Source organism: Streptomyces sp. MMCC 100, from assembly GCF_041538145.2.
Taxonomy (GTDB): domain Bacteria; phylum Actinomycetota; class Actinomycetes; order Streptomycetales; family Streptomycetaceae; genus Streptomyces.
Genome location: NZ_JBGORK020000001.1, coordinates 5,655,830 through 6,578,575, shown reverse-complemented (window position 1 = coordinate 6,578,575; position 922,746 = coordinate 5,655,830). Strand labels below are relative to the sequence as shown.

Annotated in this window: 775 protein-coding genes, 7 tRNA genes, 1 rRNA gene, 21 pseudogenes and 5 riboswitches (2 of these 809 only partly in view); of the genes and pseudogenes, 497 read left to right on the top strand and 307 right to left on the bottom strand. The window is 71.8% G+C overall.

Annotated features, from left to right (window positions below):
* The 5 genes from ABS735_RS30270 to fxsT form a co-directional block, all read left to right on the top strand.
* On the top strand, positions 1–949 hold the 3' portion of the coding sequence (locus ABS735_RS30270) for a MoxR family ATPase (RefSeq protein ID WP_373902455.1). 50 nt of this gene lie to the left of the window's left edge; only the last 949 of its 999 coding nucleotides appear in the window; the start codon falls outside the window, past its left edge; its stop codon occupies positions 947–949.
* 3 nt (positions 950–952) lie between these two features.
* Positions 953–4,333, top strand: a complete 3,381-nt coding sequence (locus tag ABS735_RS30265) for an SAV_2336 N-terminal domain-related protein (RefSeq protein WP_373902454.1) — start codon at positions 953–955, stop codon at positions 4,331–4,333.
* Positions 4,330–4,482, top strand: a complete 153-nt coding sequence (locus tag ABS735_RS30260) for a hypothetical protein (protein WP_373902453.1) — start codon at positions 4,330–4,332, stop codon at positions 4,480–4,482. Before ABS735_RS30265 ends, ABS735_RS30260 begins: the two co-directional genes overlap by 4 nt.
* 80 nt (positions 4,483–4,562) lie before the next feature.
* Positions 4,563–5,699 carry an FxsB family cyclophane-forming radical SAM/SPASM peptide maturase gene (locus ABS735_RS30255; RefSeq protein WP_373902764.1) on the top strand — a complete coding sequence of 379 codons (1,137 nt, stop codon included), beginning with the start codon at positions 4,563–4,565 and terminating at the stop codon, positions 5,697–5,699.
* A 61-nt stretch (positions 5,700–5,760) separates the two neighbouring features.
* A complete protein-coding gene (gene fxsT / locus ABS735_RS30250) occupies positions 5,761–8,763 on the top strand; it encodes an FxSxx-COOH system tetratricopeptide repeat protein (protein ID WP_373902452.1) in 3,003 nt (1,000 codons plus the stop codon).
* A 92-nt stretch (positions 8,764–8,855) separates the two neighbouring features.
* Here fxsT and ABS735_RS30245 read toward each other — a convergent pair whose 3' ends face one another.
* The 4 genes from ABS735_RS30245 to ABS735_RS30230 all read right to left on the bottom strand — a co-directional run bounded on the left by ABS735_RS30245 (position 8,856) and on the right by ABS735_RS30230 (position 15,623).
* The gene (locus tag ABS735_RS30245; protein WP_373902451.1) at positions 8,856–12,674 is read right to left on the bottom strand and encodes a multifunctional oxoglutarate decarboxylase/oxoglutarate dehydrogenase thiamine pyrophosphate-binding subunit/dihydrolipoyllysine-residue succinyltransferase subunit; all 3,819 of its coding nucleotides are present in this window, start codon (positions 12,672–12,674) and stop codon (positions 8,856–8,858) included.
* A 281-nt stretch (positions 12,675–12,955) separates the two neighbouring features.
* Positions 12,956–14,080, bottom strand: a complete 1,125-nt coding sequence (locus ABS735_RS30240) for a sensor histidine kinase (protein WP_373902450.1) — start codon at positions 14,078–14,080, stop codon at positions 12,956–12,958.
* Positions 14,077–14,811 (bottom strand): response regulator transcription factor, encoded by a 735-nt coding sequence (locus ABS735_RS30235; protein WP_328562646.1) that lies wholly within the window; start codon positions 14,809–14,811, stop codon positions 14,077–14,079. The genes ABS735_RS30240 and ABS735_RS30235 overlap by 4 nt, the downstream gene beginning before the upstream one ends.
* Positions 14,812–14,924: 113 nt before the next feature.
* Positions 14,925–15,623, bottom strand: coding sequence for a spermidine synthase family protein (locus ABS735_RS30230; protein WP_373902449.1), 699 nt, complete (start codon positions 15,621–15,623; stop codon positions 14,925–14,927).
* A gap of 168 nt (positions 15,624–15,791) precedes the next feature.
* Between ABS735_RS30230 and lon the strand changes: the two genes are divergently transcribed.
* Complete coding sequence (lon, locus tag ABS735_RS30225) at positions 15,792–18,215, top strand: endopeptidase La (RefSeq protein WP_373902448.1); 2,424 nt, start codon at positions 15,792–15,794, stop codon at positions 18,213–18,215.
* A gap of 75 nt (positions 18,216–18,290) precedes the next feature.
* Here the strand turns inward: lon and ABS735_RS30220 are convergent, their stop codons facing one another.
* A complete protein-coding gene (locus ABS735_RS30220) occupies positions 18,291–19,118 on the bottom strand; it encodes a lysozyme (RefSeq protein WP_373902447.1) in 828 nt (275 codons plus the stop codon).
* A gap of 248 nt (positions 19,119–19,366) precedes the next feature.
* Between ABS735_RS30220 and ABS735_RS30215 the strand changes: the two genes are divergently transcribed.
* Entirely contained in the window at positions 19,367–19,861 is a 495-nt protein-coding gene (locus ABS735_RS30215; protein ID WP_373902446.1) for a MarR family winged helix-turn-helix transcriptional regulator, read from the top strand.
* 30 nt (positions 19,862–19,891) lie between these two features.
* On the opposite strand, the gene ABS735_RS30210 is transcribed toward ABS735_RS30215, so the two are convergent.
* On the bottom strand, positions 19,892–20,683 hold the full coding sequence (locus tag ABS735_RS30210; RefSeq protein ID WP_373902445.1) for a protein phosphatase 2C domain-containing protein: 792 nt from the start codon (positions 20,681–20,683) through the stop codon (positions 19,892–19,894).
* Positions 20,684–21,136: 453 nt separating this feature from the next.
* On the opposite strand from ABS735_RS30210, the gene ABS735_RS30205 reads away from it, so the two are divergent.
* The 5 genes from ABS735_RS30205 to ABS735_RS30185 are packed head-to-tail and all read left to right on the top strand — an operon-like array spanning position 21,137 to position 27,108.
* Positions 21,137–24,235 (top strand): sensor histidine kinase, encoded by a 3,099-nt coding sequence (locus ABS735_RS30205; RefSeq protein WP_373902444.1) that lies wholly within the window; start codon positions 21,137–21,139, stop codon positions 24,233–24,235.
* Positions 24,232–24,744 carry a roadblock/LC7 domain-containing protein gene (locus ABS735_RS30200; RefSeq protein ID WP_373902443.1) on the top strand — a complete coding sequence of 171 codons (513 nt, stop codon included), beginning with the start codon at positions 24,232–24,234 and terminating at the stop codon, positions 24,742–24,744. The genes ABS735_RS30205 and ABS735_RS30200 overlap by 4 nt, the downstream gene beginning before the upstream one ends.
* Positions 24,741–25,193: a DUF742 domain-containing protein gene (locus ABS735_RS30195; protein WP_373902442.1), complete on the top strand. Its 453-nt coding sequence runs from the start codon at positions 24,741–24,743 to the stop codon at positions 25,191–25,193. The genes ABS735_RS30200 and ABS735_RS30195 overlap by 4 nt, the downstream gene beginning before the upstream one ends.
* The gene (locus ABS735_RS30190) at positions 25,174–25,815 is read left to right on the top strand and encodes a GTP-binding protein (protein WP_003973677.1); all 642 of its coding nucleotides are present in this window, start codon (positions 25,174–25,176) and stop codon (positions 25,813–25,815) included. The genes ABS735_RS30195 and ABS735_RS30190 overlap by 20 nt, the downstream gene beginning before the upstream one ends.
* A 30-nt stretch (positions 25,816–25,845) precedes the next feature.
* A complete protein-coding gene (locus ABS735_RS30185) occupies positions 25,846–27,108 on the top strand; it encodes a styrene monooxygenase/indole monooxygenase family protein (RefSeq protein ID WP_373902441.1) in 1,263 nt (420 codons plus the stop codon).
* A 207-nt stretch (positions 27,109–27,315) separates the two neighbouring features.
* Here ABS735_RS30185 and ABS735_RS30180 read toward each other — a convergent pair whose 3' ends face one another.
* The 11 genes from ABS735_RS30180 to ABS735_RS30130 form a co-directional block, all read right to left on the bottom strand.
* A complete protein-coding gene (locus tag ABS735_RS30180; protein ID WP_373902439.1) occupies positions 27,316–28,452 on the bottom strand; it encodes a C40 family peptidase in 1,137 nt (378 codons plus the stop codon).
* Positions 28,453–28,555: 103 nt separating this feature from the next.
* The gene (locus ABS735_RS30175) at positions 28,556–28,879 is read right to left on the bottom strand and encodes a hypothetical protein (protein WP_373902438.1); all 324 of its coding nucleotides are present in this window, start codon (positions 28,877–28,879) and stop codon (positions 28,556–28,558) included.
* 71 nt (positions 28,880–28,950) lie between these two features.
* Positions 28,951–29,604, bottom strand: a complete 654-nt coding sequence (locus tag ABS735_RS30170; RefSeq protein ID WP_373902437.1) for a TetR/AcrR family transcriptional regulator — start codon at positions 29,602–29,604, stop codon at positions 28,951–28,953.
* Between the two features lie 62 nt (positions 29,605–29,666).
* A complete protein-coding gene (locus ABS735_RS30165; protein WP_373902436.1) occupies positions 29,667–30,605 on the bottom strand; it encodes an AurF N-oxygenase family protein in 939 nt (312 codons plus the stop codon).
* Positions 30,606–30,752: 147 nt separating this feature from the next.
* On the bottom strand, positions 30,753–31,256 hold the full coding sequence (locus ABS735_RS30160) for a DUF3291 domain-containing protein (RefSeq protein WP_373902435.1): 504 nt from the start codon (positions 31,254–31,256) through the stop codon (positions 30,753–30,755).
* A gap of 45 nt (positions 31,257–31,301) precedes the next feature.
* Positions 31,302–32,759, bottom strand: coding sequence for a penicillin-binding transpeptidase domain-containing protein (locus ABS735_RS30155; protein WP_373902434.1), 1,458 nt, complete (start codon positions 32,757–32,759; stop codon positions 31,302–31,304).
* A gap of 16 nt (positions 32,760–32,775) precedes the next feature.
* On the bottom strand, positions 32,776–34,149 hold the full coding sequence (locus ABS735_RS30150) for an FtsW/RodA/SpoVE family cell cycle protein (protein ID WP_373902433.1): 1,374 nt from the start codon (positions 34,147–34,149) through the stop codon (positions 32,776–32,778).
* A 43-nt stretch (positions 34,150–34,192) separates the two neighbouring features.
* Positions 34,193–34,663: an SH3 domain-containing protein gene (locus ABS735_RS30145; RefSeq protein ID WP_373902432.1), complete on the bottom strand. Its 471-nt coding sequence runs from the start codon at positions 34,661–34,663 to the stop codon at positions 34,193–34,195.
* 147 nt (positions 34,664–34,810) lie between these two features.
* The gene (locus tag ABS735_RS30140) at positions 34,811–36,055 is read right to left on the bottom strand and encodes an ATP-binding protein (RefSeq protein WP_373902431.1); all 1,245 of its coding nucleotides are present in this window, start codon (positions 36,053–36,055) and stop codon (positions 34,811–34,813) included.
* Positions 36,052–36,873, bottom strand: coding sequence for a hypothetical protein (locus tag ABS735_RS30135; protein WP_373902430.1), 822 nt, complete (start codon positions 36,871–36,873; stop codon positions 36,052–36,054). The genes ABS735_RS30140 and ABS735_RS30135 overlap by 4 nt, the downstream gene beginning before the upstream one ends.
* 148 nt (positions 36,874–37,021) lie before the next feature.
* On the bottom strand, positions 37,022–37,528 hold the full coding sequence (locus tag ABS735_RS30130) for a protein-tyrosine phosphatase family protein (protein WP_373902429.1): 507 nt from the start codon (positions 37,526–37,528) through the stop codon (positions 37,022–37,024).
* A 106-nt stretch (positions 37,529–37,634) separates the two neighbouring features.
* Here ABS735_RS30130 and ABS735_RS30125 point away from each other — a divergent pair, with 106 nt between their 5' ends.
* Positions 37,635–38,438, top strand: a complete 804-nt coding sequence (locus ABS735_RS30125) for a nuclease-related domain-containing protein (protein ID WP_373902428.1) — start codon at positions 37,635–37,637, stop codon at positions 38,436–38,438.
* A 13-nt stretch (positions 38,439–38,451) separates the two neighbouring features.
* On the opposite strand, the gene ligD is transcribed toward ABS735_RS30125, so the two are convergent.
* Entirely contained in the window at positions 38,452–39,333 is an 882-nt protein-coding gene (ligD, locus tag ABS735_RS30120) for a non-homologous end-joining DNA ligase (RefSeq protein WP_373902427.1), read from the bottom strand.
* A gap of 88 nt (positions 39,334–39,421) precedes the next feature.
* Here ligD and ku point away from each other — a divergent pair, with 88 nt between their 5' ends.
* A complete protein-coding gene (gene ku / locus ABS735_RS30115; RefSeq protein ID WP_373902426.1) occupies positions 39,422–40,513 on the top strand; it encodes a non-homologous end joining protein Ku in 1,092 nt (363 codons plus the stop codon).
* 75 nt (positions 40,514–40,588) lie between these two features.
* Here the strand turns inward: ku and ABS735_RS30110 are convergent, their stop codons facing one another.
* The 11 genes from ABS735_RS30110 to ABS735_RS30060 form a co-directional block, all read right to left on the bottom strand.
* The gene (locus ABS735_RS30110) at positions 40,589–41,161 is read right to left on the bottom strand and encodes a hypothetical protein (protein ID WP_373902425.1); all 573 of its coding nucleotides are present in this window, start codon (positions 41,159–41,161) and stop codon (positions 40,589–40,591) included.
* A gap of 208 nt (positions 41,162–41,369) precedes the next feature.
* The gene (locus tag ABS735_RS30105; protein WP_373902423.1) at positions 41,370–42,116 is read right to left on the bottom strand and encodes a DUF4142 domain-containing protein; all 747 of its coding nucleotides are present in this window, start codon (positions 42,114–42,116) and stop codon (positions 41,370–41,372) included.
* A 146-nt stretch (positions 42,117–42,262) separates the two neighbouring features.
* On the bottom strand, positions 42,263–42,697 hold the full coding sequence (locus ABS735_RS30100) for a PPOX class F420-dependent oxidoreductase (protein ID WP_373902422.1): 435 nt from the start codon (positions 42,695–42,697) through the stop codon (positions 42,263–42,265).
* A gap of 70 nt (positions 42,698–42,767) precedes the next feature.
* Complete coding sequence (locus tag ABS735_RS30095) at positions 42,768–43,673, bottom strand: DUF3152 domain-containing protein (protein WP_373902421.1); 906 nt, start codon at positions 43,671–43,673, stop codon at positions 42,768–42,770.
* Positions 43,674–43,904: 231 nt separating this feature from the next.
* A complete protein-coding gene (locus ABS735_RS30090; RefSeq protein WP_011030169.1) occupies positions 43,905–44,240 on the bottom strand; it encodes a TcmI family type II polyketide cyclase in 336 nt (111 codons plus the stop codon).
* A 91-nt stretch (positions 44,241–44,331) separates the two neighbouring features.
* Positions 44,332–44,811 carry an SRPBCC family protein gene (locus tag ABS735_RS30085; protein WP_373902419.1) on the bottom strand — a complete coding sequence of 160 codons (480 nt, stop codon included), beginning with the start codon at positions 44,809–44,811 and terminating at the stop codon, positions 44,332–44,334.
* Between the two features lies 1 nt (position 44,812).
* A complete protein-coding gene (locus ABS735_RS30080) occupies positions 44,813–45,082 on the bottom strand; it encodes an acyl carrier protein (RefSeq protein WP_019326889.1) in 270 nt (89 codons plus the stop codon).
* Between the two features lie 89 nt (positions 45,083–45,171).
* A complete protein-coding gene (locus ABS735_RS30075) occupies positions 45,172–46,440 on the bottom strand; it encodes a ketosynthase chain-length factor (RefSeq protein ID WP_373902417.1) in 1,269 nt (422 codons plus the stop codon).
* Positions 46,437–47,708: a beta-ketoacyl-[acyl-carrier-protein] synthase family protein gene (locus ABS735_RS30070; protein ID WP_373902416.1), complete on the bottom strand. Its 1,272-nt coding sequence runs from the start codon at positions 47,706–47,708 to the stop codon at positions 46,437–46,439. The genes ABS735_RS30075 and ABS735_RS30070 overlap by 4 nt, the downstream gene beginning before the upstream one ends.
* Positions 47,705–48,181, bottom strand: a complete 477-nt coding sequence (locus ABS735_RS30065; protein WP_373902415.1) for a cupin domain-containing protein — start codon at positions 48,179–48,181, stop codon at positions 47,705–47,707. The genes ABS735_RS30070 and ABS735_RS30065 overlap by 4 nt, the downstream gene beginning before the upstream one ends.
* 121 nt (positions 48,182–48,302) lie before the next feature.
* Positions 48,303–49,505 (bottom strand): SchA/CurD-like domain-containing protein, encoded by a 1,203-nt coding sequence (locus ABS735_RS30060; RefSeq protein ID WP_373902414.1) that lies wholly within the window; start codon positions 49,503–49,505, stop codon positions 48,303–48,305.
* Between the two features lie 276 nt (positions 49,506–49,781).
* On the opposite strand from ABS735_RS30060, the gene ABS735_RS30055 reads away from it, so the two are divergent.
* Complete coding sequence (locus ABS735_RS30055) at positions 49,782–51,593, top strand: FAD-dependent oxidoreductase (protein WP_373902413.1); 1,812 nt, start codon at positions 49,782–49,784, stop codon at positions 51,591–51,593.
* A gap of 80 nt (positions 51,594–51,673) precedes the next feature.
* Here the strand turns inward: ABS735_RS30055 and ABS735_RS30050 are convergent, their stop codons facing one another.
* Both ABS735_RS30050 and ABS735_RS30045 read right to left on the bottom strand, forming a co-directional pair.
* Entirely contained in the window at positions 51,674–53,587 is a 1,914-nt protein-coding gene (locus ABS735_RS30050; protein WP_373902412.1) for an SMI1/KNR4 family protein, read from the bottom strand.
* 42 nt (positions 53,588–53,629) lie between these two features.
* Entirely contained in the window at positions 53,630–54,121 is a 492-nt protein-coding gene (locus ABS735_RS30045; protein WP_373902411.1) for an Lrp/AsnC family transcriptional regulator, read from the bottom strand.
* A gap of 137 nt (positions 54,122–54,258) precedes the next feature.
* Between ABS735_RS30045 and ABS735_RS30040 the strand changes: the two genes are divergently transcribed.
* Both ABS735_RS30040 and ABS735_RS30035 read left to right on the top strand, forming a co-directional pair.
* Positions 54,259–54,945: a nitroreductase family protein gene (locus ABS735_RS30040; protein WP_373902410.1), complete on the top strand. Its 687-nt coding sequence runs from the start codon at positions 54,259–54,261 to the stop codon at positions 54,943–54,945.
* Between the two features lie 227 nt (positions 54,946–55,172).
* Positions 55,173–55,952 (top strand): hypothetical protein, encoded by a 780-nt coding sequence (locus ABS735_RS30035; protein WP_373902408.1) that lies wholly within the window; start codon positions 55,173–55,175, stop codon positions 55,950–55,952.
* A gap of 242 nt (positions 55,953–56,194) precedes the next feature.
* Here ABS735_RS30035 and ABS735_RS30030 read toward each other — a convergent pair.
* Positions 56,195–56,266: transfer RNA gene (locus ABS735_RS30030), tRNA-Arg, on the bottom strand.
* Between the two features lie 179 nt (positions 56,267–56,445).
* Between ABS735_RS30030 and ABS735_RS30025 the strand changes: the two genes are divergently transcribed.
* The 25 genes from ABS735_RS30025 (at position 56,446) to ABS735_RS29905 (ending at position 82,748) form a co-directional block, all read left to right on the top strand.
* On the top strand, positions 56,446–56,922 hold the full coding sequence (locus ABS735_RS30025) for a response regulator (RefSeq protein WP_373902407.1): 477 nt from the start codon (positions 56,446–56,448) through the stop codon (positions 56,920–56,922).
* A 105-nt stretch (positions 56,923–57,027) separates the two neighbouring features.
* A complete protein-coding gene (gene nrtL, locus ABS735_RS30020) occupies positions 57,028–58,095 on the top strand; it encodes an ArgS-related anticodon-binding protein NrtL (protein WP_373902406.1) in 1,068 nt (355 codons plus the stop codon).
* Between the two features lie 18 nt (positions 58,096–58,113).
* Positions 58,114–59,505 (top strand): diaminopimelate decarboxylase, encoded by a 1,392-nt coding sequence (lysA, locus tag ABS735_RS30015; protein WP_373902405.1) that lies wholly within the window; start codon positions 58,114–58,116, stop codon positions 59,503–59,505.
* 170 nt (positions 59,506–59,675) lie between these two features.
* On the top strand, positions 59,676–60,968 hold the full coding sequence (locus ABS735_RS30010) for a homoserine dehydrogenase (protein WP_373902404.1): 1,293 nt from the start codon (positions 59,676–59,678) through the stop codon (positions 60,966–60,968).
* Between the two features lie 6 nt (positions 60,969–60,974).
* Entirely contained in the window at positions 60,975–62,033 is a 1,059-nt protein-coding gene (gene thrC / locus ABS735_RS30005) for a threonine synthase (RefSeq protein WP_373902403.1), read from the top strand.
* A gap of 385 nt (positions 62,034–62,418) precedes the next feature.
* Complete coding sequence (thrB, locus tag ABS735_RS30000; protein ID WP_373902402.1) at positions 62,419–63,348, top strand: homoserine kinase; 930 nt, start codon at positions 62,419–62,421, stop codon at positions 63,346–63,348.
* 431 nt (positions 63,349–63,779) lie between these two features.
* On the top strand, positions 63,780–65,909 hold the full coding sequence (gene rho / locus ABS735_RS29995; protein ID WP_373902401.1) for a transcription termination factor Rho: 2,130 nt from the start codon (positions 63,780–63,782) through the stop codon (positions 65,907–65,909).
* 352 nt (positions 65,910–66,261) lie between these two features.
* Positions 66,262–67,410 carry an LCP family protein gene (locus ABS735_RS29990; protein WP_373902400.1) on the top strand — a complete coding sequence of 383 codons (1,149 nt, stop codon included), beginning with the start codon at positions 66,262–66,264 and terminating at the stop codon, positions 67,408–67,410.
* A gap of 124 nt (positions 67,411–67,534) precedes the next feature.
* Positions 67,535–67,759, top strand: a complete 225-nt coding sequence (gene rpmE, locus ABS735_RS29985) for a 50S ribosomal protein L31 (RefSeq protein WP_007387665.1) — start codon at positions 67,535–67,537, stop codon at positions 67,757–67,759.
* Between the two features lie 108 nt (positions 67,760–67,867).
* Complete coding sequence (gene prfA, locus ABS735_RS29980) at positions 67,868–68,944, top strand: peptide chain release factor 1 (RefSeq protein WP_373902399.1); 1,077 nt, start codon at positions 67,868–67,870, stop codon at positions 68,942–68,944.
* A 90-nt stretch (positions 68,945–69,034) separates the two neighbouring features.
* Positions 69,035–69,880, top strand: a complete 846-nt coding sequence (gene prmC / locus ABS735_RS29975; RefSeq protein WP_373902398.1) for a peptide chain release factor N(5)-glutamine methyltransferase — start codon at positions 69,035–69,037, stop codon at positions 69,878–69,880.
* 56 nt (positions 69,881–69,936) lie between these two features.
* Positions 69,937–70,584: an L-threonylcarbamoyladenylate synthase gene (locus ABS735_RS29970; RefSeq protein ID WP_125628833.1), complete on the top strand. Its 648-nt coding sequence runs from the start codon at positions 69,937–69,939 to the stop codon at positions 70,582–70,584.
* Positions 70,581–71,261 (top strand): arsenate reductase/protein-tyrosine-phosphatase family protein, encoded by a 681-nt coding sequence (locus ABS735_RS29965; protein ID WP_373902397.1) that lies wholly within the window; start codon positions 70,581–70,583, stop codon positions 71,259–71,261. Before ABS735_RS29970 ends, ABS735_RS29965 begins: the two co-directional genes overlap by 4 nt.
* 89 nt (positions 71,262–71,350) lie before the next feature.
* Positions 71,351–72,607, top strand: coding sequence for a serine hydroxymethyltransferase (locus ABS735_RS29960; protein WP_373902396.1), 1,257 nt, complete (start codon positions 71,351–71,353; stop codon positions 72,605–72,607).
* Between the two features lie 142 nt (positions 72,608–72,749).
* Positions 72,750–74,054: an MraY family glycosyltransferase gene (locus ABS735_RS29955; protein ID WP_373902395.1), complete on the top strand. Its 1,305-nt coding sequence runs from the start codon at positions 72,750–72,752 to the stop codon at positions 74,052–74,054.
* A 262-nt stretch (positions 74,055–74,316) separates the two neighbouring features.
* Entirely contained in the window at positions 74,317–74,751 is a 435-nt protein-coding gene (locus ABS735_RS29950) for a Cg1360 family ATP-synthase-associated protein (RefSeq protein ID WP_007387658.1), read from the top strand.
* A 225-nt stretch (positions 74,752–74,976) separates the two neighbouring features.
* A complete protein-coding gene (atpB, locus tag ABS735_RS29945) occupies positions 74,977–75,798 on the top strand; it encodes a F0F1 ATP synthase subunit A (RefSeq protein ID WP_373902394.1) in 822 nt (273 codons plus the stop codon).
* 73 nt (positions 75,799–75,871) lie between these two features.
* Entirely contained in the window at positions 75,872–76,102 is a 231-nt protein-coding gene (atpE, locus tag ABS735_RS29940; RefSeq protein ID WP_024884520.1) for an ATP synthase F0 subunit C, read from the top strand.
* A gap of 41 nt (positions 76,103–76,143) precedes the next feature.
* A complete protein-coding gene (locus tag ABS735_RS29935) occupies positions 76,144–76,698 on the top strand; it encodes a F0F1 ATP synthase subunit B (protein WP_373902393.1) in 555 nt (184 codons plus the stop codon).
* 5 nt (positions 76,699–76,703) lie between these two features.
* Positions 76,704–77,519: a F0F1 ATP synthase subunit delta gene (locus ABS735_RS29930; RefSeq protein WP_373902392.1), complete on the top strand. Its 816-nt coding sequence runs from the start codon at positions 76,704–76,706 to the stop codon at positions 77,517–77,519.
* A gap of 169 nt (positions 77,520–77,688) precedes the next feature.
* Entirely contained in the window at positions 77,689–79,278 is a 1,590-nt protein-coding gene (gene atpA / locus ABS735_RS29925) for a F0F1 ATP synthase subunit alpha (protein ID WP_373902391.1), read from the top strand.
* A 21-nt stretch (positions 79,279–79,299) separates the two neighbouring features.
* Positions 79,300–80,217 (top strand): F0F1 ATP synthase subunit gamma, encoded by a 918-nt coding sequence (locus tag ABS735_RS29920; protein ID WP_373902390.1) that lies wholly within the window; start codon positions 79,300–79,302, stop codon positions 80,215–80,217.
* A complete protein-coding gene (atpD, locus tag ABS735_RS29915; protein WP_373902389.1) occupies positions 80,217–81,653 on the top strand; it encodes a F0F1 ATP synthase subunit beta in 1,437 nt (478 codons plus the stop codon). The genes ABS735_RS29920 and atpD overlap by 1 nt, the downstream gene beginning before the upstream one ends.
* A gap of 131 nt (positions 81,654–81,784) precedes the next feature.
* A complete protein-coding gene (locus tag ABS735_RS29910) occupies positions 81,785–82,159 on the top strand; it encodes a F0F1 ATP synthase subunit epsilon (protein WP_007387650.1) in 375 nt (124 codons plus the stop codon).
* A gap of 142 nt (positions 82,160–82,301) precedes the next feature.
* Complete coding sequence (locus ABS735_RS29905; protein ID WP_007387649.1) at positions 82,302–82,748, top strand: DUF2550 domain-containing protein; 447 nt, start codon at positions 82,302–82,304, stop codon at positions 82,746–82,748.
* A 106-nt stretch (positions 82,749–82,854) separates the two neighbouring features.
* On the opposite strand, the gene ABS735_RS29900 is transcribed toward ABS735_RS29905, so the two are convergent.
* The 3 genes from ABS735_RS29900 to ABS735_RS29890 form a co-directional block, all read right to left on the bottom strand.
* Positions 82,855–84,690, bottom strand: a complete 1,836-nt coding sequence (locus ABS735_RS29900) for a glycosyl hydrolase family 18 protein (RefSeq protein WP_373902388.1) — start codon at positions 84,688–84,690, stop codon at positions 82,855–82,857.
* A 134-nt stretch (positions 84,691–84,824) separates the two neighbouring features.
* On the bottom strand, positions 84,825–85,466 hold the full coding sequence (locus ABS735_RS29895) for a response regulator (protein WP_373902387.1): 642 nt from the start codon (positions 85,464–85,466) through the stop codon (positions 84,825–84,827).
* Positions 85,463–86,659, bottom strand: a complete 1,197-nt coding sequence (locus ABS735_RS29890; RefSeq protein ID WP_373902386.1) for a sensor histidine kinase — start codon at positions 86,657–86,659, stop codon at positions 85,463–85,465. The genes ABS735_RS29895 and ABS735_RS29890 overlap by 4 nt, the downstream gene beginning before the upstream one ends.
* Before the next feature lie 152 nt (positions 86,660–86,811).
* Between ABS735_RS29890 and ABS735_RS29885 the strand changes: the two genes are divergently transcribed.
* Positions 86,812–87,399 (top strand): hypothetical protein, encoded by a 588-nt coding sequence (locus ABS735_RS29885; protein WP_373902385.1) that lies wholly within the window; start codon positions 86,812–86,814, stop codon positions 87,397–87,399.
* A gap of 88 nt (positions 87,400–87,487) precedes the next feature.
* Here the strand turns inward: ABS735_RS29885 and ABS735_RS29880 are convergent, their stop codons facing one another.
* The 3 genes from ABS735_RS29880 to ABS735_RS29870 are packed head-to-tail and all read right to left on the bottom strand — an operon-like array spanning position 87,488 to position 89,624.
* Positions 87,488–88,060 (bottom strand): cob(I)yrinic acid a,c-diamide adenosyltransferase, encoded by a 573-nt coding sequence (locus ABS735_RS29880; RefSeq protein WP_373902384.1) that lies wholly within the window; start codon positions 88,058–88,060, stop codon positions 87,488–87,490.
* Positions 88,061–88,073: 13 nt separating this feature from the next.
* Positions 88,074–88,823, bottom strand: a complete 750-nt coding sequence (locus ABS735_RS29875) for an ABC transporter permease (RefSeq protein ID WP_373902383.1) — start codon at positions 88,821–88,823, stop codon at positions 88,074–88,076.
* Between the two features lie 18 nt (positions 88,824–88,841).
* A complete protein-coding gene (locus ABS735_RS29870) occupies positions 88,842–89,624 on the bottom strand; it encodes an ABC transporter ATP-binding protein (RefSeq protein ID WP_373902382.1) in 783 nt (260 codons plus the stop codon).
* Between the two features lie 80 nt (positions 89,625–89,704).
* On the opposite strand from ABS735_RS29870, the gene ABS735_RS29865 reads away from it, so the two are divergent.
* The 4 genes from ABS735_RS29865 (at position 89,705) to ABS735_RS29850 (ending at position 94,845) form a co-directional block, all read left to right on the top strand.
* Positions 89,705–90,346, top strand: a complete 642-nt coding sequence (locus tag ABS735_RS29865) for a TetR/AcrR family transcriptional regulator (RefSeq protein ID WP_373902381.1) — start codon at positions 89,705–89,707, stop codon at positions 90,344–90,346.
* A gap of 136 nt (positions 90,347–90,482) precedes the next feature.
* Entirely contained in the window at positions 90,483–91,331 is an 849-nt protein-coding gene (locus ABS735_RS29860; RefSeq protein ID WP_052840654.1) for a 3-hydroxyacyl-CoA dehydrogenase family protein, read from the top strand.
* A gap of 183 nt (positions 91,332–91,514) precedes the next feature.
* A complete protein-coding gene (locus tag ABS735_RS29855) occupies positions 91,515–91,838 on the top strand; it encodes an STAS domain-containing protein (RefSeq protein WP_003973611.1) in 324 nt (107 codons plus the stop codon).
* A gap of 358 nt (positions 91,839–92,196) precedes the next feature.
* Positions 92,197–94,845 carry an ATP-binding protein gene (locus tag ABS735_RS29850; RefSeq protein WP_373902380.1) on the top strand — a complete coding sequence of 883 codons (2,649 nt, stop codon included), beginning with the start codon at positions 92,197–92,199 and terminating at the stop codon, positions 94,843–94,845.
* An 85-nt stretch (positions 94,846–94,930) separates the two neighbouring features.
* On the opposite strand, the gene nucS is transcribed toward ABS735_RS29850, so the two are convergent.
* Positions 94,931–95,602, bottom strand: a complete 672-nt coding sequence (nucS, locus tag ABS735_RS29845) for an endonuclease NucS (protein ID WP_373902379.1) — start codon at positions 95,600–95,602, stop codon at positions 94,931–94,933.
* Positions 95,603–95,892: 290 nt separating this feature from the next.
* Here nucS and ABS735_RS29840 point away from each other — a divergent pair, with 290 nt between their 5' ends.
* On the top strand, positions 95,893–96,285 hold the full coding sequence (locus ABS735_RS29840) for an SCO5389 family protein (RefSeq protein WP_003973607.1): 393 nt from the start codon (positions 95,893–95,895) through the stop codon (positions 96,283–96,285).
* 82 nt (positions 96,286–96,367) lie between these two features.
* On the opposite strand, the gene ABS735_RS29835 is transcribed toward ABS735_RS29840, so the two are convergent.
* Positions 96,368–97,396 carry an LLM class flavin-dependent oxidoreductase gene (locus tag ABS735_RS29835; RefSeq protein ID WP_373902378.1) on the bottom strand — a complete coding sequence of 343 codons (1,029 nt, stop codon included), beginning with the start codon at positions 97,394–97,396 and terminating at the stop codon, positions 96,368–96,370.
* Between the two features lie 255 nt (positions 97,397–97,651).
* On the opposite strand from ABS735_RS29835, the gene ABS735_RS29830 reads away from it, so the two are divergent.
* The gene (locus ABS735_RS29830; RefSeq protein ID WP_373902377.1) at positions 97,652–97,984 is read left to right on the top strand and encodes an ATP/GTP-binding protein; all 333 of its coding nucleotides are present in this window, start codon (positions 97,652–97,654) and stop codon (positions 97,982–97,984) included.
* Between the two features lie 8 nt (positions 97,985–97,992).
* Here ABS735_RS29830 and ABS735_RS29825 read toward each other — a convergent pair whose 3' ends face one another.
* The 7 genes from ABS735_RS29825 to mce form a co-directional block, all read right to left on the bottom strand.
* A complete protein-coding gene (locus tag ABS735_RS29825; RefSeq protein WP_373902376.1) occupies positions 97,993–98,862 on the bottom strand; it encodes an ABC transporter permease in 870 nt (289 codons plus the stop codon).
* A complete protein-coding gene (locus tag ABS735_RS29820; RefSeq protein WP_373902375.1) occupies positions 98,859–100,148 on the bottom strand; it encodes an ABC transporter ATP-binding protein in 1,290 nt (429 codons plus the stop codon). Before ABS735_RS29820 ends, ABS735_RS29825 begins: the two co-directional genes overlap by 4 nt.
* A gap of 134 nt (positions 100,149–100,282) precedes the next feature.
* Positions 100,283–101,053, bottom strand: a complete 771-nt coding sequence (locus ABS735_RS29815; RefSeq protein WP_373902374.1) for an ABC transporter permease — start codon at positions 101,051–101,053, stop codon at positions 100,283–100,285.
* 2 nt (positions 101,054–101,055) lie between these two features.
* Positions 101,056–102,045 carry an ABC transporter ATP-binding protein gene (locus ABS735_RS29810; RefSeq protein ID WP_373902373.1) on the bottom strand — a complete coding sequence of 330 codons (990 nt, stop codon included), beginning with the start codon at positions 102,043–102,045 and terminating at the stop codon, positions 101,056–101,058.
* 123 nt (positions 102,046–102,168) lie between these two features.
* Positions 102,169–103,101 carry a coiled-coil domain-containing protein gene (locus ABS735_RS29805; protein WP_373902372.1) on the bottom strand — a complete coding sequence of 311 codons (933 nt, stop codon included), beginning with the start codon at positions 103,099–103,101 and terminating at the stop codon, positions 102,169–102,171.
* Positions 103,102–103,308: 207 nt separating this feature from the next.
* Positions 103,309–107,289 carry a polarized growth protein Scy gene (scy, locus tag ABS735_RS29800; RefSeq protein ID WP_373902371.1) on the bottom strand — a complete coding sequence of 1,327 codons (3,981 nt, stop codon included), beginning with the start codon at positions 107,287–107,289 and terminating at the stop codon, positions 103,309–103,311.
* Positions 107,290–107,522: 233 nt separating this feature from the next.
* Positions 107,523–107,963: a methylmalonyl-CoA epimerase gene (mce, locus tag ABS735_RS29795; protein ID WP_102932132.1), complete on the bottom strand. Its 441-nt coding sequence runs from the start codon at positions 107,961–107,963 to the stop codon at positions 107,523–107,525.
* A gap of 149 nt (positions 107,964–108,112) precedes the next feature.
* Here mce and ABS735_RS29790 point away from each other — a divergent pair, with 149 nt between their 5' ends.
* From ABS735_RS29790 to ABS735_RS29780, 3 genes are all read left to right on the top strand, one after another.
* Entirely contained in the window at positions 108,113–109,327 is a 1,215-nt protein-coding gene (locus tag ABS735_RS29790; RefSeq protein WP_373902370.1) for an acetyl-CoA C-acetyltransferase, read from the top strand.
* 46 nt (positions 109,328–109,373) lie between these two features.
* On the top strand, positions 109,374–110,330 hold the full coding sequence (gene meaB / locus ABS735_RS29785; RefSeq protein WP_373902369.1) for a methylmalonyl Co-A mutase-associated GTPase MeaB: 957 nt from the start codon (positions 109,374–109,376) through the stop codon (positions 110,328–110,330).
* A gap of 172 nt (positions 110,331–110,502) precedes the next feature.
* Complete coding sequence (locus ABS735_RS29780; RefSeq protein ID WP_373902368.1) at positions 110,503–111,804, top strand: MFS transporter; 1,302 nt, start codon at positions 110,503–110,505, stop codon at positions 111,802–111,804.
* Here the strand turns inward: ABS735_RS29780 and ABS735_RS29775 are convergent.
* Positions 111,731–112,453 carry a PepSY domain-containing protein gene (locus ABS735_RS29775; RefSeq protein ID WP_373902367.1) on the bottom strand — a complete coding sequence of 241 codons (723 nt, stop codon included), beginning with the start codon at positions 112,451–112,453 and terminating at the stop codon, positions 111,731–111,733. The two genes, ABS735_RS29780 and ABS735_RS29775, sit on opposite strands and share 74 nt — an antisense overlap.
* Positions 112,454–112,578: 125 nt before the next feature.
* On the opposite strand from ABS735_RS29775, the gene ABS735_RS29770 reads away from it, so the two are divergent.
* The gene (locus ABS735_RS29770; RefSeq protein ID WP_373902366.1) at positions 112,579–113,247 is read left to right on the top strand and encodes a response regulator transcription factor; all 669 of its coding nucleotides are present in this window, start codon (positions 112,579–112,581) and stop codon (positions 113,245–113,247) included.
* Entirely contained in the window at positions 113,244–114,668 is a 1,425-nt protein-coding gene (locus tag ABS735_RS29765; RefSeq protein ID WP_373902365.1) for a sensor histidine kinase, read from the top strand. Before ABS735_RS29770 ends, ABS735_RS29765 begins: the two co-directional genes overlap by 4 nt.
* A 31-nt stretch (positions 114,669–114,699) precedes the next feature.
* Here the strand turns inward: ABS735_RS29765 and ABS735_RS29760 are convergent, their stop codons facing one another.
* From ABS735_RS29760 to ABS735_RS29745, 4 genes are all read right to left on the bottom strand, one after another.
* A complete protein-coding gene (locus tag ABS735_RS29760) occupies positions 114,700–115,176 on the bottom strand; it encodes a MarR family winged helix-turn-helix transcriptional regulator (protein WP_109033473.1) in 477 nt (158 codons plus the stop codon).
* A 101-nt stretch (positions 115,177–115,277) separates the two neighbouring features.
* Complete coding sequence (locus ABS735_RS29755) at positions 115,278–116,054, bottom strand: AIM24 family protein (RefSeq protein ID WP_373902364.1); 777 nt, start codon at positions 116,052–116,054, stop codon at positions 115,278–115,280.
* The gene (locus tag ABS735_RS29750; protein WP_373902763.1) at positions 116,051–116,701 is read right to left on the bottom strand and encodes an AIM24 family protein; all 651 of its coding nucleotides are present in this window, start codon (positions 116,699–116,701) and stop codon (positions 116,051–116,053) included. The genes ABS735_RS29755 and ABS735_RS29750 overlap by 4 nt, the downstream gene beginning before the upstream one ends.
* A gap of 1 nt (position 116,702) precedes the next feature.
* Positions 116,703–117,335, bottom strand: coding sequence for an AIM24 family protein (locus ABS735_RS29745; protein ID WP_373902363.1), 633 nt, complete (start codon positions 117,333–117,335; stop codon positions 116,703–116,705).
* A gap of 194 nt (positions 117,336–117,529) precedes the next feature.
* On the opposite strand from ABS735_RS29745, the gene ABS735_RS29740 reads away from it, so the two are divergent.
* The 4 genes from ABS735_RS29740 (at position 117,530) to ABS735_RS29725 (ending at position 119,397) form a co-directional block, all read left to right on the top strand.
* Positions 117,530–117,874, top strand: a complete 345-nt coding sequence (locus ABS735_RS29740) for a DUF3817 domain-containing protein (RefSeq protein ID WP_003973588.1) — start codon at positions 117,530–117,532, stop codon at positions 117,872–117,874.
* The gene (locus tag ABS735_RS29735) at positions 117,871–118,164 is read left to right on the top strand and encodes an MTH1187 family thiamine-binding protein (protein WP_043383196.1); all 294 of its coding nucleotides are present in this window, start codon (positions 117,871–117,873) and stop codon (positions 118,162–118,164) included. Before ABS735_RS29740 ends, ABS735_RS29735 begins: the two co-directional genes overlap by 4 nt.
* Before the next feature lie 88 nt (positions 118,165–118,252).
* Positions 118,253–118,762: a MarR family winged helix-turn-helix transcriptional regulator gene (locus tag ABS735_RS29730; RefSeq protein ID WP_373902362.1), complete on the top strand. Its 510-nt coding sequence runs from the start codon at positions 118,253–118,255 to the stop codon at positions 118,760–118,762.
* 158 nt (positions 118,763–118,920) lie between these two features.
* Entirely contained in the window at positions 118,921–119,397 is a 477-nt protein-coding gene (locus tag ABS735_RS29725) for a hypothetical protein (protein WP_373902361.1), read from the top strand.
* 30 nt (positions 119,398–119,427) lie between these two features.
* Here the strand turns inward: ABS735_RS29725 and ABS735_RS29720 are convergent, their stop codons facing one another.
* Positions 119,428–119,775, bottom strand: coding sequence for a DUF3817 domain-containing protein (locus ABS735_RS29720; protein WP_373902360.1), 348 nt, complete (start codon positions 119,773–119,775; stop codon positions 119,428–119,430).
* 95 nt (positions 119,776–119,870) lie between these two features.
* Between ABS735_RS29720 and ABS735_RS29715 the strand changes: the two genes are divergently transcribed.
* Positions 119,871–121,571, top strand: coding sequence for an acyl-CoA mutase large subunit family protein (locus tag ABS735_RS29715; protein ID WP_373902359.1), 1,701 nt, complete (start codon positions 119,871–119,873; stop codon positions 121,569–121,571).
* Positions 121,572–121,629: 58 nt separating this feature from the next.
* Here the strand turns inward: ABS735_RS29715 and ABS735_RS29710 are convergent, their stop codons facing one another.
* Positions 121,630–122,271, bottom strand: coding sequence for a TetR/AcrR family transcriptional regulator (locus ABS735_RS29710; protein WP_373902358.1), 642 nt, complete (start codon positions 122,269–122,271; stop codon positions 121,630–121,632).
* A gap of 253 nt (positions 122,272–122,524) precedes the next feature.
* Between ABS735_RS29710 and ABS735_RS29705 the strand changes: the two genes are divergently transcribed.
* The 4 genes from ABS735_RS29705 (at position 122,525) to ABS735_RS29690 (ending at position 126,923) form a co-directional block, all read left to right on the top strand.
* Positions 122,525–123,502 (top strand): tetratricopeptide repeat protein, encoded by a 978-nt coding sequence (locus tag ABS735_RS29705; RefSeq protein WP_373902357.1) that lies wholly within the window; start codon positions 122,525–122,527, stop codon positions 123,500–123,502.
* Between the two features lie 627 nt (positions 123,503–124,129).
* A complete protein-coding gene (locus ABS735_RS29700) occupies positions 124,130–124,762 on the top strand; it encodes a DUF6230 family protein (protein ID WP_123626280.1) in 633 nt (210 codons plus the stop codon).
* 117 nt (positions 124,763–124,879) lie between these two features.
* Complete coding sequence (locus ABS735_RS29695; RefSeq protein WP_373902356.1) at positions 124,880–125,533, top strand: DUF6114 domain-containing protein; 654 nt, start codon at positions 124,880–124,882, stop codon at positions 125,531–125,533.
* Positions 125,523–126,923 (top strand): hypothetical protein, encoded by a 1,401-nt coding sequence (locus tag ABS735_RS29690; RefSeq protein ID WP_373902355.1) that lies wholly within the window; start codon positions 125,523–125,525, stop codon positions 126,921–126,923. The genes ABS735_RS29695 and ABS735_RS29690 overlap by 11 nt, the downstream gene beginning before the upstream one ends.
* Before the next feature lie 108 nt (positions 126,924–127,031).
* Here the strand turns inward: ABS735_RS29690 and pyk are convergent, their stop codons facing one another.
* From pyk to pta, 3 genes are all read right to left on the bottom strand, one after another.
* Positions 127,032–128,462, bottom strand: a complete 1,431-nt coding sequence (pyk, locus tag ABS735_RS29685; RefSeq protein ID WP_373902354.1) for a pyruvate kinase — start codon at positions 128,460–128,462, stop codon at positions 127,032–127,034.
* A gap of 73 nt (positions 128,463–128,535) precedes the next feature.
* Positions 128,536–129,756 (bottom strand): acetate kinase, encoded by a 1,221-nt coding sequence (locus ABS735_RS29680; protein ID WP_373902353.1) that lies wholly within the window; start codon positions 129,754–129,756, stop codon positions 128,536–128,538.
* Positions 129,753–131,846, bottom strand: a complete 2,094-nt coding sequence (pta, locus tag ABS735_RS29675) for a phosphate acetyltransferase (protein WP_373902352.1) — start codon at positions 131,844–131,846, stop codon at positions 129,753–129,755. The genes ABS735_RS29680 and pta overlap by 4 nt, the downstream gene beginning before the upstream one ends.
* 165 nt (positions 131,847–132,011) lie before the next feature.
* Between pta and ABS735_RS29670 the strand changes: the two genes are divergently transcribed.
* Positions 132,012–133,037, top strand: coding sequence for an ATP-dependent 6-phosphofructokinase (locus ABS735_RS29670; RefSeq protein WP_373902351.1), 1,026 nt, complete (start codon positions 132,012–132,014; stop codon positions 133,035–133,037).
* A gap of 24 nt (positions 133,038–133,061) precedes the next feature.
* Here the strand turns inward: ABS735_RS29670 and ABS735_RS29665 are convergent, their stop codons facing one another.
* The 5 genes from ABS735_RS29665 to ABS735_RS29645 all read right to left on the bottom strand — a co-directional run bounded on the left by ABS735_RS29665 (position 133,062) and on the right by ABS735_RS29645 (position 137,432).
* Positions 133,062–133,775 (bottom strand): helix-turn-helix domain-containing protein, encoded by a 714-nt coding sequence (locus ABS735_RS29665; RefSeq protein ID WP_373902350.1) that lies wholly within the window; start codon positions 133,773–133,775, stop codon positions 133,062–133,064.
* A gap of 126 nt (positions 133,776–133,901) precedes the next feature.
* The gene (locus ABS735_RS29660; protein WP_373902349.1) at positions 133,902–134,741 is read right to left on the bottom strand and encodes a carbohydrate ABC transporter permease; all 840 of its coding nucleotides are present in this window, start codon (positions 134,739–134,741) and stop codon (positions 133,902–133,904) included.
* A gap of 1 nt (position 134,742) precedes the next feature.
* Complete coding sequence (locus tag ABS735_RS29655; protein WP_373902348.1) at positions 134,743–135,687, bottom strand: carbohydrate ABC transporter permease; 945 nt, start codon at positions 135,685–135,687, stop codon at positions 134,743–134,745.
* Complete coding sequence (locus ABS735_RS29650) at positions 135,684–137,060, bottom strand: extracellular solute-binding protein (RefSeq protein ID WP_373902347.1); 1,377 nt, start codon at positions 137,058–137,060, stop codon at positions 135,684–135,686. Before ABS735_RS29650 ends, ABS735_RS29655 begins: the two co-directional genes overlap by 4 nt.
* Before the next feature lie 6 nt (positions 137,061–137,066).
* Positions 137,067–137,432, bottom strand: a complete 366-nt coding sequence (locus ABS735_RS29645; protein ID WP_373902346.1) for a Scr1 family TA system antitoxin-like transcriptional regulator — start codon at positions 137,430–137,432, stop codon at positions 137,067–137,069.
* Between the two features lie 33 nt (positions 137,433–137,465).
* Between ABS735_RS29645 and ABS735_RS29640 the strand changes: the two genes are divergently transcribed.
* Positions 137,466–138,005 carry a hypothetical protein gene (locus ABS735_RS29640; RefSeq protein WP_373902345.1) on the top strand — a complete coding sequence of 180 codons (540 nt, stop codon included), beginning with the start codon at positions 137,466–137,468 and terminating at the stop codon, positions 138,003–138,005.
* 16 nt (positions 138,006–138,021) lie between these two features.
* Here ABS735_RS29640 and ABS735_RS29635 read toward each other — a convergent pair whose 3' ends face one another.
* Together ABS735_RS29635 and ABS735_RS29630 are read right to left on the bottom strand one after the other, a co-directional pair.
* On the bottom strand, positions 138,022–138,711 hold the full coding sequence (locus tag ABS735_RS29635; RefSeq protein ID WP_373902344.1) for a response regulator: 690 nt from the start codon (positions 138,709–138,711) through the stop codon (positions 138,022–138,024).
* The gene (locus ABS735_RS29630) at positions 138,708–140,381 is read right to left on the bottom strand and encodes a sensor histidine kinase (RefSeq protein ID WP_373902343.1); all 1,674 of its coding nucleotides are present in this window, start codon (positions 140,379–140,381) and stop codon (positions 138,708–138,710) included. The genes ABS735_RS29635 and ABS735_RS29630 overlap by 4 nt, the downstream gene beginning before the upstream one ends.
* A 153-nt stretch (positions 140,382–140,534) precedes the next feature.
* Here ABS735_RS29630 and ABS735_RS29625 point away from each other — a divergent pair, with 153 nt between their 5' ends.
* The 4 genes from ABS735_RS29625 (at position 140,535) to ABS735_RS29610 (ending at position 145,183) form a co-directional block, all read left to right on the top strand.
* On the top strand, positions 140,535–141,929 hold the full coding sequence (locus ABS735_RS29625) for a cation:dicarboxylate symporter family transporter (protein WP_373902342.1): 1,395 nt from the start codon (positions 140,535–140,537) through the stop codon (positions 141,927–141,929).
* Positions 141,930–142,070: 141 nt separating this feature from the next.
* On the top strand, positions 142,071–142,469 hold the full coding sequence (locus ABS735_RS29620; RefSeq protein ID WP_373902341.1) for a MerR family transcriptional regulator: 399 nt from the start codon (positions 142,071–142,073) through the stop codon (positions 142,467–142,469).
* Between the two features lie 11 nt (positions 142,470–142,480).
* Positions 142,481–142,795 carry a thioredoxin gene (locus ABS735_RS29615; RefSeq protein WP_373902762.1) on the top strand — a complete coding sequence of 105 codons (315 nt, stop codon included), beginning with the start codon at positions 142,481–142,483 and terminating at the stop codon, positions 142,793–142,795.
* 120 nt (positions 142,796–142,915) lie between these two features.
* The gene (locus ABS735_RS29610; protein WP_373902340.1) at positions 142,916–145,183 is read left to right on the top strand and encodes a HelD family protein; all 2,268 of its coding nucleotides are present in this window, start codon (positions 142,916–142,918) and stop codon (positions 145,181–145,183) included.
* 3 nt (positions 145,184–145,186) lie between these two features.
* On the opposite strand, the gene glgB is transcribed toward ABS735_RS29610, so the two are convergent.
* The 4 genes from glgB to ABS735_RS29590 form a co-directional block, all read right to left on the bottom strand.
* Positions 145,187–147,589 (bottom strand): 1,4-alpha-glucan branching enzyme, encoded by a 2,403-nt coding sequence (gene glgB / locus ABS735_RS29605; protein ID WP_373902339.1) that lies wholly within the window; start codon positions 147,587–147,589, stop codon positions 145,187–145,189.
* Between the two features lie 40 nt (positions 147,590–147,629).
* Complete coding sequence (locus ABS735_RS29600) at positions 147,630–149,078, bottom strand: maltokinase N-terminal cap-like domain-containing protein (RefSeq protein ID WP_373902338.1); 1,449 nt, start codon at positions 149,076–149,078, stop codon at positions 147,630–147,632.
* 94 nt (positions 149,079–149,172) lie between these two features.
* Positions 149,173–150,873, bottom strand: a complete 1,701-nt coding sequence (gene treS, locus ABS735_RS29595; RefSeq protein WP_373902337.1) for a maltose alpha-D-glucosyltransferase — start codon at positions 150,871–150,873, stop codon at positions 149,173–149,175.
* Complete coding sequence (locus ABS735_RS29590; protein ID WP_476755856.1) at positions 150,870–152,096, bottom strand: maltotransferase domain-containing protein; 1,227 nt, start codon at positions 152,094–152,096, stop codon at positions 150,870–150,872. Before ABS735_RS29590 ends, treS begins: the two co-directional genes overlap by 4 nt.
* A 371-nt stretch (positions 152,097–152,467) precedes the next feature.
* Between ABS735_RS29590 and ABS735_RS29585 the strand changes: the two genes are divergently transcribed.
* The gene (locus ABS735_RS29585) at positions 152,468–155,086 is read left to right on the top strand and encodes a glycosyltransferase family 1 protein (protein ID WP_373904505.1); all 2,619 of its coding nucleotides are present in this window, start codon (positions 152,468–152,470) and stop codon (positions 155,084–155,086) included.
* Positions 155,087–155,114: 28 nt separating this feature from the next.
* On the opposite strand, the gene ABS735_RS29580 is transcribed toward ABS735_RS29585, so the two are convergent.
* A complete protein-coding gene (locus ABS735_RS29580; RefSeq protein ID WP_373904504.1) occupies positions 155,115–155,624 on the bottom strand; it encodes a DUF1990 family protein in 510 nt (169 codons plus the stop codon).
* Between the two features lie 136 nt (positions 155,625–155,760).
* On the opposite strand from ABS735_RS29580, the pseudogene ABS735_RS29575 reads away from it, so the two are divergent.
* A pseudogene (locus tag ABS735_RS29575) lies at positions 155,761–155,865 on the top strand (HAD family acid phosphatase); the annotation flags it as partial.
* A gap of 60 nt (positions 155,866–155,925) precedes the next feature.
* Here the strand turns inward: ABS735_RS29575 and ABS735_RS29570 are convergent.
* The 6 genes from ABS735_RS29570 to ABS735_RS29545 all read right to left on the bottom strand — a co-directional run bounded on the left by ABS735_RS29570 (position 155,926) and on the right by ABS735_RS29545 (position 167,609).
* The gene (locus ABS735_RS29570) at positions 155,926–157,575 is read right to left on the bottom strand and encodes a M4 family metallopeptidase (protein ID WP_373904503.1); all 1,650 of its coding nucleotides are present in this window, start codon (positions 157,573–157,575) and stop codon (positions 155,926–155,928) included.
* A gap of 335 nt (positions 157,576–157,910) precedes the next feature.
* Positions 157,911–159,968, bottom strand: a complete 2,058-nt coding sequence (locus ABS735_RS29565; protein WP_373904502.1) for a M4 family metallopeptidase — start codon at positions 159,966–159,968, stop codon at positions 157,911–157,913.
* 294 nt (positions 159,969–160,262) lie between these two features.
* The gene (locus ABS735_RS29560; RefSeq protein ID WP_373904501.1) at positions 160,263–162,020 is read right to left on the bottom strand and encodes an ABC transporter ATP-binding protein; all 1,758 of its coding nucleotides are present in this window, start codon (positions 162,018–162,020) and stop codon (positions 160,263–160,265) included.
* Positions 162,017–163,837 carry an ABC transporter transmembrane domain-containing protein gene (locus tag ABS735_RS29555; protein ID WP_373904500.1) on the bottom strand — a complete coding sequence of 607 codons (1,821 nt, stop codon included), beginning with the start codon at positions 163,835–163,837 and terminating at the stop codon, positions 162,017–162,019. The genes ABS735_RS29560 and ABS735_RS29555 overlap by 4 nt, the downstream gene beginning before the upstream one ends.
* Positions 163,834–165,717 carry an ABC transporter ATP-binding protein gene (locus tag ABS735_RS29550; RefSeq protein ID WP_373904499.1) on the bottom strand — a complete coding sequence of 628 codons (1,884 nt, stop codon included), beginning with the start codon at positions 165,715–165,717 and terminating at the stop codon, positions 163,834–163,836. The genes ABS735_RS29555 and ABS735_RS29550 overlap by 4 nt, the downstream gene beginning before the upstream one ends.
* Positions 165,714–167,609 carry an ABC transporter ATP-binding protein gene (locus ABS735_RS29545; protein ID WP_373904498.1) on the bottom strand — a complete coding sequence of 632 codons (1,896 nt, stop codon included), beginning with the start codon at positions 167,607–167,609 and terminating at the stop codon, positions 165,714–165,716. The genes ABS735_RS29550 and ABS735_RS29545 overlap by 4 nt, the downstream gene beginning before the upstream one ends.
* Before the next feature lie 171 nt (positions 167,610–167,780).
* On the opposite strand from ABS735_RS29545, the gene ABS735_RS29540 reads away from it, so the two are divergent.
* Genes ABS735_RS29540 through ABS735_RS29525 form a run of 4 tightly spaced genes read left to right on the top strand, consistent with a single transcriptional unit; the run spans position 167,781 to position 171,411 of the window.
* The gene (locus ABS735_RS29540; RefSeq protein WP_373904497.1) at positions 167,781–168,683 is read left to right on the top strand and encodes an ABC transporter ATP-binding protein; all 903 of its coding nucleotides are present in this window, start codon (positions 167,781–167,783) and stop codon (positions 168,681–168,683) included.
* On the top strand, positions 168,680–169,429 hold the full coding sequence (locus ABS735_RS29535) for an ABC transporter permease (protein WP_373904496.1): 750 nt from the start codon (positions 168,680–168,682) through the stop codon (positions 169,427–169,429). The genes ABS735_RS29540 and ABS735_RS29535 overlap by 4 nt, the downstream gene beginning before the upstream one ends.
* Before the next feature lie 50 nt (positions 169,430–169,479).
* Positions 169,480–170,733 (top strand): sensor histidine kinase, encoded by a 1,254-nt coding sequence (locus ABS735_RS29530; protein WP_373904495.1) that lies wholly within the window; start codon positions 169,480–169,482, stop codon positions 170,731–170,733.
* Between the two features lie 18 nt (positions 170,734–170,751).
* Positions 170,752–171,411 (top strand): response regulator, encoded by a 660-nt coding sequence (locus ABS735_RS29525; protein ID WP_373904494.1) that lies wholly within the window; start codon positions 170,752–170,754, stop codon positions 171,409–171,411.
* A 90-nt stretch (positions 171,412–171,501) separates the two neighbouring features.
* Here the strand turns inward: ABS735_RS29525 and glgX (ABS735_RS29520) are convergent, their stop codons facing one another.
* Entirely contained in the window at positions 171,502–173,811 is a 2,310-nt protein-coding gene (glgX, locus tag ABS735_RS29520; RefSeq protein WP_373904493.1) for a glycogen debranching protein GlgX, read from the bottom strand.
* Between the two features lie 155 nt (positions 173,812–173,966).
* On the opposite strand from glgX (ABS735_RS29520), the gene ABS735_RS29515 reads away from it, so the two are divergent.
* The 5 genes from ABS735_RS29515 to ABS735_RS29495 all read left to right on the top strand — a co-directional run bounded on the left by ABS735_RS29515 (position 173,967) and on the right by ABS735_RS29495 (position 179,004).
* Complete coding sequence (locus ABS735_RS29515; RefSeq protein ID WP_373904492.1) at positions 173,967–175,217, top strand: L,D-transpeptidase; 1,251 nt, start codon at positions 173,967–173,969, stop codon at positions 175,215–175,217.
* A 155-nt stretch (positions 175,218–175,372) separates the two neighbouring features.
* Entirely contained in the window at positions 175,373–176,575 is a 1,203-nt protein-coding gene (locus ABS735_RS29510) for a L,D-transpeptidase (RefSeq protein ID WP_373904491.1), read from the top strand.
* 131 nt (positions 176,576–176,706) lie between these two features.
* On the top strand, positions 176,707–177,474 hold the full coding sequence (locus ABS735_RS29505; RefSeq protein WP_133889582.1) for an enoyl-CoA hydratase/isomerase family protein: 768 nt from the start codon (positions 176,707–176,709) through the stop codon (positions 177,472–177,474).
* Between the two features lie 314 nt (positions 177,475–177,788).
* Positions 177,789–178,292 carry an ATP-binding protein gene (locus ABS735_RS29500; RefSeq protein ID WP_373904490.1) on the top strand — a complete coding sequence of 168 codons (504 nt, stop codon included), beginning with the start codon at positions 177,789–177,791 and terminating at the stop codon, positions 178,290–178,292.
* 97 nt (positions 178,293–178,389) lie between these two features.
* Entirely contained in the window at positions 178,390–179,004 is a 615-nt protein-coding gene (locus tag ABS735_RS29495) for an ADP-ribosyltransferase (protein WP_373904489.1), read from the top strand.
* A 129-nt stretch (positions 179,005–179,133) separates the two neighbouring features.
* Here ABS735_RS29495 and ABS735_RS29490 read toward each other — a convergent pair whose 3' ends face one another.
* The gene (locus ABS735_RS29490; RefSeq protein WP_373904488.1) at positions 179,134–179,772 is read right to left on the bottom strand and encodes a GNAT family N-acetyltransferase; all 639 of its coding nucleotides are present in this window, start codon (positions 179,770–179,772) and stop codon (positions 179,134–179,136) included.
* Between the two features lie 293 nt (positions 179,773–180,065).
* Here ABS735_RS29490 and ABS735_RS29485 point away from each other — a divergent pair, with 293 nt between their 5' ends.
* Positions 180,066–180,281 carry an EF-hand domain-containing protein gene (locus ABS735_RS29485; protein WP_373904518.1) on the top strand — a complete coding sequence of 72 codons (216 nt, stop codon included), beginning with the start codon at positions 180,066–180,068 and terminating at the stop codon, positions 180,279–180,281.
* Positions 180,282–180,326: 45 nt separating this feature from the next.
* On the opposite strand, the gene ABS735_RS29480 is transcribed toward ABS735_RS29485, so the two are convergent.
* Positions 180,327–180,881, bottom strand: a complete 555-nt coding sequence (locus ABS735_RS29480; RefSeq protein ID WP_373904487.1) for a glycoside hydrolase family 25 protein — start codon at positions 180,879–180,881, stop codon at positions 180,327–180,329.
* Positions 180,882–181,060: 179 nt separating this feature from the next.
* Between ABS735_RS29480 and ABS735_RS29475 the strand changes: the two genes are divergently transcribed.
* Entirely contained in the window at positions 181,061–181,795 is a 735-nt protein-coding gene (locus ABS735_RS29475; protein ID WP_373904486.1) for a D-Ala-D-Ala carboxypeptidase family metallohydrolase, read from the top strand.
* 68 nt (positions 181,796–181,863) lie between these two features.
* Here ABS735_RS29475 and ABS735_RS29470 read toward each other — a convergent pair whose 3' ends face one another.
* The 4 genes from ABS735_RS29470 to gcvT all read right to left on the bottom strand — a co-directional run bounded on the left by ABS735_RS29470 (position 181,864) and on the right by gcvT (position 186,227).
* Complete coding sequence (locus ABS735_RS29470) at positions 181,864–183,231, bottom strand: L-serine ammonia-lyase (RefSeq protein ID WP_373904485.1); 1,368 nt, start codon at positions 183,229–183,231, stop codon at positions 181,864–181,866.
* 99 nt (positions 183,232–183,330) lie between these two features.
* On the bottom strand, positions 183,331–184,593 hold the full coding sequence (gene glyA / locus ABS735_RS29465) for a serine hydroxymethyltransferase (protein WP_054102037.1): 1,263 nt from the start codon (positions 184,591–184,593) through the stop codon (positions 183,331–183,333).
* 14 nt (positions 184,594–184,607) lie between these two features.
* On the bottom strand, positions 184,608–184,985 hold the full coding sequence (gene gcvH / locus ABS735_RS29460) for a glycine cleavage system protein GcvH (RefSeq protein ID WP_104633323.1): 378 nt from the start codon (positions 184,983–184,985) through the stop codon (positions 184,608–184,610).
* Positions 184,986–185,108: 123 nt separating this feature from the next.
* Positions 185,109–186,227, bottom strand: a complete 1,119-nt coding sequence (gene gcvT, locus ABS735_RS29455) for a glycine cleavage system aminomethyltransferase GcvT (protein WP_373904484.1) — start codon at positions 186,225–186,227, stop codon at positions 185,109–185,111.
* A 39-nt stretch (positions 186,228–186,266) separates the two neighbouring features.
* A riboswitch (glycine riboswitch) is annotated at positions 186,267–186,382 on the bottom strand.
* Positions 186,383–186,476: riboswitch (glycine riboswitch) on the bottom strand.
* Between the two features lie 177 nt (positions 186,477–186,653).
* On the opposite strand from gcvT, the gene ABS735_RS29450 reads away from it, so the two are divergent.
* The 9 genes from ABS735_RS29450 (at position 186,654) to ABS735_RS29410 (ending at position 196,662) form a co-directional block, all read left to right on the top strand.
* Positions 186,654–187,322, top strand: a complete 669-nt coding sequence (locus ABS735_RS29450) for an AAA family ATPase (RefSeq protein ID WP_373904483.1) — start codon at positions 186,654–186,656, stop codon at positions 187,320–187,322.
* Between the two features lie 79 nt (positions 187,323–187,401).
* Positions 187,402–188,169, top strand: a complete 768-nt coding sequence (locus ABS735_RS29445) for an enhanced serine sensitivity protein SseB (protein WP_373904482.1) — start codon at positions 187,402–187,404, stop codon at positions 188,167–188,169.
* 168 nt (positions 188,170–188,337) lie between these two features.
* On the top strand, positions 188,338–189,135 hold the full coding sequence (locus ABS735_RS29440; protein ID WP_373904481.1) for an enhanced serine sensitivity protein SseB C-terminal domain-containing protein: 798 nt from the start codon (positions 188,338–188,340) through the stop codon (positions 189,133–189,135).
* A gap of 359 nt (positions 189,136–189,494) precedes the next feature.
* Positions 189,495–190,502, top strand: a complete 1,008-nt coding sequence (locus ABS735_RS29435) for an ABC transporter permease (protein ID WP_373904480.1) — start codon at positions 189,495–189,497, stop codon at positions 190,500–190,502.
* Positions 190,503–190,572: 70 nt separating this feature from the next.
* Positions 190,573–192,375: an ABC transporter substrate-binding protein gene (locus tag ABS735_RS29430; protein WP_373904479.1), complete on the top strand. Its 1,803-nt coding sequence runs from the start codon at positions 190,573–190,575 to the stop codon at positions 192,373–192,375.
* Between the two features lie 108 nt (positions 192,376–192,483).
* Positions 192,484–193,482: an ABC transporter permease gene (locus ABS735_RS29425; RefSeq protein ID WP_373904478.1), complete on the top strand. Its 999-nt coding sequence runs from the start codon at positions 192,484–192,486 to the stop codon at positions 193,480–193,482.
* Positions 193,479–194,576 carry an ABC transporter ATP-binding protein gene (locus ABS735_RS29420; protein ID WP_373904477.1) on the top strand — a complete coding sequence of 366 codons (1,098 nt, stop codon included), beginning with the start codon at positions 193,479–193,481 and terminating at the stop codon, positions 194,574–194,576. The genes ABS735_RS29425 and ABS735_RS29420 overlap by 4 nt, the downstream gene beginning before the upstream one ends.
* Complete coding sequence (locus ABS735_RS29415) at positions 194,573–195,922, top strand: ABC transporter ATP-binding protein (protein WP_476755855.1); 1,350 nt, start codon at positions 194,573–194,575, stop codon at positions 195,920–195,922. The genes ABS735_RS29420 and ABS735_RS29415 overlap by 4 nt, the downstream gene beginning before the upstream one ends.
* 80 nt (positions 195,923–196,002) lie before the next feature.
* On the top strand, positions 196,003–196,662 hold the full coding sequence (locus ABS735_RS29410; RefSeq protein ID WP_373904476.1) for a trimeric intracellular cation channel family protein: 660 nt from the start codon (positions 196,003–196,005) through the stop codon (positions 196,660–196,662).
* A gap of 9 nt (positions 196,663–196,671) precedes the next feature.
* On the opposite strand, the gene ABS735_RS29405 is transcribed toward ABS735_RS29410, so the two are convergent.
* The gene (locus ABS735_RS29405) at positions 196,672–197,874 is read right to left on the bottom strand and encodes an erythromycin esterase family protein (protein ID WP_373904475.1); all 1,203 of its coding nucleotides are present in this window, start codon (positions 197,872–197,874) and stop codon (positions 196,672–196,674) included.
* A gap of 58 nt (positions 197,875–197,932) precedes the next feature.
* Between ABS735_RS29405 and ABS735_RS29400 the strand changes: the two genes are divergently transcribed.
* Both ABS735_RS29400 and ABS735_RS29395 read left to right on the top strand, forming a co-directional pair.
* Positions 197,933–198,676, top strand: coding sequence for a TioE family transcriptional regulator (locus ABS735_RS29400; RefSeq protein ID WP_373904474.1), 744 nt, complete (start codon positions 197,933–197,935; stop codon positions 198,674–198,676).
* Positions 198,677–198,701: 25 nt separating this feature from the next.
* The gene (locus tag ABS735_RS29395; protein ID WP_373904473.1) at positions 198,702–199,562 is read left to right on the top strand and encodes a thioesterase family protein; all 861 of its coding nucleotides are present in this window, start codon (positions 198,702–198,704) and stop codon (positions 199,560–199,562) included.
* A 61-nt stretch (positions 199,563–199,623) separates the two neighbouring features.
* Here ABS735_RS29395 and ABS735_RS29390 read toward each other — a convergent pair whose 3' ends face one another.
* The gene (locus ABS735_RS29390; protein WP_373904472.1) at positions 199,624–200,250 is read right to left on the bottom strand and encodes a TetR family transcriptional regulator; all 627 of its coding nucleotides are present in this window, start codon (positions 200,248–200,250) and stop codon (positions 199,624–199,626) included.
* A gap of 126 nt (positions 200,251–200,376) precedes the next feature.
* Here ABS735_RS29390 and ABS735_RS29385 point away from each other — a divergent pair, with 126 nt between their 5' ends.
* The 3 genes from ABS735_RS29385 (at position 200,377) to ABS735_RS29375 (ending at position 202,171) form a co-directional block, all read left to right on the top strand.
* Positions 200,377–200,544: a hypothetical protein gene (locus tag ABS735_RS29385; RefSeq protein WP_373904471.1), complete on the top strand. Its 168-nt coding sequence runs from the start codon at positions 200,377–200,379 to the stop codon at positions 200,542–200,544.
* 63 nt (positions 200,545–200,607) lie between these two features.
* The gene (locus ABS735_RS29380) at positions 200,608–200,910 is read left to right on the top strand and encodes a DUF4190 domain-containing protein (protein WP_373904470.1); all 303 of its coding nucleotides are present in this window, start codon (positions 200,608–200,610) and stop codon (positions 200,908–200,910) included.
* A 91-nt stretch (positions 200,911–201,001) separates the two neighbouring features.
* Positions 201,002–202,171 (top strand): cysteine desulfurase family protein, encoded by a 1,170-nt coding sequence (locus ABS735_RS29375; RefSeq protein WP_373904469.1) that lies wholly within the window; start codon positions 201,002–201,004, stop codon positions 202,169–202,171.
* A gap of 3 nt (positions 202,172–202,174) precedes the next feature.
* Here the strand turns inward: ABS735_RS29375 and ABS735_RS29370 are convergent, their stop codons facing one another.
* The gene (locus tag ABS735_RS29370; RefSeq protein ID WP_373904468.1) at positions 202,175–202,888 is read right to left on the bottom strand and encodes an N-acetylmuramoyl-L-alanine amidase; all 714 of its coding nucleotides are present in this window, start codon (positions 202,886–202,888) and stop codon (positions 202,175–202,177) included.
* Positions 202,889–202,948: 60 nt separating this feature from the next.
* Between ABS735_RS29370 and mnmA the strand changes: the two genes are divergently transcribed.
* Entirely contained in the window at positions 202,949–204,079 is a 1,131-nt protein-coding gene (mnmA, locus tag ABS735_RS29365) for a tRNA 2-thiouridine(34) synthase MnmA (protein ID WP_373904467.1), read from the top strand.
* A gap of 43 nt (positions 204,080–204,122) precedes the next feature.
* Here the strand turns inward: mnmA and ABS735_RS29360 are convergent, their stop codons facing one another.
* Both ABS735_RS29360 and ABS735_RS29355 read right to left on the bottom strand, forming a co-directional pair.
* Positions 204,123–204,902, bottom strand: coding sequence for an alpha/beta fold hydrolase (locus tag ABS735_RS29360; RefSeq protein ID WP_373904466.1), 780 nt, complete (start codon positions 204,900–204,902; stop codon positions 204,123–204,125).
* Between the two features lie 37 nt (positions 204,903–204,939).
* Complete coding sequence (locus tag ABS735_RS29355; RefSeq protein WP_373904516.1) at positions 204,940–205,245, bottom strand: DUF427 domain-containing protein; 306 nt, start codon at positions 205,243–205,245, stop codon at positions 204,940–204,942.
* Between the two features lie 184 nt (positions 205,246–205,429).
* Here ABS735_RS29355 and ABS735_RS29350 point away from each other — a divergent pair, with 184 nt between their 5' ends.
* From ABS735_RS29350 to ABS735_RS29280, 15 genes are all read left to right on the top strand, one after another.
* A complete protein-coding gene (locus ABS735_RS29350) occupies positions 205,430–205,969 on the top strand; it encodes an LOG family protein (RefSeq protein ID WP_373904465.1) in 540 nt (179 codons plus the stop codon).
* A gap of 27 nt (positions 205,970–205,996) precedes the next feature.
* Positions 205,997–206,686, top strand: coding sequence for an SDR family oxidoreductase (locus tag ABS735_RS29345; protein ID WP_373904464.1), 690 nt, complete (start codon positions 205,997–205,999; stop codon positions 206,684–206,686).
* Positions 206,687–206,786: 100 nt separating this feature from the next.
* Positions 206,787–207,782, top strand: coding sequence for a methionine synthase (locus ABS735_RS29340; RefSeq protein WP_373904463.1), 996 nt, complete (start codon positions 206,787–206,789; stop codon positions 207,780–207,782).
* Positions 207,783–207,797: 15 nt separating this feature from the next.
* On the top strand, positions 207,798–210,005 hold the full coding sequence (gene ligA / locus ABS735_RS29335) for an NAD-dependent DNA ligase LigA (RefSeq protein WP_373904462.1): 2,208 nt from the start codon (positions 207,798–207,800) through the stop codon (positions 210,003–210,005).
* Between the two features lie 256 nt (positions 210,006–210,261).
* Positions 210,262–212,490, top strand: a complete 2,229-nt coding sequence (rmdB, locus tag ABS735_RS29330; RefSeq protein WP_373904461.1) for a cyclic Di-GMP phosphodiesterase RmdB — start codon at positions 210,262–210,264, stop codon at positions 212,488–212,490.
* Between the two features lie 270 nt (positions 212,491–212,760).
* Positions 212,761–213,057 carry an Asp-tRNA(Asn)/Glu-tRNA(Gln) amidotransferase subunit GatC gene (gatC, locus tag ABS735_RS29325; protein WP_003973500.1) on the top strand — a complete coding sequence of 99 codons (297 nt, stop codon included), beginning with the start codon at positions 212,761–212,763 and terminating at the stop codon, positions 213,055–213,057.
* A 5-nt stretch (positions 213,058–213,062) separates the two neighbouring features.
* Positions 213,063–214,556, top strand: a complete 1,494-nt coding sequence (gene gatA / locus ABS735_RS29320; protein ID WP_373904460.1) for an Asp-tRNA(Asn)/Glu-tRNA(Gln) amidotransferase subunit GatA — start codon at positions 213,063–213,065, stop codon at positions 214,554–214,556.
* Positions 214,553–214,792, top strand: coding sequence for a hypothetical protein (locus ABS735_RS29315; RefSeq protein WP_166002421.1), 240 nt, complete (start codon positions 214,553–214,555; stop codon positions 214,790–214,792). Before gatA ends, ABS735_RS29315 begins: the two co-directional genes overlap by 4 nt.
* Before the next feature lie 15 nt (positions 214,793–214,807).
* Positions 214,808–216,322, top strand: a complete 1,515-nt coding sequence (gene gatB, locus ABS735_RS29310) for an Asp-tRNA(Asn)/Glu-tRNA(Gln) amidotransferase subunit GatB (RefSeq protein ID WP_373904459.1) — start codon at positions 214,808–214,810, stop codon at positions 216,320–216,322.
* Between the two features lie 240 nt (positions 216,323–216,562).
* On the top strand, positions 216,563–218,809 hold the full coding sequence (locus tag ABS735_RS29305; protein WP_373904458.1) for an MMPL family transporter: 2,247 nt from the start codon (positions 216,563–216,565) through the stop codon (positions 218,807–218,809).
* Positions 218,787–219,371 (top strand): GNAT family N-acetyltransferase, encoded by a 585-nt coding sequence (locus tag ABS735_RS29300; RefSeq protein WP_373904457.1) that lies wholly within the window; start codon positions 218,787–218,789, stop codon positions 219,369–219,371. Before ABS735_RS29305 ends, ABS735_RS29300 begins: the two co-directional genes overlap by 23 nt.
* Before the next feature lie 35 nt (positions 219,372–219,406).
* A complete protein-coding gene (locus ABS735_RS29295) occupies positions 219,407–220,009 on the top strand; it encodes a hypothetical protein (RefSeq protein ID WP_373904456.1) in 603 nt (200 codons plus the stop codon).
* 244 nt (positions 220,010–220,253) lie between these two features.
* Positions 220,254–220,439, top strand: coding sequence for a hypothetical protein (locus ABS735_RS29290; RefSeq protein WP_373904455.1), 186 nt, complete (start codon positions 220,254–220,256; stop codon positions 220,437–220,439).
* A gap of 104 nt (positions 220,440–220,543) precedes the next feature.
* On the top strand, positions 220,544–223,702 hold the full coding sequence (locus tag ABS735_RS29285; RefSeq protein WP_373904454.1) for a helix-turn-helix transcriptional regulator: 3,159 nt from the start codon (positions 220,544–220,546) through the stop codon (positions 223,700–223,702).
* Positions 223,703–223,740: 38 nt separating this feature from the next.
* Complete coding sequence (locus ABS735_RS29280) at positions 223,741–223,956, top strand: DUF6191 domain-containing protein (RefSeq protein WP_373904453.1); 216 nt, start codon at positions 223,741–223,743, stop codon at positions 223,954–223,956.
* Positions 223,957–223,963: 7 nt separating this feature from the next.
* Here ABS735_RS29280 and ABS735_RS29275 read toward each other — a convergent pair whose 3' ends face one another.
* Complete coding sequence (locus ABS735_RS29275; protein WP_373904452.1) at positions 223,964–225,172, bottom strand: PQQ-dependent sugar dehydrogenase; 1,209 nt, start codon at positions 225,170–225,172, stop codon at positions 223,964–223,966.
* 79 nt (positions 225,173–225,251) lie between these two features.
* Positions 225,252–226,250 (bottom strand): aldo/keto reductase, encoded by a 999-nt coding sequence (locus ABS735_RS29270; RefSeq protein ID WP_373904451.1) that lies wholly within the window; start codon positions 226,248–226,250, stop codon positions 225,252–225,254.
* Between the two features lie 74 nt (positions 226,251–226,324).
* Between ABS735_RS29270 and ABS735_RS29265 the strand changes: the two genes are divergently transcribed.
* From ABS735_RS29265 to serA, 6 genes are all read left to right on the top strand, one after another.
* The gene (locus tag ABS735_RS29265) at positions 226,325–227,269 is read left to right on the top strand and encodes a 2-hydroxyacid dehydrogenase (protein WP_373904450.1); all 945 of its coding nucleotides are present in this window, start codon (positions 226,325–226,327) and stop codon (positions 227,267–227,269) included.
* Positions 227,270–227,673: 404 nt separating this feature from the next.
* The gene (locus ABS735_RS29260; protein ID WP_373904449.1) at positions 227,674–230,769 is read left to right on the top strand and encodes a putative bifunctional diguanylate cyclase/phosphodiesterase; all 3,096 of its coding nucleotides are present in this window, start codon (positions 227,674–227,676) and stop codon (positions 230,767–230,769) included.
* Positions 230,770–231,009: 240 nt separating this feature from the next.
* Positions 231,010–232,866, top strand: coding sequence for an acetolactate synthase large subunit (locus ABS735_RS29255; protein ID WP_373904448.1), 1,857 nt, complete (start codon positions 231,010–231,012; stop codon positions 232,864–232,866).
* Positions 232,867–232,887: 21 nt separating this feature from the next.
* Entirely contained in the window at positions 232,888–233,412 is a 525-nt protein-coding gene (ilvN, locus tag ABS735_RS29250) for an acetolactate synthase small subunit (RefSeq protein ID WP_373904447.1), read from the top strand.
* Positions 233,413–233,530: 118 nt separating this feature from the next.
* A complete protein-coding gene (gene ilvC / locus ABS735_RS29245; protein WP_373904446.1) occupies positions 233,531–234,529 on the top strand; it encodes a ketol-acid reductoisomerase in 999 nt (332 codons plus the stop codon).
* Positions 234,530–234,744: 215 nt separating this feature from the next.
* Complete coding sequence (serA, locus tag ABS735_RS29240) at positions 234,745–236,334, top strand: phosphoglycerate dehydrogenase (RefSeq protein ID WP_373904445.1); 1,590 nt, start codon at positions 234,745–234,747, stop codon at positions 236,332–236,334.
* A gap of 54 nt (positions 236,335–236,388) precedes the next feature.
* Here serA and ABS735_RS29235 read toward each other — a convergent pair whose 3' ends face one another.
* On the bottom strand, positions 236,389–237,954 hold the full coding sequence (locus ABS735_RS29235; RefSeq protein WP_373904444.1) for an MFS transporter: 1,566 nt from the start codon (positions 237,952–237,954) through the stop codon (positions 236,389–236,391).
* A 66-nt stretch (positions 237,955–238,020) separates the two neighbouring features.
* On the opposite strand from ABS735_RS29235, the gene ABS735_RS29230 reads away from it, so the two are divergent.
* On the top strand, positions 238,021–238,611 hold the full coding sequence (locus ABS735_RS29230) for a TetR/AcrR family transcriptional regulator (RefSeq protein WP_373904443.1): 591 nt from the start codon (positions 238,021–238,023) through the stop codon (positions 238,609–238,611).
* On the opposite strand, the gene ABS735_RS29225 is transcribed toward ABS735_RS29230, so the two are convergent.
* Positions 238,592–239,839 carry a PucR family transcriptional regulator gene (locus ABS735_RS29225; RefSeq protein ID WP_373904442.1) on the bottom strand — a complete coding sequence of 416 codons (1,248 nt, stop codon included), beginning with the start codon at positions 239,837–239,839 and terminating at the stop codon, positions 238,592–238,594. The two genes, ABS735_RS29230 and ABS735_RS29225, sit on opposite strands and share 20 nt — an antisense overlap.
* 166 nt (positions 239,840–240,005) lie before the next feature.
* Here ABS735_RS29225 and ABS735_RS29220 point away from each other — a divergent pair, with 166 nt between their 5' ends.
* From ABS735_RS29220 to ABS735_RS29200, 5 genes are all read left to right on the top strand, one after another.
* Positions 240,006–240,932, top strand: a complete 927-nt coding sequence (locus ABS735_RS29220; protein ID WP_373904441.1) for a proline dehydrogenase family protein — start codon at positions 240,006–240,008, stop codon at positions 240,930–240,932.
* Positions 240,933–240,978: 46 nt separating this feature from the next.
* Complete coding sequence (pruA, locus tag ABS735_RS29215; RefSeq protein WP_373904440.1) at positions 240,979–242,619, top strand: L-glutamate gamma-semialdehyde dehydrogenase; 1,641 nt, start codon at positions 240,979–240,981, stop codon at positions 242,617–242,619.
* A gap of 306 nt (positions 242,620–242,925) precedes the next feature.
* A complete protein-coding gene (locus ABS735_RS29210) occupies positions 242,926–243,057 on the top strand; it encodes a hypothetical protein (RefSeq protein WP_007444772.1) in 132 nt (43 codons plus the stop codon).
* Between the two features lie 76 nt (positions 243,058–243,133).
* Entirely contained in the window at positions 243,134–244,186 is a 1,053-nt protein-coding gene (locus ABS735_RS29205) for a 3-isopropylmalate dehydrogenase (protein ID WP_373904439.1), read from the top strand.
* Between the two features lie 289 nt (positions 244,187–244,475).
* Positions 244,476–245,564, top strand: coding sequence for a branched-chain amino acid aminotransferase (locus tag ABS735_RS29200; RefSeq protein WP_373904438.1), 1,089 nt, complete (start codon positions 244,476–244,478; stop codon positions 245,562–245,564).
* 57 nt (positions 245,565–245,621) lie between these two features.
* Here the strand turns inward: ABS735_RS29200 and ABS735_RS29195 are convergent, their stop codons facing one another.
* Positions 245,622–247,070, bottom strand: a complete 1,449-nt coding sequence (locus ABS735_RS29195; protein WP_373904437.1) for a cytosine permease — start codon at positions 247,068–247,070, stop codon at positions 245,622–245,624.
* Positions 247,071–247,233: 163 nt separating this feature from the next.
* Between ABS735_RS29195 and ureA the strand changes: the two genes are divergently transcribed.
* The 6 genes from ureA to ABS735_RS29165 all read left to right on the top strand — a co-directional run bounded on the left by ureA (position 247,234) and on the right by ABS735_RS29165 (position 254,632).
* Positions 247,234–247,917 carry an urease subunit gamma gene (gene ureA, locus ABS735_RS29190; RefSeq protein ID WP_373904436.1) on the top strand — a complete coding sequence of 228 codons (684 nt, stop codon included), beginning with the start codon at positions 247,234–247,236 and terminating at the stop codon, positions 247,915–247,917.
* Positions 247,914–249,593, top strand: a complete 1,680-nt coding sequence (locus ABS735_RS29185) for an urease subunit alpha (protein ID WP_373904435.1) — start codon at positions 247,914–247,916, stop codon at positions 249,591–249,593. Before ureA ends, ABS735_RS29185 begins: the two co-directional genes overlap by 4 nt.
* 28 nt (positions 249,594–249,621) lie before the next feature.
* The gene (locus tag ABS735_RS29180; protein WP_373904434.1) at positions 249,622–250,641 is read left to right on the top strand and encodes an agmatine deiminase family protein; all 1,020 of its coding nucleotides are present in this window, start codon (positions 249,622–249,624) and stop codon (positions 250,639–250,641) included.
* Between the two features lie 12 nt (positions 250,642–250,653).
* Positions 250,654–251,262 (top strand): TetR/AcrR family transcriptional regulator, encoded by a 609-nt coding sequence (locus tag ABS735_RS29175; protein ID WP_373904433.1) that lies wholly within the window; start codon positions 250,654–250,656, stop codon positions 251,260–251,262.
* A 355-nt stretch (positions 251,263–251,617) separates the two neighbouring features.
* The gene (cimA, locus tag ABS735_RS29170) at positions 251,618–253,222 is read left to right on the top strand and encodes a citramalate synthase (protein ID WP_373904432.1); all 1,605 of its coding nucleotides are present in this window, start codon (positions 251,618–251,620) and stop codon (positions 253,220–253,222) included.
* A 48-nt stretch (positions 253,223–253,270) separates the two neighbouring features.
* Positions 253,271–254,632: a hypothetical protein gene (locus tag ABS735_RS29165; RefSeq protein ID WP_373904431.1), complete on the top strand. Its 1,362-nt coding sequence runs from the start codon at positions 253,271–253,273 to the stop codon at positions 254,630–254,632.
* A 15-nt stretch (positions 254,633–254,647) separates the two neighbouring features.
* Here ABS735_RS29165 and ABS735_RS29160 read toward each other — a convergent pair whose 3' ends face one another.
* Complete coding sequence (locus ABS735_RS29160; protein WP_373904430.1) at positions 254,648–255,589, bottom strand: DMT family transporter; 942 nt, start codon at positions 255,587–255,589, stop codon at positions 254,648–254,650.
* 76 nt (positions 255,590–255,665) lie between these two features.
* Between ABS735_RS29160 and ABS735_RS29155 the strand changes: the two genes are divergently transcribed.
* Positions 255,666–256,250 carry a TetR/AcrR family transcriptional regulator gene (locus tag ABS735_RS29155; protein ID WP_373904429.1) on the top strand — a complete coding sequence of 195 codons (585 nt, stop codon included), beginning with the start codon at positions 255,666–255,668 and terminating at the stop codon, positions 256,248–256,250.
* 42 nt (positions 256,251–256,292) lie between these two features.
* Positions 256,293–256,868 (top strand): cysteine hydrolase family protein, encoded by a 576-nt coding sequence (locus tag ABS735_RS29150; RefSeq protein ID WP_373904428.1) that lies wholly within the window; start codon positions 256,293–256,295, stop codon positions 256,866–256,868.
* On the opposite strand, the gene ABS735_RS29145 is transcribed toward ABS735_RS29150, so the two are convergent.
* On the bottom strand, positions 256,855–257,412 hold the full coding sequence (locus tag ABS735_RS29145; RefSeq protein ID WP_373904427.1) for a YceI family protein: 558 nt from the start codon (positions 257,410–257,412) through the stop codon (positions 256,855–256,857). The genes ABS735_RS29150 and ABS735_RS29145 overlap by 14 nt on opposite strands.
* A 151-nt stretch (positions 257,413–257,563) precedes the next feature.
* On the opposite strand from ABS735_RS29145, the gene ABS735_RS29140 reads away from it, so the two are divergent.
* The 19 genes and pseudogenes from ABS735_RS29140 (at position 257,564) to ABS735_RS29050 (ending at position 276,650) form a co-directional block, all read left to right on the top strand.
* Positions 257,564–259,930: a polysaccharide lyase 8 family protein gene (locus ABS735_RS29140; protein WP_373904515.1), complete on the top strand. Its 2,367-nt coding sequence runs from the start codon at positions 257,564–257,566 to the stop codon at positions 259,928–259,930.
* Positions 259,931–260,084: 154 nt separating this feature from the next.
* Positions 260,085–260,648: pseudogene (locus tag ABS735_RS29135) on the top strand (carboxyl transferase domain-containing protein); the annotation flags it as partial.
* Positions 260,649–260,845: 197 nt separating this feature from the next.
* Entirely contained in the window at positions 260,846–262,138 is a 1,293-nt protein-coding gene (locus ABS735_RS29130) for a nucleotide disphospho-sugar-binding domain-containing protein (RefSeq protein WP_373906604.1), read from the top strand.
* Between the two features lie 23 nt (positions 262,139–262,161).
* Positions 262,162–263,376 carry a nucleotide disphospho-sugar-binding domain-containing protein gene (locus tag ABS735_RS29125; protein ID WP_373906603.1) on the top strand — a complete coding sequence of 405 codons (1,215 nt, stop codon included), beginning with the start codon at positions 262,162–262,164 and terminating at the stop codon, positions 263,374–263,376.
* Complete coding sequence (locus ABS735_RS29120; RefSeq protein ID WP_373906602.1) at positions 263,358–263,939, top strand: dTDP-4-dehydrorhamnose 3,5-epimerase family protein; 582 nt, start codon at positions 263,358–263,360, stop codon at positions 263,937–263,939. The genes ABS735_RS29125 and ABS735_RS29120 overlap by 19 nt, the downstream gene beginning before the upstream one ends.
* A 2-nt stretch (positions 263,940–263,941) precedes the next feature.
* Entirely contained in the window at positions 263,942–265,072 is a 1,131-nt protein-coding gene (locus ABS735_RS29115) for a nucleotide disphospho-sugar-binding domain-containing protein (RefSeq protein WP_373906605.1), read from the top strand.
* 25 nt (positions 265,073–265,097) lie between these two features.
* Complete coding sequence (locus ABS735_RS29110) at positions 265,098–266,165, top strand: glucose-1-phosphate thymidylyltransferase (RefSeq protein WP_373906601.1); 1,068 nt, start codon at positions 265,098–265,100, stop codon at positions 266,163–266,165.
* The gene (rfbB, locus tag ABS735_RS29105; RefSeq protein ID WP_373906600.1) at positions 266,162–267,145 is read left to right on the top strand and encodes a dTDP-glucose 4,6-dehydratase; all 984 of its coding nucleotides are present in this window, start codon (positions 266,162–266,164) and stop codon (positions 267,143–267,145) included. Before ABS735_RS29110 ends, rfbB begins: the two co-directional genes overlap by 4 nt.
* Positions 267,135–268,301, top strand: a complete 1,167-nt coding sequence (locus tag ABS735_RS29100) for an NAD-dependent epimerase/dehydratase family protein (RefSeq protein ID WP_373906599.1) — start codon at positions 267,135–267,137, stop codon at positions 268,299–268,301. The genes rfbB and ABS735_RS29100 overlap by 11 nt, the downstream gene beginning before the upstream one ends.
* Positions 268,298–269,602 (top strand): lipopolysaccharide biosynthesis protein RfbH, encoded by a 1,305-nt coding sequence (gene rfbH / locus ABS735_RS29095; protein ID WP_373906598.1) that lies wholly within the window; start codon positions 268,298–268,300, stop codon positions 269,600–269,602. Before ABS735_RS29100 ends, rfbH begins: the two co-directional genes overlap by 4 nt.
* Positions 269,603–269,657: 55 nt before the next feature.
* Positions 269,658–270,422, top strand: coding sequence for an NAD-dependent epimerase/dehydratase family protein (locus tag ABS735_RS29090; RefSeq protein ID WP_373906597.1), 765 nt, complete (start codon positions 269,658–269,660; stop codon positions 270,420–270,422).
* A gap of 27 nt (positions 270,423–270,449) precedes the next feature.
* A complete protein-coding gene (locus tag ABS735_RS29085) occupies positions 270,450–271,394 on the top strand; it encodes a hypothetical protein (RefSeq protein WP_373906596.1) in 945 nt (314 codons plus the stop codon).
* A gap of 64 nt (positions 271,395–271,458) precedes the next feature.
* Positions 271,459–272,859 (top strand): NDP-hexose 2,3-dehydratase family protein, encoded by a 1,401-nt coding sequence (locus tag ABS735_RS29080; RefSeq protein WP_373906595.1) that lies wholly within the window; start codon positions 271,459–271,461, stop codon positions 272,857–272,859.
* Positions 272,856–273,812: a Gfo/Idh/MocA family protein gene (locus ABS735_RS29075; RefSeq protein WP_373906594.1), complete on the top strand. Its 957-nt coding sequence runs from the start codon at positions 272,856–272,858 to the stop codon at positions 273,810–273,812. Before ABS735_RS29080 ends, ABS735_RS29075 begins: the two co-directional genes overlap by 4 nt.
* A 334-nt stretch (positions 273,813–274,146) precedes the next feature.
* Positions 274,147–274,575: a 4'-phosphopantetheinyl transferase family protein gene (locus ABS735_RS29070; RefSeq protein ID WP_373906593.1), complete on the top strand. Its 429-nt coding sequence runs from the start codon at positions 274,147–274,149 to the stop codon at positions 274,573–274,575.
* A 31-nt stretch (positions 274,576–274,606) separates the two neighbouring features.
* Positions 274,607–275,110, top strand: a pseudogene (locus ABS735_RS29065) (carboxyl transferase domain-containing protein); the annotation flags it as partial.
* A gap of 13 nt (positions 275,111–275,123) precedes the next feature.
* Positions 275,124–275,918 (top strand): annotated as a pseudogene (locus ABS735_RS29060) (acyl-CoA carboxylase subunit beta); the annotation flags it as partial.
* 112 nt (positions 275,919–276,030) lie between these two features.
* A pseudogene (locus ABS735_RS29055) lies at positions 276,031–276,435 on the top strand (carboxyl transferase domain-containing protein); the annotation flags it as partial.
* Positions 276,436–276,452: 17 nt separating this feature from the next.
* The gene (locus ABS735_RS29050) at positions 276,453–276,650 is read left to right on the top strand and encodes an acyl-CoA carboxylase epsilon subunit (RefSeq protein WP_007387733.1); all 198 of its coding nucleotides are present in this window, start codon (positions 276,453–276,455) and stop codon (positions 276,648–276,650) included.
* Positions 276,651–276,961: 311 nt separating this feature from the next.
* Here ABS735_RS29050 and ABS735_RS29045 read toward each other — a convergent pair whose 3' ends face one another.
* From ABS735_RS29045 to ABS735_RS29010, 8 genes are all read right to left on the bottom strand, one after another.
* Positions 276,962–277,543, bottom strand: a complete 582-nt coding sequence (locus ABS735_RS29045; RefSeq protein WP_009314218.1) for a GTP-binding protein — start codon at positions 277,541–277,543, stop codon at positions 276,962–276,964.
* A complete protein-coding gene (locus ABS735_RS29040; RefSeq protein ID WP_076976478.1) occupies positions 277,524–278,096 on the bottom strand; it encodes a DUF742 domain-containing protein in 573 nt (190 codons plus the stop codon). The genes ABS735_RS29045 and ABS735_RS29040 overlap by 20 nt, the downstream gene beginning before the upstream one ends.
* Before the next feature lie 94 nt (positions 278,097–278,190).
* Positions 278,191–278,604, bottom strand: coding sequence for a roadblock/LC7 domain-containing protein (locus ABS735_RS29035; RefSeq protein WP_004983065.1), 414 nt, complete (start codon positions 278,602–278,604; stop codon positions 278,191–278,193).
* A 10-nt stretch (positions 278,605–278,614) separates the two neighbouring features.
* Positions 278,615–281,851: a sensor histidine kinase gene (locus ABS735_RS29030; RefSeq protein WP_373904424.1), complete on the bottom strand. Its 3,237-nt coding sequence runs from the start codon at positions 281,849–281,851 to the stop codon at positions 278,615–278,617.
* A gap of 406 nt (positions 281,852–282,257) precedes the next feature.
* Complete coding sequence (locus tag ABS735_RS29025; RefSeq protein WP_003973455.1) at positions 282,258–282,833, bottom strand: GTP-binding protein; 576 nt, start codon at positions 282,831–282,833, stop codon at positions 282,258–282,260.
* Positions 282,814–283,212, bottom strand: coding sequence for a DUF742 domain-containing protein (locus ABS735_RS29020; RefSeq protein WP_007387727.1), 399 nt, complete (start codon positions 283,210–283,212; stop codon positions 282,814–282,816). The genes ABS735_RS29025 and ABS735_RS29020 overlap by 20 nt, the downstream gene beginning before the upstream one ends.
* A 111-nt stretch (positions 283,213–283,323) precedes the next feature.
* Complete coding sequence (locus ABS735_RS29015; protein WP_003973453.1) at positions 283,324–283,737, bottom strand: roadblock/LC7 domain-containing protein; 414 nt, start codon at positions 283,735–283,737, stop codon at positions 283,324–283,326.
* Between the two features lie 9 nt (positions 283,738–283,746).
* On the bottom strand, positions 283,747–287,733 hold the full coding sequence (locus tag ABS735_RS29010) for a sensor histidine kinase (protein WP_373904423.1): 3,987 nt from the start codon (positions 287,731–287,733) through the stop codon (positions 283,747–283,749).
* 602 nt (positions 287,734–288,335) lie between these two features.
* Here ABS735_RS29010 and ABS735_RS29005 point away from each other — a divergent pair.
* From ABS735_RS29005 to ABS735_RS28960, 10 genes are all read left to right on the top strand, one after another.
* Positions 288,336–288,524 (top strand): hypothetical protein, encoded by a 189-nt coding sequence (locus ABS735_RS29005; RefSeq protein ID WP_164712657.1) that lies wholly within the window; start codon positions 288,336–288,338, stop codon positions 288,522–288,524.
* Positions 288,525–288,652: 128 nt separating this feature from the next.
* Positions 288,653–289,429, top strand: a complete 777-nt coding sequence (locus ABS735_RS29000; RefSeq protein WP_102929128.1) for a fumarylacetoacetate hydrolase family protein — start codon at positions 288,653–288,655, stop codon at positions 289,427–289,429.
* The gene (gene gltX, locus ABS735_RS28995) at positions 289,422–290,906 is read left to right on the top strand and encodes a glutamate--tRNA ligase (RefSeq protein WP_373904422.1); all 1,485 of its coding nucleotides are present in this window, start codon (positions 289,422–289,424) and stop codon (positions 290,904–290,906) included. Before ABS735_RS29000 ends, gltX begins: the two co-directional genes overlap by 8 nt.
* Before the next feature lie 108 nt (positions 290,907–291,014).
* Entirely contained in the window at positions 291,015–291,410 is a 396-nt protein-coding gene (locus tag ABS735_RS28990; RefSeq protein WP_373904421.1) for a RidA family protein, read from the top strand.
* A 98-nt stretch (positions 291,411–291,508) separates the two neighbouring features.
* Positions 291,509–292,243: an HAD family hydrolase gene (locus tag ABS735_RS28985; protein WP_373904420.1), complete on the top strand. Its 735-nt coding sequence runs from the start codon at positions 291,509–291,511 to the stop codon at positions 292,241–292,243.
* Positions 292,244–292,334: 91 nt separating this feature from the next.
* Positions 292,335–292,406, top strand: a tRNA-Gln gene (locus ABS735_RS28980).
* A gap of 39 nt (positions 292,407–292,445) precedes the next feature.
* A tRNA-Glu gene (locus ABS735_RS28975) sits at positions 292,446–292,518 on the top strand.
* 62 nt (positions 292,519–292,580) lie between these two features.
* Positions 292,581–292,653: transfer RNA gene (locus tag ABS735_RS28970), tRNA-Glu, on the top strand.
* Between the two features lie 20 nt (positions 292,654–292,673).
* A tRNA-Gln gene (locus ABS735_RS28965) sits at positions 292,674–292,745 on the top strand.
* 44 nt (positions 292,746–292,789) lie between these two features.
* A tRNA-Glu gene (locus ABS735_RS28960) sits at positions 292,790–292,862 on the top strand.
* A gap of 48 nt (positions 292,863–292,910) precedes the next feature.
* Here ABS735_RS28960 and ABS735_RS28955 read toward each other — a convergent pair.
* Entirely contained in the window at positions 292,911–293,555 is a 645-nt protein-coding gene (locus ABS735_RS28955; protein WP_373904419.1) for a MerR family transcriptional regulator, read from the bottom strand.
* Between the two features lie 81 nt (positions 293,556–293,636).
* Here ABS735_RS28955 and ABS735_RS28950 point away from each other — a divergent pair, with 81 nt between their 5' ends.
* Positions 293,637–294,200, top strand: a complete 564-nt coding sequence (locus ABS735_RS28950) for a DUF4188 domain-containing protein (protein WP_373904418.1) — start codon at positions 293,637–293,639, stop codon at positions 294,198–294,200.
* 66 nt (positions 294,201–294,266) lie between these two features.
* On the opposite strand, the gene ndgR is transcribed toward ABS735_RS28950, so the two are convergent.
* On the bottom strand, positions 294,267–294,983 hold the full coding sequence (ndgR, locus tag ABS735_RS28945) for an IclR family transcriptional regulator NdgR (protein WP_373904417.1): 717 nt from the start codon (positions 294,981–294,983) through the stop codon (positions 294,267–294,269).
* A gap of 198 nt (positions 294,984–295,181) precedes the next feature.
* Here ndgR and leuC point away from each other — a divergent pair, with 198 nt between their 5' ends.
* The 4 genes from leuC to ABS735_RS28925 all read left to right on the top strand — a co-directional run bounded on the left by leuC (position 295,182) and on the right by ABS735_RS28925 (position 298,520).
* Positions 295,182–296,612, top strand: coding sequence for a 3-isopropylmalate dehydratase large subunit (gene leuC, locus ABS735_RS28940; protein ID WP_373904416.1), 1,431 nt, complete (start codon positions 295,182–295,184; stop codon positions 296,610–296,612).
* 5 nt (positions 296,613–296,617) lie between these two features.
* A complete protein-coding gene (gene leuD, locus ABS735_RS28935) occupies positions 296,618–297,211 on the top strand; it encodes a 3-isopropylmalate dehydratase small subunit (RefSeq protein ID WP_373904415.1) in 594 nt (197 codons plus the stop codon).
* 285 nt (positions 297,212–297,496) lie between these two features.
* On the top strand, positions 297,497–297,727 hold the full coding sequence (locus ABS735_RS28930; RefSeq protein WP_102929121.1) for an SCO5555 family protein: 231 nt from the start codon (positions 297,497–297,499) through the stop codon (positions 297,725–297,727).
* Positions 297,728–297,863: 136 nt separating this feature from the next.
* A complete protein-coding gene (locus ABS735_RS28925) occupies positions 297,864–298,520 on the top strand; it encodes an HU family DNA-binding protein (protein WP_373904414.1) in 657 nt (218 codons plus the stop codon).
* A 123-nt stretch (positions 298,521–298,643) separates the two neighbouring features.
* Here the strand turns inward: ABS735_RS28925 and ABS735_RS28920 are convergent, their stop codons facing one another.
* Positions 298,644–298,859 (bottom strand): hypothetical protein, encoded by a 216-nt coding sequence (locus tag ABS735_RS28920; RefSeq protein WP_373904413.1) that lies wholly within the window; start codon positions 298,857–298,859, stop codon positions 298,644–298,646.
* Positions 298,860–298,868: 9 nt separating this feature from the next.
* Complete coding sequence (gene cofC / locus ABS735_RS28915) at positions 298,869–299,507, bottom strand: 2-phospho-L-lactate guanylyltransferase (RefSeq protein ID WP_373904412.1); 639 nt, start codon at positions 299,505–299,507, stop codon at positions 298,869–298,871.
* A 143-nt stretch (positions 299,508–299,650) separates the two neighbouring features.
* Here cofC and ABS735_RS28910 point away from each other — a divergent pair, with 143 nt between their 5' ends.
* The 3 genes from ABS735_RS28910 (at position 299,651) to ABS735_RS28900 (ending at position 302,785) form a co-directional block, all read left to right on the top strand.
* Positions 299,651–300,493: a lysophospholipid acyltransferase family protein gene (locus tag ABS735_RS28910; RefSeq protein ID WP_373904411.1), complete on the top strand. Its 843-nt coding sequence runs from the start codon at positions 299,651–299,653 to the stop codon at positions 300,491–300,493.
* A complete protein-coding gene (locus ABS735_RS28905) occupies positions 300,490–301,500 on the top strand; it encodes an NAD(P)H-dependent glycerol-3-phosphate dehydrogenase (RefSeq protein ID WP_373904410.1) in 1,011 nt (336 codons plus the stop codon). Before ABS735_RS28910 ends, ABS735_RS28905 begins: the two co-directional genes overlap by 4 nt.
* A 115-nt stretch (positions 301,501–301,615) precedes the next feature.
* The gene (locus ABS735_RS28900) at positions 301,616–302,785 is read left to right on the top strand and encodes a D-alanine--D-alanine ligase family protein (RefSeq protein WP_373904409.1); all 1,170 of its coding nucleotides are present in this window, start codon (positions 301,616–301,618) and stop codon (positions 302,783–302,785) included.
* Between the two features lie 209 nt (positions 302,786–302,994).
* Here the strand turns inward: ABS735_RS28900 and ABS735_RS28895 are convergent, their stop codons facing one another.
* Positions 302,995–303,228: an Lrp/AsnC family transcriptional regulator gene (locus ABS735_RS28895; RefSeq protein WP_003973433.1), complete on the bottom strand. Its 234-nt coding sequence runs from the start codon at positions 303,226–303,228 to the stop codon at positions 302,995–302,997.
* A gap of 245 nt (positions 303,229–303,473) precedes the next feature.
* Here ABS735_RS28895 and ABS735_RS28890 point away from each other — a divergent pair, with 245 nt between their 5' ends.
* Both ABS735_RS28890 and thiD read left to right on the top strand, forming a co-directional pair.
* Positions 303,474–304,442 carry a thiamine-phosphate kinase gene (locus ABS735_RS28890; RefSeq protein WP_373904408.1) on the top strand — a complete coding sequence of 323 codons (969 nt, stop codon included), beginning with the start codon at positions 303,474–303,476 and terminating at the stop codon, positions 304,440–304,442.
* Complete coding sequence (gene thiD, locus ABS735_RS28885; RefSeq protein ID WP_373904407.1) at positions 304,439–305,236, top strand: bifunctional hydroxymethylpyrimidine kinase/phosphomethylpyrimidine kinase; 798 nt, start codon at positions 304,439–304,441, stop codon at positions 305,234–305,236. Before ABS735_RS28890 ends, thiD begins: the two co-directional genes overlap by 4 nt.
* Here the strand turns inward: thiD and ABS735_RS28880 are convergent.
* From ABS735_RS28880 to rpmB, 3 genes are all read right to left on the bottom strand, one after another.
* Positions 305,217–306,419 carry an FAD-dependent monooxygenase gene (locus ABS735_RS28880; protein WP_373904406.1) on the bottom strand — a complete coding sequence of 401 codons (1,203 nt, stop codon included), beginning with the start codon at positions 306,417–306,419 and terminating at the stop codon, positions 305,217–305,219. The two genes, thiD and ABS735_RS28880, sit on opposite strands and share 20 nt — an antisense overlap.
* Positions 306,420–306,873: 454 nt before the next feature.
* A complete protein-coding gene (locus tag ABS735_RS28875; RefSeq protein WP_373904405.1) occupies positions 306,874–309,906 on the bottom strand; it encodes an ATP-binding protein in 3,033 nt (1,010 codons plus the stop codon).
* A gap of 112 nt (positions 309,907–310,018) precedes the next feature.
* Positions 310,019–310,204, bottom strand: coding sequence for a 50S ribosomal protein L28 (gene rpmB / locus ABS735_RS28870; RefSeq protein ID WP_003973430.1), 186 nt, complete (start codon positions 310,202–310,204; stop codon positions 310,019–310,021).
* Positions 310,205–310,470: 266 nt separating this feature from the next.
* Here rpmB and ABS735_RS28865 point away from each other — a divergent pair, with 266 nt between their 5' ends.
* The 9 genes from ABS735_RS28865 to mutM all read left to right on the top strand — a co-directional run bounded on the left by ABS735_RS28865 (position 310,471) and on the right by mutM (position 319,829).
* Positions 310,471–312,291, top strand: a complete 1,821-nt coding sequence (locus ABS735_RS28865) for a DAK2 domain-containing protein (RefSeq protein WP_476755854.1) — start codon at positions 310,471–310,473, stop codon at positions 312,289–312,291.
* A gap of 61 nt (positions 312,292–312,352) precedes the next feature.
* Positions 312,353–314,641, top strand: coding sequence for an ATP-dependent DNA helicase RecG (gene recG / locus ABS735_RS28860; RefSeq protein WP_373904403.1), 2,289 nt, complete (start codon positions 312,353–312,355; stop codon positions 314,639–314,641).
* A 55-nt stretch (positions 314,642–314,696) separates the two neighbouring features.
* Positions 314,697–315,284 (top strand): 16S rRNA (guanine(966)-N(2))-methyltransferase RsmD, encoded by a 588-nt coding sequence (gene rsmD, locus ABS735_RS28855; RefSeq protein WP_373904402.1) that lies wholly within the window; start codon positions 314,697–314,699, stop codon positions 315,282–315,284.
* A gap of 26 nt (positions 315,285–315,310) precedes the next feature.
* Positions 315,311–315,790: a pantetheine-phosphate adenylyltransferase gene (gene coaD, locus ABS735_RS28850; protein WP_042825260.1), complete on the top strand. Its 480-nt coding sequence runs from the start codon at positions 315,311–315,313 to the stop codon at positions 315,788–315,790.
* Positions 315,791–315,911: 121 nt separating this feature from the next.
* The gene (locus ABS735_RS28845) at positions 315,912–317,027 is read left to right on the top strand and encodes a cell division initiation protein (protein ID WP_373904401.1); all 1,116 of its coding nucleotides are present in this window, start codon (positions 315,912–315,914) and stop codon (positions 317,025–317,027) included.
* 144 nt (positions 317,028–317,171) lie between these two features.
* The gene (locus tag ABS735_RS28840; protein ID WP_373904400.1) at positions 317,172–317,825 is read left to right on the top strand and encodes a YceD family protein; all 654 of its coding nucleotides are present in this window, start codon (positions 317,172–317,174) and stop codon (positions 317,823–317,825) included.
* 2 nt (positions 317,826–317,827) lie between these two features.
* Positions 317,828–318,001 (top strand): 50S ribosomal protein L32, encoded by a 174-nt coding sequence (gene rpmF, locus ABS735_RS28835; protein ID WP_006139588.1) that lies wholly within the window; start codon positions 317,828–317,830, stop codon positions 317,999–318,001.
* Between the two features lie 7 nt (positions 318,002–318,008).
* Positions 318,009–318,839, top strand: a complete 831-nt coding sequence (gene rnc, locus ABS735_RS28830) for a ribonuclease III (RefSeq protein ID WP_373904399.1) — start codon at positions 318,009–318,011, stop codon at positions 318,837–318,839.
* A gap of 129 nt (positions 318,840–318,968) precedes the next feature.
* Positions 318,969–319,829, top strand: a complete 861-nt coding sequence (mutM, locus tag ABS735_RS28825) for a bifunctional DNA-formamidopyrimidine glycosylase/DNA-(apurinic or apyrimidinic site) lyase (protein ID WP_373904398.1) — start codon at positions 318,969–318,971, stop codon at positions 319,827–319,829.
* Here the strand turns inward: mutM and ABS735_RS28820 are convergent.
* A complete protein-coding gene (locus ABS735_RS28820) occupies positions 319,819–320,223 on the bottom strand; it encodes a winged helix-turn-helix transcriptional regulator (protein WP_373904397.1) in 405 nt (134 codons plus the stop codon). The genes mutM and ABS735_RS28820 overlap by 11 nt on opposite strands.
* Positions 320,224–320,306: 83 nt before the next feature.
* Complete coding sequence (locus tag ABS735_RS28815) at positions 320,307–321,515, bottom strand: CAP domain-containing protein (protein WP_373904396.1); 1,209 nt, start codon at positions 321,513–321,515, stop codon at positions 320,307–320,309.
* A 183-nt stretch (positions 321,516–321,698) separates the two neighbouring features.
* Here ABS735_RS28815 and ABS735_RS28810 point away from each other — a divergent pair, with 183 nt between their 5' ends.
* The 4 genes from ABS735_RS28810 to ABS735_RS28795 all read left to right on the top strand — a co-directional run bounded on the left by ABS735_RS28810 (position 321,699) and on the right by ABS735_RS28795 (position 328,043).
* Positions 321,699–321,980: an acylphosphatase gene (locus ABS735_RS28810; RefSeq protein WP_373904395.1), complete on the top strand. Its 282-nt coding sequence runs from the start codon at positions 321,699–321,701 to the stop codon at positions 321,978–321,980.
* A gap of 378 nt (positions 321,981–322,358) precedes the next feature.
* A complete protein-coding gene (locus ABS735_RS28805) occupies positions 322,359–322,571 on the top strand; it encodes a hypothetical protein (RefSeq protein WP_003973418.1) in 213 nt (70 codons plus the stop codon).
* 247 nt (positions 322,572–322,818) lie between these two features.
* The gene (gene smc, locus ABS735_RS28800) at positions 322,819–326,421 is read left to right on the top strand and encodes a chromosome segregation protein SMC (RefSeq protein ID WP_373904394.1); all 3,603 of its coding nucleotides are present in this window, start codon (positions 322,819–322,821) and stop codon (positions 326,419–326,421) included.
* 203 nt (positions 326,422–326,624) lie between these two features.
* Positions 326,625–328,043, top strand: coding sequence for a sugar porter family MFS transporter (locus ABS735_RS28795; RefSeq protein WP_373904393.1), 1,419 nt, complete (start codon positions 326,625–326,627; stop codon positions 328,041–328,043).
* A 299-nt stretch (positions 328,044–328,342) separates the two neighbouring features.
* Here ABS735_RS28795 and ABS735_RS28790 read toward each other — a convergent pair whose 3' ends face one another.
* Complete coding sequence (locus ABS735_RS28790; RefSeq protein WP_373904392.1) at positions 328,343–329,794, bottom strand: cytosine permease; 1,452 nt, start codon at positions 329,792–329,794, stop codon at positions 328,343–328,345.
* A 183-nt stretch (positions 329,795–329,977) separates the two neighbouring features.
* On the opposite strand from ABS735_RS28790, the gene ftsY reads away from it, so the two are divergent.
* Entirely contained in the window at positions 329,978–331,186 is a 1,209-nt protein-coding gene (gene ftsY / locus ABS735_RS28785; protein ID WP_373904391.1) for a signal recognition particle-docking protein FtsY, read from the top strand.
* A 170-nt stretch (positions 331,187–331,356) separates the two neighbouring features.
* On the opposite strand, the gene ABS735_RS28780 is transcribed toward ftsY, so the two are convergent.
* Positions 331,357–332,028 carry a bifunctional DNA primase/polymerase gene (locus ABS735_RS28780; protein ID WP_373904390.1) on the bottom strand — a complete coding sequence of 224 codons (672 nt, stop codon included), beginning with the start codon at positions 332,026–332,028 and terminating at the stop codon, positions 331,357–331,359.
* Positions 332,029–332,473: 445 nt separating this feature from the next.
* On the opposite strand from ABS735_RS28780, the gene nsdA reads away from it, so the two are divergent.
* The 5 genes from nsdA to ffh all read left to right on the top strand — a co-directional run bounded on the left by nsdA (position 332,474) and on the right by ffh (position 340,236).
* Positions 332,474–333,973, top strand: coding sequence for a transcriptional repressor NsdA (nsdA, locus tag ABS735_RS28775; protein WP_373904389.1), 1,500 nt, complete (start codon positions 332,474–332,476; stop codon positions 333,971–333,973).
* A 391-nt stretch (positions 333,974–334,364) separates the two neighbouring features.
* Positions 334,365–335,711, top strand: coding sequence for an ammonium transporter (locus tag ABS735_RS28770; protein ID WP_373904388.1), 1,347 nt, complete (start codon positions 334,365–334,367; stop codon positions 335,709–335,711).
* Positions 335,708–336,046 (top strand): P-II family nitrogen regulator, encoded by a 339-nt coding sequence (locus tag ABS735_RS28765; protein WP_030402312.1) that lies wholly within the window; start codon positions 335,708–335,710, stop codon positions 336,044–336,046. The genes ABS735_RS28770 and ABS735_RS28765 overlap by 4 nt, the downstream gene beginning before the upstream one ends.
* Positions 336,047–336,072: 26 nt before the next feature.
* The gene (locus ABS735_RS28760; RefSeq protein ID WP_373904387.1) at positions 336,073–338,571 is read left to right on the top strand and encodes a [protein-PII] uridylyltransferase; all 2,499 of its coding nucleotides are present in this window, start codon (positions 336,073–336,075) and stop codon (positions 338,569–338,571) included.
* A 114-nt stretch (positions 338,572–338,685) separates the two neighbouring features.
* Positions 338,686–340,236: a signal recognition particle protein gene (gene ffh, locus ABS735_RS28755; RefSeq protein ID WP_164414400.1), complete on the top strand. Its 1,551-nt coding sequence runs from the start codon at positions 338,686–338,688 to the stop codon at positions 340,234–340,236.
* A gap of 75 nt (positions 340,237–340,311) precedes the next feature.
* On the opposite strand, the gene ABS735_RS28750 is transcribed toward ffh, so the two are convergent.
* Both ABS735_RS28750 and ABS735_RS28745 read right to left on the bottom strand, forming a co-directional pair.
* A complete protein-coding gene (locus ABS735_RS28750; RefSeq protein ID WP_373904386.1) occupies positions 340,312–340,917 on the bottom strand; it encodes a hypothetical protein in 606 nt (201 codons plus the stop codon).
* 182 nt (positions 340,918–341,099) lie between these two features.
* Positions 341,100–341,996 carry an SAM-dependent methyltransferase gene (locus ABS735_RS28745; protein ID WP_373904385.1) on the bottom strand — a complete coding sequence of 299 codons (897 nt, stop codon included), beginning with the start codon at positions 341,994–341,996 and terminating at the stop codon, positions 341,100–341,102.
* Positions 341,997–342,668: 672 nt separating this feature from the next.
* Here ABS735_RS28745 and ABS735_RS28740 point away from each other — a divergent pair.
* The 17 genes and pseudogenes from ABS735_RS28740 (at position 342,669) to ABS735_RS28660 (ending at position 356,203) form a co-directional block, all read left to right on the top strand.
* Entirely contained in the window at positions 342,669–343,265 is a 597-nt protein-coding gene (locus tag ABS735_RS28740) for a hypothetical protein (protein ID WP_030188620.1), read from the top strand.
* Positions 343,266–343,517: 252 nt separating this feature from the next.
* A complete protein-coding gene (gene rpsP, locus ABS735_RS28735; protein ID WP_373904384.1) occupies positions 343,518–343,937 on the top strand; it encodes a 30S ribosomal protein S16 in 420 nt (139 codons plus the stop codon).
* 2 nt (positions 343,938–343,939) lie between these two features.
* A complete protein-coding gene (locus tag ABS735_RS28730; protein ID WP_003973401.1) occupies positions 343,940–344,179 on the top strand; it encodes an RNA-binding protein in 240 nt (79 codons plus the stop codon).
* Positions 344,180–344,306: 127 nt separating this feature from the next.
* The gene (gene rimM, locus ABS735_RS28725) at positions 344,307–344,891 is read left to right on the top strand and encodes a ribosome maturation factor RimM (RefSeq protein ID WP_373904383.1); all 585 of its coding nucleotides are present in this window, start codon (positions 344,307–344,309) and stop codon (positions 344,889–344,891) included.
* Positions 344,891–345,724 (top strand): tRNA (guanosine(37)-N1)-methyltransferase TrmD, encoded by an 834-nt coding sequence (gene trmD / locus ABS735_RS28720; RefSeq protein WP_373904382.1) that lies wholly within the window; start codon positions 344,891–344,893, stop codon positions 345,722–345,724. Before rimM ends, trmD begins: the two co-directional genes overlap by 1 nt.
* Before the next feature lie 136 nt (positions 345,725–345,860).
* A complete protein-coding gene (gene rplS, locus ABS735_RS28715; RefSeq protein ID WP_016432403.1) occupies positions 345,861–346,211 on the top strand; it encodes a 50S ribosomal protein L19 in 351 nt (116 codons plus the stop codon).
* Between the two features lie 45 nt (positions 346,212–346,256).
* Positions 346,257–347,021 (top strand): signal peptidase I, encoded by a 765-nt coding sequence (gene lepB, locus ABS735_RS28710; RefSeq protein ID WP_373904381.1) that lies wholly within the window; start codon positions 346,257–346,259, stop codon positions 347,019–347,021.
* Positions 347,014–348,096, top strand: a pseudogene (lepB, locus tag ABS735_RS28705) (signal peptidase I); the annotation flags it as partial. The gene lepB (ABS735_RS28710) and the pseudogene lepB (ABS735_RS28705), both read left to right, overlap by 8 nt.
* Positions 347,987–348,988: a signal peptidase I gene (gene lepB / locus ABS735_RS28700; RefSeq protein ID WP_373904380.1), complete on the top strand. Its 1,002-nt coding sequence runs from the start codon at positions 347,987–347,989 to the stop codon at positions 348,986–348,988. The pseudogene lepB (ABS735_RS28705) and the gene lepB (ABS735_RS28700), both read left to right, overlap by 110 nt.
* A gap of 162 nt (positions 348,989–349,150) precedes the next feature.
* A complete protein-coding gene (gene lepB / locus ABS735_RS28695) occupies positions 349,151–349,927 on the top strand; it encodes a signal peptidase I (protein WP_373904379.1) in 777 nt (258 codons plus the stop codon).
* The gene (locus ABS735_RS28690) at positions 349,917–350,441 is read left to right on the top strand and encodes an NUDIX hydrolase (RefSeq protein WP_373904378.1); all 525 of its coding nucleotides are present in this window, start codon (positions 349,917–349,919) and stop codon (positions 350,439–350,441) included. The genes lepB (ABS735_RS28695) and ABS735_RS28690 overlap by 11 nt, the downstream gene beginning before the upstream one ends.
* 56 nt (positions 350,442–350,497) lie before the next feature.
* On the top strand, positions 350,498–350,806 hold the full coding sequence (locus ABS735_RS28685; RefSeq protein WP_003965949.1) for a DUF2469 domain-containing protein: 309 nt from the start codon (positions 350,498–350,500) through the stop codon (positions 350,804–350,806).
* 128 nt (positions 350,807–350,934) lie between these two features.
* Positions 350,935–351,297, top strand: a complete 363-nt coding sequence (locus tag ABS735_RS28680) for a YraN family protein (RefSeq protein ID WP_373904377.1) — start codon at positions 350,935–350,937, stop codon at positions 351,295–351,297.
* A complete protein-coding gene (locus tag ABS735_RS28675) occupies positions 351,297–352,922 on the top strand; it encodes a YifB family Mg chelatase-like AAA ATPase (protein WP_373904376.1) in 1,626 nt (541 codons plus the stop codon). The genes ABS735_RS28680 and ABS735_RS28675 overlap by 1 nt, the downstream gene beginning before the upstream one ends.
* A gap of 149 nt (positions 352,923–353,071) precedes the next feature.
* Entirely contained in the window at positions 353,072–354,394 is a 1,323-nt protein-coding gene (gene dprA / locus ABS735_RS28670; RefSeq protein WP_373904512.1) for a DNA-processing protein DprA, read from the top strand.
* A 281-nt stretch (positions 354,395–354,675) separates the two neighbouring features.
* Positions 354,676–355,518, top strand: coding sequence for an RNA polymerase sigma factor WhiG (gene whiG, locus ABS735_RS28665; protein WP_052838372.1), 843 nt, complete (start codon positions 354,676–354,678; stop codon positions 355,516–355,518).
* Positions 355,519–355,645: 127 nt separating this feature from the next.
* Positions 355,646–356,203, top strand: coding sequence for a TetR/AcrR family transcriptional regulator (locus ABS735_RS28660; protein WP_373904511.1), 558 nt, complete (start codon positions 355,646–355,648; stop codon positions 356,201–356,203).
* On the opposite strand, the gene ABS735_RS28655 is transcribed toward ABS735_RS28660, so the two are convergent.
* The gene (locus ABS735_RS28655; protein WP_373904375.1) at positions 356,157–356,855 is read right to left on the bottom strand and encodes a murein hydrolase activator EnvC family protein; all 699 of its coding nucleotides are present in this window, start codon (positions 356,853–356,855) and stop codon (positions 356,157–356,159) included. The two genes, ABS735_RS28660 and ABS735_RS28655, sit on opposite strands and share 47 nt — an antisense overlap.
* Positions 356,856–357,125: 270 nt before the next feature.
* On the opposite strand from ABS735_RS28655, the gene rpsB reads away from it, so the two are divergent.
* The 10 genes from rpsB (at position 357,126) to ABS735_RS28605 (ending at position 368,035) form a co-directional block, all read left to right on the top strand.
* A complete protein-coding gene (gene rpsB / locus ABS735_RS28650; protein ID WP_373904374.1) occupies positions 357,126–358,049 on the top strand; it encodes a 30S ribosomal protein S2 in 924 nt (307 codons plus the stop codon).
* 94 nt (positions 358,050–358,143) lie between these two features.
* Positions 358,144–358,980 (top strand): translation elongation factor Ts, encoded by an 837-nt coding sequence (tsf, locus tag ABS735_RS28645; protein ID WP_373904373.1) that lies wholly within the window; start codon positions 358,144–358,146, stop codon positions 358,978–358,980.
* A gap of 206 nt (positions 358,981–359,186) precedes the next feature.
* The gene (gene pyrH / locus ABS735_RS28640; protein ID WP_373904372.1) at positions 359,187–359,945 is read left to right on the top strand and encodes a UMP kinase; all 759 of its coding nucleotides are present in this window, start codon (positions 359,187–359,189) and stop codon (positions 359,943–359,945) included.
* Positions 359,946–360,125: 180 nt separating this feature from the next.
* On the top strand, positions 360,126–360,683 hold the full coding sequence (gene frr / locus ABS735_RS28635; RefSeq protein WP_373904371.1) for a ribosome recycling factor: 558 nt from the start codon (positions 360,126–360,128) through the stop codon (positions 360,681–360,683).
* Positions 360,683–361,858 (top strand): phosphatidate cytidylyltransferase, encoded by a 1,176-nt coding sequence (locus ABS735_RS28630; RefSeq protein WP_373904370.1) that lies wholly within the window; start codon positions 360,683–360,685, stop codon positions 361,856–361,858. Before frr ends, ABS735_RS28630 begins: the two co-directional genes overlap by 1 nt.
* A 173-nt stretch (positions 361,859–362,031) precedes the next feature.
* Positions 362,032–363,144, top strand: coding sequence for a dual-specificity RNA methyltransferase RlmN (gene rlmN / locus ABS735_RS28625; RefSeq protein WP_373904369.1), 1,113 nt, complete (start codon positions 362,032–362,034; stop codon positions 363,142–363,144).
* 38 nt (positions 363,145–363,182) lie between these two features.
* A riboswitch (TPP riboswitch) is annotated at positions 363,183–363,288 on the top strand.
* Between the two features lie 79 nt (positions 363,289–363,367).
* On the top strand, positions 363,368–364,459 hold the full coding sequence (locus ABS735_RS28620) for a thiamine ABC transporter substrate-binding protein (protein WP_373904368.1): 1,092 nt from the start codon (positions 363,368–363,370) through the stop codon (positions 364,457–364,459).
* Positions 364,435–366,153 carry an ABC transporter permease gene (locus ABS735_RS28615; protein ID WP_373904367.1) on the top strand — a complete coding sequence of 573 codons (1,719 nt, stop codon included), beginning with the start codon at positions 364,435–364,437 and terminating at the stop codon, positions 366,151–366,153. Before ABS735_RS28620 ends, ABS735_RS28615 begins: the two co-directional genes overlap by 25 nt.
* A gap of 28 nt (positions 366,154–366,181) precedes the next feature.
* Positions 366,182–367,210, top strand: a complete 1,029-nt coding sequence (locus ABS735_RS28610; RefSeq protein ID WP_373904366.1) for an ABC transporter ATP-binding protein — start codon at positions 366,182–366,184, stop codon at positions 367,208–367,210.
* A gap of 24 nt (positions 367,211–367,234) precedes the next feature.
* Positions 367,235–368,035: a maleylpyruvate isomerase family mycothiol-dependent enzyme gene (locus ABS735_RS28605; protein ID WP_373904365.1), complete on the top strand. Its 801-nt coding sequence runs from the start codon at positions 367,235–367,237 to the stop codon at positions 368,033–368,035.
* A 63-nt stretch (positions 368,036–368,098) separates the two neighbouring features.
* Here ABS735_RS28605 and ABS735_RS28600 read toward each other — a convergent pair whose 3' ends face one another.
* The 7 genes from ABS735_RS28600 to ABS735_RS28570 form a co-directional block, all read right to left on the bottom strand.
* The gene (locus ABS735_RS28600; RefSeq protein WP_373904364.1) at positions 368,099–368,809 is read right to left on the bottom strand and encodes an LAETG motif-containing sortase-dependent surface protein; all 711 of its coding nucleotides are present in this window, start codon (positions 368,807–368,809) and stop codon (positions 368,099–368,101) included.
* 156 nt (positions 368,810–368,965) lie between these two features.
* Complete coding sequence (locus ABS735_RS28595) at positions 368,966–370,084, bottom strand: LOG family protein (protein ID WP_373904510.1); 1,119 nt, start codon at positions 370,082–370,084, stop codon at positions 368,966–368,968.
* An 80-nt stretch (positions 370,085–370,164) separates the two neighbouring features.
* The gene (locus tag ABS735_RS28590; protein WP_373904363.1) at positions 370,165–370,572 is read right to left on the bottom strand and encodes a VOC family protein; all 408 of its coding nucleotides are present in this window, start codon (positions 370,570–370,572) and stop codon (positions 370,165–370,167) included.
* 110 nt (positions 370,573–370,682) lie between these two features.
* A complete protein-coding gene (locus ABS735_RS28585; protein ID WP_373904362.1) occupies positions 370,683–372,128 on the bottom strand; it encodes a hypothetical protein in 1,446 nt (481 codons plus the stop codon).
* The gene (locus ABS735_RS28580; RefSeq protein ID WP_373904361.1) at positions 372,110–372,886 is read right to left on the bottom strand and encodes an ABC transporter ATP-binding protein; all 777 of its coding nucleotides are present in this window, start codon (positions 372,884–372,886) and stop codon (positions 372,110–372,112) included. Before ABS735_RS28580 ends, ABS735_RS28585 begins: the two co-directional genes overlap by 19 nt.
* A gap of 205 nt (positions 372,887–373,091) precedes the next feature.
* Positions 373,092–374,465 (bottom strand): aspartate aminotransferase family protein, encoded by a 1,374-nt coding sequence (locus tag ABS735_RS28575; protein WP_373904360.1) that lies wholly within the window; start codon positions 374,463–374,465, stop codon positions 373,092–373,094.
* Positions 374,466–374,467: 2 nt separating this feature from the next.
* Positions 374,468–374,983 carry an Lrp/AsnC family transcriptional regulator gene (locus ABS735_RS28570; protein ID WP_373904359.1) on the bottom strand — a complete coding sequence of 172 codons (516 nt, stop codon included), beginning with the start codon at positions 374,981–374,983 and terminating at the stop codon, positions 374,468–374,470.
* A 165-nt stretch (positions 374,984–375,148) separates the two neighbouring features.
* Between ABS735_RS28570 and ABS735_RS28565 the strand changes: the two genes are divergently transcribed.
* The 3 genes from ABS735_RS28565 to ABS735_RS28555 all read left to right on the top strand — a co-directional run bounded on the left by ABS735_RS28565 (position 375,149) and on the right by ABS735_RS28555 (position 378,523).
* Entirely contained in the window at positions 375,149–376,588 is a 1,440-nt protein-coding gene (locus ABS735_RS28565) for a gamma-aminobutyraldehyde dehydrogenase (RefSeq protein ID WP_373904358.1), read from the top strand.
* A 183-nt stretch (positions 376,589–376,771) separates the two neighbouring features.
* Positions 376,772–377,971, top strand: coding sequence for a polyamine ABC transporter substrate-binding protein (locus tag ABS735_RS28560; RefSeq protein ID WP_373904357.1), 1,200 nt, complete (start codon positions 376,772–376,774; stop codon positions 377,969–377,971).
* Positions 377,972–377,983: 12 nt separating this feature from the next.
* Positions 377,984–378,523, top strand: a complete 540-nt coding sequence (locus ABS735_RS28555) for an HXXEE domain-containing protein (protein WP_373904356.1) — start codon at positions 377,984–377,986, stop codon at positions 378,521–378,523.
* Positions 378,524–378,536: 13 nt separating this feature from the next.
* Here the strand turns inward: ABS735_RS28555 and ABS735_RS28550 are convergent, their stop codons facing one another.
* The 3 genes from ABS735_RS28550 to ABS735_RS28540 all read right to left on the bottom strand — a co-directional run bounded on the left by ABS735_RS28550 (position 378,537) and on the right by ABS735_RS28540 (position 381,741).
* Positions 378,537–379,694, bottom strand: a complete 1,158-nt coding sequence (locus ABS735_RS28550; protein ID WP_373904509.1) for a serine hydrolase domain-containing protein — start codon at positions 379,692–379,694, stop codon at positions 378,537–378,539.
* Between the two features lie 128 nt (positions 379,695–379,822).
* Positions 379,823–380,563, bottom strand: a complete 741-nt coding sequence (locus ABS735_RS28545) for a glycerophosphodiester phosphodiesterase (protein WP_373904355.1) — start codon at positions 380,561–380,563, stop codon at positions 379,823–379,825.
* A gap of 14 nt (positions 380,564–380,577) precedes the next feature.
* Positions 380,578–381,741, bottom strand: a complete 1,164-nt coding sequence (locus ABS735_RS28540; protein ID WP_373904354.1) for an adenosine deaminase — start codon at positions 381,739–381,741, stop codon at positions 380,578–380,580.
* A gap of 57 nt (positions 381,742–381,798) precedes the next feature.
* On the opposite strand from ABS735_RS28540, the gene ABS735_RS28535 reads away from it, so the two are divergent.
* Both ABS735_RS28535 and ABS735_RS28530 read left to right on the top strand, forming a co-directional pair.
* Positions 381,799–382,464, top strand: coding sequence for a DUF4190 domain-containing protein (locus ABS735_RS28535; protein WP_373904353.1), 666 nt, complete (start codon positions 381,799–381,801; stop codon positions 382,462–382,464).
* Between the two features lie 58 nt (positions 382,465–382,522).
* Positions 382,523–382,969, top strand: coding sequence for a DUF4190 domain-containing protein (locus ABS735_RS28530; RefSeq protein ID WP_373904352.1), 447 nt, complete (start codon positions 382,523–382,525; stop codon positions 382,967–382,969).
* A 139-nt stretch (positions 382,970–383,108) separates the two neighbouring features.
* Here ABS735_RS28530 and ABS735_RS28525 read toward each other — a convergent pair whose 3' ends face one another.
* A complete protein-coding gene (locus ABS735_RS28525) occupies positions 383,109–383,732 on the bottom strand; it encodes an NADAR family protein (RefSeq protein WP_373904351.1) in 624 nt (207 codons plus the stop codon).
* A 202-nt stretch (positions 383,733–383,934) separates the two neighbouring features.
* On the opposite strand from ABS735_RS28525, the gene ABS735_RS28520 reads away from it, so the two are divergent.
* The 8 genes from ABS735_RS28520 (at position 383,935) to ABS735_RS28485 (ending at position 393,689) form a co-directional block, all read left to right on the top strand.
* Positions 383,935–385,470: a gamma-aminobutyraldehyde dehydrogenase gene (locus ABS735_RS28520; protein WP_373904350.1), complete on the top strand. Its 1,536-nt coding sequence runs from the start codon at positions 383,935–383,937 to the stop codon at positions 385,468–385,470.
* Between the two features lie 73 nt (positions 385,471–385,543).
* Positions 385,544–386,791 carry an ABC transporter substrate-binding protein gene (locus ABS735_RS28515; protein ID WP_373904349.1) on the top strand — a complete coding sequence of 416 codons (1,248 nt, stop codon included), beginning with the start codon at positions 385,544–385,546 and terminating at the stop codon, positions 386,789–386,791.
* Positions 386,792–386,796: 5 nt separating this feature from the next.
* Positions 386,797–387,972 (top strand): ABC transporter ATP-binding protein, encoded by a 1,176-nt coding sequence (locus ABS735_RS28510; RefSeq protein WP_373904348.1) that lies wholly within the window; start codon positions 386,797–386,799, stop codon positions 387,970–387,972.
* The gene (locus ABS735_RS28505; protein WP_373904347.1) at positions 387,972–388,901 is read left to right on the top strand and encodes an ABC transporter permease; all 930 of its coding nucleotides are present in this window, start codon (positions 387,972–387,974) and stop codon (positions 388,899–388,901) included. Before ABS735_RS28510 ends, ABS735_RS28505 begins: the two co-directional genes overlap by 1 nt.
* Complete coding sequence (locus ABS735_RS28500; RefSeq protein ID WP_373904346.1) at positions 388,902–389,714, top strand: ABC transporter permease; 813 nt, start codon at positions 388,902–388,904, stop codon at positions 389,712–389,714.
* Positions 389,715–389,748: 34 nt separating this feature from the next.
* Positions 389,749–391,176, top strand: a complete 1,428-nt coding sequence (locus ABS735_RS28495) for an NAD(P)/FAD-dependent oxidoreductase (RefSeq protein WP_373904345.1) — start codon at positions 389,749–389,751, stop codon at positions 391,174–391,176.
* 128 nt (positions 391,177–391,304) lie between these two features.
* The gene (locus tag ABS735_RS28490) at positions 391,305–391,763 is read left to right on the top strand and encodes a hypothetical protein (protein ID WP_373904344.1); all 459 of its coding nucleotides are present in this window, start codon (positions 391,305–391,307) and stop codon (positions 391,761–391,763) included.
* A 108-nt stretch (positions 391,764–391,871) separates the two neighbouring features.
* On the top strand, positions 391,872–393,689 hold the full coding sequence (locus ABS735_RS28485; protein WP_373904343.1) for a chitinase: 1,818 nt from the start codon (positions 391,872–391,874) through the stop codon (positions 393,687–393,689).
* Here ABS735_RS28485 and ABS735_RS28480 read toward each other — a convergent pair.
* Positions 393,628–394,320 carry a phosphatase PAP2 family protein gene (locus tag ABS735_RS28480; RefSeq protein WP_373904342.1) on the bottom strand — a complete coding sequence of 231 codons (693 nt, stop codon included), beginning with the start codon at positions 394,318–394,320 and terminating at the stop codon, positions 393,628–393,630. The two genes, ABS735_RS28485 and ABS735_RS28480, sit on opposite strands and share 62 nt — an antisense overlap.
* Positions 394,321–394,364: 44 nt before the next feature.
* On the opposite strand from ABS735_RS28480, the gene ABS735_RS28475 reads away from it, so the two are divergent.
* Positions 394,365–395,198 (top strand): tetratricopeptide repeat protein, encoded by an 834-nt coding sequence (locus ABS735_RS28475; protein WP_373904341.1) that lies wholly within the window; start codon positions 394,365–394,367, stop codon positions 395,196–395,198.
* A 419-nt stretch (positions 395,199–395,617) separates the two neighbouring features.
* On the opposite strand, the gene gabT is transcribed toward ABS735_RS28475, so the two are convergent.
* Positions 395,618–396,952 carry a 4-aminobutyrate--2-oxoglutarate transaminase gene (gene gabT, locus ABS735_RS28470; protein WP_373904340.1) on the bottom strand — a complete coding sequence of 445 codons (1,335 nt, stop codon included), beginning with the start codon at positions 396,950–396,952 and terminating at the stop codon, positions 395,618–395,620.
* Positions 396,953–397,247: 295 nt separating this feature from the next.
* Between gabT and ABS735_RS28465 the strand changes: the two genes are divergently transcribed.
* The 4 genes and pseudogenes from ABS735_RS28465 to ABS735_RS28450 form a co-directional block, all read left to right on the top strand.
* Complete coding sequence (locus ABS735_RS28465; RefSeq protein WP_373904339.1) at positions 397,248–399,362, top strand: ATP-binding protein; 2,115 nt, start codon at positions 397,248–397,250, stop codon at positions 399,360–399,362.
* Positions 399,363–399,515: 153 nt separating this feature from the next.
* On the top strand, positions 399,516–401,165 hold the full coding sequence (locus ABS735_RS28460) for a PucR family transcriptional regulator (protein ID WP_373904338.1): 1,650 nt from the start codon (positions 399,516–399,518) through the stop codon (positions 401,163–401,165).
* Positions 401,166–401,470: 305 nt separating this feature from the next.
* Complete coding sequence (locus ABS735_RS28455) at positions 401,471–402,916, top strand: aldehyde dehydrogenase family protein (protein WP_373904337.1); 1,446 nt, start codon at positions 401,471–401,473, stop codon at positions 402,914–402,916.
* Between the two features lie 122 nt (positions 402,917–403,038).
* Positions 403,039–403,164, top strand: a pseudogene (locus ABS735_RS28450) (DNA-binding response regulator); the annotation flags it as partial.
* Between the two features lie 96 nt (positions 403,165–403,260).
* On the opposite strand, the gene ABS735_RS28445 reads toward ABS735_RS28450, so the two are convergent.
* Positions 403,261–406,116 carry a glycoside hydrolase family 3 C-terminal domain-containing protein gene (locus ABS735_RS28445; RefSeq protein ID WP_373904336.1) on the bottom strand — a complete coding sequence of 952 codons (2,856 nt, stop codon included), beginning with the start codon at positions 406,114–406,116 and terminating at the stop codon, positions 403,261–403,263.
* A 332-nt stretch (positions 406,117–406,448) separates the two neighbouring features.
* On the opposite strand from ABS735_RS28445, the gene ABS735_RS28440 reads away from it, so the two are divergent.
* From ABS735_RS28440 to ABS735_RS28415, 6 genes are read left to right on the top strand one after another with little or no spacing between them, the layout of a single operon-like run.
* Positions 406,449–408,134: an extracellular solute-binding protein gene (locus tag ABS735_RS28440; RefSeq protein WP_373904335.1), complete on the top strand. Its 1,686-nt coding sequence runs from the start codon at positions 406,449–406,451 to the stop codon at positions 408,132–408,134.
* A 26-nt stretch (positions 408,135–408,160) separates the two neighbouring features.
* Positions 408,161–409,195, top strand: a complete 1,035-nt coding sequence (locus ABS735_RS28435; RefSeq protein WP_373904334.1) for an ABC transporter permease — start codon at positions 408,161–408,163, stop codon at positions 409,193–409,195.
* Positions 409,196–409,236: 41 nt separating this feature from the next.
* The gene (locus ABS735_RS28430; RefSeq protein WP_373904508.1) at positions 409,237–410,163 is read left to right on the top strand and encodes a carbohydrate ABC transporter permease; all 927 of its coding nucleotides are present in this window, start codon (positions 409,237–409,239) and stop codon (positions 410,161–410,163) included.
* A complete protein-coding gene (locus ABS735_RS28425) occupies positions 410,163–412,133 on the top strand; it encodes a beta-galactosidase (RefSeq protein ID WP_373904333.1) in 1,971 nt (656 codons plus the stop codon). The genes ABS735_RS28430 and ABS735_RS28425 overlap by 1 nt, the downstream gene beginning before the upstream one ends.
* The gene (locus tag ABS735_RS28420) at positions 412,130–414,349 is read left to right on the top strand and encodes a glycosyl hydrolase family 95 catalytic domain-containing protein (protein WP_373904332.1); all 2,220 of its coding nucleotides are present in this window, start codon (positions 412,130–412,132) and stop codon (positions 414,347–414,349) included. Before ABS735_RS28425 ends, ABS735_RS28420 begins: the two co-directional genes overlap by 4 nt.
* Before the next feature lie 38 nt (positions 414,350–414,387).
* A complete protein-coding gene (locus ABS735_RS28415) occupies positions 414,388–415,110 on the top strand; it encodes a glycoside hydrolase family 12 protein (protein WP_373904331.1) in 723 nt (240 codons plus the stop codon).
* 103 nt (positions 415,111–415,213) lie between these two features.
* Here ABS735_RS28415 and ABS735_RS28410 read toward each other — a convergent pair whose 3' ends face one another.
* Complete coding sequence (locus ABS735_RS28410; protein ID WP_373904330.1) at positions 415,214–416,227, bottom strand: LacI family DNA-binding transcriptional regulator; 1,014 nt, start codon at positions 416,225–416,227, stop codon at positions 415,214–415,216.
* A 291-nt stretch (positions 416,228–416,518) separates the two neighbouring features.
* On the opposite strand from ABS735_RS28410, the gene ABS735_RS28405 reads away from it, so the two are divergent.
* The 7 genes from ABS735_RS28405 (at position 416,519) to ABS735_RS28375 (ending at position 425,966) form a co-directional block, all read left to right on the top strand.
* Positions 416,519–418,471, top strand: coding sequence for an acyl-CoA dehydrogenase family protein (locus ABS735_RS28405; RefSeq protein ID WP_373904329.1), 1,953 nt, complete (start codon positions 416,519–416,521; stop codon positions 418,469–418,471).
* 184 nt (positions 418,472–418,655) lie between these two features.
* Positions 418,656–419,912: a 1-deoxy-D-xylulose-5-phosphate reductoisomerase gene (dxr, locus tag ABS735_RS28400; RefSeq protein WP_373904328.1), complete on the top strand. Its 1,257-nt coding sequence runs from the start codon at positions 418,656–418,658 to the stop codon at positions 419,910–419,912.
* Between the two features lie 8 nt (positions 419,913–419,920).
* On the top strand, positions 419,921–421,213 hold the full coding sequence (locus ABS735_RS28395; RefSeq protein ID WP_373904507.1) for a M50 family metallopeptidase: 1,293 nt from the start codon (positions 419,921–419,923) through the stop codon (positions 421,211–421,213).
* 256 nt (positions 421,214–421,469) lie between these two features.
* The gene (gene ispG, locus ABS735_RS28390) at positions 421,470–422,627 is read left to right on the top strand and encodes a flavodoxin-dependent (E)-4-hydroxy-3-methylbut-2-enyl-diphosphate synthase (RefSeq protein WP_164366844.1); all 1,158 of its coding nucleotides are present in this window, start codon (positions 421,470–421,472) and stop codon (positions 422,625–422,627) included.
* A gap of 97 nt (positions 422,628–422,724) precedes the next feature.
* The gene (locus tag ABS735_RS28385) at positions 422,725–423,573 is read left to right on the top strand and encodes a GNAT family N-acetyltransferase (RefSeq protein ID WP_373904327.1); all 849 of its coding nucleotides are present in this window, start codon (positions 422,725–422,727) and stop codon (positions 423,571–423,573) included.
* Between the two features lie 70 nt (positions 423,574–423,643).
* Entirely contained in the window at positions 423,644–424,189 is a 546-nt protein-coding gene (locus ABS735_RS28380; protein WP_373904326.1) for a GNAT family N-acetyltransferase, read from the top strand.
* Positions 424,190–424,262: 73 nt separating this feature from the next.
* Complete coding sequence (locus ABS735_RS28375) at positions 424,263–425,966, top strand: proline--tRNA ligase (protein WP_373904325.1); 1,704 nt, start codon at positions 424,263–424,265, stop codon at positions 425,964–425,966.
* Between the two features lie 412 nt (positions 425,967–426,378).
* On the opposite strand, the gene ABS735_RS28370 is transcribed toward ABS735_RS28375, so the two are convergent.
* From ABS735_RS28370 to ABS735_RS28360, 3 genes are read right to left on the bottom strand one after another with little or no spacing between them, the layout of a single operon-like run.
* The gene (locus ABS735_RS28370) at positions 426,379–427,290 is read right to left on the bottom strand and encodes an aminoglycoside phosphotransferase family protein (protein WP_373901961.1); all 912 of its coding nucleotides are present in this window, start codon (positions 427,288–427,290) and stop codon (positions 426,379–426,381) included.
* Positions 427,291–427,329: 39 nt separating this feature from the next.
* Positions 427,330–427,839 (bottom strand): ferritin-like domain-containing protein, encoded by a 510-nt coding sequence (locus tag ABS735_RS28365; protein WP_373901960.1) that lies wholly within the window; start codon positions 427,837–427,839, stop codon positions 427,330–427,332.
* A complete protein-coding gene (locus tag ABS735_RS28360) occupies positions 427,836–428,396 on the bottom strand; it encodes a hypothetical protein (protein ID WP_373901959.1) in 561 nt (186 codons plus the stop codon). The genes ABS735_RS28365 and ABS735_RS28360 overlap by 4 nt, the downstream gene beginning before the upstream one ends.
* A gap of 472 nt (positions 428,397–428,868) precedes the next feature.
* On the opposite strand from ABS735_RS28360, the gene rimP reads away from it, so the two are divergent.
* From rimP to ABS735_RS28315, 9 genes are all read left to right on the top strand, one after another.
* Complete coding sequence (gene rimP / locus ABS735_RS28355) at positions 428,869–429,414, top strand: ribosome maturation factor RimP (protein ID WP_373901958.1); 546 nt, start codon at positions 428,869–428,871, stop codon at positions 429,412–429,414.
* Between the two features lie 2 nt (positions 429,415–429,416).
* Positions 429,417–430,415 carry a transcription termination factor NusA gene (gene nusA / locus ABS735_RS28350; RefSeq protein ID WP_373901957.1) on the top strand — a complete coding sequence of 333 codons (999 nt, stop codon included), beginning with the start codon at positions 429,417–429,419 and terminating at the stop codon, positions 430,413–430,415.
* A gap of 113 nt (positions 430,416–430,528) precedes the next feature.
* Positions 430,529–430,834 carry a YlxR family protein gene (locus tag ABS735_RS28345; protein WP_373901956.1) on the top strand — a complete coding sequence of 102 codons (306 nt, stop codon included), beginning with the start codon at positions 430,529–430,531 and terminating at the stop codon, positions 430,832–430,834.
* A 161-nt stretch (positions 430,835–430,995) separates the two neighbouring features.
* Positions 430,996–434,073 (top strand): translation initiation factor IF-2, encoded by a 3,078-nt coding sequence (gene infB / locus ABS735_RS28340; RefSeq protein ID WP_373901955.1) that lies wholly within the window; start codon positions 430,996–430,998, stop codon positions 434,071–434,073.
* Positions 434,074–434,225: 152 nt separating this feature from the next.
* A complete protein-coding gene (locus ABS735_RS28335; RefSeq protein WP_061442259.1) occupies positions 434,226–434,519 on the top strand; it encodes a DUF503 domain-containing protein in 294 nt (97 codons plus the stop codon).
* Positions 434,520–434,575: 56 nt separating this feature from the next.
* On the top strand, positions 434,576–435,040 hold the full coding sequence (rbfA, locus tag ABS735_RS28330; protein ID WP_373901954.1) for a 30S ribosome-binding factor RbfA: 465 nt from the start codon (positions 434,576–434,578) through the stop codon (positions 435,038–435,040).
* A complete protein-coding gene (gene truB, locus ABS735_RS28325; protein WP_373901953.1) occupies positions 435,037–435,942 on the top strand; it encodes a tRNA pseudouridine(55) synthase TruB in 906 nt (301 codons plus the stop codon). Before rbfA ends, truB begins: the two co-directional genes overlap by 4 nt.
* A gap of 255 nt (positions 435,943–436,197) precedes the next feature.
* Positions 436,198–439,962 (top strand): trypsin-like peptidase domain-containing protein, encoded by a 3,765-nt coding sequence (locus ABS735_RS28320; RefSeq protein WP_373901952.1) that lies wholly within the window; start codon positions 436,198–436,200, stop codon positions 439,960–439,962.
* A gap of 293 nt (positions 439,963–440,255) precedes the next feature.
* Positions 440,256–441,215: a bifunctional riboflavin kinase/FAD synthetase gene (locus ABS735_RS28315; protein ID WP_373901951.1), complete on the top strand. Its 960-nt coding sequence runs from the start codon at positions 440,256–440,258 to the stop codon at positions 441,213–441,215.
* 89 nt (positions 441,216–441,304) lie between these two features.
* Here the strand turns inward: ABS735_RS28315 and ABS735_RS28310 are convergent, their stop codons facing one another.
* From ABS735_RS28310 to ABS735_RS28285, 6 genes are all read right to left on the bottom strand, one after another.
* Complete coding sequence (locus ABS735_RS28310; RefSeq protein ID WP_373901950.1) at positions 441,305–442,336, bottom strand: ABC transporter ATP-binding protein; 1,032 nt, start codon at positions 442,334–442,336, stop codon at positions 441,305–441,307.
* Positions 442,333–443,391: an ABC transporter ATP-binding protein gene (locus tag ABS735_RS28305; RefSeq protein ID WP_373901949.1), complete on the bottom strand. Its 1,059-nt coding sequence runs from the start codon at positions 443,389–443,391 to the stop codon at positions 442,333–442,335. The genes ABS735_RS28310 and ABS735_RS28305 overlap by 4 nt, the downstream gene beginning before the upstream one ends.
* Positions 443,388–444,341 carry an ABC transporter permease gene (locus ABS735_RS28300; RefSeq protein WP_373901948.1) on the bottom strand — a complete coding sequence of 318 codons (954 nt, stop codon included), beginning with the start codon at positions 444,339–444,341 and terminating at the stop codon, positions 443,388–443,390. Before ABS735_RS28300 ends, ABS735_RS28305 begins: the two co-directional genes overlap by 4 nt.
* Entirely contained in the window at positions 444,338–445,390 is a 1,053-nt protein-coding gene (locus ABS735_RS28295; protein WP_373901947.1) for an ABC transporter permease, read from the bottom strand. The genes ABS735_RS28300 and ABS735_RS28295 overlap by 4 nt, the downstream gene beginning before the upstream one ends.
* Positions 445,383–447,248 carry an ABC transporter substrate-binding protein gene (locus ABS735_RS28290; RefSeq protein WP_373901946.1) on the bottom strand — a complete coding sequence of 622 codons (1,866 nt, stop codon included), beginning with the start codon at positions 447,246–447,248 and terminating at the stop codon, positions 445,383–445,385. Before ABS735_RS28290 ends, ABS735_RS28295 begins: the two co-directional genes overlap by 8 nt.
* A gap of 302 nt (positions 447,249–447,550) precedes the next feature.
* The gene (locus ABS735_RS28285) at positions 447,551–450,820 is read right to left on the bottom strand and encodes an SCO5717 family growth-regulating ATPase (protein WP_373901945.1); all 3,270 of its coding nucleotides are present in this window, start codon (positions 450,818–450,820) and stop codon (positions 447,551–447,553) included.
* A 399-nt stretch (positions 450,821–451,219) separates the two neighbouring features.
* On the opposite strand from ABS735_RS28285, the gene ABS735_RS28280 reads away from it, so the two are divergent.
* Positions 451,220–452,797 carry an outer membrane protein assembly factor BamB family protein gene (locus ABS735_RS28280; RefSeq protein WP_373901944.1) on the top strand — a complete coding sequence of 526 codons (1,578 nt, stop codon included), beginning with the start codon at positions 451,220–451,222 and terminating at the stop codon, positions 452,795–452,797.
* A 17-nt stretch (positions 452,798–452,814) separates the two neighbouring features.
* Here the strand turns inward: ABS735_RS28280 and ABS735_RS28275 are convergent, their stop codons facing one another.
* Entirely contained in the window at positions 452,815–453,111 is a 297-nt protein-coding gene (locus ABS735_RS28275; protein WP_373901943.1) for a DUF397 domain-containing protein, read from the bottom strand.
* A 175-nt stretch (positions 453,112–453,286) separates the two neighbouring features.
* On the opposite strand from ABS735_RS28275, the gene ABS735_RS28270 reads away from it, so the two are divergent.
* The 6 genes from ABS735_RS28270 to ABS735_RS28245 all read left to right on the top strand — a co-directional run bounded on the left by ABS735_RS28270 (position 453,287) and on the right by ABS735_RS28245 (position 460,452).
* The gene (locus ABS735_RS28270) at positions 453,287–454,795 is read left to right on the top strand and encodes an outer membrane protein assembly factor BamB family protein (protein ID WP_373901942.1); all 1,509 of its coding nucleotides are present in this window, start codon (positions 453,287–453,289) and stop codon (positions 454,793–454,795) included.
* 173 nt (positions 454,796–454,968) lie between these two features.
* Complete coding sequence (gene rpsO / locus ABS735_RS28265; RefSeq protein ID WP_362107532.1) at positions 454,969–455,256, top strand: 30S ribosomal protein S15; 288 nt, start codon at positions 454,969–454,971, stop codon at positions 455,254–455,256.
* Between the two features lie 340 nt (positions 455,257–455,596).
* Entirely contained in the window at positions 455,597–457,819 is a 2,223-nt protein-coding gene (locus ABS735_RS28260) for a polyribonucleotide nucleotidyltransferase (RefSeq protein WP_373901941.1), read from the top strand.
* Positions 457,816–459,195, top strand: a complete 1,380-nt coding sequence (locus tag ABS735_RS28255; RefSeq protein ID WP_373901940.1) for a M16 family metallopeptidase — start codon at positions 457,816–457,818, stop codon at positions 459,193–459,195. The genes ABS735_RS28260 and ABS735_RS28255 overlap by 4 nt, the downstream gene beginning before the upstream one ends.
* A 35-nt stretch (positions 459,196–459,230) precedes the next feature.
* Positions 459,231–459,983: a 4-hydroxy-tetrahydrodipicolinate reductase gene (dapB, locus tag ABS735_RS28250; protein ID WP_373901939.1), complete on the top strand. Its 753-nt coding sequence runs from the start codon at positions 459,231–459,233 to the stop codon at positions 459,981–459,983.
* Positions 459,984–459,996: 13 nt separating this feature from the next.
* Positions 459,997–460,452 (top strand): tetratricopeptide repeat protein, encoded by a 456-nt coding sequence (locus ABS735_RS28245; RefSeq protein ID WP_373901938.1) that lies wholly within the window; start codon positions 459,997–459,999, stop codon positions 460,450–460,452.
* Positions 460,453–460,528: 76 nt separating this feature from the next.
* Here the strand turns inward: ABS735_RS28245 and ABS735_RS28240 are convergent, their stop codons facing one another.
* Positions 460,529–461,083, bottom strand: a complete 555-nt coding sequence (locus ABS735_RS28240) for a hypothetical protein (RefSeq protein ID WP_373901937.1) — start codon at positions 461,081–461,083, stop codon at positions 460,529–460,531.
* A gap of 117 nt (positions 461,084–461,200) precedes the next feature.
* Positions 461,201–461,440 carry a hypothetical protein gene (locus tag ABS735_RS28235; protein WP_159330385.1) on the bottom strand — a complete coding sequence of 80 codons (240 nt, stop codon included), beginning with the start codon at positions 461,438–461,440 and terminating at the stop codon, positions 461,201–461,203.
* 205 nt (positions 461,441–461,645) lie between these two features.
* On the opposite strand from ABS735_RS28235, the pseudogene ABS735_RS28230 reads away from it, so the two are divergent.
* The 8 genes and pseudogenes from ABS735_RS28230 to ABS735_RS28195 all read left to right on the top strand — a co-directional run.
* Positions 461,646–461,936, top strand: a pseudogene (locus ABS735_RS28230) (FAD-dependent thymidylate synthase); the annotation flags it as partial.
* Positions 461,916–462,842 (top strand): annotated as a pseudogene (locus ABS735_RS28225) (HNH endonuclease); the annotation flags it as partial. The pseudogenes ABS735_RS28230 and ABS735_RS28225, both read left to right, overlap by 21 nt.
* Before the next feature lie 3 nt (positions 462,843–462,845).
* A pseudogene (gene thyX, locus ABS735_RS28220) lies at positions 462,846–463,295 on the top strand (FAD-dependent thymidylate synthase); the annotation flags it as partial.
* Between the two features lie 219 nt (positions 463,296–463,514).
* Positions 463,515–464,414 (top strand): 4-hydroxy-tetrahydrodipicolinate synthase, encoded by a 900-nt coding sequence (gene dapA / locus ABS735_RS28215; RefSeq protein ID WP_373901936.1) that lies wholly within the window; start codon positions 463,515–463,517, stop codon positions 464,412–464,414.
* Between the two features lie 153 nt (positions 464,415–464,567).
* The gene (locus ABS735_RS28210) at positions 464,568–466,253 is read left to right on the top strand and encodes a ribonuclease J (protein WP_373901935.1); all 1,686 of its coding nucleotides are present in this window, start codon (positions 464,568–464,570) and stop codon (positions 466,251–466,253) included.
* Between the two features lie 344 nt (positions 466,254–466,597).
* Positions 466,598–466,714: ribosomal RNA gene (gene rrf, locus ABS735_RS28205) — 5S ribosomal RNA — on the top strand.
* 113 nt (positions 466,715–466,827) lie between these two features.
* Positions 466,828–467,490: a DegT/DnrJ/EryC1/StrS family aminotransferase gene (locus tag ABS735_RS28200; RefSeq protein ID WP_373903949.1), complete on the top strand. Its 663-nt coding sequence runs from the start codon at positions 466,828–466,830 to the stop codon at positions 467,488–467,490.
* A gap of 81 nt (positions 467,491–467,571) precedes the next feature.
* Positions 467,572–467,647 (top strand) — tRNA-Thr (locus tag ABS735_RS28195).
* A gap of 80 nt (positions 467,648–467,727) precedes the next feature.
* Here the strand turns inward: ABS735_RS28195 and ABS735_RS28190 are convergent.
* Positions 467,728–470,478 (bottom strand): SpoIIE family protein phosphatase, encoded by a 2,751-nt coding sequence (locus tag ABS735_RS28190; protein ID WP_373903441.1) that lies wholly within the window; start codon positions 470,476–470,478, stop codon positions 467,728–467,730.
* Between the two features lie 392 nt (positions 470,479–470,870).
* On the opposite strand from ABS735_RS28190, the gene ABS735_RS28185 reads away from it, so the two are divergent.
* The 11 genes from ABS735_RS28185 to ABS735_RS28135 all read left to right on the top strand — a co-directional run bounded on the left by ABS735_RS28185 (position 470,871) and on the right by ABS735_RS28135 (position 486,539).
* Positions 470,871–476,357 carry a HAMP domain-containing protein gene (locus ABS735_RS28185; protein ID WP_373903442.1) on the top strand — a complete coding sequence of 1,829 codons (5,487 nt, stop codon included), beginning with the start codon at positions 470,871–470,873 and terminating at the stop codon, positions 476,355–476,357.
* 427 nt (positions 476,358–476,784) lie between these two features.
* A complete protein-coding gene (locus tag ABS735_RS28180; RefSeq protein ID WP_373903443.1) occupies positions 476,785–477,459 on the top strand; it encodes a response regulator in 675 nt (224 codons plus the stop codon).
* Positions 477,460–477,651: 192 nt separating this feature from the next.
* Complete coding sequence (locus ABS735_RS28175) at positions 477,652–480,405, top strand: DNA translocase FtsK (RefSeq protein ID WP_373903444.1); 2,754 nt, start codon at positions 477,652–477,654, stop codon at positions 480,403–480,405.
* A gap of 261 nt (positions 480,406–480,666) precedes the next feature.
* The gene (locus ABS735_RS28170) at positions 480,667–481,530 is read left to right on the top strand and encodes a helix-turn-helix domain-containing protein (protein ID WP_373903445.1); all 864 of its coding nucleotides are present in this window, start codon (positions 480,667–480,669) and stop codon (positions 481,528–481,530) included.
* A gap of 91 nt (positions 481,531–481,621) precedes the next feature.
* The gene (gene rimO, locus ABS735_RS28165) at positions 481,622–483,103 is read left to right on the top strand and encodes a 30S ribosomal protein S12 methylthiotransferase RimO (RefSeq protein ID WP_373903446.1); all 1,482 of its coding nucleotides are present in this window, start codon (positions 481,622–481,624) and stop codon (positions 483,101–483,103) included.
* Positions 483,100–483,918 (top strand): CDP-diacylglycerol--glycerol-3-phosphate 3-phosphatidyltransferase, encoded by an 819-nt coding sequence (gene pgsA / locus ABS735_RS28160; RefSeq protein WP_373903447.1) that lies wholly within the window; start codon positions 483,100–483,102, stop codon positions 483,916–483,918. Before rimO ends, pgsA begins: the two co-directional genes overlap by 4 nt.
* Positions 483,915–484,460 carry a CinA family protein gene (locus tag ABS735_RS28155; protein WP_373903448.1) on the top strand — a complete coding sequence of 182 codons (546 nt, stop codon included), beginning with the start codon at positions 483,915–483,917 and terminating at the stop codon, positions 484,458–484,460. Before pgsA ends, ABS735_RS28155 begins: the two co-directional genes overlap by 4 nt.
* 109 nt (positions 484,461–484,569) lie before the next feature.
* A complete protein-coding gene (locus ABS735_RS28150) occupies positions 484,570–484,950 on the top strand; it encodes a helix-turn-helix domain-containing protein (RefSeq protein WP_007387871.1) in 381 nt (126 codons plus the stop codon).
* Positions 484,951–485,202: 252 nt separating this feature from the next.
* Positions 485,203–485,673, top strand: coding sequence for a Dps family protein (locus tag ABS735_RS28145; protein ID WP_373903450.1), 471 nt, complete (start codon positions 485,203–485,205; stop codon positions 485,671–485,673).
* A gap of 6 nt (positions 485,674–485,679) precedes the next feature.
* Positions 485,680–485,967 carry a hypothetical protein gene (locus ABS735_RS28140; RefSeq protein WP_373903451.1) on the top strand — a complete coding sequence of 96 codons (288 nt, stop codon included), beginning with the start codon at positions 485,680–485,682 and terminating at the stop codon, positions 485,965–485,967.
* Between the two features lie 83 nt (positions 485,968–486,050).
* Complete coding sequence (locus ABS735_RS28135) at positions 486,051–486,539, top strand: SRPBCC family protein (protein WP_373903452.1); 489 nt, start codon at positions 486,051–486,053, stop codon at positions 486,537–486,539.
* A 59-nt stretch (positions 486,540–486,598) separates the two neighbouring features.
* Here the strand turns inward: ABS735_RS28135 and ABS735_RS28130 are convergent, their stop codons facing one another.
* The gene (locus tag ABS735_RS28130; protein WP_373903453.1) at positions 486,599–487,429 is read right to left on the bottom strand and encodes an Fpg/Nei family DNA glycosylase; all 831 of its coding nucleotides are present in this window, start codon (positions 487,427–487,429) and stop codon (positions 486,599–486,601) included.
* A gap of 18 nt (positions 487,430–487,447) precedes the next feature.
* The gene (locus ABS735_RS28125) at positions 487,448–492,505 is read right to left on the bottom strand and encodes an ATP-dependent helicase (RefSeq protein WP_373903454.1); all 5,058 of its coding nucleotides are present in this window, start codon (positions 492,503–492,505) and stop codon (positions 487,448–487,450) included.
* 502 nt (positions 492,506–493,007) lie between these two features.
* Between ABS735_RS28125 and ABS735_RS28120 the strand changes: the two genes are divergently transcribed.
* Genes ABS735_RS28120 through ABS735_RS28110 form a run of 3 tightly spaced genes read left to right on the top strand, consistent with a single transcriptional unit; the run spans position 493,008 to position 494,955 of the window.
* A complete protein-coding gene (locus ABS735_RS28120; RefSeq protein WP_373903455.1) occupies positions 493,008–493,874 on the top strand; it encodes an AraC family transcriptional regulator in 867 nt (288 codons plus the stop codon).
* The gene (locus ABS735_RS28115) at positions 493,871–494,650 is read left to right on the top strand and encodes an AzlC family ABC transporter permease (RefSeq protein ID WP_373903456.1); all 780 of its coding nucleotides are present in this window, start codon (positions 493,871–493,873) and stop codon (positions 494,648–494,650) included. The genes ABS735_RS28120 and ABS735_RS28115 overlap by 4 nt, the downstream gene beginning before the upstream one ends.
* Positions 494,647–494,955 (top strand): AzlD domain-containing protein, encoded by a 309-nt coding sequence (locus ABS735_RS28110; protein WP_007445008.1) that lies wholly within the window; start codon positions 494,647–494,649, stop codon positions 494,953–494,955. The genes ABS735_RS28115 and ABS735_RS28110 overlap by 4 nt, the downstream gene beginning before the upstream one ends.
* A gap of 25 nt (positions 494,956–494,980) precedes the next feature.
* On the opposite strand, the gene ABS735_RS28105 is transcribed toward ABS735_RS28110, so the two are convergent.
* A complete protein-coding gene (locus ABS735_RS28105) occupies positions 494,981–495,964 on the bottom strand; it encodes a hypothetical protein (RefSeq protein WP_373903457.1) in 984 nt (327 codons plus the stop codon).
* A gap of 80 nt (positions 495,965–496,044) precedes the next feature.
* Between ABS735_RS28105 and ABS735_RS28100 the strand changes: the two genes are divergently transcribed.
* Positions 496,045–496,239, top strand: coding sequence for a DUF3046 domain-containing protein (locus ABS735_RS28100; RefSeq protein ID WP_031037914.1), 195 nt, complete (start codon positions 496,045–496,047; stop codon positions 496,237–496,239).
* A 60-nt stretch (positions 496,240–496,299) separates the two neighbouring features.
* On the top strand, positions 496,300–497,583 hold the full coding sequence (locus ABS735_RS28095) for an AI-2E family transporter (protein WP_373903458.1): 1,284 nt from the start codon (positions 496,300–496,302) through the stop codon (positions 497,581–497,583).
* Positions 497,584–497,613: 30 nt separating this feature from the next.
* Here the strand turns inward: ABS735_RS28095 and ABS735_RS28090 are convergent, their stop codons facing one another.
* Together ABS735_RS28090 and ABS735_RS28085 are read right to left on the bottom strand one after the other, a co-directional pair.
* Positions 497,614–498,423, bottom strand: a complete 810-nt coding sequence (locus tag ABS735_RS28090) for a hypothetical protein (RefSeq protein ID WP_373903459.1) — start codon at positions 498,421–498,423, stop codon at positions 497,614–497,616.
* Between the two features lie 79 nt (positions 498,424–498,502).
* On the bottom strand, positions 498,503–498,703 hold the full coding sequence (locus ABS735_RS28085; protein ID WP_373903460.1) for a type II toxin-antitoxin system VapB family antitoxin: 201 nt from the start codon (positions 498,701–498,703) through the stop codon (positions 498,503–498,505).
* A gap of 279 nt (positions 498,704–498,982) precedes the next feature.
* On the opposite strand from ABS735_RS28085, the gene recA reads away from it, so the two are divergent.
* The 3 genes from recA (at position 498,983) to ABS735_RS28070 (ending at position 502,112) form a co-directional block, all read left to right on the top strand.
* Positions 498,983–500,107, top strand: a complete 1,125-nt coding sequence (gene recA / locus ABS735_RS28080) for a recombinase RecA (RefSeq protein WP_373903461.1) — start codon at positions 498,983–498,985, stop codon at positions 500,105–500,107.
* A gap of 3 nt (positions 500,108–500,110) precedes the next feature.
* Positions 500,111–500,914, top strand: a complete 804-nt coding sequence (gene recX, locus ABS735_RS28075; RefSeq protein ID WP_373903462.1) for a recombination regulator RecX — start codon at positions 500,111–500,113, stop codon at positions 500,912–500,914.
* 235 nt (positions 500,915–501,149) lie between these two features.
* Positions 501,150–502,112 carry a sugar ABC transporter substrate-binding protein gene (locus ABS735_RS28070; RefSeq protein ID WP_373903463.1) on the top strand — a complete coding sequence of 321 codons (963 nt, stop codon included), beginning with the start codon at positions 501,150–501,152 and terminating at the stop codon, positions 502,110–502,112.
* On the opposite strand, the gene ABS735_RS28065 is transcribed toward ABS735_RS28070, so the two are convergent.
* The 8 genes from ABS735_RS28065 to ABS735_RS28030 all read right to left on the bottom strand — a co-directional run bounded on the left by ABS735_RS28065 (position 502,106) and on the right by ABS735_RS28030 (position 508,531).
* A complete protein-coding gene (locus ABS735_RS28065) occupies positions 502,106–502,504 on the bottom strand; it encodes a rhodanese-like domain-containing protein (protein WP_373903464.1) in 399 nt (132 codons plus the stop codon). The genes ABS735_RS28070 and ABS735_RS28065 overlap by 7 nt on opposite strands.
* A complete protein-coding gene (locus ABS735_RS28060; RefSeq protein ID WP_373903465.1) occupies positions 502,501–503,034 on the bottom strand; it encodes a cupin domain-containing protein in 534 nt (177 codons plus the stop codon). The genes ABS735_RS28065 and ABS735_RS28060 overlap by 4 nt, the downstream gene beginning before the upstream one ends.
* Positions 503,035–503,116: 82 nt before the next feature.
* Entirely contained in the window at positions 503,117–503,188 is a 72-nt protein-coding gene (locus ABS735_RS28055; RefSeq protein WP_309544753.1) for a putative leader peptide, read from the bottom strand.
* Between the two features lie 148 nt (positions 503,189–503,336).
* Positions 503,337–504,959: an FAD-dependent monooxygenase gene (locus ABS735_RS28050; RefSeq protein ID WP_373903466.1), complete on the bottom strand. Its 1,623-nt coding sequence runs from the start codon at positions 504,957–504,959 to the stop codon at positions 503,337–503,339.
* A gap of 185 nt (positions 504,960–505,144) precedes the next feature.
* The gene (locus tag ABS735_RS28045; protein ID WP_373903467.1) at positions 505,145–506,032 is read right to left on the bottom strand and encodes an amino acid ABC transporter permease; all 888 of its coding nucleotides are present in this window, start codon (positions 506,030–506,032) and stop codon (positions 505,145–505,147) included.
* Complete coding sequence (locus tag ABS735_RS28040; RefSeq protein WP_373903468.1) at positions 506,029–506,697, bottom strand: amino acid ABC transporter permease; 669 nt, start codon at positions 506,695–506,697, stop codon at positions 506,029–506,031. The genes ABS735_RS28045 and ABS735_RS28040 overlap by 4 nt, the downstream gene beginning before the upstream one ends.
* Positions 506,698–506,781: 84 nt before the next feature.
* Entirely contained in the window at positions 506,782–507,618 is an 837-nt protein-coding gene (locus ABS735_RS28035; protein ID WP_373903469.1) for a glutamate ABC transporter substrate-binding protein, read from the bottom strand.
* Between the two features lie 136 nt (positions 507,619–507,754).
* A complete protein-coding gene (locus ABS735_RS28030; RefSeq protein ID WP_373903470.1) occupies positions 507,755–508,531 on the bottom strand; it encodes an amino acid ABC transporter ATP-binding protein in 777 nt (258 codons plus the stop codon).
* A gap of 334 nt (positions 508,532–508,865) precedes the next feature.
* Between ABS735_RS28030 and ABS735_RS28025 the strand changes: the two genes are divergently transcribed.
* Positions 508,866–509,564, top strand: coding sequence for a response regulator transcription factor (locus tag ABS735_RS28025; RefSeq protein WP_373903471.1), 699 nt, complete (start codon positions 508,866–508,868; stop codon positions 509,562–509,564).
* Complete coding sequence (locus tag ABS735_RS28020; protein ID WP_373903472.1) at positions 509,561–510,991, top strand: HAMP domain-containing sensor histidine kinase; 1,431 nt, start codon at positions 509,561–509,563, stop codon at positions 510,989–510,991. The genes ABS735_RS28025 and ABS735_RS28020 overlap by 4 nt, the downstream gene beginning before the upstream one ends.
* Before the next feature lie 15 nt (positions 510,992–511,006).
* Here the strand turns inward: ABS735_RS28020 and ABS735_RS28015 are convergent, their stop codons facing one another.
* The 3 genes from ABS735_RS28015 to ABS735_RS28005 all read right to left on the bottom strand — a co-directional run bounded on the left by ABS735_RS28015 (position 511,007) and on the right by ABS735_RS28005 (position 513,952).
* Entirely contained in the window at positions 511,007–512,002 is a 996-nt protein-coding gene (locus ABS735_RS28015) for a TAXI family TRAP transporter solute-binding subunit (protein ID WP_373903473.1), read from the bottom strand.
* Between the two features lie 221 nt (positions 512,003–512,223).
* Complete coding sequence (locus ABS735_RS28010; protein WP_373903474.1) at positions 512,224–513,462, bottom strand: cation:proton antiporter; 1,239 nt, start codon at positions 513,460–513,462, stop codon at positions 512,224–512,226.
* Positions 513,463–513,466: 4 nt separating this feature from the next.
* A complete protein-coding gene (locus ABS735_RS28005) occupies positions 513,467–513,952 on the bottom strand; it encodes a cation:proton antiporter regulatory subunit (protein WP_373903475.1) in 486 nt (161 codons plus the stop codon).
* A 114-nt stretch (positions 513,953–514,066) separates the two neighbouring features.
* On the opposite strand from ABS735_RS28005, the gene ABS735_RS28000 reads away from it, so the two are divergent.
* From ABS735_RS28000 to ABS735_RS27985, 4 genes are all read left to right on the top strand, one after another.
* A complete protein-coding gene (locus ABS735_RS28000; RefSeq protein WP_373903476.1) occupies positions 514,067–515,149 on the top strand; it encodes a HAMP domain-containing sensor histidine kinase in 1,083 nt (360 codons plus the stop codon).
* Entirely contained in the window at positions 515,149–515,808 is a 660-nt protein-coding gene (locus tag ABS735_RS27995; protein WP_373903477.1) for a response regulator, read from the top strand. Before ABS735_RS28000 ends, ABS735_RS27995 begins: the two co-directional genes overlap by 1 nt.
* A gap of 147 nt (positions 515,809–515,955) precedes the next feature.
* Positions 515,956–517,473, top strand: coding sequence for a tRNA (N6-isopentenyl adenosine(37)-C2)-methylthiotransferase MiaB (gene miaB / locus ABS735_RS27990; protein ID WP_373903478.1), 1,518 nt, complete (start codon positions 515,956–515,958; stop codon positions 517,471–517,473).
* Positions 517,474–517,522: 49 nt separating this feature from the next.
* A complete protein-coding gene (locus tag ABS735_RS27985) occupies positions 517,523–518,236 on the top strand; it encodes a class III extradiol dioxygenase subunit B-like domain-containing protein (RefSeq protein WP_373903479.1) in 714 nt (237 codons plus the stop codon).
* A 123-nt stretch (positions 518,237–518,359) separates the two neighbouring features.
* On the opposite strand, the gene ABS735_RS27980 is transcribed toward ABS735_RS27985, so the two are convergent.
* Together ABS735_RS27980 and ABS735_RS27975 are read right to left on the bottom strand one after the other, a co-directional pair.
* Positions 518,360–518,647, bottom strand: a complete 288-nt coding sequence (locus tag ABS735_RS27980; protein WP_373903480.1) for an antitoxin — start codon at positions 518,645–518,647, stop codon at positions 518,360–518,362.
* 24 nt (positions 518,648–518,671) lie between these two features.
* Entirely contained in the window at positions 518,672–518,938 is a 267-nt protein-coding gene (locus ABS735_RS27975) for a hypothetical protein (RefSeq protein ID WP_373903481.1), read from the bottom strand.
* A 182-nt stretch (positions 518,939–519,120) separates the two neighbouring features.
* Between ABS735_RS27975 and miaA the strand changes: the two genes are divergently transcribed.
* The 6 genes from miaA (at position 519,121) to hflX (ending at position 527,321) form a co-directional block, all read left to right on the top strand.
* The gene (gene miaA, locus ABS735_RS27970; RefSeq protein WP_373903482.1) at positions 519,121–520,059 is read left to right on the top strand and encodes a tRNA (adenosine(37)-N6)-dimethylallyltransferase MiaA; all 939 of its coding nucleotides are present in this window, start codon (positions 519,121–519,123) and stop codon (positions 520,057–520,059) included.
* 107 nt (positions 520,060–520,166) lie between these two features.
* Positions 520,167–520,667, top strand: a complete 501-nt coding sequence (locus tag ABS735_RS27965) for a hypothetical protein (RefSeq protein WP_373903950.1) — start codon at positions 520,167–520,169, stop codon at positions 520,665–520,667.
* 83 nt (positions 520,668–520,750) lie between these two features.
* The gene (gene dapF / locus ABS735_RS27960; RefSeq protein ID WP_373903483.1) at positions 520,751–521,644 is read left to right on the top strand and encodes a diaminopimelate epimerase; all 894 of its coding nucleotides are present in this window, start codon (positions 520,751–520,753) and stop codon (positions 521,642–521,644) included.
* 246 nt (positions 521,645–521,890) lie between these two features.
* Complete coding sequence (locus ABS735_RS27955) at positions 521,891–524,068, top strand: RelA/SpoT family protein (RefSeq protein WP_373903484.1); 2,178 nt, start codon at positions 521,891–521,893, stop codon at positions 524,066–524,068.
* 85 nt (positions 524,069–524,153) lie between these two features.
* The gene (locus ABS735_RS27950; RefSeq protein WP_373903485.1) at positions 524,154–525,680 is read left to right on the top strand and encodes a M1 family metallopeptidase; all 1,527 of its coding nucleotides are present in this window, start codon (positions 524,154–524,156) and stop codon (positions 525,678–525,680) included.
* A 147-nt stretch (positions 525,681–525,827) separates the two neighbouring features.
* Positions 525,828–527,321, top strand: coding sequence for a GTPase HflX (gene hflX / locus ABS735_RS27945; protein WP_373903486.1), 1,494 nt, complete (start codon positions 525,828–525,830; stop codon positions 527,319–527,321).
* A gap of 82 nt (positions 527,322–527,403) precedes the next feature.
* On the opposite strand, the gene ABS735_RS27940 is transcribed toward hflX, so the two are convergent.
* Positions 527,404–528,621 carry a trypsin-like serine peptidase gene (locus ABS735_RS27940; protein WP_373903487.1) on the bottom strand — a complete coding sequence of 406 codons (1,218 nt, stop codon included), beginning with the start codon at positions 528,619–528,621 and terminating at the stop codon, positions 527,404–527,406.
* A 129-nt stretch (positions 528,622–528,750) separates the two neighbouring features.
* Positions 528,751–529,983, bottom strand: a complete 1,233-nt coding sequence (locus ABS735_RS27935) for a trypsin-like serine peptidase (RefSeq protein ID WP_373903488.1) — start codon at positions 529,981–529,983, stop codon at positions 528,751–528,753.
* A gap of 490 nt (positions 529,984–530,473) precedes the next feature.
* Here ABS735_RS27935 and ABS735_RS27930 point away from each other — a divergent pair, with 490 nt between their 5' ends.
* The 4 genes from ABS735_RS27930 (at position 530,474) to ABS735_RS27915 (ending at position 536,976) form a co-directional block, all read left to right on the top strand.
* Complete coding sequence (locus ABS735_RS27930; protein ID WP_373903490.1) at positions 530,474–531,814, top strand: aminotransferase class III-fold pyridoxal phosphate-dependent enzyme; 1,341 nt, start codon at positions 530,474–530,476, stop codon at positions 531,812–531,814.
* 237 nt (positions 531,815–532,051) lie between these two features.
* Positions 532,052–533,905 (top strand): IucA/IucC family protein, encoded by a 1,854-nt coding sequence (locus tag ABS735_RS27925; protein WP_373903491.1) that lies wholly within the window; start codon positions 532,052–532,054, stop codon positions 533,903–533,905.
* A 30-nt stretch (positions 533,906–533,935) separates the two neighbouring features.
* Positions 533,936–534,628, top strand: coding sequence for a GNAT family N-acetyltransferase (locus tag ABS735_RS27920; protein ID WP_373903492.1), 693 nt, complete (start codon positions 533,936–533,938; stop codon positions 534,626–534,628).
* 299 nt (positions 534,629–534,927) lie between these two features.
* On the top strand, positions 534,928–536,976 hold the full coding sequence (locus ABS735_RS27915) for an ATP-dependent DNA helicase (protein WP_373903493.1): 2,049 nt from the start codon (positions 534,928–534,930) through the stop codon (positions 536,974–536,976).
* A gap of 124 nt (positions 536,977–537,100) precedes the next feature.
* Here ABS735_RS27915 and lexA read toward each other — a convergent pair whose 3' ends face one another.
* The gene (gene lexA / locus ABS735_RS27910) at positions 537,101–537,880 is read right to left on the bottom strand and encodes a transcriptional repressor LexA (RefSeq protein WP_003973219.1); all 780 of its coding nucleotides are present in this window, start codon (positions 537,878–537,880) and stop codon (positions 537,101–537,103) included.
* A 614-nt stretch (positions 537,881–538,494) separates the two neighbouring features.
* Between lexA and nrdR the strand changes: the two genes are divergently transcribed.
* The gene (gene nrdR, locus ABS735_RS27905) at positions 538,495–539,043 is read left to right on the top strand and encodes a transcriptional regulator NrdR (RefSeq protein ID WP_373903494.1); all 549 of its coding nucleotides are present in this window, start codon (positions 538,495–538,497) and stop codon (positions 539,041–539,043) included.
* A 165-nt stretch (positions 539,044–539,208) separates the two neighbouring features.
* On the top strand, positions 539,209–542,112 hold the full coding sequence (locus ABS735_RS27900) for a vitamin B12-dependent ribonucleotide reductase (protein WP_373903495.1): 2,904 nt from the start codon (positions 539,209–539,211) through the stop codon (positions 542,110–542,112).
* 120 nt (positions 542,113–542,232) lie between these two features.
* On the opposite strand, the gene ABS735_RS27895 is transcribed toward ABS735_RS27900, so the two are convergent.
* Positions 542,233–542,766, bottom strand: coding sequence for a TerD family protein (locus ABS735_RS27895; RefSeq protein ID WP_373903496.1), 534 nt, complete (start codon positions 542,764–542,766; stop codon positions 542,233–542,235).
* A 158-nt stretch (positions 542,767–542,924) separates the two neighbouring features.
* Between ABS735_RS27895 and ABS735_RS27890 the strand changes: the two genes are divergently transcribed.
* The 3 genes from ABS735_RS27890 to ABS735_RS27880 all read left to right on the top strand — a co-directional run bounded on the left by ABS735_RS27890 (position 542,925) and on the right by ABS735_RS27880 (position 545,222).
* Complete coding sequence (locus ABS735_RS27890; protein ID WP_373903497.1) at positions 542,925–543,539, top strand: YdbC family protein; 615 nt, start codon at positions 542,925–542,927, stop codon at positions 543,537–543,539.
* Between the two features lie 105 nt (positions 543,540–543,644).
* Positions 543,645–544,304: a histidine phosphatase family protein gene (locus ABS735_RS27885; protein WP_373903498.1), complete on the top strand. Its 660-nt coding sequence runs from the start codon at positions 543,645–543,647 to the stop codon at positions 544,302–544,304.
* Positions 544,305–544,316: 12 nt separating this feature from the next.
* On the top strand, positions 544,317–545,222 hold the full coding sequence (locus ABS735_RS27880) for an ADP-ribosylglycohydrolase family protein (RefSeq protein ID WP_373903499.1): 906 nt from the start codon (positions 544,317–544,319) through the stop codon (positions 545,220–545,222).
* Positions 545,223–545,509: 287 nt separating this feature from the next.
* Here the strand turns inward: ABS735_RS27880 and ABS735_RS27875 are convergent, their stop codons facing one another.
* The gene (locus ABS735_RS27875) at positions 545,510–547,057 is read right to left on the bottom strand and encodes an MFS transporter (protein WP_373903500.1); all 1,548 of its coding nucleotides are present in this window, start codon (positions 547,055–547,057) and stop codon (positions 545,510–545,512) included.
* Positions 547,058–547,244: 187 nt separating this feature from the next.
* Here ABS735_RS27875 and ABS735_RS27870 point away from each other — a divergent pair, with 187 nt between their 5' ends.
* The 3 genes from ABS735_RS27870 (at position 547,245) to ABS735_RS27860 (ending at position 549,349) form a co-directional block, all read left to right on the top strand.
* The gene (locus ABS735_RS27870; RefSeq protein WP_373903501.1) at positions 547,245–547,865 is read left to right on the top strand and encodes a TetR/AcrR family transcriptional regulator; all 621 of its coding nucleotides are present in this window, start codon (positions 547,245–547,247) and stop codon (positions 547,863–547,865) included.
* 81 nt (positions 547,866–547,946) lie between these two features.
* Positions 547,947–548,648, top strand: coding sequence for a ribonuclease HII (locus ABS735_RS27865; protein WP_373903502.1), 702 nt, complete (start codon positions 547,947–547,949; stop codon positions 548,646–548,648).
* Between the two features lie 68 nt (positions 548,649–548,716).
* Positions 548,717–549,349 (top strand): hypothetical protein, encoded by a 633-nt coding sequence (locus ABS735_RS27860; protein ID WP_373903503.1) that lies wholly within the window; start codon positions 548,717–548,719, stop codon positions 549,347–549,349.
* 305 nt (positions 549,350–549,654) lie between these two features.
* Here the strand turns inward: ABS735_RS27860 and ABS735_RS27855 are convergent, their stop codons facing one another.
* Positions 549,655–550,269: a hypothetical protein gene (locus ABS735_RS27855; protein ID WP_061442161.1), complete on the bottom strand. Its 615-nt coding sequence runs from the start codon at positions 550,267–550,269 to the stop codon at positions 549,655–549,657.
* Positions 550,270–550,557: 288 nt separating this feature from the next.
* On the opposite strand from ABS735_RS27855, the gene ABS735_RS27850 reads away from it, so the two are divergent.
* From ABS735_RS27850 to ABS735_RS27815, 8 genes are all read left to right on the top strand, one after another.
* Positions 550,558–552,717: a RecQ family ATP-dependent DNA helicase gene (locus ABS735_RS27850; protein ID WP_373903504.1), complete on the top strand. Its 2,160-nt coding sequence runs from the start codon at positions 550,558–550,560 to the stop codon at positions 552,715–552,717.
* A gap of 297 nt (positions 552,718–553,014) precedes the next feature.
* Positions 553,015–553,467, top strand: coding sequence for a hypothetical protein (locus ABS735_RS27845; protein ID WP_373903505.1), 453 nt, complete (start codon positions 553,015–553,017; stop codon positions 553,465–553,467).
* A 113-nt stretch (positions 553,468–553,580) separates the two neighbouring features.
* Positions 553,581–555,146: a DUF4192 domain-containing protein gene (locus ABS735_RS27840; protein WP_373903506.1), complete on the top strand. Its 1,566-nt coding sequence runs from the start codon at positions 553,581–553,583 to the stop codon at positions 555,144–555,146.
* 260 nt (positions 555,147–555,406) lie between these two features.
* Complete coding sequence (locus ABS735_RS27835; protein WP_373903507.1) at positions 555,407–556,165, top strand: NUDIX hydrolase; 759 nt, start codon at positions 555,407–555,409, stop codon at positions 556,163–556,165.
* 55 nt (positions 556,166–556,220) lie between these two features.
* Complete coding sequence (locus ABS735_RS27830) at positions 556,221–558,311, top strand: ATP-binding cassette domain-containing protein (protein WP_373903508.1); 2,091 nt, start codon at positions 556,221–556,223, stop codon at positions 558,309–558,311.
* 161 nt (positions 558,312–558,472) lie between these two features.
* Positions 558,473–559,360 carry a sporulation transcriptional regulator WhiH gene (whiH, locus tag ABS735_RS27825; protein ID WP_373903509.1) on the top strand — a complete coding sequence of 296 codons (888 nt, stop codon included), beginning with the start codon at positions 558,473–558,475 and terminating at the stop codon, positions 559,358–559,360.
* A 427-nt stretch (positions 559,361–559,787) separates the two neighbouring features.
* Positions 559,788–561,320: an RNA polymerase sigma factor gene (locus ABS735_RS27820; RefSeq protein ID WP_373903510.1), complete on the top strand. Its 1,533-nt coding sequence runs from the start codon at positions 559,788–559,790 to the stop codon at positions 561,318–561,320.
* Positions 561,321–561,473: 153 nt separating this feature from the next.
* Positions 561,474–562,331 (top strand): S1 family peptidase, encoded by an 858-nt coding sequence (locus ABS735_RS27815; protein ID WP_373903511.1) that lies wholly within the window; start codon positions 561,474–561,476, stop codon positions 562,329–562,331.
* 306 nt (positions 562,332–562,637) lie between these two features.
* On the opposite strand, the gene ABS735_RS27810 is transcribed toward ABS735_RS27815, so the two are convergent.
* Positions 562,638–562,868 carry a DUF7455 domain-containing protein gene (locus tag ABS735_RS27810; protein WP_373903512.1) on the bottom strand — a complete coding sequence of 77 codons (231 nt, stop codon included), beginning with the start codon at positions 562,866–562,868 and terminating at the stop codon, positions 562,638–562,640.
* 441 nt (positions 562,869–563,309) lie between these two features.
* Between ABS735_RS27810 and ABS735_RS27805 the strand changes: the two genes are divergently transcribed.
* From ABS735_RS27805 to ABS735_RS27780, 6 genes are all read left to right on the top strand, one after another.
* The gene (locus tag ABS735_RS27805) at positions 563,310–565,433 is read left to right on the top strand and encodes a DNA gyrase/topoisomerase IV subunit B (RefSeq protein ID WP_373903513.1); all 2,124 of its coding nucleotides are present in this window, start codon (positions 563,310–563,312) and stop codon (positions 565,431–565,433) included.
* Between the two features lie 242 nt (positions 565,434–565,675).
* Positions 565,676–566,200 carry a DUF1453 domain-containing protein gene (locus ABS735_RS27800; RefSeq protein ID WP_373903514.1) on the top strand — a complete coding sequence of 175 codons (525 nt, stop codon included), beginning with the start codon at positions 565,676–565,678 and terminating at the stop codon, positions 566,198–566,200.
* A complete protein-coding gene (locus ABS735_RS27795) occupies positions 566,197–567,351 on the top strand; it encodes a sensor histidine kinase (RefSeq protein WP_373903515.1) in 1,155 nt (384 codons plus the stop codon). Before ABS735_RS27800 ends, ABS735_RS27795 begins: the two co-directional genes overlap by 4 nt.
* Positions 567,348–568,031: a response regulator transcription factor gene (locus tag ABS735_RS27790; RefSeq protein WP_373903516.1), complete on the top strand. Its 684-nt coding sequence runs from the start codon at positions 567,348–567,350 to the stop codon at positions 568,029–568,031. The genes ABS735_RS27795 and ABS735_RS27790 overlap by 4 nt, the downstream gene beginning before the upstream one ends.
* Positions 568,032–568,100: 69 nt before the next feature.
* Entirely contained in the window at positions 568,101–568,664 is a 564-nt protein-coding gene (locus tag ABS735_RS27785) for a DUF485 domain-containing protein (RefSeq protein ID WP_373903517.1), read from the top strand.
* On the top strand, positions 568,661–570,253 hold the full coding sequence (locus ABS735_RS27780) for a solute symporter family protein (RefSeq protein ID WP_373903518.1): 1,593 nt from the start codon (positions 568,661–568,663) through the stop codon (positions 570,251–570,253). Before ABS735_RS27785 ends, ABS735_RS27780 begins: the two co-directional genes overlap by 4 nt.
* 36 nt (positions 570,254–570,289) lie before the next feature.
* On the opposite strand, the gene ABS735_RS27775 is transcribed toward ABS735_RS27780, so the two are convergent.
* From ABS735_RS27775 to ABS735_RS27760, 4 genes are all read right to left on the bottom strand, one after another.
* Positions 570,290–570,970, bottom strand: a complete 681-nt coding sequence (locus tag ABS735_RS27775) for a response regulator (RefSeq protein WP_373903519.1) — start codon at positions 570,968–570,970, stop codon at positions 570,290–570,292.
* Positions 570,967–572,667, bottom strand: coding sequence for an ATP-binding protein (locus ABS735_RS27770; protein ID WP_373903520.1), 1,701 nt, complete (start codon positions 572,665–572,667; stop codon positions 570,967–570,969). Before ABS735_RS27770 ends, ABS735_RS27775 begins: the two co-directional genes overlap by 4 nt.
* Before the next feature lie 131 nt (positions 572,668–572,798).
* Entirely contained in the window at positions 572,799–573,746 is a 948-nt protein-coding gene (locus ABS735_RS27765; protein WP_373903521.1) for a sucrase ferredoxin, read from the bottom strand.
* A gap of 54 nt (positions 573,747–573,800) precedes the next feature.
* The gene (locus ABS735_RS27760; RefSeq protein WP_373903522.1) at positions 573,801–575,066 is read right to left on the bottom strand and encodes a citrate/2-methylcitrate synthase; all 1,266 of its coding nucleotides are present in this window, start codon (positions 575,064–575,066) and stop codon (positions 573,801–573,803) included.
* Between the two features lie 122 nt (positions 575,067–575,188).
* Here ABS735_RS27760 and ABS735_RS27755 point away from each other — a divergent pair, with 122 nt between their 5' ends.
* The gene (locus ABS735_RS27755; RefSeq protein ID WP_373903523.1) at positions 575,189–576,361 is read left to right on the top strand and encodes a citrate synthase/methylcitrate synthase; all 1,173 of its coding nucleotides are present in this window, start codon (positions 575,189–575,191) and stop codon (positions 576,359–576,361) included.
* Between the two features lie 139 nt (positions 576,362–576,500).
* Here ABS735_RS27755 and ABS735_RS27750 read toward each other — a convergent pair whose 3' ends face one another.
* The gene (locus ABS735_RS27750; RefSeq protein ID WP_373903524.1) at positions 576,501–576,737 is read right to left on the bottom strand and encodes a hypothetical protein; all 237 of its coding nucleotides are present in this window, start codon (positions 576,735–576,737) and stop codon (positions 576,501–576,503) included.
* A gap of 151 nt (positions 576,738–576,888) precedes the next feature.
* The gene (locus ABS735_RS27745; protein ID WP_373903525.1) at positions 576,889–577,419 is read right to left on the bottom strand and encodes a DUF6082 family protein; all 531 of its coding nucleotides are present in this window, start codon (positions 577,417–577,419) and stop codon (positions 576,889–576,891) included.
* Between the two features lie 318 nt (positions 577,420–577,737).
* Between ABS735_RS27745 and ABS735_RS27740 the strand changes: the two genes are divergently transcribed.
* Positions 577,738–578,844 (top strand): CobW family GTP-binding protein, encoded by a 1,107-nt coding sequence (locus tag ABS735_RS27740; protein ID WP_373903526.1) that lies wholly within the window; start codon positions 577,738–577,740, stop codon positions 578,842–578,844.
* On the opposite strand, the gene ABS735_RS27735 is transcribed toward ABS735_RS27740, so the two are convergent.
* Positions 578,841–581,297: a DNA gyrase/topoisomerase IV subunit A gene (locus ABS735_RS27735; protein WP_373903527.1), complete on the bottom strand. Its 2,457-nt coding sequence runs from the start codon at positions 581,295–581,297 to the stop codon at positions 578,841–578,843. The two genes, ABS735_RS27740 and ABS735_RS27735, sit on opposite strands and share 4 nt — an antisense overlap.
* Before the next feature lie 336 nt (positions 581,298–581,633).
* On the opposite strand from ABS735_RS27735, the gene ABS735_RS27730 reads away from it, so the two are divergent.
* The 4 genes from ABS735_RS27730 (at position 581,634) to ABS735_RS27715 (ending at position 586,356) form a co-directional block, all read left to right on the top strand.
* Entirely contained in the window at positions 581,634–583,016 is a 1,383-nt protein-coding gene (locus ABS735_RS27730; protein ID WP_373903528.1) for a M16 family metallopeptidase, read from the top strand.
* On the top strand, positions 583,013–584,401 hold the full coding sequence (locus ABS735_RS27725; protein WP_373903529.1) for a M16 family metallopeptidase: 1,389 nt from the start codon (positions 583,013–583,015) through the stop codon (positions 584,399–584,401). The genes ABS735_RS27730 and ABS735_RS27725 overlap by 4 nt, the downstream gene beginning before the upstream one ends.
* Before the next feature lie 191 nt (positions 584,402–584,592).
* Positions 584,593–584,757: riboswitch (cyclic di-AMP (ydaO/yuaA leader) on the top strand.
* A 12-nt stretch (positions 584,758–584,769) separates the two neighbouring features.
* Positions 584,770–585,534, top strand: coding sequence for a M23 family metallopeptidase (locus ABS735_RS27720; RefSeq protein WP_373903530.1), 765 nt, complete (start codon positions 584,770–584,772; stop codon positions 585,532–585,534).
* Between the two features lie 126 nt (positions 585,535–585,660).
* Positions 585,661–586,356 carry a GntR family transcriptional regulator gene (locus tag ABS735_RS27715; protein ID WP_373903531.1) on the top strand — a complete coding sequence of 232 codons (696 nt, stop codon included), beginning with the start codon at positions 585,661–585,663 and terminating at the stop codon, positions 586,354–586,356.
* A gap of 150 nt (positions 586,357–586,506) precedes the next feature.
* Here the strand turns inward: ABS735_RS27715 and ABS735_RS27710 are convergent, their stop codons facing one another.
* Positions 586,507–586,788, bottom strand: coding sequence for an HPr family phosphocarrier protein (locus ABS735_RS27710; protein ID WP_007445064.1), 282 nt, complete (start codon positions 586,786–586,788; stop codon positions 586,507–586,509).
* Between the two features lie 202 nt (positions 586,789–586,990).
* On the opposite strand from ABS735_RS27710, the gene ABS735_RS27705 reads away from it, so the two are divergent.
* The 9 genes and pseudogenes from ABS735_RS27705 (at position 586,991) to ABS735_RS27665 (ending at position 596,850) form a co-directional block, all read left to right on the top strand.
* Positions 586,991–590,086 (top strand): bifunctional acetate--CoA ligase family protein/GNAT family N-acetyltransferase, encoded by a 3,096-nt coding sequence (locus ABS735_RS27705; RefSeq protein ID WP_373903532.1) that lies wholly within the window; start codon positions 586,991–586,993, stop codon positions 590,084–590,086.
* A 73-nt stretch (positions 590,087–590,159) separates the two neighbouring features.
* Positions 590,160–590,756, top strand: a complete 597-nt coding sequence (locus ABS735_RS27700; RefSeq protein ID WP_193776724.1) for a DUF5998 family protein — start codon at positions 590,160–590,162, stop codon at positions 590,754–590,756.
* On the top strand, positions 590,756–591,949 hold the full coding sequence (locus tag ABS735_RS27695; protein WP_373903533.1) for an alkaline phosphatase family protein: 1,194 nt from the start codon (positions 590,756–590,758) through the stop codon (positions 591,947–591,949). The genes ABS735_RS27700 and ABS735_RS27695 overlap by 1 nt, the downstream gene beginning before the upstream one ends.
* 46 nt (positions 591,950–591,995) lie before the next feature.
* On the top strand, positions 591,996–592,646 hold the full coding sequence (locus ABS735_RS27690; protein WP_373903534.1) for a thymidine kinase: 651 nt from the start codon (positions 591,996–591,998) through the stop codon (positions 592,644–592,646).
* Between the two features lie 283 nt (positions 592,647–592,929).
* Positions 592,930–593,304: pseudogene (locus ABS735_RS27685) on the top strand (ATP-binding cassette domain-containing protein); the annotation flags it as partial.
* Positions 593,299–594,387: a sugar ABC transporter ATP-binding protein gene (locus tag ABS735_RS27680; RefSeq protein ID WP_476755889.1), complete on the top strand. Its 1,089-nt coding sequence runs from the start codon at positions 593,299–593,301 to the stop codon at positions 594,385–594,387. The pseudogene ABS735_RS27685 and the gene ABS735_RS27680, both read left to right, overlap by 6 nt.
* Before the next feature lie 94 nt (positions 594,388–594,481).
* Entirely contained in the window at positions 594,482–595,501 is a 1,020-nt protein-coding gene (locus ABS735_RS27675; protein WP_373903536.1) for an ABC transporter permease, read from the top strand.
* A 43-nt stretch (positions 595,502–595,544) separates the two neighbouring features.
* Positions 595,545–596,528, top strand: coding sequence for an ABC transporter substrate-binding protein (locus ABS735_RS27670; protein ID WP_373903537.1), 984 nt, complete (start codon positions 595,545–595,547; stop codon positions 596,526–596,528).
* Between the two features lie 118 nt (positions 596,529–596,646).
* Positions 596,647–596,850, top strand: a complete 204-nt coding sequence (locus ABS735_RS27665; protein WP_373903538.1) for a hypothetical protein — start codon at positions 596,647–596,649, stop codon at positions 596,848–596,850.
* Positions 596,851–596,875: 25 nt separating this feature from the next.
* On the opposite strand, the gene ABS735_RS27660 is transcribed toward ABS735_RS27665, so the two are convergent.
* The gene (locus ABS735_RS27660; RefSeq protein WP_373903539.1) at positions 596,876–597,679 is read right to left on the bottom strand and encodes a VOC family protein; all 804 of its coding nucleotides are present in this window, start codon (positions 597,677–597,679) and stop codon (positions 596,876–596,878) included.
* A gap of 241 nt (positions 597,680–597,920) precedes the next feature.
* Between ABS735_RS27660 and ABS735_RS27655 the strand changes: the two genes are divergently transcribed.
* Complete coding sequence (locus ABS735_RS27655; protein ID WP_373903540.1) at positions 597,921–598,772, top strand: sulfurtransferase; 852 nt, start codon at positions 597,921–597,923, stop codon at positions 598,770–598,772.
* A gap of 292 nt (positions 598,773–599,064) precedes the next feature.
* Here ABS735_RS27655 and sepH read toward each other — a convergent pair whose 3' ends face one another.
* Positions 599,065–600,123, bottom strand: coding sequence for a septation protein SepH (gene sepH, locus ABS735_RS27650; RefSeq protein WP_153177574.1), 1,059 nt, complete (start codon positions 600,121–600,123; stop codon positions 599,065–599,067).
* Between the two features lie 472 nt (positions 600,124–600,595).
* Between sepH and ABS735_RS27645 the strand changes: the two genes are divergently transcribed.
* The gene (locus tag ABS735_RS27645) at positions 600,596–601,528 is read left to right on the top strand and encodes an ICP22 family protein (protein ID WP_373903541.1); all 933 of its coding nucleotides are present in this window, start codon (positions 600,596–600,598) and stop codon (positions 601,526–601,528) included.
* Here ABS735_RS27645 and ABS735_RS27640 read toward each other — a convergent pair.
* Both ABS735_RS27640 and ABS735_RS27635 read right to left on the bottom strand, forming a co-directional pair.
* Positions 601,452–602,789 (bottom strand): D-arabinono-1,4-lactone oxidase, encoded by a 1,338-nt coding sequence (locus ABS735_RS27640; RefSeq protein WP_373903542.1) that lies wholly within the window; start codon positions 602,787–602,789, stop codon positions 601,452–601,454. The genes ABS735_RS27645 and ABS735_RS27640 overlap by 77 nt on opposite strands.
* Positions 602,731–603,987 (bottom strand): MFS transporter, encoded by a 1,257-nt coding sequence (locus tag ABS735_RS27635; RefSeq protein ID WP_373903543.1) that lies wholly within the window; start codon positions 603,985–603,987, stop codon positions 602,731–602,733. The genes ABS735_RS27640 and ABS735_RS27635 overlap by 59 nt, the downstream gene beginning before the upstream one ends.
* A gap of 174 nt (positions 603,988–604,161) precedes the next feature.
* Between ABS735_RS27635 and ABS735_RS27630 the strand changes: the two genes are divergently transcribed.
* Positions 604,162–605,289 (top strand): ferrochelatase, encoded by a 1,128-nt coding sequence (locus tag ABS735_RS27630; protein ID WP_373903544.1) that lies wholly within the window; start codon positions 604,162–604,164, stop codon positions 605,287–605,289.
* A gap of 8 nt (positions 605,290–605,297) precedes the next feature.
* Complete coding sequence (locus ABS735_RS27625; RefSeq protein ID WP_373903545.1) at positions 605,298–606,116, top strand: inositol monophosphatase family protein; 819 nt, start codon at positions 605,298–605,300, stop codon at positions 606,114–606,116.
* Positions 606,117–606,460: 344 nt separating this feature from the next.
* Here ABS735_RS27625 and ABS735_RS27620 read toward each other — a convergent pair whose 3' ends face one another.
* Positions 606,461–606,634, bottom strand: a complete 174-nt coding sequence (locus ABS735_RS27620; RefSeq protein ID WP_007387792.1) for a hypothetical protein — start codon at positions 606,632–606,634, stop codon at positions 606,461–606,463.
* Between the two features lie 427 nt (positions 606,635–607,061).
* Here ABS735_RS27620 and ABS735_RS27615 point away from each other — a divergent pair, with 427 nt between their 5' ends.
* From ABS735_RS27615 to ABS735_RS27600, 4 genes are all read left to right on the top strand, one after another.
* Positions 607,062–607,715, top strand: coding sequence for a response regulator transcription factor (locus ABS735_RS27615; protein WP_007387794.1), 654 nt, complete (start codon positions 607,062–607,064; stop codon positions 607,713–607,715).
* Between the two features lie 6 nt (positions 607,716–607,721).
* Positions 607,722–608,966: a sensor histidine kinase gene (locus ABS735_RS27610; protein WP_373903546.1), complete on the top strand. Its 1,245-nt coding sequence runs from the start codon at positions 607,722–607,724 to the stop codon at positions 608,964–608,966.
* Between the two features lie 405 nt (positions 608,967–609,371).
* A complete protein-coding gene (locus ABS735_RS27605) occupies positions 609,372–609,668 on the top strand; it encodes a DUF4193 domain-containing protein (protein ID WP_003993510.1) in 297 nt (98 codons plus the stop codon).
* Positions 609,669–609,681: 13 nt separating this feature from the next.
* Complete coding sequence (locus ABS735_RS27600; protein WP_373903547.1) at positions 609,682–610,653, top strand: hypothetical protein; 972 nt, start codon at positions 609,682–609,684, stop codon at positions 610,651–610,653.
* A 50-nt stretch (positions 610,654–610,703) separates the two neighbouring features.
* Here ABS735_RS27600 and ABS735_RS27595 read toward each other — a convergent pair whose 3' ends face one another.
* Positions 610,704–611,168, bottom strand: a complete 465-nt coding sequence (locus ABS735_RS27595) for a DUF3093 domain-containing protein (protein WP_373903548.1) — start codon at positions 611,166–611,168, stop codon at positions 610,704–610,706.
* Positions 611,169–611,225: 57 nt separating this feature from the next.
* Between ABS735_RS27595 and ABS735_RS27590 the strand changes: the two genes are divergently transcribed.
* The 8 genes from ABS735_RS27590 to ABS735_RS27555 all read left to right on the top strand — a co-directional run bounded on the left by ABS735_RS27590 (position 611,226) and on the right by ABS735_RS27555 (position 618,625).
* Positions 611,226–611,810 (top strand): PaaI family thioesterase, encoded by a 585-nt coding sequence (locus ABS735_RS27590; RefSeq protein ID WP_373903549.1) that lies wholly within the window; start codon positions 611,226–611,228, stop codon positions 611,808–611,810.
* A complete protein-coding gene (dut, locus tag ABS735_RS27585) occupies positions 611,807–612,358 on the top strand; it encodes a dUTP diphosphatase (protein ID WP_373903550.1) in 552 nt (183 codons plus the stop codon). The genes ABS735_RS27590 and dut overlap by 4 nt, the downstream gene beginning before the upstream one ends.
* Position 612,359: 1 nt before the next feature.
* The gene (locus tag ABS735_RS27580; protein WP_052840057.1) at positions 612,360–613,112 is read left to right on the top strand and encodes a DUF3710 domain-containing protein; all 753 of its coding nucleotides are present in this window, start codon (positions 612,360–612,362) and stop codon (positions 613,110–613,112) included.
* A gap of 186 nt (positions 613,113–613,298) precedes the next feature.
* A complete protein-coding gene (locus ABS735_RS27575) occupies positions 613,299–613,991 on the top strand; it encodes an ABC transporter ATP-binding protein (RefSeq protein WP_373903551.1) in 693 nt (230 codons plus the stop codon).
* Between the two features lie 121 nt (positions 613,992–614,112).
* The gene (locus tag ABS735_RS27570) at positions 614,113–616,668 is read left to right on the top strand and encodes an ATP-binding protein (protein ID WP_373903552.1); all 2,556 of its coding nucleotides are present in this window, start codon (positions 614,113–614,115) and stop codon (positions 616,666–616,668) included.
* Positions 616,665–617,348, top strand: coding sequence for a response regulator (locus ABS735_RS27565; protein WP_373903553.1), 684 nt, complete (start codon positions 616,665–616,667; stop codon positions 617,346–617,348). Before ABS735_RS27570 ends, ABS735_RS27565 begins: the two co-directional genes overlap by 4 nt.
* Before the next feature lie 62 nt (positions 617,349–617,410).
* Positions 617,411–617,809, top strand: coding sequence for an OB-fold nucleic acid binding domain-containing protein (locus ABS735_RS27560; RefSeq protein ID WP_078606511.1), 399 nt, complete (start codon positions 617,411–617,413; stop codon positions 617,807–617,809).
* 3 nt (positions 617,810–617,812) lie between these two features.
* Positions 617,813–618,625 (top strand): DUF3159 domain-containing protein, encoded by an 813-nt coding sequence (locus ABS735_RS27555; protein ID WP_373903554.1) that lies wholly within the window; start codon positions 617,813–617,815, stop codon positions 618,623–618,625.
* Positions 618,626–618,707: 82 nt separating this feature from the next.
* Here ABS735_RS27555 and ABS735_RS27550 read toward each other — a convergent pair whose 3' ends face one another.
* Positions 618,708–619,388, bottom strand: a complete 681-nt coding sequence (locus ABS735_RS27550; protein WP_373903555.1) for a potassium channel family protein — start codon at positions 619,386–619,388, stop codon at positions 618,708–618,710.
* Positions 619,388–620,059, bottom strand: a complete 672-nt coding sequence (locus ABS735_RS27545; protein ID WP_061442112.1) for a potassium channel family protein — start codon at positions 620,057–620,059, stop codon at positions 619,388–619,390. The genes ABS735_RS27550 and ABS735_RS27545 overlap by 1 nt, the downstream gene beginning before the upstream one ends.
* A 533-nt stretch (positions 620,060–620,592) precedes the next feature.
* Here ABS735_RS27545 and ABS735_RS27540 point away from each other — a divergent pair.
* From ABS735_RS27540 to ABS735_RS27525, 4 genes are all read left to right on the top strand, one after another.
* Positions 620,593–621,399, top strand: a complete 807-nt coding sequence (locus ABS735_RS27540; protein WP_373903556.1) for an AfsR/SARP family transcriptional regulator — start codon at positions 620,593–620,595, stop codon at positions 621,397–621,399.
* Positions 621,400–621,539: 140 nt separating this feature from the next.
* The gene (locus tag ABS735_RS27535; protein WP_373903557.1) at positions 621,540–624,353 is read left to right on the top strand and encodes a polyketide synthase; all 2,814 of its coding nucleotides are present in this window, start codon (positions 621,540–621,542) and stop codon (positions 624,351–624,353) included.
* Entirely contained in the window at positions 624,350–625,525 is a 1,176-nt protein-coding gene (gene redW, locus ABS735_RS27530; protein WP_373903558.1) for an L-prolyl-[peptidyl-carrier protein] dehydrogenase, read from the top strand. The genes ABS735_RS27535 and redW overlap by 4 nt, the downstream gene beginning before the upstream one ends.
* A 25-nt stretch (positions 625,526–625,550) precedes the next feature.
* Positions 625,551–625,871, top strand: a complete 321-nt coding sequence (locus ABS735_RS27525) for a RedY protein (protein ID WP_373903559.1) — start codon at positions 625,551–625,553, stop codon at positions 625,869–625,871.
* A gap of 74 nt (positions 625,872–625,945) precedes the next feature.
* On the opposite strand, the gene ABS735_RS27520 is transcribed toward ABS735_RS27525, so the two are convergent.
* From ABS735_RS27520 to ABS735_RS27490, 7 genes are all read right to left on the bottom strand, one after another.
* A complete protein-coding gene (locus ABS735_RS27520) occupies positions 625,946–626,599 on the bottom strand; it encodes a LuxR C-terminal-related transcriptional regulator (protein ID WP_373903560.1) in 654 nt (217 codons plus the stop codon).
* A gap of 253 nt (positions 626,600–626,852) precedes the next feature.
* A complete protein-coding gene (locus ABS735_RS27515; protein ID WP_373903561.1) occupies positions 626,853–628,163 on the bottom strand; it encodes a nitroreductase family protein in 1,311 nt (436 codons plus the stop codon).
* Positions 628,164–628,188: 25 nt separating this feature from the next.
* The gene (locus ABS735_RS27510) at positions 628,189–628,986 is read right to left on the bottom strand and encodes a 4'-phosphopantetheinyl transferase family protein (RefSeq protein WP_373903562.1); all 798 of its coding nucleotides are present in this window, start codon (positions 628,984–628,986) and stop codon (positions 628,189–628,191) included.
* Positions 628,973–629,863 carry a DUF6206 family protein gene (locus ABS735_RS27505; RefSeq protein WP_373903563.1) on the bottom strand — a complete coding sequence of 297 codons (891 nt, stop codon included), beginning with the start codon at positions 629,861–629,863 and terminating at the stop codon, positions 628,973–628,975. Before ABS735_RS27505 ends, ABS735_RS27510 begins: the two co-directional genes overlap by 14 nt.
* 7 nt (positions 629,864–629,870) lie before the next feature.
* Complete coding sequence (locus ABS735_RS27500; protein WP_373903564.1) at positions 629,871–630,311, bottom strand: DUF6041 domain-containing protein; 441 nt, start codon at positions 630,309–630,311, stop codon at positions 629,871–629,873.
* 92 nt (positions 630,312–630,403) lie between these two features.
* Complete coding sequence (locus ABS735_RS27495; RefSeq protein ID WP_373903565.1) at positions 630,404–631,627, bottom strand: beta-ketoacyl-[acyl-carrier-protein] synthase family protein; 1,224 nt, start codon at positions 631,625–631,627, stop codon at positions 630,404–630,406.
* Complete coding sequence (locus ABS735_RS27490; RefSeq protein ID WP_373903566.1) at positions 631,624–631,869, bottom strand: acyl carrier protein; 246 nt, start codon at positions 631,867–631,869, stop codon at positions 631,624–631,626. Before ABS735_RS27490 ends, ABS735_RS27495 begins: the two co-directional genes overlap by 4 nt.
* Before the next feature lie 372 nt (positions 631,870–632,241).
* Between ABS735_RS27490 and ABS735_RS27485 the strand changes: the two genes are divergently transcribed.
* The 16 genes from ABS735_RS27485 to ABS735_RS27410 all read left to right on the top strand — a co-directional run bounded on the left by ABS735_RS27485 (position 632,242) and on the right by ABS735_RS27410 (position 657,722).
* Positions 632,242–633,249, top strand: coding sequence for a beta-ketoacyl-ACP synthase III (locus ABS735_RS27485; protein ID WP_373903567.1), 1,008 nt, complete (start codon positions 632,242–632,244; stop codon positions 633,247–633,249).
* 71 nt (positions 633,250–633,320) lie between these two features.
* Positions 633,321–633,584 carry an acyl carrier protein gene (locus ABS735_RS27480; RefSeq protein WP_373903568.1) on the top strand — a complete coding sequence of 88 codons (264 nt, stop codon included), beginning with the start codon at positions 633,321–633,323 and terminating at the stop codon, positions 633,582–633,584.
* Entirely contained in the window at positions 633,581–635,497 is a 1,917-nt protein-coding gene (locus ABS735_RS27475; RefSeq protein ID WP_373903569.1) for an aminotransferase class I/II-fold pyridoxal phosphate-dependent enzyme, read from the top strand. Before ABS735_RS27480 ends, ABS735_RS27475 begins: the two co-directional genes overlap by 4 nt.
* A 113-nt stretch (positions 635,498–635,610) precedes the next feature.
* Positions 635,611–637,209: an L-proline--[L-prolyl-carrier protein] ligase RedM gene (gene redM / locus ABS735_RS27470; protein WP_373903570.1), complete on the top strand. Its 1,599-nt coding sequence runs from the start codon at positions 635,611–635,613 to the stop codon at positions 637,207–637,209.
* 27 nt (positions 637,210–637,236) lie between these two features.
* Entirely contained in the window at positions 637,237–644,178 is a 6,942-nt protein-coding gene (locus tag ABS735_RS27465) for an aminotransferase class I/II-fold pyridoxal phosphate-dependent enzyme (RefSeq protein ID WP_373903571.1), read from the top strand.
* Between the two features lie 3 nt (positions 644,179–644,181).
* Positions 644,182–645,225, top strand: coding sequence for an NAD-dependent epimerase/dehydratase family protein (locus ABS735_RS27460; RefSeq protein ID WP_373903572.1), 1,044 nt, complete (start codon positions 644,182–644,184; stop codon positions 645,223–645,225).
* On the top strand, positions 645,212–646,054 hold the full coding sequence (locus tag ABS735_RS27455; RefSeq protein ID WP_373903573.1) for a thioesterase II family protein: 843 nt from the start codon (positions 645,212–645,214) through the stop codon (positions 646,052–646,054). The genes ABS735_RS27460 and ABS735_RS27455 overlap by 14 nt, the downstream gene beginning before the upstream one ends.
* Positions 646,042–647,130, top strand: a complete 1,089-nt coding sequence (locus ABS735_RS27450; protein WP_373903574.1) for an SAM-dependent methyltransferase — start codon at positions 646,042–646,044, stop codon at positions 647,128–647,130. Before ABS735_RS27455 ends, ABS735_RS27450 begins: the two co-directional genes overlap by 13 nt.
* A 22-nt stretch (positions 647,131–647,152) precedes the next feature.
* Positions 647,153–649,957, top strand: a complete 2,805-nt coding sequence (gene redH / locus ABS735_RS27445; RefSeq protein WP_373903575.1) for an undecylprodigiosin ligase RedH — start codon at positions 647,153–647,155, stop codon at positions 649,955–649,957.
* A gap of 76 nt (positions 649,958–650,033) precedes the next feature.
* Positions 650,034–651,254, top strand: a complete 1,221-nt coding sequence (locus ABS735_RS27440) for a Rieske 2Fe-2S domain-containing protein (RefSeq protein WP_373903576.1) — start codon at positions 650,034–650,036, stop codon at positions 651,252–651,254.
* Between the two features lie 43 nt (positions 651,255–651,297).
* Positions 651,298–651,978, top strand: coding sequence for a DUF1295 domain-containing protein (locus tag ABS735_RS27435; RefSeq protein WP_373903577.1), 681 nt, complete (start codon positions 651,298–651,300; stop codon positions 651,976–651,978).
* Positions 651,979–652,084: 106 nt separating this feature from the next.
* Complete coding sequence (locus ABS735_RS27430; protein WP_373903578.1) at positions 652,085–652,972, top strand: lysophospholipid acyltransferase family protein; 888 nt, start codon at positions 652,085–652,087, stop codon at positions 652,970–652,972.
* 349 nt (positions 652,973–653,321) lie between these two features.
* On the top strand, positions 653,322–655,394 hold the full coding sequence (locus ABS735_RS27425; protein ID WP_373903579.1) for an APC family permease: 2,073 nt from the start codon (positions 653,322–653,324) through the stop codon (positions 655,392–655,394).
* Between the two features lie 51 nt (positions 655,395–655,445).
* Positions 655,446–656,834, top strand: a complete 1,389-nt coding sequence (locus ABS735_RS27420; protein WP_373903580.1) for a class I SAM-dependent RNA methyltransferase — start codon at positions 655,446–655,448, stop codon at positions 656,832–656,834.
* Positions 656,835–657,138: 304 nt separating this feature from the next.
* The gene (locus tag ABS735_RS27415; protein ID WP_373903582.1) at positions 657,139–657,333 is read left to right on the top strand and encodes a ribbon-helix-helix protein, CopG family; all 195 of its coding nucleotides are present in this window, start codon (positions 657,139–657,141) and stop codon (positions 657,331–657,333) included.
* Entirely contained in the window at positions 657,330–657,722 is a 393-nt protein-coding gene (locus ABS735_RS27410) for a type II toxin-antitoxin system death-on-curing family toxin (RefSeq protein WP_373903583.1), read from the top strand. Before ABS735_RS27415 ends, ABS735_RS27410 begins: the two co-directional genes overlap by 4 nt.
* A gap of 517 nt (positions 657,723–658,239) precedes the next feature.
* Here ABS735_RS27410 and ABS735_RS27405 read toward each other — a convergent pair.
* From ABS735_RS27405 to qcrB, 7 genes and pseudogenes are all read right to left on the bottom strand, one after another.
* A complete protein-coding gene (locus tag ABS735_RS27405; protein WP_373903584.1) occupies positions 658,240–659,685 on the bottom strand; it encodes an aldehyde dehydrogenase family protein in 1,446 nt (481 codons plus the stop codon).
* Between the two features lie 37 nt (positions 659,686–659,722).
* Positions 659,723–661,249 carry a carotenoid oxygenase family protein gene (locus ABS735_RS27400; protein ID WP_373903585.1) on the bottom strand — a complete coding sequence of 509 codons (1,527 nt, stop codon included), beginning with the start codon at positions 661,247–661,249 and terminating at the stop codon, positions 659,723–659,725.
* Between the two features lie 101 nt (positions 661,250–661,350).
* Positions 661,351–662,904: an FAD-binding oxidoreductase gene (locus ABS735_RS27395; RefSeq protein ID WP_373903586.1), complete on the bottom strand. Its 1,554-nt coding sequence runs from the start codon at positions 662,902–662,904 to the stop codon at positions 661,351–661,353.
* Positions 662,905–663,133: 229 nt separating this feature from the next.
* On the bottom strand, positions 663,134–664,399 hold the full coding sequence (locus ABS735_RS27390) for a helix-turn-helix domain-containing protein (protein WP_373903587.1): 1,266 nt from the start codon (positions 664,397–664,399) through the stop codon (positions 663,134–663,136).
* Positions 664,400–665,999: 1,600 nt separating this feature from the next.
* A pseudogene (gene fdh, locus ABS735_RS27385) lies at positions 666,000–668,507 on the bottom strand (formate dehydrogenase); the annotation flags it as partial.
* Positions 668,508–668,795, bottom strand: a pseudogene (locus ABS735_RS27380) (hypothetical protein); the annotation flags it as partial.
* 16 nt (positions 668,796–668,811) lie between these two features.
* Complete coding sequence (qcrB, locus tag ABS735_RS27375) at positions 668,812–670,398, bottom strand: cytochrome bc1 complex cytochrome b subunit (protein WP_373903591.1); 1,587 nt, start codon at positions 670,396–670,398, stop codon at positions 668,812–668,814.
* Positions 670,399–670,665: 267 nt separating this feature from the next.
* Between qcrB and ABS735_RS27370 the strand changes: the two genes are divergently transcribed.
* Entirely contained in the window at positions 670,666–672,447 is a 1,782-nt protein-coding gene (locus ABS735_RS27370) for a thiamine pyrophosphate-binding protein (protein ID WP_373903592.1), read from the top strand.
* Positions 672,448–672,584: 137 nt separating this feature from the next.
* Here ABS735_RS27370 and ABS735_RS27365 read toward each other — a convergent pair.
* Together ABS735_RS27365 and ABS735_RS27360 are read right to left on the bottom strand one after the other, a co-directional pair.
* Positions 672,585–672,871 (bottom strand): annotated as a pseudogene (locus ABS735_RS27365) (IS3 family transposase); the annotation flags it as partial.
* 412 nt (positions 672,872–673,283) lie between these two features.
* On the bottom strand, positions 673,284–674,072 hold the full coding sequence (locus ABS735_RS27360) for an OBAP family protein (protein WP_373903593.1): 789 nt from the start codon (positions 674,070–674,072) through the stop codon (positions 673,284–673,286).
* A 311-nt stretch (positions 674,073–674,383) separates the two neighbouring features.
* Here ABS735_RS27360 and ABS735_RS27355 point away from each other — a divergent pair, with 311 nt between their 5' ends.
* From ABS735_RS27355 to ABS735_RS27320, 8 genes are all read left to right on the top strand, one after another.
* Positions 674,384–675,532: a hypothetical protein gene (locus ABS735_RS27355; protein ID WP_373903594.1), complete on the top strand. Its 1,149-nt coding sequence runs from the start codon at positions 674,384–674,386 to the stop codon at positions 675,530–675,532.
* A gap of 77 nt (positions 675,533–675,609) precedes the next feature.
* Positions 675,610–676,113, top strand: coding sequence for a CU044_2847 family protein (locus tag ABS735_RS27350; protein ID WP_373903595.1), 504 nt, complete (start codon positions 675,610–675,612; stop codon positions 676,111–676,113).
* Between the two features lie 288 nt (positions 676,114–676,401).
* Positions 676,402–677,799 (top strand): MFS transporter, encoded by a 1,398-nt coding sequence (locus ABS735_RS27345; protein ID WP_373903596.1) that lies wholly within the window; start codon positions 676,402–676,404, stop codon positions 677,797–677,799.
* A complete protein-coding gene (locus tag ABS735_RS27340) occupies positions 677,796–678,929 on the top strand; it encodes an FAD-dependent monooxygenase (protein WP_373903597.1) in 1,134 nt (377 codons plus the stop codon). The genes ABS735_RS27345 and ABS735_RS27340 overlap by 4 nt, the downstream gene beginning before the upstream one ends.
* Before the next feature lie 377 nt (positions 678,930–679,306).
* The gene (locus ABS735_RS27335; protein WP_373903598.1) at positions 679,307–680,194 is read left to right on the top strand and encodes a polyphosphate polymerase domain-containing protein; all 888 of its coding nucleotides are present in this window, start codon (positions 679,307–679,309) and stop codon (positions 680,192–680,194) included.
* Complete coding sequence (locus ABS735_RS27330; RefSeq protein ID WP_373903599.1) at positions 680,191–680,868, top strand: DUF4956 domain-containing protein; 678 nt, start codon at positions 680,191–680,193, stop codon at positions 680,866–680,868. Before ABS735_RS27335 ends, ABS735_RS27330 begins: the two co-directional genes overlap by 4 nt.
* A complete protein-coding gene (locus ABS735_RS27325; RefSeq protein ID WP_373903600.1) occupies positions 680,868–682,613 on the top strand; it encodes a CotH kinase family protein in 1,746 nt (581 codons plus the stop codon). Before ABS735_RS27330 ends, ABS735_RS27325 begins: the two co-directional genes overlap by 1 nt.
* 54 nt (positions 682,614–682,667) lie before the next feature.
* Complete coding sequence (locus ABS735_RS27320; protein WP_373903601.1) at positions 682,668–684,014, top strand: APC family permease; 1,347 nt, start codon at positions 682,668–682,670, stop codon at positions 684,012–684,014.
* 30 nt (positions 684,015–684,044) lie between these two features.
* On the opposite strand, the gene ABS735_RS27315 is transcribed toward ABS735_RS27320, so the two are convergent.
* Positions 684,045–684,479: a hypothetical protein gene (locus ABS735_RS27315; protein ID WP_373903602.1), complete on the bottom strand. Its 435-nt coding sequence runs from the start codon at positions 684,477–684,479 to the stop codon at positions 684,045–684,047.
* Positions 684,480–684,594: 115 nt separating this feature from the next.
* Here ABS735_RS27315 and ABS735_RS27310 point away from each other — a divergent pair, with 115 nt between their 5' ends.
* Together ABS735_RS27310 and ABS735_RS27305 are read left to right on the top strand one after the other, a co-directional pair.
* Entirely contained in the window at positions 684,595–685,242 is a 648-nt protein-coding gene (locus ABS735_RS27310; RefSeq protein ID WP_373903603.1) for a TetR/AcrR family transcriptional regulator, read from the top strand.
* A gap of 197 nt (positions 685,243–685,439) precedes the next feature.
* Entirely contained in the window at positions 685,440–687,062 is a 1,623-nt protein-coding gene (locus ABS735_RS27305) for an MFS transporter (protein WP_373903604.1), read from the top strand.
* 19 nt (positions 687,063–687,081) lie between these two features.
* Here the strand turns inward: ABS735_RS27305 and ABS735_RS27300 are convergent, their stop codons facing one another.
* From ABS735_RS27300 to ABS735_RS27265, 8 genes are all read right to left on the bottom strand, one after another.
* Entirely contained in the window at positions 687,082–687,930 is an 849-nt protein-coding gene (locus ABS735_RS27300) for an ATP-binding cassette domain-containing protein (RefSeq protein ID WP_373903605.1), read from the bottom strand.
* Positions 687,927–688,676 carry a cobalt ECF transporter T component CbiQ gene (gene cbiQ, locus ABS735_RS27295; protein ID WP_373903606.1) on the bottom strand — a complete coding sequence of 250 codons (750 nt, stop codon included), beginning with the start codon at positions 688,674–688,676 and terminating at the stop codon, positions 687,927–687,929. The genes ABS735_RS27300 and cbiQ overlap by 4 nt, the downstream gene beginning before the upstream one ends.
* Positions 688,677–689,024, bottom strand: a complete 348-nt coding sequence (locus ABS735_RS27290) for an energy-coupling factor ABC transporter substrate-binding protein (protein ID WP_373903607.1) — start codon at positions 689,022–689,024, stop codon at positions 688,677–688,679.
* On the bottom strand, positions 689,021–689,740 hold the full coding sequence (locus ABS735_RS27285) for an energy-coupling factor ABC transporter permease (protein ID WP_373903608.1): 720 nt from the start codon (positions 689,738–689,740) through the stop codon (positions 689,021–689,023). The genes ABS735_RS27290 and ABS735_RS27285 overlap by 4 nt, the downstream gene beginning before the upstream one ends.
* Before the next feature lie 30 nt (positions 689,741–689,770).
* A riboswitch (cobalamin riboswitch) is annotated at positions 689,771–689,956 on the bottom strand.
* Positions 689,957–690,026: 70 nt separating this feature from the next.
* A complete protein-coding gene (locus tag ABS735_RS27280; protein WP_373903609.1) occupies positions 690,027–690,662 on the bottom strand; it encodes a MerR family transcriptional regulator in 636 nt (211 codons plus the stop codon).
* A gap of 53 nt (positions 690,663–690,715) precedes the next feature.
* The gene (locus ABS735_RS27275; RefSeq protein WP_373903610.1) at positions 690,716–691,282 is read right to left on the bottom strand and encodes a potassium channel family protein; all 567 of its coding nucleotides are present in this window, start codon (positions 691,280–691,282) and stop codon (positions 690,716–690,718) included.
* On the bottom strand, positions 691,279–692,637 hold the full coding sequence (locus tag ABS735_RS27270) for a chloride channel protein (protein WP_373903611.1): 1,359 nt from the start codon (positions 692,635–692,637) through the stop codon (positions 691,279–691,281). The genes ABS735_RS27275 and ABS735_RS27270 overlap by 4 nt, the downstream gene beginning before the upstream one ends.
* The gene (locus ABS735_RS27265; RefSeq protein ID WP_373903612.1) at positions 692,634–693,233 is read right to left on the bottom strand and encodes a hypothetical protein; all 600 of its coding nucleotides are present in this window, start codon (positions 693,231–693,233) and stop codon (positions 692,634–692,636) included. The genes ABS735_RS27270 and ABS735_RS27265 overlap by 4 nt, the downstream gene beginning before the upstream one ends.
* 232 nt (positions 693,234–693,465) lie before the next feature.
* On the opposite strand from ABS735_RS27265, the gene ABS735_RS27260 reads away from it, so the two are divergent.
* Entirely contained in the window at positions 693,466–693,930 is a 465-nt protein-coding gene (locus ABS735_RS27260) for a DUF7144 family membrane protein (RefSeq protein ID WP_373903613.1), read from the top strand.
* 79 nt (positions 693,931–694,009) lie between these two features.
* On the opposite strand, the gene ABS735_RS27255 is transcribed toward ABS735_RS27260, so the two are convergent.
* Positions 694,010–697,150, bottom strand: a complete 3,141-nt coding sequence (locus tag ABS735_RS27255) for an FAD-binding and (Fe-S)-binding domain-containing protein (RefSeq protein WP_373903614.1) — start codon at positions 697,148–697,150, stop codon at positions 694,010–694,012.
* Positions 697,151–697,357: 207 nt separating this feature from the next.
* Between ABS735_RS27255 and ABS735_RS27250 the strand changes: the two genes are divergently transcribed.
* The 7 genes from ABS735_RS27250 (at position 697,358) to ABS735_RS27220 (ending at position 705,312) form a co-directional block, all read left to right on the top strand.
* Positions 697,358–697,750, top strand: a complete 393-nt coding sequence (locus ABS735_RS27250; protein WP_373903615.1) for a cell division protein SepF — start codon at positions 697,358–697,360, stop codon at positions 697,748–697,750.
* 118 nt (positions 697,751–697,868) lie between these two features.
* A complete protein-coding gene (locus ABS735_RS27245; RefSeq protein WP_373903616.1) occupies positions 697,869–699,104 on the top strand; it encodes an AAA family ATPase in 1,236 nt (411 codons plus the stop codon).
* Complete coding sequence (locus tag ABS735_RS27240) at positions 699,101–699,445, top strand: nucleotide pyrophosphohydrolase (protein WP_373903617.1); 345 nt, start codon at positions 699,101–699,103, stop codon at positions 699,443–699,445. The genes ABS735_RS27245 and ABS735_RS27240 overlap by 4 nt, the downstream gene beginning before the upstream one ends.
* Positions 699,446–699,641: 196 nt before the next feature.
* Entirely contained in the window at positions 699,642–700,112 is a 471-nt protein-coding gene (locus tag ABS735_RS27235; protein WP_373903618.1) for a DUF6099 family protein, read from the top strand.
* An 83-nt stretch (positions 700,113–700,195) separates the two neighbouring features.
* Positions 700,196–701,119: an LLM class F420-dependent oxidoreductase gene (locus ABS735_RS27230; RefSeq protein ID WP_373903619.1), complete on the top strand. Its 924-nt coding sequence runs from the start codon at positions 700,196–700,198 to the stop codon at positions 701,117–701,119.
* Positions 701,120–701,275: 156 nt separating this feature from the next.
* On the top strand, positions 701,276–702,757 hold the full coding sequence (locus ABS735_RS27225; RefSeq protein WP_373903620.1) for a 3' terminal RNA ribose 2'-O-methyltransferase Hen1: 1,482 nt from the start codon (positions 701,276–701,278) through the stop codon (positions 702,755–702,757).
* Positions 702,754–705,312, top strand: coding sequence for a polynucleotide kinase-phosphatase (locus tag ABS735_RS27220; protein WP_373903621.1), 2,559 nt, complete (start codon positions 702,754–702,756; stop codon positions 705,310–705,312). The genes ABS735_RS27225 and ABS735_RS27220 overlap by 4 nt, the downstream gene beginning before the upstream one ends.
* Positions 705,313–705,363: 51 nt before the next feature.
* On the opposite strand, the gene ABS735_RS27215 is transcribed toward ABS735_RS27220, so the two are convergent.
* Positions 705,364–705,585, bottom strand: a complete 222-nt coding sequence (locus ABS735_RS27215; protein ID WP_373903622.1) for a hypothetical protein — start codon at positions 705,583–705,585, stop codon at positions 705,364–705,366.
* Positions 705,586–705,659: 74 nt separating this feature from the next.
* Between ABS735_RS27215 and ABS735_RS27210 the strand changes: the two genes are divergently transcribed.
* The 3 genes from ABS735_RS27210 to ABS735_RS27200 all read left to right on the top strand — a co-directional run bounded on the left by ABS735_RS27210 (position 705,660) and on the right by ABS735_RS27200 (position 709,547).
* Positions 705,660–706,883: an arginine deiminase gene (locus tag ABS735_RS27210; protein ID WP_373903623.1), complete on the top strand. Its 1,224-nt coding sequence runs from the start codon at positions 705,660–705,662 to the stop codon at positions 706,881–706,883.
* 90 nt (positions 706,884–706,973) lie between these two features.
* The gene (gene argF, locus ABS735_RS27205) at positions 706,974–707,981 is read left to right on the top strand and encodes an ornithine carbamoyltransferase (protein ID WP_373903624.1); all 1,008 of its coding nucleotides are present in this window, start codon (positions 706,974–706,976) and stop codon (positions 707,979–707,981) included.
* Between the two features lie 126 nt (positions 707,982–708,107).
* Positions 708,108–709,547: an amino acid permease gene (locus tag ABS735_RS27200; RefSeq protein ID WP_373903625.1), complete on the top strand. Its 1,440-nt coding sequence runs from the start codon at positions 708,108–708,110 to the stop codon at positions 709,545–709,547.
* Here the strand turns inward: ABS735_RS27200 and ABS735_RS27195 are convergent.
* Entirely contained in the window at positions 709,507–709,947 is a 441-nt protein-coding gene (locus ABS735_RS27195) for an ATP-binding protein (RefSeq protein ID WP_373903626.1), read from the bottom strand. The genes ABS735_RS27200 and ABS735_RS27195 overlap by 41 nt on opposite strands.
* A 175-nt stretch (positions 709,948–710,122) precedes the next feature.
* On the opposite strand from ABS735_RS27195, the gene ABS735_RS27190 reads away from it, so the two are divergent.
* Together ABS735_RS27190 and ABS735_RS27185 are read left to right on the top strand one after the other, a co-directional pair.
* Positions 710,123–710,950 carry an enoyl-CoA hydratase family protein gene (locus ABS735_RS27190; RefSeq protein ID WP_373903627.1) on the top strand — a complete coding sequence of 276 codons (828 nt, stop codon included), beginning with the start codon at positions 710,123–710,125 and terminating at the stop codon, positions 710,948–710,950.
* A gap of 4 nt (positions 710,951–710,954) precedes the next feature.
* Positions 710,955–713,360 (top strand): bifunctional salicylyl-CoA 5-hydroxylase/oxidoreductase, encoded by a 2,406-nt coding sequence (locus ABS735_RS27185; protein WP_373903628.1) that lies wholly within the window; start codon positions 710,955–710,957, stop codon positions 713,358–713,360.
* Here the strand turns inward: ABS735_RS27185 and ABS735_RS27180 are convergent.
* The 3 genes from ABS735_RS27180 to ABS735_RS27170 form a co-directional block, all read right to left on the bottom strand.
* Positions 713,348–714,259, bottom strand: coding sequence for a sulfotransferase family protein (locus tag ABS735_RS27180; protein WP_373903629.1), 912 nt, complete (start codon positions 714,257–714,259; stop codon positions 713,348–713,350). The two genes, ABS735_RS27185 and ABS735_RS27180, sit on opposite strands and share 13 nt — an antisense overlap.
* A gap of 83 nt (positions 714,260–714,342) precedes the next feature.
* Positions 714,343–715,200, bottom strand: a complete 858-nt coding sequence (locus tag ABS735_RS27175) for a PaaX family transcriptional regulator (RefSeq protein ID WP_373903630.1) — start codon at positions 715,198–715,200, stop codon at positions 714,343–714,345.
* A 15-nt stretch (positions 715,201–715,215) separates the two neighbouring features.
* On the bottom strand, positions 715,216–716,892 hold the full coding sequence (locus tag ABS735_RS27170) for an AMP-binding protein (protein ID WP_373903631.1): 1,677 nt from the start codon (positions 716,890–716,892) through the stop codon (positions 715,216–715,218).
* 139 nt (positions 716,893–717,031) lie between these two features.
* On the opposite strand from ABS735_RS27170, the gene ABS735_RS27165 reads away from it, so the two are divergent.
* The 3 genes from ABS735_RS27165 to ABS735_RS27155 are packed head-to-tail and all read left to right on the top strand — an operon-like array spanning position 717,032 to position 719,586.
* Positions 717,032–718,336, top strand: coding sequence for an acyl-CoA dehydrogenase family protein (locus ABS735_RS27165; protein WP_373903632.1), 1,305 nt, complete (start codon positions 717,032–717,034; stop codon positions 718,334–718,336).
* Positions 718,333–718,731, top strand: a complete 399-nt coding sequence (locus tag ABS735_RS27160; RefSeq protein WP_373903633.1) for a RidA family protein — start codon at positions 718,333–718,335, stop codon at positions 718,729–718,731. The genes ABS735_RS27165 and ABS735_RS27160 overlap by 4 nt, the downstream gene beginning before the upstream one ends.
* 27 nt (positions 718,732–718,758) lie before the next feature.
* Positions 718,759–719,586, top strand: coding sequence for an alpha/beta fold hydrolase (locus ABS735_RS27155; RefSeq protein WP_373903634.1), 828 nt, complete (start codon positions 718,759–718,761; stop codon positions 719,584–719,586).
* 39 nt (positions 719,587–719,625) lie between these two features.
* On the opposite strand, the gene ABS735_RS27150 is transcribed toward ABS735_RS27155, so the two are convergent.
* Entirely contained in the window at positions 719,626–719,817 is a 192-nt protein-coding gene (locus ABS735_RS27150; protein ID WP_373903635.1) for a DUF5999 family protein, read from the bottom strand.
* 243 nt (positions 719,818–720,060) lie between these two features.
* On the opposite strand from ABS735_RS27150, the gene ABS735_RS27145 reads away from it, so the two are divergent.
* Positions 720,061–720,504: a DUF6299 family protein gene (locus ABS735_RS27145; RefSeq protein WP_373903636.1), complete on the top strand. Its 444-nt coding sequence runs from the start codon at positions 720,061–720,063 to the stop codon at positions 720,502–720,504.
* A gap of 119 nt (positions 720,505–720,623) precedes the next feature.
* Here the strand turns inward: ABS735_RS27145 and ABS735_RS27140 are convergent, their stop codons facing one another.
* Entirely contained in the window at positions 720,624–721,475 is an 852-nt protein-coding gene (locus ABS735_RS27140) for a hypothetical protein (protein WP_373903637.1), read from the bottom strand.
* 517 nt (positions 721,476–721,992) lie between these two features.
* Entirely contained in the window at positions 721,993–723,519 is a 1,527-nt protein-coding gene (locus ABS735_RS27135; protein WP_373903638.1) for a sodium:solute symporter family protein, read from the bottom strand.
* A 528-nt stretch (positions 723,520–724,047) separates the two neighbouring features.
* On the opposite strand from ABS735_RS27135, the gene ABS735_RS27130 reads away from it, so the two are divergent.
* Positions 724,048–724,476 (top strand): DUF5980 family protein, encoded by a 429-nt coding sequence (locus ABS735_RS27130; RefSeq protein WP_373903639.1) that lies wholly within the window; start codon positions 724,048–724,050, stop codon positions 724,474–724,476.
* Between the two features lie 243 nt (positions 724,477–724,719).
* Here ABS735_RS27130 and ABS735_RS27125 read toward each other — a convergent pair.
* Positions 724,720–724,983, bottom strand: a pseudogene (locus tag ABS735_RS27125) (L,D-transpeptidase family protein); the annotation flags it as partial.
* Between ABS735_RS27125 and ABS735_RS27120 the strand changes: the two are divergent.
* The 4 genes and pseudogenes from ABS735_RS27120 to ABS735_RS27105 form a co-directional block, all read left to right on the top strand.
* Positions 724,983–726,044, top strand: a pseudogene (locus ABS735_RS27120) (RHS repeat-associated core domain-containing protein); the annotation flags it as partial. The pseudogenes ABS735_RS27125 and ABS735_RS27120 sit on opposite strands and share 1 nt — an antisense overlap.
* An 872-nt stretch (positions 726,045–726,916) precedes the next feature.
* Complete coding sequence (locus ABS735_RS27115) at positions 726,917–727,282, top strand: hypothetical protein (RefSeq protein ID WP_373903640.1); 366 nt, start codon at positions 726,917–726,919, stop codon at positions 727,280–727,282.
* 565 nt (positions 727,283–727,847) lie between these two features.
* Entirely contained in the window at positions 727,848–728,018 is a 171-nt protein-coding gene (locus tag ABS735_RS27110; RefSeq protein ID WP_373903641.1) for a hypothetical protein, read from the top strand.
* A gap of 167 nt (positions 728,019–728,185) precedes the next feature.
* A pseudogene (locus ABS735_RS27105) lies at positions 728,186–728,342 on the top strand (IS5/IS1182 family transposase); the annotation flags it as partial.
* 112 nt (positions 728,343–728,454) lie between these two features.
* Here ABS735_RS27105 and ABS735_RS27100 read toward each other — a convergent pair.
* The 3 genes and pseudogenes from ABS735_RS27100 to ABS735_RS27090 form a co-directional block, all read right to left on the bottom strand.
* Positions 728,455–728,646 (bottom strand): DUF397 domain-containing protein, encoded by a 192-nt coding sequence (locus ABS735_RS27100; protein ID WP_373903642.1) that lies wholly within the window; start codon positions 728,644–728,646, stop codon positions 728,455–728,457.
* Positions 728,643–729,530 (bottom strand): helix-turn-helix domain-containing protein, encoded by an 888-nt coding sequence (locus ABS735_RS27095; RefSeq protein WP_373903643.1) that lies wholly within the window; start codon positions 729,528–729,530, stop codon positions 728,643–728,645. Before ABS735_RS27095 ends, ABS735_RS27100 begins: the two co-directional genes overlap by 4 nt.
* 46 nt (positions 729,531–729,576) lie before the next feature.
* Positions 729,577–730,437: pseudogene (locus ABS735_RS27090) on the bottom strand (AAA domain-containing protein); the annotation flags it as partial.
* Positions 730,438–730,939: 502 nt separating this feature from the next.
* On the opposite strand from ABS735_RS27090, the gene ABS735_RS27085 reads away from it, so the two are divergent.
* Together ABS735_RS27085 and ABS735_RS27080 are read left to right on the top strand one after the other, a co-directional pair.
* Positions 730,940–731,527, top strand: coding sequence for a hypothetical protein (locus ABS735_RS27085; protein WP_476755853.1), 588 nt, complete (start codon positions 730,940–730,942; stop codon positions 731,525–731,527).
* A gap of 879 nt (positions 731,528–732,406) precedes the next feature.
* Positions 732,407–732,925 carry a transglycosylase SLT domain-containing protein gene (locus ABS735_RS27080; RefSeq protein ID WP_373903645.1) on the top strand — a complete coding sequence of 173 codons (519 nt, stop codon included), beginning with the start codon at positions 732,407–732,409 and terminating at the stop codon, positions 732,923–732,925.
* Positions 732,926–733,108: 183 nt separating this feature from the next.
* Here ABS735_RS27080 and ABS735_RS27075 read toward each other — a convergent pair whose 3' ends face one another.
* The gene (locus ABS735_RS27075) at positions 733,109–734,638 is read right to left on the bottom strand and encodes a helix-turn-helix domain-containing protein (RefSeq protein WP_373903646.1); all 1,530 of its coding nucleotides are present in this window, start codon (positions 734,636–734,638) and stop codon (positions 733,109–733,111) included.
* Between the two features lie 86 nt (positions 734,639–734,724).
* On the bottom strand, positions 734,725–734,922 hold the full coding sequence (locus tag ABS735_RS27070) for a DUF4236 domain-containing protein (protein ID WP_373903647.1): 198 nt from the start codon (positions 734,920–734,922) through the stop codon (positions 734,725–734,727).
* Positions 734,923–735,257: 335 nt separating this feature from the next.
* Here ABS735_RS27070 and acnA point away from each other — a divergent pair, with 335 nt between their 5' ends.
* Positions 735,258–737,972 (top strand): aconitate hydratase AcnA, encoded by a 2,715-nt coding sequence (gene acnA, locus ABS735_RS27065; RefSeq protein ID WP_373903648.1) that lies wholly within the window; start codon positions 735,258–735,260, stop codon positions 737,970–737,972.
* 61 nt (positions 737,973–738,033) lie between these two features.
* Here acnA and ABS735_RS27060 read toward each other — a convergent pair whose 3' ends face one another.
* Positions 738,034–739,029: an acetylxylan esterase gene (locus ABS735_RS27060; RefSeq protein WP_373903649.1), complete on the bottom strand. Its 996-nt coding sequence runs from the start codon at positions 739,027–739,029 to the stop codon at positions 738,034–738,036.
* A 278-nt stretch (positions 739,030–739,307) separates the two neighbouring features.
* On the opposite strand from ABS735_RS27060, the gene ABS735_RS27055 reads away from it, so the two are divergent.
* The 6 genes from ABS735_RS27055 to ABS735_RS27030 are packed head-to-tail and all read left to right on the top strand — an operon-like array spanning position 739,308 to position 747,000.
* Entirely contained in the window at positions 739,308–740,228 is a 921-nt protein-coding gene (locus tag ABS735_RS27055; protein ID WP_373903650.1) for an ABC transporter permease, read from the top strand.
* A complete protein-coding gene (locus tag ABS735_RS27050) occupies positions 740,222–741,103 on the top strand; it encodes a carbohydrate ABC transporter permease (protein WP_373903651.1) in 882 nt (293 codons plus the stop codon). Before ABS735_RS27055 ends, ABS735_RS27050 begins: the two co-directional genes overlap by 7 nt.
* Before the next feature lie 26 nt (positions 741,104–741,129).
* Positions 741,130–742,779 (top strand): ABC transporter substrate-binding protein, encoded by a 1,650-nt coding sequence (locus ABS735_RS27045; protein WP_373903652.1) that lies wholly within the window; start codon positions 741,130–741,132, stop codon positions 742,777–742,779.
* Entirely contained in the window at positions 742,776–744,305 is a 1,530-nt protein-coding gene (locus tag ABS735_RS27040; RefSeq protein WP_373903653.1) for a GH39 family glycosyl hydrolase, read from the top strand. The genes ABS735_RS27045 and ABS735_RS27040 overlap by 4 nt, the downstream gene beginning before the upstream one ends.
* Positions 744,302–744,985 (top strand): hypothetical protein, encoded by a 684-nt coding sequence (locus ABS735_RS27035; RefSeq protein ID WP_373903654.1) that lies wholly within the window; start codon positions 744,302–744,304, stop codon positions 744,983–744,985. The genes ABS735_RS27040 and ABS735_RS27035 overlap by 4 nt, the downstream gene beginning before the upstream one ends.
* The gene (locus ABS735_RS27030; RefSeq protein ID WP_373903655.1) at positions 744,982–747,000 is read left to right on the top strand and encodes a beta-galactosidase; all 2,019 of its coding nucleotides are present in this window, start codon (positions 744,982–744,984) and stop codon (positions 746,998–747,000) included. The genes ABS735_RS27035 and ABS735_RS27030 overlap by 4 nt, the downstream gene beginning before the upstream one ends.
* On the opposite strand, the gene ABS735_RS27025 is transcribed toward ABS735_RS27030, so the two are convergent.
* The gene (locus tag ABS735_RS27025) at positions 746,994–748,994 is read right to left on the bottom strand and encodes an alpha-glucuronidase (RefSeq protein ID WP_373903656.1); all 2,001 of its coding nucleotides are present in this window, start codon (positions 748,992–748,994) and stop codon (positions 746,994–746,996) included. The genes ABS735_RS27030 and ABS735_RS27025 overlap by 7 nt on opposite strands.
* A gap of 167 nt (positions 748,995–749,161) precedes the next feature.
* Positions 749,162–752,968: a GH92 family glycosyl hydrolase gene (locus ABS735_RS27020; protein ID WP_373903657.1), complete on the bottom strand. Its 3,807-nt coding sequence runs from the start codon at positions 752,966–752,968 to the stop codon at positions 749,162–749,164.
* Positions 752,969–753,426: 458 nt separating this feature from the next.
* Here ABS735_RS27020 and ngcE point away from each other — a divergent pair, with 458 nt between their 5' ends.
* The 7 genes from ngcE to ABS735_RS26985 all read left to right on the top strand — a co-directional run bounded on the left by ngcE (position 753,427) and on the right by ABS735_RS26985 (position 761,718).
* Complete coding sequence (gene ngcE / locus ABS735_RS27015) at positions 753,427–754,875, top strand: N-acetylglucosamine/diacetylchitobiose ABC transporter substrate-binding protein (protein ID WP_373903658.1); 1,449 nt, start codon at positions 753,427–753,429, stop codon at positions 754,873–754,875.
* Positions 754,876–754,960: 85 nt separating this feature from the next.
* The gene (locus ABS735_RS27010; protein WP_373903659.1) at positions 754,961–755,887 is read left to right on the top strand and encodes a carbohydrate ABC transporter permease; all 927 of its coding nucleotides are present in this window, start codon (positions 754,961–754,963) and stop codon (positions 755,885–755,887) included.
* Between the two features lie 3 nt (positions 755,888–755,890).
* Positions 755,891–756,814, top strand: a complete 924-nt coding sequence (locus tag ABS735_RS27005) for a carbohydrate ABC transporter permease (RefSeq protein ID WP_373903660.1) — start codon at positions 755,891–755,893, stop codon at positions 756,812–756,814.
* A gap of 210 nt (positions 756,815–757,024) precedes the next feature.
* Positions 757,025–758,236: an ROK family transcriptional regulator gene (locus ABS735_RS27000; protein WP_133886351.1), complete on the top strand. Its 1,212-nt coding sequence runs from the start codon at positions 757,025–757,027 to the stop codon at positions 758,234–758,236.
* Positions 758,237–758,369: 133 nt separating this feature from the next.
* Positions 758,370–759,476, top strand: a complete 1,107-nt coding sequence (locus ABS735_RS26995) for an ABC transporter substrate-binding protein (RefSeq protein ID WP_373903951.1) — start codon at positions 758,370–758,372, stop codon at positions 759,474–759,476.
* A gap of 161 nt (positions 759,477–759,637) precedes the next feature.
* Positions 759,638–760,429: an ATP-binding cassette domain-containing protein gene (locus ABS735_RS26990; protein ID WP_373903661.1), complete on the top strand. Its 792-nt coding sequence runs from the start codon at positions 759,638–759,640 to the stop codon at positions 760,427–760,429.
* Positions 760,426–761,718, top strand: coding sequence for a sugar ABC transporter permease (locus ABS735_RS26985; RefSeq protein ID WP_373903662.1), 1,293 nt, complete (start codon positions 760,426–760,428; stop codon positions 761,716–761,718). The genes ABS735_RS26990 and ABS735_RS26985 overlap by 4 nt, the downstream gene beginning before the upstream one ends.
* Positions 761,719–761,819: 101 nt before the next feature.
* Here ABS735_RS26985 and ABS735_RS26980 read toward each other — a convergent pair whose 3' ends face one another.
* The gene (locus tag ABS735_RS26980; protein ID WP_373903663.1) at positions 761,820–763,331 is read right to left on the bottom strand and encodes a glycosyl hydrolase family 18 protein; all 1,512 of its coding nucleotides are present in this window, start codon (positions 763,329–763,331) and stop codon (positions 761,820–761,822) included.
* A 453-nt stretch (positions 763,332–763,784) separates the two neighbouring features.
* Between ABS735_RS26980 and dxs the strand changes: the two genes are divergently transcribed.
* On the top strand, positions 763,785–765,713 hold the full coding sequence (gene dxs / locus ABS735_RS26975; RefSeq protein ID WP_373903664.1) for a 1-deoxy-D-xylulose-5-phosphate synthase: 1,929 nt from the start codon (positions 763,785–763,787) through the stop codon (positions 765,711–765,713).
* A gap of 175 nt (positions 765,714–765,888) precedes the next feature.
* Positions 765,889–767,391 (top strand): amino acid permease, encoded by a 1,503-nt coding sequence (locus ABS735_RS26970; protein ID WP_373903665.1) that lies wholly within the window; start codon positions 765,889–765,891, stop codon positions 767,389–767,391.
* Between the two features lie 73 nt (positions 767,392–767,464).
* Here ABS735_RS26970 and ABS735_RS26965 read toward each other — a convergent pair whose 3' ends face one another.
* Positions 767,465–767,842, bottom strand: a complete 378-nt coding sequence (locus tag ABS735_RS26965) for a PIN domain-containing protein (RefSeq protein WP_373903666.1) — start codon at positions 767,840–767,842, stop codon at positions 767,465–767,467.
* A 91-nt stretch (positions 767,843–767,933) separates the two neighbouring features.
* Between ABS735_RS26965 and ABS735_RS26960 the strand changes: the two genes are divergently transcribed.
* On the top strand, positions 767,934–768,959 hold the full coding sequence (locus ABS735_RS26960) for a DUF8189 domain-containing protein (protein ID WP_373903667.1): 1,026 nt from the start codon (positions 767,934–767,936) through the stop codon (positions 768,957–768,959).
* Between the two features lie 61 nt (positions 768,960–769,020).
* Here ABS735_RS26960 and ABS735_RS26955 read toward each other — a convergent pair whose 3' ends face one another.
* Positions 769,021–770,112, bottom strand: a complete 1,092-nt coding sequence (locus ABS735_RS26955; protein WP_373903668.1) for an LCP family protein — start codon at positions 770,110–770,112, stop codon at positions 769,021–769,023.
* A gap of 526 nt (positions 770,113–770,638) precedes the next feature.
* On the opposite strand from ABS735_RS26955, the gene ABS735_RS26950 reads away from it, so the two are divergent.
* The 6 genes from ABS735_RS26950 (at position 770,639) to ABS735_RS26925 (ending at position 778,175) form a co-directional block, all read left to right on the top strand.
* Complete coding sequence (locus ABS735_RS26950; RefSeq protein ID WP_373903669.1) at positions 770,639–771,775, top strand: glycosyltransferase family 2 protein; 1,137 nt, start codon at positions 770,639–770,641, stop codon at positions 771,773–771,775.
* Positions 771,775–773,535, top strand: coding sequence for a polysialyltransferase family glycosyltransferase (locus ABS735_RS26945; RefSeq protein ID WP_373903670.1), 1,761 nt, complete (start codon positions 771,775–771,777; stop codon positions 773,533–773,535). The genes ABS735_RS26950 and ABS735_RS26945 overlap by 1 nt, the downstream gene beginning before the upstream one ends.
* 92 nt (positions 773,536–773,627) lie before the next feature.
* Positions 773,628–774,914, top strand: coding sequence for a DUF6716 putative glycosyltransferase (locus ABS735_RS26940; RefSeq protein WP_373903671.1), 1,287 nt, complete (start codon positions 773,628–773,630; stop codon positions 774,912–774,914).
* Positions 774,915–774,996: 82 nt separating this feature from the next.
* Positions 774,997–776,199, top strand: coding sequence for a cytidylyltransferase domain-containing protein (locus tag ABS735_RS26935; RefSeq protein ID WP_373903672.1), 1,203 nt, complete (start codon positions 774,997–774,999; stop codon positions 776,197–776,199).
* 3 nt (positions 776,200–776,202) lie between these two features.
* Positions 776,203–777,117: an N-acetylneuraminate synthase family protein gene (locus tag ABS735_RS26930; protein WP_373903673.1), complete on the top strand. Its 915-nt coding sequence runs from the start codon at positions 776,203–776,205 to the stop codon at positions 777,115–777,117.
* Complete coding sequence (locus tag ABS735_RS26925) at positions 777,117–778,175, top strand: hypothetical protein (protein WP_373903674.1); 1,059 nt, start codon at positions 777,117–777,119, stop codon at positions 778,173–778,175. The genes ABS735_RS26930 and ABS735_RS26925 overlap by 1 nt, the downstream gene beginning before the upstream one ends.
* Here ABS735_RS26925 and ABS735_RS26920 read toward each other — a convergent pair.
* The 6 genes from ABS735_RS26920 to ABS735_RS26895 form a co-directional block, all read right to left on the bottom strand.
* Positions 778,147–779,028 carry a DUF8189 domain-containing protein gene (locus ABS735_RS26920; protein ID WP_373903675.1) on the bottom strand — a complete coding sequence of 294 codons (882 nt, stop codon included), beginning with the start codon at positions 779,026–779,028 and terminating at the stop codon, positions 778,147–778,149. The genes ABS735_RS26925 and ABS735_RS26920 overlap by 29 nt on opposite strands.
* Positions 779,029–779,488: 460 nt before the next feature.
* Positions 779,489–781,618, bottom strand: coding sequence for a 3-hydroxyacyl-CoA dehydrogenase NAD-binding domain-containing protein (locus ABS735_RS26915; protein WP_373903676.1), 2,130 nt, complete (start codon positions 781,616–781,618; stop codon positions 779,489–779,491).
* The gene (locus tag ABS735_RS26910; protein WP_373903677.1) at positions 781,615–782,832 is read right to left on the bottom strand and encodes a thiolase family protein; all 1,218 of its coding nucleotides are present in this window, start codon (positions 782,830–782,832) and stop codon (positions 781,615–781,617) included. The genes ABS735_RS26915 and ABS735_RS26910 overlap by 4 nt, the downstream gene beginning before the upstream one ends.
* A gap of 161 nt (positions 782,833–782,993) precedes the next feature.
* Positions 782,994–784,280 (bottom strand): HRDC domain-containing protein, encoded by a 1,287-nt coding sequence (locus ABS735_RS26905; protein WP_373903678.1) that lies wholly within the window; start codon positions 784,278–784,280, stop codon positions 782,994–782,996.
* A gap of 324 nt (positions 784,281–784,604) precedes the next feature.
* The gene (locus ABS735_RS26900; RefSeq protein WP_003972894.1) at positions 784,605–785,267 is read right to left on the bottom strand and encodes a response regulator transcription factor; all 663 of its coding nucleotides are present in this window, start codon (positions 785,265–785,267) and stop codon (positions 784,605–784,607) included.
* A gap of 293 nt (positions 785,268–785,560) precedes the next feature.
* Positions 785,561–786,259 carry a DUF3000 domain-containing protein gene (locus ABS735_RS26895; protein WP_373903679.1) on the bottom strand — a complete coding sequence of 233 codons (699 nt, stop codon included), beginning with the start codon at positions 786,257–786,259 and terminating at the stop codon, positions 785,561–785,563.
* 283 nt (positions 786,260–786,542) lie between these two features.
* On the opposite strand from ABS735_RS26895, the gene hemE reads away from it, so the two are divergent.
* Entirely contained in the window at positions 786,543–787,610 is a 1,068-nt protein-coding gene (gene hemE / locus ABS735_RS26890; RefSeq protein ID WP_373903681.1) for a uroporphyrinogen decarboxylase, read from the top strand.
* Between the two features lie 120 nt (positions 787,611–787,730).
* Here hemE and ABS735_RS26885 read toward each other — a convergent pair whose 3' ends face one another.
* On the bottom strand, positions 787,731–789,251 hold the full coding sequence (locus ABS735_RS26885) for a glycoside hydrolase family 3 protein (RefSeq protein ID WP_373903682.1): 1,521 nt from the start codon (positions 789,249–789,251) through the stop codon (positions 787,731–787,733).
* A 494-nt stretch (positions 789,252–789,745) separates the two neighbouring features.
* Here ABS735_RS26885 and ABS735_RS26880 point away from each other — a divergent pair, with 494 nt between their 5' ends.
* Genes ABS735_RS26880 through ABS735_RS26860 form a run of 5 tightly spaced genes read left to right on the top strand, consistent with a single transcriptional unit; the run spans position 789,746 to position 795,165 of the window.
* The gene (locus ABS735_RS26880; protein ID WP_373903683.1) at positions 789,746–790,840 is read left to right on the top strand and encodes a phytanoyl-CoA dioxygenase family protein; all 1,095 of its coding nucleotides are present in this window, start codon (positions 789,746–789,748) and stop codon (positions 790,838–790,840) included.
* Positions 790,822–792,147 (top strand): DUF6271 family protein, encoded by a 1,326-nt coding sequence (locus tag ABS735_RS26875; RefSeq protein WP_373903684.1) that lies wholly within the window; start codon positions 790,822–790,824, stop codon positions 792,145–792,147. Before ABS735_RS26880 ends, ABS735_RS26875 begins: the two co-directional genes overlap by 19 nt.
* The gene (locus ABS735_RS26870; protein WP_373903685.1) at positions 792,144–793,352 is read left to right on the top strand and encodes a type III PLP-dependent enzyme domain-containing protein; all 1,209 of its coding nucleotides are present in this window, start codon (positions 792,144–792,146) and stop codon (positions 793,350–793,352) included. The genes ABS735_RS26875 and ABS735_RS26870 overlap by 4 nt, the downstream gene beginning before the upstream one ends.
* Positions 793,345–793,914 (top strand): GNAT family N-acetyltransferase, encoded by a 570-nt coding sequence (locus ABS735_RS26865; protein ID WP_373903686.1) that lies wholly within the window; start codon positions 793,345–793,347, stop codon positions 793,912–793,914. The genes ABS735_RS26870 and ABS735_RS26865 overlap by 8 nt, the downstream gene beginning before the upstream one ends.
* Positions 793,915–793,920: 6 nt before the next feature.
* Entirely contained in the window at positions 793,921–795,165 is a 1,245-nt protein-coding gene (locus tag ABS735_RS26860) for an MFS transporter (RefSeq protein ID WP_373903687.1), read from the top strand.
* Positions 795,166–795,189: 24 nt separating this feature from the next.
* On the opposite strand, the gene ABS735_RS26855 is transcribed toward ABS735_RS26860, so the two are convergent.
* Positions 795,190–796,008 (bottom strand): rhomboid family intramembrane serine protease, encoded by an 819-nt coding sequence (locus ABS735_RS26855; RefSeq protein WP_373903688.1) that lies wholly within the window; start codon positions 796,006–796,008, stop codon positions 795,190–795,192.
* Positions 796,009–796,142: 134 nt separating this feature from the next.
* Between ABS735_RS26855 and ABS735_RS26850 the strand changes: the two genes are divergently transcribed.
* Positions 796,143–796,487 carry a hypothetical protein gene (locus ABS735_RS26850; protein WP_373903689.1) on the top strand — a complete coding sequence of 115 codons (345 nt, stop codon included), beginning with the start codon at positions 796,143–796,145 and terminating at the stop codon, positions 796,485–796,487.
* Between the two features lie 18 nt (positions 796,488–796,505).
* Here ABS735_RS26850 and ABS735_RS26845 read toward each other — a convergent pair whose 3' ends face one another.
* Together ABS735_RS26845 and ABS735_RS26840 are read right to left on the bottom strand one after the other, a co-directional pair.
* A complete protein-coding gene (locus ABS735_RS26845; RefSeq protein ID WP_373903952.1) occupies positions 796,506–797,903 on the bottom strand; it encodes an FAD-dependent oxidoreductase in 1,398 nt (465 codons plus the stop codon).
* 33 nt (positions 797,904–797,936) lie between these two features.
* Positions 797,937–798,989 carry a DUF4349 domain-containing protein gene (locus ABS735_RS26840; RefSeq protein ID WP_373903690.1) on the bottom strand — a complete coding sequence of 351 codons (1,053 nt, stop codon included), beginning with the start codon at positions 798,987–798,989 and terminating at the stop codon, positions 797,937–797,939.
* A gap of 174 nt (positions 798,990–799,163) precedes the next feature.
* On the opposite strand from ABS735_RS26840, the gene hemG reads away from it, so the two are divergent.
* Together hemG and hemQ are read left to right on the top strand one after the other, a co-directional pair.
* Positions 799,164–800,648, top strand: coding sequence for a protoporphyrinogen oxidase (gene hemG / locus ABS735_RS26835; RefSeq protein ID WP_373903691.1), 1,485 nt, complete (start codon positions 799,164–799,166; stop codon positions 800,646–800,648).
* 4 nt (positions 800,649–800,652) lie between these two features.
* Positions 800,653–801,384: a hydrogen peroxide-dependent heme synthase gene (gene hemQ, locus ABS735_RS26830; RefSeq protein ID WP_003972879.1), complete on the top strand. Its 732-nt coding sequence runs from the start codon at positions 800,653–800,655 to the stop codon at positions 801,382–801,384.
* Here the strand turns inward: hemQ and ABS735_RS26825 are convergent, their stop codons facing one another.
* The 4 genes from ABS735_RS26825 to ABS735_RS26810 form a co-directional block, all read right to left on the bottom strand.
* Positions 801,385–802,968 (bottom strand): alpha/beta hydrolase, encoded by a 1,584-nt coding sequence (locus ABS735_RS26825; protein ID WP_373903692.1) that lies wholly within the window; start codon positions 802,966–802,968, stop codon positions 801,385–801,387.
* Between the two features lie 116 nt (positions 802,969–803,084).
* Complete coding sequence (locus ABS735_RS26820) at positions 803,085–803,882, bottom strand: TIGR04222 domain-containing membrane protein (protein ID WP_373903693.1); 798 nt, start codon at positions 803,880–803,882, stop codon at positions 803,085–803,087.
* A 118-nt stretch (positions 803,883–804,000) separates the two neighbouring features.
* The gene (locus tag ABS735_RS26815; protein ID WP_373903694.1) at positions 804,001–805,314 is read right to left on the bottom strand and encodes an MbnB/TglH/ChrH family RiPP precursor modification enzyme; all 1,314 of its coding nucleotides are present in this window, start codon (positions 805,312–805,314) and stop codon (positions 804,001–804,003) included.
* Between the two features lie 137 nt (positions 805,315–805,451).
* Complete coding sequence (locus tag ABS735_RS26810; protein WP_373903695.1) at positions 805,452–806,192, bottom strand: aminoacyl-tRNA hydrolase; 741 nt, start codon at positions 806,190–806,192, stop codon at positions 805,452–805,454.
* A gap of 44 nt (positions 806,193–806,236) precedes the next feature.
* Between ABS735_RS26810 and ABS735_RS26805 the strand changes: the two genes are divergently transcribed.
* Complete coding sequence (locus ABS735_RS26805; RefSeq protein ID WP_373903696.1) at positions 806,237–807,091, top strand: ABC transporter ATP-binding protein; 855 nt, start codon at positions 806,237–806,239, stop codon at positions 807,089–807,091.
* On the top strand, positions 807,088–807,762 hold the full coding sequence (locus tag ABS735_RS26800) for an ABC transporter (RefSeq protein WP_373903697.1): 675 nt from the start codon (positions 807,088–807,090) through the stop codon (positions 807,760–807,762). The genes ABS735_RS26805 and ABS735_RS26800 overlap by 4 nt, the downstream gene beginning before the upstream one ends.
* On the opposite strand, the gene ABS735_RS26795 is transcribed toward ABS735_RS26800, so the two are convergent.
* The 6 genes from ABS735_RS26795 to zapE form a co-directional block, all read right to left on the bottom strand.
* Entirely contained in the window at positions 807,754–807,972 is a 219-nt protein-coding gene (locus ABS735_RS26795) for a hypothetical protein (protein ID WP_373903698.1), read from the bottom strand. The two genes, ABS735_RS26800 and ABS735_RS26795, sit on opposite strands and share 9 nt — an antisense overlap.
* Before the next feature lie 18 nt (positions 807,973–807,990).
* Positions 807,991–808,857, bottom strand: coding sequence for a polysaccharide deacetylase family protein (locus ABS735_RS26790; RefSeq protein WP_373903699.1), 867 nt, complete (start codon positions 808,855–808,857; stop codon positions 807,991–807,993).
* 89 nt (positions 808,858–808,946) lie between these two features.
* Entirely contained in the window at positions 808,947–810,470 is a 1,524-nt protein-coding gene (locus ABS735_RS26785) for an FAD-dependent oxidoreductase (protein ID WP_373903700.1), read from the bottom strand.
* A gap of 65 nt (positions 810,471–810,535) precedes the next feature.
* On the bottom strand, positions 810,536–811,903 hold the full coding sequence (locus ABS735_RS26780; RefSeq protein WP_373903701.1) for a PhoX family protein: 1,368 nt from the start codon (positions 811,901–811,903) through the stop codon (positions 810,536–810,538).
* 90 nt (positions 811,904–811,993) lie between these two features.
* Positions 811,994–812,770 carry a slipin family protein gene (locus ABS735_RS26775; RefSeq protein WP_373903702.1) on the bottom strand — a complete coding sequence of 259 codons (777 nt, stop codon included), beginning with the start codon at positions 812,768–812,770 and terminating at the stop codon, positions 811,994–811,996.
* 91 nt (positions 812,771–812,861) lie between these two features.
* On the bottom strand, positions 812,862–813,974 hold the full coding sequence (gene zapE, locus ABS735_RS26770; RefSeq protein ID WP_373903703.1) for a cell division protein ZapE: 1,113 nt from the start codon (positions 813,972–813,974) through the stop codon (positions 812,862–812,864).
* An 884-nt stretch (positions 813,975–814,858) separates the two neighbouring features.
* Here zapE and ABS735_RS26765 point away from each other — a divergent pair.
* The 4 genes from ABS735_RS26765 (at position 814,859) to msrB (ending at position 818,237) form a co-directional block, all read left to right on the top strand.
* Complete coding sequence (locus ABS735_RS26765) at positions 814,859–815,653, top strand: pyrimidine reductase family protein (RefSeq protein WP_373903704.1); 795 nt, start codon at positions 814,859–814,861, stop codon at positions 815,651–815,653.
* A 217-nt stretch (positions 815,654–815,870) separates the two neighbouring features.
* Positions 815,871–816,344 carry an indole-3-glycerol phosphate synthase gene (locus tag ABS735_RS26760; protein WP_373903705.1) on the top strand — a complete coding sequence of 158 codons (474 nt, stop codon included), beginning with the start codon at positions 815,871–815,873 and terminating at the stop codon, positions 816,342–816,344.
* Positions 816,345–816,418: 74 nt separating this feature from the next.
* Positions 816,419–817,807 (top strand): UDP-N-acetylmuramate--L-alanine ligase, encoded by a 1,389-nt coding sequence (gene murC, locus ABS735_RS26755; RefSeq protein ID WP_373903706.1) that lies wholly within the window; start codon positions 816,419–816,421, stop codon positions 817,805–817,807.
* 13 nt (positions 817,808–817,820) lie between these two features.
* Complete coding sequence (msrB, locus tag ABS735_RS26750; RefSeq protein ID WP_373903707.1) at positions 817,821–818,237, top strand: peptide-methionine (R)-S-oxide reductase MsrB; 417 nt, start codon at positions 817,821–817,823, stop codon at positions 818,235–818,237.
* A 29-nt stretch (positions 818,238–818,266) separates the two neighbouring features.
* Here the strand turns inward: msrB and ABS735_RS26745 are convergent, their stop codons facing one another.
* Together ABS735_RS26745 and ABS735_RS26740 are read right to left on the bottom strand one after the other, a co-directional pair.
* A complete protein-coding gene (locus tag ABS735_RS26745; RefSeq protein WP_373903708.1) occupies positions 818,267–819,697 on the bottom strand; it encodes a sensor histidine kinase in 1,431 nt (476 codons plus the stop codon).
* Entirely contained in the window at positions 819,694–820,419 is a 726-nt protein-coding gene (locus tag ABS735_RS26740) for a response regulator transcription factor (RefSeq protein ID WP_373903709.1), read from the bottom strand. The genes ABS735_RS26745 and ABS735_RS26740 overlap by 4 nt, the downstream gene beginning before the upstream one ends.
* Before the next feature lie 250 nt (positions 820,420–820,669).
* Between ABS735_RS26740 and ABS735_RS26735 the strand changes: the two genes are divergently transcribed.
* From ABS735_RS26735 to ABS735_RS26720, 4 genes are all read left to right on the top strand, one after another.
* A complete protein-coding gene (locus ABS735_RS26735) occupies positions 820,670–821,824 on the top strand; it encodes an ABC transporter ATP-binding protein (protein ID WP_373903710.1) in 1,155 nt (384 codons plus the stop codon).
* Positions 821,821–822,525: an ABC transporter permease gene (locus tag ABS735_RS26730; RefSeq protein ID WP_373903711.1), complete on the top strand. Its 705-nt coding sequence runs from the start codon at positions 821,821–821,823 to the stop codon at positions 822,523–822,525. Before ABS735_RS26735 ends, ABS735_RS26730 begins: the two co-directional genes overlap by 4 nt.
* Positions 822,522–823,187, top strand: a complete 666-nt coding sequence (locus ABS735_RS26725; protein WP_373903712.1) for an ABC transporter permease — start codon at positions 822,522–822,524, stop codon at positions 823,185–823,187. Before ABS735_RS26730 ends, ABS735_RS26725 begins: the two co-directional genes overlap by 4 nt.
* 76 nt (positions 823,188–823,263) lie before the next feature.
* Complete coding sequence (locus ABS735_RS26720; protein WP_373903713.1) at positions 823,264–824,226, top strand: ABC transporter substrate-binding protein; 963 nt, start codon at positions 823,264–823,266, stop codon at positions 824,224–824,226.
* Between the two features lie 12 nt (positions 824,227–824,238).
* Here the strand turns inward: ABS735_RS26720 and ABS735_RS26715 are convergent, their stop codons facing one another.
* The 5 genes from ABS735_RS26715 to ABS735_RS26695 form a co-directional block, all read right to left on the bottom strand.
* Positions 824,239–824,784 (bottom strand): GTP-binding protein, encoded by a 546-nt coding sequence (locus ABS735_RS26715; protein WP_373903953.1) that lies wholly within the window; start codon positions 824,782–824,784, stop codon positions 824,239–824,241.
* Between the two features lie 88 nt (positions 824,785–824,872).
* Positions 824,873–825,232, bottom strand: a complete 360-nt coding sequence (locus ABS735_RS26710; protein WP_102931124.1) for a DUF742 domain-containing protein — start codon at positions 825,230–825,232, stop codon at positions 824,873–824,875.
* A 1-nt stretch (position 825,233) separates the two neighbouring features.
* Complete coding sequence (locus ABS735_RS26705; RefSeq protein ID WP_007445343.1) at positions 825,234–825,653, bottom strand: roadblock/LC7 domain-containing protein; 420 nt, start codon at positions 825,651–825,653, stop codon at positions 825,234–825,236.
* Entirely contained in the window at positions 825,650–828,190 is a 2,541-nt protein-coding gene (locus ABS735_RS26700) for a sensor histidine kinase (protein WP_373903714.1), read from the bottom strand. Before ABS735_RS26700 ends, ABS735_RS26705 begins: the two co-directional genes overlap by 4 nt.
* A 71-nt stretch (positions 828,191–828,261) precedes the next feature.
* Positions 828,262–829,275 (bottom strand): substrate-binding domain-containing protein, encoded by a 1,014-nt coding sequence (locus tag ABS735_RS26695; protein ID WP_373903715.1) that lies wholly within the window; start codon positions 829,273–829,275, stop codon positions 828,262–828,264.
* Positions 829,276–829,654: 379 nt separating this feature from the next.
* On the opposite strand from ABS735_RS26695, the gene ABS735_RS26690 reads away from it, so the two are divergent.
* The 4 genes from ABS735_RS26690 (at position 829,655) to ABS735_RS26675 (ending at position 834,532) form a co-directional block, all read left to right on the top strand.
* Positions 829,655–830,302 (top strand): ScbR family autoregulator-binding transcription factor, encoded by a 648-nt coding sequence (locus ABS735_RS26690; RefSeq protein WP_373903716.1) that lies wholly within the window; start codon positions 829,655–829,657, stop codon positions 830,300–830,302.
* Between the two features lie 17 nt (positions 830,303–830,319).
* Entirely contained in the window at positions 830,320–831,537 is a 1,218-nt protein-coding gene (locus ABS735_RS26685; RefSeq protein ID WP_373903717.1) for a damage-control phosphatase ARMT1 family protein, read from the top strand.
* A gap of 106 nt (positions 831,538–831,643) precedes the next feature.
* On the top strand, positions 831,644–833,842 hold the full coding sequence (gene cyc2 / locus ABS735_RS26680) for a germacradienol/geosmin synthase Cyc2 (RefSeq protein WP_373903718.1): 2,199 nt from the start codon (positions 831,644–831,646) through the stop codon (positions 833,840–833,842).
* A 75-nt stretch (positions 833,843–833,917) separates the two neighbouring features.
* Positions 833,918–834,532: a PDZ domain-containing protein gene (locus tag ABS735_RS26675; RefSeq protein WP_373903719.1), complete on the top strand. Its 615-nt coding sequence runs from the start codon at positions 833,918–833,920 to the stop codon at positions 834,530–834,532.
* Here ABS735_RS26675 and ABS735_RS26670 read toward each other — a convergent pair.
* Positions 834,525–835,280, bottom strand: coding sequence for a metallophosphoesterase (locus tag ABS735_RS26670; protein WP_373903720.1), 756 nt, complete (start codon positions 835,278–835,280; stop codon positions 834,525–834,527). The two genes, ABS735_RS26675 and ABS735_RS26670, sit on opposite strands and share 8 nt — an antisense overlap.
* Before the next feature lie 172 nt (positions 835,281–835,452).
* Here ABS735_RS26670 and ABS735_RS26665 point away from each other — a divergent pair, with 172 nt between their 5' ends.
* Together ABS735_RS26665 and ABS735_RS26660 are read left to right on the top strand one after the other, a co-directional pair.
* A complete protein-coding gene (locus ABS735_RS26665) occupies positions 835,453–836,583 on the top strand; it encodes an aminopeptidase P family protein (RefSeq protein WP_373903721.1) in 1,131 nt (376 codons plus the stop codon).
* A 55-nt stretch (positions 836,584–836,638) separates the two neighbouring features.
* Positions 836,639–837,577 (top strand): aminoglycoside phosphotransferase family protein, encoded by a 939-nt coding sequence (locus ABS735_RS26660; RefSeq protein WP_373903722.1) that lies wholly within the window; start codon positions 836,639–836,641, stop codon positions 837,575–837,577.
* 96 nt (positions 837,578–837,673) lie between these two features.
* Here ABS735_RS26660 and treZ read toward each other — a convergent pair whose 3' ends face one another.
* A complete protein-coding gene (treZ, locus tag ABS735_RS26655) occupies positions 837,674–839,419 on the bottom strand; it encodes a malto-oligosyltrehalose trehalohydrolase (RefSeq protein ID WP_373903723.1) in 1,746 nt (581 codons plus the stop codon).
* Positions 839,420–839,784: 365 nt separating this feature from the next.
* Between treZ and ABS735_RS26650 the strand changes: the two genes are divergently transcribed.
* Together ABS735_RS26650 and ABS735_RS26645 are read left to right on the top strand one after the other, a co-directional pair.
* Positions 839,785–840,336 carry an FHA domain-containing protein gene (locus ABS735_RS26650; RefSeq protein ID WP_373903724.1) on the top strand — a complete coding sequence of 184 codons (552 nt, stop codon included), beginning with the start codon at positions 839,785–839,787 and terminating at the stop codon, positions 840,334–840,336.
* 142 nt (positions 840,337–840,478) lie between these two features.
* Positions 840,479–841,804: a M14 family zinc carboxypeptidase gene (locus ABS735_RS26645; RefSeq protein WP_373903725.1), complete on the top strand. Its 1,326-nt coding sequence runs from the start codon at positions 840,479–840,481 to the stop codon at positions 841,802–841,804.
* Between the two features lie 15 nt (positions 841,805–841,819).
* Here ABS735_RS26645 and treY read toward each other — a convergent pair whose 3' ends face one another.
* Entirely contained in the window at positions 841,820–844,264 is a 2,445-nt protein-coding gene (gene treY, locus ABS735_RS26640) for a malto-oligosyltrehalose synthase (RefSeq protein ID WP_373903726.1), read from the bottom strand.
* 81 nt (positions 844,265–844,345) lie between these two features.
* Positions 844,346–846,454: a glycogen debranching protein GlgX gene (gene glgX, locus ABS735_RS26635; RefSeq protein ID WP_373903727.1), complete on the bottom strand. Its 2,109-nt coding sequence runs from the start codon at positions 846,452–846,454 to the stop codon at positions 844,346–844,348.
* Between the two features lie 365 nt (positions 846,455–846,819).
* Between glgX (ABS735_RS26635) and ABS735_RS26630 the strand changes: the two genes are divergently transcribed.
* From ABS735_RS26630 to ABS735_RS26620, 3 genes and pseudogenes are all read left to right on the top strand, one after another.
* A complete protein-coding gene (locus ABS735_RS26630) occupies positions 846,820–848,067 on the top strand; it encodes an SAV2148 family HEPN domain-containing protein (RefSeq protein WP_373903728.1) in 1,248 nt (415 codons plus the stop codon).
* A 148-nt stretch (positions 848,068–848,215) separates the two neighbouring features.
* Positions 848,216–848,521 (top strand): annotated as a pseudogene (locus ABS735_RS26625) (exonuclease domain-containing protein); the annotation flags it as partial.
* A gap of 86 nt (positions 848,522–848,607) precedes the next feature.
* Positions 848,608–849,321, top strand: a complete 714-nt coding sequence (locus ABS735_RS26620) for an exonuclease domain-containing protein (RefSeq protein WP_373903729.1) — start codon at positions 848,608–848,610, stop codon at positions 849,319–849,321.
* 11 nt (positions 849,322–849,332) lie between these two features.
* On the opposite strand, the gene ABS735_RS26615 is transcribed toward ABS735_RS26620, so the two are convergent.
* Positions 849,333–850,832: a S1 RNA-binding domain-containing protein gene (locus ABS735_RS26615; protein ID WP_373903730.1), complete on the bottom strand. Its 1,500-nt coding sequence runs from the start codon at positions 850,830–850,832 to the stop codon at positions 849,333–849,335.
* 92 nt (positions 850,833–850,924) lie between these two features.
* On the opposite strand from ABS735_RS26615, the gene ABS735_RS26610 reads away from it, so the two are divergent.
* Entirely contained in the window at positions 850,925–851,098 is a 174-nt protein-coding gene (locus tag ABS735_RS26610) for a hypothetical protein (RefSeq protein WP_476755852.1), read from the top strand.
* A gap of 277 nt (positions 851,099–851,375) precedes the next feature.
* Here ABS735_RS26610 and ABS735_RS26605 read toward each other — a convergent pair whose 3' ends face one another.
* The 3 genes from ABS735_RS26605 to ABS735_RS26595 all read right to left on the bottom strand — a co-directional run bounded on the left by ABS735_RS26605 (position 851,376) and on the right by ABS735_RS26595 (position 856,694).
* Positions 851,376–852,407: a hypothetical protein gene (locus ABS735_RS26605; RefSeq protein WP_373903731.1), complete on the bottom strand. Its 1,032-nt coding sequence runs from the start codon at positions 852,405–852,407 to the stop codon at positions 851,376–851,378.
* Between the two features lie 1,000 nt (positions 852,408–853,407).
* Positions 853,408–855,180: a hypothetical protein gene (locus tag ABS735_RS26600; protein WP_373903732.1), complete on the bottom strand. Its 1,773-nt coding sequence runs from the start codon at positions 855,178–855,180 to the stop codon at positions 853,408–853,410.
* 35 nt (positions 855,181–855,215) lie between these two features.
* Complete coding sequence (locus ABS735_RS26595; protein WP_373903733.1) at positions 855,216–856,694, bottom strand: tyrosine-type recombinase/integrase; 1,479 nt, start codon at positions 856,692–856,694, stop codon at positions 855,216–855,218.
* Between the two features lie 65 nt (positions 856,695–856,759).
* Between ABS735_RS26595 and ABS735_RS26590 the strand changes: the two are divergent.
* Positions 856,760–857,194, top strand: a pseudogene (locus ABS735_RS26590) (3'-5' exonuclease family protein); the annotation flags it as partial.
* A gap of 29 nt (positions 857,195–857,223) precedes the next feature.
* On the opposite strand, the gene ABS735_RS26585 reads toward ABS735_RS26590, so the two are convergent.
* Entirely contained in the window at positions 857,224–858,090 is an 867-nt protein-coding gene (locus tag ABS735_RS26585) for a phosphotransferase (RefSeq protein WP_373903734.1), read from the bottom strand.
* Positions 858,091–858,242: 152 nt separating this feature from the next.
* Between ABS735_RS26585 and ABS735_RS26580 the strand changes: the two genes are divergently transcribed.
* From ABS735_RS26580 to ABS735_RS26560, 5 genes are all read left to right on the top strand, one after another.
* Positions 858,243–859,190, top strand: a complete 948-nt coding sequence (locus tag ABS735_RS26580; RefSeq protein WP_373903735.1) for a carbohydrate ABC transporter permease — start codon at positions 858,243–858,245, stop codon at positions 859,188–859,190.
* Positions 859,187–860,020, top strand: coding sequence for a carbohydrate ABC transporter permease (locus ABS735_RS26575; RefSeq protein ID WP_373903736.1), 834 nt, complete (start codon positions 859,187–859,189; stop codon positions 860,018–860,020). The genes ABS735_RS26580 and ABS735_RS26575 overlap by 4 nt, the downstream gene beginning before the upstream one ends.
* Positions 860,020–861,309, top strand: a complete 1,290-nt coding sequence (locus ABS735_RS26570; RefSeq protein WP_373903737.1) for an ABC transporter substrate-binding protein — start codon at positions 860,020–860,022, stop codon at positions 861,307–861,309. The genes ABS735_RS26575 and ABS735_RS26570 overlap by 1 nt, the downstream gene beginning before the upstream one ends.
* Before the next feature lie 385 nt (positions 861,310–861,694).
* Entirely contained in the window at positions 861,695–862,474 is a 780-nt protein-coding gene (gene erm(O), locus ABS735_RS26565; RefSeq protein WP_373903738.1) for a 23S rRNA (adenine(2058)-N(6))-methyltransferase Erm(O), read from the top strand.
* Complete coding sequence (locus ABS735_RS26560) at positions 862,471–863,724, top strand: glycosyltransferase (RefSeq protein ID WP_373903739.1); 1,254 nt, start codon at positions 862,471–862,473, stop codon at positions 863,722–863,724. The genes erm(O) and ABS735_RS26560 overlap by 4 nt, the downstream gene beginning before the upstream one ends.
* Before the next feature lie 74 nt (positions 863,725–863,798).
* On the opposite strand, the gene ABS735_RS26555 is transcribed toward ABS735_RS26560, so the two are convergent.
* Positions 863,799–866,069: an MMPL family transporter gene (locus ABS735_RS26555; protein WP_373903740.1), complete on the bottom strand. Its 2,271-nt coding sequence runs from the start codon at positions 866,067–866,069 to the stop codon at positions 863,799–863,801.
* 409 nt (positions 866,070–866,478) lie between these two features.
* On the opposite strand from ABS735_RS26555, the gene ABS735_RS26550 reads away from it, so the two are divergent.
* Positions 866,479–867,027: a DUF1697 domain-containing protein gene (locus ABS735_RS26550; RefSeq protein ID WP_373903741.1), complete on the top strand. Its 549-nt coding sequence runs from the start codon at positions 866,479–866,481 to the stop codon at positions 867,025–867,027.
* A 73-nt stretch (positions 867,028–867,100) separates the two neighbouring features.
* Here the strand turns inward: ABS735_RS26550 and ABS735_RS26545 are convergent, their stop codons facing one another.
* The 15 genes from ABS735_RS26545 to ABS735_RS26475 all read right to left on the bottom strand — a co-directional run bounded on the left by ABS735_RS26545 (position 867,101) and on the right by ABS735_RS26475 (position 882,532).
* On the bottom strand, positions 867,101–867,847 hold the full coding sequence (locus ABS735_RS26545) for a sirohydrochlorin chelatase (protein WP_373903742.1): 747 nt from the start codon (positions 867,845–867,847) through the stop codon (positions 867,101–867,103).
* An 8-nt stretch (positions 867,848–867,855) separates the two neighbouring features.
* Positions 867,856–868,767 carry an ABC transporter permease gene (locus tag ABS735_RS26540; RefSeq protein WP_373903743.1) on the bottom strand — a complete coding sequence of 304 codons (912 nt, stop codon included), beginning with the start codon at positions 868,765–868,767 and terminating at the stop codon, positions 867,856–867,858.
* Positions 868,754–869,548 (bottom strand): ABC transporter ATP-binding protein, encoded by a 795-nt coding sequence (locus ABS735_RS26535; protein WP_373903744.1) that lies wholly within the window; start codon positions 869,546–869,548, stop codon positions 868,754–868,756. The genes ABS735_RS26540 and ABS735_RS26535 overlap by 14 nt, the downstream gene beginning before the upstream one ends.
* 33 nt (positions 869,549–869,581) lie before the next feature.
* Positions 869,582–870,685, bottom strand: a complete 1,104-nt coding sequence (locus tag ABS735_RS26530) for an aliphatic sulfonate ABC transporter substrate-binding protein (RefSeq protein WP_373903745.1) — start codon at positions 870,683–870,685, stop codon at positions 869,582–869,584.
* A gap of 239 nt (positions 870,686–870,924) precedes the next feature.
* A complete protein-coding gene (locus ABS735_RS26525; protein WP_373903746.1) occupies positions 870,925–872,280 on the bottom strand; it encodes a sulfate adenylyltransferase subunit 1 in 1,356 nt (451 codons plus the stop codon).
* Positions 872,281–872,282: 2 nt separating this feature from the next.
* Positions 872,283–873,221 carry a sulfate adenylyltransferase subunit CysD gene (gene cysD / locus ABS735_RS26520; RefSeq protein ID WP_373903747.1) on the bottom strand — a complete coding sequence of 313 codons (939 nt, stop codon included), beginning with the start codon at positions 873,219–873,221 and terminating at the stop codon, positions 872,283–872,285.
* Positions 873,218–873,841 (bottom strand): adenylyl-sulfate kinase, encoded by a 624-nt coding sequence (gene cysC / locus ABS735_RS26515; RefSeq protein ID WP_373903748.1) that lies wholly within the window; start codon positions 873,839–873,841, stop codon positions 873,218–873,220. The genes cysD and cysC overlap by 4 nt, the downstream gene beginning before the upstream one ends.
* A 1-nt stretch (position 873,842) precedes the next feature.
* Entirely contained in the window at positions 873,843–874,553 is a 711-nt protein-coding gene (locus tag ABS735_RS26510) for a phosphoadenylyl-sulfate reductase (protein ID WP_373903749.1), read from the bottom strand.
* Complete coding sequence (locus ABS735_RS26505) at positions 874,550–874,729, bottom strand: hypothetical protein (protein WP_061441935.1); 180 nt, start codon at positions 874,727–874,729, stop codon at positions 874,550–874,552. The genes ABS735_RS26510 and ABS735_RS26505 overlap by 4 nt, the downstream gene beginning before the upstream one ends.
* Complete coding sequence (gene sirA, locus ABS735_RS26500; RefSeq protein WP_373903750.1) at positions 874,726–876,423, bottom strand: sulfite reductase SirA; 1,698 nt, start codon at positions 876,421–876,423, stop codon at positions 874,726–874,728. Before sirA ends, ABS735_RS26505 begins: the two co-directional genes overlap by 4 nt.
* A 151-nt stretch (positions 876,424–876,574) precedes the next feature.
* Positions 876,575–876,658, bottom strand: a complete 84-nt coding sequence (locus ABS735_RS26495; protein ID WP_309475039.1) for a putative leader peptide — start codon at positions 876,656–876,658, stop codon at positions 876,575–876,577.
* 149 nt (positions 876,659–876,807) lie between these two features.
* Entirely contained in the window at positions 876,808–877,380 is a 573-nt protein-coding gene (locus ABS735_RS26490; protein ID WP_373903751.1) for a GNAT family N-acetyltransferase, read from the bottom strand.
* Positions 877,381–877,459: 79 nt separating this feature from the next.
* Complete coding sequence (locus ABS735_RS26485) at positions 877,460–878,773, bottom strand: hypothetical protein (RefSeq protein ID WP_373903752.1); 1,314 nt, start codon at positions 878,771–878,773, stop codon at positions 877,460–877,462.
* Positions 878,774–879,356: 583 nt separating this feature from the next.
* Complete coding sequence (locus tag ABS735_RS26480) at positions 879,357–880,646, bottom strand: GAF domain-containing protein (protein WP_373903753.1); 1,290 nt, start codon at positions 880,644–880,646, stop codon at positions 879,357–879,359.
* Between the two features lie 242 nt (positions 880,647–880,888).
* On the bottom strand, positions 880,889–882,532 hold the full coding sequence (locus ABS735_RS26475) for an acyl-CoA dehydrogenase family protein (protein ID WP_373903754.1): 1,644 nt from the start codon (positions 882,530–882,532) through the stop codon (positions 880,889–880,891).
* Positions 882,533–882,633: 101 nt separating this feature from the next.
* Between ABS735_RS26475 and ABS735_RS26470 the strand changes: the two genes are divergently transcribed.
* Positions 882,634–883,806 (top strand): YihY/virulence factor BrkB family protein, encoded by a 1,173-nt coding sequence (locus ABS735_RS26470; RefSeq protein ID WP_373903755.1) that lies wholly within the window; start codon positions 882,634–882,636, stop codon positions 883,804–883,806.
* Between the two features lie 19 nt (positions 883,807–883,825).
* On the opposite strand, the pseudogene ABS735_RS26465 reads toward ABS735_RS26470, so the two are convergent.
* Positions 883,826–884,215: pseudogene (locus ABS735_RS26465) on the bottom strand (ROK family protein); the annotation flags it as partial.
* 72 nt (positions 884,216–884,287) lie between these two features.
* Here ABS735_RS26465 and ABS735_RS26460 point away from each other — a divergent pair.
* The 3 genes from ABS735_RS26460 (at position 884,288) to ABS735_RS26450 (ending at position 886,617) form a co-directional block, all read left to right on the top strand.
* Positions 884,288–885,079: a copper homeostasis protein CutC gene (locus ABS735_RS26460; RefSeq protein ID WP_373903756.1), complete on the top strand. Its 792-nt coding sequence runs from the start codon at positions 884,288–884,290 to the stop codon at positions 885,077–885,079.
* Positions 885,080–885,112: 33 nt separating this feature from the next.
* Positions 885,113–886,051, top strand: coding sequence for an AraC family transcriptional regulator (locus ABS735_RS26455; RefSeq protein ID WP_373903757.1), 939 nt, complete (start codon positions 885,113–885,115; stop codon positions 886,049–886,051).
* A 236-nt stretch (positions 886,052–886,287) separates the two neighbouring features.
* A complete protein-coding gene (locus ABS735_RS26450; RefSeq protein WP_373903758.1) occupies positions 886,288–886,617 on the top strand; it encodes a hypothetical protein in 330 nt (109 codons plus the stop codon).
* On the opposite strand, the gene ABS735_RS26445 is transcribed toward ABS735_RS26450, so the two are convergent.
* Entirely contained in the window at positions 886,614–887,198 is a 585-nt protein-coding gene (locus ABS735_RS26445; protein WP_373903759.1) for a GNAT family N-acetyltransferase, read from the bottom strand. The genes ABS735_RS26450 and ABS735_RS26445 overlap by 4 nt on opposite strands.
* A 65-nt stretch (positions 887,199–887,263) precedes the next feature.
* On the opposite strand from ABS735_RS26445, the gene ABS735_RS26440 reads away from it, so the two are divergent.
* Together ABS735_RS26440 and ABS735_RS26435 are read left to right on the top strand one after the other, a co-directional pair.
* A complete protein-coding gene (locus ABS735_RS26440; RefSeq protein WP_373903760.1) occupies positions 887,264–887,929 on the top strand; it encodes a hypothetical protein in 666 nt (221 codons plus the stop codon).
* Between the two features lie 23 nt (positions 887,930–887,952).
* Positions 887,953–888,600: a ThuA domain-containing protein gene (locus tag ABS735_RS26435; RefSeq protein ID WP_373903761.1), complete on the top strand. Its 648-nt coding sequence runs from the start codon at positions 887,953–887,955 to the stop codon at positions 888,598–888,600.
* Between the two features lie 37 nt (positions 888,601–888,637).
* Here ABS735_RS26435 and ABS735_RS26430 read toward each other — a convergent pair whose 3' ends face one another.
* Entirely contained in the window at positions 888,638–888,955 is a 318-nt protein-coding gene (locus ABS735_RS26430; protein ID WP_373903762.1) for an STAS domain-containing protein, read from the bottom strand.
* A gap of 145 nt (positions 888,956–889,100) precedes the next feature.
* Here ABS735_RS26430 and ABS735_RS26425 point away from each other — a divergent pair, with 145 nt between their 5' ends.
* On the top strand, positions 889,101–890,609 hold the full coding sequence (locus tag ABS735_RS26425) for a carboxylesterase/lipase family protein (RefSeq protein WP_373903763.1): 1,509 nt from the start codon (positions 889,101–889,103) through the stop codon (positions 890,607–890,609).
* Here ABS735_RS26425 and ABS735_RS26420 read toward each other — a convergent pair.
* The gene (locus ABS735_RS26420) at positions 890,563–890,796 is read right to left on the bottom strand and encodes a DUF397 domain-containing protein (protein WP_373903764.1); all 234 of its coding nucleotides are present in this window, start codon (positions 890,794–890,796) and stop codon (positions 890,563–890,565) included. The genes ABS735_RS26425 and ABS735_RS26420 overlap by 47 nt on opposite strands.
* Positions 890,793–891,611, bottom strand: a complete 819-nt coding sequence (locus tag ABS735_RS26415; RefSeq protein WP_373903765.1) for a helix-turn-helix domain-containing protein — start codon at positions 891,609–891,611, stop codon at positions 890,793–890,795. Before ABS735_RS26415 ends, ABS735_RS26420 begins: the two co-directional genes overlap by 4 nt.
* Positions 891,612–891,696: 85 nt before the next feature.
* On the opposite strand from ABS735_RS26415, the gene ABS735_RS26410 reads away from it, so the two are divergent.
* Positions 891,697–892,140: an ATP-binding protein gene (locus ABS735_RS26410; RefSeq protein ID WP_373903766.1), complete on the top strand. Its 444-nt coding sequence runs from the start codon at positions 891,697–891,699 to the stop codon at positions 892,138–892,140.
* Positions 892,141–892,205: 65 nt separating this feature from the next.
* Here the strand turns inward: ABS735_RS26410 and dacB are convergent, their stop codons facing one another.
* From dacB to ABS735_RS26375, 7 genes are all read right to left on the bottom strand, one after another.
* Positions 892,206–893,561: a D-alanyl-D-alanine carboxypeptidase/D-alanyl-D-alanine endopeptidase gene (dacB, locus tag ABS735_RS26405; RefSeq protein ID WP_373903767.1), complete on the bottom strand. Its 1,356-nt coding sequence runs from the start codon at positions 893,559–893,561 to the stop codon at positions 892,206–892,208.
* 120 nt (positions 893,562–893,681) lie between these two features.
* Entirely contained in the window at positions 893,682–894,350 is a 669-nt protein-coding gene (locus ABS735_RS26400) for a hypothetical protein (RefSeq protein WP_373903768.1), read from the bottom strand.
* A complete protein-coding gene (locus ABS735_RS26395) occupies positions 894,347–895,711 on the bottom strand; it encodes a DUF58 domain-containing protein (RefSeq protein WP_373903769.1) in 1,365 nt (454 codons plus the stop codon). The genes ABS735_RS26400 and ABS735_RS26395 overlap by 4 nt, the downstream gene beginning before the upstream one ends.
* Positions 895,708–896,706: an AAA family ATPase gene (locus ABS735_RS26390; RefSeq protein ID WP_373903770.1), complete on the bottom strand. Its 999-nt coding sequence runs from the start codon at positions 896,704–896,706 to the stop codon at positions 895,708–895,710. Before ABS735_RS26390 ends, ABS735_RS26395 begins: the two co-directional genes overlap by 4 nt.
* Positions 896,703–897,272 (bottom strand): hypothetical protein, encoded by a 570-nt coding sequence (locus tag ABS735_RS26385; RefSeq protein ID WP_373903771.1) that lies wholly within the window; start codon positions 897,270–897,272, stop codon positions 896,703–896,705. The genes ABS735_RS26390 and ABS735_RS26385 overlap by 4 nt, the downstream gene beginning before the upstream one ends.
* Positions 897,273–897,304: 32 nt before the next feature.
* Positions 897,305–898,270 (bottom strand): DUF4129 domain-containing protein, encoded by a 966-nt coding sequence (locus ABS735_RS26380; protein ID WP_373903772.1) that lies wholly within the window; start codon positions 898,268–898,270, stop codon positions 897,305–897,307.
* 135 nt (positions 898,271–898,405) lie between these two features.
* Entirely contained in the window at positions 898,406–899,623 is a 1,218-nt protein-coding gene (locus ABS735_RS26375; RefSeq protein WP_373903773.1) for an MFS transporter, read from the bottom strand.
* A gap of 161 nt (positions 899,624–899,784) precedes the next feature.
* On the opposite strand from ABS735_RS26375, the gene ABS735_RS26370 reads away from it, so the two are divergent.
* Positions 899,785–900,612, top strand: a complete 828-nt coding sequence (locus ABS735_RS26370; RefSeq protein WP_373903774.1) for a helix-turn-helix domain-containing protein — start codon at positions 899,785–899,787, stop codon at positions 900,610–900,612.
* 58 nt (positions 900,613–900,670) lie between these two features.
* Here the strand turns inward: ABS735_RS26370 and ABS735_RS26365 are convergent, their stop codons facing one another.
* The 10 genes from ABS735_RS26365 to ABS735_RS26320 form a co-directional block, all read right to left on the bottom strand.
* The gene (locus tag ABS735_RS26365) at positions 900,671–901,795 is read right to left on the bottom strand and encodes a zinc-binding dehydrogenase (protein WP_373903775.1); all 1,125 of its coding nucleotides are present in this window, start codon (positions 901,793–901,795) and stop codon (positions 900,671–900,673) included.
* Entirely contained in the window at positions 901,792–902,604 is an 813-nt protein-coding gene (locus ABS735_RS26360; protein WP_373903776.1) for a phytanoyl-CoA dioxygenase family protein, read from the bottom strand. Before ABS735_RS26360 ends, ABS735_RS26365 begins: the two co-directional genes overlap by 4 nt.
* A gap of 43 nt (positions 902,605–902,647) precedes the next feature.
* Positions 902,648–903,382, bottom strand: coding sequence for an SDR family NAD(P)-dependent oxidoreductase (locus tag ABS735_RS26355; protein WP_373903777.1), 735 nt, complete (start codon positions 903,380–903,382; stop codon positions 902,648–902,650).
* Positions 903,379–903,801, bottom strand: a complete 423-nt coding sequence (gene panD, locus ABS735_RS26350; RefSeq protein WP_373903778.1) for an aspartate 1-decarboxylase — start codon at positions 903,799–903,801, stop codon at positions 903,379–903,381. The genes ABS735_RS26355 and panD overlap by 4 nt, the downstream gene beginning before the upstream one ends.
* Positions 903,802–903,861: 60 nt before the next feature.
* Positions 903,862–904,386, bottom strand: a complete 525-nt coding sequence (locus ABS735_RS26345; protein WP_373903779.1) for a flavin reductase family protein — start codon at positions 904,384–904,386, stop codon at positions 903,862–903,864.
* 23 nt (positions 904,387–904,409) lie between these two features.
* Complete coding sequence (locus tag ABS735_RS26340) at positions 904,410–905,597, bottom strand: acyl-CoA dehydrogenase family protein (RefSeq protein ID WP_373903780.1); 1,188 nt, start codon at positions 905,595–905,597, stop codon at positions 904,410–904,412.
* 119 nt (positions 905,598–905,716) lie between these two features.
* The gene (locus ABS735_RS26335) at positions 905,717–906,877 is read right to left on the bottom strand and encodes an acyl-CoA dehydrogenase family protein (protein ID WP_373903781.1); all 1,161 of its coding nucleotides are present in this window, start codon (positions 906,875–906,877) and stop codon (positions 905,717–905,719) included.
* On the bottom strand, positions 906,874–907,137 hold the full coding sequence (locus ABS735_RS26330) for an acyl carrier protein (protein WP_373903782.1): 264 nt from the start codon (positions 907,135–907,137) through the stop codon (positions 906,874–906,876). Before ABS735_RS26330 ends, ABS735_RS26335 begins: the two co-directional genes overlap by 4 nt.
* Positions 907,134–908,705, bottom strand: a complete 1,572-nt coding sequence (locus ABS735_RS26325; RefSeq protein ID WP_373903783.1) for an amino acid adenylation domain-containing protein — start codon at positions 908,703–908,705, stop codon at positions 907,134–907,136. Before ABS735_RS26325 ends, ABS735_RS26330 begins: the two co-directional genes overlap by 4 nt.
* Positions 908,702–909,493 carry an alpha/beta fold hydrolase gene (locus ABS735_RS26320; protein WP_373903784.1) on the bottom strand — a complete coding sequence of 264 codons (792 nt, stop codon included), beginning with the start codon at positions 909,491–909,493 and terminating at the stop codon, positions 908,702–908,704. Before ABS735_RS26320 ends, ABS735_RS26325 begins: the two co-directional genes overlap by 4 nt.
* Before the next feature lie 338 nt (positions 909,494–909,831).
* Between ABS735_RS26320 and ABS735_RS26315 the strand changes: the two genes are divergently transcribed.
* The 9 genes from ABS735_RS26315 (at position 909,832) to ABS735_RS26275 (ending at position 919,464) form a co-directional block, all read left to right on the top strand.
* Entirely contained in the window at positions 909,832–910,722 is an 891-nt protein-coding gene (locus ABS735_RS26315; RefSeq protein ID WP_476755851.1) for a LysR family transcriptional regulator, read from the top strand.
* Positions 910,723–910,921: 199 nt separating this feature from the next.
* On the top strand, positions 910,922–911,119 hold the full coding sequence (locus tag ABS735_RS26310) for a tautomerase family protein (RefSeq protein WP_153177306.1): 198 nt from the start codon (positions 910,922–910,924) through the stop codon (positions 911,117–911,119).
* 82 nt (positions 911,120–911,201) lie between these two features.
* Positions 911,202–912,515: a multidrug effflux MFS transporter gene (locus ABS735_RS26305; RefSeq protein ID WP_373903786.1), complete on the top strand. Its 1,314-nt coding sequence runs from the start codon at positions 911,202–911,204 to the stop codon at positions 912,513–912,515.
* A 212-nt stretch (positions 912,516–912,727) separates the two neighbouring features.
* The gene (locus ABS735_RS26300) at positions 912,728–913,639 is read left to right on the top strand and encodes a LysR family transcriptional regulator (protein ID WP_373903787.1); all 912 of its coding nucleotides are present in this window, start codon (positions 912,728–912,730) and stop codon (positions 913,637–913,639) included.
* Between the two features lie 250 nt (positions 913,640–913,889).
* Positions 913,890–914,822, top strand: coding sequence for a beta/alpha barrel domain-containing protein (locus tag ABS735_RS26295; protein ID WP_373903788.1), 933 nt, complete (start codon positions 913,890–913,892; stop codon positions 914,820–914,822).
* Positions 914,819–915,694: an alpha/beta fold hydrolase gene (locus ABS735_RS26290; RefSeq protein WP_373903789.1), complete on the top strand. Its 876-nt coding sequence runs from the start codon at positions 914,819–914,821 to the stop codon at positions 915,692–915,694. The genes ABS735_RS26295 and ABS735_RS26290 overlap by 4 nt, the downstream gene beginning before the upstream one ends.
* Positions 915,691–917,904, top strand: a complete 2,214-nt coding sequence (locus tag ABS735_RS26285; RefSeq protein WP_373903790.1) for an isocitrate/isopropylmalate family dehydrogenase — start codon at positions 915,691–915,693, stop codon at positions 917,902–917,904. The genes ABS735_RS26290 and ABS735_RS26285 overlap by 4 nt, the downstream gene beginning before the upstream one ends.
* Positions 917,901–918,608: an RraA family protein gene (locus tag ABS735_RS26280; protein ID WP_373903791.1), complete on the top strand. Its 708-nt coding sequence runs from the start codon at positions 917,901–917,903 to the stop codon at positions 918,606–918,608. Before ABS735_RS26285 ends, ABS735_RS26280 begins: the two co-directional genes overlap by 4 nt.
* On the top strand, positions 918,595–919,464 hold the full coding sequence (locus ABS735_RS26275; protein ID WP_373903792.1) for a DUF6282 family protein: 870 nt from the start codon (positions 918,595–918,597) through the stop codon (positions 919,462–919,464). Before ABS735_RS26280 ends, ABS735_RS26275 begins: the two co-directional genes overlap by 14 nt.
* Positions 919,465–919,509: 45 nt before the next feature.
* On the opposite strand, the gene mmuM is transcribed toward ABS735_RS26275, so the two are convergent.
* Complete coding sequence (gene mmuM / locus ABS735_RS26270; protein WP_373903793.1) at positions 919,510–920,490, bottom strand: homocysteine S-methyltransferase; 981 nt, start codon at positions 920,488–920,490, stop codon at positions 919,510–919,512.
* 161 nt (positions 920,491–920,651) lie between these two features.
* Here mmuM and ABS735_RS26265 point away from each other — a divergent pair, with 161 nt between their 5' ends.
* The 3 genes in view from ABS735_RS26265 to ABS735_RS26255 are tightly spaced (each overlapping or abutting the next) and all read left to right on the top strand, a layout consistent with a single transcriptional unit that may run on beyond the window.
* Positions 920,652–921,494 carry a CPBP family intramembrane glutamic endopeptidase gene (locus tag ABS735_RS26265; RefSeq protein WP_373903794.1) on the top strand — a complete coding sequence of 281 codons (843 nt, stop codon included), beginning with the start codon at positions 920,652–920,654 and terminating at the stop codon, positions 921,492–921,494.
* Positions 921,491–922,657 (top strand): sensor histidine kinase, encoded by a 1,167-nt coding sequence (locus ABS735_RS26260; protein WP_373903795.1) that lies wholly within the window; start codon positions 921,491–921,493, stop codon positions 922,655–922,657. Before ABS735_RS26265 ends, ABS735_RS26260 begins: the two co-directional genes overlap by 4 nt.
* A protein-coding gene (locus tag ABS735_RS26255; RefSeq protein ID WP_373903796.1) for a response regulator crosses the window boundary here: on the top strand, positions 922,654–922,746 show its beginning. It continues 567 nt past the right edge of the window; 93 of the gene's 660 nt are visible here — the first part of the coding sequence; the start codon lies at positions 922,654–922,656; the stop codon falls past the right edge of the window. Before ABS735_RS26260 ends, ABS735_RS26255 begins: the two co-directional genes overlap by 4 nt.

Below are 922,746 nucleotides of genomic sequence, written 5' to 3'. Positions count from 1 at the left end.
GATCAGGCAGCTGCCCGCCCCGCCCCCCTGGCGGGCCTTCGACACCCCGGTCGTGGACTACGACGTGCCGGACCTCGGGTCCTCCACCCGGCGCAGGCTCGGCGCGCGCACCGTCCCGCTGCCCATCCAGGACCCCGGCACCCTCGAACTGGTCAACGCGGCCCTCTATCTGCGCCGCCCGCTGCTCGTCACCGGCGAACCGGGCGTCGGCAAGTCGACGCTGGCCCACTCCATCGCCCACGAACTCGGCCTCGGCCGGGTCCTGGAGTGGCCGGTCGTCAGCCGCAGCGAACTGCGGGACGGGCTCTACACGTACGACGCCATCGGCCGCCTCCAGGACGCCCAGCTGCCCGACGGACAGGGCTCCCCGGACATCGGCCGGTACATCAAGCTCGGCCCGCTCGGCACCGCGCTGCTCGCGGCCGACCGGCCCCGCGTCCTGCTCATCGACGAGCTGGACAAGAGCGACATCGACCTGCCCAACGACCTGCTGAACGTGCTGGAGGAAGGCGCGTTCGCCCTCCCCGAACTGGAGCGGATCGCCGACCGCACCCCGGTCGTCGAGGTCCTCACCGACGACGGCAGGCGGGTCGCGGTGACGGACGGCCGGGTGCAGTGCCGGGCCTTTCCGTTCGTCGTCATGACCAGCAACCGCGAGCGCGAGTTCCCCGCCCCGCTGCTGCGCCGCTGCATCCCGCTCGACCTGAGGGCCCCGCGCGAGGAACGCCTCGCCGCCCTGGTGCAGGCCCATTTCGGCCCGGGGGCCTACGACGACAACCGTGACATCGTGGACCAGTTCGCCCGCGCCGAGACGGACGGGGCGCTGCGGCCCACCGACCAGTTGCTCAACGCGATCTTCCTCGCCCAGTACGCCGCCCGCGACGCCGCGCACCGGCGCGAGGAGATCTCGGACCTCCTCATGCAGCCCCTGGACCGCGGGCCGCGGTAGCCGATGGCCGCCCAGGAATCCCCGACCCCCGCCGACGCCGCGGCGCCCGTGCTCGCCACGCTGGTCGCACGCATGCGGGACGCGGGGATCGGGCCGGGCGTCGAGGAACTCGCGGACGCGCTGTGGCTGGCCCGCTGGCTGCCCGCCCCCGCCGCCGCGGCGACCGGGGACGGCTCCGGCACCGGAGGCACCACCGGGGCGCCGCCCGGCGGTCCCCCCGCCACGTCCCCGCGGGCCCCGGCGGACAGGCAGTCCGCGGACCGGGGCGAGACCCCGCCCTCGGAGGGCGCCTGGTTGTTCGCCCCCGGCGGCGACGGCCCCGCGAGCGTCGAGGGCGGTACCGGCGACGGGCCGGCACCCGTGCGGGTCCCGGCCGCACCCGTCCTGCCGGAACCCCTCGCCCTGCAACGCGGCCTGCGCCCGCTGCAGCGCTACCGCGCCCCCGTACGCCCGGTCCCGCGCACCCTGGACGAACGGGCCACCGCCGAACGGGCCGCGGAGTCCGGGCTCGTGCTGCCCGTGCTGCGCACCGACCGGCGTCGCGAGGCCCGGTTGCTGCTCCTGATGGACGTGTCGACCTCCACCGTGGTCTGGCAGCAGGCCCTGGACGAACTGCGTCAGGTCTGCGCCCGGGCCGGCGCGTTCCGCGAGCTGCAGGTGCAGTACCTGCACGAAGGCCCCGGCGGCCGGCCCGGCTGTTCCTCCCGCCCCCGGACGGGCGGCCCGCTGCACGCGCCCGAGCAGCTCAGCGACCCGACCGGGCGCCGCGTGACCCTGGTGCTCAGCGACTGCGCCGGACCGATGTGGCGCAGCGGCCGCATGCAGCGTCTGCTGCACCGCTGGGCGGCGACCGCCCCCGTCGCGGTCGCCCAGCCGCTGCCGCAGCGGATGTGGGCCCGCACCCATCTGCCGGCCCGGCGCGGGATGCTGCACCGGCGCGAGGGTCCGGCCGGGGCGCTGGAGTTCCGCCCCGACCGGGGCGCGGCCGAGCGCGGCGCGCTGCCGGTGCCCGTGCTGGCGCTGCGCCGCCCCTCGGTGGAGGGCTGGGCGCGGCTCGTGTCCGGTGCCACCGGTCAGTCCCTGGCAGCCGCCGCGGGCTGGGTGCGCGCCGACCAGCCCGCCTCCTCGGCGCCCGTGCGTGCGGCCGAGGACGTCGACGGAGCCGAGCGGGTCCGGGCCTTCCTGCGCCCCGCCTCCCCGGAGGCGCGCCGTCTCGCCGTGTACCTGTCGGCGGTGCCGCTCCAGCTGCCGGTGATGCAGCTGGTCCAGCACGCCATGCTCGCCGGGAGCGGGCCCGACGTCCTGTCCGAGGTGCTCCTCGGCGGGCTGCTGCGCCGTGAGCAGGACACCGACGACCCGCAGGCCGTGCGGTACCGCTTCCTGCCGGGCGTCGCCACGGAGCTGCGGTCCCGGCTGACCGTCGAGGACGTCGAGCTGCTGCTCAAGCACTGCTCCGAGTACGTGGAGCGCCGCTACGGCCGCAGTGTGCGCAACTTCCCCGCCCTGGCCGGGGCGTTCCTGCGCGGCGCGGTCACCCCGGGCGAGCGACTCGTCCCCGTGACCGGACCCGTGACCGGCTCCGCGACCGGCCCCGGCACGGCCGAACCACCCGGTCTGCGTGCCTTCGCCGAAGTGTCGGCGGACGTGCTGCGGGAGCTGGGCGCCCGGACGCCGAGGACGGTCGTCGGACCCGCGGCCGGCGCGCAGGAGCTGCTGGAGCGGGGCCGCGAGGCGTACGCCCGCTTCCAGACGGAGGGGCTGACCCGCGAACTCGACGCGGCCGTCGAAAGTCTGCGCCGGGCGCTCGCGGTGGCCCGCGCGGGCGAGCGGCGCGCGGCGGCCGCGGAGCTGCTGGCGGAGTGCCTGCTGGACCGGTGGCACGTGGGCGCGGACGGCGAGGACCTGCGGGAGGCGTGGGAGGCCGTGGCGGACGCCCGGGGGCTCACCGGGCAGGGGAGGTTCGTCCGCGGGATGGTCTGCTCGGCCCAGGCGACCGCGGTGCGCGAGGAGGGCATCGGTTTCCCCGGGGTGACCGACGACCTGCGGTCATGGGCGGCCGACGCCGCCGCGCACGGCGAGCACGATCCCGCGGAGTTCGCCCGGGCGGTCCTGCTGTACCTGGCCGACCAGGACTTCGCCGCCGTTCTGGACGCGGAGGACGAGAGCGACTCCCAGCGTCACTACGCCGGCCTCGCCCTGTCGAACCTGCGCGGCCTCATCGCGCTCGTGGGCGCGGACGGGCATGGGCCCGGCGGTCCCTACACCGCGGCCGCCGACCCGCAGGAGTGGTACGTCGCCCACCTGCACCACGCCCTCGACGCCGCGACCACCGCGGTCGAGCTGTCCGTCTCCGCCGACGCCCGCACCGAGCGGGCCCGGCTCTGGCTGGAACTGGCCCGGCAGTTCGCCGGGCAGGGCCTGTTCCCCTTCTCCGCCGACGACACGGACCGGGCGCGTGACGCGGCCACCTCGGCCACCGAGGACTTCATGGCGGTGCTGAGCGAGGGTCACGACCTGCCGGACACCGAACGCTGCCGGGTCTGGCTGGACGTGGCGTCCGCCGTGGACCTCGCCGGGACCGGCACCGAGGGCGGCGGCGACCTCGACCTGCTGGTCCACGCGCTGGAGCGGGCCCAGGAGGCCGCCGGGGACGACGAGGAACTGCGCGTCGAGTGCCGCACCCGCGCCGCGAGCGCCCACCGGGAGAGCCACGAACGCACCGGTGACCCGGCCTCGCTGGACCTCGCCGTCGACACCTGGGAGTCGGTCGTACGGCTGCTGCGCGAGGACGACCCCCGGCTGCCGGCCGTCCTGACCGACTGGGGCGAGGCCCTGAGCAAGCGCGCCGGCCACCACGACTCGGCCCGGGACACCCACCGGGCCGTAGACCTGCTGCGGCGGGCCGTCGACGGGACCCTCCCCGACGACCCCGAACTGCCCTACCGCCGGTCCCTGCTCGCCGACGCGCACATCGGACGCTTCCAGCGCGAACACGTGCTGTCCGACCTGTACGAGGCCGACTGGCTGCTGGGCGAGGCGGTCCGCGGCTCCGCCGAGCAGCCGCGGTTCCAGGCGCTGTACCTGCTGCGGCGCGGCACCGTGGCCGTGCAGCTGTACGCACGACTGGGCACCGCCGACCACGCCGACAAGGCCGTGGAGTACTACACGCGAGGCTTGGAATACGCCCGTGAGGCCGGACCGGGTGCCAGGGCGGTCGTACCTCTCGCCCTGCGCGGCCGGGCCGACATCCGGGAACGAGCCGGCCGCCACCGCACCGCCCTCGCCGACTACCGCGAGGCCCTGCGTCTCACCACCGACGCCGGGCTCGCCGAGCGGCTCCGCGCGGACATCGCCCGCCTCACCTCCGGAACGGCCGACGCGTGACCCACCCCACCGACGAGACGGAGACACCCCTGCCCGAACTCCACCGCCCCGCCCGCTCCGACCACCCGGTGCTCGCCGCGGTCCTCGCCGAACTCCACGCCCGCGACGGCGAGACCACCGTCGTCGCCTACTACGAGGACGCCCCGTGACGGCCCGCCCCCGGCCGTCCTCGCGCCCCGGCCGGCCCCGCGCCCGGCCCGATGACCCGGACCACCACGCCCCCACACCGCTGCGGCAGTTCGTCCTCAAGGTCCACGGCCGCTGCAACCTCGACTGCACCTACTGCTACCTCTACCGCGGCCAGGACGACGGCTGGCGGGACCGCCCGGCCCGCGTCGGCGCCCGCGTCATGGAGCACACCGCGGCCCGCGTCGCCGAGCACGTCACCGCCCACGGCCTCGACCACATCCGCGTCGAACTGCACGGCGGTGAACCCCTCCTCGCCGGCCCCGCACCGGTGAGGGACTACGTCCGTACCGTCCGCCGGGCCGTGCCCGACGACTGCCGGATCACCGCCACCGTGCAGACCAACGGCACCCGGCTCACCGACCGCGGCCTGGAGCAGCTCGGCGAGGACGGCATCCGGGTCGGCCTCAGCCTCGACGGCGGCCGCGCGGCCCACAACGCACGCCGGACCGACCACGCGGGCCGGCCCGCCTGGCCCGCCGCCCTCGCGGCCGCCCGCAGGCTCGCCGCGCACCCGCAGGCGTACGCCGGAATCCTGTGCACCGTGGACCTCGCCGCCGATCCGCTGGACGTCTACCACTCGCTGCTGGAGCTGGTCCCGCCCCGCCTGGACCTCCTCCTGCCGCACGCCAACTGGGGAAACCCACCGCCGGGTCTGCGCGGCGGGCCGCCCGGCCGGCACCGGCCCGGGGCCACGCCCTACGGGGACTGGCTGGCCACGGTCTTCGACGCCTGGTGGGACGCGGGCCGGCTGCGCACCCGAGTACGGCTTTTCCAGGAGATCGTCGCCCTGCTGCTGGGGGCGCCCAGCCGGGCCGAGGCCGTGGGCCTGTCGCCGGTGGCCGCCGTCGTCGTCGAGACGGACGGCGCGATCGAGCAGGTCGACTCGCTCAGAACCGCCTACCGGGGCGCCGCCGAGACCGGGCTCGACGTGTTCCGGAACTCCTTCGACACGGCCCTGCGCCACCCGGGCATAGCGGCACGCCAGTCGGGCGAGCGGGCCCTGGGCGAGGAGTGCCGTGCCTGCCCGGTCGGCCGGGTCTGCGGGGGCGGCAACTACGTGCACCGGTACGCGCCCGGCTCCGGATTCCGCCACCCGAGTGTGTACTGCGCCGATCTGGAGCGGCTGGTCCGGCACGTCGCGCACCGGCTGGAACACACCGTCCGTATCGCCACGTGAGCCGAACGTCACGCCCAACTCCGCGCGAACCAGGTCGCTTTGACGCACAATTGACTAACCTGTGCTCAGTCGTGACCAGGTCGGCCGAGGGGACAGCGAGATGGTGACGGAGCCGGTACACGTCACGGTGGTCTTCGCCGGGCAGAGCGAATCCTGGGCCAAGTGGATCGACCACCAGGTCCGCGCCGCCGGCCGCACCACCACCCTGGTGCGGTGGAACCCGCTGCGCCGGCCGCCGGCCGCGCACGCCCTGACCGATCTGCTCGGCGCGCCGGGCCGCATCCTGCTCGTCATCGACGACTGGTACGAGCGGCTGGGAGCCGAACGGTTCGAGGCCTGGGCGGCGGTGCTGCGCGAGGTGCTGCCCTCCTTCCGCGAACGCATCGCCGCCGTGAGCGTCACCGCGCAGCCGATGCCCGCGGAGGTCGCCCCGCTCGCGCCGGTCGAACTGCGCGGCCTGCGCCCCGAGGTGGCCCGCACCCGCGTACTGGAGTGCGCGGCGATCCCGGCCCCCGGCGTCCTGGTCGACCTGCGCCGCGGCCCGCGCTTCCCGGACGATCCGCCGGAGGTCTGGCGCGTCCCCCGCCGCAACCGCCGCTTCATCGGCCGCACCGAGCTCCTGGAGCAGATGTACGGGGCTCTCGCCGGCGCCGGGCCCGAGGGAGCCACCCTGGCCCTGCGGGGACCCGGAGGCGTGGGAAAGACACAGCTGGCGCTGGAGTACGCCCACCGCTTCGCCGGCGAGTACGACGTCGTCTGGTGGATCACCGCAGCGCAGCGCGTCACCGCCCGCCAGCAGTTCGCCGATCTGGCGCCCGAACTGGGCCTCAGGGACGGCGGGGACCTGGCGGCCACCATCAAGGCCGTACGCCGGGAGCTCGGCCGCACGGTCCGTCCCTGGCTGCTGGTCCTGGACGGCGCGGGCGACCCGGACAAGGTGATCGACCTCATCCCCGACGAGGGGCGCGGGCACGTCCTGGTCACCACGCACCGCGGCGAATGGGCGGCGCAGGGGGAGACCCTCCCGGTCGCGGGCTTCGAACGCCGGGAGAGCGTCGCGTTCGTGGGCCGGCGCACCGAGCGGCTGGACGCCGGCCAGGCCGACCGGCTCGCCGACGCCGTCGAGGACATGCCGCTGCTGCTCGACCAGACGGCCGCGTGGCTCGACACCAATCCGGCCATGTCCGTCGACGAGTACGTGCGGGACATCCGCGACGGCCGTCCCGACCGCTTCGGCGTGATGCCGTCCCGGGACTATCCGGAGTCCTTCCAGGTCGCCTGGGCCAAGCTCCTCAACACCCTGCGCGAGGGCTTCGAGCCCGCCTGGCACCTGCTCAACCTGCTGGTCTGCTTCTCGCCCGAGGTGGTCCCGGTACGGCTGCTGCAGACCGCCCGGCACACCGACCTGCCGCCGGAGCTGGCGGACCTGGCCGCCGAGCCCAGCAGCTGGAACTCCGCGCTGCGCAAGCTCTCCGAGGTCACCTCGATGCGCATCGAGTACGAACAGGGGCCGCGGCTGGACACCCAGACCGTCGGCACGCTGCGCATGCACCGGCTCTTCCACCGCTTCGTGCGCTACGTCCAGTCGCCCGAGGACGCCGAACGTCACTTCGCCGCCGCCCGCCGGCTCCTGGTCTCCGCCGACCCCCGCGACTCCTCCACGCCGGGCAACTGGGCCCGCTACGCCGCGCTCATCCCGCACCTGGAGCCCTCCGGCGCCCTCGACTCGGACGACGAGGACGTCCGGGACCTCGTCCTGAACTGCATCGAGTACCTGCGGATGCGCGGCGAGTACGACGAGGGCCGGCGGCTGAGCCGGCGCGCCGTGGACCGCTGGCGCCAGACCACCGCGGACACCGACCGGGCCGTCCTGGTCGCCGTCCACCAGCTCGCCAACATGCAGCGCAGGCTGGGCCGGTACACCGAGGCGGAGGCGACCGGACGGGAGACGGTCCGGCGGCTGAGGGCCGCGGGCAGCGTGCGGCCCATCGAGATGATCCGCGCCAAGGACGGGCTGGGCGGCACGCTGATGGCCCTCGGCCGGTACGCGGAGGCCCGCGCCCTGTTCGAGGAGGCGGCCGAGACCGCGGCCGTCGAGCTGGGCGGCGAACAGGTCCCGCGCACCCTCACCGTCCGCAGCAACCTGGCCATGGCCCTCGGCCTCCAGGGCCACTACGCCGAGTCGCTCGCCCTGCACCGCAGGATCTTCGAGGCCCGGGTGGAACTCCTCGGCGGCAAGGACGCGCTGACACTCAACTCGGCACTGCGCACCGCCTGGATGCTGCGGCTGCTCGGCAACTACCGCGAGGCGCTGGAGATCCAGGGCCACAACTCCCGGCTGCACAGCCAGGTCCTCGACCGCAACCACAGCCAGACCCTGCACGCGGAACACAATCTCGCCCTGTGCTCCCGCCGGGTGGGCGACCTGCAGTTCGCCCACGCCATGATGCGCGGCGTGCGGCGCAAGCTGCTGCGCCGCCGCGGCACCCTGCACCCCGAGACGCTCCTGGTCTCCTGCGACTACGCGATGCTGCTGCGCCAGCTGGGGGAGACGGAGGAGGCCCGGGGCCTGGCCGAGGCCACCGCCGCGCACTACGCGGCGCAGCTCGGCGAGGACCACCCGTACACCGTGGGCGCCCGGGACAACGTGGCGGTGATCATGCGTGAGACGGGCGACGCGCGCGGCGCTCTTGAGCTGTCCCGGCAGTGCACGGCGCAGATGGAGAAGGCGGTGGGCCGGGACCATCCGTGGTCCGTCGGCTCCGCCAAGAACGAGGTGGCCGCGCTGGCCGGCGCCGGGGAGAAGGAGGCCGCGGCCGCCCTGGGCCGGGACGCCTGTGCCCGCTCCGCCCGCGCCCTGGGCGAGAACCACATCCTCACCGTCAGCCTCCGTGCCGGACTGGCGCTCGACCTCGCCGACATGGGGGAGCGCGAGGAGGCCGAGGCCCTGCGGCGGGACGTGGGCACCCGGCTCGCCGCGCTGCTCGGCGCGGGCCACCCGCAGATCCGGGAGATCCAGGAGCGGCGGCACCCCTACTGGGACTTCGAACCCCAGCCGATCTGACCCGCGGAACCCCGAAGGGGCCGGTCCCCGTTGCCGGGACCGGCCCCTTCGGTCAGGTGGTCAGGCCTGTGCGGTCAGGCTCGTGCGAAGCCTCAGGCCTCGAACACCTCGCGCACCAGCTGCTCCTGCTCGGCCTGGTGCCGCTTGGCGGAACCGACGGCCGGGGACGAGCCGTGCGGCCGCGAGATGCGGCGCAGGCGCTCGCCGTGCGGGACGTCGGCGCCGACCGCCAGGTCCAGGTGGTCGATCAGGTTGAGCGCGATGAACGGCCAGGCACCCTGGTTCGCCGGCTCCTCCTGGGCCCACAGGTACTTCTCGGCGTTCGGGTACTTGGCGATCTCCGCCTGGAGCTCGGCACCCGGCAGCGGGTACAGGCGCTCGATGCGGATGATCGCCGTGTCCGTCAGGCCGCGCTTCTTCCGCTCGGCGTCCAGGTCGTAGTAGACCTTGCCGGCGGTGAAGACGACCTTCTTGACGGCGGCCGGGTCGACCGAGTCGTCGCCGATGACCGGGCGGAACTGGCCCGTCGTGAACTCCTCCGCCTTCGAGGCCGCGGCCTTCAGGCGCAGCATCGACTTCGGGGTGAAGACCACCAGCGGCTTGTGGTGCGGGTTGTGCACCTGCCACCGCAGGAGGTGGAAGTAGTTCGACGGCAGGGTCGGCATCGCGACCGTCATGTTGTTCTGCGCGCACAGCTGCAGGAAGCGCTCCGGGCGGGCCGAGGAGTGGTCCGGGCCCTGGCCCTCGTAGCCGTGCGGCAGCAGCAGGGTGACGCCTGAGGTCTGGTTCCACTTCTGCTCGGCCGACGAGATGAACTCGTCCACGACCGTCTGCGCGCCGTTGACGAAGTCGCCGAACTGCGCCTCCCACATCACCAGCGCGTCCGGGCGGGCCAGCGAGTAGCCGTACTCGAAGCCCATCACCGCGTACTCGGAGAGCAGGGAGTTGTAGACGTTGTACCGGGCCTGGTCCTCGGACAGGTACAGCAGCGGCGTGAACTCGTCGCCCGTCTCACGGTCGATGACGACCGCGTGGCGCTGGCCGAAGGTGCCGCGCTGGGAGTCCTGGCCCGTCAGACGGACCGGCACACCCTCCAGCAGGAGGGAGCCGACGGCGAGGGTCTCGCCCATGCCCCAGTCGATCGTGCCGTCCTCGACCATCGCCGCGCGGCGCTGCAGCTGCGGCAGCAGACGCGGGTGGATGGTGACGTGGTCCGGGATGTTGACCTGGGACTCGGCGATCCGCTTGACGGTCTCGGCGCTGACCGCGGTGTTCACGGCGACCGGGAACTCGGCCTGCGGGTCCGAGGGCTCCGCGGCCGACGGCTGCGAGACGGCCTCGCGGACCTCGGTGAAGACCTTCTCCAGCTGACCCTGGTAGTCCTGGAGCGCCTGCTCGGCCTCTTCCAGGGTGATGTCGCCGCGACCGATGAGGGACTCGGTGTAGAGCTTGCGCACCGAGCGCTTCTTGTCGATCAGGTCGTACATCAGCGGCTGGGTGAAGGCCGGGTTGTCCGACTCGTTGTGACCGCGGCGGCGGTAGCAGATGAGGTCGATCACCACGTCCTTGTTGAACGCCTGGCGGAACTCGAAGGCGAGCCGCGCGACGCGGACCACGGCCTCCGGGTCGTCGCCGTTCACGTGGAAGATCGGGGCCTCGATCATGCGGGCCACGTCGGTGGCGTACATCGAGGAGCGCGAGGACTCCGGGGCGGCGGTGAAGCCGACCTGGTTGTTGATGACGACGTGGACCGTGCCGCCGGTGCGGTAGCCGCGCAGCTGCGACATGTTCAGGGTCTCGGCCACCACGCCCTGGCCCGCGAAGGCCGCGTCGCCGTGGATCGCCACCGGCAGGACGGTGAAGTCCGTGCCGCCCTTGTTGATGATGTCCTGCTTGGCGCGCGAGACGCCCTCCAGGACCGGGTCCACCGCCTCCAGGTGCGAGGGGTTGGCGACCAGCGAGACCGCGATCTGCTCGCCGTCCAGGCCGGTGAAGGTGCCCTCGGCGCCCAGGTGGTACTTCACGTCGCCGGAGCCGTGCATCGACTTCGGGTCGAGATTGCCCTCGAACTCGCGGAAGATCTGCGCGTACGACTTGCCGACCACGTTGGCCAGCACGTTCAGCCGGCCGCGGTGGGCCATGCCGATGACGACCTCGTCCAGGCGGGACTCGGCCGCCGAGTCGATGACCGCGTCGAGCAGCGGGATGACGGACTCGCCGCCCTCCAGGGAGAACCGCTTCTGGCCGACGTACTTGGTCTGCAGGAAGGTCTCGAAGGCCTCCGCCGCGTTCAGCCGGCGCAGGATGCGCAGCTGCTCCTCGCGCTCCGGCTTGGTGTGCGAGCGCTCGATGCGGTCCTGGATCCACTTGCGCTGCTTCGGGTCCTGGATGTGCATGAACTCGACGCCGGTGGTGCGGCAGTACGAGTCGCGCAGCACACCGAGGATGTCGCGCAGCTTCATCAGGGACTTGCCGGCGAAGCCGCCGACCGCGAACTCGCGCTCCAGGTCCCACAGGGTGAGCCCGTGCTCGGTGATGTCCAGGTCGGGGTGCTTGCGCTGCTGGTACTCCAGCGGGTCGGTGTCGGCCATGACGTGGCCGCGGACCCGGTAGGAGTGGATCAGCTCGAAGACGCGCGCGGCCTTGGTGACGTCGTCGTCGTGCGAGGCGTCGATGTCCTTGAGCCAGCGGACCGGCTCGTAGGGGATGCGCAGCGCCTTGAAGATCTCGTCGTAGAAGCCGTTCTCGCCCAGGAGCAGGTTGGCGACCTGGCGCAGGAACTCGCCGGAGGCGGCGCCCTGGATGACCCGGTGGTCGTAGGTCGACGTGAGCGTCATGACCTTCGAGATGCCGAGCTTGTTCAGGGTGTCCTGGCTGGTGCCCTGGAACTCCGCCGGGTAGTCCATGGAGCCGACGCCCAGGATGACCGACTGTCCGGGCATCAGGCGCGGCACGGAGTGGACGGTGCCGAGGCCGCCGGGGTTGGTCAGGGAGACGGTGACGCCGGTGAAGTCGTCCATCGTCAGCTTGTTGTCGCGGGCGCGACGGACGATGTCCTCGTAGGCCTGCCAGAACTCGAAGAAGTTCAGCGTCTCGGCCTTCTTGATCGCCGCGACGACCAGCTGGCGGTCGCCGTTGGGCTTGACCAGGTCGATGGCGAGGCCGAGGTTGATGTGGGCCGGCTTGACCAGGGTCGGCTTGCCGTCCTTCTCGCCGAACGAGTGGTTCATCGCCGGCATGGCCTTGATGGCCTGCACCATCGCGTAGCCGATCAGGTGCGTGAAGGAGATCTTCCCGCCCCGGGCGCGCTTGAGGTGGTTGTTGATGACGATGCGGTTGTCGAACAGCAGCTTCACCGGGACCGCGCGCACGGACGTGGCCGTGGGCAGCTCCAGCGAGGCGTTCATGTTCTTCGCGACCGCGGCGGCCGGGCCGCGCAGGGTCACCATCTCCGGGCCCTCGGGCGCGGCGGCGTCCTTGGCGGGCGCGGCCTTCGCCTGCGGCTTGGCGGCGGGCTTGGCCGGCGCGGCGGCGGGCTTCGCGGCCGGAGCGGCGGGCGCGGCAGCGGCGGGCTGCGCGGCCGGCTTCGCGGGAGCGGGCGCCGGGGCGGCCGCCTTCGGCTGGGCGGGAGCGGAGGGCTGCGCCTGCGGGGCGGGGGCGGCCTGCGGCGTGCTGCCGGAGTCCGTGGTCACCGCGCCGGAGGCGGGTTGGGCCGCCGCTCCGGGCTTGTAGTCGGCGAAGAAGTCCCACCAGGCTCGGTCCACGGAGTTCGGATCCTGGAGGTACTGCTGATAGATCTCGTCGACGAGCCACTCATTGGCACCGAACGCGGCCGCGGGGTTCTTTCCCGCGGTGCCCGCTTGGTCGGTGTCGGTCGAGATGCTCGAGTTACTGGGGGACTGTGGCGACACGGCGAGAACCGCCCTCTTCCGCTTCACAAGATGGTGGACAGCGGGAATCAAGGCTACGCCTTGACGACCCCGAAGGTCAGACCGGGCCCGTTCATCGTCGTGTAAGTCACATCGCAGACCGCGTTTCGGCGCTGGAAATGGCGGGAAACAAGCGAGGTTCTGCTGCGTGAGGGATCGGGAGACCGCGACCCGGCGCCTGAAAAAACGCGGGCCTGTGCCTGATCACACGTGTCCGCCAGGGCGGATGCAGTGGATCTTGACGCTCCGCTTCGAACCCTACGTCAACCGGACGTCGACGGCAGGCCCGGAAGAGTGATGAGGATCCGGCAGCCCCGCTCGGATTCGGCCACCCCGATCCGGCCGCCGTGCAGATCCACCGCCCAGCGCGCGATCGCGAGGCCCAGACCGGTGCCGCCGTCGCTGCCCGGACCGTGAGGCCGCGACACCGAACCCCGGTTGAACCGCTCGAACACCCGGCGCCACTCCGAGCGCGGAATGCCGGGCCCTTCGTCGAGAACCTCCAGCTCAAGGGATTCCGGCAGCTCGCCGCGGCGCGCCCTGACCGTCACCCGGCCGTGCGGCGGGCTGTGCTTGACGGCGTTGTCGATGAGGTTGGCGACGACCTGGTGGATGCGCTCGGGGTCGGCGTGCGCGGTCAGCTCCGGCGGGAAGACGTCCAGGGCCAGGTGCACGTCGGTGCGGGTGTGGCTGCCGGAACCGGAAGCAATGCCTGCGCGGGCCGACGCGACCATGTTGGCCTCCTTCAGCACGCCCGACAGGTACGGCCACACCTCGAAGCGCCGCTTGCGCAGCGGTATGACGCCGTTGTCCAGGCGGGAGAGGTCCAGCAGCGTCTCCACCAGCCGGCCGAGCCGCTCGGTCTGCCCGAGCGCCGTGCGCATGGTCTCGGGGTCGGCCTCGGTGACCCCGTCGACGATGTTCTCCAGCACCGCGCGCAGGCCCGCGATCGGGGTGCGCAGCTCGTGCGAGACGTTCGCCACCAGCTCCTTGCGCTGGAGGTCCTGGGCCTCCAGGTCGTCGGCCATGCGGTTGATGGTGACGGCCAGGTCGCCCAGCTCGTCGCGGCGGTTCTCACTCACCCGGCGGGTGTAGTCGCCGTGGGAGATGGACCGGGCGACGGCGTTCATCTCGTCCAGCGGCGCGGTCAGCGAGTGCGCCACGAACTGCGTGATCAGCAGCGTGGCGATCATCGAGAACACCGTGATGAAGCGCAGCTCCGTCTTGGTGTGCACCGCTATCACCGAGAGGCCGGTGGTGATCAGCACCGATGTGACGACCAGCGCGCCCAGCTTGGTCTTGATCGAGAACGGGCGTACGCCACCCCAGGGATCCCCGGTGCTCCGAGGGCCGGGGTTCCTCCGTGCGGCTTCCCGTCCTCGGCTCATGGCGTCGGCGTCTCCAACGCGTAGCCCACGCCGTGCACGGTACGGATGCGCTCGGCGCCGATCTTCCGGCGCAGCGCCTTGATGTGGCTGTCCACGGTCCGGGTGCCCGAGGCGTCCGCCCAGTCCCACACCTCGGCGAGCAGCTGCTCGCGGGAGAGCACCGCGCGCGGGGTGTTCGCCAGGCAGACCAGCAGGTCGAACTCGGTCGGCGTGAGGTGGACATCCTCGCTGCGCACCCGCACCCGGCGCTGCGCGTGGTCGATCTCCAGCTCGCCCAGGCGCAGGATGCCGCTGCGCGGCGTCGAGGCGGCCACCACGGCCCGCTCGACCCGCCGCAGCAGCACGTGCACGCGGGCGGCCAGCTCGCGCATCGAGAAGGGCTTGGTCATGTAGTCGTCGGCGCCCACGCCGAGGCCGACCAGCATGTCCGTCTCGTCGTCGCGCGCGGTGAGCATCAGCACCGGCACCGGCCGCTGGGCCTGCACACGGCGGCAGACCTCCAGGCCGTCGAAGCCGGGCAGCATGATGTCGAGGATCAGCAGGTCGGGCTGCCATGCCTCGGCCGTGTCGACGGCGGACGGTCCGTCGCCCGCCGTTTGCACCAGGAATCCCTCGGCGCGCAGGCGGGTCGCGATGGCGTCCACGATCGTCTGATCGTCCTCGACCACCAGCACCCGGCGCTGGGCGCCCTGGGTGGCCGTGTTGTTGTGGGAGGTCTGTGTCTGCTCCATCGCCCGCCCCTGAGGTGTGCTTTCCGGAATCCGTGGGGTGATCCCATGACTGCGCTTGACGCTTGAATGATCCGCGTCAGGGCAGCAGCGTACGGGGAGTCACCGCGCCTTTGCTATCCAGGCCCGATGCCGATGTGAACGACGTCCGGAACGCCCCGGGCAACGGGGATCTCTTCGGTACGCACCTGCTGGAAACCGGCATTACGCAAGGTTTCTTCGAATTCCGGAGAGGGCTGCGCGGACCATACGGCAAGCACCCCGCCGGGCCTCAACAGCCGTGCGCAGCCCGCCAGTCCGGACGGCGCGTACAGCCCGTCGTTGCCCTCGGTGACGGTCCAGCCGGGGCCGTTGTCGATGTCCAGGCACAGGGCGTCGTACGTGTCGGATGTCTCATTGACGTACTCGACCAGGTCCGCCTCGACGATCTCCGCGCGCGGATCGGCCAGCGCGTCGGTGGAGAGCGCGGCCAGCGGCCCGGCGCGGTGCCAGTCGATGATGGCGCCCTCGCGTTCGACGACCGCGATCCTGCCCCAGCGGTCATCGGCGGCCGCGTGCGCGAGGGAGAAGCCGACGCCGAGCCCGCCGATGAGCAGGTGCGGCGCGGTCCGCCCGCCGGAGGCGGCCAGCGCGTCGGCCGCCGCGTCGATCAGGCGCCGCTCCGAACGCCCGTCGGAGGTGTCCATCAGGAAGCAGCCGTTCGCGATGATCTGCAGCAGCGTCCCGTGCCGACGCAGGACCACCTCGCCGTACGGACCCTCGCGGCGGTCCAGCACCTCGGGGGCGTCGGGGGAGTCGTGGGTAGTGAGGGGCATCGGCCCATCCTGGCAAAGGAATGCCGACCGGTACGACGGTGCTGTCCCCAGAGGCGGGAAGTGCCCCCGCGGCGCTTGATCGCTCAGAGCGAACACGCCCTGGGGAACAATCAAGGACTCGCTTTCATTGAGTCGATGTAACTCAACTTGACTGCCGAAGGGGAGATCATGGCTGCTGAGTCCGCCGCCTTCACACCGCTCACCCTGCCCGTGCTGCCGCTCGACGACGAAGTGGTCCTGCCCGGAATGGTCGTCCCCCTGGACCTGAGCGACGCCGAGGTACGGGCCGCGGTGGAGGCCGCCCAGGCCGCCGCCAGGTCCGAGCCCGGCAAGCCCCGCGTCCTCCTCGTCCCCCGCATCGACGGCACCCACGCCGCCACCGGCGTGCTCGGCACGGTCGAGCAGGTCGGCCGCCTGGCCGACGGCGACCCCGGCGCCCTGATCCGCGGCCGGGGCCGGGTGCGCATCGGCGCCGGCACCACCGGCCCGGGTGCCGCGCTCTGGGTCGAGGGCACCCGGGTCGACGAGACCGTCCCCGAGCCGCTGCCCGGCCAGGTCACCGAGCTGGTGACGGAGTACAAGGCACTCGCCACCGCATGGCTGCGCAAGCGCGGCGCCTGGCAGGTCGTCGACCGGGTCCAGGCCATCGACGACGTGTCCGCGCTCGCCGACAACTCCGGCTACTCGCCGTTCCTGACCACCGAGCAGAAGGTCGAGCTGCTGGAGACCACCGACCCGGTCGCCCGCCTCAAGCTCGCCACCCAGCAGCTGCGCGACCACCTCGCCGAGCAGGACGTCGCCGAGACCATCGCCAAGGACGTCCAGGAGGGCGTCGACAAGCAGCAGCGGGAGTTCCTGCTGCGCCGCCAGCTCGAAGCCGTACGCAAGGAGCTGCGCGAGATCAACGGCGAGCAGGACGGCGAGGAGTCCGACGACTACCGCGCCCGCGTCGAGGCCGCCGACCTGCCCGAGAAGGTCCGCGAGGCCGCGCTCAAGGAGGTCGACAAGCTGGAGCGGTCCTCCGACCAGTCGCCCGAGGGCTCCTGGATCCGCACCTGGCTCGACACGGTCCTGGAGATGCCGTGGAGCGAGCGCACCGAGGACGCCTACGACATCCGGGGCGCCCAGGCGGTGCTCGACGCCGAGCACGCGGGCCTGGAGGACGTGAAGGAGCGCATCACCGAGTACCTGGCCGTGCGCAAGCGGCGCGGCGACCGGGGCCTCGGCGTCGTCGGCGGCAGGCGTGGCGGTGCCGTGCTGGCCCTGGTCGGCCCGCCCGGCGTCGGCAAGACCTCGCTCGGCGAGTCCGTCGCCCACGCGATGGGCCGCAAGTTCGTCCGCGTCGCCCTCGGCGGTGTCCGCGACGAGGCCGAGATCCGCGGCCACCGGCGTACGTACGTCGGCGCGCTGCCCGGCCGGATCGTGCGGGCGATCAAGGAGGCGGGGTCGATGAACCCGGTCGTCCTGCTCGACGAGATCGACAAGGTGGGCTCCGACTTCCGGGGCGACCCGGCCGCGGCCCTGCTCGAAGTCCTCGACCCGGCCCAGAACCACACCTTCCGGGACCACTACCTGGAGGTCGAGCTGGACCTGTCCGACGTGGTCTTCCTGGCCACCGCCAACGTCCTGGAGGCCATCCCGGAGGCCCTGCTCGACCGCATGGAGCTGGTCCGCCTCGACGGCTACACCGAGGACGAGAAGGTCGTCATCGCCCGTGACCACCTGCTCCCGCGCCAGCTGGAGCGGGCGGGACTGGACGCCGACGAGGTCACCGTCGACGAGGGCGCGCTGCGCAAGCTGGCGGGCGAGTACACCCGCGAGGCGGGCGTGCGCACCCTGGAGCGGTCCATCGCGCGGCTGCTGCGCAAGGTGGCGGCCCAGCACGAACTGGGCGAGCGGGAGCTGCCGTTCACCGTCACCGACGCCGACCTGCGCGGTCTGATCGGCCGGCCGCACCACGTGCCCGAGTCCGCGCAGGACCCGGCGGAGCGGCGCACCTCGGTGCCGGGCGTGGCCACCGGCCTCGCGGTCACCGGCGCGGGCGGCGACGTCCTCTACGTCGAGGCGTCGCTGGCCGACCCGGAGACCGGCGCGGCGGGGCTGACCCTGACCGGTCAGCTGGGCGACGTGATGAAGGAGTCGGCGCAGATCGCGCTGAGCTTCCTGCGCAGCCACGGCGCCGAGCTGGAGCTGCCGGTGGGCGACCTGAAGGACCGGGGAGCGCACATCCACTTCCCGGCGGGCGCGGTCCCCAAGGACGGCCCGAGCGCCGGCGTCACCATGACCACGGCCCTCGCCTCGCTGCTCTCGGGCCGGCTGGTCCGCACCGACGTGGCGATGACCGGCGAGGTCTCGCTGACCGGGCGGGTGCTGCCGATCGGCGGGGTCAAGCAGAAGCTGCTCGCCGCGCACCGGGCGGGGATCACCACGGTGATCATCCCCAAGCGCAACGAGCCCGACCTGGACGACGTCCCGGCCCAGGTGCTGGACAAGCTCGACGTCCACGCCGTCACCGACGTCCGCCAGGTCCTGGAACTGGCGCTCGCCCCCGCCGCCAACGGGGCGCAGCGGGAGGTTCCGGTCGCGGCGTGACGGCGTGACCGGACGGGAAAAGGGGAAGGCCCGGACTCCGCCGAGTCCGGGCCTTCGTCTGTCCGCGCGGGCCCGTCAGCCGTTGGCGAGGGCCTGGACGCGGTCCAGCGCGCCGTTGAACTTGTTGTGGTCGCCGACCGTCGGACCGGACGACGTGTACTGCCACATCGTGTAGAAGCCCCAGCCGGCCGGCAGCGTGCCCACCGTCGAGGCGTACCGGGCGATCCACAGCGGGTTGTTCGCGGCGAAGCCGCCGTAGTTGCCGGTGCACTGGGTCCACCAGCTGGTGGCCGTGTAGATCACGGCGTCCCGGCCGGTGCGGGCCTTGTAGGTGTTCAGGAAGTCGCGGATCCAGGTCACCATCCCGCTCTGCGACTTGCCGTAGCAGGTGGCGCCGTACGGGTTCCACTCGATGTCGAGCGCGCCCGGCAGCGTCTTGCCGTCCCTGGACCAGCCGCCGCCGTGGTCGACGAAGTAGTTGGCCTGGGTGGCGCCGCTCGTCGTGTCCGGGGTGGCGAAGTGGTACGCGCCCCGGATCATGCCGACGTTGTAGGAGCCGTTGTACTGCTGGGCGAAGTAGGGGTTGGTGTAGTACGTCCCCTCGGTGGCCTTGGCGTAGGCCCACTTGACCCCGCTGTTCCACAGGGTCGACCAGGCAACGTTGCCCTGGTGGCTGGAGACGTCGACGCCCTCGGTCTGGGCCGCGCGGCCCGGGACGGGGGTGCCGTGTTCGCCGTCGTGGGCCGCGACGCCCATGCCCATGTGGGCGGAGCCGCGCGGCGGGACGTCGGCGGACGACGACGCGTCGGCCGGAAGGGTGAACACGAGGGAGAACGCGGCGAGCAGGACCCCGGTGACGGCGAAGCGCCGTCCGCGGGCCGATCCGGGTCTGTGCACGAGCATGACGTGCCTCCGATGGCTCGGTGGTGCTCGGTGGGGGATGCGCGAGTGGGGAGACCCCCTGGATGGCACTGGATGGCGTGCGCATGCCATCCGGAGGTCCGGTGAAGACTCTACGCACGTAGAAACGGCGGGTGGAAGAGGCACCGGAAGCCGCCGTTGGTCTAAGCCTGCGAAATACTTGGCGAGCTGCGGTGATGGCGGCCCGTGGCGGAAACTTTCAGGACCGGAAAATCGAGGCAGGGGCTGACGTGCACGAAGACGGGAACGGCGGCGGTCGCGGAGTTGGATCCCACCTGTCCGGCAGTGGTGTGAACCAACCCGAGTTCCTGGCCCTGGAGCGGGAGATGACGGTCCTGCTGCGGCGGGCCCGGGCCAACCAGGGCGAGATGGCCCGGGAGGTCCACCCCGACCTGGAGTCGTCGGCGTACGGCCTGCTGGTCCGGCTCGGCGAGTGCGGGGGCCAGCGCGCCACCGACCTCGCCGCCTTCATCGGCGTGGGCAAGGCGACGATGTCCCGCCAGCTGCGCGCCCTGGAGGAGCTCGGGCTCGTCGCCCGCGAGCCCGACCCCGCCGACGGCCGGGCCTGGCTCGTCACCCTGACCCCGGAGGGCCAGGAACGCGTCGGCCGGGTCCGGGAGGCCCGCCGCGCCCGGTACGCCCGCCGGCTCGCCGGCTGGGACCCGCGCGAGGTGTCGGAACTGGCCCGCCTGCTGCACGAACTCAATCACGGGATGGAGAAGTAGCCCCGGGCCCCGGCGGTTCCGCCGCCCCTCTCACAGCTCGGCGTAGACCACCGTCGCGTCGTCATGCGTCTTGCTGCGCCCGAGGAACACCCGGTCGCCCGCCGCGTCCGCGCGTTCCAGCTCCCGCACCCGGTCCACCAGGGCCTGCGCGCCCTGCTTGCGCACCAGCGCCAGGCACTCCGTCCAGTCGCCCTCCCCGAACTTCTCCACCCACCGCGCGGCCCCGTCCGTCAGCGCCGCCACCGTTCGCACCGATGCGCGCGGCAGCGCCCCCGTCACGGCGCGAGCGGCCACCCCGGGGTCGGCCGCGGCCGTGAAGAAGCCGCCCTCCTTGTTGCGCAGGTCGGCGTCGACCATCGCGTCGGTCGCGAGGGCCGAGCGGGGCAGCCGGGACAACCGGTCGTCCAGGACGGGCGTGAGGGTGCCGTCGGGGGCCTCCAGGAGCAGGGCCGAATCGGACAGGACCAGGTACTCGACCGCGGCCGGGGACCAGCGGGCGAGAACCACGGTTGCCTGAGGCGTACGCGGGTGAGAAAGGTCACAGGTTTCCGCGTGCGCCGCCGCGGTACGAGCGATGGCGCGGGACAGGGCCTCGGCGAGGGGAAGATCCGGGAGTGAAACGGTCAGTTCGGTCAGCGCTCCACCCAGGCGCGCCGTGAACCAGGGCACGGAATGCAGACAGCCCGTCGCGGTCCGTGGCGGTGTCACACCGTCCAGCACGACGAGTGCGCCGCCCTCTCCCGAGGCCGGTAGTCCGACGCTCGCGAAGTCCTCGTTGGGCTGGTCGGCGAGGCCTGGTTCCGAGACGAGTTCCGTACGCATCCGGCCAGTCTGCACGACCCCTTCACGGCGTTCACAAAGGGCTGACACCTTCCTCGGGTTCTCCCGGGATCGACGCCGCGACGCAGGTCAGGCGCCGGATTTGGGGTGGAATTCCATGCTCCGGCGGCGCGTGGCGGCACATAGTGCCACCGCCCGTCGCAGACGTCCAACCGGCTCGCCGGACAACCGTGCGGCACGAGCCGGGGGAACTTGCTCCTCAACTCCCCTCCGGGGTTCACTCCTTCGGGTGGCGGGTCGGATGATGCGCGCTCACCGACCACCGGCACTGGGAGGGTCGGGAACCGGTGGGGGGCCTGCCCCGCTCACGCGGTCTCCCCGCCCGACGCGCTGCCGGCGGCCGGGGGACGGCCCAGCGTCCGGTGAAGGGTGCACGCACCCCCGACCGGCCAGTTGACGGAGCGCCACCCGGGCCCACGGGTACACGAGTCAGGAATGCGAGCACCGGTGCAGAAGACGCGGCCTCGTCGCACAGGCAAGCAGACGGCCCCCGCGGGGAGCGCGGAGCACACCCCCGGCACCCCCGGAAACTCCACCCCTCCGCCGCCGGAGACGCCCGTCGGCAAGGGCCGTCCCACCCACGTACGCAACCGCCTGATCGTCGCCGTGGCGGTCGTGGCAGCCGCCGTCGCCGGGGCCGGAGCGCCGTCGGTCGTGGCCGCCTCCGGTCAACTGAACGACTCCCAGCAACTGGTGACGCTCGCCGAGCAGACCCAGGGCGCCCTGACCCTCGCCCACTCCCTCGCCGACGAGCGCGACGAGGTCACCCCGTACATCGCGGCCGGCCGCCCCAAGTCCAAGGCGCCCTCCGAGCAGCGCAGCGCCCGCGTCGACCGGCAGGTCGAGGAACTGCGCGCCGACCCCGACACGCCCGCCTCCCTGCGCGAGGACCTCGACGCCGTCTCCGCGCTGCGCCGGGCCGCGCTCACCGGCAAGAGCACCGCGCTGGAAGCCCACGAGGCGTACTCAGAGGCGATCACCGAACTCCACGCCCTGGCCGAGAAGCTGGGCGAGGAGATGCCGCCCCGCGCGGGCTCCGGCGCGTACGCCCTCGCCGAGCTGGACACCGCCGTCCAGCAGGCCGCCGCCACCCGCGGTCTGCTGCTCGCGGCCCTGAACGTGCCCAGCACCACCCAGACCGTCATCGACCCGGTCACCGGCCTGCCGACCGAGACGACCACCTCCTCGGACGCCGACGCCGAGCAGCGCGACGCGCTCTCCGCCGCCGCCCAGCAGGCCCGGGTCCGCTCCGACGCCGCTCTCGCCGACTTCCGCGAGGGTGCCCCCAAGGAGGCGCGGAGCAGCTTCGACGCCACGGTCGCCGGGCCCGAGGTCAACTCGGCCGAGAAGTACCTCGCCGGCCTCACCGACGAGCCGACGCTCTCCGACGGCGACCTGCGCACCAGCACCAAGCGGCTGGATGCCGCCCTCTCCGCCCGCGTCGACGCGATGCGCGGCGCCGAGTCCGCCCTGTACGAGAAGCGCGTCAAGGCCCTGGAGCAGCTGCGCGACGACGACGTCACCGCGCTGGAGATCCGGATCGCCGTCCTCGGCGCCCTGATCCTGCTGGCCGTCGGCATCGCCACCGCCCTGGCCCGCACCCTCACCCGCCCGCTGTCGGTGCTGCGCCGCGGCTCGGCCCGGCTGGCCCAGGCGGAGGACCCGACGGCCCAGGAGCCGGTCGCCTTCACCGGCCGCAACGACGAGTTCGCGCAGGTCGTCCGCTCCGTCAACGCCCTGCACACGCAGGCCGCCACGCTCGCCGGGCGGGTCGCCACGCTGGAGTCCGACCGCAAGCACCTGGTCGGCCAGCGGCAGAAGATGGCCGACGCCCGCGAGGAACTGCGCGCCGAACTCGCCGCGTCCGCCGCCCAGCTGGAGGTGGTGCGCAAGAGCATCGGCTCCACCTTCGTCAACCTCGCGTTGCGCACCCTCGGCCTGGTCGAGCGGCAACTCGCCGTCATCGAGAGCCTGGAGGAGCGCGAGCAGGACCCGGACCGCCTCGCCACCCTGTTCAAGCTCGACCACTTCGCCACGGTCATGCGCCGGCACAGCGAGAACCTCCTCGTCCTCGCCGGCACCGAGCACGTCCAGCACAGCGCCTCTCCGGTTCCGCTGGTCGACGTGGTCCGGGCCGCGGTCAGCGAGATCGAGCGGTACGAGCGGGTGCGCATCGCCGCGCTGCCGCCGCACGCGCACGTGGCCGGGTTCGCCGCCGACGACCTCTCCCACCTGCTGGCCGAGCTGATGGAGAACGCCACCTCCTTCTCGCCGCCGGACCTGCCCGTCGAGGTCTCCGGCTGGCTGCTGGAGAACGGCGAGGTGATGCTCTCCGTCCAGGACGAGGGCATCGGCATGGCCACCGAACGCCTCCAGCGGCTCAACGCCCGCCTCACCGACTTCGACCCGGAAGCGCCGTACGACCAGGAGGGCGAGGACGGCCTCGGGCTCGGCCTCTACGTCGTCGCCCGGCTCGCCCACCGGCACGGGGCGCGGGTGCGGCTGCGGGAGCAGAAGCAGGGCGGGGTGGCGGCCGTCGTCGTGCTCCCGGCCCCGCTGCTCGCGGCGGCTCCGCCGGCGGCGCTGGCCCCGACCGTGCCGGTGTCCGACGGCACCGGCTCCTTCTCCCTGCCCGGCGCCGACGCGGAGGCCAACTCCAACGTCCTGCACGGGCGGGCGGAGAAGGCGGTGCAGGCGGAACAGGGCGCCGAGGAGGCCGGCCCGGATCCGGAGCCCGGCACCGACCCGCTGGTGGCCTCGGCGGAGGAAGCCGTACGCCGTGCCGAGGCGGACGCGGACGCGTCCCGCGCGGACTCGGACGCGACCGAGGCCACGGAACCGGAGCCCGCCCGCTCGGAGACACCGGACCCCGGGACCCTGGATGCCGGCCGACCGGACGGCCCCGGGCCCGGCGCCCAGGACCCCGCTCCGGACGAGGCCGGTACCGCGGCCGACGCGTCCGCCCCGGAGCAGCCCGGCCAGGACGCGGCAGCCCCCGCGGACCGAGCCGCCCCCGGCAGCGACCTCCCCGACGACGCCACGATGACCCTCTTCCTTCCGGCCGTCGCCGAACCGGAGGCCCGGCCGGAGCCCGCCGCCGACCCGTACGCCATCGGACCCGACGCCCACGACCGCACGCCGGACGAGGGCGCGGCCCGGACGCCGGACACCCCCGGTGCGGCGGACGCCCTGGACGCTGCGGACACCCCGGACGCAGCGGACACCCCGGACGCGACCGGCGCCGGTGCCGAAGCGCACCGAGCCGAACCGCACGATCCCGTCACCGACAAGGGCCTGCCCAAGCGGACCCCGAAGCTCACCACCCCCGCCGCGGTGCCCCGCCCACGCACGTCGGGTTCCGTCGACGCCGACGCCCTCCGCCGGCGCCTGGGCGGATTCCGCCGGGGGGCGGAGGCCGGCCGCCGGGACGTCGAGGCGGAGATCGCCGAGCGCACCGGACCGCACCAGGTGCCGGCCGACGCAGACACAACCGAAGAAGCCACGGGGGGCACCGTCGAGGAGGCAAGCAGTTGACCGCGCCCAGTACCTTCGGACTGAGCAGTGAAGCCCGCAATCTCCACTGGCTGCTGACCAACCTCGTCGAGGAGGTGCCCGGCATCAAGTCGGTCGCCGTGGTCTCCTCCGACGGGCTCCTGCTCCTGTCCTCGGACCCCGGCCGCAACGAGGAGGCCCGGCAGGCCCGGGAGACGACCCGGGCGGGTCCGCGCGGCTCCGCCGCCGACCTCGCCACCGTCGTCTCCGGCGTGGGCAGCCTGACCGTCGGCGCCGCCCGGCTGATGGACTTCGGCTCCGTGAAGCACACGATGGTCGCCATGGACGAGGGCAGCCTGTTCGTCATGTCGATCAGCGACGGCTCGCTGCTCGGCGTGCACGGCTCCGCGGAGTGCGACATGAGCGTCGTGGCGTACCACATGGCGCTCTTCGTCGGCCGTGCCGGCCACGTCCTGACCCCCGAACTCCGCAGCGAACTGCGCAAGTCCCTGGAGTCCGAGTCGTCCCAGCCGACGGGGAGTGCCCGATGAGCAGCAGTCCCGGAAAACCCGGAAAGAACGGCCGGGGGCACCTCCCCGTGCGCGGCGCCGACCGCAAACCCGCCCGCGTACGCCCCTACTCGCTCACCGGCGGCCGGACCCGCTTCGGTCACGTCCTGCTCGTCGAGACGTTCGTCGGCGCCACGGCCGGAACCGCCGCGCTCGAAGCCGCCGAGGAGCGCCGGGAACTGACGAACGGCGGCCTCACCTCCCGCGTGATGCCGGAGATGCGGGCCATCGTCGAACTGTGCCGCCGTATGCGTACGGTGGCCGAGATCGCCGCGCTGCTGAAGATGCCGCTCGGCGTGGTCCGCGTGCTCCTCAGCGACCTCGCGGACCAGGGAAAGATCCGTGTGTACGGCACCGGGACCGGCCACGGCACGGGCCGCCCGGACCGCGCTCTGCTCGAAAGGGTGCTCAGTGGACTCCGTCGTCTCTGACGCCGCCGCGTTCGGCGTCCCCCCGCTCGTCGACACCGACGGGCCCGTGCAGCCCTGGCAGACGGATCCCACCCGCGCGCCGGTCGCCACGAAGATCGTCGTCGCGGGAGGGTTCGGCGTCGGCAAGACCACGCTGGTCACCGCCGTCTCGGAGATCACGCCCCTGCAGACCGAGGCGCTGATGACCGAGGCGAGCGAGGAGACCGACGACCTCACCGCCACCCCGGGCAAGCTCACCACCACCGTGGCCATGGACTTCGGCCGCATCACGCTCGACGACGACCTGGTGCTCTACCTGTTCGGCACACCGGGCCAGCAGCGGTTCTGGTTCATGTGGGACGACCTGGTGCGCGGCGCGATCGGCGCCGTCGTGCTGGCCGACACCCGGCGCCTGAAGGACTGCTGGCCGGCGCTGGACTACTTCGAGAGCTGCGGACTGCCGTACGTCGTCGCGGTCAACCACTTCGACGGCAGTGAGCTGTTCGAGGCGGAGGACGTGCGGGAGGCGTTGACGATCCCGGCGCACATACCTGTCATGATCATGGATGCGCGCCGTCGGATCTCGGCCATCGAGACCCTCTTGTCCCTCGTGGGCCACGCGCTCGACGAAACACCCGAGTAGACGAACCCCGAGTAGGAGACGGAAAACCGCATGCGGAAGATACTCGTCGTCGGAGCCGGCCAGTCCGGTCTCCAGCTCGCCCTCGGCCTGCAGTCGCACGGCTACGAGGTCACCCTGATGTCCAACCGGACCGCGGACGAGATCCGCACCGGCCGGGTCATGTCGACGCAGTGCATGTTCCACACGGCACTCCAGCACGAGCGCGATCTCCAGCTGAACTTCTGGGAGTCCCAGGCCCCGAAGATCGAGGGGCTCGGCGTCTCGGTGGCGGCCCCCGGTTCCTTCGACCCGGGCCCCTCGCAGCGGGCGATCGACTGGCTGGGCCACCTCGACGGCTTCGCGCAGTCGGTCGACCAGCGGGTGAAGATGGCCGGCTGGATGGAGACCTTCGCGCAGCGCGGCGGCCAGCTGGTCATCCACGGCGCCGCCGTCGGCGACCTGGACTACTTCTCCCGCGCCTACGACCTCGTCCTGGTCTCGGCGGGCAAGGGCGAGCTGGTCCAGATGTTCGGCCGCGACGCCTCCCGCTCCCCGTACGCCGAGCCGCAGCGCGCCCTCGCCGTCGCCTACGTGCACGGGATGGGCCCGCGCCCCGAGCACCCCGAGACGGAGGCCGTGCGCTGCAACCTGGTGCCCGGCGTCGGCGAGATGTTCATCATGCCGACGTTCACCACCTCGGGACGCGCCGACATCCTGTTCTGGGAGGGCATACCCGGCGGCCCGCTCGACGCCTTCAAGGACGTCAAGGACCCGGCGGAGCACCTCTCCCTGACCCTGGAACTCATGGAGAAGTTCCTCCCCTGGGAGTACGCGCGGGCCACCAAGGTCGAACTGACCGACGCCGGCGGCACCCTGGCCGGCCGCTACGCCCCCACCGTCCGCAACCCGATCGGCCGCCTCCCCGGCGGCGGACTCGTCCTCGGCGTGGCCGACGTGGTCGTCGCCAACGACCCGATCACCGGCCAGGGCTCCAACTCCGCCTCCAAGTGCGCCGCCTCCTACCTCGCCTCGATCCTGGAGCAGGGCGAGAAGGAGTTCGACGAGGCCTGGATGCAGCAGACCTTCGACCGCTACTGGCAGACGGCCCAGCACGTCACCAAGTGGACCAACGCCATGCTGGCCCCGCCGCCGGAGCACGTCCTGAACCTGATCGGCGCCGCCGGACAGCTCCAGCCGGTCGCCGACCGCTTCGCCAACGGCTTCAACGACCCGGCCGACTTCGAAAACTTCTTCTACGACCCCGCGAAGACCGAGGGCTACCTGATGGAGGTCTCCGGCGCCGCGGGCGCGTAGGGCCTCCGGCGGTCACGCGGGGCACCCCACCGGCGGATACGCCTCGCGTCCGTCGGGGACCCCGGTCCCGCCGGACGGGCGGGGCGGACGACGTGCGGCGCGGCGAGACCGGCGCGAGCGTCCGACGTCTCCCGCGGCCCCGGACACACCCGCGGAACCCCCCGGCGCACGGCCGTTGCGGCGCGTGCCGTGCACGGGGCCCGGAACTCACCGGACCGGTCCCGCGGCCGCGTACCCCTCGTCCGACCCGTCCGTCGCCGCCGCGGGGAGCCTCGGTGGCGTGTAGCGCGGTACGGGCTCCCCACCGGGGTCGGGACGTACGGCGCCCAGCACCGGGTTGGCGGCGATCGGCGACACCTTGACGTCGGCGCCGGGGCGGGGCGCCTGGACGACCATGCCGTCCCCGAGGTACATCGCCACGTGGGTGGCCTCGGGGAAGTACACGACCAGGTCGCCGGGGCGCAGCTCGTCCAGCGCCACGTGGTCGAGGCGCGCCCACTGCTCCTGGCTGGTCCGCGGGATCGGCGTCCCGGCCCGCTCCCAGGCGACGGAGGTCAGCCCGGAGCAGTCGTACGACGCCGGGCCCTCGGCGCCCCACTCGTACGGCTTGCCGAGCTGCTCCACCGCGAAGCGCACCGCCCGGTCGCCCTCGGCGGACGGCTTGGCGTCGTCGCCGAGCGCGCCGGACGCCAGGAACCGCTCCTGCTCCTCGGCGACCCCGCTGCTCTCCAGCTCCGCCAGCGCGGCCAGTTGCTCGGGGGTGAGGGAGGCGAGCATCTTCTCCACGGCGCCCAGGCGTTCGCGTACGTCGTCCCGATCCTTCTCCTGGGTCTCGGCGAGGGCGGTCTGCCGGGCCAGGGCCTCGCGCGAGCGCCGGGCCAGTCCCTCGGCCTTCTTCTCGGCACCGCTCAGGCGGCCCACGGTCTCGACCCGTTCCCGGGCCAGCCGGCCGATCACATGACCCTGGTCGATCGCGTGCTGCGGGTCGCGGGCCAGCAGCAGTCGCAGGTAGGGGGAGAGGCCGCTGCTGCTCTGGTACTGCTGCCGGGCCAGCCGTCCGGCCGCCCCACGGCTGTCGTGCAGGGACAGCCGGGCCCGCGCCAGCTCGGCGTCCAGCCGCCGCACCTCGGCGCGCTGCTTCTTCAGGCGCTCCTCGGTGCCGTTGTAGGTCTCGGTGGCCTTCTCCGCCTCCCGGTACAGCCGCTGAAGGTCCGTCAGCAGATCGGCCACCGTGCGGTCGCCGGTCGCATCGGGTGCGGGTTCGGCCGCGGCGGGCACGGGCGCGAGGACGATCCCGGCCGCGAGCGCCGCCGTACACACCAGACGCAGAAGCCTTCCTGGCACACCATCACCTCCGGTGCGGGGCGGCGGGTCCGCTCCGCACGGTGAGCATGGGGCGCCTTTTGAGCCTTCGCGCGCCGAGTGTGCGCGGTTCGGCGCAACCGGGTCACCCGTCCGCGTCGTCCGGCTTGCCACCCGGCGTGGCGTCTGGATCGGCGGCCGCCGAGCGGTCCGGTTTCGACCAGGGCCACTTCCGGTCGGATCCCTTCCTGCCCGAGGGGTCGTACGTGTACTTCCACCGGGCGAACCGCAGCCCGCCCCGGGAGTCCCGGGGCACGCGCCGGTACACGAGCACGGTGGGCGGGCCGCCGTCAGGGTCCGGTACGGGGATGCGGTACGTCTTCGGCGGGTGCCCGGTCATCCCGACCAGGACGGGCAGCACGCGTCCGTCCATGGGGCCGCCCTCGAAGGGGGTGTCTTCGCTCTTCACGGCACCAGTGTCGGTGATCGGCGCACCGGTGTCAGAGGGCGGCGCCCGGTGTCAGAGGCCGGCGCCCGGTGTCAGAGGTCCGCCGCCAGCGCCTCGACCAGCGTCGCGGTCTGCGGGTCGCGGCGGGCGGTGACCGTCAGCACGGCGAGGAACTGCTCCACCAGCCAGTCCCGCAGCTCGTCGACGGGCGGCTGCTTGTCCTCGTCCAGCCAGATCAGCGAGGCCGCCTCGACCGCCGTGATCCACATCCGGACGGTCATCCGCAGCCGGGGGCCGGGCCCGGTGACGTCCAGGTGGCTCATGATGTGGTCGGCGGCGGCCCGGCGTACGCCGTCCACGATGCCCGAGGTCTGCGAGGTCTCGACCACGCTGCCGCCGCGCAGCAGGGCGCTGAAGCCGGTGTCGTGCTCGTCGACGAAGGTGAGGTAGCGGTCCAGAGCGCGGGAGAGCCGGGCCAGCAGCGGACCCTGGCGGGGTTCGTCGAAACACTGGCGCAACTCGGCGGCGGCGGAGCCGAGCGCGGCCTCGTACAGCTGCTGCTTGCCGCCGGGGAAGTACCGGTACACCAGCGGCCGTGAGACCCCGGCCTGCTCGGCCACGTCGTCCAGGGAGACCTCCTCCGGCGGCCGGTGCGCGAAGAGGGCGAGCGCCGCCTCCAGCAACTGGACGCGGCGCTCCTCGACGTTGAGGCGGCGGTAGGCGGGGGTGGGAGCCTGCGGGGTCATGAACCGCAGCGTAACCCGCACGACCGGGCGCCCACCCACGTCAGCGGACCGGACCGGCCGGTCTACGCCAGCAGCCCCGAAGACCGCCACAGCTTCCGGCCGACGCCGCGCAGGACGCCGATGTCGTCCAGGAAGTCGGTCAGGCGCTTCGCGCCGGTCTGCATGATCTCCTTGCGGTGGCCGCTGGCCTTGACCTGGGCCAGGGCCTCGCGCTTGTCGAGGCCGACGTTCGTGTACACCTCCGGGTTGATGAAGGCGATGGAGAAGACGCGGGCGAACTCGCCGGAGGTGACCCGGGTGAACTCCTGCGACCACTTCGGGGCCGTCACCATCTGCCGGCGCAGCTCCTCACGGGCGTACCGCACGTGCCGGGCCTCCTCCACGACGTGGATGCGCGTGACGCCCCGGATCAGCGGCTGGACCCGCTCGTCGGGGAAGGTCAGCCGCTGCATCCAGTCCAGGACCTCCTCGCCGAGCAGCGTGGCGGTGAAGGAGCCGGGCGTGGTGGAGATCGTCTTGAACAGGCGCCCCAGGTGCTGGTGGACGGGGCTCACCGGGTACCAGGGGGTCTCGCCGCGCGATATCAGCCGGGCGAACATCTTCGAGTGCCGGCACTCGTCCTCGATCTCGGTCAGCGCGTAGCGCACGTGGGCGCTCGTCGCCGCCTTGTCGTAGATGTGCCGGACCAGGAGCTGCATCAGGATCAGTTCGAACCAGATGCCGAGCGAGGCGAGCGCGGCGGCCTCGTGCTGGGAGAGGACGATGCGCTGCTCCTCGCTCATCCGCTGCCACATCGGCGTGTCGTACAGCGACACCAGCTCCGGCGGCCAGAACCACTTGCCGTCCTCGAACGGCGCGTCCCAGTCCAGCTCCTTGTCCGGGTCGAAGGAGTGCTTGGCGGACGAGTCGAGCAGCCGTTCGGCCACCTGCTCCCGGTCCTTGAGCAGGCCGAGGGCGTCGCGCAGGCCCTCGAGCGCGTCGGCTTCCGTCAGGGTCGTCATGGCTGTGTCCCACCTCGTCGAACGGATCGTGTTACCCGCGGTCACTCCAGCGTGCTGCGTCTTATGAGACTGCGTGTCAGCAAGCTCGTCAATCCCCTGCGCGGAACTTGTTGACTGCGAGTAAAGAAGTGAGAGGTGTTCAGGTTCCTAGACCGAGCAGCCCAGCCCCTCCGGCACCTCGCCGGGCACGGGCACCGACGCCCCGGCCGGGTAGGACGTCCGCAGGGTGAAGGCGTACGGCGTGGGGCCGTGGGCGCGCAGGTGGAGCAGGCGGGACTCCGCCTCCGCGACCGTGGGGCGGTGGCCCGCCGGCACCCACCACAGGGTGGTGACGGCCTCGGCGAGCCGCTCGAACCACTCGCGTCGCCGCGCCAGCATCTCCCGGTGCTGTCCCTGGTACATGAACGCCGTCAGCGCGTTCGCGTCCCGCCACACCGTCAGGTTGACGATCAGCCAGGAGTCGCCGAAGACCGGGATGTCGGTCGCGTCCCCGCCGTCGCTCTGCAGTCGCCACACGAAGCCGTCCGCCGCGTCGGCGGACGCGTTCACCGGATCGAGCGCGTCCACGAAGTCCTTCAACTGCGGTGAGTCCAGGGGGGCCTTGAGGCGGGCGATGTTGACCTGGGCGAGTTCGTACGCTGCGTCAGTCATGTACCGAACGTTAGGTCGGGGGCCGCGGGTCGCGGTACCCCCGTCTCACCCCGCGAGCACCGCCTCCATCACCCCCCGCGCGATCGGCGCCGCCAGCCCGCCCCCGCTGATGCCCTCCCGGTCCGCCGCCGAACCCTCGACCACCACCGCGACCGCGACCTTCGGCTCCACGTCCCCGTCGCCCCGCGCCCAGGAGATGAACCACGCGTACGGCGTGCCCGAGTTGCCCACGCCGTGCTGGGCGGTGCCGGTCTTGCCGCCGACGGTGGCACCCGGGATCGCGGCCTTCGCGCCGGTGCCCTTGTCCACCACACCGGTCATCAGCTCCTTGAGCAGCGCCGCCGTCGAGGGCCGCATCACCTCCCGGGAGGGACGTGAGCCGGCCGCCGCCACCAGGCTGCCGCCCGCCCGCAGCGTCCGCTCCACCAGGTAGGGCGAGCGCACCTGGCCGCCGCCCGCCACCGCCGCCGCCACCGTCGCCATCTGCAGCGGCGTCGCCCGGGTGTTGTACTGCCCGATCGACGACAGGCCGAGCTGGGCGCGGTCCACCGAGGCGTCGAAGGTGCTCCGTGCGACGGGGAAGGGGACCCGCAGCCCGTCGTCGTTGAAGCCGAAGGCCTCCGCCATCGCCGTCATGCCGTTCACGCCCACGTCGACGCCGAGCTTGGCGAACACCGTGTTGCAGGACCACTCGAACGCCTCCCGCAGCGAGGCGTCGAGGCATCCGTCGGCCTCGTTCGTGAGCTTCGTCCGCGTCCCGGGCAGGGTGTACGGGTCGGGGGAGCGGGTCGGCGCGTCCAGGTCGCGGATCACGCCCGCGTCCAGCGCCGCCGCCGCGGTGACCACCTTGAAGGTCGAACCCGGCGGATAGGTCCGGCTCACCGCCCGGTTGAGCATCGGCTTGTCCGGGTCGGCGTTGAGCCGGTTCCAGGTGCGGGTGGCGGCCGCGCTGTTCCCGGACAGCAGCTGGGGGTCGTAGGAGGGGCTGGAGACCAGGGCCAGGACGCGGCCCGTGGCCGGTTCGATCGCGGCCACCGCCCCCTTGCGCCCGCGGAGCCCCTCGAACGCCGCTCGCTGCGCGGCCCCGTCGATCGTCGTCACCACGTCGCCGCCCGGGTTGTGGGCCCCCGTGACGTCGTTCCACAGCGGCAGCGGCGCGAGCATCGGGTCGGCGCCGGACAGCAGTCCGTCCTCGGCGTGCTCCAGCAGCGTCGTCCCGTACGCCTGGGAGGCGAAGCCGGTGATCGGCGCGTACATCGGCCCGTTCGCGTAGGTCCGCTCGAAGCGCAGGTGCTCGCCCGTGTCCCGGGACCCGGTGACCGCCTTGCCGCCGACCAGGATGTCGCCGCGCGGCTGCTGGTAGCGGGCGATGTCGGGGCGGCGGTTGGCCGGGTTGTCGTCGTACTCCGGCTTCTGGGCGATCTGCACCCGGGCCGCGTTGACCACGAGGGCGACCAGCAGCAGGGCGCAGAAGACGGCCGCGTGCCGGATGTTCCGGGTCACCTCGGCCGCTCCCCGCTCACGGCTCCGCCCGCCCGCCGGTCTGGCTGCGGGCCGCGTGGCTCACCCGGATCAGCAGCGCCACGATCGCCCAGTTGGTGACGACCGAGGACCCGCCCTGCGCCAGGAACGGCATCGCCATGCCGGTCAGCGGGATCAGCCCGGTCACCCCGCCCGCGATGACGAACACCTGGAGCGCCACGATCGAGGAGAGGCCGACCGCGAGCAGCCGGCCGAAGGGGTCGCGGGCGCCGAGGCCCGCCCGGTAGCCGCGCTCCACCAGCAGCCCGTACAGCAGGAAGACGGCACTCAGGCCGAGGAAGCCCAGCTCCTCCCCGGCCGTCGCCAGGATGAAGTCCGACTTGACGGCGAAACCGATCAGGACGGAGTGGCCGAGGCCGAGACCCGTGCCGGTCACCCCGCCCGCCGCGAAGGCGAACAGGGACTGGGCCAGCTGGCCCGGGCCGTCGCCCGCCTCGATGGACGCGAAGGGGTGCAGCCAGTCCTCCACCCTGCTGTGCACGTGCGGCTCCAGCCAGCCCACCGCGACCGCGCCCAGCGAGGCCAGCAGCAGGCCGACGGCGATCCAGCCGGTGCGGCCGGTGGCGACGTAGAGGAGGACCACGAACAGGCCGAAGAAGAGGAGCGAGGTGCCCAGGTCCCGCTCCAGGACCAGGACGCCGACGCTGACCAGCCACACCGCCACGATCGGGCCGAGGACGCGCCCGGTGGGCAGCTGCAGCCGCCACACCCGGCGGCCCGCGTACGCCAGCGCGCTGCGGTTGGCGGCCAGGTACGCGGCGAAGAACACCGCGAGCAGCACCTTCGCGAACTCGCCGGGCTGGATGGAGAAGTCCTCGATCCGGATCCAGATGCGCGCGCCGTTCACCGCGGGGAAGAAGATCGGCACGGTGAGCAGAGCGAGCGCGGCGGCGACGCAGACGTAGGCGTAGCGCTGCAGGACGCGGTGGTCGCGCAGAAGCAGGACGACCACGATGAACAGGGCGACACCCAGCGTCGACCACACCAGCTGGGTCGGGGCCGCCCGGTCGCCCGGCGTCTCCAGGTCGAGCCGGTAGATCAGCACCAGTCCGAGGCCGTTGAGCAGCACGCCGATGGGCAGCAGCAGCGGGTCCGCGTACGGGGCGCGCAGCCGCACCGCCAGATGGGCGAGGAGCGCGAGCACACCGAGCCCGGCGCCGTAACCGGCGGCGCCGGGCGGGAGGGCGTCGTGCTGCGCGAGGCCTACGTTGCAGTAGCCGAACACCGACAGCAGGACGGCCATCAGGATCAGCGCGAGTTCGATGCCCCGGCGCCGGGGGAGTCGGGCGACGGGAGCGGGTGTGTCCGCCTGTGCCACGGTGAGTCCGGTTCCGGTTCCGGCCTTGGTCATGTCCGGAACTTACCCAAATGATGCGGTCTGCGCGTCGGCCGGCTCAGCACCAGCGCGGCGCGGGGCCGATGTTGTCGATGTAACGGGCCGCACCCCAGGCCCAGGTGCCGTCCGTGAGGAGGTACCAGAGGGGGTTGCCCTGCACCTTGGGGCCGGGCGTCTTGCAGTAGATGGAGACGACCTCGCCCCGGCGGGCGTACCGGATGACGTCCGAACCGCGGCTCGGCGAGGTGCGCAGGGCGAGCCGGTCGGCCGTCACGACGCCCCGGTAGCGGCCCTGCTCCTGGCGGCCGTCGCTCCCGCCCCACTCGTCGCCGCCGTTTCCGCCGTTTCCGTTTCCGCCGCCGTTTCCGCTGCCGGTGACGGTGGGCGTGGAGGTCGTGTCGCCGCCCCAGCCGTCGTGCGCGACGGCCGGCGTGACGGCGACGGCGGTGGCGAGCGCGCCGGCCGCGAGGGCGGTGGCGAGAGCGCGGACGAGAGGGGAGCGCGAGGCCGGTGCGGACAGTAGCGACATGGGAGTACCTCCCGGGAGCGAACGGGTCTTCGGGTTTCTTGGTGTCCTCAGGTGACTAACCGCCACATTAGGAGCGCCTCCCGCGCACCGCCCGCCGCACTGAGCCATCGGGGCAGGCGCCGTGGTCAGGGCACGGTCGGGGCCGGGTCAGGGCTGCTGAGGCAGCGTCAGCCGGGCCAGCGCCCCGCCGTCCGGCGGGTTGGTGAACTCCAGCCGCGCCCCGAGCACCTCGGCCTGCCCCAGCGCGATGGTCAGCCCCAGGCCGTGCCCCTTGGTCCCGCCCTCGGTGCGAAAGCGCTGCGGCCCGTGCGCGAGGAGGTACTCCGGATAGCCGTCCCCGTGGTCCCGTACGGTGATCACCGCACCGTCCACGGTCAGCACCACCGGCGCCCGCCCGTGCCGGTGCGCGTTCCCGACCAGGTTGCCCAGCACCCGCTCCAGGCGCCGCCGGTCGGTCTCCACCCGCGCGTCCCGTACGACGTCCACGTGCGTGCCGGTGCCCGAGCCCCGCACCACCCGCCGGGCCAGCGCGCCCAGCTCCTCCGGCTCCGTCTCCATCCTCTCCCGCCCGCTCTCCAGCCGGGAGATCTCCAGCAGGTCCTCGGTGAGGGTGCGCAGCGCCGCCACCCGGTCCCGCACCAGCTCGGTGGGACGGCCCGGCGGCAGCAGCTCGGCCGCCGCGTGCAGGCCGGTGAGCGGGGTGCGCAGCTCGTGCGCCACGTCCGCGGTGAACCGCTGCTCGGCGAGCAGCTTGCCCTGCAGCGACGACGCCATGGAGTCCAGCGCGGCGGCGACCGAGGCCACCTCGTCCTGCGGGCGCGTCGGATCCTGCGCGCGCGGATCGCCGACCCGTGCGTCGAGGTCGCCGGCGCTGATCCGCCGTGCCACCCGCGCCGTGGTGTGCAGCCGCCGCGTCACCCGCGTCACCGCGAACGCGCCGACCAGCAGCGTCGCCCCGATCGCCAGGGCCGACGCCCACACGAGCGTGCCGTCCAGGCTGTCGATGGTGGCCTGGCCCTGGGAGTGGTCGACCCGCACCGCCAGCGCCCGGCCGCCGTCGGCGGGGCCCGCCGCCCACATCGTGGGGCGCCCGGCGTACTCGGCGACCATCGTGCCGCGCCGGCCCGACACGGCCAGCTCACGCAGCTGCCGCGGCAGCCCCGGCGGATCGACGCCGGCCCCGCGCCGCAGCGGGTCTCCCGCCTCGTAGGACTCCGTCGCCTCCCGGAGCCGGGCCAGGGCGACGTCACGCGCCTCGCCGACGGTCCGGTTGGTCACCGAGACGTGCACCAGGACGCCGAGCAGCGCGGCGAGCCCGCAGCACATCACGGTGATGAAGACGGCCGCCTTCACCGCCAGCGGTCCGGCCCACCGGGGGAGGGCGAGCCTCACCGGGCGCTCGCCGGCGACGACGGAGAGGAGGACGGCGAGGAGGACGGAGGGGTGGACGGCGAGACGGACGGAGCCGGGGACGGGGACGTGGACGGACGCTTCGTGTGCCGTCCGCCGTCGTCGGTGCGCAGCATCTCGTCGCTGGTCAGCAGCATGGCCCGCTGATCGGCGTCCCAGGTCCACCGGAGGCGGTACTCGTAGCCGGCCACCTCCGAGGGCGAGCGGACGATCACCGTCCGCCCGGCCAGCTCGACCGCGCTCACGGCGTCCTCGTAGGACATGACCCGCACGAGCCGGTCCTTCTCGACGGTGTAGACGCGTACGGCGGTCAGCTTCTGCGGCAGCAGCCGGAAGCCCAGCGTCATCTCGGGGCGCCCGTCGCCGGTCAGGTCGCGGTAGTACGGCCGCAGCACCGGGCAGCCGGCGGCCTCGTCCCCGGCCCCGTCCGTGCCGCAGTCCGCCATCCGCACGGACGTCTCGTGGTACGGCGCCTTCGCGCCCGCGTAGTCGTCCGGGTGCGCGGCGATCTCGGCCCGCACCGCGGCCACCGGGTCCGCCCTGCGGATGTCCCCGCCGGGCACGGCGACGCCCTCGACCACCGCGTGCTCCACCTCGCCGATGTCGTACGCCGGTCGGGACGCCGGTGTCAGGCCGGGCCAGAGCCGCGCCGGATCACGCGCGGCGGGCGTCGCCCCGGCACCGCGCAGCCCGCCGGTGTCTCCGCAGGCGGCCAGCGCACCGGCCGCGGCCGCGGTCGCCAGGAGCAGCGCGAGGGCGGCGGGAACGCGGGCTGGGCGCCCGGGGCGGCTCGGGAGCACTGCACTCCTGGGGTCTGGGGATCGGTGATCGGCGTCGGCGGTCCCGCACGGCGGGTGGGCGCCACCCTGGAACCCGGCACCCCGGAGCCGGGGCGCCGTACGCGCCTTCGTACGGAAGGCCATTTTGCGTGCGCACGGGCCCGCCGGGCTACTCGGCCAGCTCCTCCAGCAGCCGCACGGTGGCCAGACCCGCCCGCAGGTACGCCACGAACAGGTCGTTGTGCAGTGCCCACGGCGAGCGCCGGGCCCGGATCAGCCGGATCGCGTCCTCGGCGCTGCTGCCCCGGCGCATCAGCGTGTGCGCGACGACCAGGCCGGAGCGGTTGTACCCGTGACAGCAGCGCACGAGGACCTTCCGGCCCCCGTCCAGCGCCTCGCCCGCCGCCTGGGCCAGGCGGATCACCCCGGCGAGCTGAGTGCCGTCCAGGGGGCCGTCGGGGATGGGCCACACATGGTGCTCGACACCGTCGTCCGGGCCGTGTCCGGGCAGCCGCAGCAGGGTCTGCACGAGGTCGAACTCGTCCCGCACCACGGCGAACTCCAGCCGCCCGGCCGCCCGCCGGAACTCGTGCCCGCCCATCCAGAGACCCGGCACGATCTCGTCCCACGGCCGGTCCGGGGCCGGCACGTCCGGACCTCTCCCACGGGTACGCAAAGGCACCTCCCGAGTTCCGCCCAGGGTCTGCCCAACTCCTCCCAAAGGTAACCGGGTTCTTGCCCCGGCAGCACCCCGCCTGGTCCCATGGACGGGGGTGATGGGCATGGACGGACTGCGCGTCGTGCCGACCCGGCGCCACGGCCGGGAACGGCTCTACGTCTGCCTTCCGGACGGCGGGAACGTCGCCTGGTACGACCGTGAGGCGGCCCGCGTCAACCTGCTGAGCGACGACCGCAGGGACGAGGTCCTGCGGGCCCTGGCCCCCTTCCTCACCGGACCGGTGGCCGTCGGCCCGCCCCCGGTCCCGACCCCGGCCGAGCTGGCCCGGCTCACCCTCCACCCGGACGACGACCTCGCCCCCAACCGGCCCGGCGAGGCGCTCCTGGTCGCCCTGGAGCGCGAACCCGGACCGGCGCACCGGCTGCGCCCCGATCCGCGCCGCCGGGCGCTCGCCGCCGAGCAGGCGACGGGGACGGCCCTCGACCGCCTCGACGGCGCCGGCTGGCACACCCTGCACTCGCTCCCGCTGCCCGGCGGCGACCGCGTCCACCACCTGCTGATCGGGCCGGGCGGTCTCTTCGCCCTCCACGTACTGCCCGCCCGCAGGCAGCGGGTGCGGGTCACCGACCCCCTGGTGGCGCTGGGCCGCCGCGCACCGCACCCCCTGCTGCGCCGGGTCCGCGCGGACGCCGACCGGGCCTCGTACGCCCTGACGGCGGAGGTGCGCCCCGTCCTCGTCCTCGTCGAGCCGGCGCACGTGAGCGTCACCGCCCCGCCCCGCTCCGTGCGCGTCCTCACGGACGCGGAGCTGCCGGACCTGGCCCGGACCGGCGGGATGCTGAAACCGGCGGACGTGGAGGCCCTGCACGCCATGGCCCGGGACCGCGCCACCTGGACCCGCCTCTGAGCGGCGCCGGACGTCAGGGCAGTGCCGCCGCCCGCCGCCGGTCGAACAGCGGCGCCAGCAGGTCGCCGTAGTCCTCCACCCGGGGCCCGACGTCCCCGGCCCGGAAGACGAACTGCTCCGCCCGTCCGCACCCCGCGACCTCGTCCCACGTCACCGGGGTGGAGACCGCCGGCACGTCGCGGGCCCGCACGGTGTAGGGAGCGGCCGTGGTCTTGCGGGCGGCGTTCTGGCTCCAGTCCACGAACACCTTGCCCGGCCGCAGGCTGCGCGTCATCCGGTGCACCACCAGCTTCGGCAGCGCCCGCTCCGCCTCCACCGCCAGCGCCTTCGCGTACTCCGACACCCGCTCCGAGGACGACCCCCGCACCCCCGCCAGCAGATGCAGCCCCTTGGCCCCCGACGTCTTGGCGTACGCCTCGATCCCGTCCGCCGCCAGCCGCTCCCGCAGCCACAGGGCGACCTCGCAGCACTGCACCACGGTGGCGGGCGGCCCGGGGTCCAGGTCGAACACCAGCCGGTCGGCCTCGCCGGGATCGTCCGCGGTCCACTGGTGGGTGTGGAACTCGGTCACCAGGTTCGCCGCCCACATCAGGCTCGCCAGGTCCTGCACCAGCACCATCCGGGCCGGTCCCTCCGAACGGGGCACCTCGGCCGTGGTGACCCAGTCGGGCGTACCCGGCGGCACGTTCTTGGTGAAGAACACCTGGCCGTCCGGGCCGTCGGGGTACCGCAGGAAGGAGACCGGACGGTCCCGCAGGTGCGGCAGCAGCACCTGAGCGGTCGTCGCGTAGTAGTGCAGCAGCTCGCCCTTGGTGAGGCCGGCCGCGGGATACAGCACCTTGTCCAGGTTGCTGAGGGCCACCCGCCGCCCCTCCACTTCCGTGATAGGCGCCATACCATGAGAATCTCACGGAATACGGACAAACCGCCCGACGGTCACCGGTAGCCGCCCGACGGGGAAACCGACAGGAAAGGTGCTGCACGTGCGATCCATCTGGAACGGCGCCATCTCCTTCGGCCTGGTCAGCATCCCGATCAAACTGGTGAACGCGACCGAGAGCCACGCGGTCTCCTTCCGCCAGATCCACACGGAGGACGGCGGCCGGATCCGCTACCGCAAGGTCTGCGAACTGGAGGACCGCGAGGTCACCCAGGCGGAGATCGGCAAGGCCTACGAGGACGCCGACGGTTCGATGATCCCGATCACCGACGAGGACCTGTCCCAGCTGCCGATCCCGACGGCCCGCACGATCGAGATCGTGGCCTTCGTGCCCGAGGACCGCATCGACCCGCTCCAGATGGGCTCGGCCTACTACCTCGCGGCGAGCGGCGCCCCCGCAGCCAAGCCGTACACGCTGCTGCGCGAGGCACTCAAGCGCAGCAACCGGGTCGCGATCGCCAAGTTCGCGCTGCGCGGCCGGGAGCGCCTCGGCATGCTCCGGGTCGTCGGCGAGGCCATCGCTATGCACGGCCTGCTGTGGCCGGACGAGGTGCGGGCACCCGAGGGCGTCGCCCCGGAGGGCGGTGTCACCGTGCGCGACCAGGAACTGGACCTCGCGGACGCCCTCATGGACACCCTCGGCGAGATCGACCTGGACGACCTGCACGACGAGTACCGGGAGGCCGTCGAGGAGGTCGTCGCGGCCAAGGCCGCCGGTGAGCGACCCCCTCAGGCCCGCGAGGAGGCGGCGCCCGGCAAGGTGCTCGACCTGATGGCCGCGCTGGAGAGCAGTGTGCGGGCGGCCCGGGAGTCCCGGGACGGCGAGGAGGCCGGGCCGGCCGAGGAGGCCGAGGTCAGATCGCTGCCGCAGCGCAAGACCTCCTCCCGGCGGACTCCCAAGGAGACCGGCGGCAAGAAGTCCACGTCGACGGCCGCGAAGAAGACGGCGGCGAAGAAGGCGGAGCCCAAGAAGTCGACGGCGAAGTTCGCGGGACCCGCGAAGAAGACGGCGGCCAAGGGCACCGCCAAGAAGGCCGCGGCCAAGAGCACCGCCAGGAGCGGCGACAAGGGCGCGGCCAAGAGCACCGCCAAGAGCACCCCCAAGAAGACGGCGCCCCGCAGGCGCAGCGCCTGACGAGCGCGAGCCGCTCACCGCCGCCGGCGGGTGCGCTCCGGGACGGAACGCCGGTACGGCCCGTTGAACGGACGGTCAGCCGAATGTCCAGGGAGAGGTGGACGCCCGGGGTGTCGCGGACGGGACGGGCTCGAAGACGGCGGGACTCGCGGCGCCGGACTCCGTCGGCGCGAGGGGGTCCGTGGGGGAGGCCGCGCGGGAGGCCGCCGTGGGCAGGGCGGGGCTCTCCTCCAGGCGCTGCCCGATCGTCTCGGCAGGTCCGCCGCCCGGGGCGACCGGGCCGGTGGACAGCTGCGACCAAGCGGTCAGGGCGAGGGCGACCCCGGCGGCCGTGCCGAGCACCCGGCCGATCCGCCGCACCCGGGCCCGGCCGTCCAGCTCGCGCCAGGCCGGCCCCGCCCACGTGTCCTCCCGGCGCCACGCCTCGCCGACCGTCTCGGAGGGGCGGACGCGGTGGCCGGGCCGGCCGGCGGGGAGCTCCGGCCGCCAGCCGGGGAGCCGGTCCCGTGCGGAGGGTTCCCTGGGGGCGGAGGCACGGATGGCGCGTTCGTCGTCCTCCAGGAACAGCCGCCACACGTACTCGGGCACCGACGGCGTACCGTCCGGCTCGCCCGGGATGTCGCCGCTGCCCGGCCCGGAAGCGGTCATGGTCCCGCTCTTCCTGTCGTCGGCCCCGGGTGGGCGAGGGCGGGAGGAAGGGGACGGCCCGCCCACCACCGGCCCCGGCGCCGGATGGTCATGGTCCGGCGGACTCCGTCGGCCGCCAACCCCTAAGAACGCGCGGGGTCCAGGGCCCGTTCCCCGCGCCACCGGTCGTGACTCGGTCGTAATGGTGCCTGCGCCGTGGCACCCGGACTCAGGGGGCCGCCGGGGACGCAGTGGGCGTCGGGGAGGCGGTGTTCACGTTCAGGTCGGGGCGCGGCTTGAGCACCAGCACCCGCTCGTCCGGCTGCGGCGGGGGCGGGGTGACCTTCTCCCGGGGCAGCTTCGCCGGGCCGGTCTGGTTGAAGGTGACCTGGTCGTAATCGACCAGCCCCGTCTTCTCCAGCACCGTGATGTGGTCCAGGACGGTGTCGTTGGCCAGGTCCGCCAGCTGCCGCACGAGCGTGTTCTTGGTGCCGGCCCGGATGTTGGCGATGGCCGGGAAGATCTGGCCGTGGGTCACCCGCATGATGTTGACCGCCGACGAGTCGAAGTCCTTGCCGCTCTTGGCTTCCACCGTCGCCACGAAGCCCTCCTGCTGCGGGGAGGCCCGGTTGGGCAGGGTGATGCCGAGCTCGGGGGCGATCTCGCGGCACATCGCGTCGAGACCGGCGTGCCCGACGACCAGGTGCTCACCGGCCGTCTTCATCGCCTTCGTCGTACCGCGCTCCATCACCATCTCGCCCAGCGGGTACTCCCACAGCCCGGCGGCGCGGACCTTGACCACGAAGTCGCGGTCCGCCTCGGTGAGCGGGCCGAACTTCGTACTGGCCACCACCCGGCTCTGGTTGCCGTCGGCCTTGTCCAGACCGAGCACGGCCGGGAAGGCCAGCGCGGTGAGGGTCAGGGTCATCACACCGAACAGGACGACGACTCCGATCCTGCTGCGGGGCAGGCGCATGGTGCCTCCAGGGGCGACGCGAGGGACGCGCACACGCACGTGTGCTCGTACCGGTACGCCAGGAGGTACGGAAACGGCGGGCGGATCCGTCACCGCTCCGGCACAAATCTTGCGGGACTTGCGAGGGACCCGCCGACCACGCCGGTTCAGCCGATGTCGGCGCCGTACACGCGCTCGACGGTGATGGTGAGCAGCACCCGGCGGTCGGACACCATCGTCGCCCGGTACTCGTCCCAGTCCGGGTGCTCCCCGGCCACGGCGCGGTAGTACTCCACCAGCGCCTCGACTTCCGGTCCGTGCGGGTCGGTGCCCGGCCCGGTGAGGGTGGCGACGCCCTCGGCGGTGGCCCAGGACCTGCCGTCCGGGGCGGTCACCTCCAGTGTGGCCCGCGGATCCCGGCGCAGGTTCGCGGTCTTGGCGAGCCCCTCCCGCGTCGACACGCGGATGACGCCGGCCTCCGGGTCGTAGGCGGGCATCACGGGGGAGAGCTGAGGGCGGCCGTCCGACTTGATCGTCGCCAGGACGCCGAGCCGGCTCTCGGCCAGCAGGGTGCGGGGGTCGAAGCGCGGTGTGGTGGTCATGGACCGATCATCACCCCGCGCCCCGCGGCCTGTCCCGCGAACCGTCCGCCGAACAGGCTCCGCCGGTGACTCAGGGCACCGAGGGGCCGCCCAGGTAGTCGCCGTCCTCGTCGTAGGGCCAGGCGTTGGCCACGCACCCCTTGAGGCCCTTGATCTGCTGCATCATCGCCGGAGCGGGCCGGCCGGCGCCGGGGCACGTCTCGTGGCCGTGGCCGATGCGGTGGCCGACCTCGTGGTTGACGATCAGCGCCCGGTACTCGTGGATCGGGCCGTCGAACTCCGGGGAACCCAGCACCCAGCGCTTGAGGTTCACCACAACGTCCGTGCCGACGCTGCAGTTGACCTCGCCCCGGGTGAGCAGGCCCGCGGCGCCGCAGATCCGGTCGACGGTGCCCGGCGTGGCGATCTTCACCACGAAGTCGTAGGAACCACTGCTGACCAGCCGGAAGGAGTTGGCCCCGTCCCGGGTCCAGCCGCGGGTGTCGGCGAGCACGTCGGATATCTCGGCGGCGGCGGCGCTCGGCCGGACGTCGATGCCGTCCTCGACCAGGACCTTGTAGCGGCGTACGCGGCTGCCGGTGCCCACGGTCGTGCCGTCGGCCTGGGCGGTGACGAAGGTGCCGGGTCCGGTCGCCGGAATGGCGATGGTGGAGGCGGAAGGGGAGGGCGAGGCCGAGGGCGACGGGGAGGCCTTCAGGGACGGGGACGGTGCGGGGGAGGCGGAAGGGGAAGGCCTTCCGGTCGAGGCCTCCAGCGCGTCGGTGACGTCGGCCACCTGGTCGTCCGTCACCGGTGGCCGGGTCTCCCGCCAGTACGCGACGGCGGCGCCCGCGGTGAGCAGGACGGCGCCGAGGGCGACACAGGCCAGGACCGCGCGGGCGGGGCCGCGGCGTCTGCGTCTGCGGGAGCGGGATCTGTGCCCGGAACCGTCCGGCCCGGTTCTTCGGCTGCTTCGGCGGGCGGTGGATCGGCCCACGGCGTGCGTCCTCTCTGCTGGTCGTCGGGGCACGCACGGCGAACTCCGCTGTGCTGTTCTACCCCGAAGATCCAAGCGGACGGACGTGCGAAAACATCACCGTTTCCGACGTGTCCCTTCTCACGCGGACATTCGGTTCCTGAGTGCAACCGACCGGCCTCCGGAAACGTCTTCGTCGGGGCCGCCCGGCGGGAACCGGGCGACCCCGACGAGCGCGGGGACGCGGTGCCGTCAGCCGGCGGGGGTCCGCTCCCAGCGGTAGAAGCAGCGCGCCATCGCGTCCTTCGGACCGCGCCACGTCGCCGGGTCGTACGCCGAGACGTACGGCTCGAGCCGCTCGCTGACCTGGCGGAACTCCGGGTGCCCGGTCAGCCTGCCGATGGTGGGGGCCGGGTCCTCGTCACTCTCGATGAGGTGCAGGTACACGCCGTCACCGAATTCGAAGAGGCTGCGCCGGTTGACGCCCACCAGGTGCGGCAGTTCGCCGCTGTCGGACTCCGCGAACACCTTCGCGATGTCCGGTGCCGCGCCGGGTGCCATCCGGGCGACGATCAGTGTGTGGTGCATGGGGGTGCTGCCCTTCGCCGGTGTCGGTCGGTGTCGGTCGGGGCCGTTCGGGGCCGTTCGGGGTGCCGTTCGGGGTGCCGTTCGGCCGGTGTCAGTCGGCGAGCACCGGTGCGGCACGCCGCTCGCCCGCCGCCTGCTCGATCCGGTCCCGGATCAGCGCCATCTGGGTACGGGAGTTGCGGTTGATGTTGTCCGTCATCCAGGCGTCGTCCACGGGCGCGTCCGGCTTCATCGCGAAGTCCTGCGTCCAGCGCATGACGGTGCCCTCGGCGGTCTCCGCGTACTCCCAGACGATGTTCATGTACTGGAAGGGGCCGGTCTCGACCCGCTGGGCGCGGACGGTGCGGGTGACGGGGTCGGCGACCCGCTCGGAGACCCAGCTCCACACCTTGCCGTCGGCGTCCGGGTGCATGGTGAGCCGGAACGTGACGCGGTCCTCGTCGCGGTCGAGCACCTCGACGGAGGCGTACTCGCTGAACAGCCGGGGCCAGTTCTCGATGTCGTTGGTCATGTTCCAGACCAGCTCCATCGGGGCGGCGATGGTGATCTCGTTGTCGGTGTGTCCTGCCATGTCACACTCCCGTCTTCAGGGCGCCGTTGACCAGCGCGAGGAAATCCGCGGGCGTCTTGCAGCGCTCGGCCTGCTCGGGCAGGCCGAGGCCGTACCGCTTCTCCAGCTCGGCCACGATGCCCAGCAGGCCGAGGGAGTCCAGGCCGAAGGTGTCGAAACCGTCGTCGGCCTGCTGCCGGAGGGTGACCGGGTCGACGTGCACGCCGGCGGTGCGCTTCATCAGCGCCGACAGCTCCTCGACGGTCACCTGGTAGTCCAGTTGGTCGGTCATGGTGTCCTCCTTGACTCGGGTTGGCCGGTCACGGATGTCCTCCGCGGCCGTCGGTGGTCGGTGGTCGGTGGTCGGTGGTCGGTCGTCGGTCAGCGGCCCGCGGGCGGCACGGCGCCACGTCGCAGGACGAGCGCCGAGTTGGACCCCATGAGGCCGCGCGCGAGGACCAGGGCCGTTCGCGGCTCGGCGGGGCGGGCCCGGCCGGTCACCACGTCCAGGTCGTGGCACACGTCGACCACGTGCGGGGTCGGCGGGATCAGCCCGTGCTCCATCGCGAGCACCGCCGTCGCCACGTCCAGCACCGGAGCCGCGCAGTACGCCCGTCCGGTCCCGGTCTTGGGCGCGGTGACCGGCACTCGCCCGGCGTGCGGGCCCAGCGCGTCGGCCAGGGCCAGCGCCTCGGCCCGGTCGGCCTCCGGGACCCCGAGGGCGTCCGCGAAGACCACGTCGACGTCCTCGGGCCGGCAGCCCGCCTCGGCCAGGGCGCCCTCGATCGCGCGGGCCAGCCCCTCCCGGGACTCGGCCCAGCGGCCGGGTCCGGTGAAGGTCGCCGCGTGCCCGGCCACCGTCGCCCGCACGTCCGCGCCGCGCTCCCGGGCCGCCGTCTCCTCCTCCACGAGGAGCACGGCCCCGCCCTCGGCCGGCGCGAACCCGCAGGCCGCGTCGGTGAACGGGCGGTAGGCACGGTCGGGTTCGGCGGACCGGCTCAGCTCGGGGTAGCCCAGCTGGCAGACGATCGAGTACGGGGCCAGCGGCGCCTCCGTCGCGCCGCACACCACCGTGTCGGTGCCACCGCGCACGGCCAGTGCCGCGTGCGCCAGGGCGTCCAGGCCGCCCGCCTCGTCGGCGGCCACGACCCCGCAGGGGCCCTTGAAGTCGTTGCGTATGGAGACCTGGCCGGTGCTGGCCGCGTAGAACCAGGCGATCGACTGGTACGGGCCGACGTGGCGCGAGCCATGGCCCCACAGGTTCTGCAGCTCCCGCTGCCCGAACTCGCCGCCGCCCGAACCCGCCGCGGTGACCACGCCGACCGAGTACGGCGAGTCGACGTCGGCCCGGCCGAACCGGGCGTCGGCCAGGGCGTGCTGGGTGGCGGCCAGCGCGAAGTGCGTGAACCGGTCGGTCTGGACGAGGAAGCGGTCCTCGACCGTCTCGGCCGCGTCGAAGCCGTGCACCTCGCCCGCGACCCGCAGCGGCAGGTGGTCGCAGCCCTCCCGGGTGACGGGCCCCAGACTGCTGGCGCCGTCGGCGACCGCCTTCCAGTGCGCCTCGACGCCGGTGCCGTGCGGGGACACCACGCCGAGACCGGTGACGACCGCGCGCCGGGTCCCGCCGTCACTCTGTCCTGGTCCGCTCATCGCAGCCCTCCTTCACTGCCGCTCAGCACGACCGCGGACTGGAAGCCGCCGAAGCCGCTGCCCACCGACAGCACGTGCCGCAGCGTCCGCTCCCGTGCCTCGCGCGGCACGTAGTCCAGGTCGCACTCGGGGTCGGGGGTCGTGTAGTTGGCCGTGGGCGGCACCACCTGGTGGGCCATCGCCAGCACGCACGCGGCCAGTTCTATGGAGCCGATCGCGCCGAGCGAGTGGCCCACCATCGACTTGATGGAGCTCATCGGCGTCGCGTAGGCGTGCTCGCCCAGCGAGCGCTTGACCGCCGCGGTCTCGTGCCGGTCGTTCTGCTGGGTGCCGGAGCCGTGCGCGTTGACGTAGTCGATCGCGGACCCGTCGAGGCGGGCCATGTCCAGCGCCGTGTCGATGGCCCGCGCCATCTCCAGGCCCTCCTTGGTCAGCCCGGTCATGTGGTACGCGTTGCCGAACGTGGCGTAGCCGGAGATCTCGCAGTACACGTCCGCGCCCCGGGCCCGGGCGTGCTCCAGGTCCTCCAGGACCAGCACCGCCGCGCCCTCGCCCATGACGAAGCCGTTGCGGTCGGCGTCGAAGGGACGGGAGGCGTGCGCGGGGTCGTCGTTGTTCGGCGAGGTCGCCTTGATGGCGTCGAAGCAGGCCATGGTGATCGGCGATATCGGCGAGTCCGCCGCTCCCGCCAGGCACACGTCGACGCGCCCCTCGGCGACCGCGTGATAGGCGTACCCGACCGCGTCGAGGCCGGACGTGCACCCCGTGGAGACGGTCTGCACCGGCCCCCGCACCCCGAACTCCTCGGCGACCGCGGAGGAGAGGGTGGCCGGGGTGAACGCGCGCTCCAGGTGCGGCTCGGCCCGCCGGTCGTCCACGTCCCAGCGGGAGCCGCGCTCGCTCACCAAGACGTAGTCGTGCTCCAGCCGGGTGGTGCCGCCGACCGCCGTGCCCAGCGTGGCGCCCGCCCGCCAGGGGTCCTCACGGGCCATGTCGAGATTCGCGTCCCGCACCGCCTCCGAAGCGGCGACGAGCGCGAACTGCACATACCGGTCGCAGCGCTGGGCGGTGGCGAGGCCGAGCCCGTGGTCGGACGGTTCGAAGTCGCACTCGGCGGCGATCTGCGAACGCAGCCCGGCCGGGTCGAACAGGGAGATCCGGCGCGTCGCCGTACGGCCTTCGGACAGCAGCCCCCAGAACTGGGGCACACCGATCCCGCCCGGGGCGACGACGCCTATGCCCGTGACGGCGACCCGTCGCCGGGTCATGACACCACCTCGGCCGCGGCGGCGGGTCGCTCGTGCCCGGCGCGGCCCGCCTGCGCGTGCGCCCCGTCGCACGGGAGCGCGTTGCCATCGGCGTCTTCCGTGTCGACGTGGCCCAGTTCCGGCCGCGGGGCCAGCGGCCCCAAGTGGAACACGAGCCGCGCCTCGACGTCCCCCGTGTTGCGGAAGCGGTGGCGCATCTCCTGCGGGATCAGCAGCCCCTGCCCGGTGGCGAGCGAGTGCGGCACCCCGTCCAGGTCCACCTCCAGGGCGCCCTCCGTGACATACACGAACTCCTCGGAGTACGGGTGGTAGTGCTCCGCGATGCGGTCGCCGGGCTGCACGATGGCCACGCCCATGAAGCCGCTGGTGGACCCGGCGGTGGTGGGCGTGAGAAGGGCGCGGAGGTCTCCGCCGCGGCGGCGGTTCGGCGCGATGTCGCCGAGGGAGACGATGCGTACCTGCTGGTCTGTCATGTCGTTCACTCCGGGGTGACGGGAGGAAGGTGGGAGAAGCGGGGGCGAAGCGGGGGAAGGTCCGCGCGGACCTGCGGGCACGCCGTCGGGCCCGGCCGGCCGCGCGGTCGGGGCGCGTGGCTCAGGAGCCGGCCGAACGCCGGTCGGTCAGGGGCGTCATACGGACCCGGGTCAGCAGCCGGGACAGCGTGGCCGCTTCGGCCGGCGACCCGTCGACGCCGACCGCGGCGGTGTCCAGCAGCCGCTCGGCAGCCGCGGCACCCTCGGCCCCGTGCAGGCCCAGGACCGCGGCGGGCGCGTCCTCGGGGTCGCCGTCCACGTCGACGAGCCGTACGACCAGGTCGTCGCGGTGGAAGACGGTGGCCGCCAGCACCGGGCCCGCCGGGTCCTGCGCGGCGGACGCGTCCTGACGGGCCAGCAGCCGGGCCAGCTCCCCACCGGCGCCGGCGCGCACCGGGTAGAGCAGCGCGAGCCGCTCGGTGCGCGCACCGGCCCGGCCGCCGGACGTCGCGTGGTGGACGGCCGGCATCGCGGCCCGGGTGAAGAAGCGCCGGGCGGACTGCGGGTCGGCGAGGTCCCGGTCCTGCTCCAGATACGGGTCGAGGGCCTCCTCGACGGCCCGCACCCCGGGCTGCCGGGCGACGTGGCGCAGCGCGGTCTGCAGGTCCCCGCGCACCTCCACGGCCCGCACGATCCGGTTGCCGGACATGAAGAGCGAGGTGCGCAGCAGCCGCGTGGAACCGTCCACGTGCGCGTCGGGCGACACGTACTCGGACAGCAGCCGGGCGGTCTCGGCCTCGCTGCCGGGCCGCACGGTGAAGGTCAGGGCGTGCCGTACGACGTTGCCCCCGATCCGGGGCGCGGAGCGCGGCTCACCGGGCGCCGGGCGCCCGCCGTCGGTCTCCCGCAGGACGCTGTAGCGCAGCGAGTGGGTGTCACGGACGCACGTCTGCAGCGGCTCGACGGTGTCCAGGTGCTCGTCGCTGTTGACCCAGGCCAGGAAGGGCGCGGCGCTCTCCCACTCGCTGGTCAGCAGCCACTGGGTCGGGTTCTCCAGGGACTGGCACAGCTGGTCGCTGACGTGTCCCGGAACGGCGGCGACCCGGTCGCGGATGCGCTCGTAGGCGTCCAGGAACTCCTGCTGCATGCCGTCGTGGACGTCCAGCATCAGGACGACCCGTACACGGGAACCGTCGAACGCGGATATCGACACGCCGCCCGCTTCCGCCGCCGCTGCGGCCGACGTCGCCGTGGCCGACGTCGCTTCGGCATCCGTCGCGTCCGTGGTCGGGGCATCCGTCGCTACGACGGGAGAGACCGTCATCCGGCCCACCTCTTCTCGGGGTCTTCCTCGTGGACTGGGGCGATCGTCGCCGGTGCCCGCCGGGCCGGCGGGGTGCGACGGTCGCACAAGCACGATCGTGGGCCGTGCCCGCGGGGTCCGCGAACCAGGCGGGTTAAGCGGGTGAAGCCTGCGCCGCCGCGGGCCTCGACGGACCGTACGGGGCATGCATGAAGACCCCGGCGCACCCCTGTCGGACCCCTCTCGCACGTCTGTCGCACGTCTGTCGCACACCTGTCGCACAACGGAGGACGAACCATGAACGAAAGAGCCGACCGGCCCGGCGGCGCCACCCCTGGGGCCGGCCGGACCCACCGCGTCCCGGTCCTCGTCGTCGGCGGGTCCCTGGTGGGCCTGTCGACCTCGGTGTTCCTGGGTCGGCTGGGCGTCCGGCACACCCTGGTGGAGCGCCACGCCGGCACCTCCATCCACCCCCGGGGGCGCGGCAACAACGTCCGCACGATGGAGATCTTCCGGGTGGCCGGCACCGAGCCGGACATCCGCCGGGCCGCCGCCACCCTGGCCGACAACCACGGCATCCTGCAGACGCCCACCCTGGCCGGCGACGCGGGGGAGTGGCTGTTCAAGCAGATCGACCCGGGAGGCGGACTGGCCCGCTTCAGCCCCAGCTCCTGGTGCCTGTGCAGCCAGAACGACCTGGAACCCGAACTCCTCACCCACGCCACCGCCCTCGGCGGCGACCTCCGCTTCGGCACCGAGCTGCTCTCCTTCGAGACGGACGCCGAGGGCGTGACGGCGATCGTGAAGAGCCGGGAGACCGGCGAGCACACCACCATCCGCGCGGACTACCTGGTCGCCGCCGATGGCCCCCGCAGCCCCGTCCGCGAGCAGCTCGGCATCGGCCAGAGCGGGCCCGGCGACCTCTTCCACAACGTCAGCATCACCTTCCGCTCCCGCCGCCTCGCCGACGTTGTGGGAGACCGCCGCTTCATCGTCTGCTACCTGACTGACCAGAACGCCGACGGCGCCCTCCTGCCCGTCGACAACCGCGAGAACTGGGTCTTCCACGCCCCCTGGCACCCCGAACAGGGCGAAACGGTGGAGGACTTCACCGACGAGCGCTGCGCCGCCCACATCCGCCGCGCCATCGGCGACCCCGACCTCGACGTCGAGATCACCGGCAAGGCCCCCTGGCACGCCGCCCAGCGCGTCGCCCGCAGCTACCGCTCCGGCCGCGTCCTGCTGGCCGGCGACTCGGCCCACGAGATGTCCCCCACCGGCGCCTTCGGCTCCAACACCGGCATCCAGGACGCCCACAACCTCGCCTGGAAGCTGGCCGCGGTACTGGAGGGCTGGGCGGGCGAGGGCCTGCTGGACACCTACGACACGGAACGGCGCCCGGTCGCGGAGGCCACCAGCGCCCGTGCCGCCGCCCGCTCGGTGGAACACAGCCACCCGGGCTTCGCGCCGCCGCCGGTCATGGGGGGCGGGGGGCCCGGCGGCGCTTCAGGTGGTGCTCCTGGCGGTCCTGGTGGGCCCGGCGGTCCTGGCAGCCCCGGTGGTCCCGGCGGTGCGCCTCGTGGCGGTCCGGGCGGTGCACCCGGGGGCGGCGGCCCCGGCGGCGGCCCGCAGCGCGGCATCCTCAACGTCGCCCTCGGCTACCGCTACCCCCAGGGCGCGGTGGTCGGCGCCGACCCGGCGACCCCGGTGGTCCCCGAGGGCCTCGACCTCACCGGCGCCCCCGGCAGCAGGGCCCCCCACCTCTGGCTCCGCCGGGGCGAGGAGCGCCTGTCCACCCTGGACCTGTACGAGGACTCCCTCGTCCTGCTCAGCGACGCGGCCCAGCCCACCGGCTGGCACGAGGCGGCGACCGAGGTGGCCGCGGCGCTGCGCGTCCCGCTGAAGCCGTACCGCGTGGGCGGCACCCCCGGAGCCGACCTGGTCCCGGACGACGAGGAGACCGACTGGGCACGGGCCCACGGAGTGACCCGGGGCGGCGCGGTCCTGATCCGCCCCGACGGCTTCGTGGCCTGGCGCTCCCCGGGGCCCGCCCCCGACCCGGAGGCGATGCTGCGCCAGGTGGTGGGGACGGTACTGGCCCGCGCCTGAGGCCCGCACCGCTCGGACCGGCGACGGTCGGCCGGCCGACGATTTTCAGTCGGCCGGCGTCTCCACGGCGCTCCGCACCGTCACCGCCGCGTCCGGTGGAAGGCGAGGTACGCGAACCCCTCGCCCTCGCGGGGCGCCCGCGTCCAGGACCGGGTGGTGAAGGTGGGAAGCTTGCCTCTGGTGAGCGCGAAGCGGGGCAGCGAGAGCCCGAGTTCGCCGTGCAGGGCGTCGAGCGCCCGCAGTTGCCCTTCCTTCCCGGAATCCCCCGGGCGGAACAGCCGGTCCGGATCCAGGGCCTCGGGTATCGCACCGGACCGCTCGACCTCCGAGCCCCGCAGGGTGAACGCGTACAGCTCCTCGCCCCCTTCGGCCACCGACAGGTGGAACGCGTCCGGGCGGTCTCCCCGAGCCGCGTTCCCCTGCTCGCACCACACCACCACGGCCCGCCCGGCCGAGGAGGCGTCCGCGACCGGCGACCGGAACAGATGACTCATGCGGTGGGTGCCGTACCCGTCGAAGGCGAAGGCCCACGCCCCCTCCGCACGCCCGACGGCGACCACGGCCCGGTCCTCCCACAGCTCGACGCCCTCGTCCTCCCGCTCATGCGGCCTGCGCGCCAGCCGGGCCGCGTCGTACGGCCGCAGGGGACCGCTCAACACCGCACCCTCCTCCCCGATCAGTTCGGGCAGTCGCTCGGGCCCGACCCCCTCGACCCACACGCAGCGGTACCCACCACCGAACGACCCACGGAACCCGCCGGGCTCCGCCAGCCACGCGAGCCCCGGCGGATCAAGATCGGGCACCGGCTCGGGAGCGGGCCCCGGCTGCCCGGCCCGAGGCGTCGCCAGAACCTCCCGCCCCCGCTCCGGGGTGACCAGCGGCCCCAGCACCGGATCGGCGAGCAGCCCGAGCGGAACGATCAGCAGCGGCCCGGGCTGCTCCCACAGCGGCAGCGCGCCCCGCAGCACCCGCCACGCAGCGTCCCCCGCACCCCAACGGGCAGCCTCCCGGGCCTCGCCGACGGCCCGCCCCCAGGCACCGGCGGGCGCATAGCGGCAGGTTCCGTCCCGCACCGCGCCCAACACCGACTCGGCCGCCTCCCGATCGGCACCGCGGGCGGCCATCATCCCCAGCCAGTGGTCGTCACCGCCCACCCGCCCCCGCTCCTGGGCCGGGCCCAAGGCCTCCACGGGCAGCACCTCCGGCAGGTAGCGCCGGTCGGCCACCAGACCGCCGTAGCTCCGGGAGTGGCCCGGAGCCAGGAAGTGCCGTATCTGGCTCAACAGGACGGCACTGTGCGGCCGCCCGAACTCGGACGCCTCCTCCAGCAGCGGTACGGCCTCCTCGTACCGCCCCCGCAGGGCCAGCAGCCGCGCCCGCTCCACCCGGCCGTCCTGCTCACGCGTGGTCGCGTTCACGAAGTCGGACCGCTCGGCGCGGGTGGCGTGGAAGTGGCGGTACATGGCCTCCATATACGCCCGGAACGACGGGTACCGGTCCGGGAACTCACCGCCCCAGCCCTTGTACACGTAGAGCGCCCACTCACCGTCCTCGTCCCGGTCCCCCGGGTCGAGCAGCGCGTACGACGCGTCGGAGTCCGTATCCAGCCGCAGCGCCCGCCGCCACATCCCGGCCAGCAGGACCGCCTCCCGCGACGGGTCGTCGTCCAGGAACCCCTCGTACACGGACGTCATGTCGTACGGATCCCCGAACCAGTCGATCTCCGCGACACCGCCGAGCTGGTAGATGCCGGCCATCTGGTCCACGTACCACCCGTCGCTCACGGCCAGGAACTCCCGGTACGAAGGCGGCAACCGCCGCCCCAGCCGCTTCTCCGCCGCGAGGATCGCCGCCTCACCGGCCCCGCCCCGCCCCAGGACGACGGACCTGGCCCCGCCGTCCTCCTCCTGGTCGAGCCGGGGCATCCACTCCTCCTGCCAACGCCCGAGAAAGTCACGCCAGTTGAAGGACCCGTTGGAAGAACCACCACTCATGCCCACATGCTGTCACCCGGCACCGACAACGGCGCCGTGGCGTCATCCCCGGGGTTCCGACAGACCGGACACCTCGTCGACGAGAGGCTGGACGCGATACGGGACGACGGCACTCAACACGACGACCGTCGTACTGCGCCGCACACCCGGCACCGCGAGCACATGGTCGATCACCTCCTGGACGTGCTGGTTGCTGGTCCCCGCGATACGGCACCAGATATCACCGGGCCCCGTCACGATGTGGGCCTCAACGATCTGCGGAACGGCCCGCAGCCGCGCCGCGATGGCCGCACGGGCCGGCTGGTCCACCTCGAACGTCGTGAACGCCTGCACCCCGTGCCCGAGCGCGGCGACGTCCACGTCCGGCCCGTACCCGGTCACCACACCGGCGCCGGCCAGCCGATCGAGCCGCGCCTGCAACGTACCGCGGGCGACCCCGAGTTGCCGGGCGATCTCCAGCAGCCCGTCCCGCGGACGCTCCCGGAGCAGCCGCAACATCCGACCGTCGAGCCGATCAAGCCCGCGCCGTGCCACCGTACGACCTGCCGATCTGCCACCAAAGGGCCACTCAGGAAATAGTTTCCTTGCCAAATAGGCACTGGACCCGAGCACCTGTTGCCTATCCGGCACCCGCTGTCTCACCCTAAGTGCTCCCGTCCACGAGGAGACCCGTGAGGCAGCACACGCATCCGTTCATCCCCTACCGGCCGAAGCGCTACGGCGAAGCCGAAATGCTCCGCCGGGGAAGGGACTTCGTGTCCTTCGTCGACCGCCGGCGCAGCGTGCGTTTCTTCAGCGACGAGCCGGTCCCGCGCGAGTGCGTCGACCTCGCGGTCGCCGCGGCGAACACCGCACCCTCCGGCGCCCACTTCCAACCGTGGAAGTTCGCCGTGATCGGCGACGCCGAGACCAAGCACCGCATCAGGGTCGCCGCGGAGGCGGAGGAGCGGGTGAACTACGAGGGCGGCCGCATCCCGCCCGAGTGGCGCGCCGCGCTCGCCCGCCTCGAAACGGACTCCGACAAGAGCTTCCTCGACGTCGTGCCGTGGATCGTGGTCTGCTTCGCCGAGAAGAGCACCGCGATGCCGGACGGCTCACTGCGCAAGAACTACTACGTGAACGAGAGCGTGGGCATCGCCTGCGGCCTCTTCACCACGGCCCTGCACGCGATGGGCCTGAGCACTTTGACCCACACCCCCAACCCGATGGGCTTCCTCACCAGGATCTGCGAACGTCCCGGCAACGAACGCCCCTACATCCTCTTCCCCGTGGGCTACGCGGCCCCCGACTGCGAGGTCCCGGCCCTGACCCGAAAGCCCCTGACGGAGGCGATCACCGAGCCCCCGCGCAGCCGCTGACGTCTCGCGCAGCCGCTGGCGCCCCGCGCGAAGCGGACGCCGCGAGCCGAGGTGCGCCGCGGGGAACCGGACGTGCACCTCGGGGCCACTTCCTCGGCCCGGCCGTCGGGATGTGCCCGTCAGGCCCTTGACCGGGTGCCGTTCCGACGGAGGATGGGGGAAGAGAGCGGGTCTGCGTGGCGAAGTGTGGGCTCTGACAACTCCGACAGCAGGGAGCGTTTCTTCCGATGCCCGCACAGCCCGCACGCCCTGAGCGCAGCGGTACCGAGACCGCATCGGTCATGGATGCTGCGCCGTTCAAGCCTTCTCTCGTCAAAGCGGTGTTCAGGGACGTGACCCCGATGCAGGTCTCTCGGTCGGCCGCGTGGGCCGCCGCGTCCGTGACGCGGACAGTGCTGACGGAGATCATCGACGGCGCGAGGAGAGCGGCGGCGGAGGAGGCCCGGAAGAAGCTGTTTCCCAGGGACCTTCTCTCGGCGATCGACCGCAACGTCGAGCTCGAGGTGGGGGACAAGTGGTACGACCACAGCCCGACGTTCCGGGGCCTGACCGGTGTCCTGTACGACGCCGAGGGTGTCGTCGTGCCTTCTCGTAAGCGCAGCAGGTCGCGCAAACCGAGTGCTGTGGTCGGCGCCCACAGGTTCGAGGCCGGGGTCAAGAAGCTGCTGCGGAACCAGGGGGCGACGGCTGTCCCGGCGATGGTCCGCGACCTGGACGGAATCGCGAGCGTGTTCCTGACGGACCTCGCCCGGGACGCGGCCATGGTCGTCCGCGAGGGCGGGGCCAAAGGTTTCGGTACGGTCACCCTGGTGACGTCGGACGAACCGTCCCCACCCCCGGTCCTCAAGGCCTCCCACCGGGCCCTGCCTACCCGCAGCGGGGACGGCCGGACCATCGGCAGGGATGACATCCTGGCCGCCACCAGGATTCAGTTGTCCGGCGGCAACCTCAGACAGCGAGCCCTCACCGAAGCACGCGAGGCGACACGGAACACGTCAGCCGGCTGAGCGGGTGCGATCAACGCATGGACTCGTACGGGCCCGCAGCAGCATGATTCGGCGGCCGCGTTCCGGCAGGCCCGGGAAGAGGAGCCGGCGCGGGACAACCACGGCTGTGCTTGATGGGGGCCCGCTCATCAACCACTCGACCGCCCCTCGGGCAACTCGAGCGGCATACATCTGTACATACGCGAAGACCCCGCTCTCAGCGTTTCCGCTGGTGACGGGGTCTTTGGGCACCTCATGCTGGGTGCCCCCGGCAGGATTCGAACCTGCGCACACGGCTCCGGAGGCCGTTGCTCTATCCCCTGAGCTACGGGGGCGTGTCCGTCGCGGTCGGTGTTGCTCGCGGCGACGGGTAGAACACTACCAGCTCGCCCGGGGTGGTCATGAACGGGTTTTCGCGGGTCGTGGGGCGTCGTGTGCGGGGCGTTGTCCCCCGCACGGGGTTGAAGTGGGGAAAACCCGGACGCGGTGGCCGGTGTCGACCTACTCTCGAGTTGTGCCTAGGGCGTCCGGCCGGATTCTTGTTGTGGACGACAACAAGGTCATCCGGCAGCTGATCAGGGTCAACCTCGAGCTGGAGGGCTTCGAGGTCGTGACCGCGGGCGATGGTGCCGAATGTCTGGAAGTCGTCCATCAGGTGCGGCCCGACGTCGTCACGCTGGACGTGGTGATGCCTCGGCTGGACGGGCTCAGGACGGCTGCCCGGCTGCGTGCCGATCCGCGTACCCGGCACCTCCCGATCGCGATCGTCAGCGCCTGTACGCAGTACGAGGTCGACGCCGGGTTCGCCGCGGGGGTCGACGCCTTCCTGTCCAAGCCGTTCGAGCCCGCCGAGCTCATCGGCGTCGTACGGCAGTTGGTCGAGCGGGAGGTCGGTGGGGCCGTCGGCGATGTGTCGGGGGCGGGTTCGCCGGCCTCCTTGCCGCGGGTCCGTGGGCGTGCCGGGGAGAGCGAGACGCCCGCCCAGGCGTGAACCGGAGCGCCGAGCGCGTCCGGGCTGCCCCGGCGTCCGTCCACATCCCGGGACCGTCGGGAAACGGTTCGCCTGCCGACCCCCCTCCTCCCATACGCTTGTCCCGTGACCCCCGTAGAGCTCTCCCGCACCGTGCTGCACGCGGTGCGTCGCGCCGTCGACGCGGGGGAGCTGAGCGTGGCCGTGCCGACGCGTGCCGTGGTCGCGCCGCCGGGGCCCGGAGGCTGCGGGGACTACGCCACCAGCATCGCCCTCCAGCTGGCCCGCCCGGCCGGGCAGACGCCGCTCCGGGTCGCCGAGGTGCTGCGGCCCTACCTCGTCGGGGTCGACGGGATCACGGACGTCGTCCTCACCGGGCCGGGGTTTCTCAACATCAGTCTTGACCGCGCCGCCTCCGTCGTCGGGCTCGTCGGCGACATCCTTCGCCGCGGAGACCGGTACGGGTTCGCCGACCGGCCGGACGGCCGTACGGTGCAGCTCCACTGCCCGCACGACCTGCGTGCCGTCGTCGTCGCGGAGGTCGCCGCGCGGCTCCTGCGCTCCCAAGGGGCACTGGTGCGGGTGACCGCCGAGGGGTTCGAGTCCGAGTGGACCTCCGTTCTCGGGGTGCGGGTCGACGCCGTCGGGCGCGCTCCCGCCGAGCTGCCCGTCAACGTCCGGCCCGTTCCCCTTTCCGTGCCCGGCTCCGCCGAGCTCCTCGCCCTCGGACCCGACGCCGGGCGCTGGGCCCTGCTCCACCCCGCGGCCCACGACCGGCCCCGGACCGGCGACGAGCACCTCGTCCAGCGTGAGAGCAACCCCCTCTTCCGGGTGCGGTACGCCCACGCCCGCGCCCGTGCCGCCGCTCGCAACGCCGCCGACCTCGGGTTCACCGCCGCCCCCGGCCCCGTCGACGGCACGGCCAACGGCACCGAGCAGGACCTCCTCGCCGCCCTCGCCGACCACCCCCGCGTCCTCGCCGCCGCCGCGGACCACCGCGCCCCCGACCGGCTCGCCCGGCACCTCGTCACCGTCGCCGACGCCGCGCTGCCCTTCCTGCTCACCGTGCTGCCGCGCGGCGGGGAGAAACCCTCGGCCGCCCACCGTGCCCGGCTGGCACTCGCCGAAGCCGTCGGGGCGGTGCTGGCCGGCGGCCTGTCCCTCCTCGGCATCGACGCACCCGACCACCTCTGAGAGAGCGCTGAAGACGCCATGAGCCGTTCCGCACACCCCGCCGGGCCCCGTCACGCCGACGTCCTTCCCGAGGGGCACTACACCGCTCCGGCGGACGATCTGAACGCCCTCGATCCCAAGGTCTGGGCCCACACCGTCGGACGGGACGCGGACGGTGTCGTCACCGTCGGCGGGATCGCCGTCACACAGCTCGCCGAGGAGTACGGCACCCCCGCCTACGTCCTCGACGAGGCCGACTTCCGGGACCGGGCGCGGGCCTGGCGCACCGCCTTCGGGAACGACGCCGACGTCTTCTACGCCGGGAAGGCCTTCCTGTCGCGCGCCGTGGTGCGGTGGCTGGACGAGGAGGGGCTCAACCTCGACGTGTGTTCCGGGGGCGAGCTGGCCACCGCGCTCTCCGCCGGGATGCCCGCCGAGCGGATCGCCTTCCACGGCAACAACAAGTCGCCGGAGGAGATCGAGCGCGCCGTCCGCGCCGGGGTCGGGCGGATCGTGCTCGACTCCTTCCAGGAGATCGTGCGCGTCGCCCACATCGCCCAGTCGCTGGGCAAGCGGCAGCGGGTGCAGATCCGTATCACCGTCGGCGTCGAGGCGCACACGCACGAGTTCATCGCCACCGCCCACGAGGACCAGAAGTTCGGGATTCCGCTGGCCGGCGGGCAGGCCGCGGAGGCCGTGCGGCGGGCGCTGCAGCTCGACGGGCTCGAGCTCATCGGGATCCACTCGCACATCGGGTCGCAGATCTTCGACATGTCGGGGTTCGAGGTCGCCGCGCACCGGGTGGTCGGGCTGCTCAAGGACATCCGGGACGAGCACGGGGTCGAGCTGCCCGAGATCGATCTCGGGGGCGGGCTCGGGATCGCGTACACCAGTGACGACGATCCCCGCGAGCCGCACGAGATCGCCAAGGCGCTGACCGAGATCGTGACGCGGGAGTGCGAGGGCGCCCGGCTGCGTACGCCGCGCATCTCCGTCGAGCCCGGGCGGGCCATCGTGGGACCGACCGCGTTCACGCTCTACGAGGTGGGCACCGTCAAGCCCCTCGACGGGCTGCGGACCTACGTCTCCGTCGACGGCGGGATGTCGGACAATATCCGTACCGCGCTGTACGACGCCGAGTACAGCGTCGCCCTCGCCTCCCGCACCTCCGACGCCGAGCCGATGCTCGTGCGCGTCGTCGGCAAGCACTGCGAGAGCGGGGACATCGTGGTCAAGGACGCCTTCCTGCCGGGGGACCTGGCACCCGGTGACCTCATCGCCGTACCGGCGACGGGGGCCTACTGCCGCTCCATGGCCAGCAACTACAACCACGTGCTGCGTCCGCCGGTCGTCGCCGTGCGGGACGGCGCGGCGCGGGTCATCGTGCGGCGGGAGACCGAGGAGGACCTGCTGCGTCTCGACGTCGGGTGACGCCCCGCGGCGGAGGAGCCCCCGTCGGAGGAGGGGGCGGGCGAAGATCTTCCGGCGCGCGGCCCCTCCGAAAATGAAATAAACGTCTCACGATCCGGACGAAAGGCAGGAAATCCCGTCCGGTGCGTGAGACTGGTCCAACCGTAGACGGTATGAGGAAACGAGGTCGGATGATGCGTACGCGTCCGCTGAAGGTGGCGCTGCTGGGCTGTGGAGTGGTCGGCTCAGAGGTGGCGCGCATCATGACGACGCACGCCGCCGACCTCGCCTCCCGGATCGGGGCCCCGGTGGAGCTCGCGGGTGTCGCCGTACGGCGGCCCGACAAGGTGCGGGAGGGGATCGACCCCGCCCTCGTGACCACCGACGCCACCGCCCTCGTCAAGCGGGGGGACATCGACGTCGTGGTGGAGGTGATCGGGGGGATCGAGCCCGCGCGGACGCTCATCACCGCCGCCTTCGAGCACGGTGCCTCCGTGGTCTCCGCCAACAAGGCGCTCATCGCCCAGGACGGCGCCGCCCTGCACGCCGCCGCCGACGAGCACGGCAAGGACCTCTACTACGAGGCCGCCGTCGCCGGTGCCATCCCGCTGATCCGGCCGCTGCGCGAGTCCCTCGCCGGCGACAAGGTCAACCGGGTGCTCGGCATCGTCAACGGGACGACCAACTTCATCCTCGACGCCATGGACACCACCGGCGCCGGGTACCAGGAAGCGCTCGACGAGGCCACCGCCCTCGGGTACGCCGAGGCCGACCCGACCGCCGACGTCGAGGGCTTCGACGCCGCCGCCAAGGCCGCCATCCTCGCCGGGATCGCCTTCCACACCCGCGTGCGCCTCGACGACGTCTACCGCGAGGGCATGACCGAGGTCACCGCCGCCGACTTCGGCTCCGCCAAGGAGATGGGCTGCACCATCAAGCTGCTCGCCATCTGCGAGCGGGCGGCGGACGGCGGATCGGTCACCGCGCGCGTGCACCCCGCCATGATCCCGCTCAGCCATCCGCTGGCCAATGTGCGCGAGGCGTACAACGCCGTCTTCGTCGAGTCCGACGCCGCCGGGCAGCTCATGTTCTACGGGCCCGGCGCCGGCGGTTCGCCGACCGCGTCCGCCGTGCTCGGCGACCTGGTGGCCGTGTGCCGCAACCGGCTGGGCGGAGCGACCGGACCCGGTGAGTCCGCGTACGCCGCCCTGCCCGTGTCGCCGATGGGCGACGTCGTCACGCGCTACCACATCAGCCTCGACGTGGCCGACAAACCGGGCGTGCTCGCCCAGGTGGCGACCGTGTTCGCGGAGCACGGTGTCTCCATCGACACCGTGCGGCAGTCCGGCAAGGACGGCGAGGCATCCCTCGTCGTCGTCACCCACCGCGCGTCCGACGCCGCCCTCGGCGGTACGGTCGAGGCGCTGCGCAAGCTCGACACCGTGCGGGGTGTCGCCAGCATCATGCGGGTTGAAGGAGAGTAACCAGCAATGACCCACCAGTGGCGCGGAATCATCGAGGAGTACCGGGACCGGCTGCCCGTCTCCGACAGCACGCCCGTCGTGACGCTCCGCGAGGGCGGCACCCCGCTCGTGCCCGCGCAGGTGCTCTCCGAGCGCACGGGCTGCGAGGTCCACCTCAAGGTCGAGGGGGCGAACCCGACCGGGTCCTTCAAGGACCGCGGCATGACCATGGCCATCAGCAAGGCGAAGGAGGAGGGCGCGCAGGCCGTCATCTGCGCGTCCACCGGCAACACCTCCGCCTCCGCCGCCGCCTACGGCGTGCGCGCGGGCATGGTCTCCGCCGTGCTCGTGCCGCAGGGCAAGATCGCGCTCGGCAAGATGGGCCAGGCCCTCGTGCACGGCGCGAAGATCCTCCAGGTCGACGGCAACTTCGACGACTGCCTCACGCTGGCCCGTGCGCTCAGCGACAACTACCCGGTGGCACTGGTCAATTCGGTCAACCCGGTGCGTATCGAGGGCCAGAAGACGGCCGCCTTCGAGATCGTGGACATGCTCGGCGACGCGCCCGACATACACGTCCTCCCGGTGGGCAACGCGGGCAACATCACCGCGTACTGGAAGGGCTACAAGGAGTACGCCGCCGACGGGATCAGCACGAAGACGCCCCGCATGTGGGGGTTCCAGGCCTCCGGCAGCGCCCCGATCGTGCGCGGCGAGGTGGTCAAGGACCCGTCGACCATCGCCACCGCCATCCGGATCGGCAACCCCGCCTCGTGGGACTTCGCGCTCGCCGCGCGGGACGAGTCGGGCGGCGCCATCGACGAGGTGACGGACCGTGAGATCCTGCGCGCCTACCGGCTGTTGGCTTCTCAGGAGGGCGTCTTCGTGGAGCCCGCGTCCGCCGCGTCGGTGGCCGGTCTGCTGAAGGCCGCCGAGCAGGGCAAGGTCGACCCGGGACAGCGCATCGTGTGCACGGTCACCGGCAACGGGCTCAAGGACCCGGACTGGGCCGTCGCGGGTGCCCCGCAGCCGGTCACCGTCCCGGTCGACGCGGCGACGGCGGCCGAGCGGCTCGGTCTGGTCTGACCCGTCCGAGTGGCGCACCCGTGAAACGCGACCGGCGTAAGAGGGCGTAAGCGACGTCCGGCCGGGAAAGCCGCATACGGGGGGTGCACAGGGGGCTTACGACACGCATCGTGCGCCTCCTGTGCGCCCTATGTCGCCACAGAACCTTCCTTCGATAGGCTGTACCTAATCCGCCTGCCGCATATGCCGCGGTGCCGCGCCGTCTCCGCGGTCGCAAGGCGGCCGCAAGCGCGGTCGGCAGCCGTCGGTACCGGCCGGCAGCGGTCCGTCGTTGGGCAGGCAGCGGCGAATTCGCGCTTTGTTGTACGTCATCGAATGTCATTCGACGGTCTCGACAGTTTCGACAGTTTCGACAGTCACGCAGCTCAAGGAGAGTCATCTAGCGATGGCCGGTCCAGCGTTCCGCGCCGCCGCCGTCAGGGTGCGCGTCCCCGCCACCAGCGCCAATCTCGGTCCGGGCTTCGACGCCCTCGGCCTGGCGCTGGGTCTTTACGACGACGTGGTCGTCCGGGTGGCCGACTCCGGGCTGCACATCGACATCGCGGGCGAGGGCAGCGAGACCCTCCCGCGCGACGAGAAGCACCTCCTCGTCCGCTCCCTGCGCACCGCCTTCGACCTGCTCGGCGGACAGCCGCGCGGCCTGGAGATCGTCTGCGCCAACCGCATCCCGCACGGCCGTGGCCTCGGCTCCTCCTCCGCCGCCATCTGCGCCGGCATAGTCGCCGCGCGCGCGGTGACCATAGGCGGCGAGGCCCGCCTCGACGACGCCGCACTGCTCGACCTCGCCACGGAGATCGAGGGCCACCCCGACAACGTGGCGGCCTGTCTGCTGGGCGGTTTCACCCTGTCCTGGATGGAGTCCGGCGCCGCCCGGGCGATCAGGATGGAGCCCTCCGATTCCATCGTTCCGGTGGTTTTCGTGCCCGGAAAGCCGGTACTGACCCAGACCGCGCGGGGACTGCTCCCGCGCAGCGTCCCGCACGTCGACGCCGCCGCGAACGCCGGCCGCGCCGCGCTGCTCGTCGAGGCCCTCACCAGGCGCCCCGAGCTGCTGCTGCCGGCCACCGAGGACCGCCTGCACCAGGAGTACCGCGCACCGGCCATGCCGGAGAGCGCGGCGCTGGTGGAACGGCTGCGCGGCGACGGCATCCCCGCGGTGATCTCGGGTGCCGGACCCACGGTGATGGCACTGGCCGACGCCGACACGGCCGACAAGGTCGAGGCGCTGGCCGGAACGGACTGGGCGGCCAATCGGCTCAGCCTGGACGGGCAGGGCGCGAGCGTCCTGCCGCTGGCGACGTCCGCTGACATTTAGACGCGTAAGCGGTTGCCGGATTTCGAGAGGGGGAATGTTTGTTGGATCCGGTAGTGTTAACCTCAAGTCTGCACCCGACCCCACCATGGCGAGGTGCCTCGTGTCCCCGTCCGGGACAGACATTCTTCCGGGAGCCCCCCAAGCCGCATCGTGCAGTGGATGTCGTACGTGATCAGTACGGCCGACACCGGCATTGAGCGGCCCGCCGGTGGGGTCACCCCCTCTGGGGGAGTTTCGGAACCGGTGCGACCACGCCGCATGACACAGACACCGGGTGCCACGGCTAGGGGAAGCGCCATCACCAGATATCTCTTCCGCCGTTCAGGCGGACCACCGCCCCGGCACGGTTCGCACAGCAAGAACCGAAGCCGGACAGCACAACCGGTCGCCGAGCCAGACAGGCCGACGTCCGCTCCAGGGAAGGACCCTTCGTGAGCGACACCACCGATCTGATGGGCGCACGTGTCGAGGAGACCGCTGCCGCGCCCGCCACGGACGCCTCCGCGCCTGCCACCGGTGCCGGCTCCCGGCGGCGCCGCGGTACCGGCCTCGAGGGCATGGTGCTGGCCGAGCTGCAGCAGGTCGCATCCGGCCTCGGCATCAGGGGCACCGCGCGTATGCGCAAGAGCCAGCTGATCGAGGTCATCAAGGAGGCGCAGGCCGCGGGGGGAGCCCCCGCCAAGGCCGCGCCCGCCGCCGCGGACACGGCCGGCGAGACCAAGCCGAAGCGCCGCAGCACCTCCCGGACCCGTACGGGCGACGAGGCACCCGCCGAGAAGGCGGACGAGAAGGCGGAGAAGGCCGGCAAGGCCGACAAGAAGGCGGACAAGGCGGCCGCCGACAAGGCCGCCGCCCAGCAGCAGATCGAGATCCCCGGTCAGCCGTCCCCCAAGGTCAACGCCTCGGCCGAGCAGGCCGCCCCCGCTGACGACGCCCCCTCCGAGCGCCGTCGTCGCCGGGCCACCGCCGACGCGGGCAGCCCGTCCGGCGGCACCGAGACGGTGGCCGTCGAGACCCGCGGCGAGACGAAGGCCGACGCGTCGGCCCAGCAGCAGTCGCAGCAGCAGGGCCAGGGCCACCAGCAGGGCCAGGGCGACGCCCGTTCCGACGGCGAGGGCGGCGAGGGCCGCCGACGCGACCGCCGTGACCGGGGCGACCGCGGTGACCGGGGCGACCGGGGCGACCGCGGTGACCGGGGCGACCGTGGCGGCCGCGACCGGCGCAACAAGGGCGACGACCAGCAGCAGGGCGGCGGTCGCCAGGACCGTCAGCAGCAGGGCGGCGGACGTCAGGACCGTCAGCAGCACGACGACGGCTACGACGACGACGGCGGCGGCCGCCGCGGCCGCCGGGGCCGCTACCGGGACCGCCGGGGCCGTCGCGGACGCGACGAGATCCAGGAGCCGCAGATCAACGAGGACGACGTCCTCATCCCGGTCGCCGGCATCCTCGACATCCTCGACAACTACGCGTTCATCCGGACCTCCGGCTACCTGCCCGGCCCCAACGACGTGTACGTCTCCCTCGCCCAGGTCCGCAAGAACGGCCTGCGCAAGGGCGACCACATCACCGGTGCCGTGCGCCAGCCCAAGGACGGCGAGCGTCGCGAGAAGTTCAACGCGCTGGTCCGCCTGGACTCGCAGAACGGCATGGCACCCGAATCCGGGCGCGGGCGACCGGAGTTCAACAAGCTGACGCCGCTGTACCCGCAGGACCGCCTCCGTCTGGAGACGGACCCCGGCGTCCTCACCACCCGCATCATCGACCTCGTCGCGCCGATCGGTAAGGGCCAGCGCGGTCTGATCGTGGCCCCGCCGAAGACCGGCAAGACCATGATCATGCAGGCGATCGCCAACGCGATCACGCACAACAACCCCGAGTGCCACCTGATGGTCGTCCTGGTCGACGAGCGTCCGGAAGAGGTCACCGACATGCAGCGGTCGGTCAAGGGCGAGGTCATCTCCTCGACCTTCGACCGCCCGGCCGAGGACCACACCACGGTCGCCGAGCTCGCCATCGAGCGCGCCAAGCGCCTGGTGGAGCTGGGTCACGACGTCGTCGTACTGCTCGACTCGATCACGCGTCTGGGCCGTGCGTACAACCTCGCCGCCCCGGCCTCCGGCCGCATCCTGTCCGGTGGTGTCGACTCGACCGCCCTGTACCCGCCGAAGCGCTTCTTCGGTGCGGCCCGCAACATCGAGGACGGCGGCTCGCTGACCATCCTCGCCACCGCCCTGGTGGACACCGGGTCCCGCATGGACGAGGTCATCTTCGAGGAGTTCAAGGGCACCGGCAACGCCGAGCTCAAGCTCGACCGGAAGCTCGCCGACAAGCGCATCTTCCCCGCGGTGGATGTCGACGCGTCCGGCACCCGCAAGGAGGAGATCCTGCTCGGCAGCGACGAGCTCGCCATCACCTGGAAGCTGCGCCGGGTGCTGCACGCGCTCGACCAGCAGCAGGCGATCGAGCTGCTGCTCGACAAGATGAAGCAGACGAAGTCGAACGCCGAGTTCCTGATGCAGATCCAGAAGACGACCCCGACGCCCGGCAACGGCGACTGAGCCACCGCCGCTCACCTCAGGGGCCGCCTCCACCTCGGGGGCGGCCCCTTCGCCGTTTCACCGGGCCCGCGGCTGCGACCTTCGCCACACGCACCGGCCCGGCGCACGTCCCGGCAGGTCCGGACCGCTGCCCGCGGATGCCCAGGTCAGGCAGGCGACCCACGGGCCGCCGAACACGCTCCGTCACCGTTTCCCCACCGGGTCGCCACAGTCCGTTGTGCAACCCTGTCCCGAGTTCCGCCGTCTGAGCTACGGAGGGACCATGGTGAGGTACCGGCGGCGAACCCGCCGGAGCCGACCGACCCGACCCTGAGCGCAGGGGGTAACCGACCGGACGAACACCGAGGAGCCCATGTCCGCCGAGAGCACGCCGGATCCCGCGATACCCGGCCCCGGTCAGTCCCGCACCACCGGACCCGGCCACCGGGGCAAGGGCCGCCGCCGCAAGCCCAGAACGGGCCGGCGCAAGGCCCTGCTCGTCGCGGCCTGGAGCGCCGCGGGCATCGTGGTCCTGGGCGGCACCGGAGCCGGAGTCCTGTACTTCAAGCTCAACGGCAACCTCGCGAGCGTCGACATCGACCAGGCGCTCGGCGCCGACCGCCCCGAGAAGGCCGACAACGGCTCCGAGAACATCCTGGTCCTCGGCTCCGACACCCGCTCCGGCGGCAACAAGAAGCTCGGCGGCGGCGCCGACGACGGCACCGCCCGCTCGGACACGGCGATGATCGTGCACGTCTACAAGGGCCACAAGAAGGCCAGTGTGGTCTCCATCCCGCGCGACACCCTCATCGACCGCCCCGACTGCACCGACACCGACGGCAACGACCATGCCGCGGCCGACGGCGTGATGTTCAACTCCGCCTACTCCACCGGCGGCGCCGCCTGCGCCGTGAAGACCGTCGAGTCGATCAGCGGCCTGCGCATGGACCACTATCTGGAGGTCGACTTCAGCGGCTTCCAGAACCTCATCGACGACCTCGGCGGCGTCCAGGTCTCCACCACCGAGGACATCAAGGACCCCGACAGCCACCTCGACCTCACGGCCGGCACCCACCGGCTCGACGGCGAGCAGGCGCTCGGCCTGGTCCGCACCCGGCACGGCGTAGGCGACGGCTCCGACCTCGGCCGCATCCAGCTCCAGCAGGCCTTCGTCAAGGCCCTGGTCGACCAGGTCAAGGACGTCGGCCTGCTCGGCAACCCCAAGAAGCTGTACGACGTCGCCGACACCGCCACCAAGACCGTGACCACCGACTCCGACCTGGGCTCGGTGAACTCCCTGATGTCCTTCGCGAGCGGCCTGCAGGGCATCGGCGCGGACAAGATGCACATGGTCACCATGCCGGTGATCTACGACCCCGCCGACGCCAACCGCGTCCTGGTCGAGAAGGACAAGGCCGAGCAGGTCTGGACGGCCCTGAAGAACGACCGCCCGATCCCGAAGTCGGCCACGGAGGGCACGGCGACCGGTGAGGCCAAGGGCGTCGTCAACGCCGGGGAATAGATCACGCCGCCCCCCGGTTTTGGGGGATGGCCCCAGTCCTGGCAGACTGGTACGTCGGCTCCGGTTCACGCTCCCGCATCCCGCGGCTGCGACCCGGCGCCCTCCCGGAACAGTAGGAGACACCTTGAAGCGCGACATCCACCCCGAGTACGTCGAGACGCAGGTCAGCTGCACCTGTGGCGCGTCGTTCACCACCCGCAGCACCATTCAGTCCGGCACCATCCGGGCCGAGGTCTGCTCCGAGTGCCACCCGTTCTACACGGGCAAGCAGAAGATCCTCGACACCGGTGGCCGCGTGGCCCGCTTCGAGGCCCGCTTCGGCAAGGCTTCCGCCGGCTCCAAGAAGTAGCGAGCCTCCAACCGCCGGTCCACGGCCGCATCCCCTGCCCGGGGAGCGCCGGGACCGGCGTTTTTGGTCGCCCGCCTTCCCTTTCCCACGCAGTAGCAGGAGCCCAAGATGTTCGAGGCCGTCGAGGAACTCGTCGCCGAGCACGCCGACCTGGAGAAGAAGCTCGCCGACCCGTCGGTCCACTCCGACCAGGCGAACGCGCGCAAGCTGAACAAGCGGTACGCCGAGCTGACCCCGATCGTCGCCACGTTCCGCTCCTGGAAGCAGACCGGCGACGACATGGAGACCGCGCGCGAGCTGGCCGCCGACGACCCCGACTTCGCCGCCGAGGTCAAGGAGCTGGACAAGCAGCGCGACGAGCTCACCGAGAAGCTGCGCCTGCTCCTCGTCCCGCGCGACCCCAGCGACGACAAGGACGTCATCCTCGAGATCAAGGCCGGCGCCGGCGGCGACGAGTCGGCGCTCTTCGCCGGCGACCTGCTGCGCATGTACCTGCGCTACGCCGAGCGGATCGGCTGGAAGACCGAGATCATCGACTCCACCGAGTCCGAGCTGGGCGGCTACAAGGACGTCCAGGTCGCCGTGAAGACCAAGGGCGGCCAGGGCGCCACCGAGCCCGGCCAGGGCGTCTGGGCGCGGCTGAAGTACGAGGGCGGCGTGCACCGCGTGCAGCGGGTGCCCGCGACCGAGTCCCAGGGCCGGATCCACACCTCCGCGGCCGGCGTGCTGGTCACGCCCGAGGCCGAGGAGATCGACGTCGAGATCAACCCCAACGATCTCCGCATCGACGTCTACCGGTCCTCCGGCCCCGGCGGCCAGTCCGTCAACACCACCGACTCCGCCGTGCGCATCACGCACATCCCGACCGGAGTCGTCGCCTCCTGCCAGAACGAGAAGAGCCAGCTGCAGAACAAGGAGCAGGCGATGCGTATCCTGCGCTCCAGGCTGCTCGCCGCGGCGCAGGAGGAGGCGGAGAAGGAGGCCGCGGACGCCCGGCGCAGCCAGGTCCGCACAGTCGACCGCTCCGAGAAGATCCGCACGTACAACTTCCCGGAGAACCGCATCTCGGACCACCGTGTCGGCTTCAAGGCGTACAACCTGGACCAGGTCCTGGACGGCGACCTCGACTCGGTGATCCAGGCCTGCGTCGACGCGGACTCGGCGGCCAAGCTCGCCGCCGCGTAGTCCCCGTAGCCGCACCGCCCGCACCGCCCGCACCGCCATCCGTACCCGCACCCCCGTACCGGACGACCAGCTCAGCCCCGGAGGACCAGCGTGAACCTGCTGCTCGCGGAGGTGGCCCAGGCCACCCAGCGGCTGGCCGACGCCGGCGTGCCCTCGCCGCGCACCGACGCGGAGGAACTCGCCGCGTACCTGCACGGCGTCAAGCGGGGCGAGCTGCACACCGTGCCGGACGCGGACTTCGACGCCCGGTACTGGGAGGTCGTCGCCCGCCGGGAGGCGCGGGAGCCGCTCCAGCACATCACCGGCCGCGCCTACTTCCGCTACCTGGAGCTCCAGGTCGGACCCGGCGTCTTCGTGCCCCGCCCCGAGACCGAGTCGGTCGTCGGCTGGGCCATAGACGCGGTACGGGCCATGGACGTCGTCGAGCCCTCCATCGTCGACCTGTGCACCGGCTCGGGCGCCATCGCGCTCGCGCTCGCCCAGGAGGTGCCGCGCTCGCGCGTGTACGCCGTGGAGCTGTCTGAGGACGCCCTCAAGTGGACGCGCAAGAACATGGAGGGGTCCAGGGTCGAACTGCGCCAGGGCGACGCCCTGACCGCCTTCCCGGACCTCGACGGCCAGGTCGACCTGGTCGTCTCCAACCCGCCGTACATCCCGCTCACCGAGTGGGAGTACGTCGCCCCCGAGGCCCGCGACCACGATCCCGAGCTGGCCCTGTTCTCCGGCGAGGACGGCCTCGACCTGATCCGCGGCCTGGAACGCACCGCGCACCGCCTGCTGCGCCCCGGCGGCGTGGTCGTCGTCGAGCACGCCGACACCCAGGGCGGCCAGGTGCCGTGGATCTTCACCGAGGAGCGGGGCTGGGCCGACGCGGCCGACCACCCCGACCTCAACAACCGGCCCAGGTTCGCGACCGCCCGCAAGGCACTGCCGTGAGCGACCGCACCCCGCTGACTTCGATCCCGCAGTACGTGTACGAGGAGGCCCGCTAAATGGCACGGCGTTACGACACCAACGACGCGACCGACCGAGTGACCGGTCTGCGCGAGGCCGCGTCCGCCGTCCGCCGTGGCGAGCTCGTGGTGCTGCCGACGGACACCGTGTACGGCATCGGCGCCGACGCCTTCACCGCGGAGGCCGTCGGCGACCTGCTGGAGGCCAAGGGACGCGGCCGCAACATGCCCTCCCCGGTCCTCATCGGCTCGCCCAACACCCTGCACGGCCTCGTCACGGACTTCTCCGAGATGGCCTGGGAACTGGTCGACGCGTTCTGGCCCGGCGCGCTGACGCTGGTCGCCAAGCACCAGCCGTCCCTGCAGTGGGACCTCGGCGAGACCCGCGGCACGGTCGCCGTCCGGATGCCGCTGCACCCCGTCGCCATCGAGCTGCTCACCGAGGTCGGCCCCATGGCCGTCTCCTCCGCCAACCTGACCGGCCACCCGGCCCCCGAGGACTGCGACGCCGCCCAGCAGATGCTCGGCGACTCCGTCTCCGTCTACCTCGACGGCGGCCCCACCCCAGGCAACGTCCCGTCGTCCATCGTCGACGTCACCCGCGAGGTGCCGGTCCTGCTGCGCGCGGGCGCGCTGTCGGCGGAGGAGCTGCGCAAGGTGGTACCCGACCTCGAGGTGGCGAATTGACGGCCCCTGAGACGGGGCGTGGCATAGGCAACGGGGAACGCGCCGCGGAGATCACGACCACGTTCGTCGGACTTCCGCGCGACAGCTTCCGCATCCTCCACGTCAGCACCGGAAACGTCTGCCGCTCGCCCATCACCGAGCGGCTGACCCGGCACGCGGTGCAGGAGCGGCTCGGCGTGCTGGGCGGCGGCCTGATCGTGGAGAGCGCCGGCACCTGGGGCCACGAAGGCGCCCCCATGGAGGCGAACGCCGAGACGGTCCTCACGGACTTCGGCGCCGACCCGGCCGGCTTCACCGGCCGCGAGCTGCTCGACGAGCACGTGATCCGCGCCGACCTGGTGCTCACCGCGACCCGGGACCACCGGGCCCAGGTCATCTCCATGGGCCACTCGGCGGGCCTGCGCACCTTCACCCTCAAGGAGTTCACCCGCTTGGTGAACGCCATCGACCCGGCCACCCTGCCGCCCCTGGAGGACGGCGTGGTCACCCGCGCACGCGCCCTGGTCCGCGCGGCCGCCGCTCTACGCGGGTGGCTCCTCGCGCCCACGGTCGAGGCCGACGAGGTGTACGACCCCTACGGGGCGCCGCTGACGTTCTTCCGCTCGGTCGGTGACGAGATACACCAGGCGCTGGACCCGGTCGTGACCGCGTTGACGGGGGTCCCCGCGCGGATGTAGGGAGGCCCCGCCCGCGCACGCCGGGCGTCTCGGTCGTGCCGGGCCTACATTGGTCGTACGTCACCGTCGACGCACGCCCGGAGCGCACCATGTCGGTCACCCACGACATCATCGAGGCCGATGACAGCTCGCTCGGAGTCCTGCCGCGCCAGGATCCCGAGCTGGCCGAGATCCTGTTCGCCGAAGGCCGCCGGCAGGCGACGACCCTGCAGCTGATCGCCGCCGAGAACTTCACGTCCCCCGCCGTGCTGGCCGCCCTCGGCTCCCCGCTGGCCAACAAGTACGCCGAGGGTTACCCGGGCGCCCGCCACCACGGCGGCTGCGAGATCGCCGACGTCGCCGAGCGGCTGGCCGTCGAGCGCGCTCAGGGCCTCTTCGGCGCCGAACACGCCAACGTGCAGTCCCACTCCGGCTCCTCCGCCGTGCTGGCCGCCTACGCCGCCCTGCTGCGCCCCGGCGACACCGTCCTCGCCCTCGGTCTGCCGTACGGCGGCCACCTCACCCACGGCTCGCCCGCCAACTTCTCCGGCCGCTGGTTCGACTTCGTCGGCTACGGCGTGGACGCGGAGACCGGGCTGATCGACCACGACCAGGTGCGCACCCTGGCCCGCGCCCGCCGCCCCAAGGCGATCGTCTGCGGCTCCATCGCCTACCCCCGCCACCTCGACTACGCCGCCTTCCGCGACATCGCCGACGAGGTGGGCGCCTACCTCATCGCGGACGCCGCCCACCCGATCGGGCTGGTCGCCGGGGGAGCGGCGCCCAACCCGGTGCCGTACGCCGACATCGTGTGCGCCACCACGCACAAGGTGCTGCGCGGACCCCGCGGCGGCATGATCCTGTGCGGAAGCGAACTGGCCGAGCGGGTCGACCGGGCCGTCTTCCCGTTCACGCAGGGCGGTGCGCAGATGCACACCATCGCCGCCAAGGCCGTCGCCTTCGGTGAGGCGGCGACCCCCGCGTACGCCGCCTACGCCCACCAGGTGGTCGCCAACGCCCGGGCGCTCGCGGCCCACCTGGCCGCCGAGGGCCTGGTCGTCACCACCGGCGGCACCGACACCCACCTGCTCACCGCCGACCCCGGCCCGCTCGGCGTCGACGGGAAGACCGCACGCGGGCGGCTCGCGGCGGCCGGCATCGTCCTGGACTGCTGCGCGCTGCCGCACGGCGACGCCCGCGGGCTGCGCCTGGGCACGGCGGCGGTGACCACGCAGGGCATGGGGGAGCGGGAGATGCGGGCGGTGGCCACGCTGCTCGCCGGGGTGCTGCGCGGGACGACGGACCCGGCCGCGGCACGGGCGGACGTACGCGATCTGACCGCGGAATTCCCCCCGTACCCGGACTGAGGACGGGTAGGCGTACAGGCGTACACAGCCACACGTGCAACCATCGTCGCTACCCGGAAGTCCTCAACCGTATGCGTGCACCGCCAGGCGCATCGCTAGGGTGTGAGGTCGAGGATGGCCAGCGAGACCTGTGGGGAAGCCCGTGCGTGAATACCTCCTGACGCTCTGCATCACGGCCGCGGTGACGTATCTGCTGACAGGGCCGGTACGGAAGTTCGCGATCGTGGCGGGGGCGATGCCGGAGATCCGGGCACGTGACGTGCACCGGGAACCCACTCCGCGGCTCGGCGGGATCGCGATGTTCTTCGGGTTGTGCGCCGGCCTGCTGGTCGCCGACCACCTCACCAACCTCAGCGAGGTCTTCGAGAAGTCCAACGAGCCGCGCGCCCTGCTCTCCGGGGCGGCCCTGATCTGGCTGATCGGTGTCCTGGACGACAAGTTCGAGATCGACGCCCTGATCAAGCTGGGCGGCCAGATGATCGCCGCCGGCGTGATGGTGGTGCAGGGTCTGACCATCCTGTGGATCCCGCTGCCGGGCATCGGCACGGTGGCGCTCACCCAGTGGCAGGGCACCCTGCTGACGGTGGCCCTCGTCGTCATCACCATCAACGCGGTCAACTTCGTGGACGGCCTGGACGGTCTCGCGGCGGGCATGGTGTGCATCGCGGCGGCGGCGTTCTTCATGTACGCCTACCGGATCTGGTACTCGTACGGCATCGAGGCGGCGGCGCCCGCCTCGCTGTTCGCGGCCATCCTGATGGGCATGTGCCTGGGCTTCCTCCCGCACAACATGCACCCCGCCCGGATCTTCATGGGCGACTCCGGCTCCATGCTGATCGGGCTCGTGCTGGCGGCCGGCGCGATCTCGGTCACCGGGCAGGTCGACCCGGACGTGATGAAGCTGTTCTCCGGTTCCGAACGCAACGCCGTGCACCAGATGGTGCCCGTGTACATCCCGCTGCTGATGCCGCTGACCATCATCGCCATCCCGGCCGCCGACCTGATCCTGGCGATCGTGCGCCGCACCTGGCGCGGTCAGTCGCCGTTCGCCGCGGACCGGGGGCACCTGCACCACCGGCTGCTGGAGATCGGCCACTCGCACAGCCGCGCGGTGCTGATCATGTACTTCTTCTCGGCGCTGATCGCGTTCGGCGCGCTCGCCTACTCCGTGAACGCGGCATCGATGTGGATCGTGCTGAGCGTCGTCTTCCTCAGCGCGATCGGCCTGGTCCTGCTCCTGCTGCCGCGCTTCACCCCGCGCGCGCCCCGCTGGGCCGAGAGCTTCGTCCCGCCGCGCTACCGGCGCCGCAGGGCGGCCGCCGCCACCGCGAGCGAGGGCGGAGCCGCGGCGGTCGCGGACGAGGGCGAGGAGCGGGTTCCCGTCACCGTGGGTGTCTCGGGCGTCAACGGGGCGACCGCCGTCGGACCCCGTACGCGCGCCAGGTGAGAGTGACGAAATGCCGCATTACCAGACAAGTTGGCGCCGTAATGACACAAACGCGCACGGTCACTCTCACGTGTGACAGCAAGCACACCCAGAGGTAAAGACCTCATCAAATAGTTTGTGATACGGTTCACGAGTATCCCCCGGGTAGAGCCCAAGGACCGTAGTGCGACGGTCTCTTGTAAGTGAGGACCTCGTCCGGCTCGGGGCTACGCTCGTCCATGACGACACCTGCCCCCTGTGTGTTGAAAGCGGAGTTGCCGCCATGCCGTCCAATGACGTCCGGATCCTGCTTCAGGCTGCCGTGCCCACGGCTGCCGTCGGCGCTGTCGCCGCCGTCGTCAGCGCCGTGGTCGCCGGCGGCAAGGGCGCGGTCGGAGCCGTCGTCGCGACCGTGGTGGCGATGCTCTTCATGGGAATCGGGCTCTACGTCCTGCAGCGCACCGCCAAGTCGCTTCCGCACCTTTTCCAGGCGATGGGCCTGATGCTCTACGCGGCACAGATCCTGCTGCTGTTCGTCTTCCTCGCCGCGTTCAAGAACACGACGCTGTTCAACCCCCGGTCCTTCGCGATCACTTTGGTCGCCGTCACGCTCGCGTGGATCGCCGCGCAGACGCGGGCGCACATGAAGGCCAAGATCCTCTACGTCGAGCCCGAGTCGTCGAGCGAGAAGCCCGAGAAGACGGGCCACTCGTCGTGAGGGGTAGGGCCGGGATAAAGAGGCATGTGAAGTCCTGCTATCGTCCGGTGCCAACTGCGGCATCGCGGGCGCGGGCATCCGAGCTGACGCCTGCTGAATCGCGAGGCGAGATGCCCCACAGCCGCCCCCACACCCGAAACACCAGTCCCGTGCCGAACAGCGGCCCCGCGCCGCGCCGACACAACGAGGTTGCCGTATCCATGCGCCACGCTGAAGGAGCCCGCGGTGAGTGCTGACCCGACGCAGGTGCTCGCCTTCGAGACCGACTGCCACATCTTCGACGGCTGTGGCTTCCCGGCTCCCGGCCTGCACTCGTTCCTGTTCGAGCCCCTCTGGGGCGACGCGGACAGCAACCTGTACTTCAACAAGCCGATGCTGCTGGCCCTGCTCGGTTCCATCGTCATCGTCGGCTTCTTCTGGGCGGCCTTCCGCAAGCCGAAGGTCGTGCCGGGCAAGCTGCAGATGGTCGCCGAGACCGGGTACGACTTCATCCGTCGAGGCGTTGTCTACGAGACCATCGGCAAGAAGGAAGGTGAGAAGTACGTCCCGCTGGTCGTCTCGCTCTTCTTCTTCATCTGGATGATGAACCTCTGGTCGATCGTTCCGGTCGCCCAGTTCCCGGTGACGTCGATCATCGCCTACCCGGCGGTGCTGGCCATCGTCGTCTACGTCCTCTGGGTCTCACTGACGTTCAAGCGGCACGGCTTCGTCGGCTTCTTCAAGAACGTCACTGGCTACGACAAGTCCCTGGGCGCTGTTCTGCCGTTGGCCATGCTCATCGAGTTCTTCTCGAACCTGTTGGTGCGGCCCTTCACGCACGCCGTCCGGCTCTTCGCGAACATGTTCGCAGGCCACACGCTGCTGCTGCTCTTCACGATCGCCAGCTGGTACCTGCTGAACGGCATCGGCTTCGCCTACGCGGGCGTCAGTTTCATCATGACGATCGTCATGACGGCCTTCGAGCTCTTCATCCAGGCACTTCAGGCGTACGTCTTCGTGCTCCTCACGTGCACGTACATCCAGGGCGCGCTCGCCGAGCACCACTGAGCGCCCCGCACCACACCCCCTGATCGTCCGGTGGCCAACCCCCACCGGTCCGTAAAGAAAAGGAAGAACTGGCATGTCCCAGACCCTTGCCGCTGTTTCCGGCTCGCTCGGCTCCATCGGTTACGGCCTCGCTGCCATCGGCCCCGGCGTCGGCGTCGGCATCATCTTCGGTAACGGCACCCAGGCCCTCGCCCGTCAGCCCGAGGCGGCCGGCCTGATCCGCGCCAACCAGATCCTCGGCTTCGCCTTCTGTGAGGCGCTCGCCCTGATCGGTCTGGTCATGCCGTTCGTCTACGGCAAGTAATCGCGGATCAACTTCCCGCCGACTAGACGAAAGGCAAACCCATGAGCCCGATGCTCCAGATCGCGGCCGAGGAGATGGAGAATCCCCTCGTCCCGCCGATCCCCGAGCTCGTCATCGGCCTGATCGCCTTCGTCATCGTCTTCGGCTTCCTCGCCTGGAAGCTCCTCCCGAACATCAACAAGGTTCTGGAAGAGCGTCGCGAGGCCATCGAGGGCGGTATCGAGAAGGCCGAGGCCGCGCAGACCGAGGCCCAGAGCGTCCTCGAGCAGTACAAGGCCCAGCTCGCCGAGGCCCGGCACGAGGCCGCGCGACTGCGTCAGGAGGCGCAGGAGCAGGGCGCCACGCTCATCGCCGAGATGCGCGCGGAAGGCCAGCGGCAGCGTGAGGAGATCATCGCCGCCGGTCACGCCCAGATCCAGGCCGACCGCAAGGCCGCCGCGTCCGCGCTGCGCCAGGACGTCGGACAGCTGGCCACTCAGCTGGCCGGCAAGCTCGTCGGGGAGTCCCTCGAGGACCACGCCCGCCAGAGCCGTGTGATCGACCGCTTCCTGGACGAGCTGGACGACAAGGCGACGACGGCAGAGGCAACCCGATGAGTGGGATGCACGGAGCGAGCCGCGAGGCTCTTGCCGCCGCACGTGAGCGTCTCGACGTGCTGACGGACTCCACGTCCGTGGACGCCGGCTCGCTCGCCGACGAGCTGGCCGCCGTCACCGCGCTGCTCCACCGCGAGGTGTCGCTGCGTCGGGTCCTCACCGACCCGGCGCAGTCGGGCGAGGCCAAGGCCGAGCTCGCCCAGCGTCTCCTCGGCTCCCAGGTCAGCGGCCAGGCCGTCGACCTGGTGGCCGGCATGGTGCGCTCCCGCTGGTCGCAGTCCCGCGACCTGGTGGACGCGCTGGAGGAGCTGGCGAGCACCGCCGACCTCACCGCCGCCCAGAAGCGGAGCCGGCTCGACAACGTGGAGGACGAGCTGTTCCGGTTCGGCCGGATCGTCTCCTCCAACACCGAGCTGCGCGCCGCGCTCACCAGCCGGTCGGCCACCACCGCGGCCAAGGGCGAGCTGCTGCGCAGCCTGCTCGGCGGCCGGGCGGAGCCGACCACCGAGCGTCTGGTGACGCGCCTTGTCACCGCGCCGCGGGGACGTAGCCTGGAGTCGGGACTCGAGTCCCTGGCCAAGCTCGCCGCCGACCGGCGGGACCGGATGGTCGCCGTGGTCACCTCGGCGGTGCCGCTGAGCGACACGCAGAAGCAGCGCCTCGGCGCGGCCCTCGCGAAGGTCTACGGCCGTCCGATGCACCTGAACCTCGACGTGGACCCCGAGGTCCTCGGCGGAATCCGGGTGCAGGTCGGTGACGAGGTCATCAACGGCTCCATCGCGGACCGTCTGGAGGACGCCGGCCGCCGGCTGGCGAGCTGACGCCCACGCGTGACAACAGCAAAAGCAGTAACAGAGCAGTAGCAGTACGTACTTACGACGGCCCTGGTTGGGCCGTGCAGAGGATTCACCTCTCGTTGGGGGGAGTCCCGACTCGTGGAATACCCCCCAAGTGAAACTTCGGGCCCAACAAGGAGAGCAGGGAACTCAGATGGCGGAGCTCACGATCCGGCCGGAGGAGATCCGGGACGCACTGGAGAACTTCGTCCAGTCGTACAAGCCGGACGCGGCCTCGCGCGAGGAGGTCGGTACGGTCACCCTTGCCGGCGACGGCATCGCGAAGGTCGAGGGCCTGCCCTCGGCCATGGCCAACGAACTGCTGAAGTTCGAGGACGGCACCCTCGGCCTCGCCCTCAACCTCGAGGAGCGCGAGATCGGTTGCGTCGTCCTCGGTGAGTTCAGCGGCATCGAGGAGGGGCAGCCGGTCTCGCGTACCGGTGAGGTCCTCTCCGTGGCCGTCGGCGAGGGCTACCTCGGCCGCGTCGTCGACCCCCTCGGCAACCCGATCGACGGCCTCGGCGAGATCGAGACCAGCGGTCGCCGCGCCCTGGAGCTGCAGGCCCCCACGGTCATGCAGCGCAAGTCGGTGCACGAGCCGATGGAGACCGGCTACAAGGCCGTCGACGCCATGACCCCGATCGGCCGCGGTCAGCGTCAGCTGATCATCGGCGACCGCCAGACCGGCAAGACCGCCCTGGCCGTCGACACGATCATCAACCAGCGCGACAACTGGCGCACCGGCGACCCGAGCAAGCAGGTCCGCTGCATCTACGTCGCCATCGGCCAGAAGGGCTCCACCATCGCGGGCGTGCGCGGCGCGCTGGAGGAGAACGGCGCGCTGGAGTACACGACCATCGTGGCCGCCCCGGCGTCCGACCCGGCCGGCTTCAAGTACCTGGCGCCGTACACCGGCTCGGCCATCGGCCAGCAGTGGATGTACGAGGGCAAGCACGTCCTGATCATCTTCGACGACCTGTCGAAGCAGGCCGACGCCTACCGCGCCGTGTCGCTGCTGCTGCGCCGCCCGCCGGGCCGCGAGGCCTACCCCGGTGACGTCTTCTACCTGCACTCCCGTCTGCTGGAGCGCTGCGCGAAGCTCTCCGACGCCGAGGGCGCCGGCTCGATGACCGGTCTGCCGATCGTCGAGACCAAGGCCAACGACGTGTCGGCGTTCATCCCGACCAACGTCATCTCCATCACCGACGGCCAGTGCTTCCTGGAGTCCGACCTGTTCAACGCCGGTCAGCGTCCGGCCCTGAACGTCGGTATCTCGGTCTCCCGCGTCGGTGGCTCCGCCCAGCACAAGGCGATGCGCCAGGTCTCCGGCCGACTGCGCGTGGACCTCGCCCAGTTCCGCGAGCTGGAGGCGTTCGCCGCCTTCGGTTCCGACCTGGACGCGGCCTCGAAGTCCCAGCTCGAGCGCGGCCAGCGCATGGTCGAACTGCTCAAGCAGAACCAGTACGAGCCGATGGCCACCGAGGACCAGGTCGTCTCCGTCTGGGCCGGTACCAACGGCAAGATGGACGAGGTGCCGGTCGCCGACATCCGCCGCTTCGAGAAGGAGCTGCTGGAGTACCTGCACCGCCAGGAGCAGGGCCTGATGACCTCCATCAAGGAGGGCGCCAAGATGTCGAACGACACGATCCAGGCCATCGACGACGCCGTCGCCGCGTTCAAGAAGCAGTTCGAGACCTCGGACGGCAAGCTGCTCGGCGAGGACGCCCCGTCCGTCGCCAAGTGACGTAAGGAAGGGACCTGACTCATGGGAGCCCAGCTCCGGGTCTACAAGCGTCGCATCCGATCCGTCACCGCGACCAAGAAGATCACCAAGGCGATGGAGATGATCGCCGCCTCGCGCGTCGTCAAGGCGCAGCGCAAGGTGGCGGCCTCCACGCCGTACGCGCAGGAGCTCACCCGCGCGGTCACGGCGGTCGGTACCGGGTCGAACACGAAGCACCCGCTCACCACGGAGGCGGAGAACCCGGCCCGCGCCGCGGTCCTGCTCCTCACGAGCGACCGCGGTCTGGCCGGTGCCTTCAACTCCAACGCCATCAAGGCGGCGGAGCAGCTGACCGAGCGCCTCGAGCGTGAGGGCCGGCAGGTCGACACGTACATCGTCGGCCGGCGCGGTCTGGCCCACTACAACTTCCGCGAGCGCAAGGTCGCGGAGTCGTTCACGGGCTTCACCGACGAGCCGGCGTACGCGGACGCCAAGAAGGTCGCGGCGCCGCTGATCGAGGCCATCGAGAAGGACACGGCCGAGGGCGGCGTGGACGAGCTCCACATCGTCTACACCGAGTTCGTCTCGATGATGACGCAGACGGCGGTCGACTCCCGGCTGCTGCCGCTGAGCCTCGACGAGGTGGCGAAGGAGTCGGGCGCGAAGGACGAGATCCTTCCGCTGTACGACTTCGAGCCGTCGGCGGAGGACGTCCTCGACGCCCTGCTGCCGCGCTACGTCGAAAGCCGCATCTACAACGCGCTGCTGCAGTCGGCTGCCTCCAAGCACGCCGCCACCCGGCGCGCGATGAAGTCGGCCACCGACAACGCGGGCGAGCTGATCAACACGCTCTCCCGTCTTGCCAACGCGGCCCGCCAGGCCGAAATCACCCAGGAAATCAGCGAGATCGTCGGTGGCGCCAGTGCCCTGGCCGACGCGAACGCGGGGAGTGACAACTAATGACCACCACTGTTGAGACCGCGACGGCCACGGGCCGCGTCGCCCGGGTCATCGGCCCGGTCGTCGACGTGGAGTTCCCCGTCGACGCGATGCCGGACATCTACAACGCGCTGCACGTCGAGGTCGCCGACCCGGCCAAGGAGGGTGAGCTCAAGACGCTGACCCTCGAGGTCGCCCAGCACCTCGGTGACGGCCTGGTCCGCACCATCTCCATGCAGCCCACCGACGGCCTGGTCCGCCAGGCCCCGGTGACCGACACGGGCGCGGCCATCTCCGTCCCCGTCGGCGACTTCACCAAGGGCAAGGTGTTCAACACCCTCGGCGAGGTGCTGAACGTCGACGAGCAGTACGACGGCGAGCGCTGGCCGATCCACCGCAAGGCGCCGAACTTCGACGAGCTCGAGTCGAAGACCGAGATGTTCGAGACCGGCGTCAAGGTCATCGACCTGCTGACCCCGTACGTCAAGGGCGGCAAGATCGGTCTGTTCGGCGGCGCCGGCGTCGGCAAGACGGTGCTCATCCAGGAGATGATCTACCGCGTCGCCAACAACCACGACGGTGTCTCCGTGTTCGCCGGTGTCGGTGAGCGCACCCGTGAGGGCAACGACCTCATCGACGAGATGAGCGAGTCGGGCGTCATCGACAAGACCGCCCTTGTCTTCGGTCAGATGGACGAGCCGCCGGGCACCCGTCTGCGCGTCGCGCTGGCCGGCCTGACCATGGCCGAGTACTTCCGTGACGTCCAGAAGCAGGACGTGCTGTTCTTCATCGACAACATCTTCCGCTTCACCCAGGCGGGTTCCGAGGTGTCGACCCTGCTCGGCCGTATGCCCTCCGCGGTGGGCTACCAGCCGAACCTGGCCGACGAGATGGGTCTCCTCCAGGAGCGCATCACCTCGACCCGTGGTCACTCGATCACCTCGATGCAGGCGATCTACGTCCCCGCGGACGACCTGACCGACCCGGCCCCGGCCACCACCTTCGCCCACCTCGACGCGACGACGGTTCTGTCCCGTCCGATCTCCGAGAAGGGCATCTACCCGGCCGTGGACCCGCTGGACTCGACGTCCCGCATCCTCGACCCGCGGTACATCGCGGCGGACCACTACAACGCCGCGATGCGCGTGAAGAACATCCTGCAGAAGTACAAGGACCTGCAGGACATCATCGCGATCCTCGGTATCGACGAGCTGGGCGAAGAGGACAAGCTCGTCGTCCACCGTGCCCGTCGCGTGGAGCGCTTCCTGTCCCAGAACACCCACGTCGCCAAGCAGTTCACCGGCGTCGACGGGTCGGACGTCCCGCTGGAGGAGTCGATCGCGGCCTTCAACGCGATCTGCGACGGCGAGTACGACCACTTCCCGGAGCAGGCGTTCTTCATGTGCGGTGGCATCGAGGACCTGAAGAACAACGCCAAGGAGCTGGGCGTCTCCTGAGCCTCGGCTCACGGTGAGCCGTACGGCACACCACCCGGAGGGGGCGGGCGCGTCCCGTCCCCTCCGGCACGCCCCTTAGACTTGTAACCAACACCCGGCTCTCCCGCCGGGTGGTGACCCGAGGAGCCACCTTGGCTGCTGAGCTGCACGTCGCGCTGGTCGCGGCCGACCGAGAGGTCTGGTCCGGCGAGGCCACCCTGGTCGTCGCGCGCACCACGTCCGGCGACATCGGCGTCATGCCCGGTCACCAGCCGCTGCTCGGTGTGCTGGAGTCGGGCCCGGTGACCATCCGTACGAGTGACGGCGGGACGGTCGTCGCCGCGGTGCACGGCGGTTTCATCTCGTTCGCCGACAACAAGCTGTCGCTGCTGGCCGAGACGGCCGAGCTGGCGGACGAGATCGACGTCCACCGTGCCGAGCGGGAGCTCGAGCGCGCGAAGACGGAGGGCGACGCCCACGCCGAGCGCCGCGCGGACGTCCGACTGCGCGCTGCGGCGGGACGCTGATCCACAGCACTGTGCGATAGCGTCGTGCCATGACGTCACTCAGCCGCGGCTGGGACCGGAGTCATCCGGACCCGGCCGCGGCTGAGGCAGATCCGGGTGTTTTTTCCGTTCCGTTACCTAGGAGACGAGGAGGTCGGTGTCGATGGCCCTCGCTCTGACTGTGTGCGGAATCGTTGTCGCCCTGGTGGTGATCGGGCTCTTCGTCTTCGGTCTGCGCCGCCGGCTGATCCAGCGCTCGGGCGGCACCTTCGACTGCTCCCTGCGTTGGGACGCCCCCAAGGAGGGCGACACCGGCGGCAAGGGCTGGGCCTACGGTGTGGCCCGCTACAACGGCGACCGGGTCGAGTGGTACCGCGTCTTCTCGTACTCCCCCCGCCCGCGCCGTGTGCTCGAACGCTCCGCGATCGAGGTGGCCGGCCGCCGGGTGCCGGACGGCGAGGAGGAACTGGCGTTGCTCTCCGACGCCGTGGTCCTGGCCTGTCTGCACCGGGGCACACGGCTGGAACTGGCGATGAGCGAAGACGCGCTGACCGGATTCCTCGCGTGGCTGGAAGCAGCCCCGCCCGGACAGCGGGTGAACGTGGCGTAGCCGCGTTCACCCGCTGGGTGGGGGTCCCCCCGGACGAAGTCTGGGGGAGCGTCAATGTTGCTTAGGCCTTAGGCCTTAGGCCCTTGGGCTCTAGGCCCCTTGAGGATTACTTCAGGCCGCTGTCGATGGCGCTCACCAGTTCACCGTTCGTGGTGTCGCCGCTGAACTCCCAGAAGAAGGCGCCGCCGAGGCCCTGCTGCTCCGCCCAGTCCATCTTGGACTTGATGGTGGCGGGGGTGTCGTAGGACCACCAGTTGGAGCCGCAGTGGGCGTACGCGGTGCCGGCGATGGTGCCGGTGGCCGGGCAGCTGTTCTTGAGGACCTTGTAGTCCTCGATGCCCGCCTCGTACGTGCCGGTCGCCGGGCCGGTGGCGGTGCCGCCGGGCGCGGACTGCGTGACGCCGGTCCAGCCGCGGCCGTAGAAGCCGATGCCGATCAGCAGCTTGTCGGCCGGGACGCCCTTGGACTTGAACTTCGCCATCGCGTCGGCGGTGTTGAAGCCCTGCTGCGGGATGCCGTCGTACGCGTTCAGCGGCGAGTGCGGGGCGGTCGGACCGTTCTTCTCCCAGGCGCCGAAGAAGTCGTACGTCATCACGTTGTACCAGTCGATGTACTTCGAGGCCTCGCCGTAGTCGGCGGCGTCGATCTTGCCGCCGTCCGAGCCGTCGGCGGTGACGGCCGCGGTGATCAGGTAGTCCTGGCCGAACTCGGCGCGCATGGCCTTCATCATGCTGCTGAAGGCGTTCGGGGCACTGGTCTCGTCACAGCTGAGACCACAGGCGTTCGGGTACTCCCAGTCCAGGTCGATGCCGTCGAAGACGTCGGCCCAGCGCGGGTCCTCGATCAGGTCGTGACAGGACTTCGCGAACGCGGCCGGGTTCTTCACGGCGTCGGGGAAGCCGCCGGACCAGGTCCAGCCGCCGAAGGAGTAGAGGATCTTGATGTTCGGGTACTTGGCCTTCAGCTTGCGCAGCTGGTTGAAGTTGCCGCGCAGCGGCTGGTCCCAGGTGTCGGCGACGCCGTCGACGGACTGGTCGGCGGTGTACGCCTTGTCGTAGTCGGCGTACGAGTCGCCGATGGTGCACTTGCCGCCCTGGACGTTGCCGAAGGCGTAGTTGATGTGCGTGATCTTGTCGGCGGAGCCGGAGGTGACCAGGTTCTTCACGTGGTAGTTGCGCCCGTAGACGCCCCAGTTGGTGAAGTAGCCCATCTTGACTTCGTCGCCGGTGCCCGGGTTGCCGCCGTCGTCACCACCGCCGCCGGTGGTCGTGACCTTCACGGAGCCGCTGACCGGGCCGGTCTGGTCAGCGGTGTCGCGGGCCTTGACGGTGTACGAGTAGTCGGTGCCCTTGGTGAGGCCGTTGTCCGTGTAGGTGGTGCCGGTGACGGTGGCGACCGTCGCGCCGTCCCGCAGGACGTCGTAGTTCTTGACGCCCTTGTCGTCGGTGGCCGCCGACCAGGACAGCTTCACCGAGGTGTCGGTGATGTTCGAGGCGGTGGGCGTGCCGGGCGCGGAGGGGGCCTCATCGCCGGGAACGGAGGTGCCGTCGCAGCTGCCGCCGTTGAGCTTGCAGTTGGACGGGGAGCCGGGGCCGCTGCCGTTGAAGCCGAAGGAGACCGAGGCGCCGGGGGCGAGCGTCCCGTTCCAGCCGACGTTCTTGGCGGTCCAGTGGTCGCCGGAGTTGGTGACGGTGGCGTCCCAGGCGGAGGTGACCTTGGTGCCGGAGGGGAAGTCCCACTCGACGGTCCAGGAGCTGAGGGAGGTGGTGCCGGTGTTCTTCACCGTCCAGCTGCCGCCGAAGCCCGTGCCCCAGTCCGAGGTCTTGGCGAAGGTGGCCGTCGCGCTGGTGGCCGCCTGGGCCGGGCTCGCGAGGCCGACCAGGCCGGCGAGGGGAAGCGCCAGGGTCGCGGCGAGTGCCGCGGCTTTGTGTCTGAAGCGCATGTGCGCCTCCTTATATGGGGATGTTGTTGTGGGCATGACTGAGCCTCATGCCCGCAGTGCCGCGAGAATAGAAAGGTCTGGACCATAGGTCAATAGGTCTGGACCAATGTGACGGGCTGTGGTTGAGGGTGAAACTAGATCCCCAACTCCTGCGCCAGCACCGCCGCTTGCACCCGGCTGCGCAGCCCCAGCTTCCCCAGCAGACGGCTGACGTGCGTCTTCACCGTCGCCTCGGCCATGTCCAGCCGCTCGGCGACCGCCGCGTTGGACAGCCCCTCGCCGAGACAGGACAGCACCTCGCGCTCACGCCGGGTCAGGTCCCGCAGCACCGCCGGGTCCGCGGCCGGCTCCCGAACCGGCTTCGCGGCGAACTCGGCGATCAGCCGCCGGGTGACGGCCGGGGCCACGATGCCCTCGCCGCCCGCCACCGTGCGCACGGCCGCGATCAGGTCCTTGGCGTCGGTGTTCTTCAGCAGGAACCCGGCGGCTCCCGCCCGCAGCGCCCCGAAGACGTACTCGTCCAGGTCGAAGGTGGTCAGCACCAGGACGTCGGCGAGGCCTTCCCCGACCACGATCCGGGTCGCCGACACACCGTCCAGGCGCGGCATCTGCACGTCCATCAGCACCAGGTCGGGACGCAGCTCGCGGGCCAGTGCCACCGCCTGCTCGCCGTCGGCGGCTTCTCCCACCACCTCGATGTCCGGTGCGCTGCCCAGGATCAGCACCAGCCCCGCGCGGACGGCGGACTGGTCCTCGGCGACGAGGACGCGGATCACGCGAGGTCTCCTTCGGTCAGCGGCAGGGTGGCGTGTACGGCCCAGATCTTGGCGCCCGCCGAGTCGGGGTCCGCCACCGCCCCCGCCTCGAAGGTGCCGTGCAGCAGTGCGGCCCGCTCCCGCATCCCGACCAGACCGGCGCCGGAGCCCGGGGCGCGCGGGGTGTCCCGGTCGCCGTACGGGCTGGTCACCCGGATACGCAGGGCGGTGCCGTCCCGGTCGAGCCGGACCCGGACCGTGCCCGGCGAGGCGTGCTTGAGCGCGTTGGTGAGCGACTCCTGCACGATCCGGTAGGCGGCCAGCTCGACCGGCGCGGGCAGGTTGTCGCCGGGGTCCGCGTCGAGGGCGACGTCGAGGCCGTTGGCGCGGGCGCCGTCGACCAGCGCGCCGAGCCCTTCGAGGGTGGGGGCGGGGGCCGGTTCGGTGTCCCCGCCGCTGTCCCGCAGGATGCCGATCAGGCGTCGCATCTCGGCCAGTCCCGCCACGCTGTTCTCGCGGATCACGCCGAGCGCCTGCTGTGTGGTCGCCGCGTCGTCCAGGGAGAGCGCGGCCGTGGAGTGGATGGCGATCGCGGAGAGGCGGCCCGCGACCATGTCGTGCAGCTCGCGGGCCATCCGGGAGCGTTCCGCCGTCACCGCCTGGACCCGGTCCATCTCGGCGAGCAGCGCGGTCTGCTCGGCGCGCAGCAGGGCGGCGTCGGCGGCCTCGCGGTGGTTGCGCACGATCAGGCCCGTGGAGGCGGGCGCGAAGGACACGATGCCGACGGCGACACCGATGAGCAGCGCCTCGGGTACCCGCCACAGCGCGAACGGCACGACGGTGCCGGCCACGGTGAGCAGCCCGGTGATCCACGGGATGCGGCGGGCCGAGGCGGGCGGGCCGTACAGCACGGCGGCGTACATCAGGTCGGTGTACATGATCACCGTGACCAGGCTGCCCCGCGTGAGGGTGTCCGCGATGAGCGCGGCGGTGCCGATCAGCAGCCCGGTGCGCGGCGCGGCCCGGCGCAGCAGCTCGCAGCCCGCCATGACGGCGAGCGGCACCAGCAGCGGCCAGCGGCCGTCGAACAGCACGACCGGCTCGTCGGCCGGCCTTACGCCCAGGCCGATGCCCCACAGGAGCAGCCCGCCGAGCAGCCCGGCCGACGCGGCGTACACGTCGAAGCGGCGCGGGCGGGGGAGTCGTACGGCCATGCCACCATCCAACACGGCCCGCGGCCCGCCCGCCTGATCCCCGGGAAGGGTCCCGCACTGCATCTTTCGATGTACCGGAGGTTCGTCACCGCCGACGACGAACGCGGCGCATTCCCACGGGAGCCTGGAAGGGTGAACGAAGGGAGTACGTCGTGGTCATCGCGTTGATCATCGCCTGCGAGGTCGGCTTCTGGGTCCTGCTGGCCCTCGGCCTGGGCGCCCGCTACCTGCTGAAGCGGCGGCGCACCAGTGTGGTCCTGCTGCTGTGCGAGCCCGTGCTGGAACTGGTGCTGTTCGCGGTGACGGCCTGGGACCTGAAGAACGGCGCCGAGCCGGGCTGGGAGCACGGCCTGGCCGCCCTGTACATCGGCTACACCGTCGCCTACGGCCACTACACGATCCGCTGGCTCGACGCTCACGCCGCCCACCGCCTGGCCGGCGGCCCGCCGCCGGTCAAGCCCCCGCGCCACGGCATGCCCCGGGCGCGGCACGAGGGCCGGCTGTGGCTGCGGACGGTGCTGGGCGCCGCGGTGGCCTGCGCGCTGCTCCAGGGCGCGGTCTGGTACGTCGGCCACGAGGGCGACGTCTCGTCGCTGCGGTCCTTCCAGTGGACTGCCCTGCGCGTCGCCGGCATCCACGGCCTGATCGCCCTCACGTACCTGATCTGGCCGAAGAAGGCCCCGGCGGGTACGTCGTCGACCGAGGCCGACGAGAGCGGCCCCGAAGGGGCGCGGGGCTGAGTCGACATGGGCCCCGCCGCCTGGGCGCGATCAGCCCCAACGAGGCGGTGGACGACCGACGGCCGTCACGCCCCTGCCCGCGGAGCGCTCAGCGCTCCCCGCCCGGCACCCACAGCACGTCGCCGACCTCCTTGTTGGCCACGCGGGCCAGGATGAAGAGCAGGTCGGAGAGGCGGTTCAGGTAGGTCGCGGTGAGCGGGTTCATCGTCTCGCCGTGGGCCTCCAGCGCCGCCCACGTGGAGCGCTCGGCCCGGCGCACCACCGTGCACGCCTGGTGGAGCAGGGCCGCGCCGGGGGTGCCGCCGGGGAGGATGAAGGAGCGGAGCTTCTCCACCTCGGTCAGGAAGCGGTCGCAGTCCGCCTCCAGTTTGTCGACGTAGAACTGCTCGGCCCGCAGCGGCGGGTACTCCGGGTTCTCCACCACCGGCGTGGACAGGTCCGCGCCCACGTCGAACAGGTCGTTCTGGACGCGGACGAGGACCTTGACGATCTCCTCGTGCAGGCCGCCCAGCGCGATCGCGGTGCCGATCACCGCGTTCGCCTCGTTGGCGTCGGCGTACGCCGAGATCCTGAGGTCGGTCTTGGGGACCCGGCTCATGTCGCCGAGGGCGGTGGTGCCCTTGTCGCCGGTCCGGGTGTAGATGCGCGTCAGGTTGACCATGAGGCCAGCGTAGTTACGCCCCGGCGGTACGGAACACGCGTGTGCCCACCGTCACGGCCAGCGCGGTGAAGGCGAGGGCGACCAGCGTGCCGTACAGCATGTGCGCCGTCGCGTAGGAGCCGACGTACGCGTCCCGCACGGCGTCCACCAGATAGCGGAACGGCATCAGGTGCGAGAGCACGTCCAGCCACCCCGGCCCCAGCGTCATCGGGAGCATCAGGCCGGACAGCAGCATCGACGGCATGGTGAGGGCGTTGATCGTGGGCCCGAACTCCTGCGGCGTACGGACCTTCATCGCCAGCGCGTACGACAGCGAGGCCAGCGAGACCGTGAGCAGGGCGACGAACGCGAAGCCGATCAGCACGCCGGGCAGCGGCGCGCGCAGGCCCATCAGCAGCGCCGCCAGGACCAGCAGTACCGCCTGGAAGGCGAAGACGGTGGCGTCCCGCAGTACCCGCCCCAGCAGCAGCGCCAGGCGGCTGACGGGCGTGACGCGCATGCGCTCGACCACGCCCTGGCCGTTCTCGATGATGATCGAGAAGCCCGCGAAGGAGGCCCCGAACAGGCCGAGTTGCAGCAGCAGACCGGGGACCAGCACCTGCCAGGAGCTGCCCTGCCCGCCGAGCGGCAGGTCGGTCAGCAGCGGACCGAAGAAGAGCAGGTACAGCAGCGGCATCAGCACCCCGAACAGCAGCGCGAAGCGGGAGCGCAGGGACTGGCGCAGATAGCGGCCGTAGACGAGGCCGGTGTCGTGGAGCAGCATCGGGTTTCCCAGGGGGTGCTAGACGGCTACGGGGGTGGCGTCGGCCGGAGCGGCGCTGCGGCCGGTGACGGCCAGGAAGGTGTCCTGCAAGGAGGCGTCCGGCGAGCCGCCGTACTCGAGCTTCAGGGCGGCGGGAGTGCCCTCGGCGACCACCACACCGCCGTCCACGACCACCAGGCGGTCGGAGAGGGCGTCGGCCTCGTCCAGGTAGTGGGTGGTCAGGAAGACCGTGGTGCCGTGCTCGTCGCGCAGCCGCCGGACCAGGTCCCACAGGTCGGCGCGGCTGCCCGGGTCCAGGCCGGTCGTCGGCTCGTCCAGGAAGAGCACCTTCGGGCGGTGCGTGAGCGCCATCGCGATGTCCAGCCGCCGACGCTGCCCGCCGGAGAGCGCACCGCACTTGCGGTCGAGCAGCTCGGTGAGGCCCAGGTCGCCGGCCAGCTCGTCGGCGCGCTCGGCGGCCCGCGCCCTGGTCAGCCGGTACAGGCGGCCCTGGGTGACCAGCTCCTCCCGCGCCGTGATCTGCGGGTCCACCCCGCCCGACTGCGCCACGTACCCGCACACCGCGCGCACCCCGGCCGGGTCCGTCGCCAGGTCGTGCCCGGCGACGGTGGCCGCGCCGCCGGTGGGGGCGAGCAGGGTCGTGAGCATCCGCAGGGTGGTGGTCTTGCCGGCGCCGTTGGGGCCCAGGAAACCCAGGATCTCGCCCTCGCGGACGGTGAGGTCGATACCGCGCACCGCCTCGACCGGACCGCGCTTGGTCGTGAAGGTACGGGCCAGCCCGGCCGTACTGATGATTGCCATGCGTTCCAGAAAAACAGAGTCACTTAAATTTTGCAACGGCCCCAAGTTTCCAGCAGCCCCAGCGAAGCTAGGATGCGGACATGGCCGAGGGACTCAGGGAACGGAAGAAGCGGCAGACCCGGCAGTACATCTCGGATGTCGCCACGGGGCTGTTCCTGGAGCGCGGCTTCGAGGCCGTGACGGTGGCGGAGGTCGCGGACGCCGCGAACGTCTCCGTCAACACCGTCTACAACTACTTCCCGGCCAAGGAGGACCTGTTCCTCGACCGCTCCAAGGGTGTGATCGACCGGCTGTCGCGCTGGGTGCGCGGGCGGCGCGACGGGGAGTCCGCCGCGGGCGCCGTTCTGCGGGAGCTGCGCGACGAGGTCGAGTCGGTCTCGCCGCGCGTCGGCCTGATGGACGGATATGCCGGGTTCATGAAGGTCGTGCACGAGTCCCCGGCCCTGCGGTCCCGGATGTGGGCCATCGGCCAGGAGGTCCTCGTCAACCTGGAGCGGACCCTCAGGGAGGAGACCGGCGCCCCGGCCGAGGACCCGCTGCCCGGCCTGATGGCCGGTCAGATCAACTGGCTGCACGGCACCGTGATGGTGGAGATCGGCCACCGCATGGTCGCCGGCGGAAAGCCCGCCGAGGTCTCCCGCGACGTGCTCCTGCTGCTGGACGAGATGGAGGACCTGTTGAGCGAGAAGGTGCTCAACTACGCCGTACGAGGCGATCGGTGACACCCGAATGACGCCCCTCGGTGTGACGTCCGTCATTTGAGACGTGACGCGCGTTACTAACCGGTCACACAGCGCCTCACGCCCGCTAATCTCCGGCCGAGAGACGAGAATCAGCGCGTATCAGGGGAGTCGCACAGTGGCACGGAAGCTCGCCGTCATCGGAGCCGGTCTCATGGGATCCGGCATCGCCCAGGTCTCCGCGCAGGCGGGCTGGGACGTCGTCCTGCGCGACGTCACCGACGAGGCGCTGCGGCGCGGCACCGACGGCATCAGGGCCTCCTACGACAAGTTCGTCGCCAAGGGGAAGCTCACCGCCGACGACGCCGAGGCCGCGCTCGGGCGCATCACCGCGACCACCGACCTGGACGCCGCCGCCGACGCGGATGTCGTCGTCGAGGCCGTCTTCGAGAAGTTGGAAGTCAAGCACGAGATCTTCCGTACCCTGGACAAGCTGGTGAAGGACGGGGCGATCCTCGCGTCCAACACCTCCGCCATCCCGATCACCAAGATCGCGGCCGTGACGGAGCGCCCCGAGCGGGTCGTCGGCACCCACTTCTTCTCGCCGGTCCCGATGATGCAGCTGTGCGAGCTGGTGCGCGGCTACAAGACCAGCGACGAAACCCTCGCCACCGCGCGGGAGTTCGCCGAGTCCACCGGCAAGACCTGCATCGTCGTCAACCGCGACGTCGCGGGCTTCGTGACGACCCGTCTCATCTCCGCCCTCGTCGTCGAGGCCGCGAAGCTGTACGAGTCGGGCGTCGCCACCGCCGAGGACATCGACCTCGCCTGCAAGCTCGGCTTCGGTCACGCCATGGGACCGCTGGCCACCGCCGACCTGACGGGCGTCGACATCCTGCTGCACGCCACGGGCAACATCTACACCGAGTCGCAGGACGAGAAGTTCGCCCCGCCGGAGCTGATGCGCCGGATGGTGGACGCCGGTGACATCGGCCGCAAGAGCGGGCAGGGCTTCTACAAGCACTGAGGTCACATCAGCCCCGGCAAACGTCACACGCCGGGGTGAATTCGGTATCGGTTCGCTTACAGGCGGCAACCTCCGGTCGTTCCGGCCAGTCAGAGGGTGCAACACCTGATATCGCCGAGAGATCACCACGCACAGACGACTACGCACGGACGACGAAGAGAAGACGCACGCCGGGGAGCGCATATGCACATCAGGGGCGACCACGTCGAGCTGGTCGTCGGGGGCCGCCTCGACGTCCGCAGCGCGGCGGACGCCCGTACGGTCCTGCACTCGGCCGTCGACGACGGAGTCGGCGACCTGGTGCTCGACCTGTCAGAGCTGGACTCCTGGGACGCCACCGGACTCGGCGTGATCATGGGAGCCCACCGGCGGGCCGGCCGCTGCGGCCGGCGCCTGGTGCTGCGCGGCGTGCCGCCGCAGATGCAGCGCCTGCTGGTGGCCACCCGGCTGCACCGGATCCTCGCCATCGAGGGCGGCATCGGCGTGGAGACCCTCCCCCGGGTGTGAGGCGACCGACCGGTGCCGAGCGGCGTGGCCCGGTGCGTTCCGGTGCGGTCCGGTGTCCGGTGAGGTCCGAGCGAGGTGCCGGGGTTCCGGGCGCCGAGCGGTGAAACCTTCCGGCAGACATCCACCACACACCCGCCACACGCCCGACACACGCAATCCTCACGAGACCGTGACCTCTCGGACGGTCCGGCACCCCGGACTGTCGGAGATACTGAGCGAAGGTTTAGGGTCTGGCTGCCCGCCCAACTGCGACCCACCGGCGGGCCCGGACCAGAAGCGACAGCGCGGTGTGCGGCAAGGCCGGGAGGGTGGTCCCGACCGGGGCCCTGCACACGACGCTTTTGGGGGGCTTGAACCAATGGACCCGAACAACCGGGGCCCTGAGGAGTACGGCCAAGACGGCGACCACCAGGCGCCGCGCCCGCGCCCGCCCAGGGATCCCCTCACCTCCGACTTCGGGCAGCACGCGCCCGCGCTCGCCCGCACCGTGCGGGTGGTGTCCGGCGACTTCCTGCTCACCGTCAACCCCGTCGACGGCAGCGAGATCGAGGTCTGCCCGCCCACGGACCGGCCCGCCCGGCCCGAGAAGCGCACCGCGGCCGAACGCGCCGAGGCGGAGCGCGCCGCCCGGCCGCCCGTCCCACCGGGACCGGTCCGCACGGTCCTGGGCCTGCTGGCCCGCGAGGACGAACGCGAACGCCTGGTGCGGCTGCTGGCCCGCGGCCGTTCCGTCCGCCTCACCGGCCCCGCCGGCTCCGGCCGCACCAGCCTCCTCGACGTCGTGGCCGAGGACTGCGCGGGCCTCGCGCCCGACGGCGTCGTCCGGCTCAGCGGCCACCACCGCACCGCCGACGACCTGCTCCACGACCTCTTCCACGCCGTCCACCGCGCGCCCCTGCACCGCCCGGACCGGACGGAACTCCTCGCCCACCTCCGCGAGGTGGGCGCGGTCGTCGTCCTGGACGACGTCGAGTTCGGCGGCACCGCCCTCGACGAACTCCTCGACGCCACCCCCGAGTGCGCCTTCCTGATCGGCGCCACCCCGGACGTGCCCGCACCCTCCGCCGACTCGGCCGTCGAGGAGGTCTTCCTCACCGGCCTGGACCGCTCGGACGGCGTGGAACTGCTGGAGCGCGCCGCCGGGCGTTCCCTCACCGAGGAGGAGGCCAACTGGGCCGGCGACCTCTGGTTCGAGTCCGAGGGCCTGCCGCTGCGCTTCGTCCAGGCTGGAGCCCTGCTGCGCCGCCGGGACCGGGAACGGGCCGGCGCCGACGCCGTCGACGAGTTCGGCGTCTTCGCCGACACCCGCCCGGCCGACGACACCCCCTACGACGCCACCGAGGCCGACGACGTACCCCTGCCGTCCCTCGGCGAGGCCGCCGCGCCCGCGCCGCTGCTCGCCTCCCGGCTGAGCGCCTCCGCCCGCGCCACCCTGGAGTTCGCCGTCGCGCTCGGCGGCGAGGTGCCGCACCAGGCGCACCTGCCCGCCCTGGTCGGCGACACCCACGCGGACGCCGCCCTCGGCGAGCTGACCGACTGCGGACTGGTCTCCCCGGTCGGCTCCCGCTACCGGCTGGCCGCCGGGGTGCTCACCCAGCTGGAGAGCGCCGGGTACACCGACGACATGCGGGAGAGGGCGCGGGCCGCCGCCCAGCACTACGCCTGGTGGGCCGGGCACCCCTCGGTCACCCCGGAACGGGTCTGCGCGGAGGCCGACGCCGTACTGGCCGCCCTCGCCGTCCTGGTGCCCGCGACGACACCGACCGCCGAGGACGAGGACAGCCCGGCCGTCCAGCTGGCCCGCACCGCGGCGCCCGCGTTCGCCGCCGGACTGCACTGGAGCGCCTGGCAACGGGCGCTGCGCTCCGGCACCGAGGCCTCCCGGCTCGCCGGGGACGTCGCCGAACAGGCCTACTTCCACCACGAGCTCGGCGTCCTCGCGCTGTGCGAGGACCAGCTGGACCGGGCGCGCGCCGAGCTGGAGGCCTCCATCGGGCTGCGCGGCGCGCTCTCCGACAAGCGCGGCGCCGTGGCGGGCCGCCGCGCCCTCGCGCTGGTCGCCGACCGCACCGGGGACACCCCGGGCATGGGCAGCGGCGCGGGCGCGTTCGGCGTACCGGGTGCCGCCGCCGGATTCGGCGTCGTCGGCGCCGGGCTCGGCCCGACCGTGGGGGAGGAGGTGCCCGACGCCCGCAACGAGGAGTCGGCGTCGCCGTCCGCGGGCGTCCCCGCGCCCTTCCCGCCGCTCCAGCCGCCTCCGCAGTCCCCGACCCTCGTCACCCGCCGCCAGCCCGACGAGGAGCCGTCCCGCACCGTCGCCGGCGGCATCAAGGGCTTCGCCCGGCGCAACCTGGTGGCCGCCGGAGCGGGCGCACTGCTCGTCGCCGTGCTCGGCACGGTGGTGACCCTCGGGGCCACCTCCGAGAACGACGCGGGCGATCCCTCCAACGAGGTCGGCGGCACCCCGTCGGCGAGCCAGGGCATCGACGACGGCAGCCTGGACGCGGACCGGCCCTCCGACGACGGCCAGGGCCAGGAGACGCCCGGCGGCCCGGCCGACTCGGGCCCGGACGGCACCCCCGGCACCTCGGACGACCCGACACCGACGGAGTCGGGCGAGCCTTCGCAGGAGCCGAGCAGTACGGGCAGCAGCGACCCCGGTGACGGCGACGAGAGCCCGGACGACCCCGGCTCGCCGGACGACCCGTCCTCGTCCTCGAAGCCGCCCACCTCGAACAAGCCGTCCGACCCGCCGTCTTCACCTTCGCCGACCGGCTCCGGAACGGAGACCGACCCCGGCACCGAGGAGCCCACGGATCCCGGCACCTCTCCGAGCGACCCGGAGACGCCGACCACGCCTCCGCCCGTCTCCAACAGTGCCGGCGACACCGCCAGTCCCACCGCCGCGAGCTCTCCGGTGGACCCACCCACCGCCTCGCAGAGCAGCACCGGCACCGGTACCGGCACGCCCAACGACTCGGACCCGACGACCGGTCAGATCATCTGACCCCGCCGGGTGGGTAACGACGTACGGAGGAGGGCCGGGTCCACGTGTCGGACCCGGCCCTCCCCACGTCGTAAGTGACGCTCCCTCAGAACAGCCGCAGCTTGTCGTCCTCGATGCCCCGCAGGGCGTCGTAGTCCAGCACCTGGCAGCCGATGCCGCGGTCCGTGGCCAGCACGCGGGCCTGCGGCTTGATCTCCTGGGCGGCGAAGACGCCGCGCACCGGGGCGAGGTGCGGATCGCGGTTCAGCAGCTCCAGGTAGCGCGTGAGCTGCTCCACGCCGTCGATCTCGCCGCGTCGCTTGATCTCGACCGCGACGGTCCCGCCCTGGGCGTCCCGGCACAGGATGTCGACGGGGCCGATGGCGGTCATGTACTCGCGGCGGATGAGGGTGTAACCCTCGCCCAGGGTGTCGATGCGGTCGGCGAGCAGCTCCTGAAGGTGTGCTTCCACGCCGTCCTTGATCAGGCCGGGATCGACGCCCAGTTCGTGCGAGGAGTCGTGGAGAACCTCCTCCATCGTGATGATGAGCTTCTCGCCCGCCTTGTTGACGACGGTCCAGACGCCCTCCTCCTCGCCCGTGCCCTCCTTCAGCGTGCAGGGCGGCGACATCCAGTTGAGGGGCTTGTAGGCCCGGTCGTCGGCGTGGATCGAGACGCTGCCGTCCGCCTTGACCAGGATCAGCCGGGGGGCCGAGGGCAGGTGGGCGGTGAGCCGTCCGGCGTAGTCGACGGAGCAGCGGGCAATGACGAGACGCATGGTCGGCAACGCTACTCGACGCGCCCGGCCCGACGCGATTCGCCCGTGCCCGAGCATCTCGCGGCACCCCCGCACGCTGTCCCACTTCTCCCATTGGCCCCGTCTTGCGCACTGGCCGATTGTCGGCCTACCGGATGGTGTCCATCTGGGCATTCTCCTGGTGCGGTCACGATCGGTTGCTTACGGTATTGAACGGGAGGTCGCGAACTGTGTACGCAGCGTGTTCGGAATCGCGCACTCCCTTAACTGTCCGGCAACCCCTGCTGGTCGGGGGTGCGAGAGGAGAACCCATGTCGCTCGACGTCTCACCGGCCCTACTCGAACAGGCCGAGCGAGGCGAGGTCGACGAAGCAGACTTCGTCGACTGCGTCCGGACCTCCCTGCCCTACGCATGGGAGATGGTCAGCTCCCTGGTGGCACAGCTGAAGGTCGACGGCGGAGCCTTCGCCGACAACCAGACGCCCCCGCCGGACGAGCAGGCGCGCGGTCAGCTCCTGCGTGCGCTCGCGAGTGACGCCATACGCGGTGCACTGCAGCGGCACTTCGGGGTGCGGCTGGCCTTCCAGAACTGCCACCGGGTGGCAGTGTTCCCGTTGGACTCCTCCGTCGACGAGACACTGACCAAGTTCACCTCGGTGCGCAGCCAGTTGCTGAACCAGTCGCCCGAACTGCGCGACTGCTGACGGCCTCTAGAGCGCCCGCTTGCCGCTCCGTACGCGGGAGGTGCAGTGATGTACCGGAGCGGCAAGCTCCCCGCCCGCCGGCTCAGCGGAGCTGGGGGAGTACCTCGGCCCCGAGCCGCCGTACGTTCTCCTCGGTCGCCGCCAGGTCTCCCGAGCCCTCGACGAGCAGGGCGAAGCGGGAGATGCCGGTCCGCTCGCCGGTCGCCGCGAGCCGGTCCGCGCACAGCCGGGGTGTGCCCACCGGGTGCAGCCCGCAGAGCAGTTCGGTGTACGCGTGCGGGTCGCGCATCCGCCGCTCCCTGCCGTCCACCGTGACATGGGCGCCAAGACCCTGCCGCAGCCAGCCCGGCATCGCCTTGAGCAGGGTCTCCGTCGCGTCCGTGCGCCGGTCCGCGATCTGGCAGACGCCGGCCGAGACATGAGCCGCGCCGTGGATCTCCGCGGCCGTCCGCCCGGCGGCGCGGGCGTGGCGGCGCCACAACGCCACCATCTCGGCCTTCTCCTCGTCGCCGACGTGCATCCCGAGGAGCATCGGCAGCCCCCGCTCGGCCGCCATGCGCACGCTCGACGGCGACGTGCAGGCCACGACGACCTCCGGGCCCGGCTCCTCCGAGAGGGACTCCGAGGGCCGCGGCACGACGGGCACCTCGCGGAACCGGAAGCGGTCCCCAAAGGCGCCGACGGACGGTTCGCGCAGCCAGCGCAGCAGCAGATCGAGCGACTCCGGAAAACCCTTCTCGTACGCCTCCAGACCCGCGCCGAACACCTCCAGGTCCACCCACGGTCCGCCGCGGCCCACGCCCAGCGAGAAACGGCCGCCGCTCGTGACGTGCAGCAGCGCGGCCTGCTCGCCGAGCGCCACGGGGTGGACGGTGGGCAGCACACTGACCGCGGTGCCGACCCTCAGGCGCCGGGTGCGGCCCAGCAGCAGCGCGGCCAGGGTCACGGCCGACGGACACGTGCCGTACGGCACGAAGTGGTGTTCGGCCAGCCAGACCGTGTCGAGCCCGGCCTCCTCGGCGACCTCGGCCGAGCGGACCGCGCGGTGCAGCGCTTCACCCTGGCCCTGGCCCGGGAACTGGGCCCCCAACACGAAACTTCCTACGCGCATTGCCTTTTCCTGCTTCCTCGGCCCCGACACGGAGCTCCCCCACAGGGCATAACCGCCTGACACGTGCCGAGGACACGGCCGGACGGAGGGATTTGCGGATTGTCTGCAGAATCGGCCGTTGTGGGACGTCGGCTCGGGCCCGGACGGAACCCCGCGCGGAGGAGTTGCGGCGCTCGACGGGCGTACGCGTACCCGTGTCCGTGCCGCGTAGGCTGGACGCCGCCCTGCTTCCTGTATAGCTCCGTGAGGTGTCCTGTGTCCCCGCGTCGCAACCGACCCAAGGGAGCCGGTTCGTCCGGCCGGAGCGCCGAGGAGGACGGCTCCGGCCGTTACGGCGGCTGGCAGTCCTCGGAGAGCTGGCACGGCGAGGAGTGGAGCGTACGGCACGTGGCGGGCGCGAGCGCGCAGGGGAAGTCGTACCGCTGCCCGGGGTGCGACCAGCTCATTCCGGACGGTGTGCCGCACGTGGTGGCCTGGCCGGCGCACTCGGGCGTCGACGACCGCCGGCACTGGCACAAGGCGTGCTGGAACGCGAAGGACCGCCGCACCACGCGGGTGCAGCGGTCCCGTAACGCGCCGAGGTTCTGAAGACCGGTTTACACGTCCCGCTTCTCCAGCAGGGCGAAGGCGGCGGCGAACGCGGCCGCCGTCACGCCGAGCACGATCCACAGCGGGTCCCAGCCCGAGGGCCCCGACTCGGAGAGCGAGTTGGCGTAGAAGATGCTCATCTGGTTCGGGATCGAGTACTCGAACAGCGCCTGCTGCAGGTCCTTGAGCGAGTCCGAGAACATGAACAGCGCGATCACCAGCGGCGCGAGCAGGACGCCGATCATGATGGTGATGGCGCCCGCCGAGTGACGGATGATCGAGCCCACGGCCAGCGAGAGCAGCCCGAGCAGCGCGATATAGAGCGAGACGCCGACGGTGCCCTTCAGCCACTCCGCGCCGGTGGGGTCCTTGGCGCCGTTGCCCTCCAGCATGGCCACGTGGGCCAGCCCGATCAGCGTCGCGGACACCAGGGTCACCACGAAGGCGACCAGGAAGAACACGATCGCCTTCGCCGCCAGCACCCGGCCGCGGCTGGGGCAGGCGGTCATCGTCGTGCGGATCATGCCCGTGCCGTACTCGGACGCAGTGGTCAGCACGCCGAGCGTGATCACGCACATGCTGCCGAGCAGCAGGCCGAAGAAGCCGAGGCTCAGCGCGCTCTCACCGGCCAGGTCCGAGGACGAGTTCGCCACGATCGCGCCGGTCAGCAGCCCGATGCCGACGACCAGCAGGACGAACACGCCCAGCGTCCACATCGTCGAGCGCACCGACTTGATCTTCGTCCACTCGGAGGCCACCGCGTGCACGAGCGTGGTCCGCACCACCGGGATCGGCGACGTGTAGGTCGGGTACGGCGAACCGGGCGCCGCGTGCCAGTCGGGCGCGGCCTGCTGCGTCGGGGGCTGGGGGGTGCTCATCGGGCGTCCTCGGGCTTGGTCGGGTCGGTGACGGGCGCGGAGGCGGGCGCCGGGGCGGCAGCGGGGGGTGCGGGGGCCGCGGCGGGCGGCTGGGGCGTCTGCGGGGCCGGCGGGGTCCGGGGTGCCTGCGGCACCTGCTGTGCCGCGTACGGGTTGGCCGGCTGACCGCCCGGCACCGCGCCGGGCGCCGCCGGGGTGCCGTACGGGCCCGCCGGGGCCTGGCCCGGTGCGCCCTGCGGCGGGGCGAAGGGCTGACCGCCCTGCTGGGGCGGCGGCGGGGCGTACCACCCGGGCTGGCCCTGTCCCGGCACCGGCATCGGCGGCTGCGCGCCGGGCGGCAGGGGCTGCTGGAGGCCGGCCTTCTGGTCGGCGGTCGACCGGTAGTCCACAGCGCCCTGCGTCATCCGCATGTACGCCTCCTCCAGCGAGGCCTGGTGCGGCGAGAGCTCCCACAGCCGTACGTCGCCCTCGTGCGCGATGTCGCTGATCCGGGGGAGGGCGAGGCCGGTCACGCGCAGCGCGCCGTCCTGCTCGGGCAGCACGTGGCCGCCCGCCTCGGTCAGCGCCGAGGTCAGCTTCTCGCGCAGCTGCGGCTCGGTGTCCGGCGTCCGCACGCGCGCGAAGTCGGCGGAGTTGGCCGAGATGAAGTCCGTCACGCTCATGTCGGCGAGCAGCTGGCCGCGCCCGATGACGATCAGGTGATCGGCGGTCAGCGCCATCTCGCTCATCAGGTGCGAGGAGACGAAGACGGTGCGGCCCTCCGCCGCGAGCGCCTTCATCAGGTTGCGCACCCAGTGGATGCCCTCCGGGTCGAGGCCGTTGACCGGCTCGTCGAAGAGCAGCACCTGGGGGTCGCCGAGCAGCGCGGCGGCGATGCCGAGCCGCTGGCCCATGCCGAGGGAGAAGCCCTTGGAGCGCCGCTTGGCCACGTCCTGGAGGCCCACCACGCCGAGCACCTCGTCCACCCGCCGGGCCGGGATGCCGGACAGCTGGGCGAGGCTCAGCAGGTGGTTGCGGGCGGCCCGGCCGCCGTGCACCGCCTTGGCGTCCAGCAGCGCCCCGACGTGGCGCGCGGCGTTCGGCAGCTTGCGGTACGGGTGGCCGCCGATCGTCACGTGCCCCGCCGTGGGGTTGTCCAGACCCAGGATCATCCGCATCGTCGTCGACTTGCCCGAGCCGTTGGGCCCGAGGAAGCCGGTGACGGCACCGGGCCGCACCTGGAAGGAGAGGTTGTACACAGCGGTCTTGTCGCCGTATCGCTTGGTCAGGCCGACAGCCTCGATCATGCTCCGCACCCATCGGAAGGTTCAGGGACAGCAGGGCACACGCCCCCGTAAGGGTTAGGAGGATATCCACGCGCTGACGGTTCCGTTCAAGCCCGGGCAAAATCCGACGCCGTACGAAGGCCGGACGGAGGGGGTCAGGCGTCCCGCTTCTTCAGCACCGCGTACCCGCCGACGAGCGCCGCGATCACCCACAGTGCCATGATCCCGAGGCCTCCCCACGGCCCGTACGGGACGTCGTCGTCGATCGGCGTGACCACCTGCATGATCTTGCTGCCGGCCTGGTCGGGCAGGAACCGGCCGACCTTCTCCGTCGCCGGGACGTTGCCCAGGATGTTGGAGATCAGGAAGAAGAACGGCATCAGGATGCCCAGCGAAAGCATCGGCGAGCGCAGCATCGCGGCGACGCCCATCGAGAACATCGCGATGAGGGTCATGTAGAGGCCGCCGCCGAACACGGCACGCAGCACGCCCGGGTCGCCGATCGACGCCTTGAGGTCGCCGAGCATCGCCTGACCGAGGAAGAACGTGGCGAAACTGGTGACCATGGCCACGACCAGCGCGAGGGCGGTGGCCACTGCGATCTTGCTGAACAGGAAGGCGCCGCGCTTGGGCACGGCGGCCAGCGAGGTGCGGATCATGCCGGTGCTGTACTCGTTGGCCACGACCAGCACCCCGAACACGATCATCGCCAGCTGGCCGAGGCTCGTGCCGGCGAAGCTGATGAAGGTCGGATCGAAGGAGAGCTGGTCCTGCCGGCTCATGTCGCCGAACTCGTTCTTCGACAGCGCCGAGATCAGCATGCCGAGGGCGATGGTGACGACCACGGCGAGGCCCAGCGTCCACACCGTGGACGCGACCGACCGGATCTTGGTCCACTCGGACCGGACGACCTGTGTCGCCGCCATGCTCAACCCCTCTTCCAGTCGCTGCCCCACGGCTGCTGCGGAGGCTGCCCCGGTGGCTGTTGCTGCGGCACCGCGCCGGGCGGCTGCCCGTCGTGCGCGTGGTACTCCACGGATTCCGCGGTCAGCTGCATGAACGCCTCCTCCAGCGAGGCGCGCTGCGGGCTCAGCTCGTGCAGCACGATCCGGTGCCGCGCCGCCAGCTCGCCGACGGCCTCGGACTTGTCGCCGTCCACCTCCAGGACCCCGTCGCCCGCCTCGACGACCGTGGCCCCGGAGCCGTGCAGCGCGTCGAGCAGCTGCTCGCGCTGCGGGGTGCGGATCCGGACGTAACTGCGCGAGTTCTCCGCGATGAACTGGGCCATCGAGGTGTCCGCCAGCAGCCTGCCCTGTCCGATGACCACCAGGTGGTCGGCGGTCAGCGCCATCTCGCTCATCAGATGGGAGGAGACGAAGACCGTACGGCCCTGGGAGGCCAGCGTCTTCATCAGATTGCGGATCCAGTGGATGCCCTCGGAGTCGAGCCCGTTGACCGGCTCGTCGAACATCAGGATCCGAGGGTCGCCGAGGAGCGCGCCGGCGATGCCGAGCCGCTGCCCCATGCCGAGGGAGAAGCCCTTGGTCTTCTTCTTGGCGACCGCCGACAGCCCGACCGTGTCCAGGACCTCGCGCACCCGGCTCGCCGGGATGCCGTTGCTCTGCGCGAGGCACAGCAGGTGGTTGTAGGCGCTGCGCCCACCGTGCCAGGCCTTGGCCTCCAGGAGCGCGCCGATGTACGTCAGCGGGTCCTTCAGCTGCTCGTAGTGCTTGCCGTCGATCCGCACGTCCCCGGCGGTCGGCCGGTCAAGTCCCAACACCATCCGCATGGTCGTCGACTTGCCCGCGCCGTTGGGGCCGAGGAAGCCCGTGATGATGCCGGGTCTGACGGTGAAGGAGAGATTGTTGACCGCCACCTTCTCGCCGTACCGCTTGGTCAGCCCCTCGAGCTCGATCATGGCGCCCACGCTAGAACGGGACGAGGCCCGCTGCCACCCCAGTGGCAGAAGGCCTCGTCCTTGTCCGTACGTATTCAGCAGGCGTACGCCCCCGCGTCGGCCGAACGAGCCGGCCGGAGCGTGTCAGCGGGACTGCTGGGCCGGCACCCCGCGGGAGACCGACTCGTCCTCGACCGCCGGAGCGGCGGCCACCGCGGCGCCCGTGAGGGACGCCAGCATCTCGCGCACGTTGGTCAGCTGCGCGTTGATGGAGTCGCGGCGGTTGGTGAGGGCCGCCAGCTCGCGCTCCGACTCCGAACGGATCCGGTCCGCCTTCGCGTTGGCGTCGGCCACGATGTCCTCGGACTGGCGCTGCGCCGTCTCCACGGTCTGGCGGGCCCGGCGCTCGGCGTCCGTGCGCAGCTTCTCCGCCTCCAGGCGCAGCTGCTCCGCGCGGTGCTCGATCTCCGCGAGCCGCTTCTCGGCCTTGGCCTGACGGGAGGCCAGGTCCCGCTCGGACTGCTCGCGGCGCTTGGCGAGGTTCGTCTCGAAGTCGGCGGCGGCCTGCGCGGCCTTGGCGCGGGTCTCCTCGAACAGGGCGTCGGCCTCGTCGCGCTTGGACTGCGCGTCCTTCTGCGCCTCGGAGCGCAGCTGGGAGGCGTCGCCCTTGGCCTTCTCGACGATCCGGACGCCCTCGTCCTCGGCCTTGGCCTTGCGCTCCGCGGCGTACGACTCCGCGTCGTTGCGCACCTGCTGGGCCGCCGACTCGGCCAGCTCGCGGTGCTGCTCGGCCGCGCGCCGGGCCTCCTCGCGCAGGTCCTTCGCCTCTTCCTCGGCGAGCCGCAGGATCTTCTCGACCCGGGCACCGAGACCGGCGTACGACGGCTCGGCGTCGTTGACCTGGGCCTGGGCGTTCTGGGTCTCGAGGTGGAGCTCCTCGATGCGCTTTTCCAGAGCGGTGATGCGGGACAGAGCGCTGTCACGGTCGGAGACGAGCTTGGAGATACGTTCGTCCACCTGAGCGCGGTCGTACCCACGCCGCACAAGCTCGAAGCCGTAGGGGGAAGTGTCGCTCATGGGGTTCCTGTCGAAAGAGACCGGGTGAGGTGATAGAGGGAATCCTAGGCGCCAATGCGGTGTGTCATCGAGCGGATGCACGTTTGATACGGAGAATGACACCTCTTTTGAGTGGCTGACCCGCGGATGGCTTGCCAAAGTTCTGGTCAAGGCTTCCGTCGGGACTCGGCCAAAGATGTCCAGCAGACACCGAATCCGCCCCGGATGCTAGCCGTCTGACGACTTGCCACCCGAACGTGGGGCGCCCACCGTCGCTCCGGCCTTCACCCCGTTGTCCTTCGCGCCCCCGGGCGCCTCGAACGACTCCAGCGCCTCCAGCACGTCCTGCACCCGGGAGATCTCCGCGTTGATGTCCTCGCGGCGCCGGACCAGCACCTCCAGCTCGCGCTTGCCCTCGTCGACCGTGCGCCGCGCCTCCTGGACGGCCTCGGCCTTCAGCTCCTCGGCCTCACGGACCAGGGTGGCCTTCTTCTGCTCGGCCTCCTTGAGCAGCCCCTCGGCCTTCTTGACGGCGGCGATGCGCACCTTGCCGGCCTCGGAGTTGGCCTCCGACACCAGCTCCTTGGCCTTCGCCTCCGCCTTGGCGAGCTGCTCCTCGGCGGCCTTGATGAGCGCGTCGCAGCGGTCGCCGGCCGACTTCATCGTCTCGGCGGCCTCGCGGCGGGCCCGCTCGTGCAGTTCCTCGATCTCGGAGGTGAGCCGCTCGCGCAGCTCCTCCGCGCGCTCCCTTATGGCGGTCGCGTCCCGGCGGGCGCCGACCAGCAGCTCGTCCGCGTCCGTGCGGGCCTTCTCCACCCGGGTGTTGCCCTCGACGGTCGCCTCCGAGACGATCCGGTCGGCCTCCGTGCGGGCCGCGCCGACCATCGTGTCGGCCTGCGACTCGGCGTCCGCGGTGGTCTTCTGGGCCTGCTTCTGCGCCTCGGAGAGCAGCTTGTCGGCCTCCGCCGTGGTCTCCGTGATGAGCGTGTCGACCTGCTCGGCCGCCTCCGAGCGCCGCTTGTTGGCGGCCTTGCGGGCCTCGTCGAGGGTGCGCTCGGCCTCCTCGCGGGCGGCCGTGGTGACCCGCTCCGCCTCCGCCGCCGCCTCGGTCCGCACCCGCTCGGCCTCGGTGCGGATCCGCTCCGCGTGCTGCTGGGCGGAGCCGACCGTGTCGGCGGCCTCGGCGCGCAGCCGCTCCGCCTCCCCGGTGGCGTCCGAGACCAGCTGCTCGGCCCGGGCGCCCGCCTCGGCGCGGACCCGCTCGGCCTCGGCGGTCGTCTCGGCGCGCAGCCGCTCCGCCTCGGCGGCCGCCTCGGTCCGTACCCGCTCGGCCTCGCTCGCCGCCTCCGTGGTGACGCGCTCCGCCTCGGCGAGGGTCTCCGTCCGGAGCCGGTCGGTCTCGGCCGCCGTCTCGGTGGTGAGCCGCTCCGCCTCGGAACGCGCCTCGGTGATCAAGGTGTCCGCCTGCGTCGCCGCGTCGGACCGGATGCGGTTGGCGTCCTCGCGGGCGTCCGCCCGGGTGCGCGACGCCGACTGCTCGGCCTCGGCGATGGCGTCGGAGGCCTCCGTGCGCACCCGCTGGGCGTGCTCGGAGACGTCCGCGCGGATCCGTTCGGCCTCCGTGATGGCCTCGGACACGGTCCGCTCGGCCAGCGTCTTGGCGGCTTCCGTCTCCTCCTGCGCCTCGCGCCGCAGGCGCCCGGCGTCCTCGCTCGCCCGCTCCCGCTCCGCGTAGGCGTCGGCGCGGACCCGGTCCGCCTCCTCCTCGGCCTCGTGCCGGGTGCGCTCGGCGGCGTGCTCCGCGGCGCTGCGCAGCCCGGCGATCTCCTCCTGGGCCTGCTCGTGCAGCCCGGCGACCGACTCCCGTACCTGCGCGGCGTGCTGCTCGGCGGCCGACACCATCTCGGTGGCGCGCCGGTCGGCCTCCTCGACCAGCCGGACCGCCTCGGCCTGGGCCTCCTCCACCCGGTTGCGTGCCGAGGCCAGCAGCTCCTCGCTCTGCTCGCGGGCCTGCTTGCGCTCCTGGTCGGCCTCCTGCCGGGCGGAACCGAGCAGCTCCTCCGCCTCGCGGCGGCGCCGTGCGGCCTCCTCCTGGGCGGCGGCCAGCGCCTCCGACGCCTCCGCGGCGATGCGCTCGGCGGCACTCTGCGCCTCCGCCCGCACCCGGTCGGCGCTCTCCTGCGCCTCCGACTTCAGCCGCTCCGCCTCGTTCGACGCCTCCGAGCGCAGCCGTACGGCGACGGCCTCGCCCTCCGCGCGGGAGGCGGACGCGTCCGCGGCGGCCTCGGTGCGCAGCCGCTCCGCCTCCGTCTCGGCCTGCTGCTGGAGCGTACGGATCCGCTCGGCGGCCTCCGTGCGCAGCCGCTCGCTCTCCTCCGCGGCCTCGCGGCGGATCCGCTCGCCCTCCTCGCGGGCCTCGGACAGCGCCTCCTCGGCGGCGGTGCGGCGCTCCTCGGCCTCGGTGTGCAGCCGCGTCAGTTCCTCGGCGGCCTCCGCCTGCCGGGCCTCGACGGCGCGCTCGGTCTCCTCGCGCAGCTCACGGGCGGCCCGCTCGGCCTCCGCCTGGAGCTCCTCCACGCGCTCGGCGGCCTCCGCACGGTGCCGCTCGGCCTCCGCGCGGGTGCGCTCCAGGGTCTCCTCGGCCTGCCGGCGCAGGGTCGTCGCCCGCTCGATGGCCTCGGTGCGGACCTTCTCGCTGTCCGCGGTCGCCGTCTGCCGCAGCTCGTCCGCGTCCGCCTTGGCCTTGGCGAGCAGCTCCTCGGCGGTCTTCGCCGCCTCCTCGATCTGCGCCACGGCCTCCTTGCGGGCCTCGGCACGGATCTTCTCGCCCTCTTCGACCGCGTCGGCCCGCAGCTGCTCGGCCTCGCCGCGCAGCCGGCGCGCCTCCTCCTGCAGCTCGACCGTCTTGGCGCGGTACTCCTTGGTGTCGTCCTTCGCCGCGCCCTTGAGCTCCTCGGCGATGTCGTGCGCCTCGCCGCGCAGCCGGTCCGCCTCGGCCTCGGCCTCGGTGCGGATCCGCTCGGCCTCCTCGGTGGCGGCCTTCGTGGTGCGCTTGGCGTCCTCCGACGCCTTGTTCAGCACGTCCTCGGCCGTCTTGGCCGCCTTGGACAGCTGGGTGGCCGACTCCTCGGCCGTGATCGTGCGGGCCTTCTCGGCGGCCTCGGCGACGATCCGCTCGGCCTCGGCGCGGGCGTCCGCGACCACCTGCTCGGCCTCGGACCTGGTGTTCTCGGCGTCCTTGGTGGCCTCGCCGACCAGCCGGGCGACCTGCTCCTTGGCGGTACGCGTGCGCTGCTCGTTGGTCGCCTCGGCGCTCGACAGTGCCTTGGCCGCGGCCTCCTCGGCCTCGGTGACGACCTTCTCGGCCTGGGCCTGCGCCTTGCGCAGCGCCTCCTCGGCCTCGGACATGCGCTGCTCGGCGGCCCGGCTCAGCTCCTGGGCCTCGCGGCGGGCGGACTCCGACTCGGTGGCGGTGGAGCTGCGCAGCTGCTCGGCGTGGTCGGTGGCCTCCTGCGCCTGCGTGGAGGCGGCGTTCAGCAGCCGCTCGGCGTCGGTACGGGCCCGGCGCAGGATCTGCTCGGCCTCGGCGCGCGCGCTCTCCGCGTCGCTCCGCAGCCGCTGGCGGGCCTCGGCGGTCAGCCGCTCCGCCTCCGCGCGGGCCGCGCTCATGGCCTGTTCGGCCTCCGCGCGGGACTCGTCGAGCAGCCGGCGGGCCTGCTGCTCGGTGCGGGCGCGCAGCTGCTCCGCCCAGGCCACGTTCTCGTTGACGTGCGACTCGACGGTCTGCCGGCGCTCGGCCAGCTCCTGGTCGAGCTGCTGGCGGCGGGTCACCGCCTCCTGGTGCAGCTCCGCCTGGAGCCGGGCGGCCTGCTCGGCGTGCTCCTGGAGGATGCGCTGGGTCTGCGCCCGCGCCTGGCTCAGCTCCCGCTCCGCGTCGGCGCGCAGCTGGTCGGCCTGCGTCTGCGCGTTGCGCAGCAGCTGCTCGGCCTGGTACCCGATGTCGCCGCCGTCGAAGGCGGGCCGGGACATGATGGTGCGCCGCGCCTCGTGCAGCTTGGCGCGCAGCACCTCGACCTGGTAGCCGAGGTCCTCGGCGTGCTGGATCGCCTTTTCCCGCTCGGTCTTCAGCCGCTTCATCTCGGCCTCGAACCGAGAGAGGTGGTCGACGTCAGCCGCCGGCTCTCGCTCCTGGCTCTCGTAGCCCCGCACTGCGCGGTCCCATCCGTCCCCTGGTCGCAAATCTTCCCGAACGAGCTCCGTCCGTCCGCCGGACGGTGCCCCCGGGGAATGGTGTCAGATCAACGACGGAGCATGTTCTGCTGCCCCGTCGCCGACCCCCCGAAACACGACCCCGGCGGTCCCGTCGTCGCCGACGACAGGACCGGGTCACCCTGGACTGAGCGGCGACCGCACCCAACCCTACCGGCCCCTATGTACGAGGGTCAGTGCTCAGGTGACTCAACGGCCGCCGAAGTGACCAGTTCTGTCAGTACGCCATGGCAGTCCTTGGGGTGCAGGAAGGTGATCCGCGATCCCATCGAACCGCGCCGGGGCTCGTCGTACAGAACGCGTACGCCCTTCCCTCGGATGTCCGCGGCGTCCGCGTCCACGTCCGCCGTGCCGAACGCGATGTGGTGGACGCCCTCGCCGTTCTTCGCCAGCCACTTGCCGACCGCGGAGTCCTCGCGGGTCGGTTCGAGGAGCTGGAGGTACGAGGCACCGCCGTCCGAGGTCTCGTTGATCTTGAGCATGGCCTCCCGGACACCCTGCTCCTCGTTGACCTCGGTGTGGAACACCTCGAAGCCGTAAGTGGCACGGTAGAACTCGACGGTCGTGTCGAGGTCGTGGCAGGCGATTCCGATGTGGTCGATTCGCGTCAGCATGGATTCAGTGCAGCGCTCCGGAGGTGGTTACGCAACGTGCGCGCGATCACACCGACCGCCGGGTGACGAGCGGCATACCGCTCAGTACATTCGAGTAAACCCTCGTTCACTCCGCGGCCTGTGCGGGCCGGAAAAGGGGATCGCAGCCCATGACTTCTGCAGCTTCTGGTACGAACGGCACGACGTCCGTCATCGTCGCGGGTGCGCGCACCCCGATGGGGCGGCTGCTCGGCTCCCTGAAGTCCTTCTCCGGGGCCGACCTCGGCGGCTTCGCGATCAAGGCCGCCCTCGACCGCGCGGGGATCGGCGGCGACCAGGTCCAGTACGTGATCATGGGGCAGGTGCTCCAGGCCGGCGCGGGGCAGATTCCGGCCCGCCAGGCCGCCGTCAAGGCCGGCATCCCGATGAACGTCCCGGCGCTCACGATCAACAAGGTCTGCCTCTCCGGCCTCGACGCCGTCGCACTCGCCGACCAGCTCATTCGCGCGGGTGAATTCGACGTGGTCGTCGCCGGCGGCCAGGAGTCCATGACCAACGCCCCGCACCTGCTGCCCAAGTCCCGCGAGGGCTACAAGTACGGCGCGATCGAGATGATCGACGCCATGGCGTACGACGGTCTGACCGACTCCTTCGAGAACGTCGCCATGGGCGAGTCCACGGAGAAGCACAACACCCGGCTCGGCATCGCCCGCCCCGCGCAGGACGAGATCGCCGCCCTGTCCCACCAGCGCGCCGCGGCCGCCCAGAAGAACGGCATCTTCGACGCCGAGATCACCCCGGTCGAGATCCCGCAGCGCAAGGGCGACCCGGTGCTGTTCAGCAAGGACGAGGGCATCCGCGGCGACACCACCACCGAGTCGCTGGCCAAACTGCGCCCGGCCTTCGCCAAGGACGGCACGATCACCGCGGGCTCCTCCTCGCAGATCTCCGACGGCGCGGCGGCCGTGGTCGTCATGAGCAGGGCGAAGGCCGAGGAGCTGGGCCTGGAGTGGATCGCGGAGATCGGCGCGCACGGCAACGTCGCAGGTCCGGACAACTCTTTGCAGTCGCAGCCGTCGAACGCCATCCAGCACGCCCTGAAGAAGGAGGGCCTGGAGGTCGGCGACCTCGATCTCATCGAGATCAACGAGGCGTTCGCGGCGGTCGCCGTCCAGTCAATGAAGGACCTCGGCGTATCCACCGAAAAGGTGAACGTCAACGGCGGCGCCATCGCCCTGGGTCACCCGATCGGCATGTCCGGCGCCCGGCTGGTGCTGCACCTGGCGCTGGAACTGAAGCGGCGCGGCGGCGGGGTCGGCGCGGCGGCACTGTGCGGCGGCGGCGGCCAGGGCGACGCGCTGATCGTGCGGGTACCCGGGGCCTGACCCCAGAGTTACGACATCTCACCGAGCGGAGCTGAACGGAGCTGTGATGCAGGACGTCTCCTCACTGGTGGCCCAGGCCAGAGAAGGCCGGCCGCGGGCCGTGGCCCGGCTGATCTCCCTGGTGGAGGGGGCGTCCCCGCAGCTCAGGGAGGTCATGGAGGCGCTCGCGCCGCTGACCGGCGGGGCCTATGTGGTGGGTCTGACCGGCTCACCGGGCGTCGGCAAGTCGACGTCCACCTCGGCGCTGGTGACGGCGTACCGCAAGCAGGGCAAGCGGGTCGGCGTCCTCGCCGTCGACCCGTCCTCCCCCTTCTCCGGCGGCGCGCTGCTCGGCGACCGCGTGCGGATGTCGGAGCACGCCTCCGACCCGGGCGTCTACATCCGCTCGATGGCGACCCGCGGCCACCTCGGCGGTCTCGCCTGGGCCGCTCCGCAGGCGATCCGCGTCCTGGACGCGGCCGGCTGCGACGTGATCCTCGTCGAGACGGTGGGCGTCGGGCAGTCGGAGGTCGAGATCGCCTCCCAGGCCGACACCTCCGTCGTCCTCCTCGCCCCCGGCATGGGCGACGGCATCCAGGCCGCCAAGGCCGGAATCCTGGAGATCGGCGACGTCTACGTCGTCAACAAGGCCGACCGCGACGGAGCCGACGCCACCGCCCGCGAGCTGAACCACATGCTGGGCCTCGGCGAGGCCCGCGCCGCCGGCGACTGGCGCCCGCCCATCGTCAAGACGGTCGCCGCGCGCGGCGAGGGCGTCGACGAGGTCGTCGAAGCGCTGGAGAAGCACCGCGCGTGGATGGAGGAACGGGACGTCCTCACCGAACGCCGCCGCGCCCGCGCCGCCCGCGAGGTCGAGACCATCGCCGTCACCACCCTGCGCGAACGCATCGGCGACCTCCACGGCGACCGCCGCCTCGGCGCCCTGGCGGAACGCATCGTCGCCGGCGAACTGGACCCCTACCGCGCGGCGGACGAGCTGGTGGCGGGGCTGACGACCGGCTGACGCCGGCCCGCCCGGCCGGGCCGGAAAAACCCGGCGCGGCCGCAGGGCCGCGCTGGTAGCTTGACCCGTATGTTCCTCCTCTTGGCATAGGGCCCGCCCCGCACGCGACCGCCGCATCCGGCCGTCGCGCGCTTCGGCGTCCCCTTGTCGCCTTCCGCTGAGGAACTTTCGCGTGTCCACGCCATCTCCACGGCCCTCGTATGCCGCCGTGCTCCGCGTCCCCCATGCCCGCCGCACGTTCGCGGCCGCCCTCGTCGGGCGGCTGTCGTACGGCACGGTCTCCCTCGCCCTGATGCTCTCCCTGACCCGGTCCACCGGGTCGTACGCCGTGGCCGGCCTGGTCATGGCGCTCTTCGGCGCGACGAGCGTCTTCCTGTCCCCCTACCGCGCCTCCCTCGTCGACCGGCACGGTCCGCGCCAGGCCCTGCTGCCCATGGCCCTGCTGTACGCCGCCCTGCTCTGCGTGCTGGCGGCGGCCTGCCGGCGTCCGGGCACGCCCGAGGCCGTCCTCGCGGTGACCGCCGCGTTCGCGGGCACCTGCACGCCCCCGCTCGGCCCCACGATGCGCGCGGTGTGGGCCGAACTGCTCCCGGACCGACAGCTGTTGCAGCGCGCCTACAGCCTGGACGGCGTCGCCGAGGAACTGCTCTTCGTCTCCGGCCCGCTCCTGGTCGGCGGCGTCGTCGCCGTCGCCCCACCCGCCGTCGGCGTCCTGCTCAGCGCGGTGCTGGTGGCGGTCGGCACCCTCGCCTTCGTCACGTCCCCGACGGCCGCCGCGCTGCGTCCGGCGGGGCGGGAGAAGAAGGCCGGCCCCGCACCCGGGGGCGGCACCGGCGGACAGGTCCGGGCCCTGCTGCAGCCCGTCGTCGTCGCGGCGGGCGTCGGCGTCTCGGTGAGCGCCGTCGACCTCCTCGTCGTCGCCTACGCGGGGGAACGCGACCTCGGGGACGGCGCCGTCGCCTGGGCGCTCGCGGCGCTGTCGGTGGGCAGCGCGGTCGGCGGTCTCGTCAACGGCGCCGTCGCCTGGAGCTCGCCCACCCGCGCCAGGCTCCCGTTCTTCGCGGCCGGTCTCGGTCTCTGCCTCGTCGCCGCGGGCCTCACGCCCGGCCTCGGCACGCTGATCCCGGCCGTCATGTGCGCCGGCCTGTTCGTGGCCCCGGCCCTGACCACGGCGTACCTGATCGCCGACGAGAGCGCGGCGCCCGGCTTCCGGGTCCGGGCGGGCACCTGGTGCAACACCGCCGTGAACGCGGGGAGTTCCGCCGGGGCCGCCGCCGTGGGACTGCTGGTGGAACGGCTGCCCCTGCCGGTGTGCTTCGCGGTGTCCGGCGCGGTCGCCGCGGCGGCGGCACTGGTGCCGGGGTACCGCCGCGGTGGTGCCGCCCGGCGGGCGGGGCTGATCAGTCGTCGTCGGAGTCGTCCGAGTCGCGAGAGTCGTGCGAGTCGTGCGAGTCGTGCGAGCGGTCGGCCGTGACCTTGCCGGTCCTCGGGTCGACCCGCCAGTCCTGCTCGCCCTTGCCGGAGGCGCGCGTCTCGACCTCCCAGGCGGGCTTGCCGTCGCCGTAGTGGCCGTCCTCGTCCAGCTCGACCGAGGTGACGGTCCCATGGCCGGCCGCCGCCTTCGCGGCCTCGGTGGCGTCGACCGAGGTGCCCTTCAAGGCCGCCCGCACTTCGGCGGTGTCGTCCTCGTCGTCGTCCCTCTCCGAGCCGATGACCTTGCCGGTGGCCGGGTCGACCCGGACGGTGTGCCAGGTGCCCTCGCCGGAGAGGACGTCGACCTCCCAGGCCGTACGCTCGCGGCGGTCGTCCGCGTCGTCGTCCGCGTCGTCGTCCTCGTCGTCCAGTTCGGCGGAGACGGCGGTGCCCGGGGTGTCCGCGAGCGCGGAGGCGATGGCGTCGGCCGCCGTCACCTTCGCGGAGGCGGCGCGGGCCGCGTCCTCGTCGCGGTCGTCGGCGTCGTCCCGTGCGCCGCCGTCGTCCGGGACGGTGACCTCCGACGCGCTCACGTCCGCGCGGGGCGCGGCGCCCCGGTCGTCGTTCCCCGTCGTCGCCAGAGCCGTCGCCGTACCGCCTCCGGCCAGTGCGGCGGCGGTGACGGCGGCGATCACGATGTTGCGCTTCATGTAGGTTTCCTCCGAGTCGTCCAGAGTCCAGCGTTTTTCGGTGACTTCACTGTCGCGGACCGACGCTGAGGCCAAGCTGAAGCAGCCTGAAGCGATCTTCAGCTCGCCTTTGCCACTCTTTACCCATGCGCCTGTTGATCGTGGAGGACGAGAAGCGTCTCGCGGTGTCGCTCGCCAAGGGCCTCACCGCGGAGGGATACGCCGTGGACGTCGTCCACGACGGCCTGGAGGGACTGCACCGGGCGGGCGAGGGCGTGTACGACCTCGTCATCCTCGACATCATGCTGCCCGGCCTCAACGGCTACCGGGTCTGCGCCGCCCTGCGCGCCGCCGGGCACGACGTACCGATCCTGATGCTCACCGCCAAGGACGGCGAGTACGACGAGGCCGAGGGCCTGGACACGGGCGCGGACGACTACCTCACCAAGCCCTTCTCGTACGTCGTCCTCGTCGCCCGCGTGAAGGCCCTGCTGCGGCGGCGGGCGCAGGGTCCCGGTGCCTCGCCCGTGCACGTCCACGGCGACCTCAGGGTCGACACCGCCGCCCGCCGGGTGTTCCTCGGCGAGGACGAGGTCACCCTCACCACCAAGGAGTTCGCCGTCCTGGAGCAGCTCGTGGTGCGGGCCGGACAGGTCGTGTCCAAGGCGGAGATCCTGGAACACGTCTGGGACTTCGCCTACGACGGCGACCCCAACATCGTCGAGGTGTACGTCAGCGCGCTCAGGCGCAAGCTGCGCGCCGGGCTCATCCGGACCGTGCGCGGCGCCGGCTACCGGCTGGAGACCGGGCGATGAGCCGCCTCTTCGGCTCGGTGCGGGCCCGCGCCACGCTCGCCGCCACCCTCGTGGTCGCCGTCGCCCTCGTCGCGGCCGGTACCGCCGTCCTGCTGTCCCTGCGCTCCAACCTGCTCGGCGAGGCGGGCACCCAGGCGGAGCGCTCCGCCCGCGACGTGGCGACCGAGCTGGCCGTCGGGACGCGGTACACCGAGCTCAACCTGGACGTGGACGACCGCCCGGTGCAGATCGTGGACGAGGAGGGCGTGCTCGTCGCCGCCAGTGAGGACCTGGAGCGGATCACCGGCACCGGCGTCGACGCGGTGAAGCCGCAGCCGACCGCCTCCCCGAGCGGGGAGGACGCCGCCGATGACGATGCCGACGACGATGACGACTCCGGCGAGGCGCTCGAAGCCGGCGAGATCGGCGAGCGGACCACCGTCAGCGACGGCACGGCGACGATCGACGGTGACACGGAGGACTACCGCTTCGCCGCCGTCCCCGTGGAGACCCGGCGCGGAGACCACCTCACCGTCTACGCCGGTGCGCCGCTCTCCGCCGAACACGGCGCCGTGAACACCGCGCTGACCGTCATGCTGATCGGCTTCCCGCTGCTGCTCGCGGTCGTCGCGTGGGTGACCTGGCTGGTCACCCGGCGTGCGCTGCGCCCGGTGGAGGGCATCCGGCGCGAGATGGCCGCGATCACCGCCAGCGAGGACCTGGCCCGCCGCGTCCCGGTGCCGGGCACCCACGACGAGGTGGCCAGGCTCGCCTCGACCACCAACGAGACGCTGGCCGCGCTGGAGTCCTCGGTGGAGCGGCAGCGCCGGTTCGTCGCCGACGCCTCGCACGAGCTGCGCAGCCCGATCGCCTCGCTGCGCACCCAGCTGGAGGTGGCCGCCGCCCACCCGGAGCTGCTGGATCTCGACGGCGCCGTGGAGGACACCGTACGGCTCCAGCGGCTCGCCGCCGACCTGCTGCTGCTGGCCAGGCTGGACGCGGGGGAGCGGCCCGCCGACGCCCGGGTCGACCTCGCGGCGCTCGCGCGGGAGGCGGCCGAGGGCCGGAGGGGGGTGAGCGTGCGGGGCGACGCCGCGGTGAATGTGGCCGGATCGCGCGGGCAGCTGGGGCGGGTGCTGGCCAATCTGCTGGACAACGCCCAGCGGCACGCCCGCTCGGCGGTGGAGGTGTCCGTGCGGCGGGACGGGGAGGCGGCGGTGGTCGCCGTGGCCGACGACGGCGAGGGCGTGCCGGCGGCCGACCGGGAGCGGATCTTCGAGCGGTTCGTACGGCTCGACGACGCCCGCAGCCGCGACGACGGCGGGGCCGGTCTCGGCCTGGCCATCGCCCGCGACGTCGCCGTACGGCACGGCGGCACGCTCACGGTGCACGACGCACCGGCAGGCGGCGCCCTGTTCGAGCTCCGCCTGCCGGGTGCCTAGGCCTGTGCGGCCCTGGCCCTGGGGTACGTGATCAGGGACGTCCCCGCTGCCCGCGCAGGTGTTCCGCGATGGGCTTGAGCGCCTTGTCCAGCTCCGTCAGGTCCTCCGGGGCCAGCAGGTCGATGAAGTGCCTGCGGACGGAGGCCACGTGGTGCGGTGCGACCTTCCGCATCGTCTCCATGCCGTGCTCGGTGAGGACGGCGAAGAGCCCCCGGCGGTCGGACTCGCAGTTCTCCCGCCGGACCAGGTTCGCGCTCTCCATGCGGGTGATCTGGTGGGAGAGGCGGCTCTTGGACTGCATCGTGGCGGTGGCCAGGTCGCTCATCCGCATTCTGTCGCCCTCCGACTCGGAGAGGTTCACCAGAATCTCGTAGTCGTTCATTGTCAGGCCGAACGGCTGCAGGTCCTTCTCGAGCTGGTGCGTCAACAGCCTGTTGACCTCCAGGTGGGTGCGCCAAGCACACTGCTCCGTATCGGTCAGCCAGCGAGTGGCCGTCTCGGTCTCCATGAATGAAGTCTACCTAAAAGGTTGAAAGGCGAACTAGTGAGGGGTTTTCCGTGACGGTGACGGTGCGCACGCGTTCGATGTCACACTCCGCAGATTACCGCTCACAGCCCGAAGCGGCGCTGGAGGTCCCCCAGCTGTCCGGGAAGTCCCGATACCCCCGAGCGGCCTCCCGGCGCCCCCGAGGGCCCGCCGCCGGGCACCCCCGCCTGCTGCGGAGGAGTCCCCACGGCCTGCTCCGCCATCAGCGCCTCGCTCGACTGGAGCAGCACCGTGCCGGCCCCCACGAACTCGAACTGGTGCTCCTCCCCGGAGGCCCCGCCGAGCCCCGTCATCGCACGTAGACCGCCCAGTAGGCCGGTCATGTACCCGTGGTCGTAGTGGTGGCACGGAGACGGGCAGTCGGCCCAGCCGACCAGGGCCTGCGGGTCGACCCGGATCGGCGGTTCCATGAACACCACCGGACCGTTGGACGCGGCCACGAACTTTCCGGTTCCGATCAGCGTCAGAAAGCCCGGCACGATCGACTGCTTGAGCGCGAGGCTTGGCTGAAAAGCGAGCAAGTTGCCCGAGCGAATGGTCAGATTGCCGTCCTCCAGGTCGTACGAATTCACGTCGAAGGCCCGGTCGGCGAGGAGCATCTTGCCCGAGCCCTCCGCCACGACCCAGTCACTGGCGTGCAGAGGCGAATGGAACGAAGTCCGCACCAGACGGTCCAGCCGGCCGTGCCCGATCCCGTTGAAGTCGATCGTCCCGTAGTAGGCGATCATCTTCCCCTTCTGCAGGAACCACTGGCTCCCCTTGAGCTCCACGCAGAAGGTGTACGCGTTGACGTTGTCGTCGGCCGGCAGCGTCGCCGGGTCGTGGTGGACCGTGCTCAAAGCTTCTCCTCGGACGCCTGGACGAACACCGTGCCGCTGCCGCTCAGCTCCAGCTGGAACGCCTCGCCGGAGCCGCGTCCCACCATGTCCCGCCAGCCCAGGGCCGTGGACAGCTTGTTGCGCACGTCGCCGTGGTGGGCGACGTAGGCCTGCGGGTCCACGCGCACCGGCCGCTGCGGGGTGACGGGCACCTCGAAGACGCCCCCGTGGGCCATCACCGCCACCGAGCCGTGTCCCTTGAGGGACGTGGTGAACAGCCCCTGCCCGCTCACCTGGCCCCGCACCATGCCCATGACCCCGCCCTGCGAGCCGAGGAACACGGTGCTCTGCTCCAGGGTGCCCTCGAAGGCGAGGAGGCGGTCCGCCTCCACGTACAGGGTGTCGCCCGAGAGGTTGATCACCTGGACGTGGTGGCCGCCGTGCCCGAAGAACACGGTGCCGCTGCCCTCCACGGTCATCAGCGGCGTGTCCTCGTTCGCCACCCGGCGCCCGATCATCGACATGACCCCGCCCTGACCGCCCCGGAGGTTGGGGGTGAAGGACACCTCGCCCTGGTAGGCGAGCATGGCCCCGCGCTGACTGAACAGCCGCTGCCCGGGCGCGACGGTCGCCCGGACCATCTTGGAATTGATCTCCTCGAAGGCCATCTCAGACATCCCCCGCGATCGTGTTCCGCTCGCTCGGCTGCACGTACACCAGTCCGTCGCCCTCGAAGCGGATCTGGAAGGCCTCCCCGCCGCCCTCCCCGAACAGCGTGCGGAAGGTCGCGCCCGACTGGAAGGACTGCCGCAGGTTCCCCTGGTGCGCGACGTACGCCCCCGGGTCGACGGTCAGCGGGTACTGCGCGCTGACCCGCAGCACCACCGCGGGACCGTCGGACATGATCGCCGCCTGGCCGTGCCCCTCGATCGTCGTGGTGAACAGCCCGTTGCCCTGGGAGGCGCCGCGCGTGCCCGTGAAGCTCGTGCCGGTCCGCAGCCCGGCGTCGGCCGCCAGGAAGTTGCTCGACTCGACGTACAGCTTGTCGCCCTGGAGGGCCACGAGGTTGATCTCCGAGGCCCGGTCCGCGAACCAGCAGGTGCCCTGCCCCTTCACCTCCATCACCGTCATCTGCTCGCCGGTGATCCGCCGGGTCACCATCCCCCGGATGCCCTCACCGCCGCCGCTCAGCTTCTTGAAGGCCATCTCCCCGTCGTACGCGACCATCGAGCCGTTCTTCGCCTTCACGGCGTCTCCGGTCATGTCGACGGCGAGGACCTTGCTGCCTTGAAGTCGGAACATCGCCACGGTGCGAAAGTAGCCCCGCCACGGGTGGACAGAACAGGGCCCACGGGTGGAGAACGACCCTGAGTCCATCCCTTGGGGCATTGTTTGCCACAATGGGCGAACGATTGTGCTTCCGTTCACAAGGCGGAGCGCACGCCACCTGCGCCGTCAGCGACTCCCTCCCACTCTCTCCCTCCCGAAGGTGACCCGTGGACCTCAAGACCGCCACTGCCCTCCGCCGCCTCCGCCTGGTCTCGGCCCCCGAGGCGATCTCGTTCCTCCTCCTGCTCGTCTGCTCCGTGCTGAAGCGGACCACCGACTTCAACGCGGTGCCGGCGATGGGCATGATCCACGGTGTCCTCTTCGTGCTGTACGTGATCTTCTGGGCGGACGCCTGGAACCGCGCCAAGTGGCCGCTGAAGACCGCCGCCCTCTACTTCGTCCTCTCGGTCCTGCCGACCGGCGGCTTCTTCGCCGAGCGCAAGCTCAAGCGCGAGGCCGAGAGCGCGGTCATCGCCTCCCGCGCCCGCCAGGAAGGGATCGTCAACGCATGATCGTCGCCTTCTCCGTGACACCGCTCGGCGTCGGCGAGGACGTGGGGGAGTACGTCGCCGACGCCGTCCGGGTGGTCCGCGAGTCCGGGCTGCCGAACCGCACCGACGCGATGTTCACGTCCGTCGAGGGCGAGTGGGACGAGGTCATGGACGTCGTCCGGCGGGCCGTCGCCGCCGTCGAGGCACGCGCGCCGCGGGTCTCCCTGGTCCTCAAGGCCGACATCCGCCCCGGCGTGACGGACGGCCTCACGTCGAAGGTCGAGACGGTCGAGCGCCACCTCGCCGAATGAGCGCACGGTGAGCGCCCGGCGCGGGCGGTGGTATCGAAAGGCGAGACGGGGCTGACCGGCATGTGACCTGCCGGTAAGGTCTGTGGGCGTGCCGAAGCCCCTCAGTCTCTCCTTCGATCCCATCGCCCGAGCCGACGAACTCTGGGCGCAGCGCTGGGGCGGTGTGCCGTCCATGGCCGCGATCACCTCCATCATGCGGGCCCAGCAGATCCTGCTGGCAGAGGTCGACGCCGTGGTCAAGCCGTACGGGCTGACGTTCGCGCGGTACGAGGCGCTGGTGCTGCTCACCTTCTCCAAGTCGGGTGAGCTGCCGATGTCCAAGATCGGCGAACGCCTGATGGTGCACCCCACCTCCGTGACGAACACCGTCGACCGGCTGGTGCGGTCCGGCCTGGTGGCCAAGCGCCCCAACCCCAACGACGGCCGCGGCACGCTGGCCACCATCACCGACAAGGGCCGCGAGGTCGTCGAGGCGGCCACCCGCGACCTGATGGCGATGGACTTCGGCCTGGGCGCGTACGACGCCGAGGAGTGCGGCGAGATCTTCGCGATGCTCAGGCCGCTGCGGGTCGCCGCGGGGGACTTCAAGGAGGACTGAGCGCGTCAGCGCATCGGGCGATGCTCCCTCGTAGTGGTGAGAAAGTCGCCGCTGAGCTGCAGAAACGCTTACCCGTGCCGTCGTCGCTGCGATCCTTGCAGCGGTCGCCGATCGGGTCGACCACTCTTCCGGGGCCGTTCGCGATGGGAAGTCTGCCGATGAGTGTTCGAAAGTTCGTGCGTGGCATGGTGACGGCCGGGACGGCCGCCGTGGCGGGCGTCGCCCTCGTGTTCGGCGCGTCGGGCCCGGTGCACGCCAGTGCCACGGGGAGCACGGCCCTCGGCACCTTCGACTACGACCTGCGTGGTGCGGGCATCAGGGTCCCCGTCGGTTGCTTTCTGACCCACACCATCGAGGGGTCGGGAAAGCGGATCACGTCACAGTTCGCGGGCGTCGACTGTGCCGGTCTCGCGGCCACCTTCTCCAAGTTCTGCAACTGGAGGATCGACTTCTCCTACGCGGACACGGACAACAGGACCTACCGGACCTCGCGTGGGGCGACGCATACGGAGTGCAAGGGGAACCCGATGCGTCACGTGGCTCCGCAGACGCTGCCCACGTACGGCAAGGCGTGCGCGAAGTTCCATGTCAACGGCAAGTTGCGTGCCGTGCAGTGTCACTACATCACCAAGTGACCGTGAACCACCCGGCTCGCGGTCACGGGGTCATGAGCTCGCGGCGGCAGGGCTGGGCTGCCGGTCGGCCGTGATGAGCGGCTGCACCTCGCGGGTCACGCGGCGCTCGACGAAGAAGGCGGCTGTCGGGATGGTGCCGGCCAGGAGCACCCACAGAAGGCGCATCACCGGCATCTTCGCCTTGTTGCCCAGGTCGAAGGCGAAGACCAGGTAGAGCACGTACAGCCAGCCGTGTGCGATGCCGACCACCGTGACCAGGCTGTCGAACCCGTCCAGGTCCAGCAGGCGCTTGCCGATGACGCCCACGGTCAGGACGACCAGCAGCACGGCCGTGACGTAGGCCATCACCCGGTAGCGGGTCAAAACGCTCTTCTTCATGGCTGTCAGCGTAGCTGGTGCGCTGCCGCCCCTGACGCGCACGTCCTGACCAGCCCCACTGTCATTTACTAGGGCGTCCTAGTAAATTCGAGAGCATGGACGCTGACGCCATTCAAGAGGGCCGTCTTCGCTGGCAGGCCCGGTACGACGCGGCGCGCAAGCGCGACGCGGACTTCACCACGCTCTCCGGCGACCCCGTGGAGCCGGTGTACGGGCCCCGGCCCGGGGACGAGTACGAGGGCTTCGAGCGGATCGGCTGGCCGGGTGAGTACCCCTTCACCCGCGGCCTGTATCCGACCGGGTACCGGGGGCGTACGTGGACCATCCGGCAGTTCGCCGGGTTCGGCAACGCCGAGCAGACCAACGAGCGCTACAAGATGATCCTCCGGAACGGGGGAGGCGGCCTGTCCGTCGCGTTCGACATGCCGACGCTGATGGGCCGCGACTCCGACGACCCGCGCTCGCTCGGCGAGGTCGGGCACTGCGGGGTGGCCATCGACTCGGCCGCCGACATGGAGGTGCTGTTCAAGGACATCCCGCTCGGGGACGTGACGACCTCCATGACGATCAGCGGGCCCGCCGTGCCCGTGTTCTGCATGTACCTGGTCGCAGCCGAACGCCAGGGTGTCGACGCGTCCGTGCTCAACGGCACGCTGCAGACCGACATCTTCAAGGAGTACATCGCCCAGAAGGAGTGGCTCTTCCAGCCCGAGCCCCACCTGCGGCTCATCGGCGACCTCATGGAGTACTGCGCGGCCGGCATCCCCGCCTACAAGCCGCTCTCCGTCTCCGGGTACCACATCCGCGAGGCCGGGGCGACGGCCGCACAGGAGCTGGCGTACACCCTGGCGGACGGCTTCGGGTACGTGGAGCTGGGGCTGTCCCGCGGTCTGGACGTCGACGTCTTCGCGCCCGGCCTCTCCTTCTTCTTCGACGCGCACCTCGACTTCTTCGAGGAGATCGCCAAGTTCCGCGCGGCGCGCAGGATCTGGGCCCGCTGGATGCGCGACGTGTACGGGGCGCAGACCGACAGGGCGCAGTGGCTGCGGTTCCACACCCAGACGGCCGGTGTCTCGCTGACCGCGCAGCAGCCGTACAACAACGTGGTCCGTACGGCGGTGGAGGCGCTCGCGGCGGTGCTCGGCGGGACCAACTCCCTGCACACCAACGCGCTCGACGAGACCCTCGCGCTGCCCAGCGAACAGGCCGCCGAGATCGCCCTGCGCACCCAGCAGGTGCTGATGGAGGAGACCGGTGTCGCCAACGTCGCCGACCCGCTGGGCGGTTCCTGGTTCGTCGAGCAGCTGACCGACCGGATCGAGGCCGATGCCGAGAAGATCTTCGAGCAGATCAAGGAGCGGGGGCTGCGGGCCCATCCCGACGGGCAGCACCCCGTCGGGCCGATCACCTCCGGTCTCCTGCGCGGCATCGAGGACGGCTGGTTCACCGGGGAGATCGCCGAGTCGGCCTTCCGCTACCAGCAGGCTCTGGAGAAGGACGACAAGAAGGTGGTCGGCGTCAACGTCCACACCGGCTCCGTCACCGGCGACCTGGAGATCCTGCGGGTCAGCCACGAGGTCGAGCGCGAGCAGGTGCGGGTCCTGGGCGAGCGCAAGGCCGCCCGCGACGACGCGGCGGTGCGCGGTGCCCTGGACGCCATGCTGGCCGCGGCCCGCTCCGGCGGCAACATGATCGAGCCGATGCTGGACGCGGTGCGCGCGGAGGCGACGCTGGGCGAGATCTGCGGAGTGCTTCGCGACGAGTGGGGGGTGTACACGGAGCCTGCGGGGTTTTAGGCGCAGCGTGTCCTGGTGGGCGTCTCCAGGGGGCTCCGCCCCCCCTGGACCCCCGGGCCTATGCCCACCCACCACCCGACTCGGTCGGCTGCGAAGCCAAGCCCCACAGCAGTACCTGCGTCAGACCGCGTACCCACTCCTCGTTCGCGGCCTCCGCGCTGACCAGCGTGCGGTGCACCACCGCTCCCGCGACCATGTCGAAGATCAGGTCCGCGGTGCGGGCCGCCTCCGCGGCGTCCGGCTCCGGCGGCAGCTCCCCCCGGGCCTGGGCCCGCGCCCTGCCCTCCAGGACCAGGCGCTTCTGCCGCTCGACGATCGACGTGCGGATGCGCTCGCGCAGCGCCTCGTCCCGGGTGGACTCCGCGACCACCGCCATCAGGCCGCTCCTGGCCTCCGGACGGGCCAGGATCGCCGCGAACTGGAGCACCACGCCCTCGATGTCGGCGGCGAGGGAGCCGCGGTCGGGCAGTTCGAGCTCGTCGAAGAGCTCCGCCACCGCGTCCACGACCAGTTCGTTCTTGCCCGCCCAGCGGCGGTAGAGCGTCGTCTTGGCAACCCCGGCCCGCGTGGCGACGTCTCCCAGGGTGAGCTTCGACCAGCCGAGGTCCACCAGGGCGGCCCGCGTCGCGGCCAGGATCGCGGTGTCCGCCGCGGCACTGCGCGGGCGTCCGGCACGGCCGGCGGGGCTGCTGCTCTGCATCCCCCGACCTTAACCGGCGGGTAACACACGCTCCGTCGTGAGACAGATCACCGGGGCGGGGTGTTGCGACCGGCCCTCCTGGCATTACGCTACGACGCGTAGCGAAAGCGCGGGTCCGCCCGCGCCCCAGCGACGACCACGGGCGTGGGGTGGGGACCCGGCGCCGAGCAGTGCACACGCCGAACAGCACACATCCGGGCGGGCTTTCGACCCGCTTTTCACACGCGCGCGCCGTACGGGGGAGGATAGACCCATGCAGCCACGGAACATGTCCATGAGCGGGGTCGTCGACCTCGCCGCGGTGAAGCAGGCCCAGGAGGCCAAGGCGAAGGCGGAGCAGGCGCGCGCCGAGGCGGCCCGCCAGGGCGGGACGGGTGCCGTCTCCCCTGCCGACCTCGTGATCGACGTCGACGAGGCCGGCTTCGAGAGCGATGTCCTGCAGCGGTCCACCGAGGTCCCGGTCGTCATCGACTTCTGGGCCGAGTGGTGCGAGCCCTGCAAGCAGTTGAGCCCGGTTCTGGAGCGGCTCGCCGTCGAGTACAACGGACGCTTCCTCCTCGCCAAGATCGACGTCGACGCCAACCAGATGCTGATGCAGCAGTTCGGCGTCCAGGGGATCCCGGCCGTGTTCGCGGTCGTCGCCGGACAGGCGCTGCCGCTCTTCCAGGGGGCCGCCGGTGAGGCGCAGATCCGCCAGACCCTGGACCAGCTGGTGCAGGTCGGCGAGGAGCGCTTCGGCCTGACCGGTCTCGTCGTCGATCCCGAGGCGGAGCCGGGCGCCGAGCGGCCCGCCGCCCCCGAGCGCCCGGCGGGGCCGCACGACGCGGCGCTGGAGGCCGCCGTGCGGGCGCTGGACGCGGGCGACCTGGGCGGTGCCGTCCAGGCGTACAAGAACGTGCTGGCCGAGGAGCCGGGCAACACGGAGGCCAAACTGGGCCTGGCCCAGGCCGAGTTGCTCCAGCGGGTGCAGAACGCCGATCCGCAGAAGGTCCGTCAGGACGCGGCCGACAAGCCGGGCGACGCCCAGGCGCAGATCGCCGCCGCCGACCTGGACCTGGTGGGCGGTCACGTGGAGGACGCCTTCGGGCGCCTCATCGACACGGTGCGCGTCACGGCGGGCGACGACCGGGACGCCGTACGGCTGCGGCTGCTCGAGCTGTTCGAGGTGGTCGGTGCCGACGACCCGCGGGTGACCGCGGCGCGCCGGGCGCTCGCCCGCGCCCTGTTCTAGTCGGCGTTTTAAACGCCGTCGACGTGTTGCGCGTGTGAAGGAGCTGTCGAAGTGGCGTCACTGCGGCCGCGCTTTACCAAAACTTGGTAATCGCGGCCGCTGTTACTGCCAGTAAGTCGGCAGCGTCGATCTGTCGGACTCTGTCCATCGATCAATAGTTTTGTTCCGTCCTGATGGCACACCCAGCGTCGCCGTTCGGGGCCGGTGTGTCGTCCCGCGGTCACACGCCCGCTACTAGCCAGTAACGAACCCCCTTGTGTCGACGGCGAGAATGCACCACGATCGGCGACGCTCGGTCCATTCCCGTACCCCGACAGCCGGTCGGGTGGCGGGGGTTCCTGGGTCCCCACCGAGCAGGGCCGGCGGCAGTGATGCCGGCCCTTGGGCAGGGGGGTCTTCGCTCATCCGGCGAAGCCTGTCCAGCAGGGTTGTGCGTGATGCGTGTCAGGCGCGACCAGTGGTTGTCGCTCGGGGGTGATCGCCGGTTATTCGGGCGCGTTGTACGTGCCGCCGAGTGCGGGCGCTCTCCTTCCCGAGGACGTAGCACTTCTCCCATCCCTGCCAGACCGTGCCCCCGAACCGGAGGCCGGCCGAGGCCAGGAGATGTACGTCCGAGAAGGAGGAAATATGGAGTCCCAGGTGCGTGGCGGGACCAGATGGAAGCGGTTCGCTGTGGTGATGGTGCCCAGCGTCGCCGCCACGGCTGCGATAGGCGTCGCGCTCGCGCAGGGCGCTCTCGCCGCGTCGTTCAGCGTGTCGGGTCAGTCGTTCAAGGTGACGGCGGACCGGCTCGACGGCACGGGCTTTATGCAGTACGGCGCGATCGACTCGGGCTACACGCTGAAGGGCGAGAAGACGGCTCACCCCGTCGCGGTCTCGGCGTTCAAGTCCGCGCAGATCAAGAACATGTGCCAGTCCGTGGTCACCCCGGACATCCCGCTGATCGGTTCGGTCAGCCTCATGCTGAAGGCCGGCGGTGGCGACACCCCGGTCAAGGCGGAGAACCTGTACATCGACGTCGAGGACCTCGAGGCCGATGCCACGTTCCGCGGCATCGACATCGGTGTGGCCGCCAAGGACGCCAACAAGGGTCCCGGCATCAAGAAGGGCGACACCACGAACCCGTACGGGTTCGCGCAGCAGGCCGACTCGGCCACGCTGACCGGTGTGAAGCAGACGGCGTGGGCGACCACCGCCGGAACCTTCAAGCTCAGCGGTCTGAAGATGTCGCTGTCCAAGGGTGTCAAGGAGTGCTACTAAGCACTCGCTGACGGGCGGGGGAGCCGGTGGCGCCCCCGCCCGTCCACTCTCCGGCCGCGCCTTCACGCGCGGACCACATCTCCACCACAGCAAAGCCGTACCAGGGAGCTGTTTTCCATGAGCGCCGAGACTCCTGCCGCAGCCGGCCAGTTCACCCGCCGGAAGCTGCAGTTCCGTGCCTGGCGAGGCGCGCGGCCGTTCTGGGCCGGACTGTTCGTCGCGCTCGGCGGACTCCCCATCGCCTACTTCCCGTACGCGAACCTCCAGATCGGTCACCTGACGCTGGCGATGTCCACCACCGCGGGCGCCGGGTCCCTGATCATCGGCGTGCTGCTGGTCGTCCTGGGCGTCAGCCTGTGGTTCCAGAAGCACGTCCGGGTCTTCGCGGGCGTCGCGGCGATCCTGCTGGCGCTGGTGTCCATCCCCGTGTCCAACCTCGGCGGCTTCCTCATCGGCTTCCTGCTCGCGCTGATCGGCGGGGCCATGGCCGTGTCGTGGGTGCCGGGCGAGCCGCCGCGGGCCGAGCCGCCGCTGGAGGGCAAGGGTACGAACGGCGCGCCCGAGGGCGTGGTCCCCGGCAGCGCGGCCGACGACACCGCGTTCCCCGGCTTCCCGGAGCCCGGGACCCGGGCGACCGACCCCACGGTGCCGGGGCCGCGGGGCGGGATGGACGACGGGGAGCCCTCCCAGGCCTTCATGGCACCGGGGGCGCACGATCTGTCAGGAACGAGCCCGGCCAACGGGGCGAACGGGAGGCACAGTGCCGGCTGACGAGGTGACCCGCGGGACTGACGTGGAGTCGTCCCGTGTGAGAACCGGGCCGCGCCACGCGGCACCCAAGAAGCCGTTGTTCACCAGGTTCCAGATGCCGGCCGGCAAGGCGATAGCCATCGCGGCGATGCCTACGGCGGTGCTCATGGGGATGGGGTTCACGCCGACGCTCGCCATCGCCGACGGCAACGACGCGGCGCCGCCCTCCAACAGCCTGACGGCCGACGAGTACAAGGACTGCGTGGCGGCCCTCGAGGACGCCGAGAAGGACCCGTCCGAGTCGCCCACGCCCTCGCCCTCGGCGACCGACGGGGCCGACGAGGGCAAGGACGACACCAAGGAGCCCGACCCCTCGGCCACCACCGGGGAGTCCGGCAAGGACACGGGCGCGGACGCCGGCACGGACAAGGGCGACTCCTCTTCGTCGGATTCAGGTTCCGACGACGAGGGCGCCAAGGACGAGCAGGCCGCCCCCGACCCGAGCCCCTCCGCGTCGCAGAGCGAGGAGGCGTCCGGCTCGACCGCCGCGCCGTCCCCCTCCGAGTCAGAGACCGAGGGCGGTCTGCTGGAGGGCCTCGGCGACACCCTCGAGGGCATCTTCACCGGCGGCAAGAAGGCCGAGGAGAGCCCGAGTCCCACGCCGACCCCCTCGGCGTCCGAGAGCGCGTCCGGCGCGTCCGGCGCGTTGCAGGACACGACCGAGAAGGTCACCGACGCCGCGAAGGACACCGTCGAGGGCGTGACCGACACGGCGTCGAAGGCGGTCGAGGACACCGGGAAGTCGGTGGACAAGGCGGCCGAGGCGGCCAAGGAGGCGGCCGAGAAGGCGAAGGAGGACGCGGCGAAGGCGACGGAGGACGCCGCCACCGCCACGCCCACCCCCAGCGCCTCCGCGAGCGCCGGCACGGACGTGGACGACTGCCCGGCCGCCACCGACGAGGAGGGCGGCGTCGACAACAAGGTGCCGCTGCCCGACGACCCGTGGTACCTCAACGCCAGCTCGCTGCTGCTGAAGGGCGCCTCCTACAAGGGCGTCGTCGAGGTGAAGACGGCCAACGGCACCACCAAGAAGGTGCTGAAGTACGTCATCTCCGACGGCACCGACATCGGCGACCTGCACCAGACGGTGAAGGACGAGCAGGCCGGCAAGACCTACCACGTGCAGGCGGCCGAGGGCTCCACGTCCACGATCCGCGACGGCGACACGGTGATGTACACCGAGAGCATCTCGGGCAACCTGCTCGGGCTGATCCCGATCACCTTCGACCCGGAGAACCCGCCGCCGCTGGACATCCCGCTCATCTACTTCACCAAGGTGACGGTCGTCCAGGCCGGCCAGTTCGGCGGCACGCTCCACATCCCGGGACTGCACCAGTACACGACCGACTGAGCGCGCCCGCGCACCCCGTCGGGAGCCGCACAACGCCTGAGGGCGCCCCCTGGTCGCAGGGGGCGCCCTCAGCGCCGTACGGGAGCCCTACAGGGGCCGCGGGCGCCGTCAGCCGCGCCGCGTCTCGCCCAGGTGGTGCACCCGGACCATGTTGGTGGTGCCGGGCACGCCGGGGGGCGAACCGGCGGTGATCACGACGATGTCGCCGTCGTTGAACCGGCCCAGGCGCATCGTCTCCTGGTCCACCAGGTCGACCATCTCGTCGGTGCTGTTCACGAACGGCACCACGTGCGGCTCCACGCCCCAGCTGAGCGCCAGCTGGTTGCGGGTGGACTCGTCGGTGGTGAAGGCCAGGACCGGCTGGCAGGCGCGGTAGCGGGAGAGCCGGCGGGCCGTGTCACCGGACTGGGTGAAGGCCACCAGGCCCTTGCCGCCCAGGAAGTCGGCGATCTCGGCGGCGGCACGGGCCACCGAACCGCCCTGCGTGCGCGGCTTCTTGCCCGGCACCAGCGGCTGGAGGCCCTTGGAGAGCAGCTCCTGCTCGGCGGCGGTGACGATCTTCGACATCGTCTTGACGGTCTCGATCGGGTACGCGCCCACGCTGGACTCGGCGGAGAGCATGACCGCGTCCGCGCCGTCCAGGATCGCGTTGGCCACGTCGGAGGCCTCGGCACGGGTCGGACGGGAGTTGGTGATCATCGACTCCATCATCTGGGTCGCCACGATCACCGGCTTGGCGTTGCGCCGGCACAGCTCGATCAGGCGCTTCTGCACCATGGGGACCTTCTCGAGCGGGTACTCGACGGCCAGGTCGCCACGGGCGACCATCACACCGTCGAACGCCAGCACGACGTCCTCCATGTTGTCGACCGCCTGCGGCTTCTCCACCTTGGCGATCACCGGGACGCGGCGGCCCTCCTCGTCCATGACGCGGTGCACGTCGGCCACGTCCTTGGCGTCCCGGACGAAGGAGAGGGCGACCAGGTCGCAGCCCATGCGCAGCGCGAACCGCAGGTCCTCGACGTCCTTCTCGGACAGCGCGGGGACGTTCACCGCGGTGCCGGGCAGGTTGATGCCCTTGTGGTCGGAGATGACGCCGCCCTCGATGACGATCGTCTTCACCCGGGGGCCCTCGACCTCGGTGACCTTCAGCTCGACGTTGCCGTCGTTGATGAGCACCTGGTCGCCCTTGGTGACGTCACCGGGCAGGCCCTTGTACGTCGTGCCGCAGATCGTCCTGTCGCCCGGGACGTCCTCGGTGGTGATGGTGAACTCGTCACCGCGCACCAGCTCGACGGGACCCTCCGCGAAGGTCTCCAGGCGGATCTTCGGGCCCTGCAGGTCGGCGAGGACACCGATGGCCCTGCCGGTCTCCTTGGCGGCGGCCCGCACCCGGTCGTAACGCCCCTGGTGCTCGGCGTGGGTGCCGTGGCTGAAGTTGAAGCGGGCCACGTTCATGCCGGCTTCGATCAGCGTGACGAGCTGCTCGTGGGAGTCGACCGCGGGGCCGAGAGTACAGACGATTTTCGAACGGCGCATGGGGCGATCCTATCGGTTTGTTTCGCTGCGGAATATTCCGTCTGGCGGAAAGTACAAAAGGGCGGGATGCCGCTCAGGTGAGATTGAGATTCCCCGAATCATTTACCAGCGCGTAGGTCTGTGCAGCGATCTCCATTTCCTCGTCCGTCGGTACCACCGCCACCGCCACCCGCGCCCCCGCGGGCGAGATCAGCCGGGCCCCCTCGCCGCGTACGGCGTTCAGCTCGCCGTCGACCGCCAGGCCCAGCCCTTCCAGCCCCGCCACCGCCGCCTCGCGCACCGGCGCCGAGTTCTCCCCGACCCCGGCCGTGAACGCCACGGCGTCCACGCGTCCGAGAACGGCGCAATAGGCGCCGATGTACTTCTTGAGCCGGTGAATGTAGATGTCGAAGGCCAGCCGTGCCCGCTCGTCGCCGGCGTCGACACGGCGGCGGATCTCCCGCATGTCGTTGTCGCCGCACAGTCCGATCAGACCGCTCCTGTTGTTGAGAAGAGTGTCGATCTCGTCGGCGGACATTTCCCCAACACGCATCAAATGGAAGATGACGGCCGGGTCCATGTCTCCCGAGCGCGTACCCATCACGAGCCCCTCCAAAGGCGTCAGCCCCATGGAGGTGTCCACGCACCGCCCGCCCCGCACGGCGGAGGCGGACGCCCCGTTGCCCAGGTGCAGCACGATCACGTTCACGTCCTCGGGCGCCCGGCCCAGCAGCCGCGCCGTCTCGCGGGAGACGTACGCGTGCGAGGTGCCGTGGAAGCCGTAGCGCCTGATGCGGTGCGCGTCGGCGGTCTCGACGTCGATCGCGTAGCGGGCCGCGGACTCGGGCATCGTCGTGTGGAAGGCGGTGTCGAACACGGCGACCTGCGGCAGGTCGGGGCGGAGCGTCTGCGCGGTGCGGATGCCGGTGAGGTTGGCCGGGTTGTGCAGCGGGGCGACCGGGATGAGCCGCTCGATCTCGGCGAGCACGGCGTCGTCGATCACGGTCGGCTCGGTGAAGCGCAGACCGCCGTGGACCACCCGGTGCCCGATCGCGGCCAGCTCGGGGGAGTCGAGGCCCAGGCCGTCCCGGTCCAGCTCGGTCGCCATGGCCTTCAGGGCGGCGTCGTGGCCGGGTACCGACCCGTTCCACTCACGGCTCTCCCCGCCCGCCGGGGTGTGCTTGACGCGGGAGCCGCCCTCGCCGATCCGCTCGACCAGGCCCACGGCGAGGCGCTCGCCGCCGCGCATGTCGATCAGCTGGTACTTCACCGACGAGGAGCCGGAGTTGAGGACGAGGACACGGGAGCCGCTCACAGGTCGGACGCCTTCTCACTGGGGGACTGCTGGGCCTGGATCGCCGTGATGGCGACGGTGTTGACGATGTCCTGCACGAGCGCGCCCCGGGACAGGTCGTTGACCGGCTTGCGCAGGCCCTGGAGCACCGGGCCGACGGCGATGGCGCCGGCCGAGCGCTGCACCGCCTTGTACGTGTTGTTGCCGGTGTTCAGGTCGGGGAAGATCAGCACGCTGGCCTGTCCGGCGACCGTGGAGCCGGGCAGCTTGGTCGCGGCCACCGACGGCTCGACCGCGGCGTCGTACTGGATCGGCCCCTCGATGCTGAGGTCCGGGCGGCGCGAGCGGACCAGCTCGGTGGCCTCGCGCACCTTGTCGACGTCCGCGCCGGAACCGGACGTGCCCGTCGAGTACGACAGCATCGCGATCCGCGGCTCCACCCCGAACTGCGCCGCCGTCGACGCCGACTGGGCGGCGATGTCGGCGAGCTGCTCCGCGTCCGGGTCCGGGTTGACCGCGCAGTCGCCGTAGACCAGGACCTTGTCGGCCAGGCACATGAAGAAGACGGAGGAGACGATGGCCGCGTCGGGCTTCGTCTTGATGATCTCGAAGGCGGGGCGGATGGTCGCCGCCGTCGAGTGCACCGACCCGGACACCATGCCGTCGGCGAAGCCCTCCTGCACCATCAGCGTGCCGAAGTAGTTCACGTCCGAGACCACGTCGTACGCCAGCTCCACCGTCACGCCCTTGTGGGCGCGCAGGGCGGCGTACTTCTCGGCGAAGGAGTCGCGCAGCTCGCTGGCGGTCGGGTCGATCAGCTCGGCGCCTGCCAGGTCGATGCCGAGATCGGCGGCCTTCTTGCGGATCTGCTCGGCCGGGCCGAGCAGCGTCAGCTCGCACACCCCCCGGCGCAGCAGCACCTCCGCCGCGTGCAGCACCCGCTCCTCGGTGCCTTCGGGCAGGACGACCCGGCGCAGGTCGGAGCGGGCCTGCTCCAGCAGCTTGTGCTCGAACATCATCGGCGTGACGCGGTCGCTGCTGGGCGCGGAGACCCGCTTGTTCAGCTCGGCGGTGTCGACGTACCGCTCGAAGAGGCCGAGGGCGGTCTCCGCCTTGCGCGGGGTGGCCGCGCCCAGCTTGCCCTCCAGGGAGAACAGCCGCTCGGCGGTGGGGAAGCTGTTGCCGGTCACCGAGAGCACCGGTGTGCCCGGGGCCAGCCGGTCGGCGAGGGTGAGGATGCCCTCGCCGGGCACCTCGTTCAGGGTCAGCAGCACGCCGGCTATCGGCGGGGTGCCGGCGCTGTGCGCGGCCAGCGTGCCGATCACCAGGTCGGCGCGGTCGCCCGGCGTGATCACCAGGCAGCCCGGGGTCAGCGCGGCCAGCAGGTTGGGGAGCATGGCCCCGCCGAAGACGAAGTCCAGCGCGTCGCGGGCGAGCCCGGAGTCGTCGCCGAGGACCACCTGGGCGCTCAGGGCGTGCGCGATCTGCGAGACCGTCGGCGCGGACAGGGCGGGCTCGTCCGGCACCACCCAGCACGGTACCGGCAGCCGGTGCGCGAGCCGCTCGGCGATCTCGTCCCGGTCCTCGCGCGTGACCCGGTTGGTCACCATGGCCAGGACGTCGCAGCCCAGCCCGTCGTAGGCGCGGAAGGCGTTGTGGGTCTCCGCGAGCACCGACTCGGCGGTCTGCTTGCGGCCCCCGACGACGGGAAGGACCGAGGCGCCGAACTCGTTGGCGAGCCGCGCGTTCAGCGACAGCTCGTCCGGGAACTGGGTGTCGGCGTAGTCGGTGCCGAGGACGAGGACGACGTCGTAGTCCCGCGCGACCAGGTGGAAGCGGTCGACCAGCGCGGACACCAGCTCGTCCACGCCCTGTTCGGCCTGGAGGAGGGAGGCCTCCTGGTAGTCCATGCCGTAGACCGTGGCCGGGTCCTGCGAGAGCCGGTAGCGGGCGCGCAGCAGCTCGAAGAGCCGGTCGGGCCCGTCGTGCACCAGGGGACGGAACACACCGACCCGGTCGACCTGCCGGGTCAGGAGTTCCATGACCCCCAGCTCGACGACCTGGCGGCCGTCACCGCGGTCGATACCGGTCACGTACACGCTGCGCGTCACGCGTGCTCTCCGTTTCTTCGGGGTGAGCGTTTCGTAGGGGTGCGGAACCCTCTTGACAGTACCTCCGGCGATGGTTAAGGCGCCCGTCAGCGTCCACCGCCGTCCGGGCCGTGGAACAATTGGATCGGCTCACCGGTGTCAACAGCGAGCAGGAGACACAGCACGATGCGTATCGGAGTTCTCACCGCAGGCGGCGACTGCCCCGGCCTGAACGCAGTGATCCGGTCGGTCGTGCACCGAGCGGTCGACAACTACGGCGACGAGGTCATCGGCTTCGAGGACGGCTACGCGGGGCTGCTGGACGGCCGTTACCGCACCCTCGACCTCAACGCGGTCAGCGGCATCCTCGCCCGCGGCGGCACCATCCTCGGCTCCTCCCGCCTGGAGCGCGACCGGCTCCGCGAGGCCTGCGAGAACGCCGGCGACATGATCCAGAACTTCGGCATCGACGCCCTGATCCCGATCGGCGGCGAGGGCACGCTCACCGCGGCCCGGATGCTGTCCGACGCCGGCCTCCCGGTCGTCGGCGTGCCGAAGACCATCGACAACGACATCTCCTCCACCGACCGCACCTTCGGCTTCGACACGGCGGTCGGCGTCGCGACCGAGGCGATGGACCGCCTCAAGACCACCGCCGAGTCCCACCAGCGCGTGATGGTCGTCGAGGTCATGGGCCGGCACGCCGGCTGGATCGCCCTGGAGTCCGGCATGGCCGCCGGCGCCCACGGCATCTGCCTGCCCGAGCGCCCCTTCGACCCCGCCGACCTGGTCAAGATGGTCGAGGAGCGCTTCTCCCGCGGCAAGAAGTTCGCCGTTGTCTGCGTCGCCGAGGGCGCCCATCCCGCCGAGGGCTCCATGGACTACGGCAAGGGCGCCATCGACAAGTTCGGCCACGAGCGCTTCCAGGGCATCGGCACCGCGCTCGCCTTCGAGCTGGAGCGCAGGCTCGGCAAGGAGGCCAAGCCGGTCATCCTCGGCCACGTCCAGCGCGGCGGCGTACCGACCGCGTACGACCGCGTCCTCGCCACCCGCTTCGGCTGGCACGCGGTGGAGGCCGCGCACCGGGGCGACTTCGGCCGGATGACGGCGCTGCGCGGCACGGACGTCGTGATGGTGCCGCTGGCGGAGGCGGTCACCGAGCTGAAGACGGTGCCGAAGGACCGGATGGACGAGGCGGAGTCGGTCTTCTAGACCCTGGCTGCCCACGGGCGGTGGCTAGGGGTGCTTCTCGACCGCCGTCCAGAAGTGCTCCACGATCCGGTCGAGGAAGTCCCGGCCCCCGGCGCTCGAGTCGGGGGCGCCGCCGCCCCAGCTGAGGGTGGCGGTCATCCGCCCCTGGTAGTCCTGGTGCAGCACCTGCAGGACGTTCTCCAGGACGCGCCGGTCCAGCGGGGCCAGCTTGGCGATCGGGCGGACACAGCCCTGCCAGCGCGTGGTCACCGCGCTCGTCAGCAGGTCGGCCAGCTTCTCCTCGCGCCCGGTGACGGTCACGAAGTCGGGCAGCGAGAGGCCGAGCACGTCGGCGAGCTGGGCCGACTGCCGGTCGGTGCCGCGCCAGTCGTCCGCCTCCTCCATCCGCACGTAGGCCGAGAGCCCGAGCCCGACCGCACGCGCCACGTCCTCCGGCGCCAGACCGCGGGCGACGCGGTGCTCGCGCAGGGACTGCGGCCGCCCGATCAGCTCGCCGGGCGAGCACCACAGCACCCCCGCGAGCGCGGTCAGCTCCGGCCCCTCGGGGGAGGCCGTCCCCCGCTCCCAGGCGATGACGAGGTCAGGGGTGACGTACGGCAGGCCGTACGAGACCCGTATGCCGTGGGCGACGTGCTCGGGCCCCATGCTGAGGGCGGCACGCAACCGGCGGGCGGCGAGGGCGTTGAACGGGGGGCCCGACTGGCTCGGGCCGGGTGAGGGTCGGCGCACGCGCCACACCGTAGGGGTCCGGGGCGGTGCTGACTACGGGCTGTTCGGCCAGCGATACGGGTTGTAGGAACGTACGGGGGATGTGCGCGGAACCTACGGGCGCGCGCGGACTGTTTCGCGCTCCCCCGGGAGCGCTCACCCTTTGACCGCCCCGCCCAGCGCGAACCCGCCGCCCAGCCGCCGGGAGATCAGCACGTACAGCAGGACGACCGGCGTGGAGTAGACGATCGAGAACGCCGCGAGCTGCCCGTACGCGACCATGCCCCGGTTGCCGAAGAAGTCGTTGATGCTGACCGAGGCGGGCATCTGGTCCGGGGAGAGCAGCAGCATGAAGGGGACGAAGAAGTTCCCCCACATCATCACGAACGAGAACACCGTCACCACCGCCACCCCGGGCCCCATCAGCGGCAGCACGATCCGCAGCAGCGACTGGAACGACGACGCCCCGTCCGTCCACGCCGCCTCCTCCAGCTCCTTCGGCACCCCGTCCATGAAGTTCTTCATCAGCCAGATCGCGAAGGGCAACTGCGAGGCGGCGAAGAAGAAGATCGTCCCCTGCATGGTGTCGATCATGTTCACCCGCACGAACAGGGCGTAGACCGGCACCATGATCGCCGTGATCGGCAGGCTGGTCGCGAAGAGGATGGTGAGCAGGAACGGCCGGTTCAGCCGCGACCGGAAGCGGGAGAGCGGATACGCCGCGAGCGCCGCGCTCACCACCGTGAGCAGGGTGGCCCCGCCGCACAGGATCAGGCTGTTGAGCAGCGGAGTGAAGGTGATCTCCGGGGTGAGGATCGCGTCGAAGTTCTCCAGCGTGACCCCGTCGGGGACCTTGACCCTGAGACTCGCGTGCGGGTCGAGGGCCGACAGCACCACCCAGGCCAGTGGCAGCACGAAGGCCGCGGCCACCACCAGCAGCCCGGCGTCGGCGGCGGTGCGGCGCCGGTTGCGCCGGGATGCGTGGGTGTGGGCCATCTCAGACCTCCGTCCGCAGCAGGCGCAGGTACACGACCGAGAACAGCGAGCCGATCAGCAACAGCAGCAGCGCCACCGCCGTGCCGTACCCGATCAGGCTGTTCTGGAAGGCCTGCTCGTACATGAACAGCGGCAGCGTCTGGCTCTTGCCGCTCGGCCCGCCCCGCGTCATCACCCAGATCAGCCCGAAGACCGACAGGGTCTGCAGCGTGTTGAGCATGAGGTTGGTGCCGATGGAGCGCCGGATCATCGGCAGCGTGATGTGCCACATCCGCCGCCAGCCGCTCGCGCCGTCGACCTCGGCGGCCTCGGTGACCTCCTTGGGGATCTCGTTCAGCGCGGCCGAGTACACCAGCATCGAGAACGCCGTGCCCCGCCACACGTTGGCGAAGGACACCGCCAGGATCGGCAGCGTGAACAGCCAGTTCTGGGAGGGCAGATGGAGCCAGTCCAGGATGGCGTTGAGGGTGCCCTCGCGCCGGAAGAAGGCGTAGAGCAGGAAGCCCGCCACCACCTCCGGCAGCACCCAGGCCGTGACAACGATGCCACCGGTGAGCGTACGGACCGGCTTCGAGGCCCGCTGCATCAGTGAAGCCAGCGCCAGCCCCAGGGTGTTCTGCCCGATCAGCGAGGACAGCACGGTGAACACCAGGGTCAGCCATACGGCGTTGAGGAACGCCTCGTCCTTGAAAGCGCGGGTGAAGTTGTCGAAGCCGACGAAGGACTCCTGAGCCTGCCCGGTGAGCTGGAGGTCGGTGAAGGCGATGACGACGCAGTAGACGATCGGGCCGGCGAGGAAGAGCAGAAGCAGGACGAGGGCGGGGGAGACGGGCAAAGCGCGGAAGAGGGACCGGCGGACGGAACCGGTCCCCGCGCCGGAGGGGGCCGGGGAGACCGGGGTCTTACGGACCTCCGGCCCCGCGTGCTGCGGCGCGGCCGCCGTCACTTGCTCACCACCTGGTTGTCGGTCGCCTCCTTGAGCGCCTCGTCGTAGCCGCGCGCCGCCTCCTCGACCGACTTGTCGCCGGTCGTCACGCCCTCCATCGCCTCCTGGATGGCGACGGACACCTTCGGGTACGCCGGGTAGGCGGGCCGGTAGTGGGTGTCGGCGACGAGGTCGGTGAAGAACTTGATGCCGGGCTGGGCGTCGACGTACGAGGGGTCCTTCGCGACGTCCTCGCGGACGGAGATGCCGGAGTTGGCGACGTACCACTTCTGGGCGTTCGCCTTCGTCTGCATCGTCTTGATGAACTCGAAGGCGAGGTCGGGGTTGCCCGCCTTGGCCGGGATGGACCAGGTCCAGCCGCCGGACATGCTCACCCTGCCGGGAGCCTGGCCGTTCTGCGTGGGCATGGCGGCGAGACCCAGCTCCTTCGACCACTCGGGCCACTCGTGCCCGCTGCCCTCCAGCCAGTCCTGCGGCAGCCAGGAGCCGTCGAGAGCGATCCCGAGCTTGCCCTGCGGCAGCAGCTCACCGCGGATCTTCGTGGAGAAGTTGGGGTCGAGCGCGTCGGAGACCTCCGGACCGAGCTTCTCCTTGTACACGGTCTCGACGAAGCCGAGGGAGTCCTCGAACCCCTGCCCCGCCGTGATCCACTTCTTGCTCCCCTTGTCGTACAGCGGGTCGGCGCCACCGTCCCCCGTGCCGTACAGCTGCATCTCGAAGCCCTGCATGGTGGCCATCTCACCGGCGGGCTTGCCCGTGTAGACGTTGAGCGGTGTGATGCCGGGGACCTTCGCCTTGATGGTGCGGGCGGCGTCGAGGACCTCGTCCCAGGTCTTCGGCTGCCAGTCGGCGGGCAGCCCCGCCTTGGCGAAGACGTCCTTGCTGAACCACAGCCCGCGCGTGTCGGTGCCGTCCGGGACGCCGTACGTCTTCCCGTCCTCGCCCTTGGCCGCGGCCTTCGCCGTGTCGATGAACTGGTCCCAGTCCTTCCACTCGGCCAGGTACTCGTCGAGTGGCTTCAAATACCCGCTGGTGATGTCGGAGTTGATGAGGAACGTGTCCTCGTAGACCAGGTCGGGCGCGGTCTTGGGGGAGCGGAGCATCTGCTGGAGCTTGGTGTAGTACTCCGAGTCCGGCGCCTTGATCGGCACCAGCTCGACCTTCTTGCCGGGGTTGGCCTTCTCGAACTGCTTCTTGATGTCGCCGAGGTAGGTGTCCATCACCTTGACGGAGTTGTCCGTCGACTGCTTGAAGGAGACCTTCACCGTGTCCGGATCACTGCCGGAGCCGCTTCCGCAGGCGGCTAGCGAGGTGGAGGCGAGCGCGGTGAGGGCGAACAGGGCGGTGAACCGGACGGTGGGGCGCACGGGCATGACCTCCTACGGGCACACGACGCTGTGGCCTGGACGGCTGCGTGGCGAACGTAAGAGGAGTGGTCTAGTCAGGTCAATGAGTGTGCGCCGGTTTGGTTTCCGGAGGTGGCGATCGCGGCGCCCGCAGAGGTGGTGCGACTGCTCGCGCGTGACGCGACGCCCGCCGAACTGCATCCGCAGGGCCCACTCGTGCACGTACGCCACGTACGCGACGGGACTGTCGCGGTCCAGAACCTGCTGACGCCGCAGGCGCTGTACGACGCGCAGTTCGAGTCCCGAGCCGGGCAGGGGCGGAAGCGCTGCGGCGAAGAACGCGCGGGCGTACTCGCCGGGTTCGGCCAGGGCCCGAACGGCGGGCCGGATGTCCGGCATAGTCATGAGCTACCGCCGGGGTAAGGGGATCACGTGCCGGAACAGGACGTCACGGTAGGCCAGTTGCTGCTCGCCGAGTACGAGAGGGTGAAGGACGAGCAGAAGGCGAGGATCGGGTTCCGGGACAACCTCCTCTACGTGACGCTGGCCGTCGTGGCCGCCGTCATTGCCGCCACGGCCCAGGCGAAGCTGCCCTCGATGCTCCTGGCGCTGCCGCTGGTGTGCGTCGTCCTCGGCTGGACCTACCTCGTCAACGACGAGAAGATCTCGGCGATCGGGCTCTACGTCCGCGACGATCTGGGCCCCCGGCTGGCCGGACGCGCAGGACGCAGTGACGGTTTCACGACCTTCGGATGGGAGGCGTACCACCGGAGCGACAGGCGGCGCCGGTCCCGTAAGGCGGTTCAGACCGTCATCGACCTGACGGCGTTCTGTGCGGTACCGCTGGCGGCGCTGATCGTCTTCTGGTCGAACGGGGATGCCGGCGGGCTGCTCGGCGCGCTGTCGGTACTGGAGGCGCTCGCCGTGGCGGGGCTCGCCTCGCAGTTCGTGTGGTACGCGAAGGCCGCATGAGCGACCTCGACGGGGCTCACCGGCCCCGCACCCACCGGTACACCAACTCCGGCCGCCCCACCTGCCCGTACTGCGGGCTCCGCCCCGCCCGCCCCGCGTCCACCAGGTGCTCCAGGTAACGCCGGGCCGTGATGCGGGAGATGCCCACCGCCTCGGCGACCCCGGCCGCCGTGAGGCCCTCCTCCGCGCCGCGCAGGACGCCCGTGACACGCTCCAGGGTCGGGCCGCTGAGGCCCTTGGGCAGGGCCGCCGGGCCGGGGGCGCGCAGCGTGGCCAGCGCACGGTCCACCTCGTCCTGGCCGCTGGCCTCTCCCGCGGTGCCCCGGAACTCCGCGTACCGCACCAGCCGGTCGCGCAGGGTGGCGAAGGTGAACGGCTTCAGCACGTACTGCACGACGCCCAGCGACACCCCTTCCCGTACGACCGTCAGGTCCCGCGCCGACGTCACCGCTATCACGTCGGTGTGATGCCCCGCCGCCCGCAGCGAACGGGCCAGCTGGAGTCCGTGCACATCCGGCAGGTGCAGGTCGAGCAGGAGCAGGTCCACCGGGGTACGGTCCAGCATCCGCCGCGCCTCCGCCCCCGTGTGCGCCTTGCCGACCGCGACGAACCCCGGCACCCGGCCGACGTACATCACGTGGGCGTCCGCGGCGACCGGGTCGTCCTCGACGACCAGGACCCGGATGGGCTCCCCGGCGGTGCTCATACGGCGCCCCCGGAGTCCGGTCTGCTGCCCGTCACCGCTGCCGGGGTCGACCCGCCGCCCCCGGCATCACCCAACGGCAGCCGTGCCTCGAAGCGGGCGCCGCCGCCCTCCGCCTCCGTCACGGTCAGGGTGCCGCCGTGCCGCCGCACCGCCTGCTGTACCAGCGCGAGGCCCAGACCGCGTCCGCCCTCACCGGCCGGCTTGGTCGAGTAGCCCCGCTGGAAGACCAGGTCGGCATGGGCGGGATCGACCCCGGCACCGGTGTCCGACACCCGCAGCACCAGCTCGGAGCCGACAGCCCCGGAACCCTCCGTGTACGCCGCCACCGTCACCCGCGACGGCACCGCGCCCTGCGCCGCGTCCACCGCGTTGTCCACCAGGTTGCCCAGGATCGTCACCAGGTCCCGGGCGGGCAGCGACGGCGGCAGCAGTCCGTCGTCCAGTCGGCTGTCCTGCGACACCACCAGCTCCACTCCCCGCTCGTTGGCCTGCGCCGTCTTGCCCAGCAGCAGCGCCGCGAGCACCGGCTCGCTCACCGCCGCCACCACCTGGTCGGTGAGCGCCTGCGCCAGCTCCAGCTCCGCCGTAGCGAACTCCACGGCCTCCTCCGCCCGCCCCAGTTCGATCAGCGAGACGACGGTGTGCAGCCGGTTCGCCGCCTCGTGCGCCTGCGAGCGCAGCGCCTGCGTGAAACCGCGCTCCGAGTTCAGCTCGCCCGTCAGCGACTGCAGCTCGGTCACGTCCCGCAGCGTCACCACCGTGCCCCGGCGCTCACCGCCGGAGACCGGCGAGGTGTTCACCACCAGCACCCGCTCCGCCGCCAGGTGCACCTCGTCCACCCGCGGCTCCGACGCCAGCAGCGCCCCCGTCAGCTGCGACGGCAGCCCGAGGTCCGCCACCGAGGCGCCGACCACGTCACCGTGCACGCCGAGCAGCTCCCGTCCGCCGTCGTTGATCAGCGCGACACGGTACTGCCCGTCCAGCATCAGCAGCCCCTCCCGCACCGCGTGCAGCGCCGCCTGATGGTAGTCGTGCATCCGGCTCAGCTCGTCCGCGTTCATTCCGTGCGTGTGCCGGCGCAGCCGCGCGTTGATCACGTACGTACCGACCGCGCCGAGCAGCAGCGCCCCGGCCGCCACCCCCGACAGGGCCGTGAGCTGCTCCTGCGCCCGCTTGCTGATCTCCTCGACCTTGATCCCGGCGGAGACGAGACCGACGATCCGGCCGTCGTCCACGATGGGCGTGACCGCCCGTACCGAGGGGCCGAGCGTGCCCGTGTAGGTCTCGGTGAAGGTCCCGCCCCGCTGCGCGCGCTCGATGTGGCCCTGGAAGGGATGGCCGATTTGCTTCGGTTCCGGGTGGGTCCAGCGGATGCCCTCGGGATCCATGATCGTCACGAAGTCCACGTCCGTGTCCTGCATGACCCGCACCGCGTACGGCTGGAGGCGTGCCGTCGGGTCCGGGGTGCGGATCGCCTCCGCCACGGACGGCGAGTCGGCGATCGCCAGCGACACCGACCTGGCCTGCCGCCCGGCGGCGTCCTGCGCCTGCCCCCGGTCGCTGATGTAGGTGAACAGCGCGTACCCGACCACGACGACCGCTATGAGCACGGCCTGCATGGCGAAGAGCTGCCCCGCCAGGCTGCGGGGTCTCGGGACGCGGAGGTGCATGCCGCCAGTCTCTCTCGTGGCTGGATTGTGAACTAAATGAACGCAAGGGTGACCGCGCTCACACGGTGGGAGATAGTCACCCCGTCCCCGATACAAACCCCGGACGTGAGCCGCACGCCGGTGATGCCGACGACGTCGTCAAGGAGGGCCGCCGTGACCAGCAAAGCCGCTACGGCACCTGCCGCACCCAAAGCCAAGCGCGACCGCACGCACTATCTCTACATCGCCGTGATCATCGCGGTCGCCCTCGGTATCGCCGTCGGTCTGGCCGCCCCCGACTTCGCGACCGAGCTGAAGCCGCTCGGTACCGGCTTCGTGAACCTGATCAAGATGATGATCTCTCCGATCATCTTCTGCACGATCGTGCTGGGCATCGGCTCGGTCCGCAAGGCCGCCAAGGTGGGCGCCGTCGGCGGTATCGCCCTGGTCTACTTCTTCGTGATGTCCCTGGTGGCGCTCGCCATCGGCCTGATCGTCGGCAACATCCTGGACCCGGGCACGGGCCTCGCGGTCACCGACGCCGTCAAGGAGACCGGCCAGGCGCAGGTCGACGCGGAAGCCAAGGGCACCACCGAGTTCCTGCTCGGCATCATCCCGACCACGATCGTCTCCGCGTTCACCGCGGGCGAGGTGCTCCAGACCCTCCTCATCGCCCTGCTCTGCGGCTTCGCCCTCCAGGCCATGGGCAACGCCGGTCAGCCCGTCCTGCGCGGCATCGAGCACATCCAGCGGCTGGTCTTCCGCGTCCTGGCGATGATCATGTGGGCCGCCCCGATCGGCGCCTTCGGTGCCATCGCGGCCGTCACCGGCTCCGCCGGCGTCGACGCCCTCAAGAGCCTGGCCGTGCTGATGCTCGGCTTCTACGCGACGTGCGTCATCTTCCTCTTCCTGGTCCTCGGCACGGTGCTGCGTGTCGTCTCCGGGGTCAACGTCCTCTCGCTCTTCAAGTACCTGGGCCGTGAGTTCCTGCTGATCCTTTCCACCTCCTCCTCGGAGTCGGCGCTGCCGCGCCTCATCGCGAAGATGGAGCACCTGGGCGTCAGCAAGCCGGTGGTCGGCATCACCGTCCCGACCGGCTACTCGTTCAACCTCGACGGCACCATGATCTACATGACCATGGCCTCGCTGTTCATCTCCGACGCCATGGGTACGCCGATGTCGATCGGTGAGCAGATCCCGCTGCTGCTCTTCCTGCTGGTGGCCTCCAAGGGCGCCGCCGGTGTCTCCGGCGCCGGTCTCGCCACGCTGGCCGGTGGCCTCCAGTCGCACAAGCCCGCCCTGGTGGACGGCATCGGCCTGATCGTCGGCATCGACCGCTTCATGAGCGAGGCCCGCGCACTGACCAACTTCGGCGGCAACGCCGTCGCCACCGTCCTGATCGGCACCTGGACCAAGGAGATCGACAAGGACCGGGTGAACGAGGTGCTCGCCGGCCGCGTCCCGTTCGACGAGAAGACCCTCCTCGACGACGGCCACGGTGCCGCCGACGGCGACGGCACGCCGGACCTGCCCGAGCAGGGCGGCGAGAAGGAGCTGGCGAGGGCCTGACGCCCGCACGACGCCCGCACACGCCGGGCGGCTGAGGTGCTCCCCCCGTTGCTCAGCCGTCCGGTCCCACCGAAGAAGCCCCGCGCCCTCCGCGCGGGGCTTCTTGCCTTGACGTCCGGGTCAAGGCTTACGTTCGTCGGCATGCGAATCGGCGAGCTGGCCGCACGGGCCGGGACCACCACGCGGACGCTGCGGTACTACGAGTCGCGGGGCCTGCTGTCCGCGCGGCGGGGCGACAACGGTTACCGGACGTACGACGAGGAGGACCTGAAGCTGCTGCGGCAGATCAGGACCCTCCAGGACTTCGGGTTCGACCTGGAGGAGACCCGCCCCTTCGTGGAGTGCCTGCGCGCCGGGCACCCCGAGGGCGACTCCTGCCCGGCGTCCCTGGTGGTCTACCGGCGCAAGCTGGCGGAGCTGGACACGCTGATCGAGCAGCTCACGTCGGTGCGCGGGCAGGTCGCCGCGCAGCTGGCGCGGGCCGAGGCGGCGGTTCCGGGGGGTCCGGAGCCCAAGTGCGAACTGGGAGGACACGCATGAAGAGCAACGGGGTGCCCGAGGTGACGGACGCGGACTTCGCGGCGGAGGTGATCGGGTCGGAACTGCCCGTGCTGGTGGAGTTCACCGCCGACTGGTGCCCGCCGTGCCGGCAGATGGCGCCGGTGCTCAGCGCCCTGGCCGAGGAGGAGGGCGACCGGCTGAGGGTGGTGCAGCTGAACGTCGACCAGAACCCGGCGACCACGAACGCGTACAAGGTGCTGTCGATGCCGACGTTCATGGTGTTCAGCGGGGGTGAGCCGGTGAAGTCGATGGTCGGCTCCCGGCCCAAGCGGCGGCTCCTGGAGGAACTGGCCGACGTCGTCTGACCTGGCCCGGCACACGGAAAATCCCCCGAGCAATTGCGCTCGGGGGATTTCTCTGCGTATATTCGATGATTCGTGACTTCACAGAAATGAGGTCGCGAAGAAGTTCAGTAGGCACAGTATATGCGGCCGGGAGTGGAATTGTCAAACACCGAATTTCCGGACGATGAATTGCTGCACGAGCAGGAATTCATCGACGGACTGTACGCGCGCGTGGACGCGCTGCGCGGCGACACCGAGGCCTCGGTGACGGACGCGCTCGCGCAGGGCAACACCCCCCAGCAGGCCCGCCTGGAGCGGGACATCCTGGTCGCCGAGCGCTCCGGGCTGCTCGCCGCGCTCAACGCGGTGGACGGCTCCCTCTGCTTCGGCCGGATCGACCTCGCCTCCGGGGAGGGCCACCACATCGGCCGTATCGGGCTCCGCGCCGACGACGCCGAACGCACCCCCGTGCTCATCGACTGGCGGGCCGGTGTCGCCCGCCCCTTCTACCTCGCCACCGGCCACACCCCGATGGGGCTGCGCCGCCGCCGGCACATCACCAGCGAGGGCCGCACGGTCACCGCGCTGCACGACGAGATCCTCGACCTCGGCGACGAGACCCGCACCGGCCACGAGGACCCCTCCGGCGACGCCGTGCTGCTCGCCGCGCTGAACTCCGCGCGCACCGGCCGCATGGGCGACATCGTGCAGACCATCCAGGCCGACCAGGACCGCATCATCCGCGCCCCGCACCGCGGCGTCCTGGTCGTCGAGGGCGGCCCCGGCACCGGCAAGACCGCCGTCGCGCTGCACCGCGCCGCCTACCTCCTCTACGAGCACCGTGAACTGCTCGCCAAGCGCGCCGTCCTCATCGTCGGCCCCAACCCGGCCTTCCTCGGCTACATCGGCGAGGTGCTGCCCTCGCTCGGCGAGACCGGCGTGCTCCTCGCCACCGTCGGCGAGCTGTTCCCCGGCGTGAAGGCCACGGCGACGGACACGCCCGAGGCGGCGGCCGTGAAGGGGCGGGCCGACATGGCCGACGTGCTCGCCGAGGTGGTCCGCGACCGGCAGGCGCTGCCCGACCCGGTCATCGCCATCGAGCACGACCGGGACGTCCTCATGCTGGACGACGACCTCGTCAACGTCGCCCGCGAACGCACCCGCGCCGCGAAACTGCCGCACAACGCGGCCCGCGAGCACTTCGAGGGCCACATCCTCAACACCCTGACCGACATGGTCGCCGAGCGCATCGGGACCGACCCCTACGACGGCACCAACCTCCTCGACCCCAGCGACATCACCCAGATCCGCGACGAACTCGCCGAGAACCCCGAGGTCTGGTCCGCCATCGACCAGCTGTGGCCCCGGATCACCCCGCACCGCCTGGTCGCCGACTTCCTCGCCGCCCCCGAGGCCTTCCTCCCCGCCGAGGACGCCGCCGCCGTCCGCCGCCCGGTCACCCGGCGCTGGACCGTCGCCGACGTGCCGCTGCTGGACGAGGCCGCCGAACTGCTCGGCGTGGACGACCGGGTGGCCCGCTCCCGGGCCGAACGCGAGCGGGAGGAGCAGATCGCCTACGCGCAGGGCGTGCTGGACGTGTCGTACGCGTCCCGGACCTACGAGTTCGAGGACAAGGACGTGGAGGACGCCGAGGTCCTGTCCGCGCACGACATCATCGACGCCGAGCGCTTCGCCGAGCGCCAGGAGGAGGACGACCACCGCAGCGCCGCCGAACGCGCGGCGGCCGACCGCACCTGGGCGTTCGGGCACATCATCGTGGACGAGGCGCAGGAGCTGTCCCCGATGGCGTGGCGGCTGCTGATGCGGCGCTGCCCCACCCGCTCGATGACCCTGGTCGGCGACCCGGCGCAGACCGCGGAGGCGGCCGGCGTCGGCTCCTGGTCGAAGATCCTCACGCCGTACGTCGAGGACCGCTGGGAGCACACCCGCCTGGGCGTCAACTACCGCACCCCGGCCGAGATCATGGACCTGGCGGCGGCCGTCGTCCGCGCCGGCGACCCGGAGTTCACGCCGCCGAGTTCGGTGCGCTCGACGGGCGTGCGCCCCTGGATCCGCGCCACCGGCGACCTTCCGGCCGCCGTCGCCGAGGCGGTCCGGGAGCTGACCCCCGAGGAGGGCCGTCTCGCCGTCATCGCCCCGCGCGAGCTGCACCGGGTCCTCGCGGCCCGGCTCGACGGCGTGACGGCGGGCGCCGAGCCGGACCTGACACGGAAGACCGTCCTCCTGGACCCGCGCCAGTCCAAGGGCCTGGAGTTCGACTCCGTCCTGGTAGTCGAGCCCGGCCGCTACGGCACCAGCGACCTGTACGTCGCCCTCACCCGCGCCACCCAGCGGCTCGCCGTCCTGCACAGCGAGCCGCTGCCGAAGGGGCTCGTCGACGCGGGCTGACGGTCAGGCCGGACGCAGCCACACCGTCGCCAGGGGCGGCAGGGTCAGCCGGATGCTCGCTGGCCGGCCGTGCCACCCCTGCGCCTCCGGCTTGACCGGGTGCGGGTTGCCCACGTCGCCGCCGCCGTACCGCGCCGCGTCGGTGTTGAGCACCTCGTGCCAGGCCGGGACGTCGTCGGGGACGCCGAGGCGGTAGTCGGAGCGGACCACCGGGGCGAAGTTCGACACCGCGAGGAGCGGGGTGCCGTCGGCGTCCAGGCGCAGGAACGCCAGTACGTCGTCCGCGGCGGCGTCCCCGACCACCCACGCGAACCCGGAGGGGTGGGTGTCGCGCCGCCACAGCGCGGGCGTGGCCCGGTAGACGGTGTTCAGGTCCCGCACCAGGTCGCGCACGCCCCGGTGGTCCGCCGACGCGCCGTACTCCGGGTCGAGCAGCCACCAGTCGGGGCCGTGCGCCTCCGACCACTCCGCGCCCTGCGCGAACTCCTGGCCCATGAAGAGCAGCTGCTTGCCGGGGTGGGCCCACATGTAACCCAGGTACGCCCGCTCGTTCGCGCGCTGCTGCCACCAGTCGCCGGGCATCTTCGACACCAGGGACCTCTTGCCGTGCACCACCTCGTCGTGGGATATCGGCAGCACGTAGTTCTCGCTGTACGCGTACACCATGGAGAAGGTCAGCTCCCCGTGGTGGTACTTGCGGTGCACCGGCTCACGGCTCATGTACTCGAGCGAGTCGTGCATCCAGCCCATGTTCCACTTCAGCCCGAAACCCAGCCCGCCGAAGCCGCTCGGGCCCTTGTGGTGCGTGGCCCGCGTGACCCCGTCCCAGGCCGTCGACTCCTCCGCCACGGTCACGACGCCGGGCACCCGCCGGTAGACCGTCGCGTTCATCTCCTGCAGGAACGCCACCGCGTCCAGGTTCTCCCGGCCGCCGTGCTCGTTCGGCGTCCACTGGCCCGGCTCGCGCGAGTAGTCCAGGTACAGCATCGAGGCGACCGCGTCGACCCTGAGGCCGTCGATGTGGAACTCCTCGCACCAGTACACGGCGTTGGCCACCAGGAAGTTGCGCACCTCCCGGCGCCCGAAGTCGAACTCCAGCGTCCCCCAGTCCGGATGCGCGGCCCGCAGCGGATCGGAGTGCTCGTACAGCGGGCGCCCGTCGAACTCGGCCAGCGCCCAGTCGTCGCGCGGGAAGTGCGCCGGCACCCAGTCCATGAGTACGCCGATGCCGGCCTGGTGCAGCCGGTCCACCAGGTACTTGAAGTCGTCGGGGTCGCCGAGCCGGGCCGTGGGCGCGTAGAAGCCGGTGACCTGGTAGCCCCACGAGCCGCCGAAGGGGTGCTCGGCGACCGGCATCAGCTCGACGTGGGTGAAGCCCAGGTCGGCGACGTAGGCCGGGAGTTGCTCCGCCAACTGGCGGTAGGTGAGTCCGGGGCGCCAGGACGGCAGGTGGACCTCGTACACCGACAGGGGCGCCTCGTGCGCGGGTGCGTCCGCGCGGTGGGCCAGCCACTCCTCGTCGCCCCACGTGTAGTCGGAGGCGTGCACGACGGAGGACGTGGCAGGAGGCACCTCCGTACGGCGGGCCAGCGGGTCGGCGCGGAAGGTCCGCGAACCGTCGGGCCGGGTGATCTCGAACTTGTACAGCTCGCCCGCACCGACGCCGGGCAGGAACAGCTCCCACACCCCGGTCGAGCCCAGGGAGCGCATCGGGTGACCGGTGCCGTCCCAGAAGTTGAAGCCGCCGGCCACCCGGACCCCGCGCGCGTTCGGCGCCCACACCGCGAACCGGGTGCCCGCCACCCCGTCGTGGGTCGTCGGGTGCGCGCCGAGCGCCTGCCACAGCTGCTCGTGCCGTCCCTCGCCGATCAGGTGCAGGTCCAGCTCGCCCACGGTGGGCAGGAAGCGGTACGGGTCCTCGACCTCCTGGACCGTCCCCTCGTACGCCACGAGGAGCCGGTGGACCGGGACCTCTTTCAGCGGCACGAGGCCGGAGAAGAACCCGTCACCGTCGTCGTGCAACTCGACCCGCAGCTCCCCGGACAGCACGGTCACCGCGAGCGCGTACGGCCGGAACGCCCGGAACGCGACCCCGCCGGGCACCCGGTGGGCGCCGAGCACCGAGTGCGGATCGTGGTGCGTTCCGGCGAGCAGCCGCTCCCGGTCGCCGACGGCCGGCGCGGGGGAGACGGCGGCCTTTTCCCGGACCCGGGCCTCGGGCCCCGGGGAGGCGACGGCGGCCTTCTGGGACACGGTCTTCTTCGCGACGGCCTTCTCCGGGCCGTCCTTCGTGACGGCCTTCTTCGTAACCTTCTTCTTCGTGACGGCCTTCTTCGCGGCCTTGGCCGTCTTCTTGCCGGTCGTCTTCTTCGGGTCGGGGCCGCTGGACGAAGGGCGGGGGGTCACGGGCGGAGCCTCCTGGGCGAGAGGGGAGCGAGCGGGGGCGTCATGCCGGTTCGGGCACGGACAGGCGGCGCACCGCGGCCAGGGGCACCTCGAGCCAGTCGGGACGGTGCCGGGCCTCGTACAGGACCTCGTAGACCGCCTTGTCCGTCTCGTAGGCGCGCAGCAGCACCGGGTCGGTGCGCGGGTCGTGGCCACCGGCCTCCGCGTACCCGGTGCAGTACGCGGCCCGGCAGGACTCTGCCCAGCCCGGCACGCGTACGTCGGCCGAGTGCGCGGCGTAGTCGAAGGAGCGCAGCATCCCCGCGACGTCCCGCACCGCGGGCTGCGGCAGCCGGCGCTCGGCCAGGGGCTTCGCGGGCTCACCCTCGAAGTCGATCAGCGACCACTCCCCGTCGGGCGAGCGCAGGCACTGGCCGAGATGCAGGTCGCCGTGGACGCGCTGCGCGGTCCAGGCGCGGCCCTCGCCGGCCAGGTCCGCCAGCGCCGTGAACGCCGTCCGCAGCGCGGGGGCGTACGACCGGAGCAGGGGCACGGCCCGCGCGGCCTCCTCCAGCCGCTCGATCATGCCCTCGGCGAGCTGCCGCGCCTGGGCGTGGCCGAGGGTGACGGTCGGCAGCGCGCGGGCCAGCGCGGTGTGCACCTCGGCGGTGGCCCGCCCGAGCGCCCGGGCCTCGGCGACGAAGTCCTCGCCCTTGGCCAGCTCGCGCAGCGCCAGCTCCCAGCCGTCCGTGGCGCCCTGCAGATAGGGCTGGAGCACGCCCAGCACCCAGGACCGGCCGGCCAGGTCCGCCATCATCCACCCCGCGGGCGCGGGCACCCGTGGGCAGCCCTCGCGGGCCAGGGCGAGCGGCAGCTCCAAGTCGGGGTTGATGCCGGGCACGATCCGCCGCAGCAACTTGAGAATGAACGTATCTCCGTACACGACCGACGAGTTCGACTGCTCGGCGGTCATCAGCCGCGGCACCAGCCCCGTGCGTATCTCCTGGTCCGTACCCGTACCCGTACCCGTACCTGTATCCGTCCCCGGCCCGGTCTCCGTCCCGCCGCCCCGCTCGAAGCGCAGCCCGCCGATGCGGGCCCGCGTGCGCAGCGCCTCGAGCAGCACCTCGGCGGGGCGGGTGTCGTACAGGGCGTCGTAGGCGGTGCGTCCGGCCGCCGGGCCCTCGGTCACATGGCCGATCAGCGCGGGGGCGAGCCGGGGCGGCAGCGCCTCGCGCGTGCCTATCAGGAGCTGGTAGCAGTCGCCGGGCTCCTGAGCCGCACCCCCGGCCGGTGCGTACTGCTGGTGGGCGCGGACCAGGACGTGGTGGAGGCCGAGGCGGGAGTCGGCGGGGAGCAGTTCGGTGGCGGCGACCAGCGAGAAGCCGGTGACCGGGCGCCCCTTGCCGGCGAACCAGCGCTGCCGCGGAAGCCACTCCCGCAGCAGTGGGTCAAGTGACGCCAAGAGACCCGGCGGGCTCGTGACGGTGCGTATGACGGCTTCCGACATGGCGTCGCGTCCTTTCCCCGGATCGTCGGGGTGGTTACTGATGCGTGCCCCGGGCGGAACGGTGGAAACCGCCCCGCCCGGGAACGGGCGGTATCTAGACGGCGTCCTTGCGGAGCCGGAACCAGTAGAAGCCGTGCCCCCCGAGGGTCAGCAGGTACGGCAGGTCGCCGATGGCCGGGAAGCGGACCCCGCCGAACAGCTCGACCGGGTGGCGTCCGCCGAAGGCACTGAGGTCGAGCTCCGTGGGCTGTGCGAACCGGGAGAAGTTGTGGACGCACAGGACCAGGTCGTCCCCGTACTCGCGCAGGAAGGCCAGGACCGCCGGGTTGGAGGAGGGCAGCTCGGTGTAGGTGCCGAGGCCGAAGGCCACGTTCTGCTTGCGGATCTCGATCATGCGGCGGGTCCAGTGCAGCAGTGACGAGGGCGAGGCCATGGACGCCTCGACGTTCGTCACCTGGAAGCCGTAGACCGGGTCCATGATCGTGGGCAGGAACAGGCGCCCCGGGTCGGACGACGAGAAGCCCGCGTTGCGGTCGGGCGTCCACTGCATCGGGGTGCGTACGGCGTCGCGGTCGCCGAGCCAGATGTTGTCGCCCATGCCGATCTCGTCGCCGTAGTAGAGGATCGGCGAGCCGGGCAGGGACAGCAGCAGGGCCGTGAACAGCTCGATCTGGTTGCGGTCGTTGTCGAGGAGCGGGGCCAGCCGGCGGCGGATGCCGATGTTGGCGCGCATGCGCGGGTCCTTGGCGTACTCCGCGTACATGTAGTCGCGTTCCTCGTCGGTGACCATTTCCAGGGTCAGCTCGTCGTGGTTGCGCAGGAAGATGCCCCACTGGCAGCCGGAGGGGATGGCCGGGGTCTTGGCGAGGATCTCGGAGACCGGGTAGCGCGACTCCCTTCTGACCGCCATGAAGATCCGCGGCATGACCGGGAAGTGGAAGGCCATGTGGCACTCGTCGCCGCCCGCGGCGTAGTCGCCGAAGTAGTCGACCACGTCCTCCGGCCACTGGTTGGCCTCCGCCAGCACCACCGTGTCCGGGTACTGCGCGTCGATCTCCTTGCGCACCCGCTTCAGGAAGGCGTGCGTGGCCGGGAGGTTCTCGCAGTTGGTGCCCTCCTCCTGGTACAGGTACGGCACCGCGTCCAGCCGGAACCCGTCGATGCCCAGGTCCAGCCAGAATTTCAGCGCGGAGATCATCTCCTCCTGCACGGCCGGGTTCTCGTAGTTGAGGTCCGGCTGGTGGGAGAAGAACCGGTGCCAGTAGTACTGCTTGCGTACCGGGTCGTAGGTCCAGTTCGACGCCTCGGTGTCGACGAAGATGATCCGCGCGTCCTGGAACTGCTTGTCGTCGTCGGCCCAGACGTAGTAGTCGCCGTACGGGCCGTCCGGGTTCCTGCGGGACTCCTGGAACCACGGGTGCTGGTCGCTGGTGTGGTTCATGACGAAGTCGATGATCACGCGCATGCCGCGCTGGTGCGCCGCGTCCACGAACTCCACGAAGTCGGCGAGGTCGCCGAACTCGGGCAGCACGGCGGTGTAGTCGGAGACGTCGTAACCGCCGTCGCGCAGCGGTGACTTGAAGAAGGGCGGGAGCCACAGGCAGTCCACGCCCAGCCATTGCAGGTAGTCCAGCTTGGCGGTCAGGCCCTTCAGGTCGCCGACGCCGTCGCCGTTGCTGTCCTGGAAGGAGCGGACGAGGACCTCGTAGAAGACGGCTCGCTTGAACCAGTCCGGGTCCCGGTCCTTGGCGGGGGTGTCCTCGAAGGTGTCCGGCACGGGCTCGTTGACGATCATGTGGTGGGTGACCCTCCGATCTGCGGGTGGGACGGTCGCAGAACCGTGCAGACGTGCGCGGGCGAACGGCCCGGCTCCAGGCGCACATAGTTGGCCCTGCCCCAGTGGTAGGTCTCGCCGGTCAGCTCGTCGCGCACCGGCACCGACTCGTGCCAGTCCAGGCCGAGTTGCGGCATGTCCAACGAGACCGTCGCCTCCTGGGTGTGGCGGGGATCGAGGTTCACGACCACCAGAACCGTGTTCGACCCCTGTCGCTTCGAGTAGGCGATCACCTCCTCCTTGTCCGTGGGGTGGAAGTGCAGATCGCGCAGTTGGCGCAGAGCCGGGTTCTCGCGCCGGATGGTGTTGAGGCGGGTGATGAGGGGGGTGATGGTGGTGCCCTCGCGTTCGGCGCGGGTCCAGTCGCGGGGTTTGAGCTGGTACTTCTCCGAGTCGAGGTATTCCTCGCTGCCTTCGCGCAGGGGGGTGTTCTCGCAGAGTTCGTAGCCGCTGTAGATGCCCCAGGCGGGGGAGAGGGTGGCGGCGAGGACGGCGCGGACCTCGAAGGCGGGGCGGTGGTCGGAGCGGGGGAAGAACTCGTACCAGGCGCCGTACAGGGCGCGTTCCCGCTCGACCAGCAGGGGCAGCGGCTCGGAGGAGGTGACCAGGTCCCGCAGGGGGTGGCGGGCCAGGACCGCGTCCACCTGCGGCGTCAACGCCGCCGCCAAACGGGACGCGGCCGGCCTGCTCTCGTCCCGCAGCGCGTCGACGGCGGCCAGCAGTTCACGCCGGTCCGCGCTCCCGGGCACGTCCGCGGCGGCCCGCTCGTACAGCCGGGCGCCCTCCTCCAGGACCAGGTCCGTGTCCATCCCCGCCGGGATCTTGATCCGCGCGTGGCGCCGCCAGGTGGTGACCGGATCGCCCCACGCCTCCACGGTGTACGACCACAGTCCGGGCTCGCCCGCGGTGACGGTGGCGCCCCAGCGGTCGGTGCCCGGGGCCAGTTCCCGCATCGGCGTCCAGGGCCCGGGCCGGCCCCGCGGATCTCTCAGGACGACGTTGGCGGCGACCGCGTCGTGCCCCTCGCGGAACACGGTGGCGGAGACCTCGAACGACTCGCCGGTGACGGCCTTGGCCGGCCTGCGCCCGCGCTGGACGGCCGGACGGACGTCCAGGACGGGGATGCGCCCGACGGCGGTGATGCTCTCCGCGGAGGTGGCTGACGAGTGGTGCGTGGCGGGCATGACCGCTCCTGTCCGCGTCAACGTGGGGTGGGCGGATGACTCTGGGGAGGTGGGTCCTGCGAGGTGCGTGCGGGGCGTACCGCAGGAGCCTTCCCACACTCTTCCGGTGAGCAATCCGGCACTTTGTTAACTACTCGCGCGTATGTCGACAACGCGGCACACACGGCGATCTGACCGTCGCTTTCCCGGATGCCGCTCCCGCAATCAGCGTTCGTCGCGACATGTGCAGCTTTCCGTGCGGGCCGAAGCGCCACAAGAAGGCCGACGGGGAAAGATCCGGCCATATCGACACGCCGTGCCCGTCGCGACCTGTCCGGCGGATCAGGTCGAAGGCCCCAACAAGGGACACATCGCGCGGTAACGTCGTCAGGGTGAAGGCGATCCGTCGACTGACCGTCCGTCCCGTTCTCCCCGACCCCCTCCGGCCGCTCAGTGATCTGGCCCGCAATCTGCGCTGGTCCTGGCACCCGGAGACCCGCGACCTCTTCCAGTCCGTCGACCCCGAGTGCTGGACCGCGTCCGGCCGCGACCCGGTACGGCTGCTCGGCACCGTCCGGCCCGCACGTCTCGCGGAGCTGGCCGAGGACCGGCGCTTCCTGCGCCGGCTGACCGCGGTGGCCGACGACCTCGACCACTACATGACCGGCGACCGCTGGTACCAGGCCCAGCCGGGCCGACTCCCCGCCGCCGTGGCCTACTTCTCGCCCGAGTTCGGCATCACCGCCGCGCTGCCGCAGTACTCCGGCGGCCTCGGCATCCTGGCCGGTGATCACCTCAAGGCGGCCAGCGACCTGGGCGTGCCGCTGGTCGGAGTGGGCCTGCTCTACCGCCACGGCTACTTCCGCCAGTCCCTCTCCCGGGACGGCTGGCAGCAGGAGCACTACCCCGTCCTCGACCCCCACGAGCTGCCCCTCGCGCCCCTCAAGGAGAGCGACGGCACCCCCGCGCACGTCGCCCTCGCGCTGCCCGGCGGCCGGGAGCTGCGGGCCCGCATCTGGCTCGCCCAGGTCGGCCGGGTGCCGCTGCTGCTGCTCGACTCCGACGTCGAGGAGAACGACCCCGGCGACCGCGGCGTCACCGACCGGCTCTACGGCGGCGGCAGCGAGCACCGGCTCCTCCAGGAGATGCTGCTCGGCATAGGAGGTGTCCGGGCGGTGCGCACGTACTGCCGGCTCACCGGCCACGCCGCGCCGGAGGTGTTCCACACCAACGAGGGCCACGCCGGCTTCCTCGGTCTGGAACGCATCGCCGAACTGTGCGACGAGGGGCTGGAGTTCGGCTCCGCCCTTGAGGCGGTGCGGGCCGGCACCGTCTTCACCACCCACACCCCCGTCCCGGCCGGCATCGACCGCTTCGACCGCGAGCTGGTCGCCCGACACTTCGGCCCCGACTCCGAACTCCCGCGCATCGACGTCGAACGCGTCCTCAGGCTCGGCATGGAGACCTATCCCGGCGGTGAGCCGAACCTGTTCAACATGGCCGTGATGGGCCTCAGGCTCGCCCAGCGCGCCAACGGCGTCTCCCTGCTGCACGGCGGGGTCAGCCGCGGGATGTTCGCCGGACTGTGGCCCGGTTTCGACGCCGACGAGGTGCCCATCACCTCCGTCACCAACGGCGTGCACGCCCCGACCTGGGTGGCCCCCGAGGTGTTCCGGCTCGGCGCCCGGCAGATCGGCGCGCAGCGGGCCGAGGACGCGCTGGCCGTCGGCGGCTCGGACCGCTGGGACTCGGTCGCCGACATCCCCGACCAGGACATCTGGGAGCTGCGCCGTACCCTGCGCGCCCAGCTCGTCGAGGAGGTGCGCGAGCGGCTGCGCGCCTCCTGGCGGCAGCGCGGCGCCGGGACGGCCGAACTGGGCTGGATCGACGACGCCCTCGACCCGGACGTGCTCACCATCGGCTTCGCGCGGCGCGTCCCGTCGTACAAGCGCCTCACGCTGATGCTGCGCGACCGGGACCGGCTGATGGACCTGCTGCTGCATCCCGAGCGGCCGATCCAGATCGTCGTCGCGGGCAAGGCGCACCCGGCGGACGACGGCGGCAAGCGGCTGGTGCAGGAGCTGGTGCGGTTCGCGGACGACCCGCGGGTGCGGCACCGCATCGTGTTCCTGCCGGACTACGGCATGGCGATGGCGCAGAAGCTGTACCCGGGCTGCGACATCTGGCTGAACAACCCGCTGCGGCCGCTGGAGGCCTGCGGCACCTCCGGCATGAAGGCGGCGCTCAACGGCTGCCTCAACCTGTCGGTGCTGGACGGCTGGTGGGACGAGTGGTACCAGCCCGACTTCGGCTGGGCGATCCCCACCGCCGACGGCGCGGGCACCGACCCCGACCGGCGCGACGCCATAGAGGCCAACGCCCTCTACGACCTGCTGGAGCAGCGGATCACCCCGCGCTTCTACGAGCGGGGCGCGAGCGGGCTGCCCGACCGGTGGTTGGAGATGGTCCGCAGGACCCTCAGCCTGCTCGGCCCGAAGGTGCTGGCCGGCCGCATGGTCCGCGAGTACGTCGAGCGGCTCTACGCCCCCGCCGCCGAGGCGCACCGCGCGATGGACCCGGACTCCGCGCGCGGGCTCGCCGAGTGGAAGACGCGGGTGCGGGCGGCCTGGCCCGGCGTCAGCGTCGACCACGTGGAGACGTCCGCCGCCACCGCCAGCGCCGAACTCGGCACCACGCTCGCACTGCGGGTGCGGGTGAAGCTCGGTGACCTCGCGCCGGAGGACGTGGAGGTGCAGGCGGTCTCCGGCCGGGTGGACTCCGAGGACCGGATCACCGACGCGGCGAAGGTGCCGCTGAAACCGGTGGGCGGGCCCGACCTGGAGGGCCGCTGGGTCTACGAGGGGCCGCTCGCCCTGGACCGCACCGGCCCCTTCGGCTACACGGTCCGCGTCCTGCCCGCGCACCGGCTGCTGGCCTCCGGTGTGGAGACCGGCCTGGTCGCGGTGCCCTCGGGTGACCTGGTGGAGGCGGCGGGCCTGCTGATGCGGTGAGCACCGGGGCGGTGGCGACGAGGAGGGCTCAGTCCTCCTCGTCGCCACCGCTCAGCCGCCGCAGTACGGTTCCGCAGCGGCGGGCGTAGGCGTGCTGGAAGGCGCGGGCGGCCGGTCCCCCGGCCTTCGCGTACCACTTGGCCGGGCGGCTGAAGGCGTGCACGGTCAGCCAGACCGTCCCGTCGCCCGTGCGGTCCACCACGAAGGCCTCCTCGCCGGACTCCGGGTGGCCGGGCAGCGTGCCGTAGGCCCAGCCGGCCCGGCGCGGCTCCTCCAGGGTCCACACCACCCGGCAGGGCGCCTTGATCATTCCGGCGAGCGTGACGGTGACGTCGACGCCGGGCGCGGCACGCTCCGCGCTCGCGTCGATGCCGACGCCCATCTCCCGGTGCATCTCCCAGGTGAGCACGGCCTCGACCGCCCGCCGGAACACCGGTTCGCCCTCCCCGAGGCGGGTGCGTACGTGCATGGGGCGGAAGCCGGGCGGGCAGGCGCCCTGCTCGCGGGTGGCGCCGACGTCGTCGTACGTGAAGGACATGGTCACCAAGAGTAGGGCGGCACCCGGGAACCGCTGGTTCCGGGTGCTCGGTGGAGGCGCTGGCACCGGCCTCCAGCTGATCGAGACGATGAAGGCGACGGGCGGCGAGGACGGCTACTTCCGCAAGTGGGCCGGCCAGAAGAAGAACAACTACGGCTACGACGGCGCCACCTGGGCCGCCTACGTCGACCGCGCCGACCGCCCGGCCGTCCCCGGCAGCCCCCAGCTCGCCCGGTACGCACCCGGGAACCGCTGGTTCCGGGTGCCGCCCGCCGTGTTGTGCCGGTGTCGCCGCTTCCGGTCAGTTCACGTTGATCGCGGTCCAGGCCGCGCCCACCGTCTTGTACTCGGTGCTGTCGGCGCCGTACAGGTCGGACGCCGCGCTCAGGGTCGCCGCGCGGGCGTCGGCGTAGTCGGTCGTCGACGTCATGTACTCGGTCAGCGCCTTGTACCAGATCTGCAGTGCCTTGTCCCGGCCGATGCCGGTGACGGTGGAGCCGTCGGAGGTCGGGGAGTCGTAGTCGACCCCGTCGACCGTCCGCGCCCCGCTGCCCTCGGACAGCAGGAAGAAGAAGTGGTTGGCCGGACCGGACGAGTAGTGCACGTCGACGCCGCCGAGGCCGGAGTCCCAGTAGTCCTTGGACGCGCCGTCCTTGCTGGGCTTGTCCATGTAGCGCAGCGGGGTGCCGTCGCCGTTGATGTCGATCTGCTCGCCGATGAGGTAGTCGCCCTTGTCGGCGGAGCTGCCCGCGAAGTACTCCACGCCGGTGCCGAAGATGTCGCTGGTCGCCTCGTTGAGGCCGCCGGACTCGCCGCTGTAGTTGAGGCCCGCGGTGTTGGAGGTGACGCCGTGGCTCATCTCGTGCCCGGCCACGTCCAGCGAGGTCAGCGGGTTGGTGTTGCCCGTGCCGTCGCCGTAGGTCATGCAGAAGCAGCTGTCCGACCAGAAGGCGTTGACGTAGTTGCTGCCGTAGTGGACGCGGGAGTAGGCCGCCTTGCCGTCGTTCTTGATGCCGTTGCGGCCGAAGCTCTCCTTGTAGAAGTCCCAGGTGACCTGGGCGCCGTAGGCGGCGTCGACGGCGGCGGTCTGGTCCTGGGGGTCGCTGGAGGCGGCGCCGGTGCCCCAGGCGTCGTCGGCGTCGGTGAACAGGGTTCCGGTGCCGGAGGTCCTGCGGGCCAGGTTGTACGTCTTGTGGCCGCCGCGCCCGGTGTCGTACAGCTGGTACGACGAGCCCGACTTGGTGGTGCCGAGTTCGACCGTGCCCGAGTACAGGCTCTTGCCGGAGCCGGTCTCGATGCCCTGGTACTCGTACAGCTTGGCGCCGGTGGCGGCGTCGGTGATGACGTGCAGTTCGTTCGGGGTGCCGTCGTCCTGGAGGCCGCCGACGACGGTCTCGTAGGCGAGGACGGGCTTGCCCTCGGCGGCCCAGATCACCTTGCGGGGCGCGGAGTCGGCCGCGGTCTTCGACGACCCGGCGTCCTGGGCGGCGGACAGCGCCTGCTGCTCGGCCTTGGCCGCCTTGACCTTCGGCGTGACGGTGGCGACCTCGACGGCGGCTCTGGTCGCCTTGGTGACGCTCTCGGTGGCGCCGGACCGCGACCGGTGCACGACGAGGTCGCCGCCGAGGACGGGCAGGCCGTCGTAGGTGCGCTCGTAGCGGGTGTGCACGCTGCCGTCGCGGTCCTTGACCACGTCCTTGACGACCAGCTTCTCCTTGGCGCCGAGGCCTATCTCTCGGGCGGCGCCGGCCGCGCCGGCCTGCTGCTCCTGGATGAGCGCGCTGCGGGCGGTGTCCGACAGCAGGACGGGGGCGCCCGGGAGCGCCGACGGCGCGCTGCTGTCGGCGGCGGCGTTGCCCGCGGTCAGACCGGTGGTGAGCATCGCCCCGGCTGCGACCGCGGTGGCGAGGGCCAGCGTGGTGCGCTTGTGGCGCGCGAAGAGGGTGGACACACAAGCTCCTTCGGTGGGGGGATCCGGTCGGCGTGGGGTGTCCGGCCGGTTACTGCGAAGTTGTGCGGCGGGTGACGGAAGACTGACACCGAAGGCGCGTACATGTCAGGAGGGCGTGATGATGTTGGCCGAAAACCGATGCCTGGACATGTGTCGCGGAAATGTGAAGGGCGCGTGACCTCGGTCAAGTGGCAACAAGGCGGGCGTAAGTGCTTGGCAAAAAACGGGCGGGAGGCGAAGGTTCGGGCGGACATGGAGAGGGCGCCGCCCCGGAGGATTCGAACCTCCGGAGCGGCGTCCTGACTCGGGGTGGTGCACCCGGGGGGCCGGCCGGCCTACGGGAAGGTGAGCCGCCAGGCGTCGATGTAACCGGTGTCCGCCGGACCCTGGTCCTGGACGCGCAGCTTCCAGGTGCCGTTGGCCGTCTCGGAGGAGGCGTTGACCGTGTAGGTCTCGTGCACGTCCTCAGCCGGGTCGTAGCCGCTGTTCTTCAGGCGGTACGTCGACCCGTCGGGCGCGACCAGGTCGATCTGGAGGTCACCGCGCCAGCTGTGCACGATGTCCACCCCCACCTGGAGGTTGCTCGGCGCCTTGCCGGTGCGCCCGGAGACCGTGAGGGACGAGGTCACCGCCGACCCGTAGTCGGGGATGTTCACGTTCGTGGTGCTCTCGAACGTGGTGCCGTCACCGGGGTCGCCGCCACCGGGCCGCGCGCCGACGTTGATGCCCGCCCACGCGTTCGCCACCGCGGTGTACTCGGCGCTGTCGGTGCCGTACAGCTCACCGGCCGCCGCGAGGGTGCCGGTGCGGGCGCCCGCGTAGTTGGTGGTCGACGTGAACTTGGTGGTCAGCGCGCGGAACCAGATCTTCTCCGCCTTGGCGCGGCCGATGCCGGTGACCGGGAGGCCGTCCGAGGTGGGCGAGTTGTAGGTGACACCGTTGATCGTCTTGGTGCCGCTGCCCTCGCTCAGCAGGTAGAAGAAGTGGTTGGCCGGACCGGACGAGTAGTGGACGTCCACCCCGCCGATCCCCGAGTACCAGTAGTCCTTGGACGCGCCGTCCTTGCTGGGCTCGTCCATGTAGCGCAGCGGGGTGCCGTCGCCGTTGATGTCGATCTCCTCGCCGATGAGGTAGTCACCGATGTCCGAGGAGTTGTTGGCGTAGAACTCGACCGCGGTACCGAAGATGTCGGACGTGGCCTCGTTCAGGCCGCCGGACTCGCCGCTGTAGTTGAGGCCCGCGGTGTTGGACGTGACGCCGTGGGTCATCTCGTGCCCGGCCACGTCGACGGCGGTGAGCGGGTTTGAGTTGTTGTACCCGTCGCCGTACGTCATGCAGAAGCAGCTGTCCGACCAGAACGCGTTGACGTAGTTGTTGCCGTAGTGGACCCGGCTGTACGCGGCCGCACCGTCGCCGCGGATGCCCGAACGGCCGTGCACGTTCTTGTAGTAGTCCCAGGTCAGCGCGGCGCCGTAGTGCGCGTCGGCGCCGGCGGTCCCCGGGTCGGAGGAGCTGCCGTTGCCCCACACGTCGTCGGAGTCGGTGAACAGCGAACCGGTGCCGGACGTGCCGCGGTTCAGGTTGTACGTCTTGTGGTTGCCGCGCGCGGTGTCGGTCAGGGTGTACGACGACCCGGACTGCGCGGTGCCGAGCGTCACGGTGCCGCTGTACGTGGTGTGGCCGGTGCCGTTCTCGATGGCCTGGTACTCGTACAGCTTGGCGCCGGTGGCGGCGTCGGTGACGACGTGCAGCTCGTTCGGGGTGCCGTCCTCCTGGAGGCCGCCCACGACCGTCTCGTACGCCAGGACGGGCGTGCCGTTCGCCGCCCAGATCACCTTGCGCGGGGCGCGGTCGGCGTCCGGCTGCTCCGCGCCGGCGGCCTTCGCGGCGGACACCGCCTGCGACTCGGCCTTCGCGGCGGAGATCTTCGGCGTGACGGTGGCCGGCTTGATCGCCTTCGCCGTGGCCTTGACGACCTGCTCCGTCTTCCCCGCGTCACTGGCCACCACGAGGTCGCCGCCGAGGACGGGCAGACCGTCGTAGGTGCGCTCGTAGCGGGTGTGCAGGGTGCCGTCCCGGTCCTTGAGCACGTCCCGGACGACGAGCTTCTCCTTGGCGCCCAGGCCCAGTTCGGCTGCGGTCTCGGCCCTGGTGGCGTTGGCGTCGTGGATCAGTTCCGCGCGCTGGGACGGGGTGAGCCGGACCAGCTCGGCGCCCTTCGCGGGGGACGGGCCGGCGGGGGCCGCGGTGGCGGCGCCGGACTGGACCGCCGTGGCGATCAGCGCGGCGACACCGGCCAGCGCGACGGCCGCGGCACGCCGGTGCGTGACGCGGCGGAAGGAGGCGGGGGAGGTGGTGTGGGAGGTGCGTCTGTGGGGAGTACTGCTGCTCAACACTGACTCCTTCTGCGTGGCCGCGGGTCGCGCGGCCAGGGGAGACCGGTCGGCGGGTGGCCGGCCGGGCGGAACTGTGCGGTACGCAGAAACCACGTGCTAGGAGCTGGCCGCGGCACAGCGCTCGTGGGGAAGCTGTGGGGGCACTGTGAAGGGGCCGACGGAAGAGTGGCAGGAGAAAGCGCTACTTGTCAGGAGCGCGTCACTAAGTTGGCTGGAAATGGTTCGTTGACCGGGCGTTCACGTTCGATAAACGGAATCGTCGCCGTCCCGGTCCGGCTGCTGTCCGGTCGGTCAGTAACCGGCGGACGGCTGCCCGTGCCAGGAACCCCACAGGGCCGCGTACGCCCCGCCCGACGCCACCAGTTCGTCGTGGGTGCCCAGCTCGGTCAGCAGGCCGTCCTCCATCACCGCCACCCGGTCGGCGTCGTGCGCGGTGTGCAGACGGTGCGCGATGGCGATGACCGTACGGCCCTTCAGCACGGCGGCCAGCGCCTGCTCCGTGTGGCGGGCCGTCGTCGGGTCCAGCAGGGCGGTGGCCTCGTCCAGGATCAGCGTGTGCGGGTCGGCCAGCACCACCCGGGCCAGGGCGAGCTGCTGGGCCTGCGAGCCGTCCGTGGAGTGCGCGTGCTCCTTCGCCCCCAGCTCGGTGCCGAGGCCGTCGGGAAGTTCCCGCACCCACTCCTCGGCGCCCACCGCGGCGAGCGCCGCCCACAACTGCGCGTCGGTGGCCGCGGGTTCGGCGATGAGGAGATTGTCGCGGACCGTGCCCAGGAACACGTGGTGCTCCTGGGTGACCAGCACCACCTGACGGCGCAGCCGTTCCGGACCCAGGGCGACCACGGGCACCCCGCCCACCGTCACCGAGCCCTCCGTCGGCGCGTCGACGCCGGCCAGCAGCCGGCTGAGCGTGGTCTTGCCCGCCCCCGACGGCCCGACGACCGCCAGCCGCTCGCCCGGCCGCACGGTCAGGTCCACCCCGCGCAGCACCTGGCCGCCCCGGTCGTAGGCGTACCGCACCCCGGACACGTCGATACGGTCGTCCGCCGGGACCGCCGACTCGTCCGCCGTCGCCCGCGGCGCGCCCGCCAGCCCCTCCACCCGGGCGAAGGAGGCCGCACCGGCCTGCAGTTGCTCGGTCCGCATCAGCACCTCGTCGAGCGGTCCGGACAGCTGCTGGAGGTACACGGCACAGGACACCACCGCGCCGAGGCTCGCCGACCCGTGCGCGTGCAGGACCCCGCCGAGCAGCAGCACGCCCGCCACGGGGAGGACGTAGGAGACGTCCACCGCCGGGAAGAACACACTGCGCAGGAACAGCGTGCGGAACCGGGTGCGCCGCGAGACCTCCAGCGCCTCATGGTTCGTCGTGACGCGCCGCTCGGCCAGCCCGAACGCCTCGACCGTGCGGGCCCCCGACACCGTGGCCGCCAGGCTCTCCGCGACGTCCGAGCCGGCCGCGCCCTCGGCGAGATAGGCCGCCCGTGCCCGGCGCAGGTACCAGCGCAGCGCGAGCCAGGCCGGCGTCAGACCCAGCACCCCGACCAGGCCGAGCAGCGGGTCGAGTACGAACACCGCGCCGGTGAGGAACAGCGCCTGCACCGCGTTGACCAGCAGCTCGGGGCCGGCGTCGCGCAGCGTCGTGCCGACGGTGGTCACGTCGGCGGTGCCGCGCGTCGTCAGGTCCCCGGTCCCCGCCCGCTCCACCACCGACGCGGGCAGCGCCAGCGCCCGGTCCACGTACCGCTCGCGCACCCGGGCGAGCGTCCGTTCCCCGAACCGGTGTCCCACGTACCGCGCCCAGCGGGCCAGCAGCAACTGCGCCAGCGAGCAGAGCAGGATGGCGAGGGCCATCCGGTCCACGGCGTCGACCCCGCCCCCGTCGCGCACCTCGTCGACGATGCGGCCCAGCAGCCACGGCCCCGCGAGCCCGGCCAGCGCGGCCAGCGCGTTGAGGCCCAGGACGACGGCGAAGGACCTCCGGTCGGCGCGTACGAGGCCGGCTGCCGCGCGGCGGACGTCGGTGCGCTCGGCCACGGGCAGCTGTGTCATCGGGCCGGCTCCCCTTCTTCGGCGCCCTCGGAGTCCCGCGCGACCAGGGCGCGGTATCCCGGCTCCGCGTCCAGGAGTTCGCGATGTGTGCCGGTTGCCGCGACCTTGCCGTCGACCAGGTGGTGTACGACGTCCGCGCGGTCGAGCAGGAGCGGCGAGGTGGCGGCCAGCACGGTGGTACGGCCCTTGCGGGCGCGTCTGAGCCGGTCGGCCACGGTGGCTTCGGTGTGGGCGTCCAGGGCGGAGGTGGGTTCCGCGGCGAGGAGGACTTCGGGGTCGGTCAGCAGGGCCCTTGCCAGGCGGATGCGCTGGCGTTGGCCGCCGGACAGGTCGTGGGCCTGGGCCGCGACCTGGGTGTTGAGCCCGTCGGGCAGGCCCCGGACGATGTCCTCGGCGGCGGCCGTGTGGATGGCGTGCGTGAGGTGCGCCAATTCGTCTGCCGCGGCCGGTTGTTCGGCTTCTGCGGGTGTGTCGTGGCTGGTCGCGCCCACGCGGCGGGGCAGCAGATCGACACTGCCCGCGCCCCTCGGGCCAGTATCCGGAACGCCTATTACAGCGCCCAGGGTGCCCGCGAAGAGGTCTGCCTCCGCGTCCGCCACCAGGATGCGGGAGCGGATCTGGGGGAGGGGGATCTCGGTCAGGGGGACGTCTCCCCAGGTCGCGTCCGACGGTGTGTAGCGGCCCAGGCGGTCCAGTACGTCGCCGGCGTCGGACGGGCGGGACGTGACCAGGGCGGTCAGGCGGCCGGGGGCGATCCGTACGCCCGAGGCGGGATCGTGGAGCACCGAGGGTTCCGCGGGGGCGTCCCGGGTGCCCTCGTCCGGTTCCGGCTCCAGGCGCAGGAAGGCGACGACCCGGCGGGCGGCCACCACGCCGCGGCTGAGCTGGTGGCCCATCTCGATGAGGAACGCCACCGGCCAGCCCAGCGCCACGACATAGCCGTACACCGACACCAGTTCGCCCACGCTGATGTGCCCCTGCGCGGCCAGCCGGGCGCCCAGCCAGGTCACCAGGGCCAGGAACAGCATCGGCAGCCCCACCCCGAGGGCCTGGATCCAGCTGGTCACCGCGCCGACCCGGTAGCCCTGCTCGCGCAGCCGGCCCGAGTCCCTGCGGAAGGCGTCCGCGACCAGGCCCTTGCCGCCCAGCCCGTTCAGCACCCGCAGCCCGCCCGCGAGGTCGCCGATCCGCGCGGTCAGTACGGACTGCCGCTCCCGGTACTCGGTCTCCCTGCCCTGCAGGCGTCCCATCAGCGGGCCGAGCACCACCCCGAGCAGCGGCACCCCGAGCAGCACCACCAGGGCGAGCCGGGTCGACACCGACAGCATCAGTCCGCCGACCGCCGCGTAGGCGACCACCGCCCCGACGCCCGGCCCCACGGCCGTCAGGGACGTGCTGATGGTCTGCACGTCGCCCACCCCGATGGTGACGACCTCGCCGGTCCCCACCTGACCGCGCAGCGCCGCTCCCAGCCGCGTCGCGTGGCCGACGACCACCTTGACGGTGCGGAAGTTGGCGTCCATCCGCACCTTCGTCATCGTGCGGTGCCGCATCATGCCCAGCCACGCGTTGACCCCGCCGACGGCGACCATGGCGCCCGTCCAGACCGCCAGCGCGCCCAGGTCACCGGGCTCCAGGCCGTGGTCGACCGCCCGGGCCGTCAGATACGGCGTCGCGGCCAGCAGCACCATCCAGACGCTCGACATCACCGCCCCCGCCAGACACCGCGGCCACTGCCGCGCGACCAGCCACCCCAGGTACCGCCAGCCGCCCCGGCGGTCCGGCGTACCCGGATCCTCGTACGCGTCGATCCTCATGCCAGGCTGTCCCGCCACGCCCGGTGCAGGTCCGCGAACCGGCCCGTGCCGGCGATCAGTTCGTCCGGGGCGCCGTCCTCGACGATCCGGCCGTGCTCCATCACCAGCACCCGGTCGGCGATCTCCACGGTGGACAGCCGGTGAGCGATCACCACCGCCGTACGGCCCTTCAGCACCGTCGTCATCGCCCGCTGCACCGCCCGCTCCCCGGGGATGTCCAGCGAACTGGTCGCCTCGTCCAGGATCAGCACCGCCGGGTCCGCGAGCAGCGCCCGCGCGAACGCCACGAGCTGCCGCTGACCGGCGGAGATACGGCCGCCCCGCTTACGGACGTCGGTGTCGTAGCCGTCGGGCAGCGCGGCGATGAAGTCATGGGCGCCGATCGCCTTCGCGGCCCGCTCGATCTCCTCCCGCGTCGCCTCCGGACGGCCGATGGCGATGTTGTCCGCGACCGTGCCGGAGAACAGGAACGCCTCCTGCGTCACCATCACCACCCCGCGCCGCAGTTCCGGCACGGCCAGGTCGCGCAGGTCGGTGCCGTCCAGCAGGACCCGCCCGCCCGAGGGGTCGTAGAACCGGGCGAGCAGTTTGGCCAGCGTCGACTTGCCCGCGCCGGTCGAGCCCACGACGGCGACCGTCTGCCCGGCCGGGAGCGTCAGCTCGAAGCACGGCAGCACCTCGCCGCCGGTGCGGTAGCCGAAGCTCACCGACTCGAAGACGACCTCGCGGCCGGGGTGCTCCGACTCCAGCCGCGGCAGCTCCTTCGGCGCGGTCGGCTCGGGCACCGACGGCGTCCGGGCCAGCAGCCCGGCGATCTTCTCCAGCGAGGCCGCCGCCGACTGGTAGGAGTTCAGGAACATGCCGAGCCGGTCGATCGGGTCGTACAGCCGGCGCAGGTACAGCACCGCCGCCGCCAGCACACCGAGCGCCAGTGTGCCGTCGGCGACCCGGTAGGCGCCCCACAGCACGATCCCCGCGACGGCCGTGTTGGCGACCAGCCGGGAACCGACGACATAACGGGCCATCTCCAGCAGCGCGTCGCCGTTGGTCCGCTCGTGACGGTGGTTCAGGACCGCGAAGTCGGCGTCGTTGGCGGCCTCCCGGCGGAAGGCGCGCACCGGCCGGATGCCGTTCATCGTCTCCACGAACTTCACGATCACCGCCGCGATCGCCGTGGACCGCTGCCGGTACACCCGCCCCGCGCGCCGCTGGTAGAGCCGCACCAGTGCGTACAGCGGCACGAACGACGCCACCGCGACGGAGCCGAGGCCGAGGTCCAGCCAGAGCAGCAGCGCGGCGATGTAGACGAAGGAGAGGATGACCGTCACCAGCTCCTGCAGGCCCTCGTCGAGCAGTTCGCGCAGGGATTCCACGTCCGTGGTGGAGCGGGAGATGAGACGGCCCGAGGTGTAGCGCTCGTGGAAGTCGACGCTCAGCGCCTGCGCGTGCCGGAAGATGCGGCCGCGCAGGTCGAGCAGCACGTCCTGGCTGACGCGGGCCGCGGCGGCGATGAAGGCGTACTGGAGCGAGCCCGCTGCCAGCGAGCACAGCAGATAGCCGGCGCCCACCGCGATCAGCGGACCGTGGTCGTCGTCCCGCAGGGCCGGCACGGCGTGGTCGATGGCGTACGCCACCAGCAGCGGGCCCGCCTGCACGGCCGCCTGCTGGAGCAGCAGGAGGAGGACGGTGAGGGCGACGCGTGCCTTCATCGGCGACAGCAGGGAGCGCAGCAGGGCGCGGGTCGCGCCCGGCGGGCTGGGCAGGACGTCCTGGTCGAACGACTCGTCGTCGGCGGTGCGGGTCGCAGCCTCGGCCGGGTCCCCGTGCCCGGGGTCCTCCGGCTGGTCCCTCTCCGGCGCCGTGGCCGTGGGCGCGGTCATCTGCCGTCCCCTTCCTGGGATCCCTCGTCGTTCTCGTGCCCGTCGAGCCCGGACATCAGATGGGCGTACTCGGGGCTGGTGCGCAGCAGTTCGTGATGGGTGCCGACGGCGGTGATCCGGCCCTCGGAGAGCAGGGCGACGCGGTCGGCGAGCAGGACGGTGGAGGGGCGGTGGGCCACGATCAGCGCGGTGGTGTCCGCGAGGACCTGCCGCAGGGCGGCCTCCACGGCGGCCTCCGTGTGCACGTCCAGCGCGGACAGCGGGTCGTCCAGGACGAGGAACCTCGGTCTGCCCACCACCGCCCGCGCGAGCGCGAGGCGCTGACGTTGGCCGCCGGAGAGGCTGAGGCCCTGCTCGCCGACCTGGGTGCCGGTGCCCTGGGGGAGCGCGTGCGCGAAGTCGGCCTGCGCGACGGCGAGCGCACGGTCCAGCTCCTCCTCGCCGGCGCCCTCGCCGGTCCCCATCAGCACGTTCTCACCGACGGTGGCCGAGAAAAGGGTGGGCTCCTCGAAGGCCACGGCGACCATCGAGCGCAGCTCCTCGCGGGACAGGGCGGTGATGTCCTCGCCGTCCAGCGTGATCCGGCCCTCGGTCACCTCGTGCAGGCGGGGGACGAGCGCGGTCAGCGTCGTCTTGCCACTGCCGGTGGCGCCGACCAGGGCCATGGACTCACCGGAGCGGATGTGCAGGTTGACGTCCGTCAGAAGGGGCGGCGAGTCGGGGGCTGCGTCGGGGTACCGGAACCGGACGTTCTCGAACCGTAGTCCGCCCGCCGCAGCGGCACCCCGCTCCGCCGGGCTGCGCTCGCCACCTCCCCGCACCAGCGCACGTTCGCCGGCGACACCCTGCGTTTCGACCTCCGCGTCCATCACCTCGAAGTACCGGTCCGTGGCCGTCGCCGCCTCCTGGCTCATCGCCAGCAGGAAGCCGATGGACTCCACCGGCCACCGCAGCGCCAGCGCCGTGGACAGGAACGCCACCAGCGTCCCCGCCGACAGCGACCCGTCCGCCACCTGCACCGCCCCGACCACCAGCGCGGCACCGATCGCCACCTCGGGCAGCGTCACGATGACCGCCCAGATGGCCGCCAGCAGCCGCGCCTTGCGCAGCTCCGTGCCCCGCAGCGTGTGCGACAGCTCGTGGAAGGCACGGGCCTGGCTGCGGTGCCTGCCGAAGCCCTTGATGATCCGGATGCCGAGCACGCTCTCCTCGACCACGGTCGTCAGATCCCCGACCTGGTCCTGCGCGCGCCGCGCCACCGCGGAGTACTTCTTCTCGAAGATCCCGCAGGTGATCATCACCGGGATGGCGGGCCCGAGGATGACCAGCCCCAGCGTCCAGTCCTGGACCAGCATGATGCCCACGCCGACCAGGATCGTGACGCCGTTGACCAGCAGGAACGTCAGCGGGAAGGCGAGGAACATGCGGAGCAGCATCAGGTCGGTCGTCCCGCGCGACAGCAACTGCCCCGAGGCCCAGCGGTCGTGGAAGGCCACCGGCAGCCGTTGCAGATGCCGGTACAGGTCCGCGCGCATCCCCGCCTCGACCCCCGCCAGCGGCCGGGCCACCAGCCACCGCCGCAGCCCGAACAGCAGCGCCTCCGCCAGCCCGAGGAGCAGCAGGTACAGCGCCCCGAGCCACACGCCCGCCGGGTCGCCGTCGGCGATCGGCCCGTCCACCATCCACTTCAGGACGAGCGGGATCACCAGCCCCACGCAGGAGGCGAGGATCGCTGTCACCGCGGCCGTCCCCAACCGTGCGCGCACCGGCCGTACATAGGGCCACAGCCGCAGCAGGGCACGTACGGTGGAACGCTTCTCGGCAGCGTCCGGGACGGGTTCCGGAGCGGATTCGGGGGCGAGATCCGGGGCGGGGGCAGGTGTCGTGGGCATCAGCAGCGAGCCTACGGTTCGCCACTGACACTGCCCACCGAGTTTTCGAGCCCGCCCGGGGTCGTACGGAAGCCCCGCAGGGGTCGTACGGGGGCATCGACCGTTCGGCTGATGCGCCTTCGAGCGCGTCGGCCGATGTGCCGGCCCCCCGGCCGCCGGGAGGCTGGTGCCATGCCCGTCATCCAAGTCACCGACCTGCGCAAGTCCTACGGCGGCCGACCCGTCGTCGACGGTGTGTCCTTCGCCGTCGAGGAAGGCGAGATCTTCGGCGTCCTCGGCCCCAACGGAGCCGGCAAGACCACCACCGTCGAGTGCGTCGAGGGACTGCGCGTCCCCGACGCCGGCCGGGTCCGCGTCGCCGGGCTCGACCCCGTCGCCGACCACCAGCGGGTCGCCGAGGTCCTCGGCGCCCAGCTCCAGCAGAGCGAACTCCAGCCCAAGCTCACCGTCCGCGAGGCCCTGGAGCTGTACGCCGCCTTCTACCCGAAGCCGGCCGACTGGCGCCCGCTCGCCGAGCGGCTCGACCTCGCCCCGATGCTGGACACCCGGTTCGGCAAGCTCTCCGGCGGTCAGAAGCAGCGCCTGTTCATCGCGCTCGCGCTGGTCGGCGACCCCCGTGTCGTCGTGCTGGACGAGCTGACCACCGGCCTGGACCCGCGCGCCCGCCGGGAGACCTGGCGGCTCATCGAGGACATCCGCTCGGGCGGGGTCACCGTCCTGCTGGTCACCCACTTCATGGAGGAGGCCCAGCGGCTGTGCGACCGGATCGCGGTGATCGACCGGGGCCGGGTCGTCGCCCTGGACACCCCGGCCGGGCTGATCCGGCGCTCGGCGGGCGCCACCGTCATCAGCTTCACCCCGTCCGTGCCCCTGGACGAGGCGGACCTGCGCGCACTGCCCGAGCTCGTCTCCGTGGAGTTCAAGGACGGCCGCGTCACCCTGTCCGGCACGGACGAGACGGTCAACGCCGTCGTCACCCTGCTCGCCCGCACCCGCGTCACCGCCCACCAGCTCCGGGTCACCGACACCACGCTGGACGACGCCTTCCTGGACCTCACGGAGGCCACCGCATGACCACCGACGTCTTCGACACCGCCGTACTGAAGACCGAGCTGCGGCTGTTCAGCCGCGAACCGGGCGCCCTGTTCTGGATGCTGGCGTTCCCGACCCTGCTGCTGGTGATCCTCGGTTCCATCCCGTCCTTCCGCGAGGCCGACGCTTCCTTCGGCGGGCTGCGCCCGGTCGACGCCTATGTGCCGGTGGCCGTGCTCCTGGGCCTGACCGTCGGCGGGCTGCAGGGCATGCCCCAGGTCCTCACCGGCTACCGGGAGCGCGGCATCCTGCGCCGGATGTCCGCCACGCCGGTGCGTCCGGCGGCGCTGCTGTCCGCCCAGATGGTGGTGTGCGGCGCGGCTGCCCTGGTCTCGGCGCTTCTCGCGCTCGCGGTCGGCCGGCTCGCCTTCGACGTGAGCCTGCCCGCCCAGCCCCTCGGCTACCTCCTGGCACTGCTGCTGGCCGTGCTCGCCGCGCTCTCCCTGGGCGCCGTGCTCTCCGCGCTGTCCCGCACCACGAAGATCGCCGGCGCGATCGGGTCGGCCGCGCTGTTCCCGGCGATGTTCTGCGCGGGCGTGTGGCTGCCGGTGCAGGCCATGCCGGACCTGCTGGCCCGCATCGTCGGCTGGACCCCGTTCGGCGCCGCCGCGCAGGCCCTCAACGAGGCGGCGGCGGGCGACTGGCCGGGCTGGTCCCACCTGGCGGTGCCGGCGGCCTGGACGGTGCTGCTCACGGCGGCGGCCTCGCGCTGGTTCCGCTGGGAGTGACCGGAAGCGAGAGGGAGTGGGGAGACGGCGGCGTGTCCGACAATGACGCCATGACGGAGACGACGGCGGTCGACGAGCGGTGGGCGGCGTTCCACCGCTGGGGACCGTACGCCCTGCTGGCCGTCGGGACCCTGGTCGCCTGGTCGGCCGCCGACGCCATCGGCATGACGACCGGCGAACGCCGGGCGAGCGGCGCCCTGATCGGCGCGGCCGTCGTGCTGCAGCTGTGGTGGAACCGGGCCGCGCGCACCCGCCCCGAACCGTCCCCGGCCGGCACCTGCTACTACGTCGTCCGCTGGGCCCTCGGCTTCGCCCTCACCTGGCTGAACCCGCTGTTCGCCTTCTACGCGGTCGTCGGTTACTTCGGCGCCCAGCACCTGCTGCCGCGCCGGCTGTGCCGGGCCGGGCTGTTCGCCACCGCCGTCACCCTCGCGGGTTCGCAGTCCGGCGGGCTGCCGCCGAACGGGGTCATGGGGTGGGTGCTGTTCGGCGCGATCCTCACCGTCAACAGCATGCTGGTGGCCCTCTTCGCGCACTTCGCCGCGCTGGAGGAGGCCCGCAGCCGCGCCCGCGTCGAGACCATCACCGAACTGGAGCGCACCAACACCGCCCTGCAGCAGGCCCTCGACGAGAACGCCGCGCTCCACGCCCAGCTCCTCGTCCAGGCACGGGAGGCCGGGGTCGCCGACGAGCGCAGGCGGCTGGCCGCCGAGATCCACGACACCCTCGCCCAGGGCCTGACCGGCATCATCGCCCAGCTCCAGGTCGTGGCGGCCACCCCGGACCCGGCGCTCGGCCGCGAGCACCTGGACCGGGCCCTCGCCCTGGCCCGGCACAGCCTCGGCGAGGCCCGCCGCTCCGTGCACAACCTCTCGCCGGTCGCGCTGGCCGACGACGGACTGCCGGACGCGCTGAAGAAGACGGTCACCGAGTGGGGCGGGCGCACCGGCGTCCAGGCCCGGTTCACCGTCACCGGCACCGCCGAACACCTCCACGACGAGGTCGCCGCCACGCTCCTGCGCATCGCCCAGGAGGCCCTGTCCAACACGGCCCGGCACGCCGCCGCCGACCGGGTCGGCGTCACCCTCTCCTACATGGGCGACGAGGTCACCCTCGACATCCGCGACGACGGCCGGGGCTTCGACCCGCTGACCGCGCGGGAGCGCACTCCCGCCGGCGGCTTCGGCCTCGACGGCATGCGGGCCCGCGCCGAGCGCATCGCCGGTTCGCTCGCCGTGGAGGCGGAACCGGGGTACGGCACGGCCGTCTCCGCTCGCGTACCGTTGGTCCGCCATGACCGATGACGCCATGACCGATGAGCCATGACCGATGACGCCGCGACCGATGACGCCGCGATCTCCCTCCTCGTCGTCGACGACCACCCCGTGGTCCGCGACGGCCTGCGCGGCATGTTCGAGTCCGCGCCGGGCTTCCGGGTCCTCGGCGAGGCGGCGAGCGGCGTCGAGGCGCTGGAACGGGCCGCCGCGCTCGACCCCGACGTGATCCTCATGGACCTGCGGATGCCGGGTGGTTCGGGTGTGGATGCCATCCGGGAGCTGACCCGGCGCGGCGCCCGCGCGAGGGTGCTCGTGCTCACCACGTACGACACCGACTCCGACACCCTGCCCGCGATCGAGGCGGGCGCGACCGGCTACCTCCTCAAGGACGCGCCCCGCGAGGACCTGTTCACCGCGGTCCGCGCGGCGGCCGAGGGGCACACGGTCCTCTCCCCGGCGGTCGCCTCCAGGCTGGTCTCCGCCGTCCGCGCCTCCAAGACCCCCGGCGGCGAGCCCCTCTCCGCCCGCGAGCGCGAGGTGCTCGCCCTGGTGGCGCGCGGCACCTCCAACAAGGAGATCGCCCGGGAGCTGTTCATCAGCGAGGCGACCGTCAAGACCCACCTCACCCACCTGTACGCCAAACTCGGCGTGAGCGACCGGGCGGCGGCCGTCGCGACGGCCTACGACCGGGGCATCCTCGGCTGAACCGGCCGCCACCCGACGCGGCTTCGGACCCGTGCCGCCCGACGCGGTTTCGGACCCGGGCGCCGTCCGCGGCTTCGGACCCGCCCGCGTTCACCCCGCCCGCAGCAGCAGCACCGTTCGCCCCGGTACCGTGATCTCCGCCCCCGCCGGATGCGTGACACCCGGTGCCCCGCCCTGCTCCTCCCGGCCGGTGTCCACGACCACCTCGTACCGCTCCGCCCACGGGGGACCGGGCAGGACGAAGCCGGCCGGCTCCCCGCCCGCGTGGAGGACGGCCAGGAAGCTGTCGTCGACGATCGGGTCGCCGTGCTCGTCGCGGCCCGGGATGTCCCGCCCGGACAGATACATGCCGAGGGTGGCGGCGGGGGCGTACCAGTCCCGCTCCGTCATCTCCGTACCGCCCGCGGTGAACCAGGCCAGGTCGCGCAGGCCGTCCGCGGAGTAGGCGCGGCCGGAGAAGAAGGCCCGGCGGCGCAGGACCGGGTGCCGGTGGCGCAGGGCGATCAGCCGGGAGGCCAGCTCGAACAGCGGGCGCCACTCCGGGTCGTCCAGCAGGCTCCAGTCCACCCAGCCGATCTCGTTGTCCTGGCAGTAGGCGTTGTTGCTCCCGCGCTGGGTGCGGCCCATCTCGTCGCCCGCGACGAGCATCGGCACCCCGGTCGACAGCAGCAGCGTGGTCAGCAGGTTGCGGAGCTGGCGGCGGCGCAGCGCACGCACCTCCGCGTCGTCCGTCTCGCCCTCCGCGCCGCAGTTCCAGGACCGGTTGTCGTCCGTGCCGTCCCGGTTGCCCTCGCCGTTGGCCTCGTTGTGCTTGCGCTCGTACGACACCAGGTCGCGGAGCGTGAAGCCGTCGTGCGCGGTGACGAAGTTGACCGAGGCGTACGGCCGCCGTCCGCCCCACGCGTACAGGTCGCTGGAGCCCGACAGGCGGTACCCCATCTCCCGCACGTCCGGCAGCCCGTGCCGCCAGAAGTCCCGCACGGCGTCCCGGTACCGGTCGTTCCACTCGGTCCACAGCGGCGGGAAGGCGCCCACCTGGTAGCCGCCCGAGCCGACGTCCCACGGCTCGGCGATCAGCTTCACCCGGCGCAGCACCGGATCCTGGGCGATCACCGCGAGGAACGGGGAGAGCATGTCGACGTCGTGCATCGAGCGGGCCAGCGCCGCCGCCAGGTCGAAGCGGAAGCCGTCCACGCCCATCTCGGTGACCCAGTACCGCAGCGAGTCGGTGATCAGGCGCAGCACGTGCGGCTGGACGACGTGCAGGGTGTTGCCGCAGCCGGTGTAGTCGGCGTACCGGCGCGCGTCGGGCTGGAGGCGGTAGTAACCGCGGTTGTCGATGCCCTTCAGGGAGAGCGTCGGGCCCAGCTCGCCGGCCTCGGCGGTGTGGTTGTAGACCACGTCGAGGATCACCTCGATGCCGGCCGCGTGCAGCGCGCGCACCATCCGCTTGAACTCGCCGACCTGCTCACCGGTGGTACCGGAGGCGGCGTAGGCGGCGTGCGGGGCGAAGTAGCCGACCGAGTTGTAGCCCCAGTAGTTGCGCAGGCCGCGCTCCAGCAGGTGGCTCTCGTGCGCGAACTGGTGCACCGGCAGCAGCTCCACCGCCGTCACGCCCAGCCGCGTCAGGTGCCCGATCGCCGCCGGGTGCGCGAGGCCCGCGTACGTGCCGCGCAGCTCGGGCGGGATGTCCGGGTGGAGCTTGGTGAAGCCGCGCACGTGCAGCTCGTAGATGACCGAGTCCGCCCACGGTGTCTTGGGCCGGCGGTCGTCCGACCAGTCGTCGTCGTCGTGGACCACGACGCCCTTCGGGACGTACGGCGCCGAGTCCCGGTCGTCGCGCACGGTGTCCGCCACCCGCTGCTCCGGCCAGTCGCGGACGTGCCCGTACACCTCGGGCGGCAGCGCGCTGTAATCATTCCCTTTGGCGCCGTCCACGGCGCGGGCGTACGGGTCGAGGAGCAGCTTCGCCGGGTTCCAGCGGGCGCCGGTCCACGGGTCCCAGGGGCCGTGCACCCGGTAGCCGTAGCGCTGCCCGGGCCGGACGCCCGGCACGAAGCCGTGCCAGATCTCGTGCGTCAGCTCGGTCAGCCGCACCCGGCTCTCCCTGGCGCCGGGACCCGGCCCGTCGAACAGGCACAGCTCCACCGCCTCAGCCCCGCCCGCCCACAGCGCGAAGTTGGTTCCCGCCACCTGGTCCGGGCCGGTCCGGAACCGGGCGCCCAGCGGCACCGGGGTGCCCGGCCGGGCCGGCACGGCGGGTGGCGGAGCGGCGCGCCGCGCGCCGTTCACCACGACGGCGGGGCGCCCGTCCGCGGTGGCCCGCCCGTCCGCGGTGACCTGCCCGTCCGCGGCGGCCCGCTTCCCGGCCGCCGCCTCCTGCTCGGCTGCGCTGGACACCTGTCAGCCTCCCACGGCTCGTGGAACGACGTCCGGCAGGAGGGCGCGCGGCGTCCCGGCCGCTGCTCCCCGTCGCGTCGTCCTCCCCACAGTTCTGCCCACCGGGTGGCTCGCACTCACGTTTCCCCAGGGCCCACCGGTCGTTACGGGTGGATGTGAGGCACGTACACGGGCGCGCACGGCGCGCGGGCGCCGCTCTGGCCGCCCTACTGACATGGGCAGGACTGCTGGCCGGGGCCGCCGGATGCACCTCGGACGGCGGCGGCGTCGGGTCCGGCATCGGCTCGGGCATCGGCGAGATGTTCGGCAAACAACCCGCCGCCGAGGACGTCATCCGCATCACCCCCGACGACGGGAGCAAGGCCGTCCGGCCGGACGGGAAGCTGTCGGTGAGGGTGCCCGACGGGCGCCTGGAGTCGGTGAAGGTGGTCAGGTCGCAGGACGCGCAGGAGACCCCGGTGCCCGGCCGGATCTCCGAGGACGGCCTGAGCTGGCGGCCCGACGACGACCGGCTGGCCCTCGCCGCCAAGTACACGGTCGACGCCGTCGCCCTGGACGGCGGCGGACACCGCTCGGCCCGGCACACCACGTTCACCACCCGGGTCCCGGAGGAACGCTTCATCGCCTACGTCGCCCCCGAGAACCGCTCGGTCGTCGGCACCGGCATGATCGTCTCGCTGGAGTTCAACCGCGAGATCACCCACCGCGCCGCCGTCGAACGCGCCGTCACGGTCACCGCGAAGCCCGCCACCGAGATCCGCCCCCACTGGTTCGGCAAGGACCGCCTCGACTTCCGGCCGAAGGAGTACTGGAAGCCCGGCACCGAGGTCACCGTCGACCTGAAGCTGCGGGACGTCGAGGGCGCGAGGGGGGTGTACGGACTCCAGCACAAGACGTTCTCCTTCACCGTCGGCCGCAGCCAGGTCTCCCGCGTCGACGCCCTCGAACGGACGATGGAGGTGCGCCGCGACGGCACGCTGCTGGCCACCGTGCCGATCACCGCGGGGGCGCCGACGACGCCCACCTACAACGGCCGGATGGTGATCACCGAGATGCTGGAGGTCACCCGCATGAACAGCCGCACGGTCGGCTTCGGCGGCGAGTACGACATCCCCGACGTCCCGCACGCCATCCGCCTCACCAGCTCGGGCACCTTCCTGCACGGCAACTACTGGGCCCCCGCCGACACCTTCGGCCGGGCCAACGTCAGCCACGGCTGCGTCGGGCTGCGCGACGACAAGGGCGGCGGTTCGGACACCCCGGCGGGCTGGTTCTTCGACCGCAGCCTCATCGGCGACGTCGTCGAGGTGGTCCACAGCAAGGACAAGACGGTCGCCCCCGACAACGGGCTGAGTGGCTGGAACATGAAGTGGAAGGAGTGGAAGGCGGGCAGCGCGGTGAAGTGACGCCGAAGCAACTCCCGCCGCCCGGCCGCCAACTCGGTACGGAACGGTGACAATTCACCTGTCCCTCAACCCCCTGGCCTGCGGTTACGATGCGCCGGTGCGCGCGCGGGCGCACTGGGGCGCGGGCCCGACCAGGCCCGGCGAGGGGAGACAAGGTGAACGTGCGTCCGATGGCGGGGGCGGTACTCGGGCTGCTGATGCTGACCGTCACCGCATGCGGTGGCAGCGGCTCGGGCTCGGGGGCCGGGGACGGCAAGGGGGAGAAGGCCAAGGACTCCACCGCGGCACAGAGCAAGCAGTCCGAGGCAGTCGTCACGATCGCCCCGGAGAACGGGGCCAAGGCGGTCGACACCAGCGGCGCCCTGAAGGTCGGCGCCGCGAAGGGCAGGCTGACCGAGGTCGTGGTCAAGGACGGCAAGGGCGCGAAGGTCGACGGGAAGATAACCGGGGACGGCGCCGCCTGGACGCCGTCCACCCACCTGGCCGCCGCCACCACGTACACCGTGCACGCGGTCGCCAAGGACTCCGAGGGCCGCACGGCCGCCGAGGACTCCCGCTTCACCACCCTGACGCCGAAGAACACCTTCGTCGGCACCTTCACGCCGGAGGACGGCTCGAAGGTCGGCGTCGGCATGCCGTTCTCGATCCGCTTCACCCGGGGCATCACCAACCCGGAGGACGTCGAGAAGGCCATCACCGTCAAGACCGAGCCGGCCGTCGAGGTCGAGGGCCACTGGTTCGGCAACGACCGCCTCGACTTCCGGCCCGAGAAGTACTGGAAGGCCGGCACCAAGGTCACCGTCGACCTGAAGCTCGACGGTGTCCAGGGCCGCGAGGGCGTCTACGGCGAGCAGACCAAGACCGTGTCCTTCACCGTCGGGCGCAGCCAGGTCTCCGTCGTGGACGCCAAGAAGCACACGATGAAGGTCGTGCGGGACGGCAAGACCGTCAGGACCGTCCCCGTCACCACCGGCGCGCCCGGCTACGAGACCTGGAACGGCCAGATGGTCATCACCGAGCGGCTCGCGGTGACCCGGATGAACAGCGAGACGGTCGGCTACGGCTCCGAATACGACATCAAGGACGTCCCGCACGCCATGCGGCTGTCCACCTCGGGCACCTTCATCCACGGCAACTACTGGGGCGGCGACGCCTTCGGCAACCGCAACTCCAGCCACGGCTGCATCGGTCTGCGCGACGTGCGCGGGGGCTGGGACGAGAAGGCGCCGGCCGCCTGGTTCTTCGAGAACTCGATCGTCGGCGACGTGGTCGTGGTCAAGAACTCCGAGGACGCGACCATCGCCCCGGACAACGGCCTCAACGGCTGGAACATGTCCTGGGAGAAGTGGAAGGCGTAAGCCGCGTAGGGGGCGCGGGGCCGTATCGATCTGCGGCTCCGCCGCGTGGGCGCGAGCAACCCACCGCGGCCGTGAGCCGACAACGCACCCGCGAACCCCACGGCACGTGAACGCCCGCTAACCTGCGGAGCATGACCGTAATCCTCGAAGTCGCGGACGGCGTCGGCACGCTGCGCCTGGACCGCCCGCCCATGAACGCGCTGGACGTCGCCACCCAGGACCGGCTGAAGGAGCTGGCCGAGGAGGTCACCCGGCGCGACGACGTACGCGCCGTGGTGATCCACGGCGGCGAGAAGGTGTTCGCGGCGGGCGCGGACATCAAGGAGATGCAGGTGATGGACCACGCGGCGATGATCGCGCGGTCCCGCGCCCTCCAGGACTCCTTCACCGCGGTGGCCCGCATCCCCAAGCCGGTGGTCGCGGCCGTCACCGGCTACGCGCTGGGCGGCGGCTGCGAGCTCGCCCTCTGCGCCGACTTCCGGATCGCCGGGGAGAACGCCAAGCTGGGCCAGCCCGAGATCCTGCTCGGCCTGATCCCGGGCGCCGGCGGTACCCAGCGGCTGTCCCGGCTGGTCGGTCCCTCCAAGGCCAAGGACCTGATCTTCACCGGCCGCCAGGTGAAGGCCGACGAGGCGCTGGCCATCGGACTGGTGGACCGCGTCGTGCCGGCCGCCGAGGTCTACGAGCAGGCGCACGCCTGGGCCGCACGGCTCGCGAAGGGTCCCGCCATCGCGCTGCGCGCGGCGAAGGAGGCGATCGACACGGGTCTGGAGACGGACATCGAGACCGGCCTCGCCGTCGAGCGGAACTGGTTCGCGGGCCTGTTCGCCACGGAGGACCGCGAGCGCGGGATGCGCAGCTTCGTGGAAGAGGGCCCCGGCAAGGCGAAGTTCCTCTGACGCCTCCGTGCCTCCCGCGGGGAGACGCCCGTCTCACCCGAAGTCGCTCCGTACCTCTTGCAATTGACGCGATGTCTGGTCCGGGTCCCTCGATGGGGCGGTTTATGGCAGCCTTAACGCACCATTAAGCGCGCCTTGTCGAGGGAGTCCGTCGCTTGTCTCCGGCCGAGCCGTTCCCGCAGGTCAGTGGGCCTGTTTCCGGTCCCGAAGTGCCTGTGGCATATGCCGATCGACCGTCGTCCCACCGGGTCCCCGCAGGGGCGTATTCTCCGGGAACGGCCCCGGAGCCCCACGAAGGCGGCCATGATGGGGGCATGGCGGGGCTGGATGGTACGGAACAGCCGCGGGGAGCCGGACGTGCGACCGCGGCGCGCTGGTCGCCGGCGGTAGAGGACGAGCGCGCGCTCAAGGCGCTGGAACTGTTCGGCAACCCGACGGAGCACGAAGTTCCGTTACCCTCCCGCCCCGAGTCCGCCGCCACCGCCCGCCGGCTGGCCCAGGTCGTCGCCCTGCGCCAGTGGCAGCTCGGCCCCAAGGTCACGGAGGACGCCGTCCTGCTCGTCTCCGAGCTGGTCGGCAACGCCGTACGCCACACCGGCGCCCGCGTCTTCGGCCTCCGGATGCGCCGCCGCCCCGGCTGGATCCGGGTCGAGGTCCGCGACCCCTCCCGGGGGCTGCCCTGCCTGATGCCGGTGCAGGAGACGGACATCAGCGGGCGCGGCCTCTTCCTCGTCGACAAGCTGTCCGACCGGTGGGGCGTGGATCTGCTGCCGCGCGGCAAGACCACCTGGTTCGAGATGCGGGTCGTGGACCGCTGAGAGTCCATCTGCCGCTGAATGCAACTCCGTTCGCCGGACACGCCACCTACGGGTGAGAATCCGGAACGTGCCGCTCCGCAGCCGGGATCGTATCCGCATGATCACCACTCGTCTGCGCCGCCGGACCGCTGCCGCCGTCCTGTCGCTCTCCGCCGTCCTCGCCACCTCCGCCGCCACCGTCCCCGGTGCCGCCACGGCCCCGGCGACGGCCACCGCCAAGGCCGCCCCGGCCTGCCCCCAGTTCGACGACAGGACCAAGGCCGCCGCCGACCGCGGCGTCGACGTCGACCGCATCACCCCCGAGCCGGTCTGGCGCACCACCTGCGGCACCCTCTACCGCAGCGACAGCCGCGGCCCGCAGGTCGTCTTCGAAGAGGGCTTCCACGCCAAGGACGTGGAGAACGGCCAGTACGACGTCGAGAAGTACGTCCTGGTCAACCAGCCCTCGCCGTTCGTCTCGACGAGCTACGACCACGACCTCTACAAGACCTGGTACAAGTCCGGCTACAACTACTACATCGACGCCCCCGGCGGCATCGACGTCAACAAGACCATCGGCGACACCCACAAGTGGGCGGACCAGGTCGAGGTCGCCTTCCCCGGCGGCATTCAGCGGAAGTACATCATCGGCGTCTGCCCGGTCGACCGGCAGACCAAGACCGAGATCATGAGCGAGTGCGAGAGCAACCCGCACTACCAGCCCTGGCACTGACACCGGCCGCTCGGGGCACGCCCCGGCTCAGGGGCCGCCCCGGCTCAGGGGCCGCCCCGGCTCAGGGCCTGCCCCGGCTCGGGGCCTGCCCCGGCTCGGGGCCTGCCCCGGCCCACTGTTCGCCCGGACTCAGGGCCGCAGGAACAACGCCTCCGAGCCCACCGGCCGGTAACCCGCCGCCTGGAACGCCCGCAGACTGCGGGCGTTCCCCGCCGACACCTGCGCCCACACCACCTCGCCCGCGGCCAGCTGCCGCGCCGCCGTCACCAGCCGCCGCCCCAGCCCCCGGTGCCGGGCCCCCTCCGCCACCTCCACGGCCACCTCCAGCCGCCCGGCCACCCCGCGGCCCAGCACCAGGACCCCGCCGTCCGCCGCCCACACCCGCACCCCGTCGCGCCGCCGCCGGGCCGCGACCACGCGGGGATGCCCCGGATCGGCGACCTCCGTCAGCGCGACCTCCGGGCGCCCCGGAAGCGGCGCACCGGTCAGCAGCACGTCGATGGTGTCCGTCGTACGTCCCGTACGCTCCGCGAAGGCCGCCAGGAACCGGGCGTTCATCGTCGCGGCCAGCGGGTCGCAGCCCAGCGACGCCAGCGTCTTGCGCACCCACCCCTCGTCCTCGTCGGTGAAGACGACCGAGTGCGCCGTGAAGGCGATGACCCCCGCGTCCCGGCCGCCGTGCCGGCGTACGACGCTCGTCCCGCCGTCCGCCGGCGGGAACACGCCCCGCGCCGCCGCGTCCAGAATGTCCCGCAGGCTCTCCGCCACACCGCGCTCCTTGAGTCTCCACCCACTGCAAGGCACAGACTCCCAGACATGGCCGACGACGGCACCGACCTGGTCTTCGAGGGCATCGACACCGCGGACCCCGACATCCGCACCCGCCTGCGCTTCGCCGCGACCGACCTGCCCGAGGGGCCGTCGCGATCGTGAACGGCCTGGAGCCCGCCTTCTCCCGCGAGGAGCAGTTCAGGTGGGTGGTCGCCGTACTGGGCGCACGGACGGGCGGTTAATCTGACCTGCGTCAGATGGACCCTATGCACGAAACGAGGGGCGGACCGGTGGCGGACATCGAGGAAGCACGCAAGCAGTTCGAGCGGATCGACACGGACGGTGACGGCCTCATCACCGCGGCCGAGTTCAAGACCGCGCTCGCCCAGGGCGGCGACTGGAACGTCACCGAGTCGGTGGCCGAGGCGATCATCGCCGGCCGCGACCTCGACGGCGACAAGCAGCTGTCGTTCGACGAGTTCTGGGCCCACCTGAACAAGCAGTGACGACGTGCTGAGGGGGCGCCCGTCGGTCACCCGGCGGGCGCCCGCTCAGGACTGGGCCCACTCCTTGAGCGCTGCCTTGCTGCCGAAGTCCGCCACGTTGGTGTCGACCGGATCGTCGGTGTACTGGTGGAAGCGCCACTTCGCCTGGATGCGCGGCTTGCCCGCCGAGACGTAGTCGGCGATCCAGAGGCCGTCACCGGCGTACGAGGTGTCGTCGACGTTCAACCAGAAGTTCCGGTTGCAGTAGAGCACGACCCTGTTGTCCGGCCGCAGCGACTTCAGCTTCTTGATGAAGCTGTCCTTCTCCGCGTTGCTCGGGTGGGTGCCCTCGCCGTTCGTCTCCCAGTCGACGGCGAGGATGTCGCCCTTGCGGTCCGGGGCCTTGGAGAGGAAGTACTCGGCCTGGGCGGTGAGGTTGCCCGGCCACAGGAAGTGGTAGAAGCCGACGACGAGTCCGGCGTCCCGGGCCCGCTTCGTCTGGGCCGCGAGCTTGGGGTTGACGTACGAACGGCCCTCCGTCGCCTTCACGAAGACGAAGGAGAGGCCGTCGGTGCCGTAGCTGGAGGACTGGTAGGCGCTGACATCGATGCCACGCAGCATGGGGCCTCCCTGAGGAGCTGTGGGGGGACGGGAGTTGGTTATTCCCCACGATGGCACGGGTGATCCCCGTCGGAGGCGGAAACGTCGACTTCGGTTCCCCCGGGCGCCATTGACGCGCGTAGCGCGGTGCCGCACGCTGGGCTCCGGTTCACGGACGACTCGACGGTCGGGAGGCCGGGATGTTCAGACGCGTGTCACGTCTCCTTCTCTCATTTGTCATGCTCATGGCTGGAGCGGTGGTCGGGGTGGGCGCCACCGCCGGCACCGCGCACGCCGACTCCTGCTACACCTGGAACCGCACTCTCTCCCAGGGCTCCTCCGGCAGCGACGTGACGCAGCTGCAGATCCGCGTCGCCGGCTGGGTCACCTCCGGCGAACGGCTCTCCTACGACGGCCAGTACGGCGCCCGGACCGCCGCCGCCGTCAAGAAGTTCCAGGCCGCCTACGGACTGGGCGCGGACGGCGTCGCCGGCCCCGCGACCTTCAGCAAGATCTACGCGCTCCAGGACGCGGACTGCACGCCCGTCCACTTCACCTACGCGGAGCTCAACAAGTGCAACTCGGACTGGTCGGGCGGCGCGGTCTCCGCCGCCACCGCCAAGTCGAACGCGCTGAAGACCATGTGGAAGCTGGAGGCGATGCGGCACGCCCTCGGCGACGTGCCGATCACCATCTCCAGCGGCTTCCGCTCCCGCGCCTGCAACAGCGCCGTCGGCGGCTCGTCCACCAGCCGCCACCTCTACGGCGACGCCGCCGACCTCACCGGCTCGCCCAGCTTCTGCCGGCTCGCCCAGCAGGCCAGGACCCACGGCTTCTCGGAGATCCTCGGCCCGGGCTACCCCGGCCACAACGACCACACCCACGTGGCCTTCGACCCGTCGCCGTACTGGTCGGCGCCGAACTGCGGCATCTGACCCGGCACCCACCCGTGTCCTGACCGACGCGGGGCGGACTCGACGGCCCGCCCGTCCGGGTCATCCGCTCAGCACTCGATGATGTTCACCGCGAGCCCGCCCCGCGCCGTCTCCTTGTACTTGACCGACATGTCGGCGCCGGTGTCCTTCATGGTCTTGATGACCTTGTCCAGCGAGACCTTGTGGGACCCGTCGCCGCGCATCGCCATCCGGGCCGCCGTGACCGCCTTGACCGCGGCCATGCCGTTGCGCTCGATGCAGGGGATCTGGACGAGGCCGCCGACCGGGTCGCAGGTGAGGCCGAGGTTGTGCTCCATGCCGATCTCGGCGGCGTTCTCCACCTGCTCCGGGGAGCCGCCGAGCACCTCGGCGAGGGCGCCGGCCGCCATCGAGCAGGCGGAGCCGACCTCGCCCTGGCAGCCGACCTCGGCGCCGGAGATGGAGGCGTTCTCCTTGAAGAGCATGCCGATCGCGCCGGCGGCGAGGAGGAAGCGGACCACGCCGTCCTCGTCGGCACCGGGGACGAAGTTCATGTAGTAGTGCAGGACCGCGGGGATGATGCCGGCCGCGCCGTTGGTCGGGGCGGTGACGACCCGGCCGCCGGCCGCGTTCTCCTCGTTCACGGCCATCGCGTAGAGCGTGATCCACTCCATGGCCAGGGCCTGCGGGTCGCCCTCGGAGCGCAGCTTGCGCGCGGTGTTCGCGGCGCGGCGGCGGACCTTCAGGCCGCCCGGCAGGATGCCCTCGCGGGTCATGCCGCGCTCCACGCACGCCTGCATCACGCGCCAGATCTCCAGCAGGCCCGCGCGGATCTCGTCCTCGTCGCGCCAGGCGCGCTCGTTCTCCAGCATCAGGGCGGAGATGGACAGGCCCGTCTCGCGGGCCAGGCGCAGCAGTTCGTCGCCGGTGCGGAAGGGGTACTTCAGGACGGTGTCGTCCAGGACTATGCGGTCCGCGCCCACCGCGTCCTCGTCGACGACGAAGCCGCCGCCGACCGAGTAGTAGGTCTTGGTCAGCACCTCGGCGCCCTGCGCGTCGTACGCCCACAGCGTCATGCCGTTGGCGTGGTACGGCAGGGCCTTGCGGCGGTGCAGGACCATGTCGTCGTCGTAGGAGAAGGCGATCTCGCGCTCGCCGAGGAGGCGGATGCGGCCGGAGGATTTGATCGTCTCGACGCGGTCGTCGGCACTCTCCACGTCCACCGTGCGCGGTGAGTCGCCCTCCAGGCCGAGCAGCACCGCCTTGGGGGTGCCGTGGCCGTGGCCGGTGGCGCCGAGCGAGCCGTACAGCTCGGCGCGGACCGAGGCGACGGAGTCCAGCAGCTCCTCGTTGCGCAGGCGGCGGGCGAACATGCGGGCCGCGCGCATCGGGCCGACCGTGTGCGAGCTCGACGGGCCGATGCCGATCGAGAACAGGTCGAAGACCGAGATGGCCACGGGGACTCCTCAGAACGGGGGTGGTGCGGAGGGTGGTGCTCCGGGTGGGCGCCGGACCTGCTTGTGGCGGACGCGGCGCCGCACCCGAAGGCGTGGTGTCTACTTGTTCAGACCCGGGTACAGCGGGTGCTTGTCGGCCAGGGCCTTCACCCGGGCCTTGAGGGCCTCCGCGTCGTAGGACGGCTTCAGCGCCTCGGCGATCACGTCCGCGACCTCGGCGAAGTCCTCGGCGGTGAAGCCGCGGGTCGCCAGGGCCGGCGTACCGATGCGCAGACCGGAGGTCACCATCGGCGGACGCGGGTCGTTCGGGACGGCGTTGCGGTTGACCGTGATGCCGACCTCGTGGAGGCGGTCCTCGGCCTGCTGTCCGTCCAGCTCGGAGTCACGCAGGTCCACCAGGACCAGGTGGACGTCCGTGCCGCCGGTCAGGACGGAGACGCCCGCCGCCTTGGCGTCGTCCCGCACCAGGCGCTCGGCCAGGATGCGGGCACCCTCCAGCGTACGGCCCTGGCGCTCCTTGAAGTCCTCGCTCGCGGCGACCTTGAAGGCGACGGCCTTGGCGGCCACCACGTGCTCCAGCGGGCCACCCTGCTGACCGGGGAAGACGGCGGAGTTGATCTTCTTGGCCAGCTCGGCCGTGGAGAGGATCACACCGCCGCGGGGGCCGCCCAGCGTCTTGTGCGTGGTCGTGGTGACCACGTGGGCGTGCGGGACCGGGTTCGGGTGCAGGCCCGCCGCGACCAGACCGGCGAAGTGCGCCATGTCGACCATCAGGTAGGCGCCGACCTCGTCCGCGACCTTGCGGAACGCGGCGAAGTCCAGCTGACGCGGGTACGCCGACCAGCCGGCCACGATCAGCTTCGGCTTCGTCTCCTTGGCGAGGCGCTCGACCTCGGCCATGTCGACCTGGCCGTCGTCGCCGACGTGGTAGGGCACGACGTTGTAGAGCTTGCCGGAGAAGTTGATCTTCATGCCGTGGGTCAGGTGCCCGCCGTGGGCGAGGTTCAGACCCATGATCGTGTCGCCGGGCTTGAGCAGCGCGAACATCGCGGCCGCGTTGGCCTGGGCGCCCGAGTGCGGCTGCACGTTGGCGTGCTCGGCGCCGAAGAGCGCCTTGACCCGGTCGATGGCGATCTGCTCGACCACGTCGACGTGCTCGCAGCCGCCGTAGTAGCGGCGGCCGGGGTAGCCCTCGGCGTACTTGTTGGTGAGGACCGAGCCCTGGGCCTCCATGACCGCGACCGGGGCGAAGTTCTCCGAGGCGATCATCTCGAGGGTGGACTGCTGGCGGTCCAGCTCGGCGTCGACGGCGGCGGCGACGTCGGGGTCCAGCTCGTGCAGGGGTGTGTTCAGAAGCGACATGCGGTCGGGACTCCTCAGCCGGCGGTGAAGGCGGTGTACTCGTCGGCGGAGAGCAGGTCGGCCGGCTCGTCCGTGATCCGCACCTTGAACAGCCAGCCGCCCTCGAAGGGGGCGCTGTTCACCAGCGACGGGTCGTTGACGACGTCCTCGTTGACCTCGGTGACCTCACCGGAGACGGGGGAGTACAGGTCGGAGACGGACTTGGTCGACTCCAGTTCGCCGCAGGTCTCGCCCGCGGTGACCGAGTCGCCGACCTCGGGGAGCTGAACGAAGACGACGTCACCGAGTGCGTTGGCCGCGTGCTCCGTGATGCCGACCGTCGAGGCGCCGTCCTCGGCGCCCGACAGCCACTCGTGCTCCTTGCTGTAGCGCAGCTGCTGGGGGTTGCTCATGGCCTGAATTCTCCTGTACGCGAGGAAGTGGCTGGTGAAGGGGGTGGCGGGGCGGAGTGGGACGACGAAAGAGCCGCCGGGAAGGCCGCCGGGAAGGCTGCCGAAGAGGGCTGTCGCCCAGTGTTACTTCTGGCGCTTGTAGAACGGCAGCGCCACGACCTCGTACGGCTCGTGACTGCCCCGGATGTCCACACCGACGCCCTCCGTGCCCGGAGCCGCGTGCGCGGCGTCGACGTACGCCATGGCGATCGGCTTGCCCAGCGTCGGGGACGGGGCACCGGAGGTGACCTCGCCGATCACCTCGCCGCCGGCGACCACCTGGTACCCGGCGCGCGGGACCCGGCGGCCCTCGGCGACCAGGCCGACCAGGACGCGGGGCGGCTCGGAAGCGGCGCGCTCGGCGGCCTCGGTCAGCGCGGCGCGCCCGACGAAGTCGCCCTCCTTCTCGAACTTCACCACCCGGCCGAGACCGGCGTCGAACGGCGTCAGCGCGGTCGTCAGCTCGTTCCCGTACAGCGGCATGCCCGCCTCCAGGCGCAGCGTGTCCCGGCAGGACAGGCCGCACGGGACCAGTCCGGCGCCCTCGCCCGCCTTGGTCAGCGCCTGCCACAGCTCGACGGCGTGCTCCGGCTTCACGAACAGCTCGAAGCCGTCCTCGCCGGTGTAACCGGTGCGCGCGATGAGCGCGGGAACGCCCGCGACCGTGCCGGGCAGACCGGCGTAGTACTTGAGGCCGTCCAGGTCGGCGTCGGTGAGCGACGCGAGGATGCCCGGGGACTCGGGGCCCTGCACCGCCAGCAGCGCGTAGGCGTCGCGGTCGTCGCGCACCTCGGCGTCGAAGCCGGCCGCGCGCTCGGTCAGCGCGTCCAGGACGACCTGGGCGTTGGAGGCGTTGGCGACGACCATGTACTCGGTGTCGTCCAGGCGGTAGACGATCAGGTCGTCCAGGATGCCGCCGTCCTCGCGGCAGATCATGGTGTAGCGGGCGCGGCCCGGCTTCACGCTGCCGATGTTGCCGACCAGCGCGAAGTTCAGCAGCTCGGCCGCCTGCGGCCCGGTGACGGTGATCTCACCCATGTGCGAGAGGTCGAAGAGACCGGCACGGGTGCGCACCGCGACGTGCTCCTCGCGCTCGGAGCCGTAGCGCAGGGGCATGTCCCAGCCGGCGAAGTCGGTCATCGTCGCGCCCAGCGCGCGATGCGTGGCATCGAGCGCGGTACGGCGCAGTTCGGTACTGCTCATCGGTCGGTCGTCTCCCAGGACAGGACGTGGCGAGGTCGGTCCTCCCCATCTGTCATCGGAACCTGAGAGGTTCGCCACGGCCACCGGAGTACGGCGATCAGGGCTTGCACCTTGGGTGGGACAGCCGTCGGGGGCGGTCCGCTTTTCAGATGTGCCTCGCCCGCGCGGTAACGGTGCCTGAGAGATTCAAGGGAGGGACTTGCTCCTTCGGCGCCCCGGCGCGGCCGGGGACTCTCCCGCGCGGATTCAAACGGCCGGTATGCAGTTGGCGTCGCCATCATTGCACGCCGGGTCGATCCATGGCAGACCGTGATCTGTAACCGGCTTGTGGCAGTAAGCGAACGAAAACGCGAGACCTGCGCATTACCTTCTCTTTACACTCGACGGGGAGGGACTCGTGAACCGCCCCAGGGGAGGACGATCACGGTGAACAGGACCACGGCGTACGCCACGACCTCGGGACTCGCGCTGCCCAAGCAGCCGGCCGCTCCGGCGACCGAGGCGTGCGCCCCTTCGCCCACGCCCGTCGTCCGTGACCTCAGGGACCGCGACGGCCGCAGCCCGCACGCTCTGCTCTTCGGCCCCCGGGACCTGGTGGTGATCACCGGCCTGCCCGGCAGCGGCAAGTCCACGCTGATGCGGCGCACCGTGCGCGGCGGGCGCGTCGACTCCCAGGACACCCGCGACCGCTGGGACCGCCGCATGCCGCGCCTGCTGCCGTACGCGCTCTACCGCCCCCTCGTCCGCCTCGCCCACTACGCCGGACTGCGCCGCGCGCTGCGCTCCGGCGAGGGCGTCGTCGTGCACGACTGCGGCACGCAGGCCTGGGTGCGCGGCTGGCTGGCCCGCGAGGCCCGCCGCCGGGGCGGCACCCTGCACCTGCTGCTGCTCGACGTCGGCGCCGACGAGGCCCTGGCCGGCCAGCGCGAACGCGGCCGGGGCGTGTCGCAGTACGCGTTCCTGCGGCACCGCGCGGCCAACTCCCGCCTGCTGCGCGCGGTGACCGAGGGCGCGCTGCCCGCCGGCTGCGCCTCGGCGGTCGTCCTCGACCGGGCGGCGGCGGACACCCTGCACCGGATCGCCTTCACGGGGTGACGCACGGTAGGGCGCCGGGGCCGAACGGGTTAGCCTTTCAGCCACGAACAGCGGTACCAGGCAGGCGGTAGGTAGGCAGATGGACTTCCCGGCACAGGCGCACCCCCATCCGCACGGCGGGTGGCCCGGCAACGAGCTGGAGGAGGTGCTGTCCGCCTCCCTCGGCGTCCCGACGGCCGGCGGCCGGATCGTGGAGGTCCTCGGCCGCAGCTTCCTGTGGATACCCCTGCCCAACGGCGGCGGCCCGCACAGCGGCCCCCTCGACCTGCCCTCGCTGGAGATCGACGGCCAGGCCTACGTGCCGGCGTTCAGCTCCGAGGAGCAGTTCCGGCAGGTCGCCGGGGCGCAGATGGCGTACACCGTCGCCCCCGCCGCGGAGTTCGCCCGCGGTCTGCCCCCGCAGGTCGGCATCGTGGTGAACCCGGAGGGCGTGGTGGGCATCCCGCTGCCGCCGCCCGCCGTGGCCGAGCTGTGCCGGGCCGGACGCTCCCCGCTGGACGGGCCCGCGTCCGGCGGCCGGGTCCGCCTCTTCGAGCCGGACTGGCAGGACGACCCGGTGGACTTCCTGGCCGCCGCCTCCGCCGAGTTCGCCGCCACCGGCGTCGTACGCAGCGCGCGCCGCTGCCTGGCCGCCGTCGAGACCGCCGACCCGGTCCTGTACGTCGGCGTCGAACTCGCCCACTGGGAGGGCGACGCCCGCGCCCTCCCCCTGGAGGCCCTGGGCCGCGCCCTGACCAAGTCCCCCCTGAAGTGGCAGGTCAACCTGGTCCTCCTGGAGGCGGCCCAGGACCCGGTCTGCGACTGGATGCGGGACAAGGTCCGCCCGTTCTACGACCGTGACTTGTAATCACCGCCTGGGGCAACGTACCCAAAGGGCGCGGGGAACTGCGCGATCAACCACGGCGGAACCCGCACCCGCAGGACGACAGCACACCCCGAGCTCAAAGGCCCCCGCACCCGGCGGAGCCTTAAGCTGGTTCCAACACCGGGGGAACTTCTCGAAGGGGCGATACACGTGAGCGCCAGCGGCACCACGACCGGGCAGGTCGAGCACATGCTGCGCCAGGTGACGCCCGGGCGTTACGACGCCTACGAGGCCCTGCTGCGCGCCCTCGCCACCCCCACCTCCGGCCAGGTCTGGATGCTGCTGTGGCACGGACAGGCCGGCTCCCCGGACGCCCAGTACGGGAACATGGAGGTCGAGGGCTACGGCTACGCGCCCTGCGTCACCTCCGCCCAGGAGCTCTCCGCCAGTGGCTGGAACCGGTCGTACGAGGTGGTCGACGGCCTGGAGGTCGCCCGCGCCCTCTACCCGGACCACTACGGCCTGTGGCTCAACCCGCACGCCCCCGGCGGCGGCGTCGGCGTCCCCTGGCTCGACCTGCGCCGTATCGCCTCCGGACTGGACCGCCAGCCCGCCGGGCCCCTGCGCCTGTCCGAACCGGCCATCGAGATCCCCCAGTTCTACGCCCTGCTCGCGCAGAACGCCCACCGCACCCCGGCGGTCCGCGCGCTGCGCCGCGCCTGGGTGCAGCCGACGCTGGGAGCGCCGTATCTCGCCATCGGCCTGGACGTGTACGACACCTCCCCGCCGGCCGTCGACGCGGTGCGCGCGATGATGCAGCAGTCCGTCGGCGCGGTGCCCGACGGGCTGCCGGTGTCGACGGTGGCGATGACCGACACCCACGACCCGGTCGCCCTGTGGCTGCGCGCCAACGCCCGCCCGTTCTACGACCGCGAGGCCCACGCGCCCGCCCCCGCCCAGGCGCCGGCGGGTGGCTACGGATACCCTCCGGCCGGTAGCCGGTACTGACGGCCGGAGACAGGACGGAGGCGGCGGCGACCGCCTGCCCGGCGGTCGGGCGGGGCCACCGGACCGGGACATCAGGGATCATCTTCGCGCGTAGATGACGGCACAAAGCACCATCATGTCCCCGATGTCCCAACTCGCCCGCGTCCGGCCCCCGTTACCCGCTGTCCGGATAACGGAACACCTCAAACAGCATCACGGTTGCGCATCCATTCCCCGTCAGCTCTGGCTACAGATCGCCAAAGCGTTGAAGACTCCCGCAACAAGGGGTGGTTGCTCGCCTCTTTGTACGACGGACTGATCACGCCGCTACAGCGGCAAGTGCGGGCCGGCTACCGCCGGTTGAGAGGGGTCCCTGCCAGATGACGGCACCATTGCACGAGCCGACCGCGGAAGCGGCCCCGAGTGCGGCAGAGGAAGCGGCGGTCGCCGGCGCCGAGGCCAAGTCGGTACAAGGGCGCTCCCTGGGCCGGATCGCCTGGGAGCGCCTGAAGAGGGACAGGCTGGCCCTCGCGGGCGGCGTCGTGGTGCTGGTTCTCATCGTGATCGCCGTGCTCGCGCCCCTGATCACCTCCCTCTACGGGCAGGAGCCCAACGCGTACAACGAGGACATGATCGACCCGCTGTTCGGCACCCCCACGGGTTCCCTGGGCGGCATCAGCGGCGACCACTGGCTCGGCGTGGAGCCGGTCAACGGCCGTGACATCTTCGCCCGCATCGTCCACGGAGCCCGGATCTCGCTGCTCGTCGGCTTCCTGTCCGCGATGGTCGCCGTGGTCATCGGCACCGTCCTCGGTGTCCTGGCCGGCTTCTTCGGCGGCTGGGTCGACTCCCTCATCAGCCGGATCATGGACGGTCTGCTGGCCTTCCCGCAGCTCCTGTTCATCATCGCGCTGGTCTCCGTGCTGCCGGACTCCATGCTGGGGCTGAGCGGCACGGGCGTGCGCCTGCTCATGATGATCGTGGTCATCGGCTTCTTCGGCTGGCCCTACATCGGTCGCGTGGTCCGCGGCCAGACCCTCTCGATGCGCGAACGGGAGTACGTCGAGGCGGCCCGGTCGCTGGGGGCCGGACGGTTCTACATCCTGTTCAAGGAACTGCTGCCCAACCTGGTGGCGCCGATCATCGTCTACACGACGATGATGATCCCCACCAACATCCTCACCGAGGCGGCGCTCAGCTTCCTGGGCGTGGGCGTCAAGCCGCCCACGTCGTCCTGGGGGCAGATGCTCTCGAGCGCGATCGACTACTACAAGTCGGACCCCATGTACATGGTGGTCCCCGGTGTGGCGATCTTCATCACCGTTCTTGCCTTCAACCTCTTCGGTGACGGCGTGCGCGACGCGTTGGACCCGAAGGGCTCCCGCTGACCTGCCGTACCGCAAAGCGACCCGTGGCACCTGCACGGGGTCTCTCATCTAATCCGGAGGATCCGAGATCGTGACTACCCAACGCACCTCAGGGCGGCGCAAGCAGGCTTTGGCCGCTGCCGCAGTGGTCGCCGCGCTGCTGACCACGGCGGCGTGCGGCGGCGGCGGCGATGACGACGGCGGCAGCGGTTCGAAGAACGGCGCGGCCGGCTTCGACGCCGCCAACAACAAGGTCGCCCAGGCCTCCGAGGCCAAGAAGGGCGGCACGCTGAAGTTCGCCAGCTCGCAGGACGCCGACTCGTGGGACACCACGCGTGGCTACTACGGCTTCATGTGGAACTTCTCCCGCTACTACAGCCGCCAGCTCGTCACGAACAAGACGGAGCCGGGCAAGACGGGCGCCGAGGTCACCCCCGACCTCGCGACCGACGTCGCCAAGGTCTCGGAGGACGGCAAGACCTACACGTACACCCTGCGTGACGGCATCACCTGGGAGGACGGCAAGCCGATCACCTCCAAGGACGTCAAGTACGGCATCGAGCGCGTGTGGGCGCAGGACGTGCTGTCCGGCGGTCCGACGTACCTCAAGGAGGTGCTCGACCCCAAGGACGAGTACAAGGGCCCGTACAAGGACAAGTCCAAGGACAAGCTGGGTCTGAAGGCGATCGAGACGCCGGACGACAAGACGATCGTCTTCCACCTGCCGCAGGCCAACTCGGACTTCGAGGAGATGCTCGCGCTGACCTCGGCGTCCCCGGTCCGCCAGGACAAGGACACCAAGTCCAAGTACGGCCTGCACCCGTTCTCCTCGGGCCCGTACAAGTTCGAGTCGTACAACCCGGGCAAGGACCTGACCCTGGTCCGCAACACCGAGTGGAAGCAGAGCTCGGACCCGATCCGCAAGGCGTACCCGGACAAGATCACGATCAAGTTCTTCACCAACGCCAACGACCTGGACGCCCGCCTGATCGCCGGCGACTACGACATCGACCTGGCCCAGACCGGTCTGTCGCCCCAGGGCCGCACCACGGCGCTGAAGGAGCACAAGGAGAACCTGGACAACCCGGTCTCGGGTTACATCCGGTACGCCGCGTTCCCGCAGAACGTGGCGCCGTTCAACAACATCCACTGCCGCAAGGCCGTGCTCTACGGGGCCGACCACGTCTCCCTGCAGACCGCGCGCGGCGGCCCGGTCGCCGGCGGTGACATCGGCACCAACATGCTGCCGCCCGCCGTCCCGGGCTCCGAGGGCCAGAAGTACGACCCGTACGAGATGGCCGGTGCCAACAAGAAGGGCAACGTCGAGAAGGCCAAGGAAGAGCTGAAGGCCTGCGGCCAGCCGAACGGCTTCAAGACCACCATCGCGGTCCGCAACAACAAGCCGGTCGAGGTCGCCACCGCCGAGTCCCTCCAGGCCTCGCTGAAGAAGGTCGGCATCAACGTCGAGATCGACCAGTACGACGGCTCGCAGTACGCCAGCGTCATCGGTAGCCCCACGAACGTGAAGAAGAAGGGCTACGGCATCATCATCATGGGCTGGGGCCCGGACTTCCCGTCCGTGCAGGGCTACGGTCTGCCGCTGTGGCACAGCGACTACATCCTCGACAGCGCGAACAACAACTTCGCGATGATCGACGACCCGAAGATCGACGGTCTCTTCGCCGACTACCTGACCGCGAAGGACGACGCGGGCAAGGAGAAGATCGCCACGGAGATCAACCACAAGGTGATGGAGGGCGGCTACTACCTGCCCTTCGTCTTCGAGAAGTTCATCAACTGGCGTTCCAGCAACATCGCGAACGTGTACACCACCGACGCCTACAGCGGTATGTACGACTTCGTGAACATCGGCCTGAAGAACCCCAAGAAGTAACCGGTACACCCGCCGTACGGCACGAAAGGCAGGTGAAGGCCGGCGCGGCGTGACCGCGGGCCGTCGGACGACCTCCGGCGGCCCGCGGGACGCAGCGGGCCGCAACCCGTGCTCGCTTACCTCATCAGGCGGCTGTTCGCCGCCGCAGTGATGCTCGTGGTCATCATCCTGGTGGTCTTCTGCATCTTCTTCCTCGTCCCCAAGTGGGCCGGGGTCGACATCGCCCTGAACTTCGTCGGCAAGCAGGCGGACCCCGCCGCCGTCGAGGGTGTGCGGGAGAAGCTGGGTCTGGGCGACCCGGTGCTCGTGCAGGCCTGGGAGTTCTTCAAGGGAATCTTCGCGGGCCGTACCTACGCGGCCGGCGGCGACGTGACCCACTGCGCCGCGCCCTGCTTCGGTTACTCCTTCAAGACCGAGCAGTCCGTGTGGCCGGTGCTGACCGAGCGTTTCCCGGTGACCCTGGCTCTCGCGCTCGGTGCCGCCGTGCTGTGGCTGATCTTCGGCGTGGCCGCCGGTGTGCTCTCCGCCCTCAAGCGCGGCACCCTGTGGGACCGCAGCGCGATGGTCGTCGCCCTGGCGGGTGTCTCCCTCCCCATCTACTTCACCGGTCTGCTCAGCCTGGCGATCTTCTCCTACGGACTGGGCTGGATCGACGGTGAGTTCGTACCGCTCGAGGAGAGCTTCAGCGGATGGTTCGGCGGCATGATCCTGCCCTGGATCACGCTGGCCTTCCTGTACGCCGCGATGTACGCCCGGATCACCCGCGCCACCATGCTGGAGATCCTCGGCGAGGACTACATCCGCACCGCGCGGGCCAAGGGCCTCAAGGAACAGGTCGTCATCAGCAAGCACGCGATGCGGTCGACCCTGACCCCCCTGCTCACCATGCTCGGCATGGACCTCGGCGCCCTGATGGGCGGCGCGGTCCTGACCGAGACCACGTTCAGCCTCCCCGGCCTCGGCCAGAAGGTGCTGGACGCGATCAAGAACCACGACCTGCCCTTCATCCTGGGCGTCGTCCTGATCACTTCTCTCGCGGTGCTGATCGCCAACCTCGTGGTGGACATCCTGTACGCCGTGATCGACCCCCGAGTGAGGCTCGCATGACCGAACTGAGCAAGAGCGGGGCAGCGGTGGGCGAGCCCACCGGCGCCTCGCCCGCGCCGACCGCCTTCCTGGAAGTACGCGACCTCAAGGTCCACTTCCCGACCGACGACGGTCTGGTCAAGTCCGTCGACGGGCTCTCCTTCCAGCTGGAGAAGGGCAAGACCCTCGGCATCGTGGGCGAGTCCGGCTCCGGCAAGTCGGTGACCTCGCTCGGCATCATGGGCCTGCACACCGCCGGCCAGTACGGCAAGCGCAAGGCGCGGATATCCGGCGAGATCTGGCTGGACGGCACCGAGCTGCTGTCCGCCGACCCCGACCACGTGCGCAAGCTGCGCGGCCGCGAGATGGCGATGATCTTCCAGGATCCGCTGTCCGCGCTGCACCCGTACTACACGATCGGCCAGCAGATCGTGGAGGCGTACCGCATCCACCACAAGGTGGACAAGAAGACCGCCAAGCGCCGCGCGGTGGAGATGCTCGACCGGGTCGGCATCCCGCAGCCGGACAAGCGGGTGGACAGCTACCCGCACGAGTTCTCCGGAGGTATGCGCCAGCGCGCGATGATCGCGATGTCGCTGGTCAACAACCCCGAGCTGCTCATCGCGGACGAGCCGACCACCGCCCTGGACGTCACCGTCCAGGCGCAGATCCTCGACCTCATCCGGGACCTGCAGAAGGAGTTCGGCTCCGCGGTCATCGTCATCACCCACGACCTGGGCGTCGTCGCCGAGCTGGCCGACGACCTCCTGGTGATGTACGGCGGCCGGTGCGTCGAGCGCGGTCCGGCGGAGAAGGTGTTCTACGAACCCCGCCACCCCTACACCTGGGGCCTGCTCGGCTCGATGCCGCGGCTCGACCGCGACCAGCAGGAACGCCTCATCCCGGTCAAGGGCTCGCCGCCCTCCCTCATCAACCTCCCGTCCGGCTGCGCCTTCAACCCGCGCTGCCCGTACGCCGACGTGCCCAAGGACGACGTCACCCGCACGGTCCGCCCCGAGCTGACCGAGGTCGGCAGCAAGCACTGGGCCGCCTGCCACATGTCGCAGGAGCAGCGGGAGCGTATCTGGACCGAAGAGATTGCGCCGAAGCTGTGAGTGACGAAGCCAAGGACGAAGCGGTGGGCATCCCCGCGCAGAGCGACGGCACCGAGGGCAAGTCCGCCGGGACCGCCACCCTCACCAAGGGTGCCGCCCCCGGCGAGACCCTGCTGAAGGTCACCGGGCTGCAGAAGCACTTCCCGATCAAGAAGGGCCTGCTGCAGCGCCAGGTCGGCGCGGTCCGCGCCGTCGACGGCATCGACTTCGAGGTCAGGTCCGGCGAAACGCTGGGCGTCGTGGGCGAGTCCGGCTGCGGCAAGTCGACCATGGGCCGGCTGATCACCCGGCTCCTGGAGCCGACCGCGGGCAAGGTCGAGTTCCAGGGCAAGGACATCACCCACCTCGGGGTCGGCGGCATGCGTCCGCTGCGCCGCGACGTGCAGATGATCTTCCAGGACCCGTACTCCTCGCTGAACCCGCGCCACACCATCGGCACGATCGTCAGCGCCCCCTTCAAGCTCCAGGGCGTCCAGCCCGAGGGCGGGGTCAAGAAGGAGGTCCAGCGGCTGCTGTCGGTGGTCGGTCTCAACCCCGAGCACTACAACCGCTATCCGCACGAGTTCTCCGGCGGCCAGCGCCAGCGCATCGGCATCGCCCGCGCGCTCGCGCTCAACCCGAAGCTGGTCGTGGCCGACGAGCCGGTCTCCGCGCTCGACGTGTCGATCCAGGCCCAGGTCGTCAACCTGCTCGACGACCTCCAGCAGGAGCTGGGCCTGACGTACGTGATCATCGCGCACGACCTGTCCGTCGTCCGGCACGTCTCGGACCGCATCGCGGTGATGTACCTCGGCAAGATCATGGAGCTGGCCGACCGCGACCTGCTCTACAAGTCGCCGATGCACCCGTACACCAAGGCGCTGATGTCGGCCGTCCCGATCCCGGACCCGGCCCGCAAGTCGGCCAAGAGCGAGCGCATCCTGCTCAAGGGCGACGTGCCCTCGCCGATCGCCCCGCCGACCGGCTGCCGCTTCCACACCCGGTGCTGGAAGGCGACGCAGATCTGCACCACCACCGAGCCGCCGCTCAAGGAGCTGCGGCCGGGCCAGCAGGTGGCCTGCCACCATCCGGAGAACTTCGAGGACCAGGCACCGCAGGACGTCGTCCTGCTCACCGCGGCCAAGGAGGCGGCGGAGCTGGTGTCGGAGGAGGCGCTGGCCGAGTCGGCGGCGACCTCGGCGGCGGTGGCCGCGGAGGTCGAGGCGTCGGAGAGCACCGAGGGTGCGGAGACCACCGAGGGTGCCGAGACCGTCGAGGGTGCGGAGAGCGCCGAGGGCGCGGAGACCGTCGAGGGTGCGGAGAGCGCCGAGAGCGGCGACGAGGAGCCTCCCGCCAAGGAGAAGTGACCTCACTCACCCGCGCCCTACCAGTGAGCCCCTGCCTTCGTTTGTAAGGCAGGGGCTCACTGGCAGGTAAGAATGGAAGGGTGTACGAGCAACTCTTCAGCCCCACCGTCCAGCACACGCTCGACCTGGTCGGCATCTTCGTCTTCGCCATCTCCGGCGCGCTGCTGGCCGTACGCAAGAACTTCGACGTCTTCGGCATCGCCGTCCTCGCCGAGGTCACCGCGCTGGGCGGCGGACTGTTCCGGGACCTGGTGATCGGCGCGGTGCCGCCCGCCGCCTTCACCGACCTCGGATACTTCCTCACCCCGCTGCTCGCGACGCTGCTGGTCTTCTTCCTCCACCCCCACGTGGAGCGCCTCCAGACCGGCGTGAACATCTTCGACGCGGCGGGCCTCGGCCTGTTCTGCGTCGCCGGCACCACCAAGGCGTACGACTACGGTCTCGGCCTGACCGCCTCGGCGTGCCTCGGCCTGACCACCGCCGTGGGTGGCGGCGTCCTGCGCGACGTGCTCGCCAACGAGGTGCCCTCGCTGCTGCGCTGGGACCGCGACCTGTACGCCGTACCGGCGATCGTCGGCTCCACGATGGTCGCCCTGTGCATCCGCTACGAGACGCTCACCCCCTTCACCAGCGGACTCGCGGTCGTCACGGCCTTCGTCCTGCGGCTGCTCGCCCTGCGCTACCACTGGCGGGCGCCGCGCGCCTGGAACCGCAGGTCGACGGTGGTCGAGGGGGACTGAGCCGAACGGCTACGGGCGCGGCATGTCCTTGACGAAGACGACGCCGTCGACGGTGTCCAGGTGGCCGGGGTCGAGCGGGGCGTAGCCGAACCAGGGGGAGACCCGGGGCGCCGGCCGCGGGTCGCCGAGGGCGTCGGCCAGGAGCGCGGGGTCGACGACGCAGGGGTTCTCGGGCAGCGCGTAGAGGAGCCCCTCGACGGTGCCCGGCGGCGGGGTGTCCACCCCCTGATGCCGGATCGTGCCGAGAGCCGTCGCCACGAAGGCGTACTCCCTGCCGAGCCGGGCGCTGACGAGGGCACCGGCGCTCCACCACTCCAGTCGCCCCTGCCACATCCGCATCGAGCTCTGCTCGCGCTGGAGGTGGGAGTTGTGGGCGTGGACGAGCGTCGGCCCCCGGTCGGCGAGCGCGAGGAGGTTGTCCGCCATCATCCGGTCCCGCACGCCCAGCATCCGGGTCATGCGGGCCGGGGAGGCCTCGGCCATCCAGTAGTGGTACGTCAGCAGTCCGGTGGCGGTACGCCCGTGCAGGCGCGCCCGCTCCCAGTCGTCCCGTGAGGAGGAGGCGAGCAGGTGCGGCGTCTGCTCGGCCAGCAGGGACACCAGGTCGGCGGCGAGCGTCCGCAGCTCCCCGGCCTCGGCCGACCGCCCCACGGACCGCGCCGGGTCCGTCATCGCCTCGGGCTCGGTCCACCGGTCGTCGGCGCCGAGCAGGCGGTCCAGTGTCTTCGGGGTGCAGGGGAGCAGGGCCGGGTCCACCGCGGCCGACAGGTAGTCGTGGAGCGCGGTGAGGGCCTGCCGGGGGCTCGCGGCGCCGGTGATCTCCAGCGGGCCGTCGAAACCGGCGAAGCGGATCCGCTCGTGCGCGGGCCGGTCCTCGTTGTACGCGCGCATCCAGCGGACCAGCTCCCGGTTGGGCGCGCTGGGGCCCCAGGGATGGCTGAACCCGCCCTCCACGACCTCGTCGAGACTGCCGGTGCCCCGTGTGACGTAGTCGTCCACGACCAACCCCCTCAGGCAGTCGCTCTCGATCGCGATCGTCCGGTAGCCGTGCTGCTGGACGAGTTGCCGCAAGACGGCGTTGCGCACGTCGAGGAGAGCGTCCTCACCGTGGGTGGGCTCGCCCAGGGCGAGCAGCCGGGGCCGGGTCGGCAGCAGCCGCATCACCGCGGCGGCGTCCAGGGGGCGGGCGATGTTCTGGATGCGTTCAGCCATGGCTTCAACGGTATCGTTGAACCATCGGTTGAAACTTTGCTGCGGAGACATGGGGTTCATGGCCGGCAAGCTTCAAAGTCACGGAAAGCTCAGGCCGGTCGACCTGGCCCGCGCGCACGGTCTGTCGGCGCAGGCGGTCAGGAACTACGAGGCGGCCGGCATCCTCCCGGCCGCCGCCCGGACGGCCAGTGGGTACCGCGCTTACACCACGCTGCACGCCCAGGCCCTGGACGCCTTCCTCGCCCTGGTGGCGGGCCACGGGCACGGGACGGCGGCCGCGGTGCTGCGGGGCGTGAACGAGGGGGCGGTGGACGAGGCGCTCCGGCTGATCGACGAGAGTCACGCGCAGTTGCTCGACGACCGGCGGACGCTGCAGGCGGTGGAGGACGCGCTGCGGGATCTGGCCCCCGAGGCCGCGGGGGAGGTGCCGGGGACGGCGGGCGGGTTCATCGGAGCGCTCGCCGGGGAGCTGGGCATCCGGCCCGCGACCCTGCGCAAGTGGGAGCGCGCAGGCCTGGTGCGCCCACGTCGCGACCCGGTGACCGGATACCGCCGCTACGACGAGGCGGACGTACGGGATGCCCGCCTCGCGCACCAGCTCAGGAGAGGCGGCTATCCGCTGGAGCGGATCGCGTCCGTCATCGCCCAGGTGCGGTCGGCCGGGGGACTGGAGTCGCTGGAGCCCGCCCTGCGCGAGTGGCGCGACCGTGTGTCCGCCCGTGGCCGGGCGATGGTGACCGGGGCGGCGGAGCTGGAGACGTATCTGCGCGCTCGGGAGCGGAAACAGAAAGCTACCGCTTAGTAGTTTCCTGTTGTACCGTGCAGTCATGCCAGAAGCAGCCTCCGCAGCGGCCACACGGGCCACCATCGGCGACAGCGAGTTCGACCGCGACACCGCCGTCACCCGACGCGCCCCCGGCGTCTACGACATCGACCTGTCGGCCGGCTGGACGATCATCAACGCCGTCAACGGCGGCTACCTGCTGGCCGTCCTCGGCCGGGCCCTCGGCGACGCGCTCCCGCACCCCGACCCTTTCACCGTCTCGGCGCACTACCTCACCGCCTCCCGGCCCGGTCCGGCGGTCGTGCGCACCGAGACCGTCCGTACGGGCCGCACCCTCTCCACCGGCCAGGCCTCCCTCTTCCAGTACGACGACGAGGGCGACGAGGTCGAGCGCATCCGCGTCCTCGCCTCCTACGGCGACCTCGACACGCTGCCCGACGACGTCCGCACCTCGGCGAAGCCGCCCGCGATCCCGCCGGCGGAGCAGTGCTTCGGCCCGGAGGACGGCCCCGCCCCCGTCGACGGCAGCTCGGCCATCGCCGACCGGCTGATGCTCAAGCTGGACCCCGCCACCCTGGGCTGGGCGCTGGGGCAGCCCTCGGGACGGGGCGAGATGCGGGCCTGGTTCGGCCTCGCCGACGGCCGCGACGCCGACCCGCTCTCGCTGCTCCTCGCGGTGGACGCGCTGCCGCCGACCGCCTTCGAGCTGGGGCTCAAGGGCTGGGTGCCGACGGTCGAGCTGACCGCGCACGTGCGCTGCCGTCCGGCACCGGGCCCGCTGCGGGTCTCCATCACCACCCGCAACCTCGCCGGCGGCTTCCTGGAGGAGGACGCCGAGGTCTGGGACAGCGCCGACCGGCTGGTCGCCCAGTCCCGTCAACTGGCCCGGGTCCGGCTCGGCTGAACCGGCCGTACGTCCTTCCGGCCGCCGGTGCGGAGCCCTGCCCGCCCGGCGTCCGCTGTCGTCAGTCCATCCAGTGCCTGCGGCCGATGCTGATCAGCCGCAGTTGCCGGGCCGCCGTCTCCGCGGCCGCCCGGCGCTCCTCCTCGGGGGCCTCCAGCGTCTCCAGGAACAGGGAGGCCGTGATCAGCATCTGGTCGACGTAGAGGCCCGCGAGCATCCGCAGGTCGGCGTCGCTCCAGCCCGCCGCCGACGCGTCCTGGGCCAGTCCCGCCTTCACCTCCTCGGCGAACCGCGCCAGTTGCTCCCGTATGGCCTGACGCACCGGCTGTACGCCGCCGTGCCGCTCCCGCGCGATGAAGCGGACGTGGGCCGGGTGCGCGGCCACATGACCGGCGATCAACTCGACCGCGCGGGCGATGCGTTCGTCGTCGTCCTCGGCCGGTGACATCGTGGTCCGGATCATCGGGTGCAGGCTGCCCAGCGCCTCCTCGACCAGTGCCACGCCGAGATCCGCCGTGGAGCGGAAGTGCCGGTAGAAGGCGGTCGGGGCGACGCCCACGGCGCGGGTGACCTCGCGCAGCCCCAGGCTGCTCAGACTCTGCTCCTCCAGCAGGCCGAGCGCCGCGTCCAGGAGCGCCTGCCGGGTCTTCTGCTTCTGTGCCTGCCGAACGCCGGAGGTGTGACTCATGCCATGCAGTTAACAACTGTTCTCTGGAATTGAAAAGTCGTACGGCGCGCTAGACTGGAAGTCAGTGAACAACTGTAACCACAACCGTTCACCGAAGTGTCCGCGCAAGATTGGGGGATCCGCTCCATGCTGTTTCTCGTCGTCGCACTTCTGCTCCTCGGTGTGGTCCTGGGCGCCGTCGTCCACGCACCGCTCACCTTCTCCGTCGCGGCCGGCCTGGTCATCGCCGTCTGGCTCGGCGTCTTCGCGCTCCGCGAGCGGCACGGCCGCCGACGGAGCACCTCCGCCCACTGACGCACGTCCACCGACGCACGTCCACCGACGCACGGTCCACCGACGCACGGCAGGGAGAACGCCATGCAGCTCACCGCACCGGCCAACCGCACCACCGACGCCGACCGCACCACCCGAGCCACCCGTCGTACGGGCATCCACGACACCGACGGCATGGCCGTCGCCTCCTTCGTCCTCGGCCTGCTCGGGCTGCTCGTCCTCAACGTCTTCCTGGGCCCGATCGCCATCGCCCTCGCGAGCGTCGCCCTGTGGCGCGGCACCGCCCGTCGCGGCCGGGCCCTCCTCGGTCTCGGCCTGGGCGTCGCCGACCTGCTGGTCCTGGTGGCGTTCATGTCCGCGGACAACACGATGTCGTGGAGCCTGTGAGCCCACCGCACCGTCTCGTCCGGGCCGCCGCGCGACGAGGCCAGCCTTGGTCCGAGGCCGGGCGGAACCGCCCCGTAGAATCGGCCGCACCATGGCTTACCTCGACCACGCCGCGACGACCCCGATGCTTCCCGAGGCAGTCGAGGCACTCACCGCGCACCTGAGCGTCACCGGCAACGCCTCTTCCCTCCACGCGTCCGGCCGCCGGGCGCGGCGCACCGTCGAGGAGGCCCGCGAGGCCCTCGCCGAGTCGCTCGGCGCCCGCCCCAGCGAAGTGGTCCTCACCTCCGGCGGCACCGAGGCCGACAACCTCGCCGTCAAGGGCCTGTACTGGGCCCGCCGCGACGCCGACCCGGCCCGCACCCGGGTCCTGGCCAGTCCCGTCGAGCACCACGCGGTCCTCGACGCCGTGCACTGGCTCGGCGAGCACGAGGGCGCCACCGTGGAGTACCTGCCGGTGGACGCCCACGGCCGGGTCCACCCCGAGACACTGCGCGAGGCCATCGCCCGCGAACCCGGCGACGTCGCCCTCGCCACCGTCATGTGGGCCAACAACGAGATCGGCACGATCATGCCGGTGAGGGAACTCGCCGACGTGGCCGCCGAGTTCGACGTGCCGCTGCACGCCGACGCGGTCCAGGCCTTCGGTCAGCTCCCGGTCGACTTCGCCGCCTCCGGGCTCGCCGCCATGACCGTTTCCGGCCACAAGATCGGCGGCCCCTACGGCATCGGCGCACTGCTGCTGGGCCGGGAGTACACCCCGGTACCCGTCCTGCACGGCGGCGGACAGGAACGCCACGTGCGCTCCGGCACCCTCGACGTCCCCGCCGTCGCCTCCTTCGCGGTCGCCGGCCGTCTCGCCGCCGAGCAGCGCGAGTGGTTCGCCCGTGAGGTCGGCGCCCTGCGCGACGACCTGGTCGACGCCGTCCGCGCGGCGGTCCCGGACGCGATCCTCGGCGGCGATCCGGCACCTCAGGGGCGCCTTCCCGCCAACGCCCACTTCACCTTCCCGGGATGCGAGGGCGACTCCCTCCTCCTCCTGCTCGACGCCCAGGGCATCGAGTGCTCCACCGGCTCCGCCTGCACCGCGGGCGTCGCCCAGCCCAGCCACGTCCTGCTGGCCACCGGAACCGACCCCGACCTGGCCCGCGGCACCCTGCGCTTCTCCCTCGGCCACACCTCGACCGCGGCCGACGTGGAGGCGCTCGCCAAGGCGATCGGCCCCGCGGTGGAACGCGCCAGGGCGGCCGGACTGTCGTAGGGCTCAGGCCTTGGTCGGCGGCTTCGACGGGCCGCTCGTCGCCGCCCGCCGCACCAGCTTCAGATACCGGTCCCAGTCCCAGTGCGGCCCCGGATCGGTGTGGTCGGTGCCCGGCACCTCCACGTGGCCGAGGATGTGCTTGCGGTCCACGGGTATGTCGTACCGCGCGCAGATCCCCGCCGTCAGCCGCGCGGAGGCGGCGTACATCGCGTCGGTGAAGTCCTGCGGGCGGTCCACGAAGCCCTCGTGCTCGATGCCGACACTGCGTTCGTTGTAGTCGCGGTTGCCCGCGTGGTAGGCCACGTCCAGCTCGCGGATCATCTGGGTGACCCGCCCGTCCTGCCCCACGATGTAGTGCGCGGCCGCCTTGTGCCCCGGGTCCTGGAAGGCCCGCACCGCGCTGTCGAAACTGCCCTGGGTGACATGGACGATCACCATGTCGATGCCGAAGTCGTCCGGCCGGTCCGCCCGCCGCCAGTTCGCGTCCGACGCCGCCACCCAGCGCGCGCCCGCGTAGTCGACCACGCCCTCCTCGCGGGGCCGCTCGACGCCCGGCATCCGCCACCACAGCCGGGACAGCTCGTCGCGGGCCAGCACACCGGTGCCCACGGCCGCCGCCGCACCGCCGACGATCAGCGCCCGCCGGCCGATGCGCCGGTCGCCGTCGGCGGACCCGCCGCTCGTGGACCCGCCCGTGGAACCCTGCTTCGCCCCCATACGATCTTCAACGCATACTCGCGCGCTCCGGTTCCCGCCTCCCCGTACTCTGGAGGGGTTATGACTGAGACCCCGCAGCGCACCCGTCCCCTCCGCGTCCTCGCCGCCATGTCGGGCGGAGTCGACTCCGCCGTCGCCGCCGCCCGCGCGGCCGAGGCGGGGCACGACGTGACCGGCGTCCACCTGGCGCTCTCCGCCAACCCGCAGTCCTTCCGCACGGGCGCCCGGGGCTGTTGCACCATCGAGGACTCACGGGACGCCCGCCGCGCCGCCGACGTCATCGGCATCCCGTTCTACGTGTGGGACCTCGCCGACCGCTTCCGGGAGGACGTGGTCGAGGACTTCGTCGCCGAGTACGAGGCCGGCCGCACCCCGAACCCGTGCCTGCGCTGCAACGAGAAGATCAAGTTCGCGGCGCTCCTCGACAAGGCCCTCGCGCTGGGCTTCGACGCCGTCTGCACCGGCCACTACGCCCAGGTGATCCTGCGCGAGGACGGCACCCGAGAGCTGCACCGCGCCTCCGACATGGCCAAGGACCAGAGTTACGTCCTCGGTGTGCTCGACGACCGGCAGCTCGCCCACGCGATGTTCCCGCTCGGCGACACGGTCACGACCAAGGACGAGATCCGCGCGGAGGCCGAGCGCAGGGGCCTGGCGGTGGCCAAGAAGCCCGACTCGCACGACATCTGCTTCATCGCCGACGGCGACACCCAGGGCTTCCTCGCCGACCGGCTCGGCAAGGCCGAGGGCGACATCGTCGACGAGGCCGGCAACCGGCTCGGCACCCACGAGGGCGCCTACGGCTACACCATCGGCCAGCGCAAGGGCCTCAGGATCGGCACCCCGGCCCCCGACGGCAAGCCGCGCTACGTCCTGGACATCTCCCCGGTGAACAACACCGTGACGGTCGGCCCGGCCGAGGCACTCGACGTCGACGCCCTGTGCGCGATCAAGCCCCGCTGGTGCGGCGCCGCCCCCACCGGCCCCGGCACCTACACCGCCCAGCTGCGCGCCCACGGCGGCGAGACCGAGGTACGGGCCGAACTGGTCGACGGCACCCTGGAGGTGACCTTCACCGAGCCGGTCCGCGGCGTCGCCCCCGGCCAGGCGATCGTGCTGTACGACGGCACCCGCGTGGTGGGCTCGGCGACCATCGCGTCCACCTCGCGCGCGACGGCCGGCGCGGCCTGATCCGTCCGCCGGGCAGCCCGGCGGCGCCCTCGTGGTCGCCGGCTCACCCGGCGAGGAACTCCGCCAGCACCGGCGCCAGGACGCCCGGCTCCACCATGTGGGTCTGCCCGTCCACGGTGCCGTACCTGCCGTCGGGGGCCGCCTGAGCGACCGCGCGGGCGGCCTCGTGCCACCACGCGTCGCTCGCGCCGCCCGCGAGGACCAGGAGGGGAGCGGTGATCGAGGCGATCGCGGACGTGGGCACCCGGCCGTCGCCCATCACGGTGTCGTCGTACGCCAGACTCGGCGCCACCGACTCCATCCCGGCCCACATGGGGGACTGCCGGGCGCCCCGGATCATGTCCTCGCCCAGCCCGGTGCGGCGCAGGAACAGCTCCACGGCGTCCCCGCGCCGGTCCTGCCCGAGTGCCTCGGCCAGCCGCTCGGTGTACTCGGCCGCGGCCCGCGTGGCGGCGTCGTCCATGGCGTACGGCACCTCGTACACGGCGGCCCGGCGCACCGGCAGACCGCTCGCCGCCGCCCGGAGCACCAGCGCGCCGCCCGACGACATGCCGTACAGCGAGGCCTCGCCGCCCACCACCTCGACCAGTGCCGCCAGGTCATCGATCTCGCGTTCCACCGCGTAGGGCGCCGTGTCGCCGCTCTCGCCGCGCCCCCGGCGGTCGTACACGGTGACGTCGAAACGGCCCGACAGCTCGGCGGCCAGCGGCGCCATCGTGGCGCCGGTCGACATCGCGCCGCTGACGAGCACGACCGCCGGACCCTGCCCGGAGCGTTCGTAGGCGATGGGCGTGCCGTCACGCGAAACAGTCTTCTTCTCCATGCCTGTGCAGACTGCCCTACAGCACGCGAATCATCGCTCAGGACACCTCGACCTCGTAGAAGCAGAAGTGGTCCTTGATCTCCGCGACCTCCGGCTTCGGATCCGGGTACGCCCAGACCAGGTCCGCCGCGCCGGGCAGCGACCAGTAGGACGCGTCCCCCTTGAAGGGGCAGTGCGTGTGGGTGTCGGACGGGGCCAGGAGGTCGAGGCGTACGTCCCGGGGCGGGATGTAGTAGCGCTCGGGCAGGCCCGTCTCCCGCAGCACCAGCGCCTCGTCGCTCTCCGCCAGCACCTGCTCGCCGTGCACCACGCGCACGTGGCGGCCGCTCGGCTCGACGGTGATGCGGTGTCCCTTGAGTCCCTTGAGTCCCTTGAGTCCCTTGAGTCCCGTTAGTCCCTTGAGTCTGTTGAGTGCCTTGAGTCCTTTGGTCACGATCGTCCTCCTGGGCTCGGTGGCCGGCTCTCCTGGGGACAGCACGACCGGAAGCCCGGTTCTTCCCGCCCGCGCGGGAACGTACCGTTGATCCATGAACATCTGCGTCTTCCTCTCCGCCGCCGACCTCGACGAGCGCTACACGGGCCCCGCCAAGGAGTTCGCCGAACTGCTCGGCAAGGGCGGTCACACCCTCGTCTGGGGCGGCTCGGACGTCGGCCTGATGAAGGTGGTCGCCGACGGCGTGCAGGAGTCGGGAGGACGGCTGCTCGGGGTCTCGGTGGACTTCCTGGCGGCCAAGGCGCGCGAGGGCGCCGACGAGATGGTGATCGCCCCGGACCTGGCCGAGCGCAAGCGGCTGCTGCTGGAGAAGGCCGACGCCGTGGTCATCATGGTGGGCGGCACCGGCACGCTCGACGAGGCCACCGAGATCCTGGAGCTGAAGAAGCACGGGCACACCGACAAGCCGGTCGTCCTGCTCAACACCGCGGGCTTCTACGACGGCCTCAGGGAGCAGTTCCGCCGCATGGAGGACGAGGGCTTCCTGCCCCGACCCCTCACCGAGCTGGTCTTCTTCGCCGAGGAGCCGGTCGGCGCGCTCGCCTACCTGGAGGAGAGCCAGGGCATCGAGTGAGGTGCCGGTGGTGCGAGCATGGCGGGCATGGCTACACATGTGATCACCGGAGCGGGCTCCGGCATCGGCGCGGCCGTCGCCCGCCGCCTGCACGAACGCGGCGACGAGATCGTGCTGCACGCGCGCGACGCGGGCCGCGCGAAGGAACTCGCCGCCGCGCTCCCCGGCGCGAAGACGCTGGTCGGCGACCTTTCCGACCCGGGCAAGCTGTCCTGGGCCCTCTCCCACCAGACGCTGCCCGACCGGGTGGACTCGCTGCTGCACATCGCCGGGGTCGTCGACCTCGGTCCGGTCGGTGACCTCACCCCGAAGACCTGGATCAACCAGCTGAACGTCAACCTGGTCGCCCCGGCCGAGCTGACCCGCCTCCTGCTGCCCCAGCTCCGCGTCGCCCAGGGACAGGTGCTCTTCGTCAACTCCGGTTCCGGACTGAACGCCCACGCCGGCTGGGCCGCGTACGGCGCCTCCAAGCACGGCCTGAAGGCCCTCGCCGACGCCCTGCGCCAGGAGGAGCACGCGAACGGCGTCCGCGTCACCTCGGTCTACCCCGGCCGCACCGCCAGCCCGATGCAGGCCAAGGTCCACCAGCAGGAGGGCAAGGAGTACGACCCGGCGAAGTGGATCGACCCCGAGTCCGTCGCCACCACGATCCTGATGGCCCTGGACCTCCCGAGGGACGCGGAGGTCAACGACCTGACGGTGCGCCCGGGACGGTGAGCGCCTTCTTGAGGGTCTGGGGGCGCGACCCCCAGGGACGAGGACGGGAAGGGGCGGCGGGGGCGAAATCCAGCCCCGCGTCCCTGCGTACGCTTGCCCCGTGAACGACAACTTCGCCCCCGCCACCGGCATCGGCAGCCTCCCGGGCCAGGACGCCCGAGAGGCCGCCAAAACCGCCACCGGCACCTTCGAGGACTTCCCCTTCCTCCCCGAGCTGCCCGCCCGCGGCCCCGGCGCCGACATGATCGGCCGCACCGCCGGCATGCTCGTCGAGCTGTACGCGCGCGTGGAGCCCAGCGGCTGGCGGCTCGGCGACCGGCCGGGGCGGGACACCAAGCGGGCCCGGGCCTGGCTCGGGGAGGACCTCGATGCGCTGGAGGAGTTCACCCAGGGCTACGAGGGCCCGCTCAAGGTCCAGGCCGTCGGCCCCTGGACCCTCGCCGCCGCCCTGGAACTGCGAGGCGGCGAGGCGGTCCTCTCCGACCCCGGCGCCTGCCGCGATCTCGCCGCCTCGCTCGCCGAGGGCCTGCGCCTGCACCTGGCCGAAGTACAGCGCCGCGTGCCGGGCGCCCGCATCGTCCTCCAGCTCGACGAACCGTCCCTCACCGCCGTCCTGCGCGGCCAGGTGCGCAGCGCCAGCGGCTACCGCACCCACCGCGCCGTCGACCGCCAAGTCGTGGAGGCCACCCTCCGCGAGGTCGCCGGGGTGCACGACGGCGGCCCCGTCGTGGTCCACTCCTGCGCACCGGACGTGCCGTTCGCCCTGCTGCGCCGGGCGGGTGTCGCGGGCGTCTCCTTCGACTTCGCACTTCTCACCGAGCGTGACGACGACGCGATCGGCGAGGCCGTCGAGGGCGGCACCCGGCTGTTCGCCGGTGTCGTGCCGGGCACGGACACCGCATTGTCAGACCCTGCCGGTAGCGTCATGGGTGTCAGAACGCTGTGGCGCAGGCTGGGGCTGCGCCCGGAGCTGCTCGCGGAGGCGGTCACCGTCACTCCCGCGTGCGGACTCGCGGGCGCCTCCCCGGAGTACGCCCGGCGCGCGCTCGCCCACTGCGTCCGGGCGGCAAGATCCCTCGCGGACAACCCAGAGTAACGGGAGGACCATACGGTGGCCGGCGACAAGCAGGGCGACAAGCAGGTGGAGACGACCAGCGTGCCCGCCGAGGCGCGGGAGCGGCACATGCGGCTCGCCGAGCAGATCGAGGAGCACCGGTTCCGGTACTACGTGAACGACGCCCCCGTGGTCAGCGACGCGGAGTTCGACCGGCTGCTGCGCACCCTGGAGGAGCTGGAGGAGCGGTATCCGGAGCTGCGCACCCCCGAGTCCCCGACCCAGAAGGTCGCCGGTTCCTACGCGACCGAGTTCACGGCCGTGGAGCACCCCACGCGGATGCTCTCCCTGGACAACACCTTCAACGACGACGAGCTGGCCGCCTGGTTCGAGCGCATCGCCCGGGAGCTGGGCGAGCAGGAGTACCACTTCCTGTGCGAGCTGAAGGTCGACGGACTCGCCGTCAACCTCACCTACGAGCGCGGCCGCCTCGTCCGCGCCGCCACCCGCGGCGACGGCCGCACCGGCGAGGACATCACGCCCAACGTGCGCACCATCGCCGAGATCCCCGAGCGCCTTGCGGGCGACAAGGTGCCCGACCTCGTGGAGATCCGGGGCGAGGTCTACTTCCCGATGGAGAAGTTCCAGGAGCTCAACGCCCGGCTGAACGAGGCCGGTGACAAGCCCTTCGCCAACGCGCGCAACGCGGCGGCCGGTTCGCTGCGCCAGAAGGACCCGCGCGTCACCGCCTCCCGCCCGCTGCACATGGTGGTCCACGGCATCGGCACCCTGGAGGGCTACGCGGGCATGACCCGCCTCTCCCAGGCGTACGACCTGCTGAAGACCTGGGGTCTGCCCACCTCCCCGCACAACAGGGTGGTCGACGGCCTGGACGGCGTACGGGACTTCATCGCGTACTACGGCGAGAACAGGCACTCCGTCGCGCACGAGATCGACGGTGTCGTCGTCAAGCTCGACGAGATCCGCCTCCAGGGCCGGCTCGGCTCCACGGCCCGCGCGCCCCGCTGGGCCATCGCCTACAAGTACGCGCCGGAGGAGGTCAACACCAGGCTCGTCGACATCAAGGTGGGCGTCGGACGCACCGGCCGTGTCACGCCGTACGCGCAGGTCGAGCCGGTCACGGTGGCCGGCAGCGAGGTGGAGTTCGCCACGCTGCACAACCAGGAGGTCGTCAAGGCCAAGGGCGTGCTCATCGGCGACACCGTGGTGCTGCGCAAGGCCGGTGACGTCATCCCGGAGATCCTCGGGCCGGTCGCCGACCTCAGGGACGGCAGCGAGCGGGAGTTCGTGATGCCGGCCGAGTGCCCCGAGTGCGGGACGCCGCTGAAGGCGATGAAGGAGGGCGACATCGATCTGCGGTGTCCCAACGCCCGCGCCTGTCCTGCCCAGTTGCGCGAGCGCGTCGCTTACCTCGCCGGCCGGGAGTGCCTGGACATCGAGCACTTCGGCGGGGTCGTGGCGGCCGCGCTGACCGGGCCGCTGGAGCCGTCCGAGCCCCCGCTGGTGGACGAGGGTGACCTCTTCGACCTCACCGTCGAGAAGCTGCTGCCCATCAAGGCGTACGTCCTCGACCCGGACAGCGGGCTGCCCAAGCGTGACCCCAAGACCGGCGAGGAGAAGATCGCCACGGTCTTCGCCAACAAGGAGGGCGAGCCGAAGAAGAACACCCTCGCGCTGCTGCAGCACATCGAGGAGGCCAAGACCCGCCCGCTGGCCCGCTTCATCAACGGTCTGTCCATCCGGTACGTGGGGCCGGTCGCCGCCCAGGCCCTCGCCCGCGAGTTCCGCTCCATCGACCGCATCGAGCAGGCCACCGAGGAGGAGTTGGCGCGCCCGGACGGGGTGGGCGACATCATCGCCGCCGCCGTCAAGGAGTGGTTCGCCGTGGACTGGCACCGGGAGATCGTCCGCAAGTGGAAGGCGGCCGGGGTTCCGCTGGAGGACCGGTCGACGGGGGAGGACGAAGGCCCGCGCCCGCTCGAAGGACTCACCGTCGTCGTCACCGGCACCCTGGAGAACTTCACCCGGGACGGCGCCAAGGAGGCCCTCCAGAACAGGGGCGCCAAAGTGACCGGATCGGTGTCCAAGAAGACGTCGTTCGTCGTGGTCGGTGACAACCCCGGTTCGAAGTACGACAAGGCGATGCAACTGAAAGTGCCGGTTCTGAACGAGGACGGTTTCGGTGTACTCCTCGAACAAGGAGCCGAAGCGGCGGCGGGTGTCGCGCTTTCGGCTGAGGAATAGCGGTTGAAGGCCACCCGATCGGCGCATATCAGATGCATACGGGTGGCCGGGTGGCATTCGGGCAACCGTCGACGACCAGTGCCCCTGGAAGCCTTCCGCGGCCTACTGTTGAGGTGTGCGCCCGCCGTGCCCAGCTGCGGTCGGGGCACCCCCTGCCCCGAGTGACAGGGGAAGGGGTCTCCAACGCGGAGCCGTTGAAGGTGGTCGAGGCGGGGGCCGCGTGGCGTGGGCACCGCCGGCTGTGAGAGGGACGGGAATGGAACCGACCGAGAGCGCCGCCGCGGGCTCACGGCTGAGCCTGCGTCGCATGGCGGGCGCGTGGCACGTGAGCCGGTGGCTCGGGCAACGCGATGGTGGCGTCCCGCATCCCGCGACGGGCACCCGTGTGCCGCAGGCCGCCGGCCACATCCCCGGACACACCCACGGCCCGGCCGACCAGGACGCCGAACGGCACCTGTCCTGGCCCGCGTTGCCCGCGGCGATCGTCGCTACCGCCGCCTTCGTCCTGGGCGCCGGCTTCTACCGGGCCTTCAGCGACGGCCACGCCCTCTTCCCGTCCGGGACCGTCGGCTGGTCCCTGGCCGTGCTGGCCGGCATCGTCGTCGGCCACCTGGTCATGCTCGGCCGCTCCCGCTGGTGGGGCGGCACCGGCTCGGGCGCCGCCCTCACCCTCGCCGTCCTGCTGCTGTACGGCTGGATTCCGGCCGGCATGGTCAGCCTCACCGTCGTCGTCCTGGTCGGCATAGCCCGCCGGGGCCCCTGGCGGCAGGGCGTCCTGCACGGCGCGGTGGACATCCTCGGCATCGCCGCGGGCGCCCTGCTCCTCGGCGTCTGCGGCTCCGTACCGTCCGTCGAGCACCCCTGGGACCCCGACACCTGGGGCGTGTACGCGGCGCTCAAGGTGGCGCTCGTCGCCGTCGCCTACCTCGCCGTCACCCGCGCCCTGCTGTGGTACCTGCAGACCCCGCGCCCCGGGCTCCCCACCGTCGCCCGCACCGCCCTGGTCAGACAGGGCCTGGTCGCCGTCGCCCTGCTCGGCATCGCCCCGCTGGTCTGCGTCGTCGCCGTCGCCAAGCCGCTGCTGCTGCCGCTGTTCGCCATCCCGCTCATCGCCCTCGACTCCACGCTGTGGATCGCCCGCGCCCGCGCCGAGGAGCAGTTGCGCGACCCGCTCACCGGCCTGCCCAACCGGCAGTGGCTCCTGGAGCGCACCTGGACCGCACTGGACGACGCCGAGCGCATCGGCGCCCGCGCCGCCCTGATGCTGATCGACCTCGACCGTTTCCGGTCGGTCAACGACACACTCGGACACCTCGCCGGCGACCGGCTGCTGCTCCAGACCGCCGACCGGCTGCGGCAGGCCCTGCCGCGCGGGGCGGAGGCCGCGCGGCTCGGCGGTGACGAGTTCGCCGTCTTACTGCCCGTCGCCGACTCCACCACGTCGGCGACCCGGATCGCCCGGGGCCTGGTGGCCGAGCTCAGTTCACCGATGGACCTGGACGGGCTCACCCTGGTCCTGGAGGCCAGCGCCGGCGTCGCCGTCTTCCCCGACCACGCGCTGGACGCCGAGGGACTGCTGCGCCGCGCGGACGTCGCGATGTACCAGGCGAAGCGGGACCGCACCGGGGTGGAGGTCTACGAGTCCAAGCGGGACTCCAACACACCGGACCGGCTCGGCCTCCTCGGCGACCTGCGCCGGGCCCTGGACGCCCACGAAGTCGAGCTGCACTACCAGCCCAAGGTCCGCTTCGACGGACAGGTGGCGGGCCTGGAGGCCCTGGTGCGCTGGGTGCACCCCGAGCGCGGCAAGGTGCCGCCGGACGAGTTCATAGCGATCGCCGAGTCCTCCGGGCTGATGCCGCACCTCACCGAGTACGTGCTGGAGACGGCGCTCGGACAGGTCGCCCGGTGGCGATCCCAGGGCCTGTTCGTGCCGGTCGCGGTCAACGTCTCCCCGCGCGACGTGCACACCCCCGGGTTCGCGGGCTCGGTGGCGGCCCGGCTCGCCCGGCACGGCGTTCCCGCGGGAGCGCTCCAACTGGAGATCACGGAGCACGTCCTCCTGGAGGACCCGCAGCGCGCGGCCGACACCCTCAACGCGCTGACCGGGCACGGCGTCAAGATGTCCCTCGACGACTTCGGCACCGGGTACTCCTCCCTCGTCCACCTGCGCAGGCTCCCCGTCAGCGAGCTGAAGATCGACCGCTCGTTCGTGGCCCGGCTGGCCATCGACAACGAGGACGCCGAGATCGTGCGCTGCACCGTCGACCTCGCCCACTCCCTCGGACTGCTCGTCGTCGCCGAGGGCGTGGAGGACGACGAGACCTGGGAGCGCCTGCGCGACCTGGGCTGCGACGCCGTACAGGGCTGGCTGGTCGCGGCCGCGATGCCGCCGGAGGAGACCACGGCCTGGCTGCTCGCCCGGGGTTCCAGGGGCTGGGTGCGGGCCGCCGCCGCACTGCCCGCGGCGGCGTCCGACGAGTGACTCGGCCCAGGGGGCCCCGACCGGATCCTGCCGCGGTCGTGGGCACCGTCGCCCTGGAGCCGGCCTGATCCGGACGACACCCCCTGGCGGCGCCGGCCTCCTCGTCCGGCGCCGCGCGGCGCCGCGGAGCCGCCCCGGGGGAAACCGTTTAACGGCCACGGGGCCCGGCCCCATAGGATTGGGCCAAACCGACTGGGCCGAATCGACCGGGACAAGCGCCTTGCCCCGCCCGATGTGCCCCGACCACACACTCACCCAGAGGAACGCTGCATGCCTGGCATCACGCGCGAGGAGGTCGCCCACCTCGCCCGGCTGGCGCGTCTGGAGCTGAAGCCCGAAGAGCTCGAGCACTTCGCGGGACAGCTGGACGACATCATCGGCGCGGTCGCCCGCGTCAGCGAGGTCGCCGACCAAGACGTACCGCCGACCTCGCACCCGCTCCCGCTGACGAACGTCATGCGGCCGGACGAGGTCCGTCCGTCGCTCACGCCCGAGCAGGCGCTCTCCGGCGCCCCGGCCCAGGAGCAGCAGCGTTTCAAGGTGCCGCAGATCCTGGGGGAGGAGTAACCGCCATGAGCGACATCATCAAGCTCACCGCGGCCGAGATCGCCGCGAAGATCGCCTCCGGCGAGCTGACCGCCGTCCAGGTCACCGAGGCCCACCTGGCCCGCATCGAGTCCGTCGACGAGAAGGTGCACGCCTTCCTGCACGTGGACCGCGAGGGCGCGCTGGCCCAGGCCCGCGAGGTCGACGCCAAGCGCGAGCGCGGCGAGAAGCTCGGCCCGCTGGCCGGCGTCCCTCTCGCGCTCAAGGACATCTTCACCACCGAGGGCATCCCCACCACCGTCGGCTCGAAGATCCTCGAGGGCTGGGTCCCGCCGTACGACGCGACCGTCACCAAGCGCCTGAAGGCCGCCGACGTCGTCATCCTCGGCAAGACCAACATGGACGAGTTCGCCATGGGGTCCTCCACCGAGAACAGCGCCTACGGCCCGACCGGCAACCCCTGGGACCTCACCAAGATCCCCGGCGGTTCCGGCGGCGGCTCCTCCGCCGCCCTCGCGGCCTTCCAGGCGCCGCTGGCCATCGGCACCGACACCGGTGGCTCCATCCGCCAGCCCGCGGCCGTCACCGGCACGGTCGGCGTCAAGCCGACGTACGGCGGCGTCTCCCGCTACGGCATGGTGGCCTTCTCCTCCTCCCTCGACCAGGGCGGCCCCTGCGCCCGCACGGTCCTGGACGCGGCCCTGCTGCACGAGGTGATCGCCGGGCACGACCCGATGGACTCCACCTCCATCGACGCCCCGGTCCCGGCCGTCGTCGAGGCCGCCCGCAACGGCAGCGTCGACGGCATGCGGGTCGGCGTAGTCAAGCAGTTCCGCGGCGAGGGCTACCAGGCCGGTGTCGTCCAGCGCTTCGACGAGTCCGTCGAGCTGCTGAAGTCGCTGGGCGCCGAGATCGTCGAGCTGGACTGCCCGTCCTTCGACCTCGCGCTCTCCGCGTACTACCTGATCGCGCCGTCCGAGTGCTCCTCCAACCTCGCCCGCTTCGACGGCCTGCGCTACGGCGCGCGCGTCGGTGACGACGGCACGCACTCCGCCGAGGAGGTCACCTCCCTGACCCGCGAGGCCGGCTTCGGCCCCGAGGTCAAGCGCCGCATCATGCTCGGCACGTACGCCCTGTCGAGCGGGTACTACGACGCGTACTACGGCAGCGCCCAGAAGGTCCGCACCCTCATCAAGCAGGAGTTCGAGCGGGCCTTCGAGCAGGTCGACGTGATCGTCTCCCCGACGACCCCGACCACCGCCTTCGCGATCGGCGAGCGCGCCGACGACCCGATGGCGATGTACCTGGCCGACCTGTGCACCATCCCCACCAACCTGGCGGGCAACGCGGCCATGTCGCTGCCCTGCGGCCTCGCGCCCGAGGACAACCTGCCGGTGGGTCTGCAGATCATCGCCCCCGCCATGAAGGACGACCGGCTCTACAAGGTCGGCGCCGCCGTCGAGGCCGCCTTCGTGGAAAAGTGGGGCCACCCGCTGCTGGAGGAGGCTCCGTCGCTGTGAGCAAGCTGTCGAAGGCCAAGGGCTTCAAGAAGTCCAAGAACGGCCTGTACCTGTCCATGGCCACCACCGCGTTCGGCGCGCTCAGCGTCGCCAAGCAGGCCAAGCTCGCCCGGGCCGAGAGCGACACGCTCCGCCTGGTCGACGCGGCCGTGTCCGCCGCCGCCATCGTCACCGGCCTCGCCATCCTCTACCGCGAGCTGAAGCGCCTCGGCGACGACGACGTCCTGCTGGGCTGAGAGGGAAGTTTCACCGTGACCACCACGACCGACCTGGTGTCGTACGAGGACGCACTCGCGTCGTACGACCCCGTCATGGGCCTCGAGGTCCATGTCGAACTCGGCACCCACACCAAGATGTTCTGCGGCTGTTCGACCGCGCTCGGTGCCGACCCCAACACCCAGACCTGCCCCGTCTGCCTCGGCATGCCCGGCGCGCTCCCGGTCGTCAACGCGACCGGCGTCGAGTCGGCCATCAAGATCGGTCTCGCGCTGAACTGCGAGATCGCCGAGTGGTGCCGCTTCGCCCGGAAGAACTACTTCTATCCGGACATGCCGAAGAACTTCCAGACCTCCCAGTACGACGAGCCGATCGCCTTCGACGGCTACCTCGACGTGCAGCTGGAGGACGGGGAGACCTTCCGCGTCCAGATCGAGCGCGCCCACATGGAGGAGGACACCGGCAAGTCGCTGCACGTCGGCGGCGCGACGGGCCGTATCCACGGCGCCTCGCACTCCCTGCTCGACTACAACCGCGCCGGCATCCCGCTCATCGAGATCGTCACCAAGCCGATCGAGGGAGCGGGCGAGCGCGCCCCCGAGGTCGCCCGCGCCTACGTGCGTGAACTGCGCGAACTCATCCGTGCCCTCGGCGTGTCCGAGGCCCGCATGGAGATGGGCCAGATGCGCTGCGACGTGAACCTGTCGCTGCGCCCGCACGGCCGGGAGAAGTTCGGCACCCGCAGCGAGACCAAGAACGTCAACTCGCTGCGCTCCGTCGAGCGTGCCGCCCGCTTCGAGATCCAGCGGCACGCCGCCGTGCTGAACGACGGCGGCACGATCATCCAGGAGACCCGCCACTTCCACGAGGACACGGGGTCCACCACCTCGGGCCGCGTGAAGGAGGAGGCCGAGGACTACCGGTACTTCCCGGAGCCCGACCTGGTGCCCGTGGCCCCCTCGCGCGAGTGGGTCGAGGAGATCCGGTCCGCCCTGCCCGAGCTGCCGCTGGTGCGCCGCAACCGGCTCCGCGAGGAGTGGGGCATCTCCGGCAACGACATGCAGTCCATCCTCAACGCCGGAGCCCTCGACCCGATCGTCGCCACGATCGACGCCGGTGCCGACGCGGCCTCCGCCCGCAAGTGGTGGATGGGCGAGCTGGCCCGCAGCGCCAACGAGTCGGGCAAGGCGCTCGACGAGCTGGCGATCACGCCGGTCCAGGTCGCCCGCGTCGCCGAACTGGTGACGAAGGGCGAGCTGAACGACAAGCTGGCCCGCCAGGTCATCCTCGGCGTCCTCGCCGGCGAGGGCACGCCGGACGAGGTCGTCGACAAGCGCGGCCTGAAGGTCGTCTCCGACGAGGGCGCGCTGACCGCCGCGGTCGACGACGCCATCGCCGGCAACCCGGGCGTCGCGGACAAGATCCGCGGCGGCAAGGTGGCCGCGGCCGGCGCCCTGGTGGGCGCGGTCATGAAGGCGACCCGGGGTCAGGCGGACGCGGCCCGCGTCAAGGAGCTGATCCTGGAGAAGCTGGGCGTCACCGAGGGCTGAGACCCGGTACACCACGAGCCCTGGGGGGACACGCCGACCGTGGCGCGTCCCCCCAGGGCCGTTGTTGTGAATAAGGCCACTAAGTCCGCAAAGGATCACTTCTGCCTGCAAGAGTGATTCCGCATTGCTCATGCGTTCTTTGCGGGCCGTTCACACCATGGACGACCGTTCCCGGTGTTCCCGGCTTTACGGGTGTTCCCGGTCAAAGATCCACAATCAGACACCCCTGGGAGCACGTTCGTGGCAGCCCTCGCACGCTGGTGTGTTCAACGTCGCCTCGTAGCCGTCCTGTTCTGGCTGCTCGCCTTCGGCGGCGTCGCCACGGCCGCCGTGGTCGCCGGCTCCGCGTACTCCAACGACTACGGCATCCCCGGCACCGGCTCCGACCGCGCCTCCCGGCTGCTCGAATCCCGCTTCCCCGACCTCGGTGGCGACAGCGACACGATCGTCTGGCACACCACGTCCGGCACCGTCCGCGCCGCCGACGTCGAACAGGCCATGACCCGCACCCTGGACCGCGTCGCGGACCTGCCCGGGGTGGCCGCGGTCACCAATCCGTACGACGACCCCGACTCGCCCCTGATCAGCGAGAACGCCGACACCGCATACGCCGTCGTCACCTTCGAGGACGCCTCCCAGGACATCGACGCGGGCCAGGCGCGGGCCGTGGTCGACACCGCCGAGGCGGCCGAGACCGACGGACTCCGCGTCGAACTGGGCGGCGGCGCCATAGCGCTCACCGAGTCCGGCGGCAGCCACCTCGCCGAGGCCGTCGGCGTGGCCGTGGCCGCGGTCGTCCTCTTCCTCGCCTTCGGTTCCGTCGCCGCGGCGCTGCTGCCCATCGCCACCGCGCTGGTCTCCGTCGGCACCGCCTACGCCGGCATCACCCTCCTCGGCCACGCCATGACCGTCGCCGACTTCGCGCCCATGCTGGGCACCCTCATCGGACTCGGCGTGGGCATCGACTACGCCCTGTTCATCGTCACCAGACACCGGCGCGGACTGAAGCGGGGCCTGTCCGTGGCGGAGGCCGCCGCCGACGCCGTGGCGACCACCGGACGCGCCGTCGTGTTCGCGGGTGCCACCGTTTGCATCGCCCTGCTGGGCATGCTGATCCTGCGGCTGAGCTTCCTCAACGGCGTCGCGGTCGCCGCCTCGCTGACCGTGATCCTCACCGTCGCGGCCTCCGTGACGCTGCTGCCGGCCCTGCTGTCGTACATCGGCCCGCGCGCTCTGAGCCGGCGCGAGCGACGCAGGCTCGCCGAGCACGGTCCCGAGCCCGAGGTGCCGACCGGGTTCGCCGCCCGCTGGTCGGCCTTCGTCGAGCGCCGGCCGAAGCTGCTCGGCGCCCTCGCCCTCGTCGTCATCACCGTCCTCGCCCTGCCCACCCTCGGCCTGCGCCTGGGCATCTCCGACCAGGGCAACGACCCCAAGGGCACCACCACCCGCCAGGCCTACGACCTCCTCGCCGACGGCTTCGGCCCCGGTGTCAACGGCCCGCTCACCCTGGTCACCGAGGTCCGCGGCGCCGAGGACCGCCTCGCCCTGGACAACCTCGACGCCACCCTGCGCACCACCGAGGGCGTCTCCTCGGTGACCCCGGTGATGTACAACTCCGGCGGCGACGCCGCCTACCTCACCGTCGTACCCGAGTCGGCACCGCAGTCCGAGGACACCAGCGACCTCGTCGAGCGGCTGCGTTCCGAGGTGCTGCCGCGTGCCGAGGCCGGTACCGCGCTCGACGTGCACGTGGGCGGTGTGACGGCCGGCTACGACGACTTCGCCGACGTCATCGTCGGCAAGCTGCCCCTCTTCGTCGGTGTCGTCATCGGCCTCGGCTGCCTGCTGCTCCTGCTGGCCTTCCGGTCCGTCGGCATCCCCCTCAAGGCCGCCGCCATGAACGTGGCCGCGGTGGCCGCCGCCTTCGGCGTGGTCGTGGCGATCTTCCAGTGGGGCTGGGGGAGCGAACTCCTCGGCCTCGGCAGCGCCGGACCGATCGAACCCTTCCTGCCCGTGATCATGGTCTCGGTGCTCTTCGGACTCTCCATGGACTACCAGGTCTTCCTGGTCAGCCGGATGTACGAGGAGTGGCTGGAGACCGGCGACAACCGCCGTGCCGTCCGGGTCGGACTGGCCGAGACCGGCCGCGTGATCAACTCCGCCGCCGTCATCATGATCTCGGTCTTCCTCGCCTTCGTCCTCAGCGGCGAGAGGGTGATCGCCATGTTCGGCATCGCGCTCGCCGCCGCCGTCGCCCTGGACGCCTTCGTCCTGCGCACCCTCCTGGTGCCCGCCCTGATGCACCTGCTCGGCCGGGCCAACTGGTGGCTGCCTCGCCGCCTGGACGCCCTCCTGCCGCGCATCAGCATCGAGCCGCCCGAGTGCCGGGCGGCCCATGAGAGGCTGGCCGCGGTGACGGACGCCGAAGTGGCGGACGTCCTTGCGGAGGAGGAACGGCAGCGGAATGTACGCGATACCACTGGGTGACGACGGAGCCGAACTGCGCCCCCTGGAGACCTGGCACGCCGAGGAGTTCCTGGCCCACCTGGACCGTGGCAGGGAGTTCATCACCGAGCACATCCCCTTCGGGGCGAAGGCCACCGACGTCGACTCCGCGCGCGAGGTCCTCCAGGCCTACGCCGACCGGCACGCCGCCGACACCGGCTTCCTGCACGGGCTGTGGCTGGACGGCAAGCTCGTCGGCGGCCTGCTCTACCGGGTCTTCGACGCCGCCACCGGCGTCTGCGAGATCGGCTGCTGGCTGGAGCCCGCCGGGACGGGCCGCGGCCTGGTCACCCGCGGCGCCCGCGTGCTGATCGACTGGGCCTTCGACGAGCGCGGCATGCACCGCGTGGAGTGGTACGCCTCGTCGGCGAACACCCCGAGTGTCAACGCCGCGCGGCGACTCGGCATGATGCGTGAGGGTCTGCTGCGCGAGAGCTTCCCCTACCTGGGCACGCGCCAGGACATGGAGGTGTGGGCCGTGCTCGCACCCGAGTGGCGTGCGGCACGTGAGGCACGCGCGCGTGCCGCTCAAACGGATCATTAAGGGACCTCTCAGACAGCGTCCGTACGGTGCGAGGCATGGGAACGAAGACAGTGGACGAGACCGGCGTGAAGACCGACGAGCACAGGACGGACGAGGCGACCGAGGCCGCCGAGACCGCTGAAACCACTGAGGTGGCCGAGAGCGCCGAGAAGGCCGAGACCGACGCCCCCGACGGCACCGACACGCCCATGGACGGCGACGTCACGGACAAGACCGACGGCACCGACGGGACCGAGGCCGGCCCGACCGGCGTAGGCCAGGGCGCGGGCGCCGTCGTCTCCGCCGGCCTGGGCATCGTCTCCCTGACCGGCAGCTGGGTCGGCACCGTGGCCTCCGCGCGCGAGTCGCTGATGGGCCAGCTGGAGACGTCCTCGTCGTCGAACGTCGGCACGCTGATCGAGAAGGGCTACGGCAACGCCTGGCAGGCCACCGCGATGTGGGGCGGCGTCTTCGCCCTGGTCGCGCTGATCGTCGGCGTCGTCGTGCTGGCCCGCCCCGCGTTCGGCGCGCCCGGCCGCCCGCAGGCCCCGTGGATCAAGTCGGTCGCCTGGGCGGGCGTCGCCCTCGGCGTCATCGGCCTGCTCCTGGCCGTCCTGAAGTACACGGACGTCCTGCTGGGACTGCCCTCCACCGGCTGACCAGGCATTTTCGAGGGGTCTTAGGGCAACCGCACGCCTATGGCGCGCGCCCTAAGACCCCTCACGCACGTCTAAGGCCCCACGCGGCGCCGAAGATGCGGAACTTACCCGATGTGGCCCACCCCCTGGGAGACGAAGGTTGAGGCATCGCAAGCGAGCAGCAAGCAGCAAGCAGCGAGCGAGCGAGGCCCGACCGGGAAGCCGAAAACGGCTCACCGACGACCGAGGGACCGAGGGACACACCATGTACGAGTACGAGATCCAGCAGTACCGCTCCGCCGAGCTGATGCGCCGCGCCGACGAGGCCCGGCTGGCCCGCGAGGTGATCCGGGCCCGCCGCGCCGCCCGCCGCCAGGCCCGGCACGGCGGCGCCGAGGCGGAGAGCCATACGCCGCGGCAGCGCCGGCCCTGGTTCGCCCGGGTCGCGTGAACGGGGGAGCCGGGGAGGGAGGCCGCACGGCCTCCCTCCCCGCCGTCGTTCCCGTCACCGTCCACCTGCCGAAAACCGGTGACCCGCTGTCGTACCCGCGTGCGATGCTCGGGTCCGTGGAGACCAGGTCCGTCAGTCCCGTGTTCGTCGGCCGTACCGGCGAACTGGACACGTTGAACGACGCGCTCGCCCGCGCCGGCGGCGACGCCGCCCGGGCGTCCGCCGCCGGGGGAGAGCCGCAGGCCCTGCTGCTCGGCGGCGAGGCCGGCGTCGGCAAGACCCGCCTCGTCGAGGAGTTCGCCGACGCCGCGAGCCGGCGGGGCGCCGTCGTCGCACTGGGCGGCTGCGTCGAGATCGGTGCCGACGGGCTGCCCTTCGCGCCCTTCTCCACCGCCCTGCGCGCCCTGCGCCGTCACCTGCCCGAAGAGCTGGCCGCCGCGGCCGCCGGGCAGGAGGAGGAGCTGGCCCGGCTGCTGCCCGAACTGGGCGAGGGCGCCCCGGTCACCGGCGGCGGCCGGCACGACGAGGAGAGCATGGCGCGGCTCTTCGAACTCACCGCCCGCCTGCTGGAGCGCGTCGCAGCCCGGCACACCGTCGTCCTCGTCCTGGAGGACCTGCACTGGGCCGACGCCTCCACCCGCCACCTGATCGCCTACCTCTTCCGCACCCTGCGCACCGGCCGCCTCGTCGTCCTCGCCACCTACCGCTCCGACGACATCCACCGCCGCCACCCGCTGCGCCCCCTGCTCGCCGAGCTCGACCGGCTGCGCACCGTCCGCCGACTCGAACTCGGCCGCTTCACCCGCGACGAGGTGGGCCGCCAGATCGCCGGGATCCTCGCCCACGAGCCCGACCCGCTCCAGGTCGACGCGATCTTCGAACGTTCCGACGGCAACGCCTTCTTCGTCGAGGAACTCGCCGTCGCCGCCCACGAGGGCAGCCGCACCGGCCTCACCGACTCCCTGCGCGACCTGCTCCTGGTCCGCGTCGAAGCCCTGCCGGAGAGCGCCCAGCGGGTGGCCCGGATCGTCGCCGAGGGCGGCTCCACCGTCGAGTACCGGCTGCTCGCCGCCGTCGCCCGGCTCGCCGAGGACGACCTCATCGAGGCGCTGCGCTCCGCGGTGAACGCCAACATCCTGCTCCCCGCGCCCGAGGGCGACGGCTACCGCTTCCGCCACTCCCTGGTCCGCGAGGCCGTCGGCGACGACCTGCTCCCCGGCGAACGCTCCCGCCTCAACCGGCGCTACGCCGAGGCCCTGGACGCCGATCCCACGCTGGTGCCGGCCGCCGAGCGCGTGATGCGCCTGGCCAGCTACTGGTACCACGCCCACGACCCGGCCAAGGCCCTGCCGGCCGTCCTGGACGCCTCCGTCGAGGCCCGCCGCCGGCACGCCTACTCCGAGCAGTTGCGGTTGCTGGAGCGCGCGATGGAGCTGTGGGACTCCGCCCCCGACGACGTACGCGCCACCCTGCGCCCCGTCGACTGCACCGAGGCCTACCCTCCCCCACTGCCTGAACGGCGTGGGGGGACCCCCAGCGGCTGCGACCCCGCCACCACACCCCTGCGCTACCTGGACCTGATGGCCGAGGCGGCCGTCGCCGGGCGGCTGTGCGGGGAGCGGGAGCGCGCCATGAAGATCACCAAGCGGGCGCTGCGCCTGCTGGAGGACGAGCAGGACTCGGTCGCCGGGGCGGGCGCGAGCGGCCGGGACCCGCAGCGCGCCGCCTGGTTCTGGACCCAGCGCTCGCTGCTGGTCCAGGCGCAGGGCCGCGGCGACGGCTGGCGGGAGCTGGGCATCGCCCAGGAACTGGTCCGCGGCCTGCCGCCCTCCCAGGTGCACGCCGAGGTGCTGGCCATGTCCGCCAACTGGTCGATGCTCCACTGCCCCGGCCCCGACGCGATGACCGCGGCCGAACGGGCCGTCGAGTACGCGCGCATGGTGGGCGCCGAGGAGATCGAGCTCAACGCCCGGCTCACCCTCGGCGGCCTGATGGTGGACGCGGGGCAGATCGACGCGGGACTGGCCGAGATGTTCCAGGTCAGAGACCTGGTGGTGGCGCAGGACCGGTCCACCGTGGTGGCCCGCAGCCACGTCAACCTGCCCTCCGTCCTGGAAAGCGTCGGCCGCTCGCGGGACGCGCTCGGCATCCTGCGCGAGGGCGTCGACCTCACCCGGCGGATGGGCCTGCTGGAGCCCGAGGCCTGGGTCTGGGGCAACCTCGCCGAGTCGCTCATCTCCCTGGGCCGCTGGGACGAGGCCCTCGAAGCGGCGGACCGGGCCGGAGCACCGGGCCGCAGCCCCGCACCACGCGGTGGCGCCGCACTCAAACGCGCCGCCGTCGCCCTCGCCCGCGGCGAACAGGCCGAGGCCGCCCGGCTGCTCGCCGAGGCCCGCGCCGTCTACGGCACCCACGACCCCATGCCGCAGTACCAACTGCCGCTGGCCGCCCTCACCGTCGGCATCGCCGCGGCCGAGGGCCGCCTCCCGGACGCCCGCGCCGAACTCGTCCGCGTCCTGGACGGGGGCTTCCCGCCCGGCACCCAGCGCTACGGCTGGCCCCTGTTGCTGTCCGCCGCCGCGGCGGAGGCCGACGCGCGCGCCCTGCCGGCCGCCGAAGAGGGCCGCGCCGCCATCCTCGAGCGCCTCGCCGAGGCCGCGAAGCACCTGACGACGGGCGCCCCGGTGTGGGTCGCCCACGAGCGGTGGGTCCGGGCCGAACTCCACCGCGCCCGGGGCCGCGACACCCCGCAGCTCTGGTCGGAGGCGGTCACCGCCTTCGAATGCCTGGAGCGCCCCTACGACCTCGCCCGCGTCCGGCACCGGCTGGCCGGCGCCCTCCTGGCGACCGGCGGCGAGGACGAGCGCGCCCGCGCCACGGAGCTGCTGCGCCTGGCCCGCACCGTCGCCGACCACCTCGGCGCGCGCCCCCTGTCCGACGCCGTCGCCCGGCTCGGCCGGCGCGCCCGCCTCACCCTCGGCCGCGCCACCGAACCGGCCCCCGGGTCCGCGCCCCCGCCCGCCGACCCGGCCGACGCCCTCGGCCTCACCGGCCGGGAGCGCGACGTGCTGCGGCTGGTCTCCGAGGGCCGCACCAACCGCCAGATAGCCGAGGAACTCTTCATCTCGCCCAAGACGGCCAGCGTCCACGTGTCCAACATCCTGGCCAAGCTCGGCGTCTCCGGCCGCGGCGAGGCGGCGGCGGTGGCCCACCGGCTGGCGCTGTTCCCCGCCGACCGGCTCACGGCCCGTTCGACGGAGTGAGGCTTACGCTGTAAGGGACGCCGACCGACGGAGGCACGATGTTCAACGCATTCGAGGAACTGTTCTCCCCCGGCCGCAAACACACCCGCGACGAGCAGAACCGCCTCGAACTGACCCGCGAGGACATAGGCGACGGCGACCCCGGTCACGGCCCGATAGACCTCAGCTCGGGCAAGGTCGTCGTCCACCCGCCGCGTTCCGACGAGGAGGAGGCCCGGCAGGCCCCGCAGGCGCCGCCTCCGGGGGACGAGTAGGCGGCGCCTACTTCACCTCCAGCTCCAGGATCCGGTCGTCGTCGCCCTTCGCGTCGCCGCGGCCGTCCGTGTTGCTGGTCACCAGCCACAGCTTGTCGCCGCCGGCCGGGGCCACCGTGCGCAGCCGGCCGTACTCGCCCTCCAGGAAGGCCTGCGGGTCGGCCGCGGCCTCCGTGCCCTTGAGCGGGATCCGCCACAGCCGCTCACCGCGCAGCCCCGCCATCCACACGGAGCCCTCGGCGTAGGCGATGCCGCTGGGGGAGGCCTCGTCGGTGCTCCACTGCGCGACCGGATCGTGGAACTTGGAGCCCCCGCCCTTGCCCTCCGCCTCGGGCCAGCCGTAGTTGTCACCCGGCTTGATCGCGTTCAGCTCGTCCCAGGTGTCCTGACCGAACTCCGAGGCGAACAGCCGCTGCTTGCCGTCCCAGGCCAGCCCCTGCACGTTCCGGTGGCCGTACGAGTACACGGGGGAGTCGGGGAAGGGGTTGCCGGGCGCCGGTTCGCCGTCCGGTGTCATCCGCAGGATCTTGCCGCCGAGGGACTTCCTGTCCTGCGACAGGCCCGTGTCACCGCTCTCGCCGGTGCCCGCGTAGAGCATCTTGTCGGGGCCGAACGCGATCCGCCCGCCGTTGTGGATCACACCCTTGGGGATGCCCCGGAAGACCGTGTCCGGCGCGCCGAGCTGCTCGCCCGACGGCTTCTTCTCGTCGTACAGCATGCGCACGATGCGGTTGTCGGAGGCCGAGGTGAAGTACGCGTAGATCATGTGGTCCGAGGCGTAGTCGGGGGAGAGGGCGATGCCGAGGAGGCCGCCCTCGCCGGACGCGGACACCCCGGGCACCTCGCCCAGCTCCGTCTTCTCGCCCGTCTTCGCGTCGACGCGTGTGACCGTGGCCTCGTCGCGGGAGGAGACCAGCAGGTCACCGCCCGGCAGCGGGGCCAGACCCCAGGGGCTGTTCAGCCCGGTGGCGACCGTACGGAGCACCTTCACGGAGCCCTTCGCGGGCGGTGCCTCCTCGGTGGGCGATCCCGGGGGCGAGGACTGCGCCGCCGTACTGGTGGGGGAGGTGCTGCCGTCCGCGCCCGACGGGGCCGTACCGTCGGAGGAGTCGGAGGAGCAGCCGGCCGTCAGCAGGAGAGCGGCGGTCAGCACGGCCGGCACGGCTCGACGTTGCACGATCTTGGTCCCTTCGACGCGGCGGGTTCTCCCTGTCATACACCGCTGGAGCTGTCCAGGTTCCCGATCGCCGAATCCCGAATCCGGCAGAGAGCCGGGCGGCGGACGACCCCGCCCGTCACTCCCACGAACCCTGCGCCGGCGGCAGCACCCGCAGCTCCGCCAGATCCCGCTCGGTCAGCCGCAGCCGTGCCGCACCCGCGTTCTGCGTCACCCAGCGCTCCTGCTTGGTCCCCGGCACCGGCACCACGTGCCGCCCCTGCGCCAGCACCCAGGCCAGCGCCACCTGCGCCGCGGTGACCCCGTCGCCGTGCCGGGCCGCGATCCGGCGCAGCGTGGCCACGATCGGCTGGTTGGCGGCCATCATCTCGGCGGTGAAGCGGGGGTGCCGGGCCCGCAGGTCCTCCGGTTCGAAGCCCTGGCCCGGCGTCAGCGTGCCGGTCAGGTAGCCGTTGCCCAGCGGCATCGCGGCCAGGAAACCGACGCCGCGCGAGACGCACCACGGCAGCAGGGTCCGCAGCGCCTCCGGCGACCACACCGACAGCTCGGCCTCGACCGCGCTCACCGGGAAGACCTGCTGCACCCGCTCCAGTTGGCGGATCGTCGCGTCGTGCAGCCGCGCCCCCGGGCGCCGGGCGGACCGCGCGCCGACCGCGCAGAGCCCGAGCGCCCGCACCTTGCCGGCCCGCACCAGCTCCGCCATCGCGCCCCAGGTCTCCTCGACGGGTATCTCGGGGTCGGCGCGGTGCAGTTGGTAGAGGTCGATGACGTCCGTCTGGAGCCGGCGCAGGGACGCGTCGCAGGCACGTTTCACATAGCCGGGGCGGCCGTTGGCCACGATGTGCTGCTCGCCCACCAGCAGACCGACCTTGGTCGACACGAAGGCATCGGACCGCCGCTCCTTCAACGCCCGCCCCAGCAGCAGCTCGTTGGTGAACGGGCCGTACATGTCCGCCGTGTCCAGCAGGGAGACGCCGAGGTCGAGGGCCCGGTGCACGGCCCTGAGCGACTCGTCGCCCCGCTGCCGCGAGGCGCTGTACGCCCAGTTCATCGGCATGCACCCCAGTCCGACGGCCCCCACCGCGAGTGCCGTCGCGCCGATCGTCCTGCGCTCCACCGGTCGTGACCCTCCCTCGTCAGGTCACCCAACCTAACCTCTGTCCCTTCGCCCCCTGACATAGCCTCCTGACCATGACTGCTGACGTGTGGCTGCCCATCCCCCCGGACGAGATCGAGGGCCTCCCCGAGGGCCCCGCCTACCGCCACTGGGACGGCGAGGAGACCTATCCCGCCGACCCGGCCGACTGCGCGTACTACGTCGTCCCCTACGTGAAGCCCAGCGGGATCGGCGTACGCCCGCTGCCCGGGATGCGCTCCGTCCAGGTCGTCCAGACCCTCTCCGCCGGCATCGACCACGTCGAGCCCGGGCTGAAGCACCTGCCCGCGGGTGTACGGCTGTGCAACGCGCGCGGCGTGCACGAGGCCAGCACCGCGGAGCTGACCCTGACTCTGATCCTGGCCTCGCTGCGCGGCATCCCGGACTTCGTGCGGGCGCAGGACCGCGGCGAGTGGCTGGGCGGAGGGTTCCGGCCCGCGCTCGCGGACCGGACGGTGCTCATCGTCGGGTACGGGGCGATCGGCGCCGCGATCGAGGACCGGCTCGTGCCGTTCGAGGTCGCGCCGGTCGTGCGCGTCGCGCGCTCCGCCCGCACCACGGAGCGCGGCCCCGTGCACCCGCTCACCGAACTCCCCGCCCTGCTCCCGCAGGCGGACGTCGTCATCCTGTCCACACCGCTCACCGAGGCCACCCGCGGCCTGGCCGACGCCGAGTTCCTGGCCCGCATGAAGGACGGCGCCCTGCTCGTCAACGTGGCGCGCGGACCGGTCGTGGACACGAAGGCGTTGCTCGCCGAACTGGAGAGCGGACGCCTCACCGCGGCCCTCGACGTGACCGACCCCGAACCGCTGCCGCCGGGCCACCCCCTCTGGCATGCTCCCGGCATAGTCGTCAGCCCGCACGCAGGCGGCCCGACCTCCGCCTTCCTGCCGCGCGCCAAGCGGCTGCTGGTGGACCAGCTGACCCGTTTCGTGAACCGGGAGCCGCTGCGCAACGTGATCCTGACGACGGGCGCGTGATCCGGTTCGGGCACCCTCCGCGATCCCCCGGATGCGGTGGGTGCGCGCATATCCGCTGGTCGTCACGGAGCGTAGAGAACCTATGTCCCTGAGTGACGATACTGGTGTATCGTCCGACAGGGGATGCGCCGCGCACCGCACGGCGCCGGGGATGGACATCTCAGACTGTGAGGGGGGCGACGGGCGATGCACGGCCTATGGACCAACGATCCGACGCGGCGGAGCCGCCGCCGGCGACCCTGGCGCACGACGACCACGGCCGCGCGCGAACGGGGTCGGCACAGCCACCCCGGCCGGCGCTGCCCCCACCCGCGCCGGCCGGGCGAGCGCAGAAGGCAGGAGCGGCCGGCCCACCGGTGCGGGTGTGCGCGGGACGCGGGAGCGGTGCGGACCGGGAGGCCGCGGTGAGTCCGCCCCCTGTGCCCACGCTGGACGGAACGCTGCGCGGCCAGGCCTCGCCCGGGCCGCTGCTGCCCCGGTCGTCGGCCGCCGCCGGCGCGACGCCCCTCGTCCGCCAGCTCGTGCTGGCCCTGGTCTGCGCGGCCTACGCCGTCGGTGCCGCGCTCGGCTGGGGCTCCCAGTACGTCGCCAAGATCATGGGCGACTTCGGGCTGAGCGCCGCCGCGGCAGCCGCCGCCGTCTCCTGCTTCCTCTACGCCCGCGGGCGCCGCGTCCGCTTTCGACCGGCCTGGCTGCTCTTCGCCCTCTCCTCGGCGATGGCGTCCCTGGGCAACCTGGTCTGGGGGTGGTACGAGGTCGTACTGCGGGCGCCGGTGCCCACTCCCAGCTACGCGGACCTGTTCTTCCTGTGCTTCGCCCCGCCCGCCATCGTGGGACTCCTTGTGCTGGCCAAACGGCCGGTGACCAAGGCCGGCTGGATCTGCCTGGGGCTGGACGCGTGGCTGATCGGCGGTTCGCTGCTGACCCTGGCCTGGAGCCTGGCGCTCGCGCAGGCGGCGAAGGCCGAGGGCGGGTCGAGCGTGGCGCACTCCGCGCTCTCCGTGGCGTACCCGCTGCTCGACATCGCCCTGGTCAGCATGGTGCTCGCCCTGCACTTCAGGCGGTCGCCCGTCTGCAGATCCGCCGTCAACACGGCCATCGGCGCGCTCGCCCTGACGGTGATGTGCGACGCCCTGTTCACCTCACCGCTGCTGCACAACAGCTACCGCTCCGGACAGTTGCTCGACGCGGGCTGGTTCGCCGGCTCCCTGCTGCTCGCCTACGCGCCCTGGGCCGCCTCCCGGCGCGGGCGGCCGGCGGCGGACGAGCAGGGCTCCGGCGGGCACACCCGAGTGGTGCGCGAACACGTGCCCGGCCAGCGCGGCACCGGTCACCAGCCCACGCCCCCCTCCGTGCCGCCGACCACGCCCACCTCTCTGCCCGGACCCGGACAGGGCGGCGAACGGGGCCGCTATCCGACCGCCCGCCCCATCGCCGGGTCCCTGGCCGCGCTCACCCCGTACCTCGCGGCCGCCGTCTGCACCCTGGGCATCCTCTACAACGTGCTCAACGGCCGCAGTGTCGACCGCGTGGTGCTGCTGACCGGCGGCACCGTGGTGCTCGCGCTCGTCGTCCGGCAGGGCATCATGCTGCTCGACAACATCGTCCTCACCCAGGAACTGGCCCAGAAGGAGAACCACTTCCGCTCCCTGGTCCAGGGCTCGAGCGACGTCATCATGATCGCCGCGCCCAACGGCATCCTCCGCTACGTCTCCCCGGCCGCCGCCGGCGTCTACGGGCGCCCCGCGGAGGAGTTGGTAGGCAGCGAACTGGCCGGGCTCATCCACCCCGAGGACCTCGGCTGCGTGGTGCACGAGGTACGCCGGTTCCTGGCCGCCAGCCCGGTCGAGGAACCCACCACGCGCATCGAGTGCCGCTTCCGTTCCGGGGAGGGAGGCTGGCTCAACGTCGAGTCGACCGTCAACCGGCACCACGGCGGCCTTATCTTCAACAGCCGCGACGTCACCGAAAGAGTGCGCCTGCAGGCGCAGCTCCAGCACAACGCCGAACACGACCCGCTCACCGACCTGCCCAACCGCGCCCTGTTCACCCGGCGGGTCCAGCAGGCCCTCTCCGGCCGCCGCGCCTCCGACCGGGGCGCCGCGCTGCGCGGTACGGCGGTGCTCTTCATCGACCTGGACGGCTTCAAGGGCGTCAACGACACCATCGGGCACCAGGCTGGGGACGAGCTGCTCGTCCAGGCCGCCCGCAGACTCCACGAGGCCGTCCGCAAGGGGGACACCGCCTCCAGACTGGGCGGCGACGAGTTCGCGGCCCTGATCGTCGGGGACGGCGCGCGGGACCGGGCCGCCCGCGAGGGCCACATCCGGGAGCTGGCCGACCGGCTCAGGCTGACGCTCTCCCAGCCCTACCTCATCGACGGCAACGAGGTCCGTGTCAACGCCTCCATCGGCGTCGCCTTCGCCGAACCGGGCCTGGGCGCGGGTGAGCTGCTGCGCAACGCCGACCTCGCCATGTACCGGGCCAAGGCGGGCGGCAAGGGACGCGTCGAGCTGTACCGGCCGCAGATGCAGCAGGACGTCGTACGCAAGGCCGAGTTGGCCACCCGGTTGCGCGCCGCGCTGCACGACGGGGAGTTCGCGCTGCTGCACCAGCCGGTGGTCTCCCTGACGGACGGCCGGATCACGTCGGTCTGCGCCCAGGCGCGGTGGCGCTCCTCGCAGGGCGTGCTGTTCACCCCCGCCGAGTTCCTGCGGGTGTCCGACGACGGCGACAGAACGGCCGAACTGGACCGCTGGGTGCTCCGCGAGGCCGTCGAACAGGCCGCCGAACGCGCGGCGGCCGGGTTGCCGGTGACCGTGGCCATACGCATCGGCGCCCGCCGCCTGCTGGACCGCTCCATGCCGCTGGGTTCCGTGGAGGCCCTGCTGACCCGCCACGGACTGCCCCCGGGCTCTCTTGTGATCGAGCTGTCGGACATCGACCCACGGGTCGGCCTCGACGAGCTGGACCGCCGGCTGAACGCCCTGCGCAGGGTCGGTGTCCGGATCGCGCTGGACGGCTTCGGCAGCGGCTACGCGGCGATCACCGCGCTGCGGCGCCTGCCCGTGGACGTCCTCAAGCTGGACCGCGGGCTGATCGAGGGCGTCGTGGAGTCGGCGCGGCTGCACAAGATCACCAGTGGTCTGCTGCGCATCGCCACCGACCTCGGGCTGAAGTCGGTGGCCGACGGCGTCGACCTGCCCGAGCAGATCGTCGCCCTGCGCGCGATGGGCTGCACGCACGGACAGGGCATGGCGTTCTCCGGGGCGCTGGACGAGTACCGGCTGCGCCGGGCGCTCGGAACCGGCCACTACCCGGTGCCGCACGGACCGGCCGAACCGGCCTTCGCGGGCGGCGGTGCCGGGGTGTTCACCAAGGGTGTCGGCAGCCCCGCTTCCGGCCAGGTCGCCGGCGGCGTCGCCTCCGGGCTGCCGGCCGTCCTGAGTGGTGGCACGGCCCTCCGCTCACATAATGAGACTCCCGTCCCACCCACTTGACAGTGAGTGCGCGCCGGAGGGAAGGTCAGTGCCATGCGCACCCGAATTCTCGTACTTGGAAAGCGCGTCGGCTGAAGCTGGTGACGTCCGGACCGACCCGGACTCCCGCGACCCATACCGACGCGCTCCCCTCGCTTGCCTTATGGCACGAGGGGTTTTTTGTTGCACAGGCACCTGCCGAGCAGCAGCACAGAACGCTCAAACCTCGCAAAAACCCTCAGCATCGAGAAGAGAACGCCGATGACCGAGCAGGCCACCGGGGCTCACCCGCAGCCCCGGCCCCGATCCGGAGGACAGTCCGCCCCCGAGCACGTCACGGGTGCGCAGTCCCTCATTCGCTCTCTCGAGGAGGTCGGCGCCGACACCGTATTCGGCATCCCCGGTGGCACGATCCTTCCGGCCTACGACCCGCTGATGGACTCCACCAGGGTGCGCCACGTCCTGGTCCGTCACGAGCAGGGCGCGGGCCACGCCGCCACCGGCTACGCCCAGGCCACCGGCAAGGTGGGCGTCTGCATGGCGACCTCGGGACCCGGCGCCACCAACCTGGTCACCCCGATCGCCGACGCCAACATGGACTCGGTGCCCCTGGTCGCGATCACCGGGCAGGTGGTGTCGTCCGCGATCGGCACGGACGCCTTCCAGGAGGCGGACATCGTCGGCATCACCATGCCGATCACCAAGCACAGCTTCCTGGTCACCAAGGCCGAGGACATCCCCAAGGTGATCGCGCAGGCGTTCCACATCGCCTCCACCGGCCGCCCCGGCCCCGTGCTGGTCGACATCCCCAAGGACATCCTCCAGAAGAAGACCACCTTCTCCTGGCCGCCGGTCATGGACCTGCCCGGCTACCGCCCGGTCACCAAGCCGCACGCCAAGCAGATCCGCGAGGCGGCCAAGCTCATCACCGCCGCGAAGCGCCCCGTGCTCTACGTCGGCGGCGGCGTCCTCAAGGCCGGCGCCACCGCCGAGCTGAAGGTCCTCGCCGAACTCACCGGAGCGCCCGTCACCACCACCCTGATGGCGCTCGGCGCATTCCCCGACAGCCACCCGCTGCACGTGGGAATGCCGGGCATGCACGGTGCGGTCACCGCCGTCACCGCGCTGCAGAAGGCCGACCTGATCGTCGCCCTCGGAGCCCGCTTCGACGACCGCGTCACCGGCAAGCTGGACAGCTTCGCCCCGTACGCCAAGATCGTCCACGCCGACATCGACCCGGCCGAGATCGGCAAGAACCGCGCCGCCGACGTCCCGATCGTCGGTGACGCCCGCGAGGTCATCGCCGACCTGGTGCAGGCGGTCCAGAAGGAGCACGACGAGGGCAACCGGGGCGAGGCCGCCGCGTCGAAGTACGCAGCCTGGTGGAAGGACCTGAGCCGCTGGCGCGAGACCTACCCCCTCGGCTACGACCAGCCCGAGGACGGCTCGCTCTCCCCGCAGCAGGTCATCGAACGCATCGGGCAGCTGGCACCCGAGGGCACGATCTTCGCGGCCGGCGTCGGCCAGCACCAGATGTGGGCCGCGCACTTCGTCCAGTACGACAAGCCCGCCACCTGGCTGAACTCCGGCGGCGCCGGAACCATGGGCTACGCCGTCCCGGCCGCCATGGGCGCCCAGGCCGGCATGCCCGACCGCGCCGTCTGGGCGATCGACGGCGACGGCTGCTTCCAGATGACCAACCAGGAACTGACCACCTGCGCCCTGAACAACATCCCGATCAAGGTCGCCGTCATCAACAACGGCGCCCTCGGGATGGTCCGCCAGTGGCAGACCCTGTTCTACAACCAGCGGTACTCCAACACGGTGCTGCACTCCGGCCCCGAGGACGTCAACCCGGACGCCCGCGGCACCCGGGTCCCCGACTTCGTGAAGCTGTCGGAGGCCATGGGCTGCTACGCCATCCGCTGCGAGGACCCCGCCGACCTCGACAAGGTGATCGAGGAGGCCAACTCCATCAACGACCGCCCGGTCGTCGTCGACTTCATCGTCCACGAGGACGCGATGGTCTGGCCGATGGTCGCCGCCGGCACCTCCAACGACGAGATCATGGCCGCCCGGGACGTCCGCCCCGACTTCGGCGACAACGAAGACGACTGAGCGAGAGAGACCGAAGAGACCATGTCCAAGCACACGCTCTCCGTCCTGGTGGAGAACACCCCCGGCGTCCTGGCGCGGATCACCGCCCTCTTCTCCCGCCGCGGCTTCAACATCGACTCGCTCGCCGTCGGCGTCACCGAGCACCCCGACATCTCCCGCGTCACCATCGTGGTGAGCGTCGAGGACTTCCCGCTCGAGCAGGTGACCAAGCAGCTCAACAAGCTCGTCAACGTGCTCAAGATCGTCGAGCTGGAGCCCACCCAGGCCGTCCAGCGCGAACTCGTTCTGGTGAAGGTGCGCTCCGACAACGAGACGCGCTCCCAGATCGTCGAGATCGTCCAGCTGTTCCGCGCCAAGACCGTCGACGTCTCCCCGGAGGCCGTCACCATCGAGGCCACCGGCAGCAGCGACAAGCTGACCGCCATGCTCAGGATGCTGGAACCGTACGGCATCAAGGAACTCGTCCAGTCCGGCACGATCGCCATCGGCCGCGGCGCCCGTTCGATCACGGACCGCTCGCTGCGCGCACTCGACCGGTCCGCATAACGACGGAAACGGGCGGCCGCGGACACCACCGGCCGCCCGCATTCCGAGACCCCGAAACTTCCCTTCCCCCCACCGGCATACGGTGGGACGCAACACCTGCACACAAGGAGAGAACCCAGTGGCCGAGCTGTTCTACGACGCCGACGCCGACCTGTCCATCATCCAGGGCCGCAAGGTCGCGGTCATCGGGTACGGCAGCCAGGGCCACGCCCACGCCCTGTCGCTGCGCGACTCCGGTGTCGACGTGCGCGTCGGTCTGCACGAGGGCTCCAAGTCCAAGGCCAAGGCCGAGGAGCAGGGCCTGCGCGTGGTGAGCCCGTCCGAGGCCGCCGCCGAGGCCGACGTGATCATGATCCTGGTCCCGGACCCGATCCAGGCCGAGGTCTACGAGAAGGACATCAAGGGCAACCTGAAGGACGGCGACGCCCTGTTCTTCGGCCACGGCCTGAACATCCGCTACGGCTTCATCAAGCCCCCGGCCGGCGTGGACGTCTGCATGGTCGCCCCCAAGGGCCCGGGCCACCTGGTGCGCCGTCAGTACGAGGAGGGCCGCGGCGTTCCCTGTATCGCCGCCGTCGAGCAGGACGCCTCCGGCAACGCCTTCGCGCTGGCCCTGTCCTACGCCAAGGGTATCGGCGGCACCCGTGCCGGCGTCATCAAGACCACGTTCACCGAGGAGACCGAGACCGACCTGTTCGGCGAGCAGGCCGTCCTCTGCGGTGGTACGGCCGCGCTGGTCAAGGCAGGCTTCGAGACGCTGACCGAGGCCGGTTACCAGCCGGAGATCGCCTACTTCGAGTGCCTGCACGAGCTGAAGCTGATCGTGGACCTCATGTACGAGGGCGGCCTGGAGAAGATGCGCTGGTCGATCTCCGAGACCGCCGAGTGGGGCGACTACGTCACCGGCCCGCGGATCATCACCGACGCCACCAAGGCCGAGATGAAGAAGGTCCTCGCCGAGATCCAGGACGGCACGTTCGCCAAGAACTGGATGGACGAGTACCACGGCGGTCTGAAGAAGTACAACGAGTACAAGAAGCAGGACTCCGAGCACCTGCTGGAGACCACCGGCAAGGAGCTGCGCAAGCTCATGAGCTGGGTCGACGAGGAGGCGTAAAGCCTTCTGCCCCGTGAGGGTGCCCGTGTGCCGGGCACCCTCGCGGCCACTTCCGGGTGATCCTTCCGCACAGGCGCAGGACGACCACCGCCACGCCACTACACTGCTGAACACATACGCGTCAGGCCCACAGCGTCGTGCGTCTTCCACGCGGCTTAGCGACACCGAATGCGGCCGTCGGGACGGCCGTCCGCATTGGACTTGTGAGGACTCACGTGAGCTCGAAACCCGTCGTACTCATCGCCGAAGAGCTGTCGCCCGCGACCGTGGACGCGCTCGGCCCCGATTTCGAGATCCGCCAGTGCAACGGCGCGGACCGGGCCGAACTGCTCCCCGCCATCGCCGACGTGGACGCGATCCTGGTCCGCTCCGCGACCAAGGTCGACGCCGAGGCCGTCGCCGCCGCCAAGAAGCTCAAGGTCGTCGCCCGCGCCGGGGTCGGCCTGGACAACGTCGACGTCTCCGCCGCCACCAAGGCCGGCGTGATGGTGGTCAACGCCCCGACCTCCAACATCGTCACCGCCGCCGAGCTGGCCTGCGGTCTCCTGATCGCCACCGCCCGCAACATCCCGCAGGCCAACGCCGCGCTGAAGAACGGCGAGTGGAAGCGCAGCAAGTACACCGGCGTCGAGCTGGCCGAGAAGACCCTCGGTGTCGTCGGCCTCGGCCGCATCGGCGCCCTCGTCGCGCAGCGCATGTCGGCCTTCGGCATGAAGGTCGTCGCCTACGACCCCTACGTACAGCCCGCGCGGGCCGCGCAGATGGGCGTCAAGGTGCTGTCCCTCGACGAGCTGCTCGAGGTCTCGGACTTCATCACCGTCCACCTGCCCAAGACCCCCGAGACCCTCGGCCTGATCGGCGACGAGGCGCTGCGCAAGGTCAAGCCGAGCGTCCGCATCGTCAACGCCGCGCGCGGCGGCATCGTCGACGAGGAGGCGCTGTACTCGGCGCTCAAGGAGGGCCGCGTCGCCGGCGCCGGCCTCGACGTGTACGCCAAGGAGCCCTGCACCGACTCGCCGCTGTTCGAGTTCGACCAGGTGGTCTGCACCCCGCACCTGGGCGCCTCCACCGACGAGGCCCAGGAGAAGGCCGGCATCGCCGTCGCCAAGTCGGTCCGTCTCGCCCTCGCCGGTGAGCTGGTCCCCGACGCGGTCAACGTCCAGGGCGGTGTCATCGCCGAGGACGTCAAGCCGGGCCTGCCGCTCGCCGAGCGCCTCGGCCGCATCTTCACCGCGCTCGCCGGTGAGGTCGCCGTCCGCCTCGACGTCGAGGTCTACGGCGAGATCACCCAGCACGACGTGAAGGTGCTGGAGCTGTCCGCCCTCAAGGGCGTCTTCGAGGACGTCGTCGACGAGACCGTCTCCTACGTCAACGCCCCGCTGTTCGCCCAGGAGCGCGGCGTCGAGGTCCGGCTGACCACCAGCTCGGAGTCCCCGGAGCACCGCAACGTCGTCACGGTGCGCGGCACCCTCGCGGACGGCGAGGAGGTGTCGGTCTCCGGCACGCTGGCCGGCCCGAAGCACCTTCAGAAGATCGTCGCCGTCGGTGAGTACGACGTCGACCTCGCCCTCGCCGACCACATGGTCGTCCTGCGCTACGAGGACCGCCCCGGCGTCGTCGGCACCGTCGGCCGCGTCATCGGCGAGGCCGGCATCAACATCGCCGGCATGCAGGTCGCCCGTGCGACGGTGGGCGGCGAGGCGCTGGCCGTCCTGACCGTCGACGACACGGTGCCCGCCGGGGTGCTGGCGGAGGTCTCGGCGGAGATCGGGGCGACGTCGGCCAGGTCCGTCAACCTGGTGTGAGGCCCGGGGGCGCTGCCCCCGGACCCCCGCTGCGGCCCTGAACGGGCCTCGTCCTCAGACGCCGGACGGGCTGAGTGAGTCAGCCTGTCCGGCGTTCTGCGTGCCTGCTTCCTCGTGCACCCGCACCCGGCGCAGGGTCGTCGCCGCCAGGACCGCCGCGCCGGCGAGCACCACCGCGCCCGCGATCGCCGCGCCCTGCATCCCCTGCGTGAACGCCTCCCGTGCCGCCGTCGCCAGGGCGTCTCCCGCGCGCCCCGGCAGCCGGTCGGCGACGGTCAGCGCGCCACCCAGCGTCTCGTGGGCCGCGGCCGGCGCCGAGTCGGGGACCCCGTGGCGGTAGACGGCGGTGCCGATGGAGCCGAGGACCGCCATGCCGAGCGCCCCGCCGAACTCCGTGCCGGTCTCCATCAGCGAGGACGCCGAGCCCGCCCGCTCCACCGGTACGGTGCCCAGGGCCAGGTCCATCAGCTGGGACATCACCATGACGATCCCGGACGCGAGGACGCCGCACGCGGCGAGCACCAGCCACATCGAGTCCGTACCGGCGAGGGCCAGCAGGCCGTAACCGCACGTGGCGATCGCGAAGCCGGCCGTGACGACGTGGGCACGGTGCACGCCCCGCTGCACCAGCGAGGTCGCCACCGGGGCGGCGAAGCCGATCGGCACCGAGGGCAGCAGCGCCCACAGGGCGGCCTCCATCGCGCTCTTGCCGAGCACCGACTGCAGATACTGCGTGGTGAAGAAGGCCGAGCCCAACATCCCGAACGCCGAGACGAGGTTCAGCGCGACGGCCGGGGCGAAGCCGCGCCCGCGGAACAGCGCCGGGGAGATCATCGGTGACGCCGTCGTCCGCTGCCGGTGCACGAACAGGGCCGCGAAGAGCAGACCGACGGTGACCGAGACGACGTAGCGGACGTTCCAGCCCTCGGACGGGATCTCCTTGAGGCCGTAGACGACGGGGAGCACCGCGGCCATCGAGAGCGGGACGCTCGGCCAGTCGAAGCGGCCCGGGGCCGGGTCCCTGGACTCGGGCAGCAGTAACGGGCCGAGGATCAGGAGCAGCGCCATCGCGGGCAGGTTGACCAGGAAGACCGAGCCCCACCAGAAGTACTCCACCAGGACGCCGCTCAGCACCGAGCCCAGCGCGACACCGGCCGTCATCACGCCGGACCACAGGGCGATGGCCTTCGCGCGCTGGGCCGGGTCGGTGAACATCGTGCGCACCAGGGCCAGCGTCGACGGCATCAGGGTCGCGCCGCCGATGCCGAGGACGGCGCGGGCCGCGATCAGGGTCTCGGCGCTGTTCGCGTACGCCGCCACCAGGGAGGCCGCGCCGAAGGCGGCCGCACCGGCGAGCAGCAGCCGGCGGCGGCCGATGCGGTCGCCGACGGAGCCCATCGTCATCAGCAGGCCGGCCAGGACGAAACCGTAGATGTCGAAGATCCACAGCTGTTGGGTTCCGCTCGGCTCCAGGTCCGCGCTGATCGCCGGGATCGCGAAGTAGAGGACCGAGACGTCCATGGAGATCAGGAGGAGCGGAAGCATCAGTACGCCCAGTGCGGTCCACTCACGGCGGCCGGCCCGGGACGGGTTCGTTGTCATGAGGGAGACTGTACGCATGTCTTATACGCATGTCTAGAACGGCTGTTTAATACGCCCGTATGGGCTGCTGGGTAAGGTGACGCCATGGGACACCGTGAGGATCTGCTCGAAGGCGCCAAGCGCTGCCTGCTGCAGAAGGGATTCATGCGCACCACGGCGCGCGACATCGTCAAGGAGTCGGGGACCAACCTGGCCTCCATCGGCTACCACTACGGCTCGAAGGACGCCCTGCTGGCGCAGGCCTACGTGGCGCTGGTCGAGGACATGGCCGACGCGTTCGAGGGCGGTGGAACCGCGGGGCTGACCACCGAGCCCGGTTCCGTCGAGCGGTTCCGCGAGGTCTGGTCGAACGTCATCGCCACCATGAAGGAGCCCGGCTCCCCGTGGCGGCTCAGCATGGAGATCATCGTCATCGGCGACCAGCTGCCCGAACTGCGCGACCACCTCGCGAAGGCCCAGCAGGAGGCCGGGCGCGGGTTCATCCCGCTGCTCATGGGCGGGCGGGAGGAGGACGTCTCCGAGGACGAGCTCGACACCCTCGGCATGTTCTACGTGACGCTGATGACGGGTCTCATCGCGCAGTGGACCTTCGATCCGAAGACCGCGCCCGGCGCGGACCGGATCACCGAAGGGCTCCGCCGGGTGATCGAGGCCGCTACAGGCGACGCGCCTTGAGCGCCATGTGCAGCAGCAGCCGGTCCTCGCCGTCGTCCAGGTCCAGGCCCGTGAGCTGTTCGACGCGGGACAGGCGGTAGTACAGCGTCTGGCGGTGGACGCCCAGCTCGGCGGCGGTGCGGCCGGCCTGGCCCGCGCAGTCCAGGTACACCTCCGCCGTGCGGGCGAGTTCGCGGTGGGCGGGGGAGAGCAGCGCCCGGACAGCGGGATCGTCGGCGGAGCGCGGGGGCAGCGAGGCCAGCAGGCGGAACGCCCCGATCGACGTCCACTGTGCGACCGGCCCGAACCGCGCCTCCGCGCGCGCCGCCCGGGCCGCCGCCGACGCCTCCCACCAGGCCGTCCCCAGGTCCGCGAGACCCGTGCGCGACGCGGAGACACCGGCTGCGACGCCGCCCGCCGCACCTGCCGGCCCGCCCGGGCCCCGGGCCCCCGCCCGCTCCAGCAGCCGCCCCGCCGCCGACGTCGCCGGGGTCTGCACGTCCGCCGAGCGCAGCCGGACCAGCAGCGCCAGCGACACGGCCGAGGTCCCCCACGGCACCGTGCACAGCGCCGTGGCGCCCGGCACCGTACGGACCGAGGGCGCGTCGTCGGGGCCGGCCGAGGGCCAGGGCGCCACACAGACCACCGCGTGCGGGGTCTCGGCCCGGGCGCCCAGCGCGCTGCGCAGCTCCGCCACCGCCATGTCCCGCTGCCAGTCCCGCTCGGCCGTCAGCACCGCCCGCAGCTCCCGGCTCAGGTCAGCGCCGTGCTGCGCCTCGTCGGCGAGCAGCGCCCCGATCCGCGCCGTCACCTCCATGGCCGCCGTCAGCTGCCGCTCGGTCGGGCCCGGGTCGGTGTCCAGGAGCCACACGTAGCCGAGGACCACACCCCGATGGCGTACCGGCAGACAGGTGCGCCCCCGGTACACCCCCGCCTCGGGGGTCGGCGGGATGCGGACCGGGCCGGTCGCGCGGGTGATGCCGAAGCTCTCGAACCACGCCCGGACCGCGGCGGTGGACCGCCGGGTGAGGATCGAGCGGGTGCGCACCGGGTCGAGGGCGGACGGGTCGAGGTCGCCCTCGCTGTCGTAGGCACCGAAGGCGATCAGCTCGAAGTCGCGGTTCTCCAGGGTCGCGGGCGCGCCCAGCAGCTCGGAGAGCTCGTCGACCAGCTCCTGGTAGTCACCACGGGTCCCACCGGAGCCTGTGGAACCTCTGGAATCCGACGTCACCCGGGCATTCTGCCGCATTTGCGCGCGGCCTTCATACATCTGTCTGAGATCCGTGGCACGGATGCGTGACAGCTGTCGATGGCCGACCATCGGGGGGATCCTTAGATTTCACGGTGGTTCTCCGTGCCGTTCCCCCTTACGTCGGGCAGCGGCCCCTGTGTTGGTTGGTAAGTGGAGGTGCCCCGTGCTGGGTCCCGTGATTCTCGCCGCGTCGCGCAGCGACCGGATGCGTCGTCTCGTCTCGGCCGCGCCCGTGACCAAGCCGGTCGTCGACCGGTTCATCCCCGGCGAGACGGTCGACCAGATCGTGCCGATCGTCCGGGACCTCACCGATCAGGGCCTGGAACTGACGATGGACGTCGTCGGCGAGGACATCACCACCCCCGCGCAGGCCGAGGCCGCCCGCGACGCGTACCTGGAGCTGATCGACCGGCTCAAGCCGCTGGAGCTCGGTACCCGCGCGGAGATGTCGGTGAAGCTCTCCATGTTCGGCCAGGCGCTGGACGGCGGCCACGAGCTCGCCCTGAAGAACGTCCGCCCGGTCGTCGAGGCCGCCGCCGGGATCGGCACCACGGTCACCCTCGACGCCGAGGACCACACCACCCTCGACTCGATGTTCGCCATCCACGAGGAGCTGCGGAAGGACTTCCCGCAGACCGGTTGCGTCATCCAGGCCTACCTCTTCCGCACCGAGGCCGACGCGCGCCGCCTCGCCGACAGCGGCTCTCGCGTACGGTTGGTGAAGGGCGCCTACAAGGAGCCCGCAGAGGTCGCGTACCAGCAGCGCCACGAGATCGACAAGGCGTACGTCCGCATCCTGCGCACGCTGATGGAGGGCGAGGGTTACCCGATGATCGGGTCGCACGACCCGCGCCTGATCTCCATCGGCCAGGAGCTGGCCCGCACCGCCGGGCGCAAGCTCGACGAGTACGAGTTCCAGATGCTGTACGGCATCCGCGGCGACGAGCACCTGCGGCTCGCCGCCGAGGGCCACCGCATGCGCGTCTACACCGCCTACGGCACCGACTGGTACGGCTACTTCATGCGCCGTCTGGCGGAGAAGCCGGCCAACCTCCGGTTCTTCGCCCGCTCGATGGTCAGCAAGGGCTGAGCCCACCCGCTCGCAAGACCGCTCAGTTAAAGGAGTTACGGAACCCATGGACGCTGTGACCCAGGTCCCCACCCCCGTCAACGAGCCGGTGCACGGCTACGCGCCCGGTTCCCCGGAGCGCGCTCGCCTGGAGGAGAAGCTCCGGCACCTCGCCGACAACCCCGTGGATCTGCCCTGCACCATCGGCGGTGTGAAGCGGATGGGCGGCGGTGAGCGCTTCGACGTCGTGCAGCCGCACAACCACAAGGCGCGCCTGGGCACGTACGCCAACGCCACGCAGCAGGACGCCCAGGACGCGATCGACGCCGCCCTGGCCGCCGCACCCGCGTGGCGCGCGATGTCCTTCGACGACCGCGCGGCGATCATCCTGCGCGCCGCCGAGCTGCTGTCGGGCCCGTGGCGCGAGACCATCGCCGCCTCCACCATGCTCGGCCAGTCCAAGACCGCCCAGCAGGCCGAGATCGACAGCCCCTGCGAGCTGATCGACTTCTGGCGCTTCAACGTCCACTACGCGCGGGGCATCCTGGCCGAGCAGCCCCCGGCCAACTCCCAGGGCGTGTGGAACCGCATGGACCACCGCCCGCTGGAGGGCTTCGTCTACGCGATCACGCCCTTCAACTTCAGCGCGATCGCCGCCAACCTGCCCACCGCCCCGGCCCTGATGGGCAACGTGGTGGTCTGGAAGCCGTCCCCGACGCAGACCCACGCCGCCGTGCTGCTCATGCAGCTGCTGGAGGAGGCCGGGCTGCCCAAGGGCGTCATCAACCTCGTCACCGGCGACGGCGTCGCGGTCTCCGAGGTCGCCCTGGAGCACCGCGACCTCGCGGGCATCCACTTCACCGGCTCGACCAAGACCTTCCAGCACCTGTGGAAGACGGTCGGCAACAACATCGAGAAGTACCGCACCTACCCGCGCCTGGTCGGCGAGACCGGCGGCAAGGACTTCCTGGTCGCCCACCCGAGCGCCGACCGCGCCGTGCTCAAGACCGCGCTGACCCGCGGCGCCTTCGAGTACCAGGGCCAGAAGTGCAGCGCCACCTCGCGCGCGTACATCCCGGCGTCCATCTGGAACGACGGGTTCAAGGAGGAGTTCGCCGCCGAGGTCGACTACCTCACCATGGGTGACGTCACCGACCTGTCGAACTTCATGGGCGCCGTCATCGACGAGCGGTCCTTCGCCAAGAACAAGGCCGCCATCGACCGGGCCAAGGCGGACGAGACCTGCACGATCGTCGCGGGCGGCTCCTACGACGACTCGGTCGGCTACTTCGTCCGCCCGACGGTCGTCGAGTGCTCCGACCCGGAGAACGAGGTCTTCCGCACCGAGTACTTCGGCCCGTTCCTCGCCGTGTACGTGTACGACGACAGCAAGGCCGACGCGTACGACGAGATGCTGACCCAGATGGAGTCGGTCTCCGACTACGCGCTCACCGGCTCGGTCATCTCCAACGACCGTGCGGCGGCGGCGTACACGATGGAGAAGCTGCGCTACGCGGCCGGCAACTTCTACATCAACGACAAGTCGACCGGCGCCGTGGTCGGCCAGCAGCCCTTCGGCGGCGGCCGTGCCTCCGGCACCAACGACAAGGCCGGCGCCCCGCAGAACCTGATGCGCTGGACGCTGACCCGCGCCATCAAGGAGACGCTGGTCGCGCCGACCGACTACACGTACCCGCACATGGGCTGACGCCCGCACGCGAACGCCCGGCGGGCCAGGTCGACCGACCTGGCCCGCCGGGCGTTTTCGCAGGTCGCAGCGGTGTGAGCGAGGGCACCGTCTCAGATAGTAGGAAGTCCGAGTAATTGTGCAGACAGACACGGCGGGCTCCCTTAACTTTGTAGGAGCCGAACGTCCCGCTCGATCGAGCGAATGGCGGCCGTGAGTCCGTGCCCGTGCAGGCAACCCCTGCGGCACCGCGCTCCCCGCCTCTTCCGGCCTCTCGCAATCCCCTTTCTCCGCACCCCGTGTGCTGTGCCGAAGGAGTCGATTCCCATGGCCGAGACCACCGTCCGCCGCCGAGTCCGCCACCTCTCCCGTACCAGCGACTCCGACCGCAAGAACGCCGCGGCCGCCCTGCAGCGCGCCCTCGACCGCCGGGACAACGGCGGCGCCACCGGCCACTGAGCCGCGCGGACGACAGTGGCGTCCGCATGCCGGACGCCTCGTGTCATCCCGTGGGACGAGGAGTAGGGTGCTGCGCATGTCGGCAAGCTCTCGCATCCTCAATCTCGCAGTAATTCCCGGTGACGGCATCGGCCAGGAGGTCGTGGCCGAAGGTCTGAAGGTCCTCTCCGCCGTCCTCCCGCAGGATGCGAAGCTGGAGACCAAGGAGTTCGACTTCGGCGCCCGGCGCTACCACGCCACCGGTGAGACCCTCACCGACGCCGACCTCGACGCCCTCAAGGCGCACGACGCCATCCTGCTCGGCGCGATCGGCGACCCGTCGGTGCCGTCCGGCGTGCTGGAGCGCGGATTCCTGCTCAAGCTCCGCTTCGCCTTCGACCACCACGTCAACCTGCGGCCGAGCAAGCTCCTGCCCGGCGTCGCCACCCCGCTCGCCGGCCAGCCCGAGATCGACTTCGTCGTCGTCCGCGAGGGCACCGAGGGCCCGTACACGGGCAACGGCGGCACCATCCGCAAGGGCACCGAGCACGAGGTCGCCACCGAGGTGTCCGTCAACACGGCCTACGGCGTCGAGCGCGTCGTCCGTGACGCCTTCGCCCGCGCCCAGGCCCGCCCCCGCAAGAGGCTCACGCTGGTCCACAAGAACAACGTGCTGACCTTCGCGGGCCACCTGTGGACCGACGTCTTCAACAAGGTGGCCGCGGAGTACCCCGAGGTCACCACCGACTACATCCACGTCGACGCCGCGACCATCTACCTGGTCACCGACCCGGCCCGCTTCGACGTGATCGTCACCGACAACCTCTTCGGCGACATCATCACCGACCTCGCCGCGGCCGTCTCCGGCGGCATCGGCGTCGCCGCCAGCGGGAACATCAACCCGTCCGGCGACTTCCCCTCGATGTTCGAGCCGGTGCACGGTTCCGCGCCCGACATCGCCGGCCAGGGCAAGGCCGACCCCACCGCCACGGTCCTGTCCGTCGCCCTGCTGCTGCGCCACCTCGGTCACGAGGCCGAGGCGACCCGCATCGAGGACGCGGTCTCGGCCGACCTCGCGGAGCGCGGCGACCTGCCCGCCCGCTCCACCTCGGAGATCGGCGACGCACTCGCCGTACGAGTAGCCGGCTGACACCCGCCGCGCCACTCGATCGAATCCGTTTCGAAGCCGCCGGGTCCAAAAACAAGGCACCCGGCGGCTTTCTCCTGCGTCCGCCAGGTGCGACCATCGAACCCTGGGCCGCATTCACCCCGTTTCATCCGTCGCCGCCCACCGCGTCCGTCCGTGCGTCAGCCCGTGCGGGATAATCGAACGCGAAGCCGCGACTTGAGGGAATGCTCGGACGTCCTAGCACCGGCCACCGGCCGTACGGGCGTGATCGCGGCCCGTCACAACACATACCGGTGAAGGACAGCCACCCATGACGACGCCCACGATCGAGCTCAAGCCCTCCGCCAACCCGCTCTCGGACTCCGAGCGCGCGGCGATTCTGGCCAACCCCGGGTTCGGCCGCCACTTCACCGACCACATGGTGACCATCAGGTGGACCGAGGGCCGCGGCTGGCACGACGGCCAGCTCGTTCCGTACGCCCCGCTCTCCCTCGACCCGGCCACCATGGTCCTGCACTACGCGCAGGAGATCTTCGAGGGACTGAAGGCCTACCGGCGGCCCGACGGCTCCGTCGCCACCTTCCGCCCGGAGAAGAACGGCGCCCGCTTCCAGGCCTCCTCGCGGCGCCTCGGCATGCCCGAGCTTCCGGTCGACACCTTCATCGAGGCCTGCGACGCGCTGGTCACGCAGGACGAGAAGTGGGTCCCGGCGCACGGCGGCGAGGAGTCCCTCTACCTGCGTCCCTTCATGATCGCCACCGAGGTCGGCCTGGGCGTCAAGCCGGCCAACGAGTACCTCTTCATCGTCATCGCCTCCCCGGCCGGCGCCTACTTCCCGGGCGGCGTCAAGCCGGTCTCCATCTGGGTCTCCGAGGACCGCGTCCGCGCCGTCCCCGGCGGCATGGGCGACGCCAAGACCGGCGGCAACTACGCGGCCTCCCTGCTCGCCCAGGCCGAGGCCGCCACCAAGGGCTGCGACCAGGTCTGCTACCTCGACGCCCTCGAGCGCAAGTGGGTCGAGGAGCTGGGCGGCATGAACCTGTACTTCGTGTACGGCAACAAGATCGTCACGCCGACTCTCACCGGCTCCATCCTGGAGGGCGTCACCCGGGACTCCCTGCTCACCGTCGCCCGTGACCTCGGCTACGAGGCGGAGGAGGGCCGCGTCTCGGTCGACCAGTGGCAGCGCGACTCGGAGAACGGCACCCTCACCGAGGTCTTCGCCTGCGGTACCGCGGCCGTGATCACGCCCGTCGGCACCGTCAAGCGAACCGGTGCGCAGTGGCAGCAGAGCGGGGGCGAGACCGGCGAGGTGACGCAGCGGCTGCGGGACGCGCTGCTGGACATCCAGCGGGGTACCGCCGAGGACACGCACGGGTGGATGCACACGCTGGCGTAACCCGCCCCGGGTGGGGGCGGGCCGCCGCGCCGGGGGCTCCGCCCCCGGACCCCCGGCCTATGCCCGCCCACCACCCGACTCGGTCGGACAAGCAGCGAGCAACTTCTCCTCGGGCGCCGACGCCACAGCGGCCCCCGGCGTGCACAGCACGTACACCACCCCGCCCACCAGCCCCGACAGCAGGAAGCTGCAGTCCACCCCGCCCGTGAGGGACAGCAGCGGGCCCTCGTACGACGGCAGGGACACCGCCAGCACGCCGACCACCGCGCCCACCGCCCAGGCGGCCGTCGCGGGGATGTTCCAGCCGGACCGGTACCAGTAGATCCCGCCCCGCGCCCGGCGGTTGAAGACCTGGAGGGCGTCCGCGTCGTAGACCCCGCCGCAGCGGACCGAGCCGATCATCGTGATGACCGCCCACGGGGTGCCGATCGCCGTCAGCAGCAGCACGAAGGACGTCATCGCCGACTGCGCCTCCCAGGCGTAGTGACCGGCGAAGACACAGGCCGTGGCGACGACGGCGACGGCGCAGGTGGCACGGGCCCGGGAGGCCCGCGGCAGGATGGCGTCCAGGTCCAGGCCCATCGAGTACAGCATCAGCCCCGCGTTGCCGACCGAGCCGGCCGAGGCGGCCAGCAGCAGCGGGACCAGGTACCAGGCGGGGGCGGCGTCGACCAGCGGGCCCGCGTAGTCCAGGGCGGCACGGGCGGCGTACGCCGTGAAGGTGCCGAACAGCTGCGGGACCAGCAGGCCCAGCAGCAGTCCCAGCCAGGTCGCGCGCAGCACCCGGCGGGAGGAGAAGCGGGCCGGGGAGATGTAGCGGGTGTAGTCGCCGAGCAGCGTGATGAAGGCGATCGGCCCGGACAGTCCCGCGGCCACGGCGGCCAGCAGCCACGTCGGCCAGAACCCGCCCAGCAGATACCCGCCCGCCTCCGGCAGCGCGGCGGTGCTGAAGTCGGGGGCGTAGGCGATCACGCCGAGGACCAGCAGCGCGGTCATGCCGTAGGCCAGCACCCGGGACATGGCGAGCAGCACCCGGTAGCCGTAGACCGCGCCCGCGACGGTCGCGGCGGCGAGCAGGCCGTAGACGACGGCGTACGTCGCGCCGCCCTGCGGTACTCCGAAGAGCCGCCCGAGCACGCCCGCCATCACGTCCCCGCCGATCCACACGGTCAGCGCGGTGTAGCCGAGGGCCAGGAGCAGTCCGACCACCGAGCCGACCAGCCGCCCGCGCACACCGAACTGGGCGCCGGAGGACGTGGAGAGGTTGGTCCCGGTGCGCAGGGAGATCAGGGCCAGCGGGGCCGTGAAGACCGTGCCGACGACCGTCCCCGCGACCACCGAACTCACCGACGCCCACCAGCCGAGGCCGAAGGACGGCGGCAGCCAGCCGAAGACGATCACGCCCAGACAGAGATTGGACCCCAGCAGGATCGAGACCAGGTCCCGGGGCCCACTGGTGCGTTCCGCTTCGGGGATGGTGTCGACTCCGCGCTGTTCTATCGGCATGACTGGTCTCCTTCGACGGCCGCCCGGGGATTTAGAGCGACGTTCAATGTGACGTGTGCCCGGGGTGCGCGTCAACGGTTCCGCTGCATGTATTCCGCGCTTAGAGTGATGTTCTCTTTTAGAGTGGTGCTCTAATCTCGGGAAGGCAAGGAGGTGCCGCGTCGTGAGACTGACCCCCACGGAACGTGACCGGCTGCTGCTCTTCGGGGCGGCCGAGCTGGCCCGGGCCCGCCGGGCCCGCGGGCTCAGGCTGAACGTGCCGGAGGCGACCGCGCTGATCGCGGACACCGTGTGCGAGGCCGCCCGCGACGGAGCCCGCCTCACCGAGGCCATCGAGCGCGCCCGGTCCGTACTCGGCCCGGACGACGTCCTGCCCGGCGTCGCGGACGTGGTCACCGAGGTGCACGTCGAGGCCGTCTTCGACGACGGCTCCCGCCTCGCGGTCGTCTCCGACCCCGTCGGGGGCGGCGGGCTCGGCGCCGACGCCCCCGGTGCCCTGTTGCCGGGACGCGAACACGCCGAACCCGAGGCGGCGCTGCGTCTCCCGGTCACCAACACCGCGACCGTGCCCGTCTCCGTGACCTCCCACTTCCACTTCTTCGAGGCCAACCCGCGCCTGGAGTTCGACCGGGAGCGGGCCTACGGCACGCGCCTCGCCGTCCCCGCCGGGTCCTCGGTCCGCTTCGGCCCCGGCGAACGCGTCGAGGTGGGGCTCGTACCGATCGGCGGCGCGCGCGTGGCCATCGGCTTCGCCGGTCTCGTCGACGGACCGCTGGACGCACCGGGCGCCAAGGAAGAGGCCCTGCGCCGGGCCGCCGCCTGCGGATATCTGGGAGCAGACCGATGAGCGTCGACCCGTACGCCTACGCCGCCACCCACGGCCCCCGCGCCGACGACCGGCTCCGCCTCGGCGACTCGGGGCTGGTGATCCGTGTCGAGTCCGACGCGCAGCACTACGGCGACGAGTTCCTCGCCGGCTTCGGCAAGACCGCCCGCGACGGACTGCACCTCAAGGCCGCCGCCGTCCGCGAGACCTGCGACGTCGTGATCAGCAACGTGGTCGTGATCGACGCGGTGCAGGGCATCCGGAAGGTGTCGATCGGCATCCGCGAGGGGCGCATCCACGCCATCGGCCGGGCCGGCAACCCCGACACCCTCGACGGCGTCGACGTCGTGGTCGGCACGGGCACCTCGATCGTGTCCGGCGAGGGTCTCATCGCCACCGCGGGAGCCGTGGACACTCACGTCCACCTGCTCTCCCCGCGCATCATGGAGGCCTCGCTCGCCTCCGGCGTGACGACGATCATCGGGCAGGAGTTCGGCCCGGTCTGGGGCGTCGGCGTCAACTCGCCCTGGGCGCTGAAGCACGCGTTCGGCGCCTTCGACGCCTGGCCGGTCAACATCGGCTTCCTGGGCCGGGGTTCCTCGTCCCACGAGGCGCCGCTGATCGAGGCGCTGGCCGAGGGCGGGGCGAGCGGCTTCAAGGTGCACGAGGACATGGGCGCCCACACCCGCGCCCTCGACACCGCCCTGCGCGTCGCCGAGGAGTACGACGTCCAGGTCGCCCTGCACAGCGACGGCCTCAACGAATGCCTCTCCGTCGAGGACACCCTCCGCGTCCTGGAGGGCCGCACCATCCACGCCTTCCACATCGAGGGCTGCGGCGGGGGACACGTGCCCAACGTGCTGAAGATGGCCGGTGTGCCGAACGTCATCGGTTCCTCCACCAACCCCACCCTGCCCTTCGGCCGGGACGCGGTCGCCGAGCACTACGGCATGATCGTCTCGGTCCACGACCTGAAGACCGACCTGCCGGGCGACGCCGCCATGGCCCGCGACCGCATCCGCGCCGGGACCATGGGCGCCGAGGACGTGCTGCACGACCTGGGCGCCATCGGCATCACCTCCTCCGACGCGCAGGGCATGGGCCGGGCCGGCGAGACCGTCCGCCGCACCTTCGCCATGGCCGGGAAGATGAAGGCCCAGTTCGGCGCCCCGGACGACGACCACGACAACGAACGCGTGCTGCGCTACATCGCCAAGCTGACCATCAACCCCGCCATCGCCCACGGCCTGTCCCACGAGGTCGGCTCCATCGAGGTGGGCAAGCTCGCCGACATCGTGCTGTGGCGCCCGGACCACTTCGGCGCCAAGCCGCAGCTGGTCCTCAAGTCGGGCTTCCCGGCCTACGGCGTGGTGGGCGACCCCAACGCGGCCACCGACACCTGCGAACCCCTCGTCCTCGGCCCCCAGTTCGGCGCGCACGGCGCCACGCCCGCCGAGATATCGGTGGCCTTCGTCGCCCAGGCCGCCCTCGACCAGGGTCGCGACACCATGCCGACCAGGCGCCGCCGGGTCGCCGTACGCGGCACCCGCGGCATCGGCCCGGCCGACCTGCGCCTGAACTCACGTACCGGCGCGGTCGACGTCGACCAGCGCACCGGCCTGGTCACCCTCGACGGCGACCCGCTGCGTTCCGAACCGGCCGAATCCGTCTCGCTCAACCGCCTCTACTTCCTCTGACGCTCCTCCGACCTCCTGGGACACCTCCATGACCTTCCGCATGCCCCCCGAGTGGGCCCCGCACGAACGCACCTGGATGGCCTGGCCAGGCCCCAACCCGACGTTCACCGACGACGTGGAGCTGGCCGAGGCCCGTGCGGCCTGGGCGTCCGTGGCCCGTGCGGTGCGCCGTTTCGAGCCGGTGACGATGGTGCACGGACCCGGCCAGGGCGACACCGCGCGCGAGCTGCTGGGCCCGGACGTCGACCTGGTGGAGCGCGAACTGGACGACGCCTGGATGCGGGACATCGGCCCGACCTTCGTGACGGACGGGCAGGGCGGGCTCGCCGCCGTGGACTGGGTGTTCAACGGCTGGGGCGCCCAGGACTGGGCCCGCTGGGAGCACGACTCCAAGATCGCCCGCCACGTCGCGGACCTCGCCGGTGTCCCCGCCCTGGGCAGCGCACTCGTCAACGAGGGCGGCGCCATCCACGTCGACGGCGAGGGCACGGTCCTGCTGACCGACACCGTCCAGCTCGGCTCCGGCCGCAACTGCGGCTGGACCCGCGAGCAGGTCGAGGCGGAGATCCACGCCAAGCTCGGCACCACCAAGGCGATCTGGCTCCCGCACGGCCTGACCGGCGACTACGGCAGGTACGGCACCCAGGGCCACGTCGACATCGTCGCGGCCTTCGCCCGGCCGGGAACCGTCGTCGTGCACAGCCAGCGCGACCCCGCCCACCCCGACCACGCCCGCTCCCGGACGTACCTGGAGATCCTCCACGGCCGGACCGACGCCAAGGGCCGCCCCCTGGAGGTCGTCGAGGTACCCGCCCCGACCGTCCTGAAGGACGAGAAGGGCGACTGGGTCGACTACTCGTACATCAACCACTACCTGTGCAACGACGGCGTCGTCCTCTGCTCCTTCGACGACCCGAACGACGAACTCGCGGCGGGCATCTTCCGCCGCCTGTTCCCCGAGCGCACGGTGACACCGGTGGACGCCCGTACGATCTTCGCGGGCGGTGGAGGCATCCACTGCATCACGCAACAGCAGCCGAGGATCTAGAAGGAGTCAGCCATGGCCGGTGCGGCGCGAGCGCGGAAGAACGCACCGCCCCGCGAGGACGTCCTCGCCGCCGCCATGGAGATGATCGCCGAGCGCGGCCTGGAGAAACTCACCATGGCGGCGCTCGGCCGCGAGGTCGGCATGAGCAGCGGCCACCTCCTGTACTACTTCGGCTCCAAGGACGAACTGCTGCTGCGCACCCTGGAGTGGAGCGAGGGCCGCCTCGGCGCCGAGCGCGGCCGACTGCTCACCCGGCCCGGCACCGTCCGTGAACGCCTCGACGCCTACGTCGACGTGTACGTCCCCGACGGCCACCGCGACCCGCACTGGACACTGTGGCTGGAGGTGTGGAACCGCTCACAGAACGCCCCCGACGAGGCCCGCGACCGGCAGGCCGCCATCGAGGGAGCCTGGCATCGCGACCTGGTCGCGCTGCTCGCCGAGGGCATCTCCCGCGGCGAGTTCCGCCCCGTCGACCCCGACCGCTTCGCGTCCCGGCTGCGGGCCCTCCTCGACGGCTTCGCCATCCACGTGGCGATCGGCCTGCGAGGCACGGACCGGGAGCAGGTGCTCGGCCACGTGCGTGAGTTCCTCGCCGACGGACTCCTCGCCCGGCCCTGAGCCGCCCCGGGCGGAGCGGCGGTCCCGGCGGCCGGAGCCGTCCTGATCCGGACGCTCACCGCTCGCATCCTGAGACGGGCGGTGAGCACGGGGACGGAATGTGCCAGACTCCCCCCGTGCTCTCGTTCGCCATGATTATTGGCAGCAGGCGCGCCGGTCCGCAGTGACCACCACGTACGACCAGGTACGGGTGGACACCGTCGTCCTCGACCCGCGCGCAGACCTCTCGCACCCGCGAGAGGTTTTTCGCTTTCCTGGCCCACCCCCAGCCGGGAAGAGAGCGCGAGGGATCATAGACGGACGGTGGAACCGGTCATTCCGGTAGACCGAGATCCCATACAGGAGCCTTCAGATCATGACCGCAACCAGCGAACTCGACGATTCGTTCCACGTCTTCGACACCACCCTGCGCGACGGCGCGCAGCGCGAGGGCATCAACCTCACGGTCGCGGACAAGCTGGCCATCGCACGGCACCTGGACGACTTCGGTGTGGGCTTCATCGAGGGCGGCTGGCCCGGCGCCAACCCGCGGGACACCGAGTTCTTCGCCCGTGCCCAGCAGGAGATCGACTTCAAGCACGCCCAGCTGGTCGCCTTCGGCTCCACCCGCCGCGCGGGCGCGAAAGCCGCCGAGGACCACCAGGTCAAGGCGCTGCTCGACTCCGGCGCCCAGGTGATCACCCTGGTCGCCAAGTCGCACGACCGGCACGTCGAACTGGCCCTGCGCACCACGCTGGACGAGAACCTGGCGATGGTCGCCGACACCGTCTCCCACCTCAAGGCGCAGGGCCGCCGGGTCTTCGTCGACTGCGAGCACTTCTTCGACGGCTACCGCGCCAACCCCGAGTACGCCAAGTCGGTCGTGCGTACTGCCTCCGAGGCCGGCGCCGACGTCGTCATCCTGTGCGACACCAACGGCGGCATGCTCCCGGCGCAGATCCAGGCGGTGGTCGCCACGGTGCTGGCCGACACCGGTGCCCGGCTCGGCATCCACGCCCAGGACGACACCGGCTGCGCCGTCGCCAACACCCTCGCCGCGGTCGACGCGGGCGCGACCCACGTCCAGTGCACGGCCAACGGCTACGGCGAGCGCGTCGGCAACGCCAACCTGTTCCCGGTCGTGGCCGCCCTGGAGCTGAAGTACGGCAAGAAGGTGCTGCCCGAGGGCCGGCTGCGCGAGATGACCCGCATCTCCCACGCCGTCGCCGAGGTCGTCAACCTCACCCCCTCCACCCACCAGCCCTACGTGGGCGTCTCCGCCTTCGCCCACAAGGCCGGCCTGCACGCCTCCGCGATCAAGGTCGACCCGGACCTCTACCAGCACATCGACCCCGAGCTGGTCGGCAACACCATGCGGATGCTGGTCTCCGACATGGCCGGCCGCGCCTCCATCGAGCTCAAGGGCAAGGAGCTCGGCATCGACCTCGGCGGCGACCGCGAGCTGGTCGGCCGGGTCGTGGAGCGGGTCAAGGAGCGCGAGCTGGCGGGCTACACCTACGAGGCCGCCGACGCGAGCTTCGAGCTGCTGCTGCGCGCCGAGGCCGAGGGCAGGCCGCTCAAGTACTTCGACGTCGAGTCCTGGCGCGCGATCGCCGAGGACCGCCCCGACGGCACCCACGCCAACGAGGCCACGGTCAAGCTCTGGGCCAAGGGCGAGCGCATCGTCGCCACCGCCGAGGGCAACGGCCCGGTCAACGCCCTGGACCGGGCGCTGCGCGTCGCCCTGGAGAAGATCTATCCGGAGCTGGCCAAGCTCGACCTGGTCGACTACAAGGTCCGCATCCTGGAGGGCGTGCACGGCACCCAGTCCACGACCAGGGTCCTCATCTCCACGTCGGACGGCACGGGGGAGTGGGCCACGGTGGGTGTCGCGGAGAACGTCATCGCCGCCTCGTGGCAGGCCCTGGAGGACGCCTACACGTACGGGCTGCTGCGGGCGGGGGTCGCCCCCGCCGAGTGAGCGGATCCCTATATGTCTGATTGAGGTTCCTTCGGGTACGCCGAATGTATGAGTGGCGTTCGTATGCGAGTCCTCATACGTCTCCTGGTCGCGCCGGTCGTCGCCGCGCTGGCGGTGCTGATGGCCGGTGCGTCCGGTGCGCCGGGCGCCCAGGCGCAGACCGACGTCTCCGAGATCGGCGCCGCCCTGCGCGAGAGTCCCGTGTACGTGGACCCGGACGCCTCCGGCCTGCTGTCCAAGTCCGACGCGGACGCGCTCGCCGACAAGATCGAGGACGCGGGCGAACCCGTCTTCGTCGCGGTCCTCCCGGCCGGCTACCCGACCGAGAACCTCTTCCAGAACCTCCGCACCGAGACCGGCATCACCGGTCTGTACGGCGTCCGCCTCGGCGACCGCTTCGACGCGCGCGCCGACAGCAGCGTGCTGAGCCGCCAGGGCGTGCAGAACCTGGTCACCGCGGTGCAGGGCGCGGGCGATCCCAAGGCCCAGCTGAACGACTTCGTCGACGACGCGCTGCGCAGCGTGCGCGGCTCCGCTCCCTCCTCCTGGGACTCCGGCGGCACGTCCGCGCCCACGGGCGCCCTGATCACCGCCGGTGCGGTGGTGGTGATCGGCGGCGCGGGCGTCTACGCGCTCTCCCGGCGCAACCGCCACCGCCGCGAGGAGGAGCAGCGGGAGTCGCTGGAGCGGCTGCGGGTGGTGGTCGACGAGGACATCACGGCGTTCGGTGAGGAACTGGACCGACTGGACTTCCACCCGGCGGAACCGGGCGCCGACGACGCCATGCGGGCCGACTACGAACGCGCACTCGACGCCTACGAGCAGGCGAAGACGTACATGGCGGACGCCCGCAAGCCGGAGGACGTGCGGGCCGTGACCCAGGCGGTGGAGGACGGCCGCTTCTCGCTCGCGCAGCTCGCCGCCCGCCGTGAGGGCAGGCCGCTGCCCGAACGCCGTCCGCCCTGCTTCTTCGACCCGCGCCACGGCCCTTCGGTCGCCGACGCCACCTGGACCCCGCCGGGCGGCACGACCCGCCAGGTCCCGGTCTGCGCGGCCGACCAGGCCCGGCTGTCCGACGGACGGGACCCGATGATCCGCGAGGTGGACACCGAGTACGGCCGCCGCCCCTACTGGGACGCGGGCCCGGCCTACGGCCCCTGGGCGGGCGGCTACTTCGGCGGCGGCATCCTGCCCGGCCTGCTGGTCGGCACCATGCTGGGCAGCGTGATGGCGGGCCCCGCCTACGGAGCCGGCTACGGCACGGGATACGGAGACTTCGGCGGTTACGAGGGCGGCGACGTCTCGGGCGGTGACTTCGACCCCGGCGACTTCGGGGGCGGCTTCGGCGGCGGCGACTTCGGCGGTGGCGGCGGCTTCGGCGGAGGAGGGGACTTCGGCGGCGGCTTCTGAGGCGCGCGGCGGGCGTCAGCGCCCGGCCGCCGTCGGCCTCGCGACCGCCGGACGGTCCGCGCCGGACCGCACGGGCCGCCGCCTGCGGTTCGCGCCGGCCCCGCGCCGGACGACGACCACGGCCGCGAGGCCGACCGCCAGGCCGAGAGCGGTCTGGACGCCGAAGGGCTCACCGAACATGAGGGCACCCCACACGGCCGTGACCGGGGCCATGAGGAACATGAGGGTGTTGACCTCGGTGATCCCGGACCGGCGCAGGATCAGCCAGTACAACCCGTAACCGCCGAAGGTCGGCAGCACCACCAGCCAGGCGGTCGCCAGCCAGAACGGGGACCCCGCGGGCGGTGCCGCCGCCCCGACGCCCAGGGCCAGGCCGGAAAAGAGGACGGCGCTGGTCGCACAGTGGATCGTCAGGGCGACGCGGGGCGCGACCGGAACCCGTGTACGGCCCTCCAGGAACGTGGCCGCCACCAGCGACAGCATGCCGAAGAACGGGACGAGATACGCCCACCAGGCCACCTCCGCACCCGCCGCCCCGGCGTCGGCGACCGTTACCGTGGCCACGCCCGACAGGCCGAGCCACAGTCCGAGCCACTGCCCGCGCGAGACGTACTGCCGCAGCAGGGGACCGGCGAGCGCGCCGGCGACGAGCGGCTGGACGCCGTCGATCAGGGCGGTGGTGCCGCTGGAGACACCCAGCTCGATCGCGTAGTAGACGCTGAGCAGATAGCCGCTCTGCGACAGTGCGCCGATGGCGATCTGCCGGCCGGCGCTCCGGAGCGTCAGGCCCCGCCAGGCCGTCCGGGAGACGGCCGCCGCGGCGATCAGGGCCATGGCGAGCGGCAGGAAACGCCACATCAGGAGGGTGGGGGTGGCCGCGGTCTCCGCACCGAGCTTGGCGCCGATGAAGCCGGAGCTCCAGCACAGTACGAAGGCGGCCGAGAGCAGGACGTTCATGTCGACCCCATCCAGAGTAGACAGATCGGTTTACTCGCCTCGGGTGCCCACTATACAGACCGGTATACTTGTGGGCATGGGTGAGGAAGACAAACCGCGCCGCATCCGGATGACGCCCGGCGCGCGACGGGTGCTGGAGGCCGCCGAGCGGCTGTTCTACGAGCACGGCATCCATGCCGTCGGCGTGGATCGCATCGCCGCCGAGGCCGGGGTGACCAAGAAGACGCTCTACGACCGCTTCGGCTCGAAGGAGCAGATCGTCGTGGAGTACCTGGCCGGGCGCGACGAGCGCTGGCGGGAGCTGCTCGCCGGACGGCTGGAGGCGGCGGGGGAGGCGCCCGCCGCCCGTGTGGCGGCCGTCTTCGAGGCGTCGCGCGCCTGGTCGGCCCGGTACGGGACCAAGGGCTGCAGCATGATCAACGCATATGCGGAGATCAGCGATCCGGCCCATCCGGCGTACCCGGTCATCACCGGCCAGAAGCGGTGGATGCTCGACCTGTTCACCGGCCTGGCCCGGGAGATCGACGCGGCCGGCGCGGACCGGCTGGCGCGGACGCTGATGCTGCTTCACGAGGGGGCGCTGGTCGCCCACGGGGTGGGGGTCGTCCCCGATCCCTTCGGTACCGCCCTCGACCAGGTTCGGGAGCTGCTGGGCAGGTGAAACGGGCGGCGCGCGGACGGGGCGCCCCGCTACGGTGAGCACATGCCACCCACCACCGCGCTCCTCGTCATCGACATGCAGAACACCACGGTCGCCATGGCGCACCGGGCCGCCGAGACGGTCGCCGCGATCGCCGGACTGAGCGAGCGGGCCCGGGCGGCCGGGGTGCCGGTGGTGACCGTGCGGCAGCAGGACGCGGGCATGGTCCCCGGGACCGAGGGCTGGCAGGTCGTCACCGAGCTGGCCCCACGGGAGGGGGAGCCGGTCGTGGACAAGACGACCCCGGACAGCTTCCTGGACACCGACCTCGACGCGATCCTGAAGGCGCACGGCGTCACCGAGGTGATCGTGACCGGGTTCGCCACGGAGGTCTGCGTGGACACCACGGCGCGGCAGGCGTTGAGCCGGGGCTACGACCTGGTCGTCGTCGCCGACGGGCACACCACCTCGGTGCGGACCGGGGCGGACACCGACCTCGTTCCGGCGGACCGCTCGATCGCGCAGTACAACGCCATCTACCGCATGATCGGCTGGCCCGGCCGTCGTATCCGGGTCCGGGCCGCCGCCGACGTGGACTTCGGCGCCCCCGAGGGGGCGCGGGACGTCAGGCCTGCCTGATCGCCGAGATGTCGAAGTTCAGCTTGATCTTGTCGGAGACCAGCACGCCGCCCGTCTCCAGGGCCGCGTTCCAGGTGAGCCCCCACTCCGAGCGCTTGATCTCCGCCTTGCCCTCGAAGCCGACGCGCTCGTTGCCGAACGGGTCCTTGGCGGCGCCGTTGAACTCCAGGTCGATGGTGAGCGGCTTGGTGGTGCCGAGGATCGACAGGTCACCGGTGATGCGGTAGTCGTCGCCGCCCAGGGACTCCGCCTTGGTGGAGCGGAAGGTCATCGTCGGGTACTCGCCCGTGTTGAAGAAGTCCGAGCTCTTCAGGTGGCCGTCACGGTCGGGGGAGCCCGTGTCGATGCTGTCCATCGTGATGTCCAGGGACGCCGTGGAGCGGGACGGGTCGGTGCCGTCCAGGTGCAGCGTGCCGGTGAAGTCGAGGAACTTGCCCTTGACGTTGGTGACCATCGCGTGGCGAGCGGTGAAGCCGATCGTCGTGTGGGCGGGGTCGACGGTGTAGTCGCCGGTCAGCGTGGAGACGTCGGGGGTGGTGGTCATGGTGTCCTCCGGGGAAGGTCCTTGAAGTTGAATGTTCAACCAGTCCAACGGTTTCGACTCTAGAGCTATTCCGCTCCGCCATCAACCACCCGCACCGCACGTTCTGCGGCACCGTTCCCCTTCCGCCCCCGGCGTGATAGACGGCATGAGCATGACCCCAGAGCGCCCCACCGCCCCCACCCGCCGCGCGGTCCTGCTCGCGGCGGCCCTGGCCGCCACCCTCACGGCCGTCCCCCGTCCCGCGGCAGCGGCGGCCGACCCCTACGACGCCCTCCGCCGGCGCTGGCTCGAGATCGCCCTCGGCGCCGGCTACGACCCGGCGGCCGAGCCGTACGCCTCCCGCCTCGCCGAGACCGGCGAACGCGCCCGCGACCACCGCGCCACCATGGCCCCCACCCCCACCTCCCTGTGGCCCGGCCACCCCTTCGATCCGCCCGCCGGCATCACCTTCGCCTACGGCCGCCTGTGGACGATGGCCGAGGCGTACGTCCAGGAGGGCACCGGCTCCACCGGCGACCCCGCCCTCCTCGCCGACATCCTGCGCGGCCTCGACCACCTCTCGGCCACCGTCTACAACCCCGGCACCGCCCGCTACGGCAACTGGTGGGAATGGCAGATCGGCAGCCCCCGCCTCCTGATGGACATCACGGCCGCCCTCTACGACCACCTCGGCACCGACCGCGTCGCGGCCGCCTGTGCAGCCGTCGACCACTTCGTTCCCGACGCGATGCTCGCCGACTACTCCGGCACCTCCACCGGTGCCAACCGCGTCGACCTGTGCCGCTCCGTCGCCCTGCGCGGCATCCTGGGCCGGGCCCCCGCCAAGATCGCCCTGGCCCGCGACGCCCTCTCGCCGGTCTTCCCGTACGTCACCGAGGGCGACGGGCTCCACGCCGACGGCTCGTTCGTCCAGCACACCTGGATCGCCTACTCGGGGACGTACGGCCAGGTCATGCTGGACGGACTGGGCCGGCTGTTCACCCTCCTTGCCGGCTCGGAGTGGGCGGTGACGGATCCGGCCCGGCAGATCATCCTCGACAGCGTCGAGCACGCCTACGCCCCCCTGATCCACGATGGCCTGGTCATGGACGTCGTCAACGGCCGTGCGATCAGCCGGGGTTACCTCAAGAGCGACGACCTGCACGTCATGCGCAGCGACCACTTCCACGGCCGGCAGCTCGTCGCCGCCATGGCGGTCCTCGCGGGCGGCGCGAGCGACGCCGAGCGGGAGCGCTGGTACGCCCGGATCAAGGGGTGGATCGAACGGGACACCGTCACCCCGGTCCTCACGGCACCGGAGTTCCCGGTCGCCGACCTGGCCCGGCTGCACGCGATCGCCGACGCACCGGGCGAGGCCGCCCCCGAACCCACCGGGCACCACCTCTTCGCCGCGATGGACCGCGCCGTCCACCGCCGCCCCGCCTTCACCGCGGGCCTCGCCATGGCCAGTGACCGCATCGCCCACTACGAGTGCGGCAACGGCGAGAACCCGCGCGGCTGGCACACCGGCGCGGGGATGCTCACCTGGTGGGCGAACGGGGCCGCGTCCGGCCGGTCCGACCGGTCCGACCGGTCCGACCGGTCCGACCAGTACACAGACTGGTTCTGGCCGACCGTCGACTGGTACCGGCTGCCCGGCACCACCGTCTCCACCCAGCGCCTGCCCGACCGCGCGGGCGGCGAATGGGGCGAGCCCAAACCGGACGTGCGCTGGGTCGGCGGCACGACCGACGGCGAGTACGCGGCCGTCGGCCAGCACCTCAAGGGCCTCGGCTCCACCCTCGAGGCGCGCAAGTCCTGGTTCTTCCTCGACGACGCGGTGGTCTGCCTCGGTGCCGGCATCACGTGCGCCGACGGCGTCCCGGTCGAGACGGTCGTCGACAACCGCAACCTGGGGGAGGGCGGCACCCAGGCCCTCGTACGCGGCCGGCACTGGGCCCACCTGGAGGGCCACGGCGGCTGGATCGTGCCCGAGGGCGGCCTGCGGACCCTGCGCGAGGACCGCACCGGCGCCTGGTCCGACATCAACACCACCAGCACGACCGAGCGCCGCACCCGGCGCTGGCAGACCCTCTGGCTGGACCACGGCACGGACCCGGCCGACGCCGACTACGTCTACGCCGTCATGCCCGGCGCCTCCCGGGGAGCCGTGGCCCGCCGGGCCGCCGACCGCCGCTGGCTGAAGGTCCTCGCCAACGACGGCCACCGCCAGGCACTGGCCGTCCCCTCCCTCGGTGTCACGGCCGCCAACTTCTGGCGGGCCGGCACGGCGGGCCCGCTCACCGCGACGGCCGGGGCGAGTGTGCTGGTCCGCCGCAGGGGGCGCTCGGCTACGCTCTGCGTGAGCGAACCGCCGCGCACGGGAGAGCCCCTGGAGATCATCTGGGACCAGCCGGTGAGAGCCGTGCCGCGGGCCGACGAGACGATCGAGATCCTCGCGACGGGCCGCCGACTGCACCTCCGCGTCACCCCAGGGGTGGTATGTACCACCCATGAATGTGAGGTGACTCTCAGCTGACGGCTTTGTGCGACCCCTACAAGCCTGAGGCCCCCTGAGCAGTCGAAAAGGCTGCATGGGATGGGGGTTCTGTTCAGTGCTACCAGGAAAACGGGCCGGAGACTGTACGGAGTCGACGGCTCGCATTCCTTGGTCGGCTTCGTAGAGTCGCTACATGACCGTTTTGGATGAGGCGCCGGGTGAGCCGACGGACGCGCGGGGGCGAGTGGCCGAGCTGCACGAGATCCGTGCGCAGGCGCTGGCCGGACCGAGCGAGAAGGCGACGGCGGCGCAGCACGCCAAGGGCAAGCTGACGGCGCGTGAGCGGATCGAGCTGCTCCTGGACGCGGGCTCCTTCCGCGAGGTCGAGCAGCTGCGGCGGCACCGGGCGACCGGGTTCGGCCTGGAGACCAAGAAGCCGTACACCGACGGTGTCATCACCGGCTGGGGCACGGTCGAGGGCCGCACGGTCTTCGTCTACGCCCACGACTTCCGGATCTTCGGCGGTGCGCTGGGCGAGGCCCACGCCACGAAGATCCACAAGATCATGGACATGGCCATCGCGGCCGGTGCCCCGCTGGTGTCGCTGAACGACGGCGCCGGCGCCCGTATCCAGGAAGGCGTCAGCGCGCTCGCCGGATACGGCGGCATCTTCCAGCGCAACACCAGGGCGTCCGGCGTCATCCCGCAGATCAGCGTGANCCAACGGCGCCTCTCGGGCCCGGTGGCACCACCCCCCAGGTCATCGGTCCGACAGGGGGGACCAGCCATGCCGGGCCCGGAGGCCAGCGGCCCTCTTGCAGGACCGCGAAGAACATAACGGGGGGCGCCCTCCGGGACGTCCGGTTGTACGACCCGCACATCCTGCGCACCCGCACGCCCGGCAGCGCCGCGGCCCGACACACCCACGCGCACGAACGCGAACGGAGATCAACGATGCGTGTTCTGTTCACCATCTTTCCGGCGACGGCACATCTGTATCCGGTCGTGCCGCTGGCCTGGGCGTTGCAGAGCGCCGGGCACGAGGTCGTCGTGGCGAGTCACGCCGGTGTGGTGGATCCCGGGGTGATCGCGAACATCGGCGCGGCCGGCCTCACGGCCGTACCGCTGGGCACGCCCGAGGAGTTGCCGGCCGCCCTGGGACCGCACACCGGCGACGCCAGACCCGACCGCCCCTCCCTCGGTTTCGACGCCCACGAGCCCGAGGAGACCGGGGCCTGGCGCTCGGCCCGCTCGATCCTCACCGGGATGTTCCGGCTGCACTACCCGGAGCCGGAGCAACCGGGCGGTCATCGGCCCGTGCTGGACAACCTGGTCGACTTCGCGCGCTCCTGGCGACCCGACCTCGTGCTGTGGGACCCGCTGATGTTCCCCGCCCCGATCGCCGCGCGGGTCAGCGGTGCCGCGCACGCCCGCCTGGTCTGGGGCATGGACAACATCGCCGTGATCCACGAACGCACGAAGAGGGAACTGGCCGACCCCGCTTCGGAGTTGTCCGAGCACCCCTGGCTGAGCTGGTTCGGTCCGATGCTGGAGCGCTACGGGCTGGAGTTCGATGACGAGATGCTGCTCGGTCAGTGGACCCTTGACCTGACACAGTCCCGGATGCGCGCGCCGCTCGACCTGACGTACGTTCCGGTGCGAAGGGTCCCGTACACCGGCGCGGCCTCCCTGCCCGACTGGCTGCACGGGCGTCCCGAACGGCCCCGCGCGGTGCTGTCCCTGGGAGTGAGCAGGCGCAAGATCTTCGGCAAGTACAGCGGCTTCCCGATGCGGGAGTTCTTCGAGTCGGTGTCCGCCCTGGACATCGAGGTCGTCGCGACGCTGAACAGCCGGCAACTGGACGCCGTCGGCGCCCTGCCCGGCAACGTCCGCGCGCTCCCGTACGTGCCGCTCAACCAGGTGCTGCCGGCGAGTTCCGCGATCATCCACCACGGTGGGGGCGGCACCTTCTCCTCCGCCGTCGCCTTCCAGGTGCCCCAGCTGGTGATGCCGCTGGTCATGTGGGACGAGATGGTCACGGCCCGCTATGTGGCCCGGATGGGCGCGGGCCTGGTCGCCGATCCCGAGTCCCTCGACGTCACCGGGCTGCACAAGAAGCTCGTCCGGCTTCTGGAGGACCCGTCGTTCCAGCTGGGCGCCGGCCGTCTGTTCGACGAGATGCTCGCCGCGCCCGCGCCGAAGGACGTCGTTCCGCTGCTGGAACGGCTCACCGCCGAGCGCCGCTGACCCCCGAGAGGACTGCCCGTCAGATGCGCGTACTGGTGATTTCCACGCCCGTACCAACCCACTTCCTGCCCATGGTGCCGCTGCTGTGGGCGCTGCGTTCAGCCGGACACGAGGTGACCGTCCTCGGCCAGCCCGATGTGCTCGGCGCCGTCCGGGCCTGCGGGCTCACCGGGGTCGGTGTGGGCAAGTCGTTCGACGTCAACGCGATGCTGCTGAAGGGGCTGCCCGAGGGGCAGCGACCGCTCCAGGCGCGACCCCGGCCGGCCCCCGAACTGCTCGGCGGTTATGGCAGGTTGTGGTGGGGGCACGCCACCGCGTTGCTCGACCGCTACACCGAGGTGGCCGAGGCGTACCGACCGGAGCTGGTGCTCGCCGACCCGCTGGAGTACTGCTCCCTGATCATGGGGGCGCGGCTGGGTGTGCCGGTCGTGCACCACCGCTGGACGGTGGACGCCATCTCCGGTCCGGCCCGGCGCTTCGTCCGCCCTGAATTCCAGGAGCTGTGCGAGAGGCTCGGCCTGGCCGGGCTGCCCGACCCGGACGTACTGCTCGACCCGTGCCCGCCGTCCCTGCGGACACCGGACGGAGAACCGGGCGTGCCGATCCGGTACGTGCCGTACAGCGGCGGCGCCGAAGTGCCGGCGTGGGTTCGGGCGGACCGGGCCCCTGCGGCCGGGCGGCGGCGGGTCGCCGTATCGCTGGGCAACACCCTGGCCCTGCACGGCGAACGATTCGCGCGTGGCGTGCTGCACGCCCTGGCCGCGCGGCCCGGTGCCGAGATCCTCGTGACACTGCCCGAGCCCTGCCGCAGCGCGATCGGGCCGCTGCCGGACCGGGTGACGGCGGTCGACCCGCTGCCCCTGCACCTGTTCCTCGGGACCTGTGACGCGATGGTCCATCACGGCGGCGCCGGGACGGCGATGGCGGCGACGGCCTTCGGTCTGCCGCAGCTGGCACTGCCCCAGCTGGCGGACCACTTCCCGCTGGGTGACCGGCTCGCCGCGACCGGGGCGGGCCTGTCCTTCGACACGGCCGCGCAGCAGGACGACCCGCGGGTCGTCGGCGAGGCCCTGGACGAGCTGCTTTCCGACCCGCGGTACGCCGAGTCGGCGCGCCGCCTGGCCGCGGAGATGGCGGCGATGCCCTCCCCCGCCGCCGTGGCCGCCGATCTGGAACACCTGGCCCTGGCAGCCGCAGAACCAAGAGAGACGGGCGCGCCGTGCACATCGAAGACCTGACCCTCCCCGGGACCTACCTGATCACCCCCGACCGGATCCCGGACGCACGCGGGACGTTCTACGAGGCCATGCGCAGCGATGCGCTGGAGGAGGTCACCCATGTCCCGTTCCGGCCCCAGCAGATCAACTATTCCGTCTCGAAGCGCCACACACTGCGCGGAATCCACAGCGTGCGCATCCCGCCGGGGCAGGCCAAGTACGTCACCTGCGTGCGCGGCGCGCTGCGCGACATCGTGGTGGACCTGAGGATCGGCTCCCCGACCTTCGGCGAGCACCGGGTCAATGTGCTGGACGCGGACTCCGGCAGGTCGGTCTACGTACCCGAGGGCGTGGGCCACGGGTTCCTCGCGCTCACCGACGACGCATGCATCTGTTACGTCGTGTCCACGACGTACGTGCCGGGCACGCAGATCGACATCAATCCGCTCGACCCGGAACTGGATCTCCCCTGGGACTGCCCACAAACACCTCTCATCTCGGACAAGGACGCCAAGGCGCCCACCGTCGCCGAGGCCGTGCGGGCAGGCATGCTGCCCCGATTCGACAAGGCAGGAACACCGTGAGGATGCTCTTCGTCGCCGCGGGCAGCCCGGCGACCGTGTTCGCTCTGGCCCCGTTGGCCACCGCCGCCCGCAACGACGGCCACCAGGTGGTCATGGCCGCGAACGACGACATGCTGCCGCACATCGTCTCGTCGGGACTGCCGGGCATCGCGACCACCGAGCTGCCGATCCGTCATTTCATCACGGCGGACCGGGACGGCAACCCCGAGCAGATCCCCTCCGGTTCGGTGGAGCAGGCGCTGTTCACCGGGCGCTGGTTCGCCCGCATGGCCGCCTCGAGCCTGCCGCGGATGCTGGAGTTCTGCCGCGCCTGGCGGCCCGACCTGATCGTCGGCGGCACGATGAGCTACGTCGCGCCGCTACTCGCCCTGCGCCTCGGTGTGCCGCATGTCCGGCAGACCTGGGACGCCATCGAGGCCGACGGAATCCACCCGGGCGCCGATGCCGAACTGCAGCCGGAACTAAAGCCGTTCGGCCTGGACCGGCTGCCCGACCCCGATCTGTTCGTGGACATCTGCCCGCCGAGCCTGCGCCCTGCGGGTGCCGCCGCGGCCCAGGCGATGCGCTATGTCCCGGCGAACGCCCAACGTCGCCTGGAAAACTGGATGTTCGCCACAGGGGAGCGTCGGCGGATCCTCGTGACCTCGGGAAGCCGGGTCGCGAAGGAGAGCTACGACAAGAACTTCGACTTCCTGCGCGGTCTCGCGAAGGACGTCGCCACCTGGGACGTCGAACTGATCGTCGCCGCCCCGGACCCGGTCGCCGACGCCCTGCGCGACGGCCTGCCGGGCGTCCGGGTCGGATGGGTGCCGCTGGACCTGGTGGCGCCCACGTGCGACCTGCTGGTGCACCACGCCGGCGGGGTCTCCACCCTGACCGGGCTCAACGCCGGTGTGCCCCAACTGCTCATCCCCAAGGGCGCCGTGCTGGAGAAGCCGGCGCAGCGCGTCGCCGACTACGGAGCCGCGATCACGCTGCTGCCCGGCGAGGAGTCGGCCGACGCGATCGCGGACTCATGCCAGGAGCTGCTGACCAAGAACGGATACGGCGAGCGGGCCCGTGAGCTGGCCCACGAGATCACCGCCATGCCCTCGCCCGCGAGCGTGGTCGACGCGCTGGGGCAGCTGGCATGACCACACGAACCGAGAGGACCTCTCGATGAAGGCTCTGGTGCTCGCAGGCGGGTCCGGTACCCGCCTGCGGCCTTTCAGCTATTCGATGCCCAAACAACTCATCCCGATCGCCAACACCCCGGTGCTGGTGCATGTGCTGGACGCCATCAGGGAGCTGGGGGTGACCGAGGCCGGCGTCGTCGTCGGCAACCGGGGGCCCGAGATCGAGGCGGTCCTCGGTGACGGCTCCCGCTTCGGCATGCGGATCACCTACATCGCGCAGGACGCGCCGCGGGGACTGGCCCACACCGTGGTCATCGCCCGTGACTTCCTCGGCGACGACGACTTCGTGATGTACCTGGGCGACAACATGCTGCCCGACGGAGTCGCCTCGACCGCCGAGGAGTTCACCCGGCACCGCCCGGCCGCGCAGGTCGTCGTACACAAGGTCGCCGACCCGCGGTCCTTCGGCGTCGCCGAACTCGGCGCCGACGGCGAGGTGCTGCGCCTGGTGGAGAAGCCCCAGCAGCCGCGCAGCGACCTCGCCCTGATCGGCGTGTACTTCTTCACCCCCGCCATCCACGAGGCGGTGGCGGCCATCGAGCCCAGCGCCCGCGGCGAGCTGGAGATCACCGACGCCATCCAGTGGCTGGTGTCCTCCGGGGCGGACGTACGCGCAAGCCGGTACGAGGGTTACTGGAAGGACACGGGGAAGGTCGAGGACGTCCTGGAGTGCAACAGCTTCCTCCTGGACGGCCTGACCGCGCGCGTCGACGGGCACGTCGACGCCGACAGCGTGCTCGTCGGCCGGGTCGTGGTCGAGGAGGGCGCTCGCGTCGTACGGTCCCGGGTCGAGGGGCCGGCGATCATCGGCGCGGGCACGGTGCTGCAGGACAGCCACATCGGTCCGCACACCTCCGTCGGGCGGGACTGCCTGGTGACGGACAGCCGGCTGGAGGGCTCCATCGCCCTGGACGAGGCGTCGGTGACCGGCGTCCGCGGTCTGCGCAACTCGCTCATCGGGCGCGCCGCATCCGTGGGCACCACCGGCCGGGGCACGGACCACTACTGCCTGGTCGTCGGAGATCACACCCGAGTGGAGGTCGCGGCATGAGGATCCTGGTCACCGGAGCGGCCGGCTTCATCGGCTCGCACTTCGTGCGCAGCCTGCTGGCGGACGAGTACAGCGGCTGGGAGGGCGCCCAGGTCACCGCCCTGGACAAGCTGACCTACGCGGGCAACCGCGAGAACCTCCCCGCCTCGCACGAGCGGTTGGTGTTCGTCCGCGGCGACGTCTGCGACCGAGGCCTGCTGCGGGAACTGCTGCCCGGCCATGACGCCGTGGTCCACTTCGCGGCCGAGTCGCACGTCGACCGGTCCCTGGAGGGCGCCGGCGAGTTCTTCCGCACGAACGTGCTGGGCACCCAGACCCTGCTGGACGCCGTGCTGGAGAGCGGGATCGAGCGGGTCGTGCACGTGTCCACGGACGAGGTGTACGGCTCGATCGAGGAGGGTTCCTGGACGGAGGAGTGGCCGCTGGCGCCCAACTCCCCCTACGCCGCCTCCAAGGCCGGCTCGGACCTCGTCGCGCGGGCGTACTGGCGCACCCACGGCGTGGACCTGTCGATCACCCGCTGCTCCAACAACTACGGGCCGTACCAGCACCCCGAGAAGGTCATCCCGCTGTTCGTGACGAACCTTCTCGAGGGCCGCCAGGTACCGCTGTACGGCGACGGGCGCAACGTCCGCGAGTGGCTGCACGTGGCCGACCACTGCCGCGGCATCCATCTCGTGCTCAACGAGGGGCGGCCCGGCGAGATCTACAACATCGGCGGTGGAAACGAGTACACCAACCTCCGGCTGACCCAGAAGCTGCTCGAACTGACCGGCGCGGGCGAGGAGAAGATCCGCCGGGTCGCGGACCGCAAGGCACACGACCTGCGCTATTCGATCGACGAGTCCAAGATCCGCAGTCAGCTCGGCTACGCACCGCGGATCAGCTTCGAGCAGGGCCTGGCGGACACGGTCGCCTGGTACCGGGACAACCCCGACTGGTGGAAGGCCGTCAAGCACGGAACCAGCCGTGCAGCCTGAGCACGGGCCGGTGGCCGGGCTGTCGGTGGCGGTCCTGGGCGGCACCGGCTTTCTGGGCCGTCACCTCGGTGCGGCGTTCGCCGCACAGGGCGCCCGGGTGCACCTGTTCTCCCGGACCGCGCAGCCCGACCCCGCCTGGACCCTCCCGCCGCGTCCCGCACCGGCGGCCGGCGCACGACCCGCTCCCCTCCCGCCGGTCCGCCCCGGGCCGGCGGCCTGCGCCGTACCGGCCACCTCCGGTGCGACCGTCGCCGCCGGGGTGACGGTCACGCGCCTGGACCTGCTCGGCGCGGCGCCGGACGAGATCGCGGCGGCCCTCGCCGCGTGCGGCGCCGATGTGGTGGTCAACGCGGCCGGCCGAGCCTGGCGGGCCGACGAGGCCGAGATGGCCGCGGGCAACGCCGCACTCGTGGAGCGGGTCGTCGCGGCACTCGCCGTGCTACCCGGTCCGCCGGTACGGCTGGTCCAGCTCGGCAGCGTCCACGAGTACGGGGCCGGTGCCCCGGACGGCGCCACCGGTGAGGACCACGAGCCCGCCCCGGTGACGCCGTACGGCCGCACCAAACTCCAGGGGACGCAAGCCGTGCTGCGCGGCGCGCGGGAACGGGGCGTCGACGGGGTGGTGCTGCGGCTCGCCAATGTGATCGGTGCCGGGGTCCCCGAGGGCAGTCTCTTCGGCCGAGTGGCGGGCCATCTCGCCGAGGCGGCCCGGGCCGACGCGCGCGGAGAGCAGGCCGACGCGCTGCACCTGCCGCCCCTGCGCGCGGCCCGCGACCTGGTGGACGTCGGCGACGTCACCGGCGCGGTACTGGCCGCGGCCACGGTTCCCGGGACGGCCGTCACCGGCCGGTTGATCAACGTGGGTCGTGGCGAGGCGATCCCGATGCGTGGCCTGATCGACCGGATGATCGCGCTCAGCGGGCTGGAGGTCCCGGTCGTCGAGTCGTCCGGGGCGCAGACCTCGCGCACCGACGTCGCCCGCCAGTGCCTGGACGTCTCCCGCGCCCGGAGCCTGCTCGGCTGGCGCCCGCTGCGCAGCGTCGACGACTCCCTGCGCGACCTTCTCGTATCCGTACTGCCGCCGGTACACACGCCGCTCGGCACACCACTGGGCATCACGGCCGGCTCACCGGCCGAGGAAGGGAATCGACCATGAGCGACCGCAAGGACCTGATCCTCGAAGAGGTCCGCGAGTACCACCGGGAGGTCGCTCCGGGGCGCGAGTTCGTCCCGGGGACGACGGAGATCTGGCCGTCCGGCGCAGTCCTGGAGGACACGGACCGGATGGCGCTGGTGGAGGCCGCCCTGGAGATGCGCATCGCGGCCGGGACCAGCTCCCGCAAGTTCGAGTCGCAGTTCGCCCGGCGCCTCAAGCGGCGCAAGGCGCACCTGACGAACTCCGGTTCGTCGGCGAACCTGCTGGCCGTGTCGGCGCTGACCTCGCACGTCCTGGAGGACCGCCGGCTCAGGCCGGGCGACGAGGTGATCACGGTCGCGGCCGGCTTCCCGACCACGGTCAACCCGATCCTGCAGAACGGCCTGGTCCCGGTCTTCGTGGACGTGGACCTCACCACCTACAACGCGACCGCCGAACGGGTGGCCGCGGCGATCGGTCCCAAGACCCGGGCCATCATCATCGCGCACGCGCTCGGCAACCCCTTCGAAGTCACCGAGATCGCCCAGCTCGCCCAGGACCACGACCTCTTCCTCATCGAGGACAACTGCGATGCGGTCGGCTCGCTGTACGACGGAAAGCTCACCGGCAGCTTCGGCGACCTGACCACCGTCAGTTTCTACCCGGCGCACCACCTCACGATGGGCGAGGGCGGGTGCGTCCTGACGTCCAACCTGGCGCTGGCCCGGATCGTGGAGTCGCTGCGGGACTGGGGCCGGGACTGCTGGTGCGAGCCGGGCGAGAACGACCGGTGCCTGAAGCGGTTCAAGTACCAGATGGGCACCCTTCCGGCCGGCTACGACCACAAATACATCTTCTCGCACGTCGGTTACAACCTGAAGGCGACCGACATCCAGGCCGCTCTCGGTCTGACCCAGCTGGCCAAGCTGGACTCCTTCATCGAGGCCCGGCAGCGCAACTGGCGGCGGCTTCGGGAGGGTCTGGACGGCGTGCCGGGGCTGCTGCTGCCCGAGGCCACGCCGCGTTCCGAGCCCAGCTGGTTCGGGTTCGCAATCACCGTGGACCCCGAGGCGCCGTTCAGCCGCGCCGCGCTGGTGGACTTCCTGGAGGACCGCAAGATCGGTACCCGCCGGCTGTTCGCCGGCAACCTGACCCGGCACCCGGCCTACATCGACCAGCCGCACCGGGTCGTGGGCGAACTGACCAACAGCGACATCATCACCGGGCACACCTTCTGGATCGGGGTCTACCCGGCGCTCACCGACGAGATGCTGGACTACGTCACCGCCTCGGTCAAGGAGTTCGTGGCCGCGCGCGGCTGAGCCGGACCTGACTTCTTCGGCCCTCTTCCCCCTCCAGAGATCGGGACGACGACGTATGGACATTGTGGGAACCGGTTTCCTGGCGCGGAACCTGCGCCCGCTGGCCGGACGGCATCCGGACACCGTGGTGCTCGCGGCCGGGGTGTCGTGGGCGAGCGGTACCTCCGACGAGGACTTCACCCGCGAGGCTGCTCTGCTGCGCGAGGTCGCGAAGCGGTGCCTGGACACCGGCCGGCGGCTGCTGTTCTTCTCCACCGCGGCGACCGGCATGTACGGACTCGCTCAGGGGCCCGGCCGGGAGGACTCCCCGGTGACGCCCTGCACCCCCTACGGCGCGCACAAGCTCGCCCTCGAGGACATGCTGCGCGAGTCCGGCGCCGACCACCTCATCCTCCGGCTGGGTCATCTGGTCGGCCCCGACCAGCCCGAGCACCAGTTGCTGCCCACCCTGGTGCGGCAGCTGAGGGAGGGAGTGGTCCGCGTGCACCGGGGCGCGGCCCGCGACCTTATCGACGTGGGCGACGTCATCACTGTCGTCGACCATCTGCTCGCCACGGATCTGCGGGCGGAGACGGTCAACGTGGCGTCGGGTTTCGCGGTGCCGGTGGAGGACATCGTCGACCATCTCGCGCGGGCCCTCGGGATCGAGGCGCGCCGGGATTTCGTCGAGACCGGCGGCCGCCAGCACGTCATCTCTACGGAGAAGCTGCGCGCCCTGGTCCCGCAGGTCGCGCACATGGGCTTCGGCCCCGACTACTACCGGCGGATCCTCGGCGACTTCACCGCGTCCGTTTCGTCGGACGCATCCGCGCCTGCCTGACACCGAGAGGCCAGTGAGGTGACCTCGATGAACCGTGACAGCCACAACAGGACGAAGCGAACGGCGCGTTCGGCGACCGTGCTGACCGGCGCCGCGCTGCTGCTGGCCGGTCTGCAGGGGCCCGCCCTCGCGGCACCGTCCCCCGTGGCGCCGGAGCCGAGAACGGCCGGCACCGCCGAGGCGTGCCACGCGGTGGAACTCTCCTCGACCGCCGAGGGGTTCACCGCTCCGGCGAGTACCCGGCCCGGACTGACCACCTTCCGCGCCTCGACGACGCAGCCGGGCAAGGGCTGGATCGGCCTGGCCCGGCTGAAGGACGGCAAGGGCTGGGGCGACTTCCTGAACGCCCTGTCCCGGGCGTTGTCCAACACGCCCTCCGACGTGCCCCAGGGTGCTGAGGACCTCGACGAGACCGCGACCCTGCTGGGCGGGCTGGTGATCCATCCCGGTCAGCCCGGTTCGTTCACCCAGCGCCTGTATCCAGGCACCTACCTGCTGTTCGACTACCTGGCGGCGGGCGACGCCGAGCCGCGCTACCGCCGGCTGACCGTCACCGGTGACGCCGTCGACCAGGGCCTGACCCCGACCGCGACGGTCGTGTCGAAGAACGTGCCGGGTGCCGGGCCCCGCTTCGAGGTCCACGGCACGCTCCGCGCCGGCCGGCCCCTGCGGTACGTGAACGAGATCCCGGGACAGGTCAACGAACTGCTCTTCGCGCAGATCAAGGAGGGTACGACCAAGGCCGACCTCAAGGCCTACTTCGACGCCATGCCCGATGACGGCACCCTCCCGCCGAATTCCCCGTTCACATCGGTCAGCCTGGGAAGCCTGCACCTGTCCACGGGCACCTCGTCGGTCGTGCAGGTGCCCCTGGAGCGGACCCGGTACGCCGCGATCACCTGGTCGAAGGACGCCACCGACGGCATCAAGCTCGTCAAGAAGGGTCTGTTCACCATCGTCGACGTCGAATGAGCCGCACGTCGCGTCTTCCGCACACACCGGACCCGTACCCATCCCACACGGGGAGTTGTCATCGATGCTGCCTCTGACCCTTCAACCCCGCGACAGCGCCGCGCAGTTGGCTGACCGGCTCGCGCTGTCGGCCGCCACCGCCGGGGGCGTCCACCTGCCGACCGCGGACTTCGACGACTGGCTCGCCGAGCGGGGCCGCGTCAACGCCTTCCGAGTGGACCGGATCCCCTTCGCCGGCCTGGACGGCTGGTCGTTCGAGGAGACCACGGGGAACCTGGTGCACCGCAGCGGCCGGTTCTTCACGGTCGAGGGCCTGCACGTCGTCGAGCGGGACGGGCCGTACGGCGACGGCCCGTACGGCGAGTGGCACCAGCCCGTGATCAAGCAGCCCGAGGTCGGCATCCTGGGGATCCTGGCCAAGGAGTTCGACGGCGTCCTGCACTTCCTCATGCAGGCGAAGATGGAGCCCGGCAACCCGAACCTGCTGCAGCTGTCCCCCACCGTGCAGGCCACCCGCAGCAACTACACCAAGGCCCACCAGGGTGCGGACGTGAAGTACATCGAGCACTTCATCGGTCCTGGCCGCGGCCGGATCGTCGCGGACGTACTGCAGTCCGAACACGGTTCGTGGTTCTTCCGCAAGTCCAACCGGAACATGATCGTGGAGGCGGTCGGCGACGTACCGCTGCTCGACGACTTCTGCTGGCTCACCCTGGGCCAGATCGCGGAGCTGCTGCGCCGGGACAATGTCGTCAACATGGACTCGCGTACGGTCCTGTCCTGCCTGCCCGTCCCCCAGCGGGCGGCCCGCGCACTGCACTCCGACGCCGATCTGCTGTCCTGGATCACCGGCGAGCGCGCACGGCACGACGTGCACGCCGAGCGCGTCCCGCTGGCCGGACTGCCCGGCTGGCGGCGCGGTGAGATGGCCATCGAGCACGAGGCGGAGCGCTACTTCAAGGTCGTCGCGGTCGCCGTGCAGGCCGGCAACCGCGAGGTCACCAGCTGGACCCAGCCGCTGTTCGAGCCGGTGGGCCTGGGTGTCACCGCCTTCCTCACTCGCGTGTTCGACGGCATCCCCCATGTGCTGGTGCACGCCCGCGTCGAGGGCGGCTTCCTGGACACCATCGAGCTGGGCCCCACGGTCCAGTACACGCCGGGCAATTACGCTCATCTGGCGGAGAAGGAACGCCCGTTGTTCCTCGACACCGTGCTGGAGGCACCGGTGCACCGGATCCGGTACGGGGCCGTGCACTCGGAGGAAGGGGGCCGGTTCCTCAACGCCGAGAGCCGGTATCTGATCGTCGATGCCGACGAGGCGGACGCCCCGCTCGACCCGCCGCCCGGCTACGCCTGGGTCAGCCCCGACCAGCTGACCTGGCTGGTTCGCCACGGCCACTACCTCAACGTGCAGGCCCGTACACTGCTGGCCTGCCTCAACGCCACCACGGCGGGCAGCCGATGAGCGCGCCCGTGCGCATCGGGGTACTCGGCTGCGCGGACATCGCGGTACGGCGGATGCTGCCGGCGTTCACCGCATCCCCCGATCTGGAGGTCGCCGCGGTCGCCAGCCGCGACCGGGCTCGAGTCGAGGAGGTCGCCGGGCGCTTCGGCTGCCGTCCCGTCCAGGGCTACGCCGAACTGCTCGACCGCGACGACGTGCAGGCGGTGTACGTGCCGCTGCCCGCCGCGCTGCACGCGGCGTGGGTGGAGGCGGCGCTGCACGCGGGCAAGCACGTGCTGGCCGAGAAGCCCCTGACGACGGAGCCGGAGAGCACCGAGCGGCTTCTGGACCTCGCCGCGAAGCAGGGTGTGGCGCTGATGGAGAACGTCATGTTCGTCCATCATCCCCGGCACGAGGTGGTGCGGCGTCTCCTCGGCGAGGGCCGGATCGGTGAACTCCGCGCCTTCCACGCGGCATTCACCGTCCCCCCGCTCCCGGACGGCGACATCCGCTACGACCCGGAGCTCGGCGGGGGCGCGCTGGCGGACGTCGGTCTGTACCCGCTGCGGGCCGCCCTGCACTTCCTGGGTCCCGCCCTCGACGTCGTCGGCGCCCGGCTCACCCGGGGCGCCGGGCGACTGGTCGAGACGTCGGGCGCCGCGCTGCTGGCCACCCCCGGCGGAGTGGCCGCGCATCTGACGTTCGGCATGGAGCACGCCTACGTCTCGCGGTACGAGCTGTGGGGCAGCGAGGGCCGTATCACGGTGGAGCGGGCGTTCACCCCGCCGGCCGATCTCGTGCCCGTGATCGGTCTGCACGGGCGCACCACGGAAGAGATCCGGCTGGACCCCGCCGACCAGGTCGCGGCCACGGTCACCGCCTTCGTCGCCGCCGTGCGCGCCGGTTCCGCGCCCCGCGCGGACGTCCTGCGGCAGTCGATCCTGCTGGACGACGTACGCCGCCGGTCGGTATGACCGGGCTCGCGCTGGGCGCCGACCAGGTGGACCTGTGGCTACTGATCCCGCCCGGGGCGCTGCCGCTTCCCCTCGACCAACTCGACGAGTCCGAGCGGCAGCGCGCGAAGGCCTTCCGGCGGCCCGCCGACCGTGCTCTGTACACCACCGCGCACATCGCGCTGCGCCGCCCGCTGGAACACCGTCTCCGGCAGCCTGCGGGGGGCTTGAGCTTCACACGTGCGGACTGCCCCGGCACAGGCCCGCACCGCACGGCCGACCGGTGCGGGCCTGTGCCGGGTCCGGCGCCCCGTTCTTCTCGCTGCCGCACAGTCGGGGCCTGGTGCTCGTCGGTGTGGCCCGCGCAACTGTGGGAGTCGACATCGAAAGGATGCCGCGCCCGGAGCGGGTGGAGTTGTGCCGGCCGGCGCTCCACCCGGAGGAGGAGCGGGAGTCAGCCGGCGTCCCGGCCCGGGACCGCCCGGCCCTCTTCGCCCGGCTCTGGGCCCGCAAGAAGGCGTGTCTGAAGGGTACGGGCGAGGGAGTCGGCGGCTGGACGTCGGCTGTGTATCTGGGCGACGAGGGCCCGGGCACTCCGCCCCGACCCCAGGGCTGGAGCGTCCTCGACGTGCCCTACGGCCCGGACCACATGGCGGCCGCCGCGATCAGGGGCCCTGTCCCCCGGGCCGCCGTGCACCGGTTGCCGGCCGAGGCGGTGCCGGCCGGCGGCCGCATGCCCGACAGCCGTACGGCGGCGGCTCGTACGAGCCTGCCATGCTCGTGAGGAGGAAATTCGCATGACAGCAGTGGACGACATGCCCCTGACGACGGTCGAACCCGTCGACGCGCGGGGGCGAGTGGCCGAGCTGCACGAGATCCGTGCGCGGGCGCTGGCGGGGCCGGGTGAGAAGGCGACGGCGGCGCAGCACGCCAAGGGCAAGCTGACGGCGCGTGAGCGGATCGAGCTGCTCCTGGACGCGGGCTCCTTCCGCGAGGTCGAGCAGCTGCGGCGGCACCGGGCGACGGGTTTCGGTCTGGAGGAGAAGAAGCCGTACACCGACGGTGTGATCACCGGCTGGGGCACGGTCGAGGGCCGTACGGTCTTCGTCTACGCCCACGACTTCCGGATCTTCGGCGGTGCGCTGGGCGAGGCGCACGCCACGAAGATCCACAAGATCATGGACATGGCCATCGCGGCGGGTGCGCCGCTGGTGTCGCTGAACGACGGCGCCGGCGCCCGTATCCAGGAAGGCGTCAGCGCGCTCGCCGGATACGGCGGCATCTTCCAGCGCAACACCAGGGCGTCCGGCGTCATCCCGCAGATCAGCGTGACCGCTGGTGTCGCTGAACGACGGCGCCGGCGCCCGTATCCAGGAAGGCGTCAGCGCGCTCGCCGGATACGGCGGCATCTTCCAGCGCAACACCAGGGCGTCCGGCGTCATCCCGCAGATCAGCGTGATGCTCGGCCCATGCGCGGGCGGCGCGGCCTACAGCCCCGCCCTCACGGACTTCGTGTTCATGGTCCGGGACACCTCGCAGATGTTCATCACGGGCCCGGACGTGGTCAAGGCGGTCACCGGCGAGGAGATCACGCAGAACGGGCTGGGCGGCGCGGACGTGCACGCCGAGACCTCGGGCGTGTGCCACTTCGCCTACGACGACGAGGAGACCTGCCTCGCCGAGGTCCGCTACCTCCTGTCGCTGCTGCCGCAGAACAACCGGGAGAACCCGCCCCGCGCCGAGTCCTCGGACCCCGTGGACCGCCGCTCGGACGTGCTCCTCGACCTGGTCCCGGCGGACGGCAACCGCCCCTACGACATGGCCAAGGTCATCGAGGAGCTCGTCGACGAGGGCGAGTACCTGGAGATCCACGAGCGCTGGGCCCGCAACATCATCTGCGCCCTGGCCCGCCTCGACGGCCAGGTCGTCGGCATCGTCGCCAACCAGCCGCAGGCCCTGGCCGGCGTCCTGGACATCGAGGCGTCGGAGAAGGCGGCCCGCTTCGTCCAGATGTGCGACGCCTTCAACATCCCCATCATCACCCTTCTGGACGTACCCGGCTTCCTGCCGGGCGTCGACCAGGAGCACGGCGGCATCATCCGCCACGGCGCCAAGCTCCTCTACGCGCTTCGTCCAGATGTGCGACGCCTTCAACATCCCCATCATCACCCTTCTGGACGTACCCGGCTTCCTGCCGGGCGTCGACCAGGAGCACGGCGGCATCATCCGCCACGGCGCCAAGCTCCTCTACGCCTACTGCAACGCGACCGTGCCCCGGATCTCGCTCATCCTGCGCAAGGCGTACGGAGGTGCTTACATCGTCATGGACAGCCAGTCCATCGGCGCCGACCTCACCTACGCCTGGCCGACCAACGAGATCGCGGTGATGGGCGCGGAGGGCGCCGCCAACGTCATCTTCCGCCGGCAGATCGCCGACGCCGAGGACCCCGAGGCCATGCGGGCGCGCATGGTCAAGGAGTACAAGTCCGAGCTGATGCACCCCTACTACGCGGCCGAACGCGGCCTGGTCGACGACGTCATCGACCCCGCCGAGACCCGCGAGGTGCTGATCAAGTCCCTGGCGATGCTCCACACCAAGCACGCCGACCTGCCCTCCCGCAAGCACGGCAACCCGCCGCAGTGACCCGAGGAGCCACTTCCATGTCCACTCCCGACATCCGCGTCGAGAAGGGCCACGCCGAGCCCGAGGAAGTCGCCGCCATCACGGCCCTCCTCCTGGCCCGCGCCGCCGCCCGCCCCGCCGAGATCGCCCCGGCCCACGGCGGCGGCCGAGCCCGCGCGGGCTGGCGCCGCCTGGAGCGCGAGCCGGGCTTCCGGGCGCCGCACAGCTGGCGCTGACCTGAGCCATACGTAGAGGCCCCTCTCCGCCCAGGAGAGGGGCCTCTACGTATGACAGGAGGCCGGGCAACTCACCCAGGGGCGCGGGGCTGTGTCGATATGCGGCTCCGCCGCGTGGGCGCGACCAGCCACGACGCACCCGCACCCGGCAACGAAACCGCCCCCGGCAGCCCAGTGGCCGCAGGGGGCGTCGCGCAACCCGGCGCTGCCGGGGTGCCGCCTGCGCCCACCCGTGCCGCCCTGGGGGCACCTCCCAGGCCTTTAAGGCACTGGGGGAGGCACGACTGCCCGCAGGCTAGCGGCGTGGGCGCCTAGCGCAACCGCGCCATCAGCGCGTGCTCCACGAGAGTGATCAGCGCCGACTTCGCGTCGGCCCGATGCCGCGCGTCCGTCGTGATGATCGGCGTGTCGGGGCCGATCTGCAGCGCCTCCCGGACCTCGTCCGGGTTGTACGGCTGCTGCCCGTCGAAGCCGTTGAGCGCGATGACGAACGGCAGGCCGCTGTTCTCGAAGTAGTCGACCGCGGGGAAGCAGTCGGCGAGCCGCCTCGTGTCGACCAGGACGATCGCCCCGATGGCACCGCGCACCAGGTCGTCCCACATGAACCAGAACCGGTCCTGGCCCGGCGTACCGAACAGGTACAGGATCAGATCCTGGTCGAGTGTGATGCGTCCGAAGTCCATGGCGACCGTCGTGGTCGTCTTGTCCCCCGTGTGGGTGAGGTCGTCGATGCCCGCCGACGCGGATGTCATCACGGCCTCGGTGCGCAGCGGATTGATCTCCGAGACAGCGCCGACGAACGTGGTCTTGCCCACGCCGAAGCCGCCCGCCACCACGATCTTCGCGGAAGTGGTGGAGCGGGAAGGACCGCCGCTAGAGCTTGCGAAGTCCACTGAGCACCCTTTCGAGCAGTGTCACGTCTGGCTGGCCGCCGGCGCTCTCGTCGCCGCCGGGCTGATGGATGGCGACCAGTCCCGCCTCCGCCAAGTCGGCGACGAGGATCCTGGCCACGCCGAGAGGGATCGTCAGGAGGGCCGAGACCTCGGCCACCGACTTGATCTCCCGGCAGAGGTTGCAGATCCGCTGATGCTCGGGCAGCTGGCCCTGCATCTGGTGCGGCTGCGCGGTGGTGTGCACCAGCGCCTCGATGGCGAGCTGGTACCGGGGCCTGGTGCGGCCGCCCGTCATGGCGTACGGGCGCACCAGGGGGTTGTTCGACGCCCCGGCGGGCGCCGGCTCAGGGGTGCGGCGCTGCGGCTGCACGGGCTGGATGCGCGGAGCCTGCGGCTGGTCGTACGGCGAAGGGCCGGGGCCCTGCGGCGCGTACGGCTGCCGGTGGCTCGGCACGGAGGGGTAGCCGTATCCGTTCGCCGAGCCGTCGCCTTGGCCCTGACCAGGGCCGTACGACCAGTTGCCCGATGACGGACCACCTGGGGGTGTTGCCACTTTTTCCTCCTCCGACTGTGCCTGGCACCCATCGCTGTGGAGCCGCGTCCCGAAACTTTACGGCCACGGGACGCCAAAACGCACCGTCTGTCCTTTAGTTGAGAAGGCTCCCTTGGAGCTCCGCCCGCAGATCGGGGGTCAGAACCGTGCCCGCACGGTCCACCAGAAGGGCCATCTCGTACCCAATGAGACCGATGTCCGCCTCGGGGTGTGCGAGAACCGCGAGGGACGAGCCGTCGGAGATGGACATGATGAAGAGGAATCCGCGCTCCATCTCCACAACCGTCTGGTTCACGCTGCCGCCCTCGAAGATGCGCGAGGCACCCGCGGTCAGCGAGGTCAGGCCGGAGGCGACGGCCGCGAGCTGATCGGCTCGGTCGCGAGGGAACCCTTCGGACATCGCCAGAAGGAGTCCGTCGGCGGAGACCACCACCGTGTGGGACACCCCCGGGGTGTTGTCCACGAAGTTGGTGATCAACCAGTTCAGGTTCTGCGCCGCCTGGCTCATCGGGCTCACACTAACGCTCCTGGTTGTAGGTGCTGTCAGGACCACGGTGTTCATTCCTTGTGTCCTGGCCGTTCGTTTCACTGCCTGCGTTGCGGCCTCGCTCGACGCCGCGCCGCAGGTTGCTCAGCCTGCCCCGGACGTCCTCCGGAGCGCGGGAGACCTGGGGGCCTCCCTGGGGAGTGGTCTCGGCCGCGCCCTCGACCAGGTTGGCCTTGGGCACCCGCCGCGGCAGCCCCGAGGAGGTCACCCCGCCCGCCTTGGGCCTGCGCAGCGCCGAAGCCTGCTGCCAGCGGTCGTCGTTGGCCGACCGCCAGGTGTCCTCGCCGCCCGCCCCCGGTGCGGCGGCCGGCGTCTCCTGGCCCACGTGCCCCGCATCGCCCGCGCCGCTCGCGGTGGATCCGCGGCGGGGAAGACCGGCGTCGGTCAGCTCGTGGGCGGCGGAGGGGGCCGGCCCCGGACGGTCGAAGCCTACGCGGTCCGCCTCGTTCACGTCAGCGGCCTGGGCGGATTGCGCCTGCGGGGCGCCCGCGGAGTACTGGTCCGGATATCCGTTCTGGTATCCGTCCTGCTGCGGCCAGTCGTCCTGGTGGCGTCGCTGCTCGAAGGGCGAGTAGCCCCCGGTCTCCGGCAGGCCGCCGTTCGGCGCGTAGTACTGCTCGTCGTACGACGCCTGCTGCGGTTCCTGATAGGCCTGCTGCTGGTCGGCGTACGCCGACTGCTGGTCGTACCCGCCGTTCGCCGGCTCCTGGTAGACGCCGTTCGGCGACTCCTGGTACGCGCCGTTCGGCTGCTGCTGGTAGCCGTCGAGAGGCTGGTCGTAGCCCGGCTGCTGTCCGGTGAACTGGTCCTGGAAGCCGGGGGCCTCGGAGTTCCCGTCGTCGCCCCGGTCCGCCGGACCCGGCAGCTCCGGGTGCGACTGGGCCTCCAGGGCCGCGCGGCGCTCCTCGCGCATCAGCGAGCGGCCGACCGGGTCGAGCTCGCGGATGTCGTCGGGGATCTCGGAGTACCGGCTGTCGTCGAAGCCCAGCTCCGCGGCGGTCCGCATGGGCTGGCCGACCTGCGCGAAGCTCTCGCCCTGGAAGTTCTGCTCCGGGATGATCTGCGAGACGGTGAACTCGTCGCGGGGCTGCTGCTCGCCGCCGCCACCACCGTGGGTGATGGCGTCCGGGAGCATGACCAGCGAGGTGGTGCCCGCCTGCTCGCCGGAGGGGCGCAACTGGACCCGGATGCCGTGCCGGTCGGACAGCCGGCCGACCACGAACAGGCCCATGCGCTGCGAGATCGCGGCGTCCACGGTCGGCGGGTTGGCCAGCTTGTGGTTGATGTCCGCGAAGTCCTCGGCGGTCAGGCCGATGCCCTTGTCGTGGATCTCGACCATCACACGGCCGTCGGGCAGCCGGGTCGCGGTGACGCGGACCTTGGTCTGCGGCGAGGAGAACGTCGTGGCGTTCTCCAGGAGCTCGGCGAGCAGGTGCACGAGGTCGGTCACGGCACGGCCGTGGATCTCGGCCTCCGGCACGCCGGACAGCTCGATGCGCTCGTACTGCTCCACCTCGGAGGAGGCGGCGCGCAGCACGTCCACCAGCGGGACCGGCTGGTCCCAGCGGCGGCCGGGCTCCTCACCGGCGAGGACCAGGAGGTTCTCGCCGTTGCGGCGCATACGGGTGGCCAGGTGGTCCAGCCGGAAGAGGTTCTCCAGCTGGTCGGGGTCCGCCTCGTTGTTCTCCAGGTCGGTGATCAGGCTCAACTGGCCCTCGATCAGCGACTGGTTGCGGCGCGACAGGTTGGTGAAGATCGCGTTGATGTTGCCCCGCAGCAGGGCCTGCTCGGAGGCGAGGCGGACCGCCTCGCGGTGCACCTGGTCGAAGGCGCGGGCGACCTCGCCGATCTCGTCGGTCGAAGCGATCGGGATCGGCTGCACCCGGGTGTCGACCCGGCCCGGGTCGGTGCGGGAGAGCTGGTCGACCAGCATCGGCAGGCGCTGCTCGGCGATGCCGAAGGCGGCGTTGCGCAGCTGGCGCATGGAGCGGCTCATCTGGCGGGCCACCATGCCGGCCAGGACGAACGCGGCGAGCAGCGCGATCACGACCGCGGCACCCGTGGTGTAGGCGTCGCGCTCGGCGTCGTCGGCGATCGTGGACGCCTCGGACACCGCCTTGTCGGCCAGGTCCGACTCGATCTTCTGGTACGCGTCGAACTTGAGGGTGTTGACCGCCCACCAGTTCTCCGGCGTGATGCCCTGCTGGGCCAGCTCCGCACGTGCGCTGGTGTCCGTGGAGTCGAGTCCGGCCAGCTCCGAGATCATCGTCGTCGGGTTGGACGGCGGCGGCACGTAGTCCGGGTCCTTGGCCTTGGCCTCCTTGGCCATGGCCGCGCCGTCCTCCTTGAGCTTCGCCTCGGCGTCCTCGAGCTTCTGCGCGTCCGCCTCGGTGCCGCCCCCGATGTACTCCTCGACCGCGATGCGCTCCAGGTAGGCGTAAGAGGAGAGCGCGACGCGCTGGCTGGCGAGGTGGCCGGGCTCCGGACCGGGCTTGATCAGCATGTGCATGCCGATGGAGCGCTCCAGGGAGAGCGCCGCCTTCGTCAGGGAGATCGCGTAGACGGTACGGCCGTAGGAAGTGATGTTGCCGGTACCCAGACCGAGCTCGTTGGCGAACTCCATCAGGGGGTGGGCGACACCGGTGTAGCCCTCCTCGGTCTCCACGCCCTTGAGCTTGGAGGTGTACGCGGCCGCCCGCAGCGTCTGGAGCTTGGGCTCCTGCTCGCGGAACACCTTCAGCCGGCGTTCGAGTCCCGCCTTGGCGGGCATGCCCTGGGCGGCCCGGTCGAACGTGTCGGCCGCCTCGTCGGTGGCCTGGCGGGCCTTGGTGACGGTGGCGTCCTTGTCACCCTTGCCCTGCAGCAGCGGGGCCGCGGTGAGGTCGCGCTCGTTGTAGAGGGCGTTGGCGTAGCCGAGGGAGGCCTGCACCAGGCGGGCAGTGCTCTCGGCGTCCTCGGCGTCCTGCCAGGTGTCGATCGAGCTCTTCACCTGGAAGCCGCCCATGACGAGGCCGACCAGCACGGGTATGAGCAGGATCGCGTTCAGCCGGGTGGTCACCCGCCAGTTGCGCGGCGTGAAACGGCCACCGCTCGGCGCGGGCTCGGCCTTGGGTTCCGCGGCGGGGGCGGGGGCGGGCGCCGCTGTGCGCGGCGGCGGGGTGAAGTTGCCCCGGGCCGATGGCTCGGGACTGTTCTTGCTTCGCCTCACTCGACCAACAACCTCTCGGCGGTCGGCACCTGTGTCGTGCCGCTGTGTCTCAGAACCCACTCCGTCAGTCATCGAGTACGCGCTACTGCTGAGTACGTCTTTGACCATTGGGCAGTTCTGGCATTCCAGCACGGCGACCAGCGCTCTTCCAAACAGTGGAACGCGGGGGTTGCACGTGATGTAAGCCCCACGTAAAACGGTCATAAAGAGCGAGGCCCGTCAAAAGACGGGTCGTTCGTGCGCGCAGCGAGACCAGCTGACCGCGTCGCGTGTCGGTACCACCCGATTCCTCTGCCGAAACGTTATGAACAGCGGAGCCGACCGTGTCAAAGGACACAGTCGGCTCCGTCCCGTCTACGACAAGTGCCGTAGAACCCCGCCGACTTGGCTGCGACGGTCGGCGGACCTACCGCAGGCGGGCCATCAGCGCGTGCTCGACCAGCGTGATCAGCGCCGACTTCGCGTCGGCGCGGTGCCGGGCGTCGGTCGTGATGATCGGGGTGTCCGGGCCGATCTGCAGCGCCTCGCGCACCTCGTCCGGCGAGTACGGCTGCTGACCGTCGAAGCCGTTGAGCGCTACGACGAACGGCAGACCGCTGTTCTCGAAGTAGTCGACGGCCGGGAAGCAGTCGGCCAGCCGGCGGGTGTCGCACAGCACGACCGCGCCGATGGCGCCGCGCACCAGGTCGTCCCACATGAACCAGAACCGGTCCTGGCCCGGCGTACCGAACAGGTACAGGATCAGGTCCTGGTCCAGCGTGATGCGGCCGAAGTCCATGGCGACCGTCGTGGTCGTCTTGTCCCCGGCGTGCGTGAGGTCGTCGATCCCGGCACTGGCCGAGGTCATCACGGCCTCGGTGCGCAGGGGGTTGATCTCGGAGACGGCGCCCACGAACGTGGTCTTGCCGACGCCGAAGCCGCCGGCCACCACGATCTTCGCGGAGGTGGTCGCCCGCCCTCCGTCAGAGCTTTCGAAGTCCACTGAGCACCCTTTCGAGCAGTGTCACGTCCGGCGCACCGCCGTTGTTCTCGTCTCCGCCAGGCTGGTGGACCGCGACCATCCCGGCCTCCGCGAGGTCCGCGACCAGGATCCGCGCCACGCCGAGCGGCATCGCCAGCAGGGCCGACACCTCGGCCACTGATTTCACCTCGCGGCACAAGTGGCAGATCCGCTGGTGCTCGGGGAGCAGCCCCATGAGCGCTGCCGGGTCGGCCGTCGTACTGATCAGCGCCTCGATGGCGAGCTGGTAGCGCGGCCTGGTCCGGCCACCGGTCATCGCGTAGGGACGTACCAGCGGCTGGTCGCCCTCGTCCTCGTACGGCTCCGCGTACGGATCATGAGAGGCGGTGGGCGGGGTCATGAATCCTCCGGGCGGGACAGCAAGTCGGTCAGTCAAGCCGTCTGACGAGGCCGGTGGGGGGATTGTGGCGGCCGGACGGTGATTTGGTAACACGGGTGGTGCCGGGGCCGATCAGTGGAGCAGACTGCCTTGTAGTTCGGCGCGCAGGTCGGGCGTGAGGACCGCGCCCGCGCGGTCGACCAGGAGCGCCATCTCGTAGCCGACGAGGCCGATGTCGCACTCCGGGTGCGCCAGGACGGCCAGGGACGAGCCGTCCGAGACGGACATGAGGAAGAGGAATCCCCGTTCCATCTCCACGACCGTCTGCGCCACGTTGCCGCCCTCGAAGATCCGGGACGCCCCGGCGGTCAGCGAGGTCAGCCCCGAGGCGACGGCCGCGAGCTGGTCGGCGCGGTCGCGAGGGAAGCCCTCCGACATCGCCAGGAGGAGTCCGTCGGCGGACACGACGACGGTGTGGGACACCCCTGGGGTGTTGTCCACGAAATTCGTGATCAACCAGTTGAGGTTCTGTGCCGCCTGGCTCATCGGGCTCAACTAACGCTCCTGCTGGTGAGTGGGCCGCGGGTAGCTGCCGGTCTGGTTGGTACCGGCCTGACGGCCCTGTGCGATTCCCCGACGGAGATTGGTCAGCCGGCCGCGCACGTCGTCGGGCGCACGCGAAACCGCCGGACCGCTCTGGTGCGACTGCTGCTGAGCCGTCCCCGGGACGAGGTTGGCCCGGGGTACCCGGCGCGGGAGGCCGGAGGTGGTGACCCCGCCCGCGGCCGGCTGCCTGACGCGCTCCGCCTGCCGGACGAGGTCGTCGTTCGGCGAGCTGCGCCAGGCCGAGGTGGCCGGCCGCTGGGGGGCCGCCGGGGTCTGGGGCTGGGGAGCCTGCGGCTCCGGGGACGCGGCCGGGGCGGCCTGCGGCGCCCTCGCCTCGCGGTCCCCGTGGAACCAGTTGGTCTCCAGCGTGTCGTACAGCGGCGTACGTCCGTCACCGGGACCGGAGGCCGGGGGCAGGGCCCATCCGTCTCCGGGCCGCTGCGGGGGAGTGCCGTTGGTGTTCTGGCCCACGGGCTCCGGCGCGACCGGCCGCTGCGGGGCCGGCGGACGCGGGGCGCCGAAGTCGTTCCCGCCCTGCGCGCCGCCCACCTGGGGACGCTCGAACTGTCCGGTGGCCGCCGGGTTCTGACGGGCCGGCAGGTCGTGCTGCCCGGTCGAGCCGTTGTCGTAGCCCTGGGCGCCGGCGAACCGGTCCGCCGGGGCCGGGTTGTTCGGGGCCGCCTGGGCGGGCTGCCCGCCGAAGACGTCCGAGCGGACGAAGGGTCCGCCGCCCTGCTGCGGGGCGGCCGGCTCGGGCCGCGCGAACTGGTCGTTCTGCGGGGCGTCCTGGCCGGACCGGTCCCCGTCGTACTGGCCCTGGCCGGGCGCGCCCTGACCGTACTGATCCTGACCGAACTGGTCCTGAGCGTACTGACTCTGACCGAACTGGTCCTGACCGAACTGGTCCTGGTACTGGTTCCGGCCGTCGTACTGGTTCTGGCCGGGCTGGGCGAACTGGCCCGTGTTCTGCGGCTCGTCCCGTCGCGGCGCCGGGGCGTCGAAGTCGGGGCGGGCGAACTCGGCCGTGGCGGCGGGGGACTGGGGCTCGCCGAACCGGGGCACCACCGGCATCTCCGCGGTCGAGCCCGGGCCCTGCCTCTCGTCGAGGCGCGGGGGCAGGTCGGTGCGGGAGCTGTCCGGCTCGTCGTGGCCGCGCGGGGCGTCCAGCGAGGCGCGCGGCACGGGCGGCTGCGCGTTCTCGTCGCTCCAGCTGGGCACGCGGGGCTGCGGGTTGCCGCCGGGCAGCTCCGCCCGCGGGCCGCCGCGCGGCGGCAACTGCGGACGACGGCCCTGCTCGGCGTCGCCGCCCGCGCCGCGCTTGCCGCGCTGCGGGGGCGCGGCGGGAGTGCGGGTGCCGCCGAACATGTCCTGACCCTGCGAGGGGCTGTTCGCCGGCGCGTTGCCCTGCGGCGCGTTCATGCCCGCGGCCTGCAGGCCCTGCGGAGCACCGGGCGCCTGACCGGCACCGGCTCCCGCGCCGGCCGGAGCCGGGCGGTTCTGCCGGCCCGGGACCGCCGGGGACTGGGGCCCGCGTGCGCCACCCGGCGCACCCGGGCGGCCGCCCGCGTCGCGCCCGGGCAGTGCGGCCCGCGGTCCCTGACCGGCACCGAGCCGCCCGCCCGGCGCACCGGCGCCGAGCGCACCGCCACCACCGCCGAAGGCACCGCCACCGAGGGCACCGCCGCCCTGGCCGCCACGGCGGGCCGCGGCGACACCGGCGGCCGCCTGCGCGGCGGCCGGACCGCCGGTGCCCGAGCCGGGCTGACCGGGCTTGGGCTGCGGCTTGCGGCCGCCCTGGGCGACGTCGACGGGCAGCATGACCAGCGCGGTCGTACCACCGGAGTCGGACGGGCGCAGCTGGATGCGGATGCCGTGGCGCTGCGAGAGGCGGCCGACCACGAACAGACCCATGCGGCGGGAGACGGAGACGTCCACGGTGGGCGGCGAGGCGAGCCGCTCGTTGATCGCGGCCAGGTCCTCGGGGGAGAGGCCGATGCCGGTGTCGTGGATCTCGATGAGCACGCGGCCGTCGGGCAGCGCGTGACCGGTGACCTTGACCTTGGTCTGCGGCGAGGAGAACGAGGTCGCGTTCTCCAGCAGCTCGGCGAGCAGGTGCACGAGGTCGTTGACCACGCGGCCGGCGACCTCGGTGCTCGGCACGGAGGCCAGCTCGATGCGCTCGTACTGCTCCACCTCGGAGGCGGCGGCACGGAGCACGTCGACCAGCGGGACCGGGCGGGTCCAGCGTCGGCCCGGCTCCTCACCCGCGAGGACGAGGAGGTTCTCACCGTTACGGCGCATGCGCGTGGCGAGGTGGTCGAGCTTGAACAGGGAGGACAGCTGGTCCGGGTCGGCCTCGCGGGACTCCAGTTCGGAGATGAGCGACAGCTGGCGCTGGATCAGGCCCTGGGAGCGGCGCGAGAGGTTGGTGAACATCGCGTTGACGTTGCCCCGCAGCAGGGCCTGCTCGGCGGCGAGGCGGACCGCCTCGCGGTGCACGTCGTCGAAGGCCGCGGCCACTCGGCCGATCTCGTCCCGGGAGTGCACACCGACCGACTCCACCGAGGTGTCGACGTCCTGCGGGTCGGTCTCGGAGAGCTGCTTGACGAGCTCGGGCAGGCGGTCCTGGGCGACCCGGGTCGCGGTGTCCTCCAGGCGGCGCAGCGAGCGGATCATGGACCGGGCCACGACGAACGCGCCGACCAGGGAGACGCCGAGCACGAGCAGGATGAGGACACCGGAGATGATGGCCTCTTGCTCGGACTCGTTGCGCAGCTCGCGAGCCTGCTGCTCCATGTCCTCCAGCAGCTTCAGCTCGATGTTCTTCATCTGCTGGATCTTGGTGGAGCTGTCGTCCAGCCAGTCCTGGTAGGACCGGGACTTCAGGCTCTCCAGGCCATGGGCCTTGCTGAGGGCGCGGCCCGCGTACTGGTCGGACGCCTCGATGACCGGGTTGCCCTCGGTGATCGGCTTGAGCAGGTCCTCCGCGCCGTCGCCGTAGATGCTGCTGAAGCTGCGGACCTCGGAGGTCTGGCTCTGCAACGCGGACTGGGCGTACAGCCGGTCGTTCTCGGCGAGATCGCTCTTGTCGGTGTTGTTCGCGGGGAGTGCCGCGGCGAGGACCGCGCGCTGGATGGACGCGTACTCCTTGGCCGAGGAGAAGGCCGACAGGGCGCGCGTGCGCTGGATCATGTCGGAGTTGCTGGTCGCCTCCGCCATGTCCTGCGAGAGGTCGAGCAGGTGGGTGATCAGGCGGTGGTAGGACTCGACCGTCTGGGTCGAGTTGTCCTTCGCCGTGTACGCCGTGCTGCGGATCTTGGTCAGGTCGTTCAGGTCGCTCGCGATGCCGACGAGGCTGTCGCGGACACCGACCAGCCTGCCGTCCTTGCTCGCCGCGTCGATCTGCTCGGACTTGTCGAGGAAGTTCTTCAGGGCCCGGTCGGTCTGCTCGCGGTCGCCCTTGACGGCGATCGCGCTCGACTTCGAGCCGTGGGCCAGGGGGCCGGCGGACTGGTCGCGCTCCTCCTGGAGCGCGTGAGCCAGCTCAGTGGCCTGCTTGGTCATCTCGGTGAGCAGCTTCATGTTCTCGAGCTGCTCGATGTCGTCGATCGACTGGTTGATGCGCAACGCGCCCAGCGAGGTCGCCGCGACCACCGGAAGCGCCAGCAGCGAGACCAGACGGGTGGAGATCCGCCAGTTGCGCAGGGCTATTCGCGGGCCGGGGCCGGTCGAGCCCTTGGCCGGCTTCGCGGGCGGCTGCTGGCCGGGTGCGGACGAGTCCGCCGCCTGACCGGCGCGCTCCCCGCTGTCGCCGGGCTGGGTCTGGCCCGGGTTCTGGGCGTGCTGGGGCGAGGAGCTGACGGCCTTGGGGCCAGTCCCGCCCTGCGGCTCCGGCTCCGCCGAAGCGCTGCCATCCCTCTTGAAACGTCCCTGCACTAGCGTCGCAACCTCTGGACCAGGCGCCCCTCCGCGTGAACGGCTGGGCACGGTGTCGGCGTCATGGGGGCGCCCTGAATACGCCCCTGTGTTGGTCGTGAGTGACCGGCGCTGGTTCCCCCTTCTCGCCGCCGCTCGGCGCTGGTGTGCGCCCCCTGTGCGCCGGCTCGATCCTGCGGCGGTCCGTGGAATTCCAGCACAGTGCAGGATCTCCAACAAGGCCCGTGGGGCAGGCCGTGAGATAGGTGACAGCACGTGAGGGGCGAGTCACCTGACGTAGAAGATGATCACCCGCAAACCGGACGTATGTACGCGAGTCGTCGAGGTGAAGGGGGTGTCCCAGTCGACATGATCAGCAGCGGAATGATGGCTTCAGGTGTGCAATGTCGGTTTAGTCGGAGTGGCGCTGGCGTCGCAATTGACCGGTTTGACCCTTGATAAGTGAGCAAACTCACACCCGGATCGTGGACTCCCCCACGGTTGACGGGGAATCGCGTGTTTAGCCTGACGCTTTACAGAGAAGGCAAAACCGACAACCCGCGCCCTCGCAGGGGCTTTCCACGCCCCTCGGGCGCCCGGACACGACAGGGCCTCGAACAACCGTGAAGACGACGATGATGTTCCACAAGATCGCCAACCCGCGGCGCACGACGCTGGCGCACCTGAAGGACGCCGACGACCTGCAGACGCCGGAGCAGCCGGAGCACGCCGTCGAGCTCCCCACCCAGACCGCCAACCCCCGCCGCACGATCCTCATGGAGGCCCCGGTCGCGGCGTCGGTCGCAGAGTAGTACGACACCCGGCCGCCGGACGTTCAGCGGCGGCCCCGGCCCCTGAGGGCTTGCCCGGCGGTTCAGGCCCACCGCGATAGCCTGGAGCGTCAGACTTCAGCCAGCTCAGTCAAGGGGCCAAGCAACCCGTGCGCATCGCCAGGTTCTCCATCGACGGGAACGTCGCCTTCGGCGCGGTCGAGGGCGACCAGCCGGACCAGCTCGTCCTCGACATCATCAAGGGCATCCCGTTCGCGGACTACGAGCTCTCCGGCACCAAGGTGCCCCTGAGCAAGGTGCGGCTCCTGCCGCCGGTACTCCCCAACAAGGTCGTCGCCTTCGGCCGCAATTACGCCGAGCACGCCCGGGAACTCGGCAACGAGGTGCCCGACGCCCCGTTCGCCTTCTTCAAGCCGTCCACCTCCGTGATCGGCCCCGGGGACGCCGTCCAGTACCCCTCCTTCACCGAGGAACTGCACCACGAGGCCGAACTGGCCGTCGTCATCGGCCGCATGTGCCGCGAGGTCCCGCGCGAGCGCGTCAAGGACGTGATCTTCGGCTACACCTGCGCCAACGACATCACCGCCCGCGACGTCCAGCGCCGCGAGAAGCAGTGGGCCAGGGCCAAGGGCTTCGACTCCTCCTGCCCGCTCGGCCCCTGGGTGGAGACCGACCTGGACCCGTCCGACCTGACGATCCAGCTCACGGTCAACGGCGGCCAGCGCCAGCTCGGCCGCACCAGCGAGATGATCCACTCCATCGAGGATCTGATCGTCAACATCTCCGAGGCGATGACGCTGCTCCCCGGTGACGTGATCCTCACGGGCACCCCGGCCGGCGTCGGCCCCCTCAACGTCGGCGACGAGGTCGCCGTCACCATCGAAGGCATCGGCACTCTCACCAACAAGGTTGTCAAGCGTGGCTAGCGCACCCGGCTCCCCCGTACGCGTCCGTTTCTGTCCGTCCCCCACCGGCAACCCCCACGTGGGCCTGGTCCGCACCGCCCTGTTCAACTGGGCCTTCGCGCGCCACCACCAGGGCACGCTGGTCTTCCGCATCGAGGACACCGACGCGGCCCGCGACTCCGAGGAGTCGTACAACCAGCTCCTCGACTCGATGCGCTGGCTGGGCTTCGACTGGGACGAGGGCCCCGAGGTCGGCGGCCCGCACGCGCCCTACCGCCAGTCGCAGCGCATGGACATCTACCAGGACGTCGCCCAGAAGCTCCTGGACGCCGGCCACGCCTACCGCTGCTACTGCTCCCAGGAGGAGCTGGACACCCGCCGCGAGGCCGCCCGCGCCGCCGGCAAGCCCTCCGGGTACGACGGCCACTGCCGCGAGCTGACCGACGAGCAGGTCGAGACCTACCGGGCCGAGGGCCGCGAGCCCATCGTCCGCTTCCGGATGCCCGACGAGGCGCTCACCTTCACGGACCTGGTCCGCGGCGAGATCACCTACCTCCCGGAGAACGTCCCGGACTACGGCATCGTCCGTGCCAACGGCGCGCCGCTCTACACGCTCGTCAACCCGGTCGACGACGCCCTGATGGAGATCACCCACGTCCTGCGCGGCGAGGACCTGCTCTCCTCCACCCCGCGCCAGATCGCCCTGTACAAGGCGCTGATCGAGCTGGGCGTCGCCAAGGAGATCCCCGCCTTCGGCCACCTGCCGTACGTCATGGGCGAGGGCAACAAGAAGCTCTCCAAGCGCGACCCGCAGTCGAGCCTCAACCTCTACCGCGAGCGCGGCTTCCTCCCCGAGGGCCTGCTCAACTACCTCTCCCTCCTCGGCTGGTCGCTCTCCGCCGACCAGGACATCTTCACGATCGCCGAGATGGTCGCCGCCTTCGACATCTCCGACGTGCAGCCCAACCCGGCGCGCTTCGACCTGAAGAAGTGCGAGGCGATCAACGCCGACCACATCCGCCTCCTGGAGACCAAGGACTTCACCGAGCGCTGCCGCCCCTGGCTGAAGGCCCCCGCCGCCCCCTGGGCGCCCGAGGACTTCGACGAGGCCAAGTGGCAGGCGATCGCGCCGCACGCGCAGACCCGCCTGAAGGTCCTCTCCGAGATCACCGACAACGTCGACTTCCTGTTCCTGCCGGAGCCGGTCTTCGACGAGGCGAGCTGGGCCAAGGCGATGAAGGAGGGCTCGGACGCGCTCCTGCGCACGGCCCGCGAGAAGCTGGACGCCGCCGACTGGAGCTCCCCGGAGTCCCTCAAGGAGGCCGTCCTGGCCGCCGGCGAGGCCCACGGCCTCAAGCTCGGCAAGGCCCAGGCCCCCGTCCGCGTCGCCGTCACCGGCCGCACGGTCGGCCTGCCCCTCTTCGAGTCCCTGGAGGTCCTGGGCAAGGAGAAGGCGCTGGCCCGGATCGACGCGGCGCTGGCGCGGCTCGCGGCGTAACCGGCAGCACGTGTGAAGGGCGGCGTCCGCATGGGGCGCCGCCCTTTCCGTACCCCGCCCGGGTCCCTCCGACCGGCACCGTCGGCGCGGCCCCCGCAGACTGACGGCATGCGCCGCGAGGACATCGACCCACGCTTCTTCGGGGACCGCCTGGCCTACAACCGGGCCGTACTCGTCGAACAGCCCCGGCGCTGGCTCGTGGTCGCCGGGCACGAGGCCCGGGACGACGAGGGCGGCATCGCCGCCGTGGGCGACGTCCGCGGCCAGATCCGGCTGACCTTCCGGCGCCTGGGGGAGACGCTGGAGAGGGCCGGGTTCGCCCTGAGCGACCTCGTCCAGATCCGGATCTTCACCGTTGACATCGAGGCGGTCACGGCCCACTACGACGCCGTACTGGACGAACTGGCCGCCGCCGACTGCCGCCCCGCCAGCCTGCTGGCCGAGGTCCGGGCCCTGTCCGACCCGCGGATGCTGGTCGAGATCGAGGGCCTCGCCGCCCAATAGGCGGCCGCTCGCCCGGCCCGCTCGCCCGGCCGATGCCTCGGCCGCCCTGCCCGCCGTCCGCTCCCCGCTCCGCGCCGACGCCGCCTAGGCTGGGCCGCATGCCGATCAAAGCCGTGGTCTGGGACGTCGACGACACGCTCTTCGACTACACCACCGCCGACCGTGAAGGCATGCGCGCCCACCTGGTCGCCGAAGGGCTCCTTGCCGGGTACGGGTCGGCCGAGGAAGCCCTCGTGCGCTGGCGGGAGATCACCGACCAGCAGTGGGCGCGCTTCGCCGCGGGCGAGGTGGACTTCGTCACACAGCGGCGCGACCGCACCCGGGTCTTCCTGGGCCGGCCGGAGCTGACGGACGCCGAGGCCGACGACTGGTTCCAGCGCTACGTCACGCACTACGAGGCCGCCTGGTCCCTCTTCCCGGACGTGATGCCCGTCCTGGACGCCCTCGCCGACAGCCACCGGCACGCCGTGCTCTCGAACTCCAGCCTCACTGTCCAGGACCGCAAGCTGCGCGTCCTCGGCGTGCACGACCGTTTCGAGGCCATCCTGTGCGCCGCCGAGCTGGGCGTCTCCAAGCCGGAGGCCGGGGCCTTCCTCGCGGCCTGCGACGCCCTCGGTCTCGCCCCGTCCGACGTCGCCTACGTCGGGGATCACCCGGAGATCGACGGACGCGGCGCCGCCGACGCCGGGCTGCTCTCCGTGTGGATCGACCGGGGCGGCGTGTACGCGACCGTCGACCCGCCGGCCGGGCCGCGCCGTATCGCCTCGCTCTCCGAACTTCCCGCGCTCCTCGGCGCCGATACCCGTTTTGGAGCCCCGTCCACCTTCGGGTAATGTTCTTCCTGCGCCGCCGGAGAGCGGGCCGAAGGGCCGGGAACCGGAAGCGCAACGCTAGAACAAGAACCCTCCGGGGCTTGCGTTCCAGTGGCCTATGGTGTAATTGGCAGCACGACTGATTCTGGTTCAGTTAGTCTAGGTTCGAGTCCTGGTAGGCCAGCTCGCAGAGCTTATCTGCGCCGCGGAGCACATCCGCAAGGCCCCCGTTGTGTAGCGGCCTAGCACGCCGCCCTCTCAAGGCGGTAGCGCCGGTTCGAATCCGGTCGGGGGTACAGATCCTTCCCGCGAGGGCAGTCCGGGTAGCTCCCGCTGCTCTCGATGCAGGATCGCTAGGGCCCCCGTTGTGTAGCGGCCTAGCACGCCGCCCTCTCAAGGCGGTAGCGCCGGTTCGAATCCGGTCGGGGGTACGAACTGGTCTAAACCACATTGGTCTATGGTGTAATTGGCAGCACGACTGATTCTGGTTCAGTTAGTCTAGGTTCGAGTCCTGGTAGACCAGCTCGGATCTGCGGCGATGCAGTATCGAACGCTTGCAAGATCCACGCCCCCGTTGTGTAGCGGCCTAGCACGCCGCCCTCTCAAGGCGGTAGCGCCGGTTCGAATCCGGTCGGGGGTACATGAGTCCCAAGGGGGCTTCCGCTGAGGCGGAAGCCCCCTTGGGCGTTCAATCGATGCCGTACCGGCGCGCCGACTCCTCCTCCTGAGCCAGCCGGTGCAGGGCCCGCAGCACAGGCTGGAAGAGCACCGCCGACGCGACCGCCATCTCGACCTGCTCGGCCTCCGAGGCGTGGGTCTCCATGAAGTCCAGTTCCCGACGGGCCACCTCCATCATCAACTCGCCGTAGGGCGCCATCAGTTCCGCGTCCCACGGATAGTCGAGGCGGCGCAGCGCGGCCACCGCCACCACCAGGGAGCGGTGCACGGGGGAGAGCGGAGCCATCTCCCGGGAGGTCTCCCAGCCCAGCAGCTCCAGCAGGCGGTCCACCTCGGTCCGCGCGGCGGCCACCGCCGGGTCCGCCTCGTCCGGCTCGGCGTCCTGCGGCAGCGCCCACAGGGCCGCCCCCAGCCGGATCGTGCGGCCCAGCGACTCGTCGTCGACGTGCCCCAGGACCTCCCGGGCCGTCGCCACCGGCACCTTGCCGACCTGGATCAGCGCCCGCACCAGCCGCAGCCGGCGCAGATGACCCTCGTCGTACTCGGCGGTGGTCGCGTTGATCTGCCGGCCCGGCGGCAACAGCCCTTCCCGCAGGTAGTACTTGATCGTCGCGGTGGACACCCCGCTGCGGTTGCTCAGGTCGGCCAGTCGCATCCCTTGCACCCTCCTTCGGATAGCGCCACTATCTAAGCAGTACCGCTTGGACAGTGCAGCTCACCAACACGGGGAGGCGTCATGCCGGGGAAGACCGCGACCGCGACCCGCACCACCGCTGCCGCCGAGGGGGACGTGACCGTCCTGCTCATCGGCATGCGGATCAACCGCTTCTGGGCCGTGCACCACTGGCTGCCGGTCCTCCTCGCCATGCCGCGCATGCTCCGGGAGTTGGCGCAGGACCCGGAGCGCGGGCTCCTGAGCCACGTCCTGCTGACGGCCTCGCCGCGGACGTACTACGTCGTCCAGTACTGGGAGTCCAAGGAGAAGCTCTACCGGTACGCACACTCGCCCGACATGTTCCACCACCGGGCGTGGGCGATCATCAACCGCAAGGAGCGCAAGGGCAAGGTGCGCGGACACGTGGGGCTGTGGCACGAGGCGTACGTCGTCCCCGAGGGGTCGTACGAGTCGGTCTACGCCGACATGCCCGCGTTCGGGCTCGCGGCGGCGCACGGACAGGTGCCGCTCGAGCGGCGCGGCAAGCGCGCACGGGACCGCTTCGCGTACCGGTCGGAGAAGGCCGCCTGGAAAAGGGCGGAGAAGCGGGTCGTCGCCCCGGGGAAGGCCGCGGACGGGGTCTGAGCGCGGCGCCGGGCCCGCCGCGGCGTTGAGGCGGGCCCGTGACCGGTCGGAAGTGTCCTGGGATGGTCAGCCGTTGCGGCGCAGCGCTTCGGAGAGGCGGCCGGCGGCGTCGATGATGGCCTGCGCGTGCATGCGGCCGGGGTGGCGGGTGAGGCGCTCGATGGGCCCGGAGACGGACACGGCGGCCACCACGCGGTTGGAGGGGCCGCGCACCGGCGCGGAGACGGACGCGACGCCGGGCTCGCGCTCGCCGATGGACTGGGCCCAGCCGCGGCGGCGTACGCCGGACAGCGCCGTCGCCGTGAAGCGGGCGCCCTGCAGGCCGCGGTGGAGGCGCTCGGGCTCCTCCCAGGCCATGAGGATCTGCGCCGAGGAGCCGGCCTTCATGGTCAGCGTGGAGCCGACCGGGACCGTGTCCCTCAGGCCCGACAGGCGCTCGGCCGCGGCCACGCAGATGCGCATGTCGCCCTGGCGGCGGTAGAGCTGGGCGCTCTCGCCGGTGACGTCGCGCAGGTGGGTGAGGACCGGGCCCGCCGTGGCGAGCAGGCGGTCCTCGCCGGCCGCAGCCGCCAGTTCGGCCAGGCGCGGGCCGAGAATGAAACGGCCCTGCATGTCGCGCGCCACCAAGCGGTGGTGTTCCAGCGCCACGGCCAGGCGGTGGGCCGTGGGTCGTGCCAGTCCGGTCGCACCGACCAACCCCGCGAGGGTGGCCGGACCGGACTCCAGAGCGCTCAGGACGAGGGCCGCCTTGTCCAGAACGCCGACGCCGCTACTGTTGTCCATGCAACGATACTCCCGTCTCACTCTGTGAAACGCAAGTTCAATTTTCCGTGGAACCCGCCACTCTGGATGGCACGAAGTCACAACCGGCCCGTGACGAAAGGGCCTGGTGGCGGTTGCCCGGAAACACAGGGGTGCGGGCACCGCTTCCCCAAGATCACTAGTTGGGTCGGCGTCTCGTCGCCGACCGAAGGGAAAGCGATGGGTAGGACACTCGCGGAGAAGGTCTGGGACGACCACGTCGTCCGGCGCGCCGAGGGCGAGCCCGACCTCCTCTTCATCGATCTGCACCTGCTGCACGAGGTGACCAGCCCGCAGGCCTTCGACGGCCTCCGCAAGAGCGGCCGCCCGGTGCGCCGGCTCGACCTGACCATCGCCACCGAGGACCACAACACCCCGACGCTCGACATCGACAAGCCCATCGCGGACCCGGTCTCCCGGGCCCAGCTGGAGACGCTGCGCAAGAACTGCGCGGAGTTCGGCGTCCGGCTGCACCCGCTGGGCGACGTCGAGCAGGGCGTCGTGCACGTCGTCGGCCCGCAGCTCGGTCTGACCCAGCCCGGCACCACCGTGGTCTGCGGCGACTCGCACACCTCCACGCACGGTGCCTTCGGCGCGCTGGCGTTCGGCATCGGCACCTCCCAGGTCGAGCACGTGCTGGCCACCCAGACGCTGCCCATGGCCCGCCCGAAGACCATGGCGATCACCGTCAACGGCGAACTGCCCGACGGCGTCACGGCCAAGGACCTGATCCTTGCGATCATCGCGAAGATCGGTACCGGCGGCGGCCAGGGCTACATCCTGGAGTACCGCGGCGAGGCCATCGAGAAGCTCTCGATGGAGGCCCGCATGACCATCTGCAACATGTCGATCGAGGCCGGTGCCCGCGCGGGCATGATCGCCCCCGACGAGACCACCTTCGCCTACCTCCAGGGCCGCCCGCACGCCCCCGAGGGCGCCGACTGGGACGCGGCGGTCCAGTACTGGAAGACGCTGCGCACGGACGACGACGCCGAGTTCGACGCCGAGGTGGTCATCGAGGCCGCCGAGCTGGCCCCGTTCGTCACCTGGGGCACCAACCCCGGCCAGGGCGCCCCGCTTTCCGCCGCCGTCCCCGACCCGGCTTCGTACGAAGACGCCTCGGAGCGCTTCGCCGCCGAAAAGGCCCTGGAGTACATGGGCTTGGAGGCCGGACAGCCGCTGCGCTCCATCAAGGTGGACACCGTCTTCGTGGGTTCCTGCACCAACGGCCGCATCGAGGACCTGCGCGCCGCCGCGGAGATCGTCCGGGACCGCAAAGTCGCCGACGGCGTACGCATGCTGGTCGTCCCGGGCTCCGCGCGGGTCGGTCTGCAGGCCGTCTCCGAGGGCCTGGACGTGGTCTTCAAGGAGGCCGGCGCCGAGTGGCGGCACGCGGGCTGCTCGATGTGCCTGGGCATGAACCCGGACCAGCTGGCCCCGGGTGAGCGCTCCGCGTCCACCTCCAACCGCAACTTCGAGGGGCGCCAGGGCAAGGGCGGCCGCACCCACCTGGTGTCGCCGCAGGTCGCGGCCGCGACGGCGGTCCTGGGCCACCTGGCCTCCCCGGCCGACCTGTCCGCCGCCGACGTCCCCACGCCCGCTGGAGTCTGAGAGTCATGGAAGCGTTCACCAAGCACACCGGCCGGGCCGTCCCGCTGCGCCGCAGCAACGTCGACACCGACCAGATCATCCCCGCCCACTGGCTCAAGAAGGTGACCCGGGACGGGTTCGAGGACGGGCTGTTCGAGGCCTGGCGCAAGGACCCGGAGTTCGTGCTCAACCGGCCCGAGCGCGAGGGCGCCACCGTCCTGGTCGCGGGCCCCGACTTCGGCACCGGCTCCTCCCGCGAGCACGCCGTCTGGGCGCTGCAGAACTACGGCTTCAAGGCCGTGGTCTCCTCCCGCTTCGCCGACATCTTCCGGGGCAACTCGCTGAAGAACGGCCTGCTCACGGTGGTCCTCGACCAGAAGATCGTGGACGGGCTGTGGGAGCTCGTGGAGAAGAACCCGCAGGCCGAGATCACCGTCGACCTGGAGGCCCGCGAGGTCCGCGCCGAGGGCATCACCGCCCCCTTCGAGCTGGACGAGAACTCCCGCTGGCGACTGCTGAACGGGCTGGACGACATCTCGATCACCCTCCGAAACGAGGCCGACATCGCCGCTTACGAGGCGAAGCGCCCGTCGTTCAAGCCGCAGACCCTCCAGGTCTGATCCCCGGAGCCCCCACAGGTTCCCCCGGGACTCCGCAAGGTCGAGTTTCGGCCACCCAACATCCCCGCCGTACCCCCGATCAGCCCGATCGGGGGTACGGCCGTTTTTGGATCCGCCCGCGGTCGCACGTGACCGGCGTGACGCGCAACTTCCCACGTTAGAGGCGTTGTTGCCGGGGTACACGAGTCGTCGAGCACCGGTTCCCGAGTGCGCCAGGAAGGCCGTTCGAGGCGGCAGTTGCCCCCTGCGCAGGCGACAACTCGCCCCAGATGGCACAATCTGTGCATGGAACACGACGGCCAACTCGAGCTCTATACGGCGGTCGCGGTCCGGCTCAAGGAAGCGCACACAAGAGTGCGCGCACTGCAAGTCCCGGAGGGCGTACGGATGGCGCTGACCCGGAAGCTGCTGGTCATTACGGCCGCGGCCAAACACGATCTCGCCGGTGCGGCAAGGCGCCTGGATCGGTTCACCGCCGACCTCGACGCGGGTCGATTCCCCGACGAGGAAGGCTGAACCGGCCGGCCCGCCCGAGTCCGTTGCGACACAAGGGTGATTAGCCCGTTTCGTGTTTGATTTGCGGTATATATCTGCCTAACGTGCGAAAAAGCTTGAACACATTCGTTCTGGCGATGTCTCCGAAGGGGAAGACGTGAACAAGGCGCAGCTCGTAGAAGCGATTGCCGACAAGCTGGGCGGTCGGCAGCAGGCCGCCGACGCTGTCGACGCGGTCCTGGACGCCCTCGTCCGTGCCGTCGTCGCGGGCGACCGGGTCTCGGTCACCGGCTTCGGTTCCTTCGAGAAGGTCGACCGCCCCGCCCGCTACGCCCGCAACCCCCAGACGGGCGAGCGGGTTCGGGTCAAGAAGACCTCCGTGCCGCGCTTCCGCGCGGGCCAGGGCTTCAAGGACCTGGTGAGCGGCTCGAAGAAGCTTCCGAAGAACGACATCGCGGTCAAGAAGGCCCCCAAGGGCAGCCTGTCCGGCCCGCCGCCCACCATCTCCAAGGCCGCGGGCAAGAAGGCCGCCGCCAAGAAGGCCACGGGCGCCGCGAAGAAGACCACGGGAGCGGCCAAGAAGACGACCGCGGCGGCGAAGAAGACCACCGCGAAGAAGACCACCGGAGCGGCGAAGACGACGGCGAAGAAGACCACCGCCAAGAAGTCCCCCGCCAAGAGCACCACGGCGGCCGCGAAGAAGACCGCCGCCCAGAAGGCCCCCGCGAAGAAGGCGACCGCCAAGAAGGCCCCGGCCAAGAAGTCGACGGCCCGCAAGACCACCGCCAAGAAGGCCACCGCCCGCAAGAAGTAGCAGGAGACAACGAGCAGCAGCAGCAGCAGGCGGACGGGCACAGGGCACTCACGCGCCGGGCCGGACTCCCTCTCGGAGTCCGGCCCGCGGCGTGTCCGGGACCCGGCGGCAAGGCCCCGCGGATCAGAACGTCTGCAGCGTCACCAGCGTGATCCGGCGTCCCGCGCCCTCGGTTCCGGCCTCGCCCTCGGTCTCGATCCGCACCCGCTGCCCGGGCCGCAGCAGCCTGAGGCCCCCCGCGTCGAACGCCGCCGCGTCGAAGGGCACGGGCGTGCCGTCGTCGAGCAGCACCTGCCCGCTGCGGCTTTCGGGGTCGTACGTGTACGCGGTCGCCTGCATGCGCGCAGCCTACTGCCCGGCGATCAGCAACCGCGCCGCCACCGCGGCCGTACGGGGCCCCACGCCGAGCGCCAGCGCGGAGCGGAGATCACCGCCGGTATCGACGTCCTGGCGTACGGAATCCACCGCGCCGAGACGGAGTTCCACCGCGCCGGACGCCAGGTGGCGAGCCCGTGAATCCGTACCGAATGCGGGGGCCAATTGCAGGCCCGGAGCCACGGCCAGCAAGGTGGTGCCGATTCCGGCCGCGTCCGGGAGAAAAGCACGCGGGAATTGCGCTGCCGCGGCCAGTACCCGCGCCAATTCGGCCGGCCGCAGCGCGGGAAGATCGGCGTTGAGCGCGGCCACCGGGCTTTCCGGCCGGGCCGCCCGTACCACGGCGGCTCCGTGCGTCAGCGCGGCGTTCAGGCCGCCGCCGGGCTCGTCCGGGACGATGCCCGCGCCGAGCGCCGCCAGCTCCCTTCCGGCCCGCGCGTCGTCCGTGACGACTGCCACATCCGCGACCGCCGGGCAGGCCAGCGCGGCTGCCACGGTGTCCTGTGCGAACGCCAGCGCGAGCCCCGGCCGCACCCCGTCGTCCGCGGTGTCCGCCAGCCTGCTCTTGGCCCGGGCGAGGGGCTTCACGGGTACGACCAAGGTCCACTGCACGAGCGTTCCGTCCTTCTCTCGTCGCCGTCATTGTCACCTGCGAGACCTGGCGGTTCACTCTTCGGGGCGTACGGTGTTCTCGACAGACGGGCGGCCCGGGGCGACACTTGTCCGGCCCCAGGCCCTGGAGGAAAGGTGTCAGCGTGCCCCGCCGCAGAATCGGCTTCTGGTACCGCTTGGCCGCGGTGATCTGCAAACCGCCGCTGGTGGTTCTGATCAAGCGGGACTGGCGGGGAATGGAGAACATTCCGGCCGAGGGTGGATTTATCACCGCCGTGAACCACAATTCGCACGTCGACCCCTTCGCGTACGCGCACTACCAGTACAACACCGGACGCGTCCCGCGATTCCTGGCGAAGAGCGGCCTTTTCAAGAAGGGCTTCGTCGGCGCCGCGATGCGGGGCACCGGACAGATCCCCGTCTACCGCGAGAGCACCGACGCGCTGAGCGCCTTCCGGGCCGCGATCGACGCCGTGGAGCGCGGCGAGTGCGTCGCGTTCTACCCCGAGGGCACCCTCACCCGCGACCCGGACGGCTGGCCCATGACCGCCAAGACCGGTGCCGCGCGCGTGGCCCTGCAGACCAAGTGCCCGGTGATCCCGGTCGCCCAGTGGGGCTGCAACGAACTGCTGCCGCCGTACGCGAAGAAGCCGCACATCCTGCCGCGAAAGACCCACCAGGTGCTGGCCGGACCGCCGGTCGACCTGTCGCGGTTCTACGACAAGGAGATGACCGCGGAGCTGCTGAAGGAGGCCACCGAGGTCATCATGGCCGCCGTCACCCGCCAGCTGGAGGAGATCCGCGGCGAGAAGGCACCCGAAACCCCCTACGACCCGCGCCGCGAGCGGATCGAACAGCGGCGCCGCACACAGGCGCAGTCGCAGCAGTCGCAGCAGTCGCAGCAGTCGCAGCAGGCGCAGTCACAGCCGACGCAGCCGACACGGACACGGCCGCAGGGACCGCAGGCAGAAGGGCAGAGCACGTGAGCAAGCCGGTCAAGGCGGCCGTCTTCGGTACCGGATCCTGGGGTACCGCCTTCGGCACGGTCCTCGCCGACGCCGGCTGCGAGGTCACCCTGTGGGGGCGCCGCGCCGCACTCGCCGACGCCGTCAACTCCACCCGCACCAACCCGGACTACCTGCCCGGCGTGGAGCTCCCCGAGAACCTGCGGGCCACCACCGACGCCGCCGAGGCCGCGCGGGACGCCGACTTCACCGTTCTCGCCGTCCCCTCCCAGACGCTGCGCGCCGGCCTCGCGGACTGGACGCCGCTGCTGGCGCCCGGCACCGTCCTGGTGTCGCTGATGAAGGGCGTCGAACTCGGCTCCGCGATGCGGATGAGCGAGGTGATCGGGGACGTCGCCAAGGTCGGCCCCGAGCGCATCGCCGTGGTCACCGGACCCAACCTGGCCCGCGAGATCGCCGCCCGCATGCCGGCCGCCGCCGTGGTCGCCTGCCCCGACGAGTCCGTCGCCCAGCGCCTCCAGGCCGCCTGCCACACGCCGTACTTCCGCCCCTACACCAACACCGACGTCGTCGGCTGCGAACTGGGCGGCGCCGTGAAGAACGTGATCGGTCTCGCCGTCGGCATCGCGGACGGCATGGGACTCGGCGACAACGCCAAGGGCTCCCTCATCACCCGCGGCCTCGCCGAGACCACCCGCCTCGGCGTCGCCCTCGGCGCCGACCCGCTGACCTTCTCCGGACTTGCCGGACTCGGCGACCTGGTGGCGACCTGCTCCTCGCCGCTGTCCCGCAACCACACCTTCGGCACCAACCTCGGCAAGGGCATGACCCTCGAGGAGACCATCGCGGTCACCAAGCAGACCGCCGAGGGCGTCAAGTCCTGCGAGTCGGTGCTCGACCTGGCCCGCAGGCACGGCGTCGACATGCCGATCACCGAGACCGTCGTCGCCATCGTGCACGAGGGCAAGTCCCCGGTGGTCGCGGTCAAGGAGCTGATGTCGCGCAGCGCGAAGCCCGAACGACGCTGAGCGACACCCGACCGGCCCCGGACCGGAACCGGACCCGAACCCCGTCCGCCACCCGCGCCACGCGGCCCCGCCGACGCTGTCTCGAGGCCCTACGGGCGGGTACTCTCGACGCGATATGAGCACCGAGAACCTCCCCCAGAGCCCTGAGCAGAGCCCTCAGCGGCCGCCCCGCAAGCCGCGTGTGGCCGTCGTGTTCGGCGGGCGCAGCTCCGAACACGGGATCTCCGTGGTCACCGCCGGCGCCGTCCTCGCGGCCATCGACCGGACGCGCTACGACGTCCTGCCGATCGGCATCACCAGGGACGGCCGCTGGGCCCTCACCGCCGACGAACCGGAACGCATGGCGATCACCGAACGCCGTACGCCCGACGTCGAGGAACTGGCCGAGTCGACCGAGGGCGGCGTGCTGCTCCCCGTCGACCCCGCCAACCGCGAGGTCGTCTACAGCGAACCCGGCTCGGTGCCCAAGGCGCTCGGCGAGGTCGACGTCGTCTTCCCCGTGCTGCACGGCCCCTACGGCGAGGACGGCACCCTCCAGGGTCTGCTGGAGCTGTCCGGTGTGCCCTACGTCGGCGCGGGCGTGCTCGCCTCCGCCGTCGGCCAGGACAAGGAGTACATGAAGGCCGTCTTCGCCTCCTACGGGCTGAAGGTCGGCCCGTACGTGGTGATCCGGCCCCGCGAGTGGGGGCAGGACCGTTCCGGCGCCCGCAAGAAGATCGTCGACTTCGCGGGCGAGCACGGCTGGCCGCTGTTCGTGAAGCCCGCCCGCGCGGGTTCCTCGATCGGCATCACCAAGGTCGACGACCTCTCCGGCCTCGACGAGGCGATCGAGGAGGCCCGGCGCCACGACCCGAAGATCCTGGTCGAGGCGGCGCTGCGGGGCCGGGAGATCGAGTGCGGGGTGCTGGAGTTCGAGGACGGCCCCCGGGCTTCCGTCCCCGCCGAGATCCCGCCGCCCTCGGAGCACGCGTACTACGACTTCGAGGCCAAGTACATCGACTCCACCCCCGGCGTCGTGCCGGCCCCGCTCACGGCCGAGGAGACCGCCGAGGTCCAGCGGCTGGCAGTGGCGGCGTTCGACGCGGCCTCCTGCGAAGGGCTGGTGCGCGCGGACTTCTTCCTCACCGAGGACGACGAGTTCGTCATCAACGAAATCAACACCATGCCCGGCTTCACGCCGATCTCCATGTACCCGCAGATGTGGCAGGCGAGCGGCGTGAGCTACCCGGAGCTGGTGGACCGGCTGGTCCAGGCGGCGCTGCGGCGGTCCACGGGACTGCGCTGACGCCTCCCGCCCCGCCACACCCGCCCCGTGCACGGCCGAGAAGGCGATCCCCTCGGGGGTCGCCTTCTCGCAGTATGATCAGCGGGTTTCCCGTCCGGCCTGGGAACCGCCGCCGACTCGCTGTCGTCTGCTGAGGAGCAGCCGCTGTGGCGATCAACAGGGCGAGAGCGAGCGGGCAGCGAGCAGGCGGCGAGTGGGCGGAGAGGGGGCTAGAGATGGACGACCGGACAGGTCAGGGTGCGGGTGATGCCGTCCACTTGCTGGACCTTGGCGACCACCATGCGGCCCAGTTCGTCGACGGTGTCGGACTGGGCGCGGACGATGACGTCGTAGGGTCCTGTCACGTCCTCGGCCTGGATGACTCCAGGGAGCTTGCTGATCGTCTCGGCGACGGTCGACGCCTTGCCGACCTCCGTCTGGATCAGGATGTACGCCTGTACCACGGAACCTCCAGAGCGGCCACGAGGATCATGTGGGGAAAAGGAACGCCACGGTATCGCGTAGCCGCTCTCCGCGGGGAGACCCGCGGGCCGCGGGCCTCACGCGTCGGGGTGCCGGAGGGACCCGAGTTGACGATCACGCCGACCGTGGCGACGGTCATTTCGACCGTAACGAGGACAGAGATGACGCGCGACCGGGCACGGACACGGGCACGGACAGGGACTGGGACAGAAGGGGAGCCAAGGCGATGAAGGGCACTGTTGGTGAGCTGGGGGAGTTCGGGCTCATCAGGGAGCTCACCTCCCGTCTCACCACCACCCCCGCGGTCCGGGTCGGACCCGGCGACGACGCCGCGGTGGTGGCCGCGCCCGACCGCAGGGTGGTGGCCAGCACCGACATCCTCGTCGAGGGGCGGCACTTCCGCCGTGACTGGTCCACCGCGTACGACGTGGGCCGCAAGGCGGCGGCACAGAACCTGGCCGACATCGCCGCCATGGGGGCCGTGCCGACCGCGCTGCTGCTCGGCCTGGTCGTGCCGGCCGAACTGCCGGTGACCTGGCCGACCGAGCTGATGGACGGGCTGCGCGACGAGTGCCAGGTCGCGGGCGCCTCCGTGGTCGGCGGCGACGTGGTGGGCGGCGACACCATCACCGTCTCCATCACCGCCCTCGGCGACCTGCGCAACCAGGAGCCCGTCACGCGGGGCGGCGCCCAGCCCGGCGACCTCGTCGCGGTGACCGGCTGGCTGGGCTGGTCCGCCGCCGGGTTCGCCGTCCTGTCCCGCGGCTTCCGCTCGCCGCGCGCCTTCGTCGAGGCCCACCGCCGCCCCGAGCCGCCGTACCACGCCGGTCCGGCCGCCGCGGGCCTCGGCGCCACCGCCATGTGCGACGTGAGCGACGGACTGATCGCCGACCTGGGGCACATCGCCGAGGCCAGCAAGGTCAGGATCGACGTGCGCTCCGGGCAGATCGACATCCCGTCCCAGATGAACGACATCGGCCAGGCCGTCGGCGTCGACCCCATGCAGTGGGTGCTCACCGGGGGCGAGGACCACGCGATCGTCGCGACCTTCCCGCCGGACGTGAAACTGCCCGCCCGCTGGAAGGTCATCGGCGAGGTCCTCAACCCCTCCGCGCTGCCTCAGGTGACGGTGGACGGGGCGCCGTGGACCAGCAAGGGCGGCTGGGACCACTTCGGCGGGGACGTGGAGTCGTGAGGCCGCCGCTGGTGCTCACCGTGGCGGGCTCCGACTCCGGGGGCGGCGCCGGGATCCAGGCCGACCTGAAGACGATGCTCGCCCTCGGCACCCACGGCATGAGCGTCCTGACCGCGGTCACCGCCCAGAACTCCCGCGGCGTGCAGGGCGCCTGGGAACTGCCCGTGGACGCGGTGCGCGCCCAGTACCGCAGCGTCGTCGACGACATCGGCGTCCAGGCGGTGAAGACCGGGATGCTCTCCTCCGCCGAACTCGTCGAGACCGTCGCCGACTTGCTCCGCGGCACCGACGCGCCCGCCGTCGTCGACCCGGTCGGCGTCTCCAAGCACGGGGACGCGCTGCTCGCCGCCTCCGCGCTGGACTCGGTGCGCACCAAGCTGCTGCCGGTCGCCACCGTCGCCACGCCCAACCTCGACGAGGTCGCCCAACTCACCGGCGTACGCGTCGAGTCCGACACCGATCTGCGCCGGGCCGCGGCGGCCGTCCTGGAGTACGGGCCGCGCTGGGTGCTGATCAAGGGCGGCCATCTGGCCGGTGACGCCGTCGACCTGCTCACCGACGGCTCCGAGGAGCACTGGCTGCGCGCCCCGCGCCTCGACAACCGGCACACGCACGGCACGGGCTGCACCCTCGCCTCGGCCGTGGCCTGCGGACTGGCGAAGGGGCAGTCGGTGCCGGAGGCGGTGGCGGCGGCCAAGGAGTACGTCACCGGGGCGATCGCGGCCGGGTTCCCGCTGGGCGACGGCATCGGGCCGGTGGACCACGGCTGGGCGCTCAGGCGGGATACTCCCTGAGCTCGATGCCGGTGGCGGCCTTGTCGGTGAGCCGCTTGAAGAAGCCGGCCATCAGACGGTGGCTGAGCAGCCGGTACATGCGGTCGCGGCTGCGGATACGGCGCTCGGTGGGCGGGGCGAAGAACGGGCCCGCGTTGCCGGAGATCTTCTGGCAGCCCTTGGCGAAGTCCCGCATCCGCGTCTCGTACTCGGCGAACGCGGTGCGGTGGTCGCCGCCCGCCAGGGCGAGTTCCCCGGCGAGGACGTACGCGCCGACGATCGCGACGCCCGTCCCCATGCCGCCCATGGTGGCGCCGTACCCGGCGTCGCCGAGCAGGGCGACGCGTCCCTCGGTGAGCCGGTCGACGTGGATCTGCGCGATCGCGTCGAAGTACAGGTCGTCGGCCTCCTCCAGCGCCTTCAGCACGTTCGGCGCCTCCCAGCCCATCCCCACGAACCGCTCCCGCAGGATCCGCTTCTGCGCGGCCACGTCCCCGCGGTCGTACGCCAACCGCTCCGAGCGGAAGACCAGGAGGGCGCCCGCGCGCTCCGGGTCGCCGTCGTAGTTGCCGACGCAGACCGCGCGGCCGGGCTCGCTGTACAGGCGGCCGGTGCGGTCGAGGCCGAGGTGGTTGGGGATGCCGAAGCCGGCCACGTAGTGGTCCTGGAACCGCAGGTACCGGGCCTCGTCGCCGAAGACCAGGCGCCGGGTGCGCGAGTGCAGGCCGTCGGCGCCGACGACGAGGTCGAAGCGGCGGGGCGCGCCGTGCTCGAAGGTGACGTCCACTCCGTCCGGGCCGTCGGTGAGTGTGGCGACCGAGTCGCCGAAGACGTACTCGACGGTGTCCTCGGTGCGTTCGTGGAGGATCTTCGCCAGTTCGCCGCGGAAGATCTCGACGTCCCCGCTCATCAGCTCGGCGGGCAGGTCCACGCGCGGGGCGCCGTCGGCGCCGACGACGGTCTGCCGGCCCATGTGGGTCTGGCGGGCGTGGACCTCGTCCCAGACGCCCATGGCGGTGAGCACCCTCCGGTGCACATGGCCCCGGAAGTCGACGGCGAAGCCGTCCCCGCGCAGCGCGGGCGCCTTCTCGACGACGGTGACCCGGGCGCCGTACCGGGCGAGGCAGAGGGCGAGGGCGGGCCCGGCGACGCCGGCGCCGGAGACGAGGACGGTGCGGTGGCCGAGGCGGTGTGTGTTCGTCATGGCGGAGAGCCTCGGCGCCACCGCTTACCGTCCGCCCACCGTTCGCATACCGCGGGCTGACGGGGGCTGACCACCGGGGTCGCGGGGGTGGCCACCGGGCTCGCGGGGCGGGCCACAGGGCTCGCGGGTGTGCGCCGGGGAGATCGCAGGGGTGCGCGGTGGCCGTCGTCACCAAGGTCGCGGTGCGCGGTGGTCGTCGTCACCAAGGTCGCGGTGCGCGGTGGTCGTCGTCACCAAGGTCGCGGTGCGCGGTGGTCGTCGTCACCAAGGTCGCGGTGCGCGGTGGTCGTCGTCACCAAGGTCGCGGTGCGCGGTGGCCGTCGTCACCAAGGTCGCGGGCGGTGCGCCCCGGTGCGTGTCGCCGGGCCGTCGCCGACGGCCCGGGGGCCGCGTGAAGGTCCCGGCGGTGTGTCCGGGGGCGACGGCAGGCGGTCGGCCGTCGGTGCAGGGCCGCCTACCGTTCGCTCACCGCCCCCGCCCGCAGTCCCCGTCCCCGCTCGAAGGCGCGGTCGTACGACCCGGGGGCGAGCCGGGCGCGGACCTCCCGCTCGGCGCGGGCGGCGTCGGGGTCGCCGGGGGCCGGGGCGCCGCGTAGGCCCGTGGCGGCGCCGAGGAGTTCGGCGGCGCGCTCCGGGGACGCGGTGACGCCGGCGAGGGACTCGGCGACCTCCGCCAGGGCGAGCACGTCGGGGGAGTCGAGGGCGAGCACGCGGGCCTGCTCCAGCCAGTCGCCCGCGGTCTCCGCGTCGCCCTCCGCGTCGGCCGTGCGGCCCAGGCCCACCAGGATGCGGATCGACTCGCCGGTGCTGAACCAGTTGTCGGCGCACAACCGGAGCGCGTCCTCGTACTCCACGCGCGCGCGTGCCGTGTCGCCGGAGAGCCGGGCCACGTCGCCGAGGCCCCGCCGGGCGCTCGCCACCTTGTCACCGGCCCCGGCCGCGCGGGCGAGCGCGGCGGAGTGCGTGAAGTGCCTGGCGGCCTCCTCGGCCTCACCCCGGTGCAGCAGCACGAGCGCGCGCGAGCGGAGCAGGTCCGCGGTCTCCTCGGGCGCCTCCAGCTCCCGAACGTGTGCCAGGCCCTCGTCGAGCAGCTCAAGCGCCCGGTCGTACGCGCCACGCCGGTTGGCGAATCCGCCCAGTGGGTCGAGGCAGTTGGCCATGCCCCAGCGGTCCCCGGTGGCGCGGAAGCCGGCCAGGGACCGGGCGAATGCGGCCTCCGCCTCGGCCGCCCGGCCCGCGAACAGCTCCTGGTAGCCGATGCCCATGTCGAGCAGGGCCAGCCCCCAGGGGCCCTTCCCGACCTGGACCGTCGGCAAGCCGTCCGCCACGAGCGTGGGCCCGCAGGTGAGCGAGTGCAGGACGACCGCGAACGGCAGTCGCAGCGGCCGGTCCAGCGACTCCATCACCGCGGACACCCGCGCGACCCGCCCGGTGTCGGCCGGGTCGCCGTCCCCGTCCCCGGAGACCGCGTTCATCGCGCACAGGGCGTACTCCTCGGTCAGCCCCTCGGGCGGCTCGTCGCCGACGGCCGTCAGCAGAGCGCGGGCCCGCGGCACCTGTTCGCCGTGCAGGCCGCGCAGCCGGCGGAACCAGGTCAGGGCGGCCATGAGCCGCAGGGCCTCGCGCGGTGCGGTGGCCGTGAGATGCCGCTGGGCCGCGTCCAGATTGCCCAGCTCGGCGGCGAGCCGGGACAGCCACGACAGCTGGTCGCCGGTGCGCAGGTGCGGCTCCGCCCGCTCTGCCAGATCGAGGAAGTACGCGGCGTGCGCGTCGCGCAGCCCGTCCCGGCCCACCAGGTCCTCGGCCGCGAACGCGCGAAGGGTCTCCAGCATCCGGTAGCGGCCCTGGGGCAGGTGCTCCAGGAGCGACTTCTCCACCAGCGAGGCCAGCAGGTCCTCCGGATGCGGCACGCCGCACACCGCCTCCACGACCTCCAGAGTGGCGCCCCCGGTGAAGACCGTCAGCCGCCGGGCCAGCTCCCTTTCCTCCTCGTCCAGCAGCTCCCAGCTCCACTCGACGACGGCGCGCAGCGTGCGGTGGCGGGGAGCCTTGGAACGGTCGCCCCGGCTGAGCAGACGGAAACGGTCGTCCAGGCGGTCGGCCAGCTCGTCCGGGGTGAGGGTGCGCAGCCGGGCCGCGGCCAGCTCGATGGCCAGGGGCAGCCCGTCCAGGGCCGCGCAGATCTCCGGCACGCGCGCGTGGCCGTCGAACCCGGGGCGTACCGCACGGGCGCGTTCCAGGAACAGTTCGGCCGACGGGCGCGGCGGCAGCGGCGGAACCGGCACGAGAGCCTCGCCGGTGACCCCGAGGCTCTCCCGGCTGGTGGCGAGGACCCGTACGCCCGGGCAGGCACCCAGCAGCAGTGCCGCCAGCGCGGCGGCCGCGTCGACGAGGTGCTCGCAGTTGTCGAGCACGACCAGTGCCTCGCGGTCCTCCAGGGCGGTCAGCAGCCGCTCCGTGGCGTCCGCGCCCGAGGTGCGGAAGCCCTCGCGCACACCGAGGGCGGTGAGCACGGCGTACGGGATCTGCGTGCCGTCGGTCAGGGGTGCCAGCTCGACGAAACAGACCTCCGTGGGGGAGCCCGGCGCCTCGCACCGGCTCGCCGCCTCGATCGCGAGCCGGGTCTTGCCGGTGCCGCCCGGGCCGGTGAGCGTGACCAGACGCGCGTCGGCGAACAGGACGGTGACGCGGTCCAGCTCGGCGTCCCGGCCGACGCAGCGGGTCAACTGGGCCGGCAGCCGGGGCCGGCGCGGGGCGGCGGCGGTGTGCCCCCGGAGCAGTTCGCCGTGGAGGGCGGACAGCTCGGGCGACGGATCGGCGCCGAGCTGCTCGGCCAGCGTGCGCCGGGCCTCCTCGTACACCGTCAGCGCCTCGGCGGGCCGCCCGCCCGCGTGCAGGGCCCGCATCAGCTGCCCGTACAGGCGCTCGCTCAAGGGATGCGCCGCCAACAGCGACCGCAGCTCGGGCACCAGCTCCGGACCACCACCGAGCGCCAGGTCCGCCGCGATCCGGTCCTGTACGGCGGTCAGCCGCAGCTCGGTGAGCCGGGCCGCCTCGGCGGGCGCCTCCGGCAGGTCGGGCAGCGCGGGGCCGCGCCACAGCGCGAGCGCCTCACGCAACCCGGCCGCCGCGCGCGCGTGGTCACCGGCGGCGAGCGCGGTACGCCCTTCACTGCACAGGCGTTCGAATATGTGGCTGTCGACGGATCCGGGCGGCGTGACGACGCGGTACCCGGAGCCGTTGCCCTCGACGGGTGTGTGCGGAGCGAGCCGCGCGCGAAGGCGGGAGATCTGCGACTGGAGGGCGTTCGCGGCGCCGGCGGGCGGCTCACTGCCGTACAGGCCGTCGATCAGCCGGGCCGAGGAGACCGTGCGGCCGGCGTCGAGGAGCAGGAGCGTCAGCAGCGCTCGGGGCCGGGGACCACCGGGGTCGACGGGGGTGCCGTCATCGGTGCGGATGTCCAGGGGGCCGAGAATCCCGAAGCGCATTCCCGGGATTCTGGCACGGCGGGGTGTGGGGGCACGGCAAAAAGCCGGCCCACACGAGGTGGACCGGCTTCGTGCAGCGGACCAGGCAGTGGCCGCGCGCTCAGCTGATGCGTCAGCGCGAGACCTTGCCGGCCTTGATGCACGAGGTGCAAGCGTTCACGCGCTTCGGCGTCCCGCTCACCACGGTACGCACACGCTGGATGTTCGGGTTCCAGCGACGGGACGTACGGCGGTGCGAGTGCGAGATGTTGTTGCCGAAGCCCGGCCCCTTGCCGCAGACGTCGCAGTTGGCAGCCACGGGTCACTCCAAAGACTTCAGATGCACTTACGGTTGATCCCGGCATGCCGGGATCAAGCTCTCGGACTCGCGAACGAGCCGGGATCTGAGTGGCGGTGCCAGGGGGAGAGCCCGATCGGGATCGGGCAACCGGAGCAGCATACAACGGCTGCTCCCGTACAACGAAACTACCACGGCAGCTCAGGGGCCCGCCCCGGCCCTCTTCCGGTGGGCCGGCGTCCCAAGGTCTACGCTGCCAGCCACGTCCGCAGTCCAGGGAGGCGCAGGTGGCGCAGGTGCCGCAGAGGTTCTTCGACGCTCTGGCGGTGCGTACCTGGTGCGGTCTGTCGCTGCGCGCGCTGGGGCGGGCGCGCGAGGAGATCGACGCGATCAACGTCTATCCCGTCGCCGACGGGGACACCGGCACGAACCTCTACCTGACCGTCGAGTCGGCCTTCGCCGCGGTGGAGGCCGTCTTCGCGGCGCACGAGGTGGACGGGGGGACCCGGGACGCGAGCAAGGGGGCCCGGGGCGCGGACGACGGGCCCTCGCTGGCCGATGCCGTGGGCGCCATGGCGCACGGCGCGCTGATCGGTGCGCGGGGCAACTCCGGCACGATCCTGGCGCAGCTCCTGCGCGGCATGGCCCAGGTGCTCACCGCGCGGGGTGACTCCGCCCACACCGAGGGCCCGGGGCTGCGGCTGGCCCTGCGGCACGCGGCCGCGTCCGCCCGGCAGGCCGTGGCCCACCCGGTCGAGGGCACCGTCCTGACCGTCGCCTCGGCCGCCGCCGACGCGGCCGACGGTGCCGAGGACGACTGCGCCGCGGTGGCCCGCGCGGCGTACGAGGGCGCCCGCGCGGCGCTCGTCGCCACCCCGGGCCAGCTGCCCGTCCTGGAGCGCGCCGGAGTGGTCGACGCGGGCGGACACGGCCTGGTGACGGTCCTCGCGGCCATGGTGGAGACGTTCACGGGCCGGTCGCCGGGCCCGGTCGCCGTGCCGCACGCGCGCGTGGAGCGCGCCACGGAGGGGGAGAGCGCCACGGAGGGGGAGAGCGCCACAGAAGGGGGGTGCTCCAGGGAGGGGGAGTGCGCCACAGAAGGGGGGTGCTCCAGGGAGGGGGAGTGCGCCACAGAAGGGGGGTGCTCCAGGGAGGGCGACGCCACGGAGGAGGGCGACGGGAGTGGCCCCGCCTTCGAGGTGATCTACCTCCTGGAGGCCGAGGACGCGGCCGTGGCCCGGCTGCGGCAGCGGCTCGACGCCCTCGGGGACTCGCTCGTCGTGGTCGGCGGCGACGGTCTGTGGAACGTCCACGTGCACGTCGACGACGCGGGCGCCGCCGTCGAGGCGGGCGTCGAGGCCGGGCGGCCGTACCGGATCCGCATCACCCACTTCGGGCACGGCGACGCGCACACCACCGGGACCGAGCGCCCGCCCCGGGAGCGCACCCAGCGCGCCGTGGTGGCCGTCGTACCGGGGGAGGGGCTGGCGGCGCTGTACGCCGAGGCCGGCGCGACCACCCTGCTCGCGCGCCCCGGGGAGCCGCCCGCGAGCGGCGAACTGGTCCAGGCCGTCCGGCGGGCGCACGCGCGCGAGGTGGTGCTGCTGCCCAACGACGCCGAGCTGCGCCACACCGCCGCCGCGGCGGCCGAGCAGGCCCGCACCGAGGGCATCCGCGTCGCCCTCATCCCGACCCGGTCCGCGGTCCAGGGCATCGCCGCGCTCGCCGTGCACGAGTCCGAGCGGCGCTTCGACGAGGACGTGGTGGCGATGACCTCGGCGGCCGGCGCCACCCGCCACGCCGAGGTCACCGTCGCCGAACGCCAGTCCTGGACCACGGCGGGCATCTGCCAGGCCGGTGACGTGCTCGGCCTCATCGACGGCGACGTGGCCGTGATCGGCGCGGACGTCTCGGAGGTGGCCGCGACCGTCCTGGACCGCATGCTGGCGGCGGGCGGCGAGCTGGTCACCCTCGTCCTCGGCGACGAGGCGCCCCAGAGCGTCGCCGACCAGCTGGAGGCCCGCGTCCGCGAGGCATACCTCGCCGTCGACACGGTGGTCTACCGGGGCGGCCGGCAGGGCGCGCTGCTGCTGGTCGGGGTGGAGTAGACGGAGCGGTACCGGGCGGGTACGGCGCTCCCCTGGGCCGTTGTCAGTGGCGTGGTGTGCAATGGATCTCGTGCCCGCACTGCAAGAACCCCTGAAGAAGGTGCTCGGCCCCGCCACCGCGAAGGTGATGGCCGAGCACCTCGGCCTGCACACCGTCGGCGACCTCCTCCACCACTACCCCCGGAGATACGAGGAGCGCGGCCAGCTCACCCACCTCGCCGACCTGCCCATGGACGAGCACGTCACCGTGGTCGCCCAGGTCGCCGACGCCCGGCTGCACACCTTCGCCTCGTCGAAGGCCCCGCGCGGCAAGGGGCAGCGCCTCGAGGTGACCATCACGGACGGCAGCGGCCGCCTCCAACTGGTCTTCTTCGGCAACGGCGTCCACAAGCCCCACAAGGAACTCCTGCCGGGCACCCGCGCGATGTTCGCGGGCAAGGTCTCCGTCTTCAACCGCCGACTGCAACTGGCCCACCCGGCGTACGAGTTGCTGCGCGGTGACACCGAAGGCGAGGAGACCGTCGAGTCCTGGGCGGGAGCCCTCATCCCCCTCTACCCGGCCACCGCCAAGCTGGAGTCCTGGAAGCTCGCCAAGGCGATCCAGACGGTGCTGCCCAGCGCCCAGGAGGCCGTCGACCCGCTCCCCGACTCCCTGCGCGAGGGCCGGGGCCTGGTCTCCCTGCCCGAGGCCCTCCTCAAGATCCACCGTCCGCACACCAAGGCCGACATCGAGGACGCCCGCGCCCGACTGAAGTGGGACGAGGCCTTCGTCCTCCAGGTCGCCCTCGCCCGCCGCCGCCACGCCGAGACCCAACTCCCCGCCGTCCCCAGGAAGCCCAGCCCCGACGGCCTGCTCACCGCCTTCGACGACCGCCTCCCCTTCACCCTCACCGACGGTCAGCGGAAGGTCTCCCGCGAGATCTTCGACGACCTCGCCACCGACCACCCGATGCACCGGCTGCTCCAGGGCGAGGTGGGCAGCGGCAAGACCCTGGTCGCCCTGCGCGCCATGCTCGCCGTCGTCGACTCCGGCGGGCAGGCCGTGATGCTGGCGCCCACCGAGGTGCTCGCCCAGCAGCACCACCGGTCGGTCGTCGAGATGATGGGCGAGCTGGCCGAGGGCGGCATGCTGGGCGGTGCCGAGCATGCCACCAAAGTGGTGCTGCTGACCGGTTCCATGGGCGCCGCCGCCCGCCGGCACGCCCTGCTCGACCTGGCCACCGGCGAGGCGGGCATCGTCATCGGCACGCACGCGCTGATCGAGGACAAGGTGCAGTTCCACGACCTCGGCCTGGTCGTCGTCGACGAGCAGCACCGCTTCGGTGTCGAACAGCGCGACGCCCTGCGCGGCAAGGGAAAACAGCCGCCGCACCTGCTCGTCATGACCGCCACGCCCATCCCGCGCACCGTCGCGATGACCGTCTTCGGCGACCTGGAGACCTCGGTCCTGGACCAGCTCCCGGCCGGCCGGTCCCCGATCGCCAGCCATGTCGTCCCGGCCGCCGACAAGCCCCACTTCCTCGCCCGGGCCTGGGAGCGGGTCCGCGAGGAAGTCTCGAACGGCCACCAGGCGTACGTCGTCTGCCCGCGCATCGGCGACGAGGACGACGACCCGAAGAAGGACCCGAAGAAGGACTCGAAGAAGGACTCGAAGAAGGACTCGAAGAAGGACTCGAAGAAGGACTCGAAGAAGAAGGCCGCACAGGGCAACGCGCCCGAGGGCGACGCCGAGAAGCGGCCACCGCTCGCCGTCCTCGACGTCGCCGAGCAGCTCGCCAAGGGGCCTTTGCAGGGGCTCAAGGTGGAGGTCCTGCACGGCAGGATGCAGCCCGACGACAAGGACGCGGTCATGCGCCGCTTCGCCGCCGGGGAGACCGACGTCCTGGTCGCCACCACCGTCATCGAGGTCGGCGTGAACGTCCCCAACGCCACCGCGATGGTGATCATGGACGCCGACCGCTTCGGCGTCTCCCAGCTCCACCAGCTGCGCGGCCGGGTCGGGCGGGGCTCCGCTCCCGGCCTGTGCCTGCTGGTCAGCGAGATGCCCGAGGCGAGCGCGGCCCGGCAGCGGCTGAACGCCGTCGCGAGCACCCGCGACGGCTTCGAGCTCTCCCGCATCGACCTCGAACAGCGCCGTGAGGGCGACGTCCTCGGCCAGGCCCAGTCCGGCGCCCGCACGTCCCTGCGCGTCCTGGCCGTCATCGAGGACGAGGAGATCATCGCGCAGGCCAGACAGGAGGCGGCCGACGTCGTCGCCGCCGACCCGGAGCTGACCGGCCTGCCCGGGCTGCGCACGGCCCTGGAGGCGCTGCTGGACGAGGAGCGGGAGCAGTACCTGGAGAAGGGCTGAGAGACTGGCAACGGACACCGTCCGTCCACCCGAGCACACCGACAAGGACCCAGAAATGACCCGCGTGATCGCCGGCAGAGCCGGCGGACGTCGCCTGGCCGTCCCGCCGGGAACCGGTACCCGCCCCACCTCCGACCGCGCGCGCGAGGGCCTGTTCTCCACCTGGCAGTCCCTGCTCGGCGGCCCACTGGACGGCGAGCGGGTCCTCGACCTGTACGCGGGTTCCGGCGCCGTCGGCCTGGAGGCGCTGTCCCGCGGCGCGGGGCACGTCCTGCTCGTCGAGGCCGACGCCCGCGCCGCCCGCACGGTCCGGGAGAACGTCAAGTCCCTCGGCCTGCCCGGCGCCGAAGTCAGGGCGGGCAAAGCGGAACAGATCATCCGCACCCCGGCCCCGGCGGAGCCGTACGACGTCGTCTTCCTGGACCCGCCGTACGCCGTCTCCGACGACGATCTTCGGGAGATCCTGCTCACACTCCGTACGGAGGGGTGGCTCGGGACGGAAGCGCTCGTCACCGTGGAGCGCAGCACCAGAGGCGGCGAATTCCGCTGGCCGGACGGCTTCGAAGCGATCCGGGCCCGTCGCTACGGCGAGGGAACGTTTTGGTACGGTCGCGCCGCCTCTACGTGCGAAGACGCACGATGACCGGACCGGAGAGCGAGGGAACACAAGTGCGCCGTGCCGTCTGTCCCGGGTCATTCGACCCGATCCACAACGGACACCTCGACATCATCGCCCGTGCCTCCAGCCTCTACGACGAGGTCTACGTCGCGGTGATGATCAACCGGTCCAAGAAGAGCCTGTTCGAGATCGAGGAGCGGATCGACCTCATCCGCCGGGTCACCGCCGAGTACGGCAACGTCCGCGTGGAGTCCTTCCACGGTCTGCTCGTGGACTTCTGCAAGCAGCGCGAGATCCCGGCCATCGTCAAGGGCCTGCGCGCGGTCAGCGACTTCGACTACGAGCTGCAGATGGCCCAGATGAACAACGGCCTCTCGGGGGTGGAGACCCTCTTCGTCCCCACCAACCCCACCTACAGCTTCATGTCGTCCTCCCTGGTCAAGGAGGTCGCGACCTGGGGCGGCGACATCTCCCACCTGGTGCCGCCGCTGGTCCTCGAGGCCCTCACTGAGCGCCTGAGCAACCGCTGACCGTCCCGTCGCACAGCCCACGGAGACTGACGATCCGTCACCCGGTGTCCCCGGGACGCCCCGGGGTCGTACAGTCGTCCCGTCCGTCTCCATCACAGCTGTAGAGAGTGGCGAGCACACGGTGGACGTGCAGAACAAGCTCGACGAGATCACCGCGATGGTCTCCGGCGCCCGCGCCATGCCCATGTCGGCCTCGTGCGTGGTCAACCGCGCGGAACTGCTCTCGATGCTGGAAGAGCTGCGCGCGGAGCTGCCCGGTTCCCTCGCCCAGGCCCAGGAGCTGATCGGCGACCGCGAGCAGATGGTCGCGCAGGCGCGCCAGGAGGCCGACCGGATCATCGAGAGCGCGCACGCCGAGCGCGGCTCCCTGATCGCCGACACCGAGGTCGCCCGGCGCTCCCAGGCCGAGGCCGACCGGATCCTCGCCGAGGCCCGCCAGGAGGCCGAGGAGGTCCGCGCCGAGGCCGACGACTACGTCGACTCCAAGCTCGCCAACTTCGAGGTCGTCCTCACCAAGACCCTCGGTTCCGTCGGCCGGGGCCGCGAGAAGCTCCTCGGCACCGGACCCGGCCTCGACGAGAACGGCTACGAGGACGAGGACGCCCCCGAGCGCAGCCACGACCCCGAGACCCTGCGCCGCGACGCCGACGCCTATGTCGACACCAAGCTCGGCGCCTTCGAGGCCGTGCTGGCCAAGACCCTGGACGCGGTCGGCCGGGGCCGCCAGAAGCTGCACGGCCGGATCGCCACCGACGACCTCGGCGCCCTCGCGGACGACATGACCACCGTCCAGCACTCCAGCGACGCCGACTATCTCGCCGACCTCGCGGGCCTCTCCGACGTCCCCGCCCCCGCCGGGCAGCCCATGCAGCCCCAGTACGGCGAGCAGCAGCCCGCGGCGGCCCAGGTGCCGGCCCAGGCCCTGCCGGAGATGCCCCAGCAGGAGCCGGCGTACGGCTACGCGCAGCAGCAGCCCGATCCGTACGCGGCCTACCAGCAGACCTACGACGGCGGGCAGGACCCGTACGGCTACCAGCAGCAGGGTGCCGACCCGTACGCCTACCAGTACGACGGCGGTCAGCAGGCGTACGACGCACAGCAGGGCTACGCCCAGCCCCCGCAACCGCAGCAGCCCCCGCACGCCCAGCCGCAGGCGCTCGACGAGACCAGCCTCTTCGACACCAGCATGATCAGTGCCGAGCAGCTGAGGGCGTACGAACAGGGCCGCGGCCTCTAGGGGCGAGGGGGCGCTCCGGCCCGGATTGGGACGAGAGCGAATGGTCCAGTATCCTGGCTCTTCGGTCGCGCGTACGTCCGCGATCGCCGCTGCCCGGGAACACCGAAGGGCGGCACCCTCAACCCACGAAGACCGAAAGCAGGAATGGTTCTGAACGCGCGCCTCGACCACCGCGACCCCCTCGTGTTCGACACACACGAGCTGGGACGGCGGCCCGGTGCGCTCCAGCGCCTGACCCGCACGGTCGACGCTCCCAGGGACTTCGGTCTCCAGGGAGTCATCGGAGTGCCGGAAGGCGCCCCGGTGGAGCTCGATCTCCGGCTCGAGTCGGTCATGGAAGGGGTGCTCGTCACAGGCACCGCCCGTGCCAGGGCCGAGGGGGAGTGCGTAAGGTGTCTGGAGCCGCTCGAGCAGCAGCTCGAAGCGGACTTCCAGGAGCTGTTCTCGTACCCTGACGCCGACGACCGTGGCCGCCCCGTGGCGGAACCGGGCGACGACGCCGAGGACGACGAGGACAGGTTCTTCGTCGAGGACGGACTGATCGGCCTCGAACCCGTGCTGCGCGACGCGGTGGTGCTCGCACTGCCGATGCAGCCGGTGTGCCAGGAAGACTGCCAGGGTCTGTGCTCCGAGTGCGGAGTGCGCCTGTCGGACGACCCGGACCACCACCACGACGCCGTCGACATTCGTTGGGCGGCATTGCAGGGACTCGCCGGTTCACTCGGAGACGGCGAGAAGGACGAGATGAGCGGCGACGGGTCGGATTCCGCGGACGCCGCCGAGAAGCAGGAGAAGTAGCCGTGGCTGTTCCGAAGCGGAAGATGTCGCGCAGCAACACGCGCCACCGCCGGTCGCAGTGGAAGGCTGCGGTCCCCACCCTGGTTGCGTGCGAGCGCTGCCACGAGCCCAAGCTGCAGCACATCGCGTGCCCGGCTTGCGGCACTTACAACAAGCGCCAGGTCCTCGAGGTCTGAGCGGCTGGTGAGAGGCACTGTGTCAGTCCCCAAGAAGGCGGAAGACGCCAAGGCGGACCCACCCGCCAAGAAGAAGGCGGACACCCAGGCCTCGTCCCACACGCTTCTGGAAGGGCGGCTCGGCTATCAGCTCGAGTCCGCCCTTCTGGTGCGTGCACTGACCCACCGTTCCTACGCGTACGAGAACGGCGGTCTGCCGACGAACGAGCGGCTGGAGTTCCTCGGGGACTCCGTGCTCGGTCTCGTCGTCACGGACACGCTGTACCGCACCCACCCCGACCTGCCCGAAGGCCAGCTGGCCAAGTTGCGGGCCGCGGTGGTCAACTCGCGTGCGCTGGCTCAGGTGGGCCGCGGGCTCGAACTCGGCTCCTTCATCCGGCTCGGCCGCGGTGAAGAGGGCACGGGCGGCCGGGACAAGGCGTCCATCCTCGCCGACACCCTCGAAGCGGTGATCGGCGCGGTCTATCTCGACCAGGGCCTCGACGCGGCCTCCGAACTGGTGCACCGCCTGTTCGACCCGCTGATCGAGAAGTCCTCGAACCTCGGTGCCGGCCTGGACTGGAAGACCAGCCTCCAGGAACTCACCGCGACCGAAGGGCTCGGCGTCCCCGAGTACCTGGTCACGGAGACCGGTCCCGACCACGAGAAGACCTTCACTGCTGCTGCCCGCGTCGGAGGCGTCTCGTACGGCACCGGCACCGGCCGCAGCAAGAAGGAGGCGGAGCAGCAGGCGGCGGAATCCGCGTGGCGGTCCATCCGGGCCGCGGCGGACGAGCGCGCCAAGGAGACGGCGAACGCCGTCGACGTGGACGCCGACGAGGCGTCCGCCTCCGCCTGATCCGTCCACCGCACGGTCCGAACGCCCGCCCCGCTTCCGGGGCGGGCGTTCGGCTCGTCGGCCCTCCGCAAGCCCAGTCCGCAAGCCCAGTCCACCGCCCCCGTCCACCGGCCCACCCGAGGGGAAGCCATGCCAGAGTTGCCCGAGGTAGAGGTCGTACGGCGCGGCCTGGAGCGCTGGGTCGCCCACCGGACCGTCGCCGACGCCGAGGTGCTGCACCCGCGTGCGGTACGCCGGCACATCGCCGGGCCCGACGACTTCGCCCACCGCCTCAAGGGCCACCGCATCGGCACACCCAGCCGCCGCGGCAAATACCTGTGGCTGCCCCTGGAGGACACCGACCAGGCGGTCCTCGCCCACCTCGGCATGAGCGGCCAGCTCCTGGTCCAGCCGCACGAGACACCCGCCGAGAAGCACCTGCGCATCCGCGTCCGCTTCACCGACGCCCTCGGCACCGAACTCCGCTTCGTCGACCAGCGCACCTTCGGCGGCCTCTCCCTGCACGAGACCACCCCCGACGGACTGCCCGACGTCATCGCGCACATCGCCCGCGACCCGCTGGACCCCCTCTTCGACGACGAGGCGTTCCACCAGGCGCTGCGCCGCAAGCGCACCACGATCAAACGGGCCCTGCTCGACCAGTCCCTGATCAGCGGCGTCGGCAACATCTACGCGGACGAGGCCCTGTGGCGCGCCCGCCTGCACTACGAACGCCCCACGGCGACCCTCACCCGCCCCCGCACCGCCGAACTCCTCGGCCACGTCCGGGACGTGATGAACGCCGCCCTCGCCGTCGGCGGCACCAGCTTCGACAGCCTGTACGTCAACGTCAACGGCGAGTCCGGCTACTTCGACCGCTCGCTCGACGCGTACGGCCGCGAGGGCCTGCCGTGCCGCCGCTGCGCCACACCGATGCGCCGCCGGCCGTGGATGAACCGCTCCAGCTACTACTGCCCGAAGTGCCAGCGGCCTGCGAGGGTCACTCCGTAGGCATCCGCTGCGCGTCGTACCTCTCGCGCGATGCCAGCACCTCGTCCATCCGCCCTTCGACGCACTCGATGAGCGCGAGCAGCCGCTGGGCCACCTCGCGCCCCAGCGGCGTGAGCTCGTAATCCACACGGGGCGGGTTGGTGGGCTGTGCCTCGCGGTGCACCAGCCCGTCGCGCTCCAGCGCGTGCAGGGTCTGGGCCAGCATCTTCTCGCTGACGCCGTCCACGCGGCGCCGCAGCTCGTTGAACCTGAAGGAACCCTCGTACAGCGCGCCGAGCGTCAGCGCGCCCCAGCGACCCGTGGCGTGCTCCAGGGTGCCGCGCGAGGGACAGGCCCGGGAGAACACGTCGTACGGCAGGTCCTGCTCCGCCGTGCGCTCCTGCGTGGTCGACATACGCCCAGCGTACGTGAGCACAGCGCTGCGCCGCAGGGTGCGCTGAGCGGGAGGCGGCGCCGGGTCTGTGCCGCCCGGGGCGGTCAGTAGCCGAAGTCCTGTGTCCACCAGGGGCCGCCGGAGCCGAAGTGGACTCCGACTCCCAGCGTCTTGAAGTCGCAGTTCAGGATGTTGGCCCGGTGGCCGGGGCTGTCCATCCAGGCGTCCATCACGGCCTGGGCGTCGGCCTGGCCGCGGGCTATGTTCTCGCCCCCGAGTCCGCTTATGCCCGCTGCCGCCGCCCGGTCCCAGGGGGTCGCGCCGCTGGGGTCGGTGTGGTCGAAGAAGCCCTGGGTGGCCATGGCCTCGCTGAAGTCCTCGGCCAGTTCGCGCAGGGCGCTGTTCGCCGCCACCGGGCTGCAGCCCACCTTGGCCCGTTCGTCGTTGACCAGCTTGAGCACCTGCGCCTGGGCGACGGCTTCCTCCGAGACGGCGGCGGGCGCGCTGGGCTCGGCCGGCTCCTTGGTGGCCGGGCGGGAGGGCGCGGGCTTCGGCCCGGCGCTCGGAGTCGTCTTCGGCTTCTTGGTCTTCGACGGGGTCCCGGCCGGGGCGGCGGGCTTCGAGGCCGGTGCCGAGGTGGAGGGGGAGGCCGAGGACGGCGAGGCGGACGGGGAGTCCTTGGCGGACTCCTCCTTCGACGGGGACGGGGACGGGGACGGGGACTGGGCAGGGGAGGCGGAGCGGTCGGTGCCGCGGCTGGTGGCGGCGTCGTCGCCGCGCCCGGTGTCGGCGCTGCCCGAGGTGCCGCCCTGCTGGGACGGGCTGTTCGTCGGGGCGTCCTGGGCCTGCACCCGGTCGCCCCCGCTGCTGCTGTCGCCGCCGATCCGGTAGTTGTCGAGGCCGGGCACCGCGCCCGTGGCCACGACCACCGTGCCGATGGCGACCGCGGCCGACACACCGAGCAGACCGGTGCGCACCGGAGTGGCCGCCTTCCTGCGACGGCGCCGGCGCCCTCCGCCGGGCTGCGAGCCGCCGTCGGGCGTGTATCCGCCGGCGGGGAAGGCGACGGTGCGGCCGGCCTGCGGGCTCTCGCCGTCCGGGCCGTCCGCGAACAGGTAGGCGTCGCTCTTGGCGCGGACCTCGGCGTACGCCTCGGGATTCAGATAGGGGGCGATCCCCATCGTGGGGGCCTCGCCCGCGTCCGGCGCCAGCGGGTCGCGGCCCCGTCCCGTCGTCGTACCGTCCGTCTCATGGCCCCCCGCGGCGCGGCCCGTGGCGGCGCGGCCGGCGGCGGAGCGTCGGTGGCGTCCCATGTCCTGGCCTTCCTCGTCCTCGTCCTCGCGCTGGGCGTGCCCTCGCGGTCGGCTGTGCTCACGATCAACATGAAACTCACACGATCGAGTGAGTTTCATGTGGGATTCATTGGGTGGGGACGGTACCGCATGGCGCCAGGGGGTGAAGTGTCCCGCGAGACATTGACTGGTTAGGTTGCAGTCATGAGCGAGGATGTACGGCTGGTCGCGTGGGTGCGCGGACAGGTCCAGGGCGTGGGTTTCCGCTGGTTCACGCGGGCCAGGGCGCTGGAACTCGGCGGGATGAGTGGTTTTGCTCTCAATTTGGGCGACGGTCGCGTCCAGGTCGTCGCGGAGGGCCCGCGCGAGCGCTGCGAGAGGCTGCTCGACTGGCTGCGCGGCGACGACACGCCCGGACGCGTGGACGGAGTCACCGAGATCTGGGACACACCCCGCGGGGGCTACGACGGCTTCGCCATCCGCTGACAGTCGGCCGCGCGAGGGGCCGCGGGCGCCGGAAGCGGCCCTCCCGCAGGGGTGGCCAGGGCGAAAACGGGCAGATGGTTGCCAAGGACGGCCGCTCGTGGGAGGCTCCGCACGCAGAATGATCGCCACGCCCCGAGGGGCCCGCAGGAGTCGCAGCGTCGCCGTTTCCCGGCCGCATGCCCCCGGGCGCCCGCCAATACGGGGCGTGATCGTGTTGACCGTCAAACTTTTTGGTGAGACGCTGAAAGCCCCGCGCACCTTAGCTGTTTGGCATGGTTGAACGGCAGCAAAAACTCCAAAGTGCCAAGCACCGCGGGTGCGATTCCCTCACGACCCACACCGCTTCGGTCGGTCACTCATTGTGGAGGACCATCCATCATGGCAAAGGCGCTTCTCGGTTACGTCGGCGGCTCCGACCCTCGACTCCTCGCCGAGATGCGACGGCTCCAGCAGCGCGTCCAGGACCTGGAATCCGAGCTCGGACGGATCCAGGCGGAGAACGACGCGCTGGCGGCTGCCGCTTCTCACGACAGGATCATGGAGAGCATGGAGAGCGTTGACGCACACCAGGCGGAGCCTGCGCTCACCTGATCACTGCATCGCTCCACTACGGCACAGCAGTGGTTGGGCCCGCCCGTACAACCGCTCAGGTGTCAGAGTCTGCAAGGGACGCTTCGGCGTCCCTTCTTTCTTTCCCGCCCCCGTCTCGGCCGGTCCCTGCCCCGCGCAACCTTTCACCCTCTTCAACGTCTGATGTGCCCTGCATGTTCACCGGTGAAACCGCGGCGGTTCACCGGTTCATGGAGTGAGACACACCCGAAAGGTAGAGTCCGACGGCGTGCACCTGAAGGCCCTGACCCTCCGCGGATTCAAGTCGTTCGCCTCGGCGACCACGCTCCGGTTCGAGCCGGGCATCACCTGTGTCGTCGGCCCGAACGGCTCGGGCAAGTCCAACGTCGTCGACGCGCTCAGCTGGGTCATGGGCGAACAGGGCGCCAAGTCGCTGCGCGGCGGCAAGATGGAGGACGTCATCTTCGCCGGCACCACCGGGCGCCCGCCGCTCGGCCGGGCCGAGGTGTCGCTGACCATCGACAACTCCGACGGGGCCCTGCCCATCGAGTACGCCGAGGTCACCATCACGCGGATCATGTTCCGCAACGGCGGCAGCGAGTACCAGATCAACGGCGACACCTGCCGCCTCCTCGACATCCAGGAGCTGCTCTCCGACTCCGGCATCGGCCGCGAGATGCACGTCATCGTCGGCCAGGGCCAGCTCGACTCCGTCCTGCACGCCGACCCGACGGGGCGCCGGGCCTTCATCGAGGAGGCCGCCGGCGTCCTCAAGCACCGCAAGCGCAAGGAGAAGGCGCTCCGGAAGCTGGACGCGATGCAGGCCAACCTCGCGCGCGTGCAGGACCTCACCGACGAGCTGCGGCGCCAGCTCAAGCCCCTCGGCCGGCAGGCCGCCGTCGCCCGCAGGGCCGCCGTCATCCAGGCCGACCTCCGGGACGCCCGGCTCCGGCTCCTCGCCGACGACCTCGTACGGATGCGCGAGGCGCTCCAGGCCGAGATCGCCGACGAGGCCGCGCTCAAGGAACGCAAGGAGGCCGCCGAACAGGAGCTGGGCCGGGCGCTGCGCCGCGAGGCGGACCTGGAGGACGAGGTGCGCCGGCTCACCCCACGCCTCCAGCGCGCCCAGCAGACCTGGTACGAGCTCTCCCAGCTCGCCGAACGCGTGCGCGGCACGATCTCGCTCGCCGACGCGCGCGTGAAGAGCGCCACCTCCGCGCCGCCCGAGGAGCGCCGGGGCCGCGATCCCGAGGAACTGGAGCGCGAGGCCGCCCGCGTCCGGGAGCAGGAGGCCGAACTCGAAGCGGCCCTGGAAGCGGCCGAACACGCCCTGGAGGACACGGTCGCCCACCGCGCCGACCTCGAACGCGAACTGGCCGTGGAGGAGCGCCGCCTCAAGGACGCCGCCCGCGCCATCGCCGACCGCCGCGAGGGGCTCGCCCGGCTCAGCGGGCAGGTCGGCGCCGCCCGTTCCCGGGCCGCCTCCGCCCAGGCCGAGATCGAGCGGCTGGCCGAAGCCCGCGACGAGTCGCGGGAGCGGGCCGCCGCCGCCCAGGAGGAGTACGAAACCCTCCAGGCCGAGGTCGACGGACTCGACGCCGACGACCAGGAACTCGCCGAGCGGCACGAGGCGGCCAAGCGGCAGCTGACCGAGGCGGAGGCCGCACTGAGCGCCGCCCGCGAGGCAGCCACCGCCGCGGAACGCGAGCGCGCCGCCACGCAGGCCCGGCACGAGGCACTCGCGCTGGGCCTGCGCCGCAAGGACGGCACGGGCGCGCTGCTGGCCGCCAAGGACCGGCTCACCGGACTGCTCGGCCCGGCCGCCGGGCTCCTCACCGTGACGCCCGGCCACGAGGTGGCCCTCGCCACCGCCTTCGGCGCCGCCGCCGACGCCCTCGCGGTGACCTCCCCCGCGGCCGCCGCCGACGCCATCCGCCTGCTGCGCAAGCAGGACGCGGGCCGCGCCGCCCTGCTGCTCGCCGGCGCCCCCGACGACGTACCGTACGGGCCGCGCGACGACGTACCGCGCGGGCCGCGCGACGACGGACCGCACGGGCCGCGCGACGACGGACCGCCGTACGCCGCCGACCTGGTCCACGGGCCCGCCGACCTGATGCCCGCCGTGCGGCGGCTGCTGCGGGGGATCGTCGTCGTCGCCACCCTGGAGGACGCCGAAGACCTCGTCTACGCCCGGCCCGGGCTGACCGCCGTCACCGCCGAGGGTGACCTGCTGGGCGCGCACTTCGCGCAGGGCGGGTCGGCCGGTGCGCCCAGCCTCCTGGAGGTGCAGGCGTCCGTGGACCAGGCCGCCGCCGAGCTGGAAGAGCTGGGCGTGCGGTGCGAGGAGCTGGCGGAGGGGCAGGACGCGGCCGTCGCACGGCGCCGGGAGTGCGCCGCGCTCGTCGAGGAGCTGGGGGAGCGGCGCCGGGCCGCCGACCGGGAGAAGTCGTCCGTCGCCCAGCAGCTGGGCCGGCTCGCGGGCCAGGCGCGTGGCGCAGCCGGAGAGGCGGAACGGTCCGCCGCCGCTGCCGCCCGGGCGCAGGAGGCGCTGGACAAGGCGCTCATGGAGGTCGAGGAGCTCGCGGAGCGGCTCGCGGTGGCCGAGGAGATGCCGGTGGAGGAGGAGCCCGACACCGCCGCCCGTGACCGGCTCGCCGCCGACGGTGCCAACGCCCGTCAGACCGAGATGGAGGCCCGTCTCCAGGTCCGTACGCACGAGGAACGGGTCAAGGGACTCGCCGGGCGGGCCGATTCCCTCGACCGGGCCGCCCGCGCCGAACGCGAGGCACGCGCGCGTGCCGAGCAGCGGCGGGCCAGGCTGCGGCACGAGGCGGCCGTCGCCGAGGCGGTCGCCACCGGCGCCCGGCAGCTGCTCGCCCACGTCGAGGTCTCGCTGACCCGCGCCGACGAGGAGCGCACCCTCGCCGAGGCCGCCAAGGCCCGGCGCGAGCAGGAACTGACCGCCGCGCGCACCGCAGGGCGCGACCTCAAGGCGGAGCTGGACAAGTTGACGGATTCAGTTCACCGGGGCGAGGTACTCGGCGCCGAGAAGCGGCTGCGCATCGAGCAGCTGGAGACCAAGGCGCTGGAGGAACTCGGTGTGGAACCGGCGGGACTCGCGGCCGAGTACGGCCCCCATCAAGAGGTGCCGCCCTCGCCCGCCGCCGAGGGCGAGGAGCTCCCGGAAGACCCGGAGCATCCGCGCAACCGCCCGCGGCCGTTCGTCCGCTCCGAGCAGGAGAAGCGGTTGAAGGCCGCCGAGCGCGCCTACCAGCAGCTCGGCAAGGTCAACCCGCTGGCGCTGGAGGAGTTCGCGGCGCTGGAGGAGCGGCACCAGTTCCTCAGCGAGCAGCTGGAGGACCTGAAGAAGACCCGCGCCGACCTGCTCCAGGTCGTCAAGGAGGTCGACGAGCGCGTCGAGCAGGTCTTCACCGAGGCCTTCCGGGACACCGCCCGGGAGTTCGAGGGCGTCTTCGGCCGGCTCTTCCCGGGTGGCGACGGGCGGCTGATCCTGACCGACCCCGACAACATGCTCACCACGGGCGTGGACGTCGAGGCCCGGCCACCGGGCAAGAAGGTCAAGCGGCTGTCGCTGCTCTCCGGCGGGGAGCGCTCGCTGACCGCGGTGGCGATGCTGGTGTCGATCTTCAAGGCCCGACCGAGCCCGTTCTACGTGATGGACGAGGTCGAGGCGGCGCTCGACGACACCAACCTGCAGCGGCTGATCCGGATCATGCAGGAGCTGCAGGAGGCCTCGCAGCTGATCGTCATCACGCACCAGAAGCGCACGATGGAGGTCGCCGACGCGCTCTACGGCGTGTCCATGCAGGGTGACGGTGTGTCGAAGGTCATCAGCCAACGGCTGCGCTAGTTTCGACAGTTTCGACCGTAGCTAACTTCAACTCTTGAACGAGTATCCCGGCTCCACATCCACAAACTCACATCTCTCGCCCTATTGACTTCGAAACTTGAAGGCATAGTCTCTGCAACGTTGCTTTTACCTTCAGGTCCCTTCAGTGGCACCTCGAAGGGCGAACCGCCCCGGCAGCGTTGCCGGTAGCCCGAGGAGTACACGTGGCCAGCACATCGCAGGCACCCAGTCCAGGAGCCAGGACGGCTCACCCCGATCATCTCGGGCACGTCATCTTCATCGCGGCGGCGGCCGCGATGGGCGGTTTCCTGTTCGGCTACGACAGTTCCGTGATCAACGGCGCCGTCGAGGCCATCCGGGACCGCTACGACGTCGGCTCCGCGCTGCTGGCCCAGGTCATCGCCGTCGCACTGATCGGCTGCGCCATCGGCGCCGCGACCGCCGGCCGCATCGCCGACCGCATCGGCCGCATCCGCTGCATGCAGATCGCGGCGGTCCTCTTCACCGTCAGCGCCATCGGTTCCGCACTGCCCTTCGCCCTGTGGGACCTCGCCATGTGGCGCATCATCGGTGGCTTCGCCATCGGCATGGCCTCGGTGATCGGCCCCGCCTACATCGCCGAGGTCTCCCCGCCCGCCTACCGCGGCCGGCTCGGCTCCTTCCAGCAGGCCGCGATCGTCGTCGGCATCGCCGTGTCGCAGCTGGTCAACTGGGGTCTGCTGAACGCCGCCGGCGGTGACCAGCGCGGTGAGCTGATGGGCCTGGAGGCCTGGCAGGTCATGCTCGGCGTCATGGTGGTCCCGGCCCTCCTCTACGGCCTGCTGTCCTTCGCCATCCCCGAGTCCCCCCGCTTCCTGATCTCCGTCGGCAAGCGCGAGCGCGCCAAGCAGATCCTCGCGGAGGTCGAGGGCAAGGACGTGGACTTCGACGCCCGCGTCACCGAGATCGAGCACGCCATGCACAGCGAGGAGAAGTCCTCCTTCAAGGACCTCCTGGGCGGTAGCTTCTTCTTCAAGCCGATCGTCTGGATCGGTATCGGCCTGTCGGTCTTCCAGCAGTTCGTCGGCATCAACGTCGCGTTCTACTACTCCTCGACGCTGTGGCAGTCGGTCGGCGTCGACCCGACGGACTCCTTCTTCTACTCGTTCACGACGTCGATCATCAACATCGTCGGCACCGTGATCGCGATGATCTTCGTGGACCGCATCGGCCGCAAGCCGCTCGCCCTGATCGGCTCCGTCGGCATGGTGATCGGCCTGGCGCTGGAGGCGTGGGCCTTCTCCTTCGACCTGGTCGACGGCAAGCTCCCGGCCACCCAGGGCTGGGTCGCCCTGATCGCCGCCCACGTCTTCGTCCTCTTCTTCGCCCTCTCGTGGGGTGTGGTCGTCTGGGTCTTCCTCGGCGAGATGTTCCCCAACCGCATCCGTGCCGCCGCCCTGGGCGTGGCCGCCTCCGCGCAGTGGATCGCCAACTGGGCCATCACCGCGAGCTTCCCGTCGCTGGCCGACTGGAACCTCTCCGGCACCTACGTGATCTACACGATCTTCGCCGCCCTCTCCATCCCCTTCGTGCTCAAGTTCGTGAAGGAGACGAAGGGCAAGGCCCTGGAGGAGATGGGCTGACCTGCCCGCCCCGCCCCGAACCCGGGGAGGAGGGCCAAGTCCCCGCTGCCCCTCTCCCCGTACCGTCCGCCGCCCCGCCCGGTCACCCTCCGGGCGGGGCGGCGGTGTGCCGGGGCCCGTTCACCGGACTCATGGGCGCGGACGAACACCGCGCGGCCGAGCGGGCAACAGGGCTTCGCCGCGGTCGGGAGGAGGACAGTCGGGAGGAGGACAGGGGCGGGGACAGGGACAGGGACAGGGAAAGACACGACGCCCCCACTCCCATGGCGCTCGGGAGCGGGGGCGTCGTTCGGCGTACGTCAGACGGTCACGGCCTCGGGCTGCCCGGCCCGCTCCGCACATGCCGCCGGAACGACCAGCGCCGGCTTCGGCAGCACCGCGTACAGCAGAGCGGAGATCACGACCGTGGCCACCCAGCCCAGCCCGTACTCGCCGACGAAGTTGTTCGTGGCGAGGGGGCCGGTGAACCAGTCGGACGTGGTGAACATCAGACCGGCGGCCAGACCCACCGCCCAGGCGACGACGGCGGCGGGGGAGAAGCCGCCGCGGTACCAGTAGGCGCTGGTGCGGCCGGTGTCGGCCAGGGCCGCGCCGTCGTACTCCCTGCCGCGCAGCATGTCCGCGCCGAACACGCCGACCCAGGCGGAGAAGGCGACCGCGAGCAGCGACAGGAAGGCGATGAAGGAGCCCATGAAGCTGGTCGCCACCAGCATCAGCACGCCGCCGAAGACCAGCGAGATCACGGCGTTGACCGAGACCGCCCAGTGCCGCGGGACCTTGAAGCCGAGGGTCTGCGCGGTGAAGCCGGCCGAGTACATCGACATCGAGTTGATCAGCAGCATGCCGATCAGCGCGATGAGCAGGTACGGCACCGCGATCCAGGTGGGCAGGATCTCGCCGAGGAAGGAGACCGGGTCGGCGGCCGAGGCCAGGTCCGGCGTGGAGACGGCCATGATCATGCCCATCAGGACCATGGGCAGTACGACGATGCCGGCGCCGCCGACCGTGACACCCACGATCCCCTTCGAGGAGGCCGTACGCGGCAGGTACCGGGTGAAGTCGGGAGCGGACGGGATCCAGCTGACGCCGCCGGCCGCGATCAGACCCACGCCCGTGATCACCGCGGCCACCGAACCGGCGGGCCGGTCGAAGACCGCGGACCAGTCCGTGTCGACGATCAGGTAGCCCAGGACCAGCACCGAGAAGGCGCCGAAGAGGTACGTCGCGTACTTGTTGCACTTCTGCACGGCGTTGATGCCCAGCCCGGAGATCGCGAACGTCGCCACGACGAAGGCGAGCAGCGTCACCATGTCCAGCACGCTGTTCGCGCGTATGCCGAACACGATGTCCAGCACGGTGAGCACGGCATAGGCGCCGGTCACCGCGTTGATCGTCTCCCAGCCCCAGCGGGCGACCCAGATGAGCGAGCCGGGCAGCAGATTGCCCCGCTGTCCGAACACGGCACGGGACAACGCCATGCCGGGCGCACCGCCCCGCTTGCCGGCGATCCCGATCAGACCGACCAGGCCGTACGACACGACGGGTGCCGCGGCCGCGACGACCAGGGCCTGCCAGAAGTTGAGGCCGTACGCCACGACGAGGCTCGCGCCCATCGTGAGCAGCAGCACGCTGATGTTGGCGCCGACCCAGGTCGGGAACAGCTCGCGGGTCCGGGCGGTGCGCTCGTGGTCGGGCACCTGCTCGATGCCGCGGGTTTCCAGGGCGCCTTCGTTCTCGGCGGTCTTGCTCATGTGGGGGTCCGTGCCTCGATCGTGGGGAAGAGGGGGCGGTCGGGACTCTACGCGCGTTGACGCGTCCTCCTCCATCGTACTTTGCTCCGACTCACTCCTTCCAGGGGCCTTTGTCCTTCGGACGAAACCACAGGGAGCCGACAGCGAGGACCCGTGCCGGAGGTCACGCATACTGGACCCGTTATGGAAATCGTCATCCTTGCTGTAGTCATCGCCGTGGTCGTGATCGGCGCGCTCGGCGGGCTGGTGGTCGGCAGCCGCCGCAAGAAGCAGCTGCCTCCCCCGCCCCCCGCCACGCCCGACATCACCGCCCCTCCGGCCGAGCCGCACGTCGGCGACGAGGCCGAGACGCCGCGCGACGAAACGCGCCGGACGATAGAGGAGGTCGACCTCCCGGACGGCGGCACCGCCACCGTCGAGGAGCCGCCCGTCGTCGAAGAGCTCGAGATCCCGCAGATCGAGGTTCCCGAGCCCACCGCCGGCCGACTGGTCCGGCTCCGTGCCCGCCTCTCCCGCTCGCAGAACGCCCTCGGCAAGGGCCTGCTGACCCTGCTGTCCCGGGAGCACCTCGACGAGGACACCTGGGAGGAGATCGAGGACACGCTGCTCACCGCCGACGTCGGCGTGCAGCCCACCCAGGAGCTGGTCGAGCGCCTGCGCGAACGGGTGAAGGTGCTAGGCACCCGCACCCCCGAAGAGCTGCGCGGCCTGCTGCGCGAGGAGCTGATCAACCTCGTCGGCCCCGACATGGACCGCGAGGTCAAGACCGAGCCCGCCACCGGCAAGCCCGGCATCGTGATGGTCGTCGGTGTCAACGGCACCGGCAAGACCACCACCACCGGCAAGCTCGCCCGAGTCCTGGTGGCCGACGGCCGCAGCGTCGTCCTCGGTGCCGCAGACACCTTCCGTGCCGCCGCCGCCGACCAGCTGCAGACCTGGGGCGAGCGGGTCGGCGCCCACACCGTGCGCGGGCCGGAGGCCGGCGACCCGGCCTCCGTGGCCTTCGACGCGGTCAAGGAGGGCAAGGAGATGGGCTCGGACGTCGTGCTCATCGACACCGCAGGCCGCCTGCACACCAAGACCGGCCTCATGGACGAGCTGGGCAAGGTCAAGCGCGTCGTGGAGAAGCACGCGCCGCTGGACGAGGTGCTGCTCGTGCTCGACGCCACCACCGGTCAGAACGGTCTGATCCAGGCCCGGGTCTTCGCCGAGGTCGTGGACATCACCGGCATCGTGCTCACCAAGCTGGACGGCACGGCCAAGGGCGGCATCGTGGTCGCCGTGCAGCGCGAACTGGGTGTGCCGGTCAAGCTGATCGGTCTCGGCGAGGGCGCGGACGACCTGGCGCCGTTCGAGCCCGCGGCCTTCGTGGATGCCCTCATCGGCGAGTGACCCGCCGAGGCGTGACGAACGAAAGCGCCCGCTCCCCGAAACCGGTCGGGGGACGGGCGCTTCGTCGTGCGGCGCGGCCCGGGAACCGCGCCGAGACGGCCCGAGAAACCGCGCCGAGACGGCCCGAGAAACCGCGCCGAGACGGTCCGGGAGCGCCGCCGGTGCGGCGCCTAGGCCCGGGACCGGTGGGCCACGTACGCGAGCGTCCCCAGGAGCAGCCGGGCCGCCGGTGGCTTCGTGGCCGAGTCGAGGGCCGGGGGCCGCAGCCAGCGCACCGGACCCCGGCCGCCACGGTCGGAGGGCGGGGCCGTGATGTACGTACCCGGACCGAGGCCGCGCAGGTCGAGGGCGGACGGGTCGTCCCAGCCCATGCGGTACAGCAGCCGGGGCAGCTCGGCGGCGGCGCCCGGCGCGACGAAGAAGTGGGCGCGGCCCTGCGGCGTCGCCGCGACCGGGCCGAGCGGCAGGCCCATGCGCTCAAGCCGGGCCAGCGCCCGCAGGCCGGCGGGCTCGGCCACCTCGATCACGTCGAAGGTCCGCCCGACCGCCAGCATCACCGCGGCGCCGGGAAACCGCCCCCATGCCTCGCTCGCCTCGTCGAGCCTCGCCCCGGCGGGAACCTCGGGCGCGAAGTCCAGGGGATGCGCGCCCGGCGCCGGACAGTCGGGCAGGCCGCACGAGCAGGCGCCCGCGGCGGTCCGGGCGCCCGGGACCACGTCCCAGCCCCACAGCCCGGTGAACTCGGCCACGACGGTGCACTCCGAGGCGCGGCCGCGGCGGCGCGCGCCGGACCGGATCTCGCGCATGCCCCGACTGCTGCCGATGCCGATCGTGAAGCCCATGCCCCCTCCAACGGGTCCGACGCAGCGGCGGTTACGCAGCGGACGTGAAACGTGACTCTCTGCTTCCAACTCCCCAGTCCGACGCGGTTCAGACAGCGTCCGGAAGCACTCCGGGTGGTGTGTCCGGCCGCGCACGCCCCGGTGTGCACCGTTGCACCGGCTCCTGGTTGGCCTATGTCAAGTGAATCGCGTCCCGGCCACTGTGAGTTCATTCGAAGGGGTGGCGAATGGTGGCGATTCCGCAATCGCCATGGCTGAACGAGTGATCGCGGGACTACTTTGTGTGCATGGAGCCTTGGGGCACATGCACTTGTGGGTATGCCGGAGGCAACCCGGTCTTCCGTTTGAAGGGTGCCAACCACCGGACGAAGGGCCGCAATCATCGGCATTCTGATAGGGCTTGGCGCACTCGGCGACAGGTGGTCTCAGGGATGGGGGCGTTCCAGTGAGTGGCAACGGCGGAAGCGGTACGAGCGCGGGGAGCGCGTCGCACGCTGACAAGCGCCCGAACGAGCTGCTCACCTCCTGGTTCGCCCGCAGCGGTTGGTCCAAGGGCGAACTGGCCCGCCAGGTCAACCGCCGGGCCCGCCAGCTGGGCGCCAACCACATCTCCACCGACACCTCACGCGTGCGCCGCTGGCTCGACGGGGAGAACCCGCGCGAGCCGATCCCGCGGATCCTGTCCGAGCTGTTCTCCGAGCGTTTCGGCGTCGTCGTCTCCGTCGAGGACCTGGGCCTGCGTTCCACCCGCCCCACGCCCTCCGCGACCGGCGTCGACCTCCCCTGGACGGGCCCGCAGACCGTGGCCCTGCTCAGCGAGTTCTCGCGCAGCGACCTCATGCTGGCGCGGCGCGGCTTCCTCGGGAGCTCGCTGGCCCTCTCCGCGGGCCCGTCCCTCATCGAACCCATGCAGCGCTGGCTCGTCCCCACGCCCTCCGCCGGCCCGGTGGCCGAACGCGAGCCCGCCGCGCCCGCCTCCCGCGCGCGCGGCCGCCTGTCCAGGCCGGAGCTGGAACTGCTGGAGTCCACGGCCGTGATGTTCCGCCGCTGGGACGCCCAGTGCGGCGGCGGTCTGCGCCGCAAGGCCGTGGTCGGCCAGCTGCACGAGGTCACCGACCTGCTCCAGGAACCCCAGACGGAGACCACCCGCGCGAAGCTCTTCAAGGTCGCCGCCGAGCTGGCCGAGCTGGCCGGCTGGATGTCGTACGACGTGGGGCTCCAGCCAACCGCCCAGAAGTACTTCGTGCTCGCCCTGCACGCCGCCAAGGAGGCGGGGGACCGGCCGCTGGGCTCCTACATCCTCTCCAGCATGAGCCGCCAGATGATCCACCTCGGCCGGCCCGACGACGCCCTGGAGCTGATCCACCTCGCCCAGTACGGCAGCCGGGACTGCGCCAGTCCCCGCACCCAGTCGATGCTCTACGCGATGGAGGCCCGCGCCTACGCCAACATGGGGCAGCCCGGCCGCTGCAAGCGCGCGGTGCGCATGGCGGAGGACATCTTCGCCGAGGCCGACGAGTGGGACGAGCCGGACCCCGACTGGATCCGCTTCTTCTCCGAGGCCGAGTTGTACGGGGAGAACAGCCACTCCTTCCGCGACCTCGCCTACGTAGCCGGCCGCAGCCCCGCCTACGCCTCCCTCGCCGACCCCCTGATGCGCCGGGCCGTGGAGCTCTTCGCCAAGGACGAGGAACACCAGCGCTCCTACGCGCTCAACCTGATCGGCATGGCCACCGTGCACCTGCTGCGCCGCGAACCGGAGGAGAGCACCGTCCTGGCCGTCGAGGCCATGGGCATCGCCAAGAAGGTCCGCTCAGAACGCGTCAACACCCGCATCCGCAAGACCGTCGACACGGCCGTACGCGATTTCGGCGACCTCGGTGAGGTCGTCGACCTCACCCAACGGCTCGCGGTCGAGTTGCCGGAGACCGCCGAAGCGGTCTGAACCCCCACCAGCCCCGGCCGCGGCCGGCCCTCCCGAACTGCCCGACTCGGCTCCCCCATGCCAGGTCATTCGGAGGCCCGCCGCGGCCGGCCTTCCCTTTGCGCCTGAGCCGGCGCCGCTCTCGCGGAGGGGGTTGCCCGCCGTGGGGGTTGCTCAACTGATGGTTGCGGTGGTCGGCGGGAAGGTCGCGTCACGATAGCGGTGACGCGGCCCGCGTACCGGCCGTTCACCCACGCGTAACACGCACCGCGCCTTCGTCACGGCGGCGAAACAACGAGGGGCTTCCACCGAAACCGCGCTGCGCCAATCTCATGGCGCATAACCGGCCCACCCCTCACTGCCCGCCCAGGCTTCGCCCGCACGGGGCCGTACCAACGACGAGGAGACGCCGATGGCTCCAGCCATCACGCTCGCCGCAGAGACGGAGCTCTCTGCCGCCAACACAGGCTTCATGCTCATCTGCTCCGCCCTGGTGATGCTCATGACGCCGGCTCTGGCCTTCTTCTACGGAGGCATGGTGCGCGTCAAAAGCACCCTGAACATGCTGATGATGAGCTTCATCAGCCTCGGCATCGTCACCGTCCTGTGGGTGCTGTACGGCTTCTCCATGGCGTTCGGCACCGACTCCGGCAGCGTCGTCGGCTGGAACTCCGACTGGGTCGGACTCAGCAACATCGGCCTGACCGAGCTGTGGGACGGCTACACCATCCCCGTCTTCGTGTTCCTGGTCTTCCAGCTGATGTTCGCCGTCCTCACCCCCGCCCTGATCAGCGGCGCCCTCGCGGACCGGGTGAAGTTCACGGCGTGGGCGCTGTTCATCGCCCTGTGGGTCACCGTCGTCTACTTCCCCGTCGCCCACTGGGTCTGGGGCGCCGGCGGCTGGGCCTTCGAACTGGGTGTGATCGACTTCGCCGGCGGCACGGCCGTGCACATCAACGCCGGTGCCGCGGCGCTCGGCGTGATCCTCGTCATCGGCAAGCGGGTCGGCTTCAAGAAGGACCCGATGCGCCCGCACAGCCTGCCGCTGGTCATGCTCGGCGCGGGCCTGCTGTGGTTCGGCTGGTTCGGCTTCAACGCCGGCTCGTGGCTCGGCAACGACGACGGCGTCGGCGCGCTGATGTTCGTCAACACCCAGGTCGCCACCGGCGCCGCCGTCCTCGGCTGGCTCGCCTACGAGAGGATCCGCCACGGCGCCTTCACCACCCTGGGCGCGGCCTCCGGCGCGGTCTCCGGCCTGGTCGCCATCACCCCGGCCGGCGGCGCCGTCTCGCCGCTCGGGGCGATCGCCGTCGGGCTGATCGCAGGCGTGGTGTGCGCCATGGCCGTCGGCCTGAAGTACCGGTTCGGCTACGACGACTCCCTCGACGTGGTCGGCGTCCACCTGGTCGGCGGCATCCTCGGCTCGCTGCTCATCGGCTTCTTCGCCAGCGGCAAGGGCCAGTCCGACGTCGAGGGCCTCTTCTACGGCGGCGGCCTCGACCAGTTCTGGAAGCAGTGCGCGGGCGTCTTCGGCGTCCTCGCCTACTCCCTGGTCGTCTCCGCGGTCCTCGCCTTCCTGCTGGACAAGACGATCGGCATGCGGGTATCGGAGGACGTCGAGGTGGCCGGCATCGACCAGGCCGAGCACGCCGAGACCGCGTACGACTTCAGCGGCGCCGGCGGCGGTGCCGCCCGGACGACCGCCACGCCGGCCGCCTCCACGGCCGCGTCGGCCCCGAGCAAGAAGGTGGACGCATGAAGCTCATCACCGCCGTCGTCAAGCCGCACCGGCTCGACGAGATCAAGGAGGCCCTCCAGGCCTTCGGGGTCCACGGCCTGACCGTCACCGAGGCCAGCGGCTACGGCCGCCAGCGCGGACACACCGAGGTCTACCGGGGTGCCGAGTACACCGTCGACCTGGTGCCCAAGATCCGTATCGAGGTCCTGGCCGAGGACGACGACGCCGAGCAGCTGATCGACGTCGTGGTCAAGGCGGCCCGCACCGGCAAGATCGGCGACGGCAAGGTCTGGGCGGTCCCGGTCGACACGGCCGTACGGGTCAGGACCGGCGAGCGCGGACCCGACGCGCTCTGACACGAACAACGAACAGGAGTCGCCGGGTGACGAGTACGGACGTGACGCGAGAAACAGAGGACTCGGGACCCGGCGGCTACGCGGCGGCCCGGCTGCGCCTCCTCACCGAGGGGGCGCGGTCCGGGCCGCCGCGCCGCAGGACGCTGGCCGAACTGACGGACGACTGGCTGGCCGGACTCTTCGGCGCGGGCACCGAAGGACACGCGGCGGGGGTGGCGCTCGTCGCGGTCGGCGGCTACGGACGCGGCGAACTGTCCCCGCGCAGCGACCTCGACCTGCTCCTCCTGCACGACGGCCGTGACGACAAGGCCGTCGCCGCACTCGCCGACCGCCTCTGGTACCCGGTCTGGGACCTCGGCCTCGACCTCGACCACTCCGTACGCACCCCGCAACAGGCCCGGAAGACCGCGGGCGAGGATCTGAAAGTCCAACTCGGTCTCCTGGACGCCCGCCACCTCGCCGGAGACCTCGGCCTGACCGCCTCCCTGCGCACCGCCGTCCTCGCCGACTGGCGCAACCAGGCCCCCAGACGCCTGCCCGAACTCCGGGACCTGTGCGCCGAGCGCGCCGAACGCCAGGGCGAGCTGCGGTTCCTGCTGGAACCCGACCTCAAGGAGGCCCGCGGCGGCCTGCGCGACGCCACCGCCCTGCGCGCCGTCGCCGCCTCCTGGCTCGCCGACGCACCGCGCGAAGGACTCGCCGACGCCCGGCGCCGGCTGCTCGACGTACGCGACGCCCTCCACCTGGCCACGGGCCGGGCCACCGACCGACTGGCGCTGCAGGAACAGGACCAGGTGGCGACCGCGCTGGGCCTGCTGGACGCCGACGTCCTGCTGCGGCAGGTGTACGAGGCGGCCCGCGTCATCTCCTACGCGGGCGACGTCACCTGGCGCGAAGTGGGGCGCGTACTGCGCGCGCGCTCCGTACGTCCGCGGCTGCGCGCCCTGATGAACGGCGGGAGACCGGCCGCCGAACGCTCCCCGCTCGCCGAGGGCGTCGTGGAGCAGGACGGCGAGGTGGTGCTCGCCCGCACCGCGCGCCCCGAACGCGATCCCGTACTCCCGCTGCGTGCCGCGGCCGCCGCCGCGCAGGCCGGGCTCCCGCTCTCCCTGCACGTCGTACGGCGCCTGGCGGCCACCGCGCGCCCCCTGCCCACGCCCTGGCCCGCCGAGGCCCGTGAGCAGTTGGTGACGCTGCTCGGTTCGGGCCGGCCCACGGTGCAGGTCTGGGAGGCGCTGGAGGCCGAGGGCCTGATCACCCGGCTGCTGCCCGACTGGGAGCGGGTCCGCTGCCGCCCGCAGCGCAACGCCGTGCACCTGTGGACCGTCGACCGGCACCTGATCGAGACCGCAGTCCGCGCCGCCGGGTTCACCCGCCGGGTGCACCGCCCCGACCTGCTGCTGGTCGCCGCGCTGCTGCACGACATCGGCAAGGGCTGGCCCGGCGACCACTCCGTGGCCGGCGAGACCATCGCCCGGGACGTCGCCGCCCGTATCGGCTTCGACCGCGCCGACGCGGCCGTCCTGGCCACCCTCGTACGCCACCACCTGCTGCTCGTGGAGACCGCCACCAGGCGCGACCTCGACGACCCGGCCACCGTGCGCGCGGTCGCGGACGCGGTCGGTACGGAGCACACGCTGGAGCTGCTGCACGCCCTGACCGAGGCGGACGCGCTGGCCACCGGGCCGGCCGCCTGGTCGTCCTGGCGCGCCTCCCTCGTCGCCGACCTGGTCAAGCGGGTGGCCGGGGCGCTGGCCGGGGACCCGCCGCCCGAACCCACGGCCGCCGCTCCCACCGCGGAGCAGGAACGGCTCGCGGTCGAGGCCTTCCGCACGGGGAGTCCGGTACTGGCGCTGCGGGCGCAGACCGAGCCGCCGGCCGATCCGGCGGATCCCTCCGGGCGCGCGTCCGGCGATCCCGGGCCGGTCGATCCGGCGGCCGGTACCGTCCCCGAGCCGCTCGGCGTGGAGCTGCTGATCGCGGTACCCGACCAGGCGGGGGTGCTCCCCGCGGTGGCCGGGGTCCTGGCCATGCACCGCCTGACCGTCCGCACCGCCGAACTGCGGTCCCTTGCGCTGCCGGACGGTGTCGACGGCTCCGTCCTGCTCCTCGACTGGCGGGTCGCCGCCCAGTACGGCTCCCTGCCCCAGGCCGCCCGGCTCCGTGCCGACCTGGTCCGGGCCCTGGACGGCACCCTGGACATCGCCGGACGCCTCGCCGAACGGGACGCCGCCCACCCCCGGCGCCGGGGCGTGGAGCCGCCCCCGCCCCGCGTGACCGTCGCCCCGGCCGCTTCCCGGCTGGCCACGGTGATCGAGGTCCGCGCCCAGGACGCACCCGGGCTGCTCTTCCGCATCGGGCGGGCGCTGGAGGGGGCGGGGGTGCGGGTGCGGAGCGCGCACGTGTCGACGCTGGGGGCGAACGCGGTGGACGCGTTCTACGTCACGCGGGGCGGGGGCGCTCCGCTGCCGGGGGAGGAGGCGGCGTCCGTGGCCCGGGAGCTGGAGGAGTCGCTGCGGGCGTGACCACGGGGCCGGGTCCCTGTCCGCTCTCTGCGGCGGGCAGGGACGATTTGCTTGCCGGGCCGGATACCCTGGAGGGCGACCCACACCAACGCCGACGCGAGGACCTACGCCGCCGTGTTCGATACTCTCTCCGACCGCCTGTCAGCCACCTTCAAATCCCTCCGGGGCAAAGGCAGGCTGACCGAGGCGGACATCGACGCCACGGCCCGCGAGATCCGCATCGCGCTCCTCGAGGCCGACGTGGCCCTGCCCGTCGTGCGCGCCTTCATCAAGAAGGTCAAGGAGCGCTCCCTGGGCGCCGAGGTCTCCAAGGCGCTCAACCCCGCCCAGCAGGTCCTCAAGATCGTCAACGAGGAACTGGTGGGCATCCTCGGCGGCGAGACCCGCCGTCTGCGCTTCGCCAAGCAGCCGCCGACCGTGATCATGCTGGCCGGTCTGCAGGGTGCGGGCAAGACCACGCTCGCGGGCAAGCTGGGCCGCTGGCTCAAGGAGCAGGGCCACTCGCCGCTCCTGGTCGCCTGTGACCTCCAGCGTCCCAACGCCGTCAACCAGCTGAGCGTCGTCGCCGAGCGCGCCGGTGTCGCGGTCTACGCCCCGGAGCCGGGCAACGGCGTGGGCGACCCGGTCAAGGTCGCCAAGGACTCCATCGAGTTCGCCAAGACCAAGGTCCACGACCTGGTCATCGTCGACACCGCCGGCCGCCTGGGCATCGACCAGGAGCTGATGCAGCAGGCCGCGGACATCCGCGACGCGGTCTCGCCGGACGAGATCCTCTTCGTCGTCGACGCGATGATCGGTCAGGACGCGGTCAACACCGCCGAGGCCTTCCGCGACGGCGTCGGCTTCGACGGCGTGGTGCTGTCCAAGCTCGACGGCGACGCGCGCGGTGGTGCGGCCCTGTCGATCGCCTCGGTGACCGGCAAGCCGATCATGTTCGCCTCGAACGGCGAGAAGCTCGAGGACTTCGACGCCTTCCACCCGGACCGGATGGCCTCCCGCATCCTCGACATGGGTGACCTGCTCACCCTGATCGAGCAGGCGGAGAAGACGTTCAGCCAGGAAGAGGCCGAGAAGATGGCCTCCAAGCTGGCGTCCAAGAAGGGCCAGGACTTCACCCTGGACGACTTCCTGGCCCAGATGGAGCAGGTCCGGAAGATGGGTTCCATCTCGAAGCTGCTCGGGATGCTGCCCGGCATGGGCCAGATGAAGGACCAGATCAACAACCTCGACGAGCGCGACGTCGACCGCACGGCCGCCATCATCAAGTCGATGACCCCGGCCGAGCGCCAGGAACCGACGATCATCAACGGCTCGCGCCGCGCCCGTATCGCCAAGGGTTCCGGCGTCGAGGTCAGCGCCGTCAAGTCTCTCGTGGAGCGCTTCTTCGAGGCCCGCAAGATGATGTCCCGCATGGCCCAGGGCGGCGGCATGCCCGGTATGCCGGGGATGCCCGGGATGGGCGGCGGACCCGGCCGGCAGAAGAAGCAGCAGAAGAAGGCCAAGGGCAAGCAGCGCTCCGGCAACCCGATGAAGCGCAAGCAGCAGGAGCAGGAGGAGGCCGCCCGCCGTGCCGCCGCCGCGCAGGGCGGGGGCGCCCTCGGGCTGCCCCAGCAGGGCGGTCAGGACTTCGAGCTGCCCGACGAGTTCAAGAAGTTCATGGGCTGACGGCCCGTTCCGTCCGCGCGTCCCGTACCCGGGTGCCGGGGCAGCCCCCTCGATCAAGGGGGCTGCCCCGGTAGGTCATTTCTGGGGGAACTTCCAGACGTACGGCTCGCCGTCCTCCTCGGACCAGTGGACCTCGACGCTGGTGGCGTTCGCGGGGATCACGTAGGTCTCGCAGAAGACGTGGCTCTCGCCCTGCTTCCAGCTCTCGACGTCGTACGGGTCCTCGCAGCCCGGCGCGTCCTCGGAGGCGCCGATGAGGACGCCGCCGCGCTGTCCGTCGGCGAAGACCGTGGCGCCGTCGTGCACGTCGGAGCCCTCGGTCAGCGCGGGTCCGCTCTTGTGCGTGTACTTGATGTGCGCGGTGGCCAGCACCTTGCCCTTGGCGTCCGCGGCGTCCGCCACCGCCTTCGCGGCCTCGGCCTCGGTACCCACCTCGACCTTCTGCGCCACGACCTCGTACGTGACCTCGCCGGGGTCCTCCGCGACCTTCCCCGTCGCGCTCTCGCCCTTCGCCATGTCGCCGCCCGAGGCGGGCTCTGAGGGGGACGGCGACGCCTCGGTGGTCGCCGGGCTCTTCGCGTCGGCCTCGGCGGCGTCGTCTCCGCCCCCGCAGGCGGTGAGGGCCAGGGCGAGGACGGCGACGGGCGCGACGAGGCGCAGTGCGGTCTTGCGGTGCGGCACTACAGGCTCCTGTATGCAGATGTGTCTGTTCCCCCGAACGGTGGATCAGGGTAGAGGTCCTTGATCCACCAGGGGAAACCGCGGGAGCCCCGGACCGGCTTCTTCACGCCATTCACACTTGCATCGGAAGAAGTGCGTCACGCGTCTGCCGTGTACCGCATGCACTCGATCAGAAGCGGTCGTCAAGGTACCCGGGCGATCAGGTAGCGGAACACGTTCGGCATCCACACGGTTCCGTCCGGCCGCTGGTGGGGATGCAGGGCCTCCGTCAGCTCCTTGTCGACCTGTTCCCGGTCGGTCGCCGCGACCGCCGCGTCGAACAGCCCGGTCGACAGCAGTCCGCGCACCGCGCTGCCCGTGTCGGCGTAGCCGAACGGGCACGCCACCCGTCCCGAGCCGTCCGGCCTCAGCCCGGCCCGCTCGGCGACCTCCTCCAGGTCGTCGCGCAGCGCGGGGCGCCAACTGGCGGTGCCGCGCAGCGGGTCGGAGAGCTTGGTGGCCACCCGCAGCACCGACGTCGTGGCGCACCGTTCGGGCGGGCCCCAGCCGGCCAGCACCACGGCCGCCCCCCGCGCGGCGAGCGGCGTCGCCCGCGCGAGCAGTTCACCGAGCCCCTCCGAGTCGCCCGCGAGGCACCCGGTGGGCTCGAAGGCGGTCACCAGAGTGAACGCCGGTGCCGTCGGGTCCGCCGCGTCCTCGGGCGAGCCCTCGACGATCCGTGGCGTGCCGGCACGCGCGCGCGTGCCGCCGGTTCCCGGGGGCTGCGGCCCTTCGGCCGCCCCCGGTTCCCCGGGCAGCAGGCGCCGGCGGGCCAGGGCCAGGAGTTCCGGAGAGCGGGAGTCGATCCCGGTCACCGCGGCACCGCGCGAGGCGGCCATCAGCAGCGCGAGACCGGAACCGCAGCCCAGGCCCAGCATCCGGGTGTCGCCGCCCACGTCCAGTCGCTCGTAGACGGCCTCGTAGAGCGGTACGAGCATCCGCTCCTGTATCTCGGACCAGTCACGCGCGCGTGCACGCAGGTCCACGTGAGGTGTCGCCCCCGCGTGAGGTGAGTGCTGCCGCACGAGCGTAGGTGTCATAGGAAAGCGCCCCAATCGCCGAGTGTTGCCGCCGTGCCCGATTTCATGGCCCCCCGTGCAATGCGCTCGCACTCCCCCCGTATGCCAGGAAACTCCGGGCTCGCCGTGGCGTCCAGTGGTAGCGGGGCCCGGTTTGCCCGATCCCCTTCACCGTGGCGAGATTTCACTTTCCGGCAACACGGGCCTGGCCGTGTGGTACCCCGGGTAGCCCCGTCCCGTGCCCTTGGCCGGTTGGCCGGATCGTGCCGCTGGGTGATGACGGTGGGTGGCCGCGGGGCCGGCGAGACGGTTCCGGCCAAGGTCGGCCGGTCCGCCGGCCACCGCGCGGTGCCCGGGTGCGGCGGGATGCGGGGCGGTGCCGCACGCCGGAGGCACACCCGGTAACGTCGCATCCGTCGACGCGCCCACTCGGACGGCGTTCCTCCGGTGCGACAGCGACCGAAACGCCACTTGCGCCCGCGCGGGTCGCACACACTCCGGCGTGTGGACGGCGGCTACGCGCCGGCGCGTACGTCGGACTACGCACCAGCTTGGTACGAGCTGTGAGGCTTCTCCGCAGATCAGCGCACCCGCCCTCGTCGCGACGCATCAGCGGCAACTGACTGGTACGTGCAAATTATTTGGGATGCCCCGGAATAGGAACACAGCGGCACCCCGGCTCGTTGTCATTACGTGAGCACGACACCACCTGTTCTCGCCGCAGAGCTGGCGCAGGCGTGGGCCGACATTCAGCGGCACCACACCGAGCTGCCCGATCTTGCCGCGCCCGAGTCCCTGATCGGAGAGTCGTCGTCCGCCTGCGGGCACGAGCTCTCCTTCGAGCGACTGCTTCACGAGGCAGTCCACGGCATCGCCGCCGCGCGCGGAGTACGCGACACCTCCCGCGCGGGGCGCTACCACAACCGTCGATTCCTCGCGATCGCCGAGGAGCTGGGCCTGGACCACCCCGAGGAGCCGCATCCCAGCAGCGGCTTCTCGCTGGTCACGCTCACCCCCGAGGCGAAGCGCCGCTACCGCCCGACGATCGAACGCCTCCAGCGCGCGCTGAAGGCCCACACCGCCGCCACCGCGACCGACACGGCCCGCAGCTTCCGCGGTCCGGCCGCCCGCCACGGCTCCTCCGGGGGAGGGGTGCGAGTGAAGGCGGTCTGCGACTGCGGGCGCAACGTCCGCGTCGTCCCGTCGGTGCTGGCCCAGGCCCCGATCATGTGCGGCGGCTGCGGCAAGCCGTTCCGCATCCCGGAGGTGGTCGGCGCGGGAGTGAGCTGACGGTCCGGCTGCTCGTGGCAGCCGGACCGGGGCCGGGTCCGTCGGGAGCCGAGCGGTCTGCCCCACCGGCGGACCCGCCGCCCTCGGTCCGACGGGCCCGCCCGCGTGTGGCACAATGGCTAGCTGTACTCGACAGTCGCACAGGACCCCTCTCTCCTCCGGCTGACGCGTCCATCGGGCACTCGGGTACCGCAACCCCACGCGGCTCTCTCGCCGTGCCCACCCACGTCAAATCCAGGAGAACCCACTCCCGTGGCAGTCAAGATCAAGCTGAAGCGTCTGGGCAAGATCCGTTCGCCTCACTACCGCATCGTCGTCGCCGACTCCCGTACCCGCCGTGACGGCCGGGCCATCGAGGAGATCGGCAAGTACCACCCGACGTACAACCCGTCGGTGATGGAGGTCGACGCCGAGCGTGTCGCGTACTGGCTCGGTGTCGGCGCCCAGCCGACCGAGCCCGTGCTCGCCATCCTGAAGAAGACCGGCGACTGGCAGAAGTTCAAGGGCGAGCCCGCCCCGGCTCCGCTGCTGCAGCCGGCCGAGAAGGCGGCCCGCCCGACCTTCGAGGCGATCGGTGGCGAGGACGAGGGCAAGGGTGAGGCGATCACCCAGAAGAAGAAGGCCGACAAGAAGGACGAGGCCGCCGCCGAGTCCTCCGCGTCCGAGGCCTGAGCATGCTCGAGGAGGCTCTCGAGCACCTCGTGAAGGGCATCGTCGACAACCCTGACGATGTGCAGGTCGCCTCGCGCAACCTGCGCCGCGGGCGGGTGCTCGAGGTCCGGGTCCACCCCGACGACCTCGGCAAGGTGATCGGCCGCAACGGCCGCACCGCACGCGCCCTGCGCACGGTCGTGGGCGCCATCGGCGGCCGCGGTGTCCGTGTCGACCTCGTCGACGTGGACCACGTCCGCTGACGCCAATCGCAGCACCGGCTCGGGCCGGGGAAGGCCACTGGGCCGTCCCCGGCCCGCAGTCGTATGAGCCCCGGGGCCGTACAGCCCCGGGCGGCTCGTCCGCAGTTCCGACAGGAGATCAAGCACAGTGCAGCTGGTAGTCGCGCGCATCGGCCGCGCCCACGGGATCAAGGGCGAGGTGACCGTCGAGGTCCGCACGGACGAGCCGGAGCTGAGGCTCGGGCCCGGTGCCGTACTGGCCACCGACCCCGCCTCCGCCGGACCGCTCACCATCGAGACCGGCCGGGTGCACAGCGGCCGCCTCCTGCTGCGCTTCGCCGGCGTCCACGACCGCACCGGGGCCGAGGCACTGCGCAACACCCTCCTGATCGCCGACGTGGACCCGGACGAGCGGCCGGAGGACGAGGACGAGTACTACGACCACCAGCTGATCGACCTCGACGTGGTGACCGCCGACGGCACCGAGGTCGGCCGCATCACCGAGATCTCCCACCTGCCCACGCAGGACCTGTTCGTGGTGGAGCGCCCCGACGGCAGCGAGGTCTACGTGCCGTTCGTCGCCGAGATCGTCACGGAGATCGACCTCGACGAGCAGCGCGCGGTCATCGACCCGCCGCCCGGCCTGATCGACGACCGGGCCGAGATCGCCTCCGCGCGGGACGCCGAGGACGTCGACGCCGAAGACGCCGAGGACGCCGGGGACGAGGCGTAATGCGGCTCGACGTCGTCACGATCTTCCCCGAGTACCTGGAACCGCTGAACGTCTCCCTCGTCGGCAAGGCCCGCGCGCGCGGACAGCTCGGCGTCCACGTGCACGACCTGCGCGACTGGACGTACGACCGCCACAACACGGTCGACGACACCCCCTACGGCGGCGGCCCCGGCATGGTCATGAAGACCGAGCCGTGGGGCGACGCGCTCGACTCCGTCCTGGCCGACGGCTACGAGACGGGCTCCGGCGAGCCCGCCCTCATCGTGCCCACGCCCAGTGGCCGGCCCTTCACCCAGGAACTCGCCGTCCACCTCTCCGAGCGGCCCTGGCTGATCTTCACGCCCGCCCGCTACGAGGGCATCGACCGGCGCGTCGTCGACGAGTACGCGACCCGGATGCCCGTGTACGAGGTGTCCATCGGCGACTACGTCCTCGCCGGCGGTGAGGCGGCCGTACTCGTCGTCACCGAGGCCGTGGCCCGGCTGCTGCCCGGTGTGCTCGGCAACGCCGAGTCCCACCGGGACGACTCCTTCGCTCCCGGTGCCATGGCCAACCTGCTGGAGGGTCCCGTCCACACCAAGCCGCCGCAGTGGCGTGGGCGCGGCATCCCGGACGTGCTGCTCAGTGGCCATCACGGGAAGATCGCCCGCTGGCGCCGGGACGAGGCGCTGCGGCGTACGACGGCCAACCGCCCCGACCTGATCGAGCGGTGCGACCCGAAGGCCTTCGACAAGAAGGACCGCGAGATGCTCTCCATCCTGGGGTGGCAGCCCGACCCGGACGGGGAACCGTACGGCCGATTTTGGCGCAGGACCCCGGGCATGGAAGAATAGGCGGCTGTTGTGCGTCCGTCCGGAGCGCGCCCCTGCCACAGGGGGAGACGACGCCCGTCCCGACCCGCACGACCCTGATTCCGAAACACCTAGTTTCCGTTGATGACCTGTGGCATCAGCGAAGAAAGCAGACGAAATGTCTCACCTGCTCGACTCCGTCGACGCCGCGTCGCTGCGCAGCGACGTCCCGGCCTTCCGCCCCGGCGACACCGTCAACGTCCACGTGCGCGTCATCGAGGGCAACCGCTCCCGTGTGCAGCAGTTCAAGGGCGTCGTCATCCGCCGCCAGGGCGCCGGCGTGCGCGAGACCTTCACGGTCCGCAAGGTCTCCTTCTCCGTCGGCGTCGAGCGCACCTTCCCGGTGCACACCCCGATCGTGGAGAAGATCGAGCTCGTCACCCGCGGTGACGTCCGCCGCGCCAAGCTGTACTACCTGCGCGAGCTGCGCGGCAAGGCCGCGAAGATCAAGGAGAAGCGCGAGAGCTGAGCGCCCTCCGAGGTCCGTGCCGGGGCCGGATAGCATCTGGCCCCGATGGACACCGAAGCACAGCACACGGAGCGCGACCGCTCCTCCCGCCCTTCCGACTCCGAGCAGCCCTCGGATCCGGAGGGACCGGAGGAACGGTCGCGTTCCGCGTTCACGGGGCGGATCACGGACTATGTGCCGGGCGGCCGGATCACCGTGACCCTGCTGATCCTCCTGCTGTTCGTGTTGCTGCTCAGCACCTTCGTGCTGCGGCCGTTCCAGATCCCGAGCGGATCGATGGAGCGCGGATTGAGGATCGGTGACCGCGTTCTCGTAAACAAGTTGGCGTACCGTTTCGATGGCCGGCCGCAGCGGGGCGACATCGTCGTCTTCGACGGGACCGGACTCTTCGGAGACGGCGACTACATCAAACGCGTTGTCGGGGTGGGCGGGGACCACGTGGTGTGCTGCGACACGGAGGGGAGGGTCCGGGTGAACGGCCAGTCGGTCGACGAGTCGGCGTTCCTGTACCCCGGTGACCGCCCGTCCACGGTCCCCTTCGACGTCGTCGTCCCCGACGGCACCCTCTTCGTCCTCGGTGACCACCGGGCCGACTCCAGCGACTCCCGCGACCACCTGGGCTCCCCGGGGGGCGGGATGGTCCCGCTGGACGACGTGATCGGTCGCGCCGACTGGATCGTCTGGCCCTTCGGCCACACCACCCACCTCGACCGCCCCGACGCCTACGCGCGCGTGCCGGACGCGGAGACCGACACCCGGGCGACGCGCACCCAGGCCGGGACGGCGCACGCCGAGGACGCCGATGGGTAGCCGGGGCAAGCCGCGGGGAGCGCCCAGCAGCCCCACGGAGAACCTGCTGCCCACCGGCTCGAGGCGCACCGCCGCGCCGTCCGGTGGCCGCTCGCGCGCCGAGCGCCGCAAGCTCCAGCGCAAGGTGAAACGGCGGCGCAGACGCGGCGCCGTCAAGGAGATCCCCCTCCTCATCGGCGTCGCGGTCCTCATAGCGCTGGTGCTCAAGACCTTCCTCGTCCAGGCCTTCGTGATCCCGTCGGGCTCCATGGAGCAGACCATCCGGATCGGCGACCGGGTCCTGGTGGACAAGCTGACCCCCTGGTTCGGCTCCGAGCCGCAGCGCGGGGACGTCGTGGTCTTCCGGGACCCCGGCGGCTGGCTCCAGGGCGAACAGACCACCAAGAAGGACGACCCCGTGGTCGTCAAACAGGTCAAGGAGGGCCTCGCCTTCATCGGACTGCTGCCGTCCGACGACGAGAAGGACCTCATCAAGCGGGTCGTCGGCGTGGGCGGGGACCACGTCGAGTGCTGTGACAAACAGGGACGCGTCACCGTCAACGGCGTTCCCCTGGACGAGGACTACCTGTACCCCGGGGACAGCCCGTCCCGGACGCCGTTCGACGTCACCGTCCCCGAGGGGCGGCTGTGGGTGATGGGCGACCACCGGTCCAACTCCGCCGACTCCCGTGCCCACCAGGAGACCGACTTCGGCACCGTGTCCCAGGACGAGGTGGTGGGACGGGCCATGGTGATCGCGTGGCCGTTCGGTCACTGGACCACTCTGGACGAACCGAAAACGTATGCGTCCGTGTCCGACGCGGCCTCCGGTTCGACCGCCGCTCCCGAACTGTCGCATAGGGTTGCCCCCTACGATCCGAACGCGATGATTGAACTCCCGACCCCTGCGGAACTCCCGCTCGTTATGGGAGTGGTGGGCCTGCGTCGTTTCCGGGGCAGGCGGTGGCAGAGAGTGAGGAGTTGGCGTGGGGGATGTGGCGGTTGGCGCACGGTCCGGACACGACGGCGAGGAGAACCGCGGACGCCCCGAGGAGACGGCCGGGCCGGCGGCGGTCGGCGCCCCGGACTCCGGGTACGGCTCCGGAACCGAGGACGGCAGGGTGACGAACGGACAGAGCGGCCGGAACGGCGGGACCGAGGAGGAAGGCGTAGGCGGGACACCGCCCGCGACACCTCCCGCGGCCAAGAAGCAGCGCTCCTTCTGGAAGGAGCTGCCGATCCTGATCGGCATCGCGCTGGTGCTCGCCCTGCTGATCAAGACGTTTCTGGTGCAGGCGTTCTCCATCCCGTCGTCCTCGATGGAGAACACCCTCCAGATCGGTGACCGGGTCCTGGTCGACAAGCTGACCCCCTGGTTCGGCTCGGAGCCCGAGCGCGGCGAGGTCGTCGTCTTCCACGACCCGGACGACTGGCTGGCGGGCGAGCCGACGCCCGATCCGAACGCGCTGCAGACCGTCCTCTCCTGGATCGGACTGATGCCGTCCGCGGACGAGAAGGACCTGATCAAGCGGGTCATCGGCGTCGCCGGCGACACGGTCGAGTGCAACAAGACCGGCCCGCTCAAGGTCAACGGCAAGGCGCTGAACGAGCCGTACGTCTACGCGGGCAACACGCCGTGCTCGGACGACGACCAGGGCGGGCGGTTCAAGGTCACGGTGCCCGAGGGCAAAATCTGGGTCATGGGTGACCACCGGCAGAACTCCCGGGACTCCCGCTACCAGCAGTCGGACGAGAACGGCGGCATGGTCCCCGTGGACGAGGTCGTCGGCCGCGCCGTCGTGGTCGCCTGGCCGATGAACCGCTGGAGCACCCTGCCGGTCCCCGACACCTTCGGCCAGGACGGCCTGCAGGCCCGGTCCTCGGCCGCCGCCGCGCTGTCGGTCGCTCCCCAGGGCCTGGCCGTCGCCGGCGTTGTCCCGTTCGTCTGGTGGCGCCGTCGCCGCACCGCCCCCGCCGAGACCCGCTGACACTCGTCGCGACCCGCCGGGGTCCGTCGGGGCGCCCGGGCCGGGTGCCCGTCGACGGGCCCCGATCGGCTGTCTGCCGACGGTCCTGCCCCGTCCGAGCCCCCTTCCGGCCTCCGGGAGGGGGCTGCCCCGTTGGCGTACCGCCGGGTAAGGTGCGGCCCCATGGGTGGCGAGAGCACGACACGTACGGCCCCGCGCGGCGGCGGAGCGAACAAAGGCCCGGCGGGCAGCCGGACCGGTCAGCGGCTGTCCGGCATCGCCGTGGCGCTGGGTCTGGTGCTGTTCCTCGGCGGATTCGCCTGGGGCGCGGTGGTCTACCGCCCCTACACCGTGCCGACCGGCTCGATGACGCCGACGATCAACGCAGGTGACCGGGTCCTGGCCCAGCGCATCGACGGCGCCGACGTCCGCCGCGGCGACGTCGTCGTGTTCAAGGACGCGACCTGGGCCAACGCCCCGATGGTCAAGCGGGTCGTCGCCGTCGGCGGGGACACCGTCTCCTGCTGCCAGAAGGGCAAGCTGAAGGTCAACGGCAAGGTGATCGACGAGCCGTACCTGCCCGCCGGCACCCCGGCCGAGATCAGCGACTTCCAGACCGTGACCGTCCCGGAGGGCCGCCTGTTCCTGCTCGGCGACGAGCGCGACAACTCCGTGGACTCCACCGCCCACCTCACCGACGCGGCCGGCGGCACCGTGTCGCGCGGTGCCGTGAACGCCCGCGTGGACGCCGTGGCCTGGCCGATGAACGGCATGCTGGAACGGCCGACCGGCTTCGAGACGCTGGGCGGCCTGTCCTCGCCGGGCCCGCTGCGGACGGTCGTCGCGCTGGTGGTCGCCGGGGCCGTGCTGATCCTGGGAGGCGCGGCCTACGGCCCGCTGGCCAACCGGGCGGGGGCCTCCCGCGCCCGAAAGGGAGCGGAGCCGACCGGTGGCCGCTGAGGTGACCCCGGCGGGACAGGACACCTACGAGGGCGGCCTGCGCCGAGTCGCCCGGGTGGTGCTGCTCGACCCCGAGGACCGCATCCTGCTGCTGCACGGCCACGAACCGGACGATCCGGCCGACGACTGGTGGTTCACCCCGGGCGGCGGCGTGGAGGGCGACGAGACCCGTGAGCAGGCCGCCCGGCGCGAACTCCTTGAGGAGACCGGCATCACCGACGTCGAACTCGGCCCGGTGCTGTGGCGGCGCAGGTGCTCCTTCCCCTTCGCGGGCCGTCGCTGGGACCAGGACGAGTGGTACTACCTGGCCCGCACCGCCCAGACCGTCACCGAGGCCGTCGGCCTCACCGAACTGGAGCGGCGCAGCGTCGCCGGAGCGCGCTGGTGGACGTGTGAGGAACTGACCCGGGCACGTGAGACGGTGTATCCGACCAGACTCGCCGAGCTGCTGCGCACGCTGCTCGACGAAGGTCCCCCGGCCGGCCCGGTGACCCTGGACACCGAAATCGTTTAGGGGCGCACGGGACTGGCGCACAATGGGGGGACCGCACGGCTGAAGGGGAACATGCCATGAGCGCCGAGGACCTCGAGAAGTACGAGACCGAGATGGAGCTCAAGCTCTACCGGGAGTACCGCGATGTCGTCGGTCTGTTCAAATACGTGATCGAGACCGAGCGGCGTTTCTATCTCACCAACGACTACGAGATGCAGGTGCACTCGGTCCAGGGCGAGGTGTTCTTCGAGGTCTCGATGGCTGACGCCTGGGTGTGGGACATGTATCGGCCGGCCCGGTTCGTCAAGCAGGTGAGGGTGTTGACGTTCAAGGACGTGAACATCGAGGAGCTGAACAAGAGCGACCTGGAGCTTCCCGGCGGCTGAGCGACCCGGAAGCCGACCGGGCTTTCACTCGTGTGGGTGGCAGGGTTGTCCACAGTCGTCCGACCGTCCACCAAGATCCAATAGTTTGCTCGACCGCATTCATCGTTGGCGCCGGAGGTGGTGCCGACATGAACGCACGAGGTGCGATGGGCAAGTACGGCGAGACACTCGCCGCCCGCCGGCTGACCGGGGCCGGAATGACCGTCCTGGAGCGCAACTGGCGCTGCGGCAGGACCGGCGAGATCGACATCGTGGCCCGGGACGGAGACGTCCTGGTCGTCTGCGAGGTCAAGACGCGCAGGGGCGGCTCCTTCGAGCACCCGATGGCCGCCGTGACCCCGGACAAGGCGGAGCGGCTGCGGAGGCTCGCCGAGCGCTGGATCCAGACCCACGGAGGAGCTCCGCCCGGCGGCGTGCGCATCGACCTCGTCGGCGTGCTCCTCCCGCAGCGCGGCGCCCCCGTCGTCGAGCACGCCCGGGGGGTGGCGTGATGGGTTTCGCGCGGACGTGCTCGGTGGCGCTCGTCGGCGTCGAGGGCGTGGTGGTCGAGGTCCAGGCCGACCTGGAACCGGGCGTGGCGGCGTTCACGCTGGTGGGGCTCCCGGACAAGAGCCTCACGGAGAGCCGGGACCGGGTGCGGGCGGCCGTGGTGAACTCGGGCGCGGAGTGGCCCCAGAAGAAGCTGACGGTGGGACTCAGCCCGGCCTCGGTGCCCAAGAGCGGCAGCGGCTTCGACCTTGCCGTCGCCGCGAGCGTCCTGGGCGCCGCGGAACGGATCGACCCACGGGTGCTCGCCGACATCGTGATGATCGGAGAGCTCGGCCTCGACGGCCGGGTGCGGCCGGTGCGCGGCATCCTGCCGGCGGTGCTGGCCGCGGCCGAGGCCGGGTACGAACAGGTGGTCGTACCGGAGTGCGCCGCCGCCGAGGCGTCCCTGGTACCGGGGGTGTCGGTGCTCGGCGTGCACAGCCTGCGCCAGCTGATCGCCGTCCTCGCCGACGAACCCGTGCCGGAGGAGGAACAGGACCTCCAGGGCCGCCCCGACCCGCTCCTGGCCGGTCTGCGGATGCCCGGAACCGGCGCGGCCACCGGAATGCACGGCGTGGGAGCGGCACAGCACGACCACGGCCACGACCTCGCCGACGTCGTCGGACAGGAGTCGGCGCGCACGGCGGTGGAGGTCGCCGCGGCCGGCCGCCACCACCTGTTCCTGGAGGGCCCGCCCGGCGCCGGCAAGACCATGCTCGCCGAACGGCTGCCCGCCATCCTGCCCCGGCTCTGCCGGTCGGAGTCCCTCGAGGTGACCGCCGTGCACTCGGTGGCGGGACTGCTGCCGCCGGGCAAGCCCCTGATCGACGTGGCCCCTTACTGCGCTCCCCACCACTCCGCCACGATGCAGGCCCTCGTCGGCGGCGGCCCGGGCGTCGCGCGGCCGGGAGCGGTGTCGTTGGCGCACCGAGGCGTTTTGTTTTTGGACGAAACCCCGGAGTTCAGCAGTCACGCGCTCGACGCCCTGCGCCAGCCGCTGGAGGCCGGGCACGTCGTCATCGCGCGCAGCGCGGGCGTGGTGCGCTTCCCGGCGCGGTTCCTGATGGTGCTTGCCGCCAATCCCTGCCCGTGCGGGCGGTTCTCGCAGACCGACGAGCTGTGCGAGTGCCCGCCCTCGGCGATCCGCCGCTACCAGGCCAGGCTGTCCGGCCCGCTGCTCGACCGGGTCGACCTGCGGGTCGAGGTGGACCGGGTCACGCGCAGCCAGCTGGCGGGGGACGGTCCCCGGGGCGACTCCACCGCGGCCGTCGCCGACCGGGTGCGCGCGGCCCGGGACCGGGCGGCCGCGCGCCTCGCGGGCACCCCCTGGCGGTCGAACAGCGAGGTGCCCGGCCGGGAGCTGCGCAGCCGCTGGCGCGCCGCGCCCGGTGCGCTGGAGGAGGCGGAACGCAGTCTGGAACGCGGCGTGCTCACCGCCCGCGGACTCGACCGGGTCCTGCGCGTCGCCTGGACCGTCGCGGACCTGGTAGGCCACGACCGCCCCGAAGCGAGGGACGTCGCCCTGGCACTGCAACTGCGCACCGGGGTGCCGCGGGGCGTTCCGATGGCCCTGGGAGCACCGGCATGAGCGGGGACAGCGTGCCGACGGAGGACGGCGCCCTTTTCGACGACGACGCCGTGGCCCCTGGCGGTGATCCGGCCGAAGGGGACGCGGTACAGGGAAATGAGGCACGGCACGCTGACGCACTGGGTGCTGGCGCATCGGGTGACGCCGCCATGGCCAAGCCCGAGCTCGCGGACGGCGCGGTCGGGGAGGACGGCGAGGTCGGGAAGGGCGGTCCGGCGGGAGACGGTGGCGTGGGCGTACGCGTACGCGGCGTCGCTGCCGGGGTCCGTGTCGCCGGTGGACCACGTGTCCCGGTCCCGGACGGCAGCGCGGCTCGGAGTGACGGACCGGCGGACGGCGAGCTGCTCGGGCGGGTCTTCCTCACCCGGGTCCTCGAACCCGGCGACGAGACCGGCGGACGGTGGGTGCGGGAGCGCGGCGTCCTGGAAGTGGCGCGGCGCCTGCGCGAGGGCGGACGCGCCCTGCCGGGGGTGAGCGAGAAGCGGTGGGCCGGTCTGTGCGCCCGGGCGGGCAAGGCCGACCCGCGTGGTGACCTGGCCGTCGCCCGGTCCGCGGGGGCGCGGTTCGTGGCCCCCGGGACCGCCGAGTGGCCGGGGCAGCTCGACGACCTCGGTGATGCCCGGCCGCTCGGGCTGTGGGTGCGGGGCGGGCCCAGTCTGCGCATGTGGGCGCTGAGGTCGGTCGCCGTCGTCGGCGCCCGCGCCTGCACCGAGTACGGCGCCCACATGGCCGCCACCCTCGCCGCCGGCCTGGCCGAGCGCGGCTGGGTCGTGGTGTCCGGCGGCGCCTACGGCGTCGACGGCGCCGCACACCGGGGTGCCCTCGGTGCCGGCGGCGCCACCGCGGCGGTCCTCGCCTGCGGCGTCGACCGCCCCTACCCTCCCGGACACACCGCGCTGATCACCAGGATCGCCGAGCAGGGTCTGGTCGTCGGAGAGCTGCCACCGGGCGATCATCCGACGCCGAGCAGATTCGTCCTGCGCAACCGGGTCATCGCCGCCCTCACCCGGGGCACCGTGGTGGTCGAGGCCGCCTACCGCAGCGGTTCGCTGGTCACCGCCCGAGCGGCCCGGCGGCTGGGCCGGCACGTGATGGGCGTGCCCGGACCGGCGACCAGCGCGCTCTCCGCAGGGGTGCACGAGCTGCTGCGCGGCGACGCGGTGCTCGTCGGCGACGCCGCCGAGGTGGTCGAACTGGTCGGCGACATGGGAGAGCTGCCTCCGGAGCGGCGCGGGCCCGTCCTCCCCACCGATCTGCTGGAGCCACGGACCCGCCAGGTGCTGGCCGGACTCCCCGGGCGGGGAACGGCGACGGCGGCGGAGGTGGCACGCCGCGCCCAGACCACCGAGGACGACGCGACCGCGAGACTGTACGAGCTTCGAGCGCTTGGTTACGTCGAACGACACGGCGACGGCTGGAAGTTGACACGCCAGGCGATGATCTCGATTCGCGGTGGTCGGAGCCCGTGCTGACGCACCGTGTTCGGCCGTCCGGGGGAAGCCCGACGCCCGTGGGGATTCTGGCAGTTGGGGTATTCGAGTGATCACCCAGAGCGATCATCGTCCCCCCTGTAGAGCGTTCAGCGGAACGTATCTGCGTAGGGTCCCCACCCACTCCTTCGCACACCGCGACGGCTCAGTCACGCTACGCTCACGATGACCCCCACGCAGACGGCCGACAGCAGGCGACAACCAGAAAGCAGACCGGCGGCCTCAAGCACACGACATCACGGCAGAACGGCACTAGGCGACGAATGCCCCAGCACACCTCCGGGTCCGACCGGGCGGCGATCCCCCCAGCCGCCCGCGACGGTGGCAGCGTGCGACCGTCCGCCCCCTCGACGCTCGACGAGCTGTGGCGGTCGTACAAGGCGACCGGCGACGAGCGGCTGCGGGAACAGCTGATCCTGCACTACTCGCCCCTCGTGAAGTACGTGGCGGGCCGGGTCAGCGTGGGACTGCCGCCCAATGTCGAGCAGGCCGACTTCGTCTCCTCCGGAGTGTTCGGACTGATCGACGCCATCGAGAAGTTCGACGTCGACCGCGAGATCAAGTTCGAGACCTACGCGATCACCCGGATCCGCGGCGCGATGATCGACGAACTGCGCGCGCTGGACTGGATCCCGCGGTCGGTGCGGCAGAAGGCGCGCAACGTGGAGCGTGCGTACGCGACGCTGGAGGCACGGCTGCGCCGCACCCCGTCGGAGAGCGAGGTCGCCGTGGAGATGGGGATCGCCGTGGAGGACCTCCACGCGGTTTTCAGCCAGCTGTCGCTGGCCAACGTGGTGGCGCTGGAGGAGCTGCTGCACGCGGGCAGCGAGGGCGGCGACCGGCTGAGTCTGATGGACACGCTGGAGGACACCGCCGCCGACAACCCGGTGGAGGTCGCCGAGGACCGGGAGCTGCGACGGCTCCTGGCCCGGGCGATCAACACGCTGCCGGAGCGGGAGAAGACCGTCGTCACGCTGTACTACTACGAGGGCCTCACGCTCGCCGAGATCGGGAACGTGCTGGGCGTGACCGAGAGCAGGGTCAGCCAGATTCACACCAAGTCGGTGTTGCAACTCCGCGCCAAACTGGCCGGTTTCGGTCGCTGACCTGGGCTTACGGCACGAGTTCGACTCCGCTGGTGACCCGGTCGGCGGTCGTCCGGCCGGTGAGTGACTCCCGTCCGGGGTGCCGCGTCCGTAAAGTGGTGACGTGCCAAGGATTCGAGCGGCCTCTGTGGCCGAGCACCGGTCGATGCAGCGTGCCGCCCTGCTGGACGCGGCACGCTCCCTGCTGTCCGACGGCGGGACGGAGGCGCTGACCTTCCCCGCCCTCGCCGAACGTACGGGTCTTGCCCGGTCGTCCGTCTACGAGTACTTCCGGTCGCGGGCGGCCGTGGTCGAGGAGCTGTGCGCCGTCGACTTCCCCGTCTGGGCCGCGGAGGTCGAGGCGGCGATGGAGCGCGAGACGGCTCCCGGGGCCAAGGTCGAGGCGTATGTGCGCAAGCAGCTCGACCTGGTCGGGGACCGGCGGCACCGGGCCGTCGTGGCCATCTCCGCGAGCGAGCTGGACGCCGGCGCCCGGGAGAAGATCCGGGCCGCCCACGGTGGGCTGGTCGCGATGATCGTCGAAGCGCTGGGCGAGATGGGGCACGACCAGCCGCGGCTGGCGGCGATGCTCCTCCAGGGCGTCGTGGACGCGGCCGTACGGCGGATCGAGCTGGGCGCGGCGGAAGAGCCGACGGCGATCACGGAGGCGGCGGTCTCCATGGCGTTGCGGGGCGTACGGGGCTGATCCCCGCGCGGCCGGGCAACGGCACCCCCAGGACCGGCAGCAGCCTCGACGGACCCGCGTCCAGCAGCCACGGCGGGAGCAGGGACAGCGGGTTCAGATAGACCTCGCCCCGCAGCAGGCCCCAGTGCAGGCAGGCCGTGCAGTGCGAGCCCGCCGGCTGCACCGCGCCGAGCACCTCGCCGGCCGCGACCTCGTCGCCCTCCTTCACCGACGCCTCGACGGGCGCGTATGTCGTCCGGAGGGGCGGATCACCCGTCCCCGCCAGCTCCAGCGAGACCACGCCCCGGCCCGCGACCGGACCCGCGAACGACACCCGCCCCGCGGCCACCGCCCGTACCGGCGTCCCGCCCGCCGCGGCGAGGTCCACGCCGCGGTGGCCCGGTCCGTACGGGGTCGCCGGGGGCTCCCAGCCCCGCAGGACCGCGGGCCGGACATCGACCGGCCAGTGGCGGGCCAGGGCCGGTACCACCGGGTCCGGTATCCTCCGCGCGGCGTCCGGTGCCGCGGCCGCCGGCACCCCCCGGCCCGTCGCCGCAGCCGTCGCCACGGCCGCCGCAGGCGCCGGGCCCGGCTGCCTCGCGGCCAGGACGGTCAGGACAGCCGGCGGCAGCACCAGCCAGGCACACGCACTCACCCATCGCCTCGTTCGCATGCGAGCACCGTCCCGCGCCAGGGCCGATCGCCGCCCGGCCCTGTGGACCGCGCTCCGGTTGTGGACAGCCGCGTCACCCGGTACCCCGCGGGTCCCGTACACTTCTGGTGGCGATCCGGGTCACCGGGTCGACTTCGCACGCCCCGACACGAGGCCCGCAAAGGTCCGTGTCAGCGCCCCTCGGTCCCTAGTGGCAGGCGCATCCGGGCGTCAGGCGCGGGAGCCGTCCGGCTCGCGCGGCACAACCGAGAAAATCAAGGAGATACGGCCATGGCCGTCGTCACGATGCGGGAGCTGCTGGAAAGCGGCGTCCACTTCGGTCACCAGACCCGCCGTTGGAACCCGAAGATGAAGCGCTTCATCTTCACGGAGCGCAACGGCATCTACATCATCGACCTGCTCCAGTCGCTGTCGTACATCGACCGCGCCTACGAGTTCGTCAAGGAGACCGTCGCCCACGGCGGCACGGTCATGTTCGTCGGCACGAAGAAGCAGGCGCAGGAGGCCATCGCCGAGCAGGCCACCCGCGTCGGCATGCCCTACGTCAACCAGCGCTGGCTGGGCGGCATGCTCACCAACTTCTCGACCGTCTACAAGCGCCTGCAGCGCCTCAAGGAGCTCGAGCAGATCGACTTCGAGGACGTGGCCGCCTCCGGCCTCACCAAGAAGGAGCTGCTGGTCCTCTCCCGCGAGAAGGCCAAGCTGGAGAAGACCCTCGGCGGTATCCGCGAGATGTCCAAGGTGCCCAGCGCCGTCTGGATCGTGGACACCAAGAAGGAGCACATCGCGGTCGGCGAGGCCCGGAAGCTCAACATCCCGGTCGTCGCCATCCTCGACACCAACTGCGACCCCGACGAGGTCGACTACAAGATCCCGGGCAACGACGACGCGATCCGCTCCGTCACCCTGCTCACCCGCGTGATCGCCGACGCCGTCGCCGAGGGCCTCATCGCCCGCTCCGGTGCCGCCGGTGGTGCCAAGGGCGAGAAGGCCGCCGGCGAGCCGCTCGCCGAGTGGGAGCGCGACCTGCTCGAGGGCGAGAAGGCCGAGAAGAAGGACGACGCCGAGGCCGCCGAGAAGCCCGCCGAGGCTCCGGCTGCCGAGGCCGCCCCCGCCGAGGCCCCCGCTGCCGAGGCCCCTGCCGCCGAGGCGCCCGCCGCCGAGGCTCCGGCCGCGGACGCCGAGCAGGCCTGACCCCTCACCACCTTCGGGTTCCGGACGGCGGGGGCCACACAGCCCCCGCCGTCCGGCCCGTAGATCTTCAGACTTCGAGAGAGATTCCGGAATCATGGCGAACTACACCGCCGCCGACGTCAAGAAGCTCCGCGAGCTCACCGGCGCCGGCATGATGGACTGCAAGAAGGCGCTGGACGAGGCCGAGGGCAACGTCGAGAAGGCCGTCGAGGCGCTCCGCATCAAGGGCCAGAAGGGCGTCGCCAAGCGCGAGGGCCGCTCTGCCGAGAACGGCGCCGTCGTCTCGATCATCGCCGACGACAACACCTCGGGTGTCCTCGTCGAGCTGAAGTGCGAGACGGACTTCGTCGCCAAGGGCGAGAAGTTCCAGAACGTCGCCACGGCCATCGCCGAGCACGTCGCCAAGGCCGCCCCGGCCGACCTCGAGGCCCTGCTGGCCTCCGAGATCGAGCCCGGCAAGACCGTCCAGGCGTACGTGGACGAGGCCAACGCCAACCTCGGCGAGAAGATCGTCCTGGACCGCTTCGCGCAGTTCTCGGGCGGCTACGTGACCGCGTACATGCACCGCACGATGCCCGACCTGCCCCCGCAGATCGGTGTCCTCGTCGAGCTGGACAAGCCCAACGCCGAGATCGCCAAGGGCGTCGCCCAGCACATCGCCGCCTTCGCGCCGAAGTACCTCTCCAAGGAGGACGTCCCGGCCGAGGTCGTCGAGACCGAGCGCCGCGTCGCCGAGGAGACCACCCGCGCCGAGGGCAAGCCCGAGGCCGCCCTGCCGAAGATCGTCGAGGGTCGCCTCAACGGCTTCTTCAAGGACGCCACCCTGCTCGGCCAGCCCTACGCCCTGGACAACAAGAAGTCCGTCCAGAAGGTGCTGGAAGAGGCCGGTGTCAGCCTGAAGCGCTTCTCGCGCATCAAGGTCGGCATCTGAGTCCGTACCGCGACGGACGTACGACCCCGGTAGGGTCGACGGCAGTCGTCGGCGCCGTTCGCGTATGTCGTTGCGTACGCGCGCGTGGCGGCGGACGACAGCAGATCTGACGAGGAGGCCATTGCCGCGTATGGGATGCGAAACACGCCCCCACCGGCAGTGGCCTTCTTCGTGTGTGTGACCCACGTAAAAGAGGCGAGATCTCCATGACCACCAAGGCCGAGAAGAGCGACGACGGCAAAGTACGCGGCCGCTTCATGCTGAAGCTGTCCGGAGAGGCCTTCTCCGGCGGTGGGGGCCTGGGCGTCGACCCCGACGTGGTGCACGCCATCGCCCGCGAGATCGCGGCCGTCGTCCGGGACGGCGCGCAGATCGCGATCGTCATCGGTGGCGGCAACTTCTTCCGCGGCGCCGAGCTGCAGATGCGCGGCATGGACCGCGCCCGCTCCGACTACATGGGCATGCTCGGCACCGTGATGAACTGCCTGGCCCTCCAGGACTTCCTGGAGAAGGAGGGCGTCGACTGCCGCGTGCAGACCGCCATCACCATGGGCCAGGTCGCCGAGCCCTACATCCCGCTGCGCGCCGTGCGCCACCTGGAGAAGGGCCGCGTGGTCATCTTCGGCGCCGGTATGGGCATGCCGTACTTCTCCACCGACACCACCGCCGCCCAGCGCGCCCTCGAGATCGACGCCGAGGCCCTGCTCATGGGCAAGAACGGCGTGGACGGGGTCTACGACTCCGACCCCAAGACCAACCCGGACGCCGTGAAGTTCGACGCGCTCGGCTACGGCGAGGTCATCACCCGCGATCTGAAGGTCGCCGACGCCACGGCCGTCACGCTCTGCCGCGACAACAGCCTCCCGATCGTGGTCTTCGAGCTGCTGAAGGAGGGCAATATCGCCCGCGCCGTCAAGGGTGAGAAGATCGGCACGCTTGTGGGTGACCAGGGCAGCCGGGACTGACCGGAGAACACCCCCCGTCCGCGGACGCCACCTGTCCGGGGGACGGACGGGACGGGACCGGGCCGGGGGATGGACAATGTCCCGCCGGTCGGGAACCGTGCAGGAAGAACGCGACGCAGCCGGCCGCCGCCCCGTAGGGGAACCGCAGCCGGGCCTACTCAAGACACGCAGGAGCAAGTGGTGATCGAAGAGACCCTCCTCGAGGCCGAGGAGAAGATGGAGAAGGCCGTCGTGGTCGCCAAGGAGGACTTCGCCGCGATCCGCACCGGCCGTGCGCACCCGGCGATGTTCAACAAGATCGTGGCCGACTACTACGGCGCGCTGACGCCGATCAACCAGCTGGCCTCGTTCTCCGTGCCCGAGCCGCGCATGGCCGTGGTGACCCCCTTCGACAAGAGCGCCCTGCGCAACATCGAACAGGCGATCCGCGACTCCGACCTGGGCGTCAACCCGAGCAACGACGGCAACATCATCCGGGTGGTGTTCCCCGAGCTGACCGAGGAGCGCCGCCGCGACTACATCAAGGTCGCCAAGAGCAAGGGCGAGGACGCCAAGGTCTCCATCCGCTCCGTGCGCCGCAAGGCCAAGGACGCCATCGACAAGATGGTCAAGGACGGCGAGGTCGGCGAGGACGAGGGCCGCCGTGCGGAGAAGGAGCTCGACGACACCACCGCCAAGTACGTCACGCAGGTGGACGAGCTCCTGAAGCACAAGGAAGCGGAGCTGCTCGAGGTCTGATGAACGACTCTTCCTGGGGAGCGCCGCCACAAGCCGGGTACTGGGGGCCGTCCGACCAGGGACCCGTCCAGGGCGCCGCCCCGGCGGGTCCCGCGTACGATGCGCACTACGCGCAGCAGACTCGCCCCATGCCCATCGTGCCCGACGTACCCGAACACGGCGGAGGCCAGGACGACGACCAGGGGACCGCTCGGCTGAGCGGTCCCTTGTTCCGGGACGAGCCGTTCCACGACCAGCTCGGTCGCGACGAGCCGTATCGCGACCAGAACCCGTCGGCGCAGCCGTATGCGGCGGTGCCGCAGAATCCGGAGCCCATGCCCGACGCCCCGCAGCCGGCGCAGCCCCAGCCGCCGCAGAAGAAGAGCGCGGGGCGCGACCTGGGGGCCGCGATAGGGGTCGGCGTCGGCCTCGGCGTGGTGATCATCGCGTCGCTGTTCGTCGTCAAGGCCGTCTTCGTCGGCGTGATCGTGGTCGCCGTCGTGGTGGGCCTGTGGGAGCTGACCAAGCGGCTGGAGGAGCGCAAGGGCATCAAGGCGCCCCTCGTGCCGCTCGCCATCGGCGGCGCGGCGATGGTGGTCGCCGGCTATGCGCGCGGTGCCGAGGGGGCGTGGATCGCCATGGCGCTCACGGCGCTCGCGGTCCTCGTCTGGCGGATGACGGAGCCGCCCGAGGGCTACCTCAAGGACGTCACCGCGGGCCTGTTCGCCGCGTTCTACGTGCCGTTCCTGGCCACGTTCGTCGCCATGATGCTGATGGCGGACGACGGGGCCTGGCGCGTCCTGGTCTTCCTGATACTGACGGTCGTCAGCGACACCGGCGCCTACGCCGTCGGCTGGCGCTTCGGCAAGAAGAAGCTCGCCCCGCGCATCAGCCCCGGCAAGACCCGCGAGGGCCTGCTGGGAGCGGTGGCGTTCGCGATGGCGGCGGGCGCGCTGTGCACGCACTTCCTGATCGACGACGGCACCTGGTGGCAGGGCCTGCTGCTCGGCCTCGCGGTCGCCGTCAGCGCCACCCTGGGCGACCTCGGCGAGTCCATGATCAAGCGGGACCTCGGCATCAAGGACATGGGCACCCTCCTGCCGGGCCACGGCGGCATCATGGACCGCCTCGACTCCCTGCTGCCGACGGCACCGGTGGTGTGGCTGCTGCTGGTGATCTTCGTCGGGTCGGGTTGACAGTCGTCCGGTAGCATGGAAGGGCCTGCGGCGTCTGCTGCGGGCCCTTCCGTGTGTCCCCGCCGATGCGGGGGTATTCCAGTGAGGTCTCCTGGCTTCGGCATGGCTCTGCCGTTGTCCCCGCAGAAGCGGGGGGTTGCCACAGGCCCGCCGTCATGAGGAGTTGTCCGACCGTGGCCCGTCCAGCCCCCGGTGAGCTCACCTTTGCCGCACCCCGCGGAGCGAAGCGGCCGCCGCGGCACCTTGCCGATCTCACGCCTGCCGAGCGCAAGGAGGCTGTCGCCGCGATCGGTGAGAAGCCGTTCCGTGCGAAGCAGCTCTCGCAGCACTACTTCGCGCGGTACGCGCACGACCCGGAGCAGTGGACCGACATCCCCGCCGGTTCGCGCCAGGGGCTCCAGGAGGCGCTGCTGCCCGAGCTGATGACGGTCGTGCGGCACCTGTCGACCGACCAGGGGACCACGCGCAAGACGCTGTGGAAGCTGTTCGACGGGACGCTCGTCGAGTCCGTCCTCATGCGCTACCCGGACCGGGTGACCATGTGCATCAGCTCCCAGGCCGGCTGCGGCATGAACTGCCCGTTCTGCGCCACCGGCCAGGCCGGCCTGGACCGCAACCTGTCGACCGCCGAGATCGTGCACCAGATCGTGGACGGCATGCGGGCGCTCAGGGACGGCGAGGTCCCGGGAGGCCCCGCGCGGCTCAGCAACATCGTGTTCATGGGCATGGGTGAGCCCCTCGCCAACTACAACCGCGTCGTCGGCTCCATCCGCCGCCTCACCGACCCCGAGCCGGACGGCCTGGGGCTCTCCCAGCGCGGCATCACCGTCTCCACGGTCGGCCTCGTCCCGGCGATCCACCGCTTCACCGGCGAGGGCTTCAAGTGCCGCCTCGCCATCTCGCTGCACGCCCCCGACGACGAGCTGCGCGACACCCTCGTCCCCGTCAACACGCGGTGGAAGGTGCGCGAGGTGCTGGACGCCGGATTCGAGTACGCGGCGAAGTCCGGTCGCCGGCTGTCCATCGAGTACGCCCTGATCCGCGACATCAACGACCAGGCCTGGCGCGGCGACCGTCTCGGGCGGCTGCTCAAGGGCAGGCCCGTGCACGTCAACCTGATCCCGCTCAACCCCACGCCCGGCTCCAAGTGGACCGCGTCCAGGCCCGAGGACGAGAAGGCGTTCGTGGAGGCGATCGCGGCGCACGGTGTGCCGGTGACGATCCGGGACACCCGTGGACAGGAGATCGACGGGGCGTGTGGTCAGCTCGCCGCGAGCGAGCGGTAACCTGACCGGCGGAAGTACGTAAGCGCAGTCACATCTTCATATTCCGACAGGGGAGCGCCACAGCGCTGAGAGTGCGGCACCGGCCGCAGACCCTCCGAACCTGGCCCAGGTCATTCTGGGTAGGGAGATCGGTCATCACTCGAGCTGTTGCGCCCTGCCCGGGACCCTCGCCAGGGGTCCCGGGCGGGGCCGCGTCTTCTCCTGGTCACCCAGGAGGAATTCAGTGAGCATCACCAAGAAGGTCAGTGTCCTGGCCGTCGGGCTCGGCATGGTCGGCACGCTGGCCGCCTGCGGATCGTCGTCCGACGAGGCCGGCGGCAGCGGCTCCGGCGACTCCAAGACCGTGACCCTGGTCAGCCACGACTCGTGGGCCGCGTCGAAGGACGTCATCGCCGCCTTCGAGAAGAAGTCAGGCTACAAGGTCAAGGTGCTTGAGGACGGCGACGCCGGGCAGGCCGTCAACAAGGCCGTCCTCACCAAGGACAACCCGCAGGGCGACGTCTTCTTCGGCGTCGACAACACCCTGCTGTCCCGCGCCCTCGACAACGGCCTGTTCCAGCCGTACGAGGCGAAGGGCTCCGACCTCGTCCTGCCCGAGTACCGGACCGACCAGGACAAGCACCGGGTCACGCCCGTCGACACCGGCGACATCTGCGTCAACTACGACAAGGCGTACTTCGACAAGCACGAGCTGGCTCCGCCGAAGTCCTTCGACGACCTGGTCAAGCCCGAGTACAAGGACCTGCTCGTCACCGAGAACGCAGGCAGCTCCTCGCCCGGGCTCGGCTTCCTGCTCGGCACCGCCGCCAAGTACGGCGACGAGGGCTGGGAGGGCTACTGGAAGAAGCTCGAGGCGAACGGCGTCAAGGTCGTCGACAGCTGGGAGCAGGCGTACAACGAGGAGTTCTCCGGCTCGTCCGGCGGCAAGAAGGCCAAGGGCGACCGCCCGCTCGTCGTCTCCTACGCCTCCTCCCCGCCCGCCGAGGTCATCTACGCCGACCCGCAGCCGGACACCGCCCCCACGGGTGTCGCCGACGGCACCTGCTTCCGGCAGGTCGAGTACGCGGGCCTGCTCAGCAACGCGAAGAACCCCGAGGGCGGCAAGGCACTCCTCGACTTCCTGCTGAGCAAGCCCTTCCAGGACGACATGCCGCTGAACATGTTCGTCTACCCGGTGCGGGAGGGCGCGCAGATCCCCGAGGCGTTCTCGAAGTTCGGGCCCCAGGCCAAGGACCCGCAGACCCTCGACCCGGCGAAGATCGCCGACAACCGTGACCAGTGGGTCAAGTCGTGGACCTCGCTCGTACTGAAGTGAGACACGAAGGGAAGCAGGCGGTGAAGACGGCGGTGAAGTCGGCGGTGAAGCCGACGGGGACCGCGCGCGGGAGCGCGGCGCGGCTCGGCCTCATGGCCGTGCCCGTCGCGTTCTTCGCGGTGTTCTTCGCCTACCCCGTCGCCGCCATCGTCGCGCGCGGCCTGAAGGTCGACGGGGCCTGGCAGCTCGGGCGGATCGGGGACGTGCTCGCGCAGTCCGACGTGCGGCACGTCCTGTGGTTCACCACCTGGCAGGCGCTGGCGTCCACCGCGCTCACACTGCTGATCGCCCTGCCCGGCGCGTACGTCTTCGCCCGCTTCGACTTCCCCGGCAAACAGGTGCTGCGGGCCGTGGTGACCGTGCCGTTCGTGCTGCCGACGGTCGTCGTCGGCACGGCGTTCCTGGCCCTGGTCGGGCGCGGCGGGCTGCTGGACGAGCTGTGGGGCCTGCGCCTGGACACCACGGTGTGGGCGATCCTGCTCGCGCACGTCTTCTTCAACTACGCCGTCGTCGTCCGCACCGTCGGTGGCCTCTGGTCGCAGCTCGACCCGCGGCAGGAGGAGGCCGCCCGGATGCTCGGCGCCTCGCGGCTGCGGGCCTGGCGGCAGGTCACGCTGCCCGCGCTGGCGCCCGCCGTGGCCGCCGCCGCGCTGATGGTCTTCCTGTTCACCTTCACCTCCTTCGGCGTCGTCCAGATCCTCGGCGGCCCCGCCTTCTCCACCCTGGAGGTGGAGATCTACCGCCAGACCTCCCAGGTCTTCGACCTGTCCACGGCCGCCGTGCTGACGCTGATCCAGTTCGCGGCCGTAGCCGCCGTCCTCGCCGTGCACGCCTGGACGGTACGGCGGCGCGAGACGGCTCTGCGGCTGGTGGACGCGGCCACGACCGCGCGCCGGCCGCGCGGAGCCGGGCAGTGGACGCTGCTCGCCGGGGTCCTGGGCGTGGTCGTCGTCCTGCTGGTGCTGCCGCTCGCGGTGCTGGTCCAGCGGTCGCTGGGCGCGTCCGGCTTCGGCTACTACCGGGCGCTGACCCGCGAGGACGGCGGCGCCTTCCTCGTCCCGCCGATCGAGGCGATCGGCAACTCCCTCCAGTACGCCGTCGCCGCGACCGCCATCGCCGTGGTGATCGGCGCGCTGGCCGCGACCGCGCTCACCCGGCGCGGCGCGGGCCGCTTCGTGCGCGGGTTCGACGCACTCCTGATGCTGCCGCTCGGGGTGTCGGCCGTGACGGTCGGGTTCGGGTTCCTGATCGCGCTCGACGAACCCCCGCTGGACCTCAGGTCCTCCTGGATCCTGGTGCCGCTCGCGCAGGCGCTGGTGGGCGTCCCCTTCGTCGTACGGACCATGCTGCCGGTGCTGCGGGCGGTGGACGGGCGGTTGCGGGAGGCAGCGGCGGTGCTGGGCGCGTCGCCGTGGCGGGTGTGGCGCGAGGTGGACCTGCCCATGGTGCGGCGGGCGCTGCTGGTCGCGGCCGGGTTCGCCTTCGCGGTGTCGTTGGGGGAGTTCGGCGCGACCGTCTTCATCGCACGGCCCGACAACCCGACGCTGCCGGTCGCCGTGGCGCGGCTCCTTGGCCGGCCCGGGGACATGAACTACGGCCAGGCGATGGCCCTTTCGACGATTCTGATGCTGGTGTGCGCGGTGGCCCTGGTGGTGCTGGAGCGGCTGCGGACCGACCGGAGCGGGGAGTTCTGACATGCCGCCCATGCCGTCCATGCCGTCCATGCCATCGAGCCTGCTGAACCTCGAAGGCGCCACGGTCCGCTTCGGCGGGCGGACCGTGCTGGACGACGTCGACCTGGCGGTCGCCGAGCACGAGGTGGTGTGCGTGCTCGGGCCCAGCGGCAGCGGCAAGTCGACGCTCCTGCGGGCGGTCGCCGGACTCCAGCCGCTCGACGCCGGACGGGTGACGCTGGACGGACGGGACCAGACCGGAGCGCCCGCGCACAAGCGCGAGGTCGGGCTGATGTTCCAGGACCACCAGCTGTTCCCGCAGCGGGACGTGGCCGGAAACATCGCCTTCGGGCCGCGGATGCGCGGCGCGTCCCGGGCCGAGCAGCAGGCCCGGGTGGGGGAGTTGCTGGAGCTGGTCGGGCTGCCCGGCGCCGCCCGCAGGTCCGTCGCCGCACTTTCCGGCGGTGAGCAGCAGCGAGTGGCGCTGGCCCGCGCCCTCGCGCCCCGGCCCCGGCTGCTGATGCTGGACGAGCCGCTCGGCCAGCTCGACCGCTCGCTGCGGGAACGCCTCGTGGTCGAACTGCGGGAGCTGTTCGGCCGGTTGGGCACCACGGTGCTCGCCGTGACGCACGACCAGGGCGAGGCCTTCGCACTCGCCGACCGGGTCGTGGTGATGCGGGACGGGCGGATCGCCCAGTCGGGGACGCCCCTTGAGGTGTGGCAGCGGCCGGTGGACGCCTTCGTCGCCCGCTTCCTCGGCTTCGACAACGTGGCCGAGGCGTCCGTCGCCGGTCAGGCCGCGGACACCCCGTGGGGCAAGGTGCCGGTCCCCGAGGACGCCCCGCAGGGCACGCGGACGGTGCTCGTGCGGCCGGCCGGGGTTCGCATCGTCCCCGCCGACGAGGGCCTGCGCTGCACGGTCACGGCCCGCACCTTCCGCGGCACGCACGTCGCCGTCCGCCTCCAGCCGGAGGACGCGCCCCGCCTGGAGGCGGCGTGCGCGCTGCGGGAGGCGCCGGAGGTCGGGGACGCGGTCGGGGTGGAGTTCGACGCGGCCGAAATCGTGGTGCTCGGGTGATCGTCGCGCTCGTAGGGTGACCGCATGACACTCCTCGCGCACGAACGGTACTGCGACGAAATCATTCGCCAGGTGGGCGGGCTCAGGACCGTGGTCACGTCCGGTGCGGACCTGGCCGCCACCGTACCGACCTGCCCGGACTGGACCCTGGAGCACCTGGTGCGGCACGTGGGCCGGGCCCTGCGCTGGGCCGGGCTGATCGTCGGCACCCGCGCGGAGGAGGACGTCCCGGTGGACCGGGCGCCGGGCGCCCAGGGCCCGGCGGCGACCGGGGACGCGGCGGCGCTGGACGCGTGGCTCGCGGAGTCCGGCGAGGTGGTCGTCGGCGCGCTGCGGGAGGCCGGGCCGCAGGCGCGTGCGTGGTCGTGGGCCGGCATCGACACGGCGGGCTTCTGGGCGCGGCGGATGACCCACGAGCTCGTCGTCCACGGGGCGGACGCGGCACTGGCGGCGGGCCTGCCCCTCCAGCCGGTCGCGCCGGACGTGGCGGCCGACGCGGTCGACGAGTGGCTGGACATCGTGCGGTTCGTGCAGCGGGTCCTTCCCGACGCGGCGGCGAACGAACTGCGCGCCCCGGGCAGCAGCATCCATCTGCACGCCACGGACACCGCGGCCGAGTTGAACGCCGAGTGGCTCGTCGAACTGTCCGACGAGGGCATCACCTGGCACCGCGGCCACGAGAAGGCCACCGTGGCGCTCCGCGGCCCGCTCACGGACGTACTGCTCGCCTTCTACGGCCGGCTGCCGCTGGACGCTCCGGGACTCGAGGTCCTCGGTGACCGCAAGCCGCTCGAACTCTGGCTGGAGAAGGCGACGTTCGGCTGACACGACGGTGGCCCGCCCCGGACCGGGACGGGCCACCGCTGTGCGTGAACCGGTGTGCGGGCGTCAGCGGTTGCTGTTCGCTCCGCGACGGCGCAGGCCGAAGAAGACGGCGCCGCCACCGACGACGACCAGGGCCGCCGCGATACCGGCGATCGTGCCGGTGTTGGAGTTGGCACCGGTCTCGGCGAGGTTGGACTCACCGGCCGCCGGGGACGGGGCGTTGTCGCTCGGCACGGCCGCCGGCGCGCTGCTCTCCGGCTGCGACGGCGCGGGGGCCGACGTGGACGGCTCGGGCGCCGGGGACTCCGTCTCGTCGGACGGGGTCGAGGAGCTCTCCGACGGGGTCGGGGTCGGGGACTGGGTGTCCTCGGTCTTGCAGGGCGTCGACGAGGTCGTGACGTTCGGCTGGATGTCCTCGTCGACGTACCGGTCGGCCTTGACGTGGACGCGGTACTCCGTGTTCGGCTGCCAGTCCACGTCGAAGGTGACGGTGGTGCCCTCCTTGGAGCCCTTGACCGTCTGCTGGCCGACCTGCTTGTCGCCGTCCTTGAGGTAGACGGTGACGGTGGCCGGGATACCGGCGGGGTCCACGTCGGTGACGGTGATGACACCGTTGTCGCCGGCGCACTTGGCTTCGGCGGAGAACTCGCCGATGTTGCAGGCGAGGGCGTTGCCGGAGGCGCTGAGCGCCAGGGCCGCGGAGGCGGCGACGACGCCGAGGGCGCGGACGCCACGGCGGGATGCCGTACGGCTGATTATGGACAGGGCTGCCACGTTTGTCCTTTACGGGAGCGCGGATGCGGGGGGTGGAGAGGGTGCCGACGCTCGATGACGCGGCATCAGCACACCCATGAGCCTCACTGGTCTATAAGCGGGGCGTAAGAAGTGTCAACGCATATGCCTGTCGCGGCGGTTGACTTTGCCGTCTTATTAACCGCCGACACGTTTCAGCGCCTCGGGAGCCTCGTCGATTCGGTCGACCAGCGCGATTCGGGACTCCATCGTCCGCCCCTTCGCGAGCGACTGCAGCAGCGGCCACGCCGGCAGCGTCCGGGTCCAGTGCTCCCGGTCCACGAGCACCATCGGCGTGGGCTCGCCGCGCGACTCGTAGTAGTTCGGCGTCGCGTTGTCGAAGATCTCCTGCAGGGTGCCGGCCGCGCCCGGCAGGAACACCACGCCCGCGGTGGAGCGGGCCAGCAGGCCGTCCTCGCGCGTGGCGTTGGCGAAGTACTTGGCGATGTGCGCGGCGAAGGCGTTGGGCGGCTCGTGGCCGTAGAACCAGGTCGGGATGCCGATCGAGGCACCGCCCCGGGGCCAGCGTGCGCGGACCTCGAACGCGGACCGGGCCCAGTCGGCGATCGACTGCGTGAACGACGGGACTTTGGCGAGCAGCATCAGGGCATCGTCGAGCATCCCGTCGTCGAACGGGGCGGCGTACGCGCCGAGGTTCGCCGCCTCCATCGCGCCCGGACCGCCGCCCGTGGCCACCGTGAGCCCGGCGCGGGCCAGTTCGCGGCCCAGGCGTGCGGCGCCCGCGTACTCCCGCGTGCCGCGTGCCATGGCGTGACCGCCCATGACGCCCACCACCCGGCTGCCGGCGACGAGTTCGTCCAGCGCGTCCGAGACGGCGTCGTCGTGGACGGCGCGCAGCATGGAGGCGAACACGTCCCCGTCGGCCTTGGTCTGCTGGAACCAGTCGTACGCGAGGGCGTCCGGTGTCGCCTCGTAGCCCTCGTCGAGGCGGGCGTACAACTCGTCGGGCGAGTAGACGCGCCCCCGGTAGGGGTCGAAGGGGAGGCCCGGTATGGGCGGGAAGACCAGGGCGCCGGCGGCGCGCACCCGGGCGGCCGCCTCCGGGGCCATCGGGCACCCGAGGAAGACGGCGCCCGCCGGATCGGCGGCGAGCAGGGCGTCCGTACGGCCCGTCAGATCGACGGCCTGGACGCGGTGATGGGCGAGGGAGCCGGGCTGCGAGACGACGCGGTCGAACTCGTCAAGGCTCTCGATCTCCCGGTCGTGGGAGGCGTGGTGGGACTGGAACTGTGACAGTGACGGTGACCCGTGCTGTGACCGGGCCTTGCGCTGGGCGGGTGTCGGATCCACCCGCCCATGCTAGGCACGCGCCCGGATCAGCCCTGGACCGCCGCCGGGTCCATCCACACGACCTCGAAAGTGTGGCCGTCGACGTCGTCGAAGGCCCGGCCGTACATGAAGCCGTGGTCCTGGGTCTCGCCGGAGACCGAGCCGCCGGCCGCGACCGCCTTCTCCACCAGCTCGTCGACCTTCGCGCGGCTCTCGGCGCTCAGCGCGATCAGTACCTCACTGGACTTCGTCGAGTCCGAGATCTCCTTCTTCGTGAACTCACGGTACTTCTCCGGCGTGTGCACCATCACGACGATGGTGTCACTCACCGGGAAGGAAGCGGTGCTGTCGTCGCTGAACTGGGCGTTGGGCTCCCACCCCAGTCCGGTGAAGAACTTCTTGGAGGCGTCGAGGTCGTTGGTGGCCAGGTTCAGGAAGATCATCTGCTGGTACATGGGGGCCTCTCCCGTTCGATGTGCTGCCGTGCCGTTCGAAGAGGTGGACGGGAGGCCGGCCCGGAACTCATCGCCGGTCCGCGGACTTTCTCGAAAAGGTCTTCCGCGGCTCAGTGGTCGAGCGGCAGCGCCGCCAGCACCGCGACGATCAGGGTCAGCGGACCGAACAGGGCGAGCAGGGCGGCGGCGCGTACGGCGGCGGCGGCGCGCAGGGTCGCCGGGGGCGCGCCCAGCCGCAGCAGGGCGTCCGTGGTGTCGGCCCGGGCGTGCTTGGCCGCGACGGCCGCGGTGAGGAGGGTGGCCACCGTGCAGCCGGCCACGAGGAGGGCGCCCAGAGTGGCGAGGGGGCCGAAGGCCGGTCCGTCCCCGTCGTACACCGTGGCGGCCACGTAGGCCGCGGCGGCGACGGCGGCCACGACGCCGAGGGGGCGGCCGACGCGGTGCGACTCCTCCATGAGGACGCGGCCGGCCAGCAGACGCAGGGCGCCGGGCCGGGCGGCCTGCAGCAGCCGGCCGCACAGGTGGGTCAGGCCCGGTCCGGCCAGGGCGAAGCCCAGGGCGGTGAGGGCCCAGCCGATCAGGACGCCGGCGGAGGGTGCGGTGCCCGGGGCGGAGGCGGCGGCCGCGTCGCCGGTGTAGGTCTCGACGGTGAGACCCGCGGCGAGTACGGCGAAGCCCCAGGGGAGGGCGGTGGTGTTCTGGGGTCGGGGGGCCGGCTCGGTCGGAGGGTCGGGGGCGGCCTCCGGCGTCTGCGGGGTGGCGTCCGCCGGGGCCGGGGCCGGGGCCGGTGCCGGTGCCGGGGGGCGGGGGTCACTCACCTGCGTCTGCAGGGCGCCGCCTGCGCCCACCCGTGCCGCCCCAGCGGCACGACTGCCCGCAGGGGCAGCGGCGTGACCGTCCGCAGGGGCAGCGGCCCGGGCGGGCTCCGCGGCGATGCGGGAGCCGAAGCGGCCGTACGCGCCGAAGGTCTCGCGGGCCTTGCCCCAGCCGTACGCGCCGAAGCGGCCGTAACCGCGGGGTGCGGCGGCCGCGGCGGGCCGGGGGTCGCGGGGCCGCAGCGTGTGGGCCACCGCGGCCGAGGCGAAGGCCGGTACGAGGACCAGCAGGGTCAGGACGGCCGGGGCGGGGAGGGACTGGCCGACGGCCAGGGCGTCGGCGGCGACGCGGCCGGAGGGCGGGCGTCCGGTCAGGTCGCCGCGCAGGTGGAGGAAGGCGAGCAGGGCCGCCACCGAACCGAGCGCGGCGGACAGGGCCGTGGTCGTCGCCGACACGGCCATCAGCCGGCCCGGCCCCAGACCGATCGCCGACAGCCCCGAGCGGGGCCGCGTCCCGGGATCGGTGCGGGCCACGGCGACCGCGAGGTGCACCGTTGCGGCGAGGGGGGCGGCGCACCAGGCCAGGCGGAGGGCGGAGGCGCCCGGCGTGTCCGGGTGGCTCAGCGCGTGGCCGAGGGCGCACAGCAGCAGGAAGCCCGTGCCCGTCGAGGCCAGCGCGACCAGCAGGCGGCGCAGGTGGACGGCGAGGTGGGCGGTGCGGGTCAGGCGGAGAGCGAGCACGCCGCCCGGCCTTCCGTTCCGGGAGTCCCGGCGGCACCGGTGGCCACCGTGGTCTCGGCGAGCGGGGGGAGGTGCACGGTCCGTACCCGCCTTCCGTCGAGGAGCGCCACCGTGCGGTCCGCCAGGGCGGCGGTCTGCGCGTCGTGCGTGGCGAGCAGGACGGTGATGCCGTGCGAGCGGGCCGCCGTGGTGAGCGTCCGCAGGACCTGGGCGCGGTCGGCGCGGTGCAGGGGGGCCGTCGGTTCGTCGGCGAAGAGCACCGCCGGGGCGACGGCGAGCGCGCGGGCGATGCAGACGCGCTGCCGCTCGGCCTGCTGGAGTTCGTGCGGGCGCCTGCGCGCCTTGCCGCCGACGTCGAGGCGGTCCAGCCAGTCCAGGGCGGCGCTCTTGGCCCGGCGCCGGCCGGTGCCGCGCAGCATGAGGGGGAGCGCGGCGTTCTCCCAGGCGTTCAGCTCCGGGACGAGCGCCGGGGCGGGATCGATCCAGCCGAAGCGGTCGCGGCGCAGCCGTTCGCGGCCGAGCGGGCCCATGGTGTGCACCGGCACGCTGTTGAACCACACCTCGCCGTCCTGCGGCTTGACCAGGCCGGACAGGCACCGCAGCAGCGTGGTCTTGCCGCTGCCGCGCGGTCCGCTCACGGCGAGGATCTCGCCCTCGCGCACGCCGAGCGACACGCCTTGCAGCGCGGGGGAGCCGTCGTGGTGCTGGAAGTGCAGGGCACGGGCCCAGAGCACGTCGTTGTCCGGCGGGGCCTCCATGGGCGTACACCTCGGTTCTGATCCGTATTTCCCCGGTCGTTTCGTCCCCCTTCCGGGGGAACGAAGACGGGGCCGATCGGTCACTGGGCACCGTAAGGAGTCGCCGCGGAGGAAGCCGGACAGCACGCGGCCCCGGGCCGCCGTTCTCACTCGAACGGACCGCACCGGGGCCGGTGATGATCCTCTCAGCGGATGATCGGGACGATCAGAGCTTCGTCCACGCCTCCGTCAGCGTGGCGCGCAGGATCTGCTCGATCTCGTCGAAGGTCTCCTGGTTGGAGATCAGCGGCGGGGCGAGCTGGATGACCGGGTCGCCACGGTCGTCGGCACGGCAGTACAGACCGTTCTCGAAGAGCTTCTTGGAGAGGAAGCCGTACAGGACCCGCTCGGTCTCCTCCTCGTTGAAGGACTCCTTGGTGGCCTTGTCCTTGACCAGCTCGATGCCGTAGAAAAAGCCGTTGCCGCGGACGTCGCCGACGATCGGCAGGTCGTGCAGCTTCTCCAGGGTGGCGCGGAAGGCGCCCTCGTTGTCCAGCACGTGCTGGTTGAGGCCCTCGCGCTCGAAGAGGTCGAGGTTGGCGATGCCGACCGCGGCGGAGACGGGGTGGCCGCCGAAGGTGTAGCCGTGCAGGAAGGTGTTGTCGCCCTTGTAGAACGGCTCGGCCAGGCGGTCGGAGATGACGCAGGCGCCGATCGGGGAGTAGCCCGAGGTCATGCCCTTGGCGCAGGTGATCATGTCCGGGACGTAGCCGAACTTGTCGCAGGCGAAGGTCGTGCCGAGGCGGCCGAAGGCGCAGATGACCTCGTCGGAGACGAGCAGCACGTCGTACTGGTCGCAGATCTCGCGCACCCGCTGGAAGTAGCCGGGCGGGGGCGGGAAGCAGCCGCCGGCGTTCTGCACGGGCTCCAGGAAGACCGCCGCGACCGTGTCCGGGCCCTCGAAGAGGATCTGCTGCTCGATCTGGTCGGCGGCCCAGCGGCCGAAGGCCTCGGGGTCGTCGCCGAAGAGCGGGGCGCGGTAGATGTTGGTGTTCGGCACCTTGTGCGCGCCGGGGACCAGCGGCTCGAAGGGGGCCTTGAGCGCCGGGAGGCCGGTGATGGACAGGGCGCCCTGCGGGGTGCCGTGGTAGGCCACCGCGCGGGAGATCACCTTGTACTTGGTCGGCTTGCCGGTCAGCTTGAAGTACTGCTTGGCGAGCTTCCAGGCGGTCTCGACCGCCTCGCCGCCGCCGGTGGTGAAGAAGACCTTGTTGAGGTCGCCGGGGGCCTCGTTCGCCAGGCGCTCGGCCAGCTCGACGGCCTTGGGGTGGGCGTAGGACCACACCGGGAAGAAGGCGAGCTCCTGCGCCTGCTTCGCGGCGGCTTCGGCCAGCTCCGTGCGGCCGTGCCCGGCCTGGACCACGAACAGGCCGGCGAGACCGTCGAGGTAGCGCTTGCCCTTGTCGTCGTAGATGTGGGTGCCCTCACCGCGGACGATGGTGGGGACGGGGGCGTTCTCGTACGACGACATGCGGGTGAAGTGCATCCACAGGTGGTCGTAGGCGGTCCGGCTGAGGTCCTTGGGGCTGTCGGTGCTCACGATTATCGGGTTCCCCACATATAGGTCTGCTTCTTGAGCTTGAGGTAGACGAAGCTCTCGGTGGAGCGCACGCCGGGCACGGCCCGGATGCGTCGGTTGATGACCTCCAGGAGGTGGTCGTCGTCCTCGCAGACGACCTCCACCATCAGGTCGAAGGAGCCTGCGGTCATCACCACGTACTCGCACTCGGACATGGCCGACAGCGCCTCGGCCACGGACTCCACGTCGCCCTCGACGTTGACGCCGACCATCGCCTGGCGCCGGAAGCCCACCGTGAGCGGGTCCGTGACGGCGACGATCTGCATCACGCCCTGGTCGAGGAGCTTCTGGACGCGCTGGCGCACGGCCGCCTCCGACAGGCCCACGGCCTTGCCGATGGCGGCGTACGGCCGGCGGCCGTCCTCCTGGAGCTGCTCGATGATGGCGAGGGAGACGGTGTCCAACTGGGGACCACCGTTCCTGGACTCGCGGGAGTCCTTCTGGTCTGCGCTTCGACTGGCCACGGCTTCACTGTGCACGACGTATCGACAGTTTCGCAAGGCCGGATCGATGAAATTCGTTGTTTCAATCGCTTCAAGCTGCGGATATCGCAACCGTGAGGGGAGTGGGGGTGTTGAAAACGTCGGCACTCCGTCTAGGGTGGGTGTCTCAGTTACTGGACACCCGAACTTGGAGGGCCGGCAGTGAGCACCGAGCTGCGTCGTCTGCGCAATTACATCGACGGTGAGTTCCGGGACGCCGCCGACGGACGGACCACGGAAGTGGTCAACCCCGCCACGGGCGAGGCGTACGCGACCGCCCCCCTGTCCGGGCAGGCGGACGTGGACGCCGCGATGGCGGCCGCCGCGGCGGCCTTCCCGGCGTGGCGGGACCTGGTCCCGGCCGAGCGGCAGAAGGCCCTGCTGAAGATCGCGGACGCGTTCGAGGAGCGGGCCGAGGAGCTGATCGCGGCCGAGGTGGAGAACACGGGCAAGCCGATCGGGCTGACCCGCTCCGAGGAGATCCCGCCGATGGTCGACCAGATCCGCTTCTTCGCCGGCGCGGCGCGGATGCTCGAAGGGCGCGGCGCCGGTGAGTACATGGAGGGGCTGACCTCCTTCGTGCGCCGCGAGCCGATCGGGGTCTGCGCGCAGGTCGCGCCGTGGAACTACCCGATGATGATGGCCGTGTGGAAGTTCGCCCCGGCGCTCGCCGCGGGCAACACGGTCGTCCTCAAGCCCTCGGACACCACCCCCGCCTCCACGGCCCTGATGGCCGACATCATCGGCTCCATCGTGCCCAAGGGCGTCTTCAACGTCGTCTGCGGCGACCGCGACACCGGCCGCCTCATGGTCGAGCACGAGACCCCGGCGATGGCCTCCATCACCGGCTCGGTGCGGGCCGGCATGTCGGTCGCCGAGTCGGCGTCGAAGGACCTCAAGCGGGTCCACCTGGAGCTGGGCGGCAAGGCCCCGGTCGTCGTCTTCGAGGACACCGACATCCCCAAGGCCGTCGAGGGCATCTCGGAGGCGGGCTACTTCAACGCCGGGCAGGACTGCACCGCCGCCACCCGCGTGCTGGTCCACGAGTCGGTCCACGACGAGTTCGTCAGCGCCCTCGCGAAGGCCGCGTCCGAGATCAAGACCGGTCAGCCCGACGACGAGGACGTGCTGTACGGCCCGCTCAACAACCCCAACCAGCTCAAGCAGGTCTCCGGGTTCATCGAGCGCCTTCCCGCCCACGCCAAGGTCGAGGCGGGCGGCCATCGGGTCGGCGACAAGGGCTACTTCTACGCCCCGACCGTCGTCTCGGGTCTCCAGCAGGACGACGAGATCATCCAGCAGGAGGTCTTCGGCCCGGTCATCACCGTCCAGTCCTTCCGCGACGAGGACCAGGCCGTCGAGTGGGCCAACGGCGTCGAGTACGCGCTGGCCTCCTCGGTGTGGACCAAGGACCACGGGCGCGCGATGCGGATGTCCAAGAAGCTGGACTTCGGCTGCGTGTGGATCAACACCCACATCCCGCTGGTCGCCGAGATGCCGCACGGCGGCTTCAAGAAGTCCGGCTACGGCAAGGACCTGTCGGGGTACGGCTTCGACGACTACACGCGGATCAAGCACGTGATGACGTCCCTGGACGTGTGACCGCGGGCGGTGTGCGGACCGCACCCGGTGTGCGCGGCCCCGGACGCGAGGCGTGAGGCCTCCGTCCGGGGCCGCGGTGCGTGCACGGTGAACTCCCCGCGCTCGACAGGGTGTCGGGCCTGGCCGGGCCCGCTCGACGCAGCGTCGATTGTCCCGGTGGGCGCTGGGCGGGATCCTCGTGCCATGCCCCTGCTCCCGAAGACGCCCTCGCTCTCCCGTCGTACCCTGCTGCGCGGCCTGGGCGGCTCCGCCGTGCTCGGTGCGATCGGCACCCTGGCCGGCTGCGGCGTCCCCGCCGCGTACGTCGCCCCCGGCGACCGCGCCGCCACCGACCGGTCCGCCGCCGAACGCCGGCTGACCTGGGCCAACTGGCCGCTCTACATCGACACCGACGACGAGCACCCGAGCCGGCGGCCCACGCTGGAGGCGTTCGAGAAGGAGACCGGCGTCTCCGTCGACTACATCGAGGAGATCAACGACAACGACGAGTTCTTCGGCAAGATCAGCCCGTCCCTGATGAACCACCAGCCCACCGACCGCGACCTGATCGTCATCAGCGACTGGATGTGCGGGCGGTTCGTGCGGCTGGGCTGGGTCCAGGAGATGGACCGCTCCCACCAGCCGAACGTCACCAAGTACCTGGACCCGCTGCTGCGTTCGCCCGCCTTCGACCCCGGCCGGAAGTTCACCGTGCCCTGGCAGTCGGGCATCACCGGTATCGCGTACAACCGGCGCAGGCTCGGCCGGGAGATCCGGCACGTGTCCGACCTGTGGGCGGCCGACCTCAAGGGCCGCGTCACCCTGCTGTCCGGCATGGACGAGGCGTTCGCGCTGCTGATGCAGGGCAACGGCGTGGACATCACCGACTGGAGGACGGACGACTTCCACCTGATCTGCGACCAGGTGGAGAAGCAGGTCGCCAAGGGCCAGGTCCGCCGCTTCACCGGCAACGACTACATCAAGGACCTCTCCAGTGGCGACGTCCTCGCCTGCCAGGCCTACTCCGGTGACGTGATCCAGCTCCAGGCGGACGACCCGGACATCGAGTTCGTCGTCCCGGAGGAGGGCGCCGAACTGTGGGCGGAGTCCCTCATGATCCCCAACCTGGCCCGCCACAAGGCCAACGCCGAGCAGCTGATCGACTACTACTACCGCCCCGAGGTCGCCGCCGAGCTGGCCGCCTGGGTCAACTACGTCTGCCCGGTCCCCGCCGCCCAGGACGTGCTCGCCTCCTCCGACGACGAGGAGACCGCCGCCCTGGCCGAGGACCCGCTGATCTTCCCCGACGCGTCGATGCGCGGGCGGCTCGCCATCGCGCGGGACATCTCGGCGGGGGAGCGGGCGGAATTCGCGAAGCGGTGGAACGGGATCGTCGGCGTGTAGCAGACTGATCATGTGAGGAATTCATCACGCGATGAAGGGGTCGATGGCGCGGTCACGCTGGGACTGCTGGCGGCCTGGGCCCTGCACGACCTCGAAGAGCTCGCGACCGTGCCGGGCTGGTGGCGCCGGAACCTCCCCGCCCTGCGCGAGCGGTACCCGGCCGTGCCGGAGGCAGTGTGGCGGCGGGCCGGGTCGGTCGACGGGCGGGAGTTCGCGGTGGCGGTCGGCGCGATGGCCGCGGTCGTGGCCGCCGCGTCCGTCGCGGGACGGCTGACCGGCGGCCGCTCGGCCACGTACCAGACCGCGCTCAACGCCTTCGGCCTGCACGGCCTGGTGCACCTCGCGCAGGCGGGGCTGGTGCGCGGCTGCCCGCCCGGGTCGGCGACCTCGCCGCTGATCGTCCTCCCCTTCACCCTCTGGGCCCGCCGTCGCCTGCGCCGCGCCGGTGTCCTGCGTGCCCCCCGCCCGCGCGACCTCGCCGTGGGCCTGGGCTTCGCGGGGGCGGCGACGGTCGCGGCGCACGCGGTGGCGCGACGGCTGACGAGCGGCTGACGGCGGGCGCGGGTTACTTCAGCGCGGCCGCGGTGATCGCGTCGAGCACCGGGTTCGACTCCGCGCTCTTGGCGTCCGTGGCGTTGACCGAGCAGACGAGGGTGCGGGACAGGTCGCGGGTGCCGCCGATGAGCGCGCTGTAGCCGTAGCGTGAGCCCGACTTGCCCCAGAAGATCTGGTCACCCACCTTCTTGTACTCCAGCCCCGCGCTGCGGGTCGCGTCCGGCAGGCCCGCCGGGGTCGTGAACATCTCCTCCAGCTGCGGCTCGGGCACGATCCGCCCCCGGAAGAGCGAGGTGAGCAGCCGTTCCAGGTCGGCCGTCGTCGAGATCATGTCACCGGCCGCCCAGCGGTCCGCCTGGTTCCACTCGGTCACGTCGAGCAGTTCCGTCGTCCCGTCCGGCCGCTCCACCGTCTGGTAACCCCGGTTGAGCGGGCCCCGGACGCGGGGGTCGGTCCCCGGGAAGTACGTGTGCCGCATCCCGGCCGGGCGCAGGACCAGGCGCGTGGCCTCGGCGGCGTAGGAGTGTCCCGTCACCTTCTCGATCAGCAGGCCGAGGATCGTGTAGTTGACGTTGAGGTAGTGCTGCTGCTCGCCCGGGTCGAACTCCGGCCCCTTCGCGATCGCCGACGCCACGTCCTTGCGCGGGTCGAGTGTGTCGAAGCGGTGGGCGTACAACTCGGCGAAGTCGTCGCCGAGCCCGTCGCCCGCCTGGATGCCGCTCGTGTGGTTGAGGAGTTGGCGGACGCTGATCGGCTTGTCGAAGGCCGGGGTGAACAGGTCGGGGAGATAGCCCTGCACCGGCGCGTCCAGGTCGACGTCGTCCTGTGCCGCGAGCCGCAGGACGGTGGCGGCCGTGACGACCTTGGTGACCGAACCGGCACGGAAGAGGGCGTTCGGGTGCGCCGGCCGGCCACTGGCCAGGTCGCGCACGCCCGCGCTGCCGTGCCAGTCGCCGTCCGTGCGTCCGACCCGCACCAGAGCGGCCGTGGCGTGCTCGCCCGGGACCATGGCGAGGGCGGCGCGCAGCGCCTTGGCGTCCGGCACGTCCGACCGGTGCGTGGCGGCGGCCGAGGTGGGCGGCGCGGCGAACGCGGGGGCCGCCAGCGGCCCGGCGGACAGCGCGAGCACCAGGGAAGCGGCGAGGACGGAGGAGGTACGGGCACGCATCGACGGCATCGACGACTCCAGGTTCGGGACGGGGCAGGGCGATCGTTGATCATCCTTGTGCGCCCCACCCCGTGCCGGATCGTCGGTGAGGAGGGCCCGGACCCTGGACCGGGGCTCGGGGAACCCCCTTACGAGGCGCGGGAGTTGTGCGGGTTCGCCCTTACGGGCAGGGCGGCGCACCGGTCGCGCAGCGCGCACAGCACGTCGATGCGGTTGGTGGTGATCGAGTCGACGCCCAGGGCACGCAGGCGGCGCATGGTGCGGTGGGTGTCCGGGGTCCAGGCGGACAGCAGGAGGCCGTCGGCGTGGACGCGCTCGGCCAGGGCCCGGTCCACCAGCCCGAACCGGTAGTTGAGCCACCGCGGCCGGACCGCCGCAAGCAGCGCGGGCCGGGGCGGGGCCGCCGTCGTCCAGGTCATGGCGATCTCGGCGGCGGGGTCGGCGGCACGCACGGCGAGCATGGCGGCGGCGCCCGCGGTGTAGTACACGCGGTCCCGCGCCCCGCACTCGCGGACCACGTCCACGATGCGCCGTACCGCCCGCTCGCCGGGCGCTCCCGGCAGGTCGAGCATCAACCGGCCGTCCCCGGTCGCGGCCAGCGCCTCGGCGAGCGTCGGCACCCGGCCCGCCGTCAGCCCGCGCACCTCGTCCGCGGACAGGGAGCGCAGCGGCCGGTCGTGCTGCCACAGGCGCTTCAGCGTCTCGTCGTGCAGCAGCACCGGCACGCCGTCCCGGGTGAGGCGTACGTCGGTCTCGACCGCGTCCGCGCCGCGGTCCAGGGCGGAACGCAGCGACTCGATCGTGTTCTCGCGGTGCCGGTAGGGATCGCCGCGGTGGGCGACGGCGGTCAGGGCGCGCGGGGTGTCCATGGTGGCGGCAACTCTCAGGCGGCGAGCCAGGCGGCGGTGTACGTGTCGATCTCGTCGATGATCCGTGCCTTGCCCGGCGCGTCGAGGAACGACGCCTCGACCCCGTTCTTCGCCAGGGCGGCGAGGCCGCGCTCGTCGAGGCCGAGGAGCCGGGCGGCGACGGCGTACTCGTTGTTGAGGTCGGTGCCGAACATCGGCGGGTCGTCGGAGTTGATCGTCACCAGGACGCCGGCGCGGGTGAACTCCTTGATCGGGTGCTCGTCCAGGGTGCGTACCGCGCGGGTGGCGATGTTCGAGGTCGGGCACACCTCCAGCGGGATGCGCCGCTCGGCGAGGTGGGCCAGCAGCTTCGGGTCCCGGGCGGAGCTGGTGCCGTGCCCGATGCGTTCGGCGCGCAGGTCGGTGAGGGCGTCCCACACGGTCTGCGGGCCGGTCGTCTCGCCCGCGTGCGGCACCGAGTGCAGTCCCGCGGCGATCGCCCGGTCGAAGTACGGCTTGAACTGCGGGCGGGCCACGCCGATCTCGGGTCCGCCGAGCCCGAAGGAGACCAGGCCCTCCGGGCGCAGCCGGTCGTCGGTGGCGAGCCGCGTCGTCTCCTCGGCGGACTCCGGACCGGCCTCGCCCGGGATGTCGAAGCACCAGCGCAGTACGGTCCCGAACTCGGCCTCGGCCGCCTTGCGGGCGTCCTCGATCGCCTCCATGAAGGCGCCCTCGTCGATGCCGCGCCGGGTGGAGGAGAACGGTGTGACGGTCAGCTCGGCGTAGCGCACCTGCTGCCGGGCCATCTCCCGGGCCACCTCGTAGGTCAGCAGCCGGACGTCCTCCGGGGTGCGGATCAGGTCGACCACGGACAGGTACACGTCGATGAAGTGCGCGAAGTCCGTGAAGGTGAAGTAGTCGACCAGTGCCTCGGGGTCGGTGGGGACCTTGGAGTCGGGGTGGCGCGCAGCCAGCTCGGAGACGATGCGCGGGGAGGCGGAGCCGACGTGGTGGACGTGCAGTTCGGCCTTCGGCAGTCCGGCGATGAAGGCGTGCAGGTCGCGCGGGACGTCGGGGTCGACGAGGTGCTCGGTCAAGGGTTCCTCCCCAGGGCGGCGCCCCCTGGCCGCGCGGGGCGGCGGTGGGGCGCGGGTGATCGGCTGATCGGTCGTTCGGGGATCATCGTAGGCCGGTCTCACGCCCGGCGGCCCGGCACCGTAGCATGGCGGGCACGAACGACCCCGGGGGGACAAGGCATGACGGACGAGATACGACCGGGCGGGGACTCCGCCGGTGGTCACGACCCCTGGGCGCCCCCGGAGAGCGGTCCGTCGCTGGACAAGGGTGCCGGGGCCGGACAGGCGCAGGAGCCGCCCCGGCCGTCCGCCTCCGACGCGCCGCCTCCCTGGCAGCCCCCGCCGGGCGTGCACGACCAGGCCACGATCACGTCGATGCCGGGCGCCGGTTACGCCGCCCCCGACTCCGCGGTGCCGCCTCCGCCGGTCGCGCCCGACGGTGCCGGTGTCCCGGTCGGGTACGGCTACCCCGGGTACGGTCAGGGCTACGGCTGGCCCGGCATGCCGATGGCCCCGCAGAACGGGCTGGGCACCGCGTCGATGGTGCTGGGCATCCTCGCCTGCGCCCTGTTCTGCCTGTACGGCGTGGTCTCCGTGGTGCTCGGCGTCCTCGCCCTGGTCTTCGGCATCAAGGGCCGCCGGAAGGCGGAGAGCGGCCTGGCCACCAACCACGGGCAGGCGCAGGCCGGATTCGTCATGGGCATCGTCGGCATCGTCCTCGGCGTCGCCGTGATCGTGCTGGTCGCCATCGGGATCACCGCCGCGATCAACGAGGAATCGGACTACGACGACCCCTACTACGGCTTCTCGCGCCCCGTGGCGGTCTCCGTGACGGCGGAAAGCTGAGCTCCTCCCCGAGGCATTGCCTCTACGATGTCAAGCGCCAACGAGGGGAGAGCAGTTCATGTCGCACACCAATCCCGGACCCGAGGGCTACGGGCCGCCGCAGCCGGGCCAGCCGCCCGCGGGGGGCTACGCGTACCCGCAGTCCGCGCCCGGGTACGGCTACCCGAACCAGGGGCCGTCCTACCCGGCCGCCCCGCCCGTGGGCTACCCGCAGGCCCCCGGCTACACCATGCCGATGCAGCCGAGCAACGGCATGGGAACCACGGGACTGGTGCTGGGCATCATCGGCGTGGTGTGCAGCCTGACCTTCTTCCTCTGGTTCTTCGGCGTCATCCTGGGCATCCTCGGGATCATCTTCGGCGCGATCGGCCGGGGGAAGGCCACCCGGGGCGAGGCCACCAACAAGGGCTCCGCGACCGCCGGTCTCGTGCTCGGCATCACGGCCACCGTGATCCTGCCGCTGCTCGGCTTCCTCGCCTTCGCGAGCCTGATGAGCGTCGCCTGAGCCAGGCCGTTCCGGAGGGGGCGGCCCCGGGCCGCCCCCTCAGCCACTCGGCGACCGCTCCACGCCACTCGGCAACCGCGCGCACCCGCTCAGCGGTCGTCCGCGCGCACCCGCTCAGCGATCGTCCGCGCGCAGCCGCTCAGCGGTCGTCCGCGCGCAGCCGCTCACGGGCCGCCATCAGCGCGAAGCCCAGCAGATTCGGCCCCCGCCAGCGCTCCGGGTCTCTCGCCGCCTCGTCGTCCGCGGCCAGACCGATGCCCCACACCCGGTCCACGGGGCTCGCCTCCACCAGCACCCTGTCGCCCGTGTTCAGCAGGAACGCCCGCAGTGCCGGGTCCGCGGCGAACTTGTGGACGCTGCCCTCCACCACGATCCGCAGCCGCTCCCGCTCCCACACCGCCTCGTCGAAACCGCGCACCAGCCGACCCGCCTTCTTCGCCTCGGCGGGATGAGCGGCCGCCAGCACCCGCCGCTCGGCCTCCGCGTCCTCGAACAGCCGGGCCTTGCCCGCCATCATCCAGTGCTCCGCCGTCCGGTACTCCACCCCGGCCACGGTGAACGGCGACGGCCACCACTGGCTCAGACAGCTCGGCCCGAGCCTGCCGTCCGGGAGGGGCCGGTGCCCCCAGAAGCACAGGTACTTGATCCGCTCGCCCGCCCGGACCCGCCCGACCAGCGCTTCCCGGCTGTCGACGCCGTCCACGGCCACCCCCGTGCCCCTCCGCGTCTCCGTGATCTGCTCCGCCCCCGTGATCTTCTCCATGCATGCGAGTGTGGCACGCGCCACTGACACTCCGTCCGTCCTTTTCCGTGGCGACTCGACACCTGGTCGACAGATTCCGTCGCGTAACCAAATGGCAACAACGGAATCACTTGTTGGAGGCCTAGTGCTCTGTCAGGATCGGCACTCACATCGAGCCTGAGCCACGCCGGCCCCCGCCACGGGGAGACCGAGGAGAGCCGACATGCACAACCCGGGCAACGCCACCCAGGACCGATTCCCGGCCCAGGACCGCTTCGCGGACGGGGCCCAGTACATCGCGGGCCGACTGACCAAGGGCACTTCCGGACACACGCACACCGTCGTGGACCCCGCGACCGGCGAGGACGTCCTGACCTACGAACTCGCCGGTCCCGACGACGTCGACGCGGCCGTCGCCGCCGCGCGGGAGGCGTTCCCCGGCTGGGCCGGCGCCACCCCGGGCGAGCGCTCCGACGCCCTGCACCGCTTCGCCGCCGTCCTCGCCGACCGCGCCGAGGACTTCGCCCGCGCGGAGTCCCTGCAGTGCGGCAAGCCGCTGAAGCTGACCCGTGAGTTCGACGTGCCGGGCACGGTCGACAACGCGGCCTTCTTCGCCGGCGCCGCCCGGCACCTCCAGGGCCAGTCGGCCGGGGAGTACTCCGGCGACCACACCTCGTACGTGCGGCGCGAGCCGATCGGCGTGGTCGGGTCCATCGCGCCCTGGAACTACCCGCTCCAGATGGCCGCCTGGAAGATCCTCCCGGCGATCGCCGCGGGCAACACCATCGTGCTGAAGCCCGCCGAGATCACCCCGCTGACCTCGCTGATGTTCGCCCAGGCGGCGACCGAGGCCGGTATCCCGGACGGCGTGATCAACATCGTCAGCGGCACGGGACGGGAGGCCGGTGAGCACCTCGTCGCCCACCCCGACGTGGCCATGACCTCCTTCACCGGGTCCACCGCCGTCGGCAAGCGCGTCGCCGAGGTCGCGACCGCCACCGTCAAGCGCCTCCACCTGGAGCTCGGCGGCAAGGCGCCCTTCCTCGTCCTCGACGACGCCGACCTCGACGCCGCCGTCAACGGCGCGGTCGCGGGCGCGCTCATCAACACCGGCCAGGACTGCACGGCCGCCACGCGCGCGTACGTGCAGCGGCCCCTCTACGAGGCGTTCGTCGAGAAGACCGCCGCCCTCATGGACACCGTCCGCGTCGGCGACCCCTTCGCCCCCGGCACCGACCTCGGCCCGCTGGTCAGCCACGTCCAGCGGGACCGCGTCGCCGCCTTCGTCGACCGGGCCCGCTCCTACGCGCGCGTGGTGTGCGGCGGCGAGGCACCGCAGGGCGACCTGAAGGACGGCGCCTACTACCGGCCCACGCTCATCGCGGACGCCGCGCAGGACAGCGAGGTCGTCCAGTCCGAGATCTTCGGCCCCGTCCTGGTCGTCCTGCCCTTCGACACCGACGACGAGGGCATCCGGCTGGCCAACGACACGCCGTACGGGCTCGCCGCCTCCGCCTGGAGCCGGGACGTGTACCGCGCGGGCCGCGCCACCCGCGAGATCAAGGCGGGCTGCGTGTGGATCAACGACCACATCCCGATCATCAGCGAGATGCCGCACGGCGGATACAAGGCGTCCGGCTTCGGCAAGGACATGTCCGCCTACTCCTTCGAGGAGTACACGCAGGTCAAGCACGTCATGTTCGACAACACGGCGGTGGCGGCCAAGGACTGGCACCGCACCGTCTTCGGGGACCGGTAGGACCGATAGAGCCGATAGCCATCACGCCAGGCCGCCGACCACGGCCGACCCACCCGAAAGGGCAACCACGCGCATGGAGCAGTACGAGCCAGACCGCCTGTCCCCGGCCCAAGTGGCCGCCATGCGGCGCAGTCTCAGGAGCGGCAGGGCCGCCCTCACCCGCCGTTCGCTGCTGCGCGCCTCCACGGGCGGCGCGCTAGCGGTCGGCGGCCTCGGCCTGCTGAGCGGCTGCGGCATCCCGGCGGCAGGCAAGAGCGAGGGCGGCGTCTCCGCCGAGGACCACTCCAAGGAGGAGAAGCAGGTCCGCTTCTCCAACTGGACCGAGTACATGGACGTCGACGAGAGCGGCCGCCGGCACCCCACGCTGGAGGCGTTCACCAAGCGCACCGGCGTCAAGGTCACGTACACCGAGGACATCAACGACAACAGCGAGTTCTTCGGCAAGATCCAGCCGCAGCTCGCCGCGGGCCAGGAGACCGGGCGGGACATCATCGTCCTCACCGACTGGCTGGCCGCCCGTCTGATCCGCCTCGGGTGGGTCCAGAAACTGGACCCGGCCAACCTGCCGCACGCCTTCGCCAACCTGTCGCCCCAGTTCCGCAGCCCGGACTGGGACCCCGGCCGCGCCTACTCCTACCCCTGGCAGGGCATCTCGACCGTCATCGCCTACAACAAGAAGGCGCTGGACGGCATCGAGGTCAAGACGGTCTCCGACCTGCTCGACAACCCGAAGCTCAAGGGCCGGGTCGGCTTCCTCACCGAGATGCGCGACACCATGGGCATGACGCTGCTCGACATGGGCAAGGACCCGGCCCGCTTCACCGACGACGACTACGACGCGGGGATCGCCCGGCTCCAGAAGGGCGTCGACCGCGGCCAGATACGCCGCTTCACCGGCAACGACTACACGTCCGACCTCAGCAAGGGCGACTTCGCGGCCTGTCTGGCCTGGGCCGGTGACGTCGTCCAGCTCAAGGCGGACAACCCGGACATCGACTTCGTCATCCCGGACAGCGGCTACGTCACGTCGAGCGACAACATGCTGATCCCCAACAAGGCACGGCACAAGACGAACGCCGAACGGCTCATCGACTACTACTACGAGCCGGGCCCGGCCGCGGAACTCGCCGCCTACATCAACTTCGTCTGCCCGGTCGACGGTGTGAAGGACGACCTGGCGAAGATCGACGAGGACGCGGCGAACAACCCGCTGATCATTCCCGACAAGGCCATGCAGGCCAAGTCGCACTCCTTCCGCTCCCTGAGCTCGAAGGAAGAGACGGCATACGAAGAGAAGTTCGCGAAGCTCACCGGGGCGTGACGACGATGACGACGCATACGACGAAGAACCAGACAGCCGCGACGGACGGCGGCGGCGACGTCCGCCTCGCCGGCATCAGCAAGACCTACGGCTCCTTCACCGCCGTGCACCCGCTCGACCTGACCGTGCCCCAGGGCTCCTTCTTCGCCCTGCTCGGCGCCTCCGGCTGCGGCAAGACCACCACCCTGCGCATGATCGCCGGACTGGAGGAGCCCAGCGGCGGCACCGTCCACCTCGGCGACCAGGACGTGACCGCGCTGCCGCCCTACAAACGGCCGGTCAACACGGTCTTCCAGTCCTACGCCCTCTTCCCGCACCTCGACATCTACGAGAACGTCGCCTTCGGTCTGCGCCGGCGCGGCATCAAGAGCGTGAAGAAGCAGGTCGGGGAGATGCTCGACCTGGTGCAGCTCGGCGAGCAGGCGCGCAAGAAGCCGCACCAGCTCTCCGGCGGCCAGCAGCAGCGCGTCGCGGTCGCCCGCGCCCTGATCAACCACCCCAAGGTGCTGCTTCTCGACGAACCCCTCGGCGCCCTCGACCTCAAGCTGCGCCGCCAGATGCAGCTGGAGCTCAAGCGCATCCAGACCGAGGTCGGCATCACCTTCGTGCACGTCACCCACGACCAGGAGGAGGCCATGACCATGGCCGACCAGGTCGCCGTGATGAACGCGGGCCGCGTCGAGCAACTGGGCGCCCCCGCCGACCTGTACGAGAACCCGCGGACCACCTTCGTCGCCAACTTCCTGGGCACCTCCAACCTCATCGAGGCCGAGGTCGACACCCGCAACGGTGACGACGTCGTCGTGAAGGCGGCCGGGGACAAGCTGGTGCTGCCCGGGGCCCGATGTTCCGCCCCTGCGAAGGCGGGCGGCAAGGTGCTGGTCGGAGTCCGTCCCGAGAAGATCAGCCTCACCCACGCGGACGACGCGGGCTCCATCCCCGAGGGCCGCAACCGCATCAGCGGCAGGATCAGCAACACCAGTTTCATCGGCGTCTCCACCCAGTACGTCGTGGACTGCGCGGCCTGCCCCGAGTTCGAGGTCTACGCCCAGAACATCGACCGCGATCCCCGCCTCGCGCCCGGCGCCGAGGTCGTCCTGCACTGGAACCCGGCGCACACCTTCGGCCTGGACGCCGCTCAGGACATCGACGCCGGTGTGGCCGAGGGCGAGGCCGCCTGATGTCCACCCTCACCGAGGCGCCACCGCCGCTCACCCCGGCCGCGCCCGAGCAGAAGCCCCCGCGCAAACGCGGCCGCTGGACACCGTACTGGCTGCTGCTGCCCGGCATCCTGTGGCTGGTCGTCTTCTTCGCGGCGCCGATGATCTACCAGGCCTCCACTTCCGTGCAGACGGGCTCGCTGGAGGAGGGCTACAAGGTCACCTGGCACTTCGCCACCTACTGGGACGCGCTGTCCGAGTACTGGCCGCAGTTCCTGCGCTCGGTCGCCTACGCCGCCTCCGCGACCGTGCTGTGCCTGCTGCTCGGCTATCCGCTCGCGTACCTCATCGCCTTCCGCGCGGGCCGCTGGCGCAACCTGATCATGATCCTGGTGATCGCGCCGTTCTTCACCAGCTTCCTGATCCGCACCCTGGCCTGGAAGACGATCCTCGCGGACGGCGGCCCGGTGGTCGGCGCCCTGAACACGCTGCACGTCCTGGACGTGACCAGCTGGCTGGGCTGGACCTCCGGCGACCGCGTGCTGGCGACCCCGCTCGCGGTGGTCTGCGGCCTGACGTACAACTTCCTGCCCTTCATGATCCTGCCGCTCTACACCTCCCTGGAGCGCATCGACGGCCGGCTGCACGAGGCGGCGGGGGATCTGTACGCCAAGCCGTCCACCGTCTTCCGCAAGGTCACCTTCCCCCTGTCGATGCCCGGCGTCGTCTCGGGCACCCTGCTGACCTTCATCCCGGCCACCGGCGACTACGTCAACGCCTCCCTGCTGGGCTCGGCGGACACCGGGATGATCGGAAACGTGATCCAGTCCCAGTTCCTCAGGGTGCTGGACTATCCGACGGCGGCCGCACTCTCGTTCATCCTCATGGCCGCGATCCTCGCCATGGTCACCTTCTACATCCGCAGGTCCGGGACGGAGGATCTGGTTTAAATGGCCTTCGTCAATTCCCCAGTGAACTGGTTCAAGCGCAATCTGGTCGTGATCGCGGGACTGCTGACGCTCGCGTATCTGCTGCTGCCCAACGTCATTGTCACGGTATTCTCGTTCAACAAGCCGAACGGGCGTTTCAATTACGAGTGGCAGCAGTTCTCCACGGACGCCTGGAAGGACCCGTGCGGGGTCGCCGGACTGTGCGGTTCGCTCTCGCTCAGCCTCCAGATCGCCCTCTGGGCGACGCTGGGCGCCACCGCGCTCGGCACCGCGATCGCCTTCGCGCTGGTCCGCTACCGCTTCCGCGCGAGGGGCGCGATCAACTCGCTGATCTTCCTGCCGATGGCGATGCCCGAGGTCGTGATGGCCGCCTCGCTGCTCACGCTCTTCCTCAACATGGGTGCTCAGCTGGGGTTCTGGACGATCCTGATCGCCCACATCATGTTCTGCCTCAGCTTCGTCGTGACGGCCGTCAAGGCGCGCGTGATGTCGATGGACCCGAGGCTGGAGCAGGCGGCGCAGGACCTGTACGCCGGTCCCTTCCAGACCTTCCTCCGGGTCACGCTGCCCATCGCCGCCCCCGGCATCGCGGCCGGCGCGTTGCTCGCCTTCGCGCTGTCCTTCGACGATTTCATCATCACCAATTTCAACGCGGGCTCCACCGTCACCTTCCCCATGTTCGTCTGGGGATCGGCCCAGCGCGGAACGCCCGTCCAGATCAATGTCGTCGGTACGGCCATGTTCGTCGTCGCCGTACTGTTCGTTCTGGCCTCCATGGTCATCGGAAACCGCCGAAACCGCCGCAAGGCATAAAGCACATCAGTTGTACTCGTAGGGAGTTGAAATCATGGCCCCTAGCGCCATGAGCCGCAGCAACGACTGGACGAAATCCCTTTCCGACGCCCAGCCGGTCCCGTACTGGCTGGACGACCCGGGCCGCCCCCGCCCCGAGGCCGCCCTCACCGGCGCCGAGACCTGTGACCTGCTGGTCGTCGGCGGTGGCTACAGCGGGCTGTGGACCGCGCTGATCGCCAAGGAGCGCGACCCGGGGCGGGACGTGGTGCTGATCGAGGGCCGCGAGGTGGGCTGGGCCGCCTCCGGCCGCAACGGCGGCTTCTGCGCCGCCTCCCTCACCCACGGACTGTCCAACGGCCTCACCCGCTGGCCGGACGAGATCCACCGGCTGGAGGAGTTGGGTGCCCGCAACCTCGACGCGATCGAGGCGGCGGTCGCACGCCACGGCCTCGACTGCGACTTCGAGCGCACCGGCGAGATCGACGTCGCCACCGAGCCCTACCAGGCCCGCGAACTCGAGGACTGGTACGAGGAGATCCGCGCCAAGGGCCTCGCCGAGGGCATCGAGTACCTGGACGCCGAGGCCGTACGGGAGCAGGTCGACTCCCCGACCTTCCGGGCCGGCCTCTGGGACCGGCGCGGCGTGGCGATGGTCCACCCCGCCAAGCTCGCCTGGGGCCTCAAGCGAGCCTGCCTCGCCCTCGGCGTCCGCGTCCACGAGCACACCCCGGCGCTCACCCTCAAGCCGTACGGCGCCGGCATGGCCGTACGCACCCCGTACGGCGGGGTCCGCGCCCGCACGGTCGCGCTCGGCACCAACATCTTCCCGAACCTGGTCCGCAGGGTGCGCTCGTACACCGTCCCCGTCTACGACTACGCCCTGATGACCGAGCCGCTCACCGACGCACAGCTCACCTCGATCGGCTGGAAGAACCGGCAGGGCCTCGGGGACAGCGCCAACCAGTTCCACTACTTCCGCCTCTCCTCCGACAACCGGATCCTGTGGGGCGGCTACGACGCGATCTACCCGTACGGCGGCCGGGTGCGCGCCGAGTACGACGACCGCCCCGAGACCTACGCCAAGCTCGCCGGGCACTTCTTCACCTGCTTCCCCCAGCTGGAGGGCGTCCGCTTCACCCACGCCTGGGGCGGCGCCATCGACACCTGCTCGCGCTTCTCGGCGTTCTTCGGCACCGCGCACCAGGGCAAGGTCGCCTACGCGGCCGGGTACACCGGCCTCGGTGTGGGCGCCACCCGCTTCGGCGCCGAGGTGATGCTCGACCTGCTGTCGGGGGAGCGCACCGAGCGCACCGAACTGGAGATGGTGCGCAGGAAGCCGCTGCCGTTCCCGCCCGAGCCCTTCGCCTGGACCGGCATCGCCCTCACCAAGTGGTCGCTGGCCCGCGCGGACGCGCAGGGCGGCCGGCGCAACCTGTGGCTGCGGACGATGGACCGCCTGGGGCTCGGCTTCGACAGCTAGGCCCCCGCTGAACGCGGACATGTGACCCGGTTCACCCCAACGAGGCGCGGCGACCCGCGTAATGCCGCCGGGAGACCTCCCTCTCCCTCGTGACGCACCCCGCGTCGACAAGTGAAAGGGAGGTTCACATGCCTGTTGCGAAGACGGCGGTCGCGTGGCTGGCATCCGTCGCACCGGATCCCGAGTCCTGCCGCCGGGACTGGGAGCGCGACCCCTCGGGTGTCGCGCTGCTGCCCGCGGGCAAGGCCTGGGACGTGCTCATCCTGCGGTCCAGGCTCGGCTATCCGACCCTGGACGTGCTCTCCCGCGTCCTGGACCAGCCCGGTCCGGTGCTCGCCGACTTCGGCGACGCGCGCACGGGCTTCTTCGTGCCGGCCGGCACGGCGGCCCGCTGGGTCGGCACCGGCATCCGGACCGCCGGACTCGGCACCTGGATCGTGGTGCCGTACCCCGGCGGACTGTCGACCGGAGGCACCCGCTGGCTGATCCCGCCGGACGGGACCGGCACCCTCACCGACCCCTCGCTCCTGGAGCTGGCGATGCACGAGGCGGCGGCGGCCCTCGCGGGGGAGGAGAACGACGGGTAAGGGGAGGTGAGCTACAGGTGAGGTGCACAAGGGGTTGACAACAGAATTGGTCTGGACCAAATTGGGCGCGCTCCACCCTCCCCATCTCCCCCATGTCCGGAGGCACTTGTGGAACGCGCCAGACCCCTCGCCCGTCGCCCCCTCGTCACCCTGCTCACGGCCGCGGCCCTCGCCGCGTCCGGCCTGACCGCGCTCACGTCGGCCGCCCGTGCGGCCGACGCGGACCTCGCCCGCAACGGCGGCTTCGAGTCCGCGCTCGACGGCTGGACCTGTACCGCGGGCACGACCGTGACCTCGCCCGTCCACAGCGGCACGGCCGCCCTGAAGGCCGCCCCGGCCGGCGCCGACAACGCCCGCTGCGCACAGACGGTGTCCGTCAAACCGGACTCCCAGTACACGCTGTCCGGATACGTCCAGGGCACCTACGTCTATCTCGGGGCGAGCGGCACCGGCACCACCGACGTCTCCACCTGGGCCCAGTCCGCCCCCGACTGGCAGCAGTTGACGACTACCTTCCGCACCGGCCCGTCGACCACCAAGGTCACCATCTACACCCACGGCTGGTACGGCACCGGCGCCTACCACGCCGACGACGTCTCCCTCACCGGCCCGGGCGGCGAGACGGGCCAGCCCCCGGCGGCACCCGGCGGCCTCAAGAGCGGCTCGGTGACCTCCTCCAGCGTCGCCCTGTCCTGGTCACCCGTCCCGGGCGCGACGGGATACGCCGTCTACCGCGACGGCACCAAGGTCGGCACCCTCACCGGCACCTCCACCACCGTGACCGGCCTGACCCCCTCGACGGCGTACTCCTTCCAGGTCGCCGCGGTCAACGACGCGGGTGAGTCGGCGCGCTCCGCCACGGTCACGGCGACCACCGCCCAGCGTCCCGACGACGGCGGCGGCTCCTCCGACCTCCCGGCCCACGCCCTGGTCGGCTACCTCCACGCCAGCTTCGCCAACGGCTCCGGCTACACGCGCATGGCCGACGTGCCCGACAGCTGGGACGTCATCGACCTGGCCTTCGGCGAGCCCACCTCGGTCACCTCCGGGGACATCCGCTTCGAGCGGTGCCCGGTCACCGAGTGCCCGAACGTGGAGAGCGACGCCGAGTTCAAGGCCGCGATCAAGGCCAAGCAGGCGGCCGGCAAGAAGGTGCTGATCTCCATCGGCGGCCAGAACGGCCAGGTGCAGCTCACCACCGCCGCCGCCCGCGACACGTTCGTCTCGTCCGTCTCCGCGATCATCGACGAATACGGCCTGGACGGCCTCGACATCGACTTCGAGGGCCACTCGCTCTCCCTGAACGCCGACGACACGGACTTCAAGAACCCGAAGACCCCCGTCGTCGTCAACCTCATCTCCGCCGTGAAGACCCTGAAGGCCAAGTACGGTGACGCCTTCGTGCTGACCATGGCGCCCGAGACCTTCTTCGTCCAGCTCGGCTACCAGTACTACGGCACCGGCAAGTGGGGCGGCCAGGACCCGCGCGCGGGCGCCTACCTGCCGGTCATCCACGCCCTGCGCGACGACCTGACCCTGCTGCACGTCCAGGACTACAACTCGGGCTCGATCATGGGCCTCGACAACCAGTACCACTCCATGGGCGGCGCCGACTTCCACATCGCCATGACCGACATGCTGCTCACCGGCTTCCCGGTCGCGGGCGACGCGAACAATGTCTTCCCGCCGCTGCGCCTGGATCAGGTCGCGATCGGCATGCCCGCCTCCACCAACGCGGGCAACGGCCACGTCTCCCCGGCCGAGGTCACCAAGGCCCTGAACTGCCTGACGAAGAAGACCGACTGCGGCTCGTACGCGACCCACGGCACCTGGCCTGCCCTGCGCGGCCTGATGACGTGGTCGATCAACTGGGACCGTTTCTCGAACTGGGAGTTCCAGAAGAATTTCGACGCGTACTTCGGCTGACGGCCGGCGGGGTCCGGCTGGCCACCTGCCGGACCCCGAGGAGCAGTACCGCACCCAGGCACCAGCTGGCCACCACGTCCAGTGGCCAGTGGTAGCCCCGCCGCACCAGCCCGTAGGAGGTGCCGAGCACCAGGACGGCGCACAGCACGACCAGTCCCCGGCGTACGGCGGGCGAGCGCAGCCCCCCGAGCAGCAGCAGCGTCGCCGCGCCGTACGCGACGACCGCCGTGGCGGTGTGGCCGGAGGGGTAGTAGCCGACGGCCGGCGGCACCGCCGGGGTGCCCGGGCGGTCGGTCCACTCCTTCAGCGGGACGACCAGCGCAGGCACCAGCACCATCGCCAGCGCCCCCGCCAGGGGCGGCAGCCACCAGAGGCCCATTCCTGTGGCGCGCCCCTGCCACGCCACATACGCCAGCGCCACGACCAGGACCGGCACCGCCACCTGCACGTTGCCGAGGTCGGCCAGCAGCTCGGAGAACCGGTCCGGGTGGACGAGCTCCCCGCTCAGCCGCTCGTCCATCCCGACCAACGGGCCGTCGGCGACGACCTGCCAGGTGATCAGCGCGAAGAGGAGCACGGGCAGCCCGACCAGGACCGACAGAGCGCGAAGAGGGGCGGCGGAGACCGGCATGACGCCCAGCTTCGCAGGTCCGCCGTCGCGTAGTCTCACCGCCCGTGACAACCATACGAACGGCACGCGACAGCCAGTGGGGAGAGACCTTCAGCCGGCTGAAGGCGATGACCACGCAGGGCCGGTACGAGGAGGTCGAGGCCGAGGCACGGGCGCTGGCCGCGCTCCCGCGGCGTCCCTGGCGGAGGCGTCCGCCGCACTGGGAGGCGAGGGTGCTGGCCACGGGAGCGGTCGTCATGCACGGCCGGGCGGCCGAGGCGCTGGACGAACTGGACACGCTGATCGCGGAACTGGAGCCGGTCGGCCTCAACTCGCAGATGCTGCGACTGATCGCACGCAGCAACCGCGTGGTGGCCCTGTCCGGCCTGCGGCGGTACGCGGAGGCGGAGACCGAGGCGAACGGCATCCTGCGCGAGCTGAACCGGATCGCCCACCGTGCCCCGGTGGCGGCGCTGGAGATCAACACCCTGGGACACCTGGCCACGGTGCTGTGCGGGCTGGCCCGCCACGAGGAGGCGGAGGCCGTGGCCCGCGGCAACCTGCCCCGGGCGAAGGGACCCGCCGCCGGCGTCCTGAACACCACGCTGGCGCGCAGCCTGAACGGGCAGGGCCGCTACGAGGAGGCGCTGACCGAGGTCCGCGGGATCCCGCGGCAGCCGCCCCGCTACGCCGCCGGGTACCTGGACCTGGTCACCGCCGAGGCCCTGTACGGCCTGGAACGCCGCGCCGAGGCGGAGACCGCCGTACGGCGTGCGCTGGCCGGCTGCGAGCGGCAGCTGCACCCGGCCCATCCGCGCACCGCCGAGGCCCGCGTCCTGCTCGCCCGCGTCACCGGGGAGGAGCCACGCGAGGAATCCCGAGGAGAACCGGGGGAGTGAACACCGAAGGGCCGGCACAAGGGGGGGAGTGTGCCGGCCCTTCGGTGAACCACCGTCCCGAGTGCCGAGGCGGCCGTCCTGACCGGAACGCCGCGCGCCCCGGGGGGTTTGGGGCGGGCGACCGTCCGATCGGTGAGGAAGCCGGAACCCGTGGGCTCCGGTTGTGTGCGCGAGGCACGACCAGGTCGAAGCCGGGGAAGCCTCGTCCTGATGATCCGCCCACAGTCCCCTGTGGGCGGGTGTATCTCTCATCTGCGTAGAACCTACGGCAGGGGGTGCGCTCAGGACAGGGCCATCGGCGTCCTGCCATCCACCTCGCACACGTTCTTCACACGCTCTGTCGCTCACCCCGCCAGGCGTGCGAAACGCGGCTCAGATGCGCGTTCGGCACTCGTGCGGGTGCGCGAGCGCGTCCGCGCTCAGACGCGGGTGAAGGCCTGCTCGATGATGTCGAGACCCTCGTTCAGCAGGTCCTCCCCGATGACCAGCGGCGGCAGGAAGCGCAGCACGTTGCCGTAGGTGCCACAGGTCAGGACCAGCAGGCCCTCGGCGTGGCAGGCCTTGGCGAGCGCGGCGGTCGCCTCCGGGTTCGGCTCCTTGGTGTCGCGGTCCTTGACCAGCTCGATCGCGATCATCGCGCCGCGGCCCCGGACGTCGCCGATGACGTCGAACTTCTCGGCCATGGCGGCCAGGCGGGACTTCATGACCGCCTCGATGTTCTTCGCCCGGGTGTTGAGGTCCAGCTCCTTCATCGTCTCGATGGCACCGAGCGCGCCCGCGCACGCCACCGGGTTGCCGCCGTAGGTGCCGCCGAGGCCGCCGGAGTGCGCGGCGTCCATGATCTCGGCGCGGCCGGTGACGGCGGACAGCGGCAGACCGCCCGCGATGCCCTTCGCCGTCGTGATCAGGTCCGGGACGATGCCCTCGTCCTCGCAGGCGAACCACTGGCCGGTGCGGCAGAAGCCGGACTGGATCTCGTCCGCGACGAAGACGATGCCGTTGTCCGAGGCGAACTCGCGGATCGCGGGCAGGAAGCCCTCGGCCGGCTCGATGAAGCCGCCCTCGCCGAGCACCGGCTCGATGATGATCGCGGCCACGTTCTCCGCGCCGACCTGCTTGGTGATCTGGTCGATCGCCTGGGCGGCGGCCTCCGGACCGGCGTTCTCGGCACCGGTCGGCCAGCGGTAGCCGTAGGCGACCGGCACGCGGTACACCTCGGGCGCGAACGGGCCGAAGCCGTGCTTGTACGGCATGTTCTTCGCGGTCAGCGCCATCGTCAGGTTGGTCCGGCCGTGGTACCCGTGGTCGAAGACGACCACGGCCGGCCGCTTGGTGTACGCACGCGCGATCTTGACGGCGTTCTCGACGGCCTCGGCACCGCTGTTGAACAGCGCCGACTTCTTCGCGTGGTCGCCCGGCGTCAGCTCGGCCAGGGCCTCGGCGACGGCGACGTAGCCCTCGTACGGCGTGACCATGAAACAGGTGTGGGTGAAGTCGGCGAGCTGCGCGGACGCCTTGCGCACGACCGCCTCGGCGGAGGCGCCGACGGAGGTCACCGCGATGCCGGAACCGAAGTCGATCAGACGGTTGCCGTCGACGTCCTCGATGACGCCGCCGCCGGCGCGCGCGACGAAGACGGGCAGCGTGGAGCCCACACCCTGCGCGACCACGGCCGTACGGCGGGCCTGCAGCTCCTGCGACTTCGGGCCGGGAATGGCGGTGACGACGCGGCGCTCCTGCGGAAGTGCGGTCATGGGGGGCTCCTGGGGTCGTGCCGGATCCGCGGGACCTGGTGTGCCTGCGGGATCCGCGGGATCTTACGGACGCTTGCCTTCTTTTCTCGCAGGCTAGGACCGGCGGTGTGGGGTGGGCATGCTCCATGTGGGCGTTGTCCGAGCGGCCGGTTGTCCGACATGGACAGGTGCCGGGAACGGCGACATATGGACACGTCGACGCGGGCCCGGCCGCGTAAGCGGTGAACTCCCCTTGGGAGGGCGTTAGATTGGCTCGCTGATGGTGGACGGAGCGGCTGGTCAGGGGGCAAGGGCGATGGACGGCGACGGGACCCGGGACGCGCGGGGCACGCATGCGAATCCGGTGCCGCGCCCGGCGGGGCCTCCCGAGATGCCCGCGGCGCCGCCACGGCCGACGCGGGCACCGGGTGCCACGGACGGCTCGGCCTTTCTGACCTGGCTGCGCACCCCGCGCCCCCAGGCGCTGCCCGGCGTGTGGCGGTTCGGACACCGGCCACGGCCCGAGGAGGAGCCCGAGCGGGTGCCGGGCCGGCAGCTGCTGAGCGGCGCGGTGATCGCGTTCCTCGTCGGCTGGCTGATCTGGTCGCTGCTGTGGAACGGCTACCTCGGCGGCTGGTGGCTGCTGCCCCTCTACGCGATGATCCCGGACTCCTGGGCCCAGCCCCACAGCTTCGCCTCGGTCGTGGTCGTCTACGCCTACTACGTCCTCATCGCCGGCATCATCATGGTCGGCGTCGGCCGGCTCGGCCGCTGGGGCGAGATCTGGCGGCGCTACGGCCCGCCCGCCTGGCGCCGTGCCGCCCCCGGCGGCGGCCCCGCACCCGCCCCCGAGGAGGACCCCGCCGCCTGGCCCGCGCTCCGCGCCGCCGGTGCCCACGACGCCGCCGAGCGGCTCGCCGCCGAGGCGCGCTCGGGGCTCATGCGGGACGTCGACCACGCCCGCATCACCCGCGCCTGGCAGGGCGTCCAGCGCGGGCGGCACAGCCTCGCCACCTTCACCAGCGCGGTGCTCAGCGAGGGTGCGGGCGCCTGCCCGCACCCCTCCGGCGCCCGCGACCTGCCCGCCCGGCAGGCCCGGCACGACCTCGTCACCGGCCAGGTGCGCATCGGCACGGCCGCCGACGACGCCCGCAACCCCTACGCCTACCGCGGCACCGGCCTCGCCCTCGGCCCCGACCTGCTCGGCACCTCCCTGCTCGCCGTCGGACCCGCGGGTTCCGGCAAGACCGGCAGCGTGGTGCGGCCGCTGACCGAATCGCTGTGCCTGCACGCGCTCGCCGGCCGCGCCGCGGTCGTCGTGGTCGGTGCGGCGGGCGCGGACCTCGGCCCGGCCGACGCCTACGACGTCGTCGTACGGATCGGCAACCCGGACTCCGTGTACGACCTGGACCTGTACGGCGGCACCACCGACCCCGACGAGGCCGCCGTCGTGCTCGCCGAGGCCCTGGTCGGCGACCTCACCGAGCAGCACCAGGGCGGCGACACCCGCCGCTCCACCACCGTCCTCGCCCAGCTGCTCGGCCCCTTCCGCGCGGTGCACGGCCGTTTCCCCGGCGTGCCGGAACTGCGGCAGCTGCTGGACGGCGCGCCCGGACCGCTGGCCGAACTGCGCGAGGGGCTGCGCGCGGCCGGGCAGGAGTCCCTGCTGCGCGAGCTGGACGCGCGCGAGCGGCAGATGGGACGGCCCGGGGACGTGGGCGGCGTCCTGGCCGACCGGGTGGCGCTCCTGGACCGCCCCGCCTTCGCCCCCTTCTTCGACACCTCGGGACAGTCCCGGCCGTTCTCCCTCAAGGCCCTCGACCACCCGGTGCGGGTCCGCATCGACCTGCCCCAGCGCGGCCACGCCGACGCCTCCCGGATGCTGGCGCGGCTGGTGCTCGCCCAGTTCACGGCGAGCGTCTCGGTGCGGGAGGACCGGTCGCTGTTCGCCTGCCTGGTGCTGGACGACGCGAGCGGCGTGGTCACGCCGGAGGCGGTACGGGGCGTGCAGCGGCTGCGCTCGGCCGGTGCCGGCGTGGTCCTGACCCTGCGCACCCTGGACGACGTACCGCGCCCGTTGCGCGGGCCGCTGCTCGGGGCCATCGGGTGCCGGATGGCGCTGTCCGGGCTCACCCCCTGGGACGGGCAGGACTTCGCCGAGGTGTGGGGCAAGGAGTGGACCGAGGCCCGCGACGTCACCGACCGGCAGATCATCGCCGAGACCCCGGCCGGCAAAGCCGTGCACATGCTCCGCCGGGTGATCACCGGGAAGGCGCCCACCGCACGCGCGGTGACCGTGCGGCAGGTCGAGCGGGAACGCTGGTCGGCGTCCGAACTGGCGCACGCCGTGCTGGCCGGGCACGCCGTGCTGTCGCTGACCAGCGTCAAGGGGGAGCACGCGCCGCCGCTGCTGGTGGATCTGCGCGGGTGAGGCGTACGGCCCCGGGCGGGCACCCGGGGACCGTACAGTGAGGCAGAATCGACACAGGCCGTTCATACGCGGCGGCCAAAAGATCACCAAGTCTCCACACCGACCCCGCAGTCCCTCGCACCCCCTGACGCAGACCCGAAGGCCAAGGCCCCCATGCCCCCGACGCTCGCCTCGCTCGTCCACCACTCGGCGCTCAAGCTGACCGTGCGCGCCGGCGAGGACCGCCTCGACGTGCCGGTGCGCTGGGCCCACGTCAGCGAACTCGCCGACCCCGTGCCCTACATGGAGGGCGGGGAACTGCTGCTGATCACCGCCCTCAAGCTGGACGCCGAGGACCCCGAGGCGATGCACCGTTACGTGAAACGGCTGGCGGGCGCGGGAGTGGTGGGCCTCGGATTCGCCGTCGGCGTCAACTACGACGAGGTCCCCGAGGCGCTGGTGGAAGCCGCCCGGCAGGAAGGACTGCCGCTCCTGGAGGTGCCGCGCCGCACCCCCTTCCTCGCCATCAGCAAGGCCGTCTCCGCCGCCATCGCCGCCGACCAGTACCGCGCGGTCACCGCGGGCTTCGCCGCCCAGCGCGAGCTGACCCGGCGCACCCTGACCGACGGCCCGGAGGGCCTGCTGGCCGCGCTCGCCGCGCAGGTCGACGGCTGGGCGGCGCTGTACGACGCCTCGGGCGCCGTCGTCGCCACCGCGCCGGAGTGGGCGGGCCGCAGGGCGGCGCGGCTCACCGCGGACGTGCAACGGCTGCGCGAGCGCCCCGCGCCGGCCTCGTCGGTGGTCGGCGGAGCCGGGAACGCCGAGCACCCCGAGAACGCCGACCGGGTCGAGCTGCACTCCCTGGGCACCTCCCGCAGGCCCCGCTCCGCACTCGCCGTCGGCACGGCCGCCGCCCTCGGCACCGCCGAGCGATACGCCGTCCACTCCGCCATCGCCCTGCTGACCCTGACCACGGAACGCTCCCGCTCCCTGCACGAGGCCGGGCTCCGCATCGACGCGGCCGTACTGCGCATGCTGCTGGCCGGCGAGCCCGACCACGCGCGCACGGTCGCCGGGGACCTGTACGGCGGCCTGCTGGACGCGCCGTTCCGGATCGTCGTCGCCGAGGCGGCGGCGGTCCGGGGCAGGGCCGCCACGGCCGCGCAGGCCGCCAGTGACACGGGGAGCGACAGCGGCGGCGACCCCCTCGGCACCCTCACCGAAGTCGTGGAGTCCGCGGCGGCCCGCTCCGGCGAGGCGGTGCTGGTCGTCCCCGAGGGCGAACGCCTGGTCGTGCTGGCCACCGACGGGGGCGCGGCCGTCGCCGCCTGCGTCGAGCACGCGTCGGCGCTGGAGGCCGCCCGCCCGGCGTCCGACTCCCTCTCGGGCGGCGACGACGAGAGCCTGGTCGTCGGCCTCTCGGCACCGTCCGGGCCCATCGCCGCGTCCGCCGCCTACAAACAGGCCGAACAGGCACTGTCGGTGGCCCGCCGGCGCGGCCGCGTCTGCGTGGAGCACGAACACCTGGCAGCCGGCTCCGTCCTTCCGCTCCTCGCGGACGACGCGGTACGCGCCTTCGCCGACGGTCTCCTGCGGGCCCTGCGCGACCACGACGCCACCGGCCGCGGCGACCTGGTGGCCTCCCTGCGCGCCTGGCTCTCCCGCCACGGCCAGTGGGACGCGGCCGCCGCCGACCTCGGCGTCCACCGCCACACCCTGCGCTACCGGATGCGGCGCGTGGAGGAGATCCTCGGCCGCTCCCTGGACGACCCGGACGTACGGATGGAGCTGTGGCTGGCCCTGAAGGCCACGGCACCCGAATAGCCCGCCGGGCACCGAACAGCCCGTCCGGCGTTTGAGGACGAGGCCCGGCCAGGGCCGAAAGGGGGTCTGGGGGCGGAGCCCCCAGGGACGGGAACGGGAAGGGGCGGCGGGGGCGAAACCCGAAAGCCCGCCCTGCCACCGCCCCGCCACCGCCCGTCACCACCCGCCCTCACCTGGCCACACCGTCGAAGAACCCACCCCCACCACGACACCCCGGACAAACGCCCGCCACCCCACCCCGCCCTACCGTGGACCCCGCACCCGTACACACCACCCCCCCAACGCGGAAGGGCCGGGACTCGACAATGACTTCCACCCACGCCTTCTGGCTCGCCGGCCGCCAGGCCACCGGCGAGTCCGACTTCGACGTCACGTCCCCCTGGGACGCCACCACCGTCGGCACGGTGAGCCTCCCCACCGACGCCCAGGTCGAGGAGGCCGTGGCCGCCGCGTACGCCGTCCGTGAGGACTTCGCCGCCACCCCCGCCCACACCCGCGCCGCCGCCCTCGACCACGTCAGCCGCCGCCTGGTGGAGCGTACGGAGGAGATCGCCCGCCTGATCTCCGCCGAGAACGGCAAGCCGATCAAGTGGGCCCGCGGCGAGGTCGGCCGCGCCGTCTCCGTGTTCCGCTTCGCCGCCGAGGAGGCCCGCCGCTTCAACGGCGGCGAGGCCCAGCGCCTCGACACGGACGCCGGCGGTCAGGGCCGTCTCGCCCTCACCCGCCGCTTCCCGAAGGGCGTCGTCCTCGGCATCGCGCCCTTCAACTTCCCCCTCAACCTCTGCGCCCACAAGATCGCCCCCGCGATCGCGGCAGGCGCCCCCATCATCCTGAAGCCGGCCCCCGCCACCCCCCTGTCCGGCCTGATCCTGGGCGAGCTGCTCGCCGAGACCGAGCTGCCCGCCGGCTCCTGGAGCATCCTCCCGGTCCCGAACGACCGCATGCCCGCCCTGGTCCAGGACGAGCGGCTGCCGGTCATCTCCTTCACCGGCTCCGAGACCGTCGGCTACGCGATCATGGACTCGGTGCCCCGCAAGCACTGCACGCTGGAGCTGGGCGGCAACGGCGCGGCCGTCGTCCTCGGTGACTGGGCGAGCGACGAGGACCTGACGTGGGCCGCGACCCGCATCGCGACCTTCTCCAACTACCAGGGCGGCCAGTCCTGCATCTCCGTGCAGCGCGTCATCGCCGACGCCGCCGTCTACGACCGCCTGCTGCCCCGCATCGTCACCGCCGTCGAGGCCCAGGTCACCGGTGACCCGAACGACGACGCGACGGACGTCGGCCCGCTGGTCAGCGAGGCCGCCGCCGAGCGCGTGGAGTCCTGGGTCGAGGAGGCCGTCACCGCGGGCGCGAAGCTCCTCACCGGCGGCAAGCGCGACGGCGCCTCCTACGCCCCGACCGTCCTCACCGACCTGCCCGCCGACACCACTCTCGCCCACGAGGAGGTCTTCGGCCCCGTCCTGAGCGTGCAGAAGGTGACCGGCGAGGCCGAGGCGTTCGCCGCCGTCAACGACTCCAAGTACGGCCTCCAGGCAGGCGTGTTCACCCACGACCTCCAGGCCGCCTTCCGCGCCCACCGCGCCCTGGAGGTCGGCGGCGTCGTCATCGGCGACGTCCCTTCCTACCGCGCCGACCAGATGCCGTACGGCGGCGCCAAGCAGTCCGGCGTGGGCCGCGAGGGCGTGCGGTTCGCGATGGACGACTACACCTACGAGCGGGTGCTGGTCCTCACGGGGCTCGCGCTCTGACGCCTGGCCTCACCCGGCGTCGAGCCGGTGGTCCGCCCAGACGTACGTCCCGGGAAGCAGGTCGCCGACGGGAACCGCGCGGACGCGGTCCCCGTTACCGACGATCACCTTGAGGCCGGGCGCTGGTTGCCGACGACCATGCGGTCGTCCGCACCGGGTTCGTGAACCTCCTGGGTATCCAGGAGGACATCGAGGTCGTCGCCGAGGCAGAGGACGCTGCACGGGCCCAGGCGGTGATCGTCGCCTACGAACTGGGCCTGGTCAGAGCGGGCCGCGAGTCGGGGGCCCGGTACCGGTAGCGACCGGTGCCGGGCCCCGTTCCCGTGCCGGGCCTCTCCGGACCCTCAACCGGAGAAGCCGACGTGCGCGAGCCGCAGTGCGCCGCGCAGCCTGATGCGGAGATCGTGGACGCCCTCGGCGGTGAAGGCGCCGTCCAGCTCCACGTAGTCGTACGGCCCCGCGGTCGGCGTGGCCGGTGACAGCGCCGCCGTCCACGGGTACCCGTCGAGGGCCACCTCGACCGTGCCCCCGCCCGCGACCGACACGGTCACCTCCGCAACACCGGTGCCGAAGTCACAGGCACGGTAGAGAAGTTCGCCCGTCCCTCCGGTCACCGGCGTCACCGCGTCGCCCGCGGCCTTCGTCCGGTCGACGATCTCCGTGCCGCTCTGCTCGTCGAAGTCGGCCGCCTCCAGGCCGCGTTCGCAGACCGGGCGCGGTGCGGCGGGCTCGCCGTCGACCGTGACGGTCGTCGACAGGCGCACGTCGTCGCTGGAGGCACCCACCAACAGGGCGTACGGGCCCGGCTCCAGCCGCCACCCGCCGTGCGCCACGTCCCAGAACGCGAGGGCGGACAGCGGGACCTCGAAGGAGACCGGGGTCGACGCGCCCGGGGCCAGGGTCAACCGGCGGTGGGCCAGCAGCTCGCGGCGCGGGCGCGGAACCGACGGCTCCGCGGCGCGGACGTAGAGCTGGGCCACCTCGTCGGCGGCCACCTCCCCGGTGTTGGTGACCGTGAAGGACACGGACACCGTCCCGTCCCGCACCTCCGCCGTCAGGTCCGCGTACCCGAAGGACGCGTAGGACAGGCCGTGCCCGAACGGGAACAGCGGGGTCCCCTCGAAGTACAGGTAGGTCTGGCGGCCGCCGATCACGTCGTAGTCGAGGAGACCGGGCAGGTCGGTGTCGTCCGCGTACCAGGTCTGCGGGAGCCGGCCCGCCGGGGAGAGGTCCCCGGCGAGGACCCGGGCCAGCGCGGTGCCGGCCGCCTGGCCGCCGTGCGCGGTCCACAGCACCGCCGGGAGCGACTCGACGTCGACCGCGTACGGGTAGGCGGACACCAGCGCGAGCACGGTCGCCGGGTTGGCGGCGCGGGCCGCGCGCAGCAGCCGTTCCTGGTGGGCGGGCAGCCGCAGCGTCGTACGGTCCTCGGTCTCGCGGCCGTTGATGTGCGGGTCGTTGCCCGCGACCACCACGACCACGTCCGCGTCGGCCGCCACCCGCGTCACCGCGTCCTCGCCCCGCTCGGTGACGACCAGCTCGAAGACCTCGGCGCCGGTGTCGTCCGCGCCGTCCGCGGCAACCTTCACGCCGTCGGCGGCGACCTGGACGAGGCGACCCGTTCCCGTGTGCCTCAGGAGGTGACCGTCGTCATGGGGTTCCAGCCGGAAGGTCTCCTGCACGACCCAGCCGCCGGGCTGGTCGGCGGAGGCGCGCACGAAGCCGTCATCGGCGACGGACAGGTAGCGGCCGTCGGGTGCGCGCAGGGTGAGCACGCCCTCGCCCCAGTCGACGATCGCCAGTTCGGTGCCGGTGGCGTCGGTGGTCAGGGGCGGCAGGTCGGTGCGGCCGGCGAGCAGGGCCGGGTCGAGGGCGCCCTCCGTGCCGCGCGCCTCGGCGGGGGCGTCGTCCGACGGCAGGACGTGCAGGAACGTGCCGTCGGCCGTGCGCAGCCTGACCCTGTCCACGCCCTCCGCGAAGCTCACGCGTTCGGCGCCGAACCGCTCGTACAGGCCCTCCAGCGGGGTCGAGCGGTGAATGAGCGTGCCGCTGTACCAGTCGAGCTTGCACTCGTCGGCGAGCAGTCCGACGACGGCGACGCGGGCCCCGGGGGCCAGTGGCAGGACGCCGTCGTTCTTGAGCAGGACCACCGCCTGCTCGGCCGCCTCCCGCGCGAGCGCCCGGTGCTCCGGCGTGTCGAAGTCCGCGGCGGTGTCCGCCGCGCCCGCGTACGGGTCGTGCTCGGGGTCGAACTCGCCGAGCCGGAAACGGACCGACAGCTGCCGCCGTACGGCCGCGTCCACGTCCGCCTCCGTCAGCAGGCCCTGCTCCAGGGCGCCGCGGACCCGCGCGAGGATCTTCGAGGAGTCCGTGCCGTGGTCGGTGAAGCTGTCCACCCCGGCCCGCAGCGCGGCGGCGGTCGCCTCCTCGTGGGTGTCGAAGTAGTGCTCCGAGTCGACCAGGTTGGAGGGCGCGCCCGCGTCCGAGCAGACCAGGAGGTCGTCCCGGGTCCAGGTGCGCAGGTGCCGGCCGAGGTAGGGGGAGAGGTGGTTGGGGCGGCCGTTGACCAGGTTGTAGGCCGGCATCACCCCGGCGACCGCGCCCGCCTCGACCGTGTCGCGGAAGGCCCGCAGGTCGTACTCGTTGAGGACGCGCGGGCGGACGGAGGACGAGGAGGTGTCCCGGGCGGTCTCGTTGTTGTGCGCGAGCCAGTGCTTGAGGACGGGCGCGGTGCGCCAGTACGTCGGGTGGTCGCCGCGCAGTCCCCGGGTGTAGGCGGTGGCGATGGCCGAGGTCAGCTTCGGGTCCTCGGAGTAGCCCTCCTCGTTGCGGCCCCACAGGGGGTGGCGCAGCAGGTTCACGGTGGGGGACCAGACGTTGAGGCCGACGCGCTCGTCCCGCGCGCGCATCGCCCGGGCCTCCTTGGACACCGCCTCGCCGACCCGGCGCACGAGGTCCTCGTTCCAGGTGGCGCCCAGCCCCACGGCCTGCGGGAACACGGTCGCCGGGCCCATCCAGGCCACGCCGTGCAGCGCTTCCTGGCCGGTGCGGAAGGCGGCGATGCCGAGACGCTCGACCGCGGGCGCGAACTGGTGCAGGAAAGCGGTCTTCTCGTCGAGCGTGAGCCGCGACATCAGGTCGTCGACGCGCTTCGCGAACGGCAGGTGCGGATCACGGAACGGCGGCGTGTGTGCGGTCACGTGGAGGTCCCCTTGCGATGGAGCGGGTTAGGACGTCGAAGCGCTTCGATGCTCCGTGCAGCCCTGGGTGGGTGTCAAGGCGCTACGGCGGATCGCAGCTCTGTCCGTGCCACATTTCAACGTGGAAAGGAGGAGTTCGGTCAAGGCCCTTCCCGGCGGTGCCGAGCAGGAATCTTGGGGACGACCCTTGTGCCCCCCGAGGGGTTAACTTAACCTCGCTGCAACATCGAAGCGCTTCGACACGAACTGGTCCCAGTTCCCTCAACACACCGCACCCGACGGCCACCGTCGGGTGTCCCGGTGCGCCACGAAGGCACGAAGGGTTGACGCAAATGACGCCGAACGCCGCCTCCGGTCCCAGCCGGAGAAGTTTCCTCGCCTCCACGGCGGTCGCCACCGCAGCGGTGGCGGGAGGGGTGCCGCTTCTCTCCGCCTGCGGCGGATCCGACGGAGGCTCGCGCGACGGCACCACATCGGGCAAGGACGCCAAGAAGATCCTCCCGGCGTACGTGGCGAGCAACGTGGTCACGCCCGACATCCCCAGCAAGAACGGTTCCGCGGTCGGCTTCACCGGCAAGCTCGACCTGGCGGGCCTGAAGACGTCGGTGCCGAAGAAGCTCGGCAAGGGCGGCAAGGTCACCGTCATGTCGCCGTTCTGGGGGTCCCCGCCCAAGGAGGACAACGCCTACTACAAGGCGATGAACGACCTCATCGGCGTCGACGTGGTCTGGCAGAACCAGGACGGCAACACCTACGACCAGAAGCTCGGCGCCGTCCTCGCCTCCAGCGAGGTGCCCGACGTGGTGGTCGTGCCCGGCTGGAACATGACCGGCAAGATCCCCAGCGCCGTCATCGGCAAGTTCGCCGACCTCGGCCCCTACCTCTCCGGCGACGCGGTCAAGGAGTACCCGAACCTCGCCGCGATCCCCACCGACGCCTGGCAGCGGTCCATCTTCGGCGGCAAGCTGCGCGGCCTGCCCATGCCCTCCTCGCACGTCACCGGCATCGTCCCGCTCTACCGCCGGGACATATTCGAGAAGGAGGGCTACGAAGTCCCCCGCTCGTGCGACGAGTTCATGGCCCTGGCCAAGGACGCCACCGACGCCAAGGCCAAGCGCTGGGCCTGCCTGGACATGAAGTGGACCGCCTTCAACGCCTTCGGCGTGCTCTCCGGCAACGAGAAGTCGCTCGGCTGGAACGAGGTCGACGGCAAGCTGGTCTACCGCATCGAGACCGACGAGTACCTCGAGGCCCTGGAGTGGACGCGCAAGCTGTTCGCGGCCGGCGTCGTCCACCCCGACGCCAAGCTCGGCAAGTCCAACGCCGCCGACCCCGGGCCCAAGTTCGCCGCCGGAGAGTTCCTCATCTACAACCAGGACTCCTCGCAGTGGTGGAGCCGCACCGCGGAACAGGCCACCCAGAACCCCGAGTTCGAGATCTGGGGCATGGACATCTTCGGCCACGACGGCGGCGCCCCCACGCTGTGGGCGCAGAACCCGGCGGGCATCTTCGCCTTCGTCAACAAGAAGGCATCCGAGGCGGTGATCCGCGACGTGCTGGCCGTCGCCAACGTCACCGCCGCGCCCTACGGCACCAAGGAGTACATGGCCACCAACTACGGCGTGGAGGGCACCCACTACACCGTCAAGGACGGCGTGCCCACCAAGACCGACCAGGGCAACATCGACGTGATGAACGCCTACGTGATGGTGGCGAGCCCCGCCGCGACCATCGCCCACCCCGACTTCCCCGAGGTCGCCAAGGGGCAGGTCGAGTGGCAGCAGCGCATGGGAGCCGTCACGAAGAAGCCCTCGTTCTACGGCATGCAGATCACCGAGCCCGCCCGCTGGACCAACCTCTCCAACGACTTCGAGCAGCTGGAGGACGACGTCGTCCGCGGCCGCAAGAAGATCAGCGACGTGCAGCAGGCCGTCTCCGACTGGAAGAGCAAGGGCGGGGACAAGCTCCGCGACTGGTACCGGAAGATCCTCGACGAGAACGGTCCGGCGGCCGGCTGACCAGGTACGAGGCAAGGAGAACCGCCGTGTCCCACAGCACGGTGCCTCGGACCGACACCGAGGCCGAAGTCAAGAAGAACGCCCCGGAGGCGCACGGCGGCGACACCGGGGCCCCGGAGAAGCCGGGCACCGGGAAGCTGAGCCTGCGGCTGAGGTTCCGGCGCGACCGCGTACTGCTGCTGATGACCCTGCCGGCCGTCCTGCTGCTCCTGGTCTTCAACTACGTACCGATCCTCGGCAACGTCGTCGCCTTCCAGGAGTACGACCCCTACCTCAGCGACAACGGCGTCGTCTCCATCCTGCACAGCCCGTGGGTGGGCCTGGAGAACTTCCAGCGGATCTTCGAGGACTCCGCCTTCTGGAACGCGGTCCAGAACACTCTCGTGCTCTTCGTCCTCCAGCTCCTGCTGTACTTCCCCCTCCCGATCCTGCTCGCGCTGCTCATCAACAGCGTGGTCAGGCCACGGGTGCGGGCGATCTCGCAGGCCATCCTCTACTTGCCGCACTTCTTCTCGTGGGTGCTGGTCGTCGCCGTCTTCCAGCAGCTTCTCGGCGGTGCCGGGCTCCTCTCCCAGCTGCTGCGGCAGCACGGGTACGACGGGCTCGACATCATGACCGACCCCGAGACCTTCAAGTTCCTGATCACCGCACAGAGCGTGTGGAAGGACGCCGGCTGGGGGATCATCGTCTTCCTCGCCGCCCTCGCCTCGGTCAGCCCCGACCTCTACGAGGCGGCCGCGATGGACGGCGCGAACCGCTGGCGCCGCATGTGGCACGTCACCCTGCCCGCCCTGCGGCCGGTCGTCGCCCTGCTGCTGGTGCTCCGCGTCGGTGACGCCCTGACCGTCGGATTCGAACAGATCCTCCTGCAACGCGGCGCCGTGGGACCGGGCGCCGCGGAGGTCCTGGACACCTTCGTGTGGTGGAACGGCGTACGCAACCAGGACTTCGGCTACGCGGCCGCCGCCGGCCTCGTCAAGGGCGTCATCAGTCTCGGCCTGGTCCTGGCGGCCAACAAGGTGGCCCATCTCATGGGCGAGCAGGGGGTGTACAAGAAGTGACCGCCGTACCCGAAGCGACCGCCGTACGAGAAGCGACCCCTGTGGTCGGCAAGCCGGCGTGCCCACCCGGCCGGTGGGCGGCCCCGCCCCGACCCGTGTGGGAGGAGAGACCCAGCCGGGCCGGACTCACCGGCAAGGGGCTCGTGCTGCTCCTGGCCTGCCTGGGCATCCTGTTCCCGCTGTGGATCGTCATCGTCACCAGCCTGTCCACCCGCAAGACCATCGACGAGGCCGGCGGCCTGGTGATGATCCCCAAGGACATCACCTTCGTCGCCTACCAGGAACTGCTCAGCGGCGGCCAGGTCACCCGCGCCGCGATCGTCAGCATCGGCATCACGCTCGTCGGCACCCTGTTCTCCATGGCGGTGTCGGTCCTGTGCGCCTACGGACTCTCCCGCAGCGGCTCGCTGGGCCACCGCTGGATCCTCATGGTGCTGCTCGCCACGATGTTCTTCAGCGCGGGCCTCATCCCCACCTATCTGCTGGTGCAGTCCCTGGGCCTCACCGACAGCTACCTCGCGCTGATCCTGCCGAGCGCGATCAGCGTCTTCAACATCCTGGTGCTGCGCGGCTTCTTCATGGGCATCTCCCAGGAACTCATCGACAGTGCCCGCATCGACGGCGCCGGCGACCTGCGCATCCTGTGGCAGATCGTGCTGCCGCTGTCCCGCGCGGTCGTCGCGGTGATCACGCTGTTCTACGCCGTCGGCTACTGGAGCGCCTGGTTCAACGCCTCCCTGTACCTCAACGACCAGGACATGCTGCCCCTGCAGAACGTCATGATCCAGCTGGTGCAGAAGCAGGAGGCGCCGGTCGGCCTCGGCCAGGCGATCAAGACCGGTGAACTGTCCGGCCTCGCCGTGCAGATGGCCGTCATGGTCATGGCCCTGCTGCCCGTCGCCGTACTGTCGCCCTTCGTCCAGCGCCACTTCAAGAAGGGCATGCTCACGGGGGCGGTGAAGGGCTGATGCCGAACCTGTCGGACGCCACCCGCCGGCGCATCCTCTACGGCGGCGACTACAACCCCGAACAGTGGCCCGAGGAGATCTGGCCCGAGGACGTCCGCCTGATGAAGGCCGCCGGCGTCAACTCCGTCACCCTCGGCGTCTTCTCCTGGTCGAAGCTCGAACCACGCCCCGGCGTCCACGACTTCGCCTGGCTGGACCGGCTCATGGACCTGATGCACGCGAACGGCATCGGCGTCGTCCTCGCCACCCCCACCGCCTCGCCCCCACCCTGGCTCGGCCACCTCCACCCCGACACCCTGCCCCGCGACGAGGACGGGCGCACCGAGTGGTGGGGCGGCCGGCAGCACTTCTCGCACTCCAGCACCGTCTACCGCCGCCACGCCGCAGCCATCACCGAGGCCCTGGCCGCGCGCTACGCGCACCACCCCGCCCTCACCATGTGGCACATCAACAACGAGTACTGCACCTACGACCACGGCGACGAGGCCGCCACCCGCTTCCGCCGCTGGCTCCAGGACCGATACGGCACCCTCGACACCCTCAACACCGCCTGGGGCACCGCCTTCTGGAGCCAGGGATACGGCGACTGGGCGGAGATCCTGCCGGCCCGCCGCACCCACTACCTCAAAAATCCGGCCCAGGTCCTGGACTTCCGGCGCTTCACCTCCGACATGCTGCTGGAGTGCTACACCGCCGAGCGCGACATCGTCCGCCGCCACACCCCGCACATCCCGGTCACCACCAACTTCATGCCGCTGTGGTCGGGACAGGACGCCTGGCGCTGGGCCGAGGAGGAGGACGTCGTCTCCGTCGACCTCTACCCCGACCCGCGCGACCCCTTCGGCGCCCAGCACGGCGCCCTCGTCCAGGACATGACGCGCTCCCAGGCACGCGGCCCGTGGATGCTCATGGAACAGGCGGCCGGCTCCGTCAACTGGCGCGGCGTGAACCACCCCAAGCCGCGCGGCCTGAACCGCCTCTGGTCGCTCCAGGCGGTGGCCCGCGGCGCCGACGCCGTCTGCCACTTCCAGTGGCGGCAGTCGCGGCAGGGCGCGGAGAAGTTCCACTCCGGGATGGTCTCCCACGCGGGCGAGCAGGGACGCACGTACCAGGAGGTCAAGCGGCTCGGCGCGGACCTGGCCCGGATCGCCCCGCACGTCACCGGCGACCCGGTCACCGCCGACGTCGCCGTCCTGCACGACTGGCACTCCTGGTGGGCCGGCGACCAGGAGGCCCGGCCCTCCCGCGAGGCCGACTACCCGGACGTCCTCGGCGCCTGGCACCGCGCGCTCTGGCAGGCCCACCTCACCACCGACTTCGCCCACCCCGGGCACGACCTGACCGGCTACCGGCTCGTGGTCGTCCCGCAGCTCTACCTTCTCACCGACACGACCGTCGAGAACCTCCTCGCGTACGTGCGCGGCGGCGGCACCCTCGTCTGCGGCTTCCTGACCGGTGTCGCCGACCAGGACGACCGGGTACGGCCCGGCGCCATGGACGCCCGGCTGCGCGAGCTGTTCGGCATCCGCACCCTGCACGAGTGGTGGCCGCTGCGGCCGGGGGAGAGGGCCGAGTGCGAGGGCGGCCTGCGCGGCACCCTGTGGTCCGAGGAGCTGGAGCCCGACGGCACCGCCGACGAGACCGTTGCCTACAAGGGCGGGGAACTCGACGGACTGCCGGCCGTACTGCGCAAGGGCCGCGCCTGGTACGTCTCCACGCTCCCCGAGCCGGACGCGCTGCGCGCGCTGCTGGCCCGCGTCGCCGCCGGCGCGGGCGTCCGGCCGGTGCTCGACGGACTCCCGGACGCGGTCGAGGCGGTCCGGCGCGGTGAGCTGCTGTTCCTGCTCAACCACGGCCGCGAACCGGTCACCGTCGACCTCTCGGGCACCCACCACGACCTGCTGACGGAGACGACGGTCACCGGCCGGATCACCCTCGGCCGCCACGGCGTGGCGGTGCTGAGGCCATGAACGCCACGCCCGTCCACGGCACCTGGGAGCCCGAGCCCGCCGCCCGCTGGGAGGACGCCTTCCTGAGCGGCAACGGCCACCACGGCGCCCTCGTGTACGGCGATCCGGACGCCGACCGGGTGATCGTCACCCACCACACCCTCGTCCGCCCGCACGGCGACGACGGGCACCGCCGTCCACCCGCCCTCGCCGCCGAACTCCCCGCCCTCCAGGACCGCCTGATCGCCGGGGACACGACGGCCGCCGAGGGCTTCACCGACGGCCGCCCGCTGCAATGGGTACGCCCCTTCCACCCGGCCTTCCAGCTCCGCCTGAACAGACCGACCTGCGACGTCACCCACGCTGCCCCGTACCGCCGCGCCGTCGACTTCGCCACTGGCGAGACCACGGCCACCCGCGCGGACTGGACCAGCCGTGTCTTCGTCTCCCGCGCCGACGACGTGATCGTCCAGCACGTCACCGCCCCGCACCTCACCCTCGACCTGTCCCTCGACCCCCGCCTCCCCGGCGCCCCCGCCGGACTCGGCATCGGCCACGGCACCGTCCTCACCCCCGAGGGCGCCCTGCTCACCCTGCGCGCCCGCTACCCCGGCAGCGACCTCGCCTACACCGGCGTCACCCTCGTCGCCGTCACCGGCGGCACCACGAAGCTCGTGCCGCCCGGCGTCCTCGTCGAGGGTGCCACCGAGGTGCTGCTGCTGACCCGGGTGCACCGCCACACCGGCGAGCTGGACACGGTCACCGAGAGCCGCGACCTGCGCGACCTGCTGCACGGAGCCCCGCACGCGGCCTCGTACGACGATCTCCTCGCCCGGCACCTGACCCACCACCGCACCGCCTACGACCGCGTCACCCTCGACCTCGCCGCCGACCCCGCCGAGCGCGCCCTGCCGGGCTCGGAGCTGCTCGCCCGGCCCCACAGCGCTGCCCTGCTGGAACGGCTGTTCGCCGCAGGCCGCTACCACCTGCTGTCGGCGAGCGGCCTGCTCCCGCCCCGTCTCACCGGCCTGTGGACCGGCGACTGGAACACCGCCTGGTCCGGCGCCTTCACCACCAACGCCAACCTCAACCTCCAGACCGCCTCCGCCGCGGCCGCCGCACTCCCCGAGGTCACCGGGGCCCACGCCGCCCTCGTCCACCGCCAGCTCCCGCACTGGCGGGACAACGCCCGCGAGATCTTCGGCACCCGGGGCGCGGTCGCCCCCTCGCACACCGACGGCGAGTCCGGCCACACGTACCACTTCAGCCGCGAGTACCCCCTGCACCTGTGGACCGCGGGCGCCGACTGGCTGCTCAAGCCCCTCGTCGACCACGACGAGACCTACGGCACGCGGGACCCCCGCACCACCGCCGCGCTCGCCGAAGTCGCCCTCTTCTACGAGGACTTCCTCACCCGGACCGACGAGGACGGACACCTGGTCGTCGTCCCCTCGTACTCGCCGGAGAACCGCCCGAAGGGCGGGAGCTGGGGCGCCCTCAACGCGGCCATGGACCTCTCCGCCGCCCGGCACGCCCTGCTGACCGCCGCCGACCGGCACCCCGAGCACGCCGACCGGCTGCGCGCCCTCGCCGGCCGCCTCCCCGCCCACCGGACCAACGCCGACGGCGCACTCGCGGAGTGGGCGTGGCCCGGCCTGGCGGACACCTACGACCACCGCCACCTCAGCCACCTCTACGGCGTCTGGCCGCTCGACGAGATCAACCCGTACGACACCCCCGACCTCGCCGAGGCCGCCCACCGCGCCCTCGAACTGCGCGGCGCCGAGAACGACTCCGCCCACGGCCACCTCCACCACGCCCTGGTCGCGGCCCGCCTGAGGGACGGGGACCGGGTCGCCCACGCCCTGGGCCGGGTGCTCGGCGGCGACTACTTCCACGCCTCCCTGATGAGCGCGCACTACCCCCACCGCGACGTCTACAACGCGGACGCCGCGCACGCCCTGCCCGCCGTGCTCATCGAGATGCTCGTGCAGTCCACCCCCGGCCGGCTGGTCCTGCTGCCCGCCCTCCCGGCCTCCTGCCGGCAGGGCGAACTCAGGGGCGTACGCACCCGGTTCGGGGCCTCGCTCGACCTCGCCTGGACACCGGAGGGCAGGGCGACGGCCGTGCTGCGCCCGGACCGCACCCACCGCATCGAACTCCGGACTCCCTCCGGCGCCGAACCGCTCGACCTCGTCGCCGGGGAGGACCGCGTCATCAGCGTCAAGACGCGGTAACACCAGCGCACCTCCCCCCACCCATGGAAGGAAACGCCATGGCACCACGCACGCGCACCACCCGCACGCGCACCCTGACCGCTCTCCTCGCCCCGGCCCTCGCGCTCGGCGCCACCGTCGGCCTCGCCTCCGCCCCCGCCCAGGCCGCCGTCTGGAACTCCTGCGACCAGTGGGGCAACACCACCCTGGACGGCTACACCCTCTACAACAACATCTGGGGCTCCGGCGCCGGCAGCCAGTGCGTGTGGGCCAACTCCGGCACCGACTGGGGCGTCTGGGCCGACCACCCGGACACCGGCGGCATCAAGTCCTACCCGAACGCCAAGAAGGTGATCGACAAGCCGATCTCCTCCCTCGGCTCGCTCACCAGCAGCTACGACGTCACGGTCCCGTCGTCCGGCGCGTACAACACGTCGTACGACATCTGGGACACGGACTACGACTACGAGATCATGCTCTGGGTCAACTACAACGGAGCCGTCGGCCCCCTCGGCACCTCGCAGGGGACAGTCAGCCTCGGCGGCCACACCTGGAACGTCTACAAGGGGAACAACGGCGCCAACGAGGTCTTCTCGTTCCTGCGCACCTCGGACTCGGACTCCGGCACGGTGAACATCCTCCCGATCCTGAAGTGGATCAAGGACACCAAGGGCTGGATGGGCAACGAGACCATCGGTGACGTGCAGTTCGGCTACGAGATCACCTCGTCCGCCGGCGGCCTGGACTTCCGCACCGACAACCTGACGGTCAGCGGCGGCTGACCGTCGGCATCCGCGCACCACGACGGAGGGGCCGGTCCCGGGACCGGCCCCTCCGCTCACTCCGCGTCCGCGCCCGCCGGAAGGTACGCGAGGCCGGCGGGCACTACGGCCGGACGGGCGCCGGTCCCGAGCTGGCCCGGACGGTCAGTTCCGGCGCGAGCAGCACGACCTCGTCGCTCCCGCGGCCGTCGAGCTTGGCGACCAGCTGCTCCACGGCCCGCCGCCCCATCTCCTGCGCGGGCACCGCGACCGAGGTGAGCCGCACCGAAGCCTGGGTGGCGACCTGCTCGGGGCAGACCGCGACCACCGACACGTCCTCCGGCACGGCCCGGCCCTGCTGGCGCAGCAGCGCGAGCAGCGGCTCCACCGCCGACTCGTTCTGGACGACGAACCCCGTGGTGTCCGGGCGTTCGTCGAAGACGCGGGCCAACGTCGCGGCCATCGCGTCGTACCCGCCCTCGCAGGGCCGGTGCAGCAGCCGCAGTCCCAGCTCCCGCGCGCGGGTGCGCAGACCGTCGAGGGTGCGCTCGGCGAAGCCGGTGTGCCGTTCGTAGACGGCGGCGGCCTCACCGATGACGGCGATGTCGCGGTGCCCCAGCTGTGCCAGGTGCTCCACGCACAGCGCGCCGGTCGCCCGGAAGTCCAAGTCGACGCAGGTGAGGCCCTCGGTGTCGGCGGGGAGCCCGATCAGCACGGACGGCTGGTCGGTGCCGCGCAGCAGGGGGAGCCGCTCGTCGTCCAGTTCCACGTCCATGAGGATCATCGCGTCGGCGAGACCGCTGCCGGTGACGCGGCGCACCGCGTCGGGGCCCTCCTCGCCGGTGAGGAGCAGGATGTCGTACCCGTGGGCGCGCGCGCCGGCCGCGACCGCGATGGCGATCTCCATCATCACCGGCACGTACATGTCGGTGCGCAGCGGAATCATGAGGGCGATGATGTTCGACCTGCTGCTGGCCAGTGCGCGGGCGCCGGCGTTCGGGTGGTAACCGAGCTTCCGGATGCTCTCCTCGACCCGCTGCCGGGTGGTGGTGGAGATGGACCGCTTGCCGCTGAGGACGTAACTCACCGTACTGGCCGAGACTCCGGCGTGCTGGGCGACCTCGGCGAGGGTGACCATCCAGCTCTCCAAGCTTTGTGAAGCGCTTCGACAGCGCGCGGGACCAACAGGGGTGGGCGAGGGTGGTTCGACAGTAGCTGCACTGAGGATGGGTGTCCATAGTATGTCGAAGCGCTTCGACTGCTGTCTCGTCCACGTTCCTCTCTTCCGGCCTCCCCCCGCAGTATCGGCCGAACGGCCGCACGAAGGGTGGCTGGGTCGCCCGGGATCGGGTACATACGATCGAGTAGCACCGACTAGTAACGTACGTCCGCAAGTTCGTGCAGGACGAATCGCGGCGAGGTGAGCCCCATGTCCGCACCACCCACCCCCTCACGACCCACCGTCACCGAACGTGAGGCCCGTCAGGTCGCGGAGGCGGCCCGGGAACAGGACTGGCGCAAGCCCAGCTTCGCCAAGGAACTCTTCCTCGGCCGCTTCCGCCTCGACCTCCTCCACCCCCACCCGCTCCCGGCCGACGAGGACGTCCAGCGGGGCGAGGAGTTCCTCGCCAAACTGCGCGACTTCTGCGAGACGAAGATCGACGGCGCGGTGATCGAGCGCGACGCGCGGATCCCCGACGACGTGATCACCGGGCTGAAGGAGCTGGGCGCCTTCGGCATGAAGATCGACACCAAGTACGGCGGCCTCGGCCTGACCCAGGTCTACTACAACAAGGCCCTCGCCCTGGTCGGATCCGCGAGCCCCGCGATCGGCGCGCTGCTCTCCGCCCACCAGTCGATCGGTGTACCGCAGCCGCTGAAGATGTTCGGCACCCAGGAGCAGAAGGACACGTTCCTGCCGCGCTGCGCCCGCACCGACATCTCGGCCTTCCTGCTGACCGAGCCGGACGTCGGCTCCGACCCGGCGCGGCTGGCCACCGCCGCCGTCCGGGACGGCGACGACTACGTCCTCGACGGCGTGAAGCTGTGGACCACCAACGGTGTCGTCGCCGACCTGCTCGTGGTCATGGCCCGCGTCCCGAAGTCAGAGGGCGCCGAGGGCGGCGAGGGGGGCATCACCGCGTTCGTCGTGGAGGCCGCCTCCGAGGGCATCACGGTCGAGAACCGCAACGCCTTCATGGGCCTGCGCGGCCTGGAGAACGGCGTCACCCGCTTCCACCGCGTCCGCGTCCCGGCCGCCAACCGCATCGGCCCCGAGGGCGCCGGCCTCAAGATCGCCCTGACCACCCTCAACACCGGCCGGCTGTCACTGCCCGCCATGTGCGTCGGCGCCGGCAAGTGGTGCCTGAAGATCGCCCGCGAGTGGTCGGCGGTGCGCGAGCAGTGGGGCAAGCCGGTCGCGCTGCACGAGGCGGTCGGCTCGAAGATCTCCTTCATCGCGGCGACGACCTTCGCGCTGGAGGCCGTCCTGGACCTCTCCTCACAGATGGCCGACGAGGACCGCAACGACATCCGCATCGAGGCCGCCCTCGCCAAGCTCTACGGCTCCGAGATGGCCTGCCTGATGGCCGACGAACTGGTCCAGATCCGCGGCGGCCGGGGCTTCGAGACCGCGGCCTCCCTCGAAGCCCGCGGCGAACGCGCGGTCCCCGCCGAGCAGATCCTGCGGGACCTGCGCATCAACCGCATCTTCGAGGGCTCCACCGAGATCATGCACCTGCTGATCGCCCGCGAGGCCGTCGACGCCCACCTCTCGGTCGCCGGCGACCTGATCGACCCCGACAAGACCCTGTCCGACAAGGCGAGGGCGGGCGCGCAGGCGGGCGTCTTCTACGCCAAGTGGCTGCCGAAGCTCGTCGCCGGACCCGGTCAACTCCCGCGTTCCTACGCGGACTTCCACCCGTCCGGCCACCGGGACCTGTCCGGGCACCTGCGCTACGTCGAGCGCACCGCCCGCAAGCTCGCCCGCTCCACCTTCTACGCCATGTCCCGCTGGCAGGGCCGGATGGAGACCAAGCAGGGCTTCCTGGGCCGGATCGTCGACATCGGCGCGGAGCTGTTCGCGATGAGTGCCGCCTGCGTACGCGCCGAGCACCTGCGCACCAAGGACGACCACGGCCGCGAGGCCTACCAGCTCGCCGACGCCTTCTGCCGCCAGTCCCGCATCCGCGTCGAGGAACTCTTCGGCCGCCTGTGGAGCAACACCGACGACCTGGACCGCAAGGTCGTCAAGGGCGTGCTGGGCGGCGCGTACGAGTGGCTGGAGCAGGGCGTCGTCGACCCGTCCGGCGACGGCCCGTGGATCGCGGACGCGACACCGGGCGCCGGCACCAAGGAGAACGTCCGCCGCGCCATCGGCTGACCCGAGCCACCGCCCCGATCACCGACGCCGATCGTAGGACATGCCGCCCGCTCGCCTCCTGCTCCGACCCGTTCCGGGCAGGAGGCGGGCGAAAGGGCGTCCGGCGATCGCTCGTGAGGTGGCGCGACACCCGGCCGAGGGACGCGCTGTCCTCCCGGAGGGCCGTTGCGGACACAATGGGGGGATGAGCGACAGTCCAGCCCCACTCGCCGACCCCCACCTCGTCTACGACCCGGTGGCGGGCGACGGCCCGAAGGACGTGGTGATCCTCGGGTCCACCGGGTCGATCGGGACCCAGGCCATCGACCTCGTGCTGCGCAACCCGGACCGCTTCCGGGTCACCGCCCTGTCCGCCAACGGCGGCCGGGTCGCCCTCCTCGCCGAGCAGGCGTACCGGCTGAAGGCGCGGACCGTCGCCGTCGCCCGCGAGGACGTCGTACCGGCACTGCGGGAGGCGCTCACCGCCCAGTACGGCGCGGGCGAGCCGCTCCCCGAGATCCTCGCCGGGCCGGAGGCGGCCACCCGGCTCGCCGCCTCCGACTGCCACACCGTGCTCAACGGCATCACCGGCTCCATCGGACTCGCGCCCACCCTCGCCGCCCTGGAGGCGGGCCGCACCCTCGCGCTCGCCAACAAGGAGTCGCTCATCGTCGGCGGCCCGCTGGTCAAGGCGCTGGCCAAGCCGGGCCAGATCATCCCGGTCGACTCCGAGCACGCCGCCCTCTTCCAGGCCCTGGCCGCCGGTACCCGCGCCGACGTGCGCAAGCTGGTCGTCACCGCCTCCGGCGGCCCGTTCCGGGGCCGTACGAGGGAGGAGCTGGCGGCCGTCACCGTCGAGGACGCCCTCGCCCACCCGACCTGGGCCATGGGCCCGGTGATCACGATCAACTCCGCCACCCTCGTCAACAAGGGCCTGGAGGTGATCGAGGCCCACCTGCTCTACGACATTCCCTTCGACCGCATTGAGGTGGTCGTGCACCCGCAGTCGTATGTCCACTCGATGGTTGAGTACACGGACGGATCGACGCTGGCCCACGCCACGCCCCCCGACATGGGCGGGCCCATCGCCGTCGGCCTCGGCTGGCCCGAACGCGTCCCCGACGCCGCGCCCGCCTTCGACTGGAGCAAGGCCTCGACCTGGGAGTTCTTCCCGCTCGACAACGAGGCCTTCCCCTCGGTGAACCTGGCCCGGCACGTCGGACAGCTCGCGGGCACGGCCCCGGCGGTGTTCAATGCCGCCAACGAGGAGTGCGTCGAGGCGTTCCGCCGCGGCGCGCTGCCGTTTCTCGGGATCATGGAGACCGTCACGCGGGTGGTCGAGGAGCACGGCACCCCCCGTGCGGGAACCTCGCTCACCGTCGCGGACGTCCTCGAAGCGGAGACCTGGGCACGCGCCCGGGCCCGGCAACTGGCGGCACAGACGGCGGAGGCCCGTGCATGACGACCCTGATGTTCATCCTCGGCATAGTCCTCTTCGCCGTCGGCCTGCTCTTCTCCATCGCCTGGCACGAGCTGGGCCACCTGTCCACGGCCAAGATGTTCGGCATCCGGGTGCCGCAGTACATGGTGGGCTTCGGGCCGACGCTCTTCTCCAAGAAGAAGGGCGACACCGAGTACGGGGTCAAGGCCATTCCCTTCGGCGGCTACATCCGCATGATCGGCATGTTCCCGCCCGGCCCCGACGGCCGCATGGAGGCGCGTTCCACCTCGCCCTGGCGCGGGATGATAGAGGACGCCCGCTCGGCCGCCTTCGAGGAACTGCAGCCCGGTGACGAGAAGCGCCTCTTCTACACGCGCAAGCCGTGGAAGCGCGTCATCGTCATGTTCGCCGGGCCGTTCATGAACCTCATCCTCGCGGTGGTTCTCTTCCTCACCGTGCTGATGGGCTTCGGCATCTCGCAGCAGACCACCACCGTCAGCTCCGTCTCGCAGTGCGTCATCTCGCAGAGCGAGAACCGCGACGACTGCACCAAGTCCGACCCGGCCTCCCCGGCCGCCGCGGCCGGCCTGAGGGCCGGGGACAAGATCCTCGCCTTCGACGGCGTACGGACCGACGACTGGGACAAGCTGTCCGACCTGATCCGCGCCAACCCCGGCGAGGACGTGCCGGTCGTCGTCGAGCGCAAGGGCGAGGAGATCACCCTCCACGCGACCATCGCCACCAACAAGGTCGCCAAGAAGGACTCCCACGGACAGATCGTCCAGGGCGAGTACGTCACCGCCGGCTTCCTCGGCTTCAGCTCCGCCACCGGCGTGGTGAAACAGGACTTCGGCCAGTCCGTGACCTGGATGGGCGACCGGATCGGCGACGCCGTCGACAACCTCGCCGCCCTGCCCGCCAAGATCCCCGCCCTGTGGGACGCGGCCTTCGGCGACGGGCCCCGCGAGGCGGACTCCCCGATGGGCGTCGTCGGCGCCGCCCGCGTCGGCGGCGAGATCGCCACCCTGGACATCCCGCCCACCCAGCAGCTCGCCATGTTCGTCATGCTGGTGGCCGGCTTCAACCTCTCCCTGTTCCTCTTCAACATGCTCCCGCTGCTGCCGCTCGACGGCGGCCACATCGCGGGCGCGCTGTGGGAGTCGCTGCGCCGAGGCGCGGCCAAGGTGCTGCGCAGGCCCGACCCCGGGCCCTTCGACGTGGCCAAGCTGATGCCGGTGGCCTACGTGGTGGCGGGCGTCTTCGTCTGCTTCACGCTGCTCGTGCTGGTGGCGGACGTCGTCAACCCGGTGCGGATAACCTGACGCCCGGACCGTCCGCGGCACCCGGGAGCGATGACCCGATCTGCGGACCGTCCGACCGATCCGATGAGAAGCCCGATCCGGAGAGCATGTCCCTCCGGATCGGGCTTCACTCCCCTCACCCGGCAGATGGACGCCATAGGGTGCATCTCCCGTACGCCGCGTGCCGGGCGTTCATGTCGGTGCCGTAATCTCGAATGCCGGAGCCCGCCGCTGAACGGGGCCGGACCTTGATCCACGACTTGGGGTTGCACAGCAGATGACTGCGATTTCTCTCGGCATGCCGGACGTTCCGACCAGGCTCGCGGAGCGCCGCAAGAGCCGGCAGATCCAGGTCGGGCCCGTGGCGGTGGGCGGCGACGCCCCCGTGTCGGTGCAGTCCATGACCACGACCCGCACCTCCGACATCGGTGCCACCCTCCAGCAGATCGCCGAGCTGACGGCGTCGGGCTGTCAGATCGTGCGGGTGGCCTGCCCCACCCAGGACGACGCCGACGCGCTACCGGTCATCGCGAAGAAGTCGCAGATCCCGGTGATCGCGGACATCCACTTCCAGCCCAAGTACGTCTTCGCCGCGATCGAGGCGGGCTGCGCGGCGGTCCGGGTGAACCCGGGCAACATCAAGCAGTTCGACGACAAGGTCAAGGAGATCGCCAAGGCGGCGAAGGATCACGGCACGCCGATCCGCATCGGCGTGAACGCGGGCTCGCTGGACCGGCGCCTGCTCCAGAAGTACGGCAGGGCGACCCCCGAGGCCCTGGCCGAGTCCGCCCTCTGGGAGGCGTCCCTCTTCGAGGAGCACGACTTCCGCGACATCAAGATCTCGGTCAAGCACAACGACCCGGTCGTCATGGTCGAGGCCTACCGCCAGCTCGCCGCCCAGTGCGACTACCCCCTCCACCTCGGCGTCACCGAGGCCGGCCCCGCCTTCCAGGGCACCATCAAGTCGGCCGTCGCCTTCGGCGCCCTGCTCTCCCAGGGCATCGGCGACACCATCCGCGTCTCCCTCTCGGCCCCGCCGGTCGAGGAGATCAAGGTCGGCATCCAGATCCTGGAGTCGCTGAACCTGCGCCAGCGCGGCCTGGAGATCGTCTCCTGCCCGTCCTGCGGCCGCGCCCAGGTCGACGTCTACAAGCTGGCCGAGGAGGTCACCGCAGGTCTGGAGGGCATGGAGGTCCCGCTGCGCGTCGCCGTCATGGGCTGCGTCGTCAACGGCCCCGGCGAGGCCCGCGAGGCCGACCTCGGCGTCGCCTCCGGCAACGGCAAGGGCCAGATCTTCGTCAAGGGCGAGGTCATCAAGACCGTCCCCGAGTCGAAGATCGTGGAGACCCTCATCGAGGAGGCGATGAAGATCGCCGAGCAGATGGAGAAGGACGGCGTGATCTCCGGCGAGCCCTCGGTCTCCGTCGCGGGCTGATCCGCCCACCACTGCCGCGTCGCCCTGGGGGCGGCGCGGCATATGCACGACAGGTACAGTGCGGAGACCAGCAGATCTCAGGGTGAGGCCCCCGCACGTGTTGACGCAGACCACCTCCCGCGTGCTCGAACCGAGCGACCTGGACGCCGCGCTCGCCGTCCTCGACCGCGAGCCGGTCGCCAACGCCTTCGTGACCGCACGCGTGCAGATCGCCGGCCTCGACCCGTGGCGCCTGGGCGGCGAGATGTGGGGCTGGTACGAGCACGGCATGCTGACCTCGCTCTGCTACGCCGGAGCCAACCTCGTCCCCATCTGCGCCACCTCGCGCGCCGTCCGCGCCTTCGCCGACCGCGCCCGGCGGGCCGGCCGCCGCTGCTCCTCGATCGTCGGCCCCGCCGAACCGACCGCCCAGCTGTGGCGGCTGCTCGAACCGGGTTGGGGCCCGGCCCGCGAGGTCCGCGCCCACCAGCCCCTCATGGTCACCGACCACCTCCCCGACGACATCGCCCCGGACCCCTACGTCCGCCGCGTCCGCAAGGACGAGATGGACCGGATCATGCCGGCCTGCGTGGCGATGTTCACCGAGGAGGTCGGCATCTCCCCGATGGCCGGCGACGGCGGACTGCTCTACCAGGCCCGGGTCGCCGAACTCGTCGGCTCCGGCCGCTCCTTCGCCCGCTTCGACGCCGACGGCAAGGTCGTCTTCAAGGCCGAGATCGGCGCCGCCACCGACCGCGCCTGCCAGATCCAGGGCGTGTGGGTGGCCCCCGAGTACCGCGGCAAGGGCCTGGCGGCACCCGGCATGGCGGCGGTCCTGCGCTATGCCCTCGCGGACATCGCCCCGGTGGCGAGCCTCTACGTCAACGACTTCAACACCGCGGCACGACGGACGTACCTCCGCGTCGGGTTCCAAGAAGTGGGCGCCTTCATGAGCGTCCTGTTCTGAGCCCGCAACCGCCCCTCGCACATCACCTGCACCAGCACCACAACCGGAACGCCCCTGTAGGCTCCCCGGCATGGACCTCGTGATCGGCCCACTGGACCTCTCCGCGCACGTGGACGAGGCCCTGGCGGTCCAAGCCGCCGCGTTCGGCCTCGGCCCCGACGAGGTGGCCGTCCGCCGTCAGATCGTCCTGCGCCACATGACCCACCCGGGCGCCAGAGCCCTCGGTGCCACCGTCCGGGGCCGACTCGTCGGCTTCGTCTACGGCATGCCCAACGACCGCGCCCACTGGTGGTCCACCGTCGTCGAGCCCTACCTCCGCGCCCAGGGCACCGACGACTGGCTCGACGACTCCTTCGTCATCACGGAACTCCACGTCCACCCGGCGCACCAGAACCGCGGCGCGGGCCGCGCCCTGATCACCACGATCACCGACGCCGCCACCGAGCCCCGCTCGATCCTCTCCGCCATCGACACCGAGAGCCCGGCCCGCGGCCTCTACCGCTCCCTCGGCTACCAGGACCTCGCCCGCCGGGTCCTCTTCCCCAGCGCCCCCAAGCCGTACGCGGTGATGGGCGCCACGCTCCCGCTGCGCAGGCGGTCACCAGCCGGTCGATAACCGATTTCCACCGCACCGGACCACCCGGCTAACCTCCTAGCACCACCCTTACGCAGCAGGAGACACGAGAACCATGGCCAACGCACCGGTCCAGCGCATGTCGAAGTTGATGGCGAAGACGCTGCGCGACGACCCGGCGGACGCCGAGGTCCTCAGCCACAAGCTGCTGGTCCGCGCCGGCTACGTGCGCCGCACCGCCGCCGGCCTGTGGAGCTGGCTGCCGCTCGGCAAGAAGGTCCTCGGCAACATCGAGCGCATCGTCCGCGAGGAGATGGACGCCATCGGCGCCCAGGAGGTCCAGCTCCCCGCCCTGCTGCCGCGCGAGCCCTACGAGGCCACCGGCCGCTGGGAGGAGTACGGCCCCGAGCTGTTCCGCCTCCAGGACCGCAAGGGCGGCGACTACCTCCTCGGCCCCACCCACGAGGAGATCTTCACCCTCCTGGTCAAGGACCAGGCGTCCTCCTACAAGGACCTGCCGGTCATCCTCTACCAGATCCAGAACAAGTACCGCGACGAGGCCCGCCCCCGGGCCGGCATCCTGCGCGGCCGCGAGTTCCTCATGAAGGACTCCTACTCCTTCGACGTCGCCGACGAGGGCCTCGCCGAGTCCTACGCCCTGCACCGCGCCGCCTACCAGCGCATCTTCGAGCGCCTCGGCCTCGACTACCGCATCGTCGCGGCCACCGCCGGCGCCATGGGCGGCTCCAAGTCCGAGGAGTTCCTGGCCCCCGCCGAGGCCGGCGAGGACACCTTCGCGGACTGCCCGAACTGCGACTACGCCGCCAACACCGAGGCGATCACCTACGCCCTCACCCCCACGGATGCCACCGGCATCCCCGCGGCCGAGGACATCCCGACCCCCGACACCCCCACCATCGAGACCCTGGCCGCCTCCCTCGGCGTCGAGGCCTCCGCCACCCTCAAGAACCTCCTCGTCAAGGTGGACGGCGAGATCGTCGCCGTGGGCGTGCCCGGCGACCGCGAGGTCGACATGGACAAGGTCGAGGCGCACTTCGCCCCCGCCGCCGTCGAACTGGTCACCGCCGAGGACTTCGTCGGCCGCCCCGACCTCGTCCGCGGCTACGTCGGCCCGCAGGGCCTGGGCGAGAAGGTCAAGTACATCGCCGACCCCCGCGTCGCGCCCGGCACCGCGTGGATCACGGGCGCCAACAAGGCCGACACCCACGCCAAGAACGTCGTGGCGGGCCGCGACTTCGAAGTCGACACCTACGTCGACGTCGTCGTCGTCCGGGAGGGCGACCCCTGCCCCAACTGCGGCACCGGCCTGAAGCTGGACCGCGCCATCGAGATCGGCCACATCTTCCAGCTGGGCCGCAAGTACGCCGACGCCCTCAAGCTCGACGTCCTCGGCCAGAACGGCAAGCCGGCCCGCGTCACCATGGGCTCCTACGGCATCGGCGTCTCCCGCGCGGTGGCCGCCCTCGCCGAGCAGCACGCCGACGACAAGGGCCTCGTCTGGTCCAAGGAGGTCGCCCCGGCCGACGTCCACGTCGTCGCCGCGGGCAAGGCCCTGCAGACCGAGCTGGCCCTGGAAGTCTCCGACAAGCTCGCCGCGGCCGGCGTCCGCGTCCTGGTGGACGACCGCGCGGGGCTCTCCCCGGGCGTGAAGTTCACCGACGCGGAACTCATCGGCGTCCCCCAGATCCTGGTGGCGGGCCGCCGCTCCGCCGAGGGCGTGGTCGAACTGAAGGACCGCCGCACGGGCGAGCGCGAGGAAGTAACGGTCGAGGAGGCCCTCACCCGCCTCACCAGCTGACCACCGTGGGAGTGGGCGCGGGGTGGGTCGCGTGGTCCGGTGTTTGCCGGGTGCCCGGCGTGGGTGTGGGCGCGGGGGTGGGGAGCGCGGGCCGGCGCTTGCCGGGTGCCGCTGCGCCCACCCGTGCCGCCCCAGCGGCACGACTGCCCGCAGCTACGGCGGGGAGCCGCGTACGGCGGGACGGGGCAGCGACGGTGGGCGGCCGGCAGTCGCGTACGGCGAGAAGGGGTCGTGTCGGGGGGTGTCCGCCCGCAGCGGTTGGCGCGTNTGTGGCCGACCGATTCCGCGCCGTTCCGAGGACGGACACCCCCCGGCGCGGCCCCGACCCACCACCGAACCCAAGGCGCTACGCGCACCCCACCCCACCCGCACAGGCCGCCGCAGGCACCCCGCACAGGCGCCGCAGGCACCGTCACAACCAGCCCGCGAACTCCAGCAACAGCTCCGCGTCCCGCTCCCGCCCCACCCGCCGGGCCCGCACCCCCGACTCGACCGCCCGGAACAGCGTCCAGCCACGCAGCCGCTCCTGATCGACCTCCAGCGACTCCGCGAGCCGCTTGATCCGCCGCCGCGTGGTCGACGCCCCCGACGGCTGGGCGATCAGATCCTCCACCCGGTCCCGCACCAGCCGCGCCAGATCGAACGCGCTCTCCCCGACCACCGGATCGGGCCCCACCGCCAGCCACGGCATCCGATCCCCGGCGAGCACCTTGCTCTGCCGGAACGTCCCGTGCAGCAGTCGCTGCTCCGGCGGCGCGGCCACAAGCTCCTCGCGAGCCGCGAGCGCCGCGTCCACCAACGGCGTCACCTCGGCGTCCGCCGCCGCTCCCGCCCGCATCGCCTCGGCCTGCCGCCCGGTCCGCTCGGCCACGGTCTCGAAGGGATGAGAGGCGGGCGGCTCCACCCACAGCCGCCGCAACGTCCCCGCGGCCTCCAGCAACGCCTTCGCCTCCGGCAACGACCGCACCGACACGTCCGGATGCAGCCGCTCAAGCAGCAGCACGCCCTCCTCGGCCTTCTCCTCGGCCCCTTCCTCGCGCAACTGCACGGCGCCCAGCCCACCCCAGTGCGCGAGCGCGGCCCGCTCGCTTCCCGGACGCGCCCGGCGCGGGGCGAGCTTCAGCACCGCGGGCATTCCCTCAGCCGTCCGCACCAGCACCACCAGGCTGCTGCGCCCGCCGGGCACCTGCACCCGCTCGACGGTCAACTCGCGCACCGCCACGGCCCGCTCCGCCGCTTCGGGCAGCTTCGCCAACCAGCCGTCACCGCCCGGTGCCCTCTCGCCGAGCGCCCTGATCAAACGCCGCGGCGGTTCGAAAGCCATGCGCGAGCCGTTCCCTTCCCGTACGGAAAGCCGTACGCGTTACGCAGTCGGTGAAGCCGTCGCCGGTGCCGTCGCCGTCTCGGAGGCATCCGGAGCAGGACCCTGCCCGGTCGGCGTGCCGGCCCGCTCGGCGAGCCCAGGGAAGGCTACGCTCCCGCCCCGCCAGCGCGCCGCGCGGACCGCCGCCTCGCGCAGCGCACCGGCCGCCGTGGCCCGCCCGTCGCCCTCGGCCGCCCGCACCAGGTCGGAATAGACCCCGGCCACCCGGTCCTCCAGCTCGGCCGCCAGCCGCACCGCCGCCGCCGAGTCCGGCACCGAGAACGGGAGCGCGTACCCCGCCGCCGCGGCGACCGGTTCGCCGCCCAGGTCCCGCACGTCGCGCGCCAGCGCGTCCCGCCGCGCCCGGTGCGCGTCGTACGCCGCCCGCGCCTCGGTGCGCCGCTCCTCGCCGATCCGCCCGCCGACGACCCCGTAGCCGTACACCGCCGCGTGCTCCGCCGCCAGCGCCGCCTGGAGGGCGTCCAGCCGCCCGTCTTCCGCCTTGCTCACCCGTGACCCTCCGTCAGCAGAAACACGTGGGCCGCCCCGGCCGCCGCGACCGAGGCCAGCAGCCGCGCCGACTCACCCGGCACGTCGAGCAGCGCCCCGGCCCGCCGGTCGGCCAGTTTCCGCTCGGCGTCGGCGAGCAGGGCCAGGGCGCCCTTCTCGTCCGCCGGCACGGCACCGGAGTCACGGGCCGTCGGCCCGGCGGCCCGCGCGGAGACGGAGGGCGAGGCCGAAGGCGACGCGGTCGACGACGCCTTCGGCGAGGCCGCCCGCACACCACCGAACACCTCCGCGTGCCGTACGACCTCCTCCCGCAGCGGCCCCAGTCGCTCCGCCAGCCCGGGATGGGCCGCGATCACCGCCGCGTACCGCTCGGCCAGCGCCTCGCTGTCCCGGGCCGCACGCACGCGTGCCCGGTCGGCCGCCGACGGGCCGGCCCCGGGGTCGTCGGAGTCCGGGCCCCCGGTACAGCCGACGAGCAGGGCGGCCCCGGCGGCCGACGCGAGCAGGCTCCTTCTGCGCGGCCCCCGGGGCGGGCGCGGCGATGGGGAAAGCGACACGGCAGACGTCCTCGACAGGCTCGTACGGAAGCGGCGGCAAAGCGACGGCAGAGCGACGGGCGACGCGGCGGTAACCCGCGGTGCGGCCTGCGGCCTGCCCGTGATCACGGTACCCGTGCCCCGCCCGGGCACCACTCATCGGCACCACGGGCCCCGGGCGGGCACCACCGCCCCGGGCGGGCACCACCGCCCGGGCGGGCACCACCGCACCCGGACTGCCACCACCGCACCGTGACGCGCACCACCGCTCCCGGGTGGGCCCCCGCCCCGAGACGCGCACCACCGCTCCCGGGTGGCCCCGCACCGTGACGCGCACCACCGCTCCCGGGTGGCCCCGCACCGTGACGCGCACCCCCGCACCGGACCGCCACCACCGGACGGGGTGGACGGCAACACCCCCCGCGACCGGATACCCTTTGACCAGACACGCGCACCGTCCCACAACAGCACACGCGGCCGAGGAGTCACCCGGATGAGCACCACCCAGAGCGAGAGGCTGCGAGAGCTGCTGGAGCCGCTCGTCGCCTCCCAGGGACTGGACCTCGAAGAGATCGCGGTGGACTCGGTCGGCCGCAGGCGTGTGCTGAGCGTGGTCGTCGACTCCGACACCGGAGCGGACCTGGACCGGATCGCCGATGTGAGCCGCGCGCTCTCGGCGAAGCTCGACGAGACCGACGCGATGGGCGAGGGCGAGTACACCCTCGAGGTCGGCACCCCGGGCGCGGAGCGTCCCCTCACCCAGCACCGCCACTACGTGCGCGCCACGGGCCGCCTGGTGCGGTTCCAGCTGCACGAGGGCGGCGAACTGGTCGCCCGCATCCTCGCCGTGGACGAGGACGGCCTCGACCTCGAAGTACCAGGGGTCAAGGGCCGCAAGGCCACCACCCGCAGACTGCCCTTCGGCGACATCGACAAGGCACGCGTCCAGGTCGAGTTCAACCGCAAGGACGACAGCACCAAGAACGTCAAGAACGACAAGAACGACAAGAACGACGAGACGAAAGAGGAGGAGGCGTAGCCGTGGACATCGACATGAGCGCCCTGCGGGGCTTGGTACGGGAGAAGGAGATCTCCTTCGACCTGCTGGTCGAAGCGATCGAGTCGGCCCTCCTCATCGCCTACCACCGCACAGAGGGAAGCCGCCGGCACGCGCGCGTGGAGCTCGACCGGAACACCGGCCATGTGACCGTGTGGGCGAAGGAGGACCCCGACGACCTCGAGGAGGGCCAGGCGGCCCGCGAGTTCGACGACACCCCGTCCGACTTCGGCCGCATCGCCGCCACCACCGCCAAGCAGGTCATCCTGCAGCGGCTGCGCGACGCCGAGGACGACGCGACGCTCGGCGAGTACGCCGGCCGTGAGGGCGACATCGTCACCGGCGTGGTCCAGCAGGGCCGCGACCCGAAGAACGTGCTGGTCGACATCGGCAAGCTGGAGGCCATCCTGCCGGTGCAGGAGCAGGTGCCGGGCGAGAGCTACCCGCACGGCACGCGGCTGCGGTCCTACGTCGTCCGCGTGGCCAAGGGCGTGCGCGGCCCGTCCGTGACGCTGTCGCGCACGCACCCCAACCTGGTGAAGAAGCTGTTCGCCCTCGAGGTGCCGGAGATCGCCGACGGGTCCGTCGAGATCTCCGCGATCGCCCGCGAGGCCGGCCACCGCACCAAGATCGCCGTACGCTCCACCCGCTCGGGTCTGAACGCCAAGGGCGCCTGCATCGGCCCCATGGGCGGCCGGGTGCGCAACGTCATGGGCGAGCTGAACGGCGAGAAGATCGACATCGTCGACTGGTCGGACGACCCGGCCGAGATGGTGGCGAACGCGCTCTCCCCGGCCCGCGTCTCCAAGGTGGAGGTCGTGGACCTGGCGGCCCGCTCCGCACGCGTGATCGTGCCCGACTACCAGCTGTCGCTGGCCATCGGCAAGGAAGGCCAGAACGCCAGGCTCGCCGCCCGGCTGACCGGCTGGCGGATCGACATCCGCCCGGACACCGAGCAGCCGGACGACCAGCCGTCGGAGTAGCCGGGGAATAGATCCAAGCCGCACGCCGCTGAGACCACGACAGCTTCGCGTGCGGCGCGTGTTCGATTCCTGCCCCGGAGGGGTGGGGTCGGTACGGGGAGGTAGACTTAGAAGTGTCTGGCCGGACACGTACCCGAGCATGCCCCGAGCGCACCTGCGTGGGGTGCCGGGAGCGAGCGGTCAAGAGCGAGCTGCTGCGCACCGTCGCGGTCGAGGGTCATTGCACCCCCGATCCACGCGGTACGCTGCCCGGCCGGGGTGCGTACGTACATCCCGTGCCGGTCTGTGTCGACCAGGCAGTGCGCCGCAAGGCGTTCCCGCGGGCGCTCCGCGTCCCGGGTCCGCTCGACGTAAAGGCGTTGCGCCACTACGTCGAGCAGGCACAAGGTTGCAGCACGGTTGCTGAAAGCAGCATGTGAGCAACGTGGTAAGGAAGACATGCCGCGCGGAACCCCGCGCGGTCTGGTACCTCGCGAGTCGAAAGCAGGTCGAGATTGCGATGAGCACTCGATGAGTACGCGATGAGTACGCCCATGAACTAGCGACGGTCCGGACGCAACCCGGACCTCAGAGGAGCGAAGTGGCTAAGGTCCGGGTCTACGAACTCGCCAAGGAGTTCGGCGTCGAGAGCAAGGTCGTCATGGCCAAGCTCCAGGAACTCGGTGAATTCGTCCGTTCGGCGTCTTCGACGATCGAAGCGCCCGTAGTACGCAAGCTGACAGACGCCTTCCAGCAGGGTGGTGGAAACGGCCGGTCCGCCGGTCGTCCCGCGGCCCCGAAGAAGGCTGCCCCCAGGCCGTCGGCGCCCTCCCCGGCGCAGGCGGCCCGCCCGGCTGCGCCCCGTCCGGGTCCCGCGGCTCCGTCGGCCCCCAAGCCGCCGGCCGCCCAGCAGCCCGCGGCTCCGTCGGCCCCCGCGCCGGCTCCGTCCCAGGGCCAGCGTCCGACGCCGGGCCCCAAGCCCGCGCCGCGTCCGGCCCCGGCCGCGCCGGAGTTCACCGCTCCGCCGGCGGCCCCGGCCGCTTCGTCCCCGGCCGCTTCGTCCCCGGCTCCGGCCGGTCCGAAGCCCGGTGGCGCGCGTCCCGGTGCCCCCAAGCCCGGCGGTGCCCGTCCGTCCGGTCCGGGTCAGGACCGTGGTCAGCAGGGCGGCCAGGGCCGTCCCGGCGGCCAGCGTCCCGGTGCCCCGGGCCAGCGTCCCGGCGGCCGTCCCGGCGGTCCGCGTCCGGGCAACAATCCCTTCACCTCCGGCGGCAACGCCGGCATGGCGCGCCCGCAGGCGCCCCGTCCGCAGGGCGGTCCCCGTCCGGGCGGTCCGGGTGCTCCCGGCGGCGGTCCGCGTCCGCAGGGTCCCGGCGGCCAGGGCGGCGGTCCCCGTCCCCAGGCTCCGGGCGGCAACCGCCCGACCCCGGGCTCGATGCCGCGTCCGCAGGGCGGCCAGGGCGGTCCCCGTCCCGGTGGTCCGCGTCCGAACCCCGGCATGATGCCGCAGCGTCCCGCTGCCGGCCCGCGTCCCGGCCCCGGTGGCGGCGGTCGCGGTCCCGGCGGTGCCGGTCGTCCCGGCGGCGGCGGTCGTCCCGGTGGCGGCGGCTTCGCCGGCCGTCCCGGTGGCGGTGGCGGTGCCGGTCGTCCGGGTGGCGGCGGCGGTTTCGCCGGTCGTCCCGGCGGTGGCTTCGGTGGCGGCGGCGGCCGTCCCGGCTTCGGCGGTCGTCCCGGCGGTCCGGGTGGCCGTGGTGGCACGCAGGGCGCCTTCGGTCGTCCCGGCGGTCCCGCGCGTCGCGGTCGCAAGTCGAAGCGGCAGAGGCGCCAGGAGTACGAGGCCATGCAGGCCCCGTCGGTCGGCGGCGTGATGCTGCCTCGCGGCAACGGCGAGACCATTCGCCTGTCGCGCGGTGCTTCGCTCACCGACTTCGCGGAGAAGATCAACGCCAACCCGGCGTCGCTCGTCGCGGTCATGATGAACCTCGGCGAGATGGTCACCGCGACCCAGTCCGTCTCCGACGAGACGCTCCAGCTCCTCGCCGGCGAGATGAACTACACGGTTCAGATCGTCAGCCCGGAGGAGGAGGACCGCGAGCTGCTCGAGTCCTTCGACCTGGAGTTCGGCGAGGACGAGGGCTCCGAGGAGGACCTGGTCGTCCGTCCGCCGGTCGTGACCGTCATGGGTCACGTCGACCACGGTAAGACCCGGCTCCTCGACGCCATCCGCAAGACGAACGTCATCGCGGGCGAGGCCGGCGGCATCACCCAGCACATCGGTGCCTACCAGGTCGCGACCGAGGTCAACGACGAAGAGCGCAAGATCACCTTCATCGACACCCCGGGTCACGAGGCGTTCACCGCCATGCGTGCCCGCGGTGCCCGGTCGACCGACATCGCGATCCTGGTCGTCGCGGCCAACGACGGCGTCATGCCGCAGACGGTCGAGGCGCTCAACCACGCCAAGGCGGCCGAGGTCCCGATCGTCGTCGCGGTCAACAAGATCGACGTCGAGGGTGCCGACCCGACCAAGGTGCGCGGTCAGCTGACCGAGTACGGCCTGGTGGCCGAGGAGTACGGCGGCGACACCATGTTCGTCGACATCTCCGCCAAGCAGGGTCTGCACATCGACTCCCTGCTGGAGGCCGTGGTCCTCACCGCGGACGCCTCGCTCGACCTGCGGGCCAACCCGGTCCAGGACGCGCAGGGCATCTCGATCGAGTCCCGTCTCGACCGCGGCCGCGGTGCCGTGGCGACGGTCCTCGTGCAGCGAGGCACCCTGCGGGTCGGCGACACGATGGTGGTGGGCGACGCCTACGGCCGCGTCCGCGCCATGCTCGACGACAACGGCAACAACGTCGCCGAGGCCGGTCCCTCGACGCCGGTCCAGGTCCTGGGCCTGACCAACGTCCCGGGCGCCGGTGACAACTTCATCGTGGTCGAGGAGGACCGTACGGCCCGCCAGATCGCGGAGAAGCGCGCCGCCCGCGAGCGGAACGCGGCGTTCGCCAAGCGCACGCGCCGCGTGTCGCTGGAGGACCTGGACAAGGTGCTGAAGGCCGGCGAGGTCCAGCAGCTGAACCTGATCATCAAGGGCGACGCGTCCGGATCGGTCGAGGCGCTGGAATCCTCCCTGCTCCAGCTGGACGTCGGCGAAGAGGTCGACATCCGCGTCCTGCACCGCGGCGTCGGTGCGGTCACGGAGTCCGACATCGACCTGGCGATGGGTTCCGACGCCATCGTGATCGGCTTCAACGTGCGCGCCGCCGGGCGTGCCGCGCAGATGGCCGAGCGCGAAGGTGTGGACGTCCGGTACTACTCGGTCATCTACCAGGCGATCGAGGAGATCGAGGCGGCCCTCAAGGGCATGCTCAAGCCGGAGTACGAAGAGGTCGAGCTGGGCACGGCGGAGATCCGCGAGGTCTTCCGCTCCTCCAAGCTGGGCAACATCGCGGGTGTTCTCATCCGCTCCGGCGAGGTCAAGCGCAACACCAAGGCGCGCCTCCTGCGCGATGGCAAGGTCATCGCGGAGAACCTCAACATCGAGGGTCTGCGTCGCTTCAAGGACGACGTCACCGAGATCCGCGAAGGCTTCGAGGGCGGTATCAACCTCGGAAACTTCAACGACATCAAGGTCGACGACGTCATCGCGACGTACGAGATGCGCGAGAAGCCGCGGGTGTAAGTACCGCGACTTCCGGGAGTGACCGGTCCGGGGCCGGTCGGCGGAGCACAATATCCGTCGATCGGCCCCGGCCGTTCGTTGTACGGTTCTGATGTCCCCGCCCGTTCACGGCGGGGCCATCGATCCCGGACCGGCGGGTGAACCGGTTGCACATGTATGTGGGGACGCTGTCCTTCGACCTCCTCCTCGGCGACGTACATTCGCTGAAGGAGAAGCGCTCCGTCGTCCGCCCGATCGTCGCCGAGCTCCAGCGGAAGTACGCGGTGAGCGCGGCGGAGGTGGAGCACATGAACCTCCATCGCCGGGCGGTCGTCGGCCTGGCCATGGTGTCCGGCGACGCGGGCCACCTCAGCGACGTACTCGACCGGTGCGAACGGCTGGTGGCCGGCCGTCCCGAGGTGGAACTGCTGTCCGTCAGGCGGCGCTTCCACGGCGACGACGACTGACCAGATCGGGCAGAAGACCAGATCAGGCAAGAGAAGAAAGAACGGGAGACGGACCAGTGGCCGACAACGCGCGGGCGAAAAGGCTGGCGGACCTCATCCGAGAGGTGGTGGCCCAGAAGCTGCAGCGCGGGATCAAGGACCCGCGGCTCGGCTCGCACGTCACCATCACGGACACCCGGGTCACGGGCGACCTGCGGGAGGCGACCGTCTTCTACACGGTCTACGGGGACGACGAGGAGCGGAAGGCCGCCTCGGCGGGCCTGGAGAGCGCCAAGGGCATCCTGCGCTCCGAGGTCGGCAAGGCGGCGGGCGTGAAGTTCACGCCGACCCTGGCCTTCGTCATGGACGCCCTGCCGGACACCGCCCGCAACATCGAGGACCTCCTCGACAAGGCGAGGCAGTCCGACGAGAAGGTGCGCGAGGCGTCCGCAGGCGCCGCGTACGCGGGTGACGCGGACCCGTACCGCAAGCCGGACGAGGACGAGACCGAGGCCGACGAGACGGACGACACCGCTAAATGACCGACAAGCACACCACGCCCGACGGCCTTGTCATCGTCGACAAGCCGTCGGGCTTCACTTCGCACGACGTCGTCGCCAAGATGCGGGGCATCGCCCGCACCCGGCGCGTCGGGCACGCCGGCACGCTCGACCCGATGGCGACGGGCGTCCTGGTCCTCGGTGTGGAGCGGGCGACCAAACTCCTCGGGCACCTCGCCCTCACCGAGAAGGAGTACTTGGGCACCATCAGGCTCGGACAGACGACGCTGACCGACGACGCCGAGGGCGAGATCACGGGGTCGCAGGACGCCTCGAAGGTCACTCGGGAGGCGATCGACGCCGGCGTCGCCAAGCTGAGCGGCGACATCATGCAGGTGCCGTCCAAGGTCAGCGCCATCAAGATCAAGGGCGTGCGCTCCTACAAGCGGGCACGCGAGGGCGAGGACTTCGAGATCCCCGCCCGCCCCGTCACCGTCTCCTCCTTCGCGGTGTACGACGTCCGGGACGCCGTCGCCGACGACGGCACCCCGGTGCTCGACCTGGTGGTCTCGGTGACCTGCTCCTCCGGCACCTACATCCGGGCCCTGGCCCGCGACCTGGGCGCCGGCCTCGGCGTCGGCGGGCACCTCACGGCGCTGCGCCGCACCCGTGTCGGGCCCTACAAGCTGGACGGCGCCCGGACGCTGGACCAGCTGCAGAAGGAGCTCACCGTCATGCCCGTCGCGGAAGCGGCCGGTGCCGCCTTCCCGCGCTGGGACGTGGACACCAAGCGGGCCCGGCTGCTCACCAACGGCGTACGGCTGGAGATGCCCGAGGAGTACACGGGCGCCGGTGCCGTCGCCGTCTTCGGTCCCGAGGGACGCCTCCTCGCCCTCGTGGAGGCGCACAAGGGCAAGGCGAAGAGCCTGGCCGTCTTCGGCTGAGCCGACGCACCGTCACATCCGCCCGTGGAGCGGCGATCACGGGGACTACCACTGTCGCCGCTCCACGGTCCCCCCTCGGTTCCCCCACCCCCTAGGGTGTATCCAACCCACCCCTTCTGTTCACCCGTCCGGGCAGGCGCTCGGAGTGAACCGGGGGAGTGGAAGGGGGCGCGTTCGCCACGGCATCTGTCCCGCTGATCATCACGCGCCTACCGTCGAACACACAGCACGGGTGTACGGCGGGGAGGTTCGACGATGGCGTCGCGCAACCGGTCCCGGGAGGTGACGGGCGGCACGGTGGGGGAGCGGCCCGGGGGCGGCTCCCGGGAGGCGCGAGGCGGCCCCCCGGCCGTCCGGGAGGCCGATCCGGCGGGGCACGCGCCCGACGCCGCCCTGATCCGCGTCCACGACCTCGCCGGCCGCCCCCGCGGCACGGGATTCGTCGCCGACCACCACGGCACGGTGCTCACCAGCCACGAAGCGGTCGACGGCCTGTCCCGGCTGGTCCTGAGCACCGCCGGGGGCCGCCGCCGCGTCGTGGCCGCCGCCGACGTGACCCCGCTGCCCGCCCTCGGTCTGGCCCTCGTCCGCGCCGGGGGCCTCGGCGTCGACCCGCTGCCCCTGACCGCGCGGGACCGCGTCGAGGCCGGGACCTACGTCCGTATCGCCGCGGGCGGCTGGCGCGAGGCCCGGGTCCTGGGCGCCACCGACGTCACCTACACGGCCACCGACCGCTTCCACCTCCTCGGCGACGCCCTGGAACTCGCCGTCGGCACCTCCGGACGGGACGCCCTGCGGCTGGGCGGCGGCGCGGCCGGCGGACCCGTCCTCGACGTGACGACCGGCGCCGTCCTCGGCGTCCTCGGCACCGCCCTCAGCTCCGGCCACAGCGACGTCGGCTTCGCCGTACCGCTGCGCCGTGCGGCCACGGGCCCGCTCGCCCGCCTCCTCGCCGAGAACGCGGCGACGGTCCCGGCGTACGGCGCCGACCTCAACCTGGCCGGTGTGCTCGCCCTCACGGCGACATCGGTCACGGAGGGGAACCCCGCTGCCGGTGCGGGCGGCGTATCCGGCGTGGCGCAGCCGGTGGAACGCGCGGGGACGGCCCGCGAGTTCGCCGCCTTCACCGCGAGCCCCGCCCACGTCCTCGGCCTGGTCGGAGCGCCGGGCAGCGGCCGTACGACCGAGCTGGCGGCCCTCGCCGCCCGCCGTTCCGGGGGCAGGGAAGCGGCGCCCACGCTGTGGCTGCGCGGGGCCGATCTGCACGACGACGACATGTCGCTGGCGGACGCGGCCCGCCGGACGCTGGCCAGGGCAGCCCGCATCGTGGCCGCCTCGGACCCCTCCCGCCCCGCCGGCCTCGGCGACATCACCCCGGAACGCCTCGCCCACCTGGCCCGCGCGGCCGGACGGCCCCTCCTGGTCCTCCTCGACGGTCCCGAGGAGATGCCGCCCGTCCTGGCCCACCGCCTTCCCGAGTGGACCGAAGGCACGGCCACCTGGCTGCGGGAGACGAGAGCACGGCTCGTGGTGGCCTGCCGCGCGGAGTACTGGGAGCACGCGGGGGCGGAGTTCCCGAGGGGGCTGCTCTACGGACCGGACGCCGGGGGACAGGGGCGGGGTGCCGGTGACCGTGCGGCGGGGCCCGCGCGCGAGGGCCGGCTGCCCGGGCCGGCCGGGGGCGTGCGGGGTCTCCGGGAGCCGGTGTCAGGGGCGGCCGGCGGTGTGCCGCCGCTGGGAGCGGCCGACCGGGCGCCGGTGTCGGGGCCGGTCGGCGGAGCGCCGGCACCCGGGGCGGCCCGCGGGGCGCCGTGGCCGCCTCCCACCGTCGGTGAAGCGGGACCGGAACCGGTGTCCGGCACGGCAGCAGCGGGTTTCCCGCCCTGCGTCCGTCTCGGCGACCTGTGCGACGACGAGGCCCGGGAGGCGCGCGCACGCCACCGCGTACCGGAAGGCGTCCTGGCGGAACCGGACGCCGGGCACCCCCTCACCCTCCGCCTGCTCTCGGAGGTCCACGCCGCCCTCCCCGGCTCCCCGGCCCCGGTACCCGTCACCCGGGACGCGGTCTTCGCGGCCTACCTGGACCTGGTGTGCCTGCGCGTCGCGACCCGCCTGGCCGGGGAGAACGGCCTGCACGGCACCGCCGTGCGCCGGCTCGCTGCGAAGGTCTCCGGGCAGGTCCACGAGGCGGCCCGGCGCAGCCTCGGGCCGGGACAGGGCGGACTGGACCGGGAGTCCTTCGAGGCGCTGTTCCCGTGGGGACCGGCCCCGGCCCGGCTGGGCGGCGGCACCGGCTGGGCGCCGGCCGTGCTCGCCGAGGGCCTCTTCGTGCCCGCAGGCGGCGGCTACCGCTTCGCGCACGAGGAACTCGCCGACTGGATCCAGGGCACCCACCTCGACCTGGACGAGGCACTGCGTGCCCTCGTCCACCGCCGTGACACCCCGCACGGCACGCACAACCTCCCCGTACCGCACCACCGCATCGGCTCCGTCGTCGAGGCGGTCCTGCTCCTCGCCCGGCAGCACGGCGTCCCCCAACTCGCCCTGACCCTCGAAGAGCTGGTGCACGCCCTGGACCTCGACCCGCACTCCTGGTGGGCCGCCCGGCTGCTCGCCGAGGTGCTGACCCGCGTACCCGACGCGACGCCGTACACGGAGGTACTGCGACTGCTCGCCGACGGCATCGCGGAACGGGGCGGGGAAGGACAGCCGACGCCCCAGGTCTTCGGGCCCGCGTTCTGGACGGCCCTGCGCCTGCCCGAGCCCACCCGCCTGGACCTGCTGCGCCGCCTCGTCCTCGCCGACGGCCCCCCGCACGAGCCCGGCCCCCGCCACCTCGACACCGTGGCCGGGCTGCTCACCGCCGACCCCGCGGCCGTGCAACCGCTCCTCGTCCGCTGGTTCGACGACGAGCGGCCGCTGCCCGCCACCCCGCACGCCACCGTCGCGACGGCCGCGCAGGCGCTGCTGCACACCCACCGCCACCGCGGCCTGGACGGCCTCACCGAGGTGCTCGTCGACAGCGCGCACCGACGCGCCGACGAACTGCTCGCCGTCCTGGCCGAGGAGGAGCCGTCGGCGCTCTGCCGCGCGGTGGAGCGATGGGCCCGCGACGAGCGTCCCGCGCGGCAGACCGCGGCGGTCACCCACGGCCTGCGCGCCGCCCCGCACGCACGCAGCCGCGCCGACCGCACCCTGCTCCGCCACGCCGCCCTGATGCTGCTCGCCGGCCCCTCCGACAGCCTCCTGCGCGGCGGCGCACTCGCCCTGCTCGTCCAGGACCCGGGCTGCCGCGACCGCCACCTCCCCAGAGCCCTCGACCACTTCGCCGCCTGCGACCCGTACCTTCCGCCGAGCGCGGTGGCCGCCGCCCTGCCGACCCACCCCGAGCCCGTCCTCGAAGCCTTCCGGGCCCGCCTGCTCGGCCCGGACGCCGGTGAGGCGCTGCGCAGGCTCGCCGACGCCACCACGCCCGCGCTGGCCCACCGGGTGGCCGCCCTCGTCGGGCGGGCCGTGGCGGAGCGTCCCGAGACCGCCGGGCACCTGGCCGCGTACGTCGACCGGCGCCTCGACCGGGACCCCGCGCCCCGCGCCGTACTCCTCCCCCTGGTCACCCGCCTCCTGGACGAAGGTCCCGAGCCGGCGCGGGCCGCGCTCGCCGGAATCCTCGCCGCCGACGGCGCCGCGGCGGGCGCCCCGCTCCGCCGCGAACTGCGGGAGCACCTGTTCGCCCACGAGCACGAACCGGCCGTCCTGGACGCGCTGCTGCACGCGGCCGCCCGGTGCGACGGCGAGGAGGTGCGGGCCCTCGTCCACCGCACCGGGCTGCTCCTCGTCCGCACCCCGCACGGCGCCACCCGCTTCGACCGAGGCCTGGTCGACCTGGCCCGCCACCTCCCCGGGTTCGCCACCCGCCTGACCGGCTGGCTCACCGACGCGCCCCAGGACTGGGCCGCACTGGTGGGCCCGAGCACCCGCCGCACGATCGAGCACCTGGCGGGCGTCCGCGTCCCCGCCTGACCCCGGCCTCGGCCCACCCCGGCTTCGGCCCCACCCCGGCTTCGGCCCCACCCCGGCTTCGGCCCCACCCCGGCCTCTGGTGCGGCCCCGCCCCGAGGCAGGCCTCGCCCCCCGCCCCGCCTCGACCGCGGCCTCGGCTCCCACCGCGACCCCGACCCGGGCCACGCGGCGTGCACCCGGTCACAGCGCCGATGCCGATGCGGGCGGGAGCCGGACGGCATGGCACCCTTAGTCCTGCGCAAGGGTCACCACGGAAACCATGGAAACCACGGAAGCACCAAGGAGCGGACACAGTGCAGCGCTGGCGTGGCTTGGAGGACATCCCCGAGGACTGGGGACGCAGCGTCGTCACCATCGGCTCCTACGACGGCGTTCACCGCGGGCACCAGCTGATCATCAGGCACGCCGTGGACCGCGCCCGCGAGCTGGGCGTTCCCGCCGTCGTCGTCACCTTCGACCCGCACCCCAGCGAGGTCGTCCGCCCCGGCAGCCACCCGCCGCTGCTCGCCCCCCACCACCGCCGGGCCGAACTGATGGCGGACCTGGGCGTGGACGCGGTGCTGATCCTCCCCTTCACCAAGGAGTTCTCGAAGCTCTCCGCGTCCGACTTCGTGGTCAAGGTCCTGGTCGACCGGCTGCGCGCCAAGGCGGTCGTCGAGGGCCCCAACTTCCGCTTCGGCCACAAGGCCGCCGGGAACGTGGACTTCCTCACCGAGCAGGGCAAGGTCTACGACTTCGAGGTCGAGGTCGTCGACCTGTACGTCACCGGCGAGGCGGGCGGCGGCGAGCCGTTCTCCTCCACCCTGACCCGCCGCCTGGTCGCCGAGGGCGACGTGGCGGGCGCCGCCGAGATCCTGGGCCGCCCGCACCGCGTGGAGGGTGTGGTGGTGCGCGGCGCCCAGCGCGGCCGCGAGATGGGCTTCCCCACGGCCAACGTCGAGACCCTCCCGCACACCGCGATCCCGGCCGACGGCGTCTACGCCGGCTGGCTGCACGCCCAGGGCGAGGCGATGCCGGCCGCGATCTCCGTCGGCACCAACCCGCAGTTCGAGGGCACCGAGCGCACGGTCGAGGCGTACGCCATCGACCGCGTGGACCTCGAGCTGTACGGCCTGCACGTCGCCGTGGACTTCGTGGCCTTCGTACGCGGGCAGGCGAAGTTCGAGACGCTGGACGCGCTGCTCGTGCAGATGGCCGAGGACGTCGACAGGTGCCGCGAGATCACCGCGGCGGACGCGCCGCCCAGGCCCTGAGGCCGGCCGGTTTTCCCGCCAGCCGGCCAGCCCGCCAGCCGGCTAGCCCGTCAGCCCGGCATTTCGGCCCGGCCCGGTCGGTTTTCCCGTCAGCCCGGCTTCCCGGCCGCGGGCCGTTCCGCCCGGGCCCAGTGGCAGGCGACCTGCGACTCGTCGCCGCCGCGCAGGACCTCCAGCTCCCGGTGCCGGCACGCGTCCGCGACGCCGGCACGTTCGGCCTCGCCACCCGCCAGGACCGGGCAGCGGACGTGGAAGCGACAGCCGCCGGGGACGTACGACGGGTCGGGGGGCTCGCCGGTGAGCACCACCGGGGTGCCGGGCGCCTCCGGAAGCACGGACAACAGTGCCTGGGTGTAAGGGTGCCGCGGTGCCGTCAGCACCTGCTCCACCGCGCCCGTCTCGACGATCCGGCCGAGGTACATCACCGCGACCCGGTCGGCGATGTTCCAGGCCAGCCCCAGGTCGTGGGTCACCACCAGCGCGGACAGGTCCAGCTCGGTGCGCAGCCGCAGCAGCAGCGCCAGGATCTCGCCGCGCACCGACGCGTCGAGGGAGGCCACCGGTTCGTCGGCGACGAGGAGTTCCGGCTGCAGGACCAGCGCGCCCGCGATGACGACCCGCTGGCGCTGGCCGCCGGACAGCTCGTGCGGGTAGCGAAGGAAGAAGCGCTCCGGCGGCCGCAGCCCGGCCCGCGCCAGCGCCTCGGCGACCGCCGTCCGCTCGTCCCCGGCATGGCCGTGGATGCGCAGGCCCTCGGCGACGATGTCGTACACCGTGTGCCGCGGGTTCAGTGAGCCGCTCGGATCCTGCAGGACCAGCTGCGTCCGCCTGCGGTACGCCTTGAGCGCACGCGCGGAGTACGCGAGGGGCGCGCCGTCGAAGGTGACGCGTCCCCCGGTCGGCCTGACCAGGCCGAGCAGCGAACGGGCGAGGGTCGTCTTGCCACAGCCGGACTCGCCGACCAGCGCGACGATCTCACCCCGCCGGATGTCGAGGTCGACACCGTCCACGGCTCGCGCGGCGGCCGCCCCCCGTCGCCCGGGGAAGGTGACGTGCAGCCCCTGGACGCTCAGCAGCGGGGGCGCGGTACCGGTTGTGCTGCTGGGCGTGCTGCTGCTCATGGCGCGCTGCTCCTCACTCCGTCGTCCTCCGCGGACGCGGTACCGTCGCCGGCCGCGCCGGCACCCTCGGCGGCCGTCCCGCCGCCCGCCGCCCCGCGGCCACCGTCCGCGCCCACGTGCACGCACGCCGCCCGGCGCCGCGCGCCCGCCTCCCGCAACGCCTGGTCCTCGGTGGCACAGAGGTCCAGCGCGACCGGACAGCGCGAATGGAACGCGCACCCGGACGGCACCGCCGCGGGGTCGGGCGGATCACCGGGCAGCCCGCGCGGCGCGAACCGCGAGGCCGGGTCCCCGATCCTGGGGAACGCCTCCGACAGGGCCCGGCCGTAGGGGTGCCTGGCGTCGTCGTACACCTGCCGGGCCGGGCCCTCCTCGACCACGCGGCCCGCGTACATCACCGCGAGCCGGTCGCAGGTGTCGGCCAGCACGGCGAGGTCGTGGCTGATCATGATCAGGCCGACGTCCTGCGCGCCCACCAGGCCCTCGATCAGCCGCAGGATCTGCGCCTGGATCATCACATCCAGCGCCGTGGTCGGCTCGTCGGCGACGATCAGCCGCGGGTCGCAGGCCAGCGCCATCGCGATCATCACCCGCTGCCGCTGGCCGCCGGAGAGCTCGTGCGGGTAGGCATCCGCCCGGGCGGCCGGCAGACCCACCTGCTCCAGCAGCTCCCCGGCTCTCCTGCGGGCACCGGCCGACGTGGCCCTGCGGTGCAGCAGGATCGGCTCGGCGATCTGGTCGCCGATGCGGTGGACGGCGTTCAGGGAGTGCATCGCGCCCTGGAAGACGATCGACGCCCCCGCCCACCGGACCGCCCGCAACCGGCCCCACTTCATCGTGAGCACGTCCTCGCCGTCCAGCAGGATCTCCCCGCCGACCCGGGCACCGGGCGGCAGCAGCCGCAGCAGCGCCAGGGCCAGCGTGGACTTGCCGCAGCCGGACTCGCCCGCGATGCCGAGCTTCTCGCCCGCCTCCAGGGTCAGGTCGACCCCGCGCACGGCGGCCGCACCGCCGGGATACGTCACCTTCAGGTCCCGGACCTCGAGCAGACTCAACGGGACACCCCCAGCCTGGGATTGAGAACGGCCTCCACCGCACGCCCGCACAGCGTGAACGCCAGCGCCACGACCGCGATCCCGATGCCCGGCGGCACCAGGTACCACCAGTCGCCGGAACTCACCGAGCCCGCCTCCCGCGCGTCCTGCAGCAGCCCTCCCCAGGACACCACCATCGGATCGCCGAGCCCGAGGAAGGCCAGGGTCGCCTCGGCCAGGATCGCGGAGGAGATGATCAGGGTGGTCTGCGCGAGGATCAGCGGCATGACGTTGGGCAGCACGTGCCGCGACATGATGTGCCAGTGCCCGCCCCCGAGCGCCTTCGCGCGTTCGATGTACGGCCGTGACTCCACCGCCAGCGTCTGCGCCCGCACCAGGCGTGCCGTGGTGGGCCAGGTGGTCACGCCGATCGCGAGCACGATCGTGCCGAGCGACCGGGACAGCACCGTCGCCAGCACGATCGCGAGCACCAGCGTCGGCATCACCAGGAACCAGTCCGTGATCCGCATCATCACCGTGGCGTACCAGCCGCGGAAGTGCCCGGCCGTGATCCCGATGAGCGCGCCGATGAGCACCGACAGCGCCGCCGCGAGCAGCCCGACCATGAGCGAGACGCGCGAGCCCCAGATCAGCAGGCCCAGCAGGTTCCGCCCGAACTGGTCGGTGCCCAGCGGGAACCGGCCGCTCGGGCTCTCCAGCGGCTGACCGGGCGCGTCGGTCACGCTGTCCACGTCCGACCCGACGGTCAGCGGCGCGGTCAGCGCCACGAGCACGAACAGCGCCAGCGCGGCCAGCCCGAACACCCCCGCGCGGTGCCTCCGGTACTCCTTCCAGAAGCGTGCGACGGAGGCACGGCGCCGCCGCCGGGCGAGAGCACGCGGGCCCGGCGCGCCGGGCTTCACCGGAGCCCCGGACGCGGATTCGGTGGGATCGGTGGTCTCGGCGGTCATCGGCCCACCCTCGGATCGAGCATCGGATACAACAGGTCGGCCAACGTGTTCATCAGGATCACCGCGGCGGCGAAGACGAAGAACAACCCCTGCACCAGCGGCAGATCGGGCACGCTCAACGCCTGGTAGAACAGCCCGCCGAGACCCGGCCACGAGAAGACCGTCTCGACGAGGATGACTCCCGCCACGGTCCGCCCGAGATTGACGAAGACCAGCGTCACGGTCGGCAGCAGCGCGTTGGGCACCGCGTGCCGACGCCGTACCAGGTCGTCCCTGAGCCCCTTGGCCCGCGCGGTCGTCAGATAGTCGCTGCCCATCTCGTCCAGCAGCGCCGACCGGGTGACCAGCAGCGTCTGCCCGTACTCCACGGCGACCAGCGTCACCACCGGCAGCACGAGATGGTGCGCCACGTCGAGCACGTGGGCGAAGCCCTCCTCACGGCCCGACTCCATCCCCCCGGTCGGGAAGAGACCCGGGATCGGGTCCACCCCCACCGACAGCACGATGATGAGCAGCAGCCCCAGCCAGAAGGACGGGATGGAGTACAGCGTCAGCGCCAGGCCGGTGTTGAGCCGGTCACCGAGCCCGCCGTGCCGCCACGCGGAGCGGGTGCCGAGGAAGGCACCCAGCGCGGTGTACAGCACGAAGGCCGTGCCGGTCAGCAGCAGGGTGTTCGGCAGCGCCTCGGTGATCTTGTCGACGACGGGCGCGTGGAACTGGTACGACGTGCCCAGATCCCCGGTCAGCGCCTTGACGCAGTAATCCGTGAACTGCTCCCACAGCGGCAGGTCGAGCCCGAACTCCTCCTTGTACACGGCGAGCTGCTCGGCCGAGACCGGACGGCCACCCGTCATGAACTTCACCGGGTCGCCGGGGATCAGCCGGAAGAGGAAGAAACTCGTGACGAGGACGGCGAACAGGGAGACGAGCGCGCCCGCCAGCTTGCCCGCCACGTACCGCGGGTACGCGCTGCGGGTGAGCCCCCGCGGCGCCGCGGACGGCCGCTTCCCGATCGCGGAGACGCTCGCGGGGTCGGTCGCGCTACTCACGGTCGTCGGTTGACGCCCGGCGGCGGACGGCGAAGAGCACGCCGAGACCGACGAGGACGACGACGCCCGCGGCGATCCCGATCACGGTTCCGGTCGACGACGAACCCCCGGAGGAGTCACCGGAGTCGGCGGGCACCGCCGACCACCAGCTCCAGTAGCCGTCCTGCCCGTAGATGTTGCCCGCGTCGGACGGCATCGTCGTGATCGACCCGATCTGGTCCGTGCGGTAGGCCTCGACCGCGTTCGGGTACGCCATGACGTTCATGTACCCGGTGTCGTACAGCCGGGACTGCATCTGCTCGACGATCTCCGCGCGCTTGCCGGCGTCGTACTCGCCCAACTGCCGCGCGTACAGCTCGTCGTACTTCTTGTCGCAGATGAAGTTGTCGGTGGCCCCGGTGTCCTTCGGTGTCGCCGGGAGCGCGTCGCAGGTGTGGATGGAGAGCACGAAGTCCGGGTCGGGGTTGACGGACCAGCCGTCGAAGGCGAGGTCGTACTCGCCGGCCAGCCACGGGTCCGTCACGTTGTCCAGGCAGTCGAGGGTGATCGAGATGCCCAGCTCGCCCCACCACTCCTGGAGGTACTTGCCGACCGCCTTGTCGTTCGGGTCGGTGGCGTGGCACAGGACGCGGTAGTCCAGCGGCTTGCCGTCCTTGCCGAGGCGCTTGCCGTCGGCGTTCGTCCGGTAGCCCGCCTCGTCGAGCAGCCGGGCGGCCGCCTCCGGATCGTAGGCCAGCTTCTGGTCGGCCGACGGCTCGAAGAAGTACGAGGAGAAGCGCGGCGGGATGTAACCCGCCCCCTCGACCGCGTGGCCCTGGAACACCTTGTCGACGATCGCCTTGCGGTCCACCGCCATGAACAGCGCGTTGCGCACCCGCTGGTCCAGCAGCGAGGGGTCGCCGTCTCCGAACTTCGTACCGTCCTTCGCCCGCGCGCCCGGGTTGGTGGCGAGGGCGTAGAAGCGGCGGCCGGGTGCGTCGTTGACGCGGATGTTCTCCTGGCCCTTGAGCGAGTCGGCCTGGGCCGGCGTGAGCGACGGCGACCCGGCGACGAACGAGACCTCGCCCTTGCGCAGGGCGGCGACGGCGGCGTCCTGGTCCTTGTAGTACCGGAAGACCAGCTCGTCGAACTTCGGCGCGCCGCGCCAGAAGTCCTTGTTGGCCTTCAGCCGCACATAGCTGTCCGGCTTGTAGTCGGTGAGCACGAACGGCCCGTTGCCGACGACCGGGAAGTCCTTGTCGTTGTTGAACTTCGAGAAGTCGTCGACCTTCTCCCAGACGTGCTTGGGCACGATCGGCACGTCCAGCGCCGTCATCGTGGCCTGCGGCTTCTTCAGCCGGATCACCAGCTGGGTCGGGCTGGGTGCGGTGACCTTCGCGAAGTTGCCGACGAAGCTGCCGTTGGCGGTGGCGGCGCCCGGGTCGGTCATCATCTTGTTGAACGTCCACGCCGCGTCCTCGGCGGTGGCCTGCTCGCCGTCCGACCACTTGGAGTCGGAGCGGATCGTGTACGTCCAGGTCAGCTTGTCCGGCGAGGACTTCCACTTGGTGGCGAGCCCCGGTATGACGTGGTTGTCCTTGGCGTCGTAGTTGGTCAGGTACTCGTACGTCAGCCGGTGGATGCTCGTACTGAGCAGCCGTACCGCCAGGAACGGACTGAGCGAGTCGACGCTCTGCGCCACGGCGACGGTGAGCACCTTGTCGCCGCCGTCGCCCCCGTCACCGTCCTTCGCCGAGGCCGAGGGGGCGATCGCCCCCGACGCGAGGAGCAGCGCGCCGGCGCCTGCTGCCGCGAGGAGACGGGTTCGCCACGGCCGGTGGGCGGTACGTCCGCTGCCGTGCTGATCGTGTCTGTTCATGACTACCTGACCTCGCGTCATCGCACGCGCAGACGCCGGGCGTCCTCGCGTGAGGCGGGCTTGAACGGTGGTGAACGCGGAATGAAGTGTGTGTCTACCAGCGGCAGTCTGCGCGCGTCAACGGTATGTCAAACCCCATGTGGCCTGCGGAAACAGCTAGTTGACCAATGTGTGACTCTCATTGGCGCAGACCACTGGCGCCTTCCTGGTGAGAGCGTGGCGGCTGGGGCGGACGTTATCGTTCGCACACGTCGAAGGCCCGCGCCGTCGGGGACGGCGCGGGCCTTCGGAGATGGGTGGAGCTACTGCTGGGGCGGGGGAGGGGGCGTCTGTCCGGGCTGCCCCGGCTGCCCCTGCTGGCCTTGTTGGTCTTGTTGCGGATATCCGTAACCGGGCTGGGCGTAGGGCTGCGCGTAGCCGGGCTGGGGATACGGCTGCTGTCCGGCTCCGGCTCCGGGCCCGGGCTGCGGCGGGTACGGCTGCCCCGGCGCCGGCTGCCCTGGCTGTGGCTGCGGGGAGTACGGCTGTCCTGGCTGCGGCTGCGGCGGGTACGGCTGTCCCTGGGTCGGCTGGCCGGGCATCTGCTGGCCCGGCATGGGCGGGGCGGCGACCGGCGGCGGGTTGCCGTCGGACGTCCACAGGCCGTGCGACTGCTGGTGGCGGACGAAGTCCTCGGCGACCATCGCCGCGAGGTTGAAGTACGCCTCCCGCACCTTCGGCCGCATCATGTCGAGGTCGACCTCGGCGCCGGCGGACAAGTGCTCGTCGAACGGGACCACGACGACACCCCGGCACCGGGTCTGGAAGTGCCCGACGATGTCGTCGACCTTGATCATCTTGCCGGTCTCGCGGACCCCGGAGATGACCGTGATCGACCGGGAGACGAGGTCGGCGTACCCGTGCGCCGACAGCCAGTCCAGCGTCGTACTGGCGCTGCTCGCACCGTCCACGGACGGCGTCGAGATGATGATGAGCTGGTCGGCGAGGTCCAGCACGCCGCGCATGGCGCTGTAGAGCAGACCGGTGCCCGAGTCGGTGAGGATGATCGGGTACTGCTGGCCGAGCACGTCGATCGCGCGCCGGTAGTCCTCGTCGTTGAAGGTCGTGGACACGGCCGGGTCGACGTCGTTGGCGATGATCTCCAGACCGGACGAGGCCTGCGAGGTGAACCGCCTGATGTCCATGTACGAGTTGAGGTACGGGATCGCCTGGACGAGGTCACGGATGGTGGCCCCGGTCTCCCGGCGCACCCGGCGGCCGAGCGTACCGGCGTCCGGGTTGGCGTCGATCGCGAGGATCTTGTCCTGCCGCTCGGTGGCGAGCGTGGAGCCGAGCGCGGTGGTGGTGGTCGTCTTGCCGACACCGCCCTTGAGGCTGATGACGGCGATGCGGTAGCAGGAGAGCACCGGGGTGCGGATCAGGTCCAGCTTCCGCTGCCGCTCGGCCTCCTCCTTCTTCCCGCCCAGCTTGAAGCGCGAACCGCCGGCCGCCGGGCGGCTGCTCTTCGCCTTCTGCCGCTTGTTGTTGAGCAGGCGGTCGGACGACAGCTCCACGGCCGCCGTGTAACCGAGCGGCGCGGCCCCCGGGTTGGTGGGCTGCCGCTGGTCGTGCTGCATGGGCTGCGGCCAGGCGGCACCGAGACGGGGGTCGGCGGGCTGCTGGGGTTGGTGCGGCTGCGGCTGCGGTGCCTGCTGCTGCGGTTGGTGCGGCTGGGGTTGGTATTCCGGCTGCTGTGCTGGGGGCGCGGGCTGCTGCCCGGGCTGCTGCATCGGCTGCATCGGCTGCATCGGCTGAGGCGCCTGGGGCGCGTTGGGAGCCTGACCCGGCTGACCCGGCTGACCCGGCTGGGCCGGTGGCGCCTGCTGTGGCACGCCGGGGTACGGCTGTTGCGGCGACGGTCCGTGCGGCGCCTGCGGGAAGCCGTAGCCGCCGGGCTGGGCGGGGGAGTGCGGCTGAGCCGGAGGCTGAGGCTGGTGAGCCTGGGCAACGCCGGGCTGCGGGAAGCCGTAACCGGTCTGCGGGACCGGCGGAGCGGACGGTGCGGTCGGCTGGTCCGGCGGGACCGGCGCGGCGGCCGGCTGATTCCACGCGGCGGGCGCCGGCTGCGGAGCCTGCGGCTGGAAAGGAGGCTGCTGGGCCGGAACCGCCGGCTGCTCGGGAGCGGTGGGAGCGGTGGGGGCGGGCTGCGGCTGTGCGGGCCACTGCTGGGCCGGTGCGGGCGCGACCGGCGGGTACGACGGAGGCAGCGGCGGCATTCCGCCGGGTGCTGGCGGCGGCGCGTCCTGGGGAACGGCGCCCTGCGGCACGTTGTCGGTGAGCGGCGCGGCGTCGGCGGGTACCGCGTCCTCCGGCTCGTCCTCCGCCGGGACGCCGTCTTCGGGCTCGTCCGCGGGCGCCGCCTCGGGCACGGGGTCGGGTACGGCGGCCAGGGCGATCGGCTCCGGCTCGGCGTCCTGGTCCGGCCCGTCGATGCGGGGAGCGTCCACGTCGCTGTCCCCGGCGCCGGAGACCTCGTCCGGAGCCTCGTCGGTGACCTTCTCGGAAACGGCGTCGGTGTCGGCGTCGTCAGGCTCGGTGGACTCCGGATCGTCGGCGCCCTCGGGCTCCGCGGCGTCGTCCGCGATCACGAAGGCCTCGTCCGGTGTGTCACCGACCTCGCCGGAACCGGCCGCCGGCTCCTCCTCGGTGGCGTCCTCCGCAGCGGCCCGTTCGGCGATCTCACGCTTGAGGGCGGCCACGGAGAAGCGCATGGTGGCGCCGCTTTCGAGGTCGCCGTTGTCGAGATTCCCCGTGTCGGACTCGGGCTCGGCGGCTGCCCCGGGCTCGGCGGTCGTCTCGGACTTGGCCGCTGCCTCGGGCTCCTCGGCCGGCGGCGGCGGAGCAGGAGCCTGGAGCTGGAACCCACCGGCCGGAAACGTCGGCAGGGCCGTGGGAGACGCGAGATCCGCGGCGGGCGCCGGGTCGGCCGCGGCCTCCGGCTCAGGCTCCGGAGCCCGAACCCGCGGTTCCGGCTCGGCTTCGGGCTCCGGCGGCGCCGACTGCTGCTGCGCCGGCGACGGCTGAGGCTGCGGCTCGAACCCGCTCCCCACCGGCAGCCTGGGCACCCCGGCCGGCCCCCCGCTCGGCGGCGCGGGCGGCGTGAACGGCGCGCCCGGCCCCGGCGGCGGGGGCGGCGTGAACGAGGCACCCGGAGCAGGAGCCGGCGGTGGCGGCGTGAACGGCGCCCCCGGAGCGGAAGCCGGAGCGGCGGAAGCCCCGTTGGGCGTCGCGTGCGGCGGCGGAGTCAAACCCGGCAGCGGCGGAACGGGACCACGAGGAGCAGGCGGAACGGCCGAACCGGAGGAGGCAGCGGACGAAGCAGACGAACCGGAAGCGGACCCGGAAGACGACCCGGACCCCTCACCCTCACTCTCCCCCTGCCCGCCGTCGCCGGACGCGTTCTGCGTGTACCAGGCGGGCGGCGCGTAGTCGATGGTGAACTCACCGGTCGTCTCGACGGAGGACTCCGCGTCGGGTTGGTCATCGCCGGGTGTAGCCCAGCCCCCGCGGATCCCGTCCCGATCGCTGCTCACAGTTCCTCCTGGTGTTCGAGCACCCTCAAGCCGTGCTGGGGCGACCCTTGCTTGTCATCCGAAGTTGTCCGAGGTCGTCCGATCCACCGGTTCTCCCCCTGAGACGCCGACGCCCGCTGACGGGTTCTGGTGTCGCGCCCGACACCAGCCTAATCATCACGAGCCCCGCCCCGGCAGCCCCCGCCCTCCCCCGAAGTCCCGCCCATCGCGTCCCTGGCGTCTCGTAGGCGTCACGCCGCTTCATCTGCCCACCCCCGTAAGGAGGATGACCCCGCCCGTCACGACCCGGTTCCAACGAGTGATCGTGAGCCCGGCATAGTTGGGGACGATCTCGTCGTCCCGTCGCACGAATTCCATGACAGAACCACCGGAATTCCCAGAAAGAGGAAGAGGCCCCGAGTGAGCTTCGGCCCGCCCCCGTCCATGCCCCCGGGCCCCGCACCCGCCGCCGAGCCCACCGAGAACCGGCACGGTCCCCACGGCAGCGGCGGTGCAGGGCGGAAGAGCCCCCGCAAGCTGCTGACCGGGCTGCTCGCGGTCGTCCTCGTCGGGGCCTTGGGCACCGGCGGCTGGCTGCTCTGGGGCCGCGACGGCAAAGGCTCCGACGCGTCGGGCAAGGCGCAGGCATCGGTCCCACAGGGACCGCTCGACGTCCGCGAGACGGTCGAGAAGCAGCCCGCGAGCACCAGCGGCAAGATGGCGTTCCGGTTCTCCGTGGACGACATGAAGCCCGGGGAACACGTGGAGATGCCCGGAATGTGGGCCACGGACCGCATCCTCGCCAAGGGCATCAACAAGACGCTCGTCGGGCTGAGCATCGGCACCGACGCCGCGCCGGGCGACGAGAAGTGGAAGCTCGCACTCGACGGCCCGATCTGCGGCTACACGCGCGACGTCACCGGAGACAACCGCACCGCCGTCCTCTTCCGTGCGAACGACTGGGCGGACGAAGCCCTCTGCAACCAGGTCGCCCTCGTCGACCTCGACGACGGCCGCATGGTCTGGGAGGCCAAAGTCCCCGTCTCGCAGGCCGGACCCGAGTCGGGCGACGCCACGGGAACCGACAAGGACCGGCCCAGCGTCGCCCTCGCGCACGGCACGGTCGCCGTCACCTGGGGCGGCGGCACCGTCGGGTACGACATGGAGAAGGGTGACACCCGTTGGTCCACGACGACCACCGCGCCCTGCCAGGACATGGGCGTCGCCGGCGGCCGCGGACTGATCGTCCGGGAACAGTGCGCGAGCGGCGAGGACCCGCTCTCCGCGGGAACGTGGCGGTCCACCACGTACAAGCTGCGCAAACTGGACCCGGCCACGGGCGAGGCCCTGTGGACGTATTCCCCCGCCAAGGGCGTCCGCGACGTCCAGGTACCCTCCGTCGACCCGGCGGTCGTCGCAGTCTCCGCCGGTGACAGCGAGGTCACCGACCTCATCTCCCTCGACGACCAGGGCCACAACCGCGCCACCATCAGTCTCCGCAACGGTGCCTACGTCGCCGAGTGCCTCCTCACCGACTATCTCCTGATCGACGACTGCCCGACCATCACCGTGGGGGAGGACCAGGTCTTCATCCGGAGCAAGGACCAGTCGGAGGTGCCGACGTGGAACTGGATCATCGGCTTCGACCTCGCGACCGGAAAGACCACCAAGAAGTTCGACTCCGGTCGGGGCGCACTGCTCTACCCGGTGCGTATGAGCGGTGACCGGCTCCTCGCCCTGAACGTGAGCGAGGACAACATCGCGCCGAACGCGCTGGTCGCCCTGGATACGAGTACGGGCGCGCAAGTGCCGTACCTCTACTTCGGACTGCCGAACGAGGCGCGGCTGATGACGATGACGGAACACAACGACATCGTGTTCCAGAACGGACGCCTCTTCTTCGGCGTCAAGTCCGCGGAAGGCCCCGCCGAGGCCAAGACCAAGCAGTGGAGCTACCTCGTGCTGGGCATCGGCAGCTCCGCACCGCAGACGTCCTGACGATCGCGGCGTCGGGCCTACTCGGCGCCGTTCCCGCTCTCCCGGGGCGCCGGCTCCAGGTCGAACTCCCCGTCCCGCGCGCCGAGTACGAAGGCCCGCCACTCCGCTTCCGTGTACCGCAGCACGGTGTCCGGGTCGAGGGACGACCGCATGGCGACGGCGCCTTCCGGGAGGTAGGCGATCTCGACCCGCTCCTCATGGGTCTCGGTGCCGGGCGCGCTGTGCCATTCGACGCCGGAGATGTCGAGGGCGTAGAGCTCGTCCCGCTCCCGGTCCTTGCGTGCTCGGAGTTCCTTGTCCTCGGCATCGGCCATCACGGCTCCGGTCCTTCCTGCTGTGCCAACGAACTGTGCGGCTACCCTACTTGCTGCCCACCCTCCTACCCCGCGGTTCGCGCACGCCTCACCAGGCAGGGAGTGACGATGCCGTCGACTCCTTGACATCTCGACTCCTCGAGATACCGACTCTCTTATTCGAAAGGCGTCCGCCGTGAGTTTCGGGCCACCGCCCACCCCCTACAACGTGCCCGGCCCGGACGCCTCCGCCGGTCCGCCGCCACGCACCGGGCGCCGAAGGGCGGCCGTCGGTGCGGTCGTGGCCGTCGTGCTCGTGGCCCTGGCCGCCGGAGTGTGGGAGTTCGGTCCGGGAGGGGCCGGTGGTGGCTCCGCGCCGGACGCGCGTGCGGCGGCGGTTCGACAGGCTCCGGACGACATCCGGGAGACCGTCGAGAAACGGCCGCCGTCCCCGGAGGGCACCGCGGCCATGTCGTACGAGGAAACCCTCCGTATCGTCGGGCAGAACGTCTCGGCGATGGGCACCTGGGCCACGGACAAGGTCTTCGCCAAGGGCTTCGGCAACGAGATCAAGGGCTTCCGGCTCGGCGGCTCAGAAGCGTCGGAGATCGCCTGGCGCCTCACCCTCCCCGGCCCGCTCTGCGCGGTGACCCGCCACGTCAGCGTGGACGGCCGTACCGCCATCGCCTACGCCGGGGAAGGTGAAGACGAAGGCGGGGGCGACAGCGAAGACGGGGACGCAGCCGGCGGGCCGGACGCCGACCCGCTCACCCGCGCCTGCGACCGGCTCGCGGTGTTCGACATCGACACCGGCAAGAAGATGTGGGACACGAGGCTGGCCGGCGCGGGCTCCTCCCTGGCCGTCAACGTGACGATGACGGACGGCACCGTCGTCACCGCATGGGGCGAGGGCTCGGCGGCGTACGAGCTGACCGGTGGCAAGCGGCTGTGGGCGGACACCGATCCGTCGGCCTGTGCGGACGAGGGCTTCGCCGGTGGCCCTGACCTTCTCGCCCTCCTCTCCTGCGGCGACTCGGCCGATCCCACCTACCGCGTCCAGAAGATCGATCCGCGCACGGGCGACCCGGAGTGGACGTACCGGGTCGCCCGTGGCGTCCAAGGCGTCTACCTGGTCTCCAGCTCACCGGCCGTCATCGCCGTGGCCGCGGGCGACGTCGTCGTCACCGATCTGATCTCCCTCGACGAGCGGGGCAAGCGCCGCGCCACGATCCGCCTGAACCGGGACCACCAGGTCCTCGACTGCGACCGGACCTTCAGCGCCATGGTCGAGAGCTGCGGCGCGATCGTCGTCGACGACGAACGGTTGTACCTGTCGGAGGAGGACCACATCGTCGCCCACGACCTGGCCACCGGCCGGACCGCCGGGAAGTTCGACGCCCCCGCCGGTGGCGAGATGCACCCCCTGAAGATGAGCGGCGGAAAGCTGATCGCCTACCGTCCGGGCCGGGGGCTGGGCCGCCCCGACGCGGTCGTCGCGCTGGACCCCGAGTCCGGCGAGGAGACCCTCCTGCTCCTGTTCGCCGGGGGAGCGGAGGTCAGCGCACTCGACGACCCGGCGCAGAACGACATCGTGTACGAGCACGGGCGCGTATTCTTCGCCGCGCGCACCGTCGTGGGCCCGTACAACGAGGGCGAGGTCGGTGGGACCGACCAGGTCGCGGTGGGCATCGAAAGCGCCGGGTGAGTGGCGCGTCTCCCGGCTGGTACCCTGTGTAACGGCCGTTTGTGTACGCGCCCCCGGAGCCCCGAGCCCTGGAGGTCGCGCCCAGCGGATCCCCGCCTTCCGAGTCACGGAAGATCCCCCGAGACGTAGACCGGGGGCACTCGGTGGCCAGTCACAGACCAAGAGGAGTACGCGTGTCGCTCGACGCCGCAGTGAAGAAGCAGATCATCACCGAGTTCGGTACCAAGGAGGGCGACACCGGCTCCCCCGAGGTCCAGGTCGCTCTGCTGTCCCGTCGGATCTCCGACCTGACCGAGCACCTCAAGGCCCACAAGCACGACCACCACTCCCGTCGTGGTCTGCTCATCCTGGTCGGCCAGCGTCGTCGGCTGCTGCAGTACCTCGCCAAGAAGGACATCCAGCGCTTCCGTGCGCTGGTCGAGCGCCTCGGCATCCGCCGCGGTGCGGCGGGCGCCCGCTAGGACGCCGTGAAGGGAGCGGTTCCCATCGTTCGGGGGCCGCTCCCTTTGCTGTACGTGCGCGCTGTCGCCGCCCCTTTGTAGTGTGGTAACAGAACACAAGACGCACGATGCACCAGCACGACGCATCAGTACGACGCACCAGCACGACGAACGAACGAGACGAACGAGGAGAAGCGGACCTCACGCCGCCGCCGGTCCTCGGTAGTGGCCCCCGGGGGCAGAACCCCGGGTGCTTCGATCGAAGACCGGCCCGCATTGCAAGGAACGCTTCTCCGGCACCGTTCCCCCCGCCACACGGGCGGGGCGGGACAAAAGACGACAAGCATCGGAGAAATCACTAGTGGAGAACGAGACCCACTACGCCGAAGCCGTGATCGACAACGGCGCTTTCGGCACCCGCACCATCCGCTTCGAGACGGGCCGCCTGGCCCGTCAGGCCGCCGGTTCCGCCGTGGCGTACCTGGACGACGACACCATGGTGCTGTCGGCCACCAGCGCCTCCAAGAACCCCAAGGACCAGCTCGACTTCTTCCCGCTCACGGTGGACGTCGAGGAGCGGATGTACGCCGCCGGCAAGATCCCCGGCAGCTTCTTCCGCCGTGAGGGCCGGCCCTCCGAGGACGCGATCCTCACCTGCCGCCTGATCGACCGCCCGCTGCGCCCGTCCTTCAAGAAGGGCCTGCGCAACGAGATCCAGGTCGTCGCGACGATCATGGCCCTCAACCCCGACCACCTGTACGACGTCGTGGCGATCAACGCCGCCTCCGCGTCGACGCAGCTGGCCGGCCTGCCCTTCTCCGGCCCGATCGGCGGCGTCCGCGTCGCACTGATCCGCGGCCAGTGGGTGGCCTTCCCGACGCACACCGAGCTCGAGGACGCCGTCTTCGACATGGTCGTCGCGGGCCGCGTCCTGGAGGACGGCGACGTCGCGATCATGATGGTCGAGGCCGAGGCCACCGACAAGACCGTCAAGCTGGTCGAGGGCGGCGCCGAGGCGCCCACCGAGGAGGTCGTCGCCGCCGGTCTCGAGGCCGCGAAGCCCTTCATCAAGGTGCTGTGCCGCGCCCAGGCCGACCTCGCCGCCAAGGCCGCCAAGCCGACCGGCGAGTTCCCGATCTTCCTGGACTACCAGGACGACGTCCTGGAGGCGCTCAGCGCCGCCGTCCGCCCCGAGCTCAGCCAGGCGCTCACCATCGCCGGCAAGCAGGAGCGCGAGGCCGAGCTGGACCGCGTCAAGGGGATCGCCGCCGAGAAGCTCCTGCCGGAGTTCGAGGGCCGCGAGAAGGAGATCTCCGCCGCGTACCGCTCGCTGACCAAGTCCCTGGTCCGTGAGCGCGTCATCAAGGAGAAGAAGCGCATCGACGGCCGCGGTGTCACCGACATCCGCACCCTGGCCGCCGAGGTCGAGGCCATCCCGCGCGTGCACGGCTCCGCCCTGTTCGAGCGTGGCGAGACCCAGATCCTGGGCGTCACCACCCTGAACATGCTCCGCATGGAGCAGCAGCTGGACACCCTCTCCCCGGTGACCCGCAAGCGCTACATGCACAACTACAACTTCCCGCCGTACTCCGTCGGCGAGACCGGCCGCGTCGGCTCCCCGAAGCGCCGCGAGATCGGCCACGGCGCCCTCGCCGAGCGCGCCATCGTGCCGGTGCTGCCGACGCGCGAGGAGTTCCCCTACGCGATCCGCCAGGTGTCCGAGGCCCTCGGTTCCAACGGCTCGACGTCCATGGGCTCGGTCTGCGCCTCCACCATGTCGCTGCTGAACGCCGGTGTGCCGCTGAAGGCCCCCGTCGCCGGTATCGCCATGGGCCTGATCTCCCAGGAGATCAACGGCGAGACGCACTACGTCGCCCTCACCGACATCCTCGGTGCGGAGGACGCCTTCGGCGACATGGACTTCAAGGTCGCCGGCACCAAGGAGTTCGTGACCGCCCTCCAGCTCGACACCAAGCTGGACGGCATCCCCGCCTCCGTCCTGGCCGCCGCCCTCAAGCAGGCCCGTGACGCCCGCCTCCACATCCTCGACGTGATGATGGAAGCGATCGACACGCCGGACGAGATGTCCCCGAACGCGCCGCGGATCATCACCGTGAAGATCCCCGTCGACAAGATCGGTGAAGTCATCGGCCCCAAGGGCAAGATGATCAACCAGATCCAGGAGGACACGGGCGCCGACATCACGATCGAGGACGACGGCACCATCTACATCGGTGCCGCCCAGGGCTCGCAGGCCGAGGCCGCCCGCGCCACGATCAACGGCATCGCCAACCCGACCATGCCCGAGGTCGGCGAGCGCTACCTGGGCACGGTCGTCAAGACGACCACCTTCGGCGCGTTCGTCTCCCTGCTGCCCGGCAAGGACGGTCTGCTGCACATCTCGCAGATCCGCAAGCTCGCCGGCGGCAAGCGCGTGGAGAACGTCGAGGACGTCCTCGGCGTGGGCCAGAAGGTCCAGGTCGAGATCGCCGAGATCGACTCCCGCGGCAAGCTCTCCCTGATCCCCGTGATCGAGGGCGAAGAGGGCTCCTCCGACGACAAGAAGGACGACGCCGACAAGTGACGTCCCGTAGCGCCAAGGCGACGGCCCGCACCTCCTCGGAGGCGCGGGCCGTCGCCCGTACCCAAACCCTCATCAAGGGCGAGCACGGCATCGGCACGGTCCGCAGGACGACCCTCCCCGGCGGCCTGCGCATCGTCACCGAGACCCTGCCCTCGGTCCGCTCGGCGACCTTCGGCATCTGGGCCCACGTCGGCTCCCGCGACGAGACCCCGGCCCTGAACGGCGCCACCCACTACCTGGAGCACCTGCTCTTCAAGGGCACCCGCAAGCGCAGCGCCCTGGACATCTCCTCCGCCATCGACGCGGTCGGCGGCGAGATGAACGCGTTCACGGCGAAGGAGTACACGTGCTACTACGCGCGCGTGCTCGACACCGACCTGCCGCTCGCCATCGACGTGGTCTGCGACATGCTGACCGGCTCGCTGATCCAGGAGGAGGACGTCGACGTCGAGCGCGGCGCCATCCTCGAGGAGATCGCGATGACCGAGGACGACCCGGGCGACTGCGTGCACGATCTGTTCGCGCACACCATGTTCGGGGACAGCGCCCTCGGCCGCCCCGTCCTCGGCACCGTCGACACGGTCAACGCCCTCACCGCCGACCGCATCCGCCGTTTTTACAAGAAGCACTACGACCCCACCCACCTCGTGGTCGCCGCGGCCGGCAACGTCGACCACAACAAGGTCGTACGCCAGGTCCGCGCCGCCTTCGAGAAGGCCGGCGCCCTCAAGGACCAGGTGGCCCAGCCGCTCGCCCCGCGCGACGGCCGGCGCACCATCCGCGCCGCCGGCCGCGTCGAGCTGATCGGCCGCAAGACCGAGCAGGCCCACGTCATCCTCGGCATGCCGGGCCTGGCCCGCACCGACGAGCGCCGCTGGGCCATGGGCGTCCTGAACACCGCCCTCGGCGGCGGCATGTCCTCCCGCCTCTTCCAGGAGGTCCGCGAGAAGCGCGGCCTGGCCTACAGCGTGTACTCGTACACCTCGGGCTTCGCCGACTGCGGCCTCTTCGGCGTGTACGCGGGCTGCCGGCCCTCCCAGGTGCACGACGTGCTCAAGATCTGCCGCGACGAGCTGGACCACGTCGCCGAGCACGGCCTCACGGACGACGAGATCGGCCGCGCCGTAGGCCAGCTCCAGGGCTCCACGGTCCTCGGCCTGGAGGACACGGGCGCGCTGATGAACCGTATCGGCAAGAGCGAGCTGTGCTGGGGCGAGCAGATGTCGGTCGACGACATGCTGGCCCGGATAGCCTCGGTCACGCCGGACGACGTCCGGGCCGTCGCCCGCGACGTCCTGGGCCGTCGGCCGTCCCTGTCGGTCATCGGCCCGCTCAAGGACAAGCAGGCGTCCCGGCTGCACGACGCCGTCGCCTGACACTCCCGGTCCCTCGGTAAGGAAGCGAACACAACATGAGCAAGCTGCGCGTGGCCGTCCTCGGTGCCAAGGGCCGGATCGGCTCCGAGGCGGTACGGGCGGTCGAGGCCGCCGAGGACATGGAGCTGGTCGCCGCCCTCGGCCGGGGCGACAGCCTGGAGGCGCTGGCCGAGACCGGCGCCCAGGTCGCCGTCGAGCTGACCACCCCCGCCTCGGTGATGGAAAACCTCGACTACTGCGTACGCCACGGCATCCACGCCGTCGTCGGCACCACCGGCTGGACCGACGAGCGTCTCGCGCAGCTGAACTCGTGGCTCGACGCCTCCCCGGGGACCGGCGTGCTCATCGCGCCGAACTTCTCCATCGGCGCCGTGCTCACCATGAAGTTCGCGCAGCTCGCCGCCCCGTACTTCGAGTCCGTCGAGGTCGTCGAGCTGCACCACCCGAACAAGGTGGACGCCCCCAGCGGCACGGCCACCCGCACCGCCCAGCTGATCGCTCAGGCCCGGCAGAAGGCAGGCTCCGCACCGGCGCCCGACGCCACTGCCACCGCCCTGGACGGCGCCCGCGGCGCGGACGTGGACGGGGTTCCGGTCCACGCGATCCGGCTGCGCGGCCTGCTCGCCCACCAGGAGGTTCTCCTCGGCGGCGAGGGAGAGACCCTCACCGTCCGGCACGACTCCCTGCACCACAGCAGCTTCATGCCGGGCATCCTGCTGGGCGCCCGCCGGGTGGTCACCACCCCGGGCCTCACCTTCGGCCTGGAACACTTCCTGGACCTGAACTGAGACCTTCACCCTGATGCGCGCGAAGATCACCTACCTCGTCACGGCCGCCGTCCTGGTCTTCTACTTCCTCCTGGTCGGCAGCCGCGGCGTGCTGCTCATCAAGACCGGCACCCTCCTCACCGTCACCTTCGGCGTCGCGGTGCTGATCCTGCCGGTGATCGGCCTGTGGTTCCTCTGGAAGAACACCCAGTTCGTCCGCAGGGCCAACCAACTCGCCGCCGAACTCGACGCCGAGGGCGGACTGCCCGTCGACGAGCTGAAGCGCACCCCCAGCGGCCGGGTCGACCGGGAGTCCGCCGACGAGGTCTTCGCCCTGCGCAAGGCCGAGACGGAGGACGCCCCGGGCGACTGGCGCAGCTGGTTCCGCCTCGCCGTCGCCTACCACGACGCCCGCGACACCCCGCGGGCCCGCAAGGCGATGCAGCGGGCGATCGCCCTCCACGACGGCAAGCACGTCGAGGCCGCCTGAGCGGGCAGAAGACGAAAGGCCGGGGCCCGGACCGCAGCTGTGCGGTCCGGGCCCCGGCCTTTCGACCGTGGGGTGCTCAGCCCCGTCGATACTCGTCGGCCCACGCCTCCACCGCGTCGGCCGCCCGGTTGAAGGCGCCGTCGCGGGCGAGGAAGTCGGAGTTGTGCGTGGTCAGCAGCGGGGCCATGGGCTCCGCGGACCGGCCCGCGCGGACCAGCAGCAGCGCCTGCCCCTGCACCGTGCGCGGCAGCCCGAGCCAGCGCACCGGCTGCTGCACCGTGCGCACGCTGGCGACCTGCTGCCAGGCCACCGTGCGCGTGGTGAAGAAGCCCACCTGACGCACCCCGTGCGCGCTCACCCACGCGCCCATGCGCAGCATCCGCAGGGCGCAGAGGATGACGACGACCGCGATGCCGAAGACCATCCCGGCGGAGGACGGCCCGCCCGTCGCCGCGATGACGACCGCCGCGAACAGGACGAACGAGGCGAGCAGCAGCATCAGCGCCGCCGCCCCCACGCGCCACGGTCCCGGCCGGTAGGGCCGACGCCAGAGGTCGCGGTCGTCGTACGGCAGCGCGACGTCGTCGGCCGTGTCAAAGGCACGGTCGGCCGTCAGGAAGGACAGGGGCACGGCTGGTCCTCACTCGTTCCATGGCAAGTGTTGTGCCCGGTGAGGCTACCGATCTGTGTCTCCGGTCACCACCCTCGGGGGTCCGGACGGAGTCGGGCCGGCCGTCCCCGTGCGCCTCTAGCGCCCCTCGGACGCCTGCGACGGCTGCTTGTGCGAGGAGGGCTGGTCGGCCGACAGGGCGGGCATCCCGATCACCAGGGAGCCCACGAGACCGGCGACGACGGTGACGCCGAGGAGCCAGCGTCCGGCCAGCTGGCCGAAGGACGCCCGCTCGCGCGGCGGGGGTGTGACGTTGCTGCGGAACCTGTCGGCTTCGGCGACGAAGGCGAACGGCACGGGTTCACGCCGGCGGATCATAGAGGCTGCGTCTCCCTTCAGGGACTGGAATGAAGTGCTGTTACTCATACAGACGAACGAACGCCCCTCCAGGTGCCCTGTTTCACCGACTTGATTGCGGCACGGCACCGATCGCCCGATTCGGTGCCACTTGGCGGGCCGTAGAGTGGCCTCGCCAAGCGACGAGATGGGCGCCAAGCGACGAGATGGGAAGGCCCTCCACACCGTGACCGACACCCCCGCCGACGATTTCGAGATCGACCTCCGCAGCGACATCACCGTCGAGCTGGTCAAGAGCGCCGCGACCGACTCCGACGTGCTGTTCGCCGCCCGCGTCTCCACCGCCGGGGAGCAGTCCCTGGACGAGCTCAAGAAGGACCCGGAGCGCTCCAAGGGCCTGATCAACTACCTCATGCGGGACCGCCACGGCAGCCCGTTCGAGCACAACTCGATGACCTTCTTCGTCAGCGCCCCGATCTTCGTCTTCCGCGAGTTCATGCGGCACCGCGTCGGCTGGTGCATTGCCGGTGACACCGAGATCACCCTGGAGAGCGAAGCCGGCAACCTTCGCCGGCGCTCCATCGCCGAGCTGTACAAGCTCTGGCACACCGGAGCCGAGGACCGGCTGCCGCACTCCGCCGGCGGGGTCACGTGGCACGGCCGGGCCGGAAAGTGGATGGCTCAGGTCGGGCGTGGTGAGACCAACCACTACCTGGGGCTCTACGAGAGCCGTGAGGCAGCCGAGTCGGCAGTGGCGGAGTTCCGTGAGCTGCACCCCAGCACGCGTCTGCGCAAACTCGAGTCGGTGCGCCGCAACCACGTGCGCTGCTACGACGAGGAGACGATGCTCGCCCAGCGGGCCAGGATCGTCGACGTGATCCAGTCCGGGGTCAAACGCCTGATCAGGATCACCACGGCTTCCGGAAAGACGCTCCGCTGCACGGTGGATCACGCCGTGTTCACTCCCGAGGGATGGTGCAAGGCGGGGGAGCTCGTCGTAGGCGACACGGTCATGGCCGCCGGCACCGGCCCGCGCCCGTCCGAAGCCCTCGTTCCGCCCAGCCTGCGACGAGGCATCGGTGTGTGGACCGCCATGCGGCGCCGGGAGCTGATCAAGGAGGTCGACACCTGTCACCTTTGCGGGCAGGACTTCCCCCGCGATCAACTCTCCCTCGACCACGTCGTCCCTGTGGCACGCGACCTGACCCAGGCTCTCGACGAGAAGAACCTCGCTCCCGCCTGCGAACCCTGCCACGCGGTCAAGAGCGCCGGAGAGCAGGCACTGGCACGGCGTGGCGGCAAGATCGCGAAGGCGGTGCCGGACCGGATCGTGGGAATCGAGGACGACGGGGAGGAGATGACCTACGACCTCTCCGTCGAAGGCCCCTGGCACAACTTCCTGGCCAACGGCATCGTCGTCCACAACTCCTACAACGAGGAATCCGGCCGCTACCGCGAGCTCCAGCCGGTCTTCTACACCCCGGACGAGTCCCGCAAGCTCGTCCAGCAGGGCCGTCCGGGCAAGTACATCTTCGTCGAGGGCACCCCCGAGCAATACGAACTGGTGAGCCGGGCCATGGAGGACTCCTACCTTCAGGCGTACCAGAAGTACCAGGAGATGCTCGCCGCCGGCGTCGCCCGCGAGGTGGCCCGCGCGGTGCTCCCCGTCGGCCTGTACTCGTCGATGTACGCCACCTGCAACGCCCGCTCGCTGATGCACTTCCTGGGCCTGCGCACCCAGCACGAGCTGGCGAAGGTGCCCTCGTTCCCGCAGCGGGAGATCGAGATGGTCGGTGAGAAGATGGAGGAGGAGTGGGCGCGCCTCATGCCGCTCACCCACGCCGCCTTCAACGCCAACGGCCGAGTGGCGCCGTAACGCCCGCGACCTGCGGCCTGGCCGAACCGGGCACAGACGTACGCATCAACCATGCGAAGTGTCCGGATTGCGGCGTTTGGAGAAGTTCATCTAGCCTGATCAAAGGGACCCGGCACTGCTTGAACCCCCGAGCAGGCAGTGCCGGGCTCCACTTCCGTTCCGACCTGCCGCCTCCCCCGAGGGCAGACCCCGCCCTGAGCAACGAGTAGCGTGTAACCCATGGCTCCGACCTCCACTCCGCAGACCCCCTTCGGGCGGGTCCTCACCGCCATGGTCACGCCCTTCACGGCGGACGGCGCACTCGACCTCGACGGCGCCCAGCGGCTCGCCACCCACCTGGTGGACGCAGGCAACGACGGCCTGATCATCAACGGCACCACCGGCGAGTCCCCCACCACCAGCGACGCGGAGAAAGCGGACCTCGTACGAGCCGTCCTGGAGGCCGTAGGCGACCGGGCGCACGTCGTCGCCGGAGTCGGCACGAACAACACCCAGCACAGCATCGAGCTGGCCCGCACCGCCGAGCGCGCCGGCGCCCACGGCCTGCTGCTCGTCACGCCGTACTACAACAAGCCCCCGCAGGAGGGCCTGTACCAGCACTTCACGGCGATCGCCGACGCCAGCCGGCTCCCGGTCATGCTCTACGACATCCCAGGCCGCAGCGGCGTCCCGATCAACACCGAGACCCTGGTCCGCCTCGCGGAACACCCGCGGATCGTCGCCAACAAGGACGCCAAGGGCGACCTCGGCCGCGCCAGCTGGGCCATCGCACGTTCCGGCCTCGCCTGGTACTCCGGCGACGACATGCTGAACCTGCCGCTGCTCGCCGTGGGCGCGGTCGGCTTCGTCTCCGTCGTCGGTCACGTCGTCACCCCGGAGCTGCGCGCCATGGTGGACGCGCACGTCGCGGGTGACGTACAGAAGGCACTGGAGATCCACCAGAAGCTGCTTCCGGTCTTCACCGGCATGTTCCGCACCCAGGGCGTCATGACCACCAAGGCCGCGCTCGCCCTCCAGGGGCTGCCCGCCGGACCGCTGCGCGCCCCCATGGTCGGCCTCACGCCCGAGGAAACCGAGCAGCTCAAGATCGATCTTGCCGCCGGCGGGGTACAGCTCTGACATCAGACTTCGCACCACCGCACGACCGGACGGACTTCACAACTGAATAGGCGGGCCACCGGTGCCCGCACCCCATTCGACAACTGCTTCTGCACGAACGTCATGCGCGCCACGTGCCCACCGGTACGTGGCGCGTGTGGTGAGGAGAGTCTTTTGAGTCATCCGCATCCTGAACTGGGCCGGCCCCCGGTGCTCCCCAAGGGCGGCCTGCGGGTCACGCCCCTCGGCGGCCTCGGCGAAATCGGCCGCAACATGACGGTCTTCGAATACGGCGGCCGTCTGCTGATCGTCGACTGCGGCGTGCTCTTCCCCGAGGAGGAGCAGCCCGGCATCGACCTGATCCTGCCGGACTTCACGTCCATCCGGGACCGCCTCGACGACATCGAGGGCATCGTCCTGACCCATGGCCACGAGGACCACATCGGCGGCGTTCCCTTCCTCCTCCGCGAGAAGCCGGACATCCCGCTGATCGGCTCCAAGCTGACCCTCGCGCTCATCGAGGCCAAGCTCCAGGAGCACCGCATCCGCCCGTACACCCTCGAGGTGGCGGAGGGGCACCGCGAACGCGTCGGTCCCTTCGACTGCGAGTTCGTCGCGGTCAACCACTCCATTCCGGACGCGCTGGCCGTCGCCATCCGCACACCGGCCGGCATGGTCGTCCACACCGGCGACTTCAAGATGGACCAGCTTCCGCTGGACGGCCGCCTCACGGACCTGCACGCGTTCGCCAGGCTCAGCGAGGAGGGCATCGACCTGCTCCTCGCCGACTCGACCAACGCCGAGGTCCCGGGCTTCGTACCGCCCGAGCGGGACATCTCCAACGTCCTGCGGCAGGTCTTCGCGAGCGCCCGTAAGCGCATCATCGTGGCCAGCTTCGCCAGTCACGTCCACCGCATCCAGCAGATCCTGGACGCCGCGCACGAGTACGGCCGCCGGGTCGCCTTCGTCGGCCGCTCCATGGTCCGCAACATGGGCATCGCGAGAGACCTCGGCTACCTGAAGGTCCCGCCGGGCCTGGTGGTCGACGTCAAGACGCTGGACGACCTGCCCGACAGCGAGGTGGTCCTGGTCTGCACGGGCTCCCAGGGCGAACCGATGGCCGCCCTGTCCCGCATGGCCAACCGCGACCACCAGATCCGCATCGTCAACGGCGACACGGTGATCCTGGCCTCGTCCCTCATCCCGGGCAACGAGAACGCGGTGTACCGCGTGATCAACGGTCTGACCCGCTGGGGCGCCAACGTCGTCCACAAGGGCAACGCCAAGGTCCACGTCTCGGGCCACGCCTCGGCCGGCGAGCTGCTGTACTTCTACAACATCTGCCGCCCGAAGAACCTGATGCCGGTCCACGGCGAATGGCGCCACCTGCGTGCCAACGCCGAGCTGGGCGCCCTGACCGGCGTTCCGCACGACCGCATCGTCATCGCCGAGGACGGCGTGGTCGTCGACCTCGTCGAGGGCAAGGCGAAGATCACCGGCAAGGTCCAGGCGGGATACGTGTACGTCGACGGCCTCTCGGTCGGCGACGTCGGCGAGCCCGCCCTCAAGGACCGCAAGATCCTCGGCGACGAGGGCATCATCTCGGTCTTCGTGGTCATGGACTCCTCCACCGGCAAGATCACCGGTGGGCCGCACGTCCAGGCCCGCGGATCGGGCATCGACGACTCGGCCTTCGCCGCGGTGCTCCCCAAGGTCACCGAAGTGCTGGAGCGCTCGGCCCAGGACGGAGTCGTCGAGCCGCACCAACTCCAGCAACTGATCCGCAGGACCCTCGGCAAGTGGGTCTCGGACACCTACCGACGCAGGCCGATGATCCTGCCTGTCGTCGTGGAGGTCTGACGGGCCGTCGGACCACCGACAGCGCCAACCTGGAGCGGGGCACCCCGATTTGCATCGGGGCGCCCCGCTCCAGTACGTTTACATCTCCGCTCGGACGGGCACCCGATCACTTCGTGGTTCGGAGCCGCCCCGGAGGGCGGAAATCCCGACTCAGAATCTCTGATAAAGTCGGAACCGCCGGAAAGGGAAACGCGAAAGCGGGAACCTGGAAAGCGCCGAGGAAATCGGATCGGAAAGATCTGATAGAGTCGGAAACGCAAGACCGAAGGGAAGCGCCCGGAGGAAAGCCCGAGAGGGTGAGTACAAAGGAAGCGTCCGTTCCTTGAGAACTCAACAGCGTGCGTTTCGGTGGTCATAGCGTAGGGGAAACGCCCGGTTACATTTCGAACCCGGAAGCTAAGCCTTACAGCGCCGATGGTACTGCAGGGGGGACCCTGTGGGAGAGTAGGACGCCGCCGAACAATTATTGAAGGGCTGGTCCCGGAACTTTGGTTCCGGGACCAGCCCTTTTTTGCTTTCCGTCACTTCGAGTTCACGTTGCACCCCGACCATCCCACATATGGGTACTGCAGCAATGCTCAGGGCCGCCGGCGTGGGCGTCGGTGACGAGGTCGTCGTACCTGCCTTCGGGAACGTGGAAGTCGCCGAGGCCGTGGCCCTGGTGGGCGCGTCGCCGGTGTTCGCCGACATAGATCCGGCGACGTACTGCCTGGACGCCTCCCCGGTGGAGGCTGCGCTGACGCCTCGGACCGCGGCCGTGGTCGCCGTGCACCGGTTCGGGCGGCCGGCGGACATGGGCGCACTGCACCGGGTCGGACAGCGGCACGGGCTGCTCGTGCTGGAGCAGGGCGAGTCCGAGGTGCCGTACGACGAGATAGCCCGGCGCAGGCAGAGGGCGGCCTACCTCGACGGGAAGTTGAGGGGGGTGCAGACCCCTGACTGGGGCGACGGGCACACCTACCAGCAGTATGTGGTCCGGGTGCCGGGAAACGGGCGGCCCGATCGCGACGCGTTCGCCCGCGCGGTGCGGGCGAAGGGAGTCGAATGCCGGGTGCCGGTGAAGGTTCCCGTGCACCGCATGCCGGGATTCCGGCGGTGTGTGTCGCTGCCGGAGACGGAGCGGGCCGTCGACGAGACGCTGGCGCTGCCGGTGGAGGCGGCGCTGACCAAGCGGGACATGCAGCGGATCGTGTCCGCCTGCAACGCGCTCGGTGGGCTGCTGCAACCCGCGTACTGAACCAAGTCCGTGGTTGGGAGCACCGGCTTGTTCGGGGTATGATCTATTCCGTTGCGGCGAGGGAAACCTCGAAAGCGACAGGCCCCTATAGCTCAGTCGGTAGAGCGTCTCCATGGTAAGGAGAAGGTCAACGGTTCGATTCCGTTTGGGGGCTCCAGTACGAAGGCCCCGCCCGATTGGGCGGGGCCTTTCGCATGTCCTCGGTCACAGACCGGGCCAAGTCCCGGGGCCCGCACGCTAGTCCGCGTGGGGCTCCGGGACGCGCATCGCGAGGATCGCCATGTCGTCGGACGGGGCGTCGGACGCGAAGCGCTCCACCGCGCGCATGATGCGGGCGGCCACCGCGCCCGCAGTCAGGCCCGTGCAGGTCGTGAGGACGTCGGCGAGACCGTCGTCGCCCAGCATGCGCGTGCCCTCGCGGCGTTCGGTGACGCCGTCCGTGACGCACAGCAGCACGTCGCCCGGGTCGAGGGTGACCGTCTGCTCGTACAGCTCCAGGTCCTCGATGACGCCCAGAAGGGGCTGCGGTTCGGCGGCCGGCTCGACCGTGCCGTCCTGGCGCAGGCGGAGCGGGAGCGGGTGGCCGGCGCAGACCACCTTCAGCTCCGCGCTGCCGTCCTCCTGCGGGCGCATCTCGCCGTACAGCAGCGTGAGGAAGCGGCTGCGGGCGCCCTCGTCGAGGATGGCGGAGTTGAGGCGCTCCAGGACCGCGGGACCGCTCAGACCCTCGCGGGCCAGCAGGCGCAGGGCGTGCCGGGCCAGGCCCGTGACGGCCGCCGCGTTGGGGCCCGTACCGCAGACGTCGCCGATGGCGAAGCCGTACGCGTCGTCGCTGATGGGGAAGAGGTCGTAGAAGTCGCCGCCGACCTCGTTGCCCTCGCCGGCCGCGCGGTAGATGACCTCCACCTCGACGCCGTCGATGACGGGGAGCTCCGGGGGCAGGAGGCTGCGCTGGAGGGACTGGCTGATGGCCGTGCGCTCCGAGTACAGCCGGGCGTTGTCCAGGGCCAGGGCGGCCCGGCGGGAGAGATCCTCGGCGAGCTCGAGGATCTCCTGGCGGAAGTGGTCGTCGGTGGGCTTGCCGAGGGTGAGCATGCCGATGACGCGGTTGCGGGCGACCAGCGGCAGGACGACGGTCTCGCCGCCGACGGCGGAGGCCGTGGCGAGGGTCGGGCCGATGCCGGTGCTCAGCGGCTGGGGCGTACCGCCGCTGAGGCCGAGGTCGCGCATGGAGGTGCGCAGCGCCGCCTGGTGGGCCATCTCGGCGGGGGCCGTCCACACACGGGCGCCAGGGGTGGGCACCGGGTCGGGCGGGGCGATCTTCGACAGCAGGGACTTGATGCCGTCGATGAGTTCCTCGTCCTCGTGCAGGACGTAGGAGAGGTACGGGTCCGAGGACTGGTCGGCGATGGTGTAGACGGCGCACCAGGTGGCCAGCGTCGGGACCGTCATCTGGGCCATCAGTGCCAGCGTCTGGTCGCGGTCCAGGGTGCCGGCGAGGAGGTCGGAGGCCTCGACGAGGAAGCTGAGCGAGCCGCGGCGCAGCCGCTCCAGCTCGCCGAGGCGCGCCGACTCGACGGCCAGGGCGATGCGGTCGGCCGCGAACTGGAGGCGCAGCGCCTCCTCGTTGGAGTACCGGCCGGCGGCCTCGGCCGCGACGCCGAGGGACCCGGTGAGGCGGCCCTCGACCTTGAGGGGGACGGTGACGACCGAGCGCATGCCCGTGCTGTTGAGCAGCGGGACCGCGCCGGGGACGGCCTCGAGGTCGTCGTGGACGGCGGGCATGCGCGCCGAGCCGTAGCGGCCGGGGCCGGCCTCGACGGGGACGCGGGCGAAACGCTGGCGCGCGGAGGGCAGGCCGGTGGAGGCGCGGACCTCCAACTCCGTTTCGTCATCGGTCGCCAGAAGCAGGAAGGCGGCGTCGGCGTCGAGCATGTCGCGGGCGCGTTCGACCGTGCGCTGGAGGAGGCCGTCGAGGTCGTCCGGGGCGGGGGAGCCGATGAAGACCTCGAAGGGGTCCGCGCTCTGGCCCTCGGAGGACGGGGAGTCGGAGGCCGCACCGCGCAACGGGGTCTGCAGTACCGCGCGTTCGTGGTCGCGGACGAGGAGGCAGACCGTGGAGGGCTCGCCGTCGGCGTCGCGGACGCGGAGGTGGGAGGCGTAGACGGGGGTGACGCGGCCGTCGGCACCCCTTATGCCGTAGCTGCCCTCCCAGCGGGAGAGCCGGAGCGCCTCGGCGATGCCGGTGCTGGTGCCGGGGGTGTGCGGCCAGGCGGCGAGGTCGGTCAGCGGCTTGCCGGTGACCTGGTCGGCGGCATAGCCGAAGAGATCCTCGGCGTCCTCGTTCCACGACGTGACGGCGCCGGTGCGGTCGATCTGGACGACCGCGACGCGGACCCGGCCGTCGGCGAGCGGCAGCAGGGCGGCCGGGAGGGAGGGGCCGGCGGCGCGGGTGCCGACGGGACGCTCGGGCAGGTGGAGGTGGAACCAGACGTTCTTGAGCGTGGGCGTGTACTCCACGCCCCAGTGGTCGGCCAGCGCCGCGCACAGCTGGAGGCCGCGGCCGCCCTCGCGGTCGAGGCTGCCCATGTTGGCGGGGGAGCCCTGGAGCGGGACCTCGCGCTCCGGATAGTGGTCGGCGACCTCGATCCGTACGCCGTCGTCGCTGCGCAGGCACACGACGTCGGCGGTGGTGCCGGCGTGGACCACGGCGTTGGTCACCAGCTCGCTGGTGAGCACCACGGCGTCGTCGACGATGTCGGCATGGCCCCAGCCCTGGAGCGTGTCGCGGACGAAGGACCGGGCGCTCGCCACGGATCGCCCGACGGGCTCGAAGCTGGCGGCCGCGCGCGCGGTGATCACAGAACTCCTCGACCCTCTCTCCCCGTGCACGGCCTCATGGCCGACCGGCTCGCGCCGCTGCTGCGGCAGTCCACCCGTCGGCCCGGGATCCGGGGGCTGCTCCCCCGGGATCAGTCCGGTGGTCATTCCGGCCGCCCCTCCGATGCCCGCTCGTCTCCGTGCCACCGCCCAGACCGGACGGACCGGTTTGGCTGGACAGCCGTATGCAAGGTTACTTACCTTCGCCGTCCATCCGGATGCCGGTCTGCAGTGTTTCCGCCCAGAGGGTGTGCGGACGATGTGCGAAGCTGCCGAACTGTTATGGCCTGGTTCGGCCGGGGTGAAACACTGGGCAAGCTGCTTATGAAGGTCCGGGCAGGTGAATGCGGGCCGAGTCGGGTGGGCAGCAGCCCTGGAAGCGGTCCGGCGAGCCGGGCCGGATCGCCCGGCGGTACGGAAAATAGGCGGCGGTAACCGGTTCGCCGAGCGTTGGCGGGCCGGGCACAGCGGTATCGGTCGACCCCTGCGGGAGGGACACAGTGGAGTCTGGCGCAGCGACGCGGGCCACGAAGACGCGCGCGAAAGGCGGACAGTCCCTGAGTAACCAGGGCAAATCGCGGGGTGGCGGCGCGCGGAGCGGCAGTACGACGGTGGACACGGCCGCGCTGAACCGGCTGCTCGCGGCCCTCGTGTCGATGCGGGAGGGGAACTTCCGCAGGCGGCTCACGGTGTCCGGCGACGGCGTGATGTCGGAGATCGCGGCGGTCTTCAACGAGGTGGCCGACCGCAATCTCCACCTCACGGGCGAGCTGGCGCGGGTACGGCGCGTGGTCGGGCGTGAGGGAAAACTCACGGAGCGGCTGGAGACCGGGGCCTGCGAGGGGTCCTGGGCGGCCGCGATCGACAACTCGAACGCGCTGGTGGACGACCTCGTACGGCCCGTCTCCGAGGTCAGCCGGGTGCTGTCGGCGGTGGCGGACGGTGATCTGTCGCCGCGCATGGAGTTGCGGACGCAGAGCGACGAGGGCGCCGGGCAGCCGCTGCGCGGTGAGTTCCTGAAGGTCGGCCGGACCGTGAACAACCTGGTCGACCAGCTGTCGACGTTCACGGACGAGGTCACGCGGGTGGCCAGCGAGGTCGGCACCGAGGGCAAACTGGGCGGTCAGGCCCGGGTGCGCGGTATGTCCGGTTCGTGGAAGGACCTGACGGACTCCGTCAACACGATGGCGTACCGGCTCACCGCCCAGGTGCGGGACATCGCGCTGGTGACGACGGCCGTGGCCAAGGGTGATCTGTCCCGGAAGGTCACGGTGCACGTGGCCGGCGAGATGCTGGAGCTGAAGAACACCGTCAACACGATGGTGGACCAGCTCTCGGCGTTCTCGTCCGAGGTGACGCGCGTGGCCCGTGAGGTGGGCACCGAGGGCGCGCTGGGCGGACAGGCCCGGGTGCCGGGCGTGGCCGGGGTGTGGAAGGAGCTGACCGACTCCGTCAACACCATGGCCGGGAACCTGACGGCCCAGGTGCGGGAGATCTCCCACGTGACGACGGCGGTCGCCAACGGTGATCTGTCGAAGAAGGTGACGGTGCCGGCCCGGGGCGAGGTCGCGCAGCTCGCCGAGACGATCAACCAGATGACCGAGACGCTGCGGATCTTCGCGGACGAGGTGACGCGCGTCGCGAACGAGACCGGCGGCGAGGGACAGCTCGGCGGCCAGGCGAACGTGCCGGGGGCGGCCGGCATCTGGAAGGACCTGACGGACTCCGTCAACACGGTCTTCCGGAACCTGACGACGCAGGTGCGCGACATCGCCGCGGTGACGACGGCGGTGGCCAGCGGTGACCTGTCGCAGAAGGTCACCGTCGATGTGGCCGGCGAGATGCTGGAGCTGAAGAACACCGTCAACACGATGGTGGACCAGCTGTCCGCCTTCGGTGCCGAGGTCACGCGGGTGGCCCGCGAGGTCGGTGTCGAGGGTGAGCTGGGCGGCCAGGCCCAGGTGCCGGGGGCGGCGGGGACGTGGAAGGACCTCACGGATTCCGTCAACACCGCGTTCCGCAACCTCACCGGTCAGGTGAGGAACATCGCCCAGGTGACGACGGCGGTGGCCAACGGTGACCTGTCGCAGAAGGTCACCGTGGACGTCTCCGGCGAGATGCTCCAGCTGAAGAACACCGTGAACACGATGGTGGACCAGCTCTCCAGCTTCGCCGACCAGGTGACGCGGATGGCCCGGGACGTGGGCACGGAGGGCCGCCTCGGCGGTCAGGCGCGGGTCGACGGCGTGTCGGGGACGTGGAAGGAGCTGACGGACTCCGTCAACTCCATGGCCGGCAATCTGACCTCGCAGGTGCGCAACATCGCGCAAGTGACGACGGCGGTGGCGCGCGGTGACCTGTCCCAGAAGATCGACGTCGACGCGCGCGGCGAGATCCTGGAGCTGAAGAACACCATCAACACGATGGTCGACCAGCTGTCGTCGTTCGCGGAGCAGGTCACGCGCGTGGCCCGTGAGGTGGGCACCGAGGGCCGCCTCGGCGGTCAGGCGCAGGTGCCCGGCGTCGCCGGTGTGTGGCGGGACCTGACCGACTCGGTGAACGGCATGGCCGGCAATCTCACCGCGCAGGTGCGCAACATCGCGCAGGTCGCGACGGCGGTGGCGCGCGGTGACCTGTCCCAGAAGATCACCGTGGACGCGCGCGGGGAGATCCTTGAGCTGAAGAACACCCTGAACACGATGGTGGACCAGCTGTCGTCGTTCGCCCAGGAGGTCACGCGCGTCGCGCGTGAGGTGGGTACCGAGGGCATCCTCGGCGGCCAGGCGGAGGTGCAGGGCGTCTCCGGCACCTGGAAGGACCTCACGCAGTCCGTGAACGGCATGGCCAACAACCTGACCATGCAGGTGCGCAACATCGCCGAGGTGACGACCGCGGTCGCCAAGGGCGACCTGTCGAAGAAGATCACCGTCGATGCCAAGGGCGAGATCCTCGAGCTGGTCACCACGGTCAACACGATGGTGGACCAGCTGTCGTCCTTCGCCGAGCAGGTCACGCGGGTGGCCCGTGAGGTGGGTACGGAGGGCATCCTCGGCGGCCAGGCGCACGTGCCCGGCGTGGTGGGCATCTGGAAGGACCTGAGCGACAACGTCAACCTGATGGCGAAGAACCTCACCGTGCAGGTGCGGAACATCTCCCAGGTGGCCGCGGCCGTCGCCAACGGCGACCTGACGCGGACGGTGACGATCGAGGCGCGCGGTGAGGTCGCGCAGCTCGCCGACACGTTCAACACCATGGTGAAGACACTGAGTTCGTTCGCGGACCAGGTCACCAAGGTGGCCCGCGAGGTGGGCACGGATGGCATCCTCGGCGGTCAGGCGCACGTGCCGGGCGTGTCGGGTACGTGGAAGGACCTCACCGAGTCGGTGAACCAGATGGCGTCCAACCTGACCGGTCAGGTGCGCAACATCGCCATGGTCACCACGGCGATCGCGAAGGGCGACCTGACCAAGAAGATCGACATCGACGCGCGCGGCGAGATCCTGGAGCTGAAGACGACCATCAACACGATGGTGGACCAGCTGTCGTCCTTCGCCGAGGAGGTCACCCGGGTCGCCCGTGAGGTGGGTACGGAGGGGCAGCTCGGCGGCCAGGCACGCGTGCGGGACGTCGACGGCACCTGGCGCGACCTGACGGAGTCCGTGAACGAGATGGCCGGGAATCTCACCCGGCAGGTGCGTGCCATCGCCCGCGTGGCGACCGCGGTGACCCGCGGCGATCTGAACCTGAAGATCGACGTGGACGCCTCGGGCGAGATCTCCGAGCTGCAGGACTACATCAACAAGATGATCGCCAACCTGCGCGACACCACGATCGCCAACAAGGAGCAGGACTGGCTCAAGGGCAATCTGGCCCGGATCTCCGGCCTGATGCAGGGCCGCCGGGACCTCCAGGACGTGGCCTCGCTGATCATGAGCGAACTGACGCCCGTGGTCTCCGCGCAGCACGGCGCGTTCTTCCTCGCCATGCCCCTGGTCGACGGCCAGGAACAGGCGGGGGCCGAGGGCGACGCGTACGAGCTGCGCATGCTCGGGTCGTACGGCTACTCGATGGGGTCCATGCCCACCTCGTTCCGGCCGGGTGAGGCGCTGGTCGGCACGGCCGCGCAGGAGAAGCGCACGATCCTCGTGGAGAACGCGCCGAGCGGCTACCTGAAGATCTCCTCCGGGCTCGGCGAGGCCCCGCCCGCGCAGGTGATCGTGCTGCCGGTGCTGTTCGAGGGGCAGGTGCTCGGCGTCATCGAACTGGCGTCGTTCACGCCGTTCACGCACATCCAGAAGGACTTCCTGAACCAGATCGCCGAGATGATCGCGACCAGCGTCAACACCATCTCCGTCAACACCAAGACGGAGGTGCTGCTGAAGCAGTCGCAGGAGCTGACCGAGCAACTGCGGGACCGGTCGGAGGAGTTGGAGCAGCGCCAGAAGGCGCTCCAGTCGTCCAACGCCGAACTGGAGGAGAAGGCCGAGCTGCTGGCGCAGCAGAACCGCGACATCGAGGTGAAGAACACCGAGATCGAGGAGGCGCGGCAGGTCCTGGAGGAGCGTGCCGAGCAGCTCGCCGTCTCCATGCGCTACAAGAGCGAGTTCCTGGCCAACATGTCGCACGAGCTGCGTACGCCGCTCAACTCGCTCCTGATTCTGGCCAAGTTGCTCGCGGACAACGCCGACGCGAACCTGACCCCGAAGCAGGTCGAGTTCGCCGAGACGATCCACGGCGCCGGATCCGATCTGCTCCAGCTCATCAACGACATCCTCGACCTGTCGAAGGTCGACGCGGGGAAGATGGACGTCTCCCCGACGCGCATCGCACTCGTCCAGCTCGTGGACTACGTGGAGGCCACCTTCCGGCCGCTGAGCGCGGAGAAGGGCCTGGACCTGTCGGTGCGGGTGTCGCCGGGGCTGCCCGCCACGATGCACACCGACGAGCAGCGGCTGCTCCAGGTGCTGCGCAACCTGCTGTCCAACGCGGTGAAGTTCACCGACTCGGGCTCCGTCGAGCTGGTCATCCGGCCTGCTCGGGACGAGGTTCCGCAGGCCATCCGGGAGCAGTTGCTGGAGGCCGGTTCGATGAACGACCCGGACGCCGAGCTGATCGCGTTCTCCGTGAGCGACACGGGCATCGGGATCGCGGCCAGCAAGATGCAGGTGATCTTCGAGGCGTTCAAGCAGGCCGACGGCACCACCAGCCGCAAGTACGGCGGCACGGGTCTCGGGCTGTCCATCTCGCGGGAGATCGCGCAGCTGCTCGGCGGCGAGATCCACGCGCAGAGCGAGCCGGGCCGCGGCTCGACGTTCACGCTCTACCTGCCGCTGCACCCGAGCGAGCTGCCGCCGCACGGCTACCAGCAGCCGCTGCCGTCCGTGGAGGCCGGTGAGCTGCCGGTGTCCTCCGGTGCCTTGGCCGAGCTGCCGGGTACGGAGGCCGAGACGCCGGCCGAGGTGAAGTCGTACCAGGACTCGCAGAACGGGGCCGCCGCGCTGTTCCGGCGTCGGCGCCGGTCGGCGGAGACCGAGGAGCTGCCCGCGGTGCGGGAGCGGCAGTCGGACGACGGGCAGGAGCCGTCGCCGCAGTCGAGCCGCGGAATCCGGTTCGGCGGGCAGAAGGTGCTGATCGTCGACGACGACATCCGCAACGTCTTCGCCCTCACCAGCGTCCTGGAGCAGCACGGCCTGTCCGTGCTGTACGCCGAGAACGGGCGCGAGGGCATCGAGGTCCTGGAGCAGCACGAGGACGTGGCGGTCGTCCTGATGGACATCATGATGCCCGAGATGGACGGGTATGCGACGACCACGGCGATCCGCAGGATGCCCCAGTTCGCCGGTCTGCCGATCATCGCGCTGACCGCCAAGGCGATGAAGGGCGACCGGGAGAAGGCGATCGAGTCGGGCGCGTCCGACTACGTGACGAAGCCGGTCGACCCCGACCACCTGCTGACGGTGATGCAGCAGTGGATGAGTGAGGAGTGAGTGCGGGGAGCCGCCGGGAGCCGGCGGGAAGCGACCGGTACGTTCGGACCTCGTGCCCGTAGTACGTTCGGGCACGGTGTCCTCGTGTGTTCGGGCACCTTCCGTGCGGCTCGCTCGGGCGGTGTGCGAACGTGGGGTGTGTGTAAACGGCGGGAACCTTCGGGGTTCACGCGGAGTCGCTGACTCGGCGTGCCCGAAGCCGTGTAGAAGCACGGGATTCGGGGAACCTTCTGGTCTCCCGCCGCGTTTCTGCTATGAGCACAGTGACATCACGGTGACAGGGTGTGGCGACAGGCGGGGTGCGGCTACGATGACCGGCACAAGGACGGGCGGCGCAAGGGAGCCGTCCCCCGGGGCGGCACCCGCCGGTGCCGCGCCAAGTCCTGTGGACAGGGGAGGCCCCACGCCGGGGCGAGGAGGGCGGGCCATGGTGCAGAAGGCCAAGATCCTCCTGGTCGATGACCGGCCGGAGAATCTGCTTGCGCTGGAGGCGATCCTCTCGGCGCTCGATCAGACGCTGGTGCGGGCATCGTCCGGGGAGGAAGCGCTCAAAGCACTGCTCACGGACGACTTCGCGGTCATTCTGCTGGACGTCCAGATGCCGGGCATGGACGGTTTCGAGACCGCCGCGCACATCAAGCGACGGGAGCGGACCCGGGACATCCCGATCATCTTCCTCACCGCGATCAACCACGGCCCCCATCACACCTTCCGCGGGTACGCGGCGGGCGCGGTGGACTACATCTCCAAGCCGTTCGACCCCTGGGTGCTGCGCGCCAAGGTCTCGGTCTTCGTCGAGCTGTACATGAAGAACTGCCAGCTGCGGGAGCAGGCGGCGCTGCTGCGCCTCCAGTTGGAGGGCAACGGCAAGGCCGAGGCCGGCGAGGCCAAGGAGCCGGCCGGGCTGCTCGCCGAGCTGTCGGCGCGGCTCGCGGCCGTGGAGGAGCAGGCGGAGGCGCTGTCCAAGCAGCTGGGCGACGAGTCGACGGACGCGGCGGCGGTGGCGACGGCCGCCCACCTGGAGCGCAAGCTCACCGGGCTGCGGCGGGCCCTGGACGCCCTGGAGCCGGGCGCGCCCGGAGGCCAGGCCGCAGTCAACTGACGCCGCGCAGCCCCCTGGTGCCGCGTGGGGCTCGGCGCGGCGGTCTGTCGCAGCCGGCTGCGAGGCGCCCTGTGAGGACTAGTCAGGCGCTGTGCCGGAGCCGTCAGTTCCGCTTCCGCTCGGGGGCGACACGAACGGGTGAAGCGGTAGGCACGCGTGTCGACCGCCGTCTCCCCCGGTAACCTCACACCCATGGCCTCACGTCCCTCCGCAGCCAAGAAGCAGCCCGCGAAGAAGGCGGCCGCTCCCGCGAAGGGGCCGGCCAAGAAGGCCGCCGCGAAAAAGGCACCCGCGAAGAAGGCGCCCGCCAAGAAGGCCGCGGCGAAGAAGCCCGCGCCCAAAGCGGCTCCGAACCCCACCGGAGGCGTCTACCGGCTGGTGCGCGCACTCTGGCTGGGCCTCGCGCACGGAGTCGGCGCCGTCTTCCGCGGCATAGGGCAGGGCGCCAAGAACCTCGACCCGGCCCACCGCAAGGACGGCGTCGCGCTGCTGCTGCTCGGCATGGCGCTGATCGTCGCCGCGGGCACCTGGGCCGATCTCAAGGGCCCCGTCGGCGACCTCGTCGAAATCCTCGTGACCGGCGCCTTCGGCCGCCTGGACCTGCTCGTGCCGATCCTGCTCGGTACCATCGCCGTACGCCTGATCCGGCACCCCGAGAAGCCCGAGGCCAACGGGCGGATCGTGATCGGTCTGTCCGCGCTCGTCATCGGCGTACTCGGCCAGGTGCACATCGCCTGCGGCTCACCGGCCCGCAGCGACGGCATGCAGGCCATAAGGGACGCCGGCGGGCTGATCGGCTGGGGAGCGGCGACCCCGCTGTCGTACACGATGACCGACATGCTGGCCGTGCCGCTGCTCGTGCTGCTCACGGTCTTCGGGCTGCTCGTCGTGACCGCCACCCCGGTCAACGCCATCCCGCAGCGGCTGCGGCAGCTCGGGGTGCGGCTCGGCCTGGTCGGCGACCCGGAGGCGGACGCGCTCACGGACGACGACGAGCGCTACGACGAGCAGTGGCGCGAGGCGCTGCCCGCCCGGTCCCGCAAGCGCGCGGCACCGGCCGCCGCCGAGCCGTACGACCCCGACGCGGCCGAGCAGGAGGCGCTCAGCCGGCGCCGCGGCAGGCCCCGGCGGTCCGCCGTGCCGCAGCCCGAGATGAACCGCCCGATGGACGCCGTGGACGTCGCCGCGGCCGCCGCCGCCGCGCTCGACGGCGCCGTACTGCACGGGATGCCGCCCTCGCCGCTGGTCGCCGACCTCACCCAGGGCGTGAGCACGGGGGACCGCGAGTCCACGACCCCGACGCCCACGCCCGTACCGGCCGCGCGGCCACAGCCGGGGAAGCTCAAGAAGGACCCCGCCAAGACGCCCGAGGAAGAATCCGCGGGCGATGGGGTCCCCGACCTCACCAAGACGCCGCTGCCCAAGGAACGGGACCTGCCGCCGCGCGCCGAGCAGCTCCAGCTCTCCGGTGACATCACCTACTCCCTGCCGTCCCTCGACTCCCTCACGCGCGGCGGCCCCGGCAAGGCGCGCAGTGCCGCCAACGACGCCATAGTCGCCTCGCTGACCACCGTCTTCACCGAGTTCAAGGTCGACGCCGCCGTCACAGGCTTCACCCGCGGCCCGACGGTCACGCGCTACGAGGTCGAGCTGGGTCCCGCCGTGAAGGTCGAGCGGATCACCGCGCTGACCAAGAACATCGCGTACGCCGTCGCCAGCCCCGACGTGCGGATCATCAGCCCGATCCCCGGCAAGTCCGCGGTCGGCATCGAGATCCCCAACACCGACCGGGAGATGGTCAACCTCGGCGACGTACTGCGCCTCGCGGAGTCCGCCGAGGACGACGACCCGATGCTGGTCGCCTTCGGCAAGGACGTCGAGGGCGGCTACGTCATGCACTCGCTGGCGAAGATGCCGCACATGCTGGTCGCCGGCGCCACCGGCTCCGGCAAGTCGTCCTGCATCAACTGCCTGATCACCTCGATCATGATGCGGGCGACCCCGGAGGACGTCCGGATGATCCTCGTCGACCCCAAGCGGGTCGAGCTGACCGCCTACGAGGGTATCCCGCACCTGATCACGCCGATCATCACCAACCCGAAGCGGGCCGCCGAGGCGCTCCAGTGGGTCGTGCGCGAGATGGACCTGCGCTACGACGACCTCGCCGCCTACGGTTACCGGCACATCGACGACTTCAACCGCGCGGTGCGCGAGGGCAAGGCCAAGCCGCCCGAGGGCAGCGAGCGCGAACTCCAGCCGTATCCCTACCTGCTGGTGATCGTGGACGAGCTGGCCGACCTGATGATGGTCGCGCCGCGCGACGTCGAGGACGCGATCGTGCGGATCACGCAGCTCGCGCGCGCGGCCGGCATCCACCTGGTGCTCGCCACCCAGCGGCCCTCCGTGGACGTCGTCACGGGCCTCATCAAGGCCAACGTGCCCTCGCGGCTCGCCTTCGCCACCTCCTCGCTCGCCGACTCCCGGGTCATCCTCGACCAGCCCGGCGCCGAGAAGCTGATCGGCAAGGGCGACGGCCTCTTCCTGCCGATGGGCGCGAACAAGCCGACCCGTATGCAGGGCGCTTTCGTGACCGAGGAGGAGGTCGCGCTCGTCGTCCAGCACTGCAAGGACCAGATGGCGCCGGTCTTCCGGGACGACGTCACCGTCGGCACCAAGCAGAAGAAGGAGATCGACGAGGACATCGGTGACGACCTCGACCTGCTGTGCCAGGCGGCCGAGCTGGTCGTCTCCACGCAGTTCGGGTCGACCTCGATGCTCCAGCGCAAGCTGCGCGTCGGCTTCGCCAAGGCCGGGCGGCTGATGGACCTGATGGAGTCGCGGAGCATCGTCGGGCCGAGCGAGGGATCGAAGGCTCGTGACGTTCTTGTGAAGCCTGACGAGCTGGACGGCGTGCTCGCGCTGATCCGGGGGGAGTCTGAAGGGTAGGGACGGGTAGGCGAAGGGTTCCCATGACGGAAGGTCACGGCGGCGGGCGGCCGATCGTGACTCACCCGTTAGGGATCATTGAGCAACCGTTTCCCCATGCCCTACGTCAAGTTGAGCGAAGTGACAAACAGGTAGTCCACCATCGGGGTGCCGGGCCATTCCGATGGCGTAAAGGTCGTACCGCCCGGTTGCCCCACCCGTTTGCACCCCCCCTAGACTGAACGCCCAGCACAGGCGGCTAAACGCTCGAAAGGCGCCCCCGTGTCCAACGGCAACTCCCCCGAAGACGAGCGTCCGATCGAAGACGTGTCCGACGACGTCCCTGAAGACGTTTCCGAGGAAGCCCGCCCCTCCGTCGGCCGTGCCCTGCAGCAGGCACGGATCGCCGCCGGGTTGACCGTCGACGACATCACCACCGCCACCCGGGTCCGCATCGCCATCGTGCACGCCATCGAGGCGGACGACTTCGCGCCCTGCGGCGGCGACGTCTACGCGCGCGGTCACATCCGCACCCTCGCCAAGGCCGTCGGGCTCGACCCGGCCGAGCTGCTCGCGCAGTTCGACGCCGAGCACGGCGGGCGCCCGGCGCCGACCGCCGCCGCGCCCCTGTTCGAGGCGGAGCGCATCCGTCCCGAGCGGCGCGGACCCAACTGGACCGCCGCCATGGTCGCCGCCATCGTCGCGGTGATCGGTTTCGTGGGCTTCACCTTCGTCAAGGGCGGCGACGACGGCGGCAACGAGGCGAGTGTCGCCGAGGGGGCCCAGCCCTCGTCCGGCGAGTCCGCCTCGCCGAGCGCCAAGCCCGAGAAGCCCGCCGACCCGAAGCCCGAACCGAGCGACAGCGCCATCGCCGCCGCGCCGGCGGACAAGGTGACCGTCAAGGTCAGCGCCACCGACGGACGCAGCTGGATCTCCGCCAAGGACCACAACGGCCGGCTGCTCTTCGACGGACTGCTCAAGCAGGGGGACTCCAAGACCTTCCAGGACAACGAGAAGGTCAACCTCGTCCTCGGCGACGCCGGAGCCATAGAGCTGTACGTCAACGGCAAGAAGATCGAGGACGACTTCCAGCCCGGCGCCGTCGAGCGTCTGACGTACACGAAGGGCGATCCGCAGGTCGGATAGCGGATCCGGGAAACGAGTCACCACGGGGTTGGCCGGGATCGGCCAACCCCGTCGACGTGGGCCGTCGGCGGGACGAAGTAGTCTTGAGCCCATGCCTGAAAGCCGCACCGTCGCACTCGTCACCCTTGGCTGCGCCCGTAACGAGGTGGACTCGGAGGAGCTCGCAGGCCGTCTGGAGGCGGACGGCTGGAAGCTCGTCGAGGACGCCGAGGAAGCGGACGTCGCCGTCGTGAACACGTGCGGCTTCGTCGAGGCCGCCAAGAAGGACTCCGTCGATGCCCTCCTGGAGGCCAACGACCTCAAGGGTCACGGAAGAACGCAGGCCGTGGTCGCGGTGGGCTGCATGGCCGAGCGGTACGGCAAGGAGCTGGCCGACGCCCTCCCGGAGGCCGACGGCGTCCTCGGCTTCGACGACTACGCCGACATCTCCGACCGCCTGCAGACCATCCTGAACGGCGGCATCCACGCCGCCCACACCCCGCGCGACCGGCGCAAGCTGCTGCCGATCAGCCCCGCCGAGCGGCAGGAGGCCGGCGCCTCCGTCGCCCTGCCGGGTCACGGCCCGACCGACCTCCCCGAGGGCGTCGCCCCCGCCTCCGGGCCCCGCGCGCCCCTGCGCCGCCGCCTGGACGGCTCCCCGGTCGCCTCGGTGAAGCTGGCCTCCGGCTGCGACCGGCGCTGCTCCTTCTGCGCCATCCCGTCCTTCCGCGGCTCCTTCATCTCGCGCCGCCCGAGCGACGTGCTGAACGAGACGCGGTGGCTGGCCGAGCAGGGCGTCAAGGAGATCATGCTGGTCTCCGAGAACAACACCTCCTACGGCAAGGACCTCGGCGACATCCGCCTGCTCGAGTCGCTGCTGCCCAACCTCGCCGACGTCGACGGCATCGAGCGGGTGCGGGTCAGCTACCTCCAGCCGGCCGAGATGCGCCCCGGTCTGATCGACGTGCTGACCTCCACGCCGAAGGTCGTGCCCTACTTCGACCTCTCCTTCCAGCACTCCGCTCCGAACGTGCTGCGCGCGATGCGCCGCTTCGGCGACACCGACCGCTTCCTGGAGCTCCTGGACACCATCCGGAGCAAGGCGCCCGAGGCGGGCGTGCGCTCCAACTTCATCGTCGGCTTCCCCGGCGAGTCCGAGGCCGACCTCGCCGAGCTGGAGCGGTTCCTGAACCACGCCCGCCTCGACGCCATCGGCGTCTTCGGGTACTCCGACGAGGAGGGCACCGAGGCGGCGACCTACGGCGACAAGCTGGACGAGGACGTCGTCGCCGAGCGGCTGGCACGTGTCTCCCGCCTGGCCGAGGAACTGGTCTCGCAGCGGGCCGACGAGCGCGTCGGAGCGACCGTGCGGGTACTCGTCGAGTCCGTGGAGTCCGCCGACGAGGGTGACGGCGTCCGCGGCCGCGCGGAGCACCAGGCACCCGAGACGGACGGCCAGGTGCTGCTCACGAGCGGCGAGGGCCTGAGTGTCGGTCGTATGGTCGACGCGAAGGTGGTCGGTACGGAGGGTGTCGACCTGGTGGCCGAGCCGCTGCAGGGCTCGCCCGAGTGGAGTGAGGAGGCCGGCAGATGAGCGGAGTCCCGGCGTCCGCGGCGGGCGGCTCCTCCGGCGCGCGCAGGGCCGGCCCGCGCGGTGCGTCGGGTGCGGCTCAGGAACCGGCCGAGCGTACGACTCCGGGGGGCGCCGTGGGACGGGATGCGGCGGAGCGGGGTGCGCCGGAGCGGACCACGGCGCAACGGGGTGCGACCGAGGGCGGTGGCGCCGGACGCGGTGGCAAGATCGCGGCCGCCGCCGTCAACCAGGCGAGCGTCTGGAACGTCGCCAATCTGCTGACGATGCTCCGGCTGCTCCTCGTGCCGGCCTTCGTCGCGCTGATGCTCGGCAACGGGGGGTACGACCCGGCCTGGCGCTCCTTCGCCTGGGCCGCTTTCGCCATCGCCATGATCACCGACCTCTTCGACGGGCATCTGGCGCGCACCTACAACCTCGTCACCGACTTCGGGAAGATCGCCGACCCCATCGCCGACAAGGCGATCATGGGGGCGGCGCTCATCTGCCTGTCCGCTCTGGGCGACCTGCCGTGGTGGGTGACGGCCGTCATCCTCGGCCGGGAACTCGGGATCACCGTCCTGCGTTTCGTGGTCATCCGGTACGGCGTCATCCCCGCCAGCCGGGGCGGCAAGCTCAAGACGCTCACCCAGGGCATCGCCGTCGGCATGTACGTCCTGGCGCTGACGGGACCCCTGGCCAGCCTGAGGTTCTGGGTGATGGCGGCGGCGGTCGTCCTGACGGTGGCGACCGGACTGGACTATGTGAAGCAGGCCATTGTGCTGCGCCGCCGGGGAATCGCCGAACGCAGAGCGGCGTTGAAGGAGACGGAAGTTTGAGTTCCACGGCCGCCGACGTGGTGCGACTACTCACGGTCAAGGGAGAGACCCTTGCGGTCGCCGAGTCACTGACCGGCGGAATGGTCGCTGCCGCGCTCACCGCCGTCCCCGGAGCCTCCATGGCCTTCCGGGGCTCCGTCACCGCGTACGCGACGGAGCTGAAGCGGGAACTGCTCGGCGTCGACGCCGAGCTGCTCACGGCGCGCGGAGCGGTGGACCCGCAGGTCGCCGCCCAGATGGCGGCAGGGGTGCGCACGGCCCTGGGTGCCGACTGGGGCATCGCGACGACGGGCGTCGCCGGCCCGGAACCGCAGGACGGACAGCCCGTGGGGACGGTCTTCGTGGCCGTGGACGGGCCCTTCGGAGCCGACGGGGCTTGCGCCGATGGCGGAAAAGTGGAGGCGCTGCGGTTGAACGGCGAGCGCGCGGAAATTCGTATGGAGAGTGTACGGAGCGTACTCGCACTCCTTTTGAGGGAGCTTGCGAGCGAACAGACCGGGAATGAGCGGGCACAGGATACGGAACGGAACGGGGGGTTTTGATGTTTGCAGCCCTGAGTGAACACGACATCGCTCCCCGCACGGCCGCGGCGCGAGGCGGTACGGTGGGGCGTGAAGGATGCGGTTACACGGTCCGAGGAGGGAGCCACCGATGATTCTGCTCCGTCGCCTGCTGGGTGACGTGCTGCGTCGGCAGCGCCAACGCCAGGGCCGTACTCTGCGCGAAGTCTCCTCGTCCGCCCGAGTCTCACTCGGCTATCTCTCCGAGGTGGAGCGGGGGCAGAAGGAGGCTTCTTCCGAGCTGCTCTCCGCCATCTGCGACGCGCTGGACGTACGGATGTCCGAGCTCATGCGGGAAGTGAGCGACGAACTCGCCCTCGCCGAGCTGGCCCAGTCCGCTGCGGCAACGCCCAGCGAGACCGTTCCGGCACCGGTGCGCCCGATGCTGGGTTCCGTCTCGGTGACCGGTGTGCCACCGGAACGGGTCACCATCAAGGCGCCCGCCGAGGCAGTGGACGTCGTCGCCGCCTGAGCGGCCGAGAACGTGTGCGTGTGAGGCCCCGGCCGGGGGTCGCTCCGGGAGAACGGAGTGACGTGGTCGGGGTTTTCGCATGCCAGGGCCGGTACGCGCATGCCCGGGACCGGTACGCGCACGCGCGGGCCGAGCCTCGCGAGCGTCGACGCCTGTGAGTGCCGGAGGCGGCGCGTCCGCCGGTTTGCCGGTCCGTGTGGGTGCGGTCATCGTGGAGGGAGATGGCCGGGGGACGAACCGACGGAGGCGTGGATGTACGTCGTGAAGAGCCCGTTGTCCGACGCGGACCTGAAGACCGTCTCCGAGGCGCTGCAGGGGGCCCTCGTCGACCTGGTCGACCTGGCCCTGGTGGCGAAGCAGATCCACTGGAACGTGGTCGGTCCGCGCTTTCGCTCCGTGCATCTCCAGCTCGACGAACTCGTCGGTACCGCCCGCACGCACTCGGACACCGTGGCGGAGCGTGCCTCCGCGCTCGGCGTGTCCCCGGACGGGCGGGCCGCGACGGTCGCCGTCGGCAGCGGCATCGACGTGACCCCCGAGGGCTGGGTCGACGACACCACCGCCGTACAGACCATCGTGGACGCGCTGGGTGCGGTGATCGGGCGGATGCGCGAGCGGATCGCGGCGAGCGACGCCCCCGATCCCGTGAGCCAGGACATCTTCATCCAGATCACGGCAGATCTCGAGAAGCAGCATTGGATGTTCCAGGCCGGAAACGGATGACGCGGGATGGCGGCGGCGCGGACGGCCCGCCGGACGGCCGCGCTGGGCCTCTGCGCGCTGTGGTGGTGGGCCGTACTGCGCCTGGCGCTGGAGCCCGCCGCCGGGGTGCTGGAAGGGGCGGTCGCGGTCGGCGGCTGGGGGCTGAGCGTGCTTCCGGTGCACTGTGTGCCACGGCGCCGGGCCGTGGGGGCGCTGGGAGCGGGGCGGTGGCGGCGGGCCCTGCGCGGGGCGGTGCCGGGTCCGGCGTCGTCCGGTCTTGCGGACGGCGGTGAGCGGGCCGTGGGCGAGCCGTGAGCGGTAGAGGTGCGCATGTCCGACCTGCTCGCCGAGGCGCCGCCGGAACCCGAAGCGCACCGATGGACGGAAGGACGGAGCCGATGAGTGTCACCGGCCTGGACAAGGATCTGGACAATCTTACCCTCACCCTGGTCGCCGACTTCGCCGCCCCCGCCGAACGGGTGTGGCAGTTGTGGGCCGACCCCCGGCAGCTGGAACGCTGGTGGGGACCGCCGTCCTACCCGGCGACGGTGGAGGAGCACGACCTGACCCCGGGCGGGGACGTCACGTACTTCATGACCGGCCCGGGGGGTGAGAAGTACCGCGGCTGGTGGCGGGTGGCCACGGTCGACGCACCCCGGTCGCTGGAGTTCACCGACGGGTTCGCCGACGAGGACGGGGTGCCGAACGCCGCGATGCCGACGACCGCGAACCGGGTGACGTTCACCGAGCGCGACGGCGGCACCCGCATGGAGATGCGGGCGGCCTTCGACACCCGGGAGCAGATGGACCAGCTCATGACGATGGGCATGGACGAGGGCATGCGCGAGGCGGCCGGCCAGATGGAGGCTCTGCTCGCCGCCGGCTGAGCCGTCCGTCCCGCCGCCTCCTCAGCGGTCTCCTCGGGCGGCTCTCCCTCGGGCGGCCCTCAGCGCCGTCTTCGGGCGCCCGCGAGGCCGCCCGGGCGCGGCGCGGGACCCGTCTGACAGGTCGGGCACCAGTACGTGGGGCGCTCGCGGGAGCCGTCGCCCTGGTCGGCCACCCGGACCGACGTGCCGCAGCGCAGGCACGGGCGGGGCGCCCGGCCGTACACGAACAGATCCTGGCCGCGCAAGCCCGTCGTACGGCGGACCGGGCGGTCGCGGTTGGCCTCGAGGAGCTTGTGCGCGAGTACCGGGAGGTGCGCGGCGCGGTCGGCGGGCAGCTCCCCGACCGGCAGCCAGGGCGTGATGCCGAGCAGGAAGCAGAGCTCGCTCTTGTAGACGTTGCCGATACCGGCGAGGTTGCGCTGGTCGAGCAGGGCCTCACCGAGCGCACGGCCCGAGTCCGCGCGCAGATTGCCGAGGGCCCGCGCCGGGTCCCAGGCGGGGCCGAGCAGATCAGGGCCGAGATGGCCGACGGCGCGCGATTCGTCGGCGGTGCGCAGGATCTCCAGCACCGGGAGGCGGTAGCCGACGGCCGTGCGGTCGGCGGTGGCGAGGACCACCCTGATCTGGTGCGCGGGGCCGCCGCTCCAGCGCTGACCGGGTGCGAACACCTTCCAGGAGCCGTCCATCCGCAGGTGCGAGTGCACCGTCAGGCCGCCCTCGACACGGGTGAGCAGGTGCTTGCCGCGCGGGGTCACGTCCAGGACGGCGCGGCCGGTGAGGTCGACCGTGGCGTACCGGGGGACGCGGAAGTCGCTGCGGGTCAGCACCTTGCCCGCGAGGGCGTCGTGCAGCCGTCGCGCCGCCTGCCAGACCGTGTCTCCTTCGGGCATGGTCCAAGGGTGACAGGGTCACGCCCTGATGCGCAGACCGCGCGGGGTGGCGATGAACCCCGCTCCCTCCAGCAGGGGGCCGAAGGGCGACGTCAGGGCCGCCGCGCCGTTGACCCGCTCCACGGTGACGGTGCCGAGGGAACCGGCGCGGGCGGCCTCCGCGAGTGCCTCCGCGGCGGCTCGCAGACGCGGGTCCTCGGTGGGCAGCCGGTCGGGGTCGGAGGGCCAGAGCAGAAGCGTCTTGCCGCCGCGTTCCATGTAGAGGGCGGGTTCGCCCCCGACGAGCACCACCAGGGAGCCCGCCTTGCGGCCGGGCTTGTGCGTGGCCCCGGCCGGCGGCTCGGGCCAGCCGAGGGCCGCGCCGTAGGCGTTCGCCGGGTCGGCGGCGGCCAGGACGACGGCCCGGGGTCCGACGGCGGTGCGATCGCGCCGACCGGGGAAACCGGTGTCGTACGGGCCGCGCGGGCCTCCGAAGCCGCCGCGCCCGCCGCCCCCACGCGGACCGCCGGCGCCCGGCTCGGCGTAGTCGCGCGGCGAGATGTAGTCACCGCGCGAGGGTGAACGGCCCAGGCGGTCGGGGTCGGCGAAGACGTCGTCGAAGTCGTCCAAGGGGGCCTGGTGGCCGAAACCTTCCCGGCCGTCGGATGCGAAGCCGCCGGTGGGATCCGGGGCGCCGGTGGCGCCGGGGCTGCCGGACGCGGAGTCGCCGAAGCCGCCGAAGTCGCCGAAGGGGTCGACGGGGGGACCGGCGGCCGGTCCGGCGGGGCCGCCGGATGTGAGGTCGGGGCCGAAGGCGCCGCCGGCGGACTCCGCCGGTGCGGGCGGGCCGTCACCGCGCTCGCGGGCGTTCGCCACCGCGCGCAACCGGTCCACGGCCCCTTCCATGGCGAACTGCGCCGCCCCCAGCCCCTCCACGACATAGCCGCGCCGGGCCTGGCCGCTCTCCTCGAAGGCGGCCAGGATCCGGTACACCGCCGAGAAGCCGCCCTCCACGCCCTCCGCGGCCACGGCGCCGCGGGTCACCACGCCGTGCCGGTCGAGGAGCGTGCGGGCCAGGGCGTGGGCCCGCACCGTCCCGTCGGCCTCGCGGGCCGGGAGCAGCGACCAGCGGCCCGCGACCGTCGGCGGGCCGGTGCGGGACGCCGGGCGGGCGGCGGCTGTGAGTGAGCCGTACCGCCCTCGGGGCACCGCGCGCTTGGCACGGTGGGCGGTGGACCCGGCGGTGCGCCCGGAGCCCAGCAGGGAGCGCAGGGGCGCGAGGGTGTCGTTCGTCAGCCGTCCGGACCAGGCCAGGTCCCACAGGGCGTCGGCCAGCTGCGGATCGGTGGCCTCCGGGTGGGTGGTGGCGCGGACCTGGTCGGCGATCTGGCGGAAGAACAGACCGTACCCGCCCGAGAGGGTGCTCAGGACGGACTCGTGCAGGGCGGTCGTCTCCAGGGGATGCGGGGGCGGCAGGAGCAGCGGGGCCGCGTCCGCCAGGTAGAGGGAGACCCAGCCGTCCTTGCCGGGCAGCGAACCCGCTCCCGCCCACACCACCTCGCCGGCGGCCGTCAGCTCGTCCAGCATCGCGGGGGAGTAGTTGGCCACGCGGGAGGGCAGGACCAGCTTCTCCAGCGCGGAGGCGGGCACCGAGGCGCCCTGCAACTGCTCGACGGCGCGGACCAGCCCGTCGATGCCGCGCACGGTGTGTCCCTTGCCGATGTGCTGCCACTGGGGGAGGAACTGGCCGAGCGCGGCCGGTGCCACCGGCTCAAGCTCGTGCCGCAGCGCGGCCAGGGAACGGCGGCGCAGCCTGCGCAGCACGGTCGCGTCGCACCACTCCTGGCCGATGCCGGCCGGATGGAACTCGCCCTGCACGACCCGCCCCGTCCCGGCGAGCCGCTGCAGCGCGCCCTCGGTGACCGCCACGCCCAGACCGAAGCGGGCCGCCGCGGTGACCGAGGTGAAGGGGCCGTGGGTGCGGGCGTGGCGGGCGAGGAGGTCGCCGAGCGGGTCCTTGACCGGCTCGGTGAAGGCCTCCGGCACACCGACGGGCAGCGCCGTGCCCAGCGCGTCGCGCAGCCGGCCCGCGTCCTCGATCGCCGCCCAGTGGTCGGCGCCGGCGATGCGCACCCTGATCGCGCGGCGGGCCGCGGCCAGCTCGGGCGCCCACTGCGGCTCGGCGCCCCGCTCGGCCAGCTCCGCGTCCGTCAGCGGACCGAGCACCCGCAGCAGGTCGGCGACTCCCTCGGAGTCCTTGATGCGGCGGTCCTCGGTGAGCCACTGCAGCTCGCGCTCCAGCTCGGTGAGCACCTCCGCGTCGAGCAGCTCGCGCAGCTCCGCCTGGCCGAGCAGCTCGGCCAGCAGCCGCGAGTCCAGGGACAGGGCGGCGGCCCTGCGCTCGGCGAGCGGCGAGTCGCCCTCGTACAGGAACTGGGCGACGTATCCGAAGAGCAGGGAGCGCGCGAACGGGGACGGCTCCGGGGTGGTGACCTCGACCAGGCGGACCTTGCGGGCCTCCAGGTCGCCCATCAGCTCGACCAGGCCGGGCACGTCGAAGACGTCCTGGAGGCACTCGCGGACCGCCTCCAGGACGATCGGGAACGAGCCGTACTCGCTCGCCACCTCCAGCAGCTGCGCGGCGCGCTGGCGCTGCTGCCACAGCGGGGTGCGCTTGCCGGGGCTGCGGCGCGGCAGCAGCAGCGCGCGGGCGGCGCACTCCCGGAACCGGGACGCGAACAGCGCCGAGCCGCCCACCTGGTCGGTGACGACCCGGTCGACCTCGCCCTTGTCGAAGACGACGTCGGCCGCGCCGACGGGTGCCTTGTCGGCGTCGTACTCGAGACCCGGCTTGGCGGGGTCCTGGTCGAGGAAGTCCAGGCCCATCAGGTCGGCGTCCGGCAGGCGCAGCACGATGCCGTCGTCGGCGTGCATGACCTGGGCGTCCATGCCGTACCGCTCGGACAGGCGGGCGCCCAGGGCGAGGGCCCAGGGGGCGTGGACCTGGGCTCCGAAGGGGGAGTGGACCACGACCCGCCAGTCGCCCAGCTCGTCCCGGAAGCGCTCGACGACGATGGTGCGGTCGTCGGGGACATGGCCGCAGGCCTCGCGCTGCTCGTCGAGGTACGACAGCACGTTGTCCGCGGCCCAGGCGTCCAGGCCCGCGGTGACCAGGCGCAGCCGGGCGTCCTCCTTGGAGAGGGAGCCGACCTCGCGCAGGAACGCGCCCAGCGCGCGGCCCAGCTCCAGGGGGCGGCCCAGCTGGTCGCCCTTCCAGAACGGCAGCCTGCCCGGCACGCCAGGCGCCGGGGAGACCAGGACCCGGTCGCGCGTGATGTCCTCGATCCGCCAGGAGCTGGTGCCGAGCGTGAAGACGTCGCCCACGCGGGACTCGTACACCATCTCCTCGTCCAGCTCGCCGACCCGGCCACCGCCCTTCTTCGGGTCGGCACCGGCCAGGAACACCCCGAAGAGCCCGCGGTCGGGGATCGTGCCTCCGGACGTCACGGCGAGCCGCTGCGCCCCCGGGCGGCCGGTGACCGTGCCGGCGATGCGGTCCCACACCACGCGCGGGCGCAGCTCGGCGAAGGCGTCGGAGGGATAGCGGCCCGCGAGCATGTCCAGGACGGCGGTGAAGGCCGACTCCGGCAGCGAGGCGAAGGGCGCGGCGCGGCGGACCGTGGCGAGGAGGTCGTCGACCTGCCAGGTGTCCAGCGCGGTCATCGCCACCAGCTGCTGGGCCAGCACGTCCAGCGGGTTGGCGGGGATCCTCAGGGCCTCGATGGCGCCACTGCGCATCCGCTCGGTGACCACGGCCGACTGCACCAGGTCGCCGCGGTACTTGGGGAAGACCACGCCCGTGGAGACCGCGCCGACCTGGTGTCCCGCGCGGCCGACACGCTGGAGGCCGGAGGCGACGGAGGGCGGCGACTCGACCTGGATTACCAGGTCGACGGCGCCCATGTCGATGCCCAGCTCCAGACTGGAGGTCGCGACGACGGCGGGCAGCCGGCCCGCCTTGAGGTCCTCCTCGACCAGGGCGCGCTGCTCCTTGGAGACCGAGCCGTGGTGGGCGCGGGCGATCACGGGCGGGGCGCCCTGGGCGGCGCCCGAGCCGCCCATCAGCTCGGCGGGGGAGTGGTGCTCGTCCAGGGGCTCGCCGGTCGCGCGTTCGTACGCGATCTCGTTGAGCCGGTTGCACAGGCGCTCCGCAAGCCGCCGGGAGTTGGCGAAGACGATCGTGGAGCGGTGCGACTGGACCAGGTCGGTGATCCGCTCCTCGACGTGCGGCCAGATCGACGGGCGCTCCGCGCCCTCGTTGCCGTCCGCGACCGGGGAGCCGCCCAGCTCGCCGAGGTCCTCGACGGGGACGACGACGGACAGGTCGAACTCCTTGCCCGACTCCGGCTGGACGATCTCGACCCGGCCGCGCGGGGCGAGGAACCGGGCGACCTCGTCCACTGGGCGGACCGTCGCCGACAGACCGATGCGGCGGGCCGGCTTCGGCAGCAGCTCGTCCAGCCGCTCCAGGGTGAGCGCGAGATGGGCGCCGCGCTTGGTGCCCGCGACCGCGTGCACCTCGTCCAGGATCACCGTCTCGATGCCGGTCAGCGCGTCGCGCGTGGCCGACGTCAGCATCAGGAACAGGGACTCCGGGGTGGTGATCAGGATGTCCGGCGGCCGGGTGGACAGGGCGCGGCGCTCGGCGGCCGGGGTGTCGCCCGAGCGGATGCCGACCTTGACCTCGGGCTCGGGCAGGCCGAGGCGTACGGACTCCTGGCGGATGCCGGTCAGCGGGCTGCGGAGATTGCGCTCGACGTCGACGGCCAGGGCCTTGAGCGGGGAGACGTACAGGACGCGGCAGCGCTTCTTGGGGTCGGCGGGCGGGGGCGTCGAGGTGAGCTGGTCCAGTGCGGCGAGGAAGGCGGCCAGCGTCTTGCCGGAGCCGGTGGGGGCGACCACCAGCACGTCCGAGCCCTGCGAGATGGCCTGCCACGCGCCCGCCTGGGCGGAGGTGGGCGCGGAGAAGGCCCCCGTGAACCAGCCGCGGGTCGCGGGGGAGAAGCCGTCCAGGGCTCGGTGTGCGGAGCTGACCATGGATCCATCGTGCACCCGGCCACTGACAATCGGCCCGAGCCGGACCTCCGGCCGGCCGTCGTCGGGACCGGGGACGGCCCACCGGCCGGTCGTCGAGCTCGCTCGTCCGGGCCCGGGTCCCAGCCCAGCCCGGCGTGGCAGGTGTCCGAGCCAGGTGCGTGCGGCGTGGCGTGTGCCGGGCGTGTGGAGTCGGTTGTCGGGCGGGGCGCCCGGGTGGGGCTTGGGGGCCGGAGCCGGGGCTTCGTTGGTCGTCGAGCCCACCCGTGCAGTCGTCGGAGGCTGGGTGCGCGTGCCGGAGCCGGGCGGCGCGGGGCGTGCGGCGTGGCGTGGTGCGTGCGGCGTGGCGTGTGCCGGGCGTGTGGAGTCGGTTGTCGGGTGGGGCGCCGCCCGGGTACGGCCCGGAGCCGGGCCGCCGAGGGCGTCGTCCGGGCCGGCCGTCCGGCCGGTCGCCCGGTCTCCGGGGCGTCGCCGGAGGCGAGGGCGGGTGACGGAGAATGGGGGCATGGCGGGATCGGGTGAGCGGGCACGGCACTGGCGTTACGCGGAGCTCCCCGACGTCGACCTGCTCCGCGCCCAGTACATACGGAAGACCTTCGTGCGCCACACGCACGAGCACTTCGTCATCGCCGCCATCGCCGACGGGGCGGAGATCTTTCACCACGGGGGGAGCGACCAGTACGCCGGGGCGGGCTCGCTCGCCCTGGTCAACCCGGACACTCCGCACACGGGGCGGGCAGGCGTGCCGGAGGGCTGGCGGTACGGGGCCGTCTACCCGGCGCCCGAGCTGGTGGCCGGGATCGCGGCGGAGACGACGACGCTGCGCGGGACGCCGGGGTTCGTCCGGCCGGTGCTCGACGATCCGTACACCGTCGAGCTGGTGCACCGCGTGCTGCGGGCCGCCGACGACGGGAACGCGCTCGCCGCCGACACCCTGCTGCGGGTGGCCGTGACCCGGCTGCTGAGGCTGAACGGCGGCCCACTGCCACGGCGCCGGGTGCGCACGGCCGGAGCCAGGACGGCGGCACGCGCGCGTGCCGTGCTGGAGGAGCGGATGGCCGACCCGCCGAGCCTGGAGCGGCTCGCCGGAGAACTCGGGAGCAGCCCGTTCGCGCTGCTGCGGGCCTTCCGGGACGCCTACGGAATGCCGCCCCACACTTGGCTGACGGACGCCCGGGTGCGTCGGGCGCGGCGGCTGCTGGACACCGGGACGTCCCCGGCCGAGGCCGCCGTCGCCGTGGGTTTCACCGACCAGCCGCACCTGAACCGGCACTTCGCGCGGATCGTCGGCGTGCCGCCCGGTGCCTACCAGCGGGAGCGCAAGAACGTACAAGACGCGCGGCGAGGGCTGCTCCTACCGTTCGAGGCGTGACAGAACAGACAGCCCTTCCCGACGCGAACGACGTGAACGACGCGGGTGTCGCCGGTGGCAAGCCGGACGCCGCCGTCGTGCGGGACGCCCTCGGGGTCGGAGTCGCCGTCGGACTGTCCGGGTTCGCCTTCGGGGTGACCTCGGCCGGCAGCGGACTCACCCTCGCCCAGACCTGTGCGCTCAGCCTCCTGGTGTTCACCGGGGCGTCCCAGTTCGCGCTCGTCGGCGCGCTCGCGGCCGGCGGCAACCCGCTCACCGCGGCGGCCGGGGCCTTCTTCCTGGGCGTGCGCAACGCCTTCTACGGGCTGCGGCTGTCGCAGTTGCTGGCCCTCCCGCGCGCGGTGCGGCCGCTGGCCGCGCAGTGGGTGATCGACGAGACGACGGCCGTGGCCCTCGCCCAGCCCACGCGGCGTGGTGTCCGGATCGGATTCACCGTCACCGGACTCACCCTGTACGTCCTGTGGAACCTCACCACCCTGCTCGGCGCGCTGGGCGCGGAGGCCATCGGGGACACCGACGCCTGGGGCCTCGACGCGGCCGGTCCGGCGGTCTTCCTCGCGCTGCTCGCACCGATGCTGAAGGACACCACCGAGCGCACGGTCGCCGCCCTGGCCGTCCTCCTGGGGCTCGGTCTGCTGCCCGTGCTGCCCGCCGGTGTGCCCGTCCTGGTGGCCGCGCTGGCGGCGCCCCTCGTCCTGTGGGCGCGCGGACGCCGCGCGGGTGGTGCCGGGGACGGCGGGGGCCGTGGGACCGCCGAGGGGGCGGGAGAGCGATGAGCGTGTGGATCGCGATCGGCGTGACGGCGGTGGGCTGCTACGCGGTCAAGCTCCTCGGGCTGCTGGTGCCCGCGGGCGCCCTGGAACGGCCCCTGGTCCGGCGGCTCGCCGCGCTGCTGCCCGTCGCCCTCCTCGCGGCGCTCACCGCCCAGCAGACCTTCGCCGACGGACAGGCGCTCGTGCTGGACGCGAGGACCGCGGGAGTCGCCGCGGCTGCCGTCGCGCTGCTGCTGCGTGCGCCGTTCCTGCTCGTCGTCGCGGCCGCCGTGGTGGTCACCGCGGGCGTACGGGCCATGGGCGGCTGAGTCGGCAGGCCGGCAGGTCGGCAGGTCAGCCGAGGGGACGACCGTACGCCCGGAGCGTACGCAGGGCCTCGATCGTCACCCCGGCGCGGGCCTCCAGCGCCGGGGCGGGTGCCGGGCGGCGCCGGCGGACGGGCCAGCCGCCGTCGCCTTCCTGCTCAGCCGCGAGGAAGTCGAGGGAGCGTGCCATCTCGTCGTCCGTGAACCACGCGCGCGCGAGCGAACGCGGATCCCGCGCGTAGTCGTGCGGGAAATGGTGCTCGCCCGGGGCGTAGCCGGGGGAGACCGGGTACGCGTCGGCATCGTCCGGGTCCAGCACGGCGAGGCGCCGCTCGCGTACCAGGCGGCCCAGCCGGTCGGCCGCGGCCTGTGCGCGCGGACGGTCCGGAGCGGTGTCCAGAAAGGCGACGGCCGCCTCGACCTCGTACGGGTGCGAGGACCCCAGCGACTCGGCTGCCTGCCAGCAGAAGTCGGTGGCGCGGAACAGCCAGGCGTGCCAGACCGCGTTGCGGTGCAGCAGGCCGACCACCGGGCCGGTGGCGAGCAGCTCACCGGGAGGGTCGGCCACGACCGGCACGAAGGGCGCGGCCGGGCCTGCCTCCCCGCCCTCACGGATCAGCGGCAGGGCACCGTCCGGGGTGGACACGGAGGTCAGATAGCGGCACACCCGCTCGACACGCTGCCCGCCGCAGCGGCCGACGGCGTCCAGGATGCGCAGGGCACGCGCGGTGTGCAGCGGCTGACTGGCCGGCCCGCGCAGATCGGGCTCCAGCGCGTGGCCGTACCCGCTGTCCTCGTTGCGGTAGGCGTCCAGCGCGGTCTCCACCGGGCCGGGGTCCCCGCCGCGGAAGTGGTACGCGAACAGCCGCTGCTCCAGTACGCGCGCGGTGAGCCACACGAAGTGCTCGGCGCGCGCGAGCGGTGAGCGCGAGTCCGGGGCGCGGGAGGTCGCGGGCGGTGGGATCGCGGGCGGCGGGATCGCGGGGAGTGGGGACGCTCCGGTTTCGGCCATGCCACAGACCGTAGGCCGAAAAGCGGTCCGTCAGGTGGTCCCGGCCCAAGGCCCACTCTCAGGGGCGGGATACTGAGGGCATGCGGTTGACGGTCTTCTGGGAGCGGATGACGGATCACTTCGGTCCGGGGTACGCCGACACCTTCGCGCGCGATCACGTGATGGCGGAGCTGGGCGGACGTACGGTGCACGAGGCGCTGGACGCCGGCTGGGACGCCAAGGACGTGTGGCGGGTGGTGTGCACCGTCATGAACGTGCCGCGGGAGAAGCGGTGAAGGTTCACGAAGATCACCCGGCGGGGTCTGCCTGTCGGTGGCGTGGGCGAGACTTGCTCCGTGGCATCCACTGACGAGACCGGGCAGGCGGCCCGGCACGCATCCCCGGCCGGCCCCACGCCGCCCACCGGGCCTCCGGCCGACGGCGTCTCCGCCGGGCCGGGCGCCCGCATGCCGCGCTGGCTGCCGCGCGCCATGGTGCTGGCCCTCGCGCTCATCGCCGCCTTCCAGCTGGGCAGCTGGGCCTTCCACCAGCTCACCGGGCTGCTGATCAACGTCCTCATCGCGTTCTTCCTGGCCCTGGCCATCGAGCCCGCGGTGAGCTGGATGGCCGCGCGCGGCCTGCGGCGCGGGTTCGCCACCTTCCTCGTCTTCCTCGCCGTGCTGATCGCCGCCGCGGGGTTCGTCACCCTGCTCGGCTCCATGCTCGCCGGCCAGATCGTCAAGATGGTCGAGGAGTTCCCGGACTACCTCGACTCCGTCATCAACTGGGTCAACGGTCACTTCCACACCGAGCTGAGACGGGTCGACATCCAGGAGGGTCTGCTCCGCTCCGACTGGCTGCGCAACTACGTGCAGAACAGCGCGACGGGCGTCCTGGACGTGTCGGCCCAGGTCCTCGGCGGTCTCTTCCAGTTGCTGACGGTCGTGCTGTTCTCGTTCTACTTCGCCGCCGACGGTCCCCGGCTGCGGCGCGGGCTCTGCTCCGTCCTCCCGCCCGCCCGCCAGGCCGAGGTCCTGCGCGCGTGGGAGATCGCCGTGGACAAGACCGGCGGCTACCTGTACTCACGCGGGTTGATGGCGCTGGTCTCCGGCGTCGCGCACTACATCCTCCTGGAGATCCTCGAGGTGCCCTACGCTCCCGCGCTCGCCGTGTGGGTGGGCCTGGTGTCGCAGTTCATCCCGACCATCGGCACCTATCTCGCGGGCGCCCTGCCCATGCTGATCGCGTTCACGGTCAACCCCTGGTACGCGCTGTGGGTGTTGATCTTCGTGGTGATCTACCAGCAGTTCGAGAACTACGTGCTGCAGCCCAAGCTGACGTCCAAGACCGTGGACATCCACCCCGCGGTCGCCTTCGGCTCCGTCATCGCGGGCACCGCCCTGCTCGGTGCCGTCGGCGCGCTGATCGCCATCCCTGCGGTCGCCACGCTGCAGGCGTTCCTCGGGGCGTACGTCAAGCGCTACGACGTCACGGACGATCCGCGCGTCCACGGGCGCCGGGACCGCCGGACGGGGCCCGGTAGGTCCACGCGTCTGCGCAAGCTGTGGGCCCGGCGCCCGGAGCAGGGACGCCCGGGGGCGGAGGGATCGGAAGGGGCCGGGGACGGCGGATCCTCGTGAGGGCGGCGGCTTCTCTCCAGGGGCGCCTCGTCAGTACGTGAGACCGGCCCACACACCGGCGCCGGCCACGGCAGCCGCGTAGCAGCACACCGCCCCGGTCACGACCCGCTGCCGTACCGCCTCGCTCCACGGGGTGAAGGCCAGCAGCCGGGCCAGGACCGGCAGGACCAGCACCGCGTGCAGGGAGACGCCGTGCAGCGGCTTGAGCCACGCCGTGGAGTGGTAGGCGTCCTCCTGGTGACCGGTGCGGGTGAGCACCACACCGCGCGCGATCATCGCGGCGCCCGAGGCGAGCCCGACGAGCAGCACCGCGAACCCGGAGCGCACCGCCGAGGCCATTCCCGCAGGCCCCGTGGGACGACGGAAGAACGCGGCGAGTGCGAACGCGGTGAGCAGCACGACCAGGACACCGCCGCCCACCGCGAGCGTCATGGACACGGCGGTGTCGAAGGGGGTCTCCATGTTGAGGTGCGAGGGCACCTTGCGCCATGCCTGAAGGGTGATCCCGCCCACCTCGACGACGCAGTCGGCCGCGAACACCGCGAGCAGCACGGCGCGCAGCCGCGATCGCACGCCCAGGTACGAGGTGACCCAGGTGACCGCGATCAGTGTCACCCCGAAGGACAGCCCGAACGTCACCGGTTTCCGCCAGGACACCGGCCCGTCCCAGGGACCGCCGTCCACCGCGAACACCACCAGGTGCGCGAGGCCGGAGAGGACCAGCAGGAGGCCGGTCGCGCGGCACAGGCGCGGTACGGGGGAGCGGTGGGTGGGTGCGGCGCCCGGGGACGGGGCGGGTCCGGTCCTGCGGGCGGTCGGGGCGGTCCTCGCGTTCTGCATGGGAGGAGAGCCTGGCAACGGCAGCCCGCCCCGTCGTCGTCCGGCCGGAGGCTTCCGCCGTACGCCGGCGGGAGCAGGGTCAGCCCTGCGGCTCCTGCGGCTCGGCGTCGATGTCCCGCAGGCCGCGGTCCTTGAGCTCGGTGCGGGTCTCGGTGCGGTGACCGCGGGCGATGTAGTCCCGCACCACCACCTCGACGGCGTCCTGGGGCGAGCCGATACCGGCCAGAACCATCACTTCCACCACCAGTTCGGCGTCGAGACTGATGTTGATCCTGGCCATGGCGTCCCCCTCTTCCGGCTCGCCTCCGCATCCAACCACCTGGCCCGCCGGGCCGGGAGACGTACGCTCGGAAGTGCCGTGTGGTGCGCTTGACACGAAAATCGAACATCCATTCTTATGGAGGCTCCGGCAGGGCTCGTGACGGGTGATTCGAGTGGGTTCGGGTGGAGATGCACCCGAGTTATCCACAGGCCGGACCCGCATCGGGGCCCATTGTCAGTGGCAGGCATTAGCGTCTTTGACGTGAAGCGATCGAATCAAGCAAACCGGGTGGAACCCATGGCAGGAACCGACCGCGAGAAGGCCCTCGACGCCGCGCTCGCACAGATTGAACGGCAATTCGGCAAGGGCGCGGTCATGCGCATGGGCGACCGGACCAACGAGCCCATCGAGGTCATCCCGACCGGGTCGACCGCGCTCGACGTGGCCCTCGGCGTCGGAGGCATCCCGCGCGGCCGTGTCGTGGAGGTCTACGGCCCCGAGTCCTCGGGCAAGACGACCCTGACCCTGCACGCCGTGGCGAACGCGCAGAAGGCCGGCGGCCAGGTCGCGTTCGTGGACGCCGAGCACGCCCTCGACCCCGAGTACGCGAAGAAGCTCGGTGTCGACATCGACAACCTGATCCTGTCCCAGCCGGACAACGGCGAGCAGGCCCTGGAGATCGTGGACATGCTGGTCCGCTCCGGGGCCCTCGACCTCATCGTCATCGACTCCGTCGCCGCGCTCGTCCCGCGCGCGGAGATCGAGGGCGAGATGGGCGACAGCCACGTCGGTCTGCAGGCCCGCCTGATGAGCCAGGCCCTGCGGAAGATCACCAGCGCGCTGAACCAGTCCAAGACCACCGCGATCTTCATCAACCAGCTCCGCGAGAAGATCGGCGTGATGTTCGGCTCCCCGGAGACCACGACCGGTGGCCGGGCGCTGAAGTTCTACGCCTCGGTGCGACTCGACATCCGGCGCATCGAGACGCTGAAGGACGGCACCGACGCGGTCGGCAACCGCACCCGCGTCAAGGTCGTCAAGAACAAGGTCGCGCCGCCGTTCAAGCAGGCCGAGTTCGACATCCTCTACGGCCAGGGCATCAGCCGCGAGGGCGGCCTGATCGACATGGGCGTGGAGAACGGCTTCGTCCGCAAGGCCGGCGCCTGGTACACGTACGAGGGCGACCAGCTCGGCCAGGGCAAGGAGAACGCGCGCAACTTCCTGAAGGACAACCCCGACCTGGCCAACGAGATCGAGAAGAAGATCAAGGAGAAGCTGGGCGTCGGCGTGCGTCCCGAGGAGTCGGCCACCCAGCCCGGCGCGGACGCCGCCTCCGCCGCCACGGCCGACGTCGCACCGGCGGTGCCCGCACCCGCGACCGCCAAGGCCACCAAGTCCAAGGCCGCGGCAGCCAAGAGCTGACCCGTGACCCGACGAACCGACTGGGCCGAGTACACCGACGGTTCCGCCGGGCCGGGCGACCGCACGTACGGGGCGGCTGCGGCCCCGTACGAGACGGATCCCTTCGCCATGGGCTCCAGCGAGGACGACGAGGCGCGCCACGGTGACGACGAGGCGCGCCACGGTGACGACGAGGCGCGCCGCGGAGGCGGACGGGGCCGTGGCACGGGCGGCACACGCGGCCGTCGGCGGCGCGAGCGCGCGGAGCCGTCAGCCGAGGACGGAGGTGCCACTTCCTCGTCGAGGGCCGAGAAGGGGGAGCCTCCGCGGGACCCGGTCGAGCAGGCACGGGCGATCTGCCTGCGCCTGCTCACCGGGACCCCGCGCACCCGCAGACAACTGGCCGACGCCCTGCGCAAGCGGGAGATCCCCGAAGAGGCCGCGGAGGAGGTGCTGTCCAGGTTCGAGGAGGTCGGCCTGATCAACGACAGCGCCTTCGCGGAGGCCTGGGTGGAGTCCCGGCACCACGGCCGCGGGCTGGCCAGGCGCGCCCTCGCCAGAGAGCTGCGGACCAAGGGCGTCGACGCCACGCACATCGACGCGGCGGTGTCCCGGCTGGACTCCGAGCAGGAGGAGGAGACCGCGCGCGACCTGGTCGCCCGCAAGCTGCGCGCCACCCGAGGCCTCGACCGCGACAAGAGGCTGCGCCGCCTCGCGGGCATGCTGGCCCGCAAGGGCTACCCCGAGGGCATGGCCCTGCGGGTGGTCCGTCAGGCGCTGGAGGAGGAGGGCGAGGACACGGAATACCTCGGCGACGAGGGGTTCTGAGCCACCGACGGCCCGGGGGACGTTCCGGGGCAGGGCGGGCAGACCGGGGGCGAAGACCGCGCAGGCTTACCTTGCGCTCCCGGAAGGGTGAACACGCTCCGCACGGCGGTACCGTCTGCGCCGTCGCGTGGCCGTACCGAGCCGCGGTCACCGCACGCGTACACCGTCGCCGGAAGACCGACGGCGACGGACCCGCGCGGACATCCCTCCAGCACGCCCGAAAGGCGGCCCCGCCATGCCCACGCCCGTGCGCCGCCGAAGAGCCGTCTCTGTCCTGCTCCTCGGTACCGGCCTGCTGCTGAGCGGCTGTGGCCTCCACTCGGCCGACTCCGGTTCCACGGACGACGGGCCGCTCACCCTCGGATTCGTCAACGGCGGCAACAGCCGGTTCCACACCTGCCTCCAGCGGTCCGTGGAGATGGCAGCCAAGAACAACTTCGCGAGGCTGGTCACCGCCAACTCCGGGCAGGACGCCGCGACCGAGCTGAGCAACATCGAGGACATGATCGAGCGTGAGGTCGACGCGATCATCCTGCAGACCGTCGACACGGACGCCCTGAAACGCGACATCGAGAAGGCCGAGGCCGCGGACATCCCCGTCTTCCTGACCTCCGTGAGCACCGACCCGGACGACATCCTGGGGGCGGTGGTGGTCGACCTGGAGGCCGTCGGGCGGCTCGACGCCCGGTGGGTCGCCGACGACGCGGCGGGCCGGGACGTACAGGTCGGCGTGATCGCCGGGGCGCCGGGCGCCGCCTCCGACCTGCTCACCGACGGCTTCACCGAGGCCCTGCCCTCCAATGCCGAGGTGGTCGCCGAAGAACCCGGCATGTTCGACGCCGACAAGGCCGGAAAGGTCGCCGCCACCATGGCCCGGGCCCACCCCGGCCTGGACTACGCCTTCGTCGCCAACGAGCAGATGGCCTTCGCCGCCCGCGAGGCCTTCGACGCGGCCGGGGCGGACCGGGTCAGGATCGTGACGGTCAACGGCACCGACGAAGCCCTCGCCGCGCTGAAGGACGGCCGCTTCTCCGCGACGGTGTCCAACTCGGCCGGCAACACCGGCGAACTGGCCGTCCGCAACACGATCGCCCTGCTGCGCGGCAGAAAGGCGGAGAAGATCGACCACACACCGATCCGCCTGGTCACCAAGGGCAACGCGGACACGGCACCGCTGTACTGCCCCGCCGACTACTGAGTCCGGGCGGCCACCGGCAGGCCCGCCGCGCGCCAGGCCTGGAAGCCACCGATCAGGTCGGTGGCCCGGTGCAGACCCAGACGGTGCAGGGACTCCGCCGCCAGACTGGAGGCGTAGCCCTCGTTGCAGACCACGACCACCCGCACGTCGTGGTCCACCGCCTCGGGGAGGCGGTGGCTGCCCTGCGGATCCAGACGCCATTCCAGTTCGTTGCGTTCGATCACCAGGGCGCCGGGAATCACACCGTCCCGCTCGCGCAGCGCGGAGTACCGGATGTCGACCAGCAGCGCCGTGCCGGCCTCGGCGGCGTCGTACGCCTCGGCCGGTGCGATCCGTCGGTACCCGGCGCGTACTCGTTCCAGCAGGGCGTCGATCCCGGTCGGCTCGCTCACTGCCAGTCCTGAGGGCGCTCGACCTGCTCCAGACGCAGGGTCTGTCCGATGCGGCCGTAGCGGCGGATCCGGGGCAGGGGCGGGTAGTAGGCGTGCACCGACACCGCGTGCCGGTCGGACGACTCGTTGATGACCTCGTGCACGTGGTGCCGGCCGAAGGCGCGCCCCTTGCCGACGGTCAGCCGGCGTTCCCGGTCCACACCGTCGCTGAGCTCGAGGGTCTTCCAGCCGTCGGTGGGCAGACGGGCGGCGAGCGCGTTCTCCTTGAGCTCGCCCGCGGCCGTGACGAAGGCGCCCACGGAGTCGGCGTGGTCGTGCCAGCCGGTGCCCGTGCCGGGCGGCCAGCCGATCAGCCAGGCCTCGCTGCCGCCAGGACCGGCCAGCCGCACCCAGGTGCGGCCCTCGGGGTCGAGCGGCAGGGAGGCGATCAGCTCGGCGTCGGCCGCCGCACGCCGTACGAAGTCGAGGAGCTCGGCCTGCGTCGGCGCGGCCGTGGAAGCGGAGACAGGAGAGACGGAGGGGAGGGACACGGGCACCGTCCTGGGAGTTCGCGAGGGAGCGCGCGGCGGCACGTCCGAGCGGCGGCGCGCGCGAAGAAAAGGGGATGCGAATTCAGCAGGACGGACGACACACGCAGCCCGCATAGCGGACGAGGTCCATATGGACCCTCCGCCACAGGCGCACACAGGTGTCGGTCACGATCCGGAGTAGACCATGACGGTGTGGGCCGGTCAACTCAGCGTCACCATGCGGACAGCGACCGCGCGCCCGGTGACCGGAGGCCGGGTCCAGGAACCATCGGGCGGTCGTGCGATCGGTGAGGCCGACCCGCTCAACGCGACCCGGCCGCCGCTCCCGCCCCCTCCTCGGCCTCCCTCGCCGCCCCTGCCGTCGCCCCGCCCAGGGCGCTCTCCGCGGCCGCGTAGAGGTCGGCCGGGCGCACCCCGTTCAGGGCCGTGACGAGGTGGCCGTCGGGCCGCACCAGCAGCACGGTGTGGGCGGCGGCGCCCGGATAGCTCTCGGCGACCAGCAGCTCGGCGTGGTGGGGCAGCGCCGTCACCGCCGCCGCAAGCCGGGGCATGATCCCGGCCGTCACCCAGTGCTTGCGCTCCCACACCCCCGTACCCGGCGCGATCAGCACCACCAGCAGCGCCCCCCGCCCCAGCCGGTCGCGCAGCCGTACGAAGGTGCCGTCCTCCGCCGTGACCCGCACGTCGGTGACGGGCGTCCCGGGCGGTGTGCCGACGGACACCTCCCCGGCGAGGTGCTCGGGCGCCAGCGGCGAGGCGGCGTACGTCCCCGGCGCGCCCAGCGTCCCGCGCCCGAGGTGACCGTCCGCCAGCAGCGCGTCGTTGCCGCGGGCCGCGCCGGGGACGTAGGAGCGCAGGCCACCGCCGCCGCGGAGCAGGGGGAGCAGCTGGTCGGCGGCGCGCAGCCGCGCGGAGATCGCCGCCCGCCGCTCCTCCTGGTAGCTGTCGAGCAGCGCCTCGCGAGGCCCGTGGTGCCAGGCCAGGGCCAGTTTCCAGGCGAGGTTGTCGGCGTCGAGGAGCCCCTCCTCGAGTCCCTGTGTGCCCAGCGCGCCCAGCAGGTGCGCCGCGTCCCCGGCGAGCAGCACGCGGCCCATCCGCCAGCGGCGGGCGAGGCGGTGGTGGACCGTGTGGACGCCGGTGTCGAGGAGTTCGTACGCCGGGGTCGCACCGTCGGCCCACCCGGTGAGGGTCTCGCGGACCCGGTTCACCAGGAGTTCCGGCGTGACCAGGTCCTTGCCGGGCGGCAGCAGCCAGTCCAGGCGCCACACGCCGTCGGGCAGCGGGCGGCCGACCACCTCACCGGCCGACGGCCCGGTCGTCCGCCACGGCGGCATGCGGTGGAGCAGCGCCTCGTCGGTCCACGGGAGTTCGGTGCGCAGCGCGGCGACGGCGTATCGTTCCACCGCCGTACGGCCGGGGAAGCGGATGTCCTGGAGCTTGCGGACGGTGGAGCGGGGGCCGTCGCAGCCGATCAGGTAACTGCCGCGCCACCAGGTGCCGGCGGGGCCGCGGGTATGGGCCGTGACGCCGGACTTCTCCTGTTCGATGCCGTCCAGCCGGCTGTCCACGGCCACCTTGACGAACCGCTCACGGGCGAGCGCCGTACGCAGGACCCCGGTCAGCTCGTGCTGGGCGATGTGCAGGGGGGCCGGTTCGGCGTCGCCGAACGTGACCTCGCGCGTCACCTGCTTGCGCCGCATCGACCGCCATCCGGCCCAACGCGAACCGAGCCCCGTCAGCGGTGTGCCGGTCAGCCGCTCGACGAGTGCGACGGCCTCCTCGCGCAGGACGACGGTACGGGCGGGGCGGGGTTCGTCCTTGCCCGGTCCCTCGTCGAGGACGACACAGGGCACCTCCTGCCGCGCCAGCGCCAGGGCGAGCGTGAGCCCGACGGGCCCCGCTCCGGTGATGATCACCGGGTCCACGGTGCGGCGCCCCCTGCCCGTGGCGGTGTCCCGGGGGACGTGGGTGAACAGGACATTGGAGCAGGGTGCACGGTCACAGAACGTATGCAACCTATTGCCGCAGCTTGCGTCAAGCGACGGAGGCCGTGGCGATCAAGCCACGGCCTCCGTTGATGGTCATACGAGATGACCGAGTGTCAGATGTGTCAGACCTTGCCGACCGTTCCGGCATCGGCGGTCTCCACGTCGTCCGCACTCAGCACCGCACCCGTCGACTTCTTCGCCCGCCGCAGCCGGCGCTCCAGCCAGCTCGCGAAGCTCGTGAGGGCGAAGTTGAGCGCGATGTAGATCACCGCGACCACGGTGTAGCTGGCGATCACGTTGGCGCCGTAGTAGCCGCTCATCGTGTTGGCCGAGGCGAGCAGCTCGGGGAAGGTGAGGATGGCGCCGCCGAGCGCGGTGTCCTTGAGGATCACGACGAGCTGGCTGACGATGGCGGGCAGCATCGCGGTGACCGCCTGCGGCAGCAGGATCAGCCGCATGACCTGGCCCTTGCGCAGCCCGATCGCCATCGCGCCCTCTGCCTGGCCCTTGGGGAGCGCCAGGATGCCGGACCGGACGATCTCGGCGAGGACGGAGGCGTTGTACAGCACCAGGCCGGTGACGACGGCGTAGAGCGGGCGGTCGTCCGAGCTGACGTTCGTGTACTCCGCGAACAGCGCCAGACCGAAGATCATCAGGACCAGCACGGGGATGGACCGGAAGAACTCGACCACGACCGCGGCCGGCACCCGGACCCACCGGTGGTCGGAGAGCCGGGCGATGCCCAGTGCGGCGCCGAGCGGCAGGGCGATGACCACCGCGAGAACCGCGGCCTTCAGGGTGTTCTGCAGACCCGGCCAGATGTACGTCGACCACGCCTCGGTGCCGGTGAAGAAAGGCTTCCACAGGGCCCACTCCAGCTGACCCTTGTCGTCGAGGGTGCTGAACACCCACCACAGCAGGGCGGCGAGGGCGACCAGGAAGACGACCGTGAAGAGGACGTTGCGACGCTTGGCACGGGGGCCCTGGGCGTCGTAGAGGACCGAGCTCATCGCTTCACCGCCACCTTCTTGCCCACCCAGCCGAGGATCAGGCCGGTCGGCAGCGTCAACACCACGAACACGAGAGCGATGACCGCGGAGATGAGCAGCAGCTGAGCCTCGTTCTCGATCATCTCCTTCATCAGCAGCGCCGTTTCCGCCACGCCGATGGCGGCGGCGACCGTGGTGTTCTTGATCAGCGCGATCAGCACGTTCGCCAGCGGAACGACGGACGAGCGGAACGCCTGCGGCAGAACCACCAGCCGGAGCACCTGACCGAAGCTCAGGCCCAGGGCCCGCGCCGCCTCCGCCTGGCCGACCGGCACCGTGTTGATGCCGGAGCGCAGCGCCTCGCACACGAACGACGACGTGTAGAGGATCAGGCCCAGGACGGCGAGCCGGAAGTTGATCGTCTCGAAGTCATTGCCTCCGCCGAGGGTGACCCCCAGCGTCTGGTTCAGTCCCAGCGACGCGAACAGGATGATCACGGTCAGCGGGATGTTCCGCACGATGTTCACGTACGCGGTTCCGAAAGCGCGCATCAACGGAACCGGGCCGACCCGCATGGCGGCCAGCAAGGTGCCCCAGATCAGGGAGCCGACGGCCGAGAGCACAGCGAGCTGCACTGTCGTCCAGATGGCTCCCGCCAGGTCGTAATCCTGAAGAAAGTCGAACACGATCTCCCGCGCTTCCGCGTGTAGGGATGCCCGCCCCGGCGCGCCGCCCCTGCCGTAGGGCGGCGCACCCTGTCAGGCCCGGCCTCAGCTCTTGATGTCGCCGATCTTCGGCGCCGGCTCGTTCTTGTAGTTGGCCGGGCCGAAGTTGTCCTTGACGGCCTTGTCCCAGGACTTGTCCGCGACCATCTCCTCCAGGGCCTTGTTGATCTTGCCCTTGAGGTCGCTGCCCTTCTTGACGCCGATGCCGTAGTTCTCGTTCGTCAGCTTGAAGCCGCCGAGCTTGAACTTGCCCTTGAACTGCGACTGGGAGGCGTAACCGGCGAGGATCGAGTCGTCCGTGGTCAGCGCGTCGATGGCACCGTTCTGCAGACCGGGCAGGCAGGCCGAGTACGTCGGGTACGGCTGCAGCTGGGCCTTGGGGGCCAGCTTGTCCTTGATGTTCTGGGCCGAGGTCGAGCCGGTGACCGAGCAGAGCTTCGCGTTGTTCAGGTCCTCGGGCGACTTGATCTTGTCGTCGTCGGCACGGAGCAGAACGTCCTGGTGGGCGAGCAGGTAGGGGCCGGCGAAGTCGACCTTCTCCGAGCGCTCGGGGGTGATCGAGTACGTGGCGGCGATGAAGTCGACGTCACCGCGCTGCAGCATGGTCTCGCGGTCGGCGCTCTTCGACTCCTTCCACTCGATCTGGTCCTCGGTGTAGCCGAGCTTCTTGGCGACGTACGTGGCGACGTCCACGTCGAAGCCCGCGTAGCCGTCCGGGGTCTTCTGGCCGAGGCCGGGCTGGTCGAACTTGATGCCGATGGTGATCTTCTTGTCGCCACCGCCGGAGGAACCGCTGTCCTTGTCGTCGCCGCCGCACGCGGTGGCGGTCAGGGCGAGGGCGAGCACGGCGGCCGAGGCGGCGGAGACCTTGCGGAGCTTCATGGTGGACATCCTTTGGCTGTGATCGAGCTGTGGTCGAGCTGCGATCGGACGATCAGAGGATCAGGCGATCAGTGCGGCTGTCGGGGACGGGCCGCCGGTGCGGTCGGCGCGGGGCGCCGGAGCCGCTCCGAAAATCTCAGTGGTGCAGGATCTTCGACAGGAAGTCCTTGGCACGGTCGCTGCGCGGGTTGCTGAAGAACTGGTCCGGCGTCGCTTCCTCGACGATGCGGCCGTCCGCCATGAACACCACGCGGTTGGCCGCAGAGCGGGCGAAGCCCATCTCGTGCGTCACCACGATCATGGTCATCCCGTCCTCGGCGAGCTGCTTCATGACCTCCAGGACCTCGTTGATCATCTCGGGGTCGAGAGCCGACGTCGGCTCGTCGAAGAGCATGACCTTCGGGTCCATGGCCAGCGCCCGCGCGATGGCGACACGCTGCTGCTGACCGCCGGAGAGCTGCGCGGGGTACTTGTCGGCCTGGGCGCCCACGCCGACCCGGTCGAGCAGGGCGCGCGCCTTCTCGTCGGCCTTCTTGGCGTCGACCTTGCGGACCTTGACCTGGCCCAGGGTGACGTTCTCGAGCACCGTCTTGTGCGCGAAGAGGTTGAAGGACTGGAAGACCATGCCGACGTCGGCCCGCAGCTTGGCCAGCTCCTTGCCCTCGGCGGGCAGCGGCTTGCCGTCGATCGTGATCGAACCGGAGTCGATGGTCTCCAGGCGGTTGATGGTGCGGCACAGAGTGGACTTGCCGGACCCCGAGGGTCCGATGACCACGACGACCTCGCCGCGGTGAATCGTCAGGTCGATGTCCTGGAGCACATGCAACGCGCCGAAGTGCTTGTTGACACTGTTCAGGACGACCAGTTCGCCGGTCGCAGCCTTGTCTTCCTTGGCCACCGATACTTCGGTCATCGCTCTCGGGCTCCGTCCTCCTGGGTTTCGCAGGACAGTAGTGACCCGGGACACGTCGCGTCTCTACATCTGAGCGAGATCTGAGCATCACGATCCGATAGCAATCGGACACGAGTCGTAGCACTTGTGAGCTGGGCGCATATCGGCCGGATAACTTCGAGCGGCCGCAACCGGAAGCCTCTTGACGCCGTCCCCTTACATCGGCGTCACTGCACAGGACGCACGCGCGCGTGCCCGTAGTTCCACCCGCCCCGATCTCTGCCCCGCCCGACCTCCACTCGCCCCGATATCTACCCGCGCCGAGCGCACGGCCGATGAACCGAAGGGAGCCCGGATGAGACTGCTGCTCGTCGAGGACGACAACCACGTGGCCGCCGCCCTGTCCGCGATCCTGGCACGGCACGGCTTCGACGTCACCCACGCGCGCAGCGGCGAGGAGGCGCTCCAGGCGCTCGTCCCCGAGGCCGACGGCTTCGGCGTCGTCCTGCTCGACCTCGGCCTGCCCGACCAGGACGGTTACGAGGTCTGCGGCAAGATCCGCAAGCGCACCAGCACCCCGGTCATCATGGTCACCGCGCGCTCCGACGTCCGCTCCCGCATCCACGGCCTCAACCTCGGCGCCGACGACTACGTGGTCAAGCCGTACGACACCGGGGAACTGCTCGCCCGGATCCACGCCGTCAGCCGGCGCACCGCCCACGAGGACGCCACCGCGAGCACCGAGACCGTCGTCCGCCTCGGCGCCGTCCGCATCGAGCTGCCGACACGCCAGGTGAGCGTGGACGGTTCGGTTGTCCAACTCACCCGCAAGGAGTTCGATCTGCTCGCCCTGCTCGCCCAGCGGCCCGGTGTGGTCTTCCGCCGCGAGCAGATCATCAGCGAGGTCTGGCGCACCAGCTGGGAGGGGACCGGGCGCACCCTGGAGGTGCACGTCGCCTCCCTGCGCTCCAAGCTGCACATGCCCGCGCTGATCGAGACCGTCCGCGGCGTCGGCTACCGCCTCGTCGCCCCCACCGCCCAAGGGGCCGGGTGAGCACACGCCTGCTCCCGCTGCTCATCGTCCTGATGGCGGCCGTACTGCTCGCGCTCGGCGTGCCGCTCGGCGTCAGCGTCGCCCGCGCGGAGCAGCAGAAGGTCGTCATCGACCGCATCGACGACACGGCACGCTTCGCCGCGCTCGCCCAGTTCGTCACCGAGGACGGGACGGGCGGCGGCTCACGCCGGACGGACACGGACGAGCGCCTGGAGACCCTGCAGACCGAGCTGACCAGCTACTACGAGGTCTACGGCATCAAGGCGGGCGTCTTCTACCGCAATCACATCCCGATGGCCAACGCGCCCACGACGTGGTTCCTGCCCCAGGACGGCGAGGTCCGCGACTCCTTCGACGAGGCGCTGCTCAGCCGCCGCAGCCACGACCCCGAGCAGGTGTGGCCCTGGCAGGACGGCCGGCTCGTGGTGGCCTCGCCGGTGATCCGGGACGGCGACGTGGTCGCGGTCGTGGTCACCGAGTCGCCGACCGACTCGATGCGCTCGAGCACCCTGCGCGGCTGGCTGGTCATCGGCGCCGGGGAGATCGCCGCGATGCTGCTCGCCGTCGGCGCCGCACTGCGGCTGACCGGCTGGGTGCTCAGGCCGGTGCGCGTGCTCGACGCCACCACCCACGACATCGCCACCGGACGGCTCAAGTCCCGGGTCGCGCCGGCCGGGGGGCCGCCCGAGCTCAGACGCCTGGCCGGGTCCTTCAACGAGATGGCGGACCACGTGGAGGACGTGCTGGAGCAGCAGCGCGCCTTCGTCGCCGACGCCTCGCACCAGCTGCGCAACCCGCTCGCCGCGCTCCTGCTCCGCATCGAGCTGCTCGCCCTCGAGCTGCCCGAGGGGAACGAGGAGATCGCCTCCGTCCAGACCGAGGGCAAGCGTCTGGCCCGGGTCCTGGACGACCTGCTCGACCTGGCACTGGCCGAACACAGCCAGGCCGACCTCAAGGTCACCGACATCGGCGCGCTGACCGCCGAGCGGGTGGCGGCCTGGGCGCCGACGGCCGAGGCCAAGGGCGTACGGCTGGTCGGCGACTGCCCGCCGACCACGGGCTGGGCCGACCCGGTGACCCTGTCCAGCGCCCTGGACGCGGTCATCGACAACGCGGTGAAGTTCACGCCCCCCGACGAGACCGTGCGGGTCGAGGTCGCCTCCGCCGGGGACGCCGCCACCGTCGTCGTCACCGACAACGGTCCCGGGCTCACCGACGAGGAGCTCGCGCGCGTGGGGGACCGTTTCTGGCGCAGCGGGCGGCACCAGAACATCAACGGCTCCGGCCTCGGCCTGTCCATCTGCCGGGCGCTGCTCGCGGCGGGCGACGGCTCGGTCTCCTTCGGCCACCACGACCCGCACGGCCTGGAGGTCACGGTCAGGGTGCCCAGGACGGGCACGGCGCCCAGGGAGCCCGAGCGGCCGTGAGCCGCCGGAGCGGACCTACGGCTTGACCGACCGGTAGTAGCGCCGGGCGCCCTCGTGCAGCTCCAACGGGTCGGTGTAGATGGCGGTGCGCAGGTCCACCAGCTGCGCGGAGTGCACGTGCGCGCCGATGCCGTCGCGGCTGTCGAGCACGGTCCGGGTCAGCCACTCAGTGAGCCGCGGATCGACGTCCGCGCGGGTCACCAGCAGGTTGGACACCGCCATGGTGGGCACCACGGCACCGTTCTGCACGGTGGGGTAGGCCGACTCCGGCATGTTGGTGGTGCGGTAGTAGCGGGTCGCGCCGCCCGACTCGTGCAGCTCGCTGACCAGGTCGTCGCCGATCGGCACGAACCGGAACGCGGAGCTCTCCGCGATCTCCTTGAGGCCGTCCGTCGGCACCCCGCCGGACCAGAAGAACGCGTCGAGCTCGTCGCCGAGGCGCCCGGGACCGGTGTCGATCCCGTCCGCCCGGGGCGTGATGTCCGTCTCCGGGTCGATGCCCACGGCCTTCAGCAGCCGGGTGGCGATCAGCCGGACCCCCGAGTTGGGCAGCCCGATGGCCACCCGCTTGCCGCGCAGGTCGGCCACCGACTGGATGTCCGAGTCGTTCGGCACGACCAACTGCACGTAGTCGTCGTAGAGCCGGGTGACCCCGCGCAGCTCCTCGGCACCCGGGCCGCCGGCCAGCTTGTACGTCTCCACCGCGTCGGCCGCCGCGATCGTGAAGTCGGCCTCGCCGGACGCCACCCGCTCGACGTTCTCCTGGGAGCCCGCGCTGGTCATCAGCCGTACGTCCAGGCCCGGCATGTCCTTGCGCAGCTCGGTGCGCAGCAGCTCGCCGTACTTCTGGTAGACGCCCGCGCGGGTGCCGGTGCTGAACGTGATCGTGCCGCTCGGTGGCTTCTCGCCCAGCGGCAGCAGCCACCACAGCAGCAGCCCGAGCACGACGGCACCGGCGACCGCGCCCTGGACGGCCCGGCGCCTGCCGATACGGGAGAGCAGCGTGGACATGGGGGCGATCCTGCCAGCCCGCACCCGCACTGACCAGGGCCGGGCTCACACGACGGCGCCACGGCACCGGGACGCGGACGTGGGCCCGGACGCCCGGGAGCCGGGCGCGGGCCCGCCGTCCCGCCCGCTGGCCCGGTCCCGCCCGAGTCCCGCGCACGACGACCCCCGCACCTGTGTGCCGGGGTCGTGCGAGGGCCGGGCAGGCCCGGGCCGCGCCGACGTCAGTCGCCCACCGAGGCTTCCGCCTCCGCCTCCGTCGTCCGGGGCGTCCCCTCCGCGGGGCCGCCGGGACGGTCGGGGTTGTAGCGGCGCCGGAAGAGGCGCATCGCCAGCGGCTCGGTGAAGCGCGCGGTGAGGGGGCCGAGGACGACCAGGATGAGGACGTACGCCGTGGCCAGCGGGCCCAGGGAAGGCTCGATGCCGGCCGAGACCGCGAGGCCCGCGATGACGATGGAGAACTCGCCGCGGGCCACCAGCGCGCCGCCCGCCCGCCAGCGGCCCTTGACGGAGATCCCGGCCCGCCGCGCCGCCACGTACCCGGTGGCGATCTTCGTCACGGCGGTCAGCAGCGCCAGCGCCAGGGCGGGCAGCAGGACCGGCGGAATGCTGGCCGGATCCGTGTGCAGCCCGAAGAAGACGAAGAAGACCGCCGCGAACAGGTCCCGCAGCGGGCTCAGCAGCGTGTGCGCGCCCTCCGCGACCTCCCCGGACAGCGCGATGCCCACCAGGAAGGCGCCCACCGCGGCCGACACCTGGAGCTGCTGCGCGACACCGGCGACGAGGATCGTCAGGCCCAGCACCACAAGGAGCAGCTTCTCGGGGTCGTCGCTGGAGACGAAGCGGGAGATGAGCCGCCCGTAGCGCACCGCGACGAAGAGCACGAGGCCCGCCGCGGCCAGCGCGATCGCCAGGGTGATGCTCCCGGTCATCAGCCCGGCGCCGGCGACCAGGGCCGTGACGATCGGCAGGTACACCGCCATCGCCAGGTCCTCCAGGACCAGCACGCTCAGGATCACCGGCGTCTCACGGTTGCCGACCCGGCCCAGGTCGCCGAGGACCTTCGCGATCACACCGGACGACGAGATCCACGTCACGCCGGCGAGGACCACGGCGGCCACCGGACCCCAGCCCATCAGCAGCGCGGCCACCGCGCCCGGCACGGCGTTGAGCGCGCAGTCGACCAGGCCCGCCGGATAGTGGGACTTGAGGTTGGTGACCAGGTCGCTGGCCGTGTACTCCAGGCCCAGCATCAGCAGCAGGAGGATGACACCGATCTCGGCGCCCGTCGCGACGAACTCCTCGCTCGCGCCGAGCGGGAGCAGGCCGCCCTCGCCGAAGGCCAGACCGGCCAGCAGGTACAGCGGGATGGGGGACAGCTGGTAACGGCCGGCGAACCGGCCGAGCAGCCCGAGCCCCAGGATGATGGAACCGAACTCGATCAGCAGAACCGCGGAGTGCACCGGCTCACTCCTGCCCGAGTATCGCCGCGGCGGCGTCGACGCCCTCACGGGTGCCGATGACGATCAAGGTGTCACCACCCACGAGCCGGAAGTCCGGCGCCGGCGAGGGAATCGCCTCGGCCCGCCGCAGCACCGCCACGATCGAGGCACCCGTGTCGGTCCGCATCCGGGTGTCGCCCAGCAGCCGTCCGTTCCACCGGGAGGTGGCCGCCACCTCGATCCGCTCGGCGACCAGCCCCAGATCGGTGGTGTAGAGCAGGCTCGCGCTGTGGTGGGAAGGCTTCAGCGCGTCTATCAGCGCCCCCGCCTCGGGCCCCGTCAGCCGCAGGGAGTGGGCGCAGGAATCGGGGTCGTCGGTCCGGTACACGTTCACCGTGCGGGCGCCGTCGCGGTGGGCCACCACGGACAGGTGGCGGTGCTCGCGGGTCACCAGGTCGTACTGGACCCCGATACCCGGGAGCGGCGTCGCCCTCAGGCGTGGAGCTGACACGTGCTTTCCCCTCATTCGTCCTGCGTTGCCTGCCGCGTCTCCAGCTGCGCTTTCCGCACGTGGGTGCCGTGCTCGCGACCTCGCCATGCTGCCATCCGCACGTACGGTGGCGATATGGGTGTCGTGACGGATATACGGAGCCGGTCGCGGGCGGCGACACTGGCTGCGGGGGCGTCGTGCGAGAAGGCCGGGAGGAGCGGAAAGAGGAACGTGTCGCTGTTCTGGCGGATCTTCTCGCTCAACGCCGCCGGCCTGGTCGTCGCCACCGCACTGCTGCTGGGACCGGTCACCGTGTCGACGCCCGTGCTGGCCGGGGAGGCCCTCGTCCTGCTGGCGGGCCTCGCCGCCCTGCTGGCCGGCAACGCGGTCGTCCTGCGCATCGGACTCACCCCGCTGCACCGGCTGGGCCGGGCCATGTCCACCGCCGACCTGCTGGTGCCCGGGACCCGGCCCGAGGTCTCCGGACCGGCCGAGGCGGCGCAGCTGATCGCGACGTACAACACGATGCTGGACCGGCTCCAGGCCGAACGCGCCGCCGGCGCCGGCCGGGCGCTGGAGGCCCAGGAACGCGAACGCCACCGCATCGCCCGCGAGCTCCACGACGAGGTGGGCCAGACCCTGACCGCCGTCCTCCTCCAGCTCAAGCGCGTCGCCGACCGCGTACCCGGGGACCTGCGCGAGGAGGTCACCCTGGCGCAGGAGGCCACCCGGGCCGGCCTCGACGAGATCCGCCGCATCGCCCGCCGACTGCGCCCCGGTGTCCTGGAGGAACTCGGTCTGGCCAGTGCCCTGCGCTCGCTCGCCGCCGAGTTCACGCACCACGGGCTGACCGTCCAGCACCACATCCCCGGCGACCTGCCCCCGCTCGCCCCGGAGGCCGAACTCGTGCTCTACCGGGTCGCCCAGGAGGGCCTGACCAACACCGCCCGCCACGCCGATGCCGACCGCGCCGCGCTCACACTGCGCCCGCTGCCGCTGCCCGAGGGCGGGGGTGTCGAGCTGCTCGTCCGCGACAACGGCACCGGCCTCGGTACGGCCGCCGAGGGCGCCGGCATCCGCGGGATGCGGGAGCGGGCCCTGCTGATAGGAGCCGAGATCCACTTCGCACCCGCCCCCCGAGGGGGCACCGACGTACGCCTGCGCGTCCCCGCGCCGCCGGGGGACCGTTCCGCAGACCGAACCGGAGACAGCCCCTGATGTCAGCACGGCCCCCGATCCGCGTCCTGCTCGCCGACGACCACACCCTCGTACGCCGCGGAGTCCGCCTCATCCTGGACGGCGAACCCGATCTCACGGTGGTCGCCGAGGCCGGTGACGGTGCCGAGGCGGTCGCGGCCGCGCGGGCCACCGAGGTCGACCTGGCCGTCCTGGACGTCGCCATGCCCCGCATGACCGGCCTCCAGGCGGCCCGCGAACTCTCCCGCCGCCTGCCCGAGCTGCGCATCCTGATCCTGACCATGTACGACAACGAGCAGTACTTCTTCGAGGCCCTCAAGGCGGGTGCCTGCGGATACGTCCTCAAGTCCGTCGCCGACCGCGACCTGGTCGAGGCGTGCCGGGGCGCCGTGCGCGACGAGCCGTTCATCTATCCCGGCGCCGAACGGGCCCTCGTCCGCTCCTACCTGGACCGTGTGCAGGGCGGCGGCGGCCTGCCCGAGCGGCCCATCACCGAGCGCGAGGAGGAGATCCTCAAGCTCGTCGCCGAGGGCCACACCTCCAAGGAGATCGGCGAGCTGCTGTTCATCAGCGCCAAGACCGTCGAACGCCACCGCGCGAACCTCCTGCAGAAACTGGGCGTACGCGACCGCCTGGAACTCACCCGGTACGCGATCCGCGCGGGGCTCATCGAACCCTGAGCCGCGGTTGTCTTCGAGCCTGAGCGCCTCCAGTGCGGGAGAAGGCATGCATGGGAGCGCTCCCATGCATCACCCCCGAGCGTGACGGTGCACTGTCAATACGTGCGGCGGCCTTCACCACCACCGCGACCGCCTACCCTTATGGCCATGAGCAGCATCGACCGGAGCCAGTCAGTGGGCGGCACGCGCACCTACGAAGTACGCACCTACGGGTGCCAGATGAACGTCCACGACTCCGAGCGATTGTCCGGTCTGCTGGAGGACGCGGGTTACGTCCGCGCCCCCGAGGGCGCCGACGGCGACGCGGACGTCGTCGTCTTCAACACCTGCGCCGTGCGGGAGAACGCCGACAACAAGCTGTACGGCAACCTCGGCCACCTCGCCCCGAAGAAGGCGAGCCGGCCCGGCATGCAGATCGCGGTCGGCGGCTGCCTGGCGCAGAAGGACCGCGACACCATCGTGAAGCGGGCCCCCTGGGTGGACGTCGTCTTCGGCACCCACAACATCGGCAAGCTCCCGGTGCTGCTGGAGCGCGCCCGCGTGCAGGAGGAGGCGCAGGTCGAGATCGCCGAGTCCCTGGAGGCGTTCCCGTCCACGCTGCCCACCCGGCGCGAGAGCGCCTACGCGGCCTGGGTCTCCATCTCCGTCGGCTGCAACAACACCTGCACCTTCTGCATCGTGCCCGCGCTGCGCGGCAAGGAGAAGGACCGCCGGCCCGGCGACATCCTCGCCGAGGTCGAGGCCCTGGTCGCCGAGGGCGTCAGCGAGATCACCCTCCTCGGGCAGAACGTCAACGCCTACGGCTCCGACATCGGCGACCGCGAGGCGTTCAGCAAGCTGCTGCGCGCCTGCGGGAACATCGAAGGACTGGAGCGCGTCCGCTTCACCTCCCCGCACCCCCGCGACTTCACCGACGACGTCATCGCCGCCATGGCCGAGACGCCGAACGTGATGCCGCAGCTGCACATGCCGCTCCAGTCCGGCTCCGACCCGGTGCTCAAGGCGATGCGCCGCTCCTACCGCCAGGAGCGCTACCTGGGGATCATCGAGAAGGTGCGGGCCGCCATCCCGCACGCGGCGATCACCACCGACATCATCGTGGGCTTCCCCGGCGAGACCGAGGAGGACTTCCAGCAGACCCTGCACGTGGTGCGCGAGGCCCGCTTCGCCCAGGCCTTCACCTTCCAGTACTCCAAGCGCCCCGGTACCCCGGCCGCCGAGATGGACGGCCAGATCCCCAAGGCGGTCGTCCAGGAGCGCTACGAGCGCCTCGTCGCCCTCCAGGAGGAGATCTCCTGGGAGGAGAACAAGAAGCAGGTCGGCCGCACCCTGGAGCTGATGGTCGCCGAGGGCGAGGGCCGCAAGGACGGCACCACCCACCGCCTCTCCGGACGCGCCCCCGACAACCGCCTGGTGCACTTCACCAAGCCGGAGCAGGAAGTCCGCCCCGGCGACGTGGTGACGGTGGAGATCACCTACGCCGCGCCGCACCACCTCCTCGCCGAGGGCGCGGTGCTCGGCGTGCGCCGCACGCGCGCGGGCGACGCCTGGGAGAAGCGCAACACGGCCGAGCAGGCCAAGCCGGCGGGTGTGCTGCTGGGCCTGCCGAAGATCGGCGTCCCCGAGCCCCAGCCGGCCGTGGCGAGCGGCTGCGGCTGCGACTGACCGCAGGGGGTGCCGCGGAGGGCGGCGACCCGGGGATACGCTGCCGATCATGCTTGTCGCCGCCGCCGTCTGTCCCTGCCCGCCGCTCCTCGTACCGGAGGTCGCCGCGGGTGCCGCACCCGAGCTGGACGCCGCACGCGCAGCGTGCACGGACGCGCTGGGCGTGCTCGCCGCGTCCCGGCCCGACCGGCTCGTGGTCGTGGGACCCGCGGACTCCGCCGGCCCCGAGGTCTACCCGCAGGGTGCGCGGGGCTCCTTCCGCGGCTTCGGCGTGGACATGGACGTGTACCTGGGCGCCGACAGCGGCGACGGGGGCGGCGCCGACCTGCCCTACGGTCTGGCCGTGGGTGCCTGGCTGCTCGGGCGGGCCGGGTGGACCGACGCCCCTGTCGGCGGCATCGGCGTGGGAGAGGCGCTGTCCGCCGAGCGCTGTGCCGCCGTAGGCCGGGACATCGCCGCTCGGGCCGGGCGGGTCGCGCTGCTGGTGCTGGGCGATGCCAGCGCGTGCCGCACGCTCAAGGCGCCCGGGTACCTCGACGAGCGGGCGGCGCCCTTCGACACGCAGGTGGGACGCGCCCTGGGCGCGGCGGATCCGGTTGCCCTCGCAGCCGTGGACGTCGCCCTGGCCCGCGAGCTCAAGGTGTCCGGCCGGGCACCCTGGCAGGTCCTCGCGGGTGCGGCCGAGGGCGCGGACCTCGCCGGCGCGCTGCTGTACGAGGACGCGCCCTACGGGGTGGGGTACGTCGCGGCCACCTGGTCGTAGCTCCAGGCGTGGTCGTGACGGCCGTGCACGGTCGTGGCGGCCGGGCACGCTCACGCGCCCGCGGACGGCCCGGAGCCGCGGTCCGAAGATCCGGTTCCGTGACCGTCCGACGACGTGCCGGGGTCAGGAAGCCGGAGGCGGTCCGGCCGGAGGCGGTCCGCCAGGCGTTCCGGGCGCGCCGCCTCCTTCCCTGCCCTCGTCGTCCTTGTGGGCGAGGCGTTCCATGGCGTCCTTGGCCTTGCCCGTGCCCGTCTGGATGCGGTCGCTGTACTTGCCCTTGGTCCGTTCGTCGACGGTCCGCGCCATCTTGTCGAGACCGCGGTCGATCTTGTCGCCGTGCTGCTGCGCGAGGTCGGAGACCTTGCCCTTCGCCGGTTCGAGTCTGGCCTTCAAGTTGTCCAGGAGACCCATGGTTCGCCTTCCCTCACGGGGCAGTCAGGTGCGGGCGCCCTTGTCGGCCTCGTTGTCGACGGCCTCCCCGGCCGACTGCTGCTTGGGGATGCCGACGCTCTCCGGGTCGCCGCCCTCGGCGGCTTCGTCGGCCTGCGCCGTGTTCCGGGGATCGGCGTCGGCCCTCTCCGCGGCCTCGGCCGTGCTCACGTCCGCCGCGCCCTCTGTGTCCGCGGTGTCGGTCCGCGTCTCGGCGACCGACGCCTCCTCGGTGTCCTTCGACCTCCGAAAAAGCCGTGCAAAAACGCCCATATCAACTCCATACGTTACTCGTGCGGGCGAAATCCCGCGGCATCCGGTGCGTCCGTTTGCGTGGCCGGGGCCATGACCCGGTGGTCCGGGGAGCGGGAACCTCGCAACGGGCAACGACTCCGACCGTGGACCGTCACGTAACTCGTTCGAGAGCCGGGTGAGAGGTTTGGGAGACTGGTGCGGTGAGCAGCGCACCCCCCGCCCCCCGCGTCATCGCCGTAGTCGGACCCACCGCGGCCGGAAAGTCCGATCTGGGCGTTTTCCTGGCCGAGCGGCTCGGCGGCGAGGTCGTCAACGCCGACTCCATGCAGCTCTACCGTGGGATGGACATCGGCACCGCCAAGCTGACGCCCGAGGAACGCGGTGGCGTCCCGCACCATCTGCTGGACATCTGGGACGTGACGGTCACGGCGTCCGTCGCCGAGTACCAGCGCCTCGCGCGGGAGCGGATCGACGCGCTGCTCGCCCGGGGGCGCTGGCCGGTCCTCGTCGGCGGCTCCGGTCTCTACGTCCGAGGGGCCGTCGACAACCTGGAGTTCCCCGGCACCGACCCCGAGGTCAGGGGCCGTCTCGAGGAGGAGCTCGAACGGCACGGCTCGGGTGCGCTGCACGCCCGCCTGGCCGCCGCCGACCCGGAGGCGGGGCGGGCCATCCTGCCCAGCAACGGCCGCCGGATCGTGCGCGCCCTCGAGGTGATCGAGATCACCGGCAAGCCCTTCACCGCCAACCTCCCCGGCCACGACTCCGTCTACGACACCGTGCAGATCGGCGTCGACGTGGCGCGCCCCGAACTGGACGAGCGCATCGCCCTGCGCGTCGACCGGATGTGGGAGGCCGGTCTGGTCGACGAGGTACGGGCGCTGGAGGCGCAGGGGTTGCGCGAGGGGCGTACGGCGTCGCGCGCGCTCGGCTACCAGCAGGTCCTCGCGGCGCTCGCCGGCGAGTGCACGCTGGACGAGGCGCGCGCCGAGACCGTCCGTGCCACCAAGCGCTTCGCGCGCCGTCAGGATTCGTGGTTCAGACGCGACCCGCGGGTGCACTGGCTGAGTGGGGGTGTGGCGGATCGCACGGAACTTCCGCGGCTCGCCCTGTCGTTGGTCGAACGACCGGTTACAGCCTGATCACGTGATGGCATCGGGACGCCCCGGCCGTCATCCGGGCCTTCGGCGGCGTGCCATCATCGAGCTTCGATCGACCGAGTGAGTCCTAGTTGGGAGGGCGCGTGGCGATGGAGGCCGGCCCTCGCGACACCGCACCGAGCACCGAGCACGGCACCGCCGACCGCGGCGGGCCGGAGCCGGACGGCGGCGCCCTGAGCCCCGACGGACCCGACGAGACGCCGGAAGGCGTCGCGGCGGACGGTCCCGAGCCCGGCGAGATGTACGGGGACGAGGTCGAGGTCGAGCTGCGTCCCCAGCGGCGGCTGCGGATCTGGCAGCTCGCGCCCATCGTGTGCCTGGCCGCGCTCGGCTCCCTGATGTTCGCCTTCCCGCTCGCCTTCGACTTCGGCGACAGCGGCGCCGTGATCGCGATGCTCGGACTGCTGATCTGCTCCTGCGCGGCCGGCTGGGGCATGATGGCCGCCCGCCGGGTCGGCCACACGTGGCCGGGCCTGCCCCAGCGGGGCTCGGAGCGCCGTGCCGACTGGCGGACGATCCTCGTGTACGCCCTGGCGGTCGCCGCGGTCGTCGTCCTGGCCGTGTGGCGGGTCGCCCGCCTGCGGGGCTGACGGAGGCTCCGCCTCCCCCGGGATCCCTCCTTGCCGCTTCCGCCCCTCGTCGTCACCGCGTTCCCACCCCGTACGATCGAGGAATGAGCACGCGGATCGCCTTCCTCAAGGGTCACGGCACCGAGAACGACTTCGTGATCGTTCCCGACCCGGAGAACGCCCTCGACCTGCCCCCCGCCGCCGTCGCCGCTCTGTGCGACCGCCGCGCGGGCCTCGGCGGGGACGGACTGCTGCACGTGGTGCGCTCCGCGGCGCACCCCGAGGCCAGGGGCATGGCCGCCGAGGCGGAGTGGTTCATGGACTACCGCAACGGCGACGGCTCGGTCGCGGAGATGTGCGGCAACGGCGTGCGGGTCTTCGCGCGCTACCTCCAGCGCGCCGGGCACGCCACCGAGGGCGATCTCGCCATCGCGACGCGCGGGGGAGTCAAGCGCGTGCACATCGCCAAGGCCGTGTCCGGCAGCGGCTCCGCCGCGGGCGACGTCACCGTCGGCATGGGCCGCGCGCTGCTCCCCGAGGGCGACGTCGAGGTGAGCGTGGGCGAGCGCAGCTGGCCCGCGCGGAACGTGAACATGGGCAACCCGCACGCCGTCGCCTTCGTCGCCGACCTGGCCCACGCCGGCGACCTGTACGCCCCGCCGCCCTACGAGCCCGCCAGTGCCTATCGGGACGGGGTCAACGTCGAGTTCGTGGTCGACCGGGGCCCCCGCCACGTCGCGATGCGCGTGCACGAGCGCGGCTCCGGTGAGACCCGCTCCTGCGGCACCGGCGCCTGTGCCGTCGCCGTCGCCACCGCCCGCCGGGACGGCGTCGACCCGGCGGTCACCGGCACCCCGGCCACGTACACCGTCGACGTGCCCGGCGGCACCCTGGTGATCACCGAGCGCCCCGACGGCGAGATCGAGATGACGGGCCCCGCGGTGATCGTCGCGGAGGGCGAGTTCGACTCCGCATGGCTGGAGGGGGTACTCGCCTGAACCACGACCCGGTGACCACGACCGCGGTGAACCACAGCCCGGTCCATGACACTCAGTGCGAAAACGTAAACCCTCGGACCATCGCTCGAATGGGTGATCCGTTTCACGCTCGGCGAGAGGCGGTCAGCCGCACGTGATGGGCTCGATAGCATCAAGCACCGGCCCGGACGGGGGACCGACACCATCCCCTGAGCCGTGTCCGCCCTGGGATTCCCCGTCCGCCGGTCCGCGCAGCCGGAGGTGCCCATGAATGCGGAGGCCGTGAATCCAACGAGCCCGGGCCCTGTGCCGCCCGCGGCCACCGGCGCCGTCGCGCCGACGCCCCGCCGGAAGGCCCGCCCCCGGATCGACCTGCGCCGCCTCGGCCGCGCCGCCCTGCTCGGCTCCGCCACCCGCAGCCGGGGCCTGCCCGACGCCATCGGCCACGTCGTCGAGGCCCACCGCGCCCACCACCCCGACGCCGACCTCGACCCGCTGCGCCGCGCCTACGTCCTGGCCGAGTCCTCGCACCGCGGCCAGATGCGCAAGAGCGGTGAGCCGTACATCACCCACCCCCTCGCCGTCACCCTGATCCTCGCCGAACTCGGCGCGGAGACCACCACACTGACCGCCTCCCTCCTCCACGACACCGTCGAGGACACCGAGGTGACGCTCGACCAGGTCGGCGAAGAGTTCGGCGCCGAGGTCCGCTACCTCGTCGACGGCGTCACCAAGCTGGAGAAGGTCGACTACGGCACCGCCGCCGAGCCCGAGACCTTCCGCAAGATGCTCCTCGCCACCGGCAACGACGTCCGCGTGATGTCGATCAAACTCGCCGACCGGCTGCACAACATGCGCACCCTCGGCGTCATGCGCCGCGAGAAGCAGGAACGCATCGCCAAGGTCACCCGCGACGTCCTCATCCCGCTCGCCGAACGGCTCGGCGTCCAGGCGCTCAAGTCCGAGCTGGAGGACCTCGTCTTCGCGGTCATGCACCCCGAGGAGTACGCACACACGCGGGAGCTGGTCCACGAGAACGCCGCCCGCGCGGACGACCCGCTCGCCGCGGTCGCCGACGAGGTGCGGGGAGTGCTGCGCGAGGCCGGCATCCAGGCCGAACTCCTCATCCGCCCGCGCCACTTCGTCTCCGTGCACCGCGTCTCCCGCAAGCGCGGCACGCTCCGCGGCGCGGACTTCGGCCGCCTCCTGGTGCTCGTCCAGGAGGACGCCGACTGCTACGCCGTCCTCGGTGAACTGCACACCTGTATGACGCCCGTCGTCTCGGAGTTCAAGGACTTCATCGCCGTCCCCAAGTTCAACCTCTACCAGTCGCTGCACACGGCGGTGGCCCGCGCGGAGGACGGCCAGGTCGTCGAGGTCCTCATCCGCACCCACCAGATGCACAAGGTCGCCGAGGCCGGCGTGGTCGCGCTCGGCAACCCGTACGCGCCCCCGTCCGAGGAGCAGAGCGCGGGCGACGGCGAGCGCGCCGACCCGACCCGCCCCGGCTGGCTCTCCCGGCTGCTCGACTGGCAGCGCGGCGCCCCCGACCCCGACACCTTCTGGTCCACCCTCCGCGAGGACCTCGCCCAGGACCGCGAGATCACCGTCTTCCGCCCCGACGGCGGCACCCTCGGCCTCCCCGAGGGCGCGACCTGCGTCGACGCCGCCTACGCCCAGTACGGCGAGGACGCGCACGCGACCATCGGCGCCCGGGTCAACGGCCGCCTGGCGACCATGAGCACGGTGCTGCGGGACGGCGACACCGTGCAGCTCCTGATGGGGCAGGACCCCGCGTCCGAGCCCTCCAGGGAGTGGCTGGAGCACGCCCACACCCCCGCCGCGCGGATCGCCATCCAGCGCCGGCTCGCGGCCCACCCGGAGCCGGCGCCCGAGGCGGAGGAGTCGGCCCACGGCCCCGCCGTACCCGAGGCCCACACCCACCCCGACGCGCCGCGTCCGGCCTCGGACGCTCCACCCGCACGCCCCGCCGCCGCCGACGTCCTCGTCGACCCACCGGGCGCGACCGTGCGGCTGGCGGGCTGCTGCACCCCCGTACCGCCGGACGAGATCACCGGCTTCGCCGTGCGCGGCGGAGTGGTGACCGTGCACCGCGCGGAGTGCGCCGTCGTGACGCGCATGAAAAGCGCCGGCCGCGCGGAGGTAGGGGTGCGCTGGGGCGAGAGCACCGGATGCCGGGTGACCCTGCTCGCCGAATCGTTCGGCCGCCCGCACCTCCTGGCCGACCTCACCGAGGCCATGGCCCTCGAAGGCGCCGAAATCGTCTCCGCGACCGTCGAACCCCCGGACCGCCAGCGGGTCAGGCACAGCTACACCGTCGTGCTCCCGGACGCGGCCCGGCTGCCCGCCCTCATGCGCGCCATGCGTGACGTGGCCGGCGTCTACGACGTCAGCCGGGCCCAGCCGCAGCCGACCGGCTCCTGATCCGGGGACGCCGCGCGGGACCCGTTCGGGTGCCCCGGGCGCGCGCCGTCGCCGCACGGCACGCGCGCGCTGATAGCCGTGAGGGATGCTGCACACCCCTCACCCCCCGACTCCGCGACCCCGCGCACGCTCCCGGCGCCGGCTCAGGGCCGCGGCGCTGCTCGCCTCCGCCGTCTCCGTCTGTCTGGTCGCCGCGAGTGCCCCGCCGACCCCGCTGGGCGTCGGCGACCGCCTCTTCCCGCAGCTGGGCAACCCCGGCTACGACGTGACGGCGTACGACCTCTCCTTCACCTACTCCGGCGACAACAGCAAGCCGCTGAAGGCCGTCACCACCATCGACGCCCGGACGACCGCCGACCTGTACCGGATCAACCTCGACTTCGCCCACGGAAAGGTCGACTCCGTCGAGGTCGACGGCGAGCCCGCAGGCTTCACCACCGCCGGTGAGGACCTCGTCGTCACGCCCGAGGACGAGCTCGACGAGGGCGAGCGGACGCGGATCACCGTGCGGCACAGCAGCGACCCCGTGTACCCCGAGGACCGCCAGGGCGGCTGGGTGCGCACCGCGGACGGCCTCGCCATGGCCAACCAGGCCGACGTCGCCCACCTGGTGTTCCCGTGCAACGACCACCCTTCCGACAAGGCGCGGTTCACCTTCCGCATCACCGCCCCCGACGGGCTCACGGCCGTCGCGAACGGCCTGCCGACGGACGTGGACCGGGCCGGCGGCTCGACCACCTGGACCTACCGGAGCGCGCACCCCATGGCCACCGAGCTGGCCCAGGTGTCCATCGGCCGCTCCACGGTGCTGCACCGCGCCGGCCCGCACGGGCTGCCCGTCCGGGACGTCGTGCCGACCGAGCACCGCGCGGCGCTCGAACCGTGGCTGGCGAAGACCCCCGATCAGATCGCGTGGATGGAGCAGAAGGTCGGGCGCTACCCCTTCGAGACGTACGGCCTGCTCATGGCCGACGCCACCACCGGCTTCGAGCTCGAGACCCAGACGCTCTCCCTCTTCGAGCGGGAGCTGTTCACCGAGCCCGGCTACCCCAAGTGGTACGTCGAGTCGATCATGGTGCACGAGCTGTCCCACCAGTGGTTCGGCAACAGCGTCAGCCCGGGCACCTGGTCCGACCTGTGGCTCAACGAGGGACACGCCACCTGGTACGAGGCGCTGTACGCGGAGGAGACCGCGGACAAGCCCATGGCGGCGCGCATGGAGGCCGCCTACGGGGCCTCCGACCGCTGGCGCACGGCGGGCGGACCGCCCGCCGCCCCCAAGCCGCCGAAGAACGGCAGCAAGACCGGGATCTTCCGCTCCAACGTCTATGACGGCGCCGCGCTCGTGCTCTACGCCCTGCGCCAGGAGATCGGCCGCCCCGCCTTCGAGCGCCTCGAGCGCGCGTGGGTCGCCGGCAACCAGGACGGCACGGCGACGACCGCCGACTTCGTCCGGCTCGCCTCCGAGATCTCCGGCCGCGACCTGGGCGACTTCTTCCAGGCCTGGCTGTACGGAGAGAAGACCCCGCCGATGCCCGGCCACCCGGACTGGAAGCAGAACGCCGCCGAGAAGGCACCCGCCAAGGCGTCCCGGAAGGCACAGGGGGAATAAGCCGGTGACGAGACGGCCCGTGCCGTGCGACCATCTTCCGGACGGCGCGGTACGGGCCCCCGGGAATCTCCCCGGCGGCTCGCACGTTGTACAGCATGTCGCGGCGACTGTGCCGCGCCCACCGATTCCCAGCTACGTAAGGATCCAATGACCTCCTCTTCTTCCCCCTCCCAGGACACCAAGCGTCTCGCGCAGACCTATCCCGAGGGCCTCCGGGCCGATGCCCTGATGGAAGAGGACGTCGCCTGGAGCCACGAGATCGACTCGCAGTGGGACGGCGAGCAGTTCGACCGCTCCGACCGCGCGGCCCTGCGCCGGGTGGCGGGCCTGTCCACCGAGCTCGAGGACGTCACCGAGGTCGAGTACCGCCAGCTCCGCCTGGAGCGGGTCGTCCTCGTCGGCGTGTGGACCTCGGGCACCGTGCAGGACGCGGAGAACTCGCTGGCCGAACTGGCCGCCCTCGCGGAGACGGCGGGCGCGCTCGTGCTCGACGGCGTCGTCCAGCGCCGCGACAAGCCCGACGCGGCCACCTACATCGGCTCCGGCAAGGCCGAGGAGCTGCGGGACGTCGTCCTCGACACGGGCGCGGACACCGTCATCTGCGACGGTGAGCTGAGCCCGGGTCAGCTGATCCACCTCGAGGACGTCGTCAAGGTCAAGGTCATCGACCGCACGGCCCTGATCCTGGACATCTTCGCCCAGCACGCCAAGTCCCGAGAGGGCAAGGCGCAGGTCGCGCTCGCGCAGATGCAGTACATGCTGCCGAGGCTGCGAGGCTGGGGTCAGTCGCTGTCCCGCCAGATGGGCGGCGGCAAGGGCGGCGGCCTCGCCACCCGTGGTCCGGGTGAGACCAAGATCGAGACGGACCGGCGCCGGATCCGCGAGAAGATGGCGAAGATGCGCCGTGAGATCGCGGAGATGAAGACCGGCCGCGAGATCAAGCGTCAGGAGCGCAAGCGCCACAAGGTGCCCTCCGTAGCCATCGCGGGCTACACCAACGCCGGCAAGTCCTCGCTGCTCAACCGCCTCACGGGCGCGGGCGTGCTGGTGGAGAACGCACTGTTCGCCACCCTCGACCCGACGGTGCGCCGCGCGGAGACGCCGAGCGGCCGCCTGTACACCCTGGCGGACACCGTCGGCTTCGTCCGGCACCTGCCGCACCACCTGGTCGAGGCGTTCCGCTCCACGATGGAGGAGGTCGGCGACTCCGACCTGATCCTGCACGTGGTCGACGGTTCGCACCCCGTCCCGGAGGAGCAGCTGGCCGCCGTGCGCGAGGTGATCAGGGACGTCGGCGCCACCGACGTACCCGAGATCGTCGTGATCAACAAGGCCGACATGGCCGACCCGCTGGTCCTCCAGCGGCTGATGCGGGTCGAGAAGCGGTCCATCGCGGTCTCCGCGCGCACCGGTCGGAACATCGGCGAGCTGCTCGCGCTGATCGACAACGAGCTGCCGCGTCCCTCGGTCGAGATCGAGGCGCTCGTGCCGTACACCCACGGCAAGCTGGTGGCCCGCGCCCATGACGAGGGCGAGGTGATCTCCGAGGAGCACACCCCGGAGGGCACCCTGCTCAAGGTGCGGGTGCACGAGGAACTGGCGGCGGAGCTCACGCCGTACGTTCCGGCGCCGCTCGCCTGAGGCACGCACGGCCGTACAGCAGCCCAACGACCGAGGGTCCGTCCCCTGCCGAGGCAGGAGACGGACCCTCGTCACGTGCGGCTCACTGACCGCCGTACGTCTTGCTCATGTTCTGGTACATCGCCTCGGCCGCCCGGCCCAGCTGCGGACCCGCCAGCCAGGTGTTCTCCAGCGGGCCGATCGAGGTGTTCGAGACCAGCTTGGTCTCGCCGTCCACCACCCGGAACCAGCCGCCGCCGGACGAGCCGCCGGTCATGGTGCAGCCGATGCGGTACATCGTCGGCAGCGACGGGCTCAGCGACAGCCGGCCGGGCCGGTCGACGCACTTGAACATCTCCAGGCCGTTGTACGGCTGCGCGGCCGGGTAGCCCCAGGCACCCATGCTGGAGACCTCCGTCGCCGACGGCGCGGAGAAGTCCACCTCCAGCGCGGCGCCGACCGTCTCCTCCAGCGACTTGCTGCCCTGCTCCGGCTTCACGTGCAGCACCGAGTAGTCGTACGCGGCTCCGTCACCGCCGCTCTCCGAGCCACCCTTGATCCACTGGTCCGAGGTCGACGCCCAGTCGGCCCACCAGGTGCCGTACGGGGCCATCTCCGTGGCCGTGGCGTTCGCCAGCTCCGCCTCGGACTTGCCGAGGTCGTTGTACGACGGGACGAAGGCGATGTTGCGGTACCAGCCGCCGCTGCCGCCGGCGTGCACGCAGTGGCCGGCCGTCCACACCAGGTTGGACTTGCCCGGGTGGTTCACGTCCTTGATCACCGTGCCGGAGCAGACCATCGAGCCCTCGGGGGAGTCGAAGAAGACCTTGCCCACCGGAGCGGCGTTCTCGTGGTACGGCTTCTTCTCGGCCAAGGCCTCGACGGGCGCCGGCTCCGGGTCGGTGGCACCCTGGTCGGCGGACGCGTCCTTGGTGGTGACGGTCTTGTCGGCCTCCTTCGCGGACTTCATCCGGTCCGGCTTCCACAGGCCCTCGATCACCGGGTTGACGAAGTCCTTGGCCTCACTGAGCCACTTGTCCTTCTCCCAGTTCTTCCAGCCGCCGTCCTTCCACTGGTCGACGTCGATGCCGTGCTCCTTGAGCCGGTCCGCGAGACCGGCCGGCAAACCGCCCTCGCCGCCACCGGTGTCGCCGGTGTCGGCCGCCTGGGACGTGCCACCGCTGGGCTTGGCGTCGGCCTCGTCCTGCTCCGACCCGCCGCAGGCGGTCGCGGTGAGCGTCAGCGCGGCGACCAGGCCGGCGGCGGTGAGTGCGGTGCGCCGGCCGCGCCGTGGCGCGGCGGACACAGGTGTGGAACGCATGGTGCGACGACCCCCGTTGAAACGTATGAACGTCTGTGAACGTATGAATGTCATGGAACGCGCGGTGGGGTGCCGGCCTCGGCCCGACACACCCCACCGCCCCGCCGGCTCAGCGCAGGCGGCGCCCGATCACTGGCCGGTGAACTTGCCGCTCACCGCGTCGAACACGCCCTTGGCCTCCTTGCCGAGCCGCGGACCGGCCAGCCAGCCGGCCGTCACCGGGCCGATCGAGGTGTTGGAGACCAGCGCGGGCTTGCCGTCCGAGCCCGCGGCGACCCAGCCACCGCCGGACGAACCGCCGGTCATGGTGCAGCCGATGCGGTACATCGTCGGGTCGGAGGCGTTGATCGACAGCCGCCCGGGCTTGTCCTGGCACTGGTACAGCTTCTGACCGTCGTACGGCGGCGCGGCCGGGTAGCCGATCGCCTTCATGCTCTCGATCTCCGGCACGGCGGGTGCGTCGAAGTCCACCGGCAGCGCGGAGCCGACCGTCTCCTCCAGCGACTTGCCGCCGCTGCCCTTCTCCGGCGTCACATGGATCACCGCGAAGTCGTACGAGGCGCCGTCACCGCCGGTGGCACCGCCCTCCTCGATCCACTGGTCCGAGGTCTGTGCCCAGTCGCCCCACCAGACGCCGTAGGGAGCGACCTCCTCCTTGGTGGCGTTCTGCAGCTCGTCGACCGACATGTCCGCGTCGTTGTACGACGGCACGAAGGCGATGTTGCGGTACCAGCCGCCGCTCTTGCCGGCGTGCACGCAGTGACCGGCCGTCCAGACCATGTTGGACTTGCCGGGGTGGGCCGGGTCCTTCACGACCGTCGCCGAGCACACCATCGAGCCCTTGGGGGAGTCGAAGAGGAGCTTGCCGGCCGTGGCGGCGTTGTCGTGGTACTTGGCCGGTACGGCCTCCGCCTCGACGGGGGCGGGTTCCGGGTCGGTGACGCCCTGATCACCGGAGATGTCGTTCTCGTCGACCTCCTGGTCCGGCTCCTCGGCGTCCCGCATCCGGTCCGGGTCCCACAGGCCCTCGATGATCGGGTTGACGAAGTCCTGCGCCTCGCGCAGCCAGTCGTCCTTGTTCCAGTTCTTCCAGGCGCCGTTCTTCCAGTCGTCGACGTCGATCCCGTGTTCCTTGAGCTTGTCCTTGATGTGGTCCGGGATCCGGATGCCGCCGTTGCCGTCGTCCGCGGCGGCGGTCGCGGAGGCCGAGGCGTCGCCGCCCGCCTCGGGGTCGCCGTCCTCGCACGCCGTGGCGGTGAGTGCGAGCGCCGAGACGAGCGCCACGGCGGCGGCCGCGGAGGAGGTTCCGCGCCGCCCGAGTCTGCGCCCGCGCGTGGTGAACGACGGCCGTATGGATCGCATGGTGTTGACTCCCCCTGCTGTGAACGAACGTGGTGCCGCGGCCGGACCGCCGAGCGACGGCGACCGGGAACGGCACCACACACTATTGGTTGGCTGTGGGGGAGTTCCGACGGAACGGCAACGGTTCGGACACAGCCGCCTGACCTGGCGCGCCGCGCCCGCCGGACCGGAAGGCCGGGCCGCGCTGCCGGAGCGGACCGCGAACTCCGCGACCCGGCAACGATCTTCAGGCAGGCCGTAACCCGGTGAGCGGTCCGCGGTTGGTAGCGGTGGGGGGCCCGCTGTCCGGACGCGGCCCCCCCCAGGCCGGGAGCGCCCGGCACGCCGCCGCGTCCGGACAGCGGGAGGTCGACAAGACGTGGCGGGATCCCCTTACGGGAGCCGGGCGGCCGGAGGCGGCAATGCCCGGCCGGTCGCGACGGGGGAGCCCGGGGGCGGGGCGTCCGGGCGCGCGCACGCCGCCCGGGGAGGCGCGGCGCACGAGGGAGTCGTGCGGGAGGGCGCTGTGCACGAGGGTGTCGTGCGGGAAAGCGCCGTGCACGAGGGCGCTTCGAGGCGTCAGCCGGCGCGTGAACCGGCCGCGCGTACCTACGCGCGCGCTCTCCCGGTCGTACCGGTCCGGGCCCGGGGGCTCACCATCGAGGGCGCCGACGGCCGCCGCTACCTGGACTGCGTCTCCGGCTCGGGGACCCTGGCCCTCGGCCACAACCACCCCGTCGTCCTGGAGGCGATCCGCGCGGTCCTCGACTCGGGCGCACCCTTGCACGTCATGGACCTCACCACCCCGGTCGAGGACGCCTTCGTCACCGAGCTGCTGCGCACCCTGCCGCCCGAACTCGCCGACCACGCGCGCGTGCGGTTCTGCGGCCCGACCGGAAACGACCCGGTGGCCACCGCCGTCTCACTGGTCCGCGCCGCCACCGGACGGTCCCGGGTGATCGCCGTCGCCGACGCCCACGAGCCGCTTCTCGACGACGGCGAGGCGGGAGAGGACCCGCCCGCCGCACTCCTCCTGGAGCCGGTCCGGAGCGAGGCCGGCGTGTTCCCGGCGGCGGACGCCCTGGTACGGCGCCTGCGCGCCCGCACGGCCGGACGGGCCGTCCCGCTCGTCGTCGACGAGACCGAGACGGGTGTCGGCCGGACCGGCGCCTACTGGGCGTTCGAACACAGCGGAGTCACGCCCGACGTGCTGGTCCTCGCCAAGGCGATCGGCGGCAGCCTGCCGCTGGCAGCGGTGGTCCACCGCGACGACCTGGGCGACTTGGGCGGCAAGGGCGGCATGGGCGGCAAGGACGCTGTGGGCCGCCTGGCCGCTCCGCACGCGGGTGCGCCCGGGGCCGGCACCTTCCGCGGCAACCAACTCGCCCTGGCCGCGGGTGCCGCCACCCTCGCCCACGTCCGCGAACACCGCCTCGCCGAACACGCCGCCGCGCTGGGCGGCCGGATGCTGACCCGACTGCGAACCCTGGCCGAGGAGTTCGCGTGCGTCGGCGACGTACGCGGGCGGGGTCTGATGGCCGGCATCGAGCTGGTGGCACCGGGCGTGGCACCGGACGGCACGCCTGCCGTCCCCTCCGACGGCATGCGCCCCGGCACACCCGGCACACCTGCCGAACTCGCCGCCGCCGTCCGCCGGGAGTGTCTGCACCGCGGGCTGATCGTGGACGTCACGGGGCCGTGCGCGAACGTCGTACGCCTGCTGCCACCGCTCATCGTCACCGAGGAGCAGATGTCGGCCGTCCTGGACCGACTCTTCGACGCCGTGCGGGCGGTGGACCGCCACCGCTCCGGCGGTGCTGCCGCGTTACGCGGGGAGCGCACCCCGCGATGAGACCCACCGCCCGGACAGAGCACGCCAGGAGGACCCGCGTTGCACCCCGACTCCGCATCCGAACCGGCCCCTGCGGTCGTCTGCACGCCCGGGGCACCGGTTGATCCGGCGTGCTCGGCCACCGCGGAGCCTGCCGCCTCTGCGGGTGCCCGGCGCGGGCCGGCCCTGGAGGCGGACACCGTCTCCGAAGCCCTGCCCCCGGCTCTGCCTGTGTCCTCGCCGTTGCCCTTGCCGACCGTGCCCTCGGCACCCTCGGCACCCTCGGCGGCCGACCCGCTCGACCACCTCGATCCCTACGCCGCCGCCCAGGCCGCGGCCACCGAGAACCTGATCCGCTGCTGGGCCCGCGAGGCCGACGCGCCCGCCCCCGACGACGGCTTCCTCCGGGTGCCCCTCCCCGCCTGCGGTACGGCCCTGGCCGTTCCCGTCCTCTACTGGTCCCCGACCGGCCGACACCGCTTCGGCCCCCCACGGCTGACCGGTGCGCCCGCCTCGGCGCCGCCCGTGGACGCGGTCACCCTCGCCGCGCTGCTCGTACGCGAGACGGCCGGCCCCCTGGGGCCCGACGGTCCCGACCTCGTCGCGCGCGTCGCCGACTCCGTCCGCCGCACCGCCGTATTCCTCCGCGACCGTGCGGAACGACCCGTGGACGGCCCGGGCGGTCACCCCGACGGTCCGGGGAACCGCGGCGGACCCGACCTCTTCCTCGCCGCCGAACAGGCGCTTCTCCTCGGACACCCGCTGCACCCCACCCCGAAGAGCCGTGAGGGTCTCACCGAGGCGGAAGCCCACCGGTACTCACCGGAGCTGCGCGGCTCCTTCCCCCTGCACTGGCTGGCCGTCTCCCCCTCCGTACTCGCCGCCGGCTCGGCCTGGACCGAGCGCGGCCGCCCGGTCCCGGCGGCCGAGCTCACCGCGCGCCTCGCCGCGGACGGGCCGGCGCCACCGGACGGGCACGCCCTTCTGCCCCTGCACCCCTGGCAGTTCCGCGCGCTGCTGCACCGACCGGACATGACCGCACTGCTGGACACCGGTCTGGTCAGGGACCTCGGCGCACAGGGTCCGGCGTGGCACCCCACGTCCTCCGTGCGCACCGTCCACCGCACGGGCGCCCCCGCCATGCTCAAGCTCTCGCTGGCCCTGCACATCACCAACTCGCGGCGGGAGAACCTCCGCAAGGAACTCCACCGCGGCGTCGAGGTCCACCGGCTGCTGCGCCGCGGCCTCGCGCGCCGGTGGCAGGCGGCCCACCCGGGCTTCGACATCGTCCGCGACCCGGCCTGGCTCGCCGTCGACGGACCGGACGGCACGCCCCTGCGAGGGCTCGACGTCGTCGTCCGGCACAACCCCTTCCGGCCTTCGGACGACGTCTCCTGCGTGGCCGCTCTCGTCGCGCCGCGGCTGCGCACCCGGGCGGCGGAGGGGCCCGCTGGGCACGACGGGTCCGTGACCGGCGTGTCCGGACACACCGCGCGCTCCCGGCTGGCAGAGGTCGTCACCCGGCTCGCCGGGCGGACCGGCCGACCGCGCGGAGCCGTCGCCGTCGAGTGGTTCCTGCGCTACCTCCACCACGTCGTACGTCCCGTCCTGTGGCTGGACGCCCGCGCGGGGATCGCCCTGGAGGCGCACCAGCAGAACACGCTCGTCCTGCTGGACGCGGACGGCTGGCCCTCGGGCGGCCGCTACCGCGACAACCAGGGCTACTACTTCCGCGAGTCCCGCCGGGCGGAACTCGACGCCCGGCTGCCCGGGATCGGTGAACACAGCGACACGTTCGTGGCCGACGACGTCACCGACGAGCGCTTCGCCTACTACCTCGCCGTCAACAACGTGTTCGGTCTCATCGGCGCCTTCGGCTCCCAGGGGCTCGCCGACGAAGGAACACTGCTGGCGGCCTTCCGCCGCTTCCTGGGCGAGCTGGTCTCGGGCCCCGCCCCACTGGGCGGTCCGCTCCCCGCGTACCTCCTCGACTCGCCGGCGCTGCGCTGCAAGGCGAACCTGCTGACCCGGCTGCACGGCCTCGACGAACTCGTCGGCCCGGTGGACACCCAGTCCGTCTACGTCACCATCGCCAACCCCCTGCGCGCCTGAGCGGGCCGCCCTCCCCGAAGGAGCGACACTGTGAATGCCACCGACGCGAGCGCCGACGACACCCTGGACCTGCACCTGCCGGAAGAGTTCGTCGCTCTCTTCCGCAGCGCGGGGAACGACCCCGCACAGGCGGCTGCGGCACGCGCGCGTGAGGATCTCCTCGACCGACTCGCCGACTGGGGGCCGAGCGTCACCCCCGTCGGCGTGTTCCACCTGGTGCCCGTCGATGTCGAACGGGATGCCGCGCTCATCGCCCGCTGGATGAACGATCCCGCCGTCGCCGCGTACTGGGAACTGACCGGACCGCAGAGCGTGACCGCCGACCATCTACGGGCTCAGCTGGCCGGGGACGGACGCAGCGTCCCGTGCGTCGGGATGCTGGACGGAGCGCCGATGAGCTACTGGGAGATCTACCGGGCCGACCTCGACCCGCTGGCCCGGTATTGCCCGGTCCGGCCGCACGACACCGGTGTCCACCTGCTGATCGGCGACGACGCCGACCGCGGGCGGGGCATCGGAACCGAGCTGATCAGGACCGTCGCCGAACTCGTCCTCGCGGGGCGCCCCGCCTGCACGCGCGTGCTCGCCGAACCCGACGTCCGCAACACGTCGTCCGTCGCGGCGTTCCTCGGCGCCGGGTTCCGGTTGGCGGCCGAGGTGGACCTGCCCGCCAAGCGGGCCGCCCTCATGGTCCGCGAGCGGACGGCGCGGGAGTCTCCGTGACGCGCGGCGCACGTCGCCGTCTCCCGCCCCGTTCGCCGGCCGCCCGTCCAGGAGCCACTCTTGCCCCGCCAGTCCGCGCAGTGCCGTCTGTCTCTCCTGTGCCGCCTGTCTCTGCAGTCCCGCCGATCCCTGGGATCCCGCATGCCCCTGCGGTCCCGCATGCCTCTGCGGTCCCCACGGTCCCCACGGCCCCCGCAGTCCCGGAACCCGTCGCTCCCGCCCCTCGAAACGTCACTTCCGCCCCTCGCACCCGCCTTGCCGACCCGTTTGTCAGTCCTGGGCCGTAGGGTGGTCGCGCTATGACGAAGCCCTCACTCCCCGAACTCCTGCACGCCGCCGTCACCGCCGTCGGCGGCACGGAGCGTCCCGGCCAGGTGGCCATGGCCGAAGCCGTCGAGGAAGCCATCGACGGCGGCTCCCATCTGCTGGTCCAGGCCGGCACCGGCACCGGAAAGTCGCTGGGTTACCTGGTGCCCGCGCTGGCGCACGGGGAGCGGGTGGTCGTGGCCACGGCGACCCTGGCCCTGCAGCGGCAGCTGGTCGAGCGGGACCTGCCCCGCACGGTCGACGCGCTCCACCCGCAGCTGCGTCGCCGCCCGGAGTTCGCGATGCTCAAGGGCAGGTCGAACTATCTGTGCCTGCACCGGCTGCACGAGGGCGTCCCGCAGGACGAGGAGGAGGGCCTCTTCGACCAGTTCGAGGCCGCCGCCCCCACCAGCAAGCTGGGCCAGGACCTGCTGCGTATGCGTGACTGGGCCGACGAGACCGAGACCGGCGACCGCGACGATCTCACGCCGGGCGTCTCCGACCGTGCCTGGTCGCAGGTGTCGGTGTCCTCCCGGGAGTGCCTGGGCGCCTCGAAGTGCGCCTACGGCGCCGAGTGCTTCGCCGAGACGGCCCGCGAGCGGGCCAAGCTCTCGGAGGTCGTCGTCACCAACCACGCCCTGCTCGCGATCGACGCCATCGAGGGCGCGCCCGTCCTGCCGCAGCACGAGGTGCTGATCGTCGACGAGGCGCACGAGCTGGTCTCCCGGGTCACCGGGGTCGCCACCGGCGAGCTGACCCCAGGCCAGGTCAACCGTGCGGTGCGCCGCGCCGCGAAGCTGGTCAACGAGAAGGCCGCCGACCAGCTCCAGACCGCCGCCGAGGGCTTCGAGCGGCTGATGGAGCTGGCGCTGCCGGGCCGCCTCGAGGAGATTCCGGAAGACCTGGGCTACGCACTGATGGCGCTGCGGGATGCCTGCCGTACGGTCATCTCGGCCATCGGGACCACCCGCGACAAGTCCGTGCAGGACGAGGACGCGGTCCGCAAGCAGGCTCTGGCCTCCGTGGAGTCCGTGCACGACGTGGCGGAGCGGATCACGAACGGCTCCGAGTGGGACGTCGTCTGGTACGAGCGCCACGACCGGTTCGGCGCCTCGCTGCGGGTCGCTCCGATGTCCGTCTCGGGGCTGCTGCGGGAGAAGCTCTTCACCGACCGCTCGGTGGTCCTGACCTCCGCGACCCTGAAGCTGGGCGGCGACTTCAACGGCGTCGGCGCGTCGCTGGGTCTCGCCCCCGAGGGCACCGAGGGCGACGACGTGCCCCAGTGGAAGGGCGTCGACGTGGGTTCCCCCTTCGACTACCGCAAGCAGGGCATCCTCTACGTCGCCAAGCACCTGGCCCGCCCCGCGCGGGACGGCGACCGCGGCGACATGCTCGACGAGCTGACCGAGCTGATCCAGGCGGCGGGCGGTCGCACGCTGGGGCTGTTCTCCTCGATGCGCGCGGCCCAGCTGGCCGCCGAGGAGCTGCGCTCGCGGATCCCGGAGTACCCGATCCTCCTCCAGGGCGAGGAGACCCTCGGCGAGCTGATCAAGAACTTCGCCGCCGACCCGCGGACCTGCCTCTTCGGCACGTTGTCGCTGTGGCAGGGCGTCGACGTCCCAGGGCCGAGCTGTCAGCTGGTCGTCATGGACAAGATCCCGTTCCCGCGTCCGGACGACCCGCTCATGAGCGCCCGCCAGAAGGCGGTGGAGGAGGCCGGAGGCAACGGCTTCATGGCGGTCGCCGCCACCCACGCCGCGCTGCTGATGGCCCAGGGCGCGGGCCGGCTCGTCCGGGCGTCCGGCGACCGCGGGGTGGTCGCCGTGCTGGATCAGCGGCTGGCGACGGCCCGGTACGGGAGCTATCTGAAGGCGTCCCTGCCCCACTTCTGGTTCACCACGGACCGCAACCAGGTCCGCAAGTCGCTCGCCGCGATCGACGCGAAGGCGAAGCAGACCGAGGGCGCCGGGCCGGGTGAGGGCGCACAGCACGCCGAAGCCGCAGGACAGGCCGAAGCCGCGGGGCAGACGGAGGGCGACTGAGCGGGCGGTCCGTGCGCCGGGCCGCCGGTCCCCGCACAGCGCGGGGCCCCGGAACCGGCGCAGAGGTTCCGGGGCCCGGTCGGGTCGGCGGGGCGCTGTCGCGCGTCCCCGCCCGCCGTGGCGCTCAGACGCGGCGCAGTACGGCCACCACCTTGCCGAGGATGGTCGCGTCGTCACCGGGGATCGGCTCGTAGGCCGAGTTGTGCGGGAGGAGCCAGACGTGGCCGTCCTCGCGCTTGAAGCGCTTGACGGTGGCCTCGCCGTCGAGCATCGCGGCCACGATGTCGCCGTTCTCGGCGACCGGCTGGCGGCGGACCGTGACCCAGTCGCCGTCGCAGATCGCGGCCTCGATCATCGAGTCGCCGACGACCTTCAGGACGAACAGCTCACCGTCACCGACCAGCTGGCGGGGGAGCGGGAAGACGTCCTCGACGGACTCCTCGGCGAGGATCGGTCCACCGGCGGCGATGCGCCCGACGAGCGGCACGTACGACGCGGCCGGCTTTCCGGCGGTGTCCGTGGGCTGCACCGAGGCGGCCTGGTCGGAGCCGCGCACCTCGTAGGCGCGCGGGCGGTGCGGGTCCCGGCGCAGGAAGCCCTTGCGCTCCAGTGCCATCAGCTGGTGCGCCACGGACGAGGTGCTGGAGAGGCCCACGGCCTGGCCGATCTCCCGCATCGACGGCGGGTACCCACGCCGCTGCACCGAGTCGCGGATGACCTCGATCACCCGGCGCTGGCGGTCGGTGAGTCCCGAGCTGTCCGCCCGGATGCCGGGAGGTCGCCCCGGCAGGGAGCGCTTGTGCCCCTCGGGATTCGCGGCGTCGCTCATCGCGTGCACCGGCTCAGGTCGGCCCTGGGGGCGTTCCTGGGCAGTGATGGTGGCACTGTCGGCGGTGGTGGTCACGTCGGCCCCTCTCGATGGTCTCCCTGCTGCACAACGGTAGTAGCTTTCGAAAGGTTGCGCCAAACACACGTTCGAGTGAAAAAACGCGAATCTCTCGTCCGTATTGCATGTCTGGGTGTATGGCTACCGTGGCGCCTGGCGGACAAAAGGGCTTATTGCTGTACTCTTCACCGCCGTGGTGACAACCTCCGGGATGTCGCTCCAGTCTGCCATCCGGCATCCCGTTCGACAGGGCGGGTCTCCCATCTGTTGCGGTAGTCCCACGTCCCCTCCCCGCGGTGCCCACGGTATCTCCGCATGCTTCCGGGCGATACGGCCGTGCGGGTGCCTGTGTGTGCCTGCATGCGCCTGTGCATGCGCCTCGCGGCCGCGCGCGGGGGCGCGGCGCGCCTTCGCGGCCTGAGGGGGCACGTACGCACAGGCGCGACACGCGTGCACGGCGTGTATGTATGAGCCAATCCCCACATCTAGTGGTTGGATTGCATCAGCAGCCCACAAGTTGTGGTCCCCCGGGTCTTCGAGCCCGCCGCGATCGCCTATGCTGGGGGCTGCTTCGAGGGGCCTGGAGGGCCTTTCGAGGCTGTTGAGTCTGCTGTGAGGAGGGTTCGGAGTCCATGCACTGCCCCTTCTGCAGGCACCCCGACAGCCGTGTCGTCGACAGCCGTACGACCGACGACGGCACGTCGATCCGCAGGCGCCGCCAGTGCCCTGACTGCTCCCGTCGGTTCACGACCGTGGAGACGTGCTCGCTCATGGTGGTGAAGCGGTCCGGGGTCACCGAACCGTTCAGCCGCACCAAGGTGATCAACGGGGTGCGCAAGGCCTGTCAGGGCCGTCCCGTCACCGAGGACGCGCTCGCGCAGCTCGGCCAGCGGGTCGAAGAGGCGGTGCGGGCCACCGGAAGCGCCGAGCTGACCACCCACGACGTGGGGCTGGCCATCCTCGGCCCGTTGCAGGAACTCGACCTCGTCGCCTATCTGCGATTCGCCTCGGTCTACCGGGCGTTCGACTCGCTCGAGGACTTCGAGGCCGCGATCGCGGAACTGAGGGAGACGACGGGGCGCCCCGGCGGAGACGACGGCACCGGCGCGGGGAGCCAGGAGAACGACCGCGGGTCCACGGGGGCAGGACAGGTCCCCGAGCCCGCAGGCGCCGCCGACTGACCGGCGGGCCGGACCCGGACTTCGGCGCCCGGGCCCGGCCGGACGGCGGCGACCAGAGACCTGTTGCGGGCGCAGCGAGAGATGCCCGCAACACCAGACAGAACACCGTGCCCACGGGAACAATCGGGGCACTTCAGGGCGTTTTCGCCCGTACAGGGAGGCGGCATGACAGAGACGGCGAGCGGTCCGGCACGGAGTTCCCGCGCCAAGGGCACCAAGGCGGGCAAGGGACTCCGCGTCGAGCGCGTCCACACCACTCCCGGCGTCCACCCCTACGACGAGGTGGCCTGGGAGCGTCGTGACGTCGTCATGACCAACTGGCGCGACGGCTCGGTCAACTTCGAGCAGCGTGGCGTCGAGTTCCCCGAGTTCTGGTCGGTGAACGCGGTCAACATCGTCACCAGCAAGTACTTCCGGGGTGCCGTGGGCACTCCGCAGCGCGAGGTGAGCCTGAAGCAGCTCATCGACCGCATCGTGAAGACGTACCGGAAGGCTGGCGAGGACAACAAGTACTTCGCCTCGCCCGCCGACGCCGAGATCTTCGAGCACGAGCTGGCCTACGCCCTCCTGCACCAGATCTTCAGCTTCAACAGCCCGGTGTGGTTCAACGTCGGCACGCCCCAGCCGCAGCAGGTCTCCGCCTGCTTCATCCTGTCCGTCGACGACTCCATGGAGTCGATCCTCGACTGGTACAAGGAAGAGGGCATGATCTTCAAGGGCGGCTCCGGCGCCGGCCTGAACCTCTCCCGGATCCGCTCCTCCAAGGAACTGCTCTCCTCCGGCGGCAACGCCTCGGGACCGGTCTCCTTCATGCGCGGCGCCGACGCCTCCGCCGGCACCATCAAGTCCGGCGGCGCCACCCGCCGCGCGGCCAAGATGGTCATCCTCGACGTCGACCACCCCGACATCGAGGACTTCATCCAGACCAAGGTGAAGGAAGAGGAGAAGATCCGCGCCCTGCGCGACGCGGGCTTCGACATGGACCTGGGCGGCGACGACATCACGTCCGTCCAGTACCAGAACGCCAACAACTCGGTCCGCGTGAACGACACGTTCATGAAGGCCGTGCAGGACGGCGGCAAGTTCGGCCTGACGTCCCGCATGACCGGCGAGGTCATCGAGGAGGTCGACGCCAAGGCGCTCTTCCGCAAGATGGCCGAGGCCGCCTGGGCCTGCGCCGACCCCGGCATCCAGTACGACGACACCATCAACGCCTGGCACACCTGCCCCGAGTCCGGCCGCATCAACGGCTCGAACCCGTGCAGCGAGTACATGCACCTGGACAACACGTCCTGCAACCTCGCCTCGCTGAACCTGATGAAGTTCCTGAAGGACGACGGCAAGGGCAACCAGTCCTTCGACGCCGAGCGCTTCTCGAAGGTCGTCGAGCTGGTCATCACCGCGATGGACATCTCCATCTGCTTCGCGGACTTCCCGACCCAGAAGATCGGCGAGAACACCCGCGCCTTCCGCCAGCTCGGCATCGGCTACGCCAACCTCGGCGCCCTGCTGATGGCGACCGGCCACGCCTACGACTCCGACGGCGGCCGCGCCCTGGCCGGTGCCATCACCTCCCTGATGACCGGCACGTCGTACCGGCGCTCCGCCGAGCTCGCCGCGATCGTCGGCCCGTACGACGGCTACGCCCGCAACGCCAAGCCGCACCTGCGGGTCATGAAGCAGCACTCCGACGAGAACGCCAAGGCCGTCCGCATGGACGACCTCGACACGCCGATCTGGGCCGCCGCAACGGAGGCCTGGCAGGACGTGCTCCGCCTCGGCGAGAAGAATGGCTTCCGCAACGCCCAGGCGTCCGTCATCGCCCCGACCGGCACCATCGGTCTCGCGATGTCCTGCGACACCACCGGCCTCGAACCCGACCTCGCCCTGGTCAAGTTCAAGAAGCTGGTCGGCGGCGGCTCGATGCAGATCGTCAACGGCACCGTCCCGCAGGCCCTGCGCCGCCTGGGCTACCAGGAGGAGCAGATCGAGGCGATCGTCGCCCACATCGCCGAGCACGGCAACGTGGTCGACGCGCCCGGTCTCGCGCACGAGCACTACGAGGTGTTCGACTGCGCGATGGGCGAGCGCTCCATCTCCGCGATGGGCCACGTCCGCATGATGGCCGCCATCCAGCCGTGGATCTCCGGCGCCCTGTCCAAGACGGTCAACCTGCCGGAGTCGGCGACCGTCGAGGATGTCGAGGAGGTCTACTTCGAGGCCTGGAAGATGGGCGTCAAGGCGCTCGCCATCTACCGCGACAACTGCAAGGTCGGTCAGCCCCTCTCCGCCAAGACCAAGTCGGCCAAGGACGCGGAGAAGGCGGAGATCACCGAGAAGACCGAGGCGGCCATCCGCGAGACGGTCGAGAAGGTCGTCGAGTACCGCCCGGTCCGCAAGCGCCTCCCGAAGGGACGTCCCGGCATCACCACGTCCTTCACCGTCGGCGGCGCCGAGGGCTACATGACCGCCAATTCCTACCCGGACGACGGTCTCGGCGAGGTCTTCCTGAAGATGTCCAAGCAGGGTTCGACCCTCGCGGGCATGATGGACGCCTTCTCCATCGCGGTCTCCGTCGGCCTCCAGTACGGCGTGCCGCTGGAGACGTACGTCTCGAAGTTCACCAACATGCGCTTCGAGCCGGCCGGCATGACGGACGACCCGGACGTGCGGATGGCGCAGTCGATCGTCGACTACATCTTCCGCCGCCTGGCCCTGGACTTCCTGCCCTTCGAGACGCGCTCCGCGCTCGGCATCCACTCCGCCGAGGAGCGCCAGCGCCACCTGGAGACCGGCTCGTACGAGCCGTCCGACGACGAGATGGACGTCGAGGGCCTGGCCCAGTCGGCGCCGCTCGCCCAGGAGCTGAAGGCCGTCGCCACGCCGAAGGCCGAGGCCGAGGCCGCCAAGCCCGCTCCGCAGCAGGCGCACACCAGCGCCGAGCTGGTGGAGATGCAGCTGGGCATCCAGGCCGACGCCCCGCTGTGCTTCTCCTGCGGCACGAAGATGCAGCGCGCCGGATCCTGCTACATCTGCGAGGGCTGCGGCTCGACCAGCGGTTGCAGCTGAGTAGCCGTTCGTAGTCGCTCATGAGTAAGGGGCGCCCGCCATGGCGGGCGCCCCTTACTCACGCCAGTGCGCTCAATGCCCGTGTCCCCCGCGCTCGTGTCCCCCCGCGCCCGTGTGCCCTCAGGGGCGCCGCGCCGCGCCCATCGCACGGGTGAACGTCGCGGGATCCCCCTCGAACCCGTGCACGCCGGCCCGGAACCCCCACGCCCCCGTCTCGTCCCGGACGAACTCCGCGACCGTCGCCGCGGTGGCGCCCGGGACGCCGCCGAAGTCCTCCGTGGCCAGGTCCGTGTACCCCTCACGGATGCGCAGCCCCGGGTTGGCCACATCGCCGAACGTCCGGTCCTCGGTGCGCTGCTGAATGGCGACGCCCACCACCACGCGCGCGTACCGGGGGTCGAGCCGCTCCAGCTCCAACGTCATGACCTCGTCGAAACCGAAGCCCTTGCCGTCCTTGCTGTCCCGGTTGAGATAGATCGTGCCGTCCGGTGAACGGCTGTCGAAGTGCACCACATAGGCGGCAGTTCCGTACGGATCGTCGGCCGGATAGGTCCCGGCGACGAGGTCCAGGTCGGCGGCCGGCTGTCCCGCCGGACTCGGGTCCCACCGCAGCGCGACCTCGACCTTGCGCATGCCCTTGCTGAGGCCGTTCACAGACTTCCCCTTCCCAGGTCCCCCGCCCTGCCCGGCCATCCGAACTGCCGGACGGTGACGGCCGGTTGTCCATCCTGCCACGCACCGGGACGGGGGCGCGGCAAAGCGGTCCTGCGGAGAGTGACCGGTGCCACGTTCCCTGGCCTTACCATGGCGCGGTGCTGGTCAAGTGGATTCGCTGCACCGTGGTGGACCGCCGCGGTTTCGAACGGGGGCAGCGGAAGTGGGCGGGGCTTCCGGGGGAGCCGGGTTTTCGGGGACAGGGGGGTGGCTGGAGCCGGGGGCGGCCGGACGTGGCGCACGTCTTCGCCTTCTGGGAGAGCCGTGCCTTCTACGACTCCTTCATGGCCCGCTCCCACGACAGGCTGGCCTCGGCCCAGGTGGGCACCTTCAAGGACGCCCAGGTCAGGCTCTTCGACTACCGGTTCGACGTGAAGACCGGCTTCGAGCCGCGCTTCACCGACGCCGACCTGCTGCGGGTGGCGCTGTGCCGGGTCCACGAGGAGCGGGCCGAGCACTACGTCCTCATGCAGGAGAAGGTCTGGAACCCGGCGATGGCCGGCTCGCCAGGAATGATCCGCGGCCTGTTCGGCGAGGCCCCGGGAAACGGGTACAACGAGTACCTCGTGCTGTCCATGTGGCTGTCGGCCGCCGAGCACGGAAAGTACCGCACCGAGCGAGTGGAGCGGCTCGCCCTGCGCGCCCAGACGGAGGCCGACATCGCGGCCCTGACGGGCGACATCGTGCAGTTGGAACCCTCCTGGACCGTTTGAGACCCGGACCCGCCCGACTTCGCCCAGGTGTGGAAACTGTGTGACGTACGCCGTACGGGGCCGCCCGAGTGCTTGGTTCCGGCCGTCTCGATCTAGGGTTCTGGCATGGCACGACCACGGCGCATCGTTCTTGTCCGGCACGGAGAGTCGACCGGCAACGTCGATGACACCGTGTACGAGCGCGAACCCGACCACGCGCTGGCCCTCACCGACCGGGGCCGGGCAGAGGCCGAGGAGACCGGCAAGGGGCTGCGCGAGGTGTTCGGCCGCGAGCGGATCAGCGTGTACGTCTCCCCGTACCGCCGCACCCACGAGACACTCCGCGCCTTCCACCTCGACCCGGACCTCGTACGGATACGCGAGGAGCCCCGGCTGCGCGAGCAGGACTGGGGCAACTGGCAGGACCGCGACGACGTACGGCTGCAGAAGGCCTACCGCGACGCCTACGGGCACTTCTTCTACCGCTTCGCCCAGGGCGAGTCCGGCGCCGACGTGTACGACCGGGTCGGCGGCTTCCTGGAGAGCCTGTTCCGCAGCTTCGAGGACCCCGACCACCCCCCGAACGTGCTGCTGGTGACTCACGGGCTCGCCATGCGGCTGTTCTGCATGAGGTGGTTCCACTGGACGGTCGCGGAGTTCGAGTCGCTGTCCAACCCAGGGAACGCCGAGATGCGGATGCTCGTTCTCGGTGAGGACGGCAAGTACACCCTTGACCGGCCCTTCGAACGCTGGCGAGATCCGGAACCGTACGGGATCACCGGATAGAGTGGCAGGGCGATGACCGCTCAATCTTCTCCTGACGGGCGCCTGGACCGCGCCCTTTCCAGCCTGCGCGGACTGTCGGTGGGGGACGCGCTGGGCTCACAGTTCTTCGTTCCCGCCCACTATCCGCTGCTCAAGCGCCGCGAGCTGCCGCCCGGCACCTGGCAGTGGACGGACGACACGGAAATGGCTTGTTCCGTGGTCTCCGTCCTGGCCGCCCACCACCGCATCGACCAGGACGAGCTGGCGCTCTCCTTCGCCCGGCACCACGACTTCGACCGGGGGTACGGCCCTGCCGTCAACCGCCTGCTGCGGCTGGTCCGGGAGGGCGGCGACTGGCGCGAGCTGGCCGCTGCGCTGTTCAACGGCCAGGGGTCCTGGGGCAACGGCGCCGCCATGCGCATCGCGCCGCTGGGTGCCTGGTACGCGGACGATCCTGAACAGGCGACCCACCAGGCGGAGATCTCCGCCTACCCGACGCATCAGCACCGTGAGGCGGTGGTGGGCGCCATGGCCATCGCGGCGGCCGCGGCGCTGGCCGCGGATCCGGCCGGCCCACCTCGTGCGCACGCGCTCCTCGACGGGGTGATCGCGCTGGTACCGAAGAGCGCGGTGGGCGCCGGACTGCGCCGCGCCCGGGACATGCTCGACTACGGCGACGCGGCCACGGTCGCGGCGGTCCTGGGCTGCGGTCGGCGGACGACCGCACATGACACGGTCCCCTTCGCCCTCTGGTCCGCGGCCCGCGCCCTCGGGGAGTACGAGACCGCGTTCTGGACGACCGCCCAGGTCGGCGGTGACGTGGACACGACCTGCGCCATCGTGGGCGGGGTGGTCGCGGCCGGCAAGGCGGGGGCGCCCCCGGCCGAGTGGGCGAGACGGGTCGAGGCGCTGCCCGCCTGGATGACGGCTTCGGTCTGAAAAGCCCCGCGCGGCAACTCTCCGTATATGACGGGAACTCTCCGTGACTGCCCGCGCGTTGTCATGACAACCGCTGTACGGGGCATCGGCCCCGGACGAGCCGGAAGGTCATGTGGAGGTGGGGCATGGAGGCGCTGTCGGTGTTCGTCGCGCTGCTGTCCCTGCTGCTGTCCGTTGTCCCGCCCCGCCGACTGAGCACTCGGGCGACCGCGAACCGGCGGGGCGGATCCCGGCGGGCGTGTGGGACGCCCGCCGGTGGCACCCGCCCGGCCCGCGGTGCCGTGCGGTCAGCCCATCCCCGGACCGGCGGAGCCGGACAGGGCCTCCAGGTCGCTCTTCCGTACCCGGATCACCAGCCACGCCGTGGCCAGGGCGAGTACGGCCATGGCGGCGGCCGGGATGAAGGCGGCCGAGATGCCCTGTGCCAGCACGTCGTGCGACCAAGGGGCGGGCAGCTGGTGCGTCTGGGCGAACTCGGCCTTCTGCTCCGGCGAACCGTTGGTGAGGAAGTCCGGCACCTGCTTCTCCGCCTCGTCCCTGCTGGCCGTGCCGAAGACCGTCGTCAGGATGGCGAGACCGATCGATCCACCCACCTGTTGCATCGCGTTGAGCAGCCCCGACGCCGCACCCGCCTCGTGCTGGGCGACCCCGGAGACCGCGGTCAGCGTCAGCGTCACGAAGTTCAGCCCCATGCCGAAGCCGAAGATCAGCATCGGCCCCAGGACGCCGCCGACATAGGAGCTGTCGGCGCTGATGAGGGCCTGCCAGCCGAGTCCGATCGCCGCGAGCGTCGAGCCCACGATCATGAAAGGCTTCGGGCCGAAGACGGGAAGGAAGCGCTGCGACAGGCCCGCACCGAGCGCGATCACGACCGTGACCGGCAGGAAGGCCAGACCGGCCTCGATGGGGGTGTAGCCGAGCACGTTCTGCACGAACAGGACGATGTAGAAGAACATGCCGAACATCGCCGCGGCCAGACTCAGCATGATCACGTACGTGCCGGAGCGGTTGCGGTCGGCGAACATCTTCAGCGGCGTGATCGGTTCCTTGGCCCGCTGCTCGACGAGGACGAAGGCCAGCAGCAGGACCGCGGCGGCCGCGAAGGAGCCGATGGTCAGGTTGTCCCGCCAGCCCTCGTCCGCGGCCCGGATGAAGCCGTAGACGAGAGACGCCATGCCCGCGGTGGAGGTCACGGCGCCGACTATGTCGAAGCGGCCGGAGTGCCGTTCGGACTCGCTGATGTAGAGCGGCGCGAGCACGGCGATCAGCACACCGATCGGCACGTTGACGAAGAGCACCCAGCGCCAGTCGAGCCACTCGGTGAGCATGCCGCCCGCCAGCAGGCCGATGGCGCCGCCACCTGCGGAGACGGCGGCGAAGACGCCGAAGGCCCGGTTGCGTTCCGGTCCCTCGGGGAAGGTGGTCGTTATGAGGGCCAGCGACGTGGGCGACGCGATCGCGCCTCCCATGCCTTGCAGGACGCGCGCCGCCAGCAGCTGCCAGGGTTCCTGGGCGAAGCCGCCGAGCAGCGAGGCGAAGGTGAACAGCAGGATGCCGGTCATGAAGACCCGGCGCCTGCCGAGAATGTCGCCGGCTCGGCCGCCGAGCAGAAGCAGGCCGCCGAAGGTGAGTGTGTACGCGCTGACGACCCAGGTGAGGTCGGTGGTGCTGAACTCGAGCGCGTTTTGAATGTGCGGGAGCGCGATGTTCACAATCGTCGCGTCGAGTACGACCATGAGTTGGCAGGCCGCGATGACGGCGAGTGCGATGCCGGGGTGCCCCTCCCGGCGGGCCGCTCCCGGCTTCTGGTCTTTGATCAGAGAAGAGGTTGTCACTATGTGTCCCCCACGAATCACTTAGTGAACGCTCGCGTTCACTGTTGCTTCAACGTTAGTGACCCGGCGACAGTGAACGCAACCGTTCACTTGTCGAGTCGTCGCGCGTCCGGTCCCCCGTTGCGGCCGCGCGAGGCGCGCCTTGTCCCCGAATACCCTTTTTCACCGCTTTTTGGAGACCTCCGACATGGTTGCTTCGCACTGGGTGGCCGCCTCCGCCCAGACGCCCTCCCGTCGGCGTGGCGCGGTCCTGGAACGCGCCATCCTCGAGGCCGCGCTGGACCAGCTCGGCACCGTGGGCTGGAACGGCCTGACGATGGAGGGCGTGGCCGCGAGCGCGCAGACCGGCAAGGCGGCCGTCTACCGGCGCTGGCCGTCCAAGGAGGACCTCGTCGCGGACGCGCTGCGGTCCGGGCTGCCGGACTTCGACACGGTCCCCGACCTCGGAAGCGTGCGCGAGGACCTGCTGGAGCTGTGCCGCAGGGCGCGGGACGCGATGTTCTCCCGGCCCGGATCCGCACTGCGTTCGGTGATTTACGAATGCGACACCATGCAGGCCGAGCGCTTCCATGCGGTGATCATCAAGGGGGTGGTGGAGCCGACCCTCACGATGATCTGCGAGGTCATCAACCGCGGAATGGAGCGGGGAGAGGTCCGCCGCGACGCGGCCAACGGATACGTCTTCGACGCCATCCCGGCGATGATGATGTATCGCTCAAAGATTTGTGCAAGTGAATGGACGGACCGCGAGCTCGAGGAACTGATCGACCAGTTGATGGTCCCGCTGCTGCGGCCCGACGGCCCCTGATCCGGCCCGGCGGGGACGCCGGTCCCGTTTGGGCAACCGGGGTGTCGCCCGGGGATCGCAGCGGCGTAGGCTAGAGGCGCCATGCCGTACGAACCACCTACTCACACCGTCGAGCGCTCTCTTCGCGCCACGACCGGAGCGAAGATCATTGCCGGTGTCGACGAGGTGGGGCGGGGCGCGTGGGCCGGTCCCGTCACCGTCTGTGCCGCGATCACCGGACTGCGCCGGCCGCCGGTCGGCCTGACCGACTCCAAGCTGCTCACCATCAAGCGACGCACCGAACTCGAGGTGGAGTTGCGGACCTGGGTCACGTCCTACGCCCTGGGGCACGCCTCTCCGGAGGAGATCGACGCGCTGGGCATGACGGCCGCGCTGCGACTGGCGGCGGTGCGGGCCCTGGAGACCCTGCCGGTCCGTCCCGAAGCCGTCATCCTCGACGGCAAGCACGACTATCTCGGGGCCCCTTGGCGGGTTCGTACGGTGATCAAGGGTGACCAGTCCTGCGTCGCCGTCGCGGCGGCCTCGGTGCTCGCCAAGGTCCAGCGCGACAAAATGATGGCCGAACTGGGTGTCGACCATGCAGACTTCGGTTTTGCGGACAACGCCGGGTATCCGTCGCCCGTGCACAAGGCCGCACTGGAGGAACGGGGCCCCACCCCGCACCACCGGTTGTCGTGGGCGTATCTTGATGCGCTGCCCCAGTGGCGGCACCTCAAGAAGGTCCGCAGTTGGGTGGACGGAAGCGTTCCGGAAATCGAGGGTCAGCTCGGCTTCGATTTCTGACGGTTCCGCTCGCAGGCATGTGCCACCCGCCGACGCGAGCCGCACCAACGTTTGATAAACATCAGCTCATGCCTCTCATTCCCGAGGAGCCTCAGATTCACGAGAAGGCCCAGGGTCCCCGCGCCACTCCGGCCAGTGGCCGCACCGCGCCGACCCCCCGCCCCGTACCCGGCCCCCGTCCCGCGGCACCGCCGCGCCCCGGCCGTCCCGGCCCGGTGCGGCCGGCACCGCCGGCGCAACGCGCGTCGCGCGACACGGCCGCGGCCGAACCCGGATCCGCGGGTCCGGCCGCTCCGGCCGCGACCCCGGTCGCTCCGCAGATCCAGTTGATCCCGGCCACGCCCGACGGCGCGCTCGACGCCGCCGAAGAGGCTGTGGACCTGCTGCTGGACTCGGGTCGTACCCCCGGTGACGTGCTGGTGGTCACCACCGGCGACCCCCACCCGTGGGCGGCCCACGAACTGTCCTTCGGCGACGCCGCCTACTGGGCGCAGCACGACGCGGGCGACGACGTCTTCTACGCGGACGCCGCCGTCGCGGACCGTGCCGCGTCGCGGGCCGTGGTCGTGGTCGCGCTCAACGGCGGCCCCGAGGCCGCCGCCGTCACCGCCCTGACCGCGGCCCACTCGCGGGCCGGCGCCCTGCTGATCGTCTGCGGTGACCCGCAGCGGATCAACTCGGTGCTGGGCGCGGGCGTCTGAGCCCGTTCCGCCGAGCGCGGCGACCGTCGGTGTGACACAGGGAGCGCCGGGCCGGAGCCCCGTACGGTGGCGGCGTCGGCGGCCCGCGTGCCCCCGGCGTCCTTCCGCGCGGTACCGGCTCGGGCCGACGGGGGAACCCGTGGGTGTGACCGGCCGACGGGGCACGGGCGACGTACGGGTGCTGCCGGGGTTCGGGCGCAGGCCGGACCAGGACCACCGGCCGCGCGGCGACCGGGGCACGGGCGGCCCGTGTCACCGCTCGGGTGGGCCCGTAGGGGTTCCCGAGCCCGCCGCTGCGGTGGCGCTCAGCGAGCCGCGGCGCGGCGCAGTACGTCCGAGGCGACACCGCCGGTGCGTGGTGGCGGGGGCGGCGCCTCCGCCGTGGCGAAGGGCTCCGGCACCGACGCCGCGTTGGGCCGGCGCCCGCCGCGCCCCTCGCCGAGCACCTGCCAGCCGTCCCGGGTCAGCGTGATGTACGCGCCGCAGCGCAGCCCGTGCAGCGTGCACGCGTCCCGCAGTCCCCACATCCACGCGCCGTCCTCCTGCGTCCAACGCGCGTCGCCCTCACGGCAGTAGAGCAGTACGGCGGTGCGCACCGGCGTGCGGCGCCGCAGATCGTGCGGGATGACGCGGCGCAGCTGGGAGAGCAGCGCGTTGCGGAACATCCATCCGTCGGCGGGGGAGCGGCGGCTGGTGAACGAGGCGCTGGCGCGCAGTCGTTCGTCCGGGTCGAGCACGGCCACGACCGCCGTCGCCGGTTCGGGGCGGTGTCGCGAGTGCAGCCCGCTGACGACCTCCCGAGGATTGCGCAGCAGCGGGATCCCGGCGGCGGCCCACTCCGCCGGTTCGAGCATACGGGTGGCGGAAACGGCGGACGACGAAAACGAGGCCGCCGAGGACGGAGCGAATCCGAAGGTCACGTTCCTCCCTTCGGCTACGCGCCCACACTGCGGGCAGGGTCGGATTCGGGGAGCGCGCACCGCAGCGAAGCCCTGCCGGATCACGGAAGGGCCGTGCGGGGAGCGGACTTCAATTCTTCCTGTCGAACTGGGATGCGGCAACGAGCAATTGAGACCGAGGCCCTATATCGGCTGATGTGCGTTCTATATCCCTACCCGGAGTGCCGCCGGGCGACGCATGGGACGCGGCACGCGCTACGGCCCGCTGCGGATTCGCCGATTGTCAGTGCCATCGGGTTGCATGGGGGCATGGACCACGTGGAACTCCGTACCGAAGCCGACGCCGTCCTCGCCGAGCTCGTCGGCGATCGTGAGGGATCGGCACGACTGCGGGAGGATCAGTGGCAGGCGGTGGCGGCCCTGGTGGAGGAGCACCGGCGTGCTCTGGTGGTGCAGCGCACCGGCTGGGGCAAGTCGGCCGTGTACTTCGTCGCCACCGCACTGCTGCGCCGGCGTGGTGCGGGCCCCACGGTGATCGTCTCGCCGCTGCTGGCGCTGATGCGCAACCAGGTCGAGTCGGCCGCGCGGGCGGGTATCCGGGCGCGCACGATCAACTCGGCCAACCCGGAGGAGTGGGAAACGATCTACGGGGAGGTCGAGCGGGGTGAGACCGACGTCCTCCTCGTGAGCCCGGAACGCCTCAATTCCGTGGACTTCCGGGATCAAGTACTGCCGAAGCTCGCGGCCACGACCGGTCTGCTGGTGGTGGACGAGGCGCACTGCATCTCCGACTGGGGCCACGACTTCCGCCCCGACTACCGTCGGCTGCGCACGATGCTGGCCGAGCTGCCGGCCGGGGTGCCGGTGCTGGCCACCACCGCGACCGCCAACGCGCGGGTCACGGCCGATGTGGCGGAGCAGTTGGGCACGGGTGGCGGGGACGCTCTGGTGCTTCGGGGGCCGCTCGACCGGGAGAGTCTCCGGCTGGGCGTGCTCGAGTTGCCGGACGCGGCGCACCGGCTGGCCTGGCTGGGGGAGCGGCTGGGGGATCTGCCCGGTTCCGGGATCATTTACACGCTGACCGTGGCGGCGGCGGAGGAGGTCGCGGCGTTCCTGCGGCAGCGCGGCTATCCGGTGGCTTCCTACACGGGAAAGACGGAGAACGCCGACCGGTTGCAGGCGGAGGAGGACCTGCTGGCGAACCGGGTGAAGGCGCTCGTGGCGACCTCGGCGCTGGGCATGGGTTTCGACAAGCCCGACCTCGGGTTCGTCGTGCATCTGGGGTCGCCCTCGTCCCCCATCGCGTACTACCAGCAGGTGGGACGTGCGGGGCGTGGTGTGGACCATGCGGACGTCCTGTTGCTGCCGGGGCGGGAGGACGAGGCGATCTGGGCGTACTTCGCCTCGGTGGGCTTCCCGCCGGAGGAGCAGGTGCGGCGCACGCTGGCGGTGCTGGAGGAGGCGGGGCGGCCGATGTCGCTCCCGGCGCTCGAGCCGTTGGTGGATCTCCGCCGTTCGCGCCTGGAGACGATGCTCAAGGTCCTGGACGTGGACGGCGCGGTCAAGCGGGTGAAGGGCGGCTGGGCCGCCACGGGGCAGCCGTGGACGTACGACGCGGAGCGGTACGCGTGGGTGGCCCGGCAGCGTCAGGCGGAGCAGCAGGCCATGCGGGACTACGTGGCGACCACGGGGTGCCGGATGGAGTTCCTGCAGCGGCAGCTGGACGACGAGAAGGCCTCCCCGTGCGGTCGCTGCGACACCTGCGCCGGCCCCTGGCTCGACCCCGCCGTCTCGTCCGCGGCCCTCGCGGCGGCGACGGGCGAACTGGACCGTCCGGGCGTGGAGGTCGAGCCGCGCAAGATGTGGCCGACCGGGCTCGCCGCGGTGGGCATGGACCTCAAGGGCCGCATCCCCGTGGGCCAGCAGGCCCTCACCGGGCGGGCGCTGGGGAGGCTGTCGGACATCGGCTGGGGCAACCGTCTGCGTCCGCTCCTGTCGGCGCAGGCGGCGGACGGGCCGGTCCCGGACGACGTGCTGGCCGCCGTCGTCACGGTGCTGGCCGACTGGGCCCGCTCGCCGGGCGGCTGGGCCGACGGATCTCCCGACGCGGTGGCGAGGCCCGTGGGCATCGTCGCCATGCCCTCCCGCACCCGCCCCCAGCTGGTCGCCTCGCTGGCCGAGGGAGTGGCACGGGTCGGCAGGCTCCCGCTGCTGGGCCACCTCGCCCACACCGCCCACGCCGACGAGCATGCCGCCCACCGCAGCAACTCCGCCCAGCGGCTGCGCGCCCTGGCGGAGTCGTTCACCGTGCCCGGCGAGCTCGCCACGGCCTTGGCCGGTACCTCCGGCCCGGTCCTGCTCGTCGACGACTACACCGACTCCGGCTGGACCCTGGCCGTGGGCGCACGCCTCCTGCGCCAGGCCGGCGCCGACCAGGTGCTCCCGCTTGTCCTCGCCCTGGCCGGATAGGCCGGGCACTCTGCTCGCCGGTCCGGACTTCGACGCGTACGACCGCTGCGTACGGCGCCGGTCCGGAGCTCTGCCACCCGTGCCGCACGGCCCTTGCGCGCCACGGCGCCGCACCCACGGTCGTTGGGCATGAGCACGATGACGGGGAGAGAGCGAAAAGGTTGTACCGGAAGTCGCGGGATTCCCTGTGTGATTCCGCACGTCGCGAAGCCGTGATGTCGCCGGAGGGAGATCCGCTTGGACATGTGGAGGGCTGAAGGGCGCCCTTCCTGAATCGAGCGGAGGGGGATCAGTCCCATGAGCGGTGTGGGCGAACGCCTGCCATGCGCGGAGGAGATGCGGAGCAGTGCCGCGGTCTTCGTCGGACGGGTCACCGTCCGCCACCGGCTCCCACTGGACTACTCCGTGGCCAGCCTCCGCATCGTCGACTTCCTCGTCGACGGGCTGCGCAAGAACGGAGTGGAGGCTGCCCGGGTGAGCGGCACGCTGTTCGGCCTCGGGGCGTACGTCGGAGAGGTGCTCGTGCGCCGGGCGGGCGCCACGTGGATCGATCTCGACACCGACCAGCGGACCTGCTTCGGGCAGCCGGTCGGCGTGCGGATGCCGGACGGGCGGGTGTGGAACCCCCTCGGCAGGGTCCGCAACTGCTTCGATGCGGGCAGCTCGCAGGAGTCGCTGCGCACCTTCTATCTCACCCTGCACGGCAGGATTCCGCGGCCTGTCGCCCGGCAACCGTCGGAAACGGGCTGAGACGGCGCCCTGACGAGGCTTCCCGAGGACGGGATCGCGCGAGGTGACGTGCCCCTGTAGACAGTTATCCACAGGGCAAAGCGGAACTTGCCGATCCGCGAGATCGTCGAGCCATGACGAACCACAGCGAAACGACCGGATCCTTCGAGAACGGCGACATCCCGGACGCCGCGGAGCCGGGTCGGGCGGACCGCGCCCCGTACGAGAGCCCCGGAGACGAGCACCAGGTCACCCTGCGCACCCCCGCCGAACTCGCCGACGCCCTGCCGTACCTGCTCGGGTACCGCCCGGAGGACAGCATCGTCCTGGCCGCCCTGCGGGACCGGGACGGGCGGGGCCGCTTCGGCGGTCGCGCGCGTCTCGGTATCCCCGCGAACCCGGACGACTGGGCGGGCGCGGCCGGACAACTGGTCCACGGCCTGGTGACCGGAAGCGAGCGGCGCGGGGCGCGGCCCGAGCAGATGGTCGCCTATCTCTGCCAGGAACCGGGCCCGGGCGAGACCGGACGGGACGTGATGGAGCGGCTGCGACCGCTGGCCCAGACGCTGCGCGTCGAGTGCGGTGCCCTCGACGTTCCCGTCGTCGAAGCGCTGTGCATCTCGGCCGGGCGCTTCTGGTCGTACTGCTGCGACGAAGAGGCATGCTGCCCGGCGGAGGGCCTCCCCATGGGACTGCCGGGTACGTCGGTACTTGCCGCGGCGGCCACCTACGCCGGTATCCAGGTGCGCGGCTCGCTCCGTGAACTGAGGGCCAGGATGCTGCCCGGGGAGAACGCGGCGGCGGTCGAGCAGGCGGCCGCCCTGGACGCGGCCGCCACGACGCTGGTCTCCCGGATCCTGGACGCGGGCGGCCGCTCGGAGGTGGCCGAGGAGACGCTGGATACGGCGCAGCGGGTCATGCGGCGCCTCGCCGATGCCCCGCCCGTCTCCGGCGTGCCGGCCGAAGACCTGCGCGACGACCAACTGCTCGGGCAAGAGGAGGCGGCGGCGTTGATCCTCGGACTCCAGGACCGCACGACACGCGACCGCGCGGCCGCATGGATGGAGGGCGACGAGGCGGCACCAGCGATGCGCCTGTGGCGGGCCCTGGCCCGCCGCTGCGTCGCGCCGTACGGCGAACATGCGGCCGCGCCCCTCACGCTCGCGGGCTGGGTCGCCTGGTCCACCGGTGACGAACTGGAGGCGCGGGAGGCGCTGGCCATGGCCCTCGGCGCGGACCCCGACTACCTCTTCGCCCGGCTCCTGCACCAGGCGTGCAACGAGGGCCTCGATCCCGAGTCGATCCGCCGCTGTCTGCGCGAGGGCAGGAAGGGCGGCGCAGACACGGGAGACGGCACTTCGGAAGCTGAGGGACGCAGCGGCACCCCGGTGGAACGGGAGCCGGCCGAGCCCTCGTCCGCACCGCCGCCCGGCCGTCGGCGCCGCTCGCGCACCCTCACCTCGGCGCATGGCGTCCGACGCCGTGCGAGGGCGCAGGCCCACCAGCCGAGCGCCGGGATCGTGCGTCCCCGCACTCCCTCCCCCCGCACTCCCTCCGGAGGTGGTCGGCCCGGGAGCACTCGGACGGACCGGACCCGCCCTCACGTATCGGGGGCGGCGGCCACGGACAGGCAGGAGGCGCGGCCGGAAGGAGCGTGTACGGGAGAGTGCGGGACCGACGAGGGCAGCGAGCGCCCCTGAAGCGGGTGGTCGCGGTCCGGCCGTCAGGCCGACGTCCGCAGGCACCTGCACGGCCCCGCCATGGACTCCGGCCGTCGAGCCGGCGCTCGGCCCGCTCCCGCTTCCGCACCCGGCGACCGGTTGTTCCGCCGAATCCCTTGCCACCGGCGCCAGGCGGGCCGGGACGGGCGGTGGGACGCAGATGAGGAGGGAGTGGATCAGTGGCCGAAGCGGTCGGCGAAGGGAGTGTTTATCGTCAGGAAGACGACTATGATCACCGCATGCCCTACGACCCGTCAGCCTTTCCGCCCTTCGCCGTGACTGTGGATCTGGTCGTGCTGACCGTGCGCCGCCACTCCCTGTGCGCGCTGGCGGTGCGCAGGGGCGAGCCGCCGTTCCAGGGCCGTTGGGCCCTGCCCGGCGGGTTCGTACGGGCCGGCGAGGACCTGGCGCAGGCGGCGGCGCGGGAACTGGCCGAGGAGACCGGGCTGTGCGTCCACGACCCGGCCGCGCCGACCCAGGACAACGGTGCCCACCTGGAGCAGCTCGCGACCTACGGCGATCCCGACCGCGACCCCCGGATGCGGGTGGTCAGCGTGGCCCACCTGGCCCTCGCCCCCGACCTGCCCGCACCGCGAGCGGGGGGTGACGCCAGCAACGCCCGCTGGGCACCGGTCGAAGAACTGCTGGAACAGAGCGGCTATGGCCACGCCGGCGAGGCGGTGGCGCCGCTCGCCTTCGACCATGCCCAGATTTTGGCGGACGGGGTGGAGCGAGCCCGCTCCAAGATCGAGTACTCGTCGCTGGCCACCGCCTTCTGCCCGCCCGAGTTCACCGTTGGCGAGCTGCGCCGCGTCTACGAGGCGGTGTGGAGCGTGGCGCTCGACCCCCGCAACTTCCACCGCAAGGTGACGGGCACGCCGGGGTTCCTCGTCCCCACCGGCGGGACGACCACGCGCCAGGGCGGCCGTCCCGCCCAGCTCTTCCGGGCGGGCGGCGCGACCCTCCTCAACCCCCCGATGCTCCGACCCGAGGTCTGACGCCGAGCCCGCGCGATGCCCGAAAAACCGGATATCACACGCTATCTTGCTACGGGTGATCCAGGCCTTCGGACTGACCAGCAACCCCCGCAAGGAGCTCCCGCCCGCCGTCGACGACGTCTCGTTCGAGGCGCGTGCGGGCCGCGTCACCGCACTCCTCGGAGCATCGGGCGCCGGTAAGACGACGGCACTCAGACTCATGCTCGAGCTCCAACATGGCCGTGGTCTCACCTACTTCAGAGGCCGCCCCCTGCACCGCATCGCCCATCCCTCCCGCGAGGTCGGCGTGCTGCTCGGCGACGTCCCGGGGCACCCCGCCCGTACCGTGCGCGGCCATCTCCGCATGCTGTGCGCGGCCGCGGGGGTTCCCGTCAGCAGAGCCGACGAGGTCCTCGAGTCGGTCGGTCTCGAGAGTCTGCGCGACGAACGCCTCGGCGCCCTCTCCCGGGGCATGGACCGGCGACTCGGCCTGGCCTGCGCGCTCGTTCCCGACCCGCACACCCTGGTCTTCGACGACCCCGCCGGCGCACTCTCCGTCCACGACGCCCGACGGCTGCACGGCGCACTGCGTGCCCACGCCGACCAGGGCGGCACGGTCCTGTTCAGCACGGCGGATCCCAAGGAGGCCGCGCGCAGCGCCGACCACGTCGTGACGCTGGAGCGGGGCAGGGTCGTCGCCGACCAGGAGGCGACGGAGTTCTCCCGTACCCGGTTGCGCCCCCGCGTCGCCGTCCGCAGCCCGCACGCCGCCCGCCTCGCCGCCGTGGTGGCCAAGGAGGCACGCACGGCACGCCGTTCCGTCGAGGTGGTGCGCGAGGGAGGCAACCGGCTCGCGGTGTACGGCAGTACGTGCGCCGACATCGGCGAGACGGCCTTCCGGAACGGCATCCTCGTACACCAATTGGCCGACGAGGTCGGTGACATGGGCCCCGGGGCCGGTGCGGTTCCCGCGGCCCGGCGCCAAGAGCGACAGGAGACGGACGGCGATCGTGCGCAGGGCGCCGGGACGCCGAGTACGCCCCGCCCCTCGCCCGTCGGCACCTCGTCCCCTTCCTCCGGCGCCTCGCAGCCGCGTCCCTGCGACACCCGCCCGCACGCCGGCCCCCGGCAGGCGCCCACCGAGGACGGTGACACAGACGGGCCCGCGGCCCGGGCCGCCCGCCCCAAGACTCCTGGGCCCCGTCATGCCCTCGCCCCCGACAGCGCCCCCGACAGCGCCACCGACAGCGCCATCGAAGCCCTCAGACCCTCAGCGCCCTCAGTACCCGATGCCACCCCGCACCGCACACCGCGCCCCTTCAGCGCCCTCACGTCCGGCACGGCGAAGGGTCGGGACGCGACCGTCACGCTTCCGCCCCCCATCTCCGTCCGTTCCGCCCCCAGCCCCCTCCGGCCGCTGCGCTACGAGCTCCGGCGTGCGGTGGGTGTCGGTACCGGCTTCGTCACCGGTGCGGTCGTGCTCCTCGTGTCCGCCGTCACCGCCGTGGTCCTGGCCCGCGTCGGGCACACCCCACAGGCGCGGCTCCTGGCCGCGTGGCCGCGGGAGCTCCCGCTGCCACCGGCCGCGCTCGGCGCCGGGCTGCTCGGCGCGCTCGCCTTCGGCGACGAGTTCCGCCACCCCGCCCTAGCGGCGGACCGCGGCACCGTGCCCCGCCGCATGGGGCTGCTGACCGCCAAGCTCCTCGTCTCCGCGGCCGCCGCGCTGCTGCTGGCCGCCCTGACGGTGGGCTGCAACGCCGAAGTGCTGCGCCTCCTCTACGGGGCCGAGCTCGCGGAGGTCCCCGCCGACTGGCCCGCGCTGAGCGTCGGTTGGCTCGGACTAGTCGTCGGCTGCGCGTGGTCCGGAGTGCTCGCCGCGGGTGTCTTCCGGTCCACCACCGCCGGGCTGGCGGCGGTGGTCGCCGTTCCGGTCGTCGTCGTACCGCTCGTACACAAGGTCTGGGAGGGCCCGTCCGTACGGACCGCTGCAGGCTTCCCGATGCGGGTGCGCGAGGTCCTCCTGACCCAGTGGCCGTTCGGGGGTGAGCGGTACGTGGCGGAGGCGCTGCGCCTGATCGCCCAACCCGTGGGCGGGGCAATGACGTTGTCACTGACCGCTCTGCTCTGCACGTATCTGCTCACGACCCTGCGCAGCAGGGTTCGGTGACGCCTGTCTCACCCTTCCGTTCCGACCGTGTGCGCAACTCCCCGGGGAAAGCCCATTTCTTTCCGATAAGGCGTCAATTGCGACGGGGTGAGCGATCACCCTTTCGTGTGCTTTTCACCAAAGACCTCAAGGGAGTTGAGGTCAGCGCCGACAAAGGATGCGTGAGTACCCTTGCGCACACCATGATGACCGCCGCCCGTTCCGCCGACTCCGGCCTCGCGAACCCGGGCGAACTCGACCGCTACCCGTACGCCGAGACGCCCGCCGTCGACCGCGTCGGGGCGCCCGCCTGGGAAGGGGTGGAGCCCGAGCTGGGCCGCGTTGGCCGGCGCACCGCGGGCAACCGTGGCCGCGGGCTGCACGGGCAACTCGTCCAGCAGCTGGGCCAGATGATCGTTTCGGGCGACCTGGGCGCCGACCGCCCGCTGGTGCCCGAGGAGATCGGGCAGCGTTTCGAGGTCTCCCGCACCGTGGTGCGCGAGTCCCTTCGCGTGCTGGAGGCGAAGGGACTGGTCAGTGCCCGCCCGAACGTCGGCACGCGCGTGCGCCCCGTCAGTGACTGGAACCTCCTCGATCCGGACATCATCGAATGGCGTGCCTTCGGGCCGCAGCGCGACGACCAGCGCCGCGAGCTGAGCGAGCTGCGCTGGACGATCGAGCCGCTCGCCGCGCGCCTGGCCGCCGGACACGGGCGCGAGGACGTCCAGCAGCGGCTGTCCGACATGGTCGGGATCATGGGGCACGCCATGGGGCAGGGCGATGCGCTCACCTTCTCGCGTGCCGATGCCGAGTTCCACACCCTGCTCATCCAGATCGCGGGCAATCGGATGCTGGACCACCTCTCCGGGATCGTCTCCGCCGCCCTCCATGTCTCCGGCGGTCCGGTCACCGGCTGTGACCGGCCGAACGACGTGTCGCTCGCGCAGCACGGCAGGATCGTCGACGCCCTCGCCACCGGCGACGGCGCCGCGGCCGAGGCGGCCATGCGCCAACTTCTGACCGTCCACCCCGAGGTGGAACGCGTGGTGCCCGCCCCCCGCGAGCACTGACCGCGTTCCGCCGGAACGGCGCGGTCCGGGCACGCCAAACCCCTCCTGTGGCAGTGGCCGGCACGCCGCCGTCATCGTCGGACCCCGCGGAGCCGCTCATGGTTCCCGGGGTCCGACGGTGTGATGAGAGGCTGGACCGTCCGGGCATGGCCGGGACACACGGGGTGATGACCTTGTTCCTTCGTGTTTGACCGGTTTTGATCGCTTACGGGGTGTGACTCGGGCCACGCGGATTGGGCGTAACGCTCTTGGGAACAACACGATGACCTAAGAGGTGACAGCCGCGGAGGGAATACGGACGCCGTTCACGGCGCTGTGTATCTCCCCGGCCCGCCCGCACCGTCGGCCCATTCCCAAGCCGGTGGTCGGCCCCTGTCCGCCGTGGACGGGGCCGGAAGCCGTTTTTCAACGTTCCGAGAGGTTGTTCGTGTCGGCCAGCACATCCCGTACGCTCCCGCCGGAGATCGCCGAGTCCGTCTCTGTCATGGCGCTCATTGAGCGGGGAAAGGCTGAGGGGCAGATCGCCGGCGATGACGTGCGTCGGGCCTTCGAAGCTGACCAGATTCCGGCCACTCAGTGGAAGAACGTACTGCGCAGCCTCAACCAGATCCTCGAGGAAGAGGGTGTGACGCTGATGGTCAGTGCCGCAGAGCCCAAGCGCACCCGAAAGAGCGTCGCAGCGAAGAGTCCCGCCAAGCGCACCGCCACGAAGACGGTCGCCGCGAAGACGGTGACCAGCAGGAAGGCGACCGCTCCCGCCGCCCCGGCGACGCCCGCCGCCGAGCCCGCAGTCGAGGAAGAGGCACCCGCCAAGAAGGCGGCGGCCAAGAAGACGACCGCCAAGAAGGCGACGGCGAAGAAGACGACCGCCAAGAAGGCGGCGGCCAAGAAGACGACCGCCAAGAAGGAAGACGGCGAGCTTCTCGAGGACGAGGCGACCGAGGAGCCGAAGGCCGCGACGGAGGAGCCCGAGGGCACCGAGAACGCGGGCTTCGTGCTGTCCGACGAGGACGAGGACGACGCTCCGGCCCAGCAGGTCGCCGCGGCCGGCGCCACCGCCGACCCGGTCAAGGACTACCTCAAGCAGATCGGCAAGGTCCCCCTGCTCAACGCCGAGCAGGAGGTCGAACTCGCCAAGCGCATCGAGGCCGGTCTGTTCGCCGAGGACAAGCTGGCGAACTCCGACAAGCTGGCGCCCAAGCTCAAGCGCGAGCTGGAGATCATCGCCGAGGACGGCCGCCGCGCCAAGAACCACCTTCTCGAGGCCAACCTCCGTCTGGTGGTCTCCCTGGCCAAGCGCTACACCGGCCGCGGCATGCTCTTCCTGGACCTCATCCAGGAGGGCAACCTCGGTCTGATCCGCGCGGTGGAGAAGTTCGACTACACCAAGGGCTACAAGTTCTCCACGTACGCCACCTGGTGGATCCGTCAGGCGATCACCCGCGCGATGGCCGACCAGGCCCGCACCATCCGTATCCCGGTGCACATGGTCGAGGTCATCAACAAGCTCGCGCGCGTGCAGCGCCAGATGCTCCAGGACCTGGGCCGCGAGCCCACCCCGGAGGAGCTGGCCAAGGAGCTCGACATGACCCCGGAGAAGGTCATCGAGGTCCAGAAGTACGGTCGCGAGCCCATCTCGCTGCACACCCCGCTGGGTGAGGACGGCGACAGCGAGTTCGGTGACCTCATCGAGGACTCCGAGGCGGTCGTCCCGGCCGACGCGGTCAGCTTCACACTCCTGCAGGAGCAGCTGCACTCCGTTCTCGACACCCTGTCCGAGCGCGAGGCGGGCGTCGTCTCCATGCGCTTCGGTCTCACCGACGGTCAGCCGAAGACCCTCGACGAGATCGGCAAGGTGTACGGCGTCACGCGTGAGCGCATCCGCCAGATCGAGTCGAAGACCATGTCGAAGCTGCGTCACCCGTCGCGCTCCCAGGTGCTGCGTGACTACCTCGACTAGGTCGCGGTAGGCAGTACGAGCGACAGCACGAGCAAACGAGGCCCGGTCCCGCCAAGGTGCGGAACCGGGCCTCCGTGCTGGGCAGCGGGTGCGCGACACGGCGTACTGGATCACTCTGGGTGTCTCATGACCACCTAGGAGTGAGGAGCCCGCATGCGTCGTCTCTTTGCCCGGACACTGGCCCGGCCGCTGGTGCTGGCGGCCGCCGCGACCGCGATACCGCTGGGGTCCGCCACCCCCGCCGCCGCCGACAGCATCGTCGTCGGAGGCTTCCCGGTCGAAGTGTCCGACAGTCCGTGGACCGTCGCCCTGTCCAGTCGTGACCGGTTCGGAGGTACGCGGGCGGGGCAGTTCTGCGGGGGAGTGGCCGTCGGCCGGACCACCGTGCTCACAGCGGCCCACTGTCTGGGGGAGGAGGTCCTGGGGTCGCCGCCGGAGCAGGTGGACGACCTGCGGGTCATCGCCGGCCGGACCGATCTGCTGTCGGACCAGGGGCAGGAGATCCCCATCCGATCCGTCTGGGTGAACCCGGAGCACGACGACGGCAGCAACGCGGGCGACTTCGCGGTGCTCACTCTTTCCCAAGCGCTCCCCGCCGGCTCGGTCATAGGGATGGCGGCAGAAGGTGACGCTGCGTACACGCCCGACACGGGGGCCCTCGTCTACGGCTGGGGCGACACCTCGGGTGCCGGCGACTACGCGAACGGCCTGCACGCGGCCCGGGTGCGGGTGCTTCCCGACGCGTCCTGCGAGCGGGCCTATCCGGGGAACGACGACGGGCGGTACCTGTCGAACACCATGCTCTGTGCCGGGCAGGAGGCCGGTGGCCGCGACGCCTGTCAGGGGGACAGCGGGGGGCCGCTGGTCAGCCGGGGGAGGCTTATCGGCCTGGTGTCCTGGGGGAGTGGCTGCGGGCGTCCGGGCAGCCCCGGGGTGTACACACGCGTCGCCTCGATACTGCGGACGCTGGGGTGGGACGGCACGGCCGCGAAGCAGCGCGGGAGCGCCTGACGGCCGCTGAGAGCCTGCCGGACACGAGTACGGGCGGCCGCCTCCGGGATCCGGAGGACGGGCTGGACGACCTCGTACGAGTCGAACGTGCGAAGCGGGTGCGGTTGTGGTGCGGTACCCGCCCACCGGTCTGGACAACATCCCACACCTGGTTGCGCCAGCCCCGCGGCCGGGCCAGGAACACATCGTGCTTGCGCGCCGCCCGCTCCCCTCCCGCGAGCCCTGCCCGCTCCTGCCTCCGGGATCCGGAGGCGGCCGCCCGTTCATCGGCCTGTGCCGATTCGGCTCGTCGTCGGGCGCGTTCGGTCAGCGCTCTTCCTCGTCGGAAGATGCCGGAACGGCCGTCAGCCGCTCCGTCTCGTCCTGTATCTCAGCGGCGATCTTCTTGAGTTCCGGCTCGAACTTGCGACCGTGGTGGGCGCAGAAGAGCAGTTCTCCGCCGCTCAGCAGGACGACGCGCAGGTATGCCTGGGCGCCGCAGCGGTCGCAGCGATCGGCGGCCGTCAGCGGGCTTGCGGAAGTCAGAACAGTAGTCACGTCGCCTCTTCTCTAGCTCGACGAGCTGTCGTACCAGGGTCAACATCCAACCAGCCCCAAAACGTTCCCGCTCGTGGCTTTTCCTCGAAAAAAACTTTCCGAGGGGCCGGCTGTTGCCGATTGGCGGCGAATGTGCCGTATTGCGTGTCTATGTGTCGTACGGGTTCGCGCAGTCGGTCAGTGTCGGTCCCGCCGGCTGGGTTGCCGGTTTGTTCATGAGGACGTGCCCGGAGCCTAAATGGTTCATGCGTCGAAGGGAACGTGATGTGTACTTCACCCCATCGAGGGATCGAACAGGCATGCGATCCTGGACTAGGGTGAGTCAGTGACGAGGGTGGCGTTACAACGGCTCTACCAGGCCTCGGTACCCTCTGACCGGTGAACCGAGCCACGCCCTTACCCAGCGGGGCCCCATCTGAAATTCAGCGAGGAGCGAACCGCGTGACCGCCGAGACATCCGTGCCGTCCACTGCGCTGCTGGCAGGAGCAGACCGGGACGGATCCAATTACACCGCGCGGCACCTGCTCGTCCTCGAGGGGCTCGAGGCCGTGCGCAAGCGTCCGGGCATGTACATCGGATCCACCGACAGCCGTGGCCTGATGCACTGCCTGTGGGAGATCATCGACAACTCCGTCGACGAGGCCCTGGGCGGCTACTGCGACCACATCGAGGTGATCCTCCACGACGACGCCTCGGTGGAGGTCCGGGACAACGGCCGGGGCATCCCGGTCGACGTCGAGCCCAAGACCGGCCTGTCCGGCGTCGAGGTCGTCATGACCAAGCTGCACGCCGGCGGCAAGTTCGGAGGTGGCTCCTACGCCGCTTCGGGCGGTCTGCACGGCGTCGGCGCCTCCGTGGTGAACGCCCTGTCCGCCCGCCTGGACATCGAGGTGGACCGCGGCGGGCAGACCCACGCCATCAGCTTCCGGCGCGGAGTCCCGGGCACCTTCGCGAAGACGGGCCCGGACGCCAAGTTCGACGCCGGGAACGGGCTGCGCAAGGTCAAGAAGATCCCCAAGAGCCGCAGCGGTACGCGCGTGCGGTACTGGGCGGACCGGCAGATCTTCCTCAAGGACGCGAAGCTCTCCCTGGACACGCTGCACCAGCGGGCCCGCCAGACGGCGTTCCTGGTGCCCGGGCTGACCATCGTCGTGCGTGACGAGTTCGGCCTCGGTGACGGCGGCAGCAAGGGCGAGGAGTCGTTCCGCTTCGACGGAGGCATCAGCGAGTTCTGCGAGTTCCTGGCCAGTGACCGGCCCGTCTGCGACACCCTCCGCTTCAGCGGCCAGGGCTCCTTCAAGGAGACGGTCCCGGTCCTGGACGAGGAGGGGCAGATGACGCCCACCGAGGTCACCCGCGACCTCGGTGTCGATGTCGCAATGCGCTGGGGCACCGGTTACGACACCACGCTCAGGTCGTTCGTCAACATCATCGCCACGCCGAAGGGCGGCACCCACGTCGCCGGCTTCGAGCAGGCGGTGGCGAAGACGATGAACGAGGTGCTGCGCACCAAGAAGATGCTGCGCGTCGCCGAGGACGACATCGTCAAGGACGACGCCCTGGAAGGGCTGACGGCGGTCGTCACCGTCCGGCTCGCCGAGCCGCAGTTCGAGGGCCAGACCAAGGAGGTCCTCGGCACCTCGGCGGCCCGCCGGATCGTGAACAACGTGATCAGCAAGGAACTGAAGGCGTTCCTGACCTCGACCAAGCGTGACGCGGCCCAGCAGGCCCGGGTGGTCATGGAGAAGGCCGTCGCCGCGGCCCGTACCCGTATCGCCGCGCGCCAGCACAAGGACGCCCAGCGTCGCAAGACGGCCCTGGAGTCCTCGTCGCTGCCCGCGAAGCTCGCCGACTGCCGCAGCGACGACGTCGACCGCAGCGAGCTGTTCATCGTCGAGGGCGACTCCGCGCTGGGTACGGCCAAGCTCGCCCGGAACTCCGAGTTCCAGGCGCTGCTGCCGATCCGGGGCAAGATCCTCAACGTCCAGAAGTCGTCCGTGACCGACATGCTGAAGAACGCCGAGTGCGGGGCGATCATCCAGGTCATAGGAGCCGGGTCGGGCCGTACCTTCGACATCGACGCGGCCCGCTACGGCAAGATCATCATGATGACCGACGCCGATGTGGACGGCTCCCACATCCGCACCCTGCTGCTGACGCTGTTCCACCGCTACATGCGGCCCATGGTGGAGGCGGGCCGGGTGTTCGCCGCAGTGCCGCCGCTGCACCGCATCGAGCTGGTCCAGCCGAAGAAGGGCCAGGACAAGTACGTCTACACGTACTCGGACCGGGAGCTGCGCGACAAGCTCATGGAGTTCCAGAGCAAGAACATCCGGTACAAGGACTCCATCCAGCGGTACAAGGGCCTGGGTGAGATGGACGCCGACCAGCTGGCGGAGACGACCATGGACCCCCGACGCCGCACCCTGCGCCGGATCAACCTCACCGACCTGGACTCCGCCGAGCAGGTCTTCGACCTGCTGATGGGCAACGACGTCGCTCCCCGCAAGGAGTTCATCTCCAGTTCGGCGGCGACGCTGGACCGGTCGCGCATCGACGCGTGACCACGCCCATACGTCGGACCGGGCCCGGAAGCGAGATCCGGGCCCGGTCCGACGTATGGGCCCACCTTCCACGCCGCCGTCCGGGAGCGTCCCCCTCTCCACCCCTGGGTGGAGTGCCGCGCCGGCCGGACCTCCACCCATGATCCACCCGGACTCCGATCCCCCGACCTCGTCGTTTCCGTAACGTCGAAGGCGTCGGCGGGACCGCCGCCGGCATCACCTTCTTCCCTCACGGAGGCACGATGTCCGGGCTCGTCGACGCGTTGGTCATCACGGCGGTGGTCGGCCTGGTGATCACCCGGCAGTTCCGCGCAAGCCGGATCGACACCGACCGGCGCTGGTGGGTGCTGCCCGTGGTGCTGGGCATCCTCGCGCTGCGCGAACCGGGCATGATCGACGCCGGCCACCAGATGGCCGCCGTCCTGCTGCTCGCCGCCGAAATACTCATCGGCCTGGTCACCGGGGCCGGCTGGGCCTGGACCACCCGTATATGGGCCGAGGCCGACGGCGTCGTGTGGAGCAGGGGCAGCAGGGCGAGCGTCGCCGTGTGGGCCGTCGGCATCGCGCTCCGTGCCGGCCTCTACGGGGTCGGCGCGGCCCTGGGAGTGCGGCAGGAAGGCTCCGCCCTGCTGCTCGCCCTCGCGGTGACCCTGCTGGTCCGGTCCGGAGTCCTGGCCTGGCGCGTTCAGACCGGGCGCCCGGCCGGAGCGCACGGTCCCGCGTACCGTGACGCCGTGTCCCGGCCCACCCTGAAGGAGCCCGCGTGACGGAGAACGTCTGGACGAGGTGGCCTAGCAGGGAGGCGCTCCTGCACGAGGGAGTCTCCCGTCCCCGGCGCCTGCTCGCCCGGGCGGTGCGCCTGCTGGTGTTCGGCATGCTGCTGTGGGGCGCCTTCACCAGCAGCCGTCTGCACGGGTGGGGCTCGGTCCTGGCGGCCGTCGGCCTGCTCGCCGCCGTGTGCGTGGCATGGGCCTACTTCCGGACCACGCTCGCACACCGCTTGTGGCCGTCCCTGGCACTCGTCGCCGTACTGCTCGCGATCGCGGCCGGCGCCCAGTCCGTCGGCTTCGCTGTCCCCGCTCTGGTCATCTGGTGCGGCTGCGCCGTCGTGGCTCTGGAGCGGATGCCCATCGTGGCCGCGCTGCCCGTGACCTCGGTGGCGCTGGCCTCCTACGCCGTGGTCAGCGACGACGCCTGGCTGACCACGGTGGCGACGGTGGCCGGGCTGACTCTCGCCGGATACGTCCTGCGACTCGACGCCGAGGCACGGGGCAACGCGCAGCGGCTGCTGGCCCAGGAGCGGGCCGCCCGGGCGGCCGAGGCGGAGTCCGCGGCACTCGCGGAGCGGGCCCGGATCGCCAGGGAGATCCACGATGTGCTGGCGCACAGTCTCTCGGCGCAACTGGTGCACCTCGAGGCGGCCCGGTTGCTGATCGAGCGGGACGCCGACCGGCAGCAGATCCTGGACCGGGTGGTGGCGGCGCGGGGAATGGCCCGCGACGGACTCGCCGAGACCCGGCAGGCGTTGTCCGCGCTTCGCGGGGACCTGACGCCGCTGGAGGACTTCCTGGCCCAGCTCGTCGACACGGCCGAGGGCGCGGCGGAGGTCACCATTACGGGGGAACGCAGACCGCTGCCGGCCGAGGCGTCACAGGCCGTGCGCCGAGTGGCCCAGGAAGCGCTGACGAACGCCCGCAGGCACGCCCCGGGCGCCAGGGTGCGGGTGCGGCTGGACTACGGCGCCCACGAAGTGATGCTGGACGTACGGGACTCGGGGGGCCCGCCCGGCGAAGTCACCGGCACCGGAGGTGGGTACGGTCTGCTGGGCATGCGGGAGCGCGCCGAACTGCTGGGCGGCTCGCTGCGGGCAGGGCCGGGCGAGGAGGGGTTCGTGGTGACGTTGAAGGTGCCTGTATGACGGACGAAGGCGGGCAGAGGCCCGCGCGGGTGGTGGTCGCCGACGATCAGACCGTGGTGCGTGAGGGCATCGTGATGCTGCTCGGACTCCTGCCCGGAGTCGAGGTCGTGGGCGCCGCCGGGGATGGCGAGGAGGCGGTGCGGCTCGTCGCCGAACTCGCCCCGGACGTGGTGCTGATGGATCTGCGCATGCCCAGATGCGACGGTTTGGAGGCCACCCGCCGGATCCGGGACGAACACCCCGCGACGCAGGTGGTCGTGCTGACGACGTACGGGGACGACGAGTCCGTGTTCCCCGCCTTGCGAGCGGGGGCGCGCGGTTACCTCACCAAGGACGCGGGCGGGGACGAGATCGTTCGGGCGGTGCACGGTGTCCTGTCCGGAGACGCGGGGCTTGCTCCGAGTATCCAACGGCGGTTGCTGGAGCGCCTGTCCGAGTCCGAGCCGCGGCGGGCGGGACCGCCCGAGCCACCCGACGGGCTCACTACGCGGGAGACCGAGGTGCTGGTCCTCATCGCCGAGGGGCTCAACAACCATCAGATCGCGAGCAGACTGCACGTCTCGACGGCGACGGTGAAGACCCACATCAACAACCTGTTCGGCAAGACGGGCGTCAAGGACCGTGCGCAGGCGGTGCGTTACGCCTATGGGAAGGGGCTGGTGCGGCCACCAGGGGGATGAATCACCTGATGGGGTGAAGTGCCTGGGGAAGAAGAGTCGGGGATCTTCCCGTTCTGTCCATCCTTGGGCATGCAGTCAAGTAACGATCGGCCTCGCGGCGCCGGGGGCGGTCCCGAAAGCGCGGCCGACCACCGCGCCGTGCCGGGCAGGGCCTACGTCGAGACGGCCCCCGGCCCGCGGTACGACGACCCGTGGTACGACGCGCTCGCCTCAGGCTGGGGCGAGTCGGCCGACCCCGGGGCCCCCGGGCCGGCACTGCCGCCGATGCGCCGGGAGCCGGCGGAGGAGCCGTCCCGGGCCGCGGCCGAGGTGTATCTGGAGGTCCAGCGCAGCGCGGCCTTTCAGGAGGTCCGCAGCCGGTACCGGAGGTTCGTGGTCCCGGCCGTCACCGCCTTCTTCCTGTGGTACGTCGCCTACGTGGTGGCCGCCACGACGGCCCCCACCCTGATGGCCCGGCCGGTGGCCGGCACGGTGAACGTGGCGATGGCCGCCGGGCTCGGCCAGTTCCTCACCACGTTCCTGCTCACCTGGGCCTACGCGCGGCACGCCCGGCTGCGCAGGGACCGGGCCGCGCTCGAGCTGCGCTGGGACACCCAGGAACTGACACGCGGCGCGAGAGGCGGTGCGTCGTGACGGGCGACCATCAGACGTTGGCGCTGCTGCTGTTCAGCACGTTCGTCGCCGTCACGCTCGGGATCACCACATGGGTGGGCCGTCATCGGCACGGCTCGGCGGAGGAGTTCTACGCGGGCGGCCGCCTCTTCTCGCCGATGGAGAATGGTTTTGCCATCTCCGGCGACTACATGTCGGCCGCGTCCTTCCTCGGCATCTCGGGGCTCATCGCCCTCTACGGCTACGACGGCATGCTCTACTCGGTGGGCTTCCTGGTGGCCTGGCTCGTGGTCCTGTTCCTCGTCGCCGAACTGGTCCGAAACTGCGGTCGGTTCACCCTCGCCGACGTCGTGGCCGCCCGGATGCGGGAGCGGCCCGTACGGATCGCGGCCGGGACCTCCTCGGTCACCGTCTCCGTCCTGTACCTGGTGGCGCAGATGGTGGGCGCGGGCAGCCTGGTCGCGCTGCTGCTGGGCGGGACGAGCGAGGCGGCCCGGACGTGGACCGTCATCGGCGTCGGCGCCCTCATGGTGATCTACGTGTCGCTGGGCGGGATGCGCGCCACCACCTGGATCCAGATCGTGAAGGCGGTCCTCCTGCTCGGCGGCACCGTGGCGCTGACCGCGCTCGTCCTGGTGCGCTTCCACGGCGACGTCGACCGGTTGCTGCGCACGGCGGCCGAGCGCAGCGGACACGGTGAGGCGTTCCTCGCGCCGGGCCTGGCGTACGGCGGGGACTGGGTCTCCCGCTTCGACTTCATCAGCCTGGGGCTCGCCCTGGTGCTGGGCACGGCCGGGCTGCCGCACATCCTGTCCCGCTTCTACACCGTGCCCACCGCACGGGCGGCGAGGCGGTCCGTGGTCTGGTCGATCGGCCTCATCGGCGGCTTCTACCTGATGACGATCGTGCTGGGATTCGGTGCCGCCGCCCTGGTCGGCCCGGACGCCGTACGCGCGTCGAACGCCGCCGGGAACACGGCGGTGCCGCTGCTCGCCCTGGACCTGGGCGGCGGCGCGCAGTCCACCGGCGGGACGGTCCTGTTCGCGGTCGTCGCCGCCGTCGCGTTCGCCACCATCCTCGCGGTGGTCGCCGGCATCACTCTGGCGTCCTCGGCGTCCGTGGCCCACGACCTGTACGCGTCCTTGCGGCGTCGCCGCTCCAAGCCGCGCAGCGAGGTCGCCGTGGCGCGGGTCGCCACCGTCGGCATCGGCGCCGTCGCGATCGGGCTCGGTCTGCTCGCCCGCGACCTCAACGTCGCGTTCCTGGTGGGCCTCGCCTTCGCCGTGGCCGCCTCCGCGAATCTGCCGGTGCTGCTCTACTCGCTGTTCTGGCGCGGCTTCACCACCCGGGGCGCGGTGTGGGCGGTCTACGGCGGTCTGGTGCCGGCCGTGGTGCTCGTGCTGCTGTCCCCGGTGGTCTCCGGCAGCCCGCAGTCGCTCTTCCCGGGCCTCGACTTCCAGTACTTCCCGCTGCAGAACCCCGGCCTCGTCTCGATCCCGCTGGGCTTCCTCGCGGGCTGGCTGGGCACGGTCACCTCCCCGGAGGTCCCGGACGAGGCCAAGCACGCCGAGACCGAGGTGCGGTCGCTGACCGGGGCGGGGGCCGTGTAGGGGCGGCGCGGCGGCCACCGGTGTCCAGCGGCCGTCTCAGACGCGGGTCGCCCACGCGTAACGGTGCTCGGGGCGGCCCGCCTCGCCGTACTTGAGTGTCAGTACGGCCCGTCCGGTGCGTTCGAGGAGCTTCAGATAGCGCTGCGCGGTCTGGCGGCTCACCCCGGTCCGTTCGGCGATCTCCTGGGCCGAGAGCGGTCCGTCGGCCTTCAGCAGGCACTGGCGTACCAGTTCGGCGGTGGTGGGGGAGTGCCCCTTGGGCAACCCGGGCTCGGACGGTGCCGACAGGGCGCCGAAGATCCGGTCGACCTCGGGCTGTTCCGCCTCACCGCCCCCGTCGAGCGTGCGGCGCAGCTCGGCGTACGCCTCCAGTTTGGCGCGCAGACCGGCGAAGGCGAACGGTTTCACCAGGTACTGGAGAGCCCCCTGGCGCATCGCCGCCTGCACGGTCGACACGTCCCGAGCGGCGGTCACCATGATCACGTCGGTCTGGAGTCCTCGCCGCCGCATCTCCTGGACGACCTCCAGACCGGTCCGGTCGGGCAGGTAGTGGTCCAGCAGGATCAGGTCCAGGCGGGGCAGCGTCTCCGCAGCGCCCAGCGCCTCCAGCGCGTTGTGCGCCTCGCCGGCGACATGGAAGCCCGGCACCTTCTCGACGTACGCGGCGTTGACGCGCGCGACCCGCGTGTCGTCGTCCACGACCAGGACCTCGATCATCGGGACTCCTTCTCGGCAGCGGTGGTCACAGGGGCGGCGGGAGCGGCTTCCCGGACCGGTTCCGGGCCCGGTTGCGGTTCCGGTTCCGGTTCCGTCAGAGCCTCCGGCAGGACTACGACGAACTCCGCGCCCCCGCCGTACGCCTCTCCGACGGTCGCGCTGCCGCCCTGACGCTCGGCCAGGCGGCGCACCAGCGGGAGCCCGATGCCGCGCTCGCGGTGGGCCGGCGCCTCCTTGGTGGACCAGCCCGTCGTGAAGACCAGCTCACGCTGGTCCGTCGGAATGCCTGGCCCCGTGTCGCGCACCGTGAGCGTGGCGGCGCGCCCCTCGGCACGCAGTTCGACCTCCACGCGCGCGTGCGGTGTCCCCGCGGTGGCGTCGAGGGCGTTGTCGACCAGGTTGCCGACGATCGTGACGAGGCCCCCGGGATCGATCAGGCGGTCCGGCAGCCGCGTCCGGTCCGAGACCCACAGGGCGACTCCGCGTTCGGCCGCGACGGTCGCCTTGCCGACCAGCAGGGCGGCGAGCAGGGGGTCCTGGATCCGCTCGGTGATCTGTTCCGCGGTGACCCGGTGGTCGCCGACCACCTCGCCGACGAACTCCACGGCGTCGTCGTACATCTCCAGTTCCAGCAGTCCCAGCATGGTGTGCATGCGGTTGGCGTGCTCATGGTCCTGCGCGCGCAGCGCGTCGATCAGGCCGCGCGTCGAGTCCAGCTCCCGGCCGAGCTGCTCCAGCTCGGTGCGGTCGCGCAGCGTGGCCACGGCCCCGCCGTCGTCGGTGGGCATCCGGTTGGCGACCAGGACCCGCTGGCCGCGTACCGTCAACAGGTCGGTGCCGGTCACCCGGCCGGCCAGGACGTCGGCCGTGCGCCCCGCGCCGAGCGCCTCGTCGGGGAAGCGGCCGACGGCCTCGCCGCCGATGCCCAGCAGGCGCTGGGCCTCGTCGTTGAGCAGGCGCACCCGGCCGCCGCGGTCGAGGGCGACGACACCCTCCCGGATGCCGTGCAGCATGGCCTCGCGCTCCGCCAGCAGCCCCGCGATGTCCGAGAAGGCCAGGTCCCGGGTCTGCCGCTGTACCCGGCGGGAGATGACCCAGGACGCCAGGGCGCCGACGGCCAGCGCGCCGCCGGCGTACGCGAACAGGCCGGGGATGGCGTGGATCAGCCGCGCCCGGACGCTGTCGTACGCGATGCCCACCGAGACCGCCCCCACGATCTCGCCGTCGCTGTCGCGCAAGGGCACCTTGCCGCGGGCGGAGCGACCCAGCGTGCCGTTGTCGATTTCCATGACCTCGCGTCCGGCCAGCGCCTGCCCGGGGTCGGTGGACACGAGCTCGCCGATCCGCTCCGGGTCGGTGTGGGACCAGCGCACGCCCTTTCGGTCCATCACGACGACGTACTCCGCCTTGGTGGCCGTACGGACCCGCTCCGCCTCCTGCTGCACCGGCCCGTTCGCCGTCGGCCGGGTGGTCCGCAGGTCCCGCACGACCTGCGGCTGCTGCGCGGTGGTCTGCGCGATCGCCAGCGCCCGGCGCATCGCCTGGTCGTCCAGCTGGTCGCCGAGCGGTGCCAGGAACAAACCGGTCGCGAGCACGGCGACGCCCGCGGCGATCGCCACCTGCATCAGCAGCACCTGCGAGAACACCCGCCGCGGCAGGCCCAGGCGCAGTCGGCGTGCGGAGGGAGTGGAGCTCATGGCCACGACGGTACGTGGGGCCGGTGGCCGGCCGTAGTGGGGTGTGGCGCGTATCTCCCGCCGGGCGGATCGCGTGGATCCCCAGTCGGGTCGCCGCTGAGCTGTCGTCCGCTTCCCGGGGGGTCCGCGCGTCAGCTCGCCAGTGCCGCCGCCGGCGCCGACAGCTCGCGCAGTGCGGTGACCTCCATCCGCGCCGGCGAGCCCAGCACCGACGCTCCGCAGCTCTCCGGTCGCGGCGGCACCGACGCCCCCTGTACGACGGTGACCCGCCAGTACCGGCCGTCGGAGTGGGCCAGGGTCACCTCCCAGTGCGGTGCGGCACCGTCCGTCCGTACGACCGTCAGCGCCTGGGCCGTGTCCTCGGTGACGGCCGACCGCAGGGCCAGCTCGGCCGCCTGCCCGGGGCGCTCCCAGGCGGAGTTCCCACGACAGCCCTCCACGACGATCCGGCCCTCCCGCGCGCGGTGCAGGATCTCCTTGACGGCGTGCGCCTGGACCCGGCCGTAGACGTAGCCGTGCGGCAGTACGAGCACGGTCGGCGAGAAGCGGTGGCCCCCCAGGTGGGTGACTTCCCAGACGCCGTCGGCTCCGGAGGTGGCGACCTCGGCCGCCAGCGGCCTGCCGAGGAGCGCGCAGCACCGGTCGCGTTTGCCGTTGGTGCAGACGAGAGCGAGTGGATCGCCCCGGTGGGGACCGCCGTCCAGTACCGAGTCGATGGCGTGGTGATCGCCTCGGCCGAGTGCCGCGAAATCCAGGTCGAGCAGCAGGCGGGGATCCTTGACCGTGGTGCCGTGCAGCCACACGTTCCCCGGCACGGTGTGGGCCGCGTACACCCTGCGCTCGGCGGGCGTGCCCCGGTCCGCGTGGCGCCCGGGGCGGCGGATGAGCGCGACGCGTACGCCCGTCCCCTTCGCCGCCGCGTCGAGGGCACGCCCCAGCGCGGGGTCCAGGTGGCTCGAGGTGAGCGCCTTGGCACCCCAGGGGCCGGGCTGTTCGAGCAGCAACCAGGTCCTCGCCACAGGCGCGGTGCCCGAAAGGGGCTCGTCGAGGTCCCAGGAGACGGTTGAGCACGTACTCACAGAGGTGAGCCTAACCTGACTTGCGCCACGGCGACTTCCAGCCGCGCCTGGACGCTACTCCGGTAGTGGTCGCGGCGGCTTGGGACCGGAATACAGCCCGCTCGGCCGCATCCGCAGGGGGCGCTCCCCGTACTCCTCCAGGGCGTGTGCGATCCAGCCCGCCGTACGGGCCACGGCGAAGATCGTCTCGGCCGCGCTGGGTGCCATGCCGGACGACGCGGTGAGCACGGCGAGCGCCAGGTCGACGTTGGCGTGCAGCGGGGTGTGGCGGGCGGCGGTGGCCTGGATGTCCCTGGCCGCGGCGAGCGCGGGCGCCGCCCGGGGGATGTCCTCAAGGAGCGCGAACAGGGCACGCGCGCGTGGGTCCTCACCGGGATAGAGCCGGTGGCCGAGTCCCGGGACGCGCCGGCCGGCCCGCAGCTCCTCCGCGACCACCGGGGCCGCGCTGCCCAGTTCCAGGACCTCCAGCAGCATCCGGTGGGCGAGTCCTCCGGCGGCGCCGTGCAGCGGTCCCTCGATCACGCCCAGCCCGGCGGACACGGCGGCGTAGGCGTGTGCCCGCGCCGACGCGGCGACGCGCACGGCGAGTGTGGAGGCCGCCAGATCGTGATCGACGAGGAGGCAGAGCGCCGTGTCGAGTGCGCGCAGGGTCGGTTCGTCGGCGTCCTGTCCACTGAGCCGGGTCCACAGTCGGCGGGCGATCGGGTCCCGGTCGTCTCCGTCGCGCAGTACGGGGGGCAGCGCGGCGACGAGGGTGGGGATGAGGATGCGCGCCGTGCCCAGCACCGCGGCCTCGGACAGGTCGAAGCGGAGCGGGTCCGTGACCGCCGCGGCGATCGCCGCCACCCGGAGCCGGTCGGCGGGGCCGGCGTGTTCGGGCAGGGCGTCGACGGCCCTGCGGGCGACGGCCACGGAGGATTCCGGGGCCGGGAAGGCGGCGCCGGGACGCAGCTGCCCGGTCCAGAGCCACTCGGCCACCTCCTCGTAGGTGTGGCGTGCGGCGAGTTCGACCGCGTCGACGCCCCGGTAGTAGTAGCGGTCGCTCTCGATGAGCGTGAGGCGGGTGCGCACGGTCAGCTCCTGACCGGTGGCCGAGGCCGCGGGGGTGCCGCCGTCGCGCCGGTTGCGCCGGGCGAGGGCCCGGACCTCGTCGGCGTCGAAGGTGCTGCCCCGGCCACCGGGTGTGCGTCGGCTGCCGAGCTGGCCGCGGCTGACGTACGCGTACACGGTCTCGGGCTTCACCCCGAGCAGTTCGGCCGCCTCCCGGGTGGTCAGACGCCGCTCGCTGTCGGCGGGGTGGCCCGGCTCTTGATCACGCATGAGGTCACCGTATCCATCGGAAGGGGTTTGTGTTGAGCCGTAAGGCAGATACATTGACTCAATCAATATTGACAGATTATGAGTCAAGTATGGACAGTTGAATCAAGTCTGAGGAGGTAATCATGTCCGTCAACAGAACCGCATCCCCCACAACGCTCGTCGAGGTGCCGCGCGGGCTCGCCGGTGTCGTGGTGGCCGACACCGAGGTCGGCGACGTGCGAGGGCTCGAGGGCTTCTACCACTACCGGCAGTACTCGGCCGTCGAGCTCGCGCAGAGCCGCTGCTTCGAGGACGTCTGGCATCTCCTGGTCCACGGAGAACTCCCCGACGCGCGCCGCGGCGCCGCCTTCGCCGCCGAGACGGCGGCGCTGAGGCGGCTGCCCGACACGGTGCGCGCGGCACTGCCCGCCATCGCCGCGGCCGGCGGGCGCTCCGGCCCGCTCGCCGGGATGCGCACGGGCCTGTCCCTGCTGGGCGCGGCGCTGGACTTCCGACCGGTGTACGACCTCTCGGCCGACCAGCGCCGGCAGGACACCCTGGTAGCTGCCGCGGCCGTGCCGACGCTGCTCACCGCGCTGCACCGGTTGGGGCGGGGGCTCGAGCCGGTGGAGCCGCGCGAGGACCTGTCGTACGCCGCGAACTACCTCTACATGGTGACCGGTGAGGAGCCGGACGAGGCACGCACGCGTGCGGTCGAGCAGTACTTGATCTCCACCATTGATCACGGGTTCAACGCGTCGACGTTCACCGCGCGGGTCATCGCGTCGACGGGTGCGGATGTCGCGGCCTGCCTGGCCGGTGCGGTGTCGGCGCTGTCCGGCCCGCTGCACGGCGGTGCGCCCAGCCGGGCGCTGGACACCCTGGACGCGATCGGCACGCCCGACCGTATCGACGGGTGGATCCGCGAGCGGGTGCTCGCCGGTGACCGCATCATGGGTTTCGGCCACGCGGTCTACCGCACGGAGGATCCGCGCTCCCGGATGCTGCGAGAGGTGGCACAGCGGTTCGGCGGCCCGCGCGTGGAGTTCGCCGTCGAGGTGGAACGGCAGGTCGAGGCGATCCTCGCGGAGCTGAAGCCGGGGCGTGAACTGCACACCAACGTCGAGTTCTACGCGGGCGTGGTCATGGAACTGTGCGGTCTGCCCCGCGAGATGTTCACGCCCACGTTCGCGGCGGCTCGGGTGGTGGGCTGGAGCGCCAACATCCTGGAACAGGCGCGTGACTCGAAGATCATCCGGCCGGTGGCACGGTATGTGGGACCGGGAGCGCCGGTCGGCGTGCCGGCGGTGGCCTGAGGAACACGAGCGGCCCGGTGCCGTTCGGGCGCCAGGCCTGGTCGGGGGAGCGTCGAGCAAGGACGGGGTGCCGGGTTGCTCGCCGGTGGTGGGTCCGTGCGCGGTCGGCGGTGGGTACGGCCGATGGGCACGGGTGACGTCAGGCGTCGGGGATGTCGGCCTTGGCCCGGACGAGGGTCTCCCGGCTGATGACCACGATGCGTTCGTAGTCGGCCCGGGCGGCGTCGGCGGGCAGCTCGCGCTCCAGCGCCTCGGTGGCCTCGGTGCCGATGACGGCGAAGTTGCCGTCGCTCAGTTCGAACAGGTCGGGGCAGGTGGACCCCGAGTTACTGCCCCGGGCGCTGGGAGGCACACCGATGCGGCGCACGATCTTCAAAGGTACCGGTCCTTAGGAGTCTCCAGAGTGATGGCGAGCACACGCTACTGGTGTTCATGAGTTACACGTGACGAGATGGCCGAAACTCACTCCGTCGTGTCGCCGGTTCCGGGCCCATTGACCTGCTCGGCCGAGCCTGCGGCAGGCGCCGTCAGTCCGTCGGCGGGGTCCCCACGACCCACCATTCGTCGGTGTCGGCTTCGTCGAGGTCCTGGACGAGGCCGTCGACCATGCGGCCCAGCCGGGCCTCCTCGGACGCCTCGTTGAGGGAGGCGCGCATGTGCTCGGACGCGTCCCAGTACTCCCGGAAGACGGGGCTCTGGAAGAACTCGCGCAGGATCCGGTACAGCTCCTCCCGGTCCAGCAGGCCCGCTCGGTGGCAGTGGTACAGGTAGGTGTACCAGGCGTTGGCATAGAGGAACTGACGGCGCCGCGCGGCCGGGATGCTCTTGTCGTACGTGTCGATGACCTCGGCCAGCGAAGGGTCGTCGATCGCCCTGGTCAGCAACTCCCAGTGCATGCGCTGCTGGTGCCGCAGCGCTTCGCGCCGGATCGCCGACTCCTCCAGTCGCAGCTGCCGCTCGTTCAGACGGGCCCTGTCCAGTCGCCGCTGCCGCGCGGCCGCCAGCATCCCGGCCGCGGCGGAGCCGAACCTCCCCGTGACGCTTTTCCGTGTGACCATGTCAACCCCCGAATCAGGCGACCGCCCGCCGGTCGTCGAGTGCGGGTCGGCTGACGGGGACCGGCGAGCGATGGGTGGTGCTGCCGCCTCCAGGGTGCCGAGCGGCGTTGATCGACGGGGAGGCGGAGAGGCGGCGCACGGAGGGAAGCGAGGGTCGCACGGTCCGGCGCCATGCAAAACGTCTGCCCACCAAGTGCTGCTAACAATCGTTCACTCCGCGGGTACTCCGCCGGCTCGTATCCTGAGCAGGCAATTCCGTACGTGCACGTACGCCTCGCCACGGGCCGGCGTACGCGTGGGTGAGAGAGAGGTCGCACGGTGGGGCAGCGCCCGACTCCGCAGCAGATCCCGGTCGTCGTACTCGCCGGATTTCTCGGCTCCGGAAAAACCACCCTCCTCAACCACCTCCTCCACCGCAGCGGAGGCAGCCGTATCGGCGCCATCGTCAACGACTTCGGCTCGATCGAGATCGACGCGATGGCCGTCGCCGGCGCCCTCGGCGACTCCACCGTGTCGCTCGGCAACGGATGCCTTTGCTGTGCCGTCGACGCGAGTGAACTCGACGGGTATCTGGAGCGGCTCGCCCGGCCCGAAGCCGGCATCGACGTCATCGTCATCGAGGCCAGTGGCCTCGCCGAGCCGCAGGAACTGGTGCGCATGCTGCTCGCCAGCGAGCAACCGGGGGTCGTCTACGGCGGGCTCGTCGAGGTCGTCGACGCCGCCGAGTTCGACGACACCCGCGCCAAGCACCCCGAGATCGACCGGCACCTGGCCCTCGCCGACCTGATCGTGGTCAACAAGACCGACCGGGCACGGGACGCCGAGCGCGTGCTCGCACTCGTGCACTCGCTCGGCGACGGCGCCGCCGTCGTGCCCGCGACCTACGGCCGTATCGACCCCGAGTTCCTCTACGACTGCCGGCCCGGCGAGGAGCGCGTGGGGCAGTTGTCCTTCGACGACCTGCACGACCACTCCGAGGGCGGCGCACACGCCGGGCACCTGCACGCCGCCTACGACACCCTGTCGTTCGACTCCGACGTGCCGCTCGACCCGCGCCGGCTCATGCGCTTCCTCGACAGCCGACCCGAGGGCCTCTACCGGATCAAGGGGTACGTCGACTTCGGCCCCTACGACACGCGGAACCGGTATGCCGTCCACGCCGTGGGACGCTTCCTGCGCTTCTACCCGGAGCCCTGGACGTCCGCCGACGCCGCCGACCCCTCCGGTGCGGCCGACGTCCGCCGCTCCCAACTCGTCCTCATCGGCACCGGCATCGACACGGCGGCCCTCGGCGAGGAACTCGACGCGTGCCGCCGGGACGCCGACGCCCCATCCGCCGACGAGCACGGCATGTGGGGCGTCCTGCGCTACGTACCCGACGGCGAGGACCCCGACGGCGAAGCCCTCGGCATCGAGGGCTCCTAGGCCGGGCCCGCCACCACCGACACCGTCTTGGGCAGCGACACGCCCGAGCCGTCGCGGCGCGGGTCGATGTCCGGGAGCTGGGCCGGTGTGCCGTTCTTCTGGGCGGCGAGCGCCGGGGTGGCACCCGCCCAGGCGAAGGCCAGGCAGTCCTCGCCCTTCAGGAACCGCTGGCAGCGCACACCGCCCGTGGCGCGGCCCTTGCGCGGATACTGGTCGAACGGCGTCAGCTTGGCCGTGGTCTGCACGGAGTCGTCCAGCGTGCCGCGCGATCCGGCCACCGTGAAGACCACCGCCTCCGCCGCCGGATCCACCGCCGTGAAGGAGATGACCTTGGCGCCGTCGGCGAGCTTGACGCCCGCCACACCCCCCGCGGGACGGCCCTGCGGGCGGACCTGCGAGGCCTGGTAGCGCAGGAGCTGCGCGTCGTCCGTGATGAAGACCAGGTCCTCGTCACCGGTGCGCAACTCGACCCCGCCGACGATGCGGTCGCCGTCCTTGAGGGTGATGACCTCCAACTCGTCCTTGTTGGACGGGTAGTCGGGCACCACACGCTTGACGACGCCCTGTTCCGTGCCGAGCGCCAGCCCCGGCGAGGACTCGTCCAGCGTGGTCAGGCAGACGACGTCCTCGTCGTCCTCCAGGGACACGAACTCGGCCAGCGGCGCGCCGCCCGCGAGGTTCGGCGCCGGCATGGCCTCCGGGAGCTGGGGCAGGTCCACGACGTTCACCCGCAGCAGCCGCCCGGCGGACGTCACCACGCCCACCTCGCCGCGCGCCGTGGCCGGCACCGCCGAGACGATCAGGTCGTGCTTGACCCGCTTGGCCCCCGCCTCCGTGACGAGAGGCTCGTCGTTCGCGGTGCGGGCCAGCAGGCCCGTCGACGACAGCAGCACCCGGCACGGGTCGTCCGCCACCTGGAGCGGCACGGCGGCGACCGGGGCGCCGCCCGACTCCAGCAGCGTCGTACGGCGGTCGGTGCCGAACTTCTTCGCCACCGCTGCCAGTTCGGCCGAGACCAGCTTGCGCAGCTCCGCGTCCGAGTCGAGGATCCGGGTCAGCTCCTCGATCTCCGCGTTCAGCCGCTCCTTCTCGGACTCCAGCTCGATGCGGTCGTACTTGGTGAGCCGGCGCAGCGGCGTGTCCAGGATGTACTGCGTCTGGACGTCGCTCAGCGAGAAGCGCTCCATCAGCCGCTGCTTGGCCTGCGCGGAGTTCTCGCTGGAGCGGATGAGACGGATGACCTCGTCGATGTCGACCAGAGCGGTGAGCAGGCCCTCCACCAGGTGCAGCCGGTCGCGCTTCTTGCCCCGGCGGAACTCGCTGCGGCGCCTGACGACGGTGAAGCGGTGGTCGAGATAGACCTCCAGCAGCTCCTTGAGGCCCAGGGTGAGGGGCTGACCGTCCACCAGGGCGACGTTGTTGATGCCGAAGGACTCCTCCATGGCGGTCAGCTTGTAGAGCTGCTCCAGGACCGCCTCGGGCACGAAGCCGTTCTTGATCTCGATGACCAGGCGCAGTCCGTGCGCGCGGTCGGTGAGGTCCTTGACGTCCGCGATGCCCTGGAGCTTCTTCGAACCGACCAGGTCCTTGATCTTCGAGATGACCTTCTCCGGGCCGACCGCGAAGGGCAGCTCGGTGACGACGAGGCCCTTGCGGCGGGCCGTCACCGTCTCCACGGCCACCGTCGCGCGGATCTTGAAGGTGCCGCGTCCCGTCTCGTACGCGTCCCGGATGCCGGGCAGGCCGACGATCCGGCCGCCGGTGGGCAGGTCGGGGCCCGGAACGTGCTTCATCAGCGCGTCCAGATCGGCGTTCGGATACCGGATCAGGTGCCGGGCCGCCGCGATCACCTCGCGCAGGTTGTGCGGCGGCATGTTGGTGGCCATGCCGACCGCGATGCCCGAGGCGCCGTTGACCAGCAGGTTCGGGAAGGCGGCGGGCAGCGCCACCGGCTCCTGCTCCTGGCCGTCGTAGTTGGGCGCGAAGTCGACGGTGTCCTCGTCGATGGACTCCGTCATCAGGCCGGCGGCCTCGGCCATCTTGCACTCGGTGTACCGCATGGCGGCCGGCGGGTCGTCATTGCCCAGCGAGCCGAAGTTGCCGTGGCCGTCCACCAGGGGCACGCGCATCGAGAACGACTGGGCCATGCGCACCAGGGCGTCGTAGATCGACGCGTCGCCGTGCGGGTGCAGCTTGCCCATGACCTCGCCGACGACACGGGCGCACTTCACGTAGCTGCGCTCGGGCCGCAGGCCCATCTCGTTCATCTGGTACACGATGCGGCGGTGCACCGGCTTGAGGCCGTCGCGGGCGTCCGGCAGCGCACGGGAGTAGATGACCGAGTACGCGTACTCGAGGAAGGAGCCCTGCATCTCGTCGACGACGTCGATGTCGAGGATCTTCTCCTCGTACGAGTCGTCGGGCGGCGGGGTCTTCGTACTACGGCGGGCCATCGCTGCCGGCTCCTTGCTGAAGCGTGAACGGTGATCTGACGCCGTCCATTGTGGACTGCGGCACTGACAGCGACCGACCAGGACCCGTCACGGGCTGCCCGGCCCGGCGCTGCCCGCAGAGTACGCCCTCGTCCCGGGCCGCCGTCCCCGGCGGCCCGCCGACCGCGTTCTCGCTCTCGGCGTACGAGGGCCGGGAACTCCACCGGTGGCCCGCACGCTTGCATACAGTGGCAGGATCGGTGGAATTCCGCAGTTCCGCCCAATGATTCACCACGTGGTTCACCAAGTGCCTCACCCGGTGATTCCACCAAGGATTCCGCGATCGAAGGGACGTACATGCCCATGGGTCACACGGCCACAGCCCAGGCAGGCTCCGGCGGCCTGACAGCGACCGAGCACCGTCTGGCCAACGGCCTGCGCGTGGTGCTCTCCGAGGACCACCTGACCCCGGTCGCGGCGGTGTGCCTCTGGTACGACGTCGGCTCGCGCCACGAGGTCAAGGGGCGCACCGGCCTGGCTCACCTTTTCGAGCACCTCATGTTCCAGGGCTCCGCCCAGGTCAAGGGCAACGGCCACTTCGAGCTGGTACAGGGCGCCGGCGGCTCGCTCAACGGCACCACCAGCTTCGAGCGGACCAACTACTTCGAGACCATGCCCGCCCACCAGCTGGAGCTCGCCCTCTGGCTGGAGGCCGACCGCATGGGCTCCCTGCTGGCCGCCCTGGACGAGGAGTCCATGGAGAACCAGCGGGACGTCGTCAAGAACGAACGCCGCCAGCGCTACGACAACGTCCCCTACGGCACGGCCTTCGAGAAGCTGACCGCCCTCGCCTACCCGGAGGGCCACCCCTACCACCACACGCCGATCGGCTCGATGGCCGACCTGGACGCGGCGACGCTGGAGGACGCGCGCGCGTTCTTCCGCACCTACTACGCGCCGAACAACGCGGTGCTGTCGGTCGTCGGCGACATCGATCCCGAGCAGACGCTCGCCTGGATCGAGAAGTACTTCGGCTCCATCGCCTCGCACGACGGCAAGCAGCCTCCCCGGGACGGTTCGCTGCCCGACGTCATGGGCGGGCAGCTGCGCGAGATCCTCGAGGAGGAGGTCCCGGCCCGCGCCCTCATGGCGGCCTACCGCCTGCCGGAGGACGGCACGCGCGCGTGCGACGCGGCCGACCTGGCCCTGACCGTCCTGGGCGGCGGCGAGTCGTCCCGCCTCTACAACCGGCTCGTCCGCCGCGACCGCACGGCCGTCGCCGCCGGGTTCGGCCTGCTGCGGCTCGCCGGGGCGCCCTCCCTGGGGTGGCTGGACGTGAAGACGTCCGGCGACGTCGAGGTGCCGGTCATCGAGTCCGCCGTCGACGAGGAACTGGCCCGGTTCGCAGAGGAGGGCCCCACGGCCGAGGAGATGGAGCGCGCCCAGGCCCAGCTCGAGCGCGAGTGGCTGGACCGTCTGGGCACGGTCGCGGGCCGCGCCGACGAACTGTGCCGGTACGCCGTGCTGTTCGGCGACCCGCAGCTCGCCCTGACCGCCGTGCAGCGGGTGCTCGAGGTGACCGCGGAGGAGGTCCAGGAGGTCGCCAAGGCCCGCCTGCGCCCCGACAACCGCGCGGTGCTCGTCTACGAGCCCACCGCCCCCGCCGACGAGAACGACGCCGACACGAACGACGCCGACACGAACGACGCCACCGACGAGAACGAGGAGGCGGCCAAGTGACCGAGCTCGCCACCATGGAATTCCACGCGCAGCCGCAGGCCGGCGAGCCCAAGCCGTGGGCGTTCCCCGCCCCGGAGCGCGGCAGCCTCGGCAACGGCCTCACCGTGCTGCGCTGCCACCGCCCCGGCCAGCAGGTCGTCGCCGTCGAGGTCCTCCTCGACGCCCCCCTGGACGCCGAGCCGACCGGTCTCGACGGCGTCGCCACCATCATGGCGCGCGCCTTCTCCGAGGGCACCGACAAGCACTCCGCCGAGGATTTCGCCGCCGAGCTGGAGCGCTGCGGCGCCACGCTGGACGCGCACGCCGACCACCCCGGCGTCCGGCTGAGCCTCGAGGTGCCCGCCTCGCGCCTGGCCAAGGCCCTCGGTCTGGTCGCCGACGCGCTCAGGGCGCCCGCCTTCGCGGACAGCGAGGTCGAACGGCTGGTGCGCAACCGGCTCGACGAGATCCCGCACGAGCTGGCCAACCCCTCCCGCCGGGCCGCCAAGGAACTCTCCAAGGAGCTGTTCCCGGCCGACTCGCGCATGTCGCGCCCGCGCCAGGGCTCCGAGGAGACCGTCGCGAGCATCGACTCCGCGGCCGTACGCGCCTTCTACGAGCGGCACGTCCGTCCCGCCACGGCCACCGCCGTGGTCGTCGGCGACCTCACCGGCGTCGACCTCGACGCGCTGCTCGGCGACACCCTGGGCGCGTGGACCGGCTCGCCCGCCGAGCCGCGCCCCGTACCCCCGGTGACCGCCGACGACCGGGGCCGGGTCGTCATCGTCGACCGTCCCGGCGCCGTCCAGACGCAGCTGCTGATCGGCCGCACCGGCGCCGACCGGCACGACCGCGTGTGGCCCGCGCAGGTGCTCGGCACCTACTGCCTCGGCGGCACCCTCACCTCGCGCCTGGACCGCGTCCTGCGCGAGGAGAAGGGCTACACCTACGGCGTACGGGCGTTCGGGCAGGTCCTGCGTTCCGCGCCGGACGGAACGGGCGCCGCGATGCTCGCCATCAGCGGCTCCGTCGACACCCCGAACACCGGTCCCGCCCTCGAGGACCTGTGGACGGTGCTGCGCAAGCTCGCCGCGGAGGGGCTCACCGACGCCGAGCGTGACGTGGCCGTGCAGAATCTGGTGGGCGTGGCGCCGCTCAAGTACGAGACGGCGGCGGCCGTGGCGAGCACCCTGGCCGACCAGGTCGAGCAGCACCTGTCCGACGACTTCCAGGCGACGCTCTACCGCCAACTCGCGGCCACGGGCACCGTGGAGGCCACGGCGGCGGTCGTGAACGCCTTCCCGGTGGACCGCCTCGTGACGGTCCTCGTCGGCGACGCGGCGCAGATCAAGGAGCCCGTCGAGGCCCTCGGCATCGGTGAAGTCACCGTGGTGGCGGCCGAGTAGCGGCACGCGCGCGCGAAGGCCCTGGTGACCGGAGTGTCACCAGGGCCGCCGTATGTCCGGATTGGGGGAGTGACTGCCCGTCTGCCCTGTGGCGTGCGCTACAAAAACCCTGTTGCGTTTGAGGATTGAAGACAGCCCCGTTTAGCGTCTTCCGGGCTGTTCGTCAGGCAGTGCGCCGCACCCGCGGCACCGGACAGTCATCGCCGAGTCCCCGTACGGCGCGAGCCAGGGGAGCCGGGGACCCATCGCAGTCCCTGGGGTGAATCGGACGCCCGCGCATACCGCGAGGGGGCCCGTAGGAGACCTTCCACCTCCGAACCCGTCAGCTAACCCGGTAGGCGAGAGGGAAGGAAAGGACAAGCCTCTACATGGCGTTCACGCGCGCCACCGGTAAGCACCGCCGTACCGGCCGGGTGCACCGCACCACCGCCCGCGCGGCGGGAGTCGCGGCCCTCGCCACCACCGGCGTCGTCGGCACCCTCGCGGCTCCGGCGCTCGCCGCCGAGCCCCAGGTGGAGCAGAGCGGGCTCACTCCGGTCGTCACCATCGGCGACTCCATAGCCGACGAGATCGACGCCCAGGCCGTCGCCCAGAAGCAGGCGGCCGTGGACGCCGCCGCCCGTGAGGCGGCCCGGGAAGCGGCCCGTGAGCGGGCGGCCGAGGCGGCCAAGGAAGCACGCGAGGCCAAGGAGCGCGCCGCGCGGGAGGCGGAGCGCAAGCGCCTCAACACCTTCGTCGCGCCGATCACCGCCTCCTACGTCTCCACCGCGTACCAGGCCGGCAGCTCCCTGTGGTCCTCCGGCAGCCACACCGGCATCGACTTCCACGCCTCCAGCGGCACGACCGTGCACGCGGTCGGCGTCGGCACCGTCGTGGAGGCCGGCTGGGGAGGGGCGTACGGCAACCAGGTCGTGATCAAGATGCACGACGGCACGTACACGCAGTACGGGCACCTGTCGTCCATCGGCGTCTCCGTCGGCCAGTCGGTCGAGCCCGGCCAGCAGATCGGCCTCTCCGGCGCCACCGGCAACGTCACCGGACCGCACCTGCACTTCGAGGCCCGTACGAGCCCCGAGTACGGCTCCGACATGGACCCCGTCGCCTACCTCCGCTCCCACGGCGTGAACGTCTGACGGCGGTATTCGAAAGCCCCGGCTTCCCGAGCCGGGGCTTTTCGCATTTAATATCGCTTGATTGGCCCGAGGTCGCTCAACACGCGTCAACCGTCGACGTTTCGCGGGGTCAAGGGGAGGTCGGTCATGCGTATTCCGGCGCATTCGGTGTGCACGGCGATCCGGGACGACATCGTCGCCGGCATCCACGGCCGCGGGAGCCGGCTCACCGAGGAAATCCTCGCCCGCCGCTACGGCGTTTCCCGCGTCCCCGTCCGCGAGGCCCTGCGCACGCTGGAGGCCGAGGGCTTCGTGGTGACCCGGCGGCACGCGGGCGCGTGCGTCGCGGAACCCACGGAGCAGGAGGCCGCCGACCTGCTCGAGACCCGCACGCTCCTGGAGCCGCTCGGCGCCTCCCGGGCCGCCCGGCGGCGCACCGAGGCCCACCTCAAGGTGTTGCGCGGCCTGGTCAGGCTGGGACAGGAACGGGCCAGGCGGGGCAGCGGCGAGGACCTGCGCTCGCTGGGCGGCTGGTTCCACGAGACCCTCGCCCGGGCGGCCGACAGCCCCTCCCTGACCGCCCTGCTGACCCAGCTCCGCCACAAGATCGCCTGGATGTACGTCGTGGAGGCCCCGGCCGGGCCGGTGGAGTACTGGGCGGAGCACGGCGCGATCACCGACGCGGTGGCCCGGGGCGACGGCGACCGTGCGCGGGCGCTCATGGCCCTGCACATCGAGCGGTCGGTCTCCGCGCACCGGCTGCGATTCGCCTCCGGCGACGGGCGGACGGAGCGCGTGAGGAGTGCGCAACATTCCGTAAACACGGCGAGTGGGCGACAGTAACACGGGCGCCGTATACAAAGGGCAGGGAATTCCTGCCGGTGTTTTCTGCTGCCCGTAAACAGGATGAATGGACGGGTGGGCCGAAAGAGAAAAGGCGAAAGGCCCGTCCGGTGGTTCCGGCGGGCCTTTCGATGCTGCTGTCCGTCGGGCTCAGACGGTCTCGGGAAGCTCCTCGAGCCCCTCGGCGACCAGCTTCGCCAGCCGGTCCAGGGCGGCCTCCGCGCCCTCGGCGTCGGAGGCGAGGACGATCTCCTCGCCGCCCTGGGCGCCGAGGCCGAGGACGGCCAGCATGGAGGCCGCGTTGACGGGGGAACCGTCGGCCTTGGCGATCGTCACCGGGACGCCTGTGGCCGTGGCGGCTCGGACGAAGATGGAGGCGGGGCGGGCGTGGAGACCCTCGGCCCAGCCGACGTTGACGCGGCGCTCAGCCATGTGATGCTGCCCTTCAGGTGTTCAGAGGGGTTGAAGTTGTCTAGACCAGTCTTGTCTAGACCAGTTTCCCACATCGTGAAGCAGGCCGGGACGACCGCGTACGCCGTCCCGCGTGGTCGTCGGACCGCGGCCTCGGTCCGAGCTTGTGTCCTCCACAGACTGCCCCGCGCCGTTGTCGTACGCGAGCCGTACTCTGGGGCCCATGCAGACCTCGTCGGACCGGCACGAGTACCCCGCCCACTGGGAAGCCGACGTGGTGCTGCGCGACGGCGGCACCGCGCGCGTCCGCCCCATCACCGTTGATGACGCCGAGCGCCTGGTCAGCTTCTACGAGCAGGTCTCCGACGAGTCGAAGTACTACCGCTTCTTCGCGCCATACCCTCGCCTGTCCGCCAAGGACGTCCACCGCTTCACGCACCACGACTTTGTGGACCGGGTGGGACTCGCGGCCACCGTCGGCGGCGAGTTCATCGCCACCGTACGCTACGACCGGATCGGCGCCGGCGGAACACCCGCCACGGCACCGGCCGACGAGGCCGAGGTCGCCTTCCTCGTCCAGGACGCCCACCAGGGACGCGGCGTCGCCTCCGCGCTCCTGGAGCACATCGCCGCCGTCGCCCGCGAGCGCGGCATCCGCCGCTTCGCCGCCGAGGTGCTGCCCGCCAACAACAAGATGATCAAAGTCTTCATGGACGCCGGGTACACCCAGAAGCGGAGCTTCGAGGACGGCGTGGTCCGCCTGGAGTTCGACCTCGAACCCACCGACCGCTCGCTCGCCGTGCAGTACGCGCGCGAGCACCGCGCGGAGGCGCGTTCCGTCCAGCGGCTGCTGCAGCCCGGTTCGGTCGCGGTCGTCGGCACCGGCCGCACCCCCGGCGGCGTCGGCCGCAGCATCCTCGGCAACATCCGGGACGCGGGCTACACGGGCCGCCTGTACGCCGTGAACAGGGCCTTCCCCGAGGAGCAGAAGGAACTCGACGGGGTCCCGGCATGCCGCTCCGTGCGCGACATCGACGGACCCGTCGACCTCGCCGTCGTCACCGTGCCCGCCGCGCACGTCCCCGACGTCGTCACCGAGTGCGGCGAGCACGGCGTGCAGGGACTCGTGGTGATCTCCGCCGGATACGCCGACAGCGGCCCCGAGGGGCGCGAACGCCAGCGCGCCCTCGTGCGCCAGGCGCGCTCGTACGGCATGCGGATCATCGGGCCCAACGCCTTCGGGATCATCAACACCTCCCCGGGCGTGCGGCTCAACGCCTCCCTCGCCCCCGAGATGCCGCGCACCGGCCGGATCGGTCTGTTCGCCCAGTCCGGCGCCATCGGCATCGCCCTGCTCTCCCGGCTGCACCGGCGCGGCGGCGGAGTCACCGGCCACACCGGCGTGTCCACCTTCGTCTCCTCCGGCAACCGCGCCGACGTCTCCGGCAACGACGTCCTCCAGTACTGGTACGACGACCCGGAGACCGACGTCGCCCTGATGTACCTGGAGTCCATCGGCAACCCGCGCAAGTTCACCCGCCTGGCCCGGCGCACGGCGGCCGCCAAGCCCCTGGTCGTGGTGCAGGGCGCCCGGCACGGGGGTGCCGCGCCGCAGGGACACGCCGTACGGGCGACACGGCTGCCGCACGCGACGGTCTCCGCGCTGCTGCGGCAGGCCGGCGTGATCCGGGTCGACACGATCACGGACCTGGTCGACGCGGGGCTGCTGCTCGCCCGCCAGCCACTGCCCGCCGGACCGAGGGTGGCCATCCTGGGCAACTCCGAGTCACTGGGACTGCTCACGTACGACGCGTGCCTCTCCGAGGGCCTGCGCCCGCAGCCCCCGCTGGACCTGACGACGGCCGCCTCGGCCGACGACTTCCACGCGGCCCTCTCCCGCGCCCTGGCCGACGACACGTGCGACGCGGTCGTCGTGACCGCCATCCCGACGGTGGGGGAGGGGGCGGCCGCGGACGCCGCGCTGGCGGAGGCCCTGCGCTCGGCGGCGGCCGCGGTCCCCACCAAACCGGTCCTCGTGGTCCACGTGGAGCTGGGCGGCCTGGCGGAAGCCCTGTCGGCGGCGGCGAGCACCGCCCCTCAAGCGACTCCGGGCGCCGCCCCTCAAGCGACTCCGGGCGCCGCCGCTGAAGGGGCTCCGGGCACCGCTTCGAGCACGGCCGCCTCCCAGGCCGATCCGGGCACCACGCCCCAGGCCCCTCCCGCCCCAGTCTCTCCCCCCGGCCCCGGCACAGCTGCCGTGGCGAGTCCCGCCTCTCCGTCCGGTCCGGGCACAGCGGCTGGGGGGAGTCCCGTTTCTCCGTCCGGCCCGGGCACAGCGCCCGACCCGAGCCCCGCCTCTCCGACCACCCCGGGCGCCACTCAGCCCGCCCCCGTCAAGGCGCCCCAGCCCGGGGCCCCGGCCCAGCCGCCGCCCGCCGTCCGGGCCCCGGAAGGGGCCCACCTGATCCCCGCCTACCCCGCCGCCGAGCGCGCCGTCCGCGCCCTCGGCGAGGCCGTCGCCTACGCCCAGTGGCGGCGCGACGCCGCCGACCCCGGCAAGGTGCCCGAGTACGAGGACATCGACGAGAAGGGCGCCGCCGAGCAGATAGCGGGGTACCTCGCACGCGGGCAGGGGCTAACCCTGGGCGCCCAGGAGACCTGCGAGCTGCTCGGCAGGTACGGCGTCCACGTCCACCGCGCCCTGCCCGCCCCCACCCCCGACGACGCCGTGGCCTCCGCGCGGACCCTCGGCTACCCCGTCGCCCTCAAGGCCACCGCCCCCCACCTGCGTCACCGCGCCGACCTGGGCGGCGTACGCCTCGACCTCGCGGACGAGGAACAACTGCGACGGGCCTACGCCGAGTTGACCGAGTTGTTCGGCAGGCCCGCGGAGCTGCGCCCGGTGGTGCAGGGCATGGCCCCGCGCGGCGTCGACACGGTCGTACGGGCGGTCATCGACCCGGCGGCCGGCGCGGTGCTCTCCTTCGGCCTCGCCGGCGCTGCCACACAGCTGCTCGGCGACATGGCGCACCGGCTGATCCCGGTCACCGACCGGGACGCCACCTCGCTCATCCGCTCGATCCGCACGGCGCCTCTCCTGTTCGGCTGGCGCGGCTCGGCCCCCGTCGACGCCGCCGCCCTGGAGGAGTTGCTGCTGCGGGTCTCGCGGCTGGTCGACGACCACCCGGAGGTCGTCGCGGTCACCCTGGAACCGGTCGTGGTCGCTCCGCAGGGCCTGAGCGTCCTCGGCGCCTCGGTCCGCCTGGCACCCCCTCCCGCCCGCGACGACCTCGGCCCCAGGACCCTGCCGGCGTACTGACCCGCCGCAGCCCGGGCACGGCCGGGACGGGTGGGCGCAGGAGCGTCCCTCGCAGTCAGTGGGTCCCCGTAGGATGGACGGCATGGCCAAGACCAGTACGACGACCCAGGGGCTGCGAGCGGCGATCGAGCGCAGCGGCTACTACCCGGCCCTCGTGGCCGATGCGGTGGAGGCCGCCGTGGGCGGCGAGCCCGTGCGGTCGTACCTGGTCCACCAGGAGACGACGTTCGACCAGAACGAGGTGCGCCGGCACGTGACCGTGCTGGTGCTCACCGGCAACCGCTTCATCGTCAGCCACACCGACGAGCAGGCCGCCGACGACACCTCCCCGACGCCGTACGCCACGACGTCCACGGAGTCCGTCAAGCTCGGCCGGATCTCGTCCATCGTCGTCAGCCGCGTCGTCGCCAACCCGGAGCAGTACAAGCCGGGCACGCTGCCCCGCGAGATCGTGCTGACCATCGGCTGGGGCGCCGTCTCCCGCCTCGACCTGGAGCCGGCCGCCTGCGGCGACCCCAACTGCGAGGCCGACCACGGCTACACGGGCAGCTCGACCGCCGACGACCTCAGCCTGCGCGTCAGCGAGGCCGGCGACGGCCCCGAGACGGTGCGCCAGGCGCTCGCCTTCGCCCAGGCCCTCTCCGAGGCGACCGCGGACTCCGCCCGCTGATGGTGCAGCACACCGCCTGGGACACCCACCCGGAACCGCTCCCCGTCGACTCCGCCCCCGTACCCGAGTACGGCACGGGCTCCCTCGCCGACCTGCTGCCCACCCTGGCCGCCGGCCTCGGCGTCCCCGGCATGACCGCGGGGATCACCGAGCTGACGCCCGCCGACCGCAACTGCGTCTTCCTGATCGACGGCCTCGGCTGGGAACAGCTGCGCGCGCACCCGGACGACGCCCCCTTCCTCAGCTCGCTGCTGGACAGCTCGCGCGGCGGCACCGGGCGCCCGATCACCGCCGGATACCCGGCGACCACCGCGACCTCCCTGGCCTCCGTCGGCACCGGTCTGCCGCCCGGCGCCCACGGCCTGCCCGGGTACACCGTGCGCAATCCGGACACCGGCGCGCTGATGAACCAGCTGCGCTGGCAGCCGTGGACCGCGCCGGGCCCCTGGCAGCCGTATCCGACCGTCTTCGGCCTCGCCCACGAGGCGGGCGTGCACGCCGCCCAGGTCTCGTCGCCCACCTTCGCGAACACTCCGCTGACCAAGGTCGCGCTCAGCGGCGGTGAGTTCCACGGACGGCTGTCCGGCGAGGACCGGATGGACTGCGCCGCCGAGCAGCTGGCCCGCGCCGACCGCGCCCTCGTCTACACGTACTACGCCGAGGTCGACGGCGCCGGCCACCGCTTCGGCGTCGACTCCGACACCTGGCGCGGCCAGCTCGCGCACGTCGACCGCCTCGTCCAGCGCCTCGCCGAGCAGCTGCCGCCGCGCAGCGCCCTGTACGTCACCGCCGACCACGGCATGGTCGACGTGCCCTTCGACGAGGACCACCGCATCGACTTCGACGAGGACTGGGAGCTGAAGGCGGGCGTCGCCCTCCTCGGCGGCGAGGGCCGCGCCCGCCACGTCTACGCCGTCCCCGGCGCCCACAGCGACGTGCTGACCTGCTGGCGCGAGGTGCTCGGCGAGCAGTTCTGGGTGGCCTCGCGGGACGAGGCGATCGCGGCGGGCTGGTTCGGCCCCCGCATCGACGACCGGGTGTACGACCGCATCGGCGACGTGGTCGCCGCCGCACGCGAGGACGTCCTGCTCATCGCCTCCGAGCGTGAGCCCAAGGAGTCGGCGATGGTCGGCAACCACGGCTCGATGACCCCTGCCGAGCAGCTCGTCCCGCTGCTCGAAGTACGCTCCTGACACCCCGCAAAGCTCTGCCTCGTTGCCGAAAGGTGCCCAACCCCTCATGCCCGAGCTGGTGTTCTTCTCCGGAACGATGGACTGCGGGAAGTCGACACTGGCTCTCCAGATCGAGCACAACCGCTCGGCGCGCGGACTGGCCGGCATGATCTTCACCCGCGACGACCGCGCGGGCGAGGGCAAGCTCTCCTCCCGCCTCGGCCTCGTCACCGACGCGGTCGAGGTCGGGGACGGCCAGGACCTGTACGCCCATGTCGTCGACCACCTCTCGCAGGGCGGGCGCGTGGACTACGTGATCGCGGACGAGGCGCAGTTCCTCGCGCCGGACCAGATCGACCAGCTCGCGCGGGTGGTCGACGACCTCGACGTCGACGTGTACGCCTTCGGCATCACCACCGACTTCCGCTCCAAGCTCTTCCCCGGCTCCCAGCGCCTGGTGGAACTCGCCGACCGGGTCGAGGTGCTCCAGGTCGAAGCCCTGTGCTGGTGCGGCGCCCGCGCCACGCACAACGCCCGCACCGTCGGCGGCGTCATGGTCGTCGAGGGCGCCCAGGTGGTGGTCGGCGACGTGGCCCAGTCCCCGGACGAGATCGGCTACGAGGTGCTGTGCCGACGCCATCACCGCAGGCGGGTGACGAGTGCGACGGCGCGCGCCGCGGCCCTGTCACCCGACGTGCTGCCCCTCTCCGCGACCTGATCCGTATCGCGGGGCCTCGTTTCGGGCCGTACGAGAAATCGATTTCATGCAGCCCTGGGGCGGTCTGTGTGCAGAACCTGTGATCATCCGCCGGGGTTCTCGCCTTCCTCGCCCTGGCCATTGACGACGCGAAGGGCACTTCTTACCCTCTGGTGAAATCGTTTTCTCGGTCTGGCGGTGCTTGCTCATGAACGTTCACGCGGCCGGGGACCACCCGGCACTGTTGAGCCTGAAAGGCGTCTCCAAGGGGTTCCCGGGTGTCCAGGCGCTCCAGGACATGCGGCTCGAGCTCAGGAGCGGCGAAGTGCTCGCGCTCGTCGGCGAGAACGGGGCCGGCAAGTCCACGCTCATGAAGGTGCTGTCAGGCATCCACACCCCGGACACGGGGGAGTTCTCCCTCGACGGAAGCCCGGTCCGCATCGAGAGCCCCCGGCATGCCCAGCGGCTCGGCATCAGCATCATCCACCAGGAGTTCAACCTGATGCCCGACCTCACGGTCGCGCAGAACATCTTCATCGGGCGCGAGCCCCGTGGCAGGCTCCTGCTGCGGGAGAGGGCACTCAACGACAGGGCGAGGGAGCTGACGGAACAGCTCGGGCTGCCGCTCGACCCCCAGTGGCGCGTCGGTGACCTCACCGTGGCGCAGCAGCAGATGACCGAGATCGCCAAGGCGCTGTCGTACGACGCCAGAGTTCTGATCATGGACGAGCCGACGGCGGCCCTGAACGATGCCGAGGTGGCGGCGCTGCACGCCCTGATCGGCAGATTCGTGGGGCCGGGCAGGGGCGTCATCTACATCTCGCACCGCATGGACGAGCTGAAGGCGATCTCCGATCGCATCACCGTCGTCCGCGACGGGCGTTACGTCACGACCCTGGACACCGCGGACACCACCATGCCCGAGGTGATCACCCACATGGTGGGCCGTGAACTCAAGGCGGACGCGGGCCCCGAAGGCGTCCGCGACGACCGCGAGACGGTCCTGGCCGTCGAGGGGCTGACGACCGGGCCGCTGCTCCGCGACGTCTCGTTCGAGCTGAAGAAGGGGGAGATCCTCGGCCTGGCGGGGCTGATGGGATCGGGCCGTACGGAGGTCGCCCGCGCGATCGTCGGCGCCGACCCCGTGGAGTCCGGCACCCTGACGCTGCACGGCCGTCCGGTGAAGATCAAGAACCCCGCGGACGCCGCCCGGCACCGCGTCGGCTACCTCTCCGAGGACCGCAAACGCCTCGGCCTGATGCTGGACACGGACGTGGCGACCAACATCGGCCTCAGCTCGCTCGGCGACCGCTTCCAGTCGTTCGGGTTCGTCAAGGACGGTGCGCTCCGGGAGACCGCCCGTGACCTGGTGGGCTCCCTGCGCATCAAGACCCCCTCGCTGGGACAGACGGTCAAGCATCTCTCCGGCGGCAACCAGCAGAAGGTGGTCATCGCCAAGTGGCTCGCCAAGGACTGTGACGTCCTCATCGTCGACGAGCCGACGCGCGGCATCGACGTGGGCGCCAAGGAGGAGATCTACGACCTGCTCAACGACCTGGCGAGCCAGGGCAAGTCGATCGTCATGATCTCCTCCGAACTCCCCGAAGTACTGCGGATGTCGCACCGCGTGATCGTCATGAGCGAGGGCCGCATCACCGGGGAGCTCCCGGCCGGTGAGGCCACGCAGGAGGCAGTCATGCACTACGCGACCCTGCGGCCCGCGGCAGCAGGCGCGGCGGCCGACAGGCCCGGCGCGGTCTGAGACCGCGCCGGGCGGCACCAGCCCCCGCCGCCCTCCCGTCCCTCACGCCCCCACCCTCACTTCGTCCCGTGCACGAAGACAGGAAAGAAGCGACATGACAGCCCCCACAACGGCCACCACCCCGCAGCGGCCCGACGGACAGTCCGGGTCCGGCGCCGTGCGCGCGACACTGACCGGCAAGTTCCAGCAGATGCTGGCCTTCGCGAGCCTGATCGCGATCTTCGTGTTCTTCGCCTTCGCGAGCCCGCACTTCCTCAACTACAGCAACGTCACCTCGATGCTGTTCTCGACGGTGGTGATCGGCACACTCGCCCTCGGCGTCACCTTCGTCATCGTCACCGGTGGCATCGACCTGTCCGTCGGCACCGGGATGGCGCTGACCGCCGTGATGTCCGGGGTGTTCATCACGGACATGGGACTGCCCGTCGTCGTCGGCGTGCTCGGGGCGGTCCTCTTCGGCGGGCTCATCGGTCTGGTGAACGGGGTCAACGTCACCTTCCTCAGACTGCCGCCGTTCATCGCGACGCTGGCGATGATGCTGGTCGCCCAGGGCCTCGCGCTGGTGATCTCCGGCAGCGCCCCGATCTACTTCTCCGACGACACCGGCTACACGGAGATCTCCACCGGCAGCATCATCCCGGGCGCCGACTTCCCGAACGCCGTCCTCATCCTGGCCGGCGCCGCGATCCTGGCGGGCATCGTCCTCAACCGCACGCTCCTCGGCCGCTACACGTACGCGATCGGCAGCAACGAGGAGGCCACCTCCCTCTCGGGCATCAACGTGCGGAAGTGGAAGATCGTCGTGTACGTCATCTCCGGGCTCTTCATCGGCCTGGCGGGCGTCCTGATCTCCGCCCGGCTCGGCTCGGCCCAGCCCGCGACCGGCATGGGCTACGAACTTCAGGCTATCGCCGCGGTCGTCATCGGCGGCACCTCCCTGTCGGGAGGCAAGGGGTCGATCGTCGGCACGGTCATCGGCGCCCTGATCATCTCGGTGCTCAACAACGGACTGCAGATCACCTCCGTTCCGCAGGAGTGGCAGAACGTCATCCTCGGCTGCGTGATCGTCGCCGCGGTCTACGCGGACATGGCAAGGAAGCGCACGGCGGCCTGACGACCGACTGGCCAGCGACATGTGGAAGGGAAGCACCGACGCCATGAAACCGAACCGACGCCGCACGCGCACCACCCGCGCCGTGCGGGCCGCCGCCGCGGCGATCACCCTGGCCCTCACCGTCACCGCCTGCGGAGGACAGGCGGACGGCGAGGGCGGCAAGCCCTACATCGCCATCGTCTCCAAGGGGTTCCAGCAGCAGTTCTGGCAGGCGGTGAAGGAGGGCGCCGAGCGCGAGGCGAAGAAGCAGGGCGTCACCATCAGCTTCGAGGGCCCGGCGACGGAGACCGAGGTCGAGGCCCAGGTCAACATGGTCGCCAACAGCCTGGGCAAGAAGCCCGACGCGATCGGCCTGGCCGCCCTGGACTCCCGGGCCGTGGAGCCGTCGCTGAAGCAGGCGAAGCGTGACGGGGTCCCGGTCATCGCCTTCGACTCCGGTGTCGACAGTGACATCCCGCTGACCACGGCGGCGACCGACAACAAGGCGGCCGCCGCCGAGGCCGCCGAGCACATGGCCGAGGCCCTGGGCGGCAAGGGCAAGGTCGCGATGGTCGTGCACAGTCAGACCAGCGGCTCCGGCATCGACCGTCGCGACGGCTTCGCCGACTGGATGCGCGAGCACGCCCCCGGCATCGAGCTGCTCCCCGTCCAGTACGGCGGCGGCGACCAGACCAAGTCCGCGGACATCACCAAGGCCATCATCGCCGGCAACCCCGGGGTCAAGGGCATCTACGGCTCCAACGAGGGCTCCGCCATGGGCGTCATCCAGGGCGTCAAGGAGAGCGGCAGGACGGACATCACCACGATCGGTTTCGACTCGGGCCAGGGCCAGATCAACGCGATCAACGAGGGCCGGATGCGGGGCGCGATCACTCAGAACCCGATAAAGATCGGCGAGCAGGTCGTCGCCTCCGCCGTCAAGGCCATCAAGGGCGAGGAACTGCCCGAGGTGATCGACACCGGCTACTTCTGGTACGACAAGACCAACATCGACTCACCCCGCATCAGCCCGGTGCTGTACCACTGACCGCGCTCGGACACACCGCCCGTTCCAGGCCGGACCCGTCCGGAGCGGTCTCACCCGGCCGCGCTGGGAGGCCGGCCGGCGGGTCCCGGCCAAGGCAGTGGACGCGGGCGTACCCGACGTGGCCGCCCGCGCCGCCACCATGCGCGTCGGTATCGACGCCGCCCCCGAGGCACGCGACCGCCCCACCATCGTGATCGTCCTCACCGACGGTCTCACCGCCTGGCCCGCCGAGCCCTCGTCCTGCCGGCTCGTCGCGGCCCTGATCGGCGACGGTGCGCCCGAGCCCCGGCCTGGGTGGAGACGGTACGGGGTTCCTGCCTGACCGCCCGGTCAGTCGGCCTCGGCCGTCACCGGTCCCCGCTCAGCAACGAGAACCGCGCCCCCTCCGGATCCGCCACCGTCGCCACCCGGCCGTGGGGCGTGTCCTGCGCCGGCGCCAGAACGTGCCCGCCCAGGTCGACGAGCAGCTCAACGGACTCGTCCGCGTCGGCCACCTCGAAGTACGTCATCCAGTGCGGACCCCGGACGCGCGGCAGGGCGTCGCCGACGCCGTGGATGCCGGCGACGGGGCGGCCGCCGAGGCGCAGGGTGACGTAGTCGCGGTCGGTGGAGGTCTCCGGGGCCAGTTCGAAGCCGAACACCGTCTCGTAGAACTTGGCGACGCTCGTCGTCTCGTAGGTCAGCAGCTCGTTCCACGCCGGTGTGCCGGGGACCCCGGCGACGGCCGTGCCCAGATGCGCGGCCGCCTGCCAGGTGCCGAAGACGGCGCCGGCCGGGTCGGAGCCGAGGGCCATGCGGCCCGCCTCGCCCGCGTCCAGGGGACCGACGCCGACCGTGCCGCCGCACAGGCGCACCGTTTCGGCCGTCCGGTTGACGTCGTCGGAGGCGAAGTAGGGCGTCCAGGCGGTGGGCAGTTGCCGGTCCGGAGGCAGCTGCCCGATGCCGGCCACCTCCCGTCCGTCGAGCAGCGCCCGCGCGTACGGGCCCAGTTGCTGGGGCCCTGGCCGGAACTCCCAGCCGAACAGGGCACCGTAGAAGTCGTGGGTGGCGGCCGGTCCGTGCACCATCAGACTCACCCAGCAGGGTGTGCCGGGTGCGCGCCGGGCGTTCGTCTCGCCGACCCGGCTCTCCGATCCCCGTGCGTCGGTCATCGTCACCCTCTTCTCGGCCCTCCGCGGGCCGTGCGTCCGCTTCCGCTCCGACGGGCCTGCGCACCGAAGCCGGCGCCGGATCCGGCGCGGCGCCTCGGGCGTGCTCGCTCTCGTGGGGCAGCCCGCCTGCCCGGGCAGTACAGCATGTGCCCGAACCCGTACGCCTCGTGATCGGTACTGTCCGGCGGGCAGAGTAGCCCGACATCGACGCCTCGGCCACTCGGTACGTCAGGATGGGGCCATGAACGCCATCATCTCCGCATCCGAACTCGCCGACGAACTGGCGGGCGCCCGCCCGCCCGTCCTCCTCGACGTCCGCTGGCAGCTGAGCACGGCGAAGGCGGCCGGCGCCCCGCCGTTCGACGGCCGGGCCGAGTACGAGGCAGGGCACCTGCCCGGTGCCGTCTACGTCGACCTGGACAGGGAACTCGCCTCCGCCCCCGGCGCGAGCGGCCGGCACCCGCTGCCCGACGTGGCGGAGTTCGGCGCGGCGATGCGCCGGGCGGGCGTGTCGCCGGGGCGGCCGGTCGTCGTCTACGACGGCGGACAGGGGTGGGCGGCGGCCCGCGCCTGGTGGCTGCTGCGCTGGACGGGTCACCCGAACGTGCGGGTCCTCGACGGCGGGTTGACGGCCTGGGAGGCGCCGCTGTCGACGGACGTCCCGACGCCGGCGGAGGGTGACTTCGCGCCGGTGCCGGGCGCGGTGGGACTGCTGGACGCGGACGGAGCCGCCGCGCTCGCCCGGTCCGGAGTGCTCTTCGACGCCCGCGCGGGGGAGCGCTACCGGGGCGAGGTCGAGCCGATCGATCCGGTCGGCGGCCACATCCCGGGCGCCGTGTCCGCGCCCACGACCGCCAACGTGGCCGCGGACGGGCGTTTCCTGCCGGCCGAGGAACTCCGGGCGCGTTTCAAGACCCTGGGCGCCACGGAGGACGGGGCGGTCGGCGTGTACTGCGGTTCGGGCGTGTCGGGCGCCCACGAAGTGCTCGCGTTGGCGGTGGCGGGCATTCCGGCGGCGCTGTACGTGGGCTCGTGGTCCGAGTGGTCGTCGGACCCGGACCGACCGGTCGCCGTGGGGCCGGACCCGCAGTAGGCCCGTGCACGAGGTCGGGGCCGCACCCGCGTGGGTGCGGCCCCGACATCACCACGGACATCAGAAGGCCTCATTCATCGGGACTCGTCGGAACTCGTCGGGACTCAGTCGGAAGTCATCAGNCCTTCGCGGCCTGGAACAACTCCGCCCGCGGATCCTCGTCCGCGGTCGCCTCGCGATACGCCTCGAGCGCGTCACGAGCCTTCCTCCGCACCCGCGTGGGTGCGGCCCCGACCTCGTGCACGTCATGGCTCACGGCGTACGGCCTCGGCTCGTTCGGCGAGGACTCGGCCTACTCCTGCTTCTTGCGCCGTGTCCCGAACACGATCTCGTCCCAGCTCGGCACCGCCGCGCGGCGGCCCGGCCGGACGCCGTCGGCCTCGGCCTGGCGGTCGGTGGAACCGGTGAGGCGGTCGCGGTGGCTGGCCACCGAGCGCGGCATGAGCACGTCCGCGTAGGCGGAACCGGCCGACGCCGCGGGCGCGGGGGGCTCCTCCACCTCGGGTTCCTCGACGGGCTCCTCCACCGGTTCCGGAGCGCGCTCGGGCACCACCAGGTCGCCCCGGAAGCTCGGTACGGCCTCCAGCAGACTGGTGAGCGAGTCGCGTTCGCGTTCGGCCGAGGCGGTGGCCGCGGTGTCGTCGGCCGGCTCGGACGGCGGCGGGGGCAGGCTCGGACGCTCCCGCTGCTCCCGGTCGAGGGTGCGGTCCAGCGGCCGGTCGCGCGGCAGCCGGGCGATGCGCGGCACGAACGGGAAGCTGGGCTCGGGCGCGGCGAGGTCGTCGGACTCGCCGATCAGCGCGCGTGCCTCCGCGTCGACGGCCTGCACGAGCCGCCGGGGCGGGTCGTACGTCCAGCTCGCCGAGTGCGGTTCGCCCGCGACCAGGTAGACCAGCAGGACTTCCCAGGTGCCGTCGTCGCGGCGCCAGGAGTCCCACTGGACGGTGTCCTTGTCGGCACCGCGCAGCAGCAGCCGCTCCTGGACGGCCTCGCCGAGGGGCGGTCCGGAGTTCTCGCCGGGGCGGCGGACGGGGGTCTTGCGGGCCCGCTCCGCCATGAAGGCGCGCTCGGCCAGCACGGGCCCTTCGAAGCGCCGTACGCGGTCGACGGGGATGCCGGCCATCTGGGCGACCTCTTCCGCGGTCGCGCCGGCTCGTATACGTGCCTGGATGTCGCGGGGGCGGAGATGGCTCTCCACCTCGATCTCGATCTGGCCGAGGCGGGGACGGTCGCCGCGTACGGCGGCCCGGAGCCGCTCGTCGATCGGAAGCGTGTACTCCGTGCTGTCCGCAGCCTTCAGCACCAGCCGTGTGCCGTCATTCGAGACGGCCACGACACGCAGTTCGGGCATGGGGACCTCCCGGGTGGTGCCTGCCGACGTCACGTGCGTCGCTGCTTCCGCTCTGTCGAGTGTGGCCTGCCCGGGTGCAGCCTGCCACAACCTTGCCGAGTTGCCCGGCGTGTCGGGCGCGGGCCCTGGATCGCCGTTATGGCACGGTTACCTGTTCGCAACGCTAAGTGACCAACTTCGTCACCCTGTGCAACTAGCCCCCTCCCGGCGGTCCTTCGAGGTGCCGAGCCCCCTGTCGGGAGACCGGCTCCAGGGCTCGCAACAGTACTCCATTCGGACCACGTGCGTGGATTGGCACGCCGCCCAACTTCTGGCAAGAGGTGACGCTCGGCCGTCACTGGCGCGATCTCCGCGATCTTGGACGTGGCGTACTTCACGCAATCGCCAGAAACGGAACTAATGGTTTCGGCCGCACGTCCCTTTCTCGTGCAGTTGATCGCTCCCGTACGGGAAAGGAAGGCAAGGTCCGAGGATGCGTGAAAGGTCCGATGGCGCAGATGAGGCGGACGTGAGTTCGAAGGGGGAATCCAGGCGGATCGACCTGAGCGTCCCCCAGGTCGCGGGCAGCGCCCTGGCGGCGGTGGTGGCCGCCAAACTCGCCTCCTCCTTCGGCGTCTACGGCACGATCGTCGGCGCCGGTCTGATCAGTGTCGTCGCCACCTGCGGGGGCTCGGTGCTCCAGCACTTCTTCAAGCGCACCGGGGAGCAGATCCGGGTGAAGCGCACCGTCGCCACCGTGCGGATCGGTGGGGGGACCGCGTCCGTTCCGGCCGCCGTGCGGGCTCCGGCCCCGGGACGGGCTTCCGCTTCGGGACCGGCTTCGGGTTCGGGTTCGGGCTCGGCTTCGGGGGATTTCACCGAGGGGACCGTCTACCGCGCGCGGAGCAGGGGCTGGCGGCGCCCGGTGGTCGCGGCGGCCCTCGTCTTCGGCGTCACCATGGCCGGGATCACCGTGTACGAGGTCGCCTCCGGTCAGAACCTGAGCGGCGGCCACAGCACCACCGTGGGCAGCGCCTTCACCGGGCACAACAAGTCCGCGTCGGATTCGGGGGAGTCGGGCGGGTCGGGTGACTCCGGTGGCTCCGAAGACGCACAGGACGGCAGGGACTCGGGTGACTCCGGTGTCTCGGGCGACTCTGGCGATTCGAAGGACTCCGGTTCCGGCAGCGACGCCCCTGCTCCCAGCCCTTCCGGAAGCCCGGACGGCGGTGCCACGGGGGACGGCGGTACGCAGGACGGCGGCACGGGTTCCAGCCCGGCGCCCACCCCGGACGCCACCGGCGACGAGGGCGCCGGCGACGCCGGAACCCCCGACCCGGGCGCCTCGGCTACGGCCCCAGAACCCGGCGCAAGTAGTCGTTCTGGAACAGACGGTCCGGGTCAAGACGGTCCCGCAGCGCCGTGAACTCGCCGAAGCGCGGATACACCCGGGAGAAGTACTCGGCGTCCCGGGTGTGCACCTTGCCCCAGTGCGGCCGGCCCTCGTGCGCCGTGAAGATGCGCTCGGCGGCGGTGAAGTACGCCTGGTAGGGCGTGCCCCGGAACATGTGTACGGCGATGTACGCGCTGTCGCGCCCCGATGCGGTGGACAGCGTGATGTCGTCGGCCGGGGCCGTGCGCACCTCGACCGGGAAGCTGATCCGCAGGCGCGAACGGTCGACCATCGCTCTCAGTTCGCGCAGCGTCTCGACGACGGCCTCGCGCGGAAGGGCGTACTCCATCTCCACGAACCGCACCCGGCGGGGGGACGTGAAGACCTTGTAGGGGGTGTCGGTGTACGTCCGCGCGGAGAGTGCCCTGCTGGAGATCCGGGCGATCGCCGGGATGGTGGCGGGCGCCGCGCGGCCGACCCAGTTGGCCGCCTGGAAGACGCCGTTGGAGAGGAACTCGTCGTCCAGCCAGCCCTGGAACCGCCCCACCGGCTGCTCCGGACCGGCGCTGCGGTTGTTGCGCTTGGTGTTGGTGCTGCCGGTGTGCGGGAACCAGTAGAACTCGAAGTGCTCGTTCTCCGACCACAGTTCGTCGAAGTCGGCCAGGACCCGGTCGAACGGCATCGGCTCCTCGCGGGCCGTGAGCAGGAAGACCGGCTCCACGGCGAAGGTGATCGCGGTGACGACGCCCAGCGCGCCGAGGCCGATCCGTGCGGCGGCGAACACCTCGGGATTCTCGTCCTCGGAGCAGGTCAGCACCGAGCCGTCCGCCGTGACCAGCTCCAGGCCCCGGATCTGGGCGGCGATCGAGGCGGAGTCGCGGCCCGTGCCGTGCGTGCCGGTACTGGTGGCCCCGGAGACGGTCTGCTCCATGATGTCGCCCATGTTCGTCAGCGACAGGCCCTCACGCGCGAGCGCCATGTTGAGCCTCTTGAGCGGAGTGCCGGCCCCGACCGTGACCGTCATGGAGTCGCGGTCGATGCTGCGGATGCCCGTCAACAGTTGAGGGCGGATCAACACACCGTCCGTCGCGGCTATCGACGTGAACGAGTGCCCGGTGCCGACGGCCTTGACCCGCAGCCCGTTCTCGGCCGCCCTGCGAACGGCGCCGGCCAGTTCGTCGACGGAGGCGGGAGCGACTTCCCGCGCGGGGCGCGCGGAGACGTTGCCGCCCCAGTTACGCCATGTGCCGTTCCGGCCGCTCGTCCTGCCGCTCGCCGTGCGTGTGCTGCTCAACGGTCCCTCCCCGACGCGGTTCCGGCCGCTTGAGCCGGCGGTACCCGAGGAAACCGACCGCGACCGCGACGGCCCCGGCCACCGCCGGAACCCCGTACCCGGCACGCGCCCCGGAGGCGTCGATCACCCAGCCGCCCGCGGAGGAGCCGAGGGCGACCCCGACCGCGAGTCCGGTACTCACCCAGGTCATGCCCTCGGTGAGCTGCGTGCGTGGTACGTGCTCTTCGATGAGGGACATCGTCGTGATCATCGTGGGAGCGATGGACAGACCCGCAACGAACAGCGCCGCGGCCAGAAACGGCAAGTTTCCGACCAGTAGGAGGGGGATCATACTCACGGCCATCGCACACACGCCCAGGAGCCAGCGGCGTTCCGGCGGTCCGGCGAAGCGCAGCAGCCCGAAAATCATGGCCGCCGTGCACGATCCCGCCGCGTAGAGGGCGAGGACGAGGCTGGCGGCGGCCTTGTGCCCCTCCTCCTCGGCGAACGCCACGGTGACGACGTCGATGGCCCCGAAGATCGTCCCCGTGGCCGCGAACGTGCCGACCAGGACCTGGAGGCCCCGGGAGCGCAGTGCGGTGCCGCCGCCCTTGTGCTCGCGCGGGTGCGGTTCCGGCTCGGTGGCGCGCTGCGAGGTCAGCCAGAAGACGCCCGTCGCCAGGAAACAGGCGGCGAGCAGCGGTCCGGCCTCCGGGAACCAGGCCGTGGACAGGCCGATGGAGATGATCGGGCCGAAGATGAAGCAGATCTCGTCCACCACGGACTCGAAGGAGTACGCGGTGTGCAGTTGCGGCGTGCCCCGGTACAGGGCCGCCCAGCGGGCCCGGACCATCGCGCCGAGGCTCGGCACGCAGCCGATGCCGACGCAGGCCACGAACAGCACCCAGTCCGGCCACCCGTAGTGCGCGGCCGGCAGCAGCACCGCCGCCGCGGTCAGCGACACCAGCGTCGCCGGGCGCAGCACCCGGCGCTGCCCGTACCGGTCCACCAGGCGGGAGACCTGGGGCCCCGCCACGGCGGCGGCGAGCGCGATGGTCGCCGACAGGGCCCCGGCCAGTCCGTACCGCCCCGTGAGCTGCGAGATCATCGTCACCACGCCGATGCCCATCATCGACAGCGGCATCCGGCCGAGGAAACCCGCGGCGGAGAAGCCCTTGGTGCCGGGGACGGCGAACAGGGCACGGTAGGGACTGGCCAACGAGGTCTCCGGGAACGGCTCAGTGACGGCTTGGTGACGGCTTAGTAAGGTGCGAACGCGGTTGATACAGATTACTCGTCACCGCGCCCGGAAACATCCCCTCGGACCTGGTGAAACGCACGGTCGGTGCCCCGCCGTTTCCCCGCTGTCAGTGCCGGGTGGCAGGATCGAGACATGCCAGACGTGCTCGATGCCAGCCCCTACGACGCCCTGCTCCTGCTCTCGTTCGGCGGCCCGGAGGGCCCGGACGACGTGGTCCCGTTCCTGGAGAACGTGACCCGGGGGCGCGGCATCCCCAAGGAACGCCTCAAGGAAGTCGGACAGCACTACTTCCTCTTCGGCGGGGTCAGCCCCATCAACGACCAGAACCGCGCCCTGCTGGACGCCCTCCGCAAGGACTTCGCCGAGCACGGTCTGGACCTGCCGGTCTACTGGGGCAACCGCAACTGGGCGCCGTACCTGACGGACACCCTGCGCGAGATGGTCCACGACGGCCGCCGCCGCGTCCTGGTCCTCGCCACCAGCGCCTACGCCTCGTACTCGGGCTGCCGCCAGTACCGCGAGAACCTCGCGGACGCGCTCGCCGCCCTGGAGTCCGAGGGCCTGGAGCTGCCGAAGATCGACAAGCTCCGGCACTACTTCAACCACCCCGGCTTCGTCGAGCCCATGATCGACGGGGTCGTCCGCTCCCTCGCCGAGCTGCCCGAGGAGGTCCGGGACGGCGCGCACATCGCGTTCTGCACCCACTCGATCCCCACCTCCGCCGCCGACACCTCCGGGCCGGTCGAGGAGCACGGTGACGGCGGGGCGTACGTGCGTCAGCACCTGGACGTGGCGCGGCTGATCGCCGACGCCGTGCGCGAGCGCACCGGCGTCGACCACCCCTGGCAGCTCGTCTACCAGTCGCGCTCGGGCGCGCCGCACATCCCGTGGCTGGAGCCCGACATCTGCGACCACCTGGAGGAGCGGCAGGCAGCCGGTGTCCCCGCCGTGGTCATGGCCCCCATCGGGTTCGTCTCCGACCATATGGAGGTCCTGTACGACCTCGACACGGAGGCCACCGCCAAGGCCGAGGAGCTGGGGCTGCCGGTGCGCCGCTCGGCCACCGTGGGAGCCGACCCGCGGTTCGCCGCGGCCGTCCGCGACCTGGTTCTGGAGCGGGCGGGCGACGAGCGCGGGCAGGAGGTCACGCCCTGCGCCCTCGGCACGCTCGGCGCGAGCCACAACCTGTGCCCGGTCGGCTGCTGCCCCGCCCGTGCCCCCCGGCCCGCCGCCGCGGGCGCCGACAGTCCCTACGCGTGAGGAGCCCCGTGACCGACGTGACGCCCGACCCGCTCCATGCCGACCTGCTGAAGATCGCCCAGGAGGCCGCCCACCGCGCGGGCGAGCTGCTGCGGGACGGCCGCCCGGCCGACCTCGCGGTCGCCGCCACCAAGTCCAGCCCGATCGACGTGGTCACCGAGATGGACATCGCGGCGGAGAAGCTGATCACCGGGCTGATCGCCGACCGCCGCCCCGACGACGGCTTCCTCGGCGAGGAGGGCGCCGCGAGGGAGGGCACCAGCGGCGTCCGCTGGGTCATCGACCCGCTCGACGGCACGGTGAACTACCTCTACGGACTGCCCACATGGGCGGTCTCCATCGCCGCCGAGCTCGACGGCGAACGGGTGGCCGGCGTGGTCGTCGCCCCGATGCGGGGTGAGTCCTGCCACGCGCTGCTGGGCGGCGGTGCCTGGGCGACGGGCGCCTGGGAGGGCGAACGCAGGCTCGCCTGCCGGTCCGCGGCCCCGCTGGACCAGGCGCTGGTCTCCACCGGTTTCAACTACGTCGCCGACGTCCGCGCGGAACAGGCCGAGATCGCGCGGCGGCTCATTCCGCTGGTGCGCGACATCCGGCGCGGCGGCTCGGCCGCCATCGACCTGTGCGACGTGGCCGCGGGACGCCTCGACGGCTACTACGAGCGCGGTCTGCATCCCTGGGACCTCGCGGCGGGCGACCTGATCGCCCGGGAGGCGGGCGCGGTGACCGGCGGACGCCCCGGTGAGCGTCCCACCGGCACTCTGACCATCGCTGCCACCCCGGCCGTCTTCGAACCGCTCCAGCGGCTCCTGACGGACTTCGGCGCGTAGGCGTCCGGCAGTCCGGCGGAAGGCCGGTGCGGGCCGGCGCGGGGGGAGTGCCGCCGGTGCCGTGCCCCGGGGCTCTCGTCGGCGCCGTGGGCCGGCGAGGCGGTCGGCGGCGCCCGGGTGCGCAGGGTTCGTGGGCCGTCCCCCGGCGTGCGGGGCACCGTGCGCCGGGGGACGGGTCGCGGCTCCGCCCGACCGTTCGGACGCCTGTCTGCCCGCCGTGGCCCAGCGGCGTCCGACCCGGAAGGACCCCGGTGACCGTCTCTTTGCGTCCACCGCCGGACGGCAACCCGCACGACGAGGCCCCGGCGCTGGATCCCGCCGGGGCCTCGTCCTCCACGGGCCGATCAGGCGTTGGTCGCGCTGACCTCCACACCGTGCTCGGCAGCGAGACGGCGCAGATCGTCGAGCTCGCCCAGCTCCACCTCGACAAGGAACTCGTCGCCCTCGTCGCGGGCCCGGGAGAGGTCGGACTCGGTCGTCTTTATGCGCTGCAGAAGTCCTGCGGTGAAAGCGTCCATGCTGCGCCCCCTCGTCCTGGGTCGTGGGTCGTTGGCACGGGGGTGTGCCGATCGGAAGGGACGATCACGTCTCCGGTGGAGTGCCCGGCGCTGCCCGGCCGGGCGGCGGCGGTGCCGGACACCCACGCCCGCTCTGCGGAAGCGGACCGCGGCGTACCGCGCGGTAACGCGGTACAGGCAGAGCGTGATCGCGGGGTGTAAAGCCGTCCTCCCCCAGCTCCCCTTCGCGGAAACCTCAACCGCGCGAGAAAATCTCGCATTCCCGCTTCCGCGGTCTTTCCGCACCCTCCTTCGTCACCGGCCCCTCACCCGTCTTACAGCCGACTTATGGCCGAAAAGGGCAGGATGGAGGCAACACACCCACCAGCCCCCTGCCCTCGTGCGTCCGAGAAGCGCTACGCGGGTGGACACAGGAAGGACAAGCGACGTGCGCGTACTCGTCGTCGAGGACGAGCAGCTGCTCGCCGATGCGGTGGCCACCGGACTGCGCCGGGAGGCCATGGCCGTCGACGTCGTGTACGACGGTGCGGCCGCCCTGGAGCGCATCGGCGTCAACGACTACGACGTGGTCGTCCTCGACCGCGACCTTCCCCTCGTGCACGGCGACGACGTCTGCCGCAGGATCGTCGAGCTGGGCATGCCCACGCGCGTGCTCATGCTCACGGCCTCGGGCGACGTCAGCGACCGGGTCGAGGGCCTGGAGATCGGCGCCGACGACTACCTGCCCAAGCCCTTCGCGTTCAGCGAGCTGATCGCCCGCGTGCGCGCCCTGGGCCGGCGCACCAGCGTGCCGCTGCCGCCCGTCCTCGAGCGCGCCGGGATCAAGCTCGATCCGAACCGCCGCGAGGTCTTCCGTGACGGCAAGGAGGTGCAGCTCGCTCCCAAGGAGTTCGCCGTGCTCGAGGTCCTCATGCGCAGCGAGGGCGCGGTGGTCTCCGCCGAGCAGCTGCTGGAGAAGGCCTGGGACGAGAACACCGACCCGTTCACCAACGTCGTGCGCGTGACCGTGATGACCCTGCGCCGCAAGCTGGGCGAGCCGCCCGTCATCGTCACCGTCCCCGGCTCCGGCTACCGGATCTGATCGGCCGTGGCGACGACACCCGCGCCCCCCGGGGCGCCCCCCAAGCCCACGTGGGACCCGCGCTCGGTCACGCCCCTGCCGTGGCTGCGGCCCACCATCCGGATACGGCTCACGCTGCTGTACGGCGGCATGTTCCTGATCGCCGGCATCCTGCTGCTGTCGATCATCTACCTGCTCGCCGCCCAGGCGGTGCGCACCGGCAACGAACCGCTGTACAAGATCGTGGACTTCACCGACCTCAAGGTCTCCAGCAGCACCTGCCCGGTGGTCGACAACGGCGGCCTGTCGCTGTCCGACTTCAACGCGGCGATCAGCGACTGCATGGACCACCAGCGCAAGGTAGCCCTGGACAACCTGCTCAGTCGCTCCCTGCTGGCGCTGCTCGGTCTCGCCGTGATCGCCTTCGCCTTCGGCTACGCCATGGCCGGCCGCGTCCTCTCCCCCCTGGGCCGGATCACCCGCACCGCGCGCGCGGTGGCGGGTTCCGACCTCTCCCGCCGGATCGAGCTGGACGGTCCGGACGACGAGCTGAAGGAGCTGGCGGACACCTTCGACGACATGCTGGAGCGGCTGCAGCGTGCCTTCACCGCCCAGCAGCGCTTCGTCGGCAACGCCTCCCACGAGCTGCGCACGCCGCTGGCGATCAACCGCACCCTCCTGGAGGTGCACCTGTCCGATCCGGGTGCCCCGGTGGAGCTCCAGCAGCTCGGCAAGACGCTGCTGGCGACCAACGAACGCAGCGAGCAGCTGGTCGAGGGACTGCTGCTGCTGGCCCGCAGCGACAACCAGATCGTCGAGCGCAAACCGGTGGACCTCGCCGAGGTGGCCGGCCAGGCCATCGACCAGGTGCACGCCGAGGCCGAGACCAAGGGCGTGGAGCTGCGCGGCACCCGCGAGGCCGCGGTGGTCCAGGGCAACGGCGTCCTGCTGGAGCGGATCGCCCTGAACCTCGTCCAGAACGCCGTGCGCTACAACGTGGCCGAACAGGGCTGGGTGGAGGTCACCACGGCCGTGGAGGGCGGACAGGCGGTCCTGGTGGTCACCAACACGGGCCCGGTCGTACCGGCGTACGAGGTGGACAACCTCTTCGAGCCGTTCCGGCGGCTGCGCACCGAGCGGACGGGCAGCGACAAGGGCGTCGGGCTCGGGCTGTCCATCGCGCGGTCCGTGGCCCGGGCGCACGGCGGGCACATCTACGCCCAGCCGCGCGAGGGCGGAGGGCTCGTGATGCGAGTGACGCTGCCCGTCTGAGATCATGACCCCGACATCTCACCGAGACCTGAGGATGTTCGCTTTGAGCGGAATTTCCAGGCCACTGGACCGGGAGTCGCGTGTGTGATCGATCACAACCAAGGTTTTCCCGCCCTCCACTCTCCGTGATCATGCACCCTGTCGGAAAGCCGGGAAAATCCCGGTTTTCAGGGGTCCGGATCACGGGAAGTACACGGTGAGACGCCTTTGAAGTGCGGCATTCGGACCGTGTACGGTCCCCATCGCCATCCAAGCCGATCACTCGTGAGGGGTCCGGTTGGGTGTCGATTGAGTAACAGACCTTGATGTGAGGCAAAATCTCCGCCTCGGGTCGGGCACAAGTCCGGCCTCTCACGCGTTACGTGCGCTGAAGACACCGCAGACACCCAGAGGGGGAGAGTGACCATGGCAACCGATTACGACACTCCACGCAAGACCGACGACGACGTCGACTCGGACAGTCTCGAAGAGCTGAAGGCGAGGCGGAACGACAAGTCCGCCTCGGCCGTCGACGTCGACGAGTTCGAGGCCGCGGAAGGCCTCGAGCTTCCCGGCGCCGACCTCTCGAACGAGGAACTGGCCGTCCGTGTACTGCCCAAGCAGCAGGACGAGTTCACCTGCATGAGCTGCTTCCTGGTGCACCACCGCAGCCAGCTGGCCCGGGAGAAGAACGGCCAGCCGATCTGCCGCGACTGCGACTGAGGCGGGGTCGGCCGTGACCACCGGCTCGACCCCTCCCTGGAAGCGCCGTTTCTCCCGACGAGGAGCGGACCAAGGGCCGTCCGACGGTCCGTACAGCGCGCGTGACGACGAGCGGGGCCCGACCGACACGGGGAAGGCCCCGCTCGAGCCAGTGGCCGACCGGAGTGACCTCCCGGCGACCGCGCGGCCGCCGGCACCCGCTGCCCGGCGCCGGGCAGCGGCGTTCCGGGAGAAGGCCGGACAGGGCGTCCGCAACGGCGGTGCCCGCGCCAGGGCCGCCCTGGCACACCTCGCCGACCGGATCATCGATCTGGCCCCGCGCGTGCCCGTACGGGACCTGGCGACGCTGCGCAGGCAGTTTCCCGGGCTCGGTCCCGAGGAAGTCGCCGACCGGCTCGTGGCCGGCGCGGCCAAGGGCACGGCGACCGTGGGAGCGGGCATCGGAGCGGCGGCGATGCTGCCCGTACCGCCCGCGATGCCCACGGAACTGGCCGCCGAGATCACCGGCGTCGCGGCGATCGAGCTCAAGCTGATCGCCGAACTCCACGAGGTCTACGGCGTACGCCCGCCCGGCGGTCTCGCGCAGCGCAGCACCGCGTACCTGAACTCGTGGTCCGACGAACGCGGTGTCGACGTGTCCAAGCCGTCGACCCTCGGCTCGGCGATGAACAGCCACATGAAGCGCCAGCTGCGCCAGCAGATCATGAAGCGGATGGTGCGCGACCTGCCGAACCTGATGCCCTTCATGGTGGGTGCGGCCGTGGGCGCCGTCATGAACCGCCGCGACACCCGAAAACTGGCCGCCAGGATCCGGACCGACCTGCGCAAGCACCAGGTCGCCTGGAGCGCCCTGGAGGATCTGCCCGCCCTGGAGCGCCCGCAGGACGCCCTGGACATGGGTGAGATCGCCAAGGGCATCGGGTCCGGCCGCCCGGGCCGCGGTGAGAACCCCGGCGGGGAAAACTTCGGCAAAGACGACCGCTGACCGCACGCGCGCCGGCGAGTCCCGTGCGCCCCCGGCGCCACGGTCCCGCGCTACGCGGCAGCCGCCTTCGCCGCCGTCAGGGCCTCGATCAGCCGCTCCGGCTCGCGCGTCGACAGGTACAGGTACGGAGTCGGGTCCTCCGGGTCCGTGACCAGCACGCGCACGGCCCTCGGAATGTAGGCGCGCAGCAGCAGGAACGCCCGGGTGTCGGCCTTGTACGTGCGCCAGGCGCGGGCCTCCTCCGGATCGAGGATCTCCGCCTCGCCCAGCGCCGAGAGCGGCACCTTCGCCTCGCCCGCGATCAGCGAGTCGCCCACGATCCGGATGCGGACCGCGCCGTACGAACTGGCCGCCACAGCCGCCACCGCCGTGCCGCCCGCCAGGCCGCCCAGCATCGGCAGCGTGCCGAAGGGCAGCAGGATCAGCGCGAACGCGAGCCCCACCAGGAAGGAGACCAGCCACCAGGAGCGGGGCGCGGTGAGGCGTTCTTCGTACGGGGCCGTGGAGAGCTGCATGAACCAAGCTTGGCACGGGATCGGTGTTCGGCCGACGCACGGGTAAGGTCTGCGCCTGTGAGTGGTACTTCCCCAGGTCTCCAGCCCCCCGCCGACGCCGTGAAACCCGTACGGCACCCCGACGCGCCCGCCCCCGGCGAGCTGCTCGGCGCCCACTACGGCCGGTGCTTCGGCTGCGGCGGCGACCAGCCCCACGGACTGCACCTCCAGGCGCGGGCGGGTGAAGGCGTGTCGATCACCGCCGAGTTCGTCGTCCGCCCCGCCCACCAGGGCGCCCCCGGTCTGGCGCACGGCGGCGTGCTGGCCACCGCCCTCGACGAGACGCTGGGTTCGCTGAACTGGCTGCTGCGCACGATCGCGGTGACCGGACGGCTCGAGACCGACTTCCGGCGGCCGGTGCCCGTGGACACGACGCTGTACCTCGAGGCCGAGGTCACCGCGGTGGCCGGCCGGAAGATCTACTCCACGGCCACCGGCCGCATCGGCGGGCCCGACGGCCCGGTGGCCGTCCGCGCAGACGCCCTCTTCATCGAGGTCAAGGTCGAGCACTTCGTCCAGAACGGCCGCGAGGAGGAGATCCGCGCCGCCATGGACGACCCCGACCAGCTCCGTCGCGCCCGCGCCTTCGAGGTGAACCCGTGAGCGGCGCCGGGCTCGAGGTGCTGATCCGCCGCGTCGACCCCGACGTGCCGCTTCCGGAGTACGCGCAGCCCGGTGACGCGGGCGCCGACCTGCGCACCACCGTCGACTGCGAGCTGGCGCCCGGCGAACGCGCCGTTCTGCCCACGGGCGTGTCTGTGGCGCTCCCCGAGGGGTACGCGGCCTTCGTGCACCCACGTTCCGGACTGGCCGCGCGCTGCGGTGTCGCCCTCGTGAATGCCCCGGGGACGATTGATGCCGGGTACCGTGGGGAGATCAAGGTGATCGTGGTGAATCTCGACCCGCGCGAGAGCGTGCGGTTCGAGCGCTTCGAGCGGATTGCCCAACTGGTCGTCCAGCAGGTCGAGAGGGTCCGCTTCCGTCAGGTCGCGGAGCTTCCCGGCTCGGCGCGGGCCGAGGGGGGCTTCGGGTCCACCGGCGGCCACGCCGGGTTGGACCGTGCAAGCGGCACAAGCGGTCAGGTCGCCGAGGGCGGCCCGACGGGTGGGAATCGATACGCTTCGGTCGTATCCGACCGGGAAGGACAGTGACGTGTTCGGACGTCGCAAGAAGAGGGATGCCGCCGAGGACGCGGCCGGCGAGACCGAGCAGGTCGTCGACAGCGTCGACACCGAGGCGGACGAAGAGCGCGAACGCGTGCGGCTCGAGCCCGAGCCGCGCCCCGACGGGCCCTGGGACAGCACCGAGGTCCGCGACCCGGGCGAGGGCCGGGTCGACCTCGGCGGCCTGTTCATCCCCGGGGTCGACGGCATGGAACTGCGGGTGGAGGTCGCGGGCGACGCGATCGTCGCCGCGACCGTCGTACTGCGCGACAGCGCCATCCAGCTCCAGGGCTTCGCAGCGCCCAAGCGCGAGGGCATCTGGGGCGAGGTGCGTGAGGAGATCGGCTCCGGCATCACCCAGCAGGGCGGCATCGTCGACGAGGTCGAGGGTCCCCTGGGCTGGGAGCTGCGGGCCCAGGTCCCGGTGCAGCTGCCGGACGGCACGGGCGGCTTCCAGGTCGTGCGGTTCGTCGGTGTGGACGGGCCCCGCTGGTTCCTGCGCGGTGTGATCTCGGGCCAGGGCGCTGTGCAGCCGCAGGCCGCCGGTCTGCTGGAGCAGATCTTCCGGGACACGGTCGTCGTCCGCGGCGAGGGCCCGATGGCCCCCCGGGACCCGATCGTCCTCAAGCTGCCGAACGACGCCCAGATGGTCCCCGAGGGCGTCCAGCAGGAGGAGGGCTCCCGCTTCGCCGGCGGCATGGGCCAGCTCCAGCGCGGACCGGAGATCACCGAGGTTCGCTAGGCAAGGACTCGGTACGGCTTTCCGCCGTACGCGCGCCGCGAGGGCCGCGTCCCCGGAGGGACGCGGCCCTTTCGCGGTACGGAGGGGGAAGCCGCCTCTGACAATCGGGTCCCGGCCGTTGCCCCGTCCGCCTCCGTTGGTGATACTGGCGCCCGGTTCACGGCGTACGGCGGGGGAGGGCGCGACATGAGCCAGGTGGCCACCGAGACCATGGTGCGCGTCGAGGACGTACGGAAGTCGTACGGTCACGACAGCGCCGCCGTACACGCCCTGCGCGGCGTCTCCTTCGACGTGCCGCGCGGAGAACTGGTCGCCCTCAAGGGGCGGTCGGGCTCCGGGAAGACCACGCTGCTCAACATCGTCGGCGGACTCGACACACCGGACGCCGGGCGGGTCGAGGTCGACGGCCGGGACCTCGCGGAGCTGGACGAGGACGGACTGCTCGCCCTGCGCCGGGACCGGGTCGGCTTCGTCTTCCAGTCCTTCGGGCTCATCCCGATCCTCACCGCCGCCGAGAACGTCGGCGTACCGATGCGACTGCGCCGGGCCGCGCCCCGTGAACGCGAGGAGCGCGTCGAGCTGCTGCTCGCCCTCGTGGGCCTCGCCGACCACGCCGCCCAGCGCCCCGGTGAGCTGTCCGGCGGCCAGCAGCAGCGGGTCGCCATCGCCCGAGCCCTCGCCAACAACCCCGCGCTGCTGATCGCCGACGAGCCCACCGGCCAGCTGGACGCCGAGACCGGGCACTCCGTGATGGAGCTGCTGCGGGCCGTCGTACGCAGCGAACAGGTCACCGCCCTGGTCGCCACCCATGACGCCACCCTGCTCGACCTCGCCGACCGGGTGCTGGAACTGCGGGACGGTGAGATCGTCGAGCAGTGACGCTCCGGCGTCAGAGTTCCGTCAAGGGCGACCGGCATCCGCACCCCGCCCCGTTTTGTCGCGATTGCGGGCCGTAAGGTCGACGCTGCGCACTCGGCGCTGACCAGAAGACAATGAGGCCATGGGACGCGGCAAGCTTCGGATCTACCTCGGCGCGGCGCCGGGCGTCGGCAAGACGTACGCCATGCTGTCCGAGGCCCACCGCCGCGTCGAACGGGGCACCGACTGCGTGGTGGCCTTCGTCGAGCACCACGGCCGCCCGCGCACCGAGGTGATGCTGCGCGGCCTGGAACAGGTGCCGCGCCGGGAGGTCGAGCACCGCGGCGCGGCCTTCACCGAACTGGACCTGGACGCGGTCCTGGCCCGCGGCCCCCGGGTGGCACTGGTGGACGAGCTGGCCCACACCAACGTCCCCGGCGTGCGCAACGCCAAGCGGTGGCAGGACGTCGAGGAACTCCTCGCCGCCGGGATCGACGTCGTCTCGACCGTCAACATCCAGCACCTGGAGTCGCTCGGCGACGTCGTGGAGTCCATCACCGGCGTACGGCAGCGCGAGACCGTGCCCGACGAGGTGGTACGGCGCGCGGACCAGATCGAACTGGTCGACATGTCGCCCCAGGCGCTGCGCCGGCGCATGGCCCACGGCAACATCTACCAGCCGGACAAGGTCGACGCGGCCCTGTCCAACTACTTCCGCCCCGGCAACCTCACCGCCCTGCGCGAGCTGGCGCTGCTGTGGGTGGCGGACCGGGCTGACGAGTACCTCCAGCAGTACCGCAGCGAGCACCGCGTCTCGAAGATCTGGGGCTCGCGCGAACGCATCGTGGTCGGCCTGACCGGCGGCCCCGAGGGCCGGACGCTGATACGCAGGGCCGCGCGCCTCGCCGAGAAGGGTGCCGGCGGCGAGGTGCTGGCCGTCTACATCGCCCGCAGCGACGGGCTGACCTCCGCCTCCCCGAAGGAGCTGGCGGTGCAGCGCACCCTGGTGGAGGACCTCGGCGGCACCTTCCACCACGTGCTCGGCGAGGACATACCGGCCGCCCTGCTCGACTTCGCCCGCGGCGTCAACGCCACCCAGATCGTCCTCGGCTCCTCGCGCCGCAAGGCCTGGCAGTACGTCTTCGGACCCGGCGTCGGCGCCACCGTCGCCCGCGAGTCCGGCCCCGACCTGGACGTCCACATCGTCACCCACGAGGAGGTCGCCAAGGGGCGCGGGCTGCCGGTGGCCAGGGGTGCGCGGCTCGGCCGTTCCCGGATCGTCTGGGGCTGGTTCGCGGGTCTGGGCGGGCCGGTACTGCTGACGCTGCTGCTCAGCACCGTCCACCTCGGGCTCGCCAACGACGTCCTCCTCTACCTGGCGCTGACGGTGGCGGCCGCCCTGCTCGGCGGGCTGTATCCGGCGCTGGCCTCGGCCGCGGTCGGGTCGCTGCTGATGAACTGGTTCTTCACGCCGCCCGTCAACCGGATCACCATCGCCGACCCGAGGAACATGCTTGCGCTCGCCATATTCGTGGGCGTCGCGCTCTCCGTCGCCTCGGTCGTCGACGTCGCGGCCCGCCGCACCCACCAGGCCGCCCGGCTGCGCGCCGAGTCGGAGATCCTGTCCTTCCTCGCCGGTGACGTACTGCGCGGCGAGACCAGCCTGGAGACGCTCCTTGAGCGGGTGCGCGAGACCTTCGGCATGGAGTCGGCCGCGCTCCTGGAGCGGGAGGGCGACGTGGCGCCCTGGACCTGCGCCGGCCGCGCCGGGTCGGGACCCCCGGTCGACCGCCCGGAGGACGCGGACGTGGACATGCCCGTCGGCGACCACCTGGCGCTCGCGCTGACCGGCCGCGTCCTGCCCGCCGAGGACCGCCGGGTGCTGGCCGCCTTCGCCGCCCAGGCCGCCGTCGTCCTGGACCGGCGCCGCCTGCGCGAGGAGGCCGACCGGGCCCGTGCGCTGGCCGAGGGCAACCGCATCCGCACCGCGCTGCTGGCCGCCGTCAGCCACGACCTGCGCACTCCGCTGGCCGGGATCAAGGCGGCGGTCACCAGCCTCAGGTCCGAGGACGTGGCCTGGTCGGAGGAGGACCGGGCCGAGCTGCTCGAAGGCATCGAGGAGGGCGCCGACCGCCTCGACCACCTCGTGGGCAACCTCCTCGACATGTCCCGCCTCCAGACCGGCACCGTCACGCCGCTGATCCGCGAGATCGACGTCGACGAGGTGGCGCCGATGGCGCTCGGCGGGGTGCCCGAGGGGAGCGCGGAGCTGGACATCCCGGAGACGCTGCCCATGGTCGCCGTGGACGCCGGGCTCCTGGAGCGGACGATGGCCAACCTGGTGGAGAACGCCGTCAAGTACAGTCCGGCCGGCCGCGGCGTCCTGGTCGCCGCCAGTGCCCTCGCCGACCGCGTCGAGGTGCGCGTCGTCGACCGGGGACCGGGAGTGCCGGACGAGGCCAAGGACCGCATCTTCGAGCCCTTCCAGCGCTACGGCGACGCCCCGCGCGGGGCCGGAGTGGGGCTCGGCCTGGCCGTGGCCCGCGGTTTCGCCGAGGCCATGGGCGGCACCCTGAACGCCGAGGACACCCCCGGCGGCGGCCTCACCATGGTCCTCACCCTGCGCGCGGTGCGTTCTTCCGGTTCCTCCGCGACGACCCCCCACCTCGCGACCGCAGAAAGGCAGGCCGGCGGATGACCCGCGTCCTCGTGATCGACGACGAACCGCAGATCGTGCGCGCCCTCGTGATCAACCTCAAGGCGCGCCGCTACGAGGTCGACGCCGCCCACGACGGGGCCACCGCCCTCCAGCTCGCCGCCGCCCGCCACCCCGACGTGGTGGTGCTGGACCTGGGCCTGCCCGACATGGACGGCGTCGAGGTGATCAAGGGGCTGCGCGGCTGGACCCGGGTGCCGATCCTGGTGCTGTCCGCCCGGCATTCCTCCGACGAGAAGGTCGAGGCGCTGGACGCGGGCGCCGACGACTACGTCACCAAGCCCTTCGGCATGGACGAGCTGCTGGCCCGGCTGCGGGCCGCCGTCCGCCGGTCCGAGCCCGTCCCGGGCGGCGAGGACGAGGTGGTCGTGGACACCGCGGAGTTCGCCGTCGACCTGGCCGCGAAGAAGGTCCACCGGGGCGGGAAGGACGTGCGCCTGACGCCCACCGAGTGGCATCTGCTGGAGGTGCTGGTGCGCAACACGGGGCGCCTGGTGAGCCAGAAGCAGCTGCTGCAGGAGGTGTGGGGGCCGTCGTACGGGACGGAGACGAACTACCTGCGGGTCTACATGGCCCAGCTGCGCCGCAAGCTCGAGGCCGACCCCGCGCACCCGCGGCACTTCATCACCGAGCCGGGCATGGGCTACCGCTTCGAGAAGTGAGCCTCGCCATCCCGGTCCGAGAGGGGTGCATGGCTGTCGGCGTGCCCCGGTACGCTTCAGATATGAGTGCTGCTCCGCGTTCCGACAAGCCGGTGGGCCGGTTCCGGCGCATGTTCGACCGGCTCTCCTCGTCGCAGGAGGACCTGGAGTCGGAGGAACTGCGCGAGGACGCCGACACCGCCGGCTGCACGCGCATCGGAGACTGCCAGGACCGGCAGGTCGTGTCGGTAACTGGTACCTTGCGCACGGTCACCCTGCGACCGCGTGCGGGCGTCCCGGCCCTGGAGGCCGAGCTGTTCGACGGCTCCGCCGCCCTGGACGTGGTGTGGCTGGGCAGACGCTCCATCGTGGGCATAGAGCCGGGGCGCAAGCTCATCGCATCGGGCCGGGTCTCCATGAGCCACGGCCGCCGGGTGCTCTTCAACCCGAAATACGAACTGAGACCCCTCGGACGGGAGTAGCCGGTGACGTCGCTCGACAAGCCGACCGAAGAGACGACAGAGGCCGACGACGACGCCCGGGCGGTGACGGAGGCCGCGCTGTTCGAGGCGTTCGGCGGCGTGCGGGGCATGGTCGAGACGGTGCTGCCGGGCCTGCTCTTCGTCACCATCTTCACGCTCAACAACGACCTGCACATGTCGGCGATCGCGGCGCTGGCCGTGTCGGTGGTGCTGGTCGTCGTCCGGCTCGTGATGAAGGACACCGTCAAGCACGCGTTCAGCGGGGTCTTCGGCGTCGCCTTCGGCGTGGTCTTCGCGATGATGACCGACAACGCCAAGAACTTCTATCTGCCGGGCATGCTCTACACCCTGGGCCTGGCGCTGGCGTACATCGTCACCTCGCTGGCAGGGGTGCCGCTGATCGGCCTGATCCTCGGCCCGGTCTTCAAGGAGAACCTCTCCTGGCGCACCCGCAATCCGGGCCGCAAGAAGGCGTACACCAAGGCCAGCTACGCGTGGGGCCTGATCCTGCTGGGCAAGAGCGCGATCCTCTTCCCGCTGTACTGGTGGGCGGACACCGAGCAGCTCGGCTGGGTCCTGGTCACCCTGAAGATCCCGCCCTTCCTGCTCGCCGTCTGGCTGACCTGGGTCTTCCTGGCCAAGGCGCCGGCTCCCATCGACGTGTTCGCGGAGATGGAGGCGGCGGAAGAGGTCGAGAAGGCGGAGAAGGCCGAGCGGGAACGGCGCGACCAGGAGACCGACGGCATCCTGCCCGCGCCGTCCGAGGCCGACGGGGAGGCCGCGGACCTGCGCGGCGGCAGGCACCGCAAGGCCTGACGGGCGGGACGGGGCAGTACGGCGCTGGGGCGCCCGGAGAATTCCGGGCGCCCCAGCGCCGTAGACGGGTCCTCCGTGTCGGTCAGACCAGTCCGTCGGGTCGCCGCCGCGCCGACAGCAGGTCCTCCAGTTGTTCCTCGCGGGCCTGGGCCGCCACGAAGAGCAGCTCGTCGCCGGCCTCCAGGGAGTCCTCCTGGGACGGCGTCAGCACCCGGGTGCCGCGGATGATCGTCACCAGCGAGGTGTCCTCGGGCCACTGGACGTCGCCGACCTGGGTGCCGGCCAGGGCCGACTCCTCCGGCAGCGTCAGCTCGACGAGGTTGGCGTCGCCGTGGCTGAAGCGCAGCAGCCGGACCAGGTCGCCGACGCTCACCGCCTCCTCCACCAGGGCCGACATCAGCCGCGGGGTGGAGACGGCGACGTCCACGCCCCAGGACTCGTTGAAGAGCCACTCGTTCTTCGGGTTGTTCACCCGGGCGACGACGCGCGGAACGCCGTACTCCGTCTTGGCCAGCAGGGACACGACCAGGTTGACCTTGTCGTCGCCCGTCGCGGCGATGACGACGTTGCAGCGCTGGAGCGCCGCCTCGTCCAGCGACGTGATCTCGCACGCGTCGGCGAGCAGCCACTCCGCCATCGGGACGCGCTCGACCGAGATGGCGGTCGGCGCCTTGTCGATGAGCAGGACCTCGTGCCCGTTCTCCAGCAGCTCGCCCGCGATCGAACGGCCGACCGCGCCGGCTCCGGCAATGGCGACCCTCATCAGTGACCGCCCTCCTCTTCGGGACCCTTGGCGAACGCCGCCTCGACCTTGTGGACCTCGTCGGTGCGCATCATGACGTGCACGAGGTCACCCTCCTGCAGGACGGTCTGCGAGGAGGGCAGGATCGCCTCCCCGAGCCGGGTGACGAACGCCACCCGCACGCCCGTCTCCTCCTGGAGCCGGCTGATCTTGTGACCGACCCAGGCCGAGGAGGTGTGCACCTCGGCGAGCTGGACGCCTCCGGTGGGGTCGCGCCACAGCGGCTCGGCACCCGAGGGCAGCAGCCGGCGCAGCATCTGGTCGGCCGTCCAGCGGACGGTGGCCACGGTGGGGATGCCCAGGCGCTGGTAGACCTCGGCGCGGCGCGGGTCGTAGATGCGGGCGGCGACGTTCTCCACGCCGAACATCTCGCGCGCCACGCGGGCGGCGATGATGTTCGAGTTGTCCCCGCTGGAGACGGCGGCGAAGGCGCCGGCCTCCTCGATGCCCGCCTCACGCAGGGTGTCCTGGTCGAAGCCGATGCCGGTGACCCGACGACCGCCGAACGAGGAACCGAGGCGGCGGAAGGAGGTGGGGTCCCGGTCGATCACGGCGACCGTGTGCCCCTGCTGCTCCAGGGTCTGGGCGAGCGCGGAGCCCACCCGCCCGCAGCCCATGATGACAATGTGCACGGCTCACACCACTCTTCTTCTCAGCCCTCTTACCGGGGTGAACATCCCGTTCATCTTCCTCTTTCGGCTCGACGGGCAAACACCTGCGGCCCCGCTGAGGGCCGCAGGTCACCATCATGCCGGTCCGCCGCCGCCGGACCCCGCCGGGGTGGTTCGTTCGCGTCGTTCAGTTCCGTTGAACCGGAGCGCGGTCGCGCCTCAACACATTGACGGTGGCGTCCCATTCCGAGGGGCCTGTGTTGAGGCCGGATTCCGATCGTTCGGTGGATGACGGGTGGGGGAGTGCTTGCCACGATGGACTCCGGCAAGAGTGTGGTTCGAAAACCGGTCGAGAGCCCGGCCGGAACCGGGGCGACGGCCCTTCGGGGCCGGTCAGGATCCGCCGCGGACCAGCACCCCCGTCCGCTCACGGGAGTGCGGGGGAGCGCGCGAGGGCGACCCGACGAACCGGGCCGTCCGGCTGCGCGCGGTTGACCCCCTCGGACCACGGATACAGCCTGTACAACTTCGGGGGATGTGTGGAAATCAACATATTGGGACCCGTATCGATCAACACGCCGCACAGCGGCGGCGGGATCCGGGCCGGCAAGGTCCGCACGCTGGTGGCCACGCTCGCCATCGACGCCGGCCGCGCCGTGTCGCTCGCGGACCTGGTGGACGAGCTCTGGGGCGCGAACCCGCCCGACAACGTCCTCAACGCCCTCCAGGCGCATGCCGCGCGGGCCCGGAAAGTGATCAACGAGCGTGCCTGTCCCGAGCGGGCCGGCGGCATCGTGCGCTCCGTGCTCGGCGGCTACCTCCTGGAGATCGATCCACGGTGCGTGGACGGCAACCGTTTCCTGCGGCTCGCCTCGCAGGGCGCGTCCCTGCTCCCCGCCGACCCGGCACGCGCCGTCGAACTGCTGGAGACCGGCCTACGGCTGTGGCGCGGTCCCGCCCTGATCGACGCGGGAGAGGGCAGGCGCTGCCGGGGCGCAGCGGCCCTGTTCGAGGAGCGCCGGCTCACCGCCCTGGAGGACCTGGTGAGCGCGATGCTCCTGCTCGGCGGCGAGGCCCAGGCGATCGCCATGCTCCAGCAGCTGGTGGCGCAGTACCCGCTGCGCGAGCGGTTCTGCGAGCTGCTGATGGTCGGCCTCTACCGGGTGGGGCGTCAGGGCGACGCCCTGGAGTCCTACCACCTGGCCAGGAAGCGGCTCGACGAGGAGCTGGGTGTCCAGCCGGGCGCGCTGCTGCGCCGGCGGCACGCCGAGATCCTCGCGCAGGACCCGGTCCTGAAGGTGCCGTCCGCGCTGTGGCGGGAGCCGTACTCCCCGGCCGGTACCAGCCTGCTCACCGCCTGACGGCCCCCGCCCCGGTCGCGGCCGGCGCCCTCGTGAACAGGAACGAGAAGTTGTCAGACAAGGAAACAGCCACAGACAGGGACGCGGCGCCGGCGACACCGGCGGCGCCGGCCCCCGCAGAACCGATCGCCATCGTCGGAATGTCCGCTCTCTACCCCCGGGCCCACGGCATCGAGGAGCTGTGGCGGCTGCTGCTCGCCGACGCGCCCCCGTCCGGCACCGGCGCGGGACCGGCACCGGTACCGGGCAGCCTCGGTGACATCGAGATCGACGTCGCACGGTTCGGCATCCCGCCGGCCCAGGCGGCCTCCATGGCCCGCCTGCAGCTGCTCATGGTCGAGGCGGCCCGCCAGTGCCTCGACGACGCCACGGGCCCCGGCGGCCTCCCGGGCCGCACGGACGTCGTCGTGGGCACCTGCCTGGGCCTGGACCGGCAGTACGCCAACGCGCTGCGCGTCGACGGCGCCCGCTACGCCCGGGACCTGGCGGAGGTCCTCGCGGACGGCCCCTGGCGGGACACCGGCGCCGACCCGCGGGCCGCCGAACGGGAACTCAACGACGTACTGGCGCGCCGGCTCGGTGCCTCACCGCACGACCGGGTGGGGGAGATGGCCAGTACGATCCCGGCGCGCATCGCGTCCGCCTTCAAGCTGCGCGGACGCACCCTCGCCGTCGAGTCGGCGGACGCCACCTCGTTCTGGGCCCTCGCCCACGCAGTGGACAGCCTGCGCGCCGGGCTGACCGACGCCGCCCTGGTCGTGGTGGGGCAACGCGACGAGGGCCGTTTCGCGCGGCGGGCGCTGGCGGCGAAGGGGCTCGCGGCCGCACCGGACGGGACGGGGGACGCTCCCGTACTCGCCGAGGGACTCGGGGCGCTGCTGCTCAAGCGCCGGTCGACCGCGCAGCGGGACGGCGACCGCGTGTACGCGTCGGTACTGGACTGCGCACTGCGGCACGAGGCGCGGCCGGGCACCTTCCGCTACTCGCTGTCGGCCGAGCACCGCCGGGCGGCCGCCGAGGCCGCGCACCGTACGGCGGGCGTCGCGCCGGGGTCGGTGGGCCTCGTCGAGTGCGCGGGTCACGGCCCGGGCGCCGTGGGGCGCGCCGAGCAGGACGCGATCGCCGCGATCCACGCCGATGCCCCGCGGGACTCGGTGGCCCTGGGCAGCGTGCGCGACCGGCTCGGCCACACCTTCGCCAACGCCGGGCTCGCCGGTGTCACGAAGGCGGCGCTGGCCCTGCACCACCGCACCGTCCCCCCGGTGCGGACCGGCACCGGGCCGGGCCCGACGGCCGGCGCGTTCCGCGTGCCGCGCGCGGCCGAGCCGTGGGGGCCGTCCGCGGACGGCACGCCCCGCCGGGCGGCGGTGCTGGGCGCCTCGCTCACCGGAACGGTCTGTCACGTGCTGCTCGAAGAACACGTACCGGCCGCCGCCGGAGTTGCGGCGTCGGCGCCGGCCGTCGGCTCCTCGGGCCGCGCCTCGGTCGGCGGGAGGCCGTCGGGCGAGGGGGCTGCCGGCGGGCGCGGGGCTGCCGGTTCGTTCGTGCGCGGTGCCGGGGAGCCCATCGCGATCGTCGGCTTCGGCGGGCGCTTCGCCGACTCGCCCGACGCGGACGGCTTCTGGCGGACCATGCTCTCCGGGCGGGACCGGATCGGGCCGCTGCCGGCCGAGTCGTTCGACCGGGACCTCTACCACGCCCCGGGCGCGCTCGCCCGCGGGCGCAGTTACACCGACCTGGGCGCGCCCGTCCCGGTGCCGTCGGCGCCGCCCGCCGGGCTGCGCATCCCGCCGCACCGGTACGCGGCGATGGACGCGGCCCAGCGCCTCGGACTCGACGTGGCGACCGAGATGTTCGCCCGCTACGGGCGCCCGCCGCACACACTCGAGGGCGTCGGAACCGTCGCCGTCGGCAGCAACCTGGGCCTCTCCAGGGAACGCCGACTGCACACCGGTCTGTGCCTCGACGACCTGGAGGCGGACGTCCGGTCCCTCGCCACGCTCGGCGCACTCGGGCCGGACGAGGTCGAGGCACTGACCAAACTGGTGCGGGACCGGTTCGCGGAGCCCGGCCCCGTCGACCTGCCGACCACCTGGGACGGCTGCGTCGCCAGCGGCATCGCGGCCCTCGTCGGCAACGAACACCGCCTGGACTCCGTACCGGTGGCCGTGGAGGCCGCCTGCGCCTCCTCGCTGGCGGCACTCGACGTCGCCGTGGGTCGGCTGCGCTCCGGCGGGGCCGACTACGCCGTGGCCGGTGGCGTGGAACTGCCGTGCAACCCGCGGGACATGGTGCTGTGCTCCTCGCTGGGCCTGCTGTCGCACAGCAGGATCACCCCCTTCGACACGGCGGCCGACGGCTTCACCCCGGGCGACGGCTGCGCGCTGTTCCTGCTCAAGCGCCTGGCGGACGCCCGCCGCGACGGCGACCCGGTGTTCGGCGTGCTCCGCGCGGTCGGCGCGTCCAACGACGCGAAGTCGCTGATCGCCCCGGACGCCGACGGCCAGGCCCGGGCCGTACGGCAGGCCTTCGCCCAGGTGGACTTCGGCCCGGACGAGGTGGACTACCTGGAGGCCCACGGCACCGGGACCCGGCTGGGCGACCGGGTGGAGGTCGCCGCCGCCGCGCAGGTGTACGGCACGGGGCGGCGTACGGCACCGCTGCACATCGGGTCCGCCAAGTCCTTCCTCGGTCACACCTTCGCGGCGGCCGGCGCGGCCGGACTGCTGCGCACGCTCCAGGGATTGCGACGGGCGACCCTGCCGCCCAGCGTCAACCTGCGCGAACTCAGCCCCGACCTCGCCCTGGACGCCGTCCCCGCGCGGGTGGCCACCGAGGCCCGGCCCTGGCCCGCGGAGCCGGGTCGGCCGCGGCGCGCCGCGGTGAGTGCGTTCGGAACCGGCGGCATCAACTACCACCTGCTGATCGAGGAAGGCACGGGCGCAACGCGATGAACTACGATTTCGACGCCGGGTTCGACGCCGAGACGGCGGAAATGCGCGACATGGTCGTGCGGTTCGCCCGGCGCGAGCTGGATTCCCCGGGCCGCTTCGCGGACGCCGAGGACTTCCGGCGGCGCTGGCGGCTGGCCGGCAAACAGGGCCTGGTGGGCACCTCCGTGCCGGGCGAGTTCGGCGGCAGCGGCCTGGACGCGGTGGCCGCGGCCGCCACGATGGAGGCCCTCGGGTACGGCTGCGCGGACACCGGCTTCGCCTTCTCGGTCGCCGCGCACCTGTTCGCCGCAGTCATGCCGATCGTCGAGTTCGGCACCGAGGAGCAGCGCGGCGCGTGGCTGCCGGCCCTGAGTTCCGGCGAGCGGATCGCCGCGCACGCCATCACCGAGCCGGAGGCCGGATCGGACGCGCTGCGCCTGCGCACCCGCGCCGACGCCGGTGACGGCGGCTACGTCCTCAACGGTTCCAAGTGCTTCATCACCAACGCCCCGGTGGCCGACGTGTTCGTGGTGCAGGCCGCCACCGATCCGCGGGGCGGCTTCTTCGGGCTGACCACGTTCCTGGTCGAGGCGTCCACCCCCGGGCTCACGGTCGGGCGGCCGTACGACAAGGTGGGGCTGCGCGGGTCCCCGACGGCCGACGTCCACTTCGACGACTGTCCCGTCCCGGCCGAAGCGGTGCTGGGAGCGGAGGGCGCCGGGGCGAGCATCTTCTCCTCGTCGATGAAGTGGGAGCGCACCTGCCTGTTCGCGGCCTACCTCGGAGCGATGCGCCGGGTGCTGGAGTCCACGGTGGAACACGCCCGGGACCGGGAACAGTTCGGCTCGCCCATCGGGGAGTTCCAGGCGGTCAGCCACCGCATCGTCGACATGCTGGGCCGCTACGAGGGGGCCAGGCTGCTGCTCTACCGGGCGGCGCGGTCACTGGCCGACGGCACGGCGGACGAGATCGGCCCGGCCCTCGCGAAGATCGCGGTCAGCGAAGCCGCCGTACAACTCGGGCTGGACGCCGTCCAGTTGAGGGGTGCGCTGGGGGTGATGGACGGGGAGGCGGAGTCCCTGCTGAGGGACGCGCTGCCGGCCCGGATCTTCTCCGGCACCAACGAGATCCAGAAGAACAACGTCGCGCGAGCGCTGGGCCTGGGGCGCCGGCGTCCCGCGGCACGCCGCTGAGCGCACAGCCAGGGAGACGCGAGACATGGACGTCATCATCCACCGTATTCGTCTGCACGACGGAGTGGACCCGGCCCGCTTCGAGGCCTGGGTCCGGGACGTCGACTACGCGACCTGTCCCCGACTGCCCAGCGTGCGCGCCTTCGGGGTGCAGCGGGTGAGCACGGAACGGGACGCTCCATTTCACTACTTCGAGATCATCTCGGTGAGCGCGCTGGACGCATTCTCCCAAGACATGAAATCGGAGGCCTTTCAGGGCTTGGCCGACGCATTCGACACGATGGCCTCGGTGGTCGAGGAGATGAGCGGCGAACGCGTGGAACCGGGCTACCGGGCACTGCCCTGACGCAGCGGCCGGTAACGCGGCACGGAGCTTTGCGGGGGCCGTACGGTGAGGAAGCCGTACGGCCCCACGGGCTCTCAGCGGGCGGGGGCGCCGTAACCCGGGCAGGTGCCGAGGAGCCCCGACTCGTAGGCGATGGCGACGGCCTGGGCGCGGGTCGCCGCACCCAGTTTGCGCAGGACCCGGTGTACGTGGGACCTGACCGTGGTGCTGGAGACGGACAGGGCGCCGGCCATCTCGGTGTTCGTCTTTCCCTGGGTCAGTAAGACGAGTACTTCTGTTTCCCGAGGTGTCAGTTCGGGGCGGAGATTCTTCGGCGCCTTGCTCCGCCAATAGCGCGTCAGGGCTTCCTGGGCTTCTTCCGGGGCGATTATGGCGTTCACTTCGGTGATGGTTTTGATGACGTGCACCAGTTCTTCGACCGATGTTTCCGCTGACAATACCGCGCGTACTCCGAGGCGAAGTGCCTCGAATGCGCGGTGGGTGTTCTCCGGTTTGGTCAGGAGAATGGTCTTGGCGAGTCGAGACAGTTCCGTGAGTTTGTCGATGTCGTCCACGGTCACCAGGGGTGCGACGGCGATCAGGACGTCGGGTCCGGTCTCCGTCGCGGTGCCGAGCGAGCCACGCAACGTGGTCTCGACCTGCACCTTCAGATTGTGCCGCTCCAGCAATGCGCGCATTCCCTCGCCCAGGATGACGCGGTCGCAGCACACCAGGACACGGGTCGTCATACGTGAGCTTTCGGCCGGGAAGGATGTGAATGGCACGGGTGGCGCGGGTCGGCCCCGGCGTTGCCGGGTCGGTGCCGGACGCCTTTCTTTGTCATTCCCCCGATATGCGTCATGCGGCCAAACTTAGCACGCTTGTGCGTACTTGGAGGGCGGCTTGCGATACCCGGGTGAGCGCCTGGTACGAAGCTGTTTCACCCTGATGAAGATCTTGTCGGGAATCTTGTGAATGCTGCTGGTCCCGTGCCGGTCCGGCTCAGAGGGCCACGTGCCCGGCGGCGTCGTCGCGCCGGTGGGAGCGCGGCGCGGGAGAGCCGGCCACACCGACCCGGCTCACGAAGAAGGTCCGGCCGGGCAGGGACAGTTCGCGCTCCAGCCGGCCGCGCAGGTCTTCGTGCTGGATGACGATGCTGACGGGGTGGAGGGACAGCCCGTGCCGGGTCGCCCGCCACCAGTAGTCGGCCAGCCGCGCTCCGCCCCGCAGCAGTTCCGCCCGCCCGGGCTCCTGTGCGGCGATGCCCATGGTGACCACGGCCGGAGTGCGGCGCACGAGGTCGGCGAGCCCGGCGGCCAGCACCCGGTGGTAGCCGACCTTGCCCAGCAGATGCATCGTGGTCGGCGCCAGTGCACAGCGCATCGCGGCCCGGCGCGGTCGGGACATGGGGCCGAAGAGCTGCTCCGGCGTGAACCCGTCCCCCCGCGCGGCCGCGTCCGCGAGGTCCCGGCGCAGGAAGGAGTGGGTCTCCCGCCAGGCGGCGCGGTGCCCGAAGTCACGCCCCGCGTGCCGGGCGACGAACGCCGCGAACGCACGCAGGTCCCGCGGCTCGGTCAGGTGCCGGACGTGGACCGGATCTCCTTCGGCATCCGGTGAGGAGCCGGCTCCGGCCAGGTCGCGCAGCAGCCCGGAGGAGACCGGCTGCGGCCGGTAGGGCCCGCGGTGGGTGCGGCGGGCCAGCGCGGTCTCGCGGAGGTCGTCCAGCCGTTCCCCGGACGGCGGCCCGGGACGCAGCGCCACCACGCACAGCGGCGTCCACGCCGCCGGCCACCCGGCGCCGAACCGGGACCCGCCGTCGGTCCCGGACCCCCTCTCGGTCCCGGACCCCCTCTCGGTCCCAGTCCCGGAGCTGCTCTCGGCCCCGGACCCGCTGTCGGCCCCGGACCCGCTGTCGGCCCCGGACCCGCTGTCGGCTCCGGGCCCGCTGTCGGCCCCGGACTGTCCGTCGCCGTTCAGGACGCGCATCGCGGTGGCCGTCCAGCCCTGGGCCGCCAGCCCGCGCAGCAGGATCCGCCAGTAGATGCCGCAGCTCACCTCCATCTCGACGGCGTGTGCGGCGAGCGCCGTCAACTCCCGCCCGCGGTCCAGGGCCAGGACCAGGTACTCGTCCGCGTCCTCGCCGGTCAGGTCCGCCGCCGCCCGGCGGGCCGCCGCGGTCGTGGCACGGCCGAGGCCCCACGGCTGGCAGTTGTGCGAGGAGGGACTCAGCGCCGCCGGTCCCGCCGCCGCCTCCAGCGCCTGTGTGAACGTGGACACCGGCGCGGCGGCCTGGTCCGTCCTGCGGGTCGTCATGACGTCTCCTCTTCGAAGGCCGGGCTCATCGCCCCACGAGGGCCAGGTGGTGGCCGTGGACCGCGCCGGCCCACCCCGTCGGCCGCCGGGTCTCGGCGGTGGGGGCATGGCGCAGCAGTCCGCCCCCCGGCCGCCAGGTGAAGCGGCCGTCCGGCAGCCAGCCGGTCAGTGCCACCTCGCGGGCGTCGACCCGCAGTCCGAAGCCGTAGTACTTGAGTACGGCCTCCTTGCACGTCCAGCGCAGCGCCGCCGGCATGGTCGCCAGCCGCCGGGCGTCCGGTGACGGCGCCCGCGGGTCGCACTCCTGGTCGAGCAGCCTGGCCAGGGTCGGCGGCATGGGCCGGTCGTGCTCCAGGTCGACGCCGATCGCGTGCGGTCCGCACACGGCGACCGCGAAGTCCCCCGAGTGCGTCAGACCCACCTCGACCGGCGCGTCCACCACCGGCCTGCCGGCCTGGATGCCCCCGACCACGGTGCGCACCTCGATGGCGCGGGGCTCCCGGACCAGGCCCCAGTGCCGTCGGCCGTGCGCGCTGACGGCGTGTTTGAGCGCGAGCCGGCCGGCCAGCCACTCGTACCGCCGGCGGGGGGCGCGCAGCGCCGCGGCCTGCTCCGTCTCGGCGGGCGTCAGATACCGTGCCCGGAGCGCGGCGAGTGCCTCGGGGCTCCGTCCGCGCAGCCAGCCGATGGACACCACGGCGAGGGTGAGCCGCCGCGACGCCGGCGTCAGGTGCGTGACGCGCAGCGGACGGGACACGTCCAGCAGTACCTGGTCCGCGAGGTCGTCCGCCTCCGGTACCGCTGTGGTCTCACCGCTCGACATGGCGGGGCAGCAGGAAGGGGTACGGGCGGCGCACCACCTTGTTGTGGACGAAGCGGTCCGCCCTGCGCAGCCGCTGGATGAGTTCCCACATCCGCGCGTCGTCACGGTAGTAGGCCGCGATCTCCTCGGTGCCCAACGGCTGCTCCAGACGGGCGTTGGCCTGTTCGACGAAGCGGGGGATCAGCCGCTCCAGCCGCTCCTTGTGCAGATTGCCGAGGAAGTCGAGGACCACTCCGCGCGGCGTGTAGAACTTGTCGAAGATCGACTTCGTCATCGCCATCCGCACCAGGTCCCGCACCAGCCACGGCAGAGAGGTGAAGAACAGCGGCACGTCGAGGAGTTCCCGCTCGCGTTCGTCGCGCACGAGCGGGGTCGTGACGTCGAGGTAGACCAGCTCGCCGTCGACCTCGATCCAGTTGGAGGCCTGTCCGTCGAGGCCCAGACGCGGGGTGACGGTCGCCTCGACGCGGTCCAGGAACCGTTCGAAGAACCCCTCGCACCAGGCGTCTTCGGCCGTGTGCAGCAGCCGCGAGCACAGCCGCTCCTCGGGAAGCGCCTCCTGGACGCAGTAGGCGACGGCCCGGCCGCCCGGCAGCGGCCGGTGCCACATGCGGGTCTCGGCGACCTCGATGCCGCCCTTGTCCAGCCGGGTGATGTAGTCGTCGACCAGCGCCGAGTGCCGGTCCAGCCGTTCCCGGGACGGGAAGACCGGCAGCCGCTTGCACGCGAACGCGCCCGAGCCGGTCTCCAGCCGCAGCACCAGAGTCACCTCGCCGTAGCCGAGAATGGTCAGGGCCCGGTCGTCGGTGGTCCGCAGGGCCCGCGTGACCTCGTCCTCGAGGGTGTCTATCGCGTCGGAGGGGACGGAGAAGGTCATGGCCGGGTCACCTGGCTTCCCGGGACGGGCCCGTCGAGGCGGCGACTCCCGCGCCCGGCGACACGTGGTACCGGTACAGGAGGTAGATCGCGGCGGCGAAGAACGCGGCGTCCATCACCAGGATCTCGGGGACACTGCTCACGAGGATCACCACGAACAGCACCAGCATCAGCAACTGGCCGTAGAGGGCGGCGATCACGAGGCCCCGGCGGTTCCACAGCAGGGCCAGCCCCGCCGCGACCATCGCGACGGCGACGAACCACATCACGCCGGTGGGGTGACGGTCCAGCCAGTCGACGGGGCCGGAGATCACAGTTCCTTCGTTGGCTTCCGAGGCGTCGTCGAGGCGCCCTTCCACCGACTCCAGCTGCGGGAAGAACTTGCCTGTCCCCGCGAGGACGTAGAGGGCGCCGACGATGCGCTGGAGGATCAGGTTTCGTCCGGTCACGTGACAGCTTCTTCCGGAGGTTGACGAGGGGCGTCCCGAACGGGGGACGCCCGTGACGGGGTCGGGGGTTCGGAGTCGGGGGGCCAGGGCCGTCACGGGGAGGCGAAGACCAGGACCGCGTTCTGCCCGCCGAAGCCGAAGGAGTTGCTCATCGCCAGCTCCACCTTCTGCTCCCGCGGAGCGCCGGCGACCACGTCCAGGTCGACGGCGGCGTCCTGCCGGCGCAGGTTCGCGGTCGGAGGGACGGTGGACCGCTCGACGCACAGCACGGTCAGCGCCGCCTCGATGGCACCGGCGGCGCCCAGCGTGTGCCCGAGAACACCCTTCGTCGAGGTGACGGTCGCCCCGTCGCCCAGCAGCCGGTGCAGCACCGCGGCCTCCACCGCGTCGTTCAGCGGCGTCGAGGTGCCGTGCGCGTTCACGTGGTCGATGTCGTGGCCGGTGACGCCCGCCTGGGCGAGGGCCGCCTCCATCGCCCGCAGCGCGCCGGCGCCCTCGGGATCCGGTGCGGTGACGTGGTGGGCGTCCGCCGACGCGCCGTGGCCCACGAGCCGGGCGCGGACCGTGGCGCCGCGCGCCTCGGCGTCCGAGGCCCGCTCCAGGACGAGCATGCCGCTGCCCTCACCGATCACGAAGCCGTCCCGGTCGGCGTCGAAGGGTCTGGACGCCGCGGCCGGCTCCTCGACACGGCGGGACAGCGCGCCCATCTGCGCGAAGCCCGTGACCATGAGCGGGCTGACCCCCGCCTCGCTGCCACCGGCCACGACGATGTCGCACGTCCCGTCCTGCAGCAGCCGGGCCGCGGTGCCGAGCGCGGTGCCGCCCGAGGCACAGGCGGTCGCGGTCACCAGGTTCGGGCCCAGGGCGCGCAGGTCCATCGCGAGGTGCCCGGCCGCCATGTTGGGCACCAGCATCGGCACCAGCAGCGCGGAGACCGCCTCGGGACCGCGCTCCAGCAGCCGCCGGTGCTGGGTCTCCCACGTCGACACGCCGCCCAGTCCGCAGCCGACGACCACACCCACCCGGGCGCCGTCCCAGGTCAGCGGATCCAGTCCGGCGTCGGCCACGGCCTCCCGGGCGGCCACGATCGCCAGCTGCACGAAGCGGTCGTGGATCAGGACGCTGCGCCGGTCCACGTGGCGCGCCGGTTCCAGGCCCGGCACCGCGCAGGCGATGTCCACGGGCAGTCCGGCGAGCCGGTCGTCCTTGGCTCCCGCCGACTCCCCGCGCAACACCCCCTCCCAGGTGGCGTCGACGCCCAGGCCGGCCGCGGTCACCAGACCGAGTCCGGTCACGGCAACGGAGCGGTCGGTCATGACGCCGTGGCCGCTATCTCGTTGTCGACCAGCGCCACCGCGTGGGAGATGGTGTCGGTCGGGACCGCGGCGTCGTCGCTGATCTTCACACCGAACTCGGACTGGATGACGAGGAGCAGTTCCACGAGGAACAGCGAGTCCATCTCCAGCTCTTCGAAGGTCACGTCCGGACGGATCGCAGCGCGGTCCACCGCGAAACCGTCGACCAGCAGATCAACGAGCCTGTCGTAGGTGGTGCTCATCAGTGAGGTCCGCCTTTCCTGGGTGGATCGGTCGCCGAACGCCGCCCCGGCCCGCCGACGGGGTGGTGCAGGGGCGGGGTGCGGCGGCGATGCGACGCTGCGGCAAGTCTGGGGCGGCGCGCTGACGGCTCGCTGACGGCTCGCTGACCCCCGGGCGGGGCACCGGCCGGGCGGGAGTCGCGGTCAGTCAGCCGTCAGCGCCCGGTCAGGGGCCCCGGCCAGACTCGGGGCGGCCGGGGTGCCCGGGTTACTCCCCGCACCCGTCGGCCGGTAAACCGTCCATCACGCGAGGAGCACACACGTGGTTTCCCGTCTCCGCCGCCGCACGTGCCGGCAGACCGCACACCGGAGTCGCTCCGTGGGCGGTGCCCGGTGACCCGGGCGTCCGTGGTAGCCGGCATCGGCTCCTGTCTGCCGTCCCGGTGCGTCACCAACGCCGAGCTGGAACGGACCATGGACACCTCGGACGCCTGGATCCGGGCCCGTACGGGCATCGCGCAGCGCCACGTCGCCGAGGACGGCACCCGCACCTCCGACCTGGCGGTGGGTGCCGCCGAGCGGGCGCTGAAGTCCGCCCGGCTGACCCCGGACGCGATCGACGCGGTCATCGTGGCCACCACCACCCCGGACCGGCCCTGCCCGGCGACCGCGCCGACGGTGGCCACCCGGCTGGGGGCCGGCCCGATCACGGCGTTCGACGTGTCCGCGGTGTGCTCCGGGTTCCTCTACGGGCTCGCCACGGCATCCGGTCTGATCGCCTCCGGTGCCGCGGAACGGGTCCTCGTCATCGGCGCGGAGACGTTCTCGCGCATCCTCAACCCCGAGGACCGGTCCACCTCCGTGATCTTCGGTGACGGCGCGGGCGCCGTCGTCCTGCGCGGTGGCGAGGCGGAGGAGACCGGCGCCCTCGGCCCGCTGCGCCTCGGCAGCGACGGCACCGGCGTGGACCTGATCACCGTGCCGGCCGGCGGCCCCCCGCGGCCGGGCGGGGCGGCGCCGGCCGACCCCGCCGACCGCTACTTCACCATGCAGGGCAAGCGGGTCTTCTGGTTCGCCGTCCAGCGCATGGGCGAGTGCGCGGCGAGCGTGCTCGACCGGGCCGGGTGGGGGGTGGAGGACGTGGACTGGCTGGTCAGCCACCAGGCCAACCACCGCATCACCGCGCGACTGGCCGACGAGATCGGCATTTCCCGAGAGCGCAGCGTCAGCAACATCGCCGAGGTGGGCAACACGGCGGCCGCCTCCATCCCCCTCGCGCTCGACCACGCGCACGCCCGGGGCACCATCCGGCCCGGCGACCGGGTCCTGCTCACCGCGTTCGGCGGCGGACTCACCTGGGGCGCCGCCGCCCTGACCTGGCCCGCCATCGATCCGGTCTGAGGGCGGCGGGCCGGGCCCGGAGCCTGATCCGGCCCAAGCGCGTGCAGACGACCGATGAACCAAGGACGACCATGACTCCTCGGAAACTGATCACCGACTACATCGCCGACGCCTGGATGGGCGGCGACGCCGAAGGCCTGGAGCCGGACACCCCCATCGCGGAGCTCAACATCATCGACTCCGCCGCCATCTTCGACCTCGTCCACTACCTCCAGGGCGAGTTCCGCGTCACGGTGCCCCTGCCGGAGGTCACCCCGCACAACTTCAGGTCCGTCAACGCGATCTGCGCCCTGGTCGACCGGCTCCGGCACAACGAGGGGGGCAGCGCCGCATGACGCACTCCGTGAACGCACACCCGGACGCCGCGCGGATCCGCGACGGTGTCGTGGAGGTCATCGCCGCCCGCACCCTGTACGACGTCGGTCAACTGCGGCCGGAGAGCCACTTCGAGGCCGACCTGGGCATCGACTCCGTCATCATGGAGTCCGTCCTGGTCTCCGTCCGTGAGCACTTCGCCCTGTCCACCGAGCTGCCCGCCGGCCCGACGACCATCGGCGAACTCATCGACGCCGTGCGCGCCGCACTGGCCGACGCCGACGCGGGGCCCGACGCCCCCGTCACCGCCGAGGCGTGGTCCGCCACCGCCGAGGGGGAATCGGACGACCCGGTCACCGAGGCCGTGGTCGCCGCCGCCATGCGGCAGACCCAGTACCAGCGGCACCAACTCGCCCTCGACGCCGACCTGGAGGGCGAGCTGGGCGTCGACTCGGTCGTCCTGACCTCCGTCGTCGCCGAGGCCACCGAGCGGCTCGGCCTCGCCGGGGCGGCACCGGACGTCGCCGGCGCCACGACACTGCGCGCCCTGGCCGCCGCGCTGCGCGACCGCGGCGCGGCCGCCCGGGACACGGGCGCAGGTACGGGCACGGACACGGCACGCGCCGAGCCGGGCCGGCCCGGGACGTCACCCGGACCCGACCGGGACGGCTGGGACCACCGCTCCATGAAGGACTTCACCGAGCAGCGCGACCCCGACCTGTTCGCCAAGACCCGCAGCTTCGCCGGCTATCTGCGCTCCCGCGAGAAGGACCGCCTGTACTGGTACGGCATGCCGCTGCACTCGCAGTGCGGGAACCGCGCCGTCATCTTCGACGAACTGGAGGGCCGCAAGCGCGAGTTCCTCATGTTCGCCTCCAACAACTACCTCGGCCTCGCCAACCACCCCAGTGTCATCGAGGCCGTCTGCGACGCCACCCGCACCTACGGCGCCACCCACACCGGCTCCCGGTTCATCGGCGGCACCAACATGCTGCACAAGGAACTCGAGCGCCGGCTGGCGGCCTTCAAGCAGCGGCCCGCCTGCATCGTCTATCCCGGCGGCTACTCCGCGAACCTCGGTGCCATCTCGGCACTGGTCAAGAGCTACGACACCCTCGTCGTGGACCGCCTCAACCACATGAGCATCGTCGACGGGGCCCGGCTCTCCGGCGCGGTACGCAAGATCTACCGGCACAACGACATGGCCGACCTGGAGCGGATCCTCAGCCGCAGCGCCGCGGAGGGCACCGGCGGCAGGCTCGTCGTCGCCGACGGCGTCTTCAGCATGCACGGCGACGTGTGCGACCTGCCCGAGATCGTCCGGCTGGCCAAGGAGTACGACGCCCGCGTGATGATCGACGACGCCCATGCCACCGGCGTCCTCGGCGTACGCGGCTCCGGCACCGCCGAGCACTTCGGCCTCAAGGGCGAGGTCGACCTGGAGCTGGGCACCATGAGCAAGACCCTGGCCGGCATGGGCGGGTTCGTCGTCGGCGAGGAGGAGGTCGTCGAGTACCTGCGCTACTACTCCAACTCCTACGTCTTCGCCGCGAACATCCCCGCCGGGGTCGCCGCCGGGCTGATCGCCGCCATCGACGTCATCGAGGCCGAGCCCGAACGCCTCAAGCGGCTGTGGACCAACATCGGCACGCTGCGGGACCGGCTGCTGGAGGCCGGGTTCGACCTGGAGCACTCCGAGAGCGCGATCCTGCCCATCGTCATCGGCGACGAACGCCGCGCGATGGAGATGGGCCGGGCCGTACGCGCCCGCGGCCTGTTCTGCCAGACCGTGGTCTACCCCGGCGTCCCTCTCGGCGACGCCCGGCTGCGGGTCAGCGTCACCTGCGAACACACCCCGCAGGACCTGGACCTGGCCGCCGAGATCTTCGTCGACGCCGCCCGCGAGACCGGGGTGCTGCCCGGCACCCCGTAGCGGCCGTCTCCGTCCGCCCCGTACGTCCGCCCCCGGCCGGCAGGCCCCCTCCCTGCCGGCCGGGGCCCGGACCCGAGCCACCCACGCACGTCAAGGAGAAGGGCCCACACGCCATGAGCGCCACCACTCCCTCCGTGATACGCCTGCCCCAGGACACGTCCGCGCAGCACGCGGCCCGGCCCGCCTTCGTCGGCTCCGACCCCCTGACCTACGGGGAGTTCACCGCCCGGGTCGAGGCCGTGGCCGCCCACCTGCTCAGCCTGGGGGCGCGCGTCGGCGACCGGATCGCGGTCTGGATGGACAAGCAGCCGCGCTACGCCGAGGCGATCGTCGCCGCCCTGGAGGCCGGGTGCGCCTACGTCCCCCTGGACGGCGGCCAGCCGGTGAGCCGGGTGCGGACCATCCTGGCGGACGCCGAACCCGTCGTCCTGTTCACCGACGCGCACCACGCCGCCCTGCTCGGGGACGAGGACCTGCCGGCCTCCGTCACCACGGTCGTGGCCGTCGGCGACGAACTGCCCGACACCGTGGGCGGCACGCCGGTCGCCCCCTGGGAGAGCTGGGAGAAGGGCCGCGCGGGAGGGGTCACCCTGCTGCCCTCCCTCACCCCCGGCGACCTCGCCGCCATCCTCTACACCTCGGGGTCCACCGGCACGCCCAAGGGGGTGCAGATCTCGCACGGCTCACTGGCCAACTTCGTGGCGTGGGCCCGCGGCGAACTGGGCGTCGGCCCGGACGACGTGTTCGCGGGCCACGCCTCCTTCAACTTCGACCTGAGCACCTTCGACCTGTTCACCGCGCTGTCCTGCGGCGCCGCGCTGTGGATCGTCCCCGACGCGGCGACCAAGGACGTGACGGCCCTGGCCGAGGGCATCCGCCGGCACCGGGTCACCGTCTGGTACTCCGTCCCGTCGGTCCTGCACCTGATGACCGCCTCCGCCGCGCTCACCCCCGAGCACGCCGCGAGCCTGCGGTACGTCCTCTTCGCCGGCGAGGTCTTCCCCGTCCCGCAGCTGCGCGCGCTCAGCGAACTGCTCCCCGCCGGCACCCCCCTCTACAACCTCTACGGCCCCACCGAGACCAACGTCTGCACCTACCACCGGGTGCGCCCCGAGGACCTGCACCGGGCCACCCCGGTGCCGATCGGCCTGCCGATCACCGGCGCCGAGACCACCGTCGTGGACGACGCCGGACGCACCGTCCGGGAGCCCGGCGCCATCGGCGAACTCCACGTGTCGGGTGTGTGCGTGACACCCGGCTACTGGCGGCGCGCCGAGGAGCCCGTCTCCACCGCCCACTGCCGGGGCGTGCACCCCACCGGCGACCTGGTCAGCTACGAGGAGGACGGCCGGCTCGTCTACCGCGGGCGCAAGGACCGCATGGTGAAGCTCTCCGGCTACCGGGTCGAGCTGGGCGAGATCGAGGCCGCCGCGCTGCGCCACCCTGGCATCGCCGACGCCGCCGTCCTGGTCGACGGCTCCGGTCCCCGGGCCCGGCTGCGGCTCTACTACACCCTGCGCGAGGGCGCCGACCGGATCGGCCTGGTGGAGCTCAAGCAGCACTGCGCACGGCACCTGCCGACCTACATGGTGCCGCACGTCGCCGTCCGCCTGGACCGGATGCCGCTCAACCCCAACGGCAAGACCGACTACCGCCGACTCGGCCTCGACACGGCCCCCCGTGCGACGGCGCCGCTCGGAACGGCCCGGTAAGTGGCCCGGCGATCCATGGAGAAGAACGTGAGTCAGGGGCCGACGGAGCCGATACGCGAGCACTGGCAGGGACCCGAACCGCAGACCGTCACCGCCCTGCTGCGGCACCGGGCGGAGCACACCCCGGACGCCCTCGCCCACCGCTTCCTCACCGACGGCGACGGCACCGATGTCGCCTGGACCTACCGCGAACTCGACCTGCACGCCCGCGAGGTGGCCGCACACCTGCGGCGCGAGCAGGTGGGACAGGGCCCGGTCCTGCTGCTGCACCCGCCGGGCCTCGACTACCTCGCCGCGTTCTTCGGCTGCCTGTACGCCGGCGCGGTGGCCGTCCCCGCCTACCCGCCGGACAACGCCCGGTTCGGGCAGACGGTGCCCCGGCTCGCCGCCATCGCCCGGGACTGTGCCGCCACGCACGCCCTCACCACCCGCCGGGTCCGCGACGCGGTCGCCGCCCGCGGCACCGAACACGTCGGCACCGAACTCGACGGCGTGCGCTGGCTGGTGACCGAGGACCTCTACACCGGCGACTCCACCGCCCCGTGGGAGGACCCCGGCCTCACGGCGGGCTCCCTGGCCTTCCTCCAGTACACCTCCGGTTCCACCGCCGCGCCCAAGGGCGTGATGGTCGAACACGGCAACCTGGTGCGCAACCTGCGCTCCATCCACCTCAGGCTCGGGCACGACGCCGGCTCCGGCATGGTGTCCTGGCTGCCGCCGTACCACGACATGGGCCTCATCGGCGGCATCCTCACCCCGGTGTACGGCGGCTTCCCCGCGCACCTCATGGCCCCGATGACCTTCGTGCAGCGCCCGCTGCTGTGGCTGGAGACCCTCTCCCGCACCGGCGCCTCCACCAGCGTCGCGCCGAACTTCGGCTTCGAGCAGTGCCTGCGCCGGATCACCCCCGAGCAGCGGGCCGGTCTGGACCTGAGCCGCTGGCGCCTCGCCCTGAACGGGGCCGAGCCGATCCGCCCCGACACCCTCGACCGGTTCGCCGAGTACTTCGCGCCGGCCGGCTTCGACCGCAGGGCGCTGCTGCCCTGCTACGGCCTCGCCGAGGCGACCCTCATGGTCACCGGCGCCGAACCGGCCGAGGCGCCGGTGGTGGAGTCGTTCGACGCGGCGGCCCTGGAAGCGGGCACCGCGCGCCCCGAGAAGCCGGGCAGCGTACGCACCACCCGCGTCGTCGGCTGCGGAGTCCCCGTCGCCGACGTCGAGGTCGCGCTGGTCGACGCCGCCACCGGCCGCCGGGTCCCCGACGGCACCGTCGCCGAGATCCGGGTGGCCGGACCCGGCGTCGCCCGCGGCTACTGGGGGCGTCCCGAGGCCGGTGCGGACGTCTTCGGCACCCGCATCGGGGACGAGCCCGGCACCGCGTGGCTGCGCACCGGGGACCTCGGGTTCCGCCACGACGGTCGGCTCTTCGTCGTCGGCAGGACCAAGGACGTGATCATCGTCCAGGGTCGCAACATCCACCCGCAGGACGTGGAGCAGACGGCCGAACGCGTCGGCGCGGGCCTGCGCGCCGGGCACGGAGCCGCGTTCGGCATCCCCACCGCGGACGGCGAACAACTGGCGCTCGCCTACGAGATCGGCGGACCCGGCGCCGGGGACCCGCACGCCCTGCTGGCCCGCCTGCGCACCGCCATCGCCGACGAGCACCAGGTGACGCCGCACACCGTCGTGCTGCTCAAGCGCTCCTCGGTGCCGCGCACCACCAGCGGCAAGATCCAGCGCCGGGCGTGCCGGCAGCAACTGCTCGACCTCGAACTGCCCGTGGTGGCCGCGAGCGTCGTCCAGGACGGCACACCCCCGGACGACACCCGGCCGTACGACCCGGGCCCCGGCGCACAGGACCGTACGGCCGCCCTCGTCGCCGACGCCCTCGCCTCCTCGAACGCCGCCGAGGGGACCCCGCGCTACCCGCGGCTGCTGACGGCCGTGCAGCGGCTGGCGGACGGCCTCGGCGTCGCCCTCGACGTCGGCGCGCTCCTGTCCGGACCCGAGCCGGACAGCGCCGGTGCCCTGACCGAGCTGTGCCGGACGGCGCTCGCCGACGCCGCACCCTCGCCGGGGCGGACGCGGGCCCAGGCCGTGACCTGGCTGCGGCGTGCCGTCGCCGCCCGGCTGGGCCTGCGCCCCTCGGTGATCGACCCGACGGTGCCCTTCACCTCACTGGGCCTGGACTCCAAGCAGGCCGTGGCCCTCGCCGCCCGGTTCGGCGACTGGCTCGGCGCCCCCGTCACCCCGGCCACCGTCTACGACCATCCGACCGTCGAGGCCCTGGCGGCGCACGCCACCGCCGACGCCACGGACGGCGCCATGGCCGACGCCACGGACGGCGCCATGGCCGATGCGACGGCCGGCGGCACGGCCGGCGTCCCGACCCACGGCGCGGAACCCGGCACCGACGGCACCCCGCGCCCGCACACGGACCGAAACCCGCACCGCTCCGCCCGCGGCCCCGCCGACGAGCCCGTCGCCGTGGTCGGCATCGGCTGCCGCTTCCCCGGCGCCCCCGACGCCGACAGCTACTGGCGGCTGCTGCGGGACGGCCGGGACGCCGTCGGCGAGGCCCCCGCCGACCGGGCGGGCGACGTCGCGGGACCCGGCGGACGTCCGGGCGGGTTCCTGGACCACGTCTACGACTTCGACGCCCGCTTCTTCGGCATCTCCGCCCGCGAGGCCGAACGCATGGACCCCCAGCAGCGGCTGCTCCTGGAGGTCGCCTGGCAGACCCTGGAGGACGCGGGCATCGCGCCCTCCTCCCTGGCGGGCTCGGACACCGGCGTCTTCGTCGGGGTCAGCGGGCACGACTACGCCGACCTCCAGATGCCCCACCCCGACGTCGTCGACATGTACTCGGCCACCGGCAACGCCCAGTCCGTCGCGGCGGGCCGGCTCTCGTACTTCTTCGACCTGCACGGACCCAGCCTCGCCCTCGACACCGCCTGCTCGTCCTCGCTCGCCGCCGTCCACACGGCACTGCGCAGCCTGCGGGACGGCGAGTGCGGCGTCGCCCTCGCGGGCGGTGTCAACCTGATGCTGACGCCGGGGCTCTCGGCGGCCCTCGCCCGGGGCGGGATGCTCGGCCCCCGCGGACGCTGCCGCACCTTCGACGACGGCGCCGACGGCTACGTGCGCGGCGAGGGCGCGGGCCTGGTGTGCCTCAAGCCGCTGTCCGCCGCGCTGGCCGACGGCGACCGCGTGCACGCCGTCCTCACCGGCTCCGCCCTCGGCCACGGCGGCCGGGCCAACGGCCTGACCGCGCCCCGCACCACGGCCCAGCGTGCCGTGATGGCCGGGGCGCTGGACCGGGCCGGGGTCGAGCCCGGGCAGATCGACTTCGTCGAGGCGCACGGCACCGGCACCGCCCTCGGCGACCCCGTCGAGTGGGAGGCGCTGGCCGGTGTCTACGGCCGGGGCCGGCCCGCCGACGCGCCCTGCCTGGTCGGCTCCGTCAAGACCGGCATCGGCCACCTGGAGGCGGCCGCCGGCATCGCCGGCCTGATCAAGGCGGTGCTCGTGGTGCGGCAGCGGGAGGTACCGCCGCTGCTGCACCTGACCACCCCCAACCGGCACCTGGACTGGACGGGTTCGGGCCTGGCCGTACCCACCGCCCGACGCGGGCTGTCCGCCGAGGGCACCTTGCGCGCGGGCGTCAGCTCCTTCGGCTTCGGTGGCACCAACGCCCACGTGATCGTCGAGTCCGCGCCCGAGCCCCCGGCGGACACCGACGCCTCCGAGGCCCCCACCGGCACGGTGCACGCCCTGTCCCTGTCCGCGCACACCGAGACCGCCCTGACCACCCTCGCCGGCCGGTACCGCACCCACCTCGCCGCCCACCCCGGCGTGCCGCTCGCCGCGCTGTGCCGCTCCGCCAACACCGGCCGCTCCCAACTGCCCCACCGGGCCGTCCTCACCGCCGGGACCACCGGCGAACTGGACGCCGCGCTGGGTGCGTTGATCCGCGGCGAGCCCGCCCTCGACGTGGCCCGGGGCGGACCGGCGCACGGCAGCGCCCCCACCGTCGCCTTCCTCTTCGGCGGCCAGGGCACCCAGTACCCGGGCATGGGCCGCGAACTGTACGACACCCACCCCGCCTTCGCCCGCACCCTGCGACGCGCCGACGAGGTGCTGCGCGGCCTGGGCGAGACCCCTGTGACCGACCTGCTCTTCGACCCGGAGCACGCCGAGGACCTGGGCCGCACCCGGCACTGCCAGCCCGCCCTGGTGGCCCTCGAAGTCGCCCTCGCCGAGCTGTGGACGAGCTGCGGGGTCCGTCCGGCCGCCGTGCTCGGACACAGCGTCGGGGCCTTCGCCGCCGCGTGCGTCGCCGGCGTCCTCTCCCTGGAGGACGCCCTCACGCTGGCGGCCGTACGCGGACGCGCCATGGACGAACAGCCCGGCGAGGGCACGATGATCGCCTGCATCGGCGACCCCGACACGGTGCGGGGTGCCGCGGCCGGTCACGACCGGGTGGTCCTCGCCGCGGTCAACGCTCCCCGCCACCTGGTGCTCTCCGGCGCGGTGGACCAGATCGCGCGGGTGCGTACGGACCTGGAGCGCGAGGGCGTCACCGTGCGGCCGCTCGCCGTCTCGCACGCCTTCCACTCACCGCTGATGGCCGGTGCCGCCGAACCGCTGCTGGAGGCAGCCCGCGCCGTCGAGTTCCACGCCCCGCGCATCCCGTGGATCTCCGACGCCACCGGCGAACGGGTGGAGCGGGTGGACGCCGAGTACTGGGTCCGGCACCTGCTCGGCACCGTGCGCTTCGCCGAGGGCCTCGCCCGCCTGCGCGACCAGGACGCGGAAGACGGGCTGTTCTGTGACGCCTTCGTCGAGATCGGCCCGCACCCGACCCTGCTGAACCTCGGCCGGTCCGCCGTCGCCGACGCCCCGCAAAGCGACGGGCGGCCGACGCTGTGGCTGCCCTCGCTGCGCCGCGGCGCCCCCGACCGGCGCACGCTGCTCCGGTCGCTGGGCGCCTACCACTGCGCCGGCGGAACCGTGGACTGGGCCGCCCTGGACGGCGAGGACCCGCCCGCCCGGGTCCCGCTGCCGCACACGCCCTTCGAACGCCGGACCTACCGGTTCCCGGCGGCCGCATCTCCCTCACCTTCTCCCTCTCCCGACCAGGAAGGCGATCCCATGCCGTCACAGCCCACGGTGACGGGCACGGCCCTGCCGGACCCGGCGGGCGAGGTCTCCCGCGCCGTGCTCGACACCGTCGCCCGCGTCTGCGGATTCCCCGTGGCAGACCTGCCGGTGCACGCCCGGCTGGGCCTCGACCTGGGGTTCGACTCGCTGATGCGGACCGACCTCCACCGCCGACTCACGACCCGATTCCCCCAACGCATGCACAGTGTCCAGGACTTGCCGGAGGACCCCACGGTGCAGGACATCATCGGCCGGCTCTCCGCCGGCGACGACCGCGACGGCGCCCACACCGTCGGTGCCGGCACCGACGCGGGTGCGTCACCGGCCCACCCCGGGGCCGTACCGGCGGCGCCGCCCGCCCCGGCCCAGCAGTACGGCCCGTACGGCGCCTTCCCGGCCCCACCCCACGGCTACGCCGTCGCCGCCCCGGCCCCGCAGCCCGGCGTGCCGTACCCGTACCCGTACGGCTACCCGCCGCACGGCGCCCCCGCGTACGCCTACTACGTCCCCCAGCCCTTCCCGCCGCAGGCGTTCCCGCCTCCGGCAGCACCCACCGCGGCACCCCCCGCCCCGGTCCAAGCGGCCCCCGCCCCCGACCCTGCCCCGGCGCCCGCCGCCCCCGTCCGCCAGGAGCACACCTTCGAGGACTGGGCGGAGTACGCCGAACTCCAGGGCAGGCTCCGGCAGACCGAGACCAGCGGCTCCAACCCCTACGGACGCACCCACGAGGGCTTCAACTCCGCGCTCGCCACGGTCGACGGCACCAAGGTCGTCAACTTCGCGGCCTTCAACTACCTTGCGCTCTCCCACCACCCGCGGGTGCGCCAGGCCGCCAAGGACGCCGTGGACCGGTACGGCACCTCGGCCTCCGCCACCCCGCTCCTGTTCGGCGAGACCCCGCTGCACCACGAACTCGAGGCCGAGATCGCCGGGTTCGTCGGTGCCGAGGCGGCCATCGTGTTCTCCGGCGGCCACGCCACCAACGTCGCCACCGTCGGCCACCTGTTCGGCCCGGAGGACCTGGTGGTGCACGACGCGTGGATCCACGACAGCACCGTGCGCGGCTGCATCCTCTCGGGCGCCCGGCGCCGGTCCTTCCCGCACAACGACTGGGCCGCGCTGGACCGCATCCTGGCCGGCGCGCGGGCCTCGCACCGCCGGGCGCTCGTCGTCATCGAGGGCGCCTACAGCCAGGACGGCGACATCCCCGACCTGCCGCGTTTCATCGAGGTCAAGAAGCGGCACGGCGCCATGCTGATGATCGACGAGGCACACTCCATCGGCGTCCTGGGCCGCACCGGCCGCGGCGTGGGCGAGCACTACGGCACCGACCCGGCCGACGTCGACCTGTGGATGGGCACCCTCAGCAAGGCGCTGGGCAGCCTCGGCGGCTACATCGCGGCCCGCCGCCCGATCATCGAGTACCTCAAGTTCACCGCGCCGCTGCACATCTTCTCCACCGGCATCTCCCCGGCGAACGCCGCCGCCGCGCTGGAGGCGCTGCGCGTCGTCCAGGACGAGCCCGAGCGGGTCGCCCGGGTGCAGGAGCTGGCCGAGTTCTTCCGGGCCGGCGCCCGTGCCCGCGGCCTCGACGTCGGCGTCTCCCGACTCTCCGCGGTGATCCCCGTGATCACCGGCGACTGGGAGAAGACGATGGCGCTCTCCAACTCGCTGCTGGAGCGCGGCGTCAACGTCATGCCGATCGGCTACCCCGCCGTCCCGCGCGACCAGTGCCGGCTCCGCTTCTTCATCAACGCGGACCACAGCGAAGCAGACCTCGAACACTCCCTCGACCTCCTGGTGTGATCCATGTCCTCACTCAGCCAAGACAGCCCGTCCGCCGCCGCCCCCGACATCCTGGTCACCGGCGCCAGCGGCTTCATCGGCGGTCACCTGGTGCACCGCCTGGCCGAGCGCGGGCACCGCGTCCGCGTCCTGGCGCGCTCCACGAGCGACCGCGCCGCCTTCTCCGGCGCCGCCGCCCAGGTCACCATCGGCGACCTCGGTGACACCGACAGCCTGCGCCGCGCCACCACCGGAGTCCGTCACGTCTACAACTGCGCCGGGCTCTCGGCCGACTGGGGCCCCTGGGACCGGTTCCGGGCGGTCAACGTGGAGGGCGCCAAGAACCTCGTGGACGCGGCCCACGCGGCCGGGACGGTCGAGCGCCTGGTCCACCTCAGCACCACCGACGTCTACGGCTACCCGGAGCGGCCCTGCGACGAGACCACCGCCCCGCGCGACATCGGCCTGCCCTACAACCGCAGCAAGACGCTCGGCGAGCGCGCCGTGTGGGCCGCCGCGGAGCGCACCGGCCTGCCGGTCACCGTGGTCCGCCCGGTCTCCGTCTACGGCCCCGGCAGCAAGGACTTCGTGATCGAGATCGCGAACCTGCTCCTGAGCAAGCAGATGGTCTACATCCGCGGCGGCCGGGTGCCCGCCGGGCTGCTCTACGTCTCCAACGCCGTGGACGGCATCATCGCGGCCGCGACCGGCGAGCACACCGCGGGCAGGGCCTACAACCTGCGTGACCCGCACGACACCACCTGGCGCCAGTACGTGGAGGCGCTCGCCGAGGGCCTGGGCGTGAAGGCCCCGTGGCTGAGCCTGCCCACCCCGGTCGCCACCGCCGTCGCCACCGTCTCCGAGAAGCTGTGGGGCGCCCTGCGCATCAACTCCCGGCCCGTCCTGACCCGGCACGCGGTCCACCTCTTCGACCGCGACCAGTCCTACCCGATCGGGCGCGCCCAGGACGAGCTGGGCTTCAAGGGCGAGGTCGACTTCAAGGAAGGCATGCGGCGCACCGTCGCCTGGCTCGACTCACCCGAGGGGCGCGCCCATGTCACCCGCTGACCTGCTCTCCCCGCGGGCCGCCTGGTTCCCCCGCCCGGTCGCCGGCCCGGCCGCCGAGCCGCCCGACCCGGGGACCGCACCGCTGCGCCTGGTCTGCTTCCCCTACGCCGGGGGCACGGTCTCCGCGTTCCGCGGCTGGCAGGAGCACCTCGGCGACGACGTCGCCGTCGTACCCGTACAACTGCCCGGCCGCGGACTGCGCCTGCGCGAGACCCCGTACGACACCATGGAACCCCTCGCCGAAGCGGTCGCGGACGCCCTGGACGCGCACCGACTGGCCCACGACTACGCCCTGTTCGGGCACAGCATGGGAGCCCTGCTCGCCTACGAGGTGGCCTGCGTCCTGCGCCGGCGCGGACTGCCGCCGCCCCGGCACCTGTTCGTCTCCGGCAGCCGGGCCCCGCACCTGTACGGCGACCGAGCCGACCACACCCTGTCCGACGCCGCGCTGCGCGAGGTGATCCGGGACCTGGGCGGCCTCGGCGACGCGGACACCCTCGGCGCCGCGTACTTCGCCCGCAGGCTCCCGGTGCTCCGCGCCGACCTGCGCGCCTGCGAGCGCTACGGCTGGTACCCCCGGCCGCCGCTGGACTGCCCGACGACCGCGTTCTCCGCCACCGCGGACCCCATCGCCACGCCGGAGATGGTCGAGGCCTGGCGGCCCTACACCACCGGCTCGTTCCTGCGGCATCACCTGCCGGGCAACCACTTCTTCCTGAACGGCGGCCCGTCCCGCGACCGGCTGCTCGCCCACCTGGGCACCGAACTCGACGCCCTCGGCACCACCCCGCACAGGAAGGCAACAAGGGAAGCAACATGGACATTCTGAGCCTGGCCAAGAGCGTCGGCAGCCGCGTCGAGGCGCCGCTGACCGACCTGCGCACCGTGACCAAGGTTCTCGGCAACCCGCACATGCCGCTGCTCCTGGCCCTGTCCAAGGGCTTCGTCGAGCCGGTGTACCGGGCCGCCTTCCTGGCCTCGGCGGCGAGTGCGGGCGTGCTCACCGCCCTCGCCGTACGCCCCTGCGACCTGGAATCGCTGGCGGAACGGCTCGACATCGCCGACGAGGACCTGCCGCGCCTCAAGGAGTGGCTGGACATGGGCATCCGCCTCGGCGACCTCGGCAAGCGCGAGGGCTGCTACAAGCTGCGCAGCCTGCCCGCCAAGGCGCTCGCCCAGCCCGGCAACGACGCGATCGCCGCAGCGCTGGAGGAGGTGCTGCGCTTCCACGTGCCCGCCCTGCTGAACGGCCCCCGCATGCTGCGCGAGGGCCGCCGCTTCTCCCTCGACGACCAGGACGGCCTGGTCATCGCCCGCTCCACCCGGGTGGTCCAGCCGCTCGTCGAGGAGGCCATCGCCCGCACCCTGGACCGGGACGCGCCCGTACGGCTCCTGGAGGTCGGCTGCGGCAGCGGCGCCTACGTGCGCTACGCCGCCGGACTCAACCCCCGTCTGTCGGCGCTCGCCGTCGACCTCCAGCAGGACGTGGCCGACAGCGCCGCGGCGAACATGGCCGAGTGGGGGCTGACCGACCGGGTCGAGACCCGGCAGGCCGACCTGCGCACGCTCGACGCGCAGCCCCAGTTCGACCTGGTCACCCTGCACAACAACATCTACTACTTCCCCGAGGCCGAGCGGGTCGACGCCCTGCGCCGGGCCCACGACCTGCTGGCGCCCGGCGGCCGACTGCTGCTCACCACCTCCTGCAAGGGCGGCAACATCGGCCTCGAGGCGCTCAACCTCTGGTTCACCTACGCCGACTTCGGCGGCCCGCTGCCGCAGGCCGACGAGCTGGCGGACCAGCTCCGCCAGGCCGGGTTCGGCGACGTCGAGGCCACCCGGATCGTCCCGGGCGAGCAGTTCCACGCCTTCACGGGCACCAGCAAGCGCGTCGCGCACGCCTGACCGCCGAGGAGACACACCCGCCATGGACACGCACGTCAGCGACTCGACGACCGACACCGGAGCCGGCGAACGCTCCGCGAGCCCGGCCACGGACCCGGCCGGCCCCGCCGCCTGTGTCGTCACCCTGGGCGCGGGCGGCCCGGCCGGAGGCCACCGCGGGGAACTGGGCGGCAAGGGCACCCGCCTCGCCGAGCTCTCCGCCGCCGGGCTGCCCGTCCCGCCCGCGTTCTGCCTGACCACCGCCCTCTTCGACGCCTACCTGCGGGAGACCGGGATCGCCGCCGAGGCACCGGGCGCCGACCCCCGCACGATGCGCGAGCGCATCCTGGCCACCCGGATGCCCGCCCCGATCGCGGACGCCGTCCTCGACGCCTACGGCAGCATGGGCCGCCCGCGCGTGGCGGTGCGCTCCTCCGGACTGCGGGAGGACTCCGCGGCCCAGTCCTTCGCCGGCCAGCACGACACGGTGCTCGACGTCTGCGGCGACGAGGACGTACTGGACGCGGTCCTGCGCTGCTGGGCCTCGCTGTGGTCCGACCGCGCCACCGTGTACCGGGACACCGACGCCCCCGACTCCCTCGCCGTGGTCGTCCAGGAGATGATCCACACCGACGTCAGCGGCGTGATGTTCACCGTCGACCCGGTCAACCCCCGCCCGCACCGCCTCGTGGTGGAGGCCTGCCAGGGCCTGGGCGAGGGACTGGTCTCCGGGCAGGTCTCCAGCGACTTCTTCGTCGTCGACGACGAGAAACTGGAGGTCGTCGAGGAGCGGGTCCGCTACAAGGTCACCAAGTGCGCGCCGCTGGAGCCCGGCCGCATCGGCATGACGAAGGTCGACGCGGCGGCCCGCAGCGTCCCCTGCCTCACCCACGGGCAACTGCGCGAACTCGGCGCCCTCGCCGTCCGCATCCGCGACCTCTACGGCAGCGAGCAGGACATCGAGTGGGGCCTGCGCGACGGCGCCTTCCACCTGTTCCAGACCCGGCCGATCACCACCCGCCCCGCCGCCCCGGCGGCCCCGTCCGGCGCGCTCAGCCCCTACGTCGCCCCGCAGCAGGAGCGGATCCTGAACGGCACCCTGTGGTCGCGCATGGACATCGGCGAGATCTTCGTCGGCCTGATGACCCCGCTGGGCCTGAGCTTCGCCCGCTACTACCAGCGCAACGTCCACACGGACTGCGCGGGCGCCCTCGGCGTGCGCGACACCGGCGAGGCGGACCTGCACATGGGCTTCTACCAGGGGCACGTCTACCTCAACATCTCCTACAGCTCCTACCTGCTGGCCCAGTGCCTGCCCACCCGCGACCAGCGCCACTTCACCAGCCGCTTCGTCAGCGAGGAGGTCGACCTCGCCGACTACGAGAACCCGTTCGGCACCTTCCCCGGCGGCATGGAGGACCTGCTGTCCACCGTCCACTGGCTGCAGCACACGGCCCGTGAGATGACGCAGATGAAGTCCCGCTCCCAGCAGATGGTCGACGCCCGGCTGTACGAGTTCGACCGGGCCCGCGGCCTTGACCTGACCCGGATGAGCAGGCGCGAACTGCACGGCGAACTCCACCGCGACCTCGCCTGGTTCCACGACATGCACGTCGGCTACATGCCGTACTACATCAACGCGTTCGCGTTCTACGGCCTGCTCACCGAGCTGTGCGGCCGCTGGCTCGGCAGCGACGGCGCGGGCCTCCAGAACCGCGTCAAGACCGACATGTCCAGCCTGCGCACCGTCGAGTCGGCCAAGGAGGTCTGGGCGGTGGCCCAGGCCGCCAAGAACGACCCGGCCGTCCTGAAGATCATCAAGGACGAGCCGCTGGAGAACGTCGCCCGGTTGCTGCGCGAGGACCCCGCCGGACAGCGCTTCTGGGACCGGCACATGGAACCGTTCCTGCGCGCCAACGGCACCCGCGGCCACCAGGAGATGGAGATCACCCACCCCAGGTGGATCGACGACCCGTCGTACATCTTCCAGATGATCCGGCGCTATGTCGCCGACGGCTTCTCCATCGACGACATCCTGCGGCGCAGCAGCGGCTGGTCCGACGACTCCCGCGAGGTCCTCGACCGGCTGCCGATGCCCAAGCGCCAGGTCCTGGACACCGTCATCTCCCTCTACGCCCTGTGCAGCGAGCTGCGGGAGACCACCCGGATGTCCATGATCACGTCCATCTGGCTGGTGCGGAACGTGGTCTACGAGGTCGGCCGGCGCCTGGTGGCCGACGGCGTCCTGCACTCCCTGGACGAGGTCGCCCACCTGGACTTCGAGGACGTGCGCCGCTATCTCGCCGGCGACGAGGACGCCGTGCGCGTCTTCGACCGGGCCCGCATCGACGCGGCCCGCCGGCTGCACGAGCACAACAAGCGGCTGCCGGAACCGCCGTTGACCTTCGTCGGCGTGCACGACATCACCGCCTCGGTGCGGCCCGCCGGCGACGGCGCCCGGCTCGAGGGCCTGGCTGCCAGCCCCGGACGGATCGTGGGCCGCGCCCGCATCGTCGAGGACCTGGTGTGGCAGGCCGACGAGTTCGAGGCCGGGGAGATCCTGGTGACCCGGTACACGGACGCCTCCTGGACGCCGCTGTTCGCCATCGCGGGCGGGGTCGTCACCGACATCGGGTCGATGCTCTCGCACAGCTCCATCGTGGCCCGCGAGTTCCACGTGCCGTCGGTGGTGAACACCAAGGACGCCACCCAGCGCATCAACACCGGCGACCTGATCGTCGTGGACGGCGACGCGGGCACGGTCGAAGTCGTCGAGAACGCGGACACCGACGACCCGCAGAGCACGCCGCAGGCCGACGGGGGCCCGGCCGGAGCCGCCGGCGACTGAGTACCGCCCACGCCGCAACGCAGACCACGGCCGCCCCCGCACGGGGCGGAATCCCACCCAGACGGGAGACGACCCGATGATCCCCAACCAGTGGTACCCCATCGTCGAGGCACAGGAGGTACGCAACGACAAACCGCTCGGTGTGCGCCGCATGGGCCAGGACCTCGTGCTCTGGCGCGACATCGACGGCAACCTCGTCTGCCAGGGCGCGCGTTGCCCGCACAAGGGCGCCAACCTCGGCGACGGCCGCATGAAGGGCAACACCATCGAATGCCCGTACCACGGCTTCCGCTACGGAGCCGACGGCGCCTGCCGGGTGATACCCGCCATGGGCGCCGGCGCCCGCATCCCCGGGTCCCTGCGCGTCCCCACCCACCCGGTCCGGGAACGGTTCGGGCTGGTGTGGATGTGGTGGGGCGACGAGCGCCCCGCGGCCGACCTGCCGCCGGTCCAGGCGCCGCCCGAAGTGACGGACAACCAGAAGCTGTACGCCACCAAGCGCTGGACCCGCCCGGTGCACTACACCCGTTACATCGAGAGCCTGCTCGAGTTCTACCACGTGACCTACGTGCACCGTGACCACTGGTTCAACTACATCGACTACCTGCTCCTGTACGGCACGCCGAGCAAGTTCGGCCTCGACGGCCGCGAGCGCTACCTCGCCGCCACCCGGATCACCAACCACCGGGTGGAGACGGAGGCGGAGGGGCAGACCATCCGCTACTCCTTCGACCACTGCCAGGAGGACGACCCCACCAACACCACCCACTACGTCATCACGTTCACCTTCCCGTGCATGGTGCACGTGCAGACCGAGCAGTTCGAGACCACCTCCTGGCTGGTGCCGATCGACGACCAGAACACGGAGCACATCCTGCGCTGGTACGAGTACGAACAGGTCAAGCCGGTCCTGCGGATCGAACCGCTGCGCCGACTGCTGCCGTGGGCGTCCCTCTACATGGAGAAGTGGGTACAGGATCCCCAGGACGTCCGCATCATGGAACACCAGGAACCCAAGATCAGCGCCGGCGGCGTCAACAAGTTCATCCCCGTCGACGAGATGAACGCCAAGTACGTCTCGATGCGCGCCAAACTGATCGCGGACGCCTCCGCGGCACCGGCACCGGCACCGGCACCGGCACCGGCGTCGACCGGGGAACCGGCCCGGGAGCCGGCGCCCGCGTCGGAGGAGACCGGGCGCAACGGCACCCCGGCCCGCGCCACGGCCGCCGGCAGGGCGAACGGCGGCGGACGGCACGGCGCGAAGCCCAGGGAGGACGCCGCCGCGCGCCCGTAGAACCCGAAGACGGGGGACGGACAAGAGAGAGCGAGAGTGAGAGATGTACGGCGGATACGACGCGTCGACCGGCCCCAAGACCCTGGTGACCACCTTCAACACCGTCGCCGTGGCCGGCGCCGTGTGGTTTCTCTTCGGTGGCGCGGACACCGTGGCCAACTGGTTCGGCACCGACTTCGACGAGGCGGCGACCCTGCGCCGGGTCCTGCTGGCGACGTTGTCGGCGCTTTACCTGCTGCGCTTCATCGCCACGAACTTCGTGATGCTCCAGCGGAAGATGGAATGGTCCGAGGCGTCCACCATCGGCATCTGGGTCCTGGTGATCCACGGCACGATGGCGTACTTCGGCGGCACCAACGAGGCCGGCGTGAGCGTGTTCACCTGGCTGGGCGTCGTGCTGTACCTCCTCGGCTCCTACCTGAACACCGGGTCGGAGTACCAGCGCAAGCTCTGGAAGAAGCGCCCGGAGAACAAGGGCAAGCTCTACACCGAAGGCCTGTTCAAGTACTCGATGCACATCAACTACTTCGGTGACGCCGTGCTCTTCTCCGGTTTCGCGCTGGTGACCGGCACGCCGTGGGCGTTCGCGATCCCGCTGATCATGGTCTGCATGTTCGTCTTCCTGAACATCCCCATGCTCGACAAGTACCTCGCCGAGCGCTACGGCGAGGCGTTCGACGAGTACGCGGCACGTACGGCGAAGTTCGTCCCCTACGTGTACTGACACCACCCGCCCGACACACGTGTACGGCGGCCCGCCCTCCGGCGAGGGGGCCGCCGTACCGGGCGGCGACCCCAGACCCCACCCACAGATCCGAGACGAGGCACGCATGACCGGAGACATCCCCTTCGGAGAGGCCGAGGCGTCCCTGACCGCCGAGGTGCTGCGCGAGGTCCTCGCCGGCGGCGCGGACGCGTTCGCCCGGCTGACCTCCGACGAGGGCGCCGTCGACGACTTCGGCTTCGACCCGGAGCTGACGGACGACTACCTGCTCCCCGCCCTGCGACTGCTGTACGAGAAGTACTTCCGGGTCGACCTGGAGGGCCTGGAACACGTGCCCGCCGACGGGGGCGCGCTCCTGGTGGCCAACCACTCCGGCACCCTGCCGCTGGACGCCCTGATGCTCCAGGTGGCCCTGCGCGACCACCACAGTGCCCACCGCAGGCTGCGGCTGCTCGCCGCCGACCTGGCCTTCGACCTCCCCGTCGTCCGCGACCTCGCGCGCAAGGCGGGCCACGTCCGGGCGTGCCCCGAGAACGCCCTGCGGCTGCTCGGCTCCGGGGAACTGGTCGGCGTGATGCCGGAGGGGTACAAGGGGCTCGGCAAGCCCTTCGAGGAGCGCTACCGGCTGCAGCGCTTCGGCCGGGGCGGCTTCGCCGCGGTGGCGCTGCGCTCGCGGCGCCCCATGGTGCCGTGCTCGATCGTCGGCGCCGAGGAGATCTACCCCATGATCGGCTCGGCCCCGACACTGGCCCGGATGCTGAAGCTGCCGTACTTCCCGATCACCCCGACGTTCCCGCTGCTCGGCGTGCTGGGCCTGGTCCCGATGCCGACCAAGTGGACCATCCGTTTCGGTGCCCCGATCCACACGGACGGCTTCCCCGAGGACGCCGCGGAGGACCCGCTGGTGGTCGAGAAGCTCGCGGGCGAGGTGAAGGACACCGTCCAGCACACGCTCAACGAGATGCTGGAGGGCCGCGGCTCCCCGTTCGTCTGAGGCCCGCGGCTCCCCGTTCGAGGCCCGCGGCTCCCTGTTCGTCTCGTCTGAGGCCCCCGCGTCAGCCCTCCGCCGACGATCCCCGGCGGGAGATGCTGCGAATGCTGGCGAAGGCCAGGACGGCGAGGCCGACGAGCGTGACGCCGCCGCCGACCAGCTCCGCGGACAGATGCATGGGCTCTCCCTCAGGGGACGACGGGCGGTGATGGTCATATAGCCATGCGAATCCCGCCGCCCACCCCGTCCGCAGCCGCACCGCCCCGCGAATTCACCCGTAGAGCAGACCGGGGCGGCCTGGGAGGGGTGGCGGTTGGGCGGTCGCGCGTTCGAACGCTTACGATCCTCTGTTGTGTCCAAACTGACCGACGTGCCCAAGCGGATCCTGATCGGGCGCGCACTGCGCAGCGACCGGCTGGGTGAAACGCTCCTGCCGAAGCGCATCGCCCTCCCCGTGTTCGCGTCCGACCCACTGTCCTCCGTGGCGTACGCGCCGGGCGAGGTGCTGCTCGTCCTGTCCATCGCGGGCGTGTCGGCCTATCACTTCAGCCCCTGGATCGCGGTCGCGGTCGTCGTCCTCATGTTCACCGTGGTCGCCTCCTACCGGCAGAACGTCCACGCCTACCCGAGCGGTGGCGGCGACTACGAGGTGGCCACCACGAACCTGGGCCCGAAGGCCGGGCTGACCGTGGCCAGCGCCCTGCTGGTCGACTACGTCCTGACCGTCGCCGTCTCCATCTCCTCCGGCATCGAGAACCTCGGCTCGGCGATCCCCTTCGTCGTCGAGCACAAGGTCCTGTGCGCCGTCGCCGTGATCCTGCTGCTCACCCTGATGAACCTGCGCGGGGTCAGGGAGTCGGGCACCCTGTTCGCGATCCCGACGTACGTCTTCGTGGCGGGCGTCTTCATCATGATCGTGTGGGGCGCGTTCCGCGGCCTGGTCCTGGACGACACCATGCGCGCCCCGACCGCGGACTACGAGATCAAGCCGGAGCACGGCGGCCTGGCCGGCTTCGCCCTGATCTTCCTCCTCCTGCGCGCCTTCTCCTCCGGCTGCGCGGCGCTCACCGGCGTCGAGGCGATCTCCAACGGCGTCCCGGCCTTCCGCAAGCCCAAGTCGAAGAACGCGGGCAACACGCTCGCGATGATGGGCCTGCTCGCCGTCACCATGTTCTGCGGCATCATCGCGCTGGCCTCCGCGACCGACGTGCGCATGTCCGAGAACCCGGCCACCGAGCTCTTCCACAACGGCGTCGCGGTCGGCGCGGACTACGTCCAGCACCCGGTGATCTCGCAGGTCGCCGAGGCGGTCTTCGGCGAGGGCAGCTTCCTGTTCGTCATCCTGGCCGCCGCCACCGCACTGGTCCTCTTCCTCGCCGCCAACACCGCCTACAACGGCTTCCCGCTGCTCGGCTCGATCCTCGCCCAGGACCGCTACCTGCCCCGCCAGCTGCACACCCGCGGCGACCGCCTGGCCTTCTCCAACGGCATCGTGCTCCTCGCCGGCGCCGCCATGCTCCTGGTCGTCGTCTACGGCGCCGACTCGACCCGCCTGATCCAGCTCTACATCGTCGGCGTCTTCGTGTCCTTCACGCTCAGCCAGATCGGCATGGTCCGGCACTGGAACCGGAACCTGGCCGCCGAACGCGACCAGTCCCGGCGCCGCCACATGATGCGCTCCCGCGCGATCAACGCCTTCGGCGCCTTCTTCACCGGACTGGTGCTGGTCGTGGTCCTGGCCACGAAGTTCACCCACGGCGCCTGGGTCGCCCTGCTCGGCATGTGCATCTTCTTCGCGACGATGACGGCGATCCGCAAGCACTACGACCGCGTCGCCGAGGAGATCGCGGCCCCCGAGGACCCCGAGGAGGCGCAGAGCGACGACATGGTGCGCCCTTCCCGCGTCCACTCGGTGGTCCTGATCTCCAAGATCCACCGCCCCACGCTGCGCGCCCTCGCCTACGCCAAGCTCATGCGCTCCGACAGCCTCGAGGCGCTCAGCGTCAACGTCGACCCGGCCGAGACCAAGGCGCTGCGCGAGGAGTGGGAGCGCCGCGGCATCGCCGTACCCCTCAAGGTCCTGGACTCGCCGTACCGCGAGATCACGCGGCCGGTCATCGAGTACGTCAAGAGCCTGCGCAAGGAGTCTCCGCGCGACGCGGTCTCGGTCATCATCCCCGAGTACGTGGTCGGCCACTGGTACGAGCACCTGCTGCACAACCAGAGCGCCCTGCGCCTCAAGGGCCGCCTGCTGTTCACGCCGGGCGTCATGGTCACGTCGGTGCCCTACCAGCTGGAGTCCTCCGAGGCCGCCAGGCGCCGGGCCCGCAAGCGCCAGGACTGGAACGCCCCCGGCGCGGTGCGGCGCGGCCCCGCCCACCACCCTCACCAGGACCGTCCGAAGGACTCCTCCTCGTCCACGTAGACTGGACGGCTGTTGTCCTTTGTCGCCCCCGTTCTCTGGAGTCACCCCGCCATGCAGGCAGAACCGAAGAAGTCGCAGGCGGAGACGCGAGCGGTGTCACAGTCGGACGCGGAGCAGGCCTCACGGCCGGCCTCGCTGGTCGGCGAGGAGTACGAGGTCGAGGTCGGCCCCGTGGCCCACGGCGGCCACTGCATCGCCCGCACGTCCGAGGGCCAGGTGCTGTTCGTCCGGCACACGCTGCCCGGCGAGCGGGTCGTGGCCCGGGTCACGGAGGGCGAGGAAGGCGCTCGCTTCCTGCGCGCGGACGCGGTCGAGATCCTGGACCCCTCCAAGGACCGCATCGAGGCCCCCTGCCCCTTCTCGGGCCCCGGCCGCTGCGGCGGCTGCGACTGGCAGCACGCAAAGCCGGGCGCGCAGCGCCGCCTGAAGGGCGAGGTCGTCGCCGAACAGCTCCAGCGCCTGGCGGGGCTCACCCCCGGGGAGGCCGGCTGGGACGGCACGGTGATGCCGGCCGAGGGCGACAAGGTGCCCGCCGGCCAGGTCCCGTCGTGGCGCACGCGCGTGCAGTACGCCGTGGACGCCGAGGGCCGCGCGGGGCTGCGCAAGCACCGCTCCCACGAGGTCGAGCCGATCGACCACTGCATGATCGCGGCGGAGGGCGTCAGCGAACTGGGCATCGAGCGCCGTGACTGGCCCGGTATGTCGACGGTCGAGGCGATCGCGGCGACGGGTTCGCAGGACCGCCAGGTCATCCTGACCCCGCGCCCCGGCGCCCGCCTGCCCATCGTCGAGCTGGACCGCCCGGTCGCGGTCATGCGCGTCGGCGAGAAGGACGGCGGCGTCCACCGCGTCCACGGCCGCCCCTTCGTCCGCGAGCGCGCCGACGGCCGCACCTACCGGGTCGGCTCCGGCGGCTTCTGGCAGGTCCACCCGAAGGCCGCGGACACCCTGGTGACGGCGGTCATGCAGGGCCTGCTGCCCCGCAAGGGCGACATGGCCCTCGACCTCTACTGCGGCGTCGGCCTCTTCGCCGGCGCCCTGGCCGACCGCGTCGGCGACCAGGGCGCGGTTCTCGGCATCGAGTCCGGCAAGCGCGCCGTCGAGGACGCCCGCCACAACCTCGCCGGCTTCGACCGCGTCCGCATCGAGCAGGGCAAGGTCGAGTCCGTCCTGCCCCGCACCGGCATCGACGAGGTCGACCTCATCGTCCTCGACCCGCCCCGCGCGGGCGCCGGCCGCAAGACGGTCGAGCACCTGTCGTCGCTGGGCGCCCGCAGGATCGCGTACGTGGCCTGCGACCCGGCCGCACTGGCCCGGGACCTGGGGTACTTCCGGGACGGGGGGTACCGGGTGCGGATGCTGCGGGTGTTCGATCTGTTTCCGATGACGCATCATGTGGAGTGCGTGGCGATTTTGGAACCTACTGGAAAGGGTGCCTGACCTGCGGTTTTGTTGTTCGGGTGGGTTGCTCGAGCTGTTCTCCTCCGTGTAGCGGTTCGAGCGGACGGGTCTCTCTTCGAGAGCTTCCTGACCTGCCGATTCGTGAGCGAAGCGCTTGCATCGGCGACGCCTTCAGGGGCTTTTTCGGAGATTCTTGACGCTCGGACGACGCTCGAAGCGGAAGTCTCTGCTGCGCCCCCGCAGTGGCGGTGTGAGCGACCACCCTGGCTCCACGGTCCTTGGAGCAGAGCCGAGAACGCTGACCGACCGCGCTACTTTGATACCGGACTGGTATCACCTCTGTATGGCGATGACACTTCGACTCCCCGACGACCTTGACGCGAAGCTCACCGAGAGGGCTCGGCGGGAGGGCCGCAGTAAGCAGGAACTTGCCATTGAGGCCATCCGTGACGCCCAGAGCCGGGCCGAGCTGAAGGTCGATGACGTCCTGGCCGAGCTGATGGACAGCGATGCGGAGATCCTGGACTACCTGAAGTGACGGACGTGCGCTGTATCCAGATCGACGAGATCCTGGCCATCGCCCGCACGGTCAACGGTACCGAGCACAGCGTGCGTGACATGGGCCTTCTGATGTCGGCGATCGAGCGACCCCGGACGAGCGTGTTCGGGGCCGAGCTGTATCCCACGCTGCACGAGAAGGCGGCGGCGCTGCTGCACTCCGTGGCCCGCAATCACGCGCTGATCGACGGAAACGAGCGCACCGCCTGGCTCGCCCTGCGTGTCTTCCTGCGGTTCAACGGCGTCAGCGCCAGTACCGCCCCGCCACCCGTCTCCGTGGCCGGCCCGTTCGTCGAGGACGTCGCGCAGGACAACATCGATGTACCGGTCATCGCCAAGCGCCTCTCGACCTGGTTCCCCATTTTCTGACGCTCGGCGGCGCAAGGTTCGCACGCAATGGTCGGTGCCGGCGGGCTCGGCGCCGAGATCGCGGCCCCCGCGCGGGGTGCGAGCTGTGACGTCACCCTCGTCGGGGCGGGGGGCCGGGAGTGTGCAGGCTCTGGCCGACGGACGTACGGCCCGCCGCACGGGTCGTCGCGGCGATCGGTTGGCTGCGGCAGCTGGACACCTGAAACGGTGCGCTCCACGACGTAGCGGCGTCAGCCCAGATGCCGGGATGACTCTATTTCGGAGTGTGGTCGATCCAGTGGGAGTGTTGACGCCAGACTCAGCGCCCGGAGCCCCCGTCGCAGCTTGCAGCCGACCGCGCGCTCGACACCGGGGGCGATGACCCGGGGCCGGCTCGCCGCCCCCATCTGGTTGGTGTCCACGTGCCCGAACGGCTCTTGTCCGTGTGCGCCGGGTCTCCGGCTGACAGCTCAACCGGAGGCCCGGTACCAGCAATGCGGTGCCGGTGCCGGGCCTGCGGTTCGAGGTCGGCCGGAGATCAGAACGGGTAGCGTTCGATCTCGGACTGGACGGTCACCCACTGCAGGTCGCAGAAGGTATCCACATTCGAAGACAGGCCGAAGTGGCCGCCCGCGCCCGACGCCTTGGTTCCGCCGAAGGGGGCGACTGCCTCGTCGTCCACCGTCTGGTCGTTGATGTGAACGGCGCCGGACTTGATCCGGTCGGCGAGCTGGAAGGCCGTGAACGGGTTGGACGTGAGGATCGCGACCGACAGCCCGTACTCGGAGGAGTTGATGATCTCGAGCGCCTCCTCGACGGTGTCGTAGCCGACCACGGGGGCGACCGGGCCGAAGATTTCCTGACTGAAGGCAGGGCTGTCGAGCGGGACGTCGGCGAGCACGGTCGGCCGGTAGAAGAGGCCCTCGTGGGTGCCGCCGGCCAGCAGCTTCGCACCGGCGGCGACGGTCGACTCGACGATTTCGTGGACCTTCTCGAGCTGGTTGTCGTCGATGACCGGGCCGAGCGCGTTGGCCGGGTCGGTGGGGTCGCCGACCGGGAGGTTCCTGGCCTTCTCGGCGAGCTTGGCGGCGTACTCCTCGGCCCTTTCCCTGGGCACGAGGTGGCGGCCGGTGGTCATGCAGATCTGGCCCTGGTGCAGGAAGGAGCCCCATGCGCCCGCCGATGCCGCGGCGTCGATGTCGGCGTCGGGCAGGACCAACAGCGCGTTGTTTCCGCCGAGTTCGAGATGGACCTTCTTCAGCAGCGGGGCCGCGGCCTCGCCGATCCTGCGGCCCGCGGCCGTCGAGCCGGTGAAGGATATGCACGGCACGTCCGGGTGGGCGACCAGCGCCGCCCCGACATCGGCACCGGCCGGCAGGACGTGGAGGAGGCCCTCGGGAAGGCCGGCCTCCGCGAGGAGTTCGGCCAGTGCGAGACCGCCGGAGACGGAGGTGCGGGGGTCCGGCTTGAGGACGACCGCGTTGCCCAGGGCAAGCGCCGGCGCGACCGAGCGCATCGACAGGATCGCCGGAAAGTTGAACGGGCTGATCACGCCCACGATGCCGACGGGCACGTAACGGCCCATGGAGAAGCGGGGCTTCATGCTGCGAAGGACCTGGCCGTGGGGCTGGGCGGCGAGTGCGGCGGCTGCGCTCAGCTCGGAGGTTACCAGCCCGGTCTCGAAGGCCGCCTTGCCCTGGCCGGAGCCCGACTCGGGCACGAGCCAGCGGGTGAGCCGCTCGGGATCGGCCGCGAGCAGGGCGGCGGCCCGGGCCATCACCGCCGCGCGCTCGGTGTACGGCAGAGCGGCCCACGCGGTCTGCGCGGTGGTGGCCGCGGCGACGGCCTTCTCGAGGTCGCCGGTGTCGGCCTGCCCGACGGTGGCGATCACCTGGCCGGTCGCCGGCGCGGTGACATCGAGGGTGCCGCCGCCACCGGTGACGAAGGCGCCGTTGAAGATCTTGTTGTCCCAAGGGTTGCTCATGGTTGTCCGTGTCGTCCGTTCTCGGCTCGTGGCTCGGTCAGTTGTCGTCCTGCGCCGCGAGGGCGGCGTCGAGTTGCTCGGCCTCGGCCCAGGTGCCGTGGAAGGCGAAGGGCACGCGGACGGGGAGCTTGACCCGGGCGAGCGGCTCGCGGGCGAACTCGGTGGTGTCGTGGACGAGGAGTTCGGACAGCCCGGTGGCCGGGTTCCACCACAGCGACAGCAGATAGCCGTCGTTCTCCTCGCTCGCGCCGCGCCGCTGCACGAACACGGGCTCCGAGGGGCTGGTGAGCCCGTCGACTCCCTCGATCACCAGGGTCTGCCCGGTCGTGAAGTCGTGGCGTGCCATGCCGTCGGTCATGGTCAGCGGCGACAGGTCGCGGGTGGTGGCGAAGTAGCCGTAGCGCAGCTTGCGGCCCAGCCAGTCGTCGTTGATCTTCGGGAACTCTCCGGCGACGCCGCTGAGCATCTCGCCCGTGGCTCGCTCGGTGGCGCTGTCGAGGGTGAAGCGCCAGGCCATCGCGGGCGGGAACCAGGCGTGGGAGCCGACCGGCTGGTCGGGGTGGGTGGCCGGGTTGCCCAGCCGCTCGATGACGTGCAGGTCGACGACGAGGCCGGTGGGCGTCTCGTAGGCGTTGAAGAAGTGGGTCGGCGCGAGCATGACGCCGGTGTCGTACCAGGTGACCTCGTGGGTGCGGCGGTCGAGGACCGCGAAGCGGGAGCCCCCCGGCACCGCTCCGGGGTCCCACAGCACGCCGGGACGCCCCTGCATGATGCGGTCGATCCGGAACTGAGTCGGTGAGATCAGGAAGATCGCGTGGTGCTCGCTGACGATGTAGTCGTGCACCATCGCCGGACACCCCATGGAGAAGGTGAAGGTGTCGACGACCTGTCCTGTCCTGGCGTCGGCCTGGTACCAGGTCATGTTGGGTCCGACGGCGGCGAAGAACAGCAGGTCGCCGGTCTTCGGGTCGATCTTGTGGTGCGCCGTGCACAGCACGTCGATGCCACCGTCGAAGTCGAAGGAGCCCTTGGTGTCGAGGGTGCCCGGGTGCATCTCGGTGGGCAGGCCGCCCTCGAAGTAGACCAGCAGGTGGTCGGCGAAGATTCCGACGTTGGTGTTGGCGACGTTCTTGGCGGGCGGTGCGCCCGGCGGCAGCGGCCGTGGCTCGCTGCCGTTGACGAAGCCGGGGTAGACCGCCTCGCCGGCCTCGATCTCCACCTTCATGGTGTCGGTCATCACCCACTTCGTCCGGAACGACGCCTTGCCGTCACGGATGTATGTCGCGGCCACGCCGCCGTCGCCCTCCCACCAGTGGTACCGGTCGAGGTCGAGCGGCGTGAAGCGCGGGTTGTTGGCGATGCGGAACAGCGCCCCGGCCAGGTCGTCGGGGAGTCTGCCCTCGACCGGCAGGTCGAAGGCCTCGGTCTCCTCGTGCCACGGCGCGAACGGACCGTTGAGGAACTTGTTGCTCGTCTCCCAGTCGATGTCGGCGGGGTGGCGCGGCTCGGGCCGCTCGGCCTGGGGGAGGACGACGGTCGGTGGCATGAGTGGCACGTCGCGCATGGTGCTCTTCCTTCGTGCTGTGCGGATGCGGGAGCTTCCCGCTGGGCGGATGGCGTGGGGAAGCGGTGAGGGTACGCAGTGCGGGGTACGGCGAGGAGGGCTCAGGCGTACCGGTGCGACCCGGGCCAGATGCCGTGGCTGCCCGGTGAGAGGACCCCGGCGGGGTCGAGGGCGTCCTTGAGGGTCGAGTAGAAGCGGCGCAACGAGTTGCCGTTGCCGGAGTAGAGCGAAGCGATCGTTTCCTGGACGGTCACATGACCGCGGTACTCGCTCCAACCCCGTTCGGCGGCCATCTCGATCAGCCGGTCCGCCGCGGCGCGGGCGTTGGCGGCCTCCGCGGGGTCGCTCGTGTCGAAGAGGATCATGCTGATGCCGATGAGACTGCGGGGCTGGCCGATCCAGCCGAAGCCCACGACGAGGTCGTACTCGGCGGCGACCTGCTGGACCATGGCCTCGTGTTCGGCGGCGGCCTCGCCCGTGAACGGGATGATCGGCGAGAAGTCGAAGTGACCCACGGACGGTCCGAAGTGCTTGTGCAGCATGTCGAGCAGGAACATGTTGGGGATCCCGGCCGGCACCAGGTCCAGCGGGTGCACTTTCGTCGGGTCCACGTCGCCCGGGTAGGTCCGGAGGTCGACGGTGTGGCCGGGGATGTGGGAGACGGCGGCACGGACGATCTCCTCGCGGGCCGCCACGAGCGAGGGGTGGCCGTAGAAGGAGATCCGGGCGTTGACCCGGCCGGGTGGGAAGGTCGCCGACAGCTTCTGCAGCTTGCTCTTGCCGGTGGTGTCGTCCATCGGCTCGCACCGGCCGCCCTCGGGTTCCGGCGCACTCACGATCAGCGGCAGGCCCTGGACGGTGCCGTCCTGGACGAGCGGCGCCAGGGCGTCGATCAGCATCGGGATGCGGTCGGCATGATCGATGATCACCGAGCCGGCCGTGAAAACCTCGGGCTCCGGCATCAGCCACAGACCCATCTTGGTGATGATGCCGAAGTTGGACTGCAGGAACAGCGAGTCGACGGAGGGACCGAAGCCGCGCTTGGCACGCGCACCGAGGCTGTTGTTCGGCAGCGCCCACAGCCCGGTCCGGACGATCTCGCCGCTCGCGAGAACCACCTCCATCCCCGCGACCGCGCCGGCATGGTCGCCGAACTGGGTGTAGCCGAGGCCGTGTTCGGCGGTGTTGCCCACGACACTGCCCCAGCCGAGGTCCGGCACCGAGATCCAGAGCTTCACCCTGCGCGCCTTGATCTCGGCGTAGAGCTCGTGGAAGGAGACCCCGGGCTCGACGACGGCGTAGCCGCCCTGCTCGTCGATCTCCAGAACCCGGTTCATCCGGCGCAGGTTGACGGCGATGACGCCCTCGGTCACCGGTGCGCCGCCGCCGTAGCCGAAGTTGCGCCCCTGTGAGGACGTCCACAGCGGTATCCCGTGCTCGTTCGCGATACGGACGACGGCCTGGACCTCCTCGACCGAGGCCGGCTGCACGACGAGCACCGGCCGGGGCGTCGGGGTCCCGCCCGTCGCGTACGGATCGTGGAACTCGGCCGCCGACTCCTCGGAGAGGACACCCTCCGCGCCGAGGGCCGCGACCAGGCGGTCGCGGATCGTGGAGAGACGATCATCGAGGGACGGGTTCGCCACAGCGGCCATGGGTCGATCTCCCGGTTCGAGAAGGTGCCCCGTCATCGTTGACGGTTGGGCATAGCCTCTGCTCGGGCGGGAGCGATTTCGCCTGCCGGTACGACAGACATCGGCGAGGGATTTGTCGCCGGGCGACAAACGGCCGTGGGCGACCGGGTGAAGCCCGGAAGAAGGGACGGCCTCGGGCGGTGAACGGCTCGGGTGGCGGACGGGGCCTCAGGGAAGCACGTACCGGGCCTCAGGCAAGCAAATGGGGGAAGTGCACTGCCAGGGCGAGCGCTGCCATGACACTGGTCCTGCGGCCGACGATCGGCTGCTTCAGGTTCGACTCCGCCTGCCGGACCCGGTACGCGACCGTCGTCGCCGCGATGTGCAACTGCTCGGCGGCCGCCGAGCGACTGCCCTGATGCTCCAAGAACGCCAGCAGGGTCTCGCGCAGCATCACGTCCCTGGCGCCGGTGCCCTCGATACCCGCGAGGGTGCGGTGCACGAAGGTGGCGGCGCCATCCGGGTCCTGCATCATCAGTGCCAGTGCACCGTGTTCGTCGGCAAGCCACACGCGTGGCTGGACCGTGCCGGCGGCAGCCCGGGCCAGTCCGCGCGCGGCGAGGAGTGTGTGGCGGAACCCGGTGGCATCGGGCGCGTCGAAGCCGAAGGCGCAGCTGAACCCCTCTGGCAGCGGAATCGACGGCAGCGCCCTGAGCGCTTCGGGAGCCGGAGCCGCGGAACTCGACCACACGACGTCGGTCGAGCCGTCGGTGCGCGGGACGACCAGCGCCGAGCCGGCACGGAGAGACTCCTTCACCGCCTCGGTCCACCGGGCCGAGTCCGAACTCCAGCCGGGGTACGAGGCGACGTCGAGCGGCCACAGCACGGCCGCGGTGTGATGCCGGTGCAGCCGGACACCCAGGAGCTCCTCCACCGAGGGGGAGGCCCGGCCGCTCTCGACGATCTCGTCGACGGCACGACGGATGGTCGCCGAACGGTGCCGTCCCCACGCCGCGCTCTCCTGCTCGAAGACCCGGCTCAGTGCGTCGATGAGCACGGCCACGAAGTCCATCAACCCCGCCGAGACCCGCCGCACCTCTTCGGCGAGCCGCTCCGCCGGTACGCCGGCGGTCATCGCCTCGATCAGCGCCGCCTGCACGCCCGAGTGCGAGCGCCAGATCACCCGGAGCAATCCGTCCAGCGCGATGCCCTGCCGCGCGGCCCAGCGCACCTGCGACACCGCTTCGTCCGGAGCGTCGAAGGGCCGGCCGGTGACCAGCCCCGTCAGCATCGTCAGGACAGACGCCTCCAGCGCCGCGCGCTCGTGTCCGGTGAGCGCGACTTCGCCGCGCCCTTGTGCGGTCAGGAGATCGGTGTGAACCTGCTCAGCCGCCTGGATGCCCCAGGCCGTGGCGGCCACCCCCAGGTCGTCGAGTGCCGCGTCCCGCGCCCGCGGTGCCTGAGAGCGTTCCAGGGCCCCCTCGTCAGACCCGATCGTGACAACCCAGTCCGTCATGCCCGCTCCCTCCGATCAGCGACAGGCCTTCGGGTGGACCCCCGGCAAAGTACTGCAAATGCTGCTGCATGATGAGCCCTCGATCTCGGACCCGACCTCGTACACGGAGGTCCTGGCGGCGGTGAGTGCGGGGCATCACCGGCGGTAGGGGATCGCGGGAGCACCGGGACGGGCGAGCGGCGCCCTCGCGCGCCTGCTCTCGGGACTTCAGGACATCGGCCCGCTGGAGCAGGTGGAGGACGCCATACGGGACAAGCGCAGTGTCTTCCGGGTCGCGGAGCCGGTGGTGCTTCGAACATGCCGCACTGGAGAGCCTCGGCGGCCGGGTGAGCTGGGTGCGCCCGACGGAGATTGACTGCCGGGAGCATCGGCGCGGTCATGAACTGGATCTTGCGGTGGCGGAGTCGCCGGCGTTCGGAACCGAACGGATCACCGCGATCGGTGAGCCCAAGGGGACCCGCAAGCCTGTTGGCCTGCCGCAGTTGGAGCAGCTGGAGCAACTGGAGCACCTGCGGGGACTGCTGCCCAGCGCCACGGTGGGGGCCCTGCCCAAAGCTTCTGCTCCTCGCCCGCTCTGGCTTCACCGGCGATCTGAGGCGTGAGGCCGACCGGCGTGGCGATATCGAACTCGTCGACCTGCACCGCATGTACCACGGAGCGTGATGCCCAGCATGTGTGATGTGGGCGTTACGGGCGATACCTTAACGCTGAAATGACGCTCGTAACGCTGGTCCTGACGGGGTGTCAGGCAGCGTGTTGGCCAGATCAGGACCGGTCAGGGCGGCGTACGTCGATGGGGTGCCGAGGGCGAGTGACGCTCTGCGCGGAGCTGCTCGTTCCTGCTGATCAGTTGTCCCAGAAGAGACCAGCGAGCGCGGCGACCTGCCGCGATGAGTGGCTGATGGCGGCTGATCTGCGCGAATGACCTTTCAGCTGTACGCCACTGCGAGCTCGACGGGCACCCTGCCGTCCACGAGGGTGCTGGAACCTTGGTGTCAGGTGACCTGCGCGGTGGACGCCTTGCGGGATCGTAGGCTCCTGACGATCGACGATGACTGTGTGATCGCTGCCGGCAGTAGGCCGGCGGTGCCCGCCAAACCTCGGGCGCCCTACAGTGAACGGCCCGTCGCCGGGGCCCGGCGGGCGAAGGCGCGGGAGCTGGTTGAGCGGCTCGTCACCGAGGGACGCAAATAGGTCGACCTGGTTCCCGGTTCACCCGGGACGTGAAGGGGCTCGGCCACCACGGCACGGGCGACGCGCGGGCAGGTAGCGGCGGTGGAACGTCAATGATGCGGGGGATCGCCGGTTTGGCCAACCGGCTGCCGCAACCACGGCCCCTCGGTCGAGGCTTTCTGAGCGATCGTCGCTCCCATAGCGTGCCGCCCGTTGACGCGCGGTCCACCACACCGGCGCTTCTGCGGTTCGGCGTCGTGGCTTCCGCCGGGACGGCTGTACTGCTCCTGGTCGGCGGTCTGCTGTGCGTCGCCGGTGCTTCCGCCTCGTTGTCCTCCTGAGGGGCGGTGCGGTGGTACCGGGGTGGGGGAGCTGGTGGCCCGGGGCGAGCACTCCGTGGTCCTCAGGTGATCCCACCCGCGCACACTCACGGCTCGGTGCCGGTGTCCTCGTCGATACCGGCCCGTGCCCGGTAGGCCCGCACGAGTTCCGTGGCGGCCGCCCCCCTGGTGCGGCGTCCGGGCCGAATGTCGACGGCGAACGCCTTGGTCTCCTGGATGTGCGTGTTGGGGTCGAGTGACATGTGCAGCAGTTCGTTGGCCGCGTCCCCTGTGGTATAGCCGTTCGGGCCCCAGTGATAGGGCATCCCCACCTGGTGCAGCCGGCGGCCCTGGACGGTGAGCGGGGCCATGCGGTCGGTGACCAGCACCCGGGCCTCCACCACGCCGCGGGCACTGACGATCGTCGCCCAGCCGGTGTGCTCCAGTCCGCGCTCGGCGGCCAGCTCGGGGGAGACCTCGCAGAAGAACTCCGGCTGCAGCTCGGCGAGATAGGGCTGCCAGCGGGACATGCCGCCCGCTGTGTGGTGCTCGGTCAGCCGGTAGGTGGTGGCGACGTAGGGGAACACCTGCGAGCCGGGTTCCCTGCCGCTGGGCTGGTAACGGTTGTCAGGGTGCGGCGGCAGCAACTGCCGCACGGGGTTGCGCTGCTGCTCGTAGAGCAGATTCGGGAACGGCGAGTCCTGCGGTTCGTAGTGCGTGGGCAGCGGGCCGTCGGTGAGGCCGGACGGGACGTACAGCCACGCCTTGCCGTCCGCCTGCATGATGAAGGCGTCCGTCCCGGTCAGTGCCTCGGGGCCGGTCGCGCCCGGCGGTGGTTCGTGGTCAGGGGCCTTGTCCTTCTTGAAGTCCGGCACGTCGTGGCCGGTCCACGCGCCCTCGTCCGCGTCCCACCACACCAGGGACTTGCGCTCGCTCCAGGGCCTGCCGCCGGGATCGGCCGACGCCCGGTTGTACAGGATGCGGCGGTTGGCGGGCCAGGCCCAGCCCCACTCGCCGGCCACCCAGTTCTGCTCCTTGGCCGGCTTGCGGCGGGCGGCCTGGTTGACCCCGTCGGTGTAGACCCCGCAGTAGATCCAGCAGCCGCATGCGGTGGAGCCGTCGTTGTTGAGCTGTTCGTACGAGGTGAGCGGGTTCCCCTCGGCGTCGTACCCGTTGATCTCGGCGAGCACGGCCTCCGCCTCCGGCTCGGCGTGGTCGCCCTTGGTCGGGTAGTCCCACGTCAGGTCCAGCAGCGGTCGGTCCATCTCATCGGTGGACGCGGCGAGTTTCTCCCGGATGATCCGGCCCAGGTGGTAGGTGAACCAGAGGTCGCTGCGGGCCTCGCCGGGCGGTTCGACGGCCTGGTGGTGCCATTGCAGCAGCCGCTGGGTGTTGGTGAAGCTGCCGTCCTTCTCCGTGTGGGCGGCGGCGGGCAGGAAGAACACCTCGGTGCCGATGTCCTCGGTGCGCATCTCGCCCGTCTCGATCTCCGGGCCGTCCTTCCACCAGGTGGCCGACTCGATCAGGGAGAAGTCCCGGACGACGAGCCAGTCCAGGTTGGCCATGCCGAGGCGCTGCATCTTGGCGTTGGCGGAGCCGACCGCGGGGTTCTCGCCGATCAGGAAGTAGCCCTTGCAGGTGCCCTCCAGCTGGGCCATGACCGTTTCGTAGGTGGAGTGCGAACCCGTCAGCCGTGGCAGGTAGTCGAAGCAGAAGTCGTTGTCCTCGGTGGCGGCCCCGCCCCAGTACGCCTTCAACAGGCTGACCAGGTAGGCCCGCATGTTGCCCCAGTAACCCTTCTGCGCCGCCTCGCCCTCCACGAAGGAGTCCAGGTCGTCCCGCTCGTGCGCGTGGGGCATGGGGATGTAGCCCGGCAGCAGGTTGAACAGGGTCGGGATGTCCGTGGAGCCCTGGATGGAGGCGTGCCCGCGCAGGGCGAGGATGCCGCCACCCGGCCGGCCGATGTTGCCCAGCAGGCTCTGCAGGACGGAGGCGGCACGGATGTACTGCACGCCGACCGTGTGCTGCGTCCAGCCGACCGCGTAGGCGAACGCGGTGGTCCGGTCCCTTCCGGAGTTGTCCGTGACCAGTTCGCAGACCTGGAGGAAGAGGTCCTGCGGGACGCCACAGATCTGCTCCACCATCTCCGGTGTGTAGCGCGCGTAATGACGCTTCAGTACCTGGAAGACGCAGCGTGGGTGGCTCAGCGTCTCGTCCCGTTCCGGCTGGCCCTCGGGGATCGTGGCACCGCCGGAGCCGTGGGACTCACCGCCCGCGGCAGCCTCCACCGAGGCACCGCCACCGGTGCGGTCTTCGTACTCCTGGTCGCGCTCGCCCGACGCCGCCTGGACTTCCATCCCTTCGTACTGCCAGCTGCTGTTGTCGTAACTACGGGTTTCCGGGTCGAGGCCGGAGAAGACGCCCTCGAGGTCTTCGGTGTCGCGGAAGTCCTCCCTCAGGATGTACGGCCCGTTGGTGTAGGCGACGACGTAGTCACGGAAGTAGCCCTCGGTCCGCAGGACGTGGTTGATGATCCCGCCGAGGAAGGCGATGTCCGATCCGGCGCGCAGCGGCACGTGGACGTCGGCCAGGGCGCTGGTGCGGGTGAAACGCGGCGGCTTGCGCTGCTCGATGAAGGCCACGTGCCGCCAGGTGTCCGCGCCGAGCCCCTGGGTGTTGTCGTAGGACATGCCGGTCAGCTCCAGGCCGTCCTCGGGGATCGCGTTCCACTCCTTGCACGCCACCTCGCACGCCTTGCAGCCGATGCACACGGACGTGTCCGTGAAGAAGCCCATACGCGGCGGAGCGTCGGGATGTCCGGCGACGCGCGCCACCTCCGACTGGGGACCGGAGAGCAGGTTCCCGTCCGTTGCGACTTCGGGAATCCCGATGTCGTCCGTCATGACCCGACCTCCTCGCTCATGTGTCGTCGGCTTCGAGAGCCTCGCCGGGCGCGGCCCGTACGACGTCGATCCGCTGTCGCTGCCACGCGGTGACGGGCAGCTCGACTCGTTCGCCGAAGTACCAGCGGCTCAGCGCGTTGCGGACGCGGTGCTTGTGGAACCAGCGCCACGCCTCGGTGCCGTGCGTCAGGGAACGCGACTCGACGCGTACGACGATGCGGTACGTCTCGGCCGCGGGCAGCAGTGTCCTCGCCTCCTGGTATCCGCCGTCGGCGTTCCTGCGCACCTCCTCGGCCGCCCGTCCGTTCAACAAGCGTCGGCGGTCCGCCGCCTGGAGCCCCAGGCACGCCCGTTTTGTGGCGAGGTAGGTGACCAGGGGCACCACGAAGAGCGCCGTGCGGAACCCGTAGGTCAGGGCTTCCAACGGCACCTTGAACACGTGGGCGAGAACGTCCTGCCCGCCGGCCATGAGCAGCACGCCGTAGGCCGACACAGCGGCAGCGCCCAGGGCGGTGCGCGTGGGCTCGTTACGCGGCCGGTCGCACAGGTGCTGCTCGGGTCCGGGGCCGGTGATCCACCGTTCGAAGAACGGATAGCTGTAGAGGATCACGAACAGCGTGGTCGGCAGGACGACGGCGGGCAGGAAGACGTCCCACACGACGGTGTGTCCGGCGACGTCCGTCTCCGCGCCAGGCATCAGCCGCAGCGCGCCCTCCAGGAAACCCACGTACCAGTCGGGCTGGGCGTCGACGGACACCTGGTCGGCCCGGTAGGGACCGAAGCTCCACACCGGGTTGATCTGCATCAGGGCGGCCATCAGGCTGAGCACCCCGGCCACGACGAAGAGCAGGCCGACGGACTTGGCGGTGTACTGCGGGAAGAACGGCTTGCCGACCGCGTTGCGGTTGGTACGGCCGGGCGCGGCCCAGTGGGTGTGCTTGTGGTAGACGACGAAGCCCAGGTGGACCACGACGAGGGCCAGCAGCAGTCCGGGCAGCAGCAGGATGTGCGCCACGTACAGCCGCGGGATGATCTCGTGCCCGGGAAACTCGCCGCCGAAGACGAAGAACGCCACATAGCTACCGACTACCGGGATCGACAGCACGATGCCCTGCGCCGTGCGCAGACCAGTGCCCGACAGCAGATCGTCGGGCAACGAGTAGCCGCAGAACCCCTCCAGCAGGGCCAGCAGGAACAGCGTCACGCCGATCGTCCAGTTCACCTCGCGGGGCCGCCGGAAGGCGCCAGTAAAGAAGATCCGCAGCAGGTGGACACCGATCGCGGCGACGAACACCAGCGCCGCCCAGTGGTGGACCTGCCGGACCAGCAGACCGCCGCGGACGTCGAAACTGATGTGGAGCACGGAGGCGTACGCCTCCGACGTCCGCACGCCCCGCAGCGGCAGATACGCGCCGGTGTACGGGCGCTCGGTCATGCCGGGGTGGAAGAAGAAGGTCAGGAAGACGCCGGTGACGACGAGCACGACGAGGCAGTACAACGCGATCTCACCGAGCAGGAACGACCAGTGGTCCGGGAACGCCTTCCGGAGGAACGCCTTGCCGGCGGACGACACCGGGAGGCGCTTGTCGAGCGCGGTCACCACACGTTCGCCCCTGGCCGGGGGCCGGGCCGACCTGTCCTCGCTAGACCCCGCCACGGTGTGTTGCCCTTTCTGCCGGCCGGCCCCGCCCACTGCCCGCCGTGTCCGATCGCTCACCACTCGTTCCGAGCCTGGCACGGGTGCCCCCGAGGCGCGCGGCCGAAACGGCGACCGAAGCCCGGCAGGGTGACCGTGGACCAGTGCCGGTTTGCCGGGGTGGCCCCGGGCTACCCGGAGCGGCGATGACGGCACCGAGAGCTGGAGGTGCGAGTGACCAGCGTCGCCGCATTCGTCGCGGCCCGTCTGCGCACCTGGGGCACGGACCGGGTGTTCGGCACGCCCGGGCCGGACGTCGACCCCCTCGTCGCCGGACTGGGCGGCGGGCGGCGGGCCCCCGAGTTCATCCAGGTACGGCACGAGGAATCAGCCGCCCTCATGGCGTGCGCTCACGCCAAACTCACCGGACGCGTGGGCTGCTGCCTCGCTCCCTCAGGGCCCGGGGCGCTGCGCCTCCTCGGCGGGCTGTACGACGCGGCGCTCGACCGCCGGCCCGTAGTGGCCCTGATCGGCGAGTCACCGGTGCCCCCGGGCGCCGGCGTCCGAGGCCGCACCGTTTTGACTGCCCACCTCTTCGCCCATGTGTCGGAGTACTCCGAGCGGGTCACCGATCCGGCCCTGATCGGGGACGCCTTGGACCGTGCCCTGCGCGCCGCGCTCGGTGGCCGGGGGGTGGCCACCCTGATCGTTCCCCGCCCCGTCCTCGAGGCCAAGGCACCGTCGGAGCCCCGCGAGGAGGAGGCCACCTCGTCACCACTCCACGTGCGCCCACCGCTGAGGCCGCTGGACGCACAGGTGCGGCGCGCGGCCGACGTCCTCAACGACGGCCGCAGGGCCGCCGTGGTCGTGGGGCCGGACGCGGCCGGAGCCGCCGACCTCGTCACCGAAGTGGCCGAACGGCTCGGCGCAGGTGTCGCCAAGACGCCTTCGGGCCGCGACGTCCTTTCGGACGACCTGCCGTTCATGACGGGCGTGGCCGCCGCGTTTGGCAGCGCCCCCGCAGCCTCACTCGTGCGCGACTGCGACACGCTGCTCCTCGTCGGGGCGCACGACTTCGACACCGCTCTGCTGCCCGCCTCTGGCCCGCAGCACTGCCGTGTCGTCACTGTCGACGCGGACGCAGACGCATGCCCCGTCGACACAGACGCCTGTCCCGCCGTGCCGGTGACGGGCAACGTTGTCCTGACGCTGGAGACGCTCCTGCCACTCCTCCACCGCCGCTCCGACAGCCGGTGGCGGGATGCGGTCGAGGAAGCGGTGGAGGAGTGGCAGGCCGAGGGGCGGGCGAAAGCGCGTCGCTTCTTCGGCATGGCCATCAGCCCCCGCTCCGTGGTCGCCGAACTGTCCGCACGGCTGCCGGACCACGCGGTCGTCGTCACCGACACCGGCTCGGCCCTGGACTGGTGGACCCGGCACCTCCTCCTGCGCGACGGGATGCGTGCCCTGCTCTCCAGGCACCTCGCCACGCCCGGAGCTGCCGTCCCCTACGCGGTCGCCGCCCGTCTGGCCTGTCCCGAACGCCCGGTGATCGCCCTGGTCGGCGACGGGGCACTGCAAGCGGGCGGCATGAACGAGCTGATCACCGTGCGACGACACCTGCAACGCCTCGCCGACCTGCCCCCGGTGATCTTCTGCGTCCTCAACAACGAGGATCTCAGCCGGCTCACCTGGCAGCGTCGGCACGGAGACGGAAACCCACGCATCCCGACCACCGGCGAGGTGCCCGCGGTGTCCTACGCGCAGTACACCGAACTGCTCGGTCTGCCCGCCGTTCGCTGCGTCCGTCCGGGTGATGTGGCGCTCGTCTGGGAGGAGGCGTTGGGGGCCAAGGGCCCGGTGCTGCTGGAATTCATGGTGGACGGGGACACACCGCCGGACTGGGCCGACCCGGGCGACCGGGCACTCGGTGGCCAGGGGCTGCGGCACGCCGCCGAGACATCGTCATGGCGTCGACGCATCACTGCCTCGGTGAGCCGCCGACTTGGATCGGCCTGACACCGGGCCAGACCGCGCCATAGATGCACAGTCGGTGCATTCCATCCGGTACACAAGAAGGGGTTGCCTGCGTCGCGGTAGCCAAACGGCCTCATCGGCCCAGCCCGCCCTGCCGACCGGCCTCGAGAAGGTGGGGCGCCCTCCAGACCGAGGTCGCGCATCAGCCGGGCGACGGTGCACCAAGCCACCGGTATGCCTTCACAGTGCAGCTGCCGCCAGATGCGGCTTTTCGCCGCGTAGTAGGTGCTCGTCGCGACCTTCAGTCCGTGACTGGTCAGGACTCGGCAGATCGGCTCGACTCCGAAGACCTGGCGGTGTGCGTCGATTAAGGCTACGAGCGCTTCGACGGCCGGTCGAGCTCGGCCGCGAGGAAAGCCGAGGCCGCCTTGAGGATCTCGTTCGCCCGCCGCAGCTCGGCGTTCTCCGCCTTCTCAAGTCCCAATCCCGAACGACGACTTCGACAACGAGGTGAAGATCCCCGGTGGCTCGGCGGTCGAGGTCTGGGAGGTGAAGCAGGCCGGCGGCCCCGCCGAGGCCGACGGCCCGGCACAGCTCGCCCGCTACATCAAGAAGCTGCAGAAGACGCTGCGCGACAAGGGAGACAACCGGAAGGTCGTAGCAGGCGCCGACATCGTCCCGGAGCGGGGGCCGACGCCCAGCATGGGCAACCCGAAGGAGAAGAACACGGCCCGTTCCACCCAAGGCGCGGAGCGTGCTGAGCACGGTCATGTAAGGTTCAACGGCGCCGGCGCCGCCACTGTCCCGCCGGACGTCTCCGGTGCCGGCTCCTGTCAGCCGCCGGGCGGACTGGTCGCGTTCTTGTGGGACCCGCTCGTTCAGCGTTTGAAGTCGGTCTCCTCGAGGCGGGTCTGCACCGTCCGGCCGCTTTCCCACGCGTTGGCGCCCGGTGCCACTTCCGGCATGGGGATGTCCGCGCGGTTCTCCCGCTTGCCCGGTGTCGAGATGCCGAGCCTGTCGTCCCGGGCCCGGATCATCTCGTCCGATGCCTGTCCGTCCTCGGTGAAGCCCATCATCAGCTGGGGGATGCCGTAGGGGAAGTCGTCGCGGTCGTACTGCCAGGTGTGGAACGTCTTGCCGTAGGTGGTGACGAGGTCCTCGAAGTAGGCGTGTTCGGCCAGGTCGGGGATGCCGGGGGCGGTGAGGCTGCCGGACTTGACCTCGTAGTGGTGGCTGTGCCAGAGCCGTTTCTCGTCCTCGGGCAGGCCGCGGAAGCGTTCCTCGCTGATGATGTACTCGATGCCGATCAGGCGGGCGTCGGGCGCGTTGCGGTCGAAGATGACGCACTGGTGCAGGTCGTGCTGGAGGTGGATGCAGAAGTGCGTCGCTTCCACCTGCCGGCCCATGTCGTCGGCGTACAGGTGGAAGCCGTTGAGGTAGGTGCTCATCGCCTCCAGCGGGTACTTCCGCTGCATCGAGCCGGCCGCCAGGTCCAGCGCGCGGTGTTTGAGCGGGTGCCCCTTGCCGATCTTGCCGACCGTGGCCGCCTTGCGGCCGAACAGGAGGCCGGCCGCGGCCGTCACGCCTGCCGCGGCACCGATGCCGATGCTCGCGGCCGGCCCCAGGCCGGAGCTGCGTGAACGGTTCGTGCCCTGTGTGAGTGTCATGGTCGGCGAGTCCCCTGTGCCTCGTGGCCGTAACGCCCGTCGGCGGTGCTCGGGAGCAGGGGGCGCCGGGTGTGCCGTTTTCCGGGCGCGGGGCTGTGGCGGGCGCTCACCAGCGACACGACGCGGTCTTGCCCGCCGGCTGGACGGCCGCTCGGATCCGCTGGTGGGTGCGGCCTCCTCCCGCCGCCGATCATGTGGGGGAGGACATCTTCGGCAGTCGGCCAGTGGGCCGCCGGGATTTCCGGCACGGTATGGAGCGATGAGCAGGCGATCGGCGGCTGCGGGAGCCGGACGGTGAGGGTGGGGAGCGCATGACTGATCAACCGGTGTTCGTCCTGGGTGAGGAACTGGAGGCCTTGGAGCTTGCCGGATTCGAGACCGAGGAGGAGTTCCAGGAACTGCTGGCGCTCCATCCGCGGGTGCTCGACTTCGGGTCCCTGGCCGACGGCCGGCCGCTGCGGCTGGTCCTGGTGGCCCGCGAGATGGGCGTCCCGACGAGTACGGAGAGCGGGTCGGCGTACTGGCTGGACCACCTCTTCGTCGACGCCGACGGCGTGCCGACGCTGGTGGAGGTCAAGCGGGCCACGGACACCAGGATCCGGCGCGAGGTCGTCGGGCAGATGCTGGACTACGCGGCGAACGCCGCCCGCTACTGGCCTGCCGCCCTGCTGCAGCGGTCCTTCGAGGACACCTGCGTCAAGGACGGGCGTCCCCTGGAGGAGGCGTACGGGGAGTTCCTCGGCGAGGGTTCCGCGGACGAGTTCTGGCAGACGGTCGAGGAACGGCTGGCCGCCGGGCAGATGCGGCTGCTGTTCGTCGCCGACCGGATCCCGTTGGAGCTGCGGGCGATCGTGGAGTTCCTGAACCGGCAGATGCGGCAGACCGACGTGTACGCGGTGGAGCTGACCCAGTACCGCGGCGGGGGAGACCTGCGTGTCCTCGTGCCGCGCATCCACGGGGAGGTCGCCACGGCGGCGAAGTCACCCTCCGGCCGCCGTACCACGCAGCGGACCACCCGGGTCGAGATGGACGCGGCGATTCGGTCCCGCCCCGATGCGGAGGTGCGGCGGACCGCGGCGGCCCTGCTTGATCACGCGGCGGCCGGCGGGCGACTCGAGGGCGGCACGGCCAAGTACCGGAGCATGTCCGTCTACTACCCCGTCTCCGGGCGGCAGGTGCCGGTCTGGACCCTGTCCCTGCAGGACGACCCGGTCCGCGACGACCTCTCCTTCGCCTTCGGGTCGATCACATATCACCTCGGCCGCGAGCGGGCGGCGGCGTTCGCCGCGGCCCTGCCGGCCGTGCCCGGGCTGGTGGAGCGGCTGGCGGCGTTGCCGGCAAAGGACTACAACGCCTGGCCGTCCGTCTCCCTGGCCGCCCTCGCCGCGGAGCCCGGCGCCCTGGACGGCGTCCTGTCCGCGATCCGCGGTCTCGTCGACGGTGAGGGAGCCGCCGTCTGATGGCGTCGTCGCGAACGGCCGGCAGCCAAGTCGGCTGTCGTGCTGCTCGTACGCTCGTACGCTCGTGCGCTCGGAGCGTGAGCCACCAGCACGTGACGCCCGGCGACGACGGTTCCGAGCGGGCACTGGAGGAGCGGCCCGGGCAGCGGGACGCCGGCCGGTCGCCGCGTTCGGTGGCTGCGAGGCCGGTCAAGGCTCAGCGGCTGCGGGACCTCGAGCACCTGCTCGCCGAGTTGCCGGACGGTATCGGCGCGTACGAGGTGGAGGTACGGGCCTGTCTCCTCGGGGAGCCGGCGCTGATCGGCGCGGGGAGCGGACGGCGTCTCCTGGCCACGTACGCCGAAAGGCTGCGTGAGCTGGGACATCCGCCGGCTCCGGGCACGTTTCCCGCAGGCACGCCCGACGGACGACGGCGCCGTGGCCGGCCACGGGGCGAGGAGCCCGTGTGCCCGGACAAGATCGAGGTGGAGTTCGGGGTACGCCTGAGCACCGAGGCCGGTGCTGTCATCGCCGAGTCAAGCCTCGACGGCCACCTGACGGTCGAGCTCAGCTGGGAGGGCGGGCGAGCCGCCCAGGAATGAGCGCCCGGGGACTGCCCGGTCGCGCGTCGGCCTCCACCTGCGGGAGGGCCTCCACATTGCCGCGCCCGGGCTCTTGGCCCTCCCACCCCCTACCCCGGTAGCACCTCCACATTGGCTCCCGGATATGACGCCCGGCGCGCGGGCGTCACCGCACTCTTCCTCCCGTCGCCCAGGGACCGCCGTACCACCCACGGACGGCGCCCGCACGGACAAGGAGGCGGAGATGACAAGTCGACAGGAAGAGCGCGAAACCGGTGAGCCGGCCGGTACGAACGCGGCCGGACGCTCATGACCACGACCCCGGCTCCTCCGACCCGCATCGGAAAGGCCGCGGTCGGGGCCCTCGGCCTGCTGGCGCTGTCCACCGGTGCCCTGGAGTCGGTGGTGTCACCGACGATCCCGCTCCTGGAACGGGAACTGGACATGAGCCAGTCCGAGGGGGCGCTGCTCAGCATCGTCCTTCTCATCACCGGAGCGCTCATCACCCCGTTGGCGGGCAAGTTCGGTGACCGCTACGGCGGGAAGAGGGTCCTGATCCTGCTGATGACGGTGGTCTCGGTCGGCGGCACGGTGTCCGCCCTGGCCCCGAACCTGCCGGTGCTGCTGCTCGGCCAGGTACTGCAGGGCGCGATGGTGGGCGCGCTGCCCCTGTCGTTCATCGTGGTCCGCAGACACCTCCCCGCGGGCGAGTCCAAGGTGGCCATCGGCGTGGTCAGCGGACTCTTCGTCGGGGGCGGCATGGTCGGCATGCTGTCGGCCGGGCCGGTGGCCGAACAGCTCTCGCGACACTGGATGTTCGCCCTCCCGACGCTCGCGGTCATCGGGGCCACCCTGCTCGTGAACAGGCTGATGCCCGCCGATCCGCCGGGCCGGACGGACGACGCCGGGATCGACTGGCCCGGCCTGCTGCTCCTGAGCGGGATGCTGGTCACGCTCATGCTCGTCCTCGCGCTGGCGCCCGAAGTCGGCTCGCAGCCGCTTGCGCTCCTCGCCCTCGTGCTGGTCCTGGCCGCGTTCGTCACCGGATGGGTGAGGGTCGAGCGGCGTGCGGCCTCGCCGATGATCGACCTGCGCATGCTGGCACGGCCCGCGATGTGGAAGGCGTGCGTGCTGACGTTCGTGATCTGCCTCGGCACCGCGATGGCGGTCTATCTCGTCCCACAGCTGCTCGACGAGCGCGGCGACGGGTACGGATTCGGGGCGAGCGCCACCGAGATCGGCCTCTTCCTGCTGCCCGGCGCCATCGCCGCGACGCTGGCCGGACCGCTCGGCGGGATCGGGGACCGGCGTTTCGGCTCGCGTGCCGTGGTCAACACCGGCGTCGTCATGATGACCGTCTCCCTGGTCGCCCTGGCGGTCGTGCACACCGAGATCTGGCATCTCGTCGTCGGCAAGGCGCTGATCGCGCTGGCCAACGGGCTGTGCGTCACGGCGATGATGACCAGCACCGCCACCTCCGTCGACCAGAACGACACCGGCATCGCCACCAGCCTGATCCTGGTGAGCCGCGTCCTCGGCTACGCCGTCGGCGGGCAGCTGGGCGGTGCGCTGCTCACCGCCGCGACCCCTTCCGGGTCGGAGGTCGCGGCCGAGTCGGCCTACGTCACCGGACTCGTCATCGCCGGCGTCGTCACGTCGCTGGCCCTGTTCGTCACCCGCACCATGAGCAAGGGAGTCAAAGCATGACCCGCACCACGCACAGGCCCGAGGTCCTCGTCTCCGGGGCGAGCATCGCCGGCCCCGCCCTGGCCTTCTGGCTCAACCGTCACGGATACGCGGTCACCGTGGTGGAGAAGGCCGGCGCGCTCCGCAGCGGCGGCTACCCCATCGACGTACGCGGCACCGCACTCGACGTCGTGGAGAAGATGGGGATCCTGCCGCGACTGCGGGACGCGCACATCGACCTGCGCCGGCTCACCTTCCTCCACGCGGACGGCAGCGAGGTGGCCTCGCTCCACCCGCACGCCGTCACCGGCGGCGCAACGGGACGGGACCTGGAGATACGGCGCGGGGACCTGACGGACGCGCTGTACACGGCGGTCCGGGACGACGTGGAGTTCCTGTTCAACGACTCCGTCGACACCCTCGACCAGTCCGGCCGCGGAGTCGACGTCACCTTCCGCGGCGGCGACAGCCGTACGTTCGACATGGTGTTCGGCGCGGACGGCATGCATTCCCGCACCCGGGAGATGCTGTTCGGCCCAGAGGAGCAGTTCCACCGGTACCTCGGCCACTGCTTCGCCGTGTTCACCATGCGCAACGCCCTCGGCCTCTCCCACGAGACGGTCATGTGGAACACCCCGGGCAGGGCCGCCGCCCTCTACGCCGTGGGGGACGACGACGAAGTGCACGCCTTCCTGAACTTCGCCCGACCCGACCCGCCCCACGACGCCCTCGGCAACCCCGACGCCCAACGGACCCTGCTCGCAAAGGTCTTCGCGGACGCCGGATGGGAGGTCCCGGGCATCCTGGCCGCGCTCCGCGACGCGGACGACGTGTTCTTCGACGCGGTCAGCCAGATCCGCATGCCCCGCTGGTCCAGCGGCAGGGTCGCGCTGCTGGGCGACGCCGCGCACGCCCCCTCGTTCCTCACCGGCCAGGGCACCAGCCTCGCCCTCATCGGCGCCCACAACCTCGCCGCTTCCCTGGCCGACCGGGACCACACCGCGGGCTTCGCCGCCTACGAGCGCGGCACGCGGGACTTCGTGACCCGGACCCAGGACCGGGTCGGTGAGGGCGGCGGCACCCTCTTCCCGACCACCGCCAGGGCCCTGGAACAGCGCAACGAACGGCTGCGCGGCCTCAGCGCCCGGTGAACCCGCCCCGCGGCCGTCTCGCCGCGGGCGGGCTCCGCATCCACTGGCTGGACCGTGTCGGTGCGGCTCCGCAGGAAGACCGCGGCGACGGCCACTGCGAGGAGTACCGGGGCGGGTGGCGGGCCCGGCCTCCTCGGTGACGGCCGGGGCGACGAGGACGGGGTGGCGGAATGACCGGGGTGGAGGGCGACCGGGTTGCAGGAGGACCGGGTTACAGGAAGACCCGGTGACGGATGGCCTGCGTTGTTCATCCGTAATACACCTTCAATGCACCTTGTATTCATCAGGAATTGACGCCGCATTCTCAGCTCTCTCCCAGGTGACGCCTGTTCCGTGTCCCGTGCCGGTCGACGAGGCCGGGGGGACGAAGGAGGCGCATGGTGGCACTGCCGGGCCAGGGCGAGGGCCAGGGCGAGGGACCGTTGCACGTGGCCGGCAGGCTGCACGCGTTCAACCGGTTCGAGCTGAAGTACCTCGTGCCGGTCGAACAGGCCGCCGGGATCCGGGACGAGCTGGCCGAGCGCATGGACCGGGACCTGAACAGCCCCGTCGGCGGCTACGGAGTCTGGAGCCTGTACTACGACACTCCCCAACTGCGTTTCTACTGGGAGAAGATCGAAGGGCTGAAGTTCCGGCGCAAGCTGCGCATCCGGCACTACGGGAACCTGGACGAGGTGACCGACGAGTCCCCCGTGTGCGTGGAGATCAAGCAGCGGGTCAACCGGGTCACCCAGAAGCGCCGGATCACCCTCCCGTACGGAACCGCCCGGCAGTTGTGCGACGGGCGGCGGGTGATCGAGCACGGGGCGGGGGAGAGCGCCTTCGTGCAGGAGGTCCTCGAACTCGTCGTACGGCTGAACCTGCAGCCCACCGCCATCACCGGCTACCAGCGCGAAGCCCTGGTCGGCCGAGCCGCGGACACCGGTCTGCGGGTGACGTTCGACCGGCGCATCCGCGGCCGGGACCGCGACTTCCACTTCGGCACGCCGAACGCCGAGAACCGGTTCACGATCCCGCCGCACATGTCCGTGATGGAGGTCAAGGTCAACGAACGAACCCCGCACTGGATCACCGACCTTGCCGCCCGCCGCAACCTCAGCCTCGTCCGGGTCTCCAAGTACGTGCAGTCCGTCGAGGCGTTCGGCCTGGCCCCCCGGTCCGTCTTCCACGTCAACGAGGCGGACTGTCCGCCTCCCACCCCCACCACCCCGCTGTCCGAGCAGCGGTCGGCGCACGACGCGTCCGTGAAGGCAGGAGCACAGTGAACTTCGATCTCCAGGAACTCAGCGGCACGTTCAGCGTCGCCGACGTCGTGGCCGCCATGGCGCTGTCGTTCGTCCTGAGTACGCTGATCGGCTACGTCTACCGGTACACGCACCGGAACGTCTCCTACAGCCAGTCCTACGTACAGACCCTGGTGATCGTGGGCATGATCGTCGCCCTGATCATGCTGGTCGTCGGGTCCAACCTGGCCCGGGCGTTCTCGCTCGTCGGCGCGCTGTCCGTGGTCCGCTTCCGCAATGCCGTGAAGGAGACAAGGGACGTCGGCTTCATCTTCCTCGCCATGGCGATCGGCATGGCCTGCGGAGCCCGCTTCTACACGCTGGCCGCGGTCGGCGCCGTCGTCGTCTGCGCCGTCGTCGTCATCATGTTCAAGTTCAACTGGTTCGCCCTGAACGTCCAGCGCCAGGTGGTCAAGGTGCAGGTGCCCGCCGGCGAGAACTACGGACCGGCGATCAGCGACGTGCTCATCAAGTACACCAGCGAGTACGAGCTGGTGAGCACGGAGACGATCCGGGGCGGCGCCCTCAACGAGGTGTTCTACACGGTGCGCATGAAGAAGGGCACCGAGCCCGGTGACCTGGTCAGCGCGCTGCAGGAACGCACCTCCGGGCAGCGGGTGACGGTCCTGACCGGTTACGACACGACCGACCTGTGATGCCGGGCAACGGTACGCCGGTGCGTGCGCGACGGCGGCTGAAGGACCGGGTGCCGGTGCGGCTGCGGCACCACTGGAGGCCGGTCGGCGCGCTGTGCGCGGGGCTGGCGGTCATGGTCTACGCCTTCGGAGACGCCCGCGTCTCGCCGTACGTCACCTCCTCCTCCCGCGTGGAGGCCGACGTCATCACGGACGACGTCCGGGGGACGGTCGGCCTCTACGACACATCCGTCGCCCACTCCGTCCAACTGCAGTACGACCAGACCGAGTTCGACAAGATGATGAAGGAGTTCCAGGAGGACGGGAACAAGGAGTACATCAAGGCCGACCTCACCGTCGACGGGGTCTTCCTCGAAGACGTCGGGCTCCGTCTGAAGGGCAACTCCACCCTGATGTCCCTGCGCGGCAACGGCCGGGACACGCCCGGTGGCGGCCGGAACGTGCCCGGTGGTGCCAATGGCGCCGGTGGCGCCGGTGGCGCAGAGGCCGGGCAGGGAGCAGCCCCGGCCCCGCAGCAGCAGGGCGGCGGGGCCGGGGACACCGCCGGGGACCGGGGCGGCATGGGCGGGGGCGGCATGGGCGGGGGCGGCATGGGCGGGGGCATGACGCAGTACGACCTGTCCGAGGACAAGCCCGAGGAACTGCCCTGGCTGATCAAGGTCGACGAGTACATCGAGGGCCGCGCCTACCAGGGCGAGCGCGAGATCTCACTGCGCCCCGGCAGCAACGGACAGGTGCCGGTGAACGAGGCGCTGACGCTGAACCTGATGGGCACCAGCGGTCTGAAGAACGAGCGGTACGCCTTCACCTCGGTCAAGGTCAACGACCGGCCCGAGGCCACCCGGCTGATGGTCGAGAACCCCGACACCGAGTACGCCGACTCCGTCGGGGACGGCAACGGGGTGATGTACAAGGCGCGGGCCGGCAGCAGCTTCGCGTACGTCGGGGACGACCCCACCGACTACGAGGAGTCGTTCAAGCAGCTCAACAAGGTGGGCAGCCAGGACCTGGAACCGGTCGTGAAGCTCATCCGGTGGGTCGACCAGGCCTCGGACGAGGAGTTCGCCGAGCACCTCGACGAGTACGTGGACGTGGAGTCCTTCGCCACGTACGTCGCGGCGCAGAACCTGCTGCTGAACTCCGACGACATGGCGGGCCCGGGCAAGAACTACCTGCTCCGGTACGACCTGGACACCAAGAAGTTCTCCGTACTGGGCTGGGACTACAACCTCACCCTCTCCGGTGACGCGACCACGGGCCCGGACGACGAGTTCGGCATGGGCGCCGGCAGGGAGGGCGGCCAGGGCGCGCCGGGCGGGGACACCCAGGTGCCGGAGGGGATGCCGGAAGGTGCGCCCGAAGGTACGCGGGAAGGGATGCCCGAGGGAATGCCGGAGGGTATGCCCGGCGGTGGTGCGGCGCAGGGCGAGGACGGCGAAGGCGGCATGGGCGGCGGCCCGGGCGGCGGCGCGGGTGGCGGCATGGGCGGCCACGCGCTCAAGGAGCGGTTCCTCGCCTCCGACGCCTTCGACGCCGTCTACAAGAAGGCGTACCGGGAGCTGTACGAGAAGTTCTACGGCTCGGGCACCGCGCTGAAGGCGCTCGACCGCGTCGCCGACCAGGCGAGCGCGGCCGGCGCGGACAGCGAGCAAGGCACGGCCCTGGACACCGTCGTCGAGAACCTGCGCAAGACGGTCGACGCACGCACCACGGCGCTCGCGAAGGACGAGGAGGTCACCGGCTGATCTCCCTCAGCCTGCCGTGGCGTGTTTTCCGCCCGGCGGGAAACCTGAGGCGTCATGGCGAGACTCGGAACGCAACGGTCGGCGGACACCCCTGACAGCCCGGCGCTCAAACGCGCGCTGACCACCCCGCTGCTGTACTTCTTCATCCTGGGCGACGTGCTCGGCGCGGGTGTCTACGTGCTGGTGGGCCAGGTGGCCGCCGACGCCGGGGGAGCGGTGTGGGTGCCGCTGGTCGTCGCGCTGCTGCTGGCGATGCTGACCGCCGCCTCCTACGCCGAGCTGGCCACGAAGTATCCGCGGGCGGGCGGCGCCTCCCACTACGCCACCCGCGCCTTCGGACCGTTCGCGGGGTTCGTCGCCGGCTTCTGCATGCTCGCCGCCGGCATCGTCTCCGTGGCCGCACTCGCCCGCGGCTTCGGGGGCGACTACCTGTCCGAATTCATCACACTGCCGGTCGGGCTCGTGGCCGTGCTGTTCCTCGCCCTGCTGGCACTGGTCAACGCGCGGGGCATCAAGGAATCGACCCGTGCCAACGTCGTCGCCACCGTCGTGGAGGTCGGCGGCCTCCTCGTCATCGTCGGCCTCGGCGTCTGGCTGCTGCTGCGCGGCGACGGCGACGTGGCACGGCTCGGGCAGCTCGGCACGCCGGAGAAGGGGGCCGCGGCGGCCGTCCTGAGCGGTTCCGTACTGGCGTACTACTCCTTCGTCGGTTTCGAGACCTCGGTGAACGTCGCCGAGGAGACCCGGGATCCGCGGCGCTCCTACCCGCGCGCGCTGTTCGGTGCCCTCGCCACCGCGGGGGCCGTGTACGTGCTGGTGGGCCTCGCCGCGTCCGTGGCGGTACCGACGGCCCGGCTGGCCGGGTCGAGCGGGCCGCTGCTGGAGGTCGTCGAGGCGGCCGGTGGCGTCCCGACCCGCCTGTTCAGCGCCGTCGCGCTGGTCGCCGTGGCGAACGGCGCGCTGCTCACCGGCATCATGTCCTCCCGGCTGGCCTACGGCATGGCCCGGGACGGGCTGCTGCCCGCCGCGCTGACCAGGGTGCTGCCCGGTCGCCGTACGCCGTGGGCCGCGATCGCGGTCACGACCCTGCTGTCGATGCTCCTCGCGCTCACCGGCAGTGTCGCCACCCTGGCGTCCACCCTGGTCCTGCTGCTGCTCGTGGTCTTCCTCATGGTCAACACGGCCGTACTCGTCCTGCGCCGCGACGCGGGCGAAGCGGACCACTTCCGGGCCCCGACGGTGCTCCCCGTACTGGGCGCCGCGTCCTGCGTCGCGCTCGCCACGCAGATCGAGGCCGAGGTGTGGCTGCGCGGGCTGCTGGTCGTGGCCGTGGGGATGGTCCTGGCCGCGCTCGCGGCCGTACGGCGGGCCAGGGCCGCGGACCCGGCCGGGCGTGGGTAGAGGTTCTGCGGCCCGGCGGGTCCGGCACCGTCATCCCGCCAGAGCGGCACAGCCCAGCGCGAGCAGCGCGAGGACCTTCACGGTCTCCAGCGCGACGTAGTAGAGGTGCGCGCGGGAGCGGTGTTCCGCAGGGTCCTCGCCCGCGAGCACGGCGTCGGAACGCCGGTTCAGAAGCGGGCGTACGACGCCGAGCTGTACGGCCAGCACGGCCACCACGACGGCGGTGAGCGCCACGACGGCCGCGGAGGGGCCGCCGGTGGCGACCGCGACGACCACGACGACGGCGAGGACGGCCTCGCCGAGGTTCAGCGCACGGAAGACCATCCGGCCGATGCCGAGCCCGATGGGGATCGTCACCCCTGGGGCCCGGAACTTCAGCGGCGCCTCCAGGAAGGAGATCGCCAGCACCATGCCGAGCCACAGGAAGGTGACGGCGCCTGCCACGGCTGCCGACGTCGAGTCCATCGCGGAGTCCTCGTCTTTCTCGTTGTCCTGCTCGTAGCGCCCCCGTGACAGAATGGACGACCCACGCCCACGCGCTTCATCCCACCCCCCCACATCGTCCCGCCCCGAGGTTCCCGTGACCAAGCCCGTCGCCCGTGAGCCGCAGCGACGCAACGCGCGGTCCAACAGGGCGCGCATCCTGGCCACCGCCCGCCGGGAGCTGGGGCGGAACCCGGACACCACCCTGGAGGAGCTGGCCCGGGCCGCCGGTGTCGTACGGCGTACCCTTTTCGGCCACTTCCCGGGGCGCGCGGCGCTTCTCGAGGCCCTCGCCGAGGAGGCGTCCGAGGTGCTGCGGGGCGCGATGGCCGACGCGGCGGAGCCGGCCGAACCGGCCGACCGGGCGCTCGCGCACTTCACGCTGCTGATGTGGCCCGTGGGCGACAGGTACCGCATGCTGCTGGCCCTGGCCCGGCACGACCTGGGCGTGGAGCGCGTGGCCGAGATCCTGGCCCCGGCCCGCGCCGAGGTCACCGCCATCCTGGAGCGCGGCCAGCGGGACGGGGCCTTCCCGGCCCACCTGCCGCCCGCCGTGCTGAGCGCCGGACTTGAGGCGATGATCGTCGCCCTGCTGGAACAGGTCAACGCCGGTGCCCTGGAGGACGACGGCACCCGGGCCACCGTCGCCACGCTCATCGCGGCCGGTGTGCCGCAGCGGCGGGCCCGGACCGTGGTCGAGGGCGTGATCCCGGCGGTGCTCGCGAAGCCCGTCGCGGCCGAGTAGGTCCCGGAGCCCCCGGACCGGCAGGTCTCGAGAACCTCGGGCCGCATACGTCTCGCCATCCCTCTGTAGGTGCTCAGCCGTGCGCAGGATGCGGCGGAGGCACCATATTTGCACGCCCATGTGCAACAAACTACTCTGCTCTTGTCTGCACACCTACGGGCAATTAAGTCGCCCTCGCTCGTTTCCCGGGAGCCCTCATGCCCCTACTGGCCAACACCCCCGTCGAGAAGATGCCCGGGCCCTACGCCCGGCGCTGGTGGGCTCTCCTCGTGCTCTGCCTGAGCCTGCTGATCGTCGTCATGGCCAACACGTCCCTGATCGTGGCCGCCCCGGACATGACGGCCGACCTCGGCCTGAGCAGCAGCGACCTGCAGTGGGTCATCGACGGCTACACCGTCCCGTACGCCGCGCTGATGCTGGTGCTCGGCGCGATCGGCGACAAGTACAGCCGCCGCGGCGCCCTCGTCACCGGCCTGGTGATCTTCGCGGGCGGTTCGGTGATGGGCAGCCTGGTGCACGAGACGGGGCTGGTGATCGCGGCCCGGGCGGTCATGGGCGTCGGCGCCGCCGTCGTCATGCCGGCCACGCTGTCCCTGCTGGTGGCGGTCTTCCCGAAGGGGGAGCGGGCCCGCGCCATCACGGCCTGGACCGCCACCTCCGGACTCGCCATCGCCGTCGGGCCGCTGGTCGCCGGCTGGCTCCTGGAGGACCACGCCTGGGGCTCGACCTTCCTCGTCAACGTCCCCATCGCGGTCCTCGCCGTCATCGGCGCGCTGATCCTCGTACCGCCGTCCAGGGCGGCCGGCACGGGCCGCGTCGACTACGTCGGCGGCCTGCTCTCCATCCTCTCCGTCGGCAGCCTGGTCTACGCGACCATCGAGGGCCCGCACTTCGGCTGGGGCGCCGGTCCCGTCACCGCGGCCGTCGTCGCCGGTGCCGGTCTGATCGCCTTCGTGGCCTGGGAGCTGCGCCACCCGCACCCCATGCTGGACGTGCGGCGCTTCCTGCTGCGGCCCTTCAGCGGCTCCATGCTGGCGGTGCTGTTCTTCTTCTTCGGCACCTACGGCGCCATCTACTACGCCACGCAGTTCCTGCAGTTCGTGCTCGGCTACGGCGCCCTGGAGACCGGCGTACGACTCCTGCCGCTGGCCGGTGCCGTGTTCGTCGGCGCGGCGGTGACCGGGCGGCTGACCCCGAAGCTGGGCGTGAAGGCCATGGTCGGCTCCGGCATGGCCATCGGCACCGTCGGCGTCTTCCTGCTGGTCCTGATCGACCAGGGCTCCACCTACGCCGACTTCCTCGCCCCGATGCTGCTGCTCGGCCTCGCCATCGGCCTCAGCGTCTCCCCGGCCACCGACACCATCATGGGCTCCTTCCCGGAGAGCGAACTGGGCGTGGGCGGCGGCGCCAACGACACCGCGCTGGAACTCGGCGGCTCGCTGGGCATCGCCGTCCTGGGCTCCCTGCTCGGCACCGCCTACCGGGACGAACTGGCCGGCCTGGTGGGCGACCGGCTCCCGGCCACCGCGCTGGACACCGCCCAGGACTCGGTGGGCGGCGGACTGGCCGTCGCCGAGCGGCTCGCCACCGACCCGGCCGCCGGACCGGAGCAGGCGCAGGCCCTCGCCGACGCCGTGAACCGGGCCTTCGCCCACGGCGTCTCGACGACCAGCCTCGCCGGCGGCATCATCATGGCCGCCGGCACGGCCATCGTCCTCGCCGTCCTGCCGGGCCGCCGGGCCCGCCGGGCCGCCGAGGAGAACTCCGCGGAGAGCGCGGCACGGGACCGGGCCGCCGAGTCGGTCCCTTCCCAGGGCTGAGCCCCCCGCCCACGTTCCGTCACTCCGCCAGCGCCGCCAACTCCTCGGCCGTACGCGGACCGGTCGCCGAGTCGGGCAACAGCCCCCGCGCCCGCAGCAGCCCGGCCGCCGCGACGCCCCACGGCAGCCGCAGCCCGGCCCGCCGCAGCAGGTCGGTGCGGGCCAGCGTCGGGGCGGTCGGGCCGGTGCGGACACCGTCCGGGGTGAGCAGGGCGGCGTCGTCGGACCAGCGCAGGGCGAGGTCGACGTCGTGGGTGGCCATCACCACGGTGGTGCCGGCGGCCCGCAGCCGGTCCAGGGTGGCGAGCAGCCGCTCCTGCCCGTCCGGGTCGAGCCCGGCGGTCGGCTCGTCGAGGATGAGCACCCGGGGCCGCATCGCGACCGCCCCGGCGATCGCGGTCCGCTTGCGCTGCCCGTACGACAGCAGGTGCGTGGGCCGGTCGGCCAGCGCCGCGATGTCCAGCGCGGCGAGCGCCTCCTCCACCCGGGACCGGACCTCCGCGTCGGGCAGACCGAGGTTCAGCGGCCCGAAGGACACGTCCTGGCCGACCGAGGCCGCGAAGAGCTGGTCGTCCGGGTCCTGCACCACCAACTGCACCGTGGTCCGCAGCCGGGTCAGCCCCTTGCGGTCGTACGTCACCGGCTCCCCGCCGACCGACAACGTCCCCGCGCGCGGCCGAAGTCCGCCGCTGAGCAGCCGCATCAGCGTGGTCTTCCCACTGCCGTTGCGGCCCAGCAGCGCCAGCGCACGCCCCTCACGCACCGCGAAGTCCAGCCCCGCCAGCACGTCCGGGCCCTCCTCGTACGCGAACGACGCGCCCCGCAGGGCGACCAGGGCCGGTTCCGCTGCTTGCGCCGGTTCGCTCACGACAGGGGTCCTTCCAGTACGAGGGTGAGGCCGGCCAGCGCCGCAAGGAGCGCGACGCTCGCCGCCGTGAACGGCACCGAGACGCGGGCCTCCGGCACCAGCACGCGCAGGGTGCCGTCGTAACCGCGCCCGGCGAGCCCCGACTGGAGCCGCGCCGCCCGGTCGAAGGCCCGCACGAACGCGGTGGCGCCGAGCCCCCCGAGCGAACGCCAGGTCGCCGCCCGCGTGGTGTGCCCCAGCCGCGCGGCCTGCGCCTCACGGATCCGGCGCACGGAGTCCAGCAGCAGGAAACTCATCCGGTACGTCACCAGCGCCACGTCCACGACCGGCGCGGGCACCCCGGCCCGCACCAGCCGGGGCAGCAGGTCGGACATCGGCGTGGTGAACGCGAACAGCAGCACCCCCAGCGAGGCCGCCGAGGTGCGCAGCAGCAGCCCACCCGCGCGCACCGCACCGCCGTCGGCCGCCGACAGGAACCCGTCCAGGCCCCCGACCTGCACCAGCAGCGGCAGCGCCCCCGTCACGCAGAAGCCCAGCGGCACCCGGTACGCCCGCCACAGCCGGCGCCCGGGCACGCCCGCCGGGCCGAGCAGCACCGTCAGCGCCGTCACCAGCACCAGCGCCGCACCCGGCCACGGCGGCAGCGAGATCGCGAGCACGGTCAGACCGAGACCGAGCACGGCCTTGTCCACGGGATGGCGGCGGCGCCAGCGACTGCCGTGCGCCGCCGCGTCGATCGGCAGCACTCAGTCCCCTTCAGGGGTGTCCCGCGGTGCCGCCGTCGCCGCCAACGCCCGCCCCTCACCCTGCCGTCGGCCCCGGCGCAGCCCGAAGTAGTACGCCAGCACCCCCGCGCCGAGCGCGGCCTGCAGTGCGAACAGCGCCGACTCGACCTCCCCGGACGGGGGTTCGTACAGCGGGGAGAACCACGGCTCGTAGTCCGGCTCGATCTCGGTGATCGCCGTCTCGGCCTCCGCGTCGGCCCCGGCGAACGGCTCCTCCTTGTGGTCGCCGAGCCCCAGCACCAGCGGCAGCACCGCCAGCGCGGCCACGGCGAGCAGCAGCAGGGCGTTGATCTTCGCGTTGCGGCTCATCGGGCCACCGCCTGTTCCTTGGTCCCCGTGCCCGTGCCCGCGCCCGTCCCCGCCTTCGCCGGCAGCACGCCCAGCCGGGTCAGTTCGCCCTTGCTGGACTGCACAAGGAGCCGCATCACGATCACCGTGAGCAGGCCCTCGCTCACCGCGAGCGGGATCTGCGTGACGGCGAAGATGGACCCGAACTTGCCGAGCGCGCCCAGGAACCCGCTGCTCGGGTCCGGGAAGGCCAGCGCCAGCTGCACGCTCGTGACGCAGTACGTGGACAGGTCGGCGACGAACGCCCCGAAGAACACGGTGACCATCAACGGCACGTCCCAGCGGCGCAGCAGCCGGTAGACGCCGTACCCGGCCCAGGGGCCGACGATGGCCATCGAGAAGACGTTCGCGCCGAGCGTGGTCAGCCCGCCGTGGGCGAGCAGCAGCGCCTGGAAGAGCAGGGTGATGGTGCCCAGGACCGCCATGATAGGCGGCCGGAACAGGATCGCGCCCAGGCCGGTGCCGGTCGGGTGCGAGCAACTCCCGGTGACGGACGGCAGTTTCAGGGCCGACAGGACGAACGTGAAGGCTCCGGAGGCGCCGAGGAGCAGTGTGCTCTCGGGATGCTCCCTGACCTCACGGGTGAGTGACCGGACTCCGTGGACGACGAACGGCGCGGACGCGACACCCCAGGCGATCGCGTGCGCCGGTGGCAGAAAGCCCTCGGCTATGTGCATGGCTCAGCAGACCCTCTCCAGCACCTCGTGGATGGACGACGCGCCTTGGCCGGTCTCCTGGCTTACGGGTACCACCGCCCGTGCTCCGCCTTCCCGGACCGCAAGCGATCCAGTGGCTGCCCCTGAGGGCCGGAGCCGGACTTCCCGATTCACAGTGGCGAGGGCCGCACCGGCATCACACCGGATTTCCCGTTCACCAAGGCGTGGCGACAGTAGTGCTCCCACGCGGGTGGGCACAAGCGGGCCTCGGGTCCCGCGGACGTACCGCCGGGCCCTCGCAGAGGCCTCAGGCCTGCCGAAACGCGCGGCGCCGCCGGTCCGACATCCGCCGCCGTCCGTCCTCGCTCAGCGTGGCGAAGATCTCCGCGCGCCTGTGGTGCAGGGCACGGAGTCCGTCCTCACCGAGGGACTCGGCGTAGCGGCGGCGCGCCTCGCTCAGGCGGTCCACCTCTTCCGGTGTCAGGGGCCGGTCCATCGCGGTCATCTCCTCGATCACGTTCAGATAGGCCTCGGTCGAGCCGTCGGCCGAGGCGTCGAGCGCACCCAGTACGCCCAGCAGTCGCAGTCGCAGTCGCAGTCGCAGTCGCAGTCGCAGCCGCAGCCGCAGCCGGAGCTCGGCGGTCTGCCGCAGCCGCTCCTCGACGACTTCGAGCTGCCGTCGGATCAGCTCCGCCGGGTCGTGGTCGGGTTCGGCGTCCAGTACGGCGCGGATCCGTGCCAGGGGCAGCCCGAAGCCGCGCAGCGCCAGGACGCGGTGCAGGCGCCGGACGCCGGCGGCGTCGTAGCAGCGGTGGCCGCCGTCGGTGCGGGCGGACGGCGTGAGCAGTCCCAGCCGGCGGTAGTAGCGCAGGGCGCGGATGCTCAGTCCGGTCTCCCGCGCGAGTTCGCCGATGCGACGGGTGCCGTCGGCCGAATGCGTCATGCAGCTCCTCCACACGTGTGCGACCGAGGCCAGGAGGTGACGCGGCGGCAGTTTCAAGGCCCGTTCCAGCGGGAGCGGCCCCGCTCGGGCCGCCGGGCCACCATGTCCCGCATCCGGGTGGTCAGCGCGGTCGCCGCGGCCGTGAGGAAGACGAAGCTGTAGGTGATCTGCAGGATCGTCACGACCCGCGCGGCCTGGCCCCGCGGGGTGATGTCCCCGTACCCGACGGTGGCGAGCGTCACCACGGTGAAGTACAGCGCGTCGACCCTGGTGTGCAGCCCGCTGAACTCGCCCGGCTGCTTGGCGAGGGCGTAGTACGTGGCCGAGAAGACGTGCACGGACAGGACGATCAGCAGGGAGATGACCACCCCGGGCCGGCTGTCCGGACGGTCGAGGAGGACGTGCCGGATCTGCCGGAGCAGCAGTACGGCCACGACGGTCAGCAGCAGGGCGAACAGCGCCCAGCTCAGCACGGGCCGCTGGGGGCCCAGGTGGTCGAGGGGGAGCAGGAAATAGGCCACGACCACGGCGGCCGCGATCCCGGCCCGTACGAGCCAGGGCCGGACGGATGCCCAGCCGGTACGGGGGCGTGCGGTCCGGCCGCCCGTCCGGTCCGTCACGGTCCCGCTCCCGTCGTCGACGCCCCGCCCGACGCCCCGGCCGCCTTCGGCTCGGTCCGGCGCACCAGCTGGGCGACGACGAAGGCGACGACCGACGCCATGACGATCAGCGGCATCTGGTCGTGGGCGTCCCGGCCCATCAGCAGCACCGCCAGGACCGCGCTGGCCAGCGGCAGCCCCGTCACCGCGGCCGCCGCGGCGGAGACGCCGAGGGCGAGGGCCGGGGTCGCGCCGAATCCGGGCAGCCCGGAGCAGGCCGAGGCGGTCGCCGCGCCCAGCAGTACGGCCGGGAAGATCGGGCCGCCGCGCAGAGCGCCCAGCGCGACGCCCCAGGCCAGTCCCTTGCACGCGACCAGGGCGACCAGGGCCCCCACGGACCAGGCGTGCGGGTGCGCGGCGAGCTGGGCGAGGGTGGACTGGCCGGACAGCGCGGCCTCGGCCGGGGAGCGGCCGGTGATCAGCGCGTACGCGGCGACACAGACGCCGACCGCGGTGGCGCAGGCGATGGTGCGCGCGGCCGTGTGGTGCCGCGTCCAGGTGACGGTGCGGCGGCCCAGCTCACGGCCCAGCGTGACCAGTACGGCGATCAGGGCGGCCGTGGGAAGGCCCCACAGGAAGTCGCCCGCGTCCGGACCGGCCTGGGGCGGCAGCTCGGGCAGGGCCAGCGCGCCGATCTTCAGTCCCGTCCACTGCCCGAAGCCGGTGAAGACCAGGGCGCCCGTCGCGCTGGCCAGCAGACAGGGCAGCAGCAGCGCGACCAGTCGCGCCCCGGCGAGCCCCGCCCCCTCGATGAGCAGGACCGCCGCGGCCACCGGACCGCCGAGGATGGTGGAGATGGCGGCGGTGGAACCGGCCGTGGCGAGGATCGCGCCCGCCCTTTGGTCCGCGCCCGCACCCGCCCGTCGCACCGCCAGCAGGGCGAGCCCGCTGCCGACGGCCATGAGCGGGGCCTCCGGGCCCAGCACCACGCCGAGGGGCAGCGTGGCCAGGGCGGCGAGCACCGCGCCGGGCAGGGCGCGGGGGCCGACGGGCGCGCCGCCCAGGCCGTTCACCGGCAGATGCCCGCCGCCGCCCGGCATCCGGGTCACGATCGGCGCCAGGATCAGCCCGGCCAGGAGCAGCGCGGGCAGCGGCCACCACCAGGGCGGGACGTGGTAACCGGCCGCCTCCGGCAGCGAGACCCACACCCAGTGCTGCAACTCGTGCTGGAGCCCGACGAAGAAGAAACAGGCCAGCGCGATGGGAACGCCCAGCAGCACGCACAGCAGCAACAGCCGCCGGTAGCCGGGGCTGAGCAGGGTCTGCCGCAGGGACTGCTCGGCCCGTTCCGGGACGGCGTTAACCGGCGCGGTCACGGAACCCGCCCACGCGGGCCCCGCCGGACCAGCGGGGGCTGCCGGGCCTGCCGGGCCTGCCGGGCCCGCCGGGCCTGCCGGCCCAGTGGGGCCTGCCGGCCCAGTGGGGCCTGCCGGGCCAGCGGGCTCTGCCGGGGCTGCCGGGCCTGCCGGTTCTGTGGGGTCTGCCGGGGCGGCAGCTGGGGCTGCCGAGCCTGCCGCTTCTGTGGGGACTGCCAGGACAGCCGGGCCTGCCCGGGCAGCTGGGGCTGTCCGGCCTGTCGGTCCGGTGGGGTCTGCCAGGGCGTCTGTGCCTGTCGGTTCTGCCGAGCCTGTCGGTTCTGCCGGGACAGCTGTGCCTGCCGGGCCTGCCGGGCCTCACCGGGCTGCCGGGCCTGTCGGGGCTGCGGGGCCTGCAGGAGCAGCCGGTCCCGTCGGGACAGCGTCCCCCGTGGCGGCGGCGTCCCCCGGGACAGCGGGGCCTGTCGGGGCTGCGGGGCCTGCAGCAGCAGCCGGGCCCGTCGGGACAGCGGCGTCCCCGGGGACAGCGGCCTCCGCCGGGGCAGCGGGCCACGTCGGGGCGCCGGGGCCCGCCGGGGCAGCGGCCGACTTGTCACACGCCCTCCTTCTTCCGCCCCGAGGCCCGTCGGTCACCCGTGGCCGCGGATGCCGCTCAGTTAACGCGAGGCCGCGAGCGCCCGCATGCGCACGTCCGGCGCGCGGTTCACCCGTCCGGCGGGCCCGCGTGGCCGGGGACCGCGGACGCCCGCAGGCTCTGAACGACCTGTCGGTGCCGTCGGCGCCGGTGGGCAGCTGCCCCGTACGGGGGACACAGAAAGGACTCCGCTCATGAGCCAGCACGCCGAACCCTCTCCCGGCCGGCCGTCCCACGGCGGCGACGCCTCCTGGGCCCAGCGCTCGGGCGACCGCACCAGCGGCTGGGTGACCGGCGGTGTCGTCTTCGCGGGCGTACTGCTACTGCTGAGCGGCGCCCTCGCCGTCCTGCAGGGCATCGCGGCCATCGCCGAGGACGACGTGTACGCCCGTATCGGCACCTACGTCTACGAGATGAGCCTCACCGGCTGGGGGATCGTCCACGTCATCCTCGGCGCCCTCGTGTTCGTCACCGGGTACGGCCTGCTCAAGGACATGACGTGGGCGCGCATGGCGGGCATCGTCCTCGCCTCGCTGAGTCTGGTCGCCCAGTTCCTGTTCCTGCCGTACTCGCCCGTCTGGTCCGTGATCATGATGGCCATCGACGTGTTCGTGATCTGGGCCCTGGCCAGCCGCCAGGACAGCTCCGCCCGGGCCTGACGTTCACCCGGCGCGCCCTCCCTGGAGCCGTACCCGCGGCTCCCGGGAGGCGTGCCAGTGGTCGAGGGGCGGCGGGGGATCAGCGGCGGCGCAGGCCGCGGGCCAGTACGGCCGCCCCCGCGGCGCCCACGGCGGCGGCCACCGCCGTGCCCGCCAGGGCCAGCGCTTGTGCCCGGCGGCTCGGAGCCGCCGGACGGGCGCCCGGCGCGGTGCCGTACGCGCTGCCCGGGGTCTCGGGGCCGGTCGCGGGGCCCGGCAGGGCCGAGGCCAGCAGTTCCGCCAGGTGCACGCCCTCGTGGCCGCCGCTGTCGAACTCGTGGATCTGGGTGCGGCAGCTGAACCCGTCCGCGAGGACGACGGTCGACTCGTCCTCCTCCCGCAGCCGCGGCAGCAGCACCCGCTCCGCGCACGCCTCGCTGACGTCCAGGTGACCGCGCTCGAAGCCGAAGTTGCCGGCCAGCCCGCAGCAGCCGGAGTCCAGCCGTTCCGCGTCCACACCGGCCCGGCGCAGCAGCTCCTGGTCGGCCTCCCAGCCCAGTACCGCGTGCTGGTGGCAGTGCACCTGGGCCAGCGCACGCGCGGACCGGTCCGGTACCTGCGGCGGCTCGTAACCGGGGGAGTGCTCGGTGAGCAGCTCCGACAGCGTCACCGTCTGCTCGGCCAGCCGCAGCACGTCCTGGTCGCCGGGGAACAGCTCCGCCGCGTCCGCCCGGAACACGGCCGCGCAGCTCGGCTCCAGCGCCACCACCAGGCCGCCCGACCGCACCTGGGCGGCCAGAGCGCGCACGGTACGGGTGAGGACCTTCTCCGCCGTGCCCAGCTGCCCGGTGGAGATCCAGGTCAGCCCGCAGCACAGCGGCTCCTCGGGCAACTCCACCCTCCAGTCGGCGTGTTCGAGGACCCGTACCGCCGCCCGGCCGACGTGCGGGTGGAAGTGGTTGGTGAAGGTGTCCGGCCACAGCAGCACGGAGCCGCGGCGCCCGTCGCCCTCCGGCTCGTGGTCCGCGAACCACTGCTCGAAGGTCCGCTCCGCGAACAGCGGCACCTCCCGGTCCGCCACCCCCGCCATCAGCACCGCGGCCTTCGACAGCAGCGGGGTGTGCGTGAGCGCGTTGACGACCGGCGCGAGCCGCGTGCGGCCCACCACCTGCGCGAGCGCCGGCAGCCAGCCCATCGACCAGTCCGAGCGGGGCCTGCGCCACGGGCGTCCCTCGTAGTGGTGGGACAGGAACTCCGCCTTGTACGTGGCCATGTCCACGTCCGCCGGACAGTCCTTCTTGCAGCCCTTGCAGGCCAGGCACAGATCGAGGGCGTCCTTGACCACCTCCGAACGCCAGCCGTCCCGGATCGCGCCGTCCCCGTGCCCGTCGAGCATCTCGAACAGCAGCCGGGCCCGCCCCCGCGTCGAGTGCTCCTCCTCCCGGGTCACCTGGTACGACGGGCACATCACCGTGCCGTCGCTGGTGTGCTGCCGGCACTTTCCGACCCCGACGCAGCGATTGGCCGCCTGCGCGAACGAACCCCCGTCGTGCGGGAACCGGAAATGCAGGTCGCGGGGCTCGAACGGAGCCCAGTCACCGCCGAGGCGCAGGTTCTCGTCCAGCCCGTACGGCGCGACGACCTTCCCCGGGTTCATCCGGTCCAGCGGGTCGAAGACGGCCTTCAGCCGCCCGAACGCCTCCACGAGCCGGTCTCCGAACATCCGGGACAGCAACTCGCCCCGGCTCTGCCCGTCCCCGTGCTCGCCGGACAGCGAGCCGCCGAACTCGACGACGAGATCGGCCGCCCGCTCCATGAACCTCCGGTACGTCGCCACGCCGTCCGCGGTGTACAGGTCGAACGGGATCCGGGTGTGCACGCAGCCATGCCCGAAGTGGCCGTACAGGCTCGGACCGGTGTCGCTCAGGTATCCGAACTCCTCGAACAGGGCGCGCAGTCGGCGCAGGTAGTCGCCCAGCCTGTCGGGGGAGACCGCCGAGTCCTCCCAGCCCTCGAAGGTGTCGGGCCTGCCCGGGATGTGCGCGGTGGCGCCGAGCCCGGCCTCGCGGACCTGCCACAGGTCCTGCTCGTGCGACGGGTCGTCCATGAACGCGCAGTCGGCGTCGTGCTCGGAGCGGTGCACGGCCTCCAGCATCCGGTGCGCCCGCGCGCCGGCCTCCTCGACGGTGTCCCCGCCGAACTGCACCATCAGATAGGCGTCGCCCGCGGGCATCTCGGCCAGCGCCTCCGCGTTCAGGTGCTTGATCCGCTCGTCGCGGACCAGCCGGGCGTCGACGCCCTCCAGCGCGATCGGCTCGTGCGGCAGGATGTCGGGCACCGCGTCGGCGGCCTTGTCGATGGTGTCGAACCCCAGGATCAGCAGGGAGCGTTCCTTCACCACCGGCACCAGTTCCAGCTCCGCCCGCACCACCGTGACCAGCGTCGACTCGCTGCCCACCAGCAGACCCGCCACGTCGAAGCCGTACTCGGGCAGCAGCGAGTCCAGGTTGTAGCCGGAGACCCGGCGCGGGATGTCCGGGAACCGGCGGCGCACCTCGTCCCCGTAGGTGTCGCGCAGCGCGCGCAGCCGCCGGTAGACGGTCGCCCGCAGATCGCCCTGCCGCTCGATCTCGGCGTACTCCTCGTCGCCGGTCTCCCCGCACCAGAAGCGGGTGCCGTCGTACAGCAGCACCTCGAGGCGGGCGATGTTGTCCACCACCTTGCCGTGCGCCTGCGCGGTGGCACCGCAGGAGTTGTTGCCGATCATGCCGCCGAGGGTGCAGTTGGCGTGGGTGGCGGGCTCGGGCCCGTAGCGCAGGCCGTACGGCGCGAGTTGCCGGTTCAGGTCGTCGAGCACGATGCCGGGCTGTACGACACAGGTGCGGGCGTCGGGGTCCACCGACTCCAGCCGCGTGCAGTACTTGGACCAGTCGAGGACCACGCCCGCGTTGGTGCACTGCCCGGCCAGGCTCGTCCCGCCACCGCGCGAGAGCACGGGCGCCCCGAAGTCCCGCGCCACGGCCACCGCCTCCGCCCCGGCCTCCGGGGTGCGCGGGACGACCACGCCGATGGGTGTCTGCCGGAAGTTCGACGCGTCCGTGGAGTAGGCGGCCCGGCTCCCGGCGTCGAAGCGGATCTCCCCGTCCACCCGCTCGCGCAGGGCCGCCTGGAGCGCGGCGGTGTCGACCGGCGGCGGTGCCCCTTCGCGCGTGACGGGCTCGGGCAGATCCAGCGCACCCATGGGCACTCCTCCGTGTGGCGGTGTACGTCCGTCGGCGCGGTGGTGGCGCCCGCCCGGCGCGACGGCCGTCGCTGAGTACCCCGCCCGGTGCCGCGCAATCACCGGACACGGAGCGTCGCCGACCGTGTCGCTGTTGGGCCGAACGGGTGACTTGGCGTAAGAATTGGCTGGTGCAGGCAATGAAGGCGAGTGAAATCGGGGGAGCCGGTGAACAGCCACGACGTCACCGATGAACAGTGGGAAGGGCTCGCCCAGGTCGTTCCGTTGCGCGGGCGCGACGCCTGGCCGTCGGCGGTCGGTCACCGGGCGATGCCGGAGGCGGAGACGGAGCGGCGCCGTCGGTTCGTCGTGCTGCGGGTCAACGTGTTCGCGGACGCCCGCGAGGTCGCCGAGACCCTGATGGCGGGCATTCCGGTCCTCCTGGACCTGACCAGCGCCGAGGGCGAGGTCGCCAAGCGGGTCCTGGACTTCAGTACCGGCGTCGTCTTCGGGCTGGCCAGCGGGATGCATCGAGTCGACCGCAACGTCTTCCTGCTGACCCCGGCGGGAACCGAGGTGAACGGGCTGATGGAGGGCGCGGCGGGGGTCCCCGGAATGTGACGGCCCCGGAGTCCCGGAGAGTGACGGCCGCCCCGGTCCTGACCGCCCGGTCCCCCGATCGTAGGAAAGCCGTCCGGGCAAAACGGTTCGCCGTCCTGTGGAGTCCTACGGTCCGCATATGGCAGCGTCACCTGCGTCCTCCCCGTCACCGGCGTCCCCCGGGTCACCCGGGTCCGCCGCGTCGCCGGCGTCCGTCGAGACGCTCCCCGGCCGGCCCCGTGTCACCCAGTTGAGGCTGGCCGCCTTCGCCGGGCACCGGCGCGCCGTGCTGCGGCTCGGGCCGCTCACCCTGCTCGCCGGGTCCAGCGGCAGCGGCAAGACCAGTGCGCTCAGGGCGTACGACGCCCTGGCCCGGCTCGGCGGCGGCGCGGAACTCGGCGCGGTGTTCCCGGACCCCGGTGCCTGCGTGCCCGAGCGTGCCCGGCCCGACGCCCAGCGCCGCCGGGGCTTTCGCATCGGCTGCACGGCCGACGGGGCCGAGGGGCCGGTGCACCTGGACGTCGCCGTGCAGGCCGAGCCCGAGCTGCGCATCGTGGGGGAGCGGCTGTCGGCGGACGGCGTCGTACTCCTTGAGACGGCCCTGCGCGACCCGGGTCGGCGTGCCGTGCAGGCGGCCTGGCACACGGCCGGGTCGGCGCCCGTGACCCGCGCCCCCCTGCCGGACGACCGGCTCGGCACTCCGCTGCTTCCGCTGCGGGTGGCCGGCAAGACGGACGGGCAGCGCAGGGTTCTGGCGGCGGCCGAGCAGATGGTGGTCGCCCTGCGCTCCGTCTTCGCCTGCGATCCGCGGCCGGGCCGGATGCGCGAGCCCGTGCCCGCCGGCTCCGGGCGCCTGCTCGGCGGCTGCGACAACCTCGCCGACGTGCTGTGGCGCACCCGCGCCGAGTGCGGCCGGCGGCACGCGCAGTTCGTCGCGGCGGTACGCACCGGATGCGCGGGCCCCGTCGAGGACGTCCTGGCCGAACCGGTCGTCGGCGGCGTGGTCCGCGCGCTGATCGACCGGGGCGACGGCATCCGCACCGGCCTCGCCCGCCTCGGCTACGGCGAACTGCGCTACCTCGCCCTCGCGCTCGTGCTGTTCACCGGCCCCGGCGTACTGGAGGTCGACCCGGCCGGTGAGGTGCCCGCCGCCCTCCAGACGCTCACCGTCCTCGCCGACGGCTTCGACCGCGGGCTCGACGTGCGCCAGCGCGCCGAACTGCTCCGGCTGGCTGCGCGGATGTGCGACCGGGGGCACATCCGCTTCGTCGGAACGGTCGCCGACGCGTCGTGGGCGGCGGGGGCGGTCGGGGCGGCAGGGGCGGACGGGCCGGACGGGCCGGACGGCGTCACGGTGGTACACCTGGACCCGTGACCGATCACCCTCGTGACCTCGCGGCCCTGCGGCGCAGGCTGGCCGAGTTCGCCGCCGCGCGCGACTGGCAGCCGTACCACACCCCGAAGAACCTGGCCGCGGCCCTCAGCGTGGAGGCCTCCGAACTCCTGGAGATCTTCCAGTGGTTGACGCCCGAACAGTCGGCCCGCGTGATGACCGACCCGGACACCGCCCACCGGGTCCGGGACGAGGTCGCCGATGTCCTGGCGTACCTCCTTCAGTTCTGTGAGGTGCTCGGCGTCGACCCGCTGGCCGCGCTGGAGGCGAAGATCGAGCGGAACGAGTCCCGGTTCCCCGTGGCGGGCGATCCGGAAGGCTGACCCCGGAGGAGTCACCGGAGGAGTCACCCGCTCCACTATCACTCTCCGCTGTCAAAATCCGGCCAGAAATCAATTTGTTGTCCGAAGATTTCCGCCTTCCTCTGGCTTTTCGCCCCACACGCCTTCACTCTGGGTAGTGGACAACGGAGTTCGGGCGGACGCGCCGCGAGCGCGTCGGAACAGACGGGGGCAGCGCATGGACGCTGTGCGGCTCATCGTGACGAGTGGGCGTGCCCTGGCCGCCGGTGGCGAGGTGCCGGAGGTCCTGACGGAGGTGTGGCAGGTGCAGGCACTGGCCCAGGCGATCGGCAGCCGGCTGGCGGTCCACGGACCACCCGAACTGCGCGGCGAAGCCATGGGGTTGACCGAACTGGCGGGCCGAGGCTGCGGAGTGCTGCGCACTCCCGAGCTGGCCCCGGGTGAGCTGCGCGCCGCCCAGCTCACCGAACTGGGCGACGCCCGTCAGGCCCTGATGCGCCTGGGCACCCTGCTCGGCGAGACCGGCATCGCCCTCGTGGGCGTCGCCTGCGCCGCCGACGACGAGGCGACGTACTGGCAGTGCATGGAGGCCATCGACGCGGCCGACGAGTCAAGGGACCGCGTCCTGGAGATGCTGCGCAAACTGGCGGACCGCGACGCGCACTTACCGGAGCGGGAAGCGGGCTAGGACCTGTCCCAGCGGCTCCCGCCCCGCGCGACGCGACGGGAGCCTGTGCCGCACCCCCGCGCCGAGCAGGCAGGATGGAAGACATGGATCTCCGTATCTTCACCGAGCCCCAGCAGGGGGCCACCTACGACACCTTGCTCACCGTGGCCAAGGCCACCGAGGACCTCGGCTTCGACGCCTTCTTCCGCAGCGACCACTATCTGCGCATGGGCGCCGTGGACGGCCTCCCCGGCCCCACCGACGCCTGGATCACCCTCGCCGGCCTCGCCCGGGAGACGAAGCGCATCCGCCTCGGCACCCTGATGACCGCGGGCACCTTCCGCCTCCCCGGCGTCCTCGCCATCCAGGTCGCGCAGGTCGACCAGATGTCGGGCGGCCGCGTCGAGCTGGGTCTGGGCGCCGGCTGGTTCGAGGATGAGCACAAGGCGTACGGCATCCCCTTCCCCAAGGAGAAGATCGGCCGGCTGGAGGAGCAGCTGGCGATCGTCACCGGTCTGTGGGCCACCGAGACCGGCAAGACCTTCGACTTCCACGGCCGGTTCTACGACCTCACCGACTCGCCCGCGCTGCCCAAGCCCGCGCAGGCCAAGGTCCCCGTGCTCATCGGCGGCCACGGCGCCACCCGCACCCCGCGGCTGGCCGGTCAGTACGCCGACGAGTTCAACATGCCGTTCGCCTCGATCGAGGACACCGAGCGCCAGTTCGGCCGGGTGCGGGCCGCCGCCGAGGCGGCCGGCCGCGCGGCGGACGCCCTCACCTACTCCAACGCCCTCGTCGCCTGCGTCGGCAAGGACGACGCCGAGGTCGCCCGTCGCGCCGCCGTCATCGGCCGCGAGGTCGAGGAGCTGAAGGCCAACGGCCTGGCGGGCTCCCCGGCCGAGGTGGTCGAGAAGATCGGCCGCTACGCCGAGGCCGGCGCCCAGCGGATCTACCTCCAGATCCTCGACCTCGACGACCTGGACCACCTGGAGCTGATCTCCTCCCAGGTCCAGTCGCAGCTGGCCTGAGACCAGCTGTCGGACAGCCGAATATCCGAAGGCGCCGGTCACCCGCCCTGTGCGATCGTGTGACCGTCGTTCTGCCGGAGCCCTCGGGGTACCGCCCCGGGGGCTCCCGCGCGTACGACGTCCCGTCACATCCGCCCAGCCGGAGAGGCCCTCCGCATGTTCCTGACCATCACCACCACCGGTACCCCCGAGCACCCCGCGACCGACCTCGGTTTCCTGCTGCACAAGCATCCCGAGAAGGCGCAGGCGTTCTCCACCTCCTTCGGCACGGCCCACGTGCTCTACCCGGAGGCGGAGGAACAGCGCTGCACGGCGGCGCTGCTGCTGGAGGTCGACGCGGTGGCGCTGGTCAGGCGCGGCAAGGGCAAGGGACGCGGCGGCGCCCCGGACGCGGCCCTCGCGCAGTACGTCAACGACCGCCCGTACGCGGCCTCGTCCCTCCTCGCCGTCGCGCTGAGCAACGTCTTCTCCAGCGCGATGCGCGGCGTGTGCAAGGCCCGCCCCGAGCGCGCCGCCCAGCCGCTCCCGCTGCGCGTCGAGATCCCGGCGCTGCCCGCCCGCGGCGGCCCCGACCTCGTACGCCGCCTCTTCGAGCCGCTCGGCTGGGCGGTCACCGTCGAGAACGTCCCGCTGGACACCGAGTTCCCCGAGTGGGGCGACTCGCGCTACGTCCGGCTCGTGCTGGACTCCGAGACCCTCACCCTCTCGAACGCCCTGCGCCACCTGTACGTCCTCCTCCCGGTGCTCGACGACGCCAAGCACTACTGGGTCTCCCCGGACGAGGTCGACAAGCTGATGCGGGCCGGCGGCGCCTGGCTGTACCACCACCCCGAGGTGAAGCTGATCACCAGCCGCTACCTGTCCCGCCGCTGGTCCCTGACCCGCGAGGCGATGGACCGGCTGGAGCTGATCCGGCTGGCCGAGACCGACGACAGCGAGGTCGAGGAGATCGACAACGCCGTCGAGGCGGAGGCCGAGCAGGAGGAGAAGCCCACCCCGCTCGCCGTGCAGCGCCGCGAGGCGATCCTCACCGCGCTGCGCGACCACGCCGCCGGCCGCGTCCTCGACCTCGGCTGCGGCGAGGGGCACCTGGTGCGCGAGCTGCTCAAGGAGCCGCGCTTCACCGAGATCGTCGGCGTGGACGTGTCGGTGCGCGCCCTCACCATCGCCTCCCGGCGGCTCAAGCTGGACCGCATGGGTGAGCGGCAGGCCGCGCGCGTCCAGCTCTTCCAGGGCTCCCTCGCCTACACCGACAAGCGCCTCAAGGGCTACGACGCCGCCGTGCTCAGCGAGGTGATCGAGCACCTCGACCTGCCGAGGCTGCCCGCCCTGGAGTACGCCGTCTTCGGCTCGGCACGCCCGCGCACCGTCGTCGTCACCACGCCCAACGTCGAGTACAACGTGCGCTGGGAGAGCCTCCCGGCCGGTCACGTCCGCCACCGCGACCACCGCTTCGAGTGGACCCGTGAGGAGTTCCGCGCCTGGGCCGCGGCGGTCGCCGAACGGCACGGCTACGCCGTGGAGTTCCGCCCCGTCGGACCCGACGACCCCGAGGTGGGCCCGCCCACCCAGCTGGCCCTGTTCACCGTGAAGACCGCGCCCGGGACCACCACCGAGAAGGAGGCGAAGGCCGCATGACCACCACCGGCACCACCGACACCACCGTGCGGGCCCGCGCCCTGCCCGTCACCGACCTCTCCCTCGTCGTGCTGATCGGCGCCTCCGGCTCCGGCAAGTCCACCTTCGCGCGGCGCCACTTCAAGCCGACCGAGGTCATATCCTCCGACTTCTGCCGGGGCCTGGTCGCCGACGACGAGAACGACCAGAGCGCCAGCCGCGACGCCTTCGACGTCCTGCACTACATCGCCGGCAAGCGGCTCGCCGCCGGCCGCCGCACCGTGGTCGACGCGACCAACGTGCAGCAGGACGCGCGGCGCCAGCTGATCGACCTGGCCAGGAAGCACGACGTGCTGCCCATCGCCATCGTGCTCGACGTGCCCGAGCAGGTCTGCGCCGAGCGCAACGCCACCCGCACCGACCGCGCCGACATGCCCCGCCGGGTCATCCAGCGCCACACCCGCGAACTCCGCCGCTCCCTGCGCCACCTGGAGCGCGAGGGCTTCCGCAAGGTGCACGTGCTGCGCGGCGTCGAAGAGGCCGAGCACGCCACCGTCGTGACCGAGAAGCGGTTCAACGACCTCACCCACCTCACCGGCCCCTTCGACATCGTCGGTGACATCCACGGCTGCGCCGCCGAGCTGGAGACCCTGCTCGGCAAGCTCGGTTACGCCGACGGCGTCCACCCCGAGGGCCGCACCGCCGTCTTCGTCGGCGACCTCGTCGACCGCGGGCCGGACAGCCCCGGCGTGCTGCGCCGCGTGATGTCCATGGTCAAGTCGGGCAACGCCCTGTGCGTGCCCGGCAACCACGAGAACAAGTACGGCCGGTTCCTGAAGGGCCGCAAGGTCCAGCACACCCACGGACTCGCCGAGACCGTCGAGCAGATGGACGGCGAGAGCGAGGAGTTCCGCGCCGAGGTACGGGAGTTCATCGACGGCCTGGTCAGCCACTACGTCCTCGACGGCGGCCGGCTCGTGGTCTGCCACGCCGGTCTGCCCGAGAAGTACCACGGCCGCACCTCCGGCCGGGTCCGCTCGCACGCCCTGTACGGCGACACCACCGGTGAGACCGACGAGTTCGGCCTGCCCGTGCGCTACCCGTGGGCCGAGGACTACCGGGGCCGCGCGGCCGTCGTCTACGGCCACACCCCCGTCCCGGAGGCCACCTGGCTCAACAACACCATCTGCCTGGACACCGGCGCGGTCTTCGGCGGCAAGCTCACCGCGCTGCGCTGGCCGGAGCGGGAGATCGTCGACGTACCGGCCGAGCGGGTCTGGTACGAGCCGGCCAAGCCGCTGCGCACCGAGGCGCCCGGCGGGCACGACGGCCGTCCGCTGGACCTGGCCGACGTCCAGGGCCGCCGGGTGGTGGAGACCCGGCACGCCGGGCGGATCACCGTGCGCGAGGAGAACGGCGCGGCGGCCCTGGAGGTCATGAGCCGCTTCGCCACCGACCCCCGCCTGCTGCCGTACCTCCCGCCGACCATGGCACCGACGGCCACCTCGGGCGTGGACGGCTATCTGGAGCACCCGAAGGAGGCGTTCGCGCAGTACGCGGCGGACGGTGTGGCGCGGGTCGTGTGCGAGGAGAAGCACATGGGTTCGCGGGCGGTGGTCCTGGTCTGCCGCGACGCGGAGGCGGCCCGTACCCGCTTCGGCGTGGATGGCCTCACTGGCTCGCTCTACACCCGTACCGGCCGCCCGTTCCTCGACGACGCGTCCGTCACGGAGCAGATCCTCGACCGGCTGCGCACCGCCATCGGCGAGGCTGGCCTGTGGGACGAACTGGCCACCGACTGGCTGCTCCTCGACACCGAGCTGATGCCGTGGTCGCTCAAGGCGTCCGGGCTGCTGCGTTCCCAGTACGCCGCCGTGGGCGCCGCCGCCGGCGCGGCGTTCCCGGGCGTGCTGGCAGCGCTGGAGGGCGCCGCGGCGCGCGGCGTCGAGGTGAAGGACCTTCTCGACCGCCAGCGCGCCCGGTCCGCCGACGCGGCCGCCTTCACCGACGCCTACCGCCGCTACTGCTGGCCCACCGACGGCCTGGACGGCGTCCGCCTGGCCCCGTTCCAGATCCTCGCCGTCCAGGGCCGCAGCCTGGCCGCACTGCCGCACGACGAGCAGCTCGCCCTCATCGACCGGCTCGTCGAGCACGACGGCAGCGGCCTGCTGCAGACCACCCGGCGGCTGTACGTCGACACCGGCGACCCGGAGTCGGTGTCGGCGGGTACCGACTGGTGGCTGGAGATGACCGGCCGCGGCGGCGAGGGCATGGTCGTCAAGCCCGTCGGCGCGCTGGTACGCGACGAGAAGGGCCGCCTGGTCCAGCCCGGCATCAAGTGCCGGGGCCGCGAGTACCTGCGGATCATCTACGGTCCCGAGTACACCCTCCCCGACAACCTCGCCCGGCTCAGGCACCGGTTCCTGAACCACAAGCGGTCCCTGGCGATCCGCGAGTACGCCCTCGGTCTGGAGGCCCTGGACCGCCTCGCGGACGGCGAGCCGCTGTGGAGGGTGCACGAGGCGGTGTTCGGGGTGCTGGCGCTGGAGTCGGAGCCGGTGGACCCGCGCCTGTGACCCGGTGATCCAGTGATCCGGTCCACGGCGGCGGGCGTACGCCGGCCGGTGTCACCCGGCGTACGGCTCGACCGCCGCGGACCGGGCCGGCTCCGGCCGGTGCTCGCGCGTGGCGAGCCGCGCGTTCAGCCGCAGGAGCGGCTGGGTCAGGAGCGTCGTGGCGAGGGCCATGAAGACGAGGACCGTGCAGAGCGGGGCGCTCAGCAGTCCCGCGTCCAGGCCCGCGTCCAGTCCCGCGTCGAGGGCGATCAGCTCGGTCAGCCCCTGGGGCACCGGGAGGACGCACTGTGGTCACGGGCACGCGAAAGCAGGGGGTGAACGGGCGCCGGAGTGGTCAGGATGGAGACATGGGATTCCAAGTCGACTCCGAAGCCGGGCGGCTCACCCGCGTCATCCTGCACCGGCCGGATCTCGAGCTCAAAAGGCTCACCCCCAGCAACAAGGACGCCCTCCTCTTCGACGACGTGCTCTGGGTGCGCCGGGCGCGCGCCGAGCACGACGGGTTCGCCGACGTGCTCCGCGACCGCGGGGTGGCGGTGCACCTCTTCGGCGACCTGCTCACCGAGACCCTGGACGTCCCCGCCGCGCGGCGGCTCGTCCTGGACCGGGTCTTCGACGAGAAGGAGTACGGAGTGCTGGCCACGGACCACCTCCGGGCCGCCTTCGACACCCTGCCCGCCCACGAACTGGCCGAGTGGCTGGTCGGCGGCATGACCAAGCGGGAGTTCCTGGCCGCGCACCCGGAGCCGACCTCCGTGCGCTTCCGCGCCATGGAGCTGGACGACTTCCTGCTCGGCCCGCTGCCCAACCACCTCTTCACCCGGGACACCTCGGCCTGGATCTACGACGGCGTCTCCATCAACGCGATGCGCTGGCCCGCCCGGCAGCGCGAGACGGTCCACTTCGAGGCGATCTACCGGCACCACCCGCTCTTTTGCGACGAGACCTTCCACCTCTGGTCCGAGGGGCAGGCCGACTACCCCTCCACCATCGAGGGCGGTGACGTCCTGGTCATCGGCAACGGCGCGGTGCTCATCGGCATGAGCGAGCGCACCACGCCCCAGGCCGTCGAGATGCTCGCCCACAAGCTGTTCGCCGCCGGGTCCGCCCGGACCATCGTGGCCCTCGACATGCCCAAGCGGCGGGCCTTCATGCACCTCGACACGGTGATGACGATGGTCGACGGCGACACCTTCACCCAGTACGCAGGGCTCGGCATGCTCCGCTCCTACACCATCGAGCCGGGGGCCGGGGAGAAGGACCTGAAGGTCACCGACCACCCGCCGGAGCACATGCACCGCGCGATGGCCGCCGCCCTCGGGCTCGGCGAGATCCGGGTCCTGACCGCGACCCAGGACGTCCACGCGGCCGAGCGAGAGCAGTGGGACGACGGCTGCAACGTCCTGGCCGTCGAACCGGGTGTCGTCGTCGCCTACGAGCGCAACGCCACCACCAACACCCACCTGCGCAAACAGGGCATCGAGGTGATCGAGATCCCGGGCAGCGAACTGGGCCGGGGCCGGGGCGGGCCACGCTGCATGAGCTGCCCCGTCGAGCGGTCCGCGGTGTAGGCCCGCGACGCGGGGGCCGTATAGAAATTCGGAGCGTCGTATATAGTTTCAGAAGTCCCCGTTCCCGTCCCGTCTCTCTGGAGCGCCCTCATGGCGACAGTCCCGACCGCCCTCGCCGGCCGCCACTTCCTCAAGGAGCTCGATTTCACCGAGGAGGAGTTCCGCGGCCTGGTCGAGCTGGCCGCGGAGCTGAAGGCCGCCAAGCGGGCCGGGACCGAGACCCGGTATCTGAGCGGCAGGAACATCGCCCTGATCTTCGAGAAGACCTCGACGCGCACCCGCTGCGCGTTCGAGGTCGCCGCCGCCGACCAGGGCGCCTCGACCACGTACCTCGACCCGGCCGGCTCCCAGATCGGCCACAAGGAGTCCGTGAAGGACACCGCGCGCGTGCTGGGCCGGATGTTCGACGGCATCGAGTACCGCGGCGACAGTCAGGCCAAGGTCGAGGAACTGGCAGCCTTCGCGGGCGTCCCCGTCTACAACGGCCTGACCGACGACTGGCACCCCACCCAGATGCTCGCCGACGTGCTCACGATGACCGAGCACAGCGACCGGCCCCTCGGCGAGATCGCCTTCGCCTACCTCGGCGACGCCCGCTTCAACATGGGCAACTCCTACCTGGTCACCGGCGCCCTGCTCGGCATGGACGTGCGCATCGTGGCCCCGAAGTCCTACTGGCCCGCCCAGGAGGTCGTCGACCGGGCGAGGAAGCTCGCCGGGACCAGCGGGGCGCGCATCACCCTGACCGAGGACGTGGCCGAGGGCGTGCGCGGCGCCGGATTCGTCATCACCGACGTCTGGGTCTCCATGGGCGAGCCCAAGGAGGTCTGGGCGGAGCGCGTCAAGGCCCTCGCGCCCTACGCCGTGACCATGGACGTCCTGCGCGCCACCGGCAACCCGGACGTCAAGTTCCTGCACTGCCTGCCCGCCTTCCACGACCTGGGCACCAAGGTCGGCCAGGAGATCTTCGAGACCTACGGGCTCGACTCCCTCGAGGTCACGGACGAGGTCTTCGAGTCGGAGCACTCGGTCGTCTTCGACGAGGCGGAGAACCGCCTGCACACCATCAAGGCCGTACTCGTCGCCACCCTCGCCTGACTCTTCCACGCAGCCTCCCCCACCTGGCCCTATGCTGACCGGCGGCTCCGGAGCCACCCCTTCCGGCACCGTCGGCCGCGACCACCGTCGCGCCCCCCGCACCACCAGAAACGAGCACCACCCGCAATGCCCGCTTCCCGCGTCAAGTCCCCCCACCTCCTGGTCGCCGAATCCGGCGCCGACCGCGAAGGCCACGGCCTGAAGCGCACGATGGGGCTGTTCCAGCTCGTCTGCTTCGGCGTCGGCGCCATCGTCGGCACCGGCATCTTCGTCGGCCTGTCCGACTCCGTCGCCGAGGCCGGCCCGGCCGTCGTCGTCTCCTTCGTTCTGGCCGCGATCACCTGCGTGTTCACCGCGTTCGCCTTCGCCGAGCTGGGCGGCGCGATCCCGGTCTCCGGCTCCTCGTACTCCTTCGCCTACGCCGGACTCGGCGAGCGGACCGCCTTCCTCGTCGGCTGGTGCCTGCTCCTGGAGTACGGCGTGTCGGTCTCGGCGGTCGCGGTCGGCTGGAGCCAGTACGTCAACGAGCTGCTCGACAGCGTCCTCGGGCTCCGGCTGCCCCAGGCACTGTCCGCAGGCCCCGGCGAGGGCGGCGCCGTCAACCTGCCCGCGGTGATCGTCATCGCCCTGGCCTGCGTCCTGCTGGTGCGCGGCGTGCGGGAGAGCGCCCGCGCCACGGCCGCCATGGCCGTCCTGAAGCTGGCCGTCCTCCTCGCCTTCTGCGCCATCGGCTTCTACGCCTTCCAGGACGGCAACCTCACCCCGTTCTCCCCGGCCGGCCTCGGCGGCATCGGCGCCGGCACCACGGCCGCCTTCTTCTCGTACATCGGCTTCGACGCGATCACCACGGCCGGTGAGGAGGCCAAGAACCCGCGCCGGGACATCCCCGTCGCGATCCTGGTCTGCATCGGCCTGGTCACCCTGCTGTACTGCGCGGTCGCCGTCGCCGCGATCGGCGCCGTCGGCGGCGACCAGGTCGGCGACCGGCCCGCCGCGCTCTCCTACGTGGTCGACCAGGTCACCGGTTCCGCGATCGGCGGGGGCGTGGTCGCCTTCGGCGCGGTCGTCGCCATCGCCTCGGTGGTGCTCGCCGTGATGTACGGCCAGACCCGCATCCTGATGTCGATGTCCCGGGACGGCCTGATCCCCCAGGTCTTCGAGAAGGTCTCCCCGCGCACCGCGACCCCCGTCGCCGGCACCCTGATCGTCGGCGCGGTCTTCGCCCTGCCGGCCGCCTTCGCCCCGCTCGACGCGGTGGTCAACCTGTGCACCATCGGCACCCTCGCCACGATGGCCGCCGTCAACGTCTCGGTGATCACCCTGCGTCGCCGCGAACCGGGCCTCGCCCGCACCTTCCGCGTCCCGCTGTACCCGGCGACACCGCTGCTCGGGGTCGGCTTCTGCCTGTACCTGATGTACGAGACGGGCGGGGCCACCTGGCTGCAGTTCGCGGTGTTCCTCGCGGTGGGCCTGCTGGTGTACACGGCCTACGGGCGCCGCCACTCCCGCCTCGCCCGGACCGCCGTCAGTGCGGACGACGCTGAGCGGGTACCGCAGGAAGCCTGAACCAGACCGCCTTGCCCGCCCCGGTGGGCCGGTGACCGCAGGACGAGCTGAGGGCGCGGATCAGCAGCAGACCGCGCCCGTCCTCGCGCCACGGGTCGGGCGGCTCCACGTCCGGCCGGGTGAGGTCGGCGGGCGGCGACGGGTCCGGGTCGTGCACCTCGACCTGGCAGCCGGTCGGCATCAGCTCCACCACCAGCTCGATCGGCGTCCGGCCGACGGAGGTGTGTTCCACGGCGTTGGCGACCAGCTCCGCCGTGAGCAGCTCCGCGGTGTCGCCGTCCGCCGTGTGCTCCAGCTCGGCCAGGGCGTTGCGCACCAGCGCACGCGCCACCGGCACCGCCGCGGCGGAATGCGGCAGCGCGATGCGCCAGGAGGCGGGAGCGGGGAAGTGATCGTGCACGGCAGGTCCGTTTCGTGGAGCAGGGGCGTCCTGTCCTGCTTTCAACCTTATGAATGGTACGGCGCCACCCGGCAGAGCCGTACGACGGGCACCTCCGGGACCTTAGGCCCTCGACACCGTCGCCTTATCGCGCACCCGTGACGACAGTCACAGAAGGGTGATAGCTTCGAATGTCATGAGTCCCTTCACCGGCTCCGCCGCCCCCACCCCCGACTGGCGGCACCTGCGTGTCGAGATCACCGACGGCGTCGCCACCGTCACCCTCGCCCGCCCCGACAAGCTCAACGCGCTCACCTTCGAGGCCTACGCCGACCTGCGCGACCTGCTCGCCGAGCTGTCCCGTCAGCGGTCCGTACGGGCGCTGGTGCTGGCCGGCGAGGGGCGCGGCTTCTGCTCCGGCGGCGACGTGGACGAGATCATCGGCGCGACGCTGTCCATGGACACCGCCCGGCTGCTCGACTTCAACCGGATGACCGGCCAGGTGGTGCGGGCGGTACGGGAGTGCCCGTTCCCGGTGATCGCCGCGCTGCACGGCGTCGCCGCCGGGGCGGGCGCGGTCCTCGCCCTGGCCGCCGACTTCCGCGTCGCCGACCCCTCCGCCCGCTTCGCCTTCCTCTTCACCCGCGTCGGCCTCTCCGGCGGCGACATGGGCGCCGCGTACCTGCTGCCCCGCGTCGTCGGCCTCGGCCACGCCACCCGGCTGCTGATGCTCGGCGACACGGTGCGGGCGCCCGAGGCCGAGCGGATCGGCCTGATCAGCGAGCTGACCGAGGAAGGCCGCGCCGACGAGGCCGCCCACACCCTGGCCCACCACCTGGCCGACGGCCCGGCCCTGGCGTACGCCCAGACCAAGGCCCTGCTCACCGCCGAACTGGACATGCCGCTCGCGGCAGCGGTGGAACTGGACGCCTCCACCCAGGCCCTCCTGATGACCGGCGAGGACTACGCCGAGTTCCACGCGGCCTTCACGGAAAAGCGTCCCCCGAAGTGGCAAGGGAGGTAGACGGATGCTCTCGTCCCGGGGAAGTGCAGCCGACCCAGGGGTGCGGGGCCGTGTCGATCAGCGGCTCCGCCGCGGGGCGCGAGCAACCACAACGACGCCGCAGTCGCCCGCGACGAAAAGCCACCCCCTGCACGCGGCGATCATTGGCGGCGGCCCCGGCGGCCTCTACACCGCCGCCCTCCTCAAACGCCTCGCCCCCGACCGCGAGGTCACCGTCTACGAGCGCAACGCCCCCGACGACACCTTCGGCTTCGGCGTAGTCCTCTCCGACGAAACCCTCGGCGGCATCGAACACGCCGACCCCGTCGTCTACGAGACCCTCAAGGCCCGCTTCGTCCGCTGGGACGACATCGACATCGTCCACCGAAGCACCCGCCACACCTCCGGGGGACACCGCTTCGCCGCCCTCGGCCGCCGCCGCCTCCTGGAGATCCTCCACGACCGCTGCCGCGACCTCGGCGTGGACCTGCGCTTCCGCACCGAGGCCCCGCCCCCGGACCGGCTCGCACGGACCCACGACCTCGTCGTCGCCGCCGACGGAGTGCACAGCTCCACCCGCGAGCGGTACCGCGACGTCTTCCGGCCGCACCTCACCCCCCACCGCTGCCGCTACATCTGGCTCGCCGCCGACTTCGCCTTCGACGCCTTCCGCTTCGAGATCGCCGAGACCGAGCACGGCGTGATGCAGCTGCACGGCTACCCCTACGCGCCGGACGCCTCCACCGTCATCGTCGAGATGCGCGAGGAGGTCTGGCGGGCGGCCGGCTTCGACGAACTGGACGAGACCGAGTCCACCGCCCGCTGCGCCAAGATCTTCGCCGACGCGCTCGGCGGACGGCCGCTGCGGTCCAACAAGTCGGCGTGGACCACCTTCCGCACGGTCGTCAACGAACGCTGGTCGCACGGCAACGTCGTCCTGCTCGGCGACGCCGCCCACACCGCCCACTTCTCCATCGGCTCCGGCACCAAGCTGGCCGTGGAGGACGCCCTCGCCCTCGCCGCCTGCGTGGAGGAGCAGCCCACCCTCCAGGAGGCGCTGAACGCGTACGAGGAGGAACGGCGCCCCGTCGTCGCCTCCACGCAGCGGGCGGCCAAGGCCAGCCTGGAGTGGTTCGAGGACCTGGACCGGTACCTCGGCCAGCCGCCGCGCCAGCTCGCCTTCAACCTGCTCACCCGCAGCCGCCGGGTCACCCACGACAACCTGCGGCTGCGCGACGCCGGCTTCACCGGTGAGGTGGAGCGCGAGTTCGGCTGTCCGCCGGGCACGCCCCCGATGTTCACCCCGTTCCGGCTGCGCGGCCTGACCCTGCGCAACCGCGTCGTCGTCTCCGCGATGGACATGTACTCGGCCACCGACGGAGTCCCCGGCGACTTCCACCTGGTCCACCTGGGGGCGAGGGCCCTGGGCGGTGCCGCCCTGGTGATGACCGAGATGGTGTGCGTCAGCGCCGAGGGCCGCATCACCCCCGGCTGCGCGGGCCTCTACACCGGCCGGCAGGGCGGGGCATGGCGGCGGATCACCGACTTCGTGCACGACAGCGCGCCCGGCACCGCGATCGGCGTGCAGCTCGGCCACAGCGGCCGCAAGGGCTCGACCCGGCTGATGTGGGAGGGCATCGACGAACCGCTGCCCGACGGCAACTGGCCCCTCGTGGCGCCCTCCCCGCTGCCGTACCGGTCCGACAGCCAGATCCCGCGCGAGCTGTCCCGGGCGCAACTGACGGACGTACGGGAGCAGTTCAGGACCGCCGCCGAACGGGCCGCCCACGCCGGTTTCGACCTGCTCGAACTGCACTGCGCCCACGGCTACCTGCTGTCCGGCTTCCTCTCCCCGCTCACCAACCACCGCACCGACGCCTACGGCGGCTCACTGGAGAGGCGGCTGCGCTTCCCGCTGGAGGTCTTCGACGCCGTACGCGAGGTGTGGCCCGGTGAGCGGCCCATGACCGTACGGATCTCCGCCACCGACTGGGCCGAGGGCGGCACGAGCGCCGAGGATGCGGTCGAGATCGCCCGGGCCTTCGCCGCGCACGGCGCCGACGCCATCGACGTGTCCACGGGGCAGGTCGTGTCCGGTGAACGGCCGGAGTTCGGACGGTCGTACCAGACGCCGTACGCCGACCGCATCCGCCACGAGGCGGGCGTCCCGGTGATCGCCGTCGGCGCGATCTCCTCCTGGGACGACGTCAACTCGCTGATCCTGGCCGGACGCACCGACCTGTGCGCGCTGGCCCGCCCCCACCTCTACGACCCGCACTGGACGCTGCACGCCGCCGCCGAGCAGGGCTACGACGGGCCGGGCGCCGTCTGGCCGGCGCCGTACCTGGCGGGCAGCCGCCCACCGCGCACCGGGCGCACCGACGCCCCCAAGCCGAGGCTCACGCTGCACGGCCCGCGTCAGGACGGGTAGCCCCAGGCCGCGCACATCGCGCGCAGCCGCTCGGGGATCTCGTCCTGGCCGGGCAGCGCGCGCCCCGGCTGCACGGTACCCGTGCGGATGTTCTCACGCCAGTCGCCGAGGCCCCTGACCAGCTCGGCGTTGCCCTTCTTGCCGTAGTTCAGCATGGCCGGCGCGTAGTCGACGTCGAGGTACGCGCACAGGCGGCGCATCTCGCGCTCGGGGTCGTCGGTGATGTCCTCGTAGCGCACGGTGAAGCCGTCGGCGTCGGCCGTGCGGGCCTCCTCGACGGCCGTCATGTAGCGCAGCACGTCCGTGACGGCCGTGTCGTGCGGCCGCTTGACGGGGTCGGTCTCGTGCCAGGAGCGGGCGATCGACACGGGGTGGCGCAGCAGGAAGACGAAGCGCGCGTCGGGCCAGCAGTCCTTCAGGCGCTGGTACATGTACGCGTTGGCCGGCGTCTTCTCGACCACGAAGTCCTTGCCGGACCTGGCCAGTTCGCGGTGCAGGACGCGATCCCACAGCAGGTGCTCCAGGTCGCCGCGCCGCAGGCCGAGGGCGCCCATCGCGCGCTCGGAGAACCAGTTGGCGCAGGTCACCTCCAGCCGGCCGATGTGCAGCTCGTGCGGGGAGTGCAGCCGCGGGTGGGCGCCCAGCATCATGCGCAGCAGGGTGGAGCCGGAACGGATGGACGAGATGATGAAGACGGGCCGCCGCAGCAGCCGCTCGGTCGGCAGTTCCTCGGCCGACGGACATCGGTACTCGGCCGCCTGCCGCGCCGCGGGCTGCGCGGCGGCGGACTTCTTCCCCTGTCCTCCCTTCGGCTTCCCCTTCGCCGCCTGGGGCGCCCTCCGTACCTGGAGGCCGGTGGTGACGGTGAGGGCCCGGTTCAAGTTGCGCGCGAGACTCATGCGTCCGCACGGTAGGTGAGAAACCTGAGAAGAGGGTCTGAGAGGGCTGAGGGTTCGCTGATCCCGCACAAATGTGACGTGGCTCACTGTCCGGGAGATGAGGTCGGTCCCACGGCCGGCCCCATGTCCGCATAGTGCGCGCCCGCGTCGCGCAGCCGCTCGTGCAGCGCCCGGAAGACGGCCGCCGAGCGCGTGCCGGGCCAGTCCTCGGGAAGCAGCCGGGCGGGCAGCCCCGGGTCCGCGTAGGGCAGGTGGCGCCAGGAGTCCAGGGCGAGGAGGTAGTCGCGGTAGGCCTCCTCGGGCGGCGTGTCCGCCCGGCGCTCCCAGTCGTGCAGTACGCGCGCGTGCCGGTCGAGGAACGCCTCGTGCTCCTTGGCGATCGCGGCCAGGTCCCACCAGCGGGCCACCGCCTCGGCGGTCGGCGTGAAGCCCAGGTGCTCCCCGCGGAAGAAGTCCACGTAGGAGTCCAGGCCCAGACGGCCCAGCGCGTGCCGGGTCTCCTCGTACAGCCGGGCCGGGGCGATCCACACGCCGGGCGCGGCGGTGCCGAAACCGAGGCCCGCCAGGCGGGAGCGCAGGACGTGCCGCTTCTGCCGCTCCGACTCGGGCACGGAGAACACGGCGAGCACCCAGCCCTCGTCCCCGTGGGGTGCGGTGGCGTAGACGCGCCGGTCTCCGTCGTCCAGCAACTGGCGGGCCTCGGCGGAGAGTTCGTAACCGGCCGCGCCCTCGGCCGTACGGGCGGGCAGCAGCAGCCCGCGCCGCTTCAGCCGGGACACCGACGAGCGCACGGAGGGCGCGTCCACCCCGACCGCCGCCAGCAGCCGGATCAGCTCGGCGACGGGCACCGGACCCGGCGCGAAACGGCCGTACGCGCCGTAGAGCGTGACGATGAGGGACCTCGGGGCGTGCTGTACGTGCTGGTCGGACACGTTGATCATCTTATGTCGTCGGTGTCACGCCCGGCCGCCCAGGGGATCCGGACGGGCATCGGGAGCGAGGGCGGGGCCGGGAGCGGGCGGGGCCAGGAGACGGTAGCGCTGGAGCTTGCCGGTCGCCGTGCGCGGCAGCGCGTCCAGGAAGACGATCTCCCGCGGGCACTTGTACGGCGCCAGCTCCGAGCGCAGGAAGTCGCGCAGCGCGTCGGCGTCGCGCTCGGCTCCTTCCCTCAGGACCGCGTGGGCCACCACGACCTGCCCCCGGCGCTGGTCGGGACGGCCCACCACCGCCGCCTCGACCACGTCCGGATGCCGCAGCAGCGCGTCCTCCACCTCCGGCCCGGCGATGTTGTACCCGGCGGAGATGATCATGTCGTCGGCGCGTGCCACGTACCGGAAGTAGCCGTCGGGCTCGCGGACGTAGGTGTCCCCGGTGACGTTCCAGCCGTCGCGCACGTACTCACGCTGCCGCGGATCGGCGAGGTAACGGCACCCGACCGGTCCGCGCACCGCCAGCAGCCCCGGCTCCCCGTCGGGCACCGGTCTGCCCTGCTCGTCCTGCACGCGCGCGTGCCACCCCGGCACCGGGACGCCCGTCGTGCCGGGCCTGATGTCGTCGTCCGCCGCGGACACGAAGATGTGCAGCAACTCCGTGGCGCCGATGCCGTTGATGATGCGCAGGCCGGTGCGCTCCTGCCAGGCCCGCCAGGTGGCCGCGGGCAGGTTCTCGCCCGCCGAGACGCAGCGCCTGAGACTCGTCACGTCGTACGCGTCCAGCTCGTCGAGCATCGTGCGGTACGCCGTCGGCGCGGTGAACAGCACCGACACACGGTGCTCTGCGACGGCCGGCAACAGCTGCCTGGGGCCCGCCTGTTCGAGCAGCAGGGCGCTCGCCCCGGCCCGCAGCGGGAAGACGACGAGACCACCGAGACCGAAGGTGAAGCCGAGCGGCGGGCTGCCCGCGAAGACGTCGTCCGGGCGCGGCTTCAGCACATGCGCGGAGAAGGTGTCCGCGATCGCCAGCACATCGCGGTGGAAGTGCATGCAGCCCTTGGGGCGCCCGGTGGTGCCGGAGGTGAACGCGATCAGCGCCACGTCGTCGGCGGCGGTGTCGACGGCCCGGTACGGAGTGCCGGGCACCGCGCCGGACGCCGTACGGCCTTGCAGGTCGTCCGGCGCGTCGCCGCCGTACGTGGTGATCCTCAGGCCGGAGATCTCCGCCTTGGCGAGGTCGTCGACGGCCCGGACGTCGCACAGCGCGTGCCGCACCCGGGCGATCTCGCAGATCGCACGCAGCTCGTGCGGGCGCTGCCGGTCCAGCACGGTGACCGCGACCGCGCCCGCCTTCAGCACCGCCAGCCAGCACGCCGCCAGCCACGGGGTGGTGGGGCCGCGCAGCAGCACCCGGTTGCCCGGGACCACACCGAGGTCGCCGGTCAGCACGTGCGCGATCCGGTCGACGCGTTCCCGCAGCCCGCCGTAGGTCCAGGTGTCGCCGTCCCCGGTGCGGAAGGCCGGGCGGTCGTCGGGCGGGCCGGTGAGCAGCTCGGCGGCGCAGTTCAGCCGCGCCGGGTAGCGCAGCCGGGGCAGGTCGAAGAGGAGCTCGGGCCACTGCTCGGGGGGCGGCAGGTGGTCGCGCGCGAAGGTGTCGACGTGGGCGGAGCGGTGCGGGTCCGCGTGGCGCGGATCGGCCATGGCGGTTCGCCCCCTTTGTCGTGGTGGGCTCGCGCAACGAGCGTATCGTGTCGGTGACGACAGTCAACGGGGCGCGATAACCTCGGCCGTGGCCCGGCGGCCCGTCCGGTGGGCAGGGGAGCAGGGGAAGGGACCGGCGATGACCGCATTCTCGCTCGAACCGGCACAACTCACCTGGTGCGAGGAGCTGCGCGCACTCGCCGCGGAACGGCTGCGCCCGCTGGCGGAGAAGGGCGAGCCGGGTCGTGTGAACCGCGCCCTGGTCGCCGAACTCGGCGCCCTCGGCCTGCTGCCCCGCCTGTTCACCTCGGGCGCGCTCGACCTGTGCCTGATGCGCGAGTCCCTCGCCCACGCCTGCACGGAGGCCGAGACCGCCCTCGCCCTCCAGGGCCTCGGCGCCCACCCCGTGCACGCCCACGGCACCGACGCCCAGCGCGCCCACTGGCTCCGCCGCGTCAGCGCCGGCACCGCGGTCGCCGCCTTCGCCCTCAGCGAGCCCGACGCGGGCTCGGACGCGGCGGCGCTGTCCCTGCGGGCGGAACCGGACGGCGGGGCGGTGTCGGACGGCGGGGCGGTGTCGGACGGCGGGGCGGTGTCGGGCGGCGGGGCCGTGTCGGACGCCGGGCGGTCCGCACAGGCGCGCCCGTCCGGTTCCGGCGCGGACCCGGCCCCCCTGACCGCCGACGCCGACGGACCCTCCGCCTGGCGGCTCACCGGGGACAAGTGCTGGATCTCCAACGCCCCCGAGGCCGACTTCTACACGGTGTTCGCGCGCACCACCCCCGGTGCCGGAGCCCGCGGCGTCACCGCCTTCCTCGTGCCCGCCGACCGCCCCGGCCTCACCGGCACCCCGCTCGACATGCTCTCGCCGCACCCCATCGGCGCCCTCGCCTTCGACGCCGTGCCCGTCACCGCGGACGACGTGCTCGGCGAACCGGACCGCGGCTTCCGGGTGGCCATGGACACCCTCAACCTGTTCCGCCCCAGCGTCGGCGCCTTCGCCGTCGGCATGGCACAGGCCGCCCTGGACGCGACCCTCGCGCACACCACCGCCCGCGACGCCTTCGGCGGCAAACTGCGCGACCTCCAGGCCGTCTCCCACCAGGTCGCCGAGATGGCCCTGCGCACCGAGTCGGCCCGCCTGATGGTCTACGCGGCGGCGACGGCGTACGACGCGGGCGCGCCGGACGTCCCCAAGTGCGCCGCGATGGCGAAACTCCTCGCCACCGAGACCGCCCAGTACGTCGTCGACCGCGCCGTCCAGCTGCACGGCGCCCGCGCCCTGCGCCGCGGCCACCTCCTCGAGCACCTCTACCGAGAGGTGCGCGCACCCCGTATCTACGAGGGCGCGAGCGAGGTGCAGCGCGGCATCGTCGCCAAGGAGCTCTACCGGACGTACCAGCCGTACCGGACCGACGCCACGACCGAGGAGGCCGGAGCATGACCGCCGAACGGGTCAACCCGCCCGAACTGTCCCCGCCCACCGGCTTCTCCCACGCCGTCGTCGCCACCGGCACCCGCGTCGTCTTCCTGGCCGGCCAGACCGCCCTCGACACCGACGGCAAGATCACCGGCGACACCCTCCCCGCCCAGTTCGAGCGTGCCCTCACCAACCTCCTCACCGCCCTGCGCGCCGCCGGCGGCACCCCCGCCGACCTCGCCCGCGTCACCGTCTACGCCACCGACGTCGCCGCCTACCGCACCCACGCCGCCGAACTCGGCCGCACCTGGCGCGAGCTGGCCGGCCGCGACTACCCGGCGATGGCGGTCGTGGAGGTCGTACGGCTGTGGGACGAACGGGCGTTGGTGGAACTCGACGGGTTCGCCGTACTGCCGTAGCGCACCCGCGGGCCCTACCATTCCGGCATGCCGGACATCGAACTGAGCGCGGGAACCATCGAGTACGAGGACACCGGCGGCGAGGGCCCGGTCGTCGTCCTCCTCCACGGCCTCGTCCACGACGCCACCGTCTGGCGCAAGGTCCTCGCCGACCTGCGCACCGACCACCGGGTGCTCGCGCCGACCCTGCCCTACGGCGCCCACCGCCGCCCGATGCGCCGGCCACCCACACCCGACCTCGTCAACGAGCTGATCGCCGAGTTCCTCGACCGCCTCGACCTCACCGACGTCACCCTCGTCGAGAACGACTGCGGACGCGCCCAGACGGTGGCCGCCCGGCACCCGGAGCGTCTCGCGAGGCTGGCGCTCGTCGCGTGCGAGGCGTTCGACAACTACCCGCCGGGTCTGCCGGGGAAGCTGATCGGCGTCGCCTGCCGGACGCCCGGCGGGGTGCCCGCCCTGGTCCGCACCCTGGGTTTCAAGCCGCTGCGCCGCCTGCCCGTCGGCATCGGCGCCCTCACCAAGCGGCCCGTGCCGGACACGGTCGTCGACGGCTGGCTGCGCCCGCTGCGCACCGACCCGGCGATCCGGCGCGACTTCCGCCACTACAACACGCACGTCCGACGCGACGAACTCCTCGAAGCCGCCCAGGGGTTGCGGAGGTTCGACCGGCCCGCACTCGTCGTCTGGGCGACCGAGGACCTGATGATGCCCCGCGCCCACGGCCGGCGCCTGGCCGAACTCCTCCCGCAGGGGCGGCTGGTGGAGGTCGAGGACGCCAGGACGCTGATCCCCGAGGACCAGCCGGAGCTGCTCGCCTCCCTGCTGCGGGAGTTCATCGCCGAGAAACAGTGATCCCACGGGCCGCCGCCGGGCCCGGCGGGACGGAAGCGGTCAGGCGGCCATCGCCAGGTGGCCGCCCGGCACCCGGTGCGGGGCGACGACCAGACCGTCGGGCCGCAGTTCGCCGGTGTCGTCGAAGACGATCGTGCCGTCGCACAGCAGCTTCCACCCCTGCTCCGGGTGGGCGGCGACGACGTGCGCGCGGGCGTCGGTTGCGGGGCAGGAAGGCCGGTGGGCACACATGGCGCACCTCCATGTCGGGAGACCGTCCCGTCGTCGGGACCGTCGCGTGCACCGACCGTGCGCCCGCCGGCGAGCCGCCGCCAAGACCCCGGCGGCAAGCGTGACAACACCCGGACAAGCCGACGACGGTTCCACGACCGTCGATGCGGACTCGCCACCGAAGGGGTGACGGTCACCTCCGCCCGCCCCTTCGCCCGGTACCAGTGGAACCCCTCGTTCCGACCCGACCGGGAGGTTCCCCCCATGCGCGTACGATCCGCCGCCCTCGCCACCGCCGCCGGTGCCGCCCTGCTCCTGCTCGGCGCACCCGCCGCCCCGGCCGCGCCCCACGACGCCCGCCTCGTCGAGGAGTCGGTGACCGTCGACCCGGTCGGCCGCATCGCCGCCGACGGCAGCATCACTCTCTCCGGCACCTACCGCTGCACCGGCGGGAGCGGCCCGGTCTTCGTCAGCTCCACCGTGAGCCAGAGCGACCCGTCCGTCCGGTACGGCGTCGGCGGCACCCGCGCGGTCTGCGACGGCCTGGAGCACCGCTGGGTCAACACCGGCACGCCCGACACGGTCGTCCTGAAGCCCGGCGCGGCCCACGTCGAGGCCACCTTGATGGAGCTGCGTCCCATGGGCATCGTGCCGCTCCCGAGCTTCCACGCCCGGCAGGGACAGGACGTGACCCTGACGGCGTCCTGACCCCTCGCGGCGGCCCCCGAACCTGCCGGGAAACACGGTCCGCAACGACTTCTGAATTCTCCCTTCTTCACCCCCCAGAGGGAACGGAAGCCTGTTCCGACCACTTTTTCCGTCCCTGGTCAGGTTCTTTTCCCGGGGCGCGTGCCCGGCCGCGGCGAGCGCACGGCATTCTGCCGCTGCTGGGGAAGGGACACCGCGTCGGAGGCCGCCTTGCCCGACGGGTCGTCACCCGGAGTGACCGCGGCGCGCTGCCGGTGGCGCGGCACCGCCCGCCGGGGCGGACGGGTGAGCGTGATCTGCCGGATGACCTGCTGGAAGCAGACCAGCGAGGCGAGACCGGGCAGGGCGGCCGCCGCGGCGTCACTCACGGTCCTGGGCGCCTCCGCGACGCACAGCAGCATGGCGATGGCCGAGAACAGCAGGACCACGGCCCAGGAGTGCACCGCGCGGCGCTGGTGCAGGGCGGCCCGCAGCACCGCCAACGAGGCCACCAGCCAGGGCCCGTAGACCAGCAGCGGCCACCAGGACACGACACTGCCCCGGGTGCGGGTCACTGCGGCCAGGCGCAACGGCTCGTAGGCCACCATGCCGCCGAACAGGCTCACGGAGGCCGCGATGACCGCGGCGAGCGCCGCGACGAACAGGCTCGCGGCACGCAGTCGGCTCACCTTTCTCCCTCTGCGGACCCTGCGGTGACTCGTCGGGGACTCCCTCAACGGGGGCAACTCCGCCGTGATCTCCTGCAGATTGCTCAGCGGTGTGCCCGGGGCGGGTGCGAGCGCCGAAGTGTCCGTGGCGGAGGGGGAGGGGACGCCGGTCTGCTGCTCCATCGCGTCCTGGAGCAGGAACGCGAGTTCCTCGGCCGGGTCCCAGCCGGGTTCGGGCGGAACCAGGGTCTCCTGGAAGGAGTCCTGGTGCGCCCGGTGCCGGCCCGTGCCCATGGCGTGGAACGGCCCTTCGCCGTACGGCATGTGGGGATGAGTGTGTTCTTCGTACACGAGGTGCCGGTCACTCCGCCCGGGTGCACGTCAGGGAGCCCTGCGCACGGCCCCACCGCTCGGCGAGACCGCTCTCCAACTCGGTCATGACGTCCAGGAAGCGTTGCAGGACCGGCTCGGTCACACGGAGAGGGACGGGATGACCGCCTCTGGTCAGAGTCCCGTCGCTCGGTGACGGACAGTGAGCTCTGCCGGGCCTGTAGGTGTACGGGCCAAGCGCCGTCAATTCCCCGTGTTCCTCGGTCATATCCGAAGTAACGTCTGCCTACTCCGTCGGATGCGCGGCAGTCGAGTGAACGATTTCTGCGATACTTACCCAATCTCGAATTCACACCGGTTAGGTCGTGGTTCTGTACGAAAAACTTCGTTCAGCGTGCGAATGGAGGAAAAGGCGCTGTTCGGCGGCGCGTACGGGTGATCCTCCGAAGAGTGTCCGAAAGTCCCGGTCGCCGACGCCGCTGCTCCCCGCCCGGGGGACGGGGCCCGGGGGTCAGGTCCGCTCCACGGCCGGCGGCGGCACGGGCGCGGCTGCGGCGTCGGCATCCGGCTGCGGCCTGCCGGAGACGGCCGCGACGACGGCGTCGGCCTCCGCGTCCGGCTCGGGGAACAGCAGGCCGAGGCCGGCGTACACCACGAGCGAGGTGACCAGCGGGGTGACGACCACGGTGGTCTGGGAGGCGTTCTCCAGGCCGTACTTGACGAAGAAGTAGCCGCCGAGTCCGAGCGCCCACGAGGCGAGGGCCGCCCGGGGGCCGCAGCGGCGGAAGGCGGGCAGCAGCCCCAGGAGCATCGGGATGGAGATCGGCCCCATGACGGCCGCGACCATGCCCACGATGATCCCGAGGACGCCACCGAAGTGGTCGGCCTCGATCGCCACGATCATGGACAGCGCGATGAAGACGACCGTGACCACCCGCGCGGCCATCAGCCCCTTCTCCGTGCTCACCCCGCGGAAGCGGGGCGAGAGGGCGGGCAGGATGTCACGGGTGACGACCGCCGAGATGGCGTTCGCGTCGGAGGAGGCCATGGCCATGGTGTGGGAGAACATCCCGGACAGGGTGAGGCCCACCAGGCCCATGGGCAGGTACGACTGCGCCATCAGCGCGTACGTCTGCTCCGGGTCGGCGATGTCCGGCATGAGCACCGGCGCGGCGACCGCCGGCAGCAGCAGCACCGCGGGCCATATGAGGTAGAGGACGGCGGACAGTCCCGCCGAACGGCGGGCGGCCCGCGGGGAGTCGGTGGCCATGTAGCGCTGGGCCAGGTTCCACATGCCGCCGTTGTACTCGAAGAGCTTCACGACCACGTACGCGGTGAGGAAGCCGGCCGTGTAGGGGCCGACGAGGGGGTCCGTGTGCCCGTCCGGGAGGTCGTGCCACAGGGTGCCGAGGCCGGAGACGCCGCCCAGCCGGTCGAGGACCACCCACATCATCGCCAGCGCGGCCACGCCCTGGATCACGAACTGGCCCAGCTCGGTGAGGGCGTCCGCCCAGAGTCCGCCGACCGTGCAGTACAGGAGCGTGACGACGCCGGTCAGCAGGATGCCGGAGGTCATCGACATACCGGTGAACACCTTGAGGAGCACGGCCACCGACGCCCACTTGGCGGCGACGTCGAAGACCTTGAGCAGGGCGCCGCTCCAGGCCAGCGCCTGCTGGGCCGGGACGTTGTAGCGGCGCGCGAGGTACTCCAGCGGGGAGGCGACCCGGAAGTGCCGGCGCAGCCGGTTCCAGCGGGGCGCGAAGAGCCAGGCGCCGACGGCGGTGCCGACGGCCAGCGGCAGGAACGCCCACACGTAGATGGTGATGCCGTAGCTGTAGGCGACCGCGGCGTAGGCGACGAACACGGCCGCGCTGTAACCGGACATGTGGTGCGAGATGCCGGTCAGCCACCAGGGCATCCGCCCACCACCGGTGAAGTAGTCGGACACGTCGGTGACGCGCCGGTGGGACCACAGCCCGATCAGGACCATCACCAGGAAGTAGCCGCCGACGGCGACCCAGTCGAGCCAGTGCATGGGGGAGACCTTCTTCGTCTAGATACGGCGGAGCACACGTACACGCACGGCCCTGAGCGCCTGGACCGAAAGCTTCGGACATCTGTCGCACCATCGGGGTAGAGCGGAGCTACCGGGAAGAACTGGATGCCTCCCGACATGCGCCCCCGATCCCTGTCTGTTTACATACATGAACGTGCCACATGAGTGCGAACTGCCCGGTGAATGTAAATCCGCCTGTTCAGCGCGTCAAGGTGTCCGTAACGTGGGACCAGACCTGGAGAAGAGACCACTTTGGCTGGCGAGCGCACGACGCGCCCCCCGCCCTCCAGGGTCAGTTGCGTGTACGCCGGAGGCGAGCCGAAACTTTCGCCTTGGACGGAGTCGGTGTCTCAGTGAGTGGCCGCATCAAGCCACAGTCATTGAAAGTGCAACTAGGTCTTGTGGGGCGGTGGCACGCGAGTGACACTCGTCGGGCGGCGGCCGGCCGACGGAGTCGTCCGCGGGCCGGATGCGCGCCGCCCCACGCGTTCCCACCGGGAGGTACAGATGAAAGCAAGTCGTCGCGGCGCCGGATTACTCCTCGGCCTGGTCTCGGCCCTGACGCTCGTGGGCACGTCCCCGGCGTCGGCCTCGGCGTCGACGTGGACGTTGGAGGCCGAAGGGCAGCGGATCTGCGTCAGGTCGTCGCACGGATGGCCCAACACCTACGCCGTCGCCCCTGTCTCCGGAACGTGGACGAGCACCATCACGACCGGCGTCAGGGACCTGCCGCCCGGCTCGTCCAGCATGGGCGGCAGCACCATCGCCCCGGGCACGAACGACCGCCGTCCCGACGGTGCGCTGGTCATCAACGGCTTCGTCCATCTGTCGATCGCACCTGCCCCGGTCGGTGAGTACACCGCCGAGATCTGGGCCACCGACGGCAAGGAGACCCAGACGGACCCGCTGCTGATCGTCGTCCGGGACCGGTGCTGAGCGGCGCGCGACGAACTGGGGGAAGGCGCCATCCATGCGGCGCGCACAGTGCGACCGACGAGTGTGCGCAGTAGGGGGGGCCACGGCTTGCAGCCGGCGAGTGGCGCCCGCCGACTGGGCGACGAGGCGGCATCAGGCGGACATGCCGGGGCACAGGCGAAGCTCCGTGCCCTACGCCGAACGGCCCCTCGCCCGTGCGTGACGAGGAGCCTGGACCGTTCGTCCCTTCCCTGCACAGGAATGTCAGCCGATGGCGATACGGGGATGGGCGGACGGTTCGATCCAGTTCATGAAACGGTCCATGGTGGTCCGGGGGACGGAGACACAACCTGCCGTGGCACCGCTGCCGTTGACGTGGAGGAAGATGCCGGCGCCGCGGCCGGGGGTGGCGGGCCACCGGTTGAAGTTGATGACGAGTGCTTTGGCGTACTGGGTGGGGTAGTCGATGAGGTGTTCGCTGCCGCGGTCGCCGGATTCGGTCAGCGGGAAGTCCGCGCCCTGTGCGCTACCTCGACGGCGCCCTGAAGTCGACGACGGAGAAGAAGGCGGACGGCACCACGCTGGTCGCCTCCCACACCTACGCCTACGACCCCAACGGCAACAAGGCGCAGGACGTCGCGAAGAAGATGAACGCCGACAACCACGCGGCGTACCTCGACTCCACGACCGACTACTCCTACGACCCGGCGGGCCGGCTCACCAAGTCCGTCAAGACGGGCAACGGCGCGGGCACGGAAACCTACGTCCACGACGACAACGCCAACGTCGTCAGCCAGACGGTCAAGGGCACGACGACCGCCTACCAGTACGACCGCAACCGCCTGCTGACCGCGACGACCTCCGGCGTCACGGCCGACTACACCTACGACCCCTTCGGCCGCCAGCAGTCGGTGACGTCACAGGGGCAGGTCATCTCCCGGAGCGTGTACGACGGCTTCGACCACGTCGTGGAGTCCCAGAAGATGGACGACACCGGCGCGATGAAGACCACCACGTACGCCTTCGACCCGCTGGACCGCACGGCATCGAAGACGGCGGACGGCAAGACCACCGACTTCGAGTACCTCGGGCTGTCCAGCGAGGTCCTCGACGAGAAGGTCGCCGGCGAGCTGACCAAGTCCTACCAGTACAGCCCGTGGGGCCAGCGCCTGTCGCAGATCAAGCACAACACCGACGGGACGACCGAGGACGGCTACTACGGCTACAACAGCCACACCGACGTCGAAACCCTGACGGACGACAACGGCGACACGAAGGCGACCTACGGCTACACCGCCTACGGCTCCAACGACGAGTCCGAGTTCACCGGCATCGACAAGCCCGACACCACCGACCCCACCAAGGAGGACTACAACCCCTACCGCTACAACTCCAAGCGCTGGGACGCCCAGTCCGGCACCTACGACATGGGCTTCCGCGACTACAACCCGGGCCTCAACCGCTTCACCACCCGGGACATGTACAACGGCGCCCCCGCGGACATGGGGCTGGGAACCGACCCGTTCACCGGCAACCGGTACGCGTTCACCGGCGGCAACCCGGTCAGCAACGTGGAACTCGACGGCCACATGCCCGCGCCGATCGATGACGGTAGCAGCAGCACTCCGCCGCCGGGTGGCTGCGGGACGCCGGGGTTCATCGGGCCTTGCCCGATGCCCGCTGTCGCCCCCAAGGTGCAGAACCCCGATTTGCAGAAGGTTCTCACCTCGGAGATCTACATAAAGCCCGGAAGTACTCCTGCCGTTGGAACCGGAAAGGTCAGCGAGGCGGTTGCCAACGAGCTCAGGACCGGTCAGCCAACCAAGAAATTGTGGCATCTGGCCGACGCCGCTGGTTCGCTCCGGCAGCTTCAGAAGCTGCTCGAAGAGGACCGTAAGAGCAACAATTCACTACTGAGCGACGGTGACCGGAAGATCGCCTTGAGCGAAGCCAAAGAGATCTGGGATGCATTCGACACACCCGACTCAACCGGTAAAATCGCACAGTTGATGAACGACAACCCGGAAATCGGCAAGGCAGTGCAGTCAGCGCTCAAGCGCACTGCCGAGTCCGCGTCCATGGCGTCGGTGACAGGGGGGCAGTTCCATGAGGACCCCCGCGGGTTCAAGGCTCCCCGGTTGACGAACAAGCCGAAGATGCCACGTATCCTGGGCGTGGCAGGTGGGGTTCTCACGGTTGGCCAGGCCCCTTCGTATGTCAGGACGTACGGGTGGGGGCGTGGCGCCTGGGAGATGTTCAAAGACATAGTGGACCCCTTCGGGGTCTCTGATCCCCAGTACCAGCCGAGCGTCGCATAACGTTCAATTTGGGAAATTGCGCCCAAGGGGCGTCCGGGGTCCAGGGGGTCCTGTCGCGACTGCTCAGACCCCCTGGGCTCATCATTCGGCCCGTCAACGACGAACTGCGGATATCACAGATGGAAACTTCGGACAGTGAATTCGTGCGGCACAGCATCTGGGAGCATGTCCCGGAGGCTCGCCCCTTCGTGTCTGAGCTCGAAGCGGAAGAACTGGAACTTACGAACGGTGAGTGTTCCGATCCCGGTATGTATTCCATGCTGAGTTACGGGTTCGTGCACCCGGTGTTCCGACCTGCGCTGGAACAGTTGGTGGAGGCAGTCATCGTCCGCTCTGCCCGCCTGGTAGAGGCGCTCCTGGAATCTGGACGCCCTCAGGTCATCGAACTCGTCAGCATTCGCGTCACGGATCAACTGCTGGGTTTCCCCGAACTCTGGGAACGGTTTTCGAGCTATGCGGGCCCACGCATGCGGCTCGAGGCGGAGCTGCGACGCGAGTACTACTGCTGATGTTCCGTGAGATCCGGCTGGACTGCTCGTGACAGGTGGGCGGTCGGTGAGGCTGCGGGGCGATGGGATACGGCAGCTGTAAGCCCATCCTGTGGCAGTGATGCGCCACAACGAGGCCCTCGTGGTGGAGCGCCGTTCTTCGGTGTTCCACCAGGGGGAGCTCCTTTGCCGGACGCTCCCGTGGCCGCCGTGAGATCGGCTGTTCTCAGGATGGGCTGAGCATATGAATGTGACATGTTGGGTATTCCACGGGCACTTCATCGTCGGTGGACGGGGATTGTTGGAGAGACTGGTCGGTGGCAACGACACGAGCGTCCTCCGTCGTCAAGTCCTGCGGTGCTGCCGTGCTGTATGCGGTGGCGGCGGCCCTGGTGCTGTTCAGCTTCGCCATGACGGTCGAAGCGGACAACCCGGCTGCGTTCCCGGGACGACCCGACAACGACGGGGCTTTTGGAGCGCTGCTGTGCGTCGGTATCGCTGCCCTTTCGGCGACGGTGGCCGTGACATCGCTCTCGCGACGCCTGCTGTCCAGAGCTGTCTGCGCGGTGATCACCCTGGCTGCGGAATGCTGGAGTACCTCGTGCGTCTCTTCCGCGGGGAGTTCGACGACATGTGGGCGGACGACGGGGTACTGCGTTTCGTGCACGTTCGAGAGGCTCAACGCCTCCTCGCAGCCGGCATTGACCCGGACACCGGCGAGCCCAATCCGTATGCGGGCATGTTCGGGCCATGCTGACTGGCGAGGTCATTGGCCAGAAGGTCGCTTTATTTTTTCATGAAGAAGAAGGGTTGAGAAGCTGATTCCAACCTGCCGGTGCAGCCGGGCAATTAGGCTCACAAGCAGTCGAAGCCCCTGGTAGATGAGTTTTCGACCAAGAGAACCTTCTCCACCAGGGGCTTCGTGTGCTTCTTTACCCGGCCGGGATCGACGTGTCCAGCACCACCCTGCGGTTCCTGGCTGCTCGCCTGCGGGCCCGGCGTCGTGAGCGCGGGATGCGCTGGCGCCGAGTGAGTGCCGGTCGCCAGGCCCTGCTCGCTCTCGCCCATCTGCGCTCCGGGCGTGTCCGGAGCGGAGGAACGTGGCTGCAAGGTGGTGGCGAAGCAGCCCCCACTGGACGTCGAGTAGCGGTAGAGGCGGCTGGGGCAGCGACGCGTGCTGCCCCAGCGGGAGTTCAGACGCGCGAGTCGGCCGCCAGTGTCGTGAACGCCGACCAGGCGTCGCGGGACACAGCCAGCGCCTGCCTGTCCGTGTCCTTCGAGTCCCGGACGAGAACGGCCCCGGTGCGCAGGGCGACCTCGACGCAGTTGTCGCCGGAGCTGCCGCTGTAACTGCTCTTGAACCAGGCCAGTTCAGTGGTACTCATAGTGCTCCTCGCATCTGCTCCAGCAGGCTTACTGTGGCTTCACGGCCGAGGGCCTGCGAACGCAGCTTGCCATAGCGTTGGAGCATGGCGCTGACATCTTTCAGCGCTGAGATCAGAATGCTTGACTGCTGGCCCTCGGAGTAGCCCACCCACTCATGCTGAGGCGTCTCGGCCAGGTACATCAAGCCGTCGATCCCCGCGTGATCGTACTGACGCAAGGGCATCACCTGGAGCTCGACGTTCCTTCGAGCGCCTTGCTCCAGTAGGTGGTCCAGCAGCTGTCGCGCGACTTCCGGTCCACCCATGTGTCGCTCAAGCAGAGCTTGTTCGATGACGAAGCTGAAGGCCGTGTTGGGCCTCTCGGTCAGGAGTTGTTGCCGCTCCAGCCGTGCCGCGACTTGGCGCTCGATCTGTTCTTCGGAAAGCGGTGGCAGTCGCCGCTCGAAGATCGCGCGGATGTACGGCTCAGGCTGCAACAACCCCGGAATCGCCCGGCACTCGTACGCGTACAGCGAGATCGCTTCCTCCTCGATCCCTGCCCACTGCCGGAACCACGACGCCAACCCCGCCTTCCGCGTCAGGCTCTTCGCAGCCGCCCTCAGCACCCGTCCCGCGACGGCCCCCAGTGCCTCCTCCGACCGCTCCAGCAGGTCCCGTGGCGGGAACCGTTTCCCCTGTTCGATCTTGGCGACGTAGGCGACCGAGTACTGCACCAGCGGCGCGAACTGCTCCTGCGTCAGGCGGGCTTCCTCCCGCAGGGCCTTGAGGACCGCGCCGAACGTCTTCAGGCTGTCGGAGAGTTCCGGCTCGCAGTTGCCACCCCCGTTCCCGCCTCCACCCTGCCCGGCGTTCCCGCCCGCCCCACCGCCGTTGCCCGTCGTCATCGCAGCCGCCTTCCTCCGCCGCGTCCCGGCGCCGCTGGGCGGCCACGGCGGCCTGCTGCGACGCCTCCCGGGCCGCCACGGCCTCTTCCAGCAGGGCCGCCTCAGTCTCCGCGCGCGTCCGCACGGACACCGGATCCTGGCCGGGCGTGCGCAGCAGCTTCAGCGCGTCGAAGTACGCGGTCGGATCGAAGCGGGTGAGTGAGGAGTCCAGTGCGGCCAGCTCCGCCGTGCGGGCCCGGATGCCGACCAGCGCGGCCTCGATCGTGCGCCTGCGCTCCGCCGTCTCGGCCAGGCGCTCGCGCACCATGAGCGGCAGTGACACTCCGGGGTCGTCGGCGACCTCCCGTAACTGGGGCGGGCCCACCCGGACGATGTCACCCGGGCCGTGCCTGTTCTCCTTCACCACCCCCGACAGGGCGTTGTCCACGGCGATGTTGGTGGCGGACACCAGGAGCACCCGGTCACCGCGTGCGATCAGCTCGCCGATGGCCCGCTTCAGTACCGTCGTCTTGCCGGTGCCCGGCGGACCCCACACCAGATGCGTGCCCTGGCCCAGGCACGCACGGTAGGCGTCACCCTGTGCCGGGTGGAATCCCGGCGGGTCCGGATGGGGAGCGGACGCGCCGCCGATCGATCCCGCGGCCAGGGCAGCCGCCAGCGGCGCCTCGCCCAGTCCGGCGATGCCGTCGCGCAGGGCGGTGACGAGGAACGTCGGCGGCTGCTTGAGCAGCCACAGATGTGCGTCCGGAAGGTCGGCGAACTCGGCGACCTTCAGCGTGAGCAGGGAACCGTTCTGCACCGTCTCCGAGACGGTGAAGCCCTCCGCCTCGACAGCGTCGGACTCCGGCCCCGCGAGGCGCAGCCCATCCAGCTGGTCCGGCCCGATGTCGGAGCCGCGCAGGTCCATCGCGTACCAGCCGGCCTCTTTGCTGCGGACCGCCCGCCCCATCCGGTGCCAGCGCGGTTGCCTTCCGGCGCCACCCAGAATCGTCACCAACTCGCCCCAGGCCGCGGCGATCTCCTCGCGCCACCCCACCCGTCGCCCCCGCTCCCCGTCTCACCGACAGAACCCGCGCCGACCCTACCCAGCGGAGGCTGTCTGTGATCCCGCGGGCACTGTGCGGTACGGAGGGGCTCCGCATCGACGGGCATATGGAGTGACCCGAGGAACCATCCCGAAGAGTTCAAGCGCCTGCGGCAGGAGAATGCCCTACTTCCTGGGCGAACGGTCGGGGAGCGTTGCGGGGGCTGCCTGGCCGGGCGGCACCCCGGGAGCGCGGGTACGGCGGTAACACCGTGGGCCGACCCGCATGCGCGGCGCGGCCGGTCAGTACTCACCGAGCACAAGAACCCGTAGGCGCATACCGGATGCCGTAGGGGTTGCGCCGGCTCCGGCTCGAACGCGACGCGTGGCGATCGAGAAGGTTGTACGGAAAGCCGTGCGAACTCGCGTGGGATTACGCACGTTCGGAAGGCGTCATGGCTGTGAGTGGGACTGCGCTTGGTCCTGTGGAGGGCGTGAGGGCGTCTTCCGCGTGACCGGGTGGAGGGGAAGCGGGCCTATGAGTGATGTGGGCGAACCCGTGCCGTGTGCGGAGGAGATGCGGAGCGCGGCCGCGGCCTTCGTGCAACGTGTGACCGTAAGGAACAGGCTTCCGCTGGACTATTCCGTGGCCAGCCTCCGCATCGTCGACTTCCTCGTCGACGGGCTGCGTAAGAACGGGGTGGAAGAGGCGAAGGTGCGTGAAGCGCTGTTCGGCCTCGGAGCCTACGTCGGAGAGGTCCTGGTCCGACGTGCCGGCGCGACGTGGATCGACTTCGAGGCCGCCCAGCGGTCCTACTTCGGGGAGCCGGCCGGGGTACGCATGCCGGACGGCCGGGTGTGGAACCCCTTGGGCAAGATCCGGAACTGTTTCGCGGTGGGAAGCTCCCAGGAATCCCTCCGCACGTTCTACCTGACCCTGCACGGCAGGGCTCGGCGGCGGTCAGTGGCCTGACACCGAGGGGAAGGCCGGTGCCCTGCCCGTGCCCGTCACGCGCAGCCTCCTGTCCTGTATACGTGCAGGACAGGAGGGGTCTAGCGGTACCTTCCCGGGGCTCTCAGATGTCCCGGGAAGGACCAGCCAAGGCCGTGACCCCACGCTCGTGCTGGCTGATGCGGTCGGAAGTCCCAGAAATGTCCCAGAGACCTCCCACGGGCGGGGCGACGTCCCCTGGCGGCCGAGGCGGTACACGGCGCCGGAACACCGGGCAGCGGTGACCACACTGGCCGAGGCCCCGGTCCTGAAGGGCCTGCCCGCCGCCACCCCTACCACCTGCTCACGGACCTCGGCACCCGGTCCCGCTGAGGCGCGTCCCTGGACGCGCCCGCCGCGGAGTTCCGCGCGTACCGACTGACACACCCCCGTCACGCGCGTCCTCGCGCGCCACCTCGCCCGGTACCGGGACGCCGGCCTCCCCGGCGACCCCGAAGGGTGACCGTGTTGTTTCATTGAGTGATACGCCCGCCTCTGCAGGGTGACGAGAAGTGACCGTCGGGTGACCGGCTCTGTGAGGGCGCGCACAGGGCTCACGTCACACCGGGCCCGGGTTAGTAGACGCCCGACGGCCGTTCGCCCGCGTGGTCGGCGGCCGTCCGCGCGAGTCACGCGGCCGGTCTGCGAAGCGGCGTAGTAGGTCACACGCTTGCCGCGACGCCGGAGCGTTCCGCAGTGTGTTCGGCGTACCGGGGAGCCGAGCGCCGGGACCGGACGGGAAGAGCCCGTCCGTGATCCAGACACCGGCCCTGATGACGCGAAGCCGCGTCCAACGCGGACACCGCGTCGCCGACCCCCCGTCGGCCTCCCCATCACGTTCCCGAATGGAGAGGTACACCCATGTACGCCATCATGCGCCGCCCCGGCATCCGCAAGTCCGCCGTGGCCTCCCTCGCCGCCGCGGGTGCCGCCGCCGTCACCCTCACCCTCGCCCCGAGCCCGGCGCACGCCGCCGAGCCGGCCAAGGCCTCCACCGCGCAGAGCCAGGCCCAGACCGACAAGATCGAGGCCATCGTCAAGGCCGGCAAGAAGAAGCACGGTGACGACCTCGACGGCTGGATCCGCACCGCCCTGGACGTCATGGACGCCAAGAACATCCCGGGCACGTACGAGGGCCTGCACCGAAACATCATGCGCGAGTCGTCCGGCAACCCGATGGCGCAGAACAACTGGGACGTCAACGCCCAGAACGGCATCCCCTCCAAGGGCCTGCTCCAGACCATCCAGCCCACCTTTGACGCCTACCACGTCAAGGGCACGAAGGACTCCATCACCGACCCGGTCGCCAACATCGTCGCCGCCTCCAACTACGCGGCCGACAAGTACGGCTCCATGGACAACGTCGACTCCGCCTACTGACCGGCGGACCCACCGACCGCCTGAGTCCCCGGGACAACCGGTCCCGCGCGGAGGCCGGCGGGGCCCAGGCAGCACGGCGGGGCCGGAGGGACGACACGTCCCTTCGGCCCCGCCTTCGTCGCACCCCGCGCCGGGGACCTCAGGTTGGGCGGGGTTGCGGGTGCTGACCGATTCCTGGACCTTTCAGATGTCCCGGAAGATCTCGATCTGCGCCCCGATCGAGTTCAGCCGCTCCGCGAGGTCCTCGTAGCCGCGGTTGATGACGTACACGTTGCGCAGCACCGACGTGCCCTCGGCGGCCATCATCGCCAGGAGGACGACCACGGCGGGGCGCAGGGCCGGCGGGCACATCATCTCGGCGGCGCGCCAGCGGGTGGGGCCCTCGACCAGGACGCGGTGGGGGTCCAGGAGCTGGAGGCGGCCGCCGAGGCGGTTCAGGTCCGTGAGGTAGATGGCGCGGTTGTCGTAGACCCAGTCGTGGATGAGGGTCTGACCCTGCGCGGAGGCGGCGATGGCCGCGAAGAAGGGGACGTTGTCGATGTTCAGGCCCGGGAAGGGCATGGGGTGGATCTTGTCGATCGGTGCTTCGAGTTTGGAGGGGCGGACGGTGAGGTCCACCAGGCGGGTGCGGCCGTTGTCGGCGAAGTACTCCGGCGTGCGGTCGTGGTCGAGGCCCATCTCCTCCAGGACCGCCAGCTCGATCTCCAGGAACTCGATCGGGACCCGACGGACCGTCAGCTCCGACTCCGTGACCACCGCGGCGGCCAGCAGGCTCATCGCCTCGACCGGGTCCTCGGAGGGGGAGTAGTCCACGTCGGCGTCGATGACCGGCATGCCGTGCACGGTGAGGGTGGTGGTGCCGATGCCCTCGACCCGGACGCCCAGGGCCTCCAGGAAGAAGCAGAGGTCCTGGACCATGTAGTTGGAGGAGGCGTTGCGGATGACGGTGACACCGTCGTGGCGGGCGGCGGCCAGGAGCGCGTTCTCGGTGACCGTGTCGCCGCGCTCGGTCAGGACGATCGGGCGGCCCGGGCGCACCGTGCGGTCGACCACCGCGTGGTAGTGGCCCTCGGTCGCGGCGACGTCCAGACCGAAGCGGCGCAGGGCGATCATGTGCGGCTCGATGGTGCGGGTGCCGAGGTCGCAGCCGCCGGCGTAGGGCAGCCGGAAGCGGTCCATGCGGTGCAGCAGCGGGCCGAGGAACATGATGATGGAGCGGGTGCGGACGGCGGCCTCGGCGTCGATGGCCTCCATGTCCAGTTCGGACGGCGGCACGATCTCCAGGTCGGTGCCGTCGTTGATCCAGCGGGTGCGCACGCCGATGGAGTTGAGCACCTCCAGGAGGCGGTAGACCTCCTCGATGCGGGCGACCCGGCGCAGCACCGTGCGCCCCTTGTTGAGCAGCGAGGCGCACAGCAGGGCCACGCAGGCGTTCTTGCTGGTCTTGACGTCGATGGCGCCGGACAGGCGACGGCCGCCGACCACGCGCAGGTGCATCGGACCCGCGTAGCCCAGGGAGACGATCTCGCTGTCCAGCGCTTCGCCGATCCGGGCGATCATCTCAAGGCTGATGTTCTGGTTGCCGCGCTCGATGCGGTTGACGGCGCTCTGACTGGTGTTGAGCGCCTCCGCGAGCTGTGACTGCGTCCAGCCGCGGTGCTGCCGGGCGTCACGGATGAGTCGGCCGATGCGTACGAGGTAGTCGTCTGCCATGAGGTTGAGGCTATCTCAGATATGAGATCGCGCCTCTCGGGGGGTCTGTTCGGGTGACGTGACGTCAAGGAACCCCAGGTGGCGGCTCAGCGGCGCTTGCTCGTCGTCGTGCGACGCCAGCTGAAAGGTCCCGGCAAATCCATCGATGTCGTACGACGTCCGGTGCTGCTGCGGGTGTGGCGCGGGCCGTTCCCGCCCCCGGTCGTGATGGACCACGAGCGTTTGTTGATGTTCAGCCGCACTCCGGGGAGGATCCGGAAACTCTTGCGGAACGTGAGCGGCATCGTGCCCCCTTCGAGTCGCGCCGGGCGGATCCGGGCCGATCCGGGTCTGTCCGGGTCTGTCCGGCACGCATCGGATACCCCCGTTCGGCGTAGTGATGGCCGCACGGGTCACCCGGGGTGGGGTGCACGCCACACGGCGCCCGGACATGACCGGGCCGCCCCTATGTACTAGAGTTATCTCGACATCGAGATATCTGCCGAGGCGTACCGCAGCCGCACGCTGCTATCGGGTCTGGTGGTAAGGGTTACCTAACTTAGCCTTACCTTAGCGGATCGGCCAGGGTGGCGTGGCGGCAGGATGCGGTGGTACGCGCACATAAATGAAGGAGACTGTCGTGTCGGCGAACAGCTTCGACGCCCGCAGCACGCTGCAGGTGGGCGACGAGTCGTACGAGATCTTCCGGCTGGACAAGGTCGAGGGCTCCGCGCGCCTTCCCTACAGCCTGAAGGTGCTGCTGGAGAACCTGCTCCGCACCGAGGACGGCGCGAACATCACCGCCGACCACATCCGCGCCCTCGGCGGCTGGGACTCGCAGGCCCAGCCGTCGCAGGAGATCCAGTTCACGCCGGCCCGCGTGATCATGCAGGACTTCACCGGCGTGCCCTGCGTCGTCGACCTCGCCACCATGCGTGAGGCCGTCAAGGAGCTCGGCGGCGACGCGAACAAGATCAACCCGCTCTCCCCGGCCGAGATGGTCATCGACCACTCCGTCATCGCCGACAAGTTCGGCACCAACGACGCCTTCAAGCAGAACGTCGACCTGGAGTACGGCCGCAACCGCGAGCGCTACCAGTTCCTGCGCTGGGGCCAGACCGCCTTCGACGACTTCAAGGTCGTCCCGCCGGGCACCGGCATCGTCCACCAGGTGAACATCGAGCACCTGGCCCGCGTCGTCATGACCCGTGACGGCAAGGCCTACCCCGACACCCTGGTCGGCACCGACTCGCACACCACCATGGTCAACGGCCTCGGCGTCCTCGGCTGGGGCGTCGGCGGCATCGAGGCCGAGGCCGCGATGCTCGGCCAGCCGGTCTCCATGCTCATCCCGCGCGTCGTCGGCTTCAAGCTGACCGGCGAGCTCACCCCCGGCACCACCGCCACCGACCTGGTGCTCACCATCACCGAGATGCTGCGCAAGCACGGCGTCGTCGGCAAGTTCGTCGAGTTCTACGGCGAGGGCGTGGCCGCCACCAGCCTCGCCAACCGTGCCACCATCGGCAACATGTCGCCGGAGTTCGGCTCCACCGCCGCGATCTTCCCGGTCGACGACGAGACGCTGAACTACATGCGCCTCACCGGCCGCAGCGAGCAGCAGGTCGCGCTCGTCGAGGCGTACGCCAAGGAGCAGGGCCTCTGGCTGGACCCGAAGGCCGAGCCGGACTTCTCCGAGAAGCTGGAGCTCGACCTCTCCACGGTCGTGCCCTCCATCGCCGGCCCGAAGCGCCCGCAGGACCGCATCGTCCTCGCAGGCGCCGCCCAGCAGTTCAAGGCGGACGTGCTCAACTACGTGGACGTCGTCGACGAGGCCGGCAAGGAGTCCTTCCCGGCCTCCGACTCCCCGGCCGTCACCAACGGCGCCCCGTCCAACCCGGTCCGCGTGACCGCCCCCGACGGCACCTCCTACGAGCTGGACCACGGTGCGGTGACGGTCGCGGCCATCACCTCCTGCACCAACACCTCCAACCCGTACGTCATGGTCGCCGCCGCCCTGGTCGCCAAGAAGGCCGTCGAGAAGGGCCTGACCCGCAAGCCGTGGGTCAAGACCACCCTCGCCCCGGGTTCCAAGGTCGTCACCGACTACTTCGAGAAGGCGGGCCTGACCCCCTACCTCGACAAGGTCGGCTTCAACCTCGTCGGCTACGGCTGCACCACCTGCATCGGCAACTCCGGCCCGCTGCCGGAGGAGGTCTCCAAGGCCGTCAACGAGCACGACCTCGCCGTCACCTCGGTGCTCTCCGGCAACCGCAACTTCGAGGGCCGGATCAACCCCGACGTCAAGATGAACTACCTGGCGTCCCCGCCGCTGGTCGTCGCCTACGCGCTCGCGGGCTCCATGAAGGTCGACGTCACCAAGGACGCCCTGGGCACCGACCAGGACGGCAACCCGGTCTTCCTCAAGGACATCTGGCCCTCCGAGGCCGAGGTCAACGACGTCGTCGCCAACGCCATCGGCGAGGACATGTTCTCCAAGTCCTACAGCGACGTCTTCGCGGGCGACGCCCAGTGGCAGGCGCTGTCGATCCCGACCGGCGACACCTTCGAGTGGGACGCCGAGTCCACCTACGTGCGCAAGCCCCCGTACTTCGAGGGCATGGGCATGGAGCCGGCCCCGGTCGAGGACATCTCCGGCGCCCGGGTGCTGGCCAAGCTGGGCGACTCGGTCACCACCGACCACATCTCCCCGGCCGGCGCCATCAAGGCCGACACCCCGGCCGGCAAGTACCTCACGGAGCACGGCGTCGAGCGCCGCGACTTCAACAGCTACGGCTCGCGCCGCGGCAACCACGAGATCATGATCCGCGGCACCTTCGCCAACATCCGCCTGCGCAACCAGATCGCGCCGGGCACCGAGGGCGGCTACACCCGCGACTTCACGCAGGACGGCGGTCCGGTGTCGTTCATCTACGACGCCTCCCGCAACTACATCGAGCAGAACATCCCGCTCGTCGTCCTGGCCGGCAAGGAGTACGGCTCCGGCTCGTCCCGCGACTGGGCCGCCAAGGGCACCGCGCTGCTCGGCGTCAAGGCCGTCATCGCCGAGTCGTACGAGCGCATCCACCGCTCGAACCTCATCGGCATGGGCGTCCTGCCGCTGCAGTTCCCGGAGGGCCACACCGCCGAGTCCCTCGGTCTGACCGGCGAGGAGTCCTTCTCCGTCTCCGGCGTGACCGAGCTGAACGAGGGCACCACCCCGCGCACGGTGAAGGTCACCACCGACACCGGTGTCGAGTTCGACGCGGTCGTCCGCATCGACACCCCGGGTGAGGCGGACTACTACCGCAACGGCGGCATCCTGCAGTACGTGCTGCGCAGCCTGATCCGCAAGTAGGCGGCGGCGCACAACGGTTGAGGGCCGCATCCCCGGTGACGGGGGTGCGGCCCTCGCCGTGTCACACGGCCGGCAGCACGGTGGCCAGCCACTCCAGTTGGCGCCGCACATGCACCGCGTCCCCGCCCTCGTGCCCGTTGAACGGATACGCGTGGATCTCCTTGCGGGGCCCCGCGCCGGACAGCTCCCCGTACCGGTTGAAGGCGGCGTACGCCCCGCTCGGCGGGCATACCGTGTCGCGCAGGCCCACGCCGAAGTGGGCCGGCGCGTGCGCCCGGCGGACGAAGGAGACGCCCTCCAGGTAGGAGAGGGTGCGGTAGGCGGCGCCCTCGGCGCCCCGGTGCACCGACAGGTACGCGGCGATCTCGCCGTAGGGCCCCGCGTCCGTGAGGTCCAGGGCGCGACGGATGCCGCACAGCAGCGGCGCGGAGACCAGGACCGCCGCCAGGTCCTCCACCAGGCCCGCGACGGCCAGTGCGAGTCCGCCGCCCTGGCTGTTGCCTACGGCCGCGACGCGCGCCGGGTCCACGCCGGGAAGTTCCCGCACCGCGGTGACCGCGCGCACCGCGTCCGTGATGAGGCGGCGGTAGTGGTGGTCGTGCGGGTCGAGCAGTCCCCGTACCGCCGGGCCGGGGCCGCCGGGTGCGTCCGCGTGCGGGTCGAGGGTGGCGCCGCCGCAGCCGTACTGGTCGCCCTGGCCCCGGTTGTCCATCAGCAGATGCGCGTACCCGGCGGCCACCCAGGTCAGCCGCTCGTGAGGCAGGCCCCGTCCGCGCCCGTACCCGGCGTACTCGACGACCGCGGGCAGGGGCCGGTCGCCGGAACCGGCGGGTCTGCTGAACCAGGCGCGCACCGGGTCGCCCCCGAAGCCGCGGAAGGTCACGTCCCAGGTCCGGGTCAGGCGCAGTCCGGTCTCCACGGGGTGCGCCGACACCAGGGGTTCGCCGGACGGTGGTCCGGCCAGGGTGGCGTCCCAGAAGGCGTCGAAGTCGTCGGGTTCGTCGGGGGCCGGGCGGTGGTGCGCCAACTCCGTCGGCGGCAGGTCGAACGCGGGCACGGCGGCACCTCGCAGCGGGTTCGGGGAGGACTGGGCGATCGAACGACCGATCGTTGCGGTATCGGTCCAGAAAGGTGCGGTCGACCGTAACAGCTCTTCGTGGCTCTTCCCAGGTGTCGATCACCGATCGGCCAATGATTCACAGCGCTGTGGGCGGCCTGAGAATCAGCCGTGCACAGGCCATTGACACCGCTTTCCCCGTAGCTCTAGGTTGCCGCGAAGTTACCGGCAGGGGGTCGAAAGTTTCGATCGTCTGTACCTCACGGGGAGGCCGAGTCATGAGCACCTCCACCACGCCGCCCGGCTGGCGGCGTGCGCTGCGCCGCGACTGGCAGCTGTACTCACTGGCCGTACTGCCGTTGCTGTTCTTCCTCGTCTTCCGCTATCTGCCGATGATCGGCAACGTGATCGCGTTCCGCCGCTTCGAACCCGGCGGGTCGATCCTGGGGGAGCAGTGGGTCGGGCTGCGCTACGTGGAGATGTTCCTCAGCGATCCCACCTTCTGGCAGGTCTTCCGCAACACCCTCTGGATCGGCGGCCTCACGCTCGTCTTCTGCTTCCCCATCCCCATCGTGCTCGCGCTGCTCCTCAACGAGGTGCGCACCCGGGCGCTCAAGCGGTTCGTGCAGTCGGTGTCGTACCTGCCGCACTTCCTGTCGATCGTGATCGTCGCCGGCATCACCCTGCAGATGCTCGCCACCGACGGCCCGGTCAACCACGTGCTCGGCCTGCTCGGCCAGGACCCGGTCCGGTTCATCCAGGAACCCGAGTGGTTCCGCACCATCTACGTGGGCTCGGAGATCTGGCAGACGGCGGGCTGGGGCACCATCCTCTACCTGACCGCGCTCACCGCGATCGACGACGACCTCTACGAGGCGGCCCGCATCGACGGCGCGAACCGCTGGCGGCAGATCTGGCACGTCACCCTGCCCGGCATCCGGCCCACCATGATCACGCTGCTGATCCTCAACATCGGCACGTTCCTGGCGGTCGGCTTCGAGAAGATCCTGCTCCTCTACAACCCGCTGACCTACGAGACGGGTGACGTGATCTCCACCTACCTCTACCGCACCGGCGTGGAGTCCAACAGCTTCAGCTACGCCGCCGCCATCGGCCTGTTCGAGGCGGTCATCGGCCTGGTGCTGATCACCTCGGCCAACCTGCTCTCGCGCCGCACGGTGGGGACGAGCCTGTGGTGAGCGTCGACCGGCCCACCCGCGGCTACCGCGTCTTCCAGGGCGTCAACGGGCTGATCCTCACCGGTGTAGTGGTGGTGACGCTCTACCCCTTCCTCAACATCGTCGCCCGCTCCTTCAGCGGGGAGCGCCAGATCCGGTCCGGCGAGGTGACGCTGTGGCCCAAGGGCTTCAACCTCACCACGTACAAGATCGTCTTCCAGGACGGCACCTTCTGGCGCAACTACGGCAACACCGTCTTCTACACGGTCGTCTCCACCGCCGTCGCCATGGTCCTCACGACCTGCTACGCCTACGTCCTGTCCAAGAAGAACCTCAAGGGGCGCGGACTCCTCGTCGGCATCGCCGTGTTCACCATGTTCTTCTCCGGCGGGCTCATCCCCACCTACGTGCTCATCACCAGCCTCGACCTGAAGAACACGGTGTGGGCACTCGCCCTCCCGAACGCCATCAGCGTCTTCAACCTGCTGGTGATGAAGGCCTTCTTCGAGAGCCTGCCGGACGAACTGGAGGAGGCCGCCCAGATCGACGGCCTGAGCACGTACGGCATCCTCCTCAGGATCGTGCTGCCGCTGTCCAAGGCGGTCGTCGCGACCATGGTGCTGTTCTACTCCGTGTCCTTCTGGAACTCCTGGTTCGGCGCCTTCCTCTACATGGACCGCATCGAGCTGATGCCGGTCACGGTCTATCTGCGCAACCTCATCGCGGGCGCCACCGGAGGCACCGGCGCGGGCGCGGGCACCGAGCAGCTCACCCAGGTCGCGGCCAACATCCAGGCCGTCACCATCGTGCTCACCGCCCTGCCCATCCTCTGCGTGTACCCGTTCGTCCAGCGCTACTTCGTGTCGGGCGTGATGCTCGGCGCGGTCAAGGGCTGAGTCCCAGCCACACCGAGGGAGTAACCGTGAAGAACGCAGGGCATCTTTCGCGACGTCAGGTCCTGGCAGCGGCGGGCTTCGCCGGCCTCGCCGCGCTCACCGGCTGCGGCAGCGGCGACGACGGCGGGGACTCCAAGGACCTGTCGAAGAAGCAGGACGGCGCGATGAAGGAGTACCGGACCGGGCAGCAGTTCAAGGCCGCCAAGCCGCTCACCTTCTCACTCCTGCACCTCAGCAACCCCAACTACCCGCCGAAGGACGACTGGCTGCTCTGGAAGGAGCTGACCAAGCGCACCGGCGTCACCTTCAAGCGCACCGACGTCCCGCTCAGCGACTACGAGAAGAAGCGCAGCCTGCTCGTCGGTGCGGGCGACGCCCCCCTGCTCCTGCCCAAGACCTACCCCGGGCAGGAGACCCCCTTCGTGTCGTCCGGCTCCGTCCTCGCCGTCAGCGAGTACGTGAAGCTGATGCCCAACTTCCGCGACAAGGTCAGCAGATGGAAGCTGGAGCCGGAGGTGGACTCCCTGCGCCAGTCCGACGGCAGGTACTACCTGCTGCCCGGCCTGCACGAGAAGGTCAAGTCCGGCTACTCCCTCGCGCTGCGCACCGACGTCCTCGACGAGCTGGGCCTGAGCCTGCCGTCCACCCTGGAGGAGACGGCCGACGTCTTCCGGGCGCTCAAGTCGGAGTACCCCGGCAGCCACCCCTTCTCCGACCGCTGGAACCAGCCCGAACCGGGCGGCGCCCTGCTCGGCTACATCGGCCAGGCCCACGGCGTCCGGGCCGGCTGGTCGTACCTGAACACCAGCTGGGACGCGAAGGCCGGGGAGTTCGTCTTCACCGGCGCCACGGACGGCTACCGGCAGATGATCGAGTATCTGCGCGGGCTCGTCGACGAGAAGCTGATGGACCCCGAGGGCTTCACCCAGAGCGACGACGAGGCGGTCAAGAAACTCCTCTCCGAGAAGTCCTTCGCGATCAGCGCCAACCCGCAGGAACTGGTGCAGAACTACCGGTACAACCTCCAGCGACAGGTCAAGGGCGCGAAGATCGAGATGATTCCGGTGCCGCTCGGGCCTGCGGGACCGGTGGTGCTCGGCGGCTCCCGGCTGGAGAACGGCATGATGATCTCCAGCGACGCCCTGAAGCGCGACGACTTCGTCGCCCTCATGCAGTTCGTGGACTGGCTCTGGTACTCCGACGAGGGCCAGAAGTTCACCAAGTGGGGCGTCGAGGGCGTCACCTACACCAAGTCCGGCGGCACGTACCGGGTCGCCGACGGCATCAGCCTCATGGGCTCCGACCCGGACGCCCCCAAGGACCTCCAGAAGGACTACGGCGTCTACAACGGCGTCTTCTCCTACGGCGGCAGCTGGGAACTGGTCTCCTCCTCCTTCAGCCCCGACGAGAAGAAGTTCCAGGAGGCGATGTCGCAGCGCAAGGAGCTCCCCGTCGACCCGGCCCACCCCCTCCAGTCCGTGGAGCAGGAACAGGCCACCCTCTGGGACACCCCCCTCAAGGACCACGTACGGCAGAACACCCTCCAGTTCATCCTCGGCAAGCGCCCCCTGTCCGAGTGGAACGCCTACCTGACCGAGCTGAAGGCCAAGAACATGGAACGGCTGGTCGACGTGCACAACAAGGCCTACGAGCGGTTCCGGAAGGAGCAGGGGTGACCCGCGTCCACGTCCCGGCCGAACCGGCCGGCACCTTCCCCGACGCCTGGCGCACCTGCGTCGGCACCGGCCGCCTCGACCTCGCCCTGCGCCGCGACTACCAGGACTCCCTCGCCCTGCTCCAGCGCGAGATCGGCTTCCGGCACATCCGCGGCCACGGCCTGTTCAGCGACGGCATGGCCGTCCACCGCCCCTACACCCACCAGGGCACCCGGTACGTCCACCACTCCTTCACCCATGTCGACCAGGTCGTCGACGCCTACCTCGCGGCGGGCGTCCGCCCCTTCCTCGAACTCGGCTTCATGCCGGGCGGCCTGGCGAGCGGCGAACAGACGGTGTTCTGGTGGCGCGGCAACGTCACCCCGCCCCACGACCTCGCCGAGTGGACCGCGCTCGTCCAGGCGACGCTCGCCCACCTCGTCGACCGCTACGGCCTCGACGAGGTGCGCACCTGGCCCGTCGAGGTGTGGAACGAACCCGACCTGCCCGACTTCTGGCAGCACGCGGACCAGGACGCCTACCACCGCCTGTACGAGGCCACCGCACACGCCGTGAAGGAGGTGGACGCCGGGCTCCAGGTGGGCGGCCCGGCGGTGTCCCCCGGGGCCGGGCCCGACTGGCTGGAGCGGTTCGCCGAGTTCGCCGAACGCCGGGACGTGCCCGTCGACTTCGTCTCCCGCCACGCCTACAGCTCCGGGCCCGCCCAGCACGTCCCCTTCGGCGTGCACCAGACGCTCGCCCCGGCGGGCAAGCTGCTCGACCAGTTCGCCGAGCCCCGCCGCACCCTCAAGGGCACCCGGCTCGCGGACGTGCCCGTGCACATCACCGAGTTCAACTCCTCCTACCGGCCCGACAACCACGTCCACGACACCGCCTTCCACGCCGCCTACCTCGCCCCCGTCCTGGCGGGCGGCGGGGACCTCGTCGACTCCTTCTCGTACTGGACGTTCAGCGACGTCTTCGAGGAGGCCGGCGTCCCCACATCCCTGTTCCACGGCGGCTTCGGGCTGCTCACCCACCGGCAGGTCAGGAAACCGACCTTCCACCTGTACGCCTTCCTCGCCCGCATGGGCGCCGACCTGCTGGCCCGCGGCGACGACCACCTCGTCACCCGGCACCCGGACGGCCGGGTCACCGTCCTGGCCTGGGCGCCCGTCGATCCGTCCGGCGCCACACCCGGGCCGGAGGCGCACGCGCTGCGGCTGTCCCTGCCGGTCGGCCCCGTCGGCGGACAGGGCGCGGCGTTCGTCCGGCGCCTCACCGTCGACGAGGAGCACGGCAACGCGTACACCGCCTGGCGCCGCATGGGCAGCCCCCGCTCACCCCGCCCCCGCCAGCTCGACGTCCTCCACGAGGCCGCCGAGCCCGCCCGCACCCACCGGAGCCTGCCGATCGAGAACGGCCGCGTGGACCTGCCCCTCACCCTCGCCCGGCACGAGGTCGCCTTCGTCGAGCTGAGCCCCGTCGAGGACGAGACCCCCACCTGGTGGGACGAGCGCCGCCTGCTCGGCCGGGATGCGGTGTGAGCACCGCCCGCACCGCCGACTTCGGCACCGGCGTCCTCTCCCGCGCGGCCGCCCTCATCCACACCCTGCTCACCGTCGAGGCCCTGCTGCTCCTGGCCGCTGCACCGGGCCTCGCCGGTCTCTTCCTCCTCGCCCCCGACCCCGCCAACCTCCCCCTCGCCGCCCTCTGCCTGCTGCCCCTCGGACCCGCCCTGTCCGCCGCCGTGTACGCCCTGCACCATCGCAGCGCCGACCTCACCGAACTCCACCCGGCCCGCGCCTACGCGCGCGGCTGGCGGCTGGGCGCCCTCCCGGCGCTGCGACTGTGGGCGCCCCTGCTGGCCTGGCTCACCGTCATCGCCTTCACCCTCACCCACTTCACGGCCACCGGACTGCCCGGCTGGTGGGCGGTGCTGCTCGCGCTCGTGGGCGCCGGCTCCCTCCTGTGGGGGGCGCACGCCCTCGTCCTCACCTCCCTGTTCACCTTCCGCACCCGCGACACCGCCCGCCTCGCCGCGTACTTCCTGCTCCGGCACCCCCGCGCCACCCTCGGCGCCGCATCCCTGCTGCTCCTGACCGCCGCCCTGACCGCCCTGCTGACCGAGGCCCTGCCCGCCCTGCTGGCCGCGCCCCTGCTGCTCTCCCTGCTGCACAGCAGCCGACCGGTGATCACCGAGACCCAGGAGGAGTTCACCGCATGACAGCGCCACGCACCCCGAAGATCTCTTACGGCGGCGACTACAACCCCGAGCAGTGGCCCGAGGACGTCTGGGACGACGACCACCGCCTGTTCACCGAGGCGGCCATCGACACCCTCACCGTCGGCGTCTTCTCCTGGTCCCTCACCCAACCCGGCCCCGACACGTACGACTTCACGATGCTCGACCGCGTCCTCGACCGCGCCGCCGCCGAAGGCCGCCGGGTCTGCCTGGCCACCGGCACCGCCGCCCTCCCGCCCTGGCTCGCCAAGAGCCACCCCGAGGTCAATCGCACCGACTTCGAGGGCCGCCGCCACCGCTACGGACAGCGCCACAACTTCTGCCCCAGCTCGACGGCGTACCGCGACGCGGCCACCGCGCTGGCGGCCCGCCTCGCCGAGCGCTACGCCGACCACCCCGCCCTGCTCGCCTGGCACATCAACAACGAGTACGGCGGCGCCTGCTACTGCGACCGCTGCGCCGACGCCTTCCGCGGCCGGCTGCGCGAGCGGTACGGGACCCTCGACGCGCTGAACGACGCCTGGTGGACCACCTTCTGGTCGCACCGCTACACCGACTGGGACCAGATCGAACCGCCCAGCGCGCTCACCGAGCACTGGCGCGGCCCCGACCACACCGCCTTCCAGGGCATCACCCTGGACTACCACCGCTTCACCACCGACGCCCTGCTCGGCTGCTTCCTCGCCGAGAAGGAGGCGATCCGCGCCCACGACCCGGACACCCCCGTCACCACCAACTTCATGGGCCTGTACCGCCCGCTGGACTACCACCGCTGGGCGCCCCACCTCGACTTCGCGTCCTGGGACAGCTACCCGCCCCCGGACGCCCCGCCGACCCGGGCCGCCCTCGGACACGCCCTGACGCGCGGCCTCAAGGACGGCGCCCCCTTCTGGCTGATGGAACAGACGCCGTCCACCACGGCCTGCCGCGACGCCAACCCCCTGCGCCGCCCCGGCGAACTGCGCCTCGCCACCTGGCAGGCGGTCGCCCACGGCGCCGACGCCACGCTCTACTTCCAGCTGCGCGCCTCACGCGGCGCCTGCGAGAAGTACCACGGCGCCGTCATCGGCCACGCCGGCCGCAACGACACCCGCGTCTTCCGCGAGGTCGCCGAACTGGGCCGGGAGCTGGCCGCTCTCGGCGAGGCGACCCTCGGCGCCCGCACCCCCGCCCGTACCGCGCTGCTCTTCGACTGGGACAGCTGGTGGGCCCTGGAGATCTCCGACGGCCCCTCCCGCGCGGTCCGCTACCCCGACGTCGTCCACGCCTACTACCGGGCCGCCCGCGAGGCCGGCGCCGACGTGGACGTCGTCCCGGTCACGGCCGACCTGACCCCGTACGACGTGGTTTTCGCCCCCGTACTGCACCTGGTCAAGGACGCCCTGGCCGACCGTCTCACCGCACTGACCCGCCGGGGCGGCAGCGTGCTCGCCACCTTCCTCACCGCGCGCTGCGACGAGCACGACCGCGCGTTCCTCACCGACGTGCCCGGTCCGCTCGCCCCGCTGCTGGGCATCCGGATCGACGAGTGGGACTCCCGCCCGGAAGACGTCGTCCAACCGGTCGACCTCGGGGAGCTGCACACGACCGCCCGCCACGTCTTCGAGATCGTGCTGCCGCGCGGCGCGGAGCCGGTCGGCACGTACGGCGCCGACTTCTACGCCGGCACCCCGGCCGTCACCCGCCACCGCGTCGGCGCGGGCGAGGCCTGGTACGTCGCGACCGCCCTCGACCAGCCGGGCGTCGACCACGTGGTCCGCCGCGTCCTGGCCCGGCACGACCTGGTCGGCCCCTACGCGGACCACCCCGCCGTCGAGACCGCGACCCGCGTCACCCCCGACGGCACCCGCCTGCTCTTCCTCCTCAACCACGCCCCCGAACCGGCCCGCCTGACGGCCCACGCCACCGCGGAGGACCTTCTCACCGGCAAGCGCACGGACCGCGGCGAGCCGCTCGTCCTCGACCCGAACGGGGTCGCGGTCCTGCGCCTTCAGTAGATCGTCCGCCCCCGCTCGTCCGGCACCCCCGACTTCCGCAGGAAGTAGCTGTTGACCTGGTCGCGCCACTCCCGGGCGGACCGCACCTGCTCCTCGTACCGCTCCGCCACCCGCGCGTGCCGGGCGGGCTCCACCAGGTCCACGAGGCCCGCCCACACCCGGCGGGCCTCCTCGGCCTCCTCGACGCCCTCGAAGTGCGTGTCGTAGATGTGCTGGATCACGGTCTTCCCGCTGTGCAGCACATGGCCGTAGGGCACGTGGTGGAAGAACAGGAGAAGCTCGTCGGGGCAGGTCTTGGGCGACTCGTACAGCTCCGCCCAGGGCCCCGCGTACTGGGCCGCGTACCCGGTGCCGGTCGCCGCGCTGCGGTCCACACCGACGCCGTCGCGGTCGGCGAAGTGGTAGGTGCCCCAGGGGCTGTACTCGTAGCCGTCCACGCTCGGCCCGTAGTGGTGCCCGGGCTGGACCATGAACCCGACGCCGAGCGGGGCGGTGTACTTCTCGTACGTCGACCAGGAGCCGTCGAGGACGGCGTGCAGGCCCTCGGCCAGCCGCTGCCCGGCTCCCGGGTGGGTCAGCGTGATCCACTCGCCGAGGACCGCGCGCGGGTCCGCCGCCGGGTCCCAGGCGAGCCGCCCGAAGGTGTACAGGTTGGCCTGGGCGAGCGGGTGGCCGGTCCAGAACGGGTCGTCGCCCACGTTGGACACCGCCACCAGGGCGTCCGCCAGCCGCCCGACGCTCACCTCACCGTCCGGGCGCAACCGCAGCGCCTCGCTCCACATCGGGCCCAGCCAGCACGCATGCCGCTGCTGCCCGGTGTACTCCTGCGTGGCCTGCACCTCCACCGCGAGCCGGGTGCCCGGCATCGCGCCGATCAGCGGCGAGAGGGGCTCGCGCACCTGGAAGTCCATCGGGCCGTGCTTGACCTGGAGCACCGCGTTCGCGGCGAAGTCGCCGTCCAGCGGCACGAAGTGGTCGTACGCGGCCCGGGCGCGGTCCGTCGACCGGTCCCGCCAGTCCTGGCGGTGGTCGTAGACGAAGGCCCGCCAGTGCACGGTGCCGCCGTACGGGGCGAGCGCGGCGGCCAGCAGGTTGGCGCCGTCGGCGTGCGTGCGGCCGTACGCGAACGGGCCCGGCTGTCCCTCCGAGTCGGCCTTCACCACGTACCCGCCGAAGTCCGGGATCGCCTCGTACACCCGCTCCGTCGCCCCGGCCCACCACTGACGCACCCCGGCGTCCAGCGGGTCGGCGGTGGGCAGCGCGCCGAGGACGACCGGCGCCGCGAAGGTGACCGACAGGTGCGTGCGCACGCCGTAGGGCCGCAGCGCGCCGGCGATCGCCGCGACCTCGCCGATCCGGTCGGTGAGCAGGTGCGCCTCGGCCTCGTGGACGTTGACGTTGTTGACGCAGACCGCGTTGATCCCGCAGGCCGCGAGCAGCCTGCCGTACGCCCGCACCCGGTCCAGGCCGTCGCGGGCCAGGCCGTCGGACCAGAACAGCGAACCGCCCGCGTAGCCCCGCTCGACCTGGCCCATCACCGGGTGCACGGCCACGTTGTCCCAGTGGTCCAGCATCCGCAGCGCGAGGGCCGGGCGGTGCACCTCGCGGACGGGCCCGCCCCGAAACGCCGCCTCGCCGAGCCGCACGACGTGGAACAGGCCGTACAGCAGCCCGCGTCCGCCGGACGCCGTGACGGTGGTCCGGCCGTCCGCACGGGTGTACGCGAAGCCCTCGTCGCCGAAGTCCCCGAAGTCCCTGGCGGCTCCGGCGTCCCCGGCCCCGCCCCCGCCGGTCAGCTCCAGCACGAGATCGGCCGGGGCGTCCTCGCGTACCAGGGCGCCGCCGAACCGCTCGCAGGCGGCCGCCACTTCACCGCGCACCGTCTCCGCGAGCGGTCCGGTCCCGCGCACGAGGGTGCAACGGGTGCCGACCGCGCGGAAGGCGGCGTCCGGCAGCCAGGCCGGGTCGATGTCCTTGCCGTCCGAGTCCCGCATGCGTCGAGCGACCGCCCCTCCGACGACGTGTGACGCACCCGGCGGCCGCCGACTGCGCCCGCTCATCCTGGTGCATGCGTCGGTGCGAAGGAAGGGACGGAACAAGGGAACGGCGGGTCCCGGCCGAAGCCCGAACCCGCCGCCCGTCCGTCAGTCGGACCCGTCGGCTACGCCAGCAGTTCCACCTCCGCCAGCGTGTGCTCGCCGTCCAGGACCAGCCGGTACCGGGCGTACGAGCCCGGCGACTTCACCGAGAACGCCCGGGTCTGCCGGTCCCAGGCGAAGGATTCGCCCGAGCGCTCGTCCAGCGTCCGCCAGGTGGTGCCGTCGGCCGAGCCCTGGAGCTTCCAGCCGGCCGGTGCCGCGGCGTGGTCCGCGGACGAGGTCAGCGTGTACTGGACCGCCTTGACGCCCTTGCCGGACACCGGCAGGTCCACCGACGTCACCTTCGCGTCCGTCCCCGACGTGTTGTCGAACAGCGCGCCCTCGCCCTCGACGGCGTCGGCGCGCGGGGTCGGCACCTCGTCGTCCTCGGTGACCGACGGCGGTGCCGCGTTCTCGCCGGTGCCCCACGAGGACGGCTTCGCGCCCATGTCGAACTCCAGGACGCCGCCCTTGGCGAGCAGCGAGTGGGGGAGCGAAGTGGAGTTCCAGCGCTTGCCGTTGACCTTGAGGCCCTGCACGTAGACGTTCTTCGTGCTGTTCTTCGGCGCCTTGACGACCAGCTCGCGGCCGTTCTCCAGGTGCACCGTCGCCTTGGTGAACAGCGGGGACCCGACGGCGTACTCGCCACTGCCCATCACCAGCGGGTAGAAGCCGAGCGAGGAGAAGAGGAACCAGGCCGACTGCTCGCCGTTGTCCTCGTCGCCGTGGTAGCCCTGGCCGATGTCGCTGCCGGTGTACAGACGCTGGAGCACCTCGCGGATGTTCTTCTGCGTCTTGTACGGCTGCCCGGCCGCGTCGTACATGTACAGGGCGTGGTGGGCGACCTGGTTGGAGTGCCCGTACATGCCCATGCGGACGTCCCGCGCCTCGACCATCTCGTGGATGACGCCGCCGTAGGAGCCCTTCAGGTCCGGGGAGGCCGTCTCCGGGGTCGAGAGGTACTCGTCGAGCTTGTCGCCGAGGCCCTTGCGCCCGCCGTACAGGTTGGCGAGGCCGCGGCTGTCCTGCGGGGCGGTGAAGGCGTAGCCCCAGCCGTTGGTCTCCGTGTAGTCGTAGCCCCACACGCGCGGGTCGTACTGGTCGGAGTCCACGCGCCAGTTGCCCTTGGCGTCCTTGCCCTGGAAGAAGCCGGCCTTCGCGTCGAAGAGGTTGACGTAGTCCTGGGCGCGGTTGAGGAAGTACGCGGACTCCTCCTTGTACCGCTTCTCGCCGGTTTCCTTGTAGAGCTTCTCGCCCATCTTGGCGATGCCGTAGTCGTTGAGGTAGCCCTCCAGCGCCCACGACAGGCCCTCGTGCGTCTCGGTGCTGGTGTAGCCGAGGAAGGGTGAGGTCTCCATGCCCTTGCGGCCCACGCCGGAGGACGGGGGCACGACGGTGGCGTTCTTGAGGGCCGCGTCGTAGGCCGCCTTCGCGTCGAAGTCGACGCCCTTGACGTAGGCGTCCGCGAAGGCCACGTCGGAGGAGGTGCCGGTCATCAGGTCCGCGTAGCCGGGGGAGGACCAGCGCGAGGTCCAGCCGCCGTCCTTGTAGTGCTGCACGAAGCCGTCGACCAGCTCACCGGCCTGGGACGGGGTCAGGAACGAGTAGGCGGGCCAGGTGGTCCGGTACGTGTCCCAGAAGCCGTTGTTGACGTAGACCTTGCCGTCCACGATCTTCGAGCCGGTCTCCGTCGGCGTGTCCTCCTTGACCGCCTTGGAGAACGGGGAGGCGTACTTGTACTTCCCGTCGACCTTCTCGTGGCCCGCGTTCGGGTACAGGTACAGGCGGTAGAGGCTGGAGTACAGCGTGGTCAGCTGGTCCCGCGTGGCGCCCTCGACCTCGACCTTGCCGAGGATGCGGTCCCACTGCTTCTGGGCGTCGCGCTTGACCTTGTCGAAGGAGGTGCGCTTCGGGATCTCCTGGCGCAGGTTGTCCTTCGCCTGGTCGACGCTGATCAGCGAGGTCGCGATGCGCAGGGTCACGGCGTGGTCCCGGCCGGCGTCGAAGCGCAGGTGGCCCTTGACGCCGCTGGAGTCGCCGCCGGTGACCTTGCTGTCGAACTCGCCGTAGACGAAGAGGCGGGTGGCGCCCGTGGAGCCGCCGGACTTGACGTCCGAGTAGCCGGTGAAGGTGCCGTTCTCCTTGTCCAGGGTCAGGCCGGCCTGGTCCTCGACGTTGTCGAAGATCACGCTCGCGTCGTCACCGGGGTAGGTGAAGCGCATCATCGCCGCGTGGTCGGTCGGCGTCATCTCGGCCTTGAGGCCGTTCTCGAACCGCACGCCGTAGTAGTACGGCTTGGCGGTCTCGTTCTCGTGCCGGAAGGCCAGCTCGCGGGCGTCCCGGCCGGTGTCCGGGGTGCCGGAGGCGGCCGAGGGCATCACCTGGAAGGTCTGCCGGTCGCCCATCCACGGGCTCGGCTCGTGGCTCGCGCTGAACGCCTGCAGGGTGGGCAGGTTGTCGTCGTTGTTGCCGTGCGCGTACTCGTAGAGCCAGCTGAGCGAACCGGCGTTGGTCACCGGCGTCCAGAAGTTGAAGCCGTGCGGCACGGCGGTCGCGGGGAAGTTGTTGCCGCGCGAGAAGCTGCCGCTGGAGTTGGTGCCGCGGGTGGTGAGCGCGTAGTCGGACAGGTGGGCCGCGGGACGCTCGGGCGCGGCCCGCTTGATCTCCACGTCGTCCAGCCAGCCCCGGAACTTCGCCGGGCCCTTGGCGGAGTCGTACGCCACCAGGATCCGGTCGACGGTCTTGCCGGCCGCGACCGAGCCGATGCCCGACTCGACGCTGTTCCACTGGTTCACGTAAAGGATCTTGGCGTCGCCCTGACCGCGTGGCGTCAGCGGGAACCCGTGCTGGTCGGTGGCCTTGAGATCGCTGAGGTAGGTGCCGTCGGTGAAGGCGAGGTCGACGGAGACGTTCGTGGCGTCGTAGTCGAGGTCGCCGTCCGCCATCGACGGGAAGATCTTGTACGACAGCTCGGTGCGCCGGTCGACCTTCACGTCGACGTCGAAGACCTTGTTGTACGAGTAGGCCCGGCCGTCCGCCGTGTGGCGGCCCGCGTAGCGCAGCGCGTGCGTGCCGGTGAAGCCCGCGTCCGCCTTGGCGGTGGGCGAGCCCGTCGGACCCTCGTCGACGGAGGAGAGCATGTCCTCGGGGGTGGGGACCTCGGTGTCGCTGGTGGCCAGCTGGACGTCGGCGAGCTGGAGCGCGTCGCCGGCCCCGTTGTTCTTGGTGATCTCCAGCCGGAAGTGCTGGAACTCGGCGGTCTCGGACAGTTCGTACGTCTTCGTCTGGAAACGCTCGCCGAAGCTTTCCCCGGAGCGGGTGTCGAGTGTCTGCCAGTTCTCGCCGTCCGCCGAGCCCTGCAGCGTCCAGTCCACCGGGTCGCGTTCGTCGTGGTCGTTGGCCGAGGTGAGCGCGTACTTGGCGATCTTCTGCGGTGCGTCCAGGTCGAACTCGACCCAGCCGGTCGGGGCGAAGGTCAGCCACTTGGTGCCCGGCTCGTTGTCGACGAGGTTCTCCTTCACCTCCCCGCCGCCCGTGTTCTCGGCGCTGGCCCGCACCTCGGTGACGTTCTCCGTGACGTTGCCCGGTATGCCGGTGCTGAACCCGCCGTCCACGCCGGAGGCCCGCTTGCCGCCGTCCGCGCCGGTGTCCACGGTGTCGAGCCAGTCCGGAGCCGGGTCGCCGGCCTCGAAGGACGACGCGAACTCCCGGTCGGCCTTCGCGGGCGCGCCGGGCAGGGCGACCGCCGCCCCCTGCGAGCCCACCGCCAAGGCGAAGGCGGTCGCCGTCACGACCGCCGGACCCCATCTGTGCCGAACTCTGTACTGCATGTCCTGGCCACCCTCCCAGCGCTGTGGGACAACGTTGTCAATTCAACTGCGCAAGGACCAGTAGGGGTCAAGTGGCATGTGATGTCAAGGGTGTTGGATGTGGCGTTCGGGGGTTATGGCGGGGATTCCTACGCCATGCGATGCACAGGGCACGCATATTTCCGGGAGGTCTCAACTCGGAAAAGACGTACCGGGAACCTTGCATTCGATCTTGCTCCGCCGACGGAAAGTGGACTATACCTGTCGGCCACCGGGGGATACGGGGGGAACCGCGACGAGGAACCGCCCAAGCGCCTCGAACAGCAGTGACAGCATCTGTGACTGCACGGCAGTATCCGCATTTCCAGCACGGCCCAGCATGACCCAGCACGACCCAGCACGACCCAGCGTGACCCGATCGCGGTGCCGGGGAGGATCCGGTTCACCGCCTGAGTCCTGGAGAAGGCGAGGACTTGAGCATGGGATCCACTTCCGCCGAGAACAACGGTACGGGCGTCGGCCGCCGCGATCTGATCAAGCGGTCCGCCGCGCTCGGCCTGATCTCCGTACCCACGATGAGCTTCCTGTCCGCCTGCGCGAGCGGCGGCGGGGACGACCAGAAGAAGGCCGAGGCGGGCGAGAAGTCCGCCAAGAACCCGCTCGCGGTCAACGACAGCGCCCAGATGGAATTCGTCCTCTTCGACGGGGGCTTCGGCAAGGAGTATGCCGAGGACGCCGTGAAGCTGTACGAGAAGGCCTTCCCGAAGGCCAAGGTGAAGTTCGCCGCCACCCAGAAGATCCAGTCCACTCTCCAGCCGCGCTTCAACGGCGGCAACCCGCCCGACCTCGTCGACAACTCCGGCGCCGAGCAGATGGACATGGGCGTCCTGGTCGGCAAGAAGCAGCTCGCCGACCTCACCCCGCTCCTCGACGCCCCGTCCTTCGACGACCCGAACAAGAAGGTCCGCGACACGCTGCGACCCGGCATCGTGGAGATGGGCCAGTTCGACGGCGACCCGGTCTGGATCCTGTACTACGCCTACACGGTGTACGGCAACTGGTACTCGCAGAAGGCCCTGGACTCCCTGGACGCGGAGTACCCCAAGACCTGGGACGAGATGCTCGCGGTCTGCGCCAAGGCCAAGAAGAAGGGCATGGCCGGCTGGACGTACGCCGGCAAGTACCCGTACTACATCCCCTTCTCGATGTCCCCGATGATCGCCAAGGTCGGCGGCCGCGAGGTGATCGACGCCATCGACAACCTGGAGCCGAACGCCTGGAAGGACCCGGCGGTCAAGACGGTCTTCGAGGCCTGGTACGAGCTGTACAAGAAGGGTTACATCCTCAAGGGCACCCCCGGCCTGGACCACATCCAGTCGCAGACCGCGTGGGCCAAGGGCGACGCCCTCTTCATCCCCAACGGCTCCTGGGTGGAGAACGAGTCGGCCAAGGTCATCCCCGCCGACTTCGACCTCGCGGTCTCCGCGCCGCCCGGCATCGACGACAGCGACAAGATGCCCTTCGGCACCATCTGGGCGTCCGGCGGTGAGCCCTTCATCGTCCCCGCCAAGGCGGCCAACGGCGCCGGTGGCATGGAGCAGCTGCGCATCATGCTCAGCGAGGCGTCCTCCAAGAACTTCACCAGCAAGGTGAAGTCACTGAGCGCCTACAACGGCGGTACCGACGGCATCGAGCTGACCCCGGGCCTCAAGTCGGGTGTCGCGGCGCTGGAACTGGCCGGCGACAACGTCGTGAACCCGCGTATGCAGGACTGGTACGTGCAGCTCCAGAAGGAGAAGATCGGCGTCTCCTGCCTGGGCGAGATGATGGCGGGCCGGATGACCCCGGCCGAGACCATCAAGAAGATCCAGGGCTACGCCGACGAAGCCGCCAAGGACTCGTCGATCAAGCACTACAAGCACCAGTGAGGACGCGTCACCAGGGCCTGTCCGGCGCCACCGCGCCGGGCGGGCCCTGGCGGCGCCACCCGCGCGCAGATCGGGGTCGGTAGCAATGCAGCACGGCAAGTACCGGTTCATCGTGGGGTTCCTTGCGGTTCCCCTGGGACTGTACGCGCTCTTCGTCATCTGGCCGTTCATCCAGTCCATCTACTACTCGTTCACGGACTGGACGGGGCTGAGCCCCGAGTTCAAGATGGTCGGCTTCGACAACTACTCGCGGATGCTCGACGACGACATCTTCTGGAAGTCGTTGCAGCACAGCGTCATGTTCGCCCTGCTGGTGCCACTGGTGACACTCAGCCTGGCGCTGTTCTTCGCCTTCATGATCAATGTGGGCGGACGGCGCCGCCGCGGCGGCCCGGCGGTCACCGGCGTCCGCGGCTCCGGCTTCTACAAGATCGTCTACTTCTTCCCGCAGGTGCTCTCCATCGCGATCGTCGCCCTGCTGTTCCAGTTCGCGTACAACCCGGACAGCGGCGCGATCAACTCCCTGCTGCGCGGCATCGGTCTGGACTCAGTCCAGCCGCTGTGGCTCGGCGACCCCAACATCGCCCTGTGGTGCGTGATGGCGGTGCTCGTCTGGTCGACGGTCGGCTTCTTCGTGGTCCTCTTCTCCGCGGGCATGGCCTCCATCCCGGCGGAGCTGTACGAGGCCGCGCTGCTGGACGGGGCGACCCGCGCCACCACCTTCTTCAAGGTGACCCTGCCGCTGCTGTGGGACACCGTGCAGTCCGGCTGGGTCTACATGGGCATCCTCGCACTGGGCGCCGAGTCCTTCGCGGTCGTGCAGATCATGACGACCGGACCCGGCGGACCCGACTACTCGACCACCGTCATGGTCCTGTACGTGTACCAGAAGGCGTTCCGTGACGGCCAGGCCGCCTACGCCACCACCATCGGCGTCGCCCTGCTCCTCGTCACGCTGGCCTTCGCCGCCGTCGTGATGCGGCTGGGACGGCGCGAGCGGCTGGAGTACTGAGCAATGAAGACGACCGAGACCCCCGCCCCCGTGCCTGCCGAACCCGGTACGCCCGTCCTCAAGGCCCAGGCCGCCCCCGGCGGACTGAAGGAGGGGAAGAAGGAGGGCACCACCCTCAACGTCTTCTCCCACGGCGTCCTCGTCATCTGGGCGATCATGGTCGGTATGCCGCTGGTGTGGGCGGTGATGACCTCCTTCAAGGACGACGCCTCCATCTTCGGCTCGCCCTGGTCGCTGCCGGACAAGCTGAACTTCGACAACTGGTCGCGCGCCTGGTCCCAGGCGCACATGAGCGACTACTTCCTCAACACCGTCCTGGTGGTGGGCGGTTCGCTCGTCGGCACCCTGGTACTGGGTTCCATGGCGGCCTATGTGCTGGCCCGGTTCGACTTTCCGGGCAACCGGTTCATCTATTACTTGTTCATCGCCGGCATGAGTTTCCCGATCATGCTCGCCCTGGTCCCGTTGTTCTACGTCGTGGACAACATGGGAATGCTGAACACCATCCACGGGCTGATCCTGGTCTACATCGCCTATTCACTGCCCTTCACGGTGTTCTTCCTGACCGGGTTCTTCAGAACCCTGCCCAGTTCGGTGGCCGAGGCCGCCTTCGTGGACGGGGCCTCGCACACCCGGACGTTCTTCCAGGTCATGCTGCCGATGGCCAAGCCCGGCCTGATCAGTGTCGGGATCTTCAACTTCCTGGGCCAGTGGAACCAGTACATGCTGCCGACCGTGCTGAACACGGACCCGGACAAGCACGTCCTCACCCAGGGCCTGGTACAGCTGGCCGTCAGCCAGGGGTACAAGGGCGACTGGTCGGGCCTGTTCGCCGGCCTGGTCATGGCGATGCTGCCGGTGCTGGCCGCGTACATCATCTTCCAGCGCCAGGTGGTCCAGGGCCTCACGGCGGGTGCGCTGAAGTAGCGCCCCGGCCCCGGAACCCCCGGAACACTCACCCGCATGCCGCTCCCGGAGCCCCGGGGGCGGCATGCTCGTGTGCGGGGCCGCCCGCACGGGATACCCGGATGCGGTTCAACCTCTTGACGGTAGGTGACCCGAACGGCTCTGCTTAGGGTTCACTAGTTGCACATGGAAGGGGCCTCATCGAAGCGGCCCCGCGCGCAGGAGGTCGTCGTGGAGACTCCGGGGTCGCAGTCGTCGCTGCACCGAGCCAACCTGGAACGGGTCGTACGAGCGGTACGGCTCGCCGGTTCGCTCACGCAGGCGGAGATCGCGAGGACGACGGGCCTGTCCGCGGCCACGGTCTCGAACATCGTCCGGGAGCTCAAGGACGGCGGAACGGTCGAGGTCACACCCACCTCCGCGGGCGGCCGGCGGGCCCGCAGCGTCTCGCTGAGCGGCGACGCCGGGATTGTCATCGGCGTGGACTTCGGGCACACCCACCTGCGCGTCGCCGTCGGCAACCTCGCCCACCAGGTGCTCGCCGAGGAGTCCGAGCCCCTGGACGTCGACGCGTCCGCGGCCCAGGGCTTCGACCGGGCGGAACAGCTGGTCAGCCGGTTGATCGCGGCCACCGGCGTGGACCGCGCCAAGATCGCCGGAGTGGGTCTCGGCGTACCGGGGCCGATCGACGTGGAGTCCGGGACGCTGGGCTCCACCGCCATCCTGCCCGGCTGGGGCGGCACCCGGCCCGCCGAGGAGCTGCGGGGGCGGCTCGGCGTGCCGGTGCACGTGGACAACGACGCCAACCTCGGCGCCCTGGGCGAGCTCGTCTGGGGCAGCGGCCGGGGAGTGCGGGACCTGGCGTACATCAAGGTCGCCAGCGGCGTCGGCGCCGGTCTGGTGATCAACGGGAAGATCTATCGCGGGCCCGGCGGCACAGCGGGCGAAATCGGGCATATCACACTCGACGAGGCCGGTCCCGTCTGCCGGTGCGGAAACCGGGGTTGCCTGGAGACCTTCGCGGCAGCACGCTATGTGCTTCCGCTCCTCCAGCCCAGCCACGGCACCGATCTGACGATGGAGGGCGTGGTGCGGCTGGCGCGGGACGGTGACCCCGGTTGCCGTCGGGTGATCGCCGACGTCGGCCGCCACATCGGCAGTGGAGTCGCCAACCTCTGCAACCTGCTCAACCCGAGCCGAGTCGTCCTCGGCGGCGATCTCGCCGAGGCCGGTGAGCTGGTGCTCGGGCCCATAAGGGAGTCCGTCGGGCGTTACGCCATCCCCAGCGCGGCGCGCCAACTCTCCGTACTTCCCGGGGCCCTTGGGGGCCGTGCGGAGGTGCTGGGGGCCCTCGCCCTCGCCCTGAGCGAGATGGGCGATTCGACGCTCTTGGACGGATCTGCGACCGGCGCGCTGCCGGCGGCCACGCCTGCCTTCACTTAGAGCACGGATGGCACCGTTGTCATCTCGTTAAGGATTTACTTCTTGACGTCGCACGTGTGGCCGAGTTGACTTCCAGCCACCTCGGCCGCAACGTCGCGGCCTCGTCAGGGAGGTTTGTGAAGTGAACACGCGTATGCGTCGCGCCGCCGTTGCCATCGCCGCCGGTGCCATGGCCGTCTCTCTCGCCGCCTGTGGCAGTGCCAAGGAGTCCGGCGACGGCAACGACTCGTCCGACTCGGCCGCGAAGAAGAAGGGCGACGACATCACGGTCGGTCTGCTCCTTCCGGAGAACCAGACCGCGCGGTACGAGAAGTTCGACAAGCCCATGATCGAGAAGAAGGTCAAGGAGCTCACGAACAACAAGGGCAAGGTCGTCTACAACAACGCCAAGCAGGACGCCAGCCTGCAGAACCAGCAGGTCGAGACGATGATCACCAACAAGGTGGACGTGCTCATCATCGACGCGGTGGACTACAAGGCCATCGCCGGCTCGGTGAAGAAGGCCCACGACGCCGGCATCAAGGTCGTCGCCTTCGACCGTCTGGCCGAGGGCCCGATCGACGCCTACACCTCCTTCGACAACGTCACCGTCGGCAAGACGCAGGGCGAGGCGCTCCTGAAGGCGCTGGGCGACAAGGCCAAGGACAGCCAGATCGTCATGATGAACGGCTCCTCCACGGACCCGAACGCCGCCCAGTTCAAGGAGGGCGCCCACTCCGTCCTCGACGGCAAGGTGAAGATCGGCCGCGAGTACGACACCAAGGAGTGGAAGCCGGAGAACGCCAACGCCAACATGGACGCCGCGATCTCCGCGCTCGGCAAGGACAAGATCGACGGCGTCTACTCCGCCAACGACGGCATGGCGGGCGGCTCCATCACCGCCCTGAAGCGCGCCGGCATCACGAACATCCCGGTCACCGGCCAGGACGCCGAACTCGCGGGCGTGCAGCGCATCGTCACCGGCGAGCAGTACATGAGCGTCTTCAAGTCCTACCCGAAGGAGGCCGAGACCGCGGCCGAGATGGCCGTCGCGCTCGCCAAGGGCGAGTCGCTCGACTCCATCGCCAACGACAAGGTCGACAGCACCACGACCAAGGGCGTCCCCGCGGTCATCGTCCCGGTCGTCTCGCTGACCAAGGACAACATCAAGGAGACCGTCATCAAGGACGGCTTCTACACGATCGACGAGATCTGCACGGACAAGTACAAGGCCGCCTGCGACAAGATCGGCCTCAAGTAAGCGGATCCGCCTCCCGGGCCGGCTGAGCCGCCCGGGACCGGCCGCCCCGGCTCCTCCGGCGCCCCGCACTCATCAGCCCCGCAAGCTACGCGGGGCGCCGGACGGAACACCCCCCCAACAAACTTCTGCACAACCTCCCGCCGGGTCAGGCGGCGAAGGAGATGGTTCACGTGTCCGCTACGCCCGTGCTGGCGTTGCGCGGGGTCTCCAAGCGATTCGGTGCCGTCCAGGCGCTCACCGACGTAGAGCTTGAGGTCCACGCCGGTGAGGTGGTCGCCCTGGTGGGCGACAACGGCGCCGGAAAGTCCACGCTGGTCAAGACGATCGCCGGCGTGCACCCCATCGATGAGGGCGCCATCGAGTGGGACGGCAAGGCCGTCTCGATCAACAGGCCGCACGACGCCCAGAGCCTCGGCATCGCGACCGTCTACCAGGACCTCGCGCTGTGCGACAACATCGACGTCGTCGGCAATCTCTACCTGGGCCGGGAGGTCCGCAGGCGCGGCGTCCTGGACGAGGTGGAGATGGAGCGCCGCTCCCGCGAGCTCCTCGACACGCTGTCCATCCGCATCCCGAGCGTCCGTATCCCGATCGCCTCGCTCTCCGGCGGTCAGCGCCAGGTGGTGGCGATCGCCCGGTCCATGCTCGGCGATCCGAAGCTGGTCATCCTGGACGAGCCCACCGCCGCCCTCGGCGTCGAGCAGACCGCGCAGGTCCTCGACCTCGTGGAGCGGCTGCGCGAGCGCGGCCACGCCGTCATCCTCATCAGCCACAACATGGCCGACGTCAAGGCGGTCGCCGACAAGGTCGCCGTCCTGCGCCTCGGGCGCAACAACGGCGTCTTCGAGGTCAAGTCGACCTCGCAGGAAGAGATCATCTCCGCCATCACGGGCGCCACGGAGAACGCCGTGACCCGTCGTGCGGCGCGCACCAATGGGGAGATCAAGAAGTGAGCATCGACAAGACCTCCACCCCCGCCGAGGACCGCGCGGTGGAGAACCCCGCCGCGGCCTCCGGCGCGGCCACCGCGGTCGACCCGCGGCTGCTGGTGCGCGAGCAGGGCTTCGCGGGCTACATCAGTGAGTTCAAGCGGAAGATGAAGGCCGGTGACCTCGGGTCCATCCCGGTCGTCGTCGGACTGCTGATCATCTGGGCCATCTTCACCAGCCTGAACTCCAACTTCCTCACCGCCGGCAACTTCTCCGACATGTCGGTCGCCATGGTCGGCACCGGCATGATCGCCGTCGGTATCGTCTTCGTCCTGCTGCTCGGCGAGATCGACCTGTCGGTCGGCTCGGTCAGCGGTGTCGCGGGCGCCACCTTCGCGGTGCTGAGCGTCACGCACGGGATGAACGAGTGGCTCGCCCTGGTGCTGGCGGTCCTCACCGGCACCGTGGCCGGTGCCATCCACGGCTTCGTCTTCGCCCGCATCGGCGTGCCGGCCTTCGCCGTGACGCTGGCCGGACTGCTGTTCTGGCAGGGCTTCATGCTGCAGATCCTGGGCAGCAACGGCACGATCAACCTCGACTCCGAGGGTGTGGTCGTGAAGATGACCAGCTACTACTTCAGCGACGTGGCCGCCGCCTACGGACTGGCGATCGTCGTGACCGCGGGATACTTCCTCAGCGCGTTCTTCGACAACCGCCGCCGCGAGGCCGTCGGGATCCCCTCCCGGCCGCTGAACGAGATCATCGTGCGCACGGTGCTGCTCGCGATCCTGGCCTTCGCCGTGGCGATCGTCTTCAACCAGTACAAGGGCCTGCCGCTGGCCGTGGTGATCTTCCTGGCGTTCCTGCTGCTCACGGACTTCGTGCTGCGCCGCACCGCCTACGGTCGCAAGATCTTCGCCCTCGGTGGCAGTGTCGAGGCGTCCCGCCGTGCCGGTATCAACGTGGAGCTGGTCCGGATCTCGGTCTTCGCGATCGCCGGCGGCTTCGCCGCGATAGGCGGCCTCTTCGTGGCCTCGAAGATCGCCGCCGCCAACCAGGGCGCGGGCACCGGTGAGTTCCTGATGAACGTCATCGCCGCGGCCGTGATCGGCGGTACGTCCCTGTTCGGCGGCCGCGGCCGCACCTGGGACGCGCTGCTCGGTGTGATGGTCATCGTCTCGATCCAGTACGGCCTCGCCCTGGAGGGCATCGCCTCGCCGGTCCAGTACATGATCACCGGTGGCGTGCTGCTGGCGACCGTCGTCATCGACGCGATCACCCGCAAGACGCAGAAGACGGCCGGCCGCGCGTAGCTTCTCGCACGGCCGACGACGGTCCGCCCGCCCGCCCAGCTGAGCCCTGGGCCGGCGGGCGGACCGCTTGGTCGTCTCTCTGCTGTGAGCCTTGTTCCTTCTCAGCAGGCGCCGAGGTCCTGCCAGACGCCCCACTCGCCGGTGGTCCCGGGCTCCTCGCCGGTCGTCCACCACTTGGCCTTCCAGGTGTGCCCCTCGTGGGAGACCTGCTGCCCGCCGGTGTAGACGGCGCCCGAGTTCCACGGGGCGGCCGTGCACTGGTTGCCGTTGCCACCGGTGACGGTCAGCGAGTACGTGGTGCTGTGGCTGCCGGACGGGCTGGTGCCGGTGACGGTGACGGAGTAGGTCCCCGAGACGGCCTGGCCGGTGGTGGCGAGGGTCAGCGTCGACTGCCCGCCCGCCGTGACCGAGGCGGGGCTGAACGACGCGGTGACTCCCGCCGGGACTCCGCTCGCCTTGAGCTGCACCGTCTCCGCCTGGCCCGACTTCACCGCGGTCTTCACCGTGGTGGTGGCCGAGGCGCCCGCGGTCACCGTGCCGGAGGCCGGGGCGGCGGAGAGGGAGAAGTCGTTCTCCGGGGCGGTGCTGCCGCTGGTGAAGGGCGCGAAGATGTGCGAGAAGTCCCAGGTGTTCTGCTGGATGCCCGAGCAGTTGTCGGCCGCGCAGCCGCCGTTGTCCCGCTGGAGCGCCCAGAAGGAGAGCGTGTTGATGCCCTGCTCCACGGCCCAGTCGTAGACCGTGCGGGCGTTGTCCAGGGTGAAGGTCTCCGCCGGTCCGAAGTCGTCGACGCCGATCATCTCGATGACGCCGATCATGTGCCAGAGCTCGGCGGAGGACTTGTCCGGGTAGAGCCGGGCCAGCACGTCGTGCAGGCCCTGGGTGGCCGTCTGGGTGTCCCTGGCCATGTCGTGCTGCTGGTTGTCGTAGTAGTCGAACGTCATGAGGTTCACGACGTCGACCTCGGTGCCGTTGCGCACGGCGTTCTCGAGCAGGGCGACGCCGTTGCTCGCGAGGCCGCGGGTGGTCGTGGGCAGCGTGTAGGAGATCTCGATGTCGCGGCCGTTGTCGGCGGCCCAGTCCTGGACCAGCTTGATGGCCTTGTTGCGGCGGTCGATGCCCGCGGTGTTGTCCAGCGAGTCGATCTCGATGTCCATGTCCAGCCGGGTGACGTCGTAGGTCGTGATGACCTTCTCGTAGGCCGCGGCGATCTGCTGGACGTCGGTGCAGCTGTCGGCGATCTCGGTGCCGGTGGTGTCGGCCGTGTAGCCGCCGAATGAGGGGATGACGTCGCCGCCGTTCGCCTGGATGGTGTCGAAGTCGGCACCGAAGGTCGACTGGGCGATCGGCATCGACGTGTCGCCGTTCCAGTACGGCGTGCAGGAGCCCGCGGTCGCCGTCTGGAGGAAGGCCATGGTCAGGTGCTTGGCACCCGACTGCGCGGCCAGCGCGGCCGGGCTCTCGCCGGTCCAGGCCTCGAAGTAGGGGGCGAAGACCCGGTCCGGCAGCGGGGTCGCCGCCTGGGCCGTGCCGGTGCCGGACAGGGCGAGGCCCATCGCGGCCACGGTGGTGGCGGCCGCGGTGAGGGCCGCGCGGATGGAACGCATGCGTCTCATGTCAGTCCCGGTGTGTGTGGGGTGGAACGTCGATTCCCGTGCTGTGCTGGGGTGTTGCCGGGTACGGGGATATCGCCGGAGCACCGGGGGACGCAATGGTCTGGACCAAAATGGGACTAGACCAATCAGCCGGACCGGGCGTCACCGGGCCTGGACACCGTGCGCCCGGCGGACTGGACCACCCGGGTAAAGGTGTCCCCAAGCCGGACGACTCCGCCCGGGACGACGAGCCGCCGGCCGGGACGACGCGCCGCCGGCCGGGATGACGCGCCGCCGGCCGGGAAGACGTACGGCGGACCGGGGACACGTACGGCGGACCGGGGACACGTAGAACGGTCCGCCCGTGGGTAAGGCCGAACGCGTGACGTACGACGCACCGCCCGGACACGTTCCGCCGGAGCGGAACATTAGACTCGACGAGCCCGGCAACAGCTCTACTGCAAGGAGGCACGGGTGCCGCTGCTGACCCGCATCACGGGACCGCGCGATCTGGACCGGCTCAGCCTGGAAGAGCTGACCCAGCTGGCCGAGGAGATCCGCACCTTCCTCGTCGACGCCGTCTCCAAGACCGGCGGCCACCTCGGCCCCAACCTCGGCGTGGTGGAACTCACCCTCGCCCTGCACCGCGTCTTCGACTCGCCGAAGGACAAGGTGCTCTGGGACACGGGCCACCAGTCCTACGTGCACAAGCTGCTCACCGGCCGCCAGGACTTCTCGAAGCTGAAGATGAAGGGCGGCCTGTCCGGCTACCCCTCGCAGGCCGAGTCCGAGCACGACGTCATCGAGAACAGCCACGCCTCCACCGTCCTCGGCTGGGCCGACGGCATCGCCAAGGCCAACCAGGTCCTCGACCGCGACGACCACGTCGTCGCCGTCATCGGCGACGGCGCCCTCACCGGCGGCATGGCCTGGGAGGCGCTGAACAACATCGCCGCCGCCAAGGACCGGCCCCTCGTCATCGTCGTCAACGACAACGAGCGCTCCTACGCGCCCACCATCGGCGGCCTCGCCAACCACCTGGCGACCCTGCGCACCACCGACGGCTACGAGCGCTTCCTGGCCCGCACCAAGGAGGTCCTGGAGCGCACCCCGGTCGTCGGACGCCCCCTCTACGACACCCTGCACGGCGCCAAGAAGGGCCTGAAAGACTTCATCGCCCCGCAGGGCATGTTCGAGGACCTCGGCCTCAAGTACGTCGGCCCCATCGACGGCCACGACCTCGAGGCCCTGGAGTCCGCCCTCACCCGGGCCAAGCGCTTCGGCGGCCCGGTCATCGTGCACTGCCTCACCGAGAAGGGCCGCGGCTACCAGCCCGCCCTCCAGGACGAGGCCGACCGCTTCCACGCCGTCGGCAAGATCCACCCCGACACCGGCCTGCCCATCTCCACCTCCGGCGCCGACTGGACCAGCGTCTTCGGCGACGAGATGCTCAAGCTCGGCAAGGAGCGCGAGGACGTCGTCGCCATCACGGCCGCCATGCTCCAGCCGGTCGGCCTCGACAAGTTCGCCAAGGCCTTCCCCGACCGCGTCTACGACGTCGGCATCGCCGAACAGCACGGCGCCGTCTCCGCGGCCGGCCTCGCCCACGGCGGCGTCCACCCCGTCTTCGCCGTGTACGCCACCTTCCTCAACCGCGCCTTCGACCAGGTCCTGATGGACGTCGCCCTGCACAAGTGCGGCGTGACCTTCGTGCTGGACCGCGCCGGCGTCACCGGCACCGACGGCGCCTCCCACAACGGCATGTGGGACATGTCGATCCTCCAGGTCGTCCCCGGCCTGCGGCTGGCCGCCCCGCGCGACGCCGACCAGGTCCGCGCCCAGCTGCGCGAGGCCGTCGAGGTGGACGACGCGCCGACCGTGGTCCGCTTCTCCAAGGGCGCCGTCGGCCCCGCCGTCCCGGCCGTCGGCCGCGTCGGCGGCATGGACGTGCTGCGCGCCCCGGGCACCGACACCCCCGACGTCCTCCTGGTCTCCGTCGGCGCCCTCGCGCCGATGTGCCTGGAGGTGGCCGACCTGCTGAACAAGCAGGGCATCTCCACCACCGTCGTCGACCCCCGCTGGGTCAAGCCCGTCGACGAGGCCATGGCCCCGCTCGCCGAGCGGCACCGCGTGGTCGTCACCGTCGAGGACAACTCCCGCGTCGGAGGTGTCGGCTCCGCCGTCGCCCAGGCCCTGCGCGACGCCGGCGTCGACGTACCGCTGCGCGACTTCGGCATCCCGCCGCGCTTCCTCGACCACGCCTCCCGCGCCGAGGTCCTGGCCGAGATCGGGCTCACCGCTCCCGACATCGCGCGCCAGGTCACCGGTCTGGTCGCCAAGCTCGACGGCAAGTACGACCGTGCGGGCGCCGAGGTGGACCAGGTGGAGGCCGCGCGCGACTGACACCGCGCACTCGCGAACTCCGCAACCCCGCAACCCCGCACTGGGCCGGATGGGCCGGTTCCGCCACTCGTTGCAGTGGTGGAACCGGCCCATCCGCGTGAAATCGCCCACGCCGGGGCATACGCAGTACGCCCCCTCTCGATCATGTCGAGGACGACAAGCGTGGGAGGTCCCCGTGAGCAACACCCTCTTCAGGACCAAGAAGATCGAGCAGTCCATCCGTGACACGGAGGAACCGGAGCACGCGCTCAAGAAAACCCTGTCGGCGCTGGACCTGACCGTCTTCGGTATCGGCGTCGTCATCGGCACCGGCATCTTCGTACTGACCGGCACGGTCGCCAAGAACAACGCCGGACCCGCCGTAGCCCTGGCCTTCGTCGTCGCCGGAGTCGTCTGCGCGCTCGCCGCGCTGTGCTACGCCGAGTTCGCCTCCACCGTCCCGGTGGCCGGCTCCGCGTACACCTTCTCCTACGCCTCCCTGGGCGAACTGCCCGCCTGGATCATCGGCTGGGACCTGGTCCTGGAGTTCGCGCTCGGCACGGCGGTGGTGGCCGTCGGCTGGTCGGGCTACATCCGCTCACTGATGGACAACGCGGGCTGGCACATGCCCGCGGAGCTGGGCGGACGGGACGGCGCGGAAGGCTTCGGCTTCGACATCCTCGCCGCGGCCCTGGTGCTGGTGCTCACCGCCGTCCTCGTGCTCGGCATGAAGCTTTCGGCGCGGATCACCTCGCTCGTCGTCGCGATCAAGGTGGCGGTCGTCCTCATCGTCATCATCGCGGGCGCTTTCTTCATCAAGGGCGCCAACTACGACCCCTTCATCCCGAAGTCGCAGCCCGTCGAGGCGGGCGGAGGACTGCACTCACCACTGATCCAGCTGATGTTCGGCTGGGCGCCGGCCAACTTCGGCGTGATGGGCATCTTCACGGCCGCCTCGGTCGTCTTCTTCGCCTTCATCGGCTTCGACATCGTCGCCACGGCCGCCGAGGAGACCAGGAACCCGCAGCGCGACATGCCCCGCGGCATCCTCGGCTCCCTGGTCATCTGCACCATCCTGTACGTCGCGGTCTCGATCGTCGTCACCGGCATGCAGCACTACACCAAGCTCTCCGTGGACGCCCCGCTCGCCGACGCCTTCAAGGCCACGGGGCATCCCTTCTTCTCGGGCGTGATCAGCTTCGGCGCGGCCGTCGGCCTGACCACGGTCTGCATGATCCTTCTCCTCGGCCAGAGCCGGGTGTTCTTCGCGATGAGCCGCGACGGCCTGCTGCCGCGCTTCTTCTCCCACGTCCACCCGAAGTTCCGGACCCCCTACCGGCCGACCATCCTGCTCGGCGTCGTCATCGCGATCGTCGCCGGCTTCACCAGCCTGAGCGAGCTGGCCGAACTGGTGAACATCGGCACGCTCTTCGCGTTCGTCGTCGTCGCGATCAGCGTGATCATCCTGCGCAGGACCCGGCCCGACCTGCCCCGCGCCTTCCGCACCCCGCTGGTCCCGCTGCTGCCCATCGTGTCCGTGGCCGCCTCGCTGTGGCTGATGCTGAACCTGCCCGCCGAGACCTGGGTCCGGTTCGCCATCTGGATGGCGATCGGCTTCGTCGTGTACTTCTTCTACGGCCGGACCCACAGCCGCCTGGCCCGCGGCGAGGAGGCGCCGGCCGAGCCCTCCGGCCCGTAGCGCCACCGGTTCACCGCGTCGAGGCCCCGCACTCGGGCGAGTGCGGGGCCTCGACGCGGTACGCGGCCGGGTCTCACCCGGGCCGCACCGTCCTCGGCCCCGCCACCTGCGCACCCAGCTCCGTCACCCGGCGGCGCAGTTCACGGTCGGCCGTCACGACCAGGACGGGGCGGTCGCCCGCAGCCCGTGCGACCAGCTCGACCATGTGGTCGTCCCCGCTGCCGGGCGCGGACTCCACCCGTACGCCGGGCACGGACTCCACTCCGCGGGCCGCGCCCTCGACGACGAGCACGACCTCCACCGGTCCCTCCCGCCCCGGCACCCCGTCGACCGCCAGCCGGTCCCGCAACCGCTCCGCGGCCCCACGCCGGTCCCGCCACCAGCCGTCGGGCACCGAGCCGACGACGTTCGCGGCGTCGACGATCACGAGCAGTGGCGCGTTGTCTCCCATGCCGTCAGGGTCGCACGTACCGCCGACGGCCTCGCTGTCGACGCCGTACCCGATCGCCCGGAAGCCGACCACCCCGCTTAAAGTGATTAAGGTGAACGGCGACTGGCTTCTTCTCGGCCGCGACGGCCGCCTCAGCACGTACTTCCAGACGGACGACGCAGCTGTGTGGCGCGCCGAGTCCACGCCCGCCGGACGCTGGGTGCCCCCGCGCCGGGTCGGCGGCGACCAGGGACTTCGCCCCGGCGGCCTCGCGACCGGGCGGGGCACGGACGGCTACACCCATCTGGTCGCCTGGCGGCCCACCGGCGCCGACCGCTCCGGCCTCGTGCACACCACGCACTTCCGGCCGCTGCTCGCGCCCCTGGACTGGCAGCCGGTCGGCCACCCCGACAAGCAGGGCGACCGCACCGGTACCCCCGCCGTCGCGGTCGACGAGCAGGGACGCGCCCACGTCTTCGTCCGCAACGGGGGCGGCGGCCTGAGCATGGTCGCCCAGCGGGAGAAGGGCGGCTGGGCGCCGTGGCGGGACCTGCAGGGCAGCGACCTCCAGGAGTCGCCCACGGCCGTGACGACCCGGGCCGGCCTCGTCGAGGTGTACGCGCCGGTGGCGGGCGGGATCCTGCACTGGAGCCAGGAGAAGCCGGGCACCCGCATGGAGCTGGGGGAGAGCCTCGCAGCGCCGGTCCGCCCGGGCACCCTGCGCGCTGTGGCGACCTCCGCGGAGCACACCACGGTCTTCTTCACCGACGACGGCACCGGCGAGCTGTGCGTCTGGCGCCCCGGAGGGAAACCGACGCCCCTGCTGCCCGCCGCCGGCCCCGGTCCCGTGTCCGCCGTCAGCACCGTCATAGACGGCCACGACTGCACGGTGGTCGCGCAACGTTCGGCGGGCAGCGGCCGGGTCGCCTTCGCCGCGTACCCCTCGGAACTGGAGGAGGCGGGCGCGGCCTGGACCGAGTCGGGCCCCGCGCTGCCGGCCGACGCGACCGTGTCGCTGGCCCTGGACGCCGACGGCCGACTGGTGGCAGCGACCCTGTCCCCGTCGGGCGAACAGCTGCTGCTGACCCGGCAGAAGGACGAGGCGGGGCTGGCGCTGGGGGCGTGGGAGGCGGTCTGAGGCGACCGGCACCGGTACTGCCGGGGAACGCGAGGCCCAGGGTGCGTCGGGCGGCGGTGTCTCAGGAAGTCTTGCCGCCTGCGGGGGACTTCTTCGCCGACTCCGGGATCTCCTCGTCGCCGCGGATCGCCTTCCACAGGGTGGACGCCTGCGGCTCCGCGGCCACCACCCGGTTCGGGTCGATCTTGTCGTACGCCACCGGCAGCATGATGGTCTCCATGGTGGACGGGTCAACGCCGTTCAGGCTGCGGCCGAAGTCCGCCAGAGCGGTGAGCGAGGCGAGTTCGGAGTCGGTGGTCAGCGCCGCGGTGAGCGTGTCGGCGATCTTGTACGTCTTGGTCGGGCTGCCCAGCAGGTCCTGCTTCTTGATCTCGCTCAGCAGGGCGATCATGAACTCCTGCTGGAGTCCGATCCGCCCGAGGTCGCTGCCGTCCCCGACGCCGTACCGGGTGCGCACGAAGGCCAGTGAGTCCGTGCCGTTCAGCTTGTGCGTGCCGGCGGCCAGGTCGAGCCCGCTCGACTTGTCGTGGATGTCCTGGTCGACGGTGACGGTGACGCCGCCTATCGCGTCCACGAGGTCCTTGAAGCCCGCGAAGTCGATCTCCACGTAGTGGTCCATGCGGACCCCGGACATCTTCTCCACGGTCTTGACCACACAGGCCGGACCGACCTGCGAGTAGACCGAGTTGAACATCACGCGCTCGGCGGAGGCCACCTCGGAGCCGTCCGGCTTGGTGCACTCGGGGCGGGTCACCAGAGTGTCCCGCGGGATGCTGACGGCGACGGCCTCGGTGCGGCCCTCCGGTATGTGCATCACCAGTGCCGTGTCCGAGCGGGCTCCCGCGACCTTGCCGGTGTTCAGCTCGGCGTTGTCGCCCGCGCGCGAGTCGGAGCCGAGGATCAGGATGTTCTGCCCGGAGGTGGGCAGCTTCTCCGGCCGGTCCTTGCCGATGGCCTCATTGATGTCGACGCCGTCGATGTTGCCGTTGAGGTCGCTGTAGAGCCAGTAGCCGGTGCCGGCCGCGGCGAGCACGAGCACCGCGAGGGCCAGCAGGACGATACGGCCCCACCGGCGCCGGCCGCGTTCACGACCGCGGCGCCGACCGCGCGGTGGCGCCGAGCTGGAACGCGGTGTCGTCGAGACGTGGCTCATCCTGCCTGTGTCCTCACTGGTCGTGCCCCATGGGGGCTGCGGTGATGGGAGTGGGGACTCGGGTGGGGGGTGAGCCGGTCCGTACTGCCTGACTGAGCCTGAACTATAAGCATCCGGGCGATCGTTTGTGCGGAGAGTGTGATGTCTTCGTGACTACTGGGTGATTCCGGAGAGGCCGGCAAGTTCTGCCGGCGGGGTGCCGCCGGCAGGACTTGAGCTCGTTTCCTTATCGTCCGTTGATCTCTCTCGACTCCTGCTTCACTGCTACGAGGGGGCAAATTTATGGACAAACGGTGACGTCTGAGGTCTCTGTTCAGATCTTTTGTGGACAGGAAGTTGAAAGTGGTGTGAATATTCGGTGAGTGGCAGTGTTGCGTGCAAGGGGGTGCACTATGCGTGCCAAGGGGGCTGAGGTGCGGTTCGACGATGACGGTGCTGTCGAGTACGACCCCACTGTTGATGTTGTGAATCCGCCGACCGGCAACCGCCCGGCTGGCCCTGAGGTCATGGAGTCGAGGCGCCGCCGGTGAAACTTTCCGTCATCGTGCCGATGTACAACGTGCGCGACTACTGCGCCACGGCGCTCAAGTCCCTGGCGCTCAACGTGCGTGGCGACTTCGAGTTCATCGTGGTCGACGACTGCTCCACCGACGGCACGTTCGAGATCCTGCAGCGGGAGATACGTAAGGTTCCGGGCGGCGTGCTCCATCAGAACCCGCAGAACTCGGGCATCTCGTACACCCGCAACGCCGGTCTCCGTATGGCCCGGGGGAAGTACGTCGCGTTCCTCGACGGCGACGACTGGTTCGCGCCCGGCTACCTGAGCCAACTCGTCGCGACGATCGAGCACTTCGGCTGCGATTTCGTCCGGACCGATCACGTCCGCGTCGTCGGACGGAAGAGGGAGATCATCCGCTCGCCGCAGGCCGTGCGCAACACCATGCTGGCGCCGATCCGTTCGATCATGCCGGCGGACGCCTCGACGATGGTCGACTACCCACTGGTCTGGGCCGGCATATTCGACCGCGAGCTGCTCGCGCGCCGCGGGCTGCTGTTCTTCGACGAGAAGCTCCGCACCGCCGAGGACCGGATGTGGACCTGGCGCCTGCACCTGTACACGAGCTCCTACGTGGCCGTCGACCTGGCGGGCATCTTCTACCGGCGTGACGTCAGCACGTCCCTCACCCGTATTCCTGACGAGCGGCAGCTCGACTTCATCCCATGCTTCGAGCAGGTGGCGCACGAGGTGTCGGTGCATCCCTGGGGCGCTCAGATCATGCCCAAGGTGATCCGTACCTTCTGCGCCATGATGGCCATTCACCTCGACCGGGCCGACACGTACGAGCCGGAGGTCAGGGCCCTGCTCAAAAGCCGGGTGTCCCAGGCCCTCGACGGGCTGCATCAGGGACTGCTGGAGCGGACGCTCGGGGAGATGGGCGAGCGCCGGGCCAAGCTCATCAACTCCGTACGGGGGAGTGCCCCGGTTCCGCCCGCGTCCCACATCCAGGAACCCGTCGCGCCGCAGCGGCCCGAGTACCTGCGACAGGTGCCCGCCCCCGGGCAGCCGCGGGCCGGGCAGGCCGGGGGCCCGCAGGCGCAGGGTGCGTCGAGCGACCGGCGGGGCCCCGGGGTGAACCGGTACCGGGTCGGAGCACCGGTGTGATGACGCAGATTTTCGTCGCCTCCACCCTCTACGGGGCGCTGACCCTTGCCGCGGCGATCGACTCCGGTCAGTTCGGTGCGTCCGGCAGTGCCCGCCGCATTCTCGTCGTGTGCACCAACACCGAGATCCCGGAGGTCACCACTCCGCTCGACGCCATGGAGGGCTTCGGACCGCTGCGCTCGCGCTTCGATGTCGTGATCTCGTGGAACGAGGTGATCTACCCCTACCACCCCAGCATGTGGGACCCGCGCGGTGAGGACGTGCCGATGTGGCGCGAACTGCTCGGGCTGCGTTGGCAGATCGCGTACGGGCCGATGGAGCTCGTCGTCGAATCCATCCAGGTCAAGCCTGCGCTGACCTTCTGCAAGATCTTCCGTGACGCGCGGATCACGGTGTACGCCGACGGTCTGATGACGTACGGCCCCACGCGCAACGCACTGCCTCGCGACGTCCACACGCGTATCCGGCGCACCCTGTACCTGGACCTCATCCCGGGAATGCGGCCGCTGCTGCTCAGCGAGTACCGCGTGCCTCCCGAGCCGGTCGAACCGGGCGCGGTCCAGCGTGTCTTCGCCGAGCTCGGTGAGCAGTGCGCGTCGGCGCTGGCCTCGGTGATCCCGGCGCACTTCCCCTCCGGTCCCGGGGGCGCGGCGATGCTGCTCGGGCAGTATCTGTCCAGCCTGGGAATCCTCACCGAGGAGGAAGAGGAGGGTCTGCACTTGAGGATGTTCGAGGCGGCGGTCGAGCTCGGCTTCACCTCCGTGCTGTTCAAGCCCCATCCGAGCGCGCCGCAGAGCCTGACCGACTCCCTGGTGCGACGCGCCCAGGAGTCGGACGTCGATCTGCTGGTGCTGGAAACCCCCTTGCTCGCCGAGGCGGTGTACGGGTACGTCCGGCCCGTCGTCGTGATCGGCTGCTTCTCCACGGCACTGTTCACCGCACGCGCGGTGTACGGCATTCCGGCGGCCGCCGTGGGTGCCCGCGAGGTGCTGCGCAAGCTGCGCCCGTACCCCAACAGCAACCGCATCCCCGTCACCATCTGCGAGGTGGCACTGCCGGACCTGGAGGGCAACGGCTTCTCCGCCCCCGACCTCCTCGGCACTCCCGCCTGGGTGCGCGACGAACTCGCCGAGTACGTCGCGACGGTCGGGTACTGCATGCAGCCGGAGCGGAATCCGCACCTGCGGGACCGGGCCGTGGCGTATGTGGCACGCGTTCTTCCGCAGATGGAGGTACGCCCCGCGTTGCGGATGCACTTCAAACCGGACCTGCTTTACAAGCTCTCCCTGCCGGGTGCCCCCTCCGAAGCGGAGATGCGGGCCCTGGAGGCGGCCAAGAAGTCCCAGAAGGGCGCGGGCGGCGCCAAGGACGCGCCGCTCCAGGAGGAGGTGACGGTCGGTTCGTTCACGGAGCATCTGGAGGCGGGTGAACTCGACACCGCACGCCGTATCGGTGAGCAGATCCTCAAGGAACGCAAACAGCTGGACGTCCTGATCGGAATGGCGCGGATCTTCGTCCTGACGGAGGACGTGGAGCAGGCGAAGCGGATGCTCTCCCTCGCCGCCATGGCGGGTGACGAACGTGCGATGACCTGGATCAAGATTGCGGAGGTGGCCGCTCTGATGGGACGCCAAGGCAAGTCCCTGAGGGTTTTCGCGGCGCAGGAGGCGTTGCGCATCAACCCCGAATCCGGCGCGGCGGCACGGCTGGTGAAGGCACGAGGGGCTCGCAAAGCGGCCAAGGTCCTGACCGTCGGGTGAGACGGACGGCACGCCGTGATCCGGAAACTCGGACCACCCTCGCGTGCCGGCGGAACAAGTGACAGACGAAGACGATCGAAACGGCAGAGGCGATGCGCATCCACGTACTCGCCGACTCCGATACCCGATGGAAGTGGGGTGGCGAGTTGGCACAGCGGCTTCACCCCTATCCCGAGCTGCACGCCCACATGCTCAACGGCCGGTCCACTCCGACGGCGCGCCAGATGGAGGAGGTCGGAATCCGTACGGCCTCCATCTCGCACTCCTCCGTGGCCGAGTTCGTCACCGACCCGCAACTCGCGCTCGCCGACGTGCTGATCGTGGGGAGCGTGGGCGGCACCACGCAGGCCGTACTGCACGGTCTCACCCGCGCGTTCGGCGATGCCCCGCGCCGCCCGATCGTCGTCACCGGCTACGTCGGTGTGGTCTACGAGAACCTGACGGACGGCCTGCTGCTGCGGGCCGGCGCCGACGTCGTCCTGGCCAACAGTCCGTTCGACGCGCGCCGCTTCCGTGAGATCTACCGCGGTCTCGGCATCGGGGAGCACTGCGTCGTCCAGACCGCACTGCCCTTCCTCGCCGACCGCACGTACGACCCCGCGCGCACCGGCGCCACCCACCCCTTCACCGTCACGTTCGCGGTCCAGCCCTCCGTGCCGGAGGACCGGGAGGGGCGGCTCTACGTACTGCGGCGCGCCATCCAGCACGCCAGGCTGCGCCCGGGGCGCGAGGTGCTGATCAAACTGCGGTCCAAGCCGGGCGAGCAGACCACCCACATCGAGGCGTACCACTACGAGACCCTCGCCGAGCAGCTGGACGAACCGCTGCCGCCCAACCTGCACTTCGTGTACGGCAACATGGGCGAGGTCCTGGACCGCACCGACCTCATGGTGACCGTCAGCTCGACCGCGGCTCTGGAGTCGATGCACCGCGGCATCCCCACGGCCATCCTCAGTGACCTCGGGGTGCGTGAGCCGCACGGCAATCACTACTTCACCGGCTCGGGCTGCGTCGTCTCGTGGAACGAGATCGACGAGGACGCTTTGCCGTACGCCCGGCCGGGGTGGCTGGAGGAACAGGGCATCCTGGCCCGGGACCCGTACGCACAGCTCCGCGACCGGGTCGTCGGGCTGGTCAACGCGCCCGCGCGGCCGCCCATCCAGCCGTACTACACCATGCAGAACGCCCCCGGCTACCTGCCCAAACTGCTGGCCCGGCGAGGGCTGGACCCCCACGGCGAACCGCTGCCCCACGCCGCGGCCGCCGCCCGGGGCCGGCACGGACTCCTCACCCGGGCCTCCCGGAAGGCGCTGCGCCGCGCCTACCGGTTCGGAGTCCAGAACGTGGCTCCGCGCATCCAGCGCTGGGGCGGTCTGTAGACCCGCCCGGTCCACCCACCCTCGCTCTTCCCCCCACCGCTCACCCACCCGCCTGAATGAACGACGCGACATGAGGTCCGCTATGCCCGCATATCCACCAGAATGCACGGTGACCGCCGTGATCCCCGCCCGCGGCGGTTCCAAGGGGATCCCCGGCAAGAACCTCGCCCGCGTGGCGGGCGTCTCGCTGGTCGGACGCGCAGTGAGCGCCTGCCTGCGGGCGCGCCGGGTGACCCGTGTCGTGGTCTCCACGGACGCCGAGGACATCGCCGCCGAGGCACGCCTGCACGGTGCCGAAGTAGTGCTGCGCCCCGCCGAACTGGCGTCGGACACCGCGTCCAGCGAATCCGCGTTGCTGCATGCCCTGGACGCCGTCGAGGAACGGCACGGCGAGTTCACGGACGTCCTGCTCTTCGTCCAGGCCACCAGCCCCTTCCTGGCCACCGAGGACATCGAGGGCGTCGTGTCCGCCGTGCTCGACGGCGGTGCCGACTCCGCCTTCACGGCCTCCCCCTTCCATGGGTTTGTCTGGCGCGGTGTCCGCGACGGTGACACGCCCGCCCTCCTGTATGCACAGGGTGTCAACCACGACAGTGCCGAGCGGCTGCGGCGCCAGGACCGTCCCGAGGAGTTCCTGGAGACGGGCGCGGCCTACGCGATGAGAGCCCGGGGATTCAGAGACAAGGGGCACCGCTTCTTCGGCAACGTCGCAGCCGTACCGGTCGACCCGGCGCGCACCCTTGAGATCGACGACCCCGCGGATCTGGAGCGGGCCCGAGCGGTGGCGCCCATGATCGGTACGTCCGCCTTCCCGACGATCGAGGACGTGGACGCGGTCGTCCTGGACTTCGACGGCACGCAGACCGACGACCGGGTGTGGATCGACGCCGAGGGCAGGGAGACGGTCGTCGTCAATCGGGGGGACGGCATGGGAATCTCCCGCCTTCGCAAGGCGGGCGTACCGGTCCTCATCCTCTCCAGCGAGACCAACCCCGTGGTCGCGGCCAGGGCACGGAAGCTCGGCATCCCCGTCATCCACGGCGTGCAGAGCAAGGACGTCGAACTCCGCAAGTGGTACGAGACCGAGGGGATCGCCCCCGAGCGGATCCTGTACGCGGGCAACGACGTCAACGACCTGCCCTGTTTTGAACTTGTCGGCTGGCCCATCGCCGTGGCCGACGCCCACGACATCGTCCGTGAACAAGCACGCGCCGTGACCACGTCATGCGGGGGCTACGGCGTTGTCCGCGAAATAGCAGCACACCTTCTTGGAAAGGCTCTTTGAACCATGCACTACCCCCGTACCCGCACGATCGGTTCCCGCGCGGTCGGTCAGGGCGCACCGACGTATGTCATCGGTGAGATCGGCATCAACCACAACGGCGAGCTGGAGAACGCCTTCAAGCTGATCGACGCCGCCGCCGAGGCCGGCTGCGACGCCGTCAAGTTCCAGAAGCGCACCCCGGAGATCTGCACCCCGCGCGACCAGTGGGACATCGAGCGCGACACCCCCTGGGGCCGGATGACGTACATCGACTACCGCCACCGCGTGGAGTTCGGCGAGGACGAGTACCGGCAGATCGACGAGTACTGCAAGTCCAAGAACATCGACTGGTTCGCCTCCCCGTGGGACACCGAGGCCGTCGCCTTCCTGGAGAAGTTCGACGTCCCCGCCCACAAGGTCGCCTCCGCCTCGCTGACCGACGACGAGCTGCTGCGCGCCCTGCGCGCCACGGGCAAGACGGTCATCCTCTCCACCGGCATGTCCACCCCGAAGCAGATCCGCCACGCGGTCGAGGTCCTGGGCAGCGACAACATCGTGCTGTTGCACGCGACGTCCACCTACCCGGCGCAGGCCGAGGAGCTGAACCTGCGTGTGATCAACACGCTGGAGCGGGAGTACCCGAACGTCCCGATCGGCTACTCCGGCCACGAGATCGGCCTGCAGACCACGCTGGCCGCGGTCGCGCTCGGGGCCTGCGTGGTGGAGCGCCACATCACCCTCGACCGCGCCATGTGGGGCTCCGACCAGGCCGCCTCCGTCGAGCCGCAGGGCCTGTCCCGCCTGGTGCGCGACATCCGCGCCATCGAGGCCTCCCTCGGCGACGGCGTCAAGAAGGTCTACGACTCCGAGCTGGGCCCGATGAAGAAGCTGCGAAGGGTCGCGGGTGTGGTCGCGGAATCGGTGGCGCAGGTCGCGTGATGAGAACCCTCGCCCTGGTGGAGAGCCCCGCCCAGCTGCTGAACGTGGCGGAATGGGCGTACTTCGACCACCAGGGCGGGGGCGCCGCCGTGGATGTGGCGGTTCTGCTTCCCCTGGATCCGTGGTCCAGGGTGCAGCTGGTCCGGGTCGGGGAGCTGGCCACGGACAGCGGGCTGGTCATCACACCCTTCGAGGTCAGGTCCGGCACGGTCGGCCGGATACGCCGGATCGGCGCCGTCCGCAAACTGGTCGCACAGGCCGAACGACTGGTCGTCGGTGATCTGTTCTCCGGCATGGTGCAGACGCTGCTGCCCTCCGCGAAGGCAAGGGAACTGGTCATCGTCGACGACGGGACGGCCACCACGGAGTTCGTGCGCGTCATGGCCGAGGGCCGCAGCCTGGCCCGCTGGCACCAGCAGGCCGGTTCGGCGGGACGCGGCAGCCGGGCCCTGGACTGGCTGTCCGCGCCCTCGCTGCGGAGGTCGCTGTTCACCTCCATGGAGGTCGCCGCGCCGCCCGGTATCCAGGTCGTGCCCAACGACTACGCGTGGATCCGGAGGCGCTTCACCCGTCCGACGGTCCGCACCGGTGCCGACCTGCTCGGCACCTCCCTGGCCGAGACCGGCATCGTGAGCGAGGAGCGGTATCTGCAGGCCGTGAGCGCCATCGTGCGCGCACGGGGTGTGGGCCGGTACCTGGCCCACCGCAGGGAGAGCCGCGAGAAGCTCCGGCGCATCTCCGCCACCACCGGTGTCACGGTGCTGCGGCCCGATCTGCCGCTGGAACTGATGGCGGCACAGGGACCTGTCGGGCACACCCTCCTGACGTTCCCCTCAACCGTCGCCCACACGCTGCCGATCGTCCTGCGCGGCACGGGCGTCCGGGTGGAGATCTGCGAGGTCCACGAGTCGTGGTTCACCTCGCACACGACCTCGCACGCCGCCGACTTCCTGCGGGCCATGACGGAGTCCGCGAAGGGGCGGCACGGCCTGCCGAGCATGCGCCCGGACTTCGGTCAGGAACCGGGGTTCACAGCCGGCGCCACTGCCCCAGGCTGAGCCCGGAGGACGACGACTGACGGGTCACGTACGGGGATCCGTCGGTGGAGACCATGGCCAGGACGATGCGGCCGAGCGCGTCGAGCGCGACCGCGGGAGCGCCGACGCAGGGACGGCCGATGTCGGCCCACTGCACGCCCCATTCCTCGGCGTTGGTGACGAAGGCGCCGAAGATCGGACTGCCGGCCACTCCCCGGTGGGCGAGGACCGTGCAGTCCTGTCCCTCGATCGTGGTGCGCAGAGCCGACGGGGCGTCACCGCCCGGGGCACCGCCGATCTGTACGACCGATCCATTGGGGCGGATGGCCAGCAGACTGGAGGAGTAGGCGTCGGCCACGTAGTACGTCAGCTGGTCCTCGGACGTTTCCAACGCCACTCCGGTACCCGGGACCAGCGTCACGGCGACGTCCTCGCGGCGCTCGAACTCTCCGCCGCGCACAGCCTGTTGCCAGTGGTGGGCGGGCTTGTCCGACGCCGCGAGGACGCCGATCCGTCCCTTGGACGTCACGCCGACGGTGAGGCCCTCGTGCAGGGCGCTGCCGCGCAGATCCTGCCAGGCCCGCCACTTGCCGGACTTGTCCTCGTGGCGCAAATGCAGGCCCCGGCCCGCGTTGCGGACGAAGACGTGGAGGGTGCCGGCGGTGTCGACGGCGCCCGTGGGGTACCCCAGCCGGGGATGCCGGTCGTCCGCCTCCTTGTACGGATTGGCGAGAGCGCGCCAGTCGTTGAGCGGTCGGCCCGACTGGTACTGCATGGTGTACATCAGATCGGTGGTGGTGCGGCCGTCGTCGTGTCGCCGGGTGCGGTGGGCGAGGAAATGCAGGTAGTGGTCGGCGCCTTGAGTGATCGACACGTGACTCAGTCCCGGCGGCAGGGGAAGGATGTCCGGCCCCAGCCACTCGGGGCCGCCGGGGCGCACCTCCGTCCATCGCCTCAGGACATCGGCTCCCAGGGCGAACAACGTGAGACGCCCGTCCGCTCCAAGAGTGACCCACTGCCCCTCGACCGGGCTTTGGGCGCCGGCACCCGAAGACGCCGGGGCGTCAGCCTTGGCTCGGGGTGCGCGTCGCGCACTCTTCGCCCTTCCCCCCATGATGTGTTGTTGTCCTTCCGTCGCCCGGGGCGGCCCCCCAGAAAGGCGACCAGGATTGGCACATTCTATGCCGTGAGCGTTTCCATAACGTCACATAGTCTCCACATTGTGATCGATCTCTAGTTTCCTTTCCGCGGATTGTTCTTTGGCAGTTCCTGTGGAAAGGCCGGTGCCCGGCGCACCGAAAGGTGTGCGCCGGGCACCGGGGGACGAGTACGCGTTACGCCGGAACCGACGCCACCCCCGCCTCCAGGAACCGCTTCCCGTTCACCCGCTCCGAGACGCCCTCGCGGTCCAGGTACGGCGTGATGCCGCCCAGGTGGAAGGGCCAGCCGGCGCCCGTGATCAGGCAGAGGTCGATGTCCTGGGCCTCGGCGACGACGCCCTCGTCGAGCATCAGGCCGATCTCCTGGGCCACCGCGTCCAGGACGCGGTCGCGGACCTGCTCCTCGGTCAGGACGGAGTCGCCCTGCTTGAGGAGGGCCGCGACCTCCGGGTCCAGCTCGGGCTTGCCGCTGTCGTAGACGTAGAAGCCGCGCTTGCCCGCCTCGACGACCGCCTTCAGGTTCGGGGAGACCGTGAAGCGCTCGGGGAAGGCCCGGTTGAGGGTCTCCGAGACGTGCAGGCCGATGGCCGGGCCGACCAGCTCCAGGAGGACCAGCGGGGACATCGGCAGGCCGAGCGGCTCGACCGCCTTCTCCGCCACCGCGACCGGCGTGCCCTCGTCGATGACGTTCTGGATCTCGCCCATGAAGCGGGTCAGGATGCGGTTGACCACGAACGCCGGGGCGTCCTTGACCAGGACCGCGGTCTTCTTCAGCTTCTTGGCGACGCCGAACGCCGTGGCCAGCGAGGCCTCGTCGGTCTGCTCGCCGCGGACGATCTCCAGGAGGGGGAGGATCGCGACCGGGTTGAAGAAGTGGAAACCGACGACCCGCTCGGGGTGCTTCAGCTTCGACGCCATCTCCGAGACGGAGAGGGAGGAGGTGTTGGTGGCCAGGATGGCGTGCGCGGGCGCCACCGCCTCGACCTCCGCGAAGACCTTCTGCTTGACGCCCATCTCCTCGAACACGGCCTCGATGACGAAGTCCGCGTCGGCGAAGCCCTCGGCCTTGTCCAGGACGCCGGTCACCAGGGCCTTGAGGCGGTTCGCCTTGTCCTGGTTGACGCGGCCCTTGCCGAGCAGCTTGTCGATCTCGGCGTGGACGTAGCCCACACCCTTGTCGACGCGCTCCTGGTCGATGTCCGTCAGGACGACCGGCACCTCCAGGCGGCGCAGGAAGAGCAGCGCGAGCTGGGAGGCCATCAGACCGGCGCCGACGACGCCCACCTTGGTGACCGGACGGGCCAGGTTCTTGTCCGGGGCGCCCGCGGGGCGCTTGGCGCGCTTCTGGACCAGGTTGAAGGCGTAGATGCCGGAGCGCAGTTCGCCGCCCATGATGAGGTCGGCGAGGGCCCGGTCCTCGGCGTCGTAGCCCTGCTGGAGGTCGCCGTTCTTGGCGGCGGCGATGATGTCCAGGGCACGGTAGGCGGCCGGGGCGGCGCCGTGCACCTTGCCGTCGGCGATGAAGCGGCCCTTCGCGACGGCCTGGTCCCAGGCCTCGCCGCGGTCGACCACCGGACGCTCGACGGTGATCTCGCCCTTGAGGACGGACGCCGTCCAGATCAGCGACTGCTCCAGGAAGTCCGCGCCCTCGAAGATCGCGTCCGCGATGCCGAGCTCGTGGACCTGCTTGCCCTTGAGCTGCTTGTTCTGGTTGAGGCTGTTCTCGATGATCACCGAGACGGCCTTGTCGGCGCCGATCAGGTTCGGCAGCAGCGTGCAGCCGCCCCAGCCGGGGACCAGGCCGAGGAAGACCTCGGGGAGCGAGAACGCGGGGAGGGCCGCCGACACCGTGCGGTAGGTGCAGTGCAGGCCGATCTCGACGCCGCCGCCCATGGCCGCGCCGTTGTAGTACGCGAAGGACGGCACCGCCAGGTTCGCCAGGCGCTTGAGGACGTCGTGGCCGCCCTTGCCGATGGCCAGCGCGTCCTCGTGCCGCTTCAGCAGCTCGACGCCCTTGAGGTCGGCGCCGACGGCGAAGATGAACGGCTTGCCGGTGACGCCGACGCCGACGATGTCGCCGTCCGCGGCCTCCTTCTCGACCTGGTCGATCGCGGCGTCGATGTTCGCCAGCGACTGCGGGCCGAGGGTGGTCGGCTTGGTGTGGTCGTGGCCGTTGTCCAGGGTGATCAGCGCGAAACGACCGGCGCCCAGGGGCAGGTCGAAGTGGCGTACGTGCGCCTGCGTGACGACCTCGCCGGGGAACAGCTCGGCCGCACCCTTCAGCAGCTCTGCGGTGGTGCTCACTTGTCCCCCTCGAAGTGCGGGTTCTCCCAGATGACCGTCGCGCCCATGCCGAAGCCGACGCACATGGTGGTCAGGCCGTAGCGGACGTGCGGCTGCTCCTCGAACTGGCGGGCCAGCTGCGTCATCAGACGGACGCCGGAGGAGGCCAGCGGGTGGCCGAAGGCGATGGCGCCGCCGTACTGGTTGACGCGGGCGTCGTCGTCGGCGATGCCATAGTGCTCCAGGAAGGCGAGGACCTGGACGGCGAAGGCCTCGTTGATCTCGAAGAGGCCGATGTCGGAGATCGACAGGCCGGCCTGGGCCAGGGCCTTCTCCGTGGCCGGGATCGGGCCGTAGCCCATGACCTCCGGCTCTACGCCCGCGAAGGAGTACGCGACCAGGCGCATCTTGACCGGCAGGTTGTTCTCGCGGGCGAAGTCCTCGCTCGCGATGAGGGACGCGGTCGCGCCGTCGTTCAGACCGGCCGCGTTGCCCGCGGTGACCCGGCCGTGCACGCGGAACGGCGTCTTGAGGCCCGCCAGGTTCTCCAGCGTGGTGCCCGGGCGCATCGGCTCGTCGGCGGTGACCAGGCCCCAGCCCGTCTCGCCCGCCTCCTCGTTGGTGCGGCGCACCGAGATCGGCACCAGGTCGGCCTGGATCTGGCCGCCTGCGTACGCCTTGGCGGCCTTCTCCTGCGAGCGCACCGCGTACTCGTCGGCGCGCTGCTTGGTGATGCTCGGGTAGCGGTCGTGCAGGTTCTCGGCGGTCATGCCCATGAACAGGGCGGACTCGTCGACCAGCTTCTCGCTGACGAACCGCGGGTTCGGGTCCACGCCCTCGCCCATCGGGTGGCGGCCCATGTGCTCGACACCGCCCGCGATCGCGACGTCGTACGCGCCGAAGGCGACGGAACCGGCCACCGTGGTGACGGCGGTCAGGGCGCCCGCGCACATGCGGTCGATGGAGTAGCCCGGGACCGAGGTGGGCAGGCCCGCCAGGATGCCGGCGGTACGGCCGATGGTCAGGCCCTGGTCGCCGATCTGCGTGGTCGCGGCGACGGCGACCTCGTCGATCTTCTTCGGGTCGAGACCGGGGTTGCGGCGCAGCAGCTCCCGGATCGCCTTCACGACCAGGTCGTCGGCGCGGGTCTCGTGGTAGACGCCCTTCGGGCCCGCCTTGCCGAACGGGGTGCGGACGCCGTCGACGAAGACGACGTCCCTGACGGTACGAGGCACGATGGCTCTCCTCCAGGGTGCGGGATGGCACTGCTGCGGCACGCATGCACTGAGCGCGCGCTCAGGCCCATGCTACTTATGAGTAACGTAGCTGCCCAGTCCCCCCGCCCCAAGCGGCGAACGTCACACCGACGGGCCACCGCCCGTCGGCGCGGCTCCCGCTACGAGGCCTCCTGAGTCAGCGCCGCCACCAGCACCGGCGTCACCTGTTCCACCTGCCACCGCCGGGCCCCGTGCCCGGCGAGGGCCGCGGCCACGGACTCCGCGTCGGCCGGCTTCGGCGGCTCCCAGCACACCCGGCGCACGGTGTCCGGGGTGATCAGGTTCTCCTGCGGCATGTTCAGCTCCTCGGCCAGCGCCGTCACCCCCGCCCGCGCGGCGGACAGCCGGGCGGCGGCGGCCGGGTCCTTGTCGGCCCACGCACGCGGCGGCGGGGGACCGGTCACCGGCTGGCCCGGCTGCGGCAGCTGCGACTCGGTGAGGCCCTTGGCCCGGTCGACCGCGGCCTGCCACTGCTCCAGCTGACGCCGGTTCACCCGCCCGAAGCCGCCGAGCCCGGCGAGTGCGTGCGCGTTGGCCGGCAGCGCGAGCGCCGCCTCGACGATGGCCGCGTCCCCGAGCACCTTGCCGGGAGAGACGTCCCGGCGCTGCGCGATGCGGTCCCGGGTCTGCCACAGCTCCCGCACCACGGCGAGCTGACGGCGCCGGCGCACCTTGTGCATGCCGGACGTACGGCGCCACGGGTCCTTGCGCGGCGCGGGCGGCGGGGCCGAGGCGATCGCGTCGAACTCCTGCCGGGCCCACTCCAGCTTGCCCTGCCGGTCCAGCTCCTTCTCCAGGGCGTCCCGCAGGTCGACCAGCAGCTCGACGTCGAGCGCCGCGTACCGCAGCCAGGGCTCGGGCAGCGGGCGCGTCGACCAGTCGACGGCCGAGTGGCCCTTCTCCAGGACGAAGCCCAGGACGTTCTCCACCATCGCGCCGAGGCCGACGCGTGGGAACCCGGCGAGCCGCCCGGCCAGCTCGGTGTCGAAGATGCGGGTGGGCACCATCCCTATTTCCCGCAGGCACGGCAGGTCCTGGGTGGCCGCGTGCAGCACCCACTCCGCGTCGGCGATCGCCGCGCCGAGGCCGGAGAGGTCGGGGCAGGCCACCGGGTCGATCAGCGCCGTCCCCGCGCCCTGGCGGCGCAGCTGCACGAGGTACGCGCGCTGGCCGTAGCGGTACCCGGAGGCCCGCTCGGCGTCGACGGCGACGGGGCCGCTCCCGGCGGCGAAGGCGGCGGTCACCTCGGCGAGGGCGTCCGCGTCGGCGATCACCGGCGGAACGCCCTCGCGCGGTTCGAGCAAGGGGATCGGCGCCTGACTCGCAGAAGATCCGGCGTCGTCCGGAGGGGCGCCTCCGGTGGTGCGCAGTGGACGGTCTGCTGCGGTTTCGTGGGCGTCGGTCACCTGTCAAGGGTATCGGTGGATCGACGGCGCCCGCCGACGGAACGTTCCGTCGGCGGGTCGACCGGTCGATCGAGGGCGGCGCCGCGTTCGTGCGGACCAACGTGCTCGGCACGCACACCCTGGTGGAGGCCGCNTTGACGGAGCCCATCTCCGTGCCGGTGCGGACGACGCGCCACTTGCCGCGGTCCAGCGCCGACGGAACGTTCCGTCGGCGGGCGCCGGGGGGTCGTAAACCAGTCAGGTCAGTGAAACATCGGCTTCATGGGGAGTCGTGGCAAGCGCCGGGGAGCGGTCGGGAGAGGGGGAGGAACGGGATCGGGGCGGTCAGTGGATGATGCCCGTGCGCAGGGCCACCGCGACCATCCCGGCGCGGTCGCCCGTGCCGAGCTTGCGGGCGATGCGGGCCAGGTGGCTCTTGACGGTCAGGGCGGACAGGCCCATCGAGACGCCGATCGCCTTGTTCGACTGGCCCTCCGCGACCAGCCGCAGCACCTCGACCTCGCGGCCGGAGAGCTCGCGGTAGCCGCCCGGGTGGCTCGGGGCGCCCGGGGGACGGCGGTGCAGACGGGCGGCGGCGGCGCCGATGGGGGCGGCGCCCGGCCGGGTGGGGAGCCCGACGTTGGTACGGGTGCCGGTGACGACGTAGCCCTTGACGCCGCCGGCGAGGGCGTTGCGCACGGCGCCGATGTCGTCGGCGGCGGACAGGGCGAGCCCGTTGGGCCACCCCGCGGCGCGGGTCTCCGACAGGAGGGTCAGGCCGGAACCGTCGGGGAGGTGGACGTCGGCGACGCAGATGTCGCGGGGGTTGCCGATGCGGGGACGAGCCTCCGCGACGGACGAGGCCTCGATGACGTCGCGCACACCGAGCGCCCACAGGTGGCGGGTGACGGTGGAACGGACGCGCGGGTCGGCCACGACCACCATGGCGGTCGGCTTGTTCGGGCGGTAGGCGACCAGGCTTGCAGGCTGCTCGAGGAGAACGGACACCAGGCCTCCTGGGGTGCGGGGACGGGGCCGGCTCATGGGGTTGAAGCCGGGACGAACCGTGCTTTCAAGGTCACAGTCGTCTTCGGCACCGAACGCGTCTGCCTTTAGAGAATGATCACGATCTGGTGAGTAACAATCCGAGCAATTCGGACACGCTGTCGATCATTCGAAGATCGAACGGTTTCGCACTTTGTCGATACGAGGCCGAATGTGGCCGTGTCGACAAAGTGACGGAACCTCCTCCGGGCGTGCGGATCCCACGCCCGGAACGATGAACGCCGGCTGGTGGAGTGTCAGCGCGACTGCGGGCCGCGTCGCTGCGGCAGCGTCACGATCGACGCGTCGCCAGGCGCAGCCGGCGGCAGGCCCGCGACCTGGGCGAGCAGGTCGCACCACGAGGAGAGGTGCGCCGCGGTGTCCGGGACGCCGCCCAGGCCCTCGCGCGGGGTCCAGGACGCCCGGATCTCGATCTGCGAGGCGGACGGGCGGGCCGAGAGCCCTCCGAAGTAGTGGGAACTCGCACGCGTGACCGTGCCGCTGGGCTCCCCGTACGCCAGCCCGCGCGCCTGCAGCGCGCCGGTCAGCCAGGACCAGCACACGTCCGGCAGCAGCGGATCCGCCGCCATCTCCGGTTCCAGCTCGGCCCGCACCAGCGTCACCAGCCGGAAGGTCCCGTGCCAGGCCTCGTGCCCGGCCGGGTCGTGCAGCAGCACCAGCCGCCCGTCCGCCAGGTCCTCGTCGCCGTCGACGACCGCGGCCTCGAGCGCGTACGCGTGCGGGGCGAGGCGCTGCGGTGCGCGGGTCGCCTCCACCTCGATCTGCGGCCGCAGCCGCGCGGCCCGCAGTGCCTCCACGGCGGCCGTGAAGGCGGGCGGTGCCGTACTCCCGTTGCTTTCGTTGTGACTCCCCTTGTGCCGGGCCTCTTCCTCGGTCCCCTTCGCGTCGTCCATTCCGCCAGCGCCGTCCGACAGTCGTCCCTGAGCCGCAGCCATGCGGGGAACATTAAGCGGAACGGCGGCCCGGTGCAGGGAGGGACACCCGCCGTGCGGGCGCGATGTCCGGATCACGCGGTCCGGCGGGGGCGCGCGGGAGCCGCCCCACCCGTGGCGGGAGCCGCCTCACCCGTGATGGGACACCGCCCCACCCGTGGCGGGAGGCCGCCCCACCCGTGACGGGACACCGCTCCACCCGCGACGGGGAGCGGCCCCACGCACGCTCCGTGAGCCGTCCACCCGCGGTCCGGCGCTGTCCGGGGGGCATGCGAGACTTGGCCGTGTGAGTGCCAACCAGAGCCCCGCGGGCAAGCAGCCGACCGCCACGTACGACTCCGCGTTCCTCAAGGCGTGCAGGCGTGAGCCGGTGCCGCACACTCCCGTGTGGTTCATGCGGCAGGCCGGGCGCTCACTGCCGGAGTACCTGAAGGTGCGCGAGGGCATCCCGATGCTCGAGTCCTGCACGCGGCCGGAACTGATCGCCGAGATCACCCTGCAGCCGGTGCGTCGGCACGGTGTGGACGCGGCGATCTACTTCAGCGACATCGTGGTCCCGCTCAAGGCCATCGGCATCGACCTCGACATCAAGCCAGGCGTCGGCCCGGTCATCGCGAACCCGATCCGCACCCGCGCGGACCTGGCGCAGCTGCGCGACCTCACCCCCGAGGACGTCGCCTACGTCACCGAGGCCTTCGGCCTGCTCACCCGCGAGCTGGGCACCACCCCGCTGATCGGCTTCGCCGGCGCGCCGTTCACCCTCGCGAGCTACCTCGTGGAGGGCGGCCCGTCCCGCAATCACGAGCACACCAAGGCCCTCATGTACGGCGACCCGCAGCTGTGGGCCGACCTCCTGGACCGGCTCGCCGGCATCACGGCCGCCTTCCTCGAGGTGCAGCTCGAGGCGGGCGCGAGCGCCGTCCAGCTCTTCGACTCCTGGGCCGGCGCGCTGTCCCCCGCGGACTACCGCCGCTCGGTGCTGCCCGCTTCCCGCAAGGTCTTCGAGGCCGTCTCCGGCTACGGCGTGCCGCGCATCCACTTCGGCGTCGGCACAGGCGAGCTGCTGGGCCTGCTCGGTGAGGCCGGCGCGGACGTCGTCGGCGTCGACTGGCGCGTCCCGCTCGACGAGGCGGCCCGCCGCGTCGGCCCCGGCAAGGCACTCCAGGGCAACCTGGACCCGGCCGTCCTCTTCGCCGGCCGGGAGGCGGTCGAGACCAAGACCCGCGAGATCCTGGACGCGGCGGCGGGCCTGGAGGGTCACGTCTTCAACCTCGGCCACGGCGTCCTGCCGACCACCGACCCGGACGCGCTGACCCGCCTCGTGGAGTACGTCCACACGCAGACCGCGCGCTGACGTACGCCGCTCACGAGCGGCTCCTTCCCGCCGCTCCGTCTTCTCCGAGGCCGCTCCTTCCGCGTCCGCCCCGCCCAGTCCCGCGCCGGGACGACCCGGCGCGGCCGGCGACCGCCCGGCTCAGCCCGCGGACAGGTCCGTGAGAACCTCCGCCGCGGCCAGCCCCGAGGCCGCGCTCGCGCCGTGGGTGAAGATCTGGGCAGCCGCGGTCGCGGTGCTGCCCGGCAGGCCCATCTCCACGACGATCGCGTCCGGGCGGGCGGCGGTCAGGCCGGTCACGGCACGGCTCATCCACGCGTGCCGGGCCGCGTCGCGGGCGACGATCACCAGCGGGCGCCCCGCGGCCGGTTCGAGGGCGCAGCTCTCCAGCGCCACCGTCCCCTCCTCCAGCTCCTGCCCGCGCAGCCGCACGGAGGTCGTGCCGGGCAGCCGCTCCCGCAGTGGGTCTGCCACGCCCCACGGGGTCTCCTTGCCGATGGCCATGTTGGTCACCGGGGCCAGCTCGACCACGTGCGGCGCGGCCGTCAGCGGCAGGGCGGCCCGCGCGGCGCCGGTGAGCCGCACGGCCCGGCGCGCGGCGATGCGCCCGATGCCGTCCCCTGCCGTCTCCCCGGCGGCCCCGGCCGCCCGCAGCCCGGCCGACCAGCGGGCGAGCTCCCGTACCCGGTCCGCCGCCTCGGCCAGCCGCTCTTCGGACAGCTCCCCGCCCGTCACCGCGGCGGTCAGCGCCTTGACCAGGAGCGCGACGGTGGCCTCCTCGGCGCTCTCGCCGCCCACGCAGACGGCGTCCACCCCGGCGGCGACGGCCTTCACGGTGGCGCCGTCGATGCCGTACCGGCGGGTGACGGCGCCCATCTCGATGGCGTCGCTGACGATCAGGCCGTCGAAGCCCAACTCCTCGCGGAGCAGGCCGTGCAGGATCCGCCGGCTCAGCGTGGCCGGGAGGTCGGGGTCGTAGGCGGGCACCAGCAGGTGGCCGCTCATGACCGCGCGCACCCCGGCCGCGACGGCGGCCCGGAACGGGGGCAGCGCCTGGGCGGCGATCTCGTCCCGCCCGGCCGGGTAGGCGGGCAGGTCGTGGTGGGAGTCGACGGCGACGTCCCCGTGGCCGGGGAAGTGCTTGGCGCAGGCGGCGACGCCGGACGACTGCAGCCCGCGGATCCACGCGGTGGTGTGCCGGGAGACCACGTCGGGGTCCGAGCCGAAGGAGCGTACGCCGATGATCGGGTTGTCCGGGTTGGAGTTGACGTCGGCGCTCGGTGCGTAGTCGAGGCTCACCCCGGCGGTGCGCAGCTGCCGGCCGAGGTCGGCGGCGACGGCCTCGGTCAGCTCCGCGTCGTCGACGGTGCCGAGTGCGAAGTTGCCCGGCCGGGACGAGCCGGTGGCGGACTCGATGCGGGTGACGTCGCCCGCCTCCTCGTCGATCGCGACGATCAGGTCGGGGTTCTCGGCGCGGAGCCGGGCGGTCAGCCGTGCGACCTGTTCGGTGGAGACGATGTTGCGGGAGAACAGCACGACGGAGGCCAGTCCGTCGCCGATGTCGCGCAGGATCCAGTCGGGGGCCTCGGTGCCCACGAAACCCGGCTGCAGGACGGAGAGCGCGAGCCGACGCAACTCGCTGCTGTGCTTGCTGGAGGACATCGACCGCGCCTTTCGAGTGGCTTCTTGGTATAGACCAAGGGGGTGCGCGTTCAGGTTAACCAGGCGTGTCAAGGGTGCCGTTCTTGAACTCGGAAGTAACAACTTGCCTAGTCCGGACGGGTGTTGACACCCTCCCTTGGTCTAGTCCATTGTGATGCGCAAGTTCGGCGAGGGGCACATGTGACTCCTGTTTCCGCGCCGGACACCAGCCGCGGCCGGACTGCGCAAACCGCTGTCGTGGCGACGACTTCCGTACGACGACTTCCGTGACGACCACCCCGGACGAGACGACCATTCCGGACGAGGGCGCGGACCGGGGCGACCCCTGAGCAGGGGGAGCACCCCGTCCGTCCGAGCCGCCCCGTCGCCCCGCTCCCGCCCCGTGCCGCGAGCGGGCTCCCGCTGCCACCACCGACCTCATGTGCGACGGCCGACCACCGTCGCGCGCACCGCCGTTGCCCGCACGGGGCGACGGCGAGGATCTGGAGCACCACATGGCGACGCCCGATTCCTACCTCCACCGAGCCCCGTCGGACCTGCCCTACTTCAGCGCGGACGCCGACACCTACCTGGCCCGCACCCAGCTGCGCGACCTCGACAAGACACGTCCGCTGCGGGTGCTGTCCGAGGAGGACTTCGCCCACTGGCAGACGTACGGCTACGTCGTCGTGAAGGAGGCGATACCCGCCGGCTCCGCGCGCCGACTGCTCGACTTCGCCTGGGAGTTCCAGGGGCTCGACCCCGAACGCCCCGACACCTGGTACCAGGACCGCGAGTACCGCTCCGACCTCGACCGGGAACTGCACATCTACGGCTTCGTCGAGGCCTACCACCACCAGCTCATCTGGGACAGCCGCCAGACGCAGCGCGTCTACGACGCCTTCGTCGACGTGTGGGACTGCGAGGAGCTGTGGGTCACCCTGGACCGGCTCAACCTCAACCCGCCCAACGTGGGCAACCGAGACCGCGAGCTCATCGACAAGCCCGACCGCGGCTTCGACATCGAGCTGCACTGGGACGTCGACACCTCCCAGGGCGTCCTGCCGCAGCGCGTCCAGGGCATCATCGCGCTCAACGACACCAAGCCCGACCACGGCGGCTTCCAGTGCTGCCCCGAGCTGTTCCGCCGCTTCGACCGCTGGAAGGCGCTCCAGCCCGACGACCGCGACCCGATCCGGCCCGCGATCGACCGCGAGGACATGCCCGTCGTACGGCCCGACCTGGAAGCCGGTGACCTGCTCATCTGGAACGGCCTGCTGGCCCACGGAGTCGCGCCCAACATCTCCGGCGAGGGCGTCCGCGCGGTCCAGTACCTGTCGATGATGCCCGCGCTGGAGACCCACCGCACCCTGCGCGACTCCCGGATCGACTCCTGGCGCACCCTCGCCACCCCCGACTGGAACGCCACCCTCCTCGGCGACGCCCGCCGGCCCGAGTCCGAGCGCTACGGCCCCGCCGAACTGACGGAACTCGGCGCCAAGTTGCTGGGCCTCGAGTCCTGGCACGCGGACGCCGATACCGACGGCGGCGACATGAACGAGGCGACCGACGAGGCCACCGGGGACGCCGCATGCGCAGCATCTGCCTGACCCTCCCCACCAACCGGCACTGCCCGGACACGATCACGGCCCTCGGTGAGGAAGCCGCCTACGCCGCCGACCGCTTCGACATCGATGTCCACCTGCTGGTCCTCGACTCCTGCACGCCCGAGGACCGCGCCGCCCACGCCGACGCGTTACGGCGCCTGCCGGACCACCCCCGGATCACGGCCCACCACCTCGACGAGGCCGCCCAGCGCGACTTCCTGACCCGGGTGACGACCCGCTCCGGCAGCGCCAAGCCCGAACTGCTCCTCGACCTGATGCTCCCCGACGGACTGTCCTACGGCGCCTGCACCAACCGCGCCTTCCTGATCGCGGCCGCGCTCGGCTGCGACTCCGTCCACCGCCGGGACTCCGACAGCCGCTACCAGAGCGTGGACGGCCGTACGGTCTTCCCCGTCCACCACGAGGTGCTGTCCCTCGGCGAACGCGCCGCAGACACGGTGCCCCACGTCACCGAGTCGACCCTGCCGGGCCCCCTGCTTCAGCGGCGGGTCGCCATGGTGGGCAGCTCCTTCGTGGGCGAACTCTCCGTCGACATCGCGCAGATACGGGAGGCCGACCCCGGTGTCTACCGCGACGTCGTCTCCCTCTGGGCACCCGAGCACTGGTCCGCCGCACAGAAACGGGAGCTGGTCGAGGAGTCCTTCACCGGCGCCGGCACCGAACCCTTCACGGCCGACCACGCGCTGCTGACGGTGGTCGACCCGATGCGCGTGGACATGTGCAACATCGCCTTCCACGGTGCGACGGTCAGCGAGCGTGTGCCGCTGCCGCCCGCCCGGGACACCATCGGCAGCGACTACTTCCTCATCCACCTCGTGCACGACGCCCGGCTGCCCGGCGTGCTGCACAACCGGAACATCGTCAACTACTACACCGGCGAACGCAGGACCGGACCCGGCTTCCTCGCCTACCAGACCCGCTTCGCCAAGTTCCTGCTGTCGATGCTCTACTTCCACCACGTCTACGACCGCATGGCCGAGGCGGGCGACGCACTGCTGGACGAGCACGGCCGCGCCCGCCCCGACACCGTCGCCGCCCTGGCCCGCGAGAGCACCGGCCTCGACCCCGCGGAGAACATCCGCAGACTCGACGCCCTCGACACCGCCTACCGCCGACTCGGCGGCAGACACGCCGGCTTCGCCGACCTCCTGGCCGGCCGCCGCGAGCGCCTCCTCGACGAGGCACGCGGTGACATGGCGGACTTCGCGCTGCTCACGGAGGCGTGGGAGGGGATGGTGGCCGCCGCCAGGACCACCCCCCTCACCCGGCCCACGAGGCAGCCCCGGTGAGCGCGGTGCCGGGCGCGGACCTCAGCGAGCCCCTGGCCGCCGCCCTCGCCGCCGCCACCGAGGACCGGCTCGTGTACGACCTGGCCGGCATCGAGCGGCGCCACGACACACTGCGCGCCGAACTGCCCGGCGTACAGGTGCGGTTCGCCATGAAGGCCTGCCCGGTCGACGAAGTCCTGGCCGCCCTGGCACGCCGGGGCGCCGGTGCCGACGCGGCGAGCCCCGGCGAGGTCGAGCAGGCGCTGCGGGCCGGGGTACCGGTCGGGCGCGTGCACTACGGCAACACCGTGAAGTCCGACCGGAACATCGCCGAGGCGTACCGGCTGGGCGTGCGCACCTTCGCCACCGACAGCGTCCAGGACGTGGCCGCCCTCGCCGCCCACGCCCCCGGCGCCCGCGTGTTCTGCCGGGTGGCGACCGGCGGGGCGGGCGCGGTGTGGGGACTGAGCGACAAGTTCGGCTGCCCGCCAGGCGACACCGTCCGGGTGCTGGCCGCGGCCCGGGACGCCGGGCTGGTACCGGCGGGCCTGTCCGTGCACGTCGGCTCCCAGCAGATGACGGGAGAGGCGTGGCACGGCGCCGTCGACGACCTGGGCGAGGTCCTGCGCGCACTGGGCCGGCGCGGCATCCGCGTCGACCACGTCAACCTCGGCGGCGGACTGCCCGCGCTCGGCTACCGGGACCGGCGCGGCACCCCCCTCGACCCACCGCTGGACAAGATCTTCGCGGTGATCCGGGAGGGCATGGACGAGCTGCGCCGGATCCACGGCGGACCCCTGGACTTCGTCGTCGAACCCGGACGGCACCTCGTCGCCGACCACGGCGCGATCCGCGCCCACGTCGCTCGCCTCACCGAACGCCGGGCGGCGAACGGGGAACGGCAGCACTGGCTCTACTTGAGCTGCGGCAAGTTCAACGGCCTGTACGAGATGGACGCCCTGCAGTACCGGCTGGTCTTCCCGGGCCACCCGGACGGCCCGTACGTGCCGGCCGTCGTCGCCGGTCCCACCTGCGACAGCGACGACGCCTACTCCCACGAGGAGGGACTGGTCCAGGTGCCCGAGGCGCTGGCCTCGGGCGACCCGGTCTGGGTGCTGTCCTGCGGCGCCTACGCGACCAGCTACACGACCCTGGGCTTCAACGGCTTCGCCCCGCTCCCGTACGCCTTCGCGGGCCGCCCGCAGGGGACCGGCGCCGATGACTGACACCGTGCGCGTACGCCCCCTCGCCGACGGGGACTGGGACGCGGTCGTGACGCTGGAGCGGGACGCCTACACGGGCCTCGGCCTGTCGGAGGGCCCGGCCGCGCTGCAGTCCAGGGCGGCGGCGTCGCCGGACACCTGCTTCGCCGTGGACGTCGGCGCCCGCACGGCCGGCTACCTGCTCGCCCTGCCCTATCCGCCGCACCGCTGGCCGGACCTGGCGCGGACGGAGCAGCCCGGGGCCGCGTTCCCGCCCGGCAACCTCCACCTCCACGACATCGTCGTCGCACCGGGCCTGCGCCGCAGAGGACTCGCACAGCACCTCCTGCACCACCTCACCGCCACCGCCCGGGCGCGCGGGGACGAGCGGATCTCCCTGGTCGCCGTGGGCCGCACCGAGCGGTTCTGGTCGGCGCGCGGCTTCGTGCCCGAGCCGGGGGTGGTGCCCGTCGGCGCGTACGGCGGCGGCGCCGTCTACATGTCCAAGCCGGTGGCGGCCGCCCAGCAGACCCGGGCCCGCCCCTCCCTGTCCCCGCCCGCCCCCACCCTGCGCGAAGTGAGCTGATTGCGCGTGTCCCGTCTCCACGACCCCTTCCTGCGCGGCCAGTTGGCGATCGCCGCGCTCTTCCTGTCCCTCGGCTTCCAGTACGCCACCTGGGCCGCGCGGATCCCCGCCGTCAAGTCCGGCCTCGACCTGAGCGCGGCCGAGGTGGGGGTGCTCCTGATGGCCGCGGGGGTCGGCGCGGCGGTGTCCTTCCCGGCGGTGGCCTGGCTGATGCGCCGCATGGGCTCGCGCCGGCTGGCCCTGCTGTCCCAGCTGGGCCTCGCCCTGCTGCTGCTCGCCCTGGCGGCGGCGCCGAACTACCCGGTAGCCCTGCTGGTGATGTGCGTCGACGGCGTCCTCGTGGGCTGTCTGAACGTGGCCATGAACGCGCAGGGAGCGGCCCTGGAGTCACGGCACGAACGCAACACGATGGCGCGGCTGCACGCCGTCTTCAGCGCCGGATCACTGTTCGCCGCCCTGCTCGCCTCCGGCATGACCGCCGCCACCGGATCGGTCGCGGCGCACTTCGGTGTCGCCGTCGTCGTCCTCGCCGCACTGGGCGCGACGGCACGCACCGGACTGCTCGACGAGGACGCCCCGGCGGACCGGCCGGACCCGGCGGACTCCGGCCCGGCCGCCGCGGGTACGGCCGACGCACTGGCCCCCGCCGACCCGAAGCCGGCCCGCCGCCGCTGGACCGTCCCCTCGCGCCTGACCCTGTGGATGTGCTGCGCCATGGTCTTCGGCACGGTCGCCGAGGGCGCCATGAACGACTGGTCCGCCCTCTACCTGAAGGACATCGCCAAGGCGTCGGCGGAACTCGCCCCGCTCGGCATCGCCGTGGTGTCCGGGATGATGGTCGTCGCCCGCCTCTTCGCCGACGGCTGGCGCAGCCGCTGGGGCGACGGACGGGTCGTCCTGCTGGGCAGCGCCGTGGCCGGTGCCGGTCTCGCCGTCGCCCTGGTCAGCGGCGGCGTCGCACCGGCGCTGGCCGGCTTCGCCTGCATGGGCCTGGGCATCGCGGCCGTGACCCCCTGCGTCTACGCCGCCGCCGCCCGGCAGGGCTCGGACGCGCTGACGCTGGTCGCCGCCATGGGCACCACGGGACTGCTGGCCGGCCCGCCGCTCATCGGCTTCATCGCCGGTGCGAGCGACCTGGCGTGGGGCATGGGCGCCGTGGCCGCCTCGGCGGGCGCCGTCGCGCTGTGCAGCACCCGCATCCGCTGGACCGCCCCGGCCCCCGTCGCGCGGAGCGAGACGACCCCCGCCTGACCCCGGCCGCACCGTGCCCGCCGCTCACCACCCGGGCCGCGCCCGCCTGCCGAACAGCAGCCCGCGCGGTTCCGGCGGGGGCGGGGTGCCCCGCCGCAGCGGCCAGGCGATCAGCATGCCGACGACGAAGCCGACGACGTGGGCCACGTACGCCACGGTGCCCGCGTCGGACACGGCCCCGCCGGAGGAGTAGACCGCCTGGAGCCCGAACCAGAAGCCCAGCACCAGCCAGGCCGGCAGCCGCAGCGGCAGGAAGATCAGGAAGGGCACCAGCACCCAGACGCGGGCCCTCGGGTACAGCACCAGATAGGCGCCGAGCACCCCGGCGATCGCACCGGACGCGCCGATCAGCGGGGCGCCCGAGTCGGCGTTGAGGAGCGCGAAGCCGTAGGTCGCCGCGTAGCCGCAGACGCCGTAGAACAGCAGGAAGGGGACGTGGCCCATCCGGTCCTCGACGTTGTTGCCGAAGATCCACAGGAAGAGCATGTTGCCCAGCAGGTGCAGCCAGCCGCCGTGCAGGAACATCGCCGTCAGGACGCTCAGCTCCGGCGACTTGTCGTAGCCGGGCGGCCCGACCACGCAGCCGGGCCCCTGCGGGCCGACCCCGACGGCGCCCGTGGGCACCAGGTGCGGCATCCGGTGCTGGAGCAGCTCCTGCGGCACCGCCGCCCAGTGGTCCAGGAACGCCTGGAGGTCACACATCTGCGCCAGGCTGCCGTCGCCCGTCGCCGACCCGGTCATGCCGGGGGTGAACAGGAACACCAGGACGTTCGCGAGGATCAGGGCGTACGTCACCCACGGGGTGCGGCGCGCCGGGTTCACGTCATGGACGGGGATGACCACGAGACACTACTGCCCGCCCGGCGGACGGTGAATCGGTTCGCCCGTTGAACGCCCCCGTCCGTGTGTACGTATGCCCTCTCAACCGCCCGTGGCCCGGGGAAGGCGGGGCGCGGGGACGACGTGAGGAACAGGCGATGAACGAACGGGTCACACCGGCTCCGGCGATGCAGGCGCTGCCCGACGGCGAGGCCGAGGTCGCCCTCGTGCTTCGGCTGCCCTGGGAGGACGTCGCCCGGCTCGGTCAGGAGGCGGGGCGGCTGGCCGCGCAGACGCAGCGGCCGGTGACACTGGACGAGGCGGTGAGCCACCGGCTGCGCTCCACGCGGGCCGCGACCCACGCCCGGCCGGCCGGTGAGCAGCCGCCCGCGGTGAGCGCACCGGTGCCGGCGACCGCTCCGGGCTCGGTGTCCTCCCTGCCGGCCCGGCCCCCGGCCGAGCAGGCGCGGCAGGCCATCGACCGCATCAACGGGACGGCGTAGCCCGGGACCGGCGCCCCCTCACCCCTGCTGCTCGACCGCCCTCACCGCCTTGCGGGCGGCCACCAGCACCGGGTCCCACACCGGGGAGAAGGGCGGCGCGTAGCCCAGGTCCAGGGCGGTCATCTGCTCGACCGTCATCCCGGCCGTGAGGGCCACCGCGGCGATGTCGACCCGCTTGCCCGCGCCCTCACGGCCGACGATCTGCACGCCGAGCAGCCGCCCGGTGCGCCGCTCGGCCAGCATCTTCACCGTCATGGGTGAGGCGTTCGGGTAGTAGCCCGCGCGGCTGGTGGACTCGATGGTCGCCGTCACGAACCGCAGTCCCGCCCGCAGCGCGTCCTTCTCCCGCAGGCCGGTCCGTGCGATCTCCAGGTCGCACACCTTGCTGACCGCCGTGCCGACCACACCCGGGAAGGTGGCGTAGCCGCCGCCCACGTTGGTGCCGATGACCTGCCCGTGCTTGTTGGCGTGGGTGCCCAGCGGAATGTGCCGCTCCTGACCGGAGACCAGGTCGAGCACCTCCACGCAGTCGCCGCCCGCCCAGATGTTCTCGTGGCCGCGCACCCGCATCGCCAGGTCGGTCAGCAGCCCGCCGTGCGCGCCGAGCGGCAGCCCCGCGGCCTGGGCGAGCCCCGTCTCGGGGCGTACGCCGATGCCGAGCACCACCACGTCCGCCGGGAACTCGGCGTCCTCCGTGGCCACCGCCCGGGCCCGGCCGTCGTCGCCGGTCAGCACCTTGGTGACCGCGGCGCCGTTCACCATGGTGATGCCGAGGCCCTCCATGGCCGTGTGCACCATGCGGCCCATGTCGGGGTCGAGCGTGGCCATCGGCTCCCGGCCGCGGTTGACGACCGTGACCTCGTAGCCGCGGTTGATCAGCGCCTCGGCCATCTCCACGCCGATGTACCCGGCGCCGACGACCACCGCGCGCCGGCCACGCGTGCGTGCCAGCGTGTCGAGCAGCGCCTGCCCGTCGTCCAGCGTCTGCACCCCGTGCACGCCGGGCGCGTCGACGCCAGGCAGGTCGGGCCGGATCGGCCGCGCCCCGGTCCCGATCACGAGCTTGTCGTACGACGTCCAGGACTCGGCCCCGGAATCGACGTCACGCGCGCGGACCCGTCCGCCGGCCACGTCGATCTCCGTGACCTCGGTGCGCATCCTGAGGTCGATGTCCCGGGCGCGGTGCTCCTCGGGCGTGCGGGCGATCAGCCGGTCCCGGTCGGTGACGTCGCCGCCGACCCAGTACGGGATGCCGCACGCCGAGAACGAGCTGAAGTGACCGCGTTCGAACGCCACGATCTCCAGCTCGTCCGGACCCTTCAGCCGACGTGCCTGCGACGCCGCGGACATCCCCGCGGCGTCCCCGCCGACGACGACCAGCCGTTCCCTCGTACCGCCCGCGGCGCCCATGCTCATGCTCATGCGAACACGCTACGTGGGCAGGGCGTTTCAGTCCTGCCCGCCGCCCTCCTCGCCGTGTACCGCTGCCCGACGCGGCGCCGCCGGTGCCGGTGCCGGTGCCGGTGCCGGTGCCGCCGCCGGGCGCCGAGACCGCCGGGGGCGTACGACCCGCAGCCACAGCAGGGCGAGCAGCGCCGCCACCGCGGCGAACGGCAGCACCGCGCCGAGCACCACCGCCACCCAGCGCAGCATCGTCACGAAGGCGTCCCAGCCGCCGGCCAGCGCGTCGATGAACCCGGGGTCCTCGTCCTCGTCCTCCTTCTTCTCGGCCGGCTTCACCGGGGTCTCCGTCAGGGAGAGGGTGACGGTGGCCAGGCTCGTACGGTCCTTCAGGGCCGCCTGCCGGGCGAGCAGCGCCTCCAGCTCCGCCTGACGGGTGCTCAGCTCGCCCTCCAGGGTCACCACGTCGTCCAGCTCCGTCGCCCGGTCCATCAGCTCGCGGACGCGGGCCACGCTGGCGCGCTGCGACTTGACGCGGCTGTCCACGTCCACCACCTGGTCGGTGACGTCCTCGGCCGTCGCGTTGCGCTGCAGCAGCTTCCCGGCGCCCTCCAGCTCGTCGAGCACGTCCTCGTAGCGTTCCACGGGCACACGGAGCGTCACCTGGGTCTGCTCGTGGCCCTCGGTGTCCCGAGTGGTGTTCTCGTCACCGACGTAACCGCCGGCGTTCTCGGTCGCGGTGCGGGCCGCGTCGAGCGCCTTGGACGTGTCCTTGACCTGAACGCTCAGGGAGACGGTGCGGATGATGTGGGCCGGGGCGAGCTTCGGCGGCGCGCTCGCACCGGCGCCGTCGGCCCCGCCCTCACCGGCCCCGCCCTCACCGGCCGCGCCGGCCCGGCCGTCGGCCTGCGAGCCCTCCGCCTGCGAGCCCTTCTGCGGCGCGGCCGCCTTGGCGTCGCCGCCCGCGTCGGAGCCGGCGCCCGAGGCGCTGCAGCCGGTGAGGGCGAGCGCCGTGACCAGCAGCAGGCCGGCCAGGACACGGGCGGGTGGAGCGGACCTCCCGGCCGCCGCTCGTCGTGTCGTCGCTCGTCGTGCCTGCATCGTGGGTACCCCCCAGGGTCGTGGCAACTGATGTCTCTACGACGCACGGAGGGGCGCGCACGACGGCGCGGAACGGTTCCGAAGAGATCACGTTCCGGACTCGCGGGCCTGTGGGCCCGACGCCGGGGCCGGTCGGCCCGGGGCGGTGCCGGCGGGTTCTGAGACGCTGGGGTCATGTGCGCAAGTGAGACCCCAGCGGGTGAGCTCCCCGCGGAAGAGGGACCCGGACACGTAGTCGTCGTCGGAGCCGGTATCGCCGGACTGGCCGCCGCCCACCGCCTCCTGGAGGGCGGCGCCCGGGTGACCGTCCTCGAGGCGTCCGGCCGCGTCGGCGGCAAGCTGCTGCCCGGCGAGATCGCCGGAGTGCGCGTCGACCTCGGCGCCGAGTCGATGCTGGCCCGCCGCCCCGAGGCCGTCGGCCTGGCCCGCGCGGCAGGGCTCGCCGACCGCCTCCAGCCGCCGTCCACCGCGTCGGCCTCCCTGTGGACGCGCGGCGCCCTGCGCCCCATGCCCAAGGGCCACGTCATGGGCGTCCCCGGCACCGCCGCCGCCCTGTCCGGCGTGCTCTCCGAGGAGGGTCTCGCCCGCATCGAGCGCGACGCCGAACTGCCCCGCACCGAGGTCGGCGACGACGTGGCCGTGGGGGAGTACGTCGCTGCCCGCCTGGGCCGTGAGGTCGTCGACCGCCTCGTCGAACCCCTGCTCGGCGGCGTCTACGCGGGCGACGCGTACCGCATCTCCCTGCGCTCGGCCGTGCCCCAGCTCTTCGAGGCCGCCCGCACCCACACCTCCCTCACCGAGGCGGTGCGCGCACTCCAGGGCCGCACGGCCACCTCACCGCCGAGCGGACCGGTGTTCATGGGCATCGACGGCGGCATCGGCACCCTTCCGCTCGCCGTCGCCGAGTCGATCCGGGCGCGCGGCGGCGAGATCCTCACGCAGGCGCCCGTCACGGAGCTGCGCCGCACCGCGTCCGACGGCTGGCGGATCGTCGCGGGCGACCGGGTGCTGCACGCCGGCGCGGTCGTCGTCGCCGTCCCCGCCCGCGCCGCCGCCGAGCTGCTGCGCGCCGAGGCCCCTGCCGCCGCGGCCGAGCTCTCCGCGGTGGAGTACGCCTCGATGGCCCTGATCACCCTCGCCTACCGCCGCTCCGACGCCGCCGTGCTCCCCGAGGGCAGCGGCTTCCTCGTCCCGCCGGTCGACGGGCACACCATCAAGGCGTCGACCTTCGCCTCCCGCAAGTGGGGCTGGATCTCCGACGAGGACCCCGACCTGGTCGTCCTGCGTACCTCGGTGGGCCGGTACGGCGACACGGAGATCCTCGGCCGCGACGACGCGGGCCTCGTCGCCGTCTCCCGGCACGACCTGGGCGAGGCCACCGGCCTGACCGCCGAGCCGGTCGCCACCCGCGTCACCCGCTGGCAGGACGGCCTGCCGCAGTACCCCGTCGGCCACCACGCGCGCGTGGCCCGCGTCCGCGAGCACGTCGCGAAACTCCCGGGTCTCGCGGTGTGCGGCGCGGCGTACGACGGCGTCGGCATCCCGGCGAGCATCGCGAGCGCGTACGCGGCCGCCGACCGGATCCGGGGCGACCTGCGCGGTGTGGAGGAGCTCACGGCCCACCCGGTGCAGAGTCTGCACGGCGGAGCGGGAGAATAGGGCCATGAGTGACGACGCCTCCACCCCCGCCGCCGAGCGGATCCCGAACAAGGGCAAGCTGGCCAAGGACCTCAACGAGGTCATCCGCTACACGCTCTGGTCCGTCTTCAAGCTCAAGGACACCCTCCCCGAGGACCGCGCCGGGTACGCCGACGAGGTCCAGGAGCTGTTCGACCAGCTCGCCGCCAAGGACGTGACGATCCGCGGCACCTACGACCTGTCCGGTCTGCGTGCCGACGCCGATCTGATGATCTGGTGGCACGCCGAGACCGCCGACCAGCTGCAGGAGGCGTACAACCTCTTCCGCCGCACCAAGCTGGGCCGTGCGCTGGAGCCGGTCTGGTCGAACATGGCGCTGCACCGCCCCGCCGAGTTCAACCGCTCGCACATCCCGGCCTTCCTGGCCGACGAGACGCCACGGAACTACATCAGCGTCTACCCGTTCGTGCGCTCCTACGACTGGTACCTGCTGCCCGACGAGGACCGCCGCCGCATGCTCGCCGACCACGGCAAGATGGCCCGCGGCTACCCGGACGTGCGCGCCAACACGGTCGCCTCCTTCTCGCTGGGCGACTACGAGTGGATCCTCGCCTTCGAGGCCGACGAACTGCACCGCATCGTCGACCTCATGCGCCACCTGCGCGGCTCCGAGGCCCGCCGCCACGTCCGCGAGGAGATCCCCTTCTACACCGGGCGGCGCAAGGACATCGGCGAGCTGGTCGCCGGGCTGGCCTGATCAGGCCCTCGGCTTCGGCTCCGGGCGCGGGGCGCACGAGGTGTCCCGCGCCGGGAGGCGGCCGTCCAGCAGGTACGCCTCCAGGTGGCCGTTGACGCAGGCGTTCGGGCCGCCCGCGATGCCGTGCGTCCCCGCGTCCCGCTCGGTCACCAGCACCGAGCCCGCCAGCCGCCGCCGCAGCTCCAGCGCGCCCTCGTACGGGGTCGCCGCGTCCCGTTCGGCGGCCAGGATCAGCGTCGGCGGCAGCTCATCCGGCGCGGTGCGCACGTCGAGGGGCTGCTGCCGGGGTGCCCGCCAGTAGGCGCACGGCAGGTTCGTCCAGACGTTGTCCCAGGTCTCGAACGGCGCCCGGCGGGCCAGCCGCGTGTTGTCCCGGTCCCAGACCTCGAAGTCGGCCGGCCACGGAGCGTCGTTGCACTCGACGGCCGTGTACACGGCGTTGGAGTTCTCCGCCCCGGCCGCCCCCTCCTCGGTCCGCGTGCCCGCCTGGTCGATCAGCGGCTGCGGGTCACCCTTCAGATACGCCGACAGCGCCTCGGCACGGTGCGGCCAGTAGTCGTCGTAGTACCCGGCCTTCAGGAACGCCCCCTGCAACTGCGCGGGCCCCACCGTCCCGCCCGCCGGCTCCTTCGCCAGCCGCGCGCTCGCCTCCTCGTAGGCGTTCTGCACCTCCCGCGGCGTGTCCCCGAGCCCGTACACGTCGTCGTGCTCGGCGACCCACGCCTTGAAGTCGTCCCAGCGGTCCTCGAACGCCTCGGACTGTTCCAGGTTGTTGCGGTACCAGACCTGCTCGGGGTCCGGGTCCACCACCGCGTCGAACACCATCCGCCGTACGTGCGAGGGGAACAGCTCGGCGTACAGCGCGCCGAGGTACGTGCCGTACGACGCGCCCATGAAGGTGAGCCGCCGCTCGCCCAGCGCGGCGCGGACGACCTCCAGGTCCCGGGCGTTGTTGAGCGAGTGGTAGTGCCGCAGCGCGTCCCCGCCCCGTTCCGCGCAGTCGCGCGCGTACGCCTCGGCCTCGGCGGCACGCTGCCTCTTGTACGCGTCCGAGGGTTGCGTCGGGGCAGGCCGAGGTCCCTTGAAGAAGTCGCCGGGGTCCTGGCAGGACAGCGGCGCTGAGGGCGTGACGCCGCGCGGGGCGTATCCGACGAGGTCGTAGGCGGCCGCGATCCGCTTCCACTCGGGCACCATGCCCACCATCGGGAAGTACAGACCGGAGGCGCCGGGGCCGCCCGGGTTGTAGAGGAGGGCACCCTGACCGGGAACCTTGCGCTTGCCGTCGTCCGGGTCCTTGTGGGTGGCCCGTACGCGGCTGACGGTGAGCTCGATCCGCTTCCCGTCGGGGTGCGCGTAGTCCAGGGGCACGGTGACCGTGCCGCAGCGCATGCTGCCCGGCAGCTCCTCCGCCTTCGGGCACGCCCCGAACTCGATCCCGGCCGCCGCCGCGCGCCGGGCGGCCACGGCGGTACCGCGCGCCTCGGCGGACCCGGGCCCGTCCGTGGGTACCGCCTGGGCCGGGGCGGCGGCGAGGGTGGTCAGCAGCAAGGACCCGGCGGTCGAATAGAGGGCGGCTGCTCGCATCGCGTATCCCTTCGGTGGCACGGGGAGTGACACAAGGGATGTTTGGTTCGCCGGCCGGGCGGGGCAAGCACCGCCCGCGGGTGTCGCCGCCGAGTGCCCCCGTACGCCCCCGGCGCTCAGGCCTGGCGCTCCCAGTGGTCCCCGGCGTACTTCTCGCGGTGGGCGAAGGCCGCACGCAGGTCCGGTTCGCCGATCGCGTGGACGCCCCGCACGGCGACCGAGGTGAGGAAGGTCCGGTCGTCCGCCGTGCCGTCGGCCTGCCGGACGAGGGCGCCGACCAGCCGCTGCCCGGCGGGGGAGGCCCAGCGCGCGTACGGGTGGATCTCCATGCGCGTGATGGCGAGGCACCCCAGGGTCAGGGCGAGCGGCAGCGCGAACCAGAGGGCGATGAGGAGGCGCGGCTCGGTGGCGGGCAGCGGCAGCGCCAGGGCGACCAGGCCGAGCGCGCACACGGTCACCGCCGCGAACCGCACCCGCCGCACCCCGGCCGCGACGCCACCGGCGCCGCCGTCGGGTACGGCGAGGCCCGCTCCGACCAGCCGGTCGGCCAGGCTCCGTACCGCGTCGGCGGCGGCCGCGGCGGCCCGGACCGGCGCTATCCGGGACTGTCCCTGGGGCCCTATCGCCCCTATGACCGACCGTTCCATGTCGTCCCGGCCGCACGGGTCCACGACGGTGGCCCAGCCGGTGTGCGCGAGCAGCAGCCGCCGCTGGCGCGCCATGGAGACGAGAGTCAGGTCGGCCACCCGCCGCGGACCGCCGGACAGGAACGCCGCCTCGTACAGCGTCAGCGTGTGCTCACGGACGACGGCGTGCGGGTCGACGGCCGCCGCGCGCACGGCGGCCAGGCACAGCCGCAGGCACGCGAGGCCGGCGACGGCCCAGGCCGACAGGAGGAAAAGGACCCAGAACATGCCGTACTTCTATGCCAAAGGCTTTCGCCGGCGCCATGCCCTGTTCACATTCCGGGACGCAGTGTTGTGGGTATGTGACGTTCCGTTTGGTGATGTCCCCCGCGAGGCCGCCCTCCGCTCACCGGCGCAGCAGAACGCGCCTGGTCGCGCGGGCCAGCCGGACTCCGGTCCGTGCCGACCGTGGCACCGGTCCCGACCGCTCCAGCCACCACTCCCGCAACTCCCGCCGCGCACCGGGGTCCTCGTCGCCCGGGGGCGTCCGCAGCACGTGCGCGACGAAGTCGAGGGCGTCCCGCCGGTACCCGCCGGTCATCGGGCACCCCTGCGCGTAGGCGAGGAAGGCCGGCCGGTACCGCGCGCCCAGGATCACCGGCAGTTCGGGCGCGACCTTGCCGACCACGTCGGCCCGCTTCCCGGCGAGTGCACGCGCCTGCACTCCCAGCCGCACCCCATCGAACCCCTCGGGCACCGGCGTCCCCGCGACCAGCGCGGACAGCAGCGCCGCCTGCGCGAGCCCGAGCCGCTGCCGTACGGCGTCGTCGGCCCCGGAACCGGCACGCGAGACGCGCGGCCCCGCACCGCTGCCGGCGGCTGCCGTACTCGCCGCCCGCCCCTTCGCGACGGCGGTGCGGATCGCCTCCACCTCACCGCGCAACTCGTCGCCGTCGGGGAAGTTCTCGTCCCGCTCCAGCAGGACGCCCGGCGGGGCGACGCGCGAGGCGAGGTCGGTCAGGATGTCCAGCACCGCCCGCGGAACGGGGTGGGCGTGGCTGTCGTGCCAGACGCCGTCCCGCTCGAAGCCGCCCGCGACATGGACGTAGGCGATGGCCTCCAGGGGCAGCTCACCGAGCGCCTCGGCCGGGTCCTCACCGCGATTGACGTGATTGGTGTGCAGGTTCGCCACGTCGATCAGCAGCCGCACGCCGGTCCGGTCGGCCAGCTCGTACAGGAACTGGCCCTCCGTCAGTTCCTCGTCAGGCCAGGAGACGAGCGCGGCGATGTTCTCCACGGCGAGCGGGACGGGCAGCGCGTCCTGCGCGATGCGCACGTTCTCGCACAGCACGTCGAGGGCGTCCCGGGTGCGGGGAACGGGCAGCAGGTGTCCCGCCTCGAGCAGCGGTGAGGCGGTCAGCGCCCCGCCCGCCCGCACGAACGCGATGTGCTCGGTGACCAGCGGCGCCCCCAGGACCTCCGCCCGCTCGGCCAGCGCCGCCAGCCGCCCCGCGTCCGGCCGGTCCGCGCCGCCGAGCCCGAGCGAGACCCCGTGCGGCACGACGGTCACCCCCCGCTCGCGCAGCCGCAGCAGCGAGTCGGGCAGATGCCCGGGACACAGGTTCTCGGACACGGCCTCGACCCAGTCGATGCCGGGCATCCCCTCGACGACGTCCGCGATCTCCGGCCGCCATCCGATGCCGGTTCCCAGTCGCGCCATGCGCTCCATGGTTGCCTCCCCTCCTGCGCACATGTCGGGGGTATCGCCAGCCCGGCCGGGGGCGAACCCCGGACGGGGCTTGTTCAGAGCAACATCTGAGGTTCGCGGCGGAGCCGGACCGTCCGCCACCACGGGTCCTACCGCCGCAGCGCCGGATGGTCCGCCACCACCGTGCACGAGCCCGGTGCGATCTCCGTGAACCCGGCGTCGCGCACCACCGGCAGGCCGCCGGTGGTGAGGTCGGGCCAGCGGGCCGGGTCCGCGGTGCGTACCGACAGCGGGAAGCCCGCGTCGCGCCACGCCGTACGCTCGCCGTCCGACAGCTCCCACCAGGCGAGCTGCGCACCGTGGCCCGCCTGGGCCATCGCCTTGCCCGCCGACATGTCCAGGTCCGGGTTCATCCAGAGCACCGGCGCGGTGGGGTCGGCGCCGGCCGGCGGCTCCGGGTCGTCGAGGTCGGTGCCGGAGACCTGGAGACGCGCCAGGTCCTTCGGCCAGCCGTCCAGCGGGACCGGCGGGAAGACCCGCACCTCGGCGGTCTTGCCGGTGACCGTGATGCCGGGCAGGGCCTCGGCCCGCCGCCACTCCGCGCCCCGGGCCCGCCGCACGACCTTGCGGATGCGGGCGTCCTGCCAGTCCCGCATCGCCCGCGCCCACTCGCCGTCACCGGTCGACCGCTCGTCGCCGAGCATCACCAGCACCGCCCGGGCCGCCGTCTCCAGCGCGTCGGTACGGGGCGGCGGCGCCGCCCGTTCGATGCGCACGACGAGCGGCAGCACGAACTGCGGCGCGAGGTCGCGGTCGCCGGGCTCGGGACGGAAGGGGCTGTCGGGGACGGAGGCCGGGGCGGGGACGGGTGTCGTCGGGTCGTTGCTCACGCCCTACAGTCTGCCAACCCGCCCGCCCGCGAGAGTATGGCCCCATGCGACGCGAGCTACGACTGGAGAGCGTGGGACGCCGCTACGGCATCCGCGGCCCCTGGGTGCTGCGCGGCGTCGATCTGGGCGTGCCGCCCGGCGCCCTCGTCCGCGTCGAGGGCGCCAACGGCACCGGCAAGTCCACCCTGCTGCGCCTGCTCGCCGGGATCGACGCCCCCACCGAGGGCAGGGTCTCCGGCCGTCCGCGCACCGCCTACGTCCCCGAACGCTTCCCGCCCGCCCTGCCGTTCACCGCCGCCCGGTACCTCACCCACCTCGGCACCGTCCACGGGCTGCCCCGCCGGGCGGCCGCCCGTGCCGCCGGGCAGTGGCTGGAGCGGCTGGGGGCCGCCGGGTACGCCGACACGCAGCTGGACCGGCTGTCCAAGGGCAGCAGCCAGAAGGTGGCGGTGGCGCAGGCCCTGCTCGCCGAGCCGGAGTTGCTGGTCCTCGACGAGGCCTGGACCGGGCTCGACACCGACGCACGGGCGGAACTGGAACGGGCGGTCGCCGAGCGCACGGCGGCAGGCGGCGCCGTCGTCTTCGTCGACCACGACCCGCGCCGCCTGGCCGACGCGCCCGACGCCGTGTACACGGTGCGCGACGGCACCCTGCACCGCCGTGGCGGACCGGCGCCGGTGCCGGCCGGGCCGCGGGCCGTCGTCCGGGTGCAGGGACCGCCCGGCGCCGCCCTGCCCGCCGACGCGCAGCGGGTGGCCGCCTCGGCGGAGGAGACCGGTCCCGGCTCCCACACGCTCACCGTTCCCGCCTCCCACTCCGACGTCCTGCTGCGTACGCTCCTGACCGCCCGGCCGCCCTGGCACGTGGTGAGCGTGCGCGCCCCGGAGGACCACCGATGACCGCCCTGCTGCGCTACCAGGCCGCCCTCCTGCTGCGTTCCCAGCGCTGGCTGCCGCCCGTCGTCCTGTACGCCGCCGCCCTCGGCATCGGCGTACAGGGCGGGCAGCCGGTGCTCGACTCGCTGGGCTGGGCGGCGGCCGCGCTGCTGCCGGTCGCGGCCTGGCTGGTGCGGATCTGCGTCACGGGGGAGCCGCCCGCCGCGCGGGGGTGCGTGTCGGCGGCCCGCGGTCCCGCGCGGGCCCACCTGGCCTCCGTGCTCGTGGCGCTGGCCGCCGCGGTCGTCCTGGGCGCGGTGGCGACCGTCGTCGTGACGCTGATCAGCGACCCCGTCAGCACCGGGCACGGCACGCGTGTGCCCCCGCTCCCGGCGGGCGGCGCCGGACTGCTCGCCGCGCTGGTGTGCGCCCTGCTCGGCACCGCCGTCGGCGCGCTCACCGCCTGGCCGGTGCTGCGCTCGCCCGGCCGCGCGGTGCCCGCCCTGCTGCTGGCGGCCCTGCTGTCGCTGGTGGCGTCGGGTTCTCCGGCACGGGCGGCGGTCAGCGGCCTGGTCACCGGGTCGAAGTCGGGCACGGTCCCGTTGCCGTGGCCGCCGCTGGTCGTGGCGGCGCTCATCGCCTCGGCCGCGACCGCCGCGGCCTGTGCGCTCAGTTCGCGCAGATCGTCAGCCTGAGCAGGCCGTGCGCTGCGCCTCCTGCCACTCGCAGACCGGGCAGAGCGTGATGCCCTTGTACGACTCCGGGTACTCCGTCGGCTCCCGGCACAGGACGCAGTCCGCGTACGGCGGGCCGTCGGCCCTGGGCGGCCGGGTCGCGTCGATCAGGCAGTAGCCCCCGGGGTCGCAGCCGGAGCCGTCCGGGCCTTGGTCGTGGTCGCTGCTCATGTGTCCAGCGTAGGCCCGTCAGCCGCGGCCGTTCGTCGCGCCGACCAGCTCCGAGACCTTCACGAAGCGGTAGCCCCGGCGGCGCAGCTCGGGCACGACCGCCCGCACCACCTCCTCGGTCACCGGGGCGGCGCTGCGCGTGCAGTGCATGACGACGACCGAACCCGGCCGCACTCCGTCGAGGACCTGCCGGGTCACCGCGTCGGCGTCCGTCGCGAACGCGTCACCGCTCACCACGTCCCACTGCACGGCGGTGACACCGGTGGCCGACAGCTCCTTGAGGGCCGCCTTGTCGTAACAGCCGCCGGGGAATCGGAAGTACGGCATCGGGTTCGGCACTCCGGCCTTCTCGAACGCCGTGTACGCCCGCTCCAGGTCCGAGCGCATGCGGTCCTTGGACACCGTCGGCAGGCCGTAGCAGTCGTCGGTGTAGGCGTAGTGGCTGTAGGAGTGGTTGGCGATCTCGAACCGCGGGTCCCGGCCGATGGACCGGGCCTCGTCCGGGTACTCCTCGGCCCAGCGGCCGGTCATGAACACCGTGGCTGGCACCTTCAGCTTCCGCAGCGTCGCGATCAGCTCCGGATTGTCGAACCGTTCGCCCGCGGCCGCCCGCGGCCCCTGGTCGGCGGTCATGTCGGCGTCGAAGGTGAGGGCGACCGTCTTGCCGTCCTTCGCGCCGGCCGTGCGGGGGCCGTGTTCGAAGACGGGGGTCAGGCCCGCGGGGCCGGGGGCGAGGGTGGGTGTCCGGGAGGGGGAGGGGGACGAAGACGGGGCGGGGGCCGAGGGCGCCGGACGGGGGGTCTGCCCGGCCCCGGTGGTACCGCAGGCCGTGAGGGCGGCGCCCAGGACACAGAGCGCAGTCGCGCGTCGTACGAGAGTGATCACCGTACGAACGTAGGAGTTAAATGTTCTGTTTGTATGACTATGTGGCCTGACGTGCCGATCCGGTCACCCTCCCGGCTCAGGCCCCGGCGTCAGATGTCCCGTTGCTCCAGCGGCTTCGTCGCCGGGCCCTCGATCACCTTGCCGTCCGGGTCGAAGCGGGACCCGTGGCAGGGGCACTCCCAGGCCCGCTCGGCCGCGTTGAAGTCGACCAGGCAGCCCAGGTGGGTGCAGCGCGGCGAGACGGCGTGCAGGGCGCCCTCCTCGTCCCGGTAGACCGCGAGCCGGTCGCCGCCCGCCCGGACCACCGCGCCCTCGCCCGGCGGCAGCGCGTCCACCGGCGGCGCGGGCCGCAGCCGGTCGCCGACGAAGTGCCGGGCCACCTCGGCCTGCGTCTTGAGCAGCGCCGGTGCCTCGCGCACGGCCGTGCGCAGCCGGCGTGGGTCGTACAGCCCGCTCCACGCGCACTCCTCGCCGGTGATCTGCGCGGTCAGCAGCCGGCCCGCCATCATGCCGCCGCTCAGCCCCCAGCCGCCGAAGCCGGTGGCGACGTACGTGTGGTGCGCGCCCGGGTGCAGCGGGCCGGCCATCGGCACGGTGTCGGTGGGGTCGATGTCCTGCGTGGCCCAGGCGTGGGTGCGGTCGACGCCGGGGAAGTGCTCGTCCGCCCAGGCGGCCAGACGGTCGAAGCGCTCGCGGGTGTCGCCCGTGCCCGGTGTGAAGTGCTCCCCGGTGACGACGAGCAGCCGGCGGCCCGCCTCGTCCAGGGGCGCCGTACGCACCGAGCGGGTGTTCTCCTCCGGCGTGATGTACATGCCGTCGACGTCGCGGTCCGCCTCGATGCTCCCGGCGACGACCAGCTCGCGGCGCGGGGAGAGGCGGGCGAAGAGCAGGGCGCGGTCGAAGATCGGGTAGTGCGTGGCGACCACGACGTCCCGGGCGGTGACCGTCGCTCCCGCCTCGGTCCTCACGCGGCACGGCTCGCCCTCGTCCAGACCGTGGACGGTGGTGTCCTCGAAGATCCGCCCGCCCCGCGCCTCCAGGTCCGCGGCGAGCGCCCGCAGGTACTTGAGGGGGTGGAACTGGGCCTGCCCGGTCACCTTCACGGCGCCCGCCACGGGGAACGGCAGCCCGGTCTCCGTCACGAAGGACGCCGGCAGCCCCGCCTCCTTCGCGGCGGCGGCCTCGGCCCGCACCTCGTCGACGCGGCCCGGGTCGCGGACGTACGTGTACGCGTCGCGCGTCTCCCACTCGCAGTCGATGCCCAGCTCGGCGACGATCCCGGCGGCGTGCTCGATCGCCTCGGACTGCGAGCGGGCGTACAGCCGGGCGCCCTCGGGACCCCGGGTGCGGCGCAGCTTGTCGTAGACCAGGGTGTGCAGCACGGTCAGCTTGGCGCTGGTGTACCCGGTGACGCCGGCGGCGACCCGCCCGGCCTCCAGGACCGCCACACTCCGCCCGGCCCGCGCCAGTTCCCAGGCCGTGCTGAGACCCGCGATGCCGGCGCCGATCACGGCGACGTCGACCTCGAGATCCTCCGTGAGCGCGGGGCGGGGCGCACCGCCCGGTGCCGTCTGAAGCCAGTACGAGCCGTTGACCTGCACGTTCTCAGTCATGCGGCCCGAGTACCCTGGGGCCGCGGCTTCAGTGACCGGACGGTGCCCCCGCCTGTGCCCCGCCGCTACCTGCGCCAGGGGCCGGTGACCGCGAAGGTGGTGCCGGGCGTGTAGCAGTTGACGTACATCGTGTCGCCGTCGGGGGAGAAGGTGACACCGGCGAACTCACCCCACTCGGGCTCCTCCTCCGTCCCGATGTTCTGGGCGCCGCGGGCCATCGCGTACACCTCGCCGCGCCGGGTGAGGCCGAAGACGTGCTGCGCGCCGTTGCCGTCCTCGCAGACCATCAGGCCGCCGCTGGGCGCCAGACAGATGTTGTCCGGGGACTCGCCCGGCAGCTGCACGTCGGTGTCCGGGCCGAAGACGATCACCAGGGTGAGCCGGCGCCGCTCGGGGTCGTAGCGCCAGATCTGCCCGTAGTGGTCGGCGGCCGAGCCCTCGTCGCTGTGGGCGAAGGACGACACGAAGTACACGCTCCGCCCGCCCCAGTAGCAGCCCTCCAGCTTCTGCGCGTGGGTGATGCCGCCCCGGCCGAAGTCCTGGAAGCGGACGGGCGTCCCGGCGGCCAGCGGGTCGGGCACGTCCACCCACTCGATGTGGTCGAACGTGGCGCCCGTCTCCTGGATCGAGGAGAGGTCGGGCACGCCGGGCACGCGCATCGCCTGGAGCCTGCCGCCCGCCCGCAGCGAGCCCCGGCCGCCCAGCGGTTTCTCCGGCAGGAACCGGTAGAAGAGGCCGAACGGCCGCTCGAACGCGTCCTCCGTCTCGTAGACGACGCCGCGCCGCGGGTCCACGGCGATCGCCTCGTGCTGGAAGCGGCCCATCGCGGTCAGCGGCACCGCGCCGGTGCGGTGCGGGTCGACCGGGTCGACCTCGAAGATGAAGCCGTGGTCCTTGGTGTAGCCGTTGGTGCCGGCCTGGTCCTCGGTCTCCTCGCAGGTCAGCCACGTGTTCCAGGGCGTGTGCCCGCCCGCGCAGTTGACGGCCGTACCGGCGATCGCGACCCGCTCGGACAGGACGTGGTTGCGGGAGTCCAGCTCCAGCGCCGTACAGCCGCCCTTGCCCTCCGGGTCGTACGTCAGGCCCTTGACGGTGGGGACCGGGACGCGGCCGTCGGCGCGGTTCTCGTGGTTGCGGACGAGGCGGGTGCGGCCGTGCCTGCCGGGGAAGGCCGACATGCCGTCGTGGTTGGACGGCACCTTGCCCTCGCCGGAGCGCAACTCGTCGCCCTCGCGGGACAGCACGCGGTAGCTGAAGCCCTTGGGCAGGTCGAGCAAACCGTCGGGGTCGGGGACGAGGGGGCCGTAGCCGGTGTGGCCCAGGGACTGGGCGGCGGCGGTGCCGGCGAAGAGTTCGGACAGGGCGCCGGTGAAGGCGATGCCTGCGCCCAGGGCTCCGGTACGGGCGAGGACCTGGCGTCGGGTTGCGGACATGCGGGTGACCTTCCTGCTGGCGGACAGGACTGTGACCCCGCTGTGTCTATCACCTGCCAGGAGCCCCGGGAACCACGCGTGTAGCTCGTGTCACCGCTCGACCGGGTGCTCCTGCGCCTTCTCCAGGAACCGCAGCAACTCCACGGGGAAGGGCAGGACGAGGGTGGAGTTCTTCTCGGCGGCCACCGCCACGACCGTCTGGAGCAGCCGCAGTTGCAGGGCCGCGGGCGTCTCGGACATCTCGCGGGCCGCCTCCGCGAGCACCTTCGACGCCTGCAGCTCGGCGTCGGCGTTGATCACCCGGGCGCGCCGCTCCCGGTCGGCCTCGGCCTGCCGAGCCATCGAGCGCTTCATGGTGTCCGGCAGGGAGACGTCCTTGATCTCGACCCGGTCGATCTGCACGCCCCAGCCGACCGCGGGGCTGTCGATCATCAGCTCCAGCCCCTGGTTCAGCTTCTCCCGGTCGGACAGCAGGTCGTCCAGGTCGCTCTTGCCGATGATGGAGCGCAGCGAGGTCTGGGCCATCTGCGAGACGGCGAACCGGTAGTCCTCGACCCGGACCAGCGCGTTGGCCGCGTCGACGACCTTGAAGTACACGACCGCGTCCACCCGCACGGTGACGTTGTCGCGGGTGATGCCCTCCTGGGCGGGCACGGGCAGCGTGACGATCTGCAGGTTCACCTTGTGCAGCCGGTCCACGAACGGCACGATCATCGTGAACCCGGGACCGCGTGGCTCCCCCGCGAGCCGTCCGAGCCGGAAGACCACCCCGCGTTCGTACTGCCTGACGACCCGCGCCGCGGCGGCGACGTAGAGGACGCCCGCGCTGCCGACGGCGGCAGCCGCGGTCAGGAGCTCCTGGACCATGGCGACCTCCTCACTCGGAGGACCGTTTTCACCCTTGCTGTCACGATAGGCCCGAAACCGGGCCTGTGTCAGGGCGTGTGCCGGGACGCCGTCAGGGGGTCTCGACGAGGCGCGCCGCGTCCCGGGCCAGCGCGGTGAGCCGGGAGATCGCCCGGAAGTACTTCTTCCGGTACCCGCCCTTGAGCATCTCCTCGCTGAAGAGGCGGTCGAAGGGCAGCCCGGAGGCCAGGACGGGCACCTCACGGTCGTAGAGCCGGTCCGCGAGCACCACGAGCCGCAGCGCCGTCGACTGGTCCGGCACCGGGCGCACCCCGGTGAGGCACACGGCCGTGAGACCGTCGGTCAGGGCGCCGTAGCGGCTGGGGTGCACGCGGGCGAGGTGGTCGAGGAGGGCGGGGAAGTCGTCCAGGGACGCACCCTCGGTGGCCTGCGCGGCACGGGTCACCTGGTCGTCGGAGTACGGCGCCGGGGCCTCGGGCAGACCGCGGTGGCGGTAGTCCTCGCCGTCGATGCGCAGGGCGCGGAAGTGGGCGGACAGGCCCTGGATCTCGCGCAGGAAGTCGGCCGCCGCGAAGCGGCCCTCGCCGAGCTTGCCGGGCAGCGTGTTGGAGGTGGCGGCGAGCGCCACGCCCGCCTCCACGAGCCGGGCGAGCAGGCTGGAGACGAGGACGGTGTCGCCGGGGTCGTCGAGCTCGAACTCGTCGATGCACAGGAGGCGGTGCCCGGAGAGGGTCTGCACGGTCTGCTGGAAGCCGAGGGCGCCGACGAGGTTGGTCAGCTCGACGAAGGTGCCGAAGGCCTTGCGGGAGGGCTCGGCGGGGGTGGCGTGCCACAGGGAGGCCAGCAGGTGCGTCTTGCCGACGCCGTAGCCGCCGTCGAGATACACGCCGCGGGGTCCGGCCGGGGCCTTCGGTGCCTTGCCGCGGCCGAGCCCGAAGAACCCGCGCCTGCCGCCGGTGGCGCCGGGAGCCTCGCCCAGTCCGCCCGCGAAGCCCTCCAGGACCCGTACGGCCTCGGTCTGGCTGGGCTGGCCGGGATCCGGGATGTACGTGCAGAAGCGGACCGAGTCGAAACGCGGCGGGGGCACCATCTCGGCGACCAGACGGTCCGCGGGGACGTGGGGCTCACGGGCGCACAGGGAGAGCGGGCCCGGAGCCGTCCCGGATATCGGGGCGGGGCTGGAGGCGGGGGAGGAGGACGACACGGTGCTCAATGGTAGGGCCTGTTCGGGATGCCTTGTCGTCGCACGGGCGCGGGAGGCGGGGGCCGGCGCGGGTACCCCGGGTGTGGCGGGGGCCGGCCGGGCGGGTGGCGCTTGCCTGCGCTGCGGGCTCCCGGGTGGGCGCGGACCTGCTTCCAGCCGTGGCGTACGGGTGCCCCGTTGCCCCTGGTCACTGGGTGGGGCCCCGCACGGGGCACCCGCCCCCGCGGCGCCCCCACGGCGCCCCCACGGCGCCCCCACGGCGCCCCCACGGCGCCCCCACGGCGCCCCATGGCGCCCCCATGGCGCCCGCACGGCGCCCGAACGGCACCGCGGCCACGAGCGGCGTGCCACCGGCCCTCGGTCCCCGGGCCCCTGGTGAGGCCGCCCGCGACGCGGCCGAGGTGGCCCCGGAGGCACGCAGCAGCGCCGCGTCGCAAGGCCACGTCGGGGGACGACGTGGCCCCGCCTCGTCCACCCGGGCGGGCGCGTCCCGGCCCGTGTACCTGGGTGGTGTGGCCGCCCGTCGGCCGCATCCGGGCCGCGTGGTGCGTGGCCCCGGCCCGTTCGCCCGGGCGGGCGCGTCCCGGCCCGTGTACCTGGGTGGTGTGGCCGCCCGTCGGCCGCATCCGGGCCGCGTGGTGCGTGGCCCCGGCCCGTTCGCCCGGGCGGCGCGTCCCGGCCCGTGTACCTGGGTGGTGTGGCCGCCCGTCGGCCGCATCCGGGCCGCGTGGCGCGTGGCCCCGGCCCGTCCACCCGGGCGGCGCGCCCCGGCCCGTGTACCCGGGTGGTGTGGCCGCCCGTCGGCCGCATCCGGGCCGCGTGGCCGCCCGTCGGCGTACCGGCCTGCGCGGTTGGGGTGCCGGGCGCGTGGAACACTGCACGACATGCGACGCCTGTTCCCCGTGCTCCCTGTGACCGATCAGACAGCCGGCCCGGACCTCGACGGGGCCGACCGGGAGTGGAGCCTGGCCGAGCTGGCCGCCGCCTACGCCTATCCCGAGCCGGACGGGCGGCGGGAGACCTGGCTGCGGGCCAACATGGTCTCCACCCTCGACGGCGCCGCCCAGCACGACGGCCGCTCCCAGCCCATCTCCAGCGCGGCCGACATGCGGGTCTTCGGCACCCTGCGCGCGCTCGCGGACGTGGTGATCGCCGGCGCCGAGACCGTACGGCAGGAGGGGTACCGCCCGGCACGCGCGCGGGCGGACTTCGCCGAGGCGCGGCGGGCGGCCGGCCAGGCACCCGTGCCGGCGATCGCGGTGGTCAGCGCGAGCCTGGAGCTGGACTTCTCCCTGCCGCTGTTCACCTCCCCGGTCGTACCCACCCTGATCCTGACCGGAGCCGCCGCGGCCCCCGGCCGGATCGCGGCCGCCGAGAAGGCCGGGGCCAGGGTGGTGATCGCGGGTGACGGCGTCGGCGTGGACCCGGCCCGTGCCCTCACCGCGCTCGCGGAGCTGGGGCACACCCGGCTGCTGACCGAGGGCGGCCCGCGGCTGCTGGGGCAGTTCGTCACGGCCGGCGTGCTCGACGAGCTGTGCCTGACCGTCTCCCCGATGCTGACCGCGGGGGACGCGCAGCGGATCGCGGGCGGGCCGGCGGTCGAGGCCCCGAGGCGGTTCGCACTGGTGTCCCTGCTGGAGGAGGAAGGTTTCCTCTTCAGCCGTTACCGGCGTGACTAGGACGATCCCGGGCATGCGTGGGCGGCGGCGACCGGACAGGGGTTCGGTCGTTACCGCGCATCCGGGAATCGGCGGAATCTGCCGTTCCGTTTAGTCCGGGCCGGGCACACTGAATCCGGCAGTACCCGTGCGATGGCGGGGCAGGATGGTTTCCGCAGGGTCCGGTACGGCCTACGGAGGGTGGGCCCACGGGCCCTCGAAGGAGAAGGGGCGCCTGGTGTTCACAAGCGTTTTGATGATCGAGAAGGCCCTGACGTCCGCCGACGTGGAGTTCGTCACCACCTTGCACGGGGACGAGCAGGTCGCCTTCCACGTGCTGCTCCAGCCGCGCGGCGATCAGGCGGACCGGCTGCTGCGGGCCATCGACGACGTCGCGCTCGGCGAGCTCGACGACGCCGTACGAGAGGGGGAGACCCCGGAGGGCCAGGAGGCGCAGAGCGTGGGGGAGCGGGCTCTGGAGGTGTCCCTCACCGCCCTGCGCGCGTCCGGCGCCCAGGCCGAGGGCCGGCTGATCGAGGACCACCCGCTGGACGAGCTCAAAGCCGTGGTGATGGAGATCGCGGCCGACGAGGTGATCGTCCTGACCGATCCCCACTACGTGGAGGAGTTCTTCCACCGGGACTGGGCCTCCCGGGCCCGGCACAAGGTCGGCGTACCGGTCCTGAAACTCTTCTCCCACCGCAAGGCATAGGCTGGTGCCGCGCCCCCGCCGAGGGGGCGCGCCCGTCAACGGATCACCAACGGATCACTCTGGGAGAACAGCGCATGGCACCCGGCCTTCCCACCGCCATGGACCGACCGCACTTCATCGGCATCGGCGGCGCCGGAATGTCGGGCATCGCCAAGATCCTCGCCCAGCGCGGCGCCGCCGTGGCGGGCAGCGACGCCAAGGAGTCCGCGACCGCCGAGGCGCTGCGCGCGCTGGGCGCCACCGTGCACATCGGGCACGCGGCGGACCACCTCGCCGACGACGCGAGCTGCGTGGTCGTGTCCTCGGCCATCCGCGAGGACAACCCGGAGCTGGCCCGCGCCGCCGAGCTGGGCATCCCGGTCGTGCACCGCTCCGACGCCCTCGCCGCCCTGATGAACGGCCTGCGCCCGATCGCCGTGGCCGGCACCCACGGCAAGACCACCACCACCTCGATGCTGGCGGTCTCCCTCTCCGAGCTGGGCCTGAACCCGTCGTACGCGATCGGCGGCGACCTGGACGCGCCCGGCTCCAACGCCCTGCACGGCGACGGGGAGATCTTCGTCGCCGAGGCGGACGAAAGCGACCGCAGCTTCCACAAGTACGCCCCCGAGGTCGCGATCGTCCTCAACGTCGAGCTGGACCACCACGCCAACTACGCCTCGATGGACGAGATCTACGAGTCCTTCGAGACCTTCGCCGACCGGATCGTCCCCGGCGGCACCCTGGTGATCGCCGCCGACCACGAGGGCGCCCGCGAGCTGACCCGACGGCTGGCCGGCACGGTGCGGACGGTGACGTACGGGGAGTCCGACGACGCCGACGTGCGCATCCTGTCGGTCGTCCCGCAGGGCCTGAAGAGCGAGGTCACCGTCGTCGTCGACGGCGCCGAGCTGACCTTCGCGGTCTCCGTCCCCGGCCGCCACTACGCCCACAACGCCGTCGCCGCCCTCGCCGCGGGCGCGGCCCTCGGCGTCCCCGCCGCCGAGCTGGCCCCCGCGCTGGCCGCCTACACGGGCGTCAAGCGGCGGCTCCAGCTCAAGGGTGAGGCGGCCGGCGTCCAGGTCGTCGACTCCTACGCGCACCACCCCACCGAGATGACGGCCGACCTGGAGGCCATGCGCGCCGCGGTCGGCGACGCCCGCATCCTGGTCCTCTTCCAGCCGCACCTCTTCTCCCGCACCCAGGAACTGGGCAAGGAGATGGGCCAGGCCCTGGCCCTCGCGGACGCCTCGGTCGTCCTCGACATCTACCCGGCCCGCGAGGACCCGATCCCGGGCATCACCAGCGAGCTGATCATCGAGGCGGCCCGGGCGGCCGGCGCGGACGTCACGCCGGTCCACGACAAGGACGCCGCGCCCGCGCTGGTCGCGGGAATGGCGAAGGCCGGTGATCTCGTTCTCACCATGGGCGCGGGCGACGTCACCGACCTCGGACCGCGCATCCTGGACGAGCTGTCGAAGTAAGGGGCTGAGACTCATGTCGTACGACGTCGAGAAGCCGGACGAGCAGTGGCGGGCGGAGCTGGCCCCGGCCGAGTACGCCGTGCTGCGCGAGGCCGCCACGGAGCCGGCCTTCACCGGTGAGTACACCGACACCAAGACCGAGGGCGTCTACTCGTGCCGCGCCTGCGGTGCGGAGCTGTTCACCTCGACGACCAAGTTCGAGTCGCACTGCGGCTGGCCGTCCTTCTACGACCCGAAGGACACCGACGCGGTCGAGCTGATCGAGGACCGCTCCCACGGAATGGTGCGCACGGAGGTGCGCTGCGCCCGGTGCGGTTCGCACCTCGGCCACGTCTTCAAGGGCGAGGGCTACCCGACCCCGACCGACCAGCGGTACTGCATCAACAGCATCTCGCTGCGGCTGGCGCCCACGGGGGACACCGCGGGCTGAGCCGGCCGGTCACCGTCACAGGTCATGGGTCAGCGGTCGGCCGGGAGCGTCACGGTGAACACCGTCGCTCCCGGCTCGTCGCCCAACTCGATCGTGCCGCCGTGCGCCCGCACCAGTGACGCGGCGACCGACAGGCCCAGGCCGCTGCCGCCCCGGTCCCGGCTGCGGGCCTTGTCGACGCGGTAGAAGCGGTCGAAGATCCGGTCCCGGTCGGCCGCCGGGACGCCGGGACCCGTGTCGGCGACCGACACTCGGGCCGCACCCGACGCGGCGGAGACCGTGACCGAGACCTCGGTGCCGGGCGGGGTGTGCACGGCCGCGTTGGTGAGCAGGTTGTCCAGCACCTGCCGGACCCGCTGCGGGTCCAGACGCAGCCGCACCGCCCCAGGAGCGGCCGTCACGGTCAGCGAGTGGCCGGGGCGGGCGGCGCGGAAGGCTTCGGCCGCCTGCCGCACCAGCTCCGTCAGATCCGCCTCCTCCCACCGCAGCGGCGCCTCCACCTCGTCCGCGTCCAGCCGGGCGAGCAGCAGCAGGTCGTCCAGGAGCACGCCCATCCGGGCCGCCTCGGCGCGCAGCCGGGCCAGATGCCGTTCCCGTTCCTCGGGGGCGTTGGCCGCCGCGTACTGGAAGAGGTCGGCATAGCCCCGTACGGACATCAGCGGGGTGCGCAGCTCGTGGGAGGCGTCCGCGACGAACCGGCGCAGCCGCTGCTCGGCCTCCGCCCGTACGGCCAGTGACGCGTCGATGTGCTCCAGCATCGTGTTGAACGCGGTCCGCAGCTCCGCCACCTCCTTGCCGCCGTCCCGTCCGTCGGCCCGCAGCGGCAGCCGGGCGGCCGACTCGGTCAGATCGTGCGAGGCGATGCCGTGCGCCGTGCTCGCCATGTCGCTCAGCGGCTTCAGGCCGCGTCGCAGCATCCGCCGCCCGAACACCACCAGGGCCGCCAGCGCCAGCCCGAAGACGACGACCTGCACCGTGATCAGCTGCTCCACGGTGTCCTCGACGTCACCCAGGGGCGCCGCGCTCACCAGCACCACCCCGGGCTCGACCTCGCAGGCCCGCAACAGGTAGGGGCCGTGCCCGCCGAGGCGCACGGTGCGGGTGAGGTCCTCGTCCGAGTGGGCCATGGTCTGCGCCAGCGCGGTCAGCGCCCGGCTGTCCGCCGGCACCTCGGCGGGCGTGCGCAGGTCCGCCGAGCCGCCGGTCACGTCGTACACGGCCGTGTACCAGCCGTAGTACGGCTTGCGCTCGACCGTGCCGTGCGCCGCCGCGTCCTTGGACTGCACCACCTGCACCAGCTTCATCTGGTCGGCGAGCTGCCGTTCCAGGTACTCCCGCATGTACGCGGTCAGCACCGTGCCGACCACGGCGAACACCACCAGCGACAGCACGCCGAGCCCCAGCGCCAGCCGGGTGCCGAGCCGCAGGCCGCGGTAGGCGCGCCACCACCGCCGTATCACCCGGCCGCCTGCCGGATGACGTAGCCGAAGCCCCGCACCGTCTGGATCAGCGGCTCACCCGTGTCGTCTCCGCCGTCCGTCCTGTTCGCGCCTTTGGTGTGTTCCAGCTTGCGGCGCAGCCGGCTGACGACCAGTTCCACGACGTTGGACCGGCCGCCGAAGCCGTACTCCCACACGTGATCGAGGATCTGAGCCTTGGTCAGCACGGCCGGCGACTTGCGCATCAGGTAGCGCAGCACCTCGTACTCGGTCGGCGTCAGCGACAGCCGCCGCCCGCCGCGGTGCACCTCACGGGAGTCCTCGTCCATCACCAGGTCCGCCACCCGCAGCACCGACCGCTGGAGACCCGGCCCGGTGCTGCGCCGCAGCACGGTGCGCAACCGGGCCATCAACTCCTCCACCGCGAACGGCTTGACCAGGTAGTCGTCCCCGCCCCGGGTCAGTCCCGCCACCCGGTCGGCCACCCCGTCGCGCGCGGTGAGGAACACCACCGGCACCATCGTGCCGGCGCCGCGCAGCCGGTCCAGGACCCCGAATCCGTCGACGTCGGGCAGCATCAGGTCGAGCACCACGATGTCCGGGCCGAACCCGGCGGCCAGGCGCAGCGCCTGTTCACCCGAGTTGGCCGTGACCGCCTCCCAGCCCTCGTAGCGGGCGACGGTGGCCACGAGATCGGCGATGGGCGGATCGTCGTCCACCACGAGCAGGCGTACTTTCTCCACCCGCTCATACTGCGCCACCGGCCGCCCGCACCCCAGAGCGCGGGGACCGCCGTTGCCCGATCGACAGCAGACCGACAGGTGACCGACAGGTCGGGAAGGGTTTCCGGTGTGAACCCCCGAGCAGCGGGAAGGAGTCGCCCCGCAGCATCGGGGGCCCCACGGACCAGGCGTCTACACTCGACCGGCGACGGCCCCACCGACCGCGGCCGGAGCGGGCAGCTTCTGCCAGACCCGAAGGGTATTCGGCGTTTTGATACGGATGGACTCAGTCACCAAGCGGTACCCGGACGGCACCGTGGCGGTGGACCGGCTGACGCTGGAGATACCCGACCGCTCGATCACGGTCCTCGTCGGACCCTCGGGCTGCGGCAAGACGACGACCCTGCGCATGATCAACAGGATGGTCGAACCCAGCGAGGGAACGATCCTGCTCGACGGCGAGGACCTCCAGCAGCAACCCGTCACCACGCTGCGCCGGTCGATGGGGTACGTCATCCAGAACGCCGGGCTCTTCCAGCACCGCACGATCCTCGACAACATCGCCACCGTGCCCCGTATGATCGGCTGGGGCAAGCAGAAGTCCCGCGAGCGGGCGGCGGAGCTGATGGAACGCGTGGGGCTCGACGCCTCCCTCACCAAGCGCTACCCGTACCAGCTCTCCGGCGGCCAGCAGCAGCGCGTCGGGGTGGCCCGTGCGCTCGCCGCCGATCCGCCGGTGCTGCTCATGGACGAGCCGTTCTCCGCGGTCGACCCCGTGGTCCGCAAGGGACTGCAGGACGAACTCCTGCGCATCCAGGACGAACTGGGCAAGACCATCGTCTTCGTCACGCACGACATCGACGAGGCCATCAAACTGGGCACCATGGTCGCGGTGATGCGCACCGGCGGCCGGCTCGCCCAGTTCGCACCGCCCGCCGAGCTGCTGTCCGACCCCGCGGACGACTTCGTCGAGGACTTCCTCGGCGCCGACCGCGGCATCCGGCGGCTCTCCTTCTTCCCCTCCGCCGGCCTGGAGCTGACCACCGGCCCGGTCGTGCGCGCCGACGCCACCGCCGAGCAGCTGTCCGCCGCCGACGGCGCCCCGCACCTGCTGGTGACCGACGCGGACGACCGGCCACTGGGCTGGGCCGAACCGGGCGACCTGAGGGCCGGGGACCTCGCGGCCGGGCGACTGCTGTCCTACGGGCGGCCGTTCGTGCCCGGCACCGACTCGCTGCGGGCCGCCCTCGACTGCGCCGTGCTCTCGCCCACCGGCTGGGCCGTCGCCGTGGACGCCGGCGGGCGGGTCACCGGTGTCGTCGCCCAGCAGACCATCGGCGAGGCGATCCGCACCGCCCATCGCGCGGGGAGCGCCGCCGACGCGCGGACCGAGGAGCCCGCCGACGTCACGAAGGTCGCCCCGTGAACGGCTTCTTCGACATCCCGAGCGACCTCGACAACACCTGGTTCGGCCTGATCGGCCTGCACCTGCGCGAGGCGCTGCTGCCGGTCCTGGCCGGCCTGCTCGCCGCGCTGCCCCTCGCCCAGCTCTGTGTGCGCTTCCGCTGGCTGTACCCGCCCGTGCTCGGCGTGACGACCGTCTTCTACGCCATCCCGTCCCTGGCCGTCTTCGTGGTCCTCATCGACTACACCGGCCAGACCGAGCTGACCGTGATGATCCCGCTGGCCGTGTACAGCCTGGTGGTGCTCGTCCCGGCGATCGTCGACGGCGTGCGATCGGTGCCCGAGGAGACCCTGGCCGCTTCCACGGCCATGGGCTTCGGGCCACTGCGCCGGTACCTCCAGGTGCAGTTGCCGATCGCCGTGCCCGCGATCCTCGCCGGTCTGCGGGTGGCGGTCGCGTCGAGCATCTCGCTGGTCAGCGTCGGCGCCCTCATCGGCAACCAGGGCGCCCTCGGCAACCTGCTGGCGGACGCCCAGAAGTACGGCCGGCCGGAACTGGCGGTCAACTCCGTCCTCACCACCGCCGTACTGGCGATCCTGTGCGACGCGGTCCTCGTCCTGCTCCGGAACCTGCTGACCCCGTGGATGCCCCGCGGCAAGGGCGGGCGCCGGCCCAAGGAGTCCACCGCGCGGCCCGAGCCGGAGGAGGCGGCCGCCCGATGAACGTCCTGGACTTCGTCAACGCCTTCTTCAGCGACAGCGCCCACTGGCACGGCTACGACGGCATACCCACGCGCCTGCTGGAGCACGTCCAGTACACGCTGATGGCCCTCGGCCTCGCCGCCGCCATCGGTCTGCCCGTCGGGCTGCTGACCGGGCACACCGGGCGCGGTGGCAACGCCGTCGCCTTCGTCGCCACCGCCGCCCGCGCCCTGCCCAGCTTCGGTCTGCTGGTACTGATCGCCGTCGTCGTCGGCATCGGCCTGCTGCCCGTGATGATCCCGCTGGTCGTGCTCGCGATCCCGCCGATCCTGGTGACCACGTACGAGGCGGTCCGCTCCGTCGACCCCGCTCCGGTGGACGCGGCGCGGGGCATGGGCATGCACGAGACCGGCATCCTCTTCCGGGTCGAACTGCCCGTCGCCCTCCCGCTGGTCCTCAGCGGGCTGCGCTCGGCCGCCATCCAGGTCGTGTCGACGGCGACCATCGCCGCCTACGTCAGTCTCGGCGGACTCGGCCGGTACATCATCGACGGGCTCTACCAGCGGAACTACGAGAAGGTGGTCGGCGGCGCCACGCTGGTCGCCCTGCTCGCTCTCGTCACCCTCGCCCTGTTCTGGGCCGCCGGGCGGCTGGCCGTGTCGCCGGGGGTGCGCAGACGCTGACAGCGCACCCGGCGGCGAGGAAACCGTAACCAGGCCGTTCTTGACTGACCGGCAAGTGGCTCGTTTGGATCGACGGATGACTTTCACCGCCAAGAGCAGCAGGTCCAGGACGAGGCACACCGGCGCGGCGGCCGTCGCGCTCACCGCCGCGGCGGCGCTGCTCGCGGGCTGTTCCTCCGGCTCCGACGACACGTCCGACAATCCGCTGGCGGGCGAGAAGGCGGAGGCCGGCACCGTCGTCGTCGGCTCGAACAACTTCGCCGAGAGCACCCTGCTCGCCGACATCTACGGCGAGGCGCTCAAGGCCAACGGCCTCAAGGTCACCTACAAGCACAACATAGGCAGCCGCGAGACGACGTACGGCCTGATGAAGAACGGGTCCGTCACGGTGCTGCCGGAGTACAACGGCTCGCTGCTGGCCTACCTCGACCCGAAGGCCGAGCAGAAGTCCGCCGGATCGGTGAACGAGGCGGTCAAGGCCAAGCTCGACAAGAAGCTGACGCTGCTGGACTCGTCGCCGGCCGAGAACAAGGACTCGGTGAGCGTCAACGCCGAGACGGCGAAGAAGCACGGCCTGACCGCCGGGTCGACCCTCGCCGACCTCAAGGACGTCGCCCCGGACCTGGTGATCGGCGGCTCGCCCGAGTTCCAGACCCGGCAGCAGGGCCTCAAGGGCCTGGAGTCGGTGTACGGGCTGAAGTTCAAGTCGTTCAAGGCGCTCGACGCGGGCGGTCCGCTGACCCAGTCGGCGCTGACCAAGAACACCGTGCAGGCGGCGGACGTCTTCACCACCGACCCGACCATCATCAAGGAGAAGTTCGTCGTCCTGAAGGACCCGGAGAACCTCTTCGGCTACGCGAACGTCACCCCGCTGGTCGCCAAGGGCGGGCTGTCGAAGAAGGGTGTGGCCACGCTCAACGCGGTCTCCGCCAAGCTGGACACCAAGACGCTCCTCGACCTCGACGCCCAGGTCCAGCTCGACAAGAAGGACCCGCTGGACGTCGCCAAGGCGTGGCTCGAGTCCGCGGGCCTCGGCTGACCGGGGCCGCCGTCACGACGCCGCGGCCCCGGCCGCGGCGTCGATCAGCTGGTCGATCAGGGCGATGAGGACGTCCCGGCTGGAGGTCCGCTCCCGCGCGTCGCACAGCAGCACCTGTACGTGCTCCGGCAGCGCGAGGGCCTCGCGGATCTCCGCGGCCGGGTACGGGTGCCGGCCGTGGAAGCCGTTGACGGCGACGACGAACGGGATGCCCCGCCGCTCGAAGAAGTCGATCGCGGCGAAACTCGACTCGGGCCTGCGGACGTCGACCAGGACCACCGCACCGAGCGCCCCGATCGCCAGGTCGTTCCACATGAACCAGAACCGCTGCTGACCGGGCGTACCGAAGAGGTACAGCACCAGGTCCCGGCCGATGGAGATCCGGCCGAAGTCCAGCGCCACGGTCGTGGCCCGCTTCTCCTCGATGCCGGCGAGGTCGTCGACGCCCAGGCCCGCCGCGGTCAGCGGTTCCTCGGTGCGCAGCGGGGCGATCTCGCTGACCGACCCGACCATGGTGGTCTTGCCGACGCCGAAACCGCCCGCGACGAGGATCTTCACCGCGTCGGGAGCGTGGGCGGCGTGGGGCGCGGTGGCCGTGTCGGGCGCGGTGGAGCGTGCGGATGCCGTGGGCGTCTCGGCGACGCGCTCAGAGCCGGCCAAGGCCGTCCCTCACTTTCTGCAGCAGGTCCAGGTCGGGAGTGGCGCGGGAGACGAGGTGCGGCGGCCGGGCGGTGATCCGGCCGGCCTCCAGCAGGTCCGAGAGCAGGATGACGACCACGCTCACCGGCAGGTCGAGACGGGCCGCGATCTCCGCCACGGCGACCGGCTCGGCGCACAGCCGCAGGATCCGCAGGTGCTCGGGCTGCGGCCGCGCCGCCCGGGCCGGCTGCGGTTCGACGGCGGTCACCGTCGTGATGAGGGTGAAGTCGGCGCGGCTGGGCCGGGTCCGGCCGCCGGTCAGCGTGAACGGCCGCACGAGCCGGCCCGCCGCGTCGCCTCCGGTCACGTCACTCGCCGGGGCCGGCGGTGGCCCGCGGTGCCGCGCTCAGGTGCTCGCCGATCTTCTTCACCAGCATGTTCATCTGGTACGCCACCACGCCGACGTCGGCGTTCGGGCCGGTGAGCACGACCAGGTGCGCGCCGGGGCCCGCGGAGGTGAGGATCAGGTAGCCGTTGGCCATCTCGATGAGAGCCTGGCGCACCGGGCCGCCCCGGAAGTCCATGCTGACGCCCTTGCTGAGACTCATCAGGCCGGACGCGGTCGCCGCCAGCCGCTCGGCGTCGTCGCGCAGGAACCCGGTGGACTTGCTGACGACCAGTCCGTCCTCGGAGAGCACCACGGCCTGGTTCACGTCGGCGACCCGCTCCACGAGTCCGGTGAGCAACTGGTCCAGCTCGGTGTGCGTGGCGGGAGAGGGTCGGGTCATCGCGTGTCCTTCGTCGGCGGTCGGCGGTCGGCGGTGGGAGTCGAGGGGGCGGCGGAGGCGGAGGAGGGCACGGGCCCGTCGGTGTCGGTGTCGGTGTCGGTGTGGGCGTCGGTGTCGGTGTCGTCCGCGTCGTCGTCGGTCTGGGCCCGCAGCGTGCCGCGCTGGAAACCCGCGAGGGACGAGGCGGCGCGCTCGGCCGTGAAGTCGGCGTAGTCGTCGCCGGACGCGCGGTCCGAGCCGTCCCGGCGGCCACCGGTGTCCTCGTCGCGCAGCTCGGCGGCGAGGCTGGTCTGCGGCACCCGGCGGGGCAACGGCGCCAGGCCGCCGCGCTCGTCGGCGGTGCCGTCGGGCGAACCGTGGCGGGAGCCGCCCGGGGCGCCTGGCGCGACCGCGGACCGGCTCGGGGGCGCCGGCCGGGACGACCGTACGGGCCGCTCGCCGTCGGCCGGGTCCGCTCCCGGCCCCTGGGCCGCGGCGGACGCGGCGGACGCGTCGGGCGCGGGGGCTTCCGGGGCGGCTTCCGGGGCCCCGGCGACCCGGGGAGCGTCGGCGCCGTCCGCCCGGATGCCGGTGCCGTCCGCCCCGCCGGCCGGCTCGCGCACCACGATGTCGTGCGGGATCAGCACGATCGCCGTGGTCCCGCCGTACGGGGAGGGGCGCAGCGTGACGGTGATGCCGTGCCGGTGCGCGAGGCGGGCGACGACGAACATGCCGAGCCGCAGGTCGTCGGCGAGCGCCACCACGTCGAACTGCGGAGCCACCGCCAACTGGGCGTTGAACGAGGCGTAGTCCTCCTCCGACAGGCCGAGCCCGCGGTCCTCGATCTCGACGGCCAGGCCCTTGGCCACCAGTGCCGCGCGCACCCCGACCGGGTTGGGGGCGGGGGAGTAGGCGGTGGCGTTGTCGATCAGCTCGGCCAGCAGGTGGATCACGTCGGCCACCGCGGGCGGGGCGAGGGCCACCTCCTCGTCGGCGTGCAGCTCCACCCGCTGGTACTCGGCGACCTCGCCGACGGCGCTGCGCAGGATGTCCACCAGCGACACGGGCTCGCGCCAGGTGCGCCGGGGCTGCTCACCGCTGATGATGACGAGGTTCTCCTCGTAGCGCCGCAACTGACTCGCCGTGGAGTCCAGTTCGTACAGGCCCTTGAGGATGTCGGGGTCCGTGTGCTCGCGCTCCAGGGCGTCCAGCTTGCCGAGCTGCATGTTGACGAGGTTCTGGCTCTGCCGGGCGATGCCCAGGATCACCTTCTGGAAGCCGCGCCGGGTGTCGGCGAGTTCGACGGCGGTGTGCACGGCGGTGCGCTGCGCGGTGTTGAACGCCTGCGCGACCTGGCCGAGTTCGTCCTGCCCGTAGTCGAGCGGCGGCGTCGCCGATTCCACGTCGACCTTCTCGCCGCGCTCCAGCCTTGCCACCACGTCGGGCAGCCGTTCCTGGGCCAGGCTCAGGGTGGCCAGCCGCAGCCCGCGCAGCCGCCGGGACAGCGAGCGCGTGATGCGCCAGGACATGACGATGCAGAGCAGCAGCGCGATCAGTCCGCCCGCGCTGAGGACGCCGGCCTTGATCAGCAGACCCCGGGCCTCCGCGGCGCTGCGGTCGAGGAGGCCGTCCGTCTGCTGCCGGACGAGCTGGGCGTACTGGGTCGAGACCGCCTCGAAGGCGGTGCTCCAGCGCTGCCGTGCGTCCGGCAGGTCGATCCGCTCGTCCCCGCCCGGCGAACGGGCCTCGAGCACCTGGTCCTCGACGTCCTGCAGGGACTTCCAGTCGGAGCTCGCGAGGATGCGCTCGGTCTGCGTCTTGGCGGTACCGGTCAGAGAGGGGACGATCTGGTCCTGCACCAGCCAGCGGCGGGTGTGCACCAGCTGGGCGAACCGGGCCCACTGCTCCTCGTCCATCCGGTCGGACGGCCAGGCCAGCGTGAGCCGGGCGTCCTCCTGGGAGACCAGTTCGGCGGCGTGCTCCAGGGCGACCAGCGGACCCGCCTGGGAGGTGAGGTCTCCGTCGTCGACCTGGGAGAGTTCCTGGAAGGCGTGGATCTGCTCGTCGGCGATCGAGGTGTACTGGTCGAGCGCCTGCTCGGCGGTGATGTCGCTGGGGTCGTCCACCTGGCTGCGGTAGTACTCCAGGCTGCCCACCGAACCGAGCACCGAGTACAGCCGGTCCGAGATCCGGTCGGGAGCGCTCTCGATCGCGTCCGACTGGTCCACGAGCTGGGCGACCGCCTCGTCCGTCTTCTTGCGCTGCGCGTCCAGTTCCGCCCGGTCGCCGTCCGGTGCGGCCAGCCAGGCGGCCGACAGACTGCGCTCCTTCTGCAGGGCCAGGGTGGCCTCGGTGCCCATGGCCCCGGTGTCGCGGCTCAACTCGGTCTGCGCGCGCAGCCGCAGACCCTCCGAGAACATCTGGATCGTCGTGACGCCCCACACGGCCGCGAGGGTCACACCGGGCACCAGGGCCAGGAGGATCAGGGACAGACGTATGGAGCCGAGGCGGCGCCGGGCACCCTTCTTCCGTGTCTTGCGTGTCTTGCGTGCAGACATCGTCGTCCTAGGCGATCAGTGAGGGAGGTTGGCGAAGGCGCGGAGGTTCCGGCGGCCGCGGGACTGCCCGGTCACCGGGTGCCGCCCGCGGCGAACTTCGCGACCGCGTCGGCGTTCGTCCGGGTCACGAACGCGGGGCCGGTCAGCACGGGCGCCACCCCGCCGCCGCTGACGTTGCCGTTGGTGCGGTACAGCCAGAGCGCGTCCACGGCGAGGTAGCCCTGCAGATACGGCTGCTGGTCCACCGCGAACTGGACGTCCCCGCGTTTGACGGCGGCGACCAGGTCGTTGTCGAGGTCGAAGGTGGCGACGTGCGCCTTGCTGCCCGCCTTGTCGACCGACTCGACCGCGGTGAGGGCGAACGCCGCGCCGTTCATGACGACTTCGTCGATGCTGGGGTCCTGCCGCAGCCGCGCCGTGACGGCCGCGCCGACCGCCTTCATGTCGGTGCCCTCGACGTAGAGCATCTCGGTCTCGCCCCCGAAGGTCTTCTTCACCCCCGCGCAGCGGGCCTCCAGGGCGACGTTGCCGCGCTCGTGGATGACGCACAGGGCGTGCTTGGCCTTGAGGTCGTCCAGCTTGTCGCCGACGGCCCGGCCCGCGACGCTCTCGTCCTGCCCGAAGTACTCCAGGAGCCCGGTGGGCCGCCAGGCGTCGATGCCGGAGTTGAGGCCGACCACGGGAATCCCGGCGGCCTTGGCCTCGGCGACCGGCGCCTTCATCGCCTGCGGTTTGGCCAGGGTCACGGCGATGCCGTCGGCCTTGTCGCGGATGGCGTCCCGTACCAGGTCGGCCTGGTCGGCGGTGTCGGCGTCGCCGGCGTAGGTCAGGTCGACGTCGTCCTTGGCGGCCGCCGCCTCCGCGCCCTTGCGCACCCGGTCCCAGAAGGCGTCGCCCTCACCGCCGTGGGTGACCATGACGATCTTCATCCGGTCGCCGTCCGACCCGCCCGCGGCGTCCGCCGCCGAGCCGTCCTCGTCCCCGCCGAGGGCGGAGCAGCCGGCCGCCAGCAGACAGACGGCGGCCGCGAGGGCCGCGGTGCGCAGGAGTCCGGGGGAGTGGGTGGGCAGGGGAGCTGTACTCATGGGGGCGGGGGCACCTCGCTGTGCGGCCGAGCAGGAGGAACGGGGCGAGGAGGCCCGGAGCCGCGGGTCAGTGCGCCAACCGGGTGAAACTCGCCTGGCCGGAGCAAACCGTGTGTGACCGCTGGTAGTCAAGTGACCAGCGAACCGCTGTCAGTTGTCGGTGCCGCATCGTGATGATCGGGACGGCGAAAGCGGGCGGAAGCGGAATGCCGGGCGGTATGTCCGGCGGTGTGTGCGGGGATGTGCCCGGTGGTGGTTACGGTGCGCAGCGGTTCAACGGGGGCTGACCTGATGGGCAGTTAGTCAGTGAGTTATCGTGTACAGGGGGTAAAAACAGGCGGCACGGTCTGTCGAGTTCCAGCCCAGGAGAGTTCAGCCGATGGCGAGGCAGCTACGCGCCGAGCAGACCCGCGCGACGATCATCGGTGCCGCGGCCGACCTGTTCGACCGTCACGGCTACGAGTCGACCAGCCTCAGCGAGATCGTCGCCCACGCCGGGGTCACCAAGGGCGCCCTGTACTTCCACTTCGCGGCGAAGGAAGACCTCGCCCACGCCATCATGGAGATACAGTCCCGCACCTCCCGCCGGCTGGCGAGGGACCTGGACGGGCGGGACTACTCCTCGCTGGAGGCGCTGATGCGTCTCACGTTCGGCATGGCCCGGCTCTGCGAGGAGGGGCCGGTGCTGCGGGCCGGGCTGCGGCTCGCCACCGCGGGGGTGCCGGTACGGCCACCGCTGCCGCACCCCTTCACCGAATGGCGGGAGATCGCCACGTCCCGGCTGCTGAACGCCGTGCGGCAGTCCGACGTGCACCCGGACATCGACGTCGACTCCGTCGCCCACACCCTCGTCTGCTCCATCGTCGGCACCCGCGTCGTGAGCGGCACCCTCGAACCGGCCGGGCGCCAGCCCCGCCGCCTCGCCGAGCTGTGGTACATCCTGATCCGGGGCATGGTCCCGGTGACCCGGCGCGCCCGCTACCTCACCCTCGCCTCCCGCCTGGAACGGGAGACGGGCGCGGCCTGACGGGTACGGTGACGTGCATGCCCGACACCCCGTCCGTGCCCGCCCCCGTCATCCTCGGCAACGAACCCGGGTCCTTCCCGCACGGCGTGCTCGCCGAGCGGCACCCCGCCATCGTGCGGCAGGTGCGGGACGCCTTCCCCCTCGATCCCGAACGGCGCCACGCGCTCGACGCGCTGCTCGCGAGCTGCGCCGACGGCGTGGTCGAGCCGCTGCCCGCCGACGCCGACCCCACCGGACGCGACCGGCACCGCTGGGCCGGCTGGGGCATGGACGCGTACGCCGGCCGCTCTTGGTACGACGTGCCCTGGCTGTGGGCCGAGAGTCACTTCTACCGCCGGCTCCTCGACGCCGTCGGCTACTTCGGCCCCGGCTCCTGGCAGGGCGTCGACCCGTTCCGGCCCGCCAAACTCGCCGAACTCGACGCGCCGGAGACGGACGAGGAACTCGCCGCGCTCGACGGCCTCGACGAACTGCCCGCCGACGAGCGGAGCCGGGCCCTGCTGCACGGCTCCCTCTGGGGCAACCGCGCCGACCTCGGCTTCCGCCTCTCCGACCGGGGCGCCGACACCGAGGGCGGGGCGGAGGCACTCGTCGCCGACGACAGCGACACCCTCTGGTCCCTGCTCCCGGCCCCCGGGACGGGCGCCTCGCGGCAGGGCCCGGCCAGCCTGTGCCTCGTCGCCGACAACGCCGGCCGTGAACTGGTGCCCGACCTGCTCCTCGTCTCGCACCTCCTCGCCGAGGGCCGCGTGGACCGTGCCGTCCTGCACGTCAAGCCGTATCCGTACTACGTCTCCGACGCCACGCCCACCGATGTGCTCGACGCCCTGCGGCGGCTCGTCGCCGCGGGCGGTACGGCGGCCGTGTACGGCGAGCGGCTCTGGACCGCGCTGACCGACGGCCGCGTCACCGTCCGCGCCCACCCCTTCTCCTGCGCCCCGCTGCCGTACGCGGACATGCCCGGCGACCTGCGCGAGGACTTCGCCGCGGCCACCGTGACCGTCCTCAAGGGCGACCTGAACTACCGGCGTCTGGTGGGTGACCGGTGGTGGCCGCCGACCACCTCCTTCGCGGACGTCACCGCGTACTTCCCCGGCCCGGTCGCCGCGCTGCGCACCCTGAAGTCCGACGTGATCACCGGACTCGACGCGAAGACCGAGGCCGCGCTGGAGGCGAGCGGCGAGCGGCGCTGGCGGACGAGCGGGACGCACGCGCTGATCCAGGCCAGGTGCTGAGGGAGTACCGAGGGAGAAGTTCCCGCATTTCGGGCCGATTCACGCGATGGTGTGATCATGTGCCGCCCGGTGGATGCCTCCGGAGGGCCATGGGTAGTGCCCGGCCATGACGCAACAGCCCTTCCAACTCCCGCACTTCTACCTGCCGCATCCCGCGCGGCTCAACCCGCATCTCGACGAGGCCCGCGCCCACTCGACGACGTGGGCGCGCGAGATGGGCATGCTGGAGGGCTCCGGGGTCTGGGAGCAGTCCGACCTCGACGCCCACGACTACGGCCTGCTCTGCGCCTACACCCACCCCGACTGCGACGGGCCGGCGCTCTCCCTCATCACCGACTGGTACGTGTGGGTCTTCTTCTTCGACGACCACTTCCTGGAGAAGTTCAAACGCAGCCAGGACCGCCTCGCGGGCAAGGCCCACCTGGACCGGCTCCCCTTGTTCATGCCGCTCGACGACGCCACCGGGACGCCCGAGCCGGAGAACCCGGTGGAGGCCGGTCTCGCCGACCTGTGGACCCGCACCGTGCCCGCGATGTCGGCCGACTGGCGCCGCCGCTTCGCCGTCGCCACCGAGCACCTGCTCAACGAGTCCATGTGGGAGCTGTCCAACATCAACGAGGGGCGCGTCGCCAACCCCGTCGAGTACATCGAGATGCGCCGCAAGGTCGGCGGCGCCCCCTGGTCGGCCGGGCTGGTGGAGTACGCGACCGCCGAGGTGCCCGCCGCCGTCGCCGAGTCCAGGCCGCTGCGGGTGCTCATGGAGACGTTCTCCGACGCCGTGCACCTGCGCAACGACCTCTTCTCCTACCAGCGGGAGGTCGAGGACGAGGGGGAGCTGAGCAACGGGGTGCTGGTCCTGGAGACCTTCTTCGACTGCACCACCCAGGAGGCCGCCGAACTGGTCAACGACGTCCTCACCTCCCGGCTGCACCAGTTCGAGCACACCGCGTTCACCGAAGTGCCCGCCGTCGCCCTGGAGAACGGCCTGACCCCGCCGGAGGTCGCCGCCGTCGGCGCGTACACGAAGGGCCTGCAGGACTGGCAGTCCGGCGGCCACGAATGGCACATGCGCTCCAGCCGCTACATGAACAAGGGCGAGCGTCCGACGGCCGGCTGGCAGGCGCTGACCGGTCCCGGCACCTCCGCCGCGGACGTAGGCGCGCTGCTCGCCGCGGCGGTCGCCCAGCGGGCCCGGCCCTACACCAACGTGCCCTTCCAGAAGGTCGGCCCGTCCGTCATCCCCGACATCCGCATGCCCTACCCGCTGGAGCTGAGCGGCGCCCTGGAGGGCGCCCGGCGGCACCTGTCCGAGTGGTGCGCGAGGATGGGCATCCTCAGCGAGGGGGTCTGGGACGAGGACAAGCTCGCGAGCTGCGACCTCCCCCTGTGCGCAGCCGGCCTCGACCCGGACGCCACCCAGGACCAGCTCGACCTCGCCTCCGGCTGGCTGGCCTTCGGCACCTACGGCGACGACTACTACCCGCTCGTCTACGGCCACCGCCGGGACCTCGCCGCCGCCCGGCTGACCACCGCCCGCCTGTCGGCCTGCATGCCGCTCGACGGCGAGCCGGTCCCGCCGCCCGTCAACGCCATGGAACGCTCCCTGACGGACCTGTGGGTGCGCACGACGGCCGGGATGACGCCCGAGGAACGACGCCCGCTGAGGACGGCCGTCGACACGATGACCGAGGCCTGGGTGTGGGAGCTGTCCAACCAGATCCAGAACCGCGTCCCCGACCCGGTGGACTACCTGGAGATGCGGCGCGCCACCTTCGGCTCCGACCTCACCCTCGGCCTGTGCCGCGCCGGACACGGCCCGGCGGTGCCGCCCGAGGTCTACCGCAGCGGTCCCGTCCGCTCCCTGGAGAACGCGGCGATCGACTACGCGTGCCTGCTCAACGACGTCTTCTCGTACCAGAAGGAGATCGAGTACGAGGGAGAGATCCACAACGCGGTCCTCGTCGTGCAGAACTTCTTCGGCGTCGACTACCCGGCCGCCCTCAACGTCGTGCAGGACCTGATGAACCAGCGCATGCGGCAGTTCGAGCACGTCGTCGCGCACGAACTCCCCGTCGTCTACGACGACTTCCAGCTGTCCGAAGAGGCGCGGACCATCATGGACGGGTACGTCACCGACCTGCAGAACTGGATGGCGGGCATCCTCAACTGGCACCGGAACGTCCCGCGCTACAAGGCCGAGTACCTGGCGGGGCGCACCCACGGCTTCCTCCCGGACCGGATCCCGGCCGCGCCCGTGCCCCTGCAGACCCCCGTGCCGAGGAGCAGCCCCGCCCTGACGCCCTGACCGGCGTTCAGTCTCACTCTTTCGTGGCTCGTCACGCGCCGGTGCGCCGGGTAGAGCACCTGCCGGAGGCGATCCATGGAACAGACAGCGTTGCGTCCCAAGCCGATGCCCGGCCGGGACCCGGGGCCCGGCACCGAGCCCGACACCGCCCGGCGTCCCCATGCCGGGCGCCGGCGCCGCCGGCGGCTCGTCACCCTGCTGCTCGGCGTGCTCGGCGCGGCCGTCCTCCTCCTCGCGGGCGTGGGGCTCGGCACGGTGGGTGCCACGGTGATCGGCATGAGCAAGCTGGCCGAACTGCAGCAGCAGGCCGGGCCGCAGGGGCCGGACGGGGCCGGAGGAGACGGAGGGGGAGCCGGGACGGGGACGGACACGCGGGCCGCCCCGGCGAACCCGTCGGCCGGTGCGTCCCCCGCCCCGGCACCGGCCGGCGCGACCCTCGGCGTCGAGGCCGTGGACGACGAGAAGCCCGGGGCCCGCGTCGTGGGCGTCCACGTGCCGGGCCCGGGGTACGCGGCGGGCCTGGTGCGCGGCGACGTACTGCTGACGTTCGGGACGACCCGCGTCGACTCGGCCGCCGACCTCGCCCGCGCCGTGGCCCGCGCCAGGCCCGGCAAGGAGGTCACGCTCACCGTGCGCCACAGGAGCGGCGGCTACCAGCAGCTGACGGCCGTACCGGGTGTCGTCACGTGACCGTACGGAAGTGGCTCGTGAGCCGTCCGGCGTCGTCCAGCACGTGGTAGGCCAGTCCGACCGGCGCGTCCCGGTCCGCGACCTGCTCGCCCTCCCAGGGCAGCCGCAGGGTCCACGTCACCCCGGGACCCACCACCAGCGGCCGCCCGGCGAACACGGTGGCGGCGGGCGTGTGGGCGTGACCCGTGATCAGCCCGGCGACTCCCGGCCTGCGTTCCAGCAGCGCGGCCAGGCGCTCGGGGCGGCGCAGCGGGTAGGAGTCGGGCAGGGGGTGGTGCAGAGGCGTGGGCGGGTGGTGGAAGGCGAGCAGGGCCGGAAGGCCGTCGTCGAGTCCGTCGAGCGACGCCTCGATCCAGCCGTACGTCTCCTCGTCCAGCTCCCCCTCGTCGCTGCCCGGGACGCTGGAGTCGCACATCAGGACCGCGCCGCCGTCGAAGACGTGCAGGCCGTTGACCGGGCCGTCGGCGGCGGGACGGCCGAGCAGGGCCTTGCGGTAGGGGGCGCGGCTGTCGTGGTTGCCCGGGCAGGTGAGCACGGGAAACGGCGCGGAGCCGTCGCGCAGTCCCAGGACGCGGGCGGCCTCCTCGTACTCCGCCTCCGTGCCGTGATCCGCGACGTCCCCGGTGACCAGGAGCGCGTCCACCCGCCCCGGCAGCCGCCACAGTCGGTCGCGCACCCGCTCGGCGCGCTCCGTGGCCCGCGGGCTTCCGTCCAGGTGCAGATCGCTGATGTGCGCGAGTACGAGCACGGTGTCGGCCTCCTCCGGGCGCCCGGACCGCGACGCCCCCGATGCTAATGCTTGCATGGCATCAAACCATTAGTCGTGAGGGTCGATCAATGCCAACCGGCTCGCGTCGCCCCCGTCCCGAGGGCAGGATGCTGCCCGTGGTCCCTTCACTCTTCCGCCCCGGGAGGCCCGGATGACCGGCAGCAGGCCCGCCGCTTCTTTCACCGCCGACGACTACCGGGCCCGCATGGAGCGCGCCGCACGTGCGGCCGCCGATGCCGGGCTGGCCGGACTGCTGGTGGCCCCGGGCCCCGACCTGGTGTGGCTCACCGGCTACGCGCCGACGGCGGACACCGAACGGCTCACCCTGCTCGTCCTCGCCCCCGGCCGTGACCCGGTGCTCGTCGTCCCGACGCTCGAGGCCCCCGACGCCGAGAAGGCGGCCGGCGCACCCGCCCTGACCCTGCACGACTGGACCGACGGCAAGGACCCCTACGCGGCCACCGCCGCCCTCCTCGACGGAGCCGGACGGTTCGGCGTCAGCGACAACGCCTGGGCGATGCACCTGCTGGCCCTCCAGCGCACCCTGCCCGACACGTCGTACGCCTCCCTCACCGAGGCGCTGCCGATGCTCCGCGCCGTCAAGGACACGGCGGAGCTGGAGTTGCTGGCGGCGGCGGGCGCGGCCGCGGACGCCGCCTTCGAGGAGATCCGGAAGGTTCGCTTCGGCGGACGCCGGGAGTCCCAGGTGGCCGCCGACCTCGCCGAGCTGCTGCGCCGGTTCGGGCACTCCCAGGTCGACTTCACCATCGTCGCCTCGGGACCCAACGGCGCCAACCCGCACCACGAGGTGGGTGACCGTGTCATCGAGGACGGCGACATGATCGTCCTCGACTTCGGCGGCCTCAAGGACGGCTACGGCTCCGACACCTCCCGCACCGTCCACGTGGGCGAACCCACCGACGAGGAGCGCCGGGTGCACGACCTGGTCCGCGAGGCGCAGGAGGCCGGGTTCCGGGCGGTGCGGCCCGGCGCGGCCTGCCAGGACGTCGACCGGGCCGCCCGCGCGGTCATCGCCGGCGCCGGATACGGCGAGTACTTCATCCACCGCACCGGGCACGGCATCGGCGTCACCACGCACGAACCGCCGTACATGATCGAGGGCGAGGAACGGCCCCTGGTGCCCGGCATGTGCTTCTCCGTCGAGCCCGGCGTCTATCTGCCCGGCCGGTTCGGGGTACGCATCGAGGACATCGTCACCGTCACCGAGGACGGCGGCCGGCGGTTCAACGACACCACCCGGGAGATGGTCATGGTCGAGTGACCGGCGACAGACGGACCCCGAACGCCCCGGCAGACCCGGAAGACGACGGCGCGAGATGACCCAGGCACCGACACCCACCGCGGACACCGTCCGCCGACTGGTCCGCTCCCTGCTGGGCGGGAGCACGGAACCCGACGTCCGGCCGGTCGCCGAGGGCGTCGAACCCGACACGTGGTGGGTCGGCACCCGCCACGTCCTGCGGCTGGCCCCCGACCGGGAGACCGCGGTGCGCAGACGCCGCGAACTGCGCCTGCGCGAACTGGTCCGGCCGTACGTCCCGGTCGCGCTGCCGGCCAGCGTGGCGCACGGCGAGTGGGCACCGGGCCTCACCTACACGCTGGACGCCAAGGTGGCCGGCGGGTCGGGCGAGGACCACGACGTGTCCGCCCTGGGCGAGGCGGACCTCGCCGCGGTGCTCACCGGCCTGCGCGAGGTGCCCCTCCGCCAGGCCGAGACGCTCGGTGTGCCGCGGGCGGCCCCGCGTCCCCTGGAGAGCCTGCGGCAGTCCGCCGAGCGTGCCGCCCGCCGCCTCGCCGCCGCCGACGAGTTCGACGCCGCGCGGCCGGAGCGGCTCACCCGGGAGGCGACGGCCCAGCTCGGCGTCCAGCCGGGCACGGTGGTCCTCGTCCACCACGGGCTGACCGGCGGACACCTCGTCGTCAGCGCCGACGGCCGGGTACGAGGCGTCCTCGGCTGGAGCGACGCGGTGCTCGGCGACCCGGCCGAGGACATCGCCGGGCTCGCCCTGTCCGTCGGCTCACCGGCCGCCGTCCGCGCCGCCACCCTCGCCGGCTACGGCGCCCGGCCCTGCCTGCGCGGCCTGTGGCTGGCCCGTTGCGACGCCCTCGTCCAGCTCGCCCGGGCACTGGACGACCGCACCGGCGCGCCGCTGTCTCCGCCCCTGCTCAGGACCCGGCTGCGACGAGCCTGGGAACCGATCCTCCTGGAACGCGTGACGGAACTGCGCGACGACGGCCCAAAGGACGCCACCTGAGCGAGCCGCCACCGGAGCGGCCCCCGGTCCGGCAGGGGCCCCCGCGCGGGGCCCGTCGGTCTCCCGCGCGGGGCGCCTACGGATTGGGGGTCCGCCTCACTCCTGCACCAGCACCACGCTCGACTCGCCCGGCACACGCAGTATTCCGTTCGTGCCCGGGCCCTCCACCGGTTCCCACGCCGCGAGCACGCGCGCGGGGCGGTTGCCCAGGGGGATCGCCGCCGGTTCGGTGCCCAGGTTGACGGCCACCCGGATGTCGCCGCGCCGGAAGGCCAGCCAGCGTGCCGTGACGTCGTACGCCACCCTGGTGTCGGCCAGGTCCGGGTCGGTCAGGTCCGGCTGCTCGGCGCGCAGGGCGATCAGCCGCCGGTACCAGTCCAGTACGCGCGCGTGCGGCTCGCTCTCCGGCTCCGACCAGTCGAGGCAGGAACGCTCGCGCGTCACCGGGTCCTGCGGATCGGGCACGTCCTCCTCCCGCCAGCCGTGCGCGGCGAACTCCCGCCGCCTGCCGCTGCGTACCGCCTCGGCGAGCTGCGGATCGGTGTGGTCGGTGAAGAACTGCCACGGCGTGCCGGCCGCCCACTCCTCGCCCATGAACAGCATCGGCGTGAACGGCGCGGTCAGCGTCAGCGTGGCCGCGCAGGCGGCCAGACCGGGGGACACCAGGGACGCCAGGCGGTCTCCCTGGGCGCGGTTGCCGACCTGGTCGTGGGTCTGGCTGTAGCCGGTCAGCCGGTGCGCGGCGACCCGGCCGCGGTCCAGCGCACGGCCGTGCGAGCGGCCCCGGAAGCTGGAGTACGTGCCGTCGTGGAACCAGCCCCGGGTCAGCGTCTTGGCGAGCGCCGCCAGCGGATCGCGCGCGAAGTCGGCGTAGTAGCCCTGCGACTCCCCGGTCAGCGCGGCGTGCAGCGCGTGATGGAAGTCGTCGTTCCACTGCGCGTGCACACCCAGACCGCCCTCCGCGCGCGGGGTGATGATCCGCGGGTCGTTCAGGTCGGACTCGGCGATCAGGAAGAGCGGCCGGTCCAGGTCGGCCGCCAGGTCGTCCACGGCGGTCGACAGCTGTTCCAGGAAGTGGCACGCGCGCGTGTCGACCAGGGCGTGCACCGCGTCCAGGCGCAGTCCGTCGACCCGGTAGTCCCGCAGCCACGCCAGCGCGCTGTCCACCAGATACGCCCGCACCTCGTCGGAGCCGGGCGCGTCCAGGTTCACGGCGACACCCCAGGGCGTGTGGTGGGTGTCGGTGAAGTACGGGCCGAAGGCGGGCAGGTAGTTGCCGGACGGACCCAGGTGGTTGTGCACCACGTCCAGGACCACGCCGAGGCCGAGGTCGTGCGCCCGGTCGACGAACCGTTTCAGCGCCTCGGGCCCGCCGTACGGTTCGTGCACCGCCCACAGCGAGACCCCCTCGTACCCCCAGCCGTGCCGCCCGGGGAAGGGACACAGCGGCATCAACTCGACGTGCGTGACGCCCAGCCGCACCAGGTGGCCGAGGCGTTCGGCGGCGGCGTCGAGCGTGCCCTCGGGCGTGTACGTCCCCACGTGCAGCTCGTACAGGACGCCGCCGGGCAGCGGACGCCCGGTCCACGGGGCGCGCCACGCGTACCCGCCGTGGTCGACGACCGCGCTGAGCCCGTCAGGGCCGTCCGGCTGGCGGCGCGAGCGCGGGTCCGGCAGTACCGGCCCGTCGTCCACCGCGAAGCCGTACCGCGAGCCGTCCCGCGCCTCCGCCTCACCGCACCACCACCCCGGCCGTTCCGGATCGCGCTCCAGCGCGCGCGTGGCGCCGTCGCACTGCAACGCCACTCGGCCGGCCTGCGGTGCCCACACCTCGAACTGCACGGACGGTTCCCCTTCGTCTGCTCACCGTGATCAGGGCCTGCCCGGCGGATCATGCCGCAGACGCGGGATCTGGCACACCCATCTGCGGCGTTGTCGTCGGTGGCCAACGCTCCGCGTTGCCGCCCTCTCCGCCTTGCAGCTGGACGCACCAGACCCCGCTCACCGGCGTTGACGAGGTAGCAGCGTCTTTTCCGCGACCTGATCCGCCGGGCAGGCCCTAGCCCCACTCATGGTCCTGCAAAAAAGATCGTTCCGCTGGGGATTGCCCCGGCTCGCGGCGAGTGTCGTGCCGCACGCGCGCGGGGGCGGCCCGCCGTTCTCCCGTTTTCTGGACACCCCGGCCCCGCTGACCGACAATCAGCTGCGTGACGTCGTCCTTCGAGTTCCACACGTACCCCGCGCGGTTGTCGGACGCGGAGCGCGACAAAGCGCTGAACGTGCTCCGGGACGGCGTCGCCATGGGGCGCCTGTCGCACGACACGTTCATCCGCCGGATGGAGCTGGCGCTCGCCGCCCGCCGCCTGGAGGAGCTGGCCGCGCTCACCGCCGACCTGCGCACCGAGAGCCGGCTGTCGCGGATGGTGTTCGGCACCGTCGAGGCGGTGTCCGGGTTCGGCGTACGGCTCGGCCGGGCGTGGCGGGCCGAGCGGCTGCCCAAGCTGCTGCTGCCCCACCCCGGCGGCGGTCATCCGCTGCGCATAGGGCGCGACCCGGCGAGCGGGCTGCGGCTGAGCCACGAGACGGTCTCCCGGGTGCACGCGGAGCTCAGCCGACAGGGCGGCATGTGGGTGCTGCGCGACCTGGGCTCCACCAACGGCACCACGGTCAACGGGCGGCGGGTCATCGGCGCGGCCGTCGTCCGCGAGGGCGACCAGATCGGCTTCGGCCGGATGGCCTTCCGCCTGGCAGCGAACTGACGGGCCCGGATCCTCTTTGCTTTTCGCGGTGTTGACGTACCCCCCAACTCGTGACTGACTGTGCGTACACCGCGCACACCAGGTGAACCGACGGCCCGCTTCGTGGAGGTGTGCCCTGCCGCCCCTCCTGCGCTACCCGACCGTGGACGAGCTGGAGGCCCGGGCCGCCGCATTCGTCGCCCGGCATCCCCGGCACGCCCGGCTGCGCCGTGTCGGCACCTCCCGCGCGGGCCACCCGCTGCTGCTGCTCTCCGTCGGCCACGGCAGCCGCCAGGTCCTCGTCGTCGCCGGACCCCACGCGAACGAACCCGTGGGCGGCGCCACCACCCTGCGGCTGGCCGAGCGGGCCGTGGCCGACCCCCGGCTCACCGAGGGCGCCGACGCCACCTGGAACCTGCTGCTGTGCGTCGACCCCGACGGGCTGCGCCGCAACGAGGGCTGGCTGACCGGCCCCTACACCCTCGGCCGCTACGCCCGGAACTTCTTCCGGCCCGGCTTCCTGGAGCAGCCCGAGTGGCTGCCCGACGGCCCGGACCGCGCCACGCTGCCGGAGACCCGCACCCTGCTCGCACTCCAGGAGGAGCTGCGGCCCTTCCTGCAGTGCTCCCTGCACGGCGTGGACGTCGGCGGCGGCTTCGTCGAGCTGACCGACGACCTGCCGGGCCTCGCCCAGCGCGTCTCCCACACCGCCGCCCGGCTCGGCATACCCCGCGAACTCGGCGCCTACGACACCCTGTACTGGCCCGACCTGGGACCCGCCGTCTACCGCATCCCGCCGCCCCGCCGCGGCGACTTCACCGCCGCCATCACCGAGGCCGCCGTCGACTCGACGTGGTGCCACCCGCGCCGCTACGGCACCGTCACCGCGGTCGTCGAGGCGCCCATGTGGGGCGTGGCGGCCGTGGCGGACGGCTCGCCCCCGGTCGACCGCGACACGGTGCTGCGCACCGTGAGCCGCACCCTGCGCCACGACACCCGGCGCCTGCACCGCGTCCTCGCCCGCCTCAGGCCCCACCTCGCCGCGGTACCGGAGGCGGCGCACCTGCTCGCACCGGTCGACGACTACCTGCTGGTCTGTCCCCGGCTCGCCGACGCGTGGGACCCCGACACCGACGACGGCACGGGCCGCTCACTGCCGCCGATGAACACGTCCCACCTCGTCGCGCTGCGGCTGGCCGGACGGCGCCTGTCCCTGCGGACCGCGGGGCTGCTGCACCAGCTGGTCACCCGTACCGGGGGTGACCCGGCGGGTGTCCTGCCCGAGCTGGACCGGCTCGTCGACGAGGGCTGCGCCGACTACCGCGACGGCTGCGCGGCGCACTGGATTCCGGTCGGGCGTCAGGTGGAGTACCAGACACGGGTCGTACTCGCCGCGTTCGAACTGGCCGGGCGGCGTTCCGGCGCGGGCTCCCGTTCGGGCGAGCCCTGCCGGGGGACCGAGGCCACGGTGCCCATGCACCGGGACTGACACCCCCGGCCTCCGTCAGTCCTCCGCTCCCTCCACCCGCTCCAGCAGCGCCACCGGCGTGTCGGCGAAGAGGTCCTCCACGCGCGCGTGCCCCGCGAATTCCCGCCCCGGCGCCAGCGCGTCGGCCCACCGGCCCGGCGGCAGCGGCAGCGTCGTGCCGCGCCAGCCTCCCGCTTCCGCCAGCCGCAGCGACAGCCGGGTCACGGCCGTCACGGCCTCACCGGAGCGGGCGAACGCCACGCAGTGCGCCGCCGCCGGGCCCTCGGCGGGCAGTGGCTCGTACGTCGCCGCGTCGCCGAAGGCGCCGGGCCGCCGTGCCCGCAGCGCCAGCGCCGCCCGCGTCACCGCCGCCTTCTCCCCGGCGCCCCCGCCCTCGCCCTCGGCCCCGGCGGTGGGGAAGTCCACCGCGCGGCGGTTGTCCGGGTCCACCAGCGCCAGGTACTCGTGCTCGGTGCCCTGGTAGAGGTCCGGCACGCCCGGCATCGTCAGGTGGACCAGGGCCGTGCCGAGGACGTTGGCCCGGATGTGCGGCTCGAGCGCCCTGCGGAGGGCGGCCACCCGGCCGCCCGGCGCGCCGCACGGCCCCGATGCCACGAACCGGGCCACCGCCTTCTCGTAGAAGGGCTCCTGCTCCGTCCAGCTGGTGTGCATCCCCGCCTCGCGCACGTGCTTCAGCAGTGCCTCCCGCACGCGTTCCTCGTCCGCCGGGCCCAGTCCGAACACCGTCTGCCAGGCCGCCCACGCCGCCTGCCCGTCCGGCAGACCCTCGCCCGTGCGGGGGACCTCCGCGGTCTCCGTGACCTCCGTCAGGGCGTCCGCCCACCGCGCGGGGCACTGGGTGAGCACCGCCAGCGCGGCGCGCACGTCGGCGCTGCGCTTGGTGTCGTGGGTCGAGACCACCGTGCCCGTGGCGGGCCAGTCGCGCTGCACGCGCGCGCAGTAGCCGTGGAACTCCTCCGGAGACACGGCCGGCCGGCCGGGGTCGCCGCCCACCTCCGTCGCCGACAGCAGCGGCACGTAGCGGTAGAAGGCCGTGTCCTCGACGGACTTGGCGCGCAGCGCGGACGCGGTCTGCGCGAACCGCGTCCGGAACTCCACGTGGTCGGGACCGTCCCCGTACCGCCCCAGCACCAGGCCCCGTACGACCTCGACGGCGCCGGCCTCCTCGGGCACCGCGAAGGCGAGGCGTGCCTCGGCCGCCGCCTCCTCGGTGACGACCGTCGCCGCGTCCACCGACGTGTACGGCCGGTACACCTCCATGCGGACCAGCAGTTCCCGCAGCGCCGTGCGCAGCGCCCAGGGCGCCCGGTCGCGCAGGACGGGATCCGGCGCGGCGACGCACAGGCGGTGCGCCACCCGGGTCAGCCGGTCCATCTCGGTGGCCAGCTCGTGCGTGAGCACCTCGTACGCCGCGCACCGCACCGTCGCCGCCCAGTCCCCGCCCCGGTCCGCCTGCGGGGCGGCGAACCCGCGGTACCGCCCCAGCAGTTGCCCGTATCCGGCGGGGTCCGTGAAGAGCCCGTCGACGTGCCGCAGGGCGTCGTAACCCGTGGTGCCGGCGACGGGCCAGGCGGCGGGCAGCCGTTCGCCGTCCGCGAGGATCTTCTCCACCACGGTCCACCGTCCGCCACTGGCCTGGTGCAGCCGCTCCAGGTACGCGTCGGGGTCGGCGAGGCCGTCCGGGTGGTCGACGCGCAGTCCGTCGATCACGCCCTCGTGCAGCAGCCGCAGGACCGTGGCGTGGGTGGCCTCGAACACCTCCGGGTCCTCCACGCGGACGCCGATCAGCTCGGAGATGCTGAAGAAGCGGCGGTAGTTCAGCTCGGTGCGGGCCAGCCGCCACCACACCGGGCGGTACCACTGCGCGTCCAGCAGCCGAGGCAGCGGCAGGTCCGCGGTGCCGTCCCGCAGTGGGAAGGCGTGCTCGTGGTAGCGCAGGACGTCGCCGTCGACCCGGAGGTCGCCCAGCACCTCGCCGACCGGGGCGCCCAGCACCGGCAGCAGCAGCCGCCCGCCCTGCGCCTGCCAGTCGATGTCGAACCACCGCGCGTACGGCGACTCGGGCCCCCTGCGCAGCACCTCCCACAGGGCGCGGTTGTGGCGCGGCGACATCGCCATGTGGTTGGGCACGATGTCCACCACCAGGCCCAGACCGTGCTCCCGCGCGGTGCGCGACAACGCCCGCAGCCCTTCCTCGCCGCCCAGTTCGGCGCGCACGCGCGCGTGGTCGACGACGTCGTAGCCGTGCGGCGAACCCGGGACCGCCTCCAGGACGGGAGACAGATGCAGGTGCGACACGCCGAGCGAGGCCAGGTACGGCACGGCCGCCGCCGCGGCCTCGAAGGGAAAGGCCGGCTGGAGCTGGAGCCGGTAGGTGGCCGAAGGGGACGAGGAGGAGTGGGCGGCGGCGGAGACGGGGGAGGCCGGGGACGGCACCGGGTCGGGTCGCTCAGGTGTCATGGAAACCTACGTACCCGCCCCGCCGCCTTTCCTGTCACCGGCCCCCTGCACGGGTGTAGGGGGCCGGTCCGGGACCGGTCCCTACACGGGGCGCTGCAGCACCGTCATACTCCGGTCGAGCAGGGTCAGCCGGTCCCCGGCCTGCACCTTCGGACCCGTGCCCGCGGGCACCCCTTCCGCCAGGGCGGTGTCGACGACCACCTCCCACTGCCGGCCGTGGTCGACCGGCACCACGAAGTCCAGCGGCTTCGGCGAGGCGTTGAACATCAGCAGGAACGAGTCGTCGGCGATGCGTTCCCCGCGGGCGCCCGGCTCGGAGATCGCGTTGCCGTTCAGGAACACCGTGAGCGCGGAGGCCCGCGCCGAGTTCCAGTCCCGCTGGGTCATCTCCGCGCCCTCCGGGGTGAACCAGGCGATGTCGGACAGCTCGTCGTGCGTGCCCTGCACGGGGCGCCCGTGGAAGAAGCGGCGCCTGCGCAAGACCGGGTGGTCCTTGCGCAGCCACACCATCGCGCGGGTGAAGCGCAGCAGCTCGTGGTCGTCGTCGGGCCACGCCACCCACGCCAGCTCGTTGTCCTGGCAGTAGGCGTTGTTGTTGCCCCGCTGGGTGCGGGCGAACTCGTCGCCGTGGCTGATCATCGGGACGCCCTGGGAGAGCAGCAGGGTCGCCATGAAGTTCCGCATCTGGCGCGCCCGCAGCTCCAGCACCGCCGGGTCGTCGGTGTCGCCCTCGACGCCGCAGTTCCAGGAGCGGTTGTGGCTCTCGCCGTCCCGGTTGTCCTCGCCGTTGGCGTGGTTGTGCTTGTCGTTGTAGGCCACCATGTCGTGCAGGGTGAAGCCGTCGTGGCAGGTCACGAAGTTGATCGAGGCCAGCGGGCGGCGCCCGTCGTCCTGGTAGAGGTCGGACGACCCGGTCAGCCGGGACGCGAACTCCGCCAGCGTGCGCGGCTCGCCGCGCCACAGGTCCCGCACCGTGTCCCGGTACTTGCCGTTCCACTCGGTCCACAGCGGCGGGAAGTTGCCGACCTGGTAGCCGCCCTCGCCCACGTCCCACGGCTCGGCGATCAGCTTCACCTGGGAGACCACGGGGTCCTGCTGCACCAGGTCGAAGAACGACGACAGCCGGTCCACCTCGTGGAACTGCCGGGCCAGGGTGGCCGCGAGGTCGAAACGGAACCCGTCGACGTGCATCTCGGTGACCCAGTACCGCAAGGAGTCCATGATCATCTGCAGTACGTGCGGGGACCGCATGAGCAGCGAGTTGCCGGTCCCCGTGGTGTCCATGTAGTAGCGGGGGTCGTCGGTCAGCCGGTAGTACGAGGGGTTGTCGAGGCCCTTGAAGGACAGGGTCGGGCCCAGGTGGTTGCCCTCGGCCGTGTGGTTGTAGACCACGTCCAGGATCACCTCGATCCCGGCCTCGTGCAGCGCCTTGACCGCCGACTTGAACTCCAGCACCTGCTGGCCGCGGTCGCCCCAGGAGGCGTACGCGTTGTGCGGGGCGAAGAAGCCGACCGTGTTGTAGCCCCAGTAGTTGCTCAGGCCCATGTCCACCAGCCGGTGGTCGTTGACGAACTGATGGACCGGCATCAGCTCCAGCGCGGTCACCCCGAGCCCCGTGAGGTGCTCGATGAGCGCCGGGTGCGCGAGGGCCGCGTAGGTGCCGCGCAGCTCCTCAGGGAGGCCCGGGTGCCGCATGGTCAGGCCCTTCACGTGGGCCTCGTAGATCACCGTGTGGTGGTACTCCGTCCGGGGGCGGCGGTCGTCGCCCCAGTCGAAGTACGGGTTGACCACGACCGACGTCATCGTGTGCGGGGCCGAGTCGAGGTCGTTGCGCCGTTCGGGTGCGCCGAAGTGGTAGCCGTACACCTCCTCGCCCCACTGGACCTCCCCGCTGATCGCACGCGCGTACGGATCGAGGAGCAGCTTGGCGCTGTTGCAGCGCAGCCCGCGCTCCGGGGCGTACGGGCCGTGCACGCGGTACCCGTACCGCTGCCCCGGCATCACGCCCGGCACGTACGCGTGCCGCACGAACGCGTCGCTCTCCCGCAGCTCGATCGCCGTCTCCGAGCCGTCGTCGTGCAGCAGACACAGCTCTACTCGGTCGGCGGCCTCCGTGAAGACCGCGAAGTTGGTGCCGGCGCCGTCGTACGTGGCACCCAGTGGATACGCCTCTCCAGGCCAGACCTGCATGAACACGACTCTTTCAGGTGTGGGGCGCCGGTGCGGACGCCTTGGCTCCGAGTCCCCCGGAAGTCTCCCCGAAAGTGAGGCGACCACCTAGCACGTACGTCCTCCTACCCACCCATGGGCGTTCTGCTCCGACCGCGCGCAGGAGGGATGCCCGGCCCCCTCCGCCGTACCCGGCCCACGTCACCGCTATGAATCCGCTCACTCCCCGGTGTGAGGGCGACCGGAACACGCTTGTGGATCAAGGATGTTGGTAAAACCGGCCCGTCCATCGGGCTGCACCGCGGACCGCTCCCGGAGTACCCTTCCTTGATCGTTGGGACGGGGTGTCCCCGGCAGTGACCGGGGGAGCGGAAGGCGGTACTCGGGTGGGCTCGGGAGGGCTGGAGCTGCCTCCTGGTGACGACGGTCATCAGGGGAACTCCACGGACGTCCCGCCCGGTGCGGTGTCCCTGGCGCGGCCCATGAACGCGGGCGCGATCGGTCCGGAGCTGGACTGGGACGCCGATGCCTGGCACGAGGTGCGCACCCGCGCGCAGCGGGCGGGCCGGGCCTACATCTGGCTGAACCTCGTCGAGCAGCGGCTGCGCGCGGTCGTGGCCGCCGTCCTGCGGCCGGTCTACGAACCGGTCCACGGCGACGACTGGGTGGTCGCCGCCGCCGGACCCGCCGGACAGGAGTGGGTGCAGCGCGCCGTCGCGGTCCGCGAGGTCAGCCGCCGCAAGGGCTATCTGCTCGACCCGGCCGACGACAACGTCCTCAGCTTCCTGACCCTGCCCCAGCTGCGCGAGCTGATGGTGCAGCACTGGCCCTGCTTCGAGCCCTACGTGGACGAGCGCCGCGACGTCGAACTGGCCCTGGACGAGCTGGAGGTCACCCGCAACGTCGTCTCCCGCAACCGGGCCCTGTCCGAGGCGGTCCTGAACCAGGCCGAACGGGCGTCCGCGCGGCTGCTCGAAGTCCTCGGCGCGGGCAGCGACGTGCCCTCCGCGCGCCGGCTGCCGGTGGACGCCGTGGAGGACCTGGTGGGGGACCGCTACGCCGACGTGGTCGCCGTGCACTCGGACCGGGTGCGGCTGCTGCGCCAGTTCCCGGCCGAGGACCTGTTCGGCAGCGCCCGCCGGGTGGACGCCCTCGGTATCGGCCTCAACCTGCTCGTGCAGAACTTCTCCGGCCGTCGCCTGCTGCGGATGGCCGAGGCCGGCGGCCGGGTGCGGCTGCTCTTCCTGAACCCGGCCTCCAGCGCGATCAAGCGCCGCGAGCGCGAACTGGGCATCAAGCGGGGCGAGCTGAGCCGCGCCGTGGAGATGAACATCCTGCACATGCGCCGGGTGCGCGCCCGGCTGCGGGACCCCGGCGCCTTCGAGATCCAGGTCTTCGACGAGACGCCCCGCTTCACGGCCTACCTCGTCGACGGGGACGGCGCCGACGGCATCGCGGTCGTGCAGTCCTACCTGCGCCGCACGCGGGGCATGGAGGCACCGGTCCTCGTCCTGCGCAACGGACGCAACGGCGGAAAAGTGGTGAAGTCGGACCAGCTCGACGAAGGCGGACTCTTCCCCACCTACCGTGAGGAGTTCGAGCTGATGTGGGCGGATTCGCGCCCGGTGTCGTGAACGCCGGACCCGGAGCGGCCGGAGGCCGGCCGGAAGGCCGGCCCGGCCTCGGCGCGGGCATAAGCGGAATGCGATCCTCTGATTGTCAGTGGCCCGTGGGAAGGTGGAGACCACTGGGGGAACGCACCACCAAGAAGGGGGACCGCCCATGGGCTGGCACCGGGAGCTGCTGATCGGCTTCGACCTGGAGACGACGGGCACCGATCCGCGCGAGGCGCGCATCGTCACGGGAGCCGTGATCGAGGTCAGGGGCTCGGAGCCGCTCGGCCGGCGGGAGTGGCTGGCCGACCCCGGCGTGGAGATCCCCGCGGACGCGGTGGCGGTCCACGGCATCAGCAACGAACGCGCGGCCGGCGAGGGCCGCCCCGCCGACCAGGTCGCGGACGCCATCGCCGGCGTCCTCGCGGACCACTGGAAAGCCGGCGTCCCGGTCGTCGCCTACAACGCGGCCTTTTATCCACTCACTTCAGCGGCGTCTCAGGCGTCTCATTCGGTAGCAGAGTGCCGCGTTCCGGCTCACGCCGGAGCGGGGGCCGAGCGATGAGCTGGATCACGGGGGCCTTGGTGGCCTTCGACCTGGAGACCACGGGTACGGACGTCGAGACCGACCGCATCGTCACCGCGGCGGTCGTGCGGCTGGAGCCGGACGGGGCCATCTCCGCGGAGCGGACCTGGCTGCTCAATCCCGGGGTTGCGATACCTGAACAGGCTTCGGCGATCCATGGCATCTCGACGGACCACGCCCGCGCGCACGGAACCCCGGCTTCGTCCGCAATCGAGGAAATCGCCGAGGCTGTCGCCGAGGTCCTGCGCTCAGGGACCCCTCTGGTCGTGATGAACGCGCGCTACGACCTGTCACTGCTGGACCGTGAGTGTCGGCGGTACGGGCTGGAGTCGATCAGTGAGCGACTGGGCGTCGTGCCCTCACCAGTCATCGATCCGTTGGTGATCGACAAGCACGTCGACAAGTATCGAAAGGGCACACGTGCCTTGCACGCGCTGTGCGCGCACTACGGTGTGTCGCTCGAGGACGCGCACGATGCGAGGGCGGACGCGGTGGCTGCCGCCCGTGTGGTACGCCGCATGGCCGAGAAGCACCAGCCCGTCGGGGCGATGTCCTTGACGGACCTGCATGACCTCCAGATCCGTGCGGCGGCCGCGCAGTCAGCCTCTCTGCAGGCATACCTGCGGCGGACTTCGAATCCGACGGCGGTCGTCGAGGCGGCTTGGCCACTCATCCCGCGCAGCCGATAGACGGGGCTGGGTCAAGACCCTCCGTGCGCGAGAGCCTGCAGGTGGGAGAGGGTTATTCGCCGTCGGGTGGGGTCGACGTCGAGGATCTTCACGATGAGAGGATCGCCGACCTGGATCACATCCTCGGGGCCGGTGACGGGTTCCTCGGACAGCTCGGTGTTGTGCACGAGTCCTTCGAGGCCGTCATCCCGGTCTTCGATGCGGACGAAGGCGCCGAACGGCACAAGGTTGGTCACGACACCGGTCACTACCTGGCCAACCTGCTGTATGAACTGCGGCATCGGGTCTGCCTGCAATGCCTTCAAGGACAGCGGCACGCGCTCTCTCACCATGTCGACGTCGAGTACTTCGGCTGAGATCTCCTGCCCGACGGTGACGACGTCGGATGGGTGATTGATGCGTCTCCAGGACAGCTCCGGAATGTTGATCATCGCGGTGAAGCCGCCGATGTCGACGAAGGTGACGCCGAAGTCGGCGATCACTGTGACCACGCCGGTGACGATCTGCCCACGGTGGAGAGTTTTCAGGAAAGCCCAGTCGCGGTCGCTGGGGGTCTGGTCAGTCCTCCACCGAGCCCGCAGGACGCCGTCACTGTCGGGCAGCACGGCGGTGAACAGCGGCTGGCGCGAGCCGACGTCCAGGGCCAGCGCGGCAGCTGCCCGAGCACCTGTCATGCGGGCGGCCAGTGCCTGGTACTCGGTTTCGTCGACGATTGTGCTGGTGATCGTCCCGCTCCCGTCTTCCCAGACAAGTTCCACCGGGCCTTCGGCGGGGAGCGTGGCGAGAACTGCATCGACGTCGGCGCACAGGTCCGGCCAGACGGTCAGCTTGGCGCGCGGGGTGAGCCTCGTGCGTACTGCGTCGAGGGTGTTCTCCGTGAGGCGGTGCCAGCGGGAGGCGTTGCCGACGTACCCCTCCTCGAGTATTGCTGCCTGTCGACTTGCGATGGACCAGCGCAAACGGGCCCAGAAGTCCTCATCGGCAGGTCGCTGTACGCCGGGCTCGTCGAAGTCCGCGTCGTAGGGCGAGGCGTCCAACTGCTCAGGGAAGAGACCAAGAGCCCGGGTGTGGGCAATGGCGCGCTCGCAGGACTTGTCGCTGCTGACGTAGACGTACTGGTCCCAACCGACCTGCACGACGAACTTGTCCCCCACCTCCAGACGACACCAGGCACCGTTGTCGCGGAGCATGACCCTGACCAACTCCAGACCATGGGAGAGGGACACCTCGGCACCGTCGTGGAACCCGCTGAGATCGGGTGGGAAGAGCCCGGCAAGACCGTGGCCGTCGATCGCCGGCTCCAAGCCGAAGTGGGCAAGGCCGGAGATCCCCGGCTCACGAATGGCCAGATGGTCGATGCCGGTGTCCTCGGCGAAGGCGGCAATTGCTTGCAGATAGGCAGCCTCGACCGGTCCGTGGTCGCTGGTCGAGTCCTCAGCGCCGATGTAGCTACCGTGCTCGTCGCGGTCGGCAGGGTCGTACTTGGTGATCCGGTAGACGAAAGGCGGCACGTTGCTCCCCGTGGTTGTGGACGATGCTCGCTCAGCGGTCGATCTCGTGATCGGGAGCGTAGGGCGGGGCCGGCGCATCGCCGCCTTCGAGGATGGCCATCGAGATCACCTTCTGCAAGCGGGATACCGTGCCGCATCGGGCGAATCGATCAGCGGCGATCAATGCGAGTAACGCGATCGCTTCGTTCGGCTGCCTTGGAAAGAAGCTCGTTCTCCAGTGTGAGGAGCTGAACCTGCTGTGCGAGGACGTTGATCGAGGAGCGTAGCTCCCGCACCTCGCGCGCGTGCTCTTGGCGGAGCCGACGCTCGGCTGACTTCAGGGTCTGGACCTCCTGCCGGAGCGAGGCCGAGGGCGTGGCTGCTTCTTCTCGATCGGCTACGAGGGTCCGGAACTCCGTCAGGACATGAGGGTGGCGGTAGGCGCTCGCTCTGCTGACCCCGGCCTCGACTGCGAGGGAGGCGACGGTCAGGGAGCCGTCGCTACGCGTGGACTCTCCTCGGAGCAGGCGCTCGGAGGCCGCTCGGAGGGCTGTTTCGGTTGCGTCAGTCGTTGACACGGTCGATCCCCTCGATCACTTTGCTGACCTCGTTGAGATGCTCTCGCAGAGCTGTTCGCTGGAGATCGGAGAGTCCCACGAAGGCCAGTGCGCGCTCGGTGTCTCCGCGTGCTGCTTCCCACCCGTTGCGATGCCGGGTCGTGATGGTCGAGTTCCCGCAGCGATCCGGGCGGCAGTTGTTGAGCATGGGCTGCTCCGGGCCGCCGGCGGTTCGGCACAACGCGGTCTCGGGCTGGTAGTAGCAGTCGTTCAGAGTCCCGACGTGCAGGGTGTGAGCGGAGGTCTTCAGCATGGCGTGAAGGCGACGCTCATCGACGACCCGTCCCGGGAAGTCCTGCAGTTCCTCCTGCACGCGCGCGAACTCGTTGTCAGTCCGTGTCCCACCCGGTGCGGAGGAGCGGATACCCGCTTTGAAGTCCTCGTAGCGCTCCACGGCGTCCGCCAAGCGCGCCATGGCTTCTTCGGCGGCGACCTCCGCGCGGAAGCCCGAGGCCGAGGTCCCGGCGTATCCCTCGAACATGGCCACGGAGAGGTGTTTGTACTGGATCATTCCCGCGACCGTGCCGTAGGGGCGGTGGGCGATGTGCCAAGCCACGGTTCTGCGGAACTGGCGGGTGGTGAGGTTCCAGGGTTCCCCGTCCACGTCGGGCACGGGAAACCCGATGTGCGTGCAGTGTGCTCGGAACTTGTTGAGGTTCTCATTCATTCGGTTGGCCGAGACCGTTGAATACCGATCACGAGTGACTGGTCGGCAGAACAGCGCCTCACGGTGGGGTAGTTGCTGAAGGATATTGATGGCTTCGGCGACGGGCCCGATGACCACCCAGCTTTCCACTGTGCCACGCCCACCCTTGACGAGTTGCGAGCGCACCTTGTGGCGAACGACGACACCATCCGCACTCCGCTCGGTGAAGTGACAGCCGTCCCGCAGTTCCTTGACCTCGGAGTCGCGCATACCGGACAGATAGGCGATGAGGATGTAACAGGCGGTTCGCAGAAGTCGTTCCTCGTGAGGCACGGCGGCGGGGCTGAATCTGTCCCGCCAGGGGAGACCGGTCTGGGGTGCGGAGCGATGGGTGTGTCCATACCGCCGGACTCAGGGCCCAGGAGTTCCAGTGCTCGGTCGATACGCTCGTCGTAGACGCCTCCGGCGACTCCCCGGCCGGCTCCGGACTTCCGCATGACGTACGTGTAGGCCGGCGCACCGGCCAGGTGTACTTGTCGTCCGACCCCGTCCACTACGGGGACTCCTCGTCCTTCGTCGGCAAGGCCCTGCAGATAGTGCTCAAGGCGATTAAGGGACAATCCGTGGATGTCTTCGGCGGAGGCTTCCAGTTCCGTGAGCTCGGTACGTGCGTTGATGATGTCCTTTGCCGCGGTGCGGACATAGAACAGCGCTGCCTGCACCAATGGGCCGATCACGTTCGGTGGGATGCGGGGGGTCTCGTTTTCATGCTTGCGCGTCGGTTCGACGCCGATGACCCGGGTGAGGGGACGGCCGTTCCACGGGTTGATGACCAATGCGTCGGTGACGACGGCCTGTGCTGCGAGGTGCAGGCGTGAGATCACCTGGAGCCGATGGCGAACGCTGCTCGCGAGCAGCCCTTCGCCCCGGCAGTGAGCGAGGTAGGCGTCGAGAACCGGTTGCGTGACCGCGTCCAGGCGTAGGCCTTCGTGCTCGGTGTCGAGGAACCGGAAGAAGCACCGCAGGTTCCACCATTCCGCTGCCACCGTTGAGATGGAAGGCAGTGGGCCACGGCTCGGACGAGTGTTGAGCCTCCAGAAGAGGAACTCACGTGCGGCCTCGCGTCGCACGGGATGGCCGAGGGACTTGAAGTCGATCAGGAACTCGCTGGCGTACCGGTTCCCGGCAAAGCCAGCCACACCGAGGTTCCAGACGTCGTCTCCGAAACGTGGCGTGAGGGACGGGTCGCCCACGAGAGGGCGTCCGGACAGCACGGGTGCGGTGTCGCGGGGGCGGGCAGCGTTGAGCCCAAGGGGGAGCGGTTGCGCGAGCATCAGTGGCCTCCGAACAGGCTGGAGGGAAGGAACAGGAGGGGTTCGGTGGACTCGGCCACCGCCTTGGCGTTGAGGACGTCACTCTCGCTGAACCTTGGCAAGATCAGATGCAGGATCTGTTGGCGGACCCCGCCGAAACGTGCCGTCCACTCGACTTCGGGCGTTCTGGCCCGCTCGGTCTCGATGTGGTTGAGAAATGCCAGGATGGCTGGAAGCTTCCTCCGGGTGATGACAGCGTTTCCGCAGCTGAGGCAGCCGAAGAACGACACCGGGCACGCCTTTCCTTTGGTACCGAATGGCGAGTCGAAGAAGTTGCGGCAGGACGACAGCCACAGATCGGATTCGCCGGACAGGAGTAACTCGACTTCCTGGGGAGCGACTCCGAGTAACTGCGGTGCCTCAGAAGGCGCTTGAATGAGCAGTTCTTCCTCCTTCGGTGTGAGGACCGAGGGAGTGCGGGCCTCGTCGAGCGCGTCCTGCAAGCCGTCTGCCACGGCCTGTTCGTGGAGGTCGCGCAGGGAGGGGATGTTCGCGTAATGCGCTGCGGCGACATCGGGAGAATGTCCCTGCACGAAAGCCGACATCCTCCCGCCAGTGACCTTGTACACGGCCGCTTTGTAGGTCTTTCGCAGCCGGGACAAGCGCAGTTCAACGGGGCGGCCCTCGTCGCTGAGGCCATGTGTTGAAGCGAAGCTCCGTGCCAAGTGCGCCACCGCACTCGCGCTGAATCCTGTGGCCAGGACACCTTCCTTCATCCGGAACTGCCACAAGGCCGATGAGCCGGTGATCTCCCTGACGGAGGCCGTAAGTCGAAGAGCCAGCCGCAGCAGCCCGCCCGGAGAGTTGGACGAGCCGTCCCTGACCCGGATCGTGTTCCACTCCTGGCCATGCCGACGGCGCTTGAGGTACTCGACCTGCACATAGCCGCGGTTCGGGTTCTTGAGGCAGTCAGAGGTCAGTTCCCTGACTGCCTCCAGCTCCATGCCGCTTTCGAGACAGAACAGAAGGAGCAGGGCGAACAGGTCGCGGCTGGTTGGGTAGAGGAGAGGTGCCAGGCGGCCGGGAGAATGTTCGTCAGCCAGGGCCCGACCGACCCGGGCGGCCAGTTCCTGACGCGTGAACTGCCCTTGGCTCCGGTGAATCTCCCACAGCACGTTGGCGTCGGAACTCCATCCAGCCGCCCGAGGCTCCCGCCCCTGTGCCAGGAGCGTCGGGCCCTCCATCGTCAGTCGACGAACTGCGTGGTCGATGTCGGAGCGCGCGGCAGCGCGTAACTGCTCGACGATGTCGGGCGAATAGGCGTCGCGAGGGGCGTACGAGCCGACCGGACCTGCTGAGGTATGGGCGAGCCGCCGGACCATGGCAGCCGACAAGCCTCCCTCCTTGTCGCTCAGGCGCCGCAAGATCCATACGATGTCGGCGATACGCGCGTAGGGCGTCCTTGAGGACTCCGGATGCCTTTCGCGTAGATGGCTCTCGAACCCGTCCAGGTGGCGGGGGAGGAGATCGCCTAGGCGTAGTTCCGCGTGCTCCGTCGATGCGATCCAGCGTGCCCATTCACGACATGAGCGGGCGCGATTCCGCAGCGTATGCGGCGACCCTGTGCCCTGGCCCACGGCACACGAAGCCGCCAGTTCTGCGCCCAGGGCCCGCAGCAATCGCTGCTGAGGCTCCCGGGTCCAGTCCACGACGGCCGCTCGGTTGTCCGGGAAGGTGACTTCGATCTTCAGCAGCCCCAGTGTCGGGGGAGTGGGATCAACAGCCTGCTCCACCTGAACGTTCAGTCGGGCCCGATGCCGTCCCCGCCCTACCATGAGATCGCTCCGCCTACCTGCGCCACGGACCGCTGATCTTCTTGTGAGACCTGAGCCGCCGTGGCCGCTACCTCGGACGTCCAGGCGTCCACCGCACCGTCGATCAAGGACTGCGCCTGGTCGGTGCAGTCGAGGTAGATGTACGTCGTCGTGATCGAGGAGTGCCCCAGCAGCCGGCGCAGGTGATCGAGGGGGTCTCCGATGATCCGGCGGTACACGCCGTCGGCCATCTCATGCCTGTGCACCGAGCCGATCTGCTCGTGGATCAGCGCCGACAGCAGATGAACTGCGAAGGTGTGCCTGAGCACATGGGGCGTCGCAGTGACGTCGACCCCGTACGTTCTGCACCTTTCCGAGGCGCGCACGAAAACGGATTCCCAGGTGGACAGAGACACAGGTCGTGCTTCATTCCCGAGCCATACGCACGCGGGGCCAATAGGACGGTCCTGCTCATCCATGAGGAAGAGCCGGGACCGGATTGATGGCGGCACACGCGACCAGGGAACTCTCCGCAGCCGACCGTCCTTCGTCTGCATCCGTACGCCCCGGCGGTCGGGTTGGCTCCCCAGCACCGGATCGGCAGGCAGTGGACAGCCTCGGGCATTCCAGCGGTCCAGCACCAAGGACCGCTCGATCTCCATGTAATCGGCCATGGCCGCGACGATCCGGTTCGGCAGCAGGATCCTGCGCCCCTTGTCCCGTTTCGCGGTCGGTGGCGCTAGGTCGAACGGCACGCTCTTCATTCCGTCCTGGCGGTCTGGGGCAGGAAGTTCCGGCCAACAGAGCGACGCGGCCTCCTCGATGCGCAAGCCGGTGGTGACCAGCAGCTCGGCCATGACGACGTTGCGTTCCGCGTTACGGCCACGGAAGGACGGATCGGCGGCTCCTGACGGCTGTTGACCGCGCAGTCCGACGTCGCGGAAAACCGCATATCGGGGCACGGAGAGGAACTTGACGGACCCGCGCTTGGCGGCTTTCTCCACCGCGCGGTTGTTACGGACGGGCACTTGCCGACCGGATTCTGCTCGCCGTGAGCTCTCGTAGTACTTGAACGGCGTCCGCTCGATCAGGCCCTCGTCCGACGCCCAGGTGTAGAACTTGTCCAGGGCCGCGACGGATCGGTTCCAGGTGGAGGCCGAGATGGCCTGCGTGGGGTCGGGCGAGATACGCCGAGCCCGGTGGAAGGCCGTCACGTCATCACGGTGGGCTTGCCAGACGGTCTTGCCGCGATGCTCGTGGAGGAACCGCCCCCAGGTCAGCAGATCGAGAGCGTACGCCCGCCAGGAGTTCGCCGACCTCACTCCGAGGGTGGGCAAGGACCACAGGAAGCGGTTCAGGTGTGCGTCGTAGCTGCCGTCATCGCTGATGATGAACGGCGCACCGACGTGCAACCCGTGCCTCTCCAGTGCCCTCTGCGCATCGGTCACCCCGGCCGCTTCCAGTGCTCCCGGGTCGGTGAAGAAGATCTCCATCTGATCGCACCCCCTGGTCGATCAACGACGAGGGAGATCGTGAGACACGGTCGTGCGTGGATAAGGCCTTCGACCTCACCCTGCTCTCCGCCGAACTGCGGCGTCACGGGCTGCCGTCGCTGCGCGAGCGCCTGGGCGGCCTGGACCCCGCCCCGGTCATCGACCCGTACACCATCGACCGCTCCGTGGACCGCTACCGCAGGGGCAAGCGCAACCTGGAAGCGGTCTGCCGGGAGTACGGCGTCCCGCTCGACGCCGCCCACGACGCCACGGCCGACGCCCTCGCCGCGGCCCGGCTGGCCTGCGCGATAGCCGGCCGCCACCCCAAGGTCGCGGCCCTCGGCCCGGCGGACCTGCACCGCCGTCAGATCGAGTGGTACGCCGAGTGGGCGGCGGACTTCCAGAACTTCCTGCGCCGCAAGGGCGACGCCACGGCCGTCGTCGACGGGACCTGGCCGCTGCGCGAGTTGGCCGAGGAACCGGCCGACGAGCGGGTCTGAGGCGCCTCTCCGGGATCGGCCGCGCCGAGTCAGAAGGGGTACCAGCGCACCTCGGGGTCCTCGTCCCGCAGCGACGCCACCCTGCGCTCGAACTCGGCCAGCGCCTTCGGGTTGCTCGGCGCGTGCTGGGCCACCCACGCACAGCTCGCGGTCTCCCGGGCGCCGCGCAGCACCGCACAGCCGTCCCACTCGCGCACGTCCCAGCCGTAGGTCGCGGTGAAGGCGTCGTACGCCTCGGCGGGCAGCCCGTAGCGGTCCCGGCTCAGCGCCATCACCACGAGGTCGTGCTCGCGCAGGTCGGCGGAGAAGGTCTCCAGGTCGATCAGGACCGGCCCGTCGGGACCGACGTGCACGTTGCGCGGCAGCGCGTCCCCGTGGATGGGGCCCGGCGCCAGGTGCGGGGTGAGCGCGGCGGCGGCCGACGCGAAGCCGTCCCGGCGCTCGCGCAGATATGCGGCGTCCGCGGGGTCGATCACGTCGCCCGCCAGGCGCAGCCAGCGTTCCACACCGCCCAGCAGCTCGCGGGGCGGCAGCTCGAAGGAGGAGGGGAGGGGCAGTTCGTGCACGAGCCGGAGCAGTGCGGCCACGTCCCGGGGCTCGGTGGGCCGCACCGCGTCGGGCAGCCGCCGCCACACGGTCACCGGGTGCCCGTCGACGATCGACGCCGCCGGGGCGGCCGCCCGCACCGCCGGCACGCCCGCCTCCTCCAGCCAGAGCGCGACGGCCAGTTCCCGGCGCGCCCGTGCGAGGAGTTCGGCGTCGCGGCCCACCTTGACCGCCAGGTCGCCGGCGGCGAACACCGCGTTCTCGCCGAGGGCCAGCAGCCGTGCCTCCTGCACCGGGCCGGGCAGCACCTCAGCCGCGGCCAGCACCTCCCGCGCCCGTGCCTCGTCCATCGTCTCGCGCCTCCGTGCCTTCGGTGTTCTCGTCGTCCGTCGGTCAGTGTCGCATTCGCACAGGTGGGAGGGTGTACACGGGCCCTTGACGGGACGCGGTCACTTCACGACCATGACCAGGCCCGTTCGAGCCGTGCAAAGGGGTTGATTACGTGACATTGGTGACCGAGTCGAGGAGACCGGCGCGCCGTGCGCCCGGCCCGGACGCCCCACGGGGCGGACCGGACCACGGCGCCTGGTTCCTGGTACTGCCCGCGCTGATCCCGATCCTGGTCCTCAGCGTGGGACCGCTCCTCTACGGCATCCTGCTGGCGTTCACCGACGCCCAGTCGGGCCGCACGGAGCCCACCCGGTGGATCGGCGCCCTGAACTTCCAGGACCTGCTGCACGACACGCTGTTCTGGGAGTCGTTCCGGATCGGCCTGGTGTGGGCCGTCGGGGTGACGGTGCCGCAGTTCCTGCTCGCGCTCGGTCTCGCCCTGCTGCTCAACCAGAACCTCCGGCTGCGCTGGCTGGCCCGTGCCCTGGCGATCATCCCCTGGGCGATGCCCGAGGTCGTCGTCGGCATCATGTGGCGGCTCGTCTACAACGCGGACGCGGGCATCCTCAACGAGACCCTGCGCGACCTCGGCCTCGGCGACGGCCACGACTGGCTCAGCGGTCTCGGCACCGCCCTGCCCGCCGTGATCGTCGTCGGCGTCTGGGCCGGCATGCCGCAGACCACGGTCGCCCTGCTCGCCGGGCTGCAGAGCACCCCGCGCGAACTGCACGAGGCGGCCGCGGTGGACGGCGCGGGAGCCTGGCGCCGCTTCCGCACGGTCACCTGGCCCGCCCTGAGGCCCGTCGCCCTCGCCATCACCGCGCTCAACCTCATCTGGAACTTCAACTCCTTCGCGCTGGTCTACGTGCTGACCAACGGAGGCCCCGGCGGCCGCACCCGGCTGCCCATGCTCTTCGCCTACGAAGAGGCATTCCGCTACGGACAGTTCGGCTACGCCGCGGCGATGGGCTGCGTCATGGTCGCCGTGATCTCGCTCCTGCTGGCCGTCTTCCTCGTCGGCCGGCTCCGGGGCGAGGCCAAGGGAGGTGACGAGGCGTGAGGACCTCGACCGCGGCCCGCACCGGCCAGTACGCGGCGCTGCTCGCGTATCTGGTCTTCCTGGCCTTCCCGTTCCTCTGGCTGATCTCCATCGCGTTCAAACCGCCGCGCGAGCTGGCCAGTCTGCATCCCACCTGGATCCCGAAGGACCCCACCCTCGACAACTTCCGGCAGGCCTTCGACGAGCAGCCGCTGCTGCACGCCGGGCTCAACTCCCTGCTCGCCGCGCTCGGTGCCGCCGTGATCGCGGTGCTGATCGCGACCCCGATGGCGTACGTCATGGCCCGCCGTCGCGGCCGGCTCGCCAAGGCGGCCACCGGGTGGGTCGTGGTCAGCCAGGCCTTTCCCTTTGTCCTGCTGATCATCCCGCTGTTCCTGGTCCTCAAGAACCTCGGCCTGATCAACTCCGTTCCCGGCCTTGTGCTGGTGTACGTGGTCTGGTCACTGCCGTTCGCGCTGTGGATGCTCGCCGGATACGTCCGCGCCGTGCCGCGCGAGCTGGAGGAGGCGGCCGCCGTCGACGGCGCCGGGCGGCTGCGGACCCTCGTGTCGGTGACCGCGCCGCTGCTCGCGCCGGGGATCGTGGCGACGGCCCTGTTCGCGTTCATCACCGCGTGGAACGAGTTCTTCTTCGCGCTGGTGCTGCTGAAGACACCGGAGAAACAGACCCTGCCCGTGATCCTCACCCACTTCATCGGCGCCGAGGGCGTCGCCGACCTCGGACCGCTCGCCGCGGCGGCCTTCCTCGCGACGCTGCCCTCGCTGGTGGTCTTCGCGCTCATCCAGCGGCGGATCACGGGCGGCATGCTCGCCGGGGCGGTGAAGAGCTGATGCCGACGCGTACGAGGATCGTGACCCTGTTCGCCTGTGTCGTCCTGCTGCTCGCGGGCTGTTCGGCCGGCGGCGACGGGGCGGACGACGGCCGGATCACCCTCCGCTTCCAGTCCCTGGCCTGGCAGGACGAGTCGGTGAAGGCCAACAAGGAACTGGTGCGGGAGTGGAACGCCACCCACCCCGACGTGCGCGTCGAGTACGTGCAGGGCAGCTGGGACAGCGTCCACGACCAGCTTCTCACCTCCTTCGAGGGCGGCGAGGCGCCCGACATCATCCACGACGCCTCCGACGACCTCGCCGACTTCGCCTACGGCGGCTACCTCGCCGACCTCACCGAACTGCTGCCCGCGCGGCTGAAGTCGGACATACCGCGGCACAGCTGGGAGACGGTCACCTTCGGCGACGGCGTCTACGGCGTGCCGTTCCTCCAGGAGCCGCGGGTGCTGATCGCCAACGCGACCCTGCTGAAGAAGTCGGGCGTCCGGATCCCCACGCCACAACACCCCTGGACCTGGCCGGAGTTCCGGCAGGTGACGAAGGAGCTGAGCGGCGACGGCAAGTACGGGGTGGCCTGGCCGCTCAAGGAGCCCGTCTCCGCCACGCTCAACCTCTCCCTGTCCACCGGCGGCCGGCTCTTCCACCGCGGCGCCGACGGCAAGGTGACCGTCCGCTTCGAGGAGGGCGACCAGGTGGTGCCCCGCACCGTCCACGACCAGGTCGACACCGACCACAGCGCCTCGCCCACCACCCTGGGCAGCGGCGGCTCCGACACGCTGCCCGGCTTCTTCGCGGGCAAGTACGCGATGGTGCCGCTCGGCTTCTCCTACCGCCAGCAGATCGAGCAGCAGGCACCCGAGGGCTTCGACTGGCAGGTGCTGCCCGCCCCGTCCGGCGCCGACGGGCTCGCCCAGGGCGTCAGCCCGCAGACCCTGTCGATCGCCGAGGACAGCCCGCACAAGGAGGAAGCCGCCGCGTTCGTCGACTTCCTCCTCCAGCCGGACAACATGGTGCGCCTCGCGCTCGGCGACTGGATGCTGCCCACCGGCGAGCAGGCCCTGAAGGACCCCGCCCTGCACACGGCCGAGCGCGGCTGGGCCACCGGCACCGCCCTCGCCGGGCACCTGCGCTCGGCGCCCGCGCAGTCCGTACGGGGCTATGCCGAGTGGAAGGACAAGGTGGCGACACCGGCGCTCCAGGAGTACTACAGCGGGGCGATCGGCATGGACGAGCTGCGCCACAGACTCGAGGAGGACGGAAACCTCGTACTCGCCCGCTACCAGCGCTGACGGCCGCCCGCGGAAAGCCCGTCGACGGCCGCCCGCGGAAAGCCCGACGATGGTCGCCCGCGGAAAGCCCGTCGACGGCCGCCCGCGCGAAAACCGGTTGCCCGCCGGGCGGGCGCCCGTCTAACGTCGCGTCCGTGGCAGCTTTCAACGCGATCTTCAACTCCGGTCTCGGCCGGGGCTGCACGTACTCCATCAGGAGGCGTCGTGGCCCCGGAGCCCTGACCGGCCCGGGGTCCCCCCGCCGCTGACGCACTCGACGCGTCCGACACGCCCGACGTGTGCGCGGCGGGGCTGAGCCTCCGCATCCTCTTTTGCCTTCGTCTTCCGGTCAGGGCCTTCGGCTGCCCTTTTCCCCTCCTGTCACGGAAGACAAGGACCGCAGGCCATGGCCCGCCCCACCCAGCGTGCCCGCACGCTCTCGCAGAACTTCCTCGCCGACCGCGCCACCGCCGAGCACGTCGCCCGGCTCGCCGCCCCCGACCGCTCACGCCCTCCCCTCGTGCTCGAAGTGGGTGCGGGCAACGGCGCCCTCACCGGGCCGCTCGCCCGCCGCAGCCGCGAGCTGCACGCCTACGAGATCGACCCCCGGCTCGTCCCGGGACTCCGCGCCCGTTTCGCGCGCAGCCCCCACGTCCACGTCGTCGCCGGTGACTTCCTCGCGGCCCGGCCCCCGCGCACGCCGTTCTCGGTCGCCGGGAACGTGCCCTTCTCGCGCACCGCCGACATCGTCGACTGGTGCCTGACCGCACCCGGTCTCACCGACGCCACCCTCATCACCCAGCTCGAGTACGCCCGCAAACGCACCGGCGACTACGGCCGCTGGACCCTCCTCACGGTCCTGACCTGGCCGCGCCACGAATGGCGGCTGGTGGGCCGGGTGGGCCGCCTCCGTTTCCGTCCGGCGCCGCGTGTCGACGCCGGCATCCTCCGCATCGAACGCCGCCCCGCCCCGCTGCTCACCGCCGCCGCCCGCCGCAGCTGGGCCGACCTGGTCGAGCTGGGCTTCTCGGGCGTCGGCGGCTCGCTGCACGCCTCCCTGCGCCGCGTCCACCCCCGGCGCCGGGTCGACGCGGCGTTCCGGGCCGCGGCGCTCGATCCCGGTGTACTGGTCGGCGAGGTCGCGCCCGACCGGTGGCTGCGGCTGCACGAGGAGCTGGCCCCATGAAGCGAAACCGGTTGCACGAGACGTATCGTCTCGCGTACGGTGCGGGTATGACCAGTCCCGCGCACATCGCCATGTTCTCCATCGCCGCCTACGGCCACGTGAACCCCAGCCTGGAGGTGATCCGCGAGCTCGTGGCGCGAGGGCACCGGGTGACGTACGCGATCCCGCCGCTCCTCGCGGACAAGGTCGCCGAGGCGGGCGCCGAACCCAAGCTCTGGCACAGCACGCTGCCCGGCCCCGACGCCGACCCGGAGGCGTGGGGGAGCACCCTGCTGGACAACGTGGAGCCGTTCCTCGACGACGCGATCCAGGCGCTCCCGCAGCTCGCCGAGGCGTACGAGGGGGACGAGCCGGACCTGATCCTGCACGACATCGCCTCCTACCCCGCCCGTGTCCTCGGCCGCCGCTGGGACGTGCCGGTGATCTCCCTGTCGCCCTGCATGGTCGCCTGGGAGGGGTACGAGCAGGAGGTCGGCGAGCCGATGTGGGAGGAGCCGCTGAAGACCGAGCGCGGCCAGGCCTATTACGCCCGCTTCCACGCCTGGCTGGAGGAGAACGGGATCACCGACCACCCCGATCCGTTCGTCGGCCGCCCCGACCGCTCCCTGGTGCTGATCCCCAAGGCGCTGCAGCCCAACGCCGACCGGGTGGACGAGAAGGCGTACACCTTCGTCGGCGCCTGTCAGGGGGACCGCACCGCCGAGGGCGACTGGACGCGTCCCGAGGGCGCGGAGAAGGTCGTCCTGGTCTCGCTCGGCTCCGCCTTCACCAAGCAGCCGGCGTTCTACCGGGAGTGCGTCAGGGCCTTCGGCGAGCTGCCCGGCTGGCACGTGGTGCTCCAGATCGGCCGGCACGTCGACACCGCCGAGCTGGGCGACGTACCGGACAACGTGGAAGTGCGCACGTGGGTCCCGCAGTTGGCGATCCTCCAGCAGGCCGACCTGTTCGTCACCCACGCGGGTGCCGGCGGCAGCCAGGAGGGCCTGGCGACCGCCACGCCGATGATCGCCGTACCGCAGGCCGCGGACCAGTTCGGCAACGCCGACATGCTCCAGGGCCTCGGTGTCGCCCGCAAGCTCCTGACCGAGGAGGCCACCGCCGAGGCGCTGCGCACCGCCGCCCTCGCCCTGGTCGACGACCCGGAGGCGGCGGCGCGCCTGGAGGAGATCCAGGCGCAGATGGCCCAGGAGGGCGGCACCCGGCGGGCCGCCGACCTCATCGAGGCGGAGCTGGCGGCCGCGCGCGCCTGACCCGGCACAGCACGGCGAAGGGCCCGTCGGTTCCCCCGGAACCGACGGGCCCTTCGGCCGTGGTGGCGTGCCGGTCAGACCCCGACCGGCTCGCCCCGCTCCCCGCGCTCGCCCTCGCCGTCCCGGACCGCCGGCGCGATCGCCTCGGGCGACTCGTCGTGGGTGAGGTCCGGCAGCCGGTGGAGCCACTTCGGCAGGTACCAGTTGCGCTCGCCGAGCAGGGACATCACGGCAGGCAGCAGGACACCCCGGATGACCGTCGCGTCGATCAGGACCGCCGCCGCCAGGCCCACGCCCATCTGCTTCATCGACTGCATGGACAGCGTTCCGAAGATGGCGAACACCGCGACCATGATGACGGCGGCGCTGGTGACGACCCCCGCCGTGGTGACCACGCCGTGCTGGATCGCGTCCCGGGTGGAGCGCCCGCGCAGCCGCGCCTCGCGGATCCGGGAGACCACGAACACGTGGTAGTCCATCGACAGGCCGAACAGGATGACGAAGAGGAACAGCGGCAGCCAGGTGACGATGGCGCCCACGCCCTCCGCGCCCACCAGCGAGGCGCCCCAGCCGTGCTGGAAGACGGCGACCAGGATGCCGTACGCCGCGCCCACCGACAGCAGGTTGAGCACGATCGACGTGATCGCGACCGTCAGCGAGCGGAAGGACAGCAGCATCAGCAGGAAGGCGAAGACCACGACGAACGCGAAGACCGGCAGGACCGACCCGACGAGCTGGTCGTTGAAGTCCTTGTTGCCGGCCACCTGACCGGTGATCGGGGCCTCGACGCCGTCGACCCTGCCCAGCGTCGCCGGCCGCACGTCGTGCCGCAGCTTGTCCAGGCTCTCGCCCGCCTTGTCCTGGTCGGAACCGCCCACCAGCGGGACGTACACCAGCGCGACGTTCTGCTCGTCGTGCATCGTGATGTCCACCGGGCCGCGCGAGGCACCCGAACTGATCGCCCGCTCCCGGAAGTCGGCGAGCGCGGACCGCACCTCGGGCGCGTTGATGTCGTCGGCCTTCACGACCATCTCGGCCGGGTCGGAACCGCCGGGGAAGGCCTCGTTGACCCGGTTGTACGTCTGCACGATGGGCAGCGAGTCGCCGAACTCCTGGTCCAGCGTGAGGTTCTGCGTCTTCATGCCGAGGGCGGGCGCGGCGACGGCCAGCAGCGCGCCGACGGCGACCACGGCGGCGAGCAGCGGCTTGGCCAGTACGCGCTTCAGCACGGCCGTCCAGAACCGGCTGCCCTCACCCGCGGAGCCGCTCGGCCGGCGCCGGCGCAGGAACGGCACGCGGCCCTTCTCCACCCGCTCGCCCAGCAGGGACAGCAGCGCCGGCAGCACCGTCACGGAGCCGACCATGGCGACCGCGACCACCATCAGCGAGGCCAGACCCATCGCCTCGAACTCGGCGATGCCGGTGAACAGCATGCCCGCCATGGCCACGCACACCGTGACGCCGGAGACGACGATCGCCCGGCCACTGGTGGCGGCGGCGATCCTGAGCGCCGTCTGCGCGTCCCGTCCGGCGGCCCGCTCCTCGCGCTCGCGGCGCAGGTAGAACAGGCAGTAGTCGACGCCGACGGCCAGACCGACCAGCAGCATCACGGAGTTCGCGGTCTCGCTCATCGGCTGGAAGTGGCTGACCAGACCCATCAGGCCCATCGTCGCGACGATCGCGGTGATCGCCAGCGCCACCGGGACCAGCGCCGCGACCAGCGCGCCGAACGCGACGAGCAGGATGCCCAGCGCGACCGGCACCGCCGAGTACTCGGCCTTCTTGAAGTCGTCGCCGAACGCGTCGTCGAACGTCTTCATCATGCTGGCGCCGCCGATCTCCTCGATCCGCAGCGCCTCGTGCTCCTTCTGGACGCCCTCGACCGCCTTCAGCACCGGCTCGACCCGCTCGCCCGCGGTGTCCGCCTCGCCGCGCATGTCGAACTGCACCAGCGCGCTGCGGCCGTCCTTCGAGATCGTCTTCGCGTCGTACGGCGAGGTCACGCCCGTGACCTTCCCGGTCCCCTCCACCGCCGTGACGACCGCGCCGACGGCGGCCCGGAACTCCGCGTCCGTTGCCTTGACACTGTCGTCCTTCGCCTGGACCAGGACGGTCTCGCCGGCCGGCTCGTCGATCCCGGCGTCCTCGACGATCCTGGCGGCGGTGTGCGTCTCGCCGCCCATCTGGTCGCTGTCCTTGACGTCGACCCGGCCGGCCGCCGAACCGAGCCCCATCGCCAGGACGACGAACAGCACCCAGATCCCGACGGCGGCCCATCGGTGCCGGGCACTCCAGCCGCCCGCCCGGGCGGCTATGCCCCGCACCCGTGTCTCTCGGTTCCGCATGACCGGCCTGCCCCCTCATGAGCGGTGCCGGCCCCCTGCCGCCACCTTTCGTTTCGAAGGTATGGCCCGCGTAAGGCCGTCGCGTCGTGCTCTCCGGTGACGTGCGGCGGCGTCGCTCTCATCCCTCCGTATCGCCGCACTCACCGCTGAGGAGGATCCCGGCCCCTTACATCTACCGGGAACGCCAAGGGTGTTGGATCAGGGGCCGGGGCCACGTCGGAGCGGCACCGGGCCGCACCGGGGCCGCGACGGGGCTCTTTCGAAGAGTTGTTGATTAAGTCACAGGCGTGTGTAGTGGTTGAACCCCGCACACCACATCGGCGAGAGTGACGCGCACGTGCGCCCGGCGCGCGGACCCGGCCGTCGTGCCCGCCCCCACGGGGCACGACGGCCGTTCTATGGTGTGCGGATGACGACGATGTACGCGGCGCTGCTGCGCGGGATCAACGTGGGCGGCAGCCGGAAGGTCCCGATGGTCGACCTGCGCACGCTGCTGACCGCCCTCGGCCACGACGCCGTACGCACCCATCTGCAGAGCGGGCAGGCCGTCTTCGCCTCCGACCACGGCGACGAGGACTCCCTGGCCGAGGAGTTGCGGGAGGCGATCGAGAAGCGGTTCGGCTTCCCGGTGGACGTGATCGTGCGCGACCACGCCTACCTGAAGGGGATCGTCGAGGCGTGCCCGTTCCCGGCCGCCGAGCTGGAGGCCAAGCAGCTGCACGTCACCTACTTCTCCGCCCCGGTCGACGCGGACCGCTTCGCGGCGATCGACGCACCGGCCTTCCGCCCCGAGGAGTTCCGCCTCGGCGACCGCGCCCTCTACCTCTACGCACCGGACGGCCTGGGCCGCTCCAAGCTCGCCGAGGCCCTCGCCAAGCCCCGGGTCAACAAGGGCGTGATCGCCACCAGCCGCAACTGGAACACGGTCACCAAGCTGGTGGAGCTGACGGGCCCCTGACCTCAGGCCCCGACCGCCAGCGGCCAGGGACGACGCCAGGTCCGCCCGCGCTGCGCGGAAGCCGATTCCGGCGTCAGGCGCCGACCGCCACCAGCGCCGGCACCCGCGCCGCGTCGTACCGCTCCAGCAGGACCCGCGCCACCTCCGGTGCGGGGCCCAGCACGTCCGCCAACACGTCCGCCCCGGCCGCGCCCCGCGCGATACGGTCCGGCAGGAAACCCGGCGCCAGGACGTACGGGGCCACGGCGACGCGCGCGCAGCCCAGCTCGCGCAGCTGCCGTACCGCGTCCTCGGTGCGCGGAAGGGATGCGGAGGCGAACGCAGGCCGCACGGCGCACCAACCGGTGTGCCGCCACTCCCGCGCGATTTCAGCGATCACTGCGATCGCCTCCGGGTCGGAGGACCCCGCCGAGGCCAGCACGACCCCGGTCGAGGACTTGTCGGCGGGCGTCAGACCCGCCTCGTACAGGCGCCGCTCCAGCGCCGACAGCAGCAGCGGCGAGGGGCCGAGCACCTCGGCCTGCCGGATCCTGAGCCGCGGCGGTGCCGCCGCCAGGACCGCGGGGATGTCCGCCTTGGCGTGGAAGGCACGGGTCAGCAGCAGCGGGAGGGCCACGACGTCCCGCACGCCCTCGGTCTCCAGGGACTCCAGCACCCCCTGCACGGAGGGGACGTTGAAGTCCAGGAAGCCGGTCTCCACCCGTACGTCCGGACGCAGCGCCCTGACCCGGCGGACCAGGGCGTGCACGGTCGCGGCGTGCCGCGGGTCGCGGCTGCCGTGGGCGACGACCAGGAGTACGGGGCGGACCGGCGCGGACATGGCGTACCTCAGCCCTTCACCAGCAGACCGCGGCTGCGCAGCACCCAGCGCTCCAGCGGGCTGAAGATCAGCAGGTCGATGGCGATGCCGACGACCAGGATGAGCAGGATGGCCTCGAAGACCATGGCCATGTCGCTGGCGTTGCGCCCGTTCTCCAGCAACTGCCCGAGGCCGACGCCGAGGTCGGGGAAGGAGGCGATGATCTCGGCGGCCATCAGCGAGCGCCAGGAGAACGCCCAGCCCTGCTTGAGCCCCGCCACGTAGCCGGGCAGCGCGGCCGGCAGCACGATGTGCCAGGTGCCCTTCAGCCCCGTCGCGCCCAGGGTGCGGCCGGCGCGCAGGAAGATGGGGGACACCTGGTCGACGCCGGACACCAGGCCGTTGGCGATGGAGGGCACCGCGCCGAGCAGGATGACGGCGTACATCATCGAGTTGTTCAGGCCCAGCCAGATCACGGCCGGCGGCACCCAGGCCACCGACGGCAGCGACTGGAGGCCGGACAGGATCGGGCCGATCGCCGCGCGCACGAACTTCACCCGCGCCACCAGGAGCCCCAGCGGGGTGCCGATGACCAGCGCGAAGCAGAAGCCGAGCAGGCCGCGCGAGACGCTGGTCCAGATGTAGCCGAGCAGTTCGCCCTGGAGCCAGGCCTGGTGGACCACGTCCCACACGTCGGAGGGGGCGGGCAGCTTGGTCGGATCGTCGACGATCTCGAAGGAGACGAGCGCCTGCCACACCGCGAGGACCAGCAGGACCGCGACGGTGGGCGGCAGGATCTTCTCGACGAAGGTCTGCCGCAGCGGAGTGCGCCCCTGCTGCACCGACTCCAGTGCGTCCAGGCCCGCCTCCAGACCGGCGAGGTCGCCGCCGTCCTTCGCGGTTGCGTCCCCGGCGGGACGCGTCGTGTCAGTGCTGGCCATGTCGGCGGATCTCCCCACGCAGTTCTTCGGTGATCTCGACGGACAGCTCCGCCACGGCGGTGTCCTCGATACGGCGCGGCTGCGGGATGCCGACCGTCCATTCGCGCGCCACGCGCCCGGGACGGGAGGACAGCAGCACCACGCGCTCGGCCAGCCGCACGGCCTCGCGGACGTTGTGCGTCACGAACAGGACGGACACCTGCGTCTCGCGCCAGATGCGGGTCAGCTCGTCGTGCAGCACGTCCCGCGTGATGGCGTCCAGCGCCGCGAACGGCTCGTCCATCAGCAGCAGCTTGCTCTCCTGGGCGAGCGCCCGGGCCATCGCGACCCGCTGGCGCATACCGCCCGACAGCTCGTGCACCCGCTTGCCGTACGCGCCCTTCAGGCGGACGAGTTCGAGCAGCTCCTCCGCCTTGTCGCGGCGCTCGGCCTTCGGCACGCCCCGCAGCCTGAGGGCGAGTTCGATGTTCTTGCCCGCGGTCAGCCACGGGAACAGGGCGTGCTCCTGGAACATCAGGGCCGGCCGCCCGTCCGTGCTGATGCCGCCGGCGCTGGGCTTGTCGAGGCCCGCCACCAGGTTCAGCAGCGTGGACTTGCCGCAGCCGGAGGCTCCCAGGAGGGTGACGAACTCGCCGGGCGCGACATCGAGGGTGATGTCGTCCAGGACGAGCTGCTGCCCGGCGGGGCCCGCGAAGGACTTCGAGACGTGCTCGATCCGGGCGGCGTACGTGGCCGGCTCGGTGCCGTCGGCGGCCTTGGCGAGGGTCGTGGTCGTGGCCATGGTCGTCACCTCCTGGGTGGTCGGATCCGGGCTTTACTCGACGCCGAGCCCGGCGTCGTCGACCGCGGGCTTGCCCTTGGCCTTGAGGACCTTGTTGAGCAGCGTCAGGTCGTAGATGCCGTTCAGGTCGGGCTTCTCCAGCAGACCGGCCTTGACGGCGTGCTCCGCCTGCGTGTCGAGGGTGGAGGCCAGCGGGTCGTCGGTGAGCTCGATCGACTCCCAGGCCGGGTCCAGCACGTCGGCGGGCAGCGCCTTGCCGGAGTCCTTCTCCAGCTGCTTGTTCGCCGCGGCCTTCGCCTGGTCCGGGTTGGCCGTGATCCACTCGTTGGTGTCGACCGACGCCTCCAGGACCGCCTGAACGGCCTTCGGGTGCTCCTTGAGGAACTTCTGCGACACGATGATGTTCGTGATCACGAACTTCTTGTCGGGCCACAGCGCCGACTCGTCCAGGAGCACCTTGCCGCCCTCGGCGACCAGCTTGGACGCGGTGGGCTCGGGTACCCAGGCGCCGTCCAGGGAACCGGAGCTGTAGGCGTCCGGGGTGACCTTGTTGTCGCTGCGGACGACCGTCACGTCGCCCTTGCCGCTCTGGGCGTCGACCTTCCAGCCCTGCTCGGCGATCCAGTTGAGGAACGCCACGTCCTGCGTGTTGCCCAGCTGCGGGGTGGCGATGCGCTTGCCCTTGACGTCCTTCAGGGACTTGATCCTGTCCGGGTTCACCACGAGCTTCACGCCGCCCGAGGCCGAACCGCCGATGATGCGCAGGTTCTTGCCGCCGGACTTGGTGTAGCCGTTGATCGACGGGGACGGGCCGATCCAGCCGATGTCGATGGAGCCGGAGTTCAGCGCCTCGATCTCGGACGGACCCGCGTTGAAGACCGCGTACTTGGCCTCGGTGCCGCCCAGCGCCTTCTGGAAGAAGCCCTTCTGGTTGGCGACCAGCGGCGTGGCGTGCGTGATGTTGCCGAAGTACCCGATCCGGACGGAGTCGAGACCGTCGATCTTCTCGGCGCCGTCGGCGACCTTCGCGGTGTCGTCGTCCTTCGCCTCGGAGCCGTACCCGCAGGCGGCCAGGGTGAGCAGGGGAAGGGCGGCTATGACCGCGAGGGTGCGGCGCAGGGCGGTGGTGGCAGGCACGGGAGGTGTTCCTCTCGTTGGTCCGGCACTCACGCCTGTCGGTTCGTCCGAGGTGTCAGGGCGTGGCCGGGAGGTCGGCAGGTCTTCGGCTGTGCGGGTGGGGGGTGAGGGCGCGCGAGCGGTGCGCGTACGTCACCGCGCACATCGCGCCACTCCGCCCTGTCCGCTGCCGAGGAAGCCGCTGCCGACGCGGCCGCCCTCCTTGGCGAACGTGGAGTAGAAGTCGGGGGAGCCCATGCTCAGAAGTCCCACCCGTCGTCGTCCGCCGGGTCCTTGACCGGCTCGGGCGCGGCGAAGGACTCGCCGACCATGCCGGCCGTGAGCGTGGTGCCGTCGCTGGGGTCGATCAGGATGAACGAACCCGTGCGCCGCGAGTCGGCGTAGGAGTCGGCGGGCAGCGGCTCGGCGGTGCGGACCTTCACCCGGCCGATGTCGTTGGCGACGAGCTGCCCGGGGTGCGGGTGCAGGGACAGGTCGTCCAGGGTGAGCCGCGCCGGGATGTCCTTGACGATCGCCTTGACGGTACGGGTGCCGTGCTTGAGCAGCACCCGGTGGCCCACGGTGAGCGGCGCGTCGGCGACGTGGCAGACGGTGGCCTCGACGTCCTGGCTGGTGGCCGGCGCGTCCTGGCGGGGCACGATCAGGTCGCCGCGGGAGACGTCGATGTCGTCCTCGAGGAGCAGCGTCACCGACTGCGGCGTCCAGGCGGCCTCGGCCGGCTCGCCGAGCACGTCGATGCCGGACACCTTCGAGGTACGGCCCGAGGGCAGCACGGTGACCTCGTCGCCCACGCGGAAGGTGCCCGCGGCGATCTGCCCCGCGTAACCGCGGTAGTCGGGGTGCTCGGCGGTCTGCGGCCGGATCACGTACTGCACGGGCAGCCGGGCGTGGCAGTGCGCCAGGTCGTGGCTGACGGGGACGGTCTCCAGGTGCTCGAGCACCGTCGGACCGCCGTACCAGTCCATGACCGCGGAGGCCTCCACCACGTTGTCGCCCTCGAGCGCGGAGATGGGGATCGCGGTGACCTCCGGGACGCCCAGCTCGGTGGCGTACGCCGTGAACTCCTCGGCGATCGAAGCGAACACGGACTCCTGGTAGTCGACCAGGTCCATCTTGTTGACGGCCAGGACGACGTGCGGGACGCGCAGCAGGGCGGCGATCGCGGCGTGCCTGCGGGTCTGCTCGACGACGCCGTTGCGGGCGTCGACGAGGATCACCGTCAGCTCGGCCGTGGAGGCACCGGTGACCATGTTCCGCGTGTACTGCACGTGGCCCGGCGTGTCGGCCAGGATGAACCGGCGGCGCGGGGTGGCGAAGTAGCGGTAGGCCACGTCGATGGTGATGCCCTGCTCGCGCTCGGCCCTGAGGCCGTCGGTGAGCAGCGCGAGGTCCGGGGCCTCCTGGCCGCGGCTCGCGGAGGCGCGCTCGACGGCCTCCAGCTGGTCGGTGAGGACCGACTTGGAGTCGTGCAGGAGACGGCCGACCAGCGTGGACTTGCCGTCGTCGACCGAGCCGGCGGTGGCGAAGCGCAGCAGGGTCGTCTCCGACAACTGCCAGACCGACAGCGGCTCGACGGGTTCAGTGGTGCTGGTCATGTCTAGAAGTACCCCTCGCGCTTGCGGTCTTCCATCGCGGCCTCGGACATCTTGTCGTCGGCGCGGGTGGCGCCGCGTTCGGTGAGCCGGGTGACGGCGATCTCGGCGATGACCTTCTCGATGCTGTCGGCGTCCGAGTCGACGGCGCCGGTGCAGGACATGTCGCCGACGGTGCGGTAGCGGACCCGCCGCTTCTCGGTCGTCTCGCCGTCCTTCGGGCCGCCCCACTCACCGGCCGTCAGCCACATGCCGGAGCGGGCGAAGACCTCACGCTCGTGGGCGTAGTAGATCTGCGGCAGCTCGATGCCCTCGCGGGCGATGTACTGCCACACGTCCAGCTCGGTCCAGTTGGAGAGCGGGAAGACGCGGACGTGCTCGCCCGGGGCGTGCCGGCCGTTGTACAGGTTCCACAGCTCGGGGCGCTGGCGGCGCGGGTCCCACTGGGAGAACTCGTCGCGCAGCGAGAACACCCGCTCCTTGGCCCGCGCCTTCTCCTCGTCGCGGCGCCCGCCGCCGAAGACCGCGTCGAACTTCTCCGCCTGGATCTTCTCGGTCAGCGGCAGCGTCTGGAGGGGGTTGCGGGTGCCGTCCGGGCGCTCCTTGAGCACCCCGCGGTCGATGTAGTCCTGCACGGAGGCGACGTGCAGGCGCAGTCCGTGCCGCTCGACCGTGCGGTCGCGGTAGTCGAGGACCTCGGGGAAGTTGTGCCCGGTGTCCACGTGCAGCAGGGAGAACGGCACGGCAGCCGGGGCGAAGGCCTTCAGCGCCAGGTGCAGCATCAGGATCGAGTCCTTGCCGCCGGAGAAGAGGATCACCGGCCGCTCGAACTCGCCCGCCACCTCGCGGAAGATGTGCACGGCTTCCGACTCGAGGGCGTCGAGGTGGGAGAGGGCGTACGGGCCCGCCGTACCCTCCCGCGCCGCTTCGGCGGTCGTCGTCATGCCAGTCCCCTTTCGGTGAGCAGGGCGTGGACCGCCGCGGCGGACTCCTGAACGGTCTGGTCCTGCGACTCGATGCGCAGGTCGGGCTTGACGGGTTCCTCGTAGGGGTCGTCCACCCCGGTGAGCCCCGTCAGCTCACCCGCGGCCTGCTTGGCGTACAGGCCCTTCACGTCGCGCACCGAGCACACCTCGACGGGCGTGGCCACGTGCACCTCGACGTACGCCGTGCCGTTCGCCTCGTGACGCTCGCGCACCGCGTCGCGGCTGTCCGCGTACGGCGCGATCACCGGGACCAGGGCCGTGACGCCGTTGCGGGCGAGCAGTTCGGCGACGAAGCCGATGCGCTGCACGTTGGTGTGCCGGTCCGCGCGGTCGAAGCCGAGGCCCGCCGAGAGGAACTCGCGGATCTCGTCGCCGTCGAGCAGCTCGACGCGCCGGCCCTCCTCACGCAGGCGGTCGGCCAGCTCGCGGGCGATGGTGGTCTTGCCGGCGCTGGGCAGCCCCGTGAGCCAGACGGTGGCTCCGGTCGTCACGTGGTTCTCCCTGGATCTCGATGGTCCGGTGGTCTTCGGTCCCGTGGTCTTCGGTCCCGTGGTGGTCGGTCCGGTGATGGTCGTCATGTCAGCCGTGCAGCCCGCACTCGGTCTTGGAGCGGCCCGCCCAGCGTCCGGCGCGGGCGTCCTCGCCCTCCAGCACACGACGGGTGCAGGGCGCGCAGCCCACGGAGGCGTAGCCGTCCATCAGCAGCGGGTTGGTGAGAACGCCGTGCTCGGTGACGTACGTTTGCACATCTTCCTGTGACCACTTGGCGATGGGCGAGATCTTCACCTTGCCCCGCTTCTCGTCCCAGCCGACGACCGGCGTGTTCGCCCGCGTCTCCGACTCGTCGCGGCGCAGCCCGGTCGCCCAGGCCTGGTAGCCCTTGAGCCCCTCCTCCAGCGGCTTCACCTTGCGCAGCGCGCAGCAGAGGTCGGGGTCGCGGGCGTGCAGCTTCGGGCCGTACTCGGCGTCCTGCTCGGCGACGGTCTGGCGCGGGGTGAGCGTGATGACGTTCACGTCCATGACGGCCTCGACCGCGTCGCGGGTGCCGATGGTCTCCGGGAAGTGGTAGCCGGTGTCGAGGAACACCACGTCCACGCCGGGCAGGGCGCGCGAGGCGAGGTGGGCGACGACCGCGTCCTCCATGGAGGAGGTCACGCAGAACCGGTTGCCGAACGTCTCGGCCGCCCACTGGAGGATCTCCAGCGCGGTGGCGTCCTCCAGCTCACGGCCCGCCCGCTCGGCGAGCGCCTTGAGGTCCTCGGTCGTACGTTCTTCCTGAACCGCGGTCATGTCGGTTCCCCTCCCGTGGAGTCGGGCTGAAGGCCCCGGGCGAGCAGCCCGAGGAACTTCAGCTGGAATGCGCGGTTGCACGCCCCGCATTCCCAGGCGCCGTGGCCCTGCTCACCGGGACGCAGGTCCTCGTCGCCGCAGTAGGGGCAGTAGAAGGGCGCGGCGCGCTCGCTCACGACAGAGCCTCCTCGGAGGCCCGGGCCGCCCAGGCGGCGAAGCGCTCGCCGTCCTCGCGCTCGGCCTGGAAGCGCTTGAGGACGCGCTCCACGTAGTCCGGCAGCTCCTGCGCGGTGACCTTCAGACCGCGCACCTTGCGGCCGAAGCCGGCCTCCAGACCGAGGGCGCCGCCCAGGTGGACCTGGTAGCCCTCGACCTGCTCGCCGTGCTCGTCGAGCATGAGCTGGCCCTTGAGACCGATGTCCGCGGTCTGGATGCGGGCGCAGGCGTTCGGGCAGCCGTTGAGGTTGATGGTGAGGGGCTCGTCGAAGTCCGGGAGGCGGCGCTCCAGCTCGTCGATGAGCGAGGCGCCGCGCGCCTTGGTCTCGACGATGGCGAGCTTGCAGAACTCGATGCCGGTGCAGGCCATGGTGCCGCGCCGGAAGGTGGAGGGGCGGGCGGTGAGGTCCAGCGCCTCCAGGGACTCGACCAGCGAGTCGACCTGCGCCTCCTCGACGTCGAGGACGATCATCTTCTGCTCGACCGTGGTGCGCACCCGGCCCGAGCCGTGCGCCTCCGCCAGATCGGCGACCTTGGTCAGGATCGTGCCGTCGACGCGGCCCACGCGCGGGGCGAAGCCGACGTAGTAGCGGCCGTCCTTCTGCCGGTGCACGCCGATGTGGTCGCGCCAGCGGCTGGTGGGCTCGGCGGGCGCCGGGCCGTCGGTCAGCTTGCGCTCCAGGTACTCGTCCTCCAGCACCTGACGGAACTTCTCCGCGCCCCAGTCGGCGACCAGGAACTTCAGGCGGGCGCGGTTGCGCAGCCGCCGGTAGCCGTAGTCGCGGAAGATGGAGATGACGCCTTCGTAGACGTCGGGCACGTCCTCGATCGGCACCCAGGCGTTCAGCCGCACACCCAGCTTGGGGTTGGTGGACAGGCCCCCGCCGACCCAGAGGTCGAAGCCCGGCCCGTGCTCGGGGTGCTCGACGCCGACGAACGCCACGTCGTTGATCTCGTGCACCACGTCGAGGACCGGCGACCCGGAGATCGCGGTCTTGAACTTGCGGGGGAGGTTCGAGTACGCCGGGTTGTTCAGGACCCGGCGCTTCATCTCCTCCAGCGCCGGCGTGCCGTCGATGATCTCGTTTTCGGCGATGCCCGCCACGGGGGAGCCGATCATCACGCGGGGCGTGTCGCCGCAGGCGGTCACCGTGGACAGGCCGACGCCCTCCAGGCGGTTCCAGATCTCCGGCACGTCCTCGATGCGGATCCAGTGGTACTGGACGTTCTGCCGGTCGGTGATGTCGGCCGTGCCGCGCGCGAACTCCTGCGAGATCTCGCCGATGACGCGCAGCTGAGCGGTGGTCAGCGCGCCGCCGTCGATGCGGACGCGGAGCATGAAGTAGCGGTCGTCCAGCTCCTCCGGCTCGAGGATCGCCGTCTTGCCGCCGTCGATGCCCTGGCGGCGCTGGGTGTACAGCCCCCACCAGCGCATACGGCCGCGCAGATCACCGGGGTCGATCGAGTCGAAACCGCGCTTGGAGTAGATCGTCTCAATACGTGTCCGTACGTTGAGACCGTCGTCGTCCTTCTTGGTCTGCTCGTTGCCGTTGAGCGGGGTGAAGTGCCCGGCCGCCCACTGGCCCTCGCCGCGGTGACGGCTCACCTTGCGGCGCGGGGTCGCGGCAGCGGGCTTCGGCGGAGTGGCGGCCATCGTTTGACACGTCCTTTGGAGACAGGTGGAAAGCGGCTCTGACCTGCGCGCATGGCGCATGGCCTACGTAGGGCATACGTGAGACACGCGTGCGCGTCATTGCGCGGGAGCGAGGGGAATGCGGGGAATCCGGAGGTGCTGGAGGGTGCTCTCAGCGGCCCGGACAGATGGCGCTGGACATGCGGCCGAGGTCGACGTGCCGCCGACTCACCAAGGCAATTCCAGTTCCAGGCATGACGGAAGCGTGGCACGACGATCTGTGACTGGTCCAGCTTAATCCAAAATGTGGACACCCTTGTCTCGTGGAGCGAGACAAGGGTGTCGTTGGTCACACGTGCGGTGACCCGGCTGTCAGACGGCCGAAAACAGACGTGTCGGTGCAGGTCAGGCGGGGAAAGCCCCGGGCCACGGCCCCGGAGTGGCCACGTCCGCCTCCTCCTCCACCTTGGTGTCGAAGAGGCGGAAGCCGCGGCGCTGGTAGTTGTCCATGGCGTACTCGCCGTCCTTGCTGCAGGTGTGCAGCCAGACCCGCTTGGTGGTGGCCAGCCCCGGCCAGCGCTCCGCCAGGTCCCAGGCGCGTGCGGTGCCGTACGAGAGGAGGTGGCCGCCGATGCGCCGGCCGCGGAAGGCCTCGATCAGGCCGAAGTACTCGATCTCCACGACCCCGTCGTCGCCGGGCGTCAGCTCCACGTATCCGGCGGGCGTGCCGCGGTCGTAGGCGACCCAGGTCTCCACGCCCGGCCGCTCCAGGTGTTCCCGCCACCGCGCGTAGCTCCAGCCGAGCCGGTCCGTCCAGCGGATGTCGCCGCCGACGGAGGCGTACAGGAAGCGGCTGAACTCGGGGGAGGGCACCTCGGCGCGGACGATCCGGACGTCCCCCTCCGGGGCGGCGGCCGGCAGCAGATCGGTGGGCGCCGTCTGCTCCAGGGACCACGTGGTCACGGCGATGTTGGTCATGCCGGTCAGGGAATCATCCGCTCCGCGGGTCTGTCGATCCCCGTCCTGCGCGGTCCGGGGCGACGCCTGCGACGGCGCGTCAGTCGAGCGCGTCCTCGATCGACGACAGCGGCAGCGCGAACAGCATGCGGCCGGACTGGGACCAGACCTCGCCGGTCCGCGCCGAGTACGACAGCGAGCCCGCCCGGCCGCTCCAGCACTGCTGGGACCGGTCCGCCCCGCACTCCGTCGCCCGGGCGCCCTCCGTGTCCTGGCGCCACAGGGTCCCGCGTCCGTCCTGGCCGCCGGCCGCGCGTCCCAGGTACCAGTCGGTCCGTGCCGTGCCGGGCGGACGGTACGACAGCACGCCGCCGACCTCGGCCGCCCCGGTCTCGTACGCCTCCACCGCGTTCACGTGCCCGGCGGAGTCCGTGACGGGCAGCCCGCCGCGCTCGGGGTCCGTGAGGGTGCGCAGCGAGTAGCGCCACAGCCGGGTGGGCCGGTCGCCGTCCGCGTCCACGTGCTCGCTCGCCACCAGGCTGGCGGGGGATGTGCCGCGGTCCAGGGAGATCGCGCCGGGGCGGGCCGCGCCGTCGGTGTCGGGGAGCCGGTAGGAGGCGATGGCGGGCAGCACGTACCGGTGGCCGCCCGCCGCCCAGCCGCCGGGCACCCGCCCGACGGCGTCCGCCGCGGTGGTGGCGCGCTGGACCCGGTCCACGTCGTACACGTACAGCGCGTCCCGGTCCCCGGCGGCCGCGGTGACCAGCAGTTTGTCCTGGTACCAGACCATGCCGGTGACGGGGGAGGCGAGCCCCCGGTAGTCGTGGCCGCCGTCGACCGGAACGGCGAGGAGTGCCGAGGTGTAGCCGAGCCGGCCGGGGTCGTCGGCGTTGACGAAGGAGACCCGGGCGAGACCGCCCTGGGGCGTGCCGTCGTCGCGGGACCAGGCGGAGAGGATGACGCGGTGGGTGCCCCAGCGGCCGTCCTCCTCGGCGTCCCCGGAGGTGGTGACCGCGCCGGGGCGCCAGCCGTCGGTGTCGGCCTCGTCCCAGCAGTAGGCGCGGGTGGCGGCGGGGGAGACCGGCAGCGCCTCGCGCTCCCCGGCCGTGCAGTCCGCGACGTCGCGCAGGGTGTGGTCGGCGGAGCCGAGGACGGTGTCGACGCCCACCGGGCCGCCCATCGAGGCGGAGAGCCGGTCGAGCCAGGCCGTCGGCACGCGGTGCTCGGTCAGCCGCAGTGCGTCGGTGTCGGCGGCGGAGGTGAGGGGCTTGAGGGTGCCGGGATCGTCGGCGACCGTGGCCTGCGAGGCGCTGATCAGCGTGGCGGCACCGGTCAGTGCGAGAGCCGCGCCGGTCAGGGCCGCGCGCAGCGCCCTGCCCCGTCTGCGTCGGCGGTGTCTGCCGCGCTGCTTCATAGAACCTCCACGGACACCGGACCAACTGTGCTCGACGGTGGTCGCGTTGACCGAGGAGCGGATGAGGCGGTCCGTAGAGGATGCTACGACAGACGGACGGCCCGGCGGACGCAGACGATGCAAATATGCGAAATCAACCCGCCTTTACGGCCATCCGGGGCGCCCCGGACGTACCGCGCCGAGGATGCCGGGCCGGAGGGTGACGGCTTGGGGACGGGTTCGGGGACCCGGTCGCGGGCGAACGCCCGTTGTGCGGCGGGCGACTGGGGTTTCGAGGGCGGCCGACGGAGGGGCTGGGGCCGGACGAAGGGGAGCGGGCGTCGGTCCGGGAGTACCGGCCGCACCGGGACCTCAACTGCCGCCCGGCGCCGCGGGCCGACCGGCGAGTGGGCCAGCCGCCGGGCGCGGCCGCCGGGCTCGGGACCGCCACCGGCAAGTGCCCGCTGCCGGGCGCGGCCGCCGGGGCCGGGCTCGGGACCGCCACCGGCACGGCGCCGGTCGCCGGGGTCGGGCTCAGGGCCGCCGCCGGCACGGTGCAGGTCGGCGGCGGGCACGGCGCCCCCGTCCTCGCGGCTCCCCGCCTTCACGGCACCCCCACCGACGCCCGCCCCTCGACCACCGCCGGTGCCGTGGAGTGGGGGAGCAGGTCGCGGGGGTCGGCCGGGAGCAGGATCTCGACCTCCGCGTCCTCGCAAAAACGATACGGCCGGTGTTCCAGGTAGGCCCCGAGGTACCTCCGTACCCGCGACATCTCCGCCCGTACCGTCACCGTGCGGGCCGGGTCGCCGAACATGTCCTCGGCCAGCCCGGCGGCGCTGCGGCCACCCCGGCGCACCGCCAGCAGGTACAGCAACTCCGCGTGCCGCGGGCTCAGTTCCCGCGCCCAGTCCTCCGCACCGCCCAGCACCCGCACCGACCAGCGGCGCGGCTGGCCGAGGTCCAGCACGATCCGGACGGCGCCCTGCGGCACCGGCCCCGCCGCGGCCCGCACCAGCCAGCCCTCGGCCAGCGGCTCCACCGTGCACGCCCCGAACGCCGGCAGCCACCGCGCCCCCGCCTCCGGCGACTTGGGCAGCACCACCCGGTCCAGGTACGGCATCCCCGTCACCGCCGCCGTCCAGCCGTCCCGGTCCGCCACCAGCGCCCGCCCCTCCAGCCGGGCCAGCACCGGCGCCGCCACCGCCCGCAACCGCTCCAGCGACTGCGTGTGCAGCTCCCGCAACCGGGCCTCCGCCAGCTTGGCCACCGAGTCCACCCAGGCCAGCGTGGCCGGATGCATCGTCTCCAGCGGCCCGCTCACGTCGACCACACCGAGCAGCCGTCCGCTGCGCGGGTCGGTGATCGGCGCCCCGGCGCAGGTCCAGGTCGCCTGGGACCGCACGAAGTGCTCGGAGGCGAAGACCTGTACGGGCCGCCGGGTGACCGCCGGTGTCCCCACGCCGTTGGTGCCCACCACCTCCTCCCGCCAGTCCGCCCCGAGTTCGAACCCGAGCCCGTCGGCCCGGCGCAGCACCCGCGCGCTCCCCTCGCGCCACAGCACCCGGCCGTCCTCGTCCGCGACCACCATGATGTGGTGGGCCACGTCGGCGACCGACACCAGCGCCTCCCGCAGCACCGGCAGGACGTGCCGCAGCTCCGAGGACTCGCGCCGCCGTCGTACCTCCTCCGGCGCCAGCAGCCCGGAGCGGAAGTCGCGCTCCGGATCGACGCCGCTGCGCAGCATCCGGTCCCAGGACTGCTCGATCACCGGCCGCGGTGCCACCGGAGCCCGCCCGCCCGAGAGTCTCGCGGAGCGGACCTCGCTGAGCATCCGGGCCGCACGCGCCGTGTCGACGGCGGCGAACTGCGTGATGTCCATGGGCGAGAGCGCCACGGGACCTCGTCCTTCCGGAAGCCGAATCTTCGTCTCGTAGTGACCGGTTGCCCACGCCTGGCGGGCACAGTCCGCACACAGCCGACCGCAAGTTGCAACCCTCTGCAACCCTGGTGGACGGCCTCGGGGGTGACCAGACTTGGACCACGCCGTCCCGAGCGGCGTACGCGGCCCGAACAGGCCCGTGTGGCGGGGGTGGTGCCGTGTCGGCGCAGCACCACCCCCGCGCCACGCGGCCGGGATCAGACCACCGGCCGGGCCCGCTCCACCACCGCCGCCAGATTCAGCGTCGGCGGCAGCGTGCCGAAGGCCGCACCCCCGTCGCCGCCCAGCCGCGAGGCGCAGAACGCGTCGGCCACCTCCGGCGGCGCGTACCGCACCAGCAGCGTGCCCTGCAGCACGAGCGCCAGCCGCTCCGCCAGCAGCCGGGCCCGCCCCTCGGCGGCCGCGAGGTCGGCCAGCTCCGTCAGCAGTCCCCGGATCGCCGCGTCCAGCCGGTGGTCGGCCCCGCGCGCCGCGCCCACCTCCGTCAGATACGCGTCCAGCGCGGCCGGCTCCCGCTCCAGCGCCCGCAGCACGTCCAGCGCCTGCACGTTCCCGGCGCCCTCCCAGATCGAGTTCGACGGCGACTCGCGCACCAGCCGGGGCAGGCCGGACTCCTCGACGTACCCGTTGCCGCCCAGGCACTCGGCCGCCTCCACCGCCACCGGCGCACAGCGCTTCGTCACCCAGTACTTGGCCGCCGGCACCGCGAGGCGCAGCAGCGCCCGCTCCCGCTCGTCGCCCTCCCCGGCGGCGTCACAGGCCGCCGCCAGCCGCAGCCCGAGTGCGGTCGCCGCCTCCGACTCCAGCGCGAGGTCCGCCAGGACGTTGCGCATCAGCGGCTTGTCGACCAGCTTCCCGCCGAACGCCTCGCGGTACCCGCAGTGGTGCACCGCCTGCGCCACCGCCTGCCGCATCAGGCCCGCCGAGCCCAGCACGCAGTCCAGCCGGGTCGCCGCCACCGTCTCGACGACGGTGGGCACCCCGCGCCCCTCCTCGCCGACCCGGCGCGCCCAGGTCCCGGCGAACTCGACCTCGGCGGAGGCGTTGGACCGGTTGCCCAGCTTGTCCTTGAGCCGCTGGATCAGGAAGACGTTGCGGGTGCCGTCCGCCAGCACGCGCGGCACCAGGAAGCAGGTCAGCCCGCCGGGCGCCCGCGCCAGCACCAGGAAGCCGTCCGACATCGGCGCCGAGCAGAACCACTTGTGCCCGGTCAGCTCGTACGTCCCGTCCTCGGCCAGCGGCCGCGCCGACGTGCTGTTCACCCGTACGTCGCTGCCGCCCTGCTTCTCCGTCATGCCCGTCCCGAACAGCACCCCGGCCTTCAGGTGGGCCGGCCGCAGCTCCCGGTCGTAGACCCGGGAGGTCAGCCGGGGCTCCCACTCGGCGGCCAGCTCCGGGTCGGCCCGCAGAGCCGGCACCGCCGCGTGGGTCATCGACAGCGGACAGCAGTTGCCCGCCTCCACCTGGGTCCACATGACCAACCCCGCAGCACGCCGCACGTGTCCGCCCGGACGCGACCAGGCGTCGGTCAGGCCCGCCGAGACGCCCTTGCCGAGGAGCCGGTGCCAGGCGGGGTGGTGGTCGACCTCGTCGACGCGGTGGCCGTACCGGTCGTGTGTGCGCAGCACCGGAGGATTCGCGTCGGCCTGCGCGCCCCACTCCTGGGTCTGGAGCGCCCCGCAGCCGCGGCCCGTCCCCGACAGCTCGGCCAGCGCCTCCTCGCGCTGCTCCGCCGCCAGGTGCCGCTCGACCGCCTCCGTCAGGGCCCGGTCGGCTGCGAAGACGTCGTAGCCGGTCAGCGGCGGCGCCTGATTCGTCACGGTGTGGGTACGGCCTGCCATGAACGTGAACCTACCCTGCCGCGGGACCGCGACGGGCCCGGTCCGGGATCACCGGGCGTCCGCGGATGAGTGCCACCCCCCGTGCCGGATACCTTTAGGTCGTGCAGCCAGCAAGTGACTCCCCCGAACGGCCCTCGGGCCGGCTCCACCGTGCCCGAGTTCTGTACCGGAACGTCTCCAAACGCAGGACCGCCTGGCTGTTGCTCAAGGACACGGTCAACTCGTGCATGGAGTACCGCATCCTCGGTCTCGCCGCCGAGGCCGCGTTCTTCACCCTGCTCTCGGTGCCGCCCCTGCTGCTGAGCGTCCTCGGACTGCTCGGCTACGTCGACTCCTGGATCGGCGCCGACACCACCGAGAGCCTGCGCGACAACATCCTGGACGCCTCCCGCGCGGTGCTCTCCGAGCGGGGCGTCAAGCAGATCACCGAGCCGATCCTGGACGACGTGACCAAGGGCGGCCGGCCCGACGTCATCTCCATCGGCTTCCTGTTCGCCCTGTGGTCGGGCTCCCGCGCGGTGAACGTCTTCATCGACACCATCACCGTGATGTACGGCCTCGACGGCGTCCGGGGCATCGTCAGGACCCGCCTGATGGCCTTCCTGCTCTTCATCGTGGCCCTGCTGATCGGCTCGATCGCGCTGCCGCTGATGGTGGCCGGACCGGACGCCGTGGTGCGGATCGTCCCCTGGTCGACGACGGTCGTACAGGTCCTGTACTGGCCGGTCGTGATCGTCCTCTCCGTGGCCTTCCTGACCACGCTCTACCACGTGTCCGTACCCGTGCGCTCCCCGTGGATCGAGGACGTCCCCGGCGCGCTGGTCGCCCTCGCCATGTGGGTGGTGGGCAGCTTCCTGCTGCGCATCTACCTCACCAGCACCGTCGAGGGCCCGACCATCTACGGCTCACTGGCCGCGCCCGTGGCCGTGCTGCTGTGGATCGGCGTGTCCGCGTTCGCGGTGCTCGTCGGCGCGGCGGTCAACGCGGCCATCGACCGGGTGTGGCCGGCCGCCGCCACCGCCGCGGCCCGCGAGGCCAACGAACGGCTGCGCCAGGCCCAGGTGGCCGAGTACGTGGCCCGCACCTCCGCGAACGGCGAGGGCGACCCCGACATGCCCTCCGAGTTCCCGGAACGCTGGTCCCGCTTCCTGCCCCCCGAGGACGTCACGGCCCGCCTGCGCACCCACCCGAAGAGCCCGCCGCCCGCGAACCACAACCACACCCACCCGGACGACGGCCACGGCCACGGCCAGGACAAGCCGGAGGCCTCCTAGTCCGCCGCCCGGGGCGGGCTCAGCGGGCGGTCAGCTCGTGGCGTGCCCGGGCCGCCGCGCCCAGCGGCACGGCGTCGGTCCCCAGGGCCGCCCGCAGCAGTTTGACGGGGTGGCCGCTGATCGGCGGCTTGGCGGCGAGCCGCTCCTGGATCAGTGGTTCGAGCAGCGTCCAGGCGCCGCTGACACCACCCCCGATCACGACCGTGCCGATGTCGACGAGGCCGGCGGTCATCACGATCGCGCGGGCGATACCGGCGCCCGCCGCCGCGTACACGGCGTGGGCGTCGGCGTCCCCGTCCCGGGCCGCCTCGGCCACCTCGCGGGCGGTCAGTCCCCGCCCGGTGCGCTCGCCGTAGCGGGCCCGCAGGGAACGGGCCGAGGCCAGCGTCTCCAGGTACCCCTTCGACCCCGCCATGGCCGACCCGGACCTGTCCGCCCGCCTGATCCCCGCCGCCGACCAGCCCCTGACCGGGGCCGACGAGTGAGCGCCCGTCCCGGCCTGGAGATCGCCGTCGTGTCCCCGGCCGGCGCGCGCACCGCCCGCGAGAACGGGGCGGACCGCGTCGAACTGTGCACCGGACTCGAACTCGGCGGCCTGACCCCCTCGACCGCGACCGTCGAGGCGGCCGCCGAGGCCGGGCTGCCGGTCCACGTCCTCGTCCGCTGCCGGCCCGGCGACTTCGTGTACGACGCCGAAGAGGTCGCCCTGATGGCGGCCGAGGTGCGCACCGCCCTGCGCGCGGGCGCCCGCGGCGTCGTCGTCGGAGCGCTGGCCCCGGACGGCGGCCTGGATACGAACGCCCTCGCCTCGCTCGTCGGCGCCGCGCGGGACACCGACCCCGCCGCGCAGGTCACGCTGCACCGGGCGGTGGACCAGGCGAGCGATCCGGTGGCCGCCGTCGCGGCGCTGCCGGGGCTCGGCATCAGCCGCGTCCTCACCTCCGGCGGCGCGCCCACCGCCATCGAGGGAAGCGCCGTGCTCACCACGATGGCCGCCGCGGCCCCCGGGGTCGACGTGGCCGCCGGCGGCGGAGTGCGGCCCGGCGACATCGCCGGTCTGCTGGCGGCGGGCGCCACCTCGGTGCACCTGTCCGCCAAATCCCGGGCCACGCCCCGGCGCGCGGCCGGCTGGGTGCCCCTCGGCGCCGGCGGCACCTCCGCCGACGAGGACACCCACTTCCTCACCGACGGCACCGTCGTCGCGGAGGCGAGGGGAGCGCTGGACGCGACCGCCGGACGGAGGGAGGAGGCCGTCCGGGACGCCCCTCGGTGAACGGCCCGCGGGCCGACCCGGGACACTGGCACCGTGGACGCACTCGCCGGACTGCTGGAGGGCCCCCGGGCCCGGGGGGCCTTCATGATCCGCGCCTGTTTCGACCCGCCGTGGGCCGTGCGCGTCGAGGACCGGGCGCCGCTGACCGTGATGCTGATGGTCCGCGGCGACGCCTGGATCGTGCCGGACACGGGGGAGCGGCTGCGGCTGCGTGCCGGGGACCTGGCCATCGCGCGCGGCCCCGACCCGTACGTCTGCGCCGACGACCCCGCCACCGCCCCGCAGGCGGTGATCCTGCCGGGCGGCACGTGCAGCTACCCCGACGGGCGCCCCCTCAACGGCTCGATGGACCTCGGCGTACGCACCTGGGGCGACCGCGCCGACGGCGAGGCGGTCCTGCTCATCGGCACCTACCTGGTCCGCGGCGAGATCGGCGGCCGGCTCCTCGACGCCCTGCCGCCGCTGCTGTCCCTCACCTCGGAGGCGTGGGACAACCCCCTCACACCCCTGCTGATGACCGAGGTCACGCGGGACGAGCCGGGCCAGGAGGTCGTCCTGGACCGGCTCCTCGACCTGCTGGTCATCGCCGCGCTGCGGGCCTGGTTCGCCCGGCCGTCGGCCGCGGCGCCGGCCTGGTACCGGGCCCTGGGCGACCCGGTCGTCGGCCGGGCACTGCGGCTGCTGCAGGACGACCCGGCACACCCGTGGACCGTCGCGACCCTCGCCGCCAGGGCCGGGGTGTCCCGCGCCGCGCTCGCCCGCCGCTTCACCGACCTGGTCGGCGAGCCGCCCATGGGGTACCTCACCGGCTGGCGCCTCGCCCTGGCCGCCGACCGGCTGCGCGACAGCGAGGACACCCTCGGCGCGATCGCCCGCCGGGTCGGCTACGGCAGCGCGTTCGCCCTGTCCACCGCCTTCAAGCGGGTGTACGGCGTCAGCCCGCAGGAGTACCGGGCCCCGGCCCCCGCGTGACACCGGATCGGCGTGCCACCTACGCGATCTGGCGGGCGTGACGCTTCTGGAGCTCGTCCCAGGGCTCGCGCTCGCCCTCGAAAGGACGGAGTCCTCGGTGTCCAGCAGCAGCCGGATCCCGCCCGGCAACAAGGAAACGGACACCCGGAACAGGCCCCGGCGAGCAGCGGGAAGGGACCCTCAGAAGCTCCTCAAGTCCGTTGAACGCCACGGGACATCGAGTAGATCATGGCCCCATGTTCGGACGACTCGCTCCACCGGAACTCAATGTCCTCGTCCTGCGCGACGCGGACGTCGTCGCCCACGGCATCCGCCAGGCGCTCGCCGAGGCGACACCCGAGGAACGGCCCGGACTGGAGCGCGCCGCCGCCCTGGTCGAGCAGGCCGCCGCGGCCCCCGACGCGGAACTGTTCGCCCGCTGGGTTCACGAACGCCTCGCCGCGGCCGGACACGAGGGCCCCGCCGACTCCGTCCAAGCGGTCAGGACCCTGCGCGAAGCGGCCCCCGGACTCAGCCTGCGCCAGGCCGTCAAGCTGTCGAAGGCGGCCGCGGCCCACCGCCCCTAGACGGCCGCGTTCACGCCGTCACGCGTGGGGTTCGCCCATTCCTCGCGGAGCATCCCGAAGAGCACGCTGTCGTAGCGCTTCCCGTCCAGCAGCACGGCCGACCGGCGGCGGCCCTCCTCGCGGAAGCCCAGCTTGGTGAAGGCACGCACGGCGCGCTCGTTGCCGCTCCAGGTGTCCAGCTCCAGCCGGTTGAGGCAGTACGCGCCGAACAGGTGGTCCACGAGCAGCCGCAGCGCGTCACCGCCGTGGCCGAGGCCCCAGAACTCCCGCTCGCCGATGGTGACTCCGAGTGTGGCCACGCCGGCGTACGGGTCCAGGTCCCGGTAGTCGGCCATGCCGATCACGCTGCCGCCCGCCAGGTCCTCGACCGTGAACACGGCCGACTCCCTCGGGTTCAGCCGCAGCATGGTGTCGAAACCGAGGGCGACCGCCTCCGCCGTGACCGGGCCGAAACACGGGTCGCCGGCCGTGGCCCAGCGCACCACTTCGGGGTCGTTGCGCCACCGCAGATGGTGCTCCGCGTCTTCGGAGCGCAGCGCACGCAGCCTGACCCGCTTTCCTTCGAACTTTCCTTCGAGCATCCCGCGACTCTAATCGATCACAGAACCGCCGGAGCCGCGGAACTCCTGTGCGGCAGGATGGCCGCATGAATCGTCACGCGCGTGTCCTGCCGGTGCTGTTGCTGGCCCCGCTGCTGCTCACCGCCTGCGGCTCCGAGAAGGCGGACGCCGACCGCCCGTCCGGTTCCCCGTCGGCCGCCGCTCCCGCCGCGGCCCCGGACACCGACGGGGGCGAACTCACGGCCCGCGCCCAGGCGATGGGCGTGGCACCCGAGCTGGTCTACGTCACCGAGGCCCCCGGGTTCACCCTGGCCCAGCAGTCCGTCGGCGTCCGCGGCGACGACGGTTTCTCCGCCACCTGGGTCGACGGCGGGACCAACGCGCTGCTGAGCCTCGCCGTCGAACGGGGCACGATCACCGCCGGCACCTGCCCCGAGCAGCCCGTCGGCGACATGTCCGGCGAGCACACCACCTGCGAGCGCGACGGCGAGGCCTGGTACCGCACCGGTGCCGGACGCCACGAGTACGCCCTCCCCGAGGAGGGCCACGTCGTCCGCGTCTCCGCCGAGACGGACGCCGTACCGCGCGACGTCCTGCGCGCGGCCGCCCTCGCCGCCCACCGCCCCGACGCCGCCGAGACCGACCGCCTCCTGCCCTCCGCCGATCCCGCGCCCGCCACGCCGGTCGAACGCGGCGACCTGCCCCGGTTCGGCGACGGCGCACCCGACAACCACGTGGACGTGGGCGGCTGACCCGGTCGGTAGGGTCGTCCGGCATGGCACCCCGACTGCTCCTCTGCACCCGCACCACCGCCTACCGCCACGACTCCATCCCGGCCGCCGTCGCCGCCGTACGGACGCTGGGGGAGTACGAGACCGACCACACCGAGGATCCGGCAGCCCTGGAACGGCCGCTCGACGCGTACGCCGCCGTCGTCCTCCTCTCCACCAGCGGCGACGTGCTCACCCCGGCCGGGCGTGCCCGGCTCGCCGCGTACGTCGAGGCGGGCGGCGGGTTCGTCGGGGTGCACGCGGCGGCCTGCACCGAGTACGGCTGGCCGTACTACGGCGAACTGCTCGGCGCCCGTTTCGACCGGCATCCCGCCTACCAGCCGGGCCGGGTGGTCGTCGAGGACCGCGACCACCCGGCGACGCGGAACCTGCCGCCCGTCTGGGAGTTCACGGACGAGTGGTACGACTTCCGCACCAACCCGCGCGGCTCGGTCCGTGTCCTCGCCCGCGCCGACGAGACGTCGTACGAGGGCGGCGGCATGGGCGACGACCATCCGCTGGTCTGGTGCCGCGAACAGGGCACGGGCCGCGTCTTCTACACGGCACTCGGCCACGCCGCCGACGCCTACACCGACCCCGACTTCCGCGCCCACCTGCGCGGCGGCATCGACTGGGCGACCGGCCGCGCCTGACCCCCTGTCGCGATGATCGATCGGGCGGGGCCGGCTGCTACGCCGTGAAGGCGGCCACCGTGTCCAGCCCCGCCTGCCGCAGCGTCCGGTGGACGGCAGGGCGGGCGCCCTGGACGGTGAGGGTGACCGGCTCCGGCGCCCGGGTCACCGTCCGCAACAGCGCGTAGGCGCAGGCCAGGTCGATGTGCTCCAGGCCGCTCATCTCCAGGGTCCAGGCCCCCGGTTCCCGCAGCCGCGGGTCGAGGAGCAGTTCCTCCAGCACGCCCAGCGCGGGCGCGTCCAGGGTCCCGGAGAAGGCCAGCACCGCGTGCCGCCCGTCGGCCTCGGCGATCCTTACGGGTGCGTCGTCCGTCACGACAACCTCCTCGGTGGCACGGTGCGGGCATGCGTGGCCTCCATTGTCCCGCAACCCTGCCGACAGGGGCGGCCCGGAATAGATCCGTTCGGTGCGGCGCTGTGCCTTGAGCGGTACGAGAGTGCGGCGAAGGGCTGGTGGGCACATGCGGTCAGGCCAGACGAACCCCGTGGTCAGGACGGTGTACGGGGCGGTACGCGGCAGGTACGAGCACGGGGTCGCCGTCTTCCGCGGCATCCCCTACGCGGCGCCCCCCTTCGGGCCGGGCCGGTTCCGCCCGCCCGCGCCGCCCGAGCCCTGGGACGGCGTCCGCGACGCGGGCTCCTTCGGCCCCACGGCACCGAAACCGCCGTACTCCGAGGCCTTCGCCCGGTACCTCTCCGACCCGGCGATCCCCGGCGACGACTGTCTCAACCTCAACGTCTGGACTCCCGAGCCGGGCCCCGGCGCCCGCCTGCCGGTGCTGGTCTGGCTGCACGGCGGTGCCCTGACCAGGGGTTCCTCCGCCGTACCGGTCTACGACGGCCGCACCTTCGCCCGGGACGGCGTGGTCTGCGTGTCGATCAACTACCGACTGGGTGTGGAGGGCTACGGCCTGTTCCCGGACGCCCCCGCCAACGCCGGCCTGCGCGACCAGATCGCCGCCCTCCAGTGGGTGCGGGACTCCATCACCGCCTTCGGCGGCGACCCCGACCGCGTCACCGTCGCCGGCCAGTCCGCGGGCGCCATCAGCACCGGCGCACTCCTCGCCGCACCCCGGGCCCAGGGCCTGTTCCGGCGGGCCGTGCTCCAGAGCGGCGCACCCGAAGCCTCCGACCGCGACAAGGTGCGGCGCATGGTCCGCCGCATGGCCGCCCGCCTCAAGATCCCCGCCACCGCCGAGGCCTTCGCCGCCGCCGACCGCGACCAGCTGCTGCGGGCCCAGGCCGAGGTGGGCAGGTTCAGCAGCCCCGTACTCGGCGGCCCCGGCTTCGGCCTCGTCGTCGACGGCGACGTCCTGCCCCGCGACCCCCTGGAGGCGCTCGTCGACGGCGACACGGCACCGGGCGTCGACCTCATGATGGGCTGGACCCGCGACGAGTACCGGCTCTGGCTGGTCCCCGGCGGCCTCCTCGAACGCGTCGACCGGCTCGGCGCGGTGGCCCTCGCGGGCGCCCGCGCCCGCTGCCACTGCGGCAACGAGGTGGTACGCGGCTACCGCGCGCTGCGCCCCGACGCGGGCGCCGCCGAAACCGTGGGCCAGCTGGTCACCGACCACCTGCTCCGCATCCCCATGCACCGCCTGGCCGACGCCCGGCCCGCATCCTCGTACGTCTACGAGTTCGCCTGGCCGTCCAACCTCCCCGACCTCGGCGCCTGCCACGCCCTGGAGCTGGGCTTCGTCTTCGACTCCGGCGACGGCCCCGACGCCCGCCGACTCGCGGGCGAGGGAGCTCCGCAGGCCCTGGCCGACGCGATGCACGGGGCGTGGGTGCGGTTCGTGGAGTCCGGAGACCCCGGCTGGGCGCCCTGGGACGCCACGCATCCCGTACGGATCTTCGGCGACGGCGACCCGCGTACGGCCTACGGCCCGCTCGACGCCGAGTACGACCTGTGGAAGGCCGACGTCACCACGCCCCGAGGAAAGCGGCCCAGGCGTCTGGTGCGACGGTGACGTGTCCCTGCGGGGCTTTGGAGTCTCGGATGTGGACGGCGGTGGGTTTTTGGGCGACCTCGGCGCAGTTGCCGCCTTCGTCGCCGCTGTAGCTGGACTTGCGCCATTCGTAGGCGACTTCGATGCAGTTGCCGCCCTCGCTGCCGCTGTAGCTCGACTTGAACCACCGAAGTGCGGTGCTGCTCATTGCTCTCCCAGGAGACGGTCCAGCAGTTCCCTCGTGTCCTCGGGGGTGAGGGCCTGAGACCGCAGCATCGCACATTTCTGCGTAAGGATCGCCACCTCATCGGGGTCGGCGATGAGTTGGCTGCCGCGCTGGTTCTCCGTGTAGGCGAGCCGCTGGTGTTCGGGGGTTTCGAGCAGGACGAACGGACCGTCGAGAGACGCGTGACTGGCGCGGTCCAAGGGCAGCACCTGGAGCATGAGCCCGGGTAGCTCGGAGCACGCACGAAGATGACGGAGCTGTTCTGCCCATACCTGCCGCCCACCAAAGGGCGCGTGGACGACCGGCTCCCACACCACGAAGCACGTGATCGGCGGCTCCTTGCCCTGAAGGATCCCCTGCCGCTCGATACGTGCCGCCGCCAGCCGGGCGATCGTGTCCTCGTCGTAGAAGGGCACGCGGCTGCGGAACACCGCCCACGCGTACGCCTCCGTCTGGAGCAGACCCGGCAGCACCTGGTTCTCGTACGACGAGATGGCGATGGCCTCCCGCTCCCGGTCCAGGAACTCCTCCGCCCACAACGGAACCAGATCCACCTCCGGCATCTTGCTCAGCGCGGTCGACAACGCCCCCTTGGTCTGGAGGAGTTCGTCGAGCTGCTCGGCGAGGTCCGGCTTCAGTGGGCGTCGGCCCTGTTCGATCGAGGCGATCTGCTGCTCGCCGATGACGAAGCGCTCGCCCAGGGACCGTTGGGTGTGCCCCGCCGCCTGCCGGTAGAGGGCGAGCAGCGCGCCCACCATCTTCATCGCGGAGGCGTTCCTCCGTGTCGTCGTGCCCATGAGGTCGAACTCCCCACCCGTGCGCGTACGTTCACCCTCGCGCACCCGTACAGACCGGCTGTACGGCCATGCGCACTGTCCCATCATGACCACGGAGCGTGACCCTCGTCACGTGAACAGTGAAACTCCACCCTCGTCCCCACGTGAGCGCCTCTACCGCCGTGAACGCCGGTCCGTCCCCGCCGCGCGGGAGTTCGCGAGGGAGACACTCGCGGACTGGGGCGTGCGCGGGCGCGCGGACGACGTGGTGCTGTGTGTCAGCGAACTGGCGACCAACGCCCTGCTGCACGGCGTACCGCCCGGCCGGGGCTTCCTGCTGCGGCTGTGGCTGCTGCCCTGCGGGGATGGCGTACGCGCCGAGGTCCACGACAGCGGGGACGGCGTACCGGCGGTGCCCCTGGACCCGGACGGGTCGGACGAGGGCGGGCGCGGGTTGCTGCTGGTGTCGGAGCTGGCGGACAAGTGGGGCGTGACGGAGCGGGAGCCCGGCAAGGTCGTGTGGTTCGAGTGTGTCGTCCCGGCGGACTGACGGGGCACGCCCGTCTGCCCTCGGGGGCCTTCACCGGATCTCCACGCTCCGTCACGTGCGACGGGTCAGGCCCAGCAGCCGTTCACGGTCGCGGCGAGGCCGTCCATGGCGTCCTTGATGTCGCTCGGGTCGGCCGTCGAGTTGTTCTCGATGAAGGAGAAGATCCGCCAGTCCCCGTCGTCGGTCCGCGTGACACCGCTCAGGGCGATGGCACCGGTGAGCGTGCCGGTCTTCGCGTGCACCTTGCCGACGGCGCACTCGGAGTCGGGGTCGTCGAAGCGTCCCCACTCCGGGCCGAGGCTGGCACCGGCCTCACCGGAGACGGGCAGGCCCTCCAGGATCGAACCCAGGGCGGGAGACTCCGTGATCGCGTCGAGGAGCTGTGCGAGGGTCGCGGCCGGAATGCGGTCGGCCCGGGAGAGGCCGCTGCCGTCGTGCATCTCGAAGTTGTCGAGGGAGATCCCGTACGAGCTGAGCACCTGGCGGACCAGCTCGGTGCCGCCCTCGAAGGTGCCGGGCTTGCCCAGCTCCACGGCGGTCATGCGGAGCAGCGTCTCGGCGATGTTGTTGTCGCTCGTCTTGAGCATCTGCCTGACGATGTCCGACAGCGGCGCCGACTTGTGCTGTGCCACCGGTACGTCGGACTGCTTCGCCGTCGCGCGGCCGACATCGCCGTCGACGGTGATGCCCTGCGCGGCGAGCTTCTCGGCGAAGACCCTGCCGGCGTCGATCGACGTGTCCTCGACGGCGGCACCGTCGACGACGAGCGAACGGACCGGCGCGACCTCGGTGGGGTAGTAGCCCTCGTTCCAGCCCTCGGCGAGGCTCGGGTCGGCGAACAGGCTGTCGTCCACCCGGACCTCGACGTCGGTCCGGCCCGCCGCCTTGAGCCCATCGGCGGCGGTCCTGGCCAGCTCGGCGACATCCTCGCTCGTGAGGGTGCGGTCGCCGCCGCCGACGAGGGTGAGGGTGCCCTCGCCGTACACGACCTTCGTGGTGAACTCGTGGTTCGCGCCCAGCAGCGTCAGGGCCGTGGTCGCCGTGGCGAGCTTGGCGTTGGAGGCCGGCATGAGGGCGGTGGAGCCGTTGTGGTCCCACAGGGCGGTGTCCGAGTCCGCGTCGAGCACCACGCCGCTGACGTCGGTGCCCAGGCGCTCGTCGGCGAGGCGCTCGTTGAGGTTCTTGACCAGCTGCGCGTCGTCGGCGGCGAGGTCGTCGACCGAGATGCCCTGCGCCTTCGGAGCGTTGTCGTCGGCGGCGAAGGCCGAGGTCCCGGCCAGGGTGGCGGAGGCCACCGGCACGGCCATCGCGAGCACGAGGGCCCGTCGCGCGCCGATGCGGCTCACTCTCGCCTTGCGGTGCCGGCGCCCTCCGCCCGGCGTGAACGTGTTGGTGGGGGTTCCGTCTGGCGTACCAGTCATGAAGTGAAGTCCAAAGATCGGTTACTTCGTTCTGTGGGGGTGAAGCGCTGGGCACGCTACCAGCCGCCATATGAAGGGCCGGGACGGAAATTGACGGGGTGTGAATGTTGTGCGACCGAATTACGGAACGGCTTTCCCGGCGCCCTCGTGAAGGGGGCCTTCCCGGCGCTGTACGGGCGATTCCGTTGCCCTTTCGGGCGCCGGGAAACGGGATTCCTGGGCATCGCCCCGCCACCGGGCGCGCACCGTTCCGCCACCGACCACCGCCAGGGCCGCCACCGCACCGGCGGCGATCACCCGCCCGAGGCCGGATCCGGTTCCGCTCACCGGAACCGCGGCGGCGGCCGCCACGACGCCCGCTCCCGCGCAGGCCGCGAGCGCCTCGCCCCACGCACGCGCGGTCCCGCGCCCCCACCGCCACGGCCACGTCTCACTCGTCACCAGGTAGGCGACCAGCAGCACGACCACACAGGCGCCCTCCCACCAGGCCGGGTCCCCGAAGGCCGCGACCACCACGACGGCACCGGCGAGCAGCGTGGTCCGTTGGCGGAGCAGCCGGTGGGACCACCAGAAGACGTTCAGCGAAGGCCGCCGGTCCGGCGAGGGCGCCGCCCACGCCGCGAGGACGACCGCGCAGCCGAGCGGCACCGCCTGCCCCGCCGTGGTCACCGTCGCCCACGGCCGCCACGCCATCACTACGGCCGCGACTCCCAGCACCCGCACGGGCACGGTGCCGATCCAGTAGCCGGAGTACTCCCGAAGGCCGCCCCGCCTGTCCAGCGCCGTCATCCCGCCCGTCCCCTCCCGCCGGCCCGCCCCGACAGCAGCGGCGCCAGCGCCGGATCCAATGACTCGCCCACGGTGTGCCGAAGCACCGGCACCCCGCTGTCCCGCAGGGCGAACCGCATCGCGTCGCGCTCCGCGCGCCACAGACGCAGGCCCAACTCGCCGGCCTCGTCGCCGGCTTCCACCTGAGGGTCTCCGCTGGGGATCTCCACGACGACGGGGTGGCGTCCCCGCGCCTGGAGGTCCCGCAGCACCGCCAGGATCCGTGCGTCGCTGAGCGGGGTGAACACGTACACGAGGGCACCCTCCGGCAGCGCGGGCGGCGGGACCCGCTCCAGCCCGTCGCCGCCGAAGGTGCGGTCCTTGCGGACGTCGAGGACGCTCTCGACGATGCGGTAGAACGCCGCGTCCCCGGTGCCCGGCGCCAGCCAGCGGGTGGTGCCGCCGGTCGAGACGACCCCCACCCGGTCGTGGGTGCGCAGGTAGGCCCGGGTGAGCCCGGCGGCGGCGCGTACCGTCTCGTCCAGGGAGGACAGCCCGGTCACCGGGTCGACGACGTCCCCGAACGCGTCGAGCAGCATCACCGTGTCGGCGGCCCGCTCGGCAGCGAACCGGTGCAGCTGCACGGCACCGCGCCGGGTCGTCGACGGCCAGTGGATGCGCCGCTGCCGCTCCCCGGGAACCCAGGGCCCCACCCCGATGACCTCGACGCCTTCCCCGGACTGCGGCGAGGCGTGCTCGCCGAGCCGCTGCGGCAGCCGTACCGGGATCGGGGTGAACCTCGCCTGTGCGGCGTGCGGGAACACGGACACCTCGGCCGCCTCGACGCGCACGGTGCGGCGCACGGTGCCGCCGGGGTCGTACACGTCGAGGTCCACCGGGCCGAGCGACCAGCGGCCCCAGTTCAGCGCCGTGTGGTGCAGCGTCACCACGGACCGGCCGACGGCCACCTCGTCGAGGCGCAGGCCGGGGCCGAGCGTGACACCCGGGTCGAGGCGTACGGCGTCGCCGTCGTGGGCCACCTCGATGCGGACGGTGACCGTGTCGCCCTCGAAGCAGCGCATCGGCTCGACGGTCACCGACGTCTCGATGCGGCGGGCGTGGGCGCGGGGCAGCGCGAGGGCGAGCAGCACCAACGGCGCCGCCGCGAGCGCGAGCAGCCACCCCCGCCCGGTGAGCAGCGCCGCGGCCAGCGCCACGGCGGCCACGGTCAGCAGGCGCAGCGTGCGCTCGCCCGGACGCGGTCCGCCGGGCGGCGGGGGCGGTGGCTGCGCGGGGGAGGTGCGGCCCTCGAGGGCGCGGACCACCGCCGCGCTCGGCCGGGGCCCGGGTGCCGGTCCCGCCGCCGGCGCGGGTGAGGTCACGACGACACTGCGGCCGTACGCCGCGTCGTCGGCGTACCGACGCTGTCGACTATTTCGCGCAGCACGTCGTCCGTGGACATCTCGCGCACCCACAACTCCGGCCGCAGCGACACCCGGTGGGCCAGCGCGGGCACCGCGAGGTCCTTGACGTCCTCCGGGACGACGTAGTCACGTCCGTCCAGCACGGCGCGGGCGCGCGCCAGCTGGACCAGGGCGAGTCCGCCGCGCGGCGAGGCGCCGATGCTGATCTGGGGGTGGCCGCGGGTCGCGCCGACCAGTGCGACGGCGTACTCCAGCAGGTCGTCGTCGATCTCCACGCGCTCCACGACGGCCCGCCACGCCACTACGTCGTCCGGTCCCGCGAGCCTCTCGAGCACGGCCTCGGGCGCGGCCCGGTCGATCCGGGCCCGCAGCATCGCCAGCTCCTCCGAGGCGGCCAGGTACCCCATCCGCACCCGTAGCTGGAACCGGTCGAGCTGGGCCTCGGGCAGGGAGTACGTGCCCTCGTACTCCACCGGGTTGGCGGTCGCGATCACCAGGAACGGGTCGGCGAGCGGCCGTGTCTCGCCGTCCACGGTCACCTGGGACTCGGCCATCGCCTCCAGCAGTGCGGCCTGCGTCTTGGGCGGCGTCCGGTTGATCTCGTCGGCGAGCAGGAGGTGCGTGAAGACCGGGCCGGGGTGGAACACCATCTCGCCGGTGCGCTGGTCGTACAGCGGTGTACCGGTGACGTCGGAGGGCAGCAGGTCGGGGGTGAACTGGATGCGGCGGAAGTCCAGGCCGAGCGTGGTGGCGAAGGACCGCGCCAGGAGCGTCTTGCCGAGTCCCGGCAGGTCCTCGACGAGGACGTGGCCGCCGGCCAGCACACCCAGCATCACGTGTTCCAGGGCGTCCTGCTTGCCGACGACGGCACGGCCGATCTCGCGCAGTACGGCACCGGCCTGCTCGCCGACCTGCTCGGCGGTGCGGAGCCGGGGCGTGGAGGTAGTCGTCACTTCGCTTGGTCCTTACCGGTACGGGGGGTGCGGGTGCGGGTGCGGGTCGGGGCGCGGTCGCGGTCGTGGGGTGCGCCGAGTGCTTCGAGGCGGTCGACGAGGCGGCGCAGTACGTCGACGGGCACCTCGCCCCCTGGCCCGGTGCCCGGCGGCACGGGCCCCAGCCACGGCCACAGCTCGGGGCCGACCAACTCGGCGGCCCGCTCGGGCTGATGTTCCAGGGACACGTGGTGGTGCTCGGCGAGAGCGGCGGCGTACAGGCGGCGCAGCTCGATCCGGAGCACCGCGCGGTAGTAGAGGGCGCCGTCGGGACCGGTGGAGGTCTTCACGTTGCGTCGCCACTCGCCCATGCCCGGGGCCCGGGTCCGCAACAGCCGCACCTCGTCCCGGTACGCGGAGTCGAGGGCGCCCGCCCCGGTGACGTACCGGGCGACGAGCAGGGCCGCGGCGACGACCAGGGCCACCAGGGCGCCGGCCGCCCCGGGGCCGTCGAGGAGCAGGACGAGCAGCACCCCCGAGCCGGCGACCGCGCCGGCGAGCAGCCCGAGCCGACGCAGCGTGAGCATGTCCTGCCCCGGGGCTTGATCCAGGGACCGGTTCACCGCTTGGCCTCCCCGTCCCGGACCGGGTCCGGTTCCCGGTCCCCGAGCAGGGACGCGATCTCCTCCAGGGCGGTGGCCGCGGCCGACCGGTGCGAGCCGTCCATCGGGTGCGAGGAGTAACGGGCCTCGCGGAAGAGCGCGGTGAGGCGCGGCGCGGCCGGGCCCGGGGCGAAGCCCGCGTCGGCGGCGCGGGTGAGCAGGTCGGCGGGGCTGTCGGAGGCGTGGCGCGGTACCCCGGACGCCGCGAGGGCGTCCTCCATCGCGGCGTAACAGGCGATGACGGCGGCGCGGGCGTCGTCGTCGGTGCCGGCCAGGGCGCGCCGGCCCGAGTGCACGGCGGACAGGAGCAGTCGCGCGTCGTCGTCCTGCGGCGCGGTGCCCGCCGGGCCGGGGCGGTGCGGCACGCTCAACCGGAACCGTCGCAGCCGCCGTACGACGGCCACCGCGACGAGCACGACGACGACCGCGGCCAGCACGGCGAGCACGAGATACAGCGGCAGGGAGGAGTGGTCCGTCGAACCGTGCGGGCGCTCCTGGGGCGGGGGAGTGGCGAAAGCCGGTTCGGGAGCCGGTCCGGTCGCCTCGGGCGGCGGTGGGCCGGGCGTGCCGTCGCCGGTGGAGAACCGGTGCAGGACCAAGGCCAGTACGCCGATGACGCCCGTCGCGGACAGCAGCAGGGGCGCGGCGACTTCCCGCAGCCGTTCCTCGACCGGCGGCAGGTCCATGCGGGCGGCGCCGAAACGGGGGCGAAGGCGCCGGACGGCCGTCCAGACTCCGATCGTCCAGGCGGCGGACGCCGCGATCGCCACGATGCCCCACCGGCCGAGCGGCCCCTGGCCGGAGTGCAGCAGCCCCTCCACGGGCCGCAGCACGAGTGCGGCGACCGCCAGTGCCCCGACGACTCCGACAGCGATCAGCGCCCCCGGCGCCGCGCGGTGCCCGGTCCGCTCCCCCTGCTCCATGCCGTCCGCCCCCCGCCGAACCCGTCGCCCCCGAAAGCCTGTTCAGTGCCATCTTGGCACATGCCGCACCTGCTGCCCGAGGGAGATCGGCTCCGTGGCCGACGTGATCGTCTGCGGGCGGCCCCCAGACATCCCCTAGCCCCGGTAGCGGGCGCGGCCCACGGCGGCGGCCACCGTCAGCGGGACGGTGAGGACCGCGGCGGTGAGGAACAGGCCGTGGTAGGCGTGACGTTCCGCGGGGCCGGCGGCGACGGCGCTGGCAACGGCGCTGCCGACGTAGAGGGCCACCCCGAACATCGCGACTCCGGTCGCACGGGCCGCCGGGGACAGGGCGGTGGCCCAGGACTGGATCGTGGAGTGCATGAACGACCAGCCGCCGCCGAGCAGCAGGGCGCACGCCACCAGCGCGGGCACCGACCGGTCGGCCGCGGCGCAGCCGAAGGCCACCGTGATCTGCACCCCGCCGGTCACGATCAGCCGGACCGGTGTCCACCGTCCGACCAGGCGCTTGACCATCTGCGCCGCGGCCATCGAGCCCACGCCGTACAGCGCGGTCACCGCACCGGCCAGGGCGGCCGAGGCACCCTGGGCCTCCAGCGCCGGCGCGATGTACGTGAGGAAGCCCAGCAGCACGGCCCCCTCGAACATCGCGACAGCCATGACGTACCACTGCCAGCGGGACCGCAGGACGATCCCGAAGGGGGCGAACAGCGCACCGGGCGCCGCGCGCGGCGGCTCCGGCAGCCGGCGCAGGGCGACGACCAGGTAGGCGGCGATCACGCCCGGCAGGGCGAAGACCACGCGCCAGCTCGCGTAGTGGGCCAGTACCCCGGCGACGACGGTGGCCACGGCGGTGCCCAGCGCGAAGGCGGTCATCAGCTCGCTGAGCGGACGCTGACGGACCGCGGCGGGCACCGTGTCGCCGACATAGGTGATGGACGCGGCGATGGACGCGGCGAAGCACGCGCCGGCCACGACGCGCGCCACGATCAGCACCGTCGCACCGGGCGCGAGCACCGAGGCGAGCGCGGCGACGGCGGCCCCGGCCAGTGAGATCCGCATGACCCGCACCCGGCCCAGGCGGTCGCTCGCCAGTCCCCAGACCGGCTGCATCAGGCCGTAGGCGAGGAAGTAGCCGCTGGCGGCGAGCATGACCGTGGTCAGCGGAACGCCGAGCCGGCTGCCGATGACCAGCAGCATGGGGGTGATGCAGAACCGGTCGAAGTTGCTGACGAATCCCGCCGTGCGCAGCAGGCGCAGGGCGGCCGGGGGCATGGGCACGGCGGCCGGGTCGGCGGGGTCGGCCGCCGGAGGCGGTGCGGAGGTGGTGAGGGACGGGTCGGCCGGGTCCATGGGGTGCTCCTCGAGTGGTGGTTGCCGGCCTGTCCGACCGGCGTGTCCAGCTCATCACCGCGGCCGGCCGGGCCGGCCCCGCAGCCGATTACCCTTGCTCACAGCCTGGGGCGCGGTGCGTCGCGCCGTCGCGGGCCGGTGGCGCGAGGAGGACCGAGGACGTGAACGGCGGGGGAACCAGCGACCCGCGGCGCGAGCTGGGAGCGTTCCTGCGCTCCCGCCGGGAGCGGCTCGGGCCGGCCGAAGTGGGGCTGCCCGGCTCACCGCGACGGCGTACCCCGGGGCTGCGACGCGAGGAAGTCGCCGAGCTGGCCGGGGTCAGCGCGTCCTGGTACGCCTGGCTGGAGCAGGGCCGGGTCCGCACGTCGGAACAGGTGCTGCGGTCGCTGGCGCGGGCACTGCGGCTGAACGCGGACGAAACCGCGCACGTGCTGTCCTTCGTCGAACAGGCCGTGCCGGCCGGGCGGCCGCCGGGATGGGTGTCGCGGAACCTGCTGTCGTTGGTGGAGTCGCTGGCACCGAATCCGGCCGCGGTGCTCGACCCGCACTGGGACCTGCTGGCCTGGAACTCGGGTTACTCGGGGCTGCTGACCGACCTGGCACGGCTGGCGCCCAAGCAGCGCAACCTGCTGTGGCTGGTGTTCCGCTGGCCGCCCGCCCGCACGCTGCTGGCCAGTTGGGAGCCCGAGGCGCGGAGTCTGCTCGGCCAGTTCCGGGCGAAGGCGGCCCGGCATCCGCAGGACGGCCGGTACGCCGAGATCACCGAGGAACTGCTGCACGACCCGGACGCCGCCCGCTGGTACGGCCGCAGGGAGACGGCGGCGTTCCACCCCGCCGTCCGCCACTTCCGGCACCCGCAGGCCGGTGACCTCCGCCTGCGGTACGTCAAACTCGCCGCCGTGGACGAGCCCGGCCACCACCTGCTGGCCTACCTGCCCGACGACCGGGCGACGGCACGGGGTCTTGGGCTGCTCGCCGGGCAGCGGTGACGGCCCGGGCCGCGCGGAGGCGGCTGCCGGGCCGTCGAGATTCACCGGTTGCGGGGTGTCAGGACGTGAGTACGGCCTTGATCACCGATCCGTCGGCGACCGCGTCGAGCGCGTCGGCGTGCCGTTCCAGCGGGAACGGCGTCACCAGGCCCGCCAGGCCGAACCGGCCGGTGAGGGCGGGCAGCAGACGCACGTACTCGACGAGATGGGCGCCGGTGAAGGCCCAGGAACCGACGACGTCGAGTTGCCGGTGGACGATCTGGTGCGGGTTGACCGCGGTGTCCCCGGCGTCGGTGTACTGGCCGATGACGAGGTAGCTGCCGCCCCGGCGGGCCAGAGCCAGGCCCTGGCCGACGGCAGCCGGTACGCCGGCGCACTCGATCACCAGGTCGGCGCCGTCCCCGCCGGCCGCGGACCGCGCCTCCCGCAGGACCGCCGCGGGGTCGTCGGCGCCGGCGATGTCCAGGTGGACGTCACCGATGCCGGCGGCCGCGGCCCGCTCCAGCCGTCCGGCCGGACCGCCGACGATCACCACCTTCGCGGCCCCGGCCAGGTGCGCGAAGGCGGCAGCCGCCAGTCCGACCGGACCGCTGCCCTGCACCACGACGCTCTCGCCGAGCCGCACCGGCCGCCGCTCGTACAGCGCGTGCGCCACGGTGGGCCCGGCACAGGCGAGGGACATGGCGGCGAGCGGGTCCGTGCCGTCGGGGACCTTGATCACGGTGGTGCCTGGCCGGAGCACGATGTGGTCGGCCCAGGCCCCGGACAGTTCCGGCCCGTCGGCGAGGGCGCGGTTGACGCCGTAGGTGCTGCGCCGCTCGCACAGGGTCGGTTCGCGGTGCAGCCGGCAGGGCGGGCAGACGCCGCAGGAGATGGAGGAGGCCCACATCACCGTGTCACCGGCCGCCAGTGGTGCCCCGGCGGCATCCCGGTGGGTGCCGGGCCCCAGCTCCCGTACGACGCCCAGCCCTTCGTGGCCCAGTACGAGGGGGACCGGGATGTCCAGGTGGCCCTGGCACAGATGCAGGTCGGTTCCGCAGACGCCGCCGTAGCCGCAGGCTACGATCATGCCGCCGGCGGGCGGCTCGGGCAGCGGGAACCTCCGCAGCGACAGCGGCCTGCCGAACTCCTCCAGGACGACGGCGCGTCCGGTGGGCGCGGCCGTCGCGGAGCGGCCGGTCACGACGCCACCGCGCACTGTGTCCGGGAGAAGGGGAGGGCCAGCGGACGCAGCGGTGCGGTGTCGCGGCACACCACGTAGTCCGGACGGGGTTCGCCCGCGGGCCGCGGAAGGTTCTCGGTGTCGTTGTAGGTGGCGATCAGCAGCCGGCGGGCGAACGGCGACATGTTGGGGGACGAGCCGTGCACGATCTCCGGGGAGAACAGCACGACGGAGCCGGCCGGGCCCTTGGGGCTGGTCATGCCGTGGCGGTCGACGTGCTCCGCGAGCTGCCCCGGCGACAGCGATATGTCGTCCGGGTCGAGGTGCTGCTCGGACCTGGCGGACGCCGACCGGCCCTCGTGGACGAGCCCGCGCCGGTGCGAACCGGGCAGGAAGATGACCGGGCCGTTGAACTCGGTGACGTCGTCCAGGAAGACGCCGATGTTGACCTGGCGCGGGGCGGGCAGGCCGTCGGCGATGTGCCAGGCGAGGAAGTCCTGGTGCCAGGCCCATTTGTCGCCGCCGAAGGCCGGCTTGGCGTTGATCTTGAACTGGTAGACGTAGACGTCGTCGCAGAGCAGTTGCCGCACCGGTGCCAGGATGCGCGGGTCGCGGACCAGTCCGGCGTACTCCGGCTGCCGTTGGTGCGAGGAGTAGACCGCGCGGACCTCCGTGCCGCCGTCCTCGGTCACCACCTGTGGCCCGGGGACCTTCGCGTCGCGTTCGAAGGCGGCGCGCAGTGTCTCCACCTCCTGCGCGTCGAGGAGGGATTCGAGCATGAGGAAGCCGCGCTCGTGGTATTCGGCGGCCTGTTGCTGGGTCAGTCGCATGCGCTTCTTCTCCTGGTTGGTCGGATGCGGGACGATGCGGATGTCATCCCATGAAGTGACCGCCGTCGACGACGAGTTGCTGCCCGCAGACATAGCCGCTGCGCGCGGTCACCAGGAACTCCAGGGCGTCGGCCATGTCCTCGGCCGTGCCGAGCCTGCCGCGCGGGACGGTCCCCAGAACGGCGCCGAGCCGCACGGGGTCGTCCAGGCGGTAGCGCTCGGTCACCTCTTCGGTGTCGGTGAACCCGGGCAGCAGGGCGTTGACCCGGACGTGGGGGGCGAGTTCGAGGGCCAGGCACTTGGTGAGCTGGAGCAGGCCCGCCTTGCTCGCGCAGTAGTTGGCGCCGTCGGCGCGGGGCCGGATCGCCGTGGTGGAGGCGACGTTGACGATGCTGCCCCCGCCGGCCTCCACCATCGCGGGGGCCAGGGCGCGGGTCAGGTGGAAGGGGCCGGAGAGGTTGGTGGTCAGGACCGTGTCCCAGTCCTGTGCGGTCATCGACAGGAACGGCCGGTCGCGGTTGACACCGGCGTTGTTGACGAGCACGGACGGCGCCCCGTGGCGGTCGGTGAGCGAGGCGCAGACCGTCCGGATCTCCTCCGGCCGGGCGAGGTCGCAGCGCAGCGTCTCGATCCGGCCGTCACCGGCCTTCTCGGTCCGCCGCGCGGCGTCGTCGTCACTCCGGTAGAGGGCGATCACCCGGTGGCCGAGGGCGGCGAGCCGGAGACTCAGTGCCCGTCCGATGCCGCGGGTGCCGCCGCTGACCACGGCGACCGTCATGACACCTCGGCGACGAGGTCGCCGCGCTTGAGGCCCGAGCCCGCGGGCACCTCGGCCGGGTCCGAGCCCAGGCCGGCGATGGCGTTGTGCTCGTCGACGAACACCACGTCGGGAACGAAGGAGGCGGCCTCTTCGTCGGTCATGGCGGCGTAGGCGATGAGGATGACGAGGTCACCGGGGCTGATGAGCCGGGCCGCGGCTCCGTTGATGCCGAGGACGCCGGAGCCGGCCGGGCCCTCGATGACGTACGTGGACAGCCGGGCGCCGTTGTCGATGTCGACGATGTCGACCTTCTCGCCGGGGAGCAGGCCGGCGGCGTGCATGAGGTCGGAGTCGACGGTGACCGAGCCGACGTAGTGCAGATCGGCCTGGGTGACGGTGGCGCGGTGGATCTTCGACTTCATCAGGGTGCGGTACATGCGGACTCCTTCACGTGGCGGGGGAGGTGGACGGGACGGTGATGCCTGGGCCCGGCCGGGTCACACCGGCCAGGTCGCGTAGCGGCGCATGCCGTACAGCAGGGGCGCCGCCTCGGCGGCGGGGACGTGTGTCTCGGTGTGCAGGACTTCGCCGATCACGACGGTGTGGTCGCCGGCCGGGACCGTCCGGGTGACGCGGCACTCGGCGGTGGCGTGGGAGTCCTGCGGCAGTACCGGCAGTCCGGTGAGGTGCCCGGGCCGCCAGGGGACGGTGGTGAACCGCTCGGCGGCCGGACCGGCGAACGCCTGGGCGGCGCGGCGCCCGCTGCCGTGCAGGAGGTTGACGGTGAAGGCCCCGCGGGCCGCGAGCACGGGGAGGGTGCTTCCGCCGGCTCCCGCGCACACCAGCAACTGCGGCGGGTCGAGGGAGACGGAGCACAGCGCGGTGCAGGTGAAGCCGTACGGTGTGCCCCGCGCGTCGGCGGTGGTGACGACGGCGACACCGCTGGGGTGCGAGCCCATCAGGGCCCGGAAGGCGTCGTGCGGCACGGCGTGTTCGTCCTCGGCACGGGGTGCGGAGGGCATCGAGGCCATGGCGCCCGCGGGGGTCACCACGAGAAGGCCCGGGCGTCGTAGAGGTTGACCCCGGTCGCGGCCTTGCCCAGGTACTCCAGGCACTCGTGCGGCTTGGCCGGCATCACGTGGGCGAACTGGACCTCGCGGATCAGCCGTTCCAGCGTGTGACCGCGGCTGACGGCGGCCGAGCCGCACAGCCGCAGCGCGTCCTGGGCCAGTCGCGGACCGGTCTCGCCCACGACGTACTTGGCGGCGTGCACCATGGCGTTGGCCTCCAGGCTGCCGCGTTCCGCGGTGACCAGGTCGCCGGCCTCGTGGACCAGGGCGCGGGCGGCTCGCAGACGGGCGGACATCCGGCCCAGTTCCTGCTGCACGACGGGCGAGTCGGCGCGGCCGGGGGCGGCGGTGACGTGGTCGACCGTGTGCCGGTAGAGGGACTCCACCATGCCCAGGTAGGCGCCGGTGTAGCCGGCGAACATCCAGTGGGGTTCGCGCACCACCTTGAACAGGGACATGCCCTCGACGCCGAGGTAGAGGCGGGAGCGGGGCACCACGACCTCGTCCAGCGTCATGGGCGCGGTGCTGGTGCCGTACATCGCCGACAGGTGCCGCACGGCGCCGAAACCGACGCCCGGGTCGTCGGCGGCGACGACGAAGTGCGAGACCTCGCCGCTCGCCTCGGCGTCGCCGTCGGCGGCGGCCACGACGTAGTAGTCGGCGGCGCCGGCCAGGGACACGAAGTCCTTCCTGCCGTTCAGGACGTAGTGCGTGCCGTCGTCGGAGCGGCGGTAACGGGTCCGCATGCTGCGGAGCTTCGCGCCGCGGCCGGCCTCGGACGTGGCGGAGGCGAACATCTTGCGCCCGTCCACCACCTCGCCCAGCATCCAGGCGCGGAAGGCGTCGGCGGCCGGGGACAGCCGGGTCCCGGCGGCTTCGGCGAGCGCGCCGACGACGACGTGGTGCATGTTGAAGCCGAGGGCCGCGGCGCCGTTGTGCGCGCCGAGCTCGGCCAGCACCCGCCAGTAGTCGCCGAAGCCGAGACCGGCGCCGCCGGCCTCCTGGGGGACGAGCAGGGCGAGCAGCCCGGACTCGCGCAGGACGCGGTAGGCCTCGTGGCCGTCGTCGTCCGCGGCGTCGGTGCCGGCGGCGAGCGGGGCGATCGCGGAGCCCGTCTCCGCGGCGAGTTTGAGGAGGTCGTCGAACTGGGTCGGCAGCGTCATCGATGTCCTTGGGGTCGGTTCTCGGCCGGTGGGTTGTCGGCCGGTCGGTTCTCGGCCGGTCGGTTCTCGGCCGGTCGGTTCTCGATCGGTCGGTTCTCGGCCGGTCGGTTCTCGATCGGTCAGTTCTCGACGGGCAGGCCGAGTTGACGTGCCACGGCCACCCGCAGCAGGTCGTTCGGGCCGGCGTAGGTGAGGGCCGCCATGGGGCTCGCCAGGTCCGCGGCGAGGTCGAAGCCGGGCAGGAAGGCACGGACGCCGGACAGCGCGGTGGCGTGCTCGGTCATCCGTACGTAGTCCTCGGACACGGAGATCTTGGTGAGGGCGGCCTCGGCGGCCAACTGCCGGGCGGGTGTGCCGGAGTCGAGCCGCGCGGCCATCGCGTAGAGCTGGACACGGGAGCGGTGCAGCGCCAGGGCCATGTCGCTCACCCGCGCGGCGACCTGGTGACTGGCGCCCATGCGCCGGCCGAAGTGGTCGCGCCCGGCGGCCCACTCGACGGTGCGTACCAGCAGGCGGTGCATCGGGCCGAGGGCGTAGCCGAGGATGACGGAGCGCTCCCAGGCTGTGGTCGAGGCCATCACCGCCAGTCCGGAGCCCGCCTCGCCGAGCAGCGCGTCCGCCGGCAGCCGGGCGCCCTCGAAGATCAGCTCTCCCATCGGCACGGTCGGCAGCGCGGTCTTGGCAAAGGTCTCGCCGCGCCGGACCCCCGGGAGGTCCAGGGGGAGGAGGAACGCGGACAGCGCGAACGGTGAGCGTCCCTGAGCGGTACGGGCGAAGACGATCGCCCGGTCGGCCACGGGCGCCGCGGTGATGAACGTCTTCGCGCCGTCGAGCATGAAGCCGTCCGCGTCGCGCACGGCGCGGGTCCCCATGGAGAACGGGTCGCTGCCGCCGCCGCGTTCGGTCAGCGCGTGGCAGAGCAGGGTCCGGCCGTCCTGGACGTCGGCGACCGCGCGCCAGGCCGCGGCCGGGAGCGTGGCCCGCAGGGGGAACTGCATCCCGAAGACCTGGGAGGCCAGCGCGTAGCACAGGCCCGGGTCGACGCCCGCCAGGCCGATGCCCTCGATCATGGCGAGCGCGCGGGTGACCGGTCCGGGCGCCGTGGCGTCGGGCGGGGCGAGGCGGAGCACACCGAGGTCGGCCATGGCCCGCCACTGGGCGGTGAAGTCCAGGTCCCCGGTCCGCTCCGCCACCGGCGCGGCCAGGTCCCGGTAGGCGTCGACGACTTCCTCGGTCTCCGGTGCGCACCCGCGCAGTGCCGCGGTGGTCGGCGCGCTCATGTGCGGCCCTGAACGGCGAGGCTCTCGAGCGCGGCCCACAACGCCCTCGGGCTGCGGAAGTTGGCGGCGACGATCTCGGTGTCGGGCAGGGTGACGCCGGCTTCCTTGTCGAGCGCGGCGACGATCTCCATGATCGCCAGCGAGTCGACCAGACCCATCTCCAGGAGCGGGGTGTCGGCGGTCAGGGAACTCGCGTCCTCGCCGGGTCCCCAGGTGATGCGGCTGCCGATCAGGGCGCAGAGTTCTTCGACGCTGTTCATACGGTGACGTCCTCCGGGTGTGCGGGGCCGGCCGCGGCGCTCAGGGCGCGGCGGTCGACCTTCCCGCTGGTGGTGGTGGGCAGGGTGGTGAGCGCAACGACGCGGTCGGGCAGCATCCGCTTGGGCAGTGCGTCGCGCAGTGCGGCCAGGACTTCGTGTTCGGCGGCGTCGGTCTGCGCGTAGGCCCAGATCTGGCCGGCGCGGGAGCCGTCCGTGCCGTCCTTGGCGACGACGGCGGCGGTGACCACCTGCGGAAGCTCCAGGACGGCGTGCTCCACGTCCATCAGATCGATGCGGTGGCCGCGCCGCTTGACCTGGTGGTCGCGCCGGCCGCGCAGCAGCACCTGGCCGTCGGGCCGCCTCCGGCCGAGGTCACCGGTGGCATAGGCGCGGCGGGCGACGCCGTCGCGGAAGACGGCGGTGACGGTGGGGTCCTCGGGCGCCCCGCCGCGCAGGTAGCCCTGGAAGACGACGGGGCCCGCGACGTGGATCTCGCCCTCGCCGTCCGTGGGCCGGCCGTCGTCGTCGAGCACGTCGACGTGGACGCCGCCGATGCCCCGGCCGACGGGCAGTTCCCGGTCGGCCGTCCAGTCGGCCGGCACCCGGTAATAGGTGCAGGCGTTGGTCTCGGTGGGCCCGTACAGGTTGTAGAACGGCACCCCGTCGAACAACCTCAGGTACCGCTCGAGCAGTTCGGGGGCGAACGGCTCCCCGCCGAAGGCCGCGATCCGCAGGCTGGCCGGCGGGGCGTCCGCGACACCGCCCTGCTGGAGCATGGCGTGGTAGAGGGACGGTACGGCCATGAAGGCGGTGACGCGCTGTTCGGTCAGCCATGCGACGACATCGCGCGGGAAGACCCGCAGCGGGTCCGGCATCAGGACCGTACAGGCTCCCGCGGCGGCGGCGCTGAACAGGTCGAAGGTGGTCAGGTCGAAGGTGAGGGCGGCCTGCGAGCCGATCCGGTCGTCCGGAGTGAGCCCGAACTCCCGCGCGGCCCACAGCGCGTAGTGCGCGACGTTCTCGTGCGAGAGCAGGACGCCCTTGGGCCAGCCGGTGCTGCCGGAGGTGAACAGGATGTAGCCGCCCTCGTCGGCCGGCGGGGGCAGCGGCGCGGGCCGCTCGTCGGGGCCGAGGGAACGCAGCAGGTGCAGGCCGTGGCCGAGGGCCTCCTCGGTGGCCGGCGCGCCGTCGCGGGCGCGGGTGACGGCCCGGCGGGCCCCGGTCAGGGCGCGGTCGACGGTCAGCAGCACCGACAGGCCCGCGTTGCGGATCATCCGGGCGGTGCGCTCCGGTGGGTCCGCGGTGTCGAGCGGTGCGGCCACCGCACCGGCCCGCAGCACCGCGTACAGGGCGATGACGGTGGCGGGGGTCTTGGGCGCGTAGACGCCGATCCGGTCGCCGGGGGCGACGCCGGTGGCGGCCAGCCGGGCGGCCAGCGCGTCGACGGCCCGCTCCAGCCGGGCGTACGTCCAGCTCTCGCCGGCTCCCTCCAGGGCGGTGCGCTCGGGGTGGGTCCGCGCGGAGCGGGCCAGCAGGGCGTCGAGCCGGGGGATGGTCGTCGCGGTCACCGGCCGGCTCCCGCGGACCGGGCCCGCGCCGTGTACGCGGAGGGCTCGGCGAGGAACCCGCGGACGGCGTCGACGACGAGTCCGGGCCGGACCAGGTGGGGGTAGTGGTCGCAGCCTTCGGGGACCAGGCGTCCGAACGGGCCGTCCACCGCGCGTTCGACCGCGTCGACCTGGGCCATCGTGCCGTACTCGTCCTCGTCGCCCTGGATCGCCAGCACCGGTGCCGTGACGTCGAGTTCGTCCTCGATGGACCAGTCACGGAAGGCGGACGATAGCCAGACCCCGCTCCAGCGGTCGAACACCCCTCGGGGCTCGTCGTGCACCATGGCCAGCCTCCGGGCGAGCGGACCCGCCTCGTAGGAGGCGCGGGCGTTCTCGATGCCCCGGCGGTTCTCCTCCTCGAAGTACATGTGCGGGCCCATCCCGACTACGGCTTCGACCGGGTGCACCGAGGCGTACAGCAGCGCCATCGAGGCGCCGTCGCTGTGGCCGACCAGGACGGGGCGGCGCATGCCCAGCGCGTCGAGCAGTTCCGGCAGCACCCCGTGGGCGTGCTCGTGCATGTAGCGGACGGTGCGGGGGAGCGGGTCGGGTCCGCTGCCGCCGTGGCCGTGGCGGGAGTAGACCAGGGCGCGGCGCCCGGTGGCGGCGGCGAGCTGGGCGGGAAAACGTCCCCAGGCCGCGAGACAGCCGAGTCCGCCGTGCAGAAAGACCAGGGGGGAGAGGTCGGGATTTCCGTCGATGACGACGTGTTCCAAGGGACCGTTGCGCGTAGTGATTACCGGCACAGCACAATCCTTCTGAGTGTTTACGGTGGCGGAGCGGGCATTCCGGCAGGGCGGGCGGACATCGCGCCGTGCCGGTCCCCGGTGGCGTGGTCAAGGCCCGGCAATGCGCCGGGAAGACGACAGAAATAGTTGAGGGAATAACAATCGCGAGGGCGGTGGACATCCCGTCCGCCGGACGGTCGGGACGCCGACGTCTTTACTTGCCCTTTGGTCGATCTTTGCACCATGTCGATTGACGGTGCGCATCAATATCCCTGCACAGTAACCCCGTTGCTGCCGGGCGCACGGTCCGCCCGGCGGCACCACGAAGACTAGACGCCGCGCAAGGTGTGGGAGAAATGACGTTACCGAACCACCTATACGCTCAACGAATGAATGTCGAACTGCGTCACCTCCGTTGCTTCCTGGCCGTTGCCGAGGAGGGGGGTTTCACGGCCGCCGCACACCGGCTGCATCTCGCCCAGCCGACCCTGACGCGCAATATCAGGACACTTGAGGAGTCTTTGGGCGTGCGGCTTTTCGAGCGCACCACTCGCAGAACGGAACTGACCGGCAAAGGAGAGGCCCTGCGGGAAGCCGTCGTCCCGCTCCTGCGTCAACTCGACTCCGCGCTGACGGACCTGCGGAACGGGGACACACTGCGCGTCGGGTTCAGCTGGGGACTGCCCGAGGGCCTGTCACGGCTCGCCGCCCGGTTCACAAAGACGACCGGCACCGGCGTCGAGTTCATCCGCTGCGACACCCCCCAGGCCGGACTCGACACCGGCCGGGCCGACGTGGCCCTGCTGCGCAGCACGCCCCTGCCGAAGGGGCTGCGCGGTGTCCTCCTCTACGAGGAGTCGCGCAGCGTGGCCGTCCCCGCCGGCTGGAAGCTGGCCGAGCGCAGCGAACTCGACTGGGCCGAGCTGGCCGGGCTGCCGCTGATCGTCAACACCGTCAGCGGTACCACCTTCCCCGACATGTGGCCCGCCGGCAGCCGGCCCGTGGTCGGCTCCGAGTGCCGCAACTTCGACGAATGGCTGGAGCAGGTCGCCGTGGGCCTCGGCGTGGGCACCGCACCGGTCTCCGCCGCCCGCCGCTACACGCACCCCTCCGTGCGCATCATGCCGCTGACCGGCGCACCCACCGTGCCCGCCTACCTCACCTATCCCTCGCACGGTGCCCACCCCCAGGCCGCCCGTTTCGCCGACCACGCCTGGCGTGCCGCCGAGGAGTTGCAGTCGGCCTGATCCGCGGCCGGGAACCGGGGCCGCCCGGGCCGGCCCCGGCGCCGCGTCCCATCACGATTCGTGATCGTGGCCAGAGCGGACTGCGTCTTGGACGGCCCCGCGCCCGGTGCTGGACTTGAGACACAGCGACGCCCCGGCCCACGGCGCCGGGGGCGTACGCCGTTTCGTCCGCAGTCCACAACGAGCCCCGGAGCACGTCATGCCCCTGATCCACGTGCAGCAGACCCCCGGCAGGACCGCCGAGCAGAAGAGCGAGCTGGTGCGCGCCCTGACCGACGCCTATGTGAGCGCCACCGGCAGCAAGCCGGAGAGCGTATGGGTGACCGTGCAGGAGATCGCCACCGACAGCTGGTCGATCGGCGGGGACACCCTCGCCGCCCGCGCCGCCCGGAGCTGACGGCCCGCAGCCGCCGTCCCCGCCGGGAACCGTCCCCCTCGTTCCCGGCCGGGAACGGCATCCTCATCTGCAGAGAGTCGCCATGAGAACCGCATCGACACCGGTACCGACACCCGCGCGGACGTCCTACGCGCTGCTGCTGGCCGTGCTGTGCTCGCTGAACGCCGGCGGTCTGTTCGCCTCCGACATCAACCTGCCGGGCGTGCCCGACACCGCGCAGGCCTTCGGCGCCCCGGTCGCGTCCGTGCAGTGGACGTTCAGCGCGTTCATGATCGGCATCGCCGTCTCGCAGGCCGTCTACGGGCCGATCTCGGACGCGTACGGGCGCAAGCGCGTCATCGTCTTCGGCCTCGGCCTGTTCGTTGCCGCCTCCCTCGTGTGCGCGGCGGCCCCCACCATCGAGGTCTTCGGGGCGGGACGACTGCTCCAGGCACTGGGCGCCGGGTCCGGCATGGTGCTCGGACGGGCCGTGATCAGCGATCTGTACGAGGAGAAGGAGGCGGCCAGGACCTTCGCCACGGTCATGCCGATCGTGGGTGTCTCACCGTCCCTCGCGCCGTTGATCGGCGGCTATCTGACCTCGTACGTCTCCTGGCGGGCGCCGTTCGCGGTGACCGCGCTGATCGGGCTGACGACGCTGGTCGTGATGGTCACGCGCATCCCGGAGAGCCTGCCGCCGCAGCGGCGCAGCAAGCACCTGGCGGCCACGCTCAAGGGCTACCCCGGCCTGCTGACCCGCCCGCTGTTCTGGGCCTACACCACCAACCTCGCGGTCGCCTACGGCGGTTACTTCGGCTACCTGGCCGCCTCGCCGCTGGTCTTCCAGAAGACGGGCCTGGCGACCGAGACGACCAGTTACTGCTACATCACCGTCTCCGTCGCCTACGTGGCGGGGAACCTGACCTCGCGCGCCCTGGTCCGCAGGCGGCGCATCGACGAACTGCTGTGGATCGGCCACGGGTTCTTCCTCGCCGGCGCGCTGCTGATGCTGGGGCTGGGGCTGAGCGGTGCGGGCGGGCGGTGGGGCCTGCTCGTGCTGGTGTTCATGCCGGTGATGACCTTCGGCAACGGCTTCCTGCTGCCGCTGTCCATGAGCGCCGGGGTGACGGCCTTCCGCACGACGGCCGGCTCGGCGTCCGGGCTGATGGGTGCGCTGCAACTGCTCGGCGCCTCGCTGGGCATCTTCCTGACCAGCAGGCTGCCCGCCGGTGACCTCCTCGCGCTGGGCTGGTTCGTGCTGGCCGCGTCGGCGGTGGGCGTCGTCCTGTTCGGCCTCTTCCTGGCGCTCGCGGCCAGGAAGCGCGCGGCCGGAAGCTCCCCGGCCGAGGACACCGCGACCACCGCGTCCGCCGTCGGCGAGCGCCCCAGGGAGGTTCAGGAGGCCGTCGCCGAGTAAAAGGACCGGTTCCGTCTGAGCATCGGCGAAGTCATCACCGAACCATCACTCGAAGAACCAATCGTGTGGCCCTTCGCCCTTCGCCCCTCGCCGCGAGCGGCCCTCCCCGGGGAGGGCCGCTCCGCGGTATGCGAAAATTCCCTCGCGGCGCCCCCCACCCGCCTGTGTTCGGCATATTCCGTAAAGGGGTCGCCGCCACAGAGGGGGATACCGTGGAACTGCGCCAGATTCAATACTTCGTCGCGGTCGCCGAAGACCTGCATTTCGGGCGCGCGGCCGAACGTCTGCATATCGGCCAGCCCGCGGTCAGCCAGCAGGTCCGCCGCCTGGAGCGCGAGCTGAGCGCCGAGCTCTTCGACCGCTCCGGCCGCACCGTCACCCTCACACCCGCCGGCCGGGCGCTGCTGCCCGAGGGCCGTGAAGTGCTCAAGGCGATGGACTCCTTCGCCGCGAAGGCCCGGCGGCTGGCCGCGCAGGGCGATGCCACCTTCCGCGTCGGCATCAGCTCCGCCCTCGGGCAGCGGCTCGACGACTTCCTGGACGCGCTGCCCGACCGGGGCGCGGGCACCCGCTTCGAGTTCCAGACCCTGGACGCCCACACCCGGCTGGAGGAGGTGCGTGCCGGGCGCCTCGACGCGGCCTTCGTCCGCGGCCTCGAAAGCGCCCCTGGCCTGCTGCTTCTCAACCTCTGGCAGGACCCGCTCGTGGTGGCCCTGCCCACCGCGCACGAGTTGGCCGGCCGCGACCGTCTGCGCCTGGCCGACCTGGCCCGCCTGCCGCTGCGCATCGCCCCCCGCGCCGAGAACCCCGTGCTCTTCGACACGGTGGTCCTCGCCTGCCGCAAGGCGGGTTTCGAGCCCGCCTTCGGCCCGCCCTCGACCGGTCTGCAGGAAACCCTCGCCGAGATCGGCGCGGGGGCGGGCGGCTGGATTCCGATGTACCCGGCGGCGGCCGGCACCGTCTCCTCGCGCCGCGTCGCGGTGCTGCCCATCGACGGCGCGCCCATCGCCATTCGCATGTCCCTCGCCCTGCGGGCGGACGCGGATCCCGAACGGCTGAGACTGCTGACCGAAACCAGTGCACGCGTGCACGAGAAGTCCGCGAGCAAAGAACCCTCCGTCTGATTCTTTACCTGGGCATTAAGGTCATGCCCACATCGTGGGATAGCGTGTCCCGTGTCGAAGAACTTCCCCCAGTCTGACGCTGGTTGAATACCGAAGTTCTTCGCGGTTCATCAACGGGGTGATGCGGAGCGGGTCCAAAGGGATCCTCCGCAACGGAATGAACGGTTTCCCAATTCTTTGTCGGCCCGTGCGGAAAGCCGCGCGGGCCGTCGCCCCGCCTGCTGCATGCGCCATTCATGGAGGGGTAAAAATGGTCATCAATCTTGATGTGACGTTGCGCGACGGCGGCTACCGCAACAACTTCGACTTCCCGCTCGACTACGCGCGCCACCACGTCCGGGAGAGCATCGCGGCCGGCATGGAACGGGTCGAGATCGGCTACCGCAACGGCTCCTTCAAGCCGCGGCCGGGCATCGGCCGGACCGGACTGGGCGCGGACGACTACATACGCGCCCTCGCCGAGGTCGTCCCGCCGGAGCACCTGTGCATGATCCTGCACCCGAAGAACATCACCGAGGACGACCTGCCGCGCATGTACGAGGCGGGCGCGCGCATGGTGCGGTTCTGCCTGCCCTCCGCCGCCCCCGAGGCCGGACTCGCCCTGCTCGCCCAGGCCGTGGACCTCGGGTTCACCACCACCGTCAACATCACCCGCGTCAGCCGGCTCGACGGCCGCCGCCTGGCCGAACTGGCGGCCATGTCGGGCGACTCGGGCGCCGACGTCGTCTACCTGGCCGACTCCAACGGCAGCATGCTGCCGCGCGAGGTCTCCCGGCTGGTGACCCTGGTCCGCTCGGTGACCGACGCGGCCATCGGCCTGCACGCCCACAACAACCTCGGACTGGCCCTGGCCAACGCCATCGCCGCCGTGGAAGCGGGAGCGACCTGGATCGACTCCTCCGTCCTGGGCATGGGGAAGGGACCCGGCAACCTCGTCACCGAACAGTGGCTGGCCTACCTCGGCCGGCACGGGCGCACCGACGGCTACGACCTGGGCCGGATCCTCGCCCTCGCCCACCGCATGGAGGGCGAGTTCACCGAAGCCGCACCCTTCCTGCCTCTGCCCGACCTGGTCCTGGGCCACTTCGACCTGTCCGTCGAGGAGCGCGCCAAGCTCCCTCAGGGCCGGATCTCGGACGCCTTCTCCGCCGCCCGCGAACTGACCGTCACAGGCGCTCGGTGACCCGGCCCGGACCACGGCCCGAGCCCACGCACGACGCGGCGCCCATGGCGGCCCGCGCCGTGCTGGGCCGGGCCGACGCCCCACGCCACGCGGTCGTCCTCGCCCCCGTCCTCGCCCGATGGGACCACGGCGCCTTCTTCCGGCGGATCGCCGACCCGCTCCTTGATTCGGGCCACCGGGTCACCGTCTACGACACCCTGTCCCTGCTGCGTGAGGGCGACGACCTGGGGAGCCTCGTGCACCGCTGGGCCCGGTACCTCGCACCGGAGGAGAACCCGGGCACGGCGCCCGGCGCGCACCGTCCGTCGCGGCACGCACCCCCGGACGTCCTGGCCGGCAACGCCCTGGGCGGCGCCGTCGTCCAGGGCATGCTCACCGAGGAGTGGACCCATCGGGCCAAGGTGCTGCTGCTCTCGGGGCCCACGGTCGCCGACCACCGACTGAACACCGCACTCGAACGCATCGCCGCGACGGCCGACGCCGAGGGCCTGCCCGCGGCCACACGCCTGCTGGAAGAGGTGGTGCGCGGCCCCGACGGACCGGCCGGCACCGCACCCCGGCGCCCCGCCGCGCCGGAAGCCTCCGCGCGCCCCGATGCGGCCGACGAACCGGCGGCGGTCCGGCGGCTGGCCGCCGGACTGCGCCTGCTGCACGACGCCGACGCCCGGAACCCGGTACGGGGCTTCCCCGGACCGCTGCTGCACGTCTACGGCGAACAGTCCCGGCTCGTCCGGCGCGACCACCTGGCGACGGGACCGCTGCCGCACCACCGTCTCGTCGCCGTACCGCGGGCCGGGATGCGCCCGCACGCCGACCGGCCGGCCCTCGTCCGGCATACCCTCACCCGCTTCCTGGGAGCTGAACTCACATGAACCGCAAGACCGTCGCCGTCCTCCCCGGCGACGGAATCGGACCGGAGGTGCTGGACGCCGCGTTGCCGGTGATCGACGCCCTCGACCTCCCCGTCGACCTCGAATTCGGCGACATCGGCTGGGAGTGCTGGCGCGCCGAGGGCAACCCCGTCCCGGACCGCACCTGGGACCTGATCGACCGCAGCGACGCCGTACTGCTCGGCGCCACCACCACCAGACCCCGCGCCGAGGCACTGGCGGAACTCGCCCCCGAACTGCGCGGGAGCGCCCCTCGGTACATCTCGCCGATCATCCAACTCCGCCGCCGCCTGGACCTGTTCGCCAACCTGCGCCCGGTGGAGAACTACCTCGGCGGCACCACCCCGTACCGCTACTGCGTGGTGCGGGAGAACACCGAGGGCCTGTACGCGGGGCTGGACTTCAGCCCCGTGCCGGACGCACTGTGGCCGCTGGTCGCCGACCACCCCAACGTCCGCCGCTCCACCCGCACCGGGGCGGCAGCCTCCGTCCGCCTCCAGACCGCGCACGGCCTGGACCGCATCCTGCGCTTCGCCTTCGAGAGCGCCCGCTCCCACGGCTACGGGCGCGTCACCCTCGCCGACAAGCCCAACGTCCTGCGCGACTCCAGCGCGTACGTCCTCGAGCGCCTCGAAGGCATCGCCGGCGACTACCCGGAGATCCCGTACGAGGTGCTCAACGCGGACGCGGTCGCCCTGTGGATGACGCGCCGCCCGGAACGGTTCGGCGTGATCGTCGCCGAGAACATGTTCGGCGACATCCTCTCCGACCTCGGCGGCGGCGTCATGGGCGGACTGGGTCTGGCACCCAGCGCCAACATCGGCGAGACGGGCAACTACTTCGAACCGGTGCACGGCAGCGCCCCCGCACTGGCGGGCCGGCAGCGCGCCAACCCCACGGCCGCGTTCCTCACCATCGGTCTGATGCTCGCCCACCTCGGCTTCACCGAGGAGGCGGACACGGTCAAGGACGCCGTACGGCACGTCACCCGCCGGCGCGACCGGGTCACGTACGACCTGGGCGGCTCGGCCACCACCACCCAGGCGGCCGAGGCGGTCGTCGACGCCTGCCGTGCGCTCCCGCACGCCCCCACCGCCGCCGTCGTCACCGTCGGCGACGAACTCCTGCGCGGCGACCTGGAGGACTCCAACGCGGGCCACGCCTCCCGCATGCTGGCCGAACGCGGCATCCCGGTCCGCGCCCGGCACACCGTGGGCGACGACGAGGCCGGCATCGCCGACGCGGTCCGCTCCTGTCTGGGCCGGGACGACGTCGTCGTGGTCATGGGCGGACTCGGCCCCACCTCCGACGACGTGACCCGCGGCGCCGTCGCCCGGGCGCTCGGCCGGCCGCTGGAGCACCGGGAGGACGCCTGGCAGGCCGTCGTGGCCCGCCTGACCCGCTTCGGCGTCGCCGTCCACGACGACAACCGCCGCCAGGCGCTGTTCGCCGAGGGCGCCGAACCGCTCCCCAATCCCGGCGGCACCGCGTGGGGCTGCCGCGCCGAGTCCCGGGGCAGCACCGTCCTCATGCTCCCCGGCCCGCCGCGCGAATGCCTGCCCATGCTGGAGGAGACGCTGCGCGACGGCCTGCCCCACATCCCCCGTCCGCCCGAGACCACCACCCTCTTCCGCCGCACCCTCGGCGTCATCGAGGCGGACGCGGCCGCCCTGGTCGACGCCCTGGTCAAGGACTACGACGGGCCGGCCAGGGCGGCCTACCGCTGGCACTACCCCTACGTCGACATCCGCGTCACCTGCCCGCCCGAAGACGCCCGGAACCTCGCGCGGCGCCTCGACGCCACGCTGGCCCCCCACGTCGTCACCGACCGCGACCGCACCGCCGTCCAGGAGCTGGCGGCCGTGCTGGACGAGCACGACACCGTCCTGGACGTGGACGACCGGCTGACCGCGGGCCTCTTCGCCGCCGAACTGGCCCGCGCACGCCGCACCGGCGACGGCTCGCGCTCCCTGCGGGTCACCCTGTCCGGCCGGTGGGAGGGCGGGGACCGGACGACCTACACCGGCACCGTCGCCCTGGCCTGCACGGTGCGCGAGGGGACGGGCGAGCGGACGGACACCCTGACGGTCCCCAACCGGGGCGCCGAAGTCACCGCCTACGCCGCCCAGTACGCCGCCTGGACCATCACCCGGCACCTCACCGGCCACCCCCACCCGGAGGACCCCGCATGACCACCGCCACCGCCCCCGCCGGCGACACCGGCGAGCTGCGCCGCAGGCTGGCGCGGCTGGACACCGCCGCCCTCTCCGACGCCATGGACAGCCTGCGCACCCCTGCGTGCGTACTGCCGGGCATCCGCCCGCGCACGCCGGGCACCGTCGCCTGCGGTCCGGCCTTCACCGTCCGCTACCGCCCGCTGGACCCCGACGCCCGGGGCTTTCGCAACGCGGCCGACTACATCGACGAGGTACCGGCCGGCTCCGTCGTCGTCGTGGACAACGGCGGCAGCCTCACCTGCACCAACTGGGGCTCCCTGCTCAGCTCCGTCGCCCTGCACCGCGGCGTCTCGGGCACGGTCGTCCACGGCTCGGTGCGCGACGTGGCGGAGAGCCGCGCCGCCGGCTACCCCCTGTTCAGCACCGGCGTCACCATGGTCAGCGGCAAGAACCGGGTCGTCCTGGACCGGACCGGGGTGAGCGTGGACGTCGGGGGCACCACGGTCGACCCAGGTGACTGGATCGTCGCCGACGACAACGGCGCGCTGCGCGTGCCCGCCGCGCTGGCCGGAGAAGTCCTCCGCCGCGCCGAGGCGGTCGACCGCACCGAGGCGCGCATCCGCGCCGCCGTGCTCGACGGCGGCCGGCTCGACGGGGCACGCGCCCGCTTCGGCTACGCGCGTCCGTGGGAGGACGGGGGCCACGATGACGGTCGCTGACGGCGGGGCGCGGGCCGCCCGCTTCATCGACGTCCACTACCACAGCGGCCCCGACGCGTATGTGCGCCGCCGCACCGCGACGAGCGCGGGCGCGGGCTACGCCGCGCACGGCGGCTGGGTGGTACTGAAGAACCACCTGGGGTCCACCGCCGCCCAGGCCTGGGAGGCCCGGCAGCACGGCCTGCCGGTCTCGGGCTCGATCGTCCTCAACGACCTGGCCGGCGGCTTCGACCCGAGGGCGGTGGAACAGGCCGTCATCCAGCACGGGGAGGACAGCGGCCTGCGGCTGGTCGTCCACCTGCCCACCGTGACCGGCCGGGGGCACCGCAGCCGGCTGGCCCGCACCCCCTCCCACCCCCTGCTCGCCGACGGCCTGCGTCCGCTCACCGTCACCGACGACGGCGGCACGCTCCGCCCCGACGTCCGTGAACTCCTGCGTGCCGCCCGCGACCTGCCGGTGGTCGTCTCCACCGGTCACGCCGACGGCCACGAGGTGCGGCTGCTGATCGAGGAGGCCGTGCGGCTCGACCTGCCCCGCCTGATGCTCAACCAGCCCGCCAACCCCATGACCGGGCTGACCTGCAAGGACCTGGCCGATCTCGTCGGCGCGGAACAAGTCTTCACCGAACAGACCGCGCTGACCCACCTCCTCGGCTACCAGCCCTGGCCCGATCTCGCCGACGTCCTGACCCTCCTACCGAGGGTCGTCTACAGCTCCGACCTGGGCCAGCCGTCCCAGCCGGACATCGCCCCCTGGCTGGCACAGAGCGCCCAGTGGTTCGAACAGGCCGGCCTGACCCCGCAACGCGTGCAGGAGGTCACCCGGGACACGCCCCTGGCGATGCTCTCGCTGTGACGGCACGGCGGGCGGCCCCCGGCCCCCGGCCACCGTCAGCACGAGTCAGGACGAGTCAGGACGAGTCAGGACGACGGGGGCCGACGCGATCGACCTGATCGCGTCGGGCCCCACCCGGCAGCAACCCCCGACCAACCGGGCCCCGGCCGCCCGCCACTCCCGCACCAGCCGGGGGGCGAACAGGGAACGCCCCCGCCATGCCCGCGCCCGCGCGTCCCACCTCTCCCCGCTGTTGGGATAGGCGACGACCGGCTTCCCGGTGACGCGGGCGGCGGTCTCGACCGCGCCCGACACGTCCCCGGGGACACAGCAGTTGACGCCCACCGCGACCACCTCCTCCGCGTCGGCGGCCAGGGCGAAGGCCTCCTCCAGCGGCTGACCGGCGCGCGTGCGGTCCCCCGCGACGGTGTACGACAGCCAGGCGGGCACGCCCAGACCGCGCACCGCCCGCAGCAGCGCCAACGCCTCGTCGGCGTCCGGGACCGTCTCCAGCGCGAGGACGTCGGGCCGTGCGGCGGCCAGGACCTCCAGGCGGGGCCGGTGGAAGCGCTCCAGTGCGCCCACGTCGAGGCCGTACCGTCCCCGGTACTCGGAACCGTCCGCGAGCATCGCCCCGTACGGGCCCGCCGACGCCGCCACCCACAGCCGGCGGTCCGGGTGGCCCACCCGCGCCCGGCGGGCGGCCTCCCGGGCCGACTCCACACTCAGCGCGAGCAGTTCGGCCGCCCGCTCCCCGCCGATGCCGCGCCGGGCGAAGCCCTCGAAGGTGGCCTGGTAGCTGGACGTGATCACCACGTCCGCGCCCGCCTCGAAGTAGGCGAGATGGGCCCGCGTGATCGCCTCCGGGTCGTCGGCGAGCAGCCGCGCCGACCACAGCGCGTCGCCCAGGTCGTGCCCGGCCGCCTCCAGCTGGTTGGACAGCCCGCCGTCGAGCACGAGCGGGCCGGAGGCGAGTGCGTCGGCGAAGGAGGAGGCGGAGGCGCCGTCGACGCCGTCGGCGTCGTCGTCGGCGAAGTCGCTGGTCATGCGTCCGAGGCTACGACGTGCCCACCGGTGCTCCCGCGTCTTGTCCCCCGTGCGAGCTACAGCCAGGTGTCCACCGTGAGGTGACGATCTCCGGCCGCCGGATCCGTAGCGTCCAATGCAGCCCGCGGCACGGAAGTCACGGGCCCGACAGAGGAGTTCCCGTGAGATTTGTCTGGCAGTTCCTGGCCGTGCTGGCGGCCTACGCCGTCGGCGGTGCCGCCACCCAGGCGGTGAAGGACAACGACTGGCTCACCCTGGTCGTCGGACTCACGGCGGCCGCGCTGGTGCTGTTCGTGTACGGGTGGGTGGTGCGGCGGACCGAGCGCCGGCAGGCCCTGGACGTGGCCCTGGAAGGCGCCGGCGCCAAGTTCGGCTGGGGGACGCTGATCGGTGCCGGAATGTTCTCGGCCGTCATCGTGAACCTCTTCACCTCCGGGCACTACGAGGTCGACGGACTCGGCTCGGTGCAGGGCGCGATCGGGCTGGTCGGTTTCATGGCCGGGGCCGCCGCGACGGAGGAGGTCGTGTACCGCGGGGTGCTGTTCCGGATCATCGAGGAGCACATCGGCACCTATCTCGCGCTGGCGCTGACCGGCCTCGTCTTCGGGCTCTCGCACCTGCTCAACGAGGACGCCACCCTGTGGGGAGCCGTCGCCATCGCCATCGAGGCCGGGTTCATGCTCGCCGCCGCCTACGCCGCCACCCGCAACCTGTGGCTGACCATCGGCGTGCACTTCGGCTGGAACTTCGCCGCGGGCGGCGTCTTCAGCACCGTCGTCTCGGGCAACGGCAGCAGTGAGGGCCTGCTGGACGCCACGATGTCGGGTCCGAAGCTGCTCACCGGCGGCGACTTCGGCCCGGAGGGCAGCGTGTACTCGGTGGGCTTCGGGGCGCTGCTCACCCTGGTCTTCCTGTGGCTGGCGCACCGGCGCGGGCACATCGTGCCGTTCGGCTCGCGACGGCGTGCCGCGGGCACCGACTCCGCCGCTACACTTCCCCGATGATCGATCGCCGAGGGATCGTGGAGCGGTGGCACCGGCTCGACGTCACGGTCCGGGACCTCCCCTTCGGGGTGCTGCTCCTCGTCGCGTCGCTCCTGCCGGCGCTGCGCGGTCAGGGCACGGAGATCGGCGGCCTGCCGACCCGTCCCGCCGACGCGCTGGCCGGGGTGGCGGCCGTCCTCCAGTCCCTCCCGCTGGCCCTGCGCCGGCGGTGGACGATCGCCTGCCTCGCCCTGGTCTCGCTCGGCTTCGTCGTCGACCAGCTCCGCGGCTACCACCTGTTCGCGGGCACCGCGCTGCCCATCGCACTGATCAGCGCGGGGTCGTACCTGGAGAAGTACCGGCGCACCACCCTGGTCGCCGCCTCGGTGGCCTTCGCGGCCCTGTCGGCCGAGCTGTACCGGCGCGGACCGGGGGAGGCGCCGATCGAGTTCGTGAGCTTCTACCTGATCCTGGCCCTCACCTGGGGCATCGGCGCCTGGATGCGCTCCGCGCGCGCCGCCGAGGCCGAACGCCGCAGCCGGGTCGCCGAGGACGCCCGCAACACCGAACGCGCCCGCATCGCCCGGGAGTTGCACGACGTCGTGACCCACCACGTCACGGCGATGGTCGTCCAGTCCGAGGCGGCCCGCTACCTGACCGCCGCGCCGGACCGGCTCGACGAGACGCTGGCCGCCGTCAGCGACACCGGCCGCCGCGCCATCACCGACCTGCGGCACCTGCTCGACCTCCTCAACCCGGACCACGGCACCGCCGAGCCCAGGACACCGCCCGTCGGCCGGGTGCTCACGCTGGTCGAGCAGACGCGCCGGGCCGGGCAGCCGGTGGAGTTCACCGAGGAGGGCACCCCGGCGGCGGCGACCGGCAGCTCCGACCTCGTGGCCTACCGCGTCGTGCAGGAGGCCCTGACCAACGCCCTCAAGTACGACCACGGCGCCAAGACTTCGGTCCTGGTGCGCCACGGCGAAAGAGAGATCACGGTGGAAGTGGGCACGGACGGCTCCGGCACGGGGGCCGCGTCCCCCGGCGGAAGCGGGCGGGGCCTGGTCGGCCTGCGGGAACGCGTCGACGTACTGGGCGGCGAGTTCAGCACGGAACGCCCGGCGGGCGGCGGATTCGTCGTCCGGGCCCGGATACCCGGGGGAAGCGGGGGGAGCACGGCATGAGCGCGCCGGTCCGGGTCGTGATCTGCGACGACCAGGCACTGATCCGCACCGGGCTGGCGACCATCGTCGATGCCCAGCCCGACCTGGAG

Excerpts from the sequence above, each read along its gene's own strand:
- ABS735_RS30265 (WP_373902454.1), top strand. The coding sequence starts at position 953 with ATGGCCGCCCAGGAATCCCCGACCCCCGCCGACGCCGCGGCGCCCGTG.
- ABS735_RS30240 (WP_373902450.1), bottom strand. The coding sequence starts at position 14,080 with ATGAGCCGAGGACGGGAAGCCGCACGGAGGAACCCCGGCCCTCGGAGC.
- ABS735_RS30235 (WP_328562646.1), bottom strand. The coding sequence starts at position 14,811 with ATGGAGCAGACACAGACCTCCCACAACAACACGGCCACCCAGGGCGCC.
- ABS735_RS30230 (WP_373902449.1), bottom strand. The coding sequence starts at position 15,623 with ATGCCCCTCACTACCCACGACTCCCCCGACGCCCCCGAGGTGCTGGAC.
- lon (WP_373902448.1), top strand. The coding sequence starts at position 15,792 with ATGGCTGCTGAGTCCGCCGCCTTCACACCGCTCACCCTGCCCGTGCTG.
- ABS735_RS30220 (WP_373902447.1), bottom strand. The coding sequence starts at position 19,118 with ATGCTCGTGCACAGACCCGGATCGGCCCGCGGACGGCGCTTCGCCGTC.
- ABS735_RS30210 (WP_373902445.1), bottom strand. The coding sequence starts at position 20,683 with ATGCGTACGGAACTCGTCTCGGAACCAGGCCTCGCCGACCAGCCCAAC.
- ABS735_RS30205 (WP_373902444.1), top strand. The coding sequence starts at position 21,137 with ATGCGAGCACCGGTGCAGAAGACGCGGCCTCGTCGCACAGGCAAGCAG.
- ABS735_RS30195 (WP_373902442.1), top strand. The coding sequence starts at position 24,741 with ATGAGCAGCAGTCCCGGAAAACCCGGAAAGAACGGCCGGGGGCACCTC.
- ABS735_RS30185 (WP_373902441.1), top strand. The coding sequence starts at position 25,846 with ATGCGGAAGATACTCGTCGTCGGAGCCGGCCAGTCCGGTCTCCAGCTC.
- ABS735_RS30170 (WP_373902437.1), bottom strand. The coding sequence starts at position 29,604 with ATGACCCCGCAGGCTCCCACCCCCGCCTACCGCCGCCTCAACGTCGAG.
- ABS735_RS30165 (WP_373902436.1), bottom strand. The coding sequence starts at position 30,605 with ATGACGACCCTGACGGAAGCCGACGCGCTCGAGGGCCTGCGCGACGCC.
- ABS735_RS30160 (WP_373902435.1), bottom strand. The coding sequence starts at position 31,256 with ATGACTGACGCAGCGTACGAACTCGCCCAGGTCAACATCGCCCGCCTC.
- ABS735_RS30150 (WP_373902433.1), bottom strand. The coding sequence starts at position 34,149 with ATGACCAAGGCCGGAACCGGAACCGGACTCACCGTGGCACAGGCGGAC.
- ABS735_RS30145 (WP_373902432.1), bottom strand. The coding sequence starts at position 34,663 with ATGTCGCTACTGTCCGCACCGGCCTCGCGCTCCCCTCTCGTCCGCGCT.
- ABS735_RS30125 (WP_373902428.1), top strand. The coding sequence starts at position 37,635 with ATGGACGGACTGCGCGTCGTGCCGACCCGGCGCCACGGCCGGGAACGG.
- ligD (WP_373902427.1), bottom strand. The coding sequence starts at position 39,333 with ATGGCGCCTATCACGGAAGTGGAGGGGCGGCGGGTGGCCCTCAGCAAC.
- ABS735_RS30110 (WP_373902425.1), bottom strand. The coding sequence starts at position 41,161 with ATGACCGCTTCCGGGCCGGGCAGCGGCGACATCCCGGGCGAGCCGGAC.
- ABS735_RS30105 (WP_373902423.1), bottom strand. The coding sequence starts at position 42,116 with ATGCGCCTGCCCCGCAGCAGGATCGGAGTCGTCGTCCTGTTCGGTGTG.
- ABS735_RS30100 (WP_373902422.1), bottom strand. The coding sequence starts at position 42,697 with ATGACCACCACACCGCGCTTCGACCCCCGCACCCTGCTGGCCGAGAGC.
- ABS735_RS30090 (WP_011030169.1), bottom strand. The coding sequence starts at position 44,240 with ATGCACCACACACTGATCGTCGCCCGGATGGCACCCGGCGCGGCACCG.
- ABS735_RS30085 (WP_373902419.1), bottom strand. The coding sequence starts at position 44,811 with ATGGCAGGACACACCGACAACGAGATCACCATCGCCGCCCCGATGGAG.
- ABS735_RS30080 (WP_019326889.1), bottom strand. The coding sequence starts at position 45,082 with ATGACCGACCAACTGGACTACCAGGTGACCGTCGAGGAGCTGTCGGCG.
- ABS735_RS30075 (WP_373902417.1), bottom strand. The coding sequence starts at position 46,440 with ATGAGCGGACCAGGACAGAGTGACGGCGGGACCCGGCGCGCGGTCGTC.
- ABS735_RS30070 (WP_373902416.1), bottom strand. The coding sequence starts at position 47,708 with ATGACCCGGCGACGGGTCGCCGTCACGGGCATAGGCGTCGTCGCCCCG.
- ABS735_RS30065 (WP_373902415.1), bottom strand. The coding sequence starts at position 48,181 with ATGACAGACCAGCAGGTACGCATCGTCTCCCTCGGCGACATCGCGCCG.
- ABS735_RS30060 (WP_373902414.1), bottom strand. The coding sequence starts at position 49,505 with ATGACGGTCTCTCCCGTCGTAGCGACGGATGCCCCGACCACGGACGCG.
- ABS735_RS30055 (WP_373902413.1), top strand. The coding sequence starts at position 49,782 with ATGAACGAAAGAGCCGACCGGCCCGGCGGCGCCACCCCTGGGGCCGGC.
- ABS735_RS30050 (WP_373902412.1), bottom strand. The coding sequence starts at position 53,587 with ATGAGTGGTGGTTCTTCCAACGGGTCCTTCAACTGGCGTGACTTTCTC.
- ABS735_RS30035 (WP_373902408.1), top strand. The coding sequence starts at position 55,173 with ATGCCCGCACAGCCCGCACGCCCTGAGCGCAGCGGTACCGAGACCGCA.
- lysA (WP_373902405.1), top strand. The coding sequence starts at position 58,114 with ATGAGCCGTTCCGCACACCCCGCCGGGCCCCGTCACGCCGACGTCCTT.
- ABS735_RS30010 (WP_373902404.1), top strand. The coding sequence starts at position 59,676 with ATGATGCGTACGCGTCCGCTGAAGGTGGCGCTGCTGGGCTGTGGAGTG.
- thrC (WP_373902403.1), top strand. The coding sequence starts at position 60,975 with ATGACCCACCAGTGGCGCGGAATCATCGAGGAGTACCGGGACCGGCTG.
- thrB (WP_373902402.1), top strand. The coding sequence starts at position 62,419 with ATGGCCGGTCCAGCGTTCCGCGCCGCCGCCGTCAGGGTGCGCGTCCCC.
- ABS735_RS29990 (WP_373902400.1), top strand. The coding sequence starts at position 66,262 with ATGTCCGCCGAGAGCACGCCGGATCCCGCGATACCCGGCCCCGGTCAG.
- prfA (WP_373902399.1), top strand. The coding sequence starts at position 67,868 with ATGTTCGAGGCCGTCGAGGAACTCGTCGCCGAGCACGCCGACCTGGAG.
- ABS735_RS29970 (WP_125628833.1), top strand. The coding sequence starts at position 69,937 with ATGGCACGGCGTTACGACACCAACGACGCGACCGACCGAGTGACCGGT.
- ABS735_RS29960 (WP_373902396.1), top strand. The coding sequence starts at position 71,351 with ATGTCGGTCACCCACGACATCATCGAGGCCGATGACAGCTCGCTCGGA.
- ABS735_RS29950 (WP_007387658.1), top strand. The coding sequence starts at position 74,317 with ATGCCGTCCAATGACGTCCGGATCCTGCTTCAGGCTGCCGTGCCCACG.
- atpE (WP_024884520.1), top strand. The coding sequence starts at position 75,872 with ATGTCCCAGACCCTTGCCGCTGTTTCCGGCTCGCTCGGCTCCATCGGT.
- ABS735_RS29935 (WP_373902393.1), top strand. The coding sequence starts at position 76,144 with ATGAGCCCGATGCTCCAGATCGCGGCCGAGGAGATGGAGAATCCCCTC.
- ABS735_RS29930 (WP_373902392.1), top strand. The coding sequence starts at position 76,704 with ATGCACGGAGCGAGCCGCGAGGCTCTTGCCGCCGCACGTGAGCGTCTC.
- atpA (WP_373902391.1), top strand. The coding sequence starts at position 77,689 with ATGGCGGAGCTCACGATCCGGCCGGAGGAGATCCGGGACGCACTGGAG.
- ABS735_RS29920 (WP_373902390.1), top strand. The coding sequence starts at position 79,300 with ATGGGAGCCCAGCTCCGGGTCTACAAGCGTCGCATCCGATCCGTCACC.
- atpD (WP_373902389.1), top strand. The coding sequence starts at position 80,217 with ATGACCACCACTGTTGAGACCGCGACGGCCACGGGCCGCGTCGCCCGG.
- ABS735_RS29905 (WP_007387649.1), top strand. The coding sequence starts at position 82,302 with ATGGCCCTCGCTCTGACTGTGTGCGGAATCGTTGTCGCCCTGGTGGTG.
- ABS735_RS29900 (WP_373902388.1), bottom strand. The coding sequence starts at position 84,690 with ATGCGCTTCAGACACAAAGCCGCGGCACTCGCCGCGACCCTGGCGCTT.
- ABS735_RS29890 (WP_373902386.1), bottom strand. The coding sequence starts at position 86,659 with ATGGCCGTACGACTCCCCCGCCCGCGCCGCTTCGACGTGTACGCCGCG.
- ABS735_RS29880 (WP_373902384.1), bottom strand. The coding sequence starts at position 88,060 with ATGGTCAACCTGACGCGCATCTACACCCGGACCGGCGACAAGGGCACC.
- ABS735_RS29875 (WP_373902383.1), bottom strand. The coding sequence starts at position 88,823 with ATGCTGCTCCACGACACCGGCCTCGTCTACGGCCGCTATCTGCGCCAG.
- ABS735_RS29870 (WP_373902382.1), bottom strand. The coding sequence starts at position 89,624 with ATGGCAATCATCAGTACGGCCGGGCTGGCCCGTACCTTCACGACCAAG.
- ABS735_RS29865 (WP_373902381.1), top strand. The coding sequence starts at position 89,705 with ATGGCCGAGGGACTCAGGGAACGGAAGAAGCGGCAGACCCGGCAGTAC.
- ABS735_RS29855 (WP_003973611.1), top strand. The coding sequence starts at position 91,515 with ATGCACATCAGGGGCGACCACGTCGAGCTGGTCGTCGGGGGCCGCCTC.
- ABS735_RS29850 (WP_373902380.1), top strand. The coding sequence starts at position 92,197 with ATGGACCCGAACAACCGGGGCCCTGAGGAGTACGGCCAAGACGGCGAC.
- nucS (WP_373902379.1), bottom strand. The coding sequence starts at position 95,602 with ATGCGTCTCGTCATTGCCCGCTGCTCCGTCGACTACGCCGGACGGCTC.
- ABS735_RS29840 (WP_003973607.1), top strand. The coding sequence starts at position 95,893 with ATGTCGCTCGACGTCTCACCGGCCCTACTCGAACAGGCCGAGCGAGGC.
- ABS735_RS29835 (WP_373902378.1), bottom strand. The coding sequence starts at position 97,396 with ATGCGCGTAGGAAGTTTCGTGTTGGGGGCCCAGTTCCCGGGCCAGGGC.
- ABS735_RS29825 (WP_373902376.1), bottom strand. The coding sequence starts at position 98,862 with ATGAGCACCCCCCAGCCCCCGACGCAGCAGGCCGCGCCCGACTGGCAC.
- ABS735_RS29820 (WP_373902375.1), bottom strand. The coding sequence starts at position 100,148 with ATGATCGAGGCTGTCGGCCTGACCAAGCGATACGGCGACAAGACCGCT.
- ABS735_RS29815 (WP_373902374.1), bottom strand. The coding sequence starts at position 101,053 with ATGGCGGCGACACAGGTCGTCCGGTCCGAGTGGACCAAGATCCGGTCG.
- ABS735_RS29810 (WP_373902373.1), bottom strand. The coding sequence starts at position 102,045 with ATGATCGAGCTCGAGGGGCTGACCAAGCGGTACGGCGAGAAGGTGGCG.
- ABS735_RS29805 (WP_373902372.1), bottom strand. The coding sequence starts at position 103,101 with ATGAGCGACACTTCCCCCTACGGCTTCGAGCTTGTGCGGCGTGGGTAC.
- mce (WP_102932132.1), bottom strand. The coding sequence starts at position 107,963 with ATGCTGACGCGAATCGACCACATCGGAATCGCCTGCCACGACCTCGAC.
- ABS735_RS29790 (WP_373902370.1), top strand. The coding sequence starts at position 108,113 with ATGACTTCTGCAGCTTCTGGTACGAACGGCACGACGTCCGTCATCGTC.
- meaB (WP_373902369.1), top strand. The coding sequence starts at position 109,374 with ATGCAGGACGTCTCCTCACTGGTGGCCCAGGCCAGAGAAGGCCGGCCG.
- ABS735_RS29775 (WP_373902367.1), bottom strand. The coding sequence starts at position 112,453 with ATGAAGCGCAACATCGTGATCGCCGCCGTCACCGCCGCCGCACTGGCC.
- ABS735_RS29770 (WP_373902366.1), top strand. The coding sequence starts at position 112,579 with ATGCGCCTGTTGATCGTGGAGGACGAGAAGCGTCTCGCGGTGTCGCTC.
- ABS735_RS29765 (WP_373902365.1), top strand. The coding sequence starts at position 113,244 with ATGAGCCGCCTCTTCGGCTCGGTGCGGGCCCGCGCCACGCTCGCCGCC.
- ABS735_RS29760 (WP_109033473.1), bottom strand. The coding sequence starts at position 115,176 with ATGGAGACCGAGACGGCCACTCGCTGGCTGACCGATACGGAGCAGTGT.
- ABS735_RS29750 (WP_373902763.1), bottom strand. The coding sequence starts at position 116,701 with ATGGCCTTCGAGGAGATCAATTCCAAGATGGTCCGGGCGACCGTCGCG.
- ABS735_RS29745 (WP_373902363.1), bottom strand. The coding sequence starts at position 117,335 with ATGTTCCGACTTCAAGGCAGCAAGGTCCTCGCCGTCGACATGACCGGA.
- ABS735_RS29735 (WP_043383196.1), top strand. The coding sequence starts at position 117,871 with ATGATCGTCGCCTTCTCCGTGACACCGCTCGGCGTCGGCGAGGACGTG.
- ABS735_RS29725 (WP_373902361.1), top strand. The coding sequence starts at position 118,921 with ATGAGTGTTCGAAAGTTCGTGCGTGGCATGGTGACGGCCGGGACGGCC.
- ABS735_RS29720 (WP_373902360.1), bottom strand. The coding sequence starts at position 119,775 with ATGAAGAAGAGCGTTTTGACCCGCTACCGGGTGATGGCCTACGTCACG.
- ABS735_RS29715 (WP_373902359.1), top strand. The coding sequence starts at position 119,871 with ATGGACGCTGACGCCATTCAAGAGGGCCGTCTTCGCTGGCAGGCCCGG.
- ABS735_RS29710 (WP_373902358.1), bottom strand. The coding sequence starts at position 122,271 with ATGCAGAGCAGCAGCCCCGCCGGCCGTGCCGGACGCCCGCGCAGTGCC.
- ABS735_RS29705 (WP_373902357.1), top strand. The coding sequence starts at position 122,525 with ATGCAGCCACGGAACATGTCCATGAGCGGGGTCGTCGACCTCGCCGCG.
- ABS735_RS29700 (WP_123626280.1), top strand. The coding sequence starts at position 124,130 with ATGGAGTCCCAGGTGCGTGGCGGGACCAGATGGAAGCGGTTCGCTGTG.
- ABS735_RS29695 (WP_373902356.1), top strand. The coding sequence starts at position 124,880 with ATGAGCGCCGAGACTCCTGCCGCAGCCGGCCAGTTCACCCGCCGGAAG.
- pyk (WP_373902354.1), bottom strand. The coding sequence starts at position 128,462 with ATGCGCCGTTCGAAAATCGTCTGTACTCTCGGCCCCGCGGTCGACTCC.
- ABS735_RS29670 (WP_373902351.1), top strand. The coding sequence starts at position 132,012 with ATGCGTATCGGAGTTCTCACCGCAGGCGGCGACTGCCCCGGCCTGAAC.
- ABS735_RS29660 (WP_373902349.1), bottom strand. The coding sequence starts at position 134,741 with ATGGCCCACACCCACGCATCCCGGCGCAACCGGCGCCGCACCGCCGCC.
- ABS735_RS29650 (WP_373902347.1), bottom strand. The coding sequence starts at position 137,060 with ATGCCCGTGCGCCCCACCGTCCGGTTCACCGCCCTGTTCGCCCTCACC.
- ABS735_RS29645 (WP_373902346.1), bottom strand. The coding sequence starts at position 137,432 with ATGCCGGACATCCGGCCCGCCGTTCGGGCCCTGGCCGAACCCGGCGAG.
- ABS735_RS29635 (WP_373902344.1), bottom strand. The coding sequence starts at position 138,711 with ATGAGCACCGCCGGGGAGCCCATCCGGGTCCTGGTCGTCGAGGACGAC.
- ABS735_RS29630 (WP_373902343.1), bottom strand. The coding sequence starts at position 140,381 with ATGCACCTCCGCGTCCCGAGACCCCGCAGCCTGGCGGGGCAGCTCTTC.
- ABS735_RS29620 (WP_373902341.1), top strand. The coding sequence starts at position 142,071 with ATGCGAATCGGCGAGCTGGCCGCACGGGCCGGGACCACCACGCGGACG.
- ABS735_RS29610 (WP_373902340.1), top strand. The coding sequence starts at position 142,916 with ATGCGGCCGGGAGTGGAATTGTCAAACACCGAATTTCCGGACGATGAA.
- ABS735_RS29600 (WP_373902338.1), bottom strand. The coding sequence starts at position 149,078 with ATGTCGGAAGCCGTCATACGCACCGTCACGAGCCCGCCGGGTCTCTTG.
- treS (WP_373902337.1), bottom strand. The coding sequence starts at position 150,873 with ATGATCGTCAACGAGCCCGTGCCGGACACCTTCGAGGACACCCCCGCC.
- ABS735_RS29590 (WP_476755856.1), bottom strand. The coding sequence starts at position 152,096 with ATGCCCGCCACGCACCACTCGTCAGCCACCTCCGCGGAGAGCATCACC.
- ABS735_RS29580 (WP_373904504.1), bottom strand. The coding sequence starts at position 155,624 with ATGTCCTTCACGTACGACGACGTCGGCGCCACCCGCGAGCAGGGCGCC.
- ABS735_RS29560 (WP_373904501.1), bottom strand. The coding sequence starts at position 162,020 with ATGACACAGCTGCCCGTGGCCGAGCGCACCGACGTCCGCCGCGCGGCA.
- ABS735_RS29555 (WP_373904500.1), bottom strand. The coding sequence starts at position 163,837 with ATGAGGATCGACGCGTACGAGGATCCGGGTACGCCGGACCGCCGGGGC.
- ABS735_RS29550 (WP_373904499.1), bottom strand. The coding sequence starts at position 165,717 with ATGACCGCGCCCACGGCCACGGCGCCGGAGAGGGACCAGCCGGAGGAC.
- ABS735_RS29545 (WP_373904498.1), bottom strand. The coding sequence starts at position 167,609 with ATGCCCACGACACCTGCCCCCGCCCCGGATCTCGCCCCCGAATCCGCT.
- ABS735_RS29540 (WP_373904497.1), top strand. The coding sequence starts at position 167,781 with ATGCCCGTCATCCAAGTCACCGACCTGCGCAAGTCCTACGGCGGCCGA.
- ABS735_RS29535 (WP_373904496.1), top strand. The coding sequence starts at position 168,680 with ATGACCACCGACGTCTTCGACACCGCCGTACTGAAGACCGAGCTGCGG.
- ABS735_RS29530 (WP_373904495.1), top strand. The coding sequence starts at position 169,480 with ATGACGGAGACGACGGCGGTCGACGAGCGGTGGGCGGCGTTCCACCGC.
- ABS735_RS29525 (WP_373904494.1), top strand. The coding sequence starts at position 170,752 with ATGACCGATGACGCCGCGACCGATGACGCCGCGATCTCCCTCCTCGTC.
- ABS735_RS29505 (WP_133889582.1), top strand. The coding sequence starts at position 176,707 with ATGACCGTAATCCTCGAAGTCGCGGACGGCGTCGGCACGCTGCGCCTG.
- ABS735_RS29500 (WP_373904490.1), top strand. The coding sequence starts at position 177,789 with ATGGCGGGGCTGGATGGTACGGAACAGCCGCGGGGAGCCGGACGTGCG.
- ABS735_RS29495 (WP_373904489.1), top strand. The coding sequence starts at position 178,390 with ATGATCACCACTCGTCTGCGCCGCCGGACCGCTGCCGCCGTCCTGTCG.
- ABS735_RS29480 (WP_373904487.1), bottom strand. The coding sequence starts at position 180,881 with ATGCTGCGTGGCATCGATGTCAGCGCCTACCAGTCCTCCAGCTACGGC.
- ABS735_RS29475 (WP_373904486.1), top strand. The coding sequence starts at position 181,061 with ATGTTCAGACGCGTGTCACGTCTCCTTCTCTCATTTGTCATGCTCATG.
- glyA (WP_054102037.1), bottom strand. The coding sequence starts at position 184,593 with ATGTCGCTTCTGAACACACCCCTGCACGAGCTGGACCCCGACGTCGCC.
- gcvH (WP_104633323.1), bottom strand. The coding sequence starts at position 184,985 with ATGAGCAACCCCCAGCAGCTGCGCTACAGCAAGGAGCACGAGTGGCTG.
- gcvT (WP_373904484.1), bottom strand. The coding sequence starts at position 186,227 with ATGAGCAGTACCGAACTGCGCCGTACCGCGCTCGATGCCACGCATCGC.
- ABS735_RS29445 (WP_373904482.1), top strand. The coding sequence starts at position 187,402 with ATGGACTTCCCGGCACAGGCGCACCCCCATCCGCACGGCGGGTGGCCC.
- ABS735_RS29435 (WP_373904480.1), top strand. The coding sequence starts at position 189,495 with ATGACGGCACCATTGCACGAGCCGACCGCGGAAGCGGCCCCGAGTGCG.
- ABS735_RS29420 (WP_373904477.1), top strand. The coding sequence starts at position 193,479 with ATGACCGAACTGAGCAAGAGCGGGGCAGCGGTGGGCGAGCCCACCGGC.
- ABS735_RS29405 (WP_373904475.1), bottom strand. The coding sequence starts at position 197,874 with ATGGCTGAACGCATCCAGAACATCGCCCGCCCCCTGGACGCCGCCGCG.
- ABS735_RS29400 (WP_373904474.1), top strand. The coding sequence starts at position 197,933 with ATGGCCGGCAAGCTTCAAAGTCACGGAAAGCTCAGGCCGGTCGACCTG.
- ABS735_RS29395 (WP_373904473.1), top strand. The coding sequence starts at position 198,702 with ATGCCAGAAGCAGCCTCCGCAGCGGCCACACGGGCCACCATCGGCGAC.
- ABS735_RS29390 (WP_373904472.1), bottom strand. The coding sequence starts at position 200,250 with ATGAGTCACACCTCCGGCGTTCGGCAGGCACAGAAGCAGAAGACCCGG.
- ABS735_RS29385 (WP_373904471.1), top strand. The coding sequence starts at position 200,377 with ATGCTGTTTCTCGTCGTCGCACTTCTGCTCCTCGGTGTGGTCCTGGGC.
- ABS735_RS29380 (WP_373904470.1), top strand. The coding sequence starts at position 200,608 with ATGCAGCTCACCGCACCGGCCAACCGCACCACCGACGCCGACCGCACC.
- ABS735_RS29375 (WP_373904469.1), top strand. The coding sequence starts at position 201,002 with ATGGCTTACCTCGACCACGCCGCGACGACCCCGATGCTTCCCGAGGCA.
- ABS735_RS29370 (WP_373904468.1), bottom strand. The coding sequence starts at position 202,888 with ATGGGGGCGAAGCAGGGTTCCACGGGCGGGTCCACGAGCGGCGGGTCC.
- mnmA (WP_373904467.1), top strand. The coding sequence starts at position 202,949 with ATGACTGAGACCCCGCAGCGCACCCGTCCCCTCCGCGTCCTCGCCGCC.
- ABS735_RS29360 (WP_373904466.1), bottom strand. The coding sequence starts at position 204,902 with ATGGAGAAGAAGACTGTTTCGCGTGACGGCACGCCCATCGCCTACGAA.
- ABS735_RS29350 (WP_373904465.1), top strand. The coding sequence starts at position 205,430 with ATGAACATCTGCGTCTTCCTCTCCGCCGCCGACCTCGACGAGCGCTAC.
- ABS735_RS29345 (WP_373904464.1), top strand. The coding sequence starts at position 205,997 with ATGGCTACACATGTGATCACCGGAGCGGGCTCCGGCATCGGCGCGGCC.
- rmdB (WP_373904461.1), top strand. The coding sequence starts at position 210,262 with ATGGAACCGACCGAGAGCGCCGCCGCGGGCTCACGGCTGAGCCTGCGT.
- gatC (WP_003973500.1), top strand. The coding sequence starts at position 212,761 with ATGCCTGGCATCACGCGCGAGGAGGTCGCCCACCTCGCCCGGCTGGCG.
- gatA (WP_373904460.1), top strand. The coding sequence starts at position 213,063 with ATGAGCGACATCATCAAGCTCACCGCGGCCGAGATCGCCGCGAAGATC.
- ABS735_RS29300 (WP_373904457.1), top strand. The coding sequence starts at position 218,787 with ATGTACGCGATACCACTGGGTGACGACGGAGCCGAACTGCGCCCCCTG.
- ABS735_RS29295 (WP_373904456.1), top strand. The coding sequence starts at position 219,407 with ATGGGAACGAAGACAGTGGACGAGACCGGCGTGAAGACCGACGAGCAC.
- ABS735_RS29290 (WP_373904455.1), top strand. The coding sequence starts at position 220,254 with ATGTACGAGTACGAGATCCAGCAGTACCGCTCCGCCGAGCTGATGCGC.
- ABS735_RS29285 (WP_373904454.1), top strand. The coding sequence starts at position 220,544 with ATGCTCGGGTCCGTGGAGACCAGGTCCGTCAGTCCCGTGTTCGTCGGC.
- ABS735_RS29280 (WP_373904453.1), top strand. The coding sequence starts at position 223,741 with ATGTTCAACGCATTCGAGGAACTGTTCTCCCCCGGCCGCAAACACACC.
- ABS735_RS29275 (WP_373904452.1), bottom strand. The coding sequence starts at position 225,172 with ATGACAGGGAGAACCCGCCGCGTCGAAGGGACCAAGATCGTGCAACGT.
- ABS735_RS29265 (WP_373904450.1), top strand. The coding sequence starts at position 226,325 with ATGACTGCTGACGTGTGGCTGCCCATCCCCCCGGACGAGATCGAGGGC.
- ABS735_RS29255 (WP_373904448.1), top strand. The coding sequence starts at position 231,010 with ATGACCGAGCAGGCCACCGGGGCTCACCCGCAGCCCCGGCCCCGATCC.
- ilvN (WP_373904447.1), top strand. The coding sequence starts at position 232,888 with ATGTCCAAGCACACGCTCTCCGTCCTGGTGGAGAACACCCCCGGCGTC.
- ABS735_RS29235 (WP_373904444.1), bottom strand. The coding sequence starts at position 237,954 with ATGCGTACAGTCTCCCTCATGACAACGAACCCGTCCCGGGCCGGCCGC.
- ABS735_RS29230 (WP_373904443.1), top strand. The coding sequence starts at position 238,021 with ATGGGACACCGTGAGGATCTGCTCGAAGGCGCCAAGCGCTGCCTGCTG.
- ABS735_RS29225 (WP_373904442.1), bottom strand. The coding sequence starts at position 239,839 with ATGCGGCAGAATGCCCGGGTGACGTCGGATTCCAGAGGTTCCACAGGC.
- pruA (WP_373904440.1), top strand. The coding sequence starts at position 240,979 with ATGGACGCTGTGACCCAGGTCCCCACCCCCGTCAACGAGCCGGTGCAC.
- ABS735_RS29210 (WP_007444772.1), top strand. The coding sequence starts at position 242,926 with ATGGCCGAGACCACCGTCCGCCGCCGAGTCCGCCACCTCTCCCGTACC.
- ABS735_RS29205 (WP_373904439.1), top strand. The coding sequence starts at position 243,134 with ATGTCGGCAAGCTCTCGCATCCTCAATCTCGCAGTAATTCCCGGTGAC.
- ABS735_RS29200 (WP_373904438.1), top strand. The coding sequence starts at position 244,476 with ATGACGACGCCCACGATCGAGCTCAAGCCCTCCGCCAACCCGCTCTCG.
- ABS735_RS29195 (WP_373904437.1), bottom strand. The coding sequence starts at position 247,070 with ATGCCGATAGAACAGCGCGGAGTCGACACCATCCCCGAAGCGGAACGC.
- ABS735_RS29185 (WP_373904435.1), top strand. The coding sequence starts at position 247,914 with ATGAGCGTCGACCCGTACGCCTACGCCGCCACCCACGGCCCCCGCGCC.
- ABS735_RS29180 (WP_373904434.1), top strand. The coding sequence starts at position 249,622 with ATGACCTTCCGCATGCCCCCCGAGTGGGCCCCGCACGAACGCACCTGG.
- ABS735_RS29175 (WP_373904433.1), top strand. The coding sequence starts at position 250,654 with ATGGCCGGTGCGGCGCGAGCGCGGAAGAACGCACCGCCCCGCGAGGAC.
- cimA (WP_373904432.1), top strand. The coding sequence starts at position 251,618 with ATGACCGCAACCAGCGAACTCGACGATTCGTTCCACGTCTTCGACACC.
- ABS735_RS29165 (WP_373904431.1), top strand. The coding sequence starts at position 253,271 with ATGAGTGGCGTTCGTATGCGAGTCCTCATACGTCTCCTGGTCGCGCCG.
- ABS735_RS29160 (WP_373904430.1), bottom strand. The coding sequence starts at position 255,589 with ATGAACGTCCTGCTCTCGGCCGCCTTCGTACTGTGCTGGAGCTCCGGC.
- ABS735_RS29155 (WP_373904429.1), top strand. The coding sequence starts at position 255,666 with ATGGGTGAGGAAGACAAACCGCGCCGCATCCGGATGACGCCCGGCGCG.
- ABS735_RS29150 (WP_373904428.1), top strand. The coding sequence starts at position 256,293 with ATGCCACCCACCACCGCGCTCCTCGTCATCGACATGCAGAACACCACG.
- ABS735_RS29145 (WP_373904427.1), bottom strand. The coding sequence starts at position 257,412 with ATGACCACCACCCCCGACGTCTCCACGCTGACCGGCGACTACACCGTC.
- ABS735_RS29140 (WP_373904515.1), top strand. The coding sequence starts at position 257,564 with ATGACCCCAGAGCGCCCCACCGCCCCCACCCGCCGCGCGGTCCTGCTC.
- ABS735_RS29130 (WP_373906604.1), top strand. The coding sequence starts at position 260,846 with ATGCGTGTTCTGTTCACCATCTTTCCGGCGACGGCACATCTGTATCCG.
- ABS735_RS29125 (WP_373906603.1), top strand. The coding sequence starts at position 262,162 with ATGCGCGTACTGGTGATTTCCACGCCCGTACCAACCCACTTCCTGCCC.
- ABS735_RS29115 (WP_373906605.1), top strand. The coding sequence starts at position 263,942 with ATGCTCTTCGTCGCCGCGGGCAGCCCGGCGACCGTGTTCGCTCTGGCC.
- ABS735_RS29110 (WP_373906601.1), top strand. The coding sequence starts at position 265,098 with ATGAAGGCTCTGGTGCTCGCAGGCGGGTCCGGTACCCGCCTGCGGCCT.
- rfbB (WP_373906600.1), top strand. The coding sequence starts at position 266,162 with ATGAGGATCCTGGTCACCGGAGCGGCCGGCTTCATCGGCTCGCACTTC.
- rfbH (WP_373906598.1), top strand. The coding sequence starts at position 268,298 with ATGAGCGACCGCAAGGACCTGATCCTCGAAGAGGTCCGCGAGTACCAC.
- ABS735_RS29090 (WP_373906597.1), top strand. The coding sequence starts at position 269,658 with ATGGACATTGTGGGAACCGGTTTCCTGGCGCGGAACCTGCGCCCGCTG.
- ABS735_RS29085 (WP_373906596.1), top strand. The coding sequence starts at position 270,450 with ATGAACCGTGACAGCCACAACAGGACGAAGCGAACGGCGCGTTCGGCG.
- ABS735_RS29080 (WP_373906595.1), top strand. The coding sequence starts at position 271,459 with ATGCTGCCTCTGACCCTTCAACCCCGCGACAGCGCCGCGCAGTTGGCT.
- ABS735_RS29075 (WP_373906594.1), top strand. The coding sequence starts at position 272,856 with ATGAGCGCGCCCGTGCGCATCGGGGTACTCGGCTGCGCGGACATCGCG.
- ABS735_RS29050 (WP_007387733.1), top strand. The coding sequence starts at position 276,453 with ATGTCCACTCCCGACATCCGCGTCGAGAAGGGCCACGCCGAGCCCGAG.
- ABS735_RS29035 (WP_004983065.1), bottom strand. The coding sequence starts at position 278,604 with ATGAGCCAGGCGGCGCAGAACCTGAACTGGTTGATCACCAACTTCGTG.
- ABS735_RS29020 (WP_007387727.1), bottom strand. The coding sequence starts at position 283,212 with ATGACCCCGCCCACCGCCTCTCATGATCCGTACGCGGAGCCGTACGAG.
- ABS735_RS29015 (WP_003973453.1), bottom strand. The coding sequence starts at position 283,737 with ATGAGCCAGGCGGCACAGAACCTCAACTGGTTGATCACGAATTTCGTG.
- ABS735_RS28990 (WP_373904421.1), top strand. The coding sequence starts at position 291,015 with ATGCGCCGCGAGGACATCGACCCACGCTTCTTCGGGGACCGCCTGGCC.
- ABS735_RS28985 (WP_373904420.1), top strand. The coding sequence starts at position 291,509 with ATGCCGATCAAAGCCGTGGTCTGGGACGTCGACGACACGCTCTTCGAC.
- ABS735_RS28955 (WP_373904419.1), bottom strand. The coding sequence starts at position 293,555 with ATGCGACTGGCCGACCTGAGCAACCGCAGCGGGGTGTCCACCGCGACG.
- ABS735_RS28950 (WP_373904418.1), top strand. The coding sequence starts at position 293,637 with ATGCCGGGGAAGACCGCGACCGCGACCCGCACCACCGCTGCCGCCGAG.
- ndgR (WP_373904417.1), bottom strand. The coding sequence starts at position 294,983 with ATGGACAACAGTAGCGGCGTCGGCGTTCTGGACAAGGCGGCCCTCGTC.
- leuC (WP_373904416.1), top strand. The coding sequence starts at position 295,182 with ATGGGTAGGACACTCGCGGAGAAGGTCTGGGACGACCACGTCGTCCGG.
- leuD (WP_373904415.1), top strand. The coding sequence starts at position 296,618 with ATGGAAGCGTTCACCAAGCACACCGGCCGGGCCGTCCCGCTGCGCCGC.
- ABS735_RS28930 (WP_102929121.1), top strand. The coding sequence starts at position 297,497 with ATGGAACACGACGGCCAACTCGAGCTCTATACGGCGGTCGCGGTCCGG.
- ABS735_RS28920 (WP_373904413.1), bottom strand. The coding sequence starts at position 298,859 with ATGCAGGCGACCGCGTACACGTACGACCCCGAAAGCCGCAGCGGGCAG.
- ABS735_RS28900 (WP_373904409.1), top strand. The coding sequence starts at position 301,616 with ATGAGCACCGAGAACCTCCCCCAGAGCCCTGAGCAGAGCCCTCAGCGG.
- ABS735_RS28890 (WP_373904408.1), top strand. The coding sequence starts at position 303,474 with ATGAAGGGCACTGTTGGTGAGCTGGGGGAGTTCGGGCTCATCAGGGAG.
- ABS735_RS28880 (WP_373904406.1), bottom strand. The coding sequence starts at position 306,419 with ATGACGAACACACACCGCCTCGGCCACCGCACCGTCCTCGTCTCCGGC.
- ABS735_RS28875 (WP_373904405.1), bottom strand. The coding sequence starts at position 309,906 with ATGCGCTTCGGGATTCTCGGCCCCCTGGACATCCGCACCGATGACGGC.
- recG (WP_373904403.1), top strand. The coding sequence starts at position 312,353 with ATGGATCTCGTGCCCGCACTGCAAGAACCCCTGAAGAAGGTGCTCGGC.
- rsmD (WP_373904402.1), top strand. The coding sequence starts at position 314,697 with ATGACCCGCGTGATCGCCGGCAGAGCCGGCGGACGTCGCCTGGCCGTC.
- ABS735_RS28840 (WP_373904400.1), top strand. The coding sequence starts at position 317,172 with ATGGTTCTGAACGCGCGCCTCGACCACCGCGACCCCCTCGTGTTCGAC.
- mutM (WP_373904398.1), top strand. The coding sequence starts at position 318,969 with ATGCCAGAGTTGCCCGAGGTAGAGGTCGTACGGCGCGGCCTGGAGCGC.
- ABS735_RS28820 (WP_373904397.1), bottom strand. The coding sequence starts at position 320,223 with ATGTCGACCACGCAGGAGCGCACGGCGGAGCAGGACCTGCCGTACGAC.
- ABS735_RS28815 (WP_373904396.1), bottom strand. The coding sequence starts at position 321,515 with ATGGGACGCCACCGACGCTCCGCCGCCGGCCGCGCCGCCACGGGCCGC.
- ABS735_RS28810 (WP_373904395.1), top strand. The coding sequence starts at position 321,699 with ATGAGCGAGGATGTACGGCTGGTCGCGTGGGTGCGCGGACAGGTCCAG.
- ABS735_RS28805 (WP_003973418.1), top strand. The coding sequence starts at position 322,359 with ATGGCAAAGGCGCTTCTCGGTTACGTCGGCGGCTCCGACCCTCGACTC.
- ABS735_RS28790 (WP_373904392.1), bottom strand. The coding sequence starts at position 329,794 with ATGAGCAAGACCGCCGAGAACGAAGGCGCCCTGGAAACCCGCGGCATC.
- ftsY (WP_373904391.1), top strand. The coding sequence starts at position 329,978 with ATGGAAATCGTCATCCTTGCTGTAGTCATCGCCGTGGTCGTGATCGGC.
- ABS735_RS28780 (WP_373904390.1), bottom strand. The coding sequence starts at position 332,028 with ATGGGCTTCACGATCGGCATCGGCAGCAGTCGGGGCATGCGCGAGATC.
- ABS735_RS28770 (WP_373904388.1), top strand. The coding sequence starts at position 334,365 with ATGGCTCCAGCCATCACGCTCGCCGCAGAGACGGAGCTCTCTGCCGCC.
- ABS735_RS28765 (WP_030402312.1), top strand. The coding sequence starts at position 335,708 with ATGAAGCTCATCACCGCCGTCGTCAAGCCGCACCGGCTCGACGAGATC.
- ABS735_RS28745 (WP_373904385.1), bottom strand. The coding sequence starts at position 341,996 with ATGACACCTACGCTCGTGCGGCAGCACTCACCTCACGCGGGGGCGACA.
- ABS735_RS28730 (WP_003973401.1), top strand. The coding sequence starts at position 343,940 with ATGCTCGAGGAGGCTCTCGAGCACCTCGTGAAGGGCATCGTCGACAAC.
- trmD (WP_373904382.1), top strand. The coding sequence starts at position 344,891 with ATGCGGCTCGACGTCGTCACGATCTTCCCCGAGTACCTGGAACCGCTG.
- rplS (WP_016432403.1), top strand. The coding sequence starts at position 345,861 with ATGTCTCACCTGCTCGACTCCGTCGACGCCGCGTCGCTGCGCAGCGAC.
- lepB (WP_373904381.1), top strand. The coding sequence starts at position 346,257 with ATGGACACCGAAGCACAGCACACGGAGCGCGACCGCTCCTCCCGCCCT.
- lepB (WP_373904379.1), top strand. The coding sequence starts at position 349,151 with ATGGGTGGCGAGAGCACGACACGTACGGCCCCGCGCGGCGGCGGAGCG.
- ABS735_RS28685 (WP_003965949.1), top strand. The coding sequence starts at position 350,498 with ATGAGCGCCGAGGACCTCGAGAAGTACGAGACCGAGATGGAGCTCAAG.
- ABS735_RS28680 (WP_373904377.1), top strand. The coding sequence starts at position 350,935 with ATGAACGCACGAGGTGCGATGGGCAAGTACGGCGAGACACTCGCCGCC.
- ABS735_RS28675 (WP_373904376.1), top strand. The coding sequence starts at position 351,297 with ATGGGTTTCGCGCGGACGTGCTCGGTGGCGCTCGTCGGCGTCGAGGGC.
- dprA (WP_373904512.1), top strand. The coding sequence starts at position 353,072 with ATGGCCAAGCCCGAGCTCGCGGACGGCGCGGTCGGGGAGGACGGCGAG.
- whiG (WP_052838372.1), top strand. The coding sequence starts at position 354,676 with ATGCCCCAGCACACCTCCGGGTCCGACCGGGCGGCGATCCCCCCAGCC.
- ABS735_RS28655 (WP_373904375.1), bottom strand. The coding sequence starts at position 356,855 with ATGCGAACGAGGCGATGGGTGAGTGCGTGTGCCTGGCTGGTGCTGCCG.
- rpsB (WP_373904374.1), top strand. The coding sequence starts at position 357,126 with ATGGCCGTCGTCACGATGCGGGAGCTGCTGGAAAGCGGCGTCCACTTC.
- tsf (WP_373904373.1), top strand. The coding sequence starts at position 358,144 with ATGGCGAACTACACCGCCGCCGACGTCAAGAAGCTCCGCGAGCTCACC.
- pyrH (WP_373904372.1), top strand. The coding sequence starts at position 359,187 with ATGACCACCAAGGCCGAGAAGAGCGACGACGGCAAAGTACGCGGCCGC.
- ABS735_RS28630 (WP_373904370.1), top strand. The coding sequence starts at position 360,683 with ATGAACGACTCTTCCTGGGGAGCGCCGCCACAAGCCGGGTACTGGGGG.
- ABS735_RS28610 (WP_373904366.1), top strand. The coding sequence starts at position 366,182 with ATGCCATCGAGCCTGCTGAACCTCGAAGGCGCCACGGTCCGCTTCGGC.
- ABS735_RS28605 (WP_373904365.1), top strand. The coding sequence starts at position 367,235 with ATGACACTCCTCGCGCACGAACGGTACTGCGACGAAATCATTCGCCAG.
- ABS735_RS28590 (WP_373904363.1), bottom strand. The coding sequence starts at position 370,572 with ATGTACCAGCAGATGATCTTCCTGAACCTGGCCACCAACGACCTCGAC.
- ABS735_RS28580 (WP_373904361.1), bottom strand. The coding sequence starts at position 372,886 with ATGGAGGCCCCGCCGGACAACGACGTGCTCTGGGCCCGTGCCCTGCAC.
- ABS735_RS28560 (WP_373904357.1), top strand. The coding sequence starts at position 376,772 with ATGCCCCTGCTCCCGAAGACGCCCTCGCTCTCCCGTCGTACCCTGCTG.
- ABS735_RS28550 (WP_373904509.1), bottom strand. The coding sequence starts at position 379,694 with ATGCGTGCCCGTACCTCCTCCGTCCTCGCCGCTTCCCTGGTGCTCGCG.
- ABS735_RS28545 (WP_373904355.1), bottom strand. The coding sequence starts at position 380,563 with ATGGACACCCCGCGCGCCCTGACCGCCGTCGCCCACCGCGGCGATCCC.
- ABS735_RS28535 (WP_373904353.1), top strand. The coding sequence starts at position 381,799 with ATGACGGACGAGATACGACCGGGCGGGGACTCCGCCGGTGGTCACGAC.
- ABS735_RS28530 (WP_373904352.1), top strand. The coding sequence starts at position 382,523 with ATGTCGCACACCAATCCCGGACCCGAGGGCTACGGGCCGCCGCAGCCG.
- ABS735_RS28525 (WP_373904351.1), bottom strand. The coding sequence starts at position 383,732 with ATGGAGAAGATCACGGGGGCGGAGCAGATCACGGAGACGCGGAGGGGC.
- ABS735_RS28520 (WP_373904350.1), top strand. The coding sequence starts at position 383,935 with ATGCACAACCCGGGCAACGCCACCCAGGACCGATTCCCGGCCCAGGAC.
- ABS735_RS28515 (WP_373904349.1), top strand. The coding sequence starts at position 385,544 with ATGGAGCAGTACGAGCCAGACCGCCTGTCCCCGGCCCAAGTGGCCGCC.
- ABS735_RS28510 (WP_373904348.1), top strand. The coding sequence starts at position 386,797 with ATGACGACGCATACGACGAAGAACCAGACAGCCGCGACGGACGGCGGC.
- ABS735_RS28505 (WP_373904347.1), top strand. The coding sequence starts at position 387,972 with ATGTCCACCCTCACCGAGGCGCCACCGCCGCTCACCCCGGCCGCGCCC.
- ABS735_RS28500 (WP_373904346.1), top strand. The coding sequence starts at position 388,902 with ATGGCCTTCGTCAATTCCCCAGTGAACTGGTTCAAGCGCAATCTGGTC.
- ABS735_RS28495 (WP_373904345.1), top strand. The coding sequence starts at position 389,749 with ATGGCCCCTAGCGCCATGAGCCGCAGCAACGACTGGACGAAATCCCTT.
- ABS735_RS28490 (WP_373904344.1), top strand. The coding sequence starts at position 391,305 with ATGCCTGTTGCGAAGACGGCGGTCGCGTGGCTGGCATCCGTCGCACCG.
- ABS735_RS28480 (WP_373904342.1), bottom strand. The coding sequence starts at position 394,320 with ATGCCGGTCTCCGCCGCCCCTCTTCGCGCTCTGTCGGTCCTGGTCGGG.
- gabT (WP_373904340.1), bottom strand. The coding sequence starts at position 396,952 with ATGACCGCACTTCCGCAGGAGCGCCGCGTCGTCACCGCCATTCCCGGC.
- ABS735_RS28465 (WP_373904339.1), top strand. The coding sequence starts at position 397,248 with ATGGACGGCGACGGGACCCGGGACGCGCGGGGCACGCATGCGAATCCG.
- ABS735_RS28460 (WP_373904338.1), top strand. The coding sequence starts at position 399,516 with ATGCCCCCGACGCTCGCCTCGCTCGTCCACCACTCGGCGCTCAAGCTG.
- ABS735_RS28455 (WP_373904337.1), top strand. The coding sequence starts at position 401,471 with ATGACTTCCACCCACGCCTTCTGGCTCGCCGGCCGCCAGGCCACCGGC.
- ABS735_RS28440 (WP_373904335.1), top strand. The coding sequence starts at position 406,449 with ATGACGCCGAACGCCGCCTCCGGTCCCAGCCGGAGAAGTTTCCTCGCC.
- ABS735_RS28425 (WP_373904333.1), top strand. The coding sequence starts at position 410,163 with ATGCCGAACCTGTCGGACGCCACCCGCCGGCGCATCCTCTACGGCGGC.
- ABS735_RS28420 (WP_373904332.1), top strand. The coding sequence starts at position 412,130 with ATGAACGCCACGCCCGTCCACGGCACCTGGGAGCCCGAGCCCGCCGCC.
- ABS735_RS28415 (WP_373904331.1), top strand. The coding sequence starts at position 414,388 with ATGGCACCACGCACGCGCACCACCCGCACGCGCACCCTGACCGCTCTC.
- ABS735_RS28410 (WP_373904330.1), bottom strand. The coding sequence starts at position 416,227 with ATGGTCACCCTCGCCGAGGTCGCCCAGCACGCCGGAGTCTCGGCCAGT.
- ABS735_RS28405 (WP_373904329.1), top strand. The coding sequence starts at position 416,519 with ATGTCCGCACCACCCACCCCCTCACGACCCACCGTCACCGAACGTGAG.
- dxr (WP_373904328.1), top strand. The coding sequence starts at position 418,656 with ATGAGCGACAGTCCAGCCCCACTCGCCGACCCCCACCTCGTCTACGAC.
- ABS735_RS28395 (WP_373904507.1), top strand. The coding sequence starts at position 419,921 with ATGTTCATCCTCGGCATAGTCCTCTTCGCCGTCGGCCTGCTCTTCTCC.
- ispG (WP_164366844.1), top strand. The coding sequence starts at position 421,470 with ATGACTGCGATTTCTCTCGGCATGCCGGACGTTCCGACCAGGCTCGCG.
- ABS735_RS28380 (WP_373904326.1), top strand. The coding sequence starts at position 423,644 with ATGGACCTCGTGATCGGCCCACTGGACCTCTCCGCGCACGTGGACGAG.
- ABS735_RS28375 (WP_373904325.1), top strand. The coding sequence starts at position 424,263 with ATGGCCAACGCACCGGTCCAGCGCATGTCGAAGTTGATGGCGAAGACG.
- ABS735_RS28370 (WP_373901961.1), bottom strand. The coding sequence starts at position 427,290 with ATGGCTTTCGAACCGCCGCGGCGTTTGATCAGGGCGCTCGGCGAGAGG.
- rimP (WP_373901958.1), top strand. The coding sequence starts at position 428,869 with ATGAGCACCACCCAGAGCGAGAGGCTGCGAGAGCTGCTGGAGCCGCTC.
- ABS735_RS28335 (WP_061442259.1), top strand. The coding sequence starts at position 434,226 with ATGTATGTGGGGACGCTGTCCTTCGACCTCCTCCTCGGCGACGTACAT.
- truB (WP_373901953.1), top strand. The coding sequence starts at position 435,037 with ATGACCGACAAGCACACCACGCCCGACGGCCTTGTCATCGTCGACAAG.
- ABS735_RS28320 (WP_373901952.1), top strand. The coding sequence starts at position 436,198 with ATGGCGTCGCGCAACCGGTCCCGGGAGGTGACGGGCGGCACGGTGGGG.
- ABS735_RS28310 (WP_373901950.1), bottom strand. The coding sequence starts at position 442,336 with ATGAGCAGCAGCACGCCCAGCAGCACAACCGGTACCGCGCCCCCGCTG.
- ABS735_RS28300 (WP_373901948.1), bottom strand. The coding sequence starts at position 444,341 with ATGACCGCCGAGACCACCGATCCCACCGAATCCGCGTCCGGGGCTCCG.
- ABS735_RS28290 (WP_373901946.1), bottom strand. The coding sequence starts at position 447,248 with ATGAACAGACACGATCAGCACGGCAGCGGACGTACCGCCCACCGGCCG.
- ABS735_RS28275 (WP_373901943.1), bottom strand. The coding sequence starts at position 453,111 with ATGGCCGATGCCGAGGACAAGGAACTCCGAGCACGCAAGGACCGGGAG.
- dapB (WP_373901939.1), top strand. The coding sequence starts at position 459,231 with ATGAGCAAGCTGCGCGTGGCCGTCCTCGGTGCCAAGGGCCGGATCGGC.
- ABS735_RS28245 (WP_373901938.1), top strand. The coding sequence starts at position 459,997 with ATGCGCGCGAAGATCACCTACCTCGTCACGGCCGCCGTCCTGGTCTTC.
- ABS735_RS28235 (WP_159330385.1), bottom strand. The coding sequence starts at position 461,440 with ATGATCCGCCGGCGTGAACCCGTGCCGTTCGCCTTCGTCGCCGAAGCC.
- dapA (WP_373901936.1), top strand. The coding sequence starts at position 463,515 with ATGGCTCCGACCTCCACTCCGCAGACCCCCTTCGGGCGGGTCCTCACC.
- ABS735_RS28200 (WP_373903949.1), top strand. The coding sequence starts at position 466,828 with ATGCTCAGGGCCGCCGGCGTGGGCGTCGGTGACGAGGTCGTCGTACCT.
- ABS735_RS28190 (WP_373903441.1), bottom strand. The coding sequence starts at position 470,478 with ATGACCACCGGACTGATCCCGGGGGAGCAGCCCCCGGATCCCGGGCCG.
- ABS735_RS28180 (WP_373903443.1), top strand. The coding sequence starts at position 476,785 with ATGGTGCAGAAGGCCAAGATCCTCCTGGTCGATGACCGGCCGGAGAAT.
- ABS735_RS28175 (WP_373903444.1), top strand. The coding sequence starts at position 477,652 with ATGGCCTCACGTCCCTCCGCAGCCAAGAAGCAGCCCGCGAAGAAGGCG.
- rimO (WP_373903446.1), top strand. The coding sequence starts at position 481,622 with ATGCCTGAAAGCCGCACCGTCGCACTCGTCACCCTTGGCTGCGCCCGT.
- pgsA (WP_373903447.1), top strand. The coding sequence starts at position 483,100 with ATGAGCGGAGTCCCGGCGTCCGCGGCGGGCGGCTCCTCCGGCGCGCGC.
- ABS735_RS28150 (WP_007387871.1), top strand. The coding sequence starts at position 484,570 with ATGATTCTGCTCCGTCGCCTGCTGGGTGACGTGCTGCGTCGGCAGCGC.
- ABS735_RS28145 (WP_373903450.1), top strand. The coding sequence starts at position 485,203 with ATGTACGTCGTGAAGAGCCCGTTGTCCGACGCGGACCTGAAGACCGTC.
- ABS735_RS28140 (WP_373903451.1), top strand. The coding sequence starts at position 485,680 with ATGGCGGCGGCGCGGACGGCCCGCCGGACGGCCGCGCTGGGCCTCTGC.
- ABS735_RS28135 (WP_373903452.1), top strand. The coding sequence starts at position 486,051 with ATGAGTGTCACCGGCCTGGACAAGGATCTGGACAATCTTACCCTCACC.
- ABS735_RS28130 (WP_373903453.1), bottom strand. The coding sequence starts at position 487,429 with ATGCCCGAAGGAGACACGGTCTGGCAGGCGGCGCGACGGCTGCACGAC.
- ABS735_RS28125 (WP_373903454.1), bottom strand. The coding sequence starts at position 492,505 with ATGGTCAGCTCCGCACACCGAGCCCTGGACGGCTTCTCCCCCGCGACC.
- ABS735_RS28120 (WP_373903455.1), top strand. The coding sequence starts at position 493,008 with ATGGCGGGATCGGGTGAGCGGGCACGGCACTGGCGTTACGCGGAGCTC.
- ABS735_RS28110 (WP_007445008.1), top strand. The coding sequence starts at position 494,647 with ATGAGCGTGTGGATCGCGATCGGCGTGACGGCGGTGGGCTGCTACGCG.
- ABS735_RS28105 (WP_373903457.1), bottom strand. The coding sequence starts at position 495,964 with ATGGCCGAAACCGGAGCGTCCCCACTCCCCGCGATCCCGCCGCCCGCG.
- ABS735_RS28100 (WP_031037914.1), top strand. The coding sequence starts at position 496,045 with ATGCGGTTGACGGTCTTCTGGGAGCGGATGACGGATCACTTCGGTCCG.
- ABS735_RS28090 (WP_373903459.1), bottom strand. The coding sequence starts at position 498,423 with ATGCAGAACGCGAGGACCGCCCCGACCGCCCGCAGGACCGGACCCGCC.
- ABS735_RS28085 (WP_373903460.1), bottom strand. The coding sequence starts at position 498,703 with ATGGCCAGGATCAACATCAGTCTCGACGCCGAACTGGTGGTGGAAGTG.
- recA (WP_373903461.1), top strand. The coding sequence starts at position 498,983 with ATGGCAGGAACCGACCGCGAGAAGGCCCTCGACGCCGCGCTCGCACAG.
- ABS735_RS28070 (WP_373903463.1), top strand. The coding sequence starts at position 501,150 with ATGCCCACGCCCGTGCGCCGCCGAAGAGCCGTCTCTGTCCTGCTCCTC.
- ABS735_RS28045 (WP_373903467.1), bottom strand. The coding sequence starts at position 506,032 with ATGAGCTCGGTCCTCTACGACGCCCAGGGCCCCCGTGCCAAGCGTCGC.
- ABS735_RS28035 (WP_373903469.1), bottom strand. The coding sequence starts at position 507,618 with ATGAAGCTCCGCAAGGTCTCCGCCGCCTCGGCCGCCGTGCTCGCCCTC.
- ABS735_RS28030 (WP_373903470.1), bottom strand. The coding sequence starts at position 508,531 with ATGACCGAAGTATCGGTGGCCAAGGAAGACAAGGCTGCGACCGGCGAA.
- ABS735_RS28025 (WP_373903471.1), top strand. The coding sequence starts at position 508,866 with ATGAGACTGCTGCTCGTCGAGGACGACAACCACGTGGCCGCCGCCCTG.
- ABS735_RS28015 (WP_373903473.1), bottom strand. The coding sequence starts at position 512,002 with ATGTCCACGCTGCTCTCCCGTATCGGCAGGCGCCGGGCCGTCCAGGGC.
- ABS735_RS28000 (WP_373903476.1), top strand. The coding sequence starts at position 514,067 with ATGGGTGTCGTGACGGATATACGGAGCCGGTCGCGGGCGGCGACACTG.
- ABS735_RS27995 (WP_373903477.1), top strand. The coding sequence starts at position 515,149 with ATGTCAGCACGGCCCCCGATCCGCGTCCTGCTCGCCGACGACCACACC.
- miaB (WP_373903478.1), top strand. The coding sequence starts at position 515,956 with ATGAGCAGCATCGACCGGAGCCAGTCAGTGGGCGGCACGCGCACCTAC.
- ABS735_RS27985 (WP_373903479.1), top strand. The coding sequence starts at position 517,523 with ATGCTTGTCGCCGCCGCCGTCTGTCCCTGCCCGCCGCTCCTCGTACCG.
- ABS735_RS27980 (WP_373903480.1), bottom strand. The coding sequence starts at position 518,647 with ATGGGTCTCCTGGACAACTTGAAGGCCAGACTCGAACCGGCGAAGGGC.
- ABS735_RS27975 (WP_373903481.1), bottom strand. The coding sequence starts at position 518,938 with ATGGGCGTTTTTGCACGGCTTTTTCGGAGGTCGAAGGACACCGAGGAG.
- ABS735_RS27965 (WP_373903950.1), top strand. The coding sequence starts at position 520,167 with ATGGAGGCCGGCCCTCGCGACACCGCACCGAGCACCGAGCACGGCACC.
- dapF (WP_373903483.1), top strand. The coding sequence starts at position 520,751 with ATGAGCACGCGGATCGCCTTCCTCAAGGGTCACGGCACCGAGAACGAC.
- ABS735_RS27955 (WP_373903484.1), top strand. The coding sequence starts at position 521,891 with ATGAATGCGGAGGCCGTGAATCCAACGAGCCCGGGCCCTGTGCCGCCC.
- ABS735_RS27950 (WP_373903485.1), top strand. The coding sequence starts at position 524,154 with ATGCTGCACACCCCTCACCCCCCGACTCCGCGACCCCGCGCACGCTCC.
- hflX (WP_373903486.1), top strand. The coding sequence starts at position 525,828 with ATGACCTCCTCTTCTTCCCCCTCCCAGGACACCAAGCGTCTCGCGCAG.
- ABS735_RS27940 (WP_373903487.1), bottom strand. The coding sequence starts at position 528,621 with ATGCGTTCCACACCTGTGTCCGCCGCGCCACGGCGCGGCCGGCGCACC.
- ABS735_RS27935 (WP_373903488.1), bottom strand. The coding sequence starts at position 529,983 with ATGCGATCCATACGGCCGTCGTTCACCACGCGCGGGCGCAGACTCGGG.
- ABS735_RS27915 (WP_373903493.1), top strand. The coding sequence starts at position 534,928 with ATGACGAAGCCCTCACTCCCCGAACTCCTGCACGCCGCCGTCACCGCC.
- nrdR (WP_373903494.1), top strand. The coding sequence starts at position 538,495 with ATGCACTGCCCCTTCTGCAGGCACCCCGACAGCCGTGTCGTCGACAGC.
- ABS735_RS27900 (WP_373903495.1), top strand. The coding sequence starts at position 539,209 with ATGACAGAGACGGCGAGCGGTCCGGCACGGAGTTCCCGCGCCAAGGGC.
- ABS735_RS27885 (WP_373903498.1), top strand. The coding sequence starts at position 543,645 with ATGGCACGACCACGGCGCATCGTTCTTGTCCGGCACGGAGAGTCGACC.
- ABS735_RS27880 (WP_373903499.1), top strand. The coding sequence starts at position 544,317 with ATGACCGCTCAATCTTCTCCTGACGGGCGCCTGGACCGCGCCCTTTCC.
- ABS735_RS27870 (WP_373903501.1), top strand. The coding sequence starts at position 547,245 with ATGGTTGCTTCGCACTGGGTGGCCGCCTCCGCCCAGACGCCCTCCCGT.
- ABS735_RS27865 (WP_373903502.1), top strand. The coding sequence starts at position 547,947 with ATGCCGTACGAACCACCTACTCACACCGTCGAGCGCTCTCTTCGCGCC.
- ABS735_RS27860 (WP_373903503.1), top strand. The coding sequence starts at position 548,717 with ATGCCTCTCATTCCCGAGGAGCCTCAGATTCACGAGAAGGCCCAGGGT.
- ABS735_RS27850 (WP_373903504.1), top strand. The coding sequence starts at position 550,558 with ATGGACCACGTGGAACTCCGTACCGAAGCCGACGCCGTCCTCGCCGAG.
- ABS735_RS27845 (WP_373903505.1), top strand. The coding sequence starts at position 553,015 with ATGAGCGGTGTGGGCGAACGCCTGCCATGCGCGGAGGAGATGCGGAGC.
- ABS735_RS27840 (WP_373903506.1), top strand. The coding sequence starts at position 553,581 with ATGACGAACCACAGCGAAACGACCGGATCCTTCGAGAACGGCGACATC.
- ABS735_RS27835 (WP_373903507.1), top strand. The coding sequence starts at position 555,407 with ATGCCCTACGACCCGTCAGCCTTTCCGCCCTTCGCCGTGACTGTGGAT.
- ABS735_RS27815 (WP_373903511.1), top strand. The coding sequence starts at position 561,474 with ATGCGTCGTCTCTTTGCCCGGACACTGGCCCGGCCGCTGGTGCTGGCG.
- ABS735_RS27800 (WP_373903514.1), top strand. The coding sequence starts at position 565,676 with ATGTCCGGGCTCGTCGACGCGTTGGTCATCACGGCGGTGGTCGGCCTG.
- ABS735_RS27790 (WP_373903516.1), top strand. The coding sequence starts at position 567,348 with ATGACGGACGAAGGCGGGCAGAGGCCCGCGCGGGTGGTGGTCGCCGAC.
- ABS735_RS27785 (WP_373903517.1), top strand. The coding sequence starts at position 568,101 with ATGCAGTCAAGTAACGATCGGCCTCGCGGCGCCGGGGGCGGTCCCGAA.
- ABS735_RS27775 (WP_373903519.1), bottom strand. The coding sequence starts at position 570,970 with ATGATCGAGGTCCTGGTCGTGGACGACGACACGCGGGTCGCGCGCGTC.
- ABS735_RS27770 (WP_373903520.1), bottom strand. The coding sequence starts at position 572,667 with ATGAGCTCCACTCCCTCCGCACGCCGACTGCGCCTGGGCCTGCCGCGG.
- ABS735_RS27760 (WP_373903522.1), bottom strand. The coding sequence starts at position 575,066 with ATGCGTGATCAAGAGCCGGGCCACCCCGCCGACAGCGAGCGGCGTCTG.
- ABS735_RS27755 (WP_373903523.1), top strand. The coding sequence starts at position 575,189 with ATGTCCGTCAACAGAACCGCATCCCCCACAACGCTCGTCGAGGTGCCG.
- ABS735_RS27745 (WP_373903525.1), bottom strand. The coding sequence starts at position 577,419 with ATGGTCACACGGAAAAGCGTCACGGGGAGGTTCGGCTCCGCCGCGGCC.
- ABS735_RS27735 (WP_373903527.1), bottom strand. The coding sequence starts at position 581,297 with ATGGCCCGCCGTAGTACGAAGACCCCGCCGCCCGACGACTCGTACGAG.
- ABS735_RS27730 (WP_373903528.1), top strand. The coding sequence starts at position 581,634 with ATGCCCATGGGTCACACGGCCACAGCCCAGGCAGGCTCCGGCGGCCTG.
- ABS735_RS27720 (WP_373903530.1), top strand. The coding sequence starts at position 584,770 with ATGGCGTTCACGCGCGCCACCGGTAAGCACCGCCGTACCGGCCGGGTG.
- ABS735_RS27715 (WP_373903531.1), top strand. The coding sequence starts at position 585,661 with ATGCGTATTCCGGCGCATTCGGTGTGCACGGCGATCCGGGACGACATC.
- ABS735_RS27710 (WP_007445064.1), bottom strand. The coding sequence starts at position 586,788 with ATGGCTGAGCGCCGCGTCAACGTCGGCTGGGCCGAGGGTCTCCACGCC.
- ABS735_RS27705 (WP_373903532.1), top strand. The coding sequence starts at position 586,991 with ATGCAGACCTCGTCGGACCGGCACGAGTACCCCGCCCACTGGGAAGCC.
- ABS735_RS27700 (WP_193776724.1), top strand. The coding sequence starts at position 590,160 with ATGGACGGCATGGCCAAGACCAGTACGACGACCCAGGGGCTGCGAGCG.
- ABS735_RS27695 (WP_373903533.1), top strand. The coding sequence starts at position 590,756 with ATGGTGCAGCACACCGCCTGGGACACCCACCCGGAACCGCTCCCCGTC.
- ABS735_RS27690 (WP_373903534.1), top strand. The coding sequence starts at position 591,996 with ATGCCCGAGCTGGTGTTCTTCTCCGGAACGATGGACTGCGGGAAGTCG.
- ABS735_RS27680 (WP_476755889.1), top strand. The coding sequence starts at position 593,299 with ATGACCGAGATCGCCAAGGCGCTGTCGTACGACGCCAGAGTTCTGATC.
- ABS735_RS27675 (WP_373903536.1), top strand. The coding sequence starts at position 594,482 with ATGACAGCCCCCACAACGGCCACCACCCCGCAGCGGCCCGACGGACAG.
- ABS735_RS27670 (WP_373903537.1), top strand. The coding sequence starts at position 595,545 with ATGAAACCGAACCGACGCCGCACGCGCACCACCCGCGCCGTGCGGGCC.
- ABS735_RS27660 (WP_373903539.1), bottom strand. The coding sequence starts at position 597,679 with ATGACCGACGCACGGGGATCGGAGAGCCGGGTCGGCGAGACGAACGCC.
- ABS735_RS27655 (WP_373903540.1), top strand. The coding sequence starts at position 597,921 with ATGAACGCCATCATCTCCGCATCCGAACTCGCCGACGAACTGGCGGGC.
- sepH (WP_153177574.1), bottom strand. The coding sequence starts at position 600,123 with ATGCCCGAACTGCGTGTCGTGGCCGTCTCGAATGACGGCACACGGCTG.
- ABS735_RS27645 (WP_373903541.1), top strand. The coding sequence starts at position 600,596 with ATGCGTGAAAGGTCCGATGGCGCAGATGAGGCGGACGTGAGTTCGAAG.
- ABS735_RS27630 (WP_373903544.1), top strand. The coding sequence starts at position 604,162 with ATGCCAGACGTGCTCGATGCCAGCCCCTACGACGCCCTGCTCCTGCTC.
- ABS735_RS27620 (WP_007387792.1), bottom strand. The coding sequence starts at position 606,634 with ATGGACGCTTTCACCGCAGGACTTCTGCAGCGCATAAAGACGACCGAG.
- ABS735_RS27605 (WP_003993510.1), top strand. The coding sequence starts at position 609,372 with ATGGCAACCGATTACGACACTCCACGCAAGACCGACGACGACGTCGAC.
- ABS735_RS27595 (WP_373903548.1), bottom strand. The coding sequence starts at position 611,168 with ATGCAGCTCTCCACGGCCCCGTACGAAGAACGCCTCACCGCGCCCCGC.
- ABS735_RS27575 (WP_373903551.1), top strand. The coding sequence starts at position 613,299 with ATGAGCCAGGTGGCCACCGAGACCATGGTGCGCGTCGAGGACGTACGG.
- ABS735_RS27570 (WP_373903552.1), top strand. The coding sequence starts at position 614,113 with ATGGGACGCGGCAAGCTTCGGATCTACCTCGGCGCGGCGCCGGGCGTC.
- ABS735_RS27565 (WP_373903553.1), top strand. The coding sequence starts at position 616,665 with ATGACCCGCGTCCTCGTGATCGACGACGAACCGCAGATCGTGCGCGCC.
- ABS735_RS27560 (WP_078606511.1), top strand. The coding sequence starts at position 617,411 with ATGAGTGCTGCTCCGCGTTCCGACAAGCCGGTGGGCCGGTTCCGGCGC.
- ABS735_RS27550 (WP_373903555.1), bottom strand. The coding sequence starts at position 619,388 with ATGAGGGTCGCCATTGCCGGAGCCGGCGCGGTCGGCCGTTCGATCGCG.
- ABS735_RS27535 (WP_373903557.1), top strand. The coding sequence starts at position 621,540 with ATGTCCGCTCTCTACCCCCGGGCCCACGGCATCGAGGAGCTGTGGCGG.
- redW (WP_373903558.1), top strand. The coding sequence starts at position 624,350 with ATGAACTACGATTTCGACGCCGGGTTCGACGCCGAGACGGCGGAAATG.
- ABS735_RS27525 (WP_373903559.1), top strand. The coding sequence starts at position 625,551 with ATGGACGTCATCATCCACCGTATTCGTCTGCACGACGGAGTGGACCCG.
- ABS735_RS27520 (WP_373903560.1), bottom strand. The coding sequence starts at position 626,599 with ATGACGACCCGTGTCCTGGTGTGCTGCGACCGCGTCATCCTGGGCGAG.
- ABS735_RS27515 (WP_373903561.1), bottom strand. The coding sequence starts at position 628,163 with ATGACGACCCGCAGGACGGACCAGGCCGCCGCGCCGGTGTCCACGTTC.
- ABS735_RS27510 (WP_373903562.1), bottom strand. The coding sequence starts at position 628,986 with ATGTCGAGCGGTGAGACCACAGCGGTACCGGAGGCGGACGACCTCGCG.
- ABS735_RS27505 (WP_373903563.1), bottom strand. The coding sequence starts at position 629,863 with ATGACCTTCTCCGTCCCCTCCGACGCGATAGACACCCTCGAGGACGAG.
- ABS735_RS27495 (WP_373903565.1), bottom strand. The coding sequence starts at position 631,627 with ATGACCGACCGCTCCGTTGCCGTGACCGGACTCGGTCTGGTGACCGCG.
- ABS735_RS27490 (WP_373903566.1), bottom strand. The coding sequence starts at position 631,869 with ATGAGCACCACCTACGACAGGCTCGTTGATCTGCTGGTCGACGGTTTC.
- ABS735_RS27480 (WP_373903568.1), top strand. The coding sequence starts at position 633,321 with ATGACTCCTCGGAAACTGATCACCGACTACATCGCCGACGCCTGGATG.
- ABS735_RS27475 (WP_373903569.1), top strand. The coding sequence starts at position 633,581 with ATGACGCACTCCGTGAACGCACACCCGGACGCCGCGCGGATCCGCGAC.
- redM (WP_373903570.1), top strand. The coding sequence starts at position 635,611 with ATGAGCGCCACCACTCCCTCCGTGATACGCCTGCCCCAGGACACGTCC.
- ABS735_RS27460 (WP_373903572.1), top strand. The coding sequence starts at position 644,182 with ATGTCCTCACTCAGCCAAGACAGCCCGTCCGCCGCCGCCCCCGACATC.
- ABS735_RS27455 (WP_373903573.1), top strand. The coding sequence starts at position 645,212 with ATGTCACCCGCTGACCTGCTCTCCCCGCGGGCCGCCTGGTTCCCCCGC.
- ABS735_RS27450 (WP_373903574.1), top strand. The coding sequence starts at position 646,042 with ATGGACATTCTGAGCCTGGCCAAGAGCGTCGGCAGCCGCGTCGAGGCG.
- redH (WP_373903575.1), top strand. The coding sequence starts at position 647,153 with ATGGACACGCACGTCAGCGACTCGACGACCGACACCGGAGCCGGCGAA.
- ABS735_RS27440 (WP_373903576.1), top strand. The coding sequence starts at position 650,034 with ATGATCCCCAACCAGTGGTACCCCATCGTCGAGGCACAGGAGGTACGC.
- ABS735_RS27435 (WP_373903577.1), top strand. The coding sequence starts at position 651,298 with ATGTACGGCGGATACGACGCGTCGACCGGCCCCAAGACCCTGGTGACC.
- ABS735_RS27430 (WP_373903578.1), top strand. The coding sequence starts at position 652,085 with ATGACCGGAGACATCCCCTTCGGAGAGGCCGAGGCGTCCCTGACCGCC.
- ABS735_RS27420 (WP_373903580.1), top strand. The coding sequence starts at position 655,446 with ATGCAGGCAGAACCGAAGAAGTCGCAGGCGGAGACGCGAGCGGTGTCA.
- ABS735_RS27415 (WP_373903582.1), top strand. The coding sequence starts at position 657,139 with ATGGCGATGACACTTCGACTCCCCGACGACCTTGACGCGAAGCTCACC.
- ABS735_RS27405 (WP_373903584.1), bottom strand. The coding sequence starts at position 659,685 with ATGAGCAACCCTTGGGACAACAAGATCTTCAACGGCGCCTTCGTCACC.
- ABS735_RS27400 (WP_373903585.1), bottom strand. The coding sequence starts at position 661,249 with ATGCGCGACGTGCCACTCATGCCACCGACCGTCGTCCTCCCCCAGGCC.
- ABS735_RS27395 (WP_373903586.1), bottom strand. The coding sequence starts at position 662,904 with ATGGCCGCTGTGGCGAACCCGTCCCTCGATGATCGTCTCTCCACGATC.
- ABS735_RS27390 (WP_373903587.1), bottom strand. The coding sequence starts at position 664,399 with ATGACGGACTGGGTTGTCACGATCGGGTCTGACGAGGGGGCCCTGGAA.
- ABS735_RS27360 (WP_373903593.1), bottom strand. The coding sequence starts at position 674,072 with ATGACACTCACACAGGGCACGAACCGTTCACGCAGCTCCGGCCTGGGG.
- ABS735_RS27355 (WP_373903594.1), top strand. The coding sequence starts at position 674,384 with ATGACTGATCAACCGGTGTTCGTCCTGGGTGAGGAACTGGAGGCCTTG.
- ABS735_RS27345 (WP_373903596.1), top strand. The coding sequence starts at position 676,402 with ATGACCACGACCCCGGCTCCTCCGACCCGCATCGGAAAGGCCGCGGTC.
- ABS735_RS27340 (WP_373903597.1), top strand. The coding sequence starts at position 677,796 with ATGACCCGCACCACGCACAGGCCCGAGGTCCTCGTCTCCGGGGCGAGC.
- ABS735_RS27335 (WP_373903598.1), top strand. The coding sequence starts at position 679,307 with ATGGTGGCACTGCCGGGCCAGGGCGAGGGCCAGGGCGAGGGACCGTTG.
- ABS735_RS27325 (WP_373903600.1), top strand. The coding sequence starts at position 680,868 with ATGCCGGGCAACGGTACGCCGGTGCGTGCGCGACGGCGGCTGAAGGAC.
- ABS735_RS27320 (WP_373903601.1), top strand. The coding sequence starts at position 682,668 with ATGGCGAGACTCGGAACGCAACGGTCGGCGGACACCCCTGACAGCCCG.
- ABS735_RS27315 (WP_373903602.1), bottom strand. The coding sequence starts at position 684,479 with ATGGACTCGACGTCGGCAGCCGTGGCAGGCGCCGTCACCTTCCTGTGG.
- ABS735_RS27305 (WP_373903604.1), top strand. The coding sequence starts at position 685,440 with ATGCCCCTACTGGCCAACACCCCCGTCGAGAAGATGCCCGGGCCCTAC.
- ABS735_RS27290 (WP_373903607.1), bottom strand. The coding sequence starts at position 689,024 with ATGAGCCGCAACGCGAAGATCAACGCCCTGCTGCTGCTCGCCGTGGCC.
- ABS735_RS27285 (WP_373903608.1), bottom strand. The coding sequence starts at position 689,740 with ATGCACATAGCCGAGGGCTTTCTGCCACCGGCGCACGCGATCGCCTGG.
- ABS735_RS27280 (WP_373903609.1), bottom strand. The coding sequence starts at position 690,662 with ATGACGCATTCGGCCGACGGCACCCGTCGCATCGGCGAACTCGCGCGG.
- ABS735_RS27260 (WP_373903613.1), top strand. The coding sequence starts at position 693,466 with ATGAGCCAGCACGCCGAACCCTCTCCCGGCCGGCCGTCCCACGGCGGC.
- ABS735_RS27255 (WP_373903614.1), bottom strand. The coding sequence starts at position 697,150 with ATGGGTGCGCTGGATCTGCCCGAGCCCGTCACGCGCGAAGGGGCACCG.
- ABS735_RS27245 (WP_373903616.1), top strand. The coding sequence starts at position 697,869 with ATGGCAGCGTCACCTGCGTCCTCCCCGTCACCGGCGTCCCCCGGGTCA.
- ABS735_RS27235 (WP_373903618.1), top strand. The coding sequence starts at position 699,642 with ATGGACGCTGTGCGGCTCATCGTGACGAGTGGGCGTGCCCTGGCCGCC.
- ABS735_RS27230 (WP_373903619.1), top strand. The coding sequence starts at position 700,196 with ATGGATCTCCGTATCTTCACCGAGCCCCAGCAGGGGGCCACCTACGAC.
- ABS735_RS27225 (WP_373903620.1), top strand. The coding sequence starts at position 701,276 with ATGTTCCTGACCATCACCACCACCGGTACCCCCGAGCACCCCGCGACC.
- ABS735_RS27220 (WP_373903621.1), top strand. The coding sequence starts at position 702,754 with ATGACCACCACCGGCACCACCGACACCACCGTGCGGGCCCGCGCCCTG.
- ABS735_RS27210 (WP_373903623.1), top strand. The coding sequence starts at position 705,660 with ATGGGATTCCAAGTCGACTCCGAAGCCGGGCGGCTCACCCGCGTCATC.
- argF (WP_373903624.1), top strand. The coding sequence starts at position 706,974 with ATGGCGACAGTCCCGACCGCCCTCGCCGGCCGCCACTTCCTCAAGGAG.
- ABS735_RS27200 (WP_373903625.1), top strand. The coding sequence starts at position 708,108 with ATGCCCGCTTCCCGCGTCAAGTCCCCCCACCTCCTGGTCGCCGAATCC.
- ABS735_RS27190 (WP_373903627.1), top strand. The coding sequence starts at position 710,123 with ATGAGTCCCTTCACCGGCTCCGCCGCCCCCACCCCCGACTGGCGGCAC.
- ABS735_RS27185 (WP_373903628.1), top strand. The coding sequence starts at position 710,955 with ATGCTCTCGTCCCGGGGAAGTGCAGCCGACCCAGGGGTGCGGGGCCGT.
- ABS735_RS27180 (WP_373903629.1), bottom strand. The coding sequence starts at position 714,259 with ATGAGTCTCGCGCGCAACTTGAACCGGGCCCTCACCGTCACCACCGGC.
- ABS735_RS27175 (WP_373903630.1), bottom strand. The coding sequence starts at position 715,200 with ATGATCAACGTGTCCGACCAGCACGTACAGCACGCCCCGAGGTCCCTC.
- ABS735_RS27170 (WP_373903631.1), bottom strand. The coding sequence starts at position 716,892 with ATGGCCGATCCGCGCCACGCGGACCCGCACCGCTCCGCCCACGTCGAC.
- ABS735_RS27165 (WP_373903632.1), top strand. The coding sequence starts at position 717,032 with ATGACCGCATTCTCGCTCGAACCGGCACAACTCACCTGGTGCGAGGAG.
- ABS735_RS27160 (WP_373903633.1), top strand. The coding sequence starts at position 718,333 with ATGACCGCCGAACGGGTCAACCCGCCCGAACTGTCCCCGCCCACCGGC.
- ABS735_RS27155 (WP_373903634.1), top strand. The coding sequence starts at position 718,759 with ATGCCGGACATCGAACTGAGCGCGGGAACCATCGAGTACGAGGACACC.
- ABS735_RS27150 (WP_373903635.1), bottom strand. The coding sequence starts at position 719,817 with ATGTGTGCCCACCGGCCTTCCTGCCCCGCAACCGACGCCCGCGCGCAC.
- ABS735_RS27145 (WP_373903636.1), top strand. The coding sequence starts at position 720,061 with ATGCGCGTACGATCCGCCGCCCTCGCCACCGCCGCCGGTGCCGCCCTG.
- ABS735_RS27140 (WP_373903637.1), bottom strand. The coding sequence starts at position 721,475 with ATGCCGTACGGCGAAGGGCCGTTCCACGCCATGGGCACGGGCCGGCAC.
- ABS735_RS27135 (WP_373903638.1), bottom strand. The coding sequence starts at position 723,519 with ATGCACTGGCTCGACTGGGTCGCCGTCGGCGGCTACTTCCTGGTGATG.
- ABS735_RS27130 (WP_373903639.1), top strand. The coding sequence starts at position 724,048 with ATGAAAGCAAGTCGTCGCGGCGCCGGATTACTCCTCGGCCTGGTCTCG.
- ABS735_RS27110 (WP_373903641.1), top strand. The coding sequence starts at position 727,848 with ATGCTGGAGTACCTCGTGCGTCTCTTCCGCGGGGAGTTCGACGACATG.
- ABS735_RS27100 (WP_373903642.1), bottom strand. The coding sequence starts at position 728,646 with ATGAGTACCACTGAACTGGCCTGGTTCAAGAGCAGTTACAGCGGCAGC.
- ABS735_RS27095 (WP_373903643.1), bottom strand. The coding sequence starts at position 729,530 with ATGACGACGGGCAACGGCGGTGGGGCGGGCGGGAACGCCGGGCAGGGT.
- ABS735_RS27080 (WP_373903645.1), top strand. The coding sequence starts at position 732,407 with ATGTACGCCATCATGCGCCGCCCCGGCATCCGCAAGTCCGCCGTGGCC.
- ABS735_RS27075 (WP_373903646.1), bottom strand. The coding sequence starts at position 734,638 with ATGGCAGACGACTACCTCGTACGCATCGGCCGACTCATCCGTGACGCC.
- ABS735_RS27070 (WP_373903647.1), bottom strand. The coding sequence starts at position 734,922 with ATGCCGCTCACGTTCCGCAAGAGTTTCCGGATCCTCCCCGGAGTGCGG.
- ABS735_RS27055 (WP_373903650.1), top strand. The coding sequence starts at position 739,308 with ATGAGCACCTCCACCACGCCGCCCGGCTGGCGGCGTGCGCTGCGCCGC.
- ABS735_RS27030 (WP_373903655.1), top strand. The coding sequence starts at position 744,982 with ATGACAGCGCCACGCACCCCGAAGATCTCTTACGGCGGCGACTACAAC.
- ABS735_RS27025 (WP_373903656.1), bottom strand. The coding sequence starts at position 748,994 with ATGCGGGACTCGGACGGCAAGGACATCGACCCGGCCTGGCTGCCGGAC.
- ABS735_RS27020 (WP_373903657.1), bottom strand. The coding sequence starts at position 752,968 with ATGCAGTACAGAGTTCGGCACAGATGGGGTCCGGCGGTCGTGACGGCG.
- ngcE (WP_373903658.1), top strand. The coding sequence starts at position 753,427 with ATGGGATCCACTTCCGCCGAGAACAACGGTACGGGCGTCGGCCGCCGC.
- ABS735_RS27010 (WP_373903659.1), top strand. The coding sequence starts at position 754,961 with ATGCAGCACGGCAAGTACCGGTTCATCGTGGGGTTCCTTGCGGTTCCC.
- ABS735_RS27005 (WP_373903660.1), top strand. The coding sequence starts at position 755,891 with ATGAAGACGACCGAGACCCCCGCCCCCGTGCCTGCCGAACCCGGTACG.
- ABS735_RS26995 (WP_373903951.1), top strand. The coding sequence starts at position 758,370 with ATGCGTCGCGCCGCCGTTGCCATCGCCGCCGGTGCCATGGCCGTCTCT.
- ABS735_RS26990 (WP_373903661.1), top strand. The coding sequence starts at position 759,638 with ATGGTTCACGTGTCCGCTACGCCCGTGCTGGCGTTGCGCGGGGTCTCC.
- ABS735_RS26980 (WP_373903663.1), bottom strand. The coding sequence starts at position 763,331 with ATGAGACGCATGCGTTCCATCCGCGCGGCCCTCACCGCGGCCGCCACC.
- ABS735_RS26965 (WP_373903666.1), bottom strand. The coding sequence starts at position 767,842 with ATGGGAGACAACGCGCCACTGCTCGTGATCGTCGACGCCGCGAACGTC.
- ABS735_RS26955 (WP_373903668.1), bottom strand. The coding sequence starts at position 770,112 with ATGAGCCACGTCTCGACGACACCGCGTTCCAGCTCGGCGCCACCGCGC.
- ABS735_RS26945 (WP_373903670.1), top strand. The coding sequence starts at position 771,775 with ATGACGCAGATTTTCGTCGCCTCCACCCTCTACGGGGCGCTGACCCTT.
- ABS735_RS26940 (WP_373903671.1), top strand. The coding sequence starts at position 773,628 with ATGCGCATCCACGTACTCGCCGACTCCGATACCCGATGGAAGTGGGGT.
- ABS735_RS26935 (WP_373903672.1), top strand. The coding sequence starts at position 774,997 with ATGCCCGCATATCCACCAGAATGCACGGTGACCGCCGTGATCCCCGCC.
- ABS735_RS26930 (WP_373903673.1), top strand. The coding sequence starts at position 776,203 with ATGCACTACCCCCGTACCCGCACGATCGGTTCCCGCGCGGTCGGTCAG.
- ABS735_RS26925 (WP_373903674.1), top strand. The coding sequence starts at position 777,117 with ATGAGAACCCTCGCCCTGGTGGAGAGCCCCGCCCAGCTGCTGAACGTG.
- ABS735_RS26895 (WP_373903679.1), bottom strand. The coding sequence starts at position 786,259 with ATGGCTGCGGCTCAGGGACGACTGTCGGACGGCGCTGGCGGAATGGAC.
- ABS735_RS26885 (WP_373903682.1), bottom strand. The coding sequence starts at position 789,251 with ATGTCCTCCAGCAAGCACAGCAGCGAGTTGCGTCGGCTCGCGCTCTCC.
- ABS735_RS26880 (WP_373903683.1), top strand. The coding sequence starts at position 789,746 with ATGGCGACGCCCGATTCCTACCTCCACCGAGCCCCGTCGGACCTGCCC.
- ABS735_RS26875 (WP_373903684.1), top strand. The coding sequence starts at position 790,822 with ATGCGCAGCATCTGCCTGACCCTCCCCACCAACCGGCACTGCCCGGAC.
- ABS735_RS26865 (WP_373903686.1), top strand. The coding sequence starts at position 793,345 with ATGACTGACACCGTGCGCGTACGCCCCCTCGCCGACGGGGACTGGGAC.
- ABS735_RS26850 (WP_373903689.1), top strand. The coding sequence starts at position 796,143 with ATGAACGAACGGGTCACACCGGCTCCGGCGATGCAGGCGCTGCCCGAC.
- ABS735_RS26845 (WP_373903952.1), bottom strand. The coding sequence starts at position 797,903 with ATGAGCATGGGCGCCGCGGGCGGTACGAGGGAACGGCTGGTCGTCGTC.
- ABS735_RS26840 (WP_373903690.1), bottom strand. The coding sequence starts at position 798,989 with ATGCAGGCACGACGAGCGACGACACGACGAGCGGCGGCCGGGAGGTCC.
- hemG (WP_373903691.1), top strand. The coding sequence starts at position 799,164 with ATGTGCGCAAGTGAGACCCCAGCGGGTGAGCTCCCCGCGGAAGAGGGA.
- hemQ (WP_003972879.1), top strand. The coding sequence starts at position 800,653 with ATGAGTGACGACGCCTCCACCCCCGCCGCCGAGCGGATCCCGAACAAG.
- ABS735_RS26825 (WP_373903692.1), bottom strand. The coding sequence starts at position 802,968 with ATGCGAGCAGCCGCCCTCTATTCGACCGCCGGGTCCTTGCTGCTGACC.
- ABS735_RS26820 (WP_373903693.1), bottom strand. The coding sequence starts at position 803,882 with ATGTTCTGGGTCCTTTTCCTCCTGTCGGCCTGGGCCGTCGCCGGCCTC.
- ABS735_RS26815 (WP_373903694.1), bottom strand. The coding sequence starts at position 805,314 with ATGGCGCGACTGGGAACCGGCATCGGATGGCGGCCGGAGATCGCGGAC.
- ABS735_RS26805 (WP_373903696.1), top strand. The coding sequence starts at position 806,237 with ATGCGACGCGAGCTACGACTGGAGAGCGTGGGACGCCGCTACGGCATC.
- ABS735_RS26800 (WP_373903697.1), top strand. The coding sequence starts at position 807,088 with ATGACCGCCCTGCTGCGCTACCAGGCCGCCCTCCTGCTGCGTTCCCAG.
- ABS735_RS26795 (WP_373903698.1), bottom strand. The coding sequence starts at position 807,972 with ATGAGCAGCGACCACGACCAAGGCCCGGACGGCTCCGGCTGCGACCCC.
- ABS735_RS26785 (WP_373903700.1), bottom strand. The coding sequence starts at position 810,470 with ATGACTGAGAACGTGCAGGTCAACGGCTCGTACTGGCTTCAGACGGCA.
- ABS735_RS26780 (WP_373903701.1), bottom strand. The coding sequence starts at position 811,903 with ATGTCCGCAACCCGACGCCAGGTCCTCGCCCGTACCGGAGCCCTGGGC.
- ABS735_RS26775 (WP_373903702.1), bottom strand. The coding sequence starts at position 812,770 with ATGGTCCAGGAGCTCCTGACCGCGGCTGCCGCCGTCGGCAGCGCGGGC.
- ABS735_RS26765 (WP_373903704.1), top strand. The coding sequence starts at position 814,859 with ATGCGACGCCTGTTCCCCGTGCTCCCTGTGACCGATCAGACAGCCGGC.
- murC (WP_373903706.1), top strand. The coding sequence starts at position 816,419 with ATGGCACCCGGCCTTCCCACCGCCATGGACCGACCGCACTTCATCGGC.
- msrB (WP_373903707.1), top strand. The coding sequence starts at position 817,821 with ATGTCGTACGACGTCGAGAAGCCGGACGAGCAGTGGCGGGCGGAGCTG.
- ABS735_RS26725 (WP_373903712.1), top strand. The coding sequence starts at position 822,522 with ATGAACGTCCTGGACTTCGTCAACGCCTTCTTCAGCGACAGCGCCCAC.
- ABS735_RS26720 (WP_373903713.1), top strand. The coding sequence starts at position 823,264 with ATGACTTTCACCGCCAAGAGCAGCAGGTCCAGGACGAGGCACACCGGC.
- ABS735_RS26705 (WP_007445343.1), bottom strand. The coding sequence starts at position 825,653 with ATGACCCGACCCTCTCCCGCCACGCACACCGAGCTGGACCAGTTGCTC.
- ABS735_RS26700 (WP_373903714.1), bottom strand. The coding sequence starts at position 828,190 with ATGTCTGCACGCAAGACACGCAAGACACGGAAGAAGGGTGCCCGGCGC.
- ABS735_RS26695 (WP_373903715.1), bottom strand. The coding sequence starts at position 829,275 with ATGAGTACAGCTCCCCTGCCCACCCACTCCCCCGGACTCCTGCGCACC.
- ABS735_RS26690 (WP_373903716.1), top strand. The coding sequence starts at position 829,655 with ATGGCGAGGCAGCTACGCGCCGAGCAGACCCGCGCGACGATCATCGGT.
- ABS735_RS26685 (WP_373903717.1), top strand. The coding sequence starts at position 830,320 with ATGCCCGACACCCCGTCCGTGCCCGCCCCCGTCATCCTCGGCAACGAA.
- cyc2 (WP_373903718.1), top strand. The coding sequence starts at position 831,644 with ATGACGCAACAGCCCTTCCAACTCCCGCACTTCTACCTGCCGCATCCC.
- ABS735_RS26675 (WP_373903719.1), top strand. The coding sequence starts at position 833,918 with ATGGAACAGACAGCGTTGCGTCCCAAGCCGATGCCCGGCCGGGACCCG.
- ABS735_RS26665 (WP_373903721.1), top strand. The coding sequence starts at position 835,453 with ATGACCGGCAGCAGGCCCGCCGCTTCTTTCACCGCCGACGACTACCGG.
- ABS735_RS26660 (WP_373903722.1), top strand. The coding sequence starts at position 836,639 with ATGACCCAGGCACCGACACCCACCGCGGACACCGTCCGCCGACTGGTC.
- treY (WP_373903726.1), bottom strand. The coding sequence starts at position 844,264 with ATGACACCTGAGCGACCCGACCCGGTGCCGTCCCCGGCCTCCCCCGTC.
- glgX (WP_373903727.1), bottom strand. The coding sequence starts at position 846,454 with ATGCAGGTCTGGCCTGGAGAGGCGTATCCACTGGGTGCCACGTACGAC.
- ABS735_RS26620 (WP_373903729.1), top strand. The coding sequence starts at position 848,608 with ATGAGCTGGATCACGGGGGCCTTGGTGGCCTTCGACCTGGAGACCACG.
- ABS735_RS26610 (WP_476755852.1), top strand. The coding sequence starts at position 850,925 with ATGGCCATCGAGATCACCTTCTGCAAGCGGGATACCGTGCCGCATCGG.
- ABS735_RS26595 (WP_373903733.1), bottom strand. The coding sequence starts at position 856,694 with ATGGAGATCTTCTTCACCGACCCGGGAGCACTGGAAGCGGCCGGGGTG.
- ABS735_RS26585 (WP_373903734.1), bottom strand. The coding sequence starts at position 858,090 with ATGGACGAGGCACGGGCGCGGGAGGTGCTGGCCGCGGCTGAGGTGCTG.
- ABS735_RS26570 (WP_373903737.1), top strand. The coding sequence starts at position 860,020 with ATGCCGACGCGTACGAGGATCGTGACCCTGTTCGCCTGTGTCGTCCTG.
- ABS735_RS26560 (WP_373903739.1), top strand. The coding sequence starts at position 862,471 with ATGAAGCGAAACCGGTTGCACGAGACGTATCGTCTCGCGTACGGTGCG.
- ABS735_RS26555 (WP_373903740.1), bottom strand. The coding sequence starts at position 866,069 with ATGCGGAACCGAGAGACACGGGTGCGGGGCATAGCCGCCCGGGCGGGC.
- ABS735_RS26550 (WP_373903741.1), top strand. The coding sequence starts at position 866,479 with ATGACGACGATGTACGCGGCGCTGCTGCGCGGGATCAACGTGGGCGGC.
- ABS735_RS26545 (WP_373903742.1), bottom strand. The coding sequence starts at position 867,847 with ATGTCCGCGCCGGTCCGCCCCGTACTCCTGGTCGTCGCCCACGGCAGC.
- ABS735_RS26540 (WP_373903743.1), bottom strand. The coding sequence starts at position 868,767 with ATGGCCAGCACTGACACGACGCGTCCCGCCGGGGACGCAACCGCGAAG.
- ABS735_RS26535 (WP_373903744.1), bottom strand. The coding sequence starts at position 869,548 with ATGGCCACGACCACGACCCTCGCCAAGGCCGCCGACGGCACCGAGCCG.
- ABS735_RS26525 (WP_373903746.1), bottom strand. The coding sequence starts at position 872,280 with ATGACCAGCACCACTGAACCCGTCGAGCCGCTGTCGGTCTGGCAGTTG.
- cysD (WP_373903747.1), bottom strand. The coding sequence starts at position 873,221 with ATGACGACGACCGCCGAAGCGGCGCGGGAGGGTACGGCGGGCCCGTAC.
- cysC (WP_373903748.1), bottom strand. The coding sequence starts at position 873,841 with ATGACGACCATCACCGGACCGACCACCACGGGACCGAAGACCACGGGA.
- ABS735_RS26510 (WP_373903749.1), bottom strand. The coding sequence starts at position 874,553 with ATGACCGCGGTTCAGGAAGAACGTACGACCGAGGACCTCAAGGCGCTC.
- sirA (WP_373903750.1), bottom strand. The coding sequence starts at position 876,423 with ATGGCCGCCACTCCGCCGAAGCCCGCTGCCGCGACCCCGCGCCGCAAG.
- ABS735_RS26495 (WP_309475039.1), bottom strand. The coding sequence starts at position 876,658 with ATGCCTGGAACTGGAATTGCCTTGGTGAGTCGGCGGCACGTCGACCTC.
- ABS735_RS26490 (WP_373903751.1), bottom strand. The coding sequence starts at position 877,380 with ATGACCAACATCGCCGTGACCACGTGGTCCCTGGAGCAGACGGCGCCC.
- ABS735_RS26485 (WP_373903752.1), bottom strand. The coding sequence starts at position 878,773 with ATGAAGCAGCGCGGCAGACACCGCCGACGCAGACGGGGCAGGGCGCTG.
- ABS735_RS26475 (WP_373903754.1), bottom strand. The coding sequence starts at position 882,532 with ATGGCAGGCCGTACCCACACCGTGACGAATCAGGCGCCGCCGCTGACC.
- ABS735_RS26450 (WP_373903758.1), top strand. The coding sequence starts at position 886,288 with ATGTTCGGACGACTCGCTCCACCGGAACTCAATGTCCTCGTCCTGCGC.
- ABS735_RS26445 (WP_373903759.1), bottom strand. The coding sequence starts at position 887,198 with ATGCTCGAAGGAAAGTTCGAAGGAAAGCGGGTCAGGCTGCGTGCGCTG.
- ABS735_RS26440 (WP_373903760.1), top strand. The coding sequence starts at position 887,264 with ATGAATCGTCACGCGCGTGTCCTGCCGGTGCTGTTGCTGGCCCCGCTG.
- ABS735_RS26435 (WP_373903761.1), top strand. The coding sequence starts at position 887,953 with ATGGCACCCCGACTGCTCCTCTGCACCCGCACCACCGCCTACCGCCAC.
- ABS735_RS26425 (WP_373903763.1), top strand. The coding sequence starts at position 889,101 with ATGCGGTCAGGCCAGACGAACCCCGTGGTCAGGACGGTGTACGGGGCG.
- ABS735_RS26420 (WP_373903764.1), bottom strand. The coding sequence starts at position 890,796 with ATGAGCAGCACCGCACTTCGGTGGTTCAAGTCGAGCTACAGCGGCAGC.
- ABS735_RS26415 (WP_373903765.1), bottom strand. The coding sequence starts at position 891,611 with ATGGGCACGACGACACGGAGGAACGCCTCCGCGATGAAGATGGTGGGC.
- ABS735_RS26410 (WP_373903766.1), top strand. The coding sequence starts at position 891,697 with ATGACCACGGAGCGTGACCCTCGTCACGTGAACAGTGAAACTCCACCC.
- dacB (WP_373903767.1), bottom strand. The coding sequence starts at position 893,561 with ATGACTGGTACGCCAGACGGAACCCCCACCAACACGTTCACGCCGGGC.
- ABS735_RS26400 (WP_373903768.1), bottom strand. The coding sequence starts at position 894,350 with ATGACGGCGCTGGACAGGCGGGGCGGCCTTCGGGAGTACTCCGGCTAC.
- ABS735_RS26385 (WP_373903771.1), bottom strand. The coding sequence starts at position 897,272 with ATGCTCACGCTGCGTCGGCTCGGGCTGCTCGCCGGCGCGGTCGCCGGC.
- ABS735_RS26380 (WP_373903772.1), bottom strand. The coding sequence starts at position 898,270 with ATGGAGCAGGGGGAGCGGACCGGGCACCGCGCGGCGCCGGGGGCGCTG.
- ABS735_RS26375 (WP_373903773.1), bottom strand. The coding sequence starts at position 899,623 with ATGGACCCGGCCGACCCGTCCCTCACCACCTCCGCACCGCCTCCGGCG.
- ABS735_RS26360 (WP_373903776.1), bottom strand. The coding sequence starts at position 902,604 with ATGCGACTGACCCAGCAACAGGCCGCCGAATACCACGAGCGCGGCTTC.
- ABS735_RS26355 (WP_373903777.1), bottom strand. The coding sequence starts at position 903,382 with ATGACGGTCGCCGTGGTCAGCGGCGGCACCCGCGGCATCGGACGGGCA.
- panD (WP_373903778.1), bottom strand. The coding sequence starts at position 903,801 with ATGTACCGCACCCTGATGAAGTCGAAGATCCACCGCGCCACCGTCACC.
- ABS735_RS26345 (WP_373903779.1), bottom strand. The coding sequence starts at position 904,386 with ATGCCCTCCGCACCCCGTGCCGAGGACGAACACGCCGTGCCGCACGAC.
- ABS735_RS26340 (WP_373903780.1), bottom strand. The coding sequence starts at position 905,597 with ATGACGCTGCCGACCCAGTTCGACGACCTCCTCAAACTCGCCGCGGAG.
- ABS735_RS26335 (WP_373903781.1), bottom strand. The coding sequence starts at position 906,877 with ATGAGCGCGCCGACCACCGCGGCACTGCGCGGGTGCGCACCGGAGACC.
- ABS735_RS26330 (WP_373903782.1), bottom strand. The coding sequence starts at position 907,137 with ATGAACAGCGTCGAAGAACTCTGCGCCCTGATCGGCAGCCGCATCACC.
- ABS735_RS26315 (WP_476755851.1), top strand. The coding sequence starts at position 909,832 with ATGACGTTACCGAACCACCTATACGCTCAACGAATGAATGTCGAACTG.
- ABS735_RS26310 (WP_153177306.1), top strand. The coding sequence starts at position 910,922 with ATGCCCCTGATCCACGTGCAGCAGACCCCCGGCAGGACCGCCGAGCAG.
- ABS735_RS26305 (WP_373903786.1), top strand. The coding sequence starts at position 911,202 with ATGAGAACCGCATCGACACCGGTACCGACACCCGCGCGGACGTCCTAC.
- ABS735_RS26295 (WP_373903788.1), top strand. The coding sequence starts at position 913,890 with ATGGTCATCAATCTTGATGTGACGTTGCGCGACGGCGGCTACCGCAAC.
- ABS735_RS26285 (WP_373903790.1), top strand. The coding sequence starts at position 915,691 with ATGAACCGCAAGACCGTCGCCGTCCTCCCCGGCGACGGAATCGGACCG.
- ABS735_RS26280 (WP_373903791.1), top strand. The coding sequence starts at position 917,901 with ATGACCACCGCCACCGCCCCCGCCGGCGACACCGGCGAGCTGCGCCGC.
- ABS735_RS26275 (WP_373903792.1), top strand. The coding sequence starts at position 918,595 with ATGACGGTCGCTGACGGCGGGGCGCGGGCCGCCCGCTTCATCGACGTC.
- mmuM (WP_373903793.1), bottom strand. The coding sequence starts at position 920,490 with ATGACCAGCGACTTCGCCGACGACGACGCCGACGGCGTCGACGGCGCC.
- ABS735_RS26260 (WP_373903795.1), top strand. The coding sequence starts at position 921,491 with ATGATCGATCGCCGAGGGATCGTGGAGCGGTGGCACCGGCTCGACGTC.